Annotated in this window: 809 protein-coding genes, 8 tRNA genes, 1 pseudogene and 1 riboswitch (2 of these 819 cut by a window edge); of the genes and pseudogenes, 470 read left to right on the top strand and 348 right to left on the bottom strand. The window is 72.5% G+C overall.

Annotated features, from left to right (window positions below; translation table 11 throughout):
- The 4 genes in view from D1648_RS03415 to D1648_RS03430 are tightly spaced (at most 1 nt apart) and all read right to left on the bottom strand, a layout consistent with a single transcriptional unit that may run on beyond the window.
- Positions 1-62, bottom strand: partial view of a type III polyketide synthase gene (locus D1648_RS03415; RefSeq protein ID WP_122939425.1) — the start only. Its footprint begins 1,162 nt before the window's first position; the window shows 62 of its 1,224 coding nt (coding positions 1-62); the start codon lies at positions 60-62; the stop codon falls past the left edge of the window.
- The gene (locus D1648_RS18480) at positions 59-592 is read right to left on the bottom strand and encodes a DUF3322 domain-containing protein (protein WP_122939426.1); all 534 of its coding nucleotides are present in this window, start codon (positions 590-592) and stop codon (positions 59-61) included. Before D1648_RS18480 ends, D1648_RS03415 begins: the two co-directional genes overlap by 4 nt.
- Complete coding sequence (locus D1648_RS03425) at positions 529-693, bottom strand: hypothetical protein (protein WP_122939427.1); 165 nt, start codon at positions 691-693, stop codon at positions 529-531. Before D1648_RS03425 ends, D1648_RS18480 begins: the two co-directional genes overlap by 64 nt.
- Position 694: 1 nt before the next feature.
- Positions 695-2,152 (bottom strand): rhodanese-like domain-containing protein, encoded by a 1,458-nt coding sequence (locus tag D1648_RS03430; protein ID WP_122939428.1) that lies wholly within the window; start codon positions 2,150-2,152, stop codon positions 695-697.
- Between the two features lie 137 nt (positions 2,153-2,289).
- Here D1648_RS03430 and D1648_RS03435 point away from each other — a divergent pair, with 137 nt between their 5' ends.
- The 3 genes from D1648_RS03435 (at position 2,290) to D1648_RS03445 (ending at position 4,927) form a co-directional block, all read left to right on the top strand.
- Positions 2,290-2,547: a metal-sensitive transcriptional regulator gene (locus D1648_RS03435; protein WP_122939429.1), complete on the top strand. Its 258-nt coding sequence runs from the start codon at positions 2,290-2,292 to the stop codon at positions 2,545-2,547.
- 252 nt (positions 2,548-2,799) lie between these two features.
- Positions 2,800-3,906, top strand: a complete 1,107-nt coding sequence (locus tag D1648_RS03440; protein WP_164518573.1) for an alcohol dehydrogenase family protein — start codon at positions 2,800-2,802, stop codon at positions 3,904-3,906.
- Positions 3,896-4,927, top strand: coding sequence for a proline racemase family protein (locus D1648_RS03445; RefSeq protein ID WP_122939430.1), 1,032 nt, complete (start codon positions 3,896-3,898; stop codon positions 4,925-4,927). Before D1648_RS03440 ends, D1648_RS03445 begins: the two co-directional genes overlap by 11 nt.
- An 85-nt stretch (positions 4,928-5,012) precedes the next feature.
- Here the strand turns inward: D1648_RS03445 and D1648_RS03450 are convergent, their stop codons facing one another.
- The 4 genes from D1648_RS03450 to D1648_RS03465 all read right to left on the bottom strand — a co-directional run bounded on the left by D1648_RS03450 (position 5,013) and on the right by D1648_RS03465 (position 9,111).
- Positions 5,013-6,716 carry a hypothetical protein gene (locus D1648_RS03450; protein WP_126281972.1) on the bottom strand — a complete coding sequence of 568 codons (1,704 nt, stop codon included), beginning with the start codon at positions 6,714-6,716 and terminating at the stop codon, positions 5,013-5,015.
- Positions 6,717-6,960: 244 nt separating this feature from the next.
- Positions 6,961-7,611 (bottom strand): endonuclease, encoded by a 651-nt coding sequence (locus D1648_RS03455; protein WP_122939432.1) that lies wholly within the window; start codon positions 7,609-7,611, stop codon positions 6,961-6,963.
- Between the two features lie 136 nt (positions 7,612-7,747).
- On the bottom strand, positions 7,748-8,050 hold the full coding sequence (locus tag D1648_RS03460; RefSeq protein ID WP_122939433.1) for a hypothetical protein: 303 nt from the start codon (positions 8,048-8,050) through the stop codon (positions 7,748-7,750).
- Between the two features lie 419 nt (positions 8,051-8,469).
- Complete coding sequence (locus D1648_RS03465; protein WP_122939434.1) at positions 8,470-9,111, bottom strand: TetR/AcrR family transcriptional regulator; 642 nt, start codon at positions 9,109-9,111, stop codon at positions 8,470-8,472.
- A 149-nt stretch (positions 9,112-9,260) separates the two neighbouring features.
- On the opposite strand from D1648_RS03465, the gene D1648_RS03470 reads away from it, so the two are divergent.
- From D1648_RS03470 to D1648_RS03505, 7 genes are all read left to right on the top strand, one after another.
- Entirely contained in the window at positions 9,261-10,823 is a 1,563-nt protein-coding gene (locus tag D1648_RS03470) for an ABC transporter substrate-binding protein (RefSeq protein WP_122939435.1), read from the top strand.
- A gap of 19 nt (positions 10,824-10,842) precedes the next feature.
- A complete protein-coding gene (locus D1648_RS03475) occupies positions 10,843-11,784 on the top strand; it encodes an ABC transporter permease (protein ID WP_122939436.1) in 942 nt (313 codons plus the stop codon).
- Positions 11,781-13,556 (top strand): dipeptide/oligopeptide/nickel ABC transporter permease/ATP-binding protein, encoded by a 1,776-nt coding sequence (locus D1648_RS03480; RefSeq protein ID WP_122939437.1) that lies wholly within the window; start codon positions 11,781-11,783, stop codon positions 13,554-13,556. The genes D1648_RS03475 and D1648_RS03480 overlap by 4 nt, the downstream gene beginning before the upstream one ends.
- A complete protein-coding gene (locus tag D1648_RS03485) occupies positions 13,553-14,440 on the top strand; it encodes an ATP-binding cassette domain-containing protein (RefSeq protein ID WP_122939438.1) in 888 nt (295 codons plus the stop codon). Before D1648_RS03480 ends, D1648_RS03485 begins: the two co-directional genes overlap by 4 nt.
- A gap of 51 nt (positions 14,441-14,491) precedes the next feature.
- Positions 14,492-16,243: a DUF5605 domain-containing protein gene (locus D1648_RS03490; RefSeq protein ID WP_122939439.1), complete on the top strand. Its 1,752-nt coding sequence runs from the start codon at positions 14,492-14,494 to the stop codon at positions 16,241-16,243.
- Positions 16,244-16,277: 34 nt separating this feature from the next.
- Positions 16,278-17,405, top strand: coding sequence for a serine hydrolase domain-containing protein (locus D1648_RS03495; RefSeq protein ID WP_122939440.1), 1,128 nt, complete (start codon positions 16,278-16,280; stop codon positions 17,403-17,405).
- A 159-nt stretch (positions 17,406-17,564) separates the two neighbouring features.
- Positions 17,565-17,843 (top strand): transposase, encoded by a 279-nt coding sequence (locus D1648_RS03505; protein WP_206424768.1) that lies wholly within the window; start codon positions 17,565-17,567, stop codon positions 17,841-17,843.
- Here D1648_RS03505 and D1648_RS17780 read toward each other — a convergent pair.
- The 9 genes from D1648_RS17780 to D1648_RS03545 all read right to left on the bottom strand — a co-directional run bounded on the left by D1648_RS17780 (position 17,840) and on the right by D1648_RS03545 (position 25,403).
- A complete protein-coding gene (locus D1648_RS17780; protein WP_126281973.1) occupies positions 17,840-18,664 on the bottom strand; it encodes a hypothetical protein in 825 nt (274 codons plus the stop codon). The two genes, D1648_RS03505 and D1648_RS17780, sit on opposite strands and share 4 nt — an antisense overlap.
- Positions 18,630-20,042 carry an AAA family ATPase gene (locus D1648_RS03510; RefSeq protein WP_122939442.1) on the bottom strand — a complete coding sequence of 471 codons (1,413 nt, stop codon included), beginning with the start codon at positions 20,040-20,042 and terminating at the stop codon, positions 18,630-18,632. The genes D1648_RS17780 and D1648_RS03510 overlap by 35 nt, the downstream gene beginning before the upstream one ends.
- A gap of 51 nt (positions 20,043-20,093) precedes the next feature.
- The gene (locus D1648_RS03515; RefSeq protein ID WP_122939443.1) at positions 20,094-21,827 is read right to left on the bottom strand and encodes a DUF2075 domain-containing protein; all 1,734 of its coding nucleotides are present in this window, start codon (positions 21,825-21,827) and stop codon (positions 20,094-20,096) included.
- Positions 21,814-22,134 (bottom strand): nucleotide pyrophosphohydrolase, encoded by a 321-nt coding sequence (locus D1648_RS03520; RefSeq protein WP_122939444.1) that lies wholly within the window; start codon positions 22,132-22,134, stop codon positions 21,814-21,816. The genes D1648_RS03515 and D1648_RS03520 overlap by 14 nt, the downstream gene beginning before the upstream one ends.
- A gap of 36 nt (positions 22,135-22,170) precedes the next feature.
- Complete coding sequence (locus tag D1648_RS03525; protein WP_122939445.1) at positions 22,171-22,752, bottom strand: hypothetical protein; 582 nt, start codon at positions 22,750-22,752, stop codon at positions 22,171-22,173.
- Positions 22,753-22,984: 232 nt separating this feature from the next.
- Entirely contained in the window at positions 22,985-23,749 is a 765-nt protein-coding gene (locus D1648_RS03530) for an SDR family oxidoreductase (protein ID WP_122939446.1), read from the bottom strand.
- A 60-nt stretch (positions 23,750-23,809) separates the two neighbouring features.
- Positions 23,810-24,049, bottom strand: a complete 240-nt coding sequence (locus D1648_RS03535) for a hypothetical protein (RefSeq protein ID WP_122939447.1) — start codon at positions 24,047-24,049, stop codon at positions 23,810-23,812.
- 53 nt (positions 24,050-24,102) lie between these two features.
- Positions 24,103-24,960, bottom strand: a complete 858-nt coding sequence (locus D1648_RS03540; protein ID WP_122939448.1) for an aldo/keto reductase — start codon at positions 24,958-24,960, stop codon at positions 24,103-24,105.
- A complete protein-coding gene (locus D1648_RS03545; protein WP_122939449.1) occupies positions 24,957-25,403 on the bottom strand; it encodes a cupin domain-containing protein in 447 nt (148 codons plus the stop codon). The genes D1648_RS03540 and D1648_RS03545 overlap by 4 nt, the downstream gene beginning before the upstream one ends.
- Before the next feature lie 380 nt (positions 25,404-25,783).
- Between D1648_RS03545 and D1648_RS03550 the strand changes: the two genes are divergently transcribed.
- Complete coding sequence (locus D1648_RS03550; RefSeq protein ID WP_122939450.1) at positions 25,784-26,098, top strand: hypothetical protein; 315 nt, start codon at positions 25,784-25,786, stop codon at positions 26,096-26,098.
- A 42-nt stretch (positions 26,099-26,140) separates the two neighbouring features.
- Here D1648_RS03550 and D1648_RS03555 read toward each other — a convergent pair whose 3' ends face one another.
- On the bottom strand, positions 26,141-27,319 hold the full coding sequence (locus D1648_RS03555) for a Fic family protein (RefSeq protein ID WP_122939451.1): 1,179 nt from the start codon (positions 27,317-27,319) through the stop codon (positions 26,141-26,143).
- 87 nt (positions 27,320-27,406) lie between these two features.
- Positions 27,407-31,021, bottom strand: a complete 3,615-nt coding sequence (locus D1648_RS18415; protein ID WP_370239765.1) for a histone-like nucleoid-structuring protein Lsr2 — start codon at positions 31,019-31,021, stop codon at positions 27,407-27,409.
- 518 nt (positions 31,022-31,539) lie between these two features.
- Here D1648_RS18415 and D1648_RS17785 point away from each other — a divergent pair.
- The 4 genes from D1648_RS17785 to D1648_RS03585 all read left to right on the top strand — a co-directional run bounded on the left by D1648_RS17785 (position 31,540) and on the right by D1648_RS03585 (position 38,167).
- Positions 31,540-32,823 (top strand): exonuclease domain-containing protein, encoded by a 1,284-nt coding sequence (locus tag D1648_RS17785; RefSeq protein ID WP_164518574.1) that lies wholly within the window; start codon positions 31,540-31,542, stop codon positions 32,821-32,823.
- Between the two features lie 79 nt (positions 32,824-32,902).
- On the top strand, positions 32,903-33,280 hold the full coding sequence (locus D1648_RS03575; protein WP_122939454.1) for a PH domain-containing protein: 378 nt from the start codon (positions 32,903-32,905) through the stop codon (positions 33,278-33,280).
- 129 nt (positions 33,281-33,409) lie between these two features.
- The gene (locus D1648_RS03580) at positions 33,410-36,286 is read left to right on the top strand and encodes a DEAD/DEAH box helicase (protein ID WP_122939455.1); all 2,877 of its coding nucleotides are present in this window, start codon (positions 33,410-33,412) and stop codon (positions 36,284-36,286) included.
- Between the two features lie 207 nt (positions 36,287-36,493).
- Positions 36,494-38,167 (top strand): ABC-ATPase domain-containing protein, encoded by a 1,674-nt coding sequence (locus D1648_RS03585; protein ID WP_122940200.1) that lies wholly within the window; start codon positions 36,494-36,496, stop codon positions 38,165-38,167.
- 90 nt (positions 38,168-38,257) lie between these two features.
- Here D1648_RS03585 and D1648_RS03590 read toward each other — a convergent pair whose 3' ends face one another.
- Positions 38,258-39,343 carry a 2,3-butanediol dehydrogenase gene (locus D1648_RS03590; protein ID WP_122939456.1) on the bottom strand — a complete coding sequence of 362 codons (1,086 nt, stop codon included), beginning with the start codon at positions 39,341-39,343 and terminating at the stop codon, positions 38,258-38,260.
- A gap of 325 nt (positions 39,344-39,668) precedes the next feature.
- On the opposite strand from D1648_RS03590, the gene thpD reads away from it, so the two are divergent.
- The 6 genes from thpD to D1648_RS03620 all read left to right on the top strand — a co-directional run bounded on the left by thpD (position 39,669) and on the right by D1648_RS03620 (position 47,169).
- Complete coding sequence (gene thpD / locus D1648_RS03595) at positions 39,669-40,565, top strand: ectoine hydroxylase (protein WP_122939457.1); 897 nt, start codon at positions 39,669-39,671, stop codon at positions 40,563-40,565.
- Positions 40,566-40,781: 216 nt separating this feature from the next.
- The gene (locus tag D1648_RS03600; RefSeq protein WP_122939458.1) at positions 40,782-42,443 is read left to right on the top strand and encodes a TIGR04028 family ABC transporter substrate-binding protein; all 1,662 of its coding nucleotides are present in this window, start codon (positions 40,782-40,784) and stop codon (positions 42,441-42,443) included.
- 10 nt (positions 42,444-42,453) lie between these two features.
- Complete coding sequence (locus D1648_RS03605; RefSeq protein ID WP_122939459.1) at positions 42,454-43,494, top strand: ABC transporter permease; 1,041 nt, start codon at positions 42,454-42,456, stop codon at positions 43,492-43,494.
- Positions 43,491-44,366, top strand: coding sequence for an ABC transporter permease (locus D1648_RS03610; RefSeq protein WP_122939460.1), 876 nt, complete (start codon positions 43,491-43,493; stop codon positions 44,364-44,366). The genes D1648_RS03605 and D1648_RS03610 overlap by 4 nt, the downstream gene beginning before the upstream one ends.
- Positions 44,363-46,054: an ABC transporter ATP-binding protein gene (locus tag D1648_RS03615; RefSeq protein WP_122939461.1), complete on the top strand. Its 1,692-nt coding sequence runs from the start codon at positions 44,363-44,365 to the stop codon at positions 46,052-46,054. The genes D1648_RS03610 and D1648_RS03615 overlap by 4 nt, the downstream gene beginning before the upstream one ends.
- A complete protein-coding gene (locus D1648_RS03620; protein WP_122939462.1) occupies positions 46,051-47,169 on the top strand; it encodes a putative FMN-dependent luciferase-like monooxygenase in 1,119 nt (372 codons plus the stop codon). Before D1648_RS03615 ends, D1648_RS03620 begins: the two co-directional genes overlap by 4 nt.
- Here the strand turns inward: D1648_RS03620 and D1648_RS03625 are convergent.
- The 3 genes from D1648_RS03625 to D1648_RS03635 all read right to left on the bottom strand — a co-directional run bounded on the left by D1648_RS03625 (position 47,111) and on the right by D1648_RS03635 (position 51,370).
- Positions 47,111-48,523 carry an FAD-binding oxidoreductase gene (locus D1648_RS03625; RefSeq protein WP_122939463.1) on the bottom strand — a complete coding sequence of 471 codons (1,413 nt, stop codon included), beginning with the start codon at positions 48,521-48,523 and terminating at the stop codon, positions 47,111-47,113. The genes D1648_RS03620 and D1648_RS03625 overlap by 59 nt on opposite strands.
- A 115-nt stretch (positions 48,524-48,638) precedes the next feature.
- Entirely contained in the window at positions 48,639-50,054 is a 1,416-nt protein-coding gene (locus D1648_RS03630) for a DUF3100 domain-containing protein (protein ID WP_206424769.1), read from the bottom strand.
- Entirely contained in the window at positions 50,054-51,370 is a 1,317-nt protein-coding gene (locus D1648_RS03635) for a M20/M25/M40 family metallo-hydrolase (RefSeq protein WP_122939464.1), read from the bottom strand. Before D1648_RS03635 ends, D1648_RS03630 begins: the two co-directional genes overlap by 1 nt.
- 305 nt (positions 51,371-51,675) lie before the next feature.
- Here D1648_RS03635 and D1648_RS03640 point away from each other — a divergent pair, with 305 nt between their 5' ends.
- From D1648_RS03640 to D1648_RS03670, 7 genes are all read left to right on the top strand, one after another.
- Positions 51,676-53,259, top strand: a complete 1,584-nt coding sequence (locus tag D1648_RS03640) for an amidohydrolase family protein (RefSeq protein ID WP_122939465.1) — start codon at positions 51,676-51,678, stop codon at positions 53,257-53,259.
- A gap of 58 nt (positions 53,260-53,317) precedes the next feature.
- Entirely contained in the window at positions 53,318-53,707 is a 390-nt protein-coding gene (locus tag D1648_RS03645) for a RidA family protein (RefSeq protein ID WP_122939466.1), read from the top strand.
- A gap of 11 nt (positions 53,708-53,718) precedes the next feature.
- A complete protein-coding gene (locus D1648_RS03650) occupies positions 53,719-54,339 on the top strand; it encodes a bifunctional 4-hydroxy-2-oxoglutarate aldolase/2-dehydro-3-deoxy-phosphogluconate aldolase (protein ID WP_122939467.1) in 621 nt (206 codons plus the stop codon).
- Positions 54,336-55,568, top strand: a complete 1,233-nt coding sequence (locus D1648_RS03655) for an alanine racemase (RefSeq protein WP_122939468.1) — start codon at positions 54,336-54,338, stop codon at positions 55,566-55,568. Before D1648_RS03650 ends, D1648_RS03655 begins: the two co-directional genes overlap by 4 nt.
- A gap of 89 nt (positions 55,569-55,657) precedes the next feature.
- Positions 55,658-56,308 carry a VOC family protein gene (locus D1648_RS03660; protein ID WP_122939469.1) on the top strand — a complete coding sequence of 217 codons (651 nt, stop codon included), beginning with the start codon at positions 55,658-55,660 and terminating at the stop codon, positions 56,306-56,308.
- Between the two features lie 191 nt (positions 56,309-56,499).
- Positions 56,500-57,030 carry a Dps family protein gene (locus tag D1648_RS03665; RefSeq protein WP_122939470.1) on the top strand — a complete coding sequence of 177 codons (531 nt, stop codon included), beginning with the start codon at positions 56,500-56,502 and terminating at the stop codon, positions 57,028-57,030.
- 56 nt (positions 57,031-57,086) lie between these two features.
- Positions 57,087-57,968, top strand: a complete 882-nt coding sequence (locus tag D1648_RS03670) for a hypothetical protein (RefSeq protein ID WP_122939471.1) — start codon at positions 57,087-57,089, stop codon at positions 57,966-57,968.
- Between the two features lie 26 nt (positions 57,969-57,994).
- Here D1648_RS03670 and D1648_RS03675 read toward each other — a convergent pair whose 3' ends face one another.
- On the bottom strand, positions 57,995-58,771 hold the full coding sequence (locus tag D1648_RS03675) for a helix-turn-helix domain-containing protein (protein ID WP_122939472.1): 777 nt from the start codon (positions 58,769-58,771) through the stop codon (positions 57,995-57,997).
- A 173-nt stretch (positions 58,772-58,944) separates the two neighbouring features.
- Here D1648_RS03675 and D1648_RS03680 point away from each other — a divergent pair, with 173 nt between their 5' ends.
- Positions 58,945-59,586: a dihydrofolate reductase family protein gene (locus tag D1648_RS03680; RefSeq protein ID WP_122940205.1), complete on the top strand. Its 642-nt coding sequence runs from the start codon at positions 58,945-58,947 to the stop codon at positions 59,584-59,586.
- Positions 59,587-59,703: 117 nt separating this feature from the next.
- Here the strand turns inward: D1648_RS03680 and D1648_RS03685 are convergent, their stop codons facing one another.
- Positions 59,704-59,913: a CsbD family protein gene (locus D1648_RS03685; protein ID WP_122939473.1), complete on the bottom strand. Its 210-nt coding sequence runs from the start codon at positions 59,911-59,913 to the stop codon at positions 59,704-59,706.
- 109 nt (positions 59,914-60,022) lie between these two features.
- Positions 60,023-61,966 carry an aconitate hydratase gene (locus D1648_RS03690; protein WP_122939474.1) on the bottom strand — a complete coding sequence of 648 codons (1,944 nt, stop codon included), beginning with the start codon at positions 61,964-61,966 and terminating at the stop codon, positions 60,023-60,025.
- Between the two features lie 304 nt (positions 61,967-62,270).
- Between D1648_RS03690 and D1648_RS03695 the strand changes: the two genes are divergently transcribed.
- Positions 62,271-63,383, top strand: coding sequence for a 3-deoxy-7-phosphoheptulonate synthase (locus D1648_RS03695; RefSeq protein ID WP_122939475.1), 1,113 nt, complete (start codon positions 62,271-62,273; stop codon positions 63,381-63,383).
- Between the two features lie 5 nt (positions 63,384-63,388).
- On the opposite strand, the gene D1648_RS03700 is transcribed toward D1648_RS03695, so the two are convergent.
- Positions 63,389-64,144, bottom strand: coding sequence for an SDR family oxidoreductase (locus tag D1648_RS03700; protein WP_122939476.1), 756 nt, complete (start codon positions 64,142-64,144; stop codon positions 63,389-63,391).
- 274 nt (positions 64,145-64,418) lie between these two features.
- Between D1648_RS03700 and D1648_RS03705 the strand changes: the two genes are divergently transcribed.
- From D1648_RS03705 to D1648_RS03730, 6 genes are all read left to right on the top strand, one after another.
- Positions 64,419-65,009 carry a DUF5701 family protein gene (locus D1648_RS03705; RefSeq protein ID WP_370239782.1) on the top strand — a complete coding sequence of 197 codons (591 nt, stop codon included), beginning with the start codon at positions 64,419-64,421 and terminating at the stop codon, positions 65,007-65,009.
- An 87-nt stretch (positions 65,010-65,096) separates the two neighbouring features.
- The gene (locus D1648_RS18090; protein WP_122939477.1) at positions 65,097-66,539 is read left to right on the top strand and encodes a DUF1990 domain-containing protein; all 1,443 of its coding nucleotides are present in this window, start codon (positions 65,097-65,099) and stop codon (positions 66,537-66,539) included.
- Positions 66,540-66,698: 159 nt separating this feature from the next.
- Positions 66,699-68,402, top strand: coding sequence for a carbon starvation protein A (locus tag D1648_RS03715; RefSeq protein ID WP_122939478.1), 1,704 nt, complete (start codon positions 66,699-66,701; stop codon positions 68,400-68,402).
- Positions 68,399-68,662, top strand: coding sequence for a cory-CC-star protein (locus D1648_RS03720; RefSeq protein WP_122939479.1), 264 nt, complete (start codon positions 68,399-68,401; stop codon positions 68,660-68,662). Before D1648_RS03715 ends, D1648_RS03720 begins: the two co-directional genes overlap by 4 nt.
- A complete protein-coding gene (locus D1648_RS03725; RefSeq protein WP_122939480.1) occupies positions 68,653-69,681 on the top strand; it encodes an ArsA family ATPase in 1,029 nt (342 codons plus the stop codon). Before D1648_RS03720 ends, D1648_RS03725 begins: the two co-directional genes overlap by 10 nt.
- Positions 69,682-69,737: 56 nt before the next feature.
- Positions 69,738-70,778: a LacI family DNA-binding transcriptional regulator gene (locus tag D1648_RS03730; RefSeq protein WP_122939481.1), complete on the top strand. Its 1,041-nt coding sequence runs from the start codon at positions 69,738-69,740 to the stop codon at positions 70,776-70,778.
- A 27-nt stretch (positions 70,779-70,805) separates the two neighbouring features.
- On the opposite strand, the gene D1648_RS03735 is transcribed toward D1648_RS03730, so the two are convergent.
- From D1648_RS03735 to D1648_RS03745, 3 genes are all read right to left on the bottom strand, one after another.
- On the bottom strand, positions 70,806-72,284 hold the full coding sequence (locus tag D1648_RS03735; RefSeq protein ID WP_122939482.1) for a DHA2 family efflux MFS transporter permease subunit: 1,479 nt from the start codon (positions 72,282-72,284) through the stop codon (positions 70,806-70,808).
- A 134-nt stretch (positions 72,285-72,418) separates the two neighbouring features.
- Positions 72,419-73,084: a response regulator transcription factor gene (locus tag D1648_RS03740; protein WP_122939483.1), complete on the bottom strand. Its 666-nt coding sequence runs from the start codon at positions 73,082-73,084 to the stop codon at positions 72,419-72,421.
- On the bottom strand, positions 73,081-74,280 hold the full coding sequence (locus D1648_RS03745) for a sensor histidine kinase (protein ID WP_241155341.1): 1,200 nt from the start codon (positions 74,278-74,280) through the stop codon (positions 73,081-73,083). The genes D1648_RS03740 and D1648_RS03745 overlap by 4 nt, the downstream gene beginning before the upstream one ends.
- A 131-nt stretch (positions 74,281-74,411) precedes the next feature.
- Between D1648_RS03745 and D1648_RS03750 the strand changes: the two genes are divergently transcribed.
- Entirely contained in the window at positions 74,412-74,906 is a 495-nt protein-coding gene (locus D1648_RS03750) for a hypothetical protein (protein WP_206424770.1), read from the top strand.
- Here D1648_RS03750 and D1648_RS03755 read toward each other — a convergent pair.
- Positions 74,806-75,498, bottom strand: coding sequence for a response regulator transcription factor (locus D1648_RS03755; protein WP_122939485.1), 693 nt, complete (start codon positions 75,496-75,498; stop codon positions 74,806-74,808). The genes D1648_RS03750 and D1648_RS03755 overlap by 101 nt on opposite strands.
- Positions 75,495-76,760, bottom strand: a complete 1,266-nt coding sequence (locus tag D1648_RS03760) for a sensor histidine kinase (RefSeq protein WP_122939486.1) — start codon at positions 76,758-76,760, stop codon at positions 75,495-75,497. The genes D1648_RS03755 and D1648_RS03760 overlap by 4 nt, the downstream gene beginning before the upstream one ends.
- Before the next feature lie 103 nt (positions 76,761-76,863).
- Between D1648_RS03760 and D1648_RS03765 the strand changes: the two genes are divergently transcribed.
- From D1648_RS03765 to D1648_RS03790, 6 genes are all read left to right on the top strand, one after another.
- Positions 76,864-77,613, top strand: a complete 750-nt coding sequence (locus D1648_RS03765) for a GAP family protein (RefSeq protein ID WP_122940209.1) — start codon at positions 76,864-76,866, stop codon at positions 77,611-77,613.
- 115 nt (positions 77,614-77,728) lie between these two features.
- On the top strand, positions 77,729-78,604 hold the full coding sequence (locus D1648_RS03770; protein WP_122939487.1) for a substrate-binding domain-containing protein: 876 nt from the start codon (positions 77,729-77,731) through the stop codon (positions 78,602-78,604).
- Positions 78,605-78,623: 19 nt separating this feature from the next.
- Positions 78,624-79,922 (top strand): alpha/beta fold hydrolase, encoded by a 1,299-nt coding sequence (locus D1648_RS03775; RefSeq protein ID WP_122939488.1) that lies wholly within the window; start codon positions 78,624-78,626, stop codon positions 79,920-79,922.
- Between the two features lie 241 nt (positions 79,923-80,163).
- On the top strand, positions 80,164-81,021 hold the full coding sequence (locus tag D1648_RS03780) for an endonuclease domain-containing protein (protein ID WP_122939489.1): 858 nt from the start codon (positions 80,164-80,166) through the stop codon (positions 81,019-81,021).
- A gap of 290 nt (positions 81,022-81,311) precedes the next feature.
- Positions 81,312-82,655, top strand: a complete 1,344-nt coding sequence (locus D1648_RS03785) for an exo-beta-N-acetylmuramidase NamZ domain-containing protein (RefSeq protein WP_122939490.1) — start codon at positions 81,312-81,314, stop codon at positions 82,653-82,655.
- A gap of 20 nt (positions 82,656-82,675) precedes the next feature.
- Positions 82,676-84,442: a glycoside hydrolase family 3 protein gene (locus D1648_RS03790; protein ID WP_122939491.1), complete on the top strand. Its 1,767-nt coding sequence runs from the start codon at positions 82,676-82,678 to the stop codon at positions 84,440-84,442.
- Between the two features lie 48 nt (positions 84,443-84,490).
- Here the strand turns inward: D1648_RS03790 and D1648_RS03795 are convergent, their stop codons facing one another.
- Complete coding sequence (locus D1648_RS03795; RefSeq protein WP_241155342.1) at positions 84,491-85,792, bottom strand: MFS transporter; 1,302 nt, start codon at positions 85,790-85,792, stop codon at positions 84,491-84,493.
- Between the two features lie 168 nt (positions 85,793-85,960).
- Here D1648_RS03795 and D1648_RS03800 point away from each other — a divergent pair, with 168 nt between their 5' ends.
- Complete coding sequence (locus D1648_RS03800; protein ID WP_122939492.1) at positions 85,961-86,533, top strand: XRE family transcriptional regulator; 573 nt, start codon at positions 85,961-85,963, stop codon at positions 86,531-86,533.
- Positions 86,534-86,703: 170 nt separating this feature from the next.
- Here D1648_RS03800 and D1648_RS03805 read toward each other — a convergent pair whose 3' ends face one another.
- From D1648_RS03805 to D1648_RS03820, 4 genes are read right to left on the bottom strand one after another with little or no spacing between them, the layout of a single operon-like run.
- Positions 86,704-87,912 (bottom strand): DUF4185 domain-containing protein, encoded by a 1,209-nt coding sequence (locus tag D1648_RS03805; protein WP_122940211.1) that lies wholly within the window; start codon positions 87,910-87,912, stop codon positions 86,704-86,706.
- A 32-nt stretch (positions 87,913-87,944) separates the two neighbouring features.
- Positions 87,945-88,943, bottom strand: a complete 999-nt coding sequence (locus D1648_RS03810) for an ABC transporter substrate-binding protein (protein WP_122939493.1) — start codon at positions 88,941-88,943, stop codon at positions 87,945-87,947.
- A gap of 59 nt (positions 88,944-89,002) precedes the next feature.
- Positions 89,003-90,019: an ABC transporter permease gene (locus tag D1648_RS03815; RefSeq protein WP_122939494.1), complete on the bottom strand. Its 1,017-nt coding sequence runs from the start codon at positions 90,017-90,019 to the stop codon at positions 89,003-89,005.
- Entirely contained in the window at positions 90,016-91,545 is a 1,530-nt protein-coding gene (locus tag D1648_RS03820; RefSeq protein ID WP_122939495.1) for a sugar ABC transporter ATP-binding protein, read from the bottom strand. The genes D1648_RS03815 and D1648_RS03820 overlap by 4 nt, the downstream gene beginning before the upstream one ends.
- Positions 91,546-91,866: 321 nt before the next feature.
- Between D1648_RS03820 and D1648_RS03825 the strand changes: the two genes are divergently transcribed.
- From D1648_RS03825 to D1648_RS03835, 3 genes are read left to right on the top strand one after another with little or no spacing between them, the layout of a single operon-like run.
- Positions 91,867-92,730, top strand: coding sequence for a glycosyl hydrolase family 32 (locus tag D1648_RS03825; RefSeq protein WP_164518576.1), 864 nt, complete (start codon positions 91,867-91,869; stop codon positions 92,728-92,730).
- A gap of 25 nt (positions 92,731-92,755) precedes the next feature.
- Entirely contained in the window at positions 92,756-93,313 is a 558-nt protein-coding gene (locus D1648_RS03830; protein ID WP_122939497.1) for a DUF488 family protein, read from the top strand.
- The gene (locus tag D1648_RS03835) at positions 93,310-93,525 is read left to right on the top strand and encodes a DUF2945 domain-containing protein (protein ID WP_122939498.1); all 216 of its coding nucleotides are present in this window, start codon (positions 93,310-93,312) and stop codon (positions 93,523-93,525) included. The genes D1648_RS03830 and D1648_RS03835 overlap by 4 nt, the downstream gene beginning before the upstream one ends.
- A 24-nt stretch (positions 93,526-93,549) precedes the next feature.
- Here D1648_RS03835 and D1648_RS03840 read toward each other — a convergent pair whose 3' ends face one another.
- The 6 genes from D1648_RS03840 to D1648_RS03865 form a co-directional block, all read right to left on the bottom strand.
- On the bottom strand, positions 93,550-94,467 hold the full coding sequence (locus D1648_RS03840; RefSeq protein ID WP_122939499.1) for a carbohydrate ABC transporter permease: 918 nt from the start codon (positions 94,465-94,467) through the stop codon (positions 93,550-93,552).
- Between the two features lies 1 nt (position 94,468).
- Positions 94,469-95,320, bottom strand: coding sequence for a carbohydrate ABC transporter permease (locus tag D1648_RS03845; RefSeq protein WP_241155343.1), 852 nt, complete (start codon positions 95,318-95,320; stop codon positions 94,469-94,471).
- Positions 95,321-95,412: 92 nt separating this feature from the next.
- Positions 95,413-96,768, bottom strand: a complete 1,356-nt coding sequence (locus D1648_RS03850) for an ABC transporter substrate-binding protein (protein ID WP_122939501.1) — start codon at positions 96,766-96,768, stop codon at positions 95,413-95,415.
- Between the two features lie 241 nt (positions 96,769-97,009).
- Complete coding sequence (locus D1648_RS03855) at positions 97,010-97,846, bottom strand: carbohydrate ABC transporter permease (RefSeq protein ID WP_122939502.1); 837 nt, start codon at positions 97,844-97,846, stop codon at positions 97,010-97,012.
- On the bottom strand, positions 97,843-98,769 hold the full coding sequence (locus D1648_RS03860) for a carbohydrate ABC transporter permease (RefSeq protein ID WP_122939503.1): 927 nt from the start codon (positions 98,767-98,769) through the stop codon (positions 97,843-97,845). Before D1648_RS03860 ends, D1648_RS03855 begins: the two co-directional genes overlap by 4 nt.
- Positions 98,766-100,133, bottom strand: coding sequence for a sugar ABC transporter substrate-binding protein (locus D1648_RS03865; RefSeq protein ID WP_122939504.1), 1,368 nt, complete (start codon positions 100,131-100,133; stop codon positions 98,766-98,768). Before D1648_RS03865 ends, D1648_RS03860 begins: the two co-directional genes overlap by 4 nt.
- A gap of 245 nt (positions 100,134-100,378) precedes the next feature.
- Between D1648_RS03865 and D1648_RS03870 the strand changes: the two genes are divergently transcribed.
- The 7 genes from D1648_RS03870 (at position 100,379) to D1648_RS03900 (ending at position 110,119) form a co-directional block, all read left to right on the top strand.
- Positions 100,379-101,521, top strand: a complete 1,143-nt coding sequence (locus D1648_RS03870; RefSeq protein ID WP_122939505.1) for a glycoside hydrolase family 172 protein — start codon at positions 100,379-100,381, stop codon at positions 101,519-101,521.
- A gap of 26 nt (positions 101,522-101,547) precedes the next feature.
- Positions 101,548-103,197, top strand: a complete 1,650-nt coding sequence (locus D1648_RS03875) for a fucose isomerase (RefSeq protein ID WP_122939506.1) — start codon at positions 101,548-101,550, stop codon at positions 103,195-103,197.
- Positions 103,198-103,230: 33 nt separating this feature from the next.
- The gene (locus D1648_RS03880) at positions 103,231-104,244 is read left to right on the top strand and encodes a LacI family DNA-binding transcriptional regulator (protein ID WP_122939507.1); all 1,014 of its coding nucleotides are present in this window, start codon (positions 103,231-103,233) and stop codon (positions 104,242-104,244) included.
- Positions 104,241-104,984 (top strand): SDR family oxidoreductase, encoded by a 744-nt coding sequence (locus tag D1648_RS03885; RefSeq protein ID WP_122939508.1) that lies wholly within the window; start codon positions 104,241-104,243, stop codon positions 104,982-104,984. Before D1648_RS03880 ends, D1648_RS03885 begins: the two co-directional genes overlap by 4 nt.
- Positions 104,985-105,061: 77 nt before the next feature.
- The gene (locus tag D1648_RS03890; RefSeq protein ID WP_164518577.1) at positions 105,062-108,523 is read left to right on the top strand and encodes a beta-galactosidase; all 3,462 of its coding nucleotides are present in this window, start codon (positions 105,062-105,064) and stop codon (positions 108,521-108,523) included.
- Between the two features lie 5 nt (positions 108,524-108,528).
- Positions 108,529-109,413, top strand: a complete 885-nt coding sequence (locus D1648_RS03895; RefSeq protein ID WP_122939510.1) for an aldo/keto reductase — start codon at positions 108,529-108,531, stop codon at positions 109,411-109,413.
- A gap of 205 nt (positions 109,414-109,618) precedes the next feature.
- Positions 109,619-110,119 (top strand): FBP domain-containing protein, encoded by a 501-nt coding sequence (locus tag D1648_RS03900; RefSeq protein ID WP_122939511.1) that lies wholly within the window; start codon positions 109,619-109,621, stop codon positions 110,117-110,119.
- Here D1648_RS03900 and D1648_RS03905 read toward each other — a convergent pair.
- The 10 genes from D1648_RS03905 to D1648_RS03950 all read right to left on the bottom strand — a co-directional run bounded on the left by D1648_RS03905 (position 110,106) and on the right by D1648_RS03950 (position 125,298).
- Positions 110,106-110,735, bottom strand: coding sequence for a nucleoside/nucleotide kinase family protein (locus D1648_RS03905; RefSeq protein WP_122939512.1), 630 nt, complete (start codon positions 110,733-110,735; stop codon positions 110,106-110,108). The two genes, D1648_RS03900 and D1648_RS03905, sit on opposite strands and share 14 nt — an antisense overlap.
- Positions 110,732-113,965, bottom strand: coding sequence for an exodeoxyribonuclease V subunit beta (locus D1648_RS03910; RefSeq protein ID WP_122940213.1), 3,234 nt, complete (start codon positions 113,963-113,965; stop codon positions 110,732-110,734). Before D1648_RS03910 ends, D1648_RS03905 begins: the two co-directional genes overlap by 4 nt.
- Complete coding sequence (locus D1648_RS03915) at positions 113,962-116,616, bottom strand: PD-(D/E)XK nuclease family protein (protein WP_122939513.1); 2,655 nt, start codon at positions 116,614-116,616, stop codon at positions 113,962-113,964. Before D1648_RS03915 ends, D1648_RS03910 begins: the two co-directional genes overlap by 4 nt.
- A gap of 35 nt (positions 116,617-116,651) precedes the next feature.
- Positions 116,652-118,265 carry an MFS transporter gene (locus tag D1648_RS03920; RefSeq protein WP_241155344.1) on the bottom strand — a complete coding sequence of 538 codons (1,614 nt, stop codon included), beginning with the start codon at positions 118,263-118,265 and terminating at the stop codon, positions 116,652-116,654.
- Positions 118,258-119,256 carry a glutaminase A gene (gene glsA, locus D1648_RS03925; protein WP_122939514.1) on the bottom strand — a complete coding sequence of 333 codons (999 nt, stop codon included), beginning with the start codon at positions 119,254-119,256 and terminating at the stop codon, positions 118,258-118,260. The genes D1648_RS03920 and glsA (D1648_RS03925) overlap by 8 nt, the downstream gene beginning before the upstream one ends.
- A 61-nt stretch (positions 119,257-119,317) precedes the next feature.
- The gene (locus D1648_RS03930; protein ID WP_241155345.1) at positions 119,318-120,352 is read right to left on the bottom strand and encodes a hypothetical protein; all 1,035 of its coding nucleotides are present in this window, start codon (positions 120,350-120,352) and stop codon (positions 119,318-119,320) included.
- Positions 120,353-120,438: 86 nt separating this feature from the next.
- The gene (locus tag D1648_RS03935; RefSeq protein ID WP_241155346.1) at positions 120,439-121,893 is read right to left on the bottom strand and encodes an arylsulfatase; all 1,455 of its coding nucleotides are present in this window, start codon (positions 121,891-121,893) and stop codon (positions 120,439-120,441) included.
- A gap of 8 nt (positions 121,894-121,901) precedes the next feature.
- The gene (locus D1648_RS03940; RefSeq protein ID WP_206424771.1) at positions 121,902-122,810 is read right to left on the bottom strand and encodes a carbohydrate ABC transporter permease; all 909 of its coding nucleotides are present in this window, start codon (positions 122,808-122,810) and stop codon (positions 121,902-121,904) included.
- Entirely contained in the window at positions 122,807-123,757 is a 951-nt protein-coding gene (locus D1648_RS03945; RefSeq protein ID WP_122939516.1) for a carbohydrate ABC transporter permease, read from the bottom strand. The genes D1648_RS03940 and D1648_RS03945 overlap by 4 nt, the downstream gene beginning before the upstream one ends.
- The gene (locus tag D1648_RS03950) at positions 123,754-125,298 is read right to left on the bottom strand and encodes an ABC transporter substrate-binding protein (protein WP_122939517.1); all 1,545 of its coding nucleotides are present in this window, start codon (positions 125,296-125,298) and stop codon (positions 123,754-123,756) included. Before D1648_RS03950 ends, D1648_RS03945 begins: the two co-directional genes overlap by 4 nt.
- Positions 125,299-125,470: 172 nt before the next feature.
- Here D1648_RS03950 and D1648_RS03955 point away from each other — a divergent pair, with 172 nt between their 5' ends.
- Positions 125,471-126,514 (top strand): LacI family DNA-binding transcriptional regulator, encoded by a 1,044-nt coding sequence (locus D1648_RS03955; protein ID WP_255414283.1) that lies wholly within the window; start codon positions 125,471-125,473, stop codon positions 126,512-126,514.
- Between the two features lie 3 nt (positions 126,515-126,517).
- Here D1648_RS03955 and D1648_RS03960 read toward each other — a convergent pair whose 3' ends face one another.
- Together D1648_RS03960 and D1648_RS03965 are read right to left on the bottom strand one after the other, a co-directional pair.
- Positions 126,518-127,663 (bottom strand): SPFH domain-containing protein, encoded by a 1,146-nt coding sequence (locus tag D1648_RS03960; RefSeq protein ID WP_122939519.1) that lies wholly within the window; start codon positions 127,661-127,663, stop codon positions 126,518-126,520.
- Positions 127,664-127,747: 84 nt separating this feature from the next.
- On the bottom strand, positions 127,748-128,659 hold the full coding sequence (locus tag D1648_RS03965; protein WP_122939520.1) for a PfkB family carbohydrate kinase: 912 nt from the start codon (positions 128,657-128,659) through the stop codon (positions 127,748-127,750).
- A gap of 29 nt (positions 128,660-128,688) precedes the next feature.
- On the opposite strand from D1648_RS03965, the gene D1648_RS03970 reads away from it, so the two are divergent.
- A complete protein-coding gene (locus tag D1648_RS03970; protein WP_122939521.1) occupies positions 128,689-130,560 on the top strand; it encodes a penicillin-binding transpeptidase domain-containing protein in 1,872 nt (623 codons plus the stop codon).
- Here D1648_RS03970 and D1648_RS03975 read toward each other — a convergent pair.
- Positions 130,554-131,030 carry a nucleoside deaminase gene (locus D1648_RS03975; RefSeq protein ID WP_122939522.1) on the bottom strand — a complete coding sequence of 159 codons (477 nt, stop codon included), beginning with the start codon at positions 131,028-131,030 and terminating at the stop codon, positions 130,554-130,556. The genes D1648_RS03970 and D1648_RS03975 overlap by 7 nt on opposite strands.
- A 32-nt stretch (positions 131,031-131,062) precedes the next feature.
- Positions 131,063-133,120 carry an NADPH-dependent 2,4-dienoyl-CoA reductase gene (locus D1648_RS03980; RefSeq protein WP_122939523.1) on the bottom strand — a complete coding sequence of 686 codons (2,058 nt, stop codon included), beginning with the start codon at positions 133,118-133,120 and terminating at the stop codon, positions 131,063-131,065.
- 82 nt (positions 133,121-133,202) lie between these two features.
- On the opposite strand from D1648_RS03980, the gene D1648_RS03985 reads away from it, so the two are divergent.
- Positions 133,203-133,823, top strand: coding sequence for an isochorismatase family protein (locus D1648_RS03985; RefSeq protein WP_122939524.1), 621 nt, complete (start codon positions 133,203-133,205; stop codon positions 133,821-133,823).
- Here the strand turns inward: D1648_RS03985 and D1648_RS03990 are convergent.
- Positions 133,774-135,330: an HNH endonuclease signature motif containing protein gene (locus D1648_RS03990; RefSeq protein ID WP_122939525.1), complete on the bottom strand. Its 1,557-nt coding sequence runs from the start codon at positions 135,328-135,330 to the stop codon at positions 133,774-133,776. The genes D1648_RS03985 and D1648_RS03990 overlap by 50 nt on opposite strands.
- 442 nt (positions 135,331-135,772) lie before the next feature.
- Here D1648_RS03990 and D1648_RS03995 point away from each other — a divergent pair, with 442 nt between their 5' ends.
- From D1648_RS03995 to D1648_RS04020, 6 genes are all read left to right on the top strand, one after another.
- The gene (locus D1648_RS03995; RefSeq protein WP_122939526.1) at positions 135,773-136,942 is read left to right on the top strand and encodes an AAA family ATPase; all 1,170 of its coding nucleotides are present in this window, start codon (positions 135,773-135,775) and stop codon (positions 136,940-136,942) included.
- Between the two features lie 13 nt (positions 136,943-136,955).
- A complete protein-coding gene (locus D1648_RS04000) occupies positions 136,956-137,435 on the top strand; it encodes a DUF1648 domain-containing protein (protein ID WP_122939527.1) in 480 nt (159 codons plus the stop codon).
- 64 nt (positions 137,436-137,499) lie between these two features.
- Positions 137,500-138,540, top strand: coding sequence for a GNAT family N-acetyltransferase (locus D1648_RS04005; protein WP_122939528.1), 1,041 nt, complete (start codon positions 137,500-137,502; stop codon positions 138,538-138,540).
- Between the two features lie 160 nt (positions 138,541-138,700).
- Positions 138,701-139,861: a beta-propeller fold lactonase family protein gene (locus D1648_RS04010; protein ID WP_241155348.1), complete on the top strand. Its 1,161-nt coding sequence runs from the start codon at positions 138,701-138,703 to the stop codon at positions 139,859-139,861.
- The gene (locus D1648_RS04015) at positions 139,858-140,310 is read left to right on the top strand and encodes an SRPBCC family protein (RefSeq protein ID WP_122939530.1); all 453 of its coding nucleotides are present in this window, start codon (positions 139,858-139,860) and stop codon (positions 140,308-140,310) included. Before D1648_RS04010 ends, D1648_RS04015 begins: the two co-directional genes overlap by 4 nt.
- A complete protein-coding gene (locus D1648_RS04020) occupies positions 140,307-140,795 on the top strand; it encodes a DUF1992 domain-containing protein (protein WP_122939531.1) in 489 nt (162 codons plus the stop codon). The genes D1648_RS04015 and D1648_RS04020 overlap by 4 nt, the downstream gene beginning before the upstream one ends.
- Here the strand turns inward: D1648_RS04020 and D1648_RS04025 are convergent, their stop codons facing one another.
- Complete coding sequence (locus tag D1648_RS04025; RefSeq protein ID WP_122939532.1) at positions 140,796-141,695, bottom strand: serine protein kinase RIO; 900 nt, start codon at positions 141,693-141,695, stop codon at positions 140,796-140,798.
- Between the two features lie 249 nt (positions 141,696-141,944).
- On the opposite strand from D1648_RS04025, the gene D1648_RS04030 reads away from it, so the two are divergent.
- The 8 genes from D1648_RS04030 (at position 141,945) to D1648_RS04065 (ending at position 149,298) form a co-directional block, all read left to right on the top strand.
- Positions 141,945-144,311, top strand: a complete 2,367-nt coding sequence (locus D1648_RS04030; protein WP_122939533.1) for a hypothetical protein — start codon at positions 141,945-141,947, stop codon at positions 144,309-144,311.
- A gap of 26 nt (positions 144,312-144,337) precedes the next feature.
- Entirely contained in the window at positions 144,338-145,084 is a 747-nt protein-coding gene (locus D1648_RS04035; RefSeq protein ID WP_122939534.1) for a VOC family protein, read from the top strand.
- 24 nt (positions 145,085-145,108) lie between these two features.
- Positions 145,109-145,342: an antitoxin gene (locus tag D1648_RS04040; RefSeq protein WP_126281976.1), complete on the top strand. Its 234-nt coding sequence runs from the start codon at positions 145,109-145,111 to the stop codon at positions 145,340-145,342.
- Positions 145,339-145,737, top strand: a complete 399-nt coding sequence (locus tag D1648_RS04045; protein WP_122939536.1) for a type II toxin-antitoxin system VapC family toxin — start codon at positions 145,339-145,341, stop codon at positions 145,735-145,737. The genes D1648_RS04040 and D1648_RS04045 overlap by 4 nt, the downstream gene beginning before the upstream one ends.
- Before the next feature lie 26 nt (positions 145,738-145,763).
- Entirely contained in the window at positions 145,764-146,165 is a 402-nt protein-coding gene (locus D1648_RS04050; protein ID WP_164518578.1) for a MauE/DoxX family redox-associated membrane protein, read from the top strand.
- 134 nt (positions 146,166-146,299) lie between these two features.
- A complete protein-coding gene (locus D1648_RS04055; RefSeq protein ID WP_122939537.1) occupies positions 146,300-147,580 on the top strand; it encodes a sugar ABC transporter substrate-binding protein in 1,281 nt (426 codons plus the stop codon).
- Positions 147,570-148,469, top strand: a complete 900-nt coding sequence (locus tag D1648_RS04060) for a carbohydrate ABC transporter permease (protein WP_122939538.1) — start codon at positions 147,570-147,572, stop codon at positions 148,467-148,469. The genes D1648_RS04055 and D1648_RS04060 overlap by 11 nt, the downstream gene beginning before the upstream one ends.
- Positions 148,462-149,298 (top strand): carbohydrate ABC transporter permease, encoded by an 837-nt coding sequence (locus D1648_RS04065; protein ID WP_122939539.1) that lies wholly within the window; start codon positions 148,462-148,464, stop codon positions 149,296-149,298. The genes D1648_RS04060 and D1648_RS04065 overlap by 8 nt, the downstream gene beginning before the upstream one ends.
- Positions 149,299-149,310: 12 nt before the next feature.
- Here D1648_RS04065 and D1648_RS04070 read toward each other — a convergent pair whose 3' ends face one another.
- A complete protein-coding gene (locus D1648_RS04070; protein WP_122939540.1) occupies positions 149,311-150,810 on the bottom strand; it encodes an amidohydrolase in 1,500 nt (499 codons plus the stop codon).
- 102 nt (positions 150,811-150,912) lie between these two features.
- Between D1648_RS04070 and D1648_RS04075 the strand changes: the two genes are divergently transcribed.
- The 12 genes from D1648_RS04075 to D1648_RS04130 all read left to right on the top strand — a co-directional run bounded on the left by D1648_RS04075 (position 150,913) and on the right by D1648_RS04130 (position 163,132).
- Positions 150,913-151,845 carry an ABC transporter ATP-binding protein gene (locus tag D1648_RS04075; protein WP_122939541.1) on the top strand — a complete coding sequence of 311 codons (933 nt, stop codon included), beginning with the start codon at positions 150,913-150,915 and terminating at the stop codon, positions 151,843-151,845.
- Complete coding sequence (locus D1648_RS04080; RefSeq protein ID WP_122939542.1) at positions 151,842-152,624, top strand: ABC transporter permease; 783 nt, start codon at positions 151,842-151,844, stop codon at positions 152,622-152,624. Before D1648_RS04075 ends, D1648_RS04080 begins: the two co-directional genes overlap by 4 nt.
- Before the next feature lie 23 nt (positions 152,625-152,647).
- Positions 152,648-153,775 carry a sensor histidine kinase gene (locus D1648_RS04085; protein WP_241155349.1) on the top strand — a complete coding sequence of 376 codons (1,128 nt, stop codon included), beginning with the start codon at positions 152,648-152,650 and terminating at the stop codon, positions 153,773-153,775.
- The gene (locus D1648_RS04090) at positions 153,772-154,416 is read left to right on the top strand and encodes a response regulator transcription factor (RefSeq protein ID WP_122939544.1); all 645 of its coding nucleotides are present in this window, start codon (positions 153,772-153,774) and stop codon (positions 154,414-154,416) included. Before D1648_RS04085 ends, D1648_RS04090 begins: the two co-directional genes overlap by 4 nt.
- Positions 154,417-154,447: 31 nt before the next feature.
- Positions 154,448-155,386, top strand: a complete 939-nt coding sequence (locus D1648_RS04095) for a bile acid:sodium symporter family protein (protein ID WP_122939545.1) — start codon at positions 154,448-154,450, stop codon at positions 155,384-155,386.
- A 207-nt stretch (positions 155,387-155,593) separates the two neighbouring features.
- Entirely contained in the window at positions 155,594-157,408 is a 1,815-nt protein-coding gene (locus D1648_RS04100) for an ABC transporter ATP-binding protein (protein ID WP_122939546.1), read from the top strand.
- 135 nt (positions 157,409-157,543) lie between these two features.
- Positions 157,544-158,746, top strand: coding sequence for an SPFH domain-containing protein (locus tag D1648_RS04105; protein WP_122939547.1), 1,203 nt, complete (start codon positions 157,544-157,546; stop codon positions 158,744-158,746).
- A 19-nt stretch (positions 158,747-158,765) separates the two neighbouring features.
- Complete coding sequence (locus tag D1648_RS04110) at positions 158,766-160,031, top strand: TFIIB-type zinc ribbon-containing protein (RefSeq protein ID WP_241155350.1); 1,266 nt, start codon at positions 158,766-158,768, stop codon at positions 160,029-160,031.
- Between the two features lie 42 nt (positions 160,032-160,073).
- The gene (locus D1648_RS04115) at positions 160,074-160,394 is read left to right on the top strand and encodes a hypothetical protein (protein WP_122939548.1); all 321 of its coding nucleotides are present in this window, start codon (positions 160,074-160,076) and stop codon (positions 160,392-160,394) included.
- A gap of 1 nt (position 160,395) precedes the next feature.
- Positions 160,396-160,920, top strand: coding sequence for an AAA family ATPase (locus D1648_RS04120; protein WP_122939549.1), 525 nt, complete (start codon positions 160,396-160,398; stop codon positions 160,918-160,920).
- A gap of 140 nt (positions 160,921-161,060) precedes the next feature.
- The gene (locus D1648_RS04125; RefSeq protein ID WP_122940226.1) at positions 161,061-162,275 is read left to right on the top strand and encodes an endonuclease/exonuclease/phosphatase family protein; all 1,215 of its coding nucleotides are present in this window, start codon (positions 161,061-161,063) and stop codon (positions 162,273-162,275) included.
- Complete coding sequence (locus D1648_RS04130) at positions 162,272-163,132, top strand: sulfurtransferase (RefSeq protein WP_122939550.1); 861 nt, start codon at positions 162,272-162,274, stop codon at positions 163,130-163,132. Before D1648_RS04125 ends, D1648_RS04130 begins: the two co-directional genes overlap by 4 nt.
- Positions 163,133-163,141: 9 nt before the next feature.
- Here D1648_RS04130 and D1648_RS04135 read toward each other — a convergent pair whose 3' ends face one another.
- Complete coding sequence (locus D1648_RS04135) at positions 163,142-164,935, bottom strand: alpha/beta-hydrolase family protein (protein WP_164518579.1); 1,794 nt, start codon at positions 164,933-164,935, stop codon at positions 163,142-163,144.
- A 48-nt stretch (positions 164,936-164,983) separates the two neighbouring features.
- On the opposite strand from D1648_RS04135, the gene D1648_RS04140 reads away from it, so the two are divergent.
- Positions 164,984-165,925 carry a phosphoglycerate dehydrogenase gene (locus D1648_RS04140; protein WP_122939551.1) on the top strand — a complete coding sequence of 314 codons (942 nt, stop codon included), beginning with the start codon at positions 164,984-164,986 and terminating at the stop codon, positions 165,923-165,925.
- 17 nt (positions 165,926-165,942) lie between these two features.
- Here the strand turns inward: D1648_RS04140 and mtnN are convergent, their stop codons facing one another.
- Positions 165,943-166,665, bottom strand: a complete 723-nt coding sequence (gene mtnN / locus D1648_RS04145) for a 5'-methylthioadenosine/S-adenosylhomocysteine nucleosidase (RefSeq protein WP_122939552.1) — start codon at positions 166,663-166,665, stop codon at positions 165,943-165,945.
- An 83-nt stretch (positions 166,666-166,748) separates the two neighbouring features.
- Between mtnN and D1648_RS04150 the strand changes: the two genes are divergently transcribed.
- Entirely contained in the window at positions 166,749-167,669 is a 921-nt protein-coding gene (locus tag D1648_RS04150) for an alpha/beta hydrolase fold domain-containing protein (RefSeq protein ID WP_122939553.1), read from the top strand.
- Here D1648_RS04150 and D1648_RS04155 read toward each other — a convergent pair.
- Together D1648_RS04155 and argS are read right to left on the bottom strand one after the other, a co-directional pair.
- Positions 167,656-168,363, bottom strand: coding sequence for a lysoplasmalogenase family protein (locus D1648_RS04155; protein ID WP_122939554.1), 708 nt, complete (start codon positions 168,361-168,363; stop codon positions 167,656-167,658). The two genes, D1648_RS04150 and D1648_RS04155, sit on opposite strands and share 14 nt — an antisense overlap.
- A 121-nt stretch (positions 168,364-168,484) precedes the next feature.
- The gene (argS, locus tag D1648_RS04160) at positions 168,485-170,221 is read right to left on the bottom strand and encodes an arginine--tRNA ligase (RefSeq protein ID WP_122939555.1); all 1,737 of its coding nucleotides are present in this window, start codon (positions 170,219-170,221) and stop codon (positions 168,485-168,487) included.
- Positions 170,222-170,301: 80 nt separating this feature from the next.
- Between argS and D1648_RS04165 the strand changes: the two genes are divergently transcribed.
- From D1648_RS04165 to D1648_RS04200, 8 genes are all read left to right on the top strand, one after another.
- A complete protein-coding gene (locus D1648_RS04165; protein ID WP_122939556.1) occupies positions 170,302-170,721 on the top strand; it encodes a YccF domain-containing protein in 420 nt (139 codons plus the stop codon).
- Entirely contained in the window at positions 170,718-171,218 is a 501-nt protein-coding gene (locus D1648_RS04170) for a flavin reductase family protein (RefSeq protein WP_122939557.1), read from the top strand. The genes D1648_RS04165 and D1648_RS04170 overlap by 4 nt, the downstream gene beginning before the upstream one ends.
- Positions 171,215-172,150, top strand: coding sequence for an alpha/beta hydrolase (locus tag D1648_RS04175; protein ID WP_122939558.1), 936 nt, complete (start codon positions 171,215-171,217; stop codon positions 172,148-172,150). Before D1648_RS04170 ends, D1648_RS04175 begins: the two co-directional genes overlap by 4 nt.
- Positions 172,147-173,568, top strand: a complete 1,422-nt coding sequence (locus D1648_RS04180) for an alcohol acetyltransferase (RefSeq protein WP_122939559.1) — start codon at positions 172,147-172,149, stop codon at positions 173,566-173,568. Before D1648_RS04175 ends, D1648_RS04180 begins: the two co-directional genes overlap by 4 nt.
- Complete coding sequence (locus D1648_RS04185; protein ID WP_122939560.1) at positions 173,565-174,230, top strand: DUF6320 domain-containing protein; 666 nt, start codon at positions 173,565-173,567, stop codon at positions 174,228-174,230. The genes D1648_RS04180 and D1648_RS04185 overlap by 4 nt, the downstream gene beginning before the upstream one ends.
- 132 nt (positions 174,231-174,362) lie before the next feature.
- Positions 174,363-176,039: a hypothetical protein gene (locus D1648_RS04190; protein WP_122939561.1), complete on the top strand. Its 1,677-nt coding sequence runs from the start codon at positions 174,363-174,365 to the stop codon at positions 176,037-176,039.
- A gap of 27 nt (positions 176,040-176,066) precedes the next feature.
- The gene (locus D1648_RS04195; RefSeq protein WP_122939562.1) at positions 176,067-177,368 is read left to right on the top strand and encodes a uracil-xanthine permease family protein; all 1,302 of its coding nucleotides are present in this window, start codon (positions 176,067-176,069) and stop codon (positions 177,366-177,368) included.
- Positions 177,369-177,538: 170 nt separating this feature from the next.
- Entirely contained in the window at positions 177,539-179,428 is a 1,890-nt protein-coding gene (locus D1648_RS04200) for a BCCT family transporter (RefSeq protein ID WP_241155351.1), read from the top strand.
- Between the two features lie 36 nt (positions 179,429-179,464).
- Here the strand turns inward: D1648_RS04200 and D1648_RS04205 are convergent, their stop codons facing one another.
- From D1648_RS04205 to pulA, 5 genes are all read right to left on the bottom strand, one after another.
- The gene (locus D1648_RS04205; RefSeq protein ID WP_122939563.1) at positions 179,465-180,493 is read right to left on the bottom strand and encodes an ornithine cyclodeaminase; all 1,029 of its coding nucleotides are present in this window, start codon (positions 180,491-180,493) and stop codon (positions 179,465-179,467) included.
- Positions 180,494-180,585: 92 nt separating this feature from the next.
- Positions 180,586-181,608 carry an alcohol dehydrogenase AdhP gene (gene adhP / locus D1648_RS04210; RefSeq protein ID WP_122939564.1) on the bottom strand — a complete coding sequence of 341 codons (1,023 nt, stop codon included), beginning with the start codon at positions 181,606-181,608 and terminating at the stop codon, positions 180,586-180,588.
- A gap of 93 nt (positions 181,609-181,701) precedes the next feature.
- On the bottom strand, positions 181,702-183,225 hold the full coding sequence (gene adh, locus D1648_RS04215) for an aldehyde dehydrogenase (protein WP_122939565.1): 1,524 nt from the start codon (positions 183,223-183,225) through the stop codon (positions 181,702-181,704).
- Between the two features lie 96 nt (positions 183,226-183,321).
- The gene (locus D1648_RS04220; RefSeq protein WP_122939566.1) at positions 183,322-184,590 is read right to left on the bottom strand and encodes a transcriptional regulator; all 1,269 of its coding nucleotides are present in this window, start codon (positions 184,588-184,590) and stop codon (positions 183,322-183,324) included.
- Between the two features lie 103 nt (positions 184,591-184,693).
- Complete coding sequence (gene pulA / locus D1648_RS04225; protein ID WP_122939567.1) at positions 184,694-187,915, bottom strand: pullulanase-type alpha-1,6-glucosidase; 3,222 nt, start codon at positions 187,913-187,915, stop codon at positions 184,694-184,696.
- Positions 187,916-188,196: 281 nt separating this feature from the next.
- Between pulA and glsA (D1648_RS04230) the strand changes: the two genes are divergently transcribed.
- Genes glsA (D1648_RS04230) through D1648_RS04245 form a run of 4 tightly spaced genes read left to right on the top strand, consistent with a single transcriptional unit; the run spans position 188,197 to position 191,903 of the window.
- Positions 188,197-189,240 (top strand): glutaminase A, encoded by a 1,044-nt coding sequence (glsA, locus tag D1648_RS04230; RefSeq protein WP_122939568.1) that lies wholly within the window; start codon positions 188,197-188,199, stop codon positions 189,238-189,240.
- Positions 189,237-189,716: a GNAT family N-acetyltransferase gene (locus tag D1648_RS04235; protein ID WP_122939569.1), complete on the top strand. Its 480-nt coding sequence runs from the start codon at positions 189,237-189,239 to the stop codon at positions 189,714-189,716. Before glsA (D1648_RS04230) ends, D1648_RS04235 begins: the two co-directional genes overlap by 4 nt.
- Positions 189,717-189,726: 10 nt before the next feature.
- A complete protein-coding gene (locus D1648_RS04240) occupies positions 189,727-190,557 on the top strand; it encodes a DUF5926 family protein (RefSeq protein WP_122939570.1) in 831 nt (276 codons plus the stop codon).
- Entirely contained in the window at positions 190,554-191,903 is a 1,350-nt protein-coding gene (locus tag D1648_RS04245) for a glycosyltransferase (RefSeq protein WP_122939571.1), read from the top strand. Before D1648_RS04240 ends, D1648_RS04245 begins: the two co-directional genes overlap by 4 nt.
- On the opposite strand, the gene D1648_RS04250 is transcribed toward D1648_RS04245, so the two are convergent.
- On the bottom strand, positions 191,904-193,874 hold the full coding sequence (locus D1648_RS04250) for a hypothetical protein (protein WP_164518580.1): 1,971 nt from the start codon (positions 193,872-193,874) through the stop codon (positions 191,904-191,906).
- A gap of 79 nt (positions 193,875-193,953) precedes the next feature.
- On the opposite strand from D1648_RS04250, the gene D1648_RS04255 reads away from it, so the two are divergent.
- The 6 genes from D1648_RS04255 (at position 193,954) to D1648_RS04280 (ending at position 198,803) form a co-directional block, all read left to right on the top strand.
- Positions 193,954-194,361: a GntR family transcriptional regulator gene (locus D1648_RS04255; RefSeq protein WP_122940231.1), complete on the top strand. Its 408-nt coding sequence runs from the start codon at positions 193,954-193,956 to the stop codon at positions 194,359-194,361.
- A complete protein-coding gene (locus D1648_RS04260) occupies positions 194,358-194,888 on the top strand; it encodes a GNAT family N-acetyltransferase (RefSeq protein ID WP_122939572.1) in 531 nt (176 codons plus the stop codon). The genes D1648_RS04255 and D1648_RS04260 overlap by 4 nt, the downstream gene beginning before the upstream one ends.
- The gene (locus D1648_RS04265; RefSeq protein WP_122939573.1) at positions 194,885-195,394 is read left to right on the top strand and encodes a GNAT family N-acetyltransferase; all 510 of its coding nucleotides are present in this window, start codon (positions 194,885-194,887) and stop codon (positions 195,392-195,394) included. Before D1648_RS04260 ends, D1648_RS04265 begins: the two co-directional genes overlap by 4 nt.
- 254 nt (positions 195,395-195,648) lie before the next feature.
- On the top strand, positions 195,649-197,241 hold the full coding sequence (locus tag D1648_RS04270) for an HNH endonuclease signature motif containing protein (protein ID WP_241155352.1): 1,593 nt from the start codon (positions 195,649-195,651) through the stop codon (positions 197,239-197,241).
- Between the two features lie 43 nt (positions 197,242-197,284).
- Positions 197,285-198,262, top strand: coding sequence for a prephenate dehydratase (gene pheA / locus D1648_RS04275; protein ID WP_122939574.1), 978 nt, complete (start codon positions 197,285-197,287; stop codon positions 198,260-198,262).
- Between the two features lies 1 nt (position 198,263).
- Positions 198,264-198,803: a YdeI/OmpD-associated family protein gene (locus D1648_RS04280; protein WP_122939575.1), complete on the top strand. Its 540-nt coding sequence runs from the start codon at positions 198,264-198,266 to the stop codon at positions 198,801-198,803.
- A 14-nt stretch (positions 198,804-198,817) separates the two neighbouring features.
- On the opposite strand, the gene D1648_RS04285 is transcribed toward D1648_RS04280, so the two are convergent.
- Entirely contained in the window at positions 198,818-200,356 is a 1,539-nt protein-coding gene (locus D1648_RS04285) for a right-handed parallel beta-helix repeat-containing protein (protein WP_122939576.1), read from the bottom strand.
- 82 nt (positions 200,357-200,438) lie between these two features.
- Positions 200,439-201,599 (bottom strand): diacylglycerol kinase family protein, encoded by a 1,161-nt coding sequence (locus D1648_RS04290; RefSeq protein WP_122939577.1) that lies wholly within the window; start codon positions 201,597-201,599, stop codon positions 200,439-200,441.
- A 50-nt stretch (positions 201,600-201,649) separates the two neighbouring features.
- Between D1648_RS04290 and serS the strand changes: the two genes are divergently transcribed.
- Positions 201,650-202,921 (top strand): serine--tRNA ligase, encoded by a 1,272-nt coding sequence (gene serS / locus D1648_RS04295; protein WP_122939578.1) that lies wholly within the window; start codon positions 201,650-201,652, stop codon positions 202,919-202,921.
- Between the two features lie 94 nt (positions 202,922-203,015).
- Positions 203,016-203,879 carry an HAD family hydrolase gene (locus tag D1648_RS04300; RefSeq protein ID WP_122939579.1) on the top strand — a complete coding sequence of 288 codons (864 nt, stop codon included), beginning with the start codon at positions 203,016-203,018 and terminating at the stop codon, positions 203,877-203,879.
- Positions 203,880-203,929: 50 nt separating this feature from the next.
- Here D1648_RS04300 and D1648_RS04305 read toward each other — a convergent pair whose 3' ends face one another.
- From D1648_RS04305 to D1648_RS04315, 3 genes are read right to left on the bottom strand one after another with little or no spacing between them, the layout of a single operon-like run.
- Positions 203,930-204,196 (bottom strand): hypothetical protein, encoded by a 267-nt coding sequence (locus tag D1648_RS04305; protein ID WP_122939580.1) that lies wholly within the window; start codon positions 204,194-204,196, stop codon positions 203,930-203,932.
- Positions 204,193-205,173 (bottom strand): NAD(P)H-quinone oxidoreductase, encoded by a 981-nt coding sequence (locus tag D1648_RS04310; RefSeq protein ID WP_164518619.1) that lies wholly within the window; start codon positions 205,171-205,173, stop codon positions 204,193-204,195. The genes D1648_RS04305 and D1648_RS04310 overlap by 4 nt, the downstream gene beginning before the upstream one ends.
- Before the next feature lie 44 nt (positions 205,174-205,217).
- Complete coding sequence (locus tag D1648_RS04315; RefSeq protein WP_122939582.1) at positions 205,218-206,195, bottom strand: MDR family oxidoreductase; 978 nt, start codon at positions 206,193-206,195, stop codon at positions 205,218-205,220.
- A gap of 139 nt (positions 206,196-206,334) precedes the next feature.
- Here D1648_RS04315 and D1648_RS04320 point away from each other — a divergent pair, with 139 nt between their 5' ends.
- The 5 genes from D1648_RS04320 (at position 206,335) to D1648_RS04340 (ending at position 209,124) form a co-directional block, all read left to right on the top strand.
- Positions 206,335-206,694, top strand: coding sequence for a GntR family transcriptional regulator (locus D1648_RS04320; RefSeq protein ID WP_122939583.1), 360 nt, complete (start codon positions 206,335-206,337; stop codon positions 206,692-206,694).
- Positions 206,691-207,575 (top strand): ABC transporter ATP-binding protein, encoded by an 885-nt coding sequence (locus D1648_RS04325; protein WP_122939584.1) that lies wholly within the window; start codon positions 206,691-206,693, stop codon positions 207,573-207,575. The genes D1648_RS04320 and D1648_RS04325 overlap by 4 nt, the downstream gene beginning before the upstream one ends.
- Positions 207,576-207,587: 12 nt before the next feature.
- On the top strand, positions 207,588-208,304 hold the full coding sequence (locus tag D1648_RS04330; protein WP_122939585.1) for a hypothetical protein: 717 nt from the start codon (positions 207,588-207,590) through the stop codon (positions 208,302-208,304).
- A gap of 123 nt (positions 208,305-208,427) precedes the next feature.
- Positions 208,428-209,000 (top strand): hypothetical protein, encoded by a 573-nt coding sequence (locus tag D1648_RS04335; protein ID WP_122939586.1) that lies wholly within the window; start codon positions 208,428-208,430, stop codon positions 208,998-209,000.
- 36 nt (positions 209,001-209,036) lie between these two features.
- Positions 209,037-209,124 (top strand) — tRNA-Ser (locus D1648_RS04340).
- A gap of 13 nt (positions 209,125-209,137) precedes the next feature.
- Here the strand turns inward: D1648_RS04340 and D1648_RS04345 are convergent.
- Positions 209,138-209,932 (bottom strand): DUF1684 domain-containing protein, encoded by a 795-nt coding sequence (locus tag D1648_RS04345; RefSeq protein WP_122939587.1) that lies wholly within the window; start codon positions 209,930-209,932, stop codon positions 209,138-209,140.
- Positions 209,933-210,163: 231 nt separating this feature from the next.
- Between D1648_RS04345 and ptsP the strand changes: the two genes are divergently transcribed.
- A complete protein-coding gene (ptsP, locus tag D1648_RS04350; RefSeq protein ID WP_122940235.1) occupies positions 210,164-211,882 on the top strand; it encodes a phosphoenolpyruvate--protein phosphotransferase in 1,719 nt (572 codons plus the stop codon).
- 143 nt (positions 211,883-212,025) lie between these two features.
- On the opposite strand, the gene D1648_RS04355 is transcribed toward ptsP, so the two are convergent.
- From D1648_RS04355 to D1648_RS04380, 6 genes are all read right to left on the bottom strand, one after another.
- Positions 212,026-212,298, bottom strand: a complete 273-nt coding sequence (locus D1648_RS04355) for an HPr family phosphocarrier protein (RefSeq protein ID WP_122939588.1) — start codon at positions 212,296-212,298, stop codon at positions 212,026-212,028.
- 58 nt (positions 212,299-212,356) lie between these two features.
- The gene (locus tag D1648_RS04360; RefSeq protein WP_122939589.1) at positions 212,357-213,508 is read right to left on the bottom strand and encodes a mannitol-1-phosphate 5-dehydrogenase; all 1,152 of its coding nucleotides are present in this window, start codon (positions 213,506-213,508) and stop codon (positions 212,357-212,359) included.
- 5 nt (positions 213,509-213,513) lie between these two features.
- On the bottom strand, positions 213,514-215,589 hold the full coding sequence (locus D1648_RS04365; protein ID WP_122939590.1) for a PTS sugar transporter subunit IIA: 2,076 nt from the start codon (positions 215,587-215,589) through the stop codon (positions 213,514-213,516).
- 202 nt (positions 215,590-215,791) lie between these two features.
- The gene (locus tag D1648_RS04370; RefSeq protein WP_122939591.1) at positions 215,792-216,403 is read right to left on the bottom strand and encodes a TVP38/TMEM64 family protein; all 612 of its coding nucleotides are present in this window, start codon (positions 216,401-216,403) and stop codon (positions 215,792-215,794) included.
- Positions 216,404-216,498: 95 nt separating this feature from the next.
- Positions 216,499-216,810 (bottom strand): putative quinol monooxygenase, encoded by a 312-nt coding sequence (locus D1648_RS04375; protein ID WP_122939592.1) that lies wholly within the window; start codon positions 216,808-216,810, stop codon positions 216,499-216,501.
- A gap of 83 nt (positions 216,811-216,893) precedes the next feature.
- Positions 216,894-217,883: a Ku protein gene (locus D1648_RS04380; protein WP_122939593.1), complete on the bottom strand. Its 990-nt coding sequence runs from the start codon at positions 217,881-217,883 to the stop codon at positions 216,894-216,896.
- 100 nt (positions 217,884-217,983) lie between these two features.
- Between D1648_RS04380 and D1648_RS04385 the strand changes: the two genes are divergently transcribed.
- Both D1648_RS04385 and D1648_RS04390 read left to right on the top strand, forming a co-directional pair.
- A complete protein-coding gene (locus tag D1648_RS04385) occupies positions 217,984-220,488 on the top strand; it encodes an ATP-dependent DNA ligase (RefSeq protein WP_122939594.1) in 2,505 nt (834 codons plus the stop codon).
- A 450-nt stretch (positions 220,489-220,938) separates the two neighbouring features.
- Positions 220,939-221,142: a cold-shock protein gene (locus D1648_RS04390; protein ID WP_115412067.1), complete on the top strand. Its 204-nt coding sequence runs from the start codon at positions 220,939-220,941 to the stop codon at positions 221,140-221,142.
- Between the two features lie 72 nt (positions 221,143-221,214).
- On the opposite strand, the gene D1648_RS04395 is transcribed toward D1648_RS04390, so the two are convergent.
- Positions 221,215-223,530 carry a family 78 glycoside hydrolase catalytic domain gene (locus D1648_RS04395; RefSeq protein WP_122939595.1) on the bottom strand — a complete coding sequence of 772 codons (2,316 nt, stop codon included), beginning with the start codon at positions 223,528-223,530 and terminating at the stop codon, positions 221,215-221,217.
- Between the two features lie 94 nt (positions 223,531-223,624).
- Between D1648_RS04395 and D1648_RS04400 the strand changes: the two genes are divergently transcribed.
- From D1648_RS04400 to D1648_RS04410, 3 genes are all read left to right on the top strand, one after another.
- On the top strand, positions 223,625-224,335 hold the full coding sequence (locus tag D1648_RS04400) for a M50 family metallopeptidase (RefSeq protein ID WP_122939596.1): 711 nt from the start codon (positions 223,625-223,627) through the stop codon (positions 224,333-224,335).
- A 207-nt stretch (positions 224,336-224,542) separates the two neighbouring features.
- Positions 224,543-225,346 carry a 23S ribosomal RNA methyltransferase Erm gene (gene erm / locus D1648_RS04405; RefSeq protein WP_122939597.1) on the top strand — a complete coding sequence of 268 codons (804 nt, stop codon included), beginning with the start codon at positions 224,543-224,545 and terminating at the stop codon, positions 225,344-225,346.
- Between the two features lie 36 nt (positions 225,347-225,382).
- Positions 225,383-226,864, top strand: coding sequence for a lipase maturation factor family protein (locus D1648_RS04410; RefSeq protein ID WP_122939598.1), 1,482 nt, complete (start codon positions 225,383-225,385; stop codon positions 226,862-226,864).
- A gap of 66 nt (positions 226,865-226,930) precedes the next feature.
- Here the strand turns inward: D1648_RS04410 and D1648_RS04415 are convergent, their stop codons facing one another.
- From D1648_RS04415 to D1648_RS04425, 3 genes are all read right to left on the bottom strand, one after another.
- On the bottom strand, positions 226,931-228,361 hold the full coding sequence (locus D1648_RS04415; protein ID WP_122939599.1) for a tagaturonate epimerase family protein: 1,431 nt from the start codon (positions 228,359-228,361) through the stop codon (positions 226,931-226,933).
- 71 nt (positions 228,362-228,432) lie between these two features.
- On the bottom strand, positions 228,433-229,455 hold the full coding sequence (locus D1648_RS04420) for a zinc-binding alcohol dehydrogenase family protein (RefSeq protein ID WP_122939600.1): 1,023 nt from the start codon (positions 229,453-229,455) through the stop codon (positions 228,433-228,435).
- Between the two features lie 55 nt (positions 229,456-229,510).
- Positions 229,511-230,074 (bottom strand): hypothetical protein, encoded by a 564-nt coding sequence (locus tag D1648_RS04425; protein ID WP_206424772.1) that lies wholly within the window; start codon positions 230,072-230,074, stop codon positions 229,511-229,513.
- Between the two features lie 286 nt (positions 230,075-230,360).
- Between D1648_RS04425 and D1648_RS04430 the strand changes: the two genes are divergently transcribed.
- The 3 genes from D1648_RS04430 to D1648_RS04440 all read left to right on the top strand — a co-directional run bounded on the left by D1648_RS04430 (position 230,361) and on the right by D1648_RS04440 (position 232,810).
- Entirely contained in the window at positions 230,361-231,362 is a 1,002-nt protein-coding gene (locus tag D1648_RS04430; protein ID WP_122939601.1) for a LacI family DNA-binding transcriptional regulator, read from the top strand.
- Between the two features lie 49 nt (positions 231,363-231,411).
- Positions 231,412-232,029, top strand: coding sequence for a biotin transporter BioY (locus tag D1648_RS04435; protein WP_122939602.1), 618 nt, complete (start codon positions 231,412-231,414; stop codon positions 232,027-232,029).
- A 106-nt stretch (positions 232,030-232,135) separates the two neighbouring features.
- Positions 232,136-232,810 carry a DUF1801 domain-containing protein gene (locus D1648_RS04440; RefSeq protein WP_122939603.1) on the top strand — a complete coding sequence of 225 codons (675 nt, stop codon included), beginning with the start codon at positions 232,136-232,138 and terminating at the stop codon, positions 232,808-232,810.
- A 16-nt stretch (positions 232,811-232,826) separates the two neighbouring features.
- On the opposite strand, the gene gntP is transcribed toward D1648_RS04440, so the two are convergent.
- Positions 232,827-234,212: a gluconate permease GntP gene (gene gntP, locus D1648_RS04445; RefSeq protein WP_122939604.1), complete on the bottom strand. Its 1,386-nt coding sequence runs from the start codon at positions 234,210-234,212 to the stop codon at positions 232,827-232,829.
- A 262-nt stretch (positions 234,213-234,474) separates the two neighbouring features.
- On the opposite strand from gntP, the gene D1648_RS04450 reads away from it, so the two are divergent.
- The 3 genes from D1648_RS04450 to D1648_RS04460 all read left to right on the top strand — a co-directional run bounded on the left by D1648_RS04450 (position 234,475) and on the right by D1648_RS04460 (position 236,922).
- Positions 234,475-236,205 carry a TrkA family potassium uptake protein gene (locus D1648_RS04450; RefSeq protein WP_122939605.1) on the top strand — a complete coding sequence of 577 codons (1,731 nt, stop codon included), beginning with the start codon at positions 234,475-234,477 and terminating at the stop codon, positions 236,203-236,205.
- A gap of 41 nt (positions 236,206-236,246) precedes the next feature.
- On the top strand, positions 236,247-236,723 hold the full coding sequence (locus tag D1648_RS04455; protein WP_122939606.1) for a peroxiredoxin: 477 nt from the start codon (positions 236,247-236,249) through the stop codon (positions 236,721-236,723).
- A 110-nt stretch (positions 236,724-236,833) separates the two neighbouring features.
- Positions 236,834-236,922: transfer RNA gene (locus D1648_RS04460), tRNA-Ser, on the top strand.
- A 337-nt stretch (positions 236,923-237,259) separates the two neighbouring features.
- On the opposite strand, the gene D1648_RS04465 is transcribed toward D1648_RS04460, so the two are convergent.
- Positions 237,260-238,063, bottom strand: a complete 804-nt coding sequence (locus D1648_RS04465; protein WP_122939607.1) for a GntR family transcriptional regulator — start codon at positions 238,061-238,063, stop codon at positions 237,260-237,262.
- A gap of 253 nt (positions 238,064-238,316) precedes the next feature.
- On the opposite strand from D1648_RS04465, the gene D1648_RS04470 reads away from it, so the two are divergent.
- The 5 genes from D1648_RS04470 to ppc all read left to right on the top strand — a co-directional run bounded on the left by D1648_RS04470 (position 238,317) and on the right by ppc (position 244,524).
- On the top strand, positions 238,317-239,246 hold the full coding sequence (locus D1648_RS04470) for a transporter substrate-binding domain-containing protein (RefSeq protein WP_122939608.1): 930 nt from the start codon (positions 238,317-238,319) through the stop codon (positions 239,244-239,246).
- Between the two features lie 85 nt (positions 239,247-239,331).
- On the top strand, positions 239,332-240,108 hold the full coding sequence (gene ehuC / locus D1648_RS04475; RefSeq protein ID WP_122939609.1) for an ectoine/hydroxyectoine ABC transporter permease subunit EhuC: 777 nt from the start codon (positions 239,332-239,334) through the stop codon (positions 240,106-240,108).
- Positions 240,105-240,755, top strand: coding sequence for an ectoine/hydroxyectoine ABC transporter permease subunit EhuD (ehuD, locus tag D1648_RS04480; RefSeq protein WP_122939610.1), 651 nt, complete (start codon positions 240,105-240,107; stop codon positions 240,753-240,755). Before ehuC ends, ehuD begins: the two co-directional genes overlap by 4 nt.
- Positions 240,748-241,545: an amino acid ABC transporter ATP-binding protein gene (locus tag D1648_RS04485; protein ID WP_305037969.1), complete on the top strand. Its 798-nt coding sequence runs from the start codon at positions 240,748-240,750 to the stop codon at positions 241,543-241,545. The genes ehuD and D1648_RS04485 overlap by 8 nt, the downstream gene beginning before the upstream one ends.
- 150 nt (positions 241,546-241,695) lie before the next feature.
- The gene (ppc, locus tag D1648_RS04490) at positions 241,696-244,524 is read left to right on the top strand and encodes a phosphoenolpyruvate carboxylase (protein ID WP_122939611.1); all 2,829 of its coding nucleotides are present in this window, start codon (positions 241,696-241,698) and stop codon (positions 244,522-244,524) included.
- An 84-nt stretch (positions 244,525-244,608) separates the two neighbouring features.
- Here ppc and D1648_RS04495 read toward each other — a convergent pair whose 3' ends face one another.
- The 4 genes from D1648_RS04495 to D1648_RS04510 all read right to left on the bottom strand — a co-directional run bounded on the left by D1648_RS04495 (position 244,609) and on the right by D1648_RS04510 (position 247,847).
- A complete protein-coding gene (locus tag D1648_RS04495; RefSeq protein WP_122939612.1) occupies positions 244,609-245,625 on the bottom strand; it encodes an aldo/keto reductase in 1,017 nt (338 codons plus the stop codon).
- A gap of 74 nt (positions 245,626-245,699) precedes the next feature.
- Positions 245,700-246,251, bottom strand: coding sequence for a GNAT family N-acetyltransferase (locus tag D1648_RS04500; protein WP_122939613.1), 552 nt, complete (start codon positions 246,249-246,251; stop codon positions 245,700-245,702).
- Positions 246,248-247,357: an App1 family protein gene (locus tag D1648_RS04505; protein ID WP_122939614.1), complete on the bottom strand. Its 1,110-nt coding sequence runs from the start codon at positions 247,355-247,357 to the stop codon at positions 246,248-246,250. The genes D1648_RS04500 and D1648_RS04505 overlap by 4 nt, the downstream gene beginning before the upstream one ends.
- Positions 247,358-247,361: 4 nt before the next feature.
- Positions 247,362-247,847: a GNAT family N-acetyltransferase gene (locus D1648_RS04510; RefSeq protein WP_122939615.1), complete on the bottom strand. Its 486-nt coding sequence runs from the start codon at positions 247,845-247,847 to the stop codon at positions 247,362-247,364.
- Between the two features lie 157 nt (positions 247,848-248,004).
- Between D1648_RS04510 and D1648_RS04515 the strand changes: the two genes are divergently transcribed.
- On the top strand, positions 248,005-248,520 hold the full coding sequence (locus D1648_RS04515; protein ID WP_122939616.1) for a low molecular weight protein-tyrosine-phosphatase: 516 nt from the start codon (positions 248,005-248,007) through the stop codon (positions 248,518-248,520).
- A gap of 10 nt (positions 248,521-248,530) precedes the next feature.
- Here D1648_RS04515 and D1648_RS04520 read toward each other — a convergent pair whose 3' ends face one another.
- The 7 genes from D1648_RS04520 to D1648_RS04550 all read right to left on the bottom strand — a co-directional run bounded on the left by D1648_RS04520 (position 248,531) and on the right by D1648_RS04550 (position 256,303).
- Entirely contained in the window at positions 248,531-249,967 is a 1,437-nt protein-coding gene (locus D1648_RS04520) for a hypothetical protein (RefSeq protein ID WP_122939617.1), read from the bottom strand.
- Positions 249,968-250,416: 449 nt separating this feature from the next.
- A complete protein-coding gene (gene pgm, locus D1648_RS04525) occupies positions 250,417-252,054 on the bottom strand; it encodes a phosphoglucomutase (alpha-D-glucose-1,6-bisphosphate-dependent) (protein WP_122939618.1) in 1,638 nt (545 codons plus the stop codon).
- 74 nt (positions 252,055-252,128) lie between these two features.
- On the bottom strand, positions 252,129-252,923 hold the full coding sequence (locus D1648_RS04530) for a hypothetical protein (RefSeq protein ID WP_122939619.1): 795 nt from the start codon (positions 252,921-252,923) through the stop codon (positions 252,129-252,131).
- Between the two features lie 120 nt (positions 252,924-253,043).
- Entirely contained in the window at positions 253,044-254,066 is a 1,023-nt protein-coding gene (locus D1648_RS04535) for an inorganic phosphate transporter (protein ID WP_122939620.1), read from the bottom strand.
- Entirely contained in the window at positions 254,067-254,702 is a 636-nt protein-coding gene (locus D1648_RS04540; protein WP_122939621.1) for a DUF47 domain-containing protein, read from the bottom strand.
- Positions 254,703-254,973: 271 nt separating this feature from the next.
- A complete protein-coding gene (locus tag D1648_RS04545; RefSeq protein WP_122939622.1) occupies positions 254,974-255,600 on the bottom strand; it encodes a hypothetical protein in 627 nt (208 codons plus the stop codon).
- Between the two features lie 22 nt (positions 255,601-255,622).
- Positions 255,623-256,303 carry a hypothetical protein gene (locus D1648_RS04550; protein WP_122939623.1) on the bottom strand — a complete coding sequence of 227 codons (681 nt, stop codon included), beginning with the start codon at positions 256,301-256,303 and terminating at the stop codon, positions 255,623-255,625.
- 155 nt (positions 256,304-256,458) lie between these two features.
- Here D1648_RS04550 and D1648_RS04555 point away from each other — a divergent pair, with 155 nt between their 5' ends.
- The gene (locus tag D1648_RS04555; RefSeq protein WP_122939624.1) at positions 256,459-257,649 is read left to right on the top strand and encodes an ROK family transcriptional regulator; all 1,191 of its coding nucleotides are present in this window, start codon (positions 256,459-256,461) and stop codon (positions 257,647-257,649) included.
- 56 nt (positions 257,650-257,705) lie between these two features.
- Here D1648_RS04555 and D1648_RS04560 read toward each other — a convergent pair whose 3' ends face one another.
- From D1648_RS04560 to D1648_RS04575, 4 genes are read right to left on the bottom strand one after another with little or no spacing between them, the layout of a single operon-like run.
- Entirely contained in the window at positions 257,706-259,106 is a 1,401-nt protein-coding gene (locus D1648_RS04560) for a sugar ABC transporter substrate-binding protein (protein ID WP_122939625.1), read from the bottom strand.
- Positions 259,107-259,116: 10 nt separating this feature from the next.
- Positions 259,117-260,064 carry a carbohydrate ABC transporter permease gene (locus D1648_RS04565; RefSeq protein ID WP_122939626.1) on the bottom strand — a complete coding sequence of 316 codons (948 nt, stop codon included), beginning with the start codon at positions 260,062-260,064 and terminating at the stop codon, positions 259,117-259,119.
- Between the two features lie 12 nt (positions 260,065-260,076).
- Positions 260,077-260,991, bottom strand: a complete 915-nt coding sequence (locus tag D1648_RS04570) for a carbohydrate ABC transporter permease (RefSeq protein ID WP_122939627.1) — start codon at positions 260,989-260,991, stop codon at positions 260,077-260,079.
- A 47-nt stretch (positions 260,992-261,038) separates the two neighbouring features.
- Complete coding sequence (locus tag D1648_RS04575) at positions 261,039-263,321, bottom strand: alpha-galactosidase (protein WP_122939628.1); 2,283 nt, start codon at positions 263,319-263,321, stop codon at positions 261,039-261,041.
- Positions 263,322-263,533: 212 nt separating this feature from the next.
- On the opposite strand from D1648_RS04575, the gene D1648_RS04580 reads away from it, so the two are divergent.
- On the top strand, positions 263,534-264,745 hold the full coding sequence (locus tag D1648_RS04580; protein WP_122939629.1) for a pyridoxal phosphate-dependent aminotransferase: 1,212 nt from the start codon (positions 263,534-263,536) through the stop codon (positions 264,743-264,745).
- Between the two features lie 157 nt (positions 264,746-264,902).
- On the opposite strand, the gene D1648_RS04585 is transcribed toward D1648_RS04580, so the two are convergent.
- The 6 genes from D1648_RS04585 to D1648_RS04610 all read right to left on the bottom strand — a co-directional run bounded on the left by D1648_RS04585 (position 264,903) and on the right by D1648_RS04610 (position 272,908).
- On the bottom strand, positions 264,903-265,757 hold the full coding sequence (locus tag D1648_RS04585) for an endonuclease domain-containing protein (protein WP_164518581.1): 855 nt from the start codon (positions 265,755-265,757) through the stop codon (positions 264,903-264,905).
- Between the two features lie 443 nt (positions 265,758-266,200).
- Positions 266,201-267,667: an FAD-dependent oxidoreductase gene (locus D1648_RS04590; protein WP_122939631.1), complete on the bottom strand. Its 1,467-nt coding sequence runs from the start codon at positions 267,665-267,667 to the stop codon at positions 266,201-266,203.
- Positions 267,668-267,813: 146 nt separating this feature from the next.
- A complete protein-coding gene (locus tag D1648_RS04595; RefSeq protein ID WP_122939632.1) occupies positions 267,814-268,734 on the bottom strand; it encodes a formate transporter FocA in 921 nt (306 codons plus the stop codon).
- Between the two features lie 139 nt (positions 268,735-268,873).
- On the bottom strand, positions 268,874-269,905 hold the full coding sequence (locus D1648_RS04600) for a transglutaminase family protein (RefSeq protein WP_241155353.1): 1,032 nt from the start codon (positions 269,903-269,905) through the stop codon (positions 268,874-268,876).
- Complete coding sequence (locus D1648_RS04605) at positions 269,898-272,168, bottom strand: circularly permuted type 2 ATP-grasp protein (RefSeq protein ID WP_164518582.1); 2,271 nt, start codon at positions 272,166-272,168, stop codon at positions 269,898-269,900. Before D1648_RS04605 ends, D1648_RS04600 begins: the two co-directional genes overlap by 8 nt.
- A 62-nt stretch (positions 272,169-272,230) precedes the next feature.
- Positions 272,231-272,908 carry an AIM24 family protein gene (locus D1648_RS04610; protein ID WP_122939633.1) on the bottom strand — a complete coding sequence of 226 codons (678 nt, stop codon included), beginning with the start codon at positions 272,906-272,908 and terminating at the stop codon, positions 272,231-272,233.
- Between the two features lie 183 nt (positions 272,909-273,091).
- Here D1648_RS04610 and D1648_RS04615 point away from each other — a divergent pair, with 183 nt between their 5' ends.
- From D1648_RS04615 to D1648_RS04625, 3 genes are all read left to right on the top strand, one after another.
- The gene (locus D1648_RS04615; RefSeq protein WP_122939634.1) at positions 273,092-275,158 is read left to right on the top strand and encodes a serine/threonine-protein kinase; all 2,067 of its coding nucleotides are present in this window, start codon (positions 273,092-273,094) and stop codon (positions 275,156-275,158) included.
- A 126-nt stretch (positions 275,159-275,284) separates the two neighbouring features.
- Positions 275,285-276,109, top strand: coding sequence for a thioredoxin domain-containing protein (locus D1648_RS04620; RefSeq protein ID WP_122939635.1), 825 nt, complete (start codon positions 275,285-275,287; stop codon positions 276,107-276,109).
- 73 nt (positions 276,110-276,182) lie between these two features.
- A tRNA-Thr gene (locus tag D1648_RS04625) sits at positions 276,183-276,254 on the top strand.
- Positions 276,255-276,518: 264 nt separating this feature from the next.
- Here the strand turns inward: D1648_RS04625 and D1648_RS04630 are convergent.
- Together D1648_RS04630 and D1648_RS04635 are read right to left on the bottom strand one after the other, a co-directional pair.
- On the bottom strand, positions 276,519-277,871 hold the full coding sequence (locus D1648_RS04630) for a hypothetical protein (RefSeq protein WP_122939636.1): 1,353 nt from the start codon (positions 277,869-277,871) through the stop codon (positions 276,519-276,521).
- 299 nt (positions 277,872-278,170) lie between these two features.
- Positions 278,171-278,848, bottom strand: a complete 678-nt coding sequence (locus tag D1648_RS04635; protein ID WP_122939637.1) for a uracil-DNA glycosylase — start codon at positions 278,846-278,848, stop codon at positions 278,171-278,173.
- A gap of 69 nt (positions 278,849-278,917) precedes the next feature.
- On the opposite strand from D1648_RS04635, the gene D1648_RS04640 reads away from it, so the two are divergent.
- The 6 genes from D1648_RS04640 to D1648_RS04665 all read left to right on the top strand — a co-directional run bounded on the left by D1648_RS04640 (position 278,918) and on the right by D1648_RS04665 (position 285,158).
- Positions 278,918-279,280 (top strand): DUF3263 domain-containing protein, encoded by a 363-nt coding sequence (locus D1648_RS04640; RefSeq protein WP_241155354.1) that lies wholly within the window; start codon positions 278,918-278,920, stop codon positions 279,278-279,280.
- 63 nt (positions 279,281-279,343) lie between these two features.
- On the top strand, positions 279,344-279,928 hold the full coding sequence (locus D1648_RS04645) for a LytR C-terminal domain-containing protein (protein ID WP_122939638.1): 585 nt from the start codon (positions 279,344-279,346) through the stop codon (positions 279,926-279,928).
- Positions 279,929-280,229: 301 nt separating this feature from the next.
- Positions 280,230-281,867 (top strand): chaperonin GroEL, encoded by a 1,638-nt coding sequence (gene groL, locus D1648_RS04650; RefSeq protein ID WP_122939639.1) that lies wholly within the window; start codon positions 280,230-280,232, stop codon positions 281,865-281,867.
- 289 nt (positions 281,868-282,156) lie between these two features.
- Complete coding sequence (locus tag D1648_RS04655; RefSeq protein ID WP_122939640.1) at positions 282,157-283,230, top strand: TRAP transporter substrate-binding protein; 1,074 nt, start codon at positions 282,157-282,159, stop codon at positions 283,228-283,230.
- Entirely contained in the window at positions 283,227-283,835 is a 609-nt protein-coding gene (locus D1648_RS04660; protein ID WP_122939641.1) for a TRAP transporter small permease, read from the top strand. Before D1648_RS04655 ends, D1648_RS04660 begins: the two co-directional genes overlap by 4 nt.
- 3 nt (positions 283,836-283,838) lie before the next feature.
- A complete protein-coding gene (locus D1648_RS04665; RefSeq protein WP_122939642.1) occupies positions 283,839-285,158 on the top strand; it encodes a TRAP transporter large permease in 1,320 nt (439 codons plus the stop codon).
- A 146-nt stretch (positions 285,159-285,304) separates the two neighbouring features.
- On the opposite strand, the gene D1648_RS04670 is transcribed toward D1648_RS04665, so the two are convergent.
- Genes D1648_RS04670 through D1648_RS04685 form a run of 4 tightly spaced genes read right to left on the bottom strand, consistent with a single transcriptional unit; the run spans position 285,305 to position 289,312 of the window.
- Complete coding sequence (locus D1648_RS04670; RefSeq protein WP_122939643.1) at positions 285,305-286,135, bottom strand: energy-coupling factor transporter transmembrane protein EcfT; 831 nt, start codon at positions 286,133-286,135, stop codon at positions 285,305-285,307.
- Complete coding sequence (locus D1648_RS04675) at positions 286,132-287,886, bottom strand: DUF3744 domain-containing protein (RefSeq protein WP_122939644.1); 1,755 nt, start codon at positions 287,884-287,886, stop codon at positions 286,132-286,134. Before D1648_RS04675 ends, D1648_RS04670 begins: the two co-directional genes overlap by 4 nt.
- Positions 287,883-288,437, bottom strand: coding sequence for an ECF-type riboflavin transporter substrate-binding protein (locus tag D1648_RS04680; protein WP_122939645.1), 555 nt, complete (start codon positions 288,435-288,437; stop codon positions 287,883-287,885). Before D1648_RS04680 ends, D1648_RS04675 begins: the two co-directional genes overlap by 4 nt.
- 35 nt (positions 288,438-288,472) lie before the next feature.
- Positions 288,473-289,312 carry an S-adenosyl-l-methionine hydroxide adenosyltransferase family protein gene (locus D1648_RS04685; RefSeq protein ID WP_122939646.1) on the bottom strand — a complete coding sequence of 280 codons (840 nt, stop codon included), beginning with the start codon at positions 289,310-289,312 and terminating at the stop codon, positions 288,473-288,475.
- A 79-nt stretch (positions 289,313-289,391) separates the two neighbouring features.
- Here D1648_RS04685 and D1648_RS04690 point away from each other — a divergent pair, with 79 nt between their 5' ends.
- Positions 289,392-290,210, top strand: coding sequence for an endonuclease/exonuclease/phosphatase family protein (locus D1648_RS04690; protein ID WP_122939647.1), 819 nt, complete (start codon positions 289,392-289,394; stop codon positions 290,208-290,210).
- Between the two features lie 50 nt (positions 290,211-290,260).
- On the opposite strand, the gene D1648_RS04695 is transcribed toward D1648_RS04690, so the two are convergent.
- Positions 290,261-290,866, bottom strand: a complete 606-nt coding sequence (locus D1648_RS04695) for a hypothetical protein (RefSeq protein ID WP_122939648.1) — start codon at positions 290,864-290,866, stop codon at positions 290,261-290,263.
- Between the two features lie 114 nt (positions 290,867-290,980).
- The gene (locus D1648_RS04700) at positions 290,981-291,988 is read right to left on the bottom strand and encodes an LLM class flavin-dependent oxidoreductase (RefSeq protein WP_122939649.1); all 1,008 of its coding nucleotides are present in this window, start codon (positions 291,986-291,988) and stop codon (positions 290,981-290,983) included.
- 117 nt (positions 291,989-292,105) lie between these two features.
- Between D1648_RS04700 and D1648_RS04705 the strand changes: the two genes are divergently transcribed.
- The gene (locus tag D1648_RS04705; RefSeq protein WP_122939650.1) at positions 292,106-293,074 is read left to right on the top strand and encodes an MsnO8 family LLM class oxidoreductase; all 969 of its coding nucleotides are present in this window, start codon (positions 292,106-292,108) and stop codon (positions 293,072-293,074) included.
- Positions 293,075-293,106: 32 nt separating this feature from the next.
- On the opposite strand, the gene D1648_RS18015 is transcribed toward D1648_RS04705, so the two are convergent.
- On the bottom strand, positions 293,107-293,679 hold the full coding sequence (locus tag D1648_RS18015; protein ID WP_206424773.1) for a hypothetical protein: 573 nt from the start codon (positions 293,677-293,679) through the stop codon (positions 293,107-293,109).
- A gap of 194 nt (positions 293,680-293,873) precedes the next feature.
- Between D1648_RS18015 and D1648_RS04715 the strand changes: the two genes are divergently transcribed.
- A complete protein-coding gene (locus tag D1648_RS04715) occupies positions 293,874-294,125 on the top strand; it encodes a type II toxin-antitoxin system prevent-host-death family antitoxin (RefSeq protein ID WP_122939651.1) in 252 nt (83 codons plus the stop codon).
- A gap of 87 nt (positions 294,126-294,212) precedes the next feature.
- Here the strand turns inward: D1648_RS04715 and D1648_RS04720 are convergent, their stop codons facing one another.
- The 10 genes from D1648_RS04720 to D1648_RS04765 form a co-directional block, all read right to left on the bottom strand.
- Entirely contained in the window at positions 294,213-294,713 is a 501-nt protein-coding gene (locus D1648_RS04720) for a GNAT family N-acetyltransferase (RefSeq protein WP_122939652.1), read from the bottom strand.
- Positions 294,710-296,338, bottom strand: coding sequence for an ABC transporter ATP-binding protein (locus D1648_RS04725; RefSeq protein ID WP_122939653.1), 1,629 nt, complete (start codon positions 296,336-296,338; stop codon positions 294,710-294,712). The genes D1648_RS04720 and D1648_RS04725 overlap by 4 nt, the downstream gene beginning before the upstream one ends.
- Positions 296,335-297,195: an ABC transporter permease gene (locus D1648_RS04730; RefSeq protein ID WP_122939654.1), complete on the bottom strand. Its 861-nt coding sequence runs from the start codon at positions 297,193-297,195 to the stop codon at positions 296,335-296,337. Before D1648_RS04730 ends, D1648_RS04725 begins: the two co-directional genes overlap by 4 nt.
- Positions 297,192-298,211, bottom strand: a complete 1,020-nt coding sequence (locus D1648_RS04735) for an ABC transporter permease (protein WP_122939655.1) — start codon at positions 298,209-298,211, stop codon at positions 297,192-297,194. Before D1648_RS04735 ends, D1648_RS04730 begins: the two co-directional genes overlap by 4 nt.
- Positions 298,208-299,905 (bottom strand): ABC transporter substrate-binding protein, encoded by a 1,698-nt coding sequence (locus tag D1648_RS04740; RefSeq protein ID WP_122939656.1) that lies wholly within the window; start codon positions 299,903-299,905, stop codon positions 298,208-298,210. Before D1648_RS04740 ends, D1648_RS04735 begins: the two co-directional genes overlap by 4 nt.
- A complete protein-coding gene (locus D1648_RS04745; protein WP_122939657.1) occupies positions 299,902-301,161 on the bottom strand; it encodes a PLP-dependent aminotransferase family protein in 1,260 nt (419 codons plus the stop codon). Before D1648_RS04745 ends, D1648_RS04740 begins: the two co-directional genes overlap by 4 nt.
- The gene (locus D1648_RS04750) at positions 301,161-302,561 is read right to left on the bottom strand and encodes an FAD-binding oxidoreductase (protein WP_206424774.1); all 1,401 of its coding nucleotides are present in this window, start codon (positions 302,559-302,561) and stop codon (positions 301,161-301,163) included. The genes D1648_RS04745 and D1648_RS04750 overlap by 1 nt, the downstream gene beginning before the upstream one ends.
- A gap of 131 nt (positions 302,562-302,692) precedes the next feature.
- On the bottom strand, positions 302,693-303,793 hold the full coding sequence (locus tag D1648_RS04755; RefSeq protein ID WP_370239780.1) for a cation diffusion facilitator family transporter: 1,101 nt from the start codon (positions 303,791-303,793) through the stop codon (positions 302,693-302,695).
- Positions 303,794-304,015: 222 nt separating this feature from the next.
- The gene (locus D1648_RS04760; RefSeq protein ID WP_241155355.1) at positions 304,016-304,180 is read right to left on the bottom strand and encodes a hypothetical protein; all 165 of its coding nucleotides are present in this window, start codon (positions 304,178-304,180) and stop codon (positions 304,016-304,018) included.
- The gene (locus D1648_RS04765) at positions 304,177-305,760 is read right to left on the bottom strand and encodes a DEAD/DEAH box helicase (protein WP_122940245.1); all 1,584 of its coding nucleotides are present in this window, start codon (positions 305,758-305,760) and stop codon (positions 304,177-304,179) included. Before D1648_RS04765 ends, D1648_RS04760 begins: the two co-directional genes overlap by 4 nt.
- A gap of 458 nt (positions 305,761-306,218) precedes the next feature.
- Here D1648_RS04765 and D1648_RS04770 point away from each other — a divergent pair, with 458 nt between their 5' ends.
- From D1648_RS04770 to D1648_RS04810, 9 genes are all read left to right on the top strand, one after another.
- Positions 306,219-308,174 (top strand): glycoside hydrolase family 2 protein, encoded by a 1,956-nt coding sequence (locus D1648_RS04770; protein WP_122939660.1) that lies wholly within the window; start codon positions 306,219-306,221, stop codon positions 308,172-308,174.
- Positions 308,175-308,244: 70 nt separating this feature from the next.
- Positions 308,245-309,006: a bifunctional 2-polyprenyl-6-hydroxyphenol methylase/3-demethylubiquinol 3-O-methyltransferase UbiG gene (locus tag D1648_RS04775; RefSeq protein WP_122939661.1), complete on the top strand. Its 762-nt coding sequence runs from the start codon at positions 308,245-308,247 to the stop codon at positions 309,004-309,006.
- Entirely contained in the window at positions 309,003-309,995 is a 993-nt protein-coding gene (locus D1648_RS04780) for a GNAT family N-acetyltransferase (RefSeq protein ID WP_241155356.1), read from the top strand. The genes D1648_RS04775 and D1648_RS04780 overlap by 4 nt, the downstream gene beginning before the upstream one ends.
- 129 nt (positions 309,996-310,124) lie before the next feature.
- Complete coding sequence (locus D1648_RS04785; protein ID WP_122939662.1) at positions 310,125-310,499, top strand: GntR family transcriptional regulator; 375 nt, start codon at positions 310,125-310,127, stop codon at positions 310,497-310,499.
- On the top strand, positions 310,499-311,542 hold the full coding sequence (locus D1648_RS04790; protein ID WP_122939663.1) for an ABC transporter ATP-binding protein: 1,044 nt from the start codon (positions 310,499-310,501) through the stop codon (positions 311,540-311,542). Before D1648_RS04785 ends, D1648_RS04790 begins: the two co-directional genes overlap by 1 nt.
- A complete protein-coding gene (locus D1648_RS04795) occupies positions 311,539-312,261 on the top strand; it encodes a hypothetical protein (protein WP_122939664.1) in 723 nt (240 codons plus the stop codon). The genes D1648_RS04790 and D1648_RS04795 overlap by 4 nt, the downstream gene beginning before the upstream one ends.
- Positions 312,262-312,380: 119 nt before the next feature.
- Entirely contained in the window at positions 312,381-313,388 is a 1,008-nt protein-coding gene (locus tag D1648_RS04800) for a ribonuclease HI family protein (RefSeq protein WP_122939665.1), read from the top strand.
- Positions 313,385-314,647 (top strand): DUF418 domain-containing protein, encoded by a 1,263-nt coding sequence (locus D1648_RS04805; RefSeq protein ID WP_122939666.1) that lies wholly within the window; start codon positions 313,385-313,387, stop codon positions 314,645-314,647. Before D1648_RS04800 ends, D1648_RS04805 begins: the two co-directional genes overlap by 4 nt.
- The gene (locus D1648_RS04810; protein ID WP_122939667.1) at positions 314,644-315,198 is read left to right on the top strand and encodes a DUF4031 domain-containing protein; all 555 of its coding nucleotides are present in this window, start codon (positions 314,644-314,646) and stop codon (positions 315,196-315,198) included. Before D1648_RS04805 ends, D1648_RS04810 begins: the two co-directional genes overlap by 4 nt.
- Before the next feature lie 48 nt (positions 315,199-315,246).
- Here the strand turns inward: D1648_RS04810 and D1648_RS04815 are convergent, their stop codons facing one another.
- From D1648_RS04815 to D1648_RS04830, 4 genes are read right to left on the bottom strand one after another with little or no spacing between them, the layout of a single operon-like run.
- Positions 315,247-316,839, bottom strand: coding sequence for a HAMP domain-containing sensor histidine kinase (locus D1648_RS04815; RefSeq protein WP_122939668.1), 1,593 nt, complete (start codon positions 316,837-316,839; stop codon positions 315,247-315,249).
- A 31-nt stretch (positions 316,840-316,870) separates the two neighbouring features.
- A complete protein-coding gene (locus tag D1648_RS04820) occupies positions 316,871-317,590 on the bottom strand; it encodes a response regulator transcription factor (RefSeq protein ID WP_122939669.1) in 720 nt (239 codons plus the stop codon).
- 54 nt (positions 317,591-317,644) lie between these two features.
- Complete coding sequence (locus D1648_RS04825; protein WP_241155357.1) at positions 317,645-318,121, bottom strand: lipopolysaccharide assembly LapA domain-containing protein; 477 nt, start codon at positions 318,119-318,121, stop codon at positions 317,645-317,647.
- Positions 318,122-318,159: 38 nt separating this feature from the next.
- Positions 318,160-319,182, bottom strand: coding sequence for a LacI family DNA-binding transcriptional regulator (locus tag D1648_RS04830; protein ID WP_122939671.1), 1,023 nt, complete (start codon positions 319,180-319,182; stop codon positions 318,160-318,162).
- 134 nt (positions 319,183-319,316) lie between these two features.
- Here D1648_RS04830 and D1648_RS04835 point away from each other — a divergent pair, with 134 nt between their 5' ends.
- Positions 319,317-322,463: a family 20 glycosylhydrolase gene (locus D1648_RS04835; protein ID WP_122939672.1), complete on the top strand. Its 3,147-nt coding sequence runs from the start codon at positions 319,317-319,319 to the stop codon at positions 322,461-322,463.
- A 50-nt stretch (positions 322,464-322,513) separates the two neighbouring features.
- Here D1648_RS04835 and D1648_RS04840 read toward each other — a convergent pair whose 3' ends face one another.
- Both D1648_RS04840 and D1648_RS04845 read right to left on the bottom strand, forming a co-directional pair.
- Positions 322,514-324,169, bottom strand: coding sequence for a DNA repair helicase XPB (locus tag D1648_RS04840; RefSeq protein WP_122939673.1), 1,656 nt, complete (start codon positions 324,167-324,169; stop codon positions 322,514-322,516).
- Between the two features lie 57 nt (positions 324,170-324,226).
- Positions 324,227-325,063, bottom strand: coding sequence for a hypothetical protein (locus D1648_RS04845; protein ID WP_122939674.1), 837 nt, complete (start codon positions 325,061-325,063; stop codon positions 324,227-324,229).
- A gap of 310 nt (positions 325,064-325,373) precedes the next feature.
- Here D1648_RS04845 and gndA point away from each other — a divergent pair, with 310 nt between their 5' ends.
- Entirely contained in the window at positions 325,374-326,834 is a 1,461-nt protein-coding gene (gene gndA / locus D1648_RS04850; protein ID WP_122939675.1) for an NADP-dependent phosphogluconate dehydrogenase, read from the top strand.
- 312 nt (positions 326,835-327,146) lie between these two features.
- Here gndA and D1648_RS04855 read toward each other — a convergent pair whose 3' ends face one another.
- Together D1648_RS04855 and D1648_RS04860 are read right to left on the bottom strand one after the other, a co-directional pair.
- A complete protein-coding gene (locus tag D1648_RS04855; protein ID WP_122939676.1) occupies positions 327,147-327,413 on the bottom strand; it encodes a hypothetical protein in 267 nt (88 codons plus the stop codon).
- Between the two features lie 173 nt (positions 327,414-327,586).
- Positions 327,587-329,746 carry a helicase-associated domain-containing protein gene (locus D1648_RS04860; RefSeq protein ID WP_122939677.1) on the bottom strand — a complete coding sequence of 720 codons (2,160 nt, stop codon included), beginning with the start codon at positions 329,744-329,746 and terminating at the stop codon, positions 327,587-327,589.
- 52 nt (positions 329,747-329,798) lie between these two features.
- Between D1648_RS04860 and D1648_RS04865 the strand changes: the two genes are divergently transcribed.
- A tRNA-Leu gene (locus tag D1648_RS04865) sits at positions 329,799-329,872 on the top strand.
- 55 nt (positions 329,873-329,927) lie between these two features.
- Positions 329,928-330,659 carry a YggS family pyridoxal phosphate-dependent enzyme gene (locus tag D1648_RS04870; protein WP_164518583.1) on the top strand — a complete coding sequence of 244 codons (732 nt, stop codon included), beginning with the start codon at positions 329,928-329,930 and terminating at the stop codon, positions 330,657-330,659.
- A 10-nt stretch (positions 330,660-330,669) separates the two neighbouring features.
- Here D1648_RS04870 and D1648_RS04875 read toward each other — a convergent pair whose 3' ends face one another.
- Positions 330,670-331,770: an ROK family transcriptional regulator gene (locus tag D1648_RS04875; RefSeq protein ID WP_122939679.1), complete on the bottom strand. Its 1,101-nt coding sequence runs from the start codon at positions 331,768-331,770 to the stop codon at positions 330,670-330,672.
- Positions 331,771-331,960: 190 nt separating this feature from the next.
- On the opposite strand from D1648_RS04875, the gene D1648_RS04880 reads away from it, so the two are divergent.
- The 7 genes from D1648_RS04880 (at position 331,961) to cls (ending at position 339,651) form a co-directional block, all read left to right on the top strand.
- A complete protein-coding gene (locus D1648_RS04880) occupies positions 331,961-333,268 on the top strand; it encodes an MFS transporter (protein WP_122939680.1) in 1,308 nt (435 codons plus the stop codon).
- Positions 333,269-333,541: 273 nt separating this feature from the next.
- Positions 333,542-334,675, top strand: a complete 1,134-nt coding sequence (locus D1648_RS04885; protein ID WP_122939681.1) for a PLP-dependent aspartate aminotransferase family protein — start codon at positions 333,542-333,544, stop codon at positions 334,673-334,675.
- Positions 334,676-334,711: 36 nt separating this feature from the next.
- A complete protein-coding gene (locus D1648_RS04890) occupies positions 334,712-335,545 on the top strand; it encodes a transporter substrate-binding domain-containing protein (RefSeq protein WP_122939682.1) in 834 nt (277 codons plus the stop codon).
- 6 nt (positions 335,546-335,551) lie between these two features.
- Positions 335,552-336,217, top strand: a complete 666-nt coding sequence (locus D1648_RS04895; RefSeq protein ID WP_122939683.1) for an amino acid ABC transporter permease — start codon at positions 335,552-335,554, stop codon at positions 336,215-336,217.
- Positions 336,204-336,977 (top strand): amino acid ABC transporter ATP-binding protein, encoded by a 774-nt coding sequence (locus tag D1648_RS04900; RefSeq protein ID WP_122939684.1) that lies wholly within the window; start codon positions 336,204-336,206, stop codon positions 336,975-336,977. The genes D1648_RS04895 and D1648_RS04900 overlap by 14 nt, the downstream gene beginning before the upstream one ends.
- Positions 336,978-337,127: 150 nt before the next feature.
- Positions 337,128-338,024, top strand: coding sequence for a Bax inhibitor-1/YccA family protein (locus tag D1648_RS04905; RefSeq protein ID WP_122939685.1), 897 nt, complete (start codon positions 337,128-337,130; stop codon positions 338,022-338,024).
- Positions 338,025-338,166: 142 nt separating this feature from the next.
- A complete protein-coding gene (cls, locus tag D1648_RS04910; RefSeq protein WP_122939686.1) occupies positions 338,167-339,651 on the top strand; it encodes a cardiolipin synthase in 1,485 nt (494 codons plus the stop codon).
- A 31-nt stretch (positions 339,652-339,682) separates the two neighbouring features.
- On the opposite strand, the gene D1648_RS04915 is transcribed toward cls, so the two are convergent.
- Both D1648_RS04915 and D1648_RS04920 read right to left on the bottom strand, forming a co-directional pair.
- Positions 339,683-340,492, bottom strand: a complete 810-nt coding sequence (locus D1648_RS04915) for a hypothetical protein (protein WP_122939687.1) — start codon at positions 340,490-340,492, stop codon at positions 339,683-339,685.
- A 49-nt stretch (positions 340,493-340,541) separates the two neighbouring features.
- Entirely contained in the window at positions 340,542-341,471 is a 930-nt protein-coding gene (locus D1648_RS04920) for a hypothetical protein (RefSeq protein WP_122939688.1), read from the bottom strand.
- Positions 341,472-341,700: 229 nt separating this feature from the next.
- On the opposite strand from D1648_RS04920, the gene D1648_RS04925 reads away from it, so the two are divergent.
- A complete protein-coding gene (locus D1648_RS04925) occupies positions 341,701-342,576 on the top strand; it encodes a bifunctional hydroxymethylpyrimidine kinase/phosphomethylpyrimidine kinase (protein WP_122939689.1) in 876 nt (291 codons plus the stop codon).
- A gap of 157 nt (positions 342,577-342,733) precedes the next feature.
- Here the strand turns inward: D1648_RS04925 and D1648_RS04930 are convergent, their stop codons facing one another.
- Positions 342,734-343,939 (bottom strand): glycoside hydrolase family 3 N-terminal domain-containing protein, encoded by a 1,206-nt coding sequence (locus tag D1648_RS04930; RefSeq protein WP_122939690.1) that lies wholly within the window; start codon positions 343,937-343,939, stop codon positions 342,734-342,736.
- 77 nt (positions 343,940-344,016) lie between these two features.
- Between D1648_RS04930 and D1648_RS04935 the strand changes: the two genes are divergently transcribed.
- The 3 genes from D1648_RS04935 to D1648_RS04945 are packed head-to-tail and all read left to right on the top strand — an operon-like array spanning position 344,017 to position 348,306.
- Positions 344,017-344,613, top strand: coding sequence for a hypothetical protein (locus D1648_RS04935; protein ID WP_122939691.1), 597 nt, complete (start codon positions 344,017-344,019; stop codon positions 344,611-344,613).
- Complete coding sequence (locus tag D1648_RS04940) at positions 344,610-346,799, top strand: prolyl oligopeptidase family protein (protein WP_122939692.1); 2,190 nt, start codon at positions 344,610-344,612, stop codon at positions 346,797-346,799. Before D1648_RS04935 ends, D1648_RS04940 begins: the two co-directional genes overlap by 4 nt.
- A 22-nt stretch (positions 346,800-346,821) precedes the next feature.
- Entirely contained in the window at positions 346,822-348,306 is a 1,485-nt protein-coding gene (locus tag D1648_RS04945) for an alpha/beta fold hydrolase (RefSeq protein ID WP_122939693.1), read from the top strand.
- Positions 348,307-348,318: 12 nt separating this feature from the next.
- On the opposite strand, the gene D1648_RS04950 is transcribed toward D1648_RS04945, so the two are convergent.
- Complete coding sequence (locus tag D1648_RS04950; protein WP_122940249.1) at positions 348,319-349,749, bottom strand: DUF2079 domain-containing protein; 1,431 nt, start codon at positions 349,747-349,749, stop codon at positions 348,319-348,321.
- 87 nt (positions 349,750-349,836) lie between these two features.
- Here D1648_RS04950 and D1648_RS04955 point away from each other — a divergent pair, with 87 nt between their 5' ends.
- Together D1648_RS04955 and D1648_RS18420 are read left to right on the top strand one after the other, a co-directional pair.
- The gene (locus tag D1648_RS04955; RefSeq protein ID WP_122939694.1) at positions 349,837-350,661 is read left to right on the top strand and encodes a hypothetical protein; all 825 of its coding nucleotides are present in this window, start codon (positions 349,837-349,839) and stop codon (positions 350,659-350,661) included.
- Between the two features lie 179 nt (positions 350,662-350,840).
- The gene (locus D1648_RS18420) at positions 350,841-353,522 is read left to right on the top strand and encodes a S8 family serine peptidase (protein WP_164518584.1); all 2,682 of its coding nucleotides are present in this window, start codon (positions 350,841-350,843) and stop codon (positions 353,520-353,522) included.
- A gap of 69 nt (positions 353,523-353,591) precedes the next feature.
- Here D1648_RS18420 and D1648_RS04965 read toward each other — a convergent pair whose 3' ends face one another.
- The 8 genes from D1648_RS04965 to D1648_RS05000 all read right to left on the bottom strand — a co-directional run bounded on the left by D1648_RS04965 (position 353,592) and on the right by D1648_RS05000 (position 363,216).
- Complete coding sequence (locus tag D1648_RS04965) at positions 353,592-354,839, bottom strand: exo-alpha-sialidase (RefSeq protein WP_164518585.1); 1,248 nt, start codon at positions 354,837-354,839, stop codon at positions 353,592-353,594.
- A gap of 111 nt (positions 354,840-354,950) precedes the next feature.
- Positions 354,951-355,646 (bottom strand): N-acetylmannosamine-6-phosphate 2-epimerase, encoded by a 696-nt coding sequence (locus D1648_RS04970; RefSeq protein WP_122939697.1) that lies wholly within the window; start codon positions 355,644-355,646, stop codon positions 354,951-354,953.
- Between the two features lie 39 nt (positions 355,647-355,685).
- Positions 355,686-356,669 carry an ROK family protein gene (locus tag D1648_RS04975; protein WP_122939698.1) on the bottom strand — a complete coding sequence of 328 codons (984 nt, stop codon included), beginning with the start codon at positions 356,667-356,669 and terminating at the stop codon, positions 355,686-355,688.
- Positions 356,662-357,609, bottom strand: coding sequence for a dihydrodipicolinate synthase family protein (locus D1648_RS04980; protein ID WP_122939699.1), 948 nt, complete (start codon positions 357,607-357,609; stop codon positions 356,662-356,664). The genes D1648_RS04975 and D1648_RS04980 overlap by 8 nt, the downstream gene beginning before the upstream one ends.
- Before the next feature lie 54 nt (positions 357,610-357,663).
- Positions 357,664-358,494, bottom strand: coding sequence for an ABC transporter ATP-binding protein (locus D1648_RS04985; protein WP_122939700.1), 831 nt, complete (start codon positions 358,492-358,494; stop codon positions 357,664-357,666).
- Positions 358,491-360,518 (bottom strand): dipeptide/oligopeptide/nickel ABC transporter permease/ATP-binding protein, encoded by a 2,028-nt coding sequence (locus D1648_RS04990; RefSeq protein ID WP_122939701.1) that lies wholly within the window; start codon positions 360,516-360,518, stop codon positions 358,491-358,493. Before D1648_RS04990 ends, D1648_RS04985 begins: the two co-directional genes overlap by 4 nt.
- Position 360,519: 1 nt before the next feature.
- Positions 360,520-361,485: an ABC transporter permease gene (locus tag D1648_RS04995; protein WP_122939702.1), complete on the bottom strand. Its 966-nt coding sequence runs from the start codon at positions 361,483-361,485 to the stop codon at positions 360,520-360,522.
- A 96-nt stretch (positions 361,486-361,581) separates the two neighbouring features.
- Positions 361,582-363,216, bottom strand: coding sequence for an ABC transporter substrate-binding protein (locus tag D1648_RS05000; RefSeq protein ID WP_122939703.1), 1,635 nt, complete (start codon positions 363,214-363,216; stop codon positions 361,582-361,584).
- Positions 363,217-363,488: 272 nt separating this feature from the next.
- On the opposite strand from D1648_RS05000, the gene D1648_RS05005 reads away from it, so the two are divergent.
- Both D1648_RS05005 and D1648_RS05010 read left to right on the top strand, forming a co-directional pair.
- A complete protein-coding gene (locus D1648_RS05005; protein WP_241155358.1) occupies positions 363,489-364,214 on the top strand; it encodes a FadR/GntR family transcriptional regulator in 726 nt (241 codons plus the stop codon).
- Positions 364,215-364,324: 110 nt separating this feature from the next.
- A complete protein-coding gene (locus tag D1648_RS05010; protein WP_122939704.1) occupies positions 364,325-364,834 on the top strand; it encodes an arsenic metallochaperone ArsD family protein in 510 nt (169 codons plus the stop codon).
- Between the two features lie 13 nt (positions 364,835-364,847).
- Here the strand turns inward: D1648_RS05010 and msrA are convergent, their stop codons facing one another.
- On the bottom strand, positions 364,848-365,540 hold the full coding sequence (msrA, locus tag D1648_RS05015) for a peptide-methionine (S)-S-oxide reductase MsrA (protein WP_122940253.1): 693 nt from the start codon (positions 365,538-365,540) through the stop codon (positions 364,848-364,850).
- A gap of 210 nt (positions 365,541-365,750) precedes the next feature.
- Between msrA and D1648_RS18485 the strand changes: the two are divergent.
- Positions 365,751-366,473: pseudogene (locus tag D1648_RS18485) on the top strand (DUF222 domain-containing protein); the annotation flags it as partial.
- A 433-nt stretch (positions 366,474-366,906) separates the two neighbouring features.
- Positions 366,907-367,119 (top strand): hypothetical protein, encoded by a 213-nt coding sequence (locus D1648_RS18105; protein WP_241155359.1) that lies wholly within the window; start codon positions 366,907-366,909, stop codon positions 367,117-367,119.
- A gap of 36 nt (positions 367,120-367,155) precedes the next feature.
- Here the strand turns inward: D1648_RS18105 and D1648_RS18110 are convergent, their stop codons facing one another.
- From D1648_RS18110 to D1648_RS05050, 7 genes are read right to left on the bottom strand one after another with little or no spacing between them, the layout of a single operon-like run.
- Complete coding sequence (locus tag D1648_RS18110; RefSeq protein WP_241155360.1) at positions 367,156-367,719, bottom strand: hypothetical protein; 564 nt, start codon at positions 367,717-367,719, stop codon at positions 367,156-367,158.
- Positions 367,719-369,071 (bottom strand): DUF58 domain-containing protein, encoded by a 1,353-nt coding sequence (locus D1648_RS05025; protein WP_122939705.1) that lies wholly within the window; start codon positions 369,069-369,071, stop codon positions 367,719-367,721. The genes D1648_RS18110 and D1648_RS05025 overlap by 1 nt, the downstream gene beginning before the upstream one ends.
- On the bottom strand, positions 369,068-370,069 hold the full coding sequence (locus D1648_RS05030) for a MoxR family ATPase (RefSeq protein WP_122939706.1): 1,002 nt from the start codon (positions 370,067-370,069) through the stop codon (positions 369,068-369,070). The genes D1648_RS05025 and D1648_RS05030 overlap by 4 nt, the downstream gene beginning before the upstream one ends.
- Positions 370,069-370,563 (bottom strand): hypothetical protein, encoded by a 495-nt coding sequence (locus D1648_RS05035; protein ID WP_122939707.1) that lies wholly within the window; start codon positions 370,561-370,563, stop codon positions 370,069-370,071. The genes D1648_RS05030 and D1648_RS05035 overlap by 1 nt, the downstream gene beginning before the upstream one ends.
- A complete protein-coding gene (locus tag D1648_RS05040; protein ID WP_122939708.1) occupies positions 370,560-371,333 on the bottom strand; it encodes a DUF4129 domain-containing protein in 774 nt (257 codons plus the stop codon). The genes D1648_RS05035 and D1648_RS05040 overlap by 4 nt, the downstream gene beginning before the upstream one ends.
- Complete coding sequence (locus tag D1648_RS05045; RefSeq protein WP_164518586.1) at positions 371,330-372,643, bottom strand: SAM-dependent methyltransferase; 1,314 nt, start codon at positions 372,641-372,643, stop codon at positions 371,330-371,332. The genes D1648_RS05040 and D1648_RS05045 overlap by 4 nt, the downstream gene beginning before the upstream one ends.
- A gap of 36 nt (positions 372,644-372,679) precedes the next feature.
- A complete protein-coding gene (locus D1648_RS05050; RefSeq protein WP_122940257.1) occupies positions 372,680-373,666 on the bottom strand; it encodes an NADP-dependent oxidoreductase in 987 nt (328 codons plus the stop codon).
- 168 nt (positions 373,667-373,834) lie between these two features.
- Between D1648_RS05050 and D1648_RS05055 the strand changes: the two genes are divergently transcribed.
- Positions 373,835-375,199 carry a molybdopterin molybdotransferase MoeA gene (locus D1648_RS05055; protein ID WP_122939709.1) on the top strand — a complete coding sequence of 455 codons (1,365 nt, stop codon included), beginning with the start codon at positions 373,835-373,837 and terminating at the stop codon, positions 375,197-375,199.
- 20 nt (positions 375,200-375,219) lie between these two features.
- Here D1648_RS05055 and D1648_RS05060 read toward each other — a convergent pair whose 3' ends face one another.
- Positions 375,220-375,537 (bottom strand): hypothetical protein, encoded by a 318-nt coding sequence (locus D1648_RS05060; RefSeq protein ID WP_122939710.1) that lies wholly within the window; start codon positions 375,535-375,537, stop codon positions 375,220-375,222.
- A gap of 269 nt (positions 375,538-375,806) precedes the next feature.
- Between D1648_RS05060 and D1648_RS05065 the strand changes: the two genes are divergently transcribed.
- From D1648_RS05065 to D1648_RS05085, 5 genes are all read left to right on the top strand, one after another.
- Positions 375,807-376,799 (top strand): ABC transporter permease, encoded by a 993-nt coding sequence (locus D1648_RS05065; RefSeq protein ID WP_206424775.1) that lies wholly within the window; start codon positions 375,807-375,809, stop codon positions 376,797-376,799.
- Positions 376,800-376,803: 4 nt separating this feature from the next.
- A complete protein-coding gene (locus D1648_RS05070; RefSeq protein ID WP_122939711.1) occupies positions 376,804-377,820 on the top strand; it encodes an ABC transporter permease in 1,017 nt (338 codons plus the stop codon).
- 9 nt (positions 377,821-377,829) lie between these two features.
- On the top strand, positions 377,830-379,602 hold the full coding sequence (locus D1648_RS05075) for an ABC transporter ATP-binding protein (RefSeq protein WP_122939712.1): 1,773 nt from the start codon (positions 377,830-377,832) through the stop codon (positions 379,600-379,602).
- A 280-nt stretch (positions 379,603-379,882) separates the two neighbouring features.
- Positions 379,883-381,619 (top strand): ABC transporter family substrate-binding protein, encoded by a 1,737-nt coding sequence (locus D1648_RS05080; RefSeq protein ID WP_122939713.1) that lies wholly within the window; start codon positions 379,883-379,885, stop codon positions 381,617-381,619.
- A gap of 158 nt (positions 381,620-381,777) precedes the next feature.
- Complete coding sequence (locus D1648_RS05085; protein WP_122939714.1) at positions 381,778-383,013, top strand: ThiF family adenylyltransferase; 1,236 nt, start codon at positions 381,778-381,780, stop codon at positions 383,011-383,013.
- A 23-nt stretch (positions 383,014-383,036) separates the two neighbouring features.
- Here the strand turns inward: D1648_RS05085 and D1648_RS18490 are convergent, their stop codons facing one another.
- Both D1648_RS18490 and moaA read right to left on the bottom strand, forming a co-directional pair.
- Positions 383,037-383,450 carry a MoaD/ThiS family protein gene (locus D1648_RS18490; protein WP_122939715.1) on the bottom strand — a complete coding sequence of 138 codons (414 nt, stop codon included), beginning with the start codon at positions 383,448-383,450 and terminating at the stop codon, positions 383,037-383,039.
- A 10-nt stretch (positions 383,451-383,460) separates the two neighbouring features.
- Positions 383,461-384,561 carry a GTP 3',8-cyclase MoaA gene (moaA, locus tag D1648_RS05095; RefSeq protein ID WP_122939716.1) on the bottom strand — a complete coding sequence of 367 codons (1,101 nt, stop codon included), beginning with the start codon at positions 384,559-384,561 and terminating at the stop codon, positions 383,461-383,463.
- Between the two features lie 329 nt (positions 384,562-384,890).
- Between moaA and glp the strand changes: the two genes are divergently transcribed.
- From glp to D1648_RS05115, 4 genes are read left to right on the top strand one after another with little or no spacing between them, the layout of a single operon-like run.
- The gene (glp, locus tag D1648_RS05100; RefSeq protein ID WP_122939717.1) at positions 384,891-386,213 is read left to right on the top strand and encodes a gephyrin-like molybdotransferase Glp; all 1,323 of its coding nucleotides are present in this window, start codon (positions 384,891-384,893) and stop codon (positions 386,211-386,213) included.
- Positions 386,210-386,749: a cyclic pyranopterin monophosphate synthase MoaC gene (gene moaC, locus D1648_RS05105; protein WP_122939718.1), complete on the top strand. Its 540-nt coding sequence runs from the start codon at positions 386,210-386,212 to the stop codon at positions 386,747-386,749. Before glp ends, moaC begins: the two co-directional genes overlap by 4 nt.
- Positions 386,746-387,933: a molybdenum cofactor biosynthesis protein MoaE gene (locus D1648_RS05110; RefSeq protein ID WP_206424776.1), complete on the top strand. Its 1,188-nt coding sequence runs from the start codon at positions 386,746-386,748 to the stop codon at positions 387,931-387,933. Before moaC ends, D1648_RS05110 begins: the two co-directional genes overlap by 4 nt.
- A gap of 50 nt (positions 387,934-387,983) precedes the next feature.
- The gene (locus D1648_RS05115) at positions 387,984-388,838 is read left to right on the top strand and encodes a metallophosphoesterase (protein WP_122939719.1); all 855 of its coding nucleotides are present in this window, start codon (positions 387,984-387,986) and stop codon (positions 388,836-388,838) included.
- 28 nt (positions 388,839-388,866) lie between these two features.
- On the opposite strand, the gene D1648_RS17850 is transcribed toward D1648_RS05115, so the two are convergent.
- Positions 388,867-389,034: a hypothetical protein gene (locus tag D1648_RS17850; protein ID WP_164518587.1), complete on the bottom strand. Its 168-nt coding sequence runs from the start codon at positions 389,032-389,034 to the stop codon at positions 388,867-388,869.
- Positions 389,035-389,477: 443 nt separating this feature from the next.
- Here D1648_RS17850 and groES point away from each other — a divergent pair, with 443 nt between their 5' ends.
- The 5 genes from groES (at position 389,478) to D1648_RS05140 (ending at position 394,062) form a co-directional block, all read left to right on the top strand.
- Positions 389,478-389,774 (top strand): co-chaperone GroES, encoded by a 297-nt coding sequence (gene groES / locus D1648_RS05120; protein WP_122939720.1) that lies wholly within the window; start codon positions 389,478-389,480, stop codon positions 389,772-389,774.
- A gap of 5 nt (positions 389,775-389,779) precedes the next feature.
- A complete protein-coding gene (gene groL / locus D1648_RS05125) occupies positions 389,780-391,366 on the top strand; it encodes a chaperonin GroEL (protein WP_122939721.1) in 1,587 nt (528 codons plus the stop codon).
- Between the two features lie 271 nt (positions 391,367-391,637).
- The gene (locus D1648_RS05130) at positions 391,638-392,339 is read left to right on the top strand and encodes a hypothetical protein (RefSeq protein WP_122939722.1); all 702 of its coding nucleotides are present in this window, start codon (positions 391,638-391,640) and stop codon (positions 392,337-392,339) included.
- Positions 392,327-393,286: a pseudouridine synthase gene (locus D1648_RS05135; RefSeq protein ID WP_241155361.1), complete on the top strand. Its 960-nt coding sequence runs from the start codon at positions 392,327-392,329 to the stop codon at positions 393,284-393,286. Before D1648_RS05130 ends, D1648_RS05135 begins: the two co-directional genes overlap by 13 nt.
- Before the next feature lie 5 nt (positions 393,287-393,291).
- Complete coding sequence (locus D1648_RS05140) at positions 393,292-394,062, top strand: hypothetical protein (RefSeq protein WP_122939723.1); 771 nt, start codon at positions 393,292-393,294, stop codon at positions 394,060-394,062.
- A 94-nt stretch (positions 394,063-394,156) separates the two neighbouring features.
- On the opposite strand, the gene D1648_RS05145 is transcribed toward D1648_RS05140, so the two are convergent.
- Positions 394,157-395,806, bottom strand: a complete 1,650-nt coding sequence (locus D1648_RS05145) for an inorganic phosphate transporter (protein ID WP_122939724.1) — start codon at positions 395,804-395,806, stop codon at positions 394,157-394,159.
- A gap of 199 nt (positions 395,807-396,005) precedes the next feature.
- Between D1648_RS05145 and guaB the strand changes: the two genes are divergently transcribed.
- Positions 396,006-397,505 carry an IMP dehydrogenase gene (gene guaB, locus D1648_RS05150; RefSeq protein ID WP_122939725.1) on the top strand — a complete coding sequence of 500 codons (1,500 nt, stop codon included), beginning with the start codon at positions 396,006-396,008 and terminating at the stop codon, positions 397,503-397,505.
- Positions 397,506-397,592: 87 nt separating this feature from the next.
- Here guaB and D1648_RS05155 read toward each other — a convergent pair whose 3' ends face one another.
- Entirely contained in the window at positions 397,593-398,042 is a 450-nt protein-coding gene (locus D1648_RS05155; protein ID WP_122939726.1) for a VOC family protein, read from the bottom strand.
- A gap of 142 nt (positions 398,043-398,184) precedes the next feature.
- Here D1648_RS05155 and D1648_RS05160 point away from each other — a divergent pair, with 142 nt between their 5' ends.
- On the top strand, positions 398,185-398,895 hold the full coding sequence (locus tag D1648_RS05160; protein WP_122939727.1) for an exonuclease domain-containing protein: 711 nt from the start codon (positions 398,185-398,187) through the stop codon (positions 398,893-398,895).
- Here the strand turns inward: D1648_RS05160 and D1648_RS05165 are convergent.
- Positions 398,846-399,475 carry a hypothetical protein gene (locus tag D1648_RS05165; RefSeq protein ID WP_122939728.1) on the bottom strand — a complete coding sequence of 210 codons (630 nt, stop codon included), beginning with the start codon at positions 399,473-399,475 and terminating at the stop codon, positions 398,846-398,848. The two genes, D1648_RS05160 and D1648_RS05165, sit on opposite strands and share 50 nt — an antisense overlap.
- A 79-nt stretch (positions 399,476-399,554) precedes the next feature.
- On the opposite strand from D1648_RS05165, the gene D1648_RS05170 reads away from it, so the two are divergent.
- Entirely contained in the window at positions 399,555-400,664 is a 1,110-nt protein-coding gene (locus D1648_RS05170; protein ID WP_122939729.1) for a GuaB3 family IMP dehydrogenase-related protein, read from the top strand.
- A 75-nt stretch (positions 400,665-400,739) separates the two neighbouring features.
- On the opposite strand, the gene D1648_RS05175 is transcribed toward D1648_RS05170, so the two are convergent.
- The 7 genes from D1648_RS05175 to D1648_RS05215 all read right to left on the bottom strand — a co-directional run bounded on the left by D1648_RS05175 (position 400,740) and on the right by D1648_RS05215 (position 411,063).
- Complete coding sequence (locus tag D1648_RS05175) at positions 400,740-401,303, bottom strand: hypothetical protein (RefSeq protein ID WP_122939730.1); 564 nt, start codon at positions 401,301-401,303, stop codon at positions 400,740-400,742.
- 60 nt (positions 401,304-401,363) lie between these two features.
- Positions 401,364-402,401: a WxL protein peptidoglycan domain-containing protein gene (locus tag D1648_RS05180; RefSeq protein WP_122939731.1), complete on the bottom strand. Its 1,038-nt coding sequence runs from the start codon at positions 402,399-402,401 to the stop codon at positions 401,364-401,366.
- Positions 402,402-402,474: 73 nt separating this feature from the next.
- Positions 402,475-403,953: an HtaA domain-containing protein gene (locus D1648_RS05185; RefSeq protein ID WP_122939732.1), complete on the bottom strand. Its 1,479-nt coding sequence runs from the start codon at positions 403,951-403,953 to the stop codon at positions 402,475-402,477.
- Between the two features lie 96 nt (positions 403,954-404,049).
- Complete coding sequence (locus D1648_RS17855; RefSeq protein ID WP_164518589.1) at positions 404,050-407,844, bottom strand: HtaA domain-containing protein; 3,795 nt, start codon at positions 407,842-407,844, stop codon at positions 404,050-404,052.
- Positions 407,841-408,731, bottom strand: coding sequence for a heme ABC transporter ATP-binding protein (locus tag D1648_RS05205; protein ID WP_122939733.1), 891 nt, complete (start codon positions 408,729-408,731; stop codon positions 407,841-407,843). Before D1648_RS05205 ends, D1648_RS17855 begins: the two co-directional genes overlap by 4 nt.
- Entirely contained in the window at positions 408,728-409,909 is a 1,182-nt protein-coding gene (locus D1648_RS05210) for an iron ABC transporter permease (RefSeq protein ID WP_122939734.1), read from the bottom strand. The genes D1648_RS05205 and D1648_RS05210 overlap by 4 nt, the downstream gene beginning before the upstream one ends.
- Positions 409,906-411,063 carry a hemin ABC transporter substrate-binding protein gene (locus D1648_RS05215; RefSeq protein WP_122939735.1) on the bottom strand — a complete coding sequence of 386 codons (1,158 nt, stop codon included), beginning with the start codon at positions 411,061-411,063 and terminating at the stop codon, positions 409,906-409,908. The genes D1648_RS05210 and D1648_RS05215 overlap by 4 nt, the downstream gene beginning before the upstream one ends.
- 406 nt (positions 411,064-411,469) lie before the next feature.
- Between D1648_RS05215 and D1648_RS05220 the strand changes: the two genes are divergently transcribed.
- On the top strand, positions 411,470-412,174 hold the full coding sequence (locus D1648_RS05220; protein ID WP_122939736.1) for a heme oxygenase (biliverdin-producing): 705 nt from the start codon (positions 411,470-411,472) through the stop codon (positions 412,172-412,174).
- Between the two features lie 9 nt (positions 412,175-412,183).
- Here the strand turns inward: D1648_RS05220 and D1648_RS05225 are convergent, their stop codons facing one another.
- Genes D1648_RS05225 through pta form a run of 4 tightly spaced genes read right to left on the bottom strand, consistent with a single transcriptional unit; the run spans position 412,184 to position 416,728 of the window.
- Entirely contained in the window at positions 412,184-412,534 is a 351-nt protein-coding gene (locus tag D1648_RS05225) for a DUF488 domain-containing protein (RefSeq protein WP_122939737.1), read from the bottom strand.
- A gap of 7 nt (positions 412,535-412,541) precedes the next feature.
- On the bottom strand, positions 412,542-413,315 hold the full coding sequence (locus D1648_RS05230; protein ID WP_122939738.1) for a pyrimidine reductase family protein: 774 nt from the start codon (positions 413,313-413,315) through the stop codon (positions 412,542-412,544).
- 36 nt (positions 413,316-413,351) lie between these two features.
- Positions 413,352-414,611, bottom strand: coding sequence for an acetate kinase (locus D1648_RS05235; RefSeq protein ID WP_122939739.1), 1,260 nt, complete (start codon positions 414,609-414,611; stop codon positions 413,352-413,354).
- Complete coding sequence (pta, locus tag D1648_RS05240; RefSeq protein ID WP_164518590.1) at positions 414,608-416,728, bottom strand: phosphate acetyltransferase; 2,121 nt, start codon at positions 416,726-416,728, stop codon at positions 414,608-414,610. Before pta ends, D1648_RS05235 begins: the two co-directional genes overlap by 4 nt.
- Positions 416,729-416,937: 209 nt before the next feature.
- On the opposite strand from pta, the gene D1648_RS05245 reads away from it, so the two are divergent.
- From D1648_RS05245 to guaA, 3 genes are all read left to right on the top strand, one after another.
- Entirely contained in the window at positions 416,938-417,810 is an 873-nt protein-coding gene (locus tag D1648_RS05245; RefSeq protein WP_122939741.1) for an SURF1 family protein, read from the top strand.
- 2 nt (positions 417,811-417,812) lie between these two features.
- Positions 417,813-418,214: a DUF3817 domain-containing protein gene (locus D1648_RS05250; protein WP_122940265.1), complete on the top strand. Its 402-nt coding sequence runs from the start codon at positions 417,813-417,815 to the stop codon at positions 418,212-418,214.
- Between the two features lie 87 nt (positions 418,215-418,301).
- Entirely contained in the window at positions 418,302-419,903 is a 1,602-nt protein-coding gene (gene guaA / locus D1648_RS05255; RefSeq protein WP_122939742.1) for a glutamine-hydrolyzing GMP synthase, read from the top strand.
- A 113-nt stretch (positions 419,904-420,016) separates the two neighbouring features.
- On the opposite strand, the gene D1648_RS05260 is transcribed toward guaA, so the two are convergent.
- Positions 420,017-421,114, bottom strand: a complete 1,098-nt coding sequence (locus D1648_RS05260) for a GNAT family N-acetyltransferase (protein ID WP_122939743.1) — start codon at positions 421,112-421,114, stop codon at positions 420,017-420,019.
- 123 nt (positions 421,115-421,237) lie between these two features.
- Entirely contained in the window at positions 421,238-423,007 is a 1,770-nt protein-coding gene (locus D1648_RS05265) for an MDR family MFS transporter (RefSeq protein WP_122939744.1), read from the bottom strand.
- 151 nt (positions 423,008-423,158) lie between these two features.
- Here D1648_RS05265 and D1648_RS05270 point away from each other — a divergent pair, with 151 nt between their 5' ends.
- The gene (locus D1648_RS05270) at positions 423,159-423,791 is read left to right on the top strand and encodes a TetR/AcrR family transcriptional regulator (protein WP_122939745.1); all 633 of its coding nucleotides are present in this window, start codon (positions 423,159-423,161) and stop codon (positions 423,789-423,791) included.
- Positions 423,792-423,858: 67 nt separating this feature from the next.
- Here the strand turns inward: D1648_RS05270 and D1648_RS05275 are convergent, their stop codons facing one another.
- Positions 423,859-424,869, bottom strand: a complete 1,011-nt coding sequence (locus D1648_RS05275) for an acyltransferase domain-containing protein (RefSeq protein ID WP_122939746.1) — start codon at positions 424,867-424,869, stop codon at positions 423,859-423,861.
- An 89-nt stretch (positions 424,870-424,958) separates the two neighbouring features.
- Between D1648_RS05275 and D1648_RS05280 the strand changes: the two genes are divergently transcribed.
- On the top strand, positions 424,959-426,578 hold the full coding sequence (locus D1648_RS05280) for a helicase HerA-like domain-containing protein (RefSeq protein WP_122939747.1): 1,620 nt from the start codon (positions 424,959-424,961) through the stop codon (positions 426,576-426,578).
- Positions 426,579-426,649: 71 nt separating this feature from the next.
- Here D1648_RS05280 and D1648_RS05285 read toward each other — a convergent pair whose 3' ends face one another.
- Positions 426,650-427,396, bottom strand: a complete 747-nt coding sequence (locus D1648_RS05285) for a phosphoglyceromutase (RefSeq protein WP_122939748.1) — start codon at positions 427,394-427,396, stop codon at positions 426,650-426,652.
- 126 nt (positions 427,397-427,522) lie between these two features.
- On the opposite strand from D1648_RS05285, the gene D1648_RS05290 reads away from it, so the two are divergent.
- Complete coding sequence (locus D1648_RS05290) at positions 427,523-428,194, top strand: HAD hydrolase-like protein (RefSeq protein ID WP_122939749.1); 672 nt, start codon at positions 427,523-427,525, stop codon at positions 428,192-428,194.
- A gap of 26 nt (positions 428,195-428,220) precedes the next feature.
- On the opposite strand, the gene dtd is transcribed toward D1648_RS05290, so the two are convergent.
- Together dtd and D1648_RS05300 are read right to left on the bottom strand one after the other, a co-directional pair.
- Complete coding sequence (gene dtd / locus D1648_RS05295; protein ID WP_122939750.1) at positions 428,221-428,646, bottom strand: D-aminoacyl-tRNA deacylase; 426 nt, start codon at positions 428,644-428,646, stop codon at positions 428,221-428,223.
- A gap of 36 nt (positions 428,647-428,682) precedes the next feature.
- On the bottom strand, positions 428,683-430,224 hold the full coding sequence (locus D1648_RS05300; protein WP_122939751.1) for a phosphotransferase: 1,542 nt from the start codon (positions 430,222-430,224) through the stop codon (positions 428,683-428,685).
- 53 nt (positions 430,225-430,277) lie between these two features.
- Here D1648_RS05300 and D1648_RS05305 point away from each other — a divergent pair, with 53 nt between their 5' ends.
- From D1648_RS05305 to purM, 7 genes are all read left to right on the top strand, one after another.
- Complete coding sequence (locus D1648_RS05305; RefSeq protein WP_122939752.1) at positions 430,278-430,703, top strand: DUF3151 domain-containing protein; 426 nt, start codon at positions 430,278-430,280, stop codon at positions 430,701-430,703.
- Between the two features lie 122 nt (positions 430,704-430,825).
- Entirely contained in the window at positions 430,826-432,124 is a 1,299-nt protein-coding gene (locus D1648_RS05310) for an adenylosuccinate synthase (protein WP_122939753.1), read from the top strand.
- A gap of 1 nt (position 432,125) precedes the next feature.
- Positions 432,126-432,545, top strand: a complete 420-nt coding sequence (locus tag D1648_RS05315; protein ID WP_122939754.1) for a sterol carrier family protein — start codon at positions 432,126-432,128, stop codon at positions 432,543-432,545.
- Positions 432,542-433,339 (top strand): copper homeostasis protein CutC, encoded by a 798-nt coding sequence (locus tag D1648_RS05320; RefSeq protein WP_122939755.1) that lies wholly within the window; start codon positions 432,542-432,544, stop codon positions 433,337-433,339. The genes D1648_RS05315 and D1648_RS05320 overlap by 4 nt, the downstream gene beginning before the upstream one ends.
- Positions 433,336-433,767 carry a hypothetical protein gene (locus tag D1648_RS05325; RefSeq protein WP_122939756.1) on the top strand — a complete coding sequence of 144 codons (432 nt, stop codon included), beginning with the start codon at positions 433,336-433,338 and terminating at the stop codon, positions 433,765-433,767. Before D1648_RS05320 ends, D1648_RS05325 begins: the two co-directional genes overlap by 4 nt.
- A gap of 72 nt (positions 433,768-433,839) precedes the next feature.
- Complete coding sequence (gene purF / locus D1648_RS05330; protein ID WP_122939757.1) at positions 433,840-435,330, top strand: amidophosphoribosyltransferase; 1,491 nt, start codon at positions 433,840-433,842, stop codon at positions 435,328-435,330.
- Positions 435,327-436,484 (top strand): phosphoribosylformylglycinamidine cyclo-ligase, encoded by a 1,158-nt coding sequence (gene purM, locus D1648_RS05335; RefSeq protein WP_122939758.1) that lies wholly within the window; start codon positions 435,327-435,329, stop codon positions 436,482-436,484. Before purF ends, purM begins: the two co-directional genes overlap by 4 nt.
- 115 nt (positions 436,485-436,599) lie before the next feature.
- Here the strand turns inward: purM and D1648_RS05340 are convergent, their stop codons facing one another.
- Positions 436,600-436,800: a DUF3073 domain-containing protein gene (locus D1648_RS05340; protein WP_122939759.1), complete on the bottom strand. Its 201-nt coding sequence runs from the start codon at positions 436,798-436,800 to the stop codon at positions 436,600-436,602.
- 355 nt (positions 436,801-437,155) lie between these two features.
- On the opposite strand from D1648_RS05340, the gene D1648_RS05345 reads away from it, so the two are divergent.
- From D1648_RS05345 to D1648_RS05355, 3 genes are read left to right on the top strand one after another with little or no spacing between them, the layout of a single operon-like run.
- Positions 437,156-437,386 (top strand): BldC family transcriptional regulator, encoded by a 231-nt coding sequence (locus D1648_RS05345; protein WP_122939760.1) that lies wholly within the window; start codon positions 437,156-437,158, stop codon positions 437,384-437,386.
- Entirely contained in the window at positions 437,383-438,417 is a 1,035-nt protein-coding gene (locus tag D1648_RS05350) for an alpha/beta hydrolase (RefSeq protein ID WP_122939761.1), read from the top strand. Before D1648_RS05345 ends, D1648_RS05350 begins: the two co-directional genes overlap by 4 nt.
- Positions 438,414-438,935 carry a hypothetical protein gene (locus D1648_RS05355; RefSeq protein WP_122939762.1) on the top strand — a complete coding sequence of 174 codons (522 nt, stop codon included), beginning with the start codon at positions 438,414-438,416 and terminating at the stop codon, positions 438,933-438,935. The genes D1648_RS05350 and D1648_RS05355 overlap by 4 nt, the downstream gene beginning before the upstream one ends.
- Before the next feature lie 51 nt (positions 438,936-438,986).
- On the opposite strand, the gene D1648_RS05360 is transcribed toward D1648_RS05355, so the two are convergent.
- Complete coding sequence (locus D1648_RS05360) at positions 438,987-440,087, bottom strand: lysylphosphatidylglycerol synthase domain-containing protein (protein ID WP_122939763.1); 1,101 nt, start codon at positions 440,085-440,087, stop codon at positions 438,987-438,989.
- Between the two features lie 60 nt (positions 440,088-440,147).
- Here D1648_RS05360 and D1648_RS05365 point away from each other — a divergent pair, with 60 nt between their 5' ends.
- The gene (locus tag D1648_RS05365; RefSeq protein ID WP_122939764.1) at positions 440,148-440,483 is read left to right on the top strand and encodes a hypothetical protein; all 336 of its coding nucleotides are present in this window, start codon (positions 440,148-440,150) and stop codon (positions 440,481-440,483) included.
- Between the two features lie 99 nt (positions 440,484-440,582).
- Positions 440,583-443,237, top strand: coding sequence for a UvrD-helicase domain-containing protein (locus D1648_RS05370; RefSeq protein ID WP_122939765.1), 2,655 nt, complete (start codon positions 440,583-440,585; stop codon positions 443,235-443,237).
- 84 nt (positions 443,238-443,321) lie between these two features.
- Here D1648_RS05370 and D1648_RS05375 read toward each other — a convergent pair whose 3' ends face one another.
- From D1648_RS05375 to D1648_RS05390, 4 genes are all read right to left on the bottom strand, one after another.
- On the bottom strand, positions 443,322-443,738 hold the full coding sequence (locus tag D1648_RS05375; RefSeq protein WP_122939766.1) for a VOC family protein: 417 nt from the start codon (positions 443,736-443,738) through the stop codon (positions 443,322-443,324).
- Positions 443,735-446,629: a multicopper oxidase domain-containing protein gene (locus tag D1648_RS05380; protein ID WP_122939767.1), complete on the bottom strand. Its 2,895-nt coding sequence runs from the start codon at positions 446,627-446,629 to the stop codon at positions 443,735-443,737. Before D1648_RS05380 ends, D1648_RS05375 begins: the two co-directional genes overlap by 4 nt.
- Before the next feature lie 113 nt (positions 446,630-446,742).
- Entirely contained in the window at positions 446,743-447,357 is a 615-nt protein-coding gene (locus D1648_RS05385; RefSeq protein WP_122939768.1) for a hypothetical protein, read from the bottom strand.
- 14 nt (positions 447,358-447,371) lie between these two features.
- Positions 447,372-447,677, bottom strand: a complete 306-nt coding sequence (locus D1648_RS05390; RefSeq protein WP_122939769.1) for a hypothetical protein — start codon at positions 447,675-447,677, stop codon at positions 447,372-447,374.
- A gap of 258 nt (positions 447,678-447,935) precedes the next feature.
- Here D1648_RS05390 and sucC point away from each other — a divergent pair, with 258 nt between their 5' ends.
- From sucC to D1648_RS05420, 6 genes are all read left to right on the top strand, one after another.
- Complete coding sequence (gene sucC, locus D1648_RS05395; protein WP_122939770.1) at positions 447,936-449,105, top strand: ADP-forming succinate--CoA ligase subunit beta; 1,170 nt, start codon at positions 447,936-447,938, stop codon at positions 449,103-449,105.
- Between the two features lie 12 nt (positions 449,106-449,117).
- Positions 449,118-450,008 carry a succinate--CoA ligase subunit alpha gene (gene sucD / locus D1648_RS05400; protein WP_122939771.1) on the top strand — a complete coding sequence of 297 codons (891 nt, stop codon included), beginning with the start codon at positions 449,118-449,120 and terminating at the stop codon, positions 450,006-450,008.
- Positions 450,009-450,203: 195 nt separating this feature from the next.
- Positions 450,204-451,100 carry a CPBP family intramembrane glutamic endopeptidase gene (locus D1648_RS05405; protein WP_122939772.1) on the top strand — a complete coding sequence of 299 codons (897 nt, stop codon included), beginning with the start codon at positions 450,204-450,206 and terminating at the stop codon, positions 451,098-451,100.
- A gap of 140 nt (positions 451,101-451,240) precedes the next feature.
- Positions 451,241-451,960 carry a metal-dependent transcriptional regulator gene (locus D1648_RS05410; protein ID WP_122939773.1) on the top strand — a complete coding sequence of 240 codons (720 nt, stop codon included), beginning with the start codon at positions 451,241-451,243 and terminating at the stop codon, positions 451,958-451,960.
- A gap of 190 nt (positions 451,961-452,150) precedes the next feature.
- Entirely contained in the window at positions 452,151-453,104 is a 954-nt protein-coding gene (locus D1648_RS18365) for a C40 family peptidase (protein WP_164518592.1), read from the top strand.
- Positions 453,105-453,222: 118 nt separating this feature from the next.
- Positions 453,223-454,050, top strand: a complete 828-nt coding sequence (locus D1648_RS05420; protein WP_122939774.1) for a hypothetical protein — start codon at positions 453,223-453,225, stop codon at positions 454,048-454,050.
- Positions 454,051-454,061: 11 nt separating this feature from the next.
- Here the strand turns inward: D1648_RS05420 and D1648_RS05425 are convergent, their stop codons facing one another.
- The 4 genes from D1648_RS05425 to D1648_RS05440 form a co-directional block, all read right to left on the bottom strand.
- Positions 454,062-454,904: an HAD-IIB family hydrolase gene (locus D1648_RS05425; protein ID WP_122939775.1), complete on the bottom strand. Its 843-nt coding sequence runs from the start codon at positions 454,902-454,904 to the stop codon at positions 454,062-454,064.
- Positions 454,905-454,935: 31 nt separating this feature from the next.
- Positions 454,936-455,817, bottom strand: a complete 882-nt coding sequence (locus D1648_RS05430) for a putative RNA methyltransferase (RefSeq protein ID WP_122939776.1) — start codon at positions 455,815-455,817, stop codon at positions 454,936-454,938.
- Between the two features lie 27 nt (positions 455,818-455,844).
- Entirely contained in the window at positions 455,845-458,232 is a 2,388-nt protein-coding gene (locus tag D1648_RS05435) for an excinuclease ABC subunit UvrA (RefSeq protein ID WP_122939777.1), read from the bottom strand.
- A gap of 170 nt (positions 458,233-458,402) precedes the next feature.
- On the bottom strand, positions 458,403-459,278 hold the full coding sequence (locus tag D1648_RS05440) for an NlpC/P60 family protein (RefSeq protein ID WP_122939778.1): 876 nt from the start codon (positions 459,276-459,278) through the stop codon (positions 458,403-458,405).
- Positions 459,279-459,661: 383 nt separating this feature from the next.
- On the opposite strand from D1648_RS05440, the gene D1648_RS05445 reads away from it, so the two are divergent.
- Positions 459,662-461,089: a mycothione reductase gene (locus D1648_RS05445; protein ID WP_122939779.1), complete on the top strand. Its 1,428-nt coding sequence runs from the start codon at positions 459,662-459,664 to the stop codon at positions 461,087-461,089.
- Between the two features lie 28 nt (positions 461,090-461,117).
- On the opposite strand, the gene D1648_RS05450 is transcribed toward D1648_RS05445, so the two are convergent.
- Positions 461,118-463,541: an LCP family protein gene (locus tag D1648_RS05450; protein WP_122939780.1), complete on the bottom strand. Its 2,424-nt coding sequence runs from the start codon at positions 463,539-463,541 to the stop codon at positions 461,118-461,120.
- Positions 463,542-463,636: 95 nt separating this feature from the next.
- Between D1648_RS05450 and D1648_RS05455 the strand changes: the two genes are divergently transcribed.
- Complete coding sequence (locus D1648_RS05455; RefSeq protein WP_122939781.1) at positions 463,637-465,097, top strand: GuaB1 family IMP dehydrogenase-related protein; 1,461 nt, start codon at positions 463,637-463,639, stop codon at positions 465,095-465,097.
- Between the two features lie 36 nt (positions 465,098-465,133).
- Positions 465,134-466,132 carry a UDP-glucose 4-epimerase GalE gene (galE, locus tag D1648_RS05460; protein WP_122939782.1) on the top strand — a complete coding sequence of 333 codons (999 nt, stop codon included), beginning with the start codon at positions 465,134-465,136 and terminating at the stop codon, positions 466,130-466,132.
- A gap of 206 nt (positions 466,133-466,338) precedes the next feature.
- Here the strand turns inward: galE and ilvA are convergent, their stop codons facing one another.
- From ilvA to D1648_RS05475, 3 genes are all read right to left on the bottom strand, one after another.
- Positions 466,339-467,649 carry a threonine ammonia-lyase IlvA gene (gene ilvA / locus D1648_RS05465; protein WP_122939783.1) on the bottom strand — a complete coding sequence of 437 codons (1,311 nt, stop codon included), beginning with the start codon at positions 467,647-467,649 and terminating at the stop codon, positions 466,339-466,341.
- Positions 467,650-467,687: 38 nt separating this feature from the next.
- Complete coding sequence (locus tag D1648_RS05470) at positions 467,688-467,987, bottom strand: PTS sugar transporter subunit IIB (protein ID WP_122939784.1); 300 nt, start codon at positions 467,985-467,987, stop codon at positions 467,688-467,690.
- Between the two features lie 263 nt (positions 467,988-468,250).
- Positions 468,251-468,733, bottom strand: a complete 483-nt coding sequence (locus D1648_RS05475; RefSeq protein ID WP_010551260.1) for a CarD family transcriptional regulator — start codon at positions 468,731-468,733, stop codon at positions 468,251-468,253.
- 357 nt (positions 468,734-469,090) lie between these two features.
- Here D1648_RS05475 and D1648_RS05480 point away from each other — a divergent pair, with 357 nt between their 5' ends.
- Positions 469,091-469,594, top strand: a complete 504-nt coding sequence (locus D1648_RS05480) for a hypothetical protein (protein WP_122939785.1) — start codon at positions 469,091-469,093, stop codon at positions 469,592-469,594.
- A gap of 111 nt (positions 469,595-469,705) precedes the next feature.
- Here D1648_RS05480 and D1648_RS05485 read toward each other — a convergent pair whose 3' ends face one another.
- Together D1648_RS05485 and D1648_RS05490 are read right to left on the bottom strand one after the other, a co-directional pair.
- A complete protein-coding gene (locus D1648_RS05485; protein ID WP_122939786.1) occupies positions 469,706-470,395 on the bottom strand; it encodes a response regulator transcription factor in 690 nt (229 codons plus the stop codon).
- A 1-nt stretch (position 470,396) separates the two neighbouring features.
- A complete protein-coding gene (locus tag D1648_RS05490) occupies positions 470,397-471,632 on the bottom strand; it encodes a cell wall metabolism sensor histidine kinase WalK (RefSeq protein ID WP_122940269.1) in 1,236 nt (411 codons plus the stop codon).
- A gap of 172 nt (positions 471,633-471,804) precedes the next feature.
- Here D1648_RS05490 and phoU point away from each other — a divergent pair, with 172 nt between their 5' ends.
- Entirely contained in the window at positions 471,805-472,485 is a 681-nt protein-coding gene (gene phoU, locus D1648_RS05495) for a phosphate signaling complex protein PhoU (protein WP_122939787.1), read from the top strand.
- Positions 472,486-472,517: 32 nt separating this feature from the next.
- Here phoU and D1648_RS05500 read toward each other — a convergent pair whose 3' ends face one another.
- The 9 genes from D1648_RS05500 to D1648_RS05535 form a co-directional block, all read right to left on the bottom strand.
- The gene (locus D1648_RS05500) at positions 472,518-472,883 is read right to left on the bottom strand and encodes a DUF4235 domain-containing protein (RefSeq protein ID WP_122939788.1); all 366 of its coding nucleotides are present in this window, start codon (positions 472,881-472,883) and stop codon (positions 472,518-472,520) included.
- Positions 472,884-472,925: 42 nt separating this feature from the next.
- Positions 472,926-473,969: an LCP family protein gene (locus tag D1648_RS05505; protein ID WP_122939789.1), complete on the bottom strand. Its 1,044-nt coding sequence runs from the start codon at positions 473,967-473,969 to the stop codon at positions 472,926-472,928.
- Between the two features lie 34 nt (positions 473,970-474,003).
- Positions 474,004-474,822, bottom strand: a complete 819-nt coding sequence (gene trmB / locus D1648_RS05510) for a tRNA (guanosine(46)-N7)-methyltransferase TrmB (protein ID WP_122939790.1) — start codon at positions 474,820-474,822, stop codon at positions 474,004-474,006.
- A gap of 6 nt (positions 474,823-474,828) precedes the next feature.
- Complete coding sequence (locus tag D1648_RS05515) at positions 474,829-475,254, bottom strand: ubiquinol-cytochrome c reductase iron-sulfur subunit (RefSeq protein WP_122939791.1); 426 nt, start codon at positions 475,252-475,254, stop codon at positions 474,829-474,831.
- 119 nt (positions 475,255-475,373) lie between these two features.
- Positions 475,374-475,940 (bottom strand): peptide deformylase, encoded by a 567-nt coding sequence (gene def, locus D1648_RS05520; RefSeq protein WP_122939792.1) that lies wholly within the window; start codon positions 475,938-475,940, stop codon positions 475,374-475,376.
- Positions 475,937-476,335 (bottom strand): hypothetical protein, encoded by a 399-nt coding sequence (locus D1648_RS18125; protein ID WP_241155362.1) that lies wholly within the window; start codon positions 476,333-476,335, stop codon positions 475,937-475,939. Before D1648_RS18125 ends, def begins: the two co-directional genes overlap by 4 nt.
- Before the next feature lie 26 nt (positions 476,336-476,361).
- Positions 476,362-477,147: a YihY/virulence factor BrkB family protein gene (locus tag D1648_RS05525; protein ID WP_241155363.1), complete on the bottom strand. Its 786-nt coding sequence runs from the start codon at positions 477,145-477,147 to the stop codon at positions 476,362-476,364.
- Positions 477,148-477,280: 133 nt separating this feature from the next.
- Entirely contained in the window at positions 477,281-479,827 is a 2,547-nt protein-coding gene (locus tag D1648_RS05530) for a glycoside hydrolase family 65 protein (RefSeq protein ID WP_122939793.1), read from the bottom strand.
- Complete coding sequence (locus D1648_RS05535) at positions 479,824-480,570, bottom strand: beta-phosphoglucomutase family hydrolase (RefSeq protein WP_122939794.1); 747 nt, start codon at positions 480,568-480,570, stop codon at positions 479,824-479,826. The genes D1648_RS05530 and D1648_RS05535 overlap by 4 nt, the downstream gene beginning before the upstream one ends.
- Before the next feature lie 92 nt (positions 480,571-480,662).
- On the opposite strand from D1648_RS05535, the gene D1648_RS05540 reads away from it, so the two are divergent.
- Positions 480,663-481,322, top strand: coding sequence for an SRPBCC domain-containing protein (locus D1648_RS05540; RefSeq protein WP_122939795.1), 660 nt, complete (start codon positions 480,663-480,665; stop codon positions 481,320-481,322).
- Between the two features lie 112 nt (positions 481,323-481,434).
- Positions 481,435-482,748, top strand: coding sequence for an MFS transporter (locus D1648_RS05545; protein WP_122939796.1), 1,314 nt, complete (start codon positions 481,435-481,437; stop codon positions 482,746-482,748).
- Positions 482,749-482,801: 53 nt separating this feature from the next.
- Here D1648_RS05545 and D1648_RS05550 read toward each other — a convergent pair whose 3' ends face one another.
- On the bottom strand, positions 482,802-483,341 hold the full coding sequence (locus tag D1648_RS05550) for a CarD family transcriptional regulator (protein ID WP_122939797.1): 540 nt from the start codon (positions 483,339-483,341) through the stop codon (positions 482,802-482,804).
- A 295-nt stretch (positions 483,342-483,636) separates the two neighbouring features.
- On the opposite strand from D1648_RS05550, the gene D1648_RS05555 reads away from it, so the two are divergent.
- Genes D1648_RS05555 through D1648_RS05565 form a run of 3 tightly spaced genes read left to right on the top strand, consistent with a single transcriptional unit; the run spans position 483,637 to position 486,369 of the window.
- A complete protein-coding gene (locus D1648_RS05555) occupies positions 483,637-484,314 on the top strand; it encodes an ABC transporter ATP-binding protein (protein ID WP_122939798.1) in 678 nt (225 codons plus the stop codon).
- Positions 484,311-485,864: a hypothetical protein gene (locus tag D1648_RS05560; protein ID WP_122939799.1), complete on the top strand. Its 1,554-nt coding sequence runs from the start codon at positions 484,311-484,313 to the stop codon at positions 485,862-485,864. Before D1648_RS05555 ends, D1648_RS05560 begins: the two co-directional genes overlap by 4 nt.
- Positions 485,865-485,880: 16 nt before the next feature.
- On the top strand, positions 485,881-486,369 hold the full coding sequence (locus D1648_RS05565) for a bifunctional 2-polyprenyl-6-hydroxyphenol methylase/3-demethylubiquinol 3-O-methyltransferase UbiG (RefSeq protein ID WP_122939800.1): 489 nt from the start codon (positions 485,881-485,883) through the stop codon (positions 486,367-486,369).
- 38 nt (positions 486,370-486,407) lie between these two features.
- On the opposite strand, the gene D1648_RS05570 is transcribed toward D1648_RS05565, so the two are convergent.
- The gene (locus D1648_RS05570) at positions 486,408-487,616 is read right to left on the bottom strand and encodes a PLP-dependent aminotransferase family protein (protein WP_122939801.1); all 1,209 of its coding nucleotides are present in this window, start codon (positions 487,614-487,616) and stop codon (positions 486,408-486,410) included.
- A 914-nt stretch (positions 487,617-488,530) separates the two neighbouring features.
- Between D1648_RS05570 and D1648_RS05580 the strand changes: the two genes are divergently transcribed.
- From D1648_RS05580 to D1648_RS05590, 3 genes are read left to right on the top strand one after another with little or no spacing between them, the layout of a single operon-like run.
- The gene (locus D1648_RS05580) at positions 488,531-488,977 is read left to right on the top strand and encodes a helix-turn-helix transcriptional regulator (RefSeq protein WP_241155399.1); all 447 of its coding nucleotides are present in this window, start codon (positions 488,531-488,533) and stop codon (positions 488,975-488,977) included.
- 10 nt (positions 488,978-488,987) lie between these two features.
- On the top strand, positions 488,988-489,419 hold the full coding sequence (locus tag D1648_RS05585) for a VOC family protein (RefSeq protein WP_122939802.1): 432 nt from the start codon (positions 488,988-488,990) through the stop codon (positions 489,417-489,419).
- Between the two features lie 30 nt (positions 489,420-489,449).
- A complete protein-coding gene (locus D1648_RS05590; RefSeq protein WP_122939803.1) occupies positions 489,450-489,905 on the top strand; it encodes an iron chaperone in 456 nt (151 codons plus the stop codon).
- Between the two features lie 103 nt (positions 489,906-490,008).
- On the opposite strand, the gene D1648_RS05595 is transcribed toward D1648_RS05590, so the two are convergent.
- Positions 490,009-490,806 (bottom strand): ABC transporter permease, encoded by a 798-nt coding sequence (locus tag D1648_RS05595; protein ID WP_122939804.1) that lies wholly within the window; start codon positions 490,804-490,806, stop codon positions 490,009-490,011.
- Positions 490,803-491,558 (bottom strand): ABC transporter ATP-binding protein, encoded by a 756-nt coding sequence (locus tag D1648_RS05600; protein WP_122939805.1) that lies wholly within the window; start codon positions 491,556-491,558, stop codon positions 490,803-490,805. The genes D1648_RS05595 and D1648_RS05600 overlap by 4 nt, the downstream gene beginning before the upstream one ends.
- A 119-nt stretch (positions 491,559-491,677) precedes the next feature.
- Here D1648_RS05600 and D1648_RS05605 point away from each other — a divergent pair, with 119 nt between their 5' ends.
- Both D1648_RS05605 and D1648_RS05610 read left to right on the top strand, forming a co-directional pair.
- Positions 491,678-492,781 (top strand): sensor histidine kinase, encoded by a 1,104-nt coding sequence (locus D1648_RS05605; protein WP_241155364.1) that lies wholly within the window; start codon positions 491,678-491,680, stop codon positions 492,779-492,781.
- On the top strand, positions 492,778-493,422 hold the full coding sequence (locus D1648_RS05610; RefSeq protein ID WP_122939807.1) for a response regulator transcription factor: 645 nt from the start codon (positions 492,778-492,780) through the stop codon (positions 493,420-493,422). The genes D1648_RS05605 and D1648_RS05610 overlap by 4 nt, the downstream gene beginning before the upstream one ends.
- Before the next feature lie 64 nt (positions 493,423-493,486).
- Here the strand turns inward: D1648_RS05610 and D1648_RS05615 are convergent.
- Positions 493,487-493,560: transfer RNA gene (locus D1648_RS05615), tRNA-Gly, on the bottom strand.
- A gap of 137 nt (positions 493,561-493,697) precedes the next feature.
- Here D1648_RS05615 and D1648_RS05620 point away from each other — a divergent pair.
- The 3 genes from D1648_RS05620 to D1648_RS05630 all read left to right on the top strand — a co-directional run bounded on the left by D1648_RS05620 (position 493,698) and on the right by D1648_RS05630 (position 496,242).
- Positions 493,698-493,771 (top strand) — tRNA-Pro (locus tag D1648_RS05620).
- Positions 493,772-493,856: 85 nt separating this feature from the next.
- Positions 493,857-495,443, top strand: coding sequence for a trigger factor (tig, locus tag D1648_RS05625; RefSeq protein WP_122939808.1), 1,587 nt, complete (start codon positions 493,857-493,859; stop codon positions 495,441-495,443).
- A gap of 172 nt (positions 495,444-495,615) precedes the next feature.
- On the top strand, positions 495,616-496,242 hold the full coding sequence (locus D1648_RS05630) for a dihydrofolate reductase family protein (RefSeq protein ID WP_122939809.1): 627 nt from the start codon (positions 495,616-495,618) through the stop codon (positions 496,240-496,242).
- 70 nt (positions 496,243-496,312) lie between these two features.
- Here D1648_RS05630 and D1648_RS05635 read toward each other — a convergent pair whose 3' ends face one another.
- The gene (locus tag D1648_RS05635) at positions 496,313-497,140 is read right to left on the bottom strand and encodes a C40 family peptidase (RefSeq protein WP_122939810.1); all 828 of its coding nucleotides are present in this window, start codon (positions 497,138-497,140) and stop codon (positions 496,313-496,315) included.
- Between the two features lie 410 nt (positions 497,141-497,550).
- Between D1648_RS05635 and D1648_RS05640 the strand changes: the two genes are divergently transcribed.
- The 7 genes from D1648_RS05640 (at position 497,551) to nrfD (ending at position 506,297) form a co-directional block, all read left to right on the top strand.
- Entirely contained in the window at positions 497,551-498,192 is a 642-nt protein-coding gene (locus D1648_RS05640; RefSeq protein WP_122939811.1) for an ATP-dependent Clp protease proteolytic subunit, read from the top strand.
- A 111-nt stretch (positions 498,193-498,303) separates the two neighbouring features.
- On the top strand, positions 498,304-498,942 hold the full coding sequence (locus D1648_RS05645) for an ATP-dependent Clp protease proteolytic subunit (protein ID WP_164518627.1): 639 nt from the start codon (positions 498,304-498,306) through the stop codon (positions 498,940-498,942).
- Between the two features lie 188 nt (positions 498,943-499,130).
- Complete coding sequence (gene clpX / locus D1648_RS05650; RefSeq protein ID WP_122939813.1) at positions 499,131-500,471, top strand: ATP-dependent Clp protease ATP-binding subunit ClpX; 1,341 nt, start codon at positions 499,131-499,133, stop codon at positions 500,469-500,471.
- Positions 500,468-500,812 (top strand): chorismate mutase, encoded by a 345-nt coding sequence (locus D1648_RS05655; RefSeq protein WP_122939814.1) that lies wholly within the window; start codon positions 500,468-500,470, stop codon positions 500,810-500,812. The genes clpX and D1648_RS05655 overlap by 4 nt, the downstream gene beginning before the upstream one ends.
- 75 nt (positions 500,813-500,887) lie before the next feature.
- Positions 500,888-504,184 carry a formate dehydrogenase-N subunit alpha gene (gene fdnG / locus D1648_RS05665; RefSeq protein ID WP_241155365.1) on the top strand — a complete coding sequence of 1,099 codons (3,297 nt, stop codon included), beginning with the start codon at positions 500,888-500,890 and terminating at the stop codon, positions 504,182-504,184.
- Positions 504,181-505,182, top strand: a complete 1,002-nt coding sequence (locus D1648_RS05670; RefSeq protein ID WP_122939817.1) for a 4Fe-4S dicluster domain-containing protein — start codon at positions 504,181-504,183, stop codon at positions 505,180-505,182. Before fdnG ends, D1648_RS05670 begins: the two co-directional genes overlap by 4 nt.
- Positions 505,179-506,297 carry an NrfD/PsrC family molybdoenzyme membrane anchor subunit gene (nrfD, locus tag D1648_RS05675; RefSeq protein WP_122939818.1) on the top strand — a complete coding sequence of 373 codons (1,119 nt, stop codon included), beginning with the start codon at positions 505,179-505,181 and terminating at the stop codon, positions 506,295-506,297. The genes D1648_RS05670 and nrfD overlap by 4 nt, the downstream gene beginning before the upstream one ends.
- 9 nt (positions 506,298-506,306) lie before the next feature.
- Here the strand turns inward: nrfD and selD are convergent, their stop codons facing one another.
- Positions 506,307-507,326 carry a selenide, water dikinase SelD gene (selD, locus tag D1648_RS05680; RefSeq protein ID WP_122939819.1) on the bottom strand — a complete coding sequence of 340 codons (1,020 nt, stop codon included), beginning with the start codon at positions 507,324-507,326 and terminating at the stop codon, positions 506,307-506,309.
- A 97-nt stretch (positions 507,327-507,423) separates the two neighbouring features.
- Between selD and D1648_RS05685 the strand changes: the two genes are divergently transcribed.
- The 3 genes from D1648_RS05685 to selB all read left to right on the top strand — a co-directional run bounded on the left by D1648_RS05685 (position 507,424) and on the right by selB (position 510,705).
- Positions 507,424-507,518 (top strand) — tRNA-Sec (locus D1648_RS05685).
- A gap of 50 nt (positions 507,519-507,568) precedes the next feature.
- The gene (selA, locus tag D1648_RS05690; protein ID WP_122939820.1) at positions 507,569-508,909 is read left to right on the top strand and encodes an L-seryl-tRNA(Sec) selenium transferase; all 1,341 of its coding nucleotides are present in this window, start codon (positions 507,569-507,571) and stop codon (positions 508,907-508,909) included.
- Positions 508,909-510,705: a selenocysteine-specific translation elongation factor gene (gene selB / locus D1648_RS05695; protein ID WP_122939821.1), complete on the top strand. Its 1,797-nt coding sequence runs from the start codon at positions 508,909-508,911 to the stop codon at positions 510,703-510,705. The genes selA and selB overlap by 1 nt, the downstream gene beginning before the upstream one ends.
- Positions 510,706-510,759: 54 nt before the next feature.
- Here the strand turns inward: selB and valS are convergent, their stop codons facing one another.
- The 6 genes from valS to D1648_RS05725 form a co-directional block, all read right to left on the bottom strand.
- Complete coding sequence (valS, locus tag D1648_RS05700; protein WP_122939822.1) at positions 510,760-513,450, bottom strand: valine--tRNA ligase; 2,691 nt, start codon at positions 513,448-513,450, stop codon at positions 510,760-510,762.
- 246 nt (positions 513,451-513,696) lie between these two features.
- Entirely contained in the window at positions 513,697-514,755 is a 1,059-nt protein-coding gene (locus D1648_RS05705; RefSeq protein ID WP_164518628.1) for a biotin/lipoate A/B protein ligase family protein, read from the bottom strand.
- Positions 514,756-514,883: 128 nt separating this feature from the next.
- Positions 514,884-516,179, bottom strand: coding sequence for a hypothetical protein (locus tag D1648_RS05710; RefSeq protein WP_122939824.1), 1,296 nt, complete (start codon positions 516,177-516,179; stop codon positions 514,884-514,886).
- Positions 516,180-516,309: 130 nt separating this feature from the next.
- On the bottom strand, positions 516,310-517,320 hold the full coding sequence (locus tag D1648_RS05715; RefSeq protein WP_122939825.1) for an ATP-binding cassette domain-containing protein: 1,011 nt from the start codon (positions 517,318-517,320) through the stop codon (positions 516,310-516,312).
- On the bottom strand, positions 517,317-518,147 hold the full coding sequence (locus D1648_RS05720) for an ABC transporter permease (RefSeq protein ID WP_241155366.1): 831 nt from the start codon (positions 518,145-518,147) through the stop codon (positions 517,317-517,319). The genes D1648_RS05715 and D1648_RS05720 overlap by 4 nt, the downstream gene beginning before the upstream one ends.
- On the bottom strand, positions 518,140-518,934 hold the full coding sequence (locus tag D1648_RS05725) for an ABC-2 family transporter protein (RefSeq protein ID WP_164518593.1): 795 nt from the start codon (positions 518,932-518,934) through the stop codon (positions 518,140-518,142). The genes D1648_RS05720 and D1648_RS05725 overlap by 8 nt, the downstream gene beginning before the upstream one ends.
- Positions 518,935-519,103: 169 nt before the next feature.
- Between D1648_RS05725 and D1648_RS05730 the strand changes: the two genes are divergently transcribed.
- The 4 genes from D1648_RS05730 (at position 519,104) to D1648_RS05745 (ending at position 523,488) form a co-directional block, all read left to right on the top strand.
- Positions 519,104-520,402 (top strand): dicarboxylate/amino acid:cation symporter, encoded by a 1,299-nt coding sequence (locus tag D1648_RS05730; RefSeq protein WP_122939827.1) that lies wholly within the window; start codon positions 519,104-519,106, stop codon positions 520,400-520,402.
- Between the two features lie 62 nt (positions 520,403-520,464).
- Positions 520,465-521,241, top strand: a complete 777-nt coding sequence (locus tag D1648_RS05735; RefSeq protein WP_122939828.1) for an SDR family oxidoreductase — start codon at positions 520,465-520,467, stop codon at positions 521,239-521,241.
- Positions 521,241-523,082, top strand: a complete 1,842-nt coding sequence (locus tag D1648_RS05740; RefSeq protein WP_122939829.1) for an ABC transporter ATP-binding protein — start codon at positions 521,241-521,243, stop codon at positions 523,080-523,082. The genes D1648_RS05735 and D1648_RS05740 overlap by 1 nt, the downstream gene beginning before the upstream one ends.
- A gap of 169 nt (positions 523,083-523,251) precedes the next feature.
- A complete protein-coding gene (locus D1648_RS05745) occupies positions 523,252-523,488 on the top strand; it encodes a hypothetical protein (RefSeq protein ID WP_241155367.1) in 237 nt (78 codons plus the stop codon).
- A gap of 16 nt (positions 523,489-523,504) precedes the next feature.
- Here the strand turns inward: D1648_RS05745 and D1648_RS05750 are convergent, their stop codons facing one another.
- Entirely contained in the window at positions 523,505-523,777 is a 273-nt protein-coding gene (locus tag D1648_RS05750) for a 2Fe-2S iron-sulfur cluster binding domain-containing protein (protein ID WP_122939830.1), read from the bottom strand.
- A gap of 90 nt (positions 523,778-523,867) precedes the next feature.
- Entirely contained in the window at positions 523,868-524,128 is a 261-nt protein-coding gene (locus D1648_RS05755) for a hypothetical protein (protein ID WP_122939831.1), read from the bottom strand.
- Positions 524,129-524,602: 474 nt separating this feature from the next.
- Between D1648_RS05755 and ileS the strand changes: the two genes are divergently transcribed.
- Positions 524,603-527,899, top strand: coding sequence for an isoleucine--tRNA ligase (gene ileS / locus D1648_RS05760; RefSeq protein ID WP_122939832.1), 3,297 nt, complete (start codon positions 524,603-524,605; stop codon positions 527,897-527,899).
- Positions 527,900-528,102: 203 nt separating this feature from the next.
- Entirely contained in the window at positions 528,103-528,552 is a 450-nt protein-coding gene (locus tag D1648_RS05765; protein WP_164518594.1) for a hypothetical protein, read from the top strand.
- A gap of 150 nt (positions 528,553-528,702) precedes the next feature.
- On the opposite strand, the gene D1648_RS05770 is transcribed toward D1648_RS05765, so the two are convergent.
- Together D1648_RS05770 and D1648_RS05775 are read right to left on the bottom strand one after the other, a co-directional pair.
- The gene (locus D1648_RS05770) at positions 528,703-530,277 is read right to left on the bottom strand and encodes a WXG100 family type VII secretion target (RefSeq protein WP_122939834.1); all 1,575 of its coding nucleotides are present in this window, start codon (positions 530,275-530,277) and stop codon (positions 528,703-528,705) included.
- On the bottom strand, positions 530,274-531,044 hold the full coding sequence (locus tag D1648_RS05775; RefSeq protein WP_122939835.1) for a hypothetical protein: 771 nt from the start codon (positions 531,042-531,044) through the stop codon (positions 530,274-530,276). Before D1648_RS05775 ends, D1648_RS05770 begins: the two co-directional genes overlap by 4 nt.
- A 225-nt stretch (positions 531,045-531,269) precedes the next feature.
- Here D1648_RS05775 and D1648_RS05780 point away from each other — a divergent pair, with 225 nt between their 5' ends.
- The 8 genes from D1648_RS05780 to D1648_RS05810 all read left to right on the top strand — a co-directional run bounded on the left by D1648_RS05780 (position 531,270) and on the right by D1648_RS05810 (position 539,757).
- Positions 531,270-532,619 (top strand): folylpolyglutamate synthase/dihydrofolate synthase family protein, encoded by a 1,350-nt coding sequence (locus D1648_RS05780; RefSeq protein ID WP_164518629.1) that lies wholly within the window; start codon positions 531,270-531,272, stop codon positions 532,617-532,619.
- A gap of 5 nt (positions 532,620-532,624) precedes the next feature.
- A complete protein-coding gene (locus D1648_RS05785; RefSeq protein ID WP_122939837.1) occupies positions 532,625-533,029 on the top strand; it encodes a DUF4233 domain-containing protein in 405 nt (134 codons plus the stop codon).
- 20 nt (positions 533,030-533,049) lie between these two features.
- Positions 533,050-533,475, top strand: a complete 426-nt coding sequence (gene ndk, locus D1648_RS05790; RefSeq protein WP_122939838.1) for a nucleoside-diphosphate kinase — start codon at positions 533,050-533,052, stop codon at positions 533,473-533,475.
- Positions 533,476-533,545: 70 nt separating this feature from the next.
- Positions 533,546-533,710 (top strand): hypothetical protein, encoded by a 165-nt coding sequence (locus D1648_RS17860; RefSeq protein ID WP_164518595.1) that lies wholly within the window; start codon positions 533,546-533,548, stop codon positions 533,708-533,710.
- Between the two features lie 166 nt (positions 533,711-533,876).
- A complete protein-coding gene (gene ftsY, locus D1648_RS05795; RefSeq protein WP_241155368.1) occupies positions 533,877-535,388 on the top strand; it encodes a signal recognition particle-docking protein FtsY in 1,512 nt (503 codons plus the stop codon).
- Between the two features lie 256 nt (positions 535,389-535,644).
- Positions 535,645-537,075 carry an ammonium transporter gene (locus D1648_RS05800; protein WP_122939839.1) on the top strand — a complete coding sequence of 477 codons (1,431 nt, stop codon included), beginning with the start codon at positions 535,645-535,647 and terminating at the stop codon, positions 537,073-537,075.
- Positions 537,072-537,410: a P-II family nitrogen regulator gene (locus D1648_RS05805; RefSeq protein ID WP_122939840.1), complete on the top strand. Its 339-nt coding sequence runs from the start codon at positions 537,072-537,074 to the stop codon at positions 537,408-537,410. The genes D1648_RS05800 and D1648_RS05805 overlap by 4 nt, the downstream gene beginning before the upstream one ends.
- On the top strand, positions 537,400-539,757 hold the full coding sequence (locus tag D1648_RS05810; RefSeq protein WP_122939841.1) for an HD domain-containing protein: 2,358 nt from the start codon (positions 537,400-537,402) through the stop codon (positions 539,755-539,757). Before D1648_RS05805 ends, D1648_RS05810 begins: the two co-directional genes overlap by 11 nt.
- A gap of 31 nt (positions 539,758-539,788) precedes the next feature.
- Here the strand turns inward: D1648_RS05810 and D1648_RS05815 are convergent, their stop codons facing one another.
- From D1648_RS05815 to D1648_RS05825, 3 genes are all read right to left on the bottom strand, one after another.
- Positions 539,789-540,820 (bottom strand): methionine synthase, encoded by a 1,032-nt coding sequence (locus D1648_RS05815; protein ID WP_122939842.1) that lies wholly within the window; start codon positions 540,818-540,820, stop codon positions 539,789-539,791.
- Positions 540,817-541,827: a putative oxygenase MesX gene (locus D1648_RS05820; protein ID WP_122940280.1), complete on the bottom strand. Its 1,011-nt coding sequence runs from the start codon at positions 541,825-541,827 to the stop codon at positions 540,817-540,819. Before D1648_RS05820 ends, D1648_RS05815 begins: the two co-directional genes overlap by 4 nt.
- Positions 541,828-541,918: 91 nt before the next feature.
- Positions 541,919-542,872, bottom strand: coding sequence for a LysR family transcriptional regulator (locus D1648_RS05825; RefSeq protein WP_122939843.1), 954 nt, complete (start codon positions 542,870-542,872; stop codon positions 541,919-541,921).
- Between the two features lie 98 nt (positions 542,873-542,970).
- On the opposite strand from D1648_RS05825, the gene ffh reads away from it, so the two are divergent.
- The 16 genes from ffh to D1648_RS05905 all read left to right on the top strand — a co-directional run bounded on the left by ffh (position 542,971) and on the right by D1648_RS05905 (position 556,899).
- Positions 542,971-544,569, top strand: a complete 1,599-nt coding sequence (ffh, locus tag D1648_RS05830; RefSeq protein ID WP_122939844.1) for a signal recognition particle protein — start codon at positions 542,971-542,973, stop codon at positions 544,567-544,569.
- Positions 544,570-544,631: 62 nt separating this feature from the next.
- Positions 544,632-545,753: an amidohydrolase family protein gene (locus tag D1648_RS05835; protein ID WP_122939845.1), complete on the top strand. Its 1,122-nt coding sequence runs from the start codon at positions 544,632-544,634 to the stop codon at positions 545,751-545,753.
- A gap of 252 nt (positions 545,754-546,005) precedes the next feature.
- On the top strand, positions 546,006-546,476 hold the full coding sequence (gene rpsP / locus D1648_RS05840) for a 30S ribosomal protein S16 (protein ID WP_122939846.1): 471 nt from the start codon (positions 546,006-546,008) through the stop codon (positions 546,474-546,476).
- A gap of 1 nt (position 546,477) precedes the next feature.
- Positions 546,478-546,720 (top strand): RNA-binding protein, encoded by a 243-nt coding sequence (locus D1648_RS05845; protein WP_122939847.1) that lies wholly within the window; start codon positions 546,478-546,480, stop codon positions 546,718-546,720.
- 85 nt (positions 546,721-546,805) lie between these two features.
- Positions 546,806-547,795 carry a hypothetical protein gene (locus D1648_RS05850; RefSeq protein WP_206424777.1) on the top strand — a complete coding sequence of 330 codons (990 nt, stop codon included), beginning with the start codon at positions 546,806-546,808 and terminating at the stop codon, positions 547,793-547,795.
- Positions 547,792-548,376 carry a ribosome maturation factor RimM gene (rimM, locus tag D1648_RS05855; RefSeq protein ID WP_122939848.1) on the top strand — a complete coding sequence of 195 codons (585 nt, stop codon included), beginning with the start codon at positions 547,792-547,794 and terminating at the stop codon, positions 548,374-548,376. Before D1648_RS05850 ends, rimM begins: the two co-directional genes overlap by 4 nt.
- A 7-nt stretch (positions 548,377-548,383) precedes the next feature.
- On the top strand, positions 548,384-549,112 hold the full coding sequence (trmD, locus tag D1648_RS05860; protein ID WP_122939849.1) for a tRNA (guanosine(37)-N1)-methyltransferase TrmD: 729 nt from the start codon (positions 548,384-548,386) through the stop codon (positions 549,110-549,112).
- Positions 549,113-549,481: 369 nt separating this feature from the next.
- A complete protein-coding gene (gene rplS, locus D1648_RS05865; RefSeq protein WP_122939850.1) occupies positions 549,482-549,832 on the top strand; it encodes a 50S ribosomal protein L19 in 351 nt (116 codons plus the stop codon).
- 28 nt (positions 549,833-549,860) lie between these two features.
- Complete coding sequence (gene lepB / locus D1648_RS05870) at positions 549,861-550,430, top strand: signal peptidase I (RefSeq protein ID WP_122939851.1); 570 nt, start codon at positions 549,861-549,863, stop codon at positions 550,428-550,430.
- 30 nt (positions 550,431-550,460) lie between these two features.
- Complete coding sequence (lepB, locus tag D1648_RS05875) at positions 550,461-551,300, top strand: signal peptidase I (protein WP_122939852.1); 840 nt, start codon at positions 550,461-550,463, stop codon at positions 551,298-551,300.
- Positions 551,297-552,130: a ribonuclease HII gene (locus D1648_RS05880; RefSeq protein WP_122939853.1), complete on the top strand. Its 834-nt coding sequence runs from the start codon at positions 551,297-551,299 to the stop codon at positions 552,128-552,130. Before lepB (D1648_RS05875) ends, D1648_RS05880 begins: the two co-directional genes overlap by 4 nt.
- A complete protein-coding gene (locus tag D1648_RS05885) occupies positions 552,127-552,429 on the top strand; it encodes a DUF2469 domain-containing protein (protein ID WP_122939854.1) in 303 nt (100 codons plus the stop codon). The genes D1648_RS05880 and D1648_RS05885 overlap by 4 nt, the downstream gene beginning before the upstream one ends.
- A 134-nt stretch (positions 552,430-552,563) precedes the next feature.
- Complete coding sequence (locus tag D1648_RS05890; protein WP_122939855.1) at positions 552,564-553,010, top strand: YraN family protein; 447 nt, start codon at positions 552,564-552,566, stop codon at positions 553,008-553,010.
- A gap of 1 nt (position 553,011) precedes the next feature.
- Positions 553,012-554,547 carry a YifB family Mg chelatase-like AAA ATPase gene (locus tag D1648_RS05895; RefSeq protein WP_122939856.1) on the top strand — a complete coding sequence of 512 codons (1,536 nt, stop codon included), beginning with the start codon at positions 553,012-553,014 and terminating at the stop codon, positions 554,545-554,547.
- Positions 554,544-555,779 carry a DNA-processing protein DprA gene (gene dprA / locus D1648_RS05900; RefSeq protein WP_122939857.1) on the top strand — a complete coding sequence of 412 codons (1,236 nt, stop codon included), beginning with the start codon at positions 554,544-554,546 and terminating at the stop codon, positions 555,777-555,779. Before D1648_RS05895 ends, dprA begins: the two co-directional genes overlap by 4 nt.
- Before the next feature lie 58 nt (positions 555,780-555,837).
- Complete coding sequence (locus D1648_RS05905) at positions 555,838-556,899, top strand: tyrosine recombinase XerC (RefSeq protein ID WP_122939858.1); 1,062 nt, start codon at positions 555,838-555,840, stop codon at positions 556,897-556,899.
- A gap of 74 nt (positions 556,900-556,973) precedes the next feature.
- Here D1648_RS05905 and D1648_RS05910 read toward each other — a convergent pair whose 3' ends face one another.
- On the bottom strand, positions 556,974-557,687 hold the full coding sequence (locus D1648_RS05910; protein ID WP_122939859.1) for a murein hydrolase activator EnvC: 714 nt from the start codon (positions 557,685-557,687) through the stop codon (positions 556,974-556,976).
- A 406-nt stretch (positions 557,688-558,093) separates the two neighbouring features.
- Here D1648_RS05910 and rpsB point away from each other — a divergent pair, with 406 nt between their 5' ends.
- The 11 genes from rpsB (at position 558,094) to D1648_RS05960 (ending at position 567,314) form a co-directional block, all read left to right on the top strand.
- Entirely contained in the window at positions 558,094-558,999 is a 906-nt protein-coding gene (rpsB, locus tag D1648_RS05915) for a 30S ribosomal protein S2 (protein WP_122939860.1), read from the top strand.
- Between the two features lie 100 nt (positions 559,000-559,099).
- Complete coding sequence (gene tsf / locus D1648_RS05920; RefSeq protein ID WP_122939861.1) at positions 559,100-559,924, top strand: translation elongation factor Ts; 825 nt, start codon at positions 559,100-559,102, stop codon at positions 559,922-559,924.
- A 143-nt stretch (positions 559,925-560,067) separates the two neighbouring features.
- Positions 560,068-560,820 (top strand): UMP kinase, encoded by a 753-nt coding sequence (gene pyrH, locus D1648_RS05925; RefSeq protein ID WP_122939862.1) that lies wholly within the window; start codon positions 560,068-560,070, stop codon positions 560,818-560,820.
- Between the two features lie 103 nt (positions 560,821-560,923).
- Entirely contained in the window at positions 560,924-561,490 is a 567-nt protein-coding gene (gene frr, locus D1648_RS05930) for a ribosome recycling factor (RefSeq protein ID WP_122939863.1), read from the top strand.
- 45 nt (positions 561,491-561,535) lie between these two features.
- Positions 561,536-562,435 (top strand): phosphatidate cytidylyltransferase, encoded by a 900-nt coding sequence (locus tag D1648_RS05935; RefSeq protein WP_122939864.1) that lies wholly within the window; start codon positions 561,536-561,538, stop codon positions 562,433-562,435.
- A complete protein-coding gene (gene rlmN, locus D1648_RS05940) occupies positions 562,432-563,727 on the top strand; it encodes a 23S rRNA (adenine(2503)-C(2))-methyltransferase RlmN (protein ID WP_122939865.1) in 1,296 nt (431 codons plus the stop codon). Before D1648_RS05935 ends, rlmN begins: the two co-directional genes overlap by 4 nt.
- 62 nt (positions 563,728-563,789) lie before the next feature.
- Positions 563,790-564,140 carry a DivIVA domain-containing protein gene (locus D1648_RS05945; RefSeq protein WP_122940282.1) on the top strand — a complete coding sequence of 117 codons (351 nt, stop codon included), beginning with the start codon at positions 563,790-563,792 and terminating at the stop codon, positions 564,138-564,140.
- A 107-nt stretch (positions 564,141-564,247) separates the two neighbouring features.
- On the top strand, positions 564,248-564,796 hold the full coding sequence (locus D1648_RS05950; protein ID WP_122939866.1) for a DivIVA domain-containing protein: 549 nt from the start codon (positions 564,248-564,250) through the stop codon (positions 564,794-564,796).
- A gap of 70 nt (positions 564,797-564,866) precedes the next feature.
- Positions 564,867-566,210 (top strand): RIP metalloprotease, encoded by a 1,344-nt coding sequence (locus D1648_RS05955; RefSeq protein ID WP_122939867.1) that lies wholly within the window; start codon positions 564,867-564,869, stop codon positions 566,208-566,210.
- A gap of 115 nt (positions 566,211-566,325) precedes the next feature.
- Positions 566,326-566,457 carry a hypothetical protein gene (locus D1648_RS18375; protein ID WP_255414275.1) on the top strand — a complete coding sequence of 44 codons (132 nt, stop codon included), beginning with the start codon at positions 566,326-566,328 and terminating at the stop codon, positions 566,455-566,457.
- A 5-nt stretch (positions 566,458-566,462) separates the two neighbouring features.
- Positions 566,463-567,314, top strand: a complete 852-nt coding sequence (locus D1648_RS05960) for a DUF4081 domain-containing GNAT family N-acetyltransferase (RefSeq protein WP_122939868.1) — start codon at positions 566,463-566,465, stop codon at positions 567,312-567,314.
- Positions 567,315-567,333: 19 nt separating this feature from the next.
- On the opposite strand, the gene D1648_RS05965 is transcribed toward D1648_RS05960, so the two are convergent.
- Positions 567,334-568,194 carry a class I SAM-dependent methyltransferase gene (locus D1648_RS05965; RefSeq protein WP_122939869.1) on the bottom strand — a complete coding sequence of 287 codons (861 nt, stop codon included), beginning with the start codon at positions 568,192-568,194 and terminating at the stop codon, positions 567,334-567,336.
- Between the two features lie 153 nt (positions 568,195-568,347).
- On the opposite strand from D1648_RS05965, the gene D1648_RS05970 reads away from it, so the two are divergent.
- The gene (locus tag D1648_RS05970; RefSeq protein ID WP_122939870.1) at positions 568,348-568,989 is read left to right on the top strand and encodes an AAA family ATPase; all 642 of its coding nucleotides are present in this window, start codon (positions 568,348-568,350) and stop codon (positions 568,987-568,989) included.
- A 17-nt stretch (positions 568,990-569,006) separates the two neighbouring features.
- Here D1648_RS05970 and D1648_RS05975 read toward each other — a convergent pair whose 3' ends face one another.
- On the bottom strand, positions 569,007-570,410 hold the full coding sequence (locus tag D1648_RS05975; protein ID WP_122939871.1) for a hypothetical protein: 1,404 nt from the start codon (positions 570,408-570,410) through the stop codon (positions 569,007-569,009).
- A 146-nt stretch (positions 570,411-570,556) separates the two neighbouring features.
- Between D1648_RS05975 and D1648_RS05980 the strand changes: the two genes are divergently transcribed.
- A complete protein-coding gene (locus D1648_RS05980) occupies positions 570,557-572,341 on the top strand; it encodes a proline--tRNA ligase (protein WP_122939872.1) in 1,785 nt (594 codons plus the stop codon).
- Positions 572,342-572,368: 27 nt separating this feature from the next.
- On the opposite strand, the gene D1648_RS05985 is transcribed toward D1648_RS05980, so the two are convergent.
- Positions 572,369-573,469: a DUF4439 domain-containing protein gene (locus tag D1648_RS05985; RefSeq protein ID WP_122939873.1), complete on the bottom strand. Its 1,101-nt coding sequence runs from the start codon at positions 573,467-573,469 to the stop codon at positions 572,369-572,371.
- A gap of 126 nt (positions 573,470-573,595) precedes the next feature.
- On the opposite strand from D1648_RS05985, the gene rimP reads away from it, so the two are divergent.
- The 7 genes from rimP to truB all read left to right on the top strand — a co-directional run bounded on the left by rimP (position 573,596) and on the right by truB (position 581,304).
- On the top strand, positions 573,596-574,270 hold the full coding sequence (rimP, locus tag D1648_RS05990) for a ribosome maturation factor RimP (protein WP_122939874.1): 675 nt from the start codon (positions 573,596-573,598) through the stop codon (positions 574,268-574,270).
- A gap of 1 nt (position 574,271) precedes the next feature.
- Positions 574,272-575,258, top strand: a complete 987-nt coding sequence (nusA, locus tag D1648_RS05995) for a transcription termination factor NusA (protein ID WP_122939875.1) — start codon at positions 574,272-574,274, stop codon at positions 575,256-575,258.
- 93 nt (positions 575,259-575,351) lie between these two features.
- Positions 575,352-575,738 (top strand): YlxR family protein, encoded by a 387-nt coding sequence (locus tag D1648_RS18380; RefSeq protein WP_255414277.1) that lies wholly within the window; start codon positions 575,352-575,354, stop codon positions 575,736-575,738.
- Positions 575,739-575,834: 96 nt separating this feature from the next.
- Positions 575,835-578,663, top strand: a complete 2,829-nt coding sequence (infB, locus tag D1648_RS06005) for a translation initiation factor IF-2 (RefSeq protein WP_122939876.1) — start codon at positions 575,835-575,837, stop codon at positions 578,661-578,663.
- Between the two features lie 63 nt (positions 578,664-578,726).
- Positions 578,727-579,860: a TRM11 family methyltransferase gene (locus D1648_RS06010; protein ID WP_122939877.1), complete on the top strand. Its 1,134-nt coding sequence runs from the start codon at positions 578,727-578,729 to the stop codon at positions 579,858-579,860.
- Positions 579,857-580,366 (top strand): 30S ribosome-binding factor RbfA, encoded by a 510-nt coding sequence (rbfA, locus tag D1648_RS06015; RefSeq protein WP_122939878.1) that lies wholly within the window; start codon positions 579,857-579,859, stop codon positions 580,364-580,366. The genes D1648_RS06010 and rbfA overlap by 4 nt, the downstream gene beginning before the upstream one ends.
- Positions 580,363-581,304, top strand: coding sequence for a tRNA pseudouridine(55) synthase TruB (gene truB, locus D1648_RS06020; RefSeq protein ID WP_122939879.1), 942 nt, complete (start codon positions 580,363-580,365; stop codon positions 581,302-581,304). Before rbfA ends, truB begins: the two co-directional genes overlap by 4 nt.
- 90 nt (positions 581,305-581,394) lie before the next feature.
- On the opposite strand, the gene D1648_RS06025 is transcribed toward truB, so the two are convergent.
- On the bottom strand, positions 581,395-582,918 hold the full coding sequence (locus D1648_RS06025; protein WP_122939880.1) for a L,D-transpeptidase family protein: 1,524 nt from the start codon (positions 582,916-582,918) through the stop codon (positions 581,395-581,397).
- A 324-nt stretch (positions 582,919-583,242) separates the two neighbouring features.
- On the opposite strand from D1648_RS06025, the gene D1648_RS06030 reads away from it, so the two are divergent.
- From D1648_RS06030 to D1648_RS06055, 6 genes are all read left to right on the top strand, one after another.
- Positions 583,243-584,259, top strand: a complete 1,017-nt coding sequence (locus D1648_RS06030) for a bifunctional riboflavin kinase/FAD synthetase (protein WP_122939881.1) — start codon at positions 583,243-583,245, stop codon at positions 584,257-584,259.
- A gap of 154 nt (positions 584,260-584,413) precedes the next feature.
- Positions 584,414-584,683: a 30S ribosomal protein S15 gene (gene rpsO / locus D1648_RS06035; protein WP_122939882.1), complete on the top strand. Its 270-nt coding sequence runs from the start codon at positions 584,414-584,416 to the stop codon at positions 584,681-584,683.
- A 184-nt stretch (positions 584,684-584,867) separates the two neighbouring features.
- Positions 584,868-587,135 (top strand): polyribonucleotide nucleotidyltransferase, encoded by a 2,268-nt coding sequence (locus tag D1648_RS06040; RefSeq protein ID WP_164518631.1) that lies wholly within the window; start codon positions 584,868-584,870, stop codon positions 587,133-587,135.
- Between the two features lie 144 nt (positions 587,136-587,279).
- Positions 587,280-588,611 (top strand): pitrilysin family protein, encoded by a 1,332-nt coding sequence (locus tag D1648_RS06045; protein WP_122940287.1) that lies wholly within the window; start codon positions 587,280-587,282, stop codon positions 588,609-588,611.
- Between the two features lie 64 nt (positions 588,612-588,675).
- Positions 588,676-589,461 (top strand): 4-hydroxy-tetrahydrodipicolinate reductase, encoded by a 786-nt coding sequence (dapB, locus tag D1648_RS06050; RefSeq protein ID WP_122939884.1) that lies wholly within the window; start codon positions 588,676-588,678, stop codon positions 589,459-589,461.
- Positions 589,462-589,481: 20 nt separating this feature from the next.
- Positions 589,482-589,898 carry a hypothetical protein gene (locus tag D1648_RS06055; protein WP_122939885.1) on the top strand — a complete coding sequence of 139 codons (417 nt, stop codon included), beginning with the start codon at positions 589,482-589,484 and terminating at the stop codon, positions 589,896-589,898.
- A 37-nt stretch (positions 589,899-589,935) separates the two neighbouring features.
- Here D1648_RS06055 and D1648_RS06060 read toward each other — a convergent pair whose 3' ends face one another.
- The gene (locus D1648_RS06060) at positions 589,936-590,250 is read right to left on the bottom strand and encodes an AzlD domain-containing protein (RefSeq protein WP_122939886.1); all 315 of its coding nucleotides are present in this window, start codon (positions 590,248-590,250) and stop codon (positions 589,936-589,938) included.
- Positions 590,250-590,966 carry an AzlC family ABC transporter permease gene (locus D1648_RS06065; protein ID WP_122940290.1) on the bottom strand — a complete coding sequence of 239 codons (717 nt, stop codon included), beginning with the start codon at positions 590,964-590,966 and terminating at the stop codon, positions 590,250-590,252. Before D1648_RS06065 ends, D1648_RS06060 begins: the two co-directional genes overlap by 1 nt.
- 74 nt (positions 590,967-591,040) lie before the next feature.
- Here D1648_RS06065 and D1648_RS06070 point away from each other — a divergent pair, with 74 nt between their 5' ends.
- The 11 genes from D1648_RS06070 to D1648_RS06120 all read left to right on the top strand — a co-directional run bounded on the left by D1648_RS06070 (position 591,041) and on the right by D1648_RS06120 (position 604,527).
- A complete protein-coding gene (locus D1648_RS06070; protein WP_122939887.1) occupies positions 591,041-591,757 on the top strand; it encodes an HAD-IA family hydrolase in 717 nt (238 codons plus the stop codon).
- A gap of 165 nt (positions 591,758-591,922) precedes the next feature.
- Positions 591,923-594,682, top strand: coding sequence for an asparagine synthase (glutamine-hydrolyzing) (asnB, locus tag D1648_RS06075; RefSeq protein WP_122939888.1), 2,760 nt, complete (start codon positions 591,923-591,925; stop codon positions 594,680-594,682).
- A gap of 90 nt (positions 594,683-594,772) precedes the next feature.
- Positions 594,773-595,681, top strand: a complete 909-nt coding sequence (gene dapA, locus D1648_RS06080; RefSeq protein ID WP_122939889.1) for a 4-hydroxy-tetrahydrodipicolinate synthase — start codon at positions 594,773-594,775, stop codon at positions 595,679-595,681.
- Between the two features lie 32 nt (positions 595,682-595,713).
- A complete protein-coding gene (locus D1648_RS06085) occupies positions 595,714-597,408 on the top strand; it encodes a ribonuclease J (RefSeq protein WP_122939890.1) in 1,695 nt (564 codons plus the stop codon).
- A gap of 94 nt (positions 597,409-597,502) precedes the next feature.
- Positions 597,503-600,415, top strand: a complete 2,913-nt coding sequence (locus D1648_RS06090) for a DNA translocase FtsK (RefSeq protein WP_122939891.1) — start codon at positions 597,503-597,505, stop codon at positions 600,413-600,415.
- A gap of 108 nt (positions 600,416-600,523) precedes the next feature.
- The gene (gene pgsA / locus D1648_RS06095) at positions 600,524-601,123 is read left to right on the top strand and encodes a CDP-diacylglycerol--glycerol-3-phosphate 3-phosphatidyltransferase (RefSeq protein ID WP_122939892.1); all 600 of its coding nucleotides are present in this window, start codon (positions 600,524-600,526) and stop codon (positions 601,121-601,123) included.
- A gap of 38 nt (positions 601,124-601,161) precedes the next feature.
- A complete protein-coding gene (locus D1648_RS06100; RefSeq protein ID WP_206424786.1) occupies positions 601,162-601,686 on the top strand; it encodes a nicotinamide-nucleotide amidohydrolase family protein in 525 nt (174 codons plus the stop codon).
- Positions 601,687-601,894: 208 nt separating this feature from the next.
- Entirely contained in the window at positions 601,895-602,200 is a 306-nt protein-coding gene (locus D1648_RS06105) for a helix-turn-helix domain-containing protein (RefSeq protein ID WP_010551394.1), read from the top strand.
- A 1-nt stretch (position 602,201) separates the two neighbouring features.
- Positions 602,202-602,426 (top strand): DUF3046 domain-containing protein, encoded by a 225-nt coding sequence (locus D1648_RS06110; RefSeq protein ID WP_122939893.1) that lies wholly within the window; start codon positions 602,202-602,204, stop codon positions 602,424-602,426.
- Positions 602,427-602,724: 298 nt separating this feature from the next.
- Positions 602,725-603,846: a recombinase RecA gene (gene recA / locus D1648_RS06115; RefSeq protein ID WP_122939894.1), complete on the top strand. Its 1,122-nt coding sequence runs from the start codon at positions 602,725-602,727 to the stop codon at positions 603,844-603,846.
- A 3-nt stretch (positions 603,847-603,849) separates the two neighbouring features.
- The gene (locus tag D1648_RS06120; protein WP_164518597.1) at positions 603,850-604,527 is read left to right on the top strand and encodes a regulatory protein RecX; all 678 of its coding nucleotides are present in this window, start codon (positions 603,850-603,852) and stop codon (positions 604,525-604,527) included.
- 46 nt (positions 604,528-604,573) lie between these two features.
- Here the strand turns inward: D1648_RS06120 and D1648_RS06125 are convergent, their stop codons facing one another.
- The 4 genes from D1648_RS06125 to D1648_RS06140 all read right to left on the bottom strand — a co-directional run bounded on the left by D1648_RS06125 (position 604,574) and on the right by D1648_RS06140 (position 607,915).
- Complete coding sequence (locus tag D1648_RS06125; RefSeq protein WP_122939895.1) at positions 604,574-605,446, bottom strand: amino acid ABC transporter permease; 873 nt, start codon at positions 605,444-605,446, stop codon at positions 604,574-604,576.
- Positions 605,443-606,090 carry an amino acid ABC transporter permease gene (locus tag D1648_RS06130; protein WP_122939896.1) on the bottom strand — a complete coding sequence of 216 codons (648 nt, stop codon included), beginning with the start codon at positions 606,088-606,090 and terminating at the stop codon, positions 605,443-605,445. Before D1648_RS06130 ends, D1648_RS06125 begins: the two co-directional genes overlap by 4 nt.
- 80 nt (positions 606,091-606,170) lie before the next feature.
- Entirely contained in the window at positions 606,171-607,058 is an 888-nt protein-coding gene (locus tag D1648_RS06135; protein WP_122939897.1) for a glutamate ABC transporter substrate-binding protein, read from the bottom strand.
- 74 nt (positions 607,059-607,132) lie between these two features.
- Complete coding sequence (locus tag D1648_RS06140) at positions 607,133-607,915, bottom strand: amino acid ABC transporter ATP-binding protein (protein ID WP_122939898.1); 783 nt, start codon at positions 607,913-607,915, stop codon at positions 607,133-607,135.
- Between the two features lie 160 nt (positions 607,916-608,075).
- Here D1648_RS06140 and miaB point away from each other — a divergent pair, with 160 nt between their 5' ends.
- Positions 608,076-609,641 (top strand): tRNA (N6-isopentenyl adenosine(37)-C2)-methylthiotransferase MiaB, encoded by a 1,566-nt coding sequence (miaB, locus tag D1648_RS06145; RefSeq protein ID WP_122939899.1) that lies wholly within the window; start codon positions 608,076-608,078, stop codon positions 609,639-609,641.
- 79 nt (positions 609,642-609,720) lie between these two features.
- On the opposite strand, the gene D1648_RS06150 is transcribed toward miaB, so the two are convergent.
- Positions 609,721-610,206: a YbjN domain-containing protein gene (locus D1648_RS06150; RefSeq protein WP_241155370.1), complete on the bottom strand. Its 486-nt coding sequence runs from the start codon at positions 610,204-610,206 to the stop codon at positions 609,721-609,723.
- 217 nt (positions 610,207-610,423) lie between these two features.
- Between D1648_RS06150 and miaA the strand changes: the two genes are divergently transcribed.
- The gene (miaA, locus tag D1648_RS06155) at positions 610,424-611,395 is read left to right on the top strand and encodes a tRNA (adenosine(37)-N6)-dimethylallyltransferase MiaA (RefSeq protein WP_122939901.1); all 972 of its coding nucleotides are present in this window, start codon (positions 610,424-610,426) and stop codon (positions 611,393-611,395) included.
- A 10-nt stretch (positions 611,396-611,405) separates the two neighbouring features.
- On the top strand, positions 611,406-612,260 hold the full coding sequence (dapF, locus tag D1648_RS06160; protein WP_122939902.1) for a diaminopimelate epimerase: 855 nt from the start codon (positions 611,406-611,408) through the stop codon (positions 612,258-612,260).
- A 59-nt stretch (positions 612,261-612,319) separates the two neighbouring features.
- Here dapF and D1648_RS06165 read toward each other — a convergent pair whose 3' ends face one another.
- The gene (locus tag D1648_RS06165) at positions 612,320-612,934 is read right to left on the bottom strand and encodes a class I SAM-dependent methyltransferase (protein WP_122940298.1); all 615 of its coding nucleotides are present in this window, start codon (positions 612,932-612,934) and stop codon (positions 612,320-612,322) included.
- A gap of 146 nt (positions 612,935-613,080) precedes the next feature.
- Between D1648_RS06165 and hflX the strand changes: the two genes are divergently transcribed.
- Together hflX and D1648_RS06175 are read left to right on the top strand one after the other, a co-directional pair.
- Positions 613,081-614,643 (top strand): GTPase HflX, encoded by a 1,563-nt coding sequence (hflX, locus tag D1648_RS06170; RefSeq protein ID WP_122939903.1) that lies wholly within the window; start codon positions 613,081-613,083, stop codon positions 614,641-614,643.
- A 154-nt stretch (positions 614,644-614,797) separates the two neighbouring features.
- Positions 614,798-616,819 (top strand): ATP-dependent DNA helicase, encoded by a 2,022-nt coding sequence (locus D1648_RS06175; protein WP_122939904.1) that lies wholly within the window; start codon positions 614,798-614,800, stop codon positions 616,817-616,819.
- A 12-nt stretch (positions 616,820-616,831) separates the two neighbouring features.
- Here the strand turns inward: D1648_RS06175 and lexA are convergent, their stop codons facing one another.
- Positions 616,832-617,530: a transcriptional repressor LexA gene (gene lexA, locus D1648_RS06180; protein ID WP_122939905.1), complete on the bottom strand. Its 699-nt coding sequence runs from the start codon at positions 617,528-617,530 to the stop codon at positions 616,832-616,834.
- A 170-nt stretch (positions 617,531-617,700) separates the two neighbouring features.
- On the opposite strand from lexA, the gene D1648_RS06185 reads away from it, so the two are divergent.
- Together D1648_RS06185 and nrdR are read left to right on the top strand one after the other, a co-directional pair.
- A complete protein-coding gene (locus D1648_RS06185) occupies positions 617,701-618,096 on the top strand; it encodes a LysM peptidoglycan-binding domain-containing protein (RefSeq protein WP_122939906.1) in 396 nt (131 codons plus the stop codon).
- Between the two features lie 28 nt (positions 618,097-618,124).
- Positions 618,125-618,613, top strand: coding sequence for a transcriptional regulator NrdR (gene nrdR / locus D1648_RS06190; RefSeq protein ID WP_122939907.1), 489 nt, complete (start codon positions 618,125-618,127; stop codon positions 618,611-618,613).
- Positions 618,614-618,798: 185 nt separating this feature from the next.
- Here nrdR and D1648_RS06195 read toward each other — a convergent pair whose 3' ends face one another.
- A complete protein-coding gene (locus D1648_RS06195) occupies positions 618,799-621,042 on the bottom strand; it encodes an AAA family ATPase (protein WP_122939908.1) in 2,244 nt (747 codons plus the stop codon).
- Between the two features lie 154 nt (positions 621,043-621,196).
- Here D1648_RS06195 and D1648_RS06200 point away from each other — a divergent pair, with 154 nt between their 5' ends.
- Together D1648_RS06200 and D1648_RS06205 are read left to right on the top strand one after the other, a co-directional pair.
- Positions 621,197-622,174, top strand: a complete 978-nt coding sequence (locus D1648_RS06200) for a proteasome assembly chaperone family protein (RefSeq protein ID WP_122939909.1) — start codon at positions 621,197-621,199, stop codon at positions 622,172-622,174.
- A 261-nt stretch (positions 622,175-622,435) separates the two neighbouring features.
- Positions 622,436-622,639, top strand: a complete 204-nt coding sequence (locus tag D1648_RS06205) for a cold-shock protein (protein ID WP_115412377.1) — start codon at positions 622,436-622,438, stop codon at positions 622,637-622,639.
- A gap of 101 nt (positions 622,640-622,740) precedes the next feature.
- Here D1648_RS06205 and D1648_RS06210 read toward each other — a convergent pair whose 3' ends face one another.
- Positions 622,741-623,592, bottom strand: a complete 852-nt coding sequence (locus D1648_RS06210; protein ID WP_122939910.1) for a spermidine synthase — start codon at positions 623,590-623,592, stop codon at positions 622,741-622,743.
- 218 nt (positions 623,593-623,810) lie between these two features.
- On the opposite strand from D1648_RS06210, the gene D1648_RS06215 reads away from it, so the two are divergent.
- From D1648_RS06215 to D1648_RS06345, 27 genes are all read left to right on the top strand, one after another.
- Positions 623,811-624,302 (top strand): SAV_6107 family HEPN domain-containing protein, encoded by a 492-nt coding sequence (locus tag D1648_RS06215; RefSeq protein WP_122939911.1) that lies wholly within the window; start codon positions 623,811-623,813, stop codon positions 624,300-624,302.
- 42 nt (positions 624,303-624,344) lie between these two features.
- Positions 624,345-625,610: a DNA polymerase IV gene (gene dinB, locus D1648_RS06220; protein WP_241155371.1), complete on the top strand. Its 1,266-nt coding sequence runs from the start codon at positions 624,345-624,347 to the stop codon at positions 625,608-625,610.
- Between the two features lie 97 nt (positions 625,611-625,707).
- On the top strand, positions 625,708-626,115 hold the full coding sequence (locus tag D1648_RS06225) for a DUF3040 domain-containing protein (protein ID WP_122939912.1): 408 nt from the start codon (positions 625,708-625,710) through the stop codon (positions 626,113-626,115).
- 602 nt (positions 626,116-626,717) lie between these two features.
- Positions 626,718-627,149, top strand: a complete 432-nt coding sequence (gene mraZ / locus D1648_RS06230; RefSeq protein WP_122939913.1) for a division/cell wall cluster transcriptional repressor MraZ — start codon at positions 626,718-626,720, stop codon at positions 627,147-627,149.
- A gap of 190 nt (positions 627,150-627,339) precedes the next feature.
- On the top strand, positions 627,340-628,335 hold the full coding sequence (gene rsmH / locus D1648_RS06235; protein WP_122939914.1) for a 16S rRNA (cytosine(1402)-N(4))-methyltransferase RsmH: 996 nt from the start codon (positions 627,340-627,342) through the stop codon (positions 628,333-628,335).
- 1 nt (position 628,336) lies between these two features.
- The gene (locus D1648_RS06240) at positions 628,337-628,855 is read left to right on the top strand and encodes a hypothetical protein (protein ID WP_122939915.1); all 519 of its coding nucleotides are present in this window, start codon (positions 628,337-628,339) and stop codon (positions 628,853-628,855) included.
- A gap of 2 nt (positions 628,856-628,857) precedes the next feature.
- The gene (locus D1648_RS06245) at positions 628,858-630,681 is read left to right on the top strand and encodes a penicillin-binding protein 2 (RefSeq protein ID WP_241155372.1); all 1,824 of its coding nucleotides are present in this window, start codon (positions 628,858-628,860) and stop codon (positions 630,679-630,681) included.
- Positions 630,678-632,282 (top strand): UDP-N-acetylmuramoyl-L-alanyl-D-glutamate--2,6-diaminopimelate ligase, encoded by a 1,605-nt coding sequence (locus D1648_RS06250; protein WP_241155373.1) that lies wholly within the window; start codon positions 630,678-630,680, stop codon positions 632,280-632,282. The genes D1648_RS06245 and D1648_RS06250 overlap by 4 nt, the downstream gene beginning before the upstream one ends.
- A gap of 2 nt (positions 632,283-632,284) precedes the next feature.
- The gene (murF, locus tag D1648_RS06255) at positions 632,285-633,757 is read left to right on the top strand and encodes a UDP-N-acetylmuramoyl-tripeptide--D-alanyl-D-alanine ligase (RefSeq protein WP_122939916.1); all 1,473 of its coding nucleotides are present in this window, start codon (positions 632,285-632,287) and stop codon (positions 633,755-633,757) included.
- On the top strand, positions 633,754-634,854 hold the full coding sequence (mraY, locus tag D1648_RS06260; RefSeq protein ID WP_122939917.1) for a phospho-N-acetylmuramoyl-pentapeptide-transferase: 1,101 nt from the start codon (positions 633,754-633,756) through the stop codon (positions 634,852-634,854). The genes murF and mraY overlap by 4 nt, the downstream gene beginning before the upstream one ends.
- Positions 634,851-636,368 (top strand): UDP-N-acetylmuramoyl-L-alanine--D-glutamate ligase, encoded by a 1,518-nt coding sequence (gene murD, locus D1648_RS06265; RefSeq protein WP_122939918.1) that lies wholly within the window; start codon positions 634,851-634,853, stop codon positions 636,366-636,368. Before mraY ends, murD begins: the two co-directional genes overlap by 4 nt.
- Positions 636,365-637,861, top strand: coding sequence for a putative lipid II flippase FtsW (gene ftsW / locus D1648_RS06270; RefSeq protein ID WP_122939919.1), 1,497 nt, complete (start codon positions 636,365-636,367; stop codon positions 637,859-637,861). Before murD ends, ftsW begins: the two co-directional genes overlap by 4 nt.
- Complete coding sequence (murG, locus tag D1648_RS06275) at positions 637,858-638,949, top strand: undecaprenyldiphospho-muramoylpentapeptide beta-N-acetylglucosaminyltransferase (RefSeq protein WP_122939920.1); 1,092 nt, start codon at positions 637,858-637,860, stop codon at positions 638,947-638,949. The genes ftsW and murG overlap by 4 nt, the downstream gene beginning before the upstream one ends.
- 34 nt (positions 638,950-638,983) lie before the next feature.
- On the top strand, positions 638,984-640,486 hold the full coding sequence (gene murC / locus D1648_RS06280) for a UDP-N-acetylmuramate--L-alanine ligase (RefSeq protein ID WP_122939921.1): 1,503 nt from the start codon (positions 638,984-638,986) through the stop codon (positions 640,484-640,486).
- Positions 640,486-641,508: a cell division protein FtsQ/DivIB gene (locus D1648_RS06285; protein ID WP_122939922.1), complete on the top strand. Its 1,023-nt coding sequence runs from the start codon at positions 640,486-640,488 to the stop codon at positions 641,506-641,508. The genes murC and D1648_RS06285 overlap by 1 nt, the downstream gene beginning before the upstream one ends.
- A 260-nt stretch (positions 641,509-641,768) precedes the next feature.
- Positions 641,769-643,100 carry a cell division protein FtsZ gene (gene ftsZ / locus D1648_RS06290; protein WP_122939923.1) on the top strand — a complete coding sequence of 444 codons (1,332 nt, stop codon included), beginning with the start codon at positions 641,769-641,771 and terminating at the stop codon, positions 643,098-643,100.
- Positions 643,097-643,867 (top strand): peptidoglycan editing factor PgeF, encoded by a 771-nt coding sequence (gene pgeF / locus D1648_RS06295; protein ID WP_122939924.1) that lies wholly within the window; start codon positions 643,097-643,099, stop codon positions 643,865-643,867. Before ftsZ ends, pgeF begins: the two co-directional genes overlap by 4 nt.
- Before the next feature lie 175 nt (positions 643,868-644,042).
- A complete protein-coding gene (locus D1648_RS06300) occupies positions 644,043-644,528 on the top strand; it encodes a cell division protein SepF (RefSeq protein ID WP_122939925.1) in 486 nt (161 codons plus the stop codon).
- A 7-nt stretch (positions 644,529-644,535) separates the two neighbouring features.
- Positions 644,536-644,826, top strand: a complete 291-nt coding sequence (locus tag D1648_RS06305) for a YggT family protein (RefSeq protein WP_122939926.1) — start codon at positions 644,536-644,538, stop codon at positions 644,824-644,826.
- Positions 644,827-644,935: 109 nt separating this feature from the next.
- Positions 644,936-645,598: a DivIVA domain-containing protein gene (locus D1648_RS06310; protein WP_122939927.1), complete on the top strand. Its 663-nt coding sequence runs from the start codon at positions 644,936-644,938 to the stop codon at positions 645,596-645,598.
- A complete protein-coding gene (gene lspA, locus D1648_RS06315) occupies positions 645,595-646,185 on the top strand; it encodes a signal peptidase II (RefSeq protein ID WP_164518598.1) in 591 nt (196 codons plus the stop codon). Before D1648_RS06310 ends, lspA begins: the two co-directional genes overlap by 4 nt.
- A complete protein-coding gene (locus D1648_RS06320) occupies positions 646,182-647,108 on the top strand; it encodes an RluA family pseudouridine synthase (RefSeq protein ID WP_122939929.1) in 927 nt (308 codons plus the stop codon). The genes lspA and D1648_RS06320 overlap by 4 nt, the downstream gene beginning before the upstream one ends.
- A 142-nt stretch (positions 647,109-647,250) precedes the next feature.
- On the top strand, positions 647,251-647,982 hold the full coding sequence (locus D1648_RS06325) for a hypothetical protein (protein ID WP_122939930.1): 732 nt from the start codon (positions 647,251-647,253) through the stop codon (positions 647,980-647,982).
- A 650-nt stretch (positions 647,983-648,632) separates the two neighbouring features.
- Positions 648,633-649,079 carry a hypothetical protein gene (locus D1648_RS18135; protein ID WP_241155374.1) on the top strand — a complete coding sequence of 149 codons (447 nt, stop codon included), beginning with the start codon at positions 648,633-648,635 and terminating at the stop codon, positions 649,077-649,079.
- A gap of 121 nt (positions 649,080-649,200) precedes the next feature.
- Positions 649,201-652,770 (top strand): DNA polymerase III subunit alpha, encoded by a 3,570-nt coding sequence (gene dnaE / locus D1648_RS06335; protein WP_122939931.1) that lies wholly within the window; start codon positions 649,201-649,203, stop codon positions 652,768-652,770.
- A 19-nt stretch (positions 652,771-652,789) separates the two neighbouring features.
- The gene (locus tag D1648_RS06340) at positions 652,790-653,659 is read left to right on the top strand and encodes an endonuclease/exonuclease/phosphatase family protein (protein WP_122939932.1); all 870 of its coding nucleotides are present in this window, start codon (positions 652,790-652,792) and stop codon (positions 653,657-653,659) included.
- 64 nt (positions 653,660-653,723) lie between these two features.
- Positions 653,724-654,917, top strand: coding sequence for an acyl-CoA dehydrogenase family protein (locus tag D1648_RS06345; protein WP_122939933.1), 1,194 nt, complete (start codon positions 653,724-653,726; stop codon positions 654,915-654,917).
- Between the two features lie 97 nt (positions 654,918-655,014).
- Here D1648_RS06345 and D1648_RS06350 read toward each other — a convergent pair whose 3' ends face one another.
- Together D1648_RS06350 and D1648_RS06355 are read right to left on the bottom strand one after the other, a co-directional pair.
- Positions 655,015-656,043, bottom strand: coding sequence for an ATP-dependent 6-phosphofructokinase (locus D1648_RS06350; protein WP_122939934.1), 1,029 nt, complete (start codon positions 656,041-656,043; stop codon positions 655,015-655,017).
- 159 nt (positions 656,044-656,202) lie between these two features.
- Complete coding sequence (locus D1648_RS06355; protein ID WP_241155375.1) at positions 656,203-657,771, bottom strand: flotillin family protein; 1,569 nt, start codon at positions 657,769-657,771, stop codon at positions 656,203-656,205.
- 170 nt (positions 657,772-657,941) lie between these two features.
- On the opposite strand from D1648_RS06355, the gene D1648_RS06360 reads away from it, so the two are divergent.
- Positions 657,942-659,393 carry an MFS transporter gene (locus D1648_RS06360; protein ID WP_370239783.1) on the top strand — a complete coding sequence of 484 codons (1,452 nt, stop codon included), beginning with the start codon at positions 657,942-657,944 and terminating at the stop codon, positions 659,391-659,393.
- 273 nt (positions 659,394-659,666) lie between these two features.
- On the opposite strand, the gene pgi is transcribed toward D1648_RS06360, so the two are convergent.
- The gene (pgi, locus tag D1648_RS06365) at positions 659,667-661,361 is read right to left on the bottom strand and encodes a glucose-6-phosphate isomerase (RefSeq protein WP_122939936.1); all 1,695 of its coding nucleotides are present in this window, start codon (positions 661,359-661,361) and stop codon (positions 659,667-659,669) included.
- A 219-nt stretch (positions 661,362-661,580) separates the two neighbouring features.
- Between pgi and D1648_RS06370 the strand changes: the two genes are divergently transcribed.
- The 7 genes from D1648_RS06370 to D1648_RS06400 all read left to right on the top strand — a co-directional run bounded on the left by D1648_RS06370 (position 661,581) and on the right by D1648_RS06400 (position 670,225).
- A complete protein-coding gene (locus tag D1648_RS06370; RefSeq protein WP_122939937.1) occupies positions 661,581-663,233 on the top strand; it encodes an ABC transporter substrate-binding protein in 1,653 nt (550 codons plus the stop codon).
- A 121-nt stretch (positions 663,234-663,354) separates the two neighbouring features.
- Positions 663,355-664,284: an ABC transporter permease gene (locus D1648_RS06375; protein WP_122939938.1), complete on the top strand. Its 930-nt coding sequence runs from the start codon at positions 663,355-663,357 to the stop codon at positions 664,282-664,284.
- Positions 664,274-665,230, top strand: coding sequence for an ABC transporter permease (locus D1648_RS06380; protein ID WP_122939939.1), 957 nt, complete (start codon positions 664,274-664,276; stop codon positions 665,228-665,230). Before D1648_RS06375 ends, D1648_RS06380 begins: the two co-directional genes overlap by 11 nt.
- Positions 665,227-667,065 (top strand): ABC transporter ATP-binding protein, encoded by a 1,839-nt coding sequence (locus D1648_RS06385; RefSeq protein WP_122939940.1) that lies wholly within the window; start codon positions 665,227-665,229, stop codon positions 667,063-667,065. Before D1648_RS06380 ends, D1648_RS06385 begins: the two co-directional genes overlap by 4 nt.
- 206 nt (positions 667,066-667,271) lie before the next feature.
- Positions 667,272-669,194, top strand: coding sequence for a translational GTPase TypA (typA, locus tag D1648_RS06390; RefSeq protein ID WP_122939941.1), 1,923 nt, complete (start codon positions 667,272-667,274; stop codon positions 669,192-669,194).
- Positions 669,195-669,198: 4 nt separating this feature from the next.
- A complete protein-coding gene (locus tag D1648_RS06395; RefSeq protein WP_122939942.1) occupies positions 669,199-669,639 on the top strand; it encodes a hypothetical protein in 441 nt (146 codons plus the stop codon).
- 4 nt (positions 669,640-669,643) lie between these two features.
- Positions 669,644-670,225 carry a CDP-alcohol phosphatidyltransferase family protein gene (locus tag D1648_RS06400; protein WP_122939943.1) on the top strand — a complete coding sequence of 194 codons (582 nt, stop codon included), beginning with the start codon at positions 669,644-669,646 and terminating at the stop codon, positions 670,223-670,225.
- Here the strand turns inward: D1648_RS06400 and D1648_RS06405 are convergent.
- A complete protein-coding gene (locus tag D1648_RS06405) occupies positions 670,164-670,436 on the bottom strand; it encodes an acetyltransferase (protein WP_122939944.1) in 273 nt (90 codons plus the stop codon). The genes D1648_RS06400 and D1648_RS06405 overlap by 62 nt on opposite strands.
- Positions 670,437-670,595: 159 nt before the next feature.
- On the opposite strand from D1648_RS06405, the gene fdxA reads away from it, so the two are divergent.
- From fdxA to pflA, 6 genes are all read left to right on the top strand, one after another.
- On the top strand, positions 670,596-670,925 hold the full coding sequence (fdxA, locus tag D1648_RS06410; protein ID WP_122939945.1) for a ferredoxin: 330 nt from the start codon (positions 670,596-670,598) through the stop codon (positions 670,923-670,925).
- Between the two features lie 2 nt (positions 670,926-670,927).
- On the top strand, positions 670,928-672,103 hold the full coding sequence (gene dapC, locus D1648_RS06415; protein WP_164518599.1) for a succinyldiaminopimelate transaminase: 1,176 nt from the start codon (positions 670,928-670,930) through the stop codon (positions 672,101-672,103).
- A gap of 48 nt (positions 672,104-672,151) precedes the next feature.
- Complete coding sequence (locus D1648_RS06420) at positions 672,152-673,504, top strand: citrate synthase (protein ID WP_122939946.1); 1,353 nt, start codon at positions 672,152-672,154, stop codon at positions 673,502-673,504.
- A 207-nt stretch (positions 673,505-673,711) separates the two neighbouring features.
- A complete protein-coding gene (locus D1648_RS06425) occupies positions 673,712-675,826 on the top strand; it encodes a pyruvate formate lyase family protein (RefSeq protein WP_122939947.1) in 2,115 nt (704 codons plus the stop codon).
- A 78-nt stretch (positions 675,827-675,904) separates the two neighbouring features.
- Positions 675,905-676,156, top strand: coding sequence for an autonomous glycyl radical cofactor GrcA2 (grcA2, locus tag D1648_RS06430; protein ID WP_122939948.1), 252 nt, complete (start codon positions 675,905-675,907; stop codon positions 676,154-676,156).
- A gap of 34 nt (positions 676,157-676,190) precedes the next feature.
- Positions 676,191-677,042 carry a pyruvate formate-lyase-activating protein gene (gene pflA / locus D1648_RS06435; RefSeq protein WP_122939949.1) on the top strand — a complete coding sequence of 284 codons (852 nt, stop codon included), beginning with the start codon at positions 676,191-676,193 and terminating at the stop codon, positions 677,040-677,042.
- Between the two features lie 43 nt (positions 677,043-677,085).
- Here pflA and D1648_RS06440 read toward each other — a convergent pair whose 3' ends face one another.
- Both D1648_RS06440 and dapD read right to left on the bottom strand, forming a co-directional pair.
- The gene (locus tag D1648_RS06440) at positions 677,086-678,033 is read right to left on the bottom strand and encodes a hypothetical protein (protein ID WP_122939950.1); all 948 of its coding nucleotides are present in this window, start codon (positions 678,031-678,033) and stop codon (positions 677,086-677,088) included.
- A gap of 19 nt (positions 678,034-678,052) precedes the next feature.
- The gene (gene dapD / locus D1648_RS06445) at positions 678,053-679,033 is read right to left on the bottom strand and encodes a 2,3,4,5-tetrahydropyridine-2,6-dicarboxylate N-succinyltransferase (RefSeq protein ID WP_122939951.1); all 981 of its coding nucleotides are present in this window, start codon (positions 679,031-679,033) and stop codon (positions 678,053-678,055) included.
- A gap of 105 nt (positions 679,034-679,138) precedes the next feature.
- Between dapD and D1648_RS06450 the strand changes: the two genes are divergently transcribed.
- Positions 679,139-680,425 (top strand): MFS transporter, encoded by a 1,287-nt coding sequence (locus D1648_RS06450; protein WP_122939952.1) that lies wholly within the window; start codon positions 679,139-679,141, stop codon positions 680,423-680,425.
- Between the two features lie 63 nt (positions 680,426-680,488).
- Here D1648_RS06450 and D1648_RS06455 read toward each other — a convergent pair whose 3' ends face one another.
- Positions 680,489-681,385, bottom strand: coding sequence for a hypothetical protein (locus tag D1648_RS06455; protein ID WP_122939953.1), 897 nt, complete (start codon positions 681,383-681,385; stop codon positions 680,489-680,491).
- Between the two features lie 111 nt (positions 681,386-681,496).
- Between D1648_RS06455 and D1648_RS06460 the strand changes: the two genes are divergently transcribed.
- The 5 genes from D1648_RS06460 to D1648_RS06480 all read left to right on the top strand — a co-directional run bounded on the left by D1648_RS06460 (position 681,497) and on the right by D1648_RS06480 (position 685,696).
- Positions 681,497-683,257: an FAD/NAD(P)-binding protein gene (locus tag D1648_RS06460; protein WP_122939954.1), complete on the top strand. Its 1,761-nt coding sequence runs from the start codon at positions 681,497-681,499 to the stop codon at positions 683,255-683,257.
- 50 nt (positions 683,258-683,307) lie between these two features.
- Positions 683,308-684,414, top strand: a complete 1,107-nt coding sequence (dapE, locus tag D1648_RS06465; RefSeq protein WP_164518600.1) for a succinyl-diaminopimelate desuccinylase — start codon at positions 683,308-683,310, stop codon at positions 684,412-684,414.
- 74 nt (positions 684,415-684,488) lie between these two features.
- The gene (locus D1648_RS06470; protein WP_122939956.1) at positions 684,489-685,292 is read left to right on the top strand and encodes a TIGR00730 family Rossman fold protein; all 804 of its coding nucleotides are present in this window, start codon (positions 684,489-684,491) and stop codon (positions 685,290-685,292) included.
- Positions 685,289-685,450, top strand: coding sequence for a hypothetical protein (locus D1648_RS06475; RefSeq protein WP_122939957.1), 162 nt, complete (start codon positions 685,289-685,291; stop codon positions 685,448-685,450). The genes D1648_RS06470 and D1648_RS06475 overlap by 4 nt, the downstream gene beginning before the upstream one ends.
- Positions 685,451-685,528: 78 nt before the next feature.
- Positions 685,529-685,696: a DUF3117 domain-containing protein gene (locus tag D1648_RS06480; protein ID WP_122939958.1), complete on the top strand. Its 168-nt coding sequence runs from the start codon at positions 685,529-685,531 to the stop codon at positions 685,694-685,696.
- Between the two features lie 81 nt (positions 685,697-685,777).
- Here the strand turns inward: D1648_RS06480 and D1648_RS06485 are convergent, their stop codons facing one another.
- Entirely contained in the window at positions 685,778-686,440 is a 663-nt protein-coding gene (locus D1648_RS06485) for an O-methyltransferase (protein WP_122939959.1), read from the bottom strand.
- Between the two features lie 142 nt (positions 686,441-686,582).
- On the opposite strand from D1648_RS06485, the gene D1648_RS06490 reads away from it, so the two are divergent.
- On the top strand, positions 686,583-686,999 hold the full coding sequence (locus D1648_RS06490; RefSeq protein WP_122939960.1) for a twin-arginine translocase TatA/TatE family subunit: 417 nt from the start codon (positions 686,583-686,585) through the stop codon (positions 686,997-686,999).
- Positions 687,000-687,040: 41 nt separating this feature from the next.
- On the opposite strand, the gene D1648_RS06495 is transcribed toward D1648_RS06490, so the two are convergent.
- The 4 genes from D1648_RS06495 to D1648_RS06510 are packed head-to-tail and all read right to left on the bottom strand — an operon-like array spanning position 687,041 to position 691,738.
- Complete coding sequence (locus D1648_RS06495) at positions 687,041-688,222, bottom strand: P-loop NTPase (RefSeq protein WP_122939961.1); 1,182 nt, start codon at positions 688,220-688,222, stop codon at positions 687,041-687,043.
- Positions 688,219-688,818: a DUF1003 domain-containing protein gene (locus tag D1648_RS06500; protein WP_122939962.1), complete on the bottom strand. Its 600-nt coding sequence runs from the start codon at positions 688,816-688,818 to the stop codon at positions 688,219-688,221. Before D1648_RS06500 ends, D1648_RS06495 begins: the two co-directional genes overlap by 4 nt.
- A 2-nt stretch (positions 688,819-688,820) precedes the next feature.
- Positions 688,821-690,197: a magnesium transporter MgtE N-terminal domain-containing protein gene (locus D1648_RS06505; RefSeq protein WP_206424779.1), complete on the bottom strand. Its 1,377-nt coding sequence runs from the start codon at positions 690,195-690,197 to the stop codon at positions 688,821-688,823.
- On the bottom strand, positions 690,194-691,738 hold the full coding sequence (locus D1648_RS06510; RefSeq protein ID WP_122939963.1) for an aminopeptidase P family protein: 1,545 nt from the start codon (positions 691,736-691,738) through the stop codon (positions 690,194-690,196). Before D1648_RS06510 ends, D1648_RS06505 begins: the two co-directional genes overlap by 4 nt.
- A 37-nt stretch (positions 691,739-691,775) precedes the next feature.
- Between D1648_RS06510 and D1648_RS06515 the strand changes: the two genes are divergently transcribed.
- Positions 691,776-692,660, top strand: a complete 885-nt coding sequence (locus D1648_RS06515; protein WP_122939964.1) for a PHP domain-containing protein — start codon at positions 691,776-691,778, stop codon at positions 692,658-692,660.
- 121 nt (positions 692,661-692,781) lie between these two features.
- On the opposite strand, the gene D1648_RS06520 is transcribed toward D1648_RS06515, so the two are convergent.
- From D1648_RS06520 to D1648_RS06535, 4 genes are all read right to left on the bottom strand, one after another.
- Positions 692,782-694,554 carry a DEAD/DEAH box helicase gene (locus tag D1648_RS06520; protein WP_122939965.1) on the bottom strand — a complete coding sequence of 591 codons (1,773 nt, stop codon included), beginning with the start codon at positions 694,552-694,554 and terminating at the stop codon, positions 692,782-692,784.
- A 74-nt stretch (positions 694,555-694,628) separates the two neighbouring features.
- A complete protein-coding gene (locus tag D1648_RS06525; RefSeq protein WP_164518601.1) occupies positions 694,629-696,374 on the bottom strand; it encodes a metallophosphoesterase in 1,746 nt (581 codons plus the stop codon).
- A gap of 4 nt (positions 696,375-696,378) precedes the next feature.
- The gene (locus D1648_RS06530) at positions 696,379-696,600 is read right to left on the bottom strand and encodes a DUF3107 domain-containing protein (protein WP_122939966.1); all 222 of its coding nucleotides are present in this window, start codon (positions 696,598-696,600) and stop codon (positions 696,379-696,381) included.
- 141 nt (positions 696,601-696,741) lie between these two features.
- Complete coding sequence (locus tag D1648_RS06535; RefSeq protein WP_122939967.1) at positions 696,742-697,374, bottom strand: TetR/AcrR family transcriptional regulator; 633 nt, start codon at positions 697,372-697,374, stop codon at positions 696,742-696,744.
- Positions 697,375-697,489: 115 nt separating this feature from the next.
- Between D1648_RS06535 and D1648_RS06540 the strand changes: the two genes are divergently transcribed.
- Positions 697,490-700,726 carry a UrvD/REP family ATP-dependent DNA helicase gene (locus tag D1648_RS06540; protein ID WP_122939968.1) on the top strand — a complete coding sequence of 1,079 codons (3,237 nt, stop codon included), beginning with the start codon at positions 697,490-697,492 and terminating at the stop codon, positions 700,724-700,726.
- On the top strand, positions 700,723-704,103 hold the full coding sequence (locus tag D1648_RS06545) for an ATP-dependent DNA helicase (protein ID WP_122939969.1): 3,381 nt from the start codon (positions 700,723-700,725) through the stop codon (positions 704,101-704,103). The genes D1648_RS06540 and D1648_RS06545 overlap by 4 nt, the downstream gene beginning before the upstream one ends.
- Positions 704,104-704,110: 7 nt before the next feature.
- On the opposite strand, the gene D1648_RS06550 is transcribed toward D1648_RS06545, so the two are convergent.
- Entirely contained in the window at positions 704,111-705,076 is a 966-nt protein-coding gene (locus tag D1648_RS06550) for a phosphotransferase (protein WP_122939970.1), read from the bottom strand.
- Positions 705,077-705,125: 49 nt separating this feature from the next.
- Between D1648_RS06550 and nudC the strand changes: the two genes are divergently transcribed.
- The 3 genes from nudC to D1648_RS06565 all read left to right on the top strand — a co-directional run bounded on the left by nudC (position 705,126) and on the right by D1648_RS06565 (position 709,023).
- Entirely contained in the window at positions 705,126-706,043 is a 918-nt protein-coding gene (gene nudC, locus D1648_RS06555; protein ID WP_122939971.1) for an NAD(+) diphosphatase, read from the top strand.
- 230 nt (positions 706,044-706,273) lie between these two features.
- Complete coding sequence (locus D1648_RS06560; RefSeq protein ID WP_122939972.1) at positions 706,274-708,406, top strand: ATP-dependent DNA helicase UvrD2; 2,133 nt, start codon at positions 706,274-706,276, stop codon at positions 708,404-708,406.
- A gap of 317 nt (positions 708,407-708,723) precedes the next feature.
- Positions 708,724-709,023: a WhiB family transcriptional regulator gene (locus D1648_RS06565; protein ID WP_122939973.1), complete on the top strand. Its 300-nt coding sequence runs from the start codon at positions 708,724-708,726 to the stop codon at positions 709,021-709,023.
- A gap of 304 nt (positions 709,024-709,327) precedes the next feature.
- On the opposite strand, the gene D1648_RS06570 is transcribed toward D1648_RS06565, so the two are convergent.
- Positions 709,328-709,486 (bottom strand): DUF5679 domain-containing protein, encoded by a 159-nt coding sequence (locus tag D1648_RS06570; RefSeq protein WP_010551122.1) that lies wholly within the window; start codon positions 709,484-709,486, stop codon positions 709,328-709,330.
- A 549-nt stretch (positions 709,487-710,035) separates the two neighbouring features.
- On the opposite strand from D1648_RS06570, the gene D1648_RS06575 reads away from it, so the two are divergent.
- Complete coding sequence (locus D1648_RS06575; protein ID WP_122939974.1) at positions 710,036-710,626, top strand: M48 family metallopeptidase; 591 nt, start codon at positions 710,036-710,038, stop codon at positions 710,624-710,626.
- An 11-nt stretch (positions 710,627-710,637) separates the two neighbouring features.
- Here D1648_RS06575 and D1648_RS06580 read toward each other — a convergent pair whose 3' ends face one another.
- Both D1648_RS06580 and D1648_RS06585 read right to left on the bottom strand, forming a co-directional pair.
- Positions 710,638-711,252, bottom strand: coding sequence for an NUDIX hydrolase (locus D1648_RS06580; protein WP_122939975.1), 615 nt, complete (start codon positions 711,250-711,252; stop codon positions 710,638-710,640).
- Positions 711,242-712,783 carry a zinc-dependent metalloprotease gene (locus D1648_RS06585; protein WP_122939976.1) on the bottom strand — a complete coding sequence of 514 codons (1,542 nt, stop codon included), beginning with the start codon at positions 712,781-712,783 and terminating at the stop codon, positions 711,242-711,244. The genes D1648_RS06580 and D1648_RS06585 overlap by 11 nt, the downstream gene beginning before the upstream one ends.
- A gap of 83 nt (positions 712,784-712,866) precedes the next feature.
- On the opposite strand from D1648_RS06585, the gene D1648_RS06590 reads away from it, so the two are divergent.
- From D1648_RS06590 to D1648_RS06610, 5 genes are all read left to right on the top strand, one after another.
- Positions 712,867-714,009, top strand: coding sequence for a PDZ domain-containing protein (locus D1648_RS06590; RefSeq protein WP_122939977.1), 1,143 nt, complete (start codon positions 712,867-712,869; stop codon positions 714,007-714,009).
- The gene (locus D1648_RS06595; protein WP_122939978.1) at positions 714,006-714,698 is read left to right on the top strand and encodes an HAD family phosphatase; all 693 of its coding nucleotides are present in this window, start codon (positions 714,006-714,008) and stop codon (positions 714,696-714,698) included. Before D1648_RS06590 ends, D1648_RS06595 begins: the two co-directional genes overlap by 4 nt.
- Positions 714,699-714,835: 137 nt before the next feature.
- Complete coding sequence (gene ettA, locus D1648_RS06600; protein WP_122939979.1) at positions 714,836-716,518, top strand: energy-dependent translational throttle protein EttA; 1,683 nt, start codon at positions 714,836-714,838, stop codon at positions 716,516-716,518.
- 315 nt (positions 716,519-716,833) lie between these two features.
- A complete protein-coding gene (glgP, locus tag D1648_RS06605; protein WP_122939980.1) occupies positions 716,834-719,398 on the top strand; it encodes an alpha-glucan family phosphorylase in 2,565 nt (854 codons plus the stop codon).
- 40 nt (positions 719,399-719,438) lie between these two features.
- Positions 719,439-720,758, top strand: coding sequence for an extracellular solute-binding protein (locus D1648_RS06610; RefSeq protein WP_122939981.1), 1,320 nt, complete (start codon positions 719,439-719,441; stop codon positions 720,756-720,758).
- A 21-nt stretch (positions 720,759-720,779) separates the two neighbouring features.
- Here D1648_RS06610 and D1648_RS06615 read toward each other — a convergent pair whose 3' ends face one another.
- Positions 720,780-721,739 carry an acyl-CoA thioesterase II gene (locus tag D1648_RS06615; protein WP_122939982.1) on the bottom strand — a complete coding sequence of 320 codons (960 nt, stop codon included), beginning with the start codon at positions 721,737-721,739 and terminating at the stop codon, positions 720,780-720,782.
- A 39-nt stretch (positions 721,740-721,778) separates the two neighbouring features.
- Here D1648_RS06615 and D1648_RS06620 point away from each other — a divergent pair, with 39 nt between their 5' ends.
- The gene (locus tag D1648_RS06620; protein WP_164518602.1) at positions 721,779-722,264 is read left to right on the top strand and encodes a thioesterase family protein; all 486 of its coding nucleotides are present in this window, start codon (positions 721,779-721,781) and stop codon (positions 722,262-722,264) included.
- A gap of 28 nt (positions 722,265-722,292) precedes the next feature.
- Here the strand turns inward: D1648_RS06620 and D1648_RS06625 are convergent, their stop codons facing one another.
- The 6 genes from D1648_RS06625 to D1648_RS06650 all read right to left on the bottom strand — a co-directional run bounded on the left by D1648_RS06625 (position 722,293) and on the right by D1648_RS06650 (position 730,779).
- Complete coding sequence (locus tag D1648_RS06625) at positions 722,293-722,730, bottom strand: globin (protein WP_122939984.1); 438 nt, start codon at positions 722,728-722,730, stop codon at positions 722,293-722,295.
- Entirely contained in the window at positions 722,727-723,674 is a 948-nt protein-coding gene (locus tag D1648_RS06630; RefSeq protein WP_122939985.1) for a mechanosensitive ion channel family protein, read from the bottom strand. The genes D1648_RS06625 and D1648_RS06630 overlap by 4 nt, the downstream gene beginning before the upstream one ends.
- Before the next feature lie 103 nt (positions 723,675-723,777).
- Positions 723,778-726,327, bottom strand: coding sequence for an aminopeptidase N (gene pepN / locus D1648_RS06635; RefSeq protein ID WP_122939986.1), 2,550 nt, complete (start codon positions 726,325-726,327; stop codon positions 723,778-723,780).
- Between the two features lie 34 nt (positions 726,328-726,361).
- On the bottom strand, positions 726,362-727,015 hold the full coding sequence (locus D1648_RS06640; RefSeq protein WP_164518603.1) for a DUF402 domain-containing protein: 654 nt from the start codon (positions 727,013-727,015) through the stop codon (positions 726,362-726,364).
- 156 nt (positions 727,016-727,171) lie between these two features.
- Positions 727,172-729,019 (bottom strand): ABC transporter ATP-binding protein, encoded by a 1,848-nt coding sequence (locus D1648_RS06645; protein WP_122939988.1) that lies wholly within the window; start codon positions 729,017-729,019, stop codon positions 727,172-727,174.
- Entirely contained in the window at positions 729,016-730,779 is a 1,764-nt protein-coding gene (locus D1648_RS06650; RefSeq protein ID WP_122939989.1) for an ABC transporter ATP-binding protein, read from the bottom strand. The genes D1648_RS06645 and D1648_RS06650 overlap by 4 nt, the downstream gene beginning before the upstream one ends.
- A 127-nt stretch (positions 730,780-730,906) precedes the next feature.
- Between D1648_RS06650 and D1648_RS06655 the strand changes: the two genes are divergently transcribed.
- Genes D1648_RS06655 through D1648_RS06680 form a run of 7 tightly spaced genes read left to right on the top strand, consistent with a single transcriptional unit; the run spans position 730,907 to position 735,563 of the window.
- The gene (locus tag D1648_RS06655) at positions 730,907-731,527 is read left to right on the top strand and encodes a disulfide bond formation protein DsbA (protein ID WP_122939990.1); all 621 of its coding nucleotides are present in this window, start codon (positions 730,907-730,909) and stop codon (positions 731,525-731,527) included.
- 35 nt (positions 731,528-731,562) lie between these two features.
- A complete protein-coding gene (locus D1648_RS06660; protein ID WP_122939991.1) occupies positions 731,563-732,051 on the top strand; it encodes a ribose-5-phosphate isomerase in 489 nt (162 codons plus the stop codon).
- Entirely contained in the window at positions 732,051-733,082 is a 1,032-nt protein-coding gene (locus tag D1648_RS06665) for an Fpg/Nei family DNA glycosylase (protein ID WP_122939992.1), read from the top strand. Before D1648_RS06660 ends, D1648_RS06665 begins: the two co-directional genes overlap by 1 nt.
- Positions 733,083-733,093: 11 nt before the next feature.
- Complete coding sequence (locus D1648_RS06670) at positions 733,094-733,918, top strand: phosphotransferase (RefSeq protein ID WP_206424780.1); 825 nt, start codon at positions 733,094-733,096, stop codon at positions 733,916-733,918.
- Positions 733,881-734,012: a hypothetical protein gene (locus D1648_RS18385; protein ID WP_255414279.1), complete on the top strand. Its 132-nt coding sequence runs from the start codon at positions 733,881-733,883 to the stop codon at positions 734,010-734,012. The genes D1648_RS06670 and D1648_RS18385 overlap by 38 nt, the downstream gene beginning before the upstream one ends.
- Positions 734,013-734,022: 10 nt before the next feature.
- Entirely contained in the window at positions 734,023-735,078 is a 1,056-nt protein-coding gene (locus tag D1648_RS06675) for an alpha/beta fold hydrolase (RefSeq protein WP_122939993.1), read from the top strand.
- Between the two features lie 5 nt (positions 735,079-735,083).
- Entirely contained in the window at positions 735,084-735,563 is a 480-nt protein-coding gene (locus D1648_RS06680; RefSeq protein ID WP_122939994.1) for a GNAT family N-acetyltransferase, read from the top strand.
- Here the strand turns inward: D1648_RS06680 and D1648_RS06685 are convergent.
- From D1648_RS06685 to D1648_RS06710, 6 genes are all read right to left on the bottom strand, one after another.
- Positions 735,541-735,942, bottom strand: a complete 402-nt coding sequence (locus tag D1648_RS06685; RefSeq protein WP_122939995.1) for an ankyrin repeat domain-containing protein — start codon at positions 735,940-735,942, stop codon at positions 735,541-735,543. The two genes, D1648_RS06680 and D1648_RS06685, sit on opposite strands and share 23 nt — an antisense overlap.
- Positions 735,943-735,954: 12 nt before the next feature.
- The gene (locus D1648_RS06690; RefSeq protein WP_241155376.1) at positions 735,955-738,027 is read right to left on the bottom strand and encodes an ATP-binding cassette domain-containing protein; all 2,073 of its coding nucleotides are present in this window, start codon (positions 738,025-738,027) and stop codon (positions 735,955-735,957) included.
- Between the two features lie 52 nt (positions 738,028-738,079).
- A complete protein-coding gene (locus D1648_RS06695) occupies positions 738,080-738,661 on the bottom strand; it encodes an ECF transporter S component (protein WP_122939996.1) in 582 nt (193 codons plus the stop codon).
- Between the two features lie 47 nt (positions 738,662-738,708).
- Positions 738,709-738,815, bottom strand: a riboswitch (TPP riboswitch).
- A 32-nt stretch (positions 738,816-738,847) separates the two neighbouring features.
- Positions 738,848-739,414, bottom strand: coding sequence for a hypothetical protein (locus D1648_RS06700; protein ID WP_122939997.1), 567 nt, complete (start codon positions 739,412-739,414; stop codon positions 738,848-738,850).
- The gene (locus tag D1648_RS06705) at positions 739,411-741,447 is read right to left on the bottom strand and encodes a M13 family metallopeptidase (RefSeq protein WP_122939998.1); all 2,037 of its coding nucleotides are present in this window, start codon (positions 741,445-741,447) and stop codon (positions 739,411-739,413) included. Before D1648_RS06705 ends, D1648_RS06700 begins: the two co-directional genes overlap by 4 nt.
- Positions 741,448-741,475: 28 nt before the next feature.
- Positions 741,476-742,279, bottom strand: a complete 804-nt coding sequence (locus D1648_RS06710) for a hypothetical protein (RefSeq protein WP_122939999.1) — start codon at positions 742,277-742,279, stop codon at positions 741,476-741,478.
- Positions 742,280-742,349: 70 nt separating this feature from the next.
- On the opposite strand from D1648_RS06710, the gene D1648_RS06715 reads away from it, so the two are divergent.
- Positions 742,350-743,405 (top strand): ADP-ribosylglycohydrolase family protein, encoded by a 1,056-nt coding sequence (locus tag D1648_RS06715; RefSeq protein WP_122940000.1) that lies wholly within the window; start codon positions 742,350-742,352, stop codon positions 743,403-743,405.
- A complete protein-coding gene (locus tag D1648_RS06720; RefSeq protein WP_122940001.1) occupies positions 743,402-744,115 on the top strand; it encodes an endonuclease/exonuclease/phosphatase family protein in 714 nt (237 codons plus the stop codon). The genes D1648_RS06715 and D1648_RS06720 overlap by 4 nt, the downstream gene beginning before the upstream one ends.
- On the opposite strand, the gene D1648_RS06725 is transcribed toward D1648_RS06720, so the two are convergent.
- Both D1648_RS06725 and D1648_RS06730 read right to left on the bottom strand, forming a co-directional pair.
- Positions 744,105-744,863: a PIG-L family deacetylase gene (locus tag D1648_RS06725; RefSeq protein ID WP_122940002.1), complete on the bottom strand. Its 759-nt coding sequence runs from the start codon at positions 744,861-744,863 to the stop codon at positions 744,105-744,107. The two genes, D1648_RS06720 and D1648_RS06725, sit on opposite strands and share 11 nt — an antisense overlap.
- The gene (locus D1648_RS06730; protein ID WP_122940003.1) at positions 744,860-746,068 is read right to left on the bottom strand and encodes a glycosyltransferase; all 1,209 of its coding nucleotides are present in this window, start codon (positions 746,066-746,068) and stop codon (positions 744,860-744,862) included. The genes D1648_RS06725 and D1648_RS06730 overlap by 4 nt, the downstream gene beginning before the upstream one ends.
- 137 nt (positions 746,069-746,205) lie before the next feature.
- Between D1648_RS06730 and D1648_RS06735 the strand changes: the two genes are divergently transcribed.
- Positions 746,206-746,805: a trans-aconitate 2-methyltransferase gene (locus D1648_RS06735; protein ID WP_122940004.1), complete on the top strand. Its 600-nt coding sequence runs from the start codon at positions 746,206-746,208 to the stop codon at positions 746,803-746,805.
- Here D1648_RS06735 and D1648_RS06740 read toward each other — a convergent pair.
- The 5 genes from D1648_RS06740 to D1648_RS06760 all read right to left on the bottom strand — a co-directional run bounded on the left by D1648_RS06740 (position 746,777) and on the right by D1648_RS06760 (position 752,947).
- The gene (locus tag D1648_RS06740) at positions 746,777-747,847 is read right to left on the bottom strand and encodes an FAD-dependent monooxygenase (protein WP_122940005.1); all 1,071 of its coding nucleotides are present in this window, start codon (positions 747,845-747,847) and stop codon (positions 746,777-746,779) included. The two genes, D1648_RS06735 and D1648_RS06740, sit on opposite strands and share 29 nt — an antisense overlap.
- A gap of 76 nt (positions 747,848-747,923) precedes the next feature.
- Complete coding sequence (locus D1648_RS06745; RefSeq protein WP_122940006.1) at positions 747,924-749,501, bottom strand: HNH endonuclease signature motif containing protein; 1,578 nt, start codon at positions 749,499-749,501, stop codon at positions 747,924-747,926.
- 252 nt (positions 749,502-749,753) lie between these two features.
- A complete protein-coding gene (locus D1648_RS06750; protein ID WP_122940007.1) occupies positions 749,754-750,395 on the bottom strand; it encodes a response regulator transcription factor in 642 nt (213 codons plus the stop codon).
- Positions 750,383-751,711: a sensor histidine kinase gene (locus D1648_RS06755; RefSeq protein WP_122940008.1), complete on the bottom strand. Its 1,329-nt coding sequence runs from the start codon at positions 751,709-751,711 to the stop codon at positions 750,383-750,385. The genes D1648_RS06750 and D1648_RS06755 overlap by 13 nt, the downstream gene beginning before the upstream one ends.
- A 288-nt stretch (positions 751,712-751,999) precedes the next feature.
- Positions 752,000-752,947, bottom strand: coding sequence for an NAD(P)H-binding protein (locus tag D1648_RS06760; RefSeq protein WP_122940009.1), 948 nt, complete (start codon positions 752,945-752,947; stop codon positions 752,000-752,002).
- Positions 752,948-753,055: 108 nt separating this feature from the next.
- On the opposite strand from D1648_RS06760, the gene D1648_RS06765 reads away from it, so the two are divergent.
- Entirely contained in the window at positions 753,056-753,760 is a 705-nt protein-coding gene (locus tag D1648_RS06765) for a TetR/AcrR family transcriptional regulator (protein ID WP_122940010.1), read from the top strand.
- Here the strand turns inward: D1648_RS06765 and D1648_RS06770 are convergent.
- Positions 753,744-754,082, bottom strand: coding sequence for a hypothetical protein (locus tag D1648_RS06770; protein WP_122940011.1), 339 nt, complete (start codon positions 754,080-754,082; stop codon positions 753,744-753,746). The genes D1648_RS06765 and D1648_RS06770 overlap by 17 nt on opposite strands.
- Before the next feature lie 115 nt (positions 754,083-754,197).
- Between D1648_RS06770 and D1648_RS06775 the strand changes: the two genes are divergently transcribed.
- Genes D1648_RS06775 through D1648_RS06790 form a run of 4 tightly spaced genes read left to right on the top strand, consistent with a single transcriptional unit; the run spans position 754,198 to position 757,013 of the window.
- Positions 754,198-754,557 carry a hypothetical protein gene (locus D1648_RS06775; RefSeq protein WP_206424781.1) on the top strand — a complete coding sequence of 120 codons (360 nt, stop codon included), beginning with the start codon at positions 754,198-754,200 and terminating at the stop codon, positions 754,555-754,557.
- Positions 754,554-755,177: a hypothetical protein gene (locus D1648_RS06780; protein WP_122940013.1), complete on the top strand. Its 624-nt coding sequence runs from the start codon at positions 754,554-754,556 to the stop codon at positions 755,175-755,177. The genes D1648_RS06775 and D1648_RS06780 overlap by 4 nt, the downstream gene beginning before the upstream one ends.
- A 1-nt stretch (position 755,178) precedes the next feature.
- The gene (locus D1648_RS06785) at positions 755,179-755,754 is read left to right on the top strand and encodes a histidine phosphatase family protein (protein WP_122940014.1); all 576 of its coding nucleotides are present in this window, start codon (positions 755,179-755,181) and stop codon (positions 755,752-755,754) included.
- The gene (locus tag D1648_RS06790) at positions 755,751-757,013 is read left to right on the top strand and encodes a PEP/pyruvate-binding domain-containing protein (RefSeq protein ID WP_122940015.1); all 1,263 of its coding nucleotides are present in this window, start codon (positions 755,751-755,753) and stop codon (positions 757,011-757,013) included. Before D1648_RS06785 ends, D1648_RS06790 begins: the two co-directional genes overlap by 4 nt.
- Here the strand turns inward: D1648_RS06790 and D1648_RS06795 are convergent.
- The 3 genes from D1648_RS06795 to D1648_RS06805 form a co-directional block, all read right to left on the bottom strand.
- Positions 756,958-757,650: an alpha/beta fold hydrolase gene (locus tag D1648_RS06795; protein WP_122940016.1), complete on the bottom strand. Its 693-nt coding sequence runs from the start codon at positions 757,648-757,650 to the stop codon at positions 756,958-756,960. The genes D1648_RS06790 and D1648_RS06795 overlap by 56 nt on opposite strands.
- A 16-nt stretch (positions 757,651-757,666) precedes the next feature.
- Entirely contained in the window at positions 757,667-759,400 is a 1,734-nt protein-coding gene (gene ilvD, locus D1648_RS06800; protein WP_122940017.1) for a dihydroxy-acid dehydratase, read from the bottom strand.
- 108 nt (positions 759,401-759,508) lie between these two features.
- Positions 759,509-760,768 carry an alpha-hydroxy acid oxidase gene (locus D1648_RS06805; RefSeq protein WP_122940018.1) on the bottom strand — a complete coding sequence of 420 codons (1,260 nt, stop codon included), beginning with the start codon at positions 760,766-760,768 and terminating at the stop codon, positions 759,509-759,511.
- A 133-nt stretch (positions 760,769-760,901) separates the two neighbouring features.
- Here D1648_RS06805 and D1648_RS06810 point away from each other — a divergent pair, with 133 nt between their 5' ends.
- Positions 760,902-761,723, top strand: a complete 822-nt coding sequence (locus D1648_RS06810) for a FadR/GntR family transcriptional regulator (RefSeq protein ID WP_122940019.1) — start codon at positions 760,902-760,904, stop codon at positions 761,721-761,723.
- Between the two features lie 47 nt (positions 761,724-761,770).
- On the opposite strand, the gene D1648_RS06815 is transcribed toward D1648_RS06810, so the two are convergent.
- The 3 genes from D1648_RS06815 to D1648_RS06825 are packed head-to-tail and all read right to left on the bottom strand — an operon-like array spanning position 761,771 to position 765,437.
- Positions 761,771-762,946: a bifunctional 2-methylcitrate synthase/citrate synthase gene (locus D1648_RS06815; protein ID WP_122940020.1), complete on the bottom strand. Its 1,176-nt coding sequence runs from the start codon at positions 762,944-762,946 to the stop codon at positions 761,771-761,773.
- Between the two features lie 5 nt (positions 762,947-762,951).
- The gene (prpB, locus tag D1648_RS06820; RefSeq protein WP_122940021.1) at positions 762,952-763,920 is read right to left on the bottom strand and encodes a methylisocitrate lyase; all 969 of its coding nucleotides are present in this window, start codon (positions 763,918-763,920) and stop codon (positions 762,952-762,954) included.
- On the bottom strand, positions 763,920-765,437 hold the full coding sequence (locus tag D1648_RS06825; RefSeq protein ID WP_122940022.1) for an MmgE/PrpD family protein: 1,518 nt from the start codon (positions 765,435-765,437) through the stop codon (positions 763,920-763,922). Before D1648_RS06825 ends, prpB begins: the two co-directional genes overlap by 1 nt.
- 214 nt (positions 765,438-765,651) lie before the next feature.
- Between D1648_RS06825 and nagE the strand changes: the two genes are divergently transcribed.
- Positions 765,652-767,580: an N-acetylglucosamine-specific PTS transporter subunit IIBC gene (nagE, locus tag D1648_RS06830; RefSeq protein ID WP_241155377.1), complete on the top strand. Its 1,929-nt coding sequence runs from the start codon at positions 765,652-765,654 to the stop codon at positions 767,578-767,580.
- A gap of 57 nt (positions 767,581-767,637) precedes the next feature.
- Here nagE and D1648_RS06835 read toward each other — a convergent pair whose 3' ends face one another.
- Positions 767,638-768,474, bottom strand: coding sequence for a spermidine synthase (locus D1648_RS06835; RefSeq protein ID WP_122940023.1), 837 nt, complete (start codon positions 768,472-768,474; stop codon positions 767,638-767,640).
- Between the two features lie 36 nt (positions 768,475-768,510).
- Between D1648_RS06835 and D1648_RS06840 the strand changes: the two genes are divergently transcribed.
- On the top strand, positions 768,511-768,993 hold the full coding sequence (locus D1648_RS06840; RefSeq protein ID WP_122940024.1) for a GNAT family N-acetyltransferase: 483 nt from the start codon (positions 768,511-768,513) through the stop codon (positions 768,991-768,993).
- A 15-nt stretch (positions 768,994-769,008) separates the two neighbouring features.
- Here the strand turns inward: D1648_RS06840 and D1648_RS06845 are convergent, their stop codons facing one another.
- Positions 769,009-769,377 carry an HIT domain-containing protein gene (locus D1648_RS06845; RefSeq protein ID WP_122940025.1) on the bottom strand — a complete coding sequence of 123 codons (369 nt, stop codon included), beginning with the start codon at positions 769,375-769,377 and terminating at the stop codon, positions 769,009-769,011.
- Positions 769,378-769,511: 134 nt separating this feature from the next.
- Here D1648_RS06845 and D1648_RS06850 point away from each other — a divergent pair, with 134 nt between their 5' ends.
- The 5 genes from D1648_RS06850 (at position 769,512) to D1648_RS06870 (ending at position 772,917) form a co-directional block, all read left to right on the top strand.
- A complete protein-coding gene (locus tag D1648_RS06850) occupies positions 769,512-769,796 on the top strand; it encodes an FmdB family zinc ribbon protein (RefSeq protein WP_122940026.1) in 285 nt (94 codons plus the stop codon).
- Between the two features lie 58 nt (positions 769,797-769,854).
- Complete coding sequence (gene fmdA, locus D1648_RS06855; protein WP_122940027.1) at positions 769,855-771,111, top strand: formamidase; 1,257 nt, start codon at positions 769,855-769,857, stop codon at positions 771,109-771,111.
- Positions 771,112-771,179: 68 nt separating this feature from the next.
- Complete coding sequence (locus D1648_RS06860) at positions 771,180-771,746, top strand: AAA family ATPase (RefSeq protein ID WP_122940028.1); 567 nt, start codon at positions 771,180-771,182, stop codon at positions 771,744-771,746.
- Positions 771,743-772,330, top strand: a complete 588-nt coding sequence (locus tag D1648_RS06865; RefSeq protein WP_122940029.1) for a DNA alkylation repair protein — start codon at positions 771,743-771,745, stop codon at positions 772,328-772,330. The genes D1648_RS06860 and D1648_RS06865 overlap by 4 nt, the downstream gene beginning before the upstream one ends.
- A gap of 14 nt (positions 772,331-772,344) precedes the next feature.
- Positions 772,345-772,917: a DUF421 domain-containing protein gene (locus tag D1648_RS06870; protein WP_122940316.1), complete on the top strand. Its 573-nt coding sequence runs from the start codon at positions 772,345-772,347 to the stop codon at positions 772,915-772,917.
- 193 nt (positions 772,918-773,110) lie between these two features.
- Here D1648_RS06870 and D1648_RS06875 read toward each other — a convergent pair whose 3' ends face one another.
- The 4 genes from D1648_RS06875 to D1648_RS06890 all read right to left on the bottom strand — a co-directional run bounded on the left by D1648_RS06875 (position 773,111) and on the right by D1648_RS06890 (position 778,361).
- Positions 773,111-773,881, bottom strand: coding sequence for a hypothetical protein (locus D1648_RS06875; RefSeq protein WP_053918841.1), 771 nt, complete (start codon positions 773,879-773,881; stop codon positions 773,111-773,113).
- 353 nt (positions 773,882-774,234) lie between these two features.
- Entirely contained in the window at positions 774,235-774,546 is a 312-nt protein-coding gene (locus D1648_RS06880; protein WP_029360558.1) for a putative quinol monooxygenase, read from the bottom strand.
- Positions 774,547-774,553: 7 nt separating this feature from the next.
- A complete protein-coding gene (locus tag D1648_RS06885; RefSeq protein WP_010550963.1) occupies positions 774,554-775,102 on the bottom strand; it encodes a type 1 glutamine amidotransferase domain-containing protein in 549 nt (182 codons plus the stop codon).
- 580 nt (positions 775,103-775,682) lie between these two features.
- Positions 775,683-778,361: an excinuclease ABC subunit UvrA gene (locus D1648_RS06890; RefSeq protein ID WP_122940030.1), complete on the bottom strand. Its 2,679-nt coding sequence runs from the start codon at positions 778,359-778,361 to the stop codon at positions 775,683-775,685.
- Between the two features lie 223 nt (positions 778,362-778,584).
- Between D1648_RS06890 and D1648_RS06895 the strand changes: the two genes are divergently transcribed.
- Positions 778,585-779,778, top strand: a complete 1,194-nt coding sequence (locus D1648_RS06895; protein WP_122940031.1) for an alcohol dehydrogenase catalytic domain-containing protein — start codon at positions 778,585-778,587, stop codon at positions 779,776-779,778.
- 339 nt (positions 779,779-780,117) lie between these two features.
- On the opposite strand, the gene hxlA is transcribed toward D1648_RS06895, so the two are convergent.
- The gene (gene hxlA / locus D1648_RS06900; RefSeq protein ID WP_122940032.1) at positions 780,118-780,741 is read right to left on the bottom strand and encodes a 3-hexulose-6-phosphate synthase; all 624 of its coding nucleotides are present in this window, start codon (positions 780,739-780,741) and stop codon (positions 780,118-780,120) included.
- Between the two features lie 53 nt (positions 780,742-780,794).
- Complete coding sequence (hxlB, locus tag D1648_RS06905) at positions 780,795-781,367, bottom strand: 6-phospho-3-hexuloisomerase (protein WP_010550967.1); 573 nt, start codon at positions 781,365-781,367, stop codon at positions 780,795-780,797.
- A 92-nt stretch (positions 781,368-781,459) separates the two neighbouring features.
- On the opposite strand from hxlB, the gene D1648_RS06910 reads away from it, so the two are divergent.
- The gene (locus tag D1648_RS06910) at positions 781,460-782,311 is read left to right on the top strand and encodes a response regulator transcription factor family protein (protein WP_010550968.1); all 852 of its coding nucleotides are present in this window, start codon (positions 781,460-781,462) and stop codon (positions 782,309-782,311) included.
- A 210-nt stretch (positions 782,312-782,521) separates the two neighbouring features.
- Here the strand turns inward: D1648_RS06910 and nhaA are convergent, their stop codons facing one another.
- Positions 782,522-784,336 (bottom strand): Na+/H+ antiporter NhaA, encoded by a 1,815-nt coding sequence (gene nhaA / locus D1648_RS06915; protein WP_122940318.1) that lies wholly within the window; start codon positions 784,334-784,336, stop codon positions 782,522-782,524.
- An 818-nt stretch (positions 784,337-785,154) separates the two neighbouring features.
- Here nhaA and dnaK point away from each other — a divergent pair.
- The 4 genes from dnaK to D1648_RS06935 all read left to right on the top strand — a co-directional run bounded on the left by dnaK (position 785,155) and on the right by D1648_RS06935 (position 789,317).
- Entirely contained in the window at positions 785,155-787,002 is a 1,848-nt protein-coding gene (gene dnaK, locus D1648_RS06920) for a molecular chaperone DnaK (protein WP_122940033.1), read from the top strand.
- Positions 787,002-787,679, top strand: coding sequence for a nucleotide exchange factor GrpE (locus tag D1648_RS06925; RefSeq protein ID WP_122940034.1), 678 nt, complete (start codon positions 787,002-787,004; stop codon positions 787,677-787,679). The genes dnaK and D1648_RS06925 overlap by 1 nt, the downstream gene beginning before the upstream one ends.
- A gap of 119 nt (positions 787,680-787,798) precedes the next feature.
- Positions 787,799-788,806 (top strand): DnaJ C-terminal domain-containing protein, encoded by a 1,008-nt coding sequence (locus D1648_RS06930; protein ID WP_122940035.1) that lies wholly within the window; start codon positions 787,799-787,801, stop codon positions 788,804-788,806.
- A 70-nt stretch (positions 788,807-788,876) separates the two neighbouring features.
- Positions 788,877-789,317 carry a heat shock protein transcriptional repressor HspR gene (locus D1648_RS06935; protein ID WP_122940036.1) on the top strand — a complete coding sequence of 147 codons (441 nt, stop codon included), beginning with the start codon at positions 788,877-788,879 and terminating at the stop codon, positions 789,315-789,317.
- Here the strand turns inward: D1648_RS06935 and D1648_RS06940 are convergent.
- The 9 genes from D1648_RS06940 to D1648_RS06980 form a co-directional block, all read right to left on the bottom strand.
- Positions 789,232-790,368, bottom strand: coding sequence for a glycosyltransferase (locus D1648_RS06940; protein WP_241155379.1), 1,137 nt, complete (start codon positions 790,366-790,368; stop codon positions 789,232-789,234). The genes D1648_RS06935 and D1648_RS06940 overlap by 86 nt on opposite strands.
- The gene (locus tag D1648_RS06945) at positions 790,365-791,618 is read right to left on the bottom strand and encodes a glycosyltransferase family 4 protein (RefSeq protein WP_241155380.1); all 1,254 of its coding nucleotides are present in this window, start codon (positions 791,616-791,618) and stop codon (positions 790,365-790,367) included. Before D1648_RS06945 ends, D1648_RS06940 begins: the two co-directional genes overlap by 4 nt.
- A 193-nt stretch (positions 791,619-791,811) precedes the next feature.
- Positions 791,812-792,312: a YbhB/YbcL family Raf kinase inhibitor-like protein gene (locus tag D1648_RS06950; RefSeq protein ID WP_122940038.1), complete on the bottom strand. Its 501-nt coding sequence runs from the start codon at positions 792,310-792,312 to the stop codon at positions 791,812-791,814.
- Between the two features lie 40 nt (positions 792,313-792,352).
- The gene (locus D1648_RS06955; RefSeq protein ID WP_122940039.1) at positions 792,353-793,624 is read right to left on the bottom strand and encodes a carboxylate--amine ligase; all 1,272 of its coding nucleotides are present in this window, start codon (positions 793,622-793,624) and stop codon (positions 792,353-792,355) included.
- A gap of 77 nt (positions 793,625-793,701) precedes the next feature.
- A complete protein-coding gene (locus D1648_RS06960) occupies positions 793,702-794,961 on the bottom strand; it encodes a carboxylate--amine ligase (protein WP_122940040.1) in 1,260 nt (419 codons plus the stop codon).
- Between the two features lie 75 nt (positions 794,962-795,036).
- Positions 795,037-796,755, bottom strand: a complete 1,719-nt coding sequence (locus tag D1648_RS06965) for a glycoside hydrolase family 13 protein (protein WP_122940041.1) — start codon at positions 796,753-796,755, stop codon at positions 795,037-795,039.
- A 118-nt stretch (positions 796,756-796,873) separates the two neighbouring features.
- Positions 796,874-797,773 (bottom strand): sugar ABC transporter permease, encoded by a 900-nt coding sequence (locus tag D1648_RS06970; RefSeq protein ID WP_122940042.1) that lies wholly within the window; start codon positions 797,771-797,773, stop codon positions 796,874-796,876.
- Between the two features lie 19 nt (positions 797,774-797,792).
- A complete protein-coding gene (locus D1648_RS06975; RefSeq protein WP_122940043.1) occupies positions 797,793-799,370 on the bottom strand; it encodes an ABC transporter permease subunit in 1,578 nt (525 codons plus the stop codon).
- Between the two features lie 111 nt (positions 799,371-799,481).
- Positions 799,482-800,750 carry an extracellular solute-binding protein gene (locus tag D1648_RS06980; protein ID WP_122940044.1) on the bottom strand — a complete coding sequence of 423 codons (1,269 nt, stop codon included), beginning with the start codon at positions 800,748-800,750 and terminating at the stop codon, positions 799,482-799,484.
- Positions 800,751-800,911: 161 nt separating this feature from the next.
- Here D1648_RS06980 and D1648_RS06985 point away from each other — a divergent pair, with 161 nt between their 5' ends.
- Together D1648_RS06985 and trpS are read left to right on the top strand one after the other, a co-directional pair.
- Complete coding sequence (locus D1648_RS06985) at positions 800,912-801,928, top strand: LacI family DNA-binding transcriptional regulator (RefSeq protein ID WP_122940045.1); 1,017 nt, start codon at positions 800,912-800,914, stop codon at positions 801,926-801,928.
- The gene (trpS, locus tag D1648_RS06990; RefSeq protein WP_122940046.1) at positions 801,925-803,001 is read left to right on the top strand and encodes a tryptophan--tRNA ligase; all 1,077 of its coding nucleotides are present in this window, start codon (positions 801,925-801,927) and stop codon (positions 802,999-803,001) included. The genes D1648_RS06985 and trpS overlap by 4 nt, the downstream gene beginning before the upstream one ends.
- Positions 803,002-803,016: 15 nt before the next feature.
- On the opposite strand, the gene D1648_RS06995 is transcribed toward trpS, so the two are convergent.
- Positions 803,017-803,238 (bottom strand): hypothetical protein, encoded by a 222-nt coding sequence (locus tag D1648_RS06995; protein WP_122940047.1) that lies wholly within the window; start codon positions 803,236-803,238, stop codon positions 803,017-803,019.
- A 21-nt stretch (positions 803,239-803,259) separates the two neighbouring features.
- Positions 803,260-804,573, bottom strand: coding sequence for a DUF5129 domain-containing protein (locus D1648_RS07000; protein WP_122940048.1), 1,314 nt, complete (start codon positions 804,571-804,573; stop codon positions 803,260-803,262).
- A gap of 185 nt (positions 804,574-804,758) precedes the next feature.
- Here D1648_RS07000 and cysK point away from each other — a divergent pair, with 185 nt between their 5' ends.
- On the top strand, positions 804,759-805,688 hold the full coding sequence (cysK, locus tag D1648_RS07005) for a cysteine synthase A (RefSeq protein WP_122940049.1): 930 nt from the start codon (positions 804,759-804,761) through the stop codon (positions 805,686-805,688).
- A gap of 13 nt (positions 805,689-805,701) precedes the next feature.
- Positions 805,702-806,289, top strand: a complete 588-nt coding sequence (cysE, locus tag D1648_RS07010) for a serine O-acetyltransferase (protein WP_370239781.1) — start codon at positions 805,702-805,704, stop codon at positions 806,287-806,289.
- A 41-nt stretch (positions 806,290-806,330) separates the two neighbouring features.
- Here the strand turns inward: cysE and D1648_RS07015 are convergent, their stop codons facing one another.
- A complete protein-coding gene (locus D1648_RS07015) occupies positions 806,331-807,110 on the bottom strand; it encodes a Sir2 family NAD-dependent protein deacetylase (protein ID WP_122940051.1) in 780 nt (259 codons plus the stop codon).
- Entirely contained in the window at positions 807,107-807,946 is an 840-nt protein-coding gene (locus D1648_RS07020; protein WP_164518606.1) for an aldo/keto reductase, read from the bottom strand. The genes D1648_RS07015 and D1648_RS07020 overlap by 4 nt, the downstream gene beginning before the upstream one ends.
- 158 nt (positions 807,947-808,104) lie before the next feature.
- Between D1648_RS07020 and D1648_RS07025 the strand changes: the two genes are divergently transcribed.
- Positions 808,105-809,361: an arginine deiminase gene (locus tag D1648_RS07025; protein ID WP_122940053.1), complete on the top strand. Its 1,257-nt coding sequence runs from the start codon at positions 808,105-808,107 to the stop codon at positions 809,359-809,361.
- Between the two features lie 22 nt (positions 809,362-809,383).
- Here the strand turns inward: D1648_RS07025 and D1648_RS07030 are convergent, their stop codons facing one another.
- Positions 809,384-809,956: a GNAT family N-acetyltransferase gene (locus D1648_RS07030; protein WP_122940054.1), complete on the bottom strand. Its 573-nt coding sequence runs from the start codon at positions 809,954-809,956 to the stop codon at positions 809,384-809,386.
- Positions 809,957-810,184: 228 nt separating this feature from the next.
- On the opposite strand from D1648_RS07030, the gene gcvT reads away from it, so the two are divergent.
- The 8 genes from gcvT (at position 810,185) to D1648_RS07070 (ending at position 819,999) form a co-directional block, all read left to right on the top strand.
- On the top strand, positions 810,185-811,318 hold the full coding sequence (gene gcvT / locus D1648_RS07035; protein WP_122940055.1) for a glycine cleavage system aminomethyltransferase GcvT: 1,134 nt from the start codon (positions 810,185-810,187) through the stop codon (positions 811,316-811,318).
- Positions 811,319-811,361: 43 nt separating this feature from the next.
- A complete protein-coding gene (gene gcvH / locus D1648_RS07040; protein ID WP_122940056.1) occupies positions 811,362-811,733 on the top strand; it encodes a glycine cleavage system protein GcvH in 372 nt (123 codons plus the stop codon).
- An 88-nt stretch (positions 811,734-811,821) separates the two neighbouring features.
- Positions 811,822-814,761, top strand: coding sequence for an aminomethyl-transferring glycine dehydrogenase (gene gcvP, locus D1648_RS07045; RefSeq protein ID WP_122940057.1), 2,940 nt, complete (start codon positions 811,822-811,824; stop codon positions 814,759-814,761).
- A gap of 87 nt (positions 814,762-814,848) precedes the next feature.
- Positions 814,849-816,060, top strand: coding sequence for a cobalamin-independent methionine synthase II family protein (locus D1648_RS07050; protein WP_122940058.1), 1,212 nt, complete (start codon positions 814,849-814,851; stop codon positions 816,058-816,060).
- Positions 816,061-816,235: 175 nt separating this feature from the next.
- Positions 816,236-817,378: a glycosyltransferase family 1 protein gene (locus D1648_RS07055; RefSeq protein WP_122940323.1), complete on the top strand. Its 1,143-nt coding sequence runs from the start codon at positions 816,236-816,238 to the stop codon at positions 817,376-817,378.
- Between the two features lie 128 nt (positions 817,379-817,506).
- On the top strand, positions 817,507-818,250 hold the full coding sequence (locus tag D1648_RS07060; protein ID WP_122940059.1) for a gamma-glutamyl-gamma-aminobutyrate hydrolase family protein: 744 nt from the start codon (positions 817,507-817,509) through the stop codon (positions 818,248-818,250).
- Positions 818,251-818,338: 88 nt separating this feature from the next.
- On the top strand, positions 818,339-818,578 hold the full coding sequence (locus D1648_RS07065) for a hypothetical protein (RefSeq protein ID WP_122940060.1): 240 nt from the start codon (positions 818,339-818,341) through the stop codon (positions 818,576-818,578).
- Positions 818,579-818,709: 131 nt separating this feature from the next.
- A complete protein-coding gene (locus D1648_RS07070) occupies positions 818,710-819,999 on the top strand; it encodes an MFS transporter (protein ID WP_122940061.1) in 1,290 nt (429 codons plus the stop codon).
- A 19-nt stretch (positions 820,000-820,018) separates the two neighbouring features.
- Here D1648_RS07070 and D1648_RS07075 read toward each other — a convergent pair whose 3' ends face one another.
- Both D1648_RS07075 and D1648_RS07080 read right to left on the bottom strand, forming a co-directional pair.
- Positions 820,019-820,654 (bottom strand): L-threonylcarbamoyladenylate synthase, encoded by a 636-nt coding sequence (locus tag D1648_RS07075; RefSeq protein ID WP_122940062.1) that lies wholly within the window; start codon positions 820,652-820,654, stop codon positions 820,019-820,021.
- 88 nt (positions 820,655-820,742) lie between these two features.
- The gene (locus tag D1648_RS07080; protein WP_122940063.1) at positions 820,743-821,108 is read right to left on the bottom strand and encodes a DUF952 domain-containing protein; all 366 of its coding nucleotides are present in this window, start codon (positions 821,106-821,108) and stop codon (positions 820,743-820,745) included.
- 24 nt (positions 821,109-821,132) lie between these two features.
- Between D1648_RS07080 and D1648_RS07085 the strand changes: the two genes are divergently transcribed.
- From D1648_RS07085 to D1648_RS07100, 4 genes are read left to right on the top strand one after another with little or no spacing between them, the layout of a single operon-like run.
- Positions 821,133-821,483, top strand: coding sequence for a GNAT family N-acetyltransferase (locus D1648_RS07085; RefSeq protein WP_122940064.1), 351 nt, complete (start codon positions 821,133-821,135; stop codon positions 821,481-821,483).
- The gene (locus D1648_RS07090; protein WP_241155381.1) at positions 821,480-822,001 is read left to right on the top strand and encodes a low molecular weight phosphotyrosine protein phosphatase; all 522 of its coding nucleotides are present in this window, start codon (positions 821,480-821,482) and stop codon (positions 821,999-822,001) included. Before D1648_RS07085 ends, D1648_RS07090 begins: the two co-directional genes overlap by 4 nt.
- Positions 821,998-823,455 carry an amidase gene (locus D1648_RS07095; RefSeq protein ID WP_122940066.1) on the top strand — a complete coding sequence of 486 codons (1,458 nt, stop codon included), beginning with the start codon at positions 821,998-822,000 and terminating at the stop codon, positions 823,453-823,455. Before D1648_RS07090 ends, D1648_RS07095 begins: the two co-directional genes overlap by 4 nt.
- The gene (locus tag D1648_RS07100; RefSeq protein WP_164518608.1) at positions 823,452-823,880 is read left to right on the top strand and encodes an RNA-binding S4 domain-containing protein; all 429 of its coding nucleotides are present in this window, start codon (positions 823,452-823,454) and stop codon (positions 823,878-823,880) included. Before D1648_RS07095 ends, D1648_RS07100 begins: the two co-directional genes overlap by 4 nt.
- Before the next feature lie 74 nt (positions 823,881-823,954).
- Here the strand turns inward: D1648_RS07100 and D1648_RS07105 are convergent, their stop codons facing one another.
- Positions 823,955-825,370: a PrsW family intramembrane metalloprotease gene (locus D1648_RS07105; RefSeq protein ID WP_122940067.1), complete on the bottom strand. Its 1,416-nt coding sequence runs from the start codon at positions 825,368-825,370 to the stop codon at positions 823,955-823,957.
- Positions 825,371-825,706: 336 nt separating this feature from the next.
- Here D1648_RS07105 and D1648_RS07110 point away from each other — a divergent pair, with 336 nt between their 5' ends.
- Entirely contained in the window at positions 825,707-828,367 is a 2,661-nt protein-coding gene (locus D1648_RS07110; RefSeq protein ID WP_122940068.1) for an ATP-dependent Clp protease ATP-binding subunit, read from the top strand.
- A gap of 117 nt (positions 828,368-828,484) precedes the next feature.
- Here D1648_RS07110 and D1648_RS07115 read toward each other — a convergent pair whose 3' ends face one another.
- From D1648_RS07115 to panD, 4 genes are all read right to left on the bottom strand, one after another.
- On the bottom strand, positions 828,485-829,636 hold the full coding sequence (locus tag D1648_RS07115; RefSeq protein ID WP_122940069.1) for a hypothetical protein: 1,152 nt from the start codon (positions 829,634-829,636) through the stop codon (positions 828,485-828,487).
- A 159-nt stretch (positions 829,637-829,795) separates the two neighbouring features.
- The gene (gene leuS / locus D1648_RS07120; protein ID WP_122940070.1) at positions 829,796-832,753 is read right to left on the bottom strand and encodes a leucine--tRNA ligase; all 2,958 of its coding nucleotides are present in this window, start codon (positions 832,751-832,753) and stop codon (positions 829,796-829,798) included.
- Between the two features lie 220 nt (positions 832,754-832,973).
- The gene (locus D1648_RS07125) at positions 832,974-833,900 is read right to left on the bottom strand and encodes an AEC family transporter (protein ID WP_122940071.1); all 927 of its coding nucleotides are present in this window, start codon (positions 833,898-833,900) and stop codon (positions 832,974-832,976) included.
- Positions 833,901-834,013: 113 nt separating this feature from the next.
- Complete coding sequence (gene panD / locus D1648_RS07130; RefSeq protein ID WP_122940072.1) at positions 834,014-834,439, bottom strand: aspartate 1-decarboxylase; 426 nt, start codon at positions 834,437-834,439, stop codon at positions 834,014-834,016.
- Positions 834,440-834,508: 69 nt separating this feature from the next.
- On the opposite strand from panD, the gene D1648_RS07135 reads away from it, so the two are divergent.
- Both D1648_RS07135 and D1648_RS07140 read left to right on the top strand, forming a co-directional pair.
- Positions 834,509-836,023, top strand: coding sequence for a DEAD/DEAH box helicase (locus tag D1648_RS07135; protein WP_122940073.1), 1,515 nt, complete (start codon positions 834,509-834,511; stop codon positions 836,021-836,023).
- Between the two features lie 114 nt (positions 836,024-836,137).
- Entirely contained in the window at positions 836,138-837,532 is a 1,395-nt protein-coding gene (locus tag D1648_RS07140; protein WP_122940074.1) for an L-serine ammonia-lyase, read from the top strand.
- On the opposite strand, the gene D1648_RS07145 is transcribed toward D1648_RS07140, so the two are convergent.
- From D1648_RS07145 to D1648_RS07155, 3 genes are read right to left on the bottom strand one after another with little or no spacing between them, the layout of a single operon-like run.
- Positions 837,513-838,736, bottom strand: coding sequence for an AMP-binding protein (locus tag D1648_RS07145; RefSeq protein WP_122940075.1), 1,224 nt, complete (start codon positions 838,734-838,736; stop codon positions 837,513-837,515). The two genes, D1648_RS07140 and D1648_RS07145, sit on opposite strands and share 20 nt — an antisense overlap.
- Complete coding sequence (locus tag D1648_RS07150) at positions 838,733-839,515, bottom strand: SDR family oxidoreductase (RefSeq protein WP_122940076.1); 783 nt, start codon at positions 839,513-839,515, stop codon at positions 838,733-838,735. Before D1648_RS07150 ends, D1648_RS07145 begins: the two co-directional genes overlap by 4 nt.
- A 16-nt stretch (positions 839,516-839,531) precedes the next feature.
- Positions 839,532-840,632 carry an NADH:flavin oxidoreductase/NADH oxidase gene (locus D1648_RS07155; protein WP_122940077.1) on the bottom strand — a complete coding sequence of 367 codons (1,101 nt, stop codon included), beginning with the start codon at positions 840,630-840,632 and terminating at the stop codon, positions 839,532-839,534.
- A 223-nt stretch (positions 840,633-840,855) separates the two neighbouring features.
- Between D1648_RS07155 and acs the strand changes: the two genes are divergently transcribed.
- Complete coding sequence (gene acs, locus D1648_RS07160; protein ID WP_122940078.1) at positions 840,856-842,835, top strand: acetate--CoA ligase; 1,980 nt, start codon at positions 840,856-840,858, stop codon at positions 842,833-842,835.
- Positions 842,836-842,866: 31 nt separating this feature from the next.
- On the opposite strand, the gene D1648_RS07165 is transcribed toward acs, so the two are convergent.
- The 3 genes from D1648_RS07165 to D1648_RS07175 are packed head-to-tail and all read right to left on the bottom strand — an operon-like array spanning position 842,867 to position 845,795.
- Positions 842,867-843,799, bottom strand: coding sequence for a hypothetical protein (locus tag D1648_RS07165; protein ID WP_122940079.1), 933 nt, complete (start codon positions 843,797-843,799; stop codon positions 842,867-842,869).
- Complete coding sequence (locus D1648_RS07170; RefSeq protein WP_122940080.1) at positions 843,796-844,452, bottom strand: response regulator transcription factor; 657 nt, start codon at positions 844,450-844,452, stop codon at positions 843,796-843,798. Before D1648_RS07170 ends, D1648_RS07165 begins: the two co-directional genes overlap by 4 nt.
- Complete coding sequence (locus tag D1648_RS07175; protein ID WP_122940081.1) at positions 844,449-845,795, bottom strand: sensor histidine kinase; 1,347 nt, start codon at positions 845,793-845,795, stop codon at positions 844,449-844,451. The genes D1648_RS07170 and D1648_RS07175 overlap by 4 nt, the downstream gene beginning before the upstream one ends.
- Before the next feature lie 161 nt (positions 845,796-845,956).
- Here D1648_RS07175 and D1648_RS07180 point away from each other — a divergent pair, with 161 nt between their 5' ends.
- The 4 genes from D1648_RS07180 (at position 845,957) to rlmB (ending at position 850,157) form a co-directional block, all read left to right on the top strand.
- Positions 845,957-847,144 carry a LacI family DNA-binding transcriptional regulator gene (locus D1648_RS07180; RefSeq protein ID WP_164518609.1) on the top strand — a complete coding sequence of 396 codons (1,188 nt, stop codon included), beginning with the start codon at positions 845,957-845,959 and terminating at the stop codon, positions 847,142-847,144.
- A gap of 63 nt (positions 847,145-847,207) precedes the next feature.
- A complete protein-coding gene (locus D1648_RS07185) occupies positions 847,208-847,690 on the top strand; it encodes a phage holin family protein (RefSeq protein WP_122940083.1) in 483 nt (160 codons plus the stop codon).
- Positions 847,691-847,730: 40 nt separating this feature from the next.
- Entirely contained in the window at positions 847,731-849,170 is a 1,440-nt protein-coding gene (gene cysS, locus D1648_RS07190; protein WP_122940084.1) for a cysteine--tRNA ligase, read from the top strand.
- 21 nt (positions 849,171-849,191) lie between these two features.
- The gene (rlmB, locus tag D1648_RS07195) at positions 849,192-850,157 is read left to right on the top strand and encodes a 23S rRNA (guanosine(2251)-2'-O)-methyltransferase RlmB (RefSeq protein WP_122940085.1); all 966 of its coding nucleotides are present in this window, start codon (positions 849,192-849,194) and stop codon (positions 850,155-850,157) included.
- A gap of 27 nt (positions 850,158-850,184) precedes the next feature.
- On the opposite strand, the gene D1648_RS07200 is transcribed toward rlmB, so the two are convergent.
- From D1648_RS07200 to D1648_RS07210, 3 genes are all read right to left on the bottom strand, one after another.
- Positions 850,185-850,892, bottom strand: a complete 708-nt coding sequence (locus D1648_RS07200; RefSeq protein WP_241155382.1) for a hypothetical protein — start codon at positions 850,890-850,892, stop codon at positions 850,185-850,187.
- The gene (locus D1648_RS07205) at positions 850,889-852,130 is read right to left on the bottom strand and encodes a DUF4032 domain-containing protein (RefSeq protein WP_122940086.1); all 1,242 of its coding nucleotides are present in this window, start codon (positions 852,128-852,130) and stop codon (positions 850,889-850,891) included. The genes D1648_RS07200 and D1648_RS07205 overlap by 4 nt, the downstream gene beginning before the upstream one ends.
- Positions 852,131-852,373: 243 nt before the next feature.
- Positions 852,374-853,459: an ABC transporter ATP-binding protein gene (locus D1648_RS07210; protein WP_122940087.1), complete on the bottom strand. Its 1,086-nt coding sequence runs from the start codon at positions 853,457-853,459 to the stop codon at positions 852,374-852,376.
- 212 nt (positions 853,460-853,671) lie between these two features.
- Between D1648_RS07210 and D1648_RS07215 the strand changes: the two genes are divergently transcribed.
- Together D1648_RS07215 and D1648_RS07220 are read left to right on the top strand one after the other, a co-directional pair.
- Positions 853,672-854,358, top strand: coding sequence for a peptide deformylase (locus tag D1648_RS07215; protein ID WP_164518610.1), 687 nt, complete (start codon positions 853,672-853,674; stop codon positions 854,356-854,358).
- Positions 854,359-854,519: 161 nt separating this feature from the next.
- Positions 854,520-855,254 carry a hypothetical protein gene (locus D1648_RS07220; RefSeq protein ID WP_122940088.1) on the top strand — a complete coding sequence of 245 codons (735 nt, stop codon included), beginning with the start codon at positions 854,520-854,522 and terminating at the stop codon, positions 855,252-855,254.
- Between the two features lie 351 nt (positions 855,255-855,605).
- Here the strand turns inward: D1648_RS07220 and D1648_RS07225 are convergent, their stop codons facing one another.
- Positions 855,606-856,118, bottom strand: coding sequence for an inorganic diphosphatase (locus D1648_RS07225; RefSeq protein WP_122940089.1), 513 nt, complete (start codon positions 856,116-856,118; stop codon positions 855,606-855,608).
- Positions 856,119-856,185: 67 nt separating this feature from the next.
- Between D1648_RS07225 and D1648_RS07230 the strand changes: the two genes are divergently transcribed.
- From D1648_RS07230 to D1648_RS07295, 15 genes are all read left to right on the top strand, one after another.
- A complete protein-coding gene (locus tag D1648_RS07230) occupies positions 856,186-857,595 on the top strand; it encodes a D-alanyl-D-alanine carboxypeptidase/D-alanyl-D-alanine-endopeptidase (protein ID WP_122940090.1) in 1,410 nt (469 codons plus the stop codon).
- Complete coding sequence (gene tilS / locus D1648_RS07235; protein ID WP_122940091.1) at positions 857,595-858,689, top strand: tRNA lysidine(34) synthetase TilS; 1,095 nt, start codon at positions 857,595-857,597, stop codon at positions 858,687-858,689. The genes D1648_RS07230 and tilS overlap by 1 nt, the downstream gene beginning before the upstream one ends.
- Positions 858,690-858,732: 43 nt before the next feature.
- Positions 858,733-859,287: a hypoxanthine phosphoribosyltransferase gene (gene hpt, locus D1648_RS07240; RefSeq protein WP_122940092.1), complete on the top strand. Its 555-nt coding sequence runs from the start codon at positions 858,733-858,735 to the stop codon at positions 859,285-859,287.
- A gap of 4 nt (positions 859,288-859,291) precedes the next feature.
- Positions 859,292-861,454 (top strand): ATP-dependent zinc metalloprotease FtsH, encoded by a 2,163-nt coding sequence (gene ftsH / locus D1648_RS07245; RefSeq protein ID WP_122940093.1) that lies wholly within the window; start codon positions 859,292-859,294, stop codon positions 861,452-861,454.
- Position 861,455: 1 nt separating this feature from the next.
- On the top strand, positions 861,456-862,022 hold the full coding sequence (gene folE / locus D1648_RS07250) for a GTP cyclohydrolase I FolE (protein WP_122940094.1): 567 nt from the start codon (positions 861,456-861,458) through the stop codon (positions 862,020-862,022).
- Between the two features lie 70 nt (positions 862,023-862,092).
- A complete protein-coding gene (folP, locus tag D1648_RS07255) occupies positions 862,093-862,884 on the top strand; it encodes a dihydropteroate synthase (RefSeq protein WP_370239784.1) in 792 nt (263 codons plus the stop codon).
- Entirely contained in the window at positions 862,881-863,861 is a 981-nt protein-coding gene (folK, locus tag D1648_RS07260; protein WP_122940096.1) for a 2-amino-4-hydroxy-6-hydroxymethyldihydropteridine diphosphokinase, read from the top strand. Before folP ends, folK begins: the two co-directional genes overlap by 4 nt.
- Positions 863,858-864,364, top strand: a complete 507-nt coding sequence (locus D1648_RS07265; protein WP_122940097.1) for a DUF3180 domain-containing protein — start codon at positions 863,858-863,860, stop codon at positions 864,362-864,364. Before folK ends, D1648_RS07265 begins: the two co-directional genes overlap by 4 nt.
- A gap of 109 nt (positions 864,365-864,473) precedes the next feature.
- A complete protein-coding gene (locus D1648_RS07270) occupies positions 864,474-865,118 on the top strand; it encodes a PH domain-containing protein (RefSeq protein WP_122940098.1) in 645 nt (214 codons plus the stop codon).
- Positions 865,115-866,839: a PH domain-containing protein gene (locus D1648_RS07275; protein ID WP_122940099.1), complete on the top strand. Its 1,725-nt coding sequence runs from the start codon at positions 865,115-865,117 to the stop codon at positions 866,837-866,839. Before D1648_RS07270 ends, D1648_RS07275 begins: the two co-directional genes overlap by 4 nt.
- On the top strand, positions 866,836-867,738 hold the full coding sequence (locus D1648_RS07280) for a Rossmann-like and DUF2520 domain-containing protein (RefSeq protein WP_122940100.1): 903 nt from the start codon (positions 866,836-866,838) through the stop codon (positions 867,736-867,738). Before D1648_RS07275 ends, D1648_RS07280 begins: the two co-directional genes overlap by 4 nt.
- Positions 867,735-868,586, top strand: coding sequence for a pantoate--beta-alanine ligase (panC, locus tag D1648_RS07285; protein ID WP_122940101.1), 852 nt, complete (start codon positions 867,735-867,737; stop codon positions 868,584-868,586). The genes D1648_RS07280 and panC overlap by 4 nt, the downstream gene beginning before the upstream one ends.
- 43 nt (positions 868,587-868,629) lie before the next feature.
- On the top strand, positions 868,630-870,138 hold the full coding sequence (gene lysS / locus D1648_RS07290; protein WP_122940102.1) for a lysine--tRNA ligase: 1,509 nt from the start codon (positions 868,630-868,632) through the stop codon (positions 870,136-870,138).
- A gap of 1 nt (position 870,139) precedes the next feature.
- Positions 870,140-870,313, top strand: a complete 174-nt coding sequence (locus tag D1648_RS17865) for a hypothetical protein (protein WP_164518611.1) — start codon at positions 870,140-870,142, stop codon at positions 870,311-870,313.
- Positions 870,314-870,463: 150 nt separating this feature from the next.
- A complete protein-coding gene (locus tag D1648_RS07295) occupies positions 870,464-870,796 on the top strand; it encodes an Lsr2 family protein (RefSeq protein ID WP_122940103.1) in 333 nt (110 codons plus the stop codon).
- Between the two features lie 121 nt (positions 870,797-870,917).
- Here D1648_RS07295 and D1648_RS07300 read toward each other — a convergent pair whose 3' ends face one another.
- From D1648_RS07300 to D1648_RS07310, 3 genes are all read right to left on the bottom strand, one after another.
- On the bottom strand, positions 870,918-871,901 hold the full coding sequence (locus D1648_RS07300; protein WP_122940104.1) for an aldose 1-epimerase family protein: 984 nt from the start codon (positions 871,899-871,901) through the stop codon (positions 870,918-870,920).
- A 54-nt stretch (positions 871,902-871,955) separates the two neighbouring features.
- The gene (locus D1648_RS07305) at positions 871,956-873,437 is read right to left on the bottom strand and encodes a malate:quinone oxidoreductase (RefSeq protein WP_122940105.1); all 1,482 of its coding nucleotides are present in this window, start codon (positions 873,435-873,437) and stop codon (positions 871,956-871,958) included.
- 154 nt (positions 873,438-873,591) lie between these two features.
- The gene (locus tag D1648_RS07310; protein WP_122940106.1) at positions 873,592-874,269 is read right to left on the bottom strand and encodes a DUF624 domain-containing protein; all 678 of its coding nucleotides are present in this window, start codon (positions 874,267-874,269) and stop codon (positions 873,592-873,594) included.
- Between the two features lie 163 nt (positions 874,270-874,432).
- On the opposite strand from D1648_RS07310, the gene D1648_RS07315 reads away from it, so the two are divergent.
- Complete coding sequence (locus D1648_RS07315) at positions 874,433-875,737, top strand: alpha-L-fucosidase (protein WP_122940107.1); 1,305 nt, start codon at positions 874,433-874,435, stop codon at positions 875,735-875,737.
- A gap of 78 nt (positions 875,738-875,815) precedes the next feature.
- On the opposite strand, the gene D1648_RS17870 is transcribed toward D1648_RS07315, so the two are convergent.
- The 5 genes from D1648_RS17870 to D1648_RS18020 all read right to left on the bottom strand — a co-directional run bounded on the left by D1648_RS17870 (position 875,816) and on the right by D1648_RS18020 (position 879,625).
- Positions 875,816-877,582, bottom strand: coding sequence for an extracellular solute-binding protein (locus tag D1648_RS17870; RefSeq protein ID WP_164518612.1), 1,767 nt, complete (start codon positions 877,580-877,582; stop codon positions 875,816-875,818).
- Between the two features lie 74 nt (positions 877,583-877,656).
- Positions 877,657-878,472 carry a sugar ABC transporter permease gene (locus tag D1648_RS07325; RefSeq protein ID WP_241155383.1) on the bottom strand — a complete coding sequence of 272 codons (816 nt, stop codon included), beginning with the start codon at positions 878,470-878,472 and terminating at the stop codon, positions 877,657-877,659.
- 57 nt (positions 878,473-878,529) lie between these two features.
- On the bottom strand, positions 878,530-878,667 hold the full coding sequence (locus D1648_RS18145) for a hypothetical protein (protein WP_241155384.1): 138 nt from the start codon (positions 878,665-878,667) through the stop codon (positions 878,530-878,532).
- 7 nt (positions 878,668-878,674) lie between these two features.
- On the bottom strand, positions 878,675-879,376 hold the full coding sequence (locus D1648_RS07330; protein WP_206424782.1) for a carbohydrate ABC transporter permease: 702 nt from the start codon (positions 879,374-879,376) through the stop codon (positions 878,675-878,677).
- 3 nt (positions 879,377-879,379) lie between these two features.
- The gene (locus tag D1648_RS18020) at positions 879,380-879,625 is read right to left on the bottom strand and encodes a hypothetical protein (RefSeq protein WP_206424783.1); all 246 of its coding nucleotides are present in this window, start codon (positions 879,623-879,625) and stop codon (positions 879,380-879,382) included.
- Positions 879,626-880,007: 382 nt separating this feature from the next.
- On the opposite strand from D1648_RS18020, the gene D1648_RS07335 reads away from it, so the two are divergent.
- From D1648_RS07335 to D1648_RS07345, 3 genes are all read left to right on the top strand, one after another.
- Entirely contained in the window at positions 880,008-882,596 is a 2,589-nt protein-coding gene (locus D1648_RS07335; protein ID WP_122940108.1) for an ATP-dependent Clp protease ATP-binding subunit, read from the top strand.
- Between the two features lie 171 nt (positions 882,597-882,767).
- Positions 882,768-883,493, top strand: a complete 726-nt coding sequence (locus D1648_RS07340; protein WP_122940109.1) for a DedA family protein — start codon at positions 882,768-882,770, stop codon at positions 883,491-883,493.
- The gene (locus tag D1648_RS07345) at positions 883,490-884,047 is read left to right on the top strand and encodes an amino-acid N-acetyltransferase (RefSeq protein ID WP_122940110.1); all 558 of its coding nucleotides are present in this window, start codon (positions 883,490-883,492) and stop codon (positions 884,045-884,047) included. The genes D1648_RS07340 and D1648_RS07345 overlap by 4 nt, the downstream gene beginning before the upstream one ends.
- Before the next feature lie 36 nt (positions 884,048-884,083).
- Here D1648_RS07345 and D1648_RS07350 read toward each other — a convergent pair whose 3' ends face one another.
- The 5 genes from D1648_RS07350 to D1648_RS07370 all read right to left on the bottom strand — a co-directional run bounded on the left by D1648_RS07350 (position 884,084) and on the right by D1648_RS07370 (position 887,532).
- Positions 884,084-885,070 carry an A/G-specific adenine glycosylase gene (locus D1648_RS07350; protein WP_241155385.1) on the bottom strand — a complete coding sequence of 329 codons (987 nt, stop codon included), beginning with the start codon at positions 885,068-885,070 and terminating at the stop codon, positions 884,084-884,086.
- 131 nt (positions 885,071-885,201) lie between these two features.
- Positions 885,202-885,609 (bottom strand): large conductance mechanosensitive channel protein MscL, encoded by a 408-nt coding sequence (gene mscL, locus D1648_RS07355; protein ID WP_122940112.1) that lies wholly within the window; start codon positions 885,607-885,609, stop codon positions 885,202-885,204.
- 58 nt (positions 885,610-885,667) lie between these two features.
- Positions 885,668-886,300 (bottom strand): SAF domain-containing protein, encoded by a 633-nt coding sequence (locus tag D1648_RS07360; RefSeq protein ID WP_122940114.1) that lies wholly within the window; start codon positions 886,298-886,300, stop codon positions 885,668-885,670.
- An 80-nt stretch (positions 886,301-886,380) separates the two neighbouring features.
- The gene (locus D1648_RS07365) at positions 886,381-886,734 is read right to left on the bottom strand and encodes an FmdB family zinc ribbon protein (RefSeq protein WP_122940116.1); all 354 of its coding nucleotides are present in this window, start codon (positions 886,732-886,734) and stop codon (positions 886,381-886,383) included.
- Between the two features lie 72 nt (positions 886,735-886,806).
- Positions 886,807-887,532: a 5-formyltetrahydrofolate cyclo-ligase gene (locus D1648_RS07370; RefSeq protein ID WP_122940118.1), complete on the bottom strand. Its 726-nt coding sequence runs from the start codon at positions 887,530-887,532 to the stop codon at positions 886,807-886,809.
- Between the two features lie 67 nt (positions 887,533-887,599).
- Here D1648_RS07370 and D1648_RS07375 point away from each other — a divergent pair, with 67 nt between their 5' ends.
- From D1648_RS07375 to D1648_RS07395, 5 genes are all read left to right on the top strand, one after another.
- Positions 887,600-888,226 carry a GNAT family N-acetyltransferase gene (locus D1648_RS07375; RefSeq protein ID WP_122940331.1) on the top strand — a complete coding sequence of 209 codons (627 nt, stop codon included), beginning with the start codon at positions 887,600-887,602 and terminating at the stop codon, positions 888,224-888,226.
- Between the two features lie 100 nt (positions 888,227-888,326).
- A complete protein-coding gene (locus D1648_RS07380; protein WP_122940121.1) occupies positions 888,327-889,238 on the top strand; it encodes a hypothetical protein in 912 nt (303 codons plus the stop codon).
- Between the two features lie 103 nt (positions 889,239-889,341).
- Positions 889,342-890,211, top strand: a complete 870-nt coding sequence (locus tag D1648_RS07385) for an inositol monophosphatase (RefSeq protein WP_122940123.1) — start codon at positions 889,342-889,344, stop codon at positions 890,209-890,211.
- 91 nt (positions 890,212-890,302) lie between these two features.
- Positions 890,303-890,375 (top strand) — tRNA-Ala (locus tag D1648_RS07390).
- Between the two features lie 477 nt (positions 890,376-890,852).
- Entirely contained in the window at positions 890,853-891,098 is a 246-nt protein-coding gene (locus tag D1648_RS07395) for a hypothetical protein (RefSeq protein WP_126281977.1), read from the top strand.
- Between the two features lie 59 nt (positions 891,099-891,157).
- Here D1648_RS07395 and D1648_RS07400 read toward each other — a convergent pair whose 3' ends face one another.
- Positions 891,158-892,336 carry a Mur ligase family protein gene (locus tag D1648_RS07400; RefSeq protein ID WP_164518613.1) on the bottom strand — a complete coding sequence of 393 codons (1,179 nt, stop codon included), beginning with the start codon at positions 892,334-892,336 and terminating at the stop codon, positions 891,158-891,160.
- 77 nt (positions 892,337-892,413) lie between these two features.
- Positions 892,414-892,764 carry a hypothetical protein gene (locus D1648_RS07405; RefSeq protein WP_122940129.1) on the bottom strand — a complete coding sequence of 117 codons (351 nt, stop codon included), beginning with the start codon at positions 892,762-892,764 and terminating at the stop codon, positions 892,414-892,416.
- An 81-nt stretch (positions 892,765-892,845) separates the two neighbouring features.
- Between D1648_RS07405 and D1648_RS07410 the strand changes: the two genes are divergently transcribed.
- Both D1648_RS07410 and D1648_RS07415 read left to right on the top strand, forming a co-directional pair.
- A complete protein-coding gene (locus D1648_RS07410) occupies positions 892,846-893,559 on the top strand; it encodes an alpha/beta fold hydrolase (RefSeq protein WP_122940132.1) in 714 nt (237 codons plus the stop codon).
- Positions 893,556-894,380: an alpha/beta fold hydrolase gene (locus D1648_RS07415; protein ID WP_122940134.1), complete on the top strand. Its 825-nt coding sequence runs from the start codon at positions 893,556-893,558 to the stop codon at positions 894,378-894,380. The genes D1648_RS07410 and D1648_RS07415 overlap by 4 nt, the downstream gene beginning before the upstream one ends.
- On the opposite strand, the gene mgtE is transcribed toward D1648_RS07415, so the two are convergent.
- Positions 894,352-895,713: a magnesium transporter gene (mgtE, locus tag D1648_RS07420; protein ID WP_122940136.1), complete on the bottom strand. Its 1,362-nt coding sequence runs from the start codon at positions 895,711-895,713 to the stop codon at positions 894,352-894,354. The two genes, D1648_RS07415 and mgtE, sit on opposite strands and share 29 nt — an antisense overlap.
- Before the next feature lie 445 nt (positions 895,714-896,158).
- Here mgtE and D1648_RS07425 point away from each other — a divergent pair, with 445 nt between their 5' ends.
- Both D1648_RS07425 and D1648_RS07430 read left to right on the top strand, forming a co-directional pair.
- Positions 896,159-896,761, top strand: a complete 603-nt coding sequence (locus tag D1648_RS07425) for a LysR substrate-binding domain-containing protein (protein ID WP_122940138.1) — start codon at positions 896,159-896,161, stop codon at positions 896,759-896,761.
- Positions 896,758-897,231 carry an S-ribosylhomocysteine lyase gene (locus D1648_RS07430; protein ID WP_122940139.1) on the top strand — a complete coding sequence of 158 codons (474 nt, stop codon included), beginning with the start codon at positions 896,758-896,760 and terminating at the stop codon, positions 897,229-897,231. Before D1648_RS07425 ends, D1648_RS07430 begins: the two co-directional genes overlap by 4 nt.
- A gap of 30 nt (positions 897,232-897,261) precedes the next feature.
- On the opposite strand, the gene malQ is transcribed toward D1648_RS07430, so the two are convergent.
- Positions 897,262-899,400: a 4-alpha-glucanotransferase gene (gene malQ, locus D1648_RS07435; protein WP_122940141.1), complete on the bottom strand. Its 2,139-nt coding sequence runs from the start codon at positions 899,398-899,400 to the stop codon at positions 897,262-897,264.
- 114 nt (positions 899,401-899,514) lie between these two features.
- Entirely contained in the window at positions 899,515-901,125 is a 1,611-nt protein-coding gene (locus D1648_RS07440; RefSeq protein WP_122940144.1) for a dolichyl-phosphate-mannose--protein mannosyltransferase, read from the bottom strand.
- A gap of 70 nt (positions 901,126-901,195) precedes the next feature.
- On the opposite strand from D1648_RS07440, the gene rsmI reads away from it, so the two are divergent.
- Complete coding sequence (gene rsmI, locus D1648_RS07445; RefSeq protein WP_122940146.1) at positions 901,196-902,038, top strand: 16S rRNA (cytidine(1402)-2'-O)-methyltransferase; 843 nt, start codon at positions 901,196-901,198, stop codon at positions 902,036-902,038.
- Between the two features lie 79 nt (positions 902,039-902,117).
- On the opposite strand, the gene rpmF is transcribed toward rsmI, so the two are convergent.
- Entirely contained in the window at positions 902,118-902,288 is a 171-nt protein-coding gene (rpmF, locus tag D1648_RS07450; protein WP_010551080.1) for a 50S ribosomal protein L32, read from the bottom strand.
- Positions 902,289-902,558: 270 nt separating this feature from the next.
- Here rpmF and D1648_RS07455 point away from each other — a divergent pair, with 270 nt between their 5' ends.
- The 5 genes from D1648_RS07455 to D1648_RS07470 all read left to right on the top strand — a co-directional run.
- The gene (locus tag D1648_RS07455) at positions 902,559-903,530 is read left to right on the top strand and encodes a TatD family hydrolase (protein ID WP_122940148.1); all 972 of its coding nucleotides are present in this window, start codon (positions 902,559-902,561) and stop codon (positions 903,528-903,530) included.
- On the top strand, positions 903,527-904,435 hold the full coding sequence (rsmA, locus tag D1648_RS07460) for a 16S rRNA (adenine(1518)-N(6)/adenine(1519)-N(6))-dimethyltransferase RsmA (RefSeq protein ID WP_122940151.1): 909 nt from the start codon (positions 903,527-903,529) through the stop codon (positions 904,433-904,435). The genes D1648_RS07455 and rsmA overlap by 4 nt, the downstream gene beginning before the upstream one ends.
- Before the next feature lie 93 nt (positions 904,436-904,528).
- A complete protein-coding gene (locus D1648_RS18150; RefSeq protein ID WP_241155386.1) occupies positions 904,529-904,726 on the top strand; it encodes a hypothetical protein in 198 nt (65 codons plus the stop codon).
- Positions 904,727-904,795: 69 nt separating this feature from the next.
- The gene (locus D1648_RS18155) at positions 904,796-904,984 is read left to right on the top strand and encodes a hypothetical protein (protein ID WP_241155387.1); all 189 of its coding nucleotides are present in this window, start codon (positions 904,796-904,798) and stop codon (positions 904,982-904,984) included.
- A 244-nt stretch (positions 904,985-905,228) separates the two neighbouring features.
- A protein-coding gene (locus tag D1648_RS07470) for an HNH endonuclease (RefSeq protein WP_122940153.1) crosses the window boundary here: on the top strand, positions 905,229-906,952 show its 5' portion. Its footprint extends 109 nt past the window's final position; only the first 1,724 of its 1,833 coding nucleotides appear in the window; it begins with the start codon at positions 905,229-905,231; its stop codon lies off the right edge, out of view.

The following is a 906,952-nucleotide window of genomic DNA, read 5'->3' on the forward strand; positions in this document are numbered from 1 at the left end:
GCGTCCTGGTGCAGCTCGGTGGCGGGGACGGCGGTCTCGAGCGAGCGAAGTGTGACGGTCATGGCTGCTCCTTTTCGGATGCGGCGCGGCCCGACGGGAAAGGCGCGACGGGCCCGTCCGGGATCGCCCCGTCGCGCCGATCCCGGCCCGACCGGGGTCCATGGACCCGCGGACGATGCGCTGGGAGGCACGTCCTGCCCGCCAACCTACGCGGGTGCGAGGCGATCGGCCATGGCGTCGACCGGTCGTCCTGTCGCTTCGCGAAGCAGGTCAGAGAGCGGCCATCGCCCCGCGCAGAGCCGCCACGGCGTGCCGGAGCTCGATCCGCTCCTGCTCCAGCCGCTCGCCGGAGGCGCGTCGCCGGACCGGCGGCGAGGGTGAGGGCGCCCGCCCCGGTGGCCTCCCAGCGCACGGGCAGCAGCTGGGTGCCGAGCTGGGCCCAGCGCCGCTCCTCCCAGAGCACGTGCTCCCGCGGCGCCGAGCCGGTGCTCCGCCAGGACTCGATCCACGCGGCGTCCGGGCGTGGCCTCAGCGGCCCAGCAGCCGGGCGAAGAAGCCCTTCGTCGGGGCGACCTCGGTGTGGCCGGGGCAGCGCTCAGCCGTCGGCACGCCGGCCAGGGCCTGCTCGATGTGCTGGCCGCAGCCGGCCCAGGTGGTCTTGCCGCAGGTGCGGCAGGTGACGGCGCGGCACATCTCAGGCGCTCCTTCGGTCGGCGGCGGGCGCTGGGTGCGGGGCCTGCTCGGGATGCTCCGCCCGCCACTGCGCCCAGGCGGCGTAGCTGCCGTCGAGCTCGACGACCTCGTGGCCGGCGCGGCGCAGGGCGGAGGCGGCGACGGTGTTGCGCAGCCCGGACTGGCAGAAGGTCACCAGCGGGCCCGCGCCCTCGCCGGGCAGCTCGCCCTGACGGAACAGCACCTTCCCGGCCGAGAGCTGCTGCGCGCCGGGGACGGTGCCGGCGGCGTGCTCGGTGCGGGTGCGGACGTCCAGCAGTCGCGGCGCCGTCCCCTCGCTGCGCTGCTGCTCGAGCTCGGCCGGGGAGATGACGGGCGGCACCGTCTGCGGCAGACCCTCCAGCGAGGGGATGAAGCCGGTCAGGGCGTCGACGCCGACGCGCACGAAGTGATCCCCGTACTCGGCGGCCGACGCGGCGTCCTCGGCGAGGACCACGAGCTCGGCGCTGTCGGTGTCCGGGTCGAAGGCCCAGGCGATGTGGCCGGCGGCCTTGCCGAGCGCGGGGATGTTCAGCGCCCCCGGCACGGTGCCGGCATGCACCTGGTCCACCGGGCGGGTGTCGATCAGCGCGAGCGTGCCGTCCTCGAGGCCGCGCTGCAGCTCCTCGGCGCCCACCTCCCGCGGCGTGATGCGCTCGCCGAGCAGGGCCGGGCCCTCCTGGTTCTGGCGCTTCATCCGGGCGAAGTAGGCGTGCGCATCGGGCTGGCCGTCCAGCAGCTCGTCGAGGAAGCCCTGCTCGTCGTCGTTCTTCAGGTACGGGCCCCACCAGGCGAAGTGCCGCTCGTAGCCCACCGTGGTGGAGGGCAGCGCGCCGATCGCCTTCCCGCAGGCGGAGCCGGAGCCGTGGCCGGGGAGCACCTGCACGTGATCGGGCAGGGCGAGGAACACCTCCTTCAGGGAGGCGAACAGCTGCTTCGCGCCGGTGAAGCGGGTGTCCTGCATGCCCACGGCCTCGTCGAGCAGGTCGGGCCGGCCCAGGTCCCCGGAGAACACGAAGTCGCCGGAGAGGAGGTAGCCGGGCTCGTCGGCGAAGGCGCCGTCGGTGATGAGATAGCTCAGATGCTCGGGGGTGTGGCCCGGGGTGTGCCGGGCGGTGACGGTGATCCGGCCCAGCGTGAGCGTCTCGTGGTCGTGCAGGCGCTCGGCCTCGAAGCCGTACTGCCAGTCCTCCCCGCCGGTGCCGGGCACGTAGGCGGTGGCGCCGGTGGCGGCGGCCAGCTCGCGGGTGCCGGAGAGGAAATCGGCATGCAGGTGCGTCTCGGCGACCGCGGCGATCGTGAGGCCGTGCTGCGCGGCGAGGTCGAGGTACTGCTGGATGTCGCGGCGCGGATCGACCACGAGCGCCTCGCCGCTGCTCTGGCAGGCGATCAGGTAGCTGGTCTGGGAGAGGTCGGGGTCGTGGACACGTTCGAGGAGCACGGTTCCTCCTGGCGCTCGGGGCGCTGCATCGGGTGCGGACGGGGCGAGCCTACGCGGTACCCCCCGGGGTATGCAAGACACCCCTGGGGGTATACGGTGGGTGCGGACATCCGCCCGATCCCTGCCGAGGAGGCCTCGTGGAGCTCGACGCCGCCAGTGTGACCGCCGTCATCCACCGACTCAAGCGCGCCCAGGGGCAGCTCGCCGCGGTGACCCGCATGCTCGAGGAGGGCGAGGACTGCAAGGCCGTGGTCACGCAGCTCTCGGCCGTCTCCAAGGCGCTGGACCGCGCCGGCTTCGCGATCATCGCCAGCGGGATGGAGAAGTGCCTGGCCGGGGAGGACGGCGCGATGGACCGCAAGGCTCTCGAGAAGCTGTTCCTCACGCTCGCCTGAACGAGACCGCCGCGCGGGGGCTCGTCGGTCCGGCGGAGAGGACGACGCTGCGGAGAGACAGGCGGGAAGACGCACGAGGTGCACAAGAGCGCTTTCGAGAACCCTTCGAGAAGCCCTCCGTCGGGCGCACCGGAAGCCCGCCGCCTCCGCACCCATGGACCGCCCCGCCCCGCAGTGGGAGACTTCCCGTGAGCCGCCCGGCGCGCGCGCCGGGCGCTCCGCAGGTCGCCGAGAGCACGGGAGGCACCGCCCATGTCGATCCCCGAGACCATGAGCGCCGTGCAGCTGCACGGCCACGGAGGCCTGGACCAGCTGGTCCACTCCGGCCACGTCCCCACCCCGGTCCCTGCGGCCGGCGAGGTGCTGATCGACGTGCACGCCTGCGGGATGAACAACACCGACATCTGGGTGCGGGAGGGCGCGTACGGGTCCGACACCGACCCGGCCGCGGTCTCGTCCTGGCGTCGCGGCCGCTCCACCCTCACCTTCCCCCGCACCCAGGGCGCGGACATCGTCGGCCGCATCGCCGCCGTCGGCCCCGGGGTCGACGGCTCACGGATCGGGCAGCGGGTGATCGTGGACTTCAGCCTCTACCACCGCCCGGTGGGCGACGATTCGCTCGCGGACATCGACTACATCGGGCACGGCCGGGACGGCGGCTACGCCGAATACGTCGCCGTGCCCGCCGAGAACGCCCACCGGATCACCACCGACCTCTCCGACGCGGAGCTGGCGACGTTCTGCTGCGCCTATCTCACCGCCGAGCAGATGCTGGACCGGGCACGGCTCGCCGCGGGGGAGAATGCGCTGGTCACCGGGGCCTCCGGCGGCGTCGGCTCCGCGCTGCTGCAGCTGGCGCGGGTGCGCGGCGCGATCCCGTACGCGGTCACCAGCGCCGGCAAGGAGGCGGCGCTGCGGGAGATCGGCGCGGAGGGCGTGGTGCTGCGCGACGAGGAGGACCTCGTCGCCGCCGTCCAGGGCACGGTCGGCGGGGAGGTGGACGTGGTCGCGGACCTGGTCGCAGGGCCCCTGTTCAACGACCTGCTGCGGATCCTGCGCCCCGAGGGACGCTATGTCACCGCCGGCGCGATCGGCGGGCCGGTGGTGCAGCTCGACCTGCGCACCGCCTATCTCAAGCAGCTCGAGCTGCACGGCTCCTCCCAGGGCACCCGCACCGCCTTCGCGAGGCTCCTGACCTACATCGAGGCCGGTCGGATCCGGCCCCTGCTGGAGCGCACCTTCCGCCTCTCGGCGCTGCACGACGCCCAGCGCGCCTTCCTCGCCAAGCAGTTCATCGGGAAGCTCGTCGTGGTCCCGGACCGGCACTGGGACGAGCACGGAGCGCCCCATGCGCCGTGAACGGGAGCTCGAGCTGATCGATGCGCAGGCCGGCGGGGACGTGAGCCGCGTGGTCACCTCCGGGATCACGGCGCTGCCGGGCCGGACGGTGCTCCAGAAGGCCCGCCACCTGCAGGCCGAGGGGGACGCGCTGCGCCGTCTGCTGCTCTCCGAGCCCTACGGCGACCCGGCCATGTCCGTGGACCTGCTGGTGGAGCCCGGCCATCCCGAGGCCCAGGCCGGCTACATCATCATGGAGGCGATGGGCTACCCGATGTACTCCGGCTCCAACACGATCTGCGCGGCGACCGTGCTGCTCGAGGCCGGGGTGATCGAGATGGTCGAGGGGACGCAGCAGGTGGTGCTGGAGTCCCCGGCGGGCCTGGCACGGATCACCGCCCGCAACGCCGACGGACGGGTCGAGTCGATCACCACCCGCGGCGAGCCCGCCTATGTCGCCGAGCGCGATGTGCGGATCGACGTGCCGGAGCTGGGCGAGGTCCGCTGCGACCTGGTCTACAGCGGCGCCCACTACGCGATGATCGACGCCGCCGAGCACGGCTTCGCGCTGACCGCCGAGGAGCAGATCGCGCTGACCGCCTTCGGCGATGCCTTCGTGCGCGCGGCCCGGCCCGGGCTGCGCCAGGAGCATCCCTCCCTGGGGGACGTGGGACCGCTCCCGTTCGTGCACTTCATGGGGCCGGTGCGCACGCTCGAGGACGGCACCGTCGAGTCCCGCTCGGCGACCTACGTGCATCCCGGGGTGCTCTGCCGCAGCCCTACGGGGACCGGCACCTCCGCCCGCCTGGCCCTCCTGGCCGCCCGCGGCGAGGCCGGCCCCGGCTTCGCGCTCGAGACCATCTCCCCGCGCGGGAACCGATTCCGCGGCGCGCTGCTGGCCCGGACGCGCGTGGGCGGCTTCCCGGCCTGGGACACCTCCACCACCGGCTCCGCCCGGCTGCTGGCGAGGTCACGGCTGACCGTGGACCTCGATGATCCGCTGGTGGAGGGGGAGGGGCTGGCAGCTCTGCTGGAGCGGTGAGGGGTGCACGGCGCCGGCCCGGTCGAGGGCCGTCACGGACAGCGGAGACCGTCGGGGCATGACCGGCGCGACGCGGCCTGTGATGTCACCGTCCCTGCGCCTCGTCCTGCGCCCGGAGGATCCGGGCCCGGGCTGCGCCGATCAGCAGCCCCGGATTGGCCAGGGCGACGCCGGTGTAGCGGTGGGGGAGCGCTGCGGCCTCGGCCAGGGGGCGGGCTCGCTGGGCCGGGTCGCTGCGGAGGCCGAAGGCCTGCTTGAGGTCCTTGCCGCGCAGGGGAGCGGGGGCGTGGCCCATGATGTCGTTGCCGCGGGCGATGAGCGAGACGAGCGCCGCAGCCGTGTTGCGGGGGCTCGCCTTCCGGCGCAGCACCGCGTCGTCGAGCTGCGCGATGCGCACCAGCAGGCGCCGGCAGGCGGTCAGCACCTCCTCGGCGTCGATCTCCCGGGGCGTCAGCGCGAGCAGCGCCGCCACCCCCTCCACCAGGTGGCCGTCGATCTCGGCGGCCAGATCCCGCAGACCCTCGGCGATCGTCTCCACCGCCAGCTCCTCGGCCGGCAGCGGCTCGGCGTCCAGCTCGTCGAGCTCTGTGGAGCCGCCGACGCGCAGGGCGAGGTCCGCCATGCGCAGCGAGGTCGAGTCCTCGAGATCGGCAGAGATCTCGAGGGCGAGGTCGACCTGCTCCTCCAGGCGCAGCGCCCGCGTGCGCGGGTCGGCGCGGAGCTGCGGGAACTGCGCGAGCAGCGGGGCGAGGGTGCGCTGCGTCTGCGCGATCTGGGAGGCACCGGCTCCATCGCGCTCGAGCGACCAGGCGACCAGCGGCGGCACGACGGCGGGGACCTCCGCCGCGAGCTCGTCCGCGAGGACGGGGCTGACGGGCAGCACATCGGTGAGCAGCCACGCGGTGGTCTCCACGTCCCAGGCCAGCGGATCGCCGAGCGTCGCATCGAGGATCACCATCAGGGCGGAGACCAGGTCCTGCACCATCTCGCGATGGGGCAGCGCGGCGGCGTGCTCGGAGGCCGTGAACTCCTCGACCAGATCGGTGCCGTCCTCGAGGATCCACGGCGGGCGCTCGGGGGCCGCTGCGGCGTCGGCGTGCGCGGGCAGACCGGCCTCGTCGTATCCCATGCCGCCCTCCGGCATGCGGCTCACGACGAACTCCACGAAGGGGCGCAGCATCGGCCACTGCTCGAAGTCGCCGGACTGCGCGACGTCCGCCGGGGTCGCCGCGAGGGCGTCGGTGAAGCGGGCGCAGGCATCGGCGGGGGCTACGGTCTCGAGCACCTCATCGAGCACCATGCCCTCCCGCGCCATGAGCTCGCGGTACTTCTCGAGGATCTGCTCCAACGGCTCCGGGACCACGAACGCGTCCTTGACATAGGGCGCGGGGGACCACTGGACATAGGCGACGAGCACGGCGCGCACGCCGCGCGGGAGGACCAGCTCGGCCATCAGGTTCTCCCCGGCCTCGTCACCGAGGGCCGCGGTCTCGGTGACCTGCGCCTCGGCCAGTCCGGTGATCTGCGGCGGCATCGGCTGGCGGCGGGCGGTCAGCCCCAGGCGTGCCCGGGAGCGGAGCTCCTCGTCGGGACCCATCGCGGCGACCATGTGCAGCAGCGCGGTGGTCTCGGCGACGTCGACCTCGAGGAAGGTGTCCAGCTGGTCCACGCCCTCGGGAAGCGCGACGGACAGGTCGGAGGGGTCGGCGATGATGGTGACCAGCGGCGCCGCGACCACCCAGAACGCGGTCGGGTCATCGGAGCGCAGCGCCGGGCGGAGCATCCTCATCAGGGGAGTCTCCGCGAGCGGCTCCGCGGCGGGACCGGGGCGGGCGCCATGGTGAGCGCGGCGCTGGGCGCGCTGGCGGGCGGCACCCTGTCCGAGCGGGCTGCGGTCACGGCGTCGTCGGCTCATGGGGGTATTCCATCAGGCGGCGGCCGACGGGGCGAACCCCGGAAGAAGACCACCGCCGATCGCGCCCTGCCCCGCGGCCCGTGCGTGCCGAATACCGACCTGCCGCGACCGCACGCCGCTACGCGGTGGGCTCGTCGCAGTCCCCGTGGAGGAGATCCGGATCCCGGGCGATGTGCACAAGGGCCGAGGCGAGACCCGCGACATCCTCACCCTCGACCAGGCCTGCCAGCGATTCGGCGTCCTGCGGCAGCCCGGCCGCCCGGGCGCCCCTCAGCACCAGGTCGTCGGCGAAGGGGCGGACCGCGGGCCAGACCTGCTGGACCTCGCGCAGGAAGATGCTCGCACCGGTGGGGCCGATGCCGTCGAAGGCCTGCAGCAGATCCGCGATGCGGCGGGAGTCGCCCTCCGCCTCGTCCCGCAATCTCCGGAGGTCACCCTTCCAACGGTCCAGGAGCAGCGCGGCGGCATCATCGAGGCGGGTCGCGGTGCTCTCGTCGTAGCGTCGGTAGCCGCCGCGCCCGAGGGCATCGACCCGCTCCTGCCACGTGCTCTCGCGCAGGTGCTCGGGGGTGCGCCAGCCGGCGGAGAACAGTTCACGGGCCGTCGCGACGGCGATGTCTGAGCTGATGCGCGTCGACAGCAGCAGGCTCAGCACGAGCAGCTGCCACAGGGGTGCCGGCTTGTCCCGCAGCGTGATCGCCGCGTCGGCCGCGAACGTGCGGCCGTGCGTCGTCAGGAGTCGATGTGCGAGGTCCCGCTGTCCGGTCATGGGGAGGAGTCTAGGGAGGGGCCCGGAACGCCGACGTGAGTCGCAGCTTGTTCAACCGACGCCCATGTTCAGTGTTCTGGAACGCACGGCGTGATCTGAACGCCGAAGCCGGCGAGACAGCGGGCCCCGACGCAGCTCACGCCGACGTTTCCAGCTGCTCCGCCACCAGCTGCGGGAGCTCCTCGATCGAGTCCGGCTCCACGACGGTCACGCCCTCACCGTCGGGGGCGGCCATGCGCCACCGGATGATGTCTTCGTGCTCTCCCTTCCACAGGATGATCGCCCCGCCGCGTCCGGTGGGGATCGTGAGCATGGGATTCGCGTCGTCGACCTCGATGCGGTCCTCGAGCTCGGGATGCGCCTCGATGAGCAGCTGGTGGACGCGGTCGCGCTCGAGGAGGCGCTCGACGCCGTCGGTCAGGTCGCGTGTGGGGAACATGATGCCTGCCTTCGGTAGGGCGGCCACGCCCTGTGCGTGGCCAGGTCACCGATCAGTGTGCCCAGGGGCACCGACAGAGCGCACTGCCTGCGAGCAGGATGTGGACGGCGGCTTCGAGGTGAGCGCTCGGGGATTCTCGGGCGGACGACGGTTCCGAACGGTGCAGCAGCACCTCGTCCCTCGCCGCGTCGGAGCCCGGGCCGGTGGTGCCGTGAGTCGTGGCGAGGTGGAGGCACGACGCTTCCTGAGAGCAACAGCTGCCGAGCGCCCTCGGGGAGTACCGTTCACCGGCGCTCGACAGCGCTCAGTTCGTCGACTTGTTGGGCACGAGATAGTGCGGCGGCCGACTCAGAATCCGACCGTCACAACACTACCCGAGACTTGTCCCAGTCCATACGGGCGCTCGGCCACCGTGCTCGTCAGCCCTGCCCAGCCGTGCCCGCGACCCACCGCGCACGCAGCCCCGCGTAGTGGCGGTCCCACAGGCTGACGAGATCGAGCTTGGGGTCGAGCAGCCACTGCAGCTCGATCCCGTCCATGAGGGCTGTGTACCCGTGGACCTCCATCTCGAGCTCTTCGTCGGTGAACGCGCCGATCTCGCCGCGATCCCGTGCGATGCACAGCTGCTCGGTGAGCTGTTCCCGGTACCTCGTCGCGCGACGCTCCATGAAGGAGCGTGCAGGGTGCGCTGGGTCGCTCGCCTCGGTCTTGACGGTCAGCAGGAGCTCGACCAGTCGCCGGTTCTCGACGTTCCGTCGCACCAGTGCGCCCGAGCGGTCGAAATAGGCCAGGCCCTCGTGGTCACCGAAGATCTCCACGCCGTTGCGCGCGTCCGAGGTCGCCAAGACCTCGGTGAGCAGCTCCTCCTTCGAGCTGAAGTGGCGCAGCAACGCGGCGGGGGAGACCCCGACCTCGTCGGCGATCTGGCGCAATGTGCCGCCGATGAACCCGTGCTGGGCGAACACCCCGGTCGCAGCCTCGAGGATCTCGTGTCGAGTCCGGATCCCGTTCCGATACGGGCCGCGACGCACAGTGCGGGTGGGGGTGGTCTCTGTCGTCATCACCCCATTCTGGCCCCCTTGGTGGTCCGCGGCCCTCGTCGAGGTCACGAAAAGTTAACGAAGCATTGCATTTGAACCGTGAACGTGGGATAACTTTTCCACGTCCTGATACGACGCCGTCCGTCCTACAACGAAGTAAGGATCCCGCCATGTCTCGACTGACCAGAAGGGCCTTCGGCAGCGCCGTGGTCGCCCTGACCGCCGGAACCGTCCTCGCCTCCTGCGGCGCCAAATCCGGGTCGGACGGGGGTGGCTCGGGCGGCGGTGCCGGCGCAGGCCTTCGGATCGGCAGCACCGTCGTGCCGCAGTCCTGGGATCCCGCGCAGATCGGGGCCGCGAACTATGTGCCCTACGGCCAGGCCGTGTACGACTCGCTGATCCGACGCACTCTCGAGGACGAGTACGTTCCCATGCTCGCGACCGCATGGGAGTTCTCCGACGACAACCTGACCATCACGTTGACGCTCCGAGACGACGTCACCTTCAGCGACGGAGCCGCCCTGGACGCCGAAGCCGTCAAGGCGAACTTCGAGCACTTCGCTCAGGCTGCCGGACCCCTCGGGAATCAGCTCGTCGGCCTCTCGAAGGTCGAGGTGCTCGGCACCCACGAGCTGAGCGCGACTTTCGACGCCCCGATCCCCGATCTCGAGTACAACCTCTCCGACGCCGCCGGTCGCATGGCGAGCCCCGCCTCCCTCGGTGAGGAGAGCCTGAAGACCGTCCCTGTCGGCTCCGGGCCGTACGTGATGGACGAGACGACGTCCGTGCAGGGGTCGACGTACACCCTCAACGCCCGGGAGGACTACTGGGAGCCCGACCTCCAGAAGTTCGACCAGGTCATCTTCTCCATCTACTCCGACGAGACCGGTCTGCTGAACGCGCTCAAGAGCGGCCAGGTCGACGTCGGAAACCTGACCCAGCAGGACAACATCGACAACGCCTCGGCCTCAGGCCTCGAGATCCACAACGCCGCGGTGCCGATCTCGTGGGTCGGGCTCGCGCTCTACGACCGAGACGGCACGATGGTGCCTGAGCTCGCCTCGCCGCTGGTCCGACAGGCGATCGCCCACGCCATCGATTCCGAGGCCATCAACCAGGCCGCGTACAACGGCGCGGGAGTCCCGAACCGCCAGCTCCTGAACCCCTCGTCCGAGGCCTACGACGAGTCGCTGAACAGCATCTACCCCTATGACCCGGAGCGCGCCCGCGAGCTGCTGGCCGAGGCCGGGCACCCGGACGGCTTCACCCTCCCCATGCCTGCCGCGACAGGGCTCCTGGTGCCGGCCGCGCAGACGGGGATCGAGCAGGGCCTCGCCGAGGTCGGCATCACGGTTGACTGGACCACGATCCCCTCTCAGCAGCTGTATTCGGAGATGCAGGCCGGCAAGTACGCCGCTGCGTTCGTGATCTTCGGATCCGTGCCCACCGAGTGGTCCGTCGTGCAGGACTATCTCGCGGAGAACGCGGCGTGGAACCCCTTCAAGACGTCTGATCCGGAGCTCCAGGAGCTCATCGATGCCATCCCCTCCGCCTCCCCGGAGGAGCAGACGGGCCTGTTCGCACAGATCAACGAGTGGGAGGTGGAGAGCGCGTGGTTCATCCCCTGGTATTGGGCCGAGGAGAACTTCGCGCAGGCATCCGACACGGTGACCGTCGAGGTCCAGCCGCGCAACAACGTCCCCTTCGTCTACAACTACGCACCCGCGAGCTGAGCACCGTCCAGGGAGCACCATGTTCACCTTCACCCTCAAGAAGCTCGGCGCCGGGTTCGTCCTGCTGATCGCGATCCCTGCGATCGCCTTCCTGCTCATGGGCGCGAGCGCCGGCAACGTCGGACGTAACATCCTCGGCCCTGCTGCCAGCAACGAGCAGGTCGAACGACTGAACTCTGAGCTCGGAAGGGACCAGCCCCTGCTCCAGCAGTTCCTCGACTGGGGCGGTCGCGCACTCACCGGCGATCTCGGAGCGTCGTGGTACACCAACGAACCCGTGGCCTCGGCCGTCGTCAATCGTCTCCCCGTCACCGTCAGCCTCGTGGTCACCACGACCGTGCTCGCCGCGCTGATCGCGACCGTGGCCGGCGTCGCCGCCGCGGTCTACCGGGGCTGGGTGGATCGCACAGTCCAGATCCTCGCGATCATCGGCTTCGCACTGCCCGGCTTCTGGGTCGCTCTGATGCTCGCCCTCGTCTTCGCGGTCCGGCTCGGCTGGTTCCCGGCCACCGGATACATCGCGTTCACCGCTTCCCCTGCTGGGTGGGCGCAGTCCCTCGTGCTGCCCGTGGCCGCTCTGGCCCTCGGCGCGGTCGCCAGCGCGGCCCAGCAGATCCGCGGCGCCGTGATCGACACCCTTCGGCAGGACTGGGTCCGCACCCTCCGCAGCCGGGGCCTGTCAGCACGACGAGTGCTGTTCGTGCACGTGCTGCGCAACGCGAGCGTCTCGGGTCTGACAGTCATCGCCCTGCAGTTCGTCGGACTGCTCGGAGGTGCGGTGTTCGTCGAGCGGATCTACGCGCTCCCCGGTATCGGCCAGGTGCTGTCCAACTCGACGGCCCAGGGCGACATCCCGATCGTGCTCGGCGTGCTCATCGCGACGACGGCCATCGTCGTGCTCGTGAACCTGTTCATCGACCTGGCGGTCGCATTCCTCAACCCGAAGGCACGGCAGTCATGACCACCACACCACTCGCTCTCGAAGTGGACTCGACCGACCAGCGACGCAGCCTGCTGAAGGAGACGCTCCGTTCTCCGATCGCGCTGGGCTCGGCGGTCGTCCTCGTCCTCATCGCGCTCGCCGCCCTCCTCGCCCCCTGGATCGCCCCGTACGACCCCTCGGCCTCTGATCTCTCCGACGTGTTCGCGCCCGCCTCCGCCGAGCACCTGCTCGGTGCCGACAGCGCGGGACGAGACATCCTCAGCCGGCTCCTGCACGGCGCGCGGATCAGTCTCGGCGGTGCACTGGTCGCCGTGGCCGTCGCCCTCCTGCTCGGTGTGCCGAGCGGGCTGGTCGCCGGATACTACGGAGGCGCCTTCGACGTCGCTGTCTCCTGGCTGTCGAACCTGCTGATCGCCCTGCCGGGCATCGTGGTACTCCTCGCGCTGCAGCCCATGACCGGCTCCTCGGTATGGACGTCCATGGTCGTCTTCGGCATCCTCCTGGCGCCCTCGTTCTCCATACTCGTGAGATCGACCGTCTCCAACGTCCGCAACGAGCTCTACATCGACGCGGCGAAGGTGTCGGGACTGAGCGATCTGCGCATCATCCGCCGGCACGTGCTCGGAGTGGTCCGCGCCCCGATCATCATCCAGACGGCGATGATCCTCGCGATCGCGCTGTTCATCCAGGCCGGTCTGGATTTCCTCGGATTCGGCGACCTCGCCGCCCCGAGCTGGGGAGGGATGCTCAACGATGGCTTCGCGAACATCTTCCGCGGCCCTCACCTGCTGGTGTGGCCGGGCATCGTCCTCGGCATCACCTGCGCTGCACTCGCACTCCTCGCCAACTCGCTGCGCGACGTGATGGAAGGCGCGACGAGCAGCGGGACAGCCGGGCGCGGACGCCGTGCCCTCGTCCACCCCACCGAGGACGCCGAGGACGCTCTCCCCGCCCCCTCCACCACCGCGCTGCTGGAGGTGCGAGGGCTGCGCGTGGCCTACTCCACGCACGGCCAGGAGCCGAAGGAGGTCGTCCACGGGGCAAGCCTTCGCGTGGAGCCGGGAGAGATCGTCGGAGTTGTCGGCGAGTCCGGTTCCGGGAAGACCCAGATCGCACTCAGCGTCATGGGGCTCCTGCCAGACGGAGGCCGAGTCACCGGCGGTGAGCTGACCTTCGAGGGGAACCCGCTCGACCCGCGCTCCACCGAGAAGCTGCTCGGTCGCTCGATCGCCTACATCCCGCAGGAGCCGTTGACCAACCTCGACCCCGCGTTCACCATCGGACGGCAGCTCGTCGAGCCCCTTCGCGTCGTCGGAGGACTCAACGCCGCCGCGGCACGTAAACGTGCCCTCGAGCTGCTCGCCCGCGTCGGAATCCCAGAACCTTCCCGAGTGTTCGACGCCTACCCGCATCAGATCTCGGGCGGGATGGCACAGCGCGTGCTCATCGCTGGTGCTCTCTCCGGCGATCCCGAGCTGATCATCGCCGACGAGCCCACCACGGCGCTGGACGTCACCGTGCAGGCCGACATCCTCGACGTGCTCCGCGATCTGCAGCGCGAACAGGGCATGGCCATCCTGCTGGTCACGCACAACTTCGGTGTCATCGCAGACTTGTGCGAGCGCGTGTACGTGATGCGCGACGGCCGCGTGGTCGAGTCCGCACCCACCAGGACCCTGCACGACGCCCCCCGCGAGGAGTACACCCGCATGCTGCTGTCCCACATCCTCGAGCACGGGCCGTCGCGCACCGCGCTCGATGCCGAGGTCGCCGAGGAGGTCCGGGCATGAGCGAGGCACTGCTGTCCGTCGAGGGCCTGTCCGTCGACTTCCGCTCCGGAGGGCTCGGCCGACGCAGCTTCCGGGCCGTCGACGACGCGAGCTTCCACATCGACCGCGGAGAGACGTTGGGGCTGGTCGGCGAATCGGGATCGGGGAAGTCCACGATCGGCCGCGCGATTCTCGGCCTCGCACCCGTCTCCGAGGGGTCGATCCGCTTCCGAGGACAGGACATCACGCACCTCTCGCGCGCCCAGCGGCGGAAGAGCGCGGGAGGGATCCAGGTCGTCTTCCAGGATCCCTACTCCTCGCTGAACCCGTCGATGACGATCGGGGAGATCCTCGCGGAGCCCCTCGTCGCGCGCGGCGATCGGCGGACCGGGGCGATGGAGAAGATCTCCACGCTCCTGCGCCAGGTCGGGCTGCCGGCGGACGCCCGATCCCGGTACCCGCGTCAGTTCAGCGGCGGGCAGCGGCAGCGGATCGCGATCGCCCGAGCGCTCGCCCTCGAGCCGGAGCTCATCGTGTGCGACGAGCCGGTCTCGGCGCTGGACCTGACCACGCAGGCGATCGTCCTGGACCTCTTCATCGACATCCAGCGCCGGACGGGCGTCTCCTACCTCTTCGTTTCCCACGATCTCGCGGTGATCCGACACATCAGCCACCGCGTCGCCGTCATGCGACGGGGCGAGCTGGTCGAGGTCGGCGACGGCGACCAGGTCACGAGCAGGCCCGAGCACCCCTACGCGCAGCGCCTGCTGCTGGCATCACCCGTCTCCGATCCCGCCGAGCAGGAGCAGCGACGGGCCGAGCGGCACCGACTGCTCGCCGAGCAGCGCAGCGTCGATTCCCCGGTATCCGCCTCAGCGGTCCAGTCTCCGGGCGTCCGGCCCTGAACGGGCCGCGCCCATCCACACCAGAACACTTCGAACGAGGAGCAACAATCCATGGGATACGACGCCCGCGCACGAGCCGCCGCGGTGAAGGACGATCCGGCCGCGGCAGCAGTGATCGAACGCTACGCACCGGGGGTGCTGGACTCGCCCGTCCTCTCCTCGCTGACCACCATCCGCCTCGGAGCGCTAGTCGGCGGAGGGCTGTTCGTCGGGGAGAAGCCGCGTGGGCTCGATCAGATGTGGGCGGAGCTCGCGGACCTCGACGGCTCGGATCCGGAGCCCGAACCTCAGCCCGCCCCCGGTCCGCCCGCCGACGGGTACGAGGGGGAGGAGGTGCCCCGTGCGTCGGCACGGATCGAGACCCCGCAGGAGGCCCGGGTGCACGAACGCGTCGAGCTGGTGCTCCACGGCCCTGACCACGGCAACCCCTTCATCGACGTTGAGCTCACCGCTCACCTCACCTTGGGCGATCGACAGGTCCGGGTCGGCGGCTTCTACGACGGCGGCGGCATCTATCGGCTGCGCTGGCTCCCCGATCTCGAAGGACAGTGGCACCTGCGTACCTCCTCGAACGCCCGATCGCTCGACGGCGTGGAGCTCGACCTCGAGGTGGTCGCCGCCCCCGTCGGCATCCGGGGCCCGGTGCGCGTGGCCGACGACTTCCACTTCGCGCACGCCGACGGGACCCGCTTCCACCCCTTCGGGACGACGCTCTACGCCTGGTGGCACCAGCCCGAGGACGTGCGGCGACGAACTCTCGCCAGTCTTGCTCGCACCAGCTTCACCAAGGCGCGAGTCTGTGTGTTCCCGAAGTCCTTCCTCTTCAACCGCGAAGAGCCCGAGGTGATGCCGTATGTGCGGAGCGAAGACGGCACCTGGGATCTCGCGACCTTCGACCCGGAATTCTTCCGGCGGCTCGAACGGGGAGTCGAGCAACTCGCCGCAGTCGGCGTGCAGACAGACCTGATCCTGTTCCACGCCTATGACCGGTGGGGCTTCTCCGAGATGCCTGCCTGGGCCGACGAGCACTACGTGCGCTACGTCGTCCGCCGGCTCGCCGCACACGAGAGCGTCTGGTGGTCCCTGGCCAACGAGTACGACCTGGTGCGGGCGAAGACGACTGAGGACTGGGAGCGCATCGCCCAGGTCATCGGGGAGGAGGACCACGCAGATCATCTCACCTCGATCCACAACTGCTACGAGCACTACGACCACACCCGCCCCTGGATAACCCACGCGAGCGTGCAGCGGGTGGACGCCTACCGCACTGCGGAGGACACGGACGACATGCGCGAGCGCTGGGGCAAGCCCGTCGTCTTCGACGAATGCGGCTACGAGGGCGATCTCGAGCACGGCTGGGGCAACATCACCGGCCAGGAGCTCGTGCGACGAGCCTGGGAGGGCGCGTTGCGCGGCGGGTACGTCAACCACGGCGAGACTTACCTCAACGAGACCGAGGAGCTGTGGTGGTCCAAGGGCGGGGAGCTCGTGGGCAGCAGCCCCGAGCGATTCGCATTCCTCCGCTCGGTGATCGCGGAGCTCCCGGGAGGACGGCTCGACCCGGTCACCTCGAACTGGGACGCGCCCTGGGCGGCGGCAGGAGACGTCCTGGTCACCTATCTCGGATTCGCCCAGCCGCGCTACCGGACGATCATCAGGCCGCCCGGCACGCGCTACACGGTGGACATCATCGACACCTGGGCGATGACCGTCGAGCGACTGCCCAGGGAGTTCGAAGGAGCCTTCCGTGTGGAGCTCCCCGGGCGCCAATGGATGGCGCTGCGGCTCACCCCGATCCCCTGAACGCCCGCCCCACCTCGCCGGAAGGACTTCGCCCATGACCACCATCAGCATCGGTCGACTTGAAGGACATCTCGACGACTCGCTCACCTGGGTCGTCGACCTCCTGGTGCAGCACCTCGATGCCGACCCCGACTACTCGTTCCAGGTCGCCGCGTACCGCGACGGCGAACCGGTCCTGGACCTCTGGGCCGGACCGCGGCTGCGCCAGGACTCCCTGATGGTGCCCTACTCGGTCTCCAAGAACACGATCGGGTTCACGATCGGGCTACTGCTCGAGCGCGCCGAGATCGACCTCGACGAGCGTGTTGCCGCCTACTGGCCGGAGTTCGCGGACAAGGGCAAGGAGGAGGTGACTGTGCGGCAGCTCCTCTCCCATCAGGCAGGACTCGCGCGGGCGACTCCTCCTCTGACCGTGGACGAGCTGCTGGATCATCATGCGGGGGCGGCACGACTGGCCGCGAGCAGGCCCCAGTGGCATCCCGGCAGCGCCTTCGGCTACCACGCCCAGACGATCGGGAACCTCGGGGACGAGCTCGTCTTCCGCGTGACCGGGAAGACGCTGCACGAGGTGTACGAGGAGGAGATCCGCTCCCCGTTCGGCCTGGAGTTCCATCTCGGGCTTCCGCCCGAGCTCGAGGACCGGCGCGTCCCGCTGCTCCCGATGGTGCGACCCCCATCAGCAGAGGATCCGCCGCGCTGGGCGCCGTACGCTTCCGGAATCGGCCTGGCGGACGCGGAGGGCTTCGACTACGGCAACGACGAGCGCAGCTGGCGCTTCGGGCATCCCGCGGGATCGGCGACAGCCTCCGCTCGAGGCATCGCCGGCCTCTTCGCGGCAGGAGTCACCGGACTCGGCGGGAAGCCGCCGTTCCTGAGCCCCGACACCGTCGAGCAGATCGGCCAGCAGCAGGTGCGCGGCTACGACAACGTGCTGGGCCTGGACGGCCGAGCCCACAGCATCGTGTTCCAGCACCACTCGGCCCAGCTCGACTGGGGAGGGCCCAACTCGTTCGGGCACGACGGGGCCTTCGGCTGCGTGGGAACGGTCGACCCCGACACGGGACTCGCCTTCGGGTACATCGTCGCGGAGGCGCCCTGGCCCGGGGGAGCGGATCCCCGGGCGATCGAGCTGGCGAGGGAGCTCAATCGCAGGGCCGGGTGAGGACTAGGGCGTGTCTCCTAAGTTTGTGGGAGTTCGGGGTGTGATGGTGGGTGGATGAGCCGACGAAGCGCGTTGTCCGACGCCCAGTGGGAGACGATCCAGCCCTTGCTCCCCGCTCAGCGCCCCTGGTCGGGGAGGCCGAGGCGGGATCATCGGTAGGTGGTCGAGGGAATCATCTACCGCTACCGGTGCGGGATTGCTTGGCGCGATCTCCCCGCCGACTTCGGGCCCTGGCAGACGGTGTGGAAGCGCCACCGCGCCTGGGCCGCCGACGGCACCTGGGATCAGGTCCTCGACGCGCTCCTGGTCCGTGCCGACGCGGATGGTGAGCTGGACTGGTCGGTCGCGGTGGAGTGCTTCACGCTGCGTGCGGCGATCGGTTTTTGCGCCTCAAGAATCCACACTGGCGTCGGTCTGGTAATGACCAACTTCCACTAAGCAGCTAGGGACCAAGCTGCGCGCACTTTTTCCACCACTGGCCGATCTACCCAGCTTGTCGAGAACAATGCGGCTTCAAGCATGTCAGCCAGGTTGCCGCGAAACTTCGGGTTTGTGGAAAGTGTGAGTCTCGCGGCCACTTTAAGTATGTCGCGCCCCCGAGGCCCAAGTTCGTCATCCACATCCGTGACCAAATTAGTTACTACCTCGGGCGTAATATCTTCGTTTTCGCGAATCTGACATAGGCGCTGTATATATCCCTCTGTGTCGAAGGAATGGTCTCCTGATGAAAAGAATTCACCGAACCCGATTCGGTCAAAGTTGAGGCCCAAAGAGTGGCGGTAGCTAGCGAGGCGCAGTTCGGAGATCGGTCTGCAGCACTCTGTTGCCTGGTCGACTATTTCTCGAGCCTTCGTTTCATCTTCATGCTGAGGGAGGAAGTGGAGCAGGACTCTTGCAAGTGCCCCAGACCGAATAAACGCAGACTCAAGATCTCTCCCAGAGTAGTACGCGACCCGTGCATGCTCAAGCTCTGAAAGAACAGGTCGCTGGAAGTCTTCATCCAAAATACATGCAATGGCGATCTTCAATGAAGGCAGGATCTCACGGAGTGTGGAAACTGCCTGATCGCGAGATAACGCAGGAAAGATGTCCGCCTCGGGGAGCCATTGGCTGTTAACTCTCTTGTCCGATACACCTTCGACTATTAGAACAGGAGCCCGACTTGCTTGTGAGTGCAGTCGTATCCTATCAGCGATATTGTCAAATTCCTGAAGCGGGTTCGAGTTAGAGTTCATACTCTTCATCACCAGCTTCTCCATCGAAATCGTCTGAGAGGTGATCTTCTTGGGCTGCTTGTGCAGGTGATGTTTGTAGATCCAGTGCCCTAGTGATCTCCCAGCGGCCATTGATTATCGCGGTCGAGTGTGTGGCAAGGATGACCTGAATGCTGGCTAGACTGGCTACCTCAAGAATCTCGTCGACAAAATCATGCTTCCAGGCTGCGTGGAGAGAAAGCTCGGGCTCGTCGATGCAGACGACTGATCCACTTGGTGTAGCAAATAGTAGCGAGGTATAAAGGGCTACTAGGTGCTGCTCGCCCGAGGAAAGTGTGCCGACCCGAATTTTTCGGCCGCGGAGGTCGCGAAATTGAAGTTCGCCGTCGGGCGAAATGGACGTAGATTTTCCTGACGGACCGAGCTTGTCGTCGAGAATGCGCCTCAATGCGTCGATCTTGTTATTGAGTGGAATTAAGGGAGCTAGTCGCCGTTCCCAGTCGTCGAGTACGACTTTCAGAATCCGTCGCTGGGTGGGGTTCATTTTTGTTGGAAGGGGGACAGGGGCGTCAACTATGGCAAGCGAGTTTCTTGCCAGCAACTCCTGCTGTGTTACGGCCTTCTGGTAGCGTTCGCGTAAGTCGCTCTCCCTTACGGTAGCTTTGGCGGCGTCCATTAGCCGATTTGCAATGTTCATGTCTGCCCGCTGTGACGTGTCTACTGTTTCGCGTCTTGCGCGCGTAAGTTGTCGTCGTAATTGAAAGATGTATGCATTCATTCGCTCTGCGGTACTGTACGTCCTTGTTTCAGACCCGGAAATGCCGGAGTAGCGGGAGTGAGCGTCAACACCGAACGGAGACTCGTACAGACGCTTTGTGTCAATCAGCACGCCGTCTGGAAAGCCAAAAGTCTTTCGGATGTATTGCACGTCTCGAGTGACGTCAAGTATCTGTGACTGTTCGGTGCTGGCGTGCATGGACAGTCGCTCGATGGAGGCCTCCTGGGCGCGAAGCCTTGTTGTCCATTTAAATGGTGCGTCCTGTACGAATGCTCTCGGTAGAGCGTCCGAGAACTGTTCGTAAAGTCGTGCGTCGCTCGAGTTGAATGAGATTGATTTGTGCTCCCCCTTTCCTTTTGCCTCAACTTCAACTTCAAATACTCCTCCTTCATGCATGATTCGACGTGCTGACAGGCGTGATCCGTCGGTGAAGGTCAAGCTTAGTGAACCGTAGGGTTCTGATATTAGCTTCGGGAGGTCGAACTGAAGTAGCAGGGTTGCCAGGCGCATCAAATGTGTTTTGCCTGCCCCGTTTGGTGCCGTTATTATGGTGACGCCGCTTTCGTCTACGTCTAGGGTGTGGCTGGCGTAGCCGAATAGGTCATCAATGTTGATCTTGGCTACTCTGTTCGTTCTGATGGGCATTCGTTCTTCCTTGTCTTGGGTTTGGGTCGAATATTGGTGGAAAGTATCCGCTCAGGTATTGCTGGGCTCGAGTATTTTTCTCAATCGTGCCTTGAGTGAAGGGTCCAGGATGTATACATATGTGCCCCGCATTGCCCGCGTGAGCAAGACGCGGTACACGTTGGTGATGTACCGCAGTAGGTCTTCGTCGGACGTGGTCTGTCCGCGCATCTTGTTGTCGGCCTTGCCCTTGGCATCGAAGTAGTTGTCGCGATCGGCGACGAGTTGGCCAGTAGCGGGATCGATGCGTAGGTCACCTCCGATGATGACGCCGGCATAGTTGAGGTCGTAGCCCTGCACGGTGTGGATCGACCCGACTTCCTCGAGGGAGGTCTTCGACGCGATCCAGTCCACGTCGGAGACGTTCCAGTCGAGCGCGACGCCGTCGAGCTCGATGTCGTGCAGGCCGGTCTTCCCCTTGCTGCGCCACTTCCACGCGTAGCCGGCAACGAGTCGGGCGAGGCCGTGCTCGGCGTCGCGTTCGCGGATCCGCTGGTGCATCTCTCCGAGGTCGTCGAACAGCTCGAACTCGTAGTCCTGGAGGTCCGGCACCGTCGTCGGCGGTTCGTCGGAGACCAGCGACCGTGCGAACTCGAGGTAGGTCTTCCCGCCCTTCACGCGCATCTGCGTGTCCAACGGATAGAGGCGCTGCTGCTCGTGCGCCTCCGCGAGCACCCGTTCGAACACCTCGGGCTCGATGTCGATCGGCCGCACGCTCTGCGCGGTGTCCAGCAGCAGGATCGTGTGTCGGGAGCGTTTCCTGATCCAGTCGAGCTGATTGATCGAGAGATCGTCGGCACCGAACAGCCGTTCCGTGGTCTCTCGATAGCGCTTGGTCAGAGTGCCGTGCGCCTGGGCGCCGCGCTGAGTGAGCCGATGCGCTTCGTCGACCACGATGACGTCGAAGTCCTCTTCGGCGTCGGCGACGTCGTAGGGCGTCAGCACCTGTGCGTCGCGGAGCGCGGGGACTTTCCGGAACACCTTGCTGATCGACTTCCGCAGTGACTTCTGGGGGACGACCAGCCCGATGCGGAGGTCCTGGAACTTCTCGCGGTTCCCCTCGACGAAGAGGTCTGAGAACATCGAGTCGCCCTCGACCTCGTCGGTCGGGTCGAACTGCGCGAGGTCGCGCATGAGCTTCATGAGGTAGATGCCGACGATGGTCTTGCCGGTGCCAGGGTCGCCCTGGATGGCGGCCATGGTCCGCCGGTCGGGAACATCGAGGTCCTCGATGAGGCCTTCCATGATGTCGAGCACCGCGACGCCCTGCTCCGTGTTCAGCGCCTTGTACGGGGAGAGCTTGAACAGGTCCGAGTTCTCGATCTGGGGGATCGTGCGCTCGAAGTAGCCGCGGGCGCGGAGCTCCTCGAAGATCTCCTTGAAGGTGTCGTTGTACTCGCTGCGCTGGTAGTAGTCCTGGTTGGTGATCCCCTCATTGCGGTTCAGCACCTCGAACTTGCCGTCGCCTCCGAGCAGGCGGATGAGGAGCGACTCGAGGTCCAGGCATGCGGAGCCGTTGAACCGCTCGTCGAAGACGATGCGGACCTCCTTGAGGTGCTCCTTCTGCGTGGACTTCAGGTGCTGGCGCATGCGGCGGTCGGCGCTGCCGGTCTCGCCCACGTAGATGTCGCGGCCGTCCTCGATGAGGTAGACGACGGGCCAGTTGGAGAATCGGGGGAGTCGACTGCGGGTCTCCTCGACGGACTCTGGGGTGAAACGGAGCTCCTCGATCTCAAAGGCGGTCATACTTCGTGCTCCGTCCCTTCGCCTTCTCGACCGGGTACTTCACCCGCGTGCGCTCGAGCTTCGCGCGGACGATCTCCTCAGGGTCGAGGTCCAGCTGATCTGCGAGGTGGAGTGCATAGGTTAGGACGTCGGCGAGCTCACCGGCGACTTCGTCCCTGTCCGCCTCGGGACCCCACTGGAAGCACTCCAGGAGCTCTGCGGCCTCGATCGAGATCGACTTCGCGAGGTTCTCCGGGGTGTGGAACTGGTGCCAGTCGCGCTCGGCGGCGAACGCTCGGAGGGTGTCCATCACGGATTCGCTGGTCATGACCTCACGCTAGCAATGCGTGGGCCGCGGCGGTCGCTAATTCCGGGGCCGGTACGTGAGAGGAGATCGAGTCCTGCGCGGCTGGCGGGCGTCGAACTCCGGCGACGATCGCCGGCCATTCGCCCTACCTCCTCGCCCCACCCGCACCCGGATCTCCACCGGCTCCACCGGCGTCTCCAGCGTTCCCTCCGACTGGTCGCACCGCTCGCTGACGGTGCGCGTGCGCTTGCAGTACAGGACCCGGACCGTGGTCTCACCCGGCGACAGCCCCGTGACCTCGACAGCGAAGGCCTGCGTCCCGCCCTCCTCCTCGTCGGTGTCGGAGGGAAGCTCGCCCACGACGTCCTCGCCGATGGCGACGTCGGCCTCGATGATCGAGTCGTCCTCGACCGAGACCACGCCCCAGTAGTCCCCGACGCCGAGGGAGCCCTTCGGAAGTGCCACCTGCACGGTCTCGTCTGCCGCCACCTCGACCTCCGTCGTGCCCTCCGGCAGGAGCGTGCCCTCTCGCGGCGTGGGCGTCTGCTCGGTGGTGGGCGCAGGGGTAGGCGACTCCTCTTCACCCGACAGTGCGCACCCGGACATCAGCAGCGCACCCGTTGCGAGCAGCGCCGTCATGGCGGCCCTCCGCCTCACGCGCTCGCGCCCCAATCCTCGTCGTGCCTGCACAGCGCCCTCTCACCGTGGGGACCTCTCCCCAGTTCTCGACGTCTCCGTGGAATCTACTGTGCAGGGCAGAGCCTCGGGCGGGATCGAGATGTCGAGGGCCACGCGGACCTGCTCGCAGGTGCTGCTGCGTCAGAGAAGACGACGCTGGATCGAGCGACGTCGCCAGATCCCGAGTGGCCGTTCACCGCCCCTTCGCCGCCAACCGCGCCATGACCCCCGACGGCGCCAGCTGCGCGACCGTCCAGATCGCCTTGTACCGCTTGCTCGGCACCGACACGGCCTTGCCCCGCTCCACATCGTGCAGCGACTCCTCGACCACCCGCGGAGCCTCCAGCCACATCCAGTCCGGGATCCTCTCCTCGCCGCGCGCCAGGCCCAGCCGGGCGTGGAAGTCGGTGTGTGTGTAGCCGGGACAGACGGCGGTCACCGTCACGCCGCGGTTCCGGTAGGCCCCGCTGGCCCAGCGGGAGAACTGCACCTGCCAGTTCTTCACCGCGCCGTAGGTGGAGCGCGGCATCACCGCGGAGACCGAGGAGATGTTCAGGATCGTGCCGGAGCGGCGCTCGAGCATGCCCGGCAGCGCCGCGTGCATAAGCCGCATCGGCACCTCGACGTGGAGACGCAGATGACGGGCCTCGTCCTCGATGTCGTTGCGCTCGAAGGCGAGCGGCAGACCGAAGCCGGCGCTGTTGACGAGTAGATCCACCGGCCGGGACGGGTCCGTCAGGCGCGCGCAGACCGCCTCGACCCCGTCGGCCGTGGCGAGATCCGCGGCCAGCACCTCGACCTCGGGCGCCCCTGCTCGGCCGAGCTCGTCGACCAGCGCCGTGAGCCGCTGCCGGTCGTGGGCGACCAGCACGAGGCGGTCCCCGCGCCGTGCGAGGTGGCGGGCGTACTCGGTGCCGAGCCCGGAGCTGGCACCCGTGATCAGCGAGGTCCTCGTCATGTACCGGAGAGTAACCGCCGAGTCGTCCGGCCAGGGGCGGACAGCGAGATCAGTCCTCGCTCATACTTCGTCGTCCTCGTCGCGCTCCACGTTCCACCCGGCGCCGCAGTCCTCGCACGTCCGGTCGCTGAAGGCCAGGACGCATCCCTGCCAGTGGACCCACGGCGGATCCTCTTCGGCGAGGCGCGGGTCTTGACCGCCGAGCGGATGGTGGATCACCTGACCCGAACCGCAGACGGGGCAGGTGCCGCGCGGCTCGTCGTACGGCTCCGGCGGCTCGTCGCCGAGGATGAAGATCAAGGGGCGAGAGTAGGGCGGGGGTCCGACAGATCATCGCCCTCCGCCCGCCCCGCTCACTTCCCGCTGTACACCGGGAACGCGGCGTGCTCGCCGTAGTCGCGGGCGTCGAGCTCCTCGAGCGCGGCCATGTCCTCCGCGCTGATCTCGAAGTCCACGTCGACGTTGGTGCGCATGTGCTCGGGGTTCGCAGTCTTCGGAAGCGAGACCGTGCCCAGCTGCAGCGTGTAGCGGATGCACAGCTGCGGGACGCTGACCCCGTACCGCTCTGCCATCGCCTGCACGCGGGCGTTGTCGAGGATCGCGCCGTGGGCGATGGGGGAGTAGGCCTGGACGCGGATGCCCTTCGCCGCGCAGAACTCCAGCAGCTCGCGGGGCGTGTTCCCGGCGTGGACCAGCAGCTGGTTCACGTGAGGGACCACCTCGGCGTGCTCGAGCAGGTCCTCGAGGTCGGAGCGCAGGAAGTTCGACACCCCGATGGTGCGGACGGTCCCGGCCCGGTGCGCCTCCTCCAGGGCGCGCCACACCTCGCGGTTCTCCTCGGCGTAGTCGCCGGTGCGGAACTCGGCCCACGGCTGCGGGGCATGGATGAGCATCAGGTCGATGTGGTCCAGCCCCATCGTCTCCAGCGACTCCTGGATCGCGGCGACCGCGCTCTCGTAGTCCTTGACCTCGGCGGCGATCTTCGTCGAGACGAATAGCTCCTCGCGGGGGATCCCGGCAGTGCGCACTCCCTCGCCGACGCCGCGCTCGTTGCCGTAGGCCTGGGCGGTGTCGATGTGGCGGTAGCCGATCCCGATCGCGGAACGGACGGCGTCCGCGGCCTTGTCGTCGTCGATGAACCAGGTGCCGAGCCCGAGCCGGGGGATCCGGGCGCCGCCGGTGAGGGGATAGGTCTCGGTCAGGATGCTCATGCGTTCTCTCCGTCCGTGGTGATCGTGGTGGGCAGCTGCGCGTAGACCTCGTCGCCGACAGGCTCGAGCCACTCGTTGCGCATGTCCTCGCCGGGGGTGAGGAAGGCCAGATGCGAGAACCACGAGTCTGCGGCCGCGCCGTGCCAGTGCTTCGTCCCGGCGGGGACGCGGACGCTCGTGCCCGGCGTCATGTGCACCGGCTCCTCGCCGTCGGCCTGGTACCAGCCGGCCCCGGCGGTGCACAGCAGGATCTGGTCGCCGGCGCCGCCGGTGCCGTGATGGATGTGCCAGTTGTTGCGGCAGCCCGGCTCGAAGGTCACGTTGCTGACCGGGGTGCTGCCGCCGACGAGCGGGGCCAGGTAGGACCGGCCGGTGAAGTACTGCGCGAAGGCGTCGTTGGGCTCCCCGAGGGGGAAGGGCTGGTCGAAGGTCGTGTCGGTCATGTGCCCCAGTCAAGACCTGCTCGCGCCGCCGAGCCAGTCCCTCCTGGTACACCCCGCAGGCCTCGACGTCTCCGCGGCGTCGGGTGTGTGATGGCGGGGCGGCGGCCGGCTGCCATCCGCCGCCCGGCGCCGGCGAGGCATCCGCCGCCCGCCGCCCGCGTGACATCCGCCGCCCGGCGCCGGCGAGGCATCCGCCGCCCGGCGTCCGGGAGTGTCAGGTTCTCAGCCGCTTCAGGCGCTGAACCGGCTCAGAACTGCACATCCCTGATCGGCGGCCGGCGGCTGTCGCGACCGTCGCGATGCCGACGCCGTCGACCGGGCCGTTGGACCCTGCGTGCGAGGCCCCGTAGCCTGGCCGCCACCCGTCGAGGAGGGGACCGATGGAGCAGCAGGCAGCAACCAGCACCGCTCAGAGGCCGGGACTGCGCGAGGAGTTCACCGGCCCGCCCCGCCCGGGCCGGCGGCCGGTGTTCAGCCTGATCGCCTTCGGCCTGCTGCTGACCGTGACGCTCGCGATCGACGGATTCGCCGACGTCCCGCCGATGCCCGGAACCGCACTCGTCGCCGCGGGACTCATGCTCCTCCTCGGCGTCGCGGAGCTGCTGGACCCGGCCGCGCGGCGTCTCGTCATCGGGGTGCGCTTCGGCGGCTTGGCGATGGCGCTGCTGGGTTTCGCTGTCCAGTTCGTTGGCTGAGCCGAGCGAAGCACCTGGCGTCGTCGATGAGGCGCTCGCCGGTCACACTGCCGCAGGGCTGACAGGGATCTCCTCCCCGCGGCTCGCGAGTCGGTAGGGGTCGGCCCCGGCATCGAAGGAGGTCTTCGTCTGCTCGCGCAGCTCCGTGAGCCAGGTGCGGTACACCTCGGCCGGGCTGTACCAGGCACCCTTCTTCGCTCCATGTCGTTGCAGGATGCCGGCGTCGACCAGGGCGGAGAGATCGCGCGACGCCGTCGTCGCCGTGACCTCCGCGAGCTCGCGGTACGTCGCATTGCGCAGCCCCCACCCGGAGAACGTGAGCTCCAGCGCCGGGGTGGCTCGTTCCGGCGCGAGCCCGGCGCCGACGAGGTCGTCGACCCGTTCCGCCACGCGATCTGCGCTCCACAGCCGACCCTGCACCGTGCGGGCCTGCCGGTAGTGGGCGGTGAGAGCGAACTCGACCCACTCCGCCGCCGACCGCTCCGGCGACCACCGACCGCGACCGGTGCGCGCGAGGATGTCGTAGTACGCGGACGTGTTCCGGCCCAGGTACTCCTCGATGCTCACGAACTGCGCCTCGGCGACCTGCTCCCGGTAGAGCATGTACGACTGCACGATCCGGGACATCCGGCCGTTGCCGTCGGAGAACGGATGGATCATCACGAGGTTCAGATGCGCCATCGCCCCCTGCACCATCGGATGAACATCGCCCGCGGCGAGCTCGGCGAGGGCCGCCAGGTATTCCCCCATGAGCCCGGGGACGGCGTCGGCCTCGGGGCCTGTATAGACCCGGCGCCCGGAATCGTCGTCGTGCACGAACACCTCGCCGCGGCGATAACGGCCGGGCCCGCGGTCGAGGTCGTAGCTCTGCACCATGAAGTGCAGAGCCAGAAGGTCCTCCTCGGACAGCGTCCTCTGTCGGTCGGCGAGGACCTGCAGGAACGTCATTGCGTCTGAAGAGCCCTTGACGGCGAGCCATGTCGCATCGACCGATACCTGACCCGACTCGCTCCCGACGATCGCGAGCGCCTGATCGTCCGAGACGATGATGCCCTCGATGCTGTTCGAGCCGCGCACCGAACGGGCCTGCGCCTGCCGGCGCAGGGTGCCGTTCCATCGCCGCGGGCGAGACAGGGCATGGCGCAGCCCGTGGCGGATCTCGTCGATGGCGTGCAGGACTGCGGCATCGACTGCGGTCAGATCGGGGACTGCGTGCAGCATACGGGCGCCAAGTCAGTTAATAACTGACTTGGAGTCTATATCTGACACCCGGGGCGGTCAGCTGTCGACGACCTGCGCACTGCGTCCTCACCCCACCCACTCCAGGAACTCCTCCGCGGTCAGCACCGGCTTCGCCCACTTCGCGGCGTTCTTCGCCTTGGTCGACTGCGACCCCGCTTCGGCGACGACCAGCACATCGGTCCTGGTCTTGGTGAGGTTCGGGACGGCGCGGAGCCCGCGTGCCTCGGCCATCGCGTGCAGCTGCTCCTTCTCGAGCCAGCCGTGGCGGGGCGAGTGGACGGTGCCGGAGAAGCACACCCGCGCGCCCGGCACGAGCACGTCGGCCGCGCCCGGGGCCTCCTCGAGCGTGAAGCCCTCGGGCAGCACCCGCACTCCGAAGTGCTCCTCGACCCCGCGCAGACGCTCCACCACCTCCGCATCGGGAGCGGGCACCCGCGCCCAGGTCTCCTCGAGCAGACCGGCGAGTACCGCGGCGGAGTCGTCCTCCGCACCGAGGTTCCCGCCCACCACGAATCCCGTCGGCGCGCTCGTGCCGCCCGGTCCCGTCGTGCGGGCGAGCAGGTAGCCGTGCCCGGTCACGACCTGCCGGAACGCCATCCCCGTGCCGGGCAGCTCCTCACCCGCCGCCCGCACCCGGGCCACGGCGTCGCGCACGGCCCGGGCGCGTTCGAGCGCCGTCGGCGCCTTCAACCGGGCGAGCTCGTCGGCTCCGAGCAGACCGCCGGGCAGCTCGAGCCCGAGCGGCACCGGCTCGACGATCCCGTTGCGCTTCAGCTCGAAGTCGACGTGCGCGAGCTGCCGGTCGATGTGCACGCCGACGGGCACCCTCCCGGCCAGCAGCGCCGACAGCGCCGGCCACGCCTCCGCCAGCCGCGGCGCGAGCTGCACGTCCCGCGTGGTGATCCCGAACTCGTCCCGCGCGCCGAACAGGTCCGAGGTGGGGTTGATGACCGTGGAGACCTCGTCCCCGTCGTCGGTGACCACCGCGATCTCCACCGGGCGCGGGCGCCACCTGTCCCCGGTCGTGCCCACGGTGAGCACCGACAGGTACGCCTCGCCGAGGGGCTGGGTCGCCGCCGCGCCGCTGGCGAGATACCGCCGCACCCGCTGATCGGTCTTCAGGTCCCGCGGCAGCACCTCGCGCTTCAGCACCAGCCCCTCGAGGTTCGTGCATCGCGACAGCGCCACGTACAGCTGACCGTTGGCGAAGGTGCCGCCGGTGAGGTCCACGACCACCCGGTCCAGGGTCTGGCCCTGCGACTTGTGGATCGTGATCGCCCAGGCCAGCTTCATCGGCAGCTGCGTGAACGTGCCGATGACCTGATGCGTGAGCGCACCGCTCTCGACGCTGGGCCGCGTGATCTCCCAGGTGTGCTCGCGCACCCGCTCGGTGCGTCCGTCGCGCAGCAGCACGGTGACCACGGGGCCGTCGGCGTCGGCCCCGATCGCGGTGATGCGGCCGAGCGTGCCGTTGACCCAGCGATCCAGCGGGTCGTTGTTCAGCAGCATCACCTGCGCGCCCACCGCGAGGCGCAGCGTCTCCTCGGTGGGCTTCTCGAACCCGTCGGTGTCCCCGGTGATCCGCGCGGTGAAGGTCTGCGGCGGGTCGGGGAGGCGCCCGAGCATCTGCCGGTTCCGCGCGCCGACGATCCGGTTGGTCGTGGCGAGCGTCAGCCAGAACTCGTCCAGGCCCGGCTCGAAGTCGGGGTCCGTCCGACGGTTCAGCTCGGCCCGCGCGTCCTCGAGCAGCGTCCCCTCCCGCACCGCGTTCAGCAGGTCCACCAGGTGGTCGTCGCCCTGCTGTCGGAACACCGTGGACAGCTCCACCACCGGGAACGTCTCCGCGTCGAAGGTCCGGGCGGAGAAGAAGAACGGCGTCCCGAAGCGCTCCTCGATCCGGCCCGCCTCCTGATCGGTCACCACCGGCGGCAGCTGGTACAGATCGCCGACCAGCACCAGCTGCACCCCGCCGAAGGGCGTGCCGGGCCGCGGCCCGAAGCGCTCGAGCGCGGCGGCGAGCGCATCGAACAGGTCCGCCCGCACCATCGACGCCTCGTCGATGATCAGCGTGTCCAGCTCCTTCAACGCTCTCGCGAAGCGGCGCGGGTAGTAATCGTCGCTGCGCACCAGCTCCTCGGTGACGCCGAGCGGGAAGGAGAACAGGCGGTGGATCGTGTAGCCGTCCACGTTCAGCGCCGCGATCCCGGTGGGCGCGACCGTGATCGTCGAGCGATCGGACTGCTCGAGGTAGTGGCGGATCAGCGTCGACTTGCCCGTGCCGGCCTTGCCCGTGAGGAACAGGTGGTGCCCGGTGTGCAGGTGCTCGAGCGCCGCCGCGAACTCCTCGGTGATGGTCAGCGGGGCCGCCGGGGCCGACGGAGCCGGCGTGGCCAGCGCGGCCGGCTTGGCCGACGGGGCCGCCGGGGCCGCCGAGGCCGCCGGGGCTGGGGTGGCCGGGGCCGCAGGGGCCGTGCGCGACGCGACGGCGCGGCCGGTCCGGCCTGCCCGTCGGCGGCGTGTGTCAGATTCTGAGCCACTTTCCGGCGAATCCTGGCTCAGATCCTGACACGGGCGGGGCGCGGGAGCGTGCGGGGACGCGGATACAGGCGCTGGCGCGGGAGCGGGCGGGGGCGCGAGCTCTGGCGCTGGCTCGGTTGCAGGCGCGGGCGCTGGCTCGGGCCGCGACGCCCCGGCCGGCGCCTGCGGCAGCCCCATCGCCGCTCGGTACTGCGCGACGAGCTCGGCCTTCAGCCGGCCCCGGTCACCGACGGGAATGCCGTGCTCCCGCGCCCAGGCTCTGATCGCGGTGGGGGAGAGGTCCACGTCCGAGCGCGGCTGCTCCTCCGGCGCCGGATCTGCGGCCGCCGACTCCGGCCGTGCTTCCGGCATCACCGCTGGCTCCGGCCCTGCTGCCGGCGCCGAGGCTGCCGACACCGGTCGCGGTGGCAGCGCCGCAGGCGGCGTCGTCGGTGCCAGCGCGCTCGCCGGCCTCGGAGGCACGGGCGCCGGAGTCGACGTTGCGACGGCCGGGCCAGAAGCCGGCCGCGGCGCAGCGCCCTTCGGCCCCTGCGGAGCCGGAGCCGGGACCGTCTGCTGGGCGGCTCCCGGCACTCCTCCGGTACCTCCCCGCAGCGCCCGCGAGGCGACCAGGGGCGCGTCGTACCCCGTCTGCCGGTCCAGCGTGAGGTACCGCTCGAGCAGCCCGGCCGCCGCGTAGGCGTCCCCGAGCGCGGAGTGCGCCCGCTGATGCACCACGCCCAGGGCCGCGCAGCACTCGGCGAGCGTCCGCCGGCGCAGCTGCGGCAGGTAGACCGTGCTGCCCTGCAGGGTGCAGTAGCTGGTCACTCGCGGCATCGGCAGCGAGGCCCGCGCGAACTCCGCGCGCAGGAAGGCGACGTCGAACTCGGCGTTGTGCGCGACGAGGACCAGGCCCTGCAGCGCGGTGCCGACCTGCACGGCGAGGTCCGGGAAGCCGGGAGCGCCGGCGACGTCCGCGTCGGTGATGCCGTGGATGTGGGTGGCGCGCACCGGCCCGCCCGGGTGGAGACGGGTCACCCACTGGTCGATCGGGTGGCCCTGCTCGTCGGCCCGGACGATCGCGAGCTCGAGGATCCGATCGCCCTCGGGGTCCAGCCCGGTCGTCTCCACGTCGATCACCGCGAAGCGCGGTGCGCCAGGCACGGAGGATGCAGCGGGCGGCGGCGTCGCGGACGGCGCCGAGGCACCGCCGCGAAGGCGATCGAGCAGTCCCATGGACGACCTCTCGTGGCAGGGATGGATGCCCTGATCTTCTCAGGGAAACTCTGCGTCGACCGCGTCGGGATCATCACCCAGGCTTCGCTGCCGATACGACAGGCAGGTGTGGAGGTGCGGCGGGAGGAAGAGAGGCCACAGGCGGGCGGTTGCCAGGTGGGGAGCCTGATCAGAGCAGTGCGAGCATGGCAGGCGGCGGCTCGTCCCGCCCCGCCTGGCCGGGCAGCCCATTGTCCGGTTCCCTCGACTCACCCCGGTGTCCGCGCCAGGCCGACGTACAAGATGCCCATGATGCACGTCGATTTCTGACAACAGGGGCTCCCGCCCGCCGACGGCAGCGCCCACCCGCCGTGGCCGGCCCCCGCCGACTCCGCCATCGACGGTGCCGGTGCGAGAACCGTGAGACCCACCGTCGAATGTCGGCACCGGATCCTAGGCTCAGCCCCGTGACCACCACTTCTGCCAGTGCTCTCGACTTCACCGCCATCGACGTCGAGACAGCGAACTCCTCGCGTGCCTCTCTCTGCGCCGTCGGCCTCACGCGAGTCCGTGACGGCCAGGTCGTCGAGCAGATGTCCTCTCTCGTCGTTCCCCCGCAGGGCCATGACGAGTTCGCGCCCCGCAACGTGGACATCCACGGCATCACCGCTGCTGCGGTCGCGGATGCTCCGAGCTGGGAGCAGCTCTACCCGCAGGTGATGGCCTTCATCGGCGAGGACCCGCTCGTCGCGCACAACGCGCCCTTCGACCGGTCCGTGATCCAGCAGGTGAGCAGCGTCTACGACCTGGACTGGCCGACATCGCCGTGGTTCGACACCCTTCCGCTCGCCCGCGCACTGCTCACGCTCGGGTCGTATTCGCTGCCCTTCGTCGCCAAGGCCCTCGACCTGCCGGAGCTCGACCATCATGAGGCATCCGCCGATGCGCTGCAGGCGGCACGGATCCTCCTCGCCCTCAGCGCGAGAGCTGGAGTCTCCGCTCTCGCCGACCTCCCCGCAGGAGCCCCGGGATACCGCCCCGTGCCCCGCAGCGGCGCGTCCACGCCCGGGGGCGCGCCCACGCCTGCGCTCCGCGCCCCCGGCGACTTCTCGGGACTGACCGCGACGGATGTCCTCGCCGGCGAGAGCGTCGTCTTCACCGGGAAGCTGCTGCTGTCCACCCGGGCGGAGGCCCAGGCGCTCGTCGAGCACTTCGGTGGCGCCGCACAGGGATCGGTCATGAGGACAACGACGATCCTCGTCGCGGGAGATCTCGACCCTCGGAGCCTGCGTCCCGGTGTCCAGCTCTCGAGGAAGCTCGAGAAGGCGATGGACCTGGCCGCGAAGGGGCAGCCGATCGAGGTCTGGACCGAGGACGACTTCCACCAGCGCCTCGACGTCGGCCGCGACCAGCTCGAGGCCGCGACCCGCGAGCAGCGCGTGCAGGCGAACCCGTCCTGGCTGCCGGAGCACGTCATCACCCAGGCGCAGGCGCTCGACTCCTCGACGAGCTATCAGCAGTGGCTGCGCGCGGCGCTGCGCCACCCCGAGGGGAAGCCGAAGGGTGGAGGGTCGTGCATCCGCTGCGGAGAGGGGCTCGTCGTGGACGGGTACTGGCTGTTCCTCGAACGCCGGGTCTGCTCCGGGGACTGCAACGAGAAGCTCAAGGACAAGGCCAAGAGGGAGTGGGCCAAGCTCGGCATCGAGCGCCCTGCTGCCCCCTCGTACTCCTCGAGCTGGGGCCGACGCTGAACGTCGCGCAAGGGCACGAGAACCGCAGGAACCTGTCGGCCGAGATCTCGGCCGACCCATCGAAGAACAGGAGATCATCGTGGACGCATCCGTCGCCTCGATCACGTCGTGGACCTTCGTCGAGGAGTGCCCGATCCCGGAGGACGTCACCGCTCTGCTCGTGCCAGAGGAGCGCGCGATCGCGGCGTACAAGACGTTCCGCGACTCCGCGGTGTTCACCACGAAGCGCCTGATCGTCCGGGATGCGCAGGGGATCCGCGGCAAGAAGGTCGAGATCTACTCGTTGCCCTACTCGGCGATCAACATGTGGTCCTCGGAGAACGCGGGGACGCTGGACCTCAACGCCGAGATCGAGCTGTGGACGCGTGCGGGGCGGATCAAGATCGCCGTCGGCAAGCACATCGACGTGAGGCGGCTGGACCTGCTGATTGCGAACGCGGTGCTGCGCTCGTCCTGACAGCGGCGGCAGGCCGGGCGGCGGCGCTCCTCGCGCCGCCGCACCGCGCCGCGGGCCACCGTTCCTCCCCATACCCACTCCGTCCACAACCCCCGTCGGCGCACCGTCCGATCCGGGCATTCTGGCCCTATGAGGAACAGCGCCGAGTACCTGCCGCCCGCGATGGCGATGGCCCGCAGCCGTGAACCGGCCGAGCTGCTGCGCGTGGCCGAGGCGTGGCGCGGGATCGACCCGCACGGGCTCGGGCTCTCGCGAGCGGACTGGGAGGCGGCGGGCGCCCTCCTGGACTCCGGTCAGGTGCCGCTCCTGGGCGCCGGGGAGGGGGCCGACCTCCGCTTCGACTTCCCCGACGGCACGAGAGTGCTCCTCGACCAGCGGTTCTTCGTCCGCAGCGGCGACCGCTGCACGTGCGGCGACCAGCGCTGCCTGCACCGCTCCGCCGCGCTGCGCTCTCTGATGGAGAACCGCTTCCGACGGTCCTGGCGCATGATGCCCGACCTGCTGGGCCCCGACCCCGACTCCGCGGCGACGCCGACCGCGCCCAGACGGCCCGCGCCCGCCGTCGTCACCGGCCTGGTGTTCTCCGAAGAGGCTGCCTCGCCGTTGGCGGACGGCCCCTCGCTCGTGCTGCGCCCCTGCCGACGCACCAGCAGCGGCACCTGGCGTCGCTCCCTGGAGTGGGAGGCCATCGGGGAGGGCATGGCACGGCTGCCCCCGACCCAGCAGAACGTGCTGCGCACCCTGGACCGGTGGCGACGCTCGCTCCGCCCCGGCGTCCCCCTGGACGTGCTCGGCCCCGAGCTGTGGACCCTCGTGGACGCCGCCCGCGCCGCCGGTCTCGAGATCGGGGCCGACGGGGACCTGGACCTTCGCGAGCAGCGGCTCGGCCTCGCCCTCCGGCTCGAACGGGTCCCCGGCGGGCTGGTGCTGCGAGGCATCCCGACCCTGGGCGAGTGCACCGCCCCGTCGCGCTGGACGCTGCTGGGCACGCCCCCGCACAGCGTCCTGCTCGAGCACCCGGACGGCACCGTGCTGCAGCGCCTCGGCGAGGAGCCCGAGATCATCTCCCTGGTCCGCTCCGGCGAGGTGTGGATCCCCGAGGCGGAGCTCGGGGACTTCTCCCGCCGCTCGCTCCCGCGCCTGCTGGCGCTGCCGAATGTGCGCCTGGCCGGCTCGCTCGACGGCGCCGACGGCGCCGACGGACCGGAGCCCTCCGGCCGCGACATGCTGCGGATCCTCGCGAAGGAGCCCCAGATCCGGTGGGAGCTCAGCGTGCCCGAGGACCCCGACTGGCTCGACCTGCACGGCACCGTCACCGTGGGCGACCGGTCGATCACCCTCGCCACCCTCATCGTGGCGCTGCGCTCCAGGCAGCGTTTCCTCCTCGCCGACGGGCTCCACCTCGACCTCGACACGCCGCGGATGCGCGCCCTGCGCCGCCTCCTCGAGAACGCGGCCGCGCACGCCGACGAGGACCGGCTGCGGCTCAGCCGCCACGACCTCACGACCTGGGACGAGATCGCCGCCCTCGAGGGCATCCACGCCGACGCCGACCGCTGGCGCACCCTGCTGCACGGGATCCGGCCCGTGGATCTCTCGGCCGAGGAGCTCGACCCGGCCGTGCACGCGACGATGCGGCCCTACCAGCTGGAGGGATATCGCTGGCTCAGCGCCCGCTGGGACGCGGGCCTCGGCGGGATCCTCGCCGACGACATGGGGCTCGGCAAGACCCTCCAGCTCCTCGCCGCGATCCGCCGGCACCGCCGCCGCGATGACCGCCCCGTGCTCGTGGTCGCCCCGCGCTCCGTGCTCGGCACATGGGCCGAGCAGGCCTCCCGGTTCGTGCCCGACCTCCGCGTCGACGTCGTCACAGGTCGGCTCGACGCCGACCCGGATCCCGCCGCCGCGGACGTCGTGGTGGTCTCGCACCAGCTGCTGCGCCTGGACTCCGCCCGCTACCGGAGCATCACCTGGGCCGCGCTCGTGCTCGACGAGGCGCAGGCCGCCAAGAACCCCGCCTCCCAGCTGCACCGGGCTCTGCGGGAGCAGCGCCGCGAGGTGACCATCGCGGTCACCGGCACGCCCGTGGAGAACTCCCTGCAGGGCCTGTGGGCGCTGGCGGCCCTCGTCGCCCCCGGGCTGTTGCCGCCGCTGGCGAAGTTCACCCGGAAGTGGCGCCGCCCCATCGAACGCGGCGCGGACGGGGAACGGCTCGCCCTGCTGCGGCGGCGCATCGCCCCGATCCTGCTGCGCCGCACGAAGGACCTCGTCGCCCGCGACCTCCCGCCCAAGCTCGAGACCACGCTCCACGTCCCGCTCGCGCCCGCCCACATCACCCGCTACACACGGGCGCTGAACACCGAGCGCCAGCGGGTGCTGGGCCTGCTCGACGACCCCGAGGCCAACCGCGTCGAGATCCTCGCGGCTCTGACCCGCCTGCGCCTGCTCGCCACCGATCCGGGAACCGTCCGGTCACCCTCGGCGAAGGTGCGCGAGCTCGTGGACCGGCTCGAGGACCTCGCCGGCGCAGGGCACCGTGCGCTCGTGTTCAGCCAATTCACGAGCCACCTCAGCACCCTCCGCGAGATCCTCCGGCACCGGGGCATCACCACCGCCTTCCTGGACGGCTCCACCGCGTCCCGCGAGCGGGTGATCGATGACTTCCGCACCGGGGCCCAGCCCGCGTTCCTCCTCAGCCTCAAGGCGGGCGGCACCGGCCTCACCCTCGTCGAGGCGGACTACGTCTTCCTCCTGGACCCGTGGTGGAACCCGGCTGTCGAGGAGCAGGCGATCGACCGCACCCACCGCATCGGCCAGGACTCGTCGGTGACCGTGTACCGCCTGGTCTCCGCGCAGACGATCGAGGAGAAGGTGGTCGCTCTGCAAGAGGCCAAGCGCACCCTCGTCTCCTCGGTCCTCCACCCGGACGGCGAGGTCACCACCGCCCTGGACGCGGCGCAGATCCGGGAGCTGCTCGCCCCGGAGAGCTCCCACGAACCGGCCTGACAGTCCCGACCCCCTCACGAACGGCAAGGCCCATGTCCTCACAGCCCTCGCGTCCCTCATCCCTCCCCGGCCCGCTCACCCTCGATTCCTCCCCGTCCGCCGCCACATCGCCCGCCTCTCGCCGATCGGGACCAGCGCGTCGGCCTCCCGCTCCGCACCGCCTGCTGCTGCCCCCGGGCCGATGCGGCTCCTAGCATGGGCCGGGCGATGACTTCCGACCTCAGCACCCTCACCCAGCTTCTCGCCTCCCTCGACGGCCGCGGCTACGGCTCCTACAAGCAGCTGAAGGGGAGCTACGACCTGGGCCCGTGCCATCTCGTGATCGACCACGTGCAGGTCGATCCCTACGCCCCGCCCTCCCTGCTGCGCCTGATCGTGGACCGCACCGCCGCCGGATTCCCCGAGGACCTCCTCGCCGACCGCCGCGGCCGCGTCGCGACGAGCGACTTCCTCGCCCGACACCTCGCGACGGCCGCCGCGGCGATCGACGGGCGGGTCGATGTCGGCGCCCCCGGACAGGAGGTCCTCGAGCGCACCACCGTCGCGTTCACCGAGAACGGCCTCGAGGCCCGCCTCGCCGCCGAGCTTCCCGCCTCCGGCCGGCGCATCCAGGGCCGGCGCGCCGCCCGCCTGCTCACCGAGGAGCTGCCGCGCCTGGCCGAGGCGGCCCTGCGGCATCGGAGCCTCGACGCCCCGGCGCTGCGCGCCCACGTCGCCCTCCACCGCGACCAGGAGGCGCTGCGCGATCAGCTCGCCGGGCGCGGCCTGGTCGCCTTCGTGGGCGACGGCGCGATCCTGCCCCGCCGCTCCGGGGACTCCGACCTGCCGCTCCTCGACGGCCCCGTCCCCTTCGAGAGCCCTGAATCGATGCGGGTCACGGTCGAGCTGCCCAGCGGCCGGCAGGTGACCGGGATGGGGATCCCCGACGGGGTGACCGTGATCGTCGGCGGCGGATACCACGGCAAGTCGACCCTGCTCCGCGCGATCGAACGAGGCATCCACCCTCACGTGGCGGGCGACGGCCGCGAATGGGTGATCACCCGGGCCGACGCCGCGTCGATCCGCGCCGAGGACGGCCGCGCCGTGACCGGCGTGGACATCTCCCCGTTCATCTCCGGCCTGCCCTCCGGCACCGACACCCGCTCCTTCTCCACCGCGAACGCCTCGGGATCCACCTCGCAGGCCGCATCCCTGGTCGAAGCGGTCGACGCCGGCGCCTCGGCGCTGCTGATCGACGAGGACACCTCCGCCACGAACTTCATGATCCGCGATGAGCGGATGCGGGCCCTGATCCCCGCAGAGCGCGAGCCGATCACCCCGTTCGTGGACCGAATCCGCCCCCTGCTCACGGAGCGCGGGGTCTCCACCGTGCTGGTCGCCGGCGGGTCCGGGGCCTTCTTCGACGTCGCCGATCACGTGATCGCGCTGGACTCGTACCTCCCGCGGGACGTCACCGCCGAGGCCCGCGCGCTCGCCGAGGCGCCGCCGCCGTCGGCCGCCTCCGTGTTCGTGCCACCGCGCGCCCGCATCCCGGTCCCGGGCTGCCTGCGGCCGACGGGGAAGCGCAAGCCCGCCGCGGCACGCGGCCGCGACACGATCCGCCTCGGCCGTGAGCACCTGGACCTCTCGGCCGTCTCCCAGCTGCTCGACGCCGCACAGACCCAGGCGGTCGCCCACGCCCTGGATCGTCTCGCGGACCAGGCCGAGCAGGCCGGACCCGTCCCCGTCGAGGACGCGATCCGCGCCCTGTTCGAGCGGATCGATGCGGGCGGGCTCGAGACGCTCTCGCCCCACCGCGGACACCCCGGTCACCTCGCGCGGCCGCGACCGCTCGAGGTGCATGCCGCGGTGAACCGCTGGAGGGGGCTGCGACTCCTCTGAGACGACCCTCGGCACTCGTGCGTGAGGCGGGACCCCGCCGCGGCCGGTGGCACGGCCGTCGGGACGGCGACCGTGCCACGGCACCCCCGGTCAGGCCGGGTCGACGCCCTTCCCGGACGGCGAGACCAGGACCTTCACGGCGGTCTCGTTGCGGTGGATGAGGGTGTCGAATCCCTTGTCGATCAGGTCGTCGAGAGCGATGCGGCCGGTGATGAAGGGGGCGAGGTCGATCTTGCCGCTCTCGACGAGCTCGATCACGGCCGGGTGGTTGTTGACGTACCCGATCGACCCGCGCAGATCGATCTCCTTCATCACGAGCTTGTGCATGTCGAAGTCCGAGCGGTGGCCCCAGATCGAGATGTTCAGCAGCACGCCGGTGGGGCGCAGCGCGTCCATCAGGGTGTCCAGCACGACCTGCACGCTGGTGGCCTCGAAGGCGACGTCCGCGCCCTTGCCGTCGGTGAGGGCACGGACCTCCTGGGCCACGTCGACCTCGGCCGGATCCAGGGCGTGATCCGCCGCGCCGGAGTCCAGGGCCTTCTGACGGCGCAGAGGGGAGAGCTCCGAGACCACGACGGTCACCCCGAGCGCCCGCAGCACCGCACCGGTGAGCAGCCCGATGGGACCCGCGCCGCCGATCACGGCGACGTCTCCGGCCTTCGCGCCGGAGCGCTGCACCCCGTGGTAGGCGACGGCGAGCGGCTCGATGAGAGCGGCCTGATCCAGCTCGATGCTCGGGTCGATCCTGTGCACCCAGCGGCGAGCCACGGCGATCTTCTCGGCCAGGCCGCCGCCGTTGCCGCCCAGGCCGATGAAGTTCATCCCCTCGGAGAGGTGGTAGTCGGTGGACTGCGGGCCGGTGTCGGTGCCCTCCTTGAGGATGTAGGGCTCGACGACGACCTTGTCCCCGACCTCGAGATCGGTGACGCCCTCGCCGAGGGCGGCCACGACGCCGGAGAACTCGTGCCCGAGCGTCACCGGGGCCGTCTCCCCGCTCCACGACGTCGGCGTGTCCGGGGTGGGGCAGAAGATCGGCCCGTCCAGGTACTCGTGCAGATCGGTCCCGCAGATCCCGCAGAACGCGACATCGATGAGCACCTCGCCGGCGCCGGCGGTCGGCTCGTCGATCTCCTCGATGCGGATGTCCTTGTTGCCGTAGTAGCGCGCTGCCCGCACGGTGATCAATCCTCTCGACCTCGACCTCCGGTCGCTTCTCGCCCGGAGCGCTGATGGCATCGATCGTAGTGAGCAGGGTCGCGCGGGGCCCGGGACGAAGGTCGGCCCGCTGCGGGCTGCTGCCGTGCCTCGTCGTGATCCGGTTCGATCCCGGTCGAGGGCGGTCGCGTCGCCGCCGCGAGGTGACGACCAGGTAGAACGTTCATCCGGTGCCGGGTACGGTCGGCGGTGCAGCCGGGCTCGCCGCCCGGCTCCGGCATGCTCTCGACCGACTGCGCGCCTGAGGGCAGGCCGCCGACACGTGAACCCGACGAGAGAGGAAGCCATGTCCACGGTGACCATGACCGACGATCTCTACGCGACGCGACTGACGGAGGCGAAGGAGCCTGTCGTCCGTGAGCACCCCACGGTGTGGGGGAGCGCCGATGACGGCCCCTTCGACGCCGATGCCCTGCGTGCTCACGACGAGCGCGGTTTCACGATCCTGCCGGAGTTCATCACCGGTGAGGAGGTGGAGACCTTCCGGTCGGAGCTCGATCGGCTCACGGCTGACCCCTCGCTGCGCGGTGACGAGCGCGTCGTCACCGAGCGCGCCTCCGGCGAGGTGCGCTCGATCTTCGCCGTCCAGCAGCTCAGCGAGCTGATCGACCGGCTCTCACGCGACCCGCGCCTGGTGGACCGGGCCCGCCAGCTGCTCGGATCGGACGTGTACCTGCACCAGACCCGCATCAACTACATGCCCGGTTTCAAGGGCAGCGGTTTCTACTGGCACTCCGACTTCGAGACCTGGCACGCGGAGGACGGCATGCCCGCGCCTCGCGCCGTGAGCTGCTCGATCGCGCTCACGCCGAATTTCCCGTACAACGGCGGGCTCATGGTGATGCCCGGCTCGCACCGCACCTTCGTGCCGAGCCTTGGGGAGACCCCCGAGGACAACCACAAGTCCTCGCTCAAGGAGCAGAAGATCGGCGTGCCCTCCGAGGAGGCCATCACCGATATGGCCCACCGCCACGGCATCGACCAGTTCACCGGTCCGGCGGGCTCCGCCCTCTGGTTCGACGCGAACATCATGCACGGCTCGGGCAACAACATCACCCCGTTCCCGCGCTCGAACATCTTCCTGGTGTTCAACAGCGTCGAGAACACGCTCCGGGAGCCGTACGCGGCCTCCGCGCCGCGCCCGGACCACATCGCGCACCGGGACGCGCAGCCGCTGAGCTGACCCTTTCCGCATCTGCTCTGCAGTGCAGGCAGAGCGGAGCACAGGGGGCGGACGAGGTGATCGTCCGTCCCCTGTCTCCGTGCGCACGGCCCGGACGTCGCCGACCGCCCATGTGTCACACTATGAACCGTATTTAGCGGACCTTTGGGGCATCGTGGTGGACTGTCCGCAGGGGCCGTCGCCCCGGCCTGTCCACTGCCTCGAGGAGTCCGCGCCATGCCCGCTGCGCCCCGTCCTACCCGCCGCACCGCCCTCGCCCTCGGCCTCGCGGTCCCGGCCGCCGTGACGATGGCCGCCTGCGGCGGCAGCGGCAGCGGATCCGGTGAGGCCGGCGGCGAGCCCCAGCAGGGCGGCACCCTGACCTACCTCGAGCCGCAGACCTGGTCGACGCTGTACCCGCCGGCGGGCGGCTTCTACCCCAACGGCGGTGTGATCAACAACCTCACCGACCGGCTGCTGCACCAGAACCCCGAGAGCCTCGAGCTGGAGCCGTGGATCGCCGCCGCCCTGCCTGAGGTGAACGAGGACGCGACCGAGTACACCTTCACCCTGCGCGAGGACGCCACCTATTCCGACGGCACCCCGATCGACGCCGAGAACGTGGTGAAGAACTTCGATCTGTACGGCAGGGGCGATGCCGAGCGGGCGCTGACCGTCTCCGAGGCGATCAACAACTACGACCGCGGCGAGGTCGTCGACGCGACCACGGTGAGGTTCCATTTCACCGCACCCGCGCCCGGCTTCGCCCAGGCCGTGTCCACGATCAACTCCGGGCTGCTGTCGAACGCCACCCTGGACCGCAGCGGCGAGGAGTTCGGGCCCGGCAATGCGAGGGACATCATCGGCTCCGGTCCCTTCGTGATCGTCGAGGAGGAGATCGGCACCCGTCTGAGGCTCGCCGCCCGTGAGGACTACGCCTGGGCGCCCGCCTCCCTCCAGCACGAGGGCCGCGCGCACCTGGACGAGATCGACATCGTCGTCGCGGCGGAGGACAGCGTCCGCGTGGGGACGGTGACCTCCCAGCAGGCCCACATCGCCCGTCAGATCGAGGCGCCCGACGAGGCCCAGTTCGAGGCCGAGGGCCTCGCCCTGCACGCCGCCTCCACCAACGGCGTGAACAACAGCCTCAGCTTCCGCTTCCGCGATCCGGCGCTCGAGGACGTCCGCACCCGCCAGGCGCTGATCGCCGCGATCGACCGCCAGGCGATCGTGGACGCCCTGTTCTCGGACAGCTACCCGCTGGCCACCGGCATCCTCGCGACCACGGCGCTCGGCTACGTCGACACCTCCGAGAACTACGTCCACGACCTCGAGCAGGCGGCCTCGCTGCTGGACGAAGCCGGCTGGGAGGCGGGCCCCGACGGCGCCCGCAGCAAGGACGGCGAGGCGCTGACGCTCACCTTCAACGAGGCGCTGCCCCAGCCGCGGTCCCGCGAGGTGGTCACCCTGATCCAGGAGCAGCTGGCCGAGCTCGGCATCGCCGTGGAGCTGCTGCCCGGCGACCAGGCCGCCCAGGACGCCGCCCGGACCGAGCCCGGCACCCTGCAGGTGTACCACTCGATGGTGGGCCGCGCGGACCACGACGTGCTGAAGTCCCAGCTCTCCTCCGACAACCGCAACGCGCTGCTGAACGGTCACCCCGACGGCAGCGTCGGCGACGAGGAGCTCGACGAGCTGCTGGCGCAGATCGCCTCGACGCCCGAGGAGGAGGGCCGTGCGGAGGCATCCGCCGCCGCGCAGGCCCACGTCGCCGAGCAGGCCTACGTGCTGCCGCTGTTCGAGGAGCCGCAGGTGTTCGGGTACGTCGAGACGGTGCAGGGCTTCGCCACCGAGTCGGTGGGCCGCCCCACCTTCTACGACACCTGGCTCACGAGCTGAGGGACCTCCCATGCGCTACCTCCTGCGCCGGATCGGCGGCGCGCTGCTGGTGCTGGTGCTCGCCTTCACCGCGGCCTACGTGCTGCTCGCGGCCCTGCCCGGCGACGCGGTCCTCGCCCGCTACGGCAACCCCGACCTGGGCCTGACCGCCGATCAGCTGGCCGAGATCCGTGCCGCCTACGGCGCGGACCGTTCCGCGATCGTGCAGTACCTCGATACCGCCGTCTCCTTCCTGCGCGGCGACCTGGGCTACTCCGTCCAGAGCGGTGCGGCGGTCTCCGCCCTGCTCGCCGAGGCGCTGCCCTCCACGCTGACCCTCGCCGCGCTGGGGCTGCTGGTCGCCCTCGTGCTCGCGGTCCTCATCGCGTTCACCGCCACCCACGGCAGCCTGCGCGGCGGCCGGCCGACCGCCTGGCTGCGCTCCGCGCTGCGCGGGCTTCCGCCGCTGATGGTCTCCCTGCCGGTGTTCTGGATCGGGATCATGCTGATCCAGGTGTTCTCCTTCCAGCTGGGACTGGTCCCGGTGCTGAACGCCGGCCCCGTGCAGTCCCTCATCCTGCCGGTCGCGACGCTCGCGATCCCCATCGCGGCCCCGCTCGCTCAGGTGCTGATCCGCTCGATCGACGAGGTCTCCGCCCAGCCGTTCGTGGCCGTGGCCCGTTCCCGCGGCGCCTCCGCCTGGTGGCTGCTGTGGCGCACGGTGGCCCGCAACGCCCTGCTACCCGCCCTGACCATGGCCGGGCTGCTCTTCGGCGAGCTCGTCGGCGGCGCGGTCGTCACCGAGGCGGTGTTCGGGCGGATGGGCGTCGGCCAGCTCACCGCACAGGCGGTCGCGGCCCGCGACACCCCCGTGCTGATGGCCGTGGTGGTGCTGTCGACCGTCGTGTTCGTGCTGGTGAACCTGATCGTGGACCTCCTCTACCCGGTCCTGGACGCCCGGCTGCGCCGCACCGACGCCACCGGCCCGGCCCGCACCGGAGCCACGTCGTCCGCCCCCGTCGCCCCGGCATCCCCCGAGCCCGCCGAGCGCAGCGAGGTGACCGCGCGATGAGCCTGCAGACCCTCACCCGTGACCAGGCCTCCGAGCCGGGGACCGCACGCTCTTCGGCCCCCCGCGCCCGGCGCCGGCCGGCGCTGCGCCCCACCGCGGTGCTGGCCTGCCTGGTGCTGCTGGTCGCCCTCGCCTGGGCCCTGGCGCCGGCGCTGTTCACCTCCTACGGCCCCACCTCCTCCGTCGGCGCCTCGCTGCAGGCGCCCAGCGCCGAGCACTGGTTCGGCACCGACGCGACCGGACGAGACGTGTTCTCCCGCGTCGTGCACGGTGCCTCGCACTCGATCACCGCTGCGCTGGTCGCCGTGGCCGTCGGCCTCGTGGTCGGCACCACCCTCGGCGTCATCGCCGGCAGCGTGGGCGGGCTGGTCGAGGACGCGCTGATGCGGCTGGTGGACGTGCTGCTGGCCATCCCCGGCCTGCTGCTGTCGCTGTCGGTGGTGATCCTGCTCGGCTTCGGGACCACCAACGCGGCGATCGCCGTGGGCGTCACCTCCATCGCGACCTTCGCGCGGCTGTCCCGCTCCCGGGTGCTCGAGGTGCGTCGCAGCGAGTACGTCGAGGCGGCCTTCGGCTCCGGCGGCACGCTCCCGACGATCCTGTGGCGTCACATCCTGCCCAACTCCGCCGCCCCCGTGATCGCGCTGGCCGCTCTGCAGCTGGGCTCCGCGATCCTGCAGATCTCCACCCTCGGCTTCCTCGGCTACGGCGCCCCGCCGCCCACCCCCGAATGGGGGCTGCTGATCGCCGAGGGCCGCGACTACGTCGCCACCGCCTGGTGGCTCACCCTGCTGCCCGGACTCGTCGTCGCCGCGGTGGTGCTGTCCACCAACCGGCTCAGCGACGCCATCGGAAAGGCGGAGCGCCCATGAGCCCTGCACATCATCACGCGCCCACCGCACCGCTGCTCGAGGTCGCCGGTCTCCGCGTCGCCTACCGCACCCGCCGCGGCCACGTCGAGGCGGTGCGCGGCGTCGACCTCGCCGTGGCCCGCGGCGGCGTCACCGCTGTGGTGGGGGAGTCCGGCTCCGGCAAGTCCTCCGCCGCGCAGGCCGTGATCGGGCTGCTGGCGGACAACGGCGCCGTCACCGGCGGCACCATCGCCCTCACCGGCACCGACGGGCGGCGCCAGGAGCTGGTGGGCCTGCCCGAGCGGGACTGGCGGCAGCTGCGCGGCACCCGCATCGGCCTGATCCCCCAGGACCCGACCAGCTCCCTGGACCCGGTGCGGACCATCGGTGCCTCGGTCGCCGACCCGTTGCGCATCCACGGCTGGCGCGACCGGGACCGGATCGACGCCCGGGTGCTCGAGCTGCTCGAGCGGGTGGGGCTCGACGACCCCGCCGCCCGTGCCCGCCAGTATCCCCACGAGCTCTCCGGCGGCATGCGCCAGCGGGTCCTGATCGCGGCGGCGCTCGCCCTGGAGCCGGAGCTGCTGATCGCCGACGAGCCCACCAGCGCCCTGGACGTCACCGTGCAGGCCACCGTGCTGGATCTCATCGACGAGCTGCGGGAGGCCACCGGGGCAGGGGTCCTGCTGATCACCCACGACCTCGCCGTCGCCGCAGACCGTGCCGACACCCTGGTGGTCATGCGCGCGGGACGCGTCGAGGAGTCCGGTCCCACCGGGCAGGTGCTCGCCGCGCCGTCGGCCGACTACACCCGCACCCTGCTCGCCGACGCGCCCTCGCTGCGACGCGTCGTCGAGCGCGCCCCTCGCCTCTCCTCGACCGACGAGACGCCGCTGGTGACGGTGCACGGACTGCGCCAGGAGTTCGCCGGCCGCGGCGGCCGGACGCCCTTCGTCGCGGTCGAGGACCTCTCCTTCGAGATCCCGCGCGGCACCACCCACGCCCTGGTGGGGGAGTCCGGCTCCGGCAAGACCACCACCGGCCGGGCGATCGCCGGGTTCCGCGTGCCCACCGCGGGCAGCATCCTCGTGGACGGCACCGAGGTCACCCAGCTCGGCGGGAAGCGGCTGCGGGAGTTCCGCTCCACCGTGCAGCTGGTCCACCAGAACCCCTTCGGCTCGCTGGACCCCCGCCAGAGCATCGCCCAGATCCTCGAGGAGCCGCTGCGCAACACCCGCCGCGGCAGCCGTGCCGAGCGGCGCAGCGCCGCCCTGCACCACCTCGAGCTGGTCTCCCTGCCACCCGAGGTCGCCTCCCGGCGCCCCCGCGAGCTCTCCGGCGGGCAGCGTCAGCGGGTCGCGATCGCCCGTGCGCTGATCCTCCAGCCGGACGTGGTGGTGCTCGACGAGGCGGTCTCCGCCCTCGACGTCACCGTGCAGGCGCAGATCCTGCGGCTGCTGGCCTCTCTGCAGGACGAGCTGGGACTGACCTACGTGTTCATCTCCCACGACCTCGCCGTGGTGCGACAGGTCGCCGACACCGTCTCGGTGCTGCGCCGCGGGGTGCAGGTCGAGAGCGGGGCGGTGGAGCGCGTGCTCGAGGACCCCCGCCACGACTACACCCGGCAGCTGCTCGCCGCCATCCCCGGCAGCGGCGGAACCCGACCCGGCGACCCCGGCATCGACCACGAGGAGCTCACCGCATCATGACCCGACCCCGCCTCGGACTGTTCACCCGCCTGCTCGAGAACGCCCCGGCCGCGGACCGCTACCGCTTCGCGCTCGAGCAGATCAGCCACGCCGAGCAGCTCGGCTTCGCCTCCGCCTGGGTCGCCCAGCACCACTTCGGAGAGACCGAGGGAGGGCTCCCCTCGCCCTTCGTGCTGCTGGCCGCCGCCGCGCAGCGCACGCAGCGGATCGCGCTCGCCACGGGCGTGGTCACGCTCCCGCTCGACGACCCGCTGCGCGCGGCCGAGGACGCCTCGGTGCTGGACGCCCTCAGCGAGGGCCGGGTCCAGCTCGGCATCGCCGCCGGCGGCACCCCCTCCTCGTTCCCCGCCTTCGGCCGCGACCCCGCAGAGCGCCGGGAACTGTTCGCCGAGCACCTCGAGGTGCTGCGCGATGCGCTCGCCGGGCGCGGGGTGCGCGGCACCGACTCGCGCATCTACCCGCCCGCGGGCGACCTCGGGCAGCGGATCTGGCAGGCCACCTTCTCCGTCGGCGGCGGCACCCGTGCCGGGGCCGACGGGGACGGGCTGCTGCTCTCCCGCACCCAGCCCCGCCCCGAGGGGGAGCATGCCCGGCCGCTGCACGAGCTGCAGCTGCCCATCATCGACGCGTACCTCGAGGCCCTGCCCGAGGGCACCGCCCCGCGCATCCTCGCCTCCCGCACCGCGCTGGTCGTGGACCCCGAGCACCGCACCCTCGCCCTCGAACGCGCCGAGCCGGGCCTGCGCTCCCTCGCCGCCCTCCAGCCCGGGTTCGACGCCGAGCGGGCGAGCCTCCAGGAGCTGATCGAGGTGACCGACACCCACGTGGGCACCGTCGAGGAGGTCGCCGCATCCCTCCAGGCCGACGCCGCGCTGCCGCGCGTGACCGACGTGTCCTTCCAGGTGCACTCGATCGATGCCGGCCACGAGCTCACCCTGCGCAGCCTCGAGCTGCTGGCGCAGGAGGTCGCACCCCGCGTCGGCCTCGACACCGGTGCCGAGGCCGCCTCCGCGCTGCGCAGCGCGCATCGCAGCCCCGACACCGGGACCACGCCCCCTACGGCGCCACGTTGTGGTTCCGGCGGAACAGGTTCTGCGGGTCGTAGCGCTGCTTGATCCGCTGCAGGCGTCGGTAGGCGTCCTCCCCGTACGCCTCGCGGGTCGTCTCGGGCAGCGGCCGGGTCCGTTCGATGGAGCGGAAGTTGACGTACTCGCCGCCCTCGCGCAGCTGGGCCAGCGCCATCCCGGCCCTGCGACCGAAGGTGAGCAGGCGCTCGTCGTCCCCGGGGTCCTGCCAGGCGAGATGGAGCGCGACCATGAGCCGCCCGCCGCGGTGCGGGAAGGCGGTCGCGTCGTCGGGGACGCGGGCGAAGGCCCCGCCCAGCAGGTGCAGGTCCAGGCTCGCGCCCCGGCCGGGCAGCGCCTCGGCGACGTCCGTCAGCGCGTCGAGGACCTCCTCGTCCAGGCGCCGGAAGGAGGCGTTGCGCCACAGTCCCCGCGCCCCCTCGGGCAGCATCTCGCTGCGCGCGCCCTGCCAGGACTCCCAGCTCACCGGGCCGATCATCGTGTGCGTGGGCGGAGCCGCACGGTGCAGCCGCTGCACGTGCGCCTCCCCGGCGGCATGGTCCTCGCCGATCCAGACGCACTGGATCGTGAGCACCGGGTCGTCCCCGAGGCCCGCGTCCACGGGCGGGACCGCGACCGTGACCACGGCGGCGAGCTCGTCGGGCAGATCGCGGCTCCAGCGCTCGAAGGCGCCGAGCGCACGCCGCCACTGCGACCGCTCGTAGTGCAGGCTCGCCCCGAGCACGGCGGCGGGCATCGGCACCGCCCGGTAGGTCAGGGACGTGACGATCCCGAAGTTCCCGCCCCCGCCGCGCAGCCCCCAGAACAGGTCGGGGTGGGAGCGCGCGCTCGCGGTGAGCCGGCGACCGTCGGCCGTGACCACCTCGGCCCGCACCAGGCGGTCCAGGCTCAGCCCGGCCGCGCGCACGAGCCAGCCCACCCCGCCGCCGAGGGTCATCCCTGCCACGCCGGGGGAGGGGACGGTCCCCAGCGGCACCGCGAGGCCGTGCGGGGCGGTCGCCGCATCGACGTCGCCCACCCGCGCCCCGGGCGCGGCGGTGACGAGATGATGTTCCGCATCGACGGTGACCTCGCGCAGCGCCCCCAGATCGAGCACGATCCCGTCGTCGATCGTGCCGAGACCGGCGACGGAGTGGCCACCGCCGCGCACCGCGAGCGGAAGGCGCGTGCTGCGCGCGGTCTCGAGCACGAGGGGGACGTCGGCGAGCTCTCCGGCCTCGACGATCGCGTAGGGGACGCAGTCGATCATCCCGTTCCACACCGCTCGCGCCTCGTCGAAGTCGGCGTCGCCCGGTTCGAGGAACCGCCCTGCGATCCTCGACCGCAGCCGTTCCAACGCCGCACGGGACTCCGGGATCGGGTCCGTGCCCGTCGTCCATGCCATGACCGGTCGACCTCCCTGGACTGCGCCTGACCTGCGGCAGGAGCGCCGCCGCCGGCAGACGGTTCTGGAGCCGACGGTACTGCGCGCATCGGGGCGGGGCAATGGCGGGCCGGGGTCAGCCCCCGGCGACGGAGAGCCCGAACTGGGCCAGCAGCGCGGAGCCGACGTAGGTGCCGATGAACACGAACACCGCTGTGATCGCGACCTTCCACGAGGTCTTCGACAGGTCCACGAGCCGGTCCGCGACGCTCACCCCGGCGAAGGCCAGGATCGGGGTGGTCAGCGACAGGAAGTCGACCGCCCCGATCGCGTCGACGAACCCGTCCCAGGCGAGGCAGCCGGCGAGGGAGACCAGCGAGACCCAGCCGAGCACCGGGAAGTCCCGCACCACGGGCAGGCGCGAGAGCGTCATCAGGTCGCCGATCACGAGGCCGAGCAGGGAGAACAGCCACAGCGTCGCGATCCCGCCGAGCGTCAGCGCGGTGATCGGCGTCGACTCGGGATTCACCCACAGCTTCATCTGCTGGGTGAACAGCACCAGCGCGACCGAGAGCAGCAGCACCGCCATGAACGTCCCGTAGCGGGCGGGGGCGAACAGGGTGCGGGCCGTCGGAGCGGTCTTCGCCTCCGCGGCGGCGCCCGCGCCGAGCACCGGGGCCGGGCCGCGGGCGGGGAGGCGGTCCCTGCCCCGCATCATCAGGTTGTACATCGCGCGCTGCAGCGGCACGGCGAGGAACACCATCGTGTAGGTGCCGATGAAGCTGGTCAGCAGCTGGCTCGCCGCGGCATAGGAGACGATCGTGTCCTGCAGGTCGGGGGACTGGGCGGCGAGGGTCGAGGAGGCCGCGGTCATCATCGAGGCCGAGCCCATGCCGGAGGCGATCGCGAGCGCCCGCACGTCCAGCCCGGTCCCCAGCAGCACGGGGGCGAAGAAGGAGAAGAACAGCGCCCCGAACAGGGTTCCCATGAGGTACATCGACAGCACGCCGCGGCCCGGGTCGGAGTTCAGGGTGTACTTCTCGGAGATGTAGGCGAGCTCGCCCTCGCGGCCCAGCCCGAGGGTGGAGCCGATCGCGTGCCGGCGCAGCCCCAGCAGCAGCGCGACCGGCAGTCCCAGCACGACGGTGCCGAGGTTGCCGAGCTCCTGCAGCAGGAACACCCAGCCGATGGAGAGGATCTCCTTCAGGCGCGGGGCGACGTCGGCGCCGTAGCGGGCCATGAGCGGCAGCATGATCACGATGAGGAACGCGCCGGAGAAGCCGATGGTCCGCGGGGAGTAGACGCGGCGCAGGATCCCCTTCCGCCAGGCGGGGATGCCGAGCACCATCGTGAGCACCACCGCGAACACCAGCGGCAGCACCGTGATGGTGATCGAGCCGGTCAGCGGCACGGACCGCACGCCGATGCTCTCGGCGACCACGATGGTGGCCGCGACGAGCGCGATCAGCAGCGTCATGTCCAGCACGACGCCGCGGCGGGAGCCGGGCGCGGCGGCGTCGGTCGTGGTCGCGACGGGGGTGGGGCTGGTCATCAACGGTCCTCGGAGGGGGTGGCGGGGGAGCGGACGCCGTCGGGCAGCGGCGCAATGGCGGAGAGGGCGGCGACGTAGTCGTCGAAGGAGCGGCGGCGCAGCGGGTCGGGCAGGTGCCTGCCCATGCGCAGCAGCGCCCGGGTGAGCAGGCGGGGCACGGCGATCAGCACGTGCTCGGGGTCGACCAGGCGGAAGTCCTTCCCGTGGATCACGCCGTCGAACCCGCCGTAGGAGAGCTGCACGGTGGGCATCATGAAGGAGAGGTCGCCCGCATCGCCGGCCGCCGCGATCGCGCCGCGGTCCTCGATGAGGCGCGTGATCGTCTGGTCGGCCGCGAAGGCCTCCCGGAAGGCGCCGTTCAGGGTCCGGTCCTGCACGAAGGGCAGGTAGCCCATCTCGGTGGCGATGTGCGCGGTGCCGCCGAGGGCGGCGGCGCAGCCGTGCGCGGCGCGGTCCACGCGGGAGGCGACCTCCCCGAGGTAGTCCAGGTCGATCGAGCGCACGTCGGTGCCCACCCGCACCCGGTGCGGGACGACGTTCGTGGTCATCTCGGTCTCGGGGATGACCGGGTTCATCCGCACCAGCACGTCCTCGCGCAGCTGCTGGCGGCCCAGGCCCAGCGCGGTCGTGAACAGGGTCGCCATCGCGTACGCGTTCGTGCCGCTGAAGGGGTCCAGTCCCGCGTGGGAGGCTGAGCCCTCGAACTCGACGGTCTTGTACAGGAACCCGGCGAGATCGCAGTCGATCTCGATCGTCGGCTCCTCCTGCAGCCCGCCGATCGCGTGGAGGCAGACGGCCGCGTCGATGTCGTCGAACACCCCGAGCATCATCGCCTCGGGCTTCCCGCCGAACCACGTGATCTCACCCCGCTCGCGCAGCTCGGCGCGGCGGGCGAGGTCCACGAACTCCTCCGCGGGCACGAACACGAAGCTCAGGTCCACGTCCGCCTCGCGCCAGGCACCGGTCGCGATCAGGTGGGCGAGGACGGCGAGGGCGATGCCCACCTGGGTGTGGTGGCCGCAGGCGTGGACCGCGCCGGTCGCCGGGTCCGCGTCGGGATGGGCGGGGGAGATCACGGCATCGAGCTCGGCGACCACCGCGATCCGTCGCCGCGCCTGGTCCTGCGGTGCGGCCGACGGGAAGGTGACCTTCAGCCCGGTGGTGGAGAAGCGCTCGACATCGAGCCCGCCGCCGTGCCGCTCGAGGAACTGCTCCACGAGCTGTGCAGCACGGTGCTCGGCGTAGCCGAGCTCGGGATGCTCCCACAGCTCGGTGACGAGGGCCTGGACCTCGGGGAAGAGGCGCTCGAAGGTCATGGCAGGGTCATCTCCGGGAGATCGGCGGGTGGGCGCGGCCGCGGGTCCTCGCGGGGCGGGACGGGGTCGACGGCCCCGCCGACTTTACGCCGGGTGAGGCTCGCCCCGCTGCGCTGTGCCGCGCGATGCCGCTGTGCTCGCGGTGATGTCCGTCGCACGCGGTCCCCGCCCGGGGTGCGGATCGTGACCTCCCCCCGCGGGCCGGTCGGGTGGCAGGATCGGGTCCATCGATCGTCCGCGTCGCGGGCATCGCCGTCCCGGCCCCTTTGACCCCGATCGGCTCCACGAGAGGACCGCGCACCGACATGAGCACCACGCTCCTCCTCCGCGGCGGCTGTCTCGTCCCCGGCGACGGCCAGGCCCCGCACCGCGCCGACCTCCTCATCCGGGTGGGCCGCATCGCTGCCGTCGGCGAGGACCTGTCCGTCCCCGACGGCGCCGAGGTGCTCGACGCGGGCGGCCGTCTCGTCGTGCCCGGCTTCGTCGACGCCCACTCCCATGCCGACGCGGCCGTGCTCGACCCCGAGGTGCAGCTGGCCCTGCTGCGCCAGGGCGTCACCACCGTCATCGCCGGGCAGGACGGCGTCTCCTACGCTCCCGGCGACGGCGCCCACGCGAGCGCGTACTTCGCCGCGATCAACGGCGCTCATCCCACTTATCGCGGCTCGCGCGTCGCGGATCTCCTCGCGACCTACGACGGGCGGATCCCGCTGTCGGTCGCCTATCTCGTGCCCGCCGGCACCGTGCGCCACGAGGTGATGGGCGCGGCAGAGGGGCCCGCCACCCCCGCCGAGCGCGCGGCGATGGCGGCGCTGGTCGCGGAGGGGATCGCCGACGGCGCCGTCGGGCTGTCGACGGGGCTGGACTACGTGCCCGGCCTGTTCGCGGGCGCCGAGGAGATCGCCGCGCTCGCCGCCCCGCTCGCCGAGCACGGCCTGCCCTATGTCACCCACATGCGCGGCGGCTACGAGCACAATGCCCGGGTGGGGGTCGAGGAGGCGGTCGCGATCGGGAAGGCCGCCGGGGTGCCCGTGCACATCTCCCACTTCCACACCCCGGCCGCCGAGGCCGAGCGGCTCATCTCCTGGGCACGGGAGCAGGGCGTGGCGACCACCTTCGACGCCTATCCGTACACGCGCGGCTGCTCGCTGCTGGCGATGACGATGCTGCCCCCGGCCCTGAACGCCGCGCCCGTCGGCGAGGCCCTCGCCGCGCTCGCCGACCCCGCCGAGCGCCGGCGATTGCGCGAGGACTGGTTCCCGCAGGTCGCACGCAACCCCAGCCTCGGCCCCGACTGGCCCGAGCTGATCACCATCGCCCACACCAGCGCTCCCGAGCACGCCTGGACCCCGGGCCTCACCCTCGCCGAGATCGCCGCACGGCGGGGCGGGGACGCGGTCGATGCGGCGCTGGACCTGCTGCGCGCCGCCCGGCTCGACGTCAACGTCGTCATGGCCGTGCACGACCAGCGCCCCGTGAGCGACCTCGGCCGTCTCATCTCCCACCCCGCGCACCTCGGCGGCTCCGACGGCATCTTCGTCGGCGCCCACCCCCATCCCCGCGCCCGCGGCACCTTCGCCGCCTATCTCGCCACGTACGTGCGCGAGCGCGGCGACCTCGACTGGCCGGCCGCGGTCCAGCACCTGGCGACCTCCGCGGCCGACGTGTTCGCCCTCGGCGACCGCGGCCAGCTCCGCCCCGGCGCCGTCGCGGACATCGCCCTGGTCGACCCCGCCGCCGTGCGCGAGGCCGCGACCTACGAGGACCCGCTCGCGCTCGCCGAGGGGATCGACGACGTGCTCGTCGCCGGCACCCCGGTGCTCGCCGGCGGCCGCCTCACCGGCGCCCTGCCCGGCGGCGGACTCCGCGCCGTACCACGGCGCCCCTGATCCCGGCCGGGTCCCGCGTCCCGCCGACACTGGAAGAACCCCATCGAAGGAGAAGCGCATGACCACCCCGCTCAAGCAGGCCCTCGTCAGCGACCGCGCCCCTGAGCCCGCCGGCCCCTACAGCCAGGGCATCGTGTGCGGCGACCTGCTGTTCACCGCCGGGTTCGGCCCGCAGGACCGCGCGAACGGCAATGCCGTCGCCGACACCGTCGCCGAGCAGACCCGCCAGGTGCTGCGCAACATCCAGGCCGTCCTCGCCGAGCACGGCGCCACCATGGACCACGTCCTGAAGACCACCGTGCACCTGGCCGATCTCGCCGACTTCGCCGAGTTCAACGCCGCGTACCAGGAGTTCTTCTCCGCCCCCTATCCGGTGCGCACCACCGTCGGCTCGCAGCTGGCGAACATCCTGGTCGAGATCGACGTCGTCGCCCGCGTCGAGAGCTGAGGGAGGGCCGTATGAGCACCAGCAGAGTCGACTCCGCTGCCTGGTTCGACGAGGCCTTCGCCGCCGCGCCCCTGATGGCGATCCTGCGCGGCATGGGCGCCCACCGCAGCCTCGAGCTGGCCCGCACCGCCTGGGACCTCGGCATCGACGTCGTCGAGATCCCGCTGCAGAACTCCGAGGACCACGCGGCGCTCGCCGCCGTCGTCGCCGCCGGGGCCGAGCGCGGCAAGCACGTCGGCGCCGGCACCGTGCTCGACTCCGCGACGGTGCACGCCGCCGCCGCGGCCGGCGCCGCCTTCACCGTCAGCCCGGGCCTGGACCTCGAGGTGGTGCGCGCGAGCGAGGAGGCGGGCCTCGCCTCCCTCCCCGGCGTCGCGACCGCGACCGAGGTCCAGCACGCCCATGTCGCCGGGCTGCGCTGGCTGAAGGCCTTCCCCGCCTCCCTGCTGGGCACCGGCTGGTTCCCCGCCATGCACGGCCCCTTCCCCGAGGTGCGCTTCGTCGCCACCGGCGGGATGAACGCCCGCAATGCCGCCGACGTGCTCGACGCCGGAGCGGCGGTCGTCGCCGTAGGCGGCGCGCTCGCCGATCCCGCCGAGCTCGACCGACTCGCCGAGGTGATCTCCCGATGAGCCCCCGCACCGTCACCGCCGATGACAAGTCCTTCCCGCCCTCCCTGCACGGGCAGGAGGTCACCGCGCTCGAGGCCCCGATCGCGGACCTCGCCACCCCGCTGCTCGTGCTCGACGGGCCCGCGATGACGCACAACCTGCAGGTCATGGCCGACTGGTCGGCCGCCCGCGGGCTCGAGCTGATGCCGCACGGCAAGACCACCATGGCCCCCGCGCTCTGGCGCCGGCAGCTCGAGGCCGGCGCCACCGGGATCACCGTCGCGACCGGCTGGCAGGCGGGCGTCGCGCTGCGCGCCGGGATCCCCGTCGTCCAGCTCGCCAACACCTGCCTGGACCCGGCGCTGCTGCGCGCCCTCGCCGCCCACCTGACGGAGCATCCCGAGCAGGAGCTCACGGTCTGGGCCGACGCGCCCGGCACCGTCGAGCTCATGGAGCAGGCGCTCCCGGCGGACTCTCGCGTCGGGGTGCTCGTCGAGCTCGGCGCCGCCGACGGCCGCACCGGCGTCCGGGACGACGCTGCGGCGCTCGCGCTCGCCGAGCGGATCGCCGCCTCGGATCGGCTCACCCTCCGCGGCGTCTGCGGTTACGAGGGCGCGCTCGGCCACGACCGCTCCGAGGAGGCGCTCGAGGCGGTGCGCACCTACTGCGCACGCCTGGCCGCCCTCGGGGCGCAGGTCGCCCCGCTCGTGGAGGGAGCTGCCTGGATCACCGCCGGCGGCAGCGCCTATCCCGACCTCGTCGCGGATGCCATCGACGGGATCGAGGGGACCCGCGCGATCCTCCGCTCCGGCGCGTACATCGTCCACGACAGCGTGTTCTACCGGGGCATCTCCCCGCTGGACCGCGACCGGGGCCTGCCCGAGCGGGAGGCGCTGCTGCCCGCCATGCGCGCCCACACCCGCGTGATCTCCCAGCCCGAGCCGGGCCTGGCCCTGCTCGACGCCGGCAAGCGCGACGTCCCCTACGACGAGGGCCTGCCCGTCCCGCTCGCCGTCGCCGCCTCACTGGGGGGCGAGGAGCGGCCCTTCCCGGCGGAGGCGCGCGCCGAGATCACGGCACTGAACGACCAGCACGCCTTCCTGCGCTGGGAGGGCGAGGCCCCGGTCGCGCTCGGCGACGTGGTCACCCTCGGCCTCTCCCACCCCTGCACCGCCTTCGACAAGTGGCGGCTGATCCCGATCGTCGACGCCGACGGGATCGTGCGCGAGGCGGTGGAGACGCTGTTCTGAGGCGGGGCACGGCGCACGGCCGATGCTCACCTCGGCCGTACGAGGTGGCAGGCTGTGCATACCCGCAACCTCCCGCTCGAAGGAGCACCATGTCCGTTCCCCACCTGCTCGACCACATCGTCATCGCCGGGCCCGACCTCGCAGGCGCCGTCGAGTGGTTCCGCGAGCTCACCGGCGTCACCCCGGCGCCCGGCGGCAGCCACCCCACCGGCACCGCGAACGCCCTGGTCGCCCTCACCGTCGGCGGGGAGCGGCGCCCGCACTACCTCGAGCTGATCGGCCCCGACCCGGAGCGCGAGGGCGAGGAGCTGCCGAAGACCTTCAGCATCAACCGCCTCAGGCGTCCCACCCTGATCACCTATGCCGTGCACCCGGAGGGCATCGACCAGGTCGCCGAGCGCTCCCGCGCCGCCGGGTTCGACCCCGGCCCGGTGGAGGATCTCTCCCGCACCACGGCCGACGGCGAGCTCCTGCAGTGGCGGCTCACGCAGGCCCGCGCCCCGCGCAACTACGGCGTGCCCTTCCTCATCGACTGGGGCGAGACCGAGCAGCCTGGGCTCACCGACCTGCCCACGATCGAGCTGGTCTCCTTCGAGCGCATCGAGGTCAAGCCCGAGCCGCTCCAGCAGGCGATGGACGCGCTCGCCCTCGGCGACGGCGCCGCCGCGGTCCGACAGGGCCCTGGCTCCCGCTTCGTGCTCCACCTGCGCAGCGAGGGCGGGCGCGAGATCGAGATCTGAGCGCGCACGAGCACGGAGCACTGGGGCCGCGGCCCGCGAGCAGGGTCGCGCATCGGACCGGCCTGTCCGGCCTCGTCGACCGTTCGGCCCGAGGTGTTGCCGTTCCCGGACCTTCGAACTAGCGTGCCGAGCAGTGATCGCGGCCCGCGGACCTCGCGGACCGCGCAGGTCATCGACAAGGAGGACCTCGCATGAACGACACCGTCTCCGTCCCCGAACCGGCAGGGCCGACCCGCACCGGGCGCGAGAACGCCGAGCAGGGCTTCCTCGCCCCCGCCGCGCTCACGAAGAACCTCCAGGCCGTCCTGGCGGACCTCACGGCCCTGCACCTCGTGGGCAAGCAGGCGCACTGGAACATCGTGGGCCCGAACTTCCGCGACCTGCACCTGAACCTCGACGAGGTGGTCGACATCGCGCGAGCGAGCGCCGATGACGTCGCCGAGCGCATGCGGGCCCTCCACGCCGCGCCCGACGCCCGCCCCGCGGTGGTCGCCGAGCAGTCCACGCTTCCCGAGTTCCCTCAGGGGGAGGTGCTCACGCACGATGCGATCGACCTGATCACCGCGTCCGTCGAGGCGACCGTGGGCACGATGCGCTCGGTCCATGACGAGGTGGACGAGGCGGATCCCACCTCCGCGGACATCCTGCACGGGATCATCGAGAAGCTCGAGCAGCAGGCCTGGTTCCTCAGCGCGGAGACCCGCACCCCGAAGGGTCGCTGAGCGACGCGCACGCGCGGTGATGACGCCTGGCACGGCCAGGCGTCATCATGGACGCCATGCCGGACCAGCACAGCACGCGCGACGACGAACAGGGCAGCGACCTGTCGGTCGTGTTCTCCGCCTCCCCGGTGCCGGAGACCGCGGACGATGCGTCGACCGACGCCCCGGTGCCGACCGGCTGGCCCTGGTTCCTCCCGCAGGACGGGCTGCGGCACGAGGACCTTGCCCATGCGGTCGACGAGGACCCGGTGGGCGCCGCCGAGGCGCTCGCACGGGTCCCCCTGGTGCGCAGGGCCGCGCGACTGCTCGAGCACGTCGGGCAGGGGCGTCCGCTCACCCCGGAGGGAGAGCTCGACCCGGCCGAGCTCCGGACCCTGGCCGCTGAGCTGGGCCTCGACCTCGGCGGGGAGGAGCCCGCAGCGATGCGAGAGGTCGGTGAGATCGTCGGCCCCTGGAACGCGCTTGCGGCCGGGAACTGGCTGAGCGTGAGCGGCGCCGAGGTCGTGCCGGGGGAGGGCATGGTGCCTGCGGCCGTGCAGGCCGAGGACCCGGCCGCCTTCGTCCGCTTCGCCCGCGCGCTGGTGGTGCTGCTGGTCCTCGAGAGCCTCCGGCAGGGAGGCGAGGAGGGAGGCCTGTTCGGCGGCCCCGACACTTTCACCGCCCTGCTGCACACGGTCGCGCCCGAGGGGCTGCTGCTCCCGGCCACGATCCGCGTCGCCCTCGATCGCGGCCTGGTCCCCGAGGATCCCGCCGGGGACCCTGACATGGACGAGATCAACCGCTACTGGCAGGTCGAGCGTGACCTGTGCACTCTCGCCGCCTACGGGCTGCTGCACCGGGAGACGAGCCCCGACGGGCAGGACATCCGCTTCCGCGGCACCGCCGAGGTGCTCATCGAGGCGTACGGCGCGCTGGAGATGTTCGAGGAGCTCGGCTGACCGAAGCCGTGCTACGTCACAGAGCGTCAGCCTTGTCCCGGAGGGGTCTCCATGGTGCGCCGCGGAGCGGCTCCTGTCACCGGTCCCGCGAAGCCCGCTCCTTCCCGGGGGCTGTACAGCAGCGAGAGGGGCTGGGCGTGGCGTCCCCGGGCGAGCTGGGTCGCGGTCCGCCCGATGAACCGGCTGAGCGCCCGGGAGAGGTGGGACTGGTCGTAGAAGCCCAGGTCGTGCACCACCTCGAGGATCGGTTCCCCGTCGCCGAGCCGCAGTGCGGCCTCGCGGGCGCGGGCGATCTGCCGGATGGTCCCCAGGGTGAGGCCGGTCGTCGCATGGACCCGCCGCTGCACGGTGCGCGGCGAGACCGTCGGCGCCAGTCCGTCGAGGACATCGGCGACGAGGGAGTCGCGCACCAGGACCCCGTCGGCGACGAGCCGGTCCACGAGCTGCTCCGCGGCCTCGTAGGTGGGCAGCGGATACGAGCCGTCGCGCAGCCGGAAGCCGCTGCCTCGCACGGGCCGCGGCGGGGTCTCGGCATCGACCAGACCGGTCACCGGCAGGTGCGGCATGTGCACGCCGTGCGCGAAGAGGATCCCGAGCGAGGACGAGTCGTGCGGGACGGGGGCCGTGCTCGCGCGGGTCTCCGGCCCCCGCACGGTGGTCAGCAGCTGCTCGCCCTCCGTCCAGACCACCAGCTCCCAGGTCGAGTTCGCGACCGAGGTCATCGTCTCGACCCCGCTGGCGTGCGCGCGCCACACCTGCGCGATGAACGGCGAGTCCGAGCGACGGTGCTCGATCCGGATCATCGCGCACCGGAGCCCGGGCGGCGGTGTCGCATCGACTCATTGTCGCCGCGAGGCCGCCCCGGGTCGAGGCGTCAGCGGGGTCCCGACGCAGCGGGTGTCGTTCCTGTCCAAGACCGGACCGCCCCCGTCGGCCGAGACTCGACGTCGACCAGCACCCTCGGAGAGGACCGATGATGAGACTGACCGTGAACACCTTCCTCACCCTCGACGGGGTGATGCAGGCGCCGGGCGCCGCCGACGAGGACCCCTCGGGCGGGTTCACCGCAGGCGGCTGGCAGGTGCCGTACACCGCCGACGAGGACTTCGGCGAGATCGTCACCTCCTGGTTGGAGACCCCGCACACCGCGCTGCTGGGCCGGACCACCTTCGAGATGTTCCGCGCCTTCTGGCCGCAGGTCGACGACCGCGACCCCGTGGCCCGGGCGATCAACCACGGCCGACGCTATGTCGTCGCCCATGCCGGCTACGAGCCGGACTGGGGAGAGACCACCGTGATCGACAGCGCCGACCCGCTGCCGGAGATCGCCCGGCTGAAGGCGGAGGGCGAGGGGGAGCTGAAGGTCAGCGGCAGCGCGCAGCTCGCCGCGGCCCTCCACGAGGCGGGGATGATCGACGAGTACCACCTGATCGTGTTCCCGGTGGTGGTCGGCGGCGGCAAGCGCCTCTTCGCCGACGGGTCGCCGCCGTGCGGGTTCGCGGTGCGCAGCACCCGCACCACCGCCAGCGGCGCCGTGCACCTCGTGCTCACCCCCGAGCCGTTCCGCAGCGGGGGGTACGCGGTCGAGGACGGGCACGAGGTGACGCGTCTGGAGTGAGCGGCCCTCTGCGGAAGGGGGCCGCAGCGGCGGAGCCGGCACGCACGACGAGGGCGGCCCCACCAGGTGGGGCCGCCCTCGGTGACTGCCGGGCGTCGGGCCGCGGCCCGGGGCCGATCAGTCCTTCTTGTCCTTGCCGAGCAGGCCGTCGACCGCGCCCTTGACGGTGTCGCGGGCGTCCTGGAGCTTGTCCTTGGCGTCGGCCTTGCCCTGCTGGGCCTGGCCCTCGGTCTCGGCCTCCTTGTCGCCGGTCAGCTTGCCGAGGCCCTCCTTGGCCTGGCCGCCCAGCTTGTCCTTGGCGTTCTCGAACTTCTCGTCGGTGCTCATCGCTGACCTCCTTGGTCGAGTGCTCGCACGGCCGCCGTGCGATGACTCGAGTCTAGGCCGAGAGCGCCGTCGCCGTCCGACAGCCGGTCGATCGTCCCTGGTCCGGCTCTCAGATCTCCTGCGCCGCCAGCGGGATCCGCCCACCCGCGAGCACCATGTCCACCTGGCGCGGCGAGAGCCGGTGGCGCAGCACCACCTCGCGGTCGCCGATGGTGGCGGTCAGCCGGTCACCGGCACGCAGCGCCTCGTGGATCCCCTCGAGCACCACCTCGGCGCCGACCTCGATCCCGTCGTGGTCCGCGGGGTCGTCGAACTCGAGGGCGAGGATCCCGAAGTTCGCGAGGTTCTGCCAGTGGATGCGGGCGAAGGACGTGGCGATCACCGCCCGCAGGCCCAGGTGGCGCGGTGCGATCACGGCATGCTCGCGGGAGGAGCCCTGGCCGTAGTTCTTCCCGGCGATCACCACGTGCCCCGCCTCCGCCTCCTGCGCCCGATGCGGATAGCTCTCGTCGATCCGGGTGAAGGAGAACTCGGCGATCTTCGGGATGTTGCTGCGGAAGGGCAGCACCCGGGAGCCGGCCGGCATGATCTCGTCGGTGGAGACGTCATCGCCCATCACCAGCAGCGCGGGCACCCGCAGAGCGTCCTCGATCGGGGTGAACTCCGGCAGCGTGGAGATGTTCGGGCCCTTGACGAGCTCGACCTGCGCGGCCTCCTCGGGCGGCAGCGGCGGCTGGAGCATGTCCGGGACGGTGGAGTAGAACACCGGCATGGCCGGGCGCGGGCACGTCATGCCGTGGCTGTCCTCGAGGGTGCGCGGATCGGTGATCACCCCGGTCAGCGCCGCGGCGGCCGCGGTCTCGGGCGAGCACAGCCACACGGAGTCCTCCTCGGTGCCGGAGCGGCCGGGGAAGTTCCGCGGCATGGTGCGCAGGGAGTTGCGGCCGGTCGCCGGCGCCTGCCCCATCCCGATGCAGCCCATGCAGCCGGACTGGTGGATCCGCGCCCCGGCGGCGACCAGGGAGGTGAGCCAGCCACCGGTGATCAGGTCGGCGAGCACCTCCCGGGAGGTGGGGTTGATGTCGAGGGACACCCCGGGCGCGACCTGCCGATCCTCGAGGATCTCGGCGACCACCGCGAAGTCCCGCAGTCCCGGGTTCGCCGACGAGCCGACGACGACCTGCGAGACCTCCTCCCCGGCCACGGACGCGACGGGGACGACGTTCCCGGGGGAGGAGGGGCGGGCGATCAGCGGTTCGAGGGCGTCCAGGTCGATGTGCTCGGTGAGGTCGTAGCTCGCGCCCTCGTCGGCCTCGATCCGCGTGAACTCGGCGGCGCGGCCGACGGACTCGAGATAGGAGCGGGCCGCGTCGTCGGCCGGGAACACGGTCGCGGTGGCGCCGAGCTCCGCGCCCATGTTCGCGATGACGTGCCGGTCCATGGCGGTCAGCTGCGCGAGCCCCTCTCCGCGGTACTCGATGATGCGACCCACCCCGCCCGTGACGCCGTGGCGGCGCAGCATCTCCAGCACCACGTCCTTCGCACTGACCCAGTCGGGCATCCGCCCGGTCAGCTCCACGCCCCAGATCTCCGGCATGGACACGTACAGCGGCTGTCCGGCCATCGCCATCGCGATCTCGAGCCCGCCCACGCCGATCGCGAGCATCCCCAGCGCACCGGCCGCGCAGGTGTGCGAGTCGGAGCCGATCAGCAGCCCGCCGGGGCGGCCGAAGTGCGCCTGGTGCACGGGATGGGAGACGCCGTTGCCGGCCTTGGAGAACCACAGCCCGAACCGCTGCGCGGCCGATTCGAGGAAGAGATGGTCGTCGGGGTTCTTCCAGTCCGTCTGCAGCAGGTTGTGGTCCACGTACTGCACCGACAGCTCGGTGCGGATCCGGTCCAGCCCCATCGCCTCGAGCTCGAGCATCACCATGGTGCCGGTCGCGTCCTGGGTGAGGGTCTGGTCCACCCGCAGACCGATCTCCGCCCCGGGATCGGCGCCGCCCTCGACGAGATGGTCGGCGATCAGCTTCTGGGCGACATTGCGCGGCATGGATCCGTCCTCCTCACGGGCAGACCGCCGACGAGGCCCGTCGGCGGACCTCCCTCCACCGTACGCCGGGAGCCGCGCGGAGGTCCGCACCTCGGCCCGATGGCGGCGCCGCCGGCCCGGGGTGTATGGTCCTCCGCATGCAGAAGCGTTGGCAGTTCTATGCGATGTCGGCTCCGGAGGGGCCGGCCGCCGTGTAGCGCCTTCACCTCTCCAGAGCCGACAAGGGCAGAGCATCCGCTCTGCCCTTCGCCATTCCCGGCGGGCTCTGCAGCAGCGGGTCCGCCCCCGTCGAGGACAGGACCCCATGACACTTCTGGACACCGCCCCCGCAGTCGCCGACACGGACGTCGACGTCGCCCCCGACCGCCACGTCGCGAGCTTCACCGCCCTGCCCACCCCCGCCGAGCTCCGTGCCGAGATGCCGCTGCACGGAACCTCCGCCGCCCAGGTCGCCGCCCACCGCGAGCAGATCCGCGACGTGCTCACCGGGGCCGACGACCGCCTGCTCGTCGTCGTCGGCCCCTGCTCGATCCACGACCCGGAGGCGGGACTGGACTACGCGCGCCGCCTCGCCGCGCTGCGCGCCGAGGTGCAGGACGACCTGCTGCTGGTGATGCGCACCTACTTCGAGAAGCCCCGCACCACCGTCGGCTGGAAGGGCCTGATCAACGACCCTCACCTCGACGGCTCCCACGACATCGCCGCCGGGCTGCGCACCGCCCGCGCCTTCCTGCGGGACGTGACCGCTCTCGGCCTGCCTTGCGCGACCGAGTTCCTCGAGCCGATCAGTCCGCAGTACATCGCCGATCTGGTCAGCTGGGGCGCGATCGGGGCCCGCACCACCGAGTCGCAGATCCACCGCCAGCTCGCCTCGGGCCTGTCCATGCCGATCGGCTTCAAGAACGGCACCGACGGCGGGATCCAGGTGGCGCTGGACGCGCTGCGCGCGGCCTCCGCCCCGCAGTCCTTCCTCGGCATCGGGGCCGACGGGCGGGCGGCGCTGGTCGCGACGACCGGTAACCCCGACCTCTCCCTGATCCTGCGCGGCGGCGCTGACGGACCGAACTTCGGCCCCGCCCCGGTCGCGGAGGCCGCCGCTCAGCTGGAGGTGGCGGGGCTGCCGCAGCGCCTGATCATCGACGCCTCGCACGGCAACAGCGGCAAGGACCATGTGCGCCAGCGGGAGGTCGCGACGCTGCTGGCCGAGCAGGTCGCCACGGGCGGCGAGGCGATCGCCGGGATCATGCTCGAGAGCAACCTGCTCGGTGGTGCCCAGTCCCTCGACCCCGAGGTCGGCCCCGCCGGTCTCGTGCGCGGCCGCTCGGTGACCGACGCGTGCATGGGCTGGGAGAGCACGGAGGAGGCGCTGCGGGAGCTGGCCGCGGGTGCCAGCCGCCGACGGGACGCGCAGGGGTGAGCTCGTCAGGGCCGGTGATCCTCCGAGTCCAGCCACTGCTCGAAGGTCATCTCGCCGATCCGGGCGGTCGCGGGGTCTCCGCGCAGCGCCCCGGAGGCGAGGCCGCGCCAGTAGGTGCCGGGCAGGCGCAGCTCGAGCACGCGCCGGGAGATCCCGTCGTGCGCGTACTGGCGCCGGATCATCGCCGCGAGGGTGATCTCCTCGGGGCCGACCAGGTCGGCGGCGCGTCGGGCGGGGCCGTCCTCGGCGATGTCGACGAGATGGTGCCCGACCTCGCGCGCGGCCACGGGCCGGGAGAGCATGCGCGGGGCGAGGGTCAGCGGGCCGAGGGTGGTCAGCTTGATGACCTGCCCCGCGAACTCGTGGAACTGGGCGGCCCGGGCGATGGTGTGCGGCTGAGCGGAGGCCTCGACCAGCCGCTCCTGGGCGAGCTTGGCGGCGTAGTAGCCGGCATCGGCCGCCTCGAGCCCCACGATCGAGAGCACGATGTGGTGGCGGGCACCGGCGCGCTCTTCGGCTTCGAGAAGATTCCGGCTGGTGGTCGTGAAGAACTCGGTCGCCCTCCGCGCGTTCTGGGTGGTGACGTTCAGGGCGTCGATGACCACGTCGACCCCCGCGAGCGCGTCGCGCAGCCCGTCCCCGGTCAGCACGTCGACGCCGCGGCGCCGGCTGAGCACCACCGTCTCGTGGCCGCGCTCGTCGGCGGCCTCGGTGATGCGTCGTCCGACCATGCCGGTGCCCCCGGCGATCGCGATCCTCATGCTGGCGCTCCTCGTCGATCGTCCCGGCTCCACTATCCCGCGCCCGCCGCCCCGCGTCGAGACGTCCCGACCGCCACCTGCCCCGCTCTGCCCCGCCTCACCCTGCCCCCGCACCGCCCCGCGCCGCAGCACGTCCGGGAACAGATCGCGCCACGGCGGCGTTGACCCTGCCCCGACGCCCTGCCCGACGTCCTGCCCAGCCCGCCCAGCCCGAGGAGCCTCCATCACCGCACGCATCGCCCTGCCCACCCTCTCCACCCAGGCCGAGCGCCTGATCGACCTCGACCTCCACACCTTCGCCGGGGTCCCCGCCGAGGCGTTGACCGACGCCGCCGTCCGTGCCGGCGCCGAGCGCACCGACGCCCTGCTCGCGATCGACCCCGCGCTCGCACCGCCCTCAGCGCTGGCCCCGCTGATGCGGCGCGGGGAGAAGCCGGGCTTCGTCGTCGAGGACATGACCGACGTCGATGCCTTCGGGCCGAACGGCGTCGACCTGCCCGATTCGCCGCTCTATCTCATCCAGGCCCCGGACCGCGGCGACGAGTTCGAGAACGCCTCCCCGGCCGAGGCGCTCGAGGCGATCACCGCCGGCGGCCGCAGCCCGTTGCTGCTCACCGAGGGACTGCTCTGGGTGCTGCAGGTCCCGGAGATCCTCGAGCGGAACCACTGCTTCATGACGATCGGCTCGCGGATCCGGAAGGCGAGCGGTCAGCTCGACTCCCGCACCCCCGCGCTGTGGATCTCGGGCGGCACCGGACGAGACGGGACGACGCGGAGGGACGCGCCGAAGCTCGGCTGGTGCTGGTGGAACAACCGCCACACCTGGCTCGGCATCGCCTCGGCGGGCGGACGCACCGTCGGCTGAGCGCCGGGAGCACGACGTTCGCATCCGTCGACGACCCCGGTCGACGGGGCCTCGGAGGGCGGCGCGTCGCGCGGTAGCGTTCCGGTCATGCCCGGCGAATCAGCAAGCACCTGGTGGCAGGAGCAGCATGCCTACCTGCAGCAGTGCGCCGAGGAGGGCGAAGTCGGCGCCGGCCCGCCCTTCTCCGCGCAGCTGCTCGACCTGCTCGCCGACGTGGAGCGCGCCTTCGCCGTGACCGGCGCCGACACCCCGCCCTGGCCGAACCCGCATCTCGGCCCGGGCGGTCGGGACGTGCCGGTGCGCGAGGAGGAGTACAGCCGCTGCCTCGACCCGGGCAAGCACCGCATCGTCGCCGCCCGGGCCGAGGCCTGGGCACAGGTCCTCACCGCGCGAGGCTGGGCCGAGCGGAAGGAGGTCGCCGACGTCGCCGCCCTGCGCTGGCTGACCGCACCGCACCTGGGCGGCTGCGGCGCGACGATCCTCCGCCCGCACCGGACGGGCGCGCAGCCGCTGCTGCTGGTCCGCACGGCCGGCGAGGACGAGCCGGGCAGCGTCGGCCTCGCCTCCGGGGACGCGGTGTCCCACAGAATCGTCGTCAGCATCGGCGACCCGCCGTACCCGGTCGAGACGGTCCCGGACTGCGGCTGCGACGCGTGCGACTCCGGCTCCCGCGACCTGCTCGAGCAGCTGGACCAGGCCGTGCTCTCGATCGTCGACGGCTCCTACGAGGTCGAGGTCTCCCCGCACGGCCGCCGCGAGCGCTCCTCCTTCAGCGCCTCGGCCGACAGCGGGACCGACGACCCCGCCGTGACCGCACGGATCACCGCCGGCCCCTGGGCGCCGGACTGGACCGCGCGGCCGATGGACCCGATGCTCGAGATCGACCCCGAGCCCGACGCCTGGGCGGCGGAGACGCTCCGCGAGCCGTGGCCGTCGCGCCTCCTCGAGGCCGTGATCTGGACCCTGCCGGTGCCGCTCGTCCGCCGCCTCGGCGGGCACTCGAGGACGGTCAGCTCACGGGCGTACATCGCCCTCGAACCCGACGAGGGCCAGGAGGTCACCGCCCCGCTCGACGCCCTCGAGGACCCGCCGTCCGGGTTCCGCCGACTGCACCGCAGCGCCGTGCTGCCCGGCGTGGACCTCGACCGGGCACGCGCCGCTCTGCTGCGCGGCGACCTCCACCGACGCGCTGGACTGCGGGTCGCCGCCGAGCACACGCCGCTGCGCGAGGGCACCGAGATACGCCTGCGGATCGGGGCGGGGCCCCTGCAGATCACGGCCCCGTGCCGCGTCCTGCGGGTGATCGACGAGCCGGACCGCGCCGGCTTCGCCTACGGGACCCTGCCCGGACACCCCGAGTCCGGGATCGAGGAGTTCCTCCTGACCCGCACCGCGACGGGCGAGGTCCGCCTCGACATCGATGCCGTCTCCCGACCCGCCGCCTGGTACGCCCGGCTCGGGGCCCCCGTGGCGCGGCTCGTGCAGGCACGCCTCACCCGCCGCTACCTGCGCGCGGTGACCAGACCGTGACCCGCGCACCCGCCGCCTCCGACGCGCAGGACGGCGCCCTGCCCTAGGGTGGACCCACGCGCTCGACGAGGACGCGGAGGAGCCGGGGCCGAGGGAGGCCGCCGTCCCCGCACCCCGGCGGCCGCGCTTCCCCGTCCCCGGCCCGAAGGACGTCCCGTCGTGAACTCCCTGGTCCTCGCCCTGGCAGGCGTCGGCATGATGATCGCCGGCTACCTCCTGTACTCGCGCTACCTCTCGCAGAGGGTGTACCGGCTGGACGCCGGCTTCCGCACCCCCGCCCACGAGCTGCAGGACGGGGTCGACTACGTCCCCACCAACAAGTTCGTGCTGTGGGGCCACCACTTCACCTCCGTGGCAGGCGCCTCGCCGATCGTCGGCCCCGCCGTCGCCGTGATCTGGGGCTGGGGCCCGGCCTTCCTCTGGGTCACCCTCGGCACCGTGTTCTTCGCGGGCATGCACGACCTCGGCGCGCTGTGGGCCTCGACCCGCAACCGCGGCCAGTCCATCGGCACCCTCGCCGCGAAGTACATCGGCCGCCGCGGCAGCCGGCTGTTCCTCGTGGTGATCTTCCTGCTGCTGCTCATGGTCAACACCGTCTTCGCCGTGGTGATCTCGGGTCTGCTGGTGTCCACCCCGTCGGCCGTGATCCCCACCTGGGGCGCGCTCGTGGTCGCGGTGCTGGTGGGCCAGGCGATCTACCGCCTGAAGTGGAACCTGCCGATCGTGTCCGTGGTGGGCGTGGTCGCCCTGTACAGCCTGATCCTGCTCGGGGACAGGTTCCCGGTCGCGCTGCCGGAGGGCTTCCTCGGCATCGGCGCGGAGCCGTTCTGGATCCTGGTGCTGTTCATCTACGCGGGCATCGCCTCGATGCTGCCGGTGTGGGTGCTGCTGCAGCCGCGCGACTACATCAACGGCCTCCAGCTGTTCGTCGGCCTGATCCTGCTGTACGGCGCAGTGCTGATCTTCCGCCCCGAGGTCGTCGCCCCCATGCTCAACCAGGCCGTGCCCGAGGGGACCCCGGGCATGATGCCGCTGCTGTTCGTCACCGTCGCCTGCGGTGCGATCTCCGGCTTCCACGGCATCGTCTCCTCCGGCACCTCCTCCAAGCAGCTGGACAAGGAGACCGATGCGCGATTCGTGGGCTACTTCGGCGCGGTGGGCGAGGGCCTGCTGGCGCTCGGCGCGATCATCGCGACCACCGCGGGCTTCCGCACCCTCGCGGACTGGGAGCAGGTCTACTCCGCGTTCAACGAGGGCGGCGTGGAGGCGTTCGTGGCCGGCGGCGGAGCGATCCTGAACTCCGGCCTCGGCATCCCCACCTCGCTGTCCGCCACGATCCTCGCCACGATGGCGGTGCTCTTCGCCGCCACCACCATGGACACCGGCGTGCGCCTGCAGCGCTTCGTGGTCCAGGAGATCGGGCAGATCCTCGGCCTGCGGCTCGGCACCATGGTCGCGACCGTCGTCGTGCTCGTGGTGTGCCTCGCCCTCGCCTTCGGCGCCGGCTCTGGCGGCACCGGCGGCATGGTGATCTGGCCCCTGTTCGGCACCACCAACCAGATCCTGGCGGCATTGACTCTGTCGATCCTCGCCGTGATGCTCATGCGCACGCGCCGCCCGGTGCTGCCGATCCTGCTCCCGCTGCTGTTCGTGCTGTTCGTGAGCGTGTTCGCTCTGCTGGTCCAGGTGGGGCAGTACGCGGCCGAGGGCAACTGGCTGCTGCTCGCGCTCGACATCATCATCCTGGTCGCCGCGGTCTGGGTGATCGTCGAGTCCGCGATTGCGCTGACCCGAGCCCGCACCGAGCCGCCCGAGGACGAGGGCGCCGACGAGGAGCCCCTCGAGGACTCCTCCGTCCGGTGACGGCCGCGTCCCGCCTGCGGGCCCTGACGGAGGGGCTCCACGAGTTCTACGTCGGTCCGTACCGGCGCACCTTCGCCCGCGCGCAGCGGGAACAGGACGACCTGTTCCGGATGCTGGTGATGAGCGAGATGCTCGGTGTCCCGAATCCCGCCTCGTACTACACGGCGGAGCTGCTGCCGGTCCTCTACGACGGCTTCCACGACTGGCACCGGCGGATGGGGATGGAGCGATCGCCGCTGGAGGAGTTCCGATGCTGCTGAGCCTCGCGCAGTCCCGCCGCGTGCTCTTCCTCGGCGGGAAGGGCGGGGTCGGCAAGACCACCCTCGCCTCGGCGGTCGCCCTCGATGCCGCCCGGTCCGGCAGGCGCGTCCTCGTCGTCTCGACCGATCCCGCCCACAACCTCGGCCACCTGTGGGAGCGCCGCATCGGCGACCGGGTCACCCGGCTCGCCGACGGGGCGGACGGGGGAGCGGTCCACGGCATCGAGATCGATCCCGACGCGACCACGGACCAGCACCTGCGCGACGTGGGCTCCACCCTCAAGCGGCTCATGCCCCGCCCCCTCCACGGCGAGGTCGACAAGCACATGGACCTCTCCCGTCGCTCCCCGGGCACCCACGAGGCGGCGGTGCTCGAGCGGATGACCGAGCTGGTCGAGCGGGGCCGGTCGGAGTTCGACCTGGTCGTCCTCGACACCGCCCCGAGCGGTCACACCGCCCGCCTCATGGCGCTGCCCGAGGTCATGACCGCCTGGACCGACGGGCTGCTCGCCCGGCGCGAGAAGTCCGCGCGCCTGGGCGCGGCGCGGCGACGGCTCGACCTCGGCACCTCCGTGCTCGGCTCGGCGGCCCCCCGGGACCCGCTCGAGCAGCGGGACGAGGAGATCCGCGCGATCCTCCTGCGGCGTCGCGATCGTCTCGTCCGGCTGCGCGAGACCCTCACCGACCGCTCCGTGACCTCCTTCGCGATCGTGCTGGCCGCCGAGCGGCTGCCGGTCCTGGAGACGATCGCGCTGCACGAGGAGCTGGTCCGCACCGGAGTCGACGTCGGCGCTCTGGTGGTGAACAAGCGCTCGCCGGCGGATCGCGGGGGCTTCCTCGCCCGCCGCCGCGCGGTCGAGGAGGAGCATCTCGCCACGCTCCGCAGCGCCCTGCCCGGCGTGCCCTGCCAGGAGATCCCGCTGGGGGAGGAGGACGTCGTCGGGCCCGCGGCGCTCGCCCGCTTCGCCCGTCACCTGGGTCCCCGGGACGACCAGGCCGCCGTGACCGGGCGCGGATAGACTCGCCGCCACCGTTCCCGGGAATCGCATCGCACCGCCGCAGGAAGGCTGCCGACATGACCCACGACCTCCGCGGCTCCAGACCCCGCGCCGCGGTGACCCTCGCCGACGTCGCCCGGGAAGCAGGGGTGTCCCTCGCGACCGCGTCCTTCGTGCTCTCGGGTCGCGGCGGGGCGCGCTCCGCGGGCTCCGCCGCGACGAAGGCGAAGGTGCGCGCGGCCGCGGAGGAGCTCGGCTACGTCCCCAACCGTCACGCCCAGGCGATGCGCACCGGACGGGGCGGAGGGATCGTCCTCGCGCTCGGCACGCTCGACGATCCCTGGGGCGTGCAGCTCGCGCACCGGGTGCGCGCGCAGGCGCTGCCCCATGAGCTGTCCACGCTGGTCCTGGCCGACGAGCGCTGGTACGAGTACCTGCTGGGCGCCTCGGCCGACGCCGCGCTCGTCACCAGCATCGACTTCGTCCCCGACGGCCCCGCGCAGGTGCGACGCCTCGCCGACGCGACCCAGACGGGGCTGGTCGCCTTCAGCGCGCAGATGGAGCCGGAGGGCTTCGATGTGGTCTCCTCCTCGCCGCTGCCGGCGATCGGGGCGGCCTACGCGCGGCTGCGCGCCCGGCACGCCCGGGTGCAGCTGCTGGCGCCCGAGATCGACCGACCCGGCGGAACCCTGGCCCATCCCCGCACCCGGGCCTTCCTCGCGGCGGCCGAGGCGCACGGCGAGGATGCGGGCGCGCTCGTGCACGTGACCCCCGAGGGGAGCCACGAGACGTATCAGGCCGCCCTGGAGTGGATCACGGGACCGGACCGCCCCACCGCGGTGGTGTGCTTCACCGGCTATCAGGCCGTCGCGCTGCAGATCGCGGCCGAGCGCGCGGGGCTCTCCGTCCCCGACGACCTCGAGTTCGCGGCCATCGGCGACATCCCCGCCACCTCGGAGTTCTTCGGCCCGATCAGCTACTACGGGGTCGAGGGGGTCTTCGAGCGGCTCGCGGGCATCCTCGTGGACCGGGCCGTGGACCGCACGGACCGCCCCGGGCGGAAGCACGTCTTCGACTGGACCTTCTTCCCCGGGGCGACGACGGCCGAGGACGTCTGAGCCGGGACGCTGCGGTCGCCGACGCAGCTACGCGCGGCGGGGCCGTCGCAGCGTCGCCGCGAGCGCCGTCGCGATCGTGCACATCACGCCACCGGCGACGAAGGCCCAGGTCGCTCCCGAGGCCTGGGCGAGGGCGGCACCGGCGCCGGACTCCGCCGCGACGGCGGCACCGAGCGTCATCAGCGCGATGAACACGGCGGTGCCGAGAGCCCCGGCGAGCTGCTGGAGGGTGTTGAGGATCGCCGAGCCGTGGCCGTAGAGCTCCTTCGGCAGCGCCCCGAGGGACAGCGCCATCAGCGGCGTCATCACCATCGACATGCCGATCCCGAGCGGGACGTTCAGCGCCACGATCAGACCCCGGGTGGCGTCGGCGTCCAGCAGCAGCATCGACGCCCAGCTCACCAGCGCCATCAGCGCCGCGCCGGGCACCACGATCGGGAGCGGACCGACACGGTCGTAGAGGTGGCCGACGAGCGGGCCCAGCAGCCCGGAGGCCGCCGCGCCCGGCAGCATCGTCAGCCCCACGGCGAGGGTCGACATGCCCAGCGCCCCGGTCATGTACAGCGGCAGCGCCACGACGGTGCCGAGCATCGTCGCGAAGCACAGCAGGATCACCAGGATCGAGATCAGATAGGTGCGCACGGTCAGCGGCCGCAGGTCCAGCAGCGGCTCCGCCCCGCGGGCACGCAGCCGGATCTGGCGCGCGGTGAACACGGCGAGGGACAGCAGCCCGAGCGTGCCGGCCAGGAGCGGCACGAGGCGCGCCTGCCCGTCGACGATCGCGCTGATCGAGGCGAGGGCATAGATGATGCCGCCGAAGCCGATCGCGGAGAGCACCACGGAGAGCACGTCGATCCGCACTGCGCGGGGCTCGGTGTAGTTGCGCATGAACAGCAGCCCGATCACCAGCGCGACCACGATGATCGGCAGCATCATCACGAACAGGTGGTGCCAGGTGCCGTGCTCGAGGATCAGCCCGGAGATCGTCGGCCCGAGCGCGGGCGCCGCGGAGATCACCACGCCCACGAGCCCCATCACGAGGCCGCGGGCGTGCAGCGGCACGAGCGCGAGCACGGTCGTCATCAGCAGCGGCAGCACCATCGCGGTGCCGGCCGCCTGGATCACGCGCGCCCCGAGCAGCACGCCGAAGGTCGGCGCGATGACGGCCAGCACGGTGCCGGCGAGGAAGAGCGTCATCGCGACGGTGAACACGGTCCGCACCGACAGGCGCGTCATGAGGAAGCCGGTGGTCGGGATGACCACGGCCATGGTGAGCATGAACCCGGTGGAGAGCCACTGCGCGGTCACGGCCGTGATCGACAGGTCCGCCATCAGCACGGGCAGCGCGACCGACAGCAGGGTCTCGTTGAGGATCATCACGAACGCGGAGACCACGAGCACGGCGATGATCGGCGTGACCCGTGTGCTCGTGGGGGCGGAGGGGCGCGCGGACTCGGCGCCGAGGGCGGGCATCTCGCCGGTGGGAGTGGGGGTGGAGGCGTGCATGCGGGGAGGCGTGCTTTCGTCTGGTGGCGGTCCGACGAGCCGGGACCCGCGGGTCACCCGTCGGAGGGGCGCGCGGACATGGTCCGGGCCCGGGGTGATCCTGTCACGCCGCTCCGCTTCTCGTCACCGTGATATCAGCGACCGTCCCCGGGGCGCACGAGCCCGGACTCGTAGGCGAGGACCACCAGGCGCGAGCGGTCCCGGGCCCGGAGCTTGGCGAGCAGGCGGCTCACGTAGGTGCGGGCGGTGGCGGGGGAGAGGTGCAGCCGCGCCCCGATCTCGTCGTTGCTCATCCCGCGGCCGACGAGCGCGAGCACCTCCCGTTCCCGGGGCGTCAGAGCGTCCAGCAGGCCCGGCTCGACGCGGGTGGCGAGGTGCTCGCCGAGCCGGGCGAGCACGGTGGTGGTCACCGCGGGGGAGAGCAGCGCCTCTCCGCCCGCGACCACCCGCACCGCCTCGCGCAGCGCGGCCGGGGCGACGTCCTTGAGCAGGTACCCGGCCGCACCCGCCCGGATCGCGGCGAGGACGTCCTCGTCCTCGTCGAAGGTGGTCAGCACCACCACCCGCACCTCGTCCAGAGTCGGGTCGGCGGTGATCCGCGCGGTCGCCGCGATCCCGTCGAGCAGCGGCATGCGCAGGTCCATGAGCACCAGGTCGGGCCGCAGCTCCCGCACCCGGGCGAGACCCGCGCAGCCGTCGGCCGCCTCGCCCACCACCTCGATGTCGCCGTCGCGCTCGGCCAGCGCCCGCAGCCCCGTGCGCACGAGCTCCTGGTCGTCGACCAGCACGATCCGGATCACGGCTCCTCCTCCACCCGCGCGGGCAGCTCGACGCGCAACGCGAACCCCTCCCCGGGCGCGGTGCGCACGGCGAGGGTCCCGCCGAGCAGCCGGACCCGCTCGCGCATCCCCTGCAGGCCGACGCCGCCCTCGCCGCGCTCCTGGGCCGCGACGCCGCGGCCGTCGTCGATGATCCCGAGCCGCAGCCGTCCGTCCTGCACGCGGGCGCCGACCTGCAGCGAGCGCGCCCCGGCATGGCGCAGCACGTTGGTCACCGCTTCCTGCACGATCCGGTGCGCGGCGGCGTCCACCGCGGGGGAGAGAGCTCCGACGGGCACGTCGATCCGCTCATGGACCGTGATTCCGGTGGCGCGCGCCGGGGCCAGCAGCGCGGGCAGGTCGGCGAGCGTGCCGACGAGCCGGCCCGCGCCCCCGCCGTCCGTCTCCTCGCGCAGCAGGCGCACCATGGCCCTCAGCTCCTGCAGGGAGCGCCCGGCCTGCGCTCGCACCTCGCCGACGGCGTCCGCCGCCCGGCCCTCCCCCGCGCCGAGAGCATCGGCGGCGACCCCGGCGTGCAGGGAGATCACCGAGAGGGAATGGCCGACGGTGTCGTGCAGCTCGCGGGAGATCCGCTCCCGCTCGGCGCGCAGGCGGAGCTCGGCCTGATGCCGGGCGCGCTCCTCGCGCAGACGGGCGATCTCCTCCTGCTGCGCGGCCTGCTCCCGCTGGGCCCGCACCGCGACGCCGAGCGCGACCGCCGCCGCGAGCAGCCCCAGGTTCGTCATCGCATCGGTGCCGAGGACCGTGCCCAGCGGCTGGGGGTCGTCCCGCAGCCGGAACAGGAGGGAGACCGACAGCACCACGGCGCCGGTGCCGACGGCCCAGCGGGTCCGCCCCTGCTCCGCGGCGGAGAACGTCGCGCCGGCCACGGGCAGCGCGATCCCGATCGTCGGCAGGCCCAGGGTGTAGTACGCGAAGGTGCCCAGCGCGCTGAGCACGAGCACCGTCACGGGCAGGCGGCGGCGGGCGAGCAGCACCGCGCCGAACCCTGCCGCGAAAAGGTGCGCGAGCGGGGACGGGGCCTCGCCTGCGCTCGCCTGCACGATCGCGATCACGCTGGAGAGCACGAGCCACCCCCCGAGGGCGAGCAGTGCGTCGCCGGTCCGCAGCACCGGAGAGCGCCGTGAGCCGGGCGGGTCGTGCGGGATCTCTGCCACGGACTCAGCCTAGGAGGGCGGGGAGCGGGGCGCCCCCTCCTGCGGGCGCAGGCGACCGTCGCCTCCCGACGTACCCCGCTCGCGACGGTCGGCCGTTGTCGCGCGCCGCTCCCCGGCCCGAGCATCGGGGCATGTCTCCCGCCTCCGCCCGCCTCTCGCCCTCCCTCGGCCTCGGTCTGCTCGCCCTCGTCCGCCCGCTCGCGAGCATCGTCGTGGAGCAGTCGGGGCACGAGCTGGGTGCCGCGCCCCGTCTCCTCCTCACCGCCGCGATCACCCTGGTGTGGGTGGCGGCGATGGGGCTCGGCCGTGCGCCCCGCCCGGTCCTGACCCTCGTGCTCGCGGGGACCGCCTACGCCGTCGCCGCGATCGTGCTCAGCGGCATCCTGTCCCCGCTGCTGCTCGGCCACCTGTCCGGCCCGCTCGCCCGGCCCCTCGCGATCGTGCCGATGCTGCTGGTGAACGCGCTGTGGGGCCTGATCGCGGGGCTGCTCGCGCTCGGCGTGCGGCGCCTGCGCGGCACCGCGGTCACGAGCCGCGGTGCTGCTGCCACCACAGCGCCGCCTGCACCCGGGAGTCCAGGCCCAGCTTCGCGAGCGCATGGGAGAGATGGGACTTCACGGTCGTGATCTCCACGAACAGCTCCCGGGCGATCTGCTGGTTCGTCAGCCCCTGCGCCACGAGCGCCAGGACGTCCTCCTCCCGACCGGTGAGCGCGGGCTGAGGGGTGACGGGCGCCCGGCCGGCGGGCGGAGAGGCCGACGGGACGGCCTCCCGGCCGCGCAGCGCCGCGACCACGGCCCGGGTCGCCGCCGCCGAGAGCACCGCGTCGCCGCGGTGCACGTCCCGCACCGCGGCGAGGATCCGGTCCGGCTCCTCGGACTTCACCAGATAGCCGTCGGCCCCCGCCGCGAGCGCGCCGAGGACGAACTCGTCGAGGTCGAAACCGGAGATCACCAGCACGCTCGCACCCGTCTCCCGCAGGCGCGGGGTGATCTCGATGCCGGTCGCGCCGGGCATCCGCACGTCGGTGAGCACCACATCGGGGCGGTGGCTGCGGGCGGCGGCGAGGGCGGAGGGCCCGTCGGCCGCCTCGGCGACCACGGTGACGTCGGGGGCCGAGCCCAGCAGCGTCACCAGGCCCGACCGCACGGCCGGGTGATCATCGGCGACGACCACGCGGATCGGCGCGGCGGAGGAGGGGGTGATCATAGGGCTCATCGCGGGTGCACCTCGGGGGTGGTGGGGAGCTGTCCGCTCCGGGACGCCTCGGCGGCCGGGCCGCCGTCGGCGGGCACCGTCCCGCACGGCAGCACGGCCTCGACCTGCCAGGCCGGAGCGCCGTCGGTCGCGGTGACCGGTCCGGAGCTCGCTCGCCCGCCGACCGCGGTCGCCCGGTGCTCGAGCGCGGCGCGGCCCAGTCCGGCGCCCACCGTCTTCCCGTCGGCCCGTGCGTTGGTCAGGTCGAGCCGCACGGAGCCGTCGCGGAGCGCGATGGTCAGACGGATCGGCGCGCGGCCGTGGCGCTCCGCGTTCGTCACGGCCTCCGCCCCGATCCGCAGCAGCGCCGCCTGCACCGCCGGCGCCACCCGGGCGGGGTCCGTGAGCGCCGGGTCGATCCCGATCTGCGCCGCCGGGTCCCGCGCCTGCAGGCGCGCGGAGAGGGAGGGCCAGTCCAGGGTGGCGCTGGGCAGCGTCCCGCTCGGCGCGTCGGAGAGCACCCCGATCATCGCATGCAGGTCCCGCAGCGCGGCCTGGGCGGCCTCGCGCGAGGTGGCCAGGGACCTCGCGCGCGCCGCAGGGTCCTCGAGCGAGGCGGCCAGGGAGGAGTGCAGGGCGACGGCGCTGAGATGCCCGGCGATCACGTCGTGCAGGTCGTGGGCGATCGAGCGGCGCTCCGCCTCGACCGCACGGGCCGCCCGGCTCTCGGCCAGCTCGTGCTCGAGTCCGGCGAGATCCTCTGCCGTGCGCCGCGCCTCCCGGTGGTGGCGCACCTCCCAGCCCCAGAGCAGCGGGGTGCTGACCATCAGCCCGCTGATCATCACGACGAGGAACACGACCGGGCCCGGCGCGCCCGAGACCAGCGCTGCGAGCACGGCGCCCGCCCCCGCCGCGATCGCGATCCCCGTGCACGCGCGGGCGACCCGGCGGGAGCCGTGCATGACCGGCATGAACAGGGCTTCGAACAGCAGGAAGTAGGCGGAGATCTGCCCGCCCCCGATGATCTCCGCGACCGCGAGCGGGCCCGCGACGCAGAACGCGACCACGGGGCGGCCCCGGCGCCAGCACAGGCTCGCACAGGCCGCGAGCATCAGTGCGACCGAGACCGGCCGCGACCACTGCGGTCCGTCGCCGAGGAAGCCCGAGCCGCCCACCCCTGAGGCGGCCAGCACCAGCACGAGCGCCGCGTAGATCCCCGCGATCACCAGGTCACGGCGCGTGACCTGCGGCGGCGCGGCGTCGGCGCGAGCATCGGCGGGCATGACCCGAGCGTACGCGGCGCCCTCGCCCCGCTCGCTGCTCGTGCCCGGGTCTCGTCCCAAGGGAGGAGGACCCGGCCGAGCCCTGCCACGGACGATGGAGACCATGGACATGCTTCCCGCCGTCGCCGGCCCGCTCGGGCTCGTGGTGCTCGCCCTCGTCGACTCGACCTCGATGGGCACCCTCGTCATCCCGCTGATCCTGCTGGTGGTGGGGGAGGGCGGGGCACGGCGCGTCAGCTCCCGCACGCTGCTGTACCTGCTGATCATCGGGGTGTTCTACCTGCTGCTCGGCATCGCGCTGCTCGCGGGGCTGCTGCCGCTCATGGACCGGCTCGGCCACCTCCTGGCGACGCCGCAGGTGATGCTCGTCCTCGCCCTGGCCGGGGCGGCCCTGGTGTGGTGGTCCTTCCGCATCGACCCCGCCGCGATCAGGAAGCGCGGCGGCGACCCGGAGGCCTCCGCCCGGCGCTGGACCGCCCGCGCCCGCTCCGCCTCCGGCCGGCCCTCCGCCCTGGTCGCCCTCGCCCTCGGCGCGGGACTGATCGAGGCGGCGTCGATGATCCCCTATCTCGCTGCGCTCGGGATCATCGCCGACCTCGGACTCGGCCTCCCGCGCGGCGCGCTCGTGCTCGTCGGCTACTGCGCGGTCATGATCCTGCCGGCTCTCGTGCTGTGCGGGGTGCGGCTGCTGCTCGGCCGGAGGGGCGACCGCGTCCTCGAACGGGTCCACGACTGGGCGGTGCGCCATGCGAGCGGCGCGTTCTCCTGGACCGTCGGGATCATCGGGGTGCTCCTGCTGCTGAACACCGCGGGCCCGGCGCTCACCTGGCTGACCGGGGGACAGATCGCCTGAGATCACCACGGAACAGGCGCGACGAAGCGTACACTCGGCGCTGTGACCAGGGTAAACAAGGGTACTCTCCGGTCATTTAGCCCGCAATGTCCGCTTCGTCCGGAGGTGAGTCCCGGTGGTCGCTGCGAATCAGCCTCTCGCCACGCCCCATGACCATCCGGGCCGGGGAGGCGGCATCGTCCTGGCGCTGAGGAGCTTCAGCGACCCCTGGGGCGTCCAGCTGGTCAGCCAGGTGCGCGAGGACGCGCTCCCGCTGGGTCGATCCACCCTCGTCCTCACCGACCCGCGCTGGTACGAGCACCTGCTGGGCGCCGCGGCCGATGCCGCGCTGCTCACCGCGGTCGATCTCGAGGAGGACGGACCTCAGCGCGTGCGCCGGCTCGCGAGCAGCATCCGCAGCGGGCTCGTCGCCTTCAGCGCGCAGATGGAGCCCGAGGGGTTCGACGTGGTCAGCTCGAGCCCGGTCCCCTCCGTGCACCGCGCCTACGCCGCGCTCCGCGAGCACCATGGGCGCGTCCACTTCCTCGCCCCCGATCTGAGCTCCCGTCCGGGCGGGACCTTCTCCGTGCCCCGGGCCCGCGCCTTCCTCGATGCGGTCGGCAGGCACGGCGACGGCCCCGCAGAGAGCCTCGTGCGGCTCACCGCCAAGGGCAGCCGTGCGACCTTCGAGAGCGCCCTGGACTGGCTGCGCGGGCCAGGCCGCCCCGCCGCCGTGATCTGCTGCACCGGTTACCAGGCCCTCGCGCTGCGCCTGGCCGCCGAGCAGGTGCACGTGCGCGTCCCCGAGGAGCTCGAGATCATCGCCATCGGCGACGTCCCGGCCGAGGCCGAGCTGCTCGGCCCGATCAGCTACTACGGGGTGGACGACGTCTTCGCGCGACTCTCCGCGCTGGTCGTGGACCGGGCCCTGGAATGCGGGGACCGTCCCGGCCGCCTGCACCGCTTCGACTGGGAGTTCTTCCCCGGAGCCACCACCTGCGACGAGACCTGACGGACCCCGAGGAGACGCCATGACCACCGACCTCCGCCGCACCGACTGGACCCTGCCCGGCCTGCACCTCGCCGACCTCATCCTCCCTGTCCCGCTGGACCATGCGGACCCCGACGGGAGCCGGCTCGAGCTCTTCGCGCGCCTGGTCTCCCGGCCCGACGGCGAGGATCTCCCTGTCCTCGTCTACCTCCAGGGAGGCCCCGGCTCCGAGGCGCCGCGCCCCCTGGACCCCACCTCGCCGCCCTGGCTCCCGCGCGCCCTGCGCGAGCATCGGGTGCTCATGCTCGACCAGCGCGGCACCGGCCGCTCTGCCCCCGTCGGCCTCGACGCGCCGCTGCCCGAGGGGGCGATCCCCGGCGCGCGCACCCTGCGGGAGGCGACCTCCGCCCAGCAGGCCAGGTACCTCCAGCTCTTCCGCGCCGACGCGATCGTCGCCGACGCCGAGCTGCTGCGCGAGGCCCTCGGGCTCGAGCGCTGGTCCCTGCTGGGCCAGTCCTTCGGCGGCTTCACGACGCTGCGCTATCTCTCGGCCGCCGCGCACGGCGTCGAGAAGGCGCTGTTCACCGGAGGCCTGCCGACCGTCGGCCCCGGCATGGACGAGGTGTACCGGACCACCTGGGCGGGGATGGTCGAGCGCAGCGAGCGGTACTGGGCGCGCTTCCCCGGCGACCGCGACCGCTTCCGCCGCCTGGCCGACGCCGCCGCGGCCGGCACCCTGTGCGTCCCTGGCGGGCGCGCCGTCGGCGTGGAGTCGCTGCGCCGCCTCGGCCACCTGCTCGGCGCCTCCCAGGGCGCCGAGCGCCTCCACCTCCTGCTCGAGCTCGATCCCGCCTCCCCGGCCTTCGCCCACGACCTCGCCGCGGCCCTGCCCTTCTCGGGTCGGAACCCGCTGTACGCCGTGATCCACGAGAGCTGCTGGGCCGACGGGGTCGCCACCCGCTGGGCCGCGGACCGCACGATGCCGAACGAGGTGGCCGAGGACCCGACGCTCCTCGCCGGAGAGCACGTCCACCGCGAGCTCTTCGCCGAGGACCCCGAGCTCGCCCCCTGGGCCGAGGCCGCCGATCTCCTGGCCGAGCACGGGTGGCACCGCCTCTACGACGAGCAGGCGCTGCGCGCGGCCGAGGTCCCCGGCGCCGCCGCCGTCTACTACGACGACGCCTACGTCCCGCGCGAGTTCTCGATGGCGACCGCCGGCCTGCTGCCCGGCCTGCGCACCTGGGTCACCAGCGAGCACGAGCACAACGGCCTGCGCGCGAGCGGCGAGGGCGTCCTCGACCACCTCCTGGACCTCGCAGCAGGGCTCCGCGCCGCCTGATCCGCCCCGACATCCGCCGCACCCCGCCCCGCCCCGACATCCGCCGCACCCCGCCCGATCTGCACAAAGGGGCGTCCAGCGGCACGCTGCGGCGCTGAACTCCTCGGCGTGCCGCTGGACGCCCCTTTGTGCGGGGGGCCTCTCACCCAACGGCCTCTCACCGTCCCTCCCCACCCCGACCCTCTCCACAATCCGCCCCCGCCCGACGCCAGCCCGGCACCTGCCCCGGCATCGTGCCGCCATGGACCCCCGCACCCCGCTCCGCCGTCGACTTCATGTCTGGAACACCGCCGATCTCCGCGCAGCCGGGGTGACCCGACATCGTCAGCAGGCACTGCTCGCCAAGGGCGTGCTGCGCAGCTACGGCGGCGGATGGTTCGGCACCTCTCGGACGTCTGCCGAGGTGGCCGGTGCGCTCTCCCGGGGTAATCGTCTGACCTGCTTCTCTGCGGCGCGCATCCACGGGCTGTGGACGCCGGCCCTCGAAGGAGTGCACGAGGTCTCGCGCCGCACCGCGGGAGAGGAGCGGCCTGGGCTCGTGGTGGCGCACACTCCCGCGCTGCGCCGGTGGCCGGACGACGAGCCCGTGATGCCCCTGCCGATCGCGCTGACCCATGCCCTCACCTGCCTCGATGCGGAATCGGCCGCCGTGCTTCTCGAGTCGGCGCTCGAGCGTCGCCTGCTCGTGCCGTCGCAGGTCGACGCACTGCTCGCCGAGGCGCCTGCTCGGCAGCGGCGCGCGGTGGGACGGGTCAGCGCGCTCGCAGGCTCCGGTTCCGAGACCAGGGTGCGGCGGTATCTCGAGCGGCGCGGTGTGCGGGTACGCGAACAGGTCCCGGTGTTCGACGGCGGACGGGTGGACCTGCTGGTGGGAGACCGACTCGTCATCGAGTGCGACAGCGTCCGGCATCACGGTGGGCGCTCCCAGTATTACAAGGACAGGCGGCGGGATCGGGCCTCCCTGGTCGAGGGGTGCCTGGTGCTGCGCCTGACCTGGGAGGACATCTGGCTCCGCTGGGAGGAGACCGCTGCGGTGCTGCGGACGCTGATCCGGAGGCGGGTGCATCGCGGGCAGCGCATCGGCGGGGTCGGTTCGTAGGCACCGGCGGCGCCGGCGAAAAGGGGCGTCCAGCGGCACGTCGAGGAGCTCAGCGCCGCGACGCGTCGCTGGACGCCCCTTTCTGCAGGGATGGGACGCTGGACATGCCCGCCGAGCTCCGCCTCCACGTCGACGGACTCCGTCGGCGCTGGGGCACCGACCCCTCGACCTCCTCCTGACCTCCACTCCGCGGACCTCCCCGAATCGGTTGTGACCCCCGCCACGCCCCGGTAGCGTGGCTGACTGCGCCCATGGCCGGCGCGATCCGACGACGACGACGGAGGTCCCCCGTGAACCCTGCAGCCTCGCCCCAGAGCGCATCCCCCGAGGCCCGCCCCGGCAGGCGCCGGGTCCTCGCGAGCCTCGGCGCCCTCCCCGCGGGGGCCGTCCTCGCCGGTGCCGCCTCCGCCCAGGCCGCGCCGGGCCGCGGAAGGGCGACGCGGGACGCCGACGGCTTCCGCCTGGGTGTCGAGAACCTCCTCGAGGCCGGCTCGCTCGAGACGCTGCGCGATCAGCGTGTCGGCCTGATCACGAACCCCACCGGTGCCGACCGCGAGCTGCGCTCCACGATCGATCTCCTGGTCGAGGCGCAGGAAGAGGGCGGGTTCGAGATGACGGCGCTGTTCGGGCCCGAGCACGGGGTGCGCGGTGCGGAGCCGGCCGGCGGCTCCGTCGGCGACTACGTCGACGAGAAGACCGGCCTGCCGGTCCGCTCCCTGTACGGGGAGACCCAGAAGCCCACCCCGGAGATGCTGGCCGACGTCGACGTGCTCGTCTTCGACATCCAGGACATCGGTGCTCGTTTCTACACCTACATCTGGACCCTGTACTACGCGATGGAGGCGGCGGGGGAGAACGACAAGCGGTTCATCGTGCTGGATCGCCCGAACCCCCTGGGCACCGACATCGAGGGCTTCCTGCTCGAGCCGGAGCTGTCCTCCTTCGTGGGGCTGCGCGAGATCCCGCAGACCCACGGCCTCACCGTCGGTGAGCTCGCCCGGCTGTTCAACGGCGAGTTCCTCGACGGGAAGGTCTCCCTCGAGGTGATCGAGATGAGCGGCTACGACCCCGAGGACCCGCCCGTGGCGGACCTGCCCTGGGTGCTGCCCTCCCCGAACATCCCCACCCCGGACACGGCCGTGGTCTACGCCGGCACGGGGCTGATCGAGTCGCTGAACATCTCCGAGGGGCGCGGCACCACCACGCCCTTCCTCTGGTTCGGCGCCCCCTTCATCACCGAGTCCCACATCGATGCGATCATCGCCGATCTCCGCGCGGCCGAGCTGCCGGGCGTGCTCTACCGTCCGATGTTCGCCACCCCCACCACCTCCAAGCAGGCCGGGGAGTTCTGCGGCGGGATCCAGCTGCACCTCACCGACGCGGCGGCTTACGAGCCGGTGCGCACCGGCATCCACGTGCTCGCCGCGCTGCTGCGGAACGTCGAGGAGGTCGACTGGCGCGAGGGCGAGGACTGCCGCACCGCCGAGGACGTGTGCTGGATCGACAAGCTCACCGGCACCGGCCGCACCCGCGCGATGCTCGAGGACGGCGAGTCCCCCGAGGCGATCGTCGCGGCCTGGCGGCGCGAGGCACGGCGCTTCGAGGTCACCGCCGAGCGCTACCGCCTCTACTGAGCAGCGAAGGGACACTCGTCATGGCTCCCACGGATCGTCATCTCTCCCGCCGCGCCTTCACCGCGGCCGCGCTCGCGGGCACCGGAGCCGCCGTCGCCCTGCCCGCGGCCCAGGCCGCGCCCGCCCCGGCCGCGGGCGGCGAGGACGCCCGGATCGCGGAGCTCCTCGCAGGGATGAGCATCGAGCAGAAGATCGGGCAGCTGTTCGTCGCCGTCGGCTACGGCTCCCGCGCCGATCAGGCGCACGAGTCGAACACCTCCACCACCGGCGTGGACACGATCGCGGAGATCGTCCGCACCCATCACGTGGGCGGGCTGATCTTCTTCGTGTGGAGCGAGAACCTCGAGAGCATCGAGCAGATCGCGACGCTCTCGAACGACGCGCAGGACGCCGCTCTCGACTCCGGCGGCATCCCGCTGGTGATCAGCGCCGACGAGGAGCGCGGCGTCGTCCACCGCCTGCCCGAGCCCGCCACCCCGCTGCCGGGGCAGATGGCGCTCGGGGCGACCGGCTCGCGCGCCCACGCCCGGAAGGCGGGGGAGATCGTCGGCGCGGAGATGCGCGCCGCCGGCCTCCACCAGGCCTTCTCCCCGGTCGTCGACGTGAACGTCGAAGCACGGAACCCGGTGATCGGGGTGCGCTCTCTCGGGGCGGACCCCGGTGCCGTCGCACGTCTGGCCGCCGCCCAGATCAAGGGGCTGCAGGGCGCGGACTGCTCCGCCGCCGCGAAGCACTTCCCCGGCCACGGCGACACGGCGGTCGACTCCCACCTGGGCCTGCCCGTCATCGAGCACACGCGCAAGGAGCTCGACGAGCTGGACCTGCCGCCCTTCGTCGCCGCGATCGACGAGGGCATCGACTCGATCATGACCGCGCACATCATGGTCCCGGCGCTCGACGACTCCGGCGTCCCCGCGACCCTGTCCCACCCGATCCTCACCGGCCTGCTGCGCGAGGAGCTCGGCTTCGAGGGCGTGATCGTCACCGACTCCCTCGCGATGGAGGGTGTGCGCACCCTGTTCGACGACGACCGGGTCCCGGTCGAGGCGATCCTCGCCGGCGCCGACCAGATGCTCATGCCGCCGGATCTCGTCGTCGCGATCGGCGGGGTGCGCGAGGCGGTCGCGAGCGGGGAGATCACCGAGGAGCGCCTGGATGAGTCGGTGCGGCGCATCCTCGCCCAGAAGCTGCGCCGCGGCCTGTTCGAGGACGTGCACGTGGACGTGGCCCGTGCGGAGGGCGCCATCGGCACCTCCCGCAGCCTCGGCGCGGCCCGGCGCATGGCCGAGGACTCCCTGACCCTGATCACCGAGCAGGAGGGCGCGCTGCCGCTCGCCGAGGGGGCGACGGTGCTGGTCACCGGGGCCGGCACTGCGGAGAAGCTCGACGTGGTGGTCGACGCGCTCATCGAGCTCGGCCATGCCGCGACGGCGCTCGTGGACGCGGGCCCGGAGCGGGCCGCCGAGGCCGCCGCTGCGGTCGACGCGGTGCTCGTGCTCACCTCGTCCTCCGGCTTCACCACCCCCGCCGCACAGGTCGAGCTCGTCGGCGCGCTCGCCGCGACCGGCACCCCCGTCGTCCACGCCGCGCTGCGCAACCCCTACGACGTGGTCCACGTGGGGGAGGTCGCGGCCTCGATCGCCGCCTACGGCAACGCCGACGCCTCGCTGCGCGCCCTCGCCGGCGTGCTCGCGGGGACCGTGGCCGCCCGCGGCAAGCTCCCGGTCGCGATCCCCGCGGCCGACGGGACGGGCGAGGCGTTCCCGCTCGGCCACGGGCTGGGCTGACTCCGTCTGCAGAAAGGGGCGTCAGGCGGCACGGCGCGGCGCTGAGCGTCAGTGCGTGCCGCTGGGCGCCCCTTCGTGCTGACGCTCCGCCGTGCCGCCGTCGCCGCCGGCCGGTGCGGCACCGATAGCGTGCCCGTGCGCCCGCGCCTCCGCGGCCACGCGGGCCAGGCGGCGGCGTCGGAACGCGACCCAGGCGGAGGTGAACACGACCCCGGTCACCACCAGCACGCCGGTCATCACCGTGATCACCACGGTGAAGGTCGCCTGCAGGGAGACCAGCGAGATCAGCGCCGAGGAGGTGATGATCCCCAGCGCATTGGCGGTGCGCAGCAGGGCGAACACCTCCGCCCGATGCTCGGGGGCGACCAGACGGTCCAGCACGAGCGAGTAGTAGGTCGCCAGCGGTGCGAGGACCGCGCCGACCAGCAGCGCACCGATCACGGTCGCCGCGGCGGAGTGGCCGAAGCCCACGACCACCACGCCCAGCGCGGTCACGCCCAGCCAGGCCAGCACCGTGCGACGGCGCGGCTCGCGGTTGTGGACGCTCACCCACACCCCGCCGAGGATCGAGGTCACGCAGATCGCGACGGGGAACAGGGCGCCCCAGGCGGCGGGCATCCCGAAGGAGACCGCGAGGGAGACCGAGCCGATCTCGATCGCGGAGATCGCGGCGGAGCTCGCCCCGCCGCACACCAGCCACAGCACGACCATCGGGGTCAGCCGCAGGGCGGTGCTTCGCTGCTCGGGGCCGGGCGCCGTCGCCGACGGGATCTGCGGCAGCAGTGCGATCGGCACCGCACCCAGCAGCACCATCGCCCAGGCGGCGAGCTGCGGGGAGATGCCGCCGAGGGCCGCGGCGATCACGGGCGAGGACACGAAGGTGACCTCGTTGAGCGTGGCCGCGACGCCGAGGGAGCGGGGCAGGCGGCTGGCCGGCACGAGATGGTTCAGGACAGAGCGCAGAGTGCCGTAGGCGGCGCCGTTGACGAGACCCGCGAGCGCCGCCCCCGCCACGACCAGCCAGAAGGGCGCGCCGATCCCGGCGAGCACCGCGATGGCGACGAGCGCGAGCGTGCGCACGCCGATGAGTGCGCGCATGAAGGGGACCGGGGCGAAGCGGCGGCCCAGGCGCGAGAGCGGCACCGCGCCGAGGACCTGCGCGATCGTCATCGCGAGCATCATCGCCGCGCCGCTGGAGGCGCTGCCCGTGAGCGGCAGGGCGATCAGCGAGAAGGCGATCGGCGCCGCGGCCTGCGGCACGGCGAAGGTCCCGTAGGAGCCGAACCAGCGCAGCAGCCGGGCATCGGGCCGGGTCACCGGGGTGTGCGGGGCGGTGGCGGGCGCAGCCATGAGGACCTCCTTCGGGGGTGCAGGGAGAGCGGCGTGCGGGGCGGAGCGGTCACGCTCCCGCATTGATGTGCAACATAATGCGCAACGCCAGGCGTGCGCAATATAGTTCCCGTCACCCCGGTCGGCGCTAGGCTTCCGGGCACGCGAGAGAACGACCAGGAGGCCTTGATGAGCGGTGGGATGCGCCCGGCCGTCGTGGAGCACCTCGGCGAGCGGATCCGCGCTGCGCGCCAGGAGCTCGACCTCTCCGTCGCCGCCCTCGCCGAGCACAGCGACGTCTCCCGCCGGATGCTCACCCAGATCGAGCTCGGCCAGGCGAACCCGTCGGTCGCGATCCTCGACCGCATCGCCGCCGGGCTCGGCACCACCTTCGCGGCCCTCATGGGCGTCGGCGCGGACGACGCCCCCGAGGGCGTCGAGATCTGGTCCACCGACTCCGGCAGCTGGGCCGTGCTCCTGGACGCGATGGACACCGAGTCGGTGTCGGTGGAGACCTGGAAGTGGAAGCTCGTGGGGGAGGACGTCTACACCGGCGACTCGGGCGGGGCGGCCGGCGGCATCATGCTCCACGTCATCGAGGGGGCGCTCGAGTCGGGGGTCGGCGAGCAGCAGTGCGTGATCGAGGCCGGCGGATCGGGCCGTTCGCCCGCCGGGGACGTGCATCGCTATCGCGCCCGAGACGGCCAGGTCGTCGTCTTCCTCTCCGTGGCGGTGCTGCCGCGCACGGGCGCCTCCCGATGACCGGCCGGTGGAGAGCGCCGGTCCCGTCCCGGGTCGGGCGCAGACTCGGGCACCCGGCCGCACCGGAGACCGGGACGGACGAGAGGGGAACGTGATGACCGCCGGGCGCGGCGGACCACAAGCTCATCATCGACGCGGACAGCGGGCGGTCACGGTCGACGACTGAGGGCTCAGGAGAGGCCGGCCGCCGTGCGCAGTCCCTCCACCCGGTACTGCTGCACGTGGTATGGCCAGCCCTCGGCGGTGTTCCACTGCGAGCACAGCAGATGGAGGTCCTCGAGGGTGGAGCCCGGCAGCACGTAGGGGCCGTAGAGCTGGGCGACGCGCTCGTCGTCCTCCTGGCCCCAGTTCCCGCCCCACAGCAGCGTCTCGGAGAAGGCAGGCGAGCGGATCTCCTCAGGGGAACCCGCGAGGAGCACGTCCACCCGGTACAGGCCTGCGTTGAACCAGGTCAGCACCCAGCGGTCCTCGACGATCCGCAGGCACATCTCGCCCACCTGCCCGCCGAGTACGGGTGTGGGCGGCAGCCCCCAGTCCCACCGCTGCTCCTCGCCCTCGCCGGTCGCGCCGTAGGTCTCGTAGGCGGCGGGGTCGAGGATCTTCTCCTGCGGGACGCGCTGGAGAATCGCCTCCTTGTCGCGCTGGAAGCCCGTGGTGAGCAGGTATACGTGCCCGTCGCTCGGGTGCAGCGCCCAGGTGCACTGCTGGGCGAGCCCGTCGAGGTGGTCGCCGGGGAACATTTCGGCGGTGCGCTCCCAGCTCTCGCCGGAGTCGTTCGAGGTCCAGATCTCGGTCGAGGCGACGTTGCCGAAGCCATGGTTGACCATCACCCACAGGTACATCGTCCCGCCCACGGTGAGGACGTCCCCGGGCAGGATCGTGGAGACCGGATCGCTGTCGTGCGCGTACTCGACCAGTTCCTCGGCGGTCTCGCCGCCGACGGCGCTCGTCCAGGACAGCCCGGTCTCGAGCCGTCGGCGGGGGTTCGCGTACAGGCCGACGGGCGCACGCCACCAGCCGCCGCCGACGGCCGCCTCCTCGAAGGTGTCCCCGAATACCACCAGGATCCGCCCGTCCGGGGTCACGGCGGGTGCGCCGAGATCGGTCGCATCCATCCGGAACCGGGTGGTGATCCCGGGCCCGGTGACGGTTCTCAGCCGTGTCACCCGCGGGCGGCGGTAGTCGGGATTCGGGTCCACGCCGCGCCGTGCCTCATGGCCACCCTTCCCGGGGGCGGGGCGTGCGCTCGCGGCACCGGCGGTCATCACCGTCCCGGCAGCGAGCGCGGCCGCCCCGCCGCGCAGGAATCCGGTACGGGACAGGGCGGTGTCGTCGTCGGGAGCGCAGTCATCGCTGTCCTCAGATCGTGCGGTGGGCATCGAGCTCTCCTTCGGGTCGATGGGTGCCGTGCTCATTCGTACAGGGAGCGGGCAATCGCCTCGTCCTCCATGGTGGACTCGTCGTAGAAGTAGTACCCGGTGTCGACCTCCGGCTCGACGTCCTCGCCGTTGATCGCCGCCAGGGCGGTCTCGACGGTCTTGTAGCCGATGTCGTAGGGGTCCTGGGTGACGGCACCTTCCATCCGGCCGTCCCGGATGGCGTCGAGCTGGCCCTGTCCGGAGTCGAAGCCGAGGACGACCAGGCCGTCCTTGCGGCCCAGCTCGTCGATCGCGGTGATCATGCCGATGGCGGAGGCCTCGTTGGTCGCGAAGATCCCCTTGAGGTCCTGATGGGCCTGGAGGATCGCGTTGGTGGCATTGGTGGACTTCAGGACGTCGGAATCCGAGTACTGGATGTCGGCGATGGTCAGCGAGGTGTTGGCCTCGATGTAGTCCACGAAGCCGTCCCGGCGCTGCACGCCGGTCAGGGAGGTCTGCGAGTGCGCGATGACGGCAACCGATCCCTCCTCGCCGACCAGCTCGACCATCTTCTCGGCGGCTTCCTCGGCGGCCGCGGCGTTGTCGGTGGCGACGGTGGAGAGCGGGATGTCGGACTCGACCCCGGAGTCGAAGGCGATGACGGGGATGTCCCCGCTCTGCGCCTGCTCCAGAAGGGGCAGGGAGGCCTCCGAGTCCAGGGCCGCGTAGGCGATCGCATCAGGGGAGCCGTTCAGCGCTGTCTGCAGCTGCTGGATCTGCTGCTCGACGTCCGATTCGGTGTCGGGGCCGTCGAAGCTGACCTGGGCGCCCAGCTCCTCGGCGGCGGCGAAGGCGCCGTCGCGCACGGTGACCCAGAACTGCTGGGAGAAGCCCTTGGAGATGATCGCGATGCTGGGGCCGGAGCCGGCGGTCTCGCCGCCGCCGTCCGATACGCCGCCGGCGGAGTCGGTGCCGCGGTTGCACGCGACGAGGGAGAGTCCGAGGGCTCCCAGGGCCCCGGCACCGAGGGTGCGTCGTGCGATGTTCGACATCTTCGTCTCCTTTGTGCGGGTGGAATCAGGTGCGAGCGGGGCGATGTCCCGAGCCGGGGTCACGAAGCGGCGCGGTTGCGTCGGACCGAGTCGCCCCAGACGGCGATGAGGATGACGATCGCGACCGCTATGCGCTGCCACTCCTGGGCGATCCCCAGGATCTGCAGGCCGTTGTTGAGGGTCGCCATCAGGGTGGCGCCGATGACCGTGCCGCCGATGGCCGCGCGGCCACCTGCGAGCGATGTGCCGCCGATGACGACGGCGGCGATCGCCTCCAGCTCGTAGCCGACGCCGAGGGCGGGCTGGGCGGAGTTCAGCCGAGAGGCCATCACGATGCCGGCGACGGCGGTGAACACGAACGCGGTCATGTAGATGTACATGGTCCAGCGCCGGGTGTTGACTCCGGAGAGCTTGGTCGCCTCGGCATTCGAGCCGATGGCGATCGCATAGCGTCCCACGAGGGTCCGGTTCATCAGGAACCAGGCCACGAGCGCCACCACGGCGAAGATGAACACGGCGTTGGGGATCCGTGGGATCAGCTGACCGGTGGCGACCTGGCGGAACCAGGCGTGCTCCGTGAAGTACTGCGGGGTGGAGCTGGTGATGATCAGGGAGAGCCCCTGGGTGGCCATCATCATCGCCAGCGTCGCGATGAACGCAGGGATCTTCATGTACGAGACCAGGAACCCGACGAACATGCCCACCAGGGCACCGATCACGAGGGTCAGCAGGATCGCCGCAGGCAGCGGCAGTCCTATGTGCGCGGACGTCCCGAGCACGGCGAGCAGCACCGAGAACAGCGTCATCCCGGTGCCGACGGAGAGGTCGATGCCGCCGGTGGCGATCACGAAGTTCGTGCCCAGCGCCAGGATCCCTGTGACCGAGGCCGCCAGGAGGATCCCGGAGATGTTGGAGATCGTCAGGAAGTTCGGGGTGGCGATGAAGAACGCCAGGAACAGCAGCAGGAGCGCGCCGAGCAGGGCGAACTTCTGGAGCTCGGGCCCGCGGCGGGTCCTCCCGGGCGTGGCGGTCGCGGTGCCGGAGCTGGTGGCGACGCTCGACTGATCGGTGCTCATCCGACTCCCTCCACTGCGCTGTCGCGGCCTGTGGTCGCAAGAGCCATGAGTGTGTCCTGGGTGGCGCCCGCTCGGTCCACGACTCCGGCCAGACGGCCTTCGGACATGACGGCGATGCGGTGCGAGATCCGGAGGATCTCGGGGATCTCCGAGGAGATCACGATGATGGATTTGCCGGCCTCCGCGAGGCCCTCGAGGATCGTGTAGATCTCCTCCTTCGCCCCGACGTCGATGCCGCGAGTGGGTTCGTCGACGATGAGGATGTCGGTGTCGCGCTCCAGCCATCTGCCGATGATGACCTTCTGCTGGTTCCCTCCGGACAGCAGGTGCACGGTCTGATGGATCGACGGGGTGCGGATGGAGAGGTTGCGGACGTGCTTCTCGGCGATGGTGTCCAGGGCCGCCCCGTCCACGACGCCGAGGCGGGTGTTCTGGGGCAGGTTCGCGATGGCGATGTTGTCGCTGACGGTCTTCTCCAGCAGCAGTCCGCTGCCCTTGCGGTCCTCGGAGAGGTAGCCGATCCCGCGCGCCACGGCATCCGAGGGGATCCGGACGTTCACGGGCCGGCCGTTGATCGTGATGGTGCCGGCGCTTCGCGGATCGGCGCCGATGATGGCCCGGGCCAGCTCGGTGCGGCCTGAGCCCATTAGCCCGGCGAGTCCGAGGATCTCCCCGCGACGGAGGGTGAAGGAGATGTCGTCCAGGAGGGCCTCGGTGCTGACGTGCGAGACCTCGAGGGCGACCTCCGGGGCGGGCTCGGAGGCGATCCGGCGGTCCTCCTCGATGGGCCGGCCGACCATCTTCTCGATCAGCAGGGGGCGGGTGACCTCGCTCCGGTCCGTCGAGAAGACGCTCTCGCCGTCGCGCAGCACCGTGACCCTGTCGGCGAGCCGCATCACCTCGTGGAGGCGATGCGAGATGTAGATGACGCCGAGCCCTTCCGCGGTGAGCTGTTCGACGAGGTCGAAGAGCTTCTCGGCCTCCTGCTGGCTGAGCGCTGCGGTCGGCTCGTCCATGATCAGGACCTTGGCGTCGTAGGACAGCGCGCGGGCGATCTCGACCATCTGCTGCTCGGCGACGGAGAGATCTCCGAGGCGTGCGCCGACGGGGATCGCGATGCCGAGCCGGTCCAGTAGCTTCGCGCACTCGCGACGATTCCTGCGGTCGTCGACCAGGAGCTGCGGGCCCTTCCCGGAGGTCCGCCCCAGAGCGATGTTCTGGGCGACATCGAGGTCGGGGACGAGCTGGAGTTCCTGGTGGACGATGGCCAGCCCGGAGTCCTTGGCGTCCCGGGGAGTGCGCGGCGCCCACGGCTTTCCGCGGAAGGAGATCCGGCCGCCCTCATCCGCCGGCATGATCCCGCTGAGGATGTTCATGAGGGTGGATTTGCCAGCCCCGTTCTCCCCGCACACGGCGAGCACTTCGCCGGCATGGAGCTCGAGGGAGACCCCTCTCAGGGCGCGGACGCCGGGGAAGGTCTTCGAGACGTCCCTGACCTCGAGCAAGGGGATGTCCGCTGAGTCCATGCCCGCTCCTCTCTGGGCGATCGATCGCGGTGCGGCATGACACCGAGACGGCACGGGTGGGAGATTGACGAAATAACGTTTACTCGCTCGCAAGACAGCAAGGGGGAGAGGGCGGCGGTGCGTCACGAGCTTTCACGTGGAGTCTGCCTGCGGTTTCGGCCCCTATGGCTGCCTCGGCGCGATCGAGGCTACGGGAGTGTGTGATCTGCGTCAAGCATTTCGGTGTTGCAGGAACCCCCTGGTCGTAATCGATTACCACCTGTAGGCTCCGAGTCCGCGAGTGCAGGCCTGCGCTGCTGGGACGTTCGACGAGGAGCCACCGTGACCACTGCATCCCTCCGCCTGATCCCCGGCGTCAAGCGCCGCCTGCTCGATGCGTCCCCGTCGGCCGAAGAGCCCTGGTACGTCAACGACCACAGCCTGATCCGCGCAGCCGACGGGCGCTGGCACGTCTTCGGGATCTGGCATCCCGAGCCCGCGGCCCCGCTGGACGAGACCTTCTTCCTCCACGCCTCGGCCGACGGCCTCGAGGGCGCCGACTGGGCGATCCACGACCCTGTGCTCCACGCTCGCACCGACCAGGGCGAGATGCACGTCTGGGCGCCGCACGTGATCCACCACGACGGCCTCTACCGGATGGTCTACGCGGGCGGCACCGCCGACCACAGCGCCTACCGCATCACCCTCGCCACGAGCGAGGACCTGTTCACCTGGACCCGGCATGAGCCGGTGCTCTTCGAGGACGGCTTCGACGCTCGCGACCCGATGCTGCTGCGCGTGGGCCAGGAGTGGCTGCTCTACTACACGCGCACCTCCGCGCCGCACGGCGGCTTCCACGAGGTCGCGGTGCGCCGCAGCGAGGACCTCCTGACCTGGTCGGAGGCACGCGTCGCCTACCGCTCCGCCGAACGGGGGACCGTCGGCGGCCCCACGGAGTCGCCCTTCGTGACCCCGGCGGGACAGGGGTGGATCCTGTTCGTGTGCGAGTCCGGCGAGTACGACCGCACCCTCGCCTTCTTCTCCCGCGACCCGCTGAGCTTCACCGAGGCCGGCCGGATCGACGTCGACCTCGACGAGCACTGCGCCGAGATCGTCGTCGACGGCGAGCGCACCTGGATCACCGGCGGCGGCTGGGGCAGGGGAGGGCTCACGATCCGCCCGCTGGAGATCCGCGCCGAGGCATGATGGAGGGCAGACGGAGGGAGGCGCGATGGCCGGAACGATCTGGACGATCGGGCACTGGACCTGCCCCGAGGAGGTCGTGCTCGAGACCCTCGGCAGCGCCGGGATCGACGAGCTGGTGGACGTGCGCCGTCTGCCCGGCTCCCGCCGCAGCCCCCAGTTCGACGCCGAGGAGTTGACCCGCTGGCTGGGCGAGGCGGGAATCGGCTACCGGCGCCTGGCCGAGCTCACCGGACGCCGCCCGAAGCAGCGGGACGCGGATCCGCAGCTGAACGCCGGCTGGCAGAACACGAGCTTCCGCAACTACGCCGACCACACCCTCGGCGAGGAGTACGAGGCCGGGATCGCGCAGCTCACCGCGCTCGCCGCGGAGCATCACGTGGCGGTGATGTGCGGGGAGCCGATGCCCTGGCGCTGCCACCGGCTGCTGATCTCGAACACCCTCGTCGCGCGCGGCTGGGAGGTCGTGCACCTCCGCGCCGGCGCCGACCCCGTCGAGCACGAGCTGGGCGCCTGGGGTGCCCGTCCCGTCGTCCGCGAGGACGGCACCGTGATCTACCCGCCCTCAGCACAGGAGGAATCATGAGCACCGAGTTCGCCGTCGGCGACCACGTCAGCTGGAACTCCGAGGCCGGCCGCGTCAGCGGCACGATCACGAAGGTCCACACCGCCGACTTCGAGTACAAGGGGCATCGACGCCGCGCGAGCGAGGACGAGCCGCAGTACGAGATCGCGAGCGACCGCACCGACCACGTCGCCGCGCACAAGGGCTCGGCGCTGAGGAAGCTCGAGAGCTGACCGCCCCGGCAGGTCAGGCCCGGGCTACTTCAGCCCGGCCATCTTGATGTTGGCGATGATCTGATGCTGGAAGATCAGGAAGATGACGATGATCGGGAGCGCGGCGCAGGCAGAACCGGCCATGAGCAGACCGAGCTCCGAGGAACGCTCGCCGCGGAACGCGGCCAGGTACTGCTGGACCTGGTAGAGCTCCGGGCTCGTGATCGTCATGACCGGCCAGACGAAGTTGTTCCAGTACGCCATGAAGCTCGTGATCCCTACGACGACGAACGGCGCCTTCGAGAGCGGGAGGAAGACACGCAGGTACACCCCCCAGCGACCGCAGCCGTCCATCACTGCCGCCTCCTCGAGGCTGGAGGGGATGTTCAGGTAGAACTGGCGGACGAAGAAGATGTGTCCTGCGGCCGCCATGCCGGGGATGATCAGCACCGCGAGCGTGTCGAGCATTCGCAGATTCGTCACCACGATGAAGCTGGTCAGCAGGATCGTCATCCCGGGGATGAACATCGTCATCAGCACGAGCGGCCATACGAACTTCTTCCCGGCGAACTCCAGGCGAGCGAAGGCGTAGGCCGCCATCGAGTTCACTGCGATGGACCCTGCGGTGAACACCACCGCGCCGCCGCCGGTGATCGCGAGCGTCCTCAAGAATGCCGAGTCCGAGAGGATCTGCGCGTAGTTCTCCCACTGCCATACCTCGGGGAAGAACTGGAAGGGCGTGGAGACCACCTCGGTGCGGATCTTGAACCCGGAGATGATCATCCATGCGAGCGGGAACAGCGCCAGGAACACGATCAGAGCGCTGAAGACCGCCTTCGCCAGCAGCCTCAGCAGCCGGCCCGGCTGGAGGAGCGTGCGTCGACGTGTCCGTCGGCGCAGCGAAGCGGCGTCCTCGACCGAGCCTATCGGCGTGGAGGGACGGTGATCTGCGAGCACGCTCATGTCAATCCACCAGTTTCTCGGAGTTGACGATCCGGAAAATCACCGAGGAGATCGAACCCAGAACCACGAACAGAAGCAGTGCTGCGGCGATCGAGTAGCCGACGTAGGCGTCTCCCCGAAAGTGGTTGAAGATGAAGAGGTTCGGGAGCTCGGTGGCGCCATTGGGGCCTCCTCCCGTCATGACCAGAGGCAGCTCATATTGCTGGATAGAGCCGACGAAACCGGTGACCAAGAGGAAGAGCAGGACATTCTTCATCTGCGGGATGGTGATGAAGCGGGTGCGCTGCCACCAGTCGGCCCCCTCGAGCTCTGCGGCCTCGTAGAGGCTCTCGGGGATGTCGAGCATGGCTGCGATCATGATCAGCGTCGTGATGCCCAAGCCGAGCCACACGGCGGGCACGGCTATCGCAGCGAGCGCCCAGCGGGGATCTCCGAGCCATGCCTGGTTCGGTGCGCCGACGATGTTGATGAGCGCGTTGAGCAGACCGCCGGAGTAGTCGTAGATGATCACGAACGTGATCGAGGCGATCACACCGGAGATGACTGACGGGATGTAGATGCTGACCTTCAGCAGCGTGGAGACGCGACGCGAGACAGAGGTCGCGAGTGTGGCGACGAGGAATGCCAGGACCAGGCTGACGGGAACGGTCATGATCACGAACTGCAGACCCCGCACCACCGCTTCCCAGAATTTCGAGTCGATCAGCACGTTGCGGAAGTTCTTCCATCCGACGAACTCCGAGTCGGTGTAGAAGCTCCAGTCGAAGAAGCTCAGGTACACCGCCTGGATCGCAGGCCAGACGACGAAGGTGCCGAGGAGCGCCAGGACGGGCGCCAGCATGATGTACGCCATGCTGGTGTCCTTCTGCCGATTCGGGTGCACGGAGCGGCGCGAGTGGACCGTGGCCGGGGGCGCGGCCGAGGGTGTGACCTCCATGGTGTGCCTCAGCCGTCCATCTCGGCGCGGACGTCGGCCAGCCCTTCGCGGTCGATGACCTTCTGGATCTCCTTGTGTGCGGTGGCGAGCGCCTCGGCGGGCGACTTCTCCCCGAGCATCCCGGCCTGGATCGCATCACCCATCGCGAGGTTGATGTCCCAGGGGTACTGCGCCTCGGGGATGCAGAACGGGACGATGTCCTCGAAGACCACCGTGGACCAGTCGGCGTCGGCCGCGGCGGGATCCGCGTTCACGACCTCGGTGACCTCGTGCCGGGCGGGGGCCTTCGTGAACTGGGTGTCCACGAAGAAGGGGCGCAGCACCTCTGGTTCTCCGCCGAGCGCCCAGCTGATGAAGGCGGCGGTCGCCTCCGGCTCCTTTGCCTTCGCGTCCACGACCCACTTCATGTTGCCGATCGTCGACACCGAGTGCGTCTGGTCGCCGTCGGACTGCACCCACGGTGCCATGCCCGTCACGGGGACGAGGTCCGGGTAGTCGGCGGCTATCTCGGACATGCCCCAGGAGCCCTGCGACATCATCGCGACCTTCCCTTCGCCGAACGCCTGGGCGGAGTTCCCTTCGCCGAGCGGCTGCCGGGGGACCCACGAGTTCTCCTGCAGCGTCTTGTAGAAGGTGATGAGCTCTTCGTATTTCGCGTCCTCCGCGTCGGCGGAGGCCCAGTCGTCCGAGATCGGGAGGTGGCCGGCCACGTGCATCTGCGCGGCGACAGTGGTCCAGCCGAACGTCCCTGAGTCGACTGCTGTGTTCAGCGCGAATTCGCCGTTGCCCATCACCGATGCGAGCGCCTCGCAGGCGTCGTACATCTCGTCCCAGGAGGTCGGCGCCTTCTCGGGATCCAGGCCGGCCTGCTCGAAGAGATCCTTGTTCCAGTAGAGAGTCATCTGCGGTTCCACGAGCAGCGGGAACGCGTAGAACTGCCCTTGGTACTGGCAGACCTCCTTCGAGATGTCGGTGAGGTCGTCGAGCTGTCCTCCGTCGAAGAGGTCGTCCAGCGGCATCAGTGTCCCAGTGCGGGCGGCGGTGTCGAGCCGACCCGCCTGGATATAGAGGTCCGGTGCGTTGCCAGCGGCTTGCGCGGCCTTGAGCTTCTGATCCCATGCATCTCCGGGGACGACCTGGTAGTTGACGTACACCTCGTCCTGGGCGTCGTTGAAATCCTTGACGATCTGTTCGTACCAGTCGTTCTCCGGGGTGGTGAAGACGTTTCCCCAGAACTCGACCTGGGAGCGGCCGGCGGCCGCAGGGTCCTCCTTCGACTGCCCAGGAGTGCCGCTGCCGCACGAGGCGAGACCGGCGATGCCGGCGGTGGCTGCTGCTGCGGAGAAGAGTGTCCTGCGCTTCATCGGTCTGCTCCTCGATGTTCAGAGGGCCCTGCCACGAAGGGGCATGGCGTATCGCGCCGCACGTCGATGTGCGGAACTCTGCGCTTCGTCCCGTCGGGCAGGGCGTTGCGGTGGGAATACGGGGCGTCGATCATGCGGCGGGCTACGTCGTCCGCCTGCAAGAAATCGATTACGCAGAACCGTATCCCGTTGTCGGACGGCTGTCAACGGCGCTCGTGGGCATGACGTCGCCGGTGCTTCCTCACTTGAAGCCGGCGGACTTGATCGATTCGACGATCTGCTTCTGGAACACGAAGAAGATCAGCAGCGTCGGCAGGGCGGCGACGGTGGCTGCGGCGAGCACGTAGTTCCAGTCCGAGGCGTACTGCTGCTGGAACGTCGCGATCCCGAGCTGGACCACCCGGAGGTCCGGGTCGGAGGTGATCGTCAGCGGCCAGACGAAGGAGTTCCAGTTCGTGAGGAAGAAGAACACCGTCAGGGCAGACAGGATCGGCCTGCTCAGAGGCAGGATGATGCTGCGGTAGATACGCCAGTAGCTCGCCCCGTCCACGAGCGCCGCCTCCTCGAGCTCTGCCGGCAGGGAGACGTAGAACTGGCGGAGCAGGAAGATGCCGAAGGCGTTGAAGATCGCCGGGACGATGAGGCCCGCGTAGGTGTCGACCAAGCCGAGCGTGCGCACCACCACGAACGTGGGGATGAGGATCACGGGCAGGCTGACCAGCATCGTCGAGAAGATCATCAGGAAGAGCGTCTCGCGGCCCGGGAAACGGAGCCTGGCCAGCGCATAGGCGGCCATGGAGTGGAACCACAGCGCCAGCACCGTCACGGCTGCGGAGACGATGAAGCTGTTGAGCATGTATCGCAGGAACGGGACCTGCGTGAAGACGTAGACGAAGTTCTCCAGCGTCGGCTCGGAGGGCAGCAGAGAAGCGCCGTTGACCTCGTCGGCGGGTTTGAAGGATCCGGTCACCATCCACACCAGGGGGAAGACGGTCGCCAGTGCCAGGACGATGCCGAGCAGCAGCAGGGCGCTCTTCGTGATCGTCCATCGGGGACGGCGGGGCTGCACGGTGGTCATTCGAAACGACCTCCTCTGGTCACGGCGAACATGAGCAGAGACCAGGCGAGCATCGCCACCACCAGCACCGAGCCGATCGCGGCGGCGTAGCCGAGCTCCCCGAACAGGAACGCCTGCTCGTAGATGTAGAAGATGAGCAGGGAGGTGGCGCCCGCGGGGCCGCCTCCGGTGAGCACGAAGATCAGGTCCAGCCCGCCGGTCATCACCGCGACCGTCGCAGTGACCAGGACGAAGAAGCTCGTGGGGCGCAGCAGGGGGAGGGTGACCCGACGGAACCGCTGCCAGGCGCTCGCCCCGTCGATCCGCGCCGCCTCGTAGTACTCCCCGGGGATGTCCTGGAGACCGGCGAGGAAGATGATCATGTAGTAGCCCATCTGGAACCACACGGTCACCAGCACCACGGTCCCGAGCGCGAGGGACGGCTCGCCGAGCGGCGAGATCCCCTCGAGCCCGAAGACGCCCAGCAGACGGCTGAGCACGCCCACCCTGTCGGCGAGCATGAACTGCCAGACCATCGCGATCACCACGAGGCTCACCACATAGGGCAGGAAGAGCGCCGAGCGGATCAGCCCGATCATCGGCAGCTTCTGCTGCACCAGGAGCGCGAGCCCCAGGCCGATCACGAAGATGAGCGGGACGACGGCCACGAGATAGATCAGCGTGATGCGCACGCTCGACCAGAACTGCGGGTCCCCGGCCATGCGCACGTAGTTGTCTGTCCCGATGAAGTCGAACGAGCCGAAGCCGTCGACCCGGAAGAAGCCCAGGGCGATCGCGAGCACCATCGGCACCGCGACGAAGACCGCCAGGCCCAGGGTGTCGGGGAGTAGGAACCAGAACGCCGCGCGTCGTTCCCTGCGACGGCGATCGGCGCCCGTGCCGGTCCGGGTGCCGGCGGTGCGGGAGATCTCGATCGTGCTCACAGCAGCGTCCCTCCCTCGTAGGTCTCCAGGTAGCTCTCGATCGCGCCCTGGGCGATCTCGGCCTGGCGGGCCGGGTCGTCACCGCCGAGCATGGTCGCCTGGATCGCGTTGGAGACCGCCTTGTAGATCACCGGGGGGAAGCGGGGCTCGGCACGGCCCTCCGGGAGGATCTGGTCGCGGAATTGCTGGAGGATCGGATCCTCGAACGCCCCGCTGTCCCCGATCGCCTCGGTCACCGAGGCGCGCGCGGCGATGTTCCCCTTCGCCACCCCGTTCCACTCGACCCCGGCGTCGATCGACTCCTGTCGCATCGAGCCCATCACCTCGACCGTGAAGCGGGCAGCCGCCTCGGGATCGCGTCCGCGCGAGTTGACGCACCAGGCCCAGCCGCCGAGGCACGTGGTGTGATCGCCGTCCGGGGGAGCGGGGAGGGAGAAGATGCCGTAGTCGTACTCGGGCGCGTTCTGCGCGAGCGCGGCGACGTCGAAGATCCCTCCCTGCCACATCGCGGCGTAGCCGCCGGTCAGGGCGCTGACGATGTCGCCGTTGGCGGGTCGGGTGCGCGGGGCGGCCCCGGTGGTGATCGCGTCCTGGAACAGGGTCAGGGCCTCGACGGCCGCATCCCCGGAGAAGATCGGGGTCTGCGAGTCGGTGTCGATGACGTCGCCTCCCGCCTGCCAGAGCCACGGGTAGAAGGTGAAGTTCTGGTAATAGCCGGGCAGCGTCTCGAAGACCAGCCCGGCTCGCTCGCCGCCGGTCATCTCCCTGCCGAGCTCGAGCATCTGGTCCCAGGTCGTCGGGAGATCCGCCTCGGACAGGCCGTGCTCCTCGAAGGCGGCCACGTCGTAGAAGATCGCCAGCGGCTCCTGCTCCATCGGCAGCCCGTAGATCCGACCGTCGACGGTGCGGGTCGCGAGCGCCTGGGGGTAGAAGTCCGCGATCGCCTCCTTCTCCATGTACGGGGTCAGGTCCTCCAGGACTCCGCCGTTGTAGTAGCGCAGGAAGTCCCCGGGGGAGATGAGGAAGATGTCCGGGCCGTTGCCGGCGGCGAAGGCCGTGGTCAGACGGGTGTTCGTGGGATCGGTGTAGCCGGGGATGTAGACCGGCTCGACGGGGCGCCCGCCGGCGGTCTCCCACTCGGCGATCCTGTCGAGGAACCACCGGCTCTGGGCGAGCAGGTTCGGGTCCTGCTGATCCACCGGGGCGTAGAACTGCCAGAACTGCAGCGGCTCCTGTGACGAGCCGCGTGCGGCGCAGGAGGAGAGGGTCGAGGCTCCTGCGGCCCCGCCGAGCGCTGCGGCGCCTGTGGTCAGCAGGCGACGTCTGGACAGCTGCGAGCCCGGATCGGTGGAACGGCGTGTCATGCTCACTTCCCGCGGCGTTGGGGGCGATGGCAGTAATCGTTTTATCGACGGTACGGCTCCCGCAGGGGGATCGTCAACGGGTGCCGCCATCGTGCCGTGTTGACGCCAGGGCTGCGCATCCTGCGATACGCAGGTGTCTGTCCATGTCATCCCGCTTTCGAGCAAGGCGTTGACGCATGCGGGCTGCCCCTCTAGGGTGCCGGTAAACGTTTCCTGATCATCGTCGATCCTCCAGGGAGTGCCCCGTGACCCGTCCCGCCCAGCCGTCCCGCGCCCATGCCGGCCTCGCCGCGCTCCGCCCCGTCCGCACCCGCTCGATCAGCCCCGAGAACTTCGACGGCAGCCCCGGCGGGGGCGGCCGCGCCACCGAGGGGACCGGCGCCCGCGAGGCGCGCGACCTCGGCCAGGGCTGGAAGGTCTCCCCGAGCGTGGACGTGAAGGCGGGGGAGACCTTCACCCTCGCCGACATCGACTCCGCGGGCGTGATCACCCACCTGTGGATCACCACCCACACCGACCACTGGCGCCGCCTGGTGCTGCGCGCCTACTGGGACGGCGCGGAGGAGCCCGCGGTCGAGGTGCCCTACGGCGACTTCTTCGCGAGCGGCTGGGGCGTGTTCGCGCAGGTCGACTCGCAGATGATCGCCGCGAACCCGCACGGCGGCTTCAACTCCTACTGGCCGATGCCCTTCCGCGAGGGGGCCCGGCTCACGCTGGAGAACACCTCCGACGCCGACGCGCGCGTCTACTACCAGGTCACCTACGAGCTCGGCGGCGACCACAGCGAGGACGCCTACTTCCACGCCCAGTGGCGGCGCTCGAACCCGCTGGACGAGGCCACGCCCCACGTGCTCCTCGAGGGCGTCGAGGGGCAGGGCCAGTACGTCGGCACCTACATCGCCTGGGGCGTGAACTCCAACGGCTGGTGGGGCGAGGGCGAGATCAAGTTCTACCTCGATGATGACGACCCCGCCGCCGGCTTCCCCACGATCTGCGGCACCGGCACCGAGGACTACTTCGGCGGCGCCTGGAACTTCGACGTGCCCGGCCAGGGCTACACCGCCTTCTCCACCCCCTACCTGGGCATGCCGCAGGTGCTGAGACCGGACGGGCTCTACCTCTCCCAGCAGCGCTTCGGCATGTACCGCTGGCACGTCGCGGACCCGATCCACTTCACCGCCGGCCTGCCCCGCGTCGACATCCAGGCGCTCGGCTGGAAGAGCGCCGGGCGCTATCTGCCGCTGCGCGACGACATCGCCTCCACGGCGCTGTTCTATCTCGACCGCCCCACCGCCGCGCGGCCGCCCGCCCCGACCTTCGACGCGATGGAGATCCACCTCGGCGACGGCCCCGGCCCGCACAGCCCTGCCGGCCCCGCCCGTCCCTGACCCGCCCCACCGAGAGGGAGAGCCCCATGACCATCACTTATCAGCTGCCTGAGCTGCGCGAGCCCGCACCGGCCCCGGAGCGCACCGCGATTCTCATCCCCAGCGGCGATCTGCGCGAGAGCGCGAACGTGCCCGCCTGGCCCTTCCAGCAGGAGCTCGAGCGGATCGTCGGCGAGGCCGTCGAGGCGGCCGGCTGGTCCGTGCAGCGCGGCTTCGCACCGGACCCCGCTCTCGGCCACGGATTCATCCGCTCCCAGCGCATGGGCATCGAGGTGTTCAAGGACATCCCGCCGGAGGCACCGCTGATCGTCGCGACCGCGAACTGGCAGTACAGCCACCACGTCCTGGCCGGGCTCCGCACCCACCGCGGCCCGATCCTCACGGTCGCGAACTTCGCCCCCGAGTGGCCGGGACTCGTCGGCCTGCTGAACCTCAACGGAGGGCTGACGAAGATGGGCCGGGACTACTCGAGCCTGTGGACGGTCGACGGCACCGACGCCTGGTTCCGCGAAGGGATCGCGACCTGGCTGGAGACCGGCACGATCGAGCACGACGCCTCCCACGTCCGGCCCCTGCCCTCCCTGCCCACGACCCCCGAGGTCGAGCTGGGGCGGGCGCTCGCCGAGCAGCTCCAGCGCGACAAGGCCATCATCGGCATCTTCGACGAGGGCTGCATGGGCATGTACAACGCGATCATCGACGACGAGATGCTGAACCCCCTGGGCATCTACAAGGAGCGCCTGTCCCAGTCCGCGCTCTGGGCGGAGATGCAGACGGTCCCCGACGAGGAGGCCGACGCCATCGGGTCCTGGCTGCGCGAGGCGGGGATGACCTTCCGCCTCGGCACCGACGAGGCCACCGAGCTCACCGAGGACCAGCTGCGCTGGCAGCACAAGATGTACATCGCCGCGCTGCGCATCAGCGACGACTTCGGCCTGGACGCCGTCGGGATCCAGTACCAGCAGGGGATGAAGGACGTCTGCCCCGCCTCCGACCTCGTCGAGGGCCTGCTGAACAACGTCCAGCGCCCCCCGGTCACCTCCCGCGACGGCTCCCGCGTGCTGTGGGAGGGGAAGGCGCTGCCGAACTTCAACGAGGTCGACGAGGGCGTCGCCGTCGACGCGCTGGTCACCAATCGGATCTGGACCGCGATGGGCATGGATCCCGCCACCACCCTGCACGACGTGCGCTGGGGCGAGGAGTTCGACGGGCAGTACGTGTGGGTCTACGAGATCTCCGGCTCCGTCCCGCCCAGCCATCTCCCGAACGGCTACGCCGACGCGGAGGGCTGGCGCCAGGGCCCGGAGTTCTTCCCCGCCGGCGGCTCCACCATCAACGGCGTCTCCAAGCCGGGGGAGATCGTGTGGTCGCGCGTGTACGTGCAGGAGGGGGTGCTGCACGTCGACCTCGGTCGCGGCAGCGTGGTCGAGCTGCCCGAGGAGGAGACCCGCCGGCGCAAGGAGGCGACGAACCCCGAGTGGCCGATCGCGCACGTGGTGCTGCACGGCGTGAGCCGCGACCAGTTCATGGGCAGGCACAAGGCCAACCACGCCCAGCTCGTCTACGCTGACGACGCCGATGCCGCCGACCGTGCGCTGACCGCGAAGGCCGCTCTCTTCGAGCGGCTCGGGGTGCGGGTGCACCTGTGCGGCGAGGCGAGGATCGTCGGCGCCTGAGGGGCGGCGGAAGAACGGACCGAGGAGCTGCCCATGGCGTCGCGTCGCACCACCATCCTGGACGTCGCGCGCGCCGCAGGCGTCTCCTCGGCCACGGTCTCCCGCGTGATCAACGGGGCGACCACGGTCGACAAGGAGCTCAGCCGGCGGGTCCAGGCCGCGGTCCAGGACACCGGCTACGTCCCGGATGCGCTCGGCCGCTCGCTGCGGCGCGGCGGGGCCTCGCAGATCGCCGTGGTCGCCCCCGACTCGGAGAACCCCTACTTCATGCAGATCATCTCCGAGGTGGAGCGGATCGCGCGCACGCAGAACCACACCGTCACTGTCGCCCACACCGAGGACGACCTCGGCCTCGAGCGCGAGTGCTTCCGCCAGCTCCTGGGCCGGCGAGTCTCCGGCGTGCTGCTCGTGCCGGTGGATTCCGCGCGCACCGACCTCGCCCCCCTGATCGATGCGGGAATCCCCGTCGTGCTGGTGGATCGCGCGGTCGACGGCGCCGCGACCGACGTGGTCGCCACCGACAACCTCGACGCGGGCCGGCAGGCTGCCCGCCACCTGCACGAGCGGGGCTTCCGCGCCCCCGCCGTGATCGCGGGCCCCCCGACGCTGCGCACCACCGAGGACCGCGCCACGGGCTTCCTCGCCACCTGGCGGGAGCGCGGCGTGGAGGTCGGTCCCGAGGCGCTGCTGCGCGGCGACCTGCACGTGGAGTCCGGTCGCGTGGCGACGGAGCAGCTGCTGGCCGACGGGATCGCCGACTGCCTCTACGTCACCAACAACCGAATGTCCGCGGGCGCCTTCGAGGCGCTGCGCGGCCGGGCGCAGGTCCCCGCGCTGTTCGCGACCGACGACGACCTCTGGACCCGCTTGGTCACCCCCTCGGTCTCCGTCGTCCACCAGCCGGTGCGCGCCACCTCCCGCGCCGCCGCACGGATGCTCGGCCAGCGGATCGCCGACCCCGACGAGGAGCCCTCGACCACACTGCTGCGCTCGAAGATCATCGAACGCGACTCGACACGGCCGCGAGGCCGGGAGGAGGACGGATGAGCACCGCGCAGCCGATCATCGCGATCGCCGGGGCAACGGGCACGCTGGGCCGCGCGGTCGTCGACGCCGCCCGCGCGGGAGGACACGAGGTCCGCGAGATCTCCCGCTCCCTCGGCATGGACGTCCTCAGCGGCGAGGGGCTCGACGCGGCGCTCGCCGGCGCCGATGCGCTCATCGACTGCCTCAAGCCCCCGCATCTGGACGACTCGGCCGCCGACTGGTTCGAGCTGGCCGCCCGGAGCCTCGGCGAGCATGCCCGCGCCGCCGGGATCACCCGCACCGTCGCGATCTCGATCGTCGGCATCGACGACATGCAGGACTATGGCTTCTACCGAGCCCAGCGCGCCCACGAGCAGGCCGTGCGCGCCCGCTGCCCCGGCCCGGTGCTGGTGCGCGCCGCCCAGTTCCACGACTTCGTCGGCCAGCAGCTGCGGGAGGTCGGCGACCACGTCGAGGTCATGGACGCCCCCAGCCAGAGCGTCGACACCCGCGCGGTCGCCGCGCTCCTCATCGCCCAGGCGCTCGCCGCCGACCCCGACCCGCTCGTGCATATCGCGGGACCGCGCCCCGAGCGCACCCTCGACCAGGCTCGACGCCTCCTCGCCGCCCGCGGCGACCGGCGCGAGGTCGTCGGCGTCCCGCCCAGCCCCTCCATGGCAGCGGGCGGCATGCTGCCCCCGCCCGAGGCGCGCCGGGCGGGCCCGAGCTTCGACGAGTGGCTCGCCGAGGCGCCACGCTGAGCGACGCCCTTCCGGCGTGAAGCGGTTGACATCCTGCTAGCGTCGGAGGCTCCCCGAGCTCGATGAGGAGCCCCTCCATGACGTCGACCCGATCCGACGACCCCGCCGGCCTGTCCCGCAAGACCTTCCTCCAGCTCGGCGCCGGGGTGACCGGTGCGCTCGCGGCCGCGACCGCCCTGCCGACGCGCGCCGCGGCCTCCCCGTCGACGCCGCCGGCGGCGACGTTCCCCGGCAACGACTCGCGCCCCCACGCCGTCACCTGGGACGATCGCTCGTTCTTCGTCGACGGGGAGCGGATCCTGATCTTCTCCGGCGAGATCCACCACTGGCGCGTCCCCGCCCCGGCGCAGTGGCGGGAGCTGCTGCAGCTGCTGCGCGCCTCCGGCTTCAACGCCGTCTCCTTCTACTTCTTCTGGGGCCTGCACCAGTCCGAGCCCGGCGGGGCCTTCGACTTCAGCGGCATCCGCGACCTGGACCTGCTGCTGACGATGGCGGCGGAGGAGGGGCTGTACGTCATCGCGCGCCCCGGACCGTACGTGAACGCAGAGATCTCCATGGGCGGTCTTCCCGCCTACATGACCAACCGCGAGGCCGGTCTGCGCACCACGGATCCGCAGAACCTCGCCGACTCGAAGGCCTGGCTGAGCGCGGTGGGAGAGATCATCGCCGCGCACCAGGTCACCGACGGCGGGGGCAGCGTGCTCATGTACCAGGTGGAGAACGAGCTGATCGCCGAGGACCCGGCCCGCTCGGAGTTCCTGCGCACCCTCGCCGACCATGTGCGCTCCACCGGCATCACCGTCCCGCTGTTCCACAACGACTACGGGCTCGGCGGTCGCTTCGCCGACGCCGACGCGCACCATCTCGACTTCTACGCCTACGACCATTACCCGCTGGGCTTCGACGCCGCCGGGCCGCGCGCCGTGATCGGCGAGTCCGAGCAGCAGTACCGCACGATCAGCCCCGACTCGCCGCAGTTCATCACCGAGTCGCAGGGCGGAGCGTTCACGCCCTGGGGTGCGCAGTTCGACGCCGCGAAGGCGTACGAGTTCACCGACCCGGCCTTCACCCGCCAGTGGGGTGTGCGGAACCTCGGCAACGGCGTCACGGCCTTCAACTACTACATGGCCTTCGGGGGCACGAATTGGGGCTTCACCGGCTCCCCGTCCTCGGGCTTCACCAGCTACGACTACGGCGCCGCGATCACCGAGGACCGCGGCCTCACCGAGAAGCTCGCCGTCCAGAAGGAGCTCGGCGCCCTCCAGCAGGCCCTGCCCCAGATCGCGTCGATGACCCCGATCGCCGCTCCCGTCGTCGGCGAGCACACCGGCGGTTCGGTCACCGCCTATCAGCGGATCTCCACCGACGGGGAGGCCTCCGCGACCGACGACGGCGCCCCGCGCCTGCTCGCCTTCCGTCTCGCCGACTCCAATGACGAGACCGACACCCGCTTCACCGCCGCGATCGTCCTGGGCGACCCCGAGGACGTCGAGGAGCAGGGCCCGACGGCCGACGACCGCGACGAGGCGATCACCTACGAGGGCGAGTGGGAGCAGGTCGAGGACGCGACCGCCGCCGGCGGCACCCTCACCCGCACCGCGACCGCCGGGGCCCGCGCCACCTGGACCTTCACCGGCACCGCGGTGGACGTCATCACCGCGACCGGCACCGACCACGGCGTGACCCGCGTGCTCGTCGACGGCGCCGAGCACGGCACCTTCACCAGCCACGTCGACACCGAGCAGAACAAGCCCTCCCAGGTCGTCTCCCATCGCGTGCGCGATCTCGCCGACGGCGAGCACACGATCACCCTCGAGGCGACCGGCGAGAGCGCCGAGGGCGGCACCGGCACGGTCATCACCCTCGACGCCTTCGATCTCCCCGCGGGCGACGGGGACGGCGACGTCGAGATCCCCGAGGGCGTCACCGGCTGGGCCCGCGTTCCCCAGCAGGAGGGGGAGTTCCTGCACCTGCACGGCCGCGACGCCCTCACCCTCGTCGCCGACACGGTGATCGGCGGGCACGGCCTGCTCTACTCGACCCTCGCTCCCTTCGGTCCGACGCTGCCGCGCCGCGAAGGCCGCCTCCAGCACCTCATCGGCCACGAGGGCGACCCCGCCGAGCTCGTGCTCCGCTACGCCGCCGAGCCCGTGATCGACGCCCCGCCGGAGGTCTCCACCAGCTGGGACGAGGCCACCGGCCAGCTGCGCCTGAACCTCCGCCCCGGCGACGCGCCGCAGCAGGTCGACATCACCGGCACCCCGCTCACCTCGGCGGGCGCGGGAGAGGAGAGCCTCCTCGCCCTGCGCGTCCTCGGCCGCTCCGCCGCTGCGACCACCTGGATCCTCCCCACCGGCGACGACGAGCACCTCGTCGTCGAGGGCGCCGAGCTCGCGCGCTCCGCACACCTGGAGCGCGCCCACGCCGAGCTGGTCCTGGGCACGAGCGAGCGGGCCGAGGTCCGGATCGACGTGCCCGAGCGGATCCGACAGGTGCGCGTGAACGGACGCTCCCATCCCGCACACGACGGGATCGCCGAGGTGATCCTCCCCGCCCCGGCCCCTGTTCCCGTCCCCGACCTGCACTTCCGCACGGAGGAGGAGGCGCCCGAGGCCGAGGCGGGCTATGACGACTCCGCCTGGCGGCAGGCCGATTCCACCGAGGGCAGCACCCGCTACCAGGGCCCCGGCCGCGGCGGAGCGGTGCTGGACTGCAACCACTACGGATTCCACGAGGGCTCGATCTGGTACCGCGCCCGCTTCACCGCCGCGGAGAGCCGCGAGCTCGTGCTGCGCGGCAACGGCGGCACCGGCCAGCCGCCTCAGGGCAGGGCTCCCGCCTTCCTGCAGGTCTGGGCCGACGGCATCTATGTCGGCGCCGCGCCCGCGAACGGCGAGGACCAGACCCTCACCCTCCCGGACGACGTCGCCGCCCCCGGCGAGGAGACGGTGCTCGCCGTGCTCGTGCACACCCTGGGCCAGAACCTCGACTGGAGCGACGACGGTCTGTCCAAGCAGAACCGCGGCCTGTTCGACGCGGTCCTGCCCGCCGAGGACGAGATCATCTGGCGGATCCAGGGCGCCGGAGCGCCCGATCCCGAGCGCACCCTCTACAACACCGGCGGCCTCCACGGGGAGCGCGAGGGCTGGCACCTCCCGGACCATGACGACTCGGACTGGGAGGAGACCGACACGCTCGTCGCCGACGCCCCTGGCGTGCGCTGGTACCGCGCTCGCTTCACCCTCGAGACCCCCGACGGGGTCGACGTCGGATGGCGGCTCGCCCTGCGCTCGTCCCGCTTCGAGGACGGCCGCACCGACGCCTGCCAGGCGGTGCTCTACGTCAACGGCTGGAGCACCGGGATCTACATCGGGGACATCGGCCCGCAGAGCGAGTTCACGATCCCCGCAGGGTTCCTCGAGCCGCGCGGAGAGAACACCCTCGCCGTCTGGATCGCGGCGAAGGAGGCCGGGGCCGGTCCCGAGTCGATCGAGCTGGTCAAGGCCTTCACCCGCACCGGCGCGGCAGGCATACGCTGACAGACATGAGCGCACCCACCCGCCGCCTCGGCTCCCTGACCGTCTCCGCCCTCGGCCTCGGCGCCATGCCCCTCTCCATGGGACGCGGCGAGCCCGCCCCGCCCGAGCGCGCCATAGCCACGATCCACGCCGCGCTCGACGCCGGCATCACGCTGCTCGACACGGCCGACATCTACGCCCCCAGCTGGGACACGATGGGCCACAACGAAAAGCTCGTCGGCGAGGCGCTGCGCAGCTGGGGCGGCGACCGCACGGCGATCACGGTCGCGACCAAGGGCGGGATCACCCGCTCCGCGGAGGGCGGCGGCCGAGACGGCTCGCCCGCCTACCTGCGCCGCGCCCTGGAGACGTCGCTCGCCGCGCTCGGCACGGACTCGGTGGACCTGTACTACTGGCACCGCCCGGACCGCAGCATCCGCTATGCCGAGGCGGTCGAGACCCTCGCCGCGTTCCAGCAGGAGGGGCTGATCCGCGAGATCGGCATCTCGAACGCGAACATCGAGGAGATCGACGTGGCCCGCGAGGTGCTCGGCGACGGCGGTCTCGCCGCGGTGCAGAACGAGTTCTCCCCGAGCTTCTTCCACACCAGCCGCCGTGAGCTCGAGCACTGCGGCGAGCACGGCATCGCCTTCGTGCCCTGGTCGCCGCTGGGCGGCACGGGCGGCGGCGCGGCCGCGGTGGGGGAGCGTTTCCCGCAGATCGCGCGGATCGCCGAGGCGCACGACGCGAGCCCGCAGCAGGTGGTCCTGGCCTGGGAGATCGGGCTCGGCGAGCACGTCATCCCGATCCCCGGCGCGAGCCGGCCCGAGTCGATCACCGACTCCGCCCGTGCGATGACCCTGGCGCTGAGCGACGAGGAGCGGGCCGAGCTCGACCGGATCATCGCGTAGCCGGGTCCCGTTGCCCGCCGCGCGGAGCGGGCGTAGCGTGGCCACGTCCACGACGATCCAGGAGATGAGCATGCGCAGCAGCCGTGCAGGAAGCGGGGCGGCCCACCGGGCCTGCTCGGCGTGACCCCTCGCGCCCTCCTCTCCGATCACCGCATGCCGCAGCCCGCTCCGGGCCGTGCCCGCATGCCCGTCACAGGACACCCCCATGAACACACTCACCGAGTCCCAGCTCCGCGACGCCTTCGTCAACGCCTCCAAGGGTGAAGCGAAGCGCGCGATGCTCCCCGACCTCGACCAGATCGACTTCACCCGTCTCGACTATCTCGGCTGGCAGGACGCGAAGAAGCCGCGGAACCACTACATCGCCCTCGAGCTCGACGGGCAGGTGGCCGCGCTGCTGCTGCGCGGCCCCGAGAACCCGCCGGCGAAGAAGCTGCTGTGCGCGTGGTGCGAGGACATCGTCGACGGCGTGCACGCGGCGAGCTTCGTCGCCCCGCTCGCCGGTGCCTCCGGCCGCCGCGGGAACACCGTCGGCACCGCGATCTGCGCCGACTTCCGCTGCTCGCGCAACGTGCGCCGGGAGCCGAGCTCCTTCGAGATCCGCTCGGAGGACCCGGCCCTGCTCGCCTACCACCGCGAGCAGAAGATCGAGGGCCTGCGCGAGCGCTCCACGGCGTTCGTGCGCAGCGTGCTCAGCCGCAGCTGAGGTCCACCACGACGTCCGCCCGGTCGCGGGTCCCGGCGACCAGGCGGGCGTTGGCCTCATCGGGGCCGAGCGCCCACTCCCTCGCCGCCTGCGGGGACTTCCCGAAGCGCTCGTGCCGGGCGATGAGCCGCTCGATCCGCAGCCCTTCGGGCACCTCGACGAACCAGCAGGCGTCCAGCATGGCGCGGACCTGCGCGAACGGTCCGTCCTCGAGCAGCAGGTAGTTCCCCTCGGTGATCACCAGCGGCACCTCGGCGCCCACCTCGATCGCGCCGGCGAGCGGCTGCTCGAGCTCCCGGTCGAACATCGGCGCCCACACCGGCGCATCCTGCGGCCGGGCGGTGCGCAGCCGCTGCAGCAGCGCCGCGTAGCCGCCGGCGTCGAAGGTGTCCGGCGCGCCCTTGCGCCCGAGCCGGCCCAGCCGCTCGAGCGCCGCATCGGCCAGGTGGAAGCCGTCCATCGGCACCAGCACCGCCTGCTCGCCGAGCTGACGGACGAGCCGCGCGGCGAGGGTGGACTTCCCCGCCCCGGGCGCCCCGGCGATGCCCAGCAGGCGGCGGCTCCCGCTGCGCAGCGCCTCGTCCAGCAGGGCTCGCGCGTCCTGGACAGCGTTCACGCGAGCTCCACCTCGACCACCTCGCCGCGCAGCGGCAGATGGATCAGGATCCGCGAGGGCGCGAGGCCCGCCGCCGTCAGCGCCCGCGCATAGGTCGCCATCTGTCCCAGGTACTTCTCCCGCACATGCTCGACCGGATGCTCCCCCGGATAGGTCTTGTGGTCCACGAGCACCACCTGCCCGTCCGGCAGGCGCAGCAGCGTGTCGATCCAGCCCTCCATCACCTGGTCGTCCTCGTTCCACCAGCTGATCGGCTGCTCGGTGAGCTCCTCGGCGCCGGGGAACTCGGCGGCGAGGAACCCGGCCCATGCCTGCCCGGCCTCGCGCAGCACCGACGGCTCGACCGCGCGGGAGACCGCCCAGCGCTCGACGAGCCGGGCCGCGGCCGCCTCCCGCTGCGCCTCGCCGAGCGGAGGCAGCGCGAGATAGGCGTGCACCGCCTCGCCCACCCGCTCCCACTGCGGGCCTCCGCCGGGCACGAGCCGTCGCCCGATCGTCCGCGGCGTCCCGACCGTGCCGGCCACGTCCTCGGCGCCGACGCCGGAGGCCTGGAACCGCGCCCGGAGCCGCTGCGGATCCGGTCGGTCGCCGACGAGGTCGCTCGCCGCGAGCGGGCTGCGCCGGGCGTCGAAGCGCGGCGCCCCCTCCTCGAGCACCCCGGCCGGGGTGCGCACCACGGCGGGCAGCAGACCTCCGCCGCGCACGGCGATGCCCGCCCCGCCCGCGGACCAGGTCAGCAGCGGCGGGGAGTCCTCCCGGGCGGCGGGCACGAGCGCGTCGAGCACGGGCGCCGAGCCGTCGCCGCTGAGCACGGTGACGTCGGCCGCGCGGGTGAAGGCGACGTACTGCAGCCGCCCGGACTCCTGCCGCTCCCGGGCGGTGCGCCGCTGCGCATGGGCGGAGGCGGCGAGGGCGTCCTGCAGCGCGGCGAGGCGCGGCAGCACTGCGGGCCAGTAGCGCGGGGCGCGGCCCGCGAGCGGTGCGGCCACGTCCAGCTGCGGGGCGGGCAGCACGAACGCGCCGGAGGTCTGGGGGCGCTCGGTCGGGTCGTGGTCGAGCATCACGACCACCTGCGACCACTCGAGCCCCTTCGCGGCGTGGATCGTGCCCACCCACACCGTGTCCGGGGTGCCGGTGAGGTCCGGGCCGCGGTCCACCGCGTCCAGCTCGATCCGCAGCCCGGTCAGGGTGATCGGGGCGGAGTCGGCCCGGGCCCGGTCCGCGTACTGCGCGGCGACGGCGCGCAGCGCGTCGAGCGTGCGCAGGCGCTTCTCGGGCGCGGGCCAGGCGCGGATCCGCTCGGGCAGGTCCAGCGCGTCCACGAGCGCGGTGATCATCTCGACGGGGGACAGGGAGATGCACTCCTCCCGCAGCGCCCGCAGGCCGGCGAGCACCGGGTCCCGCCACCACTGCGCGAACAGCTCCCGGCGCGCCATGCGGTCCTCCTGCGCGGCGAGGTCCGCGAACCACGTCCCGTGCGCGGCATGGTCGGGCAGCAGGTCCACCAGCTCGGTGAGCGCGAGCGTGTCGGAGAGGTCGAGGGTGACCGCGAGCGCGGCCCGCACCAGGCGCCCCTCGCGGGAGGCGAGGATCGCGGTGCCCTCGCCGGAGGCGGGGACGCCGCGCGCGGTGAGCGCGTCGATCACCTCCTGCGCCCGACGGTTCGAGCGCACCAGCACGGCGATGTCGGCGGGCCCTGTGCCCTCCTCGCGCAGCAGGGCGAGCACCCCGTCGGCGACCGCGGTCGCGTGCTGGGGGTAGGTGAGCCGCTTCGGCACCTCGGGCACCCACGCCTCGAGTCGGCCCGCTTTCCGTCCGGCCGCCTCCCGCGCGGCGACCGCCTCCGGCGCGGCGGTGGTGACCACCCGCTCGCGCGGCAGCTCGGGGAAGACCTGCGGGAACACCGCGCCGACGAGGTCGAGGACCGGCTCCTGGGAGCGCCAGGAGTGGCGCAGGTCCAGCACCTCGGCGTCGCCGAGGCCGGCCGTGCCCTGCTCGATCCGCTCGATGATGCCGAGCATGAGGGAGGGGTCCGCGTCGCGGAAGCCGTAGATCGCCTGCTTCGGGTCGCCCACCCAGATCTTGGCGTCGATCAGCTGCGACAGCTCGAGGAACAGCGCGAGCTGCACGGGGGAGGTGTCCTGGAACTCGTCGACGGCGAGCAGGCGGAAGCGGGTGCGGATCACCTCGCGGGCCCGCTCGCTGGTGCGCACCAGCTCGAGGGTCCGCACCTCCTGGTCGATGAAGTCGATCAGCCCCAGCTCGTCCTTGTAGCGCTGGTACGCCTCGAGGGAGTCCGCGGCGGTGCCCATCACGAGCGCGATGAGGGAGCGGAGGTCCTCGTGCAGCGCGGGGTTCGCGGGCAGCTCCTCCGCGATCGTGGTGGCGACCCCGGCCAGGGCGAGGTCGACGTCCTTGCTGAAGGCGTAGCCCTTCGCGCCGGGGTCGACGGCCTTCGCCTCGGCGACCGCGGCGATCTTCGCCCAGGCGCTCCACGGCGCCCTCTCCGGCTCGGCCACGTCCCGCAGCAGGCGCTCGAGGGTCAGCAGGTGCTTGTCCACCGTCCTCGCCGTCCGCTCCGGGAGCTCCAGCGCCCGCAGCCCGCGCACCGCCTCGGCGATCCCGGAGCGCCAGGCCGGGCGCCGATCGGCCGCCTCGGCCTCCGGCAGCGCCGCCTCGCGGTACTCCTCGAAGGAGCGCTCGGCCGCCTCCCGCAGCGCGGCGGCGCCGATCAGGTTGGTGCGGGCCCGGCCGGCCAGGTCCCGCACATGCGCGCGCCACGACGGGGAGGCGGCCCAGGGCACCTCCGGTTCCTCCTCGCCGTCGTGCTCGGTGCGGGCGAGCAGCCCGGCCGCCCGCGCCCCGGCCTGTGCGGCGGTCTCGTCGATCGCGGCGCGGAAGGCGGCCCTCTGCCGGTCCTCGTCGAGCACCTGCACGTCGGGGGAGATGCCGGCGTCGAGCGCGAACTCGCGCAGCAGCTCCCCGGAGACCGAGTTGACGGTGCTGATCAGGGCGCTGTCCACGCCGCGGGCGGCGTCGACCTGGCCGCGCTCGAGCAGGGTGCGGCGCACCCGGTCGCGCAGCTCGGCGGCGGCTTTGGTGGTGAAGGTCGTCGCGATCAGCTGCGAGGGGTCGAGGCCCTGCGCGATCCGCTCGGCGATCTGATGGGTGAGCGTGTGCGTCTTGCCCGAGCCCGCCGAGGCGTTGATGAGGGTGAAGGTCTGCGTCATCGGAGTGCTCCCGTCGTCCCGCACAGCACGGCATGGTCCCCGAGGCCGCAGTGGTCCTCCACCAGCAGAGAGCCGGCCTCCCGCTCGGCCGCGCGCGCCTTCGCGAGCGCGGTGGACCGCTTCGACCAGGTGGCAGTGGCGTCCAGGCCGGTGCGCTCCTGGAGCTCGCGGCAGCCGCAGCGGATCCGTCCCGCGGCGACCTCGTCGAGCCTCGCGGTGACCGCGGCGAGCATGCGCCGCCACGCCTCGCCGGTGTCCATCGGCGCGCGGCCGTGGGGGTCCAGCTCCGGGTCGGCGGAGACGAACTCGCCGCTGCGCAGCAGGAAGTAGCCGACGTCGGCGGGCTCCTCGCCCGGATGCTCCTGCGCGAGGGTCCAGGCGTAGGAGGCCAGCTGGATCGCCTCGGAGGTGTCGAAGAGGTCGCCGTAGCGGGTGCGGCTGCGGGACCATTTCAGGTCCAGCACGGTGCGGCGTCCGTCGGGGCCGACGGCGTCCAGGTCGCGGCTGCCCACGAACGGGACGGTGCGCTCGCCGCCCGTGAGGGGGAGGGCCAGAGGCAGCTCGAAGCGGGTCTCGGTGCCGGTGATCCGCAGCCCTGCCTGCGTGACGCCCGAGAAGAGGGCGCTGACGGAGCGCACGGCCCGGTCGCGCACGTCCTCCCGGGCGGCGGCGCGGCCGGGCAGGTCCAGCTCGGAGGCGAGCTGGGGCACGAGCCGGTCCAGCACCGCCTCGATCTCGTCGTCGGTCGGGGCGGTGGCGCCGGAGCGCTCGTGCACGAGGGTCTCGACGACGGCGTGGACGAGGGTGCCGATCATGCGGGCGCCCGTCGGCAGCACGGCGACCTCGGCGGGCCGCACGTCCAGCGCGTGCTGCAGCGCCCACTGGTGGGGGCAGGCGAGCAGCGCGGCGATCTGCGTGTAGGAGAGCCTGCGCGGCAGCAGGTGCGGGGCCGGGGCGATCCGGTGCTCGAGCGGCGGCTTCTCCGGCTCCGGGGCGAGCGGCGGCGCTGCGACCTCGAGGGTCCTCCCGGCGAGGCTCCATCTCCCGTCCTCGATCAGCTCCTCGGGTCGCAGCCGCGTGCCCGCGCCGAGGTGGGCGAGCAGACCGCTCGGACCGGGGACCTCCTCGAGTCGGCGCCCGGGCAGCACGGCGACGACCGCTCCGGCGCGGCGCAGGCCCCGCAGCGCGGCGTCGACCTCGAGGGAGGCGAGCTGCGTGGGGGTCATGACGCGGCCGCCGCCGGCCTCGAGGGCGGCGGTCTCGGCCGCATCCCAGCGCTGCGCGGGGCGCGCCCGGTCGGAGGACGGCCCCCACCACAGCACCGTGCCGGAGCGCACCTGCGCGGGGGAGGTGGTGACCTGCCACGGGGACACCTCCCGCACCGCCCGGGGCGAGGGGCCGGCGCCGCCGCAGCTGTCGATGATCTGCTGCAGGGTGCGGCGGGCGAGGGGCTCGGCGGCGTCGAGCATGCCCAGCACGCGCTGCAGCACCTGCACCTGGGTGAGGCTCGCCAGCAGGTCCCCGTCCCCGCGGGCGACGGCGCGCAGCCGCTCCGCGAGCCAGTCCAGACGCTCGGCGATCGCGCCGGGGCGCAGGTCGTCGGCGGGCAGCGGCGCGGCCACCAGGCGGTCGATCACGCGGGCCGCCTCGAGGGCGCGCGGCTGCTCGGCCTCGGAGATCCGGGCGAGCGCCGCCTGCCAGGCCGGCCCGCCCACCCCGGGCTCGACCGAGAGCGCGCCCAGCAGCTCGCGCCGGGCGAGGGCGGGCACGAGCCCGACCGGCTCCGCCTCGGCTCCCGCGCCGGGCAGCACCCGCAGGTCCAGCAGCGCGGCGAGCTGGTGGACGTCCACGGGGGCGGTCGCGACGTCGAGGAACAGGCCCAGCACCTGGTGGTGGGCACGGTCGCGGGAGGGGCCGACGGCACCGATCGCGGGCAGGCCGCGCCGGTGCAGCGCCCGGTCCAGCACGTCGGTGTCCGCGGCGGCGAGCACGGTGACCTGCGGATCGGCGGCGAGGAAGCGGGCAGCGGCGTCGGCGGCGGACCACTCGTCCAGCGCCTCGACGACCGTCAGCCCCGGCGAGCCCGCGGCGGCGCGGGCAGGCCCCTCGAGCCGCACCCCTGCCTCCGCCAGCAGCTCCAGCAGACGCGGCCACATCCCGGGCAGCGCCGCCGGCTGCTCCTCGAGCACGAGCTCCTCGATCCCGAGCGGCCAGGCACCGGCGACCTCCTCGAGCAGGTCGATGATCTCCCGCAGGTCGTCGGCGCCGGAGGGGGCGAGCGTCCCGGTCACGCCGACCGCGGCGGCGCGCTCGAGGTCCCGCAGCACCGCGAGCCGCTCCGGCAGGGGGCCCTCCGCCGTCGCGGGCCGCCAGCCCGTCGCCACGGCGGCGTCGCGCCAGCGCAGCAGCTGCGCGGCCGTGCTCCAGGGATCCACCGCGAAGGACCGGGCCGGCCAGTCCTGGGGATTCTCCTGCAGCAGGCGCAGGTACTGCGCGATGCGCACCGCCGGCTCGACCGCAGGGCGCGTCAGCCCCAGGCGCCCCTGCAGCAGCTGCACCAGCCCGCGCGGCCCGAGGCGTGCCGCACCGGAGGCTCCGCCCCCGTCGGCCCAGGCCGCGCCGTCCAGGGACCAGCCGAACTCGATACGCATGGAGCCACTGTAGGGGGCGGACGTCCCGTCGCGGATCAGTCCTCGGCCGGCTGCGGCTGCGGATCCGGGATCTCCTCGGGGCGGTACGCGGGCAGGCGCGACGCGGGCAGGGCGGCGACCGCGCTGATCCCGGCGAGGACCAGGAACCCGATCTTCAGGGTGCGCAGTCGCTGCTCCTCGTTCAGCGCCACGGCGGCGTCGACCTGTGCTTCGGAGGCGGTGGTGCGGCTGAGCACCTCGTGCAGCTCGTCGTTGCTGACGAAGTTCACCTGGTCGAGATCGACCTGGGCCACGAGCTCCTCGGGCAGCTCCGGATGCTCGACCACGGCGCGGCCGATGCCGGCGCCGAGCACCATCACCAGCACCGCGCCCATCACCGCGGTGCCCACGGCGGAGGCGAGGTTCTGGGTGGTGCCGCGCAGGGAACCGACGTCGCCTGCCAGCTCCTTCGGCACGGCGGTGACCAGCACGTTGAACACGAGCGTCACCAGCGCGCCCTGGCCGATCCCGAAGGCGACCAGACCGAGGATCGTGGGCAGCGTCTCCCAGTTGTTCGTGACCACCAGCGACAGCCAGATCAGGGAGAGCGTGGTCAGCGTGAAGGAGAACAGGGCGATGGTGCGCGGGGAGAAGCGGGAGTAGAAGCGGACGATCAGGGTGGCGGTGACGAACACCGTGAGGTTGAACGGCATCATCGCCAGCGAGGTGTCCAGCGGGGTGCGCCCCTGCACCACCTGGATGTAGATCGGGACGGTGAAGTTCACCGCCGCCTCCATCGAGACGATGATGAACATCGCGTAGACCGCGGAGCGCTCGCGCCGGTTCCCGAGCACGCGCAGGTCCACCAGGGGGACCTTGCCGTGCTCGGCGCGACGTCGGGTGCGCAGGAGGAACAGCTGCCCCAGCATGATGCCGACCACCACGAGCACCGGGGCGGGGGAGAGACCGAGCACGGACAGCGGCGCGGTGTCCTCGGCCACCAGCACGCCCCATCCGTTCAGATTGTTGAAGCCCAGCGTGAGGGCGACCACCGCGCCGCCGATCAGCGCGGAGGCCGGCAGGTCGATGCGGATCGAGGGATCGCCCTTGTCCGAGCGGAGCGTGAAGGACAGCGCGAACACCGCCACCGCCAGCGCGAGCGTGATGAAGAAGATGGGCCGCCAGCCCACGAAGGTGCCGAGCGTGCCGCCGATGAGGAACGCGCTCACGCCGGAGATCGCGCGCGCCGAGCCGAGGGAGCCGACGGCGGTGGCCTGCTGGGCTCCGCGGTAGTTCTCCGCGATCAGCGCCACCAGCGCCGGGACGATGATCGCGGCGGCGGCGCCGGCGAGCAGCTGGCCGAGGATCGCCCAGGTGACCGTCGGAGCGAGGATCATCATCAGCGAGGAGGCCGCGAACACCGCGAGCACGCAGCGGAAGATCAGAGTCCAGCCGATGCGCTGGCCGAGCTTCGCACCGGTCATCACGAGCGCCGCGACGGCGAGGCCGTAGACGACGATGGTGGAGCTCGCGACCGTCGGCGGGACGGAGAAGTCCTCGACCATCCCGCCGAGCGAGATCGGCAGCGCCGCGACGTTGAAGGACATCAGCACCTGGGCCAGGAACAGCCCGATCATCGGAGTCCAGGAGCTGCGGGCGGTCTCATCCATCACGGTGCGCCTTTCCACGGGGAGCCGAGGCGAAGAGGTTCAGGCCGAGGGAGCGGGAGAGGTGGGCGCAGGCGCGCTGGCCGCGCACGCTGTTCCCGGCCCGGTCCAGCAGCGGGGAGAAGGTGCCCAGCGCGCCCTTGCCGGGGGCGATCGCGACGATCCCGCCGGAGACCCCTGACTTGGCCGGCAGGCCGATCTCGAACTGCCACTCGCCGGAGAGCTCGTACATGCCGCAGGCGGCGAGGACGGCGAGCGTGTCCCGGCACGCCTCGGCAGTCACGACCTGCTCGCCGGTCACGGGGTTCAGGCCGCCGTCGGCGAGGGTCGCGCTCATCACGGCGAGGTCCTCGGCGGTGACCCGCAGCGAGCACTGGCGCGTGTACACCTCGACCATCTCCTCGGGGCGCCCGGCCAGGCGCCCGTAGGAGGTGAGCAGGTCGGCGATGCCCTGGTTGCGGTGGTTGGTCTCGGACTCGCTGCGCAGCACGCGCTCGTCGAGCTCGAGGGAGCGGCCCGCGAACCGGCTCAGCCCCTCGTGCACGGCGAGCCACCCGCCCGGCAGCAGCGCGGTGGTCGCGATCGCGCCGGCGTTCACCATGGGGTTCATCGGGCTGCCCTGGTTCAGCTCGAGCGCGATCACCGAGTTGAAGGGGAGCCCGGTGTTGTTGACGCCGACGACGCGGTGCACCGCCTCGTGCCCGATCGCGTCGAGCACGAGCGCGAGCACGAAGGCCTTGGAGATCGACTGGATCGTGAAGGGTGCCGCGGTGTCGCCGGCGAGGTGGGTCGTGCCGTCGGCCTCGACGAGAGCCAGGCCGAACAGGGCGGAATCGGCCTCGGCGAGGGCGGGGATGTAGTCAGCCACCGTGCCCTCGTCGAGACCGGCGTATCGTGCATGGGCCTCGCGCAGCAGCCGGGCCACCTGGGGCTCGTCCGGCAGGTCACCGGTCAGCGCACGCTGCGGGACGTCCTCCAGCGGACTCTCGAACATGACGCTCCCTCCCCAGCGGCCCTTCCACCCTATGCCCGGGAGGCGACCTGCGTCACGTGTGTCATCGGTTGAACGGGTCGTCCGGTCGGATGCCCCAGGAGAACCCGCGCTCGTAGAGGACCTCCCCGGACTCGTCGGGCGCGAGCACCAGGTCCTGGCCCTCGCCGGTGACGTGCAGGGTCCCGTCGGCCTGCTCCTCGACCTCGAGCACGAGCGTCTCCCCCTCGTCCTCGACGAACTCCTGCACCGGCTGCCCCTCCTCGCGCAGGTCCTTGAGCGTGAGCTCGATCGTGTCCCCCTCGCCGCGGGTCCACGACCCGCTGCGCAGCGCCCCATCGGCGGTCCGCAGCTGCGCCTGCGCCGCGCCGCCGTAGCTGATCGAACCGAGCGAGAGGCGGCTCCAGCGCGTGTCCTCGGCGAGCTGCGCGGCGGGCTCGGCGGTGTCCTCGGCGACGGTCCACACCCCGACCGGCACCGACTCGTCGACGCTGCGCGGCGGGTACATCGCCGAGACGCCCCACAGCACGGCGCCTGCGAGCACCACGGCGAGGACGGGAGCGGCGATCGCGCCGACCCGCTCGGCGGGCCGCCAGGGGACCAGCCGCAGCCGCGGCCCCTCGTCGATCTCCCCACGCCCCAGCACCGCCCGCACGAGCCGCGGCATCCACGGGATCAGCACCAGCAGCGACATCAGGACGTACACGGCCGACGGCGTCTTGACCATCACGTCGTAGCCGATGTTCAGCACCAGCACGAAGCTCATCGAGGCCGCGGAGATCAGAGCGCCGAGCGGCACTGTGCGCCGCCACAGCAGAGCGAGCCCCGCCCCGAACTCGGCGAGCCCGGCGAGGAACTGGAAGACGGGGGAGAAGGCGACCATCCGCCACAGCAGCCCCATCGGGCTCATCTCGCCGTGGGCGATCAGGGCGTCGCCCGCGTCGGAGAACCCGAACTGGCCGAACACCAGCTTCGCCGCGCCGTAGTAGAGCAGCACGAGCGCGAGCGCGAGCCGCACCGCGCCGTGCACCCACCAGGCGGCGGTCACGCCGACGGTGCGCGCCAGGTGCTTCTCTGCGGAGTACTCGGTGGCGACCATGTCCCCATCCCACTGCATCGCGGTGCCGCCGCTGATCACCCTGCGGTCTGGACCCCGCTACGACCTTCGACGGACATCGCCGCCGCTCACAGCATCGCGTGCTCGGCCACCCACGACGCCTCCGTGCGCAGCGGCTGTCCGACCACGAGCTCTCCGTCGGTGACGAACCCCTCCTCGCGCCCGGCGAGCTCCTCGATCAGCAGCGCCCGGTGCCGTGCGAGCTCGGCCGGCTCCTCGCCGGCCAGGTCGTGCAGCTCCTGGGGGTCCTCCTCGAGGTCGAACAGCTGCTCGTGCCCGTCCCCGGAGAACCACACGTACTTGTGCCGCTGCGAGCGGATCCACTGCATGGAGTGGCGGCCCAGGGAGCCGATCACGTGCTCCCCGTGCAGGTGATCGCGCGTCTGCGTGCGCAGGTCGATCCCGTCGACGCCGTCCGGCACCTCCGCCCCGGCCAGGCCCAGCAGCGTCGGCATCACATCGCGCAGCTCCGCGATCGTCCCGGGCTCGTTCCAGCCCTCGCACCAGCGCGGCGGCACGTGGACGATGAGCGGCACCCGCGCCGAGCCCTCGTAGCCCACCGACTTCCGGTACATGTCGTGGTCGCCCATCATGTCGCCGTGGTCGGAGACGACCACGATCACGGTGTCCTCGAGCAGGCCCTGATCCGAGAGGGTCTCCCGCAGCCGGTTCAGCTGCAGGTCGATGAACTCGATCGAGCCGTAGTACCCGGCCCGCACCTGCTGGTGGGTGCTCTCCTTCTGCGCCCCGAACTCCGCCTCGGAGCCGAAGTCGCGCCGGTGCTCGTCGAAGCGGGAGACCCAGTCCCCGACGGGCCGGTCGCCGAGGTCCCGCTCCCGGTACTTCTCCCACAGCCAGGCAGGCGGATCGAAGGGTGCGTGCGGGCGGTGGAAGGACATGTACAGGAAGAACGGCCGGGTCGGGTCCCGCCGCTCGAGGAAGCGCAGGGACTGATCGGCCACCCAGCGCGTCGGGTGCAGCCGCTCCTCACGTTCCCAGGGCCGGGCCGTCAGCGCATTGCAGCCGATCCCGGTCTCCTGGTAGTCGGCGCGCGGATCCCCGGTCTCGGCGCGGAGGAACTCGACATAGTCGTCGATGGCGGCGGACGGCCCCCGGGACAGCCGCCGCGAGGTGTGCAGGAAACCGTCGTGCAGCAGCACCTCGTCGAAGCCGCAGCGTGCCCGGTCCGGGAACACGTGCATCTTCCCCACGGCATAGGTCTGGTACCCGTCCTCCCGCAGCACCGACGGCAGCGTCACCGGGTACGCGTCCGGGAACGAGATCCCCTCCCGGTACCCGTAGCGGCCGTGCAGCGCCGGGGACTTCCCCGTCAGCAGCGCGACCCGCGCCGGCACGCAGGTCGGCGTCGCCGAGTACGCGCGGGGGAAGCGGTACCCGCCGCGGGCCAGGTCGTCGAGGTTCGGGGTGTCGATCGCGTCGTTCCCGGCGACGCCCATCGCGTCGGCACGCATCTGGTCGACGCAGAGGAGGATGATGTTCGGACGGTCGGGGGTGGGTGTCACGGCGGCGGTCATCCCTTCACTGCGCCGGAGAAGGACTCGATGAAGTACTTCTGGAGGATGATGAACACGATGATGATCGGCATCAGCGCGATGGTGGACGCGGCAGACATCATGCCCCAGTCGCTGAAGTACTGGTTCTGGAGGCTGTAGATGCCGACCGCGAGTGTGCGCAGCTCCGGCTGCGACAGCGTGAGCACCAGCGGCAGCAGGAAGTCGTTCCAGGCATGCATGAACTGGAGGATCACCGCCGTGGCGAGCACGGGGCCCGACAGCGGCAGGTAGACCCGCAGGAAGATCCGCAGGAACCCGGCGCCGTCGACCTTCGCAGCCTCCTCGAGCTCCTTCGGGAGCTGGGCGAAGTAGCCCGCGAACAGCAGCACGACGATGACGCTGACCCCGCCGGCCTCCGCGAGGGTCATGCCCCACAGGCTGCCCGAGAGCCCCAGCGAGTCGATGAGATCGAAGATCGGGATCACGGTGTAGCCCTGCGGCAGGAAGACCACCAGCGCGAGCATCGCGTAGATGATCCGTTTGCCCGGGAAGGCGTAGCGCCCCAGCACGTAGCCCAGCAGCGCGTTGACCGTCACCGAGATGAGGATCGACATGCCCGTGACGAAGATCGTGTTGAGGAAGTAGCGACCCATGTTCGCCTCGTGCCAGGCGCGGATGTAGTTGTCCAGGCGAAGCGTCGAGGTGAAGGGGTTCAGCGAGCCGAAGATCTCGGCGTTGGACTTGAAGGAGCTGGAGACCACCCAGACGAACGGGTAGATCCACACCAGGGCGATCGGCAGCAGTATCAACCCGCCGACGAGCAGGGCGATGCGCTCGGAGCGTCGGAGCCTCTTCCGCGGCGGAGCCGACGGAGGGGCCTCGGGAGCATCGGACGTGACGGACGGGAGAGCGGTCGAGAGGGTCACTTCATCCTCTTCCTCTGAGCGGAGACCAGCGTGATGGCCCAGGCCTGCAGCAGCGCGATCGCGAGGGTCGCGAGGCCGAAGAAGCAGCCGGCGGCGGAGGCGTAGCCCAGACGGGGGACCCCGCCTGCGGAGTCGGGGGCGAAAGCGGTGCGGAAGATGTACACCTCGACCACCTCCGAGGAGTAGTAGGGGCCGCCGCCGGTGAGGGCCTGGATGAGGGCGAAGGCGTGGAGGTTCTCGTTCGCGGTCAGCACGATGATGATCACGGAGAAGGGGATCAGCACCGGGAGCGTGATCCGCAGGAGGCGCTGCACGGCACCGGCTCCGTCCATCGCCGCGGCTTCGTAGTACTCGGCGGGCACGGTCTGCAGGGCTGCGAGCCAGTAGATGAGCGTCATGCCGAAGTTCTTCCACGTGTGCAGCGCGAGCGCGCTCCACAGGGCCAGGGTCGGATCCGAGAGGAATTCGACCGGCGCATCGGACAGCCCGGTGCTCGTCAGGAAGAACGACACGGGGCCGTTGCTGGGCGAGAGCACGAACGTCAGCACTACGCCGATGACGGACGCCGCGGCCATCACGGGCAGGAAGAACACGGTGCGGAAGAACGTCGAGAGCCTGCCTCGGATGATGTTGTTCAGCACGATCGCGAGCACGAGCGCCAGCCCCACGCGCAGGGGGACGCCGATGAGCACGAACACCATCGAACGACCGAAGGAGCCCCAGAACAGAGGGTCCTTCACGAGCTCGCGGTAGTTCGCGAGCCCCACGAAGTCCTTGCCGTCCGTGAACCCGTTCCACTCGGTCAGCGAGAAGTACCACGAGGCGAGCATCGGGTAGAAGACGAACATCGCCGTGAGCACCAGGCCGGGGACGATGAACAGGTAGATCCAGAACAGCTCTCCGCGGCGGTGTCGCCGCAGGGTCCCGGCCATGGCGGAGGTGCTCATCGGCTCTCCAGCTCGGCGTAGTGCTCCGCCGTGTAGTCGGTCGTCGGATCCCAGTTGGGGAACTGGAGCTCGCTGATGTCGACGTCTGCGCCGTCCGCTGCGGCCTCCTCGAAGGCCTTCTCCATCTCCTCGTCCCGGCGGGAGTCGAGGTCCTTCAGCGCAGCCTCCGCATCGGAGATCTGACCGGTGAAGACGCCTTCGATGAGCGCGGAGATGGACGGATCGCTCGACTGGAGCTTCAGCGTCACCTCCCCGGCGGCCTCGTTGCGGATCTCGAACTGGGGGCAGGTGCGCATGGTGGCCGCAGCGAGATCGGCGACCAGGGCTGCACGATCGTTCAGCAGCGAGGGGTCCGCCGAGGCGTTGGCCTCCTCGAGGGTGGAGACGAGGAAGCCCTCGGAGAGCTCGACCATCGTGCGCTGCCCGTCGACCGATCCCATGTACTGGATGACGGCCGCCGCGGCCTCCACGTTCGGGCTGTCGGCGTACAGCCAGCTCATGTTCGCACCGGTCTCCCGGAACGGGATCGTGTACTCGGAGCCGTCGGGGGAGGGCAGCGGCAGGATCGTGTAGTCGAAGTCGGGGTAGTCCTGTGCCCACTGGGCGATGTCCCACGGCCCGTTGAGGGAGATCCCGGCGAGACCGGTGGGGAACTGGGCCCGGGCGTCGGCGTCCTTGAGCGTCAGGAACCCCGGGACGAAGGATCCGTCGTCGATGAGCGATCGGACGAACTCCAGGGCCTCGAGGTATTCGGGGGCCGAGTACTCGTGCTTCCCGGTCTTCATGTTCATGCCGTCGGAGTTTCCGAGCCAGCCGGCGGTGTTGGCGAGGTTCCCGATGACCACGTACAGGTGGTCGGCGGTGGAGAGGATGCCCGGGGTCCCGGCGGCGGTGATCTCCTTGGCCAGGGATCGCAGGTCATCCCAGGTGGAGACGTCCTCGACGGGGACGGACACGCCGGCCGCCTCCGCCGCCGCGTGCGAGATGTACTGCGTGATGTCCAGGCGACGGGTGGAGTTCAACGGCCAGCTGTACGTCTTCCCGTCGAACACGTGGATGCCGTTGATCAGAGCGGTCGCGGGGAAGCCCGCTTTCCAGGAATCGAAGTCGGGCAGCACGTCGTCGAGGGGCTGGACCCAGCCTTCGTTGATGGCGGTCTCGGCGGGAACGTTCTGCGGAAGGGCGAACACATCGGGCGCGGAGCCGTTGCGGATCCCCAGCGGGACGACCTGGTTGACCTGGTCCCAGCCGGAACCGTCGTACTTGGTGGTGACCTCGGGGAACTTCTCTCCGAAGGCGTCGATGACCGCGCCGATGAACACGGCCTTGAGGTCTCCGGAGTCCATCCACAGCAGCTGGTCGGCGTCGCTGTCCTCGGGGTCGAAGGAGAAGGCGAAGTCCGCGTCGTCGGTCGTGGCGGCCGGGGCGTCGCCGCCCGTCTCGACCGAGCATGCGGAGAGTCCACAGGTCGCCAGGACGGTGGCGCCGAGGACGCTGCGACGTCGGAATGCGGGCGTTGAGCTGGAGCGGGTGCGGGACATCTCGTCCTCCTGAGCGGGGTGGGATCGGTACGACAAGGAATTCGAGGTGCGGAGACGGCTCGTGGCGCTCCGCGCACCGGCATCCGGGGAGTCCTGAGCCTCGTTGGTGGGGACTCCGTGGTATTTCGATTAACCGTTACGTATCATGAGTGTCGTGAGCCACTCTGTCAAGATGCCCCCGGGGCCGAAGCGTCGCCCCACTCAAGCCGATGTCGCACGCCGGGCGGGAGTGTCCACGGCAACGGTCTCCCACGTCGTGAGCGGCCGCTCCGACCGCAAGGGGGGCGGGAACGTCGAGACCAGGCAGCGGGTGGAGCAGGCGATGGAGGAGCTCGGCTACCGGCCGAACTGGGCGGGACGCGCGCTGCGGCGACAGCGCACAGGGCTCGTGGGCGCGCTCGTCTCGGCACCGAGCAACCCCTGGCGTGAGAGCCTCGTCGCCCTTGCCCAGACCGAGCTGGCGCGCCACGACCTCGACCTCGTCGTCTTCCCGGACGCGCGTCCGGGAACCGGGCTGGACCGCGTCATGGACCTGTTGGACCGGCGCGCAGTGGACGCGTGCTTCACAGTGCACCTCGAGGACGACGACCATCCCAGCGACCTCGGCAAGCGACCGATCCCCGCGCTCGCCTTCGCGGAGAGCGGGTTCGAGGGGGTGCCCAAAGTGCGCCACGGCTACGCGCGGGCGGCAGAGCGCTGTGCATCGCAGCTGGCATCGCGCGGCGTCCGGCGCTTCGTGATCGTGCGGGAGAGGGGAGATTCGTCAGCTGCGTCGGACCCGCTCTTCACGACGCCGATCCTGCAGGCGCTCGACAGGGAGTCGCCCGAGGCGGAGATCCTCCTGAGCGATGTCGACCACCTCATCGGGGGCGAACTCCCGGACGTCCCGTGGGGCCGGCTCGAGACCGCGACGCCGTCAGACCCCGTGGCCCTGCTCTGCAAGAGCGATCGGATCGCGATCCAGGCGGTCCAGGAAGCTGCTCGTCGCGGAATCGCCGTCGGTGAGTCCGTCGGCATCGTCGGACGTGGAGATCTCGAGGAGAGCGCCCAGCGTGGGGTGAGCACGCTGGGCGCCCCCGGGGCCGATTACTCCGAGGCGTTCGCGGCCCTCGCCGAGGCTGCGAAGACGGGGCAGCCGATCGCCCAGGAGTGGACGTTCCCCTGGAGCTTCATCGAGCGCGAGACGACTCGCGCCCTGAAGAAGCCCGCGGGCTGAGCCTCAGCCCTGGTTCGCGCTGCCGGGGTGCGCCCACGGCGGCACGTCGCCGCCGGGGTAGCCGTCCGGCACCTGCTGCTGGGCCTGCTGCTGTGCCTCGCGCGCCTTCTGCTCCGCCTGCTGGCGGGCTCGCTGGACGCGGGCCTCCTCCCGCTTGCGCAGCTCCTCGGCGGAGACGCGCTGGCGCCGGTCGGCGTCGTCGACGTCCGCGTTCTGGTTCGCCTCGGCCGCGGCCTGCGACTGCAGCATCGCGGAGCGGATCTCCTCGCCCATCGAGCCGACGGAGCCGGGGTTGCTGGGCAGGTAGAGCACGTTGGAGCGGCCGTTGCGGGCCACGTCCTGCATGGTGTCGAAGTACTGGGTCATCAGCAGCAGCTGCTCGGCGGAGTTCTCGATGCCGACCTTGCGCAGCATCTCGTACTGCTCCGCGATGCCCAGCGCGATCGCCTTGCGCTGCGCGGCGACGCCCTCACCCTGGAGGCGCTTGGACTCGGCCTCGGCCTCGGCCTGGGTGACGCGCTTGATCTTGTCGGCCTCGGCGAGGGACTGGGCCGCGACCCGGTCGCGCTGGGCGGCGTTGATGGAGTTCATCGAGTCGCGCACCCGCGAGTCCGGGGAGATGTCCTGGACCAGCGTGTTGATGATGTTGAAGCCGAACTCGCGCATGCGCTCGGACAGGGTGTTCTCGACGCTGCGGGCGATGTCGTCCTTGGACTCGAAGGCCTGGTCGAGCTCGAGGCCGGACAGCGCCGAGCGGACCGTGTCGAAGACGTAGGAGCGGATCTGCGCCTCGGGGTTCGACAGCTTGTAGTACGCATCGATGACCTGCTCCTCGCGGATGCGGTACTGCACCGCGACGGGCACCGTCACGAAGACGTTGTCCTTGGTCTTCGACTCGATGTTGACCTCGAGCTGCTGGACGCGCAGCGAGACCGGCCTGGTGGTGCTGTCGATGAAGGGGGTCTTGAAGTTCAGACCCGCCTGCGCGACGCGCTTGAACTTGCCGAAGCGCTCGACGATGATCGCTTCCTGCGTGTGGACCGTGAACATCAGCGAGGTGCGCAGGCCGCCGAACAGCAGCGCCGCGACGATCGCGAGCACGACGACGAGCACGCCGACGATCACGAGGACGAGGATGAGCCCTTCCACGGGGCCCCCTTTCGTTGTGGTGGAACGTGTGAGACACGCTACCAACTCATGGCCGGCCCGTTCCCCCTCGATCCGGGCGGGAGATCAGGACAGGAACGCCTCCACCTCGGCGCGTGAGGGCGCGCTCTGGGGCCCGCGGCGGGTCACGGCGATCGCCGCGGCCGCGTTGGCGCGGGTCGCGGCGGACTCCCAGTCCGCGCCGAGGGCCCGCTCGGCCAGCAGCACCCCGGTGTGCGTGTCGCCCGCGCCGTTGGTGTCCACGGCGGTCTGCGGGAAGGCGGGGATGTCGGTGCCGCGGCCGTGGTGGAAGACGTGGCAGCCCCGCTCCCCGTCGCGGACGATCACCGCTGCGCCCGGCCGCAGCCGGCGCCGGATCGCCGGCGGGGTGTCCTCGAGATGGTCGAGGTCGGTCAGCGCCCGCGCCTCCTGCGCGTTCGAGGTCCACACGGTGGTGCGCGAGAGCACCCGGTCCTGCAGCGCGCGGGGGAAGGAGGCGAAGGGATCGCCCGGGTCCAGCACCACGTCCACCCCGTCATCGAGGGACTCGAGGAAGTCCAGCAGCGGTTCGCGCGTCGGCTCGAACAGGCTGTACCCGGAGACGCAGACCAGATCCCCGGCCTCCGGCGCGAGCCGCGCATAGGACTCCGCGCTCACCTCCCGCTCCGCCCCGTACACGGTGAGGAAGGCCCGCTCGGCCGTCGGCTCGAGCAGCACGACGCAGTACCCGGTGTCGGCCCCGTCCCGCGGCGTGTCCGAGAGCGCGACCCCGTCGGCCCCCAGCACCTCGCGGATCAGGTCCCCGTTCGGGCCGACGCCGTGCGCCCCTCCGTGCACCGCCTCCGCCCCGGTGCGCGCCGCAGCGAGCAGCGTGGTCGCGGCGCCGCCCGCATAGCGCCGCTCGCTGCGGGCGTTCTCGTTCCCGCCGCGGGCGGGCAGCGCGTCGACCTCCAGGATCACGTCGACGAGAGCCTGGGCGGTGTGGAGCACGCGGGACATGTCCAGAGTGTAGGTGGGAGGATGCGCCCATGGCTTCCGCTCCCACCCGCCGCCGCGCCCCCTGGATCGTCGCGATCGCCCTCGCCGCGGCCGCCGCCCTCGTGATCGGCGTGCTCGTCTGGCGCGGCAGCGCCGACGACGGCACCGAGGCGGCCGAGCAGCTCGCCGCGACCCTCGCCGAGGGCGGCAGCGACCTCGACGAGCAGGTGCTCGGCGACCTCCGCGAGACCGGCGCGACCCCTGAGGTCTCCCTCGCCGACGCGGGCGAGGCGGAGGGCGGCGCCCGCACCGCCACCTATGACTGGACCTGGACCCTCCCCGAGGACGCCGGGACCTGGGAGTACACCACCACCGCGACCCTCGAGCGGGGAGAGGACGGCTGGACCCCGCAGCTGACCCCCGCGGCGCTCGGCCCCGAGCTCGAGGACGACGAGCATCTGACCGTGCGCACGGTCGATCCCGAGCTCGGCACCATCACCGACCGCGACGGCACCCAGCTGTTCGGGCCGCGCGACGTGAAGGTCCTGGGCCTGGACAAGTCCCAGCTCGAGGAGGACCAGCTGGAGGACGCGGCGCGCGAGCTCGCGGGCGTCCTCGGCACCGATGCGGACCGCTACGCCGAGTCAGTCGCGGGCGCCGGCGAGGAGGCCTTCGTCCCGGCCCTGACGATCCGCGTCACCGACGAGGACGACTACGCCCTGGACGAGGCGGAGCAGGTCCCCGGCTTCCACGCCGTCGAGGAGCAGCGCGCCCTCGCCGCCGAGCGGGACTACGCCCCGGGCGTGCTCGGCTCGCTGCGCGAGGCGACCGCGGAGGACGTCGAGAACTCCGAGGGGGAGATCGAGGCCGGGGACCAGGTTGCCACCGGCGGGGTCCTCGCCGCGCAGCGGGAGCAGATCCTCGGCACGGACGGCCTCGAGATCCTCGCGACCGGCGGGGAGGAGGAGCGCTCCCTGCACCAGGTCGACCCCGTCGACGGCACCGCCGTGCGCACCACCCTCGACGACGGTCTCCAGCGCCGCGCGACCGCCGCGATCGCCGACGAGGACTCCCCGTCGGCCGTGATCGCACTGCAGCCCTCGACCGGCGACGTGCTCGCCGCGGCGCTCGGGCCGACGGGGCAGTCCTATCCCGTCGGCCTCGTGGGCCAGTACGCGCCCGGCTCGACCTTCAAGACCGTCACCGCGCTCTCCCTGCTGCGCGCCGGCCTCACGGCCGACACCGAGGTCGAGTGCCCGGAGACGGCGACCGTCGCCGGACGCTCCTTCAAGAACGCCGACTCGATGGACCCCTCCCTCTTCGGGACGATGCCGCTGCGCTCCGCGATCGCGCACTCCTGCAACACCGCGATGCTGCTGCAGCACGAGACGGTGGACCAGGCCGCGCTCGCCGATGCCGCGACCACCCTCGGCATCGGGCAGGAGGCCCCGGCGGGCCTGGACGCCTTCATGGGCTCGGTCGACCCCGAGGACGAGGGCGTCGAGCACGCCGCGGACATGATGGGCCAGGGCCGGGTGCTCACCTCGCCGCTCGCGATGGCGACCGTGCTCGCCTCGGTCCAGAACGGCTCGACCGTCACTCCGCGGATCCTCGCCGACGTCGAGGCCGAGGAGCCCGAGGTCCCCACGCCGCTCACCGAGGACGAGACCGCGCAGATGCAGGAGCTGCTGCGCGGCGTCGTCACCGACGGCAGCCTCGACGACTTCGCGGACCTGCCCGGTGATCCCGTGATCGGCAAGACCGGCACCGCCGAGTACACGGACGAGGACGGTGAGCTGGCGCTCCACTCCTGGGTGATCGTCGCCCAGGGCGATCTGGCCGTGGCCGTCTTCGTCGAGGACGGCAGCTACGGCTCGGTCACCGCCGGCCCGATCGCCCGGGAGATCCTCGCCGGTCAGTAGGCGGTGCGTCCCTCGTGGGCGAGCCACGCGTCGAAGGGGTCGACCGCGTCCGCGTGCCGGTGCTGCTCGACGGGGAGCACGGCGTGGTGGCCCGGCCGGGCGAAGTAGTCGTAGAAGGCGGAGTCGTCGAATCCTGCCCGCGCGGCGTCCCCGCGTCCCGCGGCGAACACCACGAGGTCCAGCCGCGCCCAGAGCGCCGCGGCCAAGCACATCGGGCACGGCTCGCAGCTCGAGTACAGCACCGCGCCGCGCAGATCGGGGGAGCGGATCCTCGCGCAGGCCGCGCGGATCGCCGCCACCTCGGCGTGCGCGGTGGGATCGTTCGACGCGGTCACCCGGTTCACGCCCTCGACCAGCTCCCCGCCCGGCAGGCGCACCACGGCGCCGAACGGACCGCCGCCGTCGGCGACGTTGGCGGTGGCCAGAGCGATCGTTCGCTGCAGGATCTCGGTGGGATCGGGATGGTCCATCGCGGGCCTCCTCGGGGCCGGGACCGCCGAGACTACAGCCCCGCCGCGACCTCGACGGCCTGGCGGATCGCCCGCTCCGCGTCGAGCTCCGCGGCGACGTCGGCCCCGCCGATCACGTGCACGCGCGGGGCGCGACCGCGGCGCTCGGCGACGATCTCCTCGGCCAGGGCGTTCACGCTGACCTGCCCCGCGCACACCACGACCGTGTCCACGTCGAGCACCCGCGCCTCGCCGCCCTCGGTGATGTGCAGACCCGCCTCGTCGATCCGCTCGTAGGTCACGCCGCGGTGCTGGATCACGCCGGCGTGGCGCAGCTCCGCCCGGTGCACCCAGCCGGTGGTCCTTCCCAGCCCCGCGCCGATCCGGGTCTCCTTGCGCTGCAGCAGGTGCACCTCGCGGCGTGCCTCCTCCTTGGGGCGGGTGATCACCCCGCCGCGCTTCTCGTCGGCGTCGACCACGCCCCAGTGCTCCCGCCAGCGGGCGACGTCGAGGCTCGGGGAGGGGCGCGGGGCGGTGAGGTACTCGGCGACGTCGACGCCGATCCCGCCGGCGCCGATGATCGCGACGCGCTCGCCGGCCTCGGCCCGGCCCTCCAGCAGGTCCGCGTAGCTGATCATCTCCGGCCCGCCGCTCCGCTCCAGCGAGATCTCGCGCGGCGCGACGCCGGTGGCGACGATGACGTCGTGGAAGCCCTGCAGCTCGGTGGCCGTCGGCCGCATCCCCAGCCGCATCCCGACGCCCGCGGCCGCGAGCCGCATCCGCCAGGACTGCAGCGCCTGGGCGTAGTCCTCCTTGCCGGGGATGCGGGCGGCGAGCCGCAGCTGGCCGCCGATCTCCTCGGTCGCCTCGTAGAGGGTGACGATGTGGCCGCGCTCGGCCGCGGCGAGGGCGGCCTCGAGACCGGCCGGTCCCGCGCCGACCACCGCGATCTTCCGTGCCCGACGCTCGATCACGGGGCTGAGCACCAGCTCGGTCTCGTGCGCGGCACGGGGGTTGACCAGGCAGCTCGCCCGCTTCCCGTCGAACACCTTGTCCAGGCAGGCCTGGTTGCAGGAGATGCAGGCGACGACCTGCCCGGCGCGGTCGCCGGCGAGCTTGTTCGGCAGCTGCGGATCGGCCAGCAGCGGGCGCGCCATCGAGATGAGATCCGCCTGCCCGGAGGCGAGCACCTGCTCGGCGACCGCCGGGTCGTGGATCCGGTTCGAGGCGACCACGGGCACGCCGACGAGCTCGCGCAGCTGCTGGGTCTGCTCCACGAACGCGGCCCGCGGCACCGAGGTCACGATCGTGGGCACGCGCGCCTCGTGCCAGCCGATCCCGGTCGAGAGCACGTCCACCCCGGTCCGCACCAGGGACTGGGCGAGGGCGGTGGTCTCGGTCCAGGTCTGTCCCTCGGGGACGAGGTCCAGCAGGGAGATGCGGTAGCTGAGCAGGGCGTCGTCCCCGATCGCCTCGCGCACCGCGGCGGCGATCGCGACGGGCACGCCGCGCCGGCCCTCGGAGGTGCGGCCCCACAGGTCGCGGCGGTGGTTCGTGGCCGGGGCGAGGAACTGGTTGAGCAGGTAGCCCTCGCTGCCCATGATCTCCACGCCGTCGTAGCCGGCCTCTACAGCGCGATGCGCGGCCTCGGCGAAGTGCGAGATGGTGCGGCGCACCCCGCGCCGGGTCAGGCGCCGGCTGCGGAACGGCGAGAGCGGGGACTTCCCGCCGCTGGGGGAGACGGAGAAGGGGTGGAAGGAATAGCGACCTGCGTGCAGGAGCTGGAGGATGATCCGCCCGTCGGCGTCGTGGACCTCTCGGGTGATCAGCCGGTGGCCGCGCAGGGTGCGGGCGTCGGCCTGGGCGCCGCGCGGGGTGAGGCGACCGGCCCGGTCGGGGGAGTAGCCGCCGGTGACGATCAGACCGGCGCCGCCGCGGGCGCGCTCGCCGAGATAGGCGGCGAGCTTCTTCACGTCGCCGGGGCTGTCCTCGAGCCCCACGTGCATCGACCCCATGACGATCCGGTTGCGGACCGTGAAGGGCCCGAGGTCGAGCGGGGAGAGCAGGGTGGTGGGCCGCGTCGCTGCGGCGCGGTGGTGCGGGGAAGCCATGACGGCGATTGTGCCAGCTCGCCGGTCCGGCGCCTGCGTACGCTGGGCGGGTCGAGTCCGATACTGCTGCGAGGAGCCCCCGATGACGACGCGCCTGCTGATCATCGTCGATGTCCAGAACGACTTCTGCGAGGGCGGGGCGCTCGGCGTCGACGGCGGCGGCGCGATCGCCGAAAAGGTCGCCGATCTCGTGCGGGAGCACGGCGCGGGCTACGACCGGATCCTCGCCAGCCAGGACTGGCACCGCGGCGACACCGACAACGGCGGCCACTTCGCGGTCCCGCCGGCTGCGCCGGACTTCACGGACACCTGGCCGGTGCACTGCGTCGCGGGCACCGACGGGGCGGCGCTGCATCCCGCGGTCGCCGCGGTCCAGGACCGGGTCGAGATCGTGCACAAGGGCTACGGGGTGCCGGCGTACAGCGTGCTCGAGGGGATCGTGGTCGCGACGGGCGAGTCGGTGCAGGATCTCGTCGCGGGCTGCGACATCGACGTGGTGGGCCTCGCGTACGACTTCTGCGTGCGCGCGACGGCGCTCGGTGCGCGCGAGGTGGGCGCGTCCGTGCGTGTGCTGCGGGAGATGACGGCCGCGGTGCACCCGGCAGGGATCCCGGCGCTCGAGGAGGAGCTGGTCGCGGCCGGGGTGGAGATCGTCAGAACGGCGGATCGCCGAGATCCGGGGGCGGGCTCCCGGGAGGGATGACCCGTCGGGCTGGTGCTGCGGGCTCGGAGGCCGACCGCTGGTGCTCGGCCCAGGCGTGCTCCAGCGCCCGGGCGGAGCGCGGGGTCAGCAGGTCCGTGGCCTCCTGCGTGGTGGTGCGCAGGTCGTCGCCCAGTCTCCAGCGCGTGGTCATCGGCGCTGAGGGATCCTCGCCCTCACCCGGGTCGCGGGTGGGGTCGAGCTGTCCGGCGGTCTTCATCTGGTGGTGCTGCCAGCACAGCCGATGCAGGTTAGCGAGCGAGGTGGGGCCGCCGCGTGCGGGATGCTCGTGGTCGTACTCGAGGATGTGGTCGTCCTCGGCGGCGGTCGCGGTGGGGCGGTCGCAGCCGGGCGCCGCGCAGACGGGGTGGCGCAGCCGGAGCAGCAGTCGCATCGCGGCGCTCGGCCGGTAGGTCTCGGGCATCACCGGCAGGTGCGTGCCGCGGACCTCATCGGTGAGGATCCGGGTCCAGACGCTCTCACCGCCGGCGAGCTCGCGGGCGAGCTCGGCCGGGATCGGGGTGGTGCCCTCGAGCATCGCCGGGGCATCATCCCGGCCCAGCAAAGTCATCACCGGCACGGTGACCAGGAGCTTGTACGGGGAGGCGGTCTCCTGGACAGGGTCGGTGTCGAGCACGGAGTGGGTGAGGATCGCGTAGCGCAGGGTGCGCAGCGAGAGCGGCCGACCTCGCCGGGCGAGGTCCTCGTCGATGTCGAAGGGCAGCGGCCCCTCGGCGCCCTCGGCGAGGGCGGCGCGCTGGGCGCGCTGCACGTCCCGGGCAGCGACGTCGAGCCGGTGGGCGAGCCCCTTGATCTCGAGGACCGGACCGGTGACCAGCAACGAGGCGGTGCCGTTGGTGGTGTCGACGTCGACGATCTCCACGTCCCGGCTCTGCGAGGGCGGGGCAGGGAGGGCGCCGGCCGTCGCGAGCTCGACGGCGAGGCGGAGCTGCCTGGTGAAGGTGTCCACCGAGACCGACGGCAGCTCGACGCCCGCCATATGGGCATCGACCAGGGCGGCCTGGCCATCTGTCAGCCGGCGCACTCGGCGCAGGAGCGTCTGGTGCATGGCCTCGGTGATCTCTCCGCGGCGCAGGTACTCGAAGGTGAGCGGCATGATCTCCACCGCGGTGCGGGCATCGCGCACCTGGCTCCAGGCCTGGCCGTAGGTGCAGCGCAGACCGGCCGCGATCTTCAGCGCGCTCAGATCGGCATCATCGGGCCGCCCCTGGACCTCCGGGTCCTCGCTGAAGAAGGTCGCCAGCAGCCGCAGGTGGTGGGCGTACAGCCGAGCGCGCGTCTGCGCCGTGCGATGGAGCGCCATCACCCGCCCGGACTCGAGCGTCCCCGGGCCGACCTCCTCGAGGATCCGCTTCTCGTCCAGCGGAGTGCGGGCCCGGGTGCGCCACGGAGGCAGCTCCGGGACCTCGACGGGTGGGAGGAGGGGCGTGGCGGCAGGCCGCCCGGCCGACGGCGTCGTGCCGTGCTCGGGCTGATCGAAGTCGCCCATCGTGGCACCCCTTCCCTCGGCCGGGAAATCCCCGGTTCGCTGTGTTGCGTGATGACCTCAGAATATGTCCTGCGGCGTCGCCAGGGAAGTCTTCAGGCGTAATGGGGATGAATCTGTGGATAACCACCCTGTGTGGAGGAGAGGTCGGGGTGGAGGGGCGGCGGTGTGGATGGCGGGCGTCGGGTGTCGGAGGTGTGTGGTAGGGCGTGTTAGCAGGTAATGCGGGGCCCTTCGGGGTTCCGGATAGTCGGCGAGCAGGAGTCGTGACGGGCGCTGTCGACGAGGGTGGGAAATGCACGATGGATTCCGGATGATCGGGTCCATCTGTCGATTGTCCTCGATCCTTTCGTGAATATCTTTCTATGGATGCGAAAAATCCGCACGTCGCGCAATCGGCCCCCCGCCTCTATACATACACCGACACACACGGCACGATGTCCCCATGGCGAACCCCTTCACCCCCGGCTTCGGGCTCACACCGGTGATCCTCGCCGGCCGCGACGTCGCGATCGACGAGTTCACCGCCGCGCTCGCCGGCGACGTCCCCGAAGCGCGAGCGATCCTCATCTCCGGCCAGCGCGGCGCCGGCAAGACAGTGCTGCTCACCGAGTTCCGCGAGCTCGCCCTCGAGGCGGGCTGGATCGACCTGCGGATGCACACGTCCTCGTCCTCGCTCGTCGAGGAGCTGCGCGGGCAGGCGATCGCCCGACTGCGCGAGCTGGATCCCGAGGCGGAGACCTCCCGCCTCACCTCCGCGCGGATCTCCTCGCTCAGCGCCTCGCGCGACATCGTCCAGCGCTACGAGGGGGAGGGGGAGCCGCTCACCGTCGTGCTGGACCGCCTCGCCGCGCTCGCCGACGCCGAGGGCGGCGGGCTGCTGATCACCCTCGACGAGCTGCAGTCCGCGGACCGCGACCAGCTCCACGCCCTCACCCAGCACGTCCAGGACCTCATCGGCTCCGGGCACGCCGTCGCCTTCCTCGCTGCCGGGGTGCGCACCGGGGTCGACGCCCTGCTGGACCATGAGCGGACCACCTTCCTGCGCCGCGCGCACCGCCTCGAGGTGGGCAGCGTCGACGTCGGCACCGCCGCCGAGGCGATCCGCATGACCGTCGCCGACACCGCGAAGACCATCACGCCCGAGGCGGCGGTGCTCGCCGGCGAGATCTCCCGTGGCTACCCGTACCTGATCCAGCTGATCGGCTCCAAGGCCTGGCAGAACAGCGGCGACGCCGACGTCATCGAGGTCGAGGACGTGCGCGGGGCGCGCGAGACGGTCGTCGCGGCGATGATCAAGAACGTCCACGGCCCTGCGCTGCGAGGGCTCAGTCCCCGCAAGCGCGAGTACCTCCGCGCGATGCTCGAGGACGAGGGTCCGAGCGCCGTCGGCGACATCGCCCGACGCATGGGAATCGACCCGCGCAACCAGTCCACCTATCGCGAGCGGCTGATCGAGGACGACCTGATCCGTCCCGCCGGGCGCGGCTTCGTCGAGTACGCGCTGCCCTATCTCGACGAGGCGCTGCGGCACGAGGAGCGCGAGGGGGTCGGGTCCGACGTCGAGCCGGACCGGGGCGTCAGGCGGTCGCACCGCTCGCGCCGGGACCGATAGCGTGAAAGGAGCCATGAGCACCACCTCCACCACGACGACGAGCGGACCCGTCACCAGGCTGCTGCGATGGCTCGGGGTGCTCGCCGCGCTCGCGATCACCGTCTGGCTGCTCGTGGCCTACCCCGGGCTGCCGGCCACCGTCCCCACGCACTTCGATGCGACCGGGACCGCGGACGGCTGGGGCCCCAGGTCCTCGGTGCTCGTGCTCGGCGGGATCATGCTCGTGCTCTCCGTGGGCATCGCGCTGCTCTCCGCACGGCCACGGGTCCTCAACTATCCGGTGATCCTCACCGACCACAACGCCCAGGCCGTCTACCGCGAAGGGGAGCGGCTGATGGTCTGGACGCTGCTGGCCCTGCAGGTGCTCTACCTGGCCCTGGCCGGCGCGGTGATCCTCGGCGGCAGCACCACCGCGCTGTTCGTGATCGGCCTCGCGGCCCTGCTCGGCGCGGTCGCGGTCGGGATCGTCCGGGTGCTCCGCGCCGCGCGCTGAGCCCTGCCCCGAGGGGCGGGATATTCCGTCGCCCCCGGCTGCCGCGTCGTGGTGGACTGCACCCATGCAGCTGACCATCCGTCCCCTGGACACCACCTCCGAGCTGGAGCTCGAGCAGTATCGGGCGCTCGAGCAGGCGCTCGACGACCACACGTACGGCGGTCACCAGGAGGAGAGCCTCGCGCAGCTGCGGGCCGGGCTCGAGGACTCCCCCTACTGGTCGGTGCGGCGCTGGGTCGCGATCGCCGAGGTGGTCGAGGGCGGGGAGACGCTCGTCGGACGCGCGATGTCGTTCATGCCGCTGCAGGAGAACCTCGAGACGCTCTCGGTCGGCGTCGCCGTGCACCCCGCGCACCGCGGCCAGGGCATCGCGACGGCGCTGGTCGAGGAGGCGCTGCTCCCCGCGATCGCCGCCTCCGGCCGCACGCTCGTGGAGGCGTACGGCGAGATCGAGGCGGGCCGCGACCCCGAGGACCCCGCCCATCCCGTGCACCGTCTCGCCACCCGGCTCGGGATCTCCCGGAAGAACCTCGCCGTGTGCCGTGCGCTCTCGCTGCCGCTGGACCCCGCTCGGCTCGATGCGCTCGAGGCCGAGTCCGCGCAGAGGCGCGGACAGTACCGGATCGAGCTGTGGGACGGGGATATCCCTGAGGAGCACCTGGCCGCCTACGGCCGCCTGCTCACCCAGCTCGAGATCGACGAGCCCGACGAGGAGGTCGAGCACGAACCGGCCGAGTACACCCCCGAGCGGATCCGCGAGAGCGAGCGGCGGATGCGCGAGGCGGGCACGTCGCGGATCCTCGCGGTCGCCGTCGCGCCCGACGGCGAGTTCGTCGGCAACTCGGAGGTGCACTTCCACGAGGCGCCCGGCAGCACCCTCGGATATCAGGAGAACACCCTGGTCATGCCCGAGCATCGCGGGCACCGGCTCGGCCTCGGACTCAAGGTCGCCACCCACCGCCAGCTCGCCGAGCGCTGCCCGCAGCTGCGCTCCCTGGTCACCTGGAACTCGCACGTGAACCCGTGGATGATCCAGGTCAACGAGAAGCTCGGCTACGAGGTGCTCTTCCACGAGGTCGTGCTGCAGGGGCGCCGGTCGGGCTGAGCGACACGCCTGCGGGGCTCGCCTGAGCCGGTCGCGCCGCGCCGCCGCGTAGGTTCGTTCCTGACGCATCGGGCAGAACGGTCAGGGGGGAGCCGTGCAGGCGAAGCATCGCAGGAAGCCGCTCCGGCATGGCCGGTCCGCACACCAGTTCGCCGTCGCCATGGCGATCATGTCGCTCGTGCTCGCCGGCGGCGCGGTCACCGGGCTGGGGGCCGCGATGCTGCGGCCCGACGGCGCCGCTCCCGCCGCTCCCGCGGCGTCCGCGCCGACGCTCCCGCCCGGGGATCCCTCGAACACGACCCGGCTCGTCCACCACGAGCGGATCACCGGGGACATCTCGCCGAAGTCCGTGGTCGCGAGCCCCTCCGGGACCGTCATCGCGAACAACATGATGTACAACCACACCTCGACGCTCTACGATGCTTCGAGCCTCGAGCTCACGGCGACCGTCGCGGACACCGTGGACCTCGCCGAGTTCGGCCACCCCGAGCGCGCCGGTGAGACGACGGGCGCGCCCGTCGAGGCCGTGTTCTCGCCCGACGGCAAGCACGCCTACGTCTCCCAGTACTCCCTCAAGGGCCCCGGCGCCGGGGAGACCGCGACCGACGACTGCGCCGCGGGGGACGCGATCGGGAACTCCGCCGTGTACCGGCTGGACCTCACCACGAACGAATGGGACCAGGTCATCGAGGTGGGGCGGGTGCCGAAGTTCATCTCGCTCTCGCCCGACGGCACGGTGGCGCTCGTGTCCAACTGGTGCGACTCGAGCGTGTCCGTCGTCGACCTCGCCGAGGGCGAGGAGCTGCGGCAGATCCCCGTGGACTCCGCCCCGCGCGGCTCCGTGGTCCTGCCCGACAACCGCACCGCCTATGTCGCCGCGATGTACGCCGACGAGCTGTACCGGGTGGACCTCGTCAACGGCCAGAGCGAGCTCGTGCTCGAGACGGGCCGCAAGCCCCGCCACCTCGTGCTCTCCCCGGACGCCAGTCGGATGTACCTCACCGAGTCCGGGGCGGACCGCCTGCTCGAGCTCGACACCGCCACCGGCGAGGTGCTGCGGGAGGTCGAGACCGGGCGCGAGCCGCGCAGCATGGCGATCTCGCCCGACGGGCTGGCCCTCTACGTCGTGAACTACTACGCGAACACCGTCACGAAGTTCGACACCGAGACCTTCGAGGCCATCCAGACCGTCGAGGTGGGGCAGAACCCCATCGGCATCACCTACGAGCCCACCGAGCGCCGCGTGTGGGTCGCGAACTACGCCGGATCGATCGATGTCTTCGACGACACCGCCGCGCGCGATGGCACGATGGAGCCATGACCCCTCACGCCGTCGTCTCCGCCTCCCGCGAGATCGCCGCCCCCGCTGACCAGATCTTCGCGCTCATCGCCGACCCGGCCGAGCAGCCGCGCTGGGACGGCAACGACAACCTCGCCGAAGCCGCTCCCGGCCAGCGCGTCCGCGCCGTCGGTGACGTCTTCGTGATGACCAACCGCAACGGTGGGGTGCGAGACAACCACGTCGTCGCCTTCGCCGAGGGTCGCGAGATCGCATGGCGGCCCGCGCCGCACGGCGAGCAGCCGCCCGGGCACCGCTGGGGCTGGGAGCTCGAGCCGCTCGAGGACGGCCGCACCCTGGTCACCCACGTCTACGACTACTCGGACCTGCCCGCAGAGCAGGAGGCGCGGCTCGCGAAGGCGCGGCAGATGACGCCGGAGAGGCTCATGGCCTCGATCGACCGCCTCGCGGAGCTCGCCGAGGGCGCATGAGCACACCGCCGGATCCGCCCGTCGACCCGAAGGACGTCGAGTCCGCGATCGAGGCGGCCGCGCGGCGCGGAGACTTCGACGACCTGCCCGGTGCCGGGAAGCCGCTGGACCTGCCGGACACGCATGACCCCGACTGGTGGGTGAACCAGCGTATCGCCAGCGGCGACATCGACACCGAGGCGCTGCTGCCCGTCGTGGTGCTGCTGCGCAAGGAGTACGAGGCCCGCGACGAGACCCTCGCCGCGCTGCCCGACGAGAGCTCCGTGCGCGAGTACGCCGCGGACTTCACCGAGCGCGTCCACGAGGACCGGCGCGCGAACCCCTTCCAGCGGATGCTCGCCCCGGCCTGGGACGCGGACGACGCGGTCGCGCGATGGCGGCAGGTGCGCGCCCTGCGCGCGCCTGAGACGCCGTCGGCTCCTGCCGAGGAGCTGTCGTCGAAGCCGCGACGTCGGCGGTGGTGGTGGTTCGGCCGACGGAGCTGATCACCGCGCCTCCCATCCCCGCCACGCCGCCGCGACCCACTCCTCGGGGTCGACGGCCGACGGCGGGGCGCCCTGCGCCTGCAGCCAGGTGCACATGGTGCGGCAGTCGCGGCGCAGGAACTCGGTGCCGTGCGGATTCGCGATCAAGTCGACCGTCTGCGGGACGTCGATGATCACCGGGTCCGGCTCTGCCAGGCGCGAATCGGCGAGCACGTTGTAGGGCGAGAGATCGCCGTGGACCAGGCCGAGCTGTGCAAGGTCGAGCACGGCCTCCCGCATCAGACGGGCCCAGCGCTCTGCGGTCGCGGCGTCCGGGCGCGTCTCCTGCAGGCGGGGTGCGGCGACGGCGCCGTGCTCGTCATCGGTGCCGATGAACTCCATCAGCAGCTCGGTGCCGAGGATCTGCACCGGATAGGGGACGGGTGCCCCCGCCTCCCACAGCCGGCCCAGCATCTCGAACTCGGTGCGCGCCCACTGCCCGGCGGCGACCTGCCTGCCGAAGGCGGTGCCCTTCCTCATCGCACGCGCCTCGCGGGTGTCCGTCCCGCGGCGGCCCTCGGCGTAGGCGCTCGAGCGGTGGAAGGTGACCTGGTCGGGGTCGCGATAGCGCTTGGCGACCAGGAGCGTCGCCTCGCCGGGGGCACCGGTCAGCTGCTCCTCTGGCAGGGCGCGCTCGAGCAGGAAGGCGTCGGCCTCCTTGCCGGTCTTGAGGATGCCGAGCTCGGTGTCGATCGCGCCGTCGTGCTGGACCACCCAGTCGGGGAAGGGCTGCGGGCCACGGTCGAGGGTGTGGGCCGTCTCGGCCCAGGTGGACCAGCGCTGGTCCGTATCGAGCTCGGCGACGGAGAGGGAGAACATGGAGCGTGCGAAGAAGTCGTCCGGATCGAAGGACGCGGTCATGAGGGTCTCCTGAGGGAGGGCGCCCGCTCTCAGCGAGGCGCGGCGGAGGGGAGGACGGCAGGGGTCAGCACGGTGACACTCATCGGGTCCTCCTCCCCTCGGGGCCGGCCCGGGAAGGGCGGCGACGGGGCGAGCCTACGGCGGAGCCGCTGCGTGCGCCACGCATTTTCGCCCGCTGACTTCGGACCTCTGACCTGCGGATTGTGGAGAACTCGAGGGAAGCTCGCGAGGATGTGGTCGGCTGTGCGCATGACCGTCGTGCCTGCACCGCTCCGCCCGTCCCGACGTTCGCTGCTGCTGTCCGGGGCGCTGCTCGGCGCGCTCGGCCTCGAGGGATGCGAGCCGGCGACGGGGGACGGCGAGACGGAGCCGGAGGATCCGCCGCCGACGCTGTCGATGGAGCCGATGCAGAACCATGGGAGCACCATTCCTGCCCACGCCGTCCTCTCGGGTCTCACGCCCATCGCGCCCGCCGGTGACCGCCCCTTCGCCGCGCTGGCCCTCGTGAAGCGCGCCTACGAGGATGAGATGACGGTGCTCAGGCCCGACCAGTACGGGGAGGAACCGGTGCCGATCGATCCGGGATCGACCTCCGTCGTCGCGGACGATTCCGCCGTGCGCGCGCGAGTCATCACGAGCAGCACGGGCGAGGACGGATGGCGCTCGACCCTGCTGACCTCCGAGGACCTCACGGACTGGGAGGAGATCCCTCTCGCGCAGGAGGTCGATCTCCCGGTCGAGTCAGCGGGGGACGGCCTCGTCGCCTCGATCCAGGACGGCGCGCGGATCGAGCTCTGGGAGGTGGCCGACGACGGTGCGGTCGCCCCGCTCACGCCCCTCGAGGTGCCGGAGGGGCAGCAATGGCGCGTGCAGGACCTCGCCCGGGCGGACAGCACGATCGTCCTCCTCCCCGAGATCGTCGATCTGCGCTCCGACCAGATCTCGGACTCCTCGTGCACGATGGTCTCCGCCGACGGCGGCAAGAGCTGGTCCGCACCGGTACCGGTGGTCGAGGACGAGACGGATCCTCTGGTGGAGTCGATCTGGCGCCATGGGAAGCAGTTCGTCGTGCTCGGAGGGACGCGGGTGCAGCCCGAGTGGGCGGAGCGCCGCTCCTACTGGCGACCGACGAGCTGGGTCAGCGACGACGGGAAGGACTTCCGCGAGGCCCCCATCCCGCTTCCGCGCTGGGGGCTCGACGGCTGGACATGGGGAGAGAAGGGAGAGGTGAACGCACAGACAGAGATGGACATGACGGATCTCGACTGGGGTGCGCCCGTCGTGCTTCCGGACGGCGGGGCGATGCATCTGGCCATCACCTACGAGAACACCCATTGGATCGCGACGCGCGATGCGAAGGGGACGTGGACGGTCTCAGAGCGCAGGACCTCCTTCGAGGACGTGATCGACGAGATGGTCGCGATGCCCGATTCCGTGGTCGTCGCCTTCCCGGGCAGGGTGACCGGGGCGAGGCTCGAGCGGGGCGGCCGGGGAGCCGATCCCTGGAAGATGTCATGGGGCGGCGTCCCGCTCTCTCCGAGCCGTCGGCTCGTCACCGACAGCGGCCTGTGCGGAACGCCCGTGTCGCTGCTGTTCCAGCAGAGCACGCGAGAGCTCGTGGTGGACGAGGACGACGGGAGCACCGAGGTGGTCACGCACCGCGGAGCATGGGCGTTCATGGTGGACGGGGAGGAGATGGCCACGGTCGAGGGGCTCCCCGAGAAGGCCTGGCAGCGGGACTCCCTCGCGCTGCGAGCTCTCGAACCCGGGACCGTGCTCCTGCTCGGCGTCGAACAGGACGAGGAGGGGACCAACCGCCTGCGAGGCCATGTGAGCGTGGACGGTGACTGGGTGGAGACCTCCCTGGACGTCGAGCGCCCGAGCGACGTCCGGAGCCTGAGCACCATCGACGGCGTCCACCACCTGTGCGTCGTCACCCTTCTGGAGGACCGAGACCGGTATCGCCTCTCCCCGCTCGTGCTCACCTCGAGCGACGGCGTGGAGTGGGAGGAGCTGATGAGCCCCGAGGCGATCGATCTCCCTGCCGAGGGCGCCGAGCTGGGCGCTCGGATCCTCCGCGTCGAGAAGATCGACGAGACGATCGTGGGCGTGGGGTCGACCGTGGGCGAGGACAGCTACTACCGTGCCGCGAGCTTCGTGCTCGAGGGGGAGCGGTGGAAGGTACTGCCGCTCGAGGGGGCGGGTCTGGGGTCGACCATCACCTCGCTCGGCCGCCTCGGGGAGGACGTCGTCGTGCGGGTCTGGATGGCGGGTCTCGAGGGTCAGGGGCGGATCGACTCACAGGGAGCCGTCACGCTCGACGACGATTCGACCGAGGACGTCAGGGGCCGGATCATCGACCTCGGCAAGGGACTGCTGGTCGCACCCGGGGAGCTGCTCTCGAGCGAGAGCGGTCCGGGCTACGGCCCCTGCGTCTGGGCCAGTCGCGACGGAGGAGCGAGCTGGGGCGCGACGGTGATCCCGGGCTCGGAAGGGCACAGAGGGACCGTGCACCTGCTCCTCGACGGCGACGATCTCGTCGCCCTCACCAGTCCTGGAGGGGCGGTCCTGTCCCATCGCATCGTCGATCCGCGTGCGCAGCTCCGCGCAGATTGAGCCGGCGCGCCCCGTAGGCTGACGGGATGTTCCTCGAGAACCTCGGCATCGACGCCCTCGACCCCCGCCGCCTCGGCCGCTTCTGGGAGGCGGCGCTCGGCACCACCACGCTCACCGACGCGCCAGGGATCTTCGAGACGCGGCTGAACATCGACGGGGAGGCCTACCTCGACCTCTGCTTCGCCCGCGTCCCCGAGCGCGACGGCTCCCCGCAGCGGCTGCATCTCGATCTGCGCGGCGGGGCTGAGCAGGAGGAGGTCGCCGCACGGCTGCGCGCTCTGGGCGCGACCGACCTCGACATCGGGCAGGGCGAGGTGCCCTGGATCGTGCTGGGCGATGTCGAGGGCGGCGCGTTCTGCGTGATGGAGGAGCGGGAGGCATATGCGGGCACGGGGACGCTCGCGGCGTTGCCCCTGGACAGCTCCGACCCCGCCCGGGACGCGGAGTTCTGGGCGTGGCTCAGCGGCTGGGAGCCCGCCCCCGGTGTCGCGCCCCGCACGCTCCGTCACTCCTCCGGGCACGGCCCGCTGCTCGAGCTGTGCGAGGAGCCGGAGCCGAAGCGGCCCGGTGCCAAGAACCCGATCCACCTCGACGTGCGGCTCGAGCCCGGGGACGATCCGGGCGCGATCGCCGCGGAGGTCGCCGAGCGCGGGGGAGAGGAGTTCTTCCCTGACTGGGGCGAGCTGCCGTGGCGGGTGTTCCGCGACCCGTCCGGCAACGAGTTCTGCCTGCTGTCGGCGTCCTCGCCGCCTCACGATCCGTTGCATGCATAGTGCATGCAGATCTATCCTCCATGCATGAGCACCCTCCAAGTCCGTGACGTCTCACCCGAGACGCTCGCCGCCCTCAAACAGCGGGCCGCCGCCCAGGGCACGTCGCTGAGCGAGTACCTCCGCGAAGAGCTCGACCGTCTCGCGGCCGTGCCCTCGCGCGCCGAGATCCTCGCCCGTATCGCGCGTCGCAGTGCGCCGGAGCTGACCGACCCTGTGCTCGAACGGGACCGGGGCCGGGACGAGCGTCCGGGCGCGTGATCATCCTCGATGCATCCGCCGCCGCGGCGCTGCTCTTGCGCCAGCCGGCGTCCGAGGCGATCGTCCGCGCCATCGCGGAGGAGGAGATCGCCGCGCCGGAGCTGATGGCGGTCGAGCTCCTCAGCGTCCTGCGAGGCTGGGTGCGCAGCGGGCAGCTCTCTGAGCCCCGGGCGCGGGAAGCGCTCGAGGACCTCGAGCTGCTCGGTCTGCGATGGTACGCAGAACGTCCGCTGCTGAGAATGGCATGGTCGTTCCGCGACAACGCCTCCGCCTATGACGCGGTGTACCTCGCGCTCGCCGAGGTGCTCGGGGAGCGGTCACGGTCCGCCTCCGTTCTCACCCTCGATGCGCGTCTGGCACGTGCGTTCCCCGAGCGGACACTGCACCCGGTCTGAACGGGTGAGCGACGTACGGTGGCCCAATGCCTCGTGAGAAACCCGCCGTCCGTCCCCGCGACATCATCCGCGGACGCCGCACCGCCGCGTTCCTCGGCGCCCTGCTCGGCGGGGCCGGGGTGCTGCACATGATCCGCCCCGAGCACTTCGACCGGATCGTCCCGCCGGCGCTGCCCGGACCCGCACGCGGCTACACCTATGCCTCCGGCGTCGCGGAGCTCGGCGTCGCCGGCCTGCTCGCCGTGCCCCGCACCCGCCGCCTTGGCGGTCTCGCCGCGGCGGCCCTGTTCGTCGCCGTGTTCCCCGCGAACGTGCAGATGGCCTACGACTGGCGGCACGACTCGCCGAGGAGGCGGGCGATCGCCTGCGGGAGGCTCCCGCTGCAGGGCCTGCTCATCGCGCAGGCGCTGCACGTGGCCCGACGGTGACGGGCCGGGCGCGCCCTCGACGATTTCCGAGCGGCGAGCGCGGTCCGCTCCGGGCCCCGCCGTGCTCTGGACACGAGCCGGTGTGAATGCGTTAGCGTGTGGACCTTTGTGACCTGTGTGACGAAGGAGTACACGTGGCGAGCCGACGAGCATTCCTCGGCCTGGCAGGTGCGGTGACCGCGACAGCGCTCGCCGGCTGCGCGCGCGAGCCCGAGATCGACCCGGCGATCGGGCCGCTTGCCGAGCCGGGGCTGAAGGACGAGATCACCTTCGGCATCTGGGACAAGGCGCAGGAACCGGCGATGCTCCAGATCGTCGATGCGTTCCACGAGCACTACCCCGATATCGGGGTGACCATCTCCACCACCGCCTTCGGACCCTACTTCGAACGGCTCCGCATCCAGGCGCAGGGCGACGACCTCCCCGACGTGTTCTGGATCAACGGTCCCAACTTCGAGCTATACGCCTCCTACGGGATGCTGCAGGACCTCAGCGAGCTCGAGGGCTTCGATCCGGAGAACTACCCGCCGAACCTCGTGGAGCTGTACACCCACGAGGGCGCGCCCTACGCGATCCCGAAGGACTTCGACACGATCGCCCTGTGGTTCAACCGCGATCTGCTGCACCGCGCGGGGCTCGACGAGCCCACTGACAGCTGGTCCTGGGACGAGTACCGCGAGGCCTCCGGCGCCGTCACCCGCGCGCTCGGCGCCGAGCAGATCTGGGGCAATGCCGGGGGACTGGCCAACCAGGCGCTGATCTACCCGCTCATCATGCAGGCCGGCGGATACGTCATCTCCGAGGACAAGACCGCCTCCGGCTACGACAGCCCCGAGGCGCTCGAGGCGTTCCGGTTCCTGGACGGCATGATCCGCGACGGCATCGCCCCGGACGTCCGCTACACGGCCGAGAACCAGCCGAAGGACCTCTTCAACAACGGGCGCGCGGCCCTGTACCCGTCGGGCAACTGGGAGGCGGCGCTGCTCCAGGACTCCCCGGTGCGCGACCACCTCGGCGTCGCCCCGATGATCCACGGAGCGGAGGAGGCCAACGTCATCCACGGCATCGGCGTGGCCATGTCGGCGCGCAGCCGCCACAAGCCCGCGGCCTCCGCGTTCCTGGCGTTCCTCGGTTCCGAGCAGGCGCACCGCATCCAGGCCGAGGCCGGGGCCGCCAACCCGGCGTTCATCGGCACCAACGAGACCTATGTCGAGGCGATCCCGGAGTTCTCCCTGGACGTCTTCGTCGATGCGGCGGAGACCGCCCGCACCTACCCGGCCAGCGAGAACACCAGCGCCTGGCTGCAGCTGGAGGAGCTGCTGTACCCGAAGATCCTCGGGGGCGACGGCCAGCTCGAGAGCGCCGCCGAAGAGCTCGCGACCCGTATGGACGGAGTGCTCGCCGATGAATCATGACGCCCCGCGCAGGCACCGCTCCCGTGACGGCGCCTGGCCGCTCGTGTTCCTCGCCCCTCTGATGATCGGGGTGATCGTCTTCTACTTCTGGCCGATCCTGGCCACGTTCCTCAACTCCTTCTCCAGCTTCGGACCCTTCGGGGACCGCAGCTTCGCCGGGCTGGAGAACTACCGCACGATGCTCACGGACTCCTTCATCCCGCGCGCCGTGCTGAACACTGCGGTCTACACCGCGATCGTGCTGCTGGGCATCCCGATCGCGGTCGGGGTCGCCTCACTCATGAACCAGAAGGGCCTGCGGCTCTCCCGCTTCTACCAGGTGCTGTTCTTCCTGCCGGCGGTCTCGATGCCCGTCGCTGTCGCGCTCGTCTGGCGGATGATTTTCAACCAGGAGTTCGGGGTCGTCAACTGGGCGCTCGGCCTCCTCGGCATCGAGGGGCCGTACTGGATCACCTCGCCCTGGTGGGCGCTGCTGGCCGTGTCGATCGTCGGCCTGTGGGCGAGCCTGCCGCTGGCGATCATCATCCTCTCCGCGGGCCTGCAGGGGATCCCGTCGGAGCTCTACGAGGCCGCGCAGCTCGACGGCGCAGGTTCCCTGCAGCAGTTCCGCTCCGTGACCGTGCCGCTGCTGACCCCGAGCATCTTCTTCCTGTCGATCATCACGGCGATCAACGGCTTCCAGCTGTTCGACCTGCTGTTCGCGATGATGGGCCAGGCCAACCCCGCCATGGCCGACACCCAGTCGCTCGTCTACCTGTTCTACTCCGAGGCCTTCCGCCAGAACGACCAGGGATACGCCTCGGTGATCGCGCTGCTGATCCTGCTGATCATCGGAGTGTTCACGCTCCTGCAGTTCCGGATGCAGAGGAAGTGGGTCCACTATGAGTGAGCGCAAGCACCGCACCGTCCGTCCCCGCCGGATCACCCATCTGGTGCTGATGCTCGGCGGGCTGCTGATGGTCTTCCCCTTCCTGTGGCAGCTGAGCATGTCGCTGTCCACCCAGGCCGAGGTCACGTCCGTCCCGCCCACGTGGCTGCCGTCGGAGCCGCAGTGGGGGAACTACCCGGCCGTGTTCGAGCAGGTGCCGTTCCTGAACCAGTTCCTCACCACGGTCGCGGTGACGGTGGCGCGAGTGGTCGGGCAGCTGCTGCTGTGCGCCCTGGCCGGCTACGCCTTCGCGCGCATGACCTTCCCCGGCAAGAACGTGCTGTTCGCCCTGGTCCTGTCGATCCTGATGGTCCCGTACCAGATCTACCTCATCCCGCAGTACGACATCATCCAGGAGCTCGGCTGGCTCAACACCGTCGCCGGCATCGCGGCGCCGGGGATCTTCAGCGCCTTCGGCACCTTCCTGATGCGCCAGCACTACATGGGCATGCCGCGCTCCCTCGAGGAGGCGGCGAGGCTGGACGGGGCGAGCCCCTGGCGCACCTTCTGGCAGATCATGTTCCCGCTGTCCGGTCCGGCGCTGAGCGCCGTCGCCATCCTCACGGCGCTGGCCTCCTGGAACGACCTGATGTGGCCGCTGATCGTGGCGACCTACGACGACCGCACCACCCTCGCGGTGGGGCTGTCGACCCTCCAGGGCCAGTTCACCACCGACTATCCGGTGATGATGGCGGCGAGCTTCATGGCGATGCTGCCGCTGATGATCCTGTTCATCGTGCTGCAGCGGCATGTGGTCGCCGGTCTCGCCCACTCGGGCATGAAGGGCTGAGAGCCGCGCCGCTCACCGCTGAGACTCGAGCCCGCCCGCCACGAGCGTCGCGAGCACGTCGGTCTCCCGCAGCCGTGCGGCGGCCTCCCGCGCCGCGCCCTCGACCATGACGCCGTCGGCGCCGTGGGGGACGTCGGCGAAGAGTCCCTCCGCGTCCTCGAGCAGGACCAGGTCCGCGCGGCCGCCGACCTCCAGCGCGCCCACCCCGTCGGTCGAGGCGGCCAGTGCCTCGCGCGGCTGCAGCTGCTGGGAGGGATGCCAGGCCGGGCGCTCGTCGGCGCTGCGGTGCACCGCCGCGGCCATCGCCAGCCAGGGATCCAGCGGCGCGACCGGCGCGTCGGAGCCGAGGGCGAGCTCGACCCCCGCCTCGCGCAGGTCCCGCAGCCGGAACGCCTGCGTGCCGTGGCCGGGCCAGATCGTCTCGGTCGCATCCCGGTCGTCCAGCAGATGCGCGGGCTGCACCGAGGCCACCACCCCCAGCGCGGCCATGGCGTCGATGTCGTCGTCGGTGAGCATCTGCGCGTGCTCGATCCGCGCGGGGATCCCGACCTCCGCGATCGCGGCGAGGGCGACCTGCGCGGCCGCGTCCCCGATCGCGTGGACCGCCGCGGTCAGGCCCGTCGACCGCGCGTGCGCGAGGGCGTCGCGCAGCGCCGCAGGGCCGACGCTGAGCACCCCGTGGCCGGCGTAGCCGTGTCCGTCGGTGTACGCCTCGCGGGTGTACGCCGAATGGGAGCCGAGCGCCCCGTCGACGATCACCTTCAACGGCCCCATCGTCACCAGACCCGTCGGATCCAGCACCGTGCCCGTCGGCCCGGGCGCGGCGGCGAGCTGCTCGGGGTACACGGCGGTGCGGATCCGCATCCGCGTCGCACGCTGCGGCCAGGTCTCCCACGGCCGTCCCCACTCCATGTCCACCAGCCCCACCACGCCGCGCTGCAGGGCCTGGCGCTGCAGCATCGCCGCCCCGGTCGCGACGGACTCCGCGACCCCCGGCAGCTCCGGCAGCCGCGGCGCGAGCGCGAACCACTCCTCCTCGGCGACGATCCCGTCCCGCGGCGGCAGGCCGAGCGCCTCCAGGGCCGCGGTGTTCAACCAGGCATGGTGGGCATCGCCGCCGATCAGCACCGTCGGCACGCGGCCTGTCGCCTCGTCGAGCGCCGGCACCGTCGGCGGCACCGCGAAATCCACCAGCCGGTGCCCGAAGCCGATCAGCGCGCCGCCCGGCAGCGCGCTCTCGCGCCGTGCGGCGAGCTCGGCCCGCACCCGCTCGAGGATCACGCCCACGCTGCCCGCCCCGGTCGTGTCCAGCCGGGCATGGGCCTGGGCGAGCTGACCGGTGTGCACGTGCTGGTCCCACAGCCCCGGGATCGCGAGCGCGCCGCCCGCGTCCAGGACCTCCTCGCCGGGGCGGCGGGGCAGGGACGGGCCGAGCTCCGTGATCGTGCCGTCGTCCAGCCGGAGGTCCGCGGGGGCGGGACGGTCGAGGAGGAGCACCTGTCTGATCAGCACCGATCCAGCCTAGCCCGCCGCCTCGCGACCATGACGGCTGTCATGGGGCGGACGTGACCGCCGGGGCTGGGACGGCGGCTGCGACGGCGCGATCGTGGAGCCATGACCACCACCACCGCCCCCGCCCGCACCGCGGCCCTCGAGCTGCGCGGCCTCACCCGCAGCTACGGGCAGGTCCGCGCCCTGGACGGCCTCGACCTCGAGATCCGACCCGGCGAGATCGTGGCCCTGCTGGGCCCCAACGGCGCCGGCAAGACCACCGCCATGGAGATGATGGTGGGGCTCGCGACCCCCGACGCCGGGGCCGTGCGCGTGCTCGGCACCGATCCGGTCACCGCGACCCGCACCGGACTCATCGGCACCATGCTCCAGGCCGGGGCGCTCCTGCCCGACCAGCGGGTGCGCACCATGCTGAGGCTGCTCCACTCCCTGCAGGCCCACCCCATGCCGATGGACGACGTCGTCGCCCAGGCCGACATCGCCGACCTCATGGCGCGCAGGATCGGTGCGCTCTCCGGCGGGCAGGCCCAGCGGGTCCGCTTCGCGATCGCGCTGCTCGGCGACCCGCAGGTGCTGCTGCTGGACGAGCCGACCGTCGGCATGGACATCGGCGCCCGCCGCGCCTTCTGGGGCCGAATGCGGGAGGTCGCCGCGAGCGGCCGCACCATCGTCTTCGCCACCCATCACCTCGAGGAGGCGGAGCGGGAGGCCGGCCGCGTCATCGTCATGGACCGCGGCCGCATCGTCGCCGACGGGACGGGGCCCGAGATCGCCGCCGTCGTCGCCGGGCGCGTGCTCACCCTGCGCGGCGCCCCGCCCGCGCAGGTCGCGGCGCTGCCCGGCGTGGAGCGCGCCGAGGTCGACGAGACCGACGCGCGCCGGGTGCGGGCCGTGTGCACCGACTCCGACGCCGCGCTCGCGGCCCTGTTCACCGGCCCGCTCGCCGCCGACGTCCATGACGTGCTCGTGACCGCGCCCGGTCTCGAGGAGGCGTTCCTGCGCATCACCGACCACGACGAGGAGACCGACCGATGACCATCGCCCAGCCCGCCGTCCGCACCGCCGCCGCACCGTCGGCCGCGACCCGCACCGTCCGCTACGCCGCCCACACCACCGCCATGACCGCCACCAACATCGCCTTCATGGTGTTCACCATCGCGCTGCCGGTGGGGATGTACCTGCTGTTCTCGATGATGTTCGGGGACCAGGCCGAGGGGCAGGCGCGCGGCATGATCATGATCAACATGGCCGCCTACGGCGGGCTCGGCGCCGCGGTGACCGCCGGCACCCAGATCCAGGAGGATCAGCGCAACGGCTTCCTCCGCCAGCTCGTGGTCGCCGGGCTCTCCCCGCGCTCCTTCCTGGCCGGCTCCGTCCTCGCCGCGAGCGCCGTGATCGTCCCCGCCCTGCTCGCCGTCGGCCTGGTCGGCCTCGTCACCGGCGTCGAGGCGAGCCTGCCGGACTTCCTCGCCACCCTCGCCGTGCTCTGGCTCGGACTGCTGCCCACGATCCTCATCGGCCTCGTGCTCGGGATGGTGCTGCGCGGCGCCGCCGCGATGGCCGGCGGGGTCGTGACGATGATGGCGATGGCGATCTTCGGCGGGCTGTGGATGCCGCTGGAGATGTTCCCCTCCTGGATGCAGAGCCTCGGCCACGCCCTGCCCACCTACTGGATCTCCGACCTCGGCCGCTGGGCGCTGTACGGCGGGGACGTCCCGTTCACCGGCCTCGCGGTGATCGGTGCCTGGACTCTCGTGCTGGGCCTGCTGTGCCTGGTGAGCATGTCCCGCGCCGTGGGCCTGCAGCGGCGGTGAGGGGCGCTGACACAATGACCGTCATGGACGTGCACGAGGGACCCGACGAGCAGGAGGCCGAGGCCCGTCCGCTCACGCCGCGCGGCGTGCTCCGGGCCGCACGGGAATCCGGCGGTCTCGCGTTCTCCCTCCCGCCGGTGATGTTCGTGCTGGTCCCGATCGTGTTCGGCTGGATCCAGGCGCCCGGGGCCCGGATGGTGCTCGCGACCGCGCTGCTGCTCCTCTACGGCGCGCTGTTCGCCGCCACCACCGGGATCGCGCTCTATCCGCGGCGGGTGCGGCTGATCTGGTTCGTGCTGTGCACCGTGATCCTGCTCGCGCTGATCCCCGTGATCGGCGTGAACGTCCTGTACATGGTGATGTTCCAGGCCATGACGCATGTGATCCTGCTGCCCTGGCGCTGGGCGGTGCCCTCGATGCTGGCGATGAGCCTCGCCGTCATGATCACCGCGCTCTCGCTCGGACAGCTGATCCCGGCGGGCTTCGCCGTGATGGGCACCGTCATGGCCTGGGGCATCGGCCACGGGATCCGCCAGCAGGCGCTGCAGGAGCAGCTCGAGGCCGCCCAGCGCCGCAACGCCGTGCTCGCCGTCGCCGCGGAGCGGGAGCGGATCGGCCGCGACCTCCACGACCTCGTCGGCCACTCGCTGACCTCCCTGACCATCTCCACGCAGCTCGCACGGCGCCTGCTGGAGACCGATCCCGACGCCGCCCGCGAGCAGCTCGTCCACATCGAGGCGACCGTGCGCCAGGCGCTCGCCGATGTGCGCGCCACCGCCTCGGGGATGCAGACGGTGCGCGCCGCGACCGAGATCGCCTCGGCCCGCACCATCCTGTCGACCGCCGGGATCCAGGCGGAGGTCCCCACCGCGGTGCCGCCGCTTCCCGAGGACCTCGCCGAGCTGTTCGGCTACGTCATCCGCGAAGGAGTCACCAACATCGTGCGCCACTCCCGCGCCACCAGCGCCCGCATCACCGTGTCCGAGGAGACCGTGAGCGTCGTCGACGACGGCGTGGGCATCCCCGCCGGCGCCTCCCGCAGCGGGCTGCGCGGCCTCGAGGCGCGCATCGCGCTCGCCGGCGGACGGCTCGAGGTGGTCTCCTCCGAGACCGGCACCGCCCTGACCGCGAGGATGGGAGCGACCGCATGAGCCCCGCGATCCGCGTCATCGTCGCCGACGACCAGGCGATCCTCCGCTCCGGCCTGGTCGCTCTGCTGCGGCTCGAGCAGGGCATCGACGTGGTGGGGGAGGCGGCCGACGGGGCGGGCACCCTCGAGGCCGTCGCCGCGCACCGCCCCGACGTGCTCCTGCTGGACGTGCAGATGCCGCCCGGCACCGCCGCGGACGGCACGGCCGGCCCGGCCGACGGCATCGAGGTGGCCGAGCACCTGCAGAACGCCGACGGCGCCCCGCGGATCATCGTGCTGACCACCTTCGGCAGGGCCGGCTACCTGCGCCGCACCATGGAGGCCGGCGCGGCCGGGTTCATGGTCAAGGACACCCCCGTCGAGCGGCTCGTCGACGCGATCCGCCGCGTCCACGAGGGGCTGAAGGTGGTGGATCCGGAGCTGGCGGCGCAGTCCCTCGCCGTCGGCCCCAGCCCCCTGACCGCGAAGGAGACCGAGGTGCTGCAGGCCGCCGCCGCAGGCGGCACCACCGCCGCGATCGCGCAGCGGCTGTTCCTCTCCGAGGGGACGGTGCGCAACCACGTCTCCGCCGCGATCGGGAAGCTCGGCGTCGCGAACCGGGCCGAGGCCGTCAGGAGCGCCGCGGACAACGGGTGGATCTGAGCCTCCGCCGGCGCGCGTAGGGTGGTCCCCCGTGGAGACGATCGAGGCACTGCTCAGCGCGCTGATCGGCGTCAGCGTGCCCGCCTTCGCGATCGCGTCGATGCTCTCGATGGGTCTGCGCACCCCGCTGCGCGCCTTCCGCGACCAGCTGCGCGATCGCCGCACCGTCCTCGCCGTGCTGGGGGCGAACTTCGTGGTCGTCCCCGCCGTCGGCACGCTCCTGATCTGGCTGCTCAGCGACCTGCTGCCCCGGCAGACGGGGGAGGGGTTCGTCATCGCGCTGTGCGCCGCGGGCGCCCCGTTCGTGCTGCAGCTCGGGGCGATGGCCCGCATCCCCTACGGCGAGACGGCCGGCCCCATGGCCGTGCTGCTGCTCGGCTCGATCGTGTTCATGCCGCTCGTGGTCCCGTTCCTGCTGCGGGACGTGGAGGTGCACGGCTGGTCCGTCGCGGAGCTGCTGCTGGGCACGATGCTCTCCCCGATGATCGCCGGGATCGTCGTCGCCGCCGTCTGGCCGGGCCGCGCCGACGCCTTCGCCCGCATCGCCGGCGGTGTCGCGGCGGTCTCCGCGGTGCTCATGTTCCTCTCCGGCTTCGGCGCGAACTCCGGCTTCGTCCTCCAGCTGCTGCTGTCCCCGGTGATGCTGGTCGCCGCCGGGCTCGTCGCCCTCGCCTTCGCCGCGGGACGTTTCGCCGGCGACCTCGCCGGGGACACCCTCACCGTCCCCGACGGCCCCGCGATCCTCACCAGCCAGCGCAACATCGCCGCGGCCCTGCTGGTCGCCCGCACCGGCGCCGAGAACAGCGAGGCGGCCGGCTCGATCGTCGTCGCGATCCTGCTGCTGAGCGCGGTCGGCTTCGTGATGCTCGTGCCCTACGCGCTGGTCAGCGGCTATCTGCGCCGCCGACGGGCGGGGGAGCGGGCCACCCTCGGGGTGCTCCTCGGGGTCGTCGGCCCCCGGGACGGCTGAGCGCCGCCGCCCCGCCGCCCGCACCATCGGTCACCCGGTGGTATCCAGTGTGAGGTGTCGGAATCACGGCGCATTCCGACACCCCTCATGGGATGGGCGATTCAGGAGGGCGCGGGCCAGGCCTCCGAGCGCGGCGGGGCCCGCCGACGCGGTGCGCCCAGAGAGAACCCGCGCGGCGGGCGTCGGCGCGCGCCCTAGCCTGGGAAGGTGGCATCCCTCCTGCGCATCGTCCGCTTCACCCGCGACCTGGCCCCGCTCTACGCGGCGGTCATCCTCTGCTCGATCCTCACCGCCGCGGCGGGCCTCGCCGTCCCCTTCCTGATCGGGAACGCGACCGACACGGTCACCGCGGCCGTCGGCGGGCGCACCCCCACCGGGACCGCGGTGCGCGCGGTGGTGCTGATCGCGGCGGCGGTGCTGGTCGCGGAGCTGCTGAACACCGTCGTCTCCAACGTCGGCGGCTGGTTCGGCGACGTGATGAGCAACCGGATGCGCACCATCCTCTCGGTGCGCTACTACGACAAGCTCCTCCACCTGCCGCAGCGCTGGTTCGACGGGGAGATCACCGGCACGATCGTGGCGCGGCTGAACCGCTCGATCACCGAGATCACGAACTTCGCCAAGATGATGTCGAACACCTTCGCCTCGATGCTCATCACGACCGTCGCGGTGCTCGCCATCAGCGCCTGGTACGCGTGGCCGCTGGCCCTGCTGCTGCTGATCGTGTTCCCGGTCTACGTGTGGCTGACCTCGCTGACCTCGGTCAAGTGGCAGCGCCTCGAGGCCGAGAAGAACGAGCAGGTCGACATCGCCTCGGGCCGCTTCGCCGAGGTCGTGGGGCAGATCCGGGTGGTGAAGTCCTTCGTGCGCGAGCGCGGGGAGCTCGCCGACTTCAGCCGCCGTTTCCACGCCACCGATGCGACCACCCGCGCGCAGTCCACGCACTGGCATCGCATGGACGTGCTGCGCCGCGCGGTGCTGAACCTCGTGTTCTTCGGGATCTACGTGATCATCTTCGTGCGCACCGTCCAGGGGGCCTTCACGCTCGGCGAGATGGTGCTGCTGGTGCAGCTGATGAGCATGGCCAAGGCCCCCGTCGAGTCGATGAGCTGGGTCATCGACTCCTCCCAGCGGGCGATCGCGGGCTCGCGGGACTACTTCCGCGTCATGGAGGCCGAGGTCGATCCGCGCACCGCCGCGATGCTCGCCCGCGCCGAGGAGGATGCCCCGGCCCCCGTCGTCGAGCCGGTGCCCGGCGCGCCCGTGGTCCGCTTCCGGGACGTGTCCTTCGCCTACGAGGACGGCGAGGACGTGCTGCACGGCATCGACTTCTCCGTCGACCGGGGCGAGAAGGTCGCGCTGGTGGGCGAGTCCGGCGGCGGGAAGTCCACGATCGTGAACCTGCTGCTGGGCCTCTACGAGCCGCGCGAGGGAGCGGTCGAGGTGGTGGGCCGCTCGAGCACGGAGCTGCCGCTGGACGTGCTCCGCTCCCGCATCGGCGTGGTCTTCCAGGACGCCTCCCTGTTCTCCGGCACGCTGCGCGAGAACATCGCCTACGGCCGGCCCGGCGCGAGCGACGAGGAGGTCGTGGGCGCCGCCCGCCGCGCGAACGCCGACGGCTTCGTGCGCCGCTTCCCCGGCGGCTACGAGCAGGTGATCGGCGAGCGGGGGCTGAAGCTCTCCGGCGGTCAGCGCCAGCGCATCGCGGTCGCCCGCGCGATCCTCAAGGACGCTCCGGTGCTGGTGCTCGACGAGGCGACCTCCGCGCTCGACACCCGCGCCGAGCGGCAGGTGCAGGAGGGCCTGGACGAGCTGATGGAGGGACGCACCTCGCTGATCATCGCCCACCGCCTCTCGACCATCGCGGCCGTGGACCGGATCATCACCCTCGAGGACGGGCGGATCGACGAGATCGGCACCCCCGCCGAGCTCGCCGCCTCCGGAGGGATCTACGCCCAGCTGCTGGACCTGCAGAGCTCGGGGGACCGCAGGCGCCTGGCGCGCTTCGACATCACCGGGTGAGCAGCCGCCGGTTGTGCAGCCGGTGCAGGTCGCGGGACTCCATGCGGGGAACTGTATCCGGGCGCCCAGCGGGCGTCCGGGGCCGGGCGCTACGATGGCGGCGATCACACGCTCGGGGGCGACGAAGGAGCTCACATGGGATTCATCCAGGCATTCAAGGGCGCGATCGGCGGCATGTTCGCCGATCAGTGGAAGGACTTCCTCACCGTGCCGGACGGCCTGCCGCAGACGGCGGCGCTGTTCCCCGCGGTGCCGCAGGGCACGAACGCCGGCCGCGGTGCGAACACCCGCGGCTCGAAGAACATCATCTCCAACGGTTCGAAGATCCTCGTGCCTCAGGGGTACGGGCTCATCACGGTCGTCGACGGCCGCGCCACGGGCCTGATCACCGAGGCCGGCGGCTACGAGTTCGACGACTCCTCGCCCGATGCGCGCTCGGTCTTCGCAGGCGACGAGGTGCTCGCCTCGACCGTCGGCACCTCCTGGGAGCGCTTCAAGTTCGGCGGCCGCCCCTCCTCGCAGCAGCTCGCCTTCTACGTGAACCTCAAGGAGATCCCCGACAACCGCTTCGGCACCCAGTCCGAGATCTACTGGGACGACGCCTACCTCAACGCGCAGGTCGGCGCGGTCACCCGCGGCTCCTACACGCTGCGGATCATCGACCCGCTGCTGTTCGTGCACAACTTCGTGCCGGCCTCGTTCATCTCCGCGAACGCGCCCGTGTTCGACTTCTCCGACCCCGACAACGCGGCCGGGAACCAGATGTTCCAGGAGGTCGTCGGCTCCCTCGCCCAGGCGTTCTCCCGCTATACGAACGATCCCGACAAGGGCAACCGCATCTCCCGCATCCAGGGCGACTCGGTGGGCTTCGCGCAGTCGCTCTCGGCCGCCGTCGAGGAGGGTTACCGCTGGTCCAGCGACCGCGGCCTCGCGATCGTGAAGACCTCGATCGTCTCGATCGAGTACGACCAGCGCACCCGTGAGCTGCTCGCCGACGTGCAGAAGGCCGACGCGCTCTCCGGTGCCCGTTCGCAGTCCTTCATGAACCAGGCCGCCGCGCGCGGTGTGCAGGCCGCGGGCGAGAACGGCGGCGGTGCGGGCCTGGCGATGTTCGGGGCCGGCATGGGTGCGGCCGGCGGCATGGTGAACCCGGCGCAGCCCTGGTCGCCGCCCGGCCAGCAGCAGGCCCCGCAGCAGCAGGCCCCGCAGCAGCAGGACGCCGCGCCGGCGCAGGAGGACCCCGTCGCGAAGCTCGCCCAGTACAAGCAGATGCTGGAGCAGGGGCTGATCAGCGAGGAGGACTACGAGGCGGCGAAGAAGGCCGCGCTCGGCCTCTGAGGCGCGCCGACGCACGACGATGACCGCACAGCCGCCGCAGGATCCGCAGGGGGAGCAGCCCCCGCAGCCGCCCACGCCCGGTGACCCGCACGAGCCCTCCGAGCGCATCATCGACACCAGCTCCGGGCGGCCCGACGGGCTGAACAAGTGCCCCCGCTGCGGCTCCACCGAGATCCAGTACTCGCTGACCGCGAAGGCGCTGGTGTGCTCCTACTGCCGCTTCGCCTGGAACGAGGACGTCGCCGAGCAGCGCTTCGGGCTGGACTCCTCGATCGCGGAGCTGCGCGGCCACACCCTGGCGTCCGGCACCGCGGACGTCCGTGAGGACCTCACCACCGTGACCCTGAAGTGCCAGGGCTGCGGCGCCGAGGTCGTCATCAACGTCGAGCAGGAGATGCAGGCCCGCTGCCACTGGTGCCGTCAGACCCTCTCGATCAACACGCAGATCCCGGGCGGCGCGGTGCCGGATGCGGTGCTGCCCTTCCTGCTCACCCGCGAGGAGGCGGTCGAGCGGATCGACGCCTTCGCGGGCAAGCGCAAGACCTTCGCGCAGGGTCGCTTCAAGCAGGAGTTCGTGCCCGAGAACGTGATGGGCGTGTACATCCCGTATCTCGTGGTCGACGGGAACATGCATGCCGTGCTGCGCGGCACCGGCGAGGTCACCACGCGCCAGTACACGGTGCGCCGACGCGTCGGCAAGGACCAGTACGTCACCGAGACCTATTACGACGCGGACGTGTATGCCGTCCAGCGCGCCTTCGACCTGCTCGTCGACGACCTCACGGTCGAGTCCGCCAAGCGCTTCGACGCCGACGACAACGCCCGGGCCACCAACAACATCCTCAGCGCCGTCCAGCCCTACGACACCGAGAACGCGGTCGTCTACAGCTCGCACTACCTCAAGGGCTTCACCTCCGAGCGCCGCGACCTGAACGTCCGCGACGTCGACGCCGAGGTGGAGGACAAGTTCCTGGCGATCGCCCGGTCGAAGGCCACGCCCACCATCTCCCGCTACGACCGCGGGGTGCGCTGGGACGAGGAGGGTGTGGCGGTGCACGGCTCCCGCTGGGTCTCGATCTACGTGCCGGTGTGGCTGTACAGCTACGCCGACTCCGCCAAGGGCGAGGGCTCCCTCGTCCACTACATCGCCGTGAACGCCCGCAACGGGAACACGATGGGCTCGGTGCCCGTCTCGCACCCGAAGATCTTCGCCGTCTCCTGCGCCGCGGGAACGGTCGCCGCGGTGCTCGGCGCGCTGGCGGGCCTCGCCTACATGTTCATGTGACCGGCCCGATGACCACGACCGACCGACCCCGAGGAGTCCCGCATGCACCCGCTGCTCGCTGAGATCGCCGCGGATCCCTCCGTCGCGATGCTGCTGGCCGATTCCGGGGACGGGGCCGCCGGCATCGCCTTCCCCTTCCTCGCGGGCCCGGCCGTGTTCGCCGCGGTGTACATCGGCATCTACCGCTACTACCGCAACACCGACAAGCGCCACGAGTTCGAGAAGAAGACCGATGTCGCCGTCGGCAACCTCCGCTCCGGCGACCGCCGCGTCGGCACCAACAATCGCCAGCGCAGCCGCACCATGTCCGGGCAGAACAGCACCGACCACCTCGAGCGCGTGCGCCGGATCCGGGTGGAGTGACATGGGCGAGCGGCCGAGCCGTGCGCTGCTGCTCATCGGGGCTGTCGGCGTCGGCAAGACCACGGCTGCCGAGGCGGTCGGCGACGAGCTCGAGGAGCGGGGCGTCCCCGGCGCGGTGATCGATCTCGACGCGATCCGTCGCGGATGGCCGGCCCCGACCGGCGACCGCTTCAACACCGCGATCGAGCTCGTGAACCTGCGCGATATGGCGCGCAACTACCGCGGGACGGGCGCGGAGATCCTGGTCGCGGCGGGAGTGCTCGAGGAGAGAGCGGCTCGCAGCCGGTACGAGGAAGCGATGGGTGCTCCGCTCACGGTCGTGCGGCTCGTGGCCCCGCGCGAGCTGGTGCGTGCCCGCCTGCGCCGACGCCACGAGCACGAGCAGTCCGCGCTGGACTGGCATCTCGACCGCTTCGACGAGCTCACCGCGATCCTCGACGCCGCCGCGGTCGAGGACGCGACGGTCCCGATCGCCGAGGATCCCCGCGGCACGGCCCGCGCCGTGCTCGCCGCGGCGCGGTGCTGAGCCTCGGGTCTGTCCACACCGGAGAGCGGCCCGTGCCCAGGAACGCGATTCTCATGCTCCTCGGTGTGCCATCGCGCGTGCCGCCCCGGCCGTCCACAGCCGCCTGTCGTCCGGCGCTGTGAACGTGCACAATGGAGGTCATGATTCCTCGCCTCACCCGTCGCCGCGCGTTCGTCGCCGCCGCCGCTGCCGGGCTCGGCCTCCCGGCCGCCGCCTCCGCTGCGGAGCCCGTGCGCAGGGGAGGGGACGTCCAGCCGCTGCGCGCGGCGACCTACAACGTCTCGATGCACCGCGGGCGCGAGGGGCAGCTGCTCGAGGACCTCGCCGGCGGCGAGGACGCCCAGATCCGGGCCGTCGCCGAGGTCATCCAGATCAACAACCCCGACATCCTGCTGCTCAACGAGTTCGACCACGACGCCGAGGGGCGCGGCATCGACCTCTTCCGCGAGAAGTACCTCGAGGTGCCGCAGAACGGGCAGAGCCCGGCCTTCTACCCCTACTCCTTCAGCGCACCCGTGAACACGGGCGTCCCGTCCGAGCTGGACCTGGACCGCGACGGCACCGTCGGCGGCCCGGACGACGCCTGGGGCTTCGGCGAGTTCCCCGGCCAGTACGGGATGGTCGTCCTCTCCCGCCACCCGATCCTCGCCGACCAGGTGCGCACCTTCCAGGACCTGCGCTGGGCGGACATGCCCCGCAACCTCCTGCCCACGGACTTCTACGGCCCGGAGATCTCCCCGCAGCTGCGCCTGAGCTCGAAGTCCCACTGGGACGTGCCGGTGCAGATCGGCTCGACCGTGCTGCACGTCCTCGCCGCGCATCCGACGCCGCCGAGCTTCGACGGGCCCGAGAAGCGCAACCAGCGCCGCAACCACGACGAGATCCGGCTCTGGGTCGACTACCTGAGCTCCGGCAGCCGTGCGAAGTGGATCGTCGACGACGACGGCACGCGCGGCGGCCTCGAGGCCGGCGCCCCCTTCGTGATCCTCGGCGACTTGAACTCCGATCCGGCCGACGGCGACTCCTGGCCGGGCGCGATCGAGCAGCTGCTGCGCCACCCGCGCGTGCAGGACCCGGAGCCGGCCAGCGAGGGCGCCGTCGAGGCCGCCGAGTCCCAGGGCGGCGCGAACACGGAGCACACCGGCAAGGCGAGCCTGGACACCGCGGACTTCTCCGAGCCGAGCCCGGGCAACCTCCGCGTGGACTACGTGCTGCCCTCGCGCGGCCTTCCGATCGTCTCCTCGGCCGTGTTCTGGCCCCGGCAGGGCACCCCCGGCAGCGAGCTGACCGGCACCGACCCTTTCCCGACCTCCGACCACCGTCTCGTGCGCGTGGACCTGCAGGTGACGACGTGAGCGGCCGGCTCGGACCGCTGCTGGACGTCGCGCAGCTGCACGCCCTGATCGACGAGGCCGCACACGACCCGCGGCCGCTCGTGCTGCTGGACGTGCGCTGGGCCCTGGACGGCTCGACTGGGGAGCACGCCCACCTCGACGCTCACCTGCCCGGCGCGGTCTACGTCGACCTCGGCACCGAGCTCGCCGCGCCGGCGAGCCCCGGCGCGGGCCGACACCCGTTGCCCGCCCCGGAGGACTTCGCCGCGACCCTGCGCCGCGTCGGCGTCACCGAGGACTCCCGCATCGTCGCCTACGACGACACCGACGGCGGGCCCGCCGCGCGCCTGGTGTGGATGCTGCGAGCCCTCGGGCACGACGCCGCCGTGCTCAGCGGCGGGCTCCGCGCCTGGAACGGCCCGCTCGAGAGCGGCCCGGTCACCCCCGTGCCCGGCGACGTGCCGGTGCGGGACTGGCCTGCGGAGCGGATCGCGAGCGCCGACGAGGTCGCGACGCTCGCCGCCGCGTCCGACGGAGTCGTCCTCGACGCCCGCGCCGCCGAGCGCTATCGCGGGGACGTCGAGCCGATCGACCCCCGCGCCGGCCACGTGCCCGGCGCCGTGAACCTGCCCTACGCCGGCAACCTCGACCAGGAGCGGCGCTTCCTGGACCCGGCCGAGCTGCGCCGCCGCTTCGAGGCCGCGGGGGTGAGCGAGGACCGCGAGACGATCGTGTACTGCGGCTCCGGCGTCACCGCCACCCACGACCTGCTCGCCCTCGAGGCCGCGGGCTTCGAGAAGGTGCGGCTGTTCCCCGGCTCCTGGTCGCAGTGGAGCGCGGATCGGGCACGGCCCGTCGCCGTCGGCCCGAACCCCTGAGCTGACCGGTCACGCGCCGGGGTTGATCTCCCGGATCGCGGCGACGATCTCGCGATGGCGGCGCCGCTGCGCCGGGAGCTCCGCCTCGGGCACGTCCTGGCCCAGCACCGCCGCCCAGATCGGCACCATCTCCTCGTGGTACGAGTGGCCGTGCCCGCCGCGCGCGGTGATCGACAGCGGCATGTCCGCGGCGATCTGCCAGAACGTGATCCACGGGAACCAGCGCATCGCCGGGGTGACGTCGTGCCCCACCCGCTCCTGCAGCCAGGCCGGCTCCCGCCACAGCAGCGAGGGATCGAACCACACCACCGGATCCGAGGGGTGCTGGGCGAAGACCACGCGGGGATGCTCCCACTCGGCGTACAGCCCGCCCCAGTAGTCGCGGTGCAGGTCGCGGGGGCGGGTGACCACACGGATGTGCCGCCCGTCGTCGATGATCGGCGCGACCGCGGGGGAGCCCGGCCGGGCCCGGGCCGTGATCTGCTCCCACAGCGGGGTGAAGCTCGGCGTGCCCGTGAACACCGCGCCGTCGACGCTCGAGAGCATCTCCGGCACGTCCCGGAAGGCGGCGCTGCCGCCGAAGGCGCCCAGCGACTCCCCGGCCACGTACAGCCGCGGCCGGTCCTCCGGCGGGAGCTGCGCCATCCGGCGCCGCACCGCCCGCAGCAGCAGCGCCCCGGCCCGCTGCGGGGAGCGGCGGTCGGCGAGATAGGTGAGGGGGCTGGGGAAGTAGGAGTACTGGATCGAGGCGGTCGCGCAGTCGCCGGCGGTGAGGAACTCGATCGCCGAGAGCGACCACTCCTGCAGCCAGCCGGTGCCGGTCCCGGTGAACAGCACCAGCACCTCCCGGTCCCACGCGCCCGTGCGGTCGAGCTCGGCGACGACCGCCGCGGCGGTGTCCTCGAGGCTGCGGGAGCCGGACTTCGCGGCGTACACGCGGATCGGCTCGCGCGCCTCGGCCCCGACGGTGCGGGAGATCCGCGCCGCGTCCGCGCCGGCGGAGACGATCTTCCGGCCCGGCGCGCCGAGGGACTGCCAGGCCTCGAACGATCCCGGCCCGCCCGAGCGCAGCGCGGAGGTGGGGCGCGGGACGTCGGGGGAGATCAGCCGGTTCGCGGCCTCGGCCCGCTCGATCATCCCCTCGAGCACCCGCCCGCGGATCAGCCGCTCGAGCACGACGCCGACGGTCGCGGCGGTCAGCACCAGCGAGACCGCCCCGACCACCCGCGCCGGCAGATAGGGGCGCAGCAGCGCCCGGTAGATGTCCGCGGTCGCGATCGTGGCCCGCGCGGCGACGAGCGCCGCCGCGGAGAAGCCGGCCCCGGCCAGGGTGCCCACCACATGGGTGGCGAGGTTCTTAGGCTCCTGCTGGACGAGATGGCTGATCTCGCGCTGGCGCAGCACTCCGCGCACCCACGAGTAGGCGGTGATCCCGATGAGCGCGCCGGCGCCCGCCCAGCGGGCACGTCGACGGTGGTCGGGGGCGATGTCGACCTCGAGCCCGATCGCGGCGGCGGTGCGGTGCACGACCCGGCCGACGAGCGAGCCGGTCGCGTAGCCGTACACCTCGGACAGCCCGATGTTCGCCGCCCACATCCACCAGGTGCGCGGCAGCAGGCTGGGGGAGGTCGAGATCCATGCGGTCACGGAGGCGCCGAGGAAGCCGCCGGTGTCCAGCGGGGCGGAGATCGCCGTGAGCCGCGCACGATGGGCTGCGCGACGGGTGGCCCGCCGCACCATCCGGGCGGCGCCGCCGGTGAGGCTCGTCAGGGGGGACAGTGCGGAGGCGGGGCCGGAGGGCATGCAGGCAGGCTATCGGAGCACGGCGCGGCGCTCCGTACCCTGGGGGGCATGAAGATCCTGCTTCCTGACACCATGCCGCTGGACCCGACGCTGCCCGAGGGCTGGGAGGCCGTCGTCGTCGACGCCCGCGAGGAGATCCCCGCCGCCCATCACGACGCGGCCGCGCTCGTGGTCTGGGGCTCCTCCCGCCGACACCTGGAATCCGCCGCGCAGCACCTGGGCGGGCTCCGGCTGGTCCAGTCCCTCGCCGCCGGGGTCGAGGGGATCCTCGCCGCGGGCTTCGGCGAGGACGTCGTCGTCACCACCGGCGCGGGCCTGCACTCGCGGACCGTCAGCGAGCACGCGCTCGCGCTGCTGCTCGCCCTGGTGCGGCGCCTGCCCGAGAGCCGCGAGGCGCAGGAGCGCCACGAATGGTCCGGCGAGCTCGGCGGCCTGCAGCCCCTGCACCCCGAGGGCCGGCTCACCACGCTGCTGGACGCACGGGTGCTGATCTGGGGCTTCGGCAGCATCGGGCAGACCCTCGCCCCGATGCTGCAGGGCCTCGGCGCGCACGTGCGCGGCGCCGCCCGCACCGCCGGCACCCGCGCCGGCGTCGAGGTGATCGCCGAGGCGGACGTGCTCGCCGCCCTCCCGGAGACCGACGTGCTGGTGAACATCCTGCCCGCCACCGAGCAGACCGCCGGGATCGTCGGGTCCGAGGTCCTCGCCGCGCTCCCGGACCACGCGATCCTCGTCAACGTCGGCCGCGGCGCCACCGTGGATCAGGCCGCCCTGCGCGCGGCGCTCGAGGCGGGCACCCTGGGCGCGGCGGGGATCGACGTCACCGACCCCGAGCCGCTTCCGGCCGAGGATCCGCTGTGGGACGCACCCCGCCTGCTGATCACCCCGCACGGCGCGGGCGGACGCCCCGTCGGCGCCGATGAGCGCATCGCCCGCAACCTGCGCGCCCTCGTCGACGGGGGCGAGATGCTGCATCCCGCGGCGCGCTGAGGGACGGACCGGCCCGCTCAGCCCGCGAGGTCCGCGGCGAGCGCCTCGACCGCGCGGGCGGAGGTCTCGGCGACCACGTCGAGCTCGAGGTGGAACTGCTGACCGGCGGCCGGTCCGCACAGGTCCGAGACGGCGCGCAGCGCCACGAAGGGCATGCCGAGCGCCTCGGCCGTCCGGGCGCTCGCAGCGGTCTCCATGTCGGTGCTGAGCGCGCCGGGGAACCGCTCGCGCATCGGGTCGGCCAGCGGGGCGGTGACGAAGGCGTCGCCGGAGAGCATGAGCCCGCGCCGCACCGCCGCGGCGGGGTCGCGGCGCGCGGCCCGCTCGGCACGGTCGGTCCAGGCCTTCTCCGCCACGATCCGCTCGGGACCGCCGGGCAGCTGCCCGGGGGCGTAGCCGAAGGCGGTCGCGTCCGCGATCGACCAGGCGAAGGACTCACCGACGATCACGGTGCCCACCTCGACGTCGGCCGCGAGCCCGCCGCAGGAGCCGGCGGCGACCACGAGGCCGGGGGAGAGGGTCAGGATCCCCCAGGTCGCGGCGGCGGTCGCGGCGGCCACGCCGATCCCGGTGGTGACCACGACCGTCTCGACCCCCGCGAGCCGGCCGCGCACCGCGGAGACCCCGGCGGCGAAGGGCGTGGCGAGCACGTCGGGATCGGTGAGACGGGAGGTCAGCGGCGCGGCCTCCTCCTCCATCGCGACGAGGACGAGCAGGGGAGCGGCAGAGGTGTCGGGCATGGTCGAAGCGTACCGGCGCCGTTCGTTAGGCTGGGCGGACCGGCAGCGAGGCGGCCCCAGCGGCCGCGGACAGGAGGCAAGCGATGGGTCGCATCCGAGACGCCGTGGTGACGGGGGCGCGCGCGGCCGCGAGGATCCCGATCCCCTCGGCCCTGACCCATCAGGCGCTGCGCGAGGCCCGCTCCCCGCAGCCGCCCTCGCACGTGCTGAAGTCGCACGCCGTCGAGGCCGAGATGATCGGCCGCACCCGCACGGTCTGGCTGGACCGCCACCACCTCGGCAACGGCCTGATCATCCACCTGCACGGCGGGGCCTACGTCTCCGGCCCCTTCACCAGCGACTGGTCCTGGCTGTCCCGTCAGGTCGAGGCGCAGGACTGCGCCGGCCTCATGGTCGACTACCGCAACGCCCCCGACCACCAGCACCCCGTGGCCCGGGACGACGTCGAGGCGGTGCTCGACGCCCTCGCGCAGGACGGCCGGCTGGGCGGGGGCCCGTGGGTGCTCAGCGGTCAGCACTCCGGCGGCGGGCTCGCCGTGGTCGTCGCCCGGCGCCTGGCCGATCGCGCCGCCGAGGGGCAGGATGCCGCTCCGGTCCCCGCCCCGGCCGCGATCGTGGTCATGTCCCCGTGGCTGGACCTCGAGCTCTCCACGGCCGGGATGTCCGAGACCGATCAGAGCGATCCGGTGCACGAGCGGCGCCTGCTGCGCGATGCGGCACGTCGCTACGCCGGGCGGACGCCGCTGGACGATCCGGACCTCTCGCCGATCAACCGGGGCCTGGAGGGACTGCCGCCGCTGCACCTCAGCGTCGGCCAGAAGGACCTGTTCGCCTCCGACGCCCGGGTCGCGCGCCTCCAGCTCGAGGAGCACGGCGCGGAGCTGTCCTACCGGGAGATCGGCGGGCGCCTCGGCCTGCAGCTGCTGCCCCGCAAGGGCGAGGACATCGAGCGTCTCCACCGCGAGCAGTCCGAGATGATCGCCGGCGCGCTCAGCTCTCGATGATGACCAGTGCCGCGCCCGGGGACTCGACGGCCCAGCGGCGCTGCGGCAACGTGCGGATCAGGCCTGCGATCAGCAGGGAGTGGCCGACGAGATAGGTCAGCATCACCAGCTCGGTGCTGAAGGCGATCGACGCCCCGGGCAGGAACCAGTCCATGCCCAGCAGCGAGCTGGACAGCAGGAACAGCGTGCCGCCGGTCCAGGTCAGGCTGTTCCCGCCGGCCGAGAGGAAGGCCATCGTCGCGAGCGCCACCGCATAGGCGGCGACCACGGGCAGCAGCGTCCCGGCCCCGTCGGCGCACGCGACGAACAGGCCGATCACCACGCCCGCGTAGGGGATCGCCAGCGCGATCCGCATCGGGTCGCGGGAACGGGTCCACAGCGGTGCCAGCACTGCCGAGTAGCACAGCAGGGCCCCGAGGAAGCAGAGGATCGCGAGCATCTCCCCGCCCGGCACGGGCAGCTGCCCGATGCTGTCCCCGAGCCAGGCGCAGGCCAGTCCGCCGAGCATGAGCACGGTCGCGCGGGAGAGGTGCGGGGCCGCGGTCAGCAGCACCGCGATCAGCACCGGCGCGAACAGCGGCTGGGTGAGGCGGGCGAGCATCTCCCCGTCCCCCAGCAGCGCACCGAGATGCGTCACCGCGAGGAGCGCATAGACCCCCCACAGCGCGCGGTGGGCCGAGCGGATCGTGGACACCGTCCCAGCGTAGGAAGCCGATCGCCGCCGCGACCAGGGATCGGCCGCCCGTCCGGGGCACGTTTGGGTAACGGCGGACACGGTTCGGTCACGGCCTGGGGAAGTTGTCCGGAATGCCGCCTCACATCTGCTGCGGAGCGTTCACCCCGAGCGCGTCCAGACCCTCCACCAGCACCCGCTCGGTGAGCTCGGCGAGGGCGAGCCGGCCGGCCCGCACCTCGGCGTCGGCCTCCTTGAGGATGGGGGAGGCGTCGTAGAAGGCGGTGAACGCCTGCGCGAGGGAGAAGAGATAGGCGCACAGGCGGTGCGGCTCGTACTCGGCGCCGACGGCGGCGAGCGTCGGCCCGAACTCGAGCAGCTGCAGGGCCAGCGCCCGCTCCGCGTCGTTCGCGACCAGCGGCGCCTCGGCGGCGGTGACGCCCTCGGCGGCGGCGCGGCGGCCGATCGAGCGGATCCGCGCCACCGCGTACTGCAGGTAGGGGGCGGTGTTGCCGGTCAGCGCGAGCATCCGGTCGAGGTCGAAGGTGTAGTCGGAGTCGTGCGCGGTGGAGAGGTCGGCGTACTTCACGCCCCCGATGCCGATGTCGTGCGCGATCTGCTCCCGCTCCGCCTCGGGCAGGTCGGGGCGCAGCTCGTCGATGACGGTGCGGGCCGTGGCCACGGCCTCCTCGAGCAGGGCCATGAGCCGCAGCGAAGCGCCGGAGCGGGTGCGCAGGATCTTCCCGTCCTCGCCGAGGACGGAGCCGATCTTCACATGCGTCGGCTCGACGCTCTCCGGCAGCCAGCCGGCCTCGCTCGCGGTGGTGAACACCATGCGGAAGTGGAGCTCCTGCGCGGTGCCGACGACATACGCGATGCGGTCCGCGCCGAGGTCGCGCACCCGGTGCCGGATCGCGGCGAGGTCCGTGGTGGCGTAGCCGTAGCCGCCGTCGGACTTGCGGATGATCAGCGGGAGCGGCTGCTCGTCCCGGCCCGTGAAGCCCTCGGGGAAGACGCACAGCGCGCCGTCGGAGATCCGGGCGATGCCGTCGGCCTCGAGGTCCTCGCACACGCTCTCGAGCTGGTCGTTGTAGGTGGACTCCCCGGCGAGGTGCTCATCGGTGAGCGTCACGTCGAGCATGTCGTAGATGCGGTGGAAGTACTGCTTGGACAGGTCCACGAGGTTCGTCCAGATGCGCAGCGACTCCGCGTCCCCGGACTGCAGGGTCGCCACGCGCCGCCGGGCGCGCTCGGCGAAGTCCCCGCCCCCGTCGAACTTCGCGCGGGCCGCCTGGTAGAACGCGTTGGGGTCCGTCTTGAGCAGCTCCGCCTCGGGGCCGTCCTCGCCCACCTCGAGGAGGTGCTCGATGAGCATGCCGAAGGGGGTGCCCCAGTCGCCGATGTGGTTCTGGCGCACGACGGCGTGGCCGAGCTTCTCGAGCGTGCGCACGATCGAGTCGCCGACGACCGTGGTGCGCAGATGGCCGACGTGCATCTCCTTGGCGACGTTCGGCGCGGAGTAGTCGACCACCACGGTCTCGGCGCGCTCGGGGACGGGGGCGCCGAGTCGCGGATCGGCGGCGAGCTCGGCGGCCTGCGCGGCGACCCAGTCGGTGCGCAGGCGGATGTTCAGGAAGCCCGGTCCCGCGATCTGAGGTTCCTCCGCGATGTCGGAGAGCTCCACATGGGCGAGGATGTCCGCGGCGATGTCGCGGGGCTTGCGGCCCAGGCGCTTGGCGAGCCCCATCGCGGCGTTGCACTGGAAGTCCGCGAACTGGGAGGGGCGGATGATCGGGTCGGCCTCCGCGTGCTCGGGCCCGAAGGCGGCGGCGAAGGCGGACTGGAAGCGCTGGGTCAGCACGATCTCGGGAGCAGGCATGCGCCCAGGGTAGTGGGCGCGCCGCACGGCCGGGGGACAGCCCCCTGGCCGCGGACGGGCACGGTGCCTACCCTGGGCGCATGCGTTCCCTCCTGAGCCTGGTCCTGAACATCATCTGGCTGCTGACCGCCGGCTGGTCCCTGTTCCTCGGCTATCTGCTCGCCGGCCTCCTGGCCTGCGTGCTCATCGTCACGATCCCCTTCGGCCTCGCCTCCTTCCGCATCGCCGGCTTCGTGATCTGGCCCTTCGGCCGCGAGGTCGTGGACACCGGGCGCGGCGGCGCGGTCGGCGCGATCGGCAACGTGATCTGGTTCGTGATCGCCGGCTGGTGGCTCGCGCTCGGCCATGTCGTCACCGCCCTCGCGCAGGCCGTGACGATCATCGGCCTGCCCCTCGCCTGGGCGAACATCAAGCTGATCCCCGTGACCTGCTTCCCCTTCGGCAAGGAGATCCTCGACGCGGACTCGGCCCGCGCCCGCATGCTCCCCACCGCGCGGTGAACGCCCTCCCGGCCGTCGACGAGACGGAGTACCGGCGCCTCAGCGACCTGCTCGCCGTGGGCCTCGCCGTGGTCAGCACCCGGGTGGGACCCCACGACCTGCTGGTGACCGTCGACTCCTATCTGGACATCTCCTACGACCCGCCGACGATGGGGATCGCCCTGTACGGGCTCTCCCGTGCCGCCGAGGCGGTCGAGGAGGCCGGTCACTGCTGCCTGAGCCTGCTCGCCGAGGACCAGCAGCATCTCGCCGACCGCTTCGGCACCCCGGGCGCGCCGCTGCAGGGGATGCTCTCCGGGATCGAGGCGGGACGCACCGGCGACGGGGACGCGATCCTGCCCGGCGCCCTCGCCCACTTCGCCCTCCGCATCACCCAGGGCGTGGACGCGGCGACCCATCGGCTCCTGATCGGCCCTGTCGTCGAGATGGGGCAGGGGAGCGCGGACGCGGGACCGGCGATCCGGTTCGCGGGCGAGAAGCGGGAGCTGCGCGCGTGAACGCGCTGCTGCGCCTCGCACTGCGGACCGTCGCCCGGGCCGGCCGCTTCGACGTGCGTGAGGACTACCAGCGCGTGCGCGCCCTCCAGCGGCGCCTGGCCGCCCTGCCCCCGACCCGCTACCGCACGCCCACCTGGGACACCTTCTCCGACGCGCCCGACGGCCACCGGGTGCCGGTGCGGGTGTTCACCCCCGAGCAGCGCCGCCGCGAGGACCTGCTGCTGTTCTTCCACGGCGGCGGCTGGGTTACCGGCGACATCGAGAGCTACACCCCCGCCTGTGCCACGATGGCGGACCTCACCGGCTGTCGCGTCGCCTCCGTCGACTACCGCCTCGCCCCCGAGCATCCTTTCCCCGCCGGTCTCGAGGACTGCTACGGCGTCGCCCGGGGCCTGCTCGAGGACCCGGTTCGCGCCGGGCTCGAGGACCCGGAGCGGATCGTGCTGGTGGGCGACTCCGCCGGCGGGAACCTCGCCGCGGCCGTCTCGCTGCTGCTGCGCGAGAGCGGGCACCGCGTCCCCTCCCGCCAGATCCTGCTCTATCCCGTCACGCACTGGGATCACGACCCGGCGACCTCGCCCTTCGAGTCCGTGCGCCGGCTCGGGGACCGCTACCGGCTGACCAGCACCGAGGTGCAGGACTATCTCGAGCTGTACGTCCCCGACCCCGCGCTGCGAAGCAGCCGGCTGGTCGCCCCGCTGATGGCAGAGGACCTCGCCGGCCAGCCCGACACGCTCGTGCTCAGCGCCGGGCTGGACCTGCTCTGCGACGAGGGGGAGGCCTACGGGCGGGCCCTCGCCGAGGCCGGGAACCGGGTGCGGATCCACCGCCTCGAGGAGGCGCTGCACGGCGTGATCACCCTGCCCCGCTTCGCCCGCCCCCTGAAGGAGGCGTACGCGGTCATCGACGAGTTCCTGGAGCAGGGGCCGTGAGGCTGCGGCCGCCGACGCGCCGGCGACGCTGGGTGCGGCTGGACAACGCCTCGAACATCTTCCTCGCCGCACGCAGCGACGTGGACACGAAGGTGTTCCGCATGGGCGCCGAGCTCGATCACGAGGTCGATCCGGTGCTGCTCCAGGAGGCGCTGGACGCGACCTTCGAGCGCTTCCCGCTCTATCACGCGGTGCTGCGCCGCGGCGTGTTCTGGTACTACCTCCAGGACAGCGACCTGCGCCCCGTGGTCGAGCCCGAGACGGAGCACAGCTGCGCCCCGATCTACCAGGCCGACCGCCGCACGCTGCTGTTCCGCGTGGTCCACCACCGTCGGCGCGTGAGCCTCGAGGTCTTCCACGCCCTGTCCGACGGCACCGGTGCGCTGTGGTTCCTCAGCGCCCTGCTGGAGGACTACTGCCGACGGCGCTGCGGCGGGGGCGAGGCCGCCGTCGACGAGCGGTCCGAGCCCGAGGTCCACGAGCTGACCACCGACTCCTTCGCGCAGCATTTCCGGCGCCGCAGCCGGCAGGAACGGGCCGTGCACGAGGAGGAGTTCAGCCGCGAGGCGGAATCCGCGGTGCTGCGGCTCGAGGAGGAGGAGCCCGAGATCGCCGAGCCTCCCGAGGCCGAGCCCGCCCCGGAGCCTGCCCCGCCCGCCCCCGGACGGGTGCTGCATCTGCGCGGGACCCGCACCCCGGACCACCGCACCCGGCTCCTCGAGCTCACGATGCCGGCCGCCCCCGTCATCGCGTTCGCGAAGGCGGAGGGGACGGCCATGTCGATGTACCTCACCGCCATGTTCTTCGAGGCGATCCGCCGCACCGGGGCCCTGGAGGAGGCGCCCGCCGGCACCCGGACCCTCGCCGCCTCGGTGCCGGTGAACCTGCGCCAGTTCTTCCCCTCCGCCTCGGCCCGGAACTTCTTCGCCACCATCACCGTCTCCCACACCTACGGCCGGGGCGGGGACGGCCTCGGCGAGGTCGCCCGCGACCTGCAGGAGGCCTTCGGCGCGGAGGCCACCCCCGACGCGCTCGAGGACAAGCTGCGCCGGCTGATCCGGGTGGAGCGCTCGCCGCTGGCCCGGATCGTGCCCCGCCCGCTCAAGGACCTGCTGCTGGGGCTCGCGAACCGGGCGAACAACCGATCGCTCACCGTCGCGATCTCCAACCTCGGCCGGGTGACGCTGCCCGAGGCTGCCGCGCCGCATGTCGGCCGGATGTTCTTCCACGTCTCCGCGGCACGGCCCCAGTTCTGCGCCATCTCCCACGCCGGGCTGCTCACGATCTCCTTCACCTCGCCCTACGTGGAGACCGCGCACGTGCGCGAGTTCGCGCGGATCCTCGCCGAGGCCGGGATCGAGGTGTCCCTGGCCGCACCGCGGACCACCGAGGCGGAGCTCGCGGAGGTGGGCCGATGAGGAGATGCCCGGACTGCACCGTCGACGTCGAGGGCGGATGGACCCGCTGCCCCCTGTGCGGGAGCGCGCTCGAGGGCCGCAGCGTGCCCAGCCCCTACCCGGCCGTGCCGCTGCGCTTCACCCGTCGCCGGGTGCTGCGGGTGCTCGCGCTGACCTCGCTCGCGGTGATCGCGCTGTCCTTCCTCGCCCAGCTGCTGTTCCGTCCCGACCAGCAGGGCATCGGCGCGCTGCGCACCGTGTGGCTGGGCGTCGTGGCGACCTGGCTCGTGGTGCTGGTGGCGATCGTCAAGCGCCGCAACCTCGCGAAGTTCATCGTCTACCTCGTCGCGCTCGCCGGCGGGGTGTGCGTGTACTGGGACTATCTCACCGGCTGGGACGCGTGGTCGCTGACCTACGTGGTGCCGATCCTGTGCGCCGCCTCGATCGTGGGCCTGGTGATCACGGTGCGCGTGGTGCGGATGCAGGTGGGAGACCACGTCGTCTACAGCGGGCTGACGGTGCTGCTGGGGCTCACCCCGCTCGTGTTCCTGGCGCTGGGCTGGGTGGGCACCGTGATCCCCTCGGCGATCTGCGGCGGGCTGAGCGCGGCCGCGATCGTGCTGCTGCTGACGGTGCGCGGCGGAGCGGTGCGGCACGAGCTGGCCAAGCGCCTGCATCTGTAGCGGAGCTCTCGAGGTCGCTCGCGACCCCGACGGCGCGCCGACGGCCGCTGCGGCCCCGCGCTCCTTAGGATTCACGAGAACGCATGTGCCCGTGGAAGCCCAGGGGCGACGGACGGCAGGGAGAGAAGGTCGATGGACAGGGACCCGCGCGAGGACGAGACCCAGGACGCCGACTGGATCTTCGCGATCGACGACCCCCACAGCCTCCCCACCGACCGCCTGCCGAGCCGGGAGGAGTTCGACCGCTACGCGGCTCCGCTGCTCGCCCGCCGCGAGAACGGCCCCGCCCTCCCGCCCGACACCGCCACCGGCGCGATCCCCGCGATCGAGGACGACGCAGCGGAGGCGCCGGACGGCGGCGGCGAGGACGTGGTCGCCCCGCTCGCCCGCCCCCGGGTCGTCTCCTACGCCCGTTCCGGCACCACCCCGAACGCGGAGGACGACGAGATCCCGATCGCGGGCTTCCAGCTCCCGGAGCGGTTCAAGGACCTGGGGCTGTTCGACGCGCTGCGCGACGTGCTCGCCCTGATCTGCCTCACCGCGGCGCTGACCACGGTCTTCACCGTCGCCCACAGCCCGGTGCTGGACCTGCTGGGCAAGATCGCGATCGGCCTCGCGCTGGCCGCGCTCGTCGCCGTCCACGCCCTGCGCTGGATCCCGGCGTCCCCTCCGCTGCGGGCGCTGCGCGTGCTGCGGATGGCGGGCATGGCCCCCGCCCTGCTGGTCGCCGTGCTCGTCCTCGGCGCTGACCTCGTGCTGTCCCTGCCCGTGCTCTTCGCGCCGCTTCCGGACGGCCCGCCCGTCGGCATCGGCGTGGGCGTGCCGCTGCTGCTGCTCGGCGCGATCCTCGGCATCGAGCCCCGCGCCCATGAGGGCTATCTCCCGCAGGAGCGGGCCCGCCGCATCGCCCGCCAGGTGCTGCTGGGGGTGGGGATCGCTGCGGCCGCCGCCCTGCTGCTCGCCCTCGTGATGATCGTCGGCCGCCTGTTCACGACGGGCTGGCCGTTCTCCCTGGGCGCCTTCGCGAACACGCTGATCTCGGCGCTGCTGCTCGCCGTGGTCCTCGCCTCCGCGCTGCGCCGCGACCGCTCCTGGTACGTCTTCTCCACCGCGGTCGCCGCGGCGCTCGCGATCGGAGCACTGGCCGACAACAGCCTCGGCCTGCAGTTCGCGGCCCCGGCGAGCGTCGCGACCGGCTACGTCTACCTGCCCTTCCTCTTCGCGGCGCTGGGGCTGATGATCTCCCGCTCCTTCGTGCGCTCGATGCCGCTGTCCTTCCGCCGCACGGACTGGCTCGTGTACTCCGTGCGCGCCCTCGAGCTCAGCGCCCTCATGCACACCGCCGCCGTGCTGTGGCACCTGCTGATCGCGCTCGCGGCGACCTCCGCCCCCGTCGCCGGCGGCCCCGTGCTCCACCTCATCGACGCCGTGGTCTGCGCCTGCTTCGTCGTCGTCTCCCTGTTCGGCCGCACCGCGCTGCTGTCCCGGCCCGCGCTCAGCGCCCGCGCCAGCGGCGTCGTCGCCTCGCTGGTCCTCGTCGTCGTCGGCTTCCTCGACGTCATCGTGAACTCCATCGCGACCGCGAGCGGGGCGGGACTGGTCACCGGCGGCGTCGCGCTCGTGCTCGGCATCGCGACCGCGCTCATGCTCACCGTCCCCGCGCCCGTCCGCGACGAGTTCGGCGCCCCGGACATCACCCGCATGTTCGCCGACTTCCGGGCCCGCGACAACGGCCGCGTCTCGCTGCTGGACCTCGTCCCCGACGTCACCGAGGCCACCGCCGAGCGCAAGCCCTTCCCCCGCCGCTGACCGGCCCCGCCCCACCTCTGGAGACCCATGTTCCGCTGGAACCTGCACGGAGACGGCCGCACCGTCGCCCCCGACGCGATCGTCCTGCCCGAGGAGCGGCTGGCCTGGCCTCTCACCCTCGGCATCGGCGCCCAGCACGTCATCGCCATGTTCGGCGCGACCTTCCTGGTCCCGGTGATCACGGGCTTCCCGCCCTCGACCACGCTGCTCTTCTCCGGGATCGGCACCCTGCTGTTCCTCGTGATCACGAGGAACCGGGTGCCCAGCTATCTCGGCTCCTCCTTCGCCTTCATCGCCCCGATCACCGCCTCCACCCAGGCGGACTCCATGGGCGCCGCGCTCGGCGGCGTGCTCGTCACCGGCGTGCTGCTCGCACTGCTGGGCCTGCTCGTGCAGCGGATCGGGACGGGCTGGATCGGTCGGCTCATGCCCCCGGTCGTGATGGGCTCGATCGTCGCCCTGATCGGCCTGAACCTCGTGCCCACCACCTATGACGACAACTTCTCGCAGGCACCCGTCACCGCGACCCTGACCCTCGTCGCGATCATCCTGTGCACCGCCCTGTTCCGCGGGCTGCTGGGCCGGGTCAGCGTGCTGGTCGGCGTGGTCGTCGGCTATCTCATCGCGCTGGCGCGGGGCGAGGTGGACTTCACCCCGGTGCAGGAGGCGGCGTGGCTCGGGATCCCCGAGTTCCACCACCCGACCTTCCAGCTCGGGCTGCTGCCGATCTTCCTGCCCGTGATCGTGGTGCTCCTGGCGGAGAACGTCGGCCACGTGACCAGCGTCGGCACCATGACCGGCCGGAACCTCGACCACATGGTGGGCCGCACCCTCTTCGCCGACGGCGCGGCGACCGCGCTCTCGGCCACCTTCGGCGGCTCGCCCACCACCACCTACGGCGAGAACATCGGGGTCATGAGCGCGACCCGCGTCTACTCGACCGCCGCGTACTGGGTCGCGGGACTCGTCGCGATCGGGCTGTCGCTGTCCCCGAAGGTCGGCGCGCTGATCAACACGATCCCCCCGGGCGTGCTCGGCGGCGTCACCTTCGTGCTCTACGGCCTGATCGCGATCGTCGGCTTCCGCATGTGGATCGACGGGAAGGTCGACTTCGCCCGACCTGTGAACCAGATGACCGCGGGCGTCGCCCTCGTCATCGCGATCGCGGACCTGCACTGGGAGATCGGCGGCTTCGCCTTCACCGGCATCGCGCTCGGGACCGTCGCGGCGCTGGTGATCCACCACGGCATGCGCCAGCTCGGCCGCCTGACCGGCACCGACGTCGAAGCTCGCGAGCCCGAGGCGGAGACGCCCTCCCCGACTCGCTGAGGATGTGAAATCGCTGACCGTCGACGATCCGTGCAGAGCCTCCCCGCTCGGGTGATGACCTGCATCGACGTCCTTCCTGACGGCACGTGCCCGGTCTCCACGGCACCTGCGCATCCTTGACATCTCCTGCACAGTGGACGCGGCAACGCATACGACAGGAAAGGACCCAGATGAGCACGCCGGGCACGACCCAGGCACGTGAAGAGGCCTCCCCGGTCTCCGAGGAGATCGGGTGGCCGGAGGATCTCCCCAGGACCGTCCACCTCCCCAGGTCCCAGCAGATCGCCACCGGCGACTCCGACGACGAGATCACCGAGAAGCTGCGCCGCCAGGGCGCCCGCATCAGCAAGGGCACCATCGCCCCGGCCGTCTTCTGGCCCGCGATGGCCGTGGTGCTCGGCGTCGCGGTGCTGTCGATCATCTTCCCGGAGACCGCGGGCTCCGTGATGGAGAACTCCCAGAGCTGGATCGTGGCGAACGTCGGCTGGTTCTACATGCTCGCCATCGGCATCTTCGTCGCCTTCGCGATCATCGTCGCGCTGTCCTCCTGGGGCTCGATCCGGCTGGGCCGCGACGACGACGAGCCCGAGTTCGGGCTGATGTCCTGGTTCGCCATGCTGTTCTCCGCCGGCATGGGCGTGGGCCTGGTGTTCTACGGCGTCGCCGAGCCGCTCGGCTACACCACCAGCAGCCCCAAGCCGGGCTGGGACGTCGAGGGCGTCGAGGCTTCGGGCGTGGCGATGGCGCAGACCTTCCTGCACTGGGGCCTGCACCCCTGGGCCGCCTACGCCGTGATCGGCCTGGCCATCGCCTACGCGATGCACCGCCGCGGCCGCCCCGTCTCGATCCGCTGGGCCCTCGAGCCGATCTTCGGCGACCGGGTGAAGGGCTGGATCGGTGACGTCATCGACGTGCTGGCCATCTTCGGCACCGTCTTCGGCATCGCGACCTCCCTGGGCCTCGGCGCCCAGCAGATCGCCGCCGGCATGCAGGTCATCGGCCTGGTCGACGAGGTCACCACGAACTTCCTGGTCGTGCTGATCATCGTCATCACCTTCATCGCGACCCTCTCCGTGGTCAGCGGCGTCGGCGCGGGGATCAAGTGGCTCTCCAACGGCAACCTGACCCTCGCGGGCCTGCTCGCCGTCGCGGCGCTGCTGTTCGGGCCCACCGTGTTCATCTTCCAGAACTTCGTGGAGTCCCTCGGCATCTACCTCAGCGAGGTCTTCCACCTGACCCTCGACGTCGGCGCGTACTCCCGTTCCGAGGAGGCGCAGAGCTGGTTCGCCGGCAACACGCTGTTCTACTGGGGCTGGTGGATCGCCTGGGCGCCCTTCGTCGGCGTCTTCATCGCCCGCATCTCCAAGGGCCGCACCGTGCGTCAGTTCGTCGCCGGCGTGCTGCTGGTCCCCACCCTCGTGGGCATGATCTGGTTCTCCATCTGGGGCGGCAACGGCCTGTTCCGCCAGTGGTTCGGCAGCGGCGACCTCGGTGACATCACCGCCGAGGAGTCGATGTTCCGCATCTTCGAGCAGTTCCCCGCCACCCAGCTGCTGTCGGTGCTCGGCATCATCCTGGTCGCGGTCTTCTTCATCACCTCCTCCGACTCCGGTTCGCTGGTGGTGGACATGCTCGCCTCGGGCGGGCACCCGAACCCGCCGATGTGGTCCCGCGTGGTGTGGGCGCTGCTGGAGGGCGTGCTCGCCGCGGCGCTGCTGCTCTCGGGCGGTCTGACCTCGCTGCAGGCCGGTTCGCTGATGACGGCCCTGCCGTTCAGCGTGATCCTGCTGCTGATGTGCGTGGCACTGGTGAAGGCGCTCAGCCTGGACCGGGCCGTGCTCTCCGAGTACGAGCGCCAGCACCGCCTGAGCCGCGTCACGGCGCACGTCGCCGGGGAGTTCAGCCGGAAGCACCCCTCGAACGACGAGGTCACCTCGATCGTCGACGACCGCATCGACTACCGCCTCTCCCGCACGCGCGGGGGCATCGGTCGCGGCGGTCACCGCACGCGGGTGGAGGGCACGCCGGGCACCCCGAGCGCGCCTCCCGCGGAGGACTGACCCTCCCCGCACCCTCCGCCGACGGCCGGCGCCCGTTCAGGGCGTCGGCCGTCGGTCCGTGACGAGGGAGAAGAGGTCCTTCGGGTCGTCGGGGTCGGCGATCAGGTCGATCCAGCCCAGCAGGCCCGTGCCCTCGGTCGCGTCGAGGGCGCAGCGCAGCGCGGAGAAGTCCCCGAGCGCGAAGCCGACGGAGTCCAGCACCGTCACCTCCGTCTCGGAGGTGCGCCCGGGGGCCTGCCCGGCCAGGATCTGCCACAGCTCGGTGACCCCGAAGCCCGCGGGCAGCTGCTGGATCTCGCCCTCGACGCGGGTCTGCGGCTCGTACTCGACCACCACCCGCGCGTCCTCGAGGATCGCCGGGTCCAGCTCGGTCTTGCCCGGGCAGTCCCCGCCGATCGCGTTCAGGTGCACGCCGGGCCGCACCTGGCCGCGCTGCAGCACCGCGGCGCGGGTCTTGTCCGCAGTGCAGGTGGTGATCACGTCGGCTCCCTCGAGCGCCTCGTCGACCGTGGACGTCGCGTGGATCCGGAAGCCGAGCGGCTCGAGATTGCGGCGCACCTTCTCGACCGCCGCCTCGTCCAGGTCCATGACGCGCAGCTCCTCGATCCCCAGCACCGTCCGCATCGCGAGCGCCTGGAACTCCGCCTGGGATCCCGCCCCGATCAGGGCGTGGACCCGGGCTCCGGGGCGTGCGAGCTCCCGCGCGGCGAGCGCCGAGGTCGCGGCGGTGCGCAGCGCCGTCAGCAGCGTCATCTCGGCGAAGAGGATCGGGTAGCCGTTGTCGACGTCGGCCAGCACGCCGAAGGCCGTGACGGTCTGCAGCCCGCGCGCGGGGTTGTGGGGGTGGCCGTTGACGTACTTGAACGAGTACAGCTCCCCGTCGGTGATCGGCATCAGCTCGATCACGCCGTGCGCGGTGTGGCTCGCCAGGCGCGGGACCTTCTCGAAGTCCTCCCAGCGCAGCAGGTCGGACTCGAGGTATCTCACGAGGCCGGCGAGGATGCTGTCCGTGCCGTCGCGCCGGATCCAGCGGATGGTCCCGGGGACGTCGAGCAGGTGCGGCATGGTCCTCTCCTCTCGGGCGGCGCCTCGTCGCGCCGGAGCGAGGGTCGCTCCCGCTCCCAGCGTAGACGCCGACGGGGCCCGCCGGGATCCGCTCAGTACTCGATCACCACTCGTCCGTCGATCTTCCCCTCCTTCATCTCGCCGAGGATCTGGTTGATGTCCTCGAGGGAGCGTCGCGAGCAGGTGGGATGGATCTTCCCGGCGGCGTAGAACTCGATCGCCTCGGCGAGGTCCTGGCGGGTGCCGACGATCGAGCCGCGGATCGTCAGGCCCTTGAGCACGATGTCGAAGATCGGGGCGGGGAAGTCGCCCGGGGGCAGCCCGTTGAACACGATCGTGCCGCCGCGGCGGGTCATCCCGATCGCCTGCCCGAACGCCTTGGGGTGCACGGCCGTGACGAGCACGCCGTGGCTGCCCCCGACCTGCTCCTGGATCGCCTCGACCGGGTCCTCGACGCTCGCGTCCACCACGATCTCGGCGCCGTGCTTCGTGGCGAGGTCGAGCTTCTCCTGGGCGATGTCCACCGCGATCACGCGCATCCCCATCGCCACCGCGTACTGGACGGCGATGTGGCCGAGCCCGCCGATGCCGGAGATCACGACCCACTGGCCGGGCTGCACCTCGGTGCGCTTGAGCCCCTTGTAGACGGTCACCCCGGCGCACAGCACGGGCGCGATCTCGTAGGGGTCGGCGCCCTCGGGGATACGGGCGGCGAACCTGGTCTCGACCAGCATGTACTGGCCGAAGGAGCCGTCGACGCTGTAGCCGCCGTTGTTCTGCTCCTCGCAGAGGGTCTCCCAGCCGGTGCGGCAGTACTGGCAGTCCCCGCAGGCACTCCACAGCCAGGCGTTGCCGATCACGTCGCCGACCTTCACGTCGGTGACGCCCTCGCCGACCCTCTCGACCGTGCCCACCCCTTCGTGCCCGGGGACGAAGGGCGGGGAGGGCTTGACGGGCCAGTCGCCCTCGGCGGCGTGCAGGTCGGTGTGGCACACGCCGGAGGAGATCAGCTTGACGAGGGCCTGGCCGGGGCCGGGATCGGGCAGCGTGTACTCCTCGACGGCGAGCTCCCGTCCGAACTCGTGGACGACGGCGGCGGTCATGGTGGTGGGCATTCGGGTCTCCTCGGTCAGCCCGTCTCCGGGCAGCGGTGTGAGTGGTCCGTCCGCGCGGCACGGAGGGACCTGGGGGTGGTGGACTCGGCCGGCTCAGAAGAAGCCGAGCTTGTTCTCCGAGTAGGAGACCAGCAGGTTCTTGGTCTGCTGGTAGTGGTCGAGCATCATCAGGTGGTTCTCGCGGCCGATGCCGGAGGACTTGTATCCGCCGAAGGCGGCGTGCGCGGGATAGGAGTGGTAGTTGTTCACCCACACGCGTCCGGCCTGGATCGCGCGGCCTGCGCGGTAGATCGTGTTCTGCTGCCGGGACCACACGCCCGCGCCGAGCCCGTACAGGGTGTCGTTCGCGATCGAGATCGCCTGGTCGTAGTCGCTGAACCGCGTCAGGGCCAGCACGGGGCCGAAGATCTCCTCCTGGAAGATCCGCATCGAGTTGTCGCCCTCGAAGATCGTGGGGGTGACGTAGTAGCCGCCCGAGAGGTCCCCGCCGAGATCGGCGCGCTCCCCGCCCGTGATCAGCTTCGCGCCCTCCTGCCTGCCGATGTCGAGATAGGACAGGATCTTCTCGAGCTGGTCGTTGCTGGCCTGTGCGCCGATCATCGTGTCGGTGTCCAGAGGATCGCCCTGCGTCGTGGCCTCGACGCGGGCGATGCCGTCGGCGACGAAGGAGTCGTAGATCCCCTCCTGCACCAGCGCACGGGAGGGACAGGTGCACACCTCGCCCTGGTTCAGCGAGAACATCGCGAAACCCTCGAGCGCCTTGTCGTAGAAGGCGTCCTGCTGGGAGCCGACGTCGTCGAAGAAGATGTTCGGGCTCTTCCCGCCGAGCTCCAGGGTCACCGGGATCAGGTTCTGGCTCGCGTACTGCATGATGAGCCGGCCCGTGGTGGTCTCGCCGGTGAACGCGATCTTCGCGATCCGGGAGTTGGAGGCCAGCGGCTTGCCGGCCTCGGCGCCGAAGCCGTTGACCACGTTGACCACGCCGTCGGGCAGCAGGTCGCCGATCAGCTCGATGAGCACGAGGATCGAGGCGGGGGTCTGCTCGGCGGGCTTGAGCACCACGCAGTTGCCGGCGGCGAGCGCCGGGGCGAGCTTCCAGGTCGCCATGAGGATCGGGAAGTTCCAGGGGATGATCTGGCCGACCACTCCCAGCGGTTCGTGGAAGTGGTAGGCGACGGTGTCGTCGTCGATCTGGGAGAGCGCGCCCTCCTGGGCGCGGATCGCGCCGGCGAAGTAGCGGAAGTGGTCCACCGCCAGCGGCAGGTCGGCATTGAGGCATTCGCGGATGGCCTTGCCGTTGTCCCAGGTCTCCGCGACCGCGAGCAGCTCGAGGTTCTCCTCGATGCGGTCGGCGATCCGATTCAGGATCACCGCGCGCTCGGCCACGGAGGTCTTCCCCCAGGAGGGGGCGGCGGCGTGGGCGGCATCGAGGGCGAGCTCGACGTCCTCGGCGGTGGAGCGGGCGACCTCGGTGAAGACCTGCCCGGTCACGGGGGAGGGGTTCTCGAAGTACTCGCCCTTCACGGGCGGCACCCACTGCCCGCCGATCCAGTTCTCGTAGCGGGGCTCGAAGGTGACCTTCGAGCCCTCGGTGCCGGGGCGTGCGTAGACAGTCATGGCGTTCCCTTCGTTGCGATCGCGGACGGTCGAAGTCCCCTGACCGTAACCCGCGTCACGTTGCACGGACGTTGCACGGGGTGCGGAGGCGGCCGCTCAGCCCGCCTCGCCCCGCAGCTCGCGCGCCCGGGCCGCCGCCGCGGCCCGCTCGGGAGCGTCCGGAGCGGCGACCTGCAGGATCGCCATGAGCACCTCGAGGTCATCCGCCGTGGCGGGGAGCTGCGCGTAGGCCCACAGCTGCGTCGCGGTACCGCGCTCGAGCACCAGCTCGCGCAGGTGCTCACCCGTCCGGGCGCGCAGGTGCCGGATCGCGGGGGCCTCGGACTCCGGCAGCAGCTCGCCGCGCCAGTGGGTCAGCGCCGCGTCAAGATCCGCCCGGGAGAGCGCCGCGCGGGTTCGCCGCAGGTCGCTGTCGACCTCGCCCAGCAGTCGGTACGGGCGTGAGGCGATCTCGGGCCCGCCCGCCCGGCTGAGGACGCGGCGCAGGCGCACCACCTCGGCGCGCACGGTCCCTTCGGCGGACGCGCTCCCGTGCAGCTCCTCGGCGAGCTCCGCCCCGCGGATTCCCTCGCTCGCGAGATGGAGGAGGGTCAGCAGCTCGGCATGGCGCCGGCCGAGTTCGATCTCGTGGTCCCCGCAGCGCAGCAGCGGGGTGCGCCGCCCGGTCAGCAGCAGCTCGGCGGGCGAGCCGGGGGAGCGGCGGGGCTCGGGGAGCTGCCCGCGCAGCTCGTCCTGGACGGCGCGGGAGGTCGCCTCGAGCAGCGGCAGCACGAGCGGCGCGACGGCGTCTGCGCTGCCGGTCACGTCGAGGACTCCGACGGCGCGGCCGGTGCGCGGATCGAGCACGGGCACGGCGCTGCAGCTCCAGGCGTGCACCGCCTCGTGGAAGTGCTCCGCCCCCACCACCTGGAACGGGGTCCCGGTGGTGAGCGCGAGAGCCGGGGCGGAGGTGCCCATCGCCGGCTCGGACCAGTCGGCGCCCTCGGCGAAGCCCATCTCGTCGGCCCGGGCGGTCACCGAGGAGCGGCCCTCGACCCAGAGCAGACGGCCCGCGGCGTCGCCGAGGGCGACCACGAGCCCCGCCTCGACGGCCGGCTCGATCAGCCGCGAGCGCAGCAGCGGCAGCATCGCCGAGAAGGGATGGGCGCGGCGGGCCCGGTCGAGCTCGTCCCCCTCGAGCACCGCGCGCGCCGACCTCGCGCCGACGGGCGCCGCCGCCAGCGAGCGCCGCCAGGAGTCCAGCACCGGCGCGCGCACCGGCCACGGAGCGATCTCGGGGGAGGGGCTCGCGCGCAGCTCCGCATGCGCACGCCGCACGCGCGCCTGGTAATCGGAATCCGTCGGTGACCGGTCGGTGACGGTCATCCTGCCTCGCCCACGATCCACCTCGTCGTCGTTCGTGCCACAGGTGCGACGACGGTACCCCGGCGGGGGAGGGGTGGCAACGAGCGTGGGCGGGCCGGCCCGCTCATCCCTCGCCCGCAGCACGCCCCTTCGCTGTTCCGTTCGAGTGCGCGGGCGGGCCCTGCTCCCCGGCGTGCCCGGGCTTCCCCTGCTGCCCGGCATGCTCCGGCGGGCCGGTGCGCTTGCCGCCGTCCTCGCCTGCGCCCTGCTCGGCGACGAACACGGCGACGGTGTGCGCGGGCACGCTCACGGTCCCCGTCGCCGCGTCCCAGCTCGCGTCCTTGACCACGTCGTCGGCGCCGTTCGCCTGCACCTCGTGGAGCCGGTAGCCGAGCCCGGCCATGTCCTCGATCTGCTCGGTGAGCGGCTCGTCCGAGGCGTTGAAGACGGTGACCGCGCCGTCGAGGGCGGGGTCGACGTCGGGGCCGACGGTGTCGTCGATCCGCATCACGAGCAGGCCCGGGGTCGCCTCGGGGCCGGCGTTCGGGAAGGTGACCTTCTGGCGGATGAGGTCCGCGTCGCCGAGGGTGAACAGCGGGGTGGAGGAGCGCAGGCGCAGCAGGTCCAGGGTGACCTCGCTGCTGGTCGCGATGTCCTCGGTGGCGGGATCCTTCGCCGGGTCCTCGAGCATCGGCCCCATCAGCTCCCAGGCCTCGCCGTTCTTCTCCGCCGGCGGCAGCCCGTTCCCGTAGCCGTTGTCCTGCATCGACCAGTCGATGGCGTTGAAGTGGTCTCCGGAGTCGTAGCTGTCGCGGTCCAGGGACTTCGAGCGCATCAGGTCGGTGCCGCCGGCCCAGAAGGAGGGGGACTGGCCGAGCGCCACCGTCGCGAGCGACAGGGTGTTCATCCGCACCCGCACGTCCATCGGAGCGTCCTGCGGCAGCTTCCACACGTTCATGTCGTACAGCGCCTCGTTGTCGTGCGCGTCGACGTAGTTCACCGTCTCCTCGGGCGCCGTCGCGTACCCGGCCGGCGCACCGTTGTAGTCCAGCTGGTCCCCGCGCACCACCTCTCCGGTCGAGCCGAGCAGCTCGTAGTCGGCGAGGTTGCCCGCCATCCCGATCCGGATCAGGTCGGTGCGGTGACGCAGATCGGTCAGCTGCTCGGCCTCGCCCACCTCGGCGAAGCCGTTCGGCATGGTGGCGAGCCCGTTGCCGAAGCCCTGGGAGGTGCGCTTGTCGGTGTCGAAGGGGCTGCCGCCGTGCACGGCATCGCGTAGGCGGTCGTTGAAGGTGCCGATCGAGGTGCCGCCCAGCTGCCCCTGGGTGGCCTGGGTGAAGCGGGCGTTGTCGGCGACCTCGCCGAAGTCCCAGCCCTCGCCGTAGAGGTAGATGCCCTTCCCGTCCACGCCGTCGCTCTCGAGGGTCAGCTCGTCCAGCGCCTCGCGCACGGCGAGCATGTTCTCCCGGCTGTGATGGCCCATGAGGTCGAAGCGGAATCCGTCGACGCCGTAGTCCCTCGCCCAGGTCACGGTCGAGTCGACCATGAGCTTCTGCGCCATCGCGTGCTCGGTCGCGACGTTGGAGCAGCAGGTGGAGTTCTCGACCCCGCCGCTCAGATCCAGGCGCTGGTAGTAGCCGGGGACGATGCGGTCGAGCACGGAGCGCTCGGACTGCCCGTGCGCGGCGGTGTGGTTGTACACCTGGTCGAGCACGACCTGCAGGCCCATGGAGTGCAGCTGGCCGACCATCCCGCGGAACTGGCGCGTGCGCTCGCCGCCGACCTGGTGGCCCTCGGTCGCATACGAGCCCTCGGGCGCCATGTAGTGCAGGGGGTCGTAGCCCCAGTTGTAGGCGTCCTGGTCGGCGACGGCGGTCACCGCCTCCTGCTGCGCGGGAGAGGCGGGGCCGGCATCGGCGGGGATGTCGGGATGCTGCTGCGCGGAGCGGTCCTCCTCGATGGTCGCGATGTCGAAGGTGGGCAGCAGGTGCACCGTGGTCATGCCCGCCTCGGCGAGCTCGGCCAGACGCGCGGAGCCGGCCGAGTCCGGGTGGCCGACGGCGGCGTAGGAGCCGCGGATCCCCTCGGGCAGCCCCTCGTCCCCGGCGGAGAAGTCCCGCAGGTGCATCTCGTAGATGGTCTGGTCGGCGAACTGCGCGACCTCGGGGGCGGGCGTGTCGGCCCACACCTCCGGCGCCCAGCGCGGATCGTCGAGGTCCACGAGCACCGAATGGGTCGAGTTCACGGTCAGGCCCACGGAGTACGGGTCGGTGACGACGTTGGTGACGACCTGGTCGAGGGCGGGCACGTACACCTCGACCGCGAAGGTGTAGGCCTGGCCGGCCCAGTGCTTCCTTCCGTCGACGCTCCACGTGCCGTCCGCTCCGCGCCTCATCGGGAATTTCCGCACGGGGTCCGACGGGGCGGTGGACTCGTCCGCCGGGCCATGCAGCTGCAGGGTGACGGAGCGGGCCGTCGGCGCCCACAGTGCGAGGCTCGGCGCGCCGTCGTCCCAGGTCACGCCCAGCTCCTGCTCCGCGGCGGCTTCCGCGTAGAGCGCGTCGAGCACACCGGGGATCTGCAGACCTGTGAGCACTTCCAGACCGTCCGGGCCGTGCTGGGCGACGGCGAGCTGGCCGCGCAGAGCCTTCTCGAGCTCCGCGCGCTCGAGCTCGGGCAGGTCGAGGGCGAGGTGGCCGCTCAGATGCGCGCGGCCTGTGAGCTCGTCCTCGGCGAGGCCTCCCTCCCGCAGTGTCAGCTCGCCGAGGCTCCTCCCGCCGGTGGCCTCGTCACCGTCGGCGGAGATCCCGCCGCCCGACGAGGCCAACAGCTCCCAGCGCGTCGCGCCCGCGTCGGACACCAGGTCGGACGGCCAGGCGATCGTGTCCGTGTCGACGAGGTGGCCGAGCATCTGCCCGTCGCCCGCGGTGAGCGGATCGCCGGCGTCGATGGCGAGCTCGTGGGTGGCCGGGTCATAGGTGAAGGTCACACGAGCCCCTTCCTGTGTCGAGAACGTGTAGTTCGCCCCGCCGGGGGCGCCGCCGACGCCGTAGTTCTCGTCCCAGGACCCTCCGACAGCGACCTTGACCTCGTAGGTCCCGCGGGGCAGCGCGTCGGTGGTGAACGTGTACCGGCCGGTCGCGGCGTCGAGCACGAGCGCGGTCGCCTCGCACTGCGGCATCCAGTCCTCGGCACAGCCCAGCTCGTCCTGGAGCGAGCCGGCGAGCACCGGTTGGTCGGGGGCGAGCGCCTGCGCTGAAGGCGCCGCGATGAGCGCGGCGGCCGCGGTGGTCACGAGCGCGGTGAGCAGCGCCAGCGGGCGGCGCAGGGCGGGGGAGGGGGACATGCGGGGGACTCCTCTGTCCGGGCACTGGAAGGGGCGCCGCACTGCAACAACTTGCAGCACAGGCGCCGCGTCGGCGCGGTAGCGCCCGCCATCGACCCTAGAGCCTGGAGGAATCCTCCTCAACGGGTTCGGCAAACCTGCAAGAACTTTCAGTCCGTCATGGCCGGCATCCCGGGTGCGCAGGTGCGGTCCGCCGAGACATGCCGGTCGGGTGACCTGCGGGCGACCTGTGCGGTCTCGTCGGCCGGAGCGGTGACCGCCGCGGGCGGTACGGTCGGGGCGTGACCAGTGCGCAGACCTCCCTGTCCCTGTACCTGGACCGGCTGACCACGGCCCTGTCCACCGCCACCGCGGTCACCGACCCGGAGGCGGGGTGGGTGGACCGCGGCATCATCGGCGGCGCCGAGGCCGACGGCGAGATCCCCGCGCTCTCCTTCCTCTCCGGCGCGCGCGAGGACCATCTCGGCGCGGCCGTCTGCTCGCTCGAGGGGGAGATCACGGCCGCCGGCACCGACCACGCCTTCCCCATGCAGTCGATCTCGAAGGCCTTCGCCTACGGCGCCGCGATCGACCTGCACGGCATGGACCACGTCGATCAGGTCGTCGACGAGGAGCCGACGGGGGAGGAGTTCAACGCGCTGAGCATCGACCCCGTCACCAGGAAGCCGAAGAACCCGCTGGTGAACATCGGCGCGATCCGCACCCACGCGATGCTGGGCACCACGAAGGCGGAGCGCACGCAGCGCCTGCGCGCGGTGCTCGACGCGGCCGCCGGCCACCGGCTGGTCCCGCACGAGGAGACCTGGCGGGAGGAGGGCCGCAGCGCGGACCGCAACTACGCGCTCGCCTACATGCTGCGCGCGGCCGGCTCGATGACGGAGGACGCTGTCGAGGTGGTCGACGGCTACATCGAGGGCTGCGCCGTGCTCACCACCGTCACGGACCTCGCCGTCATGGCCGCGACCCTCGCCTCCGGCGGCACCAATCCGCTGACCGGGCAGAAGGTGTTCTCCCGCGTCGCCGCGCGGCAGGTGCTCTCCGTGATGTTCACCTGCGGGATGTACGACAACGCCGGGGACTGGGTCAGCGACGTGGGCCTGCCGGCGAAGTCCGGGGTGGGAGGCGGCATCATCGCGGCGCTGCCCGCCCGCTTCGGCGTGGCGAGCTATGCCCCGCAGCTGGACCTGCACGGCAACTCGGTGCGCGGCACCCTCTTCTTCGAGCGGCTCAGCGAGGACTTCTCGCTCCACATGCTCGACGGGGCGCGGCAGCGCGATCTCGAGGACGCGGCGCGCGAGCTGATGGACGCGGGGACGCACCCGTGAGCGCCGTGCGGGAGCTCGGCCCGGAGGAGTGGCGGATCTGGCGCGCCCTGCGCCTGAGGGCGCTGCGCGAGGACCCCGACGCCTTCGCCAGCACCCTCGCCTCCACCCTGGAGCGGGACGCGCAGGACGGGGAGGCCTACTGGCACGGGTACTTCACCCGCCCCGGCCCCGCCCTGATCGCCGAGGTCGACGGCGTCCCCGTCGGGATGGCGCGCGTGGTCGTGGAGGACGGGCCCGCGCACCTCTACTCGATGTGGGTCGCGCCCGAGGCACGGGGGAGGGGCGTCGGCGCGCTCCTGATCACGGCCGCCCTCGACCGGCTCGCCGCGCACCACCCGGGTCTCTCCCTGAGGCTGGAGGTCGTCGAGACGAACCTCCCCGCCCGCCGTCTCTACGAACGGAGCGGATTCACCCTCGTCGGCCCGAACCCCGAGGACGCGACCGAGATCCTCATGGAGCACGTTCCCGATCGGTAGACTTCCCGTCATGAGTTCCCCTTCGCGCAACGAGCTGGTCCGTCGTCCCTTCGAGGGCCTGCCCAACGAGCAGGACCTGGTCGCGATGCGCCAGCTGATCCCCGCGGCGACCATGACGGCGAGGACCACCCAGGAGCACGGCGCGGTGGACGTCGAGCTCGCCACGATCCTCCCGATGACCTGGCCCGCCGTGCGCCGCACCGACGGCACGATCACCGTCGGCGTGCAGGCCCCGTTCCCCGGCGGCGACCTCTCGCGCGGCATCGGGCAGGCGATCCGTCAGGCGGCCGCGCTCGAGCCCGGCAGCCCGGTCACCGCCGTCGCCCTCGAGGACGACTCCCCGCGGCTCCAGGACGTCCTGGACCTCTCCGGCGACTTCGCGATCCAGGTCCAGGACACCTTCGAGTTCTGGCTGGACCCGAGCGCCGAGCGCACCGGCGAGATCGAGCAGGCGATCTCCCAGGCGAACGACTCGATCATGCCCACCCGCCCCGTCGAGGGCCTGCCGCACGCCTACTGGGTCGACGCCGGGGCCAAGGAGCATCTGCGCTGGGTGCTCGACGCCGACGAGGACCGCGTGATCGACGCCGTCACCCGCCTGCACGCCCGGCGCGAGTCCGCGGTGTGCGAGGGCGCGAAGTACGTCGGCTCCTTCCGCGCCGAGGGCATGTCGATCCCCGTGTGGGACCTGCCGAAGGGCGCCGGGGTCGAGGCCGTCGAGGCGGAGGCCGAGTCCTTCCGCAGCCGCTTCGAGGAGGCGCTGGCCTCCACCGAGCCGCTCACGGCGCTCGAGCGTCGCGCCCGCGGCGGCATCGTCGCCCGCCAGGTGACGCTGCGATGAGCGCCGCGGGGCCGCTGACGGCGCATCGCCCCGAGCGGGTCGCCGTCGTGATCCCCGCCAAGAACGAGGCGGAGCGGATCGAGGCGACGATAGCGTCGGCCCGGGGGATCCCCGGTGTGGACCTGGTCGTCGTCGTCGACGACGGCTCCTCCGATGCGACCTCCGCCGTCGCGATGGGGGCCGACGCCCTGGTCGTGCGGCACAAGACCAACCGCGGCAAGGCCGCGGCGATGGCCACGGGCGCGCAGATGGTCGCGATCCAGGAGGGCGCCGAGCGGGCCGACGGCGGGGAGAGCTTCTCCGAGGAGCTGCACGCCGAGCCCCGCTCGCCCGGCCACACCGGTCCGCTTCCCGTCATCGATGCGAGCGATCCCGTGCCGCGCGCCCTGCTGTTCCTGGACGCGGACATGGGCGAGACCGCGGCGGCCGCGCAGCCGCTGGTCGAGGCGGTGCTCGGCGAGGGCGTCGACATGGCCATCGCCCTGCTGCCCCCGCAGCCCGGCGCCGGAGGGATGGGCGTCGTGGTCCGCACCGCCCGCCGCGGTATCGAGCGCGCGACAGGGTGGGAGGCCGCACAGCCGCTGTCCGGCACCCGCTGCATCACGCGCGAGACCTGGCAGGCCTGCCAGCCCCTCGCCCCCGGCTGGGGCGTGGAGACCTCGCTGACGATCGATGCGCTCACCGCCGGCTTCTGGGTCAAGGAGGTCCCCGCCGAGCTCCACCACCGCGCCACCGGCAATGATCTGCGCGGCCGCCTGCACCGCGCCGCCCAGCTGCGCGACGTGCTGCGCGCGCTGGCCCGCAAGCGCCACCTCAGCCCGGAGATCGAGGAGGAGGAGGACGCCCCGGCACCGCTGCGGGAGCTCCCGTCGGCCGAGAGCCCGCCCGAGCCCGCGCCGCTGCCCACGGGCGGCGACGATCACGACGAGGCGAAGGTCTGGACCGTCGTGCCCGAGAGCGCGGAGGAGGTCGCGGGCCGCGCCGAGCGCCGCCGGATCACCCTCGCCGACCTGCCCGTGGACGGCGAGCTCTCCGATGACGAGACCCGGGCGCTCGGCGACGTGGACCCCGCCGAGCTCGACGCCCGGCTGCGCGCCCTGCGGGTGGAGGGAGACTTCGCGCCCGACGACGTCGTCTATCTCGCCGGCATCGACCTCGAGCAGCTCGCCGCCCGCCTCGCCGCCGCGCCCGTCGAGGGCCGCTTCGCCCCCGCGCATGCGGTGATCATCGCCTCGCACCTGCAGGTGGGGGAGCCGGAGATCCCCGAGACGCTCACCGCGCCGCTGACCCCGGAGGAGTACACCTCCCTGGTCGTCCACGCCGCGGTCGACGCCGGCAACGCCTGATCAGCCGCGCTCCGGATCCGGGAGGATCGCCGGGAGGTGCGCGAGCCAGATCCCGAGCATCGCGGCGACGAGCACGGGCCCGGTGTCGTTGACGGCGTAGCCCACCCACGCCCCGACCACCAGCGCGACCCGCACTCGCTGGGCGACAGGATGCGCCTCGTCGAGCGCGACCAGCCGCCGCCACCGCAGCCGGCGCGGCATGAGGATCGCGATCGAGGCGAGCACGGCGAGCACGAGCAGCAGCGCGAGCGCCCAGTAGCCGGTGGCCATCTGGATGTTCTGGGCGAGCTTGCGCACGATCACCGCGACCAGCTCGCCGCTGAGCAGCTCGTCGATGAAGCGTCCCAGGTGGGTGCGGTCCTCGGGCGGCCGCAGCCAGTCCAGGAAGGACACGCCGAGCACCGCCGCCGCTCCGCCCGCACCGAGGGCGAGCACATGCCACACCCGCAGTCGGATCCCGGAGACCAGCAGGGCGAGCAGCCCGAACGCCGGGATGGTCGCGAGGCCCGAGCCGAAGTCCGCGCCCATCGACGGGGCGATGCACACCCCGGCCACCGCGAGCCCCGCCCCGACGGTCCACAGCACCCGTGCCCGCTGCGCGTGCACCACTGTGAACAGGCACAGCAGCGCCATCAGCGCCGCGGCCAGCACCAGCCCGAAGAGGTGGTTGGACAGCCCGTAGAAGCGCCCGCCGGAGATCGGCTGCGCCCCGAGCGGGGAGGAGAGCTGCAGTCGCGACCCGGTCGCCGACTCGAGCAGGACGATCCCCGCGATCAGCGCCGAGGAGAGGCCGACGGGCCCGAACCTGCTGCGCCGCCACGGCCCGGCCAGCACCAGCGCGGACAGCAGCGCGCTTCCGCCCCACACCACGCCGGTCAGCGCGAGCGTCGGGCTCTCCGCCCGCCACCACGGCACGAGCGAGGCGCACAGCCCCACCGGCAGGGCGAGCGGCGCGATCGCGGCGAGGGACCGGCCGACGGCGGCGAGCCGCGGTCGCCGGGCGAGCGACGGGACCAGCACGATCACGAGGCCGACGACGCCGAGCGCGAGCCAGGACCCGAGCGCTGGGACGGTCGCGGCGTCGACGAGGCGACCTGCCTCCGACCGGTCCCAGGCGAGCTGCTGGGCGTCGGCGTCCTCGACGCCGCGGAAGGGCTGGCCGGGGATGAGCCCCGCGGCGCTCGCGTCATGGGAGGAGAGGATCGTGGCGAGCACGTCGGTGACCATCACGACGCCGTTCTGCTTCGTCGCACCGCTGGTCAGCGCCTGGCCGGGCAGGGCGGTGTCCATCGCGACCTGCAGGCCGACGGTGCGGGAGGCGACCGCGCCGGTGCGCTCGACCGCCTCCGGGTCCTCCGGGTCCGTCGCGGCGACGGAGACCAGCAGGGTGCGCGGCAGGTCCGCGGCCTCGCAGCCGCCGAGCTCCTCGAGCGTCGCGGCGACCGTGCCGTCGAGCTCCGTGAGCGCCTCCTCGCGGGCGGGATCGTCGTGATCGGGGAGCGAGGGCGCGACGAGCTCGACGAGGTCTCCGTCGTCGAGCGCCTCGGGGACCTCGGACGGGTAGTCGGTCTCGGCGACGGCGACGGGAAGCTGCTCCCACTGGTCCGTCGGAGGGGTCGGGATGCCGCTGGTGCGCGGCGCCTCCTCGGCGAGACCGCGGTAGCCGGTGCGCAGCGTCTCGAGCCCCTGCCGCTTCGTGGAGACGACGGTGGTGGAGGTGGTGTTCATGGCGCCGAGCCCGGAGCGGTCGGCGAGGCACTGCAGCGCCGGGGTGCTCTCCGCGTCGATGTCATCCCAGGTCAGCCCGGCAGTCGCGATGACCAGGCGCACCGGCGCATCGGCCTCGGCGGGACCGTCGGCCCGTGAGGAGGCCATCGGCAGCAGCGTGAGCGCGGCGAGGATGGCGAGCAGCACCGTCCCGAGGGACCGGGGGAGGGAGCGCGGGACGGAGCGAGCAGAGGAGGCGGACACGGTCCGATGCTACGGGCCGATGCCCGGCGCGGACCCCGGGGTGCACGAGGCCTCCACGTCCTCCGCCTATCGTGTCCTCATGCCCTCTCCCCAGCCCCCGTACGAGCAGGTCCGTCGCGAGATCGTCGAGCAGGTGCGCAGCGGCGAGCTGCGGCCGGGCGACCGACTGCCTGCGATCCGCGCCCATGCCGCGGATCTCGGCCTCGCCGCCGGCACCGTCGCCCGCGCCTACAAGCTCCTCGAGGAGGCGCAGATCATCGTCACCCGCCGCGGCGCGGGCACCACGATCGCGCCCGGAGCGGTGGCGCAGGCGCGTCGGGCGGCGGAGCCCGTCCAGCGCGAGGACGGCGGACCCGTCGACGCGGCGCTGCTCTCCCTGTTCGCCGGCCCCGTCGCCGAGGCCCGCACCCGCGGCGCGCGCGACGTGGAGATCCTCGCGACCGTGCGGGCGGTGCTCGCGGGGGAGAGCGCGGGCGGGAGCCGATGAGCGCGACGGACGGCGCCGCTGCGCACCTGGCCGTGCACGACGGCGAGGGCGCGCAGCCCTTCCGGGATCGGGTGCTCGCGCTGTGGCCCCTGGCCTTCGGTCCCGTGGCGGACGCGGACGACTGGCGGCACCGCTTCTGGGAGCAGCACCGCACCCGTGCCGAGTTCCGACTGGTCACCGCGGAGCTGGGCGGGGAGCTGGCGGGCTTCGCCTGGGGGTACACCGGGCAGCGGGGACAGTGGTGGGCCGACAGGGTCGCTGGTGTGCTGGGCGATGCGGCCGACGCCTGGGTGGGCGGGCACTGGGAGTTCGTCGAGCTCGCCGTGCACCCCGAGCACCGCCGCCGGGGACTCGGCGGTCTCCTGCACGACGCCCTGCTCGAAGGGCTCCCGCACGGGCGGGCGCTGCTCCAGACCGACGAGGCCCCCGACGGAGCCGGCCACAGCCTCTACCGCCGCCGCGGCTGGCAGGTGATCGGCGGCCTCCCCGAGGGGAAGTCCGTGATGGGGAAGCACCTGCCGGGATGATCCGCCTGGAGAGCCTGGGCCCGCCGCATGCCGAGGAGATCCTCGCCGGTCAGGACGAGTCCCTCGCGCGCGAGATCATCGGGCGAAGGTGGGAGCGGGAGCAGCTCGAGGAGTTCCTCGGCCGCTGCGCGAGCTGGCGGAAGGACGGACCGGTCCAGGAGCTCGCGGCGTTCGAGGGGGACGCCGGGCGGATGGTCGGCGGGGGAGGGGTGAACCGGCTCGCGCCGGGTCTTGCGCGGGACCAGGTGGCGCTGACGTACTGGCTGCTCGAACGGGCGCGCGGTCGGGGTTTCGGGATCCCGCTCGCGTCGGCCGTGGTCGAGCGGGCGCGATCGGTGACCGGGGCGCGGGAGGCAGTCCTCCTGATCTCCCCCGACAACACGGCCTCGCAGTCCGTCGCCCGCGCTCTCGGCGCCCGACCGACGGGGGAACAGGTGCGGCACCCGGCCGACGGCACCCGTCAGGCGGAGCGCTGGCTGCTGGATCTTCAGCGGTCCGTGCCCTGAGCGGTGCGCGTCGGCGCCGAGCCGATGACGGTGCCGTGGCCGGATGCCCAGGAGCGCCTGACGCGCGCCTGATCCGGACCGCCGGGGCGACTTGCGGCGCGCGACCTCTCCTCCACAGGCCTCAGCCGTCCACATCCGTCGCTGACCCGCAGCGGCCCGGCGCGTCGAATGTCAGGGTGGTCCCGTAGGGTGATGACCAGCTGGAACACCCAGCACGGCGGCATCGACGACGAGTCCACGAGGAGGTGGAGGCGATGACCACGACGGACCTCGGCCCTGTGGCGTCCTCCACCCGCGCGCGGCGTCCCGGCGACCGCCGCCCGGCCTCGCGCGCCGCAACCGCCCCGCCCCGCGCCCGGGTGCGGGCACGCGCACCCCTCACCGAGGACTCCCTCCTGCGCCGCGGCGCCGTCGAGCCCGGAGGCGCCGACGCCCGGACCATCGCCCGCCTGCTCGAGGAGGAGCGGGAGGACTCCCGGCGCCATGCTCGCCGGCTGCGGGACCTCGCTCCCTTCTGGATCGACCACGAGGACCCCGACCTCGACGACGACCGCGAGGAGCGCAGCCTCGCCGTCGCGATCGCGACCCGCACCACGACCGCGATCGCCTCCTACCGGATCAACGACGCGCACACCGCCGTCACCGAGATGCCCGCGACCTTCGAGCGCCTCGCCGACGGTGACATGCCCGTCGAGTGGCACACGCGGATGATGAAGGCAGTCCGCGACCTCACCCCCGTCCAGCGCTCCCAGGTCGACGAGATCGTCGCCTCCTGGGACCTCGCCTCCATTCCCGCGGACCGCTTCCGCGACGAGCTGCGCCAGCTGCGTTCCTGGTTCGATCGCGAGCCGGCCACGAAGCGTCCCGAGGAGATGCGGGACGTGACGCTCGAGAACTCGGGGCACGACGACGGCACGGCCTGCCTGCGCATCACCGGCCCCATCCCCGAGATCCTGGATCTCGCCCGGCGCCTCGACCTCTCCGCGAAGGCGGTCCAGGCCCAGCAGCGCCGCGCACTCGAGCAGGACGGGCCGATCCCCTTCGACCTCGACGGCGACGTGGCCCGCGACGCGAGGGCCATGACCCTCGCCGCGCTGCGCTACGCGATCCTGCTGCGCACCCAGCTCGACACGGGCGGCGTCGAGGTGCCCGCGCCGCGCCACCGCGTCAACGTCGTCATCCCGGTGCTCACCCTGATGGGCCTCGCAGACACCCCTGCACTGTACGACGGGATCCACCCGCTGCCCGCTCAGATGGCCCGCGACCTCGCCGCCGCCGAGCCCGTCTGGTACCGCGTGTTCGCCGACCCGCTGAAGGGGCGGTACCTCCCGGTGCCGCCCGACCGCTACCGCCCCTCCGCCGCGCAGGTGGAGCACCTCCGGCTGCAGGACCCGCGCTGCGCGGTCCCCGGCTGCATGCACCCCACCACCGATGATGCCGAGAACGACCACATCGAGGAGTTCGACCACGCCGATCCCACCCGTGGTGGGCCCACTGACCTGAACAACCTCCATCGGCTCCACTGGAAGCATCACGATCTCAAGACCGCCGGCCGCATCGACCCCGTCCGGGAGCCCGACGGCTCGACGACCTGGACGGTCGGCTCCCCGGTGCTGATCACCACCCGCGTCGCCCCTCGCGGTGACCTCGCCGCGCCCCATCACGCCCGGGCGCTCATGGAGTCGTGGGAGGAGTACTGCTGGCACCGGGACCTCGACCAGATGCAGGCGAACGGCGAGATCGACCGGATCCTGCAGGAATGGGGACCGGCGGACCCGCTGCACGACCCGCCGCCCGACCCCGACGAGGAGAACCGCGAGTACTGGGAGCAGGACCCGCCGTTCTGATCCGTCCATCTCGCGGCGCGTACACCCGAGTACCCTTCCCTCCATGCGGTACGGATTCCTCGGTCCCGAGACGACCTTCACCCACCAGGCACTCCTCCAGGCGCTCACGGAGATCCCCGAGGAGTTCCGCGCCGAGGAGCCCGAGCTGGTGCCCTTCGCCTCGGTCGCCACCGCCACCACCGATCTGCTCGCCGGGGAGATCGACGCGCTCATGGCGCCGATCGAGAACTCCGTCGAGGGCGGTGTCTCCGGCACGCTCGACGTGCTCGCCGCGACCGACTCGATCACCATCGTCGCCGAGCAGACCGTGCAGATCACCTTCGTGCTCGCCGCCCGCGAGGAGACCGCGCTCGAGCAGCTGACCACCGTCTCCTCCCACCCCCACGCTCAGGCGCAGGTGCAGGGCTGGCTGCGGGAGAACGTGTCCGGCGCGCACATCGCCGCCGCCTCGTCGACCGCCGCCGCGGCCCGTGACCTCGCCGCGATGAGCGAGGACGAGGCCTGGGGCCGCGCCGCCGTCTGCTCCCCGCTGGCCGCCGAGCACTTCGGCCTCGCCGTCCTCGCCGAGGGCATCGAGGACCACGCCGGTGCGATCACCCGCTTCGTGCTCGTCACCCGCGAGGGCAGGATCCCCGCCCGCACCGGCACCGACAAGACCACCGTCGTGATCCAGCTGCCGCACAACCGCTCCGGCGCGCTCCTCGAGGCGCTCGAGATCCTCGGCTCCAACGGCGTGAACATGTCCCGGATCGAGTCGCGCCCGATCGGCGACTTCCTGGGCAGGTACTCCTTCTCCCTCGACCTCGAGGGGCACATCGAGGACCGCCGCGTCGCCGCTGCCCTGCGCTCCCTGCACCGGCTCTGCCCCGTCGTGCACTACCTGGGCTCCTACCCTCGCACCGACGGCGGCTCCACCGAGGTGCGCGAGGACTACGCCGATCACGCCTACGACGAGGCCCATGTGTGGCTCGAGCGTCTGGCCGGCATGATCACCCCCACCGATCCGACCACGGAGATCTGAGATGGCACCCAAGGCCCCCGTCACCGTCACCGGCACCGCCGCAGTGCGCGCGATCGACGAGCGGCTGATCCTGCCGCTGCCCCAGGAGGCCAGCGCGCAGCTGCCCTCCCGCGGTCAGGTCGCCGTCCACGCCGTGCTCGGCGGGCATGAGCGCGACGCCGTCGTCGAGCCCGACGGGCGCCGTGGGCACTGGCTGGACCTGCCCGCGCAGCTGGTCCGCGACCTCGACCTGCGCGAGGGCGGCGAGGTCGAGTTCACCCTCACCACCACGAAGGACTGGCCGGAGCCGGAGGTCCCCGACGACCTCGCCGACGCGCTCGAGAGCGCCGACGACCTCGCCGGGACGTGGCCGTCTCTGACCCCGATGGCGCGCTGGGAATGGGTGCGCTGGATCGGCGCGACCCGCAGCGAGGAGACCCGCGCGAAGCGGGTCGACGTCTCGATCGACAAGCTCCGAGCCGGCTCGCGCCGCCCCTGCTGCTTCGACCTCTCCTCCTGCACCGATCCGGAGCTCGCCCGCAGCGGCAAGCTGCGTGACTGAGCAGCGCTGTTCCGTCAGCCGCCGCGCCGCCACATCTCGTCGTTGTGCGGCCCTGCCTCGAGCGAGCCGTTCTCCTCGATCACGAAGCGGCGGTCTCCGGGCGGGAGGCTGCCCACGAGGAAGCCGAGCGGCGAGTCGATGCGGTTGGTGCCCTCGAGCACCAGGCGCCCGCCGAGCGTGAGGTCGACGGCGTGATCGAGGCCCTGACCGAAGGAGCTGTCGCGCACGATCACCTGCCCCGCCGACGGGGCGGCTCCGGCCACCCAGATCCCCACGACCGGCTCGCCGCCGTCGTTCGTGCCCTCCGCCGCGGCGGGCGAGAAGGTGCAGCGGTCGAAGACGACCCGGCGGGGGTTGTTCAGCGCGGCGGCGTCGAAGGAGTAGGTCTGCTGGATCCGCACCCCGGCGAGGATCTCGGCTCTCGGGGTACCGACGCGGGTGCCGTGGGCGCGGAAGTCGCAGCGGGTGAAGGTGACGTCGTCGCCGCGATGGACCACGCGCGGCACGATCCCCTCGGAGCCGTCCTTGCCGTGCAGCTCGCAGTCGGTGACCTCGATCGTGCCGTTCAGGCCCATCATCGTGAACCCCGAGCGGAAGGCGCTGTCGGTGATGACGGCGCGCCCGCCGTCCCCGCACTCGATGTCGGTGGGGCGGGTGTGCGGGCCGTCCTCGACGATCGCGTCGTCGATCTCGAAGTCGCCGTGGAAGCGGCCGTTGGAGAGGGTGTCGAGCTCGATGTCGATGTGGGCGCCGGTGAACTCGCCCCCGCCCCGGTAGCCGCGCAGGCGCACCCGGTTGTCCCCGCCGGTGATCGTCAGCCCGCCGCGGAAGCAGTCCACCCCACGCAGGTTCGTGATCGTGGCGTCGGTGGCGGTCCACAGGTGGATGCCGTCGGAGACCGAGTTCATGACCGTCACGTCCGCGATCTCCACGACCTGGCGGTGCGGGGTGTCCTTCTGGCCGTTGAGGAAGATCAGCGAGGACTGCTCCTGCTCGTAGGCGCGGAAGGCGCCCTGCTCCTGGATCGCGCCGTCGACCGTGAGGTTCCGCAGCACGATCGCCCGGGCGTGCTCCTGCGCGGTCTGCGCCGGCCGGTGCTGGGTGGTGAGGGTCCGCACCCCGTTCTCGTGGCCGGCGGGGCGGAGGATGCGAGCCCCGTTGCCCTCGAGGGTCAGGCCGTGCTGGATGTCGACGCTCGAGACGAGATACACGGCGTCACGGCGCAGCTCCACGGTGCCGACGCCCTCCTCGCGCACCGCATCGATCGCGGCCTGCAGCGCGGCGGTGTCGTCGTTCACCCCGTCGCCGACGGCGCCGAACTCCTCCGGGGTGTGGACGCGGTCGAGCCCGGCCTCGGCGGAGGCGCTCTCCGGAGCGCCGTCCGTGGTCGGGAGGTCGACGGGATCGGCCGGGGAGGGGTCCGCGGCGGTGGGGGTCTCCGCCTCGCTGCTGCCCGCGGCGGCGAGCACGGCCGCGACGCCGCCGGTCACAGCGGCGGTGCCGAGGAGCCGTCGCCGGGAGGGGCGGGAGGAGTCGGGGTTCACGGTGCCCATGAGGCGGATCCTAGCCGTGCCGACGAGGCGAATGAAGGGCTCTCAGACCTTACCGACGGGTCTCCGCAGCCCGGCCGTCAGCTCACGCCCGCGAGGGGTCGGTGCCCTCCGGGACGCGCAGTCGCAGCACGCCCGGATCGACGGTCGCGATGAGATGCGTGGCCGCGATGTCCGTGTCCCCGTCGAGCTGCACGGGCTGCGCCTTGGTGGTGGTCACCCGCACGCCGGGGGTCAGATAGCGCTCCATCGTGGACAGCTTCGGGCCCACCTTCGGCACCAGCTTCGGGTTGATCACCTGGGTGGCGACCTGGCTGAACCCCGCGGCGCCGCGCCAGCCGGCCACGACGACCTCGAGCCGTCCGTTGTCGATCGTCGCATCGGGCATCAGCACGAACCCGCCGGGCAGCCTGCCGACGTTGCCCAGCAGCACGGTGCGGGCCTTGTGCGCGTGACGCGACTCGTCGGGCAGCTCGACGACCACGTCGACGGAACGACCCAGCACGGTGCGGACCCCGCCGAGGATGTATGCGATCCAGCCGATGCGCTTCTTCATCCGAGGGTCCGTGTACCCGATCATCTCGGCGTCGGCGCCGAAGCCGGCGATCACGAGGAAGATCTGCCGGGGCGCGGCGAGCGCGGCGCCGGGGGAGTCCCCGAACCGCAGCCAGCCGACATCCACCTGGTGGTCCTTCCCCGTGAGGGCGGCGACCATCGCGGCGGCGGGGTCCTCGAGCGGGAGGTCGATGTTGCGTGCCAGGAGGTTCCCGGTGCCGGAGGGGATGATGCCCATGCGGGTGTCGGTGCCGGCGAGCTCTGCGGCGACCATCCGCACGGTGCCGTCGCCGCCCGCGGCCATGACGAGGTCCGCGCCGTCGGCGACCGCCTGCCGTGCCTGCCCGCGCCCGGGATCGTCGATCGTGGTCTCGTAGAACACGGTCTCGGCGCCCTCGACCCGCTCGATCACGTCGGAGATCTGCCGGCGGAACGCCGCGGTGCTGGCGAACTTCGAGGGGTTCAGCACCACCGCGATCCGGCGCAGGCGACCGGTGCCGGCCCCGATCCCCGCAGGTTCGCCCGACGGCGGGTGCTCGCGCTCGCCCGCCCTCGCGTCGGCGGCGGTGCGCAGCACGGCCAGCTCCCGTCGATGACGGCCCAGCCGGCTCAGCACCACCACCAGCAGCACGATGGCGACGATCGTGGTGACCACCGAGACGATGCTCAGCACGAGGAGGGTCAGATCCATCCGCCCAGACTACTGGCAGGGGTGCCCGCGCGCGCAGGTACCCTGGAGCAATGATCGATCTGCGGCTCCTGCGCGAGAATCCCGACGTCGTCCGAGCGGCCCAGCGGGCCCGGAGGCGCGACGAGTCCACCGTCGACGCGGTGCTCGAGGCCGATGCGCGCTGGCGCGAGACCACCGCCGCCTACGAGTCCGCGCGCGCCGAGCAGAAGTCCTTCGGCAAGAAGGTCGCGCAGGCGAAGGGCGAGGAGAAGCAGGCGCTGCTGGCCGAGGTGAAGCAGCTGTCCGCCGATGTGAAGCGGCTCGAGGGCGAGACGGGCGAGGCGCTCGCCGCCCGCGACGCCGCGCTGCGCGAGATCCCGAACCTCGCCGAGGGTGCGCCCGAGGGGCTCGAGGAGGACTTCGTCGTCCGCGAGACCGTCGGCGAGATCCCGAGCTTCGACTTCGCGATCAAGGATCACCTCGAGATCGCCGAGGGCCTGCAGGCGATCGACATGGCGCGCGGCGCGAAGGTCTCCGGCGCCCGCTTCTACTTCCTGCGCGGCGTCGGCGCGCAGCTCGAGCTCGCGATCCTGAACTCCGCGATCGACCAGGCCACGAAGGCCGGGTTCACGCCGATGATCACCCCCACCCTGGTGCTGCCCGAGTCGATGGAGGGCACCGGCTTCCTCGGCGAGCACGCCGACGAGGTCTACCACCTCGACAAGGGCGACGACCTCTACCTCGTCGGCACCTCCGAGGTGGCGCTCGCCGGCTACCACAAGGGCGAGATCCTCGACCTGTCCGACGGGCCGATCCGCTATGCCGGCTGGAGCGCCTGCTACCGCCGCGAGGCCGGCAGCTACGGCAAGGACACCCGCGGCATCATCCGCGTGCACCAGTTCCACAAGGTCGAGATGTTCTCCTACTGCCGGATCGAGGACTCCTACGAGGAGCACGAGCGGCTGCTGGACTGGGAGCGGGAGATGATGGCGCGGATCGACGTGCCCTACCGCATCATCGACACCGCCGCCGGCGACCTCGGCACCTCCGCCGCCCGCAAGTACGACTGCGAGGCGTGGATGCCCAGCCAGAGCACCTACCGCGAGCTGACCTCCACCTCGAACACCACCCAGTTCCAGGCGCGCCGGCTCGACATCCGCGAGCGCACCGAGGACGGCCTGCGCCCGGTCGCGACGCTGAACGGCACTCTCGGCACCACCCGGTTCATCGCCGCGATCCTCGAGAACCACCAGCGCCCCGACGGCTCCGTCGTGGTGCCGGAGGGGCTGCGGCCCTATCTCGGCGGGCGCGAGGTCTTCGAGCTCGCGGGCGGCGCTGCCTGAGATGTCCTTCCCCCGCCCTCTCCAGAGGCTGCGCGACGCTCTTCGTCACCGCCGGTTCACCGTATCGTCGGGGGCCGATGGCACACTGCCGCGCATGAGCACCTCCACCGCGACCGCCGACCCCGCCGCCCGGGAGCGCCTGGCCGCGCACCTCGACCGGCTCGACGGGAAGGCGCTGCTGATCGGCCTCGACGTCGACGGCACCCTCGTCGACCACGACGGGCGGATGACCCCCGCGATGCGCGAGGCGCTGGTGCGTGCCGCGACCGAGCACACCGTCGTCATCGCCACCGGCCGCTCCGTGGGTGCGACCCTGCCGATCGTCGAGGCCGCCGGGATCACCAGCGGCTACGCCGTCTGCTCCAACGGTGCGGTGACCGTGCAGATGAGCCCCGAGGCGGAGGACGGGCATCGCATCGTCGACACCCGCGCCTTCCAGCCGGGCCACGCCCTGCGCACCCTGCGCGAGGTCGCCCCCGATGCGCACTACGCAGTCGAGACGGCCGACGGCGGATTCCATTCGACCGAGGGGTTCCAGGACGCGAGCTTCGGCGTGGAGGCGACCGAGACCGCGCTCGACGACCTGATGGAGCTCGAGGCGGTGCGCGTGGTCGTCCACGTCCCCGACCTCTCCCCGCAGGAGTTCTCGAAGGTGATCGCCGAGTCCGGGGTGCACGGCGTCGAGTACTCGATCGGGTGGACGGCGTGGCTGGACATGGCGGCGCCCGGCATCTCCAAGGCGAGCGCGCTCGAGGGGATCCGCGCCCGGCTCGGCATCGCACGGGAGGCGACCGTCACCGTCGGCGACGGCTTCAACGACACCGAGATGCTCAGCTGGGCGTCGGTCGGCGTCGCGATGGGGCAGGCGCCGCAGGGCGTCAAGGACGTCGCCGACGTCGTCACCGGCACGATCCACGAGGGCGGTGCCGTGCTGGTGCTGGAGCGGCTCCAGCGCTGAGAGCGCGCGGCCCCGCCACGGTTCTGCGCCCGCCGGTCCGGAGAGCTGACTCAGGGGTGACGCTGACGGTGCGCGCGGAGCCAGGCGTCGGCGTCCTTCACGGACTGCTCGTCGGCGTGGCGTATGGGACGGGCCCATTTCGGGTAGACGGCGTCGGGGATCGGGATGAAGCTCAGCCGGCAGATGATCAGCGGGATGAAGCACAGCACCCCGATCGGGACCGCGACGAAGGCGAGGTGCTTCCCGACCGCCGGCAGCACGATCGCTGCGAAGCAGAGGCACATCACGCCGATCATCGGAGCGCCGAGCACGCTCATGCGCTGCGGCGACGCCTCCCGCGGCGGTGCCCGTCTGCCGGTGCCCCGACCTCCAGGATCACCTTGCCGAGGTGCCCGCCGGCGCGCAGGATCTCGTGCGCCCGGGCGGCCTCCGCGAGCGGGAGGCGATCGTGGATCGGGATCTGCAGCTGCCCGGAGGCCAGCAGCGGCCAGGCCAGGTAGCGGGTCGCCTCGAGGATCGCGGCCTTGTTCTCCACCGGGCGGGAGCGCAGCGTCGACCCGATCACGCGGGCGCGCTTGCCCATCAGCTGCCCGATCGGCAGCTCGCCCTCCGCGCCGCCGAGCGTCCCGATGATCACCAGGCGCCCGCCCTCGTTGAGCATCGAGACGTTGTCGGGCAGGGCGGAGCCGCCGACGATGTCGAGGATGACGTCGGCGCCGCCCGCCTCCCGCACCGCGGCCGGCAGGTCGATGATGCGACGGTTCCACGCCTCGGCGGCGCCGAGCTGCGCGACGATCGGCAGCGCGTCGTCGGAGCCGACGGTCGTCAGGACCCGCGCGTCCATGTGCGTGGCGAGCTGGATCGCGACGGTGCCGATCCCGCCCGTGCCGCCGTGGACGAGCACCGTCTCGCCCTCGCGCAGACCCGCCTCGAGCACCAGGTTCGACACGACGGTCGCGGTCGCCTCGACCACTCCGGCCGCGTCGATCAGCCCGATCCCCTCGGGGGCGGGCAGCAGTTGCCCCTCCGGCACGGCGACGACCTCGGCGTAGCCGCCGCCGGCGAGCAGCGCCACGACCTCCTCGCCCGTGTCCCGGCGGCGGCCGGAGACCTCGAGGCCCGGCAGCTCGGAGGCCCCGGGCGGCGGCGGGTACTGACCCGCTGCCTGGGCCAGGTCGGCGCGGTTCACGCCGGCGGCGACCACGTCGACGAGCACCTCGCCGGGGCCGGGAACAGGTTCGGGCAGCTCGGCGAGCTGCAGCTCGCCCGGGCCGACGATGGTGATCGCGCGCATGGTCCTCGTCTCGTTCCGGGAGTGGTCGGTGGTCGGGTCCTCGCTCATCGTCCCACCTCGACGACGGTGCGGCCGCGGACCTCCCCGGCCAGTATCCGCTCCGCGGCGGGCAGGGCCTCGGCGAGGCCGACGGAGGTGGTCATCGAGTCCAGCAGCGCCGGGTCGAGCTCGGCGGCGAGCGCCGCCCAGGCCCGTTCGCGCAGGGGCGTGGGGCACTCGACCGAGTTGATCCCCGCGAGGGTCACGCCGCGCAGGATGAAGGGCAGCACGGTGGTGGGCAGGTCGGGGCCCTGCGCGAGGCCGTAGGCGGCGACGGTGCCGCCCCAGGCCGTCTGCGCGAGGACGTTCGCGAGCGTCGTCGAGCCGACTCCGTCGATCGCGGCGGTGAAGCGCTGGGACTGCAGGGGACGACCCGGCTCCTCCGAGAGCTCGCGGCGGTCGAGGATCTCCGCGGCGCCGAGGGAGCGCAAGTACTCGCCGTGCTCCTGCCCGCGGCCGGTTGAGGCGATCACGCGATGGCCGCGACCGGCCAGCAGCGCGATCGCGATCGAGCCGGCCCCGCCGGAGGCGCCGGTGACCAGCACGTCACCGTCCCCCGGGGCGAGGCCTGCGTCCTCGAGGCGCAGCACGGCGAGCATCGCGGTGAAGCCGGCGGTGCCGATCGCCGCAGCGCGGCGGGTGGACAGGGCGGAGGGGAGGTGGACCAGGGCATCCGGTCGCACCCGGGCACGGGTCGCGAAGCCGCCGTGGCGGGACTCGCCGATCCCGTCGCCGTTGAGGACCACCGCGTCGCCGGAGGAGAAGCGCTCGTCGGCGGACTCGGTCACGGTGCCGACGAGGTCGATGCCGGGGATCAGCGGATGGGTGCGGGCGATGCCCTTCCCGGCCAGGGCCATCCCGTCCTTGTAGTTCAGGGAGGAGAACTCGACGTCCAGGGCGACCTCGCCGTCCAGCAGGGACTCGTCGGCGTCCTCGACCAGGCGCGGGGCCGCGCCCTCGGACTCGATCAGGATCGCGCGCATGGGAGCTCCTCCGGGTAGCGGGACCGGGCCCGGCCAGCCTAACGCCGCGGCATCCCTTGACGGACCAATGGTTCCATGGTTCATTAGTGGGGTAATGAACCAATGAGCCGCGGTCGCGGCGCCGACACCGGAGGTCCTCGTGCTCGACGAGTCGAAGCCCCTCTTCATCGCCGTGGCGGACCAGATCGAGGACGGCGTCCTCGACGGCACCTACCCGGAGGAGACCCCTGTGCCCTCGACCAACGAGCTCGCCGCCTTCCTGCGCATCAACCCCGCCACCGCGGGCAAGGGCCTGAACCGCCTCGCCGACGCCGGCGTGCTCGTCAAGCGACGCGGGGTGGGGATGTTCGTCGCCCCCGGCGCCACCGACCTGGTGCGGCGCCGTCGCCGCGAGGACTTCCGCCAGGCCTACATCGCCCCGCTGCTGCGCGAGGCGGACCACCTGGGGCTCACCACCCAGGAGCTCATCACCATGCTCACCGAGGAGGCCCCCCGATGACCGCCGTCCAGACCCGATCCCTGACCAAGCATTTCCGTGACGTCGCCGCGATCGACGGCGTCGACCTCGACCTCGACGAGGGGCGCGTCCACGGCCTGCTCGGCCGCAACGGCGCCGGCAAGACCACCCTGATGAAGCTGCTCACCGGGCAGGTCTTCGCCACCTCCGGGCAGATGCGCGTGCTCGGGGAGGCCCCCGTGGAGAACGCCTCCGTGCTCGCACGGACCTGCTTCATCCAGGAGAGCCAGAAGTACCCCGACGGGTTCCGGCCCCGGGACGTGCTGCGCATCGCCGAGGGGCTCTACCCCGCGTGGGACCGGGAGCTCGCCCGCGAGCTGATCGGCGAGTTCCGACTCCCCGAGAAGCGGCCCATCGCCAAGCTCTCGCGCGGCCAGCTCTCGGCCGTGGGGATCATCCTCGGCCTCGCCTCGCGCGCCCCTGTGACCTTCTTCGACGAGCCCTACCTGGGGCTCGACGCCGTCGCGCGCCGACTGTTCTTCGACCGGCTGCTGGCCGACTTCGCCGAGCATCCCCGCACGGTGATCCTGTCCACGCACCACATCGACGAGGTCTCCAACCTCCTCGAGCACGTGGTGCTGCTGGATGGCGGTCGGGTCGTGATCGACGCGGAGGCCGAGGAGCTGCAGGCCGCGGCGATCGAGGTCTCCGGTCGCGCCGAGGAGGTGCGCGAGTTCGTCGGCGACGCGGATCTGCTGCATCTCCAGGAGATCGGCGCGCTCGCCACCGCCGCCGTCCACGCGGACCGGGGGCGCGCGGAGCGTGCTCGTGCCGCCGGGCTGCAGGTGGCGCCCGTGTCCCTGCAGAACTACATCGTCCACCGCACGAACACCGCCGTGGAGCAGACCGCGGCGATCTCCTGAGAGGACCTCGCCGTGAGATATCGCAGCGTCATCGACATGCACGTCGTCAACCGCATGCAGGCCTTCGGGTGGCCGCCCGTCGTGGGCGCCCTCTCGCTCCTGCTGGTCCTCGCCATCGGCGCCATCGTCGGCAGCCAGGGGCCGGACGCCCGGGCCGGCATGTACGAGGGGATGACCTGGAACGGCGCGATCTTCGCCGTGCTCGGGCCCATGATCGGCTACGGCTTCACCTCGATGGGGCAGTACTTCCCCCTCGCCCTCGGCCTGGGGCTGACCCGCCGGGAGTTCGCGACCGGGGTGAGCCTCGTCTTCCTCGGCAACGCGGCCGTCTACTCCGCGGTGATCACGTTCGGGAAGATCATCGAGGTCGCGACCGGCGGGTTCGGGCTGCAGATCCGCTTCTTCGACGTCTTCTACACCGGCACCGGACCTGCCTGGCAGACCCTGGTCCAGACCTTCCTGCTGATCCTCGGCGTGCTGTTCCTGGGCGCCGCGATCACCGCGGCCTACCTGCGGTTCGGCCAGCCGTTCCTGTGGATCGCCGGGGCGGTGCTCTCCATGCTCGCCGTCGCGATCCTGGCCGGGATCGTCCTCCTCGACGGGTTCGGGCGCGGCCTGCTGGAACTGCTCACCATGAGCTGGGGGCCGTGGATGGCCGTGATCGCGGTGATCGGCGCGGCGTCCGCCGGGATCTGGCTGCTGCTCGTACGGCGCACCCAGACCCGCTGACCGGCGGGGAGCGGTGCTCGACGCGGGCAGGGTCGTCCCTGTGGTCGAGACGGAGGGCATCTTTCCTGGTGAGAGCCTATGGTGCGGAGAGCACATCCCATCTGACGGAGGAAGATCATCCCGATGCGGAAGACCGCGCTGCTCCTGTCCGCCCTCGCCCTGTCGACTCTCCCGCTGGCGGCCTGCGGGGGAGGGGCCGAGGACGCTCCTGCCCAGGATCCCGCCCCGACGGCCGCCGAGGACACCGTCCGTGAGGACGCGCCCGAGGAGGTATCCGACGGGGGCGGGGAGCCGGCCGCCGAGGAGCCCGAGGCCACCGTCGGCGGGCCCGCGGCGGAGAACGCCGTGATCCCCGCCGAGGCGGTGGCCGATCCGCCGCAGGAGGTCGGCGAGTTCTCGCTGATGGACGGCAGCGGGCCGGCCCACATGTACTCCCACGCCGAGGAGAGCATCCTCATCAGCGTCGACTCCACGGTGCTCTCCTCCGAGTACGAGACCCTCGCCGAGGAGATCGCGACGGACAACGCCCCTGCCGGCACGGGCAGCTGCGGGACGAACGAGTCGGGCTCCTCGATCGTCTGCTACCAGCGCACCGAGGACGGAGTGATCACCGTGACCGCGATCCCCGAGGAGATCAGCCTCGAGGACACGGTCGCGTTCGTGGACCAGTACGCCGAGCAGGCTGGAGCTGCCTGAGCGCGACGGTAGACTCCCGGGGGCGCCTCGGCGCCGGGAGGGTTGTCAGAGCGGCCGAATGAGATGGTCTTGAAAACCATTGTGCAGTGACCCTGTACCGCGGGTTCGAATCCCGCACCCTCCGCTGACCTGCGAGTTCACCGCTCCGTCGGCTCCACCCGTCGCTCGCCGGCACGGACGGCGAGGGGCAGGTGGTTCCCCGCCGGCGGGCGCGGGCAGGTGGCCCAGACGCTGAAGGCGGAGGGGAAGTTCAGCGACCGGTTCAGGTCCACCTCGACCCGGTCCCCGTCGATCCGGGCCGGGACCTGGCGCCAGTCCGCGCTCTCGGTGCCCGAGGTCTCGTCGGTGAAGATCAGGGTCGAGGCCCCGGTGACGACGAGCTCCACCTCGCGCCCGGCGATCTCGAACACCGCGAGACCGGGGGAGGGCAGGCGCGAGGAGAGCCACGGCAGGAACGAGCCGACCGTCACCTCCTGCGGCTGCGGGGTGAACCGCCCGGTCAGCACCAGGTCCGGGTCATGGTCGAAGACGGGCACGCCCTCGAAGCCGGTGCGGCGCGGGGCCGACGGGTCCAGCACCCGCAGCCCGATCCGGTCCCCGCGGCGGATCACGTCGATCTGCACGTCCTGCCCGAAACGGGCCAGGCGCACGTCCCCGGCCGCACCGACCCTGACGAGGGTGTTGCCCCCGTGGCGTTCGACCAGGGCCTCGGGTGCGTCGGCCAGCAACTCGAGAGCCTCGCCTTCCCAGCCGACCTCGAGCACCTCGTCCTCCCGCCGCCACGTGCCCGGCAGTCCGTCGATCGCGTGCGCGCCGTCGGCGGGATCGACCCAGTGCAGGCCCACCTGGGAGAGGACCCCGTGGGGTGCGGCGAGCTCGCTCTCGCGGCGGGTGCGGAAGGCGAGGAGGTCCTCGGGGGCGGATGCGGTCATAGCGGTCTCTCCTCCGTGTCCGGTGCGTCAGGGGCAGTCTCCACCCGCCGGCAGCGCGCGTCGAGGGCCCTGTCATCTGCGGTCATCCGCCGACGTCGTCGACCTCGCCCGGCTCCGCGAGCTGACCTGTCGGTCATCTCCGCCGGGGACCTCCACAGGTCTGCGACGGTGCCGCGGCGCGTAGCATGTGCGCCACCAGGAGCAGGCGGCCCTATCGAGGAGATGACGACGATGGCGCAGTACACAGGAGTGGCAGTGAGCCCCGGACGGGTGATCGGCACCATCCGCACGATGGCCCCGCCGGTCGCCGAGCCGCCCGCCGAGGCCGTGCTCGCCGCAGGCGCCGATGCGCAGGCCGAGTCCGAGCGGATCCCCGCCGCGGCCGCCGCCGTGCAGGCCACCCTCACCCGTCTCGCCGAGCGCGCGAGCGGCGAGGGGAAGAAGATCCTCGAGGCGACCGCGCAGATGGCGGCGGATCCCTCCCTCACCCAGACCGCGCAGGGGCTCGTCCTCTCCGGCGGCAAGAGCGCCGAGCGCGCCGTCTGGGAGGCCGGGGACCAGGTCGCCTCGATGCTCGAGGGGCTCGGCGGGTACATGGCCGAGCGCGCCACCGACGTGCGCGACGTGCGCGCCCGGATCGTCGCCGAGCTGCGCGGGGAGCAGGCCCCCGGCATCCCGGAGGTCGACGAGCCCTTCGTGCTCACCGCGATCGACCTCGCCCCCGCCGACACCGCGACCCTCGACCCCGAGCGGGTGATCGCGCTGGTCACCTCCGATGGCGGCCCCCAGTCCCACACCGCGATCCTCGCCCGCCAGCTGGGCCTGCCCGCGATCGTCGCCGCGAAGGGCATCCACGAGTTCTCCGACGGCACCGAGGTGTTCATCGACGCCGGGCTCGGGACCATCACCGACGAGGTCACCGAGGAGCACCAGCGCTACGCCGAGGCGTGGGCGGAGCTGCAGCGCCATCCCCTGACCTACGAGGGCGGGGGAGGGGTCCTCGCCGACGGCACCCGCGTGCAGCTGCTCGCCAACATCGGCGGAGCCGCGGATGCCGAGAAGGCCGCCGCCGCGCATGCCGACGGGGTGGGCCTGTTCCGCACCGAGTTCCTGTTCCTGGACCGGGAGGACGAGCCCGATGTGGAGGAGCAGACCGCCGCCTACGAGGCCGCCTTCGCCCACTTCCCGGGCAAGAAGGTCGTGGTGCGCACGATCGACGCGGGCGCCGACAAGCCCCTGCCCTTCCTCACCGACGCCGACGAGCCGAACCCGGCGCTCGGCGTGCGCGCCTATCGCACCTCCTGGGAGAAGCGCTCGGTGCTGACCAACCAGCTCGACGCGATCGCCGCGGCGGCGCGGACCACCGAGGCGAAGCCCTGGGTGATGGCGCCGATGATCGCGACGGTCGACGAGACCGAGGACTTCGTGGCCCTGTGCCGGGAACGGGACCTCGCACCCGCCGGGATCATGGTCGAGACCCCGTCGGCCGCGATCATCGCCGACCGCCACCTCACCGAGTGCGACTTCGCCTCGATCGGCACCAACGACCTCACCCAGTACACGATGGCCGCCGACCGCCAGCTCGGCTCCCTCGCGCACCTGAACTCGCCCTGGCAGCCGGCCGTGCTCGCGCTGGTGAAGGCCACCTGCGACGGTGCCCGCACCGCCGGCGGCGATCCCGACGCCTTCGGCGAGAGCGCGAACCGGCCCGTCGGCGTGTGCGGCGAGGCGGCGGGCGATCCCGGCCTCGCGGTGGTGCTCGTCGGCCTCGGCGTGAACTCGCTGTCGATGACCCCGCGCTCCCTGCCGGCGGTCGCGAAGGTGCTCTCGACCGTCACCCTCGAGCAGGCGAAGGACCTCGCGGCCCAGGTGCTCGCGGCCCGCACCTCCGAGGACGCGGTGTCGATCGCGCGCGCGAACCTGCCGATCCTGGGCGAGCTGGGGCTCTGAGCCGCGGCCGCGCCGCGCCGCGCCGCGCCGCGCCGGGGCACGAACGCCGAGACCACCGTTCCCTCGGGAATCCCGGGGAGAACGGTGGTCTCGGTGCATGCGTGCGGGGTGTCGGCGGCGGGGCCACGGTCGCCGCCGTCCGCTCACTCCTCGGCGTCGAGATCCTTCTCGAGCAGGTCCGCGAGAGCGTTGACCGACTCCTCGGCGCCCTCGCCCTCGGCCTTCAGGGTCACCTCGTCGCCGTGGCCGGCACCGAGGGTCATGAGCATGAGCATGCTCGAGGCCTGCACGGCGCTGCCGCCGGCCTTCTCGATGGTGACGGTGGCCGGCTGCTGCGCGGCGGCCTGGGCGAAGATGCCGGCGGGTCGGGCGTGGAGCCCGGAGGCGCTGGCGATGGTGACGGTGCGCTCTGCCATGGTGGATGCCTTTCGATCAGGTGGCCCCGCGGGCTGCGGGGGCGTGTCGGGGTCGACGTCAGTCGGCGTGACGCGAATATACCGGGGAGGCGATCCTCTCGCGCACCTCGGTGTACAGGGGGTGGGAGGGGTCGAGGCCGGTGATCTCCGCGGTCGCGGCGTCCGGGTCCGAGGAGGCGAGGATCTCCTGCAGGCGGTCGACCTCCTCGTCCCCGGCCGGGGTGAACACGAGAGCGGCCGAGAGCGCGTCCAGCAGCGCCTCGTGATCCAGGCCCCGTTCGGCGAGCTCGGCGGCGGGGCCGATGATGCGGTCCTCGCGGGAGAGCTTGCGCAGCGGGGCACGGCCCACGCGCTCCACCGGGTCCGGCAGGGAGGTGTTCGCGAAGCGGCCCAGCACCTTCGTGCGATAGGCCGCCATCTCCTCCTCGGCGAAGCCGTGCTTGGCCACCAGCAGCGAGGAGGTCTCCTCCAGCACGGCCGTGACCTGCGCGGCGACCTCCGGATCGGCGATCGACTCGGAGATCGTGGCATGGCCGGCGCGGGCGCCGTGCCAGGCGGTGGTCGCATGGCCGGTGTTCACGGTGAACAGCTTCCGCTCGATGTACGGGCCGAGGCTGTCCACCCAGGTGATCCCCGGGACCTCGGGCTCGGTGCCCTCGAAGGGGCCGCGCTCGACGGCCCACTCGTGGAAGTCCTCGACCGTGACGTCCAGGCCCGCGCCGCCGGCCTGGACCGGGACGATGCGGTCCACCGCCGTGTTCGCGAACAGCGCCTTCTCATCGAGGTCCTCGCCCTGGTAGGCCCCGCGCACTTCGGCCTCGAGCAGGTCCGTCGCATTGATCGCGTTCTCGCACGCGAGCACCGCCAGGCGCGGCGCACCCTCGGGACGCGCCGCGATGCCGGCGGCGATGTGCGGGGCGACGAAGGGCAGGATCCGCGCGCCGACGGCGGTGGTGACCATGTCCGCCGAGGCGATCTCGCCGGCCAGCGCCTCCGGGTCCTCGTTCGAGTTGATCGCCTGGAAGCCGTCCACGACCGTGCTGGTCGGGTTCTGGCCGACGGTGGTGACCGTGTACGAATCCGCGTCCTGCAGCGCCTGGACGAGCGGCGCGGCGACGTCGGAGAACACCACCTCGAAGCCGGCCTCGTGCAGCAGCAGCCCCACGAAGCCGCGGCCGATGTTCCCTGCGCCGAAGTGCACTGCCTTCATCGCGCTCACTCCTTCTCGTCCCCGAGGATCTCGAGGATCTCGTCGGTGGTGGTGGCGTTCTCCAGGCGCTGGACCTGGGCGGGGTCGGAGAAGGTCATGGCGACCCTCTGCAGCAGAGCGAGGTGCTCGTCGCCGACCCCGGCGATGCCGATCACGAAGGTGGTCGGGTTGCCGTTCCAGTCGATGCCGCCCGGGTAGCGGACGAAGGACATCGCCGAGCGGGTGATCGAGGACTTCGCCTCGTTCGTGCCGTGCGGGATCGCCAGGCCGTTGCCCATGAAGGTCGACACCGTCGCCTCGCGGTCATGCATCGCCTCGACGTAGCCCTCGTCCACGGCGCCGGCGGCGACCAGCAGGGCACCGGCCTCGTCGATGCCGGAGGCGGAGTCCGTGGCAGTGCCGTCCAGGACGATGCTCGAGGGGGCGAGGATCTGCGGGGCGTCGTCGGCCGACGGGGCGGCTGGTGCCGCATCAGGGCCCGCCGCGTCTGCTCCGGTCCCGGTGCTCGTGCCGTCGGCCGCGTCCGGGGCGTTGCGCTGCCCGACCAGCTCGACGACCTCGTCGTAGCGGGGCGAGTTCATGAATTGGTCCACGCTCACGTGCACGGCCGAGCCGGTGCGCTGACGGGCGCGGTCGGTGAGCTCCTTCTGGGTCACCACCACGTCCCACTCGTCGGAAAGGCTCGAGATGGCCTTGTTCGTCACCTCGACGTCGTCGAAGCCGGCCGCGCGCACCTTCTTGCGCAGCACGGTCGCGCCCATCGCGGAGGAGCCCATGCCCGCATCGCAGGCGAAGACGATCTTCCGGATCGGGCCCGTGTGCCCGGAGTCGTCGGCCGCGGCGGCGGCGCCCGCACCCGCGGCCCCGGCGCCGGTGAGCGCGCCCGCGACGGAGGACTTCTTGCCCTTCATCTGCTCCATCTTCGCGGTCGCCGAGGCGATGTCGCCGTCGTCCTGCTTGCCGATCTTGAGGAACAGGGCCGAGAGCACGAAGCTGACCGCGGCGGCGCCGGCGACCGCGAGCGCGATCCCCAGATAGGAGTCACGGGCGGCGACGCCGAAGATCGCGAAGATCGAGCCCGGGGAGGCCGGGGCGATCAGGCCCGTGCCGAACAGGACGTTGATGAACACGCCGGTCATGCCGCCGCCGATCGCGGCGACGATCAGGATCGGCTTCATCAGCACATACGGGAAGTAGATCTCGTGGATGCCGCCGAAGAACTGGATGATCGCGGCACCGGGGGCGGAGGCGCGCGCCGCGCCGCGGCCGAAGATCGTGTAGGCCAGCAGGATGCCGACGCCCGGGCCGGGGTTCGCCTCGAGCAGGAACAGCACCGACTTGCCGTTCTGGCTCGCCTCGGACAGGCCCAGCGGGGTCAGCACGCCGTGATTGACCGCGTTGTTGAGGAAGAAGACCTTCGCCGGCTCGATCAGCAGCGAGACCAGCGGCAGCAGGCCCACCTCGACCAGGGCGCCCACGCCGTTGGACAGCAGCGTCATCAGCCCGTTCACCAGAGGGGCGAGACCGAAGAAGCCCGCCACCAGCAGGCCGAAGCCGACGATGCCGGCGGAGAACATGTTCACGAGCATCTCGAAGCCGGCCGGGATGTGGTCCTGCCAGAGCCGGTCGAGCTTCTTCATGACCCACGCCGCCAGCGGTGCCATGATCATCGCGCCGATGAACATGTGCACCTGGCCGAGCTCGGCGTAGTCACCGGCGGCGTTGCCGGCGGCGACCCACTGTTCGAGGAGCTTCGCGTTCTCCTGCGCGATCAGCCAGTCGGAGCCGCCGATCACGCCCATCGTCGCGATCACGCCGACGACGGCGCCGCGCGCCTCGTACACCATCCGGCCGCCCGTGTTCGCGATGAGCAGCGGCAGCAGGAAGTGGATCATCGGGGTGACGACGCTCGCGAGCGGCTCGTTCGGCGTCCATCCGTCGGGGATGAAGAACGCGGTGAGGATGCCCCAGGCGATCAGGGCCGGGATGTTCGGCATCACCATGTTCGACAGTGATGTGCCGACCTTCTGCAGGACGACGCGCGGGCTGAACCCGCTCCTGTTCTCGGTCGTGGCGGTCATGAGCCATCCTCACGGGGGTGCGGGACCACGGGGGCTGGTCCTCGGTGGCGACGGCACGGGCCGGGCGGCCCGCTGCGGCCGGTCGGGGCCGTGCCCTCTCGAGGAACTGTGGGCATGCTCCGTCGGCGTGCCCCGCAGTCTAGACCCGCGCGGCTGCGCCGTCAGCGGCTTCGGGCCCGGCGTTCTGCGAGGTGAGCGGGGTTCAGGCGGCGCCGGTCGCCCCGGCCGCGGTGCGGGTGGCGCGCCAGCGCCGGTAGGAGAGCACCGTCAGCACGATCACCACGATCCAGGAGACCACCACCGCGCTGCCGTGCAGCGCGTTCGGGGTGGCCAGGAAGGCGCCGATCGCGAGCAGGGAGACCTGGCCGGGCAGGGCGGCCAGCGCCGTCGCCAGCAGGAACTCGCGGCTGGGGATCCCCAGGGCGCCGCTGCCGTAGTTCACCGGCCAGTAGGGGATCCCCGGCATCAGGCGCAGGGTGCACACCGCGTAGAACCCGCCGCCCTCGAGCCGCTCCTCGACGACCTCGCGGTGCGAGCCGAGCGCCCGCATCACCGTCTCGCGCCCCAGGGCGCGCGCGAGCCAGTACGCGCCCAGGCAGCCGGAGACCACCCCGAGCATCGACAGCAGCGTGCCCGCCCCCAACCCGAACAGCATCCCGCCCGCGACAGCCATGATCGTCACCGGGATCGGGGTGAGCGCCACCACCGCGTAGACGGCGACGAAGGCGAGCGGGCCCCAGACGCCGAGGTCCGCGAAGTCCGCCCGCAGCTCGTCCAGCGTGGGTAGGCGCACGTTCAGCGCGAGCCACACCATCGCCAGCGTCGCCGCGACGAGCGCGACGTTGCGCGCGATCGAGCCCCAGGGCGTGCTGTCCCGCTCCGCCCTGGAGCTCGGCTCCTCGGAGGTGCTCAGAGGGCGCCCTGGGTCTCCGTGCCGGCCGGGATCGGGGTCATGCGGGTGACGGTCGCCGGGCCCTCGATGAGGTCGGCGATGTCCTCGCGCAGGATCTTGACCTGGTCGCTGTCGCCGTGGACGTCGAGGTCCTCCACCGTCGTCCACTTCTCGATCATGGTGACGGTGCCGTCCTCCGCGTCGTGGATCGCGTAGAGCTCGCAGCCCTTCTCGGTGTGGACGGCCTCGATACCGCGGCGCATCGCCTCGGCGAGCTCCTTCTGCTTGCCGGGCTTGGGCTGGAACACGGCGGTGACGACGACGGTCATGGGAACTCCTCGGGGTGCGGGAACGCGGAACGCCCCCATGGTGCCGTGCCCGGCTGAGCCGTTCCACCGCGTCCCACGCGGCCTCACGCGGACTTCTTCGAACCGCCTGATCTCTTGGCGGTACCGGACTTCTTGCTGCCGCCGGACTTCTTGCTGCCGCCGGACTTCCTGTTGCCGCCAGACTTCTTGGTGCCGCCGGACTTCCTCGTGCTGCCGGATTTCTTGCTGCTGCCGGGCTTCGTGCCGCCCGACTTCTCGCCGTCGCCGCTCGCTCCCGTGTCGCCGCCGCGGCGCCCCCGCACGCTGCGCTCGAGGGCGTCCATGAGGCTGAGGACCTTGCCGCCCTCCTCCGTCCCCTCCCCGGAGCTCTCCTCGCCGAAGGTCGCGTCGGTGTCCACCGTGTCTCCCTCCTCCAGCTTCGCCTCGAGCAGCCGGCGCAGCTCCGCCTGGTACTCGTCGGTGAACTGCTCGGGATGGAAGTCGTCGCTGAACTGCTCGACCAGCGCGGCGGACATCTCCATCTCCTTCGCGGAGACCTTCGACCGCGAGGGGCCGAAGTCGACGTCCTTGAGATCGGTCGGCCAGCGCAGGGTCTGCAGGGCCAGCAGGTCCTCGTGCACGCGGAGCACGCCCAGGCGGGTCTTCGTCCGCAGCGTGAAGGTGACGATCGCAGTGCGCTCGGTCTCCTCGAGGGTCCGCCGCAGCAGCACGTAGGCCTTCGAGGAGCGGCCGACGGGCTCGAGGAAGTACGAGGTGCCCAGCAGGATCGGGTCCACCTGGTCCGACGGCACGAACTGCACCACGTCGATCTCGTCGTTCTCCTCCGCCGGCAGGGCGTCGAGCTCCTCGTCGGAGAGCACGACCGTCTTGTCGCCCTCCGCGTAGGCCTTCTCGATGTGCTCGTAGTCGACCTCCCTCCCGCACACCTCGCAGCGCCGCTCGTAGCGGATCCTGCCGTGGTCGTCGTCGTGGACCTGGTGGAAGGAGATGTCGTGCGAGCGCGTCGCCCCGTAGAGCTTCACCGGCACGTTCACGAGTCCGAAGGTGATCTCACCGCTCCATATCGCACGCATGCCCCATGACACCACGGTGCGCGGCACGAGGCCAGGAACGATCGGTCGGGAACGCGGCCCGGCGGATGACGGATCGCGTGATCGGGGGCACAGTGGGGCCATGGCCACTCGAGAGCAGCAGGTGGAGATCGACGGGCGCCGGCTGAGGCTGTCGAACCTCGACAAGGTCCTCTACCCCGCCACGGGCACCACCAAGGGCGAGGTGATCGACTACTACCACCGCATCGCCCCGGTGATGGTCCCGCAGGCGACGCGCCGCCCGGCCACGCGCAAGCGCTGGGTGGACGGGGTGGGCACCGCCGACTCGCCGGGCAAGGTGTTCTTCCGCAAGGATCTCGAGGACCACGCACCGGACTGGATCCCGCGCGCCGACATCGAGCACAGCGACGGCGTCTCCACCTACCCGCTCGTGGACGAGCCGGCCGTCCTCGTGTGGCTCGCCCAGCTCGCCGCGCTCGAGGTCCACACGCCCCAGTGGCGCTTCGACGCAGATCTCGAGCCTGCACGTCCTGACCGATTGGTCCTGGACCTCGACCCCGGCGAGGGGGCGGGGCTGACGGAGTGCGCCCGCGTGGCGGCCTGGTGCCGGGAGATCCTCACCGACATGGAGCTCGAGAGCTACCCGGTGACCTCAGGCTCCAAGGGCATCCATCTCTACGCCCCCCTCGACGGCGGCGCGAGCGCCGACGAGGTCGACCAGGTCGCCCACGAGCTCGCCCGCGCTCTCGAGACCGACCATCCCGAGGACGTCATCAGCACCCAGGCCCGCTCGAAGCGCGCCGGGAAGGTGCTCGTGGACTGGTCGCAGAACAACGGCACGAAGACGACCGTCTGCCCCTACTCCCTGCGCGGACGCCTCCGACCCACCGTCGCCGCACCGCGCACGTGGGAGGAGATCGAGGATCCCTCCCTCGCACACCTCGAGATGGCCGACGTGCTCGAGCGGGTCGAGGACGGGAACGACCCCCTCGCGCCCCTCGGACTGGACGAACAGGGCGACGCCTCCTCGGCCGCGACGGCCCGCGACCGCCTCGAGGTGTACCGCTCGAAGCGCGACCCAGGGCGCACGCCCGAGCCCGTCCCCGCCCCCGACGTCGGCAGCGCGGCCGCGCAGGAGGCGCTCGAGGACGCGGAGCCGATGTTCGTGGTCCAGGAGCATCATGCCAGCAGCCTGCACTGGGACTTCCGCCTCCAGCACGAGGGGGTGCTCGTCTCCTGGGCGGTGCCGAAGGGGCCGCCGCTCGAGACGGGCGTCAACCGCCTGGCCGTGCAGACCGAGGACCATCCGCTCGAGTACGGCACCTTCGAGGGCACCATCCCGAAGGACGAGTACGGCGGCGGCGACGTCACCCTCTGGGACACCGGCACGATCGAGATCGAGAAGTGGCGGGAGGGGCGCGAGGTGATCGTGGTCTGCCACGGACAGTCCGACGGCGGGCTCGGCGGCGTGCCGCGCCGCTTCGCCCTTCTCCACACCGGCGGCATGGGCGGATCGCGCCGTTCCGCCGCGGCGCAGGAGAAGGCCGAGGCGAACTGGCTGCTGCACCTGATGAAGGACCAGCCCGAGGCCGCCGGTGCCGAGAGGCCCGACCCCGCTCCCGCGGGGACCTCGGAGGACGTCGAGATGAGCGAGCCGATCACCCCGATGCTCGCCACCCTCGGACGCCGAGAGGACATCGGTGACGAGGATGAGTGGGCCTTCGAGATGAAGTGGGACGGGGTGCGTGTCATCGCGACCGTCCTGGGCGACCGGGTCCGTCTGACCAGCCGCGGCGGCAAGGACCTCACCGTCACGTTCCCCGAGCTGGCCGAGCTCGTCGACGCCGTGGCACCGACGCTGCGGGAGGCGGGGGAGACCGTGCTCGACGGGGAGATCGTGGCCCTGGACGGCCGTGACCGGCCCTCCTTCTCCCGCCTCCAGCAGCGGCTCGGCCTCACCCAGGAGCGCGACGTCGAGCGGGCCCGGAAGGACGTCGAGGTCCACGTCATGCTCTTCGACCTGCTCGTGCAGGGAGGCGACTCGCTGCTGCGCACCCCCTACCGGCAGCGGCGCGACCGGCTGTTCGAGGCGGTGCACGTGACCGACCACGTCCAGCTGCCGCACGCAGACCACGGCGGCGTGGACCAGGCGGTCGCGCTGTCGAAGGAGCTCCAGCTGGAAGGGGTGATGGCGAAGACGGAGAACGGCGTGTACCGGCCGGGCAAGCGCAGCCGCACCTGGATCAAGCTCAAGAACGCCCATCACCAGGAGGTCGTCGTGATCGGGTGGCGGCACGGCAAGGGGGAACGGACCGGGGCCATCGGCTCCCTCCTGGTGGCTGTCCCCGACCGGAGCGGCGAGCTGCACTACGCCGGCCGCGTGGGCACCGGGTTCTCCGCGCGCGACCTCGAGGAGATCGCCGCTCGGTTCCGCTCCCGCTCCCGGAAGACCCCGCCGGTCGACGACGTCCCGCGAGCCGACCGGCGGGACGCGGAATGGGTCCGCGCCGATCTGGTGGGGGAGGTGCAGCACACCGAGCGCACCGAGGACGGTCGGCTGCGCCATCCCGTGTGGCGCGGATGGCGACCGGACAAGCAGGCCGAGCAGGTGCGGTGGGAGTCATGAGAGCGGGCGCCGAGGCTCTCCGACTCGCCCGGCGACGGTGCCCGCGGACGAGCTGCCGCTCGGACGTGCTCGGCGCTGCGGTGTGGCCGTCGTCACTGTCCCGAGCGGCTCGGCTGGGTCACATCGAGCCGCCGTCGGTCCGCCGCATGCCGTAGGGTCGGGGGTGTCGCCTGCGGACCGCCGGTGGCGCGCACGACGACGACAGCGAGACCTCATCACCCCTCCCCGCTCCGCCTGCGGCTCCGAGCCGTCGCCGACCCCTGCGTCGGCGCGCTCGTCGAGCAACGGCTCCTCCCCGGCCCTCGGGCCCCAGATCTCCCGCAGCGGACGACGACCTGTCGTGCGCCGCGGGCTCGACGGCCGCGAGGCCGTCCTCTCTCCGCGGCGGAGCCGTCGCGGAGAACCTACGGGCCACCGCTCGGTGGCTCACGACTGAGAAGGAATATCGCCATGGCTACTGGCATCGTCAGCTGGTTCAACTCCGACAAGGGCTACGGCTTCATCGCCCCCGAGGACGGCTCCGCCGATGTGTTCGCGCACTTCAGCGCGATCGTCGGCACCGGTCGTCGCGACCTGGTCGAGAACCAGCGCGTGGAGTTCGACGTCGAGCAGGGCCCCAAGGGCCTGCAGGCGACGAACATCCGCGGCATCTGAGCTTCCGCACCACGACGCCCGTCGTCCCGGCACCTGCCGGGGCGGCGGGCGTCGCCGCGTCCGGGGACGGGCTCACCAGCTGAGGCGATGGGTGCCCGGCCCCGCCTCGTGCTCGCCGCCCGGGAGGTGCACGCGGGCGCGTGCGCCGTCGGGGACCGTCAGCGCGAGCGTGCGCGCGTCCCGATCGAGGTCCAGGGCGATCTTCCCGCGATCGGTCGCGCGGGTCATCGCGATGCGGCCGACGGGCACGTCCGGGTCCGGGGCGATGAGGAACTCGTCCCAGCCCTCCGGCCCGCGGCGCAGCCCGGCGACGTGCTCGTGGATCCAGGTCACGGGCGTGCCCATGAAGTAGTGGGAGTGCGAGCGCGGCTCCTCCCACATCTCCGCGAAGGTCGAGTTCCCTGCCTCGAGCCAGGCCCGCCAGCCGGGGGCCGTCGGGGTCGACAGCACCCGCAGCGCGAGCGCGCCGTGGCCGTGCGCGGAGAGCACCGGCAGCAGGAACCGCACCCCGAGATGGCCGCAGTCGTGGTGGTCGCCGCGGGAGACGATGTCCGCGACGAGGTGCTCCACGACCGCCTCGACGAGCTCGGGCGGGACGATCCCGAAGGCCAGCGGGAGGACGTTCGAGGTCTGGCGGTACGTGCTCGTGCCCGGCTCCGCGGGGGTGCCGGGGTCGCGATAGAGGCCGCGCTCTGGGTCGAGGAAGACGCTGTTCACGGCCCGCTCGAGGCGCGCGGCGTCCTCCCGCAGCGCCTCCGGGGCGGGCAGGTCCGGCGCGAGCTGCTCGCCATCGGCCGCGGCGCGCTCGAGCGCATGGGCGAGACGGCGCAGGGCATGGGCGACCAGGAGCGTGCCGCTGAGGCGCCTGTCCTCCGGGGCGGGACCCGGGCTGCCGGGGGAGAGGTAGTCCCCGAGCACAGAGGAGATCAGCCCGTCGCCGTCCCGTCGGCCCAGCTCGTGGGAGAGATATCGGACAGCGGCCGCGCCGTGGCGGGCGACGAGCTCCGTCTCCCCGTGCTCGAGCACCAGCTCGTCCAGCGCCACCGGCAGCAGGCAGGTCCATTCCGGAGCCGGGGAGAGCTCCTCGTAGCCCCAGCCGGGATTCGGGGAGATCACCGCCAGGGAGCCGTCGGCGCGCTGTCCGTCGGCCTGGTCGTCGAGCCACTTGCGCAGCATGCGGCGCATGTCGAAGCTCGTGGTCATCGCGGCGAGCGCGGTCAGCGCGTCCCCGGTCCAGCCGTTCTTCTCCTGGCTCGGGGTGTCCGTGGGGACGTGGTGCATGTTGTTGAGCAGGGAGGCGCGCATCGCCGCGTCCATCCGCGCCAGGTGCGGGTCCGAGCAGGTGAGCGTGCTCGCCGGGCGCAGGTCGGCGTGGGCGAGGATGCCCGTGACGCGCAGGCGTGCGAGGTCCTCGCCCGTCGCCTCGACCTCCACGTAGCGGAATCCCTTGTAGGAGTGACGGGGCGCGAAGGAACGGGCGAAGGCGGGCTCCAGCCGCACCCGGTCCTCCTGGAAGCGGCCGGTGTGCACGTGCTCGTTGCGGGCGTCGACCCGGCCGTCCTCGCGCAGCTTCTCCGCGTGACGGGCGATGAGCTGGAGCGGCGGGGCGTCGGAGGGGACGTCCTCGCGCAGCGCGAAGCGGCACCAGCCGGCGATCACCCGGCCCATGTCCAGCACCATGCGGGAGGGGGAGGAGCAGACGACCGCGGGGGTGATCTCCTCCTGCTCGCGGACGGGCTCCTGCACCTGGCGCTGCAGGACGGGCTCGGCGATCTCGCGGCCGTGGGTGCCGCGCCGGATGCCGCGCCGCGAGGACGCCGCGAGCACCGGCACCCAGTCCGCGTCGTCGTAGCCGGGCAGCAGCCAGGCGGAGGGGTCCTCCATCGGCGCGAAGGTCTCGCCCTCGTACATCGAGTCGAGCGTCACCGGCCCCGGGCGAGTGCGCCAGTCGGGGCCGGTCGAGACCGCGCGGGAGGAGCCGTCGGCCAGGTGGATCCGCAGATGCGCCCAGGCGCGCACCGGGCCGCGCCACGGCGCCAGCTGCCAGCGCCACTCGTTCGGGGTGGCCATCGCGTGGAAGCTGCGCCCCAGCTCGATGCCCAGCACGTTCTCGCCCCGGCGCAGCAGAGCGCCCACCTCGAGCTCCCGCACCTGCACGCGGGCGCGGGGATCGGTGAGGCCCGGATCCAGACGGGCATCGTCCACCTCGGTGCCGTTGAGCGCCGCACGGAACGTGCCCAGTCCCGTGACCAGCAGCGTCGCCGAGACCGGTGGGGCCGGCAGGTCGACGACGACGCGCAGCAGCGGGTTCTGCGGATCCTCGCCGGGGGCGGTGATCCAGGAGGCGAGCGCGGGGTCCACGGCAGGGGAGGGCGCGAGCGCGGGCATGCGGGGTCACCTGCTCCTGGGGTCGTCGTCGACGGGTCCGGCCAGTCTGGCACGCTCCCAGCGCCCTCCGGGCCGGCGGTGCCACCATGACCCGATGGACATCGGCGAGATCATCGACGCGTTCGGAGGGCGCCTCGCGCCCGGACCCGTCCCGGACGACGGGCCCTGGATCCTGCTCGCCCTGGCCGTCGCGGCGCTCGCCGTCGTGGTGCCGCCGCTGTGGCGGCTGCTGCGGCCGGGCGTGACGATCGTGCACGAGCTCGGCCACGCCCTGGTCGGGATCCTCATGGGCAGGCGCTTCACCGGCTTCGTCGTCTCCGCCGACATGTCCGGGCACGCTGTGACCGTCGGCCCCCGCCGCGGCATCGGCCGGATCCTCTCGACCTGGGCCGGCTATCCCGCGCCAGCGCTGCTCGGCGCCCTGCTCGTGCAGATCGCGCTGCACGGCTGGGCGCGCACGGCGCTGTTCGCCGCGCTCTGCGTGCTCGTGCTCTCGCTGGTCTTCACCCGCTCCGGGCACACCCTCCTCGCCGTCCTCGCGAGCGCCGCCGGGATCGGGGCGCTGTGGTGGTGGGGCAGTCCCGCGCTGACCGCCCTGCTCACCCTCGCCGCCGGCGTGTTCCTGCTGCTCGGCGCGTGGCGCCACCTCGGCGCCGTCGCCCGACGGGGCGGCCGCCAGGACGATCCCGGTCAGCTCGCCCAGCTCACCCCGCTGCCCGCCGCGCTGTGGACGGTCAGCTTCGCGCTCGTGATCGGCCTCGCCACCTGGTGGGCGGGGGCCACGCTGGTGGCGCTGCTGCGCTGAGCCGCGGCGGGGATATTCCCTCGCCTCGCGTGCCCGCCTCCTCTACCGTGGCGCCCATGGGCATCATGACCATGTCGTTCTTCGTCCGGATCCGCCGTCGCTGACGGCGCGGATCCGCACCTCGACCCCTCCAGGCTCCGCGCCGCCCCGGTCCACCGCCGGGCGGCGCTCCATGCTGCCCGGCTCCCGCACGTCCGAGGAGCCCCCATGCCCCGCACCCCGCATCACCCCCGCCCCGGCGCCCATGAGCTGGGCCAGAACTACCTGCGCGATCGCCGCACCGTCCGCCGCGTCGTCGAGCTCGCGGGCCGCACCCGCGGCCCGCTCGTCGAATGGGGCGCCGGGGACGGCGCCCTGACCCTCCCGCTCTCCGGGCTCGCCCGTCCGCTCGAGGCCGTGGAGATCGACGAGCGCAACGTCGCACAGCTGCTCCGCCGGGTACCCGCACACGTCACCGTGCGCTGCACGGACATCCTCCGCCACGCCCCGCCCGCGGGATCGACGCTCGTGGCGAACCTGCCCTTCCACCTCACCACCCCGGCCCTGAAGCACCTGCTGCGCTCGCCGGGCTGGCTCGACGCGGTGCTCATCACCCAGTGGGAGGTGGCGCGCAAGCGGGCCGGCGTCGGCGGCGTGACCATGCTCACCGCCCAGTGGGCGCCCTGGTTCACCACCCGCCTGGAGGGACGGATCCCGGCCGATGCCTTCCGGCCGAGGCCCGCCGTCGACGCCGGGCTGCTCGTGCTGCACCGGCGCGAGCAGCCCCTGCTGCCCGCAGGCCGCCGCCGGGCGCACCATGACCTCGTGCGACGTGTGTTCACCGGACCCGGTCGAGGCCTCGAGCAGATCCTCCGCCGCACCGGGATGCCCGCCCCCGCGGTCGCGTCCTTCCTCGACCGTCACGGCTACGACCGCCGCGGCCTCCCGCGTGACGTGGACCCGGAGCACTGGGCGGAGCTGCTCGGTACGGAGCGCGGCAGGGGCGTTGGCGCGCGCAGGCGGCGGGGGTGAGAATCGGAGGGCACCCGAGGCGCGGAGGTGAGACGCATGGACTGGACCAGCTGGCTGGGCCTGCTGGACGCCCCGGAGTCGTGGATCGCCCGCGAGATCCTCCAGCGCGGCGTCGCGGCGGTGTTCGTGCTCGCCTTCCTCTCCACCCTCCACCAGTTCCCGGTGCTGCTGGGCGAGCGGGGGCTGCTGCCCGCCCCGGAGTTCCTGGAGCGGGCGGGGGACAGGGCGGGCCCCACCCTGTTCCGGCGCCTGCGCTACAGCGATGCCCTGCTGCGCGGCCTGTGCATAGCCGGGATGCTGCTCGGGATCGCCGTGGTGCTCGGACTGCCGCAGCAGGGGCCTGCCTGGAGCATGCTCGCCGTGTTCGGGGCGATGTGGGCGATGTACCTCTCGATCGTCTCGGTGGGGCAGATCTTCTACGGCTACGGCTGGGAGTCGATGCCGCTGGAGTGCGGGGCGCTCATGGGGCTGCTCGGCTCCCATGCGGTCCCGCCGCCCGCGGTGATGATGCTGTTCCTCGCCTGGCTGCTGATCCGGCTCGAGTTCGGGGCCGGGATGATCAAGATGCGCGGCGACGCGTCCTGGCGGGACCTCACCGCGATGGACCACCACCACGAGACCCAGCCGATGCCCGGGCCGCTCAGCCGCACCGCCCACCTCATGCCGCGCTGGTGGCACCGGGCCGAGGTGCTCGGCAGCCACGTCGTGCAGCTGGGGCTGGTCTGGCTCGTCCTCGCCCCGCAGCCGCTGGCCGTGATCGGTGCGCTCGCCGTGATCCTCACGCAGCTGTTCCTGGTGCTCACCGGGAACTACGCCTGGCTGAACTGGTTGACGATCCTCGTCGCCTGCGCCGCGATCCCGGATGCCTTCTGGCGCTGGCTCGCCGGCGGGCCGCCGCCGGGATGGAGCTGGTTCGGCGTGCCGCTCGGGGCCGACGGGGCCGACGGCGTCGACGCCTCCTCGCCGCTGTGGTGGTCGCTGCTGGTCCTCACTGCGTTCCTCGGTCTCGCCGTGCTCTCCCGCAAGCCGCTCGCGAACCTGTTCTCCCCGCACCAGCTGATGAACGCGAGCTTCGACCGCTTCCACCTCGTGAACGCCTACGGCGCCTTCGGCTCGATGACCGAGCGGCGCTACGAGGTGATCATCGAGGGGACGGAGCACGCGGCCGGCGAGGACGCCCCCGAGGAGGCCTGGCGACCCTACGAGTTCCGCGGCAAGCCCGGTGACCTGCGCCGCCTGCCCGGCCAGTTCGCGCCGTACCACCTGCGGCTGGACTGGCAGATGTGGTTCCTCGCGCTGCGTCCCGGCGGCGAGCGCTGGTTCGTGGCCCTGCTCGAACGCCTCGCCGACGGGGATCCCGGCGTGCGCCGCCTGCTGGCGAGCGACCCCTTCGAGGGGCGGGAGCCGACGGCGCTGCGCGTACGGTACTGCCGCTACCGCTTCGCCCGCCGCGAGGAGCGTCGGGCGAGCGGGGAGAGGTGGGTCGCGACGGACCTCGGCGTCATCGCGCAGCGGTGATCCGCGGACGGCAGGGACCGCACGGGCCCCGGCAGGGGCCACGTGCGGTCCGTCCGTCGCAGACGCTCAGCGGGTGGCGGCGGCCTCGAAGGGGCCGAGGTGCCGGCCGATGTGCGCCGCGACGAGCTCGGTGTGCTCGTCCTGGTGGGCGCCGACCACCGCGAGGAAGCGATCGTGGAGCGAGGTGCCGTCGGCGTCGGCGGCGTTCAGGGAGTCGCCGTAGCCGACGTGGAGGATCTGCCGCGCGTCGTCGGAGCGGATCAGCTCGACCAGGTCGACGCCCTCCAGCGACGTCGGAGTGCGGTCCTCATGGGCCGAGACCTGGTAGGAGGCGCGGGCCTTCGCATAGGCGGCGCGGGAGATGTCCCAGATCCGTGCGAACAGCTCCGGGTCGTGCCGCGCGATGATCTCCACGCCGCAGAGGTAGCTGGTGCCGGAGGTCTTCAGGTGCACGTGCCCGCCGGTCGCCTCGACGCACAGCTCGTAGATGGAGAACTTGTCCGAGCCGGAGTGCAGGGAGATCTTGTAGCCGCCGAACTGCTCGGAGATCGCGTGATGCGCCTCGAGGTTCCTGCGCAGCTCCTCCCGGTCGCCGAGGAAGTCCAGGCCCTTCTCGAAGCCGTCGACGTAGCGCGGCGCGAAGCTGAACCACTGCGCGCCCAGGCGGGTGAGCTCCGAGGCCATGTAGTAGTGCTCGAAGAAGGTGGTCAGCCAGGCCGTCTCGTCGACGGCGAACTCGGCCTCGACCTCGTGCTGCGCGTTGTCGACCAGGTGGCGGTAGAGGCGCATCGACTCTGCGACGGCGCGGCCGTACTTCACGACCGCGGTGAGGACGTCCTGCTCGGTGACCTCGATCTGCTCGACGCCCACGTCGATCGTCCGCCCGGCATAGCGGGCGAGGGTGTCCTCGAGGGTGTCCTCGAGCTGGTCCCAGGGCAGGTTCTCCGCTGCGGCGCGGTCCACGCCCGCGGTCACGTCGGTGACGAAGTCGCCCGGATCGAGGGTGAAGGTGGTGAAGCCCGCCTGCAGGCCGCGATCGATCCCCTCGGTGGACTTGATGTGGTCGCAGTCGGCTCCGAAGCCGCGGTCCCAGCCCGCATCGACCAGGCCGAACACGGCGTCGTCCATCACGGAGCGCGCCGAGCGGCCCAGGCGGTCCATCTCGCGGATCGACTGCTGGGCGAGGACGGGCATCACCCCGGGGTGGGCGGCGAAGGCGCGGGCCTGCCCCGGGGTCGCGAGCCCGATGCGGTCGCCGGTGCCCACCGAGACGCGATGGCCGCCGATCAGCTGCGGGCGGAGGGAGGGGAAGCGCTCCTGGAGCGCCACGGCGTTGGCGGTGCTCAGCGGGCCGGTCAGCACGTGGTGGCCGTCCTCGGCGCGGATCTCGCCCTCGAAGCCGGTCAGGGCCTCGGCGGTCTCGGCGGTCAGCTGCAGGCGTCGCTCGGCGCCGGCCTGCACGATGTCGGCCCGGAGGGCGTCGTTCTGGAGGGACATGGGGAACTCCGTTCGTCGGTGGAGAGGGGGTCGTGGGGTCCTGGTCCGGCGTGATGCCGGAGACGGACAGGTCAGGAGACGGCGGGGAACTCGATGAGCACCTTGATGTCGTCGGTCGCGCCGGCGGCGGCGTCCTCGAGCGCCTGCTTCGCCTCCGTGAGAGGCACGATCTTCGTGCGCAGCGGGGAGACGTCGACGACCCCGCGCTCGAGCAGGTCGATGAGGGTCTCGAAGACGCCCCTGCTGTTGCGGGAGCCGAGGACGTCCAGCTCCTTCTTGATCAGTGCGGACTGGTTCAGGGTCACCTCGCGGGTCCCGTTGCCGATCAGGACCAGGCGCGCGCCGAACGCGGCGGCCTCGATCGCGTTGAGGAACGAGACGGGCAGGCCCGTGGCCTCGAAGACGACGTCGAACCCGTCGCCGCCCGTCGCGGCCTGCACGACCGAGTCGACGGTCTCCTGGGCGAGGTCGACGGTGCCCGCGGCGCCGAGCGTCGTGGCGGCCTCGAGCCGGGAGGCGACGACGTCGGCGATCCAGACCTCTGCGCCCCTGGTGCGCGCGGCGATCATGGTCAGCAGGCCGATGGCGCCCGCGCCGAGGACGAGCACGCGCTCGCCCTCGGCCACGTCGGCGCGCAGCACGGCGTGGTAGCCGATCGAGAACGGCTCGACGATCGCGAGATCCCGGGGATCCACGCCGCGGGCGCGGTGCAGACGCTCCAGCGGCATCGTGATCAGCTCCTGGAAGGCGCCGTCGCGGTGGACGCCCATGGTCTCGTTGCGCTCGCAGGCGTTGATCAGCCCGCGGCGGCAGGAGTAGCAGGTCCCGTCCTGGAAGTAGGGGACGCCGGTGACCACGTCGCCGACGGCGAGGTCCTCGGAAGAGCCGTTGATCTCGAGGATCTCGGCCGAGAACTCGTGCCCCGGCACCCGCGGATAGCTCGCGAAGGGCTGCGTGCCGCGGAAGGTCTGGACGTCCGACCCGCAGATGCCGGCATAGCGGACGCGCAGCAGCGCCTCCCCGGGCCGGGGACGAGGATCCTCGACCTCGACGACGTCGACCTCACCGGGCGTGGTGACGTGGATGGAGCGCATCAGTTTCCTCCGTAGACGAGAGAGACAGGAGCGGTGGTGATGGCCGGCAGCGGGTTCACGAGCCCGTCGATCTCCCCTGCTGGAGCGAGGTGTAGACGTCGCCGAGGGCCATCGGGGTCGGGGTGGGAGTGAGCAGGGTGTGGCGCTCGCCGTAGATCCAGTTCGAGCACAGGATCTTCAGGCCCTTCTGCTCGAGGGCGGCGAGCTGCTGGCGATACCACTCGCTCTCGGTCAGGGTCCAGCAGTCCTCCCAGGTCTCGAACAGGAACGGCGCGAAGGTGATCCCGAAGTCCGGGACCCCCTGATCCGCGTAGAAGGCCCCGTCGGCCAGGGTGATCACGGGGGAGCCCGCGAGCATCTGGTCGATCACGTCCGTCTTCGAACCGAGCTGGCTCGAGGGGAACAGGGACATGCGCACCTCGCCGTCGGAGCGCTCGTCCAGGAGGCGGGCCCACTCGAGCATCGAGTCATGGATCGGCTCGCCTGGGTTGTTCTCGTACGCGCCCTGCAGGACTATCGGGTCCCCGGGAGCGCGGTCGGGTGCCCTGGTGCACGCGGCGGTGCCCAGGGTGGCAGTGGCGACGGAGGCGCCCAGGAAGGACCTGCGTCCAAGCGTCATCGCTCTCATTCCTCCAGGTGGTCTCCGGCACTGTCGTCGTGCCGGTGGTCTCGTGCGCCGGGAGCTCCGGCGGGATCGGCGGTGACTCGGCTTCACGGGGCCGATCACCGCACGAATGTATACGATTGCAGACCAATGGCCTGGGTGCAATAGGGGGCGTGTGGCGACTTCAAGGGGGCAGGCTGCAAACGTTGCAACTCGTGCCGAGGGTCCCGCACACGCGGTAGAGTCCTGCTCGGTCCGTCGACGGTCGAGCGGTCCGAGCGGGGGAGGAGAGGGGGCCTGGATGGCAGCGACACTCAAGGACGTCGCCGCCCGTGCGGGCGTCTCCGTCGCCACCGCGTCACGCGCCTTCCAGCGTCCGGACATGGTCGGGGCCCGCTCCCTGGAGCGGGTGCGTCGCGCGGCCGACGAGGTGGGCTACATCCCCAACAGCGCGGCACGCGCCCTGATCTCCGGGCGCCGCGGCGTCTACGGCGTCGTCGTCCCCGACCTCGAGAACCCCTTCTTCCCCGCGGTCCTCAAGGGCGCTCAGGCCCGCGCCCACCACCACGGCGTCCAGCTGCTCCTCGCCGATGCCGAGGAATCCCCGGAAGGGGAGCGGAGCCTGGTGCGGACCCTCGCCGGCCAGGTCGACGGCGTCGTGCTGTGCTCGAGCCGCATGGACGAGGAGGCACTGCTCGAGGCCGCCTCCCTCACACGCATCACGTTGGTCAACCGCGTCCGCCCGGGGATGACCGGGGTGTTCGCCGATCCCGTCCCGGGCATCCCCGCGGCCGTGCGGCACCTGCACCGGATGGGGCATCGCCGCCTCGGCTACGTCGGCGGGCCCGCCACCAGCCGCTCGGACTCGGCGCGCCGCACCGCCCTGGAGGAGGTCTGTCGGGAGGTCGGCATCGACCTGCTCGACGTCGGCCACTTCGAGCCCGGCGTCGAGGGAGGGCGCCGCGGCGCCGAGGAGCTCCTGCTCACCGACGCCACCGCGGTCGTCGTCTACAACGACCTGATGGCGCTCGCCCTCATCGATCGCCTGAAGGGCTTCGGCGTCTCCGTGCCCGAGGACCTGAGCGTCGTGGGGTGGGACGACATCCCCTTCGCCTCCCTGCTCACCCCCGGGCTCAGCACCGTCCAGGTGCCGCGCTATGACATGGGGGCGCTCGCCGTGGACCTCCTGGTCGCCGCCGGGGAGCCCGAGCGCGAGGACGAGGGCGGCGAGGGGCGCGCGATCGGCCTGCCCACCCAGTTCGTGCCGCGCGCGTCCACGGCCCGTCTCGCCCGGGAGGTCTGAGCGGCGGTACTGTGGGCTCTCAGCTTCCTGCCCCGCCTCGAGGAGACCCATGTCCGCGCTCGCCGTCCCGGCCCGCCGCCCCGTCCTGGCCGACGCCCTCGCCCCGCACCGCACACTGCTGCGCGATGCCGTGCTCGTCCTCGCCGGCGCCGCCGTCGTCGCGGTCCTCGCCCAGATCACGATCCCGCTGCCGCTCGTGCCGATCACCGGCCAGACCCTCGGGGTGCTCCTCGTCGGCGCGGCGCTCGGCTCCCGCCGCGGCGCCGCAGCGCTCGGGACCTACATGCTCGCCGGACTCGCCGGTGCGCCCGTCTTCGCCGAGTTCACCGGTGGTCCCGCGACGGTCCTCTCGCCGAGCTTCGGCTTCGTGATCGGCTTCGTGCCCGCCGCGTTCCTCGCCGGCTGGTTCGCCGAGCGCGCCTGGGACCGCCGCCCCCTGCTCGCGATGGCCGGCTTCGTGGCCGCGAGCGCCGTGCCCTTCCTCGTGGGCGTGCCCTATCTCGCGATGATCCTGAACGCCGTGATGGGCGTCGACGCCGGGCTCGGCGCGGTGCTCGCCGCGGGCCTGTGGCCCTTCATCCCCGGCGGCCTGGTCAAGGCGGCCCTCGCGGCCGTGCTGATCCCCGCCGCATGGAAGGGCGTGCGCGCCCTCGACGCCCGCCGCTGAGCCGCGCCGGGTCGTCGGACCCAGGATCTCGGAGCCCCGTCCTCGCACCGCCCCCGGTGCGGCGGCGGGGCTCCCGTCCGTCGCGGATCTGGCCCACACTCTGCGTATGACCACACTCGAGACCCTCATCGGCGACGTCCCCGGCGTGGGTGCACCCGCCGCCCGCGCGCTCGCCGAACAGGGCCTCGGGACCGTCGGCCAGCTCGCCGGACGGGACTGGGCCCAGCTCGCGACCCTGCACGGGGTCGGCCCGGCCGCGGGCCGACGGCTGCAGGCCGTGCTCGAGGAGCACGGCGCGGGGATGGAGAACCCGCCAGCGCCCGCGACGGGCCGCACCACCGTGACCCGCGGTGCGACGGGCAGGAATGCGAAGGACATCAGGACCCACGCCACCGCCGTCGACCCCGCCGACTACGTCGACGGCCTCGAGGGGCGGCGTCGCGCGGAGGGGACGCGGCTGCTGGAGATCTTCGGCCGCGCGACGGGCGAGCGGGCCGTGATGTGGGGGCCCAGCATGATCGGTTACGGCGAGGTGCACTACCGCTACGCCACCGGCCGCGAGGGCGACACCTTCCAGCTCGGCTTCAGCCCTCGCAAGGCCGACCTCGCCCTGTACGGGCTGCAGGGTTTCCCTCGCTCCGACGAGCTGCTCGAGCGGCTCGGGACGCACCGCCGCGGCGCAGGCTGCGTGTGGGTGAGGAAGCTGCCCGACATCGACGAGACGGTGCTCGAGGAGCTCATCGCCCACGCCTGGCAGGGCGGGCCCGGCACCGTGTGCTGAGCCCGCGCCCCTCGGATCAGCCGACGAACAACGAGAGCAGCAGCACCATCCCGAGGCCCACCAGCGAGTTGCACAGCTGGAACAGGCCCCAGGTCTTCAGCGTGTCTTTCACCGACAGGTCGAAGTAGCCCTTGAACAGCCAGAACGACGCATCGTTCACATGGGTGAGGGTGTTGGAGCCGACGGCCGTCGCCATCACCAGCAGCGCCGGGTCGAGTCCGGCCGCGAGCTCCCCGGTGGTCGGATCCATCACGGCCGCGGCGATGATGCCCGCCGCCGTCATCGCCGAGACCACGCCCTGGCCGGTCGCCAGGCGGATCAGCACTGTGATCAGCCACGCCATCACGTACGGGTTCGCGTCCACACCGGTCATCAGACCGCCGATGAAGTCGCCGATCCCGGTGTCGATGATGACCTCCTTGAGCGCGCCGCCGGCGCCGATGATCAGCACCACCACCGCGATCGACTTCACCGCCTCCTCGAAGCGGCCCATCACCCAGCCGGCGTCCTTCCCACGGCGGGTGCCGAACAGGACGAACGCGGCGACCATCGCGATCGTGATCGCGACGGGGGAGGAGCCGATGAAGTTCACGATGTCGTAGGCCCAGGTCTCCTTGACCAGCCAGACGTTCGCCAGCGTCGCGGCCATCATGATGAGCGCCGGGATCAGCGGCACCAGGATCGACAGCGCGAAGCTCGGGCGCTCCTCCATCGGGACCTCCTCGGAGGAGCGCATGATCGCGGGCGTCGCGTAGTCGAGGTTCCCCAGGAAGCGGGGGAGCACCCAGCCCGTCACGGCGACGGTCACGATCGCGATAGGGATGCCGTAGATGTAGGTCATGCCCGTGTCGGCACCGTAGGCGTCCACGAGCGCCACCGGGCCGGGCTGCGGCACGAAGAGGGAGTGGGCGGTGGTGGTTGCTGCGACCGCGGGGATCGCCAGCTTCATGAACGGCATCTTCGCCTGGTGCGCCACCGCGATGATCAGCGGGGCCAGCACGATGAAGGCGACCTCGTAGAACATCGCCAGGCCGAACACGGTGCCGGTCAGCACCAGCGAGATCTTCACCCAGCGCAGGCCGAGGCGGTCGATCAGGGTGGAGGCGATCTGGTCGGCCGCGCCGGAGTCGACCATGAGCTTGCCGATCACCGCGCCGAACACGACGATGATCGCGAGCGAGCCGAGCGTGCCGCCGAAGCCGGTGGAGATCGTCTCCAGCAGGGAGCCGAGGGTGAAGGGCTCCCCGTCGATCCAGCCCGCCTCGACCGAGACGAGCTCGGCGATCCCGATCAGCAGTGCCGCGAGCAGCAGCGCCAGCATCGCGTTGAGCTTGTACTTCATGTTCAGGAACAGCATCAGCGCGATGCCGCCCACGACCCAGACGATATGGAGCCACTCCATCGTCGATGCCTCCCTGATGACTGAGAACAGGTGCGGCCGCCATCGACCGCACCTGAGGGTTTTCCCCTCACGCTAGGTCGATCCTGTGTCCCCTTCCTGTCGGTGCCGGATGTTCCCATCCGGGTCCCGGAGGCGGGGGCGGACGAGGTGAGGCTCGGCTCAGGCGTCGGGAGCGGGGTCGTCCTCGGCCTGCCATGGGCCTACGATTCGAGCGGCCGCGACCGCGCGGCCGCCGGACATCGACCAGAGAGCGGAGGCGACCATGGGCCAGACGGCGCGCGAGCGTCGACGCGCGGAGAGGCATCCGCTCGTCGGCCGGCGGTCGCGGGCGGCGCTGGTGATCCTCGGCGTCGGAGCGGCGATGGTGCTCGTCCACGCGGCGGGATTCACGATCCTCATGCGCCTCGAGGGCGAGGAGCACTCCTGGCCGAGCGCCGTCTACTGGACCATCACCACGATGTCCACGCTCGGCTACGGCGACATCACCTTCGACACCGACGCCGGGCGCCTGTTCTCGCTCTGGGTGCTGCTCAGCGGCGTGGTCTACATGCTGGTGCTGCTGCCGTTCTTCGTGATCCAGTACCTGGTCACGCCGTGGCTCGATCATCGCCGCGCCACCCGCACTCCGCGGAAGGTCGCCCCGGGGGTGAGCGAGCACGTGCTGCTGGTCGGCTCCGAGGCCGTCACCCAGGCCTTCGCCGCCCGCGCCGAGCGCTCCGGCATCACGGCCGTGATGGTCCTCGAGGACGCCGTGAAAGCGGCGGAGCTGCATGACCAGGGCCGACAGGTCGTGGTCGGCCCCCTCGACTCCGCGATCACCTATCGCAACGCAGGCGCCGCCCGGGCGCGCCTGGTGATCTCCACCCTCTCCGACACCGCCAACACCAACGTCGCCTTCACCGTGCGCCAGGCCGCGACAGCCGTGCCCGTGTCCGTGACCGCTGCGAAGCCCGCCTCGGTGGACGTGCTCGAACTCGCCGGCGCCGATCACGTGCTCGAGCTCGGCCAGCTGCTGGGCCGCGAGATGGCCTCGCGCGTGCTCGGCTCCACCGGACGCGTGCACGCGATCGGGACCATCGGCGACACGATCATCGCCGAGGCCGCCGCCCGGGGCACCGAGCTGGTCGGGAAGCTCCTCGGCGAGGCGGTCGAGATGCAGCGGTCCCGGGCGCGGATCCTCGCGGTGCTTCGCAAGGGGCGCCTGCGCGCGATGACGCCCGATCTGCGGATCACCGACGGGACGGTGCTCGTGCTCGCCGGCACCGCCGAGGACCTCGCGCAGTACGACGAGCAGTTCCAGAGCCGCGAGGTCTCCGAGGAGCCGGTGGTGATCCTCGGCGGCGGGCGCGTCGGTCGCGCGGCCTCCCGGGCGCTCAGCGACGAGGGCGTGCCGAACACGATCGTCGAGCTCGAGCCCGGTCGCGTGGAGAACTCCTATTCGGTGCTCGAGGGCACCGCGAGCTACGCCGTGGTGCACGGGGATGCCGCCGACCAGCGGATCCTGCGCCGTGCAGGCCTCGAGCACGCCTCGGCCGTGCTGGTCACTCCGCGCGACGACGACCTGAACGTCTATCTCACGCTGTTCTGCCGTCGGCTGCGCCCCGAGCTGCAGGTGGTCTCCCGCGCGACCTACGAGCGCAATGTCGCCACGCTCTACCGCGCCGGCGCCGACGGGGTGCTCTCCTATGCGACGATCGGCGCGACCGAGCTGTGGAACCACGCCGGCTTCAGCCACCGCGTGCTGCTGGCCGAGGGCAACGAGCTCTTCCTCGCCCCCTGCCCCGCCTCCCTGGTGCGTCGCTCCCTGCGCGACGACGAGGTCCACCGCCGCACCGGCTGCCACATCGTCGCCGTGCTCGAGCAGGACGGCACCCTCGGCTACGACACCGAGTCGATCCCCACCTCCGGCGGCCGCCTGCTGCTGCTCGGGGACCGGCACGCCGAGCGTCGCTTCCGCGAGACCTACCTCGGCCGGCGCCTGCGCCGTCGATAGGCTGGGCGCCCTGCCCTGCCCCTCGCCCCGTTCGGAGGATCATGTCGTCCGCCCCCGTGAAGCTCGCCGTCGGCGATGCCGCCCCCGCCCTGGACCTGCCCACCGCCGGCGGCGGGCGGATCACGCTCGAGGATCTCCGCGGCGCCCCCGCGCTGCTGTGGTTCTATCCCGCGGCGAACACCTCGCTGTGCACCAAGCAGGCCTGCGACCTGCGCGACAACCATCAGATGTTCCTCGACGCGGGCTACCGCGTGGTGGGCATCTCCCCGGATCCCGTCGCGGAGCTCGATCGTTTCGTCGCCGAGCAGGACCTGCCCTACACCCTCGCCTCCGACGAGTCCCACGAGGTGATGACCGCCTACGGCGCCTGGGGCGAGAAGAACATGTACGGCCGGATCGTCGAGGGCACGATCCGCTCGACCTTCGCGATCGACGAGTCGGGGACCCTCACCTTCGTGAAGTACCGCGTGGGCACCCCGAAGCACATCGCGCTGCTGCAGGAGAAGCTCGGGCTCTGAGCGGCGGGGCCCGACGGGGCGGCGGTGTGACGTGAACCGCGCCGCCTCGCTTTGGCGCACCCCTCCAGCTCCCGTATGCTGGCTCGGCGTACCGCGCCAGCGCGGTGCCAGGAGACGTGGCAGAGCGGCCGAATGCGCTCCCCTGCTAAGGGAGTAGGCGACTACAATCGCCTCGGAGGTTCAAATCCTCTCGTCTCCGCCGAGAAGGCCCCTCACCAGCGACGATCTCGCCGGGAGGGGCCTTGTCCATGCACGGTGATCACGTGCAGCGTCCCTGCGCGGTGCCGGCCTCGGATCGGCGCCTGGCGACATCGGCTGTCGTCCGCGGGCCTATGGCGACACGAGCTGCCTATATAGCCACCTCGCGTCACCATCGGCCCGGCGGCGACACGGAGGCAGCGGCGATGAGCCCTCGGGGTGCCGGCAGCGCTCCGTGCGACGCCGGTGCACACGGTCACGGACGCAGAACCAACCGGATCCAGACACGCGATCCGGCCCATGCCCTCGCACAGACGCGCGCTGTCACGGGGCCTCCGTCACGTTCCGGACGGCGCCTCGCCCTCCAGCGTCGTCCACTCCGGGCCGTCGGACTCCAGCAGGTCCGGATCGCGCACCAGCTCCTGGTCCTCCCCGCCGCCGCGCAGACGCGCGGCGAGATCGCGCAGCGACTCGCGCAGCAGCCTCCTCGCCTGCGAGGCGTCGCCGGCCTCGAGAGCGGCCACGAGCTCCTCGTGCGTGGTGGTGAGATCCGCGCGCACGCCGTAGCCGCGCGGATCGGAGAAGGTGCCCATCCGGGTGAGGATCACGATCGTGTTCATCGCCGTGACCAGGAAGCGGTTGCGCGCGATCTCCGCGAGGCGCTGATGGAGGTCCAGATCGGCGTTGCCCGCCTCGATCACCTCGCCCGCCGCGAGCGCGCGCCGGGTGCGCTCGACGCACTCCCGCAGCGGGGCGAGCAGCGCGGGGATCTGCTCCTGCCGCCCGTCGGCGCGCAGTGCGGCCACGTGCTCGGCGACGTTGGTGGCCGCCTGCATCTCGATGCCCAGGCGATAGTCGATGAAGTCCGACATCGTCCCGGCGTCCATCCTGGTCACGAACAGGCCGCGACCCGGGATCTGGGTGAGCAGGCCGTCGCGCACCAGACGCTGGCACGCCTCCCGCAGCGAGGAGCGGGAGATGCCCATCTGCTTGGAGACCTGGACCTCGGGCACCGAGTCGCCCGGGCGCAGGTCGCCGACGAAGATCGCATTGCGCAGCTCGAGCTCGGCCTGGTCGATGATCGAGGGCCGACGGATGGGCTGCATCATCGGCAGCCGGACGGAGTCCTGGTGAGGGGGCATGGATCCTCCTGTGACGGTGCGCCGTCGATGGGCGTGCGTGGACACCATCATCCGCTTCCGCATCGCCCGACGCACCCCCGGCGGGCGTCATCGCCGTCACAGTCGCGGCGGATCACGACCCCATCACGAATGTGGACGGCTGCCCGGTTCGCTCCGATCGGCCCGGTACGGTGGGGCGGAATCCGATATCCAGAGATCTGATTGTCCGACACGACGAGAGTGCGGGCGCAGATCGCTCAGCGAGAGGGAACCCATGCACCGCACCCAGGGCCACGACCGACGCACGTTCTTCCGAGGCACCGGTCTGGTGCTCTCCGCCGCAGCCCTGGGAGGCGGGCTCGCCGCCTGCAGCCGCACCAGCACCGGGGGCGGCGACGGCGGCTCGGAGGGCGGCGGGGACCTGCTCTCGCAGCTGCAGGACGCCGGCAAGATCGTCGTCGGCTTCGCGGGGGAGGCCCCCTACAGCTTCGAGGACGGCGGCGAGCTGCAGGGTGCGACCGTCGCCATGCACCGCGAGATCTTCGGGGAGCTCGGCATCGACGAGGTCGAGGGCAAGCTGACCGACTGGAACTCCCTGATCCCGGGCCTGAACTCGCGCCAGTTCGACGCGGTCAGCGCCGGCATGTCGATCCTGCCCGAGCGCTGCGCCGAAGCGGCCTTCAGCGAGCCCGAGTTCCAGTACACGACCGCCCTGATGGTCCCCGAGGGCAACCCCGAGGGCCTGGAGAACATGCAGTCCTTCGTGGACTCGGGCCTCACCGTCGCGACCATGTCCGGCGCGATCGAGTCGACCTACGCGACGGACCTCGAGCTGGACAGCATCGAGGTGGGCGGTCCGCAGGACGGCGTGGACGCGCTCAAGGCCGGCAACGCCGACGCCTTCGCGCTCACTGCGATCTCGCTGAACTACCTCGCCGACAACACCGTCGACGGTGTGGAGGTCACCGAGAGCTTCGTCGCCGAGATCGACGGGGTCAAGCAGTACGGCGCGGGCGGGACCGTCTTCCGCAAGGAGGACACCTCCCTGCTGGACGCCTACAACGAGAAGCTCGCGGAGATCGTCGCGGACGAGGAGCGCTACCTCTCCATCGTCGGCGACTTCGGTTTCACCGCCGAGGAGCTGCCGCCGAAGGACATGACCGCCGAGATCCTCTGCTCGGGCGATCTCTCCTCCCTGCAGTGAACCCCGCCCCCCACCGTGCTCGTCCGACGGCGGGCCCCGCCACGGGGCCCGCCGTCCGCCCGCCCGCCCGAGAGGAGAGGCGCCCATGGACGGAGTGATCGGCTTCTTCGCCGACCTCGCGCCCAACCTCCAGCTGCTCGTCGACCGGTCCCCGCAGATCCTCGACGGGGTCCGGACCACGGTGCTCGCCACCGTGGTCGGCGCCCTGCTCGCGCTGATCATCGCGTTCGTCTTCGGCCTCGCGCAGCTTGCGAAGGTCGCCGTGGTGAGGATCGTGGCGCGGGTGTTCGTGGAGTTCTTCCGCGGCACCTCGCTCGTGGTGCAGCTGTTCTGGCTCGCCTTCGTGCTGCCGCAGCTGCCCTATCCGCTCGGCTTCCGGCTCGACCCGCTGCTCGTGGGCGTGATCGCGCTGGGCCTGAACTACGGCGCCTACGCCGCAGAGGTCGTGCGCGGCTCGATCAACTCGGTGCCCAAGGGGCAGTACGAGGCGATCAGCGCGCTCAGCCTCAGCCCCGTGCGCGGGATGTTCCGGGTCGTGATCCCGCAGGCCTGGGCGCTGATGATCCCCTCGCTGTCGAATCTGTGGATCCAGCTGCTCAAGGGCAGCGCGATCGTCAGCTCGGTGACCCTGTACGACCTGTTCTTCCAGATCGAGCAGGTCCGTGACCGCACCGGCACCTGGTTCGCCTATCTCTTCGCGCTGGTCGCCTACTTCGTCATCGCCTGGGTGATCGTCGTGATCATGAACGCCCTCGAGGTGCGGGCCAAGCACAGCATCGGCCGAGGCCCGGCCCTCTCGCAGTCCTGGCGCACCCTCTTCCGGGCGCCGGGCAGCAAGACCGCGGAAGGAGGACTGGCATGAGCACCTCCTGGTGGAGCTGGGACCACGCCGCCGCCGTCCTCCCCCTCCTGCTCGACGGCTTCAAGGTCACGCTGCTCGCGACCGTGCTGGGCACGCTCATCGCGCTCGTGCTGGGGCTGATCGTCGCGATCGTGCGGCGCAGCGCCCCGAGGGTCGTCTCCGCCCCGGTCACCGGGGTGGTCGAGTTCGTGCGCATGACCCCGCTGGTCGTGCAGCTGGTGTTCGCGAACCTCGTCCTCTCGCCGTACATCGACAGCACCCTGGCCATCGGCATCTGGGTGCTCGGCATCCACTACACGACCTACATGGCCGAGGTGTACCGCGCGGGCATCGACTCCGTGCCGACGGGGCAGTGGGAGGCCGCCACCGCGCTCTCGCTGCCGCGCGCACGCACCTGGCGCGCCGTCGTCGTCCCGCAGGCGATCCGCAACACCCTGCCGGCGCTGGGCAACTACGCGATCTCGATGTTCAAGGAGACCCCGTTCTTCGTGGTGATCTACATCCCCGAGATGGTGCGCAACGCCCAGACCTACGGCGGCGACACGTTCCGCTACACGGAGGCGATCACGCTGGCCGGCCTGATCTTCCTGGTCGCCAGCTATCCGACCTCCCTCCTGATCCGACGACTGGAGAAGAAACTTGCCTGAGAAGACACCGGGTCCCGACACCGCAGGGACGCCGCACCTCGAGTTCCGCGACGTGGTGAAGTCCTTCGGGGACAACACCGTGCTGAACGGACTGGACTTCACCGTCGCGAAGGGCGAGCGGGTCACCCTCATCGGCCCCTCCGGCTCGGGGAAGACCACCATCCTGCGCCTGGTGATGACCCTCGAGGAGCTCACCGGCGGGTACATCCATGTCGGCGGCGTCCCGCTGCAGTACGAGGAGCAGGGCGGCAAGCGGGTGCGGATCCCGGACAAGCGCCGACGCCGCACCACCACCGACATCGGGATGGTGTTCCAGCACTTCAACCTGTTCCCGAACATGAGCGTGCTCGAGAACATCGTCGAGGCCCCGATCCACGTCATGGGGCTCTCGCGCTCCGAGGCGACGGCGAAGGCGGAGGGGCTGCTCGCCAAGGTCGGCATGGAGGAGAAGCGGGACATGAAGCCCTCGCAGCTCTCCGGCGGCCAGCAGCAGCGCGTCGCGATCGCCCGGGCGCTCGCGATGGACCCCGAGATCCTGCTGCTGGACGAGGTGACCTCGGCGCTGGACCCCGAGCTGGTGGGAGAGGTGCTCGCCGTGCTGAAGGACATCGCGGCGGAGACCGACATCTCGATGCTCATCGTCACCCACGAGATGCAGTTCGCCCGCGACGTCTCCGACCGCGTGATGATGTTCGACCAGGGGTCCGTCGTCGAGGAGGGGCCGCCCGCGCAGATCTTCTCCGAGCCCGCGCACCAGCGCACCCGCGACTTCCTCAGCGCGGTGCTCTGACCCGCCCCGGCCCGTCCGCCCAGTGACGCCGGGGGCGGGCCCGCCGGGCACGCCTGTAGTCTGTGCCCGTTCGTTCCGCGCCGCCGCGGCCGCCCTGAGTGCTGCTCTGCCGGTGGTCGCGTCTCGGCGTGCCGACCCCCAGGAGGCCCTGTGCCACATTCCGACGCCATCGCCGTCCCGACCCTGACGAGCGAGTTCCCCGTCGTCGGCGACGACCCCCACATCGACGCCCCGCTGCGGGCGACGGTGCGCCGCCTGTCGACCCTGCTCGGCCGCACCCTCGCCGACCAGCACGGTCAGGAGATGCTCGACCTCGTCGAGCAGGTCCGCAAGCTGACGAAGGAGGCGAAGTCCGCGGACTCCGAGGCCAGCGCCCAGGACGTCCAGGCCCGTCTCGCCGAGCTGCCCATCGAGCAGGCCACGGCGCTGACCCGCGCCTTCACCCAGTACTTCCTGCTCGCGAACGCCGCCGAGCAGGTCTACCGCGTGCGCGCCCTCGACGAGCGCCCGTCGGCCGCGTCGTGGGTGCCGCGCACCGTGCGTGCCGTCCACGAAGAACTCGGCGCCGAGGGCCTGCAGAAGACCGTCGACTCCCTCGACGTGCGCCTGGTGTTCACGGCCCACCCCACGGAGGCCTCGCGCCGCGCCGTGCTGACCAAGCTGCGCCGCATCTCCGACCTCCTCGCCGAGGAGACCGACGAGGACACCCCCGAACGCCGCCGCCAGGACCGCGACCTCGCCGAGCTCATCGAGACGCTGTGGCAGACCGACGAGCTGCGCCGCTCCCGCCCCACCCCGCAGGACGAGGCCCGCAACGCGCTCTACTACCTGCGCCAGATCTTCCGCCAGACCATGCCGGAGATGCTCGACGACCTCCGCGAGGAGCTGCGCGCCCACGGCGCGGACCTGCACGACGGCCAGGTGCCGCTGCGCTTCGGCTCCTGGATCGGCGGCGACCGCGACGGCAACCCGTACGTCACCGCCGAGGTCACCCGCGACGTGCTGCGACTGCAGGCCGAGGCCGCGATCGACGTGTCCCTCGAGATCATCTCGGACCTCATCCTCGAGCTCTCGGTCTCCTCCGAGCTGACCGGGGACGACGAGGAGCTGCGCGAGAGCCTCGCGGAGGACCTCTCCCACGAGACCGAGGTCGACCGCACCCAGCAGGAGATGTACCGCGAGGAGCCCTACCGCCTCAAGCTCGGCGCGATGCGTGCGAAGCTCCGTGCGACCCGCGAGCGGATCCGCTCCGGCGGGGCGCACGTGCACGGCGCGGACTACGGCGACACCGCCGAGCTGCAGGAGGACTTCCGCGTGCTGCGCGAGGCGTTGCGCCGCCACGGCGGCCGACGTGCGGCCGACGGTGCGCTCGCGATCGCCCAGCAGGTCCTCGCCGCCTCCGGGCTGAACCTCGCCGCCCTCGACGTGCGCGAGCACTCCGAGAAGCACCACGAGGTCCTCGCGCGCCTCTTCGACCGGGTCGGGGAGCTGGAGAGCCCCTACGCGGAGCTCGACCGTGCCGAGCGCACGGCCGTGCTCTCTCGCGAGCTGGGCAGCCGCCGCCCGCTCGTCGGCTCCGCGCTCACCGAGGACGAGTCGATCCTCGACGCCCCCACGCGCACCACCTACGGGGTGTTCCGCGAGATCCGCGACGCGCACCGCCTGTACGGCACCTCCGTCATCGAGACGTACATCATCTCGATGACCCACGGGGCCGACGACGTGCTCGCCGCCGCACTGCTCGCCCGCGAGGCGGGTCTGCTGGACCTCGCCGGCGGCGAGGAGAAGCGGGCCGACATCGGCTTCGTGCCGCTGCTCGAGGAGGTCTCCGAGCTGCGCCACGCCGGGGAGATCCTCGACGAGCTGCTCTCGGATCCCTCCTACCGGGAGATCGTGCGTCTGCGCGGCGACCGCCAGGAGGTGATGCTCGGCTACTCCGACGGCAACAAGGACGCCGGCGTCATCACCAGCCAGTGGGAGATCCACCAGGCCCAGCGCGCGCTGCGCGACACCGCGGCCCGGCACGGCGTCACCCTGCGCCTGTTCCACGGCCGCGGCGGATCCGTCGGCCGCGGCGGCGGCCCCACCTACGACGCGATCCTCGCCCAGCCCTACGGGGTGCTCGAGGGCGAGATCAAGTTCACCGAGCAGGGCGAGGTCATCTCCGACAAGTACATGCTCCCCGCCCTCGCGCGGGAGAACCTGGACCTGTCGCTCGCGGCGGTGCTCGAGGGCTCGGCCCTGCACACCGCTCCGCGCACCCCGGAGAAGACCCTCGAGCACTACGGCGAGGTGATGCAGTCGGTCTCCGACGCGGCCTTCACCCGCTACCGCACCCTGGTGGACGACGAGAACCTGCCGGAGTATTTCGTCTCCTCCACCCCGGTGGAGCAGCTGGGCGACCTGAACATCGGCTCGCGCCCCTCCAAGCGCACCACCTCGGACAAGGGCCTGGACGGGCTGCGGGCGATCCCGTGGGTGTTCGGCTGGACCCAGTCGCGGCAGATCGTGCCCGGCTGGTTCGGCGCCGGCTCCGGGCTGAAGGCCGCGCGCGAGGCCGGCCTCGAGCCGGACCTGCACGAGATGTACCGCAGCTGGCACTTCTTCCGCACCGTGATCAGCAACGTCGAGATGACGCTCGCGAAGACGGACATGCAGATCGCGGCGCACTACGTGCACTCGCTCGTGCCGGAGAACCTCTGGTACCTCTTCGACCGCATCCGCGAGGAGTACGAGCTGGCGGTCTCCGAGATCGAGCGCCTCACCGGGGTGCTGAACCTGCTGGACAACCAGCCGGTCCTCAAGCGGACCCTCGCCGTGCGCGATCGCTATCTGGATCCGATCTCCTACATGCAGGTCGCGATGCTGCAGCGCGCCCGGGCGGCGACCGCGCGGGGCGAGGAGCTCTCGCCCGAGCTGCAGCGTGCGCTGCTGACCACGATCAACGGTGTCGCCGCGGGGCTGAAGAACACCGGCTGATCCCGCCGCGGCGCATCACGACGCGCCCCGCCGGATGCCCCTCGGGGCGCCCGACGGGGCGCGTCGTCGTGCGTGCCCGCGGCGTCAGCGGCCGGTGCCGTCGATCGCGAACTCGTCGATGCGGGCCAGCTCCTCGTCGGTGAGGGCGAGGTTCTGCGCGGTGGCGACGTTCTGCTCCAGCTGCGAGACCGAGGAGGCGCCGACCAGTGCGGTCGAGACCTGCGGGTGACGCAGCGCCCAGGCGAGCGCGAGCTGGGCGAGGCTCTGACCGCGCCCGTGCGCGATCTCCGACAGCCCGCGCACGCGCGCCTGGTAGTCCGGATCGGTGACCTGGCGCTCGCTGAGCGAGCCCGAGGGGCCGCCGGCGCGGGAGCTGCGCGGCACGCCCGAGAGGTAGCGGTTGGTGAGCAGACCCTGCTGCAGCGGGGAGAACGCGGCCAGGCCCACCCCGAGCTCGTCGACGGTCTCGAGCAGGCCGTCCTCGACGTGACGGTTGAACATCGAGTACGAGGGCTGGTGGATCAGCAGCGGGGTGCCGAGGTCGGCGAGGATCCGCGCCGCCTCCCGGGTGCGCTCGGGGGAGTAGTTCGAGACCCCGACATACGTGGCCTTCCCGCTGGTCACGGCATGGGCGAGCGCGCCCATCGTCTCCTCGAGCGGCGTCTGCGGATCCTCGCGATGGTGGTAGAAGATGTCCACGTGGTCCAGGCCGAGGCGGGTCAGGGACTGGTCCAGGGAGCCCAGCAGGTACTTCCGGGACCCGCCGTCGCCGAAGGGGCCGTCCCACATGCGGTAGCCGGCCTTCGTCGAGATGACCAGCTCGTCGCGTTGGTGTTGGAGGTCCTGCGCGAGGATCCGCCCCACATGGGTCTCGGCGCTGCCCGGGGGAGGCCCGTAGTTGTTGGCGAGATCGAAGTGGAAGACCCCGAGGTCCACGGCGCGGCGCACGATCGCGCGCAGCGTCTGCGGGTCGCGGTCCTCGCCGAAGTTCTGCCAGAAGCCGAGGGAGATCGGGGGCAGCTGCACCCCCGAGCGACCCACGCGGCGCAGCGGCGTGCGGTCGTAGCGTGCGGGGGAGGGGGACCAGGCGTCGTTGCTCATGCTCGGAGCATAGCCCGGCACCTGCCCTCAGTGTCGGGACCGTGCTGGTCAACGCGGGATCGGGCGGGGTGTGATCAGGCGGAGGTCCGGTCGGCCTGCTCCGCGGCCGCCAGCGGGCGCTCCATGATGTCCATCCCGAGCCCGGCGACCTTCAGCATCGCCGCATCTCCCGCGAAGGGGACGGCGCGGCCGGTGCGGGTGAAGCCGTGCCGCTCGTACCAGCGGTGCAGCTCGGGCCGGGACTGGAGCACCTGGATCATCAGCACGTCCACCCCGTCGGCCGCGAGCGACTGCGCCTGCGCCTCCAGCAGCCGGCCTCCGAGCCCGCCTCCCTGCGCGGCGGGATCCACTGCGAACAGGCCGAGCTCCGCCCGGACGATGCCGTCGTCGGCCGCCGGGGGCTCGCGCCGCGTGTAGCAGCAGCCGCGCACGCGATCATCCTCGACCGCGACCAGCAGGGTCACCGCAGGGTCGGCGAGCATGCCGCGCACCTCGGCGGCGTCGGTGCGGTGGCCGTCCACGAGATGCGCCTCCGTGGTCCATCCTCCCTCGCCGCGATAGGCCGCCTGGACGACGTCGACGATCTGGGGGACATCCTGGTCGAGGGCGGGGCGCATCGTGCTCATCGGGACATCTTCCCATGTCGCTGCAGGGCGGCGAGGAGGGCGTGGCCGTCGGGCGCAGCGAGGGCGAGCGGACCGTCGCCCCCGCGGCGGGAGACGGCCAGGGGTCGCAGCGTGCCGTGGGCGAGCAGCTGCTCCGGCTCGGTCAGCTGACGGATCAGCACCTCCTCGACCAGATCCGGATGCCGCTCGGCGAAAGCGGCGTAGAGGGAGGGGTCGTGCTGGCCGTCATCGCCCACCAGGATCCATCGGATGTCCGGATAGGCGGCGGCGAGCCGCTCGAGCGAGCGGGTCTTGTGCTCGGGGCCGGAGCGGAAGAAGCCGGTGTGGGTGGGGCCCCAGTCGGTCAGCAGCAGCGGGCCGTCGGGATAGCCGTTGCGGTACAGGAAGCGCTTGAGCACCGGGAACACGTTCCACGCCCCGGTGGACAGGTACACCACCGGCATGTGCGGGTGCTCGCGCATCAGGCGCTGGTACAGCATCGGCATGCCGGGGACGACCTGGCGGGAGGACTGGTGGACCACGAACGCGTTCCAGAAGGCCAGCAGCGGCCGGGGCAGCCAGGTCACCATCACGGTGTCGTCGATGTCGCTGACCAGGCCCACGCGCGCCTCGGGCGGGACCACGGTGATGTCGGCGGTGACCTCGTTCCCGGGGACGGTCCACAGCTTCGCCTGGTGCACGCCGGGCTCGAGGGAGATCTCCAGGGTCGCGTCGACGATGCCGGAGCGGTCGGCCCGGACCGTGAACTCCTGGTCGCCGAGGAGGATGTGCACGGTGCGGTGCGGGGCGACCTGGCTGGTGAAGTTGCGCCAGCCGCGCACGGCGACAGTGCGCATGTCGTGCACCGGCTGGTCGTGGAAGTCCGCGGCGGTGCGCGGGGAGGCGTACAGCACCTTGGCCAGCACCCTGACCTCGTGCGCGGAGCCGTATCCGTGGAACGGCTGCAGGCGCAGGTCCCAGTGCAGGCGGCGCAGGGCCCCTCCGACGAGGCGGTTCTTCACGTCCTCCGCGCGGGCCGCCCAGTGGGGCCGGTCCGCGTCGACGTCGGCGGCCGTGCGCGGCCGCAGCATCGAGCGGGCGGCGGACAGCGCAGAGCCGATGCCCACGACCTCAGACGCCGCGGGTCATCTTCAGCCAGGCGCCGTCGGGGTCGTCCTCGACGATCTGCCAGCGCTCGCCGCTGTCGGAGAAGCCGAGCGACTCGTAGAGGGCGCGCGCGCCGGTGTTCTGGGGGCCGACGTAGAGGGTGACGGTGTCCGCCCCGTCCTCGCGCGCCCACTCGAACACGGCCTCGGCCAGACGGCCGGCGATGCCGGAGTGGCGGGATCCGGGGGTGACCCACATGGCCTGCAGCTCCCGCTCGTTGGCGGGGGAGTCGTCCTCATGACGCACGGCGACCACCGCGACGGGCTGGCCGTCGTCCATGGCGAGGAACCAGGCGGCATCGCGCACACGCTGCTCCCAGACGGAGTCCTCGTAGGTGGACTCCTTCTCCCAGCTCTGCCCGAACGCGCTCGGGTCGGTGCTCAGAGAGCGGAGACGGATCTCCCGCACGAGCGGCCAGTCCTCGTCGTGGGCGCGGATGATGTCGGCCATCGGTGTCCTCCTGAGCCGTGGTGGCGTGGTCACGGGCGGTGCTGCCCTGGCGTAATGCTCTCGTGCTGACCCGAGAACCGCATGCACTCCTCCCGACAGTGTACGGGGCTCGGCGGTTCCGCGCCTCCGGGCCGCCGCGGTGACACACAATGGGGGGATGACGCGCTTCCGTCTGCTGACAGTGTGCACCGGCAACGTCTGCCGGTCGCCGGCCGCCGCCGTGATCCTCCGCCGCGCCCTCGAGCTCGAGGGCCTCGGCGACCGGGTCGAGGTCGGCTCGGCCGGGACCAGCTGGGAGGTGGCCGGGATGCCGATGGACGACCGGACGGAGCTCGCGCTCGAGCGGGCCGGCTATCCGCGGCCCTTCGAGCACACGGCCCGCACGATCCACCTCACCGAGCTGATGGCCTGGGACCTGGTGCTGGCGATGACGCCCGAGCACGCCCAGACGATGCGGCGCATGGCCGAGCAGGCGCCCGAGGGATGCGTGGCGCCGCGGATCGCGATGTGGCGCCGCTACGAGCCCGGAGCGGAGCAGCTGGCGGAGACCGAGCTCGCCGTCGAGGACCCGTGGTACGAGGGGCAGTCGGCGTTCGACCGCACCGTGAAGGACATGGAGCGGGCGGTGCCGGGGATCCTCGCGGACCTGCGCGAGGAGCTCTCCCGGCGCTGAGCCGCGGCGCTCAGCGGCGGTCGCCGTGGCGGCGCGAGTGCCAGGTCGCGCCGACGAACCCGGCGGTGGTGAGGAACCCGATCGCGAGGGCCGCGATGAGGACCTGGCGGATCTGGCCGAAGCCCGTGGACGAGTCGTCGGAGATCGCGTTGAACAGCCGCACGATCGGCCCGTCCTCGCCGGAGGCCGTGGGCTGAGCAGACTCGGGGGCGGGGGAGCTGGGCTCGTCGTTGCCGACGCCCGCGATCTCGGTCTCCTCCGTCTCCTCGGTGGTCTGCGAGGTCTGCGCGGACTCGGTGGTCTTCTCGACGGGAGCCTCCGAGGTCGGCTCCTCGGTCTTCTCAGCGGTCGGAGCGGGCTCGGCGCGCTCCTCCTGAGCGGTCGGGGCCGGAACCGGTGCCTGACTCTGCGACTGAGTGGTGGGCTGCTCGGACGTCGTCTCGGGAGCGAGCTCCGGGGTTTTCTCGGGGCTCTCCGTCGGCGTCGGCGTGGGTGTCGGCGTCGGTGACGGGGACTCGGAGTCCGACTCCTGGCCGGTCTCGTCGCTTCCAGTCGGCGTGCCCGTGTCGCCCGACGGGGATTCCTCGTCCGTCGTCGGCGGCGTCGAGTTGCCCTCCTCATCATCCTCACCGGGGGAGGTCGGGCAGCCGCAAGGGCATTCCTCGTCATCGTCCTGGTTGGCGTCGTCCTCATTCTTCGAGCGGTCATAGGCGAGCACTCGAATAGAGGTGCCGCTGGAACGCTGGCTCTTCACGGACTGCTGCGCGGTGTCGTCGTCATCCGAGCCCTCGCTTTCGCCGCCCTCGCTTTCGCTTTCGCCGCCCTCGCTTTCGCCGCCCTCGCCTGTGCCACCGCCGGGTGCGCTAGTGCAGGTTTCGGCGGACTCCGTGTTCTCGGTGCTGTTGCTCTCGGACGAGGAGGGGGAGCCGGAGGGGGTCGATTCGGCGGTCACGCTCTGCGGCGGCACGGCGGGCGGCGTGTTCGTGGTCGCGCTCGTCGTGCTCTCGGCCTTCTCGCCGTCGCCATCCTCCGACTCCTCGGGAACGGCGGGGAGGGAGCTCCCGGAGGAGCTCGGCTCGACCGTCGCCTCGGTCTCGGCCGGCTCCTCGGGCGTCGTCGTACGCGGCTCGGCCGGCGGGTCATCCTCGGGGGGATCGACGGCCGGCTCAGGAGTCTCGGAGGCCGGCTCGTCGGGTTCGCTCGTCGTCTCGGCCGGTTCATCGGTCTCGGCCGTCGCCCCGGGTGCCTCGTCGGCGTCGCCGGTCGAGGCGTCGGCGGGCGGCGTGGGGACGTCGGCGGAAGAGGGCTCTGGGACCGGCTCCGACTCCTGCTCGGCCGACGGGGTGCTGTCGCCCGTCTCGTCGGCGAGGGCGGCCGTCGTCGCGAAGGGGAGAGCTGTGAGGGCGAGGGTGGCGGAGGCTGCGCAGAATCGTGCCCTCAGTCGCATCGGACGGCCCCCTTTCCCTGTTCTCGCCGCGCTTCTCCGCGGCGCTCGACGTCGTTCGCGGTGGGTCCGACCGAGCACACTACCCTACCGAACCTTTACTCACCCACCCCATGGTCGACGTGCTCATTGGCTCGCGCAAGGGGTGTGTGGACGGCGCCACCGGCGCGTGACATACCTCAAATTAGCCAGCGCTTGACCCGGCCTTTGCCTGGCGTGCTGTGGCACACGTGTCTGAAACGTTATGTATCCGCAGGTCGCTGCGGTGCGGGCAGCGGCTCGACGTCCGGGCCGCTCGGCGCTGCGAGAGCCGTGCATCGCCGATCGGCGGAGCCGCACGCCCGCTCCCCAGCGCCGTTCGGGCGTCCGAGAGGCCCTGGGGAGGAGAGGTCCGGCCTCGGGCGCGGGCGGCGGACGGGTGGCCGACGAGCGCGGCGCCCGGCCCACGAGCCTCAGTCCGCGAGCGCGCCGTCCACGAGCTCCTTCGCGGCCTGCTGCACCTGCGCGAGATGCTCCTCGCCGCGGAAGGACTCCGCATAGATCTTGTAGATGTCCTCGGTGCCCGACGGTCGAGCCGCGAACCAGGCGGACTGTGTGGACACCTTCAGCCCGCCGATCGCACCGCCCGAGGGCGCCTCGGTGATCGCCGAGACGATCGGCTCGCCCGCGAGCTCCGTGGCGGTCACCTGCGCGGGGCTGAGCGCCTTCAGCTTCGCCTTCTGCTCACGATCGGCAGGGGCGTCCGTGCGCGAGTACGCGCTCGCGCCGAACTTCTCGACGAGCTCCGCGTGGAGCGTGCTGGGGGAGCGACCGGTGACGGCGAGGATCTCCGAGGCCAGCAGCGCGAGGATGATCCCGTCCTTGTCCGTGGTCCACACCGAGCCGTCGTGGCGCAGGAACGAGGCCCCTGCGCTCTCCTCGCCGCCGAAGCCCACGGAGGAGTCGATCAGACCCGGGACGAACCATTTGAAGCCGACCGGCACCTCGAACAGCTCACGGCCCAGATCGGCGACGACCCGGTCGATGAGGCTCGAGGAGACGACGGTCTTGCCGACCTTCGCCCCCGCCGGCCAGCCCGGGCGGTGCGCGAACAGATAGGTGATCGCAGTGGCCAGGTAGTGGTTGGGGTTCATCAACCCGCCGTCGGGCGTGACGATCCCGTGCCTGTCCGCATCCGCGTCGTTGCCCGTGGCGACGTCGTACTCGTCCCGCTTCTCGAGCAGCGAGGCCATCGCCCACGGGCTCGAGCAGTCCATGCGGATCTTCCCGTCCCGGTCCAGGGTCATGAAGGACCACTGCGGGTCGACCGCGGGGTTGACCACCGTGAGGTCCAGGTCGTGCATCTCCCCGATCTCGGCCCAGTAGTCCACGGCCGCGCCGCCCAGCGGATCCGCGCCGATGCGCACGCCCGCGCGGCGGATCGCCTCGAGGTCGATGACGGAGGTCAGATCCTGCACATAGGTGCGCAGGTAGTCGTACTGGGAGGCGTCCTGCAGGGCCTTCTGGCGGCCGTGGCGGCGCACGTCCTTCAGTCCCGCGCGCAGCAGCTCGTTCGCCCGATCCGCGATCCACGAGGTCGCGTCGGTGTCGGCCGGACCGCCGTGGGGCGGGTTGTACTTGAAGCCGCCGTCGCGGGGAGGGTTGTGGCTCGGGGTGACCACGATGCCGTCGGCGCGGCCCGGGTCGTTCGCGGCGCGGTCCCGGTTGTGCACGAGGATCGCGTGGGAGACGGCCGGGGTGGGGGTGTACCCGTCCAGCGAGTCGACCTGCACCGCGACGTCGTTGCCCACGAGCACCTCGAGCGCCGTGTCGAAGGCGGGACGGGACAGGGCATGGGTGTCCCGGCCGATGAACAGCGGGCCGCGGATGCCCTGTGCCGCCCGGTGCTCGACGATCGCCTGCGTGGTCGCCGCGATGTGGTCCTCGTTGAACGCTGCGTCCAGCGAGGAGCCGCGATGGCCGGAGGTGCCGAAGGAGACCGCCTGATCCGGGTCGTCGGGGTCCGGGTGGAGGTCGTAGTAGGAGTCGAGGAGTGCGTCGACGTCGACGAGATCCTCCTGCTGTGCCGGTAGGCCTGCGCGGGGGTGCATTGTCACCACTCCATCCTCGAGAACTGGGGCTCGGCGCCACTCTAGGTCAGCGACGCCCGCGGGTCAGGGGCGTCTCAGGCGCGGCGCGAGCGGACCAGCAGCACGATGCCGATGATCGTGAGCACCAGACCCACCAGCCCCGCGACCACGCCGATGATCGGGCCGATCACGAGCGGCGCCATCATGCCGAAGAGGCTGTACGGGCCCAGGTGGGCGGGGGCGTCCGTGCCCGTGCACGAGATGGTCGCGGTGGTGTCCTGCAGGGAGGCCACACCCAGCACCTGCACGTACTCCGAGCCGTCGCCGAAGGTGGTCGAGGTCGAGCTCGGCACGGTCGTGAGGTCCCCGGCGGAGGTGCCCTCCGCCGTGCACTGGGCGGTCGCGGCGTCCTCGGCGGGGACGTAGACGATCACCATCTCCTGGGCCGAGAGCTCGAGCGTCGAGCTCGCCTCCATCGGCGTCGGGCCCGAGGACGCATCGCCGACCAGCGAGCTGACAGACCACACGATCCCGACGATCGTCGCGACCGGCGCGATCACGACCAGCAGCACCAGCCCGATCACGAGCGGCAGCACGCCGCGGCGACGCCTGGTCCGGGAGCCGCCGGGGGAGGAGGGTGAGGAGCTCACGCTCGGGGGCAGCGGGCCCGTCACCGGCATCTCGCCGTAGCCCCCGTGCCGGCCGTGCGCCTGCGGGTCGCTCGACGACTGCGGCGCGTACGGCGATCCCTGCCAGGACCCGTGCCGCGGCTCGCCGTGCTGGGACGGTCCCGGCTGCGGCTCCGCGCCCGGGACGGGCTGCGTCGGCCCCGGCAGCCCGAAGCTCGGGCGCTTCCGCGGGGCGGGCGTGGTGGGCTCACCGTCGGACATCGGGACTCCTTCGAGACTCGGCTCCGCCAAGGATAGTGGTCCGTCCTGCACGACCTCTGCGCGCACGTGGCGCGAGGCTGCGGTCCGGCCCGCAGCCGGGCGTCGTCCCGCAGCGCCGCCTCACGGCCCGAGGAGCTCCCGACCCACGCCGTGCAGCGCCGCGCCGAGCACCGCGCACGCCACCGGGGTCACGAGCCACACAAGCAGCACCTCCCGCGCGACCCGCCAGCGCACGGTCCGCCGGCCCCGGGCGACCCCCGCGCCGACGACGCTCGAGGCGAGCGCCTGGCTGGTGGAGACGGGGGACTGGAGCCCGAACACCGACAGCGAGGTCGTCATCGCCGCGGAGGACTCCGCCGCCAGACCCTGCGCGGCCGTGAGATCCGTCAGCCGACGTCCCAGGGTGCGGATGATGCGGTGGCCGCCCATCAGCGTCCCGGCGCCGACGGCGACCGCGACGGACACCATCAGCGTCATCGCCGTGGTGCCGGAGGGGCCGTGACCGGCCGTGCCCAGCGCGATCACCACGACCGCGAGGGGCAGCCGGGCATCGCTCAGACCGTGGCCGGCCGCGACGGCGCTCGCCGAGAAGGTCTGCGCGAAGCGGATCGTGCCGGGGCCCATCAGCTCGGCACGGGCCAGGCGCTGGATCAGCTGCATCAGCAGATACGCGACCGTCGCCGAGATGACAGGGCCGACGAGGGAGACGACCACCATCAGGCCCAACCGGTCCCAGGCGGCCGACGTCCCCACCACCAGCGCCACCCCGGAGGAGGCCCCGAAGAAGGCGTGCCAGGTGGAGGAGGGCATCCCAAGCCACCAGGTGAGCAGGTCCCAGCAGAAGGTCGTGATCAGCAGCGCCAGCAGCGCCGCGCCGAGCACGTCGGGGGCGGCGCCCAGGCTGTCGACCAACGGCCCCAGTCCCAGCAGGCGCACCGCCCAGGGCACCGTCATCGCCAGCAGCGCCAGCCCCAGCAGCGCACCGAGGGTGTTCAGCACCGCCGCCGCCCACAGGGCCGAGGACGCCCTCAGCGCCCGGGTGGTGATCGTCGTGGAGATCGCGTTGGAGGCGTCGTGGAAGCCGTTCATGTAGGCGACGGCCAGCGACAGCGTCACGACCAGGGCGAGCAGGAGCGGCGTCACTCAGGCGTCCTTGATGCGCAGCAGGTCCGCGATGCGCGCCACCCTCTCCTGCAGGGCGATCGTGCGCTGGATCGACCCGGCGACGTCGTGCAGGGGCAGCAGTTCCTGGGTGGCGCCGCCGCGGGAGTACAGCTCGCCGAGGGCCTGGCGCACCAGGCGGTCGCCCTGTCGCTTGAGCTTGCGGACCTGGACGTAGTAGTCGCCGAGGTCCTGGGTGTCGTTGAGCTTCCAGGACGCGGCGACGGTGAGCTCGGCCGCGCGCTCGATCCCCTCGGCCGCATCCAGCAGCGGAATGGGCAGCGTCCCCGTGCGGGCGGCCACGAGCAGCCCCGCGGTGTGCTCCATCGCATCCACGGCGTCGGCGATCGTGAGCGAGAAGTCGTAGAGCAGCTCGGCCTCGTAGGGCGTGATCAGGGACTCCGCGAGACGGCGTGAGGTGCGCAGGCACAGCTCCTCGGCGACCGTGGACTGCTCGTGCAGCGTCGGCGCGAGGCGCGTCCGCTCCCGATAGCCGCTGCCCAGCAGCTTCGAATGGGTGTCAGCCGCCTGGACCAGCAGCTCGGCCAGCTCGGAGAGCAGCTCGCTCAGCGGTCGTTCCGTGCGGGCGGGGAAGAGCCGGGAGAGGAACTGCACCACCTCGCGTCTCCTCCTCGCGCCGTGGGCGCGTGCATGCCTCGTCGTCCGTGCGATCGGACGCGGGTTCCTGCTCGTGATGCTGAGGCGCCGGACCGGGATGCGCCTGTCGGCGCGAAGGCCGCTCGAAGCGGCAGATGTTGGAGCCCGGGGCAACCGCGGCCCGACGCGCGCCCATCGTAGAGCACCGCCCCGGAGGCGACGCAAGTGCGCGGCCTGCGCACTATGGCGAGGACCTCAGCAGGCCCCGGCGCGCCCCGGCGGGCGGCACGGATCAGTCCAGACGCCCGGCCTCCGCATGCCGTCCGGCAGCGATGAGGTCCTCGCCCGTGCGCAGCAGCCGCTCCGCCTGGCGGGTGCGCGCGTCGTCGCGGTCGTCGTCGGCCAGATGGGCGGTGCCGTGCGCGAGCAGCGTCGCGACCGCGCCGGCGCGGCGCAGCGCGAGGCCGAGGTCGCCGGTGAACGCGCCGCGCAGGATGTCGTCCATCGTCTCCTGGACCTGCGTCACCTCCGGCGGCTCGGCGAAGCCCGTCAGATAGCGCAGCCCCGGCACCGTGCGCGAGCCGGCCCGGTAGCGGCGCGCGACCTCGTCGCCGCTGCGCCGCACCCAGGTGTGCAGCACGTACATCCGCCACAGCGCCCCGGGCAGCGTGGTCGCGGGCGAGGCGGACCACAGCGCCGCCAGATCCGTCAGCCCGTCGTCGGCCGCGAGGGAGACCACCCGCTGGACGACCTCCGGGTCGGAGCTGTGGAACACCCCGTCCAGCAGCGCCCGCGCCGAGTCGTGCGCGAGATCCGTCGAGGTCGAGGGGTCCGGCTCCCCGGGGATCGACTCGGCGACCGAGGGATACATCGAGGCGGGGCGGCGGAAACGCGGGGCGGAGGAGTCGTGCGAGGACATGCACCGCACCCTACGCCGCGCGTCAGGCCGCGGGCGGGGCGCTCGTGCCGTCCTCCCACAGCGCCCGCACCACCTCCGGCAGCTGCGCCGCGGTGACCTCGGAGACGGTGAGGACGCCCCGGTCGTCCAGGGGCAGATGGCCGAGCCGCCAGCTGCCGTCGGCCTCGACGTGCACCATGAGCGGGGCCGGCTCCTCGGGGGCGGCGAGCGAGGTGCGGCGCAGCGAGACGGTGCGCTCGTGCCCCTCCTCGAGGAAGGCCAGCACGATGTCGGAGACCGAGGCGGGCACGTGGGCGGCGTCCGGCAGGGCGGAGACGAGGAAGGAGTCCAGCTCGTCCTGGGTGAGCATGAGGATCACGTCGTCCGCCTTGATGACGAAGGCCATCCGCATCGCCTCGCCCTCCGCGAGCGCGATCCCGAGCCAGCGGTCCGCGGCGGTGAGCGCGGCGGCGACCACCTGGCCCTCCTCGCCCAACAGCCACTGGCCGTCCGCCGAGCGCTCGACCTTCCCGCGCGCCCGCAGACCGGAGGTCACCGCGGCGGTCACGAACTCCCGCGCCTGCTCGGGGGCGCTGCGCAGCCCCACCTGCTCGCGGGTGATCCGGGCGTTCTCCGTGTCGCGCAGGCCCAGCATGAAGTCGATCTCGTAGGCCGTGTAGATCGTGACCTGCTCGCCGGAGGCGGCGCTGCCGGAGTCGTTCATCGATGGTCCCCCTCGGGCGTCGTGGAGCCGCTCGCGCAGACGGCGAACGGGCGGAGATGTCGACGGAAGCATGGCAGATGCGGCGCACCCGCTCCACCGCGGTGCTCCTCGCCCGGCGCGGGCCGTGGAGCCGTCGCGCGGCTAGACTGCGCAGGATGCAGGGGGATCAGCACGAGGCCGCGGACCAGGGGACGAGCTCTCGTCCCGCACCGGCACCGCCCGTGCCCGACCTCGGCGGTGACAGCGCCCGCGCCGTGTACCGCGACCTGCTGCGCTTCGGCCCCCGCTCCCGCCGGGACCTCACCGAGCGGCTGGGTCTGTCCGCGCCGACCGTCACCCGCGTCACCCGCGAGCTGCTCGAGGCCGGGCACCTCCACCCGCTGGAGACCGTGGCGCTGGCCAAGGGCCGCCCCCAGCAGCCGCTGGACATCGAGGAGAACCACGGCCCCCGCTTCGTCGGGGTCAAGGTCACGGCCGACGAGGTCCACGCCGTGGTCACCACCGCGCGCGGCAACGCGCTCGAGGAGCTCGTGATGCCCCTTCCGGGCACCGCCGCGCGGACCGTCGTGGACAGCGTCGTCGAGCCGGTGCTCGCCCTCGCCGAGGCCCATCCCCGCGTCGCCGGGGTCGGGGTCAGCATCGGCGGGAACGTCGCGGACCGCAGGCGGGTGGACTCCTCCTGGATCCTCGGCTGGGACCGGCCCGTGGAACTCGCCGCCCGGCTCGAGGAGCGCCTCCGCCTGCCCGTCACGGTCGACAACGACATCGCCGCGATGGTCCACGGCCTGAACTGGTTCGGGATCGGCCGCGCCTATCGCACCTTCGCGGTGCTCACCCTCGGGGTCGGCGTCGCGATCGGCACCGTCGTCGAGGGACGGCTGCTGCAGGGCCGCTCCCATCTCGCCGGGCTCACCGGGCGCCTGCCCGTGGACGCTCGCGACGACGGCGCTCCCGTCCCCTTCTGGCAGGCGGCGCGCACCGCCGCCGTCGAGTCCGCGGCCCGCGAGGCGGGAGTGCTCGGGGCCGGGGAGGGCGTCGAGCGTCTGCGCACGCTGCTGGCCGACGACGACCCCGGGGCCCGAGAGGTCTGCGCGGAGCTCGCCCGCACCCTCGCCCGCGCGGCCGCCGCCGTGGTCGCCGTGGCCGACCCCGAGGCGATCGTGCTCGGCGGGGAGATCATCGACCTCGTCCTCGCCGCCGACGGGGAGTTCGAGGGGACGCTGCGCGCGTCCCTGCCCGGCGTGCAGCAGGACCTCGTGATCCGCGAGCTCGGCGGGGACTTCGACCAGTGGGCACGGGGCGCCGCGGTCATCGCGATCCAGGAGTTCGTCGGCGGCGAGGTCTGAGCGACCCCGCCGCCGACGCGCCGGTCCTCACGGGCCGTCGGATCACCCCGGGCGGCTCACGAGAACAGCGCGTTGACCCGCTCGTTGTAGGCCGCGAAGTCCGCGCCGTCGATCTGCCGCATCCAGCACTGGTCGAAGGCCGGCTGCATGATCGACATGATCGAGGCGGAGTTCTCCACCAGCGGGTACAGGCCTGTCTCGCCGTTCGCGACCCGATCCGTGAACGGGGTGACGTCCAGACCCTGGTCCGCATAGGCCGCGATCGCGGCCTCGGTGCCCGCATCGGTCGCGGGGAAGAACGGGGCGCGCTCGCCGATCAGCCGCTGCGCCTCGTTGGAGGCGAGGAAGGCGATCAGCCGCGCCGCCTCCTCCTTGTGCTCGGACTGCGCGGAGATCGAGTCGCCCAGCCCGTTGAACATCGACATGGGAGTGCCGATCGGCCCCGCGGGCAGCGGTGCGATCCCGAGATCGACCCCCTCGAGGTTCGCCCAGGTCGAGATCATCCAGGAGCCCGCGAGCCCCAGCGCCGCCTTCCCGGACTGCACCTGGGTCTGCACGGGGCTCGAGTCCCCGAAGGTGCCGAAGGGCGGGAACAGGCCCTTGTCCACGAGCCCGAAGTACCAGTCCATCGTCGCCGCGAAGCGGTCGTCGTCGTAGCGGAAGGTCGTGCCCCAGGTGTCGGCGTCGGTGAAGGTCCAGCCGGTCGAGAACGCGAAGGCGGACCAGGAGCTCTGACCGGTGTAGTCGATGCCCGCGTCGGCTCCCATCCCGTAGCGCGCCACCCTCGTCGGGTCGAAGCCCTCCTCGTCGCCGCGCACGCCGTTCTCGTCGATCGTGAGGCGCGCGAGCATCCGCTCGAAGGACCCGCCGTCCTCGGGGTTCCAGTCCAGGCCCGCGAGGTCGTCCTCGCTCAGGCCCTCCTCGGCGAGCATGTTCTTGTCGTACATCACCGCGATGGTGTCGTAGTCCTTCGGGATGCCGTAGCGCGTGCCGTCCTGCCCGGTCCAGAGCTCCTGCAGACCGTCCTGGAAGCGCTCGGCGGTGATGTCGGCCAGGGGTGCGAGATCGTCCAGCGGCGCGATCACCCCGAGCTCGACGAACTCCGGATAGCGGGCGAGGTGGTCGGCGAAGGCGTCCGGGCCGGCCTCGGCCACGAAGCTCGCGGTCAGCTTCGTCCAGTAGTCGTCCCAGCCCAGCTGGGTCACCCGCACGAAGACGTCCGGGTTCTGGTCCATGAACGCGTCGATCGCGGCGGAGTAGGCGGGCAGCTGGTTCGCGTCCCACAGCCAGTAGTCGATCTCGGTGGCGCCGGCCGGGGCGGCGCTGGTGCCGCAGGAGGCGAGGGCAGCGGTCCCTGCCGTGCCGGCGGCCAGGGCCGCCGAGCCCTGCAGGAGCCGGCGACGGGTCAGCCCGCGAGACGGGGCGGGGGACGGGAGTCGATGGCGGTTCTCAGTCATCTCGGGCACCTCACTTGATCCCGCTGAAGCCGATGGAGTTCACGATCTTCTTCGCGAACAGGGCGAAGAGGATCAGCATGGGCGCGGCCGCGACGAGCGTCGCCGCCATCAGCCCGGACCAGTCCGGTCCCGTGCCGGGGGCCTGGGCGCGGAAGACGCCCAGCGCCACGGTGAGCACCCGGGACTGGTCGGTGTACGAGACCATCAGCGACCAGAAGTACTCGTTCCAGGCGGTCATGTAGGTCAGCAGCGCCAGCGTCGCCAGCGGTGCGGAGGAGATCGGCAGGATGAGGGTGAAGAACACCCGCGCCTTGCTCGCCCCGTCGATCAGCGCCGCCTCCTCCACCTCGCGAGAGACGTTGTTGAAGAACTGGCGCAGGAAGAAGATCGCGAAGCTCGAGATGAACAGGGTGGGCAGCATGATGCCCAGCAGCGTGTCCACCAGGCCCAGGTTCTTGATCAGGATGAAGTTGGGCAGCAGGGTGAAGATCTGCGGGATCATCAGCGATCCCAGGAAGATCATGAACACGAGGTCCCGCCCGCGCCAGCGGAGGCGCGAGAAGGCATAGGCGGCCATCGCGCAGGAGAAGGTCTGCACCACGGTGATCGTGGTCGCGACGAGCACCGAGTTCAGCAGGTAGCGCCAGAAGTTGATCGAGGCGCCGGAGCCGCCCTGGGAGATCGCGGTCTCGACGTCCTGCAGACCGAAGACGCGCTCGAAGCCGCCGGTGTTCAGGCCGACGGGCAGGAGGCTGCCCGGATCGGTGGCCAGGGCGTTGTTGCTGGACAGCGCCGTGCGGAGCATCCAGTAGAAGGGGAACAGGGTGATCAACAGGAAGATCACCATCGCGGCCCAGGCCGCGATCTTGCCCCAGGGGACGGTGCGGCGGGGGCGAAGGGCAGGGGCGGGCCCGCCCGCGACGGGGGCGCTGTCGCGCTGCGTGGTGGTCGTGGTCATCGCGCTCTCCTCTCAGTCCAGATCCGACTGGCCGGCACGGCTCATCCAGTACTGCGCGAAGGTGATCACCATGAGGATCACCAGCAGTGCGACGGACAGCGCCGAGGCGTAGCCGAACTCGTACTGGGCGAACGCCTTGTCGTAGATGTACATCTGCAGCACCTTCGAGGCGTCCGCCGGACCGCCCTGGGTGGTCACCGAGACGGTGTCGAACACCTGGAAGGAGCCGATGATCGTCATGATCAGCACGAGCGCCAGGATCGGACGCAGCAGCGGCAGGGTGATGCGGCGGAACATCGTGATCTCCCCGGCGCCCTCCGTGCGCGCGGCCTCGTAGAGGAAGGTGGGGATCGACTGCAGCCCGGCGAAGAGCAGCAGCGCCGTGTAGCCCATGTGGCGCCACACGTTCACCAGCGCGACCGTCGGGATCACCCAGGTCTCGCTGGACCAGAAGGAGACCGGGTCGAAGCCGACCCACTGCAGGAAGATGTTCACGATGCCCAGCTGGGTGTCCAGGATCCACAGGAACACGATCGCGGCGACCACGTTCGAGACCAGGTACGGGGCGAGCACCAGCGAGCGCAGCACGGTGGACTGCGTCAGCCGCTGCATGAGCACCGCGATGACGAGTGCGACGATCGTCTGCACGCCGATGTTGATGGCGACGTACACCACCGTCACCTTCAGCGAGTTCCAGAACACCGGATCGGCCAGGAGGCGGCGGTAGTTCTCGAGCCCCACCCAGCTGGGCGGGGTGAGGGTCGTGTACTCCGTGAGGGAGTAGTACAGGCCGGTCAGCAGCGGCCACACGAGGAACACCAGCAGGCCGAACGAGGCGGGCGCGATGAACAGCAGCGCGAGCTTCGTGTCGTCCTTCCGGCGGCGCCTCGTCGGGGCCGACCGCGTCGACGTCGTCGCGGTGGACATAGGTGCCTTCTTTCCGTGAGCGGGGGATGGGGTGGTGATGGGGCGGGTCAGAGAGCCGGGCCGGCGGCGGGCTCGCGGGTCAGGGACAGCAGCAGGCCCTGCTCGGGATCGAGCAGGGGAGAGGCCAGGCCGCTCCGGGCGAGCGCAGCGCCCGGCAGGACCGCCTCGCCCTCGGCGAGGGCGCGCGCCAGCCAGGGCGGGGCGGTCAGGTGCGAGGGCGGGCCGCTGGGGAGCAGGGCGCGCACGCGATAGTCGGCGGCGGGGTCCAGGCCCGGCAGCAGCAGCCGCGGGTGCTGGGAGGTGTCCGCCCGGCCGACGGCGCTGAGCGCGAACAGCGCCTCGCCGCGGTCGGGGGAGACCACGCCCTGCAGCCACAGGGCGCTGTCGCCGCGGTCGGCGCGCACGAGCTCCCCCGTGAACAGCAGCTCGCGCCGCTCCTTGTACAGGGCGATCCAGGCGGCGAGCTCGGTGAGCTCCTGCTCGCTCGCCGCGGCGAGGTCCCATTCGATGCCCAGATGGCCCATCAGCGCGCTGTGGGCACGGAAGCCGAGCGTGTGCAGGCGTCCGGTGGTGTGCGAGCGGCCGGAGGCGATGTGGCTGCCCATGAGCTCGAGCGGGATCAGCTGCGAGGTCCAGCGGTGCATCTGCTGGCGCTCGAGCGGATCGATGCAGTCCGAGACCCACACCCGGTCGGTGTGCTCGAGCACCTCGAGGTCCACGCGCGCTCCGCCGGAGGCGCAGGACTCGATCTCCAGGCCCGGGTGCGCCGCGCGCAGCTCGTCCATGAGGCGATAGGCGGCGCGGGTCTGGGCGTGCACGGCGGCGCGGCCCGTGGCGCGCGTCGCGGACTCCAGCAGATCGCGGTTGTGATCCCACTTGAGGTACCCGATCTCGTGGGCGTCCAGGACCGCGCGCATCTGGTCGCGCACGTGCGCGTAGGCCTCGGGGATGGTCAGGTTCAGCACCTGCTGGCTGCGGGAGCGCAGCGGCATCCGCTGGGGGGAGGGCGCCATGATCCACTCGGGGTGGGCGCGGGCGACCTCGGAGTCCTCGCTGACCATCTCCGGCTCGAACCACAGCCCGAACTCCATGCCCAGGCCCCGCACATGATCGATCAGGGGGCCGAGCCCGTCCGGCCACACCTGCTCGGAGACGACCCAGTCCCCGAGGGAGGAGGTGTCGTCGCGGCGGCCGCCGAACCAGCCGTCGTCGAGCACGAACCGCTCGACGCCGAGGGCTGCGGCGCGGTCGGCGAGATCGGTCAGGCGCGCCAGGTCGTGGTCGAAGTACACCGCCTCCCACACGTTCAGCGTCACGGGGCGGCGGGTGTCCACGTGATGGGGGCGCGAGCGCAGGTGGCGGTGGAAGCGCGCGGCGACCGCGTCGAGCCCCTCCCCGTGGGAGGCGTACAGCCACGGTCCCTCGTACGCCTCGCCCGGGGCGAGGACGATCTCGCCCGGCAGCAGCAGCTCCCCGCCGCCCAGCAGGCGACGATCGGTGCTGGTGCGCTCGGCGAGATGGCGGTGGTTGCCGGAGAGCGCGGTGTGCACCGCCCACACCTCGCCCTCGCGGAAGCCGACGCCGGCCCGGCCCGCGTGCAGCACGTGCGCGGAGTCGGCGCCGGTGCGGCCGCGACGGTTCTCTCGCAGATGAGTGCCGACCGTGAAGTCGCGCCGCTGCGGGGTGCGCTCCTTCGTCCAGCGCCCCGCGAAGTCCAGCAGCTCCTCCGCCGCGGCCGGGACGGGGAGGGAGAGGGTCAGCTCGTCGAGGCGGTAGGGGCTCGTGCCCGTGTTGGTCAGGTTCGCCCGCAGGCGCAGCAGGCCGGTGGGCAGCAGCTCGAGCTCGAGCAGCAGGGCGAGGCCCTCGGACTCGTCGGCCAGGTCCACGGCGAGGTGCGCGGCGCCGGTCTCGGCGTGCCGGGCGGTCAGCGCCGTCCCGTCGATCCGCAGCTCCTGCACCGCGAAGCGGGGCGACCACCCCGAGCCGTCGGGGCGGGAGCCGGACAGGCCCGGCCTGCCCAGCCAGCCGTCGGCGACCTGCGGGAGGATCCCCACGTGCACGGGGACGTCCACGGCGTTCTGCGGGACCGGCTCGATCGCGGCCTCGCACAGGGCGTCCAGGGCTCCGGGGCCGAGCTCGCCGCCGGGGGAGAGGGCGGCGCCCCAGTGCACGATCGCGGGGGTGCGCCCGTCGGTCACGTCCACCAGCACGGACACCCCGGCGGTGCTCAGGTGGATCCGGTGGGTCAGGCCCGGCCGGGGCGCGGTGATCTCTGCACCTGGAGCGATCGGGGCGCTCTGCGCGTGGTGCGGCTCGTTCTGCGGGGACATCGTCGACCTCCGGTTCGTGGCTTCCGTGCTGTCGGGGGCGGTGCGCCTCGGCGGCGCGGCCCGGCGCGACAGATTAACTATAACCATGAAAGTAATGGCGGTCGAGGGTCGTGTCGAGGGGTGTCCGGCGCGTGCCCCGGCGAGACGGGACGGCATCGCACGCCGCGCGGCGCTACCCTGGCGCCCTCCCCGAGAAGGCCAGGAGCCCACCGATGATCTTCACCCAGTCCTCCAAGCTGCGCGACGTGTGCTACGAGATCCGCGGGCCGGTGCCCGCGGAGGCCGCTCGCATGGAGGCAGAGGGCCACAAGATCCTCAAGCTGAACATCGGCAACCCCGCCCCCTTCGGCTTCGAGGCGCCCGACGAGATCCTCGTGGACATGATCCGCAACCTGCCCACCGCGCAGGGCTACTCGGACTCCAAGGGCATCGTCCCGGCCCGTCGCGCCGTCGCGCAGTACTACCAGACCACGGGCATGCCCGGCATGGGGCTGGACGACATCTACCTCGGCAACGGCGTCTCCGAGCTCATCCAGATGACCTGCCAGGCGCTCGTGGACGACGGCGACGAGGTGCTCGTGCCGAGCCCCGACTACCCGCTGTGGACCGCCTCGATCGCGCTCGCCGGCGGCCGCGCCGTCCACTACCGCTGCGACGAGGAGCAGCACTGGTGGCCGGACGTCGACGACATCGCGGATCGGATCACCCCGCGCACCAAGGCGATCGTGGTGATCAACCCCAACAACCCCACCGGGGCCGTCTATCCCGAGCACGTGCTGCGGGAGATCGTCGCGGTGGCCCGCGAGCACGGCCTGATGATCCTCGCCGACGAGATATACGACAAGATCCTCTACGACGACGCCGTCCACACCCATATCGGCGCCCTCGCCCCCGACCTGCTCTCCATCACCTTCAACGGCCTGTCCAAGGCGTACCGGGTGGCCGGCTTCCGCGCCGGGTGGATGGCGCTGCACGGCCCGAAGGAGGACGCGACGAGCTTCATCGAGGGGCTCGACGTGCTGTCGAACATGCGCCTCTGCCCCAACGTGCCCGCCCAGCACGTGGTCGCGACCGCGCTCGGCGGCTACCAGAGCGTGGGGGAGCTGCTGCTGCCGGGCGGGCGCCTGCGCGAGCAGCGCGACATCGCCTACGAGGGGCTCAGCGCCATCGACGGGATCGACGTCGTCAAGGCCTCCGGCGCGCTGTACATGTTCCCGCGCCTGGATCGCGAGATGTACGCCATCGAGGACGACGAGCAGTTCGCCTATGACCTGCTGCGCTCCAAGAAGCTCCTGGTCACGCACGGCACCGGCTTCAACCTCGCCACCCCCGACCACTTCCGGCTGGTCACCCTGCCGGCCGTGGACGTGCTGTCCGACGCCGTGGACCGCATCGCCGACCACCTCGCCTCGATCCGGCGCTGAGCGGGGCCGTCCCGCCCGCCCCGGCCCGGCCTGCCCCGGCCCGGCCTGCCCCGGCCCGGCCCGCCCGGCCCGCCGTCGACGCGCGCGCCGAGATCACCGGAATCCTGCGGGATCGCCAGGGAACGGTGACCTCGGCGCTGACGGCACGGCGTGTCGCTCAGCGCCCCCGCCCGCGAGCCTCCGCCTGCGCGATCCGGTAGCGGAGCCTGGCGAGGAACGCTCGAGGGTCCCTGTGGTCGAGGACCGTCAGCCGGAGCACGGACCAGCCCTGATCATGGAGCACCTCGTCCTTGTACCGGTCCTTCCTCGCCCGCTCGGGCTCGAAGTGGTCCTTGCCGTCGTACTCGATCGCGATCCGCCAGGCTGGATAGGCGAGATCGATGAAGTACTCGACCCCGGTCGCGGGGTCGATCACCGGGCGGTTGATCTCCGGCTCGGGGAATCCCGCGCGGAGGAGCAGCAGGCGAGTCCGGGTCTCTCGAGGGGAGTCCACCGCGTCCCGCGCCTCGCGAGCGGCGCGACGCAGTGCTCTCACATGGCGTCCGGTCACGGACTGCGCGGCGATGCGGACGGTGTCCACCGGAACCCGGACCTCCCTGCGGCGAAGGGACCCGAGCGCATCGATGCAGGCGACGAGGTCGTCGTGGGACAGGACGCCGGCGAGGTCGAGGAGGACCCCGATCGGGTCGGCCACCGGAATCCCCGATCGCAGACGGATCGGTCTCGGTCTGGTGCGGGCGTGGACGACCAGCCGCGCGGCTCCGCTCCTCCGCAGGGCGGGGTCGAGGTCCACATGCAGCGGTGCGCCCTGTTCCCAGGTGAGCTCGAACGGGAGCGGGAGGGCGAGGAGCTCCGCCGCGGAGATGTGGGAGATCACCGCTGCGGGGACGATCTCGCCGAGAGCATGGCGCGCGACCTCCAGCAGCGGGGCGGGAGAGGCGGTCGGGGTGACGGCGCCGGGGAGGACGCGGGTGAACTCGGCCGAGGCGAGCCTCTCCTCGCTCACCCCCATCCCACGCAGCGTGCGGCGTGACCAGACCGTGCCGGGGGAGATGCGCGGACGTGCACGTCGGGGAGTCGGGGCTCGAGGAGCCGGGCGCGTGGTCATGGTCGAGACGGTAGGAGCGTGCGCCGTCGACGGGGTGAGGGTTCGCCCCCGATGGGGACAGCGTCTGCCTGGGGAGGGGAGGTCCGCGCCGTTCCGGCGCTGAGCGAGTGCGCGCCGTGCCCTGCGGCCCGTGCCCGGACGCTGCGCGACGGCACGCCGACCGGTGCGCGCCGAGTGCACCGATCACCGGCGCTGGAGCCAGGTATCGGTGCGCTCGACGGGCGCCAGCGGCGTGTCGGCGCAGGAGGGGGGTGTCAGGAGAGGGGCGTGGGGCGGCGCCGGCCGGTGAGACGTGCCCGGGACGCGGGCGGGCGCGGCTCAGGCGTTGGCGGAGACCCGGGCGCGGCTCAGGCGTTGGCGGGGGCGTGCATGCCCTCGCGGGAGACGCGCACCATCTCCTCGCGCTCGACGACCTTGATGCGGGCGCGGGGCTCGCCGTCGGCGTCCACCGCGGCGGCGCCGAGGCTCTTCTCGTGCTCGTCCAGCGCCGTCCAGCCGTCCCAGGTCGTGTACTCGACGCCGCGGTCGTCCAGCAGGCGCAGGATCGCGTCGTCGTCGCGCTCGGGGGCGGGGGAGAGGCGTGCGGCCTCGATGTCCTCGAGCAGGCAGGTGATCGTCTCGAGCGCATCGGACTTCGTCGCGCCGATCAGGCCGACCGGACCGCGCTTGATCCAGCCGTTGGTGTAGACGCCGGGGATCACGGTGCCGTCGGCCTCGGTGACGCGGCCGGCCTGGTTGGGGATCACGCCGCGGCGGGCGTCGTAGGGCACGCCGGGCAGCTCGGAGCCGTGGTAGCCGACGGCCCGGTAGACGGCGCCGAGCTCGTAGTCGACCATCTCGCCGGTGCCCTCGAGGTTTCCGTCCTCGTCGAGCCGCGTGCGCTCGAAGCGCATGCCGGTGACCTTCCCGTCCTCGCCGAGCACCTCGACGGGGCGATGCCAGAAGTGCATGTGCAGACGGCGCCTCACGGGGCCGCCCTCGCGGTCCGTGGGCTCCTCGCCGGAGGCCTCGCGGCGCTGCTGCTCCTCGAGCCAGCCGACGAAGGTCTGCACGACCTGGTCGGTGCGCTTGTCGGCCTTGATCGTCTCCCACTGCTCCTCGGTGATCTGCTCGAGGTCGCGGGGGTCCATCACCACCTGGAGGCCCTTGGGGTGGGCGAGCTCGCGCGCCTCGAGCGGGGAGAACTTCGTCTGCGCCGGGCCGCGGCGGCCGAAGACGTGCACGTCGGCGGTGCGCGCGGCCTGCAGCCCCTCGTGGACGTTCGCGGGGATCTCCGTGCGCAGCAGCTCGTCGGCGCTCTTGGAGAGCACCCGCGCGACGTCGAGGGCGACGTTGCCGTTGCCGATCACGGCCACGGACTCCGCGTCGAGCTCCCAGGTGCGCGGGTAGTCGGGGTTGCCGTCGTACCAGGCCACGAAGTCCGCGGCGCCGTGGGACCCTTCCAGCTCGATGCCGGGGATCTCGAGGTCCGCGTCCTTGAGCGCACCGGTCGCGAAGATCACCGCGTCGTAGTGGGTGCGCAGGTCCTCGGCGGTGAGATCGGTGCCGAACTCGACGTCGCCGAGGAAGCGGATGTCACCGCGGCCGAGGATCCGGTGCAGGGCCGTGATGATGCCTTTGATGCGCGGATGGTCAGGGGCGACGCCGTAGCGGATCAGACCGAACGGGGCCGGGAAGCGGTCGAACAGGTCGATGCTGACCTCGAGCTCGCCGCTCTTGACCGGCGCGGAGCGCAGCAGGGTCTCGGCGGCGTACACGCCGGCGGGGCCGGAACCGATCACTGCCAGGCGGAAGGGCTGCTGGGAGGAGGACATCACACCTCGGTCTCGTGGCGCCGTGGCGCCGGGTCGCACTGATTTCCGCACCACTCTATACGCGGAATTCGTCAGCACCCCGGGGACTGTGAGCCGCCCGACCCCTCGACGCCGAGGTCATCCTGGCCGAGCGGGCGCCGGAGCGCTCAGCCCTCGGCCGCATCTGCGGCGCCGCGGCGGTGGATCGACCAGAAGTAGGCGCCGACGAGCACCGCGCCGCCGACGATGTTGCCCAGCAGCACCGGGATCAGGTTGTCCCACAGCACCGCGCCGACCGTGATCGAGGAGTAGTCCGCGAGCGACTTCCCGGCCTCCTGCAGCGCTTCGCCGTGCCAGAAGCCGGAGCCGGCGCCGTACTTGATCAGCAGGCCCATGGGGAGCATGAACATGTTCGCGACCGAGTGCTCGAAGCCGGAGGCGACGAACAGGGCGACCGGTCCCACGACGGCGAGGATCTTGTCGGCGACGGTCTTGCCCGCTGTCGCCGCCCACACCGCGAGGCACACGGCGAAGTTCGCGAGGACGCCGAGGAAGAACGCCTGGTGCCAGTCGTGGGAGAGCTTGGCCTGGGTGGTGTCCAGCACCACCATCCCCCAGGCGGAGCCGTTGGTGGCATGGGTGCCGGCCAGCAGGATCAGCACCGCGACCGTCACCGAGCCGATCAGGTTCCCGCCCGCGGAGACGCCCCAGTGCCGCAGCATCGCCCCGGTGGAGAGGCGCCCGGACAGGCGGGGCATGGCGGTCAGCGTGGTGCCCGTGAAGAGGTCCGAGCCGCTGATGACCACCAGTCCCAGGCCCACGGAGAAGACGACGCCGCCGATCAGCTTCGCGAACCCGACCGGCCACTCGCCCATGCCCTGCTGCGTGGTCACCATGAACACGAAGCCCAGCGCGATGAAGGCGCCGCCGCTGAGGGTCGCGAGGAACATGCGGCCCAGCGGCGCCGTGGCCTTCGCGTGCATCGCGTCCTCGAGCGCCCGGGTGAGCTGCTTCGGCGGGGTCGCGGCGGTGCTCGGCGCAGCGGGCGGTGCGGTGCTCGTGCGGGGATCGGGCGCGGACGAGGTCATCGGAGGAGTCCTTCTTCGGTGAGGGCGCCGGAGGGCGCGTCGGGGTCCTGGGGCCCGGCGACGGGGCCCCCGAGCGGGTTCCCGTGCGCTGACCAGGCGCCAGAGTATCCCCGCGGCGTGCGGGCCGGGCGGACCTAGGTCACGGCGGGCCGTCGTCCCCCGGCACCTCCGGCACGACGCCGACGGCGACGCGGAGGGTGCTGGTCGCACCGGGCGGGCCGACGACGATGCCCTTCAGCGGCGGCACGTCCGCGTAGTCGCGACCCCAGGCGGTGGTCACGAAGCGCTGGTCCACGAAGGTGCGGTTGGTGGGATCGACGTCCACCCAGCCGGTCCCCGGCACGAGCACGCTCAGCCAGGCATGGGAGGCGGCCGAGCCGATCATCTCCCCGGCCGGCTCGGTGCCGAGCGTCCCTCCGGCCGACGGGGCGGTGCGCAGGTAGCCCGAGATGTAGCGGGCGGCGAGCCCCGCCGCCCGCACCGCGGCGACCCCGACGTGCGAGAAGTCCTGGCACACGCCGTGCCGCGCGGCGAGCACCTCCTCGAGCGTCGAGGTGACGGTGGTGGCGTGCGCGTCGTAGGTGAACTCGCCGTGGATCAGCGCGGTCAGCTCTGCGAGGCACTCGCCGATCGCGCGGCCAGGGGTGAACACCTCCGCGGAGATCTCCCGCGCCGCCGTGCCCGCGGGGACCCGCGGGGAGGGATGGACGAAGTCCAGGCTCGCCTCCGGCACCGGGGCGCCCCAGTGCTCGGGCGTGCACTGCTCCCAGGGGCGGGACATGGGCTCGAGCGGATAGCGCCGCTCGGAGACCGAGACACGGGCGTGGGAGTGCACGTCGAGCTGCTCGTGCGGGGAGTCCACCAGGAGGTAGGTGGAGGAGTTGCCGTAGAAGTCGGTGTGCGCGGTCAGGCGTGCCGGGGCGGGGTCGACGACCACCTCGTGGGAGAGGACCCGCTGATGCGGGGTGGCGCGCGGCTCCACATGGGCGCGGCCGTAGTTGCGGGTGACCGGCTTCGCGTAGCGGTACGAGGTGAGGTGGTGGACCCGGTAGTGCACGGGCTCGAGAGCGGGGGTGTCCTCGTGCCGCAGCGGGATCAGCGGGCGCGCGCTGCTGCCGCCGGGCGACGCGGCGCCGCCGCCGCCGGGTGTCTCGCCGGTGGTCTCAGACATCGTCGACCCCCCATCGTGACGCGGCCTCCGTGCGCCGGAAGAAGCGGTCCTCGAGCGCGGTGGCGAGCTCGCGCAGCGAGGCGGTGGCCGCGTCGACCTCCGCCAGCAGTGCGGTGGGCACGCCGTCGTCGGGCGTCGCACCGGGCAGCGGGCCGAGCAGCTCGGCCGGCTCCCAGCCGGCCAGGCGCGCGCGCAGCGCCGACATCGGGGCGCGCAGATCAGGGGACGGGGCCGGCTCCGGCAGACGGTCCAGGGCCTGCCCGAGCCGATCGAGCTGGAAGGCGATCGAGCGCGGCAGCGTCGTGTCGCTGAGCAGCAGCTCGACCAGCAGCTCCGGCTGCACGGCCGCGTGATAGGCACGGCGGTAGGAGGCGCTGGACTCGGTGATCAGCGCGACAGCCCCGGCTATCCGCTCCTCCGCCGAGCGGGTGCGGCGACGGCCGAGGGTCGCGCGCAGCAGGGTCAGCAGGGTCATCGTCCGCTCGATCTTGCGGCCGATCTCGGTCAGGTCCCAGCCGAGATCCCGCGGCATCGCGTCGGCGACCGCGCCCGAGAGCGTCAGGCAGCCGTCCACGACGGCGCTCAGCCGCTCCTCGAGGGGGTGCTGCTCGAGGGGGCGGTGCTCCGGGAGCCCGCCGCGGGTGCGCATCCGCATCCTGGTGAACACCGGCCACACGTCGTCGGAGAACAGATCGCGCAGGGAGCGGGTGGTGTGGGCGAGTGCAGCGGAGGACTGGGCGAGGGAGCCGGGCCGGGCCGCATCGGTCAGCAGGCTCTCGATCTCGGTGCGCACCGCTTCCCCGTCGCCGAGGTCCAGCTCGACGAAGCCGGGGTAGGTGGTGGTGACCTCGGTGACCGCTCGCAGCAGCACCGTCCGGGCGGTGCCGGCGCTGCGGCTGCGCTCGGCGTCGAGGTCGTTGGAGGCGTCCAGCACGGTGCGCAGCAGCCGGGCGGTGGCGTCGACCCGCTCGAGATAGCGGCCGAACCAGAACAGGTCGGAGCCGACCGAGCGGGTCATGGTCGGGAAGGCGGAGGCCGTGGGGCGCAGCATCGCCTGCTCCGGGAACGAGCGCCCGTCGGCCTCCTCGTCGGGGACCGCAGCGGACTCCGGCACCGCGACCCAGACGTCCTTGAGGGCCTCCGGGCCCTCGTCGACCGTGCGGGCGATCCCGCCGGGCAGCACCTCGAAGCCGTCCTGGCCCGCCATCACCACGAGGCTCAGCCGCACGGGCCGGCCGACGAGCTCCTCGCCGCCGGACGGGTCCAGCGAGGGCCAGAGCGCCGGCGCGACCTCGGCGGCAGCGGGCCGCAGCAGCAGGTCCTCGTGGAGCATCTGCCGGCACAGGTCCGGCAGCGCCTCGCGCAGGGCAGGATTCTCCAGCAGCCCGGCGCCGAGCGGGTTCACGAGCATCACGTCGCCGCTGCGCGCGGCCTCCACCAGGCCCGTCACCCCGCCCAGCGGCGTCGGGCCGAGGTCGAGCGGGTCCAGCAGCGGCGAGGGGACCAGCCGCAGCACCGCGTCGATCGCGTCGCCCGGGGCGGAGTCGAGCCCCGGCAGCCGCAGGGTCAGCGCCTCGCCGCCGGCGCGCAGGTCCCCGACCGTCACCGTGGGAGCGCCGAGCAGGTTCGCCAGCCAGCTGTGGTCGAAGGCGGCCAGCGGCTCCTCGCCGTCGTCGGCCAGCACGACGGCGCGACCGGAGCGGCCGTCGGCGCGGGTGCGCTGATGGAAGGAGGAGCGCAGATGGTCGAAGTAGGGGTGGAGGCGGCGCATCGCGGTGCTGCGGTACAGCGTCGGCGCGCAGCGGGAGAGGACCCGGCGCAGCTCGAGGGCGAGGCCCGCCCCGCTCGGCACGTCGACCGTGTCCTCGTGCGCCACCCAGCCGCCCTCCGCGGTGCGGGAGACGGTGGTGGTCACGGCGAAGAGATGATGCGTGCCGCGGGCGGGGATCCCCACCGCGGGGCGCAGGTAGGCCGGGTCCGCCAGCAGCTCCGCGACGGGGGCGACCTCGGCGGACAGCACGGTGCGCGGCCCGTAGAGGTCCGCGTGCAGCGCATCCAGCAGACGTACCCGCTGGACGAGCCCGGCCGTCAGTGCCTGCCACGCCTCCGCCCCGAGCACGACGGGCACCGGGTCGAGGGCGGGGGAGGGGACCGAGACGTCCGAGGCGAACATCGCCGCCGCGCTCGAGGCCGCCCGGCGTCGACCCGCGGGGCCGAGGGCGGAGAGCTCCTCGTCCAGCGTCGGCGGGGGTGTGATGGTCACCGGGACATCGTAGACACGGTGCCTCGACGCGGTGTCCAGCCGGTCCTGGCCCGCCCGGCGGCTCAGGAGCTCGCGACGACCGGAGTGCCCTCGGAGGGCTGGACCACCACGAAGCCCGGACCGTGGAAGCCGAGCTGGAAGGACTCCCCGGAGCCGCGACCGATCAGCGAGCCCATCTTGAAGTCGTTCTTGATCTGCGGCTGGAGGTTCGCGGACCAGCACACCGCGGCCTGCGGGTCCACGAAGGTGGGCTGGCGGGAGCAGTCCAGCAGCATCGGCGGCCCGTCGGAGGTGATCGCGACCATGCCCTGCCCCTGCAGGAACAGGTTGAACAGCCCGCCGGCCATGAAGCCCGCGCCGCCCAGGGAGCGGATGTCCCACTGGATCGAGCTGTCGAAGGCGAGCATGTTCGAGGTGTTCAGGGTCAGCGCCTCGCCCTCGAGCTGGACGAGGAAGATCTGGCTGTTCTGCCGGGCGTAGAAGATCTCGCCGTGCCCCCGGGTGCGCATCATGTTCGCGCCCTCGCCGGTGGCCATCTTCTTCAGCAGCTTCATCCCGCCGCCGGAGCCCTGGTAGGAGAAGTCCATCTGCCCCTGGTAGGCGACCATCGCGCCCGCGGCGGAGATGATCTCCGGGGACTGCGGGGTCAGCGCGCAGCGCAGCATCTTCGGGGACTGCAGCGTCCAGCGGTCGTCGGTCTGGCGCTCCTGGTGGGAGGCGTCGAACAGGTGCGAGCGCATGGCCCCTCTTCTCGTCGATCCGTGACGTGCACGGCACCCGCCGTGCCGCGCAGGGATCCTCTCACGGGAGGACACGCCATGGAGGCGCGGCGACGGCCCGCGCATCCGGCGGGGATTCGAGGACCCTGTGGGGGAGCGGTGAAGCCAGCTCCGCGCCGGACCGGGCCTCGTAGCATGGGGCCCATGTCAGATTCCCCCACGCATCGCCGCTCCCCGGCCGCCGTCGACCCGCGGCTCGAGGCGCTCGCCGAGGACTCCGGCTACGAGGTCCTCGGCCGGATCGGCGCCGGCGGGATGGGGATCGTCTACCGCGGTCGCGACGCCGACGGCAACGACGTCGCGATCAAGCTGCTGCGCCACGAGATCGCCGACGACCCGCGCGCCCGGGAACGGCTGGCCCGCGAGGTCGCATCCCAGCAGCGGGTGCGCAACGGCAGCATCGCGCGGATCCTCGACGCGGAGCTCGAGTCCTCCGACGCCTTCGTGGTCACCGAGTTCATCCCGGGGCCGACGCTCGACGACGCGGTGCGCGCCCACGGCGGGCTGCATCCCGAGGCGGTGCGCGAGGTGGGCCTGCTGCTGGGGGAGACGCTGCGGGAGATCCACGGCGCCGGCGTGATCCACCGCGACCTCAAGCCCGGCAACGTCATGCTGCGCGGCGCGGCGGAGGAGGACCTCGTCGGCTACGACCCCGACGGCGACGGGCTGGATCCCGTGATCATCGACTTCGGGATCGCGACCGCGGCGGAGGAGTCGCGTCTGACCTCCACCGGGCTCGTGATGGGCACGGCCGCCTATCTCGACCCGGAGGTGGTGCGCACCGACCACACCGGCGAGGCGGGGGACTGGTGGTCCTGGGCGGCGGTGCTCGCCTTCGCCGCGACGGGACGGGAGCCCTTCGGCAGCGGCCGCGCCGACCTCGTCTTCCTGCGCGCGGATCGCGGCGAGATCGACGTCGAGGGCGTGCCCACCGAGCTCGGCGCCTGGCTGCGCTCCGCCCTGCACGCCGACCCCGCGCAGCGCGCGACGCCCGAGGAGCTCCTCGCCCGCCTGGCCGAGCTCGACCTCTCCCGCTACGACGACCCGGGCGAGACCGAGGCCCTCGAGACCGGGTCCCGCACCGAGGTGCTGCCCGCCCTCGGGGCCGACGGCGCCCCGGCGGCCGGCGCGGCCACGCCCGCCGACCCCGGTGCGCGCGAGGGAGCGGACGCGACCGGCGCGGCGAGCGAGGCGGGGGCGACCGAGGCCCTGCCCGCCGGGGGAGCGGCCACCGAGGCGCTGCCCCGGGCGGCGACCCCGTCAGAGCCCCCCACCGAGGCGCTGCCCCGGTTCACGACCCCCGTGGAGCCGCCCACCGAGGTGATCCCCGTGATGGACACCCCGACCCGGGCCCTGCCGGTGGTCCCGCCGCCGGCCGGTCCCGTGGGGACGACCGGCGCGCACGGCGCACCGTCGCCGCAGCCGCAGACCGCGCCGCGCGAGGCGGCGTCCCCGTACGGCGCGGTGCCTGCGCAGCAGCACCCTGTCGCGCAGCAGATGCCGTCCCCGCAGACGCGGCCCCAGCACGCCGGGCAGTGGCCCGCCCAGGACGGCGCGCAGATGGCGCCCCAGCAGGGCATGCCGCCGCAGCAGGGGGTCTGGGCCGCGCCGCCCTTGCCGCCCCGTCGGTCCCTCCTGGTGTGGACGGGGCACCTGCTGCTCGTCGCCCTCGCCGCCCTCGCCCCCTACATCTCCCTGGCGATGCTGCTCCTGCTCGGCGCCCTCGCCCGCACCTGGGAGCGCAGCCACCGCAGCATCGCCGCGCAGCGGATGCGCGGCGCCGCCGGCTCCGGCCCGCTGTGGACGGCAGGGGTCGCCAGCCCCTTCCGCTTCCTGCTGGGCCTGCTGGAGATCGTGCTGCAGGCGCTGTTCCCGCTGATCCTGGGCCTCCTCGTGGGGGTGGCGCTGGACGCGGGCTGGACCCTCCTGCAGGGCGCTCCGCCGCCCGACGGGGTCCCCTTCGCCACGGCGATGGCGATCACGCTGCTGATCACCTGGGTGGGCATCGGCAGCCGCACCACCCGCGACGGCGCCCACCGCATGATGGATGCGGCGGCGCCCGACCTGCTGTGGGGCGCGATCGTGCTCGTGCTGCTCCTGCTGCTGCTCGGCGCGATCGCCTTCGCGCTGTTCACACGCGAGGGGATGGTCGACTACCTGCCCTTCCCGCAGGGGCCGCGGCTGGACGACATCGCCCTGTGGAGGAGCTGACCCGAGCGGCCCGTGCCCGGTGAGCGAGACCGCCCATCCCTCCGGGGACGTCCAGGAAGCGGCCGCTAAACTCGCCACGACCCACCACCCACCGCTGCCCCGGCCCCGGGGCGACGAGGAGATCCCATGGCCGCGTCCGGTCCGTCCCAGTCGGCGCAGGAGCGTCGTGAAGCGCAGCGCGAGGCGCTGCGTGCCCAGCGCCAGGCGGAGCTCAAGCGTCAGCGCACCGTCCGCACCGTCGTGATCGCGGCGGTCACCGTCGTCGCGCTGGTGCTGGTCGCCGCCGCGGGCCTGTTCATCTACCGCCAGATGCAGCCGGCCGGCCCCGTCGCGACGCCCGAGGGCGTGGCCGAGGACCAGCCCTATCTCCCGATCGGCGCGCCCGAGGACTCGGGCAAGCCCGTCCTCGAGATCCATCTCGACTTCATGTGCCCCGTGTGCGGGCAGTTCGAGGACATCAACGGCGAGGACATCGAGCAGATCGTCGAGGACGAGGAGGCGACGGTCCACCTGGTGCCGCGCCGCTTCCTGGACTCCGCCTCCACCACCGGCGACTACTCCTCCCGCTCCGCGAATGCGCTCGCCTGCGTGTGGGAGGACGATCCCGACAACGTCCTCGGATTCCAGCAGCTCATGTTCGCCAACCAGCCCGCCGAGGGCAGCGCGGGCCTGACCGACGACGAGATCTGGGGTTACGCCCAGGAGGCCGGTGCCTCCGACGAGGTGCAGTCCTGCATGAGCGCGAAGACCTACCAGTCGTGGGTGCGCCAGGTCGTGGACCCCTACGGCTCGGAGGTCGGCGGCGGCACCCCGTACGTCGAGATCGACGGGGAGGCCTTCGGCTCGGACCAGTGGTCCCAGGAGGGCGCCCTGCGCGAGGCCGTCCTGGCGGCCGGCGGTGAGGCGGCTCCTTCCGACGGCGGAGGCGCCTCCGACGGGGGCGAGGGCTGACCCTGACGCCGCCGAGGCCTGCGGGCCTCTACACTCTCAGGGGACCGTCCGCCGCGCGGTCGGTCCCCTGTTCGCTGGAGTGGCGCAACGGTAGCGCACCTGTCTTGTAAACAGGCGGTTGCGAGTTCGAATCTCGTCTCCAGCTCTCATCTGACCTGCGCAGATGCACCTCCGGGCGGTGCCGTCCTCGACCGGCGCCTGGCGACAGCGGCTGTCGTGCGCGGGCCCATGGCGACACGAGCTGGCTATATCGCCACCTCATGTCACCATCGGCCCGACGGCGACATGGAGGCAGCGGCGACGAGTCCTCGAGGTGCAGGCAACGGTATGCCAACCCCCTGACAGTGCTGGTCAGGACGCGGAATCGACCGGGTCCGCCCGCCGCCCGGGCGGCGGGACCGAGGCGGGGTCAGAAGGTGTCGTAGGAGACCCGGTTCACCGTGAAGCCATGCCCGGTCATGGTGTTCCAGCAGGTCATCCCGTCGAAGCGACTCGTGCACGCCATGTCGCCACGGACGGCGCTGCTGTCGTACTCGAGGGTGTCCGCGGAGTCGCTGAGGAAGGACTCGCCGCAGGCGCGGCCGGCGTCCTCGTCGGCGACGGTGAGGGAGAACGGGCCGTCCTCGCAATCCTCGAGCCCGGCGTCGGAGAAGTCGCGGTCCTCGACCGAGCAGGAGGCGGAGTCCTCCTCGAGCCGGCAGCTGATGTTCCCGGTGGGGGAGCGCAGCTCGTCCATCTCCAGGGCGCCGTCGGGGGCGGGGGAGACCGGGTCCTCCTCGGTGGTCTCCTCCTCCGTCGGCTCCTCGGTGGTCTCCTGGGGTGCGGACTCGGCGCTGGTGGTCGAGCTGTCCCGCGTGTACTGCTCCTCGTCCGGAGGGGAGAGCAGCGCACGGGCGCCGAGGCCGATCACGGCCAGGAGCACCAGGGCGAGCACGAGGCAGCCGCCGCAGGCGATCCACGCCTTCTTCCGGCTGCCGTCGTCGGCGTCGTCCTCCTCGCCGGACGGCGGGCCCGCGGGGGCCGACGGGGCGGCGGAGGCCGCCGCGGAGCCGTAGCCGTACGCCGCGGCGCCGTAGCCCGGCTGAGGCTCGTGCGCGGCGGTCGGAGCCTGCTGCGCGGTGGGCTCGTGGGCCGCCGCGGGCGTCTCGGCCGCGCCGAGCGGGACCACGGACGCCTTCGGGGACAGGCGCACCGAGGAGGAGGGCGAGCTCTGGCTCGGCGAGGTCTGCGCGGCGGGTGCCTGTGGCACGGGCGGGGCCGGGGGCGGGGTCGAGCTGTCCTGCGCGTCGGTGGCCTCGGCGGCGGCATTCCCGGCAACGGCAGCCCCGGCACCAGCGGCCCTGGAGGTGCCCCAGACGAGCTCCTCGGGGTACTCGCCCCAGGCCGAGACGGCCTCATCGGGCTGGTCCTGCGGTGCCGGGTCCACGTCGGGCACGACCTGGTGGAGCTGGGTGGGCTCGCCCTGGTCGAGGTCGGCGTCCTCGGGGGAGGCGCCGTCGTCGGGCGCCTCGGCGATGTCCTCTGCACTGCGCTCCGAGCCGTCCTGCGTGCCGTCTCCGCCCGAGGGCGCGGCGTCGGCCTCGTAGGCCTGCTGCGCCCACCGGTTCGTGGCCAGGATCCACTGGCGCGCGACCTCGGGCGTCGAGGGGTTCGTGACGATCAGCCGGTGCAGCTGGGGGTGCTTCTCGGTGAGCTCGAGAAGACGCTCCGGGCTCGTGCCCGGATCAGCCGCCTCCTCCGCCGTCGAACGGTGCTCTGCCACCGTGCTCTCCCTTCCTTACGGGTCCCGGAAGGACTCCCGCGGCTCGCGCGGGGGCCTGCCGACCCATGAGAATGGCACACGGGAGTGCGCCGAGGCGCTGCGCGGCGGCCCTGCGGAACGGTGACCCGCAGGTCACCGGCCGGACCGGGGCCGTGCCCCGCCGCACCGCCGGCCGGGGCTGACCTGCACGGACCCGCCGGCACGGAGAGCGCCCCGCGCCCCGCTCCCGCGGTGTGACCGGGGTCTCGAGAACCGTGACGGATCCGACTTCCCGGGGCGGCGGAACACCAGCCCGTCCCTCAGTCCGGGATGCGCCAGTCGATGGGGGCGGAGCCCTGCTGCTCGAGCAGGGAGTTCACCCGGGAGAAGGGCCGGGAGCCGAAGAATCCGCGCGAGGCCGACAGCGGGCTCGGATGCGGGCTCGCGACATGCGGTACCTCGCCCAGCAGCGGGATCAGCGACTGGGCGTCGCGCCCCCACAGGATCGCCGCCAGGGGGCCGCCGCGGGCGACCAGGGCGCGCAGCGCGTGCTCGGTCACCTCCTCCCAGCCGCGGCGCCGGTGCGAGGCCGGAGCGCCGGGGGTGACGGTCAGGACCCGGTTCAGCAGCAGCACGCCCTGGTCCTGCCAGGAGGTGAGGTCCCCGTGGGCGGCGGGCGGGATCCCCAGATCGCTCTCGAGCTCGGTGTAGATGTTCCGCAGCGAGCGGGGGAGGGGCCCCACGTCCCGCTCGACCGCGAAGGACAGCCCGATCGGGTGGCCGGGGGTGGGGTAGGGGTCCTGGCCCACGATCAGCACCCGCACCTCGGACAGCGGCCGGGTGAAGGCGCGCAGCACCGCGTCCCCGGCGGGGAGGTAGCCGCGGCCTGCACCGACCTCCTCGCGAAGGAAGTCGCCGAGCGCGTGGATGCGGTCCTCGACCGGCGCGAGGGCTTCGGCCCAGTCGGGGGCGATGGTCCGGGACAGGGGAGCGGGCATGGGGGAAGTCAATCACCCTCGGCGGCGTGGTGGCGCGGGGGGCCGCCCGTGAGTGCGTAGCCTCGGAGCATGCCCGCCACTCCCTCCGAGCCCGCACGCGACGACGGACGAGCCGCCGGCGCCGCCGTCTCGGGCGCCGTCGAGCCGGGCGCCGCGCCGTCGGACGTCGCGCTGCCGGGGCCGCAGGGATCGCTGAGCGAGCGCGACCGCCGGATCCTCGCGCTCGAGGGGCGCACCTTCCGCTACGTCGGTGCGAAGGAGCGGGCGATCCGCGAGGAGATCGGGCTGTCCAAGGTCGCCTACTACGTGCGGCTGAACGCCCTGCTGGACGATCCCGCGGCGCTGCGCGCGGCCCCCGCGGTCGTGAACCGGCTGCGCGCCCGACGCACCTCCGAGGACGGCGGCGCGGGCGGCGACCACCGCGTGGCCTGAGCCATCACCGCGCCGGGGCGTGTGCTCCGCCCCCGGATCGGGTCGAGCAGGTTTAATGGGGCCGTGGCTGATTCCCAGTATCCCTACCCGCCGGACCGATTCGACGACGAGGCGGACGCCGTCACCTTCCACGGCGCCCACCGTGCCGAGCTCCCCTTCTGGCGGGAGAACCTGCTGTACATCATCATCATCGGCGCAGCCGTGGTGATGCTCGTGGTGCTGCTCTTCGTGATCGGCGGGATGGGCGGCGACGGCGACGACCGCGCCGCCGACCCGACCACCGCCTCCGAGACGGAGCAGAGCGAGGGCTCCGACGAGGGAGGCGACTCCGAGGAGGAGGCCCCCGAGCCGGATCTCTCGGTGCCCGTCCAGGTGATCAACGCCGGCGGCATCAACGGCCTGGCCGGCACCTGGAGCGACGAGCTCGAGGGGCAGGGCTGGGAGGACGTCAGCGTCGCCACCGCCGACACCCCCCAGCAGGAGGCCGTCGTCTACTACCGCGATGAGGCCGACGCGGACACCGCCCAGGCGCTCGCCCAGCAGGTCGGCGCCGGGGACGCCAGCCAGAGCGACGAGTACGAGGCGCGCGTGACCTTCGTCGCCGTCACCGAGCCGGGCGACGGCGGGGACGAGGGCGGCGAGGGCTGACCTCTCCCGACGCCGCCTCGACGCGCCGCTCCTCCCTGCGGAGGGGCGGCGCGTCCGCGTCCCGGCCGGGCGGCGCCGACGCGCCGTGTCCGCTCCGCGCGGAGGGTTAGCACTCTCGGGGTCAGAGTGCTTATGATGAGCTGGCACTCGGTGCACGGGAGTGACAGCCCCCGCGCACTGGGCCCTGAACATTCCGGCCCCGTGAGGGCGTCGGCGCCGTGGGACATGAACACGACGTCGGCTCCCGTCCGTCGCGGGCACTGGGTCGGGTGGACATCACAGACACGGGAGAGATTCCACAATGGCCAAGCTCATCTCTTACGACGAGGAGGCCCGGCGCGGCCTCGAGCGGGGAATGAACCAGCTCGCCGACGCCGTCAAGGTCACCCTCGGCCCCAAGGGCCGCAACGTCGTGCTCGAGAAGTCCTGGGGCGCCCCCACCATCACCAACGACGGCGTGTCGATCGCCAAGGAGATCGAGCTCGACGATCCCTACGAGAAGATCGGCGCCGAGCTGGTGAAGGAGGTCGCCAAGAAGACCGACGACATCGCCGGCGACGGCACCACCACCGCCACCGTCCTCGCCCAGGCCCTGGTCAAGGAGGGCCTGCGCAACGTCGCCGCGGGCGCCAACCCGATCGCGCTCAAGCGCGGCATCGACCAGGCCGTGGCCGCGGTCTCCGAGACCCTGCTCAAGCAGGCCAAGGAGATCGAGACCAAGGAGCAGATCGCCTCCACCGCCGCCATCTCCGCGGCCGACGAGGCCATCGGCGAGCTCATCGCCGAGGCCCTCGACAAGGTCGGCAAGGAGGGCGTGATCACGGTCGAGGAGTCCAACACCATGGGCCTCGAGCTGGAGCTCACCGAGGGCATGCGCTTCGACAAGGGCTTCATCTCGCCGTACTTCGTCACCGACGCCGAGCGTCAGGAGACCGTGCTCGAGGATCCCTACATCCTCCTGCTCTCCTCCAAGGTCTCCTCCGTCAAGGACCTGCTGCCGCTGCTGGAGAAGGTCATCCAGGCCGGCAAGCCGCTGGCGATCATCGCCGAGGACGTCGAGGGCGAGGCCCTCGCGGTGCTCGTGGTCAACAAGCTCAAGGGCTCCTTCAAGTCCGTGGCCGTCAAGGCCCCCGGCTTCGGCGACCGCCGCAAGGCGATGCTCGAGGACATGGCGATCCTCACCGGCGGCCAGGTCATCGCCGAGGAGGTCGGCCTCAAGCTCGAGACCGCCGGTCTCGAGCAGCTCGGCCAGGCCCGCAAGATCGTCGTGACCAAGGACGAGACCACCATCGTCGAGGGTTCCGGCGACGCCGACCGCATCGCCGGCCGCGTCTCCCAGATCCGCACCGAGATCGAGAACTCCGACTCGGACTACGACCGCGAGAAGCTCCAGGAGCGTCTCGCGAAGCTGGCCGGCGGCGTCGCCGTCATCAAGGCCGGCGCCGCGACCGAGGTCGAGCTCAAGGAGCGCAAGCACCGCATCGAGGACGCGGTGCGCAACGCCAAGGCCGCCGTGGACGAGGGCGTCGTCGCCGGTGGCGGCGTCGCGCTGCTGCAGGCCGGTGCGGACACCTTCGGCTCGCTCTCCCTCGAGGGCGACGAGGCGACCGGCGGCAACATCGTCAAGGTCGCCATCGAGGCCCCGCTCAAGCAGATCGCGGTCAACGCCGGCCTCGAGGGCGGCGTCGTGGCGGAGAAGGTCAAGGGTCTCCCCGTGGGCCAGGGCCTGAACGCCGCGACCGGCGGGTACGAGGACCTGGTCGCGGCCGGGATCATCGACCCCGTCAAGGTCACCCGCTCCGCGCTGCAGAACGCGGCGTCCATCGCGGGCCTGTTCCTGACCACCGAGGCCGTCGTGGCCGACAAGCCGGAGCCCGAGGCCCCGGCCGCCGGCGGCGGCGACATGGGCGGCATGGGAGGCATGGGCGGCATGATGTGATCTCCTGATCACCTGCCGCTCCTCCCGAGCGCGACGAGCCCCGATCCTCTGCGGAGGGTCGGGGCTCGTTCTCGTCGACGGTGTCGTCGTCCCCTCCTCCCTCGGTGGCTCTCCGTCGGTCGCCGACGCCACGCTCGCAGCGATCCGCGATGTGCTCGCCGCCCGGTGACGACCGCCCGGGAAACCTCCGGCAAGAGGAGGCGGACTCGGGAAGCCACGGCGATGATGACGGCGTACTCGTCGAGGACGCCGTGATCCGACTCCTCGACGCCTTGAGGAGGAGGAACGCATGAGGTCGAGGACGACCCCGAGGCCACCGGGCCCACGGCCGGGTCGACGAGCGCTGCTGACCGGGATCCCACTGCTAGGCGCCGGGGCGCTCGCGCTCGGCGGCTGCACGCCGGACGACGCCGGCGCCGCCACCGACGTGGAGGAGATCCTGACGATCTCCCTGAACCAGACGGAGAGCCACCCCAGCTATATCGCGCTGACCTGGTTCGGCGAGCAGCTCGCCGAGGCGACCGACGGCCGCTGGGGTGCGCGCGTCTACGCCAACGAGGCGCTCGGCGCGCAGCAGGAGGTCGTCCAGCTCGTCTCCGACGGCAGCGTGGACATGGCCGTGATCTCCGCACCGCAGGTCGAGAACCTCTCGATGGCCTTCCGGCCGCTGAACCTGCCCGGCGCCTTCGTGGACATCGAGCACCAGACGGCCGTGCTGAAGGACGACTCGATCGTGGGGGAGCTGTTCAGCTCCCTCGAGGACGAGCGGCGCCTGCGCGTGCTGGGCGGCTTCACCCAGGGCTCCCGCCACGTCTACACTGACCGCGGCCCGATCGAGAGCCCCGAGGACCTCCGCGGCCTGAAGATCCGCGTCCAGGAGTCCGACGTGTTCATGGAGCTGACCCGCGCGCTCGGCGCCTCGCCCACCCCGATGGCCTACGGCGAGGTGTACACCGCGCTGCAGGCCGGGGTGCTCAACGGCGCCGAGAACAACGAGGTCAGCTACGTGACCCAGCGCCACTACGAGATCGCCCCGTTCTTCACGCTCACCAACCACCTCGTGGGGCTGGACTACGTGATGGCGAACGTGGACCGGATCGCGCAGATGGAGGAGGCCGACCAGGAGGCCTTCAGCACGACGTTCACCGCTGCGCAGGAGGAGTTCGTGCGCCTGTGGGCGCAGGAGACCGACTCCAGCACCGAGGCGATGAAGGACGCGGGAGTGGAGATCACCGAGCCCGACCCCGAGGCGTTCACCCCGGCGATCGAGGAGGTGGGGCGCTCCTTCCTGGACAGCCCCGAGGACGAGGACCTGTACGAGCGCGTGCGCGCGCTCGCCGACGACATGGGGGTTCAGCGATGACCGCGCCGCGCAGGAGGATCGTCCAGGGCCTGACCTGGATCAGCATCGCGCTGTTCGTGGTGCTCGTGCTGGTGGTGATGTGGCAGGTGTTCACGCGCCAGGTGCTGGCCTCGCCCAGCGGCTGGACCACCACCGTCTCCCAGTACCTGTTCATCTGGCTGGTGCTCTTCTCCGTCGCGATGGTGTTCGGGGAGCGGGGCCACGTGGCGGTGGACTTCTTCGCCCGCCTGCTGCCGCGCCCCGCGCAGCGGGGCACGTCCGTGCTCGTCGAGGTCTCGATCCTCGCCTTCGCGCTGCTGGGCCTGGTCTGGGGCGGGATCCGCGGCATGGCGATCTCCTGGGACCAGGCGATCCCGGGCCTGCCGGTGAGCGTGGGGCAGATGTACCTGGCCCTTCCGATCGCGGGAGTGCTGATCGCGCTGTTCGCGGCCGAGGATCTCGTGCGCGCCGTGCGCGGCGAGGACCTGCTCGGCGGCGACGACGCCCAGTCGGAGGCCGCGCTCGAGGCGGCGTCCGTCGGCGCGGAGGGGACCGAGCACGCCGAGGCGGTCACCCCGGCCTCTCCCGCCTCCCCCACGTCGCCGACCGAGCAGAAGGGGGCCTGAGCCATGGATCCCGCAACCCTCGCAGGAATCATCCTCGTCGCCGGCGTCGTCGTGCTGATCGGCGTCGGCGCCCCGATCGCGATCGCGATCGGACTTCCCTCGATCGTGGCCCTCGCGGCCGTGGTCGGGACCGAGCAGGCCGTGTTCGTCGCCTCCCAGCGCATGTTCACCGGCGCGAGCTCCTTCACGCTGCTGGCGATCCCGTTCTTCGTACTCGCCGGATCGCTCATGAACACCGGCGGCATCGCTGAACGGCTGATCGACGCGGCCAAGGTCCTCGTGGGTCGGATGCCCGGCTCCCTCGCCCAGACCAACGTCGTCGCCAACGCTCTGTTCGGGTCGGTCTCGGGTGCGGCGGTCGCGTCGGCCGCGGCGATGGGCTCGACCCTCGGGCCGCGCATGAAGCGCGAGGGCTATGACACCTCGGTCTCCGCGGCCGTGAACGCCGCTTCCGCGCCCGCAGGCATGATGATCCCGCCCTCGAACACGCTGATCGTGTACTCGCTGGTCTCCTCGACCTCCGTGGCCACGCTGTTCGTCGCCGGCTACGGGCCGGGCATCGTGTGGGTGCTCGCGTGTCTCGTCGTCGTCGCGATCATCTCCCGCACCCGCCCGGGCATGCGGGCCCGCGGAGAGCGGGTGCCGCTCGGCCTCGCGGTGACCACGCTGCTGAAGGCGGTCCCGGCGATCCTGATGATCGTGATCGTGATCGGGGGCCTGCTGGCCGGGTTCTTCACCGCGACCGAGTCCGCGGTGATCGCGGTGGCCTACTCCTTCGTGCTCGGTCTGGTCTACCGCCAGCTCACGCTTCGGAACCTGCCCACGGTGATCGCGGGCGCCGCCCGCACCACGGCGGTCGTGATGCTCCTGGTCGCGGTGTCCTCGGCGCTGAGCTGGGTGCTCTCCTACGCGATGATCCCGCAGTCGATCTCCTCGGCTCTGCTGGGTCTGGCGGACTCCAAGACGGTCATCCTGCTGCTGATGATGCTGATCCTGCTGATCGTGGGCGCCTTCATGGACCCCACCCCGGCGATCCTCATCTTCACGCCGATCTTCCTGCCGATCGCGATGGAGCTCGGGGTGGACCCGATCCACTTCGGCCTGATGATCACCTTCAACCTCTCGCTCGGCACGATCACCCCGCCGGTGGGGAACATCCTGTTCATCGCCGCGAAGGTGGGCAACGTGCGGGTCGAGCCGGTGATCCGGCAGATGCTGCCCTTCTTCGGCGCGCTGCTGATCGGGCTGCTGCTGGTGGTGTTCGTCCCGCAGATCACGATGGCGCTGCCCGATCTGCTGGGCATGAGCGGCGCGGCGGAGTAACCGCCCCGCCACCCCTCCGTGCTGGTCCGCACATGGTCAGCTGAGGGCGCAGGGCGTCCCACTACGGTGTATATGCCGTAGTGGGACGCCCTGCGCCAGTACCTGACCATCAGCAGGGGCAGGGGCGACGCCTCACGCCGACGCGGTCAGAGGAACGGGTTCCAGAACCGGCCGTCGTTCACGCCCAGCAGCACGAGCGGCACCGCGACGAGCAGCACGGCGAGACTGATCAGCACGAGATCGGGCAGCCGCAGCGGCGTGCGCACCAGCCAGGTGCGGCGCCTGCCGCGCCCGAAGCCGCGCAGCTCCATCGCCGCCGAGACCGCCTCGATCCGGTCGAAGGTCCCCAGCAGCAGCGGCAGGAGCACGGAGGCGAGGTTCCGCACCCGGGTACGTAGCCCGGCGGCGCGGGAGGTGTCCAGACCGCGGGCCTGCTGCGCCTGGGAGATGGTGCGGAACTCGCGCTGCACGTCCGGGATGTAGCGCAGGGCGAGCGAGACCGCGTACGCGATCCGGTAGGGCACCCCGATCCTGGCCAGGGAGGAGGCGAACTCCGGCGGGCGCGTGGTCGCCACGAACAGCAGCACCGAGGGCAGCACCGCCACGTACTTCAGCGTCACCGCGCTCTGGTAGAACAGCTGCTCGGCGGTGACGTCCCAGCGCCACGGCCCCTCCAGGAGCACGTGCCGGGTGCCGAACAGCTCGGTGCCGTAGCCGGGGGCGAACAGGAAGATCCCGATGTTGTTCAGCGTCGCGAAGATCGCCACCAGCCACAGCACGACGGCGAGGTCCCGCACCCGCACCCGCGACATCCCCCACAGCACCAGGGAGCCGAGCGAGACCGCCGCCAGATAGCGCACGTCGAAGCCGATCATCGCCCCGATCACCACGCCGAGGGCGAGGGCGAGCTTGGAGACGCCGGAGAGGCGGTGCAGGGGGCCGGTGCGGTCCACGTAGCCGAGCACGGGGGAGGTCATCGCGCCTCCTCGCGTTCGTGCCGGTCCGCGGCGATGACGCGGCGCACCAGGCGGGCGGGGTCCGGCACGCCGCAGCGTCGGGCGAGGTCGTACAGGCCGGTGGTCACGAGATCCGCGCGGGCGGAGAGCTCCGGATCGGTGAGCACCGCGGCGGGATGGTCGTCGGCCAGCAGATGCCCGCCGGACAGGACGAGCACCCGCCGGGTGTGCTCGAGCGCGAGGTGCATGTCGTGGGTGATGAGCACGACGGTGGTCCCGGCGCGGTGCACGCCGCGCAGGAACTCCATGAACTCGCTGTAGTGGGCGTGGTCCTGGCCGGCGGTCGGCTCGTCCAGCAGCAGCACCTCGGGCTCGAGGGCGAGCACGGCGGCGATGCTGACCCGTTTGCGCTGGCCGTGGCTGAGGGCGCTGAGCGGCCAGGAGCGGAAGGGCCGCAGCCCGCACACCGCGAGCACCTCCTCGCTGCGGCGCGCGATCTCCTCGTCCGGCAGGGAGCGGGCTCGCAGCCCCAGCGCGATCTCGTCGAGCACACGGGGCTGGGAGAGCATCTGCCCGGGCTCCTGGAGCACGAAGCCGATCCGCTCCCCGCGCTCGGCGAGGCTCCACCCCGTCGCGTCGGCCCCGCCGATCCGCACCCGACCCGCGGTCGCGGTCTCGAACCCGCACAGCACCCGGGCGAGGGTGGACTTCCCGGCCCCGTTGGAGCCGAGCACGCCGAGCATCTCCCCGCAGCGGATGCGTGCGTCGATCCCGTCCAGCGCCACGGTGGTGCGCTCGGGGCCGACGGGGATCTCGACCCGCACCCCCTCCAGCTCGAGCGCCGGATCGCCGTCGTCGGACAGCTCGGACGCGGGGTCGGGCGCGTCCTCGGTCCAGGCGCGGACCGCCTCGATCTGGGCCGGGGTGAGGTCGATGTCCGCGGCGCGGGAGGGGCGCTGGTCCGCGGTGACGGGGGCGCCGGCGCGGCGCAGCGCGGTCACGTGCAGGGGAGGGCGGATCCCGTGGGCCTCGAGCCGTCCCGAGGCGAGGACCTCCCCGGGCGGGGCGTCGGCCACGATCCGCCCCTCGGACAGCAGCACGATCCGGTCCACGTCCCGGTGCAGGACGTCCTCGAGCCGATGCTCGACGATCACGATCGTGGTGCCCTGCTCGCGGTGCAGGTCGTCCAGCAGCTCGACGGTCGCACGGCCGGCGGCGGGGTCGAGGTTCGCCAGCGGCTCGTCCAGCAGCAGCACATCCACCTCGTCGACCAGCACCCCGGCGATGGCGACGCGCTGCTTCTGCCCGCCGGAGAGATCGTGCGGGGAGTCGCCCAGGCGGTCCTCGATACCGGTCAGGCGCGCCGCGCGGGCGATCCGCTCGGGCATCTCCTCCGTCGGGACCTGCTGGTTCTCGAGACTGAAGGCGATGTCCTCGGCGACGCTGAGGCCCACGAATTGGTTGTTGCTGTCCTGCAGCACGGTGCCGACCACCCGCGCGGTCTCCACCAGCGGCGCCTCGGCGGGATCGTGCCCGGCCACGCGCACGGACCCGGTGATGGTGCCGCGGTGATGGTGGGGGATCATCCCGTTCAGCACGCGCAGCAGCGTGGACTTCCCGGAGCCGGAGGCGCCGACGATCGCGACCTTCTCGCCGCGGCGGACGGCCAGGTCGATGTCGCGCAGGGTCGGCTCCGCCTGTGCGCGGTACTGGAAGGAGCAGCCGCGCAGCTCGATCAGCGGCTGCTCCCCGGTGCCGGCGGCGGTGCTCACCTCTCGCGGCTCAGCGACCCGGTCCGGGTGCGGGTGCGGGCGTAGAGGGAGAGGATGATCAGGCCCAGCACGGCGGCGGTCACCGAGTTCGCCGCGAAGGCGAGGGCGCCCTGAGTCCACACCTTGTTCGCGGGCTCGGAGTAGATCAGCACGTCGCCGAGCGGGGCGACGACCAGCCAGGCCAGCGCGTTCGCGATCACCACCGCGGCGGTGAAGCGCAGTGCGAGCGCCCGGTCGAAGACGCCGTCCTCGATCGCGGTGCGCAGGAGCAGCAGGCCCACGACCAGCCCGAACACGCCGGAGCTGATCTCCCAGGACAGCCAGATGCCGAAGCCCGTCGCGTCGATGAGGATGTGCCCGATGAGGCCTGCGAGCGCGCCGACCAGCGGGCCGTAGAGCACGGCGAACACGGCGAGGACCGCGTACTGGATGGAGATCGTGGTGTTCGGGATCGGTGTGGGGATCGCGACGAAGCGGCCGAGCACGAAGAACAGGGCGGCGCCGATGCCGATCGCGACGACCTGGGTGACGGGGGAGCGGGAGACGGTCATGAGGAGGTCCTTCCGGGACAGGGGAGGGGAGGGCGTCAGCGCACGGGCTCGAGGGTCACGTGCCAGGACGCGCCGGTGCCGAGGGAGAAGGCGCGGGCGTAGTGGCCGCGGTTGATGGCGATCGCCATCCGGTCCAGCGAGTTCACGTACAGCAGCGATTCGCCGATCTCGACGGCGGCGAAGCTGCGGGCATAGGTGAGCTGGGCGGCGTGCACGACCGTGTCGTGGTGCAGCACCCGCACCATCACCTGATCGCCGTCGGCGACGCCGAGCTCGCCGAACAGGGGACGGGGGATCGAGGTCCACAGCGAGCCGTAGCGCACGTCGAGGGTGTCGATGATGCCGTGGACCGTGCCGTCGGCGATCCCGGGGGCGGTCAGCGGCAGGCGCACCATGTCCTCGAGCGGCAGCTCCCGCCCGACCTCCTCGAAGGAGGCGACGCCCGCGGCGAGCCGCGCGCCGGTGAAGGCGTAGATGTCCCGGCCGTGGAAGGTGCAGGACTCCTCGGAGCCGGGGCGGCGGTGTCGGGTCTCGTCGATCTCCCGCAGCGCCGTGATGCCGAAGATGTCCTCGATATGGGTGAGGGTGCCGTTGTCGGGGGTGACCACGTAGTGCCCGGTCGTGGTGCGCGCGACGACCGAGAGCCGGTCGGAGCCGACGCCCGGATCGACCACGGAGACGAACACGGTCCCCTCGGGCCAGTAGGACAGCACCTGCGCGAGGCGGTAGGAGCCCTCCCAGATGTCGTAGGGCGGGATGTTGTGGGTGACGTCGTGGATCCGCAGGGCCGGGTCGACGCCGACGGCGACGCCGTACATCGCGCTGACGGCGCCGTCGTCGAGACCGAAGTCCGACTGCAGCACGAGGGAGCTCATGGGGCCAGTATGCGTCGGCGGGCCCCGTCCCCGCCGGTTCCGCCGTCACGCACCGTCATGCGTGGGCGAGGATGGTGGGATGGCATCCACCGCAGCGCAGCCGCCCGCCTTCGCCGTCCTCACCCAGAACATCCGCTATCACGACGAGTCGACCCTGCCCGGGCAGGCCGATCACTGGCCCGAGCGGGCACCGGTGCTCGCCCAGCTGCTCGGCGAGGCCGAGGCGGACGTGGTGGGGCTGCAGGAGGTGCTCGCCTCGCAGATCCCGGTGATCGACGAGGCACTCGGCGCCACCCACCTGCGGCTCGGGATCGGCCGGGAGGGCGGCGGCCGCGGCGAGCACAACCTCCTGCTGCTGCGCCGGGACCGGTTCGAGCTGCTGGACTGGGACCAGCTGTGGCTCTCCGAGGAGCCGGACCGGATCGGCTCGCTGGGCTGGGACGCGCACTGCCCGCGGATCGCCGTGTGGGCGCGGGTGCGGGACCGACGCACCGACCAGGATCTCGTTCTCGCGGTGACCCACCTCGACCACGCCGGGGAGGCCGCCCGCGAGCAGGGCGCGGCGCTGCTGGCCGGGCGGCTGCTCGCCGAGGCGGGAGAGTCCCCGATCGTGCTGATGGGCGACTTCAACGCCGCCGGCGGGGAGAGCACGCCGTGGCGGGTGCTGCGCGATGCCGACTTCGAGGACGCCCATGACGTCGCCGCCGAGCACGTCGGCGAGGACATCGGCACCTTCCCCGACTACGGCACTCCGGAGGCGGGCGGGATGCGGATCGACTGGATCCTCGCCCGCGGCCTCGCCGTCGAGCAGTACGCGGCCCGCGTGCCGCTGCGGGACGGTCGTGCGGCCAGCGACCACGCGACCGTCACCGCTCGGCTGCGGCGGGCGCGGGGCTGAGGGGCCGACGGGGTCCGTCGCGGACCCGAGAGCTGAGGGCGCCTCGCCGCTCACATGTCGACGGCGGAGGTGACGAGGATGCCGCTGTCCTCGCAGAGCGCGGCGATCTCGATCAGGTCACCGGCGACGGTGATGTCCCCGCCGTCGCCCCGGGCGAGGGCCGGCAGCACGGAGACCCATCCGCCCTCGCACGCGGCGAGCTCCTCCTCGAGCGACGGGACGAGGAGCGCGAGGACCTCGGCCTCGTCCACCGGCTCCAGCGTGCCGCCGCCGGAGTCCGGGGCTCCGCCGGCGTCGGAGGCCCCGGCGGAGGCGCTCGCGGTCACCAGCTCACGGGCGTCCTCGGGAGCGAGCTCGAGGACCGCCTGCCACCAGTAGTCGTCGGGCGCGGGGAGCGGGATCCTCTCGTCGGGGTCGGTGAAGCGCCCCTCGGCGAGCGAGACCCGTGCGGGCTCGCCGAGCGCGGGGAAGTGCTCGTCGACGAGCTCGGCGGACTGCAGGAGGACGCCGGGCCGGTAGTAGCGCCGGGCATCCTCGTCGTGCACCCATCCGGGCTCTCCGCGCCCGCCCCCGCCGAGCAGCCCGCAGCCCGTCAGCGCGGCGCTCGTCAGCACGACCGCCGCGAGGACTCCTGCTCGTCGTCCGATGTCCCCCATGGCAACCCCCTCCCGTTCCCCGAGTCCCTGTCTACCAGGTGGGGGCGGGAGCGTGCCGCCCGAGGCGCGGCGCGTGGTCGGAGCGCGGGACAGGATCCAGGCGCGGCGCGCGGCTCAGAGCCCCCAGGCCTCGGCCAGCAGCTCGATCCCGCGGATCCGATGGTCGGGGTCGAAGTAGTTCGCGGTGACGATGAGCTCGTCGGCCTCGGTGGCCGCGACGATCTCCTCGAGCTGAGAGACGACGGTCGCGGGGGAGCCGACGGCGCGGATCGAGAGGGTCTGCTCGACCTGCTGCATGACGTGCTCGGGATAGCGTCCCTCGAGGTCCCGCGGCGGCTGCGTCTTCATCCGCTGCCCGGTGACGATCCCCAGGAACTGCTGCAGGTTGGTGGTGAACAGGCGCTCGGCCTCCTCGTCGGTCGGTGCGACCACGACGTTCACCCCCACCATGGTGTGCGGCGCCTCGATCTGCGCGGCAGGGCTCTGGGTCGCGTCGAAGCTCTCCCGATACACCTGCAGCGCCTGCAGGTACTGGAAGGGCGCGAAGTGGGAGGCGACGGAGAAGGGCATCCCCAGCTGGGCGGCCAGCCGTGCCCCGTTGGCGGTCGAGCCCAGGATCCACATCGGCACCTCGGTGCCCTCGGCGACCGCCGCGCGGATCGGCAGCTGCCCGCTCGGCTCCGCGTGGGACCAGTCCCGCATCTGCTCGACCGCGGCGATGAACGCGCCCGGCTCCGCGGAGGTGCGGGCCAGCAGCTGCGCCGTGTACTGGTCGGTGCCGGGCGCCCGGCCGAGCCCCAGGTCGATCCGGTCGCCGTGGAACCGCACGAGGGTGCCGAACTGCTCGATGACCGCGAGCGGGGAGTGGTTGGGAAGCATGATCCCGCCGGAGCCGACGCGGATCCGCTCGGTGAGCGAGGCGGCGCGGTCGATCAGCAGGCTGGTCGCGCTCGAGGCGAGGGACTCGGTGTTGTGATGCTCCGCGTACCAGTAGCGGTGGTAGCCGGCGCGGTCCGCGGTCCGCGCCGCGCGCATCGAGATCTCGATCCCTTCGCGGGCGTCCTGCCCCTCGCTGAGGGGGACCAGGTCCAGGATCGACAGGGGGACGTGCGGAGTGCTCATGGCGCGAGCCTAGTGATGCGGACCGACCGGTGGTCCTTCGGGAGAGCAGGGGAAGGATCACCCGCTCAGGGCCGGATTCCCGGGAAGATCCGACAGGTCCCGGGCGTTGCGGCAGGGATGAGGTTCTCCCTGCTCGATCGCTCCCGCACCCGTACCGGCCGTCCGGAGCAGGCGGCGCTGACGGACAGCATCGAGCGCGCCGTGGCGGCCGAGCAGCTCGGCTATCACCGTTTCTGGGCGGCCGAGCACCACACCGTGCCGGGTATCGCCAGCGGCGCACCGGCGGTGCTGCTCGCCGCGATCAGCCAGCGCACCGCCCGGATCCGCCTGGGCTCCGGGGGAGTGATGCTGCCGAACCACCGCCCCCTCGTCGTCACCGAGCAGTTCCTCATGCTCGCCGCGCTCGCCCCGGGACGCGTGGACCTCGGCCTCGGCCGCTCCCTGGGCTTCACCGCTCCGGTGCGGGAGGCGCTGGGCAGGACGGAGGCCACGCCCGCGCAGTTCGCGCAGGAGGCGCGCGAGCTGCGCGGGTATCTCGAGGGGACCGCCGCGCTCACCGCCCGGCCTGCTCTCGACGAGGCACCGCCGCTGTTCCTGCTCGCGACCGGCTCCGGCCTCGACACCGCCGCGCAGCTCGGGCTGCCCGTCGTGCTCGGCGGCCCGGTCCTCGACTCCGCGGACCTCCCCGAGCGCCTGGCCGGCTACCGCCGGGCCTTCCGCCCGCACCGGGGCAGCGCTCCGGCCGTGATCCTCTCCGCCGACGTGCTCGTCGCCGACACCGACGCCGAGGCGCGGCAGCTCGCCCTGTCCGAGGTCTGGGCGATGGTCAGATCACGGGAGACCGGCGCGTTCCCGCCGCTCGAGGATCCGGCGCGGATCCGGGAGCGGGAGCTCACCGCGCGCGAGCGGTCACGCCTCGAGCGGGGGCTCGAGACGACCTGGGCGGGCAGCGAACGCACCGTCGCCGCCCGCATCGAGCAGGCCGCGGAGCGCACCGGCGCCGAGGAGCTGGTGGTCAGCGGCTGCACCTTCGACCGCACGGCGCTCGCCGACTCCGACCGCCGCGTCGCGGCGCTGCTGGGGTAGCCGGGACGGCCGCCTCGCCCTGCTCGAGCGAGTCACCAGCGGGGCGCTCCATACCCGGGAGCCGCCGGGCGCTGCGCGTTCTGCTGGGCGAAGGCCGCACCGTACTGCGCATAGGCGTGGGCATGCTGTGCGTGCTGCGCCCGGACCCGCTCGTTGTGGCCGGACGCGGCCAGGCAGCCCCAGATCATCGACGTGATCCAGATCGGAAGACCCACCAGCGGCGCCAGGAGTGCGAGGAACGAGCCGAATCCGAAGGTCGCCAGCGTGATCAGAGCGATGGCGAGTCCGGTGAGCAACGAGACGACCAGGGTGATCCCGAGCAGGACCAGAGCCCCGGTGACGGTCGAGTAGAGCATGCCGAGCGGACCGAAGAAGAAGGTGAGCACGAAGGCGACGCCCACGCTCTTCTCGGGCAGCGGGGGCATCGGCATCGGCGCGGCGAAGGGGCCCGTGGGCTGCGGGGCTGCGACCGTGACAGGGTGCTGGGGCACACCTGGTGACAGGGGGCCGAGGGCGGAGGAGCCGCGGACGTCCCCGCCCCGTGGGTCATGGCTGAGAGCGGTGTGATCGACGATCCCGTTCTCGACGATCTCCCCGGGGATCACATGACCCTTTCCCTGCGAGTATCCCTGTCGATCTGATGGTCCCCGAGACATACTTCCCCCTGAGTGCTCGTCGCCGCGTGTCGTCAGGTCCCCGGACGTCGCCGCCGACAGCTCCATCGTAGAGGAAGCATGTGACGTGCCGACGGGGGCAGTCCATGAATGCCCGTGGGCGCTGTACCGAAGGGAGCGTGCTGATGCCCACCGTGATCACCAGCGAGGAACTTCACCGCGATGCCTCGGCGACGCTGCAGGCCGCAGAAACCTCCCCGGTCATCATCACCGAGGACGGTCGGCGTACCCATGTCCTGCTGACGGCCGAGGAGTACGACCGGCTCGCCCGCGCACACGAGCTCCTGGGCGACAAGCTCTGGAGGCGGGGGACGGAGGACGAGGACCTCGAGCTCCCTCAGCGCGTTCTCGAGGAGCCGCGCGAGCTCGGCCGATGACATACCGGCCGAACCGCGACGCACTCGCAGCGGTGCCAGTGCGGGAAGCGGCGCGCAGCCAGCATGCGGCCGTCACCGGCCTCCAGCTCACAGCACCTTGCGGAAGCAGACGCTGATCCCGTCGGCCGGATCGTAGGGCGCGAACACGTCGATCCGTGTCCAGCCCTCGCGCTCGTACAGCGCGATCGCCTCGGGCTGGCGGTTCCCGGTCTGGAGGAACAGCTCGCTCGCCCCGCGCTCGCGGGCCGCGTCCTCGAGCCGTGCCAGGACCCTGCTCGCCAGCCCCAGCCGGCGATGGTCCGCGTCGACGACCAGGCGCTTGACCTCCCAGCGGTCCGGCAGACGACGCAGGGTGCCGGTCGCGGCGGGCGAACCGTCCACGAGCGCGAGCACCACCACGGCCACGTCCTCGCTGCTCGGCGGGGCCGGGCGAGGGGAGTCGCGGCGCAGGGCCGCGTAGCGGGGCGAGAGCTCGACGTCCATCGCCGCCCGCAGCGCTGCGCCACGCGGATCGGACCAGTCGGTGTCGGCCCAGGTCAGGATCCTCCCGCCCGGCAGGACGGCGAGGTTCGCGGCGAGGGCGGTCATGCGCTCGCCCCCACGCCCTCGCGCGCCGGGATCGAGGAGATCAGGGCGCGGGTGTACTCCTCGCGCGGAACGGCGAAGACCTCCTCGACGCTCCCGGACTCGACCACCTCGCCGCGCCGGAGCACGGTGAGCGTGTCCGCGAACTGCCGCACCACGCCGAGATCGTGCGAGATGAACAGGTAGGTCAGGCCCAGGTCGCGCTGCAGGGTGGCGAGCACCTCGAGGATCCCCGCCTGCACGGTGACGTCCAGCGCGCTGGTGGGCTCGTCGAGCACCAGCACGTCGGGCTGCAGCGCGAGGGCCCGCGCGATCGCGACCCGCTGGCGCTGACCGCCGGAGAGCGCCCCCGGGCGCCTGTCGCGCAGCCGTTCCGGCAGGCGCACCGCCTCGAGCGCCCACGCCGCGCGCTCCTCGCGTGCGGCCCGGTCGCCCACCCGGTACAGGTCCAGCGGCTCCCGCACGATCCGGCCGACGGTGAAGCGCGGATCCAGGGACGTGAACGGGTTCTGATGGACGATCTGCAGATGGCGGCGCAGCTCGCGCAGCGCCCTCGGATCCGACGGATCGACCTCGACCCCGCCGACGTCCAGGGTTCCCGCGTCCATCGTCTCCAGGCCCAGCAGGGCCCGTGCGGCCGTGGACTTCCCGGAGCCGGACTCGCCGACCAGGGCGTGGGTGCGGCCGCGCGGGATCGTGAAGGACACGTCCGCGAGCGCACGGACCTCGCGCTCCCGCGTGCGGAAGGTGCGGGAGATACCCCGCACGTCGACCTGCAGATCGGCGCCCGCCGCCGGATGGCGCTCGTCGCGCTCGGCGCGCAGGCCCGCGAAGCGGTCCGGGTTCAGACCGGGTACGTCCGCCTGCAGCGCCCGGGTGTAGGGAGAGCGGGGCGCGGTGAAGACGGAGTCGGTGGGACCGGCCTCCTGGATCGAGCCGTCCTGCAGCACCACCACCTCGTCGGCGCGGGCGGCGGCGACGGCGAGGTCGTGGGTGATCAGCAGGACGCCGATCCCCAGCTCGCGGCGCAGCTCGTCGAGCAGGTCCAGGATCTGCTCCTGCACGGTCACGTCGAGGGCCGAGGTCGGCTCGTCCGCGACCAGCAGGCGCGGCCCGGGCAGGATCGCGAGCGCGATGAGCACCCGCTGCAGCTGCCCGCCGGAGAGCTGGTGGGGGAAGGAGTCCGCGATGCGCTGCGGCTCGGGCAGGCCCACCCGCTCGAGCGCCGAGACGACGAGCGCCTCGCGCTGCGCACGGCTGCGCGTCCCGGGGACCAGCGCCGCGGCCTCGAGGGCCTGCGCCCCGATCGAGCGCACGGGGTTCAGGGACGAGCCCGGGTCCTGCGGCACGAAGCCCAGCACCCGTCCGCGCAGCGGCAGGAACTCCCTCTCGCGCAGGCCGGTGATCTCCCGGCCCCGCACCGTGATGGAGCCGTCCACGCGGGCTCGTCGGGACCCCAGCAGGCGCAGCACGGCGCGGGCGATCGTGGACTTCCCGGAGCCGGACTCGCCGATCAGCGCGAGCGCCCTGCCCTCGCCCACGGCGAAGGAGACCCCGCGGACCACCTCGGCGGGGCCGTAGGAGACGTGCAGGTCCTCGACCTGCAGCAGCGCGGAGCTCGGGTTCATCGGTTCCTCCCCTGGTCCAGGTGACGGCTGAGACGGCTCACGGACAGCACCACCACGGCGATGACCAGGCCCGGGGCGAGCACGAGCCACGGGGCGTGCAGGAGGTGCTCGCGGCCGTCGGAGACGAGCAGACCCCAGTCGGAGGCCGGGGGCGGATCCCCGTAGCCGAGGAAGGCGAGGCCCGCGATGACGAGGATCGCGATGCCGAACTGCAGCACCGCGAGCGAGAGCACGGGCCGCAGCGCATTGGGCAGCACGTGCCGCAGCAGCACATAGGTCGAGGAGCCGCCGCTGATGCGCGCCGCCTCGATGAACACGCTGGTGCGCACCCGCAGTACCTCGGAGCGCATGAGCCGGGCGAAGACCGCGACGGCGGAGACGCCGGTGGCGATCGCGGCGTTGCGGGTGTCGTACCCCAGCGCCGTCACCACCACCACGGCCAGCAGGAAGCCGGGGATCGCCAGCAGCACGTCGACCACGCGACCGATCACCGCATCGACCCAGCCGCCCAGGTAGCCGCCCACCAGTCCGAGCGCGCCGCCCACCGCCACGCCGATGGCCACCGCGATCAGGGCGCTGGTCATCGAGGAGGCGGAGCCGTGGACGATCCGGGTGAGCAGGTCCCGGCCCAGATGGTCGGTGCCGAGCCAGTGCTGCGCTCCCGGGGCGATGAACTTGTCGTCCGGGACGCCGACGGCGGGGTCGTGGCCCGTGAACAGGCCGGGCGCGATCGACCAGGCGAGCACCAGGAGGATCACGGCGGCCGAGAGCAGCACCGTCGCGGGCGGCCGGGCCCCTGCGGCGGTCCGGGGCTGGGCGCCGGCGCGCAGGCCGGGGGTGAGGACAGCGGTGCTCATCGGGACTCCTTCCCGACCCGCAGGCGCGGGTCCAGCAGCGGGTAGAGCAGATCGATCACGAGGTTCACCATCACGAACACGGTGGCGGAGAGGACCACCGCGGCCAGCAGCACCGGGACGTCCTGAGAGCTCACGGCCTTCTGGACGACGGTCCCGACGCCCGCCCGGCCGAAGATCGTCTCCGTGATCAGCGAGCCGCCGAGCACCTCCCCGAGCACCAGGCCCACCACCGTGACCGTGGGCAGCAGGGACGGGCGCAGCAGATGCCGCAGCACCACCTGGACGGGCGGGAGGCCGCGGGAGAGCGCCACCTCCGCGTAGTCCTGGCCGGAGGACTCGTCGAGCGCCGTGATGAACACCTGGGCGATCTGTGCGGAGACCGGGATCGCGAGGGTCAGCGCCGCGACCAGCGTCGAGCGCGCGCTCTCGGGCTCCACCAGGCTGAACAGCCCCAGGTTCACCGCCAGCACCTGGATCAGCACCAGGCCGATGAGGAAGTTCGGGGTGGACAGGAAGGCGGCGGGCAGCGAGCGCACCAGCGAGTTCAGCGGGCCCTCCGGCAGCAGCCGGGAGAGCAGCCCCAGCACCGCGGCCAGGAGGATCGCGAGCGCCAGCGCGGTGACGGCGAGGGCCAGGGTCGAGGGGATCGCCTCGCCGATCATCGCCGCGACGGGCTGGGAGGTGGACATCGAGGTCCCCAGCTCGCCGCGCAGCGCGTTGCCGAGGGAGACCAGCAGCTGCACCAGCACCGGCCGGTCGAGGCCGTGGAAGGCGCGGATCTGCGCCTTCTCCTCCTCGGAGTAGCCGTTCTGGGGGTTGTCCAGCTGCGCGGAGATCGGGTCGCCGGGGATCGCGGCGAGGACCAGGAACACGAGCACGTAGGCCAGGGCGATCACCACCAGCGCCTGGCCGGTGCGGCGCAGCGCGAAGGAGCCGTAGCGGCGCGCCGTGCGTGCGGCGGCGGACGTCCCGGCCGGCGAGGATCCGGCGGTCGTCTCCGTGGCGGCGGCGCTCATGCCTCCTCCTTGGTGGCGGCGTGGTACGAGGGGATCGCGACCGCGTTGAAGGTGATGCCGCTCAGCTGCGGGGACTGCACGTAGATGCGCTGCACGTTCTGCTCGAGCGGGATGAAGTAGGCCTGCTCGAGCACGTGGCGGGACAGCTCCTCGACCACGCCGGCGCGCTCCTCGCGAGAGGCGGCGCCGGCGACCTCGTCCCGCAGCCGCACCAGCTCCGCATCGGAGGAGCCGGTCTGGAACCAGTCCTCGCCCTCGTCGGTGATGACCCCGGCGACCGTGCCCACGTCCACGAAGCTGCGGGTCACCTCCTGCACGCCCTGCGTCGGGTCGTTGGTGACCCGTTCGGTGTAGGTGGGGATGTCGAGCTTCTGGGTGCGCACGCGGATGCCGAGCCGGCCCAGGTGCTGGCTGATCAGCTCCGCCTCGGGCACCGAGCCGGTGAGATACGGGGTGGGGTAGATCGTGAATCCGAGCTCCACGCCGTCCTTCGCGCGGAAGCCCTCCGCGGTGCGCTCGGTCCATCCGGCCTCGTCCAGCAGCTGCGTGGCGAGCTCCGGATCGTAGGCGAACAGCTCGGTGAGGTCGGTCGTCTCCGGCACCCCGGCCTGCAGCCAGCTGGTCGCCGGCTCCCAGGCGTCGGTGAACACGGTGCGCAGGATCTCCGCACGGTCGATGCCGCGGGTGACCGCCTGACGCACGCGCACGTCGTCGAAGGGGGCGACCTGCGTGCGCAGGCTGTAGCCGTGCACGAAGCCGAGATACCGCGGCACCTCGATCGTGAAGCCGGCCTCGGTGAAGGAGTCCAGCACCTGCGGGTTCACGTTGTAGGCGAGGTCGGTCTGACCCGCGCGCGCCGCCGAGGCGCGCAGGGTGTCGTCCGGCAGCACGGTGAAGGTGATCGCGGAGAGCCTCGCCGGGCCCGTCGCGCCGAGCACCTCCGGCGCCCAGTCGTAGTCCTCGCGGCGCACCAGGCGCACCCGCTGCCGCGGCTCCCAGCTCTCGAGCACGAAGGGGCCCGATCCGATCTGGTGCGCGAGGTCCGCCTGCTCCTCGAGGGAGAGCGCGAGGGAGGAGGGCGCCATCAGCTGGCAGCCGTGATAGCCGAGGGTGGGCAGGAAGGACAGCGTCGGCGCGGTGAAGGTGACCCGCACGGTCAGGGGATCCAGCGCCTCGGCGCCCTCGTAGGTGCCGCCGGGGAACAGGCCCACCCTCGCCAGCCCCTCCTCGGGCCGGCCGACGGCCCAGGCCTCGAGGTTCGCGAGCACCGCGGCGGCGTCCAGCGGCGTGCCGTCGGAGAAGGTCACGCCGCCCCGCAGGTGGAGCACGTACTCGGTCGCGTCCTCGTTCTGCTCCCAGTGCGTGGCGATCCAGGGGGAGACGGTGCCCTCGGCGTCGGTGTGGACGAGCTTGTCGGTCAGCTGCTGCCACACGTTCGCCTCGTAGCTGGAGATCGCGCTCTGGGAGGGGACCCAGCCGCCGTCGAGGTTCGAGATGAGGAAGCTCAGCTCGAGGTCGTCCTCGGGGCTCGCGGGACCGCCGTCGGCGCGGGCGCCGTCGAGCGCGCAGCCTGCCAGCGGCAGCGCCGCCAGGCCCAGCGCGCCCGCGCTGATCCCCTGCAGCAGCCGCCGACGGCTCGGTGCGGCCGTACTCGCGGGGCCGACGGCCGCCTGCGCATCGGGGCGCGGGGTCATCGGCGGGCCTCCGGGGCGGTGAGCGCGGCGATCAGCCGCTCGGCGCCGACGGCGAGCGCCTCCTCGTCGAGGTGGCTGAATCCCAGGCGCAGCCGTCCGTGGTCCTCCTCGGAGTCCGCGAGGAAGAAGTACCGTCCCAGCACCGCGTCGGTGCCGAAGCGCTCCCGGGCCAGGCGCTGCGCCGCGGCGAGGTCGATCCCCTCGTCCAGGACCTGGGCCCACAGGAAGATCCCGCCGGTGCGCTGCGCGGCCCGCACCCCGCCGGGCACGCCCTCGTCGAGCAGGCGCAGCAGCAGGTCGGCGCGGCGGGCGTAGAGGGTGCGGGCGCGGTCCGCGATGGCGTCGAGCCCGCCGTCCAGCGGGGCGTGGTCCCCGGCGCCGACGACGCGGGCGACGGTCTCCTGGACCAGCACCGAGGAGTGCTGGTCCTGGTTCGCGCGCAGGCGGGTGACGGGGCCGACGAGCCAGCTGGGCAGCACCAGGTAGCCCAGGCGCAGACCCGGTCCGAGGATCTTCGAGAAGGTGCGCACCCGCGCGACCAGCTCGGACTGCGTCGAGTAGTCCTCCGGCACCTGGACGCCGGGGAAGGCGAGACCGGCGTAGGCGTTGTCGGAGACGATCACGAAGCCGTAGTGCTCGGCGAGGGCGAGGAGCCGCTCCCGCTGGAAGGCCGGGGTGACGACCCCGGTGGGGTTGTGGAAGTCCGGGACCGTGTACAGCAGCTTCGGCCGCGCCCCGGCCTCGAGACGGTCCTCGAGGGAGTCGAGGTCCAGGCCCTCCGCGGTGAGCGGCAGGGGCAGCACCTCCACCTCGTGATGCTGCAGGTCGCGGAAGATCAGCGGATAGGTCGGATCCTCCACCACGATCCGGTCGCCGCGATCCAGGAGCGCGTCGAACAGGAGGGAGAGCCCGTGGAAGGCGCCGTTGGTCAGCAGGACGCGGGAGGCGTCCACGCCCTCGCGGCGTGCGACCCACTCGCGCAGCGGGGCGACGCCGCCCGGGGTGCTGTACTGCAGGGCGCCGACGAGCGCGGCGGGGTCGCCGGTGAGATCCGCGGCGGCGCGGTGCAGCGCCTCGAGCGGCAGCGCGTCGGCGCTCGGCGCGCCGCCGAGCAGGGGCACGGCTCCGGGCAGGGCAGCGGCGGTGGAGCGGCCGAAGCCGCGCGAGAGGTCCTCCCGGGCTCCCAGGCGGGAGAGCAGCCCCGCGGAGAGGCTCTCGGGCGTGAGGAGGGCGGGGTCGAGGGCGGTCGTGCTCATCACAGGGCCTTCCCGGGGTTGAGGAGGTGCTGGGGGTCGAAGGCGGTCTTGAGCCGCTGCTGGAGTTCGCGTGAGGCGGGGGAGAGCTCGAGGTCGAGCCAGGCGTGCTTGGCGGTGCCGATGCCGTGCTCGCCGCTGATGGTGCCGCCGAGGTCGAGCGCGGCGCGGACCAGCTCGTCGGCCGCGGCGAGCAGCGGGGCGGGCAGGGGCCCGGCGGCATCCCCGTCGGTGCCGGGCAGGGCGAGGGAGGGGTGGAGGTTTCCGTCCCCGGCGTGGGCGATCGCGGAGGCCTCCACGCCGTGGCGGCGGCCGATCTCGGGCAGGAGCGCGAAGATCTCGCCGAGGCGGGACTTCGGCACCGCGATGTCCTCGCCGAGGCGGTGACCGCCTGCGCCGGAGCCGCGTCCCGAACGGCGCAGCTCCCACAGGTGCTCGGCCTCGGCCTCGTCCTCGATCGCGCGCACGGTGCCGCCCGCCGCGGTGAGCACGGCGGTGAGATCGGCGAGCTGCTCCTCGATGCCGTAGCCGTCGAGCTCGATCAGCAGCACGGTGCTCTCGCCCTCGGCGAGGGCGGAGCCGGCGTGCGCGTCGATGTCGGCGAGGGTGGGGCCGTCGAGCAGCTCGGTCGCGGCGGGGCGCACGGGGCTGCGGGAGATCGCGCCCACGCCCGCGGCCGCGGCGGCGGTCCCGGGGAAGCGCGCGAGCACGGTGCGCCGCGCGACGGGCAGGGGCCGGATCCGCACGGTCACGGCGGTGATCACGGCGAGGGTCCCCTCGGAGCCGATCAGCAGCTGGGTGAGGTCGAGCCCGGTGACGCCCTTGATCGAGCGGTGGCCGGTGCGCAGCAGCGTGCCGTCGGCGAGCACGGCCTCGAGGCCGAGCACGGACTCGCGGGTCACGCCGTACTTCGCGCAGTGCAGACCGCCCGCATTGGTCGCGACGTTCCCGCCGATGGTGGAGAGTCGGGCGCTGGCCGGATCGGGGGCGTGGAAGAAGCCGTGGGGAGCGAGGGCCGCGGAGAGATCGGCGGTGATCACGCCGGCCTCGACCACGGCGACCTCGTCGAGCACGTCGATCTCGCGGATGCGGGTGAGTCGCTCGAGCCCCAGCACGATCGCGCCGTGGGTCGGGGCGGCGCCGCCGGAGAGCCCGGAGCCGGCGCCGCGCGGCACCACGGGGGTGCCGGTCTCGTGCGCCAGGCGCAGCACGGCCTGCACCCCGGCGGTGTCCTCCGGCAGGACCAGGAGGAAGGAGGTGCCGTCGGCGGCCCGGACGGCGACGTCCCCGGTGTAGCGCGGCGCGGGGTCCGCGATCACGGCCTCCTCGCCGAGCGCGGCGCGCAGGTGCTCCGCGAGCTCGGCGAGGAGGGCGTCGGGGCGGGCGGTGGCGGTGGTCGTCACGGATCGATCTCCAGGGGACGCGGGCGTGGGGTCGTGGCCCAGAGTGCGCCCCACCGTGACATAAGCGCAAGTGCTGGCCGTCATAAGCCGTCATGCGGTGCTGGTCGGCCACTCGCCCGCGGGGCCCGGTGTCAGCTCCCGGCGTCGTCGCACGCCTCCGGTGGGCGCAGCCCGGTCTTCTCCTCCCCATGGATCGGCACGTGCGCCTCCGGGATGTCCTCGTAGCTCGCGGGGTCCGAGATCGGCTCGAGATGGGTGAGCACGTGCAGGGTCGGCATCGCCTCCATGAGCTCGTGCTCGAGCCCGTCGATGTAGTCGTGGCCGCGTTTGACCGTCCAGTCGTCGGGCACCAGCACGTGGACGTTCATGTACTTCTCCTGGCCCGCCTCGCGGGTCTGCAGGCCGTGGAAGGTGACCGTCCCGTCCATCCGGCGTCGCAGGATCTCCGTGATCACCTCGTGCTCCTCGTCCGGCAGCGCCTTGTCCAGCAGGCCGGAGACCGACTCCGTGATCAGCCCGATGCCGGTGACGATGATGTTCACGCCGACCGCGAAGGCCACCAGCGCGTCCAGCCGCTCCCAGCCGGTGAGTGCGACCAGCCCAACGCCGATGAGCACGCCGGCGCTGGTGATCACGTCGGTCATGAGGTGCTTGCCGTCGGCGCGCAGGGTGATCGAGCCGTGGGTCCGGCCCGCGCGCAGCAGCACGAGCGCGACGGCGCCGTTGATCAGCGAGGCGACCACGGAGATCGCCAGTCCCCAGCCCAGGTTCTCGAGCGGGCGGGGATTGAGGAAACGCTCCACCGCGGTGACGAGAATGACCCCTGCGGCGGCGAAGATCATCACGCCCTCGACCGCGGCGGAGAAGTACTCCGCCTTCGCGCGGCCGTAGAGGAAGCGCTCGGTCGCCGGTCGGATGGCGACCCGCAGCGCGATCAGCGCGACCACGGCGGCCACCAGGTTCACCACGGACTCGGCGGCGTCGGAGAGCAGGCCCACCGAGCCGGTCAACGCCCAGGCGCCGGCCTTGAGGGTGATCGTGGTGATCGCGGCGGCGATCGAGAGCCAGGCGAATCTCGTCAGGTCCACCTTCCGGCGGGCGGGGCGGGCGGCGTTCTCGCTGCGGGTCACAGGTGGTCCTTGCGGGGCGGGTCGGGGGCGAGCTGCGGCTCGGTCGTCGGCGCGGCCCGGCCGGTCGGTGCGCACTGCGGGGTCGCCGGGGCCGGTGGTCATGGCCGCCATCCTCCCGACGTTTCGTCAGTCACGCAACTGATGAAGTGACCGTCATGGTGCGTCCGGCGGAGAGCGGGCCCGCAGCGGATCCTCGGCCGAGAGCCTCTGCGAGGCGGGGGACGTCCTGCTCGCCCACGAGCAGATCTCCCTCGCCGCGGTGGTGGGCGTCGCGGACGAGGCGACCCTCCGCGGCGGCCGGTGCACGGCCGCCGCGATCAGGGGTCACTGCACGCAGCGGGCCGGCTCCTCGTCGACGGGGAGCCCCGCCGCAGCGCAGGCGCGGAACCCGCCGACGAGGTCGGTGGCCCGATGGAGGCCGAGGTCGCGCGGGTCGCGGCCGATGAGCGCCCCGGCGCGCCGACGGCCGCAGCGGCACGCCTCGGTCACCGCCGGCGCCCGGAGGAGAAGGCTGCGAGGCCGCCGCCGACGGTGCTGCCGGAGCCGGAGCCCTCGGAGCTGGTCGAATAGGTTGTAGGGGCGGAGCGGCCCCGACGGCGCCCGCCGCCGGCGCCCTGATCGCCGCGCCGTCCGCCGCCCTCGCCGCGGCCGCCGGGACGGCCCTGGCCGCCGGAGCGGCCGGAGCCGCCCTGGCGGTCGGCCTCGCCGCCGCGACCTCGGCCGCCTCCCTGGCCGCCGCGTCCACCCTGACCGCCACGTCCACCCTGGCCGCGGCCGCCCTGACCGGCGCTCTGGCCGCGACCGCCGCGACCGCGACCGCCCTGGCCGCCGCTGCGGCGCTCGCCGGCCAGGCGCCGCTCGTCCAGCGGGGCCTCCGGCTGGCGCGGCTCATGGGTCTCGACCCGTTCGCCGGGCGCGAGCTCGGAGAGCACCGGGCTCGTCACCTCCACCCGCTGGTGGTAGGTCGGACTGATCCCGGCCTTGCGCATCAGGTCGTTCACGTCGCGCTTCTGGTCCGGGGTCTGGACAGTGATCACCGTCCCGGACTCGCCGGCGCGCGCGGTGCGGCCCGAGCGGTGCAGATAGGCCTTGTGCTCGACGGGCGGGTCGGCGTGGACCACGAGCGCGACCTCGTCCACGTGGATGCCGCGCGCGGCGATGTCCGTGCACACCATGGTCGTCGCGGTGCCGGAGCCGAAGGCCTCGAGGTTCCGGGTGCGGGCGTTCTGCGAGAGGTTACCGTGCAGGTCCACCGCGTCGACGCCGCGGGCGGAGAGCTTGCGGGCGAGGTTCTTCGCGCCGTACTTCGTGCGCGTGAACATGATCGTGCGCCCCGGCGCGGCCGCGAGATCGCGCAGCACATCGAAGCGGGAGGTCGGATCGACCTCGAGCACGTGGTGCTCCATCGTCCCCACAGGGCTCGTCGCAGGGTCCGCGGAGTGCGTGACCGGATCGTGGAGGAACTCCTTGACCAGCTTGTTCACACCCGAGTCGAGGGTCGCGGAGAACAGCATGCGCTGCCCCTTGCGCGGGGTCGCCTCGAGGATGCGGCGCACCATGGGCAGGAAGCCCATGTCGGCCATGTGGTCGGCCTCGTCGATCACGGTGATCTCGATCGCGCCGAGGTCGGCATGACCCTGCCCCATGAGGTCCAGGAGTCGGCCGGGGCAGGCGATGAGCACGTCGACGCCGCCGGCGAGGGCGTTCACCTGCGGGTTCTGCCCCACGCCGCCGAAGACGACGGCGCTGCGCAGGCCCGAGGCCTTCTCCAGCGGCTTCAGCGAGTCGGCGATCTGCGAGGCGAGCTCGCGGGTGGGGGCGAGCACGAGCGAGCGCGGCCGACGGGCGGCGCGGCGCTTCGGGGTCTCGAGCAGGCGCGCCACGAGGGGCAGCAGGAAGGCGTACGTCTTGCCCGAGCCGGTGCGGCCCCGCCCCAGCACGTCGCGGCCGGAGAGGGAGTCCGGCAGGGTCGCGGCCTGGATGGGGGTGGGCGAGGTGATCCCCAGCGGTGCGAGGGCGCCGGTGAGGGAGGAGGGCACGCCGAGGCGTGCGAAGTCCGGGGAGGTCACGAAGGGTGATCCGATCTGTGTGCGATGCACCCCGCACGTCGTCGTCACGGCGGGACCGCGCTCCGCGGTCCTCCCCGGCCGACGCTGTCTCCGTGCGGGGCCTGCCGCTCCACGTGCCCGACGCCGTGCGTCGAGGGTGCGGGGCTGCCCGGACGGGACCTGTGCCGCGGCGGGAGGACGGCACTTCGGCTCACCTTACGCGGCGGTCACCACGGGGTCGACGCAATGCGCTGCGCGTGTGAGATACCACCGTGTCTCCGTGCTCCGGCCTGCACGGGCGTGCCGTCCTGCGACCTGCGTCGGCTCGCGGGGAGGGCCCTGCCGCCCCACGATCCTCCAGGTGCGACGGCGCCGGAGGGCGCATCGTCGGCCAGGGTTTCCCACGTTGCATGTCCGAGGGCGATGCGATTGGCTTGGCCTCGACCGATCACCGCCGATCCCGCGCCAGGAGCCTCCTGATGACCCACCCGACCCCCGCGCTGCCCGAGACGCTCACCGCGCTGTTCGCCCGCGCCGACGAGCTCGCGGCCCAGCTGGACGCCCCGCTCTCCGCCGCGGCGGGCGTGCCGCGCCCCGAGCATCCGCGCCCCCAGCTGCAGCGCTCCGCCTGGCTGAACCTCAACGGCACCTGGCAATTCGAGATCGACCGCAGCGACACCGGGCGCGAGCGCGGGCTGCTGGACGCCGAGCTCGCCTCCACCATCACCGTCCCCTTCGCGCCCGAGACCGAGGCCTCCGGGATCGGCGATCGCGACTTCCTCGAGGCCGTCTGGTACCGCCGCACCGTCACGATCCCCGCCGACTGGGACGGCCTGCGCCCGATCCTGCGCTTCGAGGCCGTGGACCAGGACGCGACCGTGTGGGCGAACGGCGTCGAGGTCGCCCGCCATCGCGGCGGCTTCACCCCCTTCTCCGCGGATCTCTCCCAGGTCCCGGGCGTCGGCGCCGGCAGCGAGGTCGCCGTCGTGGTCCGTGCCCGCGACCCGCACGACCAGCCCCAGGCCCGCGGCAAGCAGTCCACCTGGTTCCGGCCCACCCATGCCAACTACCACCGCACCACCGGCATCTGGCAGACCGTGTGGCTCGAGGGCGTCCCCGCCGACGAGATCCGCTCGCTGCGCATCCTCCCCTCGCTCGCCTCCACCTCCTTCTCGATCGATGTGCCGCTCTCGCGCAGCACCCCCGGCACGAGCCTCGAGGTCATCGCCTCCGTTCCCGGCGGGGCGGAGGTGGCGCGCGCGAGCGTCCGCGCGGACCTCGACCTCGCCCCGCACCTCGAGCTCGCGATCCCCGCCGAGCACGTGCGGGTGTGGGGCCCCGGCGCGCCGGAGCTGTACGCGCTGCAGGTGCGACTGCTGGATGGGGACAGCGGCGTGCTCGACGAGGTCCGCTCCTATGCGGGGCTCCGCTCCACCTCGCTGAACGCCCACGAGTACCGCCTCAACGGCGAGAAGGTCTTCCAGCGCCTGGTCCTGGATCAGGGGTACTGGGAGGACACCTTCATGACCGCCCCGTCGGACGACGCCTTCGCCGCCGACATCCGCCTCGCCCTGGAGGCGGGCTTCAACGGCGCCCGCCTGCACCAGAAGGTGTTCGAGCAGCGGATGCTGTTCTGGGCCGACCTGCACGGCTATCTCACCTGGGGCGAGTTCGGGGACTGGGGCGTCTCGGGCCTGGGCCCGCTCGGCGACAACCAGCAGCCCACCGCCTCCTTCATCGGGCAGTGGGTCGAGGCGGTCGCCCGCGACATCAACCACCCCTCGATCATCGGCTGGTGCCCGCTGAACGAGACCCATCAGATCCTCCACGACCGCTACACCCAGCTCGACACCGTCACCCAGGCCATGTACGACGCGACCAAGCTCGCCGATCCCTCGCGGCCGGTCCTGGACGCCTCCGGCTACTCGCACCGGGTGCGAGGGGCCGACGTGTACGACTCGCACTCCTACGAGCAGGACCCGGAGCGCTTCCGTGCCGAGCAATCGGGTCTCGCAGAGGGCCGCCCCTTCGCGAACCGCCGCGATCTGGCCCCGGACGAGCACCCCTTCGCCGACGGCGAGTTCTCCCTGCCCTTCGCCGGCCAGCCCTACTTCGTCTCCGAGTACGGCGGGATCTGGTGGAACGCGCAGGAGGCGCGGGAGATCGCCGAGGCGGCGAAGGCCGGGAACAACGCCGCCGAGTCCTGGGGCTACGGCCAGCGGATCACCAGCGAGGAGGAGCTCTACGAGCGCTTCGAGGGGCTCACCCGCGTGCTGCTCGAGGACCCGCTGATGTTCGGCTACTGCTACACGCAGCTGACCGACGTGTTCCAGGAGAAGAACGGCGTGGTCGACTTCGCCCGCGGCCGCAAGCTCGACCTCGCCCGGCTCCGCGCGATCCAGGAGCAGGCCGCGGCGTACGAGACCGAGGGCTGATCCGCCCATCCCAGCACCGTCGCCCGGTTATTCCGTGGCGTCGGCGGCGGTGCCGCGTGACCATGGGCACATGATCGATCAGAGCCGCCTCTGGGACGCGCAGGCCGCCGCCGAGTACGACACGCCCGGCGAGGGCATGTTCGCCCCCGAGGTGCTGGGGCCGACGGTCGACCTGCTCGCCGAGCTTGCCGCGGGCGGTCCCGCTCTCGAGCTCGCGATCGGCACCGGCCGCGTCGCGATCCCGCTGCGCGAGGCGGGCGTGCCCGTCACCGGCATCGAGCTGTCGGAGCCGATGATCGCCCGGCTGCGGGAGAAGGCCGACGCGGCGTCGATCCCCGTCGTCGCCGGCGACATGGCCACGGCCGCGGCGGGGGAGGGATTCTCCCTCGTCTGCCTGGTGTTCAACACGATCTCGAACCTCCTGACGCAGGAGGAGCAGGTGGCCTGCTTCCGCAATGCCGCCCGCCATCTCGCCCCGGGAGGCTGCTTCGTGGTCGAGCTGTGGGTGCCGCAGCTGCGCTCCCTCGCCCCCGGTCACGGCGGCACGGTCGAGGTCTCCGAGCCCGGCTATCTCCTCGTGGACACCTATGACGTCCTCGCCCAGCAGGTGGTCTCCCACCACCTGCGCTTCGACCCCGCCGTCGACGGGGCGCGCGGCGCGCGTCTGGGCCGCACCCCGCACCGCTACATCTGGCCCTCCGAGCTCGACCTCATGGCGCAGCTGGCAGGATTCACCAGGGAGTCCCGCTGGGCGGGCTGGGACCGCAGCGAGTTCACCGCCGACTCCCGCAGCCATGTCACCGTCTACCGCCTGACCGGAGGAACCCCGTGAGCGACACCTCGACCCCGCCGATCTCCCTGCGACGGGACGCGCTCACCCTCGAGGACGTCCCCGCCCTCGCCGCACTGCTGAACGCCGTGGACGCGCACGAGCAGCTCGGCGAGCCCGCCGAGGAGCCGAGCATCCGCGAATGGCTGCAGATGCCGCGCCTCGACCTGGCGGTCGACACCGTCGCGGTGTGGGCGGGGGAGGAGCTGATCGGCGTCGGCCTGGTCACCGTCTCGCCGCATCCCGACCGCGACGGCCGCGCCCGCGTCCAGCTCAGCGGCGCCGTGCACCCGGCGCACCGTCGCCAGGGGCTGGGCACCTCGATCCTCGCCCAGCTCGAGGAGCGGGGACGGGAGCTCACCGCGCAGCGGCATCCCGGGCTGCCCGCGGTGCTGCGCACGGGCGGCGGCCGCGACCCCGAGCCGGGCGCCGGCCCGGGCGGCGCGGACGTGCGTCCGGTGCTCGAGCAACGCGGCTACCGCCGGGTGCGCTCCTGGCTCGAGATGGAGCGGGAGCTGCCCGGCGAGGCGCTGCGCGTGCCCGTCCCGGACGGCGCCGAGCTGGTCACGCCCGGCCCTGAGCGGAGCGAGGCGGTGCGCGTCGCCCACATCGCAGCCTTCGCCGACCACTGGGGCTCCGCCCCGATCGACGCGGACACCTGGCAGCTGTGGGTCACCTCCCACACCTCCCGGCCCGAGCACTCCACGATCGCGCTCGCCGAGGACGGCACCGTGCTCGCCTACGCCATCACCTCCGAGGACCGCCCCGGCGTGCTGCACATCGCGCTGGTCGGCACCCGTCCCGAGGCGCGCGGCCGGGGACTCGCCCGCGCGGTGCTGGCCCGCACCCTCGCCTCCGCGGCGCAGGCCGGCTTCTCCGGCGCCGCCCTCGAGGTCGACGCCGAGTCCCTCACCGGCGCGACCCGGCTGTACGAGGCCGTCGGCTTCCACCGCGCCCACGTGTACGCGACCTATGAGAAGCCCGTGGAGTGAGCCGCCACCTCCCCGCCTCGTCCTCGCACGGCGCTCTTGACGTCTGCCGCACCTACTGTACATAGTGTCTATGCACAGTAGGTGCGGTCGTCGTCGACGGCCGTCGGATCCGGGGGAGGGGTGACGCGGATGCACATCCCGCTCGACCCTTCCGCACCCGAACCGATCTACGAGCAGATCCGCGCGCATCTGGCCGAGGCGATCCTTCGAGGCGATCTCGACCCCGGGCAGGCCCTTCCCTCGATCCGCGTCCTCGCTCGCGACCTGCGGGTCAGCGTCATCACCACCACCCGCGCCTACAACGAGCTGGTGGCCGACGGCCTGGTGGACTCCGTGCGCGGCAAGGGGGTCTTCGTCCGGGCCCAGGAGCCCGAGGAGATCCGCGCCCGGGCGCTCGAGCGCATCGACGAGGCGCTCGCCGAGGCCGCCCGGACGGCGCGGACCGCCGGCATCGGGGCCGAGGAGCTGCACACCCGCCTCACCCGCGCCCTGGAGGAGGACTGATGAGCACGACACCCCCGCACCCGTCCGAGCATGAGGACGCCACCGGGACGCGCCTCGCCCCGGAGCCGCCTGCCGCCGTGCATGCCCGGGACCTGACCGTGGAGCTGCCCTCGCGGGACCGCCCCCACGCCGCTCCGCTCCGCGCCGTGCAGGAGCTCGATCTCACCGTTCCCGCAGGCCAGGTCACGGCGCTCGTCGGCGCCAACGGCGCAGGCAAGACCACCACGCTGCGCACGATCCTCGGAGCCCTGCCCTTCTCGGCGGGGCGGCTCGAAGTGCTCGGCACCGCGATGGGGCCGGCACGGGTCGCCGTGCCGCAGGGCGTCGCCGTCGTCCCCGACACCCCCGCCTATCCGGAGCGCTGGACGGCGCGCAAGGTCGCCCGGGCGTACGCCGCCGCGGGACCCTTAGACCTCGCGCGCTTCGAGGCCCGGTCGACGGCGCGCCGGGTGCCCCTGGACCGGCCTGTCAGCTCCCTCTCCCGCGGGCAGCTCACCCAGATCGCGGTCGCCGCGGCGCTCGCCCGCGACCCGCGGCTCCTGCTCCTGGACGAGCCCTTCGCGCGACTGGACCCGCTGGCCCGCACCGACCTCGTCGACGAGCTGCGCGAGATGATGACCCGCGGGGACCGCACGATCCTGCTGTCGACCCACGACCTCGAGGGCATGGACCGCTTCGTCGACCATCTCGTGGTGATCGCCGACGGCCGCGCGGTGCTCGAAGGGGAGGTCGAGATGCTCTGCGAGGAGTTCCTCCTGCTCGAGCAGCCCTCGGACCGTGCCCCGGGGAGCGACCCCGGCTCGCCGCTGATCGGCCCGGCCACCACGGGCGGCACCACCCGCGGTCTCGTCGCGGTCGACGACGCCGCCGGGCTGATGCCCGAGGTCTCGCTCCGCCGACCGACGATGAGCGAGCTCGTCACCCACTGCCTGCGCGCCGCCGGCACGCCCCCGGCGCCCGGCGCGGCCCCTGCATCCGGCGCGCACCCTGCCCCCGACACGACGCCCGCTCCCGCCACGACCTCGAGGAGGGAGGAGTCATGATCCCGATCCGGCAGGCGATGCTCATGGAGCTGCGACTGAACAACGGCCGCTTCGGCACTGCCATCGTGCTGTGCGTGCTGTGCCTGGTCCTCGCGGCGACCGTCACCGACGCCCTGGTGGCCGTGCTGCCGATCTGGGCGGCGCTGGCCTGGTACCGCTATGGCCGGGCGGACACCGCCTCGCGTGCGGAGCTGAGAGCGAGCCTCGGCCTCTCCCGCGCGGACCGGGTGCGGGGGCGTGTCGCACTGATCGGTCTCGAGACGCTGCTGCTCCTGCTCACCTCGGCTCTCGCCCCGTTCGCCGTCACCGCGACCGGGCGCGCGACCTCCGTGGAGCCCGGGCCCACCTTCACGGTCCAGGGGCCGCCCGGTCTCCCGCAGGCGGCGCTGGTGCTGGTCGGCCTGGCCATGTCCGCTCTCGTGCTGGTGATCACCGCGATCGTCGTCGGTGGTGACTGCCTCACCCATCGCCCTGCCCGGTCGATGGCGGTGCTGAGCATCGTCGTCTACCTCGGCGCCGGCATGATCTGCTCCGCGGCCATCAGGATGCCGCTGGTGGCCCTCGGCCTGGGGGATGTGTCCCTCGGCTGGTATCTCCTGGCCGGGGCCGGGGCGGTGGTGCTCCTCGCCGCGGCCCTGCTGGTGCTGCGCCGACGGGTCCGCAGGTGGATCCGCGATCTCGACTCGGGGGCCGCCGCCCGGGCGCTCGCCGCCGTGTGAGCCCCGACGGGGTGCGAGTCGCGGCCGGCCGGTGCGGTGCCGTCTCCGGTGAGCATCGGGCCACACCCGCCCGGCCGACGGGGACGGGAGCGCCGGGAGGCTGTGGAACGATTGCGCCCATGACGATCACCGCTGCGGCCGACGGCTCCGCCCTCGGCAATCCCGGACCCGCCGGCTGGGCCTGGTACATCGACGAGGACACCTGGCGCGCGGGCGGCTGGCCCCACGGCACCAACAACATGGGCGAGCTGAAGGCCGTCCTGGACCTCCTCGAGGCGACCGCCGTCGATGCCGATCAGCACCTGCACATCCTGTGCGACAGCCAGTACGTCATCAACTCGGTGACCAAGTGGATGCCGGGCTGGAAACGCAAGGGCTGGCGGAAGAAGGACGGCAAGCCCGTCATGAACGTCGAGCTGCTGAAGGACATCGACCGGGCGCTCGCCGGACGCAGCGTCGAGTTCGAATGGGTCAAGGGCCACGCGGGGCACGCGATGAACGAGGCGGCCGACCGGCGCGCCAACGCCGCCGCGACCGCCTTCTCGAAGAAGCAGGATCCGCAGGTCGGACCTGGATACCGGGGGAGTGGGGCACCGCCCGGCACCATCACTCCGTCGTCCGGCACCGCCGCCCCGTCGGCCGCTCGCCCCGCCGCGGACTCTCCCGCGCCGCAGGCCGAGCCCGCCGAGGCGGACCTGTTCAGCCTCTTCGACCAGCCCGCCGCGCCGTCCTGCTCGACCGCGGCCGAGGACACGATGCTGGTGGCCGACGCCCCCGGCACGAGCGACTTCGAGCAGGTCATCACCCGCGAGCAGGCGCTGCTGAGCGATGCGCTGCGCGCCGATGCGCCGAGCGCGGCCGAGCTGCTCCACCCCGCCTTCACCGAGATCGGTGCGAGCGGGACCGCCTACGACCGCGAGCAGATCCTTGCCACCCTCGCCCCGCTGGAGGACGTCCACGCCGAGGAGTTCGTCGCCGACGAGATCGCCCCCGGCGTGATCCTGCTGCGCTACGACACCACCGGCCCCGAGGGCACCGCCCGCCGCAGCTCCCTGTGGGTGCGGGAGAAGGGCCGCTGGCTGCTGCGCCACCACCAGGGCACCCCGGAGGGCAGCCGGCCGCGGTGACGACCTCCGTCCCGCTCGCCCAGCGCGCAGGCGGGCCCGACCTCGCCCGCGGCCTCGCCCTGCTCGGCATCGCGCTCGCGAACCTCGTCGGCTGGCTCCACGGCTCCGCCTGGACCGTGCTGCTGAAGCAGGCCGACGCGGGCCCCGCCGACCGCGCCGTGGACGTGCTGCTGGCCCTTCTCGTCGACAACCGCGGCTTCCCGCTGTTCGCCCTGCTGTTCGGCTACGGGATCGGGATCCTCCGCCGCCGCTCCCTCGCCCGCGGGGAGCGCAGCGGACGCTTCCTGCGCCGCATGCTGCGCCGGCATCTCGTGCTCCTGGCGATCGGCCTCGCCCACGCGATCCTCCTGTTCAGCGGCGACATCCTGGTGCCCTACGCGATCATCGGGATGCTCTGCGCGGTGCTCGTGACCCGGCACCGGCTGCTCCTGGCCGCCGCCGCGCTGGTGACGCTGCCGGTGCTCGGCGTGTGGGGATGGGGCGACGGCACGATCGGGCTCGGCCAGGGCACCGGCTACGCCGCGGCCTCCGCCCCGGACTATCGCGCCGGCATCGGGATCCGCGCTCCGGACGCGCTGCGCGCCATGCTGCTCGCCCCGATCGAGGAGCTCGGCCTGCTCGCCCCGATGGCGCTCGGCGCGCTCATGGCCCGCTCCCGCCTGCTCGAGGACGTCCCCGCACACCGGCGCCGGCTCGCCCAGCTCACCCGCTGGGGCCTGGGCGCCGGTCTGCTCGGCGCGATGCCGCTGACGACCGTGCTCGTCCTGGACCCCGCGCACGCCCACCTCGACTCCGAGCTCCTGCTCGGCATCCTCGGGGTGCTGCACCAGATCAGCGGCCTCGCCGGGGGCATCGGCCTCGCCGCCGCCGCGGCGCTGATCGCCGAGCGGTGGCGCCCCCGCCCTGTGCTCGCCGCCGCTCGCTCTGTGCCCGCCGCCCGCGCCCTTCGCGTCGGCGTGGTCGTCCGCGCCGTCGAGGCACTCGGCGCCGTCTCCCTCAGCGCCTATCTCGCGCAGTCGCTGCTGTGCCTGGCGCTGTTCCCGCCCTACACCCTGGACCTCGGGGCCCGGCTCGGCAGCTCCGGCGCCGCGGTGCTGGTGTTCGCCGGATGGCTCGTGATGCTCCCGCTCGCGGATCTGCTGCGGCGTCACGGCCGGCGCGGCCCGATGGAGCAGGCGCTGCGCCTCCTGGCAGGATCGGGTGCGCACCGATCCGCCCGAGACCCGCGATCCGCCCGAGCCCGCGGAGGAGCCCGATGACCGTCTTCGCCGACACCCCGCGCTGGCCCCGTCACGGCACCCTGTGGGGGCACCTGATCTCCGATGCGTCCCTCGCCGAGCTGCACGAGGCCGCGTCTCGCGCCGGCCTGCCGCCCCGGGCCTTCGACCTGGACCATTACGACTGGCCCGCCGCGTCCCGACCCGGGCTGGAGGCCGCCGGAGTGCGCTTCGTCGGCGACCGCGAGCTGACGCGGATCCTGCTGCGCTCCGGCCTGCGGGTGAAGCTCTCCGAGCGCCCCGCCGCCCGGGCCCGGCGCAGCGCCGAGCACGCCGCCGAGCTCGGACTCTCCCCGGTCCCGCGCGACCTGATCGTCGGCCCCCTCGGCCATGTCGACCCCCTGCCCGCGGAGCCGGGAGCCTTCCGACTCACCCGCGAGGACCCCGCGCAGCCGGCACGCATCGAGGCCCACGACGCTGCGGGCCGACGGGCCGCAGGCAGGCTGCTCGAGCAGCTCGACCGCCTCGCCCGCGCCGCCGGCGCAGAGGGGTTCACCGGCCAGGTGATGGACGGTCCCGCCCCGAGCCGCTGAGCGACCGCCCGGCCTCGCTGCGCCCTCGCACGGCCCGGCGCCCCGGGATCAGCTCCGCGTGTCCTCGTCGTCCGGCGCGTCCGGGGACCCGGCAGAGCCGGTCAGGGCCCGCAGCTGGTCGGGCTCGACCTGCTGCTCAGGGGCGAGATCGGTGCCCAGCAGCTCGACCCAGAAGGTCGCCCCGCCCCCGGGCGTCGGGTCCACGCCGATGGCGCCGCGATGCTGCTGCACGATGGTCGCCGCGATCGACAGGCCCAGGCCCGCCCCTCCGCCCTGCGTGGCCGAGCGGACGCGGGAGGAGTCGGTGCGGTAGAAGCGCTCGAACACCTTCTCCCGCTGGTCGTCGTCGATGCCCTCGCCGTGGTCGCGCACCTCGATGCGCACCCTTCCCTCGTCGGTGCGTCCCACCGCGAGCTCGACGGGGGAGCCCTTGGGGGTATGGCGGTTCGCATTGCCGACGAGGTTCAGGATCACCTGGCGCAGCGACGCCTCGTCGCCGAGCACCCCGAAGGGCAGGTGCGGCTCCACCGACAGCGGCGTGCCCTGCAGCGAGACGACCATGACCTGGCGCTCGGGGTCCAGGGCGCGCAGATCCTGCGCCGCGTCGAAGAGCGCATCGGTGAGGTCCACCGGCTCGAGGGCCAGATCGGGCCGCTCGTCCAGGCGGGCCAGGCGCAGCAGGTTCTCCACGAGCGAGCCCATGCGCCGCGCCTCGTCCTCGATGCGGCGCATCGCCGAGGCGGTGTCCTCGTCCGTGCGCAGCGCCCCCATCCGGTACAGCTCGCCGAAGCCGCGGATCGCGGCCAGCGGGGTGCGCAGCTCGTGCGAGGCGTCGCCCACGAAGCGCCGCATCCGCGCCTCCGAGGAGGTCGCCTTCTCCTCCGAGGCGGACTGCGCGGCGAAGGCCTGCTCGATCCGCACCAGCATCTCGTTCAGGGAGAGCGCGAGGTCGTGCACCTCCAGGCTCGTGTCCGTCACCGGCACGCGGCGGGAGAGGTCTCCGGCGGCGATCTGGGAGGCGGTGGCCTCCACGTCCCGCAGCGGCTCGAGCGCCCGATGGGTCACATAGCCTCCCAGCCCCATCCCCACGAGCACCACCAGCGTGCCCACCAGCACGATGATCAGGGCCATCTCGTGCATGGTGCGATCCACGGAGGTCAGCGGCAGGGCGACGTACACGCTGCCCTTGTCGGGGCCGGAGTTCAGCATCGCGATGACGCGCCAGCGGTTCTCCGAGGAGTCCAGCACCGTGAACGGGCGGCCGCCGCGGCGCAGGATCTGCTCATCGGTCAGCTGCGGGAACTGGACGGTGACATTGCCGGACCCGTAATGGATGACCTTCCGCTCGACCGACTCGCCGCGGTCGTCCCGGATCTCGACCGCGTACTCGACGGGGATGTACGAGGTCGAGGCGAGCGCGTCCTCGTCGTCCCCGGCCAGCTCGTGCTGGGCCAGGGAGAGCATCTCGCCGATGCTGGACTGGAGGCTGTTGTCGACCGACTGGATCAGGGTGCGGTTCAGCAGGAACAGCGACAGGCTCCCGGTGACGACGACCCCGAGCACCAGCAGCAGGGAGATCAGCGCGACGATCCGGGTCCACAGGGACATCGGCCGCTCGGTGCGCAGGCTCGGCAGGGCCACTGGGCGGTGCTCCTCCCCTCGTCCTTCCGGGTCAGGCGCCCTCGGCGGCGCGCAGCACGTAGCCGATGCCGCGCTTGGTGTGGATCATCGGCTCGCCGACCACGTCGACCTTGCGGCGCAGGTAGGAGATGTAGGACTCGACGATGCCCACCTCTCCGGACCAGTCGTAGTCCCACACGTGGTCGAGGATCTGGGTCTTGGAGACGACCCGGCCCGCGTTCAGCATGAGATAGCGCAGCAGCTTGAACTCGGTCGGGGACAGCTCGATGTTCACGTCGGCCCGGTGGACCTCGTGGGAGTCCTCGTCCAGGCGCAGATCGCCGACGACGAGGGCGCTGTCCACGGTCGTCTCCGAGCCGCCGTGGGTGCGGCGCAGCACGGCCCGGATGCGGGCGACGACCTCCTCGAGGCTGAAGGGCTTGGTGACGTAGTCGTCGCCGCCGACGGTCAGGCCCGCGACCTTGTCCTGCGTCTCGTCCTTCGCGGTGAGGAACAGGATCGGGTACTGCTCGCCGCGGTCGCGCAGGCGCCGGGTGACGGTGAACCCGTCCATGTCCGGCAGCATCACGTCCAGCACCACGAGGTCGGGCTGGTGCTCGGTCGCCTCGCGGATCGCCTCGTTGCCGGTCGAGGCGGTGAACACCTCGAAGCCCGCGAAGCGCAGGGAGGTGGCCAGGAGGTCGCGGATGTTGGGCTCGTCGTCGACGACCAGGAGGCGCGCCTCGTAGTCGTGGTCCTCTGTCGAAGTCATGGGAACACCGTCCTCCTTCAGCTTGGGAGACGGCTGGGCGTCTCCTGGGCGTGGTCAGCGCAGGCTGCGCTGGGCCTTCTCCTGCTGCTTGCGCAGCTTGCGGATCGTCCACCCCATCTGGATCATCCGGACGGAGCCGACGAGCGCCATGACCAGCGCGCCTGCGATCGCAGCGAGGAGCATCGCGACGCCGAGCGGGAGGTCGAACCGGGCCGAGAAGTACTCGAAGCCCGCGGTCTGGTTGTTCTGGATCACGAAGATGAGCAGGAGCACGAGCACGATCGCGCCGAGGATCAGCGCGATCCACGTGGTCGCGGTCTTGCCGCCGCGGGAGACGGGGACGTCTGTCCGGGTGTCCGCGGGGTCCTCGACGGCAGGACGCTCCGCGGCGCGGCGGCCGGTCGGGCCCGCGTCCCGAGGCGCGGTCGCGTCGGTGTCCTCCGCGGGGGAGTGCTCGGAATCCTGCGGCACCTGAGCAGCGCCACGATCAGGGGTGACGTCCTCAGAGTGGTGGTCAGCGGGCTGGGTCATGGCTGCTCTCCTGGTGTGGAAGGTATCCGCACGCCACTCTAGGGCCTGGCGGAGCCCGTCGACTCGCGCACCACGAGCTCGGGCGCGAGGTCTGTATCGACCACGGGGGCGGCGGAGCCCTCCAGGTGAGCGATCACGGTGGACACCGCGATCCTGGTCAGTGCCTGGAAGGGCTGGCGAACGGTGGTCAGGCGAGGCGATGTGAAGGCCGCCAGCGGGATGTCGTCGACACCCGCCACGGACACGTCGCCCGGAACGTGTCTGCCGAGATCGTGCAGGGCGCGCACGAGGCCGATGGCCGTGTCGTCGTTCGCGGCGAGGACGGCGGTGACCGCGGGGTCCTCGAACAGGGCCAGGCCGATCCGATGCCCCGCAGCGGCGCTCCAGTCCCCGCGCAGCACGTCCGGCGCCGCGGTGCCGTGCCGGTCGAGTGCGTCCCGCCATCCCTGCTCGCGTTGGACCGCGTCGATCCAGTCCACCGGCCCGGAGACGTGGTGGACGGTGCGGTGCCCGAGCCCGAGCAGATGGTCGGTGACCAGCCGCGCGACCTCCTGCTGGTCCACATCGAAGCGACGCGCGGCGAGCACCGGGCTCCCGCCGATGGTGGCGGTGGGGAGCCGAGCGGCGACGTCCTCCAGCATCGGATCGCTCTGGCGCAGGGGGAGGGCGAGCACGAGCGCCTCGGCACCGCCCTCCTCGAGCCTGCGCACCGCCGCGAGCACCTCGGGCAGCTCGAGCGAGGGGGTCTGCGTGACGGTCACGCCGTATCCCCGGGTGCGGGCGGCCTGCTCTGCGAGGGCGTGCGTGGCGGCACCTGCATAGCCGTCGGTCGCCATCATGACGACGCCGACCAGGCGGGTGCGCCCCGAGGAGAGCGCCTTCGCAGCTGCGTTCATGCGGTAGCCGAGCGTCTCCGCGGCCGCGAGAACGCGGTCGCGCTTGTCCACGGTGACGTACGGATGGCCGCGCAGCGCGCGGGAGACCGTCTGGGCGGAGACCCCGGCGCGCGCCGCGACGTCGGCCATGGAAGGGCCCTTGCCCGTCCGCTCATGATCGCTCATCGCGCTCTCCTCCCGTCATCGGTCTCGGGTCGTCCGCGTTGACGGTGCTGCGGCGACCCCGTTATGTTATCGATGCCATATTCACCGGGCGAGGCGGCGTGGCCCGTCGGCGCCCGCGAACAGTGAGGTTCCCGATGGCATTCGCCGCCGACGAGCGCCCGTCCCTGCACGCCCCCGATTCCTCCGGCGCCGTGCCATGGCGTCGCTTCACCCTCGGCGTTCCCATCCTGCTCTCCGCGCTGGCGCTTGTGCTGGCCGCGCTCGCGGGCCCTCTGGTCCGGGCGGACGCCGCCCCCGCCGAGCCGGGCGACGACCCCGCCGGGGCCGACGAGTCGCCCCCGGGGCTTCCCGAGGTGATCCCCTCGCTGGACAGCTGGCAGGAGGGGGAGGGGAGCTTCATCGCCGCCGACGACCTCCGCGTCGTCGCGGGCGAGGAGTCCCTCAGCCGGACCGCCGAGATCACCGCCGAGGAGCTCGCGACCGCCATCCCCGGTGCCACCGCCAGCGACGGTGGGGCGCAAGCGGGCGACGTGACGCTGCAGCTGGACGAGGAGCGCGCCGACCTGGGCGCTGAGGGATACGAGCTCATCGTCGACGAGCAGGTGCGGATAACCGCCGCCACCCCGGTCGGCATCTTCTACGGCACGCGCACCGTGCTGCAGATGCTCGTGCAGCGGACCGAGCTGCCGCGCGGCGAGGTCGTCGACGTCCCGCAGTACGAGGAGCGCGGGGTGACGCTCTGCGCCTGCGTCATCAACATCTCGCCCGAGTGGATCGACCGTCTCCTCGAGGAGATGAGCTATCTCAAGCTCAACACCGTGGTCATGGAGCTGAAGGTCAAGGTCGACCAGTACCCGAGCACCAACACCTGGTCCTACTACACCAAGGATGACGTCGCGGCCTTCGTGCGGAAGGCCGGCGAGCGCGGCATCGACGTGATCCCTGAGATCAACTCGCCCGGCCACATGGAGATCTGGCTCGAGAACCTTCCCGAGCTTCAGCTGACGAACCCGGCCACCGGCGAGAAGGACGAGGTCCGGATGGACATCACCAAGGAGGAGTCCTTCGAGTTCTACACCGCGCTGATGGACGAGTACGACGAGGTCTTCACCAGCGACCACTGGCACATGGGCGTGGACGAGTACATGCTCGGCAGCGGCTACGAGAACTTCCCGCAGATCCTGGAGTTCGCCCACGAGCGGTTCGGACCGGAGGCCACCGAGAACGACGTGGTCGCCTGGTACGTCAACCGCGTCAACGCGCACGTGAAGGACAAGGGCAAGACCCTGCGGATCTGGAACGACGGCGTGATCACCGACAACGACGTGGTCGATTTCGACACCGACATCATCATCGAGCACTGGAACAACGCCGCCTCGACGGTGGATCCGCAGACCTTCGTGGACTGGGGTCACGACGTCGTCAACGTCTCCAACAGCCTGTACATGGTGCGCGGCGGCTACGGCGTGGACTCGCGCGAGCTCTACGAGGACGGGTGGGACCCCACCATGTTCTTCGACGGCGAGGTCACCGACGGGACCGAGCAGATCCGCGGCGCCCGGCTGAGCGCCTGGCCCGACGACGGTACCCCGCAGGAGGCGGAGAACACCACCGAGGAGCGCATGGTGGAGCCGATGCGCCTGGTGGCCCAGGCGACCTGGTCCGGCAGCCGGCCCTGGGCCGACTATGACGCGTTCCTCGAGGCGATGGAGGCCGTCGGCGGCAGCCCTCTCGCGGACGACGTCGAGCGTCTCCCGGTCGAGGACGGCAGCTACCGCCTCCGTGACACCGCCGGCGGGAAGAGCCTCGTGATCGGCGAGGACGGCGCCGTCGCGCTCGGCGAGGAGGGTGACCCGCTCGTGCTCACCGCGACGGAGGACGACTACTACAGCCTCCGAACCCTCGACGGGCGCTGCCTGGACGTCTCCCGCGAGGGCACCATCCGTCTGACCGTCCCCGTCCAGATCGGGGCGGCGGCGCGGTTCGCCGATTGCACCGGCAGCACGGTGCAGAAGTGGCAGCTGCGTGCCGTCGAGGGCGGCTATGCGCTCACCAACGCCGCCACCCAGCAGCGGCTCGTGGTCTCCGACGGCCTCGAGGGGTTCCCGATCGCCGGGCGGACCGAGACGGGATCCGTTCCCGACGGTCAGGTCGTGCAGGCGCCTGCGGACCTCGGCGAGACCGTCTGGGACCTCGAGGGCGCTGTCGGGATGACCGTCGCGGTCGACGGAGGGACGGCGCAGCCAGGCGACCAGGTGATAGCCTCCGTCCGCCTCTCGAACCGCTCCCCGGAGACGGCCGAGGACCTGACCCTGCGCGTCTCCGAGCTGCCGGAGGGCTGGACCTCCCTGCCCCTGCAGGCCGGGATCGACGCCCTCGCCCCGGGTGCCTCGACCGATGTCGAGCTGACCCTCCACAACATCGTCGGCAACGGCGCCGGGACGGTCGCGCTCGAGCTGGTGGATGGCGAGGGCGAGGTCGTCGCCGCGGCCCGCACCGCCGTGCAGGGCGTGTGCGCGGACGGGACGCTGCGCCCCGCCGCCGTCGCCGACGTCTCGAGCGAGGAGACGGAGGGGGAGCCCGCCCCTAACGGGCTTGCCGCCGCGGCGATCGACGGTGACCCCGCCACGTACTGGCACTCGCAGTGGTCGGGTACCGAAGCGCAGCCCCCGCACGCGATCGTCGTGGATCTCGGCGAGGTCCAGAACGTGTGCGGACTCGTCTACACTCCCCGCAGCGGGAGCGGCGGCGGGGCGTCCAACGGTCAGATCGCCGACTACGAGGTCTACGGATCGACAGACGCCACCGGGATCGACGACGACTGGGGCGAGCCTCTCGCCGCCGGGACCTTCCCCCGCGAGGCCGGTGACCACACCGCTTCCTTCGCCTCATCGGAGGTGCGCTACCTGAAGCTCGTCGCCCTCTCCGAGGCGAGCGGGCAGCCGTGGGCGAGCGCCGCAGAGATCACCGCCGCCGGCCCCGCGGCCGAGGTGCCCGAGTTCTCGCCCGAGCTGAGGCTGCCGGTGCGGCCCGTCCACGCCGACGCCCCGATCGAGGTCACGGCCACGGGCTTCGCCCCGGGCGAAGTGGTCGAGGCGCAGCTGACCCGTCGTGGCGGCGGGAGCACCGAGGCCGGGACGCTCCAGGCCGACGCCGACGGCGAGCTCTCGACGGAGCTCGCCCGGCCGGAGGGCCTGTCGGCCGGTCGCTACACCCTCACCTTCCGCGGCACGACCACCGGAGCCGAGACGAGCGACGACCTGACGTTGATCGGGCGCTGACCACAGGGCAGAGCAGCTCGACCTGGCGGTCGGCGCGGCTCGACTCCCGCTCAGCCCGCGTCGAGCGCCCGGTCGAGCTCCTCGGCATCCACGATCGAGTAGGCGTAGCCCTGCTCGGCGAGGAAGCGCTGGCGGTGCGCGGCGAAGTCCTGGTCCTGGGTGTCGCGCATGACGACGGTGTAGAAGTGCGCGGAGCGCCCGTCGCCCTTGGGACGCAGCAGGCGGCCGAGCCGCTGGGCCTCCTCCTGGCGGGAGCCGAAGGCGCCGGAGACCTGGATCGCGACCGAGGCCTCGGGCAGGTCGATCGAGAAGTTCGCGACCTTCGAGACGACCAGGCGGTCGATCCGGCCCTCGCGGAAGTCCGCGAAGAGCTGCTGGCGTCGGCGCACCGGGGTCTGCCCGGTCAGCAGCTCCGCCCCGAGGTGCTCGGCGATCTCCTCGAGCTGGTCGAGGTACTGGCCGATCACCAGCAGCGGCTCCCCGGGATGGGCGCGCGCGAGGCGCTCGACGACGGGGACCTTCGCGCCGTGCGCGGCGCCGAGCCGCGGCCGGTCGGCGGCCTCGGCCATCGCGTAGGCCATCCGGTCCGAGGCGGGCATGGTCACCCGCACCTCGGTGCACACCGCCGGGGCGATGTACCCCTGCATCTCGATGTCCTTCCACGGTGCGTCGTAGCGCTTGGGGCCGATGAGGGAGAACACCTCGCCCTCGCGGCCGTCCTCGCGCACGAGCGTCGCGGTCAGGCCCAGACGCCGACGGGCCTGCAGGTCGGCGGTCATGCGGAACACGGGAGCGGGCAGCAGATGCACCTCGTCGTAGATGATCAGGCCCCAGTCGCGGGCGCTCATCAGCTCCAGATGCGGGTGGACGCCCTTCCGCTTGGTGGTGAGCACCTGGTAGGTCGCGATGGTGACCGGGCGGATCTCCTTGACGGTGCCGGAGTACTCGCCGATCTCGTCCTCGGTGAGGGTGGTGCGGGCCAGCAGCTCGTCCCGCCACTGGCGGGCCGAGACGGTGTTGGTGACCAGGATCAGGGTGGTGCGCCGCATCGCGGCCATCGCCCCCGCGCCGACGAGGGTCTTGCCCGCCCCGCAGGGGAGGACCACCACCCCGGAGCCGCCGTGGCGGAAGCCGTCCACGGCCTCGGCCTGGTAGGGGCGCAGGCTCCAGCCGTCCTCCGCCAGGTCGATCGGGTGGGCCTCGCCGTCGACGTAGCCGGCGAGGTCCTCCGCGGGCCAGCCGAGCTTCAGCAGCGCCTGCTTGAGCGCGCCCCGCTCGGAGGGGTGCACGCGGATCGAGGTCTCGTCGATCCGCTCGCCGAGCATGCCCTGGACGCGCCTGGTGCGGGAGACCTCCTCGAGCACGGCCCGGTCCAGGCCGTGCAGGACCAGTCCGTGCTGCGGGTCCGAGAGCAGCTGCAGCCGGCCGTAGCGGTCCATCGTGTCCGCCACGTCGATCAGCAGCGCGTGGGGGACGGGATAGCGGGAGTGGTCCACGAGCGCGGCGACCACGGTCTCCGCGTCGTAGCCCGCGGCGCGCGCGTTCCACAGGCCGAGGTCGGTGATGCGGTAGGTGTGCACGTGCTCGGGCGCCCGCTCGAGCTCGGCGAAGGCCGCGATCGCGATCCGCGCGGCCTGCGCGGAGGGATGGTCGACCTCGAGCAGGAGGGACTTGTCGCTCTGGACGATGAGGGGGCCGTCGGTCATCGGATCAGGCTACGTCGCGCCCGGGAGGCCGCGCCGAGGACGTGAGGGGCGCCTCGCTCAGGCTCCGGCGGGTTCGGGCAGCTGCCGGCCGTTCAGCCGCTCGTAGAGCCCCATCTGGAACAGGATCGCGAAGGGGATCACGGCGATGATGCCGATGACGATCAGGCCGCCGAGGTAGCTGGCGACCATGCAGACGAGATAACCCACGATCGTGGTGCCGAGGTTCGCGCGGGCCAGGGCGAAGGACTCCGTGAGCGCGGCGACCGGGGAGGCGCCGCGCACGGCCGCGGGGATCGCGTACATCAGCACCACGGCGGCGATGATCCCCGGCAGGTACAGCAGGAGCGAGCCGACGGCCGTGATCACCAGCACGAGCAGCGCGGTGGCGAGGATCCGGCCCGGGCCGATCAGCGCCTGGCCGAAGGAGGGCCGGCCGCCCTCGAGGACCACGCCGGCGGCACGCGCCGCGCCCGACTGCCACAGCATCCCGAACACCATGGCGACCACCACGATCGCGAGGCTCATCGCGATCAGCAGGAGGATCTCGACGGCGGTCGGCTCGTTCGGGGTGGACGGGGCGGCCTCGGCCGCGCCGACCAGCAGCACCACGAAGCCGGTGACCGCGCCCGCGATCACCGCAGCCATCACCGCCGAGTACAGCAGCCCCGCCCCCAGCAGGGTCAGCGCGTTGCGCAGCAGCGTCCGACCGGCGAAGCGCAGCGCAGCGCCCAGGTCCGCGCCGAGATCGGTGCCCGCGGCGGGGCCGGTGGGGGCCGCGCTCGGTCCGGCCGGGCCGGGCGCCTGGCCGGCGCCGTTCGCAGGACCGCCGGCCGCCGGGGCGACGCCGTACGGGTCCTGCGGGGAGTGTCCGGACTGCGGAGGAGGGAAGGTCATCAGGAGGATCGCTCTCTGTCGGGTCCAGCGCCGGGGTCTGGCGGACTGCGTGCGGTGACGAGGGACACGGTACGTGGCGTCGGCCCCCTCCCGCCGCCCGGGCCCGCGCGTCGAGCACGCCCTTCTCCGTGCGGCGGACGCCCTCTCCGCACGGCAGGAGCCCTCCTCCGTGCGGCAAACGCTGGCACAGCTCCGCACCGCGGGCCGCAGATCCCTAAGATGGACGCCGATGGACCGGGGGCGGCGCCCAGCGCCCGGCCGCCGCGGCGGCCCGTCCCGGCTCGACAGTCACCCGATCTGAGGAGATCCCATGGCCAGCTTCGCTCCGTCCCCTGCCGATGTCGCGGACATCGGCGTCACCGGTATGGCGGTGATGGGCTCGAACCTCGCCCGCAACCTCGCCCGCAACGGCTTCAAGGTCGCCATCCACAACCGCAGCGTCGGCAAGACCGAGACGGTCATGGACAACTACGCCTCCGACGGCGAGTTCTACCCGTCGGAGTCCACGGCGGACTTCGTCGCCTCCCTCCAGAAGCCGCGCGTGGCGATCATCATGGTCAAGGCCGGCGGCCCCACCGACGCCGTCATCGACGAGCTCGCCTCCCTCATGGAGGAGGGCGACATCATCGTCGACGCGGGCAACGCCCTGTTCACCGACACCCGCCGCCGCGAGGCCGCGCTGCGCGAGAAGGGCCTGCACTTCGTGGGCGCCGGCGTCTCCGGCGGTGAGGAGGGCGCCCTGAACGGCCCCTCGATCATGCCCGGCGGCACCAAGGAGTCCTACGACCGCCTCGGCCCGATGTTCGAGAAGATCTCCGCCCACGTGGACGGCGTCCCCTGCTGCACCCACGTCGGCGCGGACGGTGCCGGCCACTTCGTGAAGATGGTCCACAACGGCATCGAGTACGCGGACATGCAGGTCATCTCCGAGGCCTACGACATGATGTCCAAGGCCCTGGGCATGGGCGCCTCCGAGATCGGCGACGTCTTCGCCGAATGGAACCGGGGCGACCTGGAGTCCTTCCTCATCGAGATCACCGCCGAGGTCCTCCACCACACCGACCAGACCTCGGGCAAGCCCTTCGTCGACGTCATCCTCGACCAGGCCGCCCAGAAGGGCACCGGCGCCTGGACCGTGCAGACCGCCCTGGACCTCGGCGTCCCGGTCACCGGCATCGCCGAGGCCACCTTCGCCCGCTCCACCTCCGGCTCGACCCCGCAGCGCGAGGCGGCCCGCGGCGTGCTCAAGGGCGAGGAGCAGACCCTCGAGATCGCCGATCCGAAGCAGTTCGTCGACGACCTCCAGAAGGCGCTGTACGCCGCGAAGCTCGTCTCCTACTCGCAGGGCTTCGACGAGATCGCGGCCGGCGCGAAGGAGTACGGCTGGGACATCGACCTCGGCGCGATGGCGCGGATCTGGCGCGGCGGCTGCATCATCCGCGCCCGCTTCCTCAACCGCATCACCGAGGCCTACGAGCGCAACGCGAACCTGCCGCTGCTGCTGGCCGACGAGTACTTCACCACCGAGATCGCCAAGTGCATCCCGGCCTGGCGCCGCATCGTCGCCTTCGCGGCGGCCTCCGGCTACCCGGTCCCGGTGTTCTCCTCGACCCTGTCCTACTACGACGCGGTGCGCTCCGAGCGCCTGCCCGCCGCGCTGGTCCAGGCCCAGCGCGACTACTTCGGCGCACACACCTACAAGCGCGTCGACGCCGAGGGCACCTTCCACGTCGAGTGGACGCAGGACCGCCGTGAGACCAAGCAGGACTGATCGACGTATTGCGAGGGACGAGCGATAGGAGATCAGTCGGGCTGACGCAGGACTGATCGACGTATTGCGAGGGACGAGCCGGCAGGAGATCGGTCGGTCTGAGCCCTGATCCGCTGTCGAGGGTTCCCGTGTGGGCTCACGGCGGCGGGAGGGATTGCACGCGGTGGCGCTCAGCCAGCATCCATCGCCGCATGGAGGGGTGGGTGCTGGCTGAGCGCCACTCGTCGCATGTGCCTCGTCTCCGCCCTCCCGCTCGAGGAAGAAGGCCCGGACCTCGCGGTCCGGGCCTTCTCGGCGTCAGGCGTGCGGTGATCAGTTCGTCGAGACCGATGCGCTGAAAGCTCCCAGCGCAAGGCTGCCGATGAAGATCAGCACGTAGAGGACGATGACGATGATCGTGACGATCATGGCCCACTTCGTGAACTTCTGCGCGGTCTCCGGCTCCTGGTCGGCCTTGAGGTAGCCGAGCAGGCCCAGCACGCCGGCGATGATGCCGCCGCACAGGAACCCGACGATGGTCCAGATCAGAGCCTTCTTCTTGATGCTCTCGATGTCGTAGCCCGAGGAGGGAGCGGTCATGGGAATCCCCTTCTTCCTGATGATCATGCCCTGAGACGGATGCGCCCGGGCCCAGGGAGGCGCTGAGGTCGCCCCGTGCCTGGCGAACGGAATGGTACCCCGTGGGAAGGGTCGTCCCGCCATGGGGACGACTCCCCATGTTCCCTTTGACCTGCACGGCTGCTGAGCCGCGTTCAGCCGAGCGTCACGCGGTGCACGAGCACCGTGAACTCCTCCTGGCTGCCGGACTCCCGCGCACGCAGCCGCCCTCCCTCGAGCGAGAGCGGCAGGGCCTGCTTGACGACGACCCCGCCCTGCCCGTCGACGATCCCCAGCGGGATCGCGGCGGATCGGGCGATGGCGTCCAGGAGCCGGTCGGTGACGCTGAGGTCCGTCCCTCCCGCCTCGGCCTCGCGGATCCTCGCGACGGCCTCCGCGGCGGGAATCCGCAGCTCCGGGCCCTCGACGGTCACGAGATCCGGATCCACGGGACCGGGGCGCAGCGAGTGGGAGAGCTCCTCGGAGACAGGCTGCCCGTCGGGGCCGACGGCCTGCGGCGCGAGGCCCGCCTGACGCGCGGTCTGCAGGGCGAAGCCGGGATCGGAGAGGGTCACGGCCACGGTCGGTGCCAGGCGGTGCAGGCCCAGCTGCGTCGCCTCGGGCGTGGCCTGCAGCAGGTCCAGCACCTCGGGCTCGGCCGTGAGCACGGTCGTCGCGCGGGAGACCTGCACCCGGCCGTGCCGTCGCTGCTCGTCGCGCAGCAGGTAGGTCAGCGCCTGGGGGACGGGGGAGCGGGAGACATCCTCGAGCAGCGCGAGCAGGGCCTCCGCGTCCCGGCCGTCGCCGAGCGCCCGGCGCACGGTCGCGGCGCTGAAGCGCAGCGTGAGCGCACCGCCGCGGGAGACCACCTCGGTCCAGTCCAGCAGCGGCAGCAGACGCTCTGCGGGCCTGCCCGGGATCACCGCGGTGAGGTCGGCGTCCAGCAGCACCTCCTCCACCGGCGGCGGGGCCACCTCCTCGAGGGCGGCGGCGAGCCGGGCGTCCGCAGCGGTGACGTCCTCGTCGAGGGCGGGGACGAGGGCCTGGCCGAGCACGGTGAGGCAGCCGCCGTCGAGCACTCCCAGCGCCCGCCCCTCGACCAGCAGCGCCTGAGTCTCCTCCTGCAGCACCTCGGCCGGGACGAGCGGGAACGCCCAGGCCAGCGCCGCGATCAGCGAGTCCTCGCTCGCATCGACGCCGGGAGAGGTCTGCAGCAGGCGCAGCAGGCTGCCGCGCCGGGTGCGCACGCCGTCGCGCCGGGTGAGGTCCGACAGCAGCGAGCGCCCGGTCCCGGAGGAGTCCGGGGTGCCGACGACGGCGGCGAGGTGGTGCCCGCGCGCCCAGGCGAGCACGAGCTCCGCCCAGCGCTGGGACGCGCCGAGCATGCGATGGGAGTCCCAGTCCCGGGTGGGATGCCACTCCTGGCCGTCGTGCCCGATCAGCCCGGCCTGCCACGCGCTCTGCAGCACCGTCGCGTGCTCGAGCAGGGGGGCACCGGCGCGCTCGGCGAGACGTCGCAGGTCCCGCTGGGGGAGCCCGCCGCGCTTGAGGACCCCGGGCGGGTCCTCGTCGAAGCCGCGCACCGTGCCCAGCAGGCGCAGCGCCTCGAAGGCGCGCTCGACGGCCTGGGCCGTGCGGGAGCCGGGGATCCGCTCGACGACCTCCGGCCCGTCGGGGGCGGGGCGCTGGGCGGTGTGGCTGCGGCGCACCCGGCCGCCGCGCAGCGCGAGGTGGACGGTGCGGGGGATGTGCAGGGACTTCCCGTCGGCCACCACGATCCCGGCCTCGCGCAGCGCCGCGGCGAGCTTCCCGCTGCCGGTCACGATGCTCGGCCCCCAGGCGAGCGCGTCCAGGGCGGGGCCGAGGCACCCCCGGGCCGCCTCGACCCGGCGGGCGGCCTCCTCGTCGGAGGGGTCCTCGGGGGACGGGGCGGCGAGGCCGGCCGGGGTGCGCATCCCGTCTCGCAGGGGGCGCAGCAGGTGCAGCTCGTCCTCACCCCACACCACGGCGAGGGTGATCAGCCGCTCCAGGGCGGGCGCGATCGTCGCCGGGTCGGAGGAGACCGCCTCGGCGAGCCGGGAGGGGGAGACGCCGTCCTCGAGCACGGCGAGCGCCTCGACCAGATGCAGCTCGGGCAGGGTCAGGGAGTCCAGCGCCCGACGGGCCGAGGTGGTGCCGCCGGCCCGCGCGGCCAGGGGGCCGATCCCCCGGGGGAGGGGCGAGGCGAGATCCGGTCGGGCGACGAGCAGAGCCTCGAGGCGGTCGTCGCCGAACCGTCGCAGGGAGTCCGCGAGGGACCGGATCACAGCGGTCATGGTGCATTCCAGCATAGGGTGACGGCGCCGCGCGGCGCACCGCCGGGCGAGCGCCCCCATAGCCCAATCGGCAGAGGCGGCCGCCTTAAAAGCGGCGCAGTGCGGGTTCGAGTCCCGCTGGGGGCACCGCTGCGCACCGGCGGATCGGCCGTGATGCGGCAGATCGGCCACAATGGGGACCATGACCTCCTCCTCCGCCGACCCCCAGCTCACCGCCCGCCTCGACGAGGTGCTCGGACGGATCGACGCCGCCGCGGCCCGCACCGGGCGCGACGGCGCGGAGATCACGCTGCTGCTGGCCACCAAGACCCGCGCCCCCGCGCAGATCGCCGAGATGACCGACCTGCTGCGCGAGCGGGGCCGACGGATCGCGGTGGGGGAGAACCGCGCCCAGGAGATCGCCAAGCACTCCGACCCGCTGCTCGCCGGCAACGGCGTGCCCCGTCACTTCATCGGCCGGCTGCAGACCAACAAGGCCCGTGACGTGATCGCCTTCGCCGAGCTCGTGCACAGCGTGGACCGGCCGGAGATCGCCGACGCCCTCGAGCGCCGCGCCGAGCTCGCGGACCTGCGCCGCGACGTGCTCGTGCAGGTCAACACCTCCGGGGAGGAGTCCAAGGGCGGCTTCGCCCCGACCCTCGAGGCGCTCGTGCCGATCGTGGAGCGGCTGCGGGGCAGCGAGCGGCTGCGCCCCGTGGGCCTGATGACCATCGGTGCGAACACGAGCGAGGAGCCGGCGGTGCGCGCCTCCCTGCGCTCCCTGCGCGAGCTGCGCGACCAGCTGCGCGAGCGCCTCGGCGCGGACGAGCTCGCCGAGCTCTCGATGGGGATGAGCGGCGACCTCGAGATCGCGGTCGAGGAGGGGGCGACGATCGTGCGCGTGGGCTCGGCCCTCTTCGGCCCCCGCGACTGAACCGTCCCGATCAGCCGCGCTCCTCGGGGCCGACGAGCACCTGCGGCAGCCCGTACTCGTGCTCGAGCACCTCGCAGGCCGCGCCCACGGCGATCAGGTCCATGCCGCGCGTGGAGAGCATCACCTCGACGTGCACCCAGGGGTCGTCGCTGAGCCCCGCGGCCAGCGCCTCGCGGATCGCGTCCATCGTCGCCTCGTGCTGCTCGTGGACGGTGCGCCCGCCGAGGACGACGTGGTCCACGTCCACCAGGCGCACCAGGTTCACCACCACCTCGGCGAGGATCCGGGCGGCGTGCTCGGCGTCGCCTCGGTCCAGGGCCGCGCGGTACTCGGTCTGCGCGCAGCCGCGACGGCCGCAGGGGCAGGCGATCCCGTCGATCCGCACCACGGTGTGGCCGACCTCGCCGGCGTGGGAGTGGGCGCCGCGCACGATCTGGTCGTCCAGGCACAGCGCCGCGCCGAGCCCGTCCTCGACCAGCAGCAGCGCGGCGTTGCGCAGCAGCCCCGGCTGGGACCAGGCCTCGCCCACCAGCGCCGCGCGCGAGTCGTGGTCCAGCAGCACCGGCATCCCGAGCTCGGCCGCGAGCAGGCGACGGATCGGCGCTCCCCGCCACGGGTCCGGGGCGGAGGTGCCGCGGTAGACGCCCTCCTCGCCGTCGACCGGTCCGGGCATCCCCACGCCGGCGCCCAGGAGCATCCCGGGGCCGACGTCCCGCAGCGCCCGCACCTCGTCGGCGAGGGTCCCGATCAGCTCGGGCACGGGCTGGAGGCGGCCGATCTCGAGCTCGCGCCGCTCGAGGATCTCCCCGGTGAGGTCGACCACCACGGAGTGCAGACGCGAACGGGTCAGGTGCAGGCCGATCGCGCGACGGGAGCCGGGGACGATCCGGTACAGGGTGGTGGGCTTGCCGGGACCGGCGGCGACGGTGCCGGCCTCCTCGACCAGGCCCCGATCCATCAGCCGGCCCAGGATCTTGGAGATCGCCTGCGGGGTGACCTGGAGCTCCTGGGCGAGAGCGGCGCGGGAGACCGGGTCGCCGCGGCGCGCGACGGCGAGGACGGCGGCGTCGTGCGCGCCCGCCATGCGGTCCAGCGGGGTGGTCGGTCTCACGCGGTCATCTTCGCACGTGGGACCGCCGTGACCAGGCGATGACGCGCGTTCGGCCGGCGGCGCCGCGGATGTGACCCGTACGATCCCCACGCGCCTCTTGACGTATCGCAACAGCGTTTGCTTACTCTTGTGCCCCGGGTCGATGGAGCCCGTCCCCTGACCGTCCGCTCCCGAACTCCGAGGTCCCTCCATGACCCTCCTCGACACCGCCCGCCCCGGCGTCTCCGAGCTCACCCCTGTCCGTCGTCGCCTCGCCCTGCTCGCGATCGCGCTCGGCGGCTTCGGCATCGGCGGCTCCGAGTTCGTCTCCATGGGCCTGCTGCCCGGCATCGCCCACGGGCTCCTGCCCGAGCTCATGGCCTCCGACCCCGAGAGCGGCATCGCCCGCGCCGGGATCGCGATCACCGCCTACGCCCTCGGCGTGGTCGTCGGCGCTCCGGCTCTCGCGCTGCTCTCGGTGCGCTGGAGCCGCACCACGATGATCATGCTGCTCGCCGTGGCCCTCGCTGCGGGCACCCTGCTCTCCGGCATCATGCCCACCTTCGAGCTGACCGTGCTCGCCCGCTTCCTCGCGGGCATCCCGCACGGCGCCTACTTCGGCGTCGCCTCGCTCCTGGCCGCCTCGCTCATGGGGCCCGGCAGCCAGGGCAAGGGCACCGCGCTGGCCCTGTCCGGCCTCACCGTCGCGAACCTCATCGGCGTCCCGATCCTCACCGCGATCGGCCAGACCGCCGGCTGGCGCGCCGTCTACCTGCTGCTGACCGCAGTGTTCCTCGCGACCTTCGTCGCCCTGTACCTCACCGTCCCCCATCAGGAGAAGGCGATCGGCCGCCGCATGGTCGACGAGCTCGTGGCCCTCAAGCGCCTCCAGCTGTGGATCGTCATCGGCATCGCCGCGGTCGGCTTCTCCGGCGCCTTCGCCGTGTTCAGCTACGTCGCCGACATCACCACCCAGGTCACCGGCGCCTCCGCGAGCTCGGTGCCGTGGGTGCTCGCCGCTGCGGGTCTCGGCATGACCATCGGCAACATCGTCGGCGGCGTGACCACCGACCGCTCGCTGAAGGGCACGCTGCTCATCGGCTTCCCGCTGTACATCGCGGCGCTGGCGGTGCTGTTCGCGGTCGCGCACACCTCGCTGACCGCCCTGATCATCGCGTTCTTCGCCGCGAACCTCGTCAACTCCTCGCTGAGCCCCGCGATGCAGACCTGGATGATCCGCATCGCGCACCGCTCCGAGCTGCTCGGCGCCTCGATGAACCAGGCCGCGTTCAACGTCGCCAACGCCCTCGGCGCGAGCCTCGGCGGCGCGGTGATCGCGGCGGGCTTCGGCTACGAGGCCCCGATGGTCGTCGCGATCGTGCTGGCGAGCACCGGGTTCGCCATGGTCGTCGCGACGCTCATCGCGCTGAAGGTCCGCTCCCGCCGCACCCTCCAGGTGCTCCGCGATCACGAGGAGACCATCACCGGCTCCATCCCCGTGGTCACCGTCGGGGTCTGATCCCGGCCGACGGCCGACGGCGGACGCGCCGTGCACCCGCCGCTCGCACCGCAGGACCCGTGACCGGAGACGGTCACGGGTCCTGTCGCATGCTCGGGCAGGCGGCCCGTCGGACGCCGGTCCCCTCCCGGATCCAGCGCGCTCTCTCCAAACAGGGCTTGGGAGTAGCATCGGCCGCACTTGGGTGTCACACTCGTTCATCCGACCCGCTCGTCGCGCGGGGCGGCGTCCTAGTGTGGCCATATCCGACCCGCTGAGGAATGAGGAGCCGCCGTGCACATCCAGACCGCCGCCGTGCACACCCTGAGGGAGTTCGAGCACGGAGCCGTCGTCCCGCCGGTACACCTGGCCTCGACCTTCGAGCTCGACCCCGCCACCGAGGACGGCGCCTACGCCTACCAGCGAGGCAGCAACCCCACCCGTGCCCAGCTCGAGCAGGTCCTCGCCGCCCTGGACGGCGCCGGCCACGGCTTCGCCTTCGCCTCCGGCATGGCCGCGACCGCCGCGGCCCTGTCCACGCTCGAGGTCGGCGACGAGGTGATCCTCTCCGCCAGCGTCTACGGCGGCACCTACCGCCTCGTGGATCTCGTGCTGCCCGGGCGGGGCATCACCGGCCGCTTCGTCGCCGATCTCGGGGAGCTCACCGACGAGGACTTCACCCCCGCCACCCGCGCGGTCTTCGTCGAGACCCCCGCGAACCCGACTCTGCGGATCACCGACCTGCGCCGCATCGTCGAGCTCGCCCACCGCCACGACGCCCTCGTGATCGTGGACAACACCTTCATGACTCCGGTCCTGCAGAAGCCGCTCGCTCTCGGCGCCGACATCGTCGTGCAGTCCGCGACGAAGTACCTCGCCGGCCACTCCGACCTCCTCGCCGGGACCGTCACCACCGACGACGACCGCCTCGCCGATGCTTTCCGTCTCGCCCAGAAGGCCCAGGGCGGGGTGCTCGGCCCGCAGGACTCCTTCCGCCTGATCCAGTCGATCAAGACCCTCCCGCTGCGCCTCGAGCGGCAGCAGGCGAACGCCGAGGCGATCGTCCGGCACCTGAACTCCCACGAGCGCATCGCCCAGGTCTGGTACCCCGGCTCGCACAGCGAGGAGGAGGCGCGCATCCACGACGCCCAGGCCGCCGGCCGCGGCGCGGTGCTCTCCTTCGAGCTCGCGGACGGGCTGGATCGCATCGCGTTCCTGCGGGCGCTGCGCTATCCCGCCTACGCCGTGAGCCTCGGCGGCGTCGAGTCGCTGATCTGCCGCCCCGCGACGATGACGCATGAGGCGATGTCCCCCGAGGCCCAGGCCGAGGCGGGCATCAGCTCCGAGATGCTGCGCCTGAGCGTCGGCATCGAGGACCTCGCCGACCTGCTCGAGGACCTCGACCAGGCCCTCGCCGCCGCCGGCTGACCGCACCCGCCGCCCCCTATCGCAGAGGACAGCTCCATGAGCTCCGCATCCCGCCCCACCCGCCGACTCGCCCTCGCCCTCGGCGGCACCTCCGTCCTGGCCGTCCTCGCCGCGTGCAGCTCCGAGGGAGGCTCCGGCTCCTCCGACGGAGGCGGCGGCGCGGACGTGCTCGCCCGCATCCAGGAGAGCGGCACCGTACGCATCGGCCTCGAGGGGACCTACCGTCCCTACGCCTTCCACGACAGCAGCGGCGAGCTGGTCGGCTTCGAGAAGGAGATCGCCGACCGCATCGCCGAGGGGCTCGGCGCCGAGCCGGAGTACGTCGAGACCGAGTGGGACTCCCTCATCGCCGGCCTCGACGTGGACCGCTACGACCTCGTCGTCAACAACGTCGGCATCACCCCGGAGCGGCAGGAGGTCTACGCCTTCTCCGAGCCCTACGCCCGCTCCATCGGCCGGGTCGCGGTGCCGGAGGACTCCGAGCTGCAGACCCTCGCCGAGCTCGAGGGCGCGCGCGCCGCGCAGACGGCGACCAGCAACTGGGCCGCACAGATGGAGGGGCTCGGCGCCGAGATCGTGCCCGTCCAGGGTTTCGCCGAGGCGATCGAGCTGGTGCTCCAGGGACGCGCCGACGCGACCGCGAACGACCTCATCTCCTTCCAGACCTACCAGGAGGAGCACCCCGAGGCGTCCTTCCGCCTGCTGGACGAGGAGCTGCCCGACGACACCACCGTCGGCGTGATCATGCAGCAGGACCAGGACGCCCTGCTCGACGAGGTGAACACGATCCTCGAGGAGATGAAGCAGGACGGCTCGCTCACCGCGATCTACGAGGAGTGGGTGGGTCAGGACATCACCCCGGAGAGCTGAGCGACCATGCCCCGCTTCCTCGAGCTCTGGATCGAGTCCCTGCCGCGGCTGCTGGCCGCGCTCGTCCAGATCACGGTCCCGCTGTCGCTGCTCTCCTTCGCGATCGCGCTCGTGATCGCGGTGCTGGTGGCGCTCGTCCGGCTGTACGTGCCGTTCCCGCTGAACCTGGTGGCCTGGGCGTACGTGCAGGTGTTCCGCGGCACCCCGCTCGTGGTGCAGCTGTTCATCGTCTACTTCGGGCTGCCGAGGATCGGGATCGAGCTGGAGGCGTTCCCCGCCGCCGTGATCACGCTCGCGCTGAACACGGGCGCCTACGCCTCCGAGGCGGTGCGCGCCTCGGTCCTCTCGATCCCGCGCGGCCAGTTCGAGGCGGCCCGCTCCCTGAACCTCTCGCGCACGGCGACCTTCCGGCGGGTGGTCGCCCCGCAGGCGATGCGGATCGTGCTGCCGCCGCTCGCCAACGACTTCATCGACCTGGTCAAGGGGACCAGTCTGGTCTTCGCGATCACGCTCATCGACCTCTTCCAGGTGGGTCGGCAGATCGCCGCGACCAACTATGAGCCGCTGATCATGTACACCCTGGTGGCGCTGATCTACCTCGTGGTGGTCTCGCTGCTGAGCATCGGGCAGAACCAGCTCGAGAGGAAGGTGTCCGCCCATGTCCGCACCTGAGAACGCGCCCGCCGCCCGACCGCCGCTGGCCGTGCGCGGGCTGCGCAAGGCCTTCGGGGAGCTCGTCGCCCTCGAGGGGGTCACCCTCGAGATCGAGAGGGGCACCACGACGGTGCTGCTGGGCCCCTCCGGCTCGGGGAAGTCGACGCTGCTGCGCTGCCTGAACCTGCTCGAGAAACCGGATGCGGGCACCCTCGACCTCGGCGACGGCCCGATCGAGGTCGGCGGACGGCTCCCCGCACGCACCGTCCGGCAGATCCGCTCCCGCTCCACGATGGTGTTCCAGCAGTTCAACCTCTTCCCGCACCTGACCGCCCTCGGCAACGTCACCCTCGCCCCGATCGAGAACCTCGGCATCGGGCGGGACGAGGCCGAGCGGCGCGGCCGTGAGCTGCTGGGGAAGGTGGGCCTGGCCGACAAGGCGGAGGCCTATCCGGACCGGCTCTCCGGCGGACAGCAGCAGCGCGTCGCGATCGCCCGCGCCCTCGCCATGGATCCCGACGTGCTGCTCTTCGACGAGCCGACCTCCGCGCTGGACCCCGAGCTCGCCGCCGAGGTGGTCGCGGTGCTCGCCGATCTCGCCGCGGAGCAGCGCACGCTCGTGGTCGTCACCCATTCGCTCGCCTTCGCGCAGCGGGTCGCTGACCGGGTCGTGTTCCTCGAGGACGGGCGGATACTGCAGGACGGCACCCCGCAGGAGTTCTTCGCGAGCACCGACGAGCGCCTGCGCCGCTTCCGCGAGGTCATCAGCTCGGTCTGAGCCGCTCGCCCCGGGATCGGTCACGCTTCGCTCACGGCGCAGTGCGTGCCCAGGCGGATCTCGGGAACGGCCGCTAGGCTGGGCGGGTCGGTCCGGTGGACCCTGTCGGGGTCGCCGTCGACCCCCGTTCGTTCCCACGTGAGGAGTCACATGGCACGCCACAACATCGTGTTCGGCCGTGACCAGGCAGTGCAGCAGGGTGGCAGCGCGTACAGCGGCCCCCGCTTCGGCCAGGCCGCGCAGACCGGACCCGCTCCCGACACCCAGTGGTCCTCCGGCTTCGGCCAGCAGGGCGGCGACCAGCTCGAGGCGATGTACGCCCGCCCGGCCGCCACCGGTCACGACACCGGCCGCATGACCATGCGCGACGCGCTCAACGCCATCACCGCGACCCTCGGCGTCATCATCGTGGTCGGCTTCGCCGTCGCGATGACGCCGCTCGCCCTCGGCCTCGTCGCCGGGGAGGCCGGGCTCCAGGCCGGGCTCGCGCTCGCCGGCGTCGCGACCCTCGTCGGCGTGATCGGCGGGCTCGTCGCCTCGCTGGTCAACATCTTCAAGAAGCAGCCCTCGACGATCGCGGTGCTGGTCTACGCCGTGTTCGAGGGACTGTTCCTCGGCGGGATCAGCGGGACGATGGAGTACATCTACCCCGGCATCGCGCTGCAGGCCGTGATCGGCACCCTCGCCGTGGCCGGCACCGTCCTGGTGCTCTTCCATCTCGGGATCCTGCGCACCTCGCCGGCGCTGACCAAGATCTTCCTGGTCGCGATGGTGGCCTACCTGATCTTCGGGATCGTGAACATCGGCTACCTGCTGCTGACCGGCACCAGCCTGCGCGAGGGCGTGGTCGGCCTGATCATCGGCGGTCTCGCCGTGGTGATGGCCTCCTACTCGCTCGTGATGGACTTCGAGGACGTCCAGCGCTCCGCCCAGGCGGGGGTGCCGCGGAAGTACGCGTGGCGTCTCGCCTTCGGCATCGCCGTGACGATGGTGTGGCTGTACGTCGAGGTGCTGCGGATCCTGATGATCCTGCGCGGCAGCGACTGAGCCGGCGCCGCAGCGACCCGGCCGCCCCGCCGACGGCCGTCGACGCTGCGAGGAGCTCCACTACGTATGCTGAGCGGCGGGTCCCGGAAGGGGCCCGCCGCTCGGCTGTCCGATGCCCCGATGTCGCAGGAGGGAACGCCCCATGGGAGTGTGGCAGTGGGTGCTCGAGCACTGGGCGCTGGTGTGGACGTACCTGTACGTCGGCGTCGACGTGCTGCTCAGGCTGATCAGCCTCGTCGTCGTGCCGCGGAACCGCCGGCCCGGATCCGCGCTCGCCTGGCTGCTGGCGATCATGGTGCTCCCGATCGTCGGCTTCCCCCTGTTCCTGCTGCTGGGGCGCTCGCAGCTGCCCAGGCGACGCCTGGCGAAGCAGCGGGTGGTCAACCGCCTGATGCGGGTGCGGGCCCATTCGATCCCCGACAGCGAGCTCGACGAGGACGTGCCCAGCTGGCTGCAGGGCGCGGTGCAGCTGAACCGCGAGCTCGGCGCCTTCCCGCTGACGGGCAACAACTCCGCCGAGCTGGAGATCGACTACGACACCTCGATCGCGAGGATGGCCGAGGACATCCGCAGCGCGCGAGAGAGTGTCCACGTGCTCTTCTACATCATGGGTCTGGACGAGGCCACCGAGGACTTCTTCGACGCGCTCGCGGAGCGGGCCGAGGCCGGGGTGACGGTCCGGGTCCTGTACGACCACTGGGGCGCGGTCAGCCATGGCGCGCAGTACCGGGCCATGCGGCGCCGGCTCGATGCGCACGGCATCGAGCACGCGCCGATGATGCCGATCCGGCTGATCCGCGACGGCGCCTTCCAGCGCCCTGATCTGCGCAACCACCGCAAGATGGTGATCGTCGACGGCGAGATCGGGTGGATGGGATCGCAGAACCTCATCGCGGCCCACTACGACAAGCCCGCCAACATCCGTCGCGGCCTGCACTGGCAGGAGACGATGGGTCGGTTCCGGGGGCCGATCGTCGCGGAGCTGAACCTGCTGTTCGCCACCGACTGGTTCTACGAGACCGACGAGATGCTCGATCAGCAGACCCTCGTGCGGCCCTCGCGGGACGCCTCGGGCACCTACGAGTGCCAGCTCGTGCCCAGCGGACCGGGCTTCGTGGCGGAGAACAACCTGCTTCTGTTCAACCAGCTGTTCTACTCCGCCACGCGGCGCATCGTCGCGGTCTCGCCCTACTTCGTGCCCGACGAGTCGATGCTCACCGCGCTGATCACCGCCGCCCGGCGCGGGGTCGAGGTGGAGCTGTTCGTCTCGGAGATCGGCGACCAGTTCCTCGTCTTCCACGCCCAGCGCTCCTACTACTCCATGCTGCTGGAGGCCGGGGTGCGGATCTGGCTCTACCGGGCGCCGACGATCCTGCACGCCAAGCACGTCACGATCGACGACTCGGTCAGCGTGATCGGCTCCTCGAACATGGACCAGCGCTCCTTCCTGCTGCAGATGGAGTGCTCGCTGATGGTGGGCGGGACCGACTTCATGGAGAAGATCCGCGAGGTGGAGGCCACCTACCGCGCCCGCAGCCGGGAGCTCACGCGCGAGGAGTGGGAGTCCCGGCCGCGCGCCATGCAGGTCATCGACAACCTGTGCCGCCTGGCCTCCTCGGTGGTCTGACAAGCCGGGGCGCTCCCCGCCGCGACGGCGCTCACCCGATCCCGGTGAGGGTCTCCAGCGCCTCGTCCGCCGCCTCCTCGTGCTCGGTCACGCCCACGGCGGTCTCCTGCAGGAAGGCGCTCGGGCCCTGCGGGGTCTCCAGCACGATCACCGACAGGCTCGTCGCGTCGGTGCGCTCCAGATCGCTCTTGGCGAAGTACACGGTCGCCGTGGTGCGGTACCCGGACATCCCCGCGACCGTCACCGGCTCGGTCACCTCGTCGGCGAGGCTGCGGCCCTGGGTGCTGCCCCAGATGCTCGCGGAGAAGTAGCAGGAGAGGATCTTCTGCGAGGCGACCTCCGCGCCCGGGTACTGAACGCCGGGCTGCCACTGCACCGCGCCGACGGACATCCCCGAGTACCAGTCCTCCTCGACCTCCGCGTAGGCGCCCCGGGCGTCGTCCATGAACGCGAGACCCCTGGGCGTGCGGATCAGGTCGTATGAGCTGGGTGGAGCGAACTGCAGCCCGCCGCCGCGCAGCTTCCCGGAGGGGTCGGCCGAGCTGCGCTCGATCGACTCCGGCGACCAGCAGCGCTGCTCCTCGACCTCGCCCGTCGGGGTCGCCGAGGCGCTCTGCGAGGTGCCCGAGGGGCCCGCCGAGGCGGAGGCCGTGGTCGTCGTGCCTCCGCCGGAGGGGGCGGCTCCGTTCCCCCGCAGCACCAGGTAGGCGATCGTGCCGCCCACGATCAGCAGGAACACCGCCGCGAAGGCGATGACGCCGACGAGGAGGGGAGAGGCCCCTCCGCCGCGTCCGCCGGGCACGGCGGGCTGGGGGGAGGGGGAGTGCGGTCCGGTGTGCACGGCTGCTCCTGCGGGGGATCGTTGCTGCGGCGGATCATGGCGCGGGGCGTCACTCGACGACGTCGAGGCTCGCGATGATGTCCTCGAGGTTCTGGACGTGCTCGGGCTGGTCCGCGGCGACGTCGCCCGCGAGGGCGCTGGGGCCCTCCGGCGTCTCGACGACGATCGCGGTGACCACGGAGGCGCTGGAGGTCTTCAGCACCTCCGGGTCCTCGAAGTGGTAGGTGGCCTGGACGATCCAGGCGGCGGTGCCGTCCACCGTCATCACCTCGGAGCGGTAGTCGGTCACCTCCGGGTGCTCGCCGAAATGGGAGACTACCCCGGCGGTGGTCGCATAGCACTGGAAGATGGCGACGGCCGCGGCCTCGAGACCGGGGTAGCCGCCCTCGTCCTCGGGGAAGGTCACCCGGCCCAGGTTCACGACGCTGAACCAGTTGCCCTCGACCCGTCGGCCGTCGGCCCCGACCTCGGTGAGATAGGGCAGGGAGTGGACCGCCCAGCCGTCCCCCCAGCCCTCGGGGCTCGTGTACTCGAGCCCGCCGCCGCGGACCTTCCCGGCGGCCGAGGGCTGCGCGGGCCGGGTGTTCTGGGCGACGGTGCACTCGGTGGTGGGCGCCTGCGTGAAGATCGGCGGGGGCGGGGCGATGTCGGGGTCCTCGGGGTCCGGCACGTACTCGGAGCGGCCCTCGGCGCTGCGGGTGCTGGTCCCCTGAGCGGTGGGGTCCGGGTCCTCGAGCACCGAGCGGAACACGGTCTGGGACAGGACCAGGGCGAGCACGGCCAGGATGACGACGGCGCCGCTGATCACCGCGATCATGGTGGCGCGGGTGCGGCGGCGGGCGCTCTCGCTCGGCTCGCCGAGGGTGGCGGGGCCGTGGTCCGCGGCGAGGTCGGGCAGCCCGGCACGGGTGGGCGAGGAGGCGAAGTCGGGCAGCGCGTCGCCGTCGGCCCCGTCCTCGCGGTGCGGCTCCTGCGTCATCGACACCTCCCCTGTCCCGTCGTCCGTCCCCCTGCGCGGTGCGCCGCCCGGAGGCCCCGGGCCCGACCGGGTGGTCCCGGCCTCGTCGGGGGAGATTCTCCCATGTGCGGCCTCGTCGGCCGGGCATCGCGCTCGCGCGCCGGGCACCAGGATAGAGATGCCAGGCATGGTTGGTACTCTCCGCTCACGGGCCGTCCGCGGCCCCGCCCGCCCATCGGATGGAGATCGCATGCGACCGCCCCTCGTCCTGACCATCGCCGGTTCGGAGGCCGACGGCGCCGCCGGCGTCCAGGCCGACCTCAAGACCTTCACGGCGCTGGGCTCCTACGGCGCGAGCGCGCTGACGATGGTCGTCTCGGTGAACCCGCAGGGGGTGCGGGGCGTGCATCCGCTGCCGCCGGAGGTGGTGCGGTCCCAGATCGACGCCGTCGCCGACGAGCTGCTGCTGGACGGGACGAAGATCGGCTCGCTGGGCAGCGCCGCAGTGGTCGCCGAGGTGGTCGCGGCGCTGCGCGCACGGCGGGACCGTTTCGGGACCGTGGTGCTGGACCCCGTGATGGTCGCCGCCGACGGCACGGCGCTGATCTCGGCGGAGGGCGCGACCGCGATCGAGCGCGACCTCCTGCCGCTCGTGGACGTGCTCGTGCTGACCATGGTCGAGGCGGCGCAGCTGCTGCGGCGGGCGCTGGCGACCACGATCGAGGAGATGCGGGAGCAGGCCCTCGCCCTCGCCGCGAAGGGCCCCGGCTCGGTGCTGATCACGGGCGGTGCCCTCCCGGGGGAGGACGTCGTCGACCTGCTCGTCCACCCCGGCGGCACGGACCTGCTGCGCGCCCGACGCGTGGCCGGACGCTCGGTGCGCGGCGCCGGCACCACCCTGTCCGCCGCGATCACGGCGCAGCTGGCCCGGATCGCGGAGTTCGACCGGGCCGGGGAGCTCGAGGAGATCGGGGAGAAGGGCTCCGCCGACGACATGCCCACGATCGTCGCCTCCGCCCGCGAGTTCGTCGCGAGCGCGACGGAGAACGCGCAGGACTGGCGCCTGACCCGCACCCGCGGCGGCCACGGCCCGCTCAACCACCTGATCACGCTCGACAACCGCTGATCCGGCCGCCCGGCGCCGGTCAGATCGGCTCCCGCCGGCGCCGCTCGCCCGGCCGGGAGCGGTCAGGCAGTGGCGCAGGGCGTCCCGGTACGCCTATATATCCGTACTGAGACGCCAGGCACCAGTACCTGACCAGTCCGCCCCCGCGCCCGGGCGCTCAGAGCAGGCCGAGGGACTCCTTGAGGGCGAGCATCCGCCCGGCGGACTCCCGCACGCGGCGCTCCTGCTCCTCGCCGAGCCCGGCCCATTCCTCGATCGCGTCGACGAGCCGGCCGGTCAGCGACGGATCGGCGGTCAGCACCGCGTCCCCGCCGGCCTCGAGCAGGCGTGTCGCGCGCTCGGGCACGGGCACGTCGGCGACGGCCTCCGCGGCGCCGATGTCGTCGGTGACCACGGGTCCGTCGAAGCCGAGCCGGCCGCGCAGCAGCTCCTCGATCGCTGCCGAGGAGAACATCGCCGGGACGTCCGGCTCGATCCGCGGATAGATCGCGGAGGACATCATCACCAGGCGTGCCCCGGCGTCGATCCCGGCGCGGAAGGACTCCAGGAACGGGTCGTCCGCCCCGGTGGTCGGGTCCTCGATCCCCTCGGCGGAGAAGTCGGTGTTCTGCTCGACCCGTCCCAGGCCCGGGAAGTGCTTCAGCGTCGCGCCGATGCCCTGGCCCTCGAGCGCCTCGACCGCCGCGGCGACGCAGTCGGCGACCTGCTCGGGGTCGGTGCCGAAGCCGCGATCCAGGCCGCCGACCGGCTCGTTCGAGTCCCCGAGGTCGGGGTCGACGACGTCGGCGACGGGGGACAGGGCGATCTGCAGGCCCCGCGCGGCGAGGTCCTCGCCGATGCTCGTGTACGCCTCGGCGACGGCGTCCGGGCCCTCGGCGCCGAGCTCCTCGGCCGAGGCGGTCTCCCGTGCGGCGTCGCCGCGCAGCATCCGCACCTGCCCGCCCTCCTGGTCCACGGCGAGCAGCGGCGGCAGCGCGGCGGAGGAGAGCTCCCGGGCGGTGCGGACCGTGTCCTCGACCTGCTGGGCGCTCTCCCAGACCTGCAGCAGGAAGATCCCGCCGGAGTGGTGGTCCTGGAGCACCTCGGGCGGGATCTCGTCGCCGGCGGCGATCCCGACCAGCACGAGCTGTCCGGCGAGCTCGCGCGGGGAGAGGTCCTCGAGCAGGCGCTCCGCGGCGCTCGGCGCAGCGGCGGACCCGTCGGGCTCCTCCGTCGTCGGGCCGGCCGACGAGCCGCCGTCGCTCCCGCCGCTGCCGCCGGTCGGATCGCCGCCTGCGTCGGAGCCGGGACCGGCGGGGTCCTCGGCGGTGCAGGCGGCGAGCGCGGCCGCGGGAGCCAGGGCGAGCAGATGACGTCGACGCATCCCGCCAGTCTTCCACGCGGACTGGCGGGCGGGCGACGCGCCCACCCGGGCCTCGCGGCCCCCGTATCGTGTCCCTCATGAGCGCCGAGATCCTCCCGCAGGACCATCCGCACGCCGCTCGTCTCGAGAGGGGGACGGGCGTCCCGCTGACCGAGTGGGCGCGCCGGCTCGACGAGGCCGGGGCCCGCGAGCTCGACCACACCGCGATCGCACGGCTCCTCGTCGAGAGGTGGGAGGTCGACCAGTGGTGGGCGCAGGGCGTCACGGTCGCCTACGAGCAGCTGATCGGCCGCCGGGTGGTGGGGCAGAGCCGCGACGGCGACTTCGCCGCCTCCGCCTCCCGCACCCTGGACGGTGCGCCGGGCGAGGTGCGCGAGCGCTGGCACGCCTTCATGACCGAGGCCCGACGCGATGCGCTCGGCCTCGAGGAGCCCTCGCTCAGCGACACCGCGACCTGGCGCTACTGGCGCGCCGGGCTCGCGGACGGCTCGAGGGTCTCGGTGAACATCACCGCCAAGGATCCCGGCCGCAGCACCCTGGGCATCGAGCACAAGGGGATCGGGACGGCCGAGGAGCGCGCCGCCTGGAAGGACGCCTGGGCGGGCGTCCTCGCGGAGTTCACCGTCCCCGCCACGACGACCGACCGCACGACGACGACGGAGAGCCACCGATGACAGACACCACCCCGGACGCCGCTGCGCAGCCCACGGCCGCCCCGCAGCTGCCCGCCGCCGACGGCAGCGCAGACCCGCACGCCTGGCTCGAGGAGGTCACGGGCGAGGACGCGCTGGACTGGGTGCGCGAGCGCAACGCCCGCGCCGAGTCCGCGCTCGACCGGATCACCGACCCCGCCGCCCCGGGCGGCGCCCCGCTGACCGAGACCCTGCAGGGTCAGATCCGCGAGATCCTCGACGCGAAGGACCGCATCCCCGGCGTCACCAAGCGCGGCGAGCACCTCTACAACTTCTGGACCGACGCCGAGCACGAGCGCGGGCTGTGGCGGCGCACGACGATGGACTCCTATCGCACCGAGGATCCCGAGTGGGAGATCCTGCTGGACGTCGACGCGCTGAACGAGGAAGAGGGCGAGAACTGGGTGTGGCACGGCGCGCGCCTGCTGCGGCCCGTCGGCCTCGCCGAGGGCGAGCCCTACCGCCGCGCCCTGGTCGACCTCTCCCGCGGCGGCTCCGACGCGGACGTCACGCGCGAGTTCGACCTCGAGACGCTCTCCTTCGTGCCCGCTTCCGAGGGCGGCTTCGAGCGGCCCGAGGCCAAGGGCTCCCTGTCCTGGATCGACGAGGACACCGTGTGGGCCTGCACCGACTTCGGCGAGGACACGATGACCTCCTCCGGCTACGCCCGCCAGGCCCGGATCTGGCGGCGCGGCACGCCGCTGGCGGAGGCGGAGCTCGTCCACGAGATCCCCACCGCGGACATGGCCGTCTTCGCCGCGCACGACCACACGCCCGGCTGGGAGCGGGACTGGATCGTCGAGGCGCACGCCTTCTACGACCAGACCGTGCACGTCGTGGACCGCACCGTGCAGCCGCCCTCGCTGCAGACCGTCGAGGTGCCCCGCGACCTCGAGGCGAACGCGCACCGCGACCTGGGGATCTTCAGCCCCCGCAGCGACTGGCAGGTGGGGGAGGACGTCTACCCGGCCGGCTCCCTCGTCGTCGGCGACTTCGCCCGCTTCCAGGAGGGCGAGCCCGAGCTGCACATGCTGTTCGAGCCCACCGACACCACGTCGCTGGCCGACATGACCATCACGCGCACCGCGGTGGTCCTGTCGATCCTCGAGGACGTCGTGCACCGGCTCGAGGTGCACACCCGCGACGAGCACGGCCGGTGGGTGCGGCGCGAGCTGTACCCGGAGCTGCGCGGCTCGATCGGGGTCTCCGCGGTCGATGCCGACGAGAGCGACGAGATCTGGGTGACGGTCACCGACTTCATCGAGCCGACCGCGCTGCTGATCGGGGACCTGGCCGAGGTCGCCGGCGGCGGCGAGCCCTCCGACCTCGAGCCGGTCAAGTCCGCGCCGGCCCGCTTCGACGCCGAGGGGCTCGAGGTCACCCAGCACTTCGCCACCAGCGACGACGGCACCCGGATCCCGTACTTCGAGATCTCCCGGGCGTGGGGGGAGGGGGAGACCGGCCCGCGCCCCACCCTGCTGTACGGCTACGGCGGCTTCGAGATCTCGCTGACCCCCGCCTATCTCGGCACGATCGGGAAGGTGTGGCTCGAGCGGGGCGGCACGTACGTGCTGGCGAACATCCGCGGCGGCGGCGAGTACGGCCCCGCCTGGCACCAGGCGGCGCTGAAGGAGCACCGCCACCGGGCCTACGAGGACTTCTCCTCCGTCGCGAAGGACCTCGTCGAGCGCGGCGTCACCGACCGGGAGCACCTGGCGGTGCGGGGCGGCTCGAACGGCGGCCTGCTCACCGGGAACATGCTCACCCAGTACCCGGAGCTGTTCGGGGCCGTGATCATCCAGGTGCCGCTGCTGGACATGAAGCGCTACAGCCACCTCCTGGCCGGGGCCTCGTGGATGGCGGAGTACGGCGATCCCGACACCGAGGACTGGGAGTTCGTGCGCACCTTCAGCCCGTACCACCTGCTCTCGCCGGAGAAGGCGCAGCAGTACCCGCCCACCTTCGTGCTCACCTCCACCCGTGACGACCGGGTCCATCCCGGCCATGCGCGGAAGTTCACCGCCGCGCTGGAGTCCCTGGGCGCGGACGTGCGCTCCTGGGAGAACATCGAGGGCGGCCACGGCGGCGCGGCGACGAACGAGCAGGCCGCCCGGATGAACGCGCTGCTGTACACCTTCCTGTGGAACACGATCGGCCGCGCCTCATGACGCCCGCCCGTCCCCGCGCACGATGACCCCGGACCCCGACTCCTCACGGCTGCCCGCCGGGGCGCCGCCCGTCCTGTCCGCGCGTCCGCGGCTGGCCCCCTGGGCGCGGCCGACGGAGATCATCGAGCGCGCCACGCAGGACGAGCTGCTGCAGATCCGCAACGACCTGATGACCGTCTACCGCGAGGTGCGCGCCGAGGGTCCTGAGCTGTTCCCGCTGCGCTATGCCCGCGCCACGCCGCGCCGGCCCCGACGGGTGAAGGCCGCGGACGGCAGCCCGCCGCCTCCGGCCCGCAGCCCCGAGGTGCCGGTGCTCGTCCTGCCCGACGGTCCGGCTCGCGCCTCGGTGCTGCCCTACGACGTGCTGCGCCGCAGCCTCGCGGCCCGGGGCGTGGACGTGCTGATGATGGAGCACCGCGGGGTGGGGTTCTCCCGACTGGACGCGACCGGCGGGGACCTGCCCGCCGGGGCGATCACGCTGCGCGAGGTGGTCCGCGACGTGCTCGCCGTGCTCGACCACGCCCGGGTGGAGCAGGCGGCGGTGGTGGGCACCGGCTACGGCGCCCAGCTCGCGCAGATCCTCGCGGTCCTGCACCCGGAGCGGGTGCACTCCCTCGTGCTGGACTCCCCGCGCACCGCCGCGGCCGACGAGCTGGTCGCGCAGCGACGGCTGCGGGAGCTGTATTGGGACGGCACGGAGGCGACCACCTCGTCCACCGCGGCGGTGCTGCGGCGCCTCGCGGGGCAGGGGAGGGTGGACGTCTCCCGCGCCGGCCCCGTGATCCTCGCCGTCCACGAGCACGGCGGGCCGGCGGCCGTGCGGGACCTGGTGGACCTGCTCGCCGTCGGCCGCGGCTCTCTGACCTGGAACAGCGTGCGGCAGGTGCTGAACCGGGCCTGGCTCGAGTCGACGCCCTTCGTGGCCGAGCACGACCTCGTGGCGCGCCTGGCGCACACCGAGCTGGGCGTGGGCGCTCACGCCGACGGCGGGCCGCTGGATCCGCTGCTGCTGACCTCGGAGGAGGGTCGGGCCGTGCCCGATTTCGCCGGCGAGGTGCTGGACCTGCACGCCCTCGCCCCTGCGATCACGGCCCCGACGCTGGTGCTCTCCGGGAGCCAGGACCTCGTCAGCCCCCCGCAGATCGCGCGGGAGCTCACCGCACGCATCCCCGGGGCGCGCCTGCTCGAGATCCGCGGCGCCGGCCATTCCCTGCTCGACACCCGCAGCCGGATCCTGCAGGTCGCGGCCCGCTGGAGCGCCTGCGGCACCGCGCACCTGCTGCTCGAGCACGCCGCGGAGCTCGCGGCCCTGCCGGTCTCCCCGACGGACCGGGCGCTCTCCCGCGGCCTGCAGATCGCACTCGCCGCGGAGCGCTACTCGCCCTGGCGCCTGCGCCTGGAGTCGGCCCGTGCCGAGCGGGAGCGGCTCCAGCTCGAACGCGCCCGGACCACCCCGCGCGGCCGACGGGGCCGACGAGCCGGTCCCATCCGGGAGGACCCCGCCTGAGCGCGTCCGCGCTCAGGAGCGGCAGACGACCGCGAAGCCGCCCTCGTCGTACACCGCCCGATACGGCGCGCCCCACTCCTGCTGGGCCCAGACGGCGAGGTCGTCGGGCGGCATCCCGTTCCAGGAGAAGGCGTACCAGTCCCCGAGCACGCAGTCCGGGACGCGCCGGTTGGGCCCGTGCAGCCACTGCACGTCATGGTCCGGGACCGCCTGGGCCATGAGCGTGATGTCCACGGCCAGGACGGCGTCCTCGGGCACGGCCTCGAGCGCGCCGGCCGCGGGCTCGGTCCGCCATGTCGGCTCCCAGGCCTGGGGCCGCATCACGTCCAGCAGCGGCAGCTGCGGGCCGAGCACGAGGGTGACCGCCGCGCACAGCGAGAGCGCGACGGCGCGCACGGGGCGGGCGGGTCGTGGGCGGTCGGTGCGCAGCCAGGCCGTGGCCCTCCCGGTGCGGCGGTCGCCGAGGGCGTCCAGCAGCGCCGCGATCGCGATCGGCATGAGCACCGCGTCGTAGTGCCAGCGCCAGTCCCAGTAGAACTCGACCGTGCCGGTGAACCGCCAGGCCAGCGTCGGCACGAGCAGCCAGATCAGCGGGGAGCGCGCCCCGATCCCGCCCGCGAGGGCGAGCAGCATCGCCGTGGTCAGCCACTTCACCGGCGGCCACAGCACGTCCAGCGGCGAGCCGAGGTTGTCGGTGTAGTCGTACTGCCCGGCGGTGTTCAGCGCCGGCAGGACCACGAAGGTCGCCAGCACGAACCACGCCCCGCCCCAGGCGGCCAGCACCGCGCCGAGCCGGCGATGCTCCCGCCCGCGCAGCGCGATGACGAGCCCGAGCACCGCGACGGTCAGGCCCAGGTCCTCCTTGACCAGCACCAGCGGCGCCGCCCACAGCGCCGCAGCGCACATCCGCCCCCGCAGCAGGGCGGTGAGCGAGAAGGCCAGCAGCGGCACCGCGAAGGCGATCTCGTGGAACTGCACCGAGGCGGCGTGCTGCAGCCCGAACGAGAAGACGTAAGCGGCGCCGACGGCTGCGCCGGGCCACGGGCCGAGCCGGTCGATCGCGAGGCGGGTCAGCGGGATCGCGGAGAGCCCGAACAGCAGCGCCTGGGTCCACAGCAGCGCCTCTCCGCTGGGCCAGATCCACCACACCGGTGCCAGCAGCACCAGCAGCGGATGGAAGTGGTCGCCCAGCAGGTTCACCGCATCGCCCTTGATCGGCACGATCGGGGCCCGCAGCTCGCCGTAGGCGCGCGCGAGCTGCGTGAAGATGCCCAGATCCCAGGACAGGGCCACGAGGTTCCGGAACTGCTGGGTGCCCAGCAGCCCGTAGGCGAGCGTTCCCAGCAGCGCGAGGACCGGCGGGACGAGGCGGCGCGCTCTCGTCGGCGCCGCGGCGACGGTCCCGGGGCGTTCCGGCCGGGTGGTCTCGGGTGCCTGGCTCACAGCGACGAGGGTAGCGGCCCGGCCGCGCCCGCGACGCGACACCCCTGCGGTGAGGAACGTCCAGGGTGCTGGTCCTAGACTCCCGTCATGATCTCGCTGTCCCGGTCACGGGTGCTCCGCGTCGTCGCCGGTGCCGGCGCCGTCGGCGCGCTGTCCCTCGTCGAGCCCCGCCGCCTCGGGCCCCTCGGCCATGCGACCTACCGGATCGGGGTGGCCACAGCGACCGCCGCGCTGGTCGCGGACTCCTCCCGCTACGACCTGCCGGTGCTGGACCCGGTGCGGGACGGGGTCGTCGCGGGCGGCGTGACCCTCGGGCTCATGGACCTGCTCGAGAGCTTCGACGCGCGGATGGTGGACGCGCTGCAGGGGCTCGGCATGGAGCGACCGCGGCTGGTGCTCGCCGCGCTCGGCGCCGTCGGCACCGCCGCCGTCATCGCGCTGCCCCACATCGGCGATCCCGACGGCGACTGGTCCCCGCTCGAGGAGACCTTCGGGGAGCCGACCGGGGTGCCGCTGCCCTCCGAGGCCCGCGCGCTGATCGCCGCCCTCCTCGCCGACGCCCCGGACGGGCCGGCCCTGCCCGGCGCGGAGGCCCTGCGCGACCAGCTCGCCTCCGCGCGCGCCCTGGACACCGGCGGGGTGAGCACCGACCTGCAGCTCGTGGTCGAGGACCCCGAGCGCCTGGCCGTGCCGCGGCAGCAGCTGTGGCCGGTGCGGGCCGAGTTCCGCCGCGGCGGCATCCGCTACGTGCTCGAGCTCCAGATCGACGACGGCAGGCTCGGGATGCTCTCGGTGATGGTCCCCGACGAGGAGCCGCGGCTCGAGCACGCCCTCTCGCAGCTCTCCTCGCCCGCCTTCGTGCTGCCCGATCCGGACGAGATCGTGCTGCGCCGGGAGACCGACGCTCCCTGAGCGGCGCCGCAGGAGCCCCGAGCCGTTCGCCGATCCTGGACGGCCGTCGACGGGATTCTCCCGACCGCTCCCGGTGAACGGGATCACATGATGGAATGGTGCGCGGCGGTGCGCACCGGATTCCCCGGGGCGACCTCGCGCGCGCACCGCCCATCCCTCACTCCCGAAGGACGGCGACGATGCCTCTGCCCAGACCCGATCTTCCCAGACCCCGCGGAGTGCTCGCGGCCTCCGCCGGTGCGGCGCTCGTCGCCGGCCTGCTGGTGGCGCCGCCCGCTCTCGCCGACGGGGACGGCCCCGAGCTGCTCGGCACCGCCTCCGAGCTCGGCGTCGAGGTCCCGACGGCCGACGAGATCCGCGCCGCGGGCGAGACCCCGATCTCCGGCCGGTGGCTCGTCGAGGTCGAGGGGCGGCCCACCCTCCGCGGCGGATCGAAGGCGCAGGCCGCCGCGGCGCAGGAGACCGTCGCCGAGCGCGCCGAGGACGCGGCGATCCCGCTCGAGGTCCAGGAGACCTTCACGAGCGGCTGGAACGGCATGTCGGTGACGATGGACGACGCGGACGCGCAGAAGCTCCGCGAGGTCGAGGGCGTGCGCGCCGTCTACCCGGTGCTCGAGGTCGCCGCGCCCGAGCCGGCCGACGCCGCGCCGGAGGACTCCTACGCGAACGAGATGACCGGCGTGGACCAGGTCCAGCAGGTCGACGGGCTCGCCGGGGAGGGCGTCACCGTCGCGGTGATCGACTCGGGCATCGACTACAACCACCCCGACCTCGGCGGCTCCGGCGTCGACGACGAGACGAAGGACTTCCCGAACGGCCGGGTGGTCGGCGGCTACGACCTCGTCGGCGACGACTACGACTCCCGTGCGGAGGGCGATCCCGTCCCCGACGAGTTCCCCGACGACTGCGGCGGCCACGGCAGCCACGTCGCCGGCATCATCGGCGCCGACGGCGAGGTCGTCGGCGTGGCCCCGAAGGTCGACCTGCTCTCCTTCCGCGTGTTCGGCTGCGAGGGCTCCAGCAGCACCGAGGTGATCCTCGAGGCGATGGAGCGGGCGATGGACGCCGACGCGGACGTGGTGAACATGTCCCTCGGCGCCTCGTTCATGACCTGGCCGGACTACCCGACCGCGCAGATGTCGGACGTGCTCGTGGACCACGGCGTGACCATGGTGATCTCCGCCGGCAACGAGGGCGAGGCCGGTCTGTTCTCGAGCGGCGCCCCCGGGATCTCCTCGGAGGCGATCACCGTCGCCTCGGTCGACAACACCCACCGCTCCGCCCCCTACGCGACCGCCGCCGGCGCGGACCGCCCCTACGCCGCCGCGACCGGCGCGCCGCTGCCGCCCAGCTCGGGCGAGCTCGCCCTGCGCGCGGCCGGCGCCGCCGGCACGCCCGAGGCGCTCGCCTGCGATCCCGCGGACTTGCCCGCCGCCGAGCCCGGCCAGGCCCTGCTCATCGAGCGCGGCACCTGCTCCTTCCGGGAGAAGGCCGTGGCCGGCGAACAGGCCGGCTACGACGCGGTGATCCTCTACGACAACGCCCCCGGCGTCGTGAACCCCACCGTCGAGGGCGATCCCGCGCTGACGGTCCCCGTCGTGATGCTCGAGCAGGCCGACGGCCTCGCGCTCCAGGACGCGCTCGCCGCGGGCGAGGTCACCTGGGCCTGGCAGGACGGCCCGACGACGGTGGAGAACGGGACCGGCGGCCTGGTCTCGGACTTCTCCTCCTACGGCCTCACCGCCGACCTGGCCCTCAAGCCCGACGTCGCCGCGCCCGGCGGCTCGATCTGGTCGACCCTCCCGCTCGAGAAGGGAGGGCACGGCTCCATGTCGGGCACGTCGATGGCGGCCCCGCACGTCGCCGGCGCTGCCGCGCTGATGCTGGAGGCGAAGCCCGATCTCGCCCCCGGGGACGTCAAGACCGCCATGATGAACACCGCCGACCAGCTCGCCTGGTCGCTGATACCGGAGGAGGGACATCTCGAGCCCGTCCACCGCCAGGGCGCCGGGATGCTGAACATGGTCGGCGCCGTGCACGCGACCTCCCGGGTGGAGACCTCCTCGATCTCCCTCGGCGAGGGAGAGGCCGGACCGCAGGAGGTGACCCTCGAGGTCACCAACGACTCCGATGAGGAGAAGGTGTACGAGATCGGATTCGAGGACGGCGTCGCCACCGGCGTCCCGACCACGAACCCGGCCTTCTACGAGGCCGAGGCGAGCACCTCGACCTCCGCCGACCAGGTGACGGTGCCCGCGAACGGCAGCGCCGAGGTCACCGTGACCCTCGGCGAGGACTTCGGCGTGGACGGCGTCATCTACGGCGGCTGGATCACCCTGACCGGAACGGACGACGATCTCGTGGTCCCCTTCGCCGGCCTCTCCGGTGACTACCAGGCCCTGACCGTGCTCGACGACCAGGGGCTGGGCCTGCCCTCCCTCGGTGTGAGCGACGGGGCCGGCAGCGTGCTGCTGGACCCCGAGGGCGGCCACACGTACACGATGGCCGACGGGGACCTGCCGTACATCGCCTACGCCTTCTCGCTCCCGGTCGAGCGGCTCGAGATCAGCGCGTACCAGAAGCGCGCCAACGGGACGCTCAAGGTCGTCAACCCCTCCGTGGGCACGATCGACGCGACCGATCACCTGGGCCGCTCCCCGGAGCCCGAGCTGTACGCCTGGGACGGGACCTTCTCGATGAAGAACCAGAAGGCCCGCAGCGTGAAGGACGGCGACTACGTCCTGGAGATGAAGGTGCTCAGGCCCCTCGGCGACCCGGAGAACCCGGAGCACTGGGAGACCTGGACCTCGCCGGAGTTCACGATCGACTACGCGAACCCGCGCCAGCCCGGGACCCGCTGAGCCCGGCACGACGCCCATGAGAAGGGGCGGCGGCACCTGCACGGTGCCGCCGCCCCTTCTACGACGGGATCATCGCGAGAGGATCCAGTCCATGTGCACGCGCGCGACCATGATCGTCTCGTCCTCGCCCTCGTAGGCCAGCAGGTGCTCGCGCCGGCCGAAGGGGATGACCACCGAGTACTGGCAGGGCCCGGGCTGGAAGACGCGCTTCCGCTCCCAGGTCTCCCCGTCGTCGGTGGAGATCTCGATCGTCCCGTTCACGCGGTCGTTCGGCATGTGGTCGGCGTGGGAGAACAGCAGCACCTTCGCCTCCGCCGAGCCCTGGGGAGCGTCGGGATGGGCGCGGACGAGGTGGGCGTTGTTGCCCGGATCCACGAGGGAGGGGTCCCGGTGCAGGTCCTCCCAGGTCTCCCCGCCGTCGTGGCTGTGGGCGATCCAGCGGTGCCCGGTGCGCACGTGCTCGCGGGAGTTCATCATCAGGGCGCCGTCGGAGAGCTCGGCGACCTTGTTCTCGTCCATCTCGGTGCCGACGGGGGCGCCCATCGTCCAGGTCTCTCCGTGGTCGTCGGAGTAGACCGAGTAGGCGCGGACGTCCTCGCCGCCGTCGGCGTTGCGGAAGAAGCCCGCGTACTGCTGGACCAGACGGCCCTTGTGCGGACCGTAGCGCAGCTGGATGCCTGCGCCGGAGGTGGCGAACATGGCCCGGCAGTCCTCGGGCTTGACCACCTCGGTGATCAGGCGGTGCTCCCAGGTGCGGCCCGAGTCGTGGCTGACGGAGAGGTTCGCGCTCAGGATGCCGCGGTCCTCGTCGTCGTTCCCGTAGCCGCTGTCCCAGACGCCGACGTCCTTCGAGAAGACGCAGAACAGGAAGATGGAGCCGGTCTCGACGTCCACCACGTAGGAGGGGTCGGAGTAGCCGAGCTTCTCCCCGGGCTCGGTGGACTCCAGTCCCGCCCGGACCACCTCCGGCTCGCCCCAGGTGCGGCCGCGGTCTGTCGAGCGGCGCTGCCAGATCGAGTTCGGGGCGGGGGAGTCGCCGGACTCGGGGCGCTTGTCGAAGGCGGCGAGCAGGTCCCCGTTGGGGGCGACGGCGAGGGCGGGGATGCGGAAGTTCTTCACGCCCCAGTCGCCGCGGGCGGCGAGGACCTGCTCCTCGTAGGTGGCGCGGCGCCGGCCGTGCTCCTTCGCGGGCGGCAGGCCGGGATCGGCCGGTGCGGCGAGGGCCGCGGCATCGGCGGGGGCGGCGCTCGCTCCCTCGGCGCCGGCGCCGAGGGCGGTGAGCGCGGCGGCGGTGCCGAGCGCTCCACGTCGGGTCATGCGTGCATCCATCGGGTGTTCTCCTTCATCGGGGCCTTCAGGACTCGCCCCGTTCTCCGGGGGCGAGGGCGGGGGCCGTGTCCCCGGCGGGCGGGGAGCGGGACATGGGCGTCAGGCGTCGGTGACGGCGTGGTGGAACCAGCGGGTGATGGTGGTGGGGTGGGTGATGGCGGTGCCGACGACGACGGCGCGGGCGCCGGCGGTCTTCGCGGCGGCGGCGTGGTCGGGGGTGTGGATGCGTCCCTCGGCGATCAGCAGGGAGGTCTCGGGCAGGGTGGTGGCGAGCTGTTCGAGGAGGGCGAGGTCGGGGCCGGTGGTCCTCGCTCGGGCGGGGGTGTAGCCGGCGAGGGTGGTGCCGATGATCTCGATGCCGAGCTGGGCGGCGTGGTGGGCGGAGGCGGCGCTGTCGCAGTCGGCCATGAGGGGGATGTCGGTGCGGGTGCGGAGCGCGGTGACGGTCTGGTCGAGGGTGCGGCCGTCGGGGCGGGGTCGGTCGGTGGCGTCCAGGGCGAGGATGTCGGCGCCGGCGTCGAGGACGGCGAGGGCGTGGTCGAGGGTGGGGGTGATGAACACGCCCTGCTCGCCGTCCTTCCAGATGCCGATGACGGGCACGTCGACGGTGTCCTTGACGGTGCGGATGTCCTCGAGGCCCTGGGCGCGGACGGCGGCGGCGCCTCCCTGGGTGACGGCGGCGGCGATCTGGGCCATGGTGCGGGGGTCGCGCATGGGCTCGCCGGGGTAAGCCTGGCAGGAGACGATCAGGGTGTCCTCGAGCGCGGCGACCAGGGGCGGGAGCGGGGAGGTCATGGGAGGTTCCTTCCGGGAGCGGGGCGGCGGGGGGTCCGGTCAGGTCGCGGGCGGCGGGATCGATGGAGCAGGCGGCGCCTCGAGCACCCGGACCGCGGCGCCGAGCAGGGCGGCGTGCGAGCCCGCGCTCGCGGCCAGCACGGGCGTCGAGGCGACCGCGTCCATCGCCTCGGCGGCGATCCCGGCGCGCAGCGCCTCGCGCCAGACGGGCACGTCGGCATCGGCCACGCCTCCGGTGAGCGCGACCGCGTCGGAGTCGAGGACGTTCAGCAGCGCGCCGAGGACGCGACCGGTCGCGTGCCCCGCGAGGCGGTAGGCCTCGAGCGCGGTGGGCTCGCCGCGGGCGGCAGCGGCGGCGAGCTCCCGGCCGTCGTGGGGCGCGGCCGAGGCGCCGAGCCGCGCGGCGAGGCGCAGGATGCCCGGCCCGGAGGCCAGGCCCTCGAGGTGTCCGGTGCGGCCGCACGGGCACGGCACCCCCTCGGCCTCCGGCACGGGCACATGGCCGACGTGCCCGGCCGCGCCGTGCGCGCCGAGCACGGCGCGGCCGCCCTGGACCTGGCAGCCTCCGATCCCGGTGCCGACGGCCATCAGCAGGAGCGAGTCCCGGCCCCGCCCCACGCCGAACCGGGCCTCGCCCAGCCCGTGCGCGTGCACGTCGTTCAGCGCGGCGACCGGCACGCCGAAGCGCTCGGCGAACGGCGCGGTCAGCGCGGTGCCTGCCCAGCCGGCGAGGGAGTCGGTGGCATGGGTGATCCGGCCGCGCGCGGTGTCGACGACCCCGGCCGAGGAGATCCCGACCGCCCGGACCGTCGCCCCGCCCCGCACCTGCGCGGCGAGCTCGAGCGCCGCGCCGAGGATCGCGGGCGCGCCCTCGCGCGCGGGGGTGGGCACCTCCGCGATGCGCTCGAGCCGGACGACGGCGTGCTCCCCGTCGGCCTCGACCTCGTCGGTCCCGACCCCGTGGACGAGGGCGGCGCGGATCTTCGTGCCCCCCAGGTCGAGGGCGAGGACCGGATCAGGCACCGGCGACGGTCCCGTCGAGCAGGTCGACGTCCGCGAGGATGCCGCGGATGCGGTCCACCGCCGCGCCCTCGATCGGGGACATCGGGACGGCCATCGAGTTGGTCGAGAAGACCCCCAGCTCGCGCAGCGCGGTCTTGAACGCGCCGACGCCTGCGGCCGGGCCCACCTTGTCGGTCGGCTGGAAGACGATCTCGAACAGCGCCGCCAGACGGTCCTGCTCGGCGCGCACCTGCTCCCAGTCCCCGGCCTGCGCGGCGCGGTGCATGCGCACGTAGCCCGCCGGGTCCACGTTGCCGAGGCCCGGCACGGAGCCGTCGGCCCCGGCGAGATAGGCGCCGTCGACGACGACCTCGTGGCCGGTCAGCAGCGTGAGCGGGGAGCCGGCGGCGCGGTTCGCGCTCGCGAGGCGGCGGAAGGAGACGTCGTCGCCGCTGGAGTCCTTCACCCCGGTGATCACGCCCTCCTGCCCGAGCCGCAGCAGCTGGGCGGGGGAGAGCTTGGTGTGCACGCACACGGGGATGTCATAGGCCCACAGCGGCCGCTCGGTCGCCGCGGCGACGGCGCGGAAGTGCGCGTCGATCTCCTCGGAGCCGGTGATCGCGTAGAAGGGCGCGGTGACCACGTAGCCGGCGAGGTCGAAGCGCTCGGCGGCGCGGACGTGCTGCATCACCCGGTCGGTCTGCATGTCGATGACGCCCGCGATCACGGGGACCTGCCCGGCGACGGCGCCGGTGACGGCCTCGAGGATCGTCTCGCGTCGCGCGTCGTCCCAGAAGGCGACCTCGCCGGAGGAGCCGAGGGCGAAGAGCGCGTCGACCCCGCCGTCCAGGAGACGGCCGATCAGGCGCTCGAGGGAGGGCACGTCGACCTCGCCCTCGGCGGTCAGGGGGGTCAGCAGCGGGGGGACGACACCGGTCAGGGCGGTGGGGGCGGTGGTCATGGAGGAGCTCCTTGGTGCGTGGTGCGTGCGGATGTGTCGGCGGTGCCGGCCGGCTCAGAGGAGCGAGGGCGCGGCGGCGAGCAGCGAGCGGGTGTACTCGTCCTCCGCCTCGGAGAAGATCCGTGCGGTCGTGTCGTGCTCGATGACCTTCCCGTGGTTCATGACGATGATCGAGTCGGAGACGAAGCGGACGGTGCTCATGTCGTGGGAGATGAACACCAGGCCCAGCCCGAGCTCCTGCTTGAGGTCGGTGAGCAGGTTCAGCACCTGCGCGCGCACCGAGACGTCCAGGGCGCTGGTCGGCTCGTCGGCGACGATGATCTGCGGCTCCAGCGCCAGGGCGCGCGCGATCGCGACGCGCTGGCGCTGCCCGCCCGAGAGCTGGCGGGGCAGCACCTCGAGCGCCGACTGCGGCAGGCCCACCAGATGCAGCAGCTCCCGCACCCGCGCGAGCCGCGAGGCGTCGTCGCCGATGCCGTGCACCCGCAGCGGGTCCACGAGCGTCTCCCGCACCGCAAGGCGCGGGTTCAGCGCGGTCGAGGGATCCTGGAAGACCACCGAGACCTTGCGCCCGAGCCGCTTGCGGGCCGCGCGCCCGCGGCCCAGCGGCGTCCCGTCGAACAGGACCTCGCCGCGGGTGACCGGCTGCAGCCCGGTCATCACCCGGGCGAGGGTGGACTTGCCCGAGCCGGACTCGCCCACGATCCCGAGCACCTCGCCGCGGCGCACGCCGAGGCTCACGCCGTCCACGGCGCGGATGGTGTCCGGATGCAGCAGACCGCCGGTGCGGAGCCGGTGGACGACGTGCACGTCCCGCAGCTCGATCGTGGGCGCCGGCCGCCCGGCCTGCCCGGCCGGGACGGAGGGCGGGGAGGCGTGGGTCATCGCGGCTCTCCTTCGAGGGATGCGGGCAGCTCGCCCGTCGTGGACACGAGATGGTCGCCGGCCCCGGTGGTGACCAGATGCGGTCGCGCGGAGGGATCGGCCGACGGGGACAGCGAGCGCGGCGCGAAGCGGTCGCCGCCCGCGAAGTCGCGCGGGGAGGGGACCGTGCCGGGGACCTGGTGCAGCCGCTCGGCGCCCGCCTCGATCGACAGCACGGAGCCGAGCAGGCCCCGGGTGTACTCGTGGCGGGGATCGATCAGCAGCTCCCGCGTGCTGCCCTGCTCCATCACCTGTCCTGCGTACATCACGGTGACGCGGTCGGCCAGCTGGGAGACCAGTGCCAGGTCGTGGCTGACGAACACCATCGCGAAGCCGAGCTCCTCCCGCAGCCGGTTCAGCAGGTCCACGACCTGCTTCTGCACGGTGACGTCGAGGGCCGTGGTCGGCTCGTCGGCGATCACGAGCTTCGGGTCGCGGGTCAGGGCCATCGCGATGAGCACGCGCTGGCGCTGCCCGCCGGAGAGCTCGTGCGGGTAGGAGCTCAGCATGCGCTGAGGCTCCAGGCCCACCAGCTCCAGCAGCTCCTCGGCGGAGCGGGTGCCGCCGCGGCGGGTCAGCTGCGCCATCTGGGCGCGGATCAGCATCGAGGGGTTCAGCGAGCTCAGCGCGTCCTGGTAGATCATCGCGATCTCGTGGCCGCGCAGGGCGTTGATCCGCGTCGGGGGCAGGGCCAGGAGGTCCTGGCCGTCCAGGAGCACCTTCCCGCTGATCCGGGCGGTGCGGGGCAGCAGCCCCATGACCGCCAGGCTCGCCACGGACTTGCCGGAGCCGGACTCGCCGACCAGGCCCATCGTCTCCCCGGGGCGCACCTGGAAGGAGACCCCGTCGAGGATGTCGACCTCGCCATGCGCCTCCGGGAAGGAGACCCGCAGGTCCTGCACGTCCAGCAGCGGCGGGACGTCCCGGCCCGTCCCGATCCGCTCGGGACGGGCGAGCTCGGCGGCGCGCAGCGCGGAGAGGGACTCGCGCAGCAGGCGCTGCGTCGTCTCCTCGTCGGTCGTGCCGAGCACCCCGGGCTCCTCCCGGCCGGTGCTCCCGGCAGCGGCGTCGCCGGCCTGCTCCTCGAGCGCCTTCTCGTCGGCCTCGACGTCGACCTTCACCGTCACGCGCGGGCTCGCCATCGCGTCGGTCAGCCCCTCGGAGAGGATGTTCAGCGCGAGGGTGGTCAGCAGGATCATCAGACCCGGGAAGAAGGTGGGCCACCAGTAGCCGGACAGCAGCAGCTGCTTGCCGTCGGAGAGGATGTTGCCCCAGGACGGGTTCGGCGGCTGGACCCCGGCGTTGATGAAGGACAGCGAGGCCTCGAGCACGATCGCGTCGGCCACCAGCACGGTCGCGAACACCATGATCGGGGCGATGCAGTTGCGGGCGACGTGCTTGAGCAGGATCCAGGCGGTCGAGGCGCCCATCACCTGGGAGGCGGCGACGTAGTCCTCCCCGAACTGCGCCAGCACGTTCGCGCGCACCACGCGTGCCAGCTGCGGCACGTAGAGGAAGCCGATCGCGAAGACCAGCACCGGCAGGGAGTTGCCGAAGACGGCCACGAACACGGCGGCGAGCGCGATGCCCGGGAAGGACATCACCACGTCCAGGACGCGCATGACCACCTCGGACAGGAGCTTCGCCCCGGTCGCGGCGATCGAGCCGATCACCGCGGCGGCCAGAAGCGCCGCACCGGTGGCGGCCAGGCCGATCAGCAGCGAGGAGCGGGCGCCGTGCGCGACGCGGGAGAAGATGTCCCGTCCGATCGCGTCGGTGCCCATCCAGTGCTCGGCGCTCGGCGGCTGCACCGGGGTGCCGGTGGCCAGCGGCCCGAACGGGGCGAGCAGCGGTGCGCACACGGCGAGCACGCCGAGCAGCACGAGGAAGATCACCGCGATGCGGGAGACGAGCGGCAGGGCCGTGAAGGGCGCCAGCGGGCTGCCGCTGACGGACTGGAGGCGGGATCCGAGCCTCGGTCGCATGTCAGATGCTCCTGATCCGGGGGTTGACGACGACGTACAGGAGGTCGACCAGGATGTTGACCACGATGAAGGCGATCGCGACGACGAGCGTCACGCCCTGGACGAGGAAGACGTCGTTGCGGGTGACGCCGTCGAGGATGAGCTGGCCCATGGCCTGGATGTTGAAGATGATCTCGATGATCACGGCGCCGCCCATGAGATAGCCGACGCGCAGGCCGAGCACGGTGATCGGGGTGATCAGCGCGTTGCGCAGCACGTTGCGGGAGACGACGACGGGATAGGGCACGCCCGCGCCGACGGCGGTGCGCACGTAGTCGCGGTCCAGCTCCTCGACCATCGCGGTGCGGACCACGCGGGTCAGGGAGCCGGCCACGGGGACGGCGAGGGCGATCGCGGGCAGCGCGATGTTGCGCAGATTCGTGGCGGGATCCTCGAACAGCCCGACCCAGCGGGTGACCAGCGCGGGGAACGCTCCCCAGCCGCCGGGCACCTCGCCGAGCCACTGGATCAGGAGGATCGCGAGCCAGAACGACGGGGTGGCGAGCGCGGCGACGGTGAGGACACGGATCAGCTGGTCGACCCAGCGGTCGCGGAAGAGCGCGGCGAGCACGCCGAGCACGGCCGAGAGCACGATCGCGATCGCGAGGCCGAGGAAGGTCAGCTGCAGCGTGATCGGGAAGGCGCTCGCGACCACCTCTGTCACCGGGACGTTGCCGCTGGTGGTGCCGAGGTCGCCGCGGACCATCCCGGCGAGGAAGGTGAAGTAGCGCAGCCAGATCGGGTCGTTCAGGCCGTTGTTCTCGCGGTACAGCTCGAGCGCCTCGGGGGAGGCGGACTCCCCGAGCGCGAGCCGCGCGGGATCCGAGGGCGAGAACGACATGATGACGAAGACCAGCAGGGTGACGCCGAGGATCATCAGCGGCAGGGCGAGCAGTCGCCGTCCGATCAGTCGGACGAGGTGGGACACGAGGTCCTCCGTGGAAGGGCGAGGGGGCGGGGAGGTCGTGGGATGAGCCGGGACCGGTGGTGCGCACCGGCCCCGGCGCGGGCGCTCAGCGGAGGGTCACGGCGCCTTCGTCGAGGCGACGTCGACGAAGCTGAGCCCGGTCAGGGAGGTCGGCTGGAAGTCGACCAGGGAGGTGCCGTCCCAGGCGGTCGGGGCCTTGCGGTGGAACAGCGGGTACAGCGGCACCTCCTCGGAGAGCAGGTCGAACAGCTCGCCCCAGGTGGCCTCCTGCGCGGCGGCGTCCGTGCTCTCCAGGCCTTCGGCCAGCAGGGACTGGACCTGCTCGTAGGAGTCCTGGCCCTTCCAGTGCATGCGGGAGTCGGTCCACACGTCGCCGCTGAACCACCAGCGCATCAGCAGATCGGGGTCGTTGCCGAAGACGGAGGGGTCGCCCGGGGCGATCACCACGTCGAAGGCCTCGGGGTTCCCGTCGATCGTCGTGTACACGTCGGCGGACTGCTTCTGCTCGAAGGCGACCTCGACCCCGGCGGCGGCGAGGGACTCCTGGATGATCGGGGTGCACTGCGCGACCCAGTCGTGGTCGGTGCACAGCATCCGGAAGGAGGTCAGGCCCGTCTCCTCGAACAGCGTCGTCGCCCTGTCGAGATCGAGCGAGTAGACGGTCGAGGCCTCCCTGTAGTTCGGGTGCTCCTTCTGCACGAAGCAGCTGGCTGCCTCGGCCTGGCCGGACAGACCCGTCTCGATGACCTTGTCCATGTCGATCGCGTAGAGGAAGGCCTGACGGTTCCTCACGTCGTGGAAGGGGTTGTCCTCGCCGTTGTTGAACATCGCGAAGAGCAGCCCGAAGCCGCCGACGGACTCGACCTCGCCGCTGGCCTCCAGCTGGTCGATCGAGAGATAGGGGACCGAGTCGATCGCCTGGACGGTCTGCGACTGCAGCGCGTTCGTGCGGGTCGACGGGTCGGGGATGACCTGCCAGCTCATGGTCCTGGCCCTGGCGGGCATGGGGCCGGTGTAGTCGTCGAAGCGCTCGAACTCGACGATCTTCGAGGCCGCGGAGTTGTCGGTCATCTTCCACGGGCCGGAGCCGACGGGCTCGGAGTCGAAGGCATCGGGGTCGGCCTCGACGGCGGCCCTCGGCACGATCTTCACCGTCGCCAGCCGCTCGGCGAGCACGCCGGTGGGGTGGGCGAGGGTGATCGTGACGGTGGTGTCGTCCTTCTTCTCGACCTTGTCGATGAAGGGGATGAACTGCGCGTAGAGGGAGGCGTTGTCCGGGTCCTGGACGCGCTCGAAGGAGAACACGACGTCCTCGGGGGTGACGGGGCTGCCGTCGTGGAAGACGGCCCCCTCGCGCAGGGTGACGTCGACGCTGTCGCCGTCGGCGGCGGGGACCTCCGTCGCGAGAGCCGCGTAGACCTCACGGGTCACGGGGTGCAGCTCGGTGAGGCCCTCGAGGGTGTGCCAGTTGACGGCGACGGTCAGCGCCGCCGACGTGGTCATCGGGTCGTAGCCGTTCGTGCCGAGCTCGTAGCTGATCGCGGCGTCGATGTGGCCGTCGGGATCGGCCTCGCCGGCGGGTGCGCCGCCGGCGTCGGAGCCGGTGTCCGAGCCGCCGTCGCGCGGAGCGCAGGCGCCGATCCCGGCGACGATGCCGGCCGCGCCGGCGAGCGCGGCGGTGCCGCGGAGGAAGCCGCGTCGGCCGAGACGGCCCGTGGGGTTGGTGATCACCGTTGATGCATCCCTTCTGTGGGTGTCCCCGGCGCCCGCGGCGTCGGGGTCGAGCGGAGCCCGTCCTCGCGAGTCGACGGACCTCTCGCCGCCCTGCGAAGATCAGACGTATGATGTCTGATGACTGGGAAGAGTACATCACACCCGACCCGGTCGCCACCACCCGGTGGCAGGCCGCTCCGCCGTGGACCTCGGCGGGGCAGGCAGGACAGCCACCAGGCATGATGGGGGGCCGGTCGTCACGGACGGCGGCCACAGGGAGGAGGCGCGACGTGCGCAGCAAGGGGATGGCCGGCGGCACCGCCGTCGAGAGGATCCAGGAGCTGATCCTGGCCGAGGGGCTCGCGCCGGGCGACCCGATGCCCACCGAGACCGCGCTGTGCGAACGGCTGGGGATTTCGCGCTCCTCGGTGCGCGAGGCGATGCGCACGCTCGCCTCCCTCGACATCGTCGAGGTGCGCCACGGGCACGGCTCCTTCGTCGGCGCCCTCTCCCTCGCCCCGCTCGTGGACGGGCTCCTGTTCCGCACCCAGCTCGACGACGGCAACGACCTGCGCGCCCTGCGCGAGGTGGTCGAGCTGCGGATCGCGCTGGACCTGTCGGTCGCCGAGCAGCTGGTGGAGATCTACCGCGGCACGGAGAACCCCGAGCTCGAGGGGCACGTGGAGCGGATGCGAGAGCTCGCCTCGGCGGGGGAGCCCTTCCCCGAGGCCGATGCCGCCTTCCACACCGTCCTCTTCTCCCGCCTGCCCAACGGGCTGCTGCGCCAGCTCGCGCAGGCCTTCTGGGAGGTGCACACCACGGCCGTGCCGCTGCTGGGGATCCCCCCGGCCCAGGACATCCTCGAGACCGTCGAGGCGCATCGCGCGATGCTCACCGCCCTCGAGGCCGGGGACGCGGCCGCCTACCGCGAGGCGGTGCACCAGCACTACCGGCCGCTGGGCCGCGTGCTCGACGCCGCCGCCGGGGTCGAGGACGGCCCCGTCGGCACGGACTGAGCGATGCCCTGGCGAGGTCCTCGCACTGGTCCGAGGCTGACCGTCGGCGGATCGGCACGGATGCCCGAGCGCGCACGGCGACGAATGGTCGCCGCGCTACCGTGGGGGCCATGACCGCTGCCGAGGAGACCCCGCCGCTCGCAGGACTCGACATCTTCCTGCCCTCCCCGCCGCCCGATGCCGAGCGCCAGGAGGCCTTCCTCGACGAGGCCGCGGAGCTCGCCCTGGACGGCCAGCCGATCACGGTGTACCTCCAGGACGAGGACGCCTGGGCCTTCGAGCAGTGCGAGCCGGTCGCCGAGCTGCTCGCCTCTGCTGGGGAGGCGGCGCTGCCGGTCACGCTGCTGGGCAGCGACGTGGTGGTCAGCGCCGTGTACCCCAGCACCGAGCAGATGAAGCGCTTCGCCGCGGCCGGCGCCGCGGCGCGCGCGCCCCGCTCCGCAGCGGCCTCGGCGTGCGGGCCGGGTGGTGCGGCGCCCCTTCCTCGCGAGGCGGGCGGCTTCGCGGCGCAGCTCATGGGGGCGGCGCCCGCCGCTCCGCGTCCGACGGGCGGGCCCGAGATCGGCGGCAGGCGGAACCTCATGGGCGGCGACACCGGGGACGGCCTGCCCGAGCGCTGACGGGCCCGACGGCTCAGAGCGCGCAGGCGACGCCGTTGAAGCCGTGGTTGCAGTACCCGGCGGGGTTCTTCGCGAGGTACTGCTGGTGCTCGGGCTCGGCGGTGTAGTAGACGCCGTCGCCCGCCTCGGCGAGCGGTGCGAGCTCGGTGGTGATCGTCCCGCGGCCCGCAGCGTGCAGCGCCTCCTGGTAGCGGACGGCCGAGTCGCGCACGATCTCGCCCTGGGCGTCGGCGGTCCAGTACACGGCGCTGCGGTACTCGGTGCCGACGTCGTTGCCCTGCCGGTTGGCGGTCGTCGGGTCGTGCTGCTGCCAGAACTCGGTGAGCAGGGCGCGCAGGGTCTCCTCGCCGCCGGTGTAGATCACCCGGACGGCCTCGGCATGCCCGGTGCGGGCGGAGAAGACCTCCTCGTAGGTGGGGTGCGGGGTGTACCCGCCGGCGTAGCCCACGGAGGTCGTGTGCACGCCCGGGATCTGCCAGGCGATCCGCTCGATCCCCCAGAAGCATCCGCCCGCGAGGATCAGCTCCTCCGCGCCCTCGGGCCAGGGACGGGCATCGTGCGGCGCCTCGGGACCGAGCATGTCCGTGCCGAGCACGAGGTGCTCGCGGGCGAGCTGGTAGGGGTAGCGGGCGCGTCCGGGCAGCGCGTCCTCCGGCGCGACCATGTCCTTCTTGTGCGCGTACAGGAGATCCATCATCTGCCACATGGTCTGCACGGTAGTCCTGGTCGGGACCGCGTGGGAGGTGCGAGCGACAGCGGTCACGCCCCGTCGTCCCGACGGTTCCTCCCCAGACCCCGCCGCTCCACATCCTGCGGCCGACGCTGGCGCCCGCCCCCTGCGGCGCCCAGGCTGGAGGGGCCACGGCAGCTCGCCACGAGAGCGGCGGTGACCTGCGAGGACGGGCGGAGGTGCGTCATGACGAAGACAGCGCAGGACTGGGCCCAGCAGCTGTCCGCGCTCCTGGACCGCGCCCCGTCGGCCGAGCTGCTCGCCGCCGCGAGCGACGCCGCCCTGATCGACCTGATCGCCGCGACGGAGCGCGCCAAGGGCCGCCTCGCCGCCGCACAGGCCCGAGCGGAGGCCGCCTTCTGGACAGCGCAGATCCGCGAGCAGGAGCGCCTGGACGTGCCGCGCGGCCAACGGGGCCGCGGCATCGCCGACCAGGTCGCGCTCGCCCGGCGCATCAGCCCCAAGCAGGCCTCCGACGAGGTCGCCCTGCACCGGCTGATGCTCGAGACCCTGCCTCGCACCACGGCGCTGCTGGAGGCCGGGGAGATCAACGAGCACGCGGCGCGGACGGTCGCCGCGAACGTGCTCGTCCTGGACGGCGAGGACAGGGAGCGCGTCGACGCGGACCTCGCCGATCGGCTGCCGACCGTGACCGCCCGGCGCGCCGGCGACCTGGCCCGCGCCCGGGCGCAGGAGCTCGATCCGGACGCGGCGGTGCGGCGCCACCAGCGCGCCGTCGCGGACCGACGGGTCTCCCTCCGGCCCGCAGTCGACGGCATGTCGATCCTCCGCGCGACCCTTCCGGTGAAGGACGGCGTCGCAGTCCTCAAGACGCTGACCGAGGCGGCCAAGGCTGCCACCGCGACCGGCGACCCGCGCACCAAGGGCCAGATCATGGCCGACACGCTCACCGCGCGCGCCTGCGGGCTCGAGAGCGCGGACGACATCCCCGTCGAGATCCAGCTGCTCATGACCGACACGACCCTCCTCGCCGAAGAGGAGCGGACCGCATGGATCGACGGTCATCCGCTGCCCGGACGCACCGGACGCGCCGCCTCCACCGGAGATCGGCCGCGCCGCGCGGTGGATACGCCGCCTCTACACCGACGCCCGGCCCGGCGAGCTGACCGATATCGATCGCCGACGTCGGCTGTTCCGTGGCGAGGTCCGGCGCTTCATCCTGGCGCGCGATCAGCGCTGCCGCACGCCCTGGTGCGATGCGGCGATCCACGACATCGACCACCCCCGTCGCTTCGCCGACGGGGGCAGCACCGACCCGGACAACGGCCTCGGTCACTGCAGGCGCTTCAACCTCGCCAAGGAGATCCCCGGATGGGAGTCGATGACGGAGCCGGCTGTCGAGGCCAGGCCCAGCAGGCTCACGATCAAGACGCCCACCGGCCACATCTACCAGTCCACCGCGCCGGCGCTCCTCCGGCACCTCGAGGGCCCCGAGGGGGAGCGCGCCGAGCTCCTCTCGGAGGAGCCCCTCGACTCCGCGACGCCGCCCGGCGATGCCGACGGCGACGGTCCGCCGCAGTCGAGAGCCGGATGACCCCGGACCCCGCGCGGCGCGCTGCCGTGCAGGCGCTCAGCGCCGCCCGGGGGCGCGGGGCACGACCGCGATCCACAGCGCCACCGCCGCGACGGCGCCGAGGACGATCATCCAGGGCCCGAGCTGGATCCGGGCGAGCAGCACCGTCAGCAGCCCTGCCACGACGGCGAGCACTGCGACCCCGGCCAGGGCGCGCACCGCCAGGCGCAGCGCCGCGCGCTCGAGCGTGCCGTGCACCGGCATCACCGCGGCGATCGCGAAGGCCGCATGGCCGAGCAGCAGCAGAAGCCCCGTCGCCCCGGCGAGAGCCATGGTGAGATCGCCCCGCAGGAACAGCGCCGCGACGACGGGCAGCAGCGCGAGGACCCCGAGGTCGGTGTCCGGGTCGAACCACAGCGCCACCAGCCCGATCGCCGAGACAAGCACGGCCAGGACGATCCCCACGGACGCACCCGAGGTGGACGGGCTGATCAGCGCCAGCGCGAGCGCACCCGCGACCGCGAGAGTCCCGCCGCCGCGCAGACCCCACTGGACCGGGGCGATGCGACGCAGCTCGAGCAGCCGGTCGGCGATCGGATCGATCAGGACACCCGCGCGCATCATGCCCTCCTGCGCCGGGGCGCGCTGCGGGCGGCGGAGAGCGAGAGCAGCACCGGGGCCAGGGAGGAGGCCCCCTCCCACGCGGTCACCGGCACCCCTGCCTCGCGCAGCTCGCGCACCGTCGTCTCCCGCTGCATCCGCCGCAGCGCCCAGGCCTCCGGCCAGAAGCGCTCGGAGGCCCGCCCCTCGAGCTTCAGCGGCCGACCCCGCAGCACCGAGGTGTCGCCGATGCTCGCCGGAAGGGTGTCGACGACGAGGACGTCGGCGCCGTGGGAGACGAGCATGCCGATCTGCGCGATCGGCTCCGGTCGCAGCAGCGGCGAGCACACCACCGTCAGCGTCCCGGGCCGCACGGACCGCATTCGGTGCAGAGGCCGCAGCGTGCCGTCGTCGCGGGAGGCGCGGGCGAGTGCATCGGTGAGCACCCGCAGCTGGCGGGGTCCGGAGCCGGCGGGCACCTGCCCGATGAGGTGGCCGATGTCGAACACGGCCACACGGTCGCCGGCGCCGAGATAGTGGCGGGCCACCGCCGTCGTCGCCCGGATCGTCATGTCCAGGCTGGTGGGCGCCTCCGTGCTGGCCCAGGGGGCGGGGGAGACGTCCGACGTGGTGTCCGTGACGATGAGGACCTCGGTGTCCTGCTCGGTGAAGGTCGCGTTCGTGTGCAGCGTCCCGGTGCGACTGGTGACCCGCCAGTTGATCCGGTGCAGCCGGTCCCCGGGACGGAAGGCGCGCACCTCCGCGAGCGCCGTCCCGTCGCCTCGTCGGCGTGAGAGGTGCGCGCCGCTGACCCCGATCGGCGAGGGGACGTCGACGGGGGCGTCGAGCACCACGGAAGCGGGCATCACCTGCAGCGACGTCGCAGGCAGGGTGACCTCGGTGCGATAGGCGCCGAGCGCGTCGGCCGTGAGCACGTGGGCGGGCCCCACCTCGATCCGTCCCCAGCGTCGTGCGCCGATGCGGAGGCGCGTCGTCCCGTCGCCGGTGCGGGACCCGTAGCGGGGGGCGAGATCCGCATGCGGCGGCATCGGCAGGCTGGCCGTGGTGAGCAGGCCGGGGGCCGTGGTGACGGTCGCGCTCGCCGCGCCGTCCTCCTCGAGCTGCTGACGGTTCAGGCGCAGCCGGGGCAGCGGCACCCCGCGCTCCTCGCCGCGGGCCGTGCGCCGTGCGAGCGCAGCCACCGCCCAGACCAGCAGCGGCAGCCCGACCAGTATCAGCGGTGGCTTTCCGACGAGGACCGCGAGGACGAGCGCGGAGACTCCGACGGCGGCGGCGCGGACCAGCGCCCCCGTCGGCCGGCTGCGCACGGTGCGGGCGGGGTCGGCGGCTTCGCCGTCAGGACGCGTGTTCACGCCGACGCCGGCGCCTGGACTGGCTGTGCGGCGGCGGGGACCGGGACCATCTCGAGCACCGCGTCCACGACGCCGGCCCCGGTCGCGTTCTGCAGCCACAGCTCGGGCTTGACGGTGACGCGGTGGTCGAGCGCCGGGTGGGCGAGGTCCTTGACGTCCTCGGGCACCACGTAGGTGCGGCCCCGGATCAGAGCGAGCGCCCGGGCGGCGACGATGAGTGCGAGGGTGCCGCGGGGCGAGGCGCCCACGAGAGAGTGCTGGTGCCTGCGCGTGGCCGCGACCAGCTCGACCGCGTAGTGGCCGACCGCCTCCTCGACGTGCACGTCCTCGACCGCGCGCTGGAGCGAGAGGAGGTGCTCCGCGTCCAGGACCTCGGGGACCTCCTGCTCCTCCCGGCGCCGATCGATGCGGCGCGAGACCACGCTCCATTCCTGCTCGGCCGAGGGATAGCCGAACGACAGCCGCAGCAGGAAGCGGTCCAGCTGCGCCTCGGGTAGGGGATAGGTGCCCTCGTGCTCGATCGGGTTCGCGGTGGCCAGCACGTGGAAGGGAGCGGGCAGCTTCCGGGTCGTGCCCTCGACCGAGACCTGCCGCTCCTGCATCGCCTCGAGCAGCGCCGACTGGGTCTTCGGCGGGGTGCGATTGATCTCGTCGGCCAGCAGCAGGCCCGTGAACACCGGCCCGGGACGGAAGGAGAACTCGCCGGTGCGCTGGTCGAACACCTCGGCGCCGGTGAGATCCGCAGGGAGCAGATCAGGGGTGAACTGCGCGCGGGTGAAGGGCAGCCCGAGCGCCTGCGCGAAGGAGCGCGCGGCGAGGGTCTTGCCGAGCCCCGGGAGGTCCTCGAGCAGCACGTGGCCGCCCGCGAGGATCCCCGTGAGCACGAGCTCGAGCGATTTCCGCTTGCCGACGACGGCCGTCTCGACCGCGTCGAGCACGGCCTGGGCGGCCGCCGACGCCTCGACCGGAGGGAAGGGGGAGGTGGAGTTCTGGGACATCAGTGCCTCTCCTCGCGCGGGGCGAGTTCGTCGAGATAGCGGTGCAGTGCTCTGCGGTCGATCGGCGGGACGGTCGCCCCCTCGGTGCGGGCGGTGCGGAGCAGTCGGCTCAGCTCGTGCCCGAGCGCCGGGGCATCGGGGTCGCGGGCCCGCTCCTCCGCGATGTCGGCGAGGACGAGGGCGAGTCCGCGGCTGGTCATGCGGCGGTGCGGCTGGGCGCCGTGGATCATGTCCTCGAGCCGTCGCACCCGCATGTCCTGGGCGTGGGGGAGGGCGTAGTCGGCGTCGAGGTCGACATCGGGCACATGGGTGTGCTCGGCGCGGTCGGGGCCGACGCGGAGGAACCACCACATCGCCCCGGCGATGATCCCCACCGCGATCGGCAGGGGCAGTGAGAGCTCGAGACCGATGAGCCGGCAGAGGAGGGCCAGGACGACGGTCGCCGCCGTGGTCGCGGCGATGCGCCAGAGCAGATCCAGCAGATCGGTCCTCATCTGCGCCCACCCCCGTCGGCTCCGCGCTCGCCCTCGTCGGCCGGGGACGCGACCACCCGCGGGGACGACGCGCCGAGCGCGTCGAGATCCGCGCTCAGGCGGTCCAGGGCGGCGACTGCCGCCGTGCGGTCGTCCTCGCCGAGCGGGGAGGGATCGAACAGCGCCCGACGGTACAGACCGGCGAGCCGGTCGAGCGCGGAGCGGTCCAGGTCGAAGGCCGCGAGCACCTCGACGACGAACTCGAGCGTGGTCCGTGACGGATGGCGCGGCACGCCCGCCTCGGCGAGGGATCGCTCGAGCACGAGCCAGGCGGCGATCACGGCGTCCTGGGTGTCGACCAGGCTGGACAGCGGGTCGCGGGCCTCGTCGAGCGCGGCCCGGGCGCGGTCGGCGGTCAGCTCGTCCTCCGCGGCCTCGCCCGCCTCGGGCGGTGCCGGTCGGGCCAGCGCCCTCATGCGCAGCGCGACCCAGACCGCGAGGACCACGAGCACCGCTCCCAGCAGGGAGAGCAGGATGATCATTGGAGCATGGCCGAGATCGGGGCGCGGGGGCGTGGACGGGACGTCGAGGGTGTTCCAGCTCGGCTGCTCGATGGTCTCGGGCGCCGGGGTGGCGGGTGAGGAATCGGCCGGGCGGGTGGGACCGGCGACGACGCTGAGCGGTCCACGCTCGGCGGCGGCCCCGAGGGAGACCGCTCCGAGCCCGCCCAGCGCGGCGACGAGGAGCAGGAGGGCGACGACGCGACGCTGCGTCGAATGGTCCTCGGTCATGGCCGGTCGCGCTCCCGGGGGTCCTCGGGCGGAGCGTCGGTCGGCGACGGCTCGGGGCGGGGAGCGGCGTGCGGAGAGGCCACGACGACGGACTGCTCCCCGGCGATGCGGGTGAGGATCAGCGTGGCGTGCTCCCCGCCGAAGCGGCGCGGGCGCAGCTTGCGGCGCAGCTCCTCGGGCTGCACGGCGGTGCCGCGCTTCTTGATCTCCAGCACGCCGAGGCGGTGCTCGCGCAGGTAGGAGGTCAGGCGCTTGAGGCCGAAGGGCATCACGTCCCGCACCGTGTAGCCGCGGGCGAAGGGGGTGTCGGTGCGGCGGTCGGCGGTGAGATACGCGATCGAGGGGTCCAGGGTGCGGGCGCCGAGGTCCTCGGCCAGACGGCCGATCAGTCCCGCCCGGATCACCGCGCCGTCGGGCTCGTAGAGGTGGTCGCCGAGCGCGCCGGGCTCCGGATCTGCGGGCGCGTCGGCGCCGCGGTCCAGCCGGTGCGCGCCGTCGCGGCCGACGAGCACCGCCGAGGAGGTCACGCCCTCCCGGGCGAGCGGTCCGCACCAGGCGACGGCCTCGAGGACCTGGCCGTGGAAGGAGAGCCACTGGGTCTCGATCTCCGCGGGCAGCGCCTCGCGGTCCACGGCGGGGCCGAGCTTCGCGCCGAGCGGGCCGAGCTCCTCGCCGCCGCCGAGCGTCCGGGCGAGCTCGAGCACGGTCGACAGCGGCGGCTCGTACTCCTCCGGATCGTGGCGGCGCCGGGTGCCGGAGCCGCTGGTGGTGCGCCGCGCCGGGTCCAGCCAGATCCCCTCCGTCGCGGCAGGATCGTGGTCCTCCGCGCTTCCGAGGTGCACGCTCGCGGAGGGGAAGGGGCGCAGGTTCATCGTCGCGACGGCGACCGCGGCGGGGGAGCGGTCCACCGCCCGGACCTGCAGGCCGAGCCCGGCCAGGGCCATCGAGTCCCCGCCGATGCCGCAGCCGAGATCCGCGACCGAGGCGATCCCGGCGCGGGCGAAGCGCTCGGCGTGCCGGGCCGCGACGGGCAGACGGGTCGCCTGCTCGAGACCGTCGGGGGTGAACAGCATCGAGGAGGCGAACTCCCCGAACTTGTCCTCCGCCCGCGCCCGCAGTCGGGACTGGGTCATCACCGCGGCGACGAGCTCGGGCGCGTGCCCGGCCTCGCGCAGACGCGCTCCCTGGCTCAGCGAGTCCTGCTCGCGGTACGGCGGCAGCGAGTTCAGCAGCGCCCAGCCCTCGCTGCTCAGGACGGGCTCGAGGGCGCGTGCGACCGCCGACTCGGCATCTGCGGCTCGGGAGGACATGCCCTGCAGGCTACCTGCCGGGCACGTGCCCGTCCGTCACGCGCGGACGTCGAGGATGAGCTTTCCGCGGGTGTGGCCGTGCTCGAGCAGCTCGTGGGCGCGGCCGATCTCCGCCAGCGGCAGGATCTGCGAGACCTCCAGCGGATAGCGGCCGCTGCGCACACCCTGCGCGAGCCGGTCCAGGCGGTCGCGTCCCGGGCGGATCCGCGGCACGTGCGCCTCGATGCCGCGCTCATGGGCGGGGGTGAGATCCGCGAGGGAGGGGAGCGGCACCACGATCCCGCCCTCGGCGACCACGTCGAGGCTGGGCACGAAGGTCGAGTGGTAGTGCGTGTCCAGCACGACGTCCACCCCTCGCCCCTCGGTGGCGCGATGGATCTCGGCCCGCCAGTCGGTCCCGTCGTACGCGATGGGCAGCGCGCCCAGCTCCCGCAGTCGCTCCGCGTTCGCGGCGCGGCCGGTCGCCCAGACGCGGGAGGCGCCGGCCTCGAGCGCCATCGGGATGAGCAGCTGGCCGACGCCGCCGCTGCCGCCGTGCACCAGCACCGTGCTGCCCGGGGCGATCCGCGCGGTGTCCTCCACGGTCGCGATCGCGGTGAGTCCGGCCAGGGCCAGGCCCGCCCAGCGGGGAAGGTCCTCCTCGGCGGTCTCCCCGGGGATCGGGGCGAGGTCGTCGGCGCTGATCGCGATCAGCTCGGCCGCGACACCACGGCTGTCGCCGAGATCGCGCATGCCGAACACGCGGGTGCCGGGCGCGAGGCCGCGCGAGGCGAGCTCGGCCTCGTCCAGGTCCGGTCCCGCGCCGCGCACGACGCCGGCCATCTCGCGTCCCGTCCCCGCGGGCAGGGCGAGGTCCTGCGCCCTGCCGGAGGAGCCGTCGCGGATCTTGTAGTCCAGGGGGTTCAGGCCCACGTGGTCGACCTCGACCAGCACCTCCCCGGGCCCTGGCACGGGGACCTCGGCATCGGTGTGCAGGACCAGGACCTCGGGGCCGCCGAAGCGGTCGAAACGGATCTCACGCATGGCATCCATCATGCACCCCGGGATCGGGGCCTGGCCATGGCGGAGGTCCGGCGCGGGCGGCGAGGGATGGGCGATCATGGAGCCTGCATGCGGTGCCCGCGGGGTGCCGACGTCCGCCCTTCGCCCCTCCCAGCCCCTCTCATCCAGCACCTCGCCTCCAGGAGGACCATGAGCACGGATCGTCCCTCGCCGTGGCAGTGGCGCGAGGAGCTGCGCGCCGCGATCGCCCTTCCCCGGGCCGCCGAGCACGTGCCGCTCGAGCACGCTGGCGGCAGGGTGCTCGCCGCGGGCGTGCGCAGCCCGGAGCAGGTGCCCGCGGTCCCGATCGCCGCGATGGACGGCTTCGCGGTGCGGCGCGCGGACCTCACCGCTCCCAGCGCCACGACCCTCCCGGTCGCCGCCGAGCTGCCCGCCCGCCTCGGCGAGGTGCCGCCGCTGCCTGCAGGCAGCGCGGCCCGGATCATGACCGGCGCCCCCGTCCCGCGGGGGGCGGACGCCGTGGTCGAGGTCGAGGCGACCGACACCGATCCGTTCGGGCCTTCCCCCGCGACGGTCACCCTCACCCTCGGGGCCCTGCCCGTCGAGGGCCGGCACGTGCGCGGACCGGGGGAGGAGATCGAGGCCGGGGCGGTGCTCGCCGAGGCGGGTGATCGCGTCGGGGCCGGGCTCGTCGGCCTCGCCCGCACCCTCGGTCTGCGCGCCCTCGAGGTGCTGCGGCCCCTGCGGGTCGCGGTCGTCGTCACCGGCGACGAGCTCACCGGGGAGGGCGAGGGGGCGGCCGGCGGTGCAGGGCCGGACGGCGCCGGAGTGCCGGGCGCGGTGCGGGAGTCCAACGGCATGATGCTCGCCGCCGCTCTCGCGGCCGACGGCGCGCACGCCCTCCCGCCGCTGCGCTGCGGCGATGATCCCGCTCTTCTGCGCGCCGCCCTCGAGCAGGCCGCGCAGGAGGCGGATCTGGTGCTCACCACCGGTGGGATCGGCCACGGCGCCTACGACGTCGTCAAGACGACGCTCGGCCCGCGAGGGAGAGTCAGCTCGCGCTTCGCGCATCTCGCGCTGCGACCCGGCGGGCCGCAGGGATACGGACACCTGCCCGGAGGCACGCCCGTCGTCCACCTGCCGGGGACGCCCGTCGGCGCGCTCGTGGGCTATCACCTCTTCGCGCGCCCGCTGCTGGGAGCCTGCGGCGACGGCGACAGCGGCGGGGCAGGCGCTCCGCGGCGGGTGCTGCTGGAGGCGGGGGAGGAGCGCCCGCGACGCGGCGGCCCGGACGTCGTGCACGCCCTCCCGGGACGGCTGCGTCGCACCGAGGGCGGCCGCGAGGTGGTGAGCATCGTGCCCGGTCGCCGACTTGCGCCGTACGGGAGGGCGGATGCGCTGGTGCTGCGGGGCGGCACGGGCCCGGGAGGCGAGGCGGCCGATCGGGCCGTCCCCGGCACGGACGGAGCGGCCCGTCTCGAGGCTCCTGCTTCCTCCGCCGCGGACGCCGCCCCCGGCGACCCGACGCTCAGCGTGCTGGTGATCCCGCTCTGACCGACCGGTGAGGATCGTGGTCAGCGATGGGTCGCGCCGACGTCCTCGAGCTGTGCCCGTCGGGCGTCCTGCGCTCGCCGGGCCTGCTCCCGACGGGCGTGGCGGCGGTCGAGCAGGCTGCGCGTGAACGAGGCGACCATGACGAGGGCCGCGCCGAGCGCGAGGCCGAGGGAGAACGCGGCGAGCCACGGGCTGTAGAGGATCCCCGCGCCCACGGCGAGCACGAGCGCGGCGAGGCCGAGGGGCCAGGGGCCGACCCCGCGGTGACCGAGGAGGTCGGCCAGCACGAGCGCGGCGACGATGCCGAGCGCGAGCACGAGCAGGTGCAGGAAGGTCACGATTCGAGCATAACCTCGTCCCGGCCACGTACCCGCGGGTCAGTTTCGTCGGGCAGCGGCCATCACAGGCGTTATGGTGTGCCGTGCCTGCCGAGAGACCTGGGACACAACCGGGGTCGGGACCAGCGCGGCCTCCGGCTCACGGCGAAGTGACCGGACGCAGCACCGGCCGGGTGGGGTCGGGCGGGTTCACCGCGAGCCCGCGCGGACGAGATGATGAAGCACGGAAGGATCCCGACGGATGAACAACAGCGTGTCGAGGGGGAAGCGTGATTAGGTTCGTCTCCCTGCGAGTGCTGACGTACGTGATCCTGGCGTTCGTCGCCACGAGCTTCGCGTACCTGCTGTCCGCGTCGCTCATGCATCCCGAGGAGGTGCTGTACCCGCCGATCGCGACCGAGCCCGTGCCCGCGGCGACCGCGCAGATGTACCTCGACGTGCGCAACGTCAATCCCGACACTCCGCTGTTCGAGCGTTACGCGAACTGGCTCGGCGGTCTCGTCCGCGGGGATCTCGGCGTCACCACGGGCACCAACAAGTCGATGGTGCCGGTGATGGACGAGCTGTTCACCCGCGTCCCCATCAGCCTCCGCCTGGTGGTGCTCGGCACCGTGATCGGGACCGTGCTGGGGATCGTGCTGGGCATGCTGGCCGCCGTGCGGCGCGACTCGATCGGCGACCGCCTCTCGACGCTGCTCGCCTTCTTCATCCTCTCCCTGCCCACCCCGGTGATCATCCTCATCGTGCAGCAGACGAACCAGGGGATCATGGACCTGAGCGGCTGGGGCCTGCCGGCCATCAACCCGATCAACCCGCTCCTGGAGCCGGGCTCCTGGGACTCGATCACGTACCAGGCCAAGGCGCTGATCATGCCGACGATCGTGCTGGCCGTCACCGCCGCCGCCTCGTACTCGCGCTACATGAAGGTCACCACGCTGGACGTTCTGGGCAGCGACTACCTCCGCACCGCCCGGGCCAAGGGGCTCACCCGGGGGCGGGCGATGAACCGCCACGGCCTGCGCATGGCGCTGATCCCGATGGGGCAGTACTTCGCCTTCGCCGTCGGCGGAGCCTTCTCCGGCTCGCTGTTCGTGGAGCTGATGTTCAACTGGCAGGGCATCGGCCGCTTCGCGATCTCGGCGATCCAGATGGCCGACGTCAACGGCACTGCCGGAGTGGTCCTGTACACGGCGATCCTGACCCTGCTCTCCGCCACCTTCGCAGACATCCTGCAGGGTGCGCTCGACCCGAGGATCCGGTGACTCGATGACGAACCCCAACGACATCCGCGGCACCGAGGACGCCTCCGCGCTGCGCCGCCGCACCGATCCCGAGGCGAACCCCGTCATGGGCGCCGCGGTCGACGATCCGGAGCTGCGGGACACCGAGATCGACGAGAGCGCCGGCCCGGCGATCGAGTCCATGAGCCGTGGCGAGCTGCTGCGGCGACGCTTCTTCCGCAACCCGAGCGCCTGGATCGGGATGGTCATCTTCCTCGTGCTCGTGCTGATGGCCGTGATCGGGCCCATGGTCTACCAGTACGGGCCCTTCGAACGGGACCTGCGCAACGCCCTGACCGGCCCCAGCGCCTACCACTGGTTCGGCGTGAACGAGAACGGCCTGGACATCTTCGCGCGGACCATGCAGGGCCTGCGCATCTCGCTGATCATCGGCATCGGCACCGCGCTGCTGACCACCTTCCTCGCCCTCGTGGTCGGGATCGTCGCCGGCTACATCAGCCACAAGGGGAAGTGGGGGGCGCTGGGCGACGGCGCCCTGGTCAACCTCATCAATCTCTTCCTGGTGATCCCCTCGATCCTGCTGCTGATGCTCTTCAGCCCGGCGCTGCAGCAGGCGAGCTGGCTGTGGATGATCCCGCTGCTGGCCGGCTTCGCCTGGATGCTCACCGCCCGCGTGCTGCGCGCGATGACCCAGCAGCTGGTGCGCACCGAGTACGTCGAGGCGGCACGGTTCATGGGCGTCCACCCGATCGTGACCATGACGCGGCACATCATCCCGAACATCGCCAGCTGGATCATCATCGACACCACGCTCGGCGTGAGCGCCGCGATCCTGGGCGAGACGGGCCTGTCCTTCATCGGCTTCGGCATCCAGTACCCGCAGGTCTCCCTCGGCACCGTCCTGCAGGACTACAACATCTCCGCGCCCTACACCTGGATCCCGCCCGCAGCGGTGCTGGCCGCACTGGTGATCGCCATCAACCTGATGGGCGAAGCGCTGCGCGACGCCCTCGACCCGACCAGCGGCTCCAGCCGGATCTGAGGAAGCAGAATGTCCGAACCGATCCTCTCAGTGCGGGACCTGAGCGTCTCCTTCCCCTCCGAGTACGGGACCGTCCACGCCGTCCAGGACCTCAGCTACGAGGTCCACAAGGGCGAGGCGCTCGCGATCGTCGGCGAGTCCGGCTCCGGGAAGTCCGTGAGCTCCCTGGCCGTGATGGGCCTGCTCCCGCGCACGGCGAGCATCAGCGGCGAGATCGAGATGCTGGGGCACAGGATGTTCGAGCTCGACGACAGGCAGCTCTCGCGCCTGCGCGGCAACACGATCTCCATGGTCTTCCAGGATCCGCTCTCCGCGCTCACCCCGGTGTACCGGGTGGGGGAGCAGATCGCGGAGGTGGTGCGCATCCACCACCCCGAGACCTCCAAGGCCCGTGCCCATCAGCGGGCGGTCGAGCTGCTCGACGCGGTCGGGATCCCCGAGCCCGGCCGACGGGCGAACCAGTACCCCCACGAGTTCTCCGGCGGCATGCGCCAGCGCGCCATGATCGCGATGGCCATCGCCAACGAGCCCGAGCTGATCATCGCCGACGAGCCCACCACCGCGCTGGACGTGACCATCCAGGCGCAGGTGATGGATCTGCTGAAGTCCGCGCAGGAGCTCATCGGCGCGGCGACCGTGCTGATCACGCATGACATGGGAGTGGTCGCCGGATTCGCCGACCGGGTCCTGGTAATGAAGGACTCGCGGATGGTCGAGCTCGGCACGGTGGACGAGATCTTCTACACCCCGCGCGAGCAGTACACGCGGGACCTGCTCGCCGCGGTGCCCCGGGTCGACGCCGGCGAGGCGGGGGAGTCCCGCAGCGTCGCCGGCTCCGCGATGCAGAAGCTCGCCGAGGTCGTCGACGACGACGGGGCCCGGCCCCCGCGCGAGGAGATGCCGACCGTGCTCGAGGTCGAGGAGCTGGTGCGGGTCTTCCCGATCACGAAGGGCGCCATCGTGCGCCGGAAGGTCGGCGAGCAGCGCGCCGTGGACGGCATCTCCTTCGACATCCGTCAGGGCGAGTGCCTGGCGCTGGTGGGCGAGTCCGGCAGCGGGAAGACCACCACGCTGATGGAGATCATGCAGCTGCGCACCCCGCAGCAGGGCGTCATCCGCATCGGCGGCAAGGAGACCGGCGCGCTGACCCGCAAGGAGCGCGCGGCGCTGCGCTCGGACGTCACCGTCGTCTTCCAGGACCCGATGGCCGCGCTCGACCCGAGGATGCCCATCGCGGACATCATCAAGGAGCCTATGCGCGTCCAGGGGTACAGCAAGGAGCGCATGGACGAGCGGGTGGACTGGCTGCTGAAGATGGTGGGGCTGCTGCCCGAGCACGCGGCCCGCTTCCCGACCGAGTTCTCGGGCGGGCAGCGCCAGCGCGTCGGCGTGGCCCGGGCGCTGGCCTGCGATCCGAAGCTGATCATCCTCGACGAGCCCACCTCCGCGCTCGACGTGACGGTCCAGGCCGGGGTGCTCGCGATGCTCGCCGATCTGCGCGCGCGCCTCGGGGTGAGCTTCCTGTTCGTCTCCCACGACCTCTCCGTGGTCCGGCACATCTCGGATCGCATCGCGGTGATGCAGAAGGGGCGGATCGTCGAGCTGGGCGACACCGAGGAGGTGTTCACGAACCCGCAGCACCCCTACAGCCGGGAACTGCTCTCCGCGGTGCCGATCCCGGATCCGGAGGTCGCCCGCGCACGGCGCCGCGAGAGCATCGACCGCGAGGCCTTCGAGGGCACCACCGGCGGCTTCCTCCCGGATCCGGAGGACGCGGAGTGACCCGCCTCTGACCCGCACCTGACCGGGTGCGATGCCCGTCTCGGCGGGCGGCGCACGCAGGCGCCGCCCGCCGTCGGCGTGCCCCGGGACGGGCCGTGGATCGCTGTGTTGCGAACGGGTAACAGGAGTGTTCCGTGCACACGTCGGTAACCGGCTGGTGACAGACTGATCACACCGCAGGACAGTGCGCGACCACGGTGGTCGCCGCCGATCACGCCTGCTGGTACAGACCATCGAGCGGACTCGACGATCTCGTTGTCCGCGAACGAAGGAGATTCATATGCGTGTGACGCGGCGTTCCATCCTGGGGGCGACGGCTCTGACCGTCTCGATGACCGCGCTGGCGGCGTGCAGCCAGGACCCGGGCACCGGCGGCGGCAGCGGCGGCTCCGACGGCGGGGGCGGCGAGCAGATCGCCTCCGATCAGAACGACATCAATGCCAAGGAGCGGGACGAGCTCGGCGAGGGCGGCGTGCTGCGCCTGGCCAACAACGCCTTCCCCGCGAACTGGAACGGGAACCACTCCGACGGCAACGAGGGCAACACGACGGAGATGCTGGAGGCGATCTACCCGGTCCTCACCCTGGCTGATGCCGCCGGCGTCGTCGGCCCGAACCCGCAGTACACCAAGCGCATCGAGCTCGTCTCCGAGGACCCGCAGGTCATGGAGATCGAGCTCAACGAGGGCATGACCTGGTCCGACGGCACTCCGATCGACTACAAGTCGATCGAGAACGTCTTCAAGGTCATGGACGGTTCCCAGGAGGAGTACGCGATCGCCTCCTCCGAGGGCTACAGCAAGGTGGAGAAGATCGAGCAGGGCGACAGCGACCTGATCGCCGTGGTCACCTTCAAGGAGAAGTACGCCGACTGGATCGGCCTGGTCTCCGTGATGCCGGATGCCCTCGTCGAGTCCGCCGATGAGTTCAACACCGGGTGGATCGAGGAGCCGAAGGTCACTGCCGGCCCGTACAAGATCGGCAAGATCGACTCCGGCAACAAGACGGTGCTGCTCGAGCCCGACGAGAACTGGTGGGGCGACAAGCCCTTCCTCGACCAGGTCCTGTTCACCACCATCGAGGACCCGGCCGCGACGGCGACCAGCTTCCAGAACGGCCAGCTCGACGTCATCGAGACCACCGTCCCGGCGACCTACTCCGTGGTCGAGCCGCTGATCGGCAACGGCGCGGTGCTGCGCGAGGCCGCGGGTCCGAACTGGAGCCACATCACCCTCAACGGCGCCGAGGGCCGTCCGCTCGCGGACCAGGCCGTGCGCCAGGCGATCTTCCGCGCGATCGATCGCGAGGAGGTCTTCCTCTCGGTCAACGCCACGATGCCCTACCCGGACGGCACCGAGCCCCTGAACAACCACCTCCTGATGACCAACCAGGAGGGCTACCAGGACAACGCCGGCGATATGGGCACCTACGATCCCGAGGCCGCCAAGAAGCTGCTCGAGGACGCCGGCTACACCCTCGAGGGCGAGGGCGACGACCTCGTCGCCTCCAAGGACGGCGAGCCGATCGAGATCACCTACGTCTACAACGACGGCTCGAAGACCAACGAGGCCGTGGTCCCCGTGGTCCAGGAGCAGCTCAAGGCCGTGGGCATCACCATGAAGGTGCAGAAGGTTCCGCCGACGGACCTCTTCTCGAAGTACGTCATCCCCGGCGACTTCGACCTGACCCTCTTCGGCTGGCTGGGCACCCCGTTCCTCTCCTCGGGCGACGCCATCTGGAAGACGTCGGGCGAGCAGAACTTCGGCAAGATCGGCGACGAGGAGACGGACAAGCTCATCGACCAGGCCGCGGTCGAGACCGATCCCGATGCGCGCCTCGATCTGGTCAATCAGATCGACGCGAACCTGTGGCAGCTCGCCGGCACGATCCCGCTGTGGCAGTCCTACGACTTCTTCGTGCAGAACGAGGATCTCGCGAACTTCGGGGCCAAGGGATTCCAGACCCCGGACTGGACCAAGATCGGCTACGTCGCCGGCTCCGCGAAGCTCGAGGGCTGAGCGGGCGCACAGCGCCATCGACGGGCGGGGCCCCGAGCGGAGACGCTCGGGGCCCCACCCCGTTCACGGGGAGCAGGGCCGGCGCCGTGCCCAGCTGCAACCTGACTGCTGGGACGGAGGTCGGGAGGTGCATCGGCGCGGTGGGGGAGACTGGAGCCATGAGCAGCACCGACCGGACCACCTCCTCCCCGCCGAGGATCCTGGACCTCGCGGTGCCGCCGGACCGGCCCGCCGCAGCGGATCTCGACGACCGGCGGCACATGCGCCAGATGCGTCTGCCGCAGCTGGGGGAGACCGGGCAGAGGCGTTTCGCCGGTGCCCGGGTCGCGGTGATCGGTGCCGGTGGCCTGGGCGCTCCGGTCCTGTCCTATCTCGCCGCCGCGGGCATCGGCGAGATCACGATCTTCGACCCCGACACCGTCGATGCCACGAACCTCCACCGGCAGGTGCTGTTCACCGAGGCGGACCTCGGTCGGTCCAAGGCCGTCGCAGCCGCCTCTCACCTGCACGCCCAGGCGCCGCAGGTCACGGTGCGCGCCGTGGTCGAGGCCCTCACCCCGGCGAACGCCCTCGAGCTTCTCGCGGGCCACGATCTCGTGCTCGACGGGACCGACAACTTCCCCACCCGCTATCTCGCCTCCGACGCCTGCGAGATCCTCGACCTTCCGCTGGTGTGGGGGTCGATCCTCGCCTTCTCCGGTCAGGTCAGCGTGTTCTGGGGCGCGGGCGGAAGCGGGGTCACCTATCGCGACGTCCATCCCGTCCCGCCGCGGCCCGGAGAGGTGCCCAGCTGCGCGGAGGCCGGGGTGCTCGGGATGCTGTGCGGGGTGATCGGCTCGACGATGGCGATGGAGGCCGTGAAGGTCCTCGCCGGTATGGGCGACGTGCTCTTCGGCCGGCTCGCCCTCTACGACGCGCTGCGTGCCCGCTGGGACGAGCTGCCGCTCGCACGGGACTCTGCCCGCCGCCCGGTCAGCGCGATCGAGGACGTGATGGTCACCTGCGGGCTGCCGGGGCCGACGGGGCCGGCGGGAGACGAGGTCACCGCCGAGGACCTGCCTGCCCTGCGCGCGGCCGGGACGCGCCTGATCGACATCCGCGAGAGCGCCGAGCTCGCCGAGGGGATGATCCGCGGTGCCGAGCACGTGCCCATGGGGGAGCTGCTCAGCGCGGTAGGAGCGGGTGACGGTGGCGGCGGCGACAGCGGGGCTGACGGGGGCGGGGCCGACGGCGGCGGGGACGAGTTCGCCGGGGCGGTGCTCTACTGCGCCGCCGGTTCCCGCTCGGCGAGCGCGCAGCGGGTCCTTGCCGACCGAGGGATCGCGGTGCGCTCGCTGCGCGGCGGCTTCGCGGAGGTGCCGGAGGCCGAGATCGAAGAGTCGCCGGGCAGGTGAGACGCCTCCTGCCGGAGCGCCCGTCAGCCGCCGGCGAAGGGCGGCAGCACGTCCACGCGGACGCCGTCCTCGAGCTCGTGTCCGCGGTCCGTGCGCGCGACCCCGTCGACCAGGAAGCTCGAGCGGGCGATCACCTGCGCCGCCCGCTCGGAGGCCCCGGCGGTCAGGGCGTCCACGAGTCCCTGCAGGGTGCGTGCGTGCACGGTCGTCGCGTCGGCTCCGTACTCTGCGGCGGCCCCCGCGAACAGACGCACGGCGATGGTCGGCGTGGTCGGCGCTCCAGATGTCGGCACCCCAGATACAGCCAGAGCCCCAGGTGCGGCCTGGGCCCCGGCCGCGGTCTGGGCCGCCGCAGGCACGGCGGAACCGTCGCTGCGCGGGTCCTGCCCGGAATGCTCGTCGAGCCGGTGGTCGGACTGGGTGTCGATGCTGGTCATGCTGTCCTCCTCAACCGCCGATCGCGCTCATCGGGCGCTCCGGCTGCACGAAGTCGTCGCGGTCCATGCCGTGTCCGGCCTTCTTGCCCCACTGGGCGGCGCGCCAGATCTGCGCGATCGCCTCGTCGTCCGCCCCCGAGCGCAGCGCGGTGCGCAGATCCGTCTCCTCGCGCGAGAACAGGCAGGTGCGCACGCGCCCCTCGGCGGTCAGCCGGGTGCGTCGGCAGTCCGCGCAGAACGGACGGGTCACCGAGGCGATGATCCCCACCCTGCCGCGATGGCGACCGGTGGCGCGGTCGGCCACCTCGAACAGCTCGGCGGGGGCGCCGTCGCGCGGCTCCGCGACCGGGGCGAGCGCATAGCGGGGGGCGAGCATCGCGTGGACGTCCTCGGCGGTGATCATCGCCCCGCGGTCCCAGAGGTGGTCGGCGTCCAGCGGCATCTGCTCGATCACCCGCAGCTGCAGGTCGCGCTCGAGGCACCAGTCCAGCAGGTCGGGCAGCTCGTGGTCGTTGATCCCGGGCATGAGCACGGCGTTGACCTTGATCGGATCCAGACCCGCGGCGCGGGCGCCGTCGATCCCGGCGAGCACGCGGTGCAGCAGCGGGCGCCGGCTGAGCCGTTCGAAGGTCTCGGAGACCACCGAGTCCAGGGAGACGTTGATCCGGTCCAGCCCGGCCTCCCGCAGCGGGGCGGCGCGATGGTCCAGGCCGATCGCGTTCGTGGTCAGTGAGATGTCCGGGCGCTGCTCGAGGGAGGCGACCCCGGCGATGATCTCCTCGAGATCGGGCCGGGTCAGCGGCTCCCCGCCGGTGAAGCGCACCTGCTGGATCCCCAGCCGCTCCACGCCGATGCGCACCAGGCGCACGATCTCCGTGGCCGACAGCAGCTGGTCCTTCTTGAGGAACACCATCCCCGACTCGGGCATGCAGTAGGTGCAGCGCAGATTGCAGAAGTCCGTCAGGGACAGGCGCAGATCCGTCGCCGCGCGTCCGAAACGGTCCGCGAGCGCCGGGGTGTCCGGACGATCGGAGGTGTCGGGGAGGGAGTCGGCGGTCTCGTCGGTGCGTCGCGGCACCGGCATCCCGAGGGACACCCGACGGGTCGACATGCGCTCACCTCCTCCTGCATCCCGGCACGACCGGGGCCCCTCCAGGATAGGACGGGTCCCCGAGACGGGGGCGGGACCTGTGCGTGGCACCGGGCACCGTACGGGTGGCATCGCGCACTGTGAGGGTGCTGCCGTGCACGGTGCGGATCGCATCGCGCACCACGATCGGCCGCGGGTCCCGCGGCGGAGCGCCATACTGGACAGGTGCGCCGCGACCAGCGGGACGCCCCGCACGGGCGGGCGAGGGACGGCGCACCGCCCGGCGCGCACGCACCGTCGCCGGGCAGGCACGCCGCGCCGAGGAGCGCACGAGAAGGAGACCGCAGCACATGACGCCACCGCGCCGCACACCCCTGGCCGACCACGTGGCCGACGCCGTCGCGCTGCTGGCCCTCGTGCGCGGCACCGAGGTGATCCCGCTGGACGGCGGGGCTTCCGGGCGCATCGCCCACGCCGAGCAGCGCGCCCTCGTCGACCTCCCCGGCCACGACGACTCCCAGATGGACGGCTTCGCGGTCTCGAGCGCCGACCTCGCCGGCGACGGCACCGAGGTGACCCTCCCGCTAGGGCTGACGATCGCCGCCGGCGACCCGCCCGGTGAGCTCGCCCCCGGCACCGCCCGCCCGATCATGACCGGCGCGCCGCTGCCCGCCGGCGCCGATCTCGTGCTCCCCGTCGAGGAGAGCGCACAGGGACGCTTCACCGCCGACGGCCCGGGCGGAAACGGGGCCGACTCCGGCACCGGCGGCCCCGACGGGACCGTCGCCGGCGAGGACGGCGCGGGTGGGACCGTCACCCTCACCCCCGTCTCGGCCGCGCCGGGTCGCTTCGTGCGTCGCCGCGGCTCGGACACCCATCGCGGGGACACCGTCCTGCGCGAAGGGCACCTGCTCACCCCCGCGCGCATCGCCCACCTCGCCGCCTGCGGGCTGCGGGACGTCGAGGTGCTCGCCCCGGTGCGGGTCGTGGTGCTGTCCACCGGCTCCGAGGTGCGCCCCGCGGCCGACGGAGAGCCCGGCCCCGGCGCCCGGCACGACGCGAACGGGCCCGGCCTCGCCGCCGCCCTCACCGAGGCCGGCGCCGAGGTCGTCCGCACCGGCACCGTCCCCGACGACGCCGAGCAGCTCCTCGACGCCCTGCGCTCCCATGTCACCGCGCACAACGCGGACCTCGTGGTCACCAGCGGCGGAGTGAGCATGGGCGCCTTCGAGGTGGTGCGCCACGCCTCGCAGCTGCCGGGCACCGCCCTCACCTTCCCGAAGATCGCGATGCAGCCCGGCGGGCCGCAGGGCATCGGCACCCTCGAGGTCGACGGGCGCCGCATCCCCTGGCTCGCCTTCCCCGGCAACCCCGTCTCCGCCCTGCTGAGCTGCGAGCTGATCGCCCGCCCCGCTCTCGGCGCCCCCGCGAGACGGCGTCTGCGCCTGCCCGTCCAGCTCGAGCAGCCCGAGGCCTCGCCCGCCGCGCTGGCCCAGTACCGTCGGGCCCGCGTCCTGCCCTCGGGACAGGTGCGCCTGGTGGGCGGTCCCTCCTCCCACCTCATCGGCGGATACGCCGCCGCCGACGCGCTCGCGATCATCCCCGTGGGCATCGACGCCGTCCGCGACGGCGACCTGCTCGAGACCCTGCTGATCCCCGGAGGAGACTCATGACCGACGCCTCTGCCACCCCGTCCGAGCCCGCCCCCGCGCCTGCCCCCGGTGCCGGCGACGGGGACCTCTCGCACGTGCGTGCCGACGGCACCGCCCACATGGTCGACGTGACCGTGAAGCAGGTCACCTCCCGCGAGGCGACCGCGCACGCGACGCTGCGCACCCGGGAGGACGTCGTCGCCCGCATCGCCAGCGGCGATCTGCCCAAGGGGGAGGCGCTGGCCACCGCGCGCCTGGCCGGGATCATGGGCGCCAAGCGCACCAGCGAGCTGATCCCGCTGTGCCATCCGCTGCCGCTGACCGGGATCGAGGTGGACCTCGCCCCGCGCGGCGACCGCGTCGAGATCACCGCGACCGTGCGCACCAAGGGCGTCACCGGCGTCGAGATGGAGGCGCTGACCGCGGCGAGCACGGCGGCGCTGGCCCTCTACGACATGATCAAGGCCGTCGACCACCTCGCCGTCATCGAGCGGATCGAGGTGCTCGCGAAGTCCGGCGGCAAGAGCGGGGACTGGCGACGCGAGGAGGAACGATGAGGCAGATGCCCGCCGCACGCACCGACGCCGACTGCACCGTGCGCGAGGACCCTGACGCGCCGCCGCTGCTGCACGGCAGCGCCCGCGTGCTCATCGCCTCGACCCGCGCCGCCGACGGCAGCTACGAGGACCGCACCGGCCCGCTGCTGGTGCAGTGGCTGTGCGGCAGGGGACTGGACCCCGTGGAGAAGCTCGTCGTGCCCGACGGTCCCGAGGTGGGACGGGCGCTCGCCTCCGCGCTCGCCGACGGCACCGACGTGGTGATCACCTCCGGCGGGACCGGCATCAGCCCCACCGACGTCACCCCCGAGCAGACCGCGCCGCTGGTGGATCGGGAGATGCCGGGCATCCTCGAGGCCGTGCGCCGCCGCGGCGCCGAGAAGAAGGCCACCGCCCTGCTCAGCCGCGGCATCGCCGGGATGGCGGGACGGAGCCTCGTGGTGAACCTGCCCGGCTCGCGCGGCGGCGTGAAGGACGGCATCGCCGTGCTCGACCCGATGCTGGACCACCTCCTCGAGCAGCGCGACGGCGGAGACCACGTCGAGCCGGAGGGGGCCGCAGAGGAGCCCGCGGACGGTCGCCTGGACGCGGTCTCGGACGATCCCGAGGGCACTGCCCTGGACGCAGCCGGTGCCCCGTCGGCCGTGGACCCGACCCGGGGCACGACGCCCCTCGGCGCGGGGGAGAGCGGCGCCGAGCGCGGCGACGCCGCGGCGCAGGGCCTGCGGATCCCGGGAGATCCCGCGATGGGAGAGGCAGCGCAGCGCGTGCGGCATGCCACCGTCTCGGCCGAGCAGATCTCCGTCGGCGCGATGGCCGAGGCCGTCGCCGACCCCCGGTGCGGCGCCGTGGTCACCTTCGACGGCGTGGTCCGCGACCACGACGGCGGCCGCGGCGTCGAGCGTCTGGAGTACAGCGCCCACCCGTCGGCGGACGCCGTGATCGCCGAGGTCGCGGCCGAGATCGCCGAGCGCTATCCGGACACCCTGGTCGCCGTCGCCCACCGCGTGGGCCCGCTCGCGATCGGCGACTCGGCGCTCGCCTGCGCGGTCGCCGCCCCGCACCGCAAGCAGGCCTTCGTCGCCTGCGACGAGCTGGTCGACACCGTCAAGCAGCGCGTTCCCGTGTGGAAGCACCAGGTGTTCGAGGACGGCGGGAGCGAATGGGTGGGCGCGCTGGGCTGAGCGACCGGCACGTCACCTCCCGGCCACCTCGCGGGGATACGGTGCGGACCATGCGCATCCTGCACCTGACCGACACGCACCTCTACGGCGACCCCGCCGCCCGCCACTACGACCGGATCGACACCACGGCCGCGCTGCGCGGCGTGCTCGAGCGTCTCGAGGGGCTGACGGGCATCGACGCCGTGGTCCACACCGGCGACGCCTCCGAGGACGGCTCCCCGGGAAGCTACCGCCTGCTCCACGAGATCCTCGACCCCTTCGCAGCCGCGCTCGCGGCCCCGCTCGTGGTCGTCATGGGCAACCACGACGTCTCCGCCGTCTACGGCGAGGAGATCACGGCGGGGGAGCGCAGGCCGGACAGCCAGGACCGCGTGGTCCCGCTCGCAGGCGGCGGAAGAGTGGTCGTGCTGGACTCGAGCGTGCCCGGCGCCGGCTACGGGCACCTTCACCCCGAGCAGCTCGACTGGGTGCGCGGCGTGCTGGCGGAGCCGGCCCCGGGCGGGAGCGTGCTCGCGATCCATCACCCGCCCCTGGTCGGGGCGACGGACCTGCTGCGCGGCCTGGACCTCGACGGACTCGACGAGCTCGCCGACGTCCTCTCCGGCAGCGATGTGCGGATCGTGCTGTCCGGCCACTACCACCACGAGATGACCGGGCAGATCGCGGGGATCCCGGTGCACGTCGCTCCCGGGATCACCAACGTGGTCGACCCCGTCGGCGCGGACGCGCACGAGCAGGCGCTGGCGCTGTCCGGCGCGAGCATCGTCGAGCTGGGGGAGGGTGCGCCGCGCGTGGTCAGCTCCGCCTATCCCAACGCGGGGGACACCGCCGACGACGCGGAGCGCCCCGTCTACCGCTTCTCGCCCGAACAGGTCGCACGGATCCTCGAGGCCGCGGGGCGCTGACGCGTCGCGCGGGGCCCGCCGGGAGCGGTCAGTAGCCGAAGCCGTAGGGGCGGATGCCCTGGGAGCCGTGACGGGCGGCAGCGGCGGCGGCATCGCTGCCGCCGTGCTGGTGCGAGCCCGCCTCGACGATGTCCTGGGCGATCTGGTGGTCGCTGCGGCGGCGGAAGGCGGATCGAAGGGTGCGGATGAAAGCCATGGCGGACAGCTCCTCGGGGTCGGAGGTTTCATGAGTGTGCGCGAGGGGCCCTGGATCGCAGGTGCTCCGTCGCTCTCGACATCTCCAGTTCTAGCGCGCGCACGAGGTGACGTCATGGGTTCTCGCGCGACAAGTTGCCCGCTTCACAAAAAGGGTGTGACCTGCGGCTCCAGAGCGAGCGTGGCGAAGTGGCGGCACGTGCCGGCCGGGGCGCGGGAGCGGGCGGGGGCCGCCGTCGTGCAGGGCGGCTCGCCCAGATCTGGCACTCGTCTTGCGTGAGTGCCAACCGCCGTCCTAGAGTGAGCGCCGTTGGCAGTCGACGGCCGAGAGTGCCAGAGGCTGCCGCGAAGGGACCCACCCCGGTCGGCACCGCGACGACGATCGGATCCGGGCCCCGCCCCCGAACTCAAGCAGAGTCATCTCTTCATGAAGGAGTGAGCCGCATGTCGGTCTCCATCAAGCCCCTCGAGGACCGCGTCGTCGTCAAGCCGCTCGAGGCTGAGCAGACCACCGCCTCCGGCCTGGTCATCCCGGACACCGCGAAGGAGAAGCCCCAGGAGGGCGAGGTCGTCGCCGTCGGCGCCGGTCGCTTCGACGACAAGGGCGAGCGCGTCCCCATGGACGTCAAGGTCGGCGACAAGGTCGTCTTCTCCAAGTACGGCGGCACCGAGCTGAAGTACGGCAACGACGAGTTCCTCGTCCTCGGCGCCCGCGACATCCTCGCGATCATCGAGGGCTGACCCCTATGGCCAAGGAGATCCTGTACGACGAGGACGCCCGCCGCGCCCTCGAGCGGGGCGTCGACAAGCTCGCCGACACCGTCAAGGTGACGCTCGGCCCGAAGGGCCGCAACGTCGTCCTCGACAAGAAGTGGGGCGCCCCCACCATCACCAACGACGGCGTGACCATCGCCCGTGAGATCGAGCTCGAGGACTCCTACGAGAACCTCGGCGCGCAGCTCACGAAGGAGGTCGCGACCAAGACCAACGACGTGGCCGGCGACGGCACCACCACCGCCACCGTCCTCGCCCAGGCCATCGTCCACGAGGGCCTGCGCAACGTCGCCTCCGGCGCCGCTCCGGCGGCCCTGAAGCGCGGCATCGAGAAGGCCGTCGAGGCGCTCTCCGACAAGCTCGGCGAGATCGCCACCCCGGTCGACGACAAGGCCCAGATCGCGTCGGTCGCCTCGGTCTCGAGCCAGGACCGCGAGATCGGCGAGCTGCTCGCCGACGCCTTCGACAAGGTCGGCAAGGACGGCGTCATCACGGTGGAGGAGTCCTCCACCACCGCGATGGAGCTCGACTTCACCGAGGGCATGCAGTTCGACAAGGGCTACATCTCCCCGCACTTCGTCACCGACGCGGATCGCCAGGAGACCGTCCTCGAGGACGCGCAGGTGCTGCTGCACCAGGGCAAGATCTCGGCCGTGGCCGACATCCTCCCGCTGCTGGAGAAGGTGGTGGAGGGCGGCAAGCCGCTGTTCATCATCGCCGAGGACGTCGACGGCGAGGCCCTGTCCACGCTGGTCGTCAACAAGATCCGCGGCGCCTTCAAGGGTGCGGCCGTCAAGGCCCCGGCCTTCGGCGACCGCCGCAAGGCGATGCTCCAGGACATCGCGGTGCTCACCGGCGCCCAGGTCGTCACCGCCGACCTCGGCCTGGACCTCAAGACCGTCGACACCGACGTGCTCGGCCATGCCGGCCGCGTCGTGGTCACCAAGGACTCCACCACCATCGTGGGCGGGGCCGGTGACGACCAGGCGGTCGCCGATCGCGTCGCGCAGATCCGCGCCGAGATCGAGAACACCGACTCCGACTGGGATCGCGAGAAGCTCCAGGAGCGCCTCGCGAAGCTGGCCGGCGGCGTCTCCGTGATCAAGGTCGGGGCTCACACCGAGGTGGAGCTCAAGGAGAAGAAGATGCGCATCGAGGACGCGGTCTCCGCGACCCGCGCTGCCATCGAGGAGGGCATCGTGGCCGGTGGCGGCTCCGCCATCGTCCAGGCCTCCGCCGTCCTGGCCGACGGTCTCGGCCTGACCGGCGACGAGGCCGTGGGCGTGCGCGCCGTGGCCCGTGCGGTCGTCGAGCCGCTGCGCTGGATCGCCGAGAACGCGGGCCTCGAGGGCTACGTCGTCGTCGAGAAGGTCAAGGAGGCGTCCGTCGGCACCGGTCTGAACGCCGCGACCGGCGACTACGTCGACCTGGTCTCCGCCGGCATCATCGACCCGGTCAAGGTCACCCGCAGCGCTCTGCGCAACGCGGCCTCGATCGCCGGCATGGTGCTGACCACCGAGACCCTCGTCATCGAGAAGAAGGACGACGACGAGGAGTGATCGGTTCGGAGTGATCCTCCGAGTCGGGGATCGGCATCGCGTCGATCCTGCTCGACCCCGAGGGGCGGGAGGTGCGGGATTCCCTGCACCGCCCGCCCCTCCGTCGTGCCGCGGACCCCGATGCCCGAGGAACATCCCGACCAGGGGGCGGAGGGTAGGTCCGCTCCGCGTCGCAATGCCGTGCCGCGTCGGGTGCGAGTCCTAAGATGAGCGCACCCGCCCGGAATCCCCCGGAGCGGTCCCCTGGACAGCGAGAGTCGGAGGAGCAGTGGTGACGAGCACGCCGGGCACTGCGCCCGCCTCGGCCGGCGGGGACCTGCCCACCCGCACCTTCGGGCCGCCCGCCGCCGTCGTGATCGGCGCGCTGATCATCGGGTTCGTGTTCACCGTGGTGCTCGAGTTCCTGGTGATCATCAGCTTCGTGGGCCAGCGCCTGTGGCGGGATCCGCTGATGATGCACGACGTGCTGTTCACGCTGCCGCTGGTGCTGTGGGTGCTGGTCGCGGCCGGCGCGAGCGTGGTCTGCCTGCGGGTGATCACGCAGTGGCTGCAGCTGGACGAGGACGGATTCGAGCTGCGGAGCCTCTTCCGTCGCACCCGCTCCGCGCGCTGGGAGGAGGTCGGCTCCGTCATCGCCGTGCGGGACATCTCCCGCAGCACCGACGCCGGCGAGGCGCTGGACCCTCCCGAGACGGCGTACGACGGGGTGTACGTCCTGGACCGCGAGGGCCGACGGCTGCTGGCCGTCTCGAGCCGCTTCTTCGGCGAACGGGCCCAGGAGATGGCGCTGCGTCGGGCGCGCGCCGCCGGGATCCGCATCGAGCACATCGACGCGATCACCCTCGCCGAGCTGGGGCGCGAGGCGCCCCAGGCGCTGACCTTCATGGATCGTCACCCGACGCTGCTGCTGCTCGGGCTCCTGGCCTTCTATGCGGGCCACAACGTGCTCACCTTCGTCGTGTGGGGGCTGTGACCCCGGGCGGCCGGGCCGCCCGCCGCCGTGCCCGTCGGCTGCCGCCCCCGCTCCTGCAGCGCGAAGGCCTGGACGCCGTGCGCTGGCGGATCGGGCAGGACGCGAGCCCCGGCCTCGCCGTGCACAGGCTCCGAGAGCGGTTCCCCGCCCTCGCGGATCCCGCGGCGACCCCGCTGGCCGACCGCTTCGCCGCCGGCGAGATCGTCGACGCGCACGGCCGGGTCTGGGCGGCGACCGATCCCGTCGGCCCCGGCGACGAGCTCTGGTTCCACCGCGAGCTGCGCCCGGAGGAGGTGCCGGCCGATCCTCTGCCGATCCTCTTCCGCGACGAGCACCTGCTCGTGATCGACAAGCCCCACGACGTGGCGACCATGCCCCGCGGCGCGCACGTCCTCTCCAGCGCCCTGGTCCGGCTGCGCCGGGAGACCGGGGTCGCGGAGCTCGTGCCCCTGCACCGGCTCGATCGGCGCACCGCCGGGGTGCTCGCCTTCGGGATCCTGCCGGCAGAGCGCAGCGCCTACCAGGAGCTGTTCGCCCGCCGCGAGGTGGACAAGCGCTACGAGGCGCTCGTGCGGCCCGGCCAGGACTGTGCCCTGCCGCGGGGGCCGGGGGAGCGGGCTGTGCTCGAGGACCGGCTGCTCAAGGAGCGCGGCGTGCTCACCGCCGTCGTGGTGCCCGGCACTCCCAACGCGCTCACCGAGCTCGAGGTGCTCGGCCCCGCCGACGGTGCAGCGCTCCGCCTCGCGCTGCGACCGCGCACCGGTCGCACCCACCAGCTGCGCATCCAGCTCTCCTCCCGCGGAGCACCGATCGTGGGGGAGGACCTCTATCCCGTCCCGCAGGTGGAGCCCGACGGCCCGCTCCGGCTGCTCGCCCGCTCCCTCGCCTTCACCGATCCGATCACCGGTCGGACGCGGGAGTTCCACAGTCACCGGACCGTACGCTGACCCCTGTGAACACGTCCCCGCCTGCGGTCCCCGATCGGGCCGCCCCCGCCCCGCGCCGCAGCCGCGGCGGCGAGGTGCTCGTCGGCCCCTCGGTGCGCGCCCGCTACCTGCCCGGTGCGCTGATCGGGCTGCCGCTGGTCGCGCTGCTGCTGAGCCCCCTCGCCGGTGCAGGCCTCCAGCAGTGGCGCGCCTCCCGGCGGTCCGCCGGGCACGACGGGGCCCTCGAGCAGCTCCTCGCCCCGACCTGGGCGCAGCTGCTGCTCGGCGCGCTCGCGCTCTGGGCGCTGTTCGCGCTGTGGGCCCTGGTGCCGCTGCTGCTGACCCGCACCCTCGTGCTGCTGGACGAGGAGCGGCGGACGCTGCGCCTGCGCAAGGGTCTGCGAATCCGGGACCGCGGCAGCGTCGACGAGGTCGAGTACGCGGTGGGGGAGGCGGTGCGGGGCAGCCTCGGCCTGATCGGCGTGCGCACGCCGGGCCAGGCGCAGCCCCGGCAGTGGGTGGTGCCCGAGATCGGCTGGGACGACGCCTCCTTCGACGGTCTGCGCCTCCTGCAGGCGGCCGCCGGGTTCACGCCCGCGCCGCCGCGCGCCGAGCTCATGGCCGAGCACGTCCGCTCCCGCCGCGAGGCCGCGCACCGCGAGCTCGCCACCCGGCTGGGTATGCCCTGGCGGGAGGAGTACGCGCAGGACGACGCGGTCTTCCGGGCGGAGTTCGATCGGGTCCGGCGCGTGCTCGGCGGGAAGGAGCCGCCCCGGGAGGGGGATCCGGAGCCCTGAGCCGGGGCCCTGCGGGCGGGGCCGACAGGGCGCCGCCCGGGCGCTCGCGGACGAGGGGCGGCGGGGCGGTGCCGCCGAGCCCAGGAGGCCGGGCTCAGAAGATGGCGCGCAGCACCAGCACCACGACCGCCCCGATCCCTGCGGCCGCGGGCAGGGTGATGATCCAGGCGAGGAAGATCGGTCGCATGAGCTTCCAGTTCGCGGCGTGGTTGACGATGCCCACGCCGAGCACGGCACCGATGAGGATGTGGGTCGAGGAGACCGGCAGCCCCAGCACCGAGGCGAGCAGCACGATCGTCGCCGCCGCGAGCTCCGCGGCGAACCCGGAGGAGGGATGCATCGCCGTCAGGCCGGTGCCGACGGTGTGGATGACCTTGCGTCCCACGAACCACAGGCCCGAGATCAGCGCGATGCCGAAGGCGATCAGCGCGGCGCTGGGCACGGCGGCCTCCTCGCCGATGGTGCCGGTCTTGAGCACGTCGAGGACGGCCACGAACGGCCCGATCGCGTTGGCGATGTCGTTGGCGCCGTGGGAGAAGGCGAAGGCGCAGGCGGTGAACACCTGCATCCAGCTGAACATGATGAACGTGGCGCGCGAGATCGACTGCTTCTTCAGCGCGCGGGCGAAGACCGTCGTGGCCATCCACACGCCGAGGGCGAGCATCAGCAGCATCAGCACGCCGCCGCCGACGGAGATGTTCAGCCCCACGTTGTCCAGGCCCTTGAACACGAGCATCGCGGCCAGCAGCACGGCCGCGCCGGCGGCCAGGGGCGGGACCCGCTTCTCGAGGGCGTGGTAGGCGGCCTTGCGCTCCACCTTGCGGGCGGCCTTGCGCTCCTTCTTCGTGAGGTTCGCGGCGTTCTCGACGAGCTCGGCGCCCGGACCGCCCGGGGTGATGTCCAGCGCGGCGGACTCGGCGAACGCGGACTGCTGCAGCTCCGTCACGCGCTCGGAGGCGGGCACGTGGCGCTGCTCGTCATCGTCGTCATCGTCATCGTCGTCGTCATCGTCGTCGTCGTCCTCCGCGTCGTCGTAGCCGCGCGAGCCCAGCGCGATCGCCCGGGCCGCGGGAGCGAGGATCCGGCGCTTGATCGTGCCGAACAGGACGAAGGAGGCAATCCCGCCCAGCAGCGGGGAGAGCACCCAGGAGATCGCGATCTTCCCGATCTCGCCCCACTGCACCATCGCGAAGCCGCCGGTGCCGGTGGAGATACCGGTCGTGACCGCGGCGCCGACGATGCCGCCGATGATCGCGTGGGTGGTGGAGACGGGCCAGCCCATCTTCGTCGCCAGCAGCAGCCACACCGCGGCACCGAGCAGGGCGGACATCATGATGAGGGCGAAGGCGAGAGGGTCGATCGCCATCCCCCCGAGGTCCACGATGCCGCTGCGCACGGTCTCGGTGACGGAGCCGCCGGCGAGGACCGCGCCGGACACCTCGAAGACGGCGGCGACCACGAGCGCCTGCTTCATCGTCAGGGTCCCTGCGCCGACGCTCGTGCCGAAGGAGTTCGCGACGTCGTTGCCGCCGATGTTGAAGGCCATGAACAGGCCGAAAGCGATCGCGAGGACGAGCAGGAAGGCGTTGACGTCGGTGCCCGTGTGGGTGAACGCCCAGATGGTGAAGGCGACCACGGTCGCGAGGGTCATCAGCCCTGCGCCGAGGTGCCAGTTGCGGTCGGGGCCGAGGAAGCCCTGCGCCACAGGGGCGTCGGTCGTGCGCTGGTCGGAGGTGCGTGCCATCGTCGCTGTCCCAGGGTGAGGAGGGGCGGGGAGAGGGCGCGGAGCCGAGAGGGCCGTGGGGCGCCGCGGCCACTCTAGGCCCAAAGTGTCGCTGCGGTGACATCGTCGTGAACTGACGTGGTGCGGCGCAGCACATGCGTGGCCGGTCCCACGTCGGACGGGGTGACCTCGCCGTCCCGCCGGGACGTAGCATCGATCCATGACGAGCGCGGACCCCTTCGGTTTCATCGGCCTGACCTACGACGACGTCCTGCTGCTGCCGGGGGAGACGGATGTGATCCCCTCCGATGCGGACACCACCTCCCGCCTCACTCGGGAGATCTCCCTGCGGATCCCGCTCGCGAGCGCGGCGATGGACACGGTGACCGAGTCGCGGATGGCGATCGCCATGGCGCGCCACGGCGGCATCGGCATCCTGCACCGCAACCTCTCCATCGAGGACCAGGCCCACCAGGTCGACCTGGTCAAGCGCACCCAGACCGGTCGCATCACGAATCCGGTCACGATCGGTCCCGAGGCGACCCTCGAGGACTTCGACGCCCTGTGCGGCCAGTTCCGCGTCTCCGGCCTGCCCGTCGTGGATCCGGGCCAGCGCCTGCTGGGCATCTGCACCAACCGCGATCTGCGCTTCATCCCCGTCGCCGAGTGGTCCACCACCCGTGTGGCGGATGTCATGACCACCGAGCTGTTCACCGCGCCCGAGGACGTCACCCCCGAGCAGGCCACCGCCCTGCTGCGCAAGAACAAGCGCGAGCGCCTGCCCCTGATCGACGCCGAGGGACGCCTGACCGGTCTGATCACCGTGAAGGACTTCGTGAAGTCGGAGCAGTTCCCCGACGCCTCGAAGGACGGCCAGGGCCGTCTGCTCGTGGGCGCGGGCGTGGGCTTCTTCGGGGACTCGCTCGAGCGCGCCGGCCAGCTGCGCGACGCCGGCGTGGACGTGCTCGTGGTCGACACGGCCAACGGCCATGCCCGCCTCGCGCTGGAGATGATCCGCTCGGTCAAGAACGACCCCTATTTCGCCGACGTGCAGGTGATCGGCGGGAACGTCGCCACCCGGGAGGGTGCGCAGGCGCTCGTGGACGCCGGGGCCGACGCGGTCAAGGTCGGGGTGGGCCCCGGCTCGATCTGCACCACCCGCGTGGTCGCCGGCGTGGGCGTCCCCCAGGTCACCGCGATCCATGAGGCCTCCAAGGCGTGCGGCCCCGCGGGCGTCCCGCTGATCGGCGACGGCGGCCTGCAGTACTCGGGCGACATCGCCAAGGCGCTCGTCGCCGGCGCCGACTCGGTCATGGTCGGCTCGCTCCTGGCCGGCACCGAGGAGTCCCCGGGCGAGGTCGTGCTCGTCGGCGGCAAGCAGTACAAGGCCTATCGCGGCATGGGCTCCCTGGGGGCGATGTCCTCCCGCGGCAAGAAGTCCTTCTCGAAGGACCGCTACTTCCAGGCCGACGTCCCCAGCGACGACAAGATCGTCCCCGAGGGCATCGAGGGCCGCGTCTCCTACAAGGGGCAGCTCGGCTCCGTCGTCCACCAGCTCATCGGCGGGCTGCACCAGTCGATGTTCTACGTCGGCGCGAACACCGTTCCGGAGCTGAAGGAGCGCGGGAAGTTCGTGCGCATCACCGCGGCGGGGCTCAAGGAGTCCCACCCCCACGACATGGCCGCGATCATGGAGGCCCCGAACTACTCCTCCCGCTGAGCCCGGATCCACCGGAGTCACGCAGCGAGCGACGGGCACGTGCGACGAGTGGAGCGGGCGCCCGGTCCTCGGTCGACGACCTCCGCCTCACACCTCGCGCCGCGGGGTCCGGCTGCTCGCGGTCTCGGTCGACGGGTCGGTGCCGTGCTCGTAGCCGATCAGCCACAGCACCCCGTAGCGGTCCCGGACCTGCCCGTCGGAGGCGCCCCACGCCCGTCGCTGCAGCGGGTCGACCACCTCGCCGCCCTCGGCGAGCGCCACGAACCAGGTGCGCAGCGTCGTGGGCTCCGCCGCGCCGAGCAGCGCGAGCATGAGGCCCTGCGCGCGGAACGGCTCGTCGCGTTCGCCGGCGTCGGAGACGTGCAGGTCCACCGCACCGCGCAGAGTGCCGTGCGCGATCGCGGAGGCGGGCCCGTCGGTCCGCTCGAACTCGGCGAACGTCGAGGTGGAGACCTCCCCGCCGAAGACCCCCTGATAGAACTCGAGCGCCTCGGCAGCGGTGCCGGGCAGGTGCAGGTACAGGGCGGGCGCGGGCATCGGATCTCCTCGGAGCGACAGACGGTCGGCGGGCCCGTCCGCTCGGGGACGGGCAGGGGCGATCATCCCTCCCCACGGCCGCCGCGTCCACAGCGCCCGCCGGCCGGGACGGGACGCGGCCGACGGGCCCTACTCTTGGGGCATGAGCACCTCCTCCTGGATCGACGCCCCGCTGCTCGGCTTCGACACCGAGACCACCGGTACGAACGTGGCCGAGGACCGGATCGTCACGGTCGCGCTCGTGCACTCCGTCGGCCCGGGCCGGGAGAACGAGACGGTCGCGACCTGGCTGATCGACCCGGGCGTGGAGATCCCCGAGCCCGCCCAGCGGGTGCACGGCATCAGCACCGCGCACGCCCGCGAGCACGGCATGCAGCCGGCCGAGGCGCTGGACGAGGTCGCGGCGATGATCGTCGACGCGCTCGGGAAGGACGTGCCGCTGGTCGCCTTCAACATCGGCTTCGACCTCGCGATCCTCGAGAACGAGCTGCAGCGGCTCGGTCTGCCCACCCTCGTCGAGCGGCTGGGGCACGACATCGCCCCGGTGATCGACGGGCTCGTGATCGACCGGGGCGTGGATCGCTACCGCAAGGGCAAGCGCACCCTCACCGACGTGCTCGCGCACTACGGGCTCGAGCAGGACGGCCGCCTCCACACCGCCGACGTCGACGTCTCGGCGACCCTGGATGTGGTGCGCGCCATCGCCGCGAAGTACCCCCAGGTCGTCTCCTCCACCCTCGAGGACCTCCACCGCGAGCAGGTGGGGTGGCACCGCCGCTGGGCCGAGGGCATGAACGAGTGGCTCACGAGGAAGGGGAGGACCCCGGACGTGAACACCGCCTGGCCGCTCTGACGCCCTCTCCGACCCCGTCGCGCTCGTCCACCCACAGCGTCTCGATGCGGAGCTGCAGGCGGCGGCCCGCCAGCGCGATGCCCCCGCCGATCAGCAGCAGCGGCCACCCGGGCTCGAGCCCGGAGGGGCGACCGTCCAGCAGCGACCACAGCCCCAGCAGGCCCATCAGCGCGATCGCCGCGCCGGCCCCCACCACCCAGGGCCCGTGCAGAGCGTGTTCCTGGGTGAGCCCCCAGGCCGCGGTGGCCGGGGAGCCGCCCCGCGCACGGGTCCGGGCGCGGGAGCGCACGAGGGCGAGCAGCTGCAGCAGTCGGGCGAAGGAGTACCCGCTGAGGGCGAGGGCCGAGGCGAGCACGAGCGGGACCATGGGGGGTGCCTGCCCGGGAGCGGGGGAGGCGCGGAGCAGCTCGCCGAGCGCGAGCCCCGCGCCGAGCACGCCGAGAGCGGTGACCGCGCCGGGCGGGAGCCGCGAGGGGGAGCGCTGGAGCGCCGGGCGTGCAGGCGTCTCCGCGTCCTCGCGCACGATCATCCCGTCGGCGTCCAGGCGCGGACGGGGCGGATCGCCGGGGGAGGAGCTCATCGCCCCACGGTAGCCGCGGCGGGCCGGGAATCCGGGCTGGCCCGTGGAGGCCGCCGGGATCGGTAGACTCCCCGGTGTGATGAGCGAGATCGAGATCGGCCGCAACAAGCGGGGACGCCGCAGCTACAGCTTCGACGACGTGGCGGTGGTCCCCTCCCGCCGCACCCGCGATCCGGAGGACGTCTCCACCTCCTGGCAGGTGGACGCCTACCACTTCGACATCCCGATCTTCGCCGCCCCCATGGACTCCCTGATGTCCCCGGAGACCGCGATCGCCCTCGGCGAGCACGGCGGCCTCGGCGTGCTGGACCTCGAGGGGCTGTGGACCCGCTACGAGGACCCCACCGCCCAGTTCGACCGGATCGCGCAGGCCTCGGACGAGGACGTCGTCGCGGTGATGCGCGAGATCTACGGCGAGCCGATCAAGCCCGAGCTGATCCGCGACCGGATCCAGCAGCTGCGCGAGGCCGGGGTGACCGCGGCCGGCTCGCTGTCCCCGCAGCGCACCCAGGAGCACTGGAAGACCGTCGTCGACGCGGGCGTGGACCTCTTCTTCATCCGCGGCACCACCGTCTCCGCAGAGCACGTCTCCTCGGACCGCGAGCCGCTGAACCTCAAGCGGTTCATCTACGAGCTCGACGTGCCCGTGATCGTCGGCGGCTGCGCGACCTACACCGCAGCCCTGCACCTCATGCGCACCGGCGCCGCCGGCGTGCTGGTCGGCTTCGGCGGCGGCGCCTCGCAGACCACCCGTGAGACCCTCGGCATCCAGGTCCCGCTCGCGAGCGCGGTCGCCGACGTCGCCGCTGCCCGCCGCGACTACATGGACGAGTCCGGCGGCCGCTACGTGCACGTCATCGCCGACGGCGGCCTGGGCCGCAGCGGGGACCTGGTCAAGGCGATCGCCTGCGGGGCCGACGGGCTCATGGTCGGTGCCGCCCTCGCACGCGCCGAGGAGGCCCCGGGCCGCGGGAACCACTGGGGCAGCGAGGCGCACCACCCCACCCTGATCCGCGGGCACCGTGTCGAGGTCGGCACCGCCGGATCGCTCGAGCAGATCCTCTTCGGCCCCTCGATCGCCGCCGACGGCGCCACGAATCTCGTCGGCGCGCTGCGTCACGCGATGGCGACGACCGGGTACACCGACCTCAAGGAGTTCCAGCGGGTCGAGGTCGTGACCACCCGCTGACGGGCCCCGCCGCACCCCGGCGACGTCGCGCCGGATCCTCGGCGCGACCGCCGGGCGGCGCGGACGGTGCGCTGTTCAGGCGGAGCGGACCAGGGCGATGATCCCCCAGATCGTCATCACGAGCGCGACGAGCCCGAGGAGCACCGGCAGCGCCACCCCGATGCCGAGGCTGATCAGCACCCCGCCCATCCCCGCGTCCCACAGGGCGACCGCTTCCCCGCCCTCGCAGGTCACGGTCACCTCCTGGTCGCCGAAGGCCTGGACGTCGTAGAGGTCGTAGTAGGCCACGCCGTCGACGTCCCCGCTGGTGATCTCCGTCGAGCCGGGCGTGACGTCGATGTCCGTCCCGTCGATCTCGCAGGTGGTGGTCCCAAGGTCCTCCTGCGGCACCGCGATCGTGTACAGGCTGAACGAAGAGGCCTGGAAGCTGTCGCCGGCGGGGTCCAGGGGCGTCAGCGCCGTGTTCGAGGACATCGTCAGCACTGCGCCGATCATCGCCGCGATGATCGGCATCACCACCAGGCCGATCGCGTTGGCGAGCAGGCCCAGCGCCCCGAAGACGGTGCGCTTGATGCCGCGGCGCCTCGGTCGCGGTGCCTGGGCGTACGGGACGTGGCCGAAGGACGGCGGATAGGTCATGGTTCCCCCTGGAGATTTCACGGACGTGCAGGTCCAGCGTAGACGGGAGGGACGGGCTCCTCAGCGCTCGGGAGCAGCGTCATCCTCGGCTCGAGCGGCGTCGGCCTTCGCGGGAGCGACGGGGCCGGTGCCGCTGCGGCGGCCGAGGCGCACTCCGAGCACGATCGCGACCGTCAGGACGAGGGCGCAGACGATCAGGAGCGTCCACGGCGCGGCGAAGCGGTGCGCCTCGAGCGACTGCGTGCTGCCGGGGGTCTCGTCGACCGCGAAGGAGCTGGTGTCCACCTCGATCGTGTTCCACAGCAGCGCCCGGGCATCGACCTGCACCGTGCGCTCGACGGTCGCGCCGGGCAGCACCTCCTGCAGCGTCGCATCGGTGCGCAGCGCGCCGATGCCGAGCGGTCCGGAGGCGGTGATCGCCTCCTGCGCATAGATCCGCGCGGACCCGGTGTTGGTCAGCGTGTAGGTGACGGTCGCGGTCGACGGCCCGAGCAGAGACCAGGTCGAGGGCAGGGAGACCTGCAGGTCCGAGACGTCGTGGGAGACCGTGAGGTCGCCGGGGACGCGCACGTCGACCCGGGTGGCGACCCGGTTGTCGACGGAGACGGTGTCTCCCTCGGTCGAGTAGGTGACCACCACGCCGCCGGAGAAGTCGCCGGGAGCGGCGTCGGCGGGGACGGTCAGGGTGAACGGAACGGTCACCGACTCGCCGGCGGGGATGTCCACGGTGTCCTGCGGCAGGGAGACCCAGGCACCGATGCCGGTGTCCGGCTCCTCGGGCAGCGCCAGGCTCAGGTTCCCGTCGCTCGTGGTGACGGCGTCCTTGACGTCCAGGGAGAGCTGCAGGGAAGTGGCGTTGTGATTCGTGACGACGACCGAGTCCTCGATGCTCGCCCCGGGCTCGAGCACCCACGCGAAGGAGTCCCCGCGCTGCGCGTCCTCCGGCACCGGGCCCGGAGCGATCGAGAGGGTGACGTCCTCCGCGCGGGCCACGGGCAGGGCCGCGCAGATCAGGAGCGCGGAGAGGACGAGGAGACGGACGAGCAGCAGGAGCGCCCGGGCGGGGGCGGGCGACGCAGCGGGAGGGGCGGAGAGCATGGAGGACCTCGGGGATCGGACGGGACGGCGGCGGGTGCGCCCCCCGCTGAGGGGAGCGCACCCGCCGCGAGTGTCACCGGAGGGAGGTGATGGTGAGGGTGGAGGTGTAGGCGCCGGGTGCCGCGTCAGCGGGGGCCTGGAGCTGCAGGTCGGCGGTGGCGTCCACCGAACCTGCCGGGTGGCCCTCCGGGGCGGAGACCAGGGTCTGCGCCGAGGCGAGGCCCGGCTCGTTCACCTTGACCGCGCCACCGGCCTTTGCCTCGGTGATGGTGCCGGTGGCCGACGGGGTCCAGCCCAGCGCCTCGGCGCCGAAGCTGCCGGCGGTGCCGGTGAAGTCCGTCGCCTGCGCCGAGACGGTGAAGGCGTTGTCGGTCGTGTGGGTGTCCTTCACCGTGATCGACGGCAGGGTGCCGGAGGCGGCGAAGCCGGCGGCGTTCTGCTCAGCGGTGCCGAGGTTCGTGGTGGAGTCCGAGATGGTCACCGAGAACTCGGGGTCTTCGGGCTCGGTCGGATCCGTCGGGTCGGTGGGGTCCGTGGGGTCCGTCGGGTCGGTGGGGTCCGTGGGATCGGTGGAGCCCTCGCCCTCGGGGACCTCGACGCCGACCTCGATGTCACCCTCCTCCGTGCCCTCGGGCTCGGTCGGCTCGGGGTCCTCGACGGGCTGGGCGTCGAAGGCCACGACGATGTCCGCCGCGGTCTTCTTCGCATCGACCTGGCCGCCGGAGGTGTACCAGTAGGCGGACTGTCCGGTCAGGAGGTTGTAGTCGACCCAGGACTGCGGGAAGGATCCCCAGCCCTCCTTGTCGCGGTTCTGCGGGTTGAAGGTGCCGCTCTCGTCGCCTTCGACCTCGACGCCCTCGTAGTCCGGGGTGATGGTGACGCCGTCCGCGGTGAGGTCCACGCCGGAGAAGGTCGCCAGCTCGATCTCGGTATCCGGCAGCTCCACCCACTTCGAGGGGTCGTACATGTCGGCGCCGTAGCCGGAGGCGGTCCCGGTCAGGGTCCCTTCGCCGTTCTCGACGGTCAGGACCGGGTCGCTGATCGTCCAGTAGGTCATGCCGCCGTAGTAGACGATCGTGAAGTCGCCGTCGAAGGAGAGGGTCCCCGAATCGGAGGCCTCGTCGACCGAGCCGGTGCCGCCGGTGAAGTTCACCTGGTTGCCGGAGGTGGATCCGGCTGCGGTGGTCGCGTTGGTACCGGCGGAGGTCTGGCACTTGGTCGACCAGGTGGGCTGGACCTGCTTGCCGTCGGCGTCGGGCTTGGTGATGGTGACGTCGCCGTCGGTCGTCTTGTAGTTCGCATCGGCGAACGCGGATCCCCACACGGAGGACATGCCGTTGTCGCCGGCAGCGCCGGCGACCAGGAAGTTGCAGCCGCCGAAGAAGGCGCCGCCGCCGGACTCGTCGTTCACCCGCCAGGAGAAGGAGGCGTCGTCGACGTCGACAGGAGCGGCATGGGCGGCCGTGGCGCCGAGCGCGAGGCCGGAGCCTGCGAGCAGGGTCGCCCCGGCGATGCCCACGACGGACCGTCGCAGGGTGGAGAAGGTGGTCATGATGGCCTTTCATCGGGTGGAAGGGGTGCCGGGAACCCGGCGGGAGCACAGCTCTGCGCACGAGATGCGCCCCGGCTGCGGCGGGGGTCGGGGAGATCAGGGGGAGGCGGTCAGGAAGGGGATCCTCGGACGGGGGAGGACCAGCCAGCCCTTCTTCAGCGAGAGGACGAGCACCGTCGTGACGAGACCGAGGAACCCGGTGGTCCCGAGCACCCGCAGCGGGGTGCCGAACGCCGCGTCGAGGGCCAGCGGGATGAGAGTCCCTCCGCTCCATGCCGGAGAACTCAGCGCGTAGTCGGCGGCGTAGTCCTCCGCGGCGAGGGCGACCGGTGACACCGACGTGCTCACCGGGGCCGTCGTCGGCAGGGCGCTCGGGAGCACCCCGCCTGATCCTGAGCCGAGGCCGGAGCCCGAGCCGAGTCCGGAGCCCGAGCCGAGTCCTCCCTCGGGCTGGACCGCACCGCCGCCGCCCGGCAGCACAGCACCACCGCCGCCGGGCGGGACGGCACCGCCCTCGCCCGAGGCGGATGTGCCGGGGCTGGTCGAGCTGGCGGGCGCCTGCGGGGAGGCGGCGTCCCAGCTCACCGTCAGCGGCAGCGGGGGCTTCGCACGATCACGCAGACCGCCGGAGCTGTACCAGTAGGACGACTGGCCGGTGGCGACTTGGAAGTCCACGAAGTCCTGCGGGAAGGAACCCCAGTAGTCAGCGTCCTTCACCTGCGGGTTCATGCCACCGCTGGCGTCGATGCTCACCCCGCGGTAGTCGGGGGTCACGCTGAATCCGTTCTCGGTGAGCTCGGCGTTGCGGAAGTTCGCGAGGGTCACGGTCCGGGTCTCGAGCTTCACCCACTTCGAGGTGTCGAACATGTCCGCGCCGTAGCCGCCGACGGTCGCCTTCAGCGTGCCGGTGCCGTCGGCGTTCACCGTCAGGACTGGGTCCTTCGCCCACCAGTAGGTCATCCCGCCGTAGAACACGACGGAGAAGGAGCCCTTCCAGCTCACGCTCGCGGTGGTCCCCGCGGCCCCGGGCTCCCCGTCGAGGGTGCCGGTGCCGCCCTCCATCACGATCTCGGTCCCGGTGCCGACGGTCGAGTTCGTGCTGACGGTCGCGCCGGAGGCATCCTTGCAGCGGTCCTTCCAGGACGGAGCCGCACCGTCCCGCTCCAGGCGGACGTTCCCGGCGGAGGTCTTGTAGACCTTCTTGCCCTCGGCGTCGGACCACACGTGGCTCGAGCCCATGTCCGGGACGGAGCCGGCGACGAGGAAGTTGCAGCCGCCGAAGAACGCCGCGGAGGTCGTCTCCTCGTTGATGCCCCAGCGCAGCTGCGCATTCGAGAGGGTGCGGTCGCCGTCCTGGGCGCGCGACGCGTCGGTGCCGCTGCCGCCGCCTGTCGCGGTCCCGCCGTTTCCGCTGCCGCTGCCGCTTCCGCTGCCGTCGCCGTTGCTGGTGCCGCTGTCGTCGCCGTCGTCCTTGCCGCCCCCGCCGCCGGGCGCAGGATTCTCCACGGGATCCGAGGCGTCCCAGCTGATGACGATGGGGGCCGCGGTCTTCTTCGCGTCGACCTGGCCGCCGGAGGTGTACCAGTCGGCGGACTGTCCGGTGAGGAGGTTGTAGTCGACCCAGGACTGCGGGAAGGAGCCCCAGCCGTCCTTGGTGCGGTTCTGCGGGTTGAAGGTGCCGCTGTCGTCGCCCTCGACCTCGACGCCCTCGTAGTCGGGGACGATCGTCATTCCCTTGTCGGTGACCTCTGCTCCGGAGAAGGTCGCGAGCTCGATCTTCTTCTCGGGGAGCGTCACCCACTTGGAGGGGTCGTACATGTCGGCGCCGTAGCCGGAGGCGGTGCCGGTGAGGGTGCCTTCGCCGTTCTCGACGGTGAGGACCGGGTCGCTGATGGTCCAGTAGGTCATGCCGCCGTAGTAGACGATCGTGAAGTCGCCGTCCCAGGAGGCGCTCGCGGTGTCGGTGGCCTCGTCGAAGGTGAACTCCTCACCGGTGAAGTTCACCTGGTTCCCGCTCGTGGAGCCGACAGCGGTGCTCACGGCGGTGCCCGAGGAATCCTGGCACTTGGTCGACCAGGTGGGCTTGGTCTGCTTGCCGTCGGCGTCGGGCTTGGTAATGGTGACGTCGCCGTCGGCGGTCTTGTAGTTCGCCTCTGCGAATTCGGAGTCCCACACGGAGGACCTGCCGTTGTCGCCGGCGGCACCGGCGACCAGGAAGTTGCAGCCGCCGAAGAAGGCGCCGCCGCCGGACTCGTCGTTCACCCGCCAGGACAGAGAGGATGCAGACTCGTCGTCGGGAGTCGGTGCCTCCTCAGAGGGCTGGGTCTCCTCGGGGATCTCAACCCCCAGCTCGATCGCGCCTTCTTCCTTCTTCTGCTTCAGCTCCTCTGCCGAGGCGCGCGTCGCTGCCCAGGGGGAGATCGCGGAGGCGGCGCCGAGGGTGAGCAGCGCCAGGCCGAGGGCAGCACCCTGCCGGGCGCGTCGGCCCGCCGCGCCGCCACGCACGTCGGTGCCCGGACCGGGCCACACTCGCTCCCCGGGAGCGGCGGCCGCGCGCTCCGCCTCGCGCTCGGCGGCCTCCGCCGCGGCGGCGGCGCGCTTGGCAGCCCGGCGCCTGGCGATCAGGCGGACCAGGCTCGTGATCACCGCGACCAGCAGCACCAGCAGCACCAGGCCCACCAGGATCAGCACCACGATCATGACGATGTCCCAAGCACCCAGGGACCCGGCCTCGTCGACCTGCGCGGTGGCGCCCGCGGGAGCTCCGGCGGTGACCGTGAAGGATGCCCGCGCGGTCTGCTCCGAGGCGGCGCCGGTGAGGGTGATGACGTGCGTGCCGGGGCGGAGGTCCGCGGGGATCGGCAGCGAGCCGGCGATCTCGCCCGAGGCGCCGGACTGGTAGGGGCCGGCAGCGCTCGTGCCGTTGTCGAGGGTGCCCACCACCTGCTCGCCGGGGAGGAACCCGCGCGCCGTGAAGCTCAGTGCACCTCCTTGCGAGGCATCCTTGGAGACCAGCCCCACCTGGGCCTCGCCGAGCTCAGCCGTCTCGGCCGATGCGTCAGCGGCGTCCTCGCCGGCGGCCGCGGCGGCGGGATCGTCGGCCTCCTCGGAGCCCTCAGATCCCTCGGAGCCCTCGGCGGCGGGTGCGGGGGCGGCCTGCGCGGAGTTCGACTGCTGCGGGGCAGCACCCTCGGCGGAGGCGTCACCCTCGGAGCCCGCCGCGTCCGCGGAAGCCGCCTCGTCCCCGGAGGCTGCGTCGTCCCCGGAGGTCCCCTCGCCCTCGGCGGCAGGAGCCTCGCCGACGAACTCGATCGGGGTGAAGGTCTCGTTGTTCGCGTTCTTCACGCCGTGCGCACCGATCGTGATGATGCCGCACTGCACCTCGAGGCAGTTCACCCGGGTGACGTTGCCGTCGCGGTCCATGCTGTCGAACTCCGGGCCGGGGATGATCATCTGCGCGTTCCAGGTGCCGTCGGCCGCGAGCTCGCCGCCATTGGCCGCCCCGGCCGTGGAGGAGCCGGGGAAGGTGACGAAGCGCTGGTAGCCCTGGTTGTCCTTCGTCTCCGAGTCCGGGACGTACTGGTAGTCGGTGCCGGTGGCGCCGCCCTCGGAGGGACGCCATCCGTCGGAGATCGTCCCGAACAGCACGTAGATCCCGCCGAACCCGCCCTGGACGGACTGGAAGCCGCTGCCCGAGAGGGACACGGTGGTCGGCGCGGTCGTGGAGGCCTTCGCGCCCCCGAGCTCCGAGGAGACGCTCACGCGGGCAGCGGCCTGCGCAGGCTGGGCCGCGTGCACCGCGGTGAGCAGCAGCGCGGCGAGCACTGCGCCGAGCGCGAGGAGCCGTCGCTTCAGCGGATTCGCGGCGGCGGACGGGCGGGGCGTGGTCATGCGGGCAGCTCCATCGGGATCTCGAGCGGGGCGGGGGCGTCGGCGTCCGGCCGACGACGCACGGGGACGATCAGCAGCTCCCCGCCCTCCGGAGCGGTGAGCACGGTGACGGGATGCTGGTACACCTCGGAGAGAAGCTCGGCGGTCAGCACCTCGGCGGGGGAGCCGACGGCGCGCACGCGGCCGTCCTCCAACAGCACGATGCGGTCCGCATAGGCGGCGGCGAGCGAGAGGTCGTGCACGATCACCATCACGGTCGCGCCGGCGCGGGCGCGCGCCCGGGCGGCGGCGATCACATGCTCCTGGTGGCGGATGTCCAGGGCGGCGGTCGGCTCGTCCAGCAGCAGGATCTCGGTCTCCTGCGCGAGCAGGCGGGCGAAGGCGACGCGCGAGCGCTCGCCGCCGGAGAGGCTCGGCACCTGGCGTGCGGCGAGATGGGTGACCTCGCCGGCCGCGAGCGCGGCGGCGATCACCTCGTCGTCACGCTCCTCCTCCGGGGTGCCGACCCAGGGCGCACGGCCCATCTCGACGGCGTCACGAGCCGTGAAGGAGAAGGCCAGGCGCGAGTCCTGCATCTGCACGGCGCGACGCCGGGACAGCTCCTTCGGGCGCAGCGCGGAGACGTCCGCGAGCTCGCGGGACGCCGACCCGCCGGCCGCGGGGGAGCCGGCGATGATCCGCACGGTGCCCGCACGGGGAGCGATGTCCCCGGCGAGCACCCCGAACAGGGTCGACTTGCCGGCGCCGTTGGGGCCGACGAGCACGGTGACCTCACCGCGGCGCAGGTCCAGATCGACCTCGGTGAGGATCGGCGTGCCGCCCAGGTGCACGGTGACCCCGCGCGCCTCGAGCGTCACCTCGCCGGGGGAGAGGGGAGCCGTGCTCATGACCAGCCTCCCGCCCCGCGCCGGGTGCGACGGATGAGGTAGAAGAAGAACGGGCCGCCGACGAGCGCCGTGAGCAGGCCGATGGGCAGGTCCGCATAGGGCACGGCGGTGCGGGCCACGGTGTCGGCGACCGCGAGCAGCAGGGCGCCGCCCAGCATCGAGGCGGGCAGCAGCACCCGGTGGCCGGGGCCCACCATCATGCGGATGAGGTGCGGGACCACGAGCCCGACGAAGGAGATGATCCCCGCGAAGGCGACGGCGGCCGAGGTCAGCAGCGCCACGAGCACCACGACCGACAGGCGCAGCCGCTCCACGTCGACACCGAGGTGGCGCGCGGGCTTCTCGCCGAGGGCGAGCAGGTCGAGGCTGCGGGCGCTCAGCAGCGAGGCCGCGAGGCACACCAGCACCACGGGGGTCACGATCCACACGTGGTCCCAGCGGCTGCCGTTGAGGCTGCCGAGCTGCCAGAAGACGATCTCCTCGCGCGCGCTCGAATCGCCCAGGAAGGTCATCAGCGCGATCACGGCGCCGCCGACGGCGTTGACCGCGATGCCGGTGAGGACCAGGGTCACCACCTCGGTGCGTCCGTCCTGCCGGGCGGTCGTGTACACGACGGCGGTCGCGACGAGACCGCCGACGAAGGCGCCCGCCACCATCGTCCACTCGCCGAGGAAGGTCAGGCCGAAGACGATGACGATGCACGCCGCGGCCGCCGCGCCGGAGGAGACGCCGACGATCCCGGGCTCGGCCAGGGGATTGCCGAAGACGCCCTGCATGAGCGCCCCGCCGCAGGCCAGGGCCGCCCCGACGAGCAGCGCCATGAGCACGCGCGGCAGCCGCACCGTCACGAGCGCGGCGTCGGCCATCTGGGTGGCGCGGTCCGGGGCGGCTGCACCGGTGAGCGCGCGGCGCAGGCCCGCGACCACCTCCGCGGGCGAGATCGAGTACTGGCCGGTGCCCACGGAGACCAGCGCGGCGAGCACCAGGCCGAGGACGAGCGCGGCCAGCAGCCAGGGGACCCGGCGCAGGCGGACGTCCATCACGGGGGCCTCGTGCCCGGCGGCGGCAGGGGCCGGTGCTGCCTGCTCGGGGGACTCGTGGACGGCGACCGTGCCCGCCGGGTCCGCCTGCGGGGCGGGAGAGGTGCCGGTCAGCCGCACCGGCGCGACGGCGCTCATGCTGCCTGCCCGCCGCTCTGCGCCGCCGCGGCGTTCGCGGTCTCCGGCGCGTAGACGGCCACGGCGAGCGCTTCGAGGGCGGCGGCGGTGGCCGGGCCGAAGCTCATGATCTCGGTGTCCGCCATGTCGACGACCCGTCGCGTCTGACCGGCCGGGGTCAGCGCGATGGCGGGCAGCGACTCGAGCATCCCGTCGATCCCGCCCATCGAGGCCAGGCCCTTGGTCATCATGAGCAGCAGATCGGGGGAGGCCTCGAGGAAGGCCTCGTCGGTCATCGGCTTCATCCCGTCCCAGCCGATCTCGGCGGCGACGTCGATCCCGCCGATCGAGCTGATCAGGTCGTCGGCGCCGGAGCCGGTGCCGAAGATGTAGTAGGTCCCGGACTGGCCGCGGGCGTAGAAGAACATCATCCGCAGCTTCTTCGCCTCATCGCTCGGGGCGATCTCCGCGATCCTGGCGAGGGACTCCTGGATCTCCCGGTCGGTGCGCTCGGCGAGGACCGATCCCTCCTCGGGCAGGCCCACCGCGTCGGCGACCTGCTGGATGAGATCGGGGGTCCCGTCGAGCGAACGGTGGGAGTCCACGACGACCACCGGGATGCCGCTCTCGCGCATCTGGAGGACCACGTCCCAGGGGCCCAGGGAGGAGTCGGTGATGATCAGTGTGGGGGCGAGCTCGAGGATCGACTCCCCGTTCAGCTCGTGGCCGTTCTGGGTGACCAGCGGCAGGTCCTGGATCTCCGCGTACTGGGAGGAGGTGTCGCGGCCCACGATGTTCGCGCCCAGCCCGAGGTCGAAGACGATCCGGGAGGTCGAGCCGTAGAGGTCGATCGCGAGGATGCGCGAGACGTCCTCGATCGTGACCTCGGTGCCCTGGCTGTCGGTGAGCGTGACGGGGAGGGAGGGCGTGGGCTCCTCGGCGACGGGGCGGATGCCCACCTCGGCCGGCAGCGCTGTCGAGGGGCCCTCGTAGGCGAGCGGGTCCTCGAGGAAGTCGGCGTCCTCGAGGGTGCTGCCGAGCTCGGACTCCGAGCCCGAGGAGCTCGGCAGCAGCGAGCACGCGGACAGCGTGGAGGTCAGTCCGAGGGCGGCGGCGAGAGCGAGGGGCAGGCGCGGCAGCTCGCGGCGGCTCAAGGGGGTCGGGACGGCAGGCACAGCTCTCCAGGACGAAGTGAAGGAGGGTGGGCGGGAACGCCCTAGGGGATGCGATGGGGTGCGATAGCGCACTTCTTAACGCAATGAAACTGTTGCATAATGCATTGAGGCTAGGCAAGCCTAAGTCCTACCGCGGTACGGTGTCGATCGTCACATGTCAGGAAACGAATGGGTGACGATGCAGGTCGCGAGCTGGAAAGGGTCGCGTTTGGTGCCGGCGTCAGATCGGTGGCGAGCGGCGAGGGGTTCGCTTCGGGGCGGGCGGGGCTTGCCGGTGCCCTTCCGTCGGGGCATAGTTCTCCCACGAGTTCATCTGACACAGTGTCAGGAAAACTCGGATCCGCCCGGTCGGGAAGCCCGGACCAGCGGCGGCGACCACCCGCCCGACGAGCACGAGGAGCGTCCCATGACCACTGCCACCACGAGTCCGCAGCATCGTCCCGACACCGGAGCCGCGGGCGCCGAGCGCCCGTCGGGCGCGGCGGGGTCGGCGGCGGGGAGCGCGCCGTTCTCCACCGTGCTGCGCGAGGCGACGCGCGAGGAGCACACCGCAGCGGAGACCCGGGGGTTCATCACCCGGCTCATGGGCGGCGAGCTGGAGGAGGGGGACTACTGGCGCCTGCTGGCCCAGTACCTGCCCGTGTACGAGGCGCTCGAGCAGTCGATCGCCGCGGCCGCCGAGGTCGATCCCCTCGCCGCCGCCTTCCACGACGCACGCCTCGCACGCGTCGCGGCCATACGGTGCGACCTGGCCGCGCGCTTCGGGAAGGACGCCGAGGTCGATCCGCCGCTCCCCGTCACCGAGCGCTATGCGCGCCGCATCCGCGAGGCGACGGTGCCGCAGCTGCTGGCCCACCACTACCTGCGCTATCTCGGGGACCTCTCGGGCGGTCAGGCCATCGGCGCGCTCGTCGCTCGCCACTACCAGGTGCCGGGCGGGCAGCTGGCCATGTGGGACTTCAGCGCCATCGACAAGCCCAAGCGCGTGAAGGACGAGTACCGCGCCCGGCTCGACGAGATCACCGATCCTGAGATCAGGGACGAGTTCCTCGCGGAGACGAAGCGCGGCTACGAGCTGGCCGGGGAGCTCTTCGCCGCGCTCGACCGCTGAGCCGAACGGTCAGCGGGAGAGCAGGTCCTTTAACACCACGGCCTGGCTGATGTCGACGGCCTTCGAGGCGGTCAGCAGGGTCAGCCGCTTTCCCCTCACGCTCTCGCGGAGCGCGGACAGGGCCTCCCTGCCCTCCTCGGAGTCCAGCTCCTCCTGGTAGCGCCGGGAGAACTCCTCGAACTTCTCCGGATCGTGGCCGTACCACGTGCGCAGCTCGGTCGAGGGGGCGACGTCCTTGTTCCAGTCGTCCAGCGCCGCCTTCTCCTTGCTGATGCCACGAGGCCAGACGCGATCGACCAGGACCCGCGTCCCGTCGTTGCGGGCAGGCTCGTCCTGGATGCGCTTCACCACGATGTCCATGGTTCCGTTATACGCCGTTCGAGCTGTCGGCGTTCGTCGCCTCGTCGGCGCGCGTGTAACGGAGCAGGAGCTCGCCGCCGGAGCGCAGGATCCCCGCCGGCTCCATCGCCGTCGGCGCGGCCATGGGGAAGCGGGTGATGCGTCCCGCATCCCCGGCCTCGAGCGTGGGCGCGAGGGTGAGGCACAGCTCGTCGACGACGCCCGCGGCCAGGAGAGTGCCGAACAGCGTCGGGCCGCCCTCGCTGTGGATCCGCTCGTGCCCGCGGGCATGGAGCACCTCGCGCAGGGCGCGCGGGTCCACGGCGGTGCCGCCGACGTCGAGGACGTCCGCCACCTCCGCGAGGCGCGCCCGCCGCTCGGCCGGGGCCTCCTCGACGGTCAGCACGAGCGGACGCACCGGCGCGTCGACGAACACCGAGGAGGTGGGATCGAGGTCGAGGCGGCCGCTGACCAGGGCGAAGACCGGCTGCTCGGCAAGACCGTGCGCGCGCCGCCACGACGCCGCCTCCGCGGACAGGCGCATCGCGCCGTATCCCTCGGTGCGGACGGTGCCGGCGCCCACCAGCACCACGTCGGCCCAGCGCCGCAGCAGCTCGAACACACGCCGGTCCCCGTCGCCGCCGAGCCCGCCCGAGCGGCCCTCGCGCGTGACCGCCCCGTCCAGGGACTCGACGAAGTTCATCCGCAGCCACGGCCCGTGCGGCGGGGCGTAGAGCCCCAGGATCTGCTCATCGGTGAGGGCGCAGCGCACCCCCGGCCAGATCTCGTCGATGCCGTCCATCGCTCCTCCCCTTCCCCGGAGCCTCGCGGCCCCGGCTCAGCCCCGCGCGAACGCCAGCGCCTGCCGGGCGATCGAGAGCTCCTCGTCCGTGGGCAGCACGAGAACCAGCACGTCGGAGTCCTCCGTCGAGATCACCCGGGCCTGCTTCGAGCGTTCCGCGTTCTTCTCGCGGTCCAGGCGGATCCCGAAGCCCTCCAGCCCCGTCAGCAGCCGCTCGCGCACCTCGGGCACGTTCTCGCCGATCCCGGCGGTGAACGTGATCACGTCCAGGCCGCCGAGCACGAACGCGTAGGAGCCGACGTACTTCCGCAGCCGGTGCACGTAGATCTGCATCGCGAGCTCCGCCTGCCGATCGCCCGCGGCGATCGCGGCGGTGATGTCGCGGAAGTCGCTCATCCCGCACAGGCCCTGCATGCCCGAGCGCTTGTTCAGCACGGTGTCGATCTCGTCGATCCCCTTCCCGGCGCTGCGCGAGAGATGCGCGTACACCGACGGGTCGATGTCCCCGGTGCGGGTGCCCATCACGAGACCCTCGAGGGGGGTGAGCCCCATCGAGGTCTCCACCGGCCGACCGCCCTGGACGGCCGAGGCGGAGGCGCCGTTGCCGAGGTGGAGCACGATCTGTCGCAGCGTCGAGGCGTCCCGGCCGTGGGCGGCGGCGAGCTCCGCCGCCTGCTCGGAGACGTACTGGTGGCTCGTCCCGTGCGCGCCGTAGCGGCGGATGCGGTACTCGTCGGCGATCTCCTTGTTCAGCGCATAGGTGCGCGCCGCCTCCGGGAGCGCGGTGAAGAACGCGGTGTCGAACACGGCCACGTGCGGGATGGCGGGGAAGAGCTTGCGCGCTGCGTCGATCCCGTCGACCGCGGCGGGGTTGTGCAGCGGGGCGAGGGCGCCGAGGGCGGCGATCTGGTCACGCACCCAGGAGTCGATGAGTGTCGGCTCGGAGAACCGCGCGCCGCCCTGCACCACGCGGTGGCCGACGGCCACGACGTTGGCCTCCTCGAGCGAGAGCGCGGCGTCCTCGAACAGCTGCATCACCACCCGCATCGCCACCGTGTGATCGGGGACCTCCCCCTTGTAGGGCTGGGTGACCGTCCCGGTCTCCAGGCGTGCCACGCCGTGGTCCAGGCCGATGCGCTCGACGATGCCGGAGGCGAAGACCTCGCCCGCGACGGGATCCAGGAGCTGGAACTTCAGGGAGGAGGAGCCCGAGTTCAGCACGAGCACCGTCGCGGCCTCCGGGATCCCCGGGGCATGCTCGGCGCTGTCCGAGGCAGCCTGGGCGGGCGGGGTCATCGCTTCTCCTTCGACTGGTCCGTCCGAGCGCTCTCCGCGTCGGCCGCCTGGGCCTGGATCGCGGTGATCACCACGGTGTTGATGATGTCGTCCACGAGCGCTCCGCGGGAGAGGTCGTTGACCGGCTTGTTCAGGCCCTGCAGCACCGGACCGATCGCGATCGCGCCGGCCGATCGCTGCACTGCCTTGTAGGTGTTGTTGCCGGTGTTCAGGTCGGGGAAGACGAACACCGTCGCCCGACCCGCGACCGAGGAGTCCGGCAGCTTGGTCTTGGCGACCGAGGCGTCCACCGCGGCGTCGTACTGGATCGGTCCCTCGACGTCGAGCGCCGGATCGGCGGTGCGCACGAGCTCGGTCGCCTCGCGCACCTTGTCGACGTCGGCGCCGCTGCCCGAGGTGCCGGTGGAGTAGGAGAGCATCGCGATGCGCGGGTCGACGCCGAACTGGGAGGCGGTGGTCGCGGACTGCACCGCGATGTCGGCCAGCTGCTCGGCGGTGGGATCGGGGTTCACCGCGCAGTCGCCGTAGACCAGCACGCGGTCCTCGAGCGCCATGAGGAACACCGAGGAGACGATCTTCGCGCCCGGCCTGGTCTTGATGATCTCGAAGGAGGGGCGGATGGTGTGGGCGGTCGAATGGGCCGCCCCGGAGACCATCCCGTCGGCCTCTCCCATCTGCACCATCATGGTGCCGAAGTAGGAGACGTCCTGGACCTTCTCACGGGCCTGCTCGAGGGTGACGCCCTTCTTCGCCCGCAGGCGCGCATACTCCTCGGCGAAGCGCTCGACATGCTCGGGGTCGTGCGGGGAGACGACGCGCGCCTCGGAGATGTCGTGCCCCAGCTGCGAGGCCCTGGCGCGGATCGCGTTCTCCTCGCCCAGCAGCACGAGGTCCGCGACGCCGCGGGCGAGGATCGCCTCGGACGCGGCGAGGATCCGCGGATCCTCCCCCTCCGGCAGCACGATCGTCTTCTTCGCACCGCGCGCCCGGGCGAGCAGCTCGAACTCGAACATCATCGGGGTGACGACCTCGCTGCGACTGACCTCGAGGGCGGAGAGCAGCTCGTCGGTGGGCAGGTGCTCGGCGACCTCGCGTCGTGCCGCGTCGAGCTTCTGCGGGCTGGCTGCGTCGAGGCGGCCGCGGGCACGGGCGATCTGCAGCGCGGTGTCGAAGGTGGACAGCTGCGAGGCGATGATCGGCAGGTCCTGCTGCACGCCGGAGATCAGCCTGTCGATCTCCTCGGGCACCTCGTAGCCGCCGGTGAGCACGATCCCGGCGAGCGAGGGGAAGGTGCCCGACTGCTGCGCCATCACCAGCCCCGGCAGCAGGTCGTAGCGGTCGCCGGGGGCGATCACGGTGCAGTTCTCGGTCAGGCGGGTGAGCACGTTCGGAAGGCTCATCGCGGCGATCACCGCACCCACCGAGACGCGCTCGAGCCATTCGGGGCTGCCCATCAGGAGCGTGCCGTCCACGGCGTCCTTGAGCTGCTGCACGGTGGGAGCCATGATCGTCGGGTTCTCAGGGATCGCGGCGACGAGCGCGCCGGGCACCTTCGCGGAGACCGCGGTGCGCACGGCATCGAGGGAGGCGACCTCGGCGCGGTTGACCACGACCGCGAGCGGCATCGCGTGATGCCCGCCGAACTCTCCGACGGCCACGGCCGCGAGCGCTCCGATCTGGTCGGGGCTGCGGTCCAGGCCCGAGAGCACCACCACGACCGGGGCGCCCATGTTGGCGGCGACCTCGGCGTTGAAGGCGAGCTCCGTGGGGTTGGCGAGGTCGTCGTAGTCCGAGCCGAGGACCACGAGCACCGAGTACCGCTCGGCGAGCTCGCGATGGCGGGCGAGGATCCGCTCGTGCGCGGTGTCGGGGTCCGACAGCACCAGCTGGTGATCCACTCCGATCGCGTCCTCGTAGGACTGGTCCACGGCGGGGTGGCTGATCAGCAGGTCCACGGCGTAGTCGCGCGTGGACTCGGAGCGGACCACGGGGCGGTACACCCCGACGCGATCGGAACGGGAGGCGAGGGCTTCGAGCAGACCGAAAGCCACGATCGACTTGCCGGTCATCCCCTCCGGGCTGGCGATATACACACTCTGCGACACGCGTCCCAGCATAGGCGCGCAAGGGGCCGACGGCACGGGACCGGCGGCCCCTTCCGCGACGGTGCGGCTGGGGTACGGCGTCCCCGCCCGGAGAGGAGGAGGCGTGCCAGGTCAGGGACGTCCTCGCAGGCCGGAGCGCGGAGCAGGGGAGCGGCGGGCCGCACACGTGACCGAGGTCGCCATCCGGTTCCTGCACGGGATGCAGCTCGTACCATGGGGCCATGCTCCGCGTCGCCCTCCGCCCCCGCTTCCTCGGGATGCTCGCCCTGATGGTGGTGGCGACCCTCGTGTGCGGGCTCCTCGCCGGATGGCAGTGGGACCGCGCGCACCGGGCGATCAGCGACAAGGCCGACGGTCCCCAGCAGCTCGGCGAGATCCAGGACGTCGTCGGCGTGGGCGATGCGGTCACCAACGAGATCGTGGGCGACGTGGTCACGGCCGAGGGCCGCTTCCAGCCCGGCCGGCAGATCCTCGTGCCCGGTCGCGAGATCGACGGCGAGGACGCCGTGATCGTCGTGGCCTCCTTCCTCGTCGAGCTCGAGGACGGCACCGAGGCGCGGCTGCCGGTCGCGCGGGGCTGGGTCCCCGCAGCGGAGGTGACCGGGACGGACGGCACGCTCGATGCGGACCTCGCCCCGCCGGTCCCCGAGGGGACGGTCGCCGTCTCCGGGCGGCTCGAGGCGAGCGAGTCCGCCTCCGGCGGCATCGCCGACGGCGTCGCCCGCGAGATCGCGACCCCGCTGCTGGTCAACGAATGGGGCTCGCCCATGTACGCCGGCTATCTGGCGCTGGACGAGGCCGGTGCCCCGCTGCACGTGCTGCCCGCCGCCGAGTCCGAGTTCTCCCGCGGCCTGAACTGGCAGAACATCGGCTACTCGTTCCAGTGGGTGATGTTCGGCGGCTTCTTCCTGTATCTGTGGTGGCGCTCCGTGCGCTCCACCTATCTCGACGAGGCCGCCGACCGCCGCGAGGAGCTCGAGCGCCTCCTGGAGGAGGCCGACGACTCCGCGCACGGCGACCGCGCCCTGACCGTCTCGGGGACCGGCCCGGCCCCCCGCCCCATCCCCGATCCGACCTCCGACAAGGACGTGTGACCGTGCCCGCAGAACGCCCCCTCGACGAAGTCGCCGCCAGGACCTCCTTCGCCCGTTTCCGCGTGGCCTCCATCGTGGAGGGCATCGCGCTGCTGGTGCTGGTCGCGATCATGATCATGCGCTATCTCGTCTTCGGCGGCGACGGTGCGTTCACCTCGACCTCGGACACCTGGACCCAGATCTCCAAGACCTGGTCCCCGATCCACGGCCTGATCTACATGGTCTACGTGGTCCTCGGCTTCGACCTGTGGCTGAAGATGCGCTGGCGCCTGCCGCGGATGCTGCTGCTGATGTTCTTCGGCGTGGTCCCCGTGCTGTCCTTCTTCGGCGAGCGCTGGACCCACCAGAAGATGGAGTCCGACCTCGCCCGCCGCCCCACCCTCCAGGACGAGGAACGGGTCTGACCCGCGCCGCGCGAGCGTGAGCAGGCTCGCCCCCGGGGCCGACGGACCGCGGTGCCCGCGGGGTCGGGCGCGTCGTAGACTCGCCGGGTGACCGACACCGACCAGCGCCCCGTCCTCGTCGTCGACTTCGGCGCCCAGTACGCACAGCTCATCGCCCGTCGCGTGCGCGAGGCCCGGGTCTACTCCGAGGTAGTTCCGCACTCGATGTCCGTCGAGCGGATGCTCGCGAAGGACCCCCGCGCGATCATCCTCTCCGGCGGCCCGAGCTCCGTCTACGCCGAGGGCGCGCCGCGCCTGGACCCGGCCCTGCTGGAGGCCGGCGTGCCCGTGCTCGGCCTCTGCTACGGCTTCCAGTCGATGGCGGCCGCCGCCGGCGGCACCGTCTCCCCGACGGGCGTGCGCGAGTACGGCGCGACCCGTCTGGAGAGCCTCGAGCCCGGCTCCCAGCTGCTCGCCGATCAGGACCTCGACCAGAACGTGTGGATGAGCCACGGCGACTCCGTGACCGCCGCCCCCGAGGGCTTCGAGGTCGTCGCGACCTCCTCCGGCAGCCCCGTCGCCGCCTTCGAGAACGCCGAGAAGCGGCTCTACGGCGTGCAGTGGCACCCCGAGGTGGGCCACTCCGACCGCGGCCAGGAGGTGCTGGAGAACTTCCTCCACCGCGGCGCGGGCATCGAGCCGTCGTGGACCACCGGGAACGTCATCGAGGAGCAGGTCGAGCGGATCCGCGCCCAGGTGGGCGAGGGCACCGCGATCTGCGGCCTCTCCGGCGGGGTCGACTCCGCCGTCGCCGCTGCGCTGGTGCAGCGCGCGATCGGGGACCGCCTCACCTGCGTGTACGTGAACCACGGCCTCATGCGTCAGGACGAGTCCGCGCAGATCGAGCAGGCCTTCGGGGCCTCCACCGGCGGTGCGAAGCTCGTCATGGTCGACGCCGAGGAGCAGTTCCTCGCCGCGCTCGCCGGTGTCACCGACCCGGAGCAGAAGCGCAAGATCATCGGCCACGAGTTCATCCGCACCTTCGAGCAGGCCCAGGCCGACATCCTGCGCGAGCAGGGCGTCGTCGAGGGTGAGGGCACGGACGCGCACGCCGAGCACAAGGCGTTCCTGGTCCAGGGCACGCTCTACCCCGACGTCGTCGAGTCCGGCGGCGGCGAGGGCGCGGCGAACATCAAGAGCCACCACAACGTGGGCGGCCTGCCCGAGGACCTCTCCTTCGAGCTGGTCGAGCCGCTGCGCACCCTGTTCAAGGACGAGGTGCGCGCGGTCGGCTCCGAGCTCGGCCTGCCCGACGAGATCGTCTGGCGCCAGCCCTTCCCGGGCCCCGGCCTCGGCATCCGCATCATCGGCGAGGTCACCGAGGAGCGCCTGGACATCCTCCGCGCGGCCGACGCGATCGCCCGCGCCGAGCTGACCGCCGCCGGACTGGACCGCACCATCTGGCAGTGCCCGGTCGTGCTGCTGGCCGACGTGCGCTCCGTGGGCGTGCAGGGGGACGGGCGCACCTACGGCCACCCGGTCGTGCTGCGGCCGGTCACGAGCGATGACGCCATGACCGCGGACTGGGCCAAGGTGCCCTACGACGTGCTCTCGCGCATCTCGACCCGCATCACCAACGAGGTCAGCGAGATCAACCGCGTCACCCTCGACATCACCTCGAAGCCCCCAGGCACCATCGAGTGGGAGTGAGCGTCGCGGCATGAGCCGCGACCTCCGCGAACGGGCCGGGACCCGAGCAGCCGCATCGCGCGCAGCCTCGGGTCCCGGCCCGTTCCTCGTTCTGCCTCGTGGTGCGGTCGGTCTCAGCTGCCCGTCGGCGGCTCGAGGAGACGCGAGGGATGCGAGGGCGCGGTCGCATGCCAGGAGCGGGTCCGCTCGAACGTCTCCCAGCCCATCGAGGCGTAGATGCCGTCGGCGCCGGTGGGGGAGTCGTCGTCGACCTCGAGGTCCACGAAGCCTCGGCCGCGCTCGGCGGCGTCGCGGATCGCGGCGCGCAGCAGCGACTTGGCGATCCCGTGGCCGCGAGCGCTGCGGTGCACGCCGAGGTACTCGAGATAGGTGCCCTCGCCGCGGGTCTCGGTGGCCTTCATCGGGGCGGCGACGAGCCCGCCCGCGGGCAGCCATCGGCCGTCCCGCTCGATCTCTGCGATCCACCAGTGGTCCCAGTCGGCCTCCTCGGGGTTCTCGATGAGGCGCTGGGCGAACTCGGCGAAGGACTCGCGGTAGGAGTTGAAGTGGTCGGCGAAGGACTCCTCGAGCATCCGGTGCACGGTGCGGACGTCCTGCGCGACCGGCAGGCCGGAGGGGTGGCGGTGCACGCGCCTGACCCGCGTCCCCTCCCGCGGTGCGGGCAGGGAGGCGGCCTCCTCGGGGGCGACGGGCCTGCGCATGTGCAGCCAGGTGCGCACCATCTCGTAGCCGGCCGCCTCGAGGAGGCGCTGGCGATCGGTGTCCAGCTCGTCGGTGTCGGTGGTGAGCTTGGTGGTCTCCACTCCGCGGGCGCGGGCGAAGGAGCCGCCCACCTCCACCGCCCAGTCCAGCAGCGAGGCGGCCAGGGCCTCGCGCTCCGGCGCCTCGGCGGCCAGGACGAACTGGACGTTGGTGCGGCCGCTCGCGCGGTCCTCGAGAGCGATCCAGGCCAGCGGGTGCGCATCGAGGGAGGCGGTGCCGTCGGCGGCCACCGGCACCACGACCACCTGGCGCCTGGCCCAGGACTTCAGCCCCACCATCCGCGAGCGCAGCGCCGCCTCGTCGGCCGCGGCCTCGGGGTCGAAGCGGCGCATCGCGGCGGTGAGCAGGCCGGTCACGGGCGCGACGTCCTCCGGCTGCGGCACACGCGTGGTGAGCCGCCCCTCGAGGGCGGCGGGCAGAGCGGGCGGGAAGTGATCCACGAGCAGCATCCGCCCATCTTTCCACGAGCGGCGGCGGCCCCGCCGGGTCGCCGTGGTCTGCGGCATCGGGATGTGCGACGGCCCCGCCGACCGGGAGGGCGACGGGGCCGTGCCAGGGGAGCGCGGCCGGGCTCAGCGCTCGGAGACGCCCACCGGGTTCCGCCCGTCGGGATCGCGCCGGGCCTCCTCCCCGTCCGCCTGCTCGGGATCGACCACGGGGACCGGACCGGTGCGCGGATGGAGGTCCTCCGGCTCGGAGCCGGTGCCGCCCAGCTCCGCGGCCGCATCGATGCCGGGCCGTCCCACCTGCTCCTCGGCGGTCTCGACCGTCTCGCGCAGCGGCACGTGCTTGATGAACAGCGACAGCGCCAGGGCGATCACCGCGAAGGGCACGGCGGTGAGGAACACGTCGTGCATCGCATCGCTCAGCCCGCTGCGGATCGGGTCCACCAGGAACTCCGGCAGCTCGGCGAGCGCCGAGGGGTCCAGCACCGCGTTCTCGAGCGTGCCGGTGTCGACCCCGCCGGAGCCCTGCAGGGCGGCGAGCTGCTCCGCGGGCAGCGCCGCGATCCGCTCCGGGATCGCGGTGGTCATCGACGCCGTCATCACCGTGCCCAGCACCGCAGTGCCCACGGTCGAGCCGATGTTGCGGAAGAACTGGATCGCGGCGGTCGCGGTGCCGAGCTCCCGGCGAGCCACGGCGTTCTGCACGACCAGCGTGTAGACCTGCATCGACAGGCCCAGGCCCAGACCGATCACGATCATCGCGAGGGTCAGATGCCACTGCGAGTCCCCGTAGGAGAGGTTCGCCAGCAGCAGGTAGCCCGCGACCATCACCACGCCGCCCAGGACGAGGAAGGGGCGGTAGCGGCCGGTCCGCGAGATCAGCAGGCCCACCAGGATCGAGGTGAGGATCATCGCCAGCGACTGCGGCACGAGGATCATGCCGGAGTTCGTCGCGGAGACGCCCATGACGCCCTGCGCGTAGACGGGGATGTAGATGATCGCGCCGAACATCGCCACCGCGATCACGAAGGACGCGGCGACCGACAGCGCCACGATCGGGCGCAGCAGCAGGTGCAGCGGCAGCAGCGGCTCCTCCACCTTCGTCTCGATCACCACGAAGGCGATGAGGAACAGCGCGGCGATCGCGTACATCCCCAGGATCACGGGGGAGGTCCACTCGTAGTCGCCGCCGCCCCAGGTCGTGGCCAGCAGCGCGAGCACGAGTCCGGGGGTCAGGGTGAGGATGCCCCAGTAGTCGACCTTCCCGTGCTGTTGGGCCTTCTCCAGGTGGAGGAAGCGCAGGATGAAGGCGAAGGCGATCACGCCGATCGGGAGCGTCAGGAAGAAGGCCCAGCGCCAGCCGAGGTGGTCCGTGATCGCGCCGCCGATGAGCGGACCGGCGATCGAGGTGACGCCGAAGACGGCGCCCATGATGCCCTGGTACTTCCCGCGCTGGCGGGGCGGGATGATGTCGCCGATGATCGTCTGGCTCAGCGGCATGAGCGTGCCCATGCCCAGGCCCTGCACGGCGCGGGCGAAGACCAGGAACCAGAATCCCTGGGCGAGGCCCGCGAGGATCGAACCGATCATGAACACGGCGAGGCCGCCGAGGTAGAACCAGCGGCGTCCGTAGAGGTCGGAGAGCTTGCCGACGACCGGGACGGCCACGGCGGAGACGAGCATCGCGGCGGTCGCGATCCAGTTGTAGTGCTCCACGCCGCCCAGCTCGGCCACGATGCGCGGCATCGCGGGGCCGACGACGGTCTGGGAGAGGGAGGCGACGAACATGCCGAGCATGAGGCCGACGAAGACGAGCTTGCCCTGGCGGTCCAGGCCCGTGAAGGCGGCAGGGCTCGTGGCATCGGAAGGCGGTGCCGTGGTGGTGGATGCGGTCATGGAGTCCTCGGGAGAGTCGAGCGGCGTGGACGGTGGCGGCCCCAGCACCCCGTCGGGCTGCGGCCACGCAATGCTACAGAACTGTTGCATTGACTGCACTATTGCATCGAGTGCAGATTCTGTGACATGGCGGACTTACCATGGATCCGTGATGCACGCTCAGACCCCCGTCGACCACGACCACGATCCCGCCGGTGCCGAGGAGCTCGGCCTGCGGGAGCAGAAGAAGCGCCAGACCCGCATGGCCATGCACCGTGCGGCGCTCGAGCTCGTCGTCGAGCACGGCCTCGCCGGCGTCACGGCGCAGCGGATCGCCGAGCGCGCCGGGGTCTCCACCCGCACCTTCTTCAACCACTGGGCGACCAAGGAGTCCGCGATCCTCGGGGTGATCGGCGACGAGGGGAAGAGGGCCGTCACCTCGCTGCGCGACAAGCTCGAGGTGATGAGCGTGCGCGACGCCATGCGCGCGATGATGCGCGAGGCGATCGCGAACGTCCCCGTCGATCGCGGGCTGCGCGAGCTGAAGAAGCAGGTCATGGAACAGGAGCCGAGCCTGCACCTGGTCTCCAGCGGGAACCTCCAGGCGATGCAGACCGAGCTGGTCGAGGTGCTGGAGGAAGCCCTCGACGGCGAGGACGCCCGCGACCGCGCCGTGATCCACGTGCAGGTCAGCTTCGCCCTGACGCGCAGCGCCTTCGCGATCTCCATGCGTCGCGGCATCGACCCGGCCAGCGCCTTCGACCAGGTCCTCTCGCTCTACGACGAGCCCGACATCGACCTCTGAGGCGGCGCGAGGGACCCCACAGGCTGATCCGTGCCGGTGGCGGCGGGGGCGGGAGGCAGGAGTCCGTTCAGCGCAGCAGCCGCCCGCTGCCCGTCGTCCAGCCGCGACCGTCGGCCAGGCGCTCGGCGACCCCGCGCTCGAGCCGGGTGCGGCGGGGGAGGGTGTCCGGGTCCACCGGGGGCCGCTTCCCGAAGGCGAAGAACAGCGCGCCGTCGGCGCCGTGCGGGTCGCTGCCGATCATCTCCCAGCGCGCGGCGAAGCGCGCCAGGTTCGACTCCGGTCCCGTGATCTCCGCGAACTGGTCGCTCAGCAGCCAGGAGTCGCAGGTGAACTCGTGCCCGAAGCGAGGAGCGTCCGCGGGACGGTCCTCGCCCAGATCCGTGTAGTTCTCGGTGAAGTAGGCGACGGCCGCGTCGAAGGAGGCGTCGACCTCAGCCGGATCGAGCGGACCGGTCGCCGGGATGTGGGTGCCGATCACCCAGCGCTCGGGTTCCTCGGCGCCGATCCGCTCCCGGCCGTGCTCGAGCCGGGCCACCCGGCGACGGGAGAGGTCGAACTGGAGCCGGCCCAGGTGCACGAGCCGGCCCGCCCAGTTCCCGCTCACCCAGTTCAGCTGGTGCAGGCCGAGCTGTTCCGTGCCCGCGCGGTGGACCCGCATCTGCTGGCCGAGATCGGCGAGCACGTGCCAGGACCGGGCGGCGTCGAGGCCGCGCGCGGTGTGCCAGGCCCGCACCGTCGAGGTCGAGACGAGGAAGGCGAGGATCGCGAGCAGCCCTTCCCCGGGGGCGAGGCGCTGCTGGAGGGCGTCGTGGCGGTCCTTGTCCGCGGCGAGATCGATCGCAGGGACCTCCAGCCCGGCGGCGGCCCGCAGGCGGTTCGCCGTCGCGGTCACCTCGGCGAGGATCTCCTCGTCCGTCGTCGCCGCGTCCAGCAGCGGCAGCAGATCCTCGGCGTCCGCACCGGTGATCCCGAGGTTCTCGAGCAGCGCGGTGCGGGAGGGTGCGGTGAGCATGACGCGCACCTCGGCGGCAGAGAGCTCGTCCTCGGCACGGATCTCGACCGGTGGGGAGGGAATCATCCCCACACGGTAACGGGTGAGCCACCTCTCCCCGCTACGATCGGTCCGTCCGCACTCGAACGAGCCGGAACGCCGGCGAGGAGGCCCCGATGACCAGCCCGCAGCAGGAGCTCGCCACCCCCGAGGCGCAGGACGCCCCGGCCGCACCGCCCGCGAGCTCGGCCGAGGCGGAGGCCGTCCGCACCGCGTACGCCTTCGAGGGAGGCCGCATCCACCTCGGCGCGATGCTCGACGGGGACCAGCCCGATCCGAGCGTGCCGGTGAACCTCGCGGTGTCGATGCTGAACCGCCACGGCCTCATCGCCGGCGCCACCGGCACCGGCAAGACCCGCACCCTGCAGGTCATCGCCGAGCAGGCCGCCCACGCCGGAGCGGCCGTGTTCGTCGCCGACATGAAGGGCGACCTCTCCGGCATCGCCGTGCCCGGCGAGGCCTCCGAGAAGCTCACCGCACGCGCCGCCGCCCGCGGCCAGGAGTGGGTCTCCCGCGCCGCGCCGACGGAGTTCTTCACCCTCGGCGGGCAGGGGGAGGGGGTGCCGATCCGCACCACCGTGAGCGACTTCGGGCCCGTCCTGATGGCGAAGGTGCTCGAGCTGAACCCCACCCAGGAGTCCTCGCTCGGTCTGATCTTCCACTACGCGGACTCCCAGGGTCTCGCCCTGCTGGACCTCAAGGACCTGCGCGCCCTGATCCAGTTCCTCACCTCCGACGAGGGCAAGGACGAGCTCAAGGGCATCGGCGGGATCTCGAGCGCGACCGCGGGCGTGATCCTGCGCAGCCTCACCGCCTTCGAGGCATCCGGCGCGGACGTCTTCTTCGGCGAGCCCGCCTTCGACACCCAGCAGCTGCTGCGCACGAAGGACGGCGCGGGCATGATCTCCTGCCTCGAGCTGCCCGGGGTCGCCTCCCGCCCGGCGCTGTTCTCCACCTTCATGATGTGGATGCTGGCCGAGCTGTACCAGGAGCTGCCCGAGGTGGGCGACGCCGAGGTGCCGAAGCTGGTGTTCTTCTTCGACGAGGCGCACCTGCTGTTCAAGGACGCCTCCAAGGCATTCCTGGACCAGGTGGTCCAGACCGTGCGCCTGATCCGCTCCAAGGGCGTGGGCATCTTCTTCATCACCCAGACCCCGAAGGACATCCCCGGCGACGTCCTCGCCCAGCTCGGCAACCGCGTCCAGCACGCGCTGCGCGCCTTCACCCCCGACGACGCGAAGGCGCTCAAGGCCACCGCGAAGACCTTCCCCACCTCGCAGCACGACCTCGAGGAGGTCATCCCCGCGCTCGGCACCGGCGAGGCGATCGTGACCGTGATGAGCGAGGACGGCGCCCCGACCCCGGTCGCGATCACCGCCGTGCGCGCCCCGGAGAGCTCGATGGAGCCCGCCGGCGAGCAGGTCATCGCCGAGTCCGCGAAGGCCTCGCCGCTGATGGCCGAGTACGGCACGCCGGTGGACAACGAGTCCGCCTACGAGATCCTGCAGCAGCGGGCCGAGAAGGACGCGGCCGCCCAGGACGCCGCCGAAGCGGAGAAGGCGACCGGGGCGGGCACCGAGCCCGCGGCGAAGCCTTCCGGGAGGAAGACGTCCTCGACGAAGAAGGACGAGGGACTGCTCGGCAACCCGGCCGTGAAGTCCTTCCTCCGGTCGGCCGGGACGGTGCTGGGCCGCGAGATCAGCCGCTCCCTGTTCGGGACTCGCAAGCGCCGCTGAGCCGGGAACGAGAACGGCGCCCCCACCGCACGGTGGGGACGCCGTTCCTCGTCTCGTCGGGCGAGGTCAGCTCACTTCCTGCCCTGGTTGGCGACGGCCTCGGCGGCGGCCTTCGCGGCGACCGGGTCGAGATAGCGGCCGCCCTTCTCGACGGGCTGGAAGTCCTCGTCGAGCTCGTAGACCAGCGGCTGGCCGGTGGGGATGTTCAGCCCCGAGATCTCCTCGTCGGAGATGCCGTCGAGGTACTTCACCAGCGCGCGCAGCGAGTTGCCGTGGGCGGCGATCAGCACGACCTTGTTCTCCGCGAGGTCGGGCTTGATGCCCTCCTCCCAGTAGGGGAGGAAGCGCTCGACGACGTCCTTGAGACACTCGGACTTCGGCAGCTGGTCGCCGAGGTCGGCGTACTGCGGGTCCTGGTCCTGGGAGAACTCGGTGCCGAACTCGATCTCGGGCGGCGGGGTGTCGTAGGAGCGGCGCCAGGCCATGAACTGCTCCTCGCCGTACTTCTCGCGGATCTCGGCCTTGTCCATGCCCTGCAGGGCGCCGTAGTGGCGCTCGTTCAGGCGCCAGTCGCGCTTGACCGGGATCCAGTGGCGGTCGGCCGCGTCGAGGGCGAGGTTCGCGGTCATGATGGCGCGACGCTGCAACGAGGTGTGCACGACATCCGGGAGGATGCCGGCCTCCTTCATCAGGTCGCCGCCCTCGACGGCCTCCTGGCGGCCCTTCTCGGTGAGGTGCACGTCCACCCATCCGGTGAACAGGTTCTTCGCGTTCCAGTCGCTCTCGCCGTGGCGGAGCAGCACGAGTGTGTAGGTCATGGCCCCAGCCTACGCGGGCCGGGCGCGAACATGCATGCGGTGGCCACCGGTGGCCATGAGCGGCGGTCGCGGTGCGCGCGTGGGCGGCCGGGCCGCGGGCGCGTCGCCCGCGGCTATGGTCGGGCCATGACCGCCGCGCCCTCCCTCGACCTCCGCTCGACGCCCGTGGTGCTGCTGGACCTCGACGGCACCGTCGTCGAGTCCGCCCCCGGGATCCTCGCCGCCCTCGACCATGCCTTCGCCGCCTGCGGCGAGGAGCATCCCGGTGCCGAGCGCCTGCAGTCCTTCATCGGTCCGCCGCTGGCGGACTCCTTCCGCAGCGAGCTCGGCCTCGACGACGAGCGGTCCGAGGCGCTGCGCCTCGCCTACAGCGAGCACTACCTCGAGAGCGGGTACCGCCGGTCCGCTCCCTACGCGGGGATGGCCGAGCTGATCGCCGCGCTGCGCGCCGAGGGCCGCACCGTCGCCATCGCGACGAACAAGCCCGAGACCACGGCCGTGCGCGTCCTGGAGCATCAGGGGCTGACGGGCGAGCTCGACCTCATCGGCGGCACCGACCTCGCGGCGGGCCGCACCCACAAGGCGCAGGTGATCGCCAGCGTGATGGAACGGCTCGGCGCCTCTCCGGCCGACGGCGCGGTGATGGTGGGCGACCGCCTCCACGATGCCGACGGCGCGGCGGCGCACGGGCTGGAGGCCGTGCTCGTCGGCTGGGGCTACGGGGGCCGGGCCGAGCGCGAGGCAGGGCTGCCGTTCGCGGAGACCGTCGCGGAGCTGGACCGGCTCCTGCGCGGCTGAGGGTCCGTCGGATCGGGCCGGGCCGTTCAGGCCTCCAGCAGGATCGTCACCGGCCCGTCGTTGGTCAGCCCGACGCGCATGTGCGCGCCGAACCGCCCGGTCGCGACCGTGATGCCGCGCTCCCGGAGCGCGTCGACGACCTGCTCGACGAGCGGCTCGGCGACCGCGGCGGGAGCCGCCCCGTTCCAGGACGGGCGGCGCCCCTTGCGCACGTCGGCGTAGAGGGTGAACTGGGAGATCACGAGCACCTGCGCACCGGTGTCGAGCACCGATCGCTCGCCCCCGAGGATCCGCAGCTCGGCGATCTTCCGGGCGATCGCGGCGACCTGCTCGGGGCCGTCCTCGTGGGTGACGCCCACGAGCGCCACCAGACCCTCGCCGCTGATCTCGCCGACCGCCTCGCCCTCGACCTCGACCCGGGCACCGTCGACTCTCTGGAGCACTGCACGCATGCCCCGATCGTGGCACAGCGGGGCGGTGCCGGGCGCTCAGCGCGGAGGGATCGAGGAGATCCGCCGCTCCTGGGTGGGGGAGTCGTCCTGCGCGGTCCCCAGTGGGGGCGCGGCCTGATCCGGAGCGGGCCGCGACGGGGCGGCTCGCGGTGGCACGGAGGGCGGCGGGGCGGCCTGCGGTGGAGCGACTTGCTGCGGAGCGACCTGCTGCGGAGCGACCTGCTGCGGAGCGGGCTGCTGCGGGACGGGCTGCGCCGGCCCCGACTGTCGGGCAGACGCCGCCCGCTCCAGCCGCAGCCGCTCCGCGTGCCGCGCCGCCTGGACCCATTCCTCCGCCACGCGCACGATCGCCTCGGTGGCGGCCTCCCAGGCCGCCTCCTGCTGACGGTGCGGGCCGGTGGCGAGCGAGAGCACCACACCCGCGGAGCGCAGGGCGAGCTCGACGGGGTCGACCCGCTCCTCGAAGGTCGTGCGCCAGGTGTGGATCGCATCCTCGACCCGCTCCTGCATGCCGCGATCGATCCGCCCCGCGTTCCCGTAGTCCGCGAGCACGCTCAGATGCGCGAGGAGGCAGGCGAGGTCGTCGGCCCGTCGGCCGGGCCCGACCGTGTCGATGTCGAGCAGGCCCACCACCTTCCCCTCGCGGACGAACACCTGCGCCTCGTAGAAGTCGCCGTGGACCACGTCGTGCGGGCGCATGTCGATCCGCTGCTCGAGCGACGTCAGACCCTCCCGGATCTCCCGCACCAGCGCATCCAGCCGCGGCCCGAGGGACGGCACCGCGGAGGCGACGATCCCCGCGTAGAACTCGACCGAGTCGGTCCACGGCGGGCGCAGCGGCAGCGGGTACATCGAGGCGGGCAGCCGGTCCAGCAGCGCCACGAGGTCCTCCGCCCGGCAGGAGGCCACGCCCTCGTCGATCACGGCGCGGGCCAGCGGTCTGCCCGGCAGCTCCGCGAGCACCACGAGCCCCTGATGGTGGGCGATCACCTCGGGCACCGGCACCCCGGCGGCGAGCAGGCGCTGATGGCGCTCCACGATCTCGCCGCTGCGATGAGGCTGCATGACCTTCAGGTACACCGCCGCCGGGCCCTGGGAGGCGCGCAGCACCGCGCGGCGGCCCGGACGGTAGGAGACGACGTCGATCGCGATCGGCTCGGCCGGGTCCGGGCCGAGCGCGACACCGAGGTCGTGCAGGGTGCGACCGACGATGTCGGGATAGCAGACCTGGGGGAGCATCGGCAGCCACGGATCGTGGGGATAGCGCCACACGCGCACGTTGATGTCCCCGTCGGTCATCACCAGCGTCTGCTCGGCGACGTAGAGGTTCTTCTCGCGCTCGCCGATGTGGGCGCTGGCCCCGAACAGCTCCTCCCGCGCCGGGGCCTGCGGACCGTCCAGCTCGGGCCAGGAGACCTGCGTGCGGTACAGGGCCTTGGTGCTGCGGCCGGGACGGTGGTCGACATGGTCGAGCTGCCAGCTGTGCAGCACCCCGCCCGAGTTGCCGACGGCCGAGCGGAGCAGCCCTCCGGCCCCGGGCCCGGTGAGCAGCTCGGAGCCGTCCTGCGTGTGTGACATGGGCGATTCACTCTGTTCTGTGGTCATCGGGCGGCTGCGCCTACGATGCTTGCATGGCTGATCGTACCGATAACCTCACCAGCGGGAATCTCCTGGGGATCCCGGAGACCCGCCTCCCCGACGACTTCGTGGACGTCCAGGTCGCCGAGGAGCTCGCCGACGGCGAGCCCCGCGAGGTCGTCGCCGCGCATCTCGACTCCCCGCTCGCCTGGGCCACGCTCGCCGAGGACGCCCTGAGCGACGGCGATCTGATCACCGCCTACGCCTGCGCCCGCACCGGCTACCATCGCGGCCTGGACGCCCTGCGCCGCAACGGCTGGCGCGGCCAGGGCCCGATCCCCGCCTCCCACGTCCCCAACCGCGGTGTGCTGCGGGCGCTGGCGCTGCTGGGGGAGACCTCACGCCGGCTCGGCGACCAGCCCGAGGCCGATCGCATCACCGACTTCCTGCGCGAGGCCGATCCCAGCCTGCTCGACTGACCCTCGGCCGGCCGTCGACGACCGAGTGGGCTCACGAGCAGTGCTTGGTAGGATCCACGCGGCCCCGTGCACCGCTCGCGGCCACGTGTCCGCAAACCACAGCACCGTCCCCAGGAGTCGCCATGCCCGCCGTCGTGATCGTCGGAGCCCAGTGGGGCGACGAGGGGAAGGGCAAGGCCACCGACCTGCTCGGAGAGCGCGTCGACTACGTCGTCAAGCCCAACGGTGGCAACAACGCCGGCCACACCGTGGTCGTCGACGGTGAGAAGTTCGAGCTCAAGCTCCTCCCCGCCGGCATCCTCTCCCCGCGGGTCACGCCTGTGATCGGCAACGGCGTGGTGGTCAACCTCGAGGCGCTCTTCGAGGAGATCGGGGTGCTCGAGGCGCGCGGGGTGGACACAACTCGCCTGCGCATCAGCGCCAACGCGCACATCGTCGCGCCCTACCACCAGACTCTCGACAAGGTCACCGAGCGCTTCCTGGGCAAGCGCGCGATCGGCACCACCGGGCGCGGCATCGGCCCGGCCTATCTGGACAAGGTGGGTCGCCTGGGCGTGCGGGTCCAGGACCTCTTCGACGCCTCGATCCTGCGCCAGAAGGTCGAGGGCGCTCTGCGCCAGAAGAACGAGCTGCTGGTCAAGGTCTACAACCGCCGTTCCGTCGAGGTCGACGAGATCGTCGAGGGGCTCCTGTCCTACGCGGAGCGCCTGCGCCCCATGGTCGTGGACACCACGGTGCTGCTGAACGACGCGCTGGACCGCGACGAGGTCGTGCTCATGGAGGGCGGCCAGGCCACCTTCCTCGACGTCGACCACGGCACCTACCCGTTCGTCACCAGCTCCAACCCGACCGCGGGCGGCGCCTCCACCGGCACCGGGATCGGCCCCACCCGCATCGACCGGGTGATCGGGATCGTCAAGGCGTACACCACGCGCGTCGGCGCCGGTCCCTTCCCGACCGAGCTCGAGGACAAGTGGGGCGAGTACCTCCAGCGCGTCGGCGGCGAGGTGGGAGTCAACACCGGCCGTCCCCGCCGCTGCGGCTGGTACGACGCGCTGATGATCCGCCACGCGGTGCGCATCAACGGGTTCACCGACATCGTGCTGACCAAGCTCGACGTGCTCACCGGCATCGACGAGGTCCCGATCTGCACCGGCTACGACGTGGACGGGGTGATCCACCGCGAGATGCCGATGACGCAGACGGAGTTCCACCACGCCGTGCCGGTCTACGAGACCCTGCCCGGCTGGACCGAGGACCTCTCCGAGGCGCGCACCTTCGAGGAGCTGCCCGAGAACGCACGGGCCTACGTCCGCCGTCTCGAGGAGCTCGCCGGCTGCCGGATCAGCGCGATCGGCGTCGGCCCGGACCGCACGGACACCATCGCCGTCCACGACCTGCTGCCGGAGGCGACCGACTGACGTGGTGACCCGCCGTACCGACCCCGAGGCCGGGCGTGCCGCGCTGACCGCCTGGGCACGGGATCCCGAGGGGGCGCGCCGTCCCGTCCTGGCCCCCGCCGTGCGCCACACACTCGAACTCTTCGCCGAGGAGCATCCCGGCGGCGCGGTCGAGCTGCGCGTCCCGCCCTACGCCGCGGTGCAGGCCATCGCCGGCACCCGGCACACCCGCGGCACCCCGCCGGCCGTCGTCGAGACGGACGCCGCGACCTGGCTCGCCCTCGTCACCGGCGAGGAGAGCTGGGCGGGAGCCGTCGCCGCAGGGCGCATCACCGCCTCCGGGGAGCGCAGCGACCTCTCCGCGCTGCTGCCCCTGACCGGTCCGCGGCGCGTGGTCCGCACCGCCCGTGCCGACGGGCACCCCGCCGAGGAGGAGCGATGAGCCCCGCCGTCGAGATCGCCGTCGAGGACCTGGTGGGCCTCGAGGTCGCCGCCCGCGCCGGCGCCGACCGCATCGAGCTGTGCCACGACCTCGCCCGCGGCGGCACCACCCCCGATCCCGAGCTGGTCCGGCAGTCCGTGGACCGCGCGAAGGCGCTCGTCGCCGCGCGCGAGGCGAAGCCCCATCTCGACGTGCACGTGCTGATCCGCCCCGAGGCGCGCACCGGCGACTTCCTGGACCGCCCCGGCGAGTTCGCGGCCGACGCCGCCGCCGTGGAGCGGATGGCGGACCATGCCCGCGCCGCCGTCGACGCGGGAGCGGCCGGGGTGGTCCTCGGCATCCTCACCGCCGACGGCGAGCTCGACGTGCCCGCAATCGAGGCGGTGCGCGACAGCGCCCTGATCGCCGCCCAGTGCGCCGGCCGGGGCCTGAGCCTCACCCTCCACCGCGCCGTCGACGCGATGCCCTCGCGGCAGGCGCGGGTCGGAGCGGTCGAGGCGGCGATCGGCCTCGGGATCCACCGAGTTCTCAGCTCGGGAGGGCACTCTCGTGCCCTCGACGGCGCCGATGACCTCGCCGCGATGGTCGACGCCGCGGAGGACCTCGTCGAGATCTGCGCCGGCGGCGGGGTGCGCCCCGCCGACGTCGCCGATCTGGTCCGCCGCTCCGGTGTCGGCTCCGTGCACCTGTCCGCGCGACGGCGCCCCGGCGCGCCCGTCGAGCCCGACGCCCCCGAGACCCTGACCGACCCGGCGATCGTCGCCGCGGCGGTCGACGCCGCAGGAGACCTGTGAACACCGTGAACACCACCGAGCAGCCCGAGAGCCCCGCCGAGGAGCCGCGCGAGGGCGACGAGCAGCCACGTGAGGACGCCGACGGGACCCCTGGCGCCGACGTCGCGCCCCTGAGCCATGGCCCCGAAGAGCCCCGCGAGGTGGTGGACGCACCTCGCGACGAGGCCGACGAGCTCCGGGCGGACGTGCAGACCGCGCTCTACGTGCGCCGCAGGCGCACCCCCGCCCTCGGCTTCTGGGTCCTGCTCTCCTTCCTCGTCCCCGGGGTCGCGGCGCTGATCGCCGCACCGCTGCTCCAGTTCGGCGACCTCCGCGGCGTGGTGAACTTCGTGATCCTGGCCATGGTCGTCGTGGGCCTGCCGCTCGCCGCCATCGCCTCGTTCATCGACGCCCGCCGCCATCGCGGGGAGGGCCGCGGACGCCGTTGAGCGCCGCGGACGTCCCGCCCGCTGCGCGGACCGCCCGGTGGGCGACGCCCCTCGCTGTGGCATCATGGCCGGGTGGCACGTGGCGACGGACGACTCTCCCATGACCTGCTCCCCGGCGAGAAGGGCCCCCAGGACGCCTGCGGCGTCTTCGGTGTCTTCGCCCCCGGTGAGGACGTCTCCAAACTCACCTACTACGGGCTCTACGCCCTCCAGCACCGCGGACAGGAATCTGCGGGCATCGCGACCTCCGACGGCTCCCAGATCCTGGTCTACAAGGACATGGGCCTGGTCTCGCAGGTCTTCGACGAGGCCTCCCTCGAGACGCTGCAGGGCCATATCGCGATCGGGCACACCCGCTACGCCACCACCGGCGGCTCGGTGTGGTCCAACGCCCAGCCCACCCTCGGCCCGCGCCACGAGGGCACCGTCGCCCTCGCCCACAACGGCAACCTCGTCAACACCGAGGAGCTGCTGGAGCTGATCCACGAGCGCCAGGGCACCCCCCGCGCCGGCGAGCTCGCCCGCGGCAACACCACCGACACCGCCCTGGTGACCGCGCTGCTGAACTCCGAGGGGACCCTCGCCGACTCCCTCCGCGAGGTGATGCCGCTGCTGCGCGGCGCCTACTGCTTCACGCTGATGGACGAGACCGCGCTGTACGCGGCCCGCGACCCGCAGGGCATCCGCCCGCTGGTGCTGGGCCGGCTCGAGCGCGGCTGGGTCGTCGCCTCGGAGACCGCGGCGCTGGACATCTGCGGCGCGAGCTTCGTGCGCGAGGTCGCCCCGGGCGAGATGGTGATCGTGGACGAGCAGGGCCTGCACAGCGAGCAGGTGATCGAGCCCCGCCCCAAGGGCTGCGTCTTCGAGTACGTCTACCTCGCCCGCCCCGACACCCGCATCGCCGGGCGCAGCGTGAACGAGTCCCGCGCCGAGATGGGCCGCCAGCTCGCCCGTGAGCATCCCGTCGAGGCGGACCTCGTGATCCCCACCCCGGAGTCCGGGACGCCGGCCGCGATCGGCTACGCCCAGGAGTCCGGGATCCCCTACGGGCAGGGGATGGTGAAGAACGCCTATGTGGGTCGCACCTTCATCCAGCCCAGCCAGACCATCCGCCAGCTCGGCATCCGCCTCAAGCTCAACCCCCTGCGCGAGGTGATCGCCGGCAAGCGCCTGGTGGTCATCGACGACTCGATCGTGCGCGGCAACACCCAGCGCGCCGTGGTGCGGATGCTGCGCGAGGCCGGCGCCGCCGAGGTCCATGTGCGGATCTCCTCCCCGCCGGTGCGCTGGCCCTGCTTCTACGGCATCGACTTCGCCTCGCGGGCCGAGCTGATCGCCAACGGGCTGGGCATCGAGGAGATCGCCCGCTCGCTGGGCGCGGACTCGCTGGGCTACATCTCCGAGGAGGGGATGATCGCCGCGACCGCGCAGCCGGAGGAGCGGCTGTGCACCGCCTGCTTCTCCGGCAGGTACCCCGTCTCCCTGCCGGAGCCCGTCGCCCGGGCGCAGGGCATCCTCCAGGCTCGTCAGGACGAGCCGGCCGTCGTCGGGAAGGACGCATGAACACCACCTCTCGCTCCGCCGCCGAGGGCGCCGGGATCACCTACGCCTCCGCCGGCGTCGACACCGCCGCCGGCGACCGCGCCGTCGACCTCATGAAGGAGGCCGTCGCGGCGACCCACGGCCCGCAGGTGCTCGGCGGGATCGGCGCCTTCGCCGGCCTCGTCGACGTCTCCGCGCTGAAGGACTACCGCCGCCCCCTGCTGGCCTCCTCGACCGACGGGGTCGGCACCAAGATCGCGATCGCCCGCGCCCTGGACGTGCACGACACGATCGGCCGGGACCTCGTGGGCATGGTCGTCGACGACATCGTCGTGGTCGGAGCGGCGCCGCTGGCGATGACCGACTACATCGCCTGCGGCGCGGTGGTCCCCGAGCGGATCGCCGACATCGTGCGCGGCATCGCCGAGGGCTGCCGTCTGGCGGGCTGCGCGTTGGTGGGCGGCGAGACCGCCGAGCACCCGGGCCTGATGTCCCCCGAGGACTACGACGTCGCCGGTGCGGCGGTCGGCGTGGTCGAGGCCGATGCCCTGCTGGGTCCCGAGCGGGTGCGCCGCGGCGACGTGGTGATCGGCATGGACGCCTCGGGTCTCCACTCCAACGGCTACTCCCTCGTGCGCGCCGTGGTCTCCGCGGCGGGGCTCTCCCTCGAGCAGCACGTCCAGGACTTCGGCCGCACGCTGGGGGAGGAGCTCCTCGAGCCCACCCGCATCTACACCGCCGACCTGCTCGCCGTGCTCGGCGACGAGCGTTCCGCGGGTGCCGTCCACGCGCTCAGCCATGTCACCGGCGGCGGGCTCGCCGCGAATCTCGCCCGCGTCATGCCGCAGGGGCTCGCGGCCCGCGTGGACCGAGCCAGCTGGGAGCCGGGTGCCGTGTTCTCCCGCGTCGCCGGCTGGGGCTCGGTGCCGCAGCTGGACCTGGAGGGCACGCTGAACATGGGGGTCGGCATGGTCGCTCTCGTCGCGCAGGAGCGGGCCGACCAGGTCCTCGCCGTGCTCGCCGAGCGGGGTCTCGGTGCCCGCGCGATCGGCGAGGTCGTGGCCGAGGAGGACCTTCCCGAGCCGGGTGCGCCGCTCGAGCACGTGGTCGCCGGGGCCAAGGGCGTCGAGGGCGGCGCGGTCATGCTCGCCGGTCAGCACCCGGGCTGGGTCTGAGCGGAGCAGGGCGCGAGCCGATGGTCCGCAGGGAGCGCACGGAGAAGGAGGGCCGACCCGGTGGGTCGACCCTCCTTCTCCGGCACGGGGCTCGGCGGCGCCTGCCGCGCGTCGCTCAGCGGCGACGCGCGGACGGGGCGTCCTCGTCGGCCCAGTCCTCTGCGTCCTCGCCCCAGTCGTCTCCATCGGCGGAGGAGGTCTCGCTCCGCTGGGACTGCAGCTCGCGCTGCAGCGCCGTGAGGTCCGTCGGCGGGCTGTAGTACTTGAGGTCCCGTGCCACCTTGGTGTGCTTGGCTTTCTGTCGGCCGCGACCCATGGATCTGACCCCCTGTGCGTCGGGTGCCGGGTGTTCTCGACGACCCGGAGGATGGCATTAGTTTCGGAGGCCAAGACTACATGGTCGCCCCCGTGGACGGCGAACCGCGGCCGCCCGGACGTGCCCGACATCCCTTCGCCGGGGGGATCGACGACGCGCCCGGGAGGGCCGCTCCGAGCCGCGGCGACGTCGCAGGGGAGGGGAGGGTCACGTCTCAGGTGGAGGAATTGGGCGGATCACGGCCCGTCTTTTACCGGTGCGCAGACCTTACCGGGTAGTCTTGTGACGGTACTCGAGTGCACTTGGGCCCTGACCCGGCTCGAGCCGTCTCCCCCAGCGAAAGGTCACCTCCTCGATGAACGCTCCCACGGATCAGCACCCCGGTGGAGTGCCGGACGGGGACGACGACGCCACGGAGCTGATGACGCCCGCAGAGGTGGCGAGCATGTTCCACGTCGATCCGAAGACCGTCACGCGCTGGGCGCAGGCCGGCAAGCTGACCTACATGCGCACCCTCGGCGGCCACCGTCGCTACCGCCGCGGCGAAGTGGTGGAGCTGCTGCGGGAGAGCTCCAAGGACGTGTGAGCACGGACCCCGTCCTCGGGGAGGGGTACACGCTCGAGCGGATCGACCTCGGCAGCGACGACGAGGGTCCCCTCCTCGCGAGCCTCGTCCATCGCGAGCCCGCCCCCCGCGACCTGCCCGGCGGGCCGGGAACGCCGCCGCTCCTCCTCATGCACGGCTGGTCCGACTACGTCTTCGACCGGGACCTGATGGACCATCTGGGCCGTCGCGGCCATGACGTGTGGGGACTGGACCTGCGCAAGTACGGGCGCAGCCTCCTGCCCGGGCAGACGCCCACCGAGATCGACCACCTCAGCCGCTACGACACCGAGATCGGCGCGGCGCTGCGCCGCATCGGCCACGAGCGGCCGCCGGTGGTGCTGGCCCACTCCACGGGAGGTCTCACCGCGGCGCTCTACGCGCTGCGCCACCCGGGCCGTGTGCGGGGCCTCGCCCTGAACTCCCCCTGGATCGAGATGCATCTGGGCCCGGGCGCGCGTGCGCTCCTGGAGGCGCCGGTGCGGCTGCTCGCCGAGATGCTGGGGCAGCGGCCCATCCTGCCCCAGGGAAGCGACCACTATGCCCGCACCACCCATCGCGCGCTCGGCGGCGACTATGAGTACGACCTCTCGCTGAAGCCGCCCGGCGGGCACCGCTTCCCCGCCACCACCCTCAACGCCGTGCTGGACGGTCAACGACGACTGGCCGCCGCCGGTCCCCTCGCCGCGCCCGTGCTCGTGATGCACTCCGCGCACAGCCGGCTCACGCCCCGCTTCGACGAGCGGATGCTGCATGCCGACTCCGTGCTGGACGTGCGCTCGCTGGCGGCCGCCGCACGGAGGCTCGGGCCCCGGGTGCGGATCGTCCCGATCGCCGGGGCGCGGCACGACGTCTTCCTCTCCGCCCCCGCGGTGCGGGCGCGGGCGATCGCCGTCCTGGACGACTGGCTGGCGACGGACCTGCTCGCAGCCCCTACGATGCCGGGGGCGGGCCGCACCGCGGGGGACGGCGCCCCCGCTCCCGAGGACCAGGCAGAAGGAGGATCGCGATGAGCGCGGACGCCCGGGCCCTGCGCGGCCTCGCCGAGGCCCAGCGCCGCGCCGCCGACCGCCTCACCCTGCTGCGCCTGCGCCTGGCGAACACCCTGGCTGACGCCGCCCGCTCCGAGGACCCGCAGCTGAGAGAGATCGGTGCGCGTGCCCATGAGCGCTGGACGCTCGAGGAGCACCCCGAGCTGGGCCGCCTCGCCGCCGGGCTGCGCGCCGCGGCGACGCGCCTCGACGACGCCGCGGTCCTCGCCGAGCGTCGCAGCGGCAGACGCCTCGGCGGATACACCGGGGCGGGGTTCCTGGGCCGCGGAGAGGAGGCCAGCCGCCACGTGCACGAGGTCGCCTCCTTCGTCGGCACCGAGCATGGGGCGAGCATCGGCGGCTACCCGCTGCGGCCCGGCGCCCACGAGGGGCTGCTCGCCCACCCCTCGTACACCCTCGGCATCGAGACCCCGGACTTCGACGACGAGGCCGACGGAGCTGACGGGCGCGACGGGTCCGACGGCACGGTCGGGTCCTGAGCCCGCGCCGCTCGTCGGCGCGGCCTCGCGCGGGCCGGGGTGCGCGCCGCGTCAGTCCGCCGCGGCCCGGCTCGGCACCCGGGCGAGCGCGAGGGCGACCGCGGCGCCGCCGGCCAGCAGCGGCACCACCAGCATCGCCACCAGCAGCAGGAGCATCGCGGCGGCGGCGTCGGCCGAGGCGACTCCGAGCGCCACCAGCACGGCCCCGCTCACGGTCTCGGAGATCCCGGCCCCGCCGGGCGTCAGCGGCACGAGCGCGAGCACTCGCCCCAGGGCGAAGACCGCGAGCGTGAACAGCAGCGGGACCTCGGCGCCGACCGCCTCGATCGCGAGCCACAGCGCCGCCCACTGCGCAGCGCGCGCAGCGAGCGTGGGCAGCGCGAGCGCCACCGCACGTCCGCGCAGCATCCCCACCAGAGCGTCCCGCTGACGCAGCACCTCCGCAGCGGTCCCCCCGGGCACCAGCCCCTCGGCACGGGAGAGCAGCACCGTGAGCACTCCGCGCCGCAGCAGCACCGCGCAGAGGATCAGGGCCAGCGCGGCTCCCGCGACGGCGAGGAGAGCGGCCCACAGCCAGCCGGTCCGCAGGGAGATCGCGGGTGTCACCGCGGAGCCGAGCAGGAGGGCGCCGCCGCCCAGCAGCGGGACCAGGACCGAGGTGAGCGCCATCTCGACCAGCGACGCGGCGAGGATCCCCGTGACCACGACCGGGAGCGCGATCCCGGCGCGGCGCAGGATCCAGGCGAGCAGGCCGAGCCCGAGCACGGACCCGCCGGGCAGGGCGAGCGACGCGCCCTGAGAGGCGGTGTGGCCGAGCAGGGTCGTGCGGTAGCGCGCCCCCGGCACCGCGGTGCGGACCGTCATCGCCTCCAGCAGCAGCGCGGTCGCACCGAGCACGACCATCGCCGGCAGGGCCCAGAACGGCAGGCCCCCGACCGTCGCGGCGATCCGCGACCAGCTCGCGCCGGTGGCCCACGGCAGCCCCCAGCCCAGCAGGGCGAGCACGAGCAGGCCCGAGCAGACTGCGGCGAGGAGGCGACCGGCCCCGGGCCGCGCGGGCGGGGCGGCGCCGAGATCCTCGGAGAGGAGCGCCAGGTGCTCGTCGGACGGGTCCGAGGGAGGGTCCTGGGGGCCGGGAGGTGCCGCTGACATGCGGCGATTCTCGCACGCACGGGTGAGGACCTTCCCAGACCGAGGATCTAACATCGTGTCATGTCCTTCCTGATCTCGCTCTTCGTCGTCCTGCACATGATCTGCTGGGCCGTGGCGCTCGGCACCTGGGTCGCCTCCGCCCGCACACGAGTCCCCAACAAGGGGATGGCTCACGCCACCGCCGGTGCGCTCGTGTTCGGCATCGTCCTGGCCGCCCTGGTCTCGATCGGCGGCGACCCGAACCACATGAAGCTCGGCATCAAGCTGCTGATCTCGATCGTCGCCGTGGTCCTCGCCTACGTCGCGAACAAGAAGCAGACCGAGACGCCGTCGGCCGTCTGGTTCGGCATCCCCGCCGCGATCCTCGTCAACATCGTCGTCGCGGTCTTCGTCTGAGCCCGGACCCGTCGGACCTCTCCTCCACGACGACCGCTCGCCCCCACGGGGCCCGGCAGCGCACGCGCTGTCGGGCCCCGCGCCTATCCTGGAGGCCTCATGAGCTCACTCTTCGACGACCTCTCGCTGCCCGACGCCTTCCGCCGCCTGGACGGGGTGCGGGTGCACCCTGCGACCTCGCCGCACGAGGAGCCGCCGCGAGAGGAAGAACCTCCCGTCGACGAGGAGCCGCCCCACGAGGAGGAGCCTCCCTACGACGAGCTCCCGCCCGTCGACGACCGCCCGGTGCCCGTCCCGTCCCGGCCCGGCCCGGCGCGCGCCGGAGGCCCCGGGCTCGACGAGCTCGTGGACGGACTGAACCCGGCCCAGCGCGAGGCCGTCGAGCACCGCGGCAGCCCCCTGCTGATCGTGGCGGGCGCCGGCTCCGGGAAGACCCGCGTGCTCACCCGCCGCATCGCCCACCTGCTGCGCACCGGGGAGGCGATGCCCGGCGAGATCCTCGCGATCACCTTCACGAACAAGGCCGCGGCCGAGATGCGCGAGCGCGTCGAGGAGCTCGTCGGCCCCGCCGCGCGCTCCATGTGGGTCTCCACCTTCCACAGCGCCTGCGTGCGGATCCTGCGCCGTGACGCCGCCGCGGCCGGTCTGAAGAGCTCCTTCACCATCTACGACAGCGCGGACTCGCTGCGGCTGATCACCACGATCGCCAAGGACCTCCAGCTGGACACCAAGAAGCACGCCCCCCGCGCGCTCGCCTCGCGGATCTCCACGCTGAAGAACGACCTGACGGACCCGATCGACTTCGCCGACCAGGCCGAGAGCGCGAAGAACCCCTTCGAGAAGACTCTCGCGAAGATCTACACGAACTACACCGAGCGCCTCCGGCAGGCCAATGCGGTGGACTTCGACGACCTCATCGGCCTCACCGTCGCCCTGCTGCGGGACAACCCCGCGATCCGCGAGGGCTACCGGCGCCGCTTCCGCCACCTGCTGGTGGACGAGTACCAGGACACCAACATCGCCCAGTACCAGCTGGTGCGCGAGCTGGTGGGGGAGGACCCGCGCGCCGACCTCACGGTGGTGGGCGACTCGGACCAGTCGATCTACGCCTTCCGCGGCGCGACGATCCGCAACATCATCGAGTTCGAGCAGGACTTCCCCTCGGCCCGCACCATCGTGCTCGAGCAGAACTACCGCTCCACCCAGAACATCCTCACCGCCGCGAACGCCGTGATCGAGGAGAACCGGGGACGGCGCGAGAAGAACCTGTGGACCGATCAGGGCGAGGGCGAGCAGATCACCCTCTACGTCGCCGACGACGAGCAGTCCGAGGCCCGCTACATCGGCCGCCAGATCGATGCGCTCGTGGACGACGGGCGCCGCGCCGGGGACATCGCGATCTTCTACCGCGCCAACGCCCAGTCCCGCGCGCTCGAGGACCAGCTGATCCGGGTGGGGCTGCCCTATCGCGTGGTGGGCGGCACCCGCTTCTACGAGCGGCGCGAGATCAAGGACGCGATCGCCTACCTGCAGGTGCTCGCCAACCCGGCCGACGAGATCAACCTGCGCCGCATCCTCAACGTGCCCAAGCGCGGTATCGGCGACCGGGCAGAGGCAGCGATCGCGATGCTCGCCGAGCGCGAGCGGATCGGCTTCGGCGAGGCGCTGCGGCGCGCCGAAGAGGCGCCCGGCATCGCGACCCGTTCCCTGAACGCGGTGCGGACCTTCGTGGCGATGCTCGAGGATCTCCAGGAGATGGCGGAGCGCGGGGACGGCCCCGCCGAGCTGCTCGAGGCGATCCTCACCCGCTCCGGCTACTACGCCGAGCTGCAGGGGAGCGACGATCCGCAGGACGAGTCCCGCCTGGAGAACCTCGCCGAGCTGATCAGCGTCGCCGCCGAGTTCGAGGCGCAGATGGAGGAGCTCGACGCGCTCGCGAGCGAGGCCGAGGACGAGGACGGCGCCGACGAGGGGAGCGCGGAGGGGGATCCCGCCCCCGCCGGCTCCGATATCGCCCCCGATGCGGCGCTGACCGCCCCGGACGATCCCGAGGCGGGCCTCGTGGACCGCTTCCTCGAGAAGGTCTCCCTCGTCGCCGACGCGGACCAGCTGCCCGGGGAGGAGGACCAGTTCGTCACCCTCATGACCCTGCACACCGCGAAGGGCCTCGAGTTCCCGGTCGTGTTCCTCACCGGGATGGAGGACGGCACCTTCCCCCACAATCGCACCCTCTCGGACCCGGACGAGCTCGAGGAGGAGCGGCGCCTGGCCTACGTGGGCATCACCCGCGCCCGGGAGAGGCTCTACCTCACCCGCGCCCAGATGCGCTCGATGTGGGGGCAGTCCCAGTACATGCCTGCCAGCCGCTTCCTCGACGAGGTGCCCGAGGAGGTCCTGGACGTCGCCCGTGCCGGCTCCACCCTCGGCGGCTCCGGCTTCGGCGGCGGGTCCTTCGGCGGGGGAGGGTTCTCCGGCTCTCGCAGCTCGGGCCGGGGCCCGTCCTTCAGCGGGGGCATCGGCGGCGGCCGCTCCGACGTGAAGCGGCCGAGCTTCGGCTCCGGCCGCACCGCGACGCCCACGGCGAAGCTGCCTCAACTGGCCGTCGGCGACCGGGTCACCCACGACTCCTTCGGGATGGGCACCGTCGCCGAGGTCGCCGGACAGGGCGACAAGACCCAGGTCGAGGTGCAGTTCCGGGATCCGCACGGGCGCAAGCGCCTGTTGCTGCGCTACGCCCCGCTGACCAAGCTCTGAGCATCGTTCGCCGCAGCCGCAGCCGCAGCCGCAGCCAACGGTCTGCGGCCGGGCCGTGCGGCGCGGCCACGACACGGGACGAGGTCAGGTGACCGCCACCAGCTCGACCTCGATCCCGTGCGGGTCCTCGCCGTACCAGGCGTTGTGCTCCGGCCCGCCGGCGTGCGGATAGCGCTCGGCGAACAGCTCCCGCCACCCGTTCGAGGGCGCATCCCGGCGGATCCGCTCGAGCAGCTCTCGGTCCCGCACCCGCAGGGCGAGGTGGTTCATGCCCGGTGCGCGACGCTCGGACCGCTCGCCGCGCACGTCGGCCGACTGCTCGAGGACGATGTAGGAGCCGTCCGCGTGGCGCCAGATCCGGCCGAGCTCCCAGCCCTCGACGCGCTCGGCCCGCCAGCCCAGGGTCGTCAGCAGCCAGTGCCAGGCGGGTTCGGCGGCGGCGAGGTCCGCCGTCCACAGCTCGAGGTGGTGCAGGCCGGAGGTGGGCGCGGGGGTGCTCATGCGGTGACTGTAATCAGGGCGCGGGCTCCTCGCTCCATCTCCACGAAGGAGTGGTTCACCGCCGTGTAGGTTCCGGGCTCCTCGAACACGAGCTCGACGAACCCGCCCTGGGCGGCGGCGAGGTCGAGGGCCTGGGCTCCGCCGCCGGTCTCGTTCTCCGGGCGCAGCAGGTACTCGCCCTCCTTGAACACGGTGTCGAACACGCCGCCGACGACGTGGAAGGAGATCCCGCGGGACGGCCCCGCGGCCAGCACCCACAGCCGCACCCGCTCGCCCACCCGTGCCTCGAGCGGCGCGGCCACGTACTGGGTCGCGTGCCCGTTGAAGACGGTGAAGTCCGGGCACTCGGCCGCGATCTTCGCCGTGCTGACCGGGAGGGCGCCCTCGTGCATGGCGTCCTCGGCGCCGGGCGCGCCCTCGGGGACGAGATAGTGATCGGACTGGACCAGCACGTACTCGCGATCGGCCGGGGCCAGATCCGCAGGCGGCACCACCAGCGCCCCGATCATCCCCGCCGCCAGATGGACCGTCATGGGCATGGTCGAGCAGTGGTAGAGCCAGATCCCGGCATGCTCCGTGGTGATCGCGTACTCGAGGGACTCCCCGGGCGGGATCGTGCGCATCACCTCGTCCGGGGAGACGCGGCCGGCGTGCAGGTCCAGGGAGTGGCCCATCGACCCGTTGTTGACCAGGTCGACGGTGAGCCGGGCCCCGAGCTCGGAGCGAATCACGGGGCCTACCACGGTCCCGTCGTAGGTCATCGCGTCCATCGTGACGCCGGGGGCGATCTCGGCGGGCAGGTCGAGCGCCTCGAGCCTCAGGCGCTGGTCGGTGCCCGCCGGGTCGGGCAGTCGGGCGTCGCGCACCTCGTATCCCGCGCCGGGGTCCGCCATGAGGTCCGCGTCGACGCGGGCGAGCTCGTCGGTCCCGCCCGAGGCGGATCCCGCTCCCTCCGCGGCGCCGTCGGCCTCCCCGTCCGCGCCGGTGGCGCGGACCCGCAGGGTCATGCCCATCGCGCGGTGGCCGACGATCGAGCACCAGCCCTCGACGTCATGGGTGATGACGCCGCCGTCGAGGGTCGCCGACGCGCCGGGCTGCAGCCGCCCCGAGGACTCGCCGGTGGCGAGGACGAGGTCGTGCACGTCGTGCTCGTCGTCATTGCTCAGCTCGATGACCAGGGTGTTCCCGGCCGGGACCTCGAGCACGTCCGGGGTGAAGCGCATCTCCGCCATGCTCACCGCGACCGTGGTCGTCTCCCCGGTGGGGGTGATGCCGCCCGAGCCGCCGCTGCCGTCCTCTGCGGGGACGGAGCCGCGGAAGCGGTCCAGCGACGTGCCGGCCGCGGTGGTCGCGAGCACCGCGCCGACGCCGAGGAGCACGCCGGTCAGCGAGCGTCGGTCCAGACTGCGCTCCTGCGCGGCGGCGCGGGCGCGGAGCCGGGCGGGGGAGGAGTCCGCGCGGGACGTCGGCCCCGACGGGGCGGCGCCGTCCCCGGTCGCAGGCCGGGACGGGGGCACGGTCGGAGTGGGCAGCGCCTCCCCGCGCAGGCGGATGCTGACCCGCACCGCCAGCACCAGCAGCACCACGAAGCTCACCAGCACCGCGAAGGCGAGCAGGGAGACGAGCACCCTGGTCATCGAGCCGAAGTCCGCCGCGTCGGCGGTGCCGAGCGTGAGCGCGGAGAACAGCGCCGCGGCGCCCGAGCCTCCCGCCTCGCCGAGCACGAACAGGGCGACGGCGAGGTTGTAGGCGACCACCCGCACCACGGCCCCGCGGCTCATCATCTCCAGCGCCGCCTTCGTCGAGCGGGGCCCGCCCCGCAGCGTCACCGGCAGCAGATGGCTCATCGCCCCGAACAGCACCTGCAGCATGAACCCGGCGACGAACGGGACCGTGAGCCGCTGCGCATCGGCGGCGACCAGGGAGCTGCTCAGCTGCGCATCCGCGGACCCCCACCACAGGACCGCCAGCGCGCCGACGGTCAGCGCGCACCAGATCACGCCCGCCCCGATCGAGAGCACCGGGAAGAGGGACAGCGGCACCGTCCGCTCCTGTCGCGCCGCGCGCACGGCCAGCCGCACCAGCGTCGCTCCCACCCAGGCGAGACAGCCCAGGTAGATCACGACGAACACGGCGCCGAGCAGCGCGGAGCCGACGAGCGCGCCCGCCGTCGCGCCGAGCACGGCCAGGAACATTCCCTGCAGACCCTGGGCGGCGCGCCGGGCGGCATCGAGCTCGATCCGCGTGCGCAGAACCGTCGGCCAGAGCGTCAGCAGCGTCCCCGTGACCGTCAGACCCACGAAGCCGAGCACGTTCAGGATCTGATGGGCAAGCAGCAGCCGGCCCTGCCAGGGCTCGCCGGGGCTGAACGCCATCACCGCGCCGAGCGTCGCACCGACGGGGAGCAGGCAGGAGGCCGCGATGTACGCCTTCACGGTGAACTCGAAGCGCGGGGCGAGAGCCGCCTTCACCTGCGCGCCGAGCGCCGCCGCGTACCAGACCAGCGCCGCCGAGACCATGAGCGCCCCGACCACCACCAGCCACGGCCAGGAGGGCAGGATCCCCGCGATCGTCACCACGATCCCGGAGGTCAGGAGGTAGATCCGTGCCAGCTGCCGTCGTCGCGACTGCTCACCCAGGCGGGTCTTCAGCAGCGCCTCAGTGAAGTGCTGACCCCACACCATGATCGAGGTCGTGATCAGCCCGAGCGTCACCATGTGCACCAGCAGCCAGCGCGACTGCGGCAGCCACCGATGCACGAGCACCGTGACGATCAGCGCCACCATCCACATCAGCACGGGCCGCGAGGCCCGCCGATGCCATGCGCCGCGGTCCAGCGCGGGCGAGGTCCCGGCCGCGGGCCGGGACGGGGGAGAGGACAGCGACGGCATGACCACCTCGGGACGGTGCACCGGCCGGGGCGGCGGGCGACCGGTCGGGAAGCGGGCAGGGACGCTCCCAGACTAGGCCGGACCTTCAGAGGGGGTCGTGGCCTACGTCCCGGTCAGAGGTCGCGGGGGTCCTCGGCCTCGTCCGACGCGGCACGGCTGCGCCTCCACTGCCCGTACAGGCCGGTCCCGAAGCTGAGCGCCACGATCAGCCCCACGGCGATCAGCACCGTCGTGAAGGGGATGGGGATCCCGGCCGCGGCGAGCACGCCCCAGAGCACCAGCAGCGAGAGTCCGATCAGCAGCGCGTCCCGCAGGGCGCGCAGCACGCGGGGGACGATGTTCGCCCGCTCCGCACGCCGGCTCGCGACGGCGTAGTACGCGGCGGCGTCGCGCCGGAGCTGCTCGCCGCTGGGCCGCGCCCGGGGCGCAGGGCGGGGCTCCTCGTCCCGGCGGTCCTCACGACGGTCGTCGTCTCGCGGCTCGCGCTCGCGACGGGGCTCCCGGCGGTCGTCGTCCCGGCTCGCGGTCTCCCGATCACTCGTCGACTCGCGCTGCTGGTCGCGCGGCTCCCGCTCGTCCTCGCGCCAGCCCTCGTCGACGGCCCGGCCGGCGGCGCGGACGTAGTCCCCGGCGCGGTCGGTGGCGCGGCGGGCGGCGTCCCGGGCGCCGGGAGCCTGCCTGCGCGCGGTGTTCCGCGCGGCCTTCGCGTAGGTCCTCCAGTCGGCCATGGGCTCTCCTCGCCTCAGCGGGCCCCGTCGCGGCGGTCCCGCGAGCGTCGGTCCTCGTCGTACCGGTCGTCCTCCCGGAAGCGGATGTCCCCGCCGCCGCGCGTCTGCCGTCGGGGTCGCGGGCTGCGAGCCCGGCGCTCGTAGTAGTACGACAGGCCCACGTTCAGCGCGAGGGTGATGCCCACAGACAGCACGAACCCGCCGAGGGTCGAGCGCATCCCGAGCAGGCGCAGCACGATGAACAGCACGCCGATCGCGACGATGCTGAAGCCCAGGTGATCACGCACCCGCTGGACGAGACTCCGGGAGGGACGGCTCATCCCGCCATCGTAGACGCGCGCCCTGGGCGCGAGCCGGGCGCGTCGACCGCGTCCGCCGAGCGGGCCGAGCACGTCCGCCGTCCCCGGGGGACACCCGGTGGCGTCGTCGCCGGTGAGAGTCCCGCCACACTCCGCTCCGGCCCGGGGCCCCGGACCGCTCGAGGCGGCGGACGCGTTACCCTGGCGATGTTCCCAGGGGTGGCATCGAGGCCAGTGCGGCCAGCCGCCCACTGCCGACATCGAGAGGAAAAGCACCCCGTGGACCTGTATGAGTACCAGGCCCGCGATCTCTTCGAGAAGCACGGCGTGCCCGTGCTCGGAGGAGTCGTCGCGGAGGATCCGGCAGCCGCCAAGGCCGGCGCCGAGCAGCTCGGCACCCCGGTCGTCGTCGTCAAGGCCCAGGTGAAGACCGGTGGCCGCGGCAAGGCCGGCGGCGTGAAGATCGCCAAGTCCCCCGAGGAGGCGGAGCAGAAGGCCTCCGAGATCCTCGGCATGGACATCAAGGGCCACACCGTGCACCGCGTCATGGTCGCAGCCGGAGCGGACATCGCCGAGGAGTACTACTTCTCGCTGCTGCTGGACCGCGCGAACCGCAACTACCTCGCCATGTGCTCGGTCGAGGGCGGCATGGAGATCGAGCAGCTCGCCGTCGAGCGGCCCGAGGCCCTCGCCCGCGTGGCCGTGGACCCGAACGTCGGCATCGACGAGGCGACGGCCAAGGAGATCGTCGCGGCGGCGAGGTTCGACGACGAGACCGGCGCGAAGGTCGTCCCCGTGCTGCAGAAGCTCTGGGACGTCTACCGCGAGGAGGACGCGACCCTCGTCGAGGTCAACCCGCTGGTCAAGACCGGCGCCGGCGAGATCGTCGCCCTGGACGGGAAGATCACCCTCGACGACAACGCGCAGTTCCGCCAGGAGGGTCACGCCGGGCTCGTCGACGTCACCTCCGAGGACCCGCTGGAGACCAAGGCGAAGGCTCTGGACCTCAACTACGTCAAGCTCGACGGCGAGGTCGGCATCATCGGCAACGGCGCGGGCCTGGTCATGTCCACCCTCGACGTGGTCGCCTACGCCGGCGAGGAGCACGGCGTCAAGCCCGCGAACTTCCTGGACATCGGCGGCGGCGCGAGCGCCGAGGTGATGGCCAACGGCCTCGACGTGATCCTCGGCGACGAGCAGGTCTCGGCCGTGTTCGTCAACGTCTTCGGCGGCATCACCGCGTGCGATCAGGTCGCGGGCGGCATCGTCGGCGCCCTGAAGAAGCTCGGGGACGCGGCCACCAAGCCGCTCGTCGTGCGCCTCGACGGCAACAACGTCGAGGAGGGTCGGAAGATCCTCGCCGACTTCGCCCATCCCCTCGTCACCCAGGCCGACACCATGGACGGCGGCGCCGCGAAGGTCGCCGAGCTCGCCGCCGCAGGAAAGTGAGCAGCACCCGACATGTCTATCTTCCTTGATGAGAACAGCAAGGTCATCGTCCAGGGCATGACGGGCTCGGAGGGCATGAAGCACTCCCAGCGCATGCTCGACTCGGGCACGAACATCGTCGGCGGCGTGAACCCGCGCAAGGCCGGGCAGTCCGTCGCCTTCGAGGGCGGCACCGAGGTGCCCGTCTTCGGCACGGTCGCCGAGGCCATGGAGGCCACCGGCGCGAACGTCTCGGTGGTCTTCGTGCCGCCGAAGTTCGCCAAGTCCGCCGCGCTCGAAGCCATCGATGCGGCGATCGAGCTCCTGGTGATCATCACCGAGGGCATCCCGGTCAAGGACACCGCCGAGTTCTTCAACTACTCCCAGGTCAAGGGCACCACCCGCATCATCGGCCCGAACTGCCCGGGCCTGATCAGCCCCGGCAGGTCCAATGCGGGCATCACCCCCTCGAACATCACCGGTGCAGGCAAGCTGGGCCTGGTCTCCAAGTCCGGCACCCTGACCTACCAGATGATGTACGAGCTGTCCGACATCGGCTTCACCACCGCCATCGGCATCGGCGGCGACCCCGTCATCGGCACCACGCACATCGATGCGCTCAAGGCCTTCGAGGCCGATCCCGAGACCGCCGGGATCGTGATGATCGGCGAGATCGGCGGCGACGCCGAGGAGCGCGCGGCCGAGTACATCAAGGCCAACGTCACCAAGCCCGTGGTCGGCTACGTCGCGGGCTTCACCGCCCCCGAGGGCAAGACCATGGGCCACGCCGGCGCGATCGTCTCCGGCTCCGCCGGCACCGCGCAGGCGAAGAAGGAGGCCCTCGAGGCCGCCGGCGTCAAGGTGGGCAAGACCCCCACCGAGACCGCCGATCTCATGCGCGAGATCATCAAGGGCCTCTCCTGAGCGACCCGACCCCGCCGGCCCGCCGGTGAGCGCGCCCCGGACCCCGTGAGGGTCCGGGGCGCGCTGTGTCGGAGGCCGGCCGACGTGGCCGAGCTCGCAGCGCCCGCCGGTCGTCGTCGGCGGAGCCGACGGGCCACGTGGATCTCCTCCGAGCGAGGGAGGCGCGGCGGCCGGCATCACCGACAGGATGGCGACATGCCTGCTGACCTGCGTCCCCGCGCCGGCGCCGACGCGCGCACCGCTGCCTCGGGCCGTCCGCTCGTCCTCGTGCTCCTGGCCGCGGTGTTCGTCCTCGCGATCGGGGTGACGATCCTGCGCAGCCCCGAGGGCGTGGTCGTCTCCTCCGACCCCGGCTACGCTCCGCGCCCGGTGCCCCTGCAGCTGGTGCCGGCGCTCGCGGCGGCGCTGCTGACCGTGCTCCTGCCCCGGGGCGAGGGCGGTGCAGGAGCCGCTGTGCGACGCCCGCGCTCCGCCCGCGTCGAGACCGGCCTGCTGCTCGCTCTCGTGCTCGCCTTCCCGCTGCTGGCCCCGCTGCTGCCGCTGCCCGAGGACTACGTGCTGCTCAAGGCCGCGCTGTTCCTGGTCGTCGCGCCGCTGGTGCTGTGGCTCTCCGCCCGCCGTGCGGGACCGTCGATCGACGTGGACCGTCCCGCGACGAGGACATGGCCGGTGCTGCTCCCGCCGCTCGTGCTCGCGGGGCTCGCGACCGTCGGCCCCTTCTCCGCCGGGAGTCCCTCGGCCTGGCCGCCCCCGGCGGTGCTGCTGGTCGCCGCCGTCGCCACCGCGATCACCGCGGGGCTGGGGGAGGAGCTGATGTATCGCCGCTTCCTGCAGACCCGTCTGGAGGCGCTGCTCGGCCCGTGGGCGGGGCTGCTGCTGGCCTCGCTGCTGTTCGGTCTGATGCACGCGACCGGCCGCGGCGAGGGAGCGCTGTGGGCGAGCGCCGCGCAGGCGGTGGCGATGCAGGGCACGACCGGGATCGCCCTGGGGATGATGTGGCGGCGCTGGCGGCGGCTGTGGGCGTGCGTCCTCGGTCACGTGCTTCTCAACGGGCTCGTCGTGCTGCTGCACCTCCTCGGCGTGATCGGCTGACGAGTCCCTGTTCCAGTCCGCGCCCGTGCCGGCACGCGCCGAGCCCGGAACGTCCATCAGCCCGCCGCGAAAGCCGAGCGGACGGCGCCCGCGCCGGATAAGCTGGCCATCGGCAGCCGCGCACCCACCGAGGAGGACCTGTGTCCGGAGATCTCATCGACACCACCGAGATGTACTTGAAGACGGTGTTCGAGCTCCACGAGGCAGGGATCGCGCCGATGCGGGCCCGGATCGCGGAGCGGCTCGGGCACTCCGGCCCCACCGTGTCCCAGACCGTCGCCCGGATGGAGCGCGACGGCCTGCTGCACCTCGACGACCAGCGCCGCATCCGCCTGACCCCGCAGGGCGCCGAGGTCGCGACCGACGTGATGCGCAAGCACCGCCTCGCCGAGCGCCATCTCCTGGACGTGATCGGGCTGGACTACGCCCACGTCCACGAGGAGGCGTGCCGCTGGGAGCACGTGATGAGCCTCGAGGTCGAGAAGCGGCTCGCCCGCCAGATCGCCCCGCCCTACGTCGACCCCTACGGCAACCCGATCCCCGGCCTGGCGGCCCTCGGGATCGAGGAGACCGACGCCACCGGCGAGGGTAAAGAGGACGCCACGACGGTCCGCGAGCTGCGTGCTGCGATCTCCGACGGGCAGACGCTCCGCTTCCGTCTCGAGCGCATCGGGGAGCGGCTGCAGAGCGACGTCGAGCTCCTCGGAGAACTCGCAGGTCACGGGATTCTTCCCGGTGCGGAGCTGCAGGTCGAGCGCGTGGGCGACAGCCTCGTCGTGCGGGGCCCCGACGGGGGCGAGGCGGCCGTGGGCGAGCTCGACGCCGACCAGCTCCACGTGACCCCGCTGACTGCCGGGTAAAGCCTGCGTCAAACCCTCCCCCAGAAGCTTCCAGTCACCCTGACGAAGTGATGCGGGACCCCTAGTCTCGAGGGCGTGTCGCGGCGCCGAGGTCCGCGACATCCCTTCCGGAAGCCCCACCGCGCACCGGAGAACAGGGTGCGAGTCGTGACCACGCGCGGGGGCAGAGCCCGGGGCTGGGAGCAACTTCGTGTCGAACACCGTGCACCACACCCACCGCCGCGCCATGCGCACCGTCACCCCCGTCTCCCGCGCCGGACGCGTCGGAGCAGGTGCGGCGATGGCCGCGGCGATGCTGTTCGGTGGCGCCGCCGCCGCGACCGCCGAGCCGCAGGCCGAGGCCCCCCAGGCCGACGCCGCCGCCCCCGCCGTGATCCCTGCCGTCGCCGCTCCCGCCGTCGGGATCCCGGCCGCGAACGCCGGCGACGACGAGGATGCGCCGGAGCCCGCCCTGGCCCCCGCCCCCGAGAGCACCATCAGCGTCCGGTCGGCCGCGCAGATCCAGGCCGCCGAGCGCGAGGCCGCCGAGCGTGAGGCCGCCGAGCAGGCCGAGCGGGAGCGCGCCGCCGAGGAGCAGGCCGAGCAGGAGCGTGCCGCCGCGGAGCAGGATGCGCAGCAGCAGGAAGACTCGAGCGAGCAGACCGAGCAGACCGAGTCCCGCCAGGACGACTCCTCCGAGACCTCCTCCCGCTCGGGCGAGCGCAGTCAGCGCGAGGACGACTCCGAGGATCAGCAGGACTCCGGCTCCTCCGAGAGCAGCTCGTCCGAGAAGAAGGAGGAGACGTCCTCCCCGGCACCCTCCGCCGGCAAGGGCAGCTCCATCCTCGCCACCGCCCGTTCCGGCATCGGCACTCCCTACGTCTTCGGCGGCACCTCCACCTCCGGCTGGGACTGCTCCGGCTTCGTGCAGTGGGTCTACGCCCAGCACGGCATCAACCTGCCCCGCGGCGCCGCCGAGCAGGCCGCCGCCGGCACCGTCATCCCGCGCTCCGAGGCGCAGCCCGGCGACCTCGTCTACAAGCCCGGCCACATCGGCATCTACGCCGGCGGCAACAAGTTCGTGGACGCCGGCAACAGCCGCGTGGACACCTCCGAGCGCAACATCTACTCCGGCAGCTGGACCTTCATCCGCATCGGCGGCTGAGCTCCCTCGGCCTCGACGGCCCCGCATCGCCCTCCCGGCGGTGCGGGGCCGTTCACGTAGGGGACGGGGTGGGGGAGGACACGCCGACGGGTGCAGCGCGCGACGGTACCGTGGGCGGGTGTCCTCCCTCCGTGATCTGCTCTCCGTCCTGCTGCTGACCGCGGCGACGCTGCTGGGCGCCCTCTGGCTGCCGAGCGCGTGGATCGCGCAGAACGTCGTGGACCAGGACGGCTTCCTCGCCATCACCCAGCCGCTCGCGCACGACGCCGCCTTCCAGCGCACCCTCACCGACAGCGCCGTGGACGAGGCGCTGGACCATGAGCTCGTCCCAGGCTTCGTCGCGGACCGCGCCGCGCCGATGCTCCAGGAGCAGGCGCCGCGCGTCACCGGCACCGCGGCCTACACCGAGGTGTGGGACGCGGCGATGGTCGAGCTGCACGGGGCGCTGTTCACCCCTGGCGTCTCACCGCTGGACGTGGACCTGCTGCCGCTGATCGACTCGCTGCTGACCGGGGCGGAGGACACGCTCCCGCTCATCGACGACCTGCCCCGCCCGGGCGATGCGACCGTGACCCTGGCGTCCGTCCCGGACGTGCCGCTGCTGACGCACGCGACGGTGCTGGACCCGTGGGCGCACCGGGCCGGACCGATCGCCCTCGGCCTCGCGGGGCTCGCGGTCCTGATCGCCGCGCATCGCCGGCTCATGCTGACCCTCGCCGGTCTCGGCGCGCTGGTCGCCGGCGGTGCGACCTGGCTGCTGGCCACCCGGATCGGCGACGTCGTCCCCGATGCGGTCGACCAGGCGAGGTTCCTCGGCCCGATCGTGCAGGCCTTCGAGCAGCGCTTCGCCGCCGAGGTGATGCCGCAGGGCGTGGTGCTGCTCGGGGCCGGGGCGCTCGTCGCCGCGGCCGGTCTGGTGCTGATCGGACTGCGTCGACACAGCTGACCTGCTCCCGGTCAGAGCATCCCGAGCCGCTCGAAGGCGGTGACCACCCCGTGCCCCGCAGGGCCGGGGACGACCTCGTCGGCGGCTGCGAGCACCTCGTCACGGGATCCGAGGATCGCGACGGCGGTCCCGGCCGCGCGCAGCATCCCCAGATCGTTCGGGCCGTCGCCGATCGCGACCGTGTCATGGATCCCGAGGCCGAGCCGCTCGGCGACCAGTCGCAGCCCGTCGGCCTTGTCCACCTCGGCGAGATGCAGCTCGCCGGAGCCGCGGCCGTCCTCCGAGATCGAGTTCGGCAGCGCGCCGACCGCCTCGCCGATCTCCGCGGCGATCCGCTCGATGCCCACCGGCGCGCTCCACACGGCGATCTTCGCGAAGGACACCTCGGTGAGCTGCTCGGTCACCTCGATCGCGGAGAGGATGTCCGCGAAACCCCGTCCCCGCTCCCCGTCCCGCGGCGCCCTGATCTCGGCGCGGCGCTCCTCGAGCCGCTCGGCGGAGCGCGGGGAGCACCACAGCGCCTCGTGCGCCTCCAGCGCGTAGTGCGCGCCGTGGGACTCGAGCGCCTCGACGGTGCGTCGTGCGAGCGCGGCGGGGAAGCGCACGTCCCGCAGCTGCTCCTGGCCCAGGCGGATGTGCGCGCCGGCGGAGGTGACCATCCCGTCGAAGAGCTCGGCGACGTCGGCGGCGACGATCGAGGCGGGGCGGCCGGTGCTCAGCAGCACCGCATGCCCGGCCTCACGGGCGCGGAGCACGGCCTCGGTGTGCGCCCGGGGGATCACCCCGTTCTGGGCGAGGGTCCCGTCGAAGTCGAGGAAGGCGGCACGGCGGCGGAAGGGGACGGATGCGGACACGACGCTCCTGGGACGGCTGGACGGGACTGCCTCAGCCTAGGCGAGGACGGTGGGCGCTCAGCCGCACGGCGAGGGTGACCTCGAGCGTCTCCCCGCCGTCCGGCACGGCTGCGGTCGCGGCGGGGTCGACGTGGCGGGCGCTCGGCGTCATCGCGACGAGGTCCCGGGCCGCCTGCCCGGTCAGCGCCAGCGGGATCCGCAGCTCCTCGCGCTCCACCTCCTGCAGATGCGGGTCGAGCGCTCGCTGCAGGCGCTCCTCCTTGCGCGGATCGACGTCGACCATCCCCGGCACCAGCGCCCTCAGCTCGGCGAGATGGTCCTCGGCGGGACGGGCCACGAGCAGCGCGCCGTCCGGGCGCAGGACCCGTGCGAACTCGGCCGCGTTGCGGGGTGCGAACACGTCCAGCAGCAGGTCGACGGAGCCGTCCGCGAGCGGGAAGGGCGCGAAGACGTCGCCGAGCACCGCGGCGGCCCGGTCGTGGGCGCGTGCCGCGAAGCGCAGCGACCGGGCGGAGGAGTCCACCCCGAGGCCGCGGGCGGCGGGGAATCGGTCCAGCAGCGTCGCGAGGTAGCGGCCCGGTCCGCAGCCCATGTCGAGGATCGACGGGATCCTCCCCGCGCCGGCCTCGAGCGAGGGCACGCTCCGGGCGGCGAGGTCCGCGAGGGCGGTGCGCAGCGGATCGTAGGCGCCGGTGTCCAGGAACCGCTGACGGGCGCGCGCCATCTCGTCGTCGTCGCCGCTGATCGCCCCGCCGCCGCCCAGCAGGGAGACGTATCCGGCGCGGGCCAGGTCGAAGCTGTGCCGCTCGGCGCAGCGCAGGGAGCCCTCGTGCTCGGCGAGCGGGGCCGCGCACTGCGGACAGCGCAGCGCGTCGAGCCAGGCGAGCAGGGGAGCGGGGACGGGGCGGGGCATGTCCGTCAGGGTACGTCCCGGCTCGGCTCAGCCGCCCACGTACTCCCGCAGGTGGCGGCCGGTGAGGGTCGAGGCGTCGGCGACGAGCTGCGCGGGGGTGCCCTCGAACACGACCCGGCCGCCGTCGGCGCCGGCCCCGGGGCCCAGGTCGATGATCCAGTCGGCATGGGCCATCACCGCCTGGTGGTGCTCGATGACCACGAGCGTCTTGCCGCTCTCGACGAGTCGGTCCAGCAGTGCCAGGAGCTGGTCGACGTCAGCCAGGTGCAGGCCCGTCGTCGGCTCGTCGAGCACCACGATCCCGCCCTTGTCGCCCATGTGCGTGGCGAGCCGCAGCCGCTGCCGCTCGCCGCCGGAGAGCGTGGTCAGCGGCTGACCGATGGCGAGATAGCCCAGTCCCACCTCCTCCAGGTGCCCCAGCAGCTTCGCGGCGGCGGGTACCTTCGCGGCGGGGGAGATGAAGAACTCCCGGGCTTCCTCGACCGACATCTCGAGCACGTCGGCGATGCTGCGCGCCTGCTCGCCCTCGCCGAGGGTGTGCTCGAGCACGGAGGCCTGGAAGCGCCGGCCCTCGCACTCCTCGCACGGGGTGGAGACGGTCTCCATGAAGCCCAGCTCCGTGTAGATCACGCCCGCGCCCTTGCACACCGGGCACGCGCCCTCGGAGTTGTTGGAGAACAGAGCGGGCTTCACCCCGTTCGCCTTCGCGAACGCCTTCCGGATCGGATCCAGCAGACCCGTGTAGGTCGCCGGGTTCGAGCGGCGCGAGCCGCGGATCGCGCTCTGGTCCACGACCACCACGTCCGCGCCCGCGGGCAGCGAGCCGTGGATCAGGGAGCTCTTGCCGGAGCCGGCCACGCCCGTGACCACGGTCAGCACCCCGAGGGGCACGTCGACGTCGACGTCGCGGAGGTTGTGGGAGTCGGCGCCGCGGATCTCGAGCGCGCCGCGGCGCTCGCGCACCTGCTCCTTGAGCTGCACCCGTTGCTCGAGGTGGCGCCCGGTGAGGGTGTCGGAGGCGAGCAGCCCCGCGAGATCGCCCTCGTACTGCAGCTGCCCGCCGTGGGAGCCGGCGCGCGGGCCGAGGTCGACGACGTGGTCCGCGATCGCGATGGTCTCCGGCTTGTGCTCGACCACCAGGACGGTGTTGCCCTTGTCCCGCAGCGACAGCAGCAGTGCGTTCATCGAGGCGATGTCGTGGGGGTGCAGGCCGATCGTCGGCTCGTCGAAGACGTAGGTGACATCGGTCAGCGCCGAGCCGAGATGCCGGATCATGCGCGTGCGCTGGGACTCGCCGCCGGAGAGGGTGCCGGAGGGGCGGTCCAGGGACAGATAGCCGAGCCCGATCCGCACGAAGGAGTCCAGCAGGGCGGAGAGGTTGCCCAGCAGCGGCGCGACGGAGGCGGCGGTGTGCTCGGTGCGCAGGCGCTCCACCCAGGCGGCGAGGTCCGTGATCTGCCAGGACGTCGCCTCGGCGATCGAGACCCCGTCGATCAGGGAGGTGCGCGCATGCTCGGCCAGGCGCGTCCCCTCGCAGTCCGGGCAGGTGATGAACCGGACCGCGCGATCGACGAAGGCGCGCACGTGCGGCTGCATCGCGTCGCGGTCCTTGGACAGCATCGACTTCTGGAGCTTCGGGATCAGACCCTCATAGGTCATGTTCATCCCGTCGATGGAGAGCTTCGTGGGCTCCTTGTACAGGAAGTCGTGCCGCTGCCGCTGCGTGAACGTGCGGATGGGCTTGTCCGCCGGGTAGAGGCCGGAGGAGGCGAAGACTTTCACGTACCAGCCTCCGGGCACGTAGCCGGGGATCGTGAACGGGCCCTCCTCGAGGGTCTTGTCCTCGTCGTACAGCTCGGCGAGGTCGACGTCCGAGATCTCGCCCATGCCCTCGCAGCGCGGGCACATCCCGCCCACGCGCGAGAAGGTCGTCTTCTCGGCGATGGTCTTCGCACCCTTCTGGACGGTCATCGCGCCGGCGGCGGTCACGGAGGGGACGTTGAAGGAGTAGGCGCCCGGCCCGCCCACGTGCGGCTCGGCGAGCTTCGAGTAGAGGGTGCGCAGGTAGGCGCTCGCATCGGTGACGGTGCCGACGGTCGAGCGGACGTTCGCCCCCATCCGCTCCTGGTCCACGATGATCGCAGTGGTCAGGCCCGAGAGCTCGTCCACGTCGGGCCGTGCCAGCTGCGGCATGAATCCCTGCACGAAGGAGCTGTAGGTCTCGTTGATCATCCGCTGGGACTCGGCGGCGATCGTCCCGAAGACGAGGGAGCTCTTGCCGGAGCCGGAGACGCCCGTGAAGACGCTCAGCCGCCGCTTGGGCAGATCCAGGGAGAGGTCGCGGAGGTTGTTCTCGCGGGCGCCGCGCACCCGGATCACGTCGTGCGCATCGGCGGGATGGCGGGTCTCGGACATCGGGTCTCCTCGGAGCGGGCGGGTGGCGTGCCGGGGGCAATCCTCCCACTTCGGGTGAGCGGAGAGGCCCGCACCCCGCAAGCGCGGGGAACGGGCCTCTCGGAACGTGCGGCTCGGCGCGGGGCAGGCTGCTCCGAGGGGAGCAGGCTTCTCGGCGCGGAGCGGCCGGCTCAGCGGTAGGTGACGAAGCCGGTCGGGCTGCCCCAGATGGGACGCTCGACGACCTGCTGCTTGGAGCCGGAGGCATCGATGATCTGGCCGTCGCCGACGTAGATCGCGACGTGGCCGGGGTAGACCACGAGGTCGCCGGGCTGCGCCTCGGACTGCGAGATGCTGCGGCCCTGGGCCGCGATCTGGCCGCTGGTGCGCGGAACGTCGATGCCCGCGGCCTGGTAGGCGAAGTTCACCAGGCCCGAGCAGTCCATGCCGCTGAGCGAGGAGCCGCCCCAGGAGTACGGAGTGCCCTTCGCGGAACGGGCCGCGTCGACGATCGCGCTGCCCGAGCTGGAGGTCGCCGAGACCGGGACGGAGGCGCCGCCGGCGGGGACCGAGGAGGCGCTGCGGCCCTCGTCGGAGGAGTCGGAGCCGGTCACGGCGGTGCCGTCCGCGAGGGCGGCGTGGGTGTCGGCGCCGACCACGCCGTCCACGGCGATGCCGGCGGAGGCCTGGAGGTCCTCGACCGCGCCCTGGGTCATGGAGCCGAAGAAGCCGGTGACGGGCAGGTCGGCGCCGCGCTCGTTGAGCGCGGACTGGAGCTGCTCGACGGAGGCGCCGCTGTCGCCGCGACGCAGGGTGTCGCCGGATGAGGCGTCGGCCGGGCCCTGGTCGGCCGGGGCCTGAGCGGTCTGCTCGGCCGGGGCGGAGCTCGAGGAGGAGCCCTCGAGCAGTGCGGTGTCGTCGGCCTGCGCCGCACCGCCGGTGAAGGCGGTGCCGAGCAGCACCGAGCCGAGAACGGCGGCGCCGCCCGCGCCGGCTGCGGCGCGACGAGCGGAGACGAAGGGAGTGCGGGCGCGGCCGAGCGCGCGGTGCGAGTTGTGACGTGCCATGGGTGCTGTGTGTTCCTTACGGCCTCGGGTGGAGACGGGAGTGCTGCGGGTCCGTGCGTCCCTCGGTGACCGACTCTCTCGAGGAGGTGATCGTGCCCGGCCCCCATGGAGGGGAGACCGGTCCGGCGCCGCGCGGCCGCACCGCGGAGCGGGTGCCGGGCCGAGGGGCTGGGGACGTGGCATCCACGCTAGGAGCCGCCCCCGGGGCGTGACGACAGGCTTGAGCAGGCCGACGACGGTTCTTGAACGAGGTTTTGCCCGGCGCGTGACAGTCGGGGGCGACTTGACGCGCCATGGAGGATCTGCGCCACATCGCGACGTCGGGGATGACCGGGGCGTCACACGGCCGGTTCGGCGACCCCGCCGCGGACTAGCCTGGGGCGGTGACTGAGACGACCCACTACGACATCGCCCTCATCGGCTCCGGCTCGGCGAACTCCTTCCCCGGGCCCGAGTTCGCCGACCGCTCGATCGTGCAGATCGACCGCGGCGTCGGCCCCGACCGCGTGTTCGGCGGGACCTGCCTGAACCTCGGCTGCATCCCCACGAAGATGTTCGTGCACACCGCGGACCTCGCCGCCACCCCGGCCGACGCCGCCCGCTTCGGCCTGGCCGAGGAGCTGCAGCACGTGGACTGGCCCGCGATCCGCGACCGCATCTTCGGCCGCATCGACCCGATCACCGCCGGGGGCGAGGCCTATCGGCGCGAGCACGAGGACAACGTCAACCTCACCCTGCTGCGCGGCACCGCCCGCTTCGTGGGGGAGAAGGAGCTGCTCGTGGAGGAGGTCGACGGCACCGCGCGGCGCCTCAGCGCGGACACGATCGTGCTCGGCGCGGGCTCACGCCCCGTCCTGCCCCCGATCGACGGGCTCGAGGACGTCGACCCGCACACCTCGGACACGATCATGCGCGTCGAGGCCCTGCCGACCTCCCTGGCGATCCTCGGCTCCGGCGTGGTCGCCGTGGAGATGGCGCACGTGTTCGCCGCCCTCGGCGTGGAGGTCATGCTGATCGCCCGCTCGCAGCGGGTGCTGCGCGCCGCCGACGAGGACGTCTCGGCCCGCCTCACCGAGCTCCTCGGGCAGCGGATCCACCTGGTCACCGGTTTCGACACGACCTCCGTGCACCGCACCGCCGACGGGGTCGAGCTGCGCGGCACGCGCGAGGGCCGGGAGGAGACGGTGCGGGCCGAGGAGCTGCTGGTCGCCGTCGGCCGCCGCCCGAACTCCGATCTGCTGGACGTGTCCGCGGCCGGCATCGACACCGCTCCCGACGGGCGCGTCGAGGTGGACCCGTATCAGCGCGTCCTCGCCGGCGGCGCGGTGCGCGAGGGGGTGTGGGCGTTCGGGGACCTCTCCAGCGCTCACCAGCTCAAGCACGTCGCGAATCATGAGCAGCGGATCGTGCGGCACAACGTGCTCCATCCCGAGCAGCTGCGGCGCTCGGACACGATGCCGATCCCGAGCGGCGTGTTCACCCATCCGCACATCGCCTGGGTGGGGATGGACGAGCGGACGGCCCGCGAGAGCGGGCGCGAGGTGCGCGTCGCGGTGCAGGAGTACGGCTCGGTCGCCTACGGCTGGGCGCTCGAGGACACCACCGGCTTCGCGAAGATCATCGTCGACGCGGGGACCACGGAGATCCTCGGTGCGCATCTCATCGGCCCCGAGGCGACGACCCTGATCCAGCAGCTGATCCAGGCGATGAGCACCGGACAGACCGCCCGCGACATCGCCGCGACCCAGTACTGGATCCACCCGGCGATGCCGGAACTCGTCGAGAACGCTCTGCTGCAGCTCGTGGACTGAGCCGCGGGAGCACGGATGCGGGGACGGCTCACTGCTCCGCGCCGGGCAGGCAGGACTTCAGCGGATCCTGCTCGATCTCCGGGGCGTCGGAGGGGGTCTCCTCCTCGGTGCCCGTGCCGTCCGAGGTCTCCTCCTCCGTGGTGGCCTCCTCCTCCGTGGTGGTCTCCTCCTCGGAGGCGGTGTCCTCCTCCGGCGGGGCCCCGGTCTCGGCGGGCTCCGTGGAGCCCGGCTCGGTCTCGCCCTGCACCGACTCCGGCGGATCCTGCTTCATGGAGTCCTCGATCGAGGCGTCCACCCACTCCTCGAGGTAGTCCCAGTCCGGGTTCCCGGAGAAGGTGACGTCCTGCGTGATCGGGTAGGAGGTGAAGCCGCCCTCCTTGATCCGCAGCGCGAGCTCCACGAAGGCGTCCACGTCGCGGACCGGGATGTCGGTCTCGATGTTCTCCTCGGTCGCGGTCACCAGGCGCGGGATCGACAGGGCGAGGGTGGTGGGATCGGCCTCCTCGCTGACCGCGCGCACGATGCGCTGCTGGCGGCACATGCGGTTGAAGTCGTCGGAGCCCTCGCGGGAGCGGGCGTACCACAGGGCGTGGAAGCCGTCGAGCTTCTGCTCGCCGGGCTCGATGTAGCCCTCGACCTCGCTCGCCCCGCCGCCGATCGGGATGCGTCGCTCGACGACGAGGTCCACCCCGCCGAGAGCGTTGACGAGGTCCTCGAAGCCCTGCAGGTTCACCATCGCGTAGTAGTCGGTGGAGATCCCGAGGGTCTCCTCGACGGCCCAGCGGGTCGCGGTCAGACCGGGCTCGGGATCGCCGGGGAAGAGGTCGGGATGCTCCTCGGCCCAGGCCCAGACCGCGTTGATGAGGTTCTCGTTCCTGCCGTAGTAGTCGAAGCCGTCGGGGAACTCCTCGGCGGCGACCGTCCCCTCGGGGAACTCGACGTTCTCGAGATTGCGCGGGATCGAGAAGAGGGCGGTCTGCCCGGTCTTCGTGTCGATCGAGGCGACCATGATGGTGTCGGGGCGGGTGCCGGTGCGGTCGGCGCCCGCGTCCTGGCCCAGCAGCATGATGTTCAGCCGCGGGGTGTCCGCCCACGGATCGGAGCCCTCTGCGAGCTTGCCGCTCTCGCCGCCGAAGACGGAGGTCGAGCCGAAGAGCCCCTGCAGCGCCCACAGCGACTGCACGCCGCGACCGAAGGGGACCGCGACCGCGATCACCATCACGGCGGCCAGGGCCAGGGCGAGATAGCGCTTGGCGCCCTCGAGACGATGCTTCGTGGACTGGGCGAGGTTCGCCAGCACGATCTGGAGGCACCACACGAGGCCCACGACCACCGCCACGGCGAGCGCGCCGATCAGCACCCCTCGATGCGTGCCGAGCGTGGCCGCGAGCCGCAGCGGGTCGCTGATGACCAGCACCGCGACGACCGACGCGATCGCGAGGACCAGCAGGGCGATCATCACCACGCCGATCCGGCGCAGCCCCGTGGTCACGAGGCCCGAGCCGGGGATCGCCGAGGTCAGCACTGTCCAGCCGGCGACCTTCGCGAGGGAGCCGCCGTCCGATGGGGCCTCACCGTGGTCGGGGCCGTCGGGGTCGTCGGGGTCGTCGGGGCCGTCGTGCCGGCCAGAGCCGGAGCGCCCGCCCGCTCCGCCGCCGCCCGAGTCCGAGGCCGCCGCCGCGCCGGCTCCGGCCGCAGCTGCGCCCGCACCGGCCGCAGCTGCGCCGGCGGCGCGGGACCTCCGACGGGCGGGCACGACCCGCGGCGCGGTCGAGGCGGCGGGCGAGTCCTGCGGCTCCTCTGCTCGGTGGGGTGTCGCGGGGGACGGCTCGTCGCCGGGGGAGAGGGGAGCGGCCTCGCCGCTGCTCCGGGAGGCGGACCAGGCGTCGGGCTCGGAGGCGTCGGCCGCGGCCGCGCTGCTCCCACCGGCGGCGCTGCTCGCGCTGGAGGGGGCGCGCGCAGGAGAGACGCTGCTCGCGCTGGAAGGGGTGCTCGCGGCGCGGCGTCCGCGCGGGACCGTGCCCGGCTCCTCCGGGCTCGAGGCGAGCGCCGGGGAGTCCTCGATCTGGTCCAGGGGGAAGGCCGCACGTCGGCCGCGAGGGCGACGCGGCGCGGGGCGTCCGGGGGCCTGTTCGGGGGAGGACGTCGCCTCGCGCGCAGATCCTGTCCCACGTGCGGGCCCTGCCTCCTGGGCGGGCTCCGCCTCGCGGGCGGGGAATGTGCCCGGGCTCGTCGAGGCCCCGGCGGCGGAGGGCGCCGACGGCGCCGAGGGAGGCGCCGCAGGGGTGCCGATCCAGGTGCGCTTGGGGTTCGGGCCGCCGAAGGCCGCGTCACGGTTCCTGCGCGCCTGCTCCGGGGGGAGCGGGGTGGATTCCGTGCGTCGGACCGGTTGCTGCCTGTGCCGTCCGGACCGACGGCGACTGCGGCGGGAGGCCGAGGAGGGGTCCGTCATGCGCTACATCCTAGGGACCTGCCCGGACCGGGAAGTGCAGGAGCCTGTGAGGACCTCGTGGAGGTCCGCCGCTCGCGGTCCGTAGCATGGTTCCCATGCGCCTGATCCACACCCCGTCGACAGACCTCACCTACGACGACTGCTTCTTCCTGCCGGGACGTTCCGCGATCACCTCCCGCTTCGACGTCGACCTCGGCAGCGACGACGGCACGGGCACCACGATCCCGCTCATCGCCGCGAACATGACCGCCGTCTCGGGTCGACGCATGGCCGAGGTCATGGCGCGCCGCGGCGGACTCGCCGTCCTGCCCCAGGACCTCGCCCCCGAGCGCATCGAGTCCATCGTCCGCTCGGTGAAGTCGCGGGACCTGCTCGTGGACCACCCGCTCACCCTCACCGTCGACGGCACGCTCGGACAGGCCGCGGACCTCCTGCCCAAGCGCCCCCACGGCATCGTCGTCGTCATCGACGAGCGGCGCCGTCCCCTCGGCACCGTCTCCGCCGAGGAGATCGCCGGCCGCGACTCCTTCTCCCAGGTCGGCGAGGTGCTCAGCACCGACGTGCCCGTCCTCGGCCCTGCGGACCTCGAGGCCGAGCCCTCCCGCCTGCACGCCCGGATCGCCGCGACCCACCACGACGCCGCCGTGGTCGTGGACGACCAGGGCGTCCTGCGCGGCGTGCTCACCGCCACCGGGGTGCTCCGCTCGACCATCTACCGCCCGGCCACCGACGCCGAGGGCCGGCTCCGGATCGCCGTGGCCGTCGGGATCAACGCCGACGTCGCCCGCCGGGTGCGGGAGCTGGTCGCCGTCGGCGCGGACGTGATCGTGCTGGACACCGCCCATGGCCACCAGGACAAGATGCTCGAGGCGATCCGCACCGCCCGGGCCGAGCTCGGCCCCCGCGAGGGCACCGCCGTGCGCCTGGCCGCCGGGAACATCGTCACCGCGGAGGGCACGCGCGAGCTGATCGAGGCGGGCGCCGACATCGTCAAGGTCGGGGTCGGCCCCGGTGCGATGTGCACCACCCGCATGATGACCGGCGTCGGCCGTCCCCAGTTCTCCGCCGTGCTCGAGTGCGCGGCCGAGGCCCGCCGGCTCGGCGGCCGCGTCTGGGCCGACGGCGGGGTCCGCCACCCCCGCGACGTCGCGCTCGCGCTCGCCGCCGGCGCCTCCAACGTCATGATCGGCTCCTGGTTCGCCGGCACCTTCGAGTCCCCGGGCCAGATGCGCAGCGACGAGGCCGGACGCCGCTACAAGGAGTCCTTCGGCATGGCCTCCAAGCGCGCCGTCTCGCACCGCACCGCCCACGAGGACGCCTTCGCCCGGGCCCGCAAGGGCCTGTTCGAGGAGGGGATCTCCACCTCCCGGATGTACCTCGCCGACGGGCGCGGCGGCGTCGAGGATCTGCTCGACGAGATCACCGCCGGGGTCCGCTCCTCCTTCACCTACGCCGGGGCGGCCAGCACCGCGGAGTTCCGCGAGCGGGCCGTGATCGGGCTGCAGAGCGCCGCCGGCTACGCCGAGGGCCGCCCGCTCGCGAGCTCCTGGAGCTGAACCGAGGCACCGCGATCGGCCGGTAGGCTTCCGCCCATGACGACTCTCGTGATCGGTGGTGCCGGATACATCGGGTCGCACGTGGTGCGACTCCTGCTGGAGCAGGGGCAGGAGGTGGCCGTCGTCGACGACCTCTCCACGGGCCTGCGCCGACGCGTGGAGGGGGCCGAGCTGATCGAGCTCGACGTCACGCTGCCGGATGCACGCGAGAAGCTCGCCTTCCACCTGCGCGCCTCCGGCGCGGACTCCGTCATCCACTTCGCCGCCCACAAGCAGGTCGGGGAGTCCGTCGAGAACCCCGAGATGTACTGGCACGACAACATCGCGGGTCTCGCCAACGTGCTCGCGGCCTGCGCGAGCGCCGGGGTGCGCGACGTGGTCTTCTCCTCCTCCGCCGCGGTCTACGGCGTACCGGACGTCGACCTCGTCACCGAGGACCTCGCCCCGCAGCCCATCAACCCCTACGGCGCGACCAAGTACGTGGGGGAGTGGATGCTCGCCGACGCCGAGCGCGCCCACGGCATGCGCACCGTGGCTCTGCGCTACTTCAACGTCGCCGGCGCCGGCTGGCCCGAGCTCGCCGACACGGCCGTGATGAACCTCGTCCCGATCGTGCTGGACCGCCTCGAGCAGGGCAAGGCCCCGGTCGTCTTCGGCGACGACTACGACACGCCCGACGGCACCTGCATCCGCGACTACGTGCACGTCCTCGACCTCGCCCACGCCCACATCGCGGCGCTGGACTACCTGCGCGGCGAGGAGCGCCCCCACCGCACCTTCAACGTCGGCACCGGCGAGGGCTCGAGCGTGCTCGAGGTGATCGAGGCGATCGCCCGCGCGAAGGGCATCGAGATCACCCCCGAGATGGGGGAGCGCCGCGCCGGCGACCCCGCCCGGCTGATCTGCTCCGCCGACCGCATCGCCCAGACCCTCGGCTGGAAGTCCGAGCACGGCCTGGACGACATCGTCCGCTCCGCGGTCGAGGCGCGCTCCGCCGCGCTCGCGCCCGACGTCGAGGCCTACCCCGAGGCCTGACGGCGACCTGCCCGCGCGCCCGGGCCACGGGGCGGCGATGCCCGCCCGCGCCCGGGCCGACAGCAGGTGCATCCAGTGGCGTCAGGCGCGCAGCGAGGCCCGCATGCGGGGTCGGCTGCGCGCAGCGCGCCACCGCATCACCGCGGCTCGGTCGGACAGGGCCCGATGCTCAGGGCCGGAGGCCGATGCCGGGCCGTCCCGGCGCCTCAGGTGAGATAGCGGTAGATCGGGTCCTGCGGGTCGACCCGTTCGATCTCCATGTTCGAGGCCGCCATCCGCGCCATGAGCGGCTCGAGGTCGTCGCGATGCCCGATCTCGAGGCCCACCAGCGCGGGGCCCTCCTCGCGGTTGTTGCGCTTGATGTAGTCGAACAGGACGATGTCGTCGTTCGGCCCCAGCACCCGGTCCAGGAAGCGACGCAGCGCACCGGGCTCCTGCGGGAAGGTCACCAGGAAGTAGTGCTTGAGCCCCTCGTGGACGAGCGAGCGCTCGACCACCTCGGTGTAGCGGGAGACGTCGTTGTTGCCGCCGGAGACGACCACCACCACGTCCCCGGAGTCCTCGGCATCGCCGGCCAGGCCCTCGACCACTCCGGTCGCGACGGCCGTCGCGGCCAGCGCCCCGGCCGGCTCGGCGATGATCCCCTCGACCTGGTACAGCTCGAGCATCTGGGTGCACACCGCGCCCTCGTCGACCGCGACCAGCTCGGGACCGATCGCCTGCACCATCCGCAGCGGGCCGGTCCCGACCCTCCGCACCGCCGCGCCGTCCACGAAACGGTCCATCTCGTGGAGCGCGACGGGCCTGCCGGCCCGCACCGCGGCGGCCATCGAGACCGCCCCCGCGGGCTCCACGCCGACGATCCGCGCGGAGGGGCAGCGCTCGCGCAGCCAGGCACCGCAGCCGCCGAGCAGTCCGCCGCCGCCGACGGGCAGCACCATCGTGCCCAGCTCGCGACCCTGCTCCTCGCGCAGCTGCTCCGCGGCCTCGAGGGCGACCGTGCCCTGAACGGCCATGATCAGAGGATGGTCGAAGGGCGGGACCTGCACGGCGCCGGTGCGGTCGGCGTCGTCCGCCGCCGCCTCCGCGGCGTCGTCGAAGGTGTCGCCGATGAGCACGAGCTCGACGAGGTCTCCTCCGATCGCCGTGATCCGCTCCCGCTTCTGCCGCGGCGTGGTGCCGGGCACGTAGATCCGGCCGGTCACGCCCAGGGTGCGGCAGGCCCGCGCCACGCCCTGGGCATGGTTGCCCGCGCTGGCCGCGACCACGCCGGCCTCGCGCTGGACGGCGTCGAGGGAGTCCAGGAACAGGTGGGCGCCGCGCAGCTTGTAGGAGCGCACCGGCTGGAGGTCCTCGCGCTTGAGCCAGACCGGCACCCCGGCCAGGGCGCTCAGCCGCTCGCTGCGCTCGAGCGGGGTGCGTCGGACTGCGCTGCCGAGCCGGGCCGCGGCCTGTTCGACCTCCGGAGCGCGGACCGGGAGGGCGGACTCCTCGGTCCAGGTGGTCTGGGTGCTCATTCGTGCTCCTCGATGGGGTTCGTGCCGCGCGAGCGCGCTCACCGACCGCCCTCGGGGTCGATGCGCTCCAGTTCGCGGTCGATGTCGTCGTAGGTGACCTGGGGGCTCGTCCCCAGCAGCAGCGGCATCCCGGAGATCCGCGGGATCCCCAGGGCGTCGGGCAGATCCACGGTGGTCACCACGAGGTCGGCGTGGAAGTCGGAGGAGAGCAGGTCCATGACCGTCGCCTGGACGACGGTGACCCGTCGGCCGCGGGAGGCGATGTGTTCGCGCACCTGCTCCGCGATGAGCGCGGAGGTCGCGATCCCGGCTCCGCACACGATGGCGATGGTGAGCATTCGGACTCCTGGGACGGGAAGGGGAGGGAGGGCGCGCCCACGGCGACGGCGCAGTGCGCGCGCCGGGACGTCGACCCGTCGATTCTGTCACGTCGAGCCCGGTCGGGGCGCACCCGAGGTCCCGTGGGCCGCCCTCGGCGGCGAGATCGGGGGAGGTCGGCGTCCACGATGCCGGCGTGACCGGTGCTCCGCTGCGGCCGAGCGCGCCGCGACCGCCGGAGCGGGCGGGCCCGCGGCGCGGTGCGGTCGTCGCACCGGGTCTCTCAGGAGGCGAGGACCTCGTCGAGGATGGTCTCGGCCTCGGCCTCGTCGGTCTTCTCCGCGAGCGCGAGCTCGGAGACGAGGATCTGCCGCGCCTTGGCGAGCATCCGCTTCTCCCCGGCCGAGAGGCCGCGGTCCTGGTCGCGGCGCCACAGGTCGCGCACGACCTCGGCGACCTTCTTGACGTTACCCGAGGCGAGCTTCTCCACGTTGGCCTTGTAGCGGCGGGACCAGTTCGTCGGCTCCTCCGTGTACGGCTGGCGGAGCACCTCGAAGACCTCGTCCAGGCCCTCCTTGTCCACGACGTCGCGGACGCCGACGAGGTCGACGTTGTCGGCGGGGACCTCGATCGTGAGATCGCCCTGGGCGACCTTGAGCTTGAGGTAGGTGCGGTCCTCGCCCTTGATGGTGCGGGTCTTGACCTCCTCGATGAGTGCGGCACCGTGGTGCGGGTAGACGACGGTCTCGCCGACAGCGAAGTTCATGTGGTGGTCCCCTTTCCGGCGCTCATCCTACCACCCGGCGTGTGCGGTGAAATGCCCTCCGACCAGCGTCGACCGTCGTCCGGGCCGGGGCTGCGGCGATCGCGGCCCCGCGGCGGACGCCCTGGCCGGACCCGCTTTTCGGGGCGCCGGGAGCGACGATCCCGGGCGGTCGCCGTGCCCGATGCGGACTGCCGCGGCGCGGCGGGACGGACCGGTCCGGCCCGCCCCGGAGCCGGCCGTTCCTGCGATGCGCTCCGCACCGGGGCGGAGTCCGCCACGAGCCCGGGGGTGGGGTACCCTGTGAGCGCTGTCCCCAGAACGTCCCCGCCGCCCTGCGGCATCGAACAGGAGCCCTCCGTGCGCCGTCCCCGCCGTCTCGCACTCTCCGCCGCCGCCCTGGGCCTCGCCCTCGCGGCGTCCGGCTGCACCTTCATGAGCCCGGTGCAGACCCATGACTTCTACCAGGCGGGCGACGGGACGAACGCGAACCTCGAGGTGGACGGGCAGTTCCACACCGGCGTGCGCAACGCGGTGCTCGTGCTCGACGAGGACGGGGGCGGCGCCCCCGTGTTCTCGGCGACCGTCGTGAACTACTCCGGCGAGCCGGCCACCGTGGATCTCCAGGCCGAGTCCCAGGGCTCCGCGCTCTTCTCGACCAGCGTCACGGTCCCTGCCCAGGGCACCGTCGAGCTCGGCCAGGAGGAGGGCCAGCAGCTCGTCGACGTCGGCGCGCTCGATGTGCAGCCCGGCACGATCCTCGACCTCACGGTCACCTCCGGGGACCAGTCCACGACGATCTCGCTGCCCACCCTCGAAACCTCCCTCAGCCACTACGGGCAGGACGAGCCCGCGGCGGGCTGACCCCGCCCGCGCGGCAGCCGACCGGAACCCGCCGCCCCCCGCTCACCACGACGAGCGCCCCGCAGCCAGGCTGCGGGGCGCTCGTCGTGGTTGGGGGCTGCCGGGCCGGGCTCAGCTGCCGGACTCGAACTTGTACCCCAGGCCACGCACGGTCACCAGGTGCACGGGATTGCGCGGGTCGTCCTCGATCTTCGCGCGCAGGCGCTTGACGTGGACGTCGAGGGTCTTCGTGTCGCCGACGTAGTTCGCGCCCCACACCCGGTCGATGAGCTGGCCGCGGGTGAGCACCCGGTCGACGTTGCGCAGCAGCATCTCCAGCAGCTCGAACTCCTTCAGCGGCAGCGCGACCTCCTCGCCGTGCACCCGCACCACGTGGCGCTCGACGTCCATCATGATGCCGCCGGCGGTCAGGGTCGTGTCCTCCTCCGCGTCGCCGGTGTCCTGGCCGCGGCGGAGCACGGCCTTGATCCGCGCGAGCAGCTCTCGCGAGGAGTAGGGCTTGGTGACGTAGTCGTCCGCGCCGAGCTCGAGCCCGAGCACCTTGTCGAACTCGTCGTCCTTGGCGGTGAGCATGATGACCGGGACCGAGGAGGTGCGGCGGATCTCCCGGCACACCTCGGTGCCGCTCATCCCCGGGAGCATGAGGTCCAGCAGCACCAGGTCCGCGCCGTGGGCGGAGAAGATGCGCAGGCCGTCGGTGCCGTTGTCCGCGACCGCGACCTCGTATCCCTCCTTCCGCAGCGAGTAGGACAGAGGGTCCGAGAACGACTCCTCGTCCTCCACGATCAGGATGCGTGTCATCTCAACTTCCCTTTCCTGAGGGTCGGTCGGAGGGCGCGGACGCCCCGTGGGGGTTCGCGGAGACCTCGAGCGTGCGCGAGCCGACGGTGATCGTCTCGGTGCGCCCCATCTCCGGAAGGCGCAGCGTGAAGGTCGAGCCCTGCCCCGGCATCGACCAGGCGGTCACCTCGCCGCCGTGGTCCGTCGCGATGTGCTTGACGATCGCGAGGCCCAGGCCGGAGCCGCCGGTGGCGCGCGAGCGGGCGCGGTCCACGCGGAAGAACCGCTCGAAGACCCGCTCCAGCTGGTCCTTCGCGATGCCGATGCCCTGATCCTTCACGGAGATCTCGACCATCCCGTCCTCATGGCGCACCGCGATGCCGACCCGCGTGCGCGCCTCCGAGTAGGCGATCGCGTTCGAGACCAGGTTGGACAGGGCAGTGATCAGCATCGCGGAGGAGCCGTAGACACGCAGCCCGCTGCTCCCGCCGACGCTCACCTCGATCTTCGAGCCGAGGGCGAAGTTGCGGTTCAGCGCCACGGCCTCCTCGACCACCTCGTCGACCTCGACCGGCTCGGCATCGGTGAGGGCGGAGCCGCCCTGGACGCGCGAGAGCTCGATGATCTCCTGCACCAGATGGGAGAGGCGCCGGGTCTCCGTCTGCATCCGCTCGGCGAAGCGGCGCACCGCATCGGGGTCCTCGGCCGCGTCCTCCATGGTCTCGGCCAGCAGGGTGATCGCGCCGACGGGGGTCTTCAGCTCATGGGACACGTTGGCGACGAAGTCACGCCTGGTCTCCTCGACCCGGACCGCGCGGGTGAGGTCGTCGGCCATCAGCAGCGCGCCGTGCTCGCCGAGCGCGCCGATGCGCACGTCGATCACCGCGTCGGTGTCCTCCTGCGCGGAGCGGCGCAGGGTCAGGCGCTCGTCGCGGAATCCGCCGTTGCGGCCGACGTCGGAGGCGAGCTCCATCAGCTGCGCGTTCGCCAGACGCGGGTAGTCGCCCTCCGCGGCGCGGACGATCCCGTAGGAGTAGGCCAGGGGTGAGGCGCGCAGCACGTCGCCTGCGGCGTCCAGCACCACATAGGCGGAGGAGAGGATCGCCAGCACCTCGGCGGCGGCCTCGGGCACCACCTCGTCGCGCACCGCGGGTGCCACGGCGCGGCGGCTCTCGGACCGGCGCAGCGCCGAGGTCGCGACGATGCCGATCACGAGGCCGATCGCCGCGGCGAGCAGGAGGAGGACGGACTGGGGCACGCGCACAGCCTAGGCCCCCGCGCGGCCCCGACCCCTCATCATGTCGCCCGACGGGACGGGAGCGGGCAGGAGTTCACGCAGGCTACGCTTCGAGTTCACCGGAGCACGGGTCGAGTTCACCCGGAGTTGCGAGGATCGGGGCGACGTCCCCATCAGACAGAGGAGCACACCCATGCGCGAGGCGTACCAGAGCGATCTGCGGCACATCGTCGACGACCTGCTGGACATGGCGGATCTGGTGAGCACGGCCCTCGCCGATGCGACCGCGGCCCTGCTCGAGGGCGATCTGGCGCTGGCCGAGCGGGTCATCACCGCGGACCCGCACATCGACGACCGCCACCTCGAGCTCGACGCGAAGGCGGTCGAGCTCCTGGCCCGACAGTCGCCCGTCGCGACCGATCTGCGGCTCCTGGTCGCCTCGCTGCGCATGAGCTCCTCGCTCGAGCGCATGGGCGACCTCGCCGCGCACATCGCGCTCATCGCCCGCCGCACCCATCCGCAGCCCGCGGTGCCCCAGCAGTTCCGCGAGCAGATCGCGCGGATGTCGCAGGTGGGGCTCGAGGCGCTGAAGGGCGCCTCCGAGGTGATCGCGCACCGCGACCTCGCCCTGGCCGCCCAGGTCGAGAAGGAGGACGACGAGCTGGATCAGCTCATGCTCGAGATCTCCCGCCGGATCTCGAGCGCCGAGGAGTGCACGTTCACCGCGGAGCAGGTCATCGACATGACGCTGCTGATCCGCTTCTACGAGCGGATCGGCGACCACGCCGTCTCCCTCGTGCGCCGCGTGGGCTTCCTGGTCACCGGCGATGCGATGGACACGCTCTCCGAAGGCGTGGACGTCCAGGAGTTCTGACGGGGCGCCCGGCTCAGACCGGGCGCCCGGCCTCAGCCGCGGTTCGGGCGGGGGCGGCGCGTCGTCAGACGCTCCGCACCCGCCTTCGCGCCGCGCTTGGCGGCCATGCGCAGGCCCTGCAGGACCACGCCGGAGATCGTCGCCCACAGCATCAGCTTCCACACGGGCTGATCGTCCTCGGGGTCCCGGATCGCCTGGATCTCGGCCTTGGACGCGCCGTCCTTCTTCAGCTGCTTGCGGCGGGCGGCGACGTCCTTCTGCGCGGCCTTCTGCGCCTTGGTGGTCGGCGCGTCCTCGCCGAACACGGCGCCCCAGCCGGCCTCGGCGGCCTTCGTGCCGAGGGACGCGGCGAGTACCCCTGCCACAGGGACGGCGATGCTCACGAGCGGATTGGCCACGGGTACCTCCAGGCGTCGGCGACGGTCTCTCGGACGGGGCGCTCAGTAGGCCCCGGCGTACTGAGCGTAATAGCTTCCCATGTCGTCCGTGCGCAGTGCCTCGCGCAGGACGTCCATCGCCTCCTCGTCCGTGGCGACCACGCTCGCACCGCCGCTGGTGGTGGTCGGGCCGCCGTGGGGGACCGAGAGGAAGTGGAGGTCGTCGCCCCGGACCGAGCGCAGCGAGAGCCCCAGCTTCGACATCTGCCCGGCGGTGAGGTCCTCGTCGGTGGTCAGGAACGGGGAGACGGACTCGATCGTGTCGGCGAGCCTGCGCGGGTCCGTGAGGGTGTCGGCGCTGATGAGCTTGTCCGCGATGCCCGCGAGCACCGCCTGCTGGTTGCGGTTGCGCTGGAAGTCGCCGTCGGCGAACTGCTTGCGCTGACGCACGAAGACCAGCGCCTCCTGGCCGTCCATCGACTGGGTGCCGGCGGTGAACTGCATCCCGTCGGCCTCGAAGTCCATCGGGACCTGCACGTCGATCCCGCCCAGCGTGTCGACGAGGCCCTCGATCCCCTCGAAGTCGATCAGGGCCACGTGGTCGATCGGCACGCCGGTGTAGTCCTCGACCGTCGCCACGGCCAGGGACGGGCCGCCGAAGGCGAGCGCCGCGTTGATGCGGTCCTTGCCGTGGCCGGGGATGTCGATGTAGAGATCGCGCGGGAAGGAGGTGACGTACACGCTCTCGTGGTCCTCGGGGATGTGCACGAGCATCATCACGTCCGAGCGCTGCCCGGTGACGCCCTCGGCGACGGCGTCCTCCTCGGAGCGCTTGTCGGAGCCGAGCAGGAGGATGTTCTCCCCGGTGCCGTCCTCGGGCCGCTCGCCGTCCGAGGCGCTCCGCGTGATCTGCACGACCGTGCGCTTCTCGTAGGAGCTGCGCAGCCCCTGGAGATAGCTGCCGACCACGATGCCGACACCGATCACGAGCACGGCCACGAGCCCGAGCGCGATGAGGGCGACGCGGCGTCCGCGCCGACGGCCCGGCTCCTCGGAGGCGTCGTCCTCCCAGTCGGCGGGCAGATCGACGTCGTCATTGCGGGTCATGGGCGGTTCCCCTCGTCCGGTGCCGCCGGAGCGGTCACAGCCTGCGGTAGGCGAGATCCCATATTAGGCGCCCGGCCTGCGTTCCCTTGCTCTCGAAGCTGGTCTTCACACGACCTTCGAACCGTGGTGCCCAGCCGGTGCGCGGCATCCCCTCCGGCACGGTGTCCGAGCTGACGCCCGTGGGGCGCGGACCGTCGGGATGGACGAGCTCGAGCTCCTCGCGCGCATCGAGCTCGCGGCGCATGTGATGGGCGTACTGCGCCCAGTCGGTGGCCAGGCGGAAGTGCCCGCCGGGGGCGAGCAACGGCAGCACCGCGTCCAGGAAGGGCGGGTTGATCAGACGCCGCTTGTGGTGGCGGGCCTTCGGCCAGGGATCGGCGAAGTACACCCACAGCTCGGAGATCGAGGCCGGCGGCAGCATCGACGGCAGCGCGCGCTGGGCGTCCAGCGGCAGCAGGCGGAGGTTGCGGGGGCGATCGGCCTTCTCGACCCGGCTGAGGGTCTGGGCGAGGCCGGGCAGGTACACCTCGACGCCCAGATGGTCGCGCTCAGGGTGGGCGCTCGCGGCGGCGACGATGTTCTCGCCCAGCCCGCTGCCCACCTCGACCACGAGCTCGGCGCGACGGCCGAACACCTCCTCGAGGTCCAGCCTCGCCCCGTCGGCGGGCAGGGTGTCGCGCTCGCCGCGCGGCGGGTCCAGCACGTACTCGTCGGACAGCCGGTCCCAGGCCTCGCGCCGCGAGGCGGTCAGGCGCTCTCCGCGACGCACGAAGGAGACGACGTCACGACGGGTCGTGCCGGGCGCCCGGCGCTCGGGATGCAGCGGCGGGGGAGTGGTGGCAGGAGGGGTCATCGACGCTCAGGAGACGCGACGGATCTCGTCGTCCTCGACGACGATCTCGACACCGGGCAGCTGGCGGGTCGCCGGGCCGACGAGCACCTCGCCGGTCGCGGCGTCGAAGCGCGAGCCGTGGCAGGGGCAGTCGAGCTCCTCCTCGTCCTGCCGCAGGGCGCAGCCGTTGTGGGTGCAGTAGCCGGAGTACGCCGTGAGGTCGTCGCCCGTGCCGCGCACCAGCAGCACGAAGGGCTGCTGGCCGCCGAAGTTCACGAGCGTCGAGGCGTTCTCGGGCACCTCGGACAGGGGGATCGCCCCGTCGTCAGCGCGCAGCGGCTCGGCGGTGCCGAATCCCTGGTCCTCCGGGGCGCAGGCCGCGAGGCCGCCGAGTCCGGCCGCGGTGGCGGGCAGCAGGAGGGCGTGGCGGCGTGAGAGGCAGGGACGTTCCATGACGTCAGGATAGTCAGCGGCGATGGGGGACAGGGCGCGAGGACGGGCCGGTGTGACCGCTTCGACCGCCGCGCCCGCGACGGGCGGGGACGAGTGCCGCCCGGCGGGGCCGGGGAGGATCAGACCTCGGCGGCCTCCGTCTCCGTGGGATCCCAGGTGAGGATGCCGCCCGCGCGCCAGCCGCGGTCGCGCACCGCGTCCAGCGCCTCCCGCCTCCGGGCCGGGGTGAGCCGGTCCAGGTACAGCACGCCCTCGAGATGATCGACCTCGTGCTGGAGCGCGCGGGCGAGCACGCCTCCCTCGTCCTCGACCACGACCTCCGCGCCGTCGAGATCGGTGCCCGTCACCCGCGCCCCGCGATGCCGTGCGGTGGGGAAGCCCTCGCCGGGCACCGAGAGGCAGCCCTCGAGCGTCTCCTCGTCCAGCGCGATCCCGCCGAAGCGCTCGAGCACCGGGTTGAGCACCACGCCCCGGCGCAGCGTGCCGCCCGCATCGGGGCAGGAGTACACGAACAGCCGCCAGCGCGAGCCGACCTGCGGGGCCGCCAGCCCGGCCCCGTTCGCGGCGTCGTTGGTCTCGAACATGTCGGCGACCAGGGTGCGCAGCTCGTCGGTGACCTCGCGGACGCGGCGGGTGCGCTGGGACAGGGCGCGGTGCCCGGCGATGGTGATCGGACGGACGGTCATGCGGAGGATCCTCCTCGGCTCGGCGGGTCTTCGGTGTGCTCCTGGGCGGGGATCTCCTGCGCCGGGAGCTCCTGCGCAGCGGCCTCCTCATCGGGAGGGCCGCTGGTCACGCGATGGCGGCGGGGCGGGTTCACCGCCAGGGGGTTCGCGGCCTCCACGATCCAGGGGCCGCGCTCCCGGCGCAGCGGCCGCCCGGTGCGGTTCGCCTCGGCCACTGCACGGCCGAGCTCCTCGGCCTCGTCCGCGTCGCGGGCCAGGAAGTCCAGCGTGTGGGTCGCGTGCGGGGCCAGGGCGATCACGTGCCAGGCCTCGAGCCCGCTCGCGATCTGCCGGGCGCGCAGGAACTCGGCATCCAGCGCGGCCCCCGTGATCACCACGATGTTCGCGATCCACATCAGCAGCAGGATCGCGATCAGGCCGTTCAGGGCGGTGAGGATCTCGGCGAAGCGGGTCGCGTAGACCAGCAGCTGCCCGGCGAACAGCGGGTGGCGAACAGGGTCAGCACGCTCAGCGTCGAGCCGAGGGTCATCAGCCGGTACCTCGGCAGGCGCACGTTGGGGAAGGAGTAGTAGGCCAGCGACACCCCGATGATCAGGATGACCAGCAGGATCGGCCACTTCACGACGTTCCAGGCGTGGAAGGCGATGATCGGGATCCCGATGAACTCGCCGATGCGCTGGCTCGCCTCGCCGCCCATGATGATCATGCCGATGGCCAGCAGCGCCACCGCGACGATCAGCACGGTCTCGCCGAACACGATCGTGCGGAACCACAGGAAGGGCCTGCCCTCCCGGGTGTCGTAGACGCGGTGCAGGGCGCGGTGGAAGGCGGCGACGCCGTTGGAGGCGGAGATCAGCGAGCCGAGCGTGCCCAGCAGCAGCCCCGGCAGCCCGCCGCCGGTCGAGGAGACCGCCTGGATCGCCCCGAGATAGGGGCGCGGATCCAGTGTCGGGAAGATCTCGGTGATCAGTCCCGAGAGGGCCGACAGCGTCTCCGCCTCGATCCCGATCAGCGACATCGTCGAGACCACGGCCACGGCGCCCGGGAACAGCGACAGCAGCAGGTAGAAGGTCATCGTCCCGGCCACGTCCCACACCTGGATGTCCAGCAGCCGCATCCGCACCCGGTTCAGGACGTGCAGCACGCTCAGCCGGGGGCGAGCGAGCTCGACCTGCGGACTGGGCCTGCGCGGGCGGGAGGTGGACACCGTGGGGCTGCTCCGGGGTTCGGGTCCCTGACCAGGGGGCGGGACGGGCGGCGGCCAGGACGGGGCGGGGCCGGACGGGCGCTGTGGAGCCTAGTCCACCGCCGGGCCCGGTCCCGCCGCGGCACCGTGCGGGTCAGCCCGCGTCGATGATGTCGTCGGGATCGGTGGCGACCGGGAACTCCCACGGGTCCTCGGGATCGCCCGGCACGAAGGAGGTCATGATCGAGCCGTCCGCGCGGACATCGCCCAGGCCGACGGGCCTGGACAGCACCGCATCGTCCAGCAGCGGGCCCTGGTCCTCGAGCGCGACGCGGACGCCCTCGGCGCTGACTCGCACCGTCCGGCCCCGCACCGAGACCTCGAGCTCCTCGCCGGTCTCGAGCGTGAAGGAGACCTCCTCCCGCACCAGGCGCACCCGGATCCGGGAGCCCCGGACGGTCAGCGGGAAGGACAGCTCGGGCCAGCCCGCCGGCAGGCGCGGGTCGAAGGAGATCCGCCCCTCCTCGTGGCGCATCCCGCCGAAGCCGTGCACGAGCGCGTTCCACACCCCGCCCGCGGAGGCGATGTGCACCCCGTCGGCCGTGTTCCCGTGGAGGTTCCCGAGGTCCACGTAGAGGCCGGCTCGGAAGTAGTCCAGCGCCGCCTTCTGGTGGCCGACCTCGGCGGCCATGATCGACTGCACCACCGCGGAGAGGGAGGAGTCGCCGGTGGTGATCGGGTCGTAGTACTCGAAGTCGGCGCGCTTCTCCTCGGCCGTGAACTCGGAGCCGCGCAGGAACTGCGCGAGCACCACGTCGGCCTGCTTGAGGACCTGGAAGCGGTAGATGACCAGCGGATGGAAGTTCAGCAGGAGGGGGAATGCCTCCGGCGGCGTGTTGGCCACGTCCCAGATCTCCCGCTCCAGGAAGCGGTCCTCCTGGAGGTGGATGCCGAGGGACTCGTCCTTGGCCACGAACATGCCGTCCGCGCAGGCCTCCCACTGGTCGAGCTCCATCTCGTCGAGCTCGAGCTCGACGCGCAGGGAGTCGTAGGCGGCCTGGTCCGCCGCGCGCAGCTCCCGCACCGCCCGCGCCGCGCGGCGCAGGTTGTAGCGGGCCATGACGTTGGTGAACAGGTTGTTGTTCACCACGGTGGTGTACTCGTCGGGACCGGTGACCCCGTTGATGTGGAAACTGGCCACGCCCGTGGCGGTCACCCGCCAGAACCCGAGATCGGCCCACATCCGGGCCGTCTCGACGAGCACGTGCACCCCGTCGCGGTGCTGGAAGTCGAGATCGCCGGTGACGTCGACGTACTGGCTGAAGGCGTAGGCGACGTCCGCGTCGATGTGGTACTGCGCCGTGCCGGCGGCGTAGTACGCCGAGGCCTCGTCGCCGTTGATCGTGCGCCACGGGAACAGCGCCCCGCGCTGGTTCAGCTCCCGCGCCCGCTCGCGCGCCTTGGGCAGCATCGCGGTGCGGAAGCGCAGCGCGTTGCGCGCCCAGCGCGGCTGGGTGAAGGTCAGGAAGGGGACGATGTAGATCTCGCTGTCCCAGAAGTAGTGCCCCTCGTAGCCCGAGCCGGTCACGCCCTTGGCGGGGATGCCCCACTGGTCGGAGCGGGCGGTCGCCTGGGCGAGCTGGAAGAGGCACCAGCGGGTGGCCTGCTGCGCGGCGGGCTGGCCCGGCAGCTGGACGTCCGAGCTCTCCCAGAAGTCCGCGAGGTACTCGCGCTGCGCGGCCAGGTGCGCCTCGAAGCCGTCGGCCCGCACCCGGTCCAGGGTGCGGCGGCAGCGGTCGAACAGCTCGCGGTGGGGCACCGAGCGGGAGGAGTGGTAGGCCACGGCCTTGCGCACCGTGAGCACCGCGCCCTCCTCGAGATGGGCGCGGGTGACCTGGCGGCCGTGATCGGCCGAGGTGTCGATGAGCAGCTCGGTCTCGGCGTCGGACTCGACCTCGTGGTCCGCGCCGACGGCGAGGGTCATCCTCGAGTGCGCCACCCGGTAGCCCAGCAGCATGCGGCGCTCGCTGTGCCAGTCCTGCATCGGCTCGAGCACCCGGTGGGTGAAGGCGGTGGTCTGGCGCGGATCGCTCTTGTCGGTGACGGGTCCGCCGTCGACGCCCTTGCCGAAGTCGTCGCGGTAGTCCTCGCGGTTCACGATCTGGGAGGAGATCGCGAGCGGGGCGGAGCCCTCGAGCATCTCGACCCGCATCGACATCAGCGCCAGGTGCCGCTGGGAGAAGGAGATCATGCGGGCGGTGGAGACCTTCACGCGCTTCCCGGCGGGGGTGCGCCAGATCAGCTCGCGCCGCAGCACGCCCTCGCGGAAGTCGATCCAGCGCTCGTACTCCTCGAGGTCCGCGATCGACAGCAGCAGCGGCTCGTCGTCGATGTACAGCTTCATCGCCGAGGAGTCCGGCACCGAGATCATGGTCTGCCCGGTGCGGGCGAAGCCGAAGGCGGACTCGGCGTGGTTGATCTCCCAGGTCTCGTGGAAGCCGTTGAGGAAGGTGCCGTGGCTGTGCGCGTCCCGCCCCTCCTCGGGCGTGCCGCGCATGCCGAGATAGCCGTTGGCGACGGCGAACAGCGTCTCCAGGTGGCCGAGGTCGCCGCCCGGACGGGACTCGACCAGGCGCCACTCGTCCACCGGCAGCCGCGTGCGGTCCACCGGGTCCTCGGGCAGCGAGCGCAGACGCGTCATGCCAGCTCCTCCAGATCGGCGACGACGAGGCTCGCGCCCGCGGCGGCGAGCTCCTCGCGCCCCGCCCCCCGGTCCACGCCGACCACGGCGCCGAAACCACCGGCCGCACCGGCCGCGACGCCCGAGACCGCGTCCTCGTAGACCGCCGCGTCGGCCGGCTCGACGCCCAGCAGGGCGGCGGCGCGCAGGAAGGTGTCCGGGGCGGGTTTGCCCGGCAGGTGCTCGGCGGCGGCGACGTTCCCGTCCACGACGTGCTCGAAGCGCTCGCGCAGCCCGGCCGCGCGCAGCACCTCCTCGGCGTTGCGGGAGGAGGAGACGATCGCCAGGCGAGCCCGCGCGCCGAGGGAGTCCAGATAGGCGACGGTCCCCGGATAGGCGCTCACGCCGTCGCGCCGCAGCAGCTCGAGCACCAGGTCGTTCTTGCGGTTCCCGAGGCCGCGGACCGTCTCCGCGCCGGCGGGCTGGTCGGCGGGATCGACGTCCTCGCCCTCGGGCACCTCGAGGCCCCGGGAGGCCAGGACGGCACGGACACCGTCGTAGCGGGGACGGCCGTCGACGTGCTCGAAGTAGTCCGCCTCGGTGTACGGCGCCGCGACGCCGCGGGAGGTGAGGAACTCCTCGAACATCGTCGCCCAGGCGCGCATGTGCACCTCGGCGGTCGGCGTCACCACCCCGTCGAGATCGAAGAGATGGGCCGTGAGATCTGCTGGTGAGAGGGTTCGCGCTGAAGTCACGACGGCCATGCTACGGGCCGCCGCCGTGGGCTACGCTGCAATCGTCCGCGCCCGCGCGTGCGCGCCGGTGCGGAGCGGCTCGAGACCCTCCCGAGGAGAAGATGACTGGCACCGAGTCGCTGCCCGCCCTGGAGGCGGTGCGGCGTGAGCTCGAGATCGACGAGCAGGCCCGCGGCGGCACCCCGCAGGTGCGGGCGGTGCTCACCCTGACCACCAACCTCGATCTCGCCCCGGCCCGGCTGTGGCCGCTGCTGACCCGGACCGAGGAGCTCGCCGGATGGTTCGGCGCGGTCGAGGGGGAGCTCGCCGAGGGCGGGCGCTTCACCGCCCCGGACGGGGTGAGCGGGACGGTGCTGGAGGCGGAGGAGCCCCATCGGCTCTCCCTCGTGTGGGAGCAGGGCGGTGGGGAGGACCTGCTGCTGATCCGACTGGACCCGGAGGACGACGGCACGACGCTGCTGACGCTGCGGCACACGGCGCTGGTGCCGCGCGAGCGCTTCGACCGGGGCGGCCCGGGCGATGTCGCGCTCGCCTGGGAGCTGGCCCTGCTCGCGCTGGCCGCGCGCACCGGCGGCTGGCGCTCGGGATGCCAGATCCAGGCACCCGTGCCCGGACCCGCCTGGCGACGGAGCGAGGAGGGGAGACGCTACCTCCGGGCCTGGTCGGTGCGCTGGGCGGCCGCGGCCGTCGCCGCCGGGATGGACGAGGGCGCTGCCCGGCGCGCCGAGGCGGAGTCCCTGCGGACCCAGCTGGAGACCTGAGCCCGACGGATGCCGGGCCGCAGGTCGGCTCTGCGGGAGCCCGAGCGGACGGGCCCGTCCCGACCCCCGGAACTCTTTGCCCCGGCTCACGACCCGGTGCCACACTCGAGCGGTGACCTCTCGCGCGCCCGGCCCCACCTCCCGGGACGGACGCTCACCCGCAGCGGTGCTGCGGGGCCTGGTCCCCTCGGTCTACGCCCCGAGCCTGCTGGAGTTCGTGGGCCTCGCCGCGCTGATGCCGGTGATCCCGCTGCTGGCCCGCGACCTCGGGTTCAGCGTCCCGCAGGCCGCGGCGCTGTCGACCATCTTCGGGATCACCTCCTTCCTCGGGCCGATCCCGGCCGGGCGGCTGATCTCCCGCATCGGCGCCCGCGCGGCGCTGGTGAGCACGGGCTGCCTGCTGGTGGCCTCGAACCTCCTCGCCTTCGTGCTCATCGCCCCGGCGCTCGGCGGGGACGGAGACCTCCTCCACCGCATCGCGCTCGTGGTGCTGCTGCTGGTGATGGCCTCGAGCACGCAGGTGTGGCAGCTGGGCCGGCAGTCCTATCTCGGCACCGCCCTGCCCGCGGCGATGCGGGCGCGGGGGATGACGCTCTTCGGCGGCGTGATCCGGGTGGGCGAGGTGATCGGCCCGCTCATGGGGGCGCTCGTGATGGCGGCCGGCTCGATGGCCGGGGTGTTCGTGCTGTTCGCGCTCACCGCCGCGGCGGGCACGGTGATGGTCGCGGTGTTCCTGCCGCCGGGGGAGTCGCGGCCCGAGCGGACGGTGCGCCGACGGGACCGGGCCCCGGCCAGCCGGGCGCGGGTGCGGCTGGACCGCGCGGTGCTGCGTCGGATGGTCGCCGTCGGACTCGGGATCGCCCCGGTGATGATGGCGCGGGTGAACCGCCCCGTGATCGTGCCGCTGCTGGGGGATGCGCTGGGACTGGACCCGGTGTGGATCTCCGTGGTCTTCGGGGTCTCGGCGGCGCTCGAGATCCTGCTGGTGCTCCCCGCCGGGACGCTGATGGACCGGTACGGCCGCGCCGCGGTGGCCGTCCCCTGCGCGCTGGTGATGGGGGCGGGCTTCCTGCTGCTGTCCGTGCTCGGCACGGTCCTGGACGGGCGGGGCAGCGCCGCGGCGATCCTCGCGCTGCTGCTGCCGAGCCTGCTGATCGGCATCGGCAACGGGCTCGGTTCGGGGATCGTGATGACCCTCGGGATCGACGTCTCCCCGGTGCACGGGCGCACCCGCTACCTGGCCTGGTGGAACACGATGCTCGGTGCGGGACGGCTCGCCGCCCCGCTCGTCGTCACCGCGATCACGCTCGTCGCCCCGGTGGCGGTCGCCGGCGCGGCCACCGGCGCCCTCTGCGTCGTGGGCGGGACGTGGCTCGCACGCACGCTGCCCCGCGTCACACCGTCCGGAGGGACCCGGAGGCGCTGACACGGGGCGACGTGGGAGGGGCGGCGCCGCACGGCGGGGCGCCGCGGGATGGATCAGGCGGCGGCGTCGACCAGGGCGCCCTCGGCGGTGGTCTGCAGCAGTGCCGCGGCCTCCTCCCGGTCGACGGCGCGGGCGATCGCGATCTCCGAGGCCAGCGGGTCGATGGCCTGCTTGAGCAGGTTCCGCTCGGCGAGGGAGGACGGGGTGCCGCCCGAGTCGCGCATGATCGCGCGGATGACCTCGATGCGGTCGGTGAGACGACCGGTCTGGAGCTGCATCTGCAGCGACTTGATGCGGTGGGCCCAGGACGCCTTCTTCTCGGGCGCGGTGATGGGCTCGGCGAGCTGGGCGATCAGCTCGTCGATCTCCTTCGTGCCGAGCACGGGGCGCAGACCGACGACGTCCTTGCCGTCCGCCGGGACGGAGATCCGCATCTCGTCGCCGATGACCTCCAGGTCCACGTACTCGCGCTCCTCACCCCGGACCGTGCGGGTCAGGGTCGACACGATGCGCACCGGCCCGTGGACGGGATGGGTGAGCACCTTGCCGATCTTCGTGGCGGTGGAGTCGCTGGACGCAGTGGCAACGGACAAGGGATTCCTCCTCGATGGACCTGTGCGCCGGCGGTACCGCGGCCCTGGTGGGGTCGAGGCGGCCGCCCGCCGCCTCGACGTGACCCGTGCAGGGCCGGTGCGTGAGGGGGACGGGAGCGGCTCGAGCCCCGCTCGACCTGCAGGGACAGGGTGGCGGGGCCTACGACAGCGCCTGTCCATGATCTCACGGATCTGACAAGTTATCCAGGCCCTGACGTTTCCGAGTGGATCACATCGGACAGGTCGCGACGATCGTCGGGGGCAGGGCGCGGCGCGATGGGATGGAATGGGGGGCATGCCCTCCGCGTGCTCGCCGACCTCCCCGCCGCAGCGCACGCCGGAGGTCGTCGTCTTCGACCGGGTCGGGGTGCTGCGGGAGGGGAGCGTGCTGCTGCTCGAGGCGAGCGGCGTCGTGGGCGCGGGGCAGACGCTCGCCGTCACCGGCCCCAACGGCAGCGGCAAGACGACGCTGCTGCGCGTGCTCGCCGGCCTCCTCCCGCCGACGGCGGGCCGGGTGCGCATCGCGGGTCGCCGTCCCGACGATCGCGACCCCGCCTTCCGGGCGGCCCTCGCCGCCCTGATCGGCCCGGCGCAGACCGCTCGTGACCTCACCGTGCTGGAGCACCTCCAGTTCGTGGGGGCGACCTGGGGCAGCGGGGCCCGCGCCGCTCGCGAGCAGGGTCGCGCCCTCCTCGAGGAGCTGCGCATCCTCCCTCTCGCGGGCCGCTTCCCCCACGAGCTCTCCAGCGGCCAGACCCAGCTGGTCTCCCTCGCCCTCACGCTCTCCCGGCCCAGCGCCGTGCTGCTCCTGGACGAGCCCGAGCAGCGGCTGGACCCCGACCGGCTCGCACTCGTGATCGAGGCGCTGCGGGCCCGGGCCCGTGCGGGGACCGCGCTCGTGCTGGCCAGCCACAGCCCGCTCCTCGTGGAGGAGCTCGCCGATCAGCGGCTCGAGCTCGAGGAGCCGTGGTGAACGCCTCCCTCGCGCCCGTCCGCGAGGTGTGGGCCCAGCGGGCCCGCGCCCGCTCCCGCACGGACCTCCTCTACCTCCTCTACCTCGCGGGGCTGACAGCCGTCGTGCTCGGCCTGCCGGCCCTGATCTGGGCGGGCCGGCTGCTGGCCCGCCCCGACGTGCTGGCCCTGCTGGGGCGGGAGGAGGCCGTGCCGGCGGTCGTGGCGCTCGCCCTCGCCGTCGCCGCGACCCTCGTCGGCCTCGGCGGGGTGCGGGGGCCCGCCCTGCTCCCGCCGTTCTTCACCGCGACCCTGGCCTCGGGCCCCCTGCCCCGGGGCGTCGTGCTGCGGCGCCCCTTCGCGCGCGCCCTGCTGCTGCCGCTCAGCGCGGCCGTGCTGCCGTCCGCGCTCGTGGCCGCGACGCTGCTCGCGGCCGGGAAGGCGGGGCCCGACTCGGCGACGTCGCTGGTCCTCGCCGGGATCGGCCTCGGGCTGCTGTGGGGCGGCGCCTGGTGCGCCGGGCAGCTGCTGCGCCGGACGGGCCGGCGCCTCGCCGTCCTGCTGCTCGGCCTCGCGGCGGCGTGCACGGCCCTGACGGCGCTGCTCGCCGGGGGAGAGCCGCGCGAACCGAGCGGCAGGGTGGCGGCCGGACCCGCGGAGGGCGTCGTCGGCGGGCTCTCGGCGGTGCCGGGAGGGGCCTGGGCGGCGGGCCTCGTCGTGTCGGGGGCGGTCGTCGTCGTGCTGTGCACGACCCTGCTGGGACGGCTGAGGGGCACGGAGCTCGCCGCGCAGGCCGCCCGCTGGGAGGCCGCGACCACGGCCGCGTCGACGACGGACCTCGCCGGGGCGGCCGGTGCCTTCCGCGCCGTGCCCACGGCCGCGCGAGGCCTGGCGGCGATCGGCCCCGGCCCGCTGGTGCTGCTGTACGCGCGACGGGACGCCGTCGCCTGGCTGCGCACCCCGGACCGCTGCGCGGGTGGAGCCCTCGGCGCGCTCCTCGGCGCCGCAGCGCTGGGCGGTGCCGTGCTGCTGCAGGGTCCGGCCGCCTGGGCGCTGCTGGTCCTGGGTGCGCTCCTGCTGCGGGCCGGTGCGGGCGCCTTCGTCGACGGGATCCGCCACGGCGTGCACACCCTCGGTGCTCCGCCGCTGCTGGGTCAGCGCGCCGCGACGCAGCTGCTCCTGCACGCCGTCGCGCCGCTGCTGCTCCTGGCGGTCCTCGGTGCGCTGGGCGGTTTCGCGGCCGTCCTCGTCGGCGGGGGCGGCGCCGGGGCGGACCCGGTGCTGCTGCCCGTCGCGACCGCCGCCGTGGTCCTCGCCGCACGGGTCTGGGAGGCGGCCAAGGGCACGATGCCGCTGTCGCTGGCCACCCCGATCCCGACCCCGCAGGGGGACCTGTCGGTGCTGGTCATGCTCGCCTGGCAGGCCGACTCCGTGATCGCACCGCTGCTGGGGGCGGCCCTGCTGCTGCTCGTGCTGCCGCTCGGCCCCGCGGCACTGCTGGGCGCCGCGGCCGCGACGGTCGCCGTGCTCGTGCTGCTGACCCGCGGACGCCTGCAGGACCTGCAGGCCTGAGCGGAGGAGACCCGTGATGGACATCCGCACCACGTCGAACCCCGTCATCCGCTGGGCGGGCCGACGCCTGCACGCGCTGAACGCCCGCCACCCCTGGGACCACAACGCGCACTTCCACCGCTGGATCCTGCGCTCGCTGCCGGCGGGGAGATCGCGCATGCTCGACGTCGGCTGCGGGCGCGGCGACCTCGTGCGCGCCCTCGCAGCGACCGGCGCGCGGGTGGACGGCATCGACCCGGACCCGGGCATCGCGCTCGCCGCCGCCGAGCGGTGCCGGGACCTCGCCGGCGTCACGATCCGGCGCCGCGGCCTCGCCGAGCATCCGCGGCCCGTCCGAGACCCGGTCCCGGGGCCGACGATCCCGGTGCGGGACCCGGCATGGTCCGTCGGCGAGCTGCGCGAGAGGGCCCGCGAGGTGCTGCCCGGTGCGGTGCTGCACCGCCGCGAGGGCTTCCGCGCCACGCTGCGCTGGCAGAAGCCCGACCGGGAGGGGAAGACCGGCTGAGGGCCGCCCGTCCGGGAGCCGATCTCCCGGGCGAGGGCTCAGGCGCGGTGCGCCGCGATGACCTCCCCGAGCCGGGCCACGGCGTCCTCGATCACGGCGGGGGAGTGGGTGACGAAGCTCAGCCGCATCGTGGAGCGGTCCGCATGGTCGGCGAAGAACGACCAGCCGGGCAGATAGGCGACCCCGGCCTCGACCGCCGCGGCGAGCATCTCCTGCGCGTCGTAGCCCTCGCCGAGCGCCGCCCACAGGAACATCCCGCCCTCGGGACGGGTCACGTGCGCGCCCGCCGGCAGCACGGGCGCGATCGCGGCGGACATCGCGTCCCGCCGCTCGCGGTAGACGGCGCTGACCCTCGCGACGTGCGCGTCGAGATCCACGGTCTCCAGGTAGCGGGCCACCATCAGCTGGTCCACCACGGAGGACTGCATCGAGATCGCGGCCTTCGCCACCGCCAGTGTGTCCAGCACCGGGCCCTCCGCGCGCATCCAGCCGATCCGCACCCCCGGGCTCATCAGCTTGCTCATCGAGTTCAGCAGGATGGTCCGCTCGCCCATGCCGGGCAGGGCGGCGATCGGCGCCCAGGTGTGCCCGGTGAAGCTCAGCGCCCCGTAGGGGTCGTCCTCGACCAGCGGCACATCGGTGCGCGCGAGCACCTCGGCCACCGCCTGCCGACGCTCGACGGGCATGGTCCGCCCCGTCGGGTTCTGGAAGGTGGGGATCAGGTACACCATCCGCGGATGGTGGGTGCGGATCGCCTCCTCGAGCGCCTCCGGGATCACCCCGTCGTCGTCGGTGTCCACGCCGATCATCCGGGCGCCGTGCACGGAGAAGGCCTGCACGGCGGCGAGATAGGTGGGGGACTCCACGAGCACCACGTCGCCCGGCTCCAGCAGCGCCTGCGCGAGGACGAACAGACCCTCCTGCGAGCCGGAGGTGACCCGGATCTGGGAGGCGTCGGTGGGCAGGTCGCGGGAGACGCGCCGTGCCGCCTGCTCGCGCAGCTCGAGCTCCCCCTCGCTGACCCCGTACTGCAGGGCGCGGTGGCCCTGGTGGGCGAGCACCCAGTCGTAGCAGGCGGTGACGTCCTCGAGCGCGAACAGCTCCGGGTCCGGGATGCCGCCGGCGAAGGAGACCACGTCCTCGCGGGCGGCGAGGGCGAAGATGTCCTTGAGCGGGGAGGACTCCATGCCGGCGTAGCGCGCGGCGACGGGGAAGCGGAACGGTGCGGCGGACGGGGGCGTGGTCATCGCCCCATCGTGTCACGCAGGTGGGGCGAGGTCCGGCAGCGGCGCCGTGACATCCGCCCGCCCCGACCAGGTGCCTCGGCATGCTGCGTTCCGGCATCGCAGCCCCGCGCGGGCTGGCATCCCGTGCCGGTGGCAGGGACACTGGCGGGATGATCGGCACCGGCGACGACGCGACGACGGCGCGGCTGCGCGCCGCGGGCTGCGTCTTCGCCGAGGAGGAGGCCGAGCTCCTGCGCGGCGCCGCCCGGGATGCCGCCGAGCTCGAGGCGATGACCCGTCGGCGCGAGGCGGGGGAGTTCCTCGAGCATGTCGTGGGGAGAGTCGAAGTGATGGGGGAGCGCCTGGCCGTCGGGCCCGGGGTGTTCGTGCCCCGTCGGCGCACCGAGCTGCTGATCGGCGAGGCGGTGCGCGCCGCCGCTGCCCGCCGCGCACCGCGCGTGCTCGAGATGTGCGCCGGCGCCGCACCCGTCGCCGCGCTCGTCGCACGGCGGGTGCCGGGCGCGCTCGTCCACGCGGCCGACGGCGACGCCGCCGCGCTCGCCGTCGCCCGTCGGAACCTTCCCCCGCGGGCTCGACTCCATCACGGCGACGGCTGGGCCGCTCTGCCCCAGGGAGAGCGCTTCGACGTGATCGCCGCGGTGCCGCCCTACGTGCCGCACGAGCGGCTCGCGCTGATGCCCCGCGAGGCCCGCGAGCACGAGCCGCGGGCCGCGCTGCTGGGCGGGGAGGACGGGTTGGACCATGTGCGTGCGCTGATCGCCGGCGCCGCCGACCATCTCGCCCCGGGCGGGGTGCTGCTGCTCGAGATGCACCGCGAGCAGTGCCGCGCCGCGCGGGAAGCCGCGCATGCCACCGGCCGGCTCGGCCCGGTGGACCAGGTGCTCGGCGAGGACGGCAGCACGGTCGTGCTGCGGGTGCACGCCGGTCCCCTCGCCCCCGCCGGGGCCCCCGCCGATCTCGTGCTCCTGCGCAGGGTGCGGGATCGCATGGACCGGGAGCACGACCGTCCGCTCGATGTCGAGGCCCTGGCCGCAGGGGTGCATCTCTCGGCCGGGCACCTCAGCCGCCGCTTCCGGGAGGAGTTCGGGGAGTCGCCCTACTCCTATCTCATGACCCGTCGGATCGAGCGGGCCATGGCCCTGCTGCGCAGCACCGACCGCAGCGTCACCGACATCTGCATGGACGTCGGCTTCACCTCGCCGGGCACGTTCAGCACTCGCTTCAAGGAGCTCGTGGGCGTGCCGCCGAGCGCCTATCGCCGCCATGGCGCCGAGGTGCTCGACGGGATGCCTCCCTGCATCGCCCGCAGGATCACCAGACCGATCAGGAATCGAGAAGCGCCCGGCGCCGCCACCTCGTAGCGTTCCTCCCATGACCACCACGCCGCGCCACGCGCTCACCATCCACTCCAGCTTCCTGCCCCATACCGACCCCGAGGCCTCCCTCGCGTTCTACCGCGACGTGCTCGGCTTCGAGGTGCGTCTCGACGTCGGCGGCGGCCCGATGCGCTGGATCACCGTGGGTCCGGTCGGACAGCCCGACACCGCCTTCGTGCTCCATCCCCTCCTGGAGGGGAACGGCATCACCGCCGAGGAGCACGCCGCGCTGCGCTCGGTGATCGCCAAGGGCGCCTACTTCGGCGCGAACCTCGCCGCGGCCGACCTCGACGCGACCTTCGCGGCGCTCGCGGCCGCAGGCGCCGAGATCGTCCAGGAGCCCGTCGACCAGGACTACGGGATCCGCGACTGCGCCGTGCGCGACCCCGCCGGGAACCTCATCCGCATCCAGCAGGCCGCCGCCTGAACGACTCGAGACCGACCCCGGGAGGAACTCATGACCCGAGCGACCGATGACACCGCCGGCACCTTCAGCGCCGCCGAGAAGGAGGCGATGCGCGCCCGTGCCGAGGAGATCCGCGCCGAGAAGGCCCAGGGCCGCGGCGCGAAGAAGCGCGAGAGCGACCGCGCGAAGCTCGAGAAGCTGATCGACGGCCTGCCCGAGGGCGATCGACGCGACGCGCAGCGCGTCCACGAGATCGTCTCCCTCGTCGCGCCGCAGCTGGATCCCCGCACCTGGTACGGGATGCCCGCCTGGGCGCTCGACGGCGAGGTGGTCTGCTTCTTCACGCCCGCCTCGAAGTTCGACGAGCGCTACAGCAGCTTCGGCTTCAACGCCCCCGCCCGCCTCGACGAGGGGAGCATGTGGGCGACGTCCTTCGCGGTCACCGAGGTGGACGACGCCGCGGCCGAGAGGATCGCCGCGCTCGTGGCGCGCGCCCTCGGCTCCTGACCGACGACGGCCGCGCGCGGGATCCGGGACCATGCAGGTCCCGGAACCCGGCAAGGCCGGGACGGAGGCGTCTCCGCCTCCGTCCCGGCCCGGCGATGCGGCCTCACTCCCAGCGGAACAGCGCCCCTGCCACGACGGTCCCGACCACCACGGCGCCGGCGAGCGCGACCAGCGCCTGACCGGGCAGGGGCTGACCCGCCCACGCCGCACCGAGCGCATCCACCCCCGCGCCGAAGGGGAGCAGCGCGCCGATCTCGGCGAGCGGCCCCGGCAGCGAGTCTCGCCCGCCGAACATGCCGCCCAGCGCCCCGAGACCCAGGAAGCCGAGCAGCCCGATCGCGACCCCCGCGCTCGGCGAGGGCGCGACGGCGGCGACGATCATCCCCGTGGCGTACATCGCCGCGGCGATGAGGACCAGAGCCCCCAGCGCCGACCACAGGTGCAGCGGCGGATTCGCGCCGAAGGCGAGGGCCGCCACGACGGCGGCCGCGAGGATGCCGAGCGCCGCCTGCACCGCCGAGACGAGCGCCTGGGCGAGCAGCACCAGCACGGGGGAGGCCGGGGTCACCGCGAGGCGGCGGAGGATCCCGGCCTTGCGGTAGTAGGCCAGGAAGCTCGGCATGTTCAGCACGCCCACGAAGGCGAGCACCATCACCAGCACCAGCGGGAGCACGTACAGGTCCAGGACCGTGCGGCCCGCGACGACCTCCTGCCGGCTCGCCCCCGAGGCGCTCGTGAGAAGTATCAGCAGCGGGAGCGCGAAGGGGGTGAGCAGTCCCGCGATGTCGCGGGCGATCATCTTCCCCTCGGCGCGCGCCAGCATCATCAGCGCACGCGCTCCGGGCCGTCGGGGCCGTCCGGTGGGTGCGGTGAGGGCGGAAGCGTCCTGGGCGGCGGTCATCGGGGAGTCTCCTGTTCTCGGGGCGAGTCGCCGGTCAGGGCGACGAAGGCGTCCTCGAGGGTCGCGGCGCCCGCGGCGGCGGCGACCTCGGCGGGGGTGCCGGAGGCGAGGACGCGTCCGGCTCCGAGCAGGACGATCCGGTCGCACAGGCGCTCCACCTCGTCCATCGCATGGCTGACCAGGAGGATGGTCACGCCCTCGGCGCGCAGCGTGTCGAGGGTGCGCCACATGCGCCGCCGCGCCGCCGGGTCGAGACCCGTGGTGAGCTCATCGAGGATCAGCACGCGGGGTCGGCCGATCATCGCCAGTGCCACCGAGACCCGCTGCTGCTGCCCGCCGGAGAGATGCTCGAAGCGGATCCTCTCCTGCGCGCGCAGCTCCAGGAGCTCCAGCAGCTCCCCGCGGGGACGCGGAGCGGGGTAGAAGCTGCCGTACAGATCCATGAGCTCGCCGACGGTGAGTGCGCCGTGGAGCTGGCTCTCCTGGAGCTGGACGCCGAGCACCTGTCGCAGGGCGGCACGGTCCCGCACCGGGTCCAGACCGAGCACCGAGATCCGTCCGGCATCCGCACGGCGCAGGCCGGCCACGAGCTCGACCGTGGTGGTCTTGCCCGCACCGTTGGCGCCGAGGATGCCGACGGTCTCACCCCGGCGGACCTCCAGATCGAATCCGTCCACGGCGGGTCGTCCGCGATAGCTCTTGCGCAGCCCGGCGATCCGCACGGCCGGGCACTGCCTGCTGTCCCTGGTCATGCCTCGACGCTACGGAGCGGCGCCCGCGGTGCGCCGGTGCCGGCGGTCACCGGCTCGGGGGCGCCGGACCATGACCATCGGCACGGGCGGGGCCGGACCCGCCGCCCTACGCTGGGGTCATGCCTTGGTTGAGGACGGAGGGCTGGGCCGGGGCGGTGATGCTGGCGGTCGCCGTCGGCGTCTCCCTGCCCGCGCTGCTGGGCGTGATCGAGTCCGCGCTGCCGCGCCCGGTGTGGCTGCTGCTGCTCGTGGCGTACCTGCTGGGTTTCGGCGCCATGGGCGTGGTCGGGCGGCCATGGTGGGAGCGGGCCTCGATCATGGTCGCGGTGCTGTGCTCCTGGGCGCTGATCCTCTCGACGGCCGGCGGCGGCCTGATCCAGGTGCTCGTCGTGCTCACCGCCGCCGCGAGCGTGTACGTCGTGCGACCGGCATGGACGTCCCTGATCATCCTGGCGAACACCGGCGTGGTCCTGGCGTCGGTCCAGATCGCCGGAGCGGGCCTGGTCGAGTCGCTGCTCCTCTCGCTGTTCTACCTGCTGATCCAGGTCGCGAGCGCCTTCAGCACGGCGACCCTGCTGCGCGAGGTCCGGATGCGCAGGGAGCTCGCCCGCGCCCATGTCGAGCTGCGGGCGGCGGGCGTCCTCCTGGAGGAGTCGGCGCGGACCGCGGAGCGGCTGCGGATCTCGCGCGAGCTGCACGATCTCATCGGGCACCAGCTCACCGTCCTCGCCCTCAGCCTCGAGGCCGCCCGGCACCTCGAGGGCGAGCAGTCCCGTCGCCAGGTCGAGCGCGCCGACCAGGTGGCCCGTGAGCTGCTGGGCGACGTGCGCGCGACGGTGGGGGAGATGCGGGCACGGCCGATGGATCTCGGTGCCGCGCTGCGCGGCATGGTCGAGGGCATCCCCGGCCTCGACGTCGAGATCGAGGTCGACGACGAGCTGCGCCTGGCCGAGACCGAGCAGATCGCCCTGATCAGGCTCGCCCAGGAGACGGTGACCAACACGATCCGCCATTCCGAGGCGACCCGGCTGCGGATCGACGTGACCGTGCAGGAGGGCGGCGGCGTCGTGCTGCTCGCCCGTGACGACGGCGTCGGCGCCGGCGAGCTCGCGCTCGGGAACGGGCTGCGGGGGCTGACGGAGAGGTTCGAGCAGCTCGGCGGGGAGATCACCATCGACCCCGGACCCGGCTTCCCGGTGCGTGGACGCCTGGTGGGCTCATGACGCGGGTGATCGTCGTGGACGACCAGGCTCTCGTGCGCGAGGGGATCCGCACCCTGCTCGAGGTCGCCGGGATCGACGTGGTCGCCGAGGCGGAGGACGGCGCGCAGGCGCTCGCCGCGATCGAGGAGCACGCACCCGAGGTCGTGCTCATGGACCTGCGCATGCCGCGCCACGACGGGATCTGGGCGCTCGAGCGGCTGCGCGAGCAGCGCAGCGACGTGCCGGTGCTGGTGCTGACCACCTTCGACGACGATCAGCTGGTGCTGCGCGCGCTCAGGGCGGGGGCGCGCGGCTATCTGCTCAAGGACGTCACCATCGCCCGGCTCGCCCATGCGGTCGAGGTGCTGGCCGGGGGCGGCACGCTCATGTCCCCCTCGATCACAGACTCCCTGCTGCGCGCGCTGCGAGAGGGCGCGACGGAGCGGGAGGCCCACGAGGTGCCGCTGCAGGCGCTCACCGCTCGCGAGACCGAGGTGCTGCGACTCGTGGCGGAGGGATGCAGCAACCGGGAGATCGCCGAGGTGCTGCACCTCGCCGAGGGCACCGTGAAGAACCACCTCTCGGCGATCCTGACCAAGACCGGCTCTCGCGACCGCACCAGCGCGGTGCTCCGTGCGCTGCGCGAGGGCCTTCTGGGGTGAGGTGCAGCTCTGGACGAGAACAGGCCGCATCCCGCCCTGACCAGGGGAGATGCGGCCTGTCCGCTGGAGCGGGCGACGGGAATCGAACCCGCGTAATCAGTTTGGAAGACTGAGGCTCTACCATTGAGCTACGCCCGCGTGCCGCTCCATTGAACCAGATCAGCGCCGTTCGAGCACATCCGGCGTGGGCCGGGCGACATGCATCTGCTCACAGCCTCGCGGGCGCTCTCCGCCGACGCGCGGGCGGACCGGGTAATATCCCCTGGGTTGCCCTCCGGGGTGTAGCTCAGCTTGGTAGAGCACCCGCTTTGGGAGCGGGACGTCGCAGGTTCAAATCCTGTCACCCCGACTCCGCCACCGGGTCGCCTCCGCGCGAGCTCCGGGGCACCGCCAGAATCGTCCATCCGATGTCCATCCACAGGGAGACCTGACCAGTGAAGACCGAGTCCGAGAAGCTCAGCCCCACCAGGGTGAAGCTCACCGTCGAGGTGCCCTTCGACGAGCTCAAGCCCGCCGTCGAAGCAGCCACCAAGAAGATCGCCGACTCCGTGCAGATCCCCGGCTTCCGCAAGGGCAAGGTCCCCTCCAAGCTCGTCGAGCAGCGCTTCGGCCGTCCCGCCATCATGCAGGAGGCCGTCAACGACTCCCTGCCCGACTTCTACCAGCAGGCCGCGGCCGAGGCGGAGCTCAAGCCCGTCGGCCGCCCCGAGGTCGAGGTCACCGAGATCCCGGGCCTGGACGGCGCCGAGGACGGCGAGCTGCGTTTCACCGTCGAGCAGGACGTCCGCCCCGAGATCGCGCTGCCGGACTTCGCCTCCTACGAGGTCGAGATCGAGGAGCCCGCGGTCGACGAGGACGCCGTCGAGGTGCGCCTGACCGAGCTGCGCGAGCGCTTCGGCACCCTCGTGGGCGTCGACCGCCCTGCCGAGGACGGCGACTTCGTCTCCCTCGACATGGTCGCCACCATCGACGACGAGGAGATCGAGTCCGTCGAGGGCGTCTCCTACCGCATCGGCGAGGGCAACATGCTCGACGGCCTCGACGAGGCGCTGATCGGCCTGTCCGCCGAGGAGACCACCACCTTCGTCTCGAAGCTCGCCGGCGGCGATCGTGCCGGCGAGGAGGCCCAGGTCAAGGTCACCGCGCAGTCCGTCAAGGTGCGCGAGCTGCCCGAGGCCGACGACGAGTTCGCCGAGATGGCCTCCGAGTTCGACACCATCGACGAGCTCAAGGAGGACCTCAAGGCGCAGGCCGCGAAGGACGCCGAGGGCAACCGCGTGGCCCTGGCCCGCAACGCCCTGCTCGAGAAGCTCCTCGAGGAGCTCGAGATCCCCGTGCCCGAGCAGCTGGTCGAGGACGAGATCCTCTCCCACCTCGAGAACGAGGGCAAGGAGGCCGGCGACCCGCACGGCGAGGAGATCCGCGAGGACACCGAGAAGGCCGTCCGCGCTCAGTTCCTGCTCGACGAGATCAACGGCTCCCGACAGGTCGACGTCGACCAGAACGACCTGATGAGCTACATGGCGCAGCTCTCGGCGCAGTACGGCATCGAGCAGAACCAGCTGCTGCAGATGCTCGCGCAGTCCGGCCAGCTCGAGCAGATCTTCGCCGAGGTCCAGCGCTCCAAGGCGCTCGACGTGGTCCTCGCCGACGTGACCGTCAAGAACGAGTCCGGCGACGTGCTCGACCTGGGGCTGAAGGCCCAGGACGAGGGCGAGGAGGCGGCCGACGACGCGGAGGAGAAGACCGAGGAGAAGGCCGAGGAGAAGGCCCCCGCGAAGAAGGCCCCCGCGAAGAAGGCTCCGGCCAAGAAGGCCGCCGCCGAGAAGCCGGCCGCGAAGAAGGCCGAGGCCTCCGAGGGCGAGACCGCCGAGGACGCGGAGGTCGAGAAGCCCGCCGCGAAGAAGGCGCCCGCGAAGAAGACCCCGGCGAAGAAGGCCCCGGCCAAGAAGACCGCCGCCAAGAAGGACTCGGCCGCCGAGTCCGAGGACGCGAAGGACGCGGCCGACAAGGCCGAGTGACGCACCGCCCCTGACCGGGCATCGCCCGGACAGCGCACCGCTCCGACCGGACGGTGTCCTGATCGGGTCGCAGCGACGGGCCGCCACCCCCTGGGGTGGCGGCCCGTCGTCGTCGATGGAAGACTCCCCGTCCCGGCGAGCGCCGGGACCCTCCGACGCCCGGGAGCCCCCCATGACACCTCGCCCCTCCGGCCGACACGACGATCCCGATGATCCCGCGAGTACCCCGCCCGGCAGGGTCACCTGGGGGTTCACCGCCTCGCTCGACGGCTTCATCACGGGTCCCGAGCACGACATGTCCTGGCTCGAGGCCTGCCCGCCGATGGGCGAGGAGGTCGTCGCTCGGCTCGCCGCCCCCGTCGGCGTGATCATCTCCGGCCGGCGCGGCTACGACGCCGCGATCGCCCGAGCGGCCGAGCGCGGCGAGCTCACCTCCGAGGCGTACGGCGGTGCATGGGGCGGGGTCGAGATCGTGCTGACCCATCGGCCGGAGGAGCTCGACGACGATCCCTCGGTGATCGCTCTGGACGTCGACGTGGCCGAGGCGATCCGCCGCGCCCGCGAGCTCGCGGCGGGGAGGGACGTGCAGATCATCAGCGCCGGCATCGCGCGCCAGGCCCTCGAGCTCGACCTCGTCGACGAGCTGCAGATCTTCTCCGCGCCGGTCATGCTCGGCGACGGGACACGCGCCTTCTCGGTCCCGGGCGGACGACGGATCGACTGGGAGCTGGTGGGGCCGATCCCTGGGGCGGAGGCCGGGTTCGGCCGCGTCTACCGCCCGCGCCGAGCCGCGGGCTGAGGGCGCGGGGAGCAGGAACGGCCCGGCCCCCGCGAGGGGAGCCGGGCCGTGGGCCGGGGTGCCGGGAGGCTCAGCGGTAGGTGACGAAGCCGATCGGGTTGCCCCAGATGGAGCGTTCGACGACGCGCTGCTTCGAGCCGGAGGCGTCGATGATCTGGCCGTTGCCGGCGTAGATCGCGACGTGGCCGGACCAGGCGACGATGTCGCCGGGCTGGGCCTGCGACTGGGAGATCCAGCGGCCGCCGTTGGCGATCTGGCCGGAGGTGCGCGGCAGGGAGATGCCCGCCGCCTTGTAGGCGTAGTTCACGAGGCCCGAGCAGTCCATGCCGCTGAGCGAGGAGCCGCCCCAGGAGTAGGGGGTGCCGACGGCCGAGCGGGCCGCGTTGACGATGGCGCTGCTCGAGGAGCTCGAGGAGCCGGAGGAGGCCGAGGGCGCGGAGGCGCCGCCGGTGGAGACGCCGCCGTTGAGGGCGCCGCGGGTCTTGGGGCCGACGACACCGTCGACCTGCAGGCCCTTCGAGGACTGGTAGTCCTTGACGGCCGCGTGGGTGCGCTTGCCGAACACGCCGTCGACGGCGAGGTTCGCGCCGTGGGAGTTCAGCGCGGTCTGCAGCTCCTTGACGGAGCTGCCGCGGGAGCCCCAGCGGAGCTTCTGGGTGGTGTTCAGGGCGGCGGAGGGGGCGACCGTCGGCGCGGTGGCCGGGGCGGACGCGGACGGCGCGGCGGCCGGGGCGCTCGGGGCGGCAGGGGCCGCCTGCGCCGAGGAGCCGACGAAGGCCGAGCCGAGGACGACGGTGCCGAGGACGGCGGCGCCGCCGAGACCGCGAGCGGCGACCGTGGCCTGCTGCGTCGGGAGCTGGGCGCGGCCGGGGAGGCGGTGGGAGTTGTGCTGAGCCATGAGAGCGGTGCGTTCCTTCCGGTCCCGACCACTGTCGGGGGATGTCCTGCGGGATGTCGTGACCTCTGGGGGTCGGGGCGATGACCTCACAGTACGAGCGGCGCAGGCCGCCTCAGAAGGCGCTTGGCAGACCCGGAGAGCGCTCTTGGGGAGGTTTTTGCACAGTCGCAGGAAGTCGTGACCGAGTCTCGCCCCGGCTTGACGATCCCCGGACGGGTCCGCCACATCCTGGGCGGCGGCGTGCGGTCGGGCGGCGAGCGGCCGGGGCCCCACGGTCCCTCGAACGCCCAGGCCTCGACAGCCCCTTCGTCGGCCTCGGCCCAGTGCGCCTGCGGCGAACAGGGTCCGTGCCCGTCCCGCCCAGCGCCTAGAGTCGACCCATCGACGATTCCCGCGATCTAGGAGCCACCGTGACCTCTAAGACCCCGCAGAGCAACCAGCCCTCCGCGCCCCGTGCCGCGGCGGGCGACTCCCTGATGGGCCTCGACGACAACGTCTACCAGCGCCTTCTGCGCGAGCGCATCGTGTGGCTCGGCTCGGAGGTCCGCGACGACAACGCCAACGCGATCTGCGCGAAGATCCTGCTGCTGGCGGCCGAGGACCCCGACAAGGACATCTACCTGTACATCAACAGCCCCGGCGGCTCGATCACCGCGGGCATGGCCATCTACGACACGATGCAGTTCGTGAGGCCCGACGTCGTCACCGTCGGCATGGGCATGGCGGCGTCGATGGGGCAGTTCCTGCTCTCGTCGGGGACCAAGGGCAAGCGCTACGCGACCCCCCACACCCGAGTGCTGATGCACCAGCCGCTGGGCGGCCTCGGCGGCACCGCCACCGACATCCGCATCCAGGCCGACCTCATCCTGTCCATGAAGCAGCAGCTCGCCGAGCTGATCGCGGAGCAGACGGGCAAGAGCGTCGAGCAGATCCACGCCGACTCCGACCGCGACCACTGGTTCACGGCGACCGAGGCGCTCGAGTACGGCTTCATCGACAAGATCGTCACCGGCTCCGGTGACGTCACGGGCGGCGGCGGCACCGACGACTGACCGCCCCTCCCACGCCTACAGACACCCACGCGACCAGGAGACCCCGTGACCTTCGATCCCCGCACCATCGGCGCGCTGCCCACCGCCCAGGCCGGCGGCCGCCCCGCCCCCATGGCCCCGATGCCCACCTCGCGCTACGTGCTGCCCCAGTACGAGGAGCGCACCGCCTACGGCTTCAAGCGCCAGGACCCCTACACCAAGCTCTTCGAGGACCGCATCATCTTCCTCGGCGTGCAGGTGGACGACGCCTCGGCCGATGACGTCATGGCGCAGCTGCTCGTGCTCGAGTCCCAGGACCCCGACCGCGACATCACGCTGTACATCAACAGCCCCGGGGGCTCCTTCACGGCGCTGACCGCGATCTACGACACGATGCAGTACATCAAGCCCGAGATCACCACCGTGTGCCTCGGCCAGGCGGCCTCCGCCGCCGCCGTGCTGCTCGCCGCCGGCAGCCCCGGCAAGCGCCTCGCGCTCCCGAACGCCCGGATCCTCATCCACCAGCCCGCGATGGGTGGCGAGGGCGGTGGCGGCCAGGCCTCCGACCTCGAGATCCAGGCGAACGAGATCATGCGCATGCGCGAGTGGCTCGAGGAGACCCTCGCCCACCATTCGGGCCGCACCAAGGAGCAGATCAGCAGCGACATCGAGCGCGACAAGATCCTCACCGCGCAGGCGGCCCTCGACTACGGCCTGGTCGACCAGGTGCTCGCCTCCCGCAAGGAGGTGCGTCCGGCCATCGGGCGCTGAGGCGAGGACGGTCCGGTCCGGGGCCCGTCCGGCCAGCACGCCGCAGGGCGGCACGGATTCCTCCGTGCCGCCCTGCGGCGTGTCCGGCTCCCGACGGCCACGGCGTTCCGCCCTCAGCGAGCCTGCGCGGCGCCCCGGGAGGCTCCGGGTAGGCTGGTCGGGTCCGAGCGCCGAGGAGGAGGACAGCTGTGGCACGTACGAGCGAGACCGGTGACGTCTTCAAGTGCTCCTTCTGCGGCAAGTCGCAGAAGCAGGTCGAGCGCCTGATCTCCGGGCCCGGGGTGTACATCTGCGAGGAGTGCATCGAGCTGTGCAACGAGATCATCGCCGAGGAGATCCAGGCCGCGCAGCCCGCCGCCGAGGAGCAGGCCCCGCTGCCCGCGCCGCGGGAGATCTTCGACTTCCTCGAGGAGTACGTGGTGGGACAGGAGCCCGCCAAGCGCTCTCTCGCCGTCGCCGTCTACAACCACTACAAGCGCGTGCGCGCCCAGGACTCCGAGCAGGCCGGCCCGTCCGCGAAGAGCGCCGCCGAGGCCCTCGCCGAGGAGGCCGGCACCGACCACGAGGACATCGAGGTCGCGAAGTCCAACGTGATGCTCGTCGGCCCCACCGGCTGCGGCAAGACCTATCTCGCCCAGACCCTCGCGAAGATGCTCGACGTCCCCTTCGCGATGGCGGACGCGACCGCGCTGACCGAGGCCGGGTACGTCGGCGAGGACGTCGAGAACATCCTGCTGAAGCTGCTGCAGGCTGCGGACTACGACGTGAAGAAGGCCGAGCGCGGCATCATCTACATCGACGAGGTGGACAAGATCGGCCGCAAGGCCGAGAACCCCTCGATCACCCGTGACGTCTCCGGGGAGGGCGTGCAGCAGGCGCTGCTGAAGATCCTCGAGGGCACCGTCGCGGCGGTGCCGCCCCAGGGCGGGCGCAAGCACCCCCATCAGGAGTTCATCCAGATCGACACGACGAACGTGCTGTTCATCGTGGCGGGCGCCTTCGCCGGGATCGAGGACATCATCAGCTCCCGGATCGGCAAGCGCGGCATCGGCTTCGGCTCCGAGCTGCACTCGCCGCTCGAGCAGGAGGCCCTCTACTCCAAGCTGCTGCCGGAGGACCTGTTGAAGTTCGGGCTGATCCCCGAGTTCATCGGCCGCCTGCCGGTCATCACCAGCGTGTCCAACCTCGACCGCGACGCGCTGATCACGATCCTCACCGAGCCGCGCAACGCGCTCGTGAAGCAGTTCCGCAAGATGTTCGCCCTGGATGGTGTCGAGCTCGACTTCGAGCGCAGCGCCCTCGAGGCCATCGCCGACAAGGCCGTGGAGCGCGAGACCGGCGCGCGCGGCCTGCGCGCGATCCTCGAGGAGGCGCTCCAGCCGGTGATGTTCGAGGTGCCCTCCCGCGACGACGTGGTCAAGGTCGTCATCACCGAGGGCGTCGTCACCGAGGGGCGGGCCCCGCTCATGCTCACCGGCAAGGACGCGGACCGCGCCGAGGCCGACGACCGCCAGGAGCGCACTGCATGAGCACCCCCTCTCCCGCGGGCGGGACCCGCGAGGCGGAGGTCGAGCGCGCCCGGCAGCTCCTCGGCGAGGAGCGGCGCAGCATCGACAACATCGACGCCGCGCTCGTGCACCTGCTCGCCGAACGGTTCTCCCACACCCAGCGGGTCGGGGTGCTGAAGGCCGAGCACGGCCTGCCCCCGGCGGACCCGTCCCGCGAGCAGCAGCAGATCGATCGCCTGCGCACCCTCGCCGACGAGGCCGGTCTGGACCCCACCTTCGCCGAGGCGTTCATGCGCTTCATCGTCACCGAGGTGATCCGCCACCACGAGCGGATCCGCGAGGAGGGTCAGGCCGGCGCCTGAGCGGCCCCGGCCCCCGCCTCGCCGTACCTGCAGGACTCGTCTCCGGCGGGTCCCTGCGCTGGTAGCATCGCTGCCATGGCTCGAAAGACGTTCCTCGACTGGCCGGTGCTCCGGCAGCTTCGCGGAGCGGATCCGACCGGACGCGGCACCGCCGTCACGTCCGCGCGGACCCGCAGCACCGCCCCGCGCACCGCCCAGGCCGACGGCGTCACCGAGAGCATCTGCCCCTACTGCGCGGTCGGCTGCAGCCAGCGGATCTTCCACCAGGACGGCCGCGTCATCCAGATCGAGGGCAACCCGAGCTCCCCGGTCTCCCGCGGCCGCCTGTGCCCCAAGGGCGCCGCGAGCGAGCAGCTCGCGAACTCCTACCTGCGCCAGACGAAGGTCCGCTACCGCCGCCCGTACGGGACCGAGTGGGAGGACCTCGACCTCGAGGTCGCGATGGACATGATCGCGGACCGCTTCATCCAGGCGCGCCGCGACCACTGGGAGGACGAGGACGAGCACGGCCATCCCCTCCGACGCACGATGGGCATCGCCAGCCTCGGCGGCGCGACCATCGACAACGAGGAGAACTATCTGATCAAGAAGTTCTTCACGGCGGCGGGCGCCATCCAGATGGAGAACCAGGCCCGCATATGACACTCCGCCACGGTTCCCAGTCTGGGAGCCTCGTTCGGTCGTGGCGGTGCCACGAACACGGTGCAGGACTTCGCCAACGCTGACCTCATCGTCATCGAGGGCTCGAACATGGCCGAGGCCCACCCGGTCGCGTTCCAGTGGGTGATCGAGGCGCGCAAGCGAGGCGCCCGGGTCATCCACGTCGACCCGCGCTTCACCCGCACCTCGGCCAACGCGGATCGGCACATCCCGATCCGCACCGGCACCGACATCGTGCTGCTCGGCGGGGTGATCCGGCACGTGCTCGAGAACGAGCTGTACTTCAAGGAGTACGTGCAGGCGTACACGAACGCCTCCACGCTCATCTCCGAGGAGTACGGGGACCCCGAGGACCTCGACGGACTGTTCTCCGGCTACGACCCGGAGACCGGCACCTACGACGACTCCACCTGGGCGTACGCGGGCGACCCGGAGCAGATCGCGCGCGGCCTGCCTGAGCGGGACGAGACGCTGCAGCACCCCCGCACCGTCTTCCAGATCCTCAGGCGCCACTACGCGCGCTACACGCCGCAGATGGTGCAGGACACCTGCGGCATCTCCCCGGAGGACTTCGAGTACCTCGCCACCTCGATCGCGGAGAACTCCGGGCGCGAGAGGACCACGATGTTCGCCTACGCGCTGGGCTGGACCCAGCACCAGGGCGGGGCGCAGATGATCCGCACCTCCGGCATCCTGCAGCTGCTCATGGGCAACGTGGGCCGGCCCGGCGGCGGCATCATGGCGCTGCGCGGCCACGCCACGATCCAGGGCTCCACCGACATCCCCACCCTGTACCACATCCTCCCCGGCTACCTGCCCATGCCGAAGGCCGGCCAGGACGACTTCGCCGAGTACACCCGCGGGATCGGCAAGAAGGAGCAGAAGGGCTTCTGGGCGAACGCGGACGTCTACGCCATCAACCTGCTGAAGGCCTGGTGGGGCGAGCATGCGAGCGCCGAGAACGACTGGGGGTTCCACAACCTCCCCCGGCTCACCGGCGCGCACGGCACCTACCAGACCCTCATGCGGATGCTCGAGGGCGACGTCGACGGGTACTTCCTGTTCGGCCAGAACCCTGCGGTCGGCTCCGCGAACGGGCGCATGCAGCGCCTGGGGCTGTCGAACCTGAAGTGGATGGTGGTGCGCGACTTCTACATGATCGAGTCCGCGACCTTCTGGAAGGACGGCCCGGAGGTCGAGTCCGGCGAGCTCTCCCCGGAGCAGATCGGCACCGAGATGTTCTTCCTGCCCGCCGCCAACCACACCGAGAAGGCGGGGTCGTTCACCCAGACCCAGCGCATGGTGCAGTGGCGGGACAAGGCCGTGGAGCCCCCGGGCGATGCGCGGAGCGACCTCGAGTTCATGTACGACCTCGGGCGGCGCGTGCTCGCGAAGCTCGCGGACTCCACCGATCCGCGTGACCGGCCGCTCCTGGACCTCACCTGGGACTATCCCGTCGACGAGCACGGTGACCCCGACGCCGAGGCGGTCCTCGCCGAGATCAACGGCCGGCACATCGCCGGGGAGAAGGCCGGGCAGCCGTTGGCCTCCTTCGGCGAGATGAAGGACGACGGCACGACGATCGGCGGCTGCTGGATCTACTCCGGCGTCTACGCCGACGGCGTCAACCGCGCCCGGAAGCGCACCCCCGGCCAGGAGCAGGACGAGACCGCCGCCGACTGGGGCTGGGCCTGGCCCGCGAACCGTCGGATCCTCTACAACCGCGCCTCCGCCGACCCCGAGGGCCGGCCCTGGAGCGAGCGGAAGAAGTGGGTGTGGTGGGACGAGGAGTCCGGGACCTGGACCGGCAAGGACGTGCCGGACTTCCCGGCGACGAAGCGGCCCGACGATCCGGGCGACCCGAGCAAGGGCGGCGCCGCCGCCCTCGCCGGCACGGATGCATTCATCATGCAGGCCGACGGGCGCGGCTGGCTCTTCGCCCCCACCGGGATGGTCGACGGGCCGATGCCGACGCACTACGAGTCGCCCGAATCCAACATCCGCAACCCTCTGTACGCGCAGCAGTCCAATCCCACCCGCGTCACCTTCCGGGACGAGGACAACCTCAGCTCACCGGGCGCGATGGGGGCCGGCGGCGAGGTGTACCCCTACGTGTTCACCACGTACCGGATCACCGAGCACCACACCGCCGGCGGCATGAGCCGCTTCCTGCCCTATCTCTCCGAGCTCCAGCCGGAGATGTACTGCGAGGTCTCCCCGGAGCTCGCCGAGGAGATCGGGCTGGAGCCCTACGGCTGGGCGACGATCATCTCCGCGCGCAATGCGATCGAAGCCAAGGTGCTGGTCACCGAGCGCATGACACCGCTGCGCGTGGGGGAGCGGACCGTCCACCAGATCGGGCTGCCCTTCCACTGGGGGCGCGGCAGCGAAGCGGTCGTCCAGGGCGACGGCGCGAACGACCTGATCGGCATGAACCTCGACGCCAACACCCAGATCCAGAACAGCAAGAACAACTCGTGCACGATCATCCCGGGCCGCCGCCCCCGAGGTGCCGGGCGCGCGGAGCTCGTGGAGGCCTATCGGCGACGGGCCGGGCTGATCCCCGAGCTGCACCCGCAGGTCGACGGGGCCGACGGCGCGCCCGGCGCCGGCCCGGTCACCGAGGGGACGCCGCATCCAATGCGCGGCCCCGAGGAGGCCTCGGCCGTGCCCACGGGAGAGCCGTCGATGAAGGAGATGAGGAACCGATGAGCCTGCTCGCCGGCGAGGAGGGCCCCGCCGCCCAGAGCGGATGGGGCCACGATCACGAGCGCAAGGGCTTCTTCACCGACACCTCGATCTGCATCGGCTGCAAGGCCTGCGAGGTGGCGTGCAAGGAGTGGAACCGCAACCCGATCGACGGGAACCTCGAGATCCTCGGCTCGAGCTACGACAACACCGGCGCGCTGGGCGCGAACACCTGGCGCCACGTCGCCTTCGTCGAGCAGGGTCGGGAGCGGATCGAGGAGGCGCGGGAGTCGGGGCGCAAGCTGGTCAGCCTCGGCATGCCGGGGATCGGCCCGAAGTCCTCCGGGGCCCGCGGCGCGACCCCCGCCGGCGACCTCTCCCAGGTGGACCGCACCCCGCCGGACACCCCCGAGTTCCGCTGGCTGATGTCCTCGGACGTCTGCAAGCACTGCACCAACGCCGGTTGCCTGGACGTGTGCCCGACCGGGGCGATCTTCCGCTCCGAGTTCGGCTCCGTCGTGGTCCAGCAGGACGTGTGCAACGGCTGCGGCACCTGCGTGAGCGCCTGCCCCTTCGGCGTCATCGAGCGGCGCGACGACGGCACCGTCTCCCCGTTCGCGGTGCGCGAGGAGGAGGATCCGCGTCGCGGCACGGCGAGCAAGTGCACGCTGTGCTACGACCGGCTGGTCGACGGGGAGGAGCCCGCCTGCTCTGCGACCTGCCCCACCCAGTCCATCACCTTCGGCGACCACCCCGACCTGGCCGAGGACGCGAAGCAGCGCGTCGCGGACCTGCACGCGCGGGGGATGACCGAGGCGCGTCTGTACGGCACGAACCCGAAGGACGGTGTGGGCGGGACCGGCTCGGTGTTCCTGCTGCTGGACGAGCCCGAGGTCTACGGGCTCCCGCCGGATCCGCAGGTGCCCACCAAGTCCCTGCCGAAGACCTACGCCCGCACCGGTCTGGCCGCCGCGGGCATGGTCGCGGCCGTCGCGCTGTCCTTCCTGGGGGCGCGCCGATGAGCCTGACCGAGTTCGACGCGGACCGCCCGCCGGAGAAGCCCCGCCGGCGCCGCGGAGACGGAAGACGGCGCCGCCGCCGCGGCCTCGGCGAGATCGGCATGGGCGACGGCTCCCGCGAGGGCGCCGTCGTCGAGGACGTCGAGTTCGAGCGGGCCGACGAGTACGGCTCCTACTACGGCCGGCCCGTCGTCAAGGCACCGCCGTGGAAGGCGCCGATCGCGGTGTACCTGTTCCTCGGCGGTGTGGCCGGCGGCTCGGGCCTGCTGGCCTTCGGCGCGCAGTGCACGCGTCGGCCGCTGCTGCGCCGCAACGCCCGGCTCGTCGCGCTCGGGACCGTCGGCCTCGGCACCGTGGCGCTCATCGAGGACCTCGGCCGGCCCGAGCGGTTCCTGAACATGATGCGCACCGTGAAGGTCACCAGCCCCATGAGCCTCGGCACCTGGGTGGTGGGCGGGTTCGCCTCGCTGTCCGGGGTGCTCGGAGCGCTCGAGGTGGACCGGATGACGGGGCGGAAGCTGCCGCTCGGGCCGCTGCGGCCGCTGCTCGGCGCCGCCGAGGGCCCCGCCTCGCTCGGCCAGGTCGTGCTCGCGCCCCTGCTCGCCTCCTACACCGGGGCGCTGCTGGGCAACACGATCGTCCCCACCTGGGAGGCCGGCCGCGGGCACCTCTCCTATCTCTTCGCCTCCTCGGCGAGCCTCGCCGCGGGCGGGGCCGCGATGGTCACCACGCCCGTCGCGGAGGCCGGCCCCGCCCGGCTGCTCGCCGCCGCCGGGGTCGCCGGTGACGTGGTGAGCATGCACCGCATGAAGGAGTCGATGCATCCGCTGGAGCGGGAGCCGCTCGAGACCGGCACGCCCGGGAAGCTGCTGACCTGGGCGGAGCGGCTCGCGGTCGCGGGCGGCATCGGCGCCCTCCTCGGCGGACGCAGCCGTGTGGTCGCCGCGGCCAGCGGCGCCGCGCTCCTGACCGCCTCGGCCCTGACCCGCTTCGGGGTGCTGAACGCCGGGCTCGAGTCCGTGAAGGACCCGCGCCGGGTGATCGAGCCGCAGAAGGCGCGCCTCGCCGCCCGGCGGGCCGCCGGCATCACCGACGACTCGATCACGGCCGGCGGCTGAGCGGCCCCGTCAGCGCACCCGGATGCCTTCGCCCGCGACGGTCTCGCCGATCACCGGGAAGCCCGGCACCTCGCCGATCACGAGCAGGCCACCGCTGGTCTGCGCATCGGCGAGCAGCAGCAGGTCCTCCTCGGCGAGGCCGGGCCCGGCCTCGACCGCATGGCGCACCCAGTCGAGGTTCCGACGGGTGCCGCCGGAGACGTACCCGTCCCTCAGCGCCTCGGCGGCGCCGTCCACGAGCGGCACCGCCGCACGGTCGACCACCATGCCCACCTCGGAGGCGCGGCCCATCTTGAACAGGTGGCCGAGCAGCCCGAAGCCGGTCACGTCCGTGGCGGCCCGCGCACCGGCGGCGAGGGCGGCCCGGGACGCGTCCCGGTTCAGGGTCGTCATCACCTCGATCGCCGCCTCGGAGACCTCGCCGGTGGACTTCATGCGGTTGTTCAGCAGGCCCACGCCCAGCGGCTTCGTCAGCGTGATCGGCAGGCCCGCCTCTGCGGCGTCGTTGCGCAGCAGACGGTCGGGGCGGGCGGTGCCGGTGACGGCCATGCCGTACTTCGGCTCCGGATCGTCGACCGAGTGCCCGCCGATGACCGGCACCCCGGCCTCCTGCGCGATGGCGAGCCCGCCGGCGAGCACCTGCTGCAGCAGCTCGTAGGGCAGCACCTCGCGCGGCCAGCCCACGAGGTTGATCGCGACGACGGGCTCGCCGCCCATCGCGTAGATGTCGCTGAGCGCGTTCGCCGCGGCGATGCGGCCCCAGTCGTAGGCGTCGTCGACGACGGGCGTGAAGAAGTCGGCGGTCGAGAGCACGGCGGTGTCCCCGTCGGCCCCGCCGATCCGCACCGCCGCAGCATCGTCCCCGTCGTCGAGCCCGACGATCACCTGGGCGCAGTCCTGGCCGGCGAGGGTCGAGACGACCTCCTCGAGCTCGCCCGGCGGGATCTTCGAGGCGCAGCCGCCGCCGTGCGCCATGGTGGTCAGGCGGATCGAGGGGCGCGCGAGGGGCTGGATCGGGGAATCGCTCATGGCCCGACGATAGCCCGCGCGGCGCGGGCCGGCGCCGCGTGCGCACAGCCGTTCACGCGAAGGTCTGCGCAGGTCCGGCGGTGATATCGTCACGGGCGGAGGCGTACGTGTCCTGGTGGGCGCCCCAGTCTTCAAAACTGGTGAGACCGAGCAGCTCGGTCTGGCGGGTTCGATTCCCGTCCGCCTCCGCCACTCGTCCCCGGCCTCCCGCCGGGGTCCGTCCGCGCGCCGAGGAGACCGCCGTGCCGAAGTCCGACGCCGTTCCGACCGGCGGGGACCCGCGTCGACGCATCCCCCGCACCGATGCGCTGCTGGCACGGCCCGAGGTCGCCGCGGCGGCCGCCGCGATGGGGGACCGAGTGGTGCGGGACGTCGTCCGCGCCGCCCAGGACCGGGCGCGTATCGGTCAGATGGCCCCCGAGCAGGTGCTGGACGCCGTGCTCGAGGCGCTCGGGGATCGCACCGCCTCCTCGCTGCGGCCCGTGCTGAACGCGACGGGCGTCATCGTCCACACGAACCTCGGCCGTGCACCGCTCTCCGCCGCCGCACGGGACGCCCTGCAGGATGCGGCCGGGTACACCGACGTCGAGTTCGATCTCGCCACCGGCACCCGCTCCCGCCGCGGCGCCGGTGCCCGGGCGGCGCTGCTCGCCGCCTGCCCCGCCGCCGAGGACGCGCTCGTGGTCAACAACGGGGCCGCGGCGCTGCTGCTCGCGACGACCGCGCTCGCCGCGGGCAGGGAGGTGCTGTGGAGCCGCGGGGAGCTCGTCGAGATCGGGGCCGGGTTCCGCCTCGCCGAGCTCGTCGCCTCCGCCGGGGCACGGGTCCGCGAGGTCGGCACCACCAACCGCACTCACGCGAGCGACTACCGCGAGGCCTGCGCCGCCGCGACGGGCAGGGAGATCGGCGCGATCCTCAAGGTCCACACCAGCAACTACCGCATCGAGGGCTTCACGAGCGAGGTGGGCATCGCCGAGCTCGCCGAGATCGCCCACCAGCACCAGCTGCCGCTGATCGCCGATCTCGGCTCCGGACTGCTTCGCCCCGAGTCGGCCCTGCCTGCGGAGCCCGACGCCTCCGCCGCGCTCGAGGCCGGCGCGGACGTGATCCTCACCAGCGGCGACAAGCTCCTCGGCGGCCCGCAGGCGGGGATCCTGCTGGGCCGCGCCGAGGTCATCGCCCGCCTGGCCCGCCATCCGCTGGCCCGCGCGGTCCGGGCCGACAAGCTCGCCCTCGCCGCGCTCGAGGCGACCCTCGCCGGACCCGTCCCGCCCGTCCTCGCCGCCCTGCGCACCGACCCGGACGTGCTGCGCGAGCGCACCGACCGCCTCGCCGCGCGCCTCGGCGGACGCACCGTCGCCCACGACGGACGGGTCGGCGGCGGGGGAGGGGCCGAGGTGCCGCTGCCCGGCTGGGCCGTCGCCCTCGAGCCCGCTCTCGCCGGGCCGCTGCGGCTCGGCAGGCCCGCCGTCGTCGCGACCCTCCGCGAGGACGCCTGCCTGCTGGACCTGCGCTGCGTGCCCGAGGAGGACGACGAAGCCCTGGCCGAGGCCGTCGAGGCCGCGCGGGGAGGCTCACGCTGATGCAGGTGATCGCCACCGCCGGGCACGTCGACCACGGCAAGTCCACGCTGATCCGCGCGCTGACCGGCATCGAGCCCGATCGTCTGGCCGAGGAGCGGCGGCGCGGCCTCACGATCGACCTCGGCTTCGCCTGGACCACCCTGCCCTCGGGCCAGGAGGTCTCCTTCGTCGACGTCCCCGGCCACGAGCGGTTCCTCGGCAACATGCTCGCCGGTCTCGGCCCGGCTCCGATCGTCTGCTTCGTCGTCGCGGCCGACGAGGGCTGGCAGGCCCAGTCCTCGGACCACCGCGACGCCGTCGCCGCGCTCGGCATCGACCAGGGGCTGCTGGTGATCACCCGGGCCGATCTCTCCCCCGAGCAGGTCCCCGCAGTCACCGCCCAGGCACGCGCCGAGCTCGCCGGCACCGGCCTCGCCGACGCCCCCGTCCTCGCCGTCTCCGCCGTCACCGGCCACGGGATGGAGGAGCTGCGCGAGACGCTCGGCGCGCTCGTCGCCGCCGCGCGCCGCCCCGAGGCCCAGGACCGGGTGCGGCTGTGGGTGGACCGCTCCTTCACCGTGCCCGGCGCCGGCACCGTCGTCACCGGCACCCTCGCCGCCGGCACCCTGCAGCGCGAGGACCGGCTCACCCTGCACGGCTCACACGGCGCCGGGGACGGGGCGGCGGTCCAGGTGCGCGGCCTGCAGAGCCGCGGCGGCCAGGTCGATGCGCTCGGCCCGGTCAGCCGCGCCGCCGTGAACCTCCGCGGCCTCGACGCCGAGCAGATCGGCCGCGGCGACGCGCTGCTGACCCCCGGCGCCTGGCATCTCACCGCGCAGGTCGACGTGCGCCGCATGACGGGCACGGGCCTCGGCGACACCCCGACGGAGCTCATCGCCCATGCGGGCACCGCGGCCGTCACCGCCCGGGTGCGTCCCTTCGGCGCCGACCACGCCCGACTCACGTTCGAGCGCCCCCTGCCGCTGGCCGTCGGCGATCCGCTCGTGCTGCGCGGCAGCGGCAGCCGCTCCGTCCTGGGCGGCGTGCGGGTCCTCGACGTCGACCCTCCCGTCCTGGACCGGCGTGGCGACGGCACCCGTCGGCGCACGACCCTCGAGGCGATGCCGGGGGGCGGCGACCTCGTCCACGAGGTGACGCGCCGCGGTGCGGTCGCGGAGCAGGAGCTCGTCCGCTACGGCATCGCGGTGCCGCAGCAGCTGCCTGCGGGCCTCGGACGCCGTGACGGGCATCTCGTCGACGACGAGGCGCTGTGCGCCTGGCGGACGCGTCTGACCGCCCTGGTCGCCGAGTCTCAGCAGGCCGATCCGCTCTCCGCCGGGCTATCGCGCAAGGCCGCGGCGGATGCCCTGGCGCTGCCCGTCCCGGGCCTGCTCGACGCCGTGGTCGCCGCCGCCGGTCTCGAGCTCGACGCCGGACGGGTGCGGGACCCACGGACCGCTGCGGGCCTCGGCGCGGCGGAGGAGGGGATCTCCACGCTCGAGCGGCGTCTGGCCGAGGACCCCTTCCGCGCCCCGGAGTCCGAGGAGCTCGCGGCACTTCGCCTCGGCGCCCGGGAGCTCGCGGCCGCCGCCGCGCAGGGTCGCGTGCTGCGCCTGCCGGACGAGGTGGTGCTCCTGCCCACCGCCCCCGCGCTCGCCATGCGGGAGCTCGCCCGGCTCGACCAGCCCTTCACCACGAGTCAGGCGCGGCAGGCGCTGGGGACCACGCGACGCATCGCGATCCCGCTGCTGGAGCACCTCGACGCCCGCGGCTGGACCCGCCGCGTGGACGCCGGGCACCGCGAGGTGGTGCGCTGAGAGCTCGGGACGCGCCGGCGTGACGGGCGGCGGCGCCTGCCGCCGCCCGTCGGCTCAGCCCTTGTTCCGCGGCTGCTTGACCGGCGGCTCGCCGAGCACGGCGTCGCGGGTGCGGATCTCCTCGCCCTCCCCTGCGACCAGCTCGAGCGCCTCGATCCGGCCCAGGGCCGTGAGGTCCGCGGCGGCGGCCTCGAGATGGGCGAGCGCCGACCCCGGCGCCTCGACGGTCACGGAGAGGACCGGGGTCTTCTGCGAGACCTTCGCGTCGGACTTCAGACGGCGCACCACGATCGCGGCCTGGGCGACGGAGTCCACCAGCGCGGCGTCCTGCCCCTGGGCGGCCTCGCGCAGCGGAGCGGCCTCCGGCCACGGCTGGGTGTGCACGGAGCCGTCGCGCCACCACGACCACACCTCCTCCGTCGCGAACACGACCACGGGCGCGAACAGGCGCAGCTGCACCTCGAGCGCGATCGCGAGCGCGGCCCGTGCGGAGGCGGCACCGGCCTCGCCGGCCGGGGAGTTGCCGTGGGCGCGCTCCTTGACCAGCTCGATGTAGTCGTCGCAGAACGCCCAGAAGAACGGCTCGACGACCTCGAGGCTGCGGGCGTAGTCCATCTCCTCGAACGCGGCCGTGGCCTGCTCGACCACGGTCGCGAGCTGGGCCAGCAGCGCACGGTCCAGCGGGTCGGTGACCACGGCCGGGTCCGCGGCGAGCCGGCCCGCCGGATCCGCCGGGGCCTCGCCGAAGCCGAGCGCGAACTTCGAGGCGTTGAGGATCTTGATCGCGAGGCGGCGACCGATCTTCATCTGCCCCTCGTCGAAGGCGGTGTCCACGCCCTGCCGGGCACGGCCCGCCCAGTAGCGCACGCCGTCGGAGCCGTGCTGATGCAGCAGGCCGATGGGGGTGACCACGTTGCCCTTGGACTTCGACATCTTCTTGCGATCCGGGTCCAGGATCCAGCCGTTGATCGACGCATGCTTCCACGGCAGCGCGTCCTGCTGCAGGTGGGAGCGCACGATCGTGGAGAACAGCCAGGTGCGGATGATGTCGTGGCCCTGCGGGCGCAGGTCCATCGGGTACACCTTCTCGAAGAGCCCCCCGGACTCCGCCCCCGAGTTCCAGCCGCCCGCGAGCTGCGGGGAGAGGGAGGAGGTGGCCCAGGTGTCGAGGATGTCGGGATCGGCGACGAATCCGCCCGGCTGGTTCCGCTGCGCTTCGGAGTACCCGGCGGGGACGTCGATCGTCGGATCGATCGGGAGGTCCTCGACCGCCGGGGTGAGCACCGTGTCGTAGTCGGTCTCGCCGTCCTCGCCCACGGCGTACCAGACCGGGAAGGGCACGCCGTAGAAGCGCTGACGGGAGATCAGCCAGTCACCGGCCAGCCCCTCGACCCAGTTGCGGTAGCGGGACTCCATGTAGGCGGGGTGCCAGGTCAGCTCCTGGCCGCGGGAGATCAGCTCGTCGCGCAGCCCGCCCTCGGAGGAGTCGCGCCCGCCGTTGGTGAGGTACCACTGGCGGGAGGTGACGAACTCGAGGGGCTTGTCGCCGTTCTCGTAGAACTTCACCGGGTGGGAGATCTTCGTCGGCTCGCCGACGAGGTCGCCGGACTCCTTGACCATCTCCACCACGCGCTTCTGCGCGCTGAACACGGTCAGGCCCACGAGCTCGGCGTAGGCGGCCTGCCCCTCGGGGGTGGTGATCCACGGCGCCTCGGGTAGGAAGCGGCCGTCGCGGCCGATCACGGAGCGGGTGGGCAGCTCGAGCTCCCGCCACCAGACCACATCGGTGGAGTCGCCGAAGGTGCAGATCATCGCGATGCCCGCGCCCTTGTCGGCCTGGGCGAGGGGGTGCGCCTTCACGGGCACCTCCACGCCGAACAGGGGCGAGGTGACGGTGGTGCCGAACAGGTCCTGGTAGCGCTCGTCGTCGGGGTGGGCGACCAGCGCCACGCACGCCGGGAGCAGCTCGGGGCGCGTGGTCTCGATGTAGACGGTGGACTCTGCGTTCTCGGCCGCATTCGTGCGGGTGAAGCCGATGCGGTGGTAGGCGCCGTCCCGCTCGCGGTCCTCCTGCTCGGCCTGTGCGACCGCGGTGCGATAGGTGACGTCCCACATGGTGGGGGCCTCGGACTGGTACGCCTGACCGGCTGCGAGGTTCTCCAGGAACGCCCGCTGCGAGGTCGCCCGGGAGCGCGCGTCGATCGTCTGGTAGCTGTGGTTCCAGTCGACCGACAGGCCGAGGGTGCGGAAGACCTCCTCGAAGGACTTCTCGTCCAGCGTGGTCAGCCGCTCGCACAGCTCGATGAAGTTCCGGCGCGAGATCGGCACCTGGTTCGCGGCCTTGGAGGACTTGTTCGAGCCGCCCTCCTGCGGGGGCGTGAAGTCCGGGTCGTAGGGGAGCGAGGGATCGCAGCGCACCCCGTAGTAGTTCTGGGCGCGGCGCTCGGTGGGCAGGCCGTTGTCGTCCCAGCCCAGCGGGTAGAAGCAGTTCTTGCCGCGCATGCGCTGGTAGCGCACGATCATGTCGGCCTGGGAGTAGCCGAACACGTGGCCGATGTGCAGCGAGCCGGAGGCCGTGGGCGGCGGGGTGTCGACGCTGAACACCTGGTCACGGGTGGTGTCCTCGTCGAAGGCATACAGCTGCTGCTCGCTCCATACGCCGTCCCACTTCTCCTCGAGGCCCTCGAGGGAGGGGCGATCGGGGATCGAGGTCTGGGCGTCAGGGCGCGATGCGGTGTCGGTCATGCGGGTCATTGTTCCAGGTCTGGCCCCCCGTGCAACGCAGGCGTCGGCAGTGTGAGCGCTCTCGCGCCGCGGCCTTCACGGCTCGCCGAGCCGACCGGCCGATGGCGTGGACGGGCCCATGGCAGCACGAGCTGGCATATCCACCACCTGGTGCCGCCATGAGCCCGTCGGCGACATGGCCGGCCCGCCGAGGCCCGGGAGTCCCTGAGGCTCGACCGGTTCCGGGGACCGGGACCCGCTCGCCGCTCACGGCACGCGCGCGGTCCACTCCTCGGTGCCGAACTTCGTCTCCACCAGCTCGCGCGCCTTGGCCAGCTCGTCCTCCGTGTAGGCCGAGTCGACCGTGTCGTAGCGGGCGCGGAAGTACTCCAGGAACCCGTCGATGATCTGCTCGCGGGCGAGACCGGTCTGGGAGCGCATCGGGTCCACGCGCTTGTCCGCGCTGCGGGTGCCCTTGTCGGAGAGCTTCTCCCGGCCGATGCGCAGCACCTCGCCCATCTTCTCGGCGTCGATGTCGTAGCTCATCGTCACGTGGTGCAGCAGCACCCCGCCGGCGAAGCGGCGCTGGGCGGCACCGCCGATCTTGCCCTGCTCGGAGGCGATGTCGTTCAGCGGCACGTAGTGCGCCTTCACCCCGATCTCCGCGAGCGCTCCCATCACCCAGTCGTCGAGATAGGCGTAGGCCTGCTCGAAGCTGAGCCCCTCCACCAGCGAGGTCGGCACCACGAGGGAGTAGGTGATGCAGTTGCCCTGCTCCATGAACATCGCGCCACCGCCGGTGATGCGGCGCACCACGCCGATGTCGTGCCGCGCCGCGCCCTCGGCGTCGATCTCGTTGCGCAGCGACTGGTAGGAGCCGATCACCACGAGCGAGGAGTCCCAGTCCCAGATGCGGAAGTGCGGTCGGCGCCTGCCGGCGATGACCTCTTTCGGGAGCACCTCGTCCAGCGCCACGTGCATCACGGGCGGCAGCACCACGGGGCCGATCACGTCGAAGGTGAGATCCTCCCAGCTGGAGGCGTGGCCGAGCGCCCGCCGCACCGCGATCGCGACGGCCTCCGCGTCGAAGCCGATCATCTGCACGGGCTCGGGCAGCGCTGCGAGCCGGTCCGCGATCGCGGCGCCGAGCTCGGCCGCGGTCGCCTCGATGGACATGCCCACCAGCGCCGTGTTCAGCTCCTCGAGCGCCTCGTCCGGTTCGAGGAAGAAGTCGCCGAAGACGTGCGCGGTGGCGATCCGGCCGTCCTGGGCGGTGACGTCGACGGCGACGAGCTTGCCGCCGCGGACCTTGTACTCGCCGTGCATGACCGGGTTCTCGCTGGGCTGCGTCATGCCTCCATCCTCGCGCATCCGGGACGTCTCCGGGGAGGTCGGGAAGGGCCGTGGGACGGAGCCTCTCGCCCCGCCCGGCCTCGTACCGCGGCCGGCCGGCCTCAGACGATCGTCAGCGAGCGCAGCGCCCGGTGGACCTCCCACACGAAGTCCGCGGTGGACTGGCTCTTGCGGGGCGCGATCGCATAGGTCTCGGCCGGGCGGTCCGGTGTCTCCTCCCGCGTCACCTTCGGGATGAGGTTGTGCCAGTCCCGGTCGCCGCCCACCCAGATCCGGTAGGTGGTCGCGCGGTCCTCCCCGCGGTGCAGCAGGCGCAGGCCCAGATGCGTGGCGGTCAGAGCTGGCTGGCGGCGGGAGGGCGCGGGGTCGAAGCCGCGGTCGCGCAGCAGCATCGGGTTCAGCACCGCCCACAGCAGCAGCCGTGCCCCTTCCACCTCGGGGGATGCGGCGGTGCCGATGAGCTCCTGCGGGGTCGGCGGGGTGCCGTGCTCGGCGCGCCAGGCGGTGCGCCGGGCGAGCTGGTCGAGCCGCTCCTGCGCAGCGGTGCGCTCCTCGTCGGTGCCCAGCAGCCCGATGCCGAGCGGGACGGGCTCCGCACCCCGGCGCAGGAAGCGCACGGGGCTGCCGTGCTCGACCTCCCCGAAGTCGAGCCCGGTGCGCTGCAGGCTCACGCCCGACTGCAGGTGGGCGGCGGTCTGCCCGCGGCGGGTGGAGAAGTGCGCGCTCGTGCCGAGCAGGGTGCGGGAGGCGTTCTGCATCACGTCGAGATGGGCCCGGAACTCGCGGGCGGTGCGTCCCTTGGTCAGCAGCTTGCGCGCGTCCACGGGGAACTGGGCGATCGGACGGCCGGAATGCTCGCCGATCTCCCCGATCGTGTCCCACAGCGGAGCGTGACCGGCGTCGGCCTTGACCATCCGGGCCCGCAGACGGCTCCAGCTGGTGGTGACCACGCCGTCGGGGAGCTCGCCGTCGAGCGCGCGATGGTCGGCCTTGCGGGAGATCGCGATGAGCAGATGGTGCGGGGAGCTGCCCAGGGCGTCGCGGAGCTTCGTGAGGCGGGCCGGCTGGAGCGCCCCGTCGGTGCTCAGCGCGATCCCGAGCCGGGCGCCGTCGTCGGCCGCGCCGGAGGAGGGCAGCATCTCCGCGATGAGGTCGGGGGCATGGGCGCGCAGACGCGGCGCGGCCATGATGGTGCCCGTGCTCAGCTCCGTCCTCGCGACCGTGCGCAGGAACGCGGCGCGGCTGCGGGGCGCCATCAGCACGAACTCGAGCATGTACCGGAGCATGATCTCGGCGCGGGTGCGGCCGTCGCCCCACTCCTCGACGCCGGAGGAGTGCCCCGAGCGCTCCACGGCATAGGTGAGCATCTGTCCGACGCTGGCGTAGGAACGGGCCATGGTCCTCTCCTCCTCGGGGCGGTGCGGGATGCCTGCGCGGGCGGGCCTCCGGGCGACCCCGCACATTCTGCCGCAGACAGTCGGGGACGCGCCCGGACGCCGCGCGACGACGCCCCGGCCCGGTGAGGGCTCAGATCCCGCCGCCCCGGGCATAGATCTGCCGCACCAGGTCCTCGATCGCGGGCTCGGTGAGGGAGAGGTCGCTGACCTCCGCCTGGGTGCCGATCGCGGTGAGCAGGGCCGGGACGGTCAGCTCCTGGCCGGAGAACGCGATCCGGTGCCGGATCCCGTCCGCCTCGACCGCGAGGGTGCGGGCCGCGGAGGGCAGCTCGAGGTGCTCGCGCGGTGCGGCGAGGTCCACGACGAGCTCGCGCGGCGCTCCGAGCCGGGCCCGGAAGGACTCCAGCGGCCCGTCGTAGGCGATGGTGCCGGTGTTGACCACGACGATCCGCTCGCACAGCCGCTCCACGTCGCCCATGTCGTGGGTGGTGAGGAACAGCGTGGTGCCCCGCTCGGCGCGGTCCTCGCGCAGGAAGCGGCGCAGCCCCTCCTTGGAGACCATGTCCAGCCCGATCGTCGGCTCGTCGAGGACCACGAGCGCGGGGGAGTGCAGCAGCGCGGCGGCGACCTCGCCGCGCATCCTCTGGCCCAGGGAGAGCTGCCGCACCGGACGATCGAGGAAACCGGAGAGGTCCAGCCCCTCGACCAGACGGTCCAGCCGCTCGCCCACCGCCCGGTCGGTCAGGCGGTGCATCGCCCCGAGGATCCGGTAGCTGTCCCGCAGCGGCAGGTCCCACCACAGCTGCGAGCGCTGGCCGAAGACCACGCCGATCTCGCGCGCGAGCCGCCGCCGCTCGGGCACGGGCTCCCGTCCCAGCACCCGCACGCTGCCCGCGCTCGGCTGGAGGATGCCGGTGAGCATCTTGATGGTGGTGGACTTCCCGGCGCCGTTGGCGCCCACGAAGCCGACGGCCTCGCCCCGTTCGATGCGCAGCGTGATCTCGTCGACGGCGCGCACCACCTGGCGTCGGCGCCGCCTCGAGCCCGGCGCGGCGGCGCGGACCGTGTAGTCCCGGCGCAGCCCGTCGAGCTCGACCGCCGGGACTTCGGACGGGATGTGCGGGGTGCTCTCGAGAGTCATCCACCTGCTCCTGTGTAGCGTCGGACCCCCGCGCGCCAGAGCATCAGCGCGATGCCCCAGGCGAGCAGCGCCGCGGGCAGCCCGAGCCAGCCGGCCCAGGTGGGGACCAGGGCGGGGCCGGGCAGGTCCAGCAGCGCGAGGGTGGGGGCGTAGGCGATGAGGGTCGCCGGGATCACGAAGGTGAAGAAGGCGCGCATCGGCAGCGCGAACACGGCACCGGGGGTGGTGGCGACGTAGTTGCCGCCGTAGGTGAAGGCGTTCGCGAACTCGCGCCCGTCCACCAGCCAGAACTGCAGCGCCCCGGCGAGGGTGAACAGCGCCCCGAACAGCAGTGCGCCGGCCAGCGGAGCCAGCCCCGCGAGCAGGAGCGTCGCAGGGGTGGGGGAGAAGCCGGCGATCCCGAGCGCGGTCGCGTACATCGCCAGCCCCACCCCGATCCGGCCGAGGCGTCGCAGCGAGAGGTCCAGGCTCGAGATCTGCAGCAGCAGCGGCACGGGCCGGATCAGCAGGGTCTCGAGCCGTCCGGAGCGGATCTGCGCGGAGAGCCCGTCGATCTCCCCGAAGAACATGTCCCCGATCCCGAAGGCGAGCGCCCCCAGCCCGTAGACCACCGCGACCTGGCTCAGAGTCATGCCGCCGAGGGTCTCGACCTGGGTGAGGATCACCCACAGCTCGAGGAACTCGGTCCCCACGATCAGCACCTGGCCGAGGAGATCGGCGAGGAAGCTGGTGCGGAAGGTCGCCTGCGAGCGGATCCGCGAGCCGTAGAGCATCGCGACCATCCGCGCGGTCGAGACGGGGCGGTCCTCGTCGCGCTGCTCAGCCACCCTGCACCTCCAGGCTCCGCGTGCCGGCCCGCAGCATCGCCCAGGCGGCCAGGCCCAGCAGCGCCACCCAGCCGGCCTGCACCGCCAGGAGACCTGCCGCCTCCTCCGGCGGCACCCGGCCCGAGAGCGTGTCGATCGGGGTCTGGATCATGGAGGGGAACGGCGTGGCCCGGGCGATCGCGAGCAGCCAGTCCGGGAACCAGACGATCGGGATGAGGAAGCCCGAGAGCAGGTTCATCGTCGCGGTGTAGACGACGGTCAGGCCCCGGGTCTCCACGAGCCAGAACGCGGCGAGGTTGACCATCATGTCTGCCAGGAACGCGACCGTGATCGCGAGCAGCAGCGAGAGCGCGCCGAGCAGGTAGGACAGGGGATCCTCCGGCAGCGCGAGCCCCGTCACCAGTGCGCCGACGACCAGCGGCGGCACCCCGCGGCCGAGCATCAGGAAGCCCGAGCGGCCCAGCTTCTGCGCGTAGTGGAGGCCGAGGAAGCCCGTCGGTCGCAGCAGGTCCACGGCGATGTCCCCCTGGTGCACACGCTGGGACACCTCCCGGGTGCCGAAGGCCTCGATCGGGGCCAGCAGCGCCTGCCCCAGCCACACATAGGTCGCCGCCTGCAGCATCGTGTACCCGCCGAGCTCCCCGCCCGCGGTCCCGATGGCCGCGAACATGATGGAGGCGCGGATGAACCCGAAGACGGTGTTGGTGAAGACGCCTGCGGCGGTCGCCATGCGATAGGTCGAGTACTGACGGAAGGCGGCAGCGGCGATCCGTCCGTGAGCAGGCACTCGCGCGAGCTTAGTGCGCTGTGCGACGCACCACAAGGGGCCTGCGGGCGGAGCCCGGACCTGGAGCTCCATCCGGTGCCCGGGAAGGCGCGGCAGGAGGCGTCGCGGCACCGCGCGTCCGCCGTCTACCCTGGCCCGGTCCCCGCCCCGCCCAGTGAACCGGACCGACATGACCTTCACGCCCGACGCCGACGTCGACCCCGCGGCGGAGCCCGCGCGCACCGCCGAGCCCGCCGCTGCACAGCCTGCCGAGCCCGCGCGCCGCCGCCGGCTCGGCCTCCTGCCCCGGATCCTCGTCGCGATCGTCCTGGCGACCGGGCTGGGACTGGTGATGCCCGAGTCGATCGCCCGCGTCTTCACCACCTTCAACGGGGTGTTCTCCGGCTTCCTCGGATTCCTGATCCCGCTGATCATCGTGGGTCTGGTGACCCCGGCGATCGCCGAGCTCGGTCGCGGCGCGGGCAGGATGCTCGCCGCGACCACCGGCATCGCCTATCTCTCCACCGTGCTGTGCGGGCTGTTCGCGCTCACGCTCTCGCTGCTGCTCCTGCCGCGGATGCTGGACGGGGCGAGCGTCGGCGCCCTCGAGAACCCCGAGGACTCCGCGATCGCGGCGTACTTCGACATCGAGATCCCGCCGGTCTTCGACGTGATGACGGCGCTCGTGCTCTCCTTCTGCCTCGGCATCGGGCTGACCCTCGTGCGCAGGGGCGCCCTCCAGGAGTCCTTCGAGCAGCTGCGCACGATCATCGTGCGCATCATCGAGGCGATCATCGTGCCGCTCCTTCCGCTGTACATCTTCGGCATGTTCCTGGGCCTGACCATGAACGGCCAGATCTGGACCGTCATCGGCACCTTCCTCGCCGTGATCGTGCTGGTCTTCGCGATGACCGTGGTGGTGCTCCTGGCCCAGTACGGCGTCGCCGGCATCGCGCTGGGGAGGAACCCGCTGCGCATGCTCGCCCGCATGCTGCCCGCCTACATGACGGCGCTGGGCACCAGCTCCTCGGCCGCGACCATCCCCGTGACCGTCGAGTGCACCAAGCGCAACGGCATCCCCGACGCGATCGCGGACTTCGTCGTCCCGCTGTGCGCCACGATCCACCTCTCGGGATCGACGCTGAAGATCACCACCTTCGCCGTCGCGATCATGATTGTCACCGGCATGGACCTGAACCTCGGCGCGCTGCTCGGCTTCGTGCTCATGCTGGGCGTGGTGATGATCGCGGCCCCCGGCGTGCCGGGCGGCGCGATCATGGCGGCCGCCGGCGTCCTCTCCTCGATGCTCGGCTTCGACGAGGCGGCCGTGGGCCTGATGATCGCCGCCTACATCGCGATCGACTCCTTCGGCACCGCCACCAACGTCACGGGCGACGGCGCCATCGCCGCGATCATGGCGCGGCTGTCGAAGGGGCGCGTCGAGGGGGATCTCGCGAGCGGGCAGCACGAGCAGGTGCACGGGGTCTGAGCCCTCGCGCCGCCGATGCCGCGGCGCACTGAGCCCTCCTCCCTCGACGTAGGCTCGAGGCCATGACCTCCGACTCCGCCGCCGCCCCGCTCACCGCCGTCGTCACCGGTGCCTCCTCCGGCATCGGCCGCGCGACCGCCGCCCGACTCGTCGCCGACGGCTGGCGCGTCCTCGCCGTCGCCCGCCGCGAGGAGCGCCTCGCCGAGCTCGCCGCCGAGACCGGCTGCGAGATCCTGCCCGTCGACGTCACCGACGACGACTCCGTCGCCGCGCTCGCCGCCCGCGCCGAGGAGCTCTTCGGCGGGACGCTCAACGCCGTGGTCCACGTCGCCGGCGGTGCGCTCGGCGTCGAGCCCGCCGCCGAGGCGGACCTCGAGAAGTGGCAGCGGATGTACGACATCAACGTGCTCGGCGCCGTGCGCGTCACTCGCGCGCTGCTGCCGGCCGTGCGCGCCAGCGGTCGCGGCGACCTGCTGTTCGTCACCTCCGTCGCCGGGCACGAGGCCTACCCCGGCGGGTCCGGCTACAACGCCGCGAAGGCCGGCGAGCACATGCTCGCAAGCGCCCTGCGGCTCGAGCTGAACGGCGAGAAGGTGCGGGTCGTCGAGATCGCCCCCGGGATGGTCCGCACCGAGGAGTTCTCCCTCGTGCGCCTCGGCGACCAGGAGCAGGCCGACGCCGTCTACGACGGGGTCGAGCAGCCGCTGACCGCCGAGGACTGCGCCGACGTCATCTCCTACGCCCTGAACGCCCCTCACCACGTGAACCTCGACCTGGTCACGGTGCGCCCCCTCGCTCAGGCGGCCGCCCACCGGGTCGCCCGCCACCAGGGCGTGTGATGGCCTACGGCGGCATGGGCGGCGGCCGCGGCGGCGGGGGAGGTGGACGCCTCCCGGACGACCTCCGCCTCGGCCCCGGCCAGCGCCCCGACGTGCGGCGGGTGCTGGGCCTGTTCCGCCCCTACCGCCTCACCCTCGCCGGGGTGCTCGCCCTGATCGTGCTCGGCGCCGCCGCCGGGGTGGTCTCCCCCTTCCTGATCCGGGAGATCGTCGACGTGGCCCTGCCCGACCAGCGCGCCGACGTGCTCGCCTGGTCCGTCGGCGGACTCATCGCGGTGACCGTCCTCGCCGGCGCCCTCGGCGTCGTCCAGTCGATGCTCTCGGCCCGCGTGGGCCAGTCGGTGATGCACGACCTGCGCGTGGCGGTCTTCTCCCACCTGCAGCGGATGGGGCTGGGCTTCTTCACCCGCACCCGCACCGGCGAGATCCAGTCCCGCATCTTCTCGGACATCGGGTCGATGCAGTCCGTGGTCACCTCGGTGATGACCCAGATCGTCTCCTCCGGCGCCGGGGTCGCGATGGCGCTGGCGGCGATGCTCGCCATGGACTGGCGGCTGACGCTCTTCTCCCTGATCGCCCTGCCCTTCGCGGTGTGGATGAACCGTCGCGTCGGCCGGCGCCGCCGCGAGATCGTCCGTGCCCGGCAGGAGAAGGCCGCGGACCTCTCCGCCGGGATCCAGGAATCGCTGTCCGTCTCCGGGATCCTGCTCGGGGTCACGATGGGCCGCACCGCCGCGCTCAGCCGCGCCTTCGCCGCCGACTCCCGCGAGCTCGCCGACCTCGAGGTGCGCTCCGAGATGGCCGGCCGCTGGCAGATGGCCGTGTTCACCACGATCATGGCGCTTTTCCCGGCGCTGACCTACCTCCTGGGCGGGCACCTGCTGTTCGCCGACCCCGCCGGGAGCGGCGTCACCATCGGCACCCTCGTCGCCTTCATCGCCCTGCAGTCCTCCCTGTTCCCCCAGATCAACGCTCTGCTGCGGGTCGCGACGCAGGTCAACAGCTCCCTCGCGCTGTTCATGCGGGTCTTCGAGTATCTCGACGCACCGATCCTCATCGCCGACGCCGAGGGCGCGATCGCCCTGGACCCGGCGCAGGTGCGCGGAGAGATCCGCTTCGAGGACGTGAGCTTCTCCTACCCGGGCGCGGAGGAGCCGGCGCTCGCCGACCTGGACCTCGTGGTCCCGGCCGGGAAGCACACCGCGCTGGTCGGGGCGACGGGCTCCGGCAAGACCTCCACCGGCTATCTCATGGCCAGGCTCTACGAGCCGAGCTCAGGGCGGGTCACCCTGGACGGCCACGACCTGCGCGAGATCACCATGGACTCCCTCGCCGCCAGCATCGGCGTGGTCACCCAGGAGACCTACCTGCTGCACGCGAGCATCGCCGAGAACCTGCGCTTCGCCCGCCCGGACGCGAGCGATGCGGAGCTCGTCGCCGCCTGCCGCATCGCCCAGATCCACGACCACGTCGAGTCCCTGCCCGAGGGCTACGCGACGATCGTGGGGGAGCGGGGCTATCGCTTCTCCGGCGGGGAGAAGCAGCGCCTGGCGCTGGCCCGCACGATCCTGCGCGACCCGCCGGTGCTGCTGCTGGACGAGGCGACCTCGGCCCTCGACGTCGCGACCGAGCGGGCGATGTCCGGGGCGCTGGCCGCCGTCGCCCGCGGCCGCACCACCGTCTCGATCGCCCACCGGCTCTCCACGATCCGCCACGCCGACCAGATCGTCGTGATGGAGCGCGGCCGGATCGTCGAGCGCGGCACCTACGAGGAGCTGCTGGGCAGGGGCGGGGCCTTCGCCCGTCTCGCCGCCCGGGGTGCGGAGGACCCCGTGCCCTGAACCGGTCCGGCTACGACGAAAGGATGAGCCCCGCTCCTCCCGCCGCGGGATGCGGCGCCGCGCCGCCGCCGGAAGGATCGTGGTCATGCCCCAGCACCCGGGTGGCCGACGGGACCCGTCCCGGAGGGCTCACCGCCCGGATGACCGCACGACGATCGACGAGGACACCATGAGCATGCACCCGCAGACGCTCGACCCGCGCGAGAGGACCTGCGAGGCGCGTGCCGGACGCCCGGCCATGGGACGCCCGGTGCTGTTCACCGTCATGCTCACCCTGGCCGCACTCGTCGTGCTGGCCCTGCTCGTGGTGGGACCGGCCCTCCAGACGGGACTCGCTGTCGCCGTGGCGGGAGCCGCCGCAGGGCTCGTGGTCCTCGCCTGGGTGCTTGCCGGGCCGCGGCTCTAGCCGCGCGGGACCGGCCTCAGACGTCGATCTCGATCTCGCCCTCGCCGCGGGAGACGCAGGTGATCATCTGGTCGGCCTGCTCGTCGTCCATGAGGAACTCGTCCATGTGCTCGACCTGGCCGGAGACCAGCGGCACCACGCAGGTGCCGCACACGCCGCCCTCGCAGGAGTAGTCCATCGGGACGCCCGCATCGAGCAGAGCCTGGAGGAGGGACTGCCCCTCCGCGACCTCGACCGTGATCCCCGACTTCAGGCACTTCGCGGTGAAGGGCTCTCCCGACAGCGACATCCTCGCTCCTTCTGCATCATCCGCCCCGCACGGCGGGCGGTTCCGTCGAAGGACCAGTCTTCCACGACTGCGCAGAGGGTCGGAGGTGAGTCACGACTCGTCGAGGGACGCCCCGGGCGCCGCAGCACCGTCGGCCGCATCCTCCTCGTCCTGCGACCGGACGGTCGCTGTCGCGCCGGCGGCCGCGGCGGGGGCGGAGACCACGACCCGGGCGGGCGGGGAGGAGGTCGCCGTGGTGGCCGAGGGGCTCAGCGCGAGCGCCGACGGACCGAAGCTCAGCACCAGCAGCGCCGCCGCCGAGAGCGTCGTCGCACCCAGACGTGACCGTCGCGGAGGGGTGTCGTCATCCATGTCGTCTCCTTCGTCCGCGGCCCTGCGAGAGCCGGCGGAGCCATCAGAACCCGCGCACCTGGCAATCCGCTGGAGATCCCGCACTCATCCGCTGGGACCGGCGGGGCGGGGCCGGACATCGGCGCAGTGCGGCGTGCGGCTCCGGGATGTTCCCCGTGTCTCTTCCGCACCGCCCGTCGTGACCAGGCACCCGGCCCCGCGTACACTGCACCGCATCGGCATCGACCCGGCCATCACCGGAGAGCCGCGGGAAGAACCGCCCACCGCCCCTCGAGGGCGGGGGGCACAGTAGAACCCGCCGGGACCAGCCCGTCACAGCTGAGGAACGAGGGGAGGCCTCGCATCGGTCCGAGACCGGTGCGCGAGGCGTCAACCGAGGTGGTACCGCGCCACCGGCCCCGCGCCGGCGACGTCCTCGGACAGCATCGTCGCAGTCCGCATCCGCCCACCCTGTTCCGCCTCGGAGGTTGTCCCATGGTCTACCCGGTCTCCGGAGACCCCCTCGTCCCCTCGCCGCACCTGCCCGCGCTCGAGAACGCGATCCAGGAGTTCTGGCGCACCGACGACACCTTCCGCGCCTCGATCGCCCGTCGCGAGGGCGCGGAGGAGTTCGTCTTCTACGACGGCCCTCCCTTCGCCAACGGCCTGCCCCACTACGGCCACCTCCTGACCGGCTTCGTCAAGGACGTCGTGCCGCGTTTCCGCACGATGGACGGGCTGAAGGTCGACCGCCGCTTCGGCTGGGACACCCACGGCCTCCCGGCCGAGCTCGAGGCGATGCGGGAGCTCGGCATGACCGAGAAGTCCGAGATCGAGGAGATGGGCCTGCAGGCCTTCAACAACGCCGCCCGCGCCTCGGTGCTGAAGTACACCAAGGAGTGGGAGGAGTACGTCACGCGCCAGGCGCGCTGGGTCGACTTCGAGAACGACTACAAGACCCTCGACGTCACCTTCATGGAGTCGGTGCTGTGGGCGTTCAAGACCCTGCACGACAAGGGCCGGGCCTATGAGGGCTACTACGTGCTGCCCTACTGCTGGAAGGACCAGACGCCGCTGTCCGCGCACGAGCTGCGCATGGACGACGACGTCTACCAGGACCGCCAGGACCAGACCGTCACCGTCACCTTCCCCTTCACCGGCGAGAAGGCCGAGCAGATCGGCCTCGCGGGCGTGAAGGCCCTCGCCTGGACGACCACCCCCTGGACCCTCCCCACGAACTTCTCCCTCGCCGTCGGCCCCGAGCTGCGCTACGCCGTGCTGCCGGCCGGACCGCTCGGCGCCGCGGACGGCACCGCCGCCGGGCAGGGCCGCTACCTGCTGGCCGAGGCGCTCGTCGGCGCGCACGTGAAGGAGCTCGGCTACGACAGCGCCGAGGACGCCGCCGCCGCGATCGAGGAGCGCACCTACGCGGGCGCCGAGCTCGAGCACGTCGCCTACCAGCCGCTGTGGACGGTCTACTCCGAGGACCGTGAGAAGTGGGGCACCCAGAACGCCTGGATCGTCACCGTCGCCGACTACGTCTCCACCGACGACGGCACCGGCGTGGTCCACCAGGCCACCGCCTACGGCGAGGTCGACCAGCAGGTCAACGCCGCCTACGGCATCCCTGTCATCGTCTCGGTCGACGAGGGCGCGCAGTTCCACGAGTACTTCCGCGGCACCCAGCTCGACGAGATCGCCGGGGTGCAGGTGTTCGAGGCGAACCGGCCGATCATCCGCAGCCTCCAGCGCGAGGGGCGCCTGCTGCGCGAATCCAGCTACGTGCACTCCTACCCGCACTGCTGGCGCTGCCGGAACCCGCTGATCTACAAGGCCGTCTCCTCCTGGTACGTGAAGGTCGCCGACCAGCGCGAGCGCATGCTCGAGCTGAACGAGCAGATCGACTGGGTGCCCGGCAACGTCAAGCACGGCCAGTTCGGGCGCTGGCTCGAGGGCGCCCGCGACTGGGCTGTCTCCCGCAACCGCTACTGGGGCACCCCGATCCCGGTGTGGAAGAGCGACGACCCCGACCATCCGCGCGTCGAGGTCTACGGCTCCCTCGCCGAGCTCGAGGAGGCCTTCGGCACCCTCCCGCGCGACGAGCACGGCGAGGTGAACCTGCATCGCCCCTACATCGACGAGCTCACCCGCCCGAACCCGGACGACCCCACGGGCCGCTCCACCATGCGCCGCGTCACCGACGTGTTCGACGTCTGGTTCGACTCGGGCTCGATGCCGTTCGCGCAGGTGCACTACCCCTTCGAGAACCGCGACTGGTTCGAGGGCCACAACCCCGCGGACTTCATCGTGGAGTACATCGGCCAGACCCGCGGCTGGTTCTACGTCATGCACGTGCTCTCGACCGCGCTGTTCGACCGTCCCGCCTTCACCTCCGTGATCTGCCACGGGATCGTCCTGGGCGAGGACGGGCAGAAGATGAGCAAGTCGCTGCGCAACTACCCCGACGTGCGGGAGATGTTCGACAGGTACGGGGCCGACGCGATGCGCTGGTTCCTGATGTCCTCCCCGATCCTGCGCGGCGGCAACCTCGTCGTGGACGAGCCGAAGATCCGCGACGCCACGCGCCACGTGGTGCTGCCGCTGTGGAACGTCTGGTACTTCCTGGCGCTGTACGCGAACGCGGCGGGGGAGAAGGATGCGGACGGCAGGCCGACGGGCCACCGCGGCGCGGCCCGGTACGAGTCCACCGATGTGATGGACCGCTACCTGCTCTCCCGCACCGGTGACCTGGTCCGCGGCGTGCGCGCCTCCCTGCGCGAGCTCGCGATCGCCGACGCGGCGGAACAGATCCAGGACCACCTCGACATGCTCACCAACTGGTACGTGCGCCGCTCCCGCGACCGCTTCTGGGAGGGCGACGAGCAGGCGATCGACGTGCTCGCCACCAGCCTGGAGACCCTCTGCCAGGTCGTCGCGCCGCTGCTGCCGATGGTCGCCGAGGAGATCTGGAAGGAGCTCACCGGCGGGCGCTCCGTGCACCTGACCGACTGGCCCGACGACTCCCTGTTCCCCCGGGACGAGGCGCTCGTGGCGCAGATGGACGACGTGCGCGCCATCGCCAGCGCCGGCAACGCGCTGCGCAAGAAGGAGGGTCTGCGCGCCCGCCTGCCGCTGGCCGAGCTGACCGTGGTCCACCACGACCCCGCCTCGCTCGAGCCGTTCTCCGCGATCATCGCCGACGAGCTCAATGTCAAGGCGGTGCGGCTGCTGGACGTGACCAGCCAGGAGGCGCAGGGGATGGGCGTCGAGCAGAAGCTCACCGTCAACGCCCGCGCCGCCGGGCCCCGGCTCGGCAAGCAGATGCAGGGCGCGATCAAGGGCTCCAAGACCGGGGACTGGACCGTGGCGGAGGACGGCACCGTCACCTCCGGCGGGATCGTGCTGGAGGAGGGCGAGTACTCCCTCGACCTCGTCGCCGGCGAGAGTGCCGCGCTCGAGGGCCGGGCCGTCGGCGTGCTGCGCGGCGGCGACTTCCTCGCCCTCGACATCCGGGTCACCCCCGAGCTCGAGGCGGAGGGTGCCGCCCGCGACGTGGTCCGCGCGATCCAGTCCGCGCGCCGCGAGGCGGGACTGGACATCTCCGACCGGATCCGGCTGACCGTCGACGGCGACGAGAGCGTCGTCGCCTCGGTCGCCGCGCACCGCGAGCTGGTCGCCGGCGAGGTGCTCGCCGTCGGGCTCGACGTCCCCGCCGCGCCCGCCGACGGGGCGCACGAGGCGAGCGAGAAGGTCTCCGGCGGGACCGTGCGGGTCTCGGTCCGCCGGGCCTGAGGCACCGCCGTGCCGGCCCCACCGCTGCGCCGCCCCGGCCAGGGCGCCACAGCGGTGGGGCCTCGCCTGTCCGGGACCCGCCCGTCCTCGCGCGCCGGTCGACGGTTCTGCCCGTCGCGCTGTCCACAGGGCTGCGGGGCGACGCCCCCTGCAGTCCTGTACGTGGCATGCTCGGGTGCGAGTCGAGGGACGAGGGGATGAGCATGGTGAGCAGACGGGCTGCGCTGGGCGGGGTGGTCGCGGCGGCGGCGATGGTGCTGAGCGGCTGTGGACGGCTGCTGCGGGGGAAGGACGTCTCGGCGGAGGCGCAGGAGGCCGCTGCGGCGGTGGACGGGGTCGCCTCGGTCGAGCTCGAGCAGAAGGCGGGGGCGACCTTCGAGCGGCTGCTCAGCGGGACCGTCTCCTTGGAGGCGGAGGACCGGGACGCGGGGATCGACGTGTATGACGAGGCGATGCGCGCGATCATCACCGTGGTCCATGACCGCATCGGCGGCGACGAGGCCCGGACTCTCAGAGTCGGCTGGATCCTCGGGGTGCTCGCCGACGGGACCGAGCTCGACGTCTTCGTGCTCGATCCGGAGACGAAGGGCGAGGACCCGCGCCGCGATCAGGTCACCGCCGGATCCCTCTACTCCCGCTACGGGTTGAGCTGACCGGGGAGCGTGCACATACGTCGGTCACCTGCGTGCCGGACGAACCGTCCGCAGCGGAGCGCAGCCTCCGCGCCTCGAGCGGATCACCGCCGAGTCCTTCTCCGCGAAGCACGGCCTGGGGCGGACCGCATCCGGGATCCGCGGTCCGGGTCACGGATCGCCGCGGCCCACCGTCACCACATGGGACTCGGCGATGTAGGTGCCCTCCCCGAGATACCTGCCCGTCAGATCGTCCTGGAGCGCGGACAGCGTCGGTTCGGTGTCCGTCGCCCGTCCCACCGATCCCGCGTAGCCGCCGTCGGGGTCGCGTTCGGGGCCCACGGAGTCATGGTTCGCCTCGAGCACCGGCACCGGGTTCCAGCCGGTCACGGGATAGGGATCGAGCGTCACCTCGTGACGATTCGGAGCAGAGAGAGTGCCGCCGTCGACCTGCCGACCCTGCAGGTCGGTCGCGGGGATGAGATCGCCGCCGAACCCGCTCGGGCCGAGAGACGCCTCGTGGTTCACGGTGACGGACTCGGTCGAGGCCTGCGCCGGCACGACGGTCTGCACCGGTGAGCCCGCGGAGAAGGTGTGCGTCACGTTGTAGCTGCCGGCCGCGCCCGAGGCGCTGTTGAAGGAGGGGTCGGCGGCGAGGTGGTTCGCGATGATGCCGCCCTGCGAATGGCCGACGATCATCACGTCCGCCCCCGGAGGCACCCCGGCCGCTTCCATCGCGGCGCGGACGTCGTCCATCGCAGCCGGATGCTGGCCGGCGACCAGGCGCAGGTTCGATCCCCAGTCGCGGGAGCCGCCCTGCTCGCCGTAGGCGCCGGGCACGTCGGTGATGCCCGCTCCCTCGGTGGGCGGGACCTGGACGATGTACGACGGCTCGGAACCCTGCGTGCTGCGGACCTGCTGGATGCCGATCTGGCCGTTTCCCAGCGGACCGCCGGGGTTGTCCATGCGCAGCGCATCGTTGCCGACCACGAGGTCCTGGAGGGTCTGCGGGCTCCGCGCTGGGGTGTCGTCCGTGGTCACGGACTCGACGATCCCGCCCGGACGGTCATCGAGCAGCGCCGTGTCTCTCCCCGTCGCGGCCTCGTACAGGCCGACGCCCGCGGAGCCGACGGCGAGCAGTCCGGCGGCGCCGACCTCGGCGATCGTCGGGACCCGCTCACCGGTGGCCCAGTCCTCGAGGATCCCGCCGAAGTGGTCCGCGTCCCGCTGGAACTGAGCGATCCCGTCGATGTCCACCCCGAACTCACCGAGGCCGCGCTCGAGCAGATCGATCCCGGTGTCGAAGCCCCAGCCGATCCCCTCGGAGATGCCCTCGGCGAGGCCGGAGAAGGCCTGCTCCACGGGCTTCTCGAGCCAGTCCGGCATCCAGGGGTTGTCCTCGTGGAGGTACCCGCGGCCGGGCACGGGCCCGTCGCCTGCGTCCGAGACGCCGCCGGGGCCGCTCGCATCGCCGCCGTCGCCGTCCGAGGCCGCATCCTGCTGCTCGGCCTCCGCGAGACCTGTCGTCCCCAGTGCGAGCAGGTCCGTGCGCAGCGCCATGAGCCGACCCGTCGCCAGGGTCGTCCACCGCGTCCGGAACTCGTCCGCATCGGCTCCGGTCCAGGTGGCGGAGTGCACCGCGGCTCCGAGCCGTGCGGTGAGCCCCTCGACCTCGCCGGAGGCCGTGCGGAGCCGTTCGGCGTGCTCGCGCAGCTGCGCCGTGTCCATCCCCCAGAAGGTGTTCATCGCGCACCTCCTGCGACGGTCGCGCCGGCGGCGAACCGCAGGGCCTGCTCGAGGATCGGCAGCACCGTGCCGAGCACGTCGCCGCCGTCCACCGGATGCACCGCGAGCTCCGGTCCGTCCGGCTGATCCAGCCGGTACAGGCCCTTCCTCCCGCTCGCCCACAGCCTCGACCAGCTCACCGGCCGCTCGATCTGGCGCCCCTGCGGATCATGGAGGGTCAGTGCGAGGGAGATCCTCGGCCCGGTCGCCGTCAGCGCGTCCCGCAGCGAGTCGTCCAGACCCGGGACGGCGGCGAAGGCCTGTTCCGGGGTGAGCCCGCGGGCGAGCCCCTCACGGGCGGCGGCCGCCTGCTGCGGGCTCAGGCTCAGGGCGTCGCTGCTGCGCCGCACGTCCAGCCGGGCGGGGGAGAGGTCGACCCCGGCCCGCTCGAGCAGGTCCGTGATGAGCGCGGGCAGCTCCTGCGCGGCGGACTCGGACCACTGCGAGGGCTGGTCGCCCTCGGACCTCTCGAGGGTGGAGGTGGCCGGGTCCACCCCGATGCGCAGCCGGTGCGTCGACCCACCCGTCGTCACCGCGACCGTCAGCAGGGCCGGGGCGGTGAGCTGCCGGCGCATCAGCTCGACCGTCTCCTCCGCGGGGGCTTCGCCGGGCGCCGGCGCCGGGGCGTCCACCAGCGCCCGGTACACGGGATTCCACCGGGCGGGCGGCACCGAGGCGCCGCCCGCCCAGTGCGCCGCCTGGTCGATGGTCGCGGTCACCTGGGACATCGCCCCTCCTCGTCATGAGGCGACCCCGTGGTCGCCGCTCCTGCCCCGAGACTAGGGAGCGGGCCTCCCGGAGGCGATGGGCAGGACTCCCCATGTGGAAGAGCACCGGGTGGGGAGGAGCGGTCCAGGTCCCGCCTCGTACACTGAGCGCTGCCCCGCTCGTCCGTCGCCCTCGCAGGAGCCGCAGTGCAGAATCCGCCCCGCTCGGGGTCCTCCCCCCAGGCCATGTCCCCCGAGCTGCGAGAGGTCTACGCGGCGCTGCTGGAGCGGGCGCCGGAGAACCGGATCGAGCCCGATCTGAGCCGGATCCAGCGGGTCATGGGGCTGATGGGCGACCCCCAGAACTCCTATCGGTCGATCCGCATCGCCGGCACCAACGGCAAGACCACCACGGCCCGGATCCTCGAGCGGATCCTGCGCGAGGCCGGGCTGCGCACCGGCCGCACCACGAGCCCTCACCTGCGCTCGCCCGCCGAGCGGATCGCGATCGACGGCGCCCCCATCGACGACGAGGGCTTCGTGCAGGCCTATCGCGACGTGGAGCCCTTCGCGCAGATCGTGGACGCGGAGTCCCAGGCCGCCGGCGGGCCGCGCCTGACCTATTTCGAGTACCTCACCGCCATGGCCTTCCAGGCCTTCGCCTCCGCCCCCGTGGACGTCGCGGTGATCGAGACCGGGATGGGAGGGACCTGGGACGCGACCGGCGCCGCCGATCCCGACGTCGCCGTGGTCACCCCGATCTCCCTGGACCACCAGGAGTACCTCGGCGAGACGATCGCCGAGATCGCGGGGGAGAAGGCCGGGATCCTCACCGCCTCCGCGATCGCGGTCCTGGCCGAGCAGCCGTACCAGGACGCGGCCGACGTGCTGCGCGAGCGGATCGAGGAGCTCGGCGCCGAGGCGGCCGTGGAGGGGACGCAGATCGGCGTCCTCGCCCGCACTCCGGGCGTGGGCGGGCAGATGCTTTCCCTGCAGGGCATCGCCGGCCGCTACGAGGAGGTGTTCCTCTCCCTGCTCGGCGAGCACCAGGCCCGCAACGCGCTGCTGGCCGTCGCCGCCGCCGAGGCTCTGCTGGGCGGCGGCACCAGTCCGCTGGACGGGGAGCTGCTGCAGGCGGCGCTGTCCACCGTCACCTCCCCGGGCCGGGCCGAGGTGGTGCGCCAGGCGCCGACGGTGCTGCTCGACGCCGCGCACAACCCCGCCGGCGCCCTGACCCTCGTCTCGACCGTGCGGGAGAACTTCCGCTTCACCCGCACCATCGGCGTGGTCGGCATCCTCCAGGAGAAGGAGGCCGACGACATCCTCGAGGTGCTCGAGCCGCTGCTGGACGCCGTGGTGATCACCCGCTCCAGCTCGCCGCGCGCGATCCCCGCCGACCGGCTCGCGGACATCGCCCGCGAGATCTTCGAGGACGAGGACCGCGTGCTCGAGCAGGAGAGCCTGCCCGATGCGATCCAGATCGCGGTCGACCTCGCCGAGGCCGAGGGCGATCAGTTCGGCGGCGTGGTCATCGCCGGCTCCGTGACGCTCGCCGCCGAGGTCCGCGACCTGCTCGGCGTCCCCGAGGAGGCGTGAACCCGATGGACCTCGACCTCACCCCCTCCACCCGCGCCCACGGCGCACAGCGGATGATCACCGCGACGGTGCTCGTGTGCGAGGCGCTCGTGGTGTTCTTCGCGGTGCTCGTCGCCCATCAGCTCGCCCCCGGGGATCGTGCCCTGACCTGGACCTGGGGGATCGCCACCGCGGTCGTGCTGCTGCTGAACGGCGGGCTGCTGAGCCGGGGCGCCTGGGCGTACTGGCTCGCCCTCGCCCTCCAGATCCCCGTCATCCTGCTCGGCCTCCAGGTCGGGGCGATGTGGGTGGTCGGCATCGGCTTCGCGGTGATGCTCGCCTACGGCATCGTCAAGGGCAGGCAGCTGGATCGGGAGAAGGACGCCGTGGACGAGGAGATCCTCGCCGGACGTGACGCGGAGGACGGCTGACCTGTGGGTACCCTGGCCCCATGACCGCACAGCGCACCCTCGTCCTGCTCAAGCCCGACGCCGTCCAGCGCAGCCTGCGCGGCGAGATCCTCCGCCGCATCGAGGCGAAGGGATATGACGTCGTCGCCCTCGTCCAGCGCACCGCCACCGCCGAGGAGCTCGCCGCCCACTACGCCGAGCACGAGGGCAAGCCCTTCTACCCCGGCCTCGTCGAGTACATGGGCTCCGCTCCGCTGGTCGCGCTCGTCGTCGAGGGCGTGAACGCCATCGCCGGATTCCGCTCCCTCGCCGGGGCGACCAACCCCACCGAGGCCGCTCCCGGCACCATCCGCGGCGATCTCGCCTGCGAGAGGGACCTCCCCGTCATCCAGAACCTCGTGCACGGCTCCGACTCCGAGGAGTCCGCCGCCCGCGAGATCGGGATCTGGTTCCCCGAGCTCGGCTGAGACGCCGCCCGCGGGCGCGTCATGCGGGAGGCTCCCAGGACGCAGGCCGACGGCAGTGCACAATATGGGCATGCAACTGCCCTTCGTCGTCGTCCTCTTCCTGGCGCTCGCCGTGCTGCTGGCCGTCGGGATCCTGGTCGTCGTCGCGATGCCCCATCTGCGGGCCCCGCGCGAGGAGGACGACGGGCCGGGTGCGGAGCATCCCCGCCACACCTCCCGCACCGGGCGGGGCTGACCCTCGGCGCAGCAGCCCTCCCTCGGCGCCGCGTCGCGCGCGGTGCCCTCCTCGCCTCCCGCGCCCCTGCGTGCTCTCCTCCCGCCCGCGGGGCGGGTGCGCGTCGGCCCTAGACTGACTGCTGTCCTCGCCGCATCGCCGGCTTCCCCGTCCTCGGAGGTGACCCGTGGATCCCGATTCCCTACTCGCCCTCATCGCCGGAGGCGGTGGAGGCATCGTCGTGCTCGGCGTCGGCGCCTGGGCCTTCCTCCGCGGCCGCGGCGGCTCGTCCTCGAAGGGCTCCGGCGAGGAGCGCAAGGGCACCGAGGACAGCTCGGATGCGACCGGCGCGACCGGCGCCGCGACCGCGGTCAAGGAGCGCCCCGCGGCCCCGACCTGGGCCGACACCCTCTCCGCCCCGGCGCCGAAGACCGCCGACCGCCCGGCCCCGGGCGCGGGCACGACCGGAGCCGACGCCGACGCGACCGACGGGACGCGGACCCAGGACGCGCCCGCCGAGGACGTCCCCTTCGACCAGGAGGCGCCCGACGTCCCGGCCGAGGTCGAGCAGCCCCCGGCCGAGGTGCCCGCTGCGGAGACCGCCCCGTCCGACACGGCCCCGGCCGATGCGCCCCCGGCCGACACCGTCCCCGCCGATGCAGCCCCGAGCGACCCCGCCGCCGCTGAGGCGCCGCCCGCCGAGGAAGCCGCCGCCCCGTCGGCCCCCGCCGGCCCCGCCCTCGAGACGCCCGAGGCGCCCGAGAGCCGGATGCTGCGACTGCGCGAGCGGCTGTCACGCTCCGGCGCGCTCGGCCGCGGCATCCTCACCCTCCTGACCCGCTCCACGGTCGACGAGGAGACCTGGGACGAGATCGAGGAGACGCTGCTGATGGCCGACCTCGGCCCCGCGGCGACCGACGAGATGCTCGAGAACCTGAAGCGCCGCATCCAGGTGCTCGGCACCGAGGACACGGCCGCCGTGCGCGAGGTGCTGCGTGAGGAGCTCGTCGCCCTCGTCGACCCGGACCTCGACCGTCGCCTCGCCGCGACCCGCCGCACCGCCCCCGACGGCACCGACGTCCCCTCCGTGCTGCTCATGGTCGGGGTCAACGGCACCGGCAAGACCACCACCGTCGGCAAGCTCGCCCGCGTGCTGGTCGCCGCGGAGCGCTCCGTCGTGCTCGGCGCGGCCGACACCTTCCGCGCCGCCGCCGCCGACCAGCTCGAGACCTGGGGCTCCCGCGTCGGGGTCGACACCGTCCGCTCCGACCGCGACGGCGCCGACCCCGCCGCGGTCGCCTTCGACGCCGTGAAGAAGGGCATCGAGCAGGAGGTCGACGTGGTCATCATCGACACGGCCGGCCGCCTGCAGAACAAGAAGGGCCTGATGGACGAGCTCGGCAAGGTGCGCCGGGTCGCCGAGAAGGGCCTGCACGGCGACGAGGTCGCCGAGGTGCTGCTCGTCATCGACGCCACCACCGGGCAGAACGGCATGCAGCAGGCGAGGGTGTTCTCCGAGGCCGTGAACATCACCGGCATCGTGCTCACCAAGCTCGACGGCACCGCCAAGGGCGGCATCGTCGTCAACGTCCAGCGCGAGCTCGGCGTGCCCGTGAAGATGGTCGGGCTCGGCGAGGGCATGGACGACCTCACCCCCTTCGACCCCTACGGCTTCGTGGACGCCCTCCTCGAGGGCTGATCCCGACATCCCCCCAGCGGAGGCGGCGCACCGGCGACGGTGCGCCGCCTCCGTCGCGCCGGGCCGTCCGCCGCGCGCCCCGCCGTCCCGGCGCACGTCCCGTGTGCCGGACCCCTCGGTCACGGAACGGTCACGGCGGGCCTCCCGCCTAGGCGATCCCCGGTCCCGACCGCACTCTGTGAGCACGGCCGGTCCGGCCGTACGGCAGCTCGGCCCTCGGCCCCGGCTGCCGGCCCCTCCACCCCTGGAGACCGCCATGGAGCCATTCACCCTCGACACAGGGGCGACGGCCTGGATCCTCACCAGCGCCGCGCTCGTGCTGCTGATGACACCCGGCCTGTCCCTCTTCTACGGAGGCATGGTGCGCGCCCGCACCGTGCTGAACATGATGCTGATGTCCTTCAGCGCCATCGCCGTGGTCGCGATCGCCTGGACCGTCGCCGGCTACTCGCTCGCCTTCGGCACCGACGTCGGCGGACTGTTCGGCAGCCCGCTGGAGTTCCTCGGCCTCGCCGGCAGCGACGAGCAGTCGATCCTCGCAGGCAGCGGCGTGCCCTTCCTCGTCGCCGCAGGCTTCCAGATGACCTTCGCCGTCATCTCCACCGCCCTGATCTCCGGCGCGATCGCCGACCGCGTCAAGCTCGGCACCTGGCTGGTCTTCGCCGCCGTGTGGGTGCTGATCGTCTACGCACCCCTGGCGCACATGGTCTGGGGCGGCGGACTGCTCAGCGGGGACGGCCCCTTCGCCGCGATCGCCGAACCGGTCGACTTCGCCGGCGGCACCGTGGTCCACATCAACGCCGGCGTCGCCGGGCTCGTGCTCGCCCTCGTCGTCGGTGCGCGCAAGGGCTTCGGCACCGAGCCGATGAAGCCCCACAACCTGCCGCTGGTCATGCTCGGCGCGGCGCTGCTGTGGTTCGGCTGGTTCGGCTTCAACGGCGGCTCCGCCGGCACGGCCGACGGGACCGCGGGCCTGGCCTGGGTGAACACGACCGTCGCGACCGCTGGTGCCATGCTCGGCTGGGCCCTCGTGGAGCGGATCCGCGACCGGCACGTCACCTCTCTCGGCATGGCCTCCGGCGTCGTCGCGGGCCTGGTCGCGATCACCCCCGCGGCCGCCGCGCTCACCCCGCTCACCTCGATCGTGCTCGGCCTCGCGGCGGGCCTCGCCTGCGCCCTCGCCGTCGGCCTCAAGTACCGCGTCGGCATCGACGACTCCCTCGACGTGGTCGGCGTGCACCTGGTCGGCGGTCTCGTCGGCACCATCGGCATCGGCTTCCTCGCCGTGGACGGAGGTCTGCTCCTCGGCGGCGGCGCGAGCCTGCTGCTGGTCCAGACCCTCGTCGCGATCGTGGCCATGCTGATCTCGGCAGTGCTGACCCTCGCCATCGCCCTGGTGCTGAAGCACACGATGGGCTGGAGGATCCCCGAGGCCGACGAGCGCGCCGGCATCGACATCACCCACCACGCCGAGGCCGGATACGATCTGCTCGGCACCCTGGCCTCCCGCCGGGACCGCTCCTCGACTCCCGGCACGACCGGGGCCGCCGCGTTCCCGCCCGCCGACCCCGGACCCGAGCCCCGCAACCAGGTCGCCGTCGAGCCCGACCTCGCCCCGGCCCCCACCGAGTCCGACGGCACCGCCGAGCAGACCACCCGTCCCGCCGTCGCAGGAGAGCCCCGATGAAGCTGATCACCGCCATCATCCAGCCGCACGCCCTGCAGGACGTCACCGCTTCCCTCCGGGAGTACGGGATCACGGGCCTGACCGTCACCGAGGTCGCCGGCTACGGGCGCCAGGGCGGCCACACCGAGGTCTACCGCGGCGCCGAGTACACGATCGACACCATCCCCAAGATCAAGGTCGAGGTGCTGGCCCAGGAGAACGACGAGGCCGCCATCATCGACCTCGTCCTCGCCGCCTCCCGCACCGGCCGCATCGGCGACGGCAAGATCTGGACCACCGACGTCGGCACCGTCGTGCGCGTGCGCACCGGGGAACGGGGGGCGGATGCCCTCTGAGGAGCTCTCCTCCCGTCGGATCACCCAGGTGCTCCACGAGGGCTTCGCGGACCCCTCCGCCGGCCCCTCCCGCAGGCTCTCCCAGTCCGACCTCGTCGACGACTGGCTGCGCACCCTGTGGGAGCGGGCCGGCGAGGCCGTGTCCGGACGGGGGAGCGGGGCGGCGCTCGCCGCGATCGGCTCCCTGGGACGGCGCTCCCTCGGCCCCGCCAGCGATCTCGACCTCGTGCTGCTCGTGGACCCGGCCCGGGTGAGCACCGAACGGGCCGCCGAGCTCGCTGGGGCGCTGTGGTACCCCATCTGGGACTCCGGGACCTCGCTGGACCACTCGGTGCGCAGCCCCGCGGAGTGCGAGGAGGTCGCCGGCACCGACCTGCGGGCCGCGATCGCTCTCCTGGACCTGCGCTGCGTGGCCGGGGACGGGGACCTCGTCGAGGATGCCGCCGCCCGGGTGCGTGCCAAGTGGCGGCGCGAGGCCCGGCGCCGGGTCGGGGAGGTCGTCGACCTCGCCTCCGACCGCGACCGGCGCTACGGCTCCCTGGCCCATTCCACCGAGCCGAACCTCAAGTCCGACCGCGGCGGGCTGCGCGACGTCACCGTCATCCGCGCGCTCGCCGAGAGCTGGCTCGCCGACCACGACCACGAGGTCGTCGACTCCGCCGCCCGCACCCTCCGCGATGCCCGCGACGCGCTCCAGGCCGTCACCGGCACCTCCGGCACCCGCCTGGGCCGCGCCGACCAGGACGCGGTCGCGGCGCTGACCGGCCACGCCACCGCCGACGACCACCACGCCGTCCTCGCCGACGCGGCCCGGTCCGTCACCTGGGAGCTGCACCGCACGGTCCGCGCCGCCGAGGCCGCGATCGCACCTGGCGGCAGCGCCACCAGGGGACTGGGCGCCGCACGCCGCCCTGCCCTCGAACGGCTCCCGCACGGCGTGATCGTGCAGGCCGGCGAGGTGTCCGTCGACCCGTCCTCCCGGGACCTGCTGCGGGACGTGGCCGCGGTGCGGCACGCCGCGACCACCGGTCTGCCGCTCGCCGAGGCGACCCTCGCCCGCATGGCGCAGACCCCGGCCGCCCCGCTCCTGCCGGCCCAGCGTGATGTGCTCGTCGACGCCCTCGCTGGCGAGCATCTCGCCGACGCCTACGAGGCCCTCGACGTCAAGGGCGTGTTCTCCCGCTGGGTGCCGGGCTGGGCCGAGATCCGCAACCGGCCCCAGCGCTCCGCCGTGCATCGCTTCACCGTGGACCGCCACCAGATCGAGACCGTGCTCGAGGCGCAGCGGTTCCTGCCCCGCGTCAGCCGTCCCGACCTGCTGCTGGTCACCGCCCTGCTGCACGACCTCGGCAAGCGGCCGGGGATGCGGGACCACGCCGCGGAGGGGGCGCCGCTGGCCGAGGCCGCGGCCCGGCACCTGGGCTTCGACAAGGCCGATGCACGCACCATCGGCACCCTCGTGCGCGAGCACCTGACCCTCGTCGGCCTCGCCACCGGCCGCGATCTCGCCGATCCCGCGACCCTGCGGGACCTGCTCACCGCCGTGGACGAGGACGTCGACACCCTCGAGCTGCTGCGGGCGCTGACCGAGGCCGATGCGATCGCCGCCGGCCCCTCGGCCTGGTCGACCTGGCGCGCCGACCTCGTCGACCACCTCACCGGCCTCGGGCGTGACGCGCTGCGCGGCACCGCGTCGATGCCCCGGACTCGCCTGGCACCGCAGCGCTCCGCCCAGGAGGCCGTGCTCGCCGCCGTCCGCCGCAGCGACAGCGCCCAGGTCCTCTACCCCGCTCCGCTGGACGACGAGCCGATCTCCCAGCTCTGCCTCGGCGCACCCGACGGTGCCGGGGTCTTCGCGGCGATGGCACGGGTCCTCGTGCGGCTGCACCTGGACGTGCACAGCGCCGTGGTCAGCACCCAGGACGGCGTCGCGGTGAACACCTGGTGGGTCACCGGCACCCAGGCGGACCTGCCGCACCCCTCCGTGATGCGCACCGCCCTGGATCGGGAGCTCGCCCATCGCGATCGGGCCGATGCGCGCGTGCTCGAGCTGCCGCCCGCCCCGCCGCCGCGCAGCACCGAGGACACGCCCGTGGTCACGCTCCTGCCCGGCGCCTCACGGGAGGCGACCGTGGTGCAGGTCAACGCCCGCAACCGCCCCAGTCTCCTGGCCGACGTCGCCGAGGCGATCACCCTCCACGGCCTGCAGGTGCGCAGCGCCCACGTGATGACCCTGGGGCGCCGTGCGGTCGACGTGCTGTACCTGACAGACCAGCACGGCCGCGCCCTGGACCCGCCGACCGTCGGACGGGTCGTCGCGGCCCTGATGGACGCCGCCTCGACCTGAGCGCACGTCGCGTGGACGCCGCGCCGCGGGATCAGTCCCCGGACAGCTCGGCGCGCAGCAGCGCCGTCCCGGCGGCGAGCGCACGCATCTTGCCCTGCGCGACCGTGCGAGCGAGCGGCGCCATGCCGCAGTTCGTGCTCGGGCAGAGCCTGTCCGCGTCCACGAAGGCGAGCGCCTCCCGGAGCGTGTCGGCGACCTCCTGCGGGGTCTCGATCCTCGAGTCCGCGACGTCGATGGCGCCGAGCATCACCTTCTTCCCCCGGAGCAGCTCGACGAGCTCCATCGGGACCCGGGATCCGCGGCTCTCCAGGGAGACCGTGTCGATGCTCGAGGCCCGCAGCAGCGGGAACGTCTCCTCGTACTGCCGCCACTGCGAGCCGAGGGTCGCCTTCCAGTCGGTGTTGGCCTTGATGCCGTAGCCGTAGCAGATGTGCACGACCGTCTCGGCGCGCAGCCCCTCGGCCGCGCGCTCGAGCACCTCCACGCCCCAGTCCCGCACGTCGTCGAAGAAGACGTTGAAGGCGGGCTCGTCGAACTGGATGATGTCGACGCCCGCCGCCTCCAGCTCCCGCGCCTCCTGGTTGAGGATGCCCGCGAACTCCCGGGCGAGCTGCTCGCGGCTGCCGTAGTGCGCGTCGTACAGGGTGTCGATCATGGTCATCGGGCCCGGGAGGGCCCACTTCAGGGGCCGGTCGGTCTGCGCGCGCAGGGCCACCGCATCGTCGACGAAGACGGAGTGCTCACGCCCGACGGGCCCGCTCACGGTCGGGACGCTCGCGTCGTAGCGGTTCCGGATCCGCACCGTCTCGCGCCGGGAGAAGTCGACGCCGCTGAGGTGCTCGATGAAGGTGGTGACGAAGTGCTGACGGGTCTGTTCCCCGTCGCTGATGATGTCGAGCCCGGCGAGGGCCTGCTCGGCGGCGGCCAGGTGCAGCGCATCGCGCCTGCCCTCGTCCAGCTCCGCGCCCTCGAGCTTCCACGGGGACCAGAGCGTCTCGGGCTCGGCGAGCCAGGAGGGCTTGGGGAGGCTGCCGACGATCGAGGTGGGAAGCAGGGTGCTCATCGGGCGACCTCCTCGGCCAGCCACTGCTCCAGTCGCTCGCCATGGGGCTCGAGGAGCCGCTCCTCGATGAAGCCGCCCTGGGTCACCCCGAGCCGGCTGCGCTCCTCACGGTCGTACACGATCCCGGTGTCCGCGTGGTCGGGATTGTCCAGGCGCGGCCGGTAGATCTCTCCGGCGGGCTCGTGGGCATGGTAGATCTCGGGGCGGTAGATCTTCTGGAACGTCTCCATGGTGGCGATCGTGCCGATGAGCGCCAGGTCGGAGTGGTCGGCGAGCAGATCGCCCTCGAAGTAGAACGCCAGGGGGGCGACGGCACCGCGGGGCATGAAGTACCGCACCTGCAGTCCCATCCGTGCGAAGTAGCGGTCGGTGAGGGAGGAGCCGTCCGTGGCGTACTCGGCCCCGAGCACGGGATGCCCCTCGCCGATCCGGCGATAGGTCCGGCTGGTGGAGACGCTGATGCAGACCACGGGCGGCCGGGCGAAGCGCTCGCGATAGGCGTCCGAGGCGATGAAGCGGCGGAAGAGCTTCCCGTGCAGCACGCCGAAGTCGTCCGGCACGTCGGGGCCGGATCCCGAGGGGCCCGCGACGGCGTCCGCGGCTCTCCGGTGCGCGGGCAGCCGCACGCTGAAGTCGTGGTCGCGCACGTAGGAGGAGAAGTTGTTGCCGGTGATCCCCGGGATGCGCTCGCCGGTGTCGCGATCCAGGATCTGCACGTGGAGCATCTCGATCAGCGGGACTCCCGCGCCGTCGTCCGCGGTCCCCTCGCCGGTGCCCGGGTGCAGATCCGCGGAGACGATGTCGAGCTCCACGTCGTAGCGATCCCCGCCGCCTGCGAGGTCGTTCGTGCGGTCGGTGATCATCGCAAGGGCGCGTCGGAGGTTCTCGCGGCGGTGGTCCCCGCGGGCCAGGTTGGCGAAGTTCGTGGTGATCCGTGATCCGCTCGCCGGGACGTAGTCCTCGTCGAAGCGGGTCGTGCGGATGCTGAAGGTGAAGTCGGTCGTCATGGTGCCCTCGATCGTCATGGTGGAGCGAGCGTACGCATGACGACCTCTCATAGCCCCATCAAGACACTTGGGTGCTCGGCATAGCTGGTTCCTATGTCAGCAGTTCGACGCCGAAGCCCGTCACCACATCGCGCATCTCCGCGACGAAGCGTTCCGCCTGACCGGTGAGCGATGCGGACTCGTGTCCGATCCAGCCGATCTCGATGTGCTCGTCGACGTCGAGCGGCACTGCGACGATCGACGGATCCAGGTCATCGGAGACGATGCCGGTGGAGATCGTGTAGCCGTCCAGACCGATCATCAGGTTGAAGATCGTGGCCCGATCGCTGACCCGGATGTCCTGTGCTGAGGACCGGGTCGAGAGGATCTCCTCGGCGAAGTAGAAGGAGTTGTCGGTCCCCTGGTCGAACGTGAGCCGGGGCAGGTGCTCGAGGTCCTGGAGGGAGACGCGCCGACGCGAGGCGAGCGGGTTCGTCCGGGCGACGAAGATGTGCGGGCTCGCCAGGAACAGCGGGGTGAAGGCGAGCTCGGAGTCCCGCAGCAGCTTGTCGATGACCTTCCGGTTGAAGTCGCTGCGGTAGAGGACGCCGATCTCGCTGCGCAGCGTCCGCACGTCCTCGATGATGTCCGCGGTGCGGGTCTCGCGCAGCGTGAACGCGTACTCCGCGGCCTGCGAGGCCTTCACCATGCGCACGAACGCCTCCACCACGAAGGAGTAGTGCTGGGCGGAGACGGCCAGCAGGCGGCGCGACGGCGGGCGTCCGAGATAGCGCTGCTCGAGCAGCTCGGCCTGCTCGACCACCTGGCGCGCATAGCCGAGGAACTCGATGCCGTCCTCGGTGAGGGCCGCTCCGCGCACGGAGCGACGCAGGAGGACGCGCCCCACCCGACGCTCGAGGTCCTTCATCGCCGCGGACATCGTCGGCTGGGACACGTAGAGCAGATCCGCGGCCGCGGTGATGGAGCCCTCCGCGGCGACCTCGACGAAGTACCGCAGCTGCTGCAATGTGATCCCGTGCGCCGTCCCGACGCCACCGCGTGCCATCGGTGCAGGCTATCCCACCGAGCGCGGGATCGGGGATCGGGTGCGCGCGGCCCGGCCCCTACACTGGGGAGGTCCGCACGACCTAGGGGAAGCTCTTCGTGTTCAACAACCTGTCCGATCGCATCACCGCCAGCCTCAAGGGCCTGCGCGGCCACGGCCGTCTCAGCGAGGCGGACGTCGACAAGACGATCCGCGAGATCCGCCGAGCGCTGCTGGACGCCGACGTCGCGGTGTCCGTGGTGCGCACCTTCACCGCCGCGGTGCGCGAGCGCGCCCTCGGCGAGGAGGTCTCCAAGGCGCTCAACCCCGCCCAGCAGGTCGTCAAGATCGTCAACGACGAGCTGGTGCAGGTCCTCGGCGGCGAGGCCCGCGAGCTGAACTGGTCCAAGAACCCGCCCACCGTGATCATGCTCGCCGGCCTCCAGGGCGCCGGCAAGACGACCCTCGCCGGCAAGCTCGCGCAGTGGATGAAGGCCGAGGGGCACACCCCGCTGCTGATCGCCGCGGACCTCCAGCGCCCCAACGCCGTGAACCAGCTGCAGATCGTGGGAGAGCGCGCCGGAGTACCCGTCTTCGCCCCCGAGCCCGGCAACGGCGTGGGCGACCCGGTGCTCGTGGCGATGAACGGCGTCTCCACCGCCCAGTTCCAGCAGCACGACGTGGTCATCGTCGACACCGCCGGCCGTCTCGGCATCGACGAGGAGATGATGCAGCAGGCGCGGGACATCCGCGACGCCGTGCACCCGCACGAGACCCTGTTCGTGGTCGACGCGATGATCGGCCAGGACGCGGCGCGGGTCGCCGAGGCGTTCCGCGACGGCGTCGGCTTCACCGGCGTGGTGCTCTCCAAGCTCGACGGCGACGCCCGCGGCGGCGCGGCGCTGTCCATCACCGGCGTCACCGAGCGCCCCATCCTCTTCGCCTCCACCGGCGAGAGCCTCGACGACTTCGAGCGCTTCCACCCGGACCGCATGGCGAACCGGATCCTCGACATGGGCGACGTGCTCACCCTCATCGAGCAGGCGGAGAAGGCCTTCGACCAGAAGGAGGCCGAGAAGGCGGCGCAGAAGCTCGCCTCCGGCGAGGACTTCACGCTCGACGACTTCCTGAGCCAGATGCAGCAGCTCAAGAACATGGGCAGCATCAAGAAGATGCTCGGCATGCTGCCGAACATGGGGCAGTACCGCGAGGCGCTCGACAACTTCGACGAGTCCGAGATCGGCCGCATCGAGGCGATCATCCGCTCGATGACGCCCGAGGAGCGCAACAACCCCAAGATCATCAACGGCTCGCGCCGCAACCGCATCGCCCGCGGTTCGGGCACGACGGTCCAGCAGATCAACCAGCTGCTCGAGCGCTTCAAGCAGGCTCAGCAGATGATGCGCACGATGGGCCGCGGCATGGCCGGCGGCGGGGGCATGCCGGGGATGCCCGGCGGTCCCGGCATGGGCATGGGCAAGAAGTCCCGCGGCCGGCAGGCCCCGCAGCGCCCCCAGGGCAAGAAGTCCAAGTCGAAGAACCCCGCCAAGGCCGCGCGCGAGCAGGCCGAGGCCGCCAAGCGCGCCGCGGAGAGCGGCAAGGGAACAGGCGGCTCGGCGTTCGGCGGCGGCGCCCAGCAGGGCGGTCAGCCGGACCTGTCCGACTTCGATCCGAGCCAGCTCCCGCCGGAGATGCAGAAGCTCCTCGGCGGGAAGTGATCGCGGCGGGGTCTCCTCGTCCTGCGCGGGCCCGGCTCGGTCATCTCGATAGGCTCGCGGCCATGAGCACCGCCGACGTCGCCGAGACCACCGCACCGATCCTCCACCTGCGCGGACCGATCCTGCTCGGTCCCGAGGAGGAGCTCGCCGAGGCCTGGGTGGCGGGCGGGGTCATCCATCACGAGAAGCCCGAGCTGCCCGCAGGGACCGAGGTCCGGGAGATCGACGGCATCGTGGTCCCCGGCCTCGCCGATCTGCACTGCCATCTCGGCATCGCCGACGGGGGAGGGGGCACCACCCTCGCCGAGGCGCGCGAGCAGGCGCTCGTGGACCGCGACACCGGCGTGCTCCTGGTCCGCGACGCGGGCTCGATCATCGACAACTCGCCGCTGCAGCAGCAGGGCGACCTGCCGCGCCTGATCCGGTGCGGACGCCACCTCGCCCGCACCCGCCGCTATCTGATCGGCTATGCCGACGAGGTCGAGCCGGAGGAGCTCCCCGCCGCCGTCACGCGCGAGGCCGGTCGCGGCGACGGATGGGTCAAGCTCGTCGGCGACTGGATCGACCGCGCGGCCGGCGACCTCAGCCCGTGCTGGGAGGCCGAGGACTTCGTCGCCGCGGCGGACGCCGCCCATGCGGCCGGTGCCCGGATCACCACCCACACCTTCGACGAGGAGACCCTCCCGCTCGTGCTCGACGCGGGCTTCGACTGCCTCGAGCACGCCACGGGCCTGACGGGGGAGACGATCCCCCGCGTGGCCGAGGCGGGGATCCCGGTCGTGACCACCCTCGTCAACGTCGACGAGTTCGAGACCTACGCCGCCCAGGGGGAGGGGAAGTTCCCCGCCTACGCCGCGCACATGCGCCGTCTGCGCGCATCCCGCTACGAGCGCACCCGCGACGCCCATGATGCGGGTGTGCAGCTGCTGGTCGGCACGGACTCCGGGGGAGTGCTGGGCCACGGCATCATCCATGACGAGCTCGACGAGCTCGCCGCCGCGGGCCTGACCGGCACGGAGATCCTCGAGGCTGCGACCTGGGCCCCTCGCCGCCTCCTCGGCGTGCCGGGCCTCGAGGACGGCGCCCCGGCGGATCTGCTCGTCGTCCCGGCCGATCCGCGCATCGACCATCGGGCGCTGCGCGAGCGGAGCCACATCGTGCTCGGCGGTCGCCAGGTGGCGTGAGAGGTCCTCCCCGTGCACACCCTCGCCCGCTCGCCCACGCCTTCCGACCTGGGCCCGCCGGCCCGTGTGCCCCGGCGCACAGGAGCCGGGGTGGAACGGGGGAGGGGATCCCTGGCATAATCATCGCCTGTATGCGTCCGGGCCGGCCCTCTACCCGCCCGGGAGCGACACCCCGAGAACCGTCAGCGCCCGCATCACCCCACAGGCTGCGGCGGGACTCACCCGAACATCCCTGAAGGAGAGTCCACCCACGTGGCTGTCAAGATCCGCCTGAAGCGCATGGGCAAGATCCGTGCACCGTTCTACCGCGTCGTGGTCGCCGATTCGCGCAAGAAGCGCGACGGCGCCGTGATCGAGGAGATCGGCAAGTACCACCCCACCGAGAACCCCTCGGTCATCGAGATCGAGTCCGAGCGTGCGCAGTACTGGCTGAGCGTCGGCGCGCAGCCGACCGAGCAGGTCGCCGCACTGCTCAAGGTCACCGGTGACTGGGCGAAGTTCAAGGGCGAGGGCGATGCCGCCGGCTCCCTGAAGACCGCCGAGGCGAAGCAGTCCGCCGAGGAGCGCATCGCCGCCGCCGACAAGGCCGCCACCGAGTCCCGCGAGGGCGCGAAGAAGGCCAAGGAGAAGTCCGCCGCCGAGGTCGAGGCCGGCCACGAGGAGGCCCCGGCCGAGGGCGAGGCCACCGAGGACGCCGCCGCCGCGGCGACCGACGAGGCCTGAGATGAGCACCCGCGCCGAAGCGCTCGACCACCTGGTCCGAGGCATCGTCGACGACCCTGACGCCGTCCGCGTCACGGAGAAGTCCACCCGCCGCGGTCCGCTGCTCGAGGTCCGGGTCGGCGCCGCCGACCTGGGCCGCGTCATCGGCCGGTCCGGCCGCACCGCCCGTGCCCTGCGCACGGTCACCGCGGCCCTCTCGGAGGACGACGTGCGGGTCGACATCGTCGACGTCGACCGTCGCTGAGGTGCCCCGCAGGACCCTGAGGAGCGGCGCTGCCGAACGGACCGGGAGGTCCCGGCGGCGCCGCTCCTCGTCGTCCGCGCCCCGCGTGCTCGCGGAGAGCCCCGCCCGCGCCGCCGCGACCGGCTCCACCCGCACACTCGGCCTCCTCGTCCCGCTGCTCGGGCTCTCCCTCGCGCTGACCGGCTGCACCTCCGACGAGGCCCCGGACGCCTCGACCGCCGACGACGGTGCCGTCTCGACGGCGCACGCGAGCTCCGACCCCTCCCTGGCCGCGGCCTGCACCGCGTTCTGGGGAGACCCCGACTATGCGGACCCCCTCTCCCGCGAGGTCCTGGACCGCGCGGGCAGCGCCCCGGAGGCAGGCCCCTCCGATCCCGGCTTCTACGCCCTCGCCGGGGACGATGTCGAGTCCGTCTTCGAGCACGCGCCGCAGACGGCGCGCGAGAGCGCCGCGCCCCTCGCGGACTGGTTCCGCACCGAGCCCGAGCGCGGCCAGGACGCGGACCTCGACGCCTTCGCCCGCGCCTGGGACGGCGTGGCGGCCGTCTGCCGGGACAGCTCCGCGGCCGCGCTCTGGGCCGACGGTCCGGGCGAGGCCGGTACCAAGCCCGCCGCGCTCGTGTGCGCGGACGTCTTCGACACCCCCGGCACGCTCACCCACTTCGCGAACTCCAACGTGCTGACCTCCAACATGTTCAAGCTCGTCGGCCGCGCCCCGCAGCAGGTTCCGGAGGGACGCACCGATGAGCTCCGCGCCACCGCAGACCTGCTGGACGCCGAGATCAGCGCCGTGGACGACGACGCCGTGCGCGCCGCGCTCGAGGAGATCCGCGCCCCCTTCGCGGACGCCCTCGACGGCGACACCTCCTCCGAAGGGCTCCAGGACCCGCTGGACCGGCTCGCCTCGGCCTGCCTGGCACGCGGCTACGACGCCCCCGCCCCCGCCGAGGACGGCGGCGACGCCGTGGCCGGTGCCCCCGCCGCCCACGGCCCTGCCCAGGCCCTCGCCGACACCCCGACCCCCGCCGGCACCCCCGCATCCCTCGCCGTCCCCACGAACGGAGCCCTCGCATGAGCACCCTCGACGTCATCGTCGCGACCATCGGCCGCGCCCACGGCCTGCGCGGCGAGGTCGCGCTGATCCTGCGCACCGACCAGCCGGAGGAACGGCTGCGCCCCGGCGCCGCGTTCGAGGTCGACTCCGACGGCCGGCGGCGCACCCTCACCGTGCGAGGCACCCGCCTCCAGCAGGATCGCTGGTACGTGAGCTTCGAGGAGGTCGCCGACCGCACCGACGCCGAGTCCCTGCGCGGGATCGACCTCGAGCTCGCCGTCGATGCCGAGGAGGAGGCCGACGTGGACCCCGACGCCTGGTACCCCTCCCAGCTCGAGGGCCTCGCGGTCCGCCACGTCGACGGCCGCGAGCTCGGCGTCGTCGCCGGAGTCGACCACTACCCGGCCCAGGACCTCCTCGTGGTGCGCACCCCGGACCGGCGCCGCGTGCAGCTGCCGCTGGTCGAGCAGCTCGTGCCCGAGGTCGACCTCGCCGCGGGCGTGGTGACCGCCGATCCGCCCGGCGGGCTCTTCGACGCGCTGCCGGAGGACGAGCAGGGCCCCGAGCCGGAGACCTCCGGCCCTGCGCGGACGGAGCGCTGAGGCCGCCGTGCGCATCGACGTCCTGACGATCTTCCCCGAGTACCTCGCCCCGCTCGAGCTCTCCCTCATCGGGAAGGCGCGCCGCGACGGGCTGCTGGACCTGCACGTCCACGACCTGCGCAGCTGGACGCACGACCGGCACCGCACCGTGGACGACACCCCGCTCGGCGGCGGCGCCGGCATGGTGATGAAGCCCGAGCCGTGGGCGGAGGCCTTCGCCGCCGTGCGCGAGCAGGGGCAGGCGGCGCTCGGCGAGGACGTGGAGCCGCTGATCATCTTCCCCAACCCCGCCGGGACGCCGTTCTCGCAGTCCACGGCGCAGGAATGGTCCCAGTGCGAGTGGCTGATCCTCGCCTGCGGCCGCTACGAGGGCATCGACGAGCGGGTCTACGAGCACCTCGCCGACATCGGCTGCGAGGTCGCCCTGGCCTCCCTCGGCGACTACGTCCTCAACGGCGGCGAGGTCGCGGTGCTCGCGATCACCGAGGCCGTCGTGCGACTCGTGCCCGGCGTCGTCGGCAACGCCGAGTCCCTCGTCGAGGAGTCCCATTCCGAGGGACTGCTCGAATACCCCCTCTACACCCGTCCCGCCCGCTGGGAGGACCCGGCAGGGGTGGTGCGCGAGGCCCCGGCGATCCTCCTGTCCGGGGACCATGGGAAGATCGCGGCCTGGCGACGCGAGCAGTCCGTCTCGCGCACCCGGCAGCGCCGCCCCGACCTCCTCGACGAGGCCTGAGAGCACCTCCCGACGGTGCACCGGCCACCCCGACGGGGACGCCGCCGTGCCGGCCCGCGAGCGGACGTGAGCGATCCGACGGCCCTGCGCGGTGATCACCGGCACGAACACCCCGGGGCCGGCTTGCCGCTGCGCGCGGTGCGCTGGCAGAATGTCCCCTCGTGCGCACCGCGCGCCCCTCTGCCTCAGGGGAGGGCGCATCACGCGGTCGGGCAGATCCGTGGCGATGGGAGTCGCCGCCAGAGGCCCAGCACACCGGCACGGCGAGACATGCACGTCTCCCCGCCGGATCGACGGTTCACGACGGGGCGCCCCGAGCGGCCCGACGAACGAGGCCGACCGACCTGAGGCGGAGGCCAGGAGAGAGACATGCAGAAGCTCGACGAGCTCGACAAGGCGTCGCTGCGCGACGACGTCCCCGCCTTCCGTGCCGGCGACAACGTCAAGGTGCACGTGAAGGTCATCGAGGGCAACCGCTCCCGTATCCAGGTCTTCCAGGGCTACGTCATCGGCCGCCAGGGCCACGGCGTGGGCGAGACCTTCCGCGTCCGCAAGGTCTCCTTCGGCGTCGGCGTGGAGCGCGTGTTCCCCGTGCACGCCCCGACGGTCGACAGGATCGAGGTCGTCACCCGCGGTGACGTCCGCCGCGCGAAGCTGTACTACCTGCGCAACCTCACGGGCAAGAAGGCCCGCATCAAGGAGAAGCGCGACCACTCCTGATCCCCCTGCGGATCCCCGGAGCATCCGCGTGAGCGCGGACCGACGGCGACGGCCCCACCCTGTGGTGGCCGTCGCCGTCTGCGTCGTGCTGGCGCTGCTGGCCGTGCTGGCCGTGCGCCACTTCGTGGTCCAGCCCTTCCGGGTCCCCTCGGCGTCGATGGCCCCGACCCTCGAGGTCGGCGACGTGCTCCTGGCCGACCGCACCACGGCCGGCACCGCCGCCCGGGGGGACGTGGTCGTCCTCGACGGCACGGGATACTTCGCCCCCTCCTCGGCCGACGGCGGCCGCTACTGGGTCAAGCGCGTCATCGCCGTCGGCGGCGACACCGTGAGCTGCTGCGGGCAGGACGGTGCGATCCTCCTGAACGGCGAGCCCCTCGAGGAGCCGTATCTCCCGCAGGGCATGGCACCGAGCACGATCGAGTTCGACCTGCGCGTCCCCGAGGGGCGCATGTTCGTGCTCGGCGACAACCGCTCCGACTCCACCGACTCCCGCCATCTGCTCGGAGCCCCCGGCGGCGGGATGATCCCCGTCGAGCGCGTGGTCGGCCGCGCGGACCGGATCGTGTGGCCACCGCCTCGCGGCTCCGCCCTCTGACGCCCAGCCTCACCGGCTATCCTGACCGCGATGAAGAGTGCGTCCCACGAGAACCGCCGAGCAGCGTCCGCCACGGAGGACCCCGCTCCCGCCGTGGACGCCACCACCGCGACCGCCGCGCCCGAGGGGAACGGCGAGCCGCCCCGGGGAGAGGAGCGCGCCGCGGACCCCCACGAGCACGGGGACCGGCCCCGCCACCGCGGCAAGCGGATGCCGCTGTGGCTCGACACGCTGGTGACGATGGTCGTCGCCCTCGTCATCGCGGTGCTGGTCAAGACCTTCCTCATCCAGCCCTTCTACATCCCCTCCGCCTCGATGAACCCCACCCTGCTGGAGGACGACAAGATCATCGTCTCCAAGCTCAGCCCCGGGGTGTTCGACCTCGAGCGCGGGGACGTCATCGTCTTCGAGGACCCGGCCGACTGGATCCCCGGCGACGCCACCGAGGACCCCACCCTGCGCGTGCGCTTCATGATGGCGCTCTCGCTCGTGGGCCTCGCCCCGGACCCGTCCCAGGACCACCTGGTCAAGCGCCTCATCGGACTGCCCGGCGACCACGTGGTGTGCGAGGACGAGGGCGCCGCGCTCCAGGTCAACGGCACGACCCTCGACGAGCCGTACATCAACCCGCAGACCCCCGCCTGCCGGGCCGCCTTCGACGTCACCGTCCCCGCCGACAAGGTGTGGGTGATGGGGGACAACCGCTACGCCTCCGCGGACTCCGCCTGGCACGAGGTGCAGGGCGACGGCGGCTTCGTCGACGAGTCGGACATCACCGGCCGCGCCGAGGCGATCTTCTGGCCCGTGAGCCGCTGGACCGGGCTCGGGGACGGCACCGACGCCTTCGCCGACGTGCCCGACCAGCCGTGAGCGCACCCGCGCCGACCCTCGACCTCGAGATCGCGCTCGCCCGGCGCTGCGGTCCCGGCCGACGCATCGTCGTGGGGCTGGACGAGGTGGGCCGCGGCGCCCTCGCCGGACCCGTCGCCGTCGGCGCCCTCGCCCTGGAGATCACCGACGGTGCCGTCAAGCCCCTGCCGGAGGGGGTGCGGGACTCCAAGAAGCTCACCGCACGCCGCCGCGAGGCGCTCGTGGACCCGATCCTCGGGACGGCCCTCGCGGGCGCCATCGGCTGGGCCGAGGCCGCGGAGATCGACGAGATCGGGATCATGCCCGCTCTGACCAGGGCCGCGCTGCGCGCCCTGGACGGGCTCGCGCTGGCGGCCGATGCGCTCCTGCTCGACGGCGACGCCGACGTGCTCACCGGGGCGCTGAGCACCTCGGACCGTCCCGCGCCCCTGGTCGAGCTGCGCGTGGCCGCCGATCGCGACTGCGCGAGCGTCTCCGCGGCGAGCATCCTGGCGAAGGTCGCCCGGGATGCGCGGATGGCGGCGCTGGACGCCGAGGCGCCCGAGTATCGCTGGGCCTCGAACAAGGGCTACGGCTCGGCGGCGCATCGCGAGGCGATCGACCGGCTGGGCGCGCACGAGCACCATCGACGCAGCTGGCGCCTCGGCTCGGCTCACGCCGCCGGGTCCTCGCCGGCCCGGATCGTGCCGAACCGGACCGTGCCGAACCGGACCGCGCCGTCAGCGAGTCCGCACGGGCGCCAGCCTGCGGGCGCTCGGCCGACGACCAGCTCGGCTGGCGTACTGTGGGAGGGCCCGTGGAGCCCGCAGGATGAGGAGGAGCGCCGGTGAGCAGCCAGGACCTCGAGAACTACGAGTCCGACCTCGAACTCCAGCTCTTCCGCGAGTACCGCGACGTGGTCAGCCTGTTCACCTACGTGGTCGAGACCGAGCGGCGCTTCTACCTCGCCAACCAGGTGGACCTGCAGGTCCGCTCCGGCGGCGGGGAGGTGTTCTACGAGCTGCGCCTGGCGGACGTGTGGGTGTGGGACATCTACCGCTCCAACCGCTTCGTGCGCTCGGTGCGCGTGGTGACCTTCAAGGACGTCAACATCGAGGAGCTCAACAAGCAGGACCTCTCCCTGCCCTGAGTCCTGGCCGCCCCCTGAGACGGGCGTCCCTGCATCGCGGACGCGGCGCCGCGACCTCCCCTCCACACACCCCCTCCGTCCCCAGGATCGAGGGACTGCTTCCCCGCACGGGGCCCTCCGGCGAGGCTGACGGCATGAACAGCCTCGCCTCCGCCCCCGGCACCCCGCCCCCTCACCTCGCCGCCGACCGGCCACGCCCGGCACCGGCCCCACCACGGGTGCGTGAGATGACCACCGCCGAGCTCGGCCGGGCCGGAGAGGACCTGGCCGCCGACCACCTGATCGCCTGCGGCTGGCAGATCGTCGAGCGGAACCTGCGCCTGGCGCAGGGGGAGCTCGACATCGTCGCCCTCGCCCACTCGACCCTCGTGTTCGTCGAGGTCAAGACGCGCCGCTCCTTCGTCACCGGTGTGCCGCAGGCGGCGGTGACCCCGGCGAAGCTGCGTCGGCTGCGACGGCTCGCCGGCGAGTACCTCATGGAGCGCTCGACACCGCACCGCGACGTGCGGATCGATGTGATCGCCGTGCACGCCCACGTCGACGGGGTCTTCTCGCTCGAGCATCTCGAAGGGGTGCACTGAGATGGGACAGGCGCGCACCGTCTCCATCAGCCTCACCGGTCTCGAGGGCACCCTGGTCGAGGTCGAGGCGGACGTCTCCCCGGGACTTCCCGCCTTCTCCCTGGTGGGCCTGCCGGACTCCTCGACGCTCCAGGCGCGTGACCGGGTCCGTGCCGCCTCGGCCCGCAGCGGCGTCCACCTCGCCCAGCGCCGGATCACCGTCAACATGACTCCCGCCTGGCAGCACAAGCACGGCTCCGGCTTCGACCTCGCGATCGCGCTCGCGGTGATCGACGCCCAGGGTGATCTGCGCACCCACGTCCCCTCCGACACGGTGCTGCTCGGGGAGCTGGGGCTCGACGGGCGGCTGCGTCCCGTCCCCGGCGTGCTGCCGGCCCTGCTCGCGGCCCGCGGCCACGGGCTGTGCCGTGCCGTGGTGCCGGAGGAGAACCTCGCCGAGGCGCGCCTCGTGCAGGGCATCGAGGTGGACGCCGCCTCCGACCTCGCCACGCTCCTGCACCGCTTCGGCGCGGACGTCCCGCCGGCCCCGCCGCGGGAGCCGCTGCCCGCCCCGACGCCGCCCGCCCCGCGGGGCACGGCCCGCACGACGGACTTCGCCGACGTGATCGGGCAGGCCGAGGCGCGGCGCGCCGCCGAGGTCGCCGCGGCCGGGGGCCATCACCTGCTGCTGACCGGGCCGCCCGGCGCGGGCAAGACGATGATCGCCGCCCGCCTGCCCGGGATCCTCCCGGAGCTCAGCACGGAGGACGCGCTGGACGTCTCGGCCGTCCACTCCCTCGACGGACGCTTCGACGCACGCGAGGGCCTCCTGCATCTCCCGCCCCTGGAGAGCCCGCATCACACCGCGAGCGCCGCCGCCGTGGTCGGGGGAGGCGGCGGCCTCGCCCGGCCCGGAGCGATCTCCCGTGCGCACTGCGGAGTGCTCTTCCTCGACGAGGCGCCCGAGTTCTCCTCCCGGGTGCTCGAGGCGCTGCGGGAACCGCTCGAGACGGGGGACATCACCCTCCACCGCGCTCGCGGCGTGACCCGCTATCCCGCCCGCTTCCAGCTCGTCCTGGCCGCGAATCCGTGCCCGTGCGGGAACTCCTGGGGCAAGGGGGAGAGGTGCACGTGCACCGCGCTGCAGCGCCGACGCTATCTCTCACGGCTTTCCGGCCCGGTGATGGACCGCATCGACATGCGCGTGGACGTGGGCCCCGTCGACCTCCGTCGCAGCGGTGGGGAGCCCTCCGAGCCGAGCGCGAGCATCGCCGCACGCGTCCGCCGCGCACGGGAGCGACAGAGGAGCCGGTATGCGGGGCGGAACTGGAGCACCAACGCCCACCTCCCCGGACCGCTGCTGCGCACCGAGTTCGCGCCCGCGAAGGCGGACCTCGCCCTCCTGGACCATTCCCACGGACAGGGCAGGCTCACCCTGCGCGGCTACGACCGGGTGCTGCGACTGGCCTGGACCCTCGCCGACCTCGACGCGGCGGATCGACCCGATGCGGTCCACATCGGCGAGGCTCTCACCCTGCGACTGGGGGACCCCCGATGAGCCGCGCACCGCGCACGGAGCAGGAGCCCCTGACCCCGCCGCAGCCCGCGCCCCGCGAGACGGAACGACGAGCCCGGGTGACCTGGTCCCTGACCGCCGAGCCCTCCGACGCCGTCGCCCTGCTGGCCCGGGATCGGCTCGGACCGGCCCACGCCCTCGAGCTCGCCCGCGAGGCCACGCCCGACGAGCTGGTCTCCGCCCTGCAGGGGGAGGTGCCCTCCCAGGCCGCCGACCCCGGCGCGGGAACGCCGCGAGCGCGAGCGGCACGCGCCCTCGAGCGCTGGCGGGGACGGCTCCGCACGGTCGACGTCGACGCCGTCCTCGAGGACGCCGACAGACGACGCCTGCGCGTGCTGGTGCCCGGCGACGCGGAATGGCCGCAGCTCCTCGACGACCTCCAGGAGAGCGCCCCGCACTGCCTGTGGGCGCAGGGGCCCGGACGGCTCGAGCAGCTGACGGGCGAGCGCAGCGCAGGTCTCGTGGGCTCCCGCGCCTCCACCCCCTACGGCGAGGACGTCGCCGCCTCCCTCGCCGCGGCCTTCGCCGGATCCGGCGGGACGGTCGTCTCCGGCGGCGCCTACGGGATCGACGCGGCCGCGCATCGTGGTGCGCTCGCCGCCGGGGGCGGCGCAACCATCGCGGTCCTCGCCGGAGGACTGGACCGTCTCTACCCCCGCGGGAACGCGCAGCTGCTCGAACGGATCCGTGAGCATCATCTGCTGGTCAGCGAGGCGCCCGTCGGTACCGCCCCGACGCGGTGGCGCTTCCTCGCCCGGAACCGGCTCATCGCGGCGCTGTCCCGGGCGGTCGTGGTGGTCGAGGCGGCCTGGCGCTCCGGCGCGCTGTCCACCGCGCGACTCGCCGATCAGCTCTCCCGGCCGGTCGGCGCGGTCCCGGGCCCGGTGACCTCCGCGGCGAGCGCCGGCTGCCATCGACTGGTCCGCGAGCAGGGCGCGGTGCTCGTGACCGAGCCTGCCGAGCTGCTGGACCTCCTGCCGGGAGGGCCCGCGGCGGGGGAGGGGAGCTTCGCCCGGCAGGACGAGCTCGACCTGCTCTCGCCCTCCGACCGCCGCGTGCTGGATGCGGTGCCGCCGCGCTCGAGCCTCACCCCGGCGCGGATCGTGGACGAGGTCGGCTTCGCGCCGAGGGAGGTCAGTGCGGCGCTGGCCCGGCTCGAGCTGCTCGGCCTCGTCGAGCGCTCCGCGCAGCGGGTGCGACGCACACGGCGGTGAGCACGAGACGGTGAGGGGAGATCCCGGGCCGGGGCGTCGATGCGCGAGAATGGCGGGCATGAGCACCCACCCCGCGATGGAGCAGGACGACGAGATCGTCGAGGCCTTCGCAGCCCACCTGCGCCTGGAGCGCGGCCGTTCCGAGCACACGGTGCGCGCCTACCGGCGGGAGACGGGCTCGCTGCTGACGCATCTGCGGGAGGTCGAGCGCATCGCCCCCGCCGAGCTCGACGTGACTGCGCTGCGCTCCTGGCTCGCCGCGCGCGCGGAGACCGGCGCGAGCGCGAGCACCCTCGCCCGCTCCGCCGCCGCAGCCCGCACCTTCACCGCCTGGCTCGCCGCGACCGGCCGGATCCCCCATGACGTCGGCGGCCGGCTCCGCGCCCCGCGCCGCGGCCGGCATCTGCCCGCTGTCCTCACGGGTGAGCAGGCCGGGGCGCTCCTGGACGGGATCGCCGCGCCTCGCGAGGACGCGACCGGAGCCCGTCGAGAGGGCGCGGCCGCCGACCGTCCGGGCGAGGCGTCCGCCTCCGGGCGGGGCGCGGGGCCGACGGCCTCTCAGCACGAGGCGCCGGCCGCGCCGACGGATCCGGTGGAGCAGGCCGTGCTGCAGCGTGACGCGGCGGTGCTCGAGCTGCTCTACTCCTCCGGGCTGCGCGTCTCCGAGCTCGTGTCCCTCGACCTCGGCGGCATCGATCGCGCGGAGGGCACCGTCCGCGTGCGCGGCAAGGGCGACAAGGAGCGGATCGTCCCCGTCGGCGTCCCCGCGCTCGAGGCGCTGCGCGTCTGGGAGGAGCAGGGGCGCCCCGTGCTCGCCGACAGGGGGAAGGGCGGCTCGCCGCAGCGGGCTCTCTTCCTCGGCGTGCGCGGGGGACGGCTCGGGGACCGCGCCGTGCGCACCCTCGTGGACCGGTACGCGGCCCGGGCTGGGATCGCCCGGCACATCAGCCCCCACACCCTGCGCCACAGCGCCGCCACGCACCTGGTCGAGGGCGGAGCGGACCTGCGCAGCGTGCAGGACTTCCTGGGACACTCCTCGCTCGCCACCACGCAGATCTACACCCACGTCAGCGCCGAACGCCTGCGCAGCACCGTCGATCAGGCCCACCCGCGAGCCTGATCCCGTCCGGGCGTCCCGGCATCGCCGCGCCCCGCTCCGCTTTCGCTCGCATCCGCTCCGCGGGTGCGACCCGCTCAGACGAGGCCCGCCGCATGGGGGCCGGCCCCCTGCAGCTGCACCACGGGTCGCGTGAGGAGCACGGGAGAGGAGCCCGGGGGTGATCCCGCGGGCACGCCTCCCGGGGAGGCGGATCCCGTGGATGCTCGGCCCGGCGCCGAGGCAGAGGCCCCGACGCTGCCTCCACCCTCCCAGGGCAGCAGCACGCTCGGTCCCCGACCACCGAGGAGCAGCAGCGGGTCCAGATAGGACTCGCCCCGTCGGGCTCCCAGGTGCAGACAGTCGCGCTCGCCGCAGTGCGAGGACGGGGAGCCGCCCTCGAGGGTCCCCAGCACGTCGCCCGCCGCCACCCGTGCTCCCTCGCTCAGCGTGCTCGTCACCGGCTCATAGGTGGACAGCAGCCCGTCGGCATGCACCACGGAGACCACACCACGGCCGGCGAGGGACCCGCTGAAACGCACCGTCCCGGCCTCGACCGCCCGGATCTGCGCACCGCCGGAGACCGCGATGTCGATCCCCCGGTGGCCCGGCCCGTACGGGGTGGTCGGCGCCTCGAAGCGCGCCACCACCTCGTGCGGAGGCGGTGTCGGCCACTGCCAGCGCGGGCCCTCGGCGCGGGCCGCGCCGGGCGGCGGCACGGCCAGCACCAGCACGAGCATCGTCAGCAGCGCGAGCCCCCGCGAGAGCAGGGAGAGCCGGGACGGGACGGGGCGGGACGCGAGGAGGACCATGGCGGGATCCTCCGCGTGCGGGGACCGTGCCGCCAGAGGCACGACCCGGCGGTGGACGGAGCGGTCCTGTGGAGGAGACGTCCCGCCTCCGCCGGCCAGGTCGTCCCTCCCTCCCGCCCAGCGGAGGTGACGCATGCCGCGCACGGGGATGCGGCGGCGTCGGATAGACTTCCCTCAGCATCCGGTCCGTCCGGATGACTTCGCGTGCCCACCAGGGCTCGTCGGCCATCGGTCCTTCCCGTCCTCTGCTCCGCGCGGGGGAGGCGCAGGGCGGCCGGCTCCCGGGCACCAGGCCCCGCACCGACCGGTGGCGGGGGACAACCGAGAAAGCAGGTCCTGCGCGATGACCGCGGACGCCCACGGGCGCGCCGTGCGAGCCCAGGACCGGAGAACAGAGGACACCATCATGGCAGTCGTCACCATGCGCCAGCTCCTGGAGAGCGGCGTCCACTTCGGTCACCAGACCCGTCGCTGGAACCCGAAGGTCCGTCGCTTCATCTTCACCGAGCGCAACGGCATCTACATCGTCGACCTCATGCAGACCCTGTCGTACATCGACAAGGCCTACGACTTCGTCAAGCAGACCGTCGCCCACGGCGGCACCATCCTGTTCGTCGGCACCAAGAAGCAGGCGCAGGAGTCGGTGCAGGAGCAGGCCACCCGTGTGGGCATGCCCTACGTGAACCAGCGCTGGCTGGGCGGCATGCTCACCAACCTGCAGACCGTCTCCGCGCGCGTGAACCGCCTCAAGGAGCTCGAGCAGATCGACTTCGACGATGTGGCCTCCTCCGGCCGCACCAAGAAGGAGCTGCTGATGATGCGCCGCGAGAAGGACAAGCTCGAGAAGACGCTCGGCGGCATCCGCGACATGGGCAAGGCGCCCTCGGCCCTGTGGGTCGTGGACACCAACAAGGAGCACCTCGCCGTCGACGAGGCCCAGAAGCTGAACATCCCCGTCGTCGCGATCCTGGACACCAACTGCGATCCCGACGAGATCACCTACCCGATCCCGGGCAACGACGACGCGATCCGCTCCGTCACGCTGCTGACCCGCGTGGTCGCCGACGCGGTCGCCGCGGGCCTCCAGGAGCGTCACGCGAAGTCCACCGGCGAGAAGAACGTCTCCGCCGTGGACGCCGAGCCGCTGGCCGAGTGGGAGCAGGAGCTGCTCAAGCAGTCCGAGGTCCAGTCCCAGGACGCCCCGGCCGAGGAGTCCGTCGCCGCCGCCGAGGAGAAGCCGTCCGAGGAGAAGGCCGCCGAGTCGGAGGAGAAGCCCGCCGCCGAGGCCACCGAGGCCCCCGCCGCCGAGTGATCCACGGGCCCGGGACCGTCACCTCGGTCCCGGGCCCCTCCACGGGGAGGCCGTGAGCCTCCCGCCACCTCCCGAAGCAGCTCCCACAAGGAAGAGGAACATGGCCAACTACACGGCAGCAGACATCAAGGAGATCCGCGAGGCCACCGGCGCGGGCATGCTCGACGTCAAGAAGGCGCTCGACGAGGCCGAGGGCGACAAGGCCAAGGCCGTCGAGCTGATCCGCGTCAAGGGCCTCAAGGGCATCGCCAAGCGCGAGGGCCGCACCGCCTCCGAGGGCCTCATCGCCTTCGACATCCGCGACAGCGACGCCGGCCGCACCGGCACCCTCGTCGAGCTCAACTCCGAGACCGACTTCGTCGCCAAGAACGACAAGTTCGTGGCGCTGGGCGACGAGGCTGTGGCCGCGGCCGTCGAGTCCGGCGCGACCGAGCCCGAGGAGCTCGCCGAGACCCCCTTCGGCGAGGCACTGACCAACGCCGGCGCGTCCATGGGCGAGAAGATCCTCGTCCGCCGCATCGGCCGGGTCTCCGGCGAGGCCGTCACCGAGTACATGCACCGCACCAACAAGGACCTGCCCCCGCAGGTCGGCGTGCTGGTCGCGACCGACGCGGCCGGTGCCGAGGTCGCGCGCGACGTGGCGATGCACATCGCCGCGTTCACGCCCGCGTACCTCAGCCGCGACGAGGTCCCCGCCGACGTCGTCGAGAACGAGCGCCGCATCGCCCAGGAGACGGCCGAGAACGAGGGCAAGCCCGAGAAGGCGATCCCGAAGATCGTCGAGGGCCGCCTGAACGGCTTCTTCAAGGAGAACTGCCTCCTGGACCAGGCCTTCGCGAAGGACCCGAAGAAGACCGTCGGCCAGATCGCCGAGGAGGTCGGCGGCACCGTCACCGGCTTCGTCCGCTTCCGCGTCGGCAGCTGACGCCCCCGGGACTGGCACGGGCGCCCACCGCGCCCTCGCCCGCCCCACGGCCACGTGAGCGTGGCCACCGCCCTGCGGCCCCGCACCATCGGTGCGGGGCCGCGCCGGTATCATCGCCGAGGACCCCGCGCGGAAGGACCCCCATGACCCAGACGTTCACGTCCCCCATCCCCGTTCTGCCCAAGCGACAGGACGGACGACGTGTCCTCCTGAAGCTCTCGGGCGAGGCCTTCGGCGGCGGCGCCGTCGGCGTCGACCCCGACGTCGTCTCCCGCATCGCTGCGGAGATCGCCGAGGGAGTCGCCCAGGGCGTCCAGTGCGCCATCGTCGTCGGCGGCGGCAACTTCTTCCGCGGCGCGGAGCTGTCCCAGCGCGGGATGGACCGCCGCCGCGCCGACTACATGGGCATGCTCGGCACCGTCATGAACTGCCTCGCCCTGCAGGACTTCCTCGAGCAGCGCGGCGTCTCCACCCGCGTGCAGACGGCGATCGAGATGGGGCAGGTCGCCGAGCCGTACATCCCGCTGCGCGCGGTGCGCCACCTCGAGAAGGGCCGCGTGGTCATCTTCGGCGCCGGTGCCGGGATGCCCTACTTCTCCACCGACACCGTCGCGGTGCAGCGCGCCCTCGAGATCGGCTGCGAGGAGGTGCTGATGGCCAAGAACGGGGTCGACGGCGTCTACGACTCCGATCCGCGCAGCAACCCCGAGGCGACCAAGCTCGAGCACATCACCTACGGCGAGGCCCTCCAGCAGGGCCTCAAGGTCGTCGACTCCACCGCCTTCAGCCTCTGCATGGACAACGCCCAGCAGATGATGGTCTTCGGCCTGGACACCCCCGGCAACATCACCCGGGCAATGCGCGGGGACCGGATCGGCACCGTCGTCACCGAGTGACACCGGAGCGCCGGTCGCGGCGCCCCGCCGCCGCGACGTGCGGGACCGCCCCGACGTGCGGGACAATGGACCACAGCACCCATCGACAACCGAGGAGCACCCCGTGAGCGACGAGACCGCGAGCATCCTGAAGGACGCCCAGGCCAAGATGACCAAGACCGTCGAGGTCACCAAGGACGAATTCACCGCGATCCGCACCGGACGCGCGAGCGCGGCGATGTTCCAGGGGATCACGGTCGAGTACTACGGCACCCCGACCCCGCTGAACCAGCTCGCCTCGCTGCAGTTCCCCGAGGCGCGCACTGTGCTGATCACGCCCTACGACAAGACCGCGATGTCCGCGACCGAGACCGCGCTGCGCGAGTCCGACCTCGGCGTGAACCCCACCAACAACGGCGACAACCTGCGCGTGGTCCTGCCCGCCCTCACCGAGGAGCGGCGCCGCGACTACGTCAAGCTCGCCCGCACCAAGGCCGAGGACGGCCGCATCGCGATCCGCGGCTCCCGCGGCAACGCGAAGAAGGCCATCGAGAAGCTCGTGAAGGACAAGGAGATCGGCGAGGACGACGGCGTGCGCGCCGAGAAGGAGCTCGAGGCCGTCACCAAGAAGTACATCGAGCAGGTCGACGAGGCGCTGAGCCTCAAGGAGACCGAGCTCGAGACCGTCTGAGCCGCACCACCGGACGTCGGCCGTGCAGACCGTGACCGCTCCGCGATGAACAGCCCCGCGCAGGAGCCCGCCGCAGCGACCGCCTCGAGCAGCCTCGAGGCGGTCGTCGACGTGCCGGAACCTCAGCGCGCCAAGCGCCGCGGTCCCGGCCGCAACCTGCCCGCCGCGATCGCCGTCGGCGGCGTGCTCGTCGTCGTGCTGCTGGTGTCCGTGCTGGTGGTGCCCCAGGCCTTCCCCGTCGTCGCCGCGATCGCGATGGTCGGCGCGGTGCTCGAGCTGACGCGCGCGCTCTCCTCCGGAGGGCTGGAGGTCCCTCCGGTCCCGCTGCTCGTGGGCGTGATCGGCATGGTCGTCTCGACCGTCGTGTTCGGGGCGGAGGGACTTCTGCTGTCCACCGCGGCCGCGGTGTCCGTGCTCATCCTGTGGCGGGTGACCGAGTCGATGGGCCTGACCGCCCTGCGCGACGTCGCCGGGGGAGTGCTCGCCCTGGCCTGGGTGCCCTTCCTCGGCTGCTTCCTGCTGCTGCTGATGCAGCAGGATCAGGGGCCGGTGCTCGTCCTGCTGGCCGTGCTCGGCCCCGTCGGCAACGACGTCGGCGGCTACATCGCCGGGGTGCTGTTCGGCCGCCATCCGATGGCGCCGAGCATCAGCCCCAAGAAGAGCTGGGAGGGCTTCGCCGGCTCGCTCGTGCTCGGCACCGCGACGGTCACGGCGGTCGCGACGCTCGCCCTGGGGCTTCCCTGGTGGACGGGCGTGACCCTCGGCGCGGTGCTCGTGGTGGTCGCGACCTGCGGCGATCTCTCGGAGTCCCTGCTGAAGCGGGACCTGGGGATCAAGGACATGGGGCACCTGCTGCCCGGCCACGGCGGCGTGCTGGACCGGATCGACTCGATCCTGCTGGCCGCCCCCACCACCTATGTCATGCTGGAGGTACTGCTGCCATGAACGCTCCCCAGGACCCGCCGCGGCGCCCCGGCGCGCCCACGCCCGTCGCCGTCGGCCCGAAGCCCGACCTCTCCCGTGAGGCGGTGCCCGGCCAGAAGGTCGCCCTCGCCCCGGGCCAGCTCCAGCTGCGCCCCACGCGCCGCGGCAAGCCGCCGGCGCACCTGGCGGATCTCACGCTGGAGGAGCGGATCGCGGCGGTGAAGGAGATGGGCCTGCCCGGATTCCGTGCGAAGCAGCTCTCCGTGCACTACTTCGAGCACTTCACCACGGACCCCGAGGACCTCACCGACCTCCCCAAGGAGGGCCGCCAGGAGCTCGTGGACCGCTTCTTCCCGCCGCTGCTGACCCTGGTCTCGCGCCAGTCCGCCGATCACGGCGCCACCCAGAAGTTCCTCTGGCAGCTGTTCGACGGCCCCATGGTCGAGTCGGTGCTGATGCGCTACAGCGACCGCAACACGCTGTGCATCTCCTCCGAGGCGGGCTGCGGCATGAACTGCCCCTTCTGCGCCACCGGTCAGATGGGGCTGACCCGCAACCTCTCCACCGCCGAGATCCTCGAGCAGGTGCGGATCGCCAATCGCATGCTCGCCCGCGAGGAGCTGCCCGGCGGGCCCGGACGCGTGAACAACATCGTGTTCATGGGGATGGGGGAGCCGCTGGCGAACTACCGCCCCGTGGCCACCACCTGCAAGCGCCTGAACGCCCCGGCCCCCGAGGGCTTCGGGATGGGCGCCCGCCACATCACCGTCTCCACCGTCGGTCTCGCCCCCGCGGTGCGGAAGCTGACCGCGGAGAAGATCCCGGTCACCCTCGCGGTGTCGCTGCACGCACCGGACGACGCGCTGCGCGACGAGCTCGTGCCGATCAACACCCGCTTCGACATCGACGAGATCCTCGATGCGGCCTGGGAGTACTTCGAGACCACCGGGAGGAGGGTCAGCATCGAGTACGCGCTGATCCGCGACATCAACGACCACGCCCACCGCGCCCAGCTGCTCGCCGACCGGCTGATCGCCAAGGGCGGCGCGCACTGGGTGCACGTGAACCCCATCCCGCTGAACCCGGTCAAGGGCTCGAAGTGGACCGCCTCGGATCCGCTGGTGGAGAAGCGCTTCGTGGAGATCCTGCGCGAGAACGGCATCTCCGCGACGATCCGCGACACGCGCGGCTCCGACATCGACGGCGCCTGCGGCCAGCTCGCCGCCGAGGTGATCGAGTCCGACACCCACCGCGCGGACCGCGAGGCGCGCGTGGCCCGGGTCGAGGCGGTCGCCTCGGCCGTCGCCGACTGACCCCGCCCCGACCGCACTGCCCCGACCGGCCCGGGCCGAGCCAGCCCCCGACGAGGAGACCCATGGACATCGCCTTCACCCCGACCCGCTTCTCCGACGGCTACGCCATGGACCAGGTCGACGACTTCCTGGACCGCTGCGAACACGCCCTGGCCACGGGAGACGGGTCGGTGAACGCGCAGGACGTCGCCGGCATGCGCTTCGCCCAGACCCGTTTCACGCCCGGCTACGCCATCGACGAGGTCGACGCCTTCCTCGACGACGTCCTCGTGCCGCGCTTCCACGAGCTCGAGCGGTCCGCCGGCGGCCCGGCGGGGGAGGGCAGGGGGACCGGAACCGGCCCCGCGAGCGCCCCTCATCCCGCCGAGCAGCGGCCGGGCCTGCTCTCGCGCCTGCTGCGCCGCTCCCGCTGAGCTCCGCGGCAGCGGGTCCTCCCGCCCCACGGCCCTGCACGCCTCCCCGACACACCCGCCCCGCGCCGCTACAGTGGGGCACCGACAGCACCGAGGAAGGACCACTGGTGAGCACATCGTTCGAACGCGTCTCGCGCTTCAGCGTCGGATACGACATGCGTGAGGTCGACGAGTTCCTCGCCCGCGCCCGCAAGGCCTACGAGGGCCGCGACCCGTCCTTCGGCGGGAGCGACATCACCGCGGCGAGCTTCGGCACCGAGCGCGGCGGCTATGACATGCGCGTGGTCGACGAGGCGCTGGACCGCCTCTCGGACGCGTTCGCGCTGCAGGCCCGCGACGACGCCATCGCCGCTCAGGGCGAGGAGGCGTGGGTCGCGCAGCTCACCGAGCGCGCCGAGGTGCTCAAGGAGCGGCTCGAGCGCCCCGCCGGGGACCGCTTCGCCCCCGCCGCGCAGGGCGAGCCCGCCTACGACAAGGCCGACGTGGACGCCCTGTGCGACCAGCTCGTCGCCTACTTCACCGACGGCCACCCCATGAGCGTGGACGACGTGCGTCGCGCCGCCTTCGGGCGTCGCCGCGGCGCCGAGGGCTACCGCGAGGCCGTGGTCGACGTCTATCTCGACCATGTCGCGGACGTGATGGCCTCCGTGCCGTGACCGACGCGTCGCCGCGGCGCCTGATCCTGCCGGGCTCCACCGGGCTCCTCGCCGTGCAGGAGCGCTGAGCATGCTGCTCTTCGCCCTCGGCGTGCTCGTGATCGCCGCGGGGCTCGGCCTCTCGATCGCCCTGCACGAGATCGGCCATCTCGTCCCCGCGAAGCTGTTCGGCGTGCGGGTCACCCAGTACATGATCGGCTTCGGCCCCACGCTCCTGTCCCGCACCCGCGGCGAGACCGAGTACGGCCTCAAGGCCGTCCCGCTCGGCGGCTACATCCGCATGATCGGCATGTTCCCGCCGCACCGCGGGGAGCCCGAGGGGACGATCCGCGAGGACTCCACCGGGCTGCTCCAGCAGATCACCGAGATGTCCGAGGACGCGAAGGCCTACGAGTCCTCCCAGTACGGCCCCGAGGACGCCCACCGCACCTTCGTCGCGCTCTCCGTGCCGAAGAAGCTCGCGGTGATGCTCGGCGGCCCGGCCATGAACCTGCTCATCTCCGTGCTGCTCATGGTGGTGCTGGTCAGCGGCATCGGCCTGCCCTCGGTGACGCCCACTGTGCAGAGCGTCTCGCAGTGCGTGGTCCCGGCCGATGCCCCCGCGGACGTCTCCTGCGAGGGGAAGCCGGCAGCACCGGCGCTCGCGGCGGGAATCCGGCCCGGCGACGTGCTGCGCGAGATCGACGGGCACCGGATCGACCGCTGGGAGGACGTCACCGCCGCGGTGCGCGCCGCGGAGGACCGCACCGTCGACGTCGTCGTCGAGCGCGACGACCGCGAGCTGACGCTCGAGGCGACCCTCGTGGTCGACGCCCGGCCCGTCCTCGACGAGAGCGGCGCCCCTGTGCACGCCGCCGACGGGGAGATCCTCACCGAGGAGGTCGGCTTCCTCGGCGTGGCCGGCACCCCCGACCTCGTGCCGCAGTCCCCGACCGAGGTGCCCGCGATGGCCTGGGACGCCTTCGTGCGCACCGGGCAGATCGTGCTGACCCTGCCGGTGCGGCTGTACGAGGTGGGTGAGGCCGCCTTCGGCAGCGCCGAGCGCGACCCGAACGGCCCCCTCGGCGTCGTCGGCGTCTCCCGGCTGGCCGGCGAGGTCGCCTCCGTCGATCAGCCCGGCTTCGAGCTGCGGGAGAAGACCGGGACGATGATCTCGATGCTCGCCTCGCTGAACATGGCGCTGTTCGTGTTCAACCTCGTCCCGCTGCTGCCGCTGGACGGCGGGCACGTCGCCGGGGCGCTGCTCGAAGGGGCACGGCGCCTCCTGGCGAGGCTGCGGGGACGGCCCGACCCGGGACCGGTGGACATGTCCCGGATGCTCCCGCTGACCAACGCGGTCGCGCTCGTGTTCATCGTGATGACGGTGCTGCTGGTGTACGCGGACATCGTCAAGCCGATCACCCTGTTCCCCTGAGCGTCGCAGGGGCCGCGGCGCGCCGCCGTGCACCCGGTCGCTGGGGTCCGTGCAGGTGCCGCGGACGTGTCGCGCCTCGCCTCCCGGGACCGCGACGGCAGTCCATAATGGGGCGGTGACTTCCCTGAGCCTCGGCGACCCCGCCGTCACGACGCCTCCGCCGGTCCTCGCCCGCCGGCGGACGACGCGCACGGCGAGGCTCGGCGACCTGCACGTCGGCGGCGTCCCCTCCGTCCTCGTGGGCTGAGCCCCGTGTTCCGACGCGGCGGGCGTCTGCGCGCGGTGCGCTCCGGCACGGCTCAGGCCGCGCTCGATCTCGCGCTCCAGGACCCGATCACCAACGCGCTCGGCGGTGCCCGGCTGCGCGAGACGATCGGCTCCGCCGCGCTCTCCCAGGAGTTCTCCCTCGTGGGCGAGGACCGGCGGCCGGAGGGCGTGCTCTGGCACGGGGTGAACCTCTCGCCGCTGTCCGCCTCCCCGGGCGCGCTGGACGAGTTCGGCGAGCACATGGCCGGGCGTCCCCGGCGTGCGAGCTCCGTGGTGGGGGAGCATGCGGCGATCGACCGGCTGTGGCAGACCCTCTCGGGCAGCTGGGGCTCGGCGGTGCGCGAGTACCGCTGGAGCCAGCCCCTGCTGCTCGCCGCACCGCCGGCGCAGATGCCCTCCCTGCCCGGTGCGGGGCTGCGGGCCGCCGAGATGCAGGAGGCCGCGGCGGTGTTCCCCGCCGCGGTGTCGATGTTCCGCGAGGAGGTCGGGATCGACCCGCTGCTCGGCGACGGCGGGCGCTCCTACCGCCACCGGGTGGGCGAGCTGATCCGGCAGCGGCGCAGCTACGTCGTGGTCCGGGGCGGTCAGGTCGTGTTCAAGGCCGACGTGGGCGCGCTCTTCGGCCCGGTCGCCCAGATCCACGGGGTGTGGGTGCGCCCGGACCTGCGCGGCCACGGACTCGGCCGCGCCGCGATGATCGAGCTCGTGGAGCGGGTCCGCCGCGACCACTGCCCGCAGGTCTCGCTCTATGTCAACGACTTCAACGAGCCGGCCAGACGCGCCTACGCCGCCTCCGGCTTCCGCCAGGTCGGGGAGCTGACGACGATCCTGTTCTGAGCGCGCCGCGGCGACCGGGTCAGCCGGGCCGGTGCGCGGTGAGCACGTACTGCAGGGCGAGCCGGTCGGGATCCTCCCGCAGGCGATACCGGCCGTCGACCGTCCGCTCCATCAGCTCGGGCCACGGCGCCCAGGCCGAGCAGGGGGTCTCCTCGAAGGAGTCGAGCACCAGCCCCGCCTCGAGCAGCGCGGTGAGGATCTCGCCGATCGAGTGGTTCCACTGATGGTTGGTGCGATGCGCGATCGGGGCCGTGCCCTCCGGCGCCTCGACATAGCTGCCGTCATCCTGCCAGGTCATGGGCTCCGTGCGCTCGAAGTAGGGCTGCTCGAGCCGGAGCCCTCCGGAGACGTCCTCGCCCACCGCCATGAACATCGGGTGGTCGTCCCGGAGCAGGACGCGCCCGTCCGGACGCAGCAGCGAGGCGACGACCCGTGCCCAGGCGGTCACGTCCGGCAGCCAGCACAGCACCCCGAGGGAGGTGTAGACGAGGTCGAAGTCCCCTTCGACGGCCTCGCGGGCGTCGTACACGTTCGCCTCGACGAGCTCGATCCCGGCCCCGGCGCGCTCGGCGACATCGCGAGCGCGGGCGAGGGAGCCGGGGGAGAGGTCCACGCCGACGACGCGCCGCGCCCCGAGCCGGGCGAGGCTCACCGTGTCGGTGCCCAGATGGCACTGCAGATGCATCACGTCCTGTCCCGTGAGGTCGCCGAGACGCTCGCGGTCCTGGTCGACCTCGGGGGTGATCCGCGTGGGAACCGCGACGAGCTCCTCGATGCCGTAGCCGGAGGCGACGTGGAGGGCCGCGCGGTCGTCCCAGTTCGCGCGGTTGTCCTCGAAGCGGCGCTCTACGGCGGGGTCGTGCGGGGCGGGGGAACCCATCGGCGTCTCCTCAGCGGCGTCGGGCGGGTGGGGCAGCGAGGCGCCGGCCGGCGCCGTCGGCACGCTACGACGTCGAGCACGGCCGACGCCAGGGCTTTCCCGGCACCAGCACGCTCCTCGCCCCGGGCCGCGAGGAGCGGGTAGGTTCGGGGGATGCGCGACGACGCCGCCCCCACCGCCGCTCCGGAGACCCCCGACCAGGCCGCCTCGGCCGCGCCCGAGCCGGAGCAGGCTCTCGCGGGCGCTCATGTGCTCCTGCTCGTGGGACCTCCCGCAGTGGGCAAGCTCAGCATCGCCCGGGAGCTTGCGCGGCGCACCGGCGCGCTCGTGGTCGACAACCACCTCATCAACAACCCCGTGTTCGTGCCGATGGGCCTGCACGCGGGCGAGGGCGTGGACATCTCCGCGACCGACGGGCTGCGCCGCCGCGTCTGGGAGGTCGTGCTCGAGGCGGCCGCCGCGGCGCCGCCGTCGCTCTCGCACGTCATGACCAACTGGCTCCCCGACGACGAGGAGAACGCGGCCCACGTCGAGCGCCTGCGGGAGCTGGCCCGCGTGCGCGGTGCTCGTTTCGTGCCCGTCTGGCTGACGGCCTCGGAGGAGGCGCTGCTCGCCCGGGTCGAGGCGCCCGGCCGCGCGGAGCGCAGCAAGCTCACCGATCCTGAGCTGCTCGCCCAGATCCTCGCCGTGCCGATGCTCCCGGCCCCGCCCGATGCGCTCCACCTCGACGTCTCCGAGGGCGGTCCGCAGGAGGCGGTCACGGCGCTCCTCGCGGCGCTCGGCCAGGAGGCCTGAGCCCTCCGGGTCGGCGCTCAGCCGGCCAGCGCGTCGAGGGCGAGCAGCGTGTTCGCGGCGGTCCACGCGAGCGGGGCGACCGAGGCGGGGCGCCCGTCGAAGAGCACCTTCTCCGGGAGCGAGCCGGCCTCGGTGCGGTGCGCGGCGAGCCAGGTGAGGACCTCGCGGGCGGCCGCGCGCTCGCCGGAGCGGGCGAGGGCGAGTCCCAGCAGGCTCGTCGACGGGGTCCAGCTCACCCCGTCCTGCTTCCACGCCGCGCCGGGGGCGATGCCGCCCCCGGGGCGGGCGAGCTCGCCGCGCAGCGCGAGCAGGCGGGACGGCTCGATCTGCCCCTGCTGCCCGGTCGCGTCGAACAGGGCGAGCGCGGAGTCGGCCCCGCCGCCGTCGCGATATCGCTGGTAGCCGCTGCGTCCGAAGGTTCCGGCGAGCAGGTGCGCGAAGGTCGCCGCCGCGTCCGCCGCCCCGGTCCCGCCGGTGAGCTCCGCGCCGGCGCGCAGCCCCGCGAGCGTCGCGGCCATCCCCCACAGGGTGGGGGAGGACTCGTTCACCTCCCAGTAGTCGGGGGAGACGGGCGGCAGCGCGGCCCCGCCCGCGGTGGCGTGGTGCAATGCCCCCAGGGAGGTGGTCACGAGCCGGTCCAGCCGGTCCGCGACGGCGCCGCCGCCCGTGCCGGAGGCGGCCACGACCTCGGTGCTCGCCCACAGCAGCAGTCCCGTCCCGTCGAACTGCGGGGCGCGGCCGTCGGGGGCGCGGTCGGTGCCGGGCACGTAGCGGGCCTCGAACCAGCCGTCGGCCGCCTGGAGGTCCTGGAGATGGCAGAGCACGTCGACGGCGCGGCCCCGCGCACCGATCCTCGAGAGCGCGACGGCGCAGAAGGCCGCGTCCCGCGGCCACACGTGACGCCAGTTCGAGCTCCAGCCGGCCACGGGGGCGGGCAGCTCGTCGTCGAGCACCCAGAGGTCCGCGAGCGCGGTGTCGGCCAGCTCGCCGAGCAGGGCCCCGTCCTCGTCCTGCTCGAGGCCGGCACGGAGATGCTCGCGCCAGTCGGCGGTGAGGGCGGTGAAGTCGGCTGCGCGCACCCGGGCGGGGGAGTGCTCCGGCAGCGCCGCGGCGAGCCGTGTGCCGGGGGAGAGCTCGAGGTCGGGGGCGTCGCCGCCGACGAGGATCCGTCGGTCGGGGTCGGCATGGGCGACGGTCCCGCACAGCAGCGGGATCCGGGCGGGCGCCTGCTCTGGACCGCGCAGGGAGCGCTGCGCGGCGACCGCACCGGTGCCCAGCGCGCCGAGCGCCGCGAGCGAGGCCGCGCCCGCCGCCCCGCGCAGGAGCTGTCGACGGGTCGCGGGACCGGCACCGGTCGGCGCCCTCCGCTCCGCCGGAGCCGGCGCTGTCCTCGCCGAGCCCTGCTCCTGTCTCTGCTGCATCCGGCCCAGGGTACCGACGGCCCCCGGAGGAGCCGAGCGCACGTTCGCAGGCTCACTCCCGCCCCGCCCGGAACCCGCCGCGACCAGTAGCATGGGCCCGCGCGCCATCGCCGGCGGCGCCGTCCCACATCCCGAAAGGCCGCCCCATGCTCCGTCTGTCCTCGCTGTTCGTCCGCACCCTGCGGGAGGACCCGGCCGACGCCGAGGTCGCCAGCCACAAGCTGCTGGTGCGCGCGGGCTACATCCGTCGCTCCGCCGCGGGGGTGTACACCTGGCTGCCGCTGGGGCTGAGGGTGCTGCGGAAGGTCGAGCAGATCGTGCGCGAGGAGCAGGACGCGATCGGCGGGCAGGAGGTGCTCTTCTCCGCGCTGCAGCCGCGCGAGCCCTACGAGGCGACCGGCCGGTGGGAGGACTACGGCCCCACCCTGTTCCGGCTCCAGGACCGGCGCGAGGACGACTACCTCCTCGCCCCCACGCACGAGGAGATGTTCACCCTCACGGTGAAGGACCTGTACTCCTCGTACAAGGACCTCCCGGCGATGCTGTACCAGATCCAGACCAAGTTCCGCGACGAGGCCCGGCCCCGCGCGGGCCTGCTGCGCACCCGCGAGTTCATCATGAAGGACGCCTACTCCTTCGACGTGGACGACGCCGGCCTGGACGCCTCCTACGAGAAGCAGCGCGGCGCCTACCAGCGCACCTTCGAGCGGCTCGGCCTGCCCACCGTGATCTGCCAGGCCGACGCCGGTGCCATGGGCGGCTCCCGCTCCGAGGAGTTCCTCCACCCCACCCCGATCGGCGAGGACACCTTCGTGGTCACCGACGGCGGCTACGCCGCCAATGTCGAGGCGGTCACCACCCTGCCCCCCGAGGCGCTGGACGACGCCGCGATCGCGGCCCTGCCCGCGATGCACGTCGAGGACACCCCCGGCGCGAGCACCATCGCGAAGCTCACCGACTTCTCCAACGAGGCCTTCCCGGGCCAGGGCCCCGTCTCGGAGGACGGCAGCTGGACCCGCTACGAGATGCTCAAGCACCTCGTCTATCTCCTCACCCATCCCGACGGCTCCACCGAGCCCCTGGTCATCGCGCTGCCCGGCGACCGCGAGGTCGACCCCAAGCGGCTCGAGGCCGCGCTCTCCCCGGCGATCGCGACGCCCTTCACCGATGCGGACTTCGCGAAGCATCCCGTGCTGAAGAAGGGCTACATCGGCCCCGAGGGCCTCGGCCTCGAGGCCCCCTCCGGGATCCGCTATCTCGTCGACCCGCGCGTCGTGCCCGGCAGCTCGTGGGTCGCGGGCGCCGGCGAGAAGGACCGGCACGTCTACGACCTCGTCTACGGGCGCGACTTCACCGCCGACGGGACGATCGAGGCGGCCGAGGTGCGCGACGGCGACCCGGCCCCCGACGGCTCGGGCCCGCTGCGCCTGACCCGCGGCATGGAGATGGGGCACATCTTCCAGCTCGGGCGGAAGTACGCCGAGGCGCTGGGGCTGCGGGTGCTCGACGAGAACGGCAAGTCCGTGGTGGTCACGATGGGCTCCTACGGCATCGGCATCACCCGTGCCGTCGCCGCGGTCGCCGAGCTGCTCCACGACGAGAAGGGCCTGGTCTGGCCCCGCCAGCTCGCCCCCGCCGATGTGCACGTCGTGGCGACCGGCAAGGACGCCGCGGTCTTCGAGGAGGCCGAGCGGATCGCCGGCGAGCTCGAGGCGCGAGGCCTCGAGGTGCTCTACGACGACCGCCCGAAGGTCTCCCCGGGCGTGAAGTTCAAGGACGCCGAGCTGCTGGGCATGCCCACCTCCGTGGTCATCGGCCGCGGCCTCGCGGACGGCGTGGTCGAGGTGCGGGACCGAGCGAGCGGCACGATCCGCGAGGTCTCCCCGGCCGAGGTCGTCGATGCCGTCCTCGCCGAGGTGCGCGGGGTCTGAGCGACCCGCCCGGGCACGCCGACGGGCTCAGCCGTCGAGGGGCGGCGGGTCCTCGGCCACGAGGCCCGGCAGCGGATCCATGCTGTCCGCATGCCCGGCCAGCAGCTCCGCCTCGGCCAGCGCCGCGGCGATGGAGAGCGGGCGGCGCTCGAAGGGCGCCGCGCCGGTGAGTGCGAGATGGTCCAGCAGCAGCCCCTGCGCGAGCGTCGCCGGCAGGGACGCGGCGGTCGCCTCGTCCAGCTGCCCGCCCGGCAGCGCGTAGACCGCCTGCCGCACCACCACGGGGGCGCCGTCCTCCTCGGCCGCGGCGGCGAGCTGCTCGGCGCGGGCGCGGTGCAGCTCCGTCTGCGCGAGGTGCCTCTCGCGCTCCCTGCCCTCGGTGCGCGCGGCGAGCACCTCGTGGACGTAGCCCGCGTACCACTCCTCCTGCTGCGCCCGTTCGATCGTCGTGCGGTAGTCCTCCTCGGCCCCGATCGAGGGCGGGTCCGTCTCCGGCACCTCGCGGCGCGGCTCCAGCTCCTCGGCCGACGGCGCGGCGGGCACCTCGCCCGTCCCGGACGAGGAGCGCAGGCGCAGCGCGATCCATGCCGAGTGCGCCGCGAGCGCGGAGGTCACGCGCGCGAGGGACCCGGAGACCTGGAGCGAGGAGTCGGCGGCGAGATCTCGCAGCTCGACGAGGAGCGCGAGCAGCTCTGCGAGGTCCTCCGGCACGTCCGTCGGGGCGGGGGCGGTGCTCGCGGCCGGGTCCGGATCCTCCAGGGCCTCGCTCTCGCGCTCCTGTTCCGCCCCGGTCAGCAGCGCACGGCGCTGCACCGGCAGCGCGGCGACCAGCACGGCGAGGTCCGAGGCGAGAGCCTGGTCCTCCTCCGCCGCGGGACTCGCGTCGGCCACGTCCTCGGCCCCCGCGATCGCCCGCTCGAGCAGGACCAGCAGGTCACGTCGGTAGAGGTCGTCGATCCCGGGCGGGGGAGGGGTGTACTCCTCGGGCCCGCCCAGCGCGACCCGGCCGCAGCCGCCGAGCGCGCCCGCCCCGAGCGTCCCCGCGGCGAGGACCGCCAGCGTGCCGCGCAGCACGCCCCGTCGTCCGGGAGCGGGCGCGGGCACGGAGGGGCGAGGGGAGGCGGGCACGGGAGGATTCTCGCATCCGGGACGCCCGGGTCGGCGCGGACCTCGCACGGCCACTATCCTGGTGCCGACGCTGCGGGCCCACCCGAGGCGGCGAAGTCACCCATATGAGCAGGAGGCGATCAGTCCATGAGCGCACGCGAGGACCGGACCGACCTGCGGGAGGCGGCCGCCGAGGTGCTGGACGCGCACGGCCTCGTGCTCGAGGAGGTCGAGCTGGGGCGCGAGAGCGGACTGCCCCGCCTGCGTCTGGTCGTGGACCTGCCCGAGGACCAGCTGGGCAGCGCCGACCTCGACACCGTCGCCGAGGCGTCCCGGGAGCTGTCCGCCCGGATCGACGCCGACGACTCCCTGCTGGGCCCCGAGCCCGTCCTGCTGGAGCTGACCACGCCCGGCCTCGAGCGCGCGCTGACCGCGCCGCGCCACTTCCGCCGCTCGCGCGGGCGCCTGCTGCTCGTGCGCACCGTCGCCGGCACCGAGCACCGCGCGCGCCTGCTCGCCGTCGACGGCGAGACGCTCCGGCTGCGGCAGGAGCCCGGGAGGGACGAGCGGGGCAGGCCCCGCAAGCTGCCCGCCGGGACCTCCGAGCACCTCGAGCTGCCGCTGGCCGAGATCGCCTCCGCCCGCGTCGAGGTCGAGTTCGACCCGCCCGAGGACCTCGCGCAGCTGCTGGCCGAGGCAGAGGGCGAGTCGGACTCCGCAGGCCCGGCCGATGCGGCCCATGATCCCGCCGGCGCCGCCGAGGGCGATGCCGGCACCACCGCCGAGACGACCGCGGGGACCACCGCGACGAAGGAGAGCTGAGATGGACATCGACATGGGTGCCCTGCGGGCCCTCGAGCGGGAGCGCGAGATCAGCCTGCCCGTGCTGCTGGACGCGATCCGCTCGGCGCTGCACGCCGCCTATCTCCACACCGACCATCCGGTGCGGGACTCCGAGGTCCTGATCGACGAGCGCACCGGCGAGGTCGCCGTCATCGCCCGCGAGCGCGACGCCGACGGCATCGTGCTCGAGGAGTGGGACGACACGCCGGAGAACTTCGGCCGCGTCGCCGCGAGCACCGCGCGCCAGGTCATCTTCCAGCGGATCCGGGATCTCGAGGACGACGCGGTGCTGGGCACCTACGCCGACCGCGAGGACGACATCGTCTCGGGCATCATCCAGCAGGGCCGCGACCCGCGCATGGTGCTCGTCGACCTCGGCGAGGTCGAGGCGGTCCTGCCGCCGCACGAACGCGTGCCGGGGGAGGACTACTCCCACGGTCGACGCCTGCGCGCCTACGTCACCGAGACCCGCCGCGGCCCCAAGGGCCCGCAGATCACGCTCTCGCGCTCGCACCCGAACCTCGTGCGTCGACTCTTCGCCCTCGAGGTCCCGGAGGTCGCCGACGGCACCGTCGAGATCGCGGGACTCGCCCGCGAGGCCGGTCATCGCACCAAGATGGCCGTGCGCGCCACCGTCGCGGGCGTCAACGCCAAGGGTGCCTGCATCGGCCCGATGGGGGCGCGCGTGCGCTCGGTGATGAACGAGCTCGGCGGCGAGAAGATCGACATCGTCGACTTCGACGAGGACCCGAGCGCGTACGTCGCCGGGGCGCTCTCGCCCGCGAAGGTCTCCTCCGTCACCGTGATCGACGAGGTGGGCCGGGTCGTGCGGGCCGTGGTCCCGGAGAACCAGCTCTCCCTCGCGATCGGGAAGGACGGGCAGAACGCCCGCCTGGCCGCGAAGCTCACCGGGTGGAAGATCGACATCCGTCCAGAGGGCGGGCCGGGCCCGTCGGCCGGGGGCTGAGGCGTCCCGGGCCATCGCCCGAGGTGTGTCCCACACCTCCCCGCTGAGGTCGCCGCGGCGGTGGTCCGCTACACTGGGGAGGCTGTTCGCCCAGTGGAGACCGCGCTCGACCTCGTCGCCGACGAGTCGGCCGCACTCCCGTCCGGGCGGAGCGCTCGGAACGGAGGAGGTCGCGTCATCGCACGCTCCACCGCACACCGCCCCGAGCGCACGTGCGTCGGCTGCCGAGAGGCGGCCCCGCGCGAGCAGCTGGTGCGACTGGTCCGGGAGCCCGCTCCCGACGGTGCCGTTCCACGCGTCCGCGTGGACCCCACGGGGTCCGCGCCCGGCCGCGGGGCGTGGCTCCATCCCGACGCATCATGTCTCGACCTCGCCCTGCGGCGAGGCGGCCCGGCCCGGTCCTTCCGCGGCAGGGTCGACACCGGGCTCCTCGCCCGGGACCTCGAGGCCTTCGATCCCACCCGAACGTGGAACAGGTAGAAGCACCCATGGACATCCGATGAGTACTCACTCATGAGCACCCTCAGGAACTAATGGTCCGAGCCCTCTTGTCGGCCGGACCGAGACAGGAGAAAAGTGGCTAAGGTCCGCGTCCACGAGCTCGCCAAGGAGCTCGGACAGCCGAGCAAGATCGTCCTGCAGAAGCTGCAGGACATGGGCGAGTTCGTCCGTTCCGCCTCCTCGACCATCGAGGCCCCCGTGGCCCGTCGTCTGCGTCAGGAGCTCCCTGCCGCCGAGAGCGCCCCGAAGAAGTCCGCCGAGGCCGCGAAGCCCGGCGCCGCGCCGAAGCCCGGCGCGAAGCCCGCCGCGAAGAAGCCCGGCCCCGCCAAGCCCGCGCCGCAGGAGCCGGCGCCCTCCGCCCCCGCGGCCGAGGAGCCCGCCCCGGCGGAGAAGGCTGCGCCGGCGCCCGCCGCCGAGGCGCCCAAGCCCGGCGCCCCCGCGCCCAAGCCCGGTGCCGAGGCCCCGAAGCCCGGCGCCGAGAAGCCTGCCGCGCCGAAGCCCGGCGGTGAGCGCCCCGCGCCCCGCCCCGGTGCCGCGCGTCCGGGCAACAACCCCTTCGCCAGCTCGCAGGGCATGCCCCGCCCGGGCTCCCGCAAGCCCGGTCAGGGCGGTCGTCCCGGCCGCGGCGAGGGCGGTCCGCGTCCGGGCGGTCCCCGTCCGGGCAACAACCCCTTCGCGAGCTCGCAGGGCATGCCCCGTCCCGGTCAGCGCCCGGCCCGTCCCGGAGCCGGTGCCGAGCAGGGCGGCCGCGCTCCCCGCGAGGGCGCACCGCGTCCCGGCGGCGCCCCGCGTCCGGGCGGTCCCCGTCCCGGCATGCCGACCCCCGGCATCATGCGCCAGCACTCCCACGGCGGTCTCGCCGACACGAACCAGGGCGGTGGCGGCCGCGGCCGCGGCGGTCGTCCCGGGGGCGGCCCGGGCGGTCGTCCCGGAGGCGGTCCGGGCGGTCCCCGCGGCCGCGGCGGCCGCGGTGCGACGCAGGGCGCCTTCGGACGCGGCGGCAAGCCGGCCCGCTCCCGCAAGTCGAAGCGCGCGAAGCGCCAGGAGTTCGAGCAGCAGCAGGCCCCCGCGCCGGGCGGCGTCTCGATCCCGCGCGGCAACGGTCAGACCCTGCGGCTGCGCCGCGGCGCCTCGCTGACCGACTTCGCCGACCGCATCGACGTCAACCCCGCGTCGCTGATCACGGTGCTCTTCGCGATGGGCGAGATGGCGACCGCCACCCAGTCCCTGGACGAGGTCACCTTCGAGCTGCTCGGCAACGAGCTCGGCTACAAGATCGAGATCGTCTCCCCGGAGGACGAGGAGCGCGAGCTGCTCGAGCAGTTCGACATCGACCTCGACGCGGAGCTCGCGGAGGAGGACGAGTCCGATCGTCTGCCGCGTCCCCCGGTGGTCACCGTCATGGGTCACGTCGACCACGGCAAGACCCGCCTGCTGGACACGATCCGGAAGGCGAAGGTCGGCGCGGGCGAGGCCGGCGGCATCACCCAGCACATCGGTGCGTACCAGGTCGACGTCGAGCACGAGGGGACCGATCGCCAGCTCACCTTCATCGACACCCCGGGCCACGAGGCGTTCACCGCCATGCGTGCCCGTGGTGCCGACGTCACGGACATCGCGATCCTCGTGGTCGCGGCGGACGACGGCGTGATGCCCCAGACGATCGAGGCGCTCAACCATGCCCAGGCGGCGAACGTGCCGATCGTGGTCGCGGTCAACAAGATCGACAAGCCCGAGGCGAACCCGGAGAAGATCCGGCAGCAGCTGACCGAGTACAACCTGATCGCCGAGGAGTACGGCGGCGAGACGATGTTCGTGGACGTCTCCGCCCGCGAGAACCTCCACATCGACGACCTGCTCGAGGCGGTGCTGCTCACCGCGGACGCCGCCCTTGAGCTCACCGCGAACCCCGACAAGGACGCTCGCGGCGTGGCCATCGAGGCGAACCTGGACCGCGGTCGCGGCCCGGTCGCCACGGTGCTGGTCCAGCAGGGCACCCTGCGGGTCGGCGATGCGATCGTGTGCGGCACCGGCCACGGCCGAGTGCGCGCCATGCTCGACGAGAACGGCCAGAACGTGGACGAGGCGGGGCCGTCCCGTCCCGTGCAGGTGCTGGGCCTGACCTCGGTGCCCGGCGCCGGCGACTCGTTCCTGGTCGCCCAGGACGAGCGCACCGCCCGTCAGATCGCCGAGAAGCGGGAGGCCGCCAAGCGCGCCGCCTCGCTGTCCAAGGCCCGCAAGCGGATCTCCCTCGAGGACCTCAACAAGCACGTCGCCGACGGCAAGGTCGAGACCCTCAACCTCATCCTCAAGGGCGACGCGGCCGGTGCCGTCGAGGCCCTGGAGGAGTCGCTGCTGGGCATCGACGTCGGCGAGGGCGTGGACCTGCGGATCATCGACCGCGGCGTCGGCGCGATCACGATGAACAACATCAACCTCGCCGTCGCGTCCAACGCGGTGATCGTCGGCTACAACGTGCGGGCCGAGGGCCTGAACGCGGAGTACGCCGACCGCGAAGGCGTGGAGATCAAGTACTACTCGGTCATCTACAACGCCATCGACGAGGTCGAGCAGGCACTCAAGGGCATGCTCAAGCCGGAGTACGAGGAGGTCGAGCTCGGCTCGGCGGAGATCCGCGAGATCTTCCGCTCCTCCAAGTTCGGCAACATCGCCGGCTCGATCGTGCGCGGCGGCCTCATCAAGCGCGGGGCGAAGGCCCGCATCACCCGTGGCGGCAAGGTCATCGCGGAGAACATCGAGATCGCCGGTCTGCGACGCTACAAGGACGATGTCACCGAGGTCCGCGAGGGCTACGAGTGCGGCATCAACCTGGGGTCCTTCAACGACCTCCAGCTCGAGGACCTCATCACCACCTACGAGATGCAGGAGAAGCCCCGCAGCTGATCCTGAGCCGGTCGGGTGTCCCACGAGGGGTGCCCGACCGCGCCGGCGGGGGAGGAGACCACGATGAGCGAGGTGTCCCTCCTGCTCCGCGCCCCCTCGGCCAACCGCGTGTACGCACAGGCCGCGGGGGCGCTCTCGCGCGCGGAGGCGCACTGGGTGCTCGGCGCGCACCTCGGTGTCGTCCCCGCGCTGCGCGAGCGGCGGATCGGGGGGATGGGCGCCCTCGAGGTGCGACGCCCCGCACCGGCCGCCGCCTCCGCCGCCCCTGACCACCGGCGGCTCGACGCGCTGCTGGCGACGCTCTCCGGGACGCTCGGCGTGCTCGACGTGCAGCAGGAGGACCCCGCGGCGCCCGAGAGCCCGCTGCTGCGCCCCCGCGCGCTGCCCGACGTGCTCCGCCACCCCTCGGACCTCGAGACCACCCTGCGCTATCGCGGCAAGACCAACGAGCAGTTCACCGCCCTGCTGGTGAACCTCGCCGCGGCGCTGTCCACCCGCCGCGACGGCCTGCTCGACGGGACGCTGGATCTGCTCGATCCGCTGTGCGGGCGCGGCACCACCCTGAACCGGGCGCTGCGCCTGGGGCTCAGCCCCGTCGGCGCCGAGATCGACCGCCGTGACGTCGAGGAGTACCGCGCCTTCCTCGGAACCTGGCTGCGCACCCACCGCTGGAAGCACACGCTGGAGACCACGCGCCTGACCGTGCACGGCGAGCAGCTGGGCAGCCGCACCGAGGCCGAGCTCGCCCCCGACAAGCAGACCCTGCGCCGCGGGGACGGGCAGCGCCTGACCCTGCTCGGCTGCGACACCGCCCGCCTCGGCGAGGTGCTCCCCGCCCGGAGCGTCGACGCGCTCGTCGGCGACCTGCCCTACGGCGTCCAGCACGGCGGCCGCGCCGACGGCACCTGGCAGCGCTCCCCGCTCGAGGTGCTGCGCACGGCGGCCCCCGGCTGGCGCTCCCTGCTGCGGGACGGCGCGGGCATCGCCCTCGCGGTCAACCGCCGCACCCTGGACCACGCCGAGGCGAGCGCGGTGCTCGCCGACGCCGGCCTGCGGGTCCTGAGCGCCGACGGCGCCTTCCGCCACCGTGTGGACCAGTCCATCGACCGCGACGTCCTGCTCGCCGTCCCCGACGACCATCCCCGCGCCGACGAGCTCGCCGCTCTCGGCACCGACCAGGAGGACCAGATCCCATGACCGACAACCCCCGCGCCCTCAAGCTCGCCGACCGCATCAAGGTCATCGTCGCGACCATGCTCGACACCCGGGTCAAGGACCCGCGGCTCGGCTTCGTGACCATCACCGACGTGCGCGTCAGCGGCGACCTGCAGCACGCGACCGTCTTCTACACCGTCTTCGGCTCCGAGGAGGAGCGCGAGGGCACCGCCGCCGCTCTGCGCAGCGCCACCGGCATGCTGCGTCGAGAGGTGGGGCGGCAGACCGGCGTGCGCCTGACCCCCACGCTCGAGTTCATCGCCGACGCCGTCCCCGAGAACGCCCGTGTCATCGAGGACCTGCTCAGCGAGGCCCGCGGCCGCGACGCCGAGCTCGAGAAGGCCAAGCAGGGCGCCGCCTACGCCGGCGACGAGGACCCCTATCGCAAGCCCCGCGAGGAGGAGCTCGAGGACGACGCCGACGGCGAGTACCGCGGCGGCGAGGGTGCTGACGAGGATCCGGCGGCTCCGGGGCACGACCGGGCGTGAGCGCACCCCACGGCATCCTGCTGGTCGACAAGGCCGAGGGCCGCACCAGCCACGACGTGGTCGCGCGGGTCCGCTGGCTGCTGGGCACGAAGAAGGTCGGCCACGCCGGCACCCTCGACCCGATGGCCACCGGCCTGCTCGTGCTCGGGATCGGGCAGGGCACGCGCCTGCTCACCCATCTCGTCGGTCTCGACAAGACCTACCGCGCCACGATCCGGCTGGGCCGCGCCACCACCACCGACGACCGCGAGGGCGAGATGCTCGGCGAGGCGGTCGACGCGACGGGGCTCGCCGACGCGCGCCTCGAGCAGGCGCTCGGCGCCCTGCGCGGCGAGATCGCACAGGTCCCCTCGACCGTCAGCGCGATCAAGATCGACGGGAAGCGGGCCTATGCCCGGGCCAGGGCGGGGGAGGACGTGCAGCTCGCGGCCCGCCCCGTGCGCATCGGCCGCTTCGAGCTCACCGCGCGCCGCGAGACGGACGGCCACCTGGACCTCGACGCCGTCGTGGACTGCTCCTCGGGCACCTACGTGCGGGCGCTGGCACGTGACCTCGGTGCGTCGCTCGGGGTGGGCGGCCACCTCACGGCGCTGCGCCGCACCGCCGTCGGCCCCTTCGACGTGACCGACGGCGTCCGTGTGCCGGCGCGCGGGGAGGGCGACGACGTCGACCTGCCGCTGCTCGGGCTCGGCGAGGTCGCCGCGCGGGTCCTGCCGGTCCTGCCGGTCGAGGAGTCCGAGGCCGCGGCGCTCGGCACGGGGCAGCGGATCCGCTCCGCCTCGGCGCTGCGGGAGCCGGCGCACCCCCATCCCGGCCACGCCGGCGAGGAAGCCCCCGTCGCCGCTCTGGATCCCGAGGGGCGCCTCGTGGCGGTCCTCGGCCGGGAGGGCGGGGCCTGGCGCCCGCAGCTGGTCGTCCCCGCCGAGGCGCGATGCTGAGCAGCCGCTCCCGCTGACGACGAGGCCCCCCGGTCACCGCTCGGCGGTGTCCAGGGGGCCTCGCTCATCGTGCCCTCGCGGAGTCGGTGCTCAGCGATGCACCACGGTCTTGGTGCCTATGCCGGCCCAGTCGTACAGCCACTTCGCGTCCGAGACGGGCAGATTGATGCAGCCGTGCGATCCGGAGTAGCCGAAGGAGGAGCGCCACGGGGCGCCGTGGAAGCCGTAGCCGTGGTGGAAGTACTGCACCCAGGGGACGTCGGGGGTGTAGTAGTACTTCGGATGGTCCTCCGGGTAGTACGCCGCGTTGGTCATGTCCTGACGGTCGTAGCGCAGGTAGATCTCGTAGGTGCCGGTGGGGGTCTCGTTGCCCTCCTTGCCGTCGACCATCGCTCGCGGGCCCCAGACGGGGGTGTCGCCCACGTACGCGGTGACGGTCTTGTTCGTCAGGTCCACGTCGATCCACTTCTCGCCGGTCGGCTCGGCGGCGGGCTCGTCCTCGTCGTCCTTCGAAGCGTCCTCGTCCTCGGTGGACTCCTCGTCCTCCTCGTCCGCGGGCGCGTCGACCTTCTCGACCTCGGCCTCGAGCTTCTTGCTCTCGAAGGCGGCCTCGAGCGGGGTGGTGCCCTTGAGCGCCTCGATCAGCTGGTCGGCGACGGCGTCCGAGTTCGTGATCTCCAGGCCGTCCTTCTTCTCGGCGACGACCTTGACGACCTCGCCGTCGCCGTCGACCTGCTCGATGCCGTCCTCGGGCTCGACCGAGTCCTGGTCCGCGCGGGCGGTGACCCACTCGCGCACCGCGTCCTCGTCGACCGACACGGCGAGCTCCTCCCCGGACTCGTCGGGCTCGACGGAGATCCAGCTGCTGCGGCGCTCGGGGGAGACCTCGTGGGTCTTCCCGTCGGCGCTATCGATCGCCATGGGCTGCTCGAGCAGGTCGGAGATCGAGCCGACGACCTCCTCGGCCTCCTCGGTGGTGATCGCCGGGGAGATCTCCTCGATCTCCTGCTCGACGGAGAAGCTCTCGAGGGAGGGGGCCTGGGCCTGCACGGCCTCGACGAAGGGCTGCGGATCCACCCCCTGGCCGTTGCGGCCGGGCTCGACGTTCCAGCTCTGCGCGTCCTCGTCGAAGACGACCTCCGCGTCGACCGGCGTGGTCCGGTCCTCGGGGACCAGGCCCTTGGCGAAGGCGGCCGCGGCCGCCTCGTCCACCTCGACGACGGGCTCCACGGCGTGCTCGCCGGACCACGTCGAGGAGATCACGGCCGGCAGCGAGTCGTCGCGCCCGAGCGCGGCGGAGGCGGTCGCCTCGGAGTCCACGCTCACGCCGAGGTCCGCCAGCGGCACCTCGAGCTCCTTCTCGCCCGCGGTGACTGTGACGACGACGTCCTCGCCCTGCTCGGCGACGAGGGCGGCGATCTCCTCCGGGCTCTTCCCGGAGACGTCCTGCCCGAGCACCGTGGTGCCCGGCAGCGCGCGACCCTCGAACTGCTTGGCGTAGGCCAGCGCCCCGCCGGTGAGGATCACGGCGAGGACGGCGACGATCGCCACGAGGACCAGGGCGACCCGTCGACGGCTGCGGCCCCGCGGGGCCGTATCGGTCACGTTCGTCATGGATCCAGATCCGTTCTCGGCGGCCGTCGTGCCCGCCCCGGGCTCTCGCCGCAGGGCACAGGGGTCCCTCCCCGGCGCCGCCTTCGTCCCGAGAATAACGGAGGGGCCTCTCCCATACCACGATCCCCCGCCCGAGCTTCGTCACAGGTCCGCATCGACGTGACACACCGCGTGGACGCGTCCCCGTCCCGAGGGGTCCCGCGGGCATGCCCGTCCCTGCCCGAGCGCTACAGTGTCCTCCGGCGCATCCGACGCCGCGCCCCGGACCGAGGCGGGCGCGGGTGCACGGACCGCCCACCGGCACCGGAAGGACCTGAGCACGTCGTGACCCTCCTGCCCATCTGGCACTCCGTCGAGGAGGTGCCCGCCGATCTCGGCGAGACCGCGGTCTCGATCGGCAACTACGACGGCGTCCACCGGGGTCACCGCTTCGTGCTGGACCAGCTGCGCCACCACGCCGAGACGCGCTCGCTGAGCCCGATCGCGCTGACCTTCTGGCCCCATCCCCGCCACGTCATGGGCGCCCCGGCCACGACCCCGCTGATCACCGGGCACGAGGATCGCGACCGGCTGCTCCTGCTCGCCGGGATGCACGGCGTGCTCGATCTCGAGTTCACCTTCGGCTTCGCCCAGCACTCCCCGGAGGACTTCGTGCGGATCTTCCTGGTCGAGGGGCTGCGTGCGAGCTGTGTGGTGCTGGGCGAGGACGCCCTCTTCGGGCGTGCGAACGCCGGGGACATCACTACCATGCGCGCGCTGGGGGAGAAGTACGGCTTCGAGGTCGTCACCGCCCCGGACCTCGGCCCCGAGGGCACCGGCACCGGGCGCATCTCCTCCTCCGGCATCCGCCGGGACCTGCTAGCCGGCGAGGTGCGCGAGGCGAACGAGGCGCTGGGCCGTCTCCACACCGTCACCGACACGGTCCACCACGGCTTCCGGCGCGGCCGCGAGCTCGGCTTCCCCACCGCGAACCTCGGCCCCGCGCCGCAGGGTCTGATCCCCGCCGACGGCGTCTACGCCGGCTACGCCACCGTGACCGAGCAGGATGCCGCGCACGCGGGCGTCGAGCCCCTCGCCGGGGCCCCGGCGACGATCTCCATCGGCACGAATCCGACCTTCGAGGCCGACGGCGCGCCCCGCCGCACCGTCGAGGCCTACGTCCACGGCGCCCATGACCTCGAGCTCTACGGGGACACGGTGCGCCTGGAGTTCGTCGACTTCCAGCGCCCCACGCTGAAGTTCGACTCGGTCGACGCGCTCGTGGCGCAGATGGCCGAGGACGTCGAGGTGACCCGCCGCACTCTCGAGGCGGAGGCCTCCCGGGGCGAGCAGACCCCCTGATATCCTGCTCGCGCCGTCATATCGGCCGCGGAGAGCGATCCGCCCCCGAACCCCGCACCGAACCCTTGGGCGAGGTGCGTGCGGGAGCCGCTCGTCCGAAGAGCCCGGGGCAGCAGGCCCCGGTGCGCCGCGCAACGACCTGAGGAGAACCAGTATGGCCTTCGACACCGCCACCAAGCAGGCGATCATCTCGGAGTACGCGACCGGCGAGGGCGACACCGGTTCGCCCGAGGTCCAGATCGCGCTGCTCACCCACCGCATCACCTACCTGACCGAGCACCTCAAGACCCACAAGCACGACCACCACTCGCGCCGCGGTCTGATGCTGCTGGTCGGTCAGCGCAAGCGCCTCCTGAAGTACCTCCAGGAAGCCGACATCGAGCGTTACCGTGCGCTGATCAAGCGCCTCGGCCTCCGCCGGTGACCCCCGCCGCCGCTCGCCCCATGGGCGGGCGGCGGTTCTGCATGTCCGCCCCGACCAGGTTCGGTCCTCGGCAGTGACCTGCGGCGCAGGCGACCGGAGCACCGGTCCCGCCGCCCGCCGCGCGTGACTGACGAAGGCCGCACCGGCAGGGGCACCCCTTCGATCAAGGAGATCCCCCATGGCCATGGAAGGCCCTGACATCACCGCCACCACCGCCGTCATCGACAACGGCGCCTACGGACGTCGCGAGGTCCGCTTCGAGACCGGTCGTCTCGCCCAGCAGGCCGCCGGTGCCGTGTCCGTCTACCTCGACGACGACACGATGGTGTTCTCGGCGACCGCCGTGTCGAACAAGCCGAAGGAGCACTTCGACTTCTTCCCGCTCACCATCGACGTCGAGGAGCGGATGTACGCTGCGGGCCGCATCCCCGGCTCGTTCTTCCGCCGCGAGGGCCGCCCCGGCACCGACGCGATCCTCGCCGCCCGCCTCACCGACCGCCCGCTGCGTCCCGCCTTCGTCAAGGGGCTGCGCAACGAGGTCCAGGTCGTGCTGACCGTCATGGCGTGCAATCCCGAGGACGCCTACGACGTCGTCGGCATCAACGGCGCCTCCGCCTCCACCCAGATCTCGGGCCTGCCCTTCTCGGGCCCGATCGGCGGCGTGCGCATCGCGCTCATGCCCGACGCCTCCGGCGGCGGCCAGTGGGTCGCCTTCCCGACCTTCGCGCAGCTGGACGAGGCCGTCTTCTCGATGGTCGTCGCCGGTCGCATCGTCGAGGACGATGTGGCGATCATGATGGTCGAGGCCGAGGCCACCGACAACTCCTGGACCCTCATCAAGGAGCAGGGCGCGATCGCGCCGACGGAGTCCGTCGTCGCCGAGGGACTCGAGGCCGCCAAGGTCTTCATCCGAAGCCTGTGCGTGGCGCAGCAGGAGCTCGCCGCGAAGGCCGCGAAGCCCGTGCGCGAGTTCCCGCTCTTCCTGGACTACCAGGAGGACGCTTACTCCGTCGTCGAGGCCGCCGCGACCGAGCGTCTGGCGGAGGTCATGTCGATCGCCGCGAAGACCGAGCGCGAGGAGCGCACCGAGCAGCTGCTCGCCGAGGTCACCGCCGAGCTCGCCGCCGAGGGCGCGCAGCTCGAGGGCCGCGAGGGCGAGGTCTCCGGCGCGTTCCGCGCGCTGACCAAGCAGGTCGTGCGCAAGAAGGTCCTCACCGAGGGCGTCCGCATCGACGGCCGTGGCCTGCGCGACATCCGCGCTCTCTCCGCCGAGGTCGAGGTGCTCCCGCGCGTGCACGGCTCCGCCCTGTTCCAGCGCGGCGAGACCCAGATCCTGGGCGTCTCCACGCTGAACATGCTCAAGATGGAGCAGCAGATCGACTCCCTCGGGCCGGTCGACCGCAAGCGCTACATCCACCACTACAACTTCCCGCCGTACTCCACGGGCGAGACCGGCCGCGTCGGCTCCCCGAAGCGCCGCGAGGTGGGCCACGGCATGCTCGCCGAGCGCGCGATCGTGCCGGTGCTGCCCAGCCGCGAGGAGTTCCCCTACGCGATCCGTCAGGTGTCCGAGGCCCTCGGCTCCAACGGCTCGACCTCGATGGGCTCCGTGTGCGCCTCGACCCTGTCGCTGCTGAACGCCGGTGTGCCGCTGCGCGCCCCGGTCGCCGGCATCGCGATGGGCCTGATCTCCGACACCGTGGACGGAGAGACCCGCTACGCGGCCCTCACCGACATCCTCGGGGCCGAGGACGCCTTCGGCGACATGGACTTCAAGGTCGCCGGAACCTCCGAGTTCGTCACCGCGATCCAGCTGGACACCAAGCTCGACGGCCTGCCCGCCTCGGTGCTCACCGGCGCCCTGTCCCAGGCGCACGAGGCGCGCCTGGCGATCCTCTCGGTGCTGCACGAGGCGATCGACGCGCCCGACGAGATGAGCCCGCACGCCCCGCGCGTGCTCGCGGTGACCATCCCCGTCGACAAGATCGGTGCGGTCATCGGCCCGAAGGGCCAGATGATCAACCAGATCCAGGACGACACCGGCGCCGACATCACCATCGAGGACGACGGCACCGTCTACATCGGTGCGACCGACGGCCCCTCGGCCGAGGCGGCCCGCTCCGCGATCAACGCCATCGCCAACCCGATGGTCCCCGAGGTCGGGGAGCGCTACCTCGGCACCGTCGTGCGGGTCGTGGACTTCGGCGCCTTCGTCTCGCTCACCCCGGGCAAGGACGGCCTCCTCCACGTCACGCAGCTGCGCAAGCTCAACGGCGGCAAGCGCGTGGAGGACGTCGAGGACGTCGCGAAGGTCGGCCAGAAGATCGAGGTCGAGATCCGCGAGATCGACTCCCGCGGCAAGATCTCCCTCGCCGTGCTCGAGGAGGAGAAGGACGAGGCTCCGTCCGAGTCCGAGGCGTCCGCCGCCGCCGAGGAGATCATCGCGGAGTGATCCGCCCCTCGGCCCCCGCACCGCGGGGACGAGGAGCGCAGGAGGGGAGGTGCCCGCTCGGGCGTCTCCCCTCCGTGCATGCCCGGCGCCGCCGTGACGAACGGCTCGGCGCCCGACCCCTGCCCGCCGTGGAACAATCGAGCGATGCCTTCCGACCTCCTGTACGACGACCCCGCCTCCGACGTGCTCCTCGACGCCGCGACAGGCGTGCGGCGCAGCATCCTGCCCGGCGGAGTGCGGCTGCTCACCCAGACGGATCGCAGCGTGCGCAGCGCGAGCATCGGGCTGTGGCTGCCGGTCGGCTCCCGGGACGAGACCCCCGCCCACGCCGGCTCCACGCACGTGCTCGAGCACCTGCTGTTCAAGGGGACCCGCCGCCGCTCCGCGATGGACATCGCCACCGCCTTCGACGAGGTCGGCGGGGACTCCAACGCGATCACGGCGAAGGAGCACACGCTCTACTACGGGCGCGTGCGCTCCTCGGACGTGCCCATGGCCGTGGACGTCCTGACCGACATGATCACCGCCTCCGTCCTCGAGCAGGACGCGCTGTCGACCGAGCGCGAGGTCATCCTCGAGGAGCTCGCCATGGCGGAGGACGACCCGAACGACATCGGCTACGAGACCTTCCTCGCCCAGGTCCTCGGCCCGGACACGGCGCTCGGCCGGCCCGTCGGCGGCACCGCGGCGAGCGTCGAGGCGCTCACCATCGAGGACGTCCGCGCCCACTACCGCGAGCACTACCGCCCCGAGAACCTCGTGGTCACCGCCGTCGGCGACATCGACCACGACGAGCTGGCCGGCCTCCTGGTCGCGGGCCTGCGCCGCGGCGGCTGGAGCCTGGAGGAGGGGGCGCTGCCCTCCCGCGGGCGGCGCGACGCGACCGACGTGCCGAGCGACGGGATCGCCGCCGATGTCGCGACGCTCGCCCCGCACCGCCTCGCACGGCCCACCGAGCAGAACCACATCTATCTCGGCGGGCAGGGGCTCACCGCCCTCAGCGAGGACCGTCACGCCCTCTCGGTGCTGATGTCCGTGCTCGGCGGCGGGATGTCCTCCCGCCTGTTCCAGACCGTGCGGGAGGAGCGGGGACTGGCCTACACCGTCTACTCCTTCAGCGCCGGGTACCGGGACGCGGGACTGTTCGGGATGTACGCCGCCTGCCGCCCCGGCCGCACCGGCCAGGTCGTCGAGCTGCTCGCCGAGGAGCTCGGGCGCATGGGTGCCGACGGCATCGACGAGCTCGAGCTCTCCCGTGCGAAGGGCCAGATCACCGGCTCCTTCGCCCTCGGGCTCGAGGACACCAGCTCCCGCATGGGACGGCTGGGCACCATCGAGCTCGTCCACGGCCGCTACACGAGCGTGGACGAGACCCTCGAGCGGATCGGCGCGGTGGACATCGCAGCGGTGCAGGACCTCGCCGCGCGCCTGTCCCGCTCCTTCAGCACCCGGGTCGAGGTCGGCCCCGAGAGCTGACCCCGCCTCGCGGACCTTCCCCGTTCCCGTCCCTCCCTGCACCGCTACGACCCCAGGAGCCGCCATGACCCCCGCTTCCGCCCCGACCCCGTCGTCCTCCCGCCCCACCCGCGTCGCCGTGCTCGGCGCGGCCGGACGCATGGGCGCCGCCGCCTGCCGCGCCGTCGAGGACGCCGGAGACCTCGAGCTCGTCGCCCGGATCGGCCGCGGAGACGAGCTCTCCGCCGTCGCCGAGGCCGGCGCCGAGGTCGCGATCGACCTCACCGTCCCCTCCGCGACCGCCGACAACGTCGCGTGGCTCGTCGAGAACGGCATCCACGCCGTGGTCGGGACCACGGGCTGGACCGAGGAGTCGCTGCAGGACCTGCGCGAGCGGCTCGCCGGCGCCGACGGGATCGGCGTGCTGATCGCCCCGAACTTCGCGATCGGCGCGGTGCTCGCGATGCGCTTCGCGGAGATCGCGGCGCGCTACTACGACAGCGCCGAGATCATCGAGATGCACCACGAGAACAAGCTCGACGCCCCCTCGGGCACGGCGCGCCACACCGCCGCCGCGATCGCCCGGGGCCGGGCCGAGGCCGGGCTCGGCCCGGTGCCGGACGCGACGGAGAAGGACCCGGACGGCGCCCGCGGCGCGGTCGTCGACGGCATCCACGTGCACGCGGTCCGCCAGCGCGGCCTGGTCGCCCACGAGGTCGTGCAGTTCGGCGGGGTGGGGGAGCAGTTCGTGCTGCGCCACGACTCCTTCGACCGGATCAGCTTCATGCCCGGGGTGCTGCTGGGCGTGCGCGAGGTCGCCGCGCACCCGGGCCTCACCGTGGGCCTGGACGGCTACATGGACCTCGGCTGAGGCCGGGGACGGGCACCCCCATGCGCGACAAGCTCTTCGTCGGCCTGCTCCTGCTGGTCACCGCGGCCTATGCGTGGGGACTGGGCTGGATCGCCTGGGGCTTCGCCCGGGTCGGCGGCGTGCTCGGGTACGGGCTCGCCGGCGGCATCGTCGTCCTGCTGGTGCTGACCGTGTGGGTGACCTGGCGCGAGGTCCTCTTCGGCCTCGCCGCCGGGCGCCTCGCCGCCCGGTACCGCCCTCCTGCGGAGGCCGAGGGCGAGGACGCGCGGGCCGAGTTCGAGGCCGCCCGCACCGCGCTCCGGCAGGAGGCGTTCGGCGACGGCGCGGAGGGGGAGTGGCGGGCGTGGTTCCGTCTCGCGCTCGCCTACGACGCGCTGCGTGACCGCAAGGGGGCGCGGATGGCGACCCGGCGCGCGATCGAGGCCGCCCGAGGCTGATCCGGTCCCGGGCGGGCCCGGCGATCCGGGCCCCGGATCAGGCCCAGCCGAGCGCGCGCAGCGCCGCGGCCGCGGCCGCGGCGCCGATCACGACCACCAGGAACGGGGCGCGCAGCACCAGCAGGACCACCGCGACGCCGAGCCCCGCGAGCCGGGCGTCGAGCACGATCTGCGCCCCGCTGGTCGCAGTCTGCGTCGCCACCAGCGCTCCGAGCAGGGCGATGGGCAGCAGACGGGTGATCCGCGCGATGCGCGGCTGCTCGAGCACGTCCTGCGGTGCCTGGTAGCCGATCCACTTCTGGGCGAAGGACAGCACCGAGGCGCCGATCACCGCGATCCACAGCAGGCTCATCAGCTCTCCTCCCCGCGCCGCGGCAGCAGCCCCGCCACCACGGCGACCAGCGCCGCGGCGAGCACCGGCAGCCCCGCGGGCAGCACCGGCGTGGTCACGAGCGCCACGAACGCCGCCGCGACCGCGATCGCGACCGCGTCGGCGCTGCGCAGCCGCGGCCACAGCAGCGCGATGAACGCCCCGGCCGCCGCCGCGTCGAGCCCCCAGGCCGCAGGATCGGCGATGCGCTGCCCCGCGAGCGCGCCCGCGAGCGTGAACAGGTTCCAGAAGACGTAGACCCACACCCCGGCGGCCCAGAACCCCGCGCGCCGCTCCTCGTCGTCCGCGCCGGAGGCGGCCAGCGCCGCCGACTCGTCGATCGTCAGCTGGGCCCGGGCCGCGCCGCGCACCCCTCCGCGCGGCAGCGAGGGCGCGAGGATCAGCCCGTACAGCGTGTTGCGGATCCCCAGGAGCAGGGAGGCGAGCGCAGCGCCGAGCGCGGAGCCGCCCCCGGAGACCACGCCCACGAAGGCGAACTGGCTGCCGCCGGTGAACATCACCGCGGAGAGCACCATCGCCTGCCACACATCCAGCCCCGAGGCCGTCGCGAGCGCTCCGAAGCTGATCCCGTACAGCCCCGTCGCGAACCCGATAGACAGGCCCGTGCGCCGGATCGTGCGCAGACGCGCATCAGCGGATCCGCGCTGCGGGGACGGAGCGGGGGACAGGGCGGTCATGATGCTCGACACTCTACGATCACCTGCGTCGACATCGTCCCGTGGTCCGCAGTGGGATATGAGATTCTGGCCGCATGACGGCCTCCTCGGACCCCGCCCCCGACACCGCGCTCCCGCTGCGCACCGGCGCCCTCCTGCTGGACATGGACGGGACCCTGATCAACTCCGGTCCGGCCGTGGAGCGCTCGTGGAACACGCTGCTGCGCGAGCTGGGCACCGATCTCGTGTTCGGCCACGCCCACCACGGCATGCCCGCGCGCCAGGTGCTCGCCGAGGTGCTGCCCGAGGCGAGCGAGGAGCAGCTCCGTGCGGCGCACCGGCGGATCGAGGAGCTCGAGATCGAGGACGTCGAGGGGATCGTGGTGCTCCCCGGCACCGAGCGCCTGCTGGGCGAGCTCGACGCCGCCGCGGAGCAGCTGGGCCGGGGCACCTGGACCATCGTCACCTCCTGCACCCGCCCCCTCTTCGAGGCGCGCTGGGCCCGCACGGGCCTGCCGGTGCCGGCCGGCATGGTCACCGCCGACCAGGTCTCCCGCGGCAAGCCGGACCCGGAGCCCTACCTCCTGGGCGCCCAGCGGCTCGGGGCGGATCCCGCCCGGACAGTCGTGCTCGAGGACTCCGTCGGCGGGCTGCGCTCCGGGATCGCCGCCGGAGCCCGCACCGTCGCCGTGACGAGCACCACCCCCGCCGGGGAGCTCTCGCCCCTCGCGGACGCGCTGGTCACGTCGCTGGACGATCTCGAGGTCCGGGTCGAGGGCGAAGAGCTCGTCCTCGCGCGCCGCGGCAGCTGAGACCCTCGCCGCGCCTGCTCGGAGGGCCGCGGCCCCGTTGATACCCTTGGGCGGCCCGACCGGTCCGCCCCGCGCCCGAGCGGCGGACGTCCCCGACGTCCCCGCGCCACGGCGGCGAGCGTCCGGAGAGCGAGCGCAGCCGTCCCCCTCGAAAGGACTCGTCCCATGTGCGGAATCGCCGGCACCTTCGGATACGGCGCTGACACCGAGGGCATCGCCCGCCGGATGAGCAGCGCCCTGGCCCATCGCGGACCCGACGGCGAGGGGCTCTTCGTCGACGGCGAGGCCGGGCTCGCCCACCGACGCCTGGCGATCATCGACCGCGAGCACGGCGCCCAGCCGATGACCACCGTCGACGGTCGGTACACGATCGTCTACAACGGCGAGACCTACAACTACCTCGAGCTGCGCGCCGAGCTCGAGGAGCTCGGCCGCACCTTCCGCACGGACTCCGACACCGAGGTGCTGCTCCAGGCGCACGCCGAGTGGGGCACCGCCGCCTACGACCGCTTCAACGGCATGTTCGCCTTCGCGATCCACGACGCGACCACCGGCACCGTCACCCTCGCCCGCGACCACTTCGGCATCAAGCCGCTCTACTACCGCGTGGACCCCGCCTCCGAGGCCGGTGGGGTGCCGAAGGTCGTCTTCGGCTCGGAGATCCGCTCGCTGCTCGCCTCCGGCACCTTCGAGGCCGCGCCGGACGACCGCGCCGTCTACCGCTACCTGAAGTTCCGCGTCCAGGACGACGACTCCCGCACCTTCTTCGCCGGCGTGCGCCGACTGATGTCCGGCGAGGTGCTCGAGATCCGTCCCGACGGCACCGAGGTGCGCTCCTTCACCCGGTTGAAGGAGGAGCTGCGCGAGATCGCCGCGCGGCCCAGCCGCCCCTACGACCAGTCGGTCGTGGACGAGTACCGCGAGCGCTTCCAGGACTCCGTGCGGATGCGCCTGCAGTCGGAGGTCCCCGTCGGCACCTCCCTCTCCGGCGGGCTGGACTCCTCCGCCGTCGCCGCCGTGATCGCGCGCCAGCTGCGCGAGCGGCCCGAGGACGAGGGCTACGAGGCGGTCGGCTCCCGCCAGAACACCTTCTCCGCCGTCTTCCCGAACTCCTCCAACGACGAGGAGCGGTACGTCGACGCGCTGCTGGAGGAGAACCGCGGCCAGATCACGGCCCACAAGATCCACCCGCAGCCCGAGGCTTTCCTCGAGGACCTCCACGACTTCGTGCGGACGCAGGAGGAGCCGATCATCTCGACCGGCCCCTACGCGCAGTACGCCGTGATGCGCGAGGCCAGCCAGCACATCACCGTGCTCCTGGACGGCCAGGGCGCGGACGAGATGATGGCCGGGTACAACCCGTACTTCTACGTCTACCTGCGCCAGCTGCGCCGCCAGAAGCGGTTCAAGGAGCTCGCCTCCGAGGTCGTCGGCTCCCGCGACATCCTCCGCAAGCTCGCTCGCACCAAGTTCTCCGGCCGCACCTCCGTGCCGATGGAGGCGCTGCTGAACTCCGGCTTCGTCGCCGAGCACAGCGGCGAGAAGGTCACCTCCGTCCAGGACGACCTCAAGGAGCGCCTGCTCGAGGACACCTTCCGCTCCTCCCTGCCCTCGCTGCTGCGCTACGAGGACAAGAACACGATGCGCTTCAGCATCGAGGGGCGCGTCCCCTTCGTCGACAAGGAGCTGTTGAAGTTCCTGTTCTCCCTCGACGAGTCCGCGATCATCCACGACGGCTGGAACAAGCGGATCCTGCGCGAGGCGATGGACGGGATCCTCCCCGACATGATCTCCAAGCGCCGCAACAAGATCGGCTTCACCACTCCGGAGGGGGAGTGGTTCCGCTCGATCGCGCCGCAGCTGCGGGACGTCTTCGCCTCCGCGTCCTTCGCCTCCCGGCCCTACTTCGACGCGCCGAGCGTGCTCGCGCTGTTCGACGACTACATCGCCCATCCGGAGAACCACGGCACGCTGATGTTCTGGCGCCTGCTGAACGTCGAGCTGTGGATGCGCACCTTCTTCGACGATCCCGAGGGCGCGACCCGCGCGCTCGGCGGCTCGGCCGACGAGGCCGCGCTCGCCGCCGCGCCGGCCCCCGCCGCCGTCGCCGCGGAGCCCGCGGCCGAGGAGGAGGTCGTGCCCAAGAGCGACTACGTCGCCAACGAGGGCAAGCAGCTCGACCTCGTCTCCGAGGCCGACGGCCGCACCTGGCGCCGCCTGCCGCTGCAGACCGCGCTGGTCGCCCGCGGCGACGACGTCGAGCGGATCGCCCGCGAGCGGGTCGAGGCCTTCGCCGCGTCCCTGCCCGAGGGCGTCGTCCCGGACGGCGCGCCGTGGTACTTCGTGATCAGCGAGAAGATCATCGCGATCACGCAGGGCCGCTCCTGGTTCACCTGGGAGATCCGTCCCCGCCGCTCCGCGAAGGTGCTCAGCCGCTTCGTCTCCCGCACCCCCGCCGGGATCGGCCTGGGCGACCCGACCACGATGGAGCTCGCGATCCGCGAGGTGGGGCTCCCGCGCGTCGTCGCCGCCTCCGCCGTCGGCGCGGCGGGCAAGGTCATCGGCAAGCGGGGGCTGTTCTACGAGGTCGTCGGCGCGAACGTGCGCGCCATCGACGGCCCCACCCCGTACTCGGCCTTCCCCTCCAACGTCTCCGCGAAGCTCCCGCCGAAGGACCCGGACGCGGTCTCCGCACGGATCTCCGCCGCGATCCGCGGGGCGGACATCCCCGCCGCGCTGCGGGACGCCTTCGTCGGCACGGTCGTCATGGACGCCAACGACATCGGTCGCAACGTGCTCGGCTCGGACGTGCAGGTCCCGCACGAGCAGCTCGAGGCGACCTTCGGCGACAACCCCCTCGGCCAGGGCCGCCAGCGCACCCCGCTCGCCATCCTCGTCGACCTCGGCGCCGCGGCGGGACGCTGAGCGCAGCGCCCCGACGCGCCCCGACACGGCGCGGAGCACGCCCGGTCCTGCACTAGGATCCGGGCAGCAGCACTTTCCCTGGAGGAGACCATGAGCAGCACCGACCAGCGCCCCGCGCGACCGTTCGGCGCGGTGGGGACCGCGATGGTCACCCCGCTGAGCGAGGACGGCCACCGCGTCGACCTCGACGCGGCCCAGGAACTCGCCGCGCACGTCGTGCAGCACGGCCACGACCTGGTCGTCGTCTCCGGCACGACCGGTGAGGCGCCCACCCTCACCGACGTCGAGAAGATCGACCTCGCCCGCGCCGTGGTCGAGGCGGTGGGGGAGCGGGCGACGGTCGTCGCCGGCGTCGGCACCTACGACACCGCGCACTCGATCGACCTCGCCCGCGCCCACGCCGAGGTCGGCGTCGACGGGCTGCTCGTGGTGACCCCCTACTACTCCAAGCCCTCCCAGGCCGGGGTCATCGCGCACACCACCGCGATCGCGGACTCGACCGAGCTGCCCGTCATGCTCTACGACATCCCCGGCCGCGCCGGGATCCCGCTGGCCTACGAGACCCTGCTGCGCCTGGGCGAGAACCCCCGGATCGTCGCGGTCAAGGACGCCAAGGCGGACCTGCAGCAGGCCTCCCTCGTCATGGAGCGCACCGACCTCGTCTACTACTCCGGCGAGGACGCCCTGAACCTGCCCTGGCTCGCGATCGGCGCAGCGGGCATGGTCTCCGTGGTCAGCCAGATCGCCGGCGACGTCGAGCGGGAGATGGTCGACGCGGTCGACCACTCCGACCTGCCCGCCGCGCGCGCCGCGAACCACCGCCTCGTGCCCGTGGTCGAGGCGATCATGAACCGGATGCCCGGCGCCGTCGCGGCGAAGGCCGCACTGCACCTGCAGGGAGTGCTGCCGCATGCCGCGATGCGCGGCCCGCTCGTCCCCGCCGACGGCACCCAGCTGCGCGAGCTCGAGGCCGCGCTGGACACCGCCGGCCTGCTCTGATCCGCCCCGCCCCGGACGCCGAGGAGATCCCGATGACCGCCGCCTTCACCGACCGTCTCCCTGCGCCGCCGGAGCTCGCCCCCGGCACGCTGCGCCTGACCCCGCTCGGCGGGCTCGGCGACGTCGGCCGGAACATGACGGTCCTCGAGTTCGAGGGGCGAGTGCTGATCGTCGACTGCGGAGTGCTCTTCCCCGAGGAGTCCCAGCCCGGCGTGGACCTGATCCTGCCGGACTTCGACATGCTCGAGGACCGGCTCGAGGACGTCGAGGCGATCGTGCTCACCCACGGCCACGAGGACCACATCGGGGCCGTGCCCTACCTCCTGCGCCGCAGGCCCGACATCCCCCTCGTGGGCAGTCGGCTGACCCTCGCGTTCATCGAGGCGAAGCTGCGCGAGCACCGGATCCGCCCGCGCACCCGTGCGGTCGCCGAGGGGGAGACCGAGAACCTCGGCCCCTTCGAGTGCGAGTTCGTGGCCGTGAACCACTCGATCCCCGACGCGCTCGCGGTGCACATCACCACGCCCGCCGGGACCGTGCTGCACACCGGCGACTTCAAGATGGACCAGCTCCCGCTCGACGGCCGGATCACCGACCTGCGCGCCTTCGCGCGCCTCGGCGAGGCGGGCGTGGACCTGTTCATGACCGACTCGACCAACGCCGAGGTCCCCGGCTTCACCGTCGGCGAGCAGGAGATCGGCCCCGTGCTCGAGGGGATCTTCGCCCGTGCGCGGCAGAAGATCGTCGTCGCCTCCTTCTCCAGCCACGTCCACCGCGTCCAGCAGGTGCTCGACGCCGCCGCGGCGCACGGGCGCAAGGTCGCCTTCGTGGGCCGCTCGATGGTGCGCAACATGGGCATCGCCGCCGAGCTGGGCTACCTCCGCGTCCCCGAGGACACCCTGATCGACGTCAAGCGCATCGACTCCCTGCCCGACGAGCAGGTGGTGCTCATGTGCACCGGCAGCCAGGGCGAGCCGATGGCGGCGCTGGGCCGGATCGCGAACCGCGACCACCGCGTCAGCGTCGGCCCCGGCGACGTGGTCATCCTCGCCTCCTCGCTCATCCCCGGCAACGAGAACGCCGTCTTCCGCGTGGTCAACGGTCTGATGGCGCTCGGCACCGAGGTGGTCCACAAGGGCAGCGCGAAGGTGCACACCTCGGGCCACGCCAGCGAGGGCGAGCTGCTGTACTGCTACAACATCGTGCGCCCCCGCAACGTCATGCCGATCCACGGCGAGGTGCGCCACCTCATCGCCAACGGGCGGATCGCCGAGGCGACCGGCGTGCCGCGCGAGCGCGTGGTCCTCGCCCGCGACGGGCAGGTCGTGGACCTGAAGGACGGCGTGGCGCGCGTGGTCGGCGAGATCCCCAACGGCTATGTGTACGTCGACGGCTCGAGCGTCGGCGAGATCTCCGAGGCCGATCTCAAGGACCGCCGCATCCTCGGCGACGAGGGCTTCATCTCCCTGTTCGCCGTCGTGAACTCCGAGACCGGGGCGCTCATCGCCGGGCCCGAGATCCACGCCCGCGGCGTGGCGGAGGACGACGCCGTCTTCGACCGGATCCGGCCCGAGATCGTCAAGGCCCTCGAGCAGGCGGTCGCCGACCAGGCCGATCGCCGCGACACCTACCAGCTGCAGCAGGTCATGCGCCGGGTCGTGGGGCGCTACGTCGGCCAGCGCCTGCGCCGTCGGCCGATGATCATCCCGGTCGTGGTCGAGTCCTGAGCACCCCGGGGCGCGAGTGATCCGCGCCCCGGACGACGGGGCCGGGCCGTGCACCTCCCGGGCCGGGAGGGGGCCGGAATGTACCATCGGGGCCATGGCGACACGTACGTCTTCCCCCGCACGTGCGTCGAAAGGCTCGTCCCGCTCCTCGGCCTCCGGCACCTCCCGGACCCGCGGGGCCGCGGCGAACGACCCCTCGACGCTCCCCCTGCCGGTGCGCGCAGTGCGCTCCGGCTATCTGGTGATCGCCCGCATGGTCGGCGGCATGGTCCGCTCGATCGGCGTGCAGCGCTGGGAGGTCGCCCCCGAGCAGCGGCGCGACGGCTACGCGCTGGTCCTGATGATGATCGCGGTGCTCGTCGCCGTGGTCGAGTGGTGGCAGTCCGCCGGCCCCGTGCTCGGCGCCGTGCACACCGTGGTCGCCGGCACCTTCGGGATCTCCTCGATGGTGATCCCGCTGCTCGCCGCCGGATGGGCGCTGCGGATGTTCCGCCGCCCGGACCAGGTGCGCGCCAACACCCGCATCTCGATCGGCATCGCCGTGCTGCTGACCGCGATCTCCGCGATCGCCTCGGTCTCGGCCCGCCTGCCGGCACCCGCCGACGGGATCGACGCCCTCGCCCGCGGCGGCGGCGTGCTCGGCTATCTCGCGGCGGCACCGCTCGCGGCGCTGCTGCCCCCGCTCGCGGTGGTGATCATCCACTCCGCGCTCATCGCCTTCGGGATCCTCGTGCTGACGGCCACCCCGGTCGAGTCGATCCCCTCCCGCCTGCGCGGCGTGTACGACGTGATGGTCGGACGCAGCGAGGAGGAGGACGAGGAGCGCGTCGCCCTCGGGCTGCGGCCGCGCCGGGTCGATCCGGCCGTGCACGAGCAGGAGACCGCGGCGCAGCCCGCCGCTCGCCCCCGTCGGCGCACCCGCAAGGAGAAGGCGGAGGCGGCCGCGGCCGCGCGCGACCACGAGGACTTCGGCTACGCCGGCGACGAGGCCTTCGAGCAGGGCGTCGCCGGCGAGGACAGCCCCGGCGCGAGGAAGAAGGGCGCGAAGGCCGGCAAGGGCCGTGCCGCCGCCCCGCGCCGCGGCGCCCCGGAGGACGCGACCGAGGTCTTCGACGTGGTCGAGGACGAGAACCAGCGCGCGAAGACCTTCCCGACCGGGGACGACGCGGCCACCGCGGCGATCCCCGCGAAGGGTGCCCGCGGCGACCGCACCACCCCGATGCCCGTGAAGAAGGCGCCGGCGAAGCCCGCCGCCGGGGAGCCGGCGGAGGAGAAGGCGGAGCTCGTGCACCCGCCGATGGGCGACCTGCCCCGCGCGGGCGAGCAGCTCGAGCTGGCCGGGGACATCGTCTACACCCTGCCGGACTCCTCCTTCCTGGTCGAGGGCCCGCCCCACAAGACCCGCTCCGAGGTGAACGACCAGGTGGTCGCCGCCCTCGAGGAGGTCTTCGAGCAGTTCAAGGTCGCCGCCGAGGTCGTGGGCTTCTCCCGCGGCCCGACGGTCACCCGCTACGAGATCGAGCTCGCCCCGGGCACCAAGGTCGAGAAGGTCACGGCCCTGGACAAGAACATCTCCTATGCGGTGGCCAGCTCGGACGTGCGGATCCTCTCGCCGATCCCCGGCAAGAAGGCGATCGGCATCGAGATCCCGAACGCGGACCGCGAGACCGTCGTCCTCGGCGACGTGCTGCGCAGCCAGGTCGCGCGCCGCAACGAGCACCCGCTGGTGATGGGCGTGGGCAAGGACGTCGAGGGCGGCTTCGTCGTCGCGAACCTCGCCAAGATGCCGCACCTGCTGGTCGCGGGTGCCACCGGCGCCGGCAAGTCGAGCTTCGTGAACTCGATGATCACCTCGATCCTCATGCGCGCCACCCCTGAGGAGGTGCGGATGGTGCTCGTGGACCCCAAGCGAGTGGAGCTCACGATCTACGAGGGTATCCCGCACCTGATCACGCCGATCATCACCAACCCGAAGAAGGCCGCGGAGGCGCTCGAGTGGGTGGTGAAGGAGATGGACGCCCGCTACGACGACCTCGCCGCCTTCGGGTTCAAGCACATCGACGACTTCAACAAGGCGGTCCGGGCCGGGGAGGTGCAGGTGCCCGCCGGGAGCGAGCGGCGCCTGGCCCCCTACCCGTACCTGCTCGTGGTGGTCGACGAGCTCGCGGACCTCATGATGGTCGCCCCCCGCGACGTCGAGGCCTCGATCCAGCGCATCACCCAGCTCGCCCGGGCCGCGGGGATCCACCTGATCCTCGCCACGCAGCGCCCCTCCGTGGACGTGGTCACCGGCATCATCAAGGCGAACGTGCCCAGCCGCCTCGCCTTCTCGACCTCCTCCCTGCAGGACTCCCGGGTCATCCTCGACACCCCCGGCGCCGAGAAGCTCATCGGCCAGGGCGACGCCCTGTTCCACCCGATGGGCAAGGCGAAGGCGATGCGCGTCCAGGGGGCCTGGGTGGGCGAGTCGGAGATCCACAAGGTCGTCGACCACGTCAAGACCCAGATGAAGCCCAACTACCGCGAAGACGTCACCGTCGTCGCCGAGAAGAAGCAGATCGACGACGACATCGGCGACGACCTCGAGGTGCTGCTGCAGGCGGCGGAGCTGGTGGTCACCACCCAGTTCGGCTCGACCTCGATGCTGCAGCGCAAGCTCCGCGTGGGCTTCGCGAAGGCCGGGCGGCTCATGGACCTGCTCGAGTCCCGCGAGATCGTCGGCCCCTCCGAGGGGTCCAAGGCCCGCGACGTGCTGGTCCACCCCGACGAGCTCGGCACGGCGATCGCCCGCATCCGCGGCGAGGACGTCCCCGGCGGCGAGGGGGAGGAGCCCTACGGCGCCGATCAGGCCGTCGACCTCGAGGCCGGGGAGCCCGAGCCCGTGGACCAGGGGGAGGACCGCTACGGCAGCGACCCGCTCGCCGACGACGGCGCCGAGCCCGCCGTCGACTACTACGACGAGGACGACGAGGAGAGCGAGGACGCCTGGAGCCTCACCGGCCGCTGAGTCCCGCCTGCCGACCGGTGCCCCTGCGCGCCGGTCGGCGTCCCGCCCGTCCCGTCCCCGCCCCTTCCGTCCGCCCCCCGCCCAGCCCGTCGCACCCCAGGAGCACCGATGACCGCATCGCCGAAGGCCGAGGTCCCGCTGTGGAACATCGCCAACATCCTCACCATGGTGCGCTGCGCGATGGTGCCGCTGCTGGTGGTGCTCGCGATCCTGTACCCGGAGTCGGCGGGCGGCCGCCTGCTGGTCGCCGCGGTGTTCGTGCTGGCGATGATCACCGACTTCGTCGACGGCCACCTGGCCCGCAGCCGCGGCCTCATCACCGACTTCGGCAAGATCATGGACCCGATCGCGGACAAGGCGATCACCGGCGCCGCGCTGATCATGCTCTCGGTCTGGGAGTACGTGCCCTGGTGGATGACGGTGCTGATCCTGGTACGGGAGTTCGGCATCACGCTCATGCGCTTCACGATCCTCAAGTACGGGGCGCTGCCGGCGAACATGGCCGGCAAGGCGAAGACCATGGTGCAGTCCATCGCGATCACCTTCTGCCTGATCCCCTTCGAGCTGTGGTGGGAGCCGGCCCGCTGGATCGGCCTGGCCCTCGTGCTGCTGGCCGTTGTCCTCACCGTCTGGTCGGGTCTGGTGAACCTCAAGGACGGTCTGCGCCTGCGCCGTGAGGCGCTCTCCGCGGGAGGGGACGCGGCGTGAGCGAGAAGGCGGGTGAGCTCGCCGGCGGCGGCGTGGGCGTGCCCGCGGGAGGTGGCGCCGACGAGTCCGCTCCCGCCCGCGTGGACGCTGCCGACGTGATCGCCGCGGCGCGCGAGCGGGGCTGGTCCCTGGCCACGGCCGAGTCCCTCACCGCCGGTGCCGTGGTCGCCCGGCTCGTGGACGTCCCCGGGGCGAGCGCCGTGGTCGCCGGGGGAGCGGCCTGCTACTCCTATGACGCCAAGACCCGGGTGCTCGGCGTCGACGCGGCGCTGCTCGAGCGTGACGGGGCCGTCACCGCCGAGGTCGCCGCCGCGATGGCCGAGGGCGCGCAGCAGCTGTACGGCGCGGACCTCGCCGTGGCCACCACCGGCGTCGCGGGGCCCGGCCCGGATGCGCGCGGTGTGCCCGAGGGCACGGTCCACCTGGGCATCGCGCGGCGCGGCCGACCCGCGCGCACCCGTGAGGTCCGTCTCAGCGGCGGGAGGGCCCGGATCCGGGCCCTGGCGGTGCAGGCCGCGCTCGACGAGCTCGCCGCCGAGCTCGGGGTGCGGCGCGAGGCCTGATCACCGCGCGGAAGCGGCCGCCTCCCCTCCTCGCCGTCCCACCATGCACAGTCCCGGGGAACGTACGGGAGTGGGCCACTACACTCTGGGGAACACTCTCGCGGGGAAGCGCGTTGGGCTGGACGTGATGACGACGACGTTCCGCATCCCAGAGGTGCATGAGAAGTTCATCCAGAGTCACCAGAGTCAGAGGAAGGGAGGAAGGTCCATGATCCTGTTCCGTCAGGAGCTGGGGGACGTGCTGCGAGACGCGCGCCGCGCCCAGGGCCGCACGCTGCGGCAGGTGTCCTCCGACGCGCGGGTCTCGCTGGGCTACCTCAGCGAGATCGAGCGCGGGCAGAAGGAGGCCTCGAGCGAGCTGCTGGTCTCCGTGACCGACGCCCTGGGGCTCCCGCTGTCCTTCGTGCTGCGCGAGGTCTCCGACCGCATCGCGGTCGCCGAGCGCGTGACGATCCCGGACACCGTCCCCGAGGGCCTCGCCGACGGCACCGCGCCGCTGGTCGGCGCCAGCTGAGGTGCGCCGCAGCGAGTTCGCCGAACTGGCCGACCACGTGTTCGGCCCGTCGCTGGCCCGCACCTACACCCACGACCTCGTGCTCGAGGAGATCGGTGGCCTGAGCGCCGCCGAGGCCCTCGAGCGCGGGGTCGCCGTGCGTGCGGTGTGGAACGCGCTGTGCGATGCGATGGAGATCCCCGAGTCCGCGCGCTGGGAGATCCCCGTCGAGCAGCGACGACGCTGAGAGAGCCGTCCCGGCGGACCGCGCCGGCGCGGCGCATCGGTGCGCAGCGGTGCGCCCCGCCGGAGCCGGACGTGCCCGAACACGCCGCGCGACACGCCCCGGAACGACTTGTGTTCGAACGTCTGTTCGGTAGTCTGTGTCCGTCGGTCCCCGGGCACCGCGCCCGCCTCAGCACCTCTCCTCCCCAGCACCCGTCATCCACAGGGGCTGCGGGGCAGCGGCGAATGTCGGGGTCGGCGCCTACTGTGGCCGCACGGTCACCACGTCGGCTCGCCCGGCCCTCAGGAAGGAACACCCCATGGCTGCACCGAAGTCCTCTTCGAAGTCCGCCGCGAAGGATCGCGGCTCCTCGCTCGACAACGCACTCGCCCAGATCGATCGCCAGTTCGGCAAGGGATCGATCATGCGGCTGGGGGACGACACCCGCCCGCCGGTCGAGGTGATCCCCACCGGCTCGGTCGCACTGGACGCCGCGCTCGGCGTCGGCGGCCTGCCCCGCGGCCGCATCGTCGAGATCTACGGCCCGGAGTCCTCGGGCAAGACGACCGTCGCGCTCCACGCGGTCGCCAATGCCCAGCGCAACGGCGGCATCGCCGCCTTCATCGACGCGGAGCACGCGCTGGACCCGGAGTACGCGAAGAAGCTCGGCGTCGACACCGACGCCCTGCTGGTCTCCCAGCCGGACACCGGCGAGCAGGCCCTGGAGATCACGGACATGCTGATCCGCTCCGGCGCGCTGGACATCGTCGTGGTCGACTCGGTCGCCGCGCTCGTGCCCAAGGCCGAGATCGAGGGCGAGATGGGCGATTCCCATGTCGGCCTGCAGGCGCGGCTCATGTCGCAGGCGCTGCGCAAGCTCACCGGCGCACTGTCCTCCTCGGGCACCACCGCGATCTTCATCAACCAGCTGCGCGAGAAGATCGGCGTGTTCTTCGGCAGCCCCGAGACCACCACGGGCGGCAAGGCGCTGAAGTTCTACGCCTCCGTCCGCATGGACATCCGCCGCATCGAGACCCTGAAGACGGGCTCCGACGCGGTCGGCAACCGCACCCGCGTCAAGGTCGTCAAGAACAAGATGGCCCCGCCCTTCAAGCAGGCCGAGTTCGACATCCTCTACGGCGAGGGCATCTCCCGCGAGGGCGGCCTGATCGACCTCGGCGTCGAGCACGGCGTGGTCCGCAAGTCCGGGGCCTGGTTCACCTACGAGGGCGACCAGCTGGGCCAGGGCAAGGAGAACTCGCGCCAGTTCCTCAAGGACAATCCTGATCTGGCCGCCGAGATCGAGGAGAAGATCCTGCGCACGCTCGGCGTCGGCAAGTACGCGGCCGAGCAGGCGGCCCCCGAGGCCGAGGACGCTCTGGGCGAGGACGCGCTCGGCGCGGGCGAGTTCCTCGACGAGGACGTCCCGGCGACCATCTGAGCGATGGCTTCGGAGCACCACCCCGGCGGCGCCGGCGACCAGCAGGTCGTCGGCGCCGCCGACGTCCGCGCCGAGGAGCACGTCCCGGACCCTGTGCGCGATCGCCTCGCGGCCCGCACGCGGGAGATCCTCGAGCGGCCTCGGCCGGCCGCGAGCGAGGAGCAGGTCGCGCGCGAGAAGGCGGTCGTCCACGAGTGCCGGTACCTGATGCGCCTGCTGTCGACGCGGCGCCGCACGGACGGGGAGATGCGTCTCCGCCTGTCCGAGCGGGAGGTCCCCGCCGACGTCGCCCACGAGGTGATGGCCCGGATCGACCGGGCCGGACTCATCGACGACGCCGCCTTCGCCCGGGATTGGGTCCAGCAGCGTCGAGCCCTGCGCTCGCTCGGCGACGAGGCGCTGCGCCGCGAGCTCGAGCAGCGTCGCGTCGACGCCGTGCACATCGAGGCCGCGCTGGGCGAGGGCGAGAGCGACGAGGAGCAGCGCTGCCGCGAGCTCGTCCGCTCGCGCCTCGGCCCGCGCGACCGTGATCTGCTGCGCGCCGAACGGGACGGCGCCCACCGCCGGCGCCTCTCCCGCCGCCTCGACGCGCTGCTGACCCGCAAGGGCTATCCCGGAGACCTCGCCGTCCACGTCATCGCCGGCGAGCTGCGCGCGGCGGCGGAGGACCCGGCCGCCTGATAGCAGGGTCCGAGCGCGGGCCGTCCGAGCCCTGGGCAGGGCGCGGTCAGGGCATCGGGGGAGTGCCCACCACGCGCGCCGGGGCGCGGCGGGCGAAGCTGCTGCGACGCTGCACCCACACCGCCAGCCGCGAGAGGCTGATGTTCAGCGCGATGTACACCGCGGCGCCCACCGTCAGCAGCGGCAGCAGGTACTGCGCGTTGGTCAGCGCATCCGCCACCCGGCTCACGCTGCGCAGCAGCTCCGCGTAGCCGACGATGTAGCCGAGCGAGGAGTCCTTCACGAGCACCACGCCCTGCGCGATCAGCGAGGGCATCATCATCCGCACCGCCTGCGGCAGCTGGATGTCCCGGTAGGTGAGGAAGCGCCCCATCCCCAGCGACTCGGCCGCCTCCGTCTGCCCCTTGGGCAGGGCCGCGATCCCGGCGCGCAGGATCTCCGCGAACACCGCCGCGTTGTACAGCGTCAGCCCGAACACCACCGCGATCAGCTGCGTCGCCCCGGGCAGCACCAGGATCCCGAAGAACATCACCAGCACCACCGGCAGCCCCCGGAAGAACTCCGTGATCGCGATGACCAGCCAGCGCAGCGGCGCGAAGGGCGAGGAGCGCAGGGAGACCAGCACCAGCGCCAGCAGCGCCGCGAGCGGCAGCGCGATCGCGGCGGCGATCAGCGTGTTCAGCAGCCCCCGGAACACCGCCTGCCACACGTGGCGCGTCTCGAACCCGGCGAAGTTCGTCGGCACGTCCACCAGCACCAGCCAGCGGTCGTCGAAGGCGCCGTTGCGGGCGAGGAGGGCCACGAGCCCGCCGCCCAGCAGGACCAGGACCACCGCGAGGACGATCGAGATGCGTCTCTCCCGCGCCTTCTCCTCGGGGCCGGCGACGTCGTAGAGGACGGGTCCGGTGCTGCTGCTCATCGCGCGAACGCCACCTTCCGTTCGAGCCGTCCGGCCAGCTGGCCGAGCGGGATGCAGATGACGAGATAGAACAGCGCCACGCCGAGCAGGATCGCGATGACGTCGGCGGAGTACACGTTCGTCAGCCGCCGCGACATCGCGAACAGCTCGAACACCCCGAAGGCGCCCGCGACCGAGGTGTTCTTCACCAGCGCGATCAGCACGCTGATCAGCGGCGGGATCGCGGTGCGGAACGCCTGGGGCAGCACCACGATCAGGAGGTTCTGCCGGAAGGACATCCCCAGCGACCGGGCCGCCTCGGCCTGGCCGACGGCGACCGAGTTGATCCCCGAGCGCACCGCCTCCGCCACGAAGGCCGAGGTGTAGCAGGTCAGGGCGATCGTCGCGGCGGTGCGGTAGTCGAAGGCGAAGCCGATCGAGGGGGTGACGAAGACGTAGAAGAAGAACACGATCGTCAGCGGGGTGTTGCGCAGGAACTCCGTGTAGGCGGTGGCGACCAGCCGCAGCGGCCGGTAGGGGGAGACCCGCAGCCCTGCCACGATCGTGCCGACCACGAGGGCGAGGAGCCCGGAGATCACCGCGAGCGACAGCGTCGTGCTGAAGGCGTTCCACAGCATCTCTCGCTCGATGAGGAAGGTTCCCATGAAGGCTCCTGGCAGGTGGCGTCGGCTCGCGGGCGGCGAGCGGGGCAGGGGCGCGGGCCGGGTGCCCGCGCCCCCGGCGGTCAGTAGCGGTCCACCGCCGGCGGGTCCGGCGTGGGCAGCACCACCCCGGCGGTGTCCTCCCAGGCCTTCGCCCAGGAGCCGTCCTCGTAGGCCGCCTCGAGGGTGTCGTTGAGGAAGGCGCGGAAGTCGTCATCGCCCTTGGCCAGCCCCACCCCGTAGGGCTCATCCGTGAAGGTCTCCCCGTCGTTGACCAGCTTGAGGTTGTCCGGATCGGATTCGACGAAGCCCGCGAGGATGACATTGTCCGTGGTGACCACGTCGACCTGCCCGTTGATCAGCGCGGTGACGCAGTTGGAGTAGGTGTCGAAGTTGACCAGCTCGGCGTCGGGGTGGTTGTCGAGGATGTACTGCGCCGGTGTGGAGCCCTCCACGGAGGCGACCTTCTTGCCGGCCAGCGAGTCCTCGCCGGTGATGTCCTCGTTGTCCACGAGCACCATCAGCGCCTGGCCGGCGACGTAGTACGGGCCGGCGAAATCCACGACCTCCTTGCGGGTGTCGTTGATGGTGTATGTCGCCACTACGATGTCGACCTGCCCGTTCTCGATGAACGGCTCGCGGTTGGCGGAGACGGTCTCGGTCCACTCGATGCCGTCGGCGTCGATCCCGAGGGCGCCCGCGAGGATCTTGCCGATCTCGACGTCGAAGCCGACGGGCTTCCCGTCGGGCCCGGCCTGGCCGAACAGGGGCTGGTCGAACTTCGTGCCGATCGTGATCTTCCCGGCGTCGGCGAGCTTCGCCATCGTCGAGCCCTCGGGGAAGTCGGCGGTGTCGACCTCGGCGACCTCGGGCTCCTCGTCCCCGCCCCCGCCGCAGGCGGCGAGGCCCAGGGCTGCGGCGGCGCCGACGGTGCCGGAGAGGAAGAGGCGACGGTTCAAGGGGCTGGCCATGATGTTCTCCTTCGGTCGGGTGGTGCAGGGTCGTGGCGGGAGGCGACGGTGCCTCCCGCGGCGATGCGGTGTGGTCAGTGGTGGAGGATCTTGCCCAGGAAGTCCTTCGCACGGTCGGTCTCGGGGGAGGAGAAGAACGCCTCCGGCTCGCGCACCTCGACGATGCGGCCGGAGTCCATGAACACCACCCGGTCGGCAGTGCGGCGGGCGAAGCCCATCTCGTGGGTCACCACGATCATGGTCATGCCCTCCTTCGCCAGGTCGGTCATGACCTGGATGACCTCGCTGATCATCTCCGGGTCCAGCGCGGAGGTCGGCTCGTCGAAGAGCATCACCTTGGGCTTCATCGCGAGGGAGCGGGCGATCGCGACCCGCTGCTGCTGGCCGCCGGAGAGCTGAGCGGGGAGCTTGTCCGCCTGATCGGCGACGCCCACGCGCTCCAGCAGCGCCATCCCCTCCTTCTCTGCCCTCGCGCGGGGGACGCCCTTGACCTTGATCGGTGCGACGGTGACGTTCTGCAGCACCGTCTTGTGGGCGAAGAGGTTGAAGGACTGGAACACCATCCCCACCTCGGAGCGCAGCGCTGCGAGACCCTTCCCGGAGGTGGGCAGCACGCGTCCGTCGATGCGGATCTCGCCCTCGTCGACGGTCTCGAGGCGGTTGATCGTGCGGCACAGGGTCGACTTGCCCGAGCCCGAGGGGCCCAGCACCACCACGACCTCGCCCGCGGCGACCTCGAGCTCGATGTCCTTCAGCACGTGCAGCTCGCCGAAGTGCTTCTGCACCCCGGTGAGCTCGACGAGGGGCCGCGCCGGCGAGGAGGACCCGCCCGCGGCATCCGGTGTGGTGTGCGTCATATGTGCACGCTATGGCACCAGCTCCCGTCCACCGGGCCGCAAGGGTCCACCGTCATGATCTTGTGACCTTGGCACCGCGGTCGGATCGGGGCGATGGGGGAGGGATCACGCCGCCCTGCGGCGCGTCCGCACGCACTCCGCGCCGTACCCTGGGACCACCATGTCTCTCACCGCTCCCTCCCCGCAGCGCGGCACCTATCAGGTGCGGACCTTCGGCTGCCAGATGAACGTGCACGACTCCGAGCGCCTCACCGGCATGCTCGAGGACTCGGGATACACCGCCGCTCCCGAGGGCGCGGATCCGCGGCGCGGCGAGGTCGACGTGATCGTGTTCAACACCTGCGCGGTCCGGGAGAACGCCGACAACAAGCTCTACGGGACTCTCGGCGGCCTCCGCCCCGGCAAGGACGCGAACCACGGCATGCAGATCGCCGTCGGCGGCTGCCTCGCGCAGAAGGACCGCGCCGCGATCGTCGAGCGCGCCCCGTGGGTCGACGTCGTCTTCGGCACCCACAACATCGGCTCCCTGCCGGTGCTGCTGGACCGGGCCCGGCACAACGCCGAGGCGCAGGTCGAGATCCTCGAGTCCCTCGACGTGTTCCCCTCGACCCTGCCCACGAGGCGCGAGTCCGCCTACGCGGCCTGGGTGTCGATCTCCGTGGGCTGCAACAACACCTGCACCTTCTGCATCGTCCCGTCCCTGCGCGGCAAGGAGAAGGACCGCCGCCCCGGGGACGTGCTCGCCGAGGTGCGCGACGTCGTCGACTCCGGCGCGATCGAGGTGACCCTGCTGGGTCAGAACGTGAACTCCTACGGCGTGGAGTTCGGTGACCGCGGCGCCTTCGCGAAGCTGCTGCGCGCCTGCGGCGACGTCGAGGGGCTCGAGCGGGTGCGCTTCACCTCCCCTCACCCGGCGATGTTCACCGACGACGTCATCGACGCGATGGCCGAGACGCCGAACGTCATGCCGCAGCTGCACATGCCGCTGCAGTCCGGCTCCGACGACGTGCTGCGGCGCATGAAGCGCTCCTACCGCTCCAAGAAGTTCCTCGGGATCCTGGACCGGGTCCGCGCACGGATCCCCGAGGCCGCGATCACCACGGACATCATCGTCGGCTTCCCCGGCGAGACCGAGGACGACTTCCAGCGCACCCTCGAGGTGGTCGAGGCCTCCCGCTTCGCCAGCGCCTTCACCTTCCAGTACTCGATCCGCCCCGGCACCCCGGCCGCGACGATGGAGGACCAGATCCCCAAGGAGGTCGTCCAGGAGCGCTTCGAGCGTCTCGTCGCCCTCCAGGACCGCATCACCCATGAGGAGAACCGCGCTCTGGAGGGGCGTGCGGTGGAGATCCTCGTCGCCGAGGGCGAAGGGGACCGGGACGCGCAGACGCAGCGGCTCTCCGGCCGCTCCCGCGACCACCGCCTGGTGCACTTCTCCCTCCCCGCGGATCTGCCCGCGGCGCAGCGGCCGCGGCCCGGCGACCTCGTCACCGCGACCGTCACCCACGCCGCGCCGCACTACCTCCTCGCCGACAGCGCGCTCCAGGGCGCGGCAGCCCTCGCGCCGGACGATCCGCGGTTCTCGGTGCGCCGCACCCGCTCGGGCGATGCCTGGGAGGCGGGAGTGCAGGGCCTGGACGCAGGCGGGGCCTGCGGCACCGGGCACGGCGGAGAGGCGGTGGCCGGCCCGGTGGTCCTCGGGATGCCGAGCCTGCGGCGCGGCTGAGCCCCGCACACGGACGAGCCGGGGACCCCGCGCCGCGGCGCAGGGTCCCCGGCTCGTCACGTCGGCCGCGGCCGAGGAGTCAGGTGTCGAGCTCGTCGAGCTCGGGGCCGAGCCGCTCCTCCAGGCTGTGGAAGAAGGCGATCACGGTGCTCAGGCCGCACTTGATCGCGCTGTCGATCTGGGAGTCGAGGGCGCCGGCGCGGAAGTCAGCGGCCAGCTCGCCGTACACGCCGAGGAGCCCCTCGGACTCCCGGCGCACGTAGACCTTCGGCCAGATGCGGTTCATGTTCCACTCGTTGCAGAGCTTGATCATCTGCACCTTGCGGGTGACGTCCACCGTATGGCTCCAGCGGCCGCGGGTCTGCAGCACGCCGAGATCCTCCCCGGTGAGCATGAACTGGAAGCGGTAGTCGTCGAAGCGCGCGCGGACGATCTCCGCGTGCTCATCGTCCTCGACGAAGGCGTAGCCATGGCGGTTCAGGCTCTCCTCGAGCCGCGCCATGCTCACAGGAGCCAGACCAGCGGTCGAGTCCGTCTTCTCAGGGGACTCGTTCGGTGCAATCACTTCCCACCTCGGGGGTTCGACGTAGAGCGGGGCCGATCCGTCCGGGCCGGATCGCGGATCACCCTACTCCCTCCGCGGGGCGGCGGCACCTGCCAGGCGCTCGGCGGCGGTCGGTGAGTCCTCCCACATCGTCCGGGCGACGGCACGACGGCCGACAGGAGAGCGCCCGCTCCCGGTCCGGCCCCTGAGCGCCCGATCCGCCCCTTAGAGTGCTGCTGTGGAGCACAGCGAGCAGGATCCGGGGCCGACGGGCGCGCGCAGCCCGCTGATCGCCGTGGTCGGTGCGACCGCCACGGGGAAGTCCGATCTCGCGATCGCGCTCGCGCAGCACCTGGACGGGGAGGTCGTCAACGCCGATGCGCTCCAGCTCTACCGGGGGATGGACATCGGCACCGCGAAGGTCACCGAGCAGGAGCGCGCCGCAGTGCCCCACCACCTGCTGGACGTGCTCGAGGTCACCGAGGAGGCCAGCGTCTCGGCCTACCAGCGCGCGGCCCGCGCGGCGATCGACGCGATCCGCGCCCGGGGGCGCACGCCGATCCTCGTGGGCGGCTCCGGTCTGTACGTGCGGGCCGCGCTCGACGACATCGAGTTCCCGCCCACGGACGCCGACCTCCGCGCCCGCCTCGAGCAGCGCGCGCAGCAGGAGGGGACCGAGGCCCTGCACCGCGAACTCGCCGCGAGGGATCCCGAGGCCGCAGGCATCATCGGGCCGCGCGATGCCCGACGGATCGTGCGCGCGCTCGAGGTGGGCACCCTCACGGGGAGGCCCTTCACCGCCTTCCTGCCGCGCCCCCTGTACGTCGACCCCGCCACCGTCCAGATCGCGCCGCGCTGGGACCGCACGGTCCTGCACGAGCGCATCGCCCGGCGCGTGGAGCGGATGGTGGAGCAGGGGCTGCTCGAGGAGATCCGCGACCTGCGAGACCAGGGCCTGGACCGGGGACAGACCGCCCGTCGTGCCATCGGCTACGAGCAGGGCCTCGCCGTCCTCGACGGCACCCTGAGCTGCGCGCAGGCGATCCAGGACACGATCGCCGGCACCCGTCGGCTCATCCGCAAGCAGGACACCTGGTTCCGCCGCGACCGACGCATCACCTGGCTCGACGGGGGAGCGGAGGACCTGCTCGAACACGCTCTGGAGGTCATCGAGGCGCATACCGCAGCGAGCGGTCCGGCCCGGTCGTAGGCTTTCGCCCATGAGCGCTCACCTCGCCTTCACCAAGGGGCACGGCACCGAGAACGACTTCGTCCTCCTCGACGACCCCGACGGCCTGCTCACGCTCGACGCCGCGACGGTCGCCGCCCTCGCGGACCGGCGCGCGGGGATCGGCGGCGACGGCGTGATCCGCGCCGTCCGCTCCCGCGCCGCGGGGATCGAGGTCCCCGAGGACTCGCCCGAATGGTTCATGGACTACCGCAACGCCGACGGGTCGATCGCAGAGATGTGCGGCAACGGCGTGCGGGTCCTCGCCGCGCACCTCCAGCGCGCAGGCCACGTGGACGCCGACCGCTTCGCGATCCTCACCCGGGCCGGGGTGCGCACCGTCGAGATCCTCGGGCGGCCCGACGACCCGGGGGCGCCGTGGAGCGTGCGCGTGGGCATGGGCGCCTCCCGCACCGCCCCCGCTGTGCGCGTCGTCGAGATCGCCGGGCACCGCCTCGAGGCGACCGACGTGGACATGGGCAATCCTCACGCCGTCGCCTTCCTGCCCGAGGACGTCGTGCTCGAGGAGCTCGACCTCACCCGTCGGCCGGGCCTGGATCCCGAACCCGCGGACGGGGCGAACATCGAGCTGGTCAGCCCGCGCGGGCCGCGCCATGTCGCAATGCGAGTGCACGAGCGCGGGGTGGGGGAGACCCGCTCCTGCGGCACCGGCGTCGCCGCCGTCGCGGTCGCCGCGGCCCTGCGCGCCGGCGACGACTCCCGGGAACCGTGGACCGTGGACGTCCCCGGCGGCCGGCTCGAGGTGGGCTGGACGGAGGACGGCGAGGTGACCCTCAGCGGACCCGCGCAGCTCGTCGCCGACGGGACGACCCTGGCCCACGGCTGAACGGCCGCGTGGCCGAGCGGGGCCCGCTCGGCCGGCCCGCGCCCCGCTCCGAGGCGAGGTCAGTCGACGGCGCCGACCTCCAGGATCCGGAACCCCTTGGCGCTCGCGACCTTCGCGACCCGACGCCCGGGCAGCTGCTCGCCGAGCCAGCGCGCGAGCGGGTCCGCGCCGAGGTTCTTCCCCACCACGAGTGCGGCGGTGCCCGTCGGCCGCAGGCGACCGGTCCATTCCAGCAGCAGCTCGTGCAGGGCCGGCTTCCCGATCCGGATCGGCGGGTTCGACCACAGGGCGTCCACGGCGAGATCCTCGGGGACCTCCTCGGGCGAGAGCACCTGCACGTTGTCCACCCCGGCGCGGTGTGCGTTCTCGGCGGTCAGCTCGCGGGCGCGCTCGCTCACATCGACGGCCACCACCTGCATCCGGGGGTGCAGCAGAGCCGCCGTCAGCGCGATCGGGCCCCAGCCGCAGCCGAGATCCACGAGGGTCCCGCCCGACGGCGGCTCGGCCACCTCGTCCAGACGGTCCAGCAGCACGGCCGTGGCCTTGTCCAGGCCGTGGCCGCTGAAGACCGCGGAGGAGGAGACGAGGTCCAGATCGTGCCCTGCCAGGCGCACGCGCAGCGGGAAGCGACGGTCCTCGACGGAGGGGGAGGCGGTGAAGTAGTGCTCGTCCACCCCCGCAGGATACGGACGCGGGGCCGGCACGGCACGCGGGCCTCCCGGCACCCGCCGCTCCGCCCAGCGCAAAATCGCTCGACCCGCGCCCGGGGACGTGGGATTCTGGAACCCTTCCGACCCCCGAACCGAGGAGTGCCCACATCGTGCCCATCGCCTTCCATCCCGAACCCGATTCCGACCTCGACGTCGACGGGACCAGCACGGGTGGGGCCGGGGACGCCGAGCACTCGCCCGCGGAGCAGGACCGGTCGAGCGTCGGCCCCCGCCGCCGGGACCCGCTGACCGAGCGGATCCTCTCCCGAGCTGACGCCTCCGCCTCCGCGACGAGCTTCACCGCCGACACGGACGGGGAGCAGCTCGACCTCGCCGACCGTCATGCGCTGCGCCGCGTGGCCGGGCTCTCCACCGAGCTCGAGGATGTCTCCGAGGTCGAGTACCGCCGGCTGCGCCTGGAGCGGGTGGTGCTGGCGGGCCTGTACACCTCCGGCAACGCGGACGAGGCGGAGACGAGCCTGCGCGAGCTCGCGGCGCTCGCCGAGACCGCCGGCTCCGAGGTGCTCGACGGCATCCTCCAGCGCCGTGCCCATCCCGACCCGGCCACCTTCCTCGGCAAGGGCAAGGCCGCCGAGCTCGCGGAGATCGTTGCGGAGTCCGGGGCGGACACCGTGATCGCCGATGGCGAGCTGGCTCCCGGCCAGCGCCGTGCTCTCGAGGACATCGTGAAGGTGAAGGTCATCGACCGCACCGCCCTGATCCTCGACATCTTCGCCCAGCACGCGAAGTCCCGGGAGGGCAAGGCCCAGGTCGAGCTCGCCCAGCTCGAGTACCTCCTGCCGCGCCTGCGCGGCTGGGGCGAGTCGATGTCCCGCCAGGCCGGCGGTCAGGTGGGCGGCGCAGGCGCCGGCATGGGTTCGCGCGGGCCCGGCGAGACGAAGATCGAGCTGGACCGCCGGCGCATCCGCGACCGGATGGCGAAGCTGCGTCGCGAGATCAAGGCCATGGCGCCGGGGCGCGAGGCGCAGCGCGCCGACCGCCGTCGGCACCAGGTCCCCGCCGTCGCGATCGCCGGCTACACCAATGCCGGGAAGTCCTCGCTGCTGAACCGTCTGACGGGGGCCGGGGTCCTCGTCGAGAACGCCCTGTTCGCGACGCTCGACCCGACGGTCCGCCGTGCCAGCACGCCCGACGGCCGCGAGTTCACCTTCGCCGACACCGTCGGCTTCGTGCGCCATCTGCCGACCCAGCTGGTCGAGGCGTTCCGCTCGACGCTCGAGGAGGTGGGCGACTCCGACCTGCTGCTGCACGTCGTGGACGCCTCCCATCCCGACCCCGAGGGGCAGATCACCGCGGTGCGCACCGTGCTGAGCGAGCTCGAGGGCTTCGACGTGCCCGAGATCATCGTGCTGAACAAGGCCGATCTCGCGGCGCCCGAGACGATCGCACGCCTGCGCAGCCAGGTCGGGGACAGCGCCGTGGTCTCGGCCCGCACCGGGGAGGGCATCGAGGAGCTCCGCGAGCTGATCGCCGAGCGCCTCCCGCGCCCCGCGGTGGAGGTCGACGTGGTCGTGCCGTACTCCCGCGGCGACCTCGTCTCCCGCGTGCACACCACCGGCGAGATGCTCCACGAGGAGCATCTCCCGGAGGGCACGCGCGTGCACGCCCTCGTGGACGAGACCCTCGCCGCGGAGCTCGCCGGCACCGCCTGATCGACGTGCTGCGAAGAATGAGCGGCAGGAGATCAGGCAGAGCGGCACCGCCTGATCGACGTGCTGCGAAGGATGAGCGGCAGGAGATCAGACGCACGGACTGCCCCGGCCCCGCCTCGGGTGTCCGGGGCGGGTGCGCAGATACCCTGAGCCGATGACCTCCGCACCCGAGCACCCCGTCGCGCCGGCGGCGGCCGACGTCCCCCTGTCGGACCTCATGGAGGCGGCGGTCATGGCGGTCGGCGGCTCGCCGCGCCCCGGCCAGCAGGCCATGGCCGAGGCGGTGGACACCGCGATGTCCGGCGGGCGGCATCTCCTCGTCCAGGCGGGCACCGGCACGGGCAAGTCCCTCGCCTACCTGGTGCCGGCGCTGCGCCATGCGCTGGTCAGCGGGAGGCCCGTCGTCGTCTCCACCGCGACGATCGCCCTGCAGACCCAGATCGTGCGCAAGGATCTCCCGCGCCTGGCGGAGGCCCTCGCCCCGCATCTGCCGCGCACACCCACCTTCGCCCTCCTCAAGGGGCGGGCGAACTACCTGTGCAAGCACAAGATCGCCGGCGGCTATCCGGTGGACATCGAACCCGGCGCACTCTTCGCCGAGGCCTCCGCGGATCCCGCCCGCACGGGTGGGGAGAAGCTCGGCGCACAGGTCAAGCGCCTGCGGGAATGGGCGGAGGAGACCGACACGGGGGACCGCGACTCCCTGGAGGACGCGGTCTCGGACCGTGCCTGGCGCCAGGTCTCGGTCACCGGCTCCCAGTGCATCGGCTCCTCCTGCCCGATGGTGCAGGACTGCTTCGCCGAGCGCAGCCGCGAGATCGCCCGCGAGGTCGACGTCGTCGTCACCAACCATGCGCTGCTGGCGATCGACGCCTTCGACAAGCACGGCATCATCCCCGAGCACGACGTGGTGGTGTTCGACGAGGCCCATGACCTCACCGCCCGGGTCACCAGCGCCGTCACCGACGTGCTCAGCCCCGGCATGCTGCGGGGGACCGTGCGGGAGCTGCGGGGACTCGGCGTCGCCGCGACCGCGCTGGACGATGCGGGCGAGGAGCTGCGCGCAGCGCTCGAGCTCGCCCCCGACGGGCGGGTGCTCGGCGACCTCCCGGAGCGCCTGGCGGATGCCGTCGGCCAGCTGCGCGTCGAGGCGCGCACCGCCCACTCCGACGCGAAGGACGCCGGGGACGAGTCCTCCGCCGGGGCCCGCAAGACCGTGCGCGCGAACCTCCAGGAGATCATCGACGTCTGCGAGCGGCTCTCGGACCCGGGGGAGGACGACGTCGTCTCCGTCTCCCGCGGCCAGGCCACCGGTCGGGCGACGCTGCAGGTCGCCCCGCTGAGCGTGGCGGGGGCGATGCGCGGGGCGATCCTCGAGGACCGCACCGCCGTGCTGACCTCGGCCACGCTCGCCCTCGGCGGGCGCTTCGAGCCCGCCGCCGGGGAGGTGGGGCTCGCCCGTGCGGGTCGCATCGGGGAGGACGAGATCCCGCGTCGCGAGGACTCCGGCGCCTGGGCCGGGATCGACGTGGGCAGCCCCTTCGACTACGGCCGCCAGGGGATCCTGTACACGGCCCGGCACCTGCCGCCCCCGGGGCGGGAGGGCCCGACCCCGGCGATGCTCGACCATCTCACCGAGCTGGTGGAGGCCTCGCGAGGCGGTGCGCTGTGCCTGTTCTCCTCGCGCCGCGGCGCGGAGCTCGCGGCCGAGCACGTCAGGGCCCGGCTCGACATGACCATCGCGGTGCAGGGCGAGGACTCGATGGCGAACCTGGTGCGCACCTTCCGCGAGGAGGAGGATGCGAGCCTGTTCGGCACCCTCACCCTGTGGCAGGGCGTGGATGTCGCGGGCCGCTCCCTGCGCCTGGTCACGATCGACCGGATCCCCTTCCCGCGCCCGGACGACCCGCTGATGTCCGCGCGCCAGGAGCGGATCGCCGCGCACGGCGGCAACGGCTTCATGGCGGTCGCAGCCCAGCATGCCGCGCTGCTGCTCGCGCAGGGCGCGGGCCGGCTGATCCGGACGGAGTCCGACCGAGGGATGGTCGCGGTGCTGGATCCGCGCCTGGCGACTGCGCGCTACGGAGGCTTCCTGCGCGAGGCGATGCCGCCGCTGTGGCCCACTGCGGATCCCGAGGTCGCGCTCGGCGCACTGCGCAGGCTCGCGGCGAGCTGAGGCGCATCCGCCTCAGACGGAGCGCAGCACCGCGACGACCTTGCCGAGGATCTCGGCGTGGTCCCCGAGGATCGGGGCGAAGGCCGGGTTGTGCGGCATCAGCCAGACGTGGTCGTCACGCTGCACGAAGGTCTTCACCGTCGCCTCGCCGTCGATCATCGCGGCGACGATCTCGCCCTTCTCCGCGGTGCTCTGCGAGCGCACCACGACCCAGTCCCCGTCGCAGATCGCGGCGTCGATCATCGAATCGCCGACGACCTGCAGCAGGAAGAGGTCGCCGCCGCCGACGAGCCGCTCCGGGAGGGTGAAGACGTCCTCGACCTGCTCCTCGGCGGTGATCGGGAGCCCGGCCGCGATCCTGCCGACCAGGGGGACGCTCACCGAGCTCGAGGCGGTCTCCGCCGGGGCGGGAGGAGGCGCGGGCGTGCCGTCGGCCTCCGGCATCACGACCTCCATCGCGCGGGGGCGCTTGGGGTCGCGGCGCAGGAACCCCTTGCGCTCGAGCGTCTGCAGCTGATGGGCGACCGACGAGGACGAGGTCAGGCCCACCGCGTCGCCGATCTCCCGCATCGACGGCGGATAGCCGCGGGCGGCGACGATGTCGCTGATCGTCTCCAGCACGAGGCGCTGGCGACGGGTCAGCCCGGAGGTGCGCTCATCGGCCGGCGCGTCGCCGCGCGACCGGATCGGCTTGGGGGTGCTCGGCGTCATCGTGCGGCCTCCTGGCGTCGTCTGTCGGACCCGTCCGGTTCCGTTGTCCTCGTGTCCCAGCGTAGGGCGGCACGCGACGGATGCCAAACATGTGTTCGATGTTCGTCTTGCGTGTCGCGGGAGCGTCGGGATACAGTCGCACAGAGATTCGATCGAACAGGAGTTCGGAGATGCGTACCCATACCGCCACGGTCCTTCCCTTCCCGCGGCATGACGAGCAGACCCATGGGGTCGATGTTCGACCGCGTGTTCGACTCGAGCCGACCCGTCGCGGGCGGCTCCTGCTCACGGCCGTCGCCTTCCTCCTCGGGCTCGCCGTCGCCGCAGTCGCTCTGCTGGTGCTGGACCTGCCCGCCGCGCTCGCAGGCACCGAGGGCGAGCAGCCCGCCGTCATCACCGTCGAGGCGGGGGACACTCTCTGGGGCTATGCCGCCGAGCACGCTCCCGAGGGCGTGAGCGAGTCGGAGTTCGTCGACGAGGTCCGCAGCCTCAACCAGCTCACCACCGGGCGGATCAGCGCCGGTCAGGAGATCGAGCTGCCCGAGATGGGGAGTTCCGCCCGCTGAACAGGGATGCGGCCGGTACCCTGAGCGGATGCACTGCCCGTTCTGCCGCCATCCCGATTCGCGCGTCGTCGATTCGCGCACGTCCGACGACGGCGCGACGATCAGGCGCCGCCGTCAGTGCCCGAACTGCTCCCGCCGCTTCTCCACCTCGGAGACCGCCTCGCTCTCCGTGCTCAAGCGCTCCGGAGTGAGCGAGCCGTTCAGCAGGGCGAAGGTCATCTCCGGCGTGCGCAAGGCCTGCCAGGGGCGGCCGGTCAGCGACGACCAGCTGGCCCTGCTCGCCCAGCGGGTCGAGGAGAACATCCGCCTCAGCGGACAGGCCGAGATCGATGCGCATCAGGTGGGCCTGTCCATCCTCCAGCCCCTCCAGGAGCTCGACCTCGTCGCCTATCTCCGCTTCGCGAGCGTCTACCAGGGCTTCGATTCGCTGGACGACTTCGAGACGGCGATCGCCAGGCTCCGTGCCGAGGGTTCCGAGGTGCAGGGATCCGGTGCAGGCGGCGGTCCGGCCGCCTGACCCGCCCGGCCGGACCTCGCGCTCCGGGGCGATCCGGAGCATTTCGCGGACATGGTGCTGGAGCGGTCCCGAGTGTGCTTAAGATGTTCCTCGTGCGCCGACGAGGCGCACACCAGATCGGCGGTCGTGGAGGGGAAGCCACGGCCGCCGATCGCCGTCCGGGGAGAGGGCCGCCAGGGGAGCTCTCATCCCTCCATGCCCCGGGGGAGCGGCCGCGCATGGACCACTCCGAGATGCTGGGTGGAGCGCGACATGGCGACATAGAGGTCGCCCGCGCCATGGGCGTCGATCAGCTCCGCCGGCTCCACGAGCACGACGATGTCGAACTCGAGCCCCTTCGCGTCCTGCGCGGTCATCACCGCGATCTCGTCGTCCACGCCCGCGGAGCCGGTGCCGACCCGGGGCAGGTCGCCGCGTGCGGCGAGCGCTGCGGCGAGGTCCCCGAGCCGCTCCTCGGCGGCGATCACGGCGATGCGGCCGGGCAGCCGGGCGTGCACGCTCCGGACCGCCTCGGCGGTGCGGGCGCTGAGCTCCTCGGCGCCGACCCGGGTGATCAGCGGATCCTCCTCGCCGTCCCGGACCGAGCTGACGGGCGTGACCGGGAGATCGTGCGCCTTGGCCATCGCGACGGCGCGATCCATGATGCGCCGCGGCGTGCGGTAGTTGACGGTGAGGTGCTCCACCTGCAGGCGGTCCTGGATGTACGGCGACAGGGCCGAGGTCCACGAGTCGGTGCCTCCGGCGGAGGAGGTCTGGGCGACGTCGCCGACCACGGTGAAGGACTTCGTGGGCGCCCGGCGCATGAGCGCCCGCCAGCTCATGGCCGAATGCTCCTGCGCCTCGTCGACGACGACGTGCCCGTAGGTCCAGCTGCGCTCGGAGGTGGCCCGCTCGGCCAGGGTGCGGCCGTCGCGGATCCGGCCGACCTGGTCGGCGAGGTCCTCGGCGCGGACGATCCCGGAGGTGTCGATGTTCTCGATGACCTTGCGCGCGTACTCGACGTCGGCCTGGCGGCGCTCGGCGTCGTCCCGCGCCTTCGCCTCCGCAGGGGCCGCGTCCTCCCCGAGCAGCTCGGCGACCTCGTCCAGCAGCGGCACGTCCTCGACCGTCCAGGGCGAGTCCTTCGGCCGCACGAGCAGGTCCACCTGCCCGGCGAGGGCACGGGGTGCCGCGGCGCGGAGCCGCTCGGGACGGGAGAAGAGGATCCGCAGGAACCCCTGGGGCGTGTAGGGCAGCCAGGCCATGTTCAGGCTGCGCCGCACCTCGGGATCGTGGCGCAGGTCCGAGAGCAGCTCGGGGCGGTCCTCGGGGACGACGGTGCTGCCCTGCGCTGTGAGCGCCCGCTCGTAGGCCTCGACCAGGCGGTCCATCGCCGCACGCACGAACACGGCCCGCGCCGCGTTGTGGGGCTTGTGCGTCGCACGGGCCTCGCGTCGGGCGGCGCGCAGCATCGACCGGGTGAGGACCAGGGGCGTGCCGTCGATCCGGAGGTGGACGTCCTCCTCGGGCACGAGCTGGCGCTGCTTGACCGCGCGCGAGAGGAGCTCGGCCATCCCCGACTCGCCCTTGAGCCGCGCGACCTCGTCGGTGTCGTGGGCGAAGGTCTCCACACCGGGGAACAGCTCGCCGGGGGTCATCATCACGACGCCCGACTCGCCGAGGCTCGGCAGGACCCGTTCGATGTAGCGCAGGAACCCGGGCGTCGGCGCCATGATCAGCACGCCCGTGTGCTCGAGTCGGCGCCGATGGGTGTACAGCAGATAGGCGGCGCGGTGCAGGGCGACCGCGGTCTTGCCGGTGCCAGGCCCGCCCTGGACCACGAGCACCCCGCGGTTCCCCGAGCGGATGATGCGGTCCTGCTCGGACTGGATGGTCGCCACGATGTCGCCCATGCGGCCCGTGCGCGTGCCGGAGACCGCCGCGAGCAGCGCTCCCTCGCCCTGGAGGACGACGTCGTGCGCGCCCTCGGCGAGCACCGACTGGTCCAGCACGTCGTCCTCGAGTCCCATGACCGTGCGCCCGCGGCTGATCAGATGCCGGCGCAGCCGCACGCCGAGCCGCTCGGTGCTGGTGGCGCGGTAGAAGGCGGCTGCGGCGGGAGCACGCCAGTCCACGAGCAGCTGCTCGCGGTCGGGGGTGAACAGGCCGATCCGGCCGATGTAGTGCCGGGCGGCGTCGTCCATGTCCAGCCGCCCGAACACGACGCTGCGGGAGACCGAGCGCAGCAGCGCGAGGCGGTCCTCGTACAGCGCCATGAAGGAGTCCCGCTCCGAGCGGTTCTGATGGGTGGAGGCCTGCTGGGATCCCTGGATCTGATCGAGATTGCGCTCGACCTGGGCGATCAGCTCGTCCACCCGCGCGTAGAGGCGGTCGGCATAGGCCTGCTCCCGCGCGATCTCCCGAGCGACCTGCTCCTCGGTCTCGTCCACTGACCCGCCCCCTCCGGATGTCGCTGCACCAGTCCCGCCCGGCCCGGACGGACCCGGGGTCGGCGAGACACGGTGGTCCATTATGGTGGACCCGCCTGGATGCGTGTGCCATCAGGTCACCGACAGCTCCATGGCCGTGAGGGAGGAGAGCCAGATGCGCGATCCCCGGGATCTGTACCGCTTCGAGTCCACCGAGGTCCTCGAGGCCGTCCCCCGATCCGGCCTCACCCTCGTCCACGCCCTGCCCGGCATGGTCGACGCCGGCAACGCCTGCCGGATCGCCGCCGGCTACCTCCGCGACGAGCTGCGCCATCTGCGACTGGTCACCTTCGAGACCGACGAGCTGCTGGACTATCGCGGCTCGCGCCCGCAGGCCACCTTCGACGGCACCTCCTTCGCCGAGGTCGACGTCCCCGAGCTCACGCTGTGGCTGATGTACGACGAGAAGGACCGCCCCTTCCTCTTCCTCGACGGTCCCGAGCCGGATCTGCAGTGGAAGCGGCTGACCGAGGCGCTGATCGACCTCGTGGAGTACTTCGAGGTCGAGCGCGTGGTGGGTATGCAGGCCGTGCCGATGGCGGTCCCGCACACCCGACCGATCGGCCTGTTCGCCCACGCCAACGACCCCTCGCTGCTGGGGCGCCCGAGCACCCGGCCCACCCCGGCGCCGGGGACGGATCCCTCCGGGGGCGAGGAGGGCGCCTCCGAGCTGGTGATCCCCGCGGCCTTCAGCGCGCTGCTGGAGAACCGCCTGGGGCGGGCGGGGCATCCCGCGATGGGCTACGCCGCGCAGATCCCGCACTACCTCACCCGCACCGACTTCCCCGCCGGGGCGCTCGCCCTGCTGCGTCGGGTGAGCGAGGCCGCCGAGCTCGAGCTCCCGCTGGTGCACCTGGGGGATCTCACCGATGCGGCGACGGTCGCGCTCCAGGGGACCCTCGCCCAGAACGGGGAGGTCCGCCAGATCGTCACCGCCCTCGAGGAGCAGTACGACTCCATGAGCGAGGAGTCCGACCGCTCGCCGCTGGCGACCACGCTCGACCTGCCCACCGCCGAGGAGATCGGCGAGCACTTCGAGCGCTTCCTCGCCGACCATGACGACGAGCCGGACGAGGGCCCGACACCGCTGTGAGCCCCTCCGGGCGCCGACGGGCCGCAGTTCGTTACGCCTTCGTGATCGAGTGATCGCGATCTCCGTGTGAAGCGGGCCACGGTCGTGACAGAATGTCGGCGTTGCGGTGATGCAGTTCCAGCAGGACAGTCCGTCGACGGTGCCTCCGGCACAGCAGTACGGCACGCACCAATGCGCCACCCGCTCCGGCGGGGGACGGCTTCACGCGGCACCGCGGTCGCGTCGTGCGATCGATGATGGACGACACAGAAGGTGACAGGTATGGCACAGGGCTCGGTCAAGTGGTTCAACGCCGAAAAGGGCTACGGATTCATCGAGATCGACGGAGGCGGCGCAGACGTCTTCGTGCACCACAGCAAGATCGACATGGACGGCTACCGCTCCCTCGACGAGGGTCAGCGGGTGGAGTTCGAGGTCAGCCAGGGGGACAAGGGGCCGCAGGCCGAACAGGTCCGCCCTCTCTGATCACGGATCTCCCGTGAACGCACGGACCGGGCAGGAGCATCACGCTCCTGCCCGGTCCGTCCTCGTTCGACGCCGTCCCCGGCCCTGGCCTGGCTCCGATCTCAGTCCCGGCCCAGCACCGTGCCCGCCCGAGCCAGGGCGAGCACCCGGTCCCGCGGAGCGAGCCGCACCGAGACGGCGTCCGAGCGCAGAGCCCGGTCGACGCCGTCGGGCAGCGGAGCCTGGGAGGCGAGCAGCACGCAGTTCCCGCGGCGCCTGCCGGTCAGGTGGGCGGGCTCGGCGATGACGCCCACGTGCGCGAAGACCGACGAGAGCGTCGCGACCTCGTCGGCCATGAGCCGGGTCCCGGGAGGGGCGGCGCAGTTGGCGAGATAGAGCCCGCCGGGTCGCAGCACCCGGTCGACCTGCTGGACGGACTCGAGCCCGATCAGCTCCGGCGGGGTCACATCACCGGCGAAGACGTCCCGCACGAGCACGTCGAAGCGGTCCTCGCGCCAGTCCGCCAGCGCCGAGCGCGCATCGCCCACCCGGATCCGCAGCTGCGGGGAGCGGGGGAGGTCGAACCAGGTGCGCACCTGCTCGGCGAGGAGCGAGTCGATCTCGACCACGATCTGGCGCGCCCGCTCGTGTCGGGCCGCGATCGCGCGAGGGAGGGAGCAGCCGCCCCCGCCCAGGTGCGCGATCTGCGCGGGACGCGCCCCGGCCACCTCCTGTCGGCCGGCCTGGTCGAGGTGGCGGTCGATCACCAGCAGCATCCAGCGCATGTACTCGAAGACCAGGTGCTCGGGATCCGGGTGCAGGTGCGAGGAGGGGACGCCGTTGACGTCCAGCAGCACCGAGCCGTCGTTCTCGACGGCGAGGCTGGCGGTGCCGGTGGAGATCGGCAGCAGGGTGTCCAGCGGCCCGAGGTTCTCGAAGGGGGCTCGGGGCGCGCGGTCGCGGCGGCGGGGCATCGTCCCACTGTAGGAGACGCCCGCTGCGGGAGACGCCCGGGAGTCGGCGGGCGAGCGGCCACGACCTCCCCTCCCCAGGGCCGTCCCGTCCCCATCCCTCCTCCCCTCGCGTCATCTGTCACACCCACCGCCTAGCGTTCAGGGCACGAGGTCGACGACGGATCGACCGGACGGCGAGGGTGCAGAGCCCCGGCGACCACGAGCGGAGGAGGAGCGCGATGGCCACCACCACGGCACGCGGGCGAGGGCGGCACGCGGGGACGGCGCTGCGCTCGGACGCACGCTCCCTGCGCCTGCTGCTCGCGCGGCTCGACCAGGATCAGGCCGATCTCGAACGCGCACGCCAGCTGCTGCAGCAGGCGCGCGAGCTCTCCGCCGTCGCTCCGCGCGAGGCCTTCGAGCTCGTCCACCGCGCCGCGCTGCGGGGCGCCGGCGTGCTCGTCGCCCGCGCCAACCGCGAGCGGCGCCGCGCGCTGCCGTTGAACGTGTGGTCCGCACTGGAGCGCCTCGGCGGGGAGGACGCCGCACGGGCGGAGGCGCTCGCGCCGCTGGTCGCCGAGCGGACGCGCCTGGACCGGGACCAGAGCGCTCTGCCGGACCCGGTGCTGCTGGAGCAGCACCTGGCCCAGACCTCCTCCCACCTCGACCGGGTCGCCGAGCGCCTGCTGGAGGACCTGCCCGCCCCGCTCGCGGAGCCCGCCGGCGACTGAGCCCGCCCGAGTACAGTGCCCGCGAGGGAGGTGGCGATGGGCATGCGCGCGGCGACGGACGGACCGGAGGAGATCCCCGGGATCCTCCACCTGGACATGGACGCCTTCTTCGCCTCGATCGAGGTGCGCGACGACCCCTCGCTGCAGGGGCTGCCCGTCGTCGTCGGCGGCGCCGGTGCCCGCGGGGTCGTGGCCGCGGCGAGCTACCCCGCCCGCGCGCGCGGCATCCGCTCGGCGATGCCGATGGCGAGCGCGCGCCGCCTGGCCCCCGACCTCGTGATCGTCCCGCCCCGGATCTCCCACTACCGCAGCGTCTCCGCTCGGGTGATGGCGATCCTCGGCGACGTGGTCGCGGACGTCGAGCAGATCAGCGTCGACGAGGCCTTCCTGGACGTGCGCGGCGCCCGTCGCCTCTTCGGCGAGCCGGCCCGGATCGCCGAGCTGCTGCGCGCCCGGATCCGCGAGGAGCTCGGCCTGCCCAGCTCCGTCGGCGGCTCCGTCTCCCGCGCCGTCGCGAAGATCGCCTCCGCCCGCGCCAAGCCCGACGGGATGCTCATCGTCCCGGCGGACCGGACCGCGGACTTCCTCGCCCCGCTGCCCGTGGGGGTGATCTCCGGGGTGGGGCCGAAGGCCCGGGCGAGCCTCGAGCGGCTCGGCGTGCGCACCATCGGCCAGCTGCGCGAGCTGCCCGCCTCGACCCTCGCCCGGGCGCTCGGCCCGCGGGCCGCCGAGATCTCCGCGCTCGCCGACGGGAGCGATCGCACCGGCCTCGGCCATCGCACCCGGGACCGCTCGCTGGGGACCGAGCGCACCTGGGACGAGGACCTCACGGATCCGCAGGAGGTGCGCCGACGCATCACGATGATGGCCGACGACGTCTCCCGACAGCTGCGCCGCTCCGGATTCGTCAGCCGCACCGTCGTGCTCAAGCTCCGCGCCCCCGACGGCACCACCCTCTCCCGCTCCTCGACCTTCGACCAGCCCACCGCGAGCGGGGAGCGGCTGCGCGAGCACGTGGTGGCGCTGTGGGAGCGGGAGCGGGGGAGCATGCCGAGAGTGCGCCTGGCAGGGGTGCGCGCGACCCAGCTCGAGGCCGCGGACGGCGCTCCCGTGCAGTCCGAGCTGACCGCGCGGTCAGCCGGATGGACGGATCTGGAGGCCGCGATGGATCGGGCCCGTGACCGCTTCGGCAGCGAGAGCCTCAGTCGCGGATCCACCCTCTCCCGGAGCGGCGGCGAGGCCCCGCCCTCACCCTCGGCGACCGGGTGGGAGAGACGTGACCGGCACGGTTCCCATAACTCAGGATGACGCTCTAAACTGGATGAACCGCCGACGACGATGTTGGTCGACGGCGGACGCACCGGGCGCCGGGAGGCGCGAGAGGACGGGGACAAGGAGCGGGATCATGCCGCTGTCTGAACACGAGCAGAAGATGCTCGACGAGATGGAGCGTCAGCTCTTCGCCGACGATCCGCGTCTTGCACGCGCCTTCGCACCGAAGGCACCGCCGCGCCGCAACGGGCGCCGCATCCTCATCGGTCTCGGCGCCGTGGTGGTGGGCCTCGCACTGCTGGTCCTCGCCGTGGCGCTCCCCGCGATCTGGCTCGGCGTCATCGCCTTCGTCGGCATGGTCGCCGGAGCCGTCTACGCCATCACCGGCCCGAGCGGCACCTCCTCGGGCACGGGATCCTCGGGCGGCGGTCCCGGCGGCGGCCAGGGCCCCACCGCGCCCGGCACCGGCGACGGCGGCTCCTTCATGCGGAAGATGGAGGAGCGCTGGGAGAAGCGCGCAGGGGACGACCCGCGCCTCTGACCGTTCCGGTCCCGGCCGCGGGCGGCTCCGGCACGCCGTTGCCGCCGCGGCGCCGACCCGCCCACCCCTGATCCCCTCACGAAGCCCCGGCTCCTCGAGCCGGGGCTTCGTCGTGCCCGGGCGCTCCCGATCCCCCCGCAGCCTGCGCCCGGAGGCCGCACGGCTCCACGCCGCACGGCACTGCTCGCCCCGCCGGCTCGCAACTGCGTTCTGAGCCCTTCCATCCCGCTCCCCGCACCGCACCACCCGGGTCCCCGGGCTCTTCCCCACATCGCTCCACCCGCATCCTCCCCATCCCTCCACCTCCCGCCCCGCACTCTCTCCGCTCGCGGGCGTGAGCGGCTGACCTGCGAAGATGCAGGATCGCCGCGGGGGAGCGGCGCCCTCGTCCCGCCTGGCGGTGCATCGGAGAGGAGCTGCACCACGCCCGGCTGTCGATTTCCCCCCACCTTCCTCCACGCTCCTGACCTGCAGTGACCGACGGCTCATGCGAGTGTTCGGTGCCATCTATGGCCACCGGTGGGGAGATGTGGGGTAAAGTGGAGTGCGTTGGGAGGAGATGGAGTTCGGATCGGAGCCGCGGCGACTGGAGGAGGGTGCAGATGTTCCTCGGCACCTTCACGCCCAAGCTCGACGAGAAGAGCCGCCTGATCTTCCCCGCCAAGTTCCGCGACGAGCTCGCCTCGGGACTGGTCATGACTCGTGGACAGGAGCACTGCATCGCCGTGTACCCGCTCATGGAGTTCCGCCAGAAGCTCGAGGAGGCCCGTCGGGCGCCCACCACCGACCGACGCACCCGTGACTACCTGCGAGTGCTGATGTCCGGTGCGGAGGACGTCATCCCGGACAAGCAGGGCCGCATCACCATCCCGAGCCATCTGCGCACCTACGCGGACCTGGATCGGGAGTGCGCCGTCATCGGCGCGCTCGACCGGCTCGAGATCTGGTCGCTCCCGGCCTGGGAGGCCTACCTCGAGCAGAAGGAGGAGGGCTTCGCCGAGACCTCCGAGGAGGTGATCCCCGGCCTGTTCTGAGCCCGGCCACGAGGACATCCGTCCTGTGAGACCTCTCGTCGTTCCCGCCCCGACGCAACTTCCCCGGTGGCGGGTCGGGAACGACGGGGAATCTGACAGGACGGCAGCGCCCAGGAGGCGCAGGCCGGCCGGCGCACGGACCGAGACCACAGCACATCGCACGAGAGCACGACCCGAGGGGAGGGGCGAGATGGACACCACGCACGGCGACCTGCCGGCCGAGCAGCGGCACCTGCCCGTCCTGCTCGAGACCTCGGTCCAGCTGCTCGCCCCCGCCCTCCAGGAGCCCGGCGCCGTCCACGTGGACGCGACCCTCGGGATGGGCGGGCACGCCGCCGCGGTGCTGCACGCGGCCCCCGCCGCCCGCCTCGTCGGCATCGACCGCGACCCGCAGGCGCTCGCCCTGGCCCGTGAGCGGCTGGACCGCGAGGGCGTGGGGGAGCGGGCCACGCTCGTGCATGCGACCTACGACGAGATCCCCGAGGTCCTCGCCGAGCTCGACCTGCCCGGCGCCCACGGCGTGATGATGGACCTGGGCCTGTCGAGCTTCCAGATCGACACCGCCGAGCGCGGCTTCTCCTACGCCGTCGACGCGCCGCTGGACATGCGCATGGACCCCTCCTCGGACGGACCCACCGCCGCGGACCTGCTGCGCGAGCTGCCCGAGGCGGAGATCGCCCGCATCCTCCACGACCTCGGCGACGAGCGCTTCGCCCGCCGCATCGCCCGCCGCATCGTCGAACAGCGCCGGGACGCGCCGCTGGCCCGCTCCGGCGAGCTCGTCGCGCTCCTCGAGAGAGCGATCCCCGCCGCCTCGAAGGCCAGCGGCGGCCATCCCGCCAAGCGCACCTTCCAGGCGCTGCGCATCGCGGTGAACGAGGAGCTCGAGATCCTCGCCTCCGCGATCGAGGCCGCGCTGGACTGCCTGCACGTCGGCGGCCGGATCGTCGTGGAGTCCTATCACTCCGGCGAGGACCGTCTGGTCAAGACGGCCTTCGCTCGGCGCACCCGCTCCTCCGCGCCGGCCGGCCTGCCGGTCGAGCTCGAGGAGCACAAGCCCACCTTCACCCCGCTCGTGCGCGGCGCGCTCCAGGCCGACGAGCACGAGCGCGGTGGCAATCCCCGTGCCGCCTCCGTCCGGCTGCGAGCACTGACCCGAACCCGATCCGCCCGGAGAGCACACTGAGATGGCCAGCACGTCAGCAGTCCACGCGCCCGCGATCCGCCCTGCCCGCGGAGCACGCGCCGCACAGGCCGCCCGTCCCCGGCTCACCGTCGTCTCCGCCCCGCGGACCGGCGGCAGCACGATGCCGTTCACGCTCCTGTGCACACTCATCGTCGTCGCGACACTCTCGGCGCTGCTCTACCTGAACATCCAGATGTCCGATGCGAGCTACGAGATCACCCGCCTCCAGGGCCAGTCGCAGCGCCTGACCGAGGAGAGCCAGGGCCTCGCCGAGACCGACCAGCGCCTGGGCACCCCGCAGGAGCTCGAGCGCCAGGCCCGCGAGATCGGCATGGTCCCGGTGTCGGATCCGGCATACATCGACCTCGACACGGGCGAGATCATCGGCGAGACGTCCCCGGCGGAGCAGACTGGGGGCACGCCGGAGCTGGCGGAGGTGCCCGCAGAGGACGCCGTCCCGCCGGCGCAGATCTACGACGAGCCCACCGAGTACCACGGCATGGGCAACGAAGGGGCCTGAGCATGACACCACCGCGCAGGAACGGCCGGTCCAGCACCTCCCGCTCTGCGGGAGGTGCTCGTCGTCCGCGCCCCGCCGGCGCTGCCCTCCGCATCCCGCGGGCACGGGTGGGGGAGCCCGCCACCCGCCACCGCCTGCTGATCAGCCTGGTCCTGGTCGCCGTGCTCGCCCTCTCCGGTCGGCTCGTGTGGGTGCAGGGGCTGGACGCGAGCGCCCGTGCCCAGGAGGCTGTCGACCAGCGCACCGTGACCCGCCCGATCCACGCCCTGCGCGGGGACATCACCGATCGCGACGGCACGGTGCTCGCGAGCTCCGTGCAGCGCTACGACCTGTGGGTGAACCAGACCCAGGTCGACGAGTACCTGCAGAACTCGAAGACCGCCGAGGTCACTGGCGTGAAGGCCGCGGCGAAGGAGCTCGCCCCCGTGCTCGGCTGGAGCGTCAGCGACACGGAGGAGGCGCTCACGGGCGACGCCGGCTTCTCCTACCTGCGCAAGAACGTGGAGCCTGCCGTGCGCGACGCCGCCATCGGCCTGGGCATCCCCGGCATCGGCGCGGACCCGGTCGCCGAGCGGATCTACCCGGCAGGCTCCGTCGCCGGGAACGTGCTCGGCTTCGTCGGCGACGGCGGCGAGGCCCTGGCCGGCACCGAGCTCTCCTTCGACGACGAGCTGGCCGGCACCGACGGCAAGACCACCTACGAGCGCGGCGCCCAGGGCCAGATCATCCCCACCGGCAAGCAGGAGACCACCCCGGCCGTCGACGGCAGCGACGTGGTCCTCACCCTGGACCGGGACCTGCAGTGGAAGGCGCAGCAGGTCATCGCCAGCTCCGTCGAGCAGTGGGGTGCCACCGGCGGCAGCGCCGTGGCCTACAAGCCCAGCACCGGCGAGGTACTGGCCCTGGCCGAGTACCCCACCTACGACCCGAACTCTCCCGGAGAGGCGGACGCCGAGGACCTCGGCAACCGCTCGATCTCGAGCGTCTTCGAGCCGGGCTCGACCGGAAAGCTCTTCACGATCGCCGCCGCGATCGAGGAAGGGAAGGTCACCCCCGAGTCCGAGTACGAGGTGCCCTACGAGATGTACTTCGAGGGCGAGCGCATCAAGGACTCCCACAGCCACCCCGATCAGCGGCTCACCCTCGCCGGGGTGCTGAAGAACAGCTCCAACGTCGGCACCGTGCAGATCTCCGAGACCCTCAGCCCCGAGGTGCGCCACGACTACCTCCTCGCCTTCGGCCTGGGGCAGAAGACCGGCGTCGAGCTGCCCGGCGAGTCCGCGGGCATCGTCCACCCCGCCTCGGAGTGGACCGGCCGCACCCGCTACACGACCTCCTTCGGGCAGGGCTACAGCGTCAACGCCCTGCAGATGGTCTCCGCCGTCGGGACCTTCGCGAACGACGGCGTGCGGGTCCAGCCCTCGCTGATCTCCGGGGTCCGCGAGGACGACGGCTCGGTGCGCCCCCTCGGCGAGCCCGAGCGCACCCGCGTCGTCTCCAGCGAGACGGCCGAGACCATGCAGCTGCTGATGGACAACGCCGTGGACGACGAGACCTCGAGCGCCGCGGTCCCCGGCTACGCGATCGCGGGCAAGACCGGCACCGCCCAGGTCCCCGACGGCACCTACACGGCCTCCTTCATCGGCTTCGCCCCCGCGGACGATCCCGGGATCGTCGTGGGCGTGTTCCTCTTCGGCTTGGACACCTTCATCTCCGGGTCCAGGGCCGCAGCCCCGGCGTTCTCGGAGCTGACCACCTTCGCTCTCCAGAACCAGGGCATCGCCCCGACCGGGCAGCCCGGCCGACAGCTCGAGAACGAGTGGTGAGCATCGACGTGACCGACACCCCCGTCCCCCTGCCCGAGCCTGCCCGCCCGCGCCGACCGCACGGCGCGGCGGCGGCGGAGATCGCCGCGGCGATCGGCGCCGCGCCGCCCGCCGGCGAGCTCGCGGCGCTGCGCCTGACCGGGGTCACCCTCGACTCCCGCTCCGTGGCGCCCGGTGACCTGTGGTGCGCCCTGCCCGGCGCGAGCGCCCACGGCGCCCAGTTCGCCTCCCAGGCCGCGAGCCTCGGTGCCGCCCTCGCCCTGACCGACCCGGCCGGCCGCGAGCGCTGCGAGGACGCCGGGCTGCCGACCCTGGTCGTCCCCGACCCGCGCGCGGCGACCGCGACAGCCGCCGCGATCGTCCAGGGACGGCCTGCCGAGCGCCTCGCGACCATCGGGGTCACCGGCACCAACGGCAAGACCTCGATCACCACCGCGGTCACCCGCACCCTTCTCGCCCTCGACGTCCCCGCCGGGGTCGTCGGCACCAGCGGCACCAGCTACCGCGATGCGCGCGGCGCCGACCACGCGATCGCGACCGTGCGCACCACCCCCGAGGCGCCCGAGCTGCACGGGATCCTCGCCCGCATGGCGGAGGACGGGGTCGCCGTCGCCTCCATGGAGGTCTCCAGCCACGCGCTCGTGCTGCACCGGGCCGACGAGGTCGTGGTCGACGTCGCCTGCTTCACGAACCTCACCCAGGACCACCTCGACTTCCACGGCACGATGGAGGAGTACTACCGGGCGAAGCGCCGGCTGTTCACCCCCGACCACGCCCGGCGCGGCATAGTCTGCGTCGACGACGAGTGGGGCCGTCGCCTCGCCCGCGAGGCGACGGTCCCCGTGACCACCTACGCGAGCCTCCCCGATGTCGAGGCCGACCACCGCGTGGTCGCCACCCGCACCGAGGGCTACGGCAGCACCCTCACCGTGGCCGGCCCCGAGGGGGAGCGCATCCTGCACGCGGCCCTGCCCGGCCGCCACTACGTCGCCAACACCCTCGCCGCCGAGCTCGTGCTCGCCGCGATCGGGCACCACGGCCCCGAGGTGACGCACGCCCTGGCGACCGAGGGCATCGTGCCCGGCCGGATGGAGCTCGTCGCCGACGCCCCCGTGCGCGGGATCGTGGACTACTCCCACACTCCCGACGCCCTCGAGCAGGCCCTGACCACGCTCCGCGCCGTGCCCGGCACGCGTCGGCTCCTGGTCGTCATGGGCGCCGGCGGGGACCGCGACCGGACCAAGCGCCCCCGCATGGGCGAGGTCGCCGCACGCCTGGCCGACGTGGTGATCGTCACGGACGACAACCCTCGCAGCGAGGACCCCGCGGCGATCCGCGCCGAGGTCCTCGCCGGCATCCCCGAGACCACGAACGCGCAGGTCCACGAGACGGACGGGCGCGGCGACGCGATCGCGCTGGCCGCCTCCCTGGCCGACGTGTCCGACACCATCCTGGTGGCGGGCAAGGGCGCCGAGACGGGCCAGCAGATCGGCGGTATCGTCCATCCGTTCGACGATCGCCTCCGGCTGCGCGACGCGCTGGATGCGACCGGGACCGCGCCTGGGCGGGTCGATGCCGACGACATGGACGAAGGACGCTGAGCATGCTCCAGATCACGACACGGGAGATCGCCGAGATCACCGGCGGCACGCTCGTGGGCGGCGCCACCGGTGACGAGCAGGTCACCGGCACCGCGCGCATCGACTCCCGCGAGGTGACGCCCGGCGACCTCTTCGCCGCCTTCCACGGCGAGCACGTCGACGGGCACGACTACCTCGAGGCCGCCCGCACCGCCGGGGCGAGCGCCGCGCTGGTGACCGAGGACCGCGGCACGCCCGCCGTGCGCGTCCCGGACGTCCTCGAGGCGCTCTCCACCCTCGCCCGCGCCCAGCTCGAGCGCGCCCGCGTCGAGCACCCCGAGCTCGTCGTCCTCGCCGTGACCGGCAGCGCCGGCAAGACCGGCACCAAGGACCTCCTGGGCACGATCCTCTCCACCGCGGGGGAGACCATCGCCCCCGCCGGCACCTTCAACAACGAGCTCGGCCTGCCGCTGACGGTGCTGCGCCTGACCCCCGAGACCCGCTTCCTCGTGCTCGAGATGGGCGCGCGCGGCATCGGCCACATCGCCCGGCTCACGACGATCGCCCGCCCCGACATCTCCGTCGTGCTGAACGTCGGCTCCGCCCACCTCGGCGAGTTCGGGAGCGTCGAGGCGATCGCACGCGCGAAGGGCGAGCTCGTCGAGGCCCTCGCCCCCGAAGGCCGCGCGATCCTCAACGCGGAGGACCGCCTGGTCGCCGCGATGGCCGAGCGCTCCGCCGCCCCGGTCCTCACCTGGGGCTTCCACGAGGGCGCCGTGCGCGGCGCGGAGCTGACCCTCGACGACCAGGCCCGCGTCGCCTTCGACCTCGTCCTGCCCGAGGGGCTCGTGACGCTGCGCGGCGCCGCCGTGACGGCCGGACGCTTCCCCGTGCGCCCGGACCTGCTCGGCGAGCACCAGGCCGCGAACGTGCTGGCCGCCCTCACCGCCGCGCTCGTCGCCGGCGTCGACTCGGCCGCAGCCTGCGCCGCCCTCGAGGGCGCGACCCTCGCCTCCGGCCACCGGATGGAGGTCCACCGCGCCGCCGGCGCGCTCGTGATCAACGACGCCTACAACGCCAACCCCGACTCGATGAAGCAGGCGCTGAAGACCCTCGCCCACCTCGGCCGCACCCACCGCACCATCGCGGTGCTCGGCGAGATGCTCGAGCTCGGCCCCGACGCGGTGCGCCTGCACGACGAGATCGGCCGCCTCGCGGTGCGTCTGAACATCTCCCAGCTCTACGTGGTCGGGGACGGTGCCGCGCCCATCCACCACGGCGCGAGCCTCGAGGGCAGCTTCGGCGGGGAGTCGGAGCACGTCGACACCGTGGACGAGGCGCTCGCCGTGCTGGAACGGACGGTGCGCCCCGGTGACGCGGTGCTGCTGAAGTCCTCGCGCGACGCGGGCCTGCGCTGGCTCGCCCAGCCCCTCGTGGAGCACCTCGACCGCCGCGGCGCGAGCGCCGGGACCGACCAGACGGGAGACGATGCATGATCGCGATCATCATCGCAGGGGCCCTCGCCCTGGCCATGTCCATCTTCGGCACCCCGGTGTTCATCAAGGTGCTCGAGCGCCGCGGCTACGGCCAGTTCGTGCGCGACGACGGCCCCACCAGCCACGCGACCAAGCGCGGCACCCCCACCATGGGCGGCGTCGCGATCATCCTCGCCGTGCTGCTGGCCTACTTCCTCACCCATCTGGTGCTGTGGACCGCGCCGAGCGTCTCCGTGGTACTGGTGCTCTTCCTGATGGTCGGCCTCGGGGTCGTCGGCTTCCTCGACGACTACCTGAAGATCTCCCAGCAGGACTCCACGGGGCTGCGCCCCCGCTACAAGCTCGTGGGCCAGTTCGTGGTCGCGACCGGCTTCGCCGTGCTCGCCCTGCTCTTCCCCGACGAGAACGGCCACTCGCCCGCCTCCACGCACATCTCCTTCGTGCGGGACGTGCCGTGGCTCGACCTCGCCTTCCTCGGCTCGATCGTCGGCTTCCTGCTCTTCGCGATCTGGGCGAACTTCCTCGTCGCCGCCTGGTCCAACGGCGTGAACCTCACCGACGGGCTGGACGGCCTCGCCAGCGGCGCGACGATCCTGTTCACCGCCGCGTATCTGATCATCAGCTTCTGGCAGTGGCGTCAGGTGTGCAACGTCGACCTCGGCGCCGGCGGGCTCGTGCACTGCTACGACACCCGTGATCCGCTGGACGTCGCCGTGCTGTGCGCCGCGATCATCGGCGCCTGCGTCGGCTTCCTGTGGTGGAACACCTCGCCCGCGAAGATCTTCATGGGTGACACCGGCTCCCTCGCCCTCGGCGGCGGCATCGCGGGCCTGACCATCGTCACCCGCACCGAGCTGCTCGGCGCGATCATCGGCGGGCTGTTCGTGGTCATCTCCCTGTCCGTGATCATCCAGGTCACCAGCTTCAAGATCACCGGCAAGCGCGTGTTCCGCATGGCGCCGCTGCAGCACCACTTCGAGCTCAAGGGCTGGAACGAGGTCACCATCGTGGTCCGCTTCTGGATCGTCGCCGGCATCCTCGCCGGGGTGGGGCTGGGCCTGTTCTACCTCGACGCGCTGCCGAGGATCACCTCATGACCGCCCCCGCGGACACGCCCGCGCCGCGCCCCGCCGAGGACCGCCCCTGGCCGGGGATGGACGTCGCCGGGCTGCGGATCCTCGTCACCGGCTTCGGCGTCTCCGGCTACGCGATCGCCGACCAGACCATGCAGCGCGGCGCCCGCGTGCTCGTCGTGGACGGGGCCGACACCCCCGCGCTGCGCGAGCGCGCCGAGATCCTCGAGGTGCTCGGGGTCGAGGTGCGCCTCGGCGCCGAGCACACCCGCGACCTGCCCCGGGACCGCGAGATCGACCTCGTCGTCACCTCTCCCGGCTGGCGCCCCGACCAGCCGCTGCTCGCCGCCGCGGCCGCCCGCGGCGTCCCGGTGTGGAGCGAGATCGAGCTGGCCCGCCGCATGCAGTCCGCCGACGGCCCCGCCTGGCTCGGCATCACCGGCACCAACGGCAAGACCACCGCCGTGACCATGCTCGAGTCGATCCTCCGCCACGCCGGGCTGCGCGCCGTCGCCTGCGGCAACGTGGGCCTGCCCGTCATCGAGGCGGCCCTGGACCCCGAGGGCTTCGACGTGCTGGCGCTGGAGTTGTCCAGCTTCCAGCTGCACTGGACCGAGCACCTGGACTGCGAGGCGGCGGTCGTGCTCAACGTCAGCGCCGACCACCTCGACTGGCACGGCGGCGCCGAGGAGTACGCCCGCGCGAAGGGCCGCATCTTCGAGGGCGTGCGCACCGCCTGCGTCTACAACGTCGCCGATCCCACCACCCTGCGCCTGGTCGAGGACGCCGACGTCGTCGAGGGCGCCCGCGCCGTCGGCATCACCCTCGGCGCGCCGGGCCTGTCCGAGCTCGGGATCATCGACGACATCCTCGTCGACCGCGCCTTCCACCCCGGGCGGCGCACCTCCGCCGCCGAGCTCGCGACCCTCGCCGACCTCGCGCACCTGGGCCCGCAGGGCGCCGGGCCGCACGTGCTCCTGGACGCCCTCGCCGCCGCCGCGCTCGCCCGCGCCCACGGCGTCCCCGCCCACGCGGTGCGCGACGGCCTGCGCGCCTACCGGATGGGCGCCCACCGCGCCCAGCACCTCGCGAGCGTGGACGGGATCGACTTCGTCGACGACACCAAGGCCACCAACCCGGCCGCCGCGGCGGCTTCCCTCCAGGCCGCCGAGCGGGTGGTGTGGATCGCCGGCGGCGACGTCAAGGGCGCGGACCTCGACCCGCTGGTCGCCGCCGCCGCGGAGCGCCTCGTGGGCGTGGTCCTGCTGGGCCTGGACCCGACGCCCTTCAGCGAGGCGCTCGCCCGACACGCGCCCGAGGTCCCCGTCCGGCGCATCGATCCGGGCGAGACTGGCGACGTCGCCGCACGCACCCGGCTGATGGAGGACGCGGTGCAGGCAGCCCGCTCCCTCGCCGCGGCAGGGGACGTGGTGCTCCTGGCACCGGCCGCCGCCTCCATCGACCAGTTCCGTGACTACGCGGAACGGGGGGATCTGTTCGCCGCGGCCGTGACCCGACTGCCAGGAGTGCACGCATGACGATGGAGGAGACCCGGCGCGGCAGCCGCCGCGGCACCGACCATCGCCGCGCGACGCCCGCGCAGAGCTCCGGCCCCCGCCCCGGGGGCCGCTCCACCTCCGTCGTCCGGCCCGACGAGGACCAGCCGCTGGGCAACATCTCCGGCCGCGTCCGCGAGGGCGTCGGCGGCTGGCTGCGCTCTCCGGCGCTGGACTTCTACGGCATCCTCGTCGTCGGCGCGCTGCTGATCGGGATCGGGCTCGTGATGGTGCTGTCCTCCTCCGCGGTGCTGAACATCTCCCGCGGCAACTCCGGCTTCGCCGGCCTGTTCCGTCAGGGCACCTTCGTGGGCATCGGGATCGTGCTGCTGATCGTCGCCGCCCTGCTCCCGCCGCACTTCTACCGGCGCGCCGCCTGGCCGCTGTTCGGCCTGGGCCTCGCGCTGCAGTGCCTGGTGTTCGTGCCCGGGCTGGGCATCGCCGTGGACGGCAACCGGAACTGGATCCTGGTGGCCGGGCAGACCCTCCAGCCCTCGGAGTTCCTCAAGCTCGCCCTCGCCGTGTGGCTCGGCGCGCTGCTGGCCGCGAAGCGTCCGCTCCTGCACCGCACCGGGCACCTGCTGTTCCCGCTCGTGCCCGGGGTGCTCCTCGCCCTCGGGCTCGTGGTCCTCGGCCACGACCTCGGCACCATGATGATCATGGCGATGCTCGTGGCCGGCGCCGTGTGGGTCTCCGGGATCCCGCGCCGCTGGTTCGTCGCCGCCGGGATCGCGGGCCTGGTCGGCATCCTCGCCCTCACCGTCACCAGCTCCAACCGCATGGCCCGCATCTCGAACTGGATGCACGGTATCTGCGAGGGCGACTCCTGCTACCAGAGCGACCAGGGACTGATGGGCCTGGCCGAGGGCGGCTGGTGGGGCAAGGGGCTGGGCCAGTCCGCGCAGAAGTGGGGCCGCCTGCCCGCCGCCGAGGACGACTACATCTTCGCCATCATCGGCGAGGAGCTCGGCCTGATCGGCACGCTCGGCGTGCTCGTGCTGTTCACGGTCCTCGCCCTGCTGCTCTTCCGCATGATCACCCGCCTGGACGACGACCATTTCATGCAGATCACCGTCGCCGGGATCTGCGCCTGGATCCTCGGACAGGCCTTCGTGAACATGATGGTGGTCACCGGTCTGCTGCCCGTCATCGGCGTGCCGCTGCCGTTCATCTCCTCGGGCGGCTCGGCACTGCTCGCCTCGATGACCGCCCTCGGCATCCTGCTGTCCTTCGCCCGCCGCGAGCCCGGCGCGGCCGAGGCGATCAGCGCCCGCTTCGGCGCCGTGCGCCGCTCGGTGAGCATCCGCCCCGCCCCGCGCGAGGCCGGCGCGGCGACCGGCACCCGAGGCCCGCGGCGCTCCCGCCGCGGGAAGGGCGCGAAGGGCGCGAAGAAGTCCGCCGCCCGCGCCGCCCCGACCACCTCCGCCCCGCGCAGCCGACGGGGCGCCGACCGCACCTCCCGGAGGATCCGATGACCGCCACCGCCCCGCCCCGCATCCTCCTGGCCGGCGGCGGCAGCGCCGGGCACGTCTCCCCGCTGCTGGCCACCGCCGCGCAGATCCGTCGCCGGAGCCCCGAGGCGGAGGTGCTCGTGCTCGGCACCGCGGAGGGGCTCGAGGCCGATCTCGTGCCCGCGGCGGGCTTCGAGCTCGTCACCATCGAGAAGGTGCCCTTCCCCCGCCGGCCGGGCGGCGCCGCCGTGCGCTTCCCCGGCCGCTTCGCCGGGACGCTGCGTCGCGTCCGCACCCTCCTGCGCGAGCGCGAGATCGACGTGGTCGCCGGCTTCGGCGGCTACGTCTGCCCGCCCGCCTATCTCGCCGCCGCGTCACAGCGACTGCCCGTGGTGATCCACGAGGCGAACCGCCGCCCGGGCCTGGCCAACCGTCTCGGCGCCCGCCGCGCCGCCGCCGTGCTCACCGCCTTCGGGGGCTCCTCCCTCCCCGGGGCCCGGCGCATCGGCATGCCGATGCGGGAGGCGATCGCGCACCTGGATCGTGCCGCCCGCCGCGAGGAGGCCGTCACCGCGCTCGGCCTGGACCCCGCCCGCCCCGTGCTGCTCGCCACGGGCGGCTCCCTCGGCGCCCAGCGGCTGAACGCCGCCGTGAGCGAGGCGGCGGCGGACTTCCTCGCCGCCGGCGCGCAGATCCTCCACGTCACGGGCCGCGGCAAGGCCGAGGGGCTCGACGAGCGCGAGGGCTACCGCGTCCTCGAGTACGTCTCCGCGATGGAGGACGCCTACGCCGCCGCGGACCTCGCCCTGACCCGCTCCGGTGCCGGCACCGTGTGCGAGCTGACGGCCGTGGGCCTGCCCGCCGTGCTGGTCCCGCTCCCCATCGGCAACGGCGAGCAGGCGCTGAACGGCGAGGAGGTCGTCGCCGCCGGCGGCGCGCTCATGATCCCCGACGGCGAGATCGACGCAGAGCGGCTGCGCGCCGACGTGCTCCCGCTGCTGCTGGACGACGGCCGCCGCGATGCGATGGCCGAGGCGGCGCGCGTGTTCGGCATCAGCGACGCGGCCGAGCAGATGGCCGACGTCGTGATCGGCGTCGCACGCCGAGCCTGACCCGGCAGCGACGAGCCCCGGATACCGTGACCCCATGACTGACGCCCACGGCCCCGCACCCCGCACGATCCTGCGCCCCGGCGACGTGATCACCCGGCGGGACTGGCCGACGGAGCAGGGCGTCCGCTCCGTCCACGTGGTGCGGATCGGCGGCGCCGGCATGAGCGCCGTGGCCCGCCTCGCCCTCGAGGCGGGCCTCTCCGTGAGCGGCTCCGACTCCCAGGACGGCCAGTTCATCGCTCCGCTGCGCGAGGCCGGCGCCCGCATCGGCATCGGCTTCGACGCCGCGCTGCTGGCCGAGGACTGCGACCTGGTGATCGTCTCGACCGCGGTGCGCGCCGACAACCCGGAGGTGCTCGCCGCCCGCGAGCGCGGGATCCCCGTCATCCACCGCGCCGCAGCGCTCGCGGGGCTGCTGCGCGAGCGGGAGCTGATCGCCGTCGCCGGCACGCACGGCAAGACCACCACCACCGGCATGGCCGTCAGCGCCCTGCGCGGTGCCGGCCTGGATCCCGCCTGGGCGCTCGGCGCCGCCGTGCCGGACCTCGGCCGGAACGCGGGCTTCGGCGCCGAGCCCGGCGGCAGCGGCCCCGGCGGTCTCGCGGTGGTCGAGGCCGACGAGTCCGACGGTTCCTTCCTCGCCTTCTCCCCGCGCGCGATCGTGGTCACCAACCTCGAGCCCGACCACCTCGACTTCCACGGCGACGCCGAGACGCTCACCGCCGCCTTCGACGCCTTCGTGGACCGGCTCGCCCCCGGCGGCACCCTCGTGGTGTGCACCGACGATCCCGGAGCGACCGCCCTCGGCGAACGTGCACGCGCCCGCGGGCTGGACGTCCAGGGCTACGGCTCCGAGCCCGCCGAGGACTGGGCGCTGCACGCCGAGCGGAGCGGCGCCCGCGGCGCCGAGGTCGAGGTGCACGGCCCCGACGGGCCGCTCGAGCTCGACCTGGCCGTCACCGGCCACCACAACGTCCTCAACGCCCTCGGCGCGCTCGCCGCGACCGCCGCCGCGGACCGGACGCTGGAGCCCACCCGCCTCGCCGCGGGGCTCGGCACCTTCACCGGCGCCTCCCGCCGCTTCGACGTGGCCGGCACCGTCGGCGGCGTGACCGTCGTGGACGACTACGCCCACCACCCCCGCGAGGTCGCCGCCACGATCGCCGCCGCCCGCGGCATCGTCCAGGCGCAGGAGACGCCCGGCCGCGTGCTCGCCGTGTTCCAGCCCCACCTCTTCTCCCGCACCCGGAGCTTCGCCGCCGACTTCGCCCGGGCCCTGGACGCGGCGGACGTCGCCTGGGTGATGCCGGTCTACGCGGCCCGCGAGGACCCCGACCCGACCACGACCGCCCGCACCATCACCGACCTCGCCCGCGCAGAGCTGACCCCGTTGGACGAGGCCGGTCAGGTCCTCGCCCTGGTGCCCGCCGCGGCACGGCCCGGCGACCTCGTGCTGATGCTCGGCGCCGGGGACGTCGTCGAGACCACCCCCGCACTGCTCGAGGCGCTCGACGCGGCGGCGAGGGGACAGGCCTGATGGCACGCCGCCCGAGCACGCCCCGCCCCCGACCGGGCTCGGTCCGTCCGGCCGCGCCGCGCCGCACCGTCCAGCCCTCCCGCTCCGCGGGCTCCGCCCCGTCGGCGCCGTCGTCCCGGACCGCGCACTCCGCCGCCTCGCCGTCCCCGGCACCCGCCTCCTCCCCGGAGCGCGGCACGGCGCGGGGGAGGGGACGCTCCCTCGGCCGGCCGGCACCGCCCTCCGAGACCCCGGCCCCGGCCCGATCCTCTGCGCCCGCGCAGGAGGAGCACGGCGGCGGACGCGTCGTCCAGGCCGCGGACCGCTTCCGCGAGCTCGTGGCCGGACGCCCCTGGCGCCGACGCCGCCGGGCGATCCTCGCCACGATCGCCGTCGGCGCGCTCGTCCTCGTCGCAGGACTGGCCGCCGCCGTCATGGTGCCCGCGCTGCAGGTCCGCGAGATCGCCGTCGCCGGCACCGGCTACGTCTCCGAGGACGCCGTGCGCGAGGCCGTCGCCGGCCACACCGGGGACAGCGTGCTGCTGCTGCCCGCCTCCCGGATCGCCGCCGAAGCCTCCGAGGTGCCCGGTGTCTCCTCCGCCGAGGTCGAGCGCGACTGGCCCGACGGCATGACCGTCACCGTCACCGAGGCGGACCCGGTCGGCCAGCTCACCCGCGCCGACGGCAGCACCGCCGTGGTCGACGCCGCGGGGGAGGAGCTGCCGGCCGAGGCCGCCGAGGGAGCGACCCTCGTGCCCCTGAGCGTCGAGGGCGGTGCCGCGGACCCCGACGGCGCGGCCGCGACGATGACCGAGGTCCTCGCGACCCTGCCCGATCCGCTGCGCGGCGCGACCCAGGAGATCACCGCCTCCAGCGCCAGCGACGTCACCCTCGAGCTGTCCCTCGAGGACGGCGGCACCAAGACCGTCGTCTGGGGCGACTCCCGCGACGCCGAGCTCAAGGGCGACGTCGTCCAGGCCCTCCTGGACCAGCCCGGCTCGGTCATCGACGTCTCCTCCCCGGTCGCCCCCGTCACCCGCTGAACCGGGCCGGTGCACCCGCCGGGTCCCGCCCGAACTGCACCGCCGGCACCGCATCGCGGTGATCTCGCCCCACCTCGCGGCCGACACGCGCGCTCGGTGTTTGCGTGCAGGTGCGCTCGTCCTTAGCGTCGAGGGAAAGGAGAGGCGCCCCGAAGTCCGAACCTCAAGTAGAGGTCGAGGGTTTCGGAGAGGTCGCGACCAGGCGCGACGCAGGCCCCTCTCCCAGGAAGACCGACAAGAGCCAAGAGCAAGGACCAAACGTGGCCGGAACCCAGATCTCCCTCGCAGTCATCAAGGTCGTCGGCGTCGGCGGTGGAGGTGTCAACGCCGTCAACCGCATGATCGAGTCCGGGCTCAAGGGCGTCGAGTTCATCGCGATCAACACCGACGCCCAGGCACTCCTCATGTCCGACGCGGACGTCAAGCTCGACGTCGGCAAGGAGATCACCCGCGGTCTCGGAGCCGGCGCCGATCCCGAGGTCGGCAAGAAGGCCGCCGAGGACCACGCCGAGGAGATCGAGGAGGTCCTGCGCGGGGCCGACATGGTCTTCGTGACCGCCGGCGAGGGCGGCGGCACCGGCACCGGCGGCGCGCCCGTGGTCGCCAAGATCGCCCGCAGCCTCGGCGCGCTGACCATCGGCGTGGTCACCCGCCCCTTCACCTTCGAGGGCCGCCGCCGCTCCACCCAGGCCGAGTCCGGCATCGCCGCCCTCCAGGCCGAGGTCGACACCCTCATCGTCATCCCCAACGACCGCCTGCTCTCCATCGCGGACAAGCAGGTCTCGATGCTCGACGCCTTCAAGAGCGCGGACCAGGTCCTCCTCTCCGGCGTCCAGGGCATCACGGACCTCATCACCACGCCGGGCCTGATCAACCTCGACTTCGCCGACGTGAAGTCCGTCATGCAGGGCGCCGGCAGCGCCCTGATGGGCATCGGCTCCGCCCGCGGGGACGATCGTGCCCTGCAGGCCGCCGAGCTCGCGGTCTCCAGCCCGCTGCTCGAGGCCTCGATCGACGGCGCCTACGGCGTGCTGCTCTCGATCCAGGGCGGCAGCGACCTGGGTCTGTACGAGGTCTCCGAGGCCGCTCGCCTGGTCCAGGAGGCCGCGCACCCGGACGCGAACATCATCTTCGGCTCCGTCATCGACGACGCCCTCGGCGACGAGGTGCGCGTGACCGTGATCGCTGCGGGCTTCGAGGGCGGCGGCCCCCAGCCGCGCCAGGACCTCACCCCGCAGCAGCGCCCCGCCGCGCGCAGCGAGCAGACGTCCCCGCGCCCCGCGGTGCCGCAGCGCCAGTCGGCTCCGCAGCGCCAGGGAGCCCAGGACCAGCGCTCCGGCCAGGGCACCGGCGCGACCGCCACCTCCCCGGGCGCCTGGGGCCTGCCGCAGCAGGCGTTCTCCCCGTCGCGGCCCAGCGCCCCCGAGCCCGAGACCGAGGTGCTCGACGCCGCGGACTCCGAGGACGCGGCTCAGGACCAGCAGGTCGCCCCGCAGCCGGCGCCCCGAGCCCCCGAGCCCGCGCGCCCGCCGCACATCGAGGAGCCCCCGGCGGACGACGACGACCTCGATCTGCCGTCCTTCCTGAAGTGACGACCCCTCTCAGCGCACGGGCCCCGCGGATCCGCGGGGCCCGTGCCCTGTTCACGGGTCGCCCAGGCGGTGTCAGCACCGGAGAGCATGCCGGGTTGAACCTCGCCCGCCACGTCGGCGACGACGAGACGGCCGTGGAGCGCAACCGCGCGCTGCTGGCCGCGGAGGTCGGCGCCCCGCTGGTCTTCGTCGAACAGGTCCACTCCGCCGACGTGCACGTCCTGCCCGCGCAGGAGGTGCCCGCACAGGGCCCCGCGTCCGGGGACCCCGCTCCCGCCCCCGTGGTGCGCGCCGATGCGATCGTCACCGACCGCACTGACGTGGCGCTCGCGATCATGGTCGCCGACTGCCTGCCCGTGCTGCTGTCCGATCCCGTCGCCGGGGTCGTCGCGGCCTCCCATGCGGGCCGCCGCGGCCTGCTCGACGGGGTGCTCGAGGCGACCCTCGCCGAGATGTCCCGCCTCGGCGCCCGGCCCGAGGACACCACCGCGAGCATCGGCCCCGCGATCTGCGGGGCGTGCTACGAGGTGCCGGCGCCGATGCGCGAGGATGCCGCACGCCGCCTGCCCGGGACCGCCTCGACCACCAGCTGGGGCACTCCGGCGCTCGACCTGCGCGCCGGCGCGGTGAGCGTGCTGTGCGCTGCGGGCCTTCCCGCCGAGGCGATCGACGCCGAGCATCCCTGCACCCTCGAGGACGAGCGCTTCTACTCCTATCGCCGCAGCGCGAGGACCGGCCGCTTCGCCGGAGTGCTGCGCCGGGCCTGACCCCGACCTGTGCGGCGCGGGTCCCCGACGGGGCGCGCCACGACACGCACGACACGCCGGTGACGTCCCCGGGCCGCGGAACAGCCTGCTGTACTTTCGTGACAACGGGTCCCCGCGCACTCCCCGTGCTTCCCCGGGGCCCAGGTCAGCGCGAACAACGACTGGGAGATCTGCCATGGGAACCTGGCGCAACGCCATGGTCGCACTCGGCCTCGCCAACGAGGTCGACGACGAGTATTACGAGGACGAGCGGTACCGCCAGGAGGAGCCCGCCCCGTCCCGCCGCACCGAGCGGGCTCCCGAGCCCGCCCCCGAACGGGAGGCCCAGGTGACCCCGATCCGTCAGCATTCCAATGTGGTCGCGATGGCCCCGGCAGTGGAGGAGTCGATGCAGCGCATCACCACGATCCATCCGCGGTCGTACAACGACGCCAAGGCCATCGGGGAGTCCTTCCGCGACGGAGTGCCCGTCATCATGAACCTCTCGGACATGCAGGACGGCGACGCCAAGCGCATGGTCGACTTCTCCGCCGGGCTCGTCTTCGGGCTGCGCGGCACGATCGAGCGCGTCACCTCCAAGGTGTTCCTGCTCTCTCCGGAGTTCGTCCAGGTCGACGGGGACGCCTCGGCCGACGAGGGCAGCTTCTACAACCAGAGCTGAGCGGGACGTGCAGCTCGTCGCCGGGATCCTCTATCTCGCGCTCCTGATCTACCTGCTCGTGCTCCTGGCGCGCCTGGTGCTCGAGTGGATCCAGGGCTATGCCCGCGAGTACCGGCCCGCCGGCCTGGCGCTGGTGCTCTTCGAGGTGGTCTTCACGCTGACGGACCCCCCGGTCAAGCTGCTGCGCCGGCTCATCCCGCCGGTGCGGCTGGGCGCGGTGAGCCTGGACCTCTCCCTCATGATCCTCCTGATCGTGGGATGGATCCTGCTGCGGATCCTCGCCGGCCTCGCGATGTGAGGTGTGCGGCTCTCCCGGCGCGGTGGCAGGGGTGCGCCGCCGATCCGCTAGGCTGTCCGCACCGCGCCCCACCGCGCACACCGACTTACGAACGACGAAAAGGTGACCCATGGCTCTGATGCCCGAAGACCTGATGAATCAGCGGTTCACCCCGGTCCGGTTCTCCGAGGGCTACGACATGGACGAGGTGGACAACTTCCTCGACAACGAGGTCGAACCCCGTCTGAAGGAACTGATCGCCGAGAACGAGCGCCTGAAGACGGAGCTCGACGAGGCGCACAACCGCATCGCGGAGCTCGAGTCCGGTGCGCCCGCGGCTGCTGCCGCGCCGGCCGTCGACGCCGAGGACCAGGACGAGGAGACCGTCGTCTCCGAGGTGCCCGGCGCCTCCGAGGACGAGACCGCCCCGCAGGCCGCCGCCGAGGAGCCCGAGGCCGCCGCGGCGCAGACTCCCGATCAGTCCGCCGCCGGCATCATCGCGCTCGCCAACCGCCTGCACGACGAGCACGTCAAGAACGGCGAGGACGAGCGCGACCGCCTGATCACCGAGGCGAACGAGGAGCACCGCCGCATCGTCGGCGAGGCCGAGGAGAAGTCCCGCACCACGCTGGCCGAGCTCGAGACCAAGAAGGCCGAGCTCGACAAGACCATCGAGGGCCTGCGCAACTTCGAGCGCGACTACCGCAACCGTCTGCGCAACTACCTGGAGAACCAGCTGCGCGATCTCGACACGAGCGAGACGCAGGACAAGCAGGCGAACTTCGGTCTGTGAGCACTCCTGACCCCACGTCGACGAGCGCCGGCCTGCACAGGTCCGGCGCTCGTCGCCGTCTGAGCCGTCCCGCGGTGCTGGTCCTCGTCGGCGCGCTCGCGGCCGTGATCCTGATCGTCGACCAGCTCACGAAGAACTGGGCGGTCGCGAACCTGCCCGAGCTGGACCCGCAGCCCTTCCTCGGCGAGGTGCTGCAGCTGACCCTGCTGTACAACTCGGGGGCGGCCTGGGGGATGGGCGCGGAGATCACCCCGGTCGTGACCTGCCTGCAGATCGCGATCGTGATCGGCGTGATCGTCTTCGCGATCCGCTCGGTCCGCTCGGCCTGGTACGCGCTGGCCCTCGGCCTGATCATGGGCGGCGCGCTCGGCAACATCCACGACCGGCTGCTGCGGGACCCGAGCCCCTTCCACGGCGCCGTGGTCGACTTCCTCGAGCTGCCGCACTGGCCGGTGTTCAACGTCGCCGACATGGGCGTGGTGGGCGGTGCGCTCCTCGTGGTCGCGCTGGGGCTGTTCGGGCTCGACGCCGATCCGGCGCGGGCCGAGCAGGAGGCGACGTCAGGCTCCTCGGAGGCGCAGCGGTGAGCGCCTCGCGCACGCTGATGGTCCCGGACGGGCTCGCGGGCGAGCGGGTCGACGTCGGCATCTCTCGCATGCTGGGCCTGTCCCGCACCCGCGCCGCGGACCTCGTCATGGCGGGTCACGTGCTCGTCGACGGGCAGGTGCCCGCCCGCTCCACCCGCCTCGAGCCGGGCGCGATGGTCGACGTCGAGCTGCCGGACGAGAAGCCCGCGGTCGAGGTGCGGCCCCAGATCGCCGAGGGCATGAGCCTGATCCACCAGGACGACGACATCGTCGTGATCGACAAGCCCGTGGGCGTGGCCGCGCACCCGAGCGCCGGCTGGTCCGGGCCGACGGTCCTCGGGCATCTCGCCGCCGCCGGCGTCTCCATCCGCACCAGCGGCGACCCCGAGCGGCAGGGCATCGTCTCCCGCCTCGACGTGGGCACCAGCGGACTCATGGTCGTCGCCCGCACCGAGCGCGCCTACACCACCCTCAAGGACGCCTTCCGCGCCCGCGAGGTGGGGAAGGTGTACCACGCGGTGTGCCAGGGCAGGCCCGATCAGCCCTCCGGCACGATCGACGCCCCCATCGGCCGCTCGCCCAGCCACGACTACAAGTTCGCGGTGCGCGAGGACGGCAAGCACTCCGTCACCCACTACGAGACCCTCGAGGAGCTGCGGGGAGCGACCCTGCTGCGGGTGGGCCTGGAGACGGGCCGCACCCACCAGATCCGCGTGCACATGGCGGCGCTGCGGCATCCGCTGGTCGGCGATCCGCTCTACGGCGCAGACCCCACCCTCGCCGCGAAGGTGGGGCTCGTGCGCCAGTGGCTGCACGCGATGGAGCTGACCTTCGTCCACCCCGTCAGCGAGCGCGAGGTCACCTTCACCTCGACCTACCCCGCCGACCTCCAGCGGGCGCTCGAGCAGCTCAGGGAGCGCTGAGCCCGGTCTCGCACAGCGCCGCTGCCCCTTCGGCGAATGCGGCGTTCTCAGCCGCTCTCGCCGCGAGAACGGTTCAGAACCTGACACTCGCAGGCCGCGCCTGTCTTGGCGGAGCTCACACGCGGGCCGGTACCGTCGAGCCATGACCGACGAGCAGACCTCCGGTGCGCTGACGCCCATGCGCGAGACCGCCTTGTCCCGCCCCGACTTCCCCGTCGCCCGAGTGGCGCGGCGGCTGGGCCTCGACCCCGCCGGAGCCGATCTCGCGCTGCGCGACGACGAGCAGGTGCGCGCCGCGCTCGAGAGCTCCGTGGAGGAGTTCCTCGCCGCCGACGACGAGCGCCGTGCCGGGCGCATGCCGACCTCCGAGCTGGCCCTGGATCCGGACTTCCCGACCGGGGTGGGGATGGCGCTCGTCGGCGCGGCGGTGCTGTGGGAGGCGCAGGACCTGATCCCGAAGGTCGCGCTGCGCGTGGCGAAGGACCACCACGAGGACGGGGCCGACGAACTCGCCGCGAGCTACATCGCGCTGGTGCAGGAGGCCGTGGAGCCGGGGGAGCGCAGCGACGACGACGCCCTCGCCTGGGCCGCGCAGTCGTTGCTGGTCTCGGTGCTGCAGCGCTCCGGGGACCCCGCGCGGGCCGACGAGATCGCGCGCGACCTCGCCGCCCATGCGATCCCGATGGACCTGTGGCGCGATGACGACCCGACCCTGCCGGACGACTCGATGGCCTGGCACGGCGGTGCCTTCGTGGGCGGGATCCCGCCCCGCCGCGACGAGCGGCGCCTCAGCTTCGAGGACGTCCACGACTACATGAACACGCTGCTGGCGGACATGCGCCGCGAGCAGGAGGCGGAGGAGGACGGGGTCTGAATCTCTGAGCCACGGATCGGCGTGCAGCGGCCCGTACCCTGGCTCCATGACGACACCACGGGGCGCCCTCCTCACGGGCAGCGTGAACTTCGACGACGCCGAGAAGACCATGCGCACGGTCGCCGAGATCCTCGGCGCGCACGTCGCGCGGATCCCCGACGGCGAGGTCGGGAAGCGATTCCACTGGATCATGTTCCAGCCCGACGTGCTCGGCCAGGCCCCCGGCATCGAGCGGGTCGGTGCCGAGCCGATCCCCTTCGCTGCGGGCCTCGACGCGCGTCCCCTGCGGATCGCCGACGGGGTCGATCCCGCCGGGATCGAGCTGCCGCCGCTCGGCTACGCGGACGCAGCCCGCGAGTCCTATGCCCTGTTCACCCGGCTGCGGGAGGAGGGCGCGATCCCGGCCGGGATCCGCTTCCAGGTGTCCCTGCCCACCCCCGTCGCCGTCATCTCGTCCTTCTTCTCCGGGGAGGACCGGATCGCGATCGAGCCGGTCTACGCGGACGCGCTGCTGGGCGAGCTGGAGCAGATCCTCGAGGAGATTCCGCACGAGGACCTCGCGATCCAGTGGGACGTCGCCTCCGAGATGGGCATCCTCGAGGGCGCCTCCGGCTACGGCGCGGTCATGCAGGGCTGGTGGACCGGGGGGAGTGCTGGGCGGGATCGTCGCCCGCCTCGCCGCGCTCGTCGACGCCGTCCCGCCCGAGGTCGAGGTCGGGATCCACCTCTGCTACGGCGATGCGGGGGAGAAGCACTTCGTCGAGCCGGCCGACACCGCGAACCTGGTGCGGGTCGCGAACGCCGTCCTCGCCGCGGCCGGTCGGGAGCCGTCCTGGCTGCACCTGCCGGTGCCGATCAGCCGCGACGACGAGGCGTACTTCGCCCCGCTCGCCGAGCTCGCCGATGTCCCCGAGCTGTACCTCGGTCTGGTCCACCGCGAGGACGGCGCCGAGGGCGCTCGAGCCCGCATCGCCGCGGCGCAGAAGGTGCTCGATCGACCCTTCGGCGTCGCCACCGAATGCGGCATCGGCCGCGCCCCGGAGGGCACCACCGAGGGCATCCTGCGCACCCACGTCGAGGTCTCGGACCCGCGCTGAGCCGCGCCTGCAGGCACCCTGGCGCGTCCCCGGATTCCCGACACGCTGGACGCGCCGGGGTGACCTCTCCGACCCCCGTCGGAGCCCTCGCCCGTCGGCCCTCGCGGCTACCCTGGACGGCATGGCTTCTGCGGCGTCCGATGATTTCGTCCACCTCCACGTCCACACCGACTACTCGCTCCTGGACGGGGCCGCGAAGATCGACAAGCTCGTCGCGGAGACGGTGAACCAGGGCCAGAGCGCTGTGGCGATCACCGACCACGGCTATCTCTTCGGCGCCTACGAGTTCTACAAGGCCGCGACCGACGCCGGGATCAAGCCGATCGTCGGCATCGAGGCGTATGTGACTCCCGGGACGAGTCGTCATGACCGCACCCGCGTGCAGTGGGGCACCAAGGAGCAGCAGGCCGCGGGCGACGACGTCTCCGCCCGCGGCGCCTACACCCACATGACCCTGCTGTCGAAGTCGACCGAGGGCATGCACAACCTCTTCCGACTCGGCTCCGCCGCGTCGCTGGACGGGCAGATGGGCAAGTGGCCGCGCATGGACCGCGAGATCCTCGCGAAGTACGCGCCCGGCCTCATCGCCACCTCCGGATGCCCCTCCGGCGAGGTCCAGACCCGCCTGCGCCTGGGCCAGTTCGACGAGGCCGTCAAGGCCGCCGGCGAGTTCCAGGACATGTTCGGGAAGGACAGCTACTTCATCGAGCTGATGGACCACGGGCTCGACATCGAGAAGCGCGTGACCAAGGATCTGCTGGAGGTCGCCAAGGCCATCGGCGCGCCGCTGGTGGCGACCAACGACCTCCACTACGTCACCGAGCAGGACGCCACGATCCAGGACGTGCTGCTGTGCATCAACTCCGGCTCGCGCCTGAACGACCCCGACCGCTTCAAGTTCGGCGGCTCCGGCTACTTCCTGAAGTCCGCCCAGCAGATGCGGGAGCTGTTCCGCGAGTTCCCCGAGGCGTGCGACAACACCCTGCGCATCGCCGAGATGTGCGACGTCTCCTTCACCACCACCGACGAGGGTGCGAACTACATGCCTCACTTCCCCACCCCCGGCGGGGAGGACGAGGAGTCGTGGTTCGTCAAGCAGGTCCAGGACGGGCTCGAGTACCGCTACCCCTCCGGCATCCCCGACGAGGTCCAGAAGCGCGCCGACTACGAGGTCGGGGTCATCCTCCAGATGGGCTTCCCCGGCTACTTCCTGGTCGTCTCCGACTACATCAAGTGGGCCAAGGAGCAGGGCATCCGCGTCGGCCCCGGGCGAGGCTCCGGCGCCGGCTCCATGGTCGCCTACGCCATGCGCATCACCGACCTCGACCCGCTCGAGCACGGCCTGCTCTTCGAGCGGTTCCTGAACCCCGACCGCGTCTCCATGCCGGACTTCGACGTCGACTTCGACGACCGCCGCCGCGGCGAGGTGATCGAGTACGTCGAGCGCAAGTACGGCGACGACAAGGTCTCCCAGGTCGTCACCTACGGCGTCATGAAGACGAAGAACTCGATCAAGGACGCCGCGCGCGTGCTCGACTACCCCTTCGCGATGGGGGACAAGATCACCAAGGCGCTGCCGCCGGCGGTGATGGGCAAGGACATCCCGATCAACGGGATCTTCGACCCCGAGCACAAGCGCTACGCGGAGGCGACCGAGTTCCGCCGCCTCCACGACGAGGACCCGGACATCCAGAAGGTCGTCGAGATCGCCAAGGGCGTGGAGGGCCTGACCCGCGGCTGGGGCGTGCACGCCTGCGCGGTCATCATGTCCAGCCACACCCTCACCGACATCATCCCGATGATGCGCCGCCCCTCCGACGGCCAGATCATCACCCAGTTCGAGTACCCGACCTGCGAGACGCTCGGTCTGCTGAAGATGGACTTCCTGGGGCTGCGGAACCTCACCGTCCTCTCCGACGCCGTGACGAACATGGAGCGCAACGGCAAGACGCCTCCGGACCTGGAGACCCTGCCCTTCGACGACCCTAAGACCTACGAGCTGCTGCAGCGCGGCGACACCCTCGGCGTGTTCCAGCTGGACGGCTCCGGCATGCGCACCCTGCTGCGCCAGATGAAGCCCGACCAGTTCGGGGACATCACCGCCGTCTCGGCGCTGTACCGCCCGGGCCCGATGGGCATGGGCTCGCACACCAACTACGCGCTGCGCAAGAACGGCCTGCAGGAGATCACGCCGATCCATCCCGAGCTCGAGGAGCCCCTGGCGGAGATCCTCGACGAGACCTACGGCGTGCTGGTCTACCAGGAGCAGGTCATGCAGACGGCGCAGAAGGTCGCCGGGTACTCCCTCGGCGAGGCGGACATCCTCCGCCGCGCCATGGGCAAGAAGAAGAAGGCGGAGCTGGACAAGCAGTACGTCTCCTTCGAGGCGGGAATGAAGGCAAACGGCTACTCCGACGCGGCCGTGCAGGCGCTGTGGGAGACGCTGCTGCCCTTCGCGGACTACGCCTTCAACAAGTCCCACTCCGCTGCCTACGGCGTGGTCTCCTACTGGACCGCCTATCTCAAGGCGAACCACCCCACCGAGTACATGGCCGCGCTGCTGACCTCCACGCAGGAGAACCGCGACCGGCTCGGCCTCTACCTCGGCGACTGCCGCCATCGAGGCATCACCGTGCTGCCCCCGGACGTCAACGAGTCCGATCTGTACTTCTCCGCCGTCGGCGACGACATCCGCTTCGGCCTCTCGGCGATCCGCAACGTCGGCGCGAACGTGGTCGAGGAGATCATCCGCACCCGCGAGGAGAAGGGCGCCTTCACCTCCTTCACCGACTTCCTGGACAAGGTGCCGCTGTCGGTGTGCAACAAGCGCACCATCGAGTCGCTCATCAAGGGCGGCGCCTTCGACTCCCTCGGCCACAACCGCCGCTCCCTCGTGCTGGTCCACGAGGACGCCGTCGACTCCGTCGTGGACGTCAAGCGCAAGGAGTCCCAGGGCCAGTACGACCTCTTCGCCGACGTCTTCGGTGGCGGCGGGGGCGAGGATGCGATGGCCTCCGGCTCCGCCGCGACGCTGACCATCCCGGACCTGCCCGAGTGGGACCGCAAGGAGAAGCTCGCCTTCGAGCGGAACATGCTGGGCCTGTACGTCTCGGACCACCCGCTGTACGGGCTCGAGCACGTCATCGCCCAGAACTCCTCGACCTCCATCAGCTCGCTCGCCGACGACGGCGCGGTCGAGGACGGCCAGATGGTCACGATCGCGGGGCTGATCACCACCCTGCAGCGCAAGACCACCAAGAAGGGCGACATGTGGGCGATCGCCACGGTCGAGGACCTCGAGGGCTCGATCGACTGCCTCATGTTCCCCTCGACCTACATGACCGTCGCCTCCGAGCTCGCCGAGGACCTCGTCGTCTCGATGAAGGGCCGCGTGGACACCTCCAAGGGGATGCCCGAGCTGCGGGTCATGGAGATGACGATCCCGGAGACCGGGGGAGGGGTCGACGGCCCCGTCACCATCGCGCTGCCCGCGATGCGCGCCACCGAGCGGGTGGTCGGCGACCTCCGCGGCGTGCTCGAGGACAATCCCGGCTCCTCCGAGGTGCGGGTGAAGCTGCAGGAGCCCGGCCGGACCACGCTCATGCAGCTTGACAAGCGCCTGGCCGTGACCCCGTCGGCCGCGCTCTACGCCTCGCTGAAGGCGCTGCTGGGCCCGGGTTGCCTCTCCTGAGCACGGGCCGGTGCTGAGCATGGCGCTGTGGCGGGTCGCGACCTTCAACATCCGCCACGGCCTGGGCCGTGACGGGCGGGTCGACCTCGCCCGCACCGCGGGGGAGATCGCCGCGCTGCGGGCCGACGTGATCGGGCTGCAGGAGGTCGACGTCGCCTTCGGCCCTCGCTCCGCGGGCGAGGACCAGGCCGCCCGTCTCGCCGAGCTGCTGGGCTACGAGGTCGCCTTCGGCGCGGCGCTCGAGCTCCCGCCTCTGGTGGCCGACGGTCCGCGACGACGCTACGGGGTCGCGCTGCTGACCCCGCACACCCTGGCCGATCCCGTCATGCAACCGCTGCCCGCCCATCCCGGCGCGCCCGCTCTGGACGAGCCGCGCGGAGTGCTCCGGGCACGGGTCACCCGTGAGGCCGGCGAGGCTCTGGACCTGCTGGTCACGCATCTGGATCCCGAGCTGCCCGCGCACCGCACCGCCGAGGTGCTCGGCATCCTCCGTCTCGCCGAGGAGATCACGGGCCCGGCCGTGCTGCTCGGGGATCTCAACGCCGCCCCGCACCATCCCGAGCTCGCCCCGCTCGCCGCCGCCGGCTGGCGGGAGGCCGCGCACGAGCTGCGCACGGCACGCGGTGCGCGGTCCCGGGGCCGAGGTGCGGGAGCGCGGCGCGCAGCCCTTCGCGAAGCGGCGCGGCCCGCCCTGCATCGTCTGCTCCAGGACCTGCCGGTGCTCGCCCCGCTCGCGGGCGACCCGGCTCGGCCCACCCATCCCGCGCGCCTCCCGGTGCGCCGCATCGACTCGCTGTGGACGCGCGGCCCGGTGGAGGTGCTGGATCTCGAGACCGGCGCGCTGACCGCCTCCGACCACCGTCCCGTCGTCGCGACGCTCGCCACCTGACGGCTCCCGTCCTCGCCGGGCCCCGGGGTCCCGCGCCGATCGCGACCTGGACTAGCGTGGGCTCATGAGCGTCATTCCCGTGGACCTGCTGCCCGACTCCCTGCTGGAGACCTTCCGCGAGCGCGCGGCGGTCCACGACCGGGAGAACACCTTCCCGTCGGAGGATCTCGCGGACCTGCGCGAGCGCGGCTACCTGCGTCTGCTGGTCCCGACCGAGCTCGGCGGTCTCGGCGGGAGCCTGCTCGAGGCCGCGCGCGTCCAGCGTCGCCTGGCCGGTGCCGCGCCGGCCACGGCCCTGTCGATGAACATGCATCTGGTGGTCACCGGCGCCGCCCTGCACGCCCACCGGCTCGGCGTCGCCTCCGTGCGCACGATCCTCGAGGACGCCGCCGAGGGGCGGCTGTTCGCCTTCGGCATCTCCGAGGCCGGGAACGACGCGATGCTCTTCGACTCCGGCACTCGCGCCGAGCCCGGCGAGGACGGCGGCCACCTGCTCACCGGCACGAAGATCTTCACCTCCCTCGCCCCCGTCTGGGACCGCCTGGTGGTGCACGGCCGCCTCGCCGACGCCCCGGAGGAGGAGCCCCGGCTCGTCTTCGGCGTGCTCGAGCGGGACGAGCACGTGGAGACCCTCGACGACTGGGACACGCACGGCATGCGCCCCTCCCAGTCGCGCACCACCCGCCTGCACGGCGCCCCGCTGCGCGCGGACCGGGTGGTGACCACCACCCCCGTCGGCCCCAACCCCGACCCCTTCGTGATGGGGATCTTCGGCGCCTTCGAGCTGCTGATCGCCTCGGTGTACACCGGCATCGGCGAACGCGCGGTGAGCCTCGGCAGCTCCATCGCGCTCACCCGTCGCAACGTCACCAAGGGCATCGTCCACGCCGACGATCCCGACATCCGGTGGCGCCTCGCCGACGCCGCGCTCCGGCTCGACGGCGCCGTGCTGGAGACCGAGAAGGTCCTCGCCGACCTCGACGCGCTCGGCACGGGGGAGTCCGGCCCCGGGATCGACGACCACGGGCCGCGCTGGTTCCTGCACTTCTCCGGGGTGAAGTCCCGTGCGAGCGAGGCCGCGCTCGCGGCGGTCGACCAGGTGCTGCGCGCCAGCGGCGGCGCCCACTACTTCCGCCGCAGCGAGCTCGAGCGCCTCTCCCGCGACGTGCGGGCCGGGCTCTACCACCCCTCCGACGAGGAGTCCGTGCACTCCTCCTACGCCAAGGCGCTGCTCGGGGAGATCGGCACGGACCGCTGAACCCTCCCGCCGGTCCTCTGCCGGTCGGCACCGCTCTGTGCGCGGCCGGTCGGTCCCGCCGCGCACGACGCGGTCGTGCCGGGGCGCGGGGCGGCTCTCAGCCGAAGAGCACCTCGGCCTCGCGCCAGCGGGACTCGGGCACCCGCTTGAGGCTGTCGATCGCCTCGGTGAGCGGCACGTCGACGATGTCGGTGCCACGCAGCGCCACCATCCTCCCGATGCCGCCGCCGTGGACGAGGTCGACCGCCGCGGTGCCCAGCCGGGTCGCGAGCACCCGGTCGTAGCCCGTCGGCTCGCCGCCGCGCTGGATGTGGCCCAGCACCGTCGCCCGTGACTCGATGCCCAGTCGCTGCTCGATCAGCGGTGCGAGCACCGAGGCGACACCGCCGAAGCGCGGACGGCCGAACTCGTCGAGGTCGTAGTCCATGAAACCCTCCGGTGCGTCCCGGGGCATGAAGCCCTCGGCGACCACCACCAGCGGTGCGCGTCCGCGATCGAAGGCCGCCTGCACGTAGTCGCAGATCTCGTCGATGCTCAGCGGGAACTCGGGCAGGCAGATCACGTGCGCGCCCGCGGCCATCCCGGAGTGCAGCGCGATCCAGCCGACCGAGCGGCCCATCACCTCCGCCACCATGCAGCGGTGATGGGAGTCGCCCGTCATCCGCAGCCGGTCCAGGGACTGGGTCGCGATCTCGACCGCCGTGTGGAAGCCGAAGGTGTAGTCGGTCGCGTCCAGATCGTTGTCCACCGTCTTCGGCACGCCGACCACCGGCACGCCGGCCTCGAACAGCCGGTTCGCGGTGTACAGGGTGCCGTCCCCTCCGATCGCGATGATCGCGTCGACGTCCTCCTCCTCCAGATGCCGCAGCACGATGTCCGCCCCGTCGGCCCCGTCGTGGAAGGGGTTCGAGCGGGAGGTGCCCAGCATCGTGCCGCCCAGGCGCGCGATGCCGCGCACCCGGCGGCGGGGGAGGGACATCCAGTCCCCGTCGATCACTCCGCGCCAGCCGTCGCGGTAGCCGATGAACTCGTCCTCGAACCGCGTCTCGCCCTTGAGCACCGCGCCGCGGATCACGGCGTTCAGGCCGGGGCAGTCACCGCCGGAGGTCAGGATTCCGATCTTCATGGGGCAGGCGGTCCTCTCTCGGTCGCGATCCGATCGTGACCAGCCTAGTCGCTCCGCGTCCCGGCGACAGGGCCTCCGTCCCGGCACGACGAGGGGCATCCACCGCGCGGTGGATGCCCCTCGTCGTGCCGGTGCCGATGCCGGGCCGCCGCCCGATCCTCAGGCCTCGTCGGTCCCGTCGGGCCGGTCGAGGCCGGCGGGATCCGCGTCGTGCGGCGCGGAGCCGGTCTCGTGCACCTGCTCGGACTGCGCGCGCACCTCGCGGCCGCCCTCGGCGGCACGCTGCAGCGTGTCCTGGAAGTCCACGCCGGTGGTGGACTTGACCATGTCGAGCACCTGGGCGAGGCCCACGGAGATGTTCTGCCCGATCTTCGCCTCCCCGTCGGTCGAGAACACCGAGAGGTTGTCGATGTTCGAGTACGGGGAGGCGAGCTCGCCCGCGACCTCCGGCAGCACCTCGAGCACCTGGGCGAGGACCGCGGCGTCGTTGAACTGCTTGTACGCCTCGGCGCGGGCGCGAGTGGTCTCCGCCTCGGCGTCACCCTTGGCGCGGATCGCCGCGGCCTCGGCCTCGCCCTTGGCGCGCAGCGAATCGGCCTCCGCCTGACCCTCGAGCCGGACCGCCTCGGCGTCCTTCGAACGACGCTGCAGCTCGACCTCGGCCTCGGCCCGGCCGCGGGCCTCGATGGCGTGGGCCTCCGCGTCGGCGGTGACCTTGCGGGACTCGGCCCGGTTGCGCTCGTCGGTCAGCTGCGCCTCGGACTCGGCGATGCGGGCGTACTTCTTGGAGTCCGCGTCCTGCTGCTCGGCGTAGCGCTTGGCCTCGGCCGGCTTGTGGACCTCGGCGATGAGCTGCTTCTCGCGCAGGTCGTTGTTGCGGACCGCGATGAGCTCTTCCTGCTCGATGATCTTCTGCTGCTGCGCGGCGCGGGCGAGGGGGCCGGCGGCGTCGGCGATCGCCTGGCGGGCGTCCGTCTCCTCCTTGATCTCGGCGTTGCGCAGGTCGAAGGCCTGCTTCGACTCCGCCTCCTGCTGGAGGTTGAGGTTGCTGGCCTGCGTCGACTCGCGGTTCGCGTTCGACTCGGCGATCGCGGCCTGCTTGGCGACCAGCGCCGCCTCGGGGCGGCCCCAGTCGCGCAGGTAGGAGCCGTCGTCCTCGATGGCGGAGATCTGGAAGGTGTCGATGACCAGGCCCTGGTTGTTCATCGAGTGCTCCGCCTCGGCCTGCACCTGGGAGGCGAAGGAGGCGCGGTCGCGGATGATCTGCTCGACGCTGAGCGTGCCCACCACGGCACGCAGGGTGCCCGAGAGGATCTCCTGGGTGTAGTGGTCGATCTGCTGCTGCTGATCGAGGAATCGCTGCGAGGCCTTGCGGACGTCGTCGACGTTGCCGCCCACCTTCACCTGCGCCACCCCGCGCAGCCGCAGGAAGATGCCGTTCATCGAGTAGCCCTCGACCTCGACCGGGATCTGGCGCGAGCTCAGGCTCAGCACGAAGGCGCGGTCCACGATGGGGCGCACGATCGCACGGCCGCCGATGATCACCCGGGCGCTGCCGGACTCGAGGTCGATGTCCCCGGTGGGGCTCGCCTTCGCATTGCGGCCGGTGATGATCAGCGCCTCGTTCGGCGCGGCGATGCGATAGCTGCGCATCAGCACGAACAGCAGGATCAGCAGGACGACCACCACGACGGCGGCGCCGACGATGATCGGTATCAAGGCTTCCATGGGTTCCCCTCGGTCAGTTCCGCGTGCCGCTCAGGCACGCCGCCCTCGATTCTCCCATCGGGGCCGCGTGAGCGGGAGTCTCTTCCGCGGGCGGAGACCCCGGTCGTGATCGGTGCGCACGCCGCCCGCGTCCCGGATCCTCGGTGCCCGCAGCCCCAGGGCGTCTCATGATGTGTCAGCGGCGTCCGAATGGCGGGATCGAGGGTCTAGCCTCGCCCGTCGTGAACATCCCGCACGCCCCCGCCCCCACCAGCCCGCCGCCGACCGCGCCCGCGAACACCCGCGGCCGGGTCATCACCGCCTCGATGGTGGGCACCACGATCGAGTTCTTCGACTTCTACGCCTATGCGACCGCCGCGTCGCTGGTGTTCCCCGCCCTGTTCTTCCCCACGCAGACCCCGGCGAACCAGCTGCTGAGCTCCTTCGCGGTCTTCGGCGTCGCCTTCGTCGCCCGCCCGCTGGGCTCGCTGATCTTCGGCCACTACGGCGACCGGGTGGGCCGCAAGACCACGCTCGTGGCGAGCCTGCTGGTGATGGGCATCGCGACCTTCCTCATCGGCGTGCTGCCCACCGCCTCCACCCCCGGCTTCTCGTTCCTGGCCCCCGCGATCCTGGTGCTGCTGCGCTTCTGCCAGGGCATCGGCCTGGGCGGGGAGTGGTCCGGCGCCGCTCTGCTGGCCACCGAGAACGCCCCGCCCGGCAAGCGCGCCCTGTACGGCACCTTCCCGCAGCTCGGCGCGCCGGTCGGCTTCATCCTCTCGAACCTGCTGTTCGTGCTGCTGAGCGTGCAGCTCACGTCGGAGCAGTTCACGGCCTGGGGCTGGCGCGTGCCGTTCCTGCTCTCGTCCGTGCTGGTGATCGTGGGCCTGTGGGTGCGCCTGAAGCTCATGGAGTCCCCAGCCTTCCAGAAGGTGCTGGACGAGCAGCGCGTCGCCTCCGTCCCGATCGCCCGCGTGTTCCGCACCGCATGGCGCCCGCTCGTGCTCGCGACCCTCGCCATGGTCGCGACCTACGTGCTCTTCTACCTCATGACCGCCTTCCTCATGGTGGTGGGCACCACCGCCGCCGACGAGGCCTCCGCGCGCGCGGCGGCCGAGGCGGCGGGCAAGGGCTTCGACCCGTCGAGCTTCGCGCCGGGCCTCGGGTACGAGCGCACCGACTTCCTCACGATGCTCATCATCGGCGTGGTCTTCTTCGGCGTCTTCACCGTCGTCTCCGGGCCGCTCGCGGACCGGTTGGGGCGCAAGCGCCTGCTGCTGGTCGTGACGGTGCTGATCGGCGTGTTCGGGCTCGTGCTCGACCCGCTCATGCACGCCGGCACCGCCGGGGTGATGGCGGCGCTGATCCTCGGCTTCACCCTCATGGGCCTCACCTTCGGACCGATGGCGGCGTTCCTGCCGGAGATGTTCCGCGCCGACGTGCGCTACACCGGCAGCGCCGTCAGCTACAACATGGCCTCGGTGATCGGTGCGGCGCCCGCCCCGTACGCGATGATCGCGCTGTGGCAGCTCCAGGGCGGATCCCTGCTGCTGGTCGGCTCCTACCTGGCGCTCGCCGCGGTGCTCACGCTCGCCGCGCTCCTCATCGGCGGCGAGACCCGGGACGTGGATTACCTGGCCTGATCGACGTGCTGCGAGGTACGAGCGGTAGGAGATCGGGCGGAGGGGGCTGGCCTGATCGACGTGCTGCGAGGCACGAGCGGTAGGAGATCGGGCGGAGGGGGCTGGCCTGATCGACGTGCTGCGAGGTACGAGCGGTAGGAGATCGGGCGGAGGGGGCTGGCCTGATCTGGCAGCACCTGCAGAAAGGGGACGTGAGCGGCACGGCGGAGCGCTGAGCTCCGCAGCGTGCCGCTCACGTCCCCTTCGTGCAGGCGCAGGAGCGGAGGGTGCCGCTCAGCCTTCGCGGTGCTGGCGGTAGTAGCGGATCAGCCCCTCGGTCGAGGAGTCCTCCGCCGCGATCTTCGCCTCGTCGCCGCCGACGGCTCCGGCGAGGTCCTTCGCGAGCTGCTTGCCCAGCTCCACGCCCCACTGGTCGAACGAGTTGATGCCCCACACGGTGCCCTGCACGAAGGTGATGTGCTCGTACAGCGCGATCAGCTGGCCCAGCACCGACGGGGTCAGCTTCGGGGCCATGATCGAGGTGGTGGGGCGGTCGCCGGAGAACTCGCGGGCGGCGACGAGCGCGCCCTCGGTCCCCTCGGCGCGGACCTCCTCGGCGGTCTTGCCGAAGGCGAGCGCCTTGGTCTGGGCGAAGAAGTTCGCCAGGAACAGCTCGTGGACGTCCTGCTCTCCGTCGGCCAGCGCGTGGTCCGGGGTGGCGAAGGCGATGAAGTCCGCGGGGATCACCCGGGTGCCCTGGTGGATCAGCTGGTAGAAGGCGTGCTGGCCGTTGGTGCCGGGCTCGCCCCAGAACACCTCGCCGGTCTCCGTGGTCGCGAGCGAGCCGTCCCAGCGCACCGCCTTGCCGTTGGACTCCATCGTGAGCTGCTGGAGGTAGGCGGGGAAGCGGTGGAGGTACTGGGAGTAGGGGAGGACCGCGTGGGTCTCCGCGTCCAGGAAGTTCACGTTCCAGATGTTCGTCAGGCCCATCAGCAGCGGCACGTTCTGCTCGGCGGGCGCGGTGGCGAAGTGCTGGTCCATCGCGTGGAAGCCGGCCAGCAGCTCCTCGAACACGTCCGGGCCGAGCACGGTCGCGAGCACGGTGCCGATCGCGGAGTCGACGCTGTACCGGCCGCCCACCCAGTTCCAGAAGCCGAAGGCGTTCTCGGGGTCGATCCCGAACTCCTCGACCTTGTCGAGCGCGGTCGAGACGGCCACGAAGTGCTTCGCCACGGCCTCCTTCTCCTGCTCGACGGTCAGCCCCGCGCTCTCGCGCAGCCCGTCCAGCAGCCAGCTGCGCACCAGGCGCGCGTTGGTGAGCGTCTCGAGCGTGGTGAAGGTCTTCGAGGCGACGATGACGAGCGTGGTCTCCGGGTCGAGACCGCGCGTGGTCTCGTACGCGTCGGTGGGGTCGATGTTCGAGAGGAAGCGGGCCGTCAGACCATCCTGCGCATGGGGCTTCAGCGCCTCGTAGACCATGACGGGGCCCAGGTCGCTGCCGCCGATGCCGATGTTCACGACGGTCTCGATGCGCTTGCCGGTGATGCCCGTCCACTGCCCCGAGCGCACCTTCTGCGCGAACTCGTAGACGCGGTGGAGGGTGCCGCGCACGTCCTCGTCGATGTTCTGGCCGTCGACGGTCAGGGCGGGGGAGGAGCCGGCCGGGCGGCGCAGCGCGGTGTGAAGCACGGCGCGGTCCTCGGTGGTGTTGAGGTGGGCGCCGGCGAACATCGCGTCGCGGCGCTCCTCGACGCCGACCTCGCGCGCCAGCTGCAGCAGCAGCCGCATCGTCTCGGGGGTCAGGAGGTTCTTGGAGAGGTCGACGTGGAGGTCGGCGGCGTCGTGCGTGAAGCGCGCGGCGCGCTCGGGATCCTCGGCGAACCACTCGCGCAGCGAGCCGTCGAGCGCCAGATCGTGCGCCTCGAGCTCGGCCCAGGCCGAGGTCGTGGTGGGGTCGACGGGGGAGGTGGGAGCATCCGGAGAAGTCATACGGCCATTGAACACCGTGGCGTCGATCCGTGGCGGTTCCTGCCGTCTGTTCCGGCAGCATCCGGCCGCCCCGGGCCCGGGTCGCCGGGTGATTGAAAAGTTGCCGAGACCGAAGCGTTACCGACGGATGGAATGCAGTTGACATCCGAGGGTGCACACTGGGAGGGATACCGCACAACGATGGTGCGGATCACGATCACGAGTCACCCAGGAGACCCCATGGCCATCTCGCGCCGATCCATGATGCTGGGCACCGCCGCCGGCGGCGCCGCAGCCCTGACCCTCGCCGCATGCGGCAGCGACGACGGCGGTGCCGGCAGCGGCAGCGATGCCGGCGGCGGCTCCGGAGAGCCGATCTACGCGAACACCACCGAGCCCGAGAACCCTCTGCTGCCCGCCAACACCGGCGAGGTCGGCGGCGGCCGCATCATGACGATGATCTTCGCGGGCCTGGTCTACTACAAGGCCGACGGCAGCATCGAGAACGACGTCGCGGAGTCGATCGAGTCCGAGGACAACCAGAACTGGACCATCAAGATCCGGGAGGGGCTGACCTACTCCGACGGCTCCACCCCGATCGTCGCGCAGGACTTCGTCGACTCCTGGAACTACGGCGCCAACGCCGCCAACGCCCAGATCGGCCAGTACTTCTTCGAGCCCTTCGAGGGCTACGAGGAGCTCTCCGCCGAGGACGTCGCCCCCGATGCGACCCTCTCCGGCCTCGAGGTCGTCGACGAGACCACCTTCACCGCGCGCCTGGTCTCCCCGCAGTCGGACTTCCCGACGCGCCTGGGCTACACCGCGTACATGCCGATGCCGCCCAGCGCCTTCGACGACATGGAGGCCTACGGCGAGGCCCCGCTCGCCAACGGTCCGTACAAGCTCGAGACCTGGACCCACGACCAGGAGCTCGTGCTGGTCCCCAACGAGTCCTACGACGGCCCCCGCACCCCGCAGAACTCCGGGATCACCTTCACGGTCTACCAGGATCCCGAGACGATGTACCTGGACCTGCAGTCCGACAACGTCGACGTGGTCGACCAGCTGCCGGGCTCGGCGCTGGCCACCTTCGAGGACGACCTCGGCGACCGGGCCGTCAACGCGCCCGGCGCGGTGTTCCAGTCGATCACCCTGCCCGGCTACGACCCGAACTTCGAGGGGGAGGCCGGCGACATCCGCCGCAAGGCGCTCTCGCGCGCGATCGACCGTCAGTCGATCTGCGACAGCCTCTTCTTCGGCACCCGCACCCCGGCGACCGACTTCGTCTCCCCGGTGATCCCCGGCGGCGGCGCGACCGACATCCCCGGCGCCGAGGTGCTCGAGTTCGACGAGGCCGAGGCGAAGAAGCTGTGGGAGGAGGCCGAGGCGATCAAGCCCTTCGAGGGCCCGCTGACCCTCGCCTACAACGCCGACGGTCCGCACGCGGACTGGGTCGAGGCGGTCTGCAACTCGCTGACCAACGTGCTCGGCATCGAGGCGAAGCCCACCCCGTTCCCGGCCTTCGGCGAGATGCGCGAGCAGATCCGCGCCCGCGACCTGCTGGGCACCTGGCGCTCGGGCTGGCAGGCCGACTACCCCTCGGCCTACAACTTCCTCGGCCCGCTCTACGGCTCCTCCGCCGCCGACGGCAACGGCTCCAACGACGGCGACTACAAGAACCCCGAGTTCGACCAGCTGCTCTCCGACGGCCTCGCCGCCGAGACCGAGGAGGACGCGATCGCCCTGTGGAAGGAGGCGGAGGCGCTGCTCATGCGTGACCTGCCCGTCCTGCCGCTGTGGTACCAGAACACGATCGGCGGCTACTCGACGCTCGTCTCCGACGTGGAGTACGGCTGGGACACCGTGCCGCTGTACCACCAGATCACCAAGTGATCGGCTGACCCTCCCGTGACAGCGGGAACCGGCTCCGTCCGGTTCCCGCTGCTGCATGCCCGGTCCTCGGCCGGGTCGTCCCTCGGGCCCCACGGCCCCCGCACCATCGAAAGGGAACGACGTGCTCTGGTACATCGGGCGGCGACTGCTGCAGATGATCCCCGTCTTCCTCGGCGCCACCCTGATCGTCTACCTGATGGCGTTCTACACCTCGGGTGACCCGATCCTCGCCCTCGCCGGCGACAAGCCCATCTCCCCGGCGGTCGAGCAGCAGCTGCGCGAGCAGTACAACCTCGACCAGCCCGTGCTCGTGCAGTGGCTGCTCTACCTCAAGAGCGTGCTGACCTTCGACCTCGGCGTCGGATTCAACGGACGCCCGATCTGGGACCAGATCGCCGCCGCCTTCCCGACCACCTTCCGCCTCGCGATCATCGCCGTCATCGTCGAGACCATCTTCGGTGTGATCGCCGGTGTGATCGCCGGCCTGCGCAAGGGCCAGCTCATCGACACCACGCTGCTGATGCTCTCCCTGCTGCTGATCGCGACACCCACCTTCGTGCTCGGCTTCCTCGCGCAGTTCGTCTTCGGGCTGCAGCTGGGGATCGCCCCGATCAACGTGGGCCGCGACCCGTCCTGGCAGAACCTGCTGCTGCCCGGCTTCGTGCTCGGCGGCGTCTCCTTCGCCTACGTGCTGCGCCTGACCCGCACCTCGATCGCGGAGACCGCGGGCGCCGACCACGTGCGCACCGCGACCGCGAAGGGGCTCTCGCGCGGCGGCGTGGTCACCCGGCACATCCTGCGCAACTCCCTGATCCCCGTGGTCACCTTCATCGGCGCGGACCTCGGCGCCCTGATGGGCGGAGCGATCGTCACCGAGCGCGTGTTCAACGTCCCGGGCATCGGCACGCTGCTGTTCTCCTCGATCGTCTCGGGGGAGGCCCCGATGATCGTGTCCCTGGTGACGCTGCTGGTGATCATCTTCCTGCTGTCCAACCTCGTCGTGGACCTGCTCTACGGCGTGCTCGACCCGAGGATCCGCTATGCCAAGTGATGCTCAGAACACCCGCCGCCCCCGCACGGAGCACTGGGTCGCACCGCTCGCGGAGACCCCGCTGCAGGAGGTCGACGCGGCCGACACCACCGGCACGCCCCGCTCGCTGTGGGCCGAGGCCGGGCACAGCCTGATCCGCAACCCCGTGTTCGTGATCTCGGCGCTGCTGATCCTGTTCGTGCTCTTCGTCGCCGCGTTCCCGCAGGTGTTCAGCGGGCAGGACCCGCGCTACGGGGACCTGTCGCTGGCGAACCAGAAGCCCGGCGCCGAGCATCCCTTCGGCACCTCGCGCCAGGGCTACGACATCCTCGCCCGCACCGTCTGGGGCGCCCGCACCTCGGTGGTCATCGGCTTCTTCGCGATGCTCGGCTCGACGCTCATCGGCGGGACGATCGGCGCGCTCGCCGGGTACCTCGGCGGCTGGTTCGACGAGGTCGTCTCCCGCATCACCGACATCTTCTTCGCGGTCCCGCTGATCCTCGGAGCGATCGTGGTCGCGACGCGGCTGGGGGAGATGAACCTCTGGACGGTGGTCGCGGTGCTGAGCGTCTTCGGATGGACGAACATCGCCCGCATCATGCGCGGCGCCGTGATCTCCACCAAGAGCCAGGACTACGTCACCTCCTCGGTGGCGCTGGGCGCCTCGAGCCCCGCAGTGCTGCTGAAGCACGTCATCCCCAACGCGATCGCGCCCGTCATCGTCACCGCGACGGTGAACCTCGGCGTGTTCATCGTCGCGGAGGCGACGCTGTCCTTCCTCGGCGTGGGACTGCCCACCTCCGCGGTCTCCTGGGGCGGGGACATCTCCGACGCCCGCGACGCGCTGCGCACCCAGCCGTCGATGCTGTTCTACCCGTCCGTGGCGCTCGCGATCACGGTGCTGAGCTTCATCATGCTCGGCGACGCGGTGCGCGACGCCCTGGACCCGAAGGCGAGGAAGCGATGACCACGACCTCCGCGAGCCCCACCCCCTCCGGCGCCTCCGCCGGCTCCGCGCAGCCGCTGCTAGAGATCAAGGACCTCGAGATCACGTTCACCACCTCGAGCGGCCCGGTCAAGGGCGTGCGCAGCGCGAACCTCGAGGTGCACCCCGGGGAGACCGTCGCGATCGTGGGCGAGTCCGGCTCGGGCAAGTCCACGACCGCCATGGCGATCGCGCACCTGCTGGCCAAGAACGGTGCGATCACCGGCGGGCAGATCCTCTTCGAGGGCCGCGACATCACGCACGTCTCCGAGAAGGAGATCAGGGTGCTGCGCGGCGACCAGGTGGGTCTGGTGCCGCAGGACCCGATGAGCAACCTCAACCCCATGTGGAAGGTCGGCTCCCAGATCCGCGAGACCCTCGCCGCCAACGGCGTCGCCACCGGCGCCGAGGCGAGGAAGCGCACCGTCCAGCTGCTCGAGGAGGCGGGGCTCTCCGATGCGGAGCGCCGCGCCGAGCAGTACCCGCACGAGTTCTCCGGCGGCATGAAGCAGCGCGCCCTGATCGCGATGGGCCTCGCCGCACGGCCGAAGCTGCTGGTCGCCGACGAGCCCACCAGCGCCCTGGACGTCACCGTCCAGCAGCAGATCCTCGACCACCTCGACCACCTCACCGGCGAGCTCGGCGTGGCGGTCCTGCTGATCACCCACGACCTCGGGCTCGCCGCCGAGCGCGCCCAGCACCTCGTGGTGATGTACAAGGGCCAGGTCGTCGAGTCCGGCCCCGCGCTGCAGCTGCTGCAGGACCCGCAGCACCCCTACACCAAGCGGCTCATCGCGGCGGCCCCGTCGCTGGCCTCGCGCCGCCTGGTGTCCGCCGCCGAGCGGGCGGAGATCCGGGAGCAGGCGCAGGAGTCGGCCGCCTCCTCCACCGCGGACCAGGGCGACCGGGACGCGGTGATCGAGGTCCAGAACCTCACCAAGTCCTTCCCGATCCGCGGGAAGGTGCCGTGGCGCTCCACCCCGTTCCTCGCCGTCGACGACGTCTCCTTCTCGATCCGGCGCGGCACCACCACCGCGATCGTGGGGGAGTCCGGTTCGGGCAAGTCCACCGTCGCCCAGATGGTGCTGAAGCTCCTCGCGCCCACCTCGGGCCGGGTCCTCTTCGAGGGGAAGGACGTCGCCGCGCTGCACGGGCGGGAGCTGAAGACGCTGCGCCGCAGGGTCCAGCCGATCTTCCAGAACCCCTACGGGACGCTGGACCCGATGTACTCGATCTACCGCACGATCGAGGAGCCGATGCGCATCCACGGCATCGGGGACCCGAGGAGCCGCGAGGCACGGGTACGGGACCTGCTGGACAAGGTCGCGCTGCCCGCGGCGATGATGCGCCGCTACCCGAACGAGCTCTCGGGAGGCCAGCGACAGCGCGTCGCCATCGCCCGCGCGCTGGCCCTCGACCCCGAGGTCGTGATCTGCGACGAGGCCGTCTCGGCGCTGGACGTGCTGGTCCAGGCCCAGGTGCTCGAGCTGCTCAACGACCTCCAGGCCGAGCTGGGGCTCTCCTACCTGTTCATCACCCACGACCTCGCCGTGGTGCGGCAGATCGCGGATGCCACGCTGGTGATGGAGAAGGGCAAGGTCGTCGAGCAGGGCACCACCGACGAGGTGTTCCACTCCCCGCAGCAGGACTACACCAAGCGCCTGCTCGCCGCGATCCCCGGCGGGTCCATCCCGCTCGCCGGCGCCGAGACGATCGACGTCGAGGCCCCCGTGGGACTGGCCGACGAGACCGGCGGGGAGGGCGAGGGCGGACCGGACGACATCATCGACCCCTTCGCCCAGGCCGGGCACGTCTGAGCGGAGCCGGCACAGGCTCCGCCCCCACGAGCCCCGACGGCGCACGCCGTCGGGGCTCGGCGCGTCGAAGCTCTCACCCGCCCGCCGGTCGACAGTCGGTCCGGACCGGTAGACTCGGCGCGGCCCTGGAGCGGGTCGCACCCGTCGTGCGACCGGGCGCTGCTCGGTCCTCGCCCCGTCGCGCTATCTGAATCGAGCACCTGCGTATGACCATCCAGCACCGCACCGACCTGCGAAACGTCGCCATCGTCGCCCACGTGGACCACGGCAAGACCACCCTGGTCGACGCCATGCTCACCCAGGGCGGCGCCTTCGGGGAGCGCGACAAGCACGACGAGCGGGCGATGGACTCCGGCGAGCTCGAGCGGGAGAAGGGCATCACCATCCTCGCCAAGAACACGGCGATCCGGTACACCGGTCCGTCGGCCGCGGCGATCGGCGAGCCCGACGGCATCACCATCAACGTCATCGACACCCCCGGCCACGCCGACTTCGGCGGCGAGGTCGAGCGCGGGCTGTCCATGGTCGACGGCGTGGTGCTGCTGGTGGACTCCTCCGAGGGCCCGCTCCCGCAGACCCGCTTCGTGCTGCGCAAGGCGCTCGCCGCGAAGCTGCCCGTCATCCTCGTGGTCAACAAGGTCGACCGCCCGGACGCCCGCATCGAGGAGGTCGTCGGCGAGGCGACCGACCTGCTGCTGGGCCTGGCCTCCGACCTGGCCGAGGAGATCGACGACATCGACCTCGACGCGGTCCTCGACGTGCCGGTCGTCTACGCCTCCGGCAAGGCCGGCCGCGCCTCGACCACCCAGCCCGCCGACGGCACCCTCCCCGAGGAGGAGGACGTCGAGGCGCTGTTCGCGACCATCCTCGAGCAGATCCCGGCGCCGAGCTACGACGACGAGATGCCGCTGCAGGCCCACGTCACCAACCTCGACGCCTCCCCGTTCCTGGGCCGCCTCGCGCTGCTGCGCATCAAGAACGGCGAGCTGAGCAAGGGCCAGCAGGTCGCCTGGTGCACCCAGGACGGCACCGTCAAGAACGTCAAGATCACCGAGCTGCTGGAGACCAAGGGCCTGGCCCGCGAGCCGATGACCCGTGCCGCCCGCCCCGGCGACATCGTCGCCGTCGCCGGCATCCCAGAGATCATGATCGGCGAGACCCTCGCCGACGTGAACGACCCGCGCCCCCTGCCGTTGATCTCGATCGACGACCCCGCGATCTCGATGACCATCGGCATCAACACCTCCCCGCTGGCGGGCAAGAACGGCAAGGGCCACAAGCTCACCGCCCGCCAGGTCAAGGACCGCCTGGACTCCGAGCTCGTCGGCAACGTCTCCCTGAAGGTGCTGCCCACCGAGCGCCCCGACGCGTGGGAGGTGCAGGGCCGCGGCGAGCTCGCCCTGTCGATCCTCGTCGAGCAGATGCGCCGCGAGGGCTTCGAGCTCACCGTCGGCAAGCCCAAGGTGCTCACCCGCACCGTCGACGGGACGGTCCACGAGCCCGTCGAGCGGATGACCATCGACGTGCCCGATGAGTACCTCGGCACCGTCACCCAGCTCATGGCCTCCCGCAAGGGCCGCATGGAGACCATGGCCAACCACGGCTCCGGCTGGGTGCGCATGGAGTTCGTCGTCCCCGCCCGCGGCCTGATCGGCTTCCGCACCCGCTTCATGACCGAGACCCGCGGCAACGGCATCGCCTCCTCCTACGCCGACGGCCACGAGCCGTGGATGGGCGAGATCGAGTTCCGCTCCACCGGCTCGCTGGTCGCGGACCGGCCGGGGGTCGTCACGCCCTACGCGATGATCAACCTGCAGGAGCGCGGCTCCTTCTTCGTCGAGCCGACCTCGGAGGTGTACACCGGCCAGATCGTGGGGGAGAACTCCCGGGGCGAGGACATGGACGTGAACATCACCAAGGAGAAGAAGCTGACGAACATGCGCGCCGCGTCGTCGGACTCCTTCGAGAACCTGGTGCCGCCGCGCAGGCTCACCCTCGAGGAGTCCCTCGAGTTCACCGGCGAGGACGAGTGCGTCGAGGTCACCCCTGAGATCGTCCGCATCCGCAAGGTGATCCTGGACCCGACCGAGCGTCGCCGCGCCCAGTCCAGGGCGAAGTCCGGGAAGTGAGCCGGTGATCAGCACGCAGCAGAGCCCGACGGGGGCGCCGACCACCACGCTCGGCGCTCGCCTCGGCCAGGCGGCGATGGCGGTCGTGCTCACGATCGTCTCGGTGCCGCTGCTGCTGACCACCCACCGTGTCGAGCTCGCCGTGCTCGGCGCGGACCTGCCGGCCGGGCTGCTCTTCGGCGCCGCGTTCCAGGTCGTCGTGAGCCTGTTCCTGTGGGCGGCCACGGGGACGCGGTTCCCGGTGCTGGTGCTCGGTGCGCTGTGGGGACTCGCCGCCGCGCCGTTCCTCGGCCAGGGAGCGGGCGGCGGGGTGCTGCTGCCCGCCGAGCTCGCGGGGCAGGTGCAGCTCTCCGGCTGGATCGTGCAGGGGATCGGGATCGGGGTCCCCTTCCTCGTCGTGCTCGCGATGACCCTGGTGGGTCGCGGGCGCCGCCTGGCAGGCTGAGGCCATGACCGCCGCCGACCGCCCCGACTGGGCGACGATCCCGAACCTGGTCACCCTGGTCCGCTTCGCGCTGCTGCTGCCGGTGTGCCTGCGTCTGGCCGACGGTCCGGACACCCCGGGCGTGGTGCTGCTGCTGGTGTGGGCCTCGACCGACTGGATCGACGGCCTGCTCGCGCGGGCGCTGGACCAGGCCAGCCGCACCGGGGCGATCATCGACCCGATCGCGGACCGGCTGGGCCTGGCCGCGATCGTGCTGACCCTCGCCATCGCGGACCTGCTGCCCTGGGCGGCGCTCGCCCTGATCGTCCTCGTCGACGTGGCGATGACGGCACTCGCCACCGGGGCGGCGCTCGGCGGCCGCATCTCCGTCTCCTGGCTCGGGAAGGTCCGCACGTTCGTGCTGATGACCGCGGTGTTCCTGCTGGTCGCTGCCGCAGCCTGGACGCCGTCGCTGGTGCCTGCCGCGCAGGCGCTGGTGTGGATCGGCGCCGGCCTGCACACGGTCTCGGGCCTGGACTACATCGTCAGGGCGCGGCGGGCCCCTGACGCCGCACCGGCGGAGGCGGGACCTCCTTCGCGGCGATGACCAGTGCGCGCGGCACCCGCACCTCGCCGCGCCGGGTCATCACCTCCAGGACCGACTCGTCGGCCCGCGTGATCGTGCCGAGCGCATCGGTCATCGACTCCCCGTGCGGGGAGCGTTCGCGGTCGATCGCGTAGCGCAGCACCACGCGGCGCCCCTCGGTGAGGAAGGGCGCCCAGCCGGCGCGCACCCGGTGGCCGTCGTGCATCGTCATCGAGGCAGGCTATCCCCGTCCGCGCGGCCGGGAGGCCCCGGCCGCCGAGGGGCGGCTGTGCAACCTGTCACCTCCCGCCCCGGCACTGCTCGCAGAGGCTCCCGGGCCGCGCCGGGGTGAGATGATGGAGGACGCCCTGACGGAAGGAAACCGCCCCCGATGACCTACGTGATCGCTCTGCCGTGCGTCGACGTGAAGGATCGCGCCTGCGTCGACGAGTGCCCCGTGGACTGCATCTACGAGGGCAACCGGATGCTGTACATCCAGCCGGACGAGTGCGTGGACTGCGGCGCGTGCGAGCCGGTCTGCCCGGTCGAGGCGATCTTCTACGAGGACGACACGCCGGACGAGTGGGCGGACTACTACAAGGCCAACGTCGAGTTCTTCGACGAGCTCGGAGCCCCCGGCGGAGCGGCGAAGATGGGCGTGATCGACAAGGACCACCCCCTCGTCGAGGCCCTGCCCCCGCAGACCAACCCCCTGGACTGATCATGACGCCGACGCACTCCGCCGCCCGCCCGACCGCGCGCGAGGGTCTCGCCGCACGCCTGCCCGCCTTCCCCTGGGACGCGCTCGGACCCGCCCGCGAACAGGCCGCCGCGCATCCTGACGGCATCGCGGACCTCTCCGTCGGCACCCCCGTCGACCCCACGCCACCTCTCGTGCAGGAGGCGCTCGCCGCGGCGGCCGACAGCCCCGGCTATCCCACGACGATCGGCACCCCCGCCATGCGCGAGGCGCTCGTGGACTTCGTGCGCCGCCATCGAGGCGCTCCCGCGGAGCTGGGCGTCGACGCGGTGCTGCCCACCGTCGGCTCGAAGGAGCTCGTCGCCCACCTGCCCTTCCAGCTGGGCCTCGGCCTCGGCGACGTGATCGCCTTCCCCCACATCGCCTATCCCACCTACGACATGGGGGCCCGCTTCGTCGGCGCGGCCCCGCTCCCGCTGGACATGGCGCGTCTGGCCGCCGAGGGCGATGCCGCGCTGCCTGCGGGCACGGACCTGACACGGATCCGCCTGCTGTGGCTGAACTCGCCCTCGAACCCCACCGGCGAGGTGCTCGACGTCGCCCAGCTCGCGGCGCTCCTGGCCTGGGCGCGCGAGCGCGGGATCCTCGTCGCCTCCGACGAGTGCTACGCCCTGCTGCCCTGGACCGTGGACGAGGTGCCCTCGATCCTCGACCCGCGCGTGAACGACGGCTCCCTCGACGGGCTCCTGTGCGTCTACTCCCTGTCCAAGCAGTCCAACCTCGCCGGCTATCGCGCGGCCTTCGTCGCGGGCGATCCCGCCCTCGTCGGCGAGCTGGTCGCAGTGCGCAAGCAGGCGGGGATGATGCTGCCCGGGCCCGTCCAGGCCGCAATGGCCGCGGCGCTCGGGGACGACGCCGGACCCGCCGCGCAGCGCGAGATCTACCGTGCGCGCCGCGAGCTGCTGGCCCCCGCGCTGCGCGCCGCCGGCGGGGAGATCCACGGCTCCGAAGCCGGCCTCTACCTCTGGACGACCTTCGGCGAGGACGCGATGACGAGCGTCGACCGCCTCGCGGACCTCGGTGTGCTGGTCGCACCGGGGATGTTCTATGGTGAGGGTGGTGCACGGTTCGTGCGCGTCGCCCTCACCGCGACCGACGAACGGATCGCCGCCGCCGCTCGGCGCCTCGAGCGCCCCTGACACCCGGCCCCGCGCCGGACAGATCCGACCACGCACAACGGAGAGCCCATGGATCACGCCACGACGTCTGCTCGCCTCGCCCTGGGGGAGAAGTCCCTCGACCTTCCCGTCGTCCCTGCCGTGGAGGGTAACTCCGGCATCGCGATCGGGCCGCTGCGCAAGGAGACCGGCCAGGTCACCTACGACCCCGGCTTCATGAACACCGCGAACGCGAAGTCCTCGATCACCTACATCGACGGCGACGAGGGCATCCTGCGCTATCGCGGCTACCCGATCGAGCAGCTCGCGGAGAGGTCCAGCTACCTCGAGGTCGCCTACCTCCTGATCAACGGCGAGCTGCCCACGAAGGGCCAGCTCGACAACTTCGTCTCCCAGGTCGAGCGGCGCACCCTGCTGGACGAGCGCTTCAAGCACCTCTTCGACGGCTACCCGCGCGACGCCCACCCGATGGCGGTGCTGCAGGCCGGGGTCTCGGGTCTGTCGACCTTCTACCAGGACTCCCTGGACCCCTTCGACGAGGAGCAGGTGCGGATCTCCGCCGTCCGCCTGCTCGCGAAGATGCCGACCATGGCCGCCTACGCGCACCGCATCGCGCAGGGCCATGCGCTGCTCTATCCCGACAACCGCCTCTCCCTCATCGAGAACTTCCTGCGCCTGACCTTCGGCTTCCCCGTCGAGGAGTTCATCGCGGACCCGGTGATCGTGCGCGCGATGGAGCAGCTGCTGATCCTCCACGCCGATCACGAGCAGAACTGCTCCACCTCCGCGGTGCGTCTGGTCGGCTCCGCGCAGGCGAACCTGTTCACCTCGATCTCCGCCGGCATCGGCGCGCTCTCCGGCCCCGCCCACGGCGGGGCGAACGCCGCCGTGATGGACATGCTCGACGAGATCCAGGCGCGCGACATCGACCCGCGCGACTTCATGGAGAAGGTGAAGAACAAGGAGGACGGGATCCGCCTGATGGGCTTCGGCCACCGGGTGTACAAGAACTACGATCCCCGGGCCCGCATCGTCAAGAAGATCGCCGACGACGTCCTCGAGCGCCTCGGCGTGCAGGACGAGCGGCTCGAGCTCGCGATGAAGCTCGAGGAGATCGCGCTGAAGGACGACTACTTCGTCGAGCGCAAGCTCTACCCCAACGTCGACTTCTACACCGGCATCATCTACAAGGCCATCGGCTTCCCCACCGAGATGTTCACGGTCCTGTTCGCGATCGGCCGCCTGCCGGGCTGGATCGCCCAGTGGCAGGAGATGGTCCACGACCCGGAGACGAAGATCGGCCGCCCGCGCCAGATCTACACCGGCGAGGCCGAGCGCCCCTACACCGAGATGCACGAGCGCACCGGCACCAGCGAGCTGCGCCTGGCCGAGCTCAAGGCCGAGATGGACAGGCGAGCCTGAGACCCTCCCGGGACGGCCGCCGGCCTCCCGCCCAGGACCCGTGAGGGCCCGTGCGATCGCGGATCGCACGGGCCCTCCGCCGTCCCCGGCGGGGGGGTCGCCGGAGGGGGACCTTCTTCCCCGGCCGGGGCACGACGGCGCACCTAGCCTGAGGTCATCCGACAAGGGCACCGCGCCGCGGGCCCGTCCCGTCCAGGAGGAGCGTCCATGAGCACCGCCACCACCGACCGCCCCGGCACCGAGAGGACGGGAGGCGACGCCTGGGCCGGCTTCGCCCCCGGACCGTGGCAGGACGCCATCGACGTGCGCGACTTCATCCTGCGCAACTACACCCCCTACGAGGGCGACGCTTCCTTCCTCGCCGGGCCCACCGCGAAGACGCTGCGGGTGTGGGACCGCCTCGAGCGCGACTACCTCTCCGAGGAGCGGCGCCGGCGCGTCTACGACGTCGACACCACCATCCCCGCCGACATCGACGCCTTCGGCGCCGGGTACATCAGCGAGGACGACGACGTGATCGTGGGACTCCAGACCGACGTCCCGCTCAAGCGCGCCATGATGCCGAGCGGCGGCTGGCGGATGGTCGAGACCGCGATCAAGGAGGCCGGCAAGGAGCCGGACCCGCGGATCAAGGAGATCTTCACCCGCTACCGCAAGACCCACAACGACGGCGTCTTCGACATCTACACCCCGCGCATCCGCGCCGCCCGCTCGAGCCACATCATCACCGGCCTGCCCGACGCCTACGGCCGCGGCCGGATCATCGGCGACTACCGCCGGCTCGCCCTGTACGGCGCGGACTTCCTGATCGCCGAGAAGAAGGCCGCGAAGGACGCGGTGGCCGACCAGGGCTTCAGCGAGCACTGGGCCCGATACCGCGAGGAGCACGCCGAGCAGATCAGGGCGCTCGGCAAGCTGGTCACCCTGGGCGAGATCTACGGCCTGGACCTGCGCCGCCCCGCTGCGACCGCGCAGGAGGCCGTGCAGTGGACCTACATGGCCTATCTCGCCTCGGTCAAGAGCCAGGACGGCGCCGCCATGTCCATCGGCCGCCTCTCCGCCTTCCTCGACGTGTACATCGAGCGGGACCTCGCCGCCGGCACCCTCACCGAGTCGGAGGCGCAGGAGATCATCGACGCGCTCGTGATCAAGCTGCGGATCGTCCGCTTCCTGCGCACGATCGACTACGACCAGATCTTCTCCGGCGACCCCTACTGGGCCACCTGGTCCGATGCCGGCTTCGCCGAGGACGGCCGCCCCCTGGTCACCAAGACCTCCTTCCGCCTGCTGCAGACGCTGCGGAACCTCGGCCCCGCCCCGGAGCCGAACATCACCGTGTTCTGGGACCCGTCGCTGCCCGCGGGCTACAAGGAGTTCTGCTCCGCGATCTCGATCGAGACCTCCTCGATCCAGTACGAGTCCGACTCGCAGATCCGGGACCGCTGGGGCGACGACGCCGCGATCGCCTGCTGCGTCTCCCCGATGCGGGTGGGCAAGCAGATGCAGTTCTTCGGCGCCCGCGTCAACGCCGGCAAGGCGCTGCTGTACGCGATCAACGGCGGCCGCGACGAGGTGACGGGCAAGCAGGTCACCGAGGAGGGGCTGCACACCCCGATCACGGGCGACGGCCCGCTCGACTTCGACGAGGTCTGGCAGCGCTACGAGGAGATGCTCGACTGGGTGGTGGGCACCTACGTCGAGGCGCTGAACATCATCCACTACAGCCACGACCGCTACGCCTACGAGTCGATCGAGATGGCGCTGCACGACAGCGAGATCGTGCGCACCATGGGCTGCGGCATCGCGGGCCTGTCGATCGTCGCGGACTCCCTCTCGGCGATCCGCTACGCGAAGGTCACTCCGGTGCGGGACGAGACGGGCCTGGTCGTGGACTACCTGACCGAGGGCGACTTCCCCCGCTACGGCAACGACGACGACCGCGCCGACGACATCGCCGCCACGATCGTCCACACCGTGATGCAGAAGATCGCGGCGATCCCGATGTACCGCGAGGCGATCCCCACCCAGTCGGTGCTGACGATCACCTCGAACGTGGTCTACGGCAAGGCGACCGGCTCCTTCCCCTCGGGGCACCGGGCCGGCACCCCCTTCTCCCCGGGCGCGAACCCGGAGAACGGCGCCGACACCCACGGGATGGTCGCCTCGATGCTGTCGGTCGGCAAGCTCGACTACCACGACGCGCTCGACGGCATCTCGCTGACCAACACCATCACCCCGCAGGGGCTCGGCCGCACCAAGGACGAGCAGGTCACGAACCTGGTCGGCATCCTGGACGCCGGCTTCCTGAGGGACGAGGACTGACCGCGCGAGCTTCGCGCCGGCCGCGCCGCCGAGCCGCCCGCAGACCACCCCGCAGAGCACTTCCAGGAGGAGAACGAGATGACCACCCCCACCTTCGAGCAGCGACTGGCCTCGATGAAGGCCGGCCGCTCCGCACGCAACATGGAGTCCGGGCTGTTCCACGCGAACATCAACGTGCTGAACAAGGACACGCTGATCGACGCGATGGAGAACCCGGAGGACTACCCGAACCTCACCGTCCGCGTCTCCGGCTACGCGGTGAACTTCGTGAAGCTCACCCGCGAGCAGCAGCTCGACGTGCTGGACCGCACCTTCCACCAGGGCGCCTGAGCCCCGGCGGGCACGGGGGAGGGCGAGGAGCACGATGAGCACGAGCATCGACCTGCTGGGCCGGCCCGCCGAGGACCGGCGGACCGGCGCCGGGATCGACGGGATGGCCGCGGCGGAGCTCGACCGCTCCGATCGCCTCACGGCGCTGCGGGAGGGCCGGCTCGCCTCGATCCACTCCTGGGAGCTGGTCACCGCGGTCGACGGCCCCGGCACGCGCCTGACCATCTTCTTCGCCGGCTGCCCGCTGCGCTGTGTGTACTGCCACAACCCCGACACGATGGAGATGCGGCGCGGCCAGGATGTCGAGCTCGAGGAGATCGAGCGTCTGCTGCGCCGCTACCGCCGCGTGTTCCGGGCCACCGGCGGCGGGATCACCCTCTCCGGCGGGGAGGTGCTCATGCAGCCCGCCTTCGCGCGCAACGTGCTGCGCGCCGCGAAGGAGCTCGGGATCCACACCGCGATCGACACCTCCGGCTATCTCGGCGCCGTCGCGCGCGAGGAGTTCCTGGCCGACGTCGACCTCGTGCTGCTGGACGTGAAGTCCGGGGACGAGGAGACCTACCGGGCGCTCACCGGGAGGGACCTGCAGCCCACGATCGACTTCGGCGATCGGCTGGCCCGCACCGGCACCGCGATCTGGGTGCGCTTCGTGGTGGTGCCGGAGTGGACCGACGCGGCCCGGAACGTCGAGCTGGTCGCCGACATCGTCGAGCGGTGGCGGGACGTCGTCGAGCGGGTCGAGGTGCTGCCCTTCCACAACATGGGGCAGGACAAGTGGGACGCGCTCGGGATGGAGTACCGGCTCCGCGACGCGCAGCCGCCGTCGGCCGAGACGGTCGAGCGGGTCCGCGCCCAGTTCCGCGCTCGCGGCCTCACCGTGCACTGAGTCGTGCGTCGAAGCGGCACTGAACATCCCGGGGAACGCCTGCTCAGCGCCCGCTGACCAGCACCACCACGCGCTCGGCGTCGCCGCCCTCGACGCTGCCCCAGGCCCCGGCGTCCTCGCCGTGGGCGGTGCGGTCCCAGACCCGTCCGCGATAGCTGACCTGCACCACGCCGTCCTCCGCCGCGCGGGCCACGGCCCAGTTCGCGAGCGCCCAGCCGAGCGTCTCGTCCCCGCCCGGATCCACCATGAGCGCGGTCGCGCCGGCGCCCTCGGGCCGCTGCGGCGCGACGGAGGAGGCCGAGCCGAGGGACGCGGTGAACCGTTCGGAGGCGGCCGCGCGGGGGAACTGCCGCTCGAGCTCGGCCCGCACCTGCTCGGGGGAGGTGGTCGCCCCGACGGCGCCGAGAGTGCACAGCAGGTTCGCGCCGGAGTGGCCGGTCAGCGCCGAGGCGTACAGCCGCCCCTCGGTCTCGTGGTCCCGATACGCCTCGGGGTGCCCGGAGCGCTGGACCCGCTGGGCGATGTCGTTGATGTCGGCGCTCTCGTAGTCTCGGACGGTCTCGAGCACGTCGTAGAAGGCGTTGGTGGAGTAGATCGGATCCATGATCTCCTCCTCGGTGCCCCAGCCCTGCGAGGGCCGCTGCTGGAACAGGCCCAGCGAATCGCGGTCCCCGTAGTCGATGTTGCGCAGCTGCGATTCCTGGTAGGCGGTCGCGAGCGCGATCGACGCCGCCCGGGGCGGCAGGCCCCGGTCCACGGCGGTCGCGCTGATCAGCGCCGCGTTCGAGACCCGGTCGCTGGTGTAGCGGTGGCTGGTGCCCAGGCCCGAGGCGACACAGGTGCCCTCATGGGCGGGGGAGCCGTAGCGCTGCAGGGCGACATAGCTGCCGCCGGCGATCCCGCCGAACAGCAGCACCATCACGAGCGGGACCGCGACATATCGGCCCACGCCGCGGCGCGACGTGCGTCGCGCCCGGGAGCTCACTGCCATCACCCGCGGTCCCGGCCCGTCAGTTGCTGTGCAGGGCGGCGTTGAGCTCGACGGTCCGGCCCTCGCGGGCCACCGCCTGCACGGCACCGCTGAGCGAATGGCGCCGGAACAGCAGGTTCGGCACCCCGGAGAGCTCGCGCGCCGCGATGATGCGGGGGGAGCGGTCCGCTCCCGCCGCGTCGACGAGCTCGACCTTCGTCCCGGCGGTGACGTAGAGGCCCGCCTCGACCACGCAGTCGTCGCCGAGCGCGATCCCGACACCGGCCTCGGCGCCCACGAGGGAGCGCCGGCCGATGCTGACCCGCTCCGTCCCGCCGCCGGAGAGCGTGCCCATGGTCGAGGCCCCGCCGCCCACGTCGGAGCCGTCGCCGACGACGACCCCCTGGGAGATGCGGCCCTCGATCATGGAGGAGCCGAGGGTGCCCGCGTTGAAGTTGACGAAGCCCTCGTGCATGACGGTCGTGCCCTCGGCGAGGTGTGCGCCGAGCCGGACCCGGTCCGCGTCGCCGATGCGCACCCCGGCGGGCAGGACGTAGTCGACCATGCGCGGGAACTTGTCGATGCTGAGCACGGTCGGGGTGCGACCCGCGGCGATCAGCCGCAGGCGGGTCTCCTCGAAGCCGGCCACGGCGCAGGGCCCCTCGGTGGTCCACACCACGTTGGTCAACGTCCCGAAGAGCCCCTCGAGGTTCTGGGCGTTGGGGGCGACGAGGCGATGCGAGAGCAGGTGCAGGCGCAGGTAGGCGTCCGCGGCGTCGGCCGGCGCGGCGTCGAGGTCGATCGCGCGGACCGCGACCTCCTGGGTGGTGCCGCGCACCTCGTCGGCGCGTGCCGCGGCGCTCAGCTGCGCATGCAGGGGATGGCTCGAGACGTCGCCGGGCATCTCGCCGAGCTGGGGCGAGGGGTACCATGCATCCAGGACGGAGCCGTCCGCGCCGAGGGTCGTGAGCGCGATGCCCCAGGCCGAGCGGGTGGGGGACACAGGGGGCGCAGAGTTCATGCAGCGAGTCTACGAATCCGGTCGTCGTCGCGACATGCTCGTCCGGCCCAGCGCGGCGAAGAGCACACCGCCCGACCCCGGTGCCGAGTCCCCCGCGGTCCGCGGATGAGGCGCCGCGAGGGCGCGGCGCCCGTCCCGGGTGGGGCGCCCCTGCACCGCAACAGCGAGTACCTGCGATGGCTGCTCGGGGACCTGCTGCTGGACATCGGCGCCGGCATCGGCGCCTTCGCCTTCCCGCTGATCACGTTCATGGTCACCGGCTCGATGGGCACGACAGGCCTGGTCGCCCTCGTGCAGGGCCTCGGCGCGGTGGTCGGGATGATCCCCGGCGGACTGCTCGCCGACCGCGTCGAACGCCGCCGACTGCGCCTGCTGGCGGGGCTGACCGGGGCGGCGGTGCAGCTGGCCCTCGTGGTGGTGCTGCTGGGCGGCTGGGCCGGGGCGGTGCTGCTGGCCGTGCTCGCCTTCCTGGACCGGCTGCGGGAGACGGCGCTGGGCAGCGCGTCCAACGCGATGCTCAAGCAGATCGTGCCCACGCGGCAGCTGCCCCGCGCCGTCTCGGTGAACCAGGGCCGGGAGGCGGCGGTGGAGATGGCCTCCGGCCCCGTCGGCGGGGCGCTGCTGGGGATCTCGCTGGTGTTCCCGCCGCTCGCGCACCTGCTGGGCAACCTCGGCTCCGTCCTCGCCACGCTCAGCATGCGCGGGAGATACCTGCCCCGGACCGAGGGATCCGCGCCGACGCGCCTCGTCGACGACCTGCGCGAGGCGGTCGCCTGGATCCGCACCCAGCCGATCCGCCTGCAGATGCTCTCGGTCTCCTGCGCGGTGAACCTCGGCGCGAACGGGCTGCTGTTCACCGTGATGCTGGATCTCGCCGACCAGGGCGTGCCGGCCACCCGCATCGGCCTGCTGAACACGGCGCTGGCCGCCTCGATCCTCCTCGGCGCCTTCCTCGCCCCGCGGCTCGTGGACACGGTGCCGACGGGGGTGCTCGCGATCGCTCCCGTGGGGCTCATGGCCCTGGTCGGGGTGCTGCTGCCGCTCGCGCCCTCGATGGTGTGGATCGGCGTCGGCTATGCCCTCCTCGGCATCGGCCTGCCCGCGATCAACGCCTCCGGGCAGGGGTTCTTCACCCACATCACGCCGGTGGCGATGCAGGGCCGGGTCAGCGCCCTGATGCGGATGGTGTCCCTGGGGGTGATGACCCTGGCCCCGGCGCTCGCCGGCTGGGGCCTCGACCTCGCCGGCGCCACGCCGACGCTGCTGCTCTTCGCGGGGGTGCTCGCCCTGGGCACGGTCGTGGGGGTGCTCAGCCGGGACCTGCGTCGCCTGCCCGTCTCCTCCCGCTGGGAGGCTCACGCGCTCGCCGAAGGGCTCTCCGTGCCGGAGTGAGAGCTCGCCGACGGCCGACCCGGAGGTCGCTCGCCGCTGCCCGCGGCTCGCACCGCCGGCGCCTCACAGCGCCGGCGGCTCCTCCGCCCGCGGCGCCGGTCCGATCCATTCGCTCGCCCGCACCCGCCGCGCCGCGAGCTCCCGGCGACGGCCGAGGAGGTACACCGCCGCGGTCGCCGCGACCAGGGCGACGACGCCGCCGATCAGCAGGGCGGGGGCCTGGTCGGCGGCGATGATCTCGACCCGCAGCATCAGGGAGAGCAGCAGCACCGCGGCGCCCGCGACGATCGCGAGCACCCCGGCGCCGAGCAGCAGGGCAGGGCCCAGGGAGCGCAGGATCACCGGGCCCGCGGACTCGGACTGCAGCGGACGGTGCAGCGGCAGGCCGCGCCCCAGCTGGCCCGGTCGCGAGACGGCCCAGTCCAGCAGCGCCCGGTCCCGGCGCCGGGTCGCGATCGCGCCGACGACCGCCGCGAGCACCAGGGCCAGCAGCATCCCGGCGAGCAGCGGGCCCGCCTCGCTCGCCAGGTGGAGGGGGAGATCCGCCGCCTCGAGGCTCCGCAGCACGGTGAGCACGAGGCAGGCGAGCGCCGCGAGCAGCAGCGCGCCCTCGAGCATCCGCAGCGGGATCTGCCGCGCCCCGCGCTCCGCCGCAGCGGCCGCCTCGCGTTCGTCCGCGACCGGGTCGGCGCCCTCCTCGAGCACCACCCGGCGCTCGTCGGCCAGCCGCTCCGCGAACTCCTCGACCTGGAGGCCGGCACGCAGATGCGGGGCATAGCGCTCACGCTGTGCGCTGCTCAGCCAGGCGGTGAGCACGAGCGCATCGGCAGCGGCCCGCTCGCGCGGGAGCAGATCGGCGTTGACCACCGCGCGCAGCCGTGCGGCCTGCCCGAAGAGACCCACGCCCGTGGGTCCGGCGGTCCCGCGGCCCGGGAGGTGTCTGGGTGGCGTCGTCGACATGGGGACATGGTCCCAGACCCGTGGGCCGCGCCGCAGGAGCCGAGCGGAACCGCCCCCGACGTCGCCCGCTCCTGCGACGGATCACCCGGCACCGCGCCGCATACTGGGAAGATGACCCACACCGCCGAGCCCGTCCGCACCGTCGTCGTCATCGGAGCGGGGCCGCGGGGCACAGCGATCGTGGAGCGGCTGGTCGCGGCCTCCTCCGCCGAGGAATGGCAGGGAGCGCTGACCGTGCACCTCGTGGATCCGCAGGTGGGTCAGGGCGGTGCGGTGTGGCGCCGGGACCAGCCCGAGGTGCTGCTGATGAACACCACCACCTGCCAGACCACCATGTATCCGGACGAGACCTGCCATCCGCTGCTGCCCGTGCCGCACCGCAGGACCCTCGCCGACCATCTGGCCGATGAGGGGCTCGGCCCCTCGGACTTCGCCTCCCGCGCCGCGCACGGCCGCTATCTCGCGCACGTGCTCGAGCAGGCCATCGCCGACGCGGACCCGGCCCGGCTGCGGATCGTCACCCATCCGGCCGAGGCCCTCGACGTCACCGGCCCCGCGGACGGCCCCCAGCGGGTGCGCCTGTCCGACGGACGGGTGCTGCGCGCCGACGCGGTCGCGCTCGCGCTCGGCCACCTGCCCACGGCGCTCGGCCCCCGCTCCCAGCAGCTGGCCGACGCCGCCGAGCGGCACGGCCTGGTCCACATCGGCCCCGCGAACCCGCTCGAGGTGGACTACGCCGCGCTCCTCGGCCTGGACGCGGTCGCCGTGCAGGGGATGGGCCTGAACTTCTACGACGCGATCGGGATGCTCACCGCCGTCGCCGGCGGACGCTTCGAGCCCGATCCGTCCGCGCCCTCGGGGCTGCGCTACCTGCCCGGCGGCGGGGAGCCGCTGCTGGTGGTCGGCTCCCGCTCCGGGATGGTCTACCGCCCCAAGCCCGACCTCCCCCAGGATCAGCTGACCCCTTACCCCCTGCAGGTCCTCACCAGCGAGCGCGTGCTGGACCTGGCGGTGCGCTCGGCCGGCGTCGACCATGAGCGGGAGGTGATGCCGCTGATGCTCGCAGAGCTGCGCCGCGCCCTCGCCGAGGCCGGCCACGAGGAGCTCGCGCGCGACGAGGCGCTGATCCGCCTGCTGTTCCCCTTCGGACGTCGCGGAGGGGAGAGCGCCGACGCGCACCGCCGCACCCGAGAGGTGCTCGCCCGCGCGCTCGCCGCCGCGACCGCACCCGATCCCGCCTGGGTGCTCGTCCACCGCGTGCTCATCGCGCTGCGGATGCAGGTCAACCGCCTCATCGACCTCGGCGCCTACACCACCGAGTCGGTGCGCCGCGACATCGACGGCCATCTGCGCAACGCCTTCGCCTCCTGGGCCTCGGGTCCTCCCGTCCTCCGCGCCCGGCAGGTCCTCGCCCTCGAGGAGGCGGGCCTGGTGCGCTTCACGGGCCCGCGCATGCACCTGGACATCGACGAGGCGGCGGGACGCTTCGCGGTCCGCGGCGCCGAGGGGATCGTGACGCTCTGCGACGGGGTGCTCGAGGCGCACCTTCCGCCGGTGGACCTGCCCGCCTACCGCTCCGCGCTGCTCGGCGCCTGGCGGGAGCGCGGGGAGGTGCAGAAGGACCACTGGGCCTCCCGCGGCTCTCGCCACCGCATGCTCACCGGCTCGATCGCCGTGGACGGCCTCTACGCCCCGATCGGCACCGACGACACCGTCTACGAGCGCCGGCTCCTGGTGGGAGTGCCGGTCTCCACCGCCCAGCCGGGCTCCGCGATCACCGCCGAGCCCGGCACCTCCCCGCAGCTGCTGCGCCACGCCGAGGCGGTCGCGCTGCGGCTCGCCCGCGCCGGCGGAGCGCTCGCCGCGGAGTGAGCGCTCCGCTGCGGAGCGAGCGCCCTGCCGGCCGTGGCACGATGGCGCCCATGAGCTCGCCCTCCGCCCCCGTCCTGGACCCCTACGCCGACATCGTCGACCTCACCGCCGCGATCGTCGACATCGAATCGGTCTCCGGGAACGAGCGCGCGCTCGCCGACGCCGTCGAGCGGACCCTGCGCGCGAGGGCCCCCCACCTCCAGGTGCTGCGCGACGGGGACACCGTCATCGCCCGCACCGCTCGCGGCCGGGATCGCCGGGTCCTGCTGGCCGGGCACCTGGACACCGTCCCCGTCGCGGCGAACCTCCCCTCCTCCCGTCGGCACCGGGAGGGGCGCGAGGAGCTCGTCGGCCGCGGCAGCTGCGACATGAAGGGCGGGGTCGCGGTGATGCTGAAGCTCGCCGTCGAGGCGGCCGCCTCCCCGCTGGACCTCACCTGGATCTTCTACGACCACGAGGAGGTCGCCGCGGCGGACAACTCCCTCACCCGTCTCGCCGCCGAGCGTCCCGAGCTGCTCGAGGCCGACTTCGCGATCCTCGGCGAGCCCACCTCCGCCGGGGTCGAGGGAGGCTGCAAGGGCACGATGAAGCTCGAGATCACCGCCCGCGGGACCGCCGCCCACTCCGCCCGCGACTGGGTGGGCGAGAACGCGATCCACCACCTCGCCCCCGTCCTCGAGCGGCTCGCCGCCCACGAGGCGCGGCGCGCGGTGATCGACGGGCTCGAGTATCGCGAGTGCCTCAACGCCGTGGCGATCTCCGGCGGGATCGCCGGCAACGTCATCCCCGACCGGGCGAGCACGACGGTGAACTACCGCTTCGCCCCTGACACCTCGGTCGAGCAGGCCGAGGCGCACGTGCGCGAGGTCCTCTCCGGCCTCGACGTCGACATCGAGGTGACCGACGCCGCGCCCGGCGCGCTGCCCGGCCTGGACACCCCCGCCGCCCGGGAGTTCCTCGCCGCGCTCGGCGGGCAGGTGCCGCTGGCCGCGAAGCAGGGCTGGACCGACGTCTCCCGCTTCTCGGCGCTGGGCACCCCGGCGGTGAACTTCGGACCCGGCGACCCGCTGCTCGCCCACACCGACGACGAGCACGTGCCCGTGCGGGACCTCGAGATCGCGCTCGAGGGGCTGCGCCGCTACCTGCTGCCGGCCTGATCCACGACCGCGCGCCCCGCCCCGGCTCCTGCGCCGCCGCGCACCGCGGGGGCGCGGACCACTACGATCGCGGCATGACACCGGAGGAACGAGAGCATCACCGCAGGGGCCCGGTCACGCTGCGCGGCGACCAGCGGCCCGACCGCACCACCGACCAGCGACTCCTCGAGGAGTCCGCGACGGGGGAGTGGGTGCACACCGATCCCTGGCGGGTGCTGCGCATCCAGTCGGAGTTCGTCGAGGGGTTCGGGGCGCTGGCAGAGCTCGGCCCGGCCATCTCGATCTTCGGCTCCGCACGGCTCGGGGAGGACCATCCCGACTACGAATGCGCCCGCCGGATCGGGGCGGGCATCGCCGAGCGCGGCTACGCGGTGATCACCGGCGGCGGCCCCGGCATCATGGAGGCCGGCAACCGAGGCGCGCAGGAGGCGGGCGGCGTCTCCGTCGGCCTCGGCATCGAGCTGCCCCACGAGCAGGGCATGAACAAGTATGTCGACCTCGGCGTCGACTTCCGCTACTTCTTCGCCCGCAAGACGATGTTCGTGAAGTACTCCAGCGGCTTCGTGGTGATGCCGGGCGGCTTCGGCACCTTCGACGAGCTGTTCGAGGCGCTGTGCCTCATGCAGACCCACAAGATCGACCTGTTCCCCGTGATCCTGGTGGGTCGCGACTACTGGCAGGGCCTGCTGGACTGGGTGGGCTCGGCGGTCGTGGACCGCGGGATGATCAGCCTGGCAGACCTGGACCTCGTGCGCGTGGTGGACACCGCCGACGAGGCGCTGTCCGCGCTCGGCGAGGCGATCCGCGGCGACCAGGAGGGGCCGGCGGCAGGGGAGGACCGTGCCGCCGTGGAGGACGAGGTCGTGGACGCCTCGTGACCGCCGTCAGCCCGATCGTGCTGCTCCTGCTGCTGGTCGCGCTGCTGGTCGGGGTGCTCATGATCGGTGTCGCCACCGGCCGCTGGGGCGGCGGGATCGGCCTGCCCGCACGGCCCCGTCGGACGCGACGTGCGAGCACTCCCGAAGACCTGAGATAATGGCCACCGTACGCGCGCTGCCAGAGGCCCCGTCCGGGGGAGCCACTCACCGGCAGCGACACATCTAGGAGGCACGCCATGGCTGCTATGAAGCCGCGCACCGGTGATGGTCCGCTCGAGGTCGTGGAGGAGGGCCGCAGCATCATCATGCGCGTCCCGCTCGAGGGGGGCGGCCGTCTGGTCGTCGAGATCGCCGCATCGGAAGCCGTGGAGCTGCGAGACGCCCTGCAGGGCGTCATCGACTGAGCAGCACGCCGCCGGTCAGGCCCCGCATCCCGTCGACGGATGCGGGGCCGACGCCGTCCGGGAGGGACGGGCGGCGAGGCGTCAGGCGCGGCGGGGGCGCAGCACCGCGGCGAGCACGCCGTCGCCGCTGCCGGTGAGCGCCGGCACGAGGTCCTCGGCCTCGGTGACCGCGCGCAGCAGCTCGCGCACCGCCCTGGTGGAGGCATCGCGCGCGGTCGGGTCCGCGACCCGGTCGTGGAAGAGCGCATGGGGGATGACCAGGACGCCGCCCGGACGCAGCAGGCGCCGGGCGTGCTCGAGCAGATCCACCGCGTGCGGGGCATGGGCGGGGAAGCTCACCAGGTCGTAGGCATGGTCCGTGAGCCGGCCGATGACATCGCGCGGCTGGCCGGCGATCGTGCGCACCCGCGGGGAGCGGATCCGCGCCTCGGCGAAGGCCTCGCGCGCCGCGCGCTGGTTCTCGACCTCGGGATCGATCGTGGTCAGCACCCCGTCGGGATGCATCCCCGCGAGCAGGTAGAGGGAGCCGACGCCGCTGCCCGTGCCGATCTCGACCGCGGAGCGGGCCTGCACCGCCGCGGCCAGCACACGCATGAGGGCACCCGCCCCCGGCAGCACCGGGGTCGCGCCGAGCTCGTTGCCGCGCTCGCGGGCGCGGGCGAGGATGCCGTCGTCGGTGAAGAGGGTCGCCTCGTCGACGAACTCCTCGCCGTGGGCCCAGGAGGCCACCTTTCCCGACGACATCTCCGCTTCCTCTCGCCGCACGCCTGTGAACGGGCCGATCCTACGTCAGCGGCGCCGGGACGCGCAGATCCCGCGCCGCTCCCAGGGTGCGCGATGCAATAATGGGCGCGGATCAGCGGACCTCGAGACGTATGGGTGGACAATGGGCGGCACCGGTTTCTTCGGCCTCGGCGGGTGGGAGGTCGTCGTCCTGCTCATCGTGTTCCTCGTGGTCGTGGGGCCGCAGCGTCTGCCCGAGGTCACCCGTCAGCTGATCCAGTGGGTCAGGCAGGCCCGGCGCTGGGTCGAGGACTCCCGCTCCACGGTCGAGGACGAGATGGGCATCGCCATCGAGGACCTCAAGAAGTACGACCCCCGCCAGTACGATCCGCGCCGCATCATCCGCGAGGCCTGGGGCGACACCGACATCGACGAGCTCCTGCCCAGCAAGGAGTCCATGTCGGTCGCCGCCGGCGGCGCCGCAGCGGGCGCCGCCGCCAAGGGCGCGAAGAAGCGCTCGGGGGGGACGGCGAAGGACGAGGGGCCGAAGCGCGCGCCCTTCGACGACGAGGCCACCTGAGCCGAGCCGAGCCCGATCCAGGTGCCCCGCCCCGTGACGGCTCAGTGCCGGGCGACGGTCAGCGGCAGCTTCATCCCGCCGAGCCCGCGCGGGGTCCGCACGAGAGAGCGCGCCACCGCCTTCAGGGCGAGCGAGGTGGGGGAGTCCGGCTGCGAGACCACCAGCGGCACGCCGCTGTCCGCGCCCTCACGCAGCGCCGGGTCGAGGCCCACCCGCCCGAGCACGCCGACGGGCGCATCGACCGCCTCGGCGAGGGTCGATGCGACCCGGTCCCCGCCGCCGGAGCCGAAGACGTCCATCACGGAGCCGTCGGGCAGGGTCAGCCCGGCCATGTTCTCGACCACCCCGGCGATCTCCTGCTCGGTGGAGGCGGCGAGGGAGCCGACGCGCTCGGCGACCGAGGCCGCGGACTGCTGCGGCGTGGTCACCACGACCATCTTCGCGCCCGGCAGCAGCTGCGCGACCGAGATCGCGACATCGCCCGTGCCCGGCGGGAGGTCCAGCAGCAGCACGTCGAGGTCGCCCCAGAACACGTCGGAGGCGAACTGCTCGATCGCACGATGCATCTTCGGGCCGCGCCACACGACCGCCTGCCCCTCGGGCACGAACATGCCGATGCTCATCACGGCCACGCCGTGCCCGACCGGCGGCATGAGCAGGTCGGAGACCTTCGTCGGCTTCTCGGTGATCCCGAACATCCCCGGCATCGAGAAGCCGTGGATGTCCGCGTCGATCACGCCCACGCGCAGCCCGTCGGCCGCCATCGCGGCGGCGAGGTTCGCGGTCACGGTCGACTTGCCCACCCCGCCCTTGCCGGAGGAGATCGCGAAGACGCGGGTGAGGGAGCCGGGCTGGTTGAAGGGGATCTGGCGACGGCCCTGGCGCAGCCGCGCGGTGAGCTCGCGGCGCTGCTCCTCGGTCATCGCGGAGGTGGTCACCTCGACGCGGGACAGCCCCGGCACGGTCGCGGTCGCCTCGGCGGTGTCGCGCTCGATCCGGTCCCGCATGGGGCAGCCCTCGATCGTGACGAGCACGTGCACGCGGGCGGTGCCGTCCTCGTCCACGGCCACGGAGCCGACCATGCCGAGCTCGGTGATGGGACGGTGGATCTCGGGGTCGATCACCCCGGTCAGGGCCTCGTGGATGCGGTCCACGCGCTCGTCGGCGCCGGGCTGCTCCGCGCCGGACCGCTCGGGGGTGGACGGATCGGGGGTGGTGGTCACTGCGGGTCCTGCTCCTTCCCTGCGCGGCGATCCAGCGCCGCCTCGACCTCCTCGCGCAGGAGCGCGCGGAGATGCTGGTCCTGGACCTCGGGGGCCTCGCGGCGAGCCTGCTCGCGAGGCTCCTCGAGCTCCTCGAGCAGGTCCCGCAGCTCGCCGCGCACGAAGTCGCGCGTGGCGACGTCGTTCAGCGCGAGGCGCAGCGAGGCGATCTCCCGGGTGATGAAGTCGGTGGTGGCGTGGTTGCGCTCGTTGGACTGGCGGTCCTGCTCGGCCTGGACCCGATCGCGGTCGTCCTGGCGGTTCTGCGCGAGCAGCAGCAGGGGCGCGGCGTAGGAGGCCTGCAGCGAGAGGATCAGGGTGAGCAGGGTGAAGTTCAGGGCGCGCGGATCGAACTGCGCGGACTGAGGGGCGAGCGAGTTCCAGGTCAGCCACACCGCGCAGAACAGCGTCATCCCCACCAGGAAGGCAGGGGTGCCCATCATCCGTGCGAACGCCTCCGCCCCGCGCCCGAAGGCGTCGCCGCGGAAGGGGCTGCGCAGCCGGCCGCGACGGCGGGGTGCGGGCGCGTCGAGGGCGTCGAGGTTCTGCTCGGCCATCCTCAGCCCTCCTGCCTCGTCCCGTCGGCCTGCTCGTCGGCCGGCACGGCACCGGTCCCGTCCTCGGCGTCACGGGCGGTGGCGCGTGCGATCTCGGAGAGGTCGATCTGCCCCGTCGTCGGGGCGGGCTCGTCCTGCTCGCGCCAGTCGTCGGGCAGCACGTGGTCGAGCACGTCGTCGACCGTGACCGCGCCCAGCAGCCGCCCCTCGTCGTCGACCACGGGGATCGAGACGAGGTTGTAGGTGGCCATCTCGCGGGTCACCGTCGACAGCGGCACCGTGGGGGAGACCTCCACCCGGTCGGGGTCGATGATCTCGCCGACGGGCCGGTCCGGCCGCTCGCGCAGCAGCTGCTGGAAGTGGACGATGCCCAGCAGGCGCCCGGTCGGCGTCTCCAGCGGGGAGCGGCACACGTGCACGGTCGAGGCGAGCGCCGCGTGGATCGCCTCCCGGCTGATCATCGCCAGGCAGTGCGCGACGGGCGTCTCGGGGGCGACGATCAGCGGCTCGGTGGTCATCATGCCGCCGGCGGTGTACTCGTCGTAGGCCATGAGGCGTCGGACGTCCTCGGCCTCCTCCGGCTCCATGAGGTCCAGCAGCTCGGCGGCCACGGTCTCGGGCAGCTCCTGGACGAGGTCCGCGGCGTCGTCGGGATCCATCGCGTCCAGCACGTCGGCGGCGCGCCGGGCGTCCAGCCCGGTGACGACCTCGACCCGGATGTCCTCGGGCAGCTCCTCGAGCACGTCGGCGAGGCGCTCGTCGGCCAGCTCCCCGGCCAGCTCGATGCGCCGCTTGGTCTCCAGCTCCTGGATGATCTCGGCGAGGTCAGCCGGGTTCAGGTCCTGGTACGAGGCGGCGAGCAGGTGCGCGGACTGCTCGGCCTGGGTGCCGTAGAGCCCCGTCACCTCGGACAGCTCGACGGTGAGGGTCTGCCCGCGCGAGACGAGCCGTCCCAGCGAGCCGCCGGGCCGCCGGCGCCGCACGTGCAGGCGCGAGACCATCCAGTCGCGGTGCCGGTTCTGGTCCAGCGCGATGTCCAGCACGGTCGCCTCTCCCGAGCCGTCGACGAAGGTGACGGCGCGGTCCAGCAGATCGCCGAGCACGAGCAGCTCCCCGGTGCGCTTCTCGAAGCGGCGCACGTTCAGCACGCCGGTGGAGATCACCTGACCGGGCGAGATCGAGGTGACGCGCGTGATCGGCAGGAACACGCGCCGCTTCGCCGCGACCTCGACCACGAAGCCGACGGCGCGGGCGCTCGTGCGGGTCTGCGGCACCACGACCACGTCGCGCACCGTCGCCACCGCGTCCCCGATCGGATCGAAGACGGAGGTGCCGACGAGCCTCGCGGCGTAGAAGCGGGGCTGCCCGGGAGTGCTCACGCCCGCAGCCCGGCGATCCAGGCCTCGACGTCCTCCGGTCGTCGCGGCGCGGCGGCGGAGAGGTTCTCGACCCCGTCGGCGGTCACCAGGACGTCGTCCTCGATGCGCACCCCGATCCCGCGCAGCTCCTCGGGGACCAGCAGGTCGTTCTCCTTGAAGTACAGGCCCGGCTCGATCGTGAACACCATGCCGGGCACGAGCTCCGCGTCGAGGTACATCTCGCGGCGCGCCTGGGCGCAGTCGTGCACGTCCAGGCCGAGGTGGTGGCTGGTGCCGTGCGGCATCCAGCGCCGGTGCCACTGTCCCTCGGGGGCGAGGGACTCCGCGGCGGTGCCGGGCAGCAGCCCCCACTCCTCCAGGCGCGCGGCGAGCACCTCCATCGCGGCGGTGTGCAGGTCGCGGAACAGCAGCCCCGGACGGGCGACGGCGAACGCCGCATCAGCGGCCTCGAGCACCGCCTCGTACACCTTCCGCTGGACGGGGGAGAAGACGCCCGAGACCGGCAGGGTGCGGGTGACGTCCGCGGTGTAGAGGGAGTCGATCTCGACGCCTGCGTCGACGAGCACCAGCTCGTCGGCCCGCACGGCGCCGTCGTTGCGGGTCCAGTGCAGGGTGCAGGCGTGGTCGCCGGCCGCGGCGATGGTGTCGTAGCCGACCCCGTTGCCGTCGGCGCGCGCGGTCGCCGCGAAGACGCCCTCGATGACGCGCTCTCCGCGCGGGTGGCCGACGGCCGCGGGGAGGTTGCGGATGACGTCCTCGAAGCCGCGCAGGGTCGCCTCGACCGCGAGGCGCATCTGGCGCACCTCGTAGTCGTCCTTGACCAGCCGGGCCTCGCTCGCGGCCTCCTTGAGCGCGGCGCTCTCGGCCGCGGCCTCCTCCCCGCCGGGCAGCCCGTTCTGCTCGCGGATCTCCTGGACCATCGCCTCGACGGAGGCGTCGACCTGGGGGATCACGGTCAGGGACAGCCGGGCGCCGACGTCCTTGGCGAGGTGGTCGCGCAGCTCGTCGATGTGGCGCACCTCCACGCCGATCCGCTGGGCGGCCTCGGCGATGGTGGGGCGGCGCCCCACCCACATCTCGCCGTAGCGGGAGTCCGCGTAGAACTCCGAGGTGTCGAAGCCGGCGCGGGGCCGGAAGAAGTAGGTCGCCACCGACGTGGTCGGATCCTCCGGGGAGGGCTCGACGACGAGCACGCTGTCGGGCTCCTCGTCGGTGCCCAGGCCCGAGTAGTACGCGAAGGCGGAATCGGGACGGAAGGGGTAGTCGGTGTCGTTCGAGCGCACCTTCAGCACCCCGGCCGGCAGGACCAGCCGGGTCCCGGGCAGGCGGCGCACGAGCGCGTCGCGGCGCGCGGGGGTGTAGTCCGCGGACTCGCGGCGCTCGGCGTCCGGCACCGTCTCGTCCCAGCCGGAGGAGATGAACTCGCGGAAGGCCTCGCTGCTGGGACGCTGCGAGCGGGAGTCACCCCGGGAGGCGAGGTCCTCCAGCCGCTCGCCGCGCGCGGTGCCGTCGGTGCTGGTGTCGGTGTTCTCGGTGCTCACCCCACGATGTTCTCACGCTCCGGTCTACCCTGGGCGCATGAGTGAGCGGTCCTACTCCGGCGCGAGGCAGCGCATCGACCTCCACGCGCACAGCACCTGCTCGGACGGCACGACGTCCGTGCCGGAGCTGTTCGCGCACGCGCAGGAGGTGGGCCTGGACGTGCTGGCGCTGACCGACCACGACACCGTCGAGGGCTGGCCGGCGCTGCCGGACGCGGTCGCCGCGAGCGGCGTCGCGGCGGTGCCCGGGATCGAGGTCTCCGCCGAGCACGGCCATCGCAGCGTGCACCTGCTGGCGCTGCTGGTGGACCCCTCCGAGGACACGGCGCTGGCCGCGGAGATGGCCGACGCGCGCTCCTCCCGGATCGAGCGGGCCCGCCGCATGGTCGAGCTGATCGGCCGCGACCATCCGCTCACCTGGCAGGACGTCCTCGACCAGGTCGCGGGGGAGGAGACGGTGATCGGACGGCCGCACATCGCCGACGCCCTCGTCGCGACCGGGGTGGTGCCCGACCGCTCGGCGGCCTTCGAGGAGATCCTGCGCGGCTCCGGTCCCTATTACGTGCCCTACTACGCGCCCTCCCCGCTCGAGGCGCTCGCCGCGATCCGGGCGGCGGGCGGGGTCTCCGTGATCGCGCACCCGGGCTCGGTCACGCGCGACGACGACCTGCCGGTGGAGCTGCTCGAGGAGCTCGTCGAGGCCGGGCTGGACGGCGTCGAGGTGGCCCATCGCGAGCACGACGCAGCAGAGCGCGAGCGCCTCGCCGCCTTCGCCCGGCGGCACGACCTGCTGATCACCGGGGGCAGCGACTTCCACGGCAGCGGCAAGCCGAACCTGCTCGCCGAGAACCTCACCGCCCCCGAGGTGCTCGCCGAGATCGAGCACCGCGCCACGAGCGGGACCCGCGTCATCCGGCCCTGAGCCCGCGCCGGCGACGTGCCCCGGTCCTAAGACGCCGACGGGCCCCGGCGCGGGTGCGCCGGGGCCCGGTGGAGAAGGTGACCTGCTGCGGCGGCGTCGCCGGCCGGGCGGCCTCGGGACATCAGCCCTCGGCGTCGCCGCCGGTCCGCGATCCCTCGGAGGAGCCGCCGGCGGACCTGCCGCCGCGGCTGCGGCCCCGGCCGCCGCGCGAGCGACGACGACGGGTCGAGGAGCCGCTGGACTCGGAGGAGCCGCCGTTCTCGGAGGGCCCGGTCGAGGGGGCCTCGGCGTTCGTGCCCTCCCCGGCGACGACCTCGCCGTTCACGCGGCGGGTGCGGGTGCGGGAGCGCTTGCGGCGGGGCCGCTCGGAGCCCTCCTCGCCCTGCCCGCCGCGGGCCGGACGCTCGCGATCACGATCCGCACCGCCATCGCGCCCCCGGCCGGCGTCGCGACCGCCTCGGCCGGAGCCGCGCCCGCCGCGTCCGCCCTCACGGGAGCCTCGGCCGCCGCGGCCGCCCTCGCGCGGCGCGCGGGCGCCGGAGTCGGGACCGCCGAGGTCCTCGATCTCCTCCGCGTCCAGACCCTCGCGGATGCGCTTGTCCTTCGGGAGGGTGCCCTTGGCCTCGGTGGGGATGTCGAGGTCGGTGAACAGGTGGTCGGAGGTGGAGTAGGTCTCCACGGCCTCGGTCGACTCGAGCCCCAGCTGCCGGGCGATCAGGGCCCAGCGCGCGAGGTCCTCCCAGTCCACGAAGGTGATCGCGGTGCCCTTCTTGCCGGCGCGGCCGGTGCGGCCGGTGCGGTGGAGGTAGGTCTTGTCGTCGTCGGGGCAGTTCCAGTTCACGACGTGGGTGACGTCGGTGACGTCGATGCCGCGCGCGGCGACGTCGGTCGCGACCAGCACGTCGATCTTCCCGTGGCGGAAGGCGCGCAGCGCCTGCTCGCGGGCACCCTGGCCGAGGTCGCCGTGCAGGGGAGCCGCCGCGAAGCCGCGGTCGGCGAGATCGCCGGCCACCCGGTCCGCCTGGCGCTTGGTGCGCATGAAGACGATCGTCAGGCCGCGTCCTCGGGCCTGCAGCACCCGGGCCATCACCTCGATCTTGTCGAGCTGATGCGCGCGGTAGACGACCTGCTTGATGTCCGCCTTGGTGCGGGACTCGTCGCCCGGGTCGTGGGCGCGGATGTGGGTGGGCTGCTTCATGAAGCGCCGTGCGAGCGCCATGATCGGGCCCGGCATCGTCGCGGAGAACAGCATCGTCTGCCGGTGGGCGGGGACGGCCTGCAGCAGATTCTCGATGTCCTCGAGGAAGCCGAGGTCGAGCATCTCGTCGGCCTCGTCGAGCACCGCGGTGCGCACCTGGGAGAGGTCCAGATGCTTCTGGCGCATCAGGTCGATGAGCCGGCCCGGCGTGCCGACGACCACCTCGACGCCCCGCTCGAGCGCCTCGATCTGCGGCTCGTAGGCGCGGCCGCCGTAGACGGTGAGGATGCGGATCGGACGCTTCGCCGAGGCTGCCTCGAGGTCGTGCGCGACCTGCACCGCGAGCTCGCGAGTGGGGAGCACGACGAGCGCCTGGGGCTTGCCGATCGGACGGTCGTCGGGGTTCGGCTCGCCCGGGGCGACGGAGCTCTGCAGCAGCGGGATGCCGAAGCCGAGGGTCTTGCCGGTGCCGGTCTTGGCCTGGCCGATGATGTCGCGACCCTTGAGCGCGACAGGGAGCGTCAGCGACTGGATCGGGAAGGGCGTGGTGATGCCCTTGGCGGCGAGGGCCTCGACGATGTCGGCGCGGACGTCGAAGTCGGCGAAGGTCTGCTGCGGGTCGGGGGTGCCGGAGCTCTGCTCGACGGCGGGGGAGGCCGACACGGCCTCGTCGGTGTGCGGGATGGTTTCAGGCACCGTTCAACTCTCTGGTCATGGATGTGCACGGCCATGGTAGCCCCCGGGGGCTCCGCGCCGTGAGGAACTGCGGCCTACCCCTCGCCGCCGTCGCTCGGGTCCGGCAGCGGGCTGACGGGGTCCGTCGGCGTGACGCGCTCCTCGTCCGGCAGGCCCTCGCCGGGGGTGACCTCCTGCTCCGGCGGGACGGTGCCCTCCGGCGTCTCGGCGCCCTCGGGAACCTCGAGCTCGGGCTGCTCGACAGGCATCTGGGAGCGGTGGATCGAGACGGAGACCAGACCCAGCCCGCCCATCGTGATGTCGTCGTAGGCGACCAGGCGCCCGCTCTCCCGGTCGAAGTAGAGCATCCGCGCGGTGAGGTCCAGCGGGTCCTCTCCCTGCAGCACCGGGGCGACGCCGCCCGAGGCGAGTGCGCCGCCGGTCGAGCCGACCGTCAGCCAGTCGGTGCCCGAGCCGTCCCGGTCCAGCTCGACGTCCGAGGTGTGCATGTGGCCGGACAGCACCAGCGGGGCGCGACCCAGCAGACCGTCGGGCTGGGTGGGGTCATGGATGAGCGCCACGTCCACCGGGTCCTCGGGATGGGCCTCGTCGTACGCCTCGATCGTCTCCCCGAGCTGGAAGCCGCTCGCTGCGACCGCGTCCTTGCCCTCCTGCCAGCCTCCCGCGTCGGAGTCGTCGTCGGCCGCGAAGCGGGGATCGCCGATCCCCGCGATCGTCAGTCCCGCGACCTCGACCACCTCGTTGTCGACGACGGTGGCGTTGGGCTGCGCCGCGATGGTCGCCGAGGCGCGGGCGCCGTCGTGGTTGCCGCTGATGTAGACGTAGGGGATCTCCAGCGTGCCGATCCGGTGCAGCAGCTCGTTCTCGACCGGGGTGCCCCAGGAGACGATGTCGCCGGTGTCGATCACCGCGTCGATCGCGAACTGAGTGTGCAGCTGCTCGATCACGTCGTAGGCCTGCGGGTTGTCGTGGATGTCCGAGACGTGCAGGACCGTGACCAGGTCCTCCTGGTCCAGGCCCACCGGGAGGCTGTCGGCCGCGATGTACAGCGCGGAGACCTGCCCCACGAACTCGGCGAGGGTGTCGCGATAGCTCGCGTAGTCCTGGGCCGTCGCCTCCCCGAGGTCCGCGATGTACGCGGCCTGGGAGAGCAGTCCGTCGAAGCGCGGCTGGGTGAGGGAGTCGGGGGAGAACGTGGCCGCCGCCGTGCCGACCGAGGCGCCCACCAGCGCGACGGCGCCTCCGCCGGCGACGAGCGCCCGACGCACGCGGCGGAACGTGATCCCCACGGCCAGACCCGCCCCGCCGGCCGCGAACAGGGCGTTCAGCGCCGCGTTCCGGGCGGCGGCGGAGCTGATCGCCTCGGGAGCGCTGGACTGCAGCTCGGCGAACCCGGCATCGGAGTAGAAGAGGGCCTCGGCCTTCTCGATGTCGACGCCCTTGACCCGCGCCTCGATCCGCACCGGCGCGATGTGGGTGTCGAAGGCGACCTCGCCGACGGGCGGCAGCAGCAGCACCGTGTCCGAGGAGAGGGAGGGGCGCAGGTGCACCGAGGCGGTCAGCGGGCCCACCTCGACCTTCGAGTCGGGCACGAGCAGCACGCCCACCACCATGCCGAGCAGAGCGACGACGACGGTCGTGCTGACCCGCAGCACGCGCGCACGGCGGCGGCGCCGTCGTCGGGCCTGCGCGAGATCCTCCGCAGCGGGGGCGTCCTGCGTCGCGTCCGCGGCTCCGGGCGGCTGCTCCGGGGCGGGGGCCTGCTCTCCGGCGGCCCCCGCGGACTCGCCCGCGCGGGCCGGCTCCTCGGGGGTCGTCAAGTCCTCAGCCGAGGAAGCCGACGCGGCGGGGCTCCTCGGTGGAGACCTCGGCGTAGGCGAGCTTCGCGCCGGGGACCAGCACGGTGCGGCCCTTGTCGTCGACCAGCGTGACGGGGGTGCCCTCGGTGACCGCGGCGCCGAGCCGCTCGAGCACCGCGTCGGCGTTCTCGTCGGACTCGATCACGAGCTCGCGGGGGGAGTGCTGGATGCCGATGCGGATCTCCATGACCTTCCTTCCCTCCGCGCGCGGCGGAGACGGTTGTGCTGTTCAGGGGGAGTCTACGTGCCCTCTCCGGCGCTCCGGCGCGCGTACGCCGCAGGCGGAACCCGCAGGGACGGGCAGGCCCTGCGGAGGCGGGCAGGTCCCTCAGCGTCCGGAGGTGCTGTGCTGCGTCGCGGCCGGCTCCACGGCCACGAAGCCCTGCAGCCCGTCCACCACCGCGGTCGTCATCGTGGACAGGATCATCTCCCGCTCCGCCTCGTCCGCGGCGTCGTGCAGGAGCTGGGCGGTGGTCTGGGCGAGGGTGATCAGGCCGCGCCCGAGCGTCCTGGACTGCCCGACGCTCAGCTCGCGATAGGAGGTCAGCACGCCGGCGAGCTCGATCGACATCGCATCGAGCACCTCGTCGACCCGTTCCTGGACCTCCTCGGAGATCGCCTCGTGGCCGGTGAACAGGCGCAGGGAGTTCTTCAGCGCCACGTACTCGTAGAAGCGCTGCAGGCCCACGCGGACCCGGTCGGCGGGCCGACCGGCTCGGCCCGCCATCGAGCGGACCTCGGCGAGCAGTCCCTCGCCGATGACGTCCAGCACCTCCACGTAGAGGCTCTCCTTCGAGCGGAAGTGCTGGTAGAGGACGGGTTTGGTCACACCTGCGGAGGTGGCGATGTCATCCATCGACGTGGCCTGGTACCCCTTCTCGGTGAACACCTCGGTCGCGAGCCGGAGCAGCTGGGAGCGTCGTTGCTCTCGGGGCATCCGGGAGGTGGCGGGTGAGGACATGGGATCGACCTCCGGATCGGACAATCGGGACAGGGGGTGATCCCGACCACTGTACCGCCGCCGCGGTCCGGGCCGGACCGCCTCGGACGTCGTCCCCATGAGGTGCAATGGGTCCATGCGACGCACCGGCACGATCACGGGGGAGGGCATCCGCCTGCTCGGACCCGACCTCGCCTCGCTGCCCGCCCTGCTGGACCGGGAGCGGCTCGACGAGGGCCAGCGTCGCGCCCTCGCGGCCTTCGGCGCAGGCCAGCACGTCCTCGTCCACGGCGGTCCCGGCAGCGGCCGCACCGCCCTCGCCCTCGCCGCCGCCGACTCCGCGGGAGAGGAGACGCTGCTGCTCGCCCCGCGCCGCCTCGCCGCCGGGAGGCTGCGCGACGCCCTCGCCGTGCACGGACGCGGCACGGCGCGCGCCATGACCCCGCCCGCCCTCGCCCACGCCGTCGCCCGCGCCGAGGCGCTGCGCCGCGGACTCGGCGAGCCGACCCTCGTCACGGGCGCGGAGCAGGACGCCCTGCTCGCGGAGCTGATCGCCGAGCGCACTGGCTGGCACCTCGAGGTCGACGCGGGGACCCGCGCGCTCCCCGGCTTCCGCACCGAGCTGCGCGACCTCATCACCCGTGCCGGGGAGCTGGGGCTGGGCCCCACGGCGCTCGAGGCGCTGGGCCGCGAGCACGACCGGCCCGCCTGGCGCGACGCGGCCGCGCTGCTGCGCGACTACCTCGGGGTGCTGGACCTCGAGGCCTCCGCCGCGCTCGATGCGGGCCCCCGCCTCGACTCCGGCGCCCTGGTGCGCCGCGCCGCGACGCTCCTGGGCGACCCGTCCGTCCCCTCGCCCTTCCGCGCCGTCGTGGTCGACGACGCGCAGGACCTCACCGCCGCCGGCGTCGAGCTCGTCGCGGCGCTCGCCGCGAGCGGTGCGCGGGTGCTCGCGATCAGCTGCCCCGATGCCGCGGTGGACACCTTCCGCGGCGCGCTCCCCGACGCCGCCGCCCGGCTGCGGGACCTGCTGCCGGGCGTGCCGCTGGAGATCTCCCTCGACGGCGCCCACGCCAGCGAGGCGCCGCTCACCGGGGCGATCGACGCGCTGCGGGGACGGCTCCCGCTCGCCGGCGCCCCGGCCGGCTCCCGTCGGCCCCGCACGGAGCTCTCGGGCGGGATCGTCGCCCTGCGCGCAGGGGACCCCCTGGACGAGGCGCGCCTGATCGGCTCGGCCCTGCGGGACCTGCACCACCGCGAGGGGATCGAGTACGACGACATGGCCGTGGTGTGCCGCTCCGGTGCGGCCGTCGCCGATGTCGCCGACCGTCTCTCCCGCACCGGCCTGCCCGTGCGGATCCCCCGCCGTCCCCAGCCGCTGCGGGAGGTCGCCGTGGTCGCGGATCTCCTGACGATCCTCGAGCTCGGCCTCGCCCCCGACGGCGCGCCGCTCGAGCCCCGCACCGCCACGGAGCTCCTGCGCGGCCCCTTCGGGGACGCCGACGACCTGCGCCTGCGCCGCATCCGCCGGCTCCTGCTCGCCGCGCACCGCGAGGAGGTCAGGCGGCGGGACGAGGAGGGCGAGGAGGGGGAGCCCGCCACCGGAGACGCTGCGGTGTCGGATGACTCGGCGCCGCCGGCCGCGCCGGTGACGAGCGAGCAGCTGCTGGCCCGCGCGCTCGTCGACGAGGAGGTGCCGGGCCTTCCCGCCGCGGACGCCCGCGACCGCGCCGCCGCCCCCGTGCACCGGCTGCGCGACATGATCCGCGCCGTGCGCGCGCATCGCGAGGACGGGGCCGAGCAGGTGCTCTGGCACGCCTGGGACGCCTCCCGCCTCGCGGGCGGCTGGCGCCGCGCCGCGCTCGGGGACGCCGGCGACGTGGACGGAGCCCGGGCGCGCCTGGCCGGCTCCCGCCTGGACGCGCTGCTGGAGCTGTTCGCCGCCGCCGAGCGCCTCACCGAGCGCCGCCCCGGCGCCGGGCCCCTCGAGCTCGTCGAGCAGATCCGCGCCCAGGCCGTCGTCGAGGACACCCTCGCCCCGGCCGCCGCCGCCCGCGGCCGGATCGACGTGCTCACCCCCGCGCAGCTCGCCGGCGAGCACCGCGACACCGTCGTCCTCGCCCGGCTCCAGGAAGGGGCCTGGCCGGACCTGCGCCTGCGCTCGACCCTCTTCGGCGCCGCGGACCTCGCCCTGCTCGCCGGACCCCGCGCCGCCGACCCCGCCCCGGGGCCCGAGGCGCTGCGCGCCCTCCAGCGCGAGCAGGTCCTCGCCGACGAGCTCCGCCTCGCCGTCAGCGCCCTCGCCCGCGCCCGCTCCCGGGTGCTGCTCACTGCGATCGAGGGCGAGCAGGAGGAGCCCTCCGCGCTCTTCGACGTGCTCGAGGAGGCCGCCGGGGAGCCGTGGATCGACCCCGAGGTGCTGCGCCTGGACCCCGGCCCCGCCCCCGATGCGCGCCGCCTCGTCGCCGCGCTGCGCCGCCGCCTGCGCGAGGAGGACCCCGTCCGCTCCCGCGACGCGGCCCTCGCCCTCGAGGCCCTCGGCCGCGCGGGCGCCCCCGGCACCGACCCCGCGGCCTGGTATCACCAGGACCCCAGCTCCACCGAGCCCCTGCACGACCCGGAGGACCCGATCGCGCTGTCCCCCTCCGCGCTCGAGCGTGCCGCGGACTGCCCCCAGTCCTGGCTCATGGAGCGCGCCGGCGGCACCCGTGCGGGCGGTCCCGCCCAGCTCCTCGGCACCGCGATCCACCATCTCGCCCAGATCCACCCCCGCGGCGAGACGGACCTCCTGGACGAGCTCCACGCGCTGCTGCGCGGCATGCCCGGCACCGACACCTGGTCCGGACGCCGCCGCGTGCGCCGCGCGGAGGACGCCGCCCGGCTGCTCACCGAGCACCTGCGCACCGCCGCCGAGCCCCTCGCCGTCGAGGCGCCCTTCGAGGTGACCCTCGGACGGGTGCGGCTGCGCGGCAGCATCGACCGGATCGAGGGGGACGCGACCGGTCTGCGGGTCGTGGACCTCAAGACCGGCCGTGCCGCGAAGTCCGCCGCGAAGGCCGAGGCGGACCTGCAGCTGGCCGCCTACCAGGCCGCGGTGCGCGAGGGCGCGCTCGCGGAGCAGCTCGGCGAGGACGCCCCAGAGCGGCTGAACGGCGCCCAGCTCGTCTACGTCGGCACCGGCGCGAAGCGGGCCGCGGTGCGCACCCAGACCGCGCTCACCCGCGCCGAGCACCCCGACTGGTTCGACGAGCTCGTCCGCGACGTGGCCCGCGAGGTCTCCGGGGAGCACGTCACCGCGCGCCGCAACGCGCACTGCGACCACTGCGCGGTGCGCTCCAGCTGCCCGCTCCAGCCCGAAGGAGAGCAGCTGTGAGCACCGTCCCGACCGTGCCCGGCACCCCCGCCCGCCATTCCGCCGCGCAGCTCGCCGCGCTGCTCGAGCAGCCCCCGCCCACCGCCGAGCAGACCGCCGTGATCGAGGCGCCGCTCGCGCCGATGCTCGTCGTCGCCGGCGCCGGCTCCGGCAAGACCGAGACGATGGCCTCGCGCGTGGTGTGGCTGATCGCCAACGGCATCGTCGAGCCCCGCCAGGTGCTGGGCCTGACCTTCACCCGCAAGGCCGCCCATGAGCTCGGCGAGCGGATCGGGGCGCGTCTGGCCACGCTCGCCGCTGCCCTGCGCGATGCCGGGGAGGAGCTGCCGCCCGGCCTCGAGCGCGGCGGCGACGAGCTCGTCGGCCAGCGCCCCCTGGTCCACACCTACAACGGCTTCGCCCTCGACCTCGTGCGCGAGCACGCCCTCGCCGTCGGCATCGACCCCGAGCTGACCATGATGTCCGCCTCCGCCTCCTGGCAGCTCGCCCACGAGATCGTCGAGGGCTGGGACGACTCCCTCGACCTCGACGCCTCCCCGGCCACGCTCACCGCCGCGCTGCTCTCCCTGAGCTCCTCGCTGGCCGACCACCTCGTCACGCCCGACCAGCTCGAGGCGCACCTGCGCGAGATCCGCGACCACCTCGCCCAGATCCCGCTGCAGGTCGAGGGGCGGCGCCGCACCACCCCGAAGGAGGTCGCCAAGGTGATCGGCGCGCTCGAGTCGCGCCTGGCGCTGATCCCGCTGCTGGAGAGGTTCGCCGAGATCCGCACCGCCGACTCGGCGCTGGACTTCTCCGACCAGGTCTCCCTCGCCGCCCGCATCGCCCGCGAGGTCCCCGCCGCCGCGACCCTCGCCCGGCGCATGCACCGCGTGGTGCTGCTGGACGAGTTCCAGGACACCTCCGTGGCCCAGCTGCGCATGCTCACCGACCTCTTCGGCCCCGGCCACGCCGCCTGCGCCGTCGGCGACCCGCAGCAGGCGATCTACGGCTGGCGCGGCGCGTCGGCCGCCTCGCTCGCCGGCTTCGCCGAGGCCTTCGCGACCGAGGCGCAGCCCGTCCTGCAGCGCACCCTGTCCACCTCCTGGCGCAACGAGGAGGCCGTGCTCGCCGTCGCCAACCGCCTCGCCGCCCCGCTGCGCGACGCCGGCGCCGGGATCGAGATCCCCGAGCTGCATCCCCGCCCCGGCGCGGGGGAGGGGGCCTGCGAGATCCTCGAGGCGGCCGACGAGCGGGCCGAGGCCCGCGCGATCGCCGACTGGATCCTCGCCCGCCGCGCCGAGGACGGGACCGGTGCCGTGAGCACCGGTGGGGCAGGCGCCGAGAGCACGCCGCCCGCCTCCGCCGCGATCCTCGTGCGCGCCCGCCGGCAGATCCCCGCGCTGGTCGCCGGGCTCGAGGAGCGGGGGCTCACCCCCGCGGTCGTGGGACTCGGCGGGCTCCTGCACCGCCCCGAGGTCGCCGATGTGCGCGCCCTGCTCGAATGCGCGCACGATCCCGGCCGCGGCGACGCCCTCATGCGTCTGCTCACCGGACCGCGGATCCGGCTCGGGGCGCGCGACCTCGCCGTCCTCGGCCGCTGGCGCGACCGGATGGGCTCGCGCCGCCGCGCCGACGCCGCTGCGGCGGGACCGGTCGGGGCCCGGGACGAGGCCGAGGAGGTCACGCTCGTGGACGCGGTCGACGACCTCCCGCCCGCGGACTGGACCGACCCGGCCGGCCGCGCCCTCACCGCCGCCGGCCGCGAGCGGCTGCTGCACCTGCAGCGGATGCTGCGCGACATGCGGCGCCTGCTGCCGCTGCCCCTGCCGGACCTGATCACCGCCGCGGTCCGGGCGCTCGAGGTGGACCTCGCCCTGCTGGAGACCGCGCCGGGCACTGGCGCGCTCGCCGACCTCGAGGCGCTGCGCGACCACGCCGCGTCCTTCGAGCGCACCGCCCGCCGCGGCGGGCTCGGCGCCTATCTCGACCTGCTCGAGATCAGCGAGGACGAGGAGGCGGGGCTCGCCGTGACCGCCGCCCCCGAGCAGGCCCACGACCCCGCCGCCGTGACCATCGTGACGATGCACTCGGCCAAGGGCCTCGAATGGGACCTCGTCGCGGTCGCCGGCCTCACCGAGGGCTCCGTGCCCTCCTACGACCTGCGCCGCGCGAAGACCGACGAGACCGGCCGGGTGCGCGTGCCGGGCGACGGCTGGCTCGGCAAGCTCGCCGGCGCCTCGGTGCCCACCGCTCTGCGCGGCGACGCGGACACCCTCCCCGAGCTCGCCTGGGCCGAGGCCGACACCCAGGTCGACGCCGAGGGGCTCATCGAGGAGTACCGCTTCGCACAGGGCGAGGAGGCGCTGGCCGAGGACCGGCGGCTGATGTACGTCGCGGTCACCCGGGCCCGCCGCCGACTGCTGCTGACCTCCGCCGCCTGGCGCGAGGGACTGCGCACCCCCCGGCCCCGCTCCCGCTATCTCGCCGAGGCGGCGCCGCTGGTGCCCGAACCCTTCCGCACCGCGCAGGAGGTCCCCGAGGAGAACCCGCTGGAGTCCGAGCGGTCCACCGCCGCCTGGCCGCCGCAGCCCGGCGAGGCGGAGCGGGCGCGTGCCCGTGCCGCCGCCCGGCTCGACCAGGCCGCCCCGGCCGATGCCGTGCAACCGGCAGCGCACGTCGAGCCCCCCGCGCTCGCCGACGCCCAGCTCGAGGAGCTCGTGCGCCGCACCCTCGCGGACCTCGCCCAGCACGCCGCCGCGCCCGTCGTCCACTCCCCGCCGCGGCTGTCCGCCTCCCAGGTCGTCCAGCAGGCCCGCGACCCGCAGGCCGCCGCGATCGAGCTGCTGCGCCCGCTGCCGCGCCGCCCCTCACCGGCCGCCGTGCGCGGCACCGCCTTCCACGCCTGGCTCGAGACCCGCTTCGAGAGCGCGACCCTGCTGGACCTCGAGGACCTCGCCGATCTCGAGGACCCGGAGGAGGAGCGCGCCCTCGCCGACGCCCGCGCGCTGCGCGAGGCCTTCGAGGCCTCCGAGTGGGCGCACCGCAGCCCGATCGCGGTCGAGCAGCCCGTCACCACGCGCATCGGGGAGATCGGGGTGCGCGGCGTGATCGACGCGGTGTTCGCCGAGCCCGAGGGCGGCGACGGCACCGCGGGTCCCGACGGCGACGGAGGAGTGATCATCGTGGACTGGAAGACAGGCCGCATGCCCCGCCCCGCACAGCTGCGCGAACGCTCCCTGCAGCTCTCGCTCTACCGACTGGCCTGGCACGAGAAGACCGGGCTGCCGCTGGAGAACATCCGCACGGCCTTCCACTTCGTGGCCGACGGGATCACCCACGAGGTCGCCGAGCATCCTTCCCGCGAGCGGATCGCGCAGATGCTCGCGGGGGAGTGAGGAGAGGTCAGGCGCTGCCGTCCTCGCGCGCGTTCATCGCCTCGTAGGCACGCTCCGCCTCCTCGCGGGCGATCTGCGCGAGATCCGTGTCGAGGTCCGCGATCATGCCCTTCGCGTCCGCGACGATGTCCTCGTCCTCGACCTCGAGGCCGTGCTCGAGCCATTCGGCGACCGCGAACTCGCCCAGCGCCTGCGCCCGCTCCATGAGCCGCGGATGGCTCGAGGTGGGAAGCTCCTCCCGGTAGGCGGCGTACAGCGCGTCGAAGCGCTCCGGGTCCAGGGAGGAGATCAGCCAGGCGAGGTCCGCCGCGGGATCGCCCACGATCGACGAGGACCAGTCCCGCACCGCGCTCAGGCGCCGGCCCGAGACGAACAGGCTCTCCTCGGAGAGGTCGCCGTGGATGAACTGCGGGGTGAAGTCCCACAGCTCCGCATCGGCCAGCAGCGCGTCCCACCGCTGCGCGACCGCGGCGGGCAGGTGCCCGGCGGCGTGGACCGCGTCGATCCGGGCGCGATGGCGGGCGTGCAGCACCTCGGGGGTGAACGACTCGACCCCTGCGGACTCCGCCGCGTACCGGGGGACGGTGTGGATCCGGGCCAGGACCTCGCCCAGGGAGCGGGCCAGCTCCTCGCTCTCCTGGAGGTCCTCGAGCATCAGCGGACGGCCGACGGGCGCCTCCGTGACAGCGCTGCGCCCGCCCTCGGGGAGTCTCACGTAGCCGAGCACAGGAGGGATCACGGGTCGCAGCGGGGTCCCGGTGAGCGCATCGGCGACCCGCAGATCGCGCTCGAGACGGATCCCGCCTGCGGTGGACGCGGGGGAGTGGACCAGCACTCGGCGGCCGTCCTCCGCGACCACCCCGGCGACGTCGAGATCCTCGGCCGGGGTGGCGATGGGCGAGGTCCGCACCGGGACCAGCCCGGGGACCGCCGCCGCGGCGAGGGCAGCCAGGGAGAAGGAGTTGCGATGCACGCGTCCACCGTACCCGTCCGACCCCCGCCTGCCGCGTAGGCTCGAGACCATGCCGACGCTCCGTGGACCGCACCTCAGCACACCCCTCACCCTCCGCGGCTCCGACCGCGACGCGCTGCTGCGTGACGACCCGGGGATCCTCGCCCCGGGGGAGGACGCCCGCTATCTCGTCACCCGTGCCGGGGCCGTCGCCCTGGCCGAGGACGAGGAGGGCACCCTCCGCGCCGTGCTGGAGACCGCCGATCCGCGCGGCGGCACCACCCAGCCGCTGGTCCTGCTGGGGCGCCGCGACGGCCTGCGAGTGCTCGCCGTGGAGATCGCCGAGCCGAGCCCCGAGCTCGACGACCCCGGCCGTGATCTGCGCGACCTCCGGCGCGTCGCGGATCGCCTCGACGAGGCCGACGCCGACCTCGCCGCCGCTGCGGTCGCGATGGGCGCCTGGCACCGCTCGATGCGGCACTGCCCCCTGTGCGGCGGGCTGCTCGAGCCCGAGATGGCCGGCTGGGTGCTGCGCTGCCGCGAGGACGGCGTCGAGCAGTTCCCCCGCACCGACCCCGCCGTGATCATGGCCGTGCGCGACGGGCAGGACCGGCTGCTCCTGGCCCGCAACGCGCACTTCCGCGGCCGCTTCCACTCGGTGCTGGCCGGCTTCGTCGAGCCCGGCGAGAGCCTCGAGAACGCGGTCGCGCGCGAGGTCGACGAGGAGGTCGGGGTGACGGTCACCGAGGTCGAGTACATGGGAAGCCAGCCCTGGCCCTTCCCGCGCTCTCTCATGCTCGGCTACCGAGCCTGGGCACCGGAGGCCGCCGAGCTCACCCTCCAGGACGAGGAGATCGCCGAGGCGCGCTGGTTCTCGCGCGAGGAGCTCGCCGCGGCTCTCGCCGCCGAGGAGATCGAGCTGCCCGGCGCCGCCTCCATGGGCCGCGCCCTGATCGACGACTGGTACGGCCGCTCCGCCGAGGCCTGAGCGGCGCTCGCCGGCCCGTCGGCCGCCGCGGGGCCGCTTGTCAGGTACTGGCGCATGGCGTACCAGTACGCCTATATGGGCATAGAGGTACGCCACACGCCAGTACCCGTGAGGTGCCCGGCCGAAACAGCCCCGTCCGCTCGTGCCCCGATGCACCGGGGGGTGTGTGAGGCACCCGCCGTCCACAGCACCCCGTGGAGCGTCGCACCGCCCTGGCAGGATGGAGGGCGATGACCGACCAGACCGCTGCCGACCCCGCCGCTCCCGCCCCCTCCGCCCCGGCCGATGCGGAGTCCCTCCTCGCCGCGCTCGACCCCGAGCAGCGGGAGGTGGCCCGCAGCTTCGGCACGCCGCTGTGCGTCCTCGCGGGTGCCGGCACCGGGAAGACCCGCGCGATCACCCACCGCATCGCCTACGGCGTCACCACCGGTCAGCTGAACCCCCGCCACGTCCTCGCCGTCACCTTCACCGCGAAGGCCGCCGCCGAGATGCGCTCGCGCCTGCGCGACCTCGGGGTTCCCGCCGTCCAGGCCCGCACCTTCCACTCGGCCGCGCTGCGCCAGCTGCGCCACTTCTGGCCCCGCGTCGTCGGCGGGCCGATGCCCGACATCATCGCCAGCAAGTACGCCGGGGTGGGGGAGGCCTGCTCCCGCCTGCACCTCAGCGTGGACCGGGCGGCGCTGCGCGACATCGTCGCCGAGGTCGAGTGGTCCCGCGTCTCGATGCTCACCCCCGAGTCCTATCCCGACGCGGCGGAGAAGGCCCGCCGCACGGGGGTGGCCGGCTTCGACTCCCGCTCGATCTCCCGCATCCTCACCCAGTACGAGGAGGTGAAGAAGGAGCAGGGCGTGATCGACTTCGAGGACGTGCTATTGCACATGGTCGGCTTCCTCACCGAGCGCGGCGACGTCGCCCGCGAGGTCCGCTCCCAGTACAAGCACTTCGTCGTCGACGAGTACCAGGACGTCTCCGCCCTCCAGCACGCCCTGCTGCGGCTGTGGCTGGGCACCTCGGACGATCTGTGCGTGGTCGGCGACGCAGCCCAGACCATCTACACCTTCGCCGGCGCCCGCGCCTCCTACCTGCTGGACTTCCGCAGCGAGTTCAAGCGCGCCCGCACCATCCGCCTCGAGCGCAACTACCGCTCCACCCCCGAGATCGTGCGGATGGCCAACACCGTCCTGGACGGCGCCCAGGGCCGCACCCGGGCCGGCCGCCTCACCCTCGTCTCCCAGCGCGATGCCGGCCCGCCGCCGCTGGTGGAGTCCTTCCCCGACGACCCGGCCGAGGCCGACGGGATCGCCGACCGCATCGGCGCGCTGATCTCCGAGGGACGCACCGCCTCCGAGATCGCGATCCTCTTCCGCACCAACAGCCAGTCCGAGGCCTTCGAGCAGGCGCTCACCGCCCGCGGCATCGGCTACCTGGTGCGCGGCGGTGACCGCTTCTTCGAGCGCCAGGAGGTGCGCCGGGCGATGGTCTCCCTGCGCGCCGCGACCCGCGTCGAGCAGCTCGACCCCGCCCGCGCCGTCCGCGACGTCCTCTCCCAGCAGGGCTGGTCCGAGACGGCACCGGAGACCACCGGCGCGATCCGCGACCGCTGGGACTCCCTCAACGCCCTCGTCGGCCTCACCGACACCATCACCGCCCGGCCCGGGGCGAGCATGGCCGACGTCGTCCGCGAGCTCGAGGAGCGGGCCGAGTCGCAGGCCGCCCCCGTCGTCGACGGCGTCACCCTCGCCTCCGTCCACGCCGCCAAGGGCCTGGAATGGCCGGTCGTGTTCGTCGTCGGCGCGAGCGACGGGCTGCTGCCGATCTCGATGGCGAAGACCCCCGCCGAGGTGGAGGAGGAGCGGCGCCTGTTCTACGTCGCCCTCACCCGCGCCCGGGACCTGCTCACGGTGAGCTGGGCCGCGGCCCGCACCCCCGGTGCCCGCGGCTCCCGCAAGCCCTCCCGCTTCCTCGACGGGGTCCTCGCCCACCCCGACTCCCCACGCACCGCGCCCGGTCCCGGGCCGCGCCGCACCGGACGCCGCTCCGCGACCGTCTACTCCGAGTGCCGGGTGTGCGGTCAGGGGCTCGTCTCCGCCGCCGAGCAGCGCCGCGGCCGCCACGACGGCTGCCCCACGACCGCCGGTCCTGCGCTGCTCGCCGAGCTGCGCAGCTGGCGGCGCGAGGAGTCCTCGCGCCGCGGCGTGCCGGCCTACGCCGTGCTCACCGATGCCGCCCTCGAGGCGCTCGCCGAGCGCGCTCCGCGCACCGAGCAGGAGCTGCTCGGCGTGCCCGGCATCGGCCCGGCGAAGCTCTCCTCCTACGGCACCGATCTCCTGCAGATCCTCGCCGGCACCGCCGAGAAGAACTGAAACCGCAGGTCAAAAAATACTTCTGCATCCGGCAGGCAGGGTGTAGAGTCGCTGACGTCAATCGTTCGGGTCGTGAGCCGGGAAACCGGGGCACGCGCACAGAAAGGGGGTGGGTCACGTGATGATCACCAGGAATCTCGCAGTGGTCGGACAGCGCCCCCTCGGCGCGCCCTCCCTTCTGCCACGCGAACGGGGCTATGCCCCTGCGGTGCTCCCCCTGAGCTGACGAGGCCCACCTCGCTGCACGGGGCGGCACCGCCGCCGCCCCCGCCCCTCACAGGGGCTCGTCCCACCGACGACTTCGAAGCAGCGAGACGATGACTTCTCTACTCACCACTTTCCTGAACCCTGCGGAGACCTCCGCGGACATGCTGCCGTGCCATGACGCCGACGCGGCCGACCTCTTCTTCTCCGAGCGTCCCGCGGACCTCGAGGCGGCCAAGCGCCTGTGCGCGCAGTGCCCCCTCATCGAGGAGTGCCGCCAGGGCGCCCTCGACCGGGGAGAGCCCTGGGGCGTGTGGGGCGGGGCGATCTTCCAGGACGGCCGCATCATCGCCGTCAAGCGCGGCCGCGGCCGCCCGCGGAAGAACCCCCTCCCGGACGCCGACGCGGCATGAGCCTGCCCGGCACCGCACCCGGGCGACGAAGGGCGGGGCACCGATCGGTGCCCCGCCCTCCGCGGTCTCGAGAGAGTGTCTCGATCAGGGGTGCTTGCTGCCTGATCTCCTACCGGCTCGTCCCTCGCCAGTACGTCGATCAGCAGTGCTGACTGCCTGATCTCCTACCGGCTCGTCCCTCGCCAGTACGTCGATCAGGGGTGCTTGCTGCCTGATCTCCTACCGGCTCGTCCCTCGCCAGTACGTCGATCAGCAGTGCTGACTGCCTGATCTCCTACCGGCTCGTCCCTCGCCAGTACGTCGATCAGGCCTTGCCGAGGATCCGGTTCAGCTTGGTGCCGCACTCGGGGCACACGGCCTTGGCCATGCGACGGCCGTTGGAGACGACGACATTGCCCTCGGCCTCCCGCTTCTCGCGGCACTTGACGCAGTAGAACTCTCCGGCATAGGTCTCGTCGGCCATATCCGCTCCTCGTTGCTTCGTGAGTGATGAACGATCACCGGCGCGCAGCTCTCACCGCGAGGCCGGGACCGGACCACTGTAACGGGGGCCGTGAATGCGCACGAATCCGTGAGGCCGTGACGCGGCAGGAGGAGACGAAGCTCCGATCTGACCGGCTCGTCGCGCGCTTCGGGAGGCTGGGGGGCTCCGCAGGAGCCGAGGAAGTGCGCACGACGAGCCGATATCGGCGGCCCGACGGCAACGTGAGGCCGGGCCGTGGGACCCCGGGGGCGCTCAGCACCACGCGCACCTTCCCCGTGTGCGTCCTGCTAGTTATCCCGGGGTCCCACGTGGAGGGAAACCTAGCCTCTGCGGACCGGGCGGGTCAAAGATCGGCCGGGGATCGACTGTGGACAACGTGCCCCATCCTGTGGACAGGCATCCCCCGTCGGTGCGAACACTGTGGAGGAGACGACATCGCCCCCGGTCACGGGGCTCTGACCGGCCCGTTCGCAGTGCACAGCTGTGGACGAAGTTTTTTTCGTCACCGAAGCATGCCAGGCTTCCCTCATGAACGATCTGGTCCACCACGAGAAGCTCGCGGGCCCGGCCGGCGAGCGGGTGCTGGTGCGGCGCAGCGCCCGTCGGCGCCGCACCGTGTCCATCACTCGGCGCGAGGGCGACCTCGTGATCGCCATCCCCGCTGCCTTCAGCGCTCGGCAGGAGCGGGAATGGGCGAAGAAGATGGTCGACCAGCTGGTCGCCAAGGAGTCCCGGCGGCGCCCCGCCCGGCGCAGCGACGCTCAGCTGATGGCGATGGCGCGGGAGGTCAGTGAGGCTCATCTCGGTGGCAGAGCCCACCCCACCTCGGTGACCTGGTCCACACGTCAGAACGCCCGCTGGGGCTCGTGCACTCCGGCTGACGGCACGATCCGGCTCTCCCATCAGCTGCAGGGCATGCCGGACTACGTGGTGCGCTCGGTGATGATGCACGAGCTCGTGCACCTGCTCGTGCCGGGCCACGGCCCGGAGTTCAAGGCCCTCATGGCCGCCTACCCGCAGGCCGAGAAGGCGCAGGGGTTCCTCGACGGGGTCTCCTGGGCGAAGGACATGCCGCCGCTGGGCGGCGATGACGTCGAGGAGGCGCCGGGGGAGGGGTGAGAGGTCTCCCGCTAGCCGCGCACCGCCGTGTAGCGGTCGGCGAGCGCCTCGAGCGTGGCCGGGAGATCGGGGACCACACCGGAGGGCAGCAGCTCCTGCGCCGTGCCCGCCAGGGGCGTCCGGGAGGGCCAGGGGAACCATTCCGCCGCGCCCGACTCCTCGCTCGCGCGCAGCGGCATCTGCGCGGCCGGGAGCGGAGCCCGCAGCAGGAACTGCACGTCCCAGTGCTCCCTGCACCGCCCGAAGGCGGCGTCCAGACCGTGGCGGTGCAGCATCGCCGGGCCGTCGCCGACGAGCTCCAGGTCCTCGAGCCCGATCTCCTCGGCGACCTCGCGCCGCGCAGCCTGCTCGAGGCTCACCTCGCCGTCCTCGAGGTGCCCGCCGGGCTGCACCCAGAACAGGCCCTTCAGATGCCAGACGAGGGCGACGTGCTCCCCGGGCGCATCGACCACGACGGCGCTCGCGGTGAGGTGGGCCGGTCCGCCGTCGCGGTACAGGGCGCGGGGCGCCCCCCGCAGCAGGGCGAGGTACTCGCGGGCGAGACGGGGATTCGAGACCGCGCCGCGGGCGGCGCGCTCGAGCTCGGTCGCGGCCGGCTCGGGAGCGGCGCCCGCGTCAGCGGGCATGGCCCGTCGGGCCGTCCTCGCCCTGGTCGTCCTCGCCGTCGGCGCCTCGCACCCCGCCCTGCTCGTCCTCGCGGGGCGCGCTCTCGCCGCCCTCGCCGGACAGCAGCCGCTCGAGCTCCGCGTCGAAGTCGACGGGGATGGAGACGTCGGCGAGCGCCTCCGCGCCCTCGGCCGGGGCGGCGGCGTCCTCCCGCGGAGCCTGCGGCGTGCCGGAGAGCACCTCCGCCGTCGGCAGCAGATCAGGATGGTCCCACTTCGCCTCGCGACCGGACTCGCCCTCGGTGTCCAGCACCGACTCCCACCAGGACAGCGCCTCGCGCACCCGGCGGGGGCGCAGCTCGATGCCGACGGTGCGCGAGAGCATCTGCTCGGCCGGGCTGCCGGCCGCACGGCGGCGACGCAGCACCTCGCGCAGCGCCTCCAGATCCGGGAGCTTGCCGGTGAGGGCCCTGGTGGTGACGTGGTCGACCCACGCCTCGACCAGGGCGAGCGTCGTGGCGAGCTCCTCCAGGGCACGCTCCTGCGAGGCGCGGCGGGTGAACACGAACATCTCCTCGGGCCGGCGCGCCTGCAGCGCCTCCGGATCCGAGAGGTCCAGGTCGCGGACCATCTCGTCGAGCGCGTCGAGGTCCAGGGTGATCCCGCGGGAGTAGTCCTCGATCGCGGAGAACAGCGCACGGCCCAGCCAGGGCGCGGCGTCGAACAGGGCGATGTGCGCGATCTCGCGGGCCGCGAGGAAGATCCGCGCCGCGGCCGGGTCCAGCGAGTGCGCGGAGATCAGGTCCTCGACGTTCGCGGCGATGAGCGCAGGCTCGCCCTCGCGGCCGAGCGGCAGCCCGAGGTCCGTGGTGCCGGAGACCTCGCGGGCCAGCGCCCCGATCGCATGACCGAACTGGACGCCGAACATGGTCCCGCCGATCCTCTCCATCATCCCGGCCGGATCGCCGCCGGGCATCGGCATCCCCGCCGCGCCCAGATCGCCCATCTGCCCCATCTGGGCGCTGATCGCCTCGCCGATCGCGCCGGCCATGTACTTCGCCACCGGCTCCACGATCGGCTTCCAGCGCGGGAGGGTGCGGGCCAGCCAGGTGCCGCGGCCGTACACCTGCAGCTCCGCGGAGGGCACGTCGATCGCGAGCACCGGATCCAGCCACAGCCGCGCCACCTGCGCGGCCTGGCGCAGCTCGGCGACCTGCTCGGCCGACGGAGAGGGATCGCCGGGCGTGCCGGAGGGCGCGTCGACGCCCGGCAGCGTCACCTGGCCGGCGGCGGTGCGGCGCGCGAGGTCCTCCGCCATCTGCCAGTTCACGGGGCTGTCGCCCTGCGCGGCGAAGAGGTGCTGCATCTGGGCGGCGGCGGCGCGCAGCTGCGCCGGGTCCTGGGGGAGGTTCGCCTGCTGCGCGAGGGCCGAGAGGTCCAGCCCGTCCAGCGCCCCCTCGGGGAGCGCGTCCCCGAACGTCTCCTTCAGGAAGCGCTTCAGCGCCTCCTCGTCCATGTCTCCGGGTCCACCCGGGATCGGGGCATCGCTCATGGCCACCTCCTGCGGTCCGTGGGGCTCCCAGCGTACCGACAGCACCCCGGGTGCTCGCTGACCGCCCCGCGACGTGGGGCACAATGTCCTGCGTGACCGACGAGCCCACGCCCCCTGCCCGACGCCGCGGGGTGCGCGCCGCGGCCGCGCGCGCGATCGACGACGCCCAGCTGGCCCGGCCGCGACTGGCCCTGTCGATGCTGGTGCTGCTGTGCGCGATGATCCTCGGCGGCTCCCTGCTCCCCGTCCCCTACGTCATCGAGCGGCCCGGTCCCGCGATCGACGTGCTCGGCGACTGGGAGGACGAGCAGATCCTCGCGATCGACGGCGCCGAGACCTATCCCACCGACGGCGAGCTGATGATGACCACCGTCTCCGTCGACGGCGGCCCCGGCTATCGCGTCACCCCCGTCGAGGTCGTCACCGCCTGGTTCGACCGCACGAAGATGGTGATGCCCCGCGAGGCGGTCTTCCCCGAGGGGCAGACCCGCGAGGAGACCACCCTGACCAACACCGCCGCGATGAGCACCTCCCAGCAGGGCGCCGTCGCCGTCGCCCTGGACGAGCTCGGGATCGAGTACCGCGACGTGGTGATGATCGCCGGGGTCCAGGAGGACGGTGCGGCAGCGAGCACCCTCGAGGCCGGGGACGTGATCGTCTCCGTCGGCGGCGAGACCGCGGCGGACGTGGAGGGATATCGCGACCTCATCGCCGGCTCCTCGAAGGACGGGGCCGTGCCGATGACCGTGCGCCGGGACGGCGAGGAGACCGAGCTCGAGGTCCCCGCCGAGCTCGTCGACGGCACCCTCCGGCTCGGCGTGGTCCTGTCCGAGGGCCACGAGTTCCCCCTCGACATCGACATCGCCGTCGGCGACATCGGCGGCCCCAGCGCCGGTCTGGTCTTCTCCCTGTCCGTCTACGACGAGCTCACCCCGGGCGCCCTGACCGGCGGCCATGCCATCGCCGGCACCGGCACGATCGCCGAGGACGGCGCCGTCGGCTCGATCGGCGGGATCCGCCAGAAGATGGTCGGCGCGGCCGAGTCCGACGCCGAGTTCTTCCTCGCCCCGACGGCGAACTGCGACGAGGTCGTCGGCTACGAGCCCGACGGCCTCCAGGTCGTCGCCGTCGGCAGCTTCGAGGAGGCGCTCGAGGCGACCGGCACGATCGCCGGGACCGGTACCGTCGAAGGCCTTCCCACCTGTGAGGACGTGAGCACCCCATGAGCAAGCGCAACCGCCGCCGCACCCCGCCGAAGCCCACCGTCGTCCTCGACTTCGGCGGCGTGCTCAGCGCCGGGCACGACCCGGTCCCCGCGATCCACGAGCTGCTGGGCGGGGACGCCGCCGCCGTCGGCGAGGCGCTGTGGGCCGAGCGCGGCGCCTACGACGCCGGCCGCACGAGTTCTGCCGAGTACTGGGGCGCCGTCGCCCGCGCCGCCGGGATCCAGGAGCTCACGGCCGCCGAGGTCGAGGAGCTCCAGGACGCGGACAACCGCTACTTCCTGCGCCTGGACCCCGAATCCCGCGCGCTGCTGCACGACCTCGCCCGCAACGGCGTGCGCCTCGCGCTGCTGTCCAACGCCTCGGCCGCCTTCGGCGAGGCGGTGCGGCGCGCCGACTGGTTCGAGGCCTTCACCCTCGCGGTGATCTCCGCAGAGGAACGCAGCGTCAAGCCCGAGCGGGAGATCTACGAGGTGCTGCTGGACGTGCTCGCCCACGAGACCGGGGGAGTGCGCCTGCCCTCCTCGGTGCTCTTCTTCGACGACCGCGAGGACAACGTCGCCGCCGCTCGTGCGCTCGGCATCGACGCCCACCTGTGGCCGCGCAACGGCGACCCGCATCCCGAGGGCACCGAGCACGGCGCGGCGATCGCCCGGCGCGTCCTCGCCGAGCGCGGCATCCCGCTGGACTGACGACGGCCCCGCCCCGGCGGGCGGGTCCGTCCGGGGCGGGGTAGAGTCGGGCACCGTGACGACTCCCGTGCGGCGCCGAGGTGCGGCGCGCCGGTGAGCGAACCGCACACCGACCACCCCTCGACAAGGACACCGAATTGGCAGAGTTCATCTACACGATGTACAAGGCCCGCAAGGCCGTGGGCGACAAGGTCATCCTCGATGACGTCTCCATGAGCTTCTACCCGGGCGCGAAGATCGGCATGGTCGGCCCCAACGGCGCCGGCAAGTCGACCATCCTGAAGATCATGGCGGGACTGGACCAGCCCTCCAACGGCGAGGCCCGTCTCAGCCCCGGCTACAGCGTGGGCATCCTGCTGCAGGAGCCGCCGCTGGACGAGTCCAAGACCGTCCTGGAGAACGTCCAGGAGGGCATGGGCGAGCTCTTCAAGAAGGTCCAGCGCTTCAACGCGATCGGCGAGGAGATGGCCGAGGAGGGCGCCGACTTCGACGCGCTCATGGCGGAGATGGGCACCCTGCAGGGCGACATCGACGCCGCGAACGGCTGGGACCTCGACTCCCAGCTCGAGCAGGCGATGGACGCGCTGCGCTGCCCGCCCGGCGACGAGCCCGTCACCCACCTCTCCGGCGGCGAGCGCCGCCGCGTGGCGCTGTGCAAGCTGCTGCTGGAGAAGCCGGACCTGCTGCTGCTGGACGAGCCGACCAACCACCTCGACGCCGAGAGCGTGCTCTGGCTCGAGCAGCACCTCCAGCAGTACGAGGGCGCCGTCATCGCCGTCACCCACGACCGCTACTTCCTCGACCACGTCGCCCAGTGGATCGCCGAGGTCGACCGCGGCCACCTCTACCCCTACGAGGGCAACTACTCCACCTACCTGGAGAAGAAGGAGCAGCGCCTCGAGGTCCAGGGCAAGAAGGACCAGAAGCTCGCCAAGCGCCTCAAGGAGGAGCTGGAGTGGGTGCGCTCGAACGCCAAGGGCCGGCAGGCGAAGTCCAAGTCGCGACTGGCCCGCTACGAGGAGATGGCGGCGGAGGCCGAGAAGACCCGCAAGCTCGACTTCGAGGAGATCACCATCCCGCCCGGCCCGCGCCTGGGCAACCAGGTGATCGAGGCCAAGGACCTGAAGAAGGGATTCGGCGAGCGGATCCTCATCGACGGGCTCTCCTTCTCCCTGCCGCCGAACGGCATCGTCGGCGTCATCGGCCCCAACGGCGTCGGCAAGACCACGCTGTTCAAGACGATCGTGGGCCTGGAGCCGCTGGACGGCGGCGACCTGAAGATCGGCCAGAGCGTCAAGATCAGCTACGTCGACCAGAACCGCGAGAACATCGACCCGGAGAAGAACCTCTGGGAGGTCGTCTCCGACGGGCTGGACTTCATCCAGGTCGGCAAGGTGGAGATCCCCTCGCGCGCCTACGTCTCCCAGTTCGGCTTCAAGGGCCCGGACCAGCAGAAGAAGGCGGGCGTGCTCTCCGGCGGCGAGCGCAACCGTCTGAACCTCGCCCTCACCCTCAAGCAGGGCGGCAACGTGCTGCTGCTGGACGAGCCCACCAACGACCTGGACGTGCAGACCCTCGGCTCGCTCGAGAACGCGCTGCTGGAGTTCCCCGGCTGCGCCGTCGTGGTCTCCCACGACCGGTGGTTCCTCGACCGCGTCGCGACCCACATCCTCGCCTACGAGGGCACCGAGGAGAACCCGGCGAACTGGTACTGGTTCGAGGGCAACTTCGAGTCCTACCAGCAGAACAAGGTCTCCCGTCTGGGTGAGGAGGCCGCGCGGCCGCACCGCGTGACCTACCGCCGCCTGACCCGCGACTGAGCCCCGCCCCCCGCCGGGGCCGACGACGAGGGCCGATCACCCCAGGGGTGATCGGCCCTCGTCGTCGGCCCGCGGGCACCACGTGCAGGCGAGGGTCGGCGTCGTCCCGTGCGAGGTCGAGCAGGCCGAGGCGGGCCGGGCCACGGACATGAAACTTCTTGCGCGATGGGTGCTGCGCGTCGGACGTCCGCGATGCCGGTGAACAGCACGTGTCCCAACGGTGCTGGTGATCGTCCGGAATGAGCCTGGCGTGCTGCCTCGCGCGACACGCAAGAGTGCTGCAAGCACGGGGTGCTGCTCGGGTACCTTGGGGCCATGAAGCCGCTCTGCACGCTCACGGTCTCCTCCGAGCTCCCGGAGGCCCTCGTCCCCCTGCGCGATCTCGCGCTGAACCTGCGCTGGTCCTGGCGCCGCCAGACCCTCGACCTGTTCCGCTCCCTGGACCCGAAGGCCTTCGTGGACAGCGGCGAGAACCCCTTCGCGATGCTGCCCATGGTGCCCGCCGGCCGTCTGGCCGAGGCGGCGCGCGACGAGTCCTTCCTGGCCCGGATGCGCTCCGAGGTCGGGGACCTGCGCACCTATCTCGACTCCGGGCGCTGGTTCCAGCGCACCGTGCCCGGCGCGCTGGGCACCGGAGCGGGCTCCTCGATCGCGTACTTCTCGATGGAGTTCGGGATCACCCCGACGCTCCCGATCTACTCCGGCGGCCTGGGCATCCTCGCCGGCGACCACCTGAAGTCCGCCTCGGACCTCGGCGTGCCGCTGACCGCGATCGGCCTGCTCTACCAGTGGGGCTACTTCTCCCAGTCCCTGGACCGCAGCGGCTGGCAGCAGGAGGGGTACCGCCTCAACGACCCCGCCGACCTGCCCGTGGAGCCCGTGCTCGACCAGGACGGTGCGCAGCTGACCGTCTCGGTGACGCTGCCGGGCGGCCGCGACGTCGCGATCGCGGTGTGGAAGGCGCAGGTGGGGCGTGTCGTCCTGCTGCTCCTGGACACGAATGTGGAGGGCAACGACGAGGAGGCCCGCCAGATCACCGACCGCCTCTACGGCGGCGACCACGAGCACCGCATCGTCCAGGAGATCGTGCTCGGCATCGGCGGCGTCCGCGCCGTGCTCGAGCACGCCCGCCTCACCGGTGCGCCCGCACCGAGCGTCTTCCACCTCAACGAGGGCCACGCCGGCTTCTCCGGGCTCGAGCGGGTGGGCCGTCTGATGGCCGACGGGGCAGGGTTCTCCGAGGCGGTCGCCGAGGTGCGCGCCGGCACCGTGTTCACCACCCACACCCCGGTGCCCGCCGGGATCGACCGCTTCGACGCCTCCCAGCTGCGCCGCCATCTCGACGCCGACGAGCACGGGCTCTCCCGCCTGATCCCCTCCCTGCCGGTCGAGGCAGCGCTCGCGCTCGGCATCGAGGAGGGCGGTGACGTGTTCAACATGGCGCAGCTCGGCTTCCGCATCGCCCAGCGCTCCAACGGGGTCGCGAAGCTCCACGGCGCCGTCTCGCGCGCGATGTTCCAGGGCCTGTACCCGGGCTTCGAGGTGCCCGAGGTGCCGATCGGCTCGGTCACCAACGGCGTGCACCGCCGCACCTGGACCTCCGCCCACATGGACGACCTGTACAAGAAGGCGCTGGGCGATGTGGACATCTCCTCGATGTCGGACTGGTCCGCGCTGTCCACCCTCACCGACCACGAGCTCACCGAGGCCCGTCACGCGCTGCGCGCCGACCTCGTCGACATGGCGCGCAAGCATGTGAAGGACTCCTGGCTGCGGCGCGGTGCCGATGCGGCGGAGCTCGCCTGGACCGACCACATCCTCGACCCGAGCGTGCTCACCATCGGCTTCGCCCGCCGCGTCTCGACCTACAAGCGCCTCACCCTCATGCTCAGCGATCCCGCACGGCTGAAGCGGATCCTGCTGGACGAGGAGCGGCCGGTGCAGATCGTCGTGGCCGGCAAGTCCCACCCCGCCGACCGTCCCGGCAAGGAGCTCCTCCAGCAGCTGGTGCAGTTCGCCGACGACCACGGGGTGCGCCACCGCATCGTGTTCCTGCCGGACTATGACATCCGCATGGCCTCGGTGCTGATCGCGGGCGCCGACGTGTGGCTGAACAACCCCGTCCGTCCCGAGGAGGCCTCGGGCACCTCCGGGATGAAGGCGGTGCTCAACGGCGGGCTGACCTTCTCGATCTCCGACGGCTGGTGGGACGAGATGAAGGACGACGAGGCGGGCTGGACGATCCCGACCGCGGACGTGGCCGATCAGGTCGAGCGCGACCGGATCGAGGCCGGCGCCCTCTACGAGATCCTCGAGCAGGAGATCGCGCCGCTGTTCTACGAGCGCGATGCGCGCGGGATGCAGCGCGGCTGGATGCGGAAGGTCCGCTCCTCCCTGGTGACGATCGCCCCGCAGATCACGGCCGCCCGGATGGTGCGCGATTACGCCACCGAGCTCTACCTCCCCGCCGCCCGCGCCGCGGGCGCGTTCACCGCGGACCCGGCCCTGGCCGGCGAGTTCACCGAGTGGAAGGCGCGAGTGGGTCGGCTGTGGCCGCAGGTGGCGGTGCGCGGGGCGCAGCTCGAGGGGGCCGAGGGCTCCCATGTCGCGACGGGGGCGGAGATCACCCTGCGGGCCGACGTCGACCTCGCCGGGCTCGACGAGCAGGACGTGCTCGTCGAGGCGGTGCTCGGCACGCTCGGCGCGGAGGATGAGATCATCGACCCGCAGCTGATCCCGCTGCAGCGCGGGGAGGACGGTCGCTTCAGCGCCCGCTTCGCCCTCGCCGTCCCCGGCAGGGTGGGATGCACCGTGCGGGTCACCCCGCATCATCCGGTGCTCGCCTCCCGCGCCGAGCTCGGGCTGGTCGCCACCGCCTGAGGTCCGCACCCCGACCGCCCCGACCGAGAGGCCCGCCCCCGTGCCGACCCGCCGTCAGCTCCTACTCTCCGCCGCCGCGACGGGACTGGCCGGGGCCGGCGCGCTCGCCGGCTGCTCCCGCGGCGCCCCGGCCTCGCTCGAGGAGGGGGACCGGCTGCGCATGCGGGTGTGGAGCGAGGCGGCTGCGGCCGCCTACGAGGAGTCTCTCGCCGCGTTCGCCGAGGAGTCCGGCATCGAGGTCGAGCTCGAGGTGCTCGGCTGGGACGACTACTGGAGCCAGCTGCCGCTGGACGTCGCCGCCGGCTCCCTGCCGGACGTGCTGTGGATGAACACCGCCCATCTCGCCGAGACCCAGGCGGCCGACGTGCTCCTGGACGTCGGCGAGATCGTGGGGCGGGACGTGTCGGGCTGGGAGGAGTCCGCGGCGGAGCTCCACCGGCTCGAGGGCACGCTCTGGGGCGTCCCCCAGATCTGGGACCAGAGCCTGCTGGTCGCGAACCAGGATCTGGTCGCGGAGGCGGGAGGGGACGCCTCGGCGCTGCGGGCCGAGCCCGGTGCGCCCTCCGATCCGCTGCGGGAGCTCGCCGCCGCGCTGACGGCCGACGGGGAGGGCCGTCACCCGGGAGAGGAGGGCTTCGACCCCGCCTCGCGGGCGAGGTTCGGCTTCAGCGCGCATCTCGACCGCACCGCGGTGCTCGGCCCCTTCCTCGCCGGGCAGGGCGGCACCTGGCAGGACGAGGACGGGGCGATGTCCTTCGCGACCGAGGAGGGCGTCGCCGCGATCCAGTACCTCGCCGATCTCGCCGCCGACCATCTCGCACCCGATGCTGCCGAGACCGTGGAGGAGCCGACCCGGTGCCGGGACCTGTTCGTCACGGGACAGCTCGGGCTGCTGCAGACGGGCACCTACGACCTGCACACCCTCGTCGACGAGGTCGACGGCGCCTTCGAGTGGACCCTCCACCCGGTGGTCGAGGGCACCGAGGGCGCCAGGCCCCTGGTGCACTCCGTCGCCGCGGTCGGCGTGGACCCCGACGACGAGGACCGCGAGAAGGCGATCGGCGCCCTGCTGAGCTGGCTCGGCGGGGTCGAGGGGCAGCGTCCGCTGGCGGAGAACCGGCTCGGGATCCCCGCGCACCGCGATCTGCGCTCCGCGTGGGAGGAGAGCTGGGCGACCGCCGGCGTGGACGTCTCCGTGCTCGAGGCCCCCGCCGAGCCGGCCCGACCCGAGCAGGGGGCGCGTTCCGCCGAGGCGACCGGAGCCGCGCTCGAGGTCATCGCCGAGGTGTTCCGGGGCGAGAGCACCGCCGAGGAGGCCCTGCCGCGCGCCCAGCAGGCCGCGCGCGAGGTGATGGGCTGAGGCTGCGGGGCCCGGGCGGGCTCAGCGCCGCGGCGCCGCGCCGTCCTCGCCGGGTCTTCCGGCCCGGATCATGCCCTCCTGCGTGACGGTCGCGACGAGGTCGCCGTCCCGGTCGAAGACCTGCCCGTGGGTGAGCCCGCGGCCGCCGGAGGCGGAGGGGGAGCGCTGCACGTACAGCAGCCACTCGTCGGCCCGCACATGGCGGTGCCACCAGATCGCGTGATCGATCGTGGCCATCTTCAGCCCCGGCGTCATCCAGCTCAGCCCCTGCCTGCGCAGGATCGGCTCGAAGGGCGTGTAGTCGCTCGCGAAGGCCAGGATCGCATCGTGCACCAGCGGGTCCGCCGCGACCGGGGCCAGGGTGCGCATCCACACCATCTGCGTCTCCCCCTCCGCGCCATTGGCGTCGGGCCGGAGGTAGATCGGATCGGTGACGTGGCGGATGTCGATGGGTCGCTGGGTGGACCAGTACTCGGCGACGGGATGGTCGATGCCGGCGAGCACCTCGGCGGTCGTGGGCAGGCCCTCCGGGGCCGGGGCCTCGGGAGCGCGCTCGGAGTGCTCGAGCCCCTCCTGCTCCTCCTGGAAGGAGGCGGTCATCGCCAGGATCGTCCGCTCGCCCTCCTCCGCGGAGCGGCCGGGCTGGAGCGCCAGCACCCGCCGCACGGAGAAGGATCCGCCGTCGCGCAGCGCGTCGACCTCGAAGCGGATGGGGTGCGCGGGATCGCCGGGGGCGAGGAAGTAGGAGTACATCGAATGGATCCTCCGCCCCGCGGGGACGGTGCGCCCCACCGCGGTGACGGCCTGCCCCATGACCTGCCCGCCGAAGACGTGCCCGCCGGGCTGGGGGGAGGAGTCCCCCTCGAAGACGGCGACGGGACCACCGGGCGCGGCGCCGGCCGGGACCTGCACGGTGCGCAGGTCCAGCAGGTCCACGAGGCCGGCGGCGATGGCGGAGTGCGAAGGGCTCGTGCTGGTCATGCGCTGATCGTACTGGTCGAGGGATCTAGCATGGCGGTCATGCCCCAGACGCTCGACATCCCCGTGCCCGTCCGCTGGACGGATCTGGACGCCTACGGCCATGTGAACAACGCCGCGATGGTGCGGCTGCTGGAGGAGGCGCGCATCGCCGCCTTCTGGCCCCCGTCCCCCGAGCAGCTCGCCCTCGGCGCGATCCCGCCGCCCGCGGAGCTGCCCGCCGGCGGGGCGGGCTCCGAGCTCGCCACGGTGATCGCCTCGCAGCGGATCGAGTACCCGCGCCAGCTCGGCCATCGCCGGGACGGGGTGATCGTGCGGCTGTGGCTCTCGCGGATCGGCGGGGCGAGCCTGACCGCCGACTATCTCGTGCTGACGCGGGACGACCCCGAGGGCGAGGCGCCCTACGCGCGGGCGCGGACGGTGATGGTGATGATCGACGCGGACGCCGGGACCCCGGTGCGCCTGCCGCAGGAGCTGCGGGACTCGCTGCAGGCCTTCGCCGGCCCGCCGCTCGCCTTCCGGGACTGAGCCGGCCGCGGCGGGGGACCGCTCCGGCTCAGGAGAGCCGGCCCGGGATCTCCCGGCCCGCCGCGGGCGCCTCGCCGCCGTCGACGGTGTTCAGCAGGGAGTGCGCGGCGCGCTCGAGATAGTCCCACAGGGTCTGCTCGTGCAGCGGCGGCAGCTCCAGCTCGTCCAGGGCGGTGCGCATGTGCCGCAGCCATGCGTCCCGCGCCGAGGGGGAGACGGGGAAGGTCGCGTGGCGGATCCGCAGCCGCGGGTGCCCGCGCTCCTCGCTGTAGGTCCGCGGCCCGCCCCAGTACTGGGCGAGGAAGGTCTCCAGACGGTGCTTCGCGCCGGTGAGGTCCTCCTCGGGGTACATCGGGCGCAGCAGCGGGTCCTCGGCGACGCCCTCGTAGAACCGCTCGACGAGCCGGGCGAAGGTGGGCGCGCCGCCGACGGCGTCGTAGAGGCTCTGCTGCTCGGAGGAGGTCACTGGGCCGCCTCGATGAAGCGGGGCATCGCGAAGGAGAGCTGCGAGGCGGCGAAGCCGGCGCGGATCCGTGCGCGCAGCTCGCGCTCGACGCCCCACTGCTGGCCGGGGACGGTCTGGATCACGACGCGGCGCTGGTAGCGGTTCCCGTCGACCGAGAGGATGCCGGAGATCTCGGCGCCGGCGAGGATCGGCTCCTGCCAGCGCGGGTCCGCCGCGAGCTCGGTGGTGACCTGCTCGAGGACCTGGGTGACCTTCTCGTCGTCGGCGCCGGCGTCGATGTCCAGGGTGACCACGGCGTTGGAGAAGCCGCGGGCGTAGTTGCCCACCCGGATGATCTCGCCGTTGCGCACCGTCCACAGCACCCCGTCCACGCCGCGCACCTGGGTGGCGCGCAGGTTGATCGACTCGACGGTGCCCTCGGCGTACTCGAGGTCGACCCAGTCGCCCACGGCGACGATGTCCTCGAAGAGCATCACGATGCCGGCGACGACGTCCTTGATGATCGTCTGCGCGCCGATGCCGGCGGCCAGGCCCACCACGCCGAGGCTCGCGATGACCGGGGCGATGTTCACGCCGATCTCGGAGAGGACCATCATCAGCGCGACGGACCAGATCACGGCGCGCGCGAGGTTGCGGGCCACGTTCGAGAGCGTCTCCGCGCGCTGCTCGCGGCGCGCCTGGGCGGCCTTCTGCGAGCGGGGATCGCGCTTGATGACGGTGCCGGCGACCGTCGACAGGCGCGAGCCGGACTGCACCATCGTGCGGAAGAAGCGACGCAGCAGCCAGCCGGCGAGGACGCTCAGCGCGGTCGCGGCCACCAGGATCACGACGATCTTCACACCGCTCGTGGCCAGCCATCGCAGCAGCTGGTCGGCGAGGGTGAGGGCCTCGTCGGTGGTCGGCGCGGCGAGCAGGGGATCGAGGTCCAGGGGGTCGTCTTGCATGTCCTCGACGATAGCCTCGCCCCGCCGCGGTCGTCATGACCGCGGCGGGGCGAGGCTCGTCACCGTGGGACCGGCGGGGACAGGACCGGCCGGGCCCGGCGGCTCAGCCGACGTCGGCCGCGCGCACCCGCTCCTGGCGGGCGACGGTGTCGCGCCCCTCGACGATGATCCGGCGCAGCCCGAAGGGGGCGTCCTCGGAGTCGGCGAGCCACTGGTCGGCGGCGTCGAGGACTCCCTGCCCGCCGTAGGAGTGGGGGAAGTACCCGGCCACCAGACGGGTCGCGATCTCGTTCGAGCGCTCCGCCCAGATCCGCGAGATCTCCTCGAAGTAGCGGGGGCGGTAGGGCGCGATGAGCGACTCGTCGGTGACGCGTCGGAAGCCCTGCACGACGGCGGTGACCGACTCGTTGGCCAGGGTGTCCTTCTCGACCGTGCGCCGCCACGCCTTGGCCTTCGCGACCTCGGTGGGCTGGGCGGCGCGGGCGGTGAGGGCGTGCTTGCGTCCGGACTGGGTGTCGTCGGCCGCCAGCTGCTCGTCGATGCCGGCGGCGTCGATACCACCGAGCACCGAGAGGGCGATCACGAGCTTCCAGCGCAGATCGGTGTCGATCGTCCGTCCGGGCAGGGTCAGGCCGCCGCCGAGCAGGCCTTCGAGGGTGCTGCGGTGCGCGGCGGTGCGGGCCAGCCGCGCGAAGCTCTCCAGCAGCTGCAGCTGCGCGTCGGAGCCCGGTGCGGCCTCCTGGGCGAGGGCCCACACGGCGTCGGCGGCCTGCTCGGTGCGTCCGGCCCGCTCCTCGACAGCGGCGTAGGGGCCCGCGACCGTCTCGAGCTGCTGGAGCAGGGTGCGCAGCACCGAGGAGGAGTCCTCGCCGGTGAGGTTCGCGAGCACGAGCTGCTGGAAGCGGCGGCTGGGCAGCTCTGCGTCGCGCACCATGTCCCAGGCCGCGGACCACAGCAGGGTGCGGGCCAGCGGGTCCTCGAGATGGCGCAGGTGCTCCATCGCGACGGCGAGGGAGTCCTCGTCCAGTCGGACCTTCGCATAGGTGAGGTCGCCGTCGTTGAGCAGCCACAGGTCCGCGCGTCGGCCGAAGAGCTCGGGCACCTCGGTGAGCTCCCCGTCCACGTCCAGCTCGAGCGTCTCGGTGCGCACGAGGTCGCCGTCCTGCAGACGGAAGCCGCCCACCCGGAGCCGGTGCGGGCGCAGCACGTGGTGCTCCGCGGGGGCGGTCTGGGCGATCGCGAAGCGGGCGACGGCGCCGTCGGCGTCCTGCTCGATCACGGGCGAGAGGGTGTTCACGCCCGCGCGCTGCAGCCACAGCTCCGCCCAGCGGGACAGGTCGCGGCCGCTGGTGGTCTCGAGCTCGGAGAGCAGGTCGCTCAGCTCGGTGTTGCCCCAGGCGTGCTTCGCGAAGTAGGCGCGCACCCCGGCGAAGAACTCGTCCCGGCCCACGTAGGCGACCAGCTGGCGCAGCACGGAGGCGCCCTTGGCGTAGGTGATGCCGTCGAAGTTCGTCTCGACCGCCTCGAGGTCCACCATGTCCGCGACCACGGGATGGGTCGAGGGGAGCTGGTCCTGCTGGTAGGCCCAGCTCTTCTCCGACAGGGCGAAGGTGGTCCAGGAGTCGCTCCAGCGGGTCACCTCGGCGCTGGCGAGGGTCGAGGCGTACTCGGCGAAGGACTCGTTCAGCCACAGGTCGTCCCACCAGCGCATGGTCACCAGGTCCCCGAACCACATGTGGGCGAGCTCGTGGAGGATCGTGAGGTCGCGCCGCTCGCGGATCGCGTCGGAGACGTCCGAGCGGAACACGTAGGACTCCACGAAGGTGATCGCCCCGGGGTTCTCCATCGCGCCCATGTTGTACTCCGGCACGAAGATCTGGTCGTACTTGCGGAAGGGGAAGTCCTGGTCGAAGGCCTCCTCGTAGAACTCGATCCCGGCGCGGGTCACGTCGATGACGTCCTGGGCGTCGACGTGCTCGGCGAGGGAGGCGCGGGCGAAGACGCCCATCGGGATCGTGCGGCCGTCGCGCGCGGTGACCTCGCCGGTGCCGCCCTGGTAGTTCCCGGCGATGAGTGCGACCAGATAGGTGGAGATCCGCTCGGTGGGGGAGAAGGCCCAGGTCGCGGTGCCCTCGCCCGCGGCCGACGGCTCCGGGGTGGGCGCGTTGGAGATGACCCGCCAGTGGGCGGGCGCGGTGACGGTGAGCTGGAAGGTGGCCTTGAGGTCGGGCTGCTCGAAGCAGGCGAACATGCGCCGCGCGTCGGAGACCTCGAACTGCGTGTAGAGGTAGACCTCCTCGTCCACGGGGTCCACGAAGCGGTGCAGCCCCTCGCCGGTGTTCATGTAGCGGCCTGTCGCGAGCACCCGCACCGTGTTCTCGCCCTCGGCGAGGGCGGGCAGCTGCACGCGGGCGCCGTCGAAGCGGGAGGCGGGGTCCGCGAACAGCTCGCCGTTGAGCTCGATCTCGTGGACCTCCTCGGCGATCAGGTCGAGGAAGGTCTCCCGCGCCTCGGCGGCGGTGACGCGCAGCGTGGTCTCGGTGCGGAAGGTCCGCTCGTCGGTGGTGAGGTCCAGGCGGATCTCGTAGGCGTCGGTGCTGAGGAAGGAGGCGCGACCTCGCGCCTCGTCCCGGGTGAGGTTCTTGGAGGACATGGGGACCATCCTGCCACCGGCGGGTCCCCGGTGCTCACCGTCGGGTGAGGTCCAGGTCCCAGGTGTAGTGCTCGGGCAGGCGCGGCAGCTCCCAGGTGGGATCCGGGAAGAAGTACTCGTAGCCGGCGGAGAAGGGATAGGTCCACTCGGCGATGTGCCGCTCCGCCTCGCGCCCCGCCTCCCGGATCCCTCTGATCTCCTCGCTGCTGAAGTAGCCGGTGCGCTCGGCACCCTCGAGCTCGTCCTCGTCCTTGTAGTGCCAGTCCCGGCGCGGCAGCACCACCAGGTCGAGCACCAGGTCGCGCGTGCGCACGCCCTCCTCGGTCCGCTCGTAGGGCGTCTCGAGGTTCACGTAGTAGCAGCCCAGCGAGCCGTCGTCCTTGTAGAACAGCCAGATCGAGTAGGGCTTGTCCGGCAGGCCGATCATGAGGATGCCGTTGCCTGTCCACAGCTGCTTGGACTGCACGCGGGGAGCGGTGAACATCCCCTCGTCGCCGGCCCGGCGCAGCGCCGCCCCGGATTCGAGCACGGGCAGGAGCACCTCGGTGCCGGGGGCGATCCACACCACCACGCCGCGGTCGTCGTCGAGCACGACGGTGCCGGGGCGGACGGTGCGGGTGGGGTGCTGTGGGGTGTAGTAGGTCCAGGTCACCTGGTCGCCGGGCGACCAGCGCGGGGTGGAAGACATGGTGGTGATCCCGGCCGGATCGGCCTCCGCGGACGCCCCGTACCGACCGGCCACCGGGCCGGGGCTGCGCTGCCCGTGGAGGGGTAGGCGTATGGGGCGACCATACCGCCTCGATCCCGTCGGCCGGTGCGGCGCGCCGCACCGGCCGTGCGGGCCTCAGCCCGACCAGGCCTCCCACAGTCGGGCGTAGTCCCCGCCGAGGGTGATGAGCTGCTCGTGCGTGCCCTGCTCGACGACCGCGCCGTCGGCCATCACCAGGATCCGGTCGGCGACCCGGGCCTGGGAGAGGCGGTGGGCGACGATGATCGTGGTGCGGCCGCGCGCGACCTCGAGGGCGGCCCGCTCGAGCACGCGCGCCCCGGAGGAGCCCTCGTCGGCCGTGGCCTCGTCGAGGATCAGCACCGCCGGGTCCTGCAGCGAGACCCGGGCGAGGGCCAGCTGCTGGGACTGCTCGGCGGTGAGCCGCTCGCCCTTCTCGCCCACCTCGGTGTCCAGGCCGCGCGGCAGGCGGTCCACCCAGGCGAGCGCCTCCACCCGGGCGAGCGCCACGCGCAGCAGCTCGTCGGAGGCGTCGGGGGCGGCCAGCTGCAGGTCCTCCCGCAGCGTGCCGCGGAAGACGTGCACGTCCTGGGAGACGATCGAGGCGTGGCGGCGGATCGACTCGAGATCCGCCGCGGCGAGGTCCGCGCCGCCGTGCAGCACCCGGCCGTGGCGCGGCGCGAGGGTGCCTGCGAGGATCGCGGCGAGCGTGGACTTGCCCGCCCCGGAGGCGCCGACGAGGGACACCGTCTCCCCGGGCGCGATCTCGAGGTCCAGCGGGCGCAGCACGATCCGCTCCCGGCCGTCGGCGTCCTCGCCGTAGGCGTGGGAGACCTGATCGAGGCGGATCGAGGCGTCAGCCGGCACCTGGTCCCCGGGGGAGACGGCCGGGTCGATCGAGGTGATCACCCCGACCATCCTCGCGAGACTCGCGAGCGCCGACTGGACCTCGTCGAGGTTGAAGATGACCGCCATCATCGGCCAGAACAGGGTCACCAGGTACACCGCCGCCGCGGTGACCAGCCCGACCGGCGCGGTCCCCGTCTGCACCAGTACGAAGCCGACGCCGACCACCATCGCCAGCGCCAGGTTCTCGGGCACGTTCAGGCCCATCACCAGGCGGCTCACCAGGCGCATGACGCGCATGTTCAGCAGCGCCGCGGTCTCCGAGAGCACCGCCACGTGCCGGGTCTCGCGCCGCTCGATGCCGTAGGCGTGCACGGTGGGGATGCCGTGGATCGCCGAGAGCAGACCCTGGGCGCGGGCGCCCATCGCGATCCGCTCCCGGCGGTAGATCGGTCCGGTGCGGCGCAGGTACCAGATCGCGGCCAGCACGTACATCGGCACGATGATCACGACCATCAGCAGCAGCCACGGCGAGAGGGTCGCCATGCCGCCGAGCGTGATCAGCACCAGGAAGCCGAGCTGGATGAGGTTCGGGACGAGGTTGTTCACCGCGCGGGCGGCGACGTCCACGTCGTCGGCGACGCGGGAGAGGGCGTCGCCGATCCCGGTGCGCTCCATCGTCTGCGCGGGCAGGTCCAGGGCTCGGTCGATCACGTCCTCGCGCATCGAGGCGAGGATCCGCTGGCCGAGCGCGGAGATCATCGACCATCCCGCCGCCATCAGCACGGCCTGGACGATCCCGACGCCCAGGATCCGCAGCCCCAGCGACCACACCTCGGCGCTCGAGCCGCCGCCGGCGACCACGTCCACGGCGGAGCCGATGAGCCGGGGCAGGATCGCGGCGGCGACCGCGCCGCCGACGGTGATCAGCAGCGTCGCCGTGGTGGACAGCCAGTGCTCCCGCAGCCGCGCGAGCATGAAGCGCAGCGAGGCGCCGGGGCCCGCGATGGGCAGCAGCTGGGCGTGCTCGGCCAGCTGCCGCCGTGCGGTCGTGTCGTCGCCGAGGACCTCCTCGAGCGGACGGTCCCAGTCCAGGCCGGGCGTGTCCCGAGCGCTCATCGCCGCACCACCTCCCGGTACTGCTCGTGCCCCATCAGATCGGTGTGCTCCCCCTCGGCCGTGATCCGCCCGTCGCGGACGAAGACCACCCGGTCCGCGGCCTGCAGCAGCGCCGGGGCGCGGGTGACCAGGAGGGTCGCCCGGTCGGTGCGGTGCCTCGCCGCGACCAGCGCCTCGGCGATGTTCTGCTCGGTCACGGCGTCGACCGCGGTGGTCGGGTCGTGCAGCACGAGCACGGGCGCGTCCGCGGCGACCGCGCGGGCCAGTGCGATGCGCTGCCGCTGGCCGCCGGAGAGGTTCGCGCCGCGGTCCAGGATCCGGGTGTCGTAGCCCTCGGGCAGGATCCGCAGCAGGTCCTCGGCCCCGGCGGCGTGCAGGGCCGCATCGGCCCAGGCGTCGTCCCCGTCGTCCACGCCGCCCTGCTCGGGGGCGCGGGTGGCGAGCTGCTCGCGCAGGCTGCCGTCGAAGAGGTCCACGACGTGCGGCTCGACGAGGAGGTCTGCCCGCAGCCGCAGCCGGCCCTCGGGCGTGATCGCGGTGGTGCCCACCCGTGCGCCGGCGTCGACGCGGCCGCTGACCGCGTCGATCACGTCCGCGGCGTCGGCCGGGTCGGCGCAGGCCAGCGCCACGACCTCGCCGTCGGCGACGGACAGCAGCGGCAGGTGCAGCCCGCCGGCCGCGCCGCGCCGGCCCAGGCCCTGCTGGCCGCGGTCGTCGCGCCGGGTGGTCAGCACGTCCAGGCCCAGCTCGGGGTCGTCGACCGTGCGGCCGAGGTCGGTGTAGAGGTCGCGCACGCGCCGCGCCGAGGTGGACATCCCCGCCCACCACACGGGCGCTCCGGAGAGGCCCTGCAGCATCCCCATGACGTAGCGGGCCACGCCCACCACGGCGATGAGCACGCCGAGGGACAGGGCGCCGTCCAGGGTCCGCAGGGAGGCGAGCACCACGACCGCGGTGAGCATCGTCCCGGTCACGAGCGTCGTGAGCCCCGAGGAGAGGCCCGAGTAGCGGGCGTTGACCAGCGCGGCGTCCAGCGCGACGCGGGAGCGCCGGCGGTAGGTGGCCCGTGCCCGGCTCTGCACGCCCAGGCCCTGCAGCACGCGCAGGCCGTGCACGAGGTCCGTCGCGGTCGCGGCGGCCTCGGCGGCCTGGGACTGCTGATCGTCGTAGCGCGCCGACAGCGTCGGCGTGATCACCCAGATCACCACCACCATCACCACGATGCCGAGCAGCATCGCGATCCCCAGCCACAGGTCCATCGCGGCGAGATAGGCGGTCGCGCCGAGCACGGCGAGGACGGAGGGGATCACCCACGGGACCATGTCCATGACGTCGGAAGCCTTGTCCGCATCCGAGGTCGCGATCGAGAGCACCTCCCCGGCCGGTCGGCGCACCGTGCGCGAGCGAGGGTCGAGCACCGCGCCGGTCAGGCCCACTCGCAGCCGGTGCCGCTGGTACATGACCGCCTTCTGCGAGAGCAGGAAGGTCCACACCCACAGCAGCACCCCGAGCACGCGCAGCAGGATCAGCCCCGCCGCGCCCAGCACCGTCAGGGGCAGGTCGCCGGCGAGGATGCCGCGGTCGATGATGAGGCCCAGCACGATCGGCATGAGCATCTCGACGCCCTCGGACACGGTCGCCAGCGGCAGGATGATCGCGAGGTCACGGCGGTGGTCGCGCAGGATCGAGCGCAGCACGCCGGGGGCGGGGCGCGCTGCGGAGGAGGTCGCCGCGGACGCGGCGGAGGAGGAGAGGGGCACTCGTCCGATCCAACCCTCCCCGGCCCCGGGGTGCAACGTGTTTTCCCGGGCCGTGACCGGTCAGGCGCACTCCGCCCGCGCCGGTGCGACAATGGGGGCTCGTCCGTCCCCGATCCGAGGAGAATCCGTGAGCGCCCGTCGCGTGGAGCTGTTCGTCGACCCCGTCTGCCCGTACGCGTGGATGACCAGCCGCTGGCTGCTCCATGCCGCGCAGGTGCGCGAGGTGGAGCCCGTCTACTCGGTGATGTCGCTGTCCGTCCTGAACGAGGGGCGCGACGTGGACGCCGGCTACCGGGAGATGCTCGACGACTCCTGGGGACCGGCCCGGCTCGCTGTCGCGATCGACCGTGCCGAGGGGAACGAGGCCTTCGCGCGCTGGTACACCGCCTGGGGCGAGCGCTTCCACGTCGGGGGCGAGAACGAGGACCGCCGCGCCACCGCGATCGCGGCGCTCGCCGACGCCGACCTGCCGGCCTCCCTCATCGACGCGTACGCCCCGGTCGCCGGCGACGAGACCGACCTCGCGCTGCGCGCCTCGCACGAGGGCGCGATCTCCCGCGTCGGCGACGACGTGGGCACGCCGGTGATCTCCTTCGGCGAGGGCACCGCGTACTTCGGCCCCGTCGTCTCCCCGGCCCCGCGCGGCGAGGAGGCGGGCAAGCTGCTCGACGCCCTCGCTGCCCTCGCCTCGATCGACGGCTTCTACGAGCTCAAGCGCTCCCGCACCGGCGGCGTCGACCTCAGCTGACCCCTACCCCCTCACGACAGGAAGACATCCACGACATGCGAGTGCACATCGGCACCGATCACGCCGGCTTCGAGCTGAAGAACCGCCTGGTGGCGCAGCTGGAGAAGAAGGGCCACGAGGTCACCGACCACGGCGCCCACGAGTACGACGCGCTGGACGACTACCCGCCCTTCTGCACCGACGTCGGCGAGGCGGTCGTCGCCCAGCCCGGCTCGCTCGGCATCGTGATCGGCGGCTCCGGCAACGGCGAGCAGATCGCGGCGAACAAGGTCGCCGGGGTGCGGGCAGCGCTGGTGTGGAACGAGGAGACCGCGCGCCTGGCCCGCGAGCACAACGACGCGAACGTGATCTCCGTCGGCGCGCGCCAGCACTCCGAGGAGGAGCTGGAGGCGCTGATCGACCTGTTCCTCGCCGAGCCGTTCTCCGGCGAGGAGCGCCACCAGCGCCGCATCGACCTGGTCGCCCGGTACGAGACGACCGGCGGCTACACGGAGGGCCAGGGCACCGGCGCCGACGCGCGCTGATGCCCGAGGGCCACACCGTCCACCGGCTCGCCGCCGCGTTCGCGCGAGGTTTCGGCGGCCAGCGGGTGCGCACCTCGAGCCCGCAGGGACGCTTCAGCGACGCCGCAGCGCTCGACGGCTCCGTGCTGCTCGGCGCCGAGGCGGTGGGCAAGCATCTGTTCCTGCCCTTCGCGCCCTCGGCCGAGATCGACCCGGCCGACCCCGCGGTCCGGCACGTCCACGTCCACCTGGGCCTGTACGGCTCCTGGACCTTCGCGGGCGAGCCCGGCTTCGTCGACGCCCACGCGATCGGCGCCCCGCGGCTGCGCGTCGGCGAGCGGGAGGAGGCGATCTCCGAGCAGGCGGACTGGCGGCGGATCGTGCCGCGCGAGACGGTGCGCCTGCGCATCGCCGGCCCCCGCGGCCTCGCCGATCTCACCGGCCCCACGGCCTGCGAGGTGCTGGACGCGGAGGGGCGGCAGCGGGTGCTGGACCGGCTCGGCCCGGACCCGCTGCGCCCGGACCCCGACGGCTCCGCGCGGCGCCGCTTCGTCGAGGGGATCCGGCGCTCCCGCAGCACGATCGGCGCGCTGCTGATGGATCAGAAGGTCGTCGCCGGGATCGGGAACATCTACCGCGCCGAGCTGCTGTTCCGGGCGAGGCTGGATCCCTTCGTGCCCGGGCGCGATCTCACCGCCGGGATGTGCGAGGAGATGTGGGAGGACCTCGTCGCGCTGATGGCCTACGGGGCGCGGACGGGGCGGATCGTCACCACCCAGCCCGAGCACCGGCAGATCGAGGCGCGGATCGTCGAGCGCTCCCGCGGCACCCGCCAGAACGGGGACGAGGACCCGGACGTGGTGCCCCGCGAGGAGTCGTTCTACGTCTACCACCGACAGACCCTGCCCTGCCGCCTGTGCGGCACGACGGTGCGCTCCGGCGAGATCACGGCGCGCACCGTGTTCTGGTGCCCGCGCTGCCAGCGGGTGCGCAGCCGCCGCGCGGGCTGGACCCGCGAGAACCCCGCCGCGCCCTGGGCGCTCGAGGTCTGATACGGCCCGTGATGCGCACTGCCCCCGCGAGTCCGACTGCCGTCCAGGTGCTGGAGGCTGTGCGTCGGACCTGGCTGCCCGAGGCCGAGCAGGCGATCCACCTGCCCCTCGGGTTCGGGGCGCACCACTGGAGGATCGAAGGCCCCGATGGGCCGACGCTGTTCGCGACGCTCGACCGTCCTTCCCCCACACGCTCGGCAGACAGCTTCACCGCCGCGTATCTCGGCGCACGGGAGCTCCTGGCCGGAGGACTGCCCGGGGTGCTCGCTCCGTGCGCCGACGTGGAGGGACGCGTGACGATCCGCCTCGACGGCGCCCTGCTCAGCGTCACGCCCTGGCGGGAGGGCCGCACGCCGACGGAGGCCGAGGCCGAGGGGACCGGGCATGCTCGGCGCGTCTCCGCGCTGCTCGACGGCCTCCATGCCGCCCGGGCCCCGGAGGTGCTCCGTCCGTGGGCCGCGTGCGTCGGCCCCGGTCTCGCTGCCCGGCTCGAGGAGCGGACCGGCTCGGCCTGGACCACGGGACCGATGGGGGAGACGGCCCGCGCTCTGCTCCGCGCCGCGGCGCCGCGGATCCGGGAGATCGAGCAGCGCTACCGCGAGCTCGTCGCCCTCGAGAGCACCCGCGCTCACCGCAGGGTTCCCACGCATGGGGAGCCCCATCACGCCAATCAGCTGCTCACGGCGGACGACGGGCTGCTCCTCGTGGACTGGGAGCCCCTCGCCCTGGCCCCCCGGGAACGCGACCTCGCGGCACTGCCCCCCGGGGCTCCGCGAAGCGCGGGGAGCGGACCCCGCGATGAGCGAGCTGTTCAGGATCGAGTGGACGCTCAGTGAGGTCGAGGAGTACATGCGCTGGTTCAGCGCCCCGCACATGGCCACTGAGGACGACGAGATCGCGCTGCGAGGGCTGCGGGACGAGCTGACCTAGGATCGGCCCCATGAGCCGCTCCGCGCTTCCCCCGCCCCCTTCGACGATTGCCGAAGGGATGCTCGAGCGGGAGGACGGGAACAGGATCTTCTGGGACGAGGCAGGGACCCCGGACGGCGTGCCCACCCTCTACCTGCACGGCGGACCGGGCGGACGGCTCACGCCGGGACATCGCCGGAACGTGCCCGAGGACCGCGCTCGGATCATCGCCCTGTCACAGCGCGGGGCGGGGCGCTCGACCCCGTCGGCCGGGGCTCCGGGCCCCGTCGACCTCTCCGCGCTGACCACCGCGCACCTGGTCGCCGACCTCGAGGCGCTGCGCGAGCACCTCGGAGTGGCCGCCTGGATCGTGCAGGGCGTCTCGTGGGGCAGCACCCTCGCCTACGCCGAGGCGCATCCGGAGCGGGTCCTCGGCGTCGTCCTGTTCGCGGTCACGAGCACCTCCCGGCGTGAGGTCGACTGGATCACCGAGGGCGTCGGCGCGCTCTACCCCGAGGCATGGAACGCCTTCGCCACGTTCGCCGAGGAGTGGACAGGCTTCGACCGCCGCGACCGCTCTCCGAAGCGGCTGCGCCTGGTCGAGGCCTACCGGCGGATGCTCGTCGCCGAGGACCCCTATCTCGTCGACGCCGCCGTGCGCGCCTGGACGACCTGGGAGGACGCGCACATCGCGATCGGCGGAGGCGGCCCGTCCGAGCCGTCCGCGCCCCCGCGTGACACCCCGGTCACCGAGCACGAGCGCGGCTTCGCCCGGCAGGTCACGCACGTCTGGGCGCACGACGGCTTCGTCGCCGACTGGGCGGTGCCCTTCGGCGCGGCACCGGGCTCGGGGCTGCTCGGAGGGATGCACCGCCTGCAGGGCATCCCGGGCGTGCTGATCCACGGCCGCCGCGATGTCTCGGGACCGACGCTGACCGCCTGGGAGCTGCACCGCGCCTGGCCCGGCAGCGAGCTGATCGTCGTCGAGGAGGAGGGGCACGGCGGGCCGATCATGGCGGAGCACTGGTGCGAGGCCATGGAGAGGCTGGTCGACGGCGCGCGCCGCGCCCGCCCGGTCGTATCCTGACGCCCATGCCCGACCAGCCCGCCGTCCCGCCCGACCTGCACCGCGCCGTCCTCGACGACGTCCCGGTCCGCACCCTCTACCTGCTCATGAAGCTGCGTCAGGACGTCTTCACGATGGAGCAGGGCGCGACCGATGCGGATCTCGACGGCCGCGAGCTCGAGGCAGGCACCGAGCTGCTGTGGATCCAGGAGGCGGGGGAGCCGATCGCGCATCTGCGCCTGCTGCGGGAGGCCGACGGGACGGTGCGCATCGGCCGCGTCGCGGTGCGAGCGGACCGACGCCGCGGCGGCCACGGCAGGCGCCTCATGGTCGCGGCGCTCGAGCGGGCCCGGGAGCTCACCCCGAGCGCCGAGGTGCACCTCGACGCCCAGGCATATCTCGAGACGTGGTACGCCTCGATGGGCTTCGAGACCGTCGGCGGGATGTTCCTCGAGGCCGGGATCGAGCACGTGGCGATGGTGCTCAGGCCCGACGGGACTCGATGAGCTCCACGATCTCGTCTCGCTCGAAGTAGCGCGCCGTCGCCAGTCCGCTCGGCTCGCCGATGTCCGGGTCCGCGCCCGCCTCGAGCAGCGCCTCGGCGACCTCGGTGAAGCCCTTGAACGCGGCGCCGGCCAGCGGGGACTGTCCGCGGTCGTTGAGCAGGTCCACGTCGGCACCGCGGGCTGCGAGCTCGCTCACCAGGGCGGCATGGCCGTGGTAGGCGGCGAGCATGAGCGGGGAGTTCCCGGCGCCGTCGCGAAGGTTCGCGGGAGCGCCGCGGTCGAGGAAGGCGCGGACGGTCGCCGCGTCGCCCTGCCGGGCGGCGTCGAGCAGGGCGTTCGCGAGCTCGATGAGGGCGGGATCGAGGGAGTCGTCGGTCATCGCCCCAGGGTATTACGCCGCGCCGACGAGGAGCTCCGCGAGCAGCGGCCAGATCAGCAGCCCCGCCGCGATGGCGATCCCGGCCAGATCCGCGGGGCCGACGGGGCTCGGCTCCGCCCAGGTGCGCCTGGTCGCGGTCGCGAAGCCGCGGGAGTCCATCGCGAGCGCCTGCTGCTCGGCGCCCCGCAGCGTGTCCACGAGCAGGGCGAGGGTCGCGCCGGCGAGCAGGCGCGGGGAGCGGGCCCCGCCCAGGCCTCGACGGGTGCGGGTCTCGACGATCGTGGACCACTGGCGGCCCAGGTGGGAGACGCGGACGAGCGCGGCGACCGAGGCGGCGACCGGGCGGCCCGGCAGGTGCAGGCGCTGGGCGAGCGCGTCCCCGAGAGGGGTGGGGCGGACCGCACCGAGGGCGAGCACGCCCGGGGCGACGAAGGCGGTGATCCGCGCGGCCTCCTTCAGACCCACGAGCCAGGCCTGGGCCGACAGCGCCGGGGCGTCGCCGAGCAGGGCCGTGGTCCAGGCGAGCCCCGCCGCGGAGAGCAGGATCGGGGCGAGCCGCAGCGCGGCCCCGGGCAGGGAGCGGACCGCGAGCGGGGCGAGCAGCGCCGTCGGCGCGAGGGCGAGCAGACCGCCCTGCCAGCTCTGCACGGCGAAGGAGCCGATCGCGGCGAGGATCCCGATCAGGCACAGGGTCAGGGGGTTCAGCGCGTCGGCGGGGATCCGGCGGGGTGCGGGCGTCGCCGCGGCGTCGGGGCGCGGGGCGGGCAGCGCGTGTTGGTCGTCGGCCGCGGCCACGAGCAGCTCGTCATGGCTCGCGGCGAGCACCGCGCAGCCCCGATCCCGCGCCTCGCGCAGCAGGTCCAGCACCTCGCGGCGACGGCGGGCGTCCAGTCCGACGGTCGGCTCGTCGAGCACGAGCAGGGCGGGGCGCTGGGCGAGGGCCGCGGCGATCGCGAGGCGGCGCTGCTCCCCGCCGGAGAGCCGGTGGGGGTGGGCGCCGGCGAGGTGGGCGAGACCTGCCCGCTCGAGCAGCTGCTCGGCGAGGGCCTCGTCGCTCGCCCAGGGGGAGGCGCGCAGCTCCTCCCGCACGGTCGCGGCGACGAAGGAGTGCTCGGGGTCCTGGGGGACCAGCGCGATCCGGTCGGGGGCGGGGCGCTCCACCTCCCCGTGCTCGGGGGTGCGGGAACCGGTGAGCAGGCGCAGCAGGGTCGTCTTCCCGGCTCCGCTGGGCCCGGTGAGCACGGTGAGCCGCCCGGCGCGCACCTCGAGCTCCTGCGGCGCGGTGAGCCCGCGGTCGGGGACGGTCACGCCGCGCAGCGCGGCGACGATCTTCCCGTCGGCGCTCGTGGCACGAGTGCTCGTCGTGCCTGCCGTGTCCGGGGCGCCGACCGCCCGCTCCTCGAGCACTCCTGCCCTGACGAGGGTCTCCCGCTGCTGCGCGAGCACCTCGCCCGGCGTCCCGTCGGCGAGGATCCGCGCCTGCGGGCCCAGCACGATCAGCCGGTCCGCATGGGGGAGCCAGGGCTCGATCCGGTGCTCGGCGATGACGAGGGTCGCCTCGCCCGCCGCGTCGAGGATCGCCGTGCGCACCTGCTCGGCCGTCGGCGCGTCGAGCATGCTCGTCGGCTCGTCCAGCAGCAGCAGCTCGGGATCCAGGGCGAGGGAGCCCGCGAGCGCTATCCGCTGCTGCTGCCCGCCCGAGGCGTCCAGCGGGGCGCGCGCAGGATCGAGGTCGACGCGCGCGGCGGCGAGGGCGCGGGAGGAGTGCTCGTGCAGCGCGGGGCGGGGGAGCGCTGCGTTCTCCGGGCCGAAGGCGGCGTCGCGCCCGATCGTGGCGCCGACGAGGGCGTGCACCGGGTTCTGCAGCAGCAGCCCCCGCTCGCCGGGCCGTGCCGGGGCGGGCAGGAGCCCCTCGCCCTCCCCGTCCTCGGGATCGAGCAGGCCCGCGAGCGCCCGCAGCACGGTCGACTTCCCGCTGCCGCTCGCCCCGGCCAGGAGCACCCGCTGCCCGGAGGGGATCTCGAGGTCGAGCCCGTCGATCGTCGGCTCGCGGCGCGAGAGGGGGCGCCACCGCAGGCGCTCCACGCGGAGGCCTGCGGTGCTCGGGGCGCTCGCCGGGGCGATCCTGTGCCGCCCCTCAGACGGCCGCGGCCCGGGAGTGCTCCCGGCCCGCGGCCAGGGAGTCCACCGCACCGGTCGCGACCAGCGCGCGGGTCGCCGCCCAGCCCAGCACGCCGCACAGCAGCGCCCCCGAGAGCAGGAAGAAGGCGAGCATCGTCCCGGAGAAGGCCCAGCTCATCTCCTGGTAGTAGGCCAGCTTCTCCCAGCCCCATTCCAGCAGCGCCGCGAGCACCCCGCCCAGCACGGCGACGGGCAGGGTGAAGCGACGGTAGCGGGTGAGCAGGAAGGCGAGCTCGACACCGCCGCCCTGCATGAGGCCGGAGACCGCGGTGCCCCAGCCCCACTGGCTGCCCAGCAGCATCGACATGACCGCCGCGATCAGCTCCGCGAGCAGCGCCGCGCCGGGCTTGCGCACGATCAGGCCGGCGAGCATCGCGGGCAGGAACCAGAGCCCCGCGAGCAGCCCCTCGGCGGGCTTGAACGCCGCCGTCAGCGGGCCGATCAGCGTGTACAGCTGGCCGTAGCCGAGGAAGGCGACCCCGAAGGCCGCCCCGATCAGCACGGTCACCAGCAGATCGACGGTGCGATAACGAGTCATCACGTCTCCTCCCAGATGATGGAAGGGGCGTGGCGCGCCGGAGGCGCACCACGGAAGTCCCGACTCCCTACGCCGGTGCGAGCCGGATCAGGTTCGAGGGTCTGCGCAGGTCCGCGCACTCTCAGCACCGCTCGGTGCTCCCCTGTCAGTGGATGACGAGGACCGAGTCTAGCCCAGGGACGGGCCTCAGCGGCGTGAGCGGATCGCCTGGTCGATCGCTGCGGCGGTCGCGGCGGGGTCGACGGGGGAGAGGATGTAGCAGGTCCGCTCGCGCCCGATGATCTCGACCAGGGTCCCCGGCCGGGTGACGAGCATCCGGTAGGGCCGCTGCATGTCGGCGAGGGTGAAGATCTTCCGCTCGCCGACGGGCGTGAGCTCCTCGGGCTTGGGGGTGATCGCCTTCCCGCGCCGCCAGCCGTAGCCGCCGAGCGTGACCCCCACGCGCGAGGCGGGCAGCTCGCGCAGCTGCACGGTGCGGAAGTCCGCCAGCGGCCAGGTCGCCCGCGGCAGGAAGCCGCCGAGGCTCACGGTCAGCCCGCGCTCGTCGACCACGAAGCGGGTGGCCTGCCCCATCCACGTCCACAGCGCCAGCAGCGCGAAGACGGCGAGCGCCGCGACCGCGCCGGGCACGGAGCCGCGCTGGACCAGGAGCCCGGCCAGCACCGCCCCGGCCCCCAGCGTGATGGCGATGCGGGTCCAGCCCACGGAGGAGGGCGCCGTCCGGCCGACGTGGAAGGGCGGCTCGGGCCTCACCAGATGCTCACCCGCTCCTCCGGGGCGCGGTACATGCCGTCGCCCTCGCGCACGTCGAAGGCCTCGTGGAACTCGTCGAGATGCCCTGCCACGGCGTTGCAGCGGAACTCCATCGGGGCGTGCGGGTCCACGGCCAGGCGCCGGATCGCCTCCTGCGGACGGTTCCGGCCGCGCCACACGGTCGCCCAGGACCAGAACACGCGCTGCAGGCCTGTCAGGCCGTCGATCTCGCGCTCGACCTCGGCGGCGTCGTGGCTGCTCAGGTACGCCTTCACGGCGATGGAGAGCCCGCCGAGGTCCCCGATGTTCTCCCCGATGGTCAGCGCTCCGTTGACGAGATGGGCGTCCTCGAGCTCGCGCGGGGACAGCTCGGAGTACTGCGCGACGAGGCGTGCGGCGCGCTCGTCGAAGGCAGCGCGGTCCTCGTCGGTCCACCAGGAGACGAGGTTCCCCTCCCCGTCGTACTTCGAGCCCTGGTCGTCGAAGCCGTGGCCGATCTCGTGCCCGATGACCGCGCCGATCCCGCCGAAGTTCACGGCGTCGTCGGCCTCCGCGTCGAAGAACGGGGGCTGGAGGATCGCGGCGGGGAAGACGATCTCGTTGCGGCCGGGGTTGTAGTACGCGTTGACGGTCTGCGGCGTCATGTGCCACTCGCCCTCGTCCATCGGCCCGCCGACCTTCGAGAACTCGAAGTCCGCCTCGAAGCGGCGCGAGGCCCGCACGGAGGCGACGAGGTCCCCGGGAACGATCTCGAGACCGTCGTAGGTGCGCCACGTCTCGGGATAGCCGATCTTCGGGGTGAAGCGCTCGAGCTTCTCGAGCGCCTTCTCGCGCGTGGCGGGGGTCATCCAGTCCAGCGCCCGGATCGAGTCGCGATAGGCGTCCATGAGGGCGTCGACCAGGGCGGTCATCCGCTCCTTGTGCGCGGCGGGGAAGTGGCGGGCGACGTACTCGCGGCCGACGGCGAAGCCGAGGGCGCCCTCGACGAGGGCGACGCCGCGCTTCCACCGCTCCCTCAGCTCCTCCGCGCCGGAGAGCACGCGGCCGTTGAAGTCGAAGTCCTCCTGGACGAGCGCCGCGGGGAGATAGGGGGCGTAGGTCGAGACGGTGTGCAGCGCGAGCCAGGTGCGCAGCACGGAGAGGTCCTCGTCGGCGAGCAGCTGCGCGGCGGCGGAGACGAACTCGGGCTGGCCCACGGAGACGACGTCGAAGGCCGCCGCGGGCGCGCCGGTGCCCTCGACGTAGGCGTCCCAGGGGAAGGCGGGGGCGAGCTCGCGGCGCTGCGCGGCGTCCATGGGGTTGTCGGACTTCTCCCGGTCGCGCAGGCGGACCACGTCGACGTGGCAGGCCGCGAGTCGGGTCTCGAAGTCCTGCACCGCCGCGGCGACGTCCTGCGCGGTGCCCTCGACCAGGCCCGGCCGGCCGGGCAGCTCGGCGAGGCGGGCGAGGTTCGCCAGGTGCGCGGCGTAGGCCTCGCGGGTCTCGGCGTGGTGCTCCTCGCGGTAGTAGGACTCGTCCGGCAGGCCGAGGCCGCCCTGGTGGAGCTTGACCTGGTACTGCGAGGAGTCGTGGTCGTCGGTCCACACGTAGGCGAGCACCGCCGAGGCGCCCGAGTCGGGGGCCGCCATCAGGCGCACCACCTGGTCGAGGTCGTCGGCCGTGCCGATCGTCTCGAGCAGCTGCTCGAGGCCGGAGAGCCCGGCGGCCTCGATCGCCTCGGTGTCCATGAACATGCGGTAGAGCGTTCCCACCCGGGCGTGGTCGGTGGTCGGGATCGGCGGCTGCTCCGCTCCCCTCGCTCCCTCCGGGGGTGCTGCGGCGACGTCGGCGGCCGCCTCCTCGACGATCTCCCGCACCCGCTCCTCGGACAGGTCGCGCAGGGCGTGGAAGGCGCCGTCGCTCGACCGGTCCGCGGGCATCACGTGCTCGGCCAGCCACCGGCCGTTGACGTGGCCGAAGAGGTCGTCCTGGAGACGGGTCGAGGGGTCGACCTGCTCGAGGTCGAGTCCGGAGGGGAGGGCAGCGGTCATCATCGGCTCCTGCGAGGTGGTGGTCAGCGGGTCAGAGGGAGAGCAGCCCGATCGTGGCGAGGACGAGCGTCAGCGCCCCGAGCGCGAGGGGCGCGTAGGCCCAGGGGCTGCCGGCGCGCTCCGCAGGGGGGCGGCGGTGGAGGACGAGGGTGGACAGGCCGGTGCCGATCGAGAGGACCGTGGTGCCGATCGCGAGGACCGGCGAGAGGATGACGAGCACGGTGGCGCCGACCTGGAACATCACGGTTCCGAGTACGTCCAGCAGACGCATCACCACGGTCGAACGGGCGCCGACGCGCTGGTCGAGCAGGGTCGAGACCGCCTCCTCGGACCACTCGCCCGGGCGGGCGATGCGGCGTCGTGTGGAGACGGTCTGCGCCGTGGCGAGCGCGAGCCACACCAGGGCGCAGCCGGCACCGATCCAGACCCCCAGCTCGGAGCGGATGCTCGCGGGCCACAGCACGAGCGCGAGCAGCAGCGCGGCGATGCGCAGCACCTCGTCGACGATGCTGCGTACGGCGACGAGCCCCGGGTTCACGGCGAGCTGGCGGCGGGTGCGGGCGACGAACAGGCTCGTGGCCACGAGCGAGACGAGCTGGAGCGCGCCGAGGCCGATGCCGAGCAGCAGCGGCACCGGGGTCACCGGGGCGAAGGGCAGGATCGCCACGAGCAGCACCACCGCGATCGCGGGGATCAGCAGGGCCTGGATCGACAGGCCCTTGACGAGGTCCCGCACCAGGTCCGCGCCGGTGGGCGGATGGTCATGACCGGTGTGGTCGTGAGGGTCGTGGGGGTCGTCGCAGTGCGGGCGGGACTCCGCAGGGGTGTCGGTCATGGAGCTCCTTCTCGGGTCCCCACCAGGGTAACGGGGCTGGCGCGGAGCTGACCTGTGGAACCATGGATGCGTGAGGACCCATGAGAACCATTCCCGTCCGCCCGGGCTGACCGCGGCGCAGCGGCAGCGGGCGGCCGGCGCCGTCGTCGCCGCGGCGACCGGTGACGCGCTCGGGGCGCCCTACGAGTTCCAGGCCCCGGTGGTCGACTCCGAGGAGATCGACATGATCGGCGGCGGGGTGCTGGGCTGGCAGCCGGGGGAGTGGACCGACGACACCGCGATGGCGATCGTGGTGCTGGAGGCGTCCCTGGCCGCCTCCGACTGCCATGACCTGCGGATCGAGTCCGCGCAGGACCACATCGCGCGCGAGTGGTACTCGTGGTCGCTGGGCACCCCCGACATCGGGAACCTCACCTCGTACGTGCTGCGCAGCGCGGCGGACATCGGCCGGGAGGCGGGGCACTACGCGCCCCGCGCGATCGACTTCCGGGCCGCGGCCGCCGCCGCGCACGAGGAGCATCCGACCTCGGCGGGCAACGGCTCCCTCATGCGCGCGCACGTCTCGGTGCTGCCCTATCTGCTCTCCCCGGACGCGGATGCGGCCGAGGCGATCGCCTCGGTGTGCCGCTTGACACACGTGCATCCGGACACGGTCGAGGCCTGTCTGCTGTGGGGCTTCGCCGTGCGGCAGGCGATCCTCACCGGCGAGCTCGACGTCCGGGTCGGCCTCGAGCAGCTCGAGCCCGAGCGGCGCGCGCTGTGGCTGGACCGGATCGAGGAGGCGGAGGAGTCGACGCCGGTCATGTTCCGGCGCAACGGCTGGGTGGTCGGCGCGTTCCAGGCGGCGTGGGCGGCGATCACCGGCGTCGGGCCGATCCCCGAGGGGAAGTTCGCCCAGCGCGACGCGCTCGTGGCGGCGCTCGAGGCCGCGGCCCGGGCCGGCTACGACACCGACACGGTCGCCTGCATCACCGGCTCCCTCATCGGCGGAGCGCTCGGCTACAAGGCTGTCCCGCCGGAGTGGCGCAGGGTTCTGTTCGGCTGGCCCGGCTACGAGGTCGATGAGCTGAAGGGCCTGGTCGAGCGGGTCCTCGCGCCCTTCGTCGTGGATGAGGAGCGTGCATGAGCGCGAGCTGGGACCTGCGGATCCTCTCCTGGAACATCTGCGAGCTGCGCGGTGACCTGCACGCGCTGATCGAGGCGGTGCAGGACCTCGACCCCGACGTCATGCTCGTGCAGGAGACGCCGCGCTTCGTGCTGCCCTCCGCGCGCCTGGCCTGGTTCGCGCGGTCCGTCGGTCGACGGATCCTCGTCGGCGGCGCGGGCGGGCGCGGACTGGCGCTGCTGGCGACCGAGGACGTCGCCGCCCAGGTGATCCGTCGCGGCATGCACCCGGTCGCGCAGGAGATCACGGATCTGAACTCGACCTATCCCCGCGGGGTCGCGGCGGTGCGGCTGTCCGTGCCCGGGGGCGGCGCGGTCGTGGTCTCCTCGCTCCATCTCGCGCTGCAGGAGGACAACCGGCTGCGCCACGCCGAGCATCTGACGGCGCTCGTGCGCGGCGCGGGGGCGCCGGTGATCGTCGGGGGCGATCTGAACGAGACCGCGGACGGGCCGGCGCGGCAGCTGCTGGAGGGCGTGGTCCGGGACCCGGCCGACCAGTCCGAGCACACCTTCCCCGCGGCCGGTCCGGTGCGCCGGATCGACGCGGTCCTCGTCGGCGACGGGGTCCGGGTGCGGCAGGCGCGCGCGGTCCGCTCGACGGCGCGGGTGAGCGAGGAGCGGCTGGCCCACGCCTCCGACCATCTGCCGACGCTGCTGGACGTCAGCCTCTGAGCCCCGTGCGCAGCGCGACGACGTCGTCCTGCCCGCCGACGTGGCGGATCGCGAACCCGCCGCCGACGGGACCGAGGAGCGTGAGCTGGGTCCGATAGGCGTCCACCGCCTCCCGCACCGCGTCCCGGGCGCCGGGGTGCTCGCGGGTCGTCGTGCCCGGGCTACCCGGATCGCTCGCGATCTGCACCAGCGGCACGCCTGTGCGCGTGCTCGCGGCCACGGCGAGGTGATGGGCGCGGACGTGGTCGGGATGACCGTAGGTGCCCTCGTCGTCGTAGCCGATCAGCACGGCGGGGCGCACGTGCTCGACGAGCGCGACGAGGTCGTCGGCGGCCTGCTCGAGCGGCGCGAGGGAGAAGCTGTCCTCCCCCGCGTCGGGGGACGGGCCGGCGAGCCCCTCGCGCACCCAGGTCATGCCCGAGTCGCGGTAGCGGCGCGGGGCGGCGCCGGGGGCGAGCGCGGGGGCGGTGCCGAGCCAGTGCCGCTCGGCGATGCCGAGCGCGGCGGTCGCGGCGTCGATCTCCTGCTCGCGGATCTCCTCGAGCGCGCGCCGGTCCCCCTCGGCGACCGCGCCGGGCACCACCTCGCCCTCCTCCCCGCGGGTGGCGGTGACGAGCACGACGCGGGTGCCGGAGGCGGCGAGAGCCGCGAGCAACGCCCCGGTGGAGAGCGACTCGTCGTCGGGGTGGGCGTGGACGGCGAGGATCGTCGACGCCTCGTCCAGCAGCTGCCAGGGATCGGTGCTCATGCGCGCTCCTCGACGAGCCGGCGGCAGAGGGAGGCGAGCGCCGTCGCGGTCGTCTCCCAGATGCGGGTGGAGGCGAACTCCCGCGCGCTGCGGACCGCCTCGGCGTAGCGCTCCCCGTCCTCCAGCAGCGCCTCGAGCGATTCGGCCCAGACGTCCGGGTCGCGGGTGGCGAGCAGGAGGCCGTCCGGGGCGACGGCCTCCTGGACCCCGCCCGCGGAGCGCCAGGCGAGGACCGGGGTGCCGCTGGCCTGCGCCTCGAGGGCGACCAGGCCGAAGGTCTCCGACCAGCTGGTCAGCAGCAGCGCACCGGCGCAGCGCATCGCCTCGGCGAGCTCGTCGCGGTCCAGGGTGCCCACGAGCTCGACCCGGTCCTCGACGCCGAGCTCCCGGGCCAGCTCCCGCAGGGAGTCGAGATACTCCGCGAAGGCGGGTGCGGCGGAGCCGGCGAGCACGAGGCGCGCCCCGAGCGCCGGGTCGAGGCGGGAGAGCACCTCGAGCGCGAGGTCGGGGCCCTTGAGCGGCTCGATCCGGGCGGTGAACAGCAGCGTGGGCCGCAGGCGGCGGGCGCGGTCGTCCTCGCAGGGGCGGAAGCGGTCGATGTCGACGCCGGGGCGCACCACCGCCAGGCGCTCGCCGGGGACGCCGTAGCGCTCGACGACGGTGCGCGCCTCCGCATCGGAGACGGCGACGACGAGGTCGGAGCCGGTCGCGGCGAACTGCTCCCCGGGGATGCGCCCCTCGGACTCGGCCGGCTCACCGGCCTCGAGCGTGGAGGAGCCCTCGGGGGCGGCGACGGAATGGAAGGACTGCAGGTGGGGCAGGCCCAGCTCGCGTGCGGCGGGCAGGGCGGCGACGCCGCTGAACCAGTGGTGGGAGTGGACGACGTCGTACTCGCCCGCGGCGAGGTGCGGGCGGAGCTGCTCGCGGAAGGGTCGGATGGTGGCGTCCATGTCGCCCTTGGCGACCGGCGCGGCGGGCCCGGCGTCCAGGTGGAGCAGGCGCACGCCCTCGGCGACCTCGATGATCGCGGGGGCGCCTGGATCGCGGCGCCGCGTGAACAGGTCCACGCGGTGGCCCAGGCGGGCGAGGGCCAGGGACTGCTCGAGCACGACCACGTTCATGCCGCCGGCGTCGGCGCCCCCGGGCTCTGCGAGAGGGGAGGTGTGCAGGCAGACCGCGGCGATCCGCAGGGAGGTGGCCGTCATGGACGCCATCCTAGAGGGCCGGTCCGGGCCTGGTCGCCGCCCGCTGTGCAGGGCCGCTGTTCGCCCGTGACGAAAACGGACGCGGCCTGTGTCACGGGAAGTTGAACTGGGAATGAGCATGGTGGAGCCTGACAGGCATGGACACGGCGGAAAAGGTTGACTGGGCGGCGCTGAACGCCCATGCCGCGGGCCGTCCCGCCCGTCGGCTCGTGGCGAAGGCGATCCAGGCGGCCGGGGGTGACCGCCATCCCGGGGTGGTGCTCGACCTCGGCGCCGGTGCCGGGGCCGATTCCCTGCAGTTCGCCCGGCGCGGCTGGCACGTCCACGCCTACGACAGCGACGACACGCTCGCGGCCCGCCTGGTCGAGAACGAGCGGATGAGCGGCTCCGTCACCTTCCACCACACCGCCATCGAGGACGTCGAGGCCTTCCCTGCCGCGCAGATCGTCTACTCGACCTACACCCTGGGCCTGCTGGGTCCGGAGGCGCTGCCCGAGGTGTGGACCAAGCTCGTCGACACGCTCCCGCGCGGCGGGGTGATGGCGGTGGACTTCTTCGGCACGAACGACTCCTGGGCGGAGCTGCCCGACGTCGCGACGCTGCGGCTCGAGGAGATCGACGCGATGTTCCGCGACTTCCACGTCATCGACCGCTCGGTCCGGGACGAGGACGGGCGCTTCCTCGCGGACAAGAAGCACTGGCACGTCATCACGACCCTCGCCCGGAAGGTCCGCTGAGCGGCGCACCGCCGAGCAGGCGGTCGCGCAGGGGCGCGCCGGTCTCGAGCATCGCCAGTCGCATCATCATCGCCGAGCCGAGCCGCCAGGCCTGGCCCGGCAGCGTCCGCCGCAGGGCGTAGCTCCGGAGCGCGGCGGACGGCCCGGGTGCTTCTGCGAGCGCCTCCGCGAGCGCGGCGGCATCCGCGAGGGCGGTGTTCGCCCCATGGCCGAGATTGGGAGCCATCGCGTGCGCCGCGTCGCCGAGCAGCACGGTCCCCTCGCGCACCGGCAGCACGGCCGGGGCGGTGTGGATGCCGTGGACGAGGGTCCGCTCGGGGGCGGCCGCCGCCAGCACCTCGTCGATCGCGGGGCGGTGACCACCCACCACGGTGCGCAGGTGCTCGAGGCTCGCCCGCGTGGTCGGGGTGCGGTGCTCGGGGATGCAGGCGAACCAGTTCGTCCCGATCCCGGCCAGCGGCGTGATGCCGAACAGCCAGCCACCGCCCCAGGTCTCGGAGATCTCGGGCGGGGGAGCGTCGGTGGTGCCGCGCAGCACCGTCATGCCGTGCGAGCGGGCTGCGGGTCGCCCGGGCCAGCCGGAGCGGCGCACGAGCGAGTGGACGCCGTCGGCGCCGATCAGCAGGTCCGCGCGGTCGCGCAGGGGGCGCACGTCCTGGATCCGACGCGTCTCGGTGCGGACCTCCACCGGCAGCGCCTCCTGGAGGAGACGGACGAGCACGGAGCGGGAGAGCAGCAGTGCACCTCCGGAGGGGAGGTCGGCGAGCACCCGGCCGTCGGCGGCGCGGAGGGTGCCGCGCTCCGGTGCGGCGGCGAGCTCCTGTGCCGCCTCGAGCACGCCGAGCCGTCGGAGGACCTCCTGCGCGGGGCGGAAGAGCCCGAGCACGGTCCCGACGGCGGGGATCACGAAGCGCTCGTCCAGCAGCTCGACGCGGTGGCCGGTGCGGGCCAGGAGCGTCGCGGCGGCGAGCCCCGCGATCCCTGCGCCGAGGATCGTGATCTGCAGGGGCTCGCCCCGCAGGGTCGGAAGCGGTCTGTCCATGGCGTGCTCCTCGACGTCCTCGGTGACATGTCCTGGCGGGACGGTGGCGTGCCCGTCGCGCCGGGGCGCATCGAGCCTATGCGGCAGCGTCCCCGCGGTCACGGGGAGCGGGCGGGTCGGATCCCTCCGCGGCGGGGATGATCGGCGGACCCACGCTCGGCGGCGAGGAATACCCGACGGCGCCGTGCGGGCTGGTCCAGCGGTGTCCGCCCGGGCGCCCGGTGCCTGTGGGCCCCTCCTCCAGCGGGGTCACCTCCCACAGCCCGAGCTCCTTGGCGAGGTTGCAGCGCACGCACAGTCCCTGCCCGTTCTCGAGGCTGGTGGGGCCGCCGCGATGGTGGGGGAGGACATGGTCGATCTGACGGATCACAGCATTGCACCAGGGGGTGCGGCAGGTGACGTCCCGGAGGCGGATGAGGCGGGAGAGACCGACGGGGAAGGTGCGGGCCCGTGATTCCATCGCCACCAGCTGCCCGCTTCTCGGGCTGCGGTACAGCTGACGGAAGACGGCCGCGGCCTCGTGGTCGGGATGCTCCTCGGGGCTGCCGACGATCGTGCCCGGCGGTCGGCCCTGGAGGGTGTCGGTGATGACGTGGGCGGGGATCGTGCCGTAGCCCTCGAGCAGCGCGCACTCGCTCTCGTCGCCGCGTCCGAGCAGAGCCGTGTCGGTGATGACGATGCCGAGATCGAGTCGCGGGCGCGGGGTGGGGGCGCCGGGGTCCTGGCCCGTGGTCTCGGCGCGCAGCACCGCCTCGACCAGCAGATCCGCCTCGAGGGCGCGTGCGGGGGTGCGGGAGCCGGCCGCACGCTGCGAGGCAGCGCGCGCCTCGAGGGTCTGCATCATGGCCGTCGCATCGAGTCCGGGCAGCACGGCGCTGAGCCGCGCCATGCCGTCGGCCAGCGGGGTCATCGTCACGTGCCGGGCCCTCGCCGTGCGCTCCGCCCGGTCCCGGGAACCGTCCGGCTCGAGCTGCTGGATCATCGCGCGCAGGTCGGAGGCCAGGCGCCTGCGTCCACGCCCCTGCAGCGCCTCGGGGGCCTCGGCGATGAGCCGGTCGATCCGGGCACAGGTCTCCGGGCTCGCGCCGTCGAGCGTCGTCGCCACCGTCGAGGCCTGCTCGGCGGTGAGGCGGCCGCTGCGCAGCACCGAGGAGGTGCCCGGCAGCTGTGCGACCAGCCTGCGCGCCGAGGCGAGGGAATAGGAGCCGGCCGAGGGGGAGACGCGCCGGGCGAGGGCGATCTCGTGGCTCGCCCCCTTCCCGCGGCGCGAGGCGGGGACGTCGCGGTCGGCGTCGGACCGGGTGATCCGGCGTTCCGCCTCCACCTGCCAGCTCGCATCGAGGGCGGCGAGCGAGGAGCGCAGGTGGTCGAGCCCGGCGAAGACGGCCAGGGCCTCCTCGGCGCTGTCCGGAGCGGTGTCCGCCAGCGGGTCGCGCGTGGAGCGGGTGGAGGTGGCGGCTGCGAGGGTCGCCGTGAGGATCTCGGCGAGCACCCCGCGGGCCGAGGCCGCGGCCTCGAGACCCGCGAGCTGCGCCGCGGCCCGGTCCAGCGCGTCGCTCGTCGCGCGGGCGCCGGACGACGGCGGGGCTGCGCCCGGGCGGGGATCGCCCCCACCGGGGCGGTCCCCGTCGGCCTGCTGCGTCCTGTGCTCCATGCCTTCGATCGTACGGACGTACGATTCTCCGTGCCAGGCCCCAGAAGATTCTGTGGATGAGTTCCTCGGTCGTCCGAAGAATGTGGATGAAATTGTGGAAGAAGAGGGTGTGTGGAGGAGAGGTGCTTCGTGGGTGGCAGGAAGATCGCCAGAATGTTGACGTTCCTGCCCATCGACGAGAAATTCTGGATCTGGTCCTGTCAATGCCCTGCCGCAAAACTGTGCAAGAACCCCTGCCGGGGAGGAGAGGTCCTATTTCCCCAGCAGCGTGAGCACCGCAGTCACGCGCCGATGCACGCTCGCGTCCTCGCTCAGCCCGAGCTTCGCGAACAGGCGCTGGGTGTGCTTCTCGATCGCGCCGGTGCTGAGGAACAGCCGCTGCGAGATCGCGGCGTTCGTGAGCCCCTCGCCCATCAGCTCCAGCACTTCACGCTCGCGCGGCGTGAGCTCGTCCAGCGGGCTGCGGCGCCGCGAGGCGATCACCTGCGCCACCACATCGGGATCGATCGCCACCCCGCCCTCGGCGACCCGCTCGATCGACTCGAGGAAGGAGCGGATGTCGAACACCCGGTCCTTCAGCAGGTAGCCCGTCGCCCCCGCCCCGGACTCGATCAGCTCGGTCGCATAGCCGACCACCACGTACTGGCTCAGCAGCACGATCGGTGCCTGCGGCCAGGCGACGCGGATCTCCTTCGCGGCCCGCAGGCCCTCGTCGCTGTGCGAGGGAGGCATGCGGATGTCGGAGACGATCAGGTCCGGCCTCAGCTCGAGCGCGCGGCTGACGAGCTCGGTGCCCGTCGCCGCCGTGCCCACGACCTCGTGCTCGGCGTCCTCCAGCAGCAGGCGCAGACCCTCGCGCAGCAGCGCCGAGTCGTCGGCGATCAGGACGCGCACGGGATCACCGCCTCGACCCGGGTGCCGTGACCGACGGGGGAGTGCACGGTCAGCCGTCCCTCGAGCGAGGCGACCCGCCCCGCGAGACCGGCCAGACCGCCGCCCGTGCGCAGCTCCGCGCCGCCGCGCCCGTCGTCCTCGATCCTCACCCGCGCATCCTCCCCGATCCGCGCGAGCTCCACCACTGCGGCCCGGGCCGCCGAGTGCTTGGCCGCGTTGGTCAGCGCCTCGGAGACGACGTAGTAGATCCCGATCTCGACGTGCTCGGGAAGGTCGAGATCCGGCGCCTCGACCGAGACGGGCAGGGGCGAGATCGCAGCGAGCTCCGCGAGCGCCGCCGGCAGGCCCCGGTCCACCAGGATCGGCGGGGCGATCCCGCGGGAGAGCCGCCGCAGCTCGTCCAGGGTCAGGCCCAGCTGCTCCCGCGTCTCCCGCAGCACGGTCTGCGCCCGCTCGGGATCCCGCTCGGCGAGCGACTCGATCCGGGCGAGGTCCATCGAGGCCCGCACCAGGCGCTGCTGGGGCCCGTCGTGCAGGTCCCGCTCGAGGCGGCGCAGGGCCGCCGACTCCGCCGAGCGGCCTGCTGCGCGGGACTCCTCGGTGCGCAGCAGGCGCTGCTGCTCCTCGAATCGCGAGCTCAGCAGCCCGCGCGCGACCCCCTGGTGCAGCGCGGTCAGCCCTCGCACCACGGGGCCGACGGTGAGCAGGAAGAACAGGCCTGCGAGGAACTGCATCAGGACGTCGGCCGGGAGCGCGTAGGGCTCGGGCACACCCAGCAGGGTGCCCAGCCCGCTGGTCTCCTCCGGCGGCAGCACGTTCTCGAGGATCAGCGTCGCGACCGGTCCGCCGACGATGGCGACCGCCCCGACGGTCCAGGCGAGCGCGAGCGGGAAGGTGATCAGGGAGAGCAGGAAGTTCACCAGCACCCACAGCGAGTCGAGCCAGCGCTGGGGGTCGGTGAGCGGAGTGAGCATCCGCCGCACCGGGCCGGCCCCGGCGGGCGCCTGCTTCGGCAGCGGTGTGGGCAGGCGGGTGCCGAGGATCGAGGACTGCAGCGCCCGCTCGGCCGCGGCGAAGCCGCGGGCCGCGAGCACTCCGGCCACGAGGATCGGCAGGCCGACCCAGACCACCACGGTCGAGACCCCGGCCGAGAGCAGGGCCAGCACGAGGGAGAACCCGATCGCGCCGAGCAGCAGGGCGAGGAGGGAGTAGGCGAGGAAACGTCCGATGCGGGCGGCCCAGGCACCGAGGGAGCGCCGCGGGGCCGGGCTCTCGGTCGCCTCATCCGCCGTGCGGGGCAGGGTCATGGTCGTCATGCCTCCACTCTCGCTGCGGAGGCCCGCGGATCCCATCCGGTCACCGGGCCGGTCGATGTCGGGCTGGCCCGACGATCAGGCCTGCTCGCAGATCTCCTCGAGCCGCTCGAGGTCCTCGCCGACCGCCGCGGCGTCCTCCGCGAGCCCCGCGGCCCGGAGCGGCAGGTTCCGCGGTCGCTCGCGAACTCGTACACCGCGCGCCAGGAGCGGTCGATCTCGATCGACAGGTGGCGGGAGGGGCGGCGGCGCTCATGGGGCGACGCTAGCAGTCCCCGTGCTGCGGGTGCCTCACGAATCCTGCCGAGCCCGGGCCGCCTCGACGGTCACGGCGACCGCGTCCTCCCAGCTCGTCGCCGCGAGGCCCTCCTCTCTCACGAGCCGCCCCGGCTCCTGGACGCACGGCCCGTACCAAAGACCCGAGATGCCGCGCAGCTCCCGCACGAAGGCGCTCACGGGGGCGAGCAGCGCGAGGGCCGCACGGGGGATCGGCAGCGGCCGACGGGCCGGCCTGCCGGCCAGGCGCGAGACCTCGGCGATCAGCTCCCGCTGCGTGCGCGCCGGCGCTGCGGGGGCGTTCAGCACCGCATCGCCCGAGGGTCCGGAGAGCCGCTCGGCGTGACGGGCTGCATGCAGCATCGCTGCGGCGAGGTCCGGCACGAAGGTCAGGGTGTGGGGCACGTCGGCGCGACCGAAGAGGATCGCGCGGCGCCCGGAGAGGATGGGCTCGAGGACCATCGCCGTCGCGACGGCCGACCCGGTGCCGACGGTGGTCGGGCCGATCAGGTCCGAGGCGATGACGCTGAGGGTGCGGGCCCGGTGTGCGCGCCGGGCCCGGAGGAGCTCGACCCGGATGCGGCCCTTCTCGTCCTGCGGTGAGGGGGAGGCGTCCTCGGCGAGCGAGGCCGCGCCGCCCTGGAAGCCGTAGAGCGATTCGGGGAACACCACGGGGATCTCGTGCTCGGCCGCGGCGTCGAGCACCGCCGCCTCCCGAGGCGGCAGCTGCTCGCGCCAGAGCCGGGCGTCGTAAGGGGAGTGGAAGGTGGCCATGACGGCGTCGGCCCCCTCGATCGCCGCACCGAGCGCGGCCGGGTCCAGCACATCGCCCGCGACGCGCCTCAGCTCGGGAGTCGGCTCCTTCGCGGAGCGGCGCAGCACGGTGACGGTGTCGCCGTCCGCGAGGGCGAGCTCGATGATCGCGCGACCGATCTGTCCCTCTCCGATGACGAGGTGATGCATGACTGCCTCCCATGAGTGAGCACTGCTCTCGGTTCTGAGGGGAACAGTGAACACTGCTCCCGCCCGGCAGTCAAGAGCACTGCTCTCGGAATGTGGGAGGATGCGGTCATGAGCGCCTCCTCCACTCCTCGCGCCCTCGCCCGGGAGCGCACCATGACCCGCATCGTCGAGCTCGGGAACGCGCAGCTGCGCACCGTCGGGGCGGCCGGGCTCAGCGTGCGGGAGATCGCGCGCGGCCTCGGCATGGTCTCCTCCGCGATCTACCGGTACGTGGGGAGCCGCGACGAACTGCTGACGCTGCTGATCGTCGACGCCTATGAGGACCTCGCCGCCGCGGTCGAGGAGCGTCTCGCGGATGTCGGCGAGGAACCGCGGTCGCGCTTCCTCGCCCTCGGGGGCGCGATGGCCGACTGGGCGCTCGCCGCCCCGGAGCGCTGGACCCTCCTCTACGGCACCCCCGTGCCCGGCTATGCCGCGCCCTCCGAGGCGACCAACGCCCCGGGCACGCGCGTGACTCGCGAGGTGCTCGTGATCGCGGCGGACGCGGCGGGCTCGGCCGACGGGCGGCGGCAGGAGTCTGGCTCGCCGACGCTCGCTCCGGAGGTCGTGGCGCTGCTCGACCGGCACCTCGCGGAGTTCGACATCGCCGCCGACGCCGTCACCGCCGCTCGGGCCGTCACGGCCTGGTCCGGGCTCGTCGGCGTCATCAGCGCCCACCTGTTCGGGCAGCTCGGCCCCGACGCGGTCGCCCTCGGCGAGGACATCCTCCGCCCGCAGATCGAAGCCCTCGCGGACCTCATCGCACCGCGCTGAGCGCCCTGCCCCTCCCGTCCTCGTCGAGGGCCGAGAGCGCCGCGCGGGCCACGGAACGCAGGGTCGCCGGCTCCCGCACGATCGCGCCGTCGGCGACGGGCGCGACGACGACCCAGCGCGGCGCGCCCCGTCGACGCATCCGCCCGATCTCGACGCTGCCGCCGGCGCGCAGCGGGATCAGGAGTGCGCCGCTCGGGCCGACGGCGAGACGCGCTTCGAGCTCGGGACGCTGCGCGAGCAGCAGGGCGCGGATCCGCTCGCGCTCGGCCCGGACCGTGTCGGCCGAGGCGGAGCGCGCTGCGGAGCGGCGCGTCGAAGCCATGTCCCGAGAGTAGGAGCGGGGTGCGACGGACGAGCGGGGTGGCGTGAGCGGTGTGCCGACGAGAAGGGTCAACAGCGCATTGACAACAGAATGTTGATGCTCGAGCATGAGGATCATGCGACAGCCCACCGATCCCTTGGACGAGTCCCGGCGCGTCCTGCTCGACGCCGGCGCCGCCGACCTGCCCCGGATGCCCTGGCAGCACCACCAGGCCCCCGCCGAGGACTTCCTGCTGCTGCGGTATGCGCTGCACCTCGCGAGCGGCCAGGTCGGGAGCGGACGCACCGACGAGCTGCGCGCCGGACTCCGCCTGCTGGAGGCGGCGCGCTCCGAGCTCGACAGCCTCGAGACCGCCCTCCTGCTCAGCTCCCGCGCCGAGGGCATGACCTGGACGGAGATCGCCGAGGAGCTCGGACTGCGCTCGGCCCAGGCCGCGCAGCAGCGCAGTCGACGACTCGACGAGCGGCGCGCATGAGCCCGCACCGCTCCGTGCCCGAGCTGCTCGTCCTGCAGTCCCTGCGCCTCGCCGGCGCCGCCGACGCCGGCCGGATCGCCGACCGCTCCTTCCTGCCGACCGACGTCATCGAGGACCTCGTGCGCGCCGCGCAGGCGGCCGGGCAGGTGGAAGCGTTCGACTTCGGCACGAGCCGGTCCCTGGTCCTGACCGAGGCGGGTCACGCCCGTCTCCGAGAGCTTCTCGACGACGATCTGGAGGTCGAGCAGGCGCGGACGACGCTCCGCGCAGTGCTCGAGGACTTCGAACACGGGATCAACGGCGAGATGGTCCGTGCGGTCTCCGAGTGGCAGCGGGCGGTGCCCGGATCGGAGGCGCCGGTGGAGCTGCTCGACGAGCTCGCGGCCCTCGGCGCGGAGCTGCGGCAGGTCCTCGAGCCGCTCGTGGCGACGCTGCCGCGGTTCGGTCGCTATCCCGCGCAGTACCGGATCGCGCTGCGTCGCGCCCGGGACGGGGATCTCCGCTGGATCGCCGGGATCGGGATCCTCTCCTGCCATACGGTCTGGGCGGAGCTGCATCAGGACCTGCTGTCCACCCTCGGCCGCGAGCGCCGGGCAGAGACCCGTCCCGAGGAGCGCTGAGATGCCCACCCGCACCCTGCACATCGTCCGCCATGGCAGGGCCGACGCCCTCGGGCGACTGACCGAGGACGGACGCTCCCAGTGCCGCGCCCTCCGTCAGCGGCTCGCCGACGTCCCGCTCGACGTCATCTGGCACTCGCCGCTGCCGCGCGCCGTCGACAGCGCCGCCCTGCTCGCCGAGGGGCGCCGAGGGCTCCTGGTGGACGAGGCCCCGGAGCTCGTCGACGCGGTGCCTTTCGTGCCCGACCTCGACTCGCTGAGCCCGCGCCGCGCGGCCTTCTTCGACGGCATCGACGAGGAGGAGGCAGCGGCCGGGCACGAGCTCGCCGGACAGCTCGCGGACCGCTTCCTGCGCCCTCACCCGCCCGGGGCACGCTCCACCGAGGAGCTCCTGGTCACGCACGCGTTCCAGGTGTCATGGCTGGTGCGCGAGGCCCTCGGGGCGCCTACGGTGAGCTGGATGTCGCTGGGGAGGATCGAGAACACCGCGCTGACCACGATCGTGCTCGAGCAGGACGAGCCGCCCATGATCCTCTGCGTCAACGACCGCTCCCACCTCGAGGACGACACCGCATGAGGCTGCCGATGCTCGGGGAGGAGACACGGGCGGAGCTCGGCGGCAAGGCCGCGCCGCTCGCAGTGCTCCGCCGGGCCGGATTCCCCGTGCCTGCGGGATTCTCGGTGCCGCTGTCCGAGTTCGAGCGCCATCTCGCGGCCTGCAGAGCACCCGGTGCGAGCGGGACGGAGATCCGCGATCGACTCGTCGCTCAGGGCGCGGACGCCACGCTGCGCGCCGACCTCGCCGATGCGCTGGACGCGCTCCCGGGCGGACGCGACACCCCGGTCGCCGTGCGCTCCTCCGCCACGACCGAGGACTCGCCCGAGACCGCCGGTGCCGGCCTGCACGAGACCATCCTGGGCGTCCGCGGTCCCGATGCGATGGCGGAGGCCGTGATGCGCTGCTGGGCCTCCTGGTGGTCGCCGCGTCGTCTCGACGCACCTCCCCGCACCGGGGAGGAGGACGCCGACGGCATGGCCGTGCTCGTCCAGGTGCTCGTCGACGCAGATGCGGCCGGTGTCCTGTTCACCGGGGAGCGCCGCGTGCTCGAGGCCGTCCACGGGCTCGGGGAGAGCCTCGTCGGCGGCGCCGTCACCCCGGACGCCTGGGAGGTCGAGGACACCGGGATCCGCGACCACCGTCCGGGATCACAGGACCTCCGCGCAGTGCGGCGAGGGGACCGGGTGCTTCGCGAGCCGCTGCCGGCCGCGCTCCGGGACCGGGCACCGCTGGGCGAGGACCGCGTGCTCGAGATCGATGCGCTCGGCCGACGCGTCGAGGAGCACCTCGGCGGACCCGTCGACCTCGAATGGGCCGTCGACGCAGCGGGCGTGCACCTGCTCCAGGCCCGTCCGCTCACCGCCGTCCTCCCCGAGCCGTCGGACGAGGGCTCGGACGGCGACGGGGCGGGTACCGTGCTCCACGGCGTCGGCGCGAGCGGCGGGACGGCGACCGGGCCGGTGCGGGTGCTGCGGTCGGTCGCGGAGCTCTCCCGAGTCCGTCCCGGCGACGTGCTTCTCGCCCGCGGCACCGATCCTGCCTGGACGCCGCTCTTCCCCCTGATCGCCGCCGTCGTCACCGAGACCGGCGGGATGCTCTCCCACGCGGCGATCGTCGCCCGGGAGGTCGGTATCCCTGCGGTGCTCGCCGTGCCCGAGGCGATGGAGCGGCTCGAGGTCGGCGCCGAGGTGCGTGTCGACGGGGAGCGCGGGACCGTCGCCGTCATTGAGCCTCGGAGCCCTGCACGAGGGCCCGGGCGAGCTCCCGGGGATGGCTGAGCATCGCGCAGTGGCAGCCCGGCACCTCCTCGACCTCGATCCCCAGCCGCTCGCGGGCCACGCGGCGCTGGAAGGCGAGCGGGAAGAAACGGTCCTCGCGGCAGGCGAGCACCCGGGTCGGCACCGCAGGGTGCGCGGCCAGCGGCCACGGCGCGGCCGAGGAGGTGCCGGCCTGGCCGCGGGACCGACGCTCCGCCTCCTCGGCCAGCGGACGAGGCACCCCGTTCCAGAAGCTGACGAAGGGGTCCTCGTGCCCGGTCAGCCCGCCGTCGCGGACCGACTGCTCGCGTGCCGCCCGCTCGTAGCCGGTGTTCTCCCACCAGTCGGCAGGGCGCTCGCCGGGGGCCGGGATCATCGCCGCGAGGTACACCAGTCGCATGAGCCCCGCGTCCCTGCGACGGTCCGCGACCAGCGGCGCCGTGAGACCGCCGAAGGAATGTCCGACCACCACCAGGTCGCGTCGCTCGCCGACCTCCGCGAGGACCGTCTCCGCGAACTCCGGCAGGCCCGCGTCCTGATCCTCGCAGGGCAGGTCCGGTGTGACCGCGTCGTGTCCGAGCGCGCGCAGCTCGGCGACGACCAGGTGCCAGGACCAGCCGACGTCCCCAGCCCCGTGGATCAGCACGACGGTGGACATGGTCGGGCGCCCCGGCTCAGTCCCCGAGGATCGCGCCGCGCGAGGCGGACTTCACGAGCTTCACGTACTTGCCCAGCACGCCCTTGGTGAACTTCGGCGGCAGCGGCTCCCAGCCCTCCCAGCGGGAGGCGAGCTCCGCCTCGTCCACCAGCAGGTCGAGACGGCCCGCACCCACGTCCAGGCGGATCCGGTCCCCGTCGCGCACCACCGCGATCGGACCGCCGTCCACGGCCTCCGGGGCGATGTGGCCGACGCACAGGCCCGTCGTCCCGCCGGAGAAGCGGCCGTCGGTCATCAGCAGCACGTCCTTGCCGAGCCCCGCCCCCTTGATCGCTCCGGTGATCGCGAGCATCTCGCGCATGCCCGGCCCGCCCTTGGGGCCCTCGTAGCGGATCACGACCACGTCGCCGTGATCGATCGTGCCGTCGTTCAGCGCGTCGAGCGCCTGCTGCTCGCGCTCGAAGACCCGTGCGGTCCCCTCGAAGACGTCCTCCTCGAAGCCCGCGGACTTCACCACCGCGCCCTCGGGGGCGAGCGAGCCGTGCAGGATCGTGATCCCGCCGGTCGGGGCGATCGGCGCGGTCGCGGGGCGCAGCACCGTGCCGTCGGCCGGGCGGGGGGAGAGCACCTCGAGGTTCTCGCCGACGGTGCGGCCGGTGACGGTCAGGCAGTTCCCGTCCAGCAGTCCCTCGTCCAGCAGCGTCTTCATCACCACCTGGATCCCGCCCACGTGGTCGACGTCGTTCATGACGTAGCGGCCGTAGGGCTTCAGATCCGCCAGGTGCGGCACCTTCGCCCCGATCCGGGCGAAGTCCTCGAGGGTGAGGTCGACGCCGGCTTCGTGGGCGATCGCGAGCAGGTGCAGCACCGCGTTGGTCGAGCCGCCGAAGGCCTGGACCACGCTGATCGCGTTCTCGAAGGCGGCCTTGGTCATGATGTCGCCGGCGGTGTGGCCGCGGCGCAGCATCCCCACCACCGCCTCCCCGGCGCGGCGAGCGTCCGCGTCGCGGCGGCGGTCGGCCGACGGGGGAGTGGCCGAGCCCGGGATCGACATGCCGATCGACTCGGCGACCGTCGCCATCGTGTTCGCGGTGTAGAACCCGCCGCAGGCGCCCTCGCCGGGGCAGATCGACCGCTCGATCCGTCCGACGTCCTCCCGGCTCATGCGCCCGCGCGCGCAGGCGCCGACGGCCTCGAAGCCGTCGATGATGGTCACGTCCTTCTCCGTGCCGTCGGTGAGCGTGGCCCGGCCGGGCATGATCGTGCCCGCGTAGACGAAGACGCTCGCGAGATCCAGCCGTGCCGCGGCCATGAGCATCCCCGGCAGGGACTTGTCGCAGCCGGCGAGCAGCACGGAGCCGTCGAGTCGCTCGGCCAGCATCACCGTCTCGACGCTGTCGGCGATGATGTCGCGGGAGACGAGGGAGTAGTGCATGCCCTCGTGCCCCATCGAGATCCCGTCGGAGACCGAGATGGTGCCGAACTGCAGCGGGTACCCGCCGCCGGAGTGCACGCCCTCCTTCGCGGCGCGGGCGAGCCGGTCCAGCGACAGGTTGCAGGGGGTGATCTCGTTCCAGGAGCTCGCGATGCCGATCTGGGGCTTGTCCCAGTCGGCATCGCCCATCCCCACCGCCCGCAGCATCCCGCGCGAGGTGGTCGCGGCGAGGCCGTCGGTGACCTGACGGCTGCGCGGCTTGAGATCCGGGGCGGGAGCAGCAGTGGCGGGGGCGGCGGGATCGGAGTCGGTCATGGCCCGACCCTAGGACTCCGGTGCGGGGTTGTACATGGCCGACAGGGCGAGCCGGCCCCACCGGTCGATGGGCGCGGCCGCCGGCGGCCGCGCCCGTCGACCGGGCGGTCAGAGCACCTGCGGGCGGCTCTCCGTCTCGCCGCGCCGTGCCAGGCGGCTGAGCTGCGTGACGTGCTGGGGGCCGAGATCGGCCAGGGTGGGGACCTGCAGCAGCTTCATGGTCTGCTCGACCTGGCTCGAGAGGATCTCGATGGTGCGGTCCACGCCCTCCTTGCCGCCGGCCATGAGGCCGTAGAGATAGGCGCGACCGATCATCGTGAAGTCGGCGCCGAGCGCGATCGAGGCGACGATGTCGGCCCCGCTGCGGATCCCGGTGTCGAGGATGATCTCGACGTCCTTCCCGATCTCGCGCGCCACCTCCGGCAGCAGGTGGAAGGGGACCGGGGCGCGGTCCAGCTGCCGGCCGCCGTGGTTGGACAGCACGATCGCGTCGACCCCGAGGTCGGCGAGCTTCTTCGCGTCCTCGAGGGTCTGGACCCCCTTGACCGCGAACTTCCCCGGCCACATCCTCCGGATCTCGGCGAGGTCCTCGAAGTCGATCGTGGGGTCCATCGCGGAGTTCAGCAGCTCGCCGACGGTGCCGCCGGTGGAGCTCAGCGAGGCGAACTCGAGCTTCGCGGTGGTCAGGAAGTCCCACCACCACCAGGGGCGCGGGATGGCGTTGAGCACCGTGCCGAGGCTGAGCTGGGGCGGGATCGAGAAGCCGTTGCGGGCGTCGCGCAGGCGCGCCCCGGCCACCGGGGTGTCGACCGTGAAGAAGAGCGTGTCGAAGCCCGCCGCGGCGGCGCGCTCGACGAGGCCGAAGGAGATCTCCCGCTGGCGCATCACGTAGAGCTGGAACCAGTTGCGCCCGTGCGGGTTCGCGTCGCGGACGTCCTCGATCGAGGTGGTGCCGAGGGTCGAGAGGGTGAAGGGGATCCCGGCCTCGCCGGCGGCGGTCGCGCCCGCGACCTCGCCCTCGGTCTGCATCAGCCGGGTGAAGCCGGTGGGGGCGATCGCGAAGGGCAGGGCCGAGCTGCCGCCGAGGATCTGGGTGGTGGTGTCCACCGAGGAGACGTCGTTGAGGATCGCGGGGTGGAATTCGATGTCCTCGAAGGCCTCGACGGAGCGACGCATCGAGATCTCGCGCTCCGCGGCGCCGTCGGTGTAGTCGAAGGCGGCGGCCGGGGTGCGGCGCTTCGCGATCCTGCGCAGGTCCTCGATCGTCTGGGCCGACGAGAGCCGGCGCCGCTTCCCGTCGAGATCGAGCTTCTTGAACTGCATGAGCTCGAGGAGCTCGGCGGGACGGGGCACCTGACGCTTGACCATGGGGACTTCCTGCTGGAGAGGACGCGGAACGGGTGACCACGATGTGGTCGGACCACACGGGGATCGTAGGACGCCGAGGACGGCGAGGCAAACCCCGAGGGTGCGCCGACCGGGGCTGTGCTAGAACGGGGCGATGGTCGAGAACGCGCGCCATGCAGAGGTCGGACCGCAGTCGGGACGGACCGGCCGAGCCGAGGAGACCGGCCGGGCCCGGCAGTCCGAGCGCAGCGGCGCGGCATGGGCCCCGGTGTCCCGTCGCAGCACGCACGAGCTGGTCATCGCCGCGATCGAGGACCAGATCATGAACGGCGCGCTCGTCGTCGGGGACCTCCTGCCGCCCGAGCGGGAGCTCGCCGCCCGGCTGCACGTGAGCCGCACCGGCGTGCGCGAGGCGATCCGGGTGCTTGAGGCGCACGGCGTGCTCCGCTCCGAGGTCGGCTCCGGCCGAGGGGCCGGCACCTTCGTGGCCGCGATGCCGAGCGCCGCCCTCGAGCGGTTCCTGCGCCTGCACGTCGCGCTCGCGAACTTCCCCGTCCATGACGTGATCGAGACGAGGATCCTGCTGGCACGGGCCAGCGCCGCGCTCGCCGCGGAGCGTGCGGATGAGGAGGCGCTCGACGGGCTCGAGGAGCACCTGGCGAGGACGGAGGGGCCCGGGGTGACCCGCGAGGTCTTCAACGACGCGGACACCGACTTCCACGTCGCCCTCGCCCGCGCCGGGGGCAACGCCCTGTTCGCGGAGATGACCGGTGCGATCCGCGCCTCCCTGCGAGCGCCGCTGCTCGAGGCCTTCACGAAGGTCGAGGACTGGGAGGCGATGGCGGACATGCTGCGCCGCCAGCATCGGCAGATCCTCGACGCCCTCCGGGCGGGCGAGGCCGAGGAGGCGGCGCGCCTGACCGCCGAGCACATCCGCGCCGCCTCCGCGGCGCTGCCCGAGCTGCCCGGCGCCTGAGCCGCCGCCGGCTGCGGCCGCTGCTGCGTCCTGCGGCCGGGGCGGTCTCAGGCGCCGGGCACGGCCCGCTCGTCCGCTCCGTCGTAGTGCGACAGCGGCCTGATCAGCGCGTTCGAGGCACGCTGCTCCATGACGTGCGCGGTCCAGCCGGTCACCCGTGCCGCGATGAACAGCGGCGTGAACAGCTCGGTGTCGAAGCCCATCAGGTGGTAGACGGGGCCGGCGGGATAGTCGAGGTTGGGCTTGATGGACTTCGCCTCGTCCATCGCCTGCTCGAGGCCGTCGTACAGGCCCAGGATCTCCTCTCGGCCGGTGTGGGCGATCATCGCGTCCATCGCCTGCTTCATCGTGGGGACCCGGGAGTCGCCGTTCTTGTAGACGCGGTGGCCGAAGCCCATCACCTTCCGCTTCTGCGCGAGCGCCTCCTCCATCCAGACGCGGGCACGCTCCTTCGCCTCCGCCGCCGACTCCCCGGGACGTATGCCGATCTCGTCGAAGGTGTGCATGACCGCCTCGTTCGCCCCGCCGTGCAGGGAGCCCTTGAGCGCCCCGATCGCGCCGGTGACCGCGGAATGCAGGTCGGACAGGGTCGAGGTGATCACCCGCGCCGTGAACGTCGAGGCGTTGAAGGAGTGCTCGGCGTACAGGATCAACGAGATCCGGAAGGCGTCGACCACCTCGGGCGCCGGCTCCTGGCCGAAGGTCATCCACAGGAAGTTCCGGGAGTGGTCGAGGTCCTCGCGGGCCGGGATCGGCTCGGTCGGCCCGCCGGCGCGGCGGCGTCGCTGCTCGTAGGCGATCACGGCCGGCAGCTGGGCGGTGAGGCGCTCGGCCTTCGCCAGCTCCGTGACGGGGGAGGAGTCCTCGGCATCCGGGTCCAGCGCCCCGAGCGTCGAGATGGCGGTGCGCACCGAGTCCATGGGGTGGCAGGTCGTCGGCAGAGCGTCCAGCGCCGCCTTCACCGTCGGGTCCAGCGCGCGGTGCGCGCGGAAGCGGTCCTGGAGCGCGGCGAGCTCTTGCTCGTCGGGCAGCTCCCCGGTCCACAGCAGGTGGGCGACGGACTCGAAGGGCTGGGTCGCGGCGAGCTGCGGGACCGGATAGCCGCGGTAGAGCAGCGAGTTCGTCTCCGGGTTCACCTTGGAGATCGCAGAGACGTCGGCGACGACTCCGTTCAGCCCCTTGCGGATCTCGGGTCGTCCCTGGTCCTGGGCGGTGGGGCTCATGGTGATCACTCCTTCGTCGACGGCGGTGTCTCGGGCGGGAGGTGCGCGGCGGTGCGGTCGGTGTCCGTGCGGTGCGCCTCGGGGATCTCGAAGTCGAACACCGAGGTGTCGAAACGGCTGTAGGACCCATAGTCCACCAGTTCGTACAGCCGCGCACGGGTGAGCATCTCCGGGACGCGCGACTCCTGGCTGCCGGTCTCCAGGATCGTCTCGAGCACGCGCTCGGCCGCGCCCATCGCGGCGCGCAGCAGCGTGACGGGGTAGATCACCATCGCGACGCCTGCGGAGGCGAGCTGCTCGCGGGTGAAGAGCTGCGACTTCCCGAACTCGGTCATGTTCGCCAGCACCGGCACGTCCAGCGCCGCGCAGACCTGTTCGAACTCGCCGAGGTCCGCGAGCGCCTCGGGGAAGATCGCCTCGGCCCCGGCGTCCACGAGGGCCTTCATCCTCTCGATCGCCGCGGGCAGCCCCTCGGCGGCGCGCAGGTCGGTGCGGGCCATCACGAGGAAGGAGGGGTCGCGCCGTCCGTCGGCCGCGGCGCGGATCCGCCGGGTGGCCGTGTCGAGGTCGACCATGGTCTTGCCGTCCAGGTGGCCGCAGCGCTTGGGGTTGACCTGGTCCTCGATGTGGCAGCCGGCGAGCCCCGCGTCCTCGAGCTCCTGGATCGTGCGGGCGATGTTCATCGGCTCGCCGAAGCCGGTGTCCGCGTCGATCAGGCACGGCAGGTCCGTGGCGCGGGCGATCTGGGCGCCGCGGGAGGCGACCTCGCTGAGGGTGGTCAGTCCGATGTCCGGCAGCCCCAGCTCGTTCGCGATCACGGCCCCGGAGACGTACACACCGGGGAAGCCCTTCTCCTCGACGAGCTTCGCGGACAGCGGGGTGAACGCTCCGGGGAAGGGCGCGGCGGCGCCGGGGGCGAGCAGGGCGCGCAGGTCCTGGCGCTTCTGAGCGGGGGTGCGGGGCGAGGAGAGCATCAGAACAGTCCCTTCGTGGCGGCCGACGGGTCGATCACGCCGGGCGCGGCCAGCACGTTCAGCCGTCCCAGCTCCCCAGCGGGCAGGTCGGCGAGGTTCTCGGCGGCATCGAGGAAGCGGGCGATCTCGCGCTCCTCGAGCACGCCCTCGGCGAGGGTGCGGAACTTCTGCACGTACTGCTCGCGGGCGAAGGGGCGGGCGCCCAGCGGGTGCGCATCGGCCACGGCGATCTCCTCGCGCAGCGCGGAGCCGTCGGCGAGGGTGATGACCATCTCGCCGCCGAAGGCCTTCTCGGCGAGGTCCAGGCAGTGGTAGCGGCGCGTCCACTCCGGGTCCTCCTCGGTGGTGATCTTCCGCCACAGCGCCACGGTGTCGGGCCGGGCCGCGCGCTCGGGGGCGTAGGAGTCCGCGTGGTGCCAGGTCCCGTCTTGCAGGGCGACCGCGACGATGTACGGCAGCGAGTGGTCGAGCGTCTCCCGGGAGGCCGACGGATCGTACTTCTGGGGGTCGTTCGCGCCGGAGCCGATCACGACGTGGGTGTGGTGGGAGGAGCGCAGCACGATCGAGGTGACGTTCGCGGGATCGGCCAGCTCGGGATGCTCGGCGTGCAGGCGCCGGGCCAGGTCGATCCAGGCCTGCGCCTGGTACTCGGCCGAGTGCTCCTTGGTGTAGGTGTCCAGGATGGAGCGCTTGGCCTCGCCCGGGCCGGGCAGCGGGACGGTGTAGCGGGCCTGGGGCCCGCCGAGCAGCCAGGCGATCACCCCGTCCTCGCCCTCGTAGATCGGCACGGGGGAGGTCTGCCCGCGCATGGCGCGATCCGCCGCCTCCACCGCCATCTTTCCCGCGAAGGCGGGGGCGTGCGCCTTCCAGGTGGAGATCTCGCCCTTGCGGGACTGGCGGGTGGCGGTGGTGGTGTGCAGCGCCTGGCCGATCGCCTGGAAGATCGTCTCCTCATCCAGGCTCAGCAGGGTGCCGATCCCCGCGGCGACCGACGGGCCGAGGTGGGCGACGTGGTCGATCTTGTGCTCGTGCAGGCAGATCCCGCGCACCAGGTCCACCTGCAGCTCGTAGCCGGTGGCGATCCCGCGCAGCAGCTCGGCGCCGGAGCGGCCGGTGTGCTCGGCGACGGCGAGGATCGGCGGGATGTTGTCGCCGGGATGGGAGTAGTCCGCGGCGAGGAAGGTGTCGTGGAAGTCCAGCTCCCGCACCGCGACGCCGTTGGCCCAGGCGGCCCACTCGGGGGAGGTGCGCTGCTCGAGCCCGGTCACCCGCGCACCGCGGCCGCCGGTGGGGACGGGATGGGCGAGCGCCTGGGCGCGGGCGGCGAGGATCGGGGCGCGGGTGAGGGAGGCGACGGCGACGGCGGCGTTGTCGATGACGCGGTTGATGATCATCTCGGCGGTCTCGTCCTCGACCGGGACGGGGTCGACGGCGACCTCGGCCATCCTCCAGGCGAGCTGCTCGTGCCGAGGCAGGTTCTCCTCTGAGCGGTGGACGCGGACGGTGTGCTCGATCATGGGCGGACTCCTCGCAGGTCGGGGCGCTGCGGGCCGGGGGACGCACGCTGTCCGGAGGCGACCGCGGCCCGCGCGGCGCCGTGCGGGCGCGGTCACCGGCCCTCGAACCACGAGTCTATGCAGGGCCGGGCGACGCCCGGGACGGGCTGTCGCGGCGTGGTAGCGTCCACGCGGCTCGCCGCGGACCCCGCCCTGCCCCACCCTTCGAGAGGCCATGATGAAGTTCTTCCAGCGCCTGGGCAGATCGCTGATGCTGCCCGTCGCCGTCCTCCCCGTCGCCGCGATCCTCAGCGGCATCGGCTACTGGATCCTCACCGCCACCGGGAACGACGCGAACCTCGCCGGCGTCTTCTTCCAGACCGCCGGCGGCGCGCTCCTGGACAACCTGCCGCTGCTGTTCGCCATCGGCGTCTCGCTCGGCATGGCCACCAAGCCCGACGGCACCTCCGCGCTCGCCGGGCTCGTCTCCTGGCTCGTCGTGACCACGCTGCTGGACCCGGAGAACGTCGCCCTGTTCCAGGGCATCGAGCCGGACGCCGTGAACCTCGCCTTCTCGAACCTCGAGAACGTGTTCGTGGGCATCCTGTGCGGCCTGATCGGCGCCTGGTCCTACGACCGCTTCAAGGAGACGGAGCTCCCGGACGCGCTCGCCTTCTTCTCCGGTCGCCGTTCCGTCGCGATCGTCTCCGCCGGGCTCTCCCTCGTGCTCGCGCTCGCCCTGTTCTTCATCTGGCCGCTGGTGTTCTCCGGGCTCGTCGCCTTCGGCGAGTTCATCCTGACCCTCGGGCCGGTGGGCGTGGGTCTGTACGGCTTCCTCAACCGCCTGCTGATCCCGCTCGGGCTGCACCACGCCCTGAACTCCGTGTTCTGGTTCGACGTCGCCGGCATCAACGACCTCGGCAACTTCCTGGACGGCACCGGGACCTACGGTGTCACCGGCCAGTACATGACCGGCTTCTTCCCGATCATGATGTTCGGCCTGCCCGGTGCGGCGCTGGCCATGTACGTCACCGCGAGGACCTCACGCCGCAAGGTCGCCGCAGGCGTGCTCTTCTCCAGCGCCGTCGCCGCGTTCTTCGTGGGCGTCACCGAGCCGCTCGAGTTCGCCTTCATGTTCCTCGCACCGGGCCTATACGTGGTCCACGCCCTGTTCACGGGCATCTCCATGGCGATCAGCGCCGCGCTGCCGGTGCGGATGGGCTTCGGCTTCTCCGGCGGCTTCATCGACCTGGTGCTGGGCTGGGTGAACCCGATGGCGCAGAATCCCGGGGCGATCCCGCTCATGGGCATCTTCTGGTTCGTCGTCTACTTCCTCGCCTTCCGTGCGATCATCCTGAGGTTCGACCTGAAGACGCCGGGCCGCGACGACTCCGTCGACGGCGGGGCCGACGGGGAGGAGTCCTCCGCCAGCGGCGGCAGGCACGCCGCGACCGCGACCGCCTTTCTCGCCGCGCTCGGCGGTGCCGGCAACATCACCGATCTCGAGAACTGCGCGACACGGCTGAGGATGGAGCTCGTGGATGTCTCGAAGGTCGACGAGACGGCGCTGAAGCGCGCGGGCGCCGCCGGGACCATGAAGCCCGGCGGGCGCTCCGTCCAGGTGATCTACGGGACCTCCGTCCAGTTCGTGAAGGACGCGATGGAGCGGATCATGAGCGGCGCGGCCGAGCCCGTCTCCGCCGACGAGCTTCCCGCCGACGGTGCGGAGGCCCGGGGCGCGACCGCGGTGCGCGCCTCCTCGCTGGTGCGCCTGCGCCGGCCGGTCGAGGGCGCCGTCGTGCCCCTCGAGCAGGTGCCGGATGCGACCTTCGCGCAGAGGATCATGGGCCCCGGCGTCGCGATCGAGCCCGAGGACGGCCTGGTCCTCGCCCCCGCCGAGGGCACCGTCGCCCATGTGTTCCCGACCGGGCACGCGGTCGCGCTGAGACTCGAGGACGGCGTCGAGGTGCTGATCCACGTCGGACTCGACACTGTTCAGATGCAGGGCGCGGGCTTCGAGACCCTGGTCGAGGCGGGGCAGCACGTGGTCGCGGGATCGCCGCTGCTGCGTGCCGACCTCACCGCGATCCGCGCTGCCGGGCATTCGACCATCACGCCCGTGATCGTCATGAACGACTCCGGCGCCCGGGTCGAGCTGCTCTGAGCACGCCGCGCCACGACGGCCGCCGTCCCGCCCGGGGCGGCGGCCGTCGTCGTCCTGTCAGGACCGGTTGATGCCCTCGACGAGCTCCTGCGTCTCGTGCGGGTCGAGCACGGCGGCCGGATGCGGCCCGGCGGCGAGCCAGGCCGCGCGCCAGTCCTCGACGGCGGGGGAGGCGAGCGCCCCGCCCGCCAGCAGCACCATGTTCCCGTCGGCCGGGCGGGTCAGCAGCTGCGCATCGGTGAGCGTCCACACCCCCGGCACCCCGGCCTGCGCCGCAGCGGCCTCGAGCTCCCGCACCTGTGCGGCGAGGAAGCGCCGGCCGGCGTCGTCACCGACGTTGACCAGCAGCAGCCCGTCGGGGGCCAGGCGCGCGAGCGCCTCGGCGTAGAAGGCAGCCTCGGCGAGGTGGGCGGGGGAGTCCTGGCCGGAGAAGACGTCCAGCACGATCGCCTCGAAGGTGCGCTCTCCGAGCGCGGCGAGCTCCTCGCGCGCGTCCCCGATCACCACCTCGAGGTCCGTCCCCTCCGGCAGCGGCAGCGCCGTGGTGACGAGCGTGGGCAGCTCCCGCTCGATCTCGATCACCGTCTGCGCGGATCCGGGCCGGATCGCCTGCACGTAGCGGACCAGGGTCAGTGCCCCGCCGCCGAGATGCGCGATGTGCAGCGGCTCCCCGGCGGGCTTCACCGTGTCCAGCACGTTCCCCACCCGGCGCAGGTATTCGTGCACCAGGTGGGTCGGGTCCTCGAGATCCACGTGCGACTGCTCCACCCCGCCGATCAGCAGCGTCCACCCGCCCACCACCTCGTCCGCGACGATCCAGGCGGGCTGGTCGGAGAAGGACAGCTGCGCGCTGCGGGGCGTGCCGGGGGAGAAGGGGGTGGCGGAGGAGCTCATGGGGACATTGTGGCCGCTGGTGCGCACAATGGTGGGATGACCGCACTGGACACCCTCGACCTCCCCACGGGCCCCGTCACCCTCCACCGGGCGACCCGGAAGGATCTCCCCGAGCTCGTCGCCCTGCTCGCCGACGACGTGCTGGGCCGGGAGCGGGAGGCCGAGGACCTCGCCCCCTATGCCCGAGCGCTCGAGGCGGTCGACCGCGACCCTGCCCACCTCCTGCTCGCCGCCCGGGACGGGGACGGGCATCTCGTGGCGACCGCGCAGCTGACCCTGCTGCCCTCCCTCTCGCGCGGCGGAGCGACGCGGCTCCAGATCGAGGCGGTGCGAGTCGCGGGCCTGGCGCGCGGCGGCGGCCTCGGCACCGCGCTGATGACCTGGGCGCTGGACTGGGGCAGGGAGCACGGCGCGTCCCTCGCCCAGCTCACCACCGACCGGTCCCGCCCGGACGCCCACCGCTTCTACGACCGTCTCGGCTTCATCCCGAGCCATGTGGGGTTCAAGCGTCCGCTGTGAGCGCGGCGCGCCCTCTCAGCGCCGGGGGCCGGAGTGCACGTGCACGTGCAGGTGCTTCGAATCCTGGTAGGCGCCGAGGTTCGTGAGCACCGCCGCGGCGCCGTGCGTCCGCTCGACCTCCCGCGCGATGCGCTGCACCACGGTCAGCAGCGCCCGCAGGTCCTCCGCGTCCTCGGACCCGGCCGTGGTGAGCGAGGCGATGTGCCGCCGTGGCACGACCACCACATGCACCTGCCAGAAGGGTCGGGTGTGGTGGAAGGCGAGCACCCGCTCGTCGAGGTGGACCACGTCCAGCGCGCCCGGATCCGGAATCGCGACATCGCAGTAGAAGTCGGAGCCGGTGTACGGGACATCCGGTGCAGGGCGGGGCGAGGTGGGGGACATGCCCGCCAGTATCCCGGGCCGTCCGGCGTCCCTCCCGCACGACTTCCCCCCGATCCCGCGCGGAAACCGTCGGACCTGCCTATGGTGAGGGGAGGCCTGCGAGGACGCGGCCGGAGGAGCCAGGAGGAGCGAGGATGCCGATCTACGAGTTCCGCTGCGAGAGCGCGCACGAGTACGAGCGCTCGATGCCGATCAGCGCCCGCGACCAGCACGCAGACTGTCCCCGCTGCGGAGCGCCCGCCCGCCGCCGGATCAGCGCCCCGCGCCTGGGCCGGCTCGGCACCAGCGCCGGGCAGCTGCTGGAGGCGACGGCGATGAGCGCCCACGAACCCTCCGTCGTCGACCGTGTGCCCGGAGCCCGCCCCGCCGCCGCGCGCACGAGCACGGACCCGCGCCATGCGCGGCTGCCGCGTCCCTGAGACCGGCCCAGGACCCGGCGGGACCGAGCAGCGGACCCGTCGCTGTGGAAGGAGAAGCATGCCGAAGAACGTGTTCCCCCTCGACTCCGCGAAACCCTTCACCGAGCAGGAGATCCTCGGTCACAACCGCTGGCACCCGGACATCCCTCCGGCGGTCAGCGTCAAGCCCGGCGACACCTTCCGCGTCGACTGCCGCGAATGGTTCGACGGGTACATCCGCAACGACGACTCCGCCGAGGACATCGCCACCGCGCCCCTGCACACCGTCCACACCCTCTCCGGCCCCTTCCGCATCGAGGGCGCGAAGCCCGGGGACCTGCTGATCGTGGACATCCTCGACGTCGGTCCGATCCCGCAGGAGGACTCGGGCCCGCTCGCCGGCCAGGGCTGGGGCTACACCGGCATCTTCGCCAAGCGCAACGGCGGCAGCTTCCTCACCGACCAGTTCCCCGACGCGTACAAGGCGGTGTGGGACTTCCGCGGCGAGCGCGCCACCTCCCGTCACGTCCCCGGCGTGGAGTTCACCGGGATGATCCATCCCGGCCTCATGGGCACCGCTCCCTCCCCGGACCTGCTGGGGAAGTGGAACTCCCGCGAGGCGGCGCTGATCGCGACCGACCCCGATCGCGTCCCGGCCCTCGCGCTCCCGCCCGAGCCGGACGGCGCGATCCTCGGCGGTGTGCCCGCGGAGGAGTTCGACCGGGTCGCGGGGGAGGGCGCGCGCACCGCCCCGCCGCGCGAGAACGGCGGCAACCAGGACATCAAGAACCTCACCCGCGGCACCCGGATCTTCTACCCGGTGTTCGTGGACGGGGCGAACTTCTCCGTCGGCGACCTGCACTTCAGCCAGGGTGACGGCGAGATCACCTTCTGCGGCGGCATCGAGATGGGCGGGTTCATCGACCTGCACGTCGACGTGATCCCCGGCGGGATGGAGAAGTACAACGTCGCCGAGAACGCGATCTTCATGCCCGGGAACACCGCCCCGCAGCACTCGCAGTGGCTGAGCTTCTCCGGCACCTCCGTCACCCTCGACGGCGAGCAGCGCTATCTCGACTCGCACCTCGCCTACCAGCGGGCGTGCCTGCACGCGATCGAGTACCTGACCACCTTCGGCTGGTCGGCCGAGCAGGCCTACCTGCTGCTCGGTGCCGCGCCGATCGAGGGCCGGTTCTCCGGCGTGGTCGACATCCCCAACGCCTGCGCGACCGTCTACCTGCCGCTGGACATCTTCGACATCGACATCCGCCCCGGGTCGGGCGAGGTGCCGAGGATCGATCCGGGCATCGGCGCGCCGCGCGCGAGCGCCGGCTGAGCCGTCGGCGGGCGGAGGGACCGGGAGCACCGGTCCCTCCGCCCGCCGACGTGCGCGACACTTCGGGGATGAGCCCTCCCGTCCTCCTGCTGCTGAACGGCGCGCCCGGCAGCGGCAAGTCCACCCTCGCCGCCCTGCTCGCGGCGCAGCGCGAGCTCGCGCTCGCCCTGGACGTCGACCGGCTGAAGCACTCCCTCGGCGGCTGGGAGGAGGACCTGCACGCCTCGGGGCTCCAGGCGCGTCGGCTGGCGCTCGCGCTCGCCGGCCGGCATCTGGCCGACGGGCACGACGTGCTGATCGGGCAGTACCTCGCCCGCCCCGCCTTCCTCGAGCAGCTGGAGCGGCTCGCGACGGAGTGCCGCGCCCGCTTCGTCGAGGCCGCGCTCCTGGCCGATGCGGCGACCCTCGCCGCCCGGCTCGCCGCCCGACGTGCCGCCCCCGACCGGCCCGAGCAGGCCGCGAACGACCGGCACGTCGGCCCCGCCGATGTCGCCGCCCATGTCACCGCGCTCGACGCCCTGCTGAGGGGACGGCCGCACGTGCACCGGCTCGACGCCGCCCTGCCGCTCGAGAAGCTGGTCCGCGTGCTCGGCGGTGTCCTGGACGCCCCCGAGACCCCGCAGGAGCGCCCATGACCGCCGCCGCCCCGCAGCGCACCGAGGCCGAGCTCAGCGGCGAGGTCGCCTCGCTCCACGAGGAGCTCGCCGCGCTCGCCGACGCCCGCATGCGCGCCGTCGACGAGAAGCACGGCGACGACCACGCCGTGAACCTCACGAAGCTCCGCGCGATCGCGAAGCGGCTGAAGACCCAGCCCGATCTCGCTCGCGCCCTGTGGAAGACGCCCGCGCAGGACTCCGCTCCGAAACTGCTGGCCCTGCGGGTCTCTCGCCCGAAGCAGTACGAGAAGACCGAGCTCGACGCGATGCTGCGCGAGGCCCCGACGCCGAAGGTCCACGAGTGGCTGGTCAGCTGCATGGTGAAGAAGAGCCCGCACCGCGACACGCTGCGAGAGGCCTGGTTCGCCGATCCAGACCCCGTCGTCGCGAGCGCGGGCTGGGCACCGACCAGCGACCGAATCACGAAGGCCCCCGACGGCGAGGCACCCGAGGGCATCGATCTCGACGAGCTCCTGACGACCATCGAGTCGGGGATGAAGGATGCCCCCGCGCCGGGCCGAGCAGCGCTGAGCACCGCCGCACGGCACGTCGTCGCCGCCTGACGATAATGGCGGACATGATCGACCTGGACCTGCTCTGGCACGACTACCTCGGGATCAGCTGGACCGGCGCGCTCGGCGTGGTGCTCTCCACGATCGTGCTGTACCTGTTCTTCTCCCTGCTCGTCCACCTCGCCGGCACCCGGTTGATGGCGACGATGGGCGCCGCGAGCTTCGTGGTGCTCGCGGTGGTGGGCGGGGTCAGCGCCCGCTCCATGCTCGGGGAGTCGCCGACGATGCTCGGCGGTCTGCTCGTGCTGAACACGCTGATGGTGATGGAGGCGCTCATGGGGTCGCTGCGTCGCGTCACGCACATGCTGCCCGCGGCCGTGCGCCGACGGCCGAGCGTGGTGATGCTCGAGGGGCGCAGCCTCGCCGGGGCCCTGCACCGGCGCCGACTGACGGAGAGCGGGCTGCATGATCGCCTGCGTGCCGGGGGAGTGCTCGACCCCGCCGAGGTCGAGCTCGTGATCCTCGAGGAGCGCGGCAGCCTCACCGTGGTCCGACGCGGAGACCGGATCGCCCCCGCTCTCGTCGCCGACGTCGAGGGTGCCGAGCTCATCCCTGAGAGGCTGCTGGCCGCCGCATGACCCGCGTCGCGCCGGGGAGCCCCGACGGAACGACCGGGGCGCCCTTCACCTCGGTGAGCAGCAGGAAGATCGTCCCAGCACCTGCGCGAGCTCGTCCCCGGGCCGAAGGGCAGCTCCATGCCGATGGCGGGCAGCTCGAGCGCCCGGCCGTGGGCGGTCTGCTGCAGCGCGGTCCCGTCCATCGCCACTCCTCTCATCCCTGCTGCTGGATGATGCCGATCTTCTGCCACACCTTGCGGGCCATGTCCGAGGTGAGCGCCTCGATGCCCTCGACCGCGTCGAGCACGTCGCCGTCGGTGGTGTGCTCCGCGAACAGGGCCGCGCTCTTGCCCACGAGCGAGAGCATCTCCGTGCAGAAGTCGAGATAGCGGGTCAGCTCTGTGCGGTCCAGGTCCAGCCCGCCGTCCGCGCGCGAGCCGCGCTCGAGCCGCTCGGGCACCTTGGTCAGCTGGTGCATGTCGATCACGTGGGCCAGTGAGCGCAGACGGTGCAGGATCCGCAGCACGCGCGCCCGCTCCATCCGCTCGGGGATCCGCAGCAGGAAGAACACCGCGATCCCGCCGAAGACGAGGTCGTTGATGATCGTCTCGAGCAGCGGGAGCACGTCCAGCGGGCCCAGCACGTCGCGCTCCGCGAACAGGTCCACCGCCGCGAGCGCGACAGCCCCGCCGAGGAACAGCGTGACCGCGAGCATCGCGAGCCGTGAGAGCAGTCGGGCGAGCCGCACCCGTCGGCGGCTGATGCCGGTGCCGGCGTTGATCTCGTCCACGAGCCCCACCACCTCCCGGCACACCTCCCACAGAGTGCGATCGGGGAAGCGGGTCATGATCCGGTGTTCGAGCGCCGCGGCCGAGCGGCGCACCGCCTGCCCGTCCAGGCGCTGGAAGCGGCTCGAGGAGGGCGGCTCGTCGGAGTGGTCTTCAGGGCGGGGCGCGGGGGCCGACGGGTCGGTGGTCGGAGACATGCAGCGAGGCTAAGGGATCCGACGGGAACGGGAGTGCGTCGACCCCGAGCTCCCCCGGGGACCCCTCGAGCGCCCGCAGGTCCGCGCCGGGACCGTCGGCCTCGGCGACGGCCCACCGAGGGCGCGCAGGGCCACGGAGGCAGCACTGACCTGCCGACCATCGAGGAGGGGCTGATGCGTCAACGGGGCGGCCTGGCGGTCTGGGTGCCCCGCTGAGGGGACCATCGGCCGCCAGCGGGCAGCGCAACTCGCACGGTCCTGGATCGGGACGCCCCGGGTATCGGCTCCACAGCCGTGGCCACGGCTGTGGAGCCGATCGGGGCCGCACCCCGATGTCAATCGAGGCTGATGCTCTAGGCGGTCTCGCCGGGCAGCTTGTACGCGATCACGTCGACGTTCTGGATGCTCGGCTCGGTGCTGAACAGATCAGCTCCCTGTGCAGCGAGTGCCTGACCGACGCCACCCGAGAGGTGGGTCTGGCGGGCCTCGTCGTCGGGGAACACGTCGAAGATCCCGAAGGTCGATTCGTCGAACTGCAGAGCGAACCAGGCCTGCGTACCCTCCTCCTGCTCGACGATGGGTCGGGCGCTGCGGAGGAAGTCCGCGACGTCCTGCTCCTTCCCGGGCTTGGCGTGCACGACGACCGACAATGCAACGTTGATCATGTTTTCCTCACTTGTCCTGACTGAACAGCTCGATCATCGCGGCGTTGAAGGCCGGGAGATCCTCGGGCGAGCGGCTGGTGATCAGGTTCCCGTCGCGCGCCACCTCTTCGTCGACGACGTTCGCTCCGGCATTGCGCAGGTCGGTGCGGATGCTCGGGTACGAGGTCAGCGTCCGACCCTTCGCGACACCGGCCTCGATCAGCGTCCACGGTCCGTGGCAGATCGCGGCGACCGGCTTGTCGGCGGCCATGACGTCGCGCACGAATCCGACTGCGTCGGTGTCCACGCGCAGCTGATCGGGGTTGACCGTGCCGCCGGGAAGCAGCAGGGCGTCGTACTCGTCGGCCGAGGCGGACTTCACCAGGGCATCGACCGGGAATGTCCCGGCCTCGTCCAGGTCGTTCTCGCGGGCCTTGATCTCGCCCTCGTGCAGCGAGAGCAGCACGGTCGTGGCCCCGGCGTCCTGCAGAGCCTGTCGCGGCTGCTCGAGCTCCACGCGCTCGACGCCGTCCGCGGCCAGGATCGCGATCCGCTTCCCTCGTAATTCGTCTGCCATGTTCTGCTCCGTTCTGTGGGAGGTGACGGCCTGCCCGTGCGGGCGAGCCGCACGCTGTCCGTACCGGGCAACGTGGTTCAGGTGCAGGACGACTCTCGTGCAGTCGCCGTTGCGCTCATCGGAGTGCCGGCAGGTGTTGGCTGCCGATTCTCGGGCCGGATCCTGGGAGACGGTGAAGAAGCTTCGGCCCTGTGGTCGACGATGACCTGCCGCCATCGACGGTTGTCGTTCTTCACCGGGGCCTGGCCGGATGTGAGCGCCGGGCCCGTATTCCAGTCTAGATCTCGTTGGTCAGGGACGGGCCGCACGTGGCCATCTCGTTCTGGACGCCTGGACGCCGGAGCACGAAGACGTCGACGACTCCGATGCCGCCGGGGGACCGCGCCGATCGCATCCGGCGATTCGGGCCCGTCCCCGGATCTCCGGTCGGGCACGACGCACGGGATCGGCCGTGGAGTCGTCGACGGCTATGGCGACCTCTTGTCGACGAGCTCGACGTCATCGTTCTCCATCTCGACCCAGGCCTCGCGGGCCCGCAGGCAGTCCTGGTCGTCGGAGGGAGCTCGCAGCCTTCCGACTCTCACATCCGGGAGGTGGCCTCCTGGAGCGCGGCCTCGAGGTACGGTGCCGACGCACCGGCTCCCGACGAGGCGACCTGCGCGGGCGTGCCCGAGGCGACCACCGTGCCGCCATCGTCTCCCGCGCCGGGCCCGAGGTCGATGACGTGGTCGGCCACGGCGACGATGCGCATGTCGAGCTCGACCGCGACGACGGTGTTGCCTGCGTCCACGAGGGTCTGGAGATGCGTCACGAGCCGGTCGGAATCGGCGCTGTGCAGCCCGGACGTCGGCTCGTCCAGGACGTAGAGGGTGTCCCCGCGCTGGGATCGTTGGAGCTCGGAGGCGAGCTTCACCCGCTGCGCCTCACCTCCGGACAACTCGGTGGCCGGCTGTCCGAGACGGAGATATCCGAGGCCGACGTCGACCAGTGCCGTGAGCGAGCGCATGATGTCGAACTCGCCGTGGAAGAAGTCGTGGGCCTCCTCGACGCTCATGGCGAGGATCTCCGCGATATTGCGGCCGCGCCAGGCGATCTCCAACGTGCTGGACTGGTAGCGGGTGCCGTGGCAGTCGGGGCACTCGGTGTAGACCGAGGGGAGGAAGAGCAGCTCCACCATGACGGATCCTTCGCCCTTGCAGGTAGGGCAGCGACCGCCGGTGACGTTGAAGGAGAATCTGCCCGCCTTGTACCCGCGAGCGCGAGCCTCGGGCGTCTCCGCGAACCTTCTCCTCACGTGGTCGAACAGGCCCGTATAGGTGGCGACGTTCGAGCGTGGGGTGCGACCGATGGGCTTCTGGTCGATGCTCACGACGCGGCGCACCCCTGCGACGTCGCCCCGGATCTCTCCCTCGAGCTCGTCGGGCTCGTCCGACAGCAGGAGATCGTCCCCTTCGGCGGGGGCGGCGTCCTCCGCCTGGTCTGCTCGTCCCTGCCGTTCGCCGAGCAGCGCGGGCAGTGCCTGGCTGACCAGGCTGGACTTGCCTGATCCCGAGACTCCGGTGACGGCGGTGAACACCCCGAGCGGGAAGGAGATCGTCACGTCGCGCAGGTTGTTGCGCGTGACGTGCTCGAGTCTCAGCCATCCCTGTGGTTCGCGAGGCGTCCGGCGGGGCAGTCCGCTGCCCCCGAAGACGTAGCCGCGGGTGACGGACTCCTCCACCTCGGCGAGCCCTTCGTAGGGCCCGCTGTAGACGACGCGGCCGCCGCGCTCGCCCGCGCCGGGCCCGATGTCGACCAGCCAGTCGGCGTGGCGCATCACGTCCACCGAATGCTCCACGACGAACAGGCTGTTGCCTCGGCGCTTGAGCCCGTCGAGGATGCCGAGCAGGGCGCTGACGTCCTGCGGATGGAGCCCCGCGGAAGGCTCGTCGAGCACATAGACCACGCCGAACAGTTCGGAGGTCAGCTGGGTCGCGAGTCGCAGTCGCTGCAGCTCGCCGCCGGAGAGGGTGGGGGTGGTGCGGCCCAGGGAGAGGTACCCCAGACCCAGATCGATGATCGGCCGCAGTCTGTTGACGAGCTCCGCGCCCAATCGCGCTGTCGCGGCCAGCTTCTCGACCGAGCGGTCAGGCGCCGCGCTCACGTCGTCGGCGGCCGCGGGGGCTGATCCTCCGACGTCGGCCCGCTGCCCGGCGTCGCGTCGGGCAGCCTGGCCACCTGTGCGGCCCGCCGACTCGGCCCCGTCGAGAGCTCCGGCAGCTCGCTCGACCGCCTGGTCGATCAGCGTGGAGAGCTCCGCGAGCGGCAGCGCGGAGAGATCTGCGACGTCGAGACCCTCGAACGTCACGGCCAGAGCCTCCGGCTTCAACCGCTTCCCCTGGCAGGCAGGGCAGGGAGCGACCGAGAGGAACTCCGCCACGCGTCGCTTCATCGACTCGCTCTTGGTGTTCGCGAAGGTGTCGAGCACGTACCGACGCGCGCCGACGAAGGTGCCCGAGTAGCTCGGTTCGACGCCCGCCTCGGTCGCGGCCCGAGCCTCGGCGAGAGTCAGCCGCGAATGGACCGGGACGTACGGCGTCTCCTCGGTGTAGAGGATCCATTCACGCTCCTCCTTCGGCAGATCCTTCCAGGGCACATCGACGTCGTAGCCGAGGGCGACGAGCACATCGCGCAGCTGATGGCCGTGCCAGGCCGTCGGCCAGGAGGCGATGGCCCGCTCGCGGATCGTGAGAGAAGGGTCCGGAACCATCGTGTCCTCGGTGACCTCGTACACCCGGCCGATGCCGTGGCACTCCGGACATGCGCCCTGCACGGTGTTGGCAGAGAAGTCCTCGGCGTAGAGCATCGGCTGATCTTCGGGGTAGTGGCCGGCCCGGGAGTAGAGCATGCGCACCAGCGAGGAGAGCGTGGTGATGCTGCCCACCGACGAGCGCGCGCTGCGGCCGCCACGCTGCTGCTGGAGAGCGACGGCCGGCGGCATGCCCGTGATGGAGTCGACGTCCGGGACACCGGCCTGGTCGATCAGGCGACGAGCGTAGGGAGCAACGGACTCGAGGTAGCGGCGCTGGGACTCCGCGAACAGGGTTCCGAAGGCCAGGGAGGACTTCCCCGATCCCGAGACCCCGGTGAACACCACCAGCGCGTCGCGAGGCACCGTCAGGTCGATGTCCTGGAGGTTGTGCTCTCGAGCGCCGAGAACCTGCACGTCGGGCTGAACGGGTGAGGAGTCCGACGATGCGGATCTGCGTGCTTCGACCATGCCGGCGAGACTAGCAACGCGTTCCACCGATCGGTCGGTGCATGCCCCAGTCCTCCACGGTCCACCTGCCCGTGGCGCCTATCGCCGCAGCCGCGGCGGGCACCTCGATGGAGGGCGAGGTTCCTTCTGCTATGCTCGAGGAGAGCCGAGGTCACGGGCGACGGGCATCCATATGACCGTGGCACTTCCGCGACCGGGCCATCCCCAACTGGAGGAGAACGTCATGGCAAGCAGCAACCGCGCCGTCGTGTTCCAGAACGTCAAGGACATGCGCGTCGAGTCCCTCGACTTCCCGAAGCTCGAGATGCCGAACGGTAAGAGCGCCCCGCACGGAGTCATCCTCAAGATCGTCGCCACCAACATCTGCGGTTCCGACCTGCACATCTACCGCGGGTCCTTCCCTGTCCCCCAGGGCATGGTCGTGGGCCACGAGATGACCGGAGAAGTCCTCGAGGTCGGCCCCGACGTCGAGTTCCTCTCCGAGGGCGACCTGGTCTCGGTCCCCTTCAACGTCGCCTGCGGCCGCTGCCGCAACTGTCGCGCCCGCCGTACCGAGGTGTGCGAGACCGTGAACCCCGACGCGGCCTGCGGCGCTTACGGGTTCAACCTGGGTGATTGGCAGGGCGGACAGGCGGAGTACCTGTTCGTCCCCTACGCCGACTTCCAGCTGCTCCGCTTCCCGGACAAGGACCAGGCCATGGAGAAGATCCGTGACCTCGCCCTGCTCTCGGACATCCTGCCCACCGCGTTCCACGGCCTCATGGAGGCCGGGGCCAAGCCCGGCTCGACCGTCTACATCGCCGGCGCCGGTCCCGTCGGTCGCTGCGGCGCCGCAGCAGCCCGGCTCCTGGGCGCTTCCTGCATCATCGTCGGTGACTACCACCAGTACCGGCTGGACCTGGTGAAGAACAACGGCTGCGAGACCATCGACCTGAACCAGGACGTGCCGCTGACCGATCAGATCGAGGCCATCCTCGGCGAACCCATGGTGGACTGCGCCGTCGACTACGTCGGCAACGAAGCCCACGGGATCGGCCGCGAGGCCGAGGACATGAGCCCGGCCCACGCCATCAACCAGGTCATGGACGCCACCCGCGCAGGCGGCGCCACCGGCATCGTCGGCGTCTACGGCCCCGACCCGCTGGCCTCATCCAAGGCCGAGCAGGAGGGCACCTACCCGCTCGACTTCGGCAAGGCGTGGATCAAGTCGCCTCGGATCTCCGGCGGCCAGGCCCCGATCATGCACTACAACCGTGAGCTGATGATGTCGATCCTGTGGGACCGCATGCCCTACCTCAGCGACATGCTCAACACCCAGGTCATCAGCCTCGACGAGGCCCCCGACGCCTACGCGAAGTTCGATGCCGGTGTCTCGGAGAAGTTCATCATCGATCCCCACGGCATGATCCCCGCCTGATCCCGGGCCGTCATGCACCCGGCCCGCGATCGTCGCTCCAGCGGCGGTCGCGGGCCGGCTCTGTGCACGGATCCGTCGCCGATCCCGTCCTGGACGAGGCCCGGGCGCGGGCCCGGGAAAGGTGGGGCCGGCATGCCGGAGCTCAGCGGCAGGGATGAGTGCTCCGACCGACGCCGACGCCGGGCACGCCCCGGCACGCCCTGCGGGGATGAGGATCACGGGGCGCTCTGCGCCATGCGGTGATCGTTCGCGGCGTCGGTCCACCGCACCCGGTGGGAGGGGACGGGGTCCGGGCGTGCCGTCACCTGCCCTCTCTCCACGGGATGCGGTGGGCGGTGGTCACCTGATGGCGGAGCGGATAGCGGCGGCCGCGGCGGCGACGTCCGATGCGCTGTAGATGGCGCTGCCCGCGACGGCCACGTCTGCTCCCGCCCGCTGGACGGCCTCGACAGAGTCCGCACTGACGCCGCCGGCGACGGAGAACGGGACCTCGGCGGCCTCGCCGGCGGCGAGCAGGGCGTCGAGGCTGTAGCCGTCCTCCGCCTGCTCGTCGAGGCCGGCGTGCATCTCCACGAACACGGCGCCGAGGGCGACGACCTCTCGGGCCCGTGCGGCCTTGTCGGCCACACCGATCAGATCGACGACGACGCCCTTGCCGTGCTTGGTCGCCGCGGCGACCGCGCCGGCGATCGTGCTGTCACCGGCGACGCCGAGCACGGTGACCAGATCCGCTCCGGCAGAGAAGGCGATGTCAGCTTCCAGCTCGCCGGCATCCATGGTCTTGAGATCGGCGAAGACGGTCTTGTCGGGGTGGGCGGCCTTGACCGCCGTGATCGCCGCGAGGCCCTCGCTCTTGATCAGAGGGGTGCCGAGCTCGAGGATGTCGACGTAGGGGGCGGCCTTCGCGGCGAGGTCGAGGGCGGACTCGGTGGTCAGGGTGTCCATGGCGAACTGCAGTCGCATGTCAGGGTGTCTCTTTCTCGTGGTGGTGTCGATGATGGAACGGGGAAGAAAGGTCATTCGAGGTTGGCATGACGGGGCCAGAGCGCATCCGCACTCTGACCGCTCTTCTGCCACAGGACGTCGAAGAGAGCGTCGCCGACGAGGACGAGGAGCTGCTCGAAGAGGCTGCCGGCGTACTGGGCCGACTGCTGCTCGGACCGGTCTGTCTTCGTCGCCGCACGGATGACCAGGACGGCGTGGGACAGCTGAGCAAGCGGTGACTCGGGGTCGGTCGTGATCCCGATGACGCGGGCGCCGACGGATCGCGCCGTCTCAGCCGCGCTCACCACTCCCGAGGTCGTGCCGGAACCGCTGGCGGTCAGGAGCAGGTCGCCCTCTCCGATCGCCGGGGTCGTCGTCTCACCGACGACGTGGACCTGCAGCCCGAGGTGCATGAGGCGCATGGCCGTCATACGCAGCGCGAGCCCGGAGCGCCCGGCGCCGTGGACGAAGACCCGCCGGGCGTCCGCTGTCAGCTCGACGGCGGCCGCGAGCGCGGGCGCGTCGGGCAGGGCAGCTGTCCCCTCGATCTCGTTGACGATCCGCGTCAGCGAATCCTGGATGCTTCGTTCTTCCATGCCGACCATCTTGGGCCGGTCTGCGGTGGTCCACTGCTGCCCGATGAGCGGGGTGCCCCGTTCGATCGGGTGGGCCTCCCAGGTCGGGCTAGAGTAGCGGAGTGAGCGACCTCCCGACCCCGCTGGAACGTGCCCGCTCCGTGTCGAGCGACCGTGCCCTGACCGAGCAGGCTGATCAACATGCGATCACCCTCGAATCGATCCTTGCCGTGCTCCGCTCCGGCCGACTCGCGGATGCGGCCGCGCGCAGGGAGGCCACGGAGATCGCCTCCTCCGCACTCATCCGTGCTCGTTCGATCCATGAGCAGCAGGAGAGCGTGCTCGAGCCGGTAGCCGAGGCATTCTCGCGCCTGCGCACCGAACTGCGTCCTTTGACCCGCTCCGGGCCGCTGCAGGTCCAGTTCGCAGAGCCTCCTGCGCGAGGACGGGCGCTGCCGGGCCCGGTCGCTCGGGAAGCCCGCGCCATCTCCCGCACAGCAGTGCTCTCGCTCATGGACCGCGCGGACGCTGCACGCGCCCGGATCGGCTGGGACTGCGATGGCCGCAACCTGCTGATGGAGGTCCGTGACGACGGGGGAATCGCGGTGACAGCGCACGACGACACACTGCGTCCGATCGTGGAGCGAGTGGCGGCGCTCGACGGAACCATGGACGTGGAGACGACCCCGGGCTGGGGGACGACGCTGCGGATCGAGATCCCGCTGGACCCACCCAGCGCAGCGCTCACCGTGGAGGGCGCCGAGGAACTCACCGACCGCGAGAAGCAGGTGCTGCGCCTGGTCGCGACCGGGATCTCGAACCAGCGCATCGGCGACCAGCTCGGGATCACGGGCAACACCGTGAAGTACCACGTGGCCAACTTGCTGCGGAAGTACGGCGCCCGCACGCGCGCCGAGCTCGCAAGCATCGCTCACTCCCATGATGCGCACTCTCCGAGCGCCCAGACTCGATAGCGGGCCTCGGTCCGGACGTCGGCAGCGGTGTCGCACCCACTGCGCTGCGAGCCTCATGGCCGTGACCTCGAAGAGCTGGTGGTCGTCGGTGAAGGCGACGCCCCACGCCGTCCAGTACCAGCCCGACGCGAAACCGGTGAACGCACAGCTGTGACTGATACGCGCCGGCACGGCCCGCGTCCCACCGTGTTCCGGGTTCGCGGATCGTCCTCAGGCCTTCGCCGCCTGGGTGCGGCCCCCGCGACGGCTGGATTCCAGCATCTCGGTCAGTGAGCGTGCGTCATAGCTGCCCACCATCCGACAACCATCGACGAAGAACGTCGGGGTCATCTTGGCGCCGCTCGCCTCCGCGCTCGCGATGTCCCGCTGCACCCTCGCAGCAACCTCGTCGCTGTCGAGATCCTCGATGAACGCCTCGACATCGAGGCCCAGCTCAGCCGCGTAGCCGATGAGATCCTCCCTCTCCAGCGCGTGCTGCCGAGTGAAGACGAAGTCGAGCCACGGCCAGAACATCCCCTGCTTCGCGGCCGCCTCGGCGGCCCGTGCGGCGAGGGGGCCGTGAGGATGGTGAGGCAGATGCCGCACGACGTAGCGCAGATCGTCACCGAAGCGCCCGTGCAGGTCTTCCCATGAGCCAGTGGCGTGCGCGCAGTACTCGCACTCGAAGTCCACGAACTCCACGAGGGTGAGCCGGGCGTCCTCCGGTCCGCGGATGTGATCCACCTCGGGGTCCACCGGAGAGTCGAGCGTCATCGGGAGATCCGCCGTCTCCTCTCCCCACCGACGGGCCGCGACCTTGAAGATCGACCAGCCCAGAACAGTGGCGAGCACCATCGCCACGAGCACACCCAGCGTCGCCTGGCGCCCCAGATCCGAGGAGGAGTCGAAAGCGAGGCTGATGACCAGCAGCGACACGGTGAAACCGATGCCCGAAAGTGCTGCCCCGCCGAACACGCTGCCCATTCCGACCCCCTCCGGCAGTCGGCCTGCGCCCATCCGAACGGCGAGGAGCGTCGCGATCCCGATTCCGAGGAGCTTGCCGAGCACGAGCCCCGCGATGACGCCCCACGTCACAGGCGAGCCCAGCGAGTCGGCGACCACCCCGCCGCGCAGGTCGACCCCGGCATTGGCCAGAGCGAAGATCGGCACGACCAGCAACGCCGTGGGGAGACGGAGGTATTCGTGCAACCGCTCGTTGACCGACACGCCCTTGGACAGCCCCCGTCCGACGGCACGCGCCGAGGAAGCGCTCGGGGATTGCCAGAAGTCACGGAACAGCTGCCGGGCGGCGACCACCTCCTGCCGTTGCGTCGGGTAGGCGGGGATCAGAAGGCCGGCGATCATGCCCGTCAGCGAGGCGTGGATGCCGGAGGACAGAGTCGCCAGCCACAGCACGATGACGATCCCCACGTACGGAGCGGCACTCCACTGCCGGGAACGGCCCACCAGCCACAGGGCGACGAGGCAGCCGAGAGCGAGCAGCAGCGGGACGGGTCGGATCTCGTCGCTGTAGAACACCCCGATGATCGACACCGCAAGGAAGTCGTCGACCACCGTGAGGGTCAGGAGGAAGACGCGAAGCTGCCCGGAAAGCCGGGGGCCGACGATCGCGAGAGCACCGAGCATGAACGCCGTGTCCGTTCCGACGACCGCCCCCCACCCGCGAAGCCCCTCGCCACCGGACGCGCCGACGACCAGGACGTACACCAGCGCAGGCACCGCCACTCCCGCGACGCCCGCGATCGCCGCCAGGCGGGCGCGACTGGTGTCCCGCAGAGCCCCGTGTGCGAACTCCTGGCGCACCTCGAGGCCCACGACGAAGAAGAACACGACCATCAGTCCGTCGTTGATCCAGTGGTGCAGATCCAGATGCAGGCCGAACGGACCGACGTCGATCCCCACGCTCTGTTGCCACAGCTCGACATAGGAAGAGGACAGCGGCGAGTTCGCCCAGAGGAGAGCGAAGGCCGTGACGACGATGAGCAGCACGGCCGAGCCCGACTCCGTGCGGAGTCTTCCGGCTATTCCGCGCGAGGGTGAGGTTGAGTGGGGCACGGCGCGATTCTGCCTGACCGTGCTGGACGGCGCCACTGGCTCGGACCGGCTCCGATGCCGCTGCTGTTCGGGTCCGAGGGAGTGGACGGGCGGCCGTGGGAGATCGATCCCCAGCTGCGCGCGAGGTGCGTGCGGCTCGTGCGAGAGCTCCCGCGGGGGTTCCCCTCCCACCTCGCCGCAGCGGACGCGGCCGCTTGGCAGGACGGGGTCCCGTGGGGGTCCGTGCGGCGCTGTCCGGCGCTGGACGATGTCGTCGGCGGGACCAGTCCGGGTGTCACCAGCGCAGGGACTGCCGAGGTCAAGCGATCGAAGGCTGAGAACGATCAGCTGTGCGAGGACCAGGAGACGCTCCGCCCGGCCTCAGTTCTCTTCGCGGCGAGCTCGACCCGCGCAACCAGCGATCCTGGCGTTAGGCGACGTGATGAGAGGCGAGGGCTGCGGGGGCTGCCGGGCCTGGAGGCGTCGGGCCCGTATCGCAGCCCGCACCGTCATCGATGCCCTGGTCCAGGACAGGATCCGCGATCCAGTCACGCCAGTGACAGATCGGTGAGATCACTGCCACCTTGTCGAGGACGTATGGATGTGGCCTGCATCACGTCCTGTTGCACCGGGAATGAACCTGATCGGATCAGAGTTGAGTCGGGTGCACTCAAGAACGGAGCTGCTGAGATTGACATCGTCGATCTCGGGTTCTCTACTTGAGTCCGTACAGCTCAAGTCTTGCCGTCGGCCGCTGGTCGGCAGCGAAGATCCCGTGCGGCGCATCCGTCGCAGAAAGGCAGGCACCCATGTCCCGTGTCGTCGGAATCGATCTCGGCACCACCAACTCCGCCGTCGCCGTCCTCGAGGGCGGCCAGCCCACCGTCATCGCGAACGCCGAGGGCTCCCGCACCACCCCGTCGGTCGTCGCCTTCTCGAAGCAGGGCGAGGTCCTCGTCGGTGAGGTGGCCAAGCGCCAGGCCGTCACCAACGTCGACCGCACCATCTCCTCCGTCAAGCGCCACATGGGCACCGACTGGACCCAGGAGATCGACGGCAAGAAGTACACCCCGCAGGAGATCTCGGCCCGCACCCTCGGCAAGCTCAAGAAGGACGCCGAGTCCTACCTGGGCGAGTCCGTGACCGACGCGGTGATCACCGTCCCGGCCTACTTCTCGGACTCCGAGCGTCAGGCCACCAAGGACGCCGGCACGATCGCGGGTCTGAACGTCCTGCGCATCATCAACGAGCCCACCGCCGCGGCCCTCGCCTACGGCCTCGAGAAGGGCAACGACGACGAGCAGATCCTCGTCTTCGACCTCGGCGGCGGCACCTTCGACGTCTCCCTGCTCGAGGTGAGCAAGGACGAGGAGGGCTCGACCATCCAGGTCCAGGCCACCGCCGGCGACAACCGCCTCGGCGGCGACGACTGGGACCAGAAGATCGTCGACTGGCTGATCTCGCAGGTGAAGAACAAGGAGGGCGTGGACCTGGGCAAGGACCGCATCGCCCTGCAGCGTCTCAAGGAGGCCGCCGAGCAGGCGAAGAAGGAGCTCAGCTCCTCCACCTCCACCACCCTCTCCCTGCAGTACCTCTCGATGACCGAGAACGGCCCGCTGCACCTGGACGAGAAGCTGACCCGCGCGCAGTTCGAGGACATGACCTCCGATCTGCTCGAGCGCACCAAGGCCCCCTTCCACCAGGTCATCAAGGACGCCGGCATCAAGGTCTCCGACATCGACCACGTGGTCCTCGTGGGCGGCTCGACCCGCATGCCCGCGGTGACCGAGGTCGTCAAGGAGCTCACCGGCGGCAAGGAGCCCAACAAGTCCGTGAACCCGGACGAGGTCGTCGCCGTCGGCGCCGCTCTCCAGGCCGCGGTCATCAAGGGCGAGCGCAAGGACGTCCTGCTCATGGATGTCACCCCGCTCTCCCTGGGCATCGAGACCAAGGGCGGCGTGATGACCAAGCTCATCGAGCGCAATGCGGCCATCCCGACCAAGACCTCCGAGGTCTTCTCGACCGCCGAGGACAACCAGCCCTCCGTCGCGATCCAGGTCTTCCAGGGCGAGCGTCAGTTCACCCGGGACAACAAGATGCTCGGCACCTTCGAGCTGACCGGCATCGCGCCGGCCCCGCGCGGCATCCCGCAGATCGAGGTCACCTTCGACATCGACTCCAACGGAATCGTGCACGTGACCGCGAAGGACCGTGGCACCGGAAACGAGCAGTCCATCCAGATCACCGGCGGCTCCGCCCTGTCCGACGAGGACATCGACCGCATGGTGAAGGACGCCGAGGCCCACGCCGCCGAGGACGAGGAGCGCCGCAAGAACGCCGACGCCCGCAACACCCTCGAGCAGCTCGTCTACCAGGGCGAGAAGCTGCTGAAGGACAACGAGGAGAAGATCTCCGACGGCGACAGGACGAAGGCCGAGGACGCCATCAAGGAGGCGAAGGACGAGCTGGCCAAGGAGGACGCCTCCACCGAGGACCTCGAGGCCAAGCGCGACGCGCTGAACGAGGCGCTCCAGGCCGTCGGCACCGCGATCTACTCCCAGGCCCAGGAGGGCGCCGAGGGCACCGAGGCGCCGTCGTCCGATGACGACGACGTGGTCGATGCCGAGATCGTGGACGAGGACGAGGAGAACAAGTGATGACCGAGAACCAGAGCCACCCCGACGACGCTCAGCGCCCTGAGGGCGAGCCGCGGTTCTCCTTCACCGACAAGCGGAAGGTGAACCCGGAGGACGGCTCGGTCCGTCCCTCCGGGGACGCCCCCGCCTCCGAGGGACAGGGCTCCCGGGAGCCGGTCGACCCGATCGACGCCGAGGCGGCGACGCTCTTCGAGCAGGCCGCCTCGGGCCAGGGCGGGGACTCCGCCCCGGCCGACGCCGGACGGGTCGCCGAGCTCGAGGGCCAGGTCACCGCGCTCACCGAGCAGCTCAAGCGCGAGCAGGCCGAGTACGTCAACTCGCGCCGCCGGATCGAGGCCTCCGCCGAGGTGAGCAAGGAGGCCGCGATCGCCGGCGTGCTCGGCTCCCTCATCGGCGTGCTCGACGACCTCGAGCTCGGCCGCCAGCACGGCGACATCGTGGAGGGCACCCCCTTCCACTCCATCGCGCAGAAGCTCGAGGAGGTCCTCGGCTCCCACGGCCTGAAGCGCTTCGGCGCGGTGGGCGAGGAGTTCGACCCGAACCTCCACGAGGCGCTCATGCACGAGGACGCCGACGACGTCGAGACCGCCACGATCTCGCTCGTCATGCAGCCCGGCTACGCGATGAGGGACCGCGTGCTGCGCCCCGCCCGGGTCGGCACGCGGGGCCCCTCCTGAGCAGCTCCCACCACCACGCCGGGGCGGGGCCCGTCGGTCCCACCGACGGGCCCCGCCCCGGTCCCCCTCACCGACCCGCACGACGCAGAAGCACCTGAGGCTCCCGGAAGGAGACGCTGATGTCCGGACAGGACTGGCTCGACAAGGACTTCTACGCGGTCCTCGGCGTCTCCAAGGACGCCAGCGCGCAGGAGATCAAGAAGGCCTATCGCACGAAGGCCCGCAAGTACCACCCCGACCGCCACCCCGACGACCCCAAGGCCGAGGAGACCTTCAAGGAGATCGGCGAGGCCTACTCCGTCCTGAACGATCCCGAGCAGCGCGAGCAGTACGACGCGATCCGCGCGATGGGCTCCGGCGGCGCCCGCTTCTCCGCCGGACAGGGCGGACCCGGCGGTGCGGGCTTCGAGGACATCTTCTCCTCCATGTTCGGCGGCGGGGCGGGCGCCCCGCGCGGCGGCGGCTTCCCCGGCGGCGGGGGCGGCGCGAACCCCGACATCGACGACCTGCTGAAGATGTTCGGCGGCCAGGGCGGCGGCTTCGGCGGCGGGGGACCGGCCGGCTTCCAGCCCGCTCCTGCCAAGGGCCAGGACATCTCGGCCCGCACCCGCCTCCCCTTCCGCGATGCGGCGCTGGGCACCGAGGTGCGCCTGACCGTCGATGGGAAGGCCGTCACCGTCCGCATCCCCGCGGGCGTCCACGACGGGCAGAGGATCCGTCTGCGCGGCAAGGGCCGTCCCGGGCCCGGCGGCGCCCCGGCCGGGGACCTGCTGCTGACCCTCGACGTCGACGAGCACCCCGTGTGGAGCGTCGACGGCGCGAACCTGAGGATCACGGTGCCCGTCTCCTTCGACGAGGCCGTGCTCGGCACCACCCTGTCCGTCCCGCTGCTGGACGGCGGCACCGTCTCCGTGAAGATCCCCGCCGGCACCCCCTCGGGCCGGACGCTGCGCGTGCGCGGCAAGGGGCTGGTCACGAAGAAGACCACCGGCGACCTGCACGTCACCGTCGAGGTCGCTGTCCCCACCCATGTCGAGGGCGCGGCCAGGAAGGCCGTCGAGGACCTCCGCGACGCCCTCGCGGACGAGGACCCGCGCGCCGGGCTCGCCGCGGCCGCCGCCGGCTGACCCGGCCGGGGCGGTCGCCGTCCCGCACACACGGGCCGTCCTCGGCCCCGCCACCCGGAAGGAGCTCCCCATGGCCTCGTCGCATCGTCTCGACGACCGCGCGCCGGTCCTCGCGATCTCGGTCGCGGCCGAGCTCTCCGGGATGCACCCCCAGACCCTGCGCCAGTACGACCGCCTCGGGCTCGTCGTGCCGCGTCGCACGCGCGGCCGGGGACGGCGCTACAGCATCGGCGATGTCAGGCGGCTGCGCCAGATCCAGGCGATGTCCCAGGACGAGGGCATCAACCTCGCCGGCATCAAGCGGATCCTCGAGCTGCAGGACGAGGTCGCCGCTCTCGAGCAGCAGCTCGCCGGCGTGCGCGAGACCCTCGAGTCGATGAGCCCCGCGCAGCGGCGCGTCTTCTCCGCCGACCGCGACGGGGAGATCAGCGCCCTGCGCCGCGGGGAGCGTCCGCGCCGCGCCTCGACCAGCGGAGCACTGGTCGTATGGCGGCCCGGGCACCGCTCCTGACCCGGCCCGGCCGCGCGCCGACCTCCTCGTAGATCCCGTCCAGGCGCTCGGCGACCTGCAGCAGGTCCACGCCCTCGGCGGCCTCCCGGCCGGCCTCCCGTAGATCCGCGAGCCGACCGTCCAGCAGCGCGGCGAGCTTCTCCGCGACGCGCGGGACGAAGCCGGGACCGGCCCCCTCGACCTGGTGGGTGAGCACCCCGTCGGGCATCCCGTCGCGATAGATCGGGATGCCGCGCACGAGCGCCGGCACCCCGCAGGCCAGCGCCTCCCACAGCACGATGCCCTCGGTCTCCTCCTTGGTGAGGAAGCAGAACGCATCGGCGCCGCAGTACGCCTCGCGCAGCTGCTCGGGGCGCACGTAGCCGGGGAACAGCGCATTGGCGGGGGCGCTGCGCAGCGCCTGCTCGACGTCGGAGGTCAGCAGACGCGGATCGGTCCGCCCGTACCAGACGAAGGCCACCTCCGGCATCGCGCGCGCCAGCTCGACCCAGTCCAGGATCCCCTTGCGCACCAGCTGCATCCCCACGCTGACCACCACGCGCGTCTCGGGAGCGAGCCCGAGCTGTTCGCGCAGTCGGCCCCGTGCGCTCGGATCGGGACGGAAGAAGCTGGTGTCCACCCCGTTGGAGAGCACCCGGATCGGGGCGCGGATCCCGTACTCCGGCGCGGAGATCAGCGACCTCGAGTACTCGCTCGGCGTGACCACCAGGTCGCCGCGGCGGTAGAGGTGCGCGATCCAGCGCCGGAACAGGGGCGCGATCCGGTTCGCGCCGGGGAAGGAGTCGCGGAAGTCCTCCTCCGTGGAGTGCGCCCACATCAGCACCGGCCGGCCGCGCAGCCGCGCCCAGCGCGCCAGCAGCGGCGTGTCCGGGAACGGCGTGTTCAGATGCACCACGTCGAAGGGCTGCAGCGGGGAGGTGACCACCTCGTGGCCCAGCGCCCGCACCGCCGTCTCCTGGTGGCGGATCGCGGCGCCGATCCCGGACTGCGTCGCCAGGCGCGCGAGGCCGCGGGGCATCAGCACCCGCAGCGGCGCCTCAGGCGCGCTCACGCGGTCACGACCGGACGTGCGATGATCCGCGGGGCCCGACGCTGCAGGCTCTGGCGGTACACCTCGAGCACCGAGCGACCGAACTCCTGCGCGCCGCAGGTCGCACGGGCGTGCTCCCGCGCCGCCAGCGACATCGTCCCGCGCCGCCGCGGGGTGTCCAGCAGCGAGGCGAGATGGGCGGCGAACTGCTCGGCGTCCTCGTACTGCCAGCCGGTGCGCCCCTCGACCACGACGCTGTTCAGCGACGGGTCGCGGCGGCACAGCAGCGGGAGCCCGCAGGCGAGCGCCTCGATGAAGGTCAGGCCCTGCGTCTCGCTGAGGGAGGCGCTGACGAACAGCTCGCCGATCCGGTACCAGCGCTGGACCTCGGCCGGGTCGGCGACGCCTGCGAAGCGAACCCGCTCGGCGATCCCCAGCTCCCGGGCGCGCGCCTCGAGGACGGGACGATAGGGGCCGTCCCCGACGAGCACGAGCACCGCGTCCGGACGGTCCGCGGCGGCGACCATCTCGAGGACCTCCTCGAGGTTCTTCTCCTTGGCCAGACGCGAGACGGAGACGATCACCCGCTGCTGCGGGGCGATGTCGAGCCGGCGCCGCAGCGCACGGACGTCCTCGAGCTCGGCCGCGCTCTCGGCGGGACGGAAGCGCGTCAGGTCCAGACCCGTCGGCACGATGTGCACGGGGGAGCGCACCCCGTACCCGGCCAGCAGATGCTGGACCTTCGCCGTCGGGACGACCACCGCATCGGTCCCGGCGAGGACCTTGCGGGAGAACGTCTCCACGACCTTCCGCCCCACCGTGCGGCTGGGGGAGTAGTAGTGCGTGTAGTCCTCGTAGATCGTGTGATACGTGTGCACGAGCGGCACCGCGAGGATGCGCGCGATGCGCCGCGCCCACACATGGGTGGAGAACTCGCACTGGGAGTGGACGACGTCCGGACGCCAGCGCAGGATCTCCCGCAGCACGCGCCGGCTCGCGGGCATCCCGATCCGGGCGCGGTCGTAGACCATCGACGCCGAGACCGAGCCGATCCGGTACACGCCCGGCTCGCTGCGGGTGCGGATCCCCTGGGAGAGGGTCAGCACGCGCACCTCGCAGCCGAGGGCGAGCAGCTCGCGGCGCAGCGTCTGCACCGAGGCGACGACACCGTTGACCACGGGCTCCCACCAGTCCGTGGTGATCAGCACGCGCAGCGGACGGGTCGACTCGGCGGCGGGCCGAGCTGCGGGATGCTTCCTGGTGACGTTCACCCCTCGAGCCTCGCACGCACCCGGCCCCCGCGAATCCCCCGAGCGGAGGAGAGGGGTCAGACCGTGGTCTGATCCCGTCGCCGACGCCTGGTCGTGCCTGGTCCTCGAGCTCATGCGTCGAGCCTACGACCGGGGCGGGGAGCCCAGAACGGGGCACGCCCGACGGCTCGGGAGGAGTTTCCCCCCTAGCGGTTCAGGCTGACACCTGGTAACGGGCCGTGAGGGAGGTGGACGCGAGCTGCTGGGAGAAGATCGCGAAGCGCGCCTGCACGTTCGGCACGCCCTGCTCGACGCCGAGGCTCTCCGTCGGCAGGGCGTGGACCGAGAACTGGTAGCGGTGCGGCGGGCCGGCCGGCGGCTCCGGGCCGTCGAAGCCGACGTTCCCGAAGTCGTTCACGGCCTGCTTCAGGGAGGAGTCCTCGCGCGCCACGCCGACGGGCAGCGAGAGGGTCGCGGCCGGGATGTCCCAGGCCACCCAGTGCCAGAAGCCCGAGCCCGTCGGCGCATCGGGGTCGTAGCAGGTGATCGCGTAGGACCTCGTGCCCTCCGGCGCGCCGGTCCAGGCGAGGTCGGGGGAGAGGTTCTCGCCGCCGAGGGCCTCGACGAGCTGCTGCGGGGCGATCACCGACCCGGCCGGCGTGGCGGCGGAGGTCAGGGCGAAGGTCTGATCGGTCTCGGTGACGTTCTCGCTCATGCGCGCCAGCCTAGGCACGGCAGGGGGAGAAGTCGACCTCTCAGAAGCCGTCGGCCGAGGGGCGGGGGTAGTGCTGGAGGAACTTCTTGACCTGGTTCACCTTCGCCGCCAGGACGTACAGGCGGCGTCGGGCGCCCTCGACCTCGTAGGCCAGGGGGTGGACGGTGCGGCGCCGGCGGATCTCCTGCACCCGTTCCCGCAGTTCCGGGTCGATGATGTAGCGGCGCAGCAGGCGCCACGGCACGATCGAGTACAGCACCTCCTCGCTCGGCATCAGGCGCGTGAGCTCCCGGTCCTCGACGAGGTCCGCGACCACGGGGAGCGCGACGTTCGCTCCCGCGGCGGTCATGTAGTAGTTGTTGCGGCCGATGCGGGGATTGACCTCGAAGAACTTCCCGACCCCGTCGCGCGGGTCGATCTTCACGTCGAAGTTCGCATAGCCGCGGTAGCCCGAGTGCTGCAGGAAGCGCACCGACTGCTCGAACACCTCCGGCAGCTCGGCGGTGAACATCGCCGCCGGGTTCCCGAGCGCGCCGGGGGTGTGCTCCTCCAACAGCACCTGCGCCCCGCCCAGCAGCGTCACCCGACCGCGGGTGTCGACGTACGCGGTCACCGACAGCATCGAGGTGTCGTCCCCGGGGATCATCTCCTGGACCACGAAGCGGTCCTCGTAGCCGGCGGCCGCGAGCCGCTCGACGAGGTCCAGCAGCTCCGCACGGTCCTGGATCTCGAAGACCTTCCGCTTGCCGGGGAAGGAGACCGCGTTGTAGGCGGAGGAGCGGGAGGCCTTGGCGACCAGGGGCCAGCCGAGCTCGAGCTCGGGCACCTCGGGCGCGGTGCCTCCCTCGAAGTCGAGCACGACGGTGCGCGGGGTGGCCACGCCGATCTCGGCGCACATCTGCGAGAAGGTGGCCTTGTCCGCGACCGCCTCGAGCACGTCGTCGTCCAGCAGGGGCAGGTGGTAGAGCTCGCCGAGCTCCTCGCGATGAGCGGCCAGCAGCGCCACCAGGAAGTCCGCATTGGCCAGCAGCACGGGGCGGCCGCCGCCGGGCCTGGCCGCCTTCTCGCGGCCCACCCGCAGCAGCGCGGCGATCATGTCCTCCTCCGAGGCGGCCGCCCCCAGCTCGACGGTCTCGAGGATCGAGGAGTCGGCGACGGGGCCGGCGACCTTCCGCGTCACGACGGTGGAGGTGATCCCGTACTGCTCGTGGAAGGCGCGGGCCAGTGCGTAGATCCCGATGTCACCGCCCAGCAGCACGAGGTCGACCTCTGCGGTCGCCGCGGCGTAGGGATAGGGCGGGGTGTCGGGCATCGCGGTCCTCTTCGGTCGTGCTGTGTCGGGTTCGGTCGTGCTGTGTCGTGCGGGGGCTGCTGCGCGGCGGGGCGCGGTCAGAAGCCGGTGTCGGTGGGGCGCGGGTACACGGCACGGTACTTGCGCACGAAGTTCAGGCCGGAGACGACCGAGTACGCGCGCATCCACAGACCCTCCGGACGGTACCGGAAGGGGTTGCGCAGGCCGCGGCGCGCCACCCGCCGCACGTGCGCGCGCAGGGCGGGGTCACGCACGTACGAGAGCACCAGGCGCAGCGGCAGGATCGTGTACAGGATCGGTGCGGTGACGCGGACCGGCGCGATGTCCCGCCCGTGGATGCGGTCCTCGACGACGTGCCGGGCCACGGGCTCGCCGGCGGCGGTGACGTAGTAGTTGTTGCGGCCGATGCGCGGATTGATCTCGAAGAAGCACTCCCGGCCGGTGCGCGGGTCGACCTTCACGTCGAAGTTCGCGAAGCCCACGTAGTCGACGTGGTCCAGGAAGCGCTCCGCGGCCGCGGTGAGGGAGGGGAAGTCCCCGGTGACCATCGCGGCGGGGCGGCCCAGCGCCTCCGGGGTGTGCTCGCCCAGCAGCACCTGCGCCGCGCACAGCAGCGTGACGCGCCCGCGGCTCGAGCGGTAGGCGGTGATCGAGCGCTGCGCCGTGTCGTCGCCCTCGACGAGCTCCTGGAACAGGAAGCGCCCGGTGAACCCGGACTCGCGCAGGCGGCGCACGAGATCCTGCTGCTCGGCGGCGGACTCGAGGAAGAACACCTTCTTCTTCCCGGGGAAGTCGACGTGGTGGTACTCGGCGGTGCTCGCGGCCTTGCCGACCACGGGATAGGACCAGGGCAGCTCCTCGTGCCCGTTCCAGTCCGGCTCCCCGGCGCGGGCGAAGTCCACGATCACGGTGGGGACGGTGTCGATGTCGAGCTCGGCGCAGATCTCGGCGAACTCCGCCTTGTCCGCCAGGCGGCCGAGCAGCCCGGCGTCGACCTGGGCGAGGAGGTAGTGCGGCTCGAGGTCCGCACGGAAGCGGTCGATCAGCTCGATGAGCGAGTCGGCGTTGGTCAGCAGCAGGGCGGGACGGCCGACGGGCCGCTGCGCGGCCAGGTCGATCAGCGCGTCGCGGAGGTCCTCGTCGCTCGCATCGGCGCCGAGGACGACCAGGTCCGAGGTCACGGTGCGCTCGTTCATCGCCACCGGGGTGCGCACCACGGTGGTGCAGCGCATCCCGTACTGGGCGTGGAAGGCGATGGTGAGGTTCAGGGAGTTCAGCCCGGCCCCGAGGACGACGACGTCGAACCCGGGGTCGGCCGAGGAGGAGGGCGAGCGCATGGCGCCGATCCTAGCGGCGCGCCGGCCCGGACCGGCCCCGGCGCGGCCGGAGCCGGGGCCGACGTGGCGGGGGCCTCAGGCCCGGCGGAGCCAGAGGGCGGCATCGGCCGGGATCGTGCCCGGTGCGGCGGGAGCCGAGGGCGCAGAGGCGAGGAGGAGCTCGGCCCCGGCCAGGTCCTCCGCGAGCGGGATCTCCTGCTCCGAGGTGTTCACGAGCACCACCACGTCCCCGCGCGTCAGCCCGAGCAGCCCCTCCGGCAGGTCCTCGAGGAATGCCACGGGGGCCTCGGGCCGCCCCAGGCGCAGCTCGCGGCGCAGATGCAGGGCGCGTCGGTACATCTCCAGGGTCGAGCCCTCGACCCCGATCTGGCGGTCCACGGCGAGCTCGCCGAACACCGCTGGCTGCGGCAGCCAGCTGCTGCCGGTGGAGGAGAAGCCGAAGGCCGGGGCGTCCCCGCTCCACGGCAGCGGCACACGGCAGCCGTCCCGGCCCGGCACCCCGGCCCGCAGATGCGAGGGATCCTCGCGCAGGTGGTCCGGGATGTCGGCGACCTCGGGCAGGCCCAGCTCCTCCCCCTGGTAGAGATAGGCGGAGCCGGGCAGCGAGAGCATCAGCAGCGTCGCGGCGCGGGCGCGCAGCAGGCCCAGCTCCGCATCCGGCACCTCGTCCCGGGCGAGGCCCTCCCCGAAGGCGTGATCGGGCGGGAAGCCGTAGCGGCTCGCATGGCGGATCACGTCGTGGTTGGACAGCACCCAGGTGGTGGGGGCGCCGACGGCGTCCGCGAGCGCGAGCGGCTCCTCGATCGCGGTCCGCATCGTCTCCACGCCCCAGCGGGCCTGGAGGAAGCCGAAGTTGAAGGACTGGTGCGCCTCCGCGGGGCCGATGTACAGGGGGAGCCGGTGCTCGGGGATCCAGGCCTCCAGCACCATCATCCGCTCGCCCTCGTAGGAGTCCAGGATCGGCCGCCACTCGCGGTAGATGTCCAGCACGCCGTCGTTGTCGAAGTAGACGGGAACCTCGCCCTCGGGTATGTCGATGAGGCCCTCGGCGTTCACGGTGGCGTCGGGCAGCCCCTCGGGCTTGACCATGCCGTGGGCGACGTCGACGCGGAAGCCGTCGGCCCCGCGGTCCAGCCAGAACCGCAGCACGTCCTGGAACAGCTCGTGGACGGCCGGGTGCTCCCAGTTCCAGTCCGGCTGGGAGGTGTCGAAGATGTGGAGGTACCAGGGTCCCGGAGTGCCGTCGGCCTCGGTGATGCGGGTCCAGGCGGGGCCGTGGAAGATCGAGGTCCAGTTGTTCGGGGGCAGCTCGCCGTGCTCGCCGCGGCCGTCGCGGAAGACGTACAGGTCCCGCTCGGGGGCGCCCGGCCCGCCCTCGATCGCGCGGCGGAACAGCTCGTGCTGGTCGGAGGAGTGGTTGGGGACGATGTCCACGATCACGCGGAGGCCGAGCTCGTGGGCGCGGGCGATGAGCGCGTCGGCGTCGGCGAGGGAGCCGAAACGGGGATCGACGTCGGTGTAGTCGGCGACGTCGTAGCCGCCGTCCTTCTGAGGGGAGGTGTAGAAGGGCGAGAGCCAGATCGCGTCGACGCCGAGGTCGCGAAGGTGGGGGAGGCGGGAGGTGATCCCGGGGAGGTCGCCCATCCCGTCGCCGTCGGAGTCGGCGAAGGAGCGCGGATAGACCTGGTACACCACGGCGTCGCGCCACCACTCGGGGGCCTCGTGGACGGCGGTGCCCGCGTCAGGGCCGGGCAGCGGGGCGGTGCTGGCAGGGGCGGGGGCGTGCAGGGTCATGGGGGTCCTTCCGGTGGTGCGGCGGCGCGGGGCGCCGAGGTGCGGGGTGCGGCGCCGAGGGGCGCCGCACGGCGCCCCGCCGCGCGGGACGGGACGCCGAGGTGGGGGAGGGGGCTGCTCAGCCCTTCACGGCCCCGGCGGTCGAGCCGCCGACGATGAACCGCTGCAGGAACTGGTACAGGAGGATCACGGGGATCATCACCATGACCGAGCCCGCGGCGAAGACGCCGAGGTTGTTCGAGCGGTCCGAGGAGAACATCCCGTACATGCCCACGGCGAGGGTCTTCTTCGAGTCGTCGGTGAGGAAGATCGACCCGATCAGGAACTCGCTCATCGACCCCACCAGCGCCAGCAGCAGCGTGGTGGCCAGGATCGGGGTCATCGAGGGCACGAGGATCCGCGAGAACGTCTGCCAGTGGGTCGCGCCGTCGAGGATCGCAGCCTCGTCCAGGGAGGTCGGGATCGTGTCGAAGAATCCCTTGATCAGCCAGACCTGACCGAAGGCGCCGCCCATGAGCACGGCGATGTAGCCGGCCAGGGTGTTCAGACCCAGCACGGGCACCGCCTCGCCGAGGTCCGCGATCATCGTGTACACGGCGATCATCGACAGGATCGCCGGGAACATCATGATCAGCAGCACGGCGAGCATCCCGCCGCGGCGGCCGCGGAAGCGCAGCCGGCTGAAGGCGTAGGCGGCCAGCAGCGAGAGGAACACCTGCCCGGTGGCGACCACGCCGCACACGATGATCGTGTTGAGGTACCAGCGCAGGAAGTTGGCCCGCTCGCCGCCGAGCATCGCGGCGTAGTGCTCGAAGGTCACCCCGGAGGTCGGCAGCAGGTTCGCCGAGGACAGCGAGCCGCTGGGGTTCACGGACGCCGAGAGCACGAACAGGATCGGGAAGACCGCGAAGGCGATGGCCAGGACGCCGACGACGTGCCGCCAGCCGATCTCCGCGAACCAGCGGCCGGCGGGCATGCGGTGGCGCGACTCGGCGCGGGAGGCAGTGGTGGAGCTCATGAGGACCCCTTCCGCGGGCTCAGTTGACGTCCTCGAGGACGTTCGTGAATCGGAACTGGATGGCGGCGAGGACGCCGGTGAGCACGAACAGGCACACCGAGACCGCGGCGGCGAAGCCGAAGTCCGCCCCCGAGCCGCCGAAGGCGATGCGGTAGACCATCGAGATGAGGATGTCCGTCGCGCCGCGGCCGGAGCCGTCCGGGAAGGGCCCGCCCTCGGTGAGCAGCTCGATGGCGTTGAAGTTGTTGAAGTTGAAGGCGAAGGAGGAGACGAGCAGCGGGGCGACCGCGACCAGCAGCAGCGGCAGCACGATCCGCGAGGTCGCCTGCCAGCGCGAGGCGCCGTCCATCCGCGAGGCTTCCGTGAGCTCGTCGGGGATCGCCTGGAGCGCGCCGGTGGAGACGATGAACATGTACGGGAAGCCCATCCACAGGTTCGTCAGCAGCACGGCGACCTTCGCCAGCGTCGGGTCGCCGAACCAGTTCAGGTCCAGCCCGAGCATCTCGTTGATCAGACCGAAGTCGCGGTTGTAGAAGTTGGACCACACCAGCAGCGAGATGAAGCCCGGGATCGCATACGGCATGATCAGGATCGAGCGGTAGACCTTGCGTCCCCTCAGGCGCTGGTCGTTGAGGATCAGCGCGAGGGCGAAGCCGAGCGCGAAGGTCGTCAGCACTGAGCCGGCGGCGAAGACGAGAGTCCACACGAAGGCGGAGAGGAACTGCTTCGCGACGGTGGGGTTGGTCAGCAGTCGCTCGTAGTTCGACAGGCCCACGTTCTGCAGCCACCCCTGGGAGAAGGCGCGCTGCCCCTCGGAGTCGACGAAGTACTGCTCGTCGCCGACCGTGCCCACGGTGTACACCTCCCCGGTGGAGGTGTCCGTGATCGAGTCGGACGCCTCGTCGTACTGCAGCACCGTGCTTCCCACGAAGGCCTGGTTCACCCCGAGGGGGCGCACGGCGGTGGTCTCGTCCACCGGCACGGCGAGCTCCATGAGCTCGTCGTAGATGGTGTTGACCTGGTTCGCGTCCAGGATGGTGAGACCGTCGGCCTCGGTGACGCGCCCGTCGTCGACGGAGACCGTGCCCGGGTCCACCTCGCTCAGCGCGGTCTCCTCGTCGCCGTGCAGCACGGTGCCGTCGGCCGGGTCCACGAGGAAGAGCTCGTAGGGGCCCTCGGCGGGGGAGCCGGAGGTCGCCACGGTCATCGCGTAGCGCGGGGCGTCGGGGGAGGGCTGGACCGAGTTGGCCACGATCGAGCCGATCGCCTGCTCCTTGGTGCCGCGGGTGCCGTCGCCGTAGTTGGTGAAGGAGTAGCCGACGGTCAGCACGATCGGGAGGATGAGGAAGACGCCGAGGAAGAAGGTGCCCGGGAAGAGGTACTTGCCGGGGACGAAGCGCCTGGTGGAGTACAGGGCGAAGATCGCGACGGCGGCGGCGAGCAGGACCGCCAGCCACATCCAGGACTGCTGCGCGATGAGCACCGGGGCGATGAAGACCGTGAGAGCCAGGGTCGCGCCGAGGACGAGCACGCGGGTGAGGACGGCCGACGCCGTCGTGGAGCGCGTCCGGTGCGCCGGAGCATGCGTCGAGGTCATGAGGCGACTGTGCCTTTCGTGGGATCGGAGCGGAGCGGAGGGGAGCGCCGAGCGGCAGGAGGGCCCGCCGCCCCCGACGAGGTCGGGGGCGGCGGGGCGAACGGCAGCGGGTCAGCCGATCGCGGCGGCGATCTCCTCGCCCGCGGCCTCCATCGTCGAGTGCGGGTCCTTGCCGCCGACGATGTTGGCCTGGGCGATGCCGAGCGGCTCCCAGATCGCCGCCATCGCGGGGATGGCGGGCATCGGGTCGGCGGCCTCCGCCGCTTCGGCGAAGATCATCACGTGCTCGTCCTCGTCGGCGATCTGCTCGCGCAGCTCGAGGTTCACCGGCGGCAGCGGGTTCGCCTCGTACATCGCCCGGGCGACCTCGGGGGAGCTGGCCACGTCGGTCATGAACTGCTGAGCGAAGCCGGCGTTCTTCGCGTTCGAGGCGACGTAGAAGGAGTTCACGCCCGCGAACGGGGCGGCGGGCTCCATGCCCTCGAAGCCCGGGATCGCCGAGACCGTGAAGTCGATGTCGGAGTCGCGCACGTCCGCGAGCGCCCACGGGCCCGAGATGAGATAGGCGGACTTGCCCTCGGCGAACAGGGAGATCGAGTTGTCGCCGGTGATGGACGTCTTCAGCACGCCCTCCTCGCCGAGCTCGGCGATCTTGTCCGCCGCGGCGAGGGAGCCCTCCTCGCCCACCCCGAGGTCGGAGGGGTCGAGGCTGCCCTCGGCGTCCTTCCCGAAGAGGTAGCCGCCGGCGGAGGTGTAGATCGGCTGCATGTGGTACGGATCGCCGGACTCCCCGATCGGCAGGGACAGGATGTTCTCTGCGCCGCCGGCCTTCGCCGCCTCGACGAGCTCCTCGATGCTCGCGGGCTCGGGGACGTCGGTGAGGTCGTTGTTCGCGAACAGCGCCAGGGTCTCGACCGCATAGGGGACGCCGTAGGTCTGGCCGTCGTAGGTCACCGCCTCGATGCCCACGGGGGCGATCGTGGAATCGACGTCGGCGGGCAGCTGGACGGGGGAGATCGCGCCGTTCTGGACCAGGTTCCCGATCCAGTCGTGGGCGCCCATCGTGACGTCGGGTCCGTTGCCGGCCTGGTTGGCGGTGACGAAGTTGCCCTGCAGCTCGTCGCCGGGGACCACCTCGACGACGACCTCCACGCCGTTCTGCTCGCCCCACTCCTTCGCGGAGGGCTCGAGAGCGGGGGCCTTCTCCTCGTCGGCCCAGATCACCAGGCGCGAGCCGGAACCGGCGTCGCCGCCGGCGTCCGAGGCGCCGGAGTCGGAGGACCCCGAGGCGCCGGAGTCGGAGCCGCCGCAGGCGGCGAGCAGGGTGGTGGTGGCGGCGAGGCCTCCGAGGGCGAGGAAGCTCTTTCGACGGATCTGCACGTCTTCTCCTTTGAATCGTGGTCGTTCGCGACCGGGGGGCAGGCCCATGCCTGGTGGTCGGCACTGTAGACCGATGCAGCCGAGGTGTGCAAGAATGCGCAAGAACTTTCAGAACACGATCCGGCCACGGCGACGACGCGCGGCCAGAGAGGGGCGGCCCGATGGCACGTCTCATCGACATCGCCCGCGAGGCAGGGGTCAGCGAGGCCACCGTCTCCCGCGTCCTGAACGGCCGCAGCGGCGTCAACGAGGTCACACGCACCACGGTGCTCGACGCCGCGCGGCGTCTGGGGCGCGTCGTGGAGCCCGTCGCGGTCGGCCACGGCCCCGTCGTCGGGGTGCTCGTGCCGGACCTCGACAACCAGGTCTTCTCCGCGTGGGTCGAGCGTCTCGAGGCCGAGCTGTTCGAGACCGGGGCCTCCACGCTGGTGGGTGTGCGGGCTCGCACGGTGGAACGAGAGAGAGAGATCTTGCAGAGGTTCTTGCATGCCGGTGCGGTCGCGATCATCGTCGTCTCCGGCCACCACGCCCAGCAGCAGTCGCCGCTGGATCACTATCGCGAGGTGACCTCCGCCGGGATCCCGCTCGTGCTCGTCAACGGCGTGCAGCGCGGGCTCGACGCGGCCTTCCTCTCCACCGACGACGAGCACGCCGTGCGCCTCGTGCTCACCCACCTCCACGAGCTCGGCCACCGCACCGTGGGCCTCGCCGTCGGCGACGAGCACACCTGGCCCGTGCGCGAGAAGCTGCGCGCCTTCGAGGCCGCGACCGCCGGCGGGGACGGCCCGCAGCCCGTCGCCTTCACCGACTTCTCCTACGCGGGCGGCTACGAGGCGGCTCGCGAGCTGCTGGACCGCGGGGCGACTGCGATCGTCTGCGGCTCGGACGTGATGGCGGCCGGCGCCTACGAGGGGATCCGCTCACGCGGCCTCGAGGTGCCGCGGGACGTCTCCGTGGTCGGCTACGACGATGTCTTCTGGGCGTCCCTGAGCCACCCGCCGCTGACCACGGTGCGTCAGCCCGTCGCCTCGATCGCCCGGGCCGCAGTGCGCACCGCCCTCGGCGGCGGGGAGGACAGTCGCCGGCCGGCCCGCACGGAGGTCGTCGTGCGTCCCCAGCTCGTGGTGCGCGGCTCGACCGCGGCGGCACCGAGCGCGGCCGCTAGCATGGAGCGGTGACCGCACCGAACATCTCCAGCACCAGCTACGACACCGCCCTGCAGCGCAGCCAGAAGATCTGGGACCGGATCGGCGAGGACCCCACGGGCCTGCGCATGCTGACGGGCGACCGGCCCACCGGCGCCCTCCACATCGGGCACTACTTCGGCTCGCTGCGCAACCGCGTGCGCCTGCAGGACGCGGGCGTGGAGACCTGGCTGATCGTCGCCGACTACCAGGTGATCACCGATCGCGAGATCATCGGCGACATCCAGGGCTCGGTGCGCGAGCTGCTGACCGACTACCTCGCCGCCGGGATCGACCCCGAGCGCTCGACGATCTTCACCCACTCCGCGGTGCCGGCCCTGAACCAGCTGCTGCTGCCGTTCCTGTCCCTGGTCACCCAGCCCGAGCTCGAGCGCAACCCCACCGTAAAGGCCGAGCTCGCCTCGGCCGGGAAGTCCGCGATGGGCGGGCTCATGCTCACCTATCCCGTGCACCAGGCCGCGGACATCCTCTTCTGCCACGGCAACCTCGTGCCCGTCGGCAAGGACCAGCTGCCCCACATCGAGCAGACCCGCGTCATCGCGCGCCGCTTCAACGAGCGCTATGCGGGCGGGGAGGAGTACTTCCCCGAGCCCGATGCGCTGCTGTCCGAGTCGCCGACGATCCTCGGCCTGGACGGGCAGAACAAGATGAGCAAGTCGCTGGGCAACACCGTCATGCTGCGGATGGACGAGGCCGAGACGCTCAAAAAGATCAAGAAGGCCAAGACCGACGCGGACCGGCAGATCACCTACGACCCCGAGCACCGCCCCGAGATCTCGAACCTCCTCACGATCGCCTCGCAGGCCACGGGTCGAGCCCCGGAGGAGATCGCCGAGGAGATCGGGGACCGCGGCGCCGGCACGCTGAAGATCTTCACCGCCGAGGCGCTGAACGCCCACCTCGCACCGCTGCGCGCGCGCCGCGCGGAGCTCGAGCAGGACCCCGGCTATCTGATGCAGGTACTGCGTGCGGGCAACGAGCGCGCGAATGCCGCGGCCGACGAGACCCTCCAGCGGGTGCGCGAGTTCATGGGGATGGTCTACTGACCCGCCTGCGACGGGTCAGAAGCTGCTCGAGCTGCCCGCACCGGAGAAACCGCCGCCCGAGTACCCGCCGGCGCTCCCCGAGGAGGCCGGCGGGTTCCGGTGCGTGTCCAGTGCCGAGGTCGCCCCGCCGCACCAGGCGCCCGTCCAGAGCACGGGGCTGAGCGAGTAGCCGCTGACGTAGTCCTGCGGGTGCCGGGCGAACCGGCGGCCGCGCACCGAGGTCGGGAAGTCTCTCACGAAGCCTTCGGGCTCGGCGTCTCACATCACATCGGCCTCCTCCTCGTCGTGGGCGCTGGAGCCGATGACCTCCTCGCGCACACGCGCGCTGGCCAGGGAGAGCCGATCGGTGAGCTCGTCGAGGCGCTCGAGGCATGCGTCCGGGGTCCGGGCGCCCTCGAGGTAGTCCCGCGAGATGTCCTCGAGGTCGCCCGCGACCTCCCGGGCGACGTCGCGCAGGGCGTCCGCCGCCCCTCCCGGTGCCTCGTCGTCGAGGCCCGCCTGCGCGATGGTGTCCTCGACCGCGGCCAGGGACTCGTCCAGGGGCCGCCGTTCCAGCTGCCAGGCGCCGGCGAAGTCCCCGGTGCGCCCCAGCAGGCGGGCCGCTGAGATGATCGTGTCGTCAGCGTCGTCCGCGGTGCGCACGGACTCCTCGTACTCCTTCGCCCGGCCGGCCGTGCCCCCGGCGACGCCCCAGAGCGGGCCGGGACGCTCGGGCAGACGGGCCGCGAGGCCCTCGGCCTCACAGGCCGCGCGGCGGTAGTCCTCGACATCGGCGAGGATGCTCGCGCCGTAGACCGAGTCCCGAGGGATCCGTGCGGCGGCCTGGTCGGTCTCCCGCCGCTTCACGCGCACGTCCTCGTGGCGCTCGCGGGCGGTGCGCATCCGGCGCCGGGCGCGGACGCCGCGCCCGAGGGCCGCTGCGAGGCCTGCTCCCAGGGCGATGAGCGCGAGGAACGCGCCGATGATCGCGCCCGGGCTCTGCCACCAGGGCCGTGCGAGCAGGTCGGCGTACTCCTCGGCGCCCGCGACGAAGGCCTGCGCCCAGTCGCCGTCCTGCGCGTCGTCCTTCATCGCGTCCTGGACGTCCTCGAAGCCGCCGTCGGAGAGCTTGACGTCCTCCCCGGCGTAGATGCCGACCTTCCGGTTCCCCGGGTCGATCGTGAGGATCACGACATGATCGGCCCACTTCTCGCCGTCGATCCAGTCGGGATGCTCCGCGGTCGCGTAGTTCCGCACCGCGTCGTTCAGGCCTGTGTCGGCGTCCGGATCGGCGCCCTGCGCGCCGATGTCCAGGGTGACCGCATGGAGCTCGACCTGTGCGGCCACGTCGCGGAAGGAGGTCTCGCTCAGCTGCGCCCCGAGCGCGTCGGGATCCGCGATGATGCCCTGCTCGTCGTCGATCTCGACGACGACGGGCGGCGCCGCGTGCGCGGCAGGCGCGCACGGAGCGGCGAGCACCATCAGCGGCATCAGGCAGGCGAGCAGGAGGAGGGCGAGGGCGCGGGACGGGGCCTGCCGCGGGGCGTGGGCGCGCGAGGGGCCAGGGGCGGCGAACGAATGGGACCGGGCCATGCCGCGACCGTATCGAGTCGCCCGGCGAGGCTGGGCCCGATGATCGTCGCGACCGGGGTCGGTCTCTGGGCGGAGCCACCGGCGCCCGCCGGAATCCTCAGCACATGTGCCGACTGCACCGTTATGATCGCCACAAGCATCCCTTGGAGCTCGTGCCGCGGGCTCCCGGAACACCGAGGAGAAGCATGACCGTCTACGAGAACGTCTCCGAGCTTGTCGGCCGCACCCCGCTGGTCAAGCTCAACCACCTGGGCGAGGAGGTCCGCGCGACCGTCCTGGCGAAGCTCGAGTTCTACAACCCCGCCAGCTCCGTCAAGGACCGCATCGGCGTGGCCATGATCGACGCCGCCGAGGAATCCGGGCAGCTGACCAGCGGCGGCACGATCGTCGAGGCGACCTCCGGCAACACGGGCATCGCCCTGGCGATGATCGGCGTCTCCCGCGGCTACAAGGTCGTCCTCACGATGCCCGAGTCGATGTCGAAGGAGCGCCGCATGCTGCTGCGCGCCTACGGCGCCGAGCTGGTCCTCACCGAGGCGGCCAAGGGCATGAAGGGCGCGGTCGAGAAGGCCGAGCAGATCGCCGCCGAGACCGGAGCGGTCCAGGTGCGCCAGTTCGACAACCCCGCGAACCTCGACATCCACCGCCGCACCACCGCCGAGGAGATCTGGGCGGATACCGACGGACAGGTCGACGGCTTCATCGCCGGGATCGGCACCGGCGGCACCATCAGCGGCGTCGGCCAGGTCCTCAAGGAGCGCCGCCCGGAGGTGAAGGTCTTCGCCGTCGAGCCCGAGGAGTCCGCGATCCTCAACGGCGGCCAGCCCGGCCCGCACAAGATCCAGGGCCTGGGCGCGAACTTCGTGCCCTCCATCCTGGACCGCGAGGTCTACGACGAGGTCCTCGACATCGACGCGGAGACCGCGATGGAGCGCGCCCGCTCCGTCGCCCGCACCGAGGGGCTCCTGGTGGGCATCTCCTCCGGCGCCGCGATCGAGGCCGCCGCCCGGATCGGTGCCCGCGAGGAGTTCGCCGGGAAGACCCTCGTGGTCGTCGTGCCCTCCTTCGGCGAGCGGTACCTCTCCACCCCGCTGTACGCGCAGTACGCGGACTGAGGCGGGCGTCGCCGTGGCGAGACGAGCCCTGGACAGGGTGATGGGCGTGGTCGCGAGCGTCCGGGAGGACCTCGCCGCGGCGCACCGACGCGACCCCGCCTCGACCGACGACCTCGCGATCCTCCTGACCTCGCCGGGACTGCACGCGATCTGGACCCACCGGATCGCCCACCGGCTCTGGGAGCGGGGGGCGAAGCTCCCCGCCCTCGTGCTCGCCCAGGGCGCGCGCTCGGTCACGGGCGTGGAGATCCATCCCGGGGCACGGATCGGTCGGCGCTTCTTCATCGATCACGGGATGGGCGTCGTGGTCGGCGAGACCGCCGAGGTGGGCGACGACGTGATGCTCTACCACGGCGTGACCCTCGGGGGCCGTTCGATGGAGCGGGTCAAGCGCCACCCCACAGTCGGCGACGGCGTGATCATCGGTGCCGGGGCGCGCGTGCTCGGCCCGATCACCCTCGGCGAGGGCGCCCAGGTGGGGGCCAACGCGGTGGTCGTCAAGGACGTGCCGGCCCGGGCGACCGCCGTCGGCGTCCCCGCGACCGTGCGCGCGGACGCCGCTCATCCCGAGGAGCAGACGGACCCGGCGATCTGGATCTGACGCCCCTCGCCCCGCCCGCATGGCCGCGGGCGGGGCGCGCATCAGAGCGCGAAGGGGTCCAGGAACGAGGTGCCGCCCACCTTGTGCAGGCGCCGCTCCCAGTCCGGCAGCACCTCGTGGGCGTCCTCGGCGATGACGTGGTCGAACAGCGCGCTCGCCCCGGGCGGGGGAGCGATGTCCACGAGCACGGTCGTCGCCCCGTGGGCGTGGGCCAAGGGGGCGAGCTGCGCCGCGGGGAAGACGACCCCGCTGGTGCCGACGGCGACGAACAGGTCCGCCCGCTGCGCGAGGCGCATCCCGAGCTCGAGCTCGGCCGGGGGCAGCTGCTCGTCGAAGAGCACCACGTCGGGCCGGGTCGGCTCCCCGCAGCGCGGACAGCTGGAGGGCACGCCGTGGTCCTCGGCCCGCTCGCCCGCACCCTGCACGAGCGGAGCCCGCCAGGCGCAGGCCCGGCCCAGGCACACCGCGTGCAGCGCGCTGCCGTGCAGCTCGGCGACCACTTCGCTGCCGGCGGCCTGATGGAGGCCATCGATGTTCTGCGTGATCACCTGTGCGCCCATACGCGCTATCGCCCGATGACCCGGGGTGGGGCCGTGGCGCAGCGCGATCGACGCCATCCGCCCCCACACGCTCCACAGCCTCGGCAGGGAGCCCGGCAGCAGGTCGGCGTGCATCGCCTCCTCGGTCTCGGGCTCGAGAGCCCAGAGGCCGTCCGGGCCGCGGAAGGTGCCCAGCCCGGTGCGGGCGCTGATCCCGGAGCCGGTGAGGAAGATGATCTCCCGGTGCCCCGGTCCCGGGATGAAGCGCCCGGGCGAGCTCACCACTCCTCGTGCTCCCGGGAGTCCCAGGCGGCGTCCTCCCCGAGGTCGAGGGAGGCCAGCAGCGCACGGTCCTGGTCGTCCAGGGCGATGCCGTCGAGCGTCGCGTTCGCCCGCTGGCGGGTCGGGTCCTGCGACTTCGGGATCACGACGATGCCCTGGTCGATCGCCCAGCGCAGCGAGATCTGCGAGGTGCTCGCCCCGTGCTTCTCGGCGACCTTGCGCAGCGCGAACTGCCCCCCGAGGCCCTCGCGGCCGCCGAGCGGGCCCCACGCCTCGGTGACGATGCCGTGCTCGCGATGGAAGGCCACGGCCTCCGGGCGCGCGAGGGCGGGGGAGAGCTGGATCTGGTTCACCTCGGGCACGACGCCGGTCGCGTCGATGAGCTCCTCCACCTGCTCCGGGCGGAAGTTCGAGACGCCGATGTGCTGGGTCAGCCCCTCCTCACGCAGGTCGATGAGGGTGCGCCAGGTGTCCAGGGCCAGCCCGCGCGAGGGATTGGGCCAGTGGATGAGGGTGAGGGCGACGCGGGGCAGGCCCAGGCGGCGCAGGGAGCCGAGCAGCCCCTCGCGGGTCGCCTCCCGGCCCTGGTCGCCGCCGGCGATCTTGGTGGTGATCAGCGCGTCGTCGGGGTCGACGCCGCTGTCGCGCAGTCCCTGCCCGACAGCCGCCTCGTTGCCGTACTGGGCGGCGGTGTCCACGAGGCGGTAGCCGGCGCGCAGCGCCTGGGCGACCGCGTCCGCCCCGTCGGTGCCGCGCATGCTCGAGGTGCCGAAGCCGATCAGCGGGAAGGGGGTGCCGTCGGCGAGGGCGGTGGTGGGGATGGACAGCTCGGACACGGATCCTCCTGGAAGACGGGAGCAGGTTGCACCAGCGTAGCCATCCGCCACGGTGCTCGGCATCGCGGAGCCGGTCCGGTCGCCCGCGCGGCGGGGCGCCGACGGTGCTCTGCTAGCGTCTGCCGCGACGAGGACGTCGACCGCGAGGAGAGTGCAGCATGAGCATCACCGGCACGGACCCGGGGGCGAGGTCCGGCACGGTCGCGCTCGGGGTGCACGACGAGATCTCGCCGCTGCGCGCCGTCCTCGTGCACCGCCCGGGGCGCGAGCTCGAGCGCCTCACCCCGGACACCCGCGCCGAGCTCCTCTTCGACGAGGTGCTGTGGCGCGACCGCGCCGAGGCGCAGCACCGCGAGTTCGACCGGCTCCTGCGCGACCAGGGCGTCGAGGTGCTCGAGCTGCACGGCCTGCTCGCCGACCTCGTGCGCGATCCGGGACTGCGCGAGCACCTGCTCGGCCGGGCGCTCGACCCCGCCGTGCTGGGCGACATCGCGGTGCAGGACCTCCGCGGAGGCCTCGCCGACCTCGCGGCCGAGCAGCTGGTCGAGGTGCTGATCGGCGGGATCACCGTCGGCGAGCTGCGGGCCCTCGGCGTGGACCCGCGCTCGATCGCGCTGCAGCGCGTGGGGGAGGAGCACCTGGTGCTGGAGCCCCTGCCCAACCACCTGTTCACCCGCGACCCCTCCGCCTGGATCGGCGACGCGGTCGCGGTCAGCGCGATGCGGCACCCGGCCCGTCGGCGCGAGAGCCTGCACCTGGAGATGATCTACCGCCACCACCCCCGCTTCACCGGGCCCGGCGGGCCGCGGCGCATCCTCGGCCGCGACGGCGCCGGGGCCGCGACCGTCGAGGGCGGCGACGTGATGATGCTGTCCCCGCGCGTGGTCGCGGTGGGGATCTCCGAGCGCACCAGCGCCGTCGGCGTGGAGCGGCTGGCCGCTCACCTGCTCGAGGACGGCGCGGTGGACCGGGTGATCGCGGTCGCGCTGCCCCATCGGCGCTCGATGATGCACCTCGACACCGTCACCACCGTCGTCGACCAGGAGTCGATGCTGCGCTTCGGGCCCCTGCCGCCGCTCGAGACCTTCGAGATCGAGCGGCCCGGCGACCGTCTCCTCGCCCGCGCGCGGGCCGCCGACGAGATGGACGAGGTGCTCGCGCGGGGTCTCGGAGTCCCCTCCCTCCGCGTGCTCACCCCGCCGCTGGACCCCTACGCCGCCGCGCGCGAGCAGTGGGACGACGGCTGCAACGTCCTCGCCCTCGCACCGGGGGTGGTGGTCGCCTACGAGCGTGCCGCCGCGACCAACGAGTACCTTCGCGCCCGCGGCGTCGAGGTGCTCGAGTTCGCAGGCGACGAGCTGGGGCGCGGCCGCGGCGGACCGCGCTGCATGAGCTGCCCCGTCGCCCGGGGCTGAGCGGCGCGCCGGGCGCCCGTGCTCAGCGGCGCGTCGGCGGCGGAGGATCCTCCGCGGTCTGCAGGGTCGACTCCTGGGCGGGCAGCGGCTCGCGCAGCGACCGCTCCAGCAGCAGCTGCTGGGTGCCGAACTCCTCGAGCCCCTTGCGCACCGTGAAGCCGAGCTTGCGCAGCAGGGCCACGCTGCGCTTGTTGCGGGTCTGGCTGATCGCGATGACGAGCTCGTCCTCGAGCTCGTGACGCGCCCAGTCCAGCAGCGCGATGCAGGACTCCGCGGCATAGCCCTGCCCGGTCCACTCCGGCAGCAGGGCGTAGGACAGCTCGAGCTCGCCGCGGTCGTAGTCCAGCGTGATCGACCCGATCATCGTGTCGTCGCCCGCCAGGGCGAGCACCCAGCGCCCCCAGGTCAGGCCCAGCGGGGAGAGCTCGAGAGCCTGGCGCGAGGCGTAGTCCACCGCCCCGCCGAGGTACTCCCGGGTGACCGGATCGGTCATCAGGCGGATCATCGCCGCGCGGTCGGCGTCGCCCGGCGGCCGGATCACGAGCCGGGGGCTGCGGATCCGGACGGGCCACTCGGCGGTGCCTTCCTTCGTCACGCCACCACGGTACAAGCACTCCCCGTCCGGCAGCGGGACCTGTGCCGTCGGTTCCCGACGCGGGCGCGGCGGCCGGTGCCCCGACGGTCCGCGAGGCCCCGACGGGGACGGTATGGTGAGCCTGCGGCACACAGGCGTGCCGCCGCGCGTCGGTGCCCGGCCCCGCATCGGGCGACACGGGTCGAGCAGGACGGACGCGACAGCGGTCCACGGACGAGTAGGAGCACCATGGTCGACCAGGACCTTCGCAGCACCGCCCTGGAGGCGGTCCACGAGTCGCTCGGAGCGATGTTCACGGACTTCGCCGGCTGGCGGATGCCGGTCCGCTACGACTCGGACCTCGCCGAGCACCGGGCCGTGCGCGAGAGCGCGGGACTGTTCGACCTCAGCCACATGGGGGAGATCCACCTGCGCGGCCCGCAGTCGGCCGAGGCGCTCGACCACGCGCTCGCCGGGAAGCTCTCCGCGATGGGGATCGGGCGCGCGAAGTACTCGTTGCTGCTGACCGAGCAGGGCGGGGTGATCGACGACGTGATCACCTACCGGCTCGCCGAGGAGCACTTCCTCGTGGTCGCCAACGCCTCCAACGCCGCCGTCGACGCCGAGGAGCTCCGCGCCCGCGCGGCCGGCTTCGACGTCGAGGTCGACGACGCCTCCGACCGCACCTCGCTGCTCGCGGTGCAGGGCCCCGCGGCCGAGCAGATCCTCGTGGACCTCCTCGCCTCCGAGGACTCCGGGATCGCGGGGATCACCGCCGAGGACCTCACCTCGATGAAGTACTACCGCGTCGCCGAGGGGACGTACCGCGGCGGCGAGCTGCTCGTGGCCCGCACCGGCTACACCGGTGAGGACGGCTTCGAGCTGTACGTCGGCGATGAGGTCTCCGTCGAGCTGTGGGAGCGCCTCGCCGCCGTGGGCGGCGACCGCCTCGTGCCCTGCGGCCTCGCCTGCCGCGACACGCTCCGTCTCGAGGCCGGGATGCCGCTGTACGGCAACGAGCTGGGCCGCGAGCTGCTGCCCTCCCAGGCCGGCCTGGGTCGGATCGTCGCGCTCGCCTCCAAGGGCGACTTCGTCGGTCGCGCGGGCATCGAGGCCGCTGAGGTCGAGGGCCTGCCCGTGCTCGTGGGGCTCGCCGCCGAGGGGCGTCGCGCCGCGCGCGCCGGCTCCGCGGTCCGCGACGCGTCCGGGAGCGAGGTCGGCGCCGTGACCTCCGGGGCGCTCGCCCCGACCCTCGGCCATCCCATCGCGATGGCCTACGTCGACCCCGCCGCGAGCGAGGTCGGCACCGAGCTGGTGGTCGACGTGCGCGGCAAGGACCTTCCGGTCCGCGTCGTCGAGATGCCCTTCTACCGCCGCGTCTGAGCGGTCCCGAGTTCCCCGACCGTCCCCAGGAAGGACCATGGAAATGTCTGCAGACCTCCTCTACAGCAAGGACCACGAGTGGGTCCGCGTCGAGTCCGACGGCGTCGCCGTCATCGGCGTCACCGACTTCGCCGCCGAGCAGCTCGGCGACGTCGTCTACGTCGACCTGCCCGAGATCGGCGCCGAGATCAGCTCCGGCACCGAGATGGGCGAGATCGAGTCCACCAAGTCCGTCTCGGACCTGTTCTCCCCGATCGACGGCACGGTCACCGAGGTGAACCAGGCCGTGGTCGACGCTCCCGAGCTCGTGAACTCCTCGCCCTTCGGGGAGGGCTGGCTGCTGAAGGCCGCCTTCGAGGCGCTGCCCGAGGACCTCCTCAGCGCCGAGGAGTACACGGCCCTCACCCGGTCCTGAGCGCGGGGCGGCGGCCCGGCACCGGGCCGCCCCGTCGCGACCCCGCCACGAACCCGCACCTCACGAAGAACCCCAGGGGCACTCCTCCATGACCTCATCGCCTGAGCCCGACCACGACTCCTTCGTCCGCCGCCACGTCGGCGCCGACCCCGACGCCCAGCGCCACATGCTGGAGGTCCTGGGCTACGAGTCCCTCGACGAGATGCTGCGCGCCGCGGTGCCCTCGACGATCCTCCTGGACGAGGGCTCTGACGCGCTGGACGCGACCTCCGTCCCCGCCGGGATCACCGAGCCCGCCGCGCTCGAGGAGCTCCGCGCCCTCGCGGACCGCAACACCGTGCGCCGCTCCCTGATCGGCCTGGGCTACCACGGCACCCACACCCCCGCGGTGATCCAGCGCAACGTGCTGGAGAACCCCGCGTGGTACACCGCCTACACCCCGTACCAGCCCGAGATCTCCCAGGGCCGGCTCGAAGCGCTGCTGACCTTCCAGACCATGATCTGCGATCTCACCGGGATGGACGTCTCGGGCGCCTCGACGCTCGACGAGGCGACCTCCGCGGCGGAGGCGCTCATGCTCGCCCGCCGCACCGCGAAGCGCAACGGGAACGTCTTCCTCGTCGACGCCGACGCCCTGCCCGCCACCAAGGCCGTGCTGCGCGGCCGCGCCGAGGGGCTCGGGATCGAGCTGCGCGAGGTCGACTTCCGCACGGACGGCGCGCCCGAGGGCGAGTACTTCGGCGCGCTGATCCAGTACCCCGGCGCCTCCGGGAGGGTGTGGGACCCGCGCGACGTGATCGCCGAGGTGCGCTCCACCAAGGCCGTGGCGATCGTCGCCGCGGACCTGCTCTCGCTGACCATGCTTGCCTCCCCGGGCTCGCTCGGTGCCGACGTCACCGTCGGCACCACCCAGCGCTTCGGGATCCCGCTCGGCTTCGGCGGGCCCCACGCCGGCTTCGTCGCGGTGCGCAAGGGCCTCGAGCGGCAGCTGCCGGGCCGCCTGGTCGGCGTCTCCCGTGACGCCGACGGCAACCCCGCCTACCGCCTCTCGCTCCAGACCCGCGAGCAGCACATCCGCCGCGACAGGGCCACCAGCTCGATCACCACCGCGCAGGTGCTGCTGGCCGTGATGGCCGCGATGTACGCCGTGTACCACGGTCCCGAGGGTCTGACACGGATCGGCCGCACGGTCGCCGACCGCACCGCCGCCCTCGCCGACCTGCTGCGTCGCAGCGGCTTCGAGCTGGTCTCCGAGAGCTTCTTCGACACCCTCGAGGTGCGCACCACCGGCGCGGCCGCCGACGTCGCCGCCTCGCTGCGCGAGGCCGGCTTCCTGGTGCGGGTCCAGGGCGATGACCTCGTCCACCTCGCGCTGGACGAGACGATCACCGCCGCCGATCTCGAGGCGATCGCCGCCGCCTTCGCCCCGCACGCCCCGACCCCCGGCCAGGAGCTCGCCGCGGTCCGCTCCGGCGCCGGCTGGGACGGCCTCGTGCGCGAGGACCCCTTCCTGCGCCATCCCGTCTTCTCCTCCTTCCGCTCCGAGACGGCGATGATGCGCTACCTGCGCCGCCTCTCCGATCGAGATTTCGCATTGGACCGGGGCATGATCCCGCTGGGCTCGTGCACGATGAAGCTCAACTCCGCGACCGAGATGGCCGGCATCACCTGGGCGGGGTTCAACGCGATCCACCCCTTCGCCCCGCGCGAGGACGTGGAGGGCTATCTCGACCTGATCACCCAGCTCGAGACCTGGCTGGCCGATCTCACCGGCTACGACACCGTGTCCCTGCAGCCCAACGCCGGCTCGCAGGGCGAGTACGCGGGATTGCTCGCGATCCGCGCCTATCACGCCTCCCGCGGGGAGTCCGGGCGCGAGGTGTGCCTGGTCCCGAGTTCCGCCCACGGCACCAACGCCGCCAGCGCCGTCAACGCCGGCCTGCGGGTGGTGGTCGTCGCCTCCGACGCCCACGGCAACATCGACCTCGAGGACCTGGGGCAGAAGATCAAGGACCACGGCGACGAGCTCGCCGCGATCATGATCACCTATCCCTCCACGCACGGCGTGTACGAGGAGGAGGTGCGCACCGTGTGCGAGCTCGTGCACGACGCGGGCGGCCAGGTCTACGTCGACGGCGCGAACCTCAACGCCCTGCTGCAGGTGGCCAGGCCCGGCGAGTTCGGCGGCGACGTCTCCCACCTGAACCTCCACAAGACCTTCTGCATCCCGCACGGCGGCGGCGGCCCCGGCGTCGGACCCGTCGCGGCCAAGGCGCACCTGGCCCCCTTCCTGCCCGGCCATCCCGAGATGCAGCGCGAGCGGCACCCGGTCGCCGGCGCGGGGGAGCAGGCCCACAGCGGTGCCCCCGTCTCCCAGGCCCCCTACGGCTCGCCCTCGATCCTGCCGATCACCTGGACCTACATCCGGCTCATGGGACCGGACGGGCTGCGCCATGCGACCGGCTCCGCGGTGCTCGCGGCCAACTACACGGCCCGGCGTCTCTCCGAGGCCTACGAGATCCTGTACACGGGGGAGAACGGGCTGGTCGCCCACGAGTGCATCGTGGACCTGCGCCCCTTCACCGAGCGCACCGGGATCACGGTCGACGACGTCGCCAAGCGCCTGATCGACTACGGCTTCCACGCCCCGACGATGTCCTTCCCCGTCGCGGGGACGCTCATGATCGAGCCGACCGAGTCCGAGGACCTCGCCGAGATCGACCGCTTCGTCGAGGCGATGCTGATGATCGCGAAGGAGGCCGAGGAGGTCGCCGCCGGCACCTGGCCCGCCGAGGACAACCCGCTGGTGAACGCCCCGCACACCGCGGCCTCGCTCGCGACGGGGGAGTGGACCCACCCCTACTCCCGCGAGGTCGCCGTCTATCCCGGCACCTGGACCGCGCCCGAGGACGACTCGGTCCACGACAGCGCCCAGATGAGGATCCAGTCGAAGTACTGGCCGCCGGTGCGCCGAATCGACCAGGCCTACGGGGACCGCAACCTGGTCCCCACCTGGCCGCTGGACTGACTGCGCGGCGGCACCTCGGAGACGCCGTGTGAACTGCTGTGACGGCCCGGTTCCCGCCGGGCCGTCATCGCGTCCTACGCTCGGGCCATGACAGAGATCCTCACCACCCACGCCGGCTCCCTGCCCCGCAGCCCGGAGCTCATCGCCGCCAACGCCGCCCGCCCCGTCGGCGAGGACGGCCTGACCCCCGCCCCGACCGAGGAGTTCCGCGAGGTGCTGCGCCAGGCGGTCCTCGACGTCGTCGCGAAGCAGCGCGAGATCGGGATCTCGCTCCCCAACGACGGCGAGTACGGCCACCTCATGGGCTCGGCGGTGAACTACGGCTCGTGGTGGTCGTACATCTTCGACCGCGTCAGCGGCCTCGAGCTCACCGGCAGCGACCACTTCTCCTCCGAGCCCGTCCGCTCCGCCCCCGGGGACGTGCGCCTGACCACCTTCCCCGACCGTCGAGACTGGACGATCTTCGCGGAGGCCTACCAGGATCCGACCTCCGGGATCACCGTCGGCTCCCAGCCCACCTTCCCCGCCGCGACCGGGCCGATCGCCTTCTCCGACACGGGTCGCGAGCTGATCGCCCAGGACATCGCCAACGTGAAGTCGGCGCTGGACGCGGCCGGCTACGAGCACGGCTTCCTCAACTCGCTCTCGCCGGGCTCCGGCAGCCGCATCAACGACGACCACTACGGCGACGTGGACGCCTTCCTCGACGCCTGGGTGGAGGTGATGCGCCCCGAGTACGAGGCGATCGCCGCGGCGGGGCTGACCGTGCAGGTCGACGACCCCTCGATCGCCGAGAACTTCGACCAGATCAACCCCGAGCCCAGCATCGAGGACTATCTCGAGTTCACCCGCAAGCGCGTGGACGCCGTGAACCGGGCGCTCGAGGGCGTGCCGACCGAGCAGACCCGCTTCCACCTCTGCTGGGGCTCCTGGCACGGACCGCACACCACCGACATCGAGTTCCGCCACCTCGCCCCGCTGCTGCTCGAGATCGACGCGAAGTACTACAGCTTCGAGGCCGCGAACGTCCGGCACGAGCACGAGTGGACGGTGTGGCAGGACCTCGAGCTGCCCGAGGACAAGGTGATCGTGCCCGGGATCGTCTCCCATGCAACGAACGTGGTCGAGCACCCCGAGCTCGTCGCCCAGCGACTGGAGCGCTTCGCCCGGATCGTCGGCCCCGAGCGCGTGATCGGATCGACCGACTGCGGTCTCGGCGGGCGCATCCACCCCCAGATCGCCTGGGCGAAGCTCGCCTCGCTCGTCGAGGGAGCGGCGCTGGCCTCCTCGCGTCTGTGACCGCTCGGCGGTCCTGAGCTCACCGGCCCCGCAGGCACGCCGCCCGCGGGGCCGGCCCGTGCCCGGCCGGGCCGCGCGCGACCGGCGACCGCGGGCCGAAGAGTTCATCTCGCCGTCGCCGGGCCGTCACGTGGGTGTGGCGCGGAGGCGACGCGGCCGGAGCATCATCGAGCTCGTGAGGATCCTCGTCATCGCCGAATCGTTCCTGCCGCACATCAACGGAGTCACCAACTCGGTACTCCGGATCGCCGATCACTTCGCCGCCTCGGGCGACGACCTCGAGATCATCGCCCCGAAGTGGCCGGGGGCCGACACCCACCTGCGCACCTCCTGCGGGCGCCGGGTGCGGGTGCGCCGCATCGCCTCGGCCCCGATGCCGGGCTACTCCGAGGTGCGCATCGCGACCACGAGCGCGACCGCCCTGCGCCGCCGCATCGAGGAGTTCGAGCCCGATGTCATCCACCTCGCCTCGCCGACCATCCTCGGCGGGCGCGCGATGGTCGCGGCGCAGAAGGCCGGCGTGCCGACGGTCGCGGTCTACCAGACCGACATCCCCGGCTTCACCGCCCGCTACGGCATGTCCTTCCTCGAGAGCGCCTCCTGGCAGCTGCTGCGCGACGTGCACAACCGCGCATCCCTCACCCTCGCCCCGTCCACCGCGACGCGGGGACAGCTGCTCGAGCACGGCATCGAGCGGGTGCGGCTGTGGCGGCGCGGGGTGGACACCTCCCTGTTCTCCCCCTCCCTGCGCAGCTCGACGCTGCGCGCCCGCTACGCCGAGCCGGGGGAGCGGCTCGTGGCCTACATGGGCCGCCTCGCCCCGGAGAAGCAGGTCGCCGACCTGCGGGTGCTGCACGACATGCCCGGGGTGCGGCTGCTGATCGTGGGCGACGGCCCCGAGCGCGAGGCGCTGCGGCGCGAGATGCCGCGGGCGCGCTTCGCCGGCTTCCGCACGGGGACGGATCTCGCCGCGCACCTGGCGAGCGCGGACCTCTTCGTCCACCCCGGCGAGCTGGAGACCTTCGGACAGACGATCCAGGAGGCCATGGCCTCGGGGCTGCCCGTGATCGCACCGCGCCGCGGCGGACCCGTGGACCTGGTCAGCCCGAGCCGCACCGGCTGGCTGTACACCCCCGGGATGCTCGACGAGCTGCGCGACCGCGCCGGGGACCTGCTCTTCGACGACGCGAAGCGGGCGGCGTTCGGCGCGGCCGCGGTCGAGTCCGTGCGCAAGCGCACCTGGCCGGTGCTCAGCGAGCAGCTGCGCGGCTACTACCTCCAGGCCATCGAGTCGCATGCGCGGGAGCTCGTGCGCTGAACCGGCCCAGCGCCCGCGCCGTCACATTCCGCCACACAGCTCGCCGCTGCAGGGGGTGAGGAGGTGGACTGGGTCCTGTCGCCGATCGGCGGCACGTGACCCGGCTCCACTGCGGAAAGGACAACATCATGGCGCAGCGCACTCGTCGCCCGCTCATCGGCGTGACCGCGGGGACCCGCACCATGATGTCCGGTGCGTGGGAGGGCCATGAGGCCGTCGTCGTCAACGAGCACTACGTGCGCGCGCTGCGCGAGGCCGGGGCCCGGCCGGTCGTCCTGTCCCCGCAGGACCCCTGGACCGACGACGAGCTCGCGGAGCTCGACGGGCTGGTCCTCACCGGCGGCACCGACCTCGACCCGGTCGCCTGGGGCGAGGACGCGCTGCCCACCGACATGACCCCCGATCCCGCGCGCGACGCCTTCGAGACCGCGCTCTACCGCACCGCCCGTCGGGTCGGCGTTCCGGTGCTCGGCATCTGCCGCGGCCTGCAGATCATCACCATCGCCGAGGGCGGCCGCCTGCACCGTCACCTGCCCGAGGACGTGCCCGCCCATCCCGCGACCGGACAGCGACCCACCCGGGTCGAGGTCGAGATCGACGCAGCCAGCGACCTCGCCCTCGCGCTCGGGACCTCCGCGCGGGTCACGGCCTTCCACCACCAGGGGGTGCGGGAGGTCCGCGGGGACCTGCGCGTCGTGGCCCGCCACGAGAGCGGGCTGCCGCTCGCGGTCGAGGCCTCCTCCGGCGCGGGCGTGATCGGGGTGCAGTGGCATCCGGAGATCGACGGGACGGACGGCGCCGCGATCTTCGAGAGCCTGCTCACCGCGATCCGTCACCGCGAGGTGGCCGCCGGGACCCGCGCGCTGGTCTAGGATGGTCCTGGCCGCCCGCACCTGATGGCGGGCGCCGAGGACGCCGCATCGTCGGCCAGAGGCCGGGCAGAGTCAGGAAAGAGGCAGCATGAGCAACGAGCATGTCGCGGACACGAGCCGCGCGCACGGGCGCGGGGACGAGAACGTGACCTCGCAGGGCAACAGCATCGTCCTGTCGGTGGTGCTGTTCCTGGTGCTCTTCGGGCTGTTCGTCGGCGGGCTCTACGTGATGTCCCTCCTCACGGTCGCGACCTTCATCGGCGGCCTGGCCATGTGCCTGGTGGCGCTGTTCTGCGCCTTCGACCTGGTGCCGCGCTTCCTCACCTGAGACATCCGGCCCCACGGTGCCCGGCAGCCCTCGTGGCGGCCGGGCACAGTCATGTCCGGTCGCCGACGGGGCGGCACCTCGGGCGTGTGCCGCGCGACGTGCGAGCGTGACATGGCGGACAATGGGTTCTCGTGAACGCTCACTCCCCGTCATCCGATGGAGCCCTGCGTCCCGCGATCCCGCGCGATGCGCGCCATGCGCGCTGGGCCGTCTCGCTCATCTTCTTCCTCAACGGCGCCTCCTTCTGCGCGATCCTGCCGCGCTATCCGGAGCTCGTGGACTCGATCGGGCTGAGCAACACCGCCTTCGGGCTCGCCGTGGGCCTCGGACCGCTCGGCGGCCTCCTCGCCGGGCTGTTCGCCGCCCGGCTCATGTCCCGCTTCGGCTCGGCCCGCACGAGCGTGGCCTTCCAGCTGCTGGCCTCGACCTCGCACCTGGCGATCTACGTCTCCGGCTCCTGGCTGTGGCTCACGCTCGCGCTCCTGCTGGCCCAGGCGGCCGATGCGATCACCGACATCTCCATGAACGCGCACGGCATGCGGGTCGAGCGCCGCTATCGCCGCTCCATCATGAACAGCTATCACGGGTGGTGGTCCCTCGGCGCGGTGCTCGGCGGGCTGCTCGGCGCGGCAGCCGCCCAGGCGGGGCTGCCGCTGTGGGCCCAGGGAGTGATCGGCCTGGTCGTCTTCGGCGTGCTCGTGCTCGGCGCCGGGCGTCGGCTGCTGCCCGGCCACGACGCGTCCGAGCGCAGCACCGCCGCGGCGGCGGCGCCTGCGTCCTCCCCGTCGGCCGACCCCGGCGCCGAGGTGCCCGCCGCCGCGACGCCCGCGGGGCGGCGCATCGCCGGGATGAGCCTGCGCTCCCTGGGGCTCGTCGCGGCGCTGGGCATGGTGCTCGTGTTCGCAGGCTCCACCGAGGACGCCGGCAACACCTGGGGCGCGCTGTTCATGCGCTCGACCTTCGAGGCGACCCCGTTCCTGGCCGGCATGGCCTTCGTCGCCCTGCAGGGTGCCCAGACGATCGGGCGCTTCACGGGCGATGCGATCGTGGACCGGCTGGGGGACCGTCTCACCGCCCGGATCGGCGCGCTCATCGCGCTGGCGGGGATGAGCCTCGCGCTGCTGCTGCCCACCCCGGCCACGGCGCTGATCGGCTTCGCGGCCGCAGGCTGGGGGATCGCGACGCTGTTCCCCGCCGCCTTCCGCACCGCCGATGACCTCCCGGGCGTGCCCCACGGCGTCGGCATCACCGTGGTGGGCTGGCTCGCGCGCCTCGGCTTCTTCATCACCCCGCCGATCGTGGGCGCCCTCGCGGACGCGCTCACGCTGCGCTACGCGCTGTGGATGGTGCCCGTGTACGCGCTGGGGATCCTCGCCTTCTCCGGCGTCCTCAGCTCCCGTCGGCGGCGGGCGGGCGTCTGACCGCGGCCGAGCCGCCGGGTCAGATGCGGTCGATGTCCCCGGCGCCCTCGCGCGCGATGACCGCTTCCGCACCGGTGAGGTCCACGACGGTGGTCGGCTCGATGCCGACCTCGCCCGAGTCGATGATGACGTCGACCTGCTCCCCGAGCAGGTCCTGGACCACCCAGCCCTCCGAGGGCGGATCCTCCTGCCCGGGCAGCAGCAGCGTCGAGGAGAGGATCGGCTCGCCGAGCGCGTCGACCAGCGCATGCGCCACCCGGTGGTCGGGGATCCGCGCCCCGACGGTGTGCTTCTTCGGATGCGCCATCTTCCGCGGCACCTCCCGCGTGGCGGGGAGGATGAAGGTGTACGGCCCCGGGGTCGCGTTCTTGACCAGCCGGAAGGTCGGGTTGGAGACCAGGACGTACTGCCCCAGCTGCGCGAAGTCAGCGCAGACGAGGGTGAAGTGGTGGTCCTTGCCGACCTGGCGGATGCGACGGATCCGCTCGAGGCCGTCGGCGTTCCCGAGCCGGCAGCCCAGTGCGTAGCAGGAGTCGGTGGGATAGGCGATCAGGCCGTCGTCCTCGAGCGCGGCGACTGCCTGCGCGACGAGGCGGGGCTGCGGATCCTCGGGGTGGATGTCGAGATACTTCGCGGAGCGACGTGATCTGGCCATGCCCGATGGTACGCCCGAGAGGTCGGCGGGCGCGTCCGAGAGGCGGGCGGGGAGCGACCCGGTGTGCAGGGCACCGAGGGCGCAGTCCTCAGGCGACGACCACGAACTCCCGCCCGATCCACTTCGTGCGCCGCAGCCGCACCACGGCGCTGACCGGGAGCGGACCCATGATGTGCGGGTACCCTCGGCCCTTCCCGTCGACGTCGGCCTCGATGTCCACCGCGATCCCGGCCGACTCGACCCGGCCCACGTCGATCTCGAGGATCACCAGATCGGAGGGGCGGTCGGGGAAGACGCGTTTGGCGACCTTCGAGACCTGCTCGGGCCAGGAAGCGTGGAGGAAGCCCTCCTGGGCGAGATCCCGGCCGCGCGTCGCACGGGTGTAGACGCCCTCCGGGACCGCCGCCTCCCAGGCGGACAGCTCGGTGATGTGCCAGATCAGGGGCGAGGGCATGAGCGGCAGTGTACCGTGACCGGCATGGATGAGACCTCCGCCGATCAGGGCGCGGTGCGCCTGGTCCACGACGACGATCGCGACCGCTTCGCCGCCTACGAGGGCGAGACCGTCGTGGCCGTCCTCGCCTTCGAGGACGAGGGAGCCGTGCGGGATCTGCGCTCGACCGTCGTCGCCCCGGACCGCTCCGGTCGCGGCATCGGCTCCGCGATCGTCCGCTTCGCCCTGGAGGACAGCCGCGCCCGCGGCCTGAGCATCCGCCCCACCTGCTGGTTCGTGCGCGGGTACGTCGAGCGTCATCCCGAGTACGCGGACCTGCTGGAGACCTCCGGGACCACCCCCGACGCCCCCGATACCGCCCCTGGCGAGGAGTGACGTTGACCTACCGCATCATGACCGTCTGCACCGGCAACATCTGCCGCTCGCCGCTGGCCGAGTACGCGCTGCGCGAGGCGGTCGAGACGAGCGACCTCGCCGGGCAGGTCGAGATCACCTCCGCCGGCACCACCGGCTGGGAGAGGGGGAACCCGATCGATCCTCGCGCCGGTGCGCTCCTGCGCGAGCACGGCATCGATCCCGCGGGCCACCGCGCCCGACGGATGGACCGCGAGGAGCTGCAGCGGGCGGACCTCGTCCTGGCCCTGGACCACGACCACGTGGGCCCGATCCGCGAGGAGCTCGGCGCCGAGCGGGCCGAGCGCACGCTGCACATGGTCCGCGACTTCGCGCCCGAGCCTGTCGAGGACACCGGGATCCGCGATCCCTGGTACGGGGACGAGAGCGACTTCGAGCTCGCCTGGGAGCAGATCGCCGAGGCCGTCGACGGGATCCTCGAGCACGTGCGGGCCGAACGACGGCAGGGGCAGGACGCCCGCGAAGGGGCCCGGCGGTGACCGCGCAGGATCCCCGCGGCGGCCTCGCCACGGCCGCGGCGCTGCGCAGCGGCGAGCTCGAGGCGACGGCCCTGGCCGAGGAGACCCTCGCGGCCGCCCGCACCGTCGGCGCCGAGACCGGGGCGTTCGCGCACCTGCTCGAGGAGCTCACCCGCACCCAGGCCCGCGAGGCCGCCGAGCGTCTGGCCGCCGCGCGCCGCGACGGCACCCTCGAGGATCTCGCCCGCACCCATCCGCTGCTCGGCGTGCCGCTGCCGCTGAAGGACCTCACCCAGCTCGCCGGCGCCCCCTTCGAGGCGGGCAGCGCCGCACTGCGCGGGAACATCGCGACCGTCACCGACGGCGTCGCGCAGAAGATCCTCGACGGCGGCACCCTGACCGTCGGGAAGACGACGACGCCCGAGTTCGGGATGCCCTGCTACACCGAGCCCGCGACCGGCGCACCGGCTCGCACGCCGTGGGACCTGCGGCGCACCGCCGGCGGATCCAGCGGCGGAGCGGCCGCCGCAGTCGCCGGCGGCGTCGTGCCGATCGCGCACGGCTCCGACGGCGGCGGCTCGGCCCGGATCCCCGCCGCCTGCTGCGGCGTCCTCGGGCTGAAGCCGTCTCGGGGCCTGATCTCGCCCGGTCCCCACGGCGGCGAGGGCATGGGACTGGTCACCGACGGCGTCCTCGCCCGGGAGGTGCGCGACCTCGCCGCGGGCCTCGACCTCATGGCCGGCTCCCGCCCGGGGGACTTCATGCCGGCGCCCGCCCGCCCCGGCTCGTTCCTCGAGCAGCTCCTGCACGGCGAGGCCCCGCCCCCGCTGCGGATCGCCGTGCTGCGCGAGCCGCTGGCCGCCGAGACCGACGTCCACCCCGCGGCGCTGAGGGGCCTCGAGCGCGCGGTGCGCCTGCTGGCGGACCTCGGCCACCGGACCGAGGAGATCCCCGCGCCCCTCACCCCGCAGGAGTGGCGGGCGTTCATGCCGCTGTGGACGGTCGGCGCGGCGAGCATCCCGCTGAGCGAGTCCCAGGAGGGGCAGCTGCTGGAGCTGACCCGGTGGCTGCGCGAGCAGGGCCGCGGCTACTCCGGGGTGCAGCTCGCCGAGGCGTTCTCGGGGGTGCAGTCCCTCGCCCGCCGCATCCTCGAGGACCTCGCCGCCTTCGACGTGGTGCTCACCCCCTCGCTCGCCGCCCCGCCAGCGTTCCCCGAGACGCTCCAGCTGCCCGACGGGGCGGACGACTTCGCCGCCCAGTGCGCCTTCACACCCTGGACCAGCACCTGGAACATGCTCGGCACCGCCGCGCTGTCGGTGCCGCTGCACCGCGAGGAGCTCGACGGGGTGGAGCTGCCCTTCGGCGTCCATCTCGGCGCGACCCGGCCGGGGGAGGAACCGCTGCTGCTCTCCCTCGCCGCCCAGCTCGAGGAGCACGATCCCTGGCCGCCGGCGCGCGTCCCCCGCGCCGCATGAGCACGGGACAGGGGAGCGGCCCGATCGCCGCGGACGGACCGCAGTCCGTGCGCCTGGACGTGTGGCTGTGGAGTGCTCGGCTGATGCCCACCCGCTCGGCCGCGACCGCCGCCTGCCGCGGAGGGCACGTGCGCCGCAACGGCGACCCCGTCAAGGCCGCGCAGAAGATCGTCGTGGGCGATGAGCTGCGGGTGCGCTCCCCGGGCCGGGAGCGGATCGTCGTGGTCACCAGGATCCTCACGAAGCGGGTCGGTGCGCCGATCGCCCGCGAGGCCTACGAGGACCACAGCCCCGAACCGGCCCCGCAGCTGGCCGCGGCTCCGCCGCGCCGCGCACGGGGCACGGGGCGGCCCACCAAGCGCGAGCGGCGGCAGTTCGATCGGCTGCGCGGGCGACACCTTCCGCCACGGCACGAGGAGCGCTGAGGATCGGGTGGCGGCCCGGGACGACGCCGGTCCCGCCCCGAAGGCTCGAGGCGGGACCTGCGCGGCGGAATCGCTCAGCGGGCGTGGGAGAGCAGCTCCTGCCGATTGGCCGTCAGCCGCCCGAGCAGCGTCCGCTCGGTGGCGACGACCTTCGGGTTCGCGCCGTCGGCCAGGAGGCGCTGGCGGATCGAGGCGAGGTCGGCGCTCTCGCGGATGAACTTCTTCATCACCGGCTTCGCGCCGATCTGGGACGCCCAGCGCTTGCCCTCGCGTCGGCCCTTCCAGGTCGCGAGCATGTCGACCTCCTCGTGGGTGAGCCAGCCCTGGTTCGCGTAGTCGCCCAGCCGCACTCGCGTCAGGCGGGACTCGTCCCAGATGAGCAGCACGATGACCAGCAGGAAGACGAAGGAGATGAGGGCTTGGAGGCCGTACATCACGAGCATGACGGGGATGCCTCCGCCGAGGGAGGCGGAGAGGTTCCACAGCCCGTGCAGCAGCATGCCGGGGATCAGCGCGGGGATGAACACGAGGAAGCCCATCGCCGTGCCCCACTTGCGGGCCACGAAGCCGACGATGATGCCGGTGCACGCGGTGTAGATCGCGTGGCCGAAGATGTTCAGCACGCCCCGCATGATGAAGAGGATCAGCACCCCTGCGCCGCCGGCCTCCTCGAGGATGCGGCTGTAGTAGATGATGTTCTCGGTGAACGCGAAGCCGCCGCCGATCAGCGAGCCGTAGATCAGCCCGTCCATCGGGCCGTTGAAGTACCGCCGTGCCAGCAGCATCAGCAGCAGCAGGCCCGCGCCCTTGGTGGTCTCCTCGACCAGGGGAGCGCTGAAGACGGGACCCGCGAACTCGGCGGCTGCGCCGCTCCCGGTGACCCAGTAGACCAGCAGCGAGTTCAGGGTGTTCAGCCAGTAGCTCGTGAAGGCCGCGATCGCCGCGCCCCAGAAGACCGCGATGAGCAGCAGCGGCACGGGCTGCGGGTCCCAGCGGTCGGCGAGGAACATCACCAGCGCGATCACGACCAGCGAGATCCCGGCCAGGAAGGCCGTGACCGGCCACCAGGCGGCGTTCGCCCTGGAGCTGAGCAGGAAGTCGAGGAAGAAGTAGCCCAGCACCAGCAGCAGGGCGAAGCCCAGCACGACCATCGCGATCCACACCAGGATGCTCACGGCCGGCAGCGAGGTCGGGGCCTGCGAGACCTGCTCCACGCGCCGGGTCTGGGTGGACCAGGCGGACTGCGGCTGGGCCTGAGCGGGGCGCTGGATCGGCGCCGGGGCGTAGCGCGCCGCCGTCAGCCCCGAGGCGGGGCGCACCGAGGTGTCGTAGGCGCGGGGACTGCCGTAGTCGATGTACCGCGGTTGCTGCTGGAAGGAGGGTGCGCCCGACGCAGCCTGCGGAGCGCCCTGCCGCGGCCTGCCGGTGGGCTGGTGCCGACCGTCGGGCGGGTGCTGGCCGCTCTGCGGCGGGGGCGGGGGCTGGGACATGGGTGCCTCGGTCTCTGGGGAGGGGGATGCAGACGCCGCCGACGCCCCGTCGGCGTCGGTTCCCCCGGACGGACGGTGCGCGGCTCCCGCCCGATGCTACAGCGGCCGGTTCCTGCGCAGCGGGTCGGACCCCGGGATGTGGACGAGCCGGCGACGTGCACGCGAGCGGACGACTCGCGGGGGACATCCCAAGGTTGAGCGGAATAGACTCAACCCTGGCGACGTTGACCTGAGCATGCCGGGAGGAGCTCTCCCGCTCAGAGCACCGCCCGGAATCCAGACCGGACCACCGACCAGGGGCCCGCACCGCCGAGCCCGCATCGCAGAAGGAGCACCGTGGAGTTCCAGTTCACCACCCGCTCGCAGGAAGCCGTCACCGCTGCGGCGGAGAAGGCCGTCGAGCTCGGCAACCCGCAGATCAGCTCGATGCACCTGCTGTGGGCGCTCGCCGCGCAGGCCGACGGCATCGCCCGCGCCGCGCTCGAGCAGACCGGTGCGGACGCCCGCGACGTCCGTCGCCGCGCCGAGGAGGCGGTCGGCGCCCTGCCCCGCGTCTCCGGCGGCGGCGCGGAGGCCTCCCCGACCTTCGTCGGCACCGGCTACGACGCCCTCGAGGCGGCACGCCACGAGGCCGACTCCGCCCGCCGCACGTACCTGTCCACCGAGCATCTGCTGATCGGCATCGCACTCGGCAAGGACGCGGCCTCGAGGCTGCTCAGCGGCGTCGGCGCCACCCCCGACGCACTCCGCGATGCCGTCCGCACACTGACCGCAGGAGATGACCGCATGAACCAGATGGACACGCAGAACCCCGAGAGCACCTTCCAGAGCCTCGAGAAGTTCGGCATCGACCTCACCGAACAGGCCCGGGAGGGCCGGCTGGACCCCGTGATCGGCCGCGATGCCGAGATCCGCCGCGTCGTGCAGGTGCTCAGCCGCCGCACGAAGAACAATCCTGTCCTCATCGGCGAGCCGGGCGTGGGCAAGACCGCCGTCGTCGAGGGCCTCGCCCAGCGCATCGTCGCCGGCGACGTCCCCGACTCCCTGCGCGGCAAGCGCCTGATCTCCCTGGACCTCTCCTCGATGGTCGCCGGCTCCAAGTATCGCGGCGAGTTCGAGGAGCGCATGAAGGCCGTGCTCGAGGAGATCCGCACCAGCAACGGGCAGATCATCACCTTCATCGACGAGCTGCACACCGTGGTCGGCGCGGGCGGCTCCGGCGACGGCTCCATGGACGCCGGGAACATGCTCAAGCCCATGCTCGCCCGCGGCGAGCTGCGCATGGTCGGCGCGACGACGCTGGACGAGTACCGCGAGAACATCGAGAAGGACCCCGCGCTCGAGCGACGCTTCCAGCAGGTGCTGGTCGGCGAGCCGAGCGTCGAGGACACCGTGACGATCCTGCGCGGGCTCAAGGACAAGTACGAGGCGCACCACAAGGTGGCGATCACCGACTCCGCGCTGGTCGCCGCCGCCTCCCTCTCCGCCCGCTTCATCTCCGGACGGCAGCTGCCCGACAAAGCGATCGACCTGATCGACGAGGCCGCCTCGCGACAGCGCATGGAGCTGGACTCCTCGCCCGAGTCGCTGGACATCCTGCGCCGACAGGTGGACCGGCTGAAGATGGAGGAGCTCGCGCTCGCCGGGAGCGAGGACCCCGGCGCCCTGGCGCGCCTGGACTCCGTCCGCTCGCAGCTCGCCGACCGCACCGAGCAGATGGACGAGCTCGCGGCCCGCTGGGAGCGGGAGAAGGCCGGGCTGAACCTGGTCGGAGACCTCAAGGCGCAGCTCGAGCAGCTGCGCATGCAGGCCGACCGCGCGCAGCGCGAGGGCGACCTGACCGCCGCCTCGAAGATCCTCTACGGCGACATCCCCGCGCTCAAGGAGCAGCTGCGGGAGGCCGAGGCCCAGGAGGGCCGTGAACAGGGCGAGGACGAGCGACCCATGGTCGCCGACCACGTCGGCCCCGATGACATCGCCGATGTCGTCTCCGCCTGGACCGGCATCCCCGCCGGCCGCCTGATGCAGGGCGAGACCGAGAAGCTGCTGCGGATGGAGACGCTGATCGGCAAGCGCCTGATCGGCCAGGAGCGTGCGGTCGCGGAGGTCTCCGACGCCGTGCGCCGGGCCCGGGCCGGGATCTCCGACCCCGACCGTCCCACCGGGTCGTTCCTGTTCCTCGGCCCCACGGGCGTGGGCAAGACGGAGCTCGCCAAGGCTCTGGCCGAGTTCCTCTTCGACGACGAGCGGGCGATGGTCCGCATCGACATGTCGGAGTACTCCGAGAAGCACACGGTCGCTCGCCTGGTCGGCGCCCCTCCGGGCTATGTCGGCTACGACGAGGGCGGCCAGCTCACCGAGGCCGTGCGGCGACGCCCCTACTCCGTGGTGCTGCTCGACGAGGTCGAGAAGGCCCACCCGGACGTCTTCGACGTGCTGCTGCAGGTCCTGGACGACGGCCGGCTCACCGACGGGCAGGGACGGACCGTGGACTTCCGCTCCACGATCCTGATCCTCACCTCGAACCTCGGCGCCCACGCGCTGCAGGATCAGGCGCTGACCGCGCAGGAGAAGCACGACCGCGTGATGCAGGTGGTGCGCGCCTCCTTCAAGCCCGAGTTCCTCAACCGCCTGGACGACATCGTGCTGTTCGACGCGCTCAGCCGCGAGCAGCTCGGCAGCATCGTCACCCTGCAGATCGACGAGGTCGCCCAGCGCCTCGCCGAGCGTCGGATCAGCCTGGACGTGGACGAGGGAGCCACGCGCTGGCTCGCCGAGGAGGGCTTCGACCCGATGTACGGGGCGCGGCCGCTGAAGCGGCTGGTCCAGAAGGAGATCGGGGACGGTCTCGCGCGCCTCATCCTGCGCGGCCAGGTGCAGGACGGCCAGACGGTCGCAGTGCGCGCCGCGGCCGACGGGGACGGACTCGTGCTCAGCACGGCCGACTCCCCGGAGGAGCCCGAAGGGGAGAGCGTGAACGAGCCCGTCGAAGTCTGAGCGCCCCGGCGACACCGGCCCGCCCTGTGCCAGGAGCAGCGACCTGGCCCGGGGCGGGCCCTGCCGTGCAGGATGCGTCCTGAGCCCGGCGCCGCCCGTCGCCCGGCGCCGGGCGGCTCATCCCTGCGGGTCCCACGGCATCGGCGCGTGCTCGCGCCGGGTGGCGTACCAGCTCTCCGCATCGCTGAACGAGTCGAGGAAGGCCTCGTAGTCCTCGCCCCGGCCGCGCAGGCCGCCCGAGAGCTCCGCGAGACCGTCGGCCGCCTCCGGGCTGACGGGGCGGAGAGCGTCCGCGCCGTCGCCGAGCAGATCGGCGCCGGTCTCCGCATAGGCCGGGAGCGCGGAGGTGCTCAGCAGCTCCGCGGAGGTCCCGGCAGAGCGGAACAACCCGCGCTCCGCGGCGGCCGCCGCGCCGTTCCAGTCGCCCTCTCCGAGCGCGCCGGTGATCTCGGAGCCGGTCTGGAGCACGTTCGCCCAGCTCCGGTCCGCGATGTCCGCGACCTGACCGAGCCTCGAGTCCTCGCCGAGCACCGGCTCGGTGAGCCGATGGGGGAGGCGGGAGGCGTCCGCGAGCGGCTGGAGCTGCTCGAGCCCGGCATCGGCGAGGGCGCGGTCGACGCCGTCGTGGAGCTCCCCGAGCCCGCTGTGCACGTCCATCGTGGTCTGGATCGTGCCGGCGACGGGGACGGCCCCCAGCACGGAGCGGCGATCCTCCTGCGCGCCGGCCAGGATCTCCGGATCCAGGGCGAGCTCGTCACCCCCGGGCTCCAGCCCGCGAGGCTGCAGGAACGGGGCGGAGGTCGGCATGAACGGCCCGCCGATCAGCGGCCCCCAGCCGCCCGAGGGCTCCGGCACGGGAGGGAGATGCGGGAACGGGGCCACGGGGCCCTCGGCCTGGAAGGGGCCGCCGATCCAGCGTCCGGGATCATCGAGCACGCTCGGTCTGCGCAGCCGCCGGACGAACTCTCCCCCGGGCAGCTCCGCCCGCACGGCGGCTCCGGGGTCGACCTGCGAGGCGCGCTCCTGCTCCCAGGCGTGGCGACGCGCGGCGAGCGCGGCCGCCCGCAGGTCTGCGGCGACCACGAGAGCCGCTTCGGCCATCGTCCCGGTGCGGCGTCGGTGGGCGTCGGCGTCCGGACCGACCCAGGTCACCGCCGCGGCGGTCTCCCGCAGCAGACCGATCAGCTCGCGCAGGCGCAGCGCCTTCTCGTGCAGGCGCTCGGCGAGCTCGGCCAGGGCATCGGGGTCGCATCCGCAGAAGATGTTCATGGCGCGACCGTAGGGCGACGGGCGCCTCGCCTGCTCGCCATTGCGCGGGACTGTGGATGACGGGCGGATGTGGAGGAACGGTCAGCGCACGAGCGAGCCCCGAGGGGCACCGGTCGCAGCCGGTGCTCCTCGGGGCTCGGGATCCTCCGCTCGCGCCGCTCAGACCACGATGTTGACGATCTTCGGGGCCCGGACGATGACCTTGCGGATCGTCCGGCCCTCGAGCAGCTCCTGCACGCGCGGCTCGGCCATCACGGCGGCCTCGAGGTCCTCCGCGGAGATCTCGGGGTCGACCTCGACCCGGTGGCGCACCTTGCCCTTGACCTGGACCACGCAGGTGACCTGCTCGGCCTTCAGCAGCTCGGGGTCGGCCACCGGGTAGGCGACGCGCGAGATCCCGCCGGAGCGGCCCAGCCGCACCCACAGCTCCTCCGCCAGGTGCGGGGCGAGCGGCGAGACCATCAGCACCAGCGGCTCGACCGCCTCGCGCGGCACGGAGCCGGTCGCGGTGAGCTGCTTGGTCAGGTGGTTCACCAGCTCGATGAGCTTCGCGACCGCGGTGTTGAACTGCATGCGCTCCATGTCGCGGCCCACGCCGTCGATCGCGCGGTGCACCGCCTGCTTCGTGGGCAGGTCCGCCGGCTCGTCGGAGACGCTCAGGCGCCCCGTCTCCTCGTCGACCACCAGGCGCCACAGGCGCTGCAGGAAGCGCTGCGAGCCGACCACGGCGCGGGTCTCCCAGGGGCGGGAGAGGTCCAGCGGGCCCATCGACATCTCGTACACGCGCAGGGTGTCCGCGCCGTACTCCTCGTACATGTCGTCGGGCGCGACCGCGTTCTTCAGCGACTTGCCCATCTTCCCGTACTCCTGGGTGACCGGCTCGCCCTGGTAGGTGAAGGTGCCGTCGGCCTCCGCGACGACCTCCTCGGCCGGCACGTGCACGCCGCGGGCATCGGTGTAGGCGAAGGCCTGGATGTAGCCCTGGTTGAACAGTCGGTGGAAGGGCTCCTGGCTGCTGACGTCCCCGCGGTCGAAGAGCACCTTGTGCCAGAACCGCGCGTACAGCAGGTGCAGCACCGCATGCTCGACGCCGCCGACGTACAGGTCCACGCCGCCGACGCCGCCGGCCTCGCGGGCGCCCAGCCAGTACTTCTCGTTCTCCGGCCGCACCAGGACCTCGTCCTCGGCGGGGTCGATGTAGCGCAGGTGGTACCAGGACGAGCCCGCCCACTGCGGCATCGTGTTGGTCTCGCGCAGGTAGCGCTTCGGGCCCTCGCCCAGGTCCAGCTCGACCTCGACCCAGTCCGCGGCCCGCGACAGCGGGGTCTGCGGCTCGGTGTCCGCATCCATCGGGTCGAAGGTCTTCGGGGAGAAGTCCTCCACCTCCGGCAGGTCCACCGGCAGCATCGACTCCGGCAGCGGGATCGGGGTCTCGGGATCCGCCGGGTCGTAGACGATCGGGAAGGGCTCGCCCCAGTAGCGCTGACGGGAGAACAGCCAGTCCCGCAGGCGGTAGGTGGTGCGGGCGCGGCCGAAGCCCTTCTCCTCGGCGTAGGCGGTCGCGCGCGCCTTCGCCTCGTCCGCGTCCAGGCCGTTGAGGTCCAGCTCCGCGGAGGCGGAGTTGATCTTCTCGCCCTCCCCGGTCCAGGCACCGCCGGTGAAGTCCTCCGGCGGGCGGACGGTGCGGATGACCGGCAGCTCGAAGCGGTCCGCGAAGGCGAAGTCGCGCTCGTCCTCGGCGGGCACGGCCATGATCGCGCCGGTGCCGTAGCCCGTCAGCACGTAGTCGGCGGTGAACACCGGCAGTTCGCGCCCGTCCATCGGGTTCCGTGCGACCAGGCCGGTGAACACGCCGGTCTTCTCACGGCCCTCGGCGGTGCGCTCGTCCTCGTCGAGCTCGTCGGCGCGCGCCCGGTAGGCCGCGACGGCCTCGCGCGGGCTCGCCGCGCCGCCGGTCCATGCCTCGTTCGTCCCCTCCGGCCACGCCGCGGGCAGCGCGGCGACGTCGGCCAGCAGGGCGTGCTCGGGGGAGAGGACGCAGAAGGTCGCGCCGAACAGGGTGTCGGCGCGCGTGGTGAACACGTCGAAGGAGGCCTCGGGCGCGTCGGCGAGCCCCGTGACGGGGAAGGTGATCTGGGCGCCGTGGCTGCGGCCGATCCAGTTGCGCTGCATGGAGCGGATCGACTCGGGCCAGTCCACGCGATCCAGGTCGTCGATCAGGCGGTCGCCGTAGGCGGTGATGCGCATGTTCCACTGGCGCAGGCGTCGGGTGAACACCGGGAAGTTGCCGCGCTCGGACCGCCCCTCGGCGGTGACCTCCTCGTTCGCCAGCACCGTGCCGAGGCCCGGGCACCAGTTCACGGGGGTCTCGGAGATGTAGGCCAGGCGGAAGGCGTCCGCGAGCTGCGCGATCTCCGTCTCGCTCGCACCGGGCACGTCCGCGGAGCCGCGTCCCTGCCAGGAGGCCGGGATCGGCAGGCCCTGCCGCTCGGCCAGGGCGAAGGGGTCGATCGTGCCGGCGCGCAGCTCCTCGCGCAGCTCGGCGATCGGGCGCGCCCGGCCGGTGATGCCGTCGGCGTTCGGGGCGTCGGGGTCGTACCAGGAGTCGAAGATCCGCAGGAAGATCCACTGCGTCCACTTCACGAACTGCGGGTCCGTGGTCGCCAGCGAGCGGCGCGCGTCGTGGGACAGGCCCAGCCGGTGCAGCTGTCGGCGCATGTTCGCCACGTTCGCCTCGGTGGTGGTGCGCGGGTGCGTGCCGGTCTGGACCGCGTACTGCTCGGCCGGCAGGCCGAAGGCGTCGTAGCCCATCGTGTACAGCACGTTCTTGCCGAGCATCCGCTGGTGGCGGGCGACGACATCGGTCGCGATGTAGCCCAGCGGGTGGCCGACGTGCAGCCCTGACCCCGAGGGGTAGGGGAACATGTCCATGATGTACATCTTCTCGGGCGCCGAGGACCCTGCCGCGACGGCCTCCTCGAGCGAGGGCGCGGTGCCGCGCAGCTCGCCGACGGGGTTGTCGGCGAAGAAGGTGCCCTCCTCGTCCCAGCGCTGCTGCCAGCGCAGCTCGATCTCGTCCGCCATCGCCGCGGTGTACCGGTGCGGGGCCTCGCTCATGGGTGAATCGTCCTCCGAAGGGATCGGTGCGGCCGGAGCCGCCAGTCGTCTCGTGACATGAAAAAACCCTCGCGCAGGCGAGGGGAGCCGCATCGGTGCCTCACTGCGCACCGGGCGCTCGCTCAGGAGCGCGGGGTGGGCGCGGGCCTGGTCCGACGCGGCGTCGTAAGCAGGAGCCGTTCAGTCACCGGGCCATCCTAGCGCGCTCCCGGCCCGGGACTCAGACCTCGAGCACCGCCGAGATCGCCAGCAGCACGAGCACCGTCCCGATGGTCGTGATCAGCACGGTGTCGCGGGCGAGGTTCTCCGCCGCCCGGTACCTGGCCGCGGCGACGTAGACGTTCTGCGCGGTGGGCAGCGCCGCCATCACCACCACCTCGTACAGCGACGCCCCGCGCATCCCCAGCGCGAGGCCCACGCCGAGTGCGATCACCGGCATCAGCACCAGCTTCGCGGAGGAGGCCACGGCGATCAGGCCGCGATAGCCGTCGTCCTTCGCGAGTGGCCGGGAGCCGTGCAGGGACAGGCCGTAGGCCAGCAGCATCGCCGGGATCGCCATGTCCGCGAGCGACTGGACGGGATCGAGCATCACCCCGGGCACGTGCACCCCGGCGAGCACCAGCAGCAGGCCGACCGCGGCCGCGATGATGGTGGGGTTGGCGACGATGCTGCGCAGCACCCCGGCCGCTCCCTGGCTGTCCTCCGAGGTGACCCGGTGCAGCACGAAGAGGTACAGCGGCGTGTAGATCGCCTGCTGGAAGAGGATCACGGGCAGCGCGTGGGAGATGTCCCCGAGCACGTACAGCGCGATCGGGAAGCCCATGTTCGCGCCGTTGACGACGGAGCCGCTGACGGCGGTGATCACCAGATCCGCACCGCGGCGGCGGGTCAGCAGCGCGATCCCGCCCACCAGCAGCGCGCCGGTGACCAGCCCCGAGACCCCGGCCACGAGCATCGGAAGGGAGAGCACGGCCTTCACGTCGGAGCCCAGCAGGCCCACCAGCACGAGCGCGGGGGAGGCGACGAAGAAGGTGGTGCGGTTCAGGACGTAGCGGCCGTGGGCGCCGAGCACGCCGGTGCGCCCCACCACCCAGCCCACCCCGATCAGGGACCAGACGATGAAGAAGCCCGCGAGGACGCCGCTCACGGGGCGGAGGAGGGCGAGGAAGGGATCATCGCGATGATCCTATGGGCCGAGGGGGAAAGGGGCTTCCGCTGTTCGGGAGGCGGACGACCGTCGTCGTCGGCGCCCCCGAGGGGTCAGCGCACCCCGTGCGAGGTGCGTCCGTCGATCTGATCGTCCATGCCGGGGACGGGCTGCGCTCCGTCGTCCCCGATCGCGACGATCCGGTTGTCGCCGTCGACGTGCACCACCCGGGGACGGTGGGCGGCGAGCTCCGCCTCGTCCAGCTGCCCGTACGCCATGATGATCACGAGGTCGCCGGGGGAGACCAGATGCGCTGCGGCGCCGTTGATGCCGATCACGCCGCTGCCGCGCTCGCCCTCGATCACGTAGGTCGTCAGACGGTTCCCGTTGGCGATGTCCACGATCGTGACCTGCTCGTGCTCGACCAGACCCGCGGCCTCGGCGAGGACGGGGTCGATCGTCACCGAGCCCACGTAGTGCAGATCTGCCTGCGTGACCGTGGCCCGGTGGATCTTCGAGGTCATGAGAGTGCGCAACATCGCTCCCATTCTCCCATCAGTGCGCGATGCTGGATGATGGGAGCGTACGTTTTCGTCAGGAGGATCACCATGCCCAAGGCTCGCCGCCGTTCCGCCCATCGCTCGGAGCGGTTCGAGGACATGGCCCTGCCCGACGAGCTGCTGGGCGTCCTCGCCTCCCAGGGCCTCGAGCGCGCCTTCGAGATCCAGTCCGCGATCCTGCCCGACGCCCTCGCCGGCCGGGATGTCCTCGCCCGCGCCGAGACCGGCTCGGGCAAGACCCTCGCCTTCACCCTGGCGATGACCTCCCGGTTCCGGGGCCGCAAGGTGCACCGTCGCCGCCCCCTCGGCGTGGTGCTGGTGCCCACGCGCGAGCTCGCCGTCCAGGTCGTCGACACGATCCACCCCTTCGCCCGGGCGGTCGGCATCACGGCGCAGCTGGTCGCCGGCGGCATGAACATCGAGAAGCAGGCCGACGCCGTCGCCCGCGGCGTCGGGATCGTGGTCGCCACGCCCGGACGGCTGATCGACCTCGCCGAGCGCGGCGCGCTGCAGCTGGACCTCGTGGAGTCCACCGTCATCGACGAGGCCGACCACATGGCTGACCTCGGCTTCCTGCCCGATGTGCGCGACATCCTCGCCGCCGTCCCGATGGGCACCCAGAAGATGCTCTTCTCCGCGACGCTCGACGGACAGGTCGAGGAGCTCGTCGACGCATTCCTCGTCGACCCCGTCAGCCACGAGACCACCCCGGTCTCCGCGGCGGTCGCGACCATGGACCACCACGTCCTCGAGATCGCCCCCGCCGCCAAGCGCGCCGTGACCGCGCAGCTCGGCGCCCGCGAGGGCCGCACCCTCATGTTCACCCGCACCCAGCTGGGCGCCGAACGCGTCGCGCAGGAGCTGGTGGAGGTGGGCGTGCCGGCCGCTGCCCTGCACGGCAACAAGCAGCAGGGCCTGCGCACCAACGTGCTGGCCGGCTTCCGCGCGGGTGCCTTCCCGGTGCTGGTCGCGACCGATGTCGCCGCGCGCGGCCTGCACATCGACGATGTCTCGATGGTGGTGCACGTCGACCCCTCCGACGACGTCAAGGAGTACGTGCACCGCAGCGGCCGCACCGCGCGTGCGGGCGCGGCAGGCAGCGTGGTCACCCTCGCCCTGCCCCACCAGACCCGCTCCACCCGGCGCATCCTCGGCGAGGCCGAGGTCGATCCCACCTGGGCCGAGGACGTCGCCGACGCCTCCCACCCCGCGCTCGAGGAGCTCGGCGGGCGCTCCCCGGCCGGGGAGCCCGTCGAGGACCCCGCCCGCGTGAAGTACAAGGGCGCACCGCGCAAGCTGGATCTCAGCCGCTCGCGCGGGGCCGACGCGCGCAAGGCCGAGGAGCGTCGCGCGAACGAGGAGCGGCGCGCCTCCTGGGAGGAGGAGCCGCGGGACGAGCGCCGAGGCGGGTCCCGTCGCGGGCGTGGCGCGGGCGCTGGGCGCAGCGGAGCGACCGGCCGGGGCACAGGCCGAGCGAAGGGCGGCCGGGGCACCGGGCGCTCGGGCGGCCGGGGCCGCTCCGGCGCGCCGAGCCGTTCCCCCCGTCGACGCGGGGGACGATGAGCATCGTGCCGTGACGGCGAGAGGGGGGGCTGCCCCCGGCCACGGCACGCAGGGACTGCCGGCACTCCCGGCAGGGCACCGACTGACACGACGATGGCGTCGGGGAGGACCGGAATGAGCATCAGCACGTTCGACATGTTCACGATCGGGATCGGCCCGTCGAGCTCCCACACGGTGGGGCCGATGCGAGCGGCGGCGCGGTTCGCGCACGAGGTGCTCGAGGATCCGCAGCTCGGTCCGCGGGTCGCGGACGTGGAGGTGCACCTGTACGGATCCCTCGCCGCGACCGGGGAGGGGCACGGCACGCTCTCGGCGGTCGTGATGGGGCTCGAGGGCGCGGACCCGGAGACCGTCGACCCCGTCGCCGGGCGGGAGCGCGTGGAGCGGATCGAGGCCGAGGGCGGGATGCTGCTGGACGGCCGGCTCGAGGTGTCCCTGCGGCCCTCCTCGATCGAGCTGCACCCGCTGACCTTCCTTCCCCAGCACTCCAACGGCATGACCTTCATCGCGCTCGACGAGGCGGGCGAGGAGCTGCTGCGCCGCCCGATGTTCTCCGTCGGCGGCGGCTTCGTCGTGGACGAGGCGGACATGGACCGCTCGATAGCGGAGGTCGTCGCCGAGGACGAGGGATGCGCGGTCTTCACCACCGGCGCCGAGCTGCTGCGCGTGTGCGAGGACCGCGGGATCTCCGTCTCCGAGGCGATGCTGCTGCGGGAGCGGCAGTGGCGCGGCGACGAGGAGATCCGCGAAGGCCTGCTGCGCATCTGGGGAGCCATGGCCGACTGCATCCAGCGCGGCATCCGCACCCCCGGCATCCTCCCCGGCGGGCTCGAGGTCAAGCGACGCGCCGCCTCCTGGTACGACTCGCTCTCCGCCGAGGACCCGGTGCGCCTGCCCATGAACGCCTTCGAATGGGTATCCCTCGCCGCGCTCGCGGTGAACGAGGAGAACGCGGCCGGGGGACGGGTCGTCACCGCGCCGACCAACGGCGCCGCCGGGATCGTCCCGGCCGTGCTGCACTTCGCGACGACCTACATCGAGGGCGTTGATCCCGACGAGATCGCGGTGCGCTTCCTCCTGACCGCCGGGGCGATCGGCTCGCTGTACAAGGAGCACGCCTCGATCTCCGGGGCCGAGGTCGGCTGCCAGGGAGAGGTGGGTTCGGCCTGCTCGATGGCGGCCGCGGCGCTGTGCGAGGCGATGGGCGGCAAGCCCGCCCAGGTCGAGAACGCCGCCGAGATCGCGATGGAGCACAACCTGGGACTGACCTGCGATCCCGTCGGCGGCCTGGTGCAGGTGCCGTGCATCGAGCGCAATGCGATGGCGGCGGTCAAGGCGATCACCGCCGCACGCTTCGCGCTGCGCGGCACGGGGGACCACTTCATCTCCCTGGACACCGTCATCGAGACCATGCGGCTGACGGGCAGGGACATGCACGAGCGGTACAAGGAGACCGCCATGGGCGGCCTCGCCGTCACCGCGGTCCCGGTCAGCGTCCCGGACTGCTGAGCCCGGCAGGGCCGGGCGACTCCGGCTCCCCGTCCCCGGCGATCCGCACCTCGCGCGGCACCGCCGCCGCGCCGACCCGGTCCCGCACCAGCGCCCGCAGCTCCTCGGCGCCGGGCGGGACCGTGCCGGGCGCTGCGGGGGAGAGGGAGACCTCGGCGAGGGTCCGCACCCCGAAGCGCTCGTCGGGCACGACGTGCAGTCGCGCTGCCGCGACGCCGGGATGGGAGCGCAGCGCCCGCACCGTCGCGGCGGGGTCGTGGAGCATCCCGCCGGAGGAGACGGATCCGTCGGCCCGGCCGAGCACGTGCACCGTCCCGTCGGGGGCGATCTCCCCGCGGTCGGTGACCAGCTCCTTCCCACCGGTGAACGGGGTGCGCGCGCACAGCAGCCCGTCGAGCTCCCGCAGGTGCACGCCGTGCAGGGGTCGGCCGTCCACGCACAGCGAGCCCGTCTCGGTGGTGCCGTAGACGTCGTGGACGCGGGCGCGGAAGTGACGCGAGAGGTCGGCGCGCAGGGCGGGGGAGAGCAGATCGGAGCCGGAGACGATGCGCGCGACGGCGAGCGGCCGGGAGCGGCTCAGCTCGCGGTCCGTGCGCAGCAGGTCCGCGAGATGCACCGGCACCCCGGTGAGCAGCTCGGGGGAGGTGCGGTGCAGCAGCTCGATGCGCTCCGCGGCGGGCAGATGCGTGAGGTCCACGAGCGGGGCGCCGAGCGCGAGCGCCCCGAGCGTCGCGAGCAGCCCGTGCCCGTGCACGCCCGGCGCCGCGCAGGCCGTGCGCCGCCCCGGGCGCAGCCCGATCCGCCGGGCGAGGTCGAGCAGCGAGAGCAGCTGCGCGGGGGAGAGCGGTCCGCGCCGCTGGGGGCGCGGAGCACCGGTGGACCCGCTCGAGCGCGGCTCGAGCGTCCCGTCCCCGGCCAGCACGGTCACCACCACCTGGCGCAGCGGTGCGGCGGCGGGCAGCGCGCCGAGCTCGCCGTGCCCCTCCGCGCCCGAGCCCGCGCGGTGCAGACGCACCAGGTCCAGCAGATCGCCGCCGGTGAGCGCGCCGCGGCGGTCCACGAGCACGACGCTGCGGGCGCGCGTCCCGATCCGGGCGCGCAGCGCGGCCGCGGTGTCGAGGCCCGCCGAGGTGCGAGCCTGCCCGGAGCGGACCCGGGCGGCGCGGCCGCTGCCGAGCAGCCCTGGCGCTCCCCGGAGTCTCATCGCGTCCTTCCCCGCACGGCCAGCCGCTGCGCGAGCTCCGCGCCGGCGCCTGCGCCCCGTGCCGCGAGCGCGGGGGCCGCCTGTGACAGCACCGCCCCGAGCCGAGCCCAGGGCGGCGAGATCAGCGCGGGGGCGCGGTCCAGACCGCGCAGCACCCGGGCGGCGGCCCGGCGGGGCGAGAGAGCGCCTCGGGGTGCCTCGCCGTAGGTCGGGGCCGCCATCGCCGTCGCGACCAGCGGCAGCTCGACCACCGTGATCCGCACCCCGACCCGCTCGGCCTCGGGACGCACGGCGCGCAGCCACGCGTCCAGCCCCGCCTTCGAGGCGCCGTAGGCGGCCCAGCCCGGGGCGGGGATGCGGGCGGAGGCGCTCGTGACCACGACGACGCGGCCGCCGCCGGCAGCGCTCATGGCGGGCAGGAGGGCGAGCAGGAGCGCGGCCGGGCCGAGCATGTTCGTGCCGGTCAGCCGCACCAGGTCATGGGGACGGCCGACGGTGTCGGCCAGCGAGCGGCGCAGGGAATGCCCGGCGAGGGAGACGATCGCCGAGGGGGCGCCGCGGGTGGCGAGGAGCTCCTCGGCCAGCGCCGCGACCGCGACCTGGTCGCGCAGGTCGCAGGGGTGGACCGTGGCGGTGCCGCCGGCCGCACGGACCTGCTCGGCGAGCTGCTCGAGCTTCCCGCGGTCCCGGGCCGTGAGGGCGAGGTCCTCGCCGCGGGCGGCGAGCTCGCGGCACAGCGCCGTGCCGACTCCGCCGCTCGCGCCGGTCACGAGGATCATCGGGCCCCCGCGCCGTTCACCAGGAGCCGCGGTGGTAGGCGCCCGGGTAGAGCGTGGGATCGCGCACCCCCAGCTCGTGGGCGGCGCGCTGGGGCCAGCTCGGCTCGCGCAGGGCGGCCCGGCCCACGGCCACGAAGTCGGCGTCGCCGCGCTCGAGGACCTCCTGCGCGCCGGCGGGATCGGTGATCAGCCCGACGGCCGCGACCGGCATCGAGACGGCCTCCCGCAGCGTGCGGGCGAAGCCCACCTGGTACTCGGGCCCCACGGCGATGTCCGCGATCACGGCACCGCCGGTGGAGACGTGCAGGGCGTCGACCCCGACCTGCTCGAGCTCGCGCGCGAGCTCGATCGACTGGGTGATGTCCCATCCGCCGTCGATCCAGTCGGTCGCGCTGATCCGCACGATCAGCGGGCGCTCGGCAGGCCACTGCTCCCGCACGGCGGTCGCGATCTCGCGGGCGAGGCGCCGGCGGCCCGGTCCGTCGCCCCCGTACTCGTCGGTGCGCGTGTTCACGAGCGGCGAGAGGAACTCGTGCACCAGGTAGCCGTGGGCGAAGTGGAGCTCGACGGCGTCGAAGCCCGCCTCCTCGGCGCGGCGCGTCGCGGCGACGAAGTCGTCGATCACGCCGGTGATGTCGGCCTTCTCGAGCGCATCGGGGGCGTCGAGGCCGGGGAAGGGCTCCGAGGTGGGGCCGACGGTGCGCCAGCCGGAGGCGAACTCCGGCACGGTGCCGCGCCGTGCGCGATAGCGGGGCAGGGCCGGCCAGGTGGAGGCCTTCCGCCCGGCATGGGCGAGCTGCACCGCGATGCGGGCACCCTGGTCCTGGCAGAAGCTGACGATGCGCTGCCAGGCCCTGGTCTGGTCGCGGTTCCACAGCCCGGTGTCCCGGGGGCTGATCCGGCCTTCGGGGGAGACGGCGGTCGCCTCCGTGACGATCATCCCGAAGCCGCCTGCCGCTCGCGCGCCGAGGTGCACGAGATGCCAGTCGGCGGGGACCCCGTCGTGCTCCTCGACCATGTACTGGCACATCGGGGCGAGCCAGATGCGGTTGCGCATCTCGAGGGTGCGCAGGCGGGCCGGGGAGAGCAGGAGGGGGGACGAGGGATCGGAGGCCATGATGCCCCCACGGTATCCGTCCTTCCCGGGAGCCCGCCGGATCGCCCGCGCCCGAGGGCAGCGCCGAGCTCGCGCAGCGGCTGCGTGCGGCAGGACAGCCGACAGCGCTCGTCATGTCATCGTCCACGGGATGTGATCCGTGCACGTGACGTGCATCTCCTGCGATACGGTGTTCGCGTCCATCCGCCCCGGCAGCCCCGGGGCCCGTGAAGCAGGAGTGTTCATGACTGACGAGGCCGTCACCGGGATCGAGAACCTCTCCCAGGAGGACCGCACGTTCTCCCCGCCCACCGAGTTCGTCCAGAACTCCGTCGCCCGCCCGTCCCTCTACGCGGAGGCCGAGCGGGACCGTCTGGCGTTCTGGCGTTCCCGGGCGAGCCTGCTGAGCTGGGAGACGCCCTTCACCGAGACGCTGGACTGGTCGAACCCGCCGTTCGCGCGCTGGTTCGCCGACGGGACGCTGAACGTCGCCTACAACTGCGTGGACCGTCACGTGGAATCCGGCCACGGACAGCAGGTCGCGCTGCTGGCCGAGTACGAGGACGGCTCCGACGCGTCCTTCACCTACGCGGACGTCAAGGACGAGATCTCCCGCATGGCGAACGTGCTCGCCGACCTCGGCGTGAAGACCGGCGACCGGGTCGCGATCTACCTGCCGATGATCCCCGAGGCCGTCTTCGCGATGCTCGCCTGCGCCCGCATCGGCGCCCCCCACTCCGTCGTCTTCGGCGGCTTCAGCGCCGACGCGCTGCGCTCCCGCATCGAGGACGCCGAGGCCCGGGTGGTCATCACCGCCGACGGCCAGAACCGCCGCGGCAAGCAGCTCCCGCTCAAGCCCGCGGTCGACCAGGCGCTCGCCGGAGGCGGCGAGAGCGTCGAGAAGGTCCTCGTCGTGCGACGCACCGGCGGGGACGTCGAGTGGACCGAGGGCCGGGACGTGTGGTGGCACGAGGCCCGCGAGAGCGCCTCGACCGAGCACGCCCCGGTGCCGGTGGAGGCCGAGCACCCGCTGTTCATCCTCTACACCTCCGGCACCACCGGGAAGCCCAAGGGGATCATCCACACCACCGGCGGCTATCTCACCCAGGCCGCGTACACGCACCGCAACGTGTTCGACCTCAAGCCCGCGAGCGACGTGTACTGGTGCACGGCGGACATCGGCTGGGTCACCGGACACACCTACGTCGTCTACGGGCCGATGGCCAACCGCACCACCCAGGTGATCTACGAGGGGACCCCGGACACCCCGCACCAGGGCCGCTGGTGGGAGATCGTCGAGAAGCACAAGGTCTCCCTGTTCTACTCCTCGCCCACCGCGATCCGCACCGCGATGAAGTGGGGCGAGGACATCCCCGCGAAGCACGACCTCTCCTCGCTGCGCCTCCTGGGCAGCGTGGGCGAGGCCATCAACCCCGAGGCCTGGATGTGGTACCGCCGGGTCATCGGTGGGGACCGCTGCCCGATCGTGGACACGTGGTGGCAGACCGAGACGGGCGGCATCATGATCTCGCCGCTGCCCGGCATCACCGCGACCAAGCCCGGCTCGGCCCAGGTGCCCCTGCCCGGCATCAGCGCGGACGTCGTGGACGAGTCGGGCGCGTCGGTCGCGAACGGCGAGGGCGGCTATCTCGTGCTCGACCAGCCGTGGCCGGGCATGCTGCGCGGCATCTGGGGCGATCCGGAGCGTTTCGAGGAGACCTACTGGTCGCGCTTCGAGGGCCTCTACTTCGCCGGCGACGGCGCCAAGCGCGACGAGGACGGCGACATCTGGCTGCTGGGGCGCGTGGACGACGTCATGAACGTCTCCGGTCACCGCCTGTCGACCATGGAGATCGAGTCGGCGCTGGTCAGCCACGAGTGGGTCGCCGAGGCCGCGGTCGTCGGCGCGAACGACGAGACCACGGGCCAGGCCCCGGTCGCCTTCGTGATCCTCCGCGGCGGCAGCGAGGACGCGATCGCGGAGGCCGGCGGCGAGGAGAAGGTCCCCGAGCTGCTGCGCGCCCACGTGGGCAAGGAGATCGGCCCGATCGCGAAGCCGAGGAAGGTCCTGCTGGTCACCGAGCTGCCCAAGACGCGCTCCGGCAAGATCATGCGGCGCCTGCTGCGGGACGTGGCGGAGAACCGCGAGATCGGCGACACCCAGACCCTCGCCGACGCCTCGGTGATGGATCTGATCCAGCAGGGACTCGCCGGCAAGAGCTGACGGGCCGCCCGCCCCTCGTGCGTTCGGGCCCTCACCGGGTGAGCGTGATGTCCCCGGTCTCGGAGGCGAGGGTCAGGGTGCCTGCGGCCTCGTCCTCGGGGCCGCGGAGACCGGGATCCACGCTCACCTCGCCCAGCCCCGCGCTCGTCTCGACCCGCCAGGTCGAGGTGCCCGCGACGGAGACCTCCACGTCCCCGAGCGCGGTCTCGGCGCCGACGGGGCCGCTCGCGTCCGCGGGCAGCTGCAGGGCGATGCTCCCGAGGGATGAGGAGAGGTCGACCGCCGCCGGGCCGGGCGCCTCGAGCTCCGCCTCGATGTCGCCGATGTCGGTGAGCACCGCGAGCCCCTGCGGCGCGGTGACCGGGCCGAGGTGCACGTCTCCGACGTCGGCCTCCACGTCGAGGGAGCCGAAGGTGCCCTCGGCGGTCACGTCGCCCACCTCGGACAGCAGGTCGAGGTCGAGCTCGTGGTCCGCCGGGACCAGCAGGAGCACGTCCCGGGTGCCGCTGGTGCCCGGCCAGGTGGAGTAGTTCTCGGGCTGGCTCACCTGCAGCGTGCTCGTCCCTCCCGCGTCGCTGCGCTCCAGACGCGCGCGAACCCGCTCCCCGTCGGGGGCGGGCACCGTGGTGCCGGGGGAGACGAGCGAGAGCGTGATCTCCTCGACGTCGGGCGACATCTGCACGCGCACGTCGCCGAGCGTGCTGGTCAGCTGGAGCGCGGAGGGGGTGCCCAGGCCGGTCGTGGCGGGGATCTCCGCGAAGTGCCGGCCGTTCCACCAGGTCGCCGTCGTCGCCGCGGCCAGGGCGAGCAGGACCAGCAGCATCACCGCCCCGCCCGCGAGCACGATCCCGCGCCGCCAGGGACGGTCGCGCTCGGGCGAGGGCTCCAGGCGTCGCGGCGGGTCGTAGCGCGGGGCGGGGCGCTCCGTCGGCGCAGGCGCGGGGCCGGAGACAGGCGCGGTCACGTCCGCTCCTCCGACTCCAGATAGCGCAGCACCGCCATGACGCGCCGGTTCTCCCCGTCCACGGGCGGCAGGTCGAGCTTGGTGAGCAGTGAGGAGATGTGCTTCTCGACGCTGCCGGCGGAGACGAACAGCGCATCCGCGATCGCCTGGTTCGACCGGCCCTGCGCCATCAGCGAGAGCACCTCCCGCTCGCGCGGGGTGAGGGTCTCGAGCGTGCGGCGCCGCCGTGAGCGCACGAAGATCTGCTGGACCACCTCCGGGTCCAGCCAGGTCCCGCCCTCGCCCACGTCGGAGACGACCCCGAGGAACTCCTCGACCTCGGCGACCCGGTCCTTGAGGACGTAGCCCAGGCCGCGCGAGGAGTCGGCGATCAGATCGGAGGCGTAGCGCTCCTCGACGTACTGGGAGAGCACCAGCAGCGCCACCTCCGGGTCCTGCTGCCGGATCAGCACCGCGGCGCGCACCCCCTCGTCGGTGAACGTCGGCGGCATCCGCACGTCGATCACGGCGAGATCCGGGCGGTGGTGGGAGACGGCGGCGAGCAGGCCCGCGGCGTCGCCCACCGCGGCGACCACCTCGTGACCCGCATCGGTCAGCAGCCTCTCCAGCCCTGCGCGCAGCAGCACGGCGTCGTCGGCGATCACGATCCTCATCGGGGGACCTCCAGGGTCTGGTCTCGGGTCTCTGAGCGGACGGAAGGCTGCGCGGACGGGCGCGGCGGCGGGGAGGAGGTCGGCAGCGGCAGCACGGCCTCGAGCACGGTGCCCCCGCCGCGGGGGCTGAGGATCTCGAGCACGCCTCCCGCGGCGCGTACCCGGTCGGTGAGGCCGGCGAGCCCGGTGGACAGGCCGTCCCTGCGCACGAGGGCACCGCCGCGGCCGTCGTCCTCGATCCGCACACGCAGCGTGCCGGGCTCCTGGCGCACCGTCACGGCGACCTGCTCCGCCTCGGCGTGCTTGGCGATGTTGGTCAGCGCCTCGGCGACCACGAAGTAGGCCACGCCCTCCCGCTCCCGGTCCAGGCCCGCGTGCCCGGGGCCGAGCAGGGTGACGTCGAGGACGACGGGGATGCGGGAGCGGGCGGCGAGCGCGGAGAGCGCCGCATCCAGGCCCCGGTCCGCGAGCACTGCGGGGTGGATGCCCCGGGCGAGCTGTCGCAGATCGGTCATGACCGCCTTCGCCTCGGCATGGGCCTCGCCGACCAGCGCCTCGGCCCGGTCGGGGTCGCTGCGGATCGCGGTGCGCGCGAGGCCGAGGGTCATCGCGAGGTTCACCAGACGCGGCTGGACCCCGTCGTGCAGGTCCCGCTCGATGCGCAGCCGCTCCTGGGCGGCGGCGTCGACCGCGCCCTGGCGGCGCTCGGCGAGCTCGGCCACCTGCTCGCGCAGCTCGTCCTCGGAGCCGGAGATCAGGCCGCGGGCGAGGCCGCGGTCGGCGAGCGCGCCGAGGGCCAGCACGACCGCGCAGAGCACGAGCGCGACGGTGCCGATCCCCGCCAGCGACCAGCGCGACAGCTCGAGCCCGCCGATCCCGACGGGGCCGCGCAGCAGCGCGAGCTCCCACCCGGACCAGCCCAGCCACAGCAGCGCGAGCGCGACGAGCAGGAAGGCGCCGGCCGTGAGCATCGCGAGGTGATGGTGCAGGACGCCGCGCCAGAACGCGCCGGCGCCCAGCTCGAACCACCTGTCCTGCAGCCAGCCCGCCGCTCCGGTGCGGTGCGAGCGCCGCCGGGCGGGGAGGTTCACCCCGATGCCGTGCACGGCGACCGCGCGGCGCTGCTCGATGCGCACCGCCCCCTGCATCAGCAGCAGCCACGGGATCAGCAGCAGCAGCCCGCTCCCGAGCGCCGGCAGCGCGCTCAGGCCGGTGACGAGCATGAGGATGCTCACCACGCCCCAGGAGACGCTCAGCACCCCGCCGACGACCACGGAGGCCAGTGCGGCGGGGGAGATGCGCGACCGTGCGGGGGACGCGGTCTGCTCGCTCGTCTCGTGCATGGTCCGACCCTAGACGTGCGCCGACGCCGTGTCCCACCGGGTCCGCCCTCGCAGCGGACGGGGGATAGCCCCCGCCCGTCACCGTGCGGGACGGCTCACGGCGCGCGCCCGCGCCCCCGGACGTGGCGCCGCACGATGCGCGGATGCGGTTCAATGGGGCCATGAGCAGTGACGCCTCCTCCTCCGACAGCTCCCTCGACCGCGACGCCGACGCCGAGGTCGCCGCGACCGACGACGGCTCGACCGGCCAGATCGTCGAGAACGTGGAGAGGACCGCCGGTGAGCTCGACGCCGACGGCGCCTCCCGCGGCACCCTCGGCGACGTCGCGAACTCGCTGGGGATCTCCCGCGCCGTCGCGCTGCGCGCCCTGCGCGGCTCCGAGGAGGTCAAGCCGCAGATGGTCCAGCGCGTGCGCGAGGCGGCCGCGCGGCTCCGCTTCCCGCTCGAGGAGCTCAGCGAGGAGACCGAGCATCGCGGCGTCGTCGCCGTGCTCGTCAACACCATGCGCAACACCTGGATCTCGGATCTGGTCCGCGCGATCCGCATCGAGCTGGCCGCGACCGGGCGCACCGCGGTCGTGGTCCCCACCCGTCGGCGTCTGCCCGAGTACCCGGTCGCCGTGGACGAGGACGCGATCGAGAACCTCGTCCACCTCGGCGTCGACGGCTTCCTCATGATCTCCGACCTCGCCGACATGGACGAGGTCTTCGCGGCCATCGGCAGCCGGCCCCTGGTGGGCATCGGCTGCTCGAAGGAGCTCGTGGGCCGGATCGACACCGTCCGCATCGACGACGAGGTCGGCCAGGGGCTGCTGGTCGACCACCTGGTGAGCCTCGGCCACCGCGAGATCGCCCACGTCGGCGGGGTCGGCGCGGCCGTCGCCCGCGAGCGGGCCGACGCCTTCCGCGCCGCGATGGCCCGCCACGGACTGGCCGACTCCGCGCGCGTCGAGCCTGGCGACTTCACCGAGCAGGTGGGGCAGACCGCCGGGTCGATGCTGCTGCGCGGCAGCCGGGTGCCCACCGCGGTCACCTGCGCCAACGACGTCACCGCCGTCGGCGTCCTCTCCGCGGCTCGCGAGGCCGGCTACGACGTGCCCGAGGCGCTCGCGGTCGCCGGCTACGGCGACACCTCGCTGGCCTCCTCCGGCGTCGCGGAGCTGACCAGCGTCGACCCGAACTCCGAGCGGCTCGGCGCGCTGGCGGCCCAGATGCTGGTGGACCGCGTCTCCGGCCACGAGGGGCCCCCGCGCGACGTCGCGGTCGCTCCCTCCCTGGTCGTGCGCCGCACCTCCTCCGCCGGTCCCCGCCCGGAGACCACCCGCCGCAAGCGGATCTCCGTGGACTGAGCGTCCCCGACCGCCCGGCCCGAACGCCACAGAACCGCCCGCACCCTGCGATAGGCTCCGACCATGATCAACACCACGAACGACCCGAGCACGCCGCCCACCCAGCGGTCCATCGGCGAGCTCGTCCAGTCCATCCGCGACGAGCTCCTGGGCGTCGTCCACCACGAGATCGACATCGCGAAGAAGGAGATCACCGCTCTCGGCATCAAGGTCGGCATCATCGCCGCGATGGCCGCGGTGCTGCTGTTCCTGCTGCTGTCGGCCTGGGTGATGCTGCTGTTCGCCGCCGCCACCGGTCTGCAGGCGGCCGGCCTCCCGGCCTGGGCCTCGTTCCTGATCGTCGCGGGCGTGTTCATCGTGATCAGCGCGATCGCCGGTCTGGTCGCCTTCCTCGTCTCGAAGAAGCTGAGGGCCCCCGAGACCACGATCGAGACCGCGCAGTCGGCTGTCCAGGCCGTCCAGGGCAAGCGCCGCAGCAATGCCGTCTCCTACGACGACACCTTCGAGGAGCTCTACGGCAAGCAGGTCAGCGCCCGCACGGAGTGATCGGCCGGCTCCGGCCCCACCAGGCAGTATCCTGGAGCACGTGACTCTCCAGCTGCACGACACCGCCACCCGCACCACCGCACCCTTCACCCCGGTGCGCGAGGGGGCGGTGTCGCTGTACGTGTGCGGACCGACCACGCAGGGCGCTCCCCATCTCGGGCACCTGCGCACCTTCCTCGCGTTCGACGTGCTGGTGCGCTGGCTCGAACGCAGCGGCTATCAGGTCACCCACGTCCGCAACGTCACCGACATCGACGACAAGATCCTCGTGAAGTCCGCCGAGGCCGACGCGCCCTGGTGGGCGTGGTCGCTGCGCTTCGAGCGCGAGTTCCAGGACGTGCTGGACCGGATCGGGAACCGGCGCCCCACCTACGAGCCGCGCGCCACCGGTCACGTGCCGGAGATGATCGAGCTCATGCAGCGTCTGATCGAGCGCGGGCACGCCTACGCCGACGGCGAGGGCTCCGTCTACTTCGACGTCGCCTCCCTGCCCGCCTATGGCGCACTGACCCGCCAGTCCCTCGAGGACATGCAGGACGCGGGCGAGCAGATGGAGCCCGGCAAGCGCGACCCCCGCGACTTCGCGCTGTGGAAGGCGGCCAAGCCCGCCGAGCCGGAGACGGCCTCCTGGGACACTCCCTTCGGCCGCGGCCGCCCCGGCTGGCACCTCGAATGCTCCGCCATGAGCCGGAAGTATCTCGGGGAGACCTTCGACATCCACGCCGGCGGACTCGACCTGCGCTTCCCCCATCACGAGAACGAGCAGGCGCAGTCCCACGCCGCGGGATACGGGTTCGCCCGCCGCTGGATGCACTCGGGCATGGTGACCGTCGACGGGCTCAAGATGGGCAAGAGCCTGGACAACTTCGTCACCGCCGAGGACGCGCTGCGCGAGCATACCGCCGCGGCGGTGCGCCTCGCGCTCGTCGGCGGCCACTACCGTGCGACCGTCGAGTACAACCGGACCGCCGTGCAGGAGGCAGAGACGGTGTGGGAGCGTTTCTCCGCGACCGCGCGGCGCGCCGCCGACCTGCTCGGCGAGCACCCGAGCGTCGGCGCGGACCTGGGCCCGGTCCAGCTGCCGCAGGAGTTCATCGCCGCGATGGACGACGACCTCGCCGTCCCCGAGGCGCTCGCGGTGATCCACCGCGAGCAGGCGGCGCTGAACTCTCTCCTGGCGGGAGCGGGAGAGCAGGACCCGGACGAGGTGGCCGGCGGCCTGGGCCGGCTGCGCGCCATGCTCGACGTGCTGGGCCTGGACCCGCTCGGTGCGCAGTGGGGCTCCGAGCAGGGGGCCGCCGGGGCCGAGCACGCGGCGCTGGACGCCCTGATCGCGGCGCAGCTCGCCGCGCGAGAGACGGCCCGCGCCGAGAAGGACTGGGCCCGCGCCGATGCGCTGCGCGATGCGCTCACCGCCGCCGGGATCCGCATCGAGGACGGCCGCGGCGGCGCCCGCTGGAGCCTCGAGACCCGAGACTGAGCAGGACTGAGGAGACCACCCATGGCAGGAAACAGCTCGCGCCGAGGCGCGGTGCGCAAGGGCAAGAAGGGCGCCACCGTCGGCTCCGGCGGCGTGCGCCGACGAGGGCTCGAGGGCAAGGGCCCCACCCCGAAGGCCGAGGAGCGGCCGAACCACAAGAAGTACGCCGGAGCGGGGAAGGCCGCCGGCGGCGCGGCCCGCCGCGGCGGCCCGAAGGGGAAGGCGAAGGTGCCCGGCAGCGATCAGGTGGCCGGCCGCAACGCGGTGCTCGAGGCACTGCGCGAGGAGGTCCCCGCCACACAGCTGACCGTCCTGGTGCGCCTGGACGCGGACGAGCGGGTCCGCGAGATCATGCGCCTGGCCGCGGCCCGGTCGCTGCCCGTGGTCGAGGCCTCGCGCACCGACCTCGACCGGATCACCGACCACGCCGTCCACCAGGGCGTCGCGCTGACCATCCCGCCGTACGAGTACGCGGGGGTCGACGAGCTCCTGCAGATCGCGGCGGAGCGCTTCGAGCCGCCTCTGCTGGTGGCGCTCGACGGGATCACCGACCCCCGCAACCTCGGGGCGATCCTCCGCTCCGCGGACGCCTTCGGCGCCCACGGCGTGATCCTGCCCGAGCGGCGGAGCGTCTCGATGACCGCGAGCGTGTGGAAGGTCGCCGCCGGCGCGGCCGGTCGCGTCCGCGTCGCGCAGGTGACGAACCTCAACCGCACCCTCGCCTCCCTCAAGGAGCAGGGCGTCTTCGTGCTCGGCCTCGACGCCGACGGGGACGTCACCTCGCGCGAGCTCGAGCTCGGCACCCAGCCCGCCGTGCTCGTCGTCGGCGCCGAGGGCAAGGGGCTCTCCCGGCTCGCTCGCGAGACGAGCGACCAGGTCGTCTCGATCCCGATGGGCGGTCGCTCCGAATCGCTGAACGCCTCCGTCGCCGCGGCGATCGCCCTCTACGAGCTCTCCGGGGTCCGCGAGCGGCGCGGCCTGGCCTGAGGTCCGCGCCCGTCGCACGCGGGCGGCTCAGCGGGCGGGGCCGAGCACCTCGCCCCGCACCGAGCGCACGGGGACCAGCACCCGCGGCAGCGTGAGCTGGATGACCGGCCCGAGCGCGATCGCGTAGACGACCGTTCCGAGACCGAGCGGCCCGCCCAGCAGCCATCCGCTGACCAGGACGATCACCTCGAGCACGATCCTCACAGGGCCGACGGGGCGCGACAGCACCCGGCCCAGCCCGGTCATCAGCCCGTCGCGGGCGCCCGCCCCGAGCTGCGCGCCGATGTACACCGCGCCGCTGATCCCGTTGATCAGCACGCCCAGCAGCATGAGCGCGAGCGCCGCGGGCAGGGACTGGGCCGCAGGCAGCAGCCACATCCCCAGATCGATGCTGACGCCCACCCAGATCGCGTTCGAGACCGTCCCGATCCCGATCCGCTCCCGCAGCGGGATCCAGATCAGCAGCAGCACGAAGCTCACCGTGATGCTCATCGTCCCCACCGTCGCCCCGCTGCGCGCGGCGAGCGCGGCGTGCAGCACGTCCCACGGAGCACCGCCGAGGCCCGAGCGCAGCAGCATCGCCAGCGACAGCCCGAAACCGGTCAGCCCGAGCATCATCTGCACGAGCCGACGCGGCAGTCGGTCCACGCCCAGCTGATCGCGCAGGGACAGGTTGTCGAGCCGGGCGTGCCGGCGGGGCTCGGCCGGGGGCACCTCTCTCGCCGCGCCCCTCACGCCTCGACGATCGGCAGCGCCGAGGTCTCGGTGGTCACCAACGACTTCTCATCGCGACGGTGGATGAGGACGTTGAGGATGTAGTGGCGCACCGTCTCGTCCAGGCTCACGTCGACGCCGGCCTGCTCGGAGAGGAACCACTTGTGCTCGAGCACCTCGTGGAAGAACTCCGGCGGCTCGAGCTTCGAGCGCATCGAGCGGGGGATCGCCCGGACCACCGGCTCGTACTGGTCCTTCAGCCACTCGTGCGCGACGAACTCCTCCTCCTCGGCCTGCTGCTCGGTGTCGGCCCGGAACTGGTCGAGGTCGTTCAGCAGCCGTCGGGCCTGGTTCTCCTGGGCGTCGATGCCGGTCAGACGCATGAGGCGCCGGGAGTGGTGGCCCGCGTCGACGACCTTCGGCCGGATGGAGAGGGTCGTGCCGTCGAGGTCGGTGGTGATCTCGAGCTCGCCCACGTCGAAGCCCAGCTGGTTCAGGCGCTCGATGCGGGCGGAGACGCGCCAGCGCTCGTCGGCCGAGAACCTCTCGGAGGAGGTCAGCGCGTCCCACAGCTCCTCGTAGCGGGTCACGAGCTCGTCGCCGATCTCGACCGCATCCATCTCCGGATCGATCATGTCGCCGGCCTGCAGGTCCATCAGCTCGCCGATGATGTTGGTGCGGGCGAGGTCGAGGTCGTAGTGGCGCTGGCCGGGGGAGAGCTCCTCGTGCAGCGAGCCGGTCTCGACGTCGACGATGTAGGCGGCGAAGGCGCCCGCGTCGCGGCGGAACAGCGTGTTCGACAGCGAGACGTCGCCCCAGTAGAAGCCCTCCAGATGCAGCCGCACCAGCAGCACCGCGAGTGCGTCGAGCAGGCGCTGGGCGGTGTCCTGGCGGGAGACCTGGCTGAACACGGCCCGGTAGGGCAGGGAGAACTGCAGATGGCGGGTGATCAGCACCGCGTCCAGCGCCTCGCCGGTGCGGCTGGTGCGCCCGGAGACCACGGCGAAGGGCTCCACCGAGGGGATCCCGATGCGGCCGAGGACCTTCAGCATCTCGTACTCGCGCTGCGCGAGATGGTGGTTGATCTCCTTGAGCGCGAGGACCCGTCCCGAGACGCGGACGAAGCGGACCACATGGCGGGAGATGCCGCGGGGGAGCGCGGCCAGGATGTCGTCCGGCCACTGCTCCAGCGGCGTCTCCCACGGCAGGTCCAGCAGTGCTGGATCTGCACGGGACGCGGTGATCTCCAGGGGTGCCATGGGTCCATTCTCTCCCGAGGGCCGACGCTAGGACCCTACGCTCCCACAATTCACGTCGAACGGACGTGAAGGTCACGCCGCGACACGGACGGCGAGCGCCCGGTCCGGACCGGTGGGACGGATATGGGCGGATATGGGCGGATGCGCCCGGATGTCGCCAGGTGCGCCCGGGTCCTGAGGCGCCCGGAGACGGCGACGGGCGCCCGGCCGCAGCCGGACGCCCGTCGCGCGGGAGCGGGGTGCTCAGTCGCCGAGGCGCTGACCGGTCTTCGTGTCGAACAGGTGCGCGTGCTCGGGGGAGGGACGGAAGTACACCGTCTCGCCCTTCTGCGGAGGACGGCGGGCGTCGACGCGGGCGATGAACGGCTTGGCCGTCTCCTCGCTGCCGGCGCGGCGGCCGTAGATGAACGCATCCGCGCCGAGCTCCTCGACGAGGTCGATCTCCACGGCGAGGCCCTGGTTGTCGGGGGCGACCTCGAGGTCCTCGGGACGCACGCCCACGGTGACCGTCTTCTGATCGGTCTCCGAGAGGGTGGAGCGGTCCACCGGGAGCACGGCGCCGCCGAACTCGACGCCCTGATCCGACAGCGGGGCCTCGAACAGGTTCATCGCCGGGGAGCCGATGAAGCCGGCCACGAACACGTTGTTCGGGTGGTCGTACATGCGGCGCGGGGAGTCGATCTGCTGGAGCACGCCGCGGTCGAGGACGGCCACGCGGTCGCCCATCGTCATCGCCTCGGTCTGGTCGTGGGTGACGTAGACCGTGGTGACGCCGAGACGGCGCTGCAGCGACGCGATCTGGGTGCGGGTCGAGACGCGCAGCTTCGCATCGAGGTTCGACAGCGGCTCGTCCATGAGGAACACCTGCGGGGAGCGCACGATCGCGCGGCCCATGGCCACACGCTGACGCTGACCGCCGGAGAGCGCCTTCGGCTTGCGGTCGAGGTACTCGGAGAGGTCGAGGATCGCGGCAGCGTCCTCGACGCGCTTGCGGATCTCCGCCTTCGGAGTGCCGGCGATCTTGAGCGCGAAGCCCATGTTGTCGGCGACCGTCATGTGCGGGTACAGCGCGTAGTTCTGGAACACCATGGCGATGTCGCGGTCCTTCGGCGGGACGTCGGTGACGTCGCGATCGCCGATGAGGATGCGGCCCGCGTCGATCTCCTCGAGACCGGCGAGCATGCGCAGGGAGGTGGACTTGCCGCAGCCCGAGGGGCCGACGAGGACGAGGAACTCGCCGTCGCCGATCTCGATGTTGAGGCTGTCGACCGCAGGGCGCTCCTGGCCCGGGTAGACCCGGGAGGCGTTGTCGAACGTGACTGTTGCCATGGTGGTTCTCCTTCACCGGCAGGTACGTGCCGGACGATCCGTCGTGAAGTGACTGTGACACCGGTCCGGAGAGCCCCCGAGGGTGTGCTCCGTCGCACCGGCACGGGTGAGTGTATCCCACGTCTCACGGTGCGGCGGACACGTCCGCGGCGGGGCGCGCCGGGCACCGCATGCGCGGCATGCCGGAGAGCGGCGCACGGGATACTGGTGGGGTGGACACCGCTGAGCTGACCCGGAAGATCCTCGACCGCCGTCCGCGCGAGAACGCCCCGCTGCGGATCGTGCAGGCCGGCCATCCCGCCCTGCGCCGCGCCGCGATCACCGCCCGCGACCGGCTCGAGCCGGCGCTGCTGCTCGAGCTCGCCGACGCCATGACCCTCACGATGCGGGAGGCGCCCGGGGTGGGGCTCGCCGCGCCGCAGATCGGCCTGCCGCTGAGCATGTACGTCGTCGAGGACCGCTATGTGGCCGAGGAGGGCGAGGACCCCGAGGACGAGCTGCTCGAGCGTCGCCCGCTCGCCCTGCGGGCGCTGCTGGACCCGGTCGTCGAGCCGCTCGGGGACGAGACCGTCTTCGCCTTCGAGGGCTGCCTCTCGGTCGACGGCTGGCAGTCCATCGTGCCCCGCTCCCGCCGTGTGCGCCTGCGAGCCCTCGAGCTGCTGCCCGGCGGCTCGGTGAGCGAGGTCGACGAGGAGCACACGGGATGGACCGCCCGGATCCTCCAGCACGAGACCGACCACCTGGCCGGGACCCTCTGTCACGACCGGATGGTGCCGCGCTCCTTCGTCGAGGAGGGCTACACCGCGCGCTACGCCGATCTCGGCGAGGCGGTGCGCCGCCTGGGCCTGGCCGGGGAGATCACGCAGCTCGGCGAGGGCGAGGTCGTGCTGCGCCGCTGAGCCCCTGCGGAGCAGGCCCCGCCGGCACCCCGTCACGGCGCCGGCCGGTGCCTCCGCGGCGCGAGGGCACGCTCGGCCCCCGTCCGGACCCGACGTCCAGGCTCGCGTGTCCGTGCGCGATACCGTTGCCCTGTTCAGGACCCCACAGAACGGAGAACCCGGTGGCCACGAACTCCCCCCAGCAGGCCCCGCACGACCCGAGCCCGACGGACCTTCCCGCCGAGGACGGCGCCCTCGCCGAGCAGATCGACGAGCGCTGGCTCGCGCTGATCGACGCCGCGCTCAAGGTCCAGGCGCCGCTGGCCCGCACCTACGTGGCGCATCTGCGTGCCAAGCACCCGGGGGCGACCGACCGCCAGCTGCTGGAGAAGGTCACCGCACGCTTCACCGCTCTGACCACCGCGACCGGCGCCGGCATCGGCGGCGTCGCGGCGCTGCCCGGCCTCGGCACCGCGGCCGCCGTGGGCCTGACCGTCGGCGAGGGACTGTCCTTCGCCGAGTCCTGCGCCTTCCTCACCCTCGCCGCAGCGGACATCCACGGCGTGGACATGACCGACCGCGACTCCCGTCGCCTCGTGCTCATGGGGGTCCTCGGCGGCGAGCGCGGCGCCGAGATCATCGCCAAGGCGCTGGGCCGCCAGGGCCTGCGCTGGAACTCGGTCCTCGGCGGCGGGGGAGGGTTCCTCCCGGGCCTCGTCTCCTCGCAGATCACCAGGTACGTGCGCCGACGCGTCGTCTCGCGCACGGGCGGGCTGTGGATCGCGCGCCTGCTGCCCTTCGGGATCGGGGCGCTGCTCGGCGGGATCGGCGCCCGCGTCGTGGCCCGCTCCGTGGTCGAGGCGCTGCTGGAGATCTTCGGCCCCGGCGCGGATACTCTCGAGCTCTCCCGCCGCTGACTCTCCGGGCCGCGCGGAGCCCCGGGCCGCGCCGAACCTTCGTCCCCAGCCGAGCCTTCGTCCCGCGCCGAGGGCGGATGGTCAGGCGGTGGCGCAGGGCGTCCCACTATGCCGATAACGGCATAGTGGGACGCCCTGCGCCAGTAGTCGACGATCGCCCGGCCGCGGGCACGAAGGAGGGGCCGGCCCCGATGGGACCGGCCCCTCCTGCAGTGCTGGTCTCGTCCTGCAGTGCTGGTCTCGGCCGTCACCCCTGACCGCGGCGGCCCGTGCCGAGCGCATTCGTCGCGGGCGTGCCCGTGCCGAGCGCAGCCGTCCTGAGCGGAGGTGCCATGAGGGGGCGTGCCGCGCTCAGACCTCCTGGGTGAACTCGTTGGCGTGCTCCGTGCCGACCGCGCGCTCGTAGGAGCGGCGGATCTCCGCCTCCGCATCGCTGCGGCCCTCCCAGTGAGCGCCCTCGACGCTCTTGCCCGGCTCGAGGTCCTTGTAGACCTCGAAGAAGTGCTGGATCTCCAGGCGGTGGAACTCCGAGACGTCGGTCAGCTCCTGACGGCGCACCTGACGACGGTCCCCGACGGGCACCGCCACGATCTTGTCGTCGCCGCCGGCCTCGTCGCGCATGCGGAACATCCCCAGCGCGCGGCAGCGGATCAGGCAGCCCGGGAACGTGGGCTCCTCGAGCAGGACCAGGCAGTCCAGCGGGTCGCCGTCCTCGCCGAGGGTCCCCTCGATGAAGCCGTAGTCGTCCGGATAGCGCGTCGCGGTGAACAGCATCCGGTCCAGCCGGATGCGCCCGTTGTGGTGGTCCACCTCATACTTGTTCCGGTTCCCGCGAGGGATCTCGATGGTCACGTCGAATTCCACGACAGCCGCTCCATTGCTCCGGCCCCGTGGGCCACTTCCGATGACCGGAACACCATATCGTGGGTGCATGGCCCTCCGAGCAGCCGAGCGCATGTGGCGCGCCACCGCGATCGTGATGTGCGCGGCAGTGCCCGTGAGCTTCTACGTCCTCGGCGACCTCATGGACGCCTTCCCCGGCGTCCTCACCGTGCGCAGCGCGGAGGAAGGGCCCGTCGCAGGGCCCCGCGCGGTCGCGGAGGACTGGGAGCGGGTCGACCCGGCCGACGCCGTCGGCCCCGTCGGGACCTCGCCGTCTCCGATCGACCCCTCTGACCTGCAGCGACGCATGGACGAGAAGGCCGACCTGCCCGTCGTCGACGGAGGTCTCGCCTTCAGCGTGGTCGACGCCGACGGTGGAGAGGTGCTCGCCGAGCGGGACGCCGACGCGGCCCTCGTGCCCGCCTCCACCCTCAAGCTGCTCACCGCCGCCGCGGTGCTGCGCCGCTACTCCGGCGACGAGGTGCTGCTGACCCGCGCGACCGTCCAGGACGGGGTCGTGACCCTCGTGGGCGAGGGTGACATGACCCTCACCGATGACGATCTGCGCGAGCTCGCGACGCAGACCGCCGCCCTCGCGCAGGAGCAGGACACCACCACCGTCTCCCTCGCCCTGGACGAGGACTATCTCGGCGGGGGCGAGAACCCGGCCTGGGGGGACAACGGCCCCGCGGGCGGCTGGGTCACCCCCACCGCCTCGCTCGCGCTGGAGGAGGGGTGGCTGGACGGGGAGCAGTACGGTCCGAAGTCCACCGATCCCGCAGGCGACGCCGCGGAGCGCTTCGCCGAGCTGCTCGAGGAGGCCGGCCTCGAGGTCGCCGGGGAGATCGCCGAGGCCCAGGCCCCGGAGGGCGCCCCGGCCGCCGAGATCGCCTCCGAGCCGCTGTCCGAGATCGTCCGCCACACCCTGCAGATCTCCGACAACACCACCGCCGAGCTCCTCGCCCACCTGGTCGCCCTCTCCCGCGGGGAGGAGACCACCCCCGAGGGGGCCGCCGCCGCCGTCGAGGCGGAGATCCGCGATCTCGGCACCGAGATCGGGCTGGGGGAGGAGGACCTCGCCGCGCTCGACCTCCACGACGGCTCCGGCCTCTCGCGCGCGAACCGCGTCCCGCCGGCCCTGCTGTCCGCCGTGCTCGCCGAGGTGGCCTCCGGAGAGGTCCCCGCGCTCGAGCAGATCCTCTACGACGTGCCCGTCGCCGCGCTGACCGGCACCCTCGCCGAGCGCTTCGAGGGCGGGGAGGTGACCGGGGCCGCCGGGCAGGTGCGCGGCAAGACCGGCTATCTCGGCGGCGCCGCGACCCTCGCCGGCGTGACCGTCCTGCCCGACGGCCGCACGGTCGGCTACTCGATCGTGGTGCACGGCTTCGACGGCACCGACGCCGACGACGCCCGCGCCGCGGTCGACCAGGTCGCCGCCGAGATGGTGCAGGTCGACTGATGGCAGGGCCCCCCGTCGTCGTCGCCCGCGCACGCCGCGCGGTGCGTCTCAGCCTCGCCGAGCGCCTCGAGCAGCTCGCCGACGACACCGGCTCGGGGCATCTCTCCCCGCGCCTGCTCGTAGGGCTCAGCGGCGGCGCGGACTCCCTCGCGCTGCTGGCGACCACCTGCTGGGTGGGGGAGCGGATGGGGCTCGCGACGGAGGCCGCGATCGTGGACCACGGCCTCCAGGACGGCTCCGCCGCCGTCGCCGCGCGGGCCGCGGCCCAGGCCGAGCGGCTCGGCGCAGAGGCCCACGTGCTCAGACCCCACGTCGACCTCGACGCTCCCGGCGGGATCGAGAACGCCGCCCGCACGGCCCGGCACGATGCCCTCGACCATCTCGCCCGGGAGCGCGGCGCCCTCGCCGTCCTCCTCGGCCACACCCTCGACGACCAGGCCGAGCAGGTGCTGATGGCGCTCGCCCGGGGCGCCGGCCCGAGGGCGCTGGCCGGGATCCGCCGCAGCCGCGGCCACCTCCTGCGCCCCTTCCTCGGCACCGGCCGCGACGAGACCACCGCCCTGCGCCGGGCCGACACCGAGCAGATCTGCACGCTCCACGACCTCGACTGGTGGCAGGACCCGATGAACGCGGACCCCGAGCTGCTGCGCTCCCGGGTGCGCCACCGCGCCCTGCCCCTGCTGCGGGAGATCCTCGGGGAGCAGATCGACGAGAACCTCGCCCGCAGCGCGGACCTGGTCCGCCCGGACGTGGACCACCTCGACGAGGAGGCGCGGGCGCTGCTGCCGGCCCTGCGCCGCGACGCCGGCGAGCTGGCCGAGCCGGGGGACCTGCTGCACCTGGACGTCCATGCCCTCGCCGCCGTCGCCGCCCCGGTGCGCACCCGCGTGCTGAGGGACGCCTCCCGTTCCGCTCAGCGCGCAATCGACGCAGGTGAGCCCGGCGGGTCGACGAAATCGCTGGTGCGCAGGCAGGTGCTCGCCCTCGATGCGCTCGTCGTCTCATGGCACGGTCAGGCGGCGGTGCCCGTTCCGGGTAGGATCGAGGTCGCTCGCCGTGACGGCCTGTTGGTGTGGCGCCGTCCCGCTCCGTGAGCCGCGGCGGACGCACCCACCACATCACCTGGAGGAGATCCGCGTGCCCCTGACGCACCCCCATCCCGATGTCGACCGCGTGCTGCTGGACGAGCAGCAGATCCGCGACCGGCTCGCAGAGCTCGGAACGCAGATCGCCGCGGACTACGCGGAGGAGCCGCCGATCCTGGTGGGCGTCCTGAAGGGCGCGGTGATGGTGATGGCGGATCTCGCCCGGCAGATCGACCTCATGGTCGAGATGGACTGGATGGCGGTCTCCTCCTACGGCTCGGGCACCAAGTCCTCCGGCGTGGTCCGCATCCTCAAGGACCTCTCCGGCGACATCTCCGGGCGTCGCGTGCTGATCGTCGAGGACATCATCGACTCGGGCCTGACCCTGAAGTGGCTGCTGTCCAACCTCCGCTCGCGCGGCCCGAAGTCCGTCGAGATCGCGACCCTCCTGCGCAAGCCCGAGGCGGCGCGCGTCGAGATCGACGTGAAGTACGTCGGCTTCGACATCCCCAACGAGTTCGTCGTCGGCTACGGGCTCGACCATGCGGAGAACTACCGCAACCTTCCCTACGTGGGCGTGCTCGCACGCTCGGTCTACGAGGACTGAACCGGTGGCAGATTCCCCCAAGAGCTCGAAGAGCGGTTCCGGCAGCCGGAAGCGCCGCCCGTTCACCTCCGTCGCCCTGTGGATCGTCGTCGCGCTCCTGCTGGGCATGGCGCTGTTCTCCCTGCTGGGCCGTGACGGATACCAGCAGATCGACACCGAGCAGGGCCTCGAGCTGCTGCAGGGCGACACCGTCGAGCAGGCCAAGATCATCGGCGGGAACCAGCAGCGCGTCGACCTGGTGCTCAGCGAGAGCTTCACCGACGGCGAGGAGGACAAGGGCACCAAGGTGCGCTTCTCCTACGTCGACGCGCGCGCGGAGTCGATCGTCGACGCGGTCGAGAAGGCCGAGCCGGCCGACGGCTACACCGACGAGATCGCCTCCAGCTCGTGGTGGTCCACGCTGCTGCTGTCGTTCCTGCCGCTGCTGATCTTCATCGGCCTGTTCTGGTTCCTGATCATGAACGCCCAGGGCGGCGGCCGGGCGATGCAGTTCGGCAAGTCCAAGGCGAAGCTGTTCAACAAGGAGGCCCCGAAGGTCACCTTCGCCGACGTCGCCGGCGCCGAGGAGGCCGTCGAGGAGCTCGACGAGATCAAGCAGTTCCTCGTCGACCCGGAGCGGTACCAGGCCGTCGGTGCGAAGATCCCCAAGGGCGTGCTGCTGTACGGCCCGCCCGGCACGGGCAAGACCCTGCTGGCCAAGGCCGTCGCCGGCGAGGCGAACGTGCCCTTCTACTCGATCTCCGGCTCGGACTTCGTGGAGATGTTCGTGGGCGTCGGCGCGAGCCGCGTCCGCGACCTGTTCAACACCGCGAAGGAGAACGCCCCGGCGATCATCTTCATCGACGAGATCGACGCCGTCGGCCGCCATCGCGGCGCCGGCATGGGCGGCGGCCACGACGAGCGCGAGCAGACCCTGAACCAGATGCTCGTGGAGATGGACGGGTTCGACGAGAACCAGAACGTCATCCTGATCGCCGCGACCAACCGCGTCGACATCCTCGACCCGGCGCTGCTGCGTCCGGGCCGCTTCGACCGCCAGATCGCGGTGGCCGCCCCGGATCTCAAGGGCCGCCTGCACATCCTCGGCGTGCACGCCAAGGGCAAGCCGCTCGCGCACGACGTCGACCTCGAGGCCGTCGCCAAGCGCACCATCGGCATGTCCGGCGCGGACCTCGCCAACGTGCTGAACGAGGCGGCGCTGCTGACCGCCCGCTCCGGCAACCAGATCATCGACAACCGCGCCCTGGACGAGGCGATCGACCGCGTCTCCATGGGCCCGCAGCGGTACTCGAAGGTCATGACCGAGCGCGAGCGCCAGATGACCGCGTACCACGAGGGCGGCCACGCCCTGGTCGCCGCGGCCATGAACAACTCCGCGCCCGTCACGAAGGTGACGATCCTGCCGCGCGGCCAGGCCGGCGGCTACACGATGGTGGTGCCCACCCAGGACCGCAACTACCAGTCCCGCAACGAGCTGCTGGACCGCCTCGCCTACGCGATGGGCGGCTACGCGGTGGAGGAGAGCATCTTCCACGACGTCACCACCGGCCCCAGCTCCGACCTGCAGAACGCCACGAAGATCGCCCGCACCATGGTGATGCAGCTGGGCATGAGCGAGGCCGTGGGCCAGGTCGCCCTCTCCGGCGACCAGGACGAGGTGTTCGTCGGCATGCAGCAGGGGCAGGGGCCCCGCTTCAGCGGCGAGACCGCGAGCCTCGTCGACCAGGAGGTGCGCAGGCTCCTGGACACCGCGCTGGACGAGGCCTGGGCCGTGATCGAGCAGAACCGTCACGTGCTGGACCGCCTCGTCGAGGAGCTGCTGGAGAAGGAGACCCTGAACGAGCACGAGCTCGCGGTGATCTTCGCCGACGTCACCAAGCAGCCCCCGCGCGGGGTGTGGGGCTCGAGCACGCAGCGGCCCGCCCTCGCCGGGCCGTCCGTCGGCGGGACGACCACGGCCACCGGGACCGAGGAGCACGACGCCGGCGAGCCGATGCAGCCCAATCCTCCCGAGCTGCCCCATCCCGGCGGTGACGGCCCCTCGATCCCCGGGGCCCCGCACGGCGGGCCGGGCCCCGGCGGCACCGACGACGGCGGCCCGCTCGGCCCCGGCCAGGGCTACGGCTACGACACCCAGGGGCCCGGCCACGACGGGACGGAGCGCTGAGATGAGCGTGGACCGGCCCCGCATCGAGGCCGCGGTGCGGGAGATCCTTGCGGCGATCGGCGAGGACCCCGACCGCGACGGCCTCGTGGAGACGCCCGCCCGCGTCGCCCGCATGTACGCCGAGGTCTTCGAGGGCCTCGACCAGGACGCCCGCGAGCCTCTGTCGACGACCTTCGACATCCACCACCAGGAGCTCGTGCTGGTGCGCGACATCGCCTTCCACTCGATGTGCGAGCACCACCTGCTGCCCTTCCACGGCACGGCCCACGTGGGCTACATCCCCGGCGGCGGCGTCGTGACGGGTCTGAGCAAGCTGGCGCGCCTGGTGAACGTCTACGCCCACCGCCCGCAGGTGCAGGAGCGGCTGACCTTCCAGATCGCCGACGCGCTGATCGACGAGCTCGGCGCCGACGGGGCGATCGTCGTCATCGAGGCGGAGCACATGTGCATGTCGATGCGGGGGGTCCGCGCCGCGGGCGCCCGCACCGTCACCAGCGCCGTGCGCGGCATGCTGCGCGACAGCGCGAGCACCCGCGGCGAGGCCATGTCCCTCATCCACGGGCGGTGAGGGCGTGAGCATCCCGGCGCGCGGCCCCGCGGGCCTGCCAGACCGCCTCGGCGGCGACGACACCCTCGTCATGGGGGTCCTGAACGTCACCCCCGACTCCTTCTCCGACGGCGGGGAGCACGACCGCGCCCCCGACGCGATCGCCCACGGCCGCCGCCTGGTCGCCGAGGGTGCGGCGATCATCGACATCGGCGGGGAGTCGACCCGTCCCGGCGCCGTCCGGGTGGACGAGGAGGAGGAGCTGCGACGGGTGATCCCCGTCGTCGAGGCCCTCGCCGCCGAGGACGTCGTGATCAGCGTGGACACCATGCGCGCCTCCGTCGCCGCGGCGAGCATCGCCGCCGGCGCCCTCATCGTCAACGACGTCTCGGCCGGTCAGGCCGACGTGCGGATGGGCGCTCAGGTCGCCGAGCTGCGCACCCGGCTCGGCACCCCGCCGGTGTTCATCGCCATGCACTGGCGCGGACACAGCGACGTCATGAACGACCTGACCCGGTACGAGGACGTCGCCCGCGACAGCACCGCGGAGCTCGGCGACCGCCTCACCACGCTCCGCGAGGCCGGGGTCGAGGACCGGTTCCTCGTCGCCGACCCGGGGCTCGGCTTCTCCAAGACGGGGGAGCAGAACTGGGAGCTGCTGGCGGACTGGGAGGCGATCGCCTCCCACGGCCTGCCCGTCCTCATCGGCGCCTCCCGCAAGCGCTTCGTCAGCGCGCTCGGCGTGGACCGGGACGCGGCCACCGCCGCGATCAGCGCCTACAGCGCCGAGCGCGGCGCCTGGGCCGTGCGCGTCCACGAGGTCCCCTCCACGCTCGCCGCCGTGCGGGTGGGGGACCGGCTGCGACGGAGCATGCGCCGATGAGCCCGCACGCGCCGCAGACGCCGCACCCGCCGCTGCACGCGTCGGGAGCGCCCGACCCGCTGGACCGCCTGGACCGGATCGAGGTCACCGGCATCCGCGCCTGGGGACACCACGGCGTGCTCGCCGCCGAGAAGGAGATCGGCCAGGAGTTCGGGGTCGACGTCGCCCTCCGCCTCTCCACCGCCGCCGCCGGCCGCTCCGACGTGCTCTCCCGCACCGTGGACTACGCCGAGGTCGCCGCGGCCGTGCACGAGGAGATCGGCGCCGGGCCCCATGACCTCGTCGAGACCCTCGCCGAGCGGATCGCGACCCGCATCCTGGACGGCGTCGGCCGCCCGCTCGTGCGCCGCGTCGGCGTGCGGGTCCACAAGCCCGCCGCCCCCGTCGGCCTCCCCGTCGGCGGGGTGTCCGTCGCGATCGAGCGGGACGCGGCCCCGGTCCTGGCCGTGCTCGCCCTCGGCTCGAACCTCGGTGACCGCGAGGCGCATCTGCGGGGCGCGCTCGAGCATCTCGGCGCCGCCCCGGGCACGCAGATCGCCTGGAGCGCCCCGGTGCTGGAGACGGCTCCGGTCGGCGGTCCCGAGGGACAGGGCCCCTATCTGAACTCCGTGGTCGGCGTGCGCACCGTGCTCGGCCCGCACCAGCTGCTCGAGCTCGCCCACCGCGCCGAGCAGGCCGCGCACCGCGAACGCCGGGAGCGCTGGGGAGCGCGGACCCTCGACGTCGACGTGATCACCTACGGCGACTGGCGCAGCGAGGACCCCGAGCTGACCGTGCCCCACCCCCGCGCCCATGAGCGCGGCTTCGTGCTCGCCCCCTGGCACGCCGCCGATCCCGAGGCGCAGCTGCCCGGCCGCGGCCCGGTCGGCGAGCTGCTCGCCCGGGCCGCGGACCGCGACACGCTGCGTCCGGGCCCGAGCCTCGAGGGCTTCGACCGGCGACCGGCCTCGGCAGGGGAGGGAGCGCAGACGCCGTGAAGCCTCTGAACATCCCGGTGCTCGTGCTGATCCTCGTGATCGGCGCGGGCTTCGGGGCGCAGATGCTCGAGGCGCTCGCCGCCCGCGGCCATTCTCTGCCGATCGCCGGCTGGCTCACCACGGCGGTGCTCCTCGCGCTCTCGGCGGTGCTGCTCGCCTACGGGGTGCCGATGCGCCGCTATCTCCTCGAGAGCGCCGAGCGCCGCGAGAAGCCGAGCTATGCGCCGCGGCGGCACCAGATCGACCTGCCCACCGCCTACCGGACGGTGCTGCTGGCGAGGGCCTGCGCCTACACCGGCGCGGTCGTCGGCGGGCTCTTCACCGGACAGGCGCTGTTCCTGCTGCTGACCGGCACGGGCGATCCCCTCGGCGCGGTCCTGCCCACCGCGGCCGCCGCCGTCTCGGGGATCGTGCTGGGCGTGCTCGGCGTCGTCGTCGAGCGGTGGGGGAAGCTCCCGCCCGACGGCGACGGCCCCGCGGAGGGGGCCGAGGCCGGCTCCTGAGGGCGGACGGGGCCCGTACGGGAGGAACGGACGGCCCCGACCTTCGACGGGGCCCGGCAGCGCCGAGCGTCGCAGGGCGGGCGGCGCCCGGGATGACACGATGGACCCCATGACCTCCTCACCGCCCGCAGACCGCCCGCCGCGTCCCCCGGTGCGTCCGCAGACCGATCCCGGAGCCGCGGCGTCCGTCGCTCCCGGGTCCGCGGCTCCCGCCGCACCTGGCCCCGGGGCCCCGGGTGCCGCCGGCCCGGAGATCTCCGATGCCCCGGACGGACGGCTCGGCGCCGAGGGGCTGCGCGCCGTCTCGCCGCGCCTCGTGCCCGCCCGCTACCTGGCCACGATCCCCGGCTACGTGATCGGGGTGCTGCTGGCGGCCGGCGCAGTGGTCGCGGCGGCCCTGACCGGATGGTGGTGGCTCGGCCTGCTGGCGCTGATCCCGCTGGTCGTCGTGGTGCAGAGCCTCCTGCTGACCCCGCGCAGGGTGCGGGCGATCGGCTATCGCGACGCGGAGGAGGACCTCACGATCGCGCTCGGGATCATGTTCCGCTCCGTGCACACGATCCCCTACGGCAGGGTGCAGTCGGTGAAGATCGACGAGGGACCGGTGGACCGCCGCTACGGCCTCGCGAAGCTCACGATCAGCACCGCGCACGACGGCGCCGGGGTGACCCTGCCCGGGCTGCCGAAGGACGAGGCGGAGCGCCTGCGCGCCCTGCTGACCGCGCGCGGCGTCGAGCTGATGGCGGCGCTGTGACCGCCCCCGGCACGGCGCCGACGGGACCGGAGCCCGACTCCGCCGCCGGCAGCGCTCCCGCAGACCGCACCTCCGCCGACGCCAGCCCCGCCGACAGCGGCTCCGCCGCGCCGCGGCACCGCACCCACCCGATCACCCCGCTGGTGACCGGCTGGAAGGTCGTCGTCGGCGTCATCGCGGTGATCACGGCGCAGAACGTCGCCCAGCTCGCCGACGAGTTCACCGTCCGCCGCGCCCTGATCGGCCTGGGCGTCCTGCTCGTGGTGATCCTGGTGTCCATCGTGCTGTCGGCCCTCAGCTGGTGGTTCACCACCTATGCGGTCGACGAGGACGGCGTCTCCCTCCACCACGGCATGATCAGCCGCTCGCGCGAGTACGCGCCCCGCGCACGCATCGAGTCCGTCTCGATCGAGCGCCCGCTGCTGGCCCGCCTGCTGGGGCTGGCGAAGGTGCGCGTCGAGGTCGCCGGCGGCGGCGAGTCCTATCTCGACATCGAGTACGTCAGCTCCGCCCGCGCCGAGGAGCTGCGCCGCGGCATCCTCGAGGTCGCCGCCGGCGCGTCGGCCGCGAACGCCCGCCCCGACATCGACGCTCCGCCCGCAGGCGGCGCGGCCGCCGCCGACCCCTCCGCGACCTCCGCCGCCTCGGAGCCTTCGCAGGCCGGCGGCGCAGCGGGGGAGCAGCACGGCGACCGGCTCGAGGAGCTCCTGTACGACGGGGTGACCGACGGGGAGCTCATCGCGAAGATCCCCACCGAGCGCCTCGTCCGCTCCCTCGCGCGCGACCTCGGCTTCCTGGTCGGGATCGTCATGAGCATCGTCGGCGTCGGGGTCGCGATCGCCCTCGGCATCTGGCAGGAGGGCTTCTCGATCGCGATCCTCGTCGCCCTGGCGCCCACCGTCATCGCCGTGCCGAAGTACGTCTTCGGGCGCATCGACTCCGGCTGGGGCTTCGTCTCCCGCTACACCGAGCGCGGGCTGCGGATGCGACGGGGCCTGGCGAACACCCGCACCGACAACATCGCCGCGGGCCGCATCCAGCGCTTCGACCTGCGCCGGCCGTTCCTGTGGCGGGGCCCCGGCTGGACCGCGGTCTCCGTGACCGTGGCCGGGATCGATGACGACGACGAGAACGGCGCGACCAGCGTGCTGCCGGTCGGCACCCGGGAGGAGCTACGCGGCACCCTCGGACGGCTCAGCGCACCGCTGGGCACCGAGGACGACCTCGCGACCCTCGAGCACCTGCTCATGGCACCTGTTCGAGAGCTGACCGGGCTGCGCACCCCCGTGCGCTGGTTCTGGATCGCCCGTCGCACCGAGCTGAGCCTGCTGCTGCCCGGCGCGCTCGTGCACCGCAGCGGGATCGTCTCGCGCAAGCTCAGCATCGTCCCGCGCGAGCGGATCCAGGAGCTGCGGCTCGAGGACGGCCCGCTCGCCCGCCGGCTCGGCATCCTGGACCTGCACGTCGAAGGGGCCGGGGACTCGCTGCTGCTGGAGAACCTGCGCCGCGAGGACGCCCTCGCGCTCCACGCCGTGCTCGCCGCCGATGCCCGCTCCCTGCGCCGCTACCGCGACCGCGACCGCTGGCCCCGGCCCGCCCTCGCCCCCGTCGGCGGCGGGACCGACGGCGCCGCGGCGGACAGCGCAGCCGCCGAGGTGGAGACGAGCGGGAACGCCCCCGGAGCAGGAGCGATGACCCCGCGCCCGGAGCAGGAGCGATGACCCCGCCCCGCCTCGGGATCGGCGTGATCGGCGCCGGACACGTCGGCGCCGTGCTCGGCGCGGCGCTGCGCGCCGAGGGCCATGCGCTCACCGGCGCCTACGCCGTCTCCGACGCCTCCCGCGAGCGGGCCGCGGAGCTCCTGCCCGGCGTGCCGCTGCTGGACGTGCCCGCTCTCGTCGAGCGCAGCGAGATGCTGCTGCTCGCGGTCCCCGACGACCAGCTCGCACCGCTCGCCGCCGGGATCGCCGCGACGGGCCTGTCACCGGGCGGTCAGCTCGTCGTCCACACCTCCGGCCGCTACGGCACCGAGGCGCTGGCGCCGCTGGCCCGCGCCGGCGCCGCCACGATCGCGATCCATCCCGCGATGACCTTCACCGGCACCCGCACCGACCTGCCCCGGCTGGTCGGCTGCCCGATGGGCATCACCGCCTCCGCCGAGTTCCTGCCGGTCGCGGCCGCGCTCGTGGTGGAGATGGGCGGGGAGGCCGTCGTGATCGCGGAGGGCGACCGCCCGCTCTACCACGCCGCCCTCGCCCACGCCGCGAACCACCTCGTCGTGCTCGTGGACCAGTCCCGACGGGCGCTCTCCCGCCTCGGCATCGAGGACCCCGGCTCCTACCTGCGCCCGCTGCTCGAGGCCGCCCTCGAGGAGTCCCTGCGCCGCGGCAGCAAGGCCCTGACCGGGCCCGTCGTGCGCGGGGACGCCGGCACGGTGGGCGCCCATCTCGAGGCCCTCGCGGACCTCGACGCCACCGCAGCTCCGGTCGAGCCCGGCGACGTGAGCGACACCTATCGCACGCTCGCCCTGGCGGCGCTGGCCCGTGCGAGACTCCCGGAGGGCGCGCGCGAGCAGATCCGCGCGCTGCTGGAGGAGACCCCGCCACCGGAGGACGCATGACACCCGACCGCACGACCGCGCTGGTGACCACCAAGGACGAGCTGCGCGCGAGGCGCGCCGCGATGGAGGGCACCGTCGGCGCGGTGCTGACCATGGGGTCCCTGCACGCCGGGCACCTGGCGCTGGTGCAGCGGGCCCGCGAGCTCGCCGACCACGTGATCCTCACCGACTTCGTCAACCCCCTCCAGTTCGGGCCCGGGGAGGACTACCAGGCCTATCCCCGCGACCTCGAGGCGGACCTCGCGCTCGTCGACGGCCTCGTCGACCTCGTCTTCGCCCCGAGCGTGGAGGAGATGTACCCGGTGCTGCCGCCGACGGTCTCGGTGACCGCGGGCCGCGCCGGGACCGTGCTCGAGGGCGCGGCGAGGCCGGGCCACTTCGACGGCGTGGTCACCGTCGTCGCGAAGCTGCTGCGCCTGACCGACCCGCACCTGAGCGTGTTCGGACGCAAGGACGCCCAGCAGCTCGCGATCATCCAGCGCCTGGTCGCGGACCTCGACCTGCCCGTGCGGATCGAGCCCGTCGAGATCCAGCGCGAGGAGACGGGACTGGCCCGCTCGAGCCGCAACGCCTATCTCAGCGAGGCCGGCCGGGAGCAGGCCCTGGCCCTGTCCCGCACCATCGCCGCCGCCCTCGAGGCCGCCCCCTCCCTGGCCGCGATCCAGGAGGCCCTCGCCCGTGCCCGCGAGCGCGCCGAGATCGACTGGGACTACGCGCTCGCGCTGGACCCCGCGACGCTCGAGCCCGCCGGCGCCGAGCATCGCGGCGAGGTGCTCGTCGTGCTCGCGGGCCGCGTCGAGGGCACCCGGCTGCTCGATGCGGCTGTGGCGGTGGCGACAGCCCCCTGATCGGGGAAGACCTCACAGGGGCGGTGATGAGACAATCGCACCCATGAGCGAGATTCCCCCTGTCCCCGAGGTCACCGACAGCTCCGATCAGGTCGCGGTCCGACGGTCCAAGCGGGAGCGCCTGCTGGCGCGCGGGGAGGAGCCCTATCCCGTCTCGGTCCCGGTCACCACCACGATCTCCGCGGTCCGTGCCGAGTACGGCCACCTCGAGGCCGGCGTCGAGACCGAGGACGAGGTCGGGGTCTCCGGCCGCGTCGTCTTCCAGCGCAACACCGGGAAGCTCGCCTTCATCACCCTCCAGGACGGTGCCGGGCAGCGTCTGCAGATCATGGCCTCCCAGGCGGTGCTGGGCGAGGAGCGCCTCGCCGACCTCAAGGCCGACGTCGACCTCGGCGACCACGTCTTCTTCCACGGCCGCGTCGGGGCCTCGCGCCGCGGCGAGCTGAGCGTCTTCGCGGACTCCTGGCAGATGGCCGCGAAGGCCGTCCGCCCCCTCCCGGTGCTGCACGCGGACCTCTCCGAGGAGTCCCGGGTGCGCCGTCGCTATGTCGACCTGATCGTGCGCCAGGAGGCGCGGGACGCGGTGCGGCAGCGCGCGGAGGTCATGCACTCGCTGCGCGAGTCGTTCCGCCGCCGCGACTTCGTCGAGGTCGAGACGCCGATGCTGCAGGTGATCCCCTCGGGCGCCGCGGCACGGCCTTTCGTCACCCACATGAACGCGTTCGACCTCGACCTGTACCTGCGGATCGCGCCGGAGCTGTTCCTCAAGCGCGCCGCCGTCGGAGGGCTCGAGAAGGTCTTCGAGATCAACCGCAACTTCCGGAACGAGGGCGCGGATTCCACGCATTCCCCCGAGTTCGCGATGCTCGAGTCCTACGAGGCCTACGGAGATTACGACACGATCGCGGATCTCACCCGCTCGCTCGTGCAGGAGGCCGCGCGCGCGGCGACCGGCTCGGAGATCGTCACCCTCGCCGACGGCACCGAGTACGACCTCTCCGGGGAATGGACGGCGATCACCGTCTACGGCTCCCTCTCCGAGGCGCTCGGCGAGGAGATCACACCGGAGACCTCCCCGGCCCGCCTGCGCGAGATCGCCCGCTCCCTCGACCTCGACCTCGACCATCCCAGGTACGGCCACGGCAAGCTCGTCGAGGAGCTCTTCGAGCACCAGGTGAGCGACCATCTGCACGCACCGACCTTCGTGCGGGACTTCCCCGTCGAGACCAGCCCGCTCGTGCGCGCTCACCGCTCCACGCCGGGCGTGGTCGAGAAGTGGGACCTGTATGTGCGCGGCTTCGAGCTCGCGACCGGCTACTCCGAGCTCGTCGACCCCGTCATCCAGCGCGAGCGCTTCGCGCAGCAGGCGCAGCTCGCCGCGCAGGGCGATGACGAGGCGATGCGCCTGGACGAGGACTTCCTCGAGGCGATGGAGTACGCGCTGCCCCCGACCGGCGGGATGGGGATGGGCGTGGACCGGCTGCTGATGGCGCTGACCGGCCTCGGCATCCGCGAGACGATCCTCTTCCCGCTCGTGAAGCCGGGAGCCTGAGATGGGCTCGGGATTCTGGTTCGAGGCCGGGGCGCTGCTGCCGTCGATCGGCGTGGGGCTGCTGTTCTGGTTCGCGGTCCGCGCCCTGCTGCGGGCCGACCGGCGGGAGCGGGACGCCGAGCGCGAGGCGGAGCAGGAGTTCCTCGAGAACCGGAAGCGGCGCGAAGAGTCCTGACGGTGTGCCGCACGAGAATGCGGTCACGCGCCTTCCCCAATATTCGTTATCGTCTTGAAATTGTCTCCCTCGCATCGGATACTGGGCGGGATCATGAACGCACATGAGTTCATGACGCAGTCCGAAAACGACCTACGAGGGAGAACCCCTATGGCACGGAAGACCTACGTGGAGCTCATCGACGACCTCACCGGTGACAAGGCCGCCGAGACGGTGAGCTTCGCCCTGGACGGCGTCGCCTACGAGATCGACCTCTCCGCGGACAATGCCGAGAAGCTCCGCGAGGAGCTCGGCACCTGGGTCGGGAAGGCGCGCCGCGTCGGAGGGCGCCGCACTCGCGGCACGACCTCCGGCTCCCGTGCGAGCTCGAACGACTCCGCCAAGATCCGCCAGTGGGCGCGCGAGGCCGGCTACGAGGTCCCCGACCGCGGCCGGATCTCCGGCACGATCCGCAAGGCCTACGAGGAGGCGAACGGGAAGTGATCCCCTCCCGGCGGTGAGCATCGCCGCCGGTGCCGCTGCGAAGGGCCCGTGACCACGATGGTCACGGGCCCTTCTCATGCTCGATCGTGCTCGGTCGGGGCGCTCCGGCGCCCGCCGGAGGTCACCAGCCGCGCAGGGTCCAGGACGCCTGGTGCTCCTCGCCGGGAGCCAGGCGCACCACGTCGGTCCCGGAGCGGAAGGCGTCCGGCGGGCAGGTCATCGGCTCGACCGCGAGGCCGCGGCGGTGATGCTCGGGCTCGGGCCGGTCCCCGGTGTGGATCTGCAGCCACGGGCACTCCTCGCCGGCGGTCAGCTCCACGCCGGTGCCGCCGGGGGCGGTCACGGTGACGCGCAGCAGCCCGCCCTCGTCCCGGGCGACATCCGTGAAGGCGTGGTCGATGAACAGGTCCTCGAGCACGCGCGGAGCAGAGAAGTCGAAGTCGTCCCCGCGGGCGATCGGGGCGGTGCCGGTGGGCAGCAGGCGGTCCTCGGTGACGGTGAGCACGGTCCCGGCCGCGACCTCGAGCGACCACTGCTCCAGCGGCTCGGGCCCCGCGACCAGGTACGGATGCGGGCACACGCCGTAGGGCGCGTCGCGCCGTCCCAGATTCCTCGCCGTCACCGTGGTGGCCAGCCCCGTCTCGGCAGAGAGCGCGTAGCGCACCGACAGCAGCAGGTGGAAGGGATAGCCGGGGGAGGGGAACAGCTCCGTGCGCAGCACCACCTCGTCCTCGGTCACCGAGGCCGGGGCGAAGGGATGGAAGGAGACGAGGCCGTGGAGGGCGTTGCCGCGCTCCGGCTCGCTGAGCGGCGTGCGGATCTCCTCCCCGTCCCAGGTGTAGGTGCCGTCGCCGATCCGGTTCGGCCAGGGTGCCACGATCGCGCCCCTGAAGAACAGCATCGGCCCTTCCTCGGGGCTGCGCAGCAGGAGGTCTCGCCCCCCGACGGTGAGGGACTCGAGGGTCGCGCCGACCGTGGAGACCTCGGCGCGGTAGCTCCCCGCGACGAGCGTGAACAGGTCGCCGCGGTCGCGCGCGGCTGCGGGCGCGGTCGGATCGACGCCTGCGCCGGCGTCGTGTCCGGCGGGGGCGAGGGGGTCGGTCATCAGGTGCTCTCCTTGGGGTGCGGGGACGCGGTGTCGGCGGTGATGCTCAGCGGCTCAGTGGCTGAGGTCGAGCGCGGCGGCCGTGCGCTCAAGGGTCCGGTGGGCGAGGTCGCGGTCCTCCGAGAGATGGGTGCCCCAGCTGGGCACCATCTCCTGCAGCGCGGGGCGCCAGGTCTCGATGCGCTGGGGGAACATGCGCTCGAGCATCGTGAGCATGATGCTGGTCGCGGTGGAGGCGCCGGGGGAGGCGCCGAGCATCCCGCCGATCGACCCGTCGGCCGCGGCGATCAGCTGCGTGCCGAACTGCAGCACGCCGTGCTTCTTCGCATCCGGGGCGATCACCTGCACGCGCTGACCGGCGGTGACCTCCTCCCAGTCCGACTCCCGGGCGTCGGGCATGTACTCCAGCAGCGCCTCGAAGCGCTTGTGATGGGTCGCGGCCAGCTGCGAGCCGAGATAGACCATGAGGTCCAGGTTCGGCGGGGCGACGGCCATCATCTGGGTGAGGTTCGAGGGCTTGATCGACTCGAACAGGTCGGTGTACCGGCCGGTCTTGAGGAACTTCGGTGACCATCCCGCGTACGGGCCGAACATCAGCGACCGCTTCCCGCCCACGTAGCGGGTGTCGAGGTGGGGGACGCTCATCGGCGGAGCCCCGACGGCCGCCTTGCCGTACACCTTGGCGTCGTGGCGGGCGATGGTCTCGGGGTCGGTGCAGCGCAGCCACTGCCCGGAGATCGGGAACCCGCCGAAGCCGCGGATCTCCTCGATCCCGGACCTCTGCAGCAGCGGCAGCGCATAGCCGCCCGCGCCGACGAACACGAACGGGGCGCGGACCACGCGGACGGAGTCGTCGGCGCTCGAGCGGACCATCACGCCCCAGTCGGTGCCCATGCGGCGCAGGTCGACGACCTCGGAGCCGGTCGAGACGGTGGTCCCCGCGCGGGAGGCGAAGGCGAGCATCTCGCGGGTCAGCGCCCCGAAGTCGACGTCCGTGCCGTCGGGCGACCAGGTCGCCGCGATCGTCTCGGTGACCGGGCGGCCCTCGGAGACCAGCGGCGCCCACTCGGCGAGCTGCGCGTGCTCGGTGGTGAACTCCATGCGGTCGAAGAGCGGGTTCGCGACGAGCGCCTCGTGGCGGCGGCGCAGGTAGTCGGCGTTCTCCATCCCGTGCACGAAGCTCATGTGCGGGACGGTGTGGATGAACCGCGAGGGGGAGCCGATGCGGTCGTTCTCCACCAGATGGGACCAGAACTGGCGCGAGACCTGGAACTGCTCGTTGATCGCGATGGCCTTCGCCGGGCTGACCGAGCCGTCCACGTCCTGCGGCGTGTAGTTCAGCTCGCACAGGGCGCTGTGCCCCGTTCCGGCGTTGTTCCAGGCATCGCTGGACTCGGCGCCGAGGGAGTCCAGCCGCTCCAGGACCACGATCTCCCACTCCGGCTCCAGCTCGGTGAGCATCGCGGCGAGGGTCGCGCTGGCGATGCCGCCGCCGATCAGCACCGCATCCGCTCGGGTCACGTCCAGGTCTGCCATGTCTCTCCGTTCGCGCTAGCGCGTGTCCTGCCCACGAGGAGCCGCGCATTCCTCGCGCGGCGCAGGGTGACAGGGTGATCGTGCCGATCAGGGTATCTCGTGTCCCGGGGTGTCGAGCACCGCCCGAGCACGTCCGGGGGCGGTGCCCCTCGGTTCAGCCGTCGGTCGAGCCGGCGCCGTCGATCTCCTCGAGCAGACCCGTGACGCGGCCGCTCAGCAGGGCCGTGGCCAAATCGATCGCGACGGCTGCGCCGAACAGCGGCGCGAGGGGCCGCAGCATCGCGCACAGCAGGGTCCAGGCGGTCAGGGCCAGGACCAGCAGCACGGACCGGCCCGGGAGCGCCCCCGGCAGCAGCAGAGCGAGGCGCCAGGTGATCAGCAGATCCTGGCGCAGCAGCCGTGGCACCGCCACGATCATCGCCGAGCTCAGGAGCGACCAGCCCAGGCTCATCACCGCGAGTCCGCTGAGCACGATCGTCATCGCCGTGCCGGGCGCGCCGCCGGTCAGGACGATCCAGAGCATCGATGCGGAGCCCGCCTGGACGATCAGCAGCGGCAGCAGGCGCACGTTCGCGCGCAGGAACTGCGCCCGGAAGGAGGCCCACATCCGCGGCAGCACACGCACCCCGGCCCCGTGCCGGTCGGCGATCAGCACTTCTGCCACGGCGACCGAAGCCGGGGCGACTCCCAGGACGATCAGCCCCGCCAGGCTCAGCAGGAGCCACAGCAGGTTGACCTTCACCACCAGCAGGAGGCGGTCGATCACCGCGTTGGCGCGAAGGACCCACCCGGGCACCTGGGTGGGGCCGCTCGTCCCGCCTCGTCCGCTCATGTCTCGGAGCGTATCCCGAACCGGGCTCCGCGAAGGCGCGGGCACCGCGAGAGCCCCGATGTCTCGCGCGAATGGATGCGGTGTTCGTCACTGTCACCTCGGATTCTCGGGAGATGGGCGCGAGGCCCTGGAAGAGAGACCCGATCTTTGATGTGATGTGTACATGACTGCACCGTCGCATCCGGAATCGCTCAGCCGCTCCGAGCACGTCCTCGCCCCCACACCCGCGCAGCTCGCCTGGCAGCGTGACGGTCTCGGGGTCTTCTTCCACTTCGGGGTCAACACCTTCGCCGGTCGGGAATGGAGCGACGGCACGCTCTCCCCACAGCTCTTCGACCCCACCGACCTCGACGTCGAGGAGTGGGCCGCTCTGGCTGCTGAGCTCGGCGCGAAGTACGTCGTCCTCACCGCCAAGCACCACGATGGCTTCTGCCTGTGGCCCACCGCGACCACCGACTACTCGGTCGCGTCCTCGCCGTGGAAGGACGGCGGGGGAGACCTGATCGGCGAGCTCGCCGAGGCGTGCCGTCGCCACGGCCTGAAGCTCGGGCTGTACCTGTCGCCCTGGGACCGCCATGCCCCGCAGTACGAGGACCCGGCGGCCTACGACGAGTTCTACCTCACCCAGCTGCGTGAGCTGTGCACGGCCTACGGCCCGCTGCACGAGCTCTGGTTCGACGGAGCGGGCTCGGCGGGGCGGAACTACGACTGGGAGCGGATCGGGGAGCTGATCGAGGAGCTGCAGCCCGGGGCGATGATCTTCAACATGGGGCCGGCCACCATCCGGTGGGTGGGGAACGAGGACGGCCTCGCCTGCGATCCGGTGCACTACGTGACCGCTTCGGCGGATCTCAACAACTACGACGACGACGTCATCGAGTCGGCGGTGCCCCGCTACCTGCCGCCCGAGTGCGACGTCTCCTTGCGCCGGGGATGGTTCTGGCAGCCGGGCGAGGAGCCCAAGTCGCTTCCGCACCTGCTCGCGATCCACGACCGCTCCATCGGCCTCGGGGCGAACCTCCTGCTGAACATCCCGCCGGACAGGCGTGGGCGGATCGACCCGCAGGATGCCGCACGGGTGCGCGAGCTCGCCCGCGCTCTGCACGAGCGCTTCGGCTCCCCGCACGAGGGTGAGCTCGTGTCCCAGGACGACGGCGTCGTCCAGGTCGCGCTCGGGGACGAGACCAGCCTCGACCACATCGAACTCGTCGAGCGGCTCGAGGAGGGCCAGCGCGTGCACAGGCACCGAGTGCTGGCGGAGGACGGCACCGAGCTCGCCGTCGGAGGCACGATCGGCGTGCGCCGCCTCCACCGTCTGCCCGCCGTGGTCCGCACCAGCGGGCTGCGGATCGAGCTCGACGGCGAGGCGGCCGTCCTCGAGGCGGTGCGGGTCCACGACGCGACCGGAGCGCCCGTCCCCGACCTGGGCGATGCCTATCTGGCGCCGACCTCGGCGCCGGAGGCCTGACCCGGTCGTCGCAGATGCCGACGGCGCGACCCCGGCCCTCGGAGTCGCGCCGTCGGCGTCTGCGTGTGAAGCGCCCGCTCAGTACTGCTCGTCGAGCGCCGACTGGTAGATCTCCAGCAGGTTCTCCACTCCGATGGTGGTGAACTGGTCCGCGTAGGCCTGCCAGTCCGCATCCTTGGTGAAGTCGGTGCGCCCGGAGGCGGCCGACGCGATGGACTGCTCGAGGTGCTGGATCAGGTTGGTCTCGATCTCGCCCACCTGCGCGGACTGCTCCATGTCGAAGGCAAGCGTGGGGAGCACGAGCTCCTGGTCCAGTCGGTAGGGCTCGTAGGCCTCCCCGGCGGCGAAGAGCGAGGGCTCGATCGAGGAGGAGCCTTCCATGACGGCCTCGCCATGGCGCTGGGACATCGACTTGAAGAAGGGACCCCATTCCCACCATCCCTGGTTGGTCAGCTCGGTGCTGCCGGGGAGGACCTCGTACAGCGCCTGCTGGCCGTCGATGCCGACGGCGTCGGTCCCCGCGTAGTCCCAGCCCGTGCCCTGCTCGCCGCGTCCCATGGAGATGGTCATGCCGAGCTCGAACTGATAGTCGGCCCAGCGGATCATCTGCACGGGATCAGGGCAGGAGGAGGTGATCACGAAGTTCGGGGAGCCCAGCTGGTACCAGTCCCAGTGGCACGTGCGAAGCCCGTCGGGCCCCTCCATCGGGGGCAGCGGCTGCATCCTGCTCGCGGCGTTCTTGGAGTTCTCGAAGTCCAGGGTGGTGGCGAAGGCTCCCTGGGAGTTGCCGTACACGACACCGAAGCGCGGCCCCTCGGGGTCGTCGCCCATCTGCTGCAGCTGCTCGGTCGTCATGGACAGCATGCTCTGGGCGAAGTGCCCCTTGGCGAACTGCTCCTGGATCCAGATCAGGCCCTGCCGGTAGGCGTCTTCGGTCGGCACCCAGGCCACCTTCCCGTCGCGCAGCAACAGGTGCGTGGAGCTGACCTCGGTGAACGACCCCATGAAGAAGTTGACCAGGTTCAACAGGGTGTCCGAGGTGGTGACCGTGAGCCCCGCCCTGTCCGGCAGCCCGGACCAGCTCTTCCACTCCTCCATCAGGGCCTCGTAGTCGGTGAGGGTCTCCGGGACCGAGGCGCCGACCTCCTCGAGCCAGGCGGAGTTGTACCAGGTGCGGACGTCACCGGTCTTGCAGTGGTAGCAGTCGTTCATCGACGGCACGGCGTAGAGCCGGCCGTCCGGCGACGTGAACTGCTCGCGCATCTGCGGGAACTGCTCGAACATGTCCCGGATGTGCGGGGCGTGCTCGTCGATCAGCTTGTCCAGCGGGAGGAACATGCCCTGCTGTCCGTAGACGGCGACCTGCGAGACGGTGAACAGGCCCATGCCGGTCATCAGAGCGTGGGGGAGCTCGCCGCCGGAGAGCATCGCGTTGACGGTGGTGATGCCGTCCTCGCCCAGCGGGACCGGCTGGTAGGCGACCTTGACGCCGGTGGTCTCCTCGAGAAGGTTCGCGTAGTAGTTCGTGGGGTAGTCGAGCTCGGGGATCGAGCGTCCGAGGACGGAGAACTCGGTCTCGCCGTCTCCGAAGGGTACGAGGGCGCGGGCCTTGGGGCCCTGGTAGTCGGGCGGGTAGTTGATCCCCTCGGTCTCGGGGCCGAGCTCGACCACCGGTTCGGCGCTCCCGGGCTCGTAGTCGGCTTCGCCGACGACCTCTGCATCGGCGCCGGAGTCGCCGCCGCAGGCCGCGAGCACGGCAGGGGCGATGACCGCCGCGGCACCGACGGCGCCGGCTCGGCCCAGGACACCTCGACGGGACAGCTGAGGGCGGGGGGTTTCGTTCATGGTCTCCACTCTTCCTCGGGGGATGACATGCGTGGCGGGTGTGACGTGCGGGGCTCCCGATCGCGACGGGAGGGTCAGAACAGGCCGGTGCGCGTGATCCGACGAGCCAGATGGTTCACGGCGATCAGCAGGACCAGGCCGATGACGCTGCGGAACAGGCCGATCGCCGTGGCGTAGCTGTACTGGGGGATCGGGCTGTTCAGCCCGACCTCGTAGACGTAGGTGTCGATGACCTGGGAGGTGACCAGATTGAGCTGGTTCTGCATGAGCAGCACCTTCTCGAAGCCGACGCTCATGATCGAGCCGACCGCGAGGATCATCAGCACCACGGCGATCGGGAGGATCGCCGGCAGGTCGATGTGCCAGATGCGGCGCAGGTGCGAGGCGCCGTCGACCTTCGCGGCCTCGTGCAGCTCCGGCGGCACGGAGGACAGCGCGGCGAGGTAGATGATCGCGCTGAAGCCGGCCGTCTGCCAGACGCCGGACCACACGTAGGTGTGGCGGAACCAGCCGGGATCGGTGAGGAACGCGGGCGGATCGATCCCCAGCAGGGAGAGGGCGTGGGGGAAGATCCCGGTCTGCGGATCGAGCAGCATCACGAGGATGCCGACGACGACCACGACCGAGATGAAGTTCGGCGCGTAGGTGATCAGCTGGACGACGCGCGAGAAGTACTTCTGCCGCACGGCGTTCAGGGCGAGGGCCAACATGATCGGGATGGGGATCCCGGCGAGGAGCTCGTAGAAGGCCAGCACGAGCGTGTTCCACAGCAGGCGCCCGAAGTTGTAGCTGGTGACGAAGCGCTCGATGTGGTCGAGCCCCACCCATTCGGAGCCGGTGAGCCCGCCGACGGGAGTGTAGTTGCGGAACGCGATCTGGATGCCGTACATGTGCCAGTACGCGAAGATCGCGACCCAGACGAGAGCAGGCAGCAGCAGGTACAGCTGCTAGTTGTTGCGCAGACGCTGCGAGAGGGGGGTCTTGCGCCGTCCCTCCAGCGCAGGAGTCTGCTGCTTCTTCTTCGTGCGGGGCTCGTCGTCGATCCGCAGCTGGTCGACGAAGGTTCTGTGGTCTGTGTCGGTCACGGCGCGGTCAGCCCTTCAGGGAGCCGATCATCATGCCCTTGACGAAGTGCTTCTGCACGAACGGATAGGCGATGAGCGGGGGGATCGAGGCGATGATGATGAGGGCGTACTTCAGCTGGTTGGCCAGCTGCTGCATCTCGAGCACCTGCTCGGGGGAGATGCCGGGGACCCGTGAGGGGTCGAAGCTGTTGCCCAGGAGGATGTTCCGCATCACCAGCTGCAGGGGGTACAGGGAGTCGTCGGTGAGGTAGATCAGCGCGTTGAAGTACGAGTTCCAGGTCGCGACGCCGTAGAGCAGGAGGTTCACGGCGATGATCGGTTTCGACAGCGGGAGCACGATCTGCGAGAAGAACCGCAGGTCGCTCGCCCCGTCCAGGCGCGAGCACTCGAGCAGCTCGTGCGGGATGGTGGTCTGGAAGAAGGTGCGGGTGACGATCAGCTGCCACACGCTCACGGCACCGGGCAGGATCATCGCCCAGATCGTGTTGAGCATCCCGAGATCACGCACCACCAGGTAGGTGGGGATCATGCCGCCGGAGAACATCATCGTGAGGATGAAGACGAAGGTGATCGGATTACGTCCCCACAGATCGGCGCGGGAGAGGGCGTAGCCGCCGGCCAGTGTCACCGCGGTCCCGATGAGCATCGAGCTGCCGGAGTAGAGCAGGGAGTTCAGGAAGCCCCTCGTGATGTCCGGGTAGTCGAGCACCGCCTAGTACGCGTCGAGGCTGAAGCCGATGGGCCACAGCCACATCTCGCCGGAGGACACCGCCTGCGGGGAGGACATCGAGGCGCTGACGATGTACACGAACGGGTAGACGATGGTGAGCGTGAACAGAGCCAGCGCGGCGATCAGGACGATGTTGAGCACGCGATCCGAACGAGGTTCGCGGATCCGTCGCGGCGGGGACGGTGCAGGGGAGGCCTTCCCGGTCGGGGGCGCCTCGGTGCTGATCATCTTCGGGGGTCCTTCCTCGGTCCTCAACGGTGAGCACCGCATGAGAAGCATGCGCAGTGATCGGATGTATGTCAAGCAGACCTCCGATCACTTGGCGGCCAGTGTCGGCCTATCAGGGCTGCGGGAGGTGCTCGGCGGTTGAATCAGTCGAGGGTTGATCAGAGACGTGGGAGGACTGGGGCCTGGGCTCCGGGTCAGAGGCCATGGCGCCATTGCCGCCGACACCGTCGTCGTGGGCGGGACCCCCGTCGGGAGCCCCGGCGCGTCGTCCGGCCCCGCAGCATCGGGGCGTCTGAACGTCACGCCAGCGGCGAACACACGGGGAATCCTCGTCCGATCCGCGTACTCTCGATCCATCACCACCACCGAATGGGGGAGGACCATGTTCGAACGGTTCACCGACCGGGCTCGCCGCGTCGTCGTCCTGGCGCAGGACGAGGCCCGCCTGCTCAACCACAACTACATCGGCACCGAGCACATCCTGCTGGGCCTGATCCACGAGAACGAGGGCGTCGGCGCCAAGGCGCTCGAGGCGCTCGGCGTGACCCTCGACGCGGTGCGCGAGCAGGTCCGGGACATCATCGGCGAGGGGAACCAGACCCCGTCGGGCCACATCCCCTTCACCCCCCGCGCGAAGAAGGTGCTCGAGCTGAGCCTGCGCGAGGCGCTCCAGCTGGGCCACAACTACATCGGCACCGAGCACATCCTGCTCGGCCTGCTGCGCGAGGGCGAGGGCACCGCGGTCAAGGTGCTCTCCCGGCTCAAGGCCGAGCCGTCGGCCGTGCGCCAGGAGGTCATCGAGCGCCTCTCGGGCTACCAGGGCAAGGAGCCGGCGACCGCCGGCGGCCCCGCCGAGGGCCAGCCCTCCGGCTCGCTCGTGCTGGACCAGTTCGGCCGGAACCTCACCCAGGCCGCCCGCGACGGCAAGCTCGACCCGGTCATCGGCCGCGAGCAGGAGGCCGAGCGGGTCATGCAGGTGCTCAGCCGCCGCACCAAGAACAACCCCGTCCTGATCGGCGAGCCGGGCGTCGGCAAGAGCGCCGTCGTCGAGGGCCTCGCCCAGTCGATCGTCGCCGGGGACGTCCCCGAGACGCTCAAGGACAAGCAGCTCTACACGCTCGACCTCGGCTCCCTCGTGGCCGGCTCCCGCTACCGCGGCGACTTCGAGGAGCGCCTGAAGAAGGTGCTCAAGGAGATCCGCACCCGCGGCGACATCATCCTGTTCATCGACGAGATCCACACGCTCGTCGGGGCCGGTGCCGCCGAGGGCGCGATCGACGCCGCCAGCATCCTCAAGCCGATGCTGGCCCGCGGCGAGCTGCAGACCATCGGGGCGACCACCCTCGAGGAGTACCGCAAGCACATCGAGAAGGACGCCGCGCTCGAGCGACGCTTCCAGCCGATCCAGGTCGACGAGCCCTCCGTGGCCCACACCGTCGAGATCCTCAAGGGCCTGCGGGACCGCTACGAGGCGCACCACAAGGTGACCATCACCGACAGCGCCCTGGTCGCCGCGGCGAACCTCGCCGACCGCTATGTCAACGACCGCTTCCTGCCGGACAAGGCCATCGACCTGATCGACGAGGCCGGTGCCCGCCTGCGCATCCGCCGCCTCACCGCGCCGCCCGAGCTCAAGGAGTTCGACGTGCGCATCGAGGAGGCGCGCAAGAAGAAGGAGGAGGCGATCGACGGGCAGGACTTCGAGCTCGCCGCGAACCTCCGCGACGAGGAGCAGAAGCTCAAGTCCGAGCGCGACGAGAAGGAGAAGGCCTGGCGCCACGGCGAGTCCGACGCGGTGACCACCGTCTCCGAGGAGGTCGTCGCCGAGGTCCTCGCCGCCTCGACCGGCATCCCGATCGTGAAGCTCACCGAGGAGGAGTCCTCGCGCCTGCTGAACATGGAGCAGGAGCTGCACAAGCGCGTCATCGGCCAGGACGAGGCGATCAAGGCCATCTCCCGGGCGATCCGCCGCACCCGTGCGGGCCTGAAGGACCCCAAGCGCCCCGGCGGCTCGTTCATCTTCGCCGGCCCCACGGGCGTGGGGAAGACGGAGCTGGCCAAGGCGCTCGCGGAGTTCCTCTTCGGCGACGAGGAGGCCCTCATCCAGCTGGACATGTCCGAGTTCGGCGAGAAGCACACGGCCTCACGGCTGTTCGGCTCGCCCCCCGGCTACGTCGGGTACGACGAGGGCGGCCAGCTCACCGAGAAGGTGCGCCGCAAGCCGTTCTCCGTGGTGCTCTTCGACGAGGTGGAGAAGGCCCATGTGGACATCTTCAACTCGCTGCTGCAGATCCTGGAGGACGGTCGCCTGACCGACTCCCAGGGCCGCGTGGTGGACTTCAAGAACACCATCATCATCATGACCACCAACCTCGGCACCCGGGACATCGCCAAGGGCGTCTCCATGGGCTTCACCGCCGGCGGCGACCTCTCCACCGACTACGAGCGGATGAAGGCGAAGGTCCACGAGGAGCTCAAGCAGCACTTCAAGCCCGAGTTCCTCAACCGCGTCGACGACGTGGTGGTCTTCCCGCAGCTGTCCAAGGAAGAGATCGTGCAGATCGTCGACCTCGAGGTCGCGAAGCTCTCGCGCCGCCTGCACGATCGCGACATGGCCCTCGAGCTCACCCAGGCCGCGAAGGACCTGCTGGCCGAGAAGGGCTACGACCCCGTGCTGGGCGCCCGGCCGCTGCGCCGCACCATCCAGCGCGACATCGAGGACTCCCTCTCCGAGCGGATCCTCTTCGGGCAGGTCCAGGTGGGCGATCAGATCGTGGTCGACGCCGAGGGCGAGGGGCTGCTGGGAGACCTCACCTTCTCCCGTCGCAGCGAGGACGGTTCCCTCGAGCCGATCTCGGACGTCGTGGACGTGGAGTCGATGACGCAGGCCCGCGCCGAGGACGCCACCCACGCCGACGGCACGGACGCCTCCGACAACGCGCCCGACAGCGCGGAGGCGAGCGCCTCCTGAGCACAGTCCTCGGCCCGGTCCCCTTCCGAGGGGCCCGGGCCGAGGCCGATCCCGCGGCCGGTCGCACGACCGCCTGCGGGATGTCCCCGGACCGGGCATGCCGGCTCCGGGCCCCGTCCCGGAGCGCACCGGCCCGGCCGAGGCCTGCAGGACACCTGACGGGAAGGACCCATGGGAGCGCTGATCGACCGACTCCTCTCGCTCACGGACGTCCTCGAGGACTGGATCCTCGAGATCGGCGACGCCTGGTGGGTCCATCTCGTCGTCTACGCCTTCTCGGCTCTGGACGGGTTCTTCCCGAGCGTGCCGAGCGAGTCGACGATCGTGACGCTCTCCTCGCTGTGGTCGAGCTCCGGCCGACCGTCGCTCCTCCTGGTCTGCCTCGCCGCCTGGGCGGGGGCGTTCACAGGGGACAACCTCGGCTACCTGCTGGGCAGCAAGATCGGCTGGGAGCGGTTCCGCTTCCTGCGCGAGGGCAGGGGCCGACGCGCGGTCGAGGCGGCGGAACGCGGACTGGACAAGCGGGCGCTGCTGTTCCTCATGACGGCCCGGTACATCCCCTTCGGACGCACCGCCGTGAACCTCGTGGCCGGCGCGGTGCACTATCCGCACCGGCACTTCTGGCCCCGCTCCCTGCTGTCCACCTTCGTGTGGGCCGTCTACTCGTGCGCGATCGGCGCGGTGGCCGGGGCCTGGTTCGAGGACAACCACCTCCTGGCGATCACCGTCGCTCTCGTCGCGGCGGTGGTGATGGCCCTGCTGCTCGAGCGGATCATCTCCGGCGTGCACCGCTGGCTGGACCGGCGTGCGGCACGACGCGAGGCCGAGGAGACGCCCGAGGAGCGCGGCACCTCGCCGCTGACGACCACCGCCCAGGGAGAGGACAGCCCTTCATGACCGCGAGCACCGAGGACGACGGAGGCAGCGGCAGCGGCGGGAGCGCCGCCGTGCGGATCCGGCCGGCTCGGCCGGCCGATGTGCGCGGGATCAACCGGCTCGTGGAGCCGATGACCCACACCGGGATCCTCCTGGGCAAGGACCTCGTCTCCTACTACGAGGCGGTCCAGGAGTTCCTGGTCGCGACCGACGAGGAGGGCACGATCGTCGGCTGCGGCGCCCTGCACGTGATGTGGGAGGACCTCGCCGAGGTGCGCACCCTCGCCGTCTCCGATTCCGTCCGAGGCACCGGTCTCGGCCACCGGATCCTCGAGTCCCTCCTGGACCGTGCCCGCCAGCTCGGACTGGAGCGCGTGTTCTGCCTGACCTTCGAGGTCGAGTTCTTCGGCCGTCACGGCTTCGAGGTCATGGAGGAGACGGTCGACCCGGAGATCTACGTGGAGCTGCTGCGCTCGGCGGACGAGGGGATCGCGGAGTTCCTCGACCTCGCCCGGGTCAAGCCCAACACCCTCGGCAACACCCGCATGATCAAGCGCCTGGACGCCTCCGCCTGAGCGCCGGACCGCCCGAGGCGCCGACGCGCACCGGGGTCAGGGGAGACGGAGCCCGTCGGGTGCGGCGGCGCCGTCCGCTCCGGCCTCCCGCGCGACGTTGGTCCCGACCCCGCCGGCTCCGGCGCCGCTCGCGTGCTCCTCGCCCGCACGGACGGCGAGCCCATCGGCCAGCAGGGAGCGGATGCAGCGCTCCACGCGCACGGGGTCCTCAGGATCCAGTGCGGCCAGTGCTGCGGGGGACGTCTCGCCGTGCTCCCGCAGCAGCGCCATGATCCTTCCGCGCAGCTGACGATCCGTGCCCTCGAAGGCCTGCCGACGCCGGGTGTCCTCCTCCGGAGCGGGCCGCCCCGCAGCGACCCAGGCGCAGCCCCGAGCCTGCAGGGGGCACTGCTCGCAGCGCGGCGAGCGGGCCGTGCACACGAGTGCGCCCAGCTCCATCACAGCCTGGTTCCAGGCGACCGACCGGCCGCGCTCGGAGGGCAGGACGCTCGTGGCCAGCACCCGCTCGGCGGCGCTGTAGGAGCGGTCCGGCAGCGCGCGTCCCCTCACCGCCCGCGCCAGCACGCGGCGGATGTTCGTGTCCACCACGACGGCGCGTTCGTGGTGGGCGAAGGCGGTGACCGCGGCCGCGGTGTACTCGCCGATCCCCGGCAGGGCGCGCAGCGCCTGCTCGCCGCGGGGCACCTCGCCGCCGTGGGCCCGCACGATCTGCCGGGCGCAGTCCTGCAGTCGCAGCGCGCGCCGCGGATAGCCGAGCCGGTCCCAGACCCGCAGCACCTCGGCGGTGGGCGCATCTGCCAGGTCGACGGGGGCGGGCCAGCGTCGCATCCACTCCTGCCAGCGCGGCAGCACTCGCACCACGGGGGTCTGCTGGAGCATCACCTCGGAGACGAGGATGCCCCAGGCCGAGGCCTCTGGCTCGCGCCAGGGCAGGACGCGGGCGCTGCTGCGGTACCAGTCGATCACCGCGTCGATCATCGCGTCGATCATCGCGGGGGTCGAGGGGGTGCTGGTGCCGGTCATCCGCAGGACGGTATCGCATCCGGGCATCGGCCCCACGACCGGCCCGAGAGGGCTCGCCTCATGACGACGGGGGCGACACCTCGCGGTGCCGCCCCCGTCGGGACCCGTGGCAGCGCCACGGAGCAGGAGGATCAGACCTGCGGGGTCTGGGCCTTGAGCAGGTCGCGGATCTCGGAGAGGAGGACCACGTCCTCGGGAGCCGCCTCGAGCTCCTCGTCCAGGTCCTTGTTGCGGTTGGCCATCTCACGGGCCTTGGTCATCGGCACGACGAAGACGAAGTAGACGACCGCGGCGGTGATCAGGAAGGTGATGATCGCCGAGATGACCGCGCCGAAGTTGACGAAGGTCGCCTCGTTGTTCTCGAAGATCTGGAAGCCGAATCCGCTGACGGAGTCGGCACCGCCGGCGGCCGCGACCACGGGGTTGATGAGGTTGTCGACGAAGGCGGTGACCAGCGCGGTGAACGCGCCGCCGATCACGACACCGACCGCGAGGTCGATGACATTGCCCTGCATGACGAAGTCCTTGAAGCCCTTCATGGGGAGATCCTTCTGAGGTCGGGGATGAGGGGAACCGCGGACACGGTTCGCACGGACTCTAACCGATCACGGACACCGTCACGGTCCCCGCGCCGAGAGCGTGCGCGACGTCTCCGGCGCTCTGCCGCTCGACGAGGACCAGCGCCTCGGTGCCCGAGGACCCCGGCGACACGGGAGGACCCGAGGTCGCAGCGTCGGCGGACAGCGAACGGATCTCGGCGGGGACACGGGAGCCGGTCCCGTCGACGGGATCGCTCATCAGCAGCTCGATCCGTGTCCCGGCGGCGAGATGCGGCAGGAGCACCTCGGGGACGGGCACTGCCACGAGCGCCGTGCCCTCGGGGATCGCGGGGCCCTCGGCGCCGACGACGTCGGCGGGCAGCACCGCTCCGCCCTCGGCGACCGGCCCCGCCAGGCGCTCCCCCTCGAGCTCGGCGACCGACGAGGACGCCCCGCCGGGGACCAGCGAGCTCGCGACCTCGACGGTGCGCAGATGCTGCGGACCGAGCTCGGTGCCGGTGGGCAGGTCGCCGGCCGCGACCACCACCGGCGTGCTCTGCATCGAGGCGGGCACGAGCGCGGGCAGCACGAGCACCACGGCGAGGGCCGCGACCAGGAGCGAGAGGCTCCGACGCCGTCGTCGCAGGGCGCGGCGCCAGAGGGGCAGATGGGGCAGGAGGCGAGCGAACATGCCTCGACGCTAGGCCGGGGCGCACCTGCCCGCCCGGACCCGCGAGCGGCTGTGGAGCGCGGGGCGGTGGGGAGGAGAGGTCAGGACGCCGCGGCGGCGGGCTGCGCGGAGGAGGTGCTCGAGGAGCCGCTGGAGGACGAGCCGCTGGAGGACGAGCCGCTCGAGGAGGTTCCGGACGAGGCCGAGTCGGCGGAGCTCGAGGCGGATCCGTCGGAGGCCGGCGCGGATCCGCCGGACGGCGTCGAGGCGCCGGAGGTCGCGGAATCTGTGGAGTAGAAGCCCGAGCCCTTGAAGACGATGCCCACGGAGTCGAAGACCTTCCGCAGGGCTTCCTGCGCGCACTCGGGGCAGGTGGTCAGCGAGTCCTCGCTGAAGCTCTGGTACTGCTCGAAACGATGCCCGCAGTTCTTGCAGGCGTAGACGTACGTGGGCACGCGGGTCCTCCGGGATGATCGATGAGCGGGCCGCGCACGGGCGGCCGGAGGAAGTCTACGTCTGCCCGGGGCTCAGGCGGGATCGTTCGTGATCAGCGAGACGATCCCGTCGGCTGTGAGCACCTCGGGGATCGGCACGTCGTGCGCCTCGCGCGGCAGGGTGCCCGCGGCGAGCAGCTCGCCGGGGTGGACCACGGCGACGACGCGCGCCGAGCGCGGCACGGTCACCAGGGCGCGGTCGTAGTAGCCCGCGCCGTGCCCGATGCGGGTGCCGGCCCGGTCCACGGCGAGGGCGGGGGAGAGCACGAGGACGGCCTGCGCGAGCGCGTCCGTGCCGAGCCTCTCGCCCACCGGCTCCTTCCCGAAGCCCCGCCCGGGGGAGTCGGCGAAGGCGGAGCGCCCGTCCCAGCGGATCCACTCGAGCTCGGTCCCGGCCGCGGCGGGGAAGACGAGCTCCGCCCCGCGGGCGGCGAGCTCCGCGGCCAGCGGCATCACGTCGGCCTCGGTGGGGGTGGGGTGGAAGGCGGCCACCCGCGGTGCGGGGCCGGTCGCGACCCGTCGGCGCGCGACGACGCTGTCCACGAGGGCGAGCAGCGGCCCTGCGTGGGCGAGGAGCCTATCGGCCTCCCGGGAGCGCCGCTCGGGATCGGCACCGTAGGCCTCCCGCCGGGCGGCGCGGAGGCTCCGGCGCAGCGCCTGCTTCTGCGCGGCGAGCTCCTGCTCCTGCGCCGCGGTCTGCTGCGTCGGCGCGGCGGGCTCCTGCGCCGTCCGGTCCTCGGCGGGGATGGGGGCGTCCATGGGGTCAGGCTCCCACACCGTGGGCGTCCCCGTGGGCGTCTGCCCCGCAGGCGTCTACGATGACGCGATGGTTCACGTGTGGCCCCTGGTCCTGCGCGACGGGGAGCTCATGCTCCGGCCGCTGCGCCGCCGCGACCGCGGCGAGTTCGACCGTCTGCGCGCCCGCAGCGCCCAGTGGCTGCGTCCCTGGGATGCGACGGATCCGTTGCACCCCGGCCGCGCGACCGACTTCCGCGCCCTGCGCCGCTGGGCCTCGGAGCAGGCGCGGCTCGGCACGGCCCTGCCGCTCGCGATCGTCGCCGACGGGCGGGTGGTCGGACAGATCACCGCCGGCCCCATCCAGTACGGGGCGGTGCGCTCGGCGGTCCTCGGCTACTGGATCGACCAGGGGATGGCCGGGCGTGGACTCGTTCCCAGGGCGGCGGCGCTGCTGATCGACCACCTCTTCGCCGAGCTCGGCCTGCACCGCGTGGAGGTGACCGTGCGCCCGGAGAACGCGCCGAGCCTGCGCGTGGTGCAGAAGCTGAACCTCCGGGCCGAGGGGATGCGTCGCGCGGCGATCCACGTCGACGGCGCCTGGCGCGATCACCTCGTGTTCGCGCTGACGGCCGAGGAGGTCGCGACCGACGACGCCGGCTACGGTGTGCTGCGCCGCCTCCAGCGCGAGCATCCGAGCCGCGCGGTGAAGCGCTGAGCCACGTCCGGGCTCGCCCGTGGCGGGGCGCACGGAATTCCTCCCCGACACGCCCGGTCCATGACCAGGGGAATCACGTCCGTGTCATTACTGTGTCGATGTGGAGTCGATCAATCTCGGAGCCGTCCTCTTCGCCGGCCTGCTGCTGCTGTGGCTGGTGTACGCCCTGCCCCGCACCGCGAGCCGCCGCGAGGTGATGGGACGCGCCCGCGCCGCGGACGAGGCCGAGATGTCGTCCCAGGCGCGGGACCTCTCCGCGGCCGTCCACGCCCGCCGCTCGTCTGCCGAGGTGACCTCCCCCATGTCCCAGGACCGTCTGCTCATGCGTCCCGCCGACCCCACCCGTCGGCCCCGCTTCGATGCCGAGCCCGGCACCCGCGTGGACCTCGGCGAGGAGCGCGGGCGTTCGCGCCGGCTCATGCGCACCGTGCTGATCGGGCTGATCGCCGCCACCGCGGTGCTCGTCGTGGCCGCCGTGACTCAGCTGCTTCCCTGGTGGACCCCTCTGCTCACCGCGCTCGCGCTCGGCGTGTTCCTGGCGGGGCTGCGCCGCGCCGAGCTCGATCGTCGCGCCCGCCGCACCCGCGCCGCGACCCGTGCCCGTCGGGAGCAGGCAGAGGCCGAGACCGCCCGCCGCCGCGCCACGGGAGCCGCTCCCCAGCCCAGCACCCGCGAACTGCCCGCCCCCTCCGAGACCGCCTCCGTCACGGCTCCGGCGAGCTCCGCAGCGAGCCCCGCGGTTACGGATCTCGAGGCCGCCTCCGAGCGGGCGGCGCAGCAGGTCACGCGCCCGGGGGAGTGGACCCCGCGCCCCGTCCCGCGCCCCACCTACGCGCTGCGGGGCGAGGTCGACGACCTCGCGAGCCGCCACGCCGCGCACCGCCGCACCATGCTCCCGGAGTCGGTGCCGCTCGAGAGCGCCCACGTCGAGGAGGCCGAGGCGGTCGAGGAGAGCTTCGCCCCTGCGCAGGACCTCCACCTCGACGAGATCCTCGCCCGCCGGCGCGCCTGAGGCGGCGAGGGCCCCGCATCTCGTCGTGCGCCCCGAGAGGCCGCTGTCCCGAACTGCAGTCCGACCCCCGTTCCTGACCAGGGCCGACTAGCCTGGTGAGGACATGAACACGACAGCGCCCCGCACCCCCTCCCCGTCCCGGCTGCTCGAGCACGCGACCACCGCCGCGCACGCCGCCGCCGAATACCTCCGCTCCCTGGACCGCGAGGGCCTCTCCCGCGAGTACAAGGCCAGCAACCACGACATCGTCACCGAGCACGACCGTCGCAGCGAGGAGATCATCGTCTCCGAGCTGCGCCGCCTCGTGCCCGGCGCGAGGATCGTCGGCGAGGAGGGCGGCGAGCGCCCCGCCGAGCAGCCCGACTCCGGTGCCGACGGCCCCGTGGTCAGCTTCTACGTCGACCCGATCGACGGCACCAGCAACTTCGCGGCCGGTCTGCCGCTGTTCTGCATCTCGATCGGCGTGGCCGTCGACGACGAGCTCGTCGCCGGCGTGATCGACGCCCCGATCCTCGGCCAGGTCTTCGCCGCGGCCGACGGCCCCGCGACCCTCGACGGCCGTGTGCTCGCCCCCCGCTCGACGCGTCCCGCGCCCGACGCCCTCGTGCTGTCCGGATACCCCGGCCAGCGCATGGGTGCCCGCTTCCCCGAGCACGCCGCGCACGCCACCCGTACCCTCGAGGACTCCGTCTCCGCGGTGCGCCATCTCGGCTCGGCCGCGCTCGAGCTCGCCTACGTCGCCGCCGGCTGGGCGGATGCGACCGCGCTCAGCGCCATCAACTCCTGGGACGTCGCCGCGGGCTTCCACATCCTCCGCCGGGCCGGCGGGTCGCTGCGCACCTGGCCGGGGGAGGGGGACGCGGCGCGTCCCGATCACCTCCAGCCCGCCTACACGGCGTGCACGGGCCAGGAGCGGCTCGAGGTGCTCGACACGCTCCAGGACGAGCTGCAGGAGCTTCGCTCGGCGCGCTGAGCATCCGCTCTGTGACCTTCGTCAAGAGGCCGCCCCCGATGCGACAGCACCCCGGCGGCGATGCTAATCTGACGTGGTCGCCGAGCGACATGGGGCTATGGCGCAGTTGGTAGCGCGTCTCGTTCGCAATGAGAAGGTCGGGGGTTCGAATCCCCCTAGCTCCACCCGGTATCACCCCTGGTCAGACAGCCAGGGGTGATTTCTTGTGTCCACCGTTCCCATCCCGCGAGCACCAGACGGACTTCAATTCGCTCCTTGGGGGACTTCGTCATGGGGTGCTGGCCATCATGCGTGTTCGGCAGAGGTGCGTCGTCGGGCTCCGGGGCGGTTCCGGCCTCGAACCGGTGCCAGGCGGCATCAGCCGTCGTGCGCGGGCCTATGGCGACACGAGCTGGCTATATGGTCACCTCTCGTCGCCATCGGCCCGACGGCGACACAGAGATATCGGCGCCGAGTCCTCGAGGCGCCGGCGGCACTGCGTCTGACGCCGGTGCACGCGGTCGCAGCTGCTCCAGTCGTAGCTCTCGTGAGCAACGGATGGTCCTGCACGGGGTGTCGAGCACGAGGGCCACCCTTGCGTTCCGTGCTGTGACCGGGTTCACTCGGTCGTGCATCGGTCCGACGACTTCGAGGGGGACATCATGACCGAGGCACGCTCCACCTACGATCCCGACGGTGGCTATGACCCCGACGGTGGCTATGACCCCGATGGCGGCTATGACCCGGATGGCGGGTACGACCCGGACGGTGGGTACGACCCGGACGGCGGCTATGACCCCGACGGTGGGTACGACCCGGACGGTGGGTACGACCCCGACGGCGGCTATGACCCGGATGGCGGCTATGACCCCGACGGTGGCTACGACCCTGACGGCGGTCTGATCTGACCTGAACGCCGCAGCGGCGTCCGCTCACGGCGGGCGCCGCTGCGTCACGCCCGGCGAGCTCAGCCCCTCGCCAGCAGCTCCCGCAGCACGACGCGATCGTCATGGGGCACCCTCCGCGTCCCGACCAGCTGCACCGTCTCGTCCCCCTTGCCGGCCACGAGCACCACGTCGCCCCCGCGCGCCATCTCCCAAGCCGCACGGATCGCGTCGGCCCGGCGCGGGATCTCCAGGCAGTTCGGACAACCTTCCCGCACCTCGGCGCGGATCCTCGCGGCCGGCTCCCGGCGGGGGTTGTCGTCGGTGAGGATCACGAGGTCCGCGAGCTCGGCGGCGATCTGTCCCATCGGTGCGCGCTTGGCCCGGTCCCGCTCCCCGCCCGCGCCGACCACCAGCAGCAACCGGCCCTCGGTCCGTGCGCGCACCGCGGTCAGCGCGCTGCGCAGCGCGGCAGGGTTGTGCGCGGTGTCGACCATCGCCGTCACGCCGTCGCGGACCCCCACCACCTCGAGCCGGCCCGGCGGAGGAGCCACCTCGGACAGCGCCCCGGCCACCACTTCGGGCTCTCCGCCCAGGGCGATCACCGCGCTCGCGGCGAGCAGCAGATTCGTCACCGCGACGCCGTGCACCGTCGGCAGCACCACGTCGTGCCGTTCCGCCCCCACCCGCAGCCGGCCCCGGAGCCGCGGCGCGTCGAGCTCGCGGGCGTCGTCGAGCTCGACGTCCCCGCCCGGGCCCACGGTGACGAGCCGCGCCCCGCGCCGTGCGACAGCGGCCCGCACCAGATCGCCCTGCGCGCAGTCGGCGGCGAGCACCGCCGCCCCGTCGGGGCGCAGATGCTCCTCGAACAGCCGCAGCTTCGCGCCCCAGTAAGTCTCGAGGCTGCCGTGCACGTCGAGATGGTCCCGCTCCAGTCCCGTGCACACCGCCACGTCGACCTCGACCTGCGTGAGCAGGCCGTCCTTCAGGATCCCGACGAAGGCCTCGAGCGAGATCGCCTCCGCCCCGAGCGCGACCTGCTCGGCGATCAGGTCCGGCAGGTACTGCGCCGAGCGGCGGAATTCCGCGGGCCGCTGGGCGCCGTGCACGTCGGTGATCCCCGTCGAGTCGCAGCCGGCCGCACGCAGCCCCGCCGCGCGCAGCAGCTGCAGCGTCGCCGTCGCGACCGAGGTCTTGCCGTTGGTGCCGGTGACCGCCGAGACGAGAGGACGGCCGACGGGCATCGGGACGGGCTGCAGCATCGAGGACCCCCTGGAGCATCGTCGGCGGGCACCCTCGGCCCGCCGGCCCCATCCCATCACAGGAGCGCACCGCGCGCTCAGGCTCCGGGCCGGGACGGCGGGATCGGCCGGAACCGGCCGCCCGACCCGCGGCTGAGCACGATGGCACCTGCCGGGGCGACCTCGCACACCGTCTCCTCGAGATGCTCGACCACCGCCGCGAGGGCGTGCCGGGCGGCGTCGTCCTCCGCCGCGCGGCCGCCCGGCTCCACGCCGAAGCGCAGCACGATCCTGCCGATCCGCCTGCCGCCGATCAGCGGCGCCTCCACGTCCTTCCGCTCCACCGCGTGCAGGGAGCCGAGCGCGAGCACGGCCTGCTCGAGGACGTCCTGGGGGCGGGCGCCCTCGCGCAGCGCGCCGATCGGCAGGTGGAGGCGGTAGCTCGGCATCGTCCCAGGCTATTCCGGCCCGCCGCGCTCCGGTACGCTCCGAGCGGGGCAGGACGCGGAGGCCCCGGGGGGAGGAGCGCCATGACCGGCAGCATCGTGCTGATCCACGCCGTGCGCTCCTCGCGCACCATGTGGAAGGGGCAGGTGCGGCGCCTGCGCGAGCGCGGCTACCAGGTCATCGCCCCCGACCTGCCCGGTCACGGCCGCCGCCGCGGAGAGCCCTTCACTCTCGAGAGCGCGCTTTCCACGATCGACGAGGCCGTCGCGCGATGCCAGGAGCCGCCGCTGCTGGTGGGCCTCTCGCTCGGCGGCTATCTCACCCTCCACTTCGCGGCGAGCGCTCCGGGGCGGATCGCCGGCATCGTCGCCGCGGACTGCACGATCGTGCCGGGCCCCGCGACGGCACGGCTCTACGGGCTGTGGATGACGATGAAGGACTGGCTGCCCGGGGACTCCGACGCCCGCGTCGCCCGCTCCTTCGCCCGGCAGCACACGCGCAAGGCCGCCAGGCGCTACTACGGCGGGGGCCGCGCCCACGGCGTGGTCCGGAACGTCGTGCGCACGATCAGCTCCCTCGACCTGCTCGCCGACGTCGCCGCGATCGACGTGCCGCTCACCTTCGTCAACGGCGAGCACGACCCCTTCCGCCGCCACGAGGCGCTCTTCCTCGAGGCGGCCCGCGACGGGCGCCTCGTGATCCTCGAGGACGCCGGGCACATCGCGAACCTCTCCCGCCCCAAGCGATTCGCGAAGATCCTGCGCCGCTGTGCGGCCGCGACGGCGGCGGCGACATGACGGCTCCCGAGGCACCCGCCCCGCGGGCCGTCGGCCCCGCCGCCCCTCCATGGCCTGTGGTGCTCGTCCACGGCACTCGCACCTCGCACAGCCAGTGGGACCTGCAGACCCCCTCGCTCCGCGCCGCGGGCCATCCAGTCATCACCCCGGACCTGCCCGGGCACGGCACGGACCGCGGTGCGCCTTTCACCCTCGAGGCGGCCGAGGCCGTGATCGAGGACGCGGTGCAGGCCGCGCACGCCGCGACCGGCCTGCCCGTCCACCTCGTCGGCAGCTCGCTCGGCGGGATGCTCGCGATCCACTCCGCGGCACGGCTGAGCACACCACCCCGGCCCGTGCTCGGCTCCGTGATCGCCTGCGGCGCCGCGGTCCAGCCCACCCCGGGCGCCGCCCGGCTCTACGCCCGCCTCATGACGGCCGGGGACCTCCTGCCCTCGATGCACAGCGGGACCGCGGCCTTCCCGTTCACCTGGCTGCTCGGCCCCGTCGGAGCCCGCGCCTATCTGCGCGGCGGCAGGGCGGACCGGGACGTCGTCGCCCCCGCCTTCGCCGCAGTCGCGTCGCTGGACCTGCGCTCGGAGCTGGCCCGCATCCCGGTGCCGGTCACCTTCCTCCACGGCCGCGGGGACCAGCTGCGCCTCCACGAGCGCTCCTTCGCCGCGGCCGCCCCGCACGGCCGGCTCGAGCTGCTGTCCTACGGGAACCACATGGTGAACCTCGTGCGCCCCGAGCGCTTCACCGCGGACCTGCTGCGCGTCCTCGCCCGCGCGGAGACGACCTCTCCGGGACCGGTCACAGCCCCAGCACGGCACGGGCGATGAGGAAGTAGACCACCAGGCCCGTCGCGTCGACGAAGGTCGAGATGAACGGGTTGGAGAACACGGCCGGATCCACCTTCACCGCCCGCGCGATCAGCGGCATGATCCCTCCGATCGCCGCGGCGACGGCGCAGATGCCCACGAGCGTCAGGCCGATCACCGCACCGATCCGCGGCTCGTAGACGAGGCCGGCGATCCCGGCGCCGAGCACGCCCAGCAGCAGTCCCATGAGCAGGCCCACCCGCAGCTCGCGCGCGAGCACCCGCAGCACATCCCGCGGGCCCACGTCCCCGAGGGCGAGCGCGCGGGTGACCGTGGTCGCCGCCTGGTTGCCGGTGTTCCCACCGGTGCCGATCAGCAGCGGCACGAACAGGGCCAGCACGGTGACCTGCTCGAGCGTCGCCTCGAAGGCGTCGAGCACCTGCACGGTGAGGGTCGCGCCCACCGCCAGCACCAGCAGCCACACGATGCGCGAGCGGACGATGGTCCGCACCGGCGTGCCCAGGTAGGGGCGGCGCAGCGGCTCCGTGCCGCCCTGGCGCGCAGAGTCCTCGTCCTGCTCGCGCTCGAGGATCCGGGCAGCGTCGTCCAGGGTGAGGATCCCGACCAGCCGCTCCTCGGCGTCCACGACCGGCAGCGCCGACAGACGCAGCTCCGAGCAGCGCCGGGCGGCGAGCTCGGCGGTCTCGGTCGCCGACACGCTGTGCGGATCCACCATCACCTCGGCGATGTCCTGCTGCGGCGCGGCGCGCAGCACGTCGCGCAGGCTGATCACCCCCACCAGCTTCCGGGTGCCGTCCAGCACCGGGATCGTGTAGACCGTCTCGGCGTCGTCCAGGCGCGCCCGCACCCGCTCGAGGGTCTCGCCGGCGGTGTCACCGGGGTGGGCGGCGACGAAGGCCGGGCTCATGCGGCGCCCGACGGAATCCTGCGGATACCCGAGCACCGTCGCGGTCACGGCCCGCTCGTGCTCGGGCAGCCCGCGCAGCAGGCGGGTGGCGAGCCCGGCCGGGAGCTCGTCCAGCAGCCACACCCGGTCGTCGGGCTCGAGCGCGGCGAACAATTCGGCCACCTCGCCGCTCTGGAGATCGTGCAGCAGCTCGTGCTGCAGGGCGGGATCCAGGCGCTCGAACACCTCGATCGCCTGGCCCTTGGGCAGCAGGCGGAACACCACTGCGCGCTCGCGGTCCTCGAGCCGTCCGCTGAGGTCGAGGATCTCGGAGAGATCGAGGGTGCCGAGCTGGCGGGCGAGCGAGACGAGGTCGTGGTCGGCGAGGGCCTCGCGGAGGGTCTGGTCGGTGACGTCGATCTGGACGGCGGGGGTCGTGAAGGTCATGGGACGCTCGTTCCTGGGCAGGCCGCGGCGCCTTGTCGAGACCGCCCGCGCACCCGTCGCGAGTCGTCACGGCTCATCCGGGGATGAGCCGTCAGGACCGGGCGGCGGGGTGGGCTGGAGTCGTCGGCGGGGCCGGGCGGCGGGTGGGGCCGTGGGTCAGCCGGATGCCGCGTCATGGCGCGGCCCGCCGTGCCAGGGTGCGCTCAGGCGCGGGGCGCGGCGGAGCACCGAGAGAGGGCGTCCGGCGTGGGTGTGGGACTGCCACTGTCCATGGGACGCTCACCTCGCTCTCGTCTGCTCCGCAGGCGGCCGGCTCGGGGCGGCCGGGCGCGCTGACAGCACCCTATCCCCGCTCCGCGCGCGCGGCCAGCAGGGCGCGTCGGCAGTGTGCCCCGCCCCACGGGGGAGAGGCGCCGGGGACGGGACGAGGATCTAGGCTGGGGCCATGCATCCCACCACGCTCCGCGTCGGCTTCGTGCCCGGCGTCGAACCGGATCGCTTCCTGCGCCGCTGGAAGTCCGGCCGCCGCGCGGCCTGGCTCGAGCTCGTCCCCGTGCCGCTCTCCCGGCAGGCGGAGGCGCTCGCCGAGGGCGAGGTCGACATGTGCTTCGTCAGGCTCCCGCTGCCGGCCGACGCACGGGAGCAGCTGCACCTGGTGGCGCTGTGGGAGGAGCGGGCGTGCGTGGTCGTCGGCGACGAGAACCTGCTGAGCCTGCACGAGGACATCGTCGAGGCGGATCTGGCGGGGGAGACCGAGATCCCCGGGACCCACCTCGACGACGCCGCGGAGCGGATCGCCGTCGCCGCGACCGGCGTGGGCTTCACCCGCGTGCCGCTCTCCCTCGCCCGCCTGCACCACCGCAAGGACGCCGTCTCCCTGCCGCTGCGCGACGGCGAGCCCACCCGCATCGCGCTCGCCTGGCCGCGCGCGGCCGATGACGAGATCCGCCAGGAGTTCGTCGGCGTCGTCCGCGGCCGCACCGCCCGCTCGAGCCGCTCAGCCCCGCTCCGGCACCGCATCCAGACCCCGATCGAAGGAGAACCATGACCGAGCAGCCCCGTATGAACGTCGAGAGCTTCAACCTCGACCACCGCACCGTCGCCGCCCCCTATCTGCGGACCGCCGACCGCAAGGAGCTGCCCGGCGGCGACGTGCTGACGAAGTTCGACGTGCGTTTCGCCCAGCCGAACGTCGAGCACCTCGACTCCGAGGCGGTCCACTCCCTCGAGCACATGATGGCCGAGCACATGCGCAACCACTCCGGCGACGTCATCGACGTCTCCCCGATGGGCTGCCGCACCGGCTTCTACGTGCTGCTGGTGGGCGATCACGACGTCGAGGGCTTCGCCCCGGTCCTCGAGGCGACGCTGCGGGACCTGGTCGCCGCCGACGAGGTCCCCGCCGCGAACGAGGTCCAGTGCGGCTGGGGAGCCCACCACACCCTCGAGGGCGCGCAGTCCGCGGCCCGTGCCTTCCTCGAGCGGCGCGAGGAGTGGGGCACCGTCACCGCCGCCTGATCGCGGCGGTGCTCCTGAGCGGGGCACGGCTCAGCGCCCCGCGATCCCCTCACGCACCGCGGCGAGCAGCCGCGCGGTGCGCGGATCGGTCGCGATCTCGTCCAGGCCGACGGGACGGCCCCTGGGGTCGGCGAGCGGGATCCGCCAGTTGGGGTACTCCTCGTCGGTGCCCGGCTGGTTCTGGATGCGCCGCTCGCCCACGCAGTCCACGAGCGAGACCCCGAGCAGCATCGACGGGGTGCGGGCCAGGTGCCGGTGCAGAGCGATCACCGTCTCCTCGACGTCCTCGACGTCCTCGACGGGCCCCGGCGGGAGCAGGCCCTCGGCCCGCAGCACGTCCAGCACCTCCTCGCGCCCCGCGGCATCGGCGGCGAGCTCCTCGGCCAGGGGCCGCTCCAGCAGCCCCAGCTCGTGGCGCAGGGTGACGTGGTCGCCGGCGAGATAGCCGGCCGTCGGCGGGAGGTCGTGGGTGTTCACCGAGGCCATGCACAGGGTGCGGTAGTCCTCGGCACGCAGCGGGCGGCCCTGCGCGTCGTACTCGAACCACAGGATCGAGGTGCCCAGGATCCCGCGGTCCACGAGCACCTCCCGCACCCATGGCTCGAAGGTGCCGAGGTCCTCGCCGACCACGAGGGTGCCCGAGCGCTGCGCCTCCAGGGCGAGGATCCCGATCATCGCCTCGTGGTCGTAGGAGACGTAGGCGCCGTCGGCCGCCTCGTGCCCCTCGGGGATCCACCACAGCCGGAACAGCCCCAGCACGTGGTCGATGCGCAGCGCCCCCGCATGCCGCATGAGGGTGCGCAGCATGTCCCGCCAGGGACGGTAGGAGGCCTCGCGCAGGTGCTCGGGGTGCCAGGGAGGCTGCGACCAGTTCTGGCCCTGCTGGTTGTACTGATCGGCGGGGGCGCCGACGGTCGCGCCGCGCGCGAGCACGTCCTGCAGCGCCCAGGAGTCCGCGCCCACCTGCTCGACGCCCACGGCGAGGTCGTGCATGATCCCGATCCGCATCCCGGCCTCGCGCGCCGCGGCCTGGGCGGCGGCCATCTGCTCGTCCAGCCACCACTGCACCCGCACGTGGAACTCGATCCGGTCGGCGAGCTCGGTGCGCGCCCTGGTGAGGACATCCTCGTCCAGGTGCTGCAGCTGCACCTCGTCCGGTGTGCCGCGCACGGATCCCGCGATCGCGGACCACAGCGCGAAGTCCTCGAGCCCCTGCCCCTCCCGGGCGCGGTAGGCGTCCAGCAGCGCCTGCCGACCCGCTGTGAGGGGCACCGCGAACAGCTCCTCGAGGGCGGCGAGCTTCGCGTTCAGCACCTCGTCGCGCACGAGCCGGTCCCCGCGCGTGTTGCGCTCCGCGACGGTGCCCCGCAGCAGGTCAACCTTCTGGCGGGCGAAGTCGGTGAGGGAGCGGTACTCGGGCACGTCCTCGATCCGCAGGTACAGCGCGGCGGTGAACCGCCGGGTGACCGGCAGGTACGGCGAGGGCTCGACCGGCGGCGTCGGAGAGGAGGCGTGCAGGGGGTTGACCAGCAGGAAGTCAGCGCCGTGCCGAGCTGCGGTGATGGCGGCGAGGTCGCGCATGTCGGCGAGGTCGCCGATGCCCCAGGAGCGCTCCGAGCGGACCGAGTACAGCTGCGCCTGCACCCCGAAGGCGCGCCGAGCCGCGTACTGCTCGTGCACGGTCAGCCGGGCGGGGGTGACCACGAGGTCCGCCTCGGCGGGGCCGGCCCCGGTCTCGGCGACCAGGCGGTGCCAGCCCAGCGGCAGCCCCTCGGGAAGCTCGAAGCGGGCGCGCCCGCGCAGGACGCCGTCGAGGTCGAAGGGCGGGGTGTTGTCCTCGCCCTGGACGAGGTCGACCCGCCCGCCCTCCTCGAGCAGGACGTGCACGGTGACCGGGGTGCCGTGGTCGACGTGCACGGGGACGCTCGCGCTGCGGTCCTCGCGCATCACCGTCACCGGCGGCAGGGTGCGCTCCCACGGTGCGCGCTCCCTGCGCGCACGGGCGGCGGCGATGTCCTCGTCGGCGGCCACCGTGGTGCCCAGCGCGGCGAGGATCGCGTGCAGGGTCGTGTCGGCGACGTCCTTCTCGGCGCCGTCCCACCCCCAGTACCGGGTGCTGACGCCGAGGTCGTGGGCGAGATCTCGCAGCGCTGAGGAATCGGGGGCCATGGCGTCATGGTAGCGGCGGGGATGCGGCGCCTCGCACCGGCGCCGGAACGCTGTCACGAAGAGCCGCCGCCGGCCGTCCACGAACGGGCGCGCGCCGCGTGTCCTGCTCCGGACTCAGGTCCAGGACGGCAGCCACATCCGGTACTCCCACTGGTCCACGTCCAGCACCTGCCCGGTCCACACCGGCCAGAAGAACGCCGAGACCATCACGATGAGCACGAGCAGGGAGCCGACGAACAGCCCGCCCGCGAGCCGCCGCTCCCGCTCGGCGTCCGGCGCGCCGATCACGAGGCTGAGCACGTAGGTCAGGCACAGGATCAGCCAGGGCTCGAAGGCGATCGCGTAGAAGGTGAAGATCGTCCGGTCGGTGTACATCAGCCAGGGCAGGTAGCCGCCGACCAGTCCCGACAGCGCAGCCCAGGCCCGCCCGTCGCGATGCACGATCCCGAGCACCACGGTCACCAGGATCGCCGCGGTCCCGAGCCACCAGATCAGCGGATTGCCGACGTCGAGGATGTGCGCACCGCACTTGGCGACCTCGCAGCCGTTCTCGCCGTGGTCGTAGGAGCGGTAGTAGAAGTTCGTCGGCCGCAGCTGCAGCAGCCAGCCGGCCGGATGCGCCGCGTAGGGATGCTCGGAGTCCAGGCCGACGTGGAACTCGTAGGCCTGGCGGTGGTACAGCCACAGCGAGATCAGCGAGTCGATCGGTCCGAACCCGGTCGCGACGCCCTCGTCGGCCGCGAGATTTCGGTTGTAGCCGATGGAGGAGGCGAACCAGCCCGCCCAGGAGGCGAGATAGGTGAGCAGCGCCGTGCCGACCACCGCGAAGAAGGCCGGGACCGCGTCGAGCACGAAGCCGCCGAGCAGCCAGCGGCGCTGGGCGACGGTGCGCCGCGCCCACCAGTCCCACAGCACGGTCATGATCCCGAAGACGGCCACGAAGTACAGCCCGGACCACTTCACCGCGCACGCCATCCCCAGCAGCACTCCGGCGAGCAGCCGCCAGGGGCGCAGACCGCCGCTCACCCCCAGCGGCGGCGGCGTCTCGGCGGCCAGGTGCATGCGCGCGGCGGCGAGGGCGAGACGCTCCCGGAACCGATCACGGTCCACGAGCAGCGCGCCGAAGGCCGCGAGCGCGAACACCATCAGGAACGGGTCCAGCAGGCTCGTGCGCGCATGGACCAGCGCCATCCCGTCGACCGAGAACAGGAGCCCCGCGATGAGCCCGGCGGTGGTGGAGCGCAACAGGCGCCGCGCGATGAAGGTCAGCATCAGCACCGCCGCCGAGCCCAGCACGGCTGAGGAGACGCGCCATCCCCAGTGGCTGTCCGCGCCCAGCAGCAGCGTGCCGGCTCCGATCAGCCACTTCCCCAGCGGCGGATGCACCACGTAGGAGCCGGTCTCCTCGTAGGAGTCCACGTCCCCGGCCTCGAAGGCGGCATCGGGCTCCTCCGGCCAGTCCATCTCCACGCCCGTCTGCGTGAGCGTGTAGCCGTCCTTGACGTAGTAGGTCTCGTCGAAGATCAGCTCGCCGATGGAGCCCAGCCCCCACAGCCGCAGCACGAGCGCGAGCCCGAACACGGCCATCGCCCCCGCCCAGGCGATCCGCGAGACGGGCAGGTCGAAGGTGCGCAGGCGACGACGGTAGGAGGCCAGCAGCGCGTCCGGCTCGTCCTCGACGGGGGAGCGGTGAGGGGCCTCCGTCTCGGTCTCCTGGCTGCGCACCCGGTCATGCTAGGTCATGGGCCGAACGTGCGCGGGGAGCCGGTGCGCGGGACGGCACTAGCATGGCGGGATGCTCGAACCCGGAGTCCTCACCCTCGCCGCCACCCCGATCGGGAACCCGCTGGACGCCTCGGTGCGTCTGGTGCGGGCCCTGGGCTCCGCGGACCTCATCGCCGCCGAGGACACCCGGCGCCTCCATCGGCTCCTGAGCGACCTCGAGATCACCTCCGACGCGAGGATCCTCTCCTATCACGAGCACAACGAGGCCGAGCGGACCGCGACGCTCCTCGAGGCGGTCCGCGCCGGGCGGCGGGTCCTGCTGGTCACCGATGCGGGGATGCCCGTCGTCTCCGATCCCGGCTTCGAGGCGGTGCGCGCCGCGGCTGCGGAGGACCTCCCGGTCACGGTGATCCCGGGGCCGTCGGCGGTGCTCACCGCGCTCGCCGCCTCGGGCATCGCCCCGGACCGCTTCGCCTTCGAGGGCTTCCCGCCGCGCCGCGAGGGCCGCCGGGCGAGCACGCTCGCGCCTCTGGCCGAGGAGCGGCGCACGCTGGTGTTCTTCGAATCGCCGCGGCGCACCGCCGCGACGCTCGTCGCCATGGCGGAGGCCTTCGGACCGGCCCGACGGGCGGCCGTGGCGCGGGAGCTGACCAAGACCCACGAGGAGATCCTGCGCGGCACCCTCGCCGAGCTCGCCGACTGGGCCGCGGGCACGGAGGTGCTGGGCGAGATCGTGATCGTGGTCGCCGGCGCCGACCCCGTCGCCGTCTCCGCCGAGGACCTCGTCGAGGACGTGCTGGGACGCGCCGCGGCGGGGGAGCGGCTCAAGGATGCGGCGAAGGAGGTCGCACGTGGCCACGACAGCGTCAGCGCGCGGGAGCTCTACGATCTCGCCCTCGCCCGTCGGCGGTGAGAGCATGCGAGAACGCCCCCGGTACCAGGTGCCGGGGGCGTTCTCGAGGGTCCTGCGAGCGGGCAGCGCCCGCGCGGGATCAGTCCTCGATCTGGAGCAGGCCGCGCTGGTAGGCCTTCGCGAGCCGGCGCGGGACGTTGGCGGTGCGGCCGCGGACCGTCACCTGCACGAGGTCGGCGTTGTTCGCCTTCCACTGCGAGCGGCGGGAGTGCGTGCGCGCACGGGACATCTTGAACTTGGGCACTGCCATGGGACGCTCCTTGGACGGTCCGGAGGATGAACGGCGTTGGCGTCCGTCCCGAGCAGCGACCCGAACCCGGTGCCATGTGGGTGGACACGACGATGCGGGGCGCTCGGGTGCACGAAAGGGCGCGCAACGACATCCTATCCTGCCACATCCTCCGTCGATCCGCGCCCCCGGGGCCCGTGACCTAGCACACCGGGCACGTCGGGCGCAGGTGCGGAGTGTGCCCGCACGAGGCGGTCCGGAGCAGTCCAGCGCTCCTCCTACGATGGTCGCATGCCGTCACCGCACGAGAACCCCTCCGCCTCCGCGCTGCCGCCCGTGCGCGACCGTGAGGACCTGGACCCGCGCGGCGCGAAGCGCGACCGCTCCTGGCCGCCCGCGCCGGATCCGCTGCCGTTCCCGGTGATCGACAACCACTGCCATCTCGACTTCGCCGACGGGGACGAGCAGCTGAGCGTCCAGGACCACGTCGACCGCGCCGCGGCGGCCGGCATCGACGCACAGATCACCATCGGCTCGGACCTCGAGGCGGTGCGCTGGACGGCGGCGCTGCTGGCGGCCCCGGACTGCCCGCCCTCACTGCGCGGCGGCGTCGCCGTGCATCCCAACGAGGCGGCGCTGCATGCGCGCGGCCGCGATCACGAGGGCCGTGAGCTCATCGGTCTGGACGCCGCGATCTCGGAGGTCTCCGAGCTGCTGCGCGGCCCCGGCATGGTCGTGGTGGGGGAGACGGGGCTGGACTGGTTCCGCACCTCCCGCAAGGACGAGCAGGCGCGCGCCGCGCAGATCGACGCCTTCCGCGCCCACATCGCCCTCGCGAAGGAGCTGGACCTGCCGCTGCAGATCCACGACCGCGACGCGCACCGCGACGTGCTCGAGGTCCTCGAGGCCGACGGGGCCCCCGAGCGGACCGTCTTCCACTGCTTCTCCGGGGACGCCGAGTTCGCGCGCCAGTGCACGGACCGCGGCTGGTACCTCTCCTTCGCGGGCACCGTCACCTTCAAGAACGCCGCCGAACTGCGCGGCGCCCTCGCCGAGGTGGGGCTCGGACGGGTCATGGTGGAGACCGACGCGCCTTTCCTCACGCCGGTGCCCTACCGGGGACGGCCGAACTCCTCCTACCTGATCCCGCTGACCATGGCGACGATCGCGGAGACCACAGGCACCACCCTCGAGCAGGCCTGCCGGGCGGTGCGCGGGACCACGCAGGACGTGTACGGCTGGCCCGAAGCGGGAGCGGCATGAGCACCGACGCCACGGACGGCGCCGGGCTGCTGCTGACGCACCGGGACATCCGCGAGCTCGCGGAGGCGGCAGGCATCCGGCCCTCGAAGCAGCGCGGGCAGAACTTCGTGATGGACCCCAACACCGTGCGCACGATCGTCGGCCGCGCCGGCGCCGAGCCCGGTCAGGCCGTGCTCGAGATCGGACCCGGCCTGGGCTCTCTCACTCTCGGACTGATCGAGGCAGGGGCGGACGTCGCCGCGATCGAGCTCGACCGCGGCCTCGCTGAGCTGCTGCCGCTGACACTGCGGGCCCGCGGCGTGGAGGATGACCGCTTCCGCCTCGTGCACGCCGATGCCCTGCAGGTCACCGAGCTGCCGACCCTGCCCCGCGCCGGCGAGCCGACGATGCTGGTGGCCAACCTGCCCTACAACGTCGCCACCCCCATCCTCCTGACGATGCTCGAGCGCTTCGACTCCCTGCGCTCGGCGCTCGTGATGGTCCAGTCCGAGGTGGTCGACCGGCTCACCGCGGGGCCGGGCTCGCGCACCTACGGCGGGCCGAGCGTGAAGGCCGCCTGGTACGGCCGCGCCGTGCAGGCGGGCCGGATCTCCCGGCAGATCTTCTGGCCGGTCCCGAACGTCGACTCGGCGCTGGTCGAGCTCGTCCGGCACGAGGAGCCGCTCGGCACCGCCGAGGAGCGCGAGCAGGTCTTCGCCGTGATCGACGCGGCCTTCGCCCAGCGGCGCAAGACCCTGCGCGCCGCGCTCGCCGGCTGGGCGGGCGGCGCCGCGCGGGCCGAGGAGATCCTGCGCGCCGCGGGGATCGCCCCGTCGGCCCGCGGCGAGACCCTCGAGATCGAGCAGTTCCGCGACATCGCGCGCGCCGCGCAGGCCGGCGAGGGCGCCGCGGAGGCCGAGGGGTGACCTGGCCGCTCCAGCGGGTCGTGGTGCGGGCCCCCGGGCAAGACAACCTCTCGCTCCACGTCGAGGAGATGAGCCTCGGAGATGAGCCTCGGGATGACCTCCGAGGTCCCCGGCGAGGTGCCGAGGGCCGGGCGCAACGTCGCCCTGCGCGCCGCCGAGCTGCTGCGTGCTGAGTGCGGCGTGACCGACGGCGCCGTGCTGCACCTCCGCAATCAGGTGCCGATCGCGGGAGGCATGGCCGGAGGAGCGGCCGATGCCGCCGCGGCGCTCGTGGCGCTGGACCGCCTGTGAGGCACCGACCTCTGACCGGAGAGGCTGCGTCGGCTGGGCGCGACGCTCGGGGCCGGCGTCCCCTTCTCGATGCTCGGCCGCACCGCGCTGGGCTGCGGCGGCGCGGATCTCACCACGGTCCTCACCCACGGGGGATGGACCTGGCTGCTCGCCGTCCCCGGCGGACGCGTCCCGCCGAAACGGCCCGAGATCGACGAACGCCAGCCGCAGGCGCTCAGCAGCGGAAACCGGGAACTCCTCGCAACGATATCTGAGTGAGTGCTGATCGAACTCTCCTTTCACGATTCTTCCATCGTCGTCATGGTCTCCGCCTGGGGCTGTCGTCGAATCCGTCCTGAAGTCCGGTTCCGCCCTCGTCATCCTCGACCCGGGGAGCTTTCTGCGTCAGGTTGGGCTGCCGACCTCTCCTCCACACAGGATGGTTATCCACAATTTCAGTCCACTGATCAGTAGCTTTCTTTCTGCCCTTCCTTTGCTCGAACGGTCATGCGAATATGGGGTCATGAGTGGACAGGCCCGGAATGCGCGCGAGACGCCGGAGGGCGCCGAGCACGGCACCCGGCGTGATCGCGGTCGTCCCCGGGAGAGCTTCCCGTCCTCCTCGCACTCGTTCGACGCGTCGGCCTCGGGCGAGCATCACACCCGCGCAGACCACCCGATCCGCGCCGACCGCGAGCAGCTGAGGATCGGGGAGCTCGACCTCCTGGCGTTGCGCGCCGTCCTCTCCGAGCTCGGTGCGCACGGTTCGTCCTCCCTCGATGCGATGTCGGTCGACGGAACGATCGCCCTGCTCGAGGGGATCGTCGGTCTCGAGAGCGCGCTGGAGTCCGTGCGGGCGCGCGCTGTGGTGCACCTGGAGGATGCGGTCAAGGAGGACTGCCTCCGCCGCGACGAGAGCCCGCGGCAGGCGGCGCGCGTCGCGCGCTCCGAGGCGGCCAGAGCGCTCAAGAAGTCCAGGTCCGTGGCCGGCCGCACGCTCGCGACCTCGCGACGACTGGTCCGCAGCATGCCCGGGATGCTGACAGCGCTGTCCCACGCGCGGATGGTCCCGCAGGCCGCCCACAAGGTCGGCTCCGTCGTGGGCCCGGCGACCCCCGAGCAGCGCCGCCAGGTCGACGAGATCCTCTCCTCCAGGCTCTCCGCTCTCGAGGGGTGCGGGTCGCTGGAGTGGGGCGATGAGGCCGCGAAGATCCTCCATGCCCTGGACCCCGAGGGAGCCGCCGCACGGCATCACGCCGCGAAGAAGGATCGTCACGTGAGAGTGCGCCGCACCGATCACGGGATGGCACAGGTCACCGCCGTCATCCCCGGGATCGACGGGGCCCGGATCCGCAAGGGGCTCAGCGTCGCGGCGGAGAGCGCCCGTGCGCAGGGCGATCGTCGCGGGCACCAGCAGATCATGGCCGACCTCTTCGCCGATGCGCTGATCGGGCGCGCGGACGGCGTCGACCCGACCTCCCTCGACGTCGGCATCGTGATCACGGACCGTTCGCTGCTCTCGCCCGCTCATGCCGATGCGGCGCTGGTCGAGGGCTTCGGCGCCGTGCCCTACGAGCACGCGCGCGAGGAGATGCTCCGCGCCGCGCAGTCCGAGGACGATCCCGAGCTCGCTCTCACGCTCAGGCGTCTGTATGCCGATGTCGACGTCGGCGATCTCGTCGCCGTCGAGTCGACGGCACGAGCGTTCCCACCTGCGCTGAAGCGGTTCCTCATGATCGCCCACCAGACCTGCCGTGCGCCGCACTGCGACGCACCGATCCGCCAGATGGACCACATCGTGCCCTGGTCGCAGGGCGGAGCGACTTCGCTCGACAACGGCAACGGGCTGTGCGCAGGCGACAACCAGAAGGAGATCTCCGGGGAGCGTGCGGAGGTCGTCCGCGACGAGGACGGCGTGCGCCGCACCGTCCGCTGGACCACCCGCCACGGACAGACGGCCTCCCGGGGCGCGATCGATCTCGACCCCGTCGGCACCTATCGCCGTCGGCGTGCGAAGCATCTCGCACGGTCGACGGATCCGGAGACGCAGAACGACAGCGCACAGGAGTCCGGTCCGCCGACGGAACCCGCCGCGCCTCGAGACGACGCGCTGCAACTCGGACCGCCGACGGAACGCGGCACACGACCGGACATCGCTCCGCCGGACGGCGCAGAGAATGGCGGCGCACAGCAGGGCGACGCTCCGCACCACGACGAGCTGGGGACCGCGACGCTCGACCGAGCGCT

Source organism: Brachybacterium sp. EE-P12 (genome assembly GCF_003711805.1).
Classification (GTDB): Bacteria; Actinomycetota; Actinomycetes; order Actinomycetales; family Dermabacteraceae; genus Brachybacterium.

Coding starts and splice junctions, on each gene's coding strand:
- D1648_RS06850 (WP_122940026.1), top strand. CDS start 769,512: ATGCCGATCTACGAGTTCCGCTGCGAGAGCGCGCACGAGTACGAGCGC.
- D1648_RS03845 (WP_241155343.1), bottom strand. CDS start 95,320: ATGGCGTACATCATGCTGGCGCCCGTCCTGGCGCTCCTCGGCACCTTC.
- gntP (WP_122939604.1), bottom strand. CDS start 234,212: ATGGAGTGGCTCCATATCGTCTGGGTCGTGGGCGGCATCGCGCTGATG.
- D1648_RS07425 (WP_122940138.1), top strand. CDS start 896,159: ATGCATCCCACCACGCTCCGCGTCGGCTTCGTGCCCGGCGTCGAACCG.
- D1648_RS05055 (WP_122939709.1), top strand. CDS start 373,835: ATGAGCACGGATCGTCCCTCGCCGTGGCAGTGGCGCGAGGAGCTGCGC.
- D1648_RS06065 (WP_122940290.1), bottom strand. CDS start 590,966: ATGACCGCCCTGTCCCCCGCTCCGTCCCCGCAGCGCGGATCCGCTGAT.
- D1648_RS06665 (WP_122939992.1), top strand. CDS start 732,051: ATGCCCGAGGGCCACACCGTCCACCGGCTCGCCGCCGCGTTCGCGCGA.
- D1648_RS07315 (WP_122940107.1), top strand. CDS start 874,433: ATGACTGCACCGTCGCATCCGGAATCGCTCAGCCGCTCCGAGCACGTC.
- D1648_RS04860 (WP_122939677.1), bottom strand. CDS start 329,746: ATGACCGCTGTGATCCGGTCCCTCGCGGACTCCCTGCGACGGTTCGGC.
- D1648_RS03680 (WP_122940205.1), top strand. CDS start 58,945: ATGAGACTGACCGTGAACACCTTCCTCACCCTCGACGGGGTGATGCAG.
- glgP (WP_122939980.1), top strand. CDS start 716,834: ATGAAGCCGCTCTGCACGCTCACGGTCTCCTCCGAGCTCCCGGAGGCC.
- D1648_RS04425 (WP_206424772.1), bottom strand. CDS start 230,074: ATGACGCTTGGACGCAGGTCCTTCCTGGGCGCCTCCGTCGCCACTGCC.
- D1648_RS05365 (WP_122939764.1), top strand. CDS start 440,148: ATGTCCTTCCTGATCTCGCTCTTCGTCGTCCTGCACATGATCTGCTGG.
- D1648_RS04495 (WP_122939612.1), bottom strand. CDS start 245,625: ATGAGCAACGACGCCTGGTCCCCCTCCCCCGCACGCTACGACCGCACG.
- D1648_RS05775 (WP_122939835.1), bottom strand. CDS start 531,044: ATGTCCCAGGTGACCGCGACCATCGACCAGGCGGCGCACTGGGCGGGC.
- D1648_RS07060 (WP_122940059.1), top strand. CDS start 817,507: ATGGCGCAGCGCACTCGTCGCCCGCTCATCGGCGTGACCGCGGGGACC.
- D1648_RS04965 (WP_164518585.1), bottom strand. CDS start 354,839: ATGACCCGACGTGGAGCGCTCGGCACCGCCGCCGCGCTCACCGCCCTC.
- mscL (WP_122940112.1), bottom strand. CDS start 885,609: ATGAAGGGCTTCAAGGACTTCGTCATGCAGGGCAATGTCATCGACCTC.
- ehuC (WP_122939609.1), top strand. CDS start 239,332: ATGGACGGAGTGATCGGCTTCTTCGCCGACCTCGCGCCCAACCTCCAG.
- D1648_RS03765 (WP_122940209.1), top strand. CDS start 76,864: ATGGACATGCTTCCCGCCGTCGCCGGCCCGCTCGGGCTCGTGGTGCTC.
- D1648_RS04685 (WP_122939646.1), bottom strand. CDS start 289,312: ATGAGCTCCCTCGTGCTGCAGTCGGACTTCGGTCTCGACGACGGCGCC.
- D1648_RS17850 (WP_164518587.1), bottom strand. CDS start 389,034: ATGGCTTTCATCCGCACCCTTCGATCCGCCTTCCGCCGCCGCAGCGAC.
- D1648_RS04270 (WP_241155352.1), top strand. CDS start 195,649: ATGACCACGACGGACCTCGGCCCTGTGGCGTCCTCCACCCGCGCGCGG.
- D1648_RS04930 (WP_122939690.1), bottom strand. CDS start 343,939: ATGCGTCGACGTCATCTGCTCGCCCTGGCTCCCGCGGCCGCGCTCGCC.
- D1648_RS05010 (WP_122939704.1), top strand. CDS start 364,325: ATGACCGCTGCCGAGGAGACCCCGCCGCTCGCAGGACTCGACATCTTC.
- D1648_RS18385 (WP_255414279.1), top strand. CDS start 733,881: ATGAGCGAGCTGTTCAGGATCGAGTGGACGCTCAGTGAGGTCGAGGAG.
- D1648_RS05070 (WP_122939711.1), top strand. CDS start 376,804: ATGACGAACCCCAACGACATCCGCGGCACCGAGGACGCCTCCGCGCTG.
- D1648_RS07105 (WP_122940067.1), bottom strand. CDS start 825,370: ATGTCCCAGCCCCCGCCCCCGCCGCAGAGCGGCCAGCACCCGCCCGAC.
- D1648_RS04655 (WP_122939640.1), top strand. CDS start 282,157: ATGAGGTCGAGGACGACCCCGAGGCCACCGGGCCCACGGCCGGGTCGA.
- glsA (WP_122939514.1), bottom strand. CDS start 119,256: ATGTTCGAGAGTCCGCTGGAGGACGTCCCGCAGCGTGCGCTGACCGGT.
- D1648_RS05260 (WP_122939743.1), bottom strand. CDS start 421,114: ATGCTGCTCGTGGATCACTTCCCGCCCGCTCTGCCCGCCGCCCTCGAG.
- D1648_RS05540 (WP_122939795.1), top strand. CDS start 480,663: ATGACTGGCACCGAGTCGCTGCCCGCCCTGGAGGCGGTGCGGCGTGAG.
- D1648_RS04470 (WP_122939608.1), top strand. CDS start 238,317: ATGCACCGCACCCAGGGCCACGACCGACGCACGTTCTTCCGAGGCACC.
- D1648_RS05175 (WP_122939730.1), bottom strand. CDS start 401,303: ATGACCTATCCGCCGTCCTTCGGCCACGTCCCGTACGCCCAGGCACCG.
- D1648_RS04345 (WP_122939587.1), bottom strand. CDS start 209,932: ATGACCGCATCCGCCCCCGAGGACCTCCTCGCCTTCCGCACCCGCCGC.
- D1648_RS04195 (WP_122939562.1), top strand. CDS start 176,067: ATGTTCCGCTGGAACCTGCACGGAGACGGCCGCACCGTCGCCCCCGAC.
- D1648_RS04185 (WP_122939560.1), top strand. CDS start 173,565: ATGAGGAGATGCCCGGACTGCACCGTCGACGTCGAGGGCGGATGGACC.
- D1648_RS04940 (WP_122939692.1), top strand. CDS start 344,610: ATGACAGACACCACCCCGGACGCCGCTGCGCAGCCCACGGCCGCCCCG.
- D1648_RS05835 (WP_122939845.1), top strand. CDS start 544,632: ATGAGCACCGCCGACGTCGCCGAGACCACCGCACCGATCCTCCACCTG.
- D1648_RS05535 (WP_122939794.1), bottom strand. CDS start 480,570: ATGGCCGTCGTGACTTCAGCGCGAACCCTCTCACCAGCAGATCTCACG.
- D1648_RS06890 (WP_122940030.1), bottom strand. CDS start 778,361: ATGGTCGAAGCACGCAGATCCGCATCGTCGGACTCCTCACCCGTTCAG.
- D1648_RS04520 (WP_122939617.1), bottom strand. CDS start 249,967: ATGCGACTGAGGGCACGATTCTGCGCAGCCTCCGCCACCCTCGCCCTC.
- D1648_RS03485 (WP_122939438.1), top strand. CDS start 13,553: ATGAGCGAGGCACTGCTGTCCGTCGAGGGCCTGTCCGTCGACTTCCGC.
- D1648_RS05170 (WP_122939729.1), top strand. CDS start 399,555: ATGAGCGAGATCGAGATCGGCCGCAACAAGCGGGGACGCCGCAGCTAC.
- D1648_RS06440 (WP_122939950.1), bottom strand. CDS start 678,033: ATGGCAGTGAGCTCCCGGGCGCGACGCACGTCGCGCCGCGGCGTGGGC.
- D1648_RS06040 (WP_164518631.1), top strand. CDS start 584,868: ATGGAAGGCCCTGACATCACCGCCACCACCGCCGTCATCGACAACGGC.
- D1648_RS05435 (WP_122939777.1), bottom strand. CDS start 458,232: ATGTCCGAGACCCGCCATCCCGCCGATGCGCACGACGTGATCCGGGTG.
- adhP (WP_122939564.1), bottom strand. CDS start 181,608: ATGCCCACCACCATGACCGCCGCCGTCGTCCACGAGTTCGGACGGGAG.
- nudC (WP_122939971.1), top strand. CDS start 705,126: ATGCCGACGCTCCGTGGACCGCACCTCAGCACACCCCTCACCCTCCGC.
- D1648_RS06780 (WP_122940013.1), top strand. CDS start 754,554: ATGAGCCCGCACCGCTCCGTGCCCGAGCTGCTCGTCCTGCAGTCCCTG.
- mtnN (WP_122939552.1), bottom strand. CDS start 166,665: ATGCCCGACACCTCTGCCGCTCCCCTGCTCGTCCTCGTCGCGATGGAG.
- pyrH (WP_122939862.1), top strand. CDS start 560,068: ATGACCCAGACGTTCACGTCCCCCATCCCCGTTCTGCCCAAGCGACAG.
- D1648_RS03990 (WP_122939525.1), bottom strand. CDS start 135,330: ATGGGCGACTTCGATCAGCCCGAGCACGGCACGACGCCGTCGGCCGGG.
- D1648_RS06955 (WP_122940039.1), bottom strand. CDS start 793,624: ATGCCCGACACCCCGCCCTATCCCTACGCCGCGGCGACCGCAGAGGTC.
- D1648_RS03850 (WP_122939501.1), bottom strand. CDS start 96,768: ATGAAGCGCAGGACACTCTTCTCCGCAGCAGCAGCCACCGCCGGCATC.
- phoU (WP_122939787.1), top strand. CDS start 471,805: ATGCGCGAGGCGTACCAGAGCGATCTGCGGCACATCGTCGACGACCTG.
- D1648_RS03695 (WP_122939475.1), top strand. CDS start 62,271: ATGACACTTCTGGACACCGCCCCCGCAGTCGCCGACACGGACGTCGAC.
- dinB (WP_241155371.1), top strand. CDS start 624,345: ATGCGCGCGGCGACGGACGGACCGGAGGAGATCCCCGGGATCCTCCAC.
- D1648_RS05750 (WP_122939830.1), bottom strand. CDS start 523,777: ATGTCGCTGTCGGGAGAGCCCTTCACCGCGAAGTGCCTGAAGTCGGGG.
- moaC (WP_122939718.1), top strand. CDS start 386,210: ATGACCGACGCCTCTGCCACCCCGTCCGAGCCCGCCCCCGCGCCTGCC.
- D1648_RS06105 (WP_010551394.1), top strand. CDS start 601,895: ATGATCCTGTTCCGTCAGGAGCTGGGGGACGTGCTGCGAGACGCGCGC.
- D1648_RS04840 (WP_122939673.1), bottom strand. CDS start 324,169: ATGACCGACGGCCCCCTCATCGTCCAGAGCGACAAGTCCCTCCTGCTC.
- galE (WP_122939782.1), top strand. CDS start 465,134: ATGACGACTCTCGTGATCGGTGGTGCCGGATACATCGGGTCGCACGTG.
- D1648_RS05265 (WP_122939744.1), bottom strand. CDS start 423,007: ATGACCGCATCCACCACCACGGCACCGCCTTCCGATGCCACGAGCCCT.
- dapD (WP_122939951.1), bottom strand. CDS start 679,033: ATGAACTCTGCGCCCCCTGTGTCCCCCACCCGCTCGGCCTGGGGCATC.
- dtd (WP_122939750.1), bottom strand. CDS start 428,646: ATGCGTGCAGTGCTCCAGAGAGTCGACGGTGCCCGGGTCGAGGTCGAG.
- D1648_RS06970 (WP_122940042.1), bottom strand. CDS start 797,773: ATGAGCTCCACCACTGCCTCCCGCGCCGAGTCGCGCCACCGCATGCCC.
- D1648_RS05825 (WP_122939843.1), bottom strand. CDS start 542,872: ATGGCACGCGGTGGCGTCGGGACGGCGCACGGGATCACATTGCAGCAG.
- D1648_RS05785 (WP_122939837.1), top strand. CDS start 532,625: ATGGACCTCGACCTCACCCCCTCCACCCGCGCCCACGGCGCACAGCGG.
- D1648_RS18105 (WP_241155359.1), top strand. CDS start 366,907: ATGACGGAGCCGGCTGTCGAGGCCAGGCCCAGCAGGCTCACGATCAAG.
- D1648_RS04945 (WP_122939693.1), top strand. CDS start 346,822: ATGACCCCGGACCCCGACTCCTCACGGCTGCCCGCCGGGGCGCCGCCC.
- D1648_RS04300 (WP_122939579.1), top strand. CDS start 203,016: ATGAGCACCTCCACCGCGACCGCCGACCCCGCCGCCCGGGAGCGCCTG.
- msrA (WP_122940253.1), bottom strand. CDS start 365,540: ATGTGGCAGATGATGGATCTCCTGTACGCGCACAAGAAGGACATGGTC.
- serS (WP_122939578.1), top strand. CDS start 201,650: ATGATCGATCTGCGGCTCCTGCGCGAGAATCCCGACGTCGTCCGAGCG.
- D1648_RS07085 (WP_122940064.1), top strand. CDS start 821,133: ATGGATGAGACCTCCGCCGATCAGGGCGCGGTGCGCCTGGTCCACGAC.
- D1648_RS04435 (WP_122939602.1), top strand. CDS start 231,412: ATGTCCGCGCTCGCCGTCCCGGCCCGCCGCCCCGTCCTGGCCGACGCC.
- D1648_RS17860 (WP_164518595.1), top strand. CDS start 533,546: ATGCAACTGCCCTTCGTCGTCGTCCTCTTCCTGGCGCTCGCCGTGCTG.
- D1648_RS04395 (WP_122939595.1), bottom strand. CDS start 223,530: ATGCCCGCGCTCGCGCCCTCCCCTGCCGTGGACCCCGCGCTCGCCTCC.
- D1648_RS04565 (WP_122939626.1), bottom strand. CDS start 260,064: ATGACCACGACCACCACGCAGCGCGACAGCGCCCCCGTCGCGGGCGGG.
- D1648_RS06490 (WP_122939960.1), top strand. CDS start 686,583: ATGGGCGGCACCGGTTTCTTCGGCCTCGGCGGGTGGGAGGTCGTCGTC.
- folK (WP_122940096.1), top strand. CDS start 862,881: ATGAGCCCGCACGCGCCGCAGACGCCGCACCCGCCGCTGCACGCGTCG.
- D1648_RS03655 (WP_122939468.1), top strand. CDS start 54,336: ATGAGCCCCCGCACCGTCACCGCCGATGACAAGTCCTTCCCGCCCTCC.
- D1648_RS03975 (WP_122939522.1), bottom strand. CDS start 131,030: ATGGACCATCCCGATCCCACCGAGATCCTGCAGCGAACGATCGCTCTG.
- D1648_RS04060 (WP_122939538.1), top strand. CDS start 147,570: ATGAATCATGACGCCCCGCGCAGGCACCGCTCCCGTGACGGCGCCTGG.
- D1648_RS07405 (WP_122940129.1), bottom strand. CDS start 892,764: ATGCCGAGCTACCGCCTCCACCTGCCGATCGGCGCGCTGCGCGAGGGC.
- D1648_RS04450 (WP_122939605.1), top strand. CDS start 234,475: ATGGGCCAGACGGCGCGCGAGCGTCGACGCGCGGAGAGGCATCCGCTC.
- D1648_RS04265 (WP_122939573.1), top strand. CDS start 194,885: ATGATCCGCCTGGAGAGCCTGGGCCCGCCGCATGCCGAGGAGATCCTC.
- D1648_RS04900 (WP_122939684.1), top strand. CDS start 336,204: ATGTCCGCACCTGAGAACGCGCCCGCCGCCCGACCGCCGCTGGCCGTG.
- D1648_RS06245 (WP_241155372.1), top strand. CDS start 628,858: ATGACACCACCGCGCAGGAACGGCCGGTCCAGCACCTCCCGCTCTGCG.
- gndA (WP_122939675.1), top strand. CDS start 325,374: ATGGCCAGCTTCGCTCCGTCCCCTGCCGATGTCGCGGACATCGGCGTC.
- D1648_RS07345 (WP_122940110.1), top strand. CDS start 883,490: ATGACCGCGAGCACCGAGGACGACGGAGGCAGCGGCAGCGGCGGGAGC.
- dapE (WP_164518600.1), top strand. CDS start 683,308: ATGAGCTCGCCCTCCGCCCCCGTCCTGGACCCCTACGCCGACATCGTC.
- D1648_RS07100 (WP_164518608.1), top strand. CDS start 823,452: ATGAGCACGGGACAGGGGAGCGGCCCGATCGCCGCGGACGGACCGCAG.
- gcvT (WP_122940055.1), top strand. CDS start 810,185: ATGGTCGACCAGGACCTTCGCAGCACCGCCCTGGAGGCGGTCCACGAG.
- D1648_RS04280 (WP_122939575.1), top strand. CDS start 198,264: ATGGCACCCAAGGCCCCCGTCACCGTCACCGGCACCGCCGCAGTGCGC.
- D1648_RS06535 (WP_122939967.1), bottom strand. CDS start 697,374: ATGTCCTCACCCGCCACCTCCCGGATGCCCCGAGAGCAACGACGCTCC.
- D1648_RS05980 (WP_122939872.1), top strand. CDS start 570,557: ATGCTCCGTCTGTCCTCGCTGTTCGTCCGCACCCTGCGGGAGGACCCG.
- D1648_RS06670 (WP_206424780.1), top strand. CDS start 733,094: ATGCGCACTGCCCCCGCGAGTCCGACTGCCGTCCAGGTGCTGGAGGCT.
- D1648_RS04220 (WP_122939566.1), bottom strand. CDS start 184,590: ATGACCGTCACCGACCGGTCACCGACGGATTCCGATTACCAGGCGCGC.
- D1648_RS04040 (WP_126281976.1), top strand. CDS start 145,109: ATGAGCACCCTCCAAGTCCGTGACGTCTCACCCGAGACGCTCGCCGCC.
- D1648_RS03885 (WP_122939508.1), top strand. CDS start 104,241: ATGAGCACCGCGCAGCCGATCATCGCGATCGCCGGGGCAACGGGCACG.
- D1648_RS07050 (WP_122940058.1), top strand. CDS start 814,849: ATGACAGAGATCCTCACCACCCACGCCGGCTCCCTGCCCCGCAGCCCG.
- D1648_RS05975 (WP_122939871.1), bottom strand. CDS start 570,410: ATGCAGCAGAGACAGGAGCAGGGCTCGGCGAGGACAGCGCCGGCTCCG.
- ilvA (WP_122939783.1), bottom strand. CDS start 467,649: ATGAGCACCCAGACCACCTGGACCGAGGAGTCCGCCCTCCCGGTCCGC.
- D1648_RS05595 (WP_122939804.1), bottom strand. CDS start 490,806: ATGACCGCCGCCCAGGACGCTTCCGCCCTCACCGCACCCACCGGACGG.
- D1648_RS06935 (WP_122940036.1), top strand. CDS start 788,877: ATGGCCTCGTCGCATCGTCTCGACGACCGCGCGCCGGTCCTCGCGATC.
- D1648_RS06500 (WP_122939962.1), bottom strand. CDS start 688,818: ATGGCCGAGCAGAACCTCGACGCCCTCGACGCGCCCGCACCCCGCCGT.
- D1648_RS06325 (WP_122939930.1), top strand. CDS start 647,251: ATGACCGACGAGCAGACCTCCGGTGCGCTGACGCCCATGCGCGAGACC.
- ileS (WP_122939832.1), top strand. CDS start 524,603: ATGGTCTACCCGGTCTCCGGAGACCCCCTCGTCCCCTCGCCGCACCTG.
- nusA (WP_122939875.1), top strand. CDS start 574,272: ATGGACATCGACATGGGTGCCCTGCGGGCCCTCGAGCGGGAGCGCGAG.
- D1648_RS04870 (WP_164518583.1), top strand. CDS start 329,928: ATGACCTCCTCCTCCGCCGACCCCCAGCTCACCGCCCGCCTCGACGAG.
- D1648_RS06645 (WP_122939988.1), bottom strand. CDS start 729,019: ATGAGCGCTCGGGACACGCCCGGCCTGGACTGGGACCGTCCGCTCGAG.
- D1648_RS03800 (WP_122939492.1), top strand. CDS start 85,961: ATGAGCGGTGGGATGCGCCCGGCCGTCGTGGAGCACCTCGGCGAGCGG.
- D1648_RS05225 (WP_122939737.1), bottom strand. CDS start 412,534: ATGGACATCGTGGTGAAGCGCATCCAGGACGAGCCTGCCCGCAACGAC.
- D1648_RS06205 (WP_115412377.1), top strand. CDS start 622,436: ATGGCACAGGGCTCGGTCAAGTGGTTCAACGCCGAAAAGGGCTACGGA.
- D1648_RS05160 (WP_122939727.1), top strand. CDS start 398,185: ATGAGCACCTCCTCCTGGATCGACGCCCCGCTGCTCGGCTTCGACACC.
- D1648_RS04310 (WP_164518619.1), bottom strand. CDS start 205,173: ATGCGCGCGATCACCATCGTCGGCCCGGGCGAGCTGCAGCTCGCCGAG.
- D1648_RS05905 (WP_122939858.1), top strand. CDS start 555,838: ATGAGCACCCACCCCGCGATGGAGCAGGACGACGAGATCGTCGAGGCC.
- pgm (WP_122939618.1), bottom strand. CDS start 252,054: ATGCACCCCCGCGCAGGCCTACCGGCACAGCAGGAGGATCTCGTCGAC.
- D1648_RS06930 (WP_122940035.1), top strand. CDS start 787,799: ATGTCCGGACAGGACTGGCTCGACAAGGACTTCTACGCGGTCCTCGGC.
- ptsP (WP_122940235.1), top strand. CDS start 210,164: ATGGCGCAGTACACAGGAGTGGCAGTGAGCCCCGGACGGGTGATCGGC.
- D1648_RS07145 (WP_122940075.1), bottom strand. CDS start 838,736: ATGAGACTCCGGGGAGCGCCAGGGCTGCTCGGCAGCGGCCGCGCCGCC.
- D1648_RS06210 (WP_122939910.1), bottom strand. CDS start 623,592: ATGCCCCGCCGCCGCGACCGCGCGCCCCGAGCCCCCTTCGAGAACCTC.
- D1648_RS04670 (WP_122939643.1), bottom strand. CDS start 286,135: ATGACCTCCCCCGTGCTCGGCTACGTGGACCGCACCGGCCCCCTGCAC.
- D1648_RS07415 (WP_122940134.1), top strand. CDS start 893,556: ATGACGGCTCCCGAGGCACCCGCCCCGCGGGCCGTCGGCCCCGCCGCC.
- D1648_RS18090 (WP_122939477.1), top strand. CDS start 65,097: ATGCCCGGCGAATCAGCAAGCACCTGGTGGCAGGAGCAGCATGCCTAC.
- D1648_RS04585 (WP_164518581.1), bottom strand. CDS start 265,757: ATGGGGGTGAGCGAGGAGAGGCTCGCCTCGGCCGAGTTCACCCGCGTC.
- D1648_RS03455 (WP_122939432.1), bottom strand. CDS start 7,611: ATGACCGGACAGCGGGACCTCGCACATCGACTCCTGACGACGCACGGC.
- D1648_RS04380 (WP_122939593.1), bottom strand. CDS start 217,883: ATGCGTGCGATATGGAGCGGTGAGATCACCTTCGGACTCGTGAACGTG.
- D1648_RS17780 (WP_126281973.1), bottom strand. CDS start 18,664: ATGGAGAAGCTGGTGATGAAGAGTATGAACTCTAACTCGAACCCGCTT.
- D1648_RS04010 (WP_241155348.1), top strand. CDS start 138,701: ATGGCGATCATGTCGCTCGTGCTCGCCGGCGGCGCGGTCACCGGGCTG.
- D1648_RS04785 (WP_122939662.1), top strand. CDS start 310,125: ATGCACATCCCGCTCGACCCTTCCGCACCCGAACCGATCTACGAGCAG.
- D1648_RS05430 (WP_122939776.1), bottom strand. CDS start 455,817: ATGCCCCGCCCCGTCCCCGCTCCCCTGCTCGCCTGGCTCGACGCGCTG.
- D1648_RS05185 (WP_122939732.1), bottom strand. CDS start 403,953: ATGACCACCTTCTCCACCCTGCGACGGTCCGTCGTGGGCATCGCCGGG.
- pulA (WP_122939567.1), bottom strand. CDS start 187,915: ATGTCCCCCTCCCCCGCCCTGCGCCGCCCGCTGGCGCTGCTCACCGCG.
- gcvP (WP_122940057.1), top strand. CDS start 811,822: ATGACCTCATCGCCTGAGCCCGACCACGACTCCTTCGTCCGCCGCCAC.
- D1648_RS04150 (WP_122939553.1), top strand. CDS start 166,749: ATGGGTCGCATCCGAGACGCCGTGGTGACGGGGGCGCGCGCGGCCGCG.
- pepN (WP_122939986.1), bottom strand. CDS start 726,327: ATGTCCTCCAAGAACCTCACCCGGGACGAGGCGCGAGGTCGCGCCTCC.
- D1648_RS03515 (WP_122939443.1), bottom strand. CDS start 21,827: ATGACCGCCTTTGAGATCGAGGAGCTCCGTTTCACCCCAGAGTCCGTC.
- selB (WP_122939821.1), top strand. CDS start 508,909: ATGCAGGTGATCGCCACCGCCGGGCACGTCGACCACGGCAAGTCCACG.
- D1648_RS06055 (WP_122939885.1), top strand. CDS start 589,482: ATGCGCGACAAGCTCTTCGTCGGCCTGCTCCTGCTGGTCACCGCGGCC.
- folP (WP_370239784.1), top strand. CDS start 862,093: ATGGGGGTCCTGAACGTCACCCCCGACTCCTTCTCCGACGGCGGGGAG.
- D1648_RS06795 (WP_122940016.1), bottom strand. CDS start 757,650: ATGTCCACCGTCGTGCTGATCCACGGGGCTGGGGACGTCGGCTGGTCC.
- D1648_RS04620 (WP_122939635.1), top strand. CDS start 275,285: ATGGCCGCGTCCGGTCCGTCCCAGTCGGCGCAGGAGCGTCGTGAAGCG.
- D1648_RS07370 (WP_122940118.1), bottom strand. CDS start 887,532: ATGGACGCCCCCATCCCCGCCGAGGACCGGACGGCGCAGGAGCCCGCC.
- fdxA (WP_122939945.1), top strand. CDS start 670,596: ATGACCTACGTGATCGCTCTGCCGTGCGTCGACGTGAAGGATCGCGCC.
- nrdR (WP_122939907.1), top strand. CDS start 618,125: ATGCACTGCCCGTTCTGCCGCCATCCCGATTCGCGCGTCGTCGATTCG.
- D1648_RS06360 (WP_370239783.1), top strand. CDS start 657,942: ATGTGTCAGCGGCGTCCGAATGGCGGGATCGAGGGTCTAGCCTCGCCC.
- D1648_RS04795 (WP_122939664.1), top strand. CDS start 311,539: ATGATCCCGATCCGGCAGGCGATGCTCATGGAGCTGCGACTGAACAAC.
- ftsW (WP_122939919.1), top strand. CDS start 636,365: ATGACGATGGAGGAGACCCGGCGCGGCAGCCGCCGCGGCACCGACCAT.
- D1648_RS07175 (WP_122940081.1), bottom strand. CDS start 845,795: ATGCACGAGACGAGCGAGCAGACCGCGTCCCCCGCACGGTCGCGCATC.
- D1648_RS05475 (WP_010551260.1), bottom strand. CDS start 468,733: ATGAACTTCGCTGTCGGCGAGACCGTCGTCTACCCGCACCACGGTGCC.
- D1648_RS18155 (WP_241155387.1), top strand. CDS start 904,796: ATGCTCGGCCGCACCGCGCTGGGCTGCGGCGGCGCGGATCTCACCACG.
- D1648_RS06630 (WP_122939985.1), bottom strand. CDS start 723,674: ATGCAAGACGACCCCCTGGACCTCGATCCCCTGCTCGCCGCGCCGACC.
- D1648_RS06420 (WP_122939946.1), top strand. CDS start 672,152: ATGGATCACGCCACGACGTCTGCTCGCCTCGCCCTGGGGGAGAAGTCC.
- D1648_RS06530 (WP_122939966.1), bottom strand. CDS start 696,600: ATGGAGATCCGCATCGGCATCCAGCACTCCCCCCGCGAGCTCGTGATC.
- D1648_RS05220 (WP_122939736.1), top strand. CDS start 411,470: ATGACCACTGCCACCACGAGTCCGCAGCATCGTCCCGACACCGGAGCC.
- D1648_RS04715 (WP_122939651.1), top strand. CDS start 293,874: ATGCCCACCGTGATCACCAGCGAGGAACTTCACCGCGATGCCTCGGCG.
- D1648_RS05205 (WP_122939733.1), bottom strand. CDS start 408,731: ATGAGCACGGCTCCCCTCTCCCCCGGCGAGGTGACGCTCGAGGCGCGC.
- D1648_RS03750 (WP_206424770.1), top strand. CDS start 74,412: ATGTCTCCCGCCTCCGCCCGCCTCTCGCCCTCCCTCGGCCTCGGTCTG.
- rbfA (WP_122939878.1), top strand. CDS start 579,857: ATGACCGACAACCCCCGCGCCCTCAAGCTCGCCGACCGCATCAAGGTC.
- D1648_RS06370 (WP_122939937.1), top strand. CDS start 661,581: ATGGCCATCTCGCGCCGATCCATGATGCTGGGCACCGCCGCCGGCGGC.
- pta (WP_164518590.1), bottom strand. CDS start 416,728: ATGCTGGGACGCGTGTCGCAGAGTGTGTATATCGCCAGCCCGGAGGGG.
- D1648_RS04400 (WP_122939596.1), top strand. CDS start 223,625: ATGGACATCGGCGAGATCATCGACGCGTTCGGAGGGCGCCTCGCGCCC.
- D1648_RS04325 (WP_122939584.1), top strand. CDS start 206,691: ATGACCGCCGTCCAGACCCGATCCCTGACCAAGCATTTCCGTGACGTC.
- D1648_RS06060 (WP_122939886.1), bottom strand. CDS start 590,250: ATGAGCCTGCTGTGGATCGCGGTGATCGGCGCCTCGGTGCTGTCCTTC.
- D1648_RS03645 (WP_122939466.1), top strand. CDS start 53,318: ATGACCACCCCGCTCAAGCAGGCCCTCGTCAGCGACCGCGCCCCTGAG.
- D1648_RS06340 (WP_122939932.1), top strand. CDS start 652,790: ATGGCGCTGTGGCGGGTCGCGACCTTCAACATCCGCCACGGCCTGGGC.
- D1648_RS06730 (WP_122940003.1), bottom strand. CDS start 746,068: ATGACGGCCACCTCCCTGCGGATCGCCGCGGTCTGCCTGCACACCTCC.
- D1648_RS04680 (WP_122939645.1), bottom strand. CDS start 288,437: ATGACCGTCTCCCGCTCCCCCGTCACCCAGGTCGTCGCGATCGGCATC.
- D1648_RS05405 (WP_122939772.1), top strand. CDS start 450,204: ATGCCTGCTGACCTGCGTCCCCGCGCCGGCGCCGACGCGCGCACCGCT.
- D1648_RS04205 (WP_122939563.1), bottom strand. CDS start 180,493: ATGCCGCACCTGCTCGACGTCCCCGGGACCATCCGCTGGATCCGGCGC.
- D1648_RS06090 (WP_122939891.1), top strand. CDS start 597,503: ATGGCGACACGTACGTCTTCCCCCGCACGTGCGTCGAAAGGCTCGTCC.
- D1648_RS05455 (WP_122939781.1), top strand. CDS start 463,637: ATGCGCCTGATCCACACCCCGTCGACAGACCTCACCTACGACGACTGC.
- D1648_RS03540 (WP_122939448.1), bottom strand. CDS start 24,960: ATGAGCATCCTGACCGAGACCTATCCCCTCACCGGCGGCGCCCGGATC.
- D1648_RS06470 (WP_122939956.1), top strand. CDS start 684,489: ATGACACCGGAGGAACGAGAGCATCACCGCAGGGGCCCGGTCACGCTG.
- D1648_RS06640 (WP_164518603.1), bottom strand. CDS start 727,015: ATGTCTTCCACCCCGCGCTGGTCGCCCGGCGACCAGGTGACCTGGACC.
- panC (WP_122940101.1), top strand. CDS start 867,735: ATGACACCCGACCGCACGACCGCGCTGGTGACCACCAAGGACGAGCTG.
- grcA2 (WP_122939948.1), top strand. CDS start 675,905: ATGACCACCCCCACCTTCGAGCAGCGACTGGCCTCGATGAAGGCCGGC.
- pgi (WP_122939936.1), bottom strand. CDS start 661,361: ATGACTTCTCCGGATGCTCCCACCTCCCCCGTCGACCCCACCACGACC.
- D1648_RS03605 (WP_122939459.1), top strand. CDS start 42,454: ATGCGCTACCTCCTGCGCCGGATCGGCGGCGCGCTGCTGGTGCTGGTG.
- D1648_RS04925 (WP_122939689.1), top strand. CDS start 341,701: ATGCGACCGCCCCTCGTCCTGACCATCGCCGGTTCGGAGGCCGACGGC.
- D1648_RS04880 (WP_122939680.1), top strand. CDS start 331,961: ATGACCCTCCTCGACACCGCCCGCCCCGGCGTCTCCGAGCTCACCCCT.
- rpmF (WP_010551080.1), bottom strand. CDS start 902,288: ATGGCAGTGCCCAAGTTCAAGATGTCCCGTGCGCGCACGCACTCCCGC.
- D1648_RS04955 (WP_122939694.1), top strand. CDS start 349,837: ATGATCTCGCTGTCCCGGTCACGGGTGCTCCGCGTCGTCGCCGGTGCC.
- D1648_RS07335 (WP_122940108.1), top strand. CDS start 880,008: ATGTTCGAACGGTTCACCGACCGGGCTCGCCGCGTCGTCGTCCTGGCG.
- D1648_RS05710 (WP_122939824.1), bottom strand. CDS start 516,179: ATGGCCCGTTCCTACGCCAGCGTCGGACAGATGCTCACCTATGCCGTG.
- D1648_RS07150 (WP_122940076.1), bottom strand. CDS start 839,515: ATGATCCTCGTGACCGGCGCGAGCGGCGGAGTCGGCACGGCGCTGTGC.
- D1648_RS17855 (WP_164518589.1), bottom strand. CDS start 407,844: ATGACCACGCCCCGCCCGTCCGCCGCCGCGAATCCGCTGAAGCGACGG.
- D1648_RS05670 (WP_122939817.1), top strand. CDS start 504,181: ATGAGCCTGCTCGCCGGCGAGGAGGGCCCCGCCGCCCAGAGCGGATGG.
- D1648_RS06565 (WP_122939973.1), top strand. CDS start 708,724: ATGACTTCTCTACTCACCACTTTCCTGAACCCTGCGGAGACCTCCGCG.
- D1648_RS05230 (WP_122939738.1), bottom strand. CDS start 413,315: ATGGACGGCATCGACGAGATCTGGCCGGGGGTGCGCTGCGCCCTCACC.
- D1648_RS05800 (WP_122939839.1), top strand. CDS start 535,645: ATGGAGCCATTCACCCTCGACACAGGGGCGACGGCCTGGATCCTCACC.
- lysS (WP_122940102.1), top strand. CDS start 868,630: ATGAGCGAGATTCCCCCTGTCCCCGAGGTCACCGACAGCTCCGATCAG.
- D1648_RS04120 (WP_122939549.1), top strand. CDS start 160,396: ATGGGCGAGCGGCCGAGCCGTGCGCTGCTGCTCATCGGGGCTGTCGGC.
- D1648_RS05570 (WP_122939801.1), bottom strand. CDS start 487,616: ATGACCACGCCCCCGTCCGCCGCACCGTTCCGCTTCCCCGTCGCCGCG.
- D1648_RS05300 (WP_122939751.1), bottom strand. CDS start 430,224: ATGTCACACACGCAGGACGGCTCCGAGCTGCTCACCGGGCCCGGGGCC.
- D1648_RS06575 (WP_122939974.1), top strand. CDS start 710,036: ATGAACGATCTGGTCCACCACGAGAAGCTCGCGGGCCCGGCCGGCGAG.
- D1648_RS05030 (WP_122939706.1), bottom strand. CDS start 370,069: ATGTCCCAGAACTCCACCTCCCCCTTCCCTCCGGTCGAGGCGTCGGCG.
- D1648_RS06840 (WP_122940024.1), top strand. CDS start 768,511: ATGACCGCACTGGACACCCTCGACCTCCCCACGGGCCCCGTCACCCTC.
- D1648_RS03920 (WP_241155344.1), bottom strand. CDS start 118,265: ATGGATGAGACCGCCCGCAGCTCCTGGACTCCGATGATCGGGCTGTTC.
- D1648_RS07360 (WP_122940114.1), bottom strand. CDS start 886,300: ATGTTCGCTCGCCTCCTGCCCCATCTGCCCCTCTGGCGCCGCGCCCTG.
- D1648_RS04720 (WP_122939652.1), bottom strand. CDS start 294,713: ATGACCGCCCTCGCCGCGAACCTCGCCGTCCTGCCGGGCGGGAGGATC.
- D1648_RS04920 (WP_122939688.1), bottom strand. CDS start 341,471: ATGACGCAGGAGCCGCACCGCGAGGACGGGGCCGACGGCGACGCGCTG.
- D1648_RS06425 (WP_122939947.1), top strand. CDS start 673,712: ATGAGCACCGCCACCACCGACCGCCCCGGCACCGAGAGGACGGGAGGC.
- rlmN (WP_122939865.1), top strand. CDS start 562,432: ATGAACGCTCCCCAGGACCCGCCGCGGCGCCCCGGCGCGCCCACGCCC.
- D1648_RS05050 (WP_122940257.1), bottom strand. CDS start 373,666: ATGCGTGAGATCCGTTTCGACCGCTTCGGCGGCCCCGAGGTCCTGGTC.
- mgtE (WP_122940136.1), bottom strand. CDS start 895,713: ATGACCTTCACGACCCCCGCCGTCCAGATCGACGTCACCGACCAGACC.
- D1648_RS04830 (WP_122939671.1), bottom strand. CDS start 319,182: ATGAGCGATCATGAGCGGACGGGCAAGGGCCCTTCCATGGCCGACGTC.
- D1648_RS06400 (WP_122939943.1), top strand. CDS start 669,644: ATGACCGCCGCCGACCGCCCCGACTGGGCGACGATCCCGAACCTGGTC.
- D1648_RS04190 (WP_122939561.1), top strand. CDS start 174,363: ATGGACAGGGACCCGCGCGAGGACGAGACCCAGGACGCCGACTGGATC.
- leuS (WP_122940070.1), bottom strand. CDS start 832,753: ATGAGCGAGGCCCCGCACCGGTACACCGCGGCGATGGCGGACGAGATC.
- dnaK (WP_122940033.1), top strand. CDS start 785,155: ATGTCCCGTGTCGTCGGAATCGATCTCGGCACCACCAACTCCGCCGTC.
- D1648_RS05770 (WP_122939834.1), bottom strand. CDS start 530,277: ATGAACACCTTCTGGGGGATGGACACGGCGCAGCTGCGCGAGCACGCC.
- D1648_RS03945 (WP_122939516.1), bottom strand. CDS start 123,757: ATGAGCACCTCCGCCATGGCCGGGACCCTGCGGCGACACCGCCGCGGA.
- D1648_RS03970 (WP_122939521.1), top strand. CDS start 128,689: ATGGCTTCCGCTCCCACCCGCCGCCGCGCCCCCTGGATCGTCGCGATC.
- D1648_RS06385 (WP_122939940.1), top strand. CDS start 665,227: ATGACCACGACCTCCGCGAGCCCCACCCCCTCCGGCGCCTCCGCCGGC.
- D1648_RS05630 (WP_122939809.1), top strand. CDS start 495,616: ATGACACCTCGCCCCTCCGGCCGACACGACGATCCCGATGATCCCGCG.
- D1648_RS06620 (WP_164518602.1), top strand. CDS start 721,779: ATGCCCCAGACGCTCGACATCCCCGTGCCCGTCCGCTGGACGGATCTG.
- D1648_RS03445 (WP_122939430.1), top strand. CDS start 3,896: ATGCGCCGTGAACGGGAGCTCGAGCTGATCGATGCGCAGGCCGGCGGG.
- D1648_RS18125 (WP_241155362.1), bottom strand. CDS start 476,335: ATGTGGATCGCGAACATCGTGGTGATCACGGGGGCCGCGCTGGATGCC.
- D1648_RS04025 (WP_122939532.1), bottom strand. CDS start 141,695: ATGACCGCGTCCTTCGATCCGGACGACTTCTTCGCACGCTCCATGTTC.
- D1648_RS04550 (WP_122939623.1), bottom strand. CDS start 256,303: ATGAACGACTCCGGCAGCGCCGCCTCCGGCGAGCAGGTCACGATCTAC.
- D1648_RS04570 (WP_122939627.1), bottom strand. CDS start 260,991: ATGTCCACCGCGACGACGTCGACGCGGTCGGCCCCGACGAGGCGCCGC.
- D1648_RS06175 (WP_122939904.1), top strand. CDS start 614,798: ATGACCTCCGCACCCGAGCACCCCGTCGCGCCGGCGGCGGCCGACGTC.
- D1648_RS06810 (WP_122940019.1), top strand. CDS start 760,902: ATGGTCGAGAACGCGCGCCATGCAGAGGTCGGACCGCAGTCGGGACGG.
- D1648_RS03585 (WP_122940200.1), top strand. CDS start 36,494: ATGACTTCCGACCTCAGCACCCTCACCCAGCTTCTCGCCTCCCTCGAC.
- D1648_RS05805 (WP_122939840.1), top strand. CDS start 537,072: ATGAAGCTGATCACCGCCATCATCCAGCCGCACGCCCTGCAGGACGTC.
- D1648_RS03440 (WP_164518573.1), top strand. CDS start 2,800: ATGTCGATCCCCGAGACCATGAGCGCCGTGCAGCTGCACGGCCACGGA.
- D1648_RS06815 (WP_122940020.1), bottom strand. CDS start 762,946: ATGAGCCCCACCGCCCAGGACCAGGGACGACCCGAGATCCGCAAGGGG.
- D1648_RS06965 (WP_122940041.1), bottom strand. CDS start 796,755: ATGACCCTGCACGCCCCCGCCCCTGCCAGCACCGCCCCGCTGCCCGGC.
- D1648_RS05810 (WP_122939841.1), top strand. CDS start 537,400: ATGCCCTCTGAGGAGCTCTCCTCCCGTCGGATCACCCAGGTGCTCCAC.
- D1648_RS03830 (WP_122939497.1), top strand. CDS start 92,756: ATGGCCGGAACGATCTGGACGATCGGGCACTGGACCTGCCCCGAGGAG.
- pheA (WP_122939574.1), top strand. CDS start 197,285: ATGCGGTACGGATTCCTCGGTCCCGAGACGACCTTCACCCACCAGGCA.
- D1648_RS04935 (WP_122939691.1), top strand. CDS start 344,017: ATGAGCGCCGAGATCCTCCCGCAGGACCATCCGCACGCCGCTCGTCTC.
- D1648_RS04700 (WP_122939649.1), bottom strand. CDS start 291,988: ATGAGCACTCCGCACGTCCCCCTGTCGATCCTGGACCTGGTCCCCCTC.
- D1648_RS05045 (WP_164518586.1), bottom strand. CDS start 372,643: ATGTCCTCCCGAGCCGCAGATGCCGAGTCGGCGGTCGCACGCGCCCTC.
- D1648_RS06595 (WP_122939978.1), top strand. CDS start 714,006: ATGAGCAAGCGCAACCGCCGCCGCACCCCGCCGAAGCCCACCGTCGTC.
- D1648_RS18150 (WP_241155386.1), top strand. CDS start 904,529: ATGACCTCCGAGGTCCCCGGCGAGGTGCCGAGGGCCGGGCGCAACGTC.
- fmdA (WP_122940027.1), top strand. CDS start 769,855: ATGCCGAAGAACGTGTTCCCCCTCGACTCCGCGAAACCCTTCACCGAG.
- D1648_RS04545 (WP_122939622.1), bottom strand. CDS start 255,600: ATGTCCTCGCACGACTCCTCCGCCCCGCGTTTCCGCCGCCCCGCCTCG.
- D1648_RS03930 (WP_241155345.1), bottom strand. CDS start 120,352: ATGGTCGCCACCGAGTACTCCGCAGAGAAGCACCTGGCGCGCACCGTC.
- D1648_RS06380 (WP_122939939.1), top strand. CDS start 664,274: ATGCCAAGTGATGCTCAGAACACCCGCCGCCCCCGCACGGAGCACTGG.
- rplS (WP_122939850.1), top strand. CDS start 549,482: ATGCAGAAGCTCGACGAGCTCGACAAGGCGTCGCTGCGCGACGACGTC.
- typA (WP_122939941.1), top strand. CDS start 667,272: ATGACCATCCAGCACCGCACCGACCTGCGAAACGTCGCCATCGTCGCC.
- prpB (WP_122940021.1), bottom strand. CDS start 763,920: ATGCTCTCCTCGCCCCGCACCCCCGCTCAGAAGCGCCAGGACCTGCGC.
- lexA (WP_122939905.1), bottom strand. CDS start 617,530: ATGACGCCGAGCACCCCCAAGCCGATCCGGTCGCGCGGCGACGCGCCG.
- D1648_RS04725 (WP_122939653.1), bottom strand. CDS start 296,338: ATGAACCCGAGCTCCGCGCTGCTGCAGGTCGAGGACCTGCACGTCTCC.
- D1648_RS04030 (WP_122939533.1), top strand. CDS start 141,945: ATGACCGTCGTGCCTGCACCGCTCCGCCCGTCCCGACGTTCGCTGCTG.
- D1648_RS04285 (WP_122939576.1), bottom strand. CDS start 200,356: ATGGGCACCGTGAACCCCGACTCCTCCCGCCCCTCCCGGCGACGGCTC.
- dapF (WP_122939902.1), top strand. CDS start 611,406: ATGAGCGCTCACCTCGCCTTCACCAAGGGGCACGGCACCGAGAACGAC.
- rimM (WP_122939848.1), top strand. CDS start 547,792: ATGAGCACCCTCGACGTCATCGTCGCGACCATCGGCCGCGCCCACGGC.
- D1648_RS03790 (WP_122939491.1), top strand. CDS start 82,676: ATGGCTCCCACGGATCGTCATCTCTCCCGCCGCGCCTTCACCGCGGCC.
- D1648_RS04420 (WP_122939600.1), bottom strand. CDS start 229,455: ATGCGCTCCATCCACGTCACCACGCCCGGTGAGGTCGACGTCGTCGAG.
- D1648_RS05370 (WP_122939765.1), top strand. CDS start 440,583: ATGAGCTCACTCTTCGACGACCTCTCGCTGCCCGACGCCTTCCGCCGC.
- D1648_RS04530 (WP_122939619.1), bottom strand. CDS start 252,923: ATGTCCGACGGTGAGCCCACCACGCCCGCCCCGCGGAAGCGCCCGAGC.
- D1648_RS03650 (WP_122939467.1), top strand. CDS start 53,719: ATGAGCACCAGCAGAGTCGACTCCGCTGCCTGGTTCGACGAGGCCTTC.
- D1648_RS06585 (WP_122939976.1), bottom strand. CDS start 712,783: ATGAGCGATGCCCCGATCCCGGGTGGACCCGGAGACATGGACGAGGAG.
- D1648_RS06025 (WP_122939880.1), bottom strand. CDS start 582,918: ATGACGAACGTGACCGATACGGCCCCGCGGGGCCGCAGCCGTCGACGG.
- D1648_RS06710 (WP_122939999.1), bottom strand. CDS start 742,279: ATGACCGACACCCCTGCGGAGTCCCGCCCGCACTGCGACGACCCCCAC.
- D1648_RS04745 (WP_122939657.1), bottom strand. CDS start 301,161: ATGAGCACGACCGCCCTCGACCCCGCCCTCCTCACGCCCGAGAGCCTC.
- rimP (WP_122939874.1), top strand. CDS start 573,596: ATGAGCGCACGCGAGGACCGGACCGACCTGCGGGAGGCGGCCGCCGAG.
- D1648_RS03890 (WP_164518577.1), top strand. CDS start 105,062: ATGACGTCGACCCGATCCGACGACCCCGCCGGCCTGTCCCGCAAGACC.
- D1648_RS07455 (WP_122940148.1), top strand. CDS start 902,559: ATGCCGTCACCGCACGAGAACCCCTCCGCCTCCGCGCTGCCGCCCGTG.
- D1648_RS04735 (WP_122939655.1), bottom strand. CDS start 298,211: ATGAGCGCCGCCGCCACGGAGACGACCGCCGGATCCTCGCCGGCCGGG.
- D1648_RS03660 (WP_122939469.1), top strand. CDS start 55,658: ATGTCCGTTCCCCACCTGCTCGACCACATCGTCATCGCCGGGCCCGAC.
- D1648_RS05290 (WP_122939749.1), top strand. CDS start 427,523: ATGACCGCCGCGCCCTCCCTCGACCTCCGCTCGACGCCCGTGGTGCTG.
- dapB (WP_122939884.1), top strand. CDS start 588,676: ATGACCCCCGCTTCCGCCCCGACCCCGTCGTCCTCCCGCCCCACCCGC.
- D1648_RS05390 (WP_122939769.1), bottom strand. CDS start 447,677: ATGAGCCGTCCCTCCCGGAGTCTCGTCCAGCGGGTGCGTGATCACCTG.
- D1648_RS04315 (WP_122939582.1), bottom strand. CDS start 206,195: ATGCGCGCGATCCTGATCGAGTCCGAGGGCGCGGCCCCGCGCCTGGTC.
- D1648_RS05310 (WP_122939753.1), top strand. CDS start 430,826: ATGCCCGCCGTCGTGATCGTCGGAGCCCAGTGGGGCGACGAGGGGAAG.
- D1648_RS06350 (WP_122939934.1), bottom strand. CDS start 656,043: ATGAAGATCGGAATCCTGACCTCCGGCGGTGACTGCCCCGGCCTGAAC.
- D1648_RS04895 (WP_122939683.1), top strand. CDS start 335,552: ATGCCCCGCTTCCTCGAGCTCTGGATCGAGTCCCTGCCGCGGCTGCTG.
- D1648_RS06845 (WP_122940025.1), bottom strand. CDS start 769,377: ATGTCCCCCACCTCGCCCCGCCCTGCACCGGATGTCCCGTACACCGGC.
- D1648_RS05035 (WP_122939707.1), bottom strand. CDS start 370,563: ATGAGGACCGATCTGCTGGATCTGCTCTGGCGCATCGCCGCGACCACG.
- D1648_RS03615 (WP_122939461.1), top strand. CDS start 44,363: ATGAGCCCTGCACATCATCACGCGCCCACCGCACCGCTGCTCGAGGTC.
- D1648_RS04090 (WP_122939544.1), top strand. CDS start 153,772: ATGAGCCCCGCGATCCGCGTCATCGTCGCCGACGACCAGGCGATCCTC.
- D1648_RS06455 (WP_122939953.1), bottom strand. CDS start 681,385: ATGTCGACGACGCCACCCAGACACCTCCCGGGCCGCGGGACCGCCGGA.
- lepB (WP_122939852.1), top strand. CDS start 550,461: ATGAAGAGTGCGTCCCACGAGAACCGCCGAGCAGCGTCCGCCACGGAG.
- D1648_RS05280 (WP_122939747.1), top strand. CDS start 424,959: ATGACCAGCCCGCAGCAGGAGCTCGCCACCCCCGAGGCGCAGGACGCC.
- D1648_RS05590 (WP_122939803.1), top strand. CDS start 489,450: ATGACCCGAGCGACCGATGACACCGCCGGCACCTTCAGCGCCGCCGAG.
- D1648_RS07300 (WP_122940104.1), bottom strand. CDS start 871,901: ATGACCGACCCCCTCGCCCCCGCCGGACACGACGCCGGCGCAGGCGTC.
- D1648_RS04575 (WP_122939628.1), bottom strand. CDS start 263,321: ATGTCCCCGCAGAACGAGCCGCACCACGCGCAGAGCGCCCCGATCGCT.
- rpsB (WP_122939860.1), top strand. CDS start 558,094: ATGGCAGTCGTCACCATGCGCCAGCTCCTGGAGAGCGGCGTCCACTTC.
- D1648_RS04015 (WP_122939530.1), top strand. CDS start 139,858: ATGACCCCTCACGCCGTCGTCTCCGCCTCCCGCGAGATCGCCGCCCCC.
- D1648_RS04615 (WP_122939634.1), top strand. CDS start 273,092: ATGTCAGATTCCCCCACGCATCGCCGCTCCCCGGCCGCCGTCGACCCG.
- D1648_RS06705 (WP_122939998.1), bottom strand. CDS start 741,447: ATGATGACCGCTGCCCTCCCCTCCGGACTCGACCTCGAGCAGGTCGAC.
- D1648_RS03450 (WP_126281972.1), bottom strand. CDS start 6,716: ATGAGGATGCTCCGCCCGGCGCTGCGCTCCGATGACCCGACCGCGTTC.
- D1648_RS04515 (WP_122939616.1), top strand. CDS start 248,005: ATGACGCGCTTCCGTCTGCTGACAGTGTGCACCGGCAACGTCTGCCGG.
- D1648_RS03525 (WP_122939445.1), bottom strand. CDS start 22,752: ATGACGGCGCTGCTCGCAACGGGTGCGCTGCTGATGTCCGGGTGCGCA.
- rpsO (WP_122939882.1), top strand. CDS start 584,414: ATGGCCTTCGACACCGCCACCAAGCAGGCGATCATCTCGGAGTACGCG.
- D1648_RS07140 (WP_122940074.1), top strand. CDS start 836,138: ATGAGCATCAGCACGTTCGACATGTTCACGATCGGGATCGGCCCGTCG.
- D1648_RS07270 (WP_122940098.1), top strand. CDS start 864,474: ATGACCTCCTCACCGCCCGCAGACCGCCCGCCGCGTCCCCCGGTGCGT.
- D1648_RS04005 (WP_122939528.1), top strand. CDS start 137,500: ATGCAGCTGACCATCCGTCCCCTGGACACCACCTCCGAGCTGGAGCTC.
- D1648_RS04640 (WP_241155354.1), top strand. CDS start 278,918: ATGCCCGCCACTCCCTCCGAGCCCGCACGCGACGACGGACGAGCCGCC.
- D1648_RS03910 (WP_122940213.1), bottom strand. CDS start 113,965: ATGACGCAGACCTTCACCCTCATCAACGCCTCGGCGGGCTCGGGCAAG.
- D1648_RS03555 (WP_122939451.1), bottom strand. CDS start 27,319: ATGCTGCACGCAGTCCCCGATCTGACCGCAGTCGATGCCGCAGTCCTG.
- D1648_RS05305 (WP_122939752.1), top strand. CDS start 430,278: ATGGCTGATCGTACCGATAACCTCACCAGCGGGAATCTCCTGGGGATC.
- asnB (WP_122939888.1), top strand. CDS start 591,923: ATGTGCGGAATCGCCGGCACCTTCGGATACGGCGCTGACACCGAGGGC.
- D1648_RS04705 (WP_122939650.1), top strand. CDS start 292,106: ATGAGGTTCTCCCTGCTCGATCGCTCCCGCACCCGTACCGGCCGTCCG.
- D1648_RS18020 (WP_206424783.1), bottom strand. CDS start 879,625: ATGATCAGCACCGAGGCGCCCCCGACCGGGAAGGCCTCCCCTGCACCG.
- D1648_RS03580 (WP_122939455.1), top strand. CDS start 33,410: ATGAGGAACAGCGCCGAGTACCTGCCGCCCGCGATGGCGATGGCCCGC.
- pflA (WP_122939949.1), top strand. CDS start 676,191: ATGAGCACGAGCATCGACCTGCTGGGCCGGCCCGCCGAGGACCGGCGG.
- D1648_RS05565 (WP_122939800.1), top strand. CDS start 485,881: ATGGACATCCGCACCACGTCGAACCCCGTCATCCGCTGGGCGGGCCGA.
- hxlA (WP_122940032.1), bottom strand. CDS start 780,741: ATGCGACTGCAGTTCGCCATGGACACCCTGACCACCGAGTCCGCCCTC.
- ehuD (WP_122939610.1), top strand. CDS start 240,105: ATGAGCACCTCCTGGTGGAGCTGGGACCACGCCGCCGCCGTCCTCCCC.
- D1648_RS03840 (WP_122939499.1), bottom strand. CDS start 94,467: ATGAGCGTGCTCGCAGATCACCGTCCCTCCACGCCGATAGGCTCGGTC.
- D1648_RS05845 (WP_122939847.1), top strand. CDS start 546,478: ATGAGCACCCGCGCCGAAGCGCTCGACCACCTGGTCCGAGGCATCGTC.
- D1648_RS03620 (WP_122939462.1), top strand. CDS start 46,051: ATGACCCGACCCCGCCTCGGACTGTTCACCCGCCTGCTCGAGAACGCC.
- D1648_RS04845 (WP_122939674.1), bottom strand. CDS start 325,063: ATGACCTTCCCTCCTCCGCAGTCCGGACACTCCCCGCAGGACCCGTAC.
- D1648_RS06010 (WP_122939877.1), top strand. CDS start 578,727: ATGAGCGAGGTGTCCCTCCTGCTCCGCGCCCCCTCGGCCAACCGCGTG.
- D1648_RS03510 (WP_122939442.1), bottom strand. CDS start 20,042: ATGCCCATCAGAACGAACAGAGTAGCCAAGATCAACATTGATGACCTA.
- D1648_RS03730 (WP_122939481.1), top strand. CDS start 69,738: ATGACCCACGACCTCCGCGGCTCCAGACCCCGCGCCGCGGTGACCCTC.
- D1648_RS04985 (WP_122939700.1), bottom strand. CDS start 358,494: ATGACCCACGCCTCCCCGCCCTCCGTCCCGGCCGGGCAGGCCGGGCGG.
- D1648_RS04580 (WP_122939629.1), top strand. CDS start 263,534: ATGATCTTCACCCAGTCCTCCAAGCTGCGCGACGTGTGCTACGAGATC.
- D1648_RS05715 (WP_122939825.1), bottom strand. CDS start 517,320: ATGACTCTCGAGAGCACCCCGCACATCCCGTCCGAAGTCCCGGCGGTC.
- D1648_RS06345 (WP_122939933.1), top strand. CDS start 653,724: ATGAGCGTCATTCCCGTGGACCTGCTGCCCGACTCCCTGCTGGAGACC.
- D1648_RS04665 (WP_122939642.1), top strand. CDS start 283,839: ATGGATCCCGCAACCCTCGCAGGAATCATCCTCGTCGCCGGCGTCGTC.
- D1648_RS07135 (WP_122940073.1), top strand. CDS start 834,509: ATGCCCAAGGCTCGCCGCCGTTCCGCCCATCGCTCGGAGCGGTTCGAG.
- D1648_RS04080 (WP_122939542.1), top strand. CDS start 151,842: ATGACCATCGCCCAGCCCGCCGTCCGCACCGCCGCCGCACCGTCGGCC.
- D1648_RS06880 (WP_029360558.1), bottom strand. CDS start 774,546: ATGATCAACGTTGCATTGTCGGTCGTCGTGCACGCCAAGCCCGGGAAG.
- D1648_RS06240 (WP_122939915.1), top strand. CDS start 628,337: ATGGCCAGCACGTCAGCAGTCCACGCGCCCGCGATCCGCCCTGCCCGC.
- D1648_RS06225 (WP_122939912.1), top strand. CDS start 625,708: ATGCCGCTGTCTGAACACGAGCAGAAGATGCTCGACGAGATGGAGCGT.
- D1648_RS05345 (WP_122939760.1), top strand. CDS start 437,156: ATGAACGCTCCCACGGATCAGCACCCCGGTGGAGTGCCGGACGGGGAC.
- D1648_RS07065 (WP_122940060.1), top strand. CDS start 818,339: ATGAGCAACGAGCATGTCGCGGACACGAGCCGCGCGCACGGGCGCGGG.
- D1648_RS05270 (WP_122939745.1), top strand. CDS start 423,159: ATGCACGCTCAGACCCCCGTCGACCACGACCACGATCCCGCCGGTGCC.
- D1648_RS04800 (WP_122939665.1), top strand. CDS start 312,381: ATGACGATCACCGCTGCGGCCGACGGCTCCGCCCTCGGCAATCCCGGA.
- D1648_RS05815 (WP_122939842.1), bottom strand. CDS start 540,820: ATGAGCACCCTGCTTCCCACCTCGATCGTCGGCAGCCTCCCCAAGCCC.
- D1648_RS05245 (WP_122939741.1), top strand. CDS start 416,938: ATGCTCCGCGTCGCCCTCCGCCCCCGCTTCCTCGGGATGCTCGCCCTG.
- D1648_RS04075 (WP_122939541.1), top strand. CDS start 150,913: ATGACCACCACCACCGCCCCCGCCCGCACCGCGGCCCTCGAGCTGCGC.
- D1648_RS03635 (WP_122939464.1), bottom strand. CDS start 51,370: ATGACCTTCGAGCGCCTCTTCCCCGAGGTCCAGGCCCTCGTCACCGAG.
- D1648_RS04660 (WP_122939641.1), top strand. CDS start 283,227: ATGACCGCGCCGCGCAGGAGGATCGTCCAGGGCCTGACCTGGATCAGC.
- D1648_RS03685 (WP_122939473.1), bottom strand. CDS start 59,913: ATGAGCACCGACGAGAAGTTCGAGAACGCCAAGGACAAGCTGGGCGGC.
- D1648_RS05730 (WP_122939827.1), top strand. CDS start 519,104: ATGACCTTCACGCCCGACGCCGACGTCGACCCCGCGGCGGAGCCCGCG.
- D1648_RS07305 (WP_122940105.1), bottom strand. CDS start 873,437: ATGGCAGACCTGGACGTGACCCGAGCGGATGCGGTGCTGATCGGCGGC.
- D1648_RS07000 (WP_122940048.1), bottom strand. CDS start 804,573: ATGGCCCGGTCCCATTCGTTCGCCGCCCCTGGCCCCTCGCGCGCCCAC.
- D1648_RS05485 (WP_122939786.1), bottom strand. CDS start 470,395: ATGACACGCATCCTGATCGTGGAGGACGAGGAGTCGTTCTCGGACCCT.
- D1648_RS05890 (WP_122939855.1), top strand. CDS start 552,564: ATGAACAGCCTCGCCTCCGCCCCCGGCACCCCGCCCCCTCACCTCGCC.
- D1648_RS03795 (WP_241155342.1), bottom strand. CDS start 85,792: ATGGCTGCGCCCGCCACCGCCCCGCACACCCCGGTGACCCGGCCCGAT.
- D1648_RS04165 (WP_122939556.1), top strand. CDS start 170,302: ATGCGTTCCCTCCTGAGCCTGGTCCTGAACATCATCTGGCTGCTGACC.
- D1648_RS05355 (WP_122939762.1), top strand. CDS start 438,414: ATGAGCGCGGACGCCCGGGCCCTGCGCGGCCTCGCCGAGGCCCAGCGC.
- D1648_RS04335 (WP_122939586.1), top strand. CDS start 208,428: ATGCGGAAGACCGCGCTGCTCCTGTCCGCCCTCGCCCTGTCGACTCTC.
- D1648_RS06865 (WP_122940029.1), top strand. CDS start 771,743: ATGACCGCCGCCGCCCCGCAGCGCACCGAGGCCGAGCTCAGCGGCGAG.
- D1648_RS04970 (WP_122939697.1), bottom strand. CDS start 355,646: ATGACCTCCCCGCTCCCGCCCCTGGTCGCCGCGCTCGAGGACACCCTG.
- mraY (WP_122939917.1), top strand. CDS start 633,754: ATGATCGCGATCATCATCGCAGGGGCCCTCGCCCTGGCCATGTCCATC.
- D1648_RS04085 (WP_241155349.1), top strand. CDS start 152,648: ATGGACGTGCACGAGGGACCCGACGAGCAGGAGGCCGAGGCCCGTCCG.
- D1648_RS03855 (WP_122939502.1), bottom strand. CDS start 97,846: ATGACCACCGTGCAGCCCCGCCGTCCCCGATGGACGATCACGAAGAGC.
- valS (WP_122939822.1), bottom strand. CDS start 513,450: ATGACCGACACCGCATCGCGCCCTGACGCCCAGACCTCGATCCCCGAT.
- D1648_RS06480 (WP_122939958.1), top strand. CDS start 685,529: ATGGCTGCTATGAAGCCGCGCACCGGTGATGGTCCGCTCGAGGTCGTG.
- D1648_RS06135 (WP_122939897.1), bottom strand. CDS start 607,058: ATGGCCAGCCCCTTGAACCGTCGCCTCTTCCTCTCCGGCACCGTCGGC.
- D1648_RS04050 (WP_164518578.1), top strand. CDS start 145,764: ATGCCTCGTGAGAAACCCGCCGTCCGTCCCCGCGACATCATCCGCGGA.
- D1648_RS06985 (WP_122940045.1), top strand. CDS start 800,912: ATGGCACGTCTCATCGACATCGCCCGCGAGGCAGGGGTCAGCGAGGCC.
- D1648_RS05605 (WP_241155364.1), top strand. CDS start 491,678: ATGCCTTGGTTGAGGACGGAGGGCTGGGCCGGGGCGGTGATGCTGGCG.
- D1648_RS04375 (WP_122939592.1), bottom strand. CDS start 216,810: ATGACCGTCGTCGTCACCGCCGTGTTCCAGCCCAAGCCCGGCAAGCAG.
- D1648_RS03755 (WP_122939485.1), bottom strand. CDS start 75,498: ATGAGCCCTATGATCACCCCCTCCTCCGCCGCGCCGATCCGCGTGGTC.
- D1648_RS04820 (WP_122939669.1), bottom strand. CDS start 317,590: ATGACTTCGACAGAGGACCACGACTACGAGGCGCGCCTCCTGGTCGTC.
- D1648_RS06695 (WP_122939996.1), bottom strand. CDS start 738,661: ATGACTCGTTATCGCACCGTCGATCTGCTGGTGACCGTGCTGATCGGG.
- D1648_RS04610 (WP_122939633.1), bottom strand. CDS start 272,908: ATGCGCTCGCACCTGTTCGACGCCTCCCACCAGGAGCGCCAGACCGAC.
- D1648_RS07230 (WP_122940090.1), top strand. CDS start 856,186: ATGGCCCTCCGAGCAGCCGAGCGCATGTGGCGCGCCACCGCGATCGTG.
- D1648_RS05780 (WP_164518629.1), top strand. CDS start 531,270: ATGTCCCCCGAGCTGCGAGAGGTCTACGCGGCGCTGCTGGAGCGGGCG.
- rsmH (WP_122939914.1), top strand. CDS start 627,340: ATGGACACCACGCACGGCGACCTGCCGGCCGAGCAGCGGCACCTGCCC.
- sucD (WP_122939771.1), top strand. CDS start 449,118: ATGTCTATCTTCCTTGATGAGAACAGCAAGGTCATCGTCCAGGGCATG.
- D1648_RS03665 (WP_122939470.1), top strand. CDS start 56,500: ATGAACGACACCGTCTCCGTCCCCGAACCGGCAGGGCCGACCCGCACC.
- D1648_RS07430 (WP_122940139.1), top strand. CDS start 896,758: ATGACCGAGCAGCCCCGTATGAACGTCGAGAGCTTCAACCTCGACCAC.
- D1648_RS04855 (WP_122939676.1), bottom strand. CDS start 327,413: ATGACCGCTCCCTCCTCGGGCTACGACATCGAGAGCATCAAGAAGAAG.
- D1648_RS05515 (WP_122939791.1), bottom strand. CDS start 475,254: ATGGAACGTCCCTGCCTCTCACGCCGCCACGCCCTCCTGCTGCCCGCC.
- D1648_RS06590 (WP_122939977.1), top strand. CDS start 712,867: ATGTCCTGCGTGACCGACGAGCCCACGCCCCCTGCCCGACGCCGCGGG.
- D1648_RS04510 (WP_122939615.1), bottom strand. CDS start 247,847: ATGGCCGACATCATCCGCGCCCACGACGAGGACTGGCCGCTCGTGCGG.
- D1648_RS06045 (WP_122940287.1), top strand. CDS start 587,280: ATGCCTTCCGACCTCCTGTACGACGACCCCGCCTCCGACGTGCTCCTC.
- D1648_RS05275 (WP_122939746.1), bottom strand. CDS start 424,869: ATGATTCCCTCCCCACCGGTCGAGATCCGTGCCGAGGACGAGCTCTCT.
- folE (WP_122940094.1), top strand. CDS start 861,456: ATGAGCGTGGACCGGCCCCGCATCGAGGCCGCGGTGCGGGAGATCCTT.
- D1648_RS06485 (WP_122939959.1), bottom strand. CDS start 686,440: ATGTCGTCGGGAAAGGTGGCCTCCTGGGCCCACGGCGAGGAGTTCGTC.
- nrfD (WP_122939818.1), top strand. CDS start 505,179: ATGAGCCTGACCGAGTTCGACGCGGACCGCCCGCCGGAGAAGCCCCGC.
- D1648_RS04390 (WP_115412067.1), top strand. CDS start 220,939: ATGGCTACTGGCATCGTCAGCTGGTTCAACTCCGACAAGGGCTACGGC.
- D1648_RS03880 (WP_122939507.1), top strand. CDS start 103,231: ATGGCGTCGCGTCGCACCACCATCCTGGACGTCGCGCGCGCCGCAGGC.
- D1648_RS03895 (WP_122939510.1), top strand. CDS start 108,529: ATGAGCGCACCCACCCGCCGCCTCGGCTCCCTGACCGTCTCCGCCCTC.
- D1648_RS04690 (WP_122939647.1), top strand. CDS start 289,392: ATGGCATCCACCGCAGCGCAGCCGCCCGCCTTCGCCGTCCTCACCCAG.
- thpD (WP_122939457.1), top strand. CDS start 39,669: ATGTCCACGGTGACCATGACCGACGATCTCTACGCGACGCGACTGACG.
- D1648_RS06460 (WP_122939954.1), top strand. CDS start 681,497: ATGACCCACACCGCCGAGCCCGTCCGCACCGTCGTCGTCATCGGAGCG.
- D1648_RS05320 (WP_122939755.1), top strand. CDS start 432,542: ATGAGCCCCGCCGTCGAGATCGCCGTCGAGGACCTGGTGGGCCTCGAG.
- D1648_RS07155 (WP_122940077.1), bottom strand. CDS start 840,632: ATGGCCTCCGATCCCTCGTCCCCCCTCCTGCTCTCCCCGGCCCGCCTG.
- D1648_RS04365 (WP_122939590.1), bottom strand. CDS start 215,589: ATGACCGCCACGACCGAGAACAGGAGCGGGTTCAGCCCGCGCGTCGTC.
- D1648_RS03820 (WP_122939495.1), bottom strand. CDS start 91,545: ATGGACTCAGCGGACATCCCCTTGCTCGAGGTCAGGGACGTCTCGAAG.
- D1648_RS04465 (WP_122939607.1), bottom strand. CDS start 238,063: ATGCCCCCTCACCAGGACTCCGTCCGGCTGCCGATGATGCAGCCCATC.
- D1648_RS05755 (WP_122939831.1), bottom strand. CDS start 524,128: ATGGATGACGACACCCCTCCGCGACGGTCACGTCTGGGTGCGACGACG.
- D1648_RS04355 (WP_122939588.1), bottom strand. CDS start 212,298: ATGGCAGAGCGCACCGTCACCATCGCCAGCGCCTCCGGGCTCCACGCC.
- D1648_RS05145 (WP_122939724.1), bottom strand. CDS start 395,806: ATGGCACGCACCTCCGACCAGCGCACGACCGACGCCCCTGTGGCGCAG.
- D1648_RS03780 (WP_122939489.1), top strand. CDS start 80,164: ATGGACCCCCGCACCCCGCTCCGCCGTCGACTTCATGTCTGGAACACC.
- D1648_RS04890 (WP_122939682.1), top strand. CDS start 334,712: ATGAGCTCCGCATCCCGCCCCACCCGCCGACTCGCCCTCGCCCTCGGC.
- D1648_RS06725 (WP_122940002.1), bottom strand. CDS start 744,863: ATGAGCACCGATCCCTGGCAGCTGCTGGACGAGGCGTCGACGATCCTC.
- D1648_RS04455 (WP_122939606.1), top strand. CDS start 236,247: ATGTCGTCCGCCCCCGTGAAGCTCGCCGTCGGCGATGCCGCCCCCGCC.
- D1648_RS04260 (WP_122939572.1), top strand. CDS start 194,358: ATGAGCGCGACGGACGGCGCCGCTGCGCACCTGGCCGTGCACGACGGC.
- D1648_RS05080 (WP_122939713.1), top strand. CDS start 379,883: ATGCGTGTGACGCGGCGTTCCATCCTGGGGGCGACGGCTCTGACCGTC.
- D1648_RS03610 (WP_122939460.1), top strand. CDS start 43,491: ATGAGCCTGCAGACCCTCACCCGTGACCAGGCCTCCGAGCCGGGGACC.
- D1648_RS04065 (WP_122939539.1), top strand. CDS start 148,462: ATGAGTGAGCGCAAGCACCGCACCGTCCGTCCCCGCCGGATCACCCAT.
- D1648_RS06835 (WP_122940023.1), bottom strand. CDS start 768,474: ATGAGCTCCTCCGCCACCCCCTTCTCCCCCGGCACGCCCCGCAGCGCG.
- murC (WP_122939921.1), top strand. CDS start 638,984: ATGACTGACGCCCACGGCCCCGCACCCCGCACGATCCTGCGCCCCGGC.
- D1648_RS03865 (WP_122939504.1), bottom strand. CDS start 100,133: ATGACACGCCGTTCCACCGATCCGGGCTCGCAGCTGTCCAGACGTCGC.
- moaA (WP_122939716.1), bottom strand. CDS start 384,561: ATGTCGACCCGTCGGGTGTCCCTCGGGATGCCGGTGCCGCGACGCACC.
- D1648_RS05745 (WP_241155367.1), top strand. CDS start 523,252: ATGAGCATGCACCCGCAGACGCTCGACCCGCGCGAGAGGACCTGCGAG.
- D1648_RS04835 (WP_122939672.1), top strand. CDS start 319,317: ATGGCATTCGCCGCCGACGAGCGCCCGTCCCTGCACGCCCCCGATTCC.
- ndk (WP_122939838.1), top strand. CDS start 533,050: ATGACCGCACAGCGCACCCTCGTCCTGCTCAAGCCCGACGCCGTCCAG.
- D1648_RS04810 (WP_122939667.1), top strand. CDS start 314,644: ATGACCGTCTTCGCCGACACCCCGCGCTGGCCCCGTCACGGCACCCTG.
- D1648_RS05955 (WP_122939867.1), top strand. CDS start 564,867: ATGCTGCTCTTCGCCCTCGGCGTGCTCGTGATCGCCGCGGGGCTCGGC.
- D1648_RS07080 (WP_122940063.1), bottom strand. CDS start 821,108: ATGCCCTCGCCCCTGATCTGGCACATCACCGAGCTGTCCGCCTGGGAG.
- D1648_RS05705 (WP_164518628.1), bottom strand. CDS start 514,755: ATGCACGGCGAGTACAAGGTCCGCGGCGGCAAGCTCGTCGCCGTCGAC.
- D1648_RS03995 (WP_122939526.1), top strand. CDS start 135,773: ATGGCGAACCCCTTCACCCCCGGCTTCGGGCTCACACCGGTGATCCTC.
- D1648_RS05285 (WP_122939748.1), bottom strand. CDS start 427,396: ATGACCTACACACTCGTGCTGCTCCGCCACGGCGAGAGCGACTGGAAC.
- D1648_RS06660 (WP_122939991.1), top strand. CDS start 731,563: ATGCGAGTGCACATCGGCACCGATCACGCCGGCTTCGAGCTGAAGAAC.
- D1648_RS05110 (WP_206424776.1), top strand. CDS start 386,746: ATGAGGCAGATGCCCGCCGCACGCACCGACGCCGACTGCACCGTGCGC.
- D1648_RS06680 (WP_122939994.1), top strand. CDS start 735,084: ATGCCCGACCAGCCCGCCGTCCCGCCCGACCTGCACCGCGCCGTCCTC.
- dnaE (WP_122939931.1), top strand. CDS start 649,201: ATGGCTTCTGCGGCGTCCGATGATTTCGTCCACCTCCACGTCCACACC.
- D1648_RS05610 (WP_122939807.1), top strand. CDS start 492,778: ATGACGCGGGTGATCGTCGTGGACGACCAGGCTCTCGTGCGCGAGGGG.
- D1648_RS03480 (WP_122939437.1), top strand. CDS start 11,781: ATGACCACCACACCACTCGCTCTCGAAGTGGACTCGACCGACCAGCGA.
- D1648_RS03815 (WP_122939494.1), bottom strand. CDS start 90,019: ATGAGCACCGATCAGTCGAGCGTCGCCACCAGCTCCGGCACCGCGACC.
- D1648_RS04695 (WP_122939648.1), bottom strand. CDS start 290,866: ATGGGGGACATCGGACGACGAGCAGGAGTCCTCGCGGCGGTCGTGCTG.
- selD (WP_122939819.1), bottom strand. CDS start 507,326: ATGAGCGATTCCCCGATCCAGCCCCTCGCGCGCCCCTCGATCCGCCTG.
- D1648_RS05470 (WP_122939784.1), bottom strand. CDS start 467,987: ATGCTCACCATCGCCATCGTGTGCGGAGCCGGGATCGCGACCTCCGCG.
- D1648_RS18110 (WP_241155360.1), bottom strand. CDS start 367,719: ATGCGCGCGGGTGTCCTGATCGATCCGATCGCCGACCGGCTGCTCGAG.
- D1648_RS04125 (WP_122940226.1), top strand. CDS start 161,061: ATGATTCCTCGCCTCACCCGTCGCCGCGCGTTCGTCGCCGCCGCCGCT.
- D1648_RS03725 (WP_122939480.1), top strand. CDS start 68,653: ATGCTGCTGAGCCTCGCGCAGTCCCGCCGCGTGCTCTTCCTCGGCGGG.
- D1648_RS06765 (WP_122940010.1), top strand. CDS start 753,056: ATGAGCGCCTCCTCCACTCCTCGCGCCCTCGCCCGGGAGCGCACCATG.
- D1648_RS05965 (WP_122939869.1), bottom strand. CDS start 568,194: ATGGGTTCCCCCGCCCCGCACGACCCCGCCGTAGAGCGCCGCTTCGAG.
- D1648_RS06215 (WP_122939911.1), top strand. CDS start 623,811: ATGGCCACCACCACGGCACGCGGGCGAGGGCGGCACGCGGGGACGGCG.
- D1648_RS04770 (WP_122939660.1), top strand. CDS start 306,219: ATGACCCACCCGACCCCCGCGCTGCCCGAGACGCTCACCGCGCTGTTC.
- D1648_RS03425 (WP_122939427.1), bottom strand. CDS start 693: ATGTGCCGCGCCGTCACCTGCCGCACCTGCGGCAAGACCACCTGGGCC.
- D1648_RS06960 (WP_122940040.1), bottom strand. CDS start 794,961: ATGCGCTCGCCCTCCTCCTCGGCCGACCCCGGGTTCGACGTCGTCGTC.
- D1648_RS07375 (WP_122940331.1), top strand. CDS start 887,600: ATGGTTCACGTGTGGCCCCTGGTCCTGCGCGACGGGGAGCTCATGCTC.
- D1648_RS04290 (WP_122939577.1), bottom strand. CDS start 201,599: ATGGATCTGACCCTCCTCGTGCTGAGCATCGTCTCGGTGGTCACCACG.
- D1648_RS04105 (WP_122939547.1), top strand. CDS start 157,544: ATGGGATTCATCCAGGCATTCAAGGGCGCGATCGGCGGCATGTTCGCC.
- D1648_RS04360 (WP_122939589.1), bottom strand. CDS start 213,508: ATGAAGGCAGTGCACTTCGGCGCAGGGAACATCGGCCGCGGCTTCGTG.
- D1648_RS06735 (WP_122940004.1), top strand. CDS start 746,206: ATGGACACGGCGGAAAAGGTTGACTGGGCGGCGCTGAACGCCCATGCC.
- groL (WP_122939639.1), top strand. CDS start 280,230: ATGGCCAAGCTCATCTCTTACGACGAGGAGGCCCGGCGCGGCCTCGAG.
- D1648_RS06200 (WP_122939909.1), top strand. CDS start 621,197: ATGCGCGATCCCCGGGATCTGTACCGCTTCGAGTCCACCGAGGTCCTC.
- acs (WP_122940078.1), top strand. CDS start 840,856: ATGACTGACGAGGCCGTCACCGGGATCGAGAACCTCTCCCAGGAGGAC.
- D1648_RS03545 (WP_122939449.1), bottom strand. CDS start 25,403: ATGACCGACACGACCTTCGACCAGCCCTTCCCCCTCGGGGAGCCCAAC.
- D1648_RS07075 (WP_122940062.1), bottom strand. CDS start 820,654: ATGGCCAGATCACGTCGCTCCGCGAAGTATCTCGACATCCACCCCGAG.
- D1648_RS06675 (WP_122939993.1), top strand. CDS start 734,023: ATGAGCCGCTCCGCGCTTCCCCCGCCCCCTTCGACGATTGCCGAAGGG.
- D1648_RS06070 (WP_122939887.1), top strand. CDS start 591,041: ATGACGGCCTCCTCGGACCCCGCCCCCGACACCGCGCTCCCGCTGCGC.
- murF (WP_122939916.1), top strand. CDS start 632,285: ATGCTCCAGATCACGACACGGGAGATCGCCGAGATCACCGGCGGCACG.
- D1648_RS07410 (WP_122940132.1), top strand. CDS start 892,846: ATGACCGGCAGCATCGTGCTGATCCACGCCGTGCGCTCCTCGCGCACC.
- D1648_RS04410 (WP_122939598.1), top strand. CDS start 225,383: ATGGACTGGACCAGCTGGCTGGGCCTGCTGGACGCCCCGGAGTCGTGG.
- D1648_RS04370 (WP_122939591.1), bottom strand. CDS start 216,403: ATGGTGTGGCTCGCGCTGAACGTGCGCCTACCCACGCTGGACGAGCTG.
- D1648_RS05505 (WP_122939789.1), bottom strand. CDS start 473,969: ATGACCCGCAATGACGACGTCGATCTGCCCGCCGACTGGGAGGACGAC.
- D1648_RS04020 (WP_122939531.1), top strand. CDS start 140,307: ATGAGCACACCGCCGGATCCGCCCGTCGACCCGAAGGACGTCGAGTCC.
- D1648_RS05945 (WP_122940282.1), top strand. CDS start 563,790: ATGGACATCGCCTTCACCCCGACCCGCTTCTCCGACGGCTACGCCATG.
- D1648_RS04500 (WP_122939613.1), bottom strand. CDS start 246,251: ATGAGCACGATGCGCCCCGCCCTCGACCAGGATGTCCCCCAGATCGTC.
- D1648_RS04635 (WP_122939637.1), bottom strand. CDS start 278,848: ATGCCCGCTCCCCTGTCCCGGACCATCGCCCCCGACTGGGCCGAAGCC.
- D1648_RS05075 (WP_122939712.1), top strand. CDS start 377,830: ATGTCCGAACCGATCCTCTCAGTGCGGGACCTGAGCGTCTCCTTCCCC.
- D1648_RS06140 (WP_122939898.1), bottom strand. CDS start 607,915: ATGACGCACACCACACCGGATGCCGCGGGCGGGTCCTCCTCGCCGGCG.
- D1648_RS06125 (WP_122939895.1), bottom strand. CDS start 605,446: ATGAGCAGCAGCACCGGACCCGTCCTCTACGACGTCGCCGGCCCCGAG.
- argS (WP_122939555.1), bottom strand. CDS start 170,221: ATGCCTGCTCCCGAGATCGTGCTGACCCAGCGCTTCCAGTCCGCCTTC.
- D1648_RS05210 (WP_122939734.1), bottom strand. CDS start 409,909: ATGAGCGCCGTCGCGCCGGTGCGGCTGACCGGCACCTCTCCCGCCCCG.
- D1648_RS18420 (WP_164518584.1), top strand. CDS start 350,841: ATGCCTCTGCCCAGACCCGATCTTCCCAGACCCCGCGGAGTGCTCGCG.
- D1648_RS05555 (WP_122939798.1), top strand. CDS start 483,637: ATGCCCTCCGCGTGCTCGCCGACCTCCCCGCCGCAGCGCACGCCGGAG.
- def (WP_122939792.1), bottom strand. CDS start 475,940: ATGACCGTCCGTCCGATCACCATCGCCGGGCACCGCGCCCTGTCCCAG.
- D1648_RS17870 (WP_164518612.1), bottom strand. CDS start 877,582: ATGAACGAAACCCCCCGCCCTCAGCTGTCCCGTCGAGGTGTCCTGGGC.
- D1648_RS06870 (WP_122940316.1), top strand. CDS start 772,345: ATGATCGACCTGGACCTGCTCTGGCACGACTACCTCGGGATCAGCTGG.
- dapC (WP_164518599.1), top strand. CDS start 670,928: ATGACGCCGACGCACTCCGCCGCCCGCCCGACCGCGCGCGAGGGTCTC.
- D1648_RS06355 (WP_241155375.1), bottom strand. CDS start 657,771: ATGGAAGCCTTGATACCGATCATCGTCGGCGCCGCCGTCGTGGTGGTC.
- D1648_RS04590 (WP_122939631.1), bottom strand. CDS start 267,667: ATGTCCTCCTCCCAGCAGCCCTTCCGCCTGGCAGTGATCGGTTCCGGC.
- D1648_RS04140 (WP_122939551.1), top strand. CDS start 164,984: ATGAAGATCCTGCTTCCTGACACCATGCCGCTGGACCCGACGCTGCCC.
- D1648_RS06860 (WP_122940028.1), top strand. CDS start 771,180: ATGAGCCCTCCCGTCCTCCTGCTGCTGAACGGCGCGCCCGGCAGCGGC.
- D1648_RS06685 (WP_122939995.1), bottom strand. CDS start 735,942: ATGACCGACGACTCCCTCGATCCCGCCCTCATCGAGCTCGCGAACGCC.
- D1648_RS04730 (WP_122939654.1), bottom strand. CDS start 297,195: ATGAGCACCGCTGTCCTCACCCCCGGCCTGCGCGCCGGCGCCCAGCCC.
- murG (WP_122939920.1), top strand. CDS start 637,858: ATGACCGCCACCGCCCCGCCCCGCATCCTCCTGGCCGGCGGCGGCAGC.
- glp (WP_122939717.1), top strand. CDS start 384,891: ATGACGCCACCGCGCCGCACACCCCTGGCCGACCACGTGGCCGACGCC.
- D1648_RS03475 (WP_122939436.1), top strand. CDS start 10,843: ATGTTCACCTTCACCCTCAAGAAGCTCGGCGCCGGGTTCGTCCTGCTG.
- D1648_RS06770 (WP_122940011.1), bottom strand. CDS start 754,082: ATGGCTTCGACGCGCCGCTCCGCAGCGCGCTCCGCCTCGGCCGACACG.
- D1648_RS04825 (WP_241155357.1), bottom strand. CDS start 318,121: ATGACCCAGCCCGCTGACCACCACTCTGAGGACGTCACCCCTGATCGT.
- D1648_RS06720 (WP_122940001.1), top strand. CDS start 743,402: ATGAGCGCGAGCTGGGACCTGCGGATCCTCTCCTGGAACATCTGCGAG.
- D1648_RS06615 (WP_122939982.1), bottom strand. CDS start 721,739: ATGACCAGCACGAGCCCTTCGCACTCCGCCATCGCCGCCGGCCTCGTG.
- D1648_RS18490 (WP_122939715.1), bottom strand. CDS start 383,450: ATGACCAGCATCGACACCCAGTCCGACCACCGGCTCGACGAGCATTCC.
- D1648_RS06130 (WP_122939896.1), bottom strand. CDS start 606,090: ATGGGAACCTTCCTCATCGAGCGAGAGATGCTGTGGAACGCCTTCAGC.
- D1648_RS06760 (WP_122940009.1), bottom strand. CDS start 752,947: ATGCATCACCTCGTCATCGGAGAGGGACAGATCGGTCGCGCGATCATC.
- D1648_RS03980 (WP_122939523.1), bottom strand. CDS start 133,120: ATGGCTTCCCCGCACCACCGCGCCGCAGCGACGCGGCCCACCACCCTG.
- D1648_RS03735 (WP_122939482.1), bottom strand. CDS start 72,284: ATGCACGCCTCCACCCCCACTCCCACCGGCGAGATGCCCGCCCTCGGC.
- D1648_RS03950 (WP_122939517.1), bottom strand. CDS start 125,298: ATGTCCCGCACCCGCTCCAGCTCAACGCCCGCATTCCGACGTCGCAGC.
- D1648_RS03775 (WP_122939488.1), top strand. CDS start 78,624: ATGACCACCGACCTCCGCCGCACCGACTGGACCCTGCCCGGCCTGCAC.
- recA (WP_122939894.1), top strand. CDS start 602,725: ATGGCTGCACCGAAGTCCTCTTCGAAGTCCGCCGCGAAGGATCGCGGC.
- D1648_RS07210 (WP_122940087.1), bottom strand. CDS start 853,459: ATGGCAACAGTCACGTTCGACAACGCCTCCCGGGTCTACCCGGGCCAG.
- D1648_RS06975 (WP_122940043.1), bottom strand. CDS start 799,370: ATGACCTCGACGCATGCTCCGGCGCACCGGACGCGCTCCACGACGGCG.
- D1648_RS05655 (WP_122939814.1), top strand. CDS start 500,468: ATGAGCACCCCCTCTCCCGCGGGCGGGACCCGCGAGGCGGAGGTCGAG.
- D1648_RS03530 (WP_122939446.1), bottom strand. CDS start 23,749: ATGACGAGGACCTCGCTGATCACGGGTGCCAGCTCCGGGCTCGGCACC.
- D1648_RS06540 (WP_122939968.1), top strand. CDS start 697,490: ATGCGACGCACCGGCACGATCACGGGGGAGGGCATCCGCCTGCTCGGA.
- D1648_RS04905 (WP_122939685.1), top strand. CDS start 337,128: ATGGCACGCCACAACATCGTGTTCGGCCGTGACCAGGCAGTGCAGCAG.
- D1648_RS04740 (WP_122939656.1), bottom strand. CDS start 299,905: ATGACCCCGCGCCCCGATGCGCAGGCGGCCGTCGGCCCCGCGAGTACG.
- D1648_RS03550 (WP_122939450.1), top strand. CDS start 25,784: ATGGAGCAGCAGGCAGCAACCAGCACCGCTCAGAGGCCGGGACTGCGC.
- nagE (WP_241155377.1), top strand. CDS start 765,652: ATGATGAAGTTCTTCCAGCGCCTGGGCAGATCGCTGATGCTGCCCGTC.
- D1648_RS05735 (WP_122939828.1), top strand. CDS start 520,465: ATGACCTCCGACTCCGCCGCCGCCCCGCTCACCGCCGTCGTCACCGGT.
- D1648_RS04035 (WP_122939534.1), top strand. CDS start 144,338: ATGTTCCTCGAGAACCTCGGCATCGACGCCCTCGACCCCCGCCGCCTC.
- D1648_RS03600 (WP_122939458.1), top strand. CDS start 40,782: ATGCCCGCTGCGCCCCGTCCTACCCGCCGCACCGCCCTCGCCCTCGGC.
- D1648_RS05600 (WP_122939805.1), bottom strand. CDS start 491,558: ATGACCAGGGACAGCAGGCAGTGCCCGGCCGTGCGGATCGCCGGGCTG.
- mraZ (WP_122939913.1), top strand. CDS start 626,718: ATGTTCCTCGGCACCTTCACGCCCAAGCTCGACGAGAAGAGCCGCCTG.
- D1648_RS06185 (WP_122939906.1), top strand. CDS start 617,701: ATGCGTACCCATACCGCCACGGTCCTTCCCTTCCCGCGGCATGACGAG.
- D1648_RS07185 (WP_122940083.1), top strand. CDS start 847,208: ATGATCAACACCACGAACGACCCGAGCACGCCGCCCACCCAGCGGTCC.
- D1648_RS04115 (WP_122939548.1), top strand. CDS start 160,074: ATGCACCCGCTGCTCGCTGAGATCGCCGCGGATCCCTCCGTCGCGATG.
- D1648_RS03900 (WP_122939511.1), top strand. CDS start 109,619: ATGAACACACTCACCGAGTCCCAGCTCCGCGACGCCTTCGTCAACGCC.
- D1648_RS06950 (WP_122940038.1), bottom strand. CDS start 792,312: ATGAGCGAGAACGTCACCGAGACCGATCAGACCTTCGCCCTGACCTCC.
- D1648_RS07395 (WP_126281977.1), top strand. CDS start 890,853: ATGACCGAGGCACGCTCCACCTACGATCCCGACGGTGGCTATGACCCC.
- D1648_RS06755 (WP_122940008.1), bottom strand. CDS start 751,711: ATGACGACCATGACCCTGCCCCGCACGGCGGATGAGGCGACCGAGAGC.
- pgsA (WP_122939892.1), top strand. CDS start 600,524: ATGACCGCATCGCCGAAGGCCGAGGTCCCGCTGTGGAACATCGCCAAC.
- D1648_RS04790 (WP_122939663.1), top strand. CDS start 310,499: ATGAGCACGACACCCCCGCACCCGTCCGAGCATGAGGACGCCACCGGG.
- D1648_RS05970 (WP_122939870.1), top strand. CDS start 568,348: ATGCGCGACGACGCCGCCCCCACCGCCGCTCCGGAGACCCCCGACCAG.
- ilvD (WP_122940017.1), bottom strand. CDS start 759,400: ATGACCGACTCCGATCCCGCCGCCCCCGCCACTGCTGCTCCCGCCCCG.
- rsmI (WP_122940146.1), top strand. CDS start 901,196: ATGCTCGAACCCGGAGTCCTCACCCTCGCCGCCACCCCGATCGGGAAC.
- D1648_RS05740 (WP_122939829.1), top strand. CDS start 521,241: ATGGCCTACGGCGGCATGGGCGGCGGCCGCGGCGGCGGGGGAGGTGGA.
- D1648_RS05910 (WP_122939859.1), bottom strand. CDS start 557,687: ATGGTCCTCCTCGCGTCCCGCCCCGTCCCGTCCCGGCTCTCCCTGCTC.
- D1648_RS07340 (WP_122940109.1), top strand. CDS start 882,768: ATGGGAGCGCTGATCGACCGACTCCTCTCGCTCACGGACGTCCTCGAG.
- D1648_RS03915 (WP_122939513.1), bottom strand. CDS start 116,616: ATGCGTATCGAGTTCGGCTGGTCCCTGGACGGCGCGGCCTGGGCCGAC.
- D1648_RS04415 (WP_122939599.1), bottom strand. CDS start 228,361: ATGTCCCTCCAGAACGACGCCCTCCGGGCCGACATCGTGCAGGCCGGC.
- D1648_RS05440 (WP_122939778.1), bottom strand. CDS start 459,278: ATGGCACGTCACAACTCGCACCGCGCGCTCGGCCGCGCCCGCACTCCC.
- D1648_RS06740 (WP_122940005.1), bottom strand. CDS start 747,847: ATGGACAGACCGCTTCCGACCCTGCGGGGCGAGCCCCTGCAGATCACG.
- D1648_RS06925 (WP_122940034.1), top strand. CDS start 787,002: ATGACCGAGAACCAGAGCCACCCCGACGACGCTCAGCGCCCTGAGGGC.
- D1648_RS06405 (WP_122939944.1), bottom strand. CDS start 670,436: ATGACGATGCACGACGGCCACCGGGTGCGCGCCGGCTGGGCGCCCTTC.
- malQ (WP_122940141.1), bottom strand. CDS start 899,400: ATGGCCCCCGATTCCTCAGCGCTGCGAGATCTCGCCCACGACCTCGGC.
- D1648_RS04430 (WP_122939601.1), top strand. CDS start 230,361: ATGGCAGCGACACTCAAGGACGTCGCCGCCCGTGCGGGCGTCTCCGTC.
- D1648_RS03810 (WP_122939493.1), bottom strand. CDS start 88,943: ATGTCGAACATCGCACGACGCACCCTCGGTGCCGGGGCCCTGGGAGCC.
- cls (WP_122939686.1), top strand. CDS start 338,167: ATGGGAGTGTGGCAGTGGGTGCTCGAGCACTGGGCGCTGGTGTGGACG.
- D1648_RS05085 (WP_122939714.1), top strand. CDS start 381,778: ATGAGCAGCACCGACCGGACCACCTCCTCCCCGCCGAGGATCCTGGAC.
- D1648_RS03640 (WP_122939465.1), top strand. CDS start 51,676: ATGAGCACCACGCTCCTCCTCCGCGGCGGCTGTCTCGTCCCCGGCGAC.
- groL (WP_122939721.1), top strand. CDS start 389,780: ATGGCCAAGGAGATCCTGTACGACGAGGACGCCCGCCGCGCCCTCGAG.
- tilS (WP_122940091.1), top strand. CDS start 857,595: ATGGCAGGGCCCCCCGTCGTCGTCGCCCGCGCACGCCGCGCGGTGCGT.
- D1648_RS06085 (WP_122939890.1), top strand. CDS start 595,714: ATGACCGCCGCCTTCACCGACCGTCTCCCTGCGCCGCCGGAGCTCGCC.
- D1648_RS07115 (WP_122940069.1), bottom strand. CDS start 829,636: ATGAACATCTTCTGCGGATGCGACCCCGATGCCCTGGCCGAGCTCGCC.
- D1648_RS05180 (WP_122939731.1), bottom strand. CDS start 402,401: ATGCTCTCCGCCCCTCCCGCTGCGTCGCCCGCCCCCGCCCGGGCGCTC.
- D1648_RS04755 (WP_370239780.1), bottom strand. CDS start 303,793: ATGACCACCGGCCCCGGCGACCCCGCAGTGCGCACCGACCGGCCGGGC.
- D1648_RS05935 (WP_122939864.1), top strand. CDS start 561,536: ATGAACAGCCCCGCGCAGGAGCCCGCCGCAGCGACCGCCTCGAGCAGC.
- D1648_RS04000 (WP_122939527.1), top strand. CDS start 136,956: ATGAGCACCACCTCCACCACGACGACGAGCGGACCCGTCACCAGGCTG.
- D1648_RS04245 (WP_122939571.1), top strand. CDS start 190,554: ATGAGCGCCGCGGGGCCGCTGACGGCGCATCGCCCCGAGCGGGTCGCC.
- D1648_RS03520 (WP_122939444.1), bottom strand. CDS start 22,134: ATGACCAGCGAATCCGTGATGGACACCCTCCGAGCGTTCGCCGCCGAG.
- D1648_RS03985 (WP_122939524.1), top strand. CDS start 133,203: ATGACGACGCGCCTGCTGATCATCGTCGATGTCCAGAACGACTTCTGC.
- dprA (WP_122939857.1), top strand. CDS start 554,544: ATGAGCCGCGCACCGCGCACGGAGCAGGAGCCCCTGACCCCGCCGCAG.
- D1648_RS06450 (WP_122939952.1), top strand. CDS start 679,139: ATGAGGCGCCGCGAGGGCGCGGCGCCCGTCCCGGGTGGGGCGCCCCTG.
- D1648_RS05645 (WP_164518627.1), top strand. CDS start 498,304: ATGGCCCCGATGCCCACCTCGCGCTACGTGCTGCCCCAGTACGAGGAG.
- D1648_RS06300 (WP_122939925.1), top strand. CDS start 644,043: ATGGGAACCTGGCGCAACGCCATGGTCGCACTCGGCCTCGCCAACGAG.
- D1648_RS06310 (WP_122939927.1), top strand. CDS start 644,936: ATGGCTCTGATGCCCGAAGACCTGATGAATCAGCGGTTCACCCCGGTC.
- D1648_RS07180 (WP_164518609.1), top strand. CDS start 845,957: ATGAGCAGTGACGCCTCCTCCTCCGACAGCTCCCTCGACCGCGACGCC.
- D1648_RS17865 (WP_164518611.1), top strand. CDS start 870,140: ATGGGCTCGGGATTCTGGTTCGAGGCCGGGGCGCTGCTGCCGTCGATC.
- D1648_RS04200 (WP_241155351.1), top strand. CDS start 177,539: ATGAGCACGCCGGGCACGACCCAGGCACGTGAAGAGGCCTCCCCGGTC.
- D1648_RS05155 (WP_122939726.1), bottom strand. CDS start 398,042: ATGCCCGCGCCCGCCCTGTACCTGCACCTGCCCGGCACCGCTGCCGAG.
- D1648_RS03670 (WP_122939471.1), top strand. CDS start 57,087: ATGCCGGACCAGCACAGCACGCGCGACGACGAACAGGGCAGCGACCTG.
- D1648_RS07350 (WP_241155385.1), bottom strand. CDS start 885,070: ATGACCGGCACCAGCACCCCCTCGACCCCCGCGATGATCGACGCGATG.
- D1648_RS05360 (WP_122939763.1), bottom strand. CDS start 440,087: ATGTCAGCGGCACCTCCCGGCCCCCAGGACCCTCCCTCGGACCCGTCC.
- D1648_RS04990 (WP_122939701.1), bottom strand. CDS start 360,518: ATGCGACCGAGGCTCGGATCCCGCCTCCAGTCCGTCAGCGGCAGCCCG.
- D1648_RS03965 (WP_122939520.1), bottom strand. CDS start 128,659: ATGTCCCGCGTGCTCCACACCGCCCAGGCTCTCGTCGACGTGATCCTG.
- rsmA (WP_122940151.1), top strand. CDS start 903,527: ATGAGCACCGACGCCACGGACGGCGCCGGGCTGCTGCTGACGCACCGG.
- D1648_RS06785 (WP_122940014.1), top strand. CDS start 755,179: ATGCCCACCCGCACCCTGCACATCGTCCGCCATGGCAGGGCCGACGCC.
- D1648_RS07205 (WP_122940086.1), bottom strand. CDS start 852,130: ATGGCACCCCTGGAGATCACCGCGTCCCGTGCAGATCCAGCACTGCTG.
- D1648_RS06745 (WP_122940006.1), bottom strand. CDS start 749,501: ATGGAGCACAGGACGCAGCAGGCCGACGGGGACCGCCCCGGTGGGGGC.
- D1648_RS03875 (WP_122939506.1), top strand. CDS start 101,548: ATGACCATCACTTATCAGCTGCCTGAGCTGCGCGAGCCCGCACCGGCC.
- D1648_RS06120 (WP_164518597.1), top strand. CDS start 603,850: ATGGCTTCGGAGCACCACCCCGGCGGCGCCGGCGACCAGCAGGTCGTC.
- D1648_RS07310 (WP_122940106.1), bottom strand. CDS start 874,269: ATGAGCGGACGAGGCGGGACGAGCGGCCCCACCCAGGTGCCCGGGTGG.
- guaB (WP_122939725.1), top strand. CDS start 396,006: ATGACGAGCGCGGACCCCTTCGGTTTCATCGGCCTGACCTACGACGAC.
- purM (WP_122939758.1), top strand. CDS start 435,327: ATGAACACCACCTCTCGCTCCGCCGCCGAGGGCGCCGGGATCACCTAC.
- D1648_RS04385 (WP_122939594.1), top strand. CDS start 217,984: ATGGCCACTCGAGAGCAGCAGGTGGAGATCGACGGGCGCCGGCTGAGG.
- D1648_RS04240 (WP_122939570.1), top strand. CDS start 189,727: ATGAGTTCCCCTTCGCGCAACGAGCTGGTCCGTCGTCCCTTCGAGGGC.
- miaB (WP_122939899.1), top strand. CDS start 608,076: ATGTCTCTCACCGCTCCCTCCCCGCAGCGCGGCACCTATCAGGTGCGG.
- D1648_RS04980 (WP_122939699.1), bottom strand. CDS start 357,609: ATGACCACCGCCCCCACCGCCCTGACCGGTGTCGTCCCCCCGCTGCTG.
- erm (WP_122939597.1), top strand. CDS start 224,543: ATGCCCCGCACCCCGCATCACCCCCGCCCCGGCGCCCATGAGCTGGGC.
- D1648_RS03630 (WP_206424769.1), bottom strand. CDS start 50,054: ATGACCAGCCCCACCCCCGTCGCGACCACGACCGACGCCGCCGCGCCC.
- D1648_RS04555 (WP_122939624.1), top strand. CDS start 256,459: ATGCAGGGGGATCAGCACGAGGCCGCGGACCAGGGGACGAGCTCTCGT.
- D1648_RS03955 (WP_255414283.1), top strand. CDS start 125,471: ATGCCCCCGGGGCCGAAGCGTCGCCCCACTCAAGCCGATGTCGCACGC.
- D1648_RS05235 (WP_122939739.1), bottom strand. CDS start 414,611: ATGACCCCGCCCGCCCAGGCTGCCTCGGACAGCGCCGAGCATGCCCCG.
- hxlB (WP_010550967.1), bottom strand. CDS start 781,367: ATGGTCGGCATGGAAGAACGAAGCATCCAGGATTCGCTGACGCGGATC.
- D1648_RS05115 (WP_122939719.1), top strand. CDS start 387,984: ATGCGCATCCTGCACCTGACCGACACGCACCTCTACGGCGACCCCGCC.
- D1648_RS04110 (WP_241155350.1), top strand. CDS start 158,766: ATGACCGCACAGCCGCCGCAGGATCCGCAGGGGGAGCAGCCCCCGCAG.
- D1648_RS05165 (WP_122939728.1), bottom strand. CDS start 399,475: ATGAGCTCCTCCCCCGGCGATCCGCCCCGTCCGCGCCTGGACGCCGAC.
- D1648_RS03760 (WP_122939486.1), bottom strand. CDS start 76,760: ATGCCCGCCGATGCTCGCGCCGACGCCGCGCCGCCGCAGGTCACGCGC.
- D1648_RS03470 (WP_122939435.1), top strand. CDS start 9,261: ATGTCTCGACTGACCAGAAGGGCCTTCGGCAGCGCCGTGGTCGCCCTG.
- D1648_RS03625 (WP_122939463.1), bottom strand. CDS start 48,523: ATGGCATGGACGACGGGCACGGACCCGATCCCGGAGTCCCGTGCGGCG.
- D1648_RS05765 (WP_164518594.1), top strand. CDS start 528,103: ATGGTGAGCAGACGGGCTGCGCTGGGCGGGGTGGTCGCGGCGGCGGCG.
- D1648_RS04305 (WP_122939580.1), bottom strand. CDS start 204,196: ATGAGCGTGCTCGGCGCTCCGATGATCGGCGTGATGTGCCTCTGCTTC.
- murD (WP_122939918.1), top strand. CDS start 634,851: ATGACCGCCCCCGCGGACACGCCCGCGCCGCGCCCCGCCGAGGACCGC.
- groES (WP_122939720.1), top strand. CDS start 389,478: ATGTCGGTCTCCATCAAGCCCCTCGAGGACCGCGTCGTCGTCAAGCCG.
- D1648_RS06885 (WP_010550963.1), bottom strand. CDS start 775,102: ATGGCAGACGAATTACGAGGGAAGCGGATCGCGATCCTGGCCGCGGAC.
- D1648_RS03700 (WP_122939476.1), bottom strand. CDS start 64,144: ATGAGGATCGCGATCGCCGGGGGCACCGGCATGGTCGGACGACGCATC.
- D1648_RS03675 (WP_122939472.1), bottom strand. CDS start 58,771: ATGATCCGGATCGAGCACCGTCGCTCGGACTCGCCGTTCATCGCGCAG.
- D1648_RS04560 (WP_122939625.1), bottom strand. CDS start 259,106: ATGACTGAGAACCGCCATCGACTCCCGTCCCCCGCCCCGTCTCGCGGG.
- D1648_RS05585 (WP_122939802.1), top strand. CDS start 488,988: ATGACCACCACGCCGCGCCACGCGCTCACCATCCACTCCAGCTTCCTG.
- D1648_RS03490 (WP_122939439.1), top strand. CDS start 14,492: ATGGGATACGACGCCCGCGCACGAGCCGCCGCGGTGAAGGACGATCCG.
- D1648_RS07025 (WP_122940053.1), top strand. CDS start 808,105: ATGAGCATCACCGGCACGGACCCGGGGGCGAGGTCCGGCACGGTCGCG.
- D1648_RS05895 (WP_122939856.1), top strand. CDS start 553,012: ATGGGACAGGCGCGCACCGTCTCCATCAGCCTCACCGGTCTCGAGGGC.
- D1648_RS07170 (WP_122940080.1), bottom strand. CDS start 844,452: ATGAGGATCGTGATCGCCGACGACGCCGTGCTGCTGCGCGCAGGGCTG.
- D1648_RS04595 (WP_122939632.1), bottom strand. CDS start 268,734: ATGACCTCGTCCGCGCCCGATCCCCGCACGAGCACCGCACCGCCCGCT.
- D1648_RS06790 (WP_122940015.1), top strand. CDS start 755,751: ATGAGGCTGCCGATGCTCGGGGAGGAGACACGGGCGGAGCTCGGCGGC.
- gcvH (WP_122940056.1), top strand. CDS start 811,362: ATGTCTGCAGACCTCCTCTACAGCAAGGACCACGAGTGGGTCCGCGTC.
- D1648_RS05820 (WP_122940280.1), bottom strand. CDS start 541,827: ATGACGACCGACTTCACCTTCAGCATCCGCACGACCCGCTTCGACGAG.
- adh (WP_122939565.1), bottom strand. CDS start 183,225: ATGACTGTCTACGCACGCCCCGGCACCGAGGGCTCGAAGGTCACCTTC.
- D1648_RS05040 (WP_122939708.1), bottom strand. CDS start 371,333: ATGACCGAGGACCATTCGACGCAGCGTCGCGTCGTCGCCCTCCTGCTC.
- D1648_RS06775 (WP_206424781.1), top strand. CDS start 754,198: ATGCGACAGCCCACCGATCCCTTGGACGAGTCCCGGCGCGTCCTGCTC.
- dapA (WP_122939889.1), top strand. CDS start 594,773: ATGAGCAGCACCGACCAGCGCCCCGCGCGACCGTTCGGCGCGGTGGGG.
- D1648_RS04135 (WP_164518579.1), bottom strand. CDS start 164,935: ATGCCCTCCGGCCCCGCCTCCGCACTGTCCCCCCTGACGAGCCTCACC.
- D1648_RS06895 (WP_122940031.1), top strand. CDS start 778,585: ATGGCAAGCAGCAACCGCGCCGTCGTGTTCCAGAACGTCAAGGACATG.
- D1648_RS06285 (WP_122939922.1), top strand. CDS start 640,486: ATGGCACGCCGCCCGAGCACGCCCCGCCCCCGACCGGGCTCGGTCCGT.
- cysK (WP_122940049.1), top strand. CDS start 804,759: ATGACCGTCTACGAGAACGTCTCCGAGCTTGTCGGCCGCACCCCGCTG.
- D1648_RS04775 (WP_122939661.1), top strand. CDS start 308,245: ATGATCGATCAGAGCCGCCTCTGGGACGCGCAGGCCGCCGCCGAGTAC.
- D1648_RS06580 (WP_122939975.1), bottom strand. CDS start 711,252: ATGCCCGCTGACGCGGGCGCCGCTCCCGAGCCGGCCGCGACCGAGCTC.
- D1648_RS07400 (WP_164518613.1), bottom strand. CDS start 892,336: ATGCTGCAGCCCGTCCCGATGCCCGTCGGCCGTCCTCTCGTCTCGGCG.
- D1648_RS03835 (WP_122939498.1), top strand. CDS start 93,310: ATGAGCACCGAGTTCGCCGTCGGCGACCACGTCAGCTGGAACTCCGAG.
- D1648_RS05450 (WP_122939780.1), bottom strand. CDS start 463,541: ATGACGGACCCCTCCTCGGCCTCCCGCCGCAGTCGCCGTCGGTCCGGA.
- trmB (WP_122939790.1), bottom strand. CDS start 474,822: ATGACCCCTCCTGCCACCACTCCCCCGCCGCTGCATCCCGAGCGCCGG.
- D1648_RS05530 (WP_122939793.1), bottom strand. CDS start 479,827: ATGACGCGTCTGCGCTCGCTGCCCGAGGACCCGGTGGACCGCACGCGG.
- D1648_RS03690 (WP_122939474.1), bottom strand. CDS start 61,966: ATGCCGCGCAATGTCGCCCAGAAGCTGATCGCCGACCATCTCGTCGAG.
- D1648_RS06560 (WP_122939972.1), top strand. CDS start 706,274: ATGACCGACCAGACCGCTGCCGACCCCGCCGCTCCCGCCCCCTCCGCC.
- D1648_RS07295 (WP_122940103.1), top strand. CDS start 870,464: ATGGCACGGAAGACCTACGTGGAGCTCATCGACGACCTCACCGGTGAC.
- D1648_RS06515 (WP_122939964.1), top strand. CDS start 691,776: ATGAGTGAGCGGTCCTACTCCGGCGCGAGGCAGCGCATCGACCTCCAC.
- rlmB (WP_122940085.1), top strand. CDS start 849,192: ATGGCAGGAAACAGCTCGCGCCGAGGCGCGGTGCGCAAGGGCAAGAAG.
- D1648_RS04600 (WP_241155353.1), bottom strand. CDS start 269,905: ATGTCTGAGACCACCGGCGAGACACCCGGCGGCGGCGGCGCCGCGTCG.
- D1648_RS07385 (WP_122940123.1), top strand. CDS start 889,342: ATGAACACGACAGCGCCCCGCACCCCCTCCCCGTCCCGGCTGCTCGAG.
- D1648_RS06875 (WP_053918841.1), bottom strand. CDS start 773,881: ATGTCTCCGACCACCGACCCGTCGGCCCCCGCGCCCCGCCCTGAAGAC.
- D1648_RS06570 (WP_010551122.1), bottom strand. CDS start 709,486: ATGGCCGACGAGACCTATGCCGGAGAGTTCTACTGCGTCAAGTGCCGC.
- D1648_RS03465 (WP_122939434.1), bottom strand. CDS start 9,111: ATGACGACAGAGACCACCCCCACCCGCACTGTGCGTCGCGGCCCGTAT.
- D1648_RS05385 (WP_122939768.1), bottom strand. CDS start 447,357: ATGGCCGACTGGAGGACCTACGCGAAGGCCGCGCGGAACACCGCGCGC.
- D1648_RS05340 (WP_122939759.1), bottom strand. CDS start 436,800: ATGGGTCGCGGCCGACAGAAAGCCAAGCACACCAAGGTGGCACGGGAC.
- D1648_RS03460 (WP_122939433.1), bottom strand. CDS start 8,050: ATGTTCCCCACACGCGACCTGACCGACGGCGTCGAGCGCCTCCTCGAG.
- D1648_RS07325 (WP_241155383.1), bottom strand. CDS start 878,472: ATGTACGGCATCCAGATCGCGTTCCGCAACTACACTCCCGTCGGCGGG.
- D1648_RS03495 (WP_122939440.1), top strand. CDS start 16,278: ATGACCACCATCAGCATCGGTCGACTTGAAGGACATCTCGACGACTCG.
- panD (WP_122940072.1), bottom strand. CDS start 834,439: ATGTTGCGCACTCTCATGACCTCGAAGATCCACCGGGCCACGGTCACG.
- tsf (WP_122939861.1), top strand. CDS start 559,100: ATGGCCAACTACACGGCAGCAGACATCAAGGAGATCCGCGAGGCCACC.
- D1648_RS04255 (WP_122940231.1), top strand. CDS start 193,954: ATGCCCTCTCCCCAGCCCCCGTACGAGCAGGTCCGTCGCGAGATCGTC.
- D1648_RS05380 (WP_122939767.1), bottom strand. CDS start 446,629: ATGCCGTCGCTGTCCTCTCCCCCGTCCCGGCCCGCGGCCGGGACCTCG.
- D1648_RS07280 (WP_122940100.1), top strand. CDS start 866,836: ATGACCCCGCCCCGCCTCGGGATCGGCGTGATCGGCGCCGGACACGTC.
- D1648_RS03805 (WP_122940211.1), bottom strand. CDS start 87,912: ATGCCCACCGCACGATCTGAGGACAGCGATGACTGCGCTCCCGACGAC.
- D1648_RS04440 (WP_122939603.1), top strand. CDS start 232,136: ATGACCACACTCGAGACCCTCATCGGCGACGTCCCCGGCGTGGGTGCA.
- D1648_RS06805 (WP_122940018.1), bottom strand. CDS start 760,768: ATGGTCAAGCGTCAGGTGCCCCGTCCCGCCGAGCTCCTCGAGCTCATG.
- D1648_RS05375 (WP_122939766.1), bottom strand. CDS start 443,738: ATGAGCACCCCCGCGCCCACCTCCGGCCTGCACCACCTCGAGCTGTGG.
- D1648_RS05635 (WP_122939810.1), bottom strand. CDS start 497,140: ATGGCTCAGCACAACTCCCACCGCCTCCCCGGCCGCGCCCAGCTCCCG.
- D1648_RS06825 (WP_122940022.1), bottom strand. CDS start 765,437: ATGATCGAGCACACCGTCCGCGTCCACCGCTCAGAGGAGAACCTGCCT.